Genomic DNA, 753,772 nt, shown 5'->3' on the forward strand with positions numbered 1-753,772 from the left:
GGGCCGGGTCTTTCCAGATCGGGTCGTAGCCCAGCACATTGACGCCACGCTTGAGTGCCAGCGGGGGCAGCTCAGCGCCCTGGGCGCGAGCCGGCTGCAGCGCGCCGAGCATCAGGCCGAGGGCCAGACAGGCAGCGCCGAACAGGCGCGGAAAGGGGTGTCGCAACATGGCCAGCCTCTTGTCTCCGGAGGGGTGATGGCGCCGGCACCGCGCATGCATGGCGCTGGCGTCCGGCCGGGGCAGAACTAAACAAAGAACTTTGTTTATCTATTCTTCCCCAACAGAACCGATCAACAAACCCGGGTTCTCCCGGAGAAATGACTCCGGGCGCAGCCATGTTTACTAAAACATCAGCGCTCGAAGACGGCAATGCTCTCGACGTGGGCGGTGTGCGGGAACATGTTCACCGCGCTGGCTGCCGTGCAACGGTAGCCCGCCAGGTTGACCAGCAGCCCGGCGTCGCGGGCCAGCGTGGCCGGGTTGCAGCTGACATAGACGATTCGCCGCGGTGCCACCCAGCCCGGGGCGAGCGACGGGTCTTGCGCGATGTCGGCCACTGCCTTGGCCAGGGCGAAGGCGCCCTCGCGCGGCGGGTCGATCAGCCAGCGATCGGCCGAGCCATCAGCGGCCAGCAGCTCCGGCGTCATTTCGAACAGGTTGCGTGCCACGAAGCTCGTCTTGTGCGCCAGGCCGTTGACGATCGCGTTCTCGCGCGAGCGCTGCACCAGGGCCTCGCTGCCCTCGATGCCCAGCACCTCGCGGGCCTGCGTGGCCAGTGGCAGCGTGAAGTTGCCCAGGCCGCAGAACCAGTCGATCACCCGGTCCCCGGGCTGCACCGCCAGCAGGCGCAGCGCGCGGCCCACGAGAGCCGCATTGATGTGCGGATTGACCTGGGTGAAATCGGTCGGCTTGAAGGGCATCACCACGCCGAATTCCGGCAGTCGGTAGGCGAGCTGGGGGCCGCCTTCGTCCAGCAGCTTGACGGTGTCCGGGCCCTTAGGCTGCAACCACCACTGCACGCCGTGCTCGGCGGCAAAGGCCCGCAGCAAGGCGACGTCGCCAGCCGGCAGCGGGTTGAGGTGGCGCAGCACGAGGGCAATGACGTCGTCGCCCATGGCCAGCTCGATCTGCGGCAGGCGATCGCGCTCGGCCATGCTGGCGATCAATGCGCGCAGTGGCATCAGCAGGTCGCTCACCACCCGCGGCACCACCTTGCAGACCTGCATGTCGGCCACGTAGCGGCTCTTGCGCTCGTGAAAGCCGATCAGCACCTCGCCTTTCTTGGCCACGTAGCGCACCGAAAAGCGCGCCCGGTAGCGGTAGCCCCAGGTGGGACCTTCGATCGGACGCAGCAGCACATCGGGCTTCACCTTGCCCAGGTGCCAGAGGTTGTCCTCCACCACGCGCTGCTTCACGGCCACCTGGGCGCCCGCCTGCAGATGCTGCATCTTGCAGCCGCCGCAGGCCCCGGCGTGCAGGCCGAAGTGCGGGCAGCCCGGCGTCACGCGCAGCGGGCTTTCCTTCTTGATCTCGGTGAGCTGGCCCTGCTCCCAGTTGTTCTTGCGGCGAGCAATCTGCGCCTTGACGACCTCACCCGGCAGAGCGCCGTCGATGAAGACCACCTTGCCCTCGGCGTTGTGCGCCACGCCCTGCGCTTCCAGTTCGAGGCTCTCGACCTTGAGCCAATCCGTTGTCTGAGTCATGGGCCGGATTGTCGCCGAGCCCCTTGGCCTGGCCTCGGCGCGCCGCCGTCAGAAGATGCTGTCGCGGTCGACGCCGTGGCGCATCATGTTGCGCTTGAGCTTGGCCAGCGCCTCGATCTGAATCTGGCGGATGCGCTCGCGCGTGAGCTTGAGGCGGATGGCCAGCACGTCCAACGTCTCGGGCTCGCGGTCCGACAGGCCGTAGCGCCCGGCCAGCACCTCGCGCTCGCGCTCGTTCAGGCTGGCCAGACCATGCTGCAGCAACTCCTCGACCTCGTGGGACAGGCGCAGGCCCATGGGGTCGATGGCCTGGTCATCGGCGACGAGGTCCACCATCGACTCGCCGCCCTCGCCGTTGCGGTCCACCGGCGCATCGAGGGAACTCGGCAGCTCGGCATAGGCCAGCAGCTCGGCCACTTCATCGACCGGGCGGCCCAGGGCCTGGGCGACATCTTCTGCCCGCACGCGGCCTTCGCCCCCCTGCGCGCTTTGCAGGGCCTCGAGCGCGCGCCGGGCCTTGAGCACCTGGTTGAGCTCGCGCACGATGTGCACCGGCAGGCGCACCAGGCGGGCCTGGTGCATCAAGGCGCGCTCGATGCCCTGGCGGATCCACCAACTCGCATAAGTCGAGAAGCGAAAGCCGCGCTCGGGTTCGAACTTGCCGATCGCATGCATCAGGCCAAGGTTGCCTTCCTCGATGAGGTCGCTCATCGGCAGGCCGCGGCCCAGGTAGTTCTTGGCGATGCTGACGACGAGCCGCAGGTTGTGCTCGATCATGGCCTGACGCGCTTGAAAGTCGCCGGCCCGCGCGGCCTGCGCGGTCTCGAACTCCTGCTGTGGCGTCAGCAGCGGCGTGCGGCGGATGTCGCGCAGATAGGCCTGCAGCGCATTGCCGACTTCGACGTCGTCGGCGGTCACCCGCAGCGCACGAACGTCTTCATCCGGCGCCTCTGTCGGCGCATCGGCGCCGTCGACCGGCTCATCGTGGCCATGCGCCTTCAAGGCGCTCAACAGCGCGCCCGCCTCAGCAGCGTCGTGGTGACCGTTGGGCTTGGGCGCAGCGCGTTTCATGGCATGTTCGCTGGCCCGGGGTGAACACTCGTGGAAGCGTCCGTTCAGCGCGGCGGCAGCAGCTTGGCCGGGTCGACGGGCTTGCCGAGACGGCGCACTTCGAAGTGCAGCTTGACGTTGTCGCTCTCGGTGGAACCCATTTCGGCAATCCTCTGGCCCTTGCGCACGACTTGATCCTGCTCGACCAACATGGCCCGGTTGTGGGCATAGGCGGTCAGGTAGGTGTTGTTGTGCTTGATGATGACCAAGTTGCCGTAGCCGCGCAACCCCGAGCCGGCGTAGACCACGCGGCCATCGGCCACGGCGTAGACCGGGTCGCCCGGCTTGCCGGCGAAGTCCAGGCCCTTGTTGCGCTGCTCGTCGAAACCGGCGCTCACCGGTTGCGAGGTCGGCCAGGCCCACGACAGCGTGTCGTCGTCAGCGGCTGATTCCTTCGGAGATTCCTTGGGCGCCTCCTTGGGCGCTTCCTTGACCGCGGCCGCTGGCGTGCTGGCCGCCGAGGCGGCGCTGGCGGAGTTCACCGGCGCCTTGGCATCCAGAGGTCGGGTCTCGATCTTGGGCGCAGTTGCGATGGGCTTGGCGGTCACGGCGCTCGGGTCCAGGCCCGGCGGGACCACGCGCAGCACCTGTCCGACCTCGATGCGGTTCGGGTTCTCGAGGTTGTTCCACTTCGCGACGTCGCGCCAGCTCTGCCCGTTGTCCAACGCGATGCGGATCAGCGCGTCGCCCGGCTTGACGGTGTAGTAGCCCGGCTTGCCGGCGTTCTCGGCACCCGGCGGTGGCTTCACTTCGGCCGCAGCCGCCGAGGCTGCCGACGCCGGTGCGGCGGGTGGTGTGACTCGAGCAGCCTGCGGGTTGCGATCCTCGACCGGCGCACGGTGCAGGGAGGTACCGCAGGCAGTCAGCAGCAACGAGGTGAGAACAACGGAGAGAAAACGCAAGCTTGAGGGCATCGTGTGGCTAAAGCACGTTGGAAGGCCGACCCGATTGTGTGGCGCGGTGCGCCGGCGGCCCCGTCAGACGACGCCCGATTTTAGGGGGACGAACAAAACGGCCTCGTGTTCGCTCCGAACCCAGTGGCTGCGGCCGCCCTCCAGCAGATGGTCCAGCACCACCAACACTTGGCCGCGGCCGCTGGCGGTCGGGGCAATGAGCCGGCCGCCCGGCGCCAGTTGTTCCAGCCAGGCTGGAGGGATGTCCTCCCCCCCGGCCGCCGCGATGATGCTGTCGAAAGGGCCGCTGGGCGCATGACCCAGACGACCATCGCCCCAGATGAGGCGCGGCGCTCGCGGCAGGGCCAGACGCTGCAGGTTCTGCCGCGCCTTGTCATGCAGCCCCTGCAGCCGCTCGATGGACGTGACCTGCCGCGCCAGCAGCGCGATGACGGCCGCCTGGTAGCCACAGCCGGTGCCGATCTCCAGCACCCGCCCCAGCGAGCCACGCTGCTGCGCGCCGCGGCCCGCCAGCAGCAGGCCGAGCATGTGGGCCACCACCGAGGGTTTGGAGATGGTCTGCCCATGCCCGATGGGCAAGGCGGTGTCTTCATAGGCCTGGGCAGCCAGCGCGCTGTCCACGAACTCGTGACGCGGCACGGCCGCCATGGCGGCGAGCACCTGCTCGTTGAACTTTCCCTCGGCGCGCAGCCGCGCGACCATGCGCTCGCGCACGGCGCCACCATCCAGGCCGGTGCCGCTGGGCCGCGCCAGCTTGGCCGCGTCGGCCGTGGCCTGGCGCAGATGGCGCTGCGGCATCAGCAACTCACGCTGCGGCGCGGCAGCCGACTTGAGGCTGGCAGGAAAGCGCTTGGGTGCGCTCATTCAAAGACCCAGGCGCTGCTTCCAGCTGCCGAGCGAGGCGTGCTCGGTGAGATCCACCTGCAGCGGCGTGATGGAGACTCGTCCGTGGGCCGTGGCGTGGAAGTCGGTGCCCTCGCCCGCATCTCGCGCATCGCCGGCAGGACCGATCCAGTAGATGGTCTCGCCCCGCGGGTTGACCTGCTCGATGATGGCCTCGGCCGAGTGACGCCGCCCCAGCCGTGTGATCTGGCGGGGCAGGCGGTCCGCATCCGCGCGGTTCGGGATGTTCACATTCAGCAGGAAGGGCTGGCCCAGCCCGCCAGCGATGACCTGCTCGACGACGCTGCGCGCCGTGCGGGCCGCGGCCTCCAGTTCGCCCCAGCCCTTCTCGGCCTGCGAGAAGGCGATGGACGGGATGCCGAAGAGATAGCCCTCGGTGGCGGCCGCGACCGTGCCTGAATAGAGCGTGTCGTCGCCCATGTTGGCACCGTTGTTGATGCCGGAGAGCACCAGGTCAGGCCGGTAGCCGAGCAGGCCGCTCAAGGCGAGGTGGACGCCGTCGGAGGGTGTGCCACTGACGTAGCGAAAGCCGTTGGCGGCGCGGTAGACGTTCAGCGGCCGGTTCAGCGTCAGGGAATTGGACGTGCCGCTGGCGTTCTGCTCGGGCGCGATGACGTCGATCTCGCCGAGCCCCTGGCAGGCCTGAACGAGGGCCGCGAGGCCGGGGGCAAGGTAGCCGTCGTCGTTGGAAATGAGAATGCGCATGACCGAGATTGTAGGGAGAGCGTCACCTGCGAGACCGGGTGTAACACCCTGGATTCCTATCATGGACGACCCGACGATGAAGGAGACCTCGATGAAGGCATGGCTGTGCGAAAACCCGGTGGGCGTGGAAGCGCTGCAGTGGCGCGAACTGCCCGCCCCCGCCCTGGCGGCCGGCCAGATCCGGGTACAGATCAAGGCGGCCAGCCTCAATTTCCCGGACCTCCTCATCGTGCAGAACAAGTACCAGATGAAGCCGCCCCTGCCCTTCGTGCCCGGGACGGAGTTCTCGGGCGTCGTCAGTGAAGTCGGCGAAGGCGTCAAGGGCTTTGCCGTCGGCCAGCGCGTGGCTGCCTTCGGCGGGCTCGGCGGCTTCGCAACCGAGGTCTGCATCCCCGCAGCGCTGGCTATGCCGCTACCGGAGGGGTTTGTGTTCGAAGACGCGGCCGCCTTCATCTGCACCTATGCCACGAGCCACCATGCGCTGATGGACCGTGCCGCCCTGCAACCGGGTGAAACCGTGCTCATCCTCGGCGCGGCCGGCGGCGTCGGCACGGCCGCGCTGCAGATCGCCAAGGCCGCCGGCGCGCGCGTCATCGCGGCCGCCGGCAGCGACGACAAATGCAAGGCCTGCCAGGCCCTGGGCGCAGATGCCACCATCAACTACGCCACGCAGAACCTGCGCGACGAACTCAAGGCCCTGACCGAAGGCAAGGGACCGGACGTCATCTATGACCCGGTCGGCGGCGATCTGGCCGAGGCGGCCTTTCGCTCCATCGCCTGGCGTGGACGCTACCTGGTCATCGGGTTCGCGCAGGGTGCCATTCCTTCGTTGCCGCTGAACCTGGCCTTGCTCAAGGGCGCGTCGCTGGTGGGCGTCTTCTGGGGCGAGTTCGCCAAGCGCGAGCCCGGCCGCAATGCGCGCATGCTGGGTGAACTGGCCGCCTGGTACGGCGCTGGCAAGGTCAAGCCGGTGCTGGACCGCGTGCTGCCCATGGAGCAGCTGCCCGCCGCCTTCGCGCGCATGGCGGCTCGCGAGGTGGTCGGCAAGTTGGTTCTTACCAATCCTTGAAGCCTGAAACGGGGGCGCGTTGTGGCCGCTTCGCGGCGGGTTTACCAGAGGGCGTGCGCTACATTCCCCCTTGATTCGACAGCCGCCTTCCGCGCCCCAGCGCCATGACCGTCAAAGTTCTCATCATTGAAGACAACCCCGTGGCCCGAAGCTTCCTGTGCCGGGTGGTGCGTGAGAGCTTCAGCGATGCGATGGAGATCACCGAGGTCGGCGATCTCGAGAACGCGCGGCGGCAGGTGGCCAAGTTCGGCGGCGCGAATGGGGACGTGGGCTTCAAGCTCATCCTGGTCGACCTCGAACTGCCCGACGGCAATGGCATGGAGTTCCTGACCGAGATCAACGGCTCCACGGCCATCAAGATCGTCACGACGCTCTACTCCGACGACGACCACCTCTTTCCGGCGCTGCAATGCGGCGCCGATGGCTATCTGCTGAAGGAAGACCGCTTCGAAGTGCTGGTGGAAGAGCTCCAGCGCATCGTGCGTGGACAGCCGCCGCTGTCGCCGGCCATCGCGCGCCGGCTGCTGTCGCACTTCCGCCCGAGTTCCAGCGACAGCGGCACCATGCCGCTGAACTCGGGCTTCGGCGCGCTCTCGACCTCGCAGGCCGCGTTTGCCAACAGCCGCAGCGTGGCACTGGACCCGCCGCCCGAATGGGAGCGCCTGACGCCGCGTGAGAGCGAAGTGCTGACCTACCTCAGCAAGGGCTTCACGATCAAGGAGATCGCGAACCTGATGGGCATCAAGTGGTTCACGGTCAACGACCACATCAAGAGCATCTACAAGAAGCTCAACGTCAGCAGCCGGGCCGAGGCCGCGGTGCTGGCGTCCAAGCAGGGTCTGGTCTGAACCGTCGCCCCGCTGACAAAGCCCTGGTCCGCCAGGGCTTTGTCGCTTCTTGGGCTCAGCGCGGGCGCAGCTTCACGCCGGGGAAGTCGACCGGCACGTCCAGGGCCACGTTCACGTAATTGGTGAACAGGTTGAGTGCGACGTGGGCCACGATCTCGACCACCTGGCCGTCATCGAACCCCGCTGCACGCAGCGCGGCCACATCGTCTGCGCCGACCTGCCCACGCTGCTCAACCAACTGCAGCGCAAACCGCAGGGCCGCCGCCGTGGCGGGGTCGGCTGATTGCCCGGCCTGGGCGGCACTCATGGCCTCGGCGGTGGCACCGGCCTTGCGACCGAGGGCGGTATGGGCTGCGAGACAGTAGTCGCATCGGTTGCGGTCCGCCACGGCCACCGCAATCTGCTCGCCCAGCCGCGCCGGAATGCGGCCGCCTCCGAGGGCGCCGAAGAAGCCCCACATCGCCTGCAGGGCGGCCGGCGAGTTGGCCACAGCGCGGAACATGTGAGGCGTCGCCCCGAAGGCGCCGTGCACGGCGGCCAGCAGCGCACGGCTGGCCTCGGGCGCCTCGGCACCCAGCACGAGAGGAACGCGGGCAGCAGCAGAAGTGGTGGTCATGGAGAAGCCTTTCAGTGGCAGTGGAGAAGGCCTCCACTGTGGCGCCCCAATCAAGACGAAAGGTATCTTCCAGTCTCGCAAATCAACCCAATCATCCATGACCACCGCACTCCCCCTGGACCGCCTGAGCCCGCTGTTCGAACGCTTTCGCGTGCGGGCGAGCCTCTTCCATGCCGGGCCGCTGTGCGGCGTGACCCACTTCGACGCCCAGCCGGGGCGAGGTTTCCTGCATGTGATGCGCCGCGGCGAGATGACCGTCCAACATGCGGCGGAGACGGGCCTGGTGCAGCGGCTCCAGGTGAGCGAGCCCAGCCTGGTGTTCTATCCGCGCCCCCTGGCGCATGACTTCCACAATGCACCGGCGGACGGCGCCGATTTCGTTTGCGCCTCGCTGGACTTCGAACCCGGCCATCCGCTGGTGCAGGCCCTGCCGCCGCTGGTGGTGCTGCCGCTGCACCGGGTGGCGGGGCTGTCGGCCACGCTGGGGCTGCTGTTCGGCGAGGCCGAGCAGGTGCGGTGCGGCCAGCGGTTGCTGGCCGACCGACTGTTCGAGGTGCTGTTGCTTCAGCTGCTTCGCTGGATGCTGGAGCAAGCCGATGCGCCCCTGCCCCTGGGCCTGATGCGCGGGCTGAGCGATCCCGCCTTGGCACGTGCCTTGACCGCGCTGCATGCCGACCCGGGGCGCGCCTGGTCGCTGCCGGCCATGGCCAGCGAGGCCGGGCTGTCGCGCAGCCGCTTCGCGGCGGTCTTCCGCGACGCGCTGGGCCAGACACCCGCCGACTACCTGGCCGACTGGCGCCTGAGCATCGCCCGCCGCGAACTGCGCGCCGGCAAACCGCTGAAGGTGCTGGCCGCGGAACTGGGCTATGCCAACGCCTCGGCACTGAGCCGCCTGTTCGTGCACAAGCATGGCGGGCTGTCCCCGCGCGCCTGGCTGCAGCAGCAGGCGGGGTAAAGTGACGGTCATGTCGCGCCCCGGCCGCTTCCTCGTGCTTTGCCTGCTGCTCGTGCTGCTGCCTCTGCGCGGCGTGCTGGCGGCCAGCGCCATGGGCTGCGAGGCGCTGCCGCAGCCTGCCGCTCAACACGAACAGCACCCGGGCCATGAAGGTCATGAAGCGCACCAGCAGCACGAAGGCCACGACCCGCGCGCCGCTGCCGGCAACGACCACCATGCCGCTGGCAAGCCGTGCAAGCTCTGTGCCCCGTGCTGCCTGGCCGCCGCGCCCCCGCCGGTGATGCTGCTGGACACCCATCTCACGATGCCCGCGGCCCGCGTGGCCGGCGCGCCGGCCGAGGCCTGGGTGGGCATCGTGCCGCCCCTGCCCGATCCGCCGCCAAGGGGCTGACTCTCTCGCCGCTGTCGCGCCGCTTCGTCCCGCACCTCGGGGCAGGCGGCTCCGTGCTCATCCAGCCCGAGAGGCCTGCATGTTCTCCCTGCTTGTTTCGCGAGCGCCCTTGGGCGCCGCCTTGTTGCTGGCCGGCTGCGCCAGCCTTCCCCCCGACGCTCCGTTGCAGGACGTCAACCGCTTGACCCAGGCCCACACCGGCCAGCCCGTCGCCGCCCAAGCCATGGACGCGAGCGAGGTTGAAGCTGCGCTGCGCGCGCCCTTGTCCATGGACGAAGCCGTGCGCCTGGCGCTGCGCAACAGCCGCGCCCTGCAGGCACGCCTGTCACGCCTGGGCGTCACCGCCGCCGAAGTCGCCGAGGCAGGCCGCCTGCCCAACCCGGGCTTCACCTTCAGCCGCCTGACCCGTGGCAGCGAGGTGGAACTGGAGCGCGGCTGGCACATCGACCTTGCCCGGCTGCTGACGCTGCCACTGGTACGGCAGGTCGAGGCCCGCCGCCTGGACGGCGAGCAGCGCCAGGCTGCGGCCGAGGTGCTGGCCCTGGCCGCTGACACGCGACGCGCCTGGGTGCGCGCCGTGTCGGCCGAAGAGACGCTGGTCTATCGGCGCCAGGTGATGGACGCTGCGGCGGCCGGCGAAGAGCTCGCCCGCCGCATGCAGGCCGCCGGCAACTTCAACGCCCTCGCCCGTGCGCGCGAACAGAGCTTTGCGACCGAAGCGCGGCTGAACCTCGCGCGCGCCGAGGCCCAGCGCCTGGCGGCGCGCGAGCGGCTGGCTCGCCTGCTCGCCCTGGACGACGTGCAAACTGCCCGGCTGCGCCTGCCGGAGCGGCTGCCCGAATTGCCCACCGCGGCACGCGGGCAGCCGGACGTCGACACCCTGGCCCTCACCCAGCGCCTGGATGTGCAGGCGGCGCGCCTGGCACTGGAACAAGCGGCCCGCCAGACCCAGCTCGCCCAGACCACACGTTGGGTGTCGATGCTGGAGCTGGGCACGGTGCGCAACACGGCCAATGACGCGCCCGTGCAACGCGGCTGGGAGGTCACGCTGGAGCTGCCACTCTTTGGCCCCGGCCCCCTGCCGCGCGCGCAGGCGCTTGCCGCCGTTGCCGCGCACGAGGCCGCAGCCACCGCACTGCGCGCTCGCTCCGAAGTGCGCGAGGCTTATGGCCTGTACCGCAGCGCCTGGGAGATCGCGCGCCAGCATCGTGACGAAGCCCTGCCGCTGGCACGCCGCATCTCCGACGAACAACTGCGGCGCTACAACGCGATGCTGATCGGCGTCTTCGAGCTGCTGGCCGATGCGCGCGCCCAAGTAGCGGCCGTAAGCGCCGCTCAGGAGGCCTTGCGTGACTTCTGGCTAGCCGAGGCCGATCTCGATCAAGCCCTGCTCGGCCCCGTCGCGCCGTCGCTCCCCCAGGCCGGCAGCACGCCCGCGGCGGCTGCAGCCGCTGCCCACTGAATTCCGAGGATTGCCATGTTCAATCGACGCTCCCTGCTCGGCGCGGCCTCGCTCGCAGCCGTGTCCAAGGCGGCCCTGGCGGCCGTGCCCGAACCCGTCATCCAGACCTCCCCTGACACGCAGGCGCCGCACCTGCCGCCCAACGGGCGCCCCTACAACCCGGTCGTCACCCTCAATGGCTGGACGACCCCCTGGCGCATGAACCAGGGCGTGAAGGAGTTCCACCTGGTTGCGGAGCCGGTGGTGCGCGAAATGGCGCCCGGCTTCAAGGCTCGGCTGTGGGGCTACAACGGCCAAAGCCCCGGGCCCACCATCGAAGTGGTGGAAGGCGACCGCGTGCGCATCTTCGTCACCAACCGCTTGCCTGAGCCCACCAGCATGCACTGGCACGGCCAGCGCCTGCCCAATGGCATGGACGGCGTCTCCGGCCTGACCCAACCGGCCATTCCGCCAGGCAAGACCTGGGTGTACGAGTTCGTCGCCCGCCGCCCGGGCACCTTCATGTACCACCCGCATGCCGACGAGATGGTGCAGATGGCCATGGGCATGATGGGGCTGTGGATCACCCACCCCAAGGCACGGCATCCGCAGATCGACGAGGTCGACCGCGACTACGCCTTCCTGCTGAATGCCTACGACATCGAGCCCGGCAGCGCGACGCCCAAGATCATGACCATGCTCGACTTCAACCTGTGGAGCTGGAATAGCCGCGTCTTCCCGGGAATCGCGCCGCTGGTGGCACGCCAGGGCGACCGCGTGCGCATCCGCATCGGCAACCTGACGATGACCAACCATCCCATCCACATCCACGGCCATGAGTTCACCGTGACGGGCACCGACGGCGGCCCCGTGCCGCGCACCGCGCGCTGGCCCGAAGTGACGACCGATGTGGCCGTAGGCCAGATGCGGCAGATCGAGTTCATCGCCGACGAGGAAGGCGATTGGGCCTTCCATTGCCACAAGTCGCACCACACGATGAATGCGATGGGGCACGGTGTGCCGACCATGATCGGCGTGGACCAGAGCGACCTCACCGAAAAGATCCAGCAACTCTTGCCGGACTACATGGCCATGGGCTCGAGCGGCATGCACGAAATGGCCCACATGCACATGCCCGGGCCTGACAACACCGCACCGATGATGACCGGCGACGGCCCCTTCGGCCCGATCGGCATGGGCGGCATGTTCAGTGTCCTGAAGGTGCGCCGCGGCCTCAAGCGCGGCGACTACAGCGACCCCGGCTGGTTCCAGCATCCCGCCGGCACGCTGGCCCGCGAGGTGGGCGATGCACCGCCGGCGCCCCAAGCACCGGGCACCCCCGCCGAGCCGGCGTCAGCCGACGTGCAGGTGCGCAAGCCGCAGGGGCATCACGGGCATTGAGCCGCGCCCAAGAAAAAGCCCGCCGGGGCTGCCGGCGGGCTTGTCTTGGCGGAGAGGGAGGGATTCGAACCCTCGGTACGGGGATACCGTACGCCTGATTTCGAGTCAGGTACATTCGACCACTCTGCCACCTCTCCTGGTGTTGATCGCTGTGGTGCGAAGCCAGCCATTATAGCCAGCTTTTTCAGGCTCAGGGGCGAAGTGTGTCGACACCGCCCATGTAGGGGCGCAGCGCTTCAGGCACGGTGATGCTGCCGTCGGCGTTCTGGTAGTTCTCCAGCACCGCCACCAGCGTGCGGCCCACCGCCAGGCCGGAGCCGTTGAGCGTGTGGACCAGCTCGTTCTTGCCCTGGGCATTCTTGAAGCGCGCCTGCATGCGGCGAGCCTGGAAGGCGCCCATGTTCGAGCAGGAGCTGATTTCGCGGTACGTGTTCTGCGCCGGCAGCCACACCTCCAGGTCGTAGGTCTTGGTGGCGCCGAAGCCCATGTCGCCCGAGCACAGCAGCATGGTGCGGTACGGCAGGCCAAGCTTTTGCAGGATGGCCTCGGCATGCCGGGTCATCTCTTCCAGCGCATCCATGCTGTGATCGGGGTGCTCGATGCGCACCATCTCGACCTTGTCGAACTGGTGCTGGCGGATCATGCCGCGGGTGTCGCGGCCGGCCGAGCCAGCTTCGGAGCGGAAGCAGGGGCTGTGCGCGGTCAGCTTGACGGGCAGCTCTTCGGCCTTGAGCACGCTCTCGCGCACGGTGTTGGTCAGCGAGATCTCCGACGTCGAGATCAGGTACTGCTCGGTCTGCTCGTCGTCGCCACCGCGCAGCACCCAGAACATGTCTTCCTTGAACTTGGGCAGCTGGCCCGTGCCTTCGAGAATCTCGCGGTTGACGATGTAGGGCGTGTAGCACTCGGTGTAGCCGTGCTCGGTGGTCTGCACGTCGAGCATGAACTGCGCCAGCGCCCGGTGCAGGCGCGCCACCGCCCCCTTCAGGAAGGTGAAGCGCGAACCCGAGAGCTTGGCGCCGGTTTCAAAGTCCAGGCCGAGCGGTGCGCCAAGGTCGACGTGGTCCTTGACGTCGAACTCGAAGCGGCGCGGCGTGCCCCAGCGGCGCACTTCAAGGTTGCCCTGTTCGTCGGAGCCGATCGGCACGCTGGCGTCGGGCAGGTTGGGCACGCCCATCAGCAGCTGATTGAGCTCGTGCTGGATGGCGTCCAGCCGCTCGGCGCCGGCCTTGAGTTCATCGGCGATGCCGCCGACCTCGGCCATCAGGGCCGAGGCATCCTCGCCCTTGCCCTTGGCCATGCCGATCTGTTTGGACAGGCTGTTGCGGCGAGCCTGCAGCTCTTCGGTGCGGGTCTGCACGCCCTTGCGTTCGGCTTCCAGCGCCTTGAAGCGCTCCACGTCCAGGAAGGGCTGCGGGTTCTTGCGCGCGGTGAGGCGCTCGATAACGGCATCGAGGTCCTTGCGCAGTTGGGTGATGTCAAGCATGGGTGTCCTTGGGGTATTCAGAGACGACAGCGGCGCCGAAGTCAGGCGCCGCCGGGAGCAGGAAGCGCCGGCGTCAAGATCGGGACGCACTCACCTCGGCCATGGACTTGTCACCCAGGCCCATCGGCAGCGGGAAGCGCACATGCTCCTCCACGCCCGGCAGACTGCGAACGGTCGTCGCGCCCAGCGTGCGCAGGCGGTCGATGACGGCCTGCACGAGCACATCAGGCGCCGAAGCGCCGGCCGTCAGTCCCACGCGCGGCCGGTCTTCCAGCCATTCGGCCTTCAGGTCCTCCGCCGCGTCGACCATGTAGCCCGGCGTGCCCAGGCGCTCTGCGAGTTCACGCAGCCGATTGCTGTTGGAGCTGGTCGGGCTGCCGACCACGATGACCACGTCGACCTGCGGTGCCAGCACCTTGACCGCGTCCTGGCGGTTCTGCGTGGCGTAGCAGATGTCCTGCTGCTTGGGTTCACGCACCTGGGGGAAGACGCGCTTGACCTCGGCCAGGATGTCAGCCGCGTCATCCACGCTGAGGGTCGTCTGCGTGACCACGGCGAGCTTGGACGGGTCCTTGACCTTCACGCGGGCCACGTCCTCGACCTCCTCCACCAGGAAGATGCCGTCGGACAGCTGGCCCATCGTGCCCTCGACCTCCGGATGGCCCTTGTGGCCGATCATGATGAATTCGTAGCCCTCGCGGTGCAGCTTGGCCACCTCGACGTGGACCTTGGTCACCAGCGGGCAGGTGGCGTCGAACACCTGGAAACCCCGGGCTGCCGCCTCGCGGCGCACCTCCTGGCTGACCCCGTGCGCGCTGAACACCAGCGTCGCGCCGGCCGGCACTTCCGCCAGGTCTTCGATGAAGATGGCGCCGCGCGACTTCAGGTCATTGACGACGTAGGTGTTGTGGACGATCTCGTGACGCACATAGATCGGCGCCCCGAACTTGACCAGCGCCCGCTCGACGATCTCGATGGCGCGGTCCACGCCGGCGCAAAAGCCCCGCGGCTCAGCCAGCACCACTTCCTGGGGATGGACGACGCCGGTCATCACAGCACCCCGATCACTTGCACCTCGAAGCTGACCGGCTGGCCAGCAAGCGGGTGGTTGAAGTCGAACAGCAGCGCTTCGTCGCCGAGCTCACGCACGACGCCGGCATAGCCGCCCTGCCCGTCCGGGCCCGGGAACTGCACCACATCGCCGACGTGATAGGTCTCGTCCGGGTCGCCGAGCTGACGCAGCAGCGACAGCTTGACCCGCTGCAGCAGCTCGGGGTTGCGATCACCGAAAGCCTCACCGGGCGCGAGCTCGAAGCGCTCGTGCGCGCCCTCGGGCAGGCCGATGAGGCGCGCCTCGATGGCAGGCGACAGCTGGCCGGCGCCCAGAGACAGCGTGGCGGGCTTGTCGTTGAAGGTATTGACGATGTCGGCGCCGTCCGGGCCCGAGAGCCGGTAATGCAGCGTGAGGAAGGAGCCGGCCTGGATGGGGTTCATTGGCAAGGGTTGGAAGCGCTTGGCTAGACTGCCGATTTTATGCCGCTGACCCACCTGCCCCCGGATGCACGCCCGCGCGAGAAGCTCCTCGCCCGGGGTCCGCAGGCGCTGGCGGACGCTGAATTGCTCGCCCTGCTGCTGCGCACCGGCGTTCAGGGCATGCCCGTGCTGCAGCTCGCCCAGAGCCTGCTGGACCGATTTGGCGGCTGGGCGGGCCTGCTGGCGACCGACACCCAGCAACTCGGCCAGGTCAAGGGCCTGGGCCCGGCCAAGCGGGCGGAGATTGCGGCGGTGCTCGAGATCACCCGCCGCTCGCTCGGGCAGCGCTTGGCCGAGAAGGCCACCCTGACCGACGTCGGCACCGTCAAGACCTACGTGCGCCTGCACCTGGGCGGCCTGGGCCATGAGGTGTTCGCCGCCCTGTTTCTGGACGCCCAGCTGCGGCTGATCGCGCTGGAGACGCTGTTCCAGGGCTCGCTCACCTCCACCACCGTGCACCCGCGCGAGGTCGTCAAGCGCGCGCTGGCCCTGGGCGCCGGCGCCGTCATCCTCGCGCACAACCATCCCAGCGGCCATGCCGAGCCATCGCAGGCCGACGAACTGCTGACGCGGCGCCTGACCGATGCCCTCGCGCTGGTGGATGTGCGCGTTGTCGACCACCTCGTCGTGGGTGGCAACGAGGTCGTGTCCTTCGCCGAGCGGGGGCTGCTGTGAGCAAGGTGGTGCGCAGCCTGGCGGACCTCAAGCCGTTGGCCCGGGAGCTCGCGGCCGCGCGGCTGGCCGCCGAGGTCGAGCGGGAGCGCGTGGCAGCCGCCCTGCGCCTGGCAGAGCAGGAGCGCCGGGTGTTTGAACTGACGGTCGGCCCGGTGACGCCCTTGCGCCAGGTCGACCGCGTGCTGCATGAACGCGAACAGCCCGCTCCCGAGCCGCGCCAGCGTGAGGCGGACGAGCGGGCCGTGCTGCTGCAGGCGTTGTCCGACGAGATCGACATCGACACCCTGCTCGACACCGACGAGACCCTGTCGTTCCGGCGTGACGGCATCAGCCTGGAGGTGGTGCGCAAGCTGCGGCGCGGCCACTGGGCACTGCAGGGCCAGCTCGACCTTCATGGCCTGCGCCGGGACGCGGCGCGCGAGGCCCTCGGCCAGTTCATCCACGACAGTGCGCGGCGCGGGCTGCGCTGCGTGCGCGTCATCCACGGCAAGGGTCACGGCTCGCCGGGGCGCGAGCCGGTGCTCAAGGGCCGGGTGCGCCGCTGGCTGGTGCAGAAGAACGAGGTGCTCGCCTTCGTGCAGGCCCGGGCCAGCGACGGCGGCGCGGGCGCCTTGATGGTGCTGCTGAACGGCACGACCTGAAGCCGGGCTGACGACTCACTGACGTGCAGTGGGGAAACTTGCCCGCGTCGCGCCGCCGCGACGCGGCCTAACGCCATTGACCGTGCGCTGCCCGCGGGGGTAGTCTGGCCCGCAACATGCCGCGGCGCCGCAAGCGTCTCGGGACACGAGGTTTCCACTGCCACCCCGAGGAGAGCCCATGAACCTGTCCCGCCAATCGCCCGCCCCGACCCGCTACGCGGGCATCGGCCTGGTCGTCGCCCTGCATCTTGCGGGCATCTACGCGCTCAGTGCAGGGCTGATCAAGCCGACGGCCAGGCCGAACGACGTGACCACCCTGGTGCCGGTCAAGGACGTCGACTCGACCCCGCCCAAGCCGCAAGACCCGATCAAGGCGCAGCAGCCCACGCTGACGCCGCCGGTCATTCATCCACCCATCATCATGGACACCTGGGACGTGGCGCCCGCGGCACCCACCGCCTCGCCGGGCGTTGACACGGTGCCTGCCGTGCCGGGCGGCGCTGGCCTGGCCACCGGCGGCAGCGGCACGGCGGCCACGGTCATCCCTGCCGTGGCCGCCACCACCGGCATCTCGGCGCCGGGCGCGGTCTGTTCGGTGATGCCGCGCCCTGAAGTGCCGGCCGTCAACTGGACGGGCGACGCGGTGCTGCAGGTCGTCGCCACGGTGCGCGGCGGTCGCGTGGTGCAGACCGATTTCCGCGTCACTCAGGGTGCGCTCGACGGCAAGACGCGCCGTGCACTGCAACGCTCGGTCGACACTGCCCTGGCGGGCTATCAGTGCCAGGGCGACGCGATGTTCCAGCAGGACTTCGCGTTCCGCATCGACTGACGACGCCGTCGCCCCTCAGTTGGCCAGTTCAGCCGGCCTGTTCAGCCGGCTGCAGCGGCAGGCTGAGCACGAAGATCACCTCGCCCTCGCCCGGCTCATAGCGGATCTGCCCGCCATGGGCCCGGGCCACCTGGTCGACGATGTACAGCCCCAGCCCCATGCTGCCGGGGTTGCGCGCATTGCGGATGGCGCTGCGCTTGAAGGGGTCGAACAGGCCTTCCACCAGCTCCTCGTCAATCGGCGCCGACGCATTGCGGATGTCGAGCTCCACCTGCCCTTGCACCTCACGCAGTGACAGCCGTACCAGCCCGTCGCCATGGTGGCGGGCGTTGCTCAGCAGGTTGGCCACCATCTGCAGGAAGCGCATGGGGTCGATGCGGCCCGGCAGGCTCGCCGGCAAGGCCGCGTGCACGGTCATGTCCGGGTAGGTCGCGCGCTGGTCATCCAGCAACTGGCCGAGCAAGGCCACCAGGTCCACATCCTCCCGGTCGATGGCCAGGCCCAGGCCGTTCTGGATGCGGGTGATGTCCTGCAGATCGCGCAGCAGGCGCTGCATGCGGTTGGTCGAGTTGCGGATCACGGTCGTGATCCGTCCCGCTGCCGGCTGGCGGTCCAAGGCCACGGAGGCCATGCTCAGCGCATGCAGGGGGTCGCGCAGGTCGTGGCCCAGCACCGCCCAGAGCTGGGAGCGCAAACGGTCCAGTTCCAGCACGCGGTCTGCGTTCACGCGGCTGACGCTGTCCTGCAATTGCCGGGCGATTTCAAGCAGGGTGTCAGACCAGGGCACCGACGTGCCCCGCACGGTCTCGCGCCACTCGTCGAAGGAGCCGCGCGGCGTCAGCCGCGGGCCGAACGGCCCGTGCTGATAGACCTTCTCGGGCTTGCCACCCCAGCGGATGGTCTCGATCTGCTCGCGGCGAAGCGCCACCAGCCACCCCTGGCGCGCTGCATCGAATCGAAGCGCCAACACACCGCTGTACGCAGGTTCAGCCGCTGGCGGCAAGGCGTCGGCCCGATGGATGTGCACGAAGGGCTGATCCTGCACCTGCAGACGGTCAAGCAACTGGGCGGCCCAGGCTTCATCCACGCTGCCATGGGCGCGCAGCCGCCCCTCCTGGCTGACGAAGATCGCATCGGCCGCGAGGCTGTCGCCAATGGCGGCGGCCTCGCGCGCCAGCACATCGACTGCCTCGTGGCCCTGGGCGACCTGCGCGGCGACATCGGCCCGCAGCGCCGCCGCGCGAGCCACCGTCGATTCGCGCTCACGGGCATCGAAGGACTGCACCGAGGCCGCGATCAACTGCGCCACGACATCGCAAGCCATGCGCACCGCGTGCGGCACATGCCACGGCGCCATGTGATGGCAAGCCACCATGCCCCACAAGCGCCCCGCCACCACGATCGACACACTCATGGACGCGAACACGCCCATGTTGCCCAGGTACTCGACATGCACCGGCGACACGCTGCGCAACACGCTGTGACTCAGGTCCAGTGGCGTGGCATGGCCCGGCGCCGCCAGCAGCGACACCGGCGTGTAGCCCACATCGGCGATCAGCCGCACGGTGTTGAGCACATACAGGCGCCGCGCCTGCGCCGGAATGTCGCTGGCCGGGTAACGCCTGCCAATGAACGCTTCAAGGTCCTCGCGGCGCGACTCGGCCACGATGTCGCCGCTGTCGTCATGCCGGAAGCGATAGGCCATGACACGGTCAAAGCCCGTCATCGCCCGCACCTCGTTCACGGCCACCTCAAGCAACCGTTCGATGTTCGGCTGGCGGCGCAGCTTGTCCATGGAGACGTAGGCCATCTGCGCGAACCGGCTCAGCCGATGGGCGCTGCCCGCGTGCCGCTCGAATTCGCACAGCACGCGGTCCGCATAGCTGTGCACGACGAGATCGAAGGCCTGACCGCCGATCGAGACCTCCCGCGTCTCGGGCATGGTCTCGCCCCGATCCAGCAGCACGAGCGCCTGCCGGATGGCCTCGGGAATCTCCGGGTCCGCCCCCAGCGCGCCGGCCGCAGGCACCTCGCCCAACACCAGGGCCAGCCCGAGCATGGTGTTCGCATTGGCGCTCATGGCCACCAGGCAGCCCGCGCGATCGAAGGCCAGCAGCGCGCCATGCGGCTGGATGGCGCCGGGGATGTGAATGGGCTCGCGGTCGCAGTTGTCGAGCGTCAGCGGCTCGGCGAAATTGCCGTCGACAGGCGGGGTCACGAGGCCGCCTGCGCGAGGCTCAGCACCTGGCTGAGTTGCTCGTGTTCGAACGGCTTCACGAGGAAGGCGCACGCGCCGAGTTCACGGGCCTGCGTCATGACCTTGTCGTCAAGCATGCCGCTGAGCACGACGACCTGGACGCCGGCGGTACGAGCGTCGGCCTTGACTTCGCTCAGCAGGGCCATGCCGTTGCCATCCGGCAGGTTGAGGTCGAGCAGCACGATGCTCGGCCGATGCGTTTGAAGCGCCTCACGCGCCGTGGCGAGGTTGCGCGCGACGCTCGCGGTGAAGCCTTCGGTCTCGATCAGCAGGGCCAGCACCTCGGCGGCATCCAGGTTGTCGTCGACCACGAGCACGTGCGGAAACTCGGCAGTTGCGTTCATTGGGCGGCATGCTAATTGCACACCAGCGCGGCGCCAGCAACCGTTACAAAAACGTCGCGCGAAGCCGACCTCGCACCGCCGCTGTGCGCGCGTCAACCGCCGACGTTGCGCATCCAGTCGGCGGTGCCCGCGAAGGACTCGGCCAAGCGCGCCTGCAGCGCTGGATCGACATGGGTCTCTTGCATGGCCTGGCTCATGCAGGCCAGCCATTCATCGCGCTCGGCGATGCCGATGCGAAAGGGCAAATGGCGTGCCCGCAAACGCGGATGGCCGAAGCGGCTGATGTAGTGATCCGGACCGCCAAGCCAGCCACACAGGAACCAGAACAGCTTGTCGCGTGCACTGTCCAGCGTCGTGCCGTGGGCCGCGCGCAGGCGCGCATAGCGGGGCTCCAGGTCCATCAGGTCATAGAAGCGATCGACGAGCTCGCGCACCCGCGGCTCACCACCGATCCAATCGAAGGCCGTCGCGGGCGACGCCTCGGGCGCTGGCGCCGTCACCGCGTCAGCCGAGCAGCTTGGCCGCCAGGGCCTTGATGGCCTGGGCAGCGTCGCAGCCGGGGTAGTGCTCCAGCATGAGCTGGCGCTTGAGCACGGCCTGGCGCACCGCCGGGTCGGCCTTGACCTCACCGAGCAGTTCAAGCCGGAAGCCCGCGCCCGGCACCGCGCCGACAAAACGCTGCAGCACCTGCTGCAGCTGGCCACAGATGAGCTTGCCTTCACCCACGCGGTTGGCCTGGTTGACGAGCAGGCCCACGTGGCGGCGCTCCTGCTGCGTGGCCAGCACCTTGATGGTGGCGTAGGCGTCGGTCAGCGAGGTCGGCTCCGGCGTCGCCACGACGAGCACGTCCTGCGCCAGCGAGATGGCAAACAGCACCACATCGGAGATGCCCGCGCCGGTGTCCAGCAGCACCCAGTCGAAGCGCGGCTTGACCAGGTCGATGATGTGGAGCAGCTTGTCCCGCACCTCGGGCGTGAGGCGCGAGTACTCCACCATGCCCGAGCCGGCCAGCAGCACCGAGAAGCCGCCCGGCGCCGGCAGGATGGCCTGCTCCAGCGTGGCCTTCTCGGTGAAGACGTCATGCAGCGTCAGCTTGGGATGCAGGTTCAGCACCACGTCCAGGTTGGCCAGGCCCAGGTCGGCGTCCAGCACGAGCACCTTTTGGCCGCGTGCGGCCAAGGCTGCGGCCAGGTTGGCGGTGACGAAGGTCTTGCCCACGCCGCCCTTGCCGCTGGTCACGGCAAGCGTGCGGGCGCCGGAGCGTGAAGGGCGGGAGGCAGCAGGATCGGGAGTCGTGCTCATGGCAGGTCCTGTTGCGATTCGAAATTCAGCGTGGCGTACAGCATGCCCTTTTCTTCGGCGCTGACCAGGGAGTCCACCTGGGGCTCCAGGCAGGCGCGGTTGCGGCCTTCGGCCTTGGCACGGTAGAGCTGGCGGTCGGCCCGCTCCGTCCACAGCAGCGGCGAGGACCGCACCCACTGCGGCGCAAAGGCGCCGCCCAGGCTGACGGTCACGTGGTGCATCTGGCCGGGGGCGACCTCGATGGCGAGCTCAGACACCCGCTCACGCACCCGCTCCGCGACAGCCAACCCGACATGGGTCGCGCAGTTGGGCAGGATGATGGCGAATTCCTCGCCACCCACGCGGGCCACGAGGTCCATCGGGCGCACGGTCTGCTCGATGGCACGCGCCACGGCGCGGATGACCTGGTCACCGGCGAGATGACCATGGGTGTCGTTCACCGCCTTGAAGTGATCGATATCCAGCATCAGCAGCAGCGCTGGCTCGCCAGCCCGGGCGACCCGGTCGACTTCGCGGGCCAGGGACATCTCGAAACTGCGTCGGTTCACCAGTCCGGTCAGTGCGTCCTTGCTGGAGAGGTCGCACAGCGCGTCCAGCACGCCCTGGAGCCAGGCAGCGCTGTAGGGCGCTGCATCCGGCAGCAACGCCCCGGCCTGCTGCAGCAATTGCAGGGCCTGATCCAGATCCAGCGCAGCGGCGTCGATCAGTTGTGAGGCGGGCAAGCGGTGTTCCAAGGGGCGGGCGGTCAGCCGGGATTGTGGTTTCGGGGCAGTCTATCAGCGGCCCTGGCGCGCCCAGGTCGTGAAACAGGCACGTTCCTGAGGCCTGATTGCACTATGCTGAATCGCACCCCCGCCGTACAACGGGGGTGGGGATGCAGAATCAGACCGCCCCCGCCAGAACTGCTGCGAGCGCCCACAAATCTGATACATCACATGCCCGCACCCGACCTCGCCACCGGCAGTGACGCCCTCGACCACGAATTCAGCTTCAGCAAGGCCGACTTCGACCGGGTGCGCGAGCTGATCTACAAGCACGCCGGCATCAGCCTGCACGACGGCAAGCACGCGATGGTGTACAGCCGGCTGTCGCGCCGCCTGCGCGAAACCGGCCACAAGAGCTTCGCGAGCTATCTGCAGTGGCTGGAATCTTCCACCGGCCCGTCCGGCGCCCAGGAATGGCAGGAGTTCGTCAACTGCCTGACCACCAACCTGACCTCCTTCTTCCGCGAGGACCATCACTTTCATGCCCTGAAGGACGATCTCAAGCCCTTCGTTGGCAAGCCCGTGCGGATCTGGTGCTGCGCCGCCTCCACCGGCGAGGAGCCGTATTCCATCCTGATGACCTGCAGCGAGGCGCTGGGCGCCAACGCCTCGGTGCAGCTCGTCGCCAGCGATATCGACACCAACGTGCTCGCCACCGCGAAGCGGGGCGTCTACAACGCCGACTCCCGCGGCCTGGACGCCAACCGGTTGAAGAATTTCTTCATGCGCGGCACCGGCGCCAATGCCGGCAAGATCCGCGTGAAGCCCGAACTGCAGCGCTGGGTGGACTTCCGCCCGCTGAACCTGATGGATGCGCAGTGGCAGCTCGGCGACCCCTTCCACATGGTGTTCTGCCGCAACGTCATGATCTATTTCGATGCGCCCACCCAGCGCAAGGTGCTGGAGCGCATCCACCGCGTGATGCGTCCCGGCGGCCTGCTCTTTGTGGGGCACTCCGAGAACTTCACCGATTCGCGCGACCTGTTCAAGCTCCGCGGTAAAACCATCTACGAACGGGTTTGATCATGAGTACGCCTCTCGCCTCGGCCTCCACCCTCGGCAACCCCGCGGCGCTGGCCAAGGTCAACCAGCTCAAGGCGCAGCCCCGCAAGCAGGGCGAGGCCTCGTTCTTCTTCTACGACGCGCACTTCAAGAACGCGGCGGTCAAGATCCTGCCGGGTGAGTACTTCGTCGACAGCGAGGACATCCTCGTCATGACGACGCTGGGCTCCTGCATCGCAGCCTGCCTGTGGGACCGCGTGGCCAAGGTCGGCGGCATGAACCACTTCATGCTGCCCGAGGGCAACGGCGACTCGGGCCGCTATGGCACGTTCGCCATGGAACTGCTGATCAACGAGATGATGAAGCGCGGCGCCAGCAAGGCCCGCATGGAAGCCAAGATCTTCGGCGGCGGCGCCGTGATCTCCGGCATGAACTCGCTCAACGTCGGCGAGCGCAACACCAACTTCGTCATCGACTTTCTGAAGCTGGAGCGCATTCCCATCGTGTCCAAGGACGTGATGGACGTCTACCCGCGCAAGGTCTGCTTCCTGCCGGCCAGCGGCAAGGCCATGGTCAAGCGCCTGGCGCCCACGAATACCGACGCGCTGGTCCAACAGGACCGGGCCGCGATCCAGAAGGTGCAGCCGGTCGCCAGCAGCGGCGGCTCCATCGATCTGTTCTAAGGAGAGACATCCATGGCCAAGACCAAGGTCGTGGTGGTGGACGATTCGGCGCTGGTGCGCTCCATCCTCACCGAGATCATCAACCGCCAGACCGACATGGAATGCATCGGCGCGGCCTCCGACCCGCTGGTGGCGCGCGAGATGATCCGCAACCTCAACCCCGACGTCATCACGCTGGACGTCGAGATGCCGCGCATGGACGGGCTCGACTTCCTGTCGCGCCTCATGCGCCTGCGCCCGATGCCGGTGGTGATGGTCTCGACGCTGACCGAGCGCGGCGCCGAGGTCACGCTCAAGGCGCTGGAGCTGGGCGCCATTGATTTCGTCGCCAAGCCCAAGATCGGCGTGGCCGACGGCATCCGGCTGCTGGCGCAGGACATCACCGACAAGATCCGCATCGCATCCAAGGCGCACATCCGCCGCGCGCCGCCGCCAGCCCCCGCGGGCGCGACCGCCGCAGCGGCGCCCAAGCCGGTCACGATGGCGAGCCTCGGCCGTGCCTCGACCGAGAAGATCATCTTCATCGGCGCCTCCACCGGCGGCACGGAAGCCACCAAGGACGTGCTCATCAACCTGCCGGCCGACAGCCCGGCCGTGGTCATCACCCAGCACATGCCACCGGGCTTCACCCGCAGCTACGCCGCCCGGCTGGACGGCCTGTGCAAGATCCGCGTGAAGGAAGCGCAAGACGGCGAGCGCATCCTGCCCGGCCACGGCTACATCGCCCCCGGCGGGCTGCACCTGACCGTGGAGCGCAGCGGCGCGAACTACATCGCCCGCGTGCAGGACGGCGACCCGATCAACCGCCACAAGCCCTCCGTCGAGGCGCTCTTCCTGTCCGCCGCCAAGGTGGTGGGGCCCAACGCCATCGGCATCATGCTGACCGGCATGGGCGCTGACGGCGCCCGGGCCATGAAGGTCATGAAGGACGCCGGCGCCTACAACTACTGCCAGGACGAGGCCAGCTGCGTCGTCTTCGGCATGCCCCGCGAGGCGATTGCCGCTGGCGCGGCGGATGAGGTGCTGCCCCTGAACCAGATCGCCGCCAAGGTGCTGGAGCGGCTGCGCGCCACCTCGGGCATTTCGCTGAACCGCGTCTGAGCTGCGCAGAGGCCTAGCGAGCGGCACTTGCCGCCGGTGACGCCTGGGCCAGCAGTGTCGAGCGGCGCCGTGCTTCGGCGACGCGCTCGTCGGCGAACACCGGGCGAAAGCCCTCCAGCGACTTCGGCGACAACGGCACCCAGGCCATGCGCGGCGGCGCCACGCGGGGCATTGGCGCCAGCGCGCCGGCCGCAGCGACACGCGTGCGCTCGGCCGCCGCCTCCTTCAGCTCCGCATCGCTGTCGGTGAACGCCTGGGTGGCCGCCATGCGCAGGGTCAGGAGGGCAGGGATCGAGGCCAACGCCAACCAGCGGGGCAAGGTCTTCATGAGACATCTCCTTCAAGTGCTGGTTATGCTAGGCATCCACGGCATGCAAAAGAAGCGCTGTTTTCTGCACTGATTGGTTCGCCAGACTTACCAGATGACCTCCCTCGACCGCTTTCCACTGCATTACCTGGCGGCCTTCCGGGCCGCGGCCCAGACGGAGAACCTGCGCGCCGCGGCGGAGAGCCTGCACCTCACCCACAGCGCCGTGAGCCAGCAGATCCGGGGCCTGGAGGCGGCGCTGGGCTTCGAGGTGTTCCAGCGGCAGGGCCGGCGCCTTGCGCTCAACCCGGCGGGCCAGGCCCTGCAGCGTGCCGTGGAGCGGGTGTTCGCCGAACTGCAGGCTGGGCTGGTGGCCGCAGGCCAGGCGCACGGCAGCCGGGCCCAGACGCTGCGCGTGACGGCCCTGCCCTCATTTGCCCAGCGCTGGCTGATGCCCCGCCTGCCGCGCTGGCAGGCCCTGCAGCCCTGCATAACGCTGGACTTGCACACCGGCCAACAGGTGATCGACCTGACGCGCGAGGGCTACCACGTCGGCCTGCGCGTGGGCCGCGGGCCCTGGCCGGGTCTCGTCAGCGAACGGCTCTTCCATTCACCGCTGATCGCCGTGGCCGCGCCCGCCTTGGCCCATCGCCTGATCGGTCAGCCGCTGCAGGCCCTCGCTGCCCAACCGCTGCTGGACGACGTGGACGTGTGGCGCCAATGGTTTGCCCAGGCCGGCCTACCCGTGGCGCCCGTGGTGGTGGCCAACTTCAACGACGCCGGCGTGCTGCTGCAGGCCGCCGAGCAGGGCATGGGCGTGGCATTGGCGCGCGAACTGATCGCCGGGGATGCGCTGCTGGACGGTCGCCTGGTGCGCGTCGCTGCCCAGGCACTGGACCTGGACGCGGGGCGCGACTATCACGTCGTCTACCCAGAAGGCCTGCGTGGCGACCCGGCCGTGCGGGCCTTTTGCGACTGGCTGCACGCCGAAGTGGCGGCCCTGCAGCAGCGGCTCAGAGAAACAACTGCTGCAGATCGCTGAGGAAGTCGAAGCCGCGCTCGGTGGGCTGGATGCGCGCCGGGTCCGGGGTCAGCAGGCCGCGCCCACGCGCGGTCGCCAAACCAGCCGCGATGCTGGACGGCGGCAGGCCCGTGCGCTCCAGGAACTGGGTGAGCGTCACGCCCTCCTTCAGGCGCAGCGCATTGAGCATGAACTCGAAGGGCAGGTCCTTGCGCGCGACCTCGTGCTCGTTGCTCACCTTCACGGCCTGGCCCATGTAGGCCGCCGGCTCTCGCCAGCGCACCTGGCGCAAGACGCGGTGCGGGAAGCTCAGTTTGCTGTGCGCCCCCGCACCGATGCCCAGGTAGTCGCCGAACTGCCAGTAATTCAGGTTGTGCGCGCAGCGATGCCCCTCGCGCGCATAAGCCGACACCTCATAACGCGACAGCCCGGCTGACCCGGTGCGCGCCGTGATGAGATCGAGCATGTCGCTGGCAAGGTCGGGATCGGGCAGCCCGGCCGGCGTGCGCGTGGCGAACACCGTGTTGGGCTCGATGGTCAGGTGGTAGATCGACAGGTGCGGCGGCCGAAAGCTCAGCGCCGTGTCGAGCTCGCGTGAAAGGTCTTCCAGCGTCTGCCCCGGCAGCGCGTACATCAGGTCGAGGTTGAAGGTCTCGAAGGCCGCAGCGGCCTCGGCCAGGGCCTCGCGGGCCTGCGTCGCGCTGTGCACGCGGCCCAGCGCCTTGAGTTGCGCATCGTCGAAGCTCTGCACGCCGACCGACAACCGCGTGACGCCCGCCTCGCGAAAGCCCTTGAAGCGCTCGCGCTCGAAGGTGCCCGGGTTGGCCTCCAGCGTGATCTCGCAGCCGGGCTCCAGTGGCAGCCGGGCGCGGATGTCGGACAGCAGCTGGGCGATCTGCGCGGGGTCGAACAGGCTGGGCGTGCCGCCGCCGATGAAGATGCTCACGACGGGGCGCCCCCAGATCAACGGCAGCGCCGCCTCCAGGTCATCGCGCAGCGCAGCGAGGTAGGCCTGGGCGGTGTCGGACGTCAGCCCGCCGTCACGCACCTCGTGCGAGTTGAAGTCGCAGTAAGGGCACTTGCGCAGGCACCACGGCAGGTGCACGTACAGCGCCAGCGGCGGCAGCGCGGGCAACTGCAGCGTGCCCGGGCGCATCAGATGGGCGAGATCGGCCATGGGCTCAACCGAGGTGCCAGACCTCGCGGAACTGGGCGATCAGTTGCGCGGCGGCCAGCGCCCGGTGGCTGTGGCGGTTCTTCACGTCAGCCGGCAGGCTGGCGACGGTCTGGCCCAGCGCGGGGACGTGCATCAGGGGGTCGTAACCAAAGCCGCCCTCCCCGGCCGGCGCCGTCAGGATCTCGCCGGCCCAGCGGCCCATGGCGACCAGGGGCTCGGGGTCATCCGCGCTGCGCACCGCGACAAGCGCGCAGACAAAGCGCGCCCGGCGATCCTCGACGCCGGACAGCTCGCGCAGCAGGCGGTCGTTGTTGGCCGCATCGCTCTTCTCGCCCCCGGCATCCAGCGCATAGCGGGCCGAGCGCACGCCGGGTGCACCGCCCAGCGCCTCGACGCTGAGCCCGGAGTCGTCAGCCAGCGCTGGCAGGCCACTGTGCGCAGCGGCGTGCCTCGCCTTGGCGAGTGCGTTCTCCGCGAAAGTCAGGAAGGGTTCTTCCGCCTCGGGGATGCCCAGGCTGCCTTGCGTGACCAGCTCGATCCCCAGCGGCGAGAACAGCGCCTGCAGCTCCAGCAGCTTCTTGGCATTGTTGGAGGCGAGGACGAGCTTCATCTCAGCCCTTCAGCGCGGCTTGCTGGGCCACGAGCAGCTCGCCGATGCCCTTCTCGGCCAGGTCCAGCAGCGCGTTCATCTCGGTGCGCGTGAAGACCACGCCTTCAGCCGTGCCCTGCAGCTCCACGAAGCCGCCGGAGGCGGTCATGACCACGTTCATGTCGGTGTCGCAGGCGACGTCTTCCACGTACTCCAGGTCAAGCAGCGGCACCCCGTCGACGATGCCCACCGAAATGGCGGCCACGGCCTCCTTGATGGGCGAGCGCTCGAGCTTGCTGTCGGCGATCAGCTTGTTGACGGCATCCTGCGCCGCCACGAAGGCGCCGGTGATGGCCGCGGTGCGCGTGCCACCGTCGGCCTGCAGCACATCGCAGTCCAGCGTGAGGGTGCGTTCGCCCAGGGCCGCCAGATCGAACACCGCTCGCAGCGAGCGGCCGATGAGGCGCTGGATCTCCTGCGTGCGGCCGCTCTGTTTGCCCTTGGCCGCCTCACGGTCGCCGCGGGTGTGGGTGGCGCGGGGCAGCATGCCGTATTCGGCCGTGACCCAGCCCTCGCCCGAGCCACGCTTGTGCGGCGGCACACGGTCCTCGACCGAGGCCGTGCAGAGCACGCGGGTGCCGCCGAACTCGATCAGCACCGAGCCTTCGGCATGCACCGTGAAGCCGCGGGTGATACGCACCGGGCGCAATTGATTGGCAGCGCGGCCGGCGCTGCGCGTGAAGGTCTTGGTCATGAAGAAACGGAGGTTGGTGGCGCTCAGCGGCGGGTGCCGCCACGGCCGGACTGCTTGATGACTTCGTTGATCTCGCGCACGGCGCGCTCGATCTCCTCGTCATCCAGGGCTTCCATGCTCGCGAGGAGCTCGGGGTCGAGCCCGCCCTGGATGGTGGATGCGAAGCCGGAGTTGCCGAGGTTCTGCGTGGTGTCGCCGGCTGGGTCACCCTCGCCTTCCCACTCGACGGCCAGCACGGTGACGTTGTCACTTCGCTCCCCGCCACGCCGCAACGCCTGCTCGACGAGTTCAGGCACCGCTTCGGAAATGGCCAGGCTGGCCAGCTGGTGCACGATCTCGTCGTCCTCGACGCTGCCCCACAGGCCGTCGGAGCACAGCAGCAGGCGGTCGCCGGCGTCCATGACGAGCGGCCCCTGGCAGTCGATCATCGGCTTGCCGGGGCTGCCCAGGCAGGTGAACAGGACATTGCGGTTGAAGGACTCGCCACCGGGCGCGACGCGACCCAGGGCTTCCTGCAGTTCCGAATAGGAATGGTCGCGCGTGCGGGCGATCAGCTTGGCCGAACGCACCAGGTACAGGCGCGAATCACCACAGTGCGCCCACCAGGCCTGGTTGCCCTGCAGGATGGCCGCGACCACCGTGGTGCGCGGGGTGTCCGACAGGCCCTTGCTTTCGGCGTAGCGCAGCAGCTGCTGGTGGGCGATGAAGATGGCTTCCTGGAGGAATTGCTGCGGGTCTGCGATGACCGGCCGCGCATCCTGCTGGAACAGGGCTGCCAGCGTCTGCAACGCGATCTGCGCCGCGACCTCGCCTTCGGGGTGGCCGCCCATGCCGTCGGCAAGCGCGAACAAGCCCGCCTCCCGCGTGAAGCAGTAGCCCATGCGATCCTCGTTGGTCTCGCGGCCGCCTCGACGGCTGACCTGGAAGACGTTGAATCGCATCAGGCCTTGGCTCCGGACTTGAGGTTCTCCAGCTGAAGCTTGAGACGTTCGCTGAAACTGAGCTTGGTGTAGCGCCGCTCGGTCTCGCGGGCGAGTTCCTTTTGCAGTGCGAACACGCTCTGCGGGCGCGCCAGCGGGTCGAGCGACATGCACCACTCGGTCACTTCGAGCAGGTTGTCGGAATAGACGTTGCGCAGGCGGGACAGGCTCAGCGAGAGACGGTCCTTCTCCAGGCGCTGCGGCGCATCGTTGGGCGGGTAGCCCTGCATGCAGGCATAGATGCAGGCGCCGATGGCGTAGATGTCCGTCCAGGGGCCGAGTGAGCCATCGCGGCGGTACATCTCGGGCGCGGCAAAGCCCGGCGTGTACATCGGGCGGATGAAGTTGCCTTCCTTGCTCAGCACTTCTCGCGCGGCGCCGAAGTCCAGCAGCACGGCCTTGTTGTCGTTCGTGATGAAGATGTTGGCCGGCTTAATGTCCAGGTGCAGCATCTTGTGCTGGTGCACGATGCGCAGGCCGCGCAGGATCTCGTCGAAGAGGCTGCGGATGGTGGACTCGCGGAAGACCTTGTCGCGCTTCATGTCGCGCGCGGTGACGATGAAGTCCTGCAGGGTGTCGCCCTGCAGATAGTTCATCACCATGTAGACGGTTTCGTTCTCGCGCAGGAAGTTCAGCACCGAGACCACGCTCGGGTGCGAGATCTGCGCGAGCGAGCGACCTTCTTCGAAGAAGCTCTTGAGACCCAGGCGATACAGCGGCTGCTTCTCAGGCTTGACGCGCGGCGTCAGCTCCCCGGGCGAGCGTTCGGCCAGGGACGAGGGCAGATATTCCTTCAGCGCCACCAGGTGGTGGTCAGGATCTTCGGCGAGGTAGACCACGCCAAAACCCCCAGCCGCCAGCCTCTTGATGATCTGGTAGCCCCCAACCACCGTGCCTGCTGGCAAGGGCGCCGGCTTCGGCTTGGACATAATCGCGCTTGAATCTCTTGTTAAACGTCAGTTCTTGCGAGTGCGAAATGCCAGTCTACAGCATGACCGGGTATGCCAATTCCGTGGCGCAGCCCCCTAAAGCCGAGGACGGCAACCCTGTCACACAAGCGTCGGTCAGTGTGGAATTGCGGTCGGTCAACGGCCGCTTTCTGGACCTGTCGATGCGCATGCCCGAAGAGCTGCGCGGCCTGGAACCGCAGCTGCGCGAATTGATCGCCGCGCGCTTCAAGCGCGGCAAGATCGAATTGCGTATCAATACCCAGCGCGAGACCGACGGCGCCTGGCCCCAGCCCCAGCCCGACCAGCTCAACCGCCTGGCCAACCTGGAGGCCAAGGTGCGCGCGTGGATGCCGCAGGCCGCGCCCCTGTCCGTCCACGAAGCGCTCAACTGGTGCAAGAGCGGCGGCGCCGTGCCGGCCCAGTTGGATGCCGCCACGCTGGAAGCCGCCCAGGCCTGCGTGCAGGGCCTGGCCGAGGCGCGCGAGCGTGAAGGCGAAAAGCTGGTCGCCATCCTGCAGGAGCGCATCAGCCGACTGCGCCAACTGGCGGATGAAGCCGAACCGCTGCTGCCGGCCGTGGTGCAGCGCCAGCAACAGCGCTTCCTGGAGCGCTGGCAGGAAGCCCTGGCTGCCACGGGTGCAGCCAGCAGCGTGCCGCAGGAGGCCCTGCAGGAGCGCGCCCTCAACGAAGCGGCCGCCTTCGCCATCCGCATCGACGTGGCAGAAGAGCTGGGCCGCCTGCGCGCCCACCTCGACGAACTCACCCGTTTGCTGAAGAAAGGCGGCGAACTGGGCAAACGGCTCGATTTCCTGATCCAGGAACTGCACCGCGAGGCGAATACCCTGGGGTCCAAGTCCGCCGCGCTCGAACTGACCAATATCTCGGTCGAAATGAAGGTCGCCATCGAGCAGATGCGCGAACAAGTCCAGAACATCGAATAACCAAGGCCCCATGGAATACCCGGGTAATCTTTTCGTCGTCGCAGCCCCCAGCGGGGCCGGCAAATCCAGCCTCGTGAAGGCCCTGCTGGAGCTGGATGCCCGCCTGGCGGTCTCCATCTCCCACACCTCGCGCGCACCGCGTGGCCAGGAGCAGCACGGGCGCGAGTACTGGTTCATCTCGCCGGAAGAGTTCCGCGCCAAGGCGGCCCGCGGCGAGTTCTTTGAATGGGCCGAGGTGCATGGCAACCTCTACGGCACCTCGCGCGCCGGCATCGAGGACCGCCTTCAGCACGGTGAAGACGTGGTGCTGGAGATCGACTACCAGGGCGCGCTGCAGATCAAGCAGCTCTTCCCCTACGCCGTGCTGATCTTCATCCTGCCGCCGAGCTGGGACGAACTGCGCCTGCGCCTGAACCGCCGCGGCGACACCGAGCCCGAGGTGATCGCCAAGCGCATGAACAACGCGCGCATCGAGGTCGCCCAGGCGCAGCACTTCGATTTCGTCGTCGTGAACGCCGTGTTCGACACGGCCGTCTTCGATCTCAAGACCATCGTCCACGCACAGCGGCTAAAATACGCGGCTCAGCGCCGAAACCGCTCGGCTGTCTTCCAGGCGCTCGATCTGCCCTGATCGCGTCTCGCACCGAACTTCACAAGGAACACCATGGCCCGCATCACCGTCGAAGACTGCCTGACCAAGATCCCCAACCGCTTCCAGCTCGTGCTGGCAGCCACCTACCGCGCCCGCATGCTGAGCCAGGGCCACAGCGCCCGCATCGACAGCAAGAACAAGCCCGGCGTGACCGCCCTGCGCGAGATCGCTGCCGGCGAAGTCGGCATCGAGATGCTGCGCAAGGTGCCGGTCTAAATCCCGCGTCCCCTCTTCGACGGGCGTCCTGGGCTTCCCAGGACGCCCGTCGCCTTTTCTGCATGCGATAAATTCGGGGGCCTATGGCCCAACGCTCCCTCACTGCCTGGTTCCTGCCCGGCCTGCGCCAGCCGGCGCAGCCCACACAGGCCGAGGCGGCCTCCTTCGACGCCCTCGCCCCCAAGCTCGGCTACCTGAGCAAGGCCGAGGTCAAGCGGGTGCGCGAGGCCTACAAGTTCGCCGACGAGGCCCACCTGGGCCAGAAACGCGCGACCGGCGAGCCCTACATCACCCACCCGATCGCCGTGGCCGGCATCTGTGCGGAGTGGCGCCTCGACGCGCAGGCCCTGATGGCCGCACTGATGCATGACGTGGTCGAGGACTGTGGCGTCTCCAAGGCCGAGCTGATCGAGAAGTTCGACGCCACCACGGCCGACCTGGTCGACGGGCTCACCAAGCTCGACAAGCTGCAGTTCTCCACCAAGGAGGAGTCGCAGGCCGAGTCCTTCCGCAAGATGCTGCTGGCGATGGCGCGCGACCTGCGTGTCATCCTGATCAAGCTGGCCGACCGGTTGCACAACATGCGCACCATGGGCGCGATGGCACCGCACAAGGCACGACGCATCGCCCGCGAGACCTTCGACATCTACGCCCCGATCGCGCACCGCCTGGGCCTGAACCAGACCTTCCGCGAGTTGCAGGACCTGTCCTTCCAGTACTTCCACCCTTGGCGCTACGCCGCGCTGACCAAGGCGGTCGCCAAAGCCCGCGGCAACCGGCGCGACCTGGTCTCGCGCATTGAAGGGGAAATTCGCGCGGCCTTCGCCAAGGCGAGCCTGCGCGTGGAGGTGCAGGGCCGCGAGAAGACCGTCTACTCCATCTACAAGAAGATGCGCGAGAAGGGCGGCCTGTCGTTCGCGCAGGTCAGCGACATCTTCGGCTTTCGCATCCTGACCGAGGAGCCGCTGCATTGCTACACGGCGCTTGGCGTGCTGCACCAGCTCTACAAGCCGCAGGCCGGCCGCTTCAAGGACTACATCGCCACGCCCAAGGACAACGGCTACCAGTCGCTGCACACCACGCTGATGGGACCGCTGGCCACGCCGCTGGAGTTCCAGCTGCGCACCGAGGGCATGCACCAGATCGCCGAGCAGGGCGTGGCCGCGCACTGGATCTACAAGAGCCGCGGCAAGCAGGGCTCGTCGGCCCTGATCGCCCAGCAGGCCAATGCCCGCTGGCTGCAAAGCCTGATCGACATCCAGGACGAGACCCGCGACGCCAACGAGTTCCTGGAGCACGTCAAGATCGATCTCTTCCCGGATGCGATCTACGTCTTCACGCCCAAGTCCAAGATCATGGCCCTGCCCAAGGGCGCGACGCCGGTGGACTTCGCCTACGCCATCCACTCCGACGTGGGCGACCATTGCGTCGCCGCCCAGGTCAACGGCGAGGCGGTGCCGCTGCGGGCCGAGCTCAAGAGCGGCGACATCGTCGAGATCATCACCGCGCCTGGCGCCAGCCCCAACCCGGCGTGGCTCAGCTTCGTGCGTACCGGCCGTGCGCGCTCCAAGATCCGCCACTACCTGAAGGACCTGGAGCAGGAAGAATCACGCGAGCTCGGCCAGAAGATGCTGGCCCAGGCCATGCGCATCGAAGGCCTCGCGCTGCCCAGCCTGGAGGTGGACGACCCCGCGGCGCCGATCTGGCATGACCTGGCCGGCTGGGCCGGCAGCGCCAGCACCGAACAGCTGCTCGTGGACATCGGCGCTGGCCGCAAGATCGCCACCATCATTGCCAAGAAGCTCGCCCGGCTGATGGCCGAGCAGGGCCAGAAGCCCGATGCGCTGGCCCTCACCCTGGGACGCTTCACTGAAGCCCCGGCGCTGCAGGGCAGCGTCACGCTCGATGGCAGTGAAGGCGCCTCGGTGCAACTGGCCAGCTGCTGCCGCCCCATCCCGGGCGACGAAGTGCGCGGCTACCTCGGCCGCGGCGAAGGCCTCGTGGTGCACACCTGCGAGTGCGCCGTGGGGCGCCGGCTCTTCCAGCGCGACAGCGAGCACTGGATCCAGGTGGAATGGGCCGAGGAGCTGACCCGCAGCTTCGAAGCGGGCATTGCCCTGCTGATGACCAACGGCAAAGGCGTGCTGGCCCAAGTGGCCCAGGCCGTCGCCCAGGCCGAGGCCGACATCACGCACATCTCGATGACCGAGGACGCGCAGCTGCGCGAAACCGCCGAGATGACCTTGCTGCTGGCCGTGCGCGACCGCCTGCACCTGGCCGACGTGCTGCGCGTGCTGCGCCGCACGGCGCCCGTGCAGCGCGTGTGGCGCGTGAAGCCCTGATCTCAGGCGCGCTCAGGCAGCCGGTGACGGCGCCGGGTAGCTGACCTCCACCACCTCGATGCGCTCCACGCCCACCGGCGTGACCAGCTGCAACTCATCGCCCACGCGCGCCTTCAGCAGCGTGCGTGCGATGGGCGAGATCCAGCTCACTTCACCGGCCAGGCTGTCGGACTCGTCGATGCCTTTGATGGTGATGGTCTTCTCTTCGCCGCGTGCGTTGGCGTAGGTGACGGTTGCGCCGAAGAAGATCTGCTCGGAGCCGTGATGGGCGCTCGGGTCGACCACCTCGGCCACATCCAGCCGCTTGGTCAGGAAACGCAGCCGCCGGTCGATCTCGCGCAGGCGCTTCTTGCCGTAGAGGTAGTCACCGTTCTCGGAGCGGTCGCCATTCTTGGCGGCCCAGGACACCGTCTCCACCATCTTCGGGCGCTCGACGTCGATGAGCTGCATGAACTCCGCCCGCAGGCGCGCATAGCCGGCCGGCGTCATGTAGTTGCGTGTGCCGGCCGGCAGGCTCGGCAGCGCGGGGCCGTCGTCGTCATCGTCGGCCGCGTCGGATTCCTTGGTGAAGGCCTTGTTCATGCGAGCATTGTCCGATGCAAGTCCCCTCCTCTGCGCGGCCTCTGCACGGCCTGCGCGTCATCGAGATGGCCGGCCTCGGCCCCTGCCCCATGGCCGGCATGATGCTGGCTGACCACGGCGCCGAGGTGCTCGTCATCGACCGCCCAGGCAGCCCGGTGTTGAACACCGGCACGGGTCTGGATCGGGGCAAGCAGCGCGCCTGCCTGGACCTCAAGACGCCGGAAGGGGCCGCCGAGGCGCGCCGGCTGATCGAGGGCGCTGATGCCGTCATCGAGGGCTTCCGCCCCGGGGTCATGGAACGGCTGGGCCTGGGCCCGGGCGTGTTTGCGGCGAGCCATCGGCGCCTGGTCTACGGCCGCGTGACCGGCTGGGGGCAGACGGGGCCCCTGGCGCAGGCGGCGGGGCATGACATCAACTATGTGGCCCTGACCGGGGTGATGTCAGTGGCAAGTCGTGAAGGCGTGGCGCCGAGCATCCCGGCCACGCTGATCGGCGACATGGGCGGCGGCGCGCTGCTGCTGACCTTCGGCCTGATGGCCGCCCTGTGGGACGCGCAGCGCACCGGCCGAGGCCGTGTGGTGGACGCGGCGATGGTCGACGGCGTGGCGCTGATGTCGAGCCTGCTGCATTCCATGCGCGCCGCCGGCCAGTGGCCGGACACACCGTCCGACAACTTCTTCCTGCACAGCTCACCCTTCTACGACTGCTTCGAATGCGCGGACGGCCGCTTCGTGTCGCTCGGCGCACTGGAGCCGCAGTTCTACGCGGAGCTGTTGCAGCGGCTCGGCCTCAACGACATCCCGGCAGGCACCCAGCACGACCGCCGCGAATGGCCGGCCTTGCGCGCCCGCGTGGCCGCTCGCCTGCGCGAGAAGACGCGCGATGAATGGACGGCGCTGCTGGAAGGCACGAATGTCTGCTTCGCCCCCGTGCTGACACTGGCCGAAGCGCCGCTGCACCCGCATGCCCAGGCGCGGGGCGCCTTCGTGCAGGCGGCAGACGGTCACTGGCAGCCGAGCCCCGCACCGAGGTTCGAGCCCCTTTGAGGGCGCGTCGTCAGTACTCTTCCCGCTCGACGCCCACGTAGCCCGGCGCGAGGTTCTCGAACTTGGTGTGCATGCGCTGGAAGGCCAGCTTCACCGTACCCACCGGGCCGTTACGCTGCTTCGCGATGATGATCTCCGCCACGCCCGGTTCCTTGCACTCGTCCTTGGTGTAGTACTCGTCGCGGTAGATGAACATGATGATGTCCGCGTCCTGCTCGATAGCGCCGGATTCGCGCAGGTCGGACATCATGGGGCGCTTGTCGGGGCGCTGCTCCACCGAACGGTTGAGCTGCGACAGCGCGATGACCGGGCACTTCAGCTCCTTGGCCAGCGCCTTCAGGCCCCGGGAGATTTCGCCCAGCACCGTGGCGCGGTTTTCCTCGCTGCCGCCGCCGTTGCCACTCATCAGCTGCAGGTAGTCGATGACGATCAGGCCAAGCTGGCCGCAGATGCGGGCCTGGCGGCGCGCACGGGCACGCACTTCGGACGGGCTGAGGCCCGGGCTCTCGTCGATGAAGATGCTGGACTTGCCGAGCTTGTCCACAGCCTCGGCCAGGCGCCCCCATTCATCGTCCTTGAGCTGACCGGTGCGCAGATGGCTCTGGTCGATGCGGCCGATGGAGCCCACCATCCGCAGGGCCAGCTGCGCGGCGCCCATTTCCATCGAGTAGATGACGACCGGCAGGCCTTCGTTGATGGCCACGTTCTCGGCGATGTTCACCGCGAAGGCGGTCTTGCCCATGGAGGGGCGGGCGGCCAGCACGATGAGGTCGCCGGGCTGCAGGCCGGCGGTCTGCTTGTCGAGGTCGTAGAAGCCGGTGCGCACGCCGGTCACGTCCTGCGCGCCGCTCTCCGCCAGCTCGTTCACGCGGTCCATCAGGCCGATCATGAGCTGGTCGATCGCCTGGAAGCCCTGCTTGCTGCGCGAGCCTTCTTCACCGATGCGGAAGATCTTGCCCTCGGCCTCGTCCAGGATCTGCGTGACCGCGCGGCCCTGCGGGTTCATCGCAGCCGTGGCGATCTCGTCGGACGTGGAGACCAACTTGCGCAGGATGGCGCGCTCGCGAACGATCTCGGCATAACGCCGCAGGTTGGCGGCACTGGGCACGCTCTGCGCGAGGGCGTTCAGGTAGGACAGGCCGCCGCATTCCTCGGCGCGGCCCAGGGACGTCAGCTCATCGAAGACCGTGACCACGTCGGCCGGCTTGCCGGCATTGATGAGCTTGCCGACCGCCGTGTAGATGTGCTTGTGCTCGAAGCGGTAGAAGTCGCTTTCGTTGAGCAGGTCGGCGGCGCCGTCCCAGGCGGAGTTGTCGATCAGCAGGCCACCCAACACGCTCTGCTCGGCCTCGACCGAATGCGGCGGGACGCGCAGCCGGGCGACCTCGTCGTCTTGCGGCGCAGCGGAGGAGGAAGCAGGAAGGATCGCGGACATGCCTGTGGATAAAGCTGTGGACGGACTGGGATCAAGCGGTGGTCAGCATTGGATAACGCCGGCCTGAAAGACAGAAGGCCGAAACCCCGGGGGGCCTCGGCCTTCTCTGGATGTTGCGGCCAAGACGGCCGCAGCGCAAGCCGGTTTACTCGGCTTCGGCGACCACCTGGACGCTGATGTCGACGACGACGTCCGTGTGGGCAGCAACGCTCACCGGGAACTCGCCAACGGTCTTCAGCGGGCCGTTCGGCAGACGCACTTGCGACTTGGCGATGGGCGAACCCAGCTTGGTCAGCGCTTCAGCGATGTCGGCGTTGGTGACGGAACCGAACAGGCGGCCATCCACACCGGCCTTCTGGGCGATGCGAACGGTCTTGCCGGCGATGGCTTCACCCAGCTTCTGGGCGGCGGCCAGCTTCTCGGCAGCAGCCTTTTCGAGCTCAGCGCGCTTGGCTTCGAATTCCTTGATCGCGGCTTCGGTGGCGCGGCGAGCGGCCTTGGTCGGGATCAGGAAGTTGCGGGCGTAGCCGTCCTTGACCTTGACGACGTCGCCGAGGTTGCCGAGGTTGGCGATTTTTTCGAGCAGGATCACTTGCATGTCGTCAGCTCCTTAGACCTTGTGCTGGTCGCTGTACGGCAGCAGGGCCAGGAAGCGCGCACGCTTGATGGCGACCGTCAGCTGACGCTGGAAGAAAGCGCGCGTGCCGGTCAGGCGAGCGGGCGTGATCTTGCCGTTTTCGGCGATGAAATCGCGCAGCGTGTCGATGTCCTTGTAGTCGATCTGCTCGACACCAGCGACGGTGAAGCGGCAGAAACGCTTGCGGCGGAACAGCAGCGACTGTTGGTTGCGCTTGGGCTTCTTGTCCTTGGAGAAGCGACCCTTACCACGAAGAGGGGGCATGTTGGACCTCTGTTAGATCTATCCGGATTCAAAAACGTGCCAGTTCTAGGGCGCAGCGGGTTCGATCACGGTGACGTGGGCGATGAAGCCCCGACCGTTGCGCTGGTGGGTCAGGAAGCCGCGGAAGACCGCGACGCCACCGATTCCCAGCGCCTGCAACTGCTTGGCCACCTCGCCCACCGCGACCGCCTTGATCTCCAGGGAGACCTTGCGCGGCTTGCCGGCTTCGATGACTTCGGACTCTGCCTTGAGGGCGGCGTCCAAGGCCATCAGCCCAGCGGGGGTGTAACGGATCTGGCCGAGTTGCTGGATCTGTGCCTGGAGGTGAAGCTGGTTCACTCAGTCGGCACGCTGCACACGAAAACTGGTTCTTCAGCGATGAGCGTCAGCTCAGGCCGCTTCTTGCTGGGGAGCCTTGCGGGCTTCTTCGCGCTCGACGGCCTTCATCATGACCGAGGGGGTCGTGATGGCCTTGTCCTGAACCACGGTGAGGTGGCGCAGCACGGCGTCGTTGAAGCGGAAGCCGGTCTCGAGCTCAGCCAGGACTTCCTTGCTGCACTCGATGTTCAGGCACAGGTAGTGAGCCTTGGCGAGCTTCTGGATCAGGTAAGCCATCTGGCGACGGCCCCAGTCCTCGACCCGGTGCACGACACCGCCACCGGCGGTGATCAGGCCCTTGTAGCGCTCCAGCATGGCCGGAACCTGTTCGCTTTGATCCGGATGGATCAGCAGAACGATTTCGTAGTGACGCATAAATGCTCCTTGTGGATTCCAGCCGTTGGGTGTCGGGATGACGCCCGGCTGCGGAAGCCGGGTCACAGCGTCGACTCGTGACCCGGCAAGGGGGAACCCGCGATTCTAGCCCGATTGGCGGCAGGCGCCAAATCGAGCGGCTGTCGTCAAGGCTTCCCGGGGCTGCGCAGTGCGTTGACGAAGTCACGCTGGCGCTCGCCCGGCGCGGCGGTGAGCAGGCTGACCACCGCCAACGCCAGCGCACCCGCTGGCACGCCGAACACGCCGGCAGCCGCCGGTTGGATGCCCCAGATCAGGGGCGCAGGCCCTGACAGACCCAACAGGCCGCGCATGCTGGGGTGGGTTGCCGCGAGATAGGTCAGGCACACACCCAAGCCCGTCAGCATGCCGGCCAGCGCGCCGGCCCGGTTCGCCCGGCGCCAGAACACGCCGGCCACCAGCGCCGGGAAGAAGGTCGAGCCGGCAATCGAGAACGCCGCCGTCACGACCGCCAGGATGTCGGCCGGCCGGTTGGAGGCCACTGCCGCCGCCGCCAGCGCCGCTGCCAGCAGCAGCGCCTTGGACAGCGTCACCCGCCGGGTGCGCGAGGCCTCGGGGTTGATGGCCTTGTAGTAGAGGTCATGAGACAGCGCGCTGGAGATGGCCAGCAGCAGCCCGTCCGCGGTCGAGAGCGCCGCGGCCAGACCGCCCGCGGCCACCATGCCCGAGATGACATAGGGCAGCCCACCGAGCTCCGGCATCACGAGCATGACAAGATCGGGATGCAGGCGCAGCTCACCCAGCTGCAGCCGGCCATCGCCATTGAGGTCGACCGCCGACAGCAGGGCCGGGTCCACCCGCTGCCATTGGCGGATCCATGCCGGCAGCTGGTCGAAGCTGCTGCCGACCAGGTCATTGAAGACCTCGGTCTTGACCATCACTGCCAGCGCCGGTGCCGTGAGGTAGAGCAGGCTGATGAAGACGAGCGACCACGCCACCGAGGATCGCGCCGTGGCCACCGAGGTGGTGGTGTAGTAGCGCGTCAGCAGATGCGGCAAACCGGCGGTGCCGACCATCAGGCACAGCACCAGCGCGATGAAGTTGCGCCGCGCCTCACTGGCCTGGGCGCCCTCGGCCAGGTCGCCGTCGGCCGACGCTGCACTCGGCCCGGCAAAGGGCTGGGTGTGCAGCGCCAAACCCGACAGCGGCTGGGCCATGCTGGCCTCGGCGGCGAGTTCGCGTCGCCAGCGTTCCTCGGCCTCCGCTGCGGTGCGCGGCAAGGCCGCACGCTGCTTCTCGGCCGCCTGGATCTGCGCCAGCGGTGCGTTGGCCTGCTTCAACGCGGCGACGCTGGCGGCGGCCTCGGCCTGGGCCTGGGCCAACGCCCGAGGCACGTCACCCAGCCGGGCGGCGGCGGCCTGGGCGCGCTCCTGGTGGATGGCGCGCACCTGCAACTCGCCGGGGTCGTGGATGAGCTGTTGCTCGCGCTGCGCCAACTGGTGCAGTTGCTGGCCATAGACCAGCTGTGGCAGCGGCCAGCCGGTCTGCTTGACGCTGAGCCAGATCACCGGCACCAGATAGGCCAGGATCATGATCAGGTACTGGGCGACCTGGGTCCAGGTCACCGCGCGCATGCCGCCGAGGAAGGAGCACACCAGCACCCCACCCAGCCCCACGAACACACCGACTTCGAAGCCCAGGCCGGTGAGCCGCGTGGTGATCAGGCCGACGCCGTAGATCTGGGCCACCAGATAGACGAAAGACACCAGGATGGCGGCGCACGCGCCCACCAGCCTGAGCGTCCGGCTCTCGAACCGTTCCGCCAGGAAGTCAGCCACGGTGAACTGGCCGAAGCGCCGCAGGTAGGGTGCGATGCACAGCGCGAGCAGCACGAAACCGCCCGTCCAGCCCAGCACATAGGCCAGCCCGGCATAGCCGCTCGCGTAGAGGGTGCCGGCCAGCCCGATGAAGGTCGCGGCACTCATCCAGTCGGCGCCTGCTGCCATGCCGTTGTAGAGCGCGGGCACGCGGCGCCCCGCCACGAAGTACTCCGCCGGGTCAGTCGTGCGGCACAGGATGCCGATGACCGCATACACCAGCACCGTGGCCACGAGGAAGGTGTAGCCGATCCAGGCCTTGGGCATGCCGCGCTGCTCGGCCACGCCCAACACCACCACGAGCGCAATGAAGCTCAGCGTGAAGAGCGCATACCGGCGATGCAGGCGGTGCAGGTGTGAGGTCGAGGAATCAGGCACGTGCGAATCATCGGCAACAAAAAGCCCGGATTCCCCTGCGGAGAACCCGGGCCGATGCGAGCAAGGCGCGAAGGCTTACTTGGCGGCCAGGCGCTGCCAGGTGTCGATCACGGTGTCAGGGTTCAGCGAGATGGACACGATGCCCTCCTCGGCCAGCCAGTCGGCGAAGTCGGGGTGGTCGCTGGGGCCCTGGCCGCAGATGCCGATGTACTTGCCGGTGGCGCGGCAGGCGCGGATGGCGCGCGAGATCATGGCCTTGACGGCCGGATCACGCTCGTCGAAGTCGCCGGCCAGCTGCTCCAGGCCGGAGTCACGATCCAGGCCCAGGGTGAGCTGGGTCAGGTCGTTGGAGCCGATGGACATGCCGTCGAAGTGCTCCAGGAACTGCTCGGCCAGGATGGCGTTGCTCGGCACCTCGCACATCATGATGACGCGCAGCCCGTCCACGCCGCGCTTCAGGCCCTTCTCGGCCAGCATGCCGACCACCTGCTCCGCCTGGCGCACGGTGCGCACGAAAGGCACCATGATCTCGACGTTGGTCAGGCCCATGTCCTTGCGCACGCGCTTCAGCGCCTCGCACTCCATCGCGAAGGCGTCCTGGAACTCACCGCTGATGTAGCGCGACGCGCCGCGGAAGCCCAGCATCGGGTTTTCTTCGTCCGGCTCGTAGCGGGTGCCGCCGATGAGCTTGCGGTACTCGTTGGACTTGAAGTCCGACAGGCGCACGATGACCGGGCGCGGGAAGAACGCCGCCGCGATGGTGGCGATGCCTTCGGCCAGCTTGTCGACGTAGAACGCACGCGGCGAGGCATGGCCGCGGGCCACCGACTCGACGGCCTTCTTGAGGTCAGCATCGATGTTCGGATAGTCCAGGATGGCCTTGGGGTGGACGCCGATGTTGTTGTTGATGATGAACTCGAGCCGCGCCAGGCCCACGCCACCCGAGGGCATCTGCGCGAAGTTGAACGCCAGCTGCGGGTTGCCCACGTTCATCATGATCTTGATGGGGCAGTACGGCAGCTCGCCGCGGTGCACCTCGCTGACCTCGGTCTCCAGCAGGCCGTCGTAGATGTAGCCGGTGTCACCTTCCGAGCAGGCGACGGTGACGAGCTGACCGTCCTTCAGCGTCTCGGTGGCATCGCCGCAGCCGACCACGGCCGGGATGCCCAGTTCACGCGCGATGATGGCCGCGTGGCAGGTGCGCCCGCCGCGGTTGGTGACGATGGCGCTGGCGCGCTTCATGACCGGCTCCCAGTTCGGGTCGGTCATGTCGGTGACGAGCACGTCGCCCGGCTGCACGCGCTCCATCTCGGCGACGCTCTCCACGAGGCGCACGGGGCCGGTGCCGATCTTCTGGCCGATGGCGCGGCCCTCGGCCAGCACGGCGCTGTGGGCCTTGAGCTTGTAGTGGTGCTCGACCTGGCCGGCGGCCTGGCTCTTCACCGTCTCGGGGCGGGCCTGCAGGATGTACAGCTTGCCGTCAACGCCGTCGCGGCCCCACTCGATGTCCATCGCGCGGCCGTAGTGCTGCTCGATGATGAGGGCGTACTTGGCCAGCTCGGTCACTTCCGCGTCGTTGAGCGAGTAGCGGTTGCGGGCCTCGGGCGCGGTGTCCACGGTCTTGACGAGCTTGCCGGAGGCGGCCTTCTCTTCGGGCGTCGCGAACTCCATGCGGATCAGTTTGGAGCCCAGGTTGCGGCGGATGATGGCCAGCTTGCCGCTCTTCAGCGCCGGCTTGTGGACGTAGAACTCGTCCGGGTTCACGGCGCCCTGCACCACCGTCTCGCCCAGGCCATAGCTGGAGGTGATGAAGACGACCTCCTGGAAGCCGCTTTCGGTGTCGATGGTGAACATCACGCCGGCCGAGCCCAGGTCGCTGCGCACCATGCGCTGCACGCCGGCCGACAGCGCCACGTCACCGTGGGCGAAGCCCTTGTGCACGCGGTAGCTGATGGCGCGGTCGTTGTAGAGCGAGGCGAACACCTCGCGCATCTTGTGCAGCACCTCGTCGATGCCGTGCACGTTCAGGAAGGTCTCCTGCTGGCCGGCGAAGGAGGCGTCGGGCAGGTCTTCGGCGGTGGCCGACGAGCGCACGGCGAAGGTGGCGTCAGGGTTGTCGGCGGTCAGGCGCTCGTAGGCTGCGCGCACCTGGGCCTCCAGGTCGGCCGGAAACGGCTGGGCCTCGATCCAGCCTCGGATCTCGGCACCGGCCTCGGCCAGCGCGCGGACGTCGTCGGTGTTGAGCGTGGACAGGCGCGCCGCGATGCGGGCGTCCAGGCCTTCGTGCTTCAGAAACTGTCGGAACGCGTGCGCCGTGGTGGCAAAGCCACCAGGCACGCGGACGCCGGCATCCGAGAGCTGGGAGATCATTTCGCCGAGGCTGGCGTTCTTACCGCCAACGGCCTCGACGTCGGTCATCCTCAGGTTCTCAAACGGAACGACCAGGGCGGTCGCCTCAAAGCGTGCAGCAGACATGGGAAAACTCCGGGAGGTTGAAAACTCGGGGCTGTGTCCGCTGCACCCAGGCACGGCCGGTTACGGCGCGTGTTCACACCGGTGAGGTGTTCTTGGAATGAGGTGGGGGTGCGCATGGTGGGGCAAAGCAATTAGCGCCGATTCTAGGCGGGGCCGCTCCTATGATGGGAACTTCGTCGCCCCCCTTGATCTCGCCGCGAGCCCGCCATGTCCGACAGAACCGTGTATTTCGTCTCAGACGGCACCGGCATCACTGCCGAAACCTTCGGTAACTCCATCCTGGCCCAGTTCGAGATCAAGCCGCGGCATGTGCGCCGCCCTTTCATCGATAGCGCCGAGAAGGCTCATGCCGTGGTGCAGGAGATCAACGAACTGGCCCAGCGCGAGGGCAAGACGCCGATCGTGTTCGCCACCCTCGTGAACCGCGACGTGCTCAAGGTCGTCCGCGAGCACTGCCAGGGCCGGGTCATGGACATGTTCGGCACCTTCATCGAACCGCTGGAAGACGAATTCGGCATCAAGAGCAACCACCGCGTCGGCCGCTTCTCCAACGTCGCCCAGAGCCAGGAGTACCACGACCGGATCGAGGCGATCAATTTCTCGCTGGCGCACGACGACGGCCAGTCGGCCAAGAACCTGGACCGGGCCGACGTCATCCTGGTGGGCGTGAGCCGCTGCGGCAAGACGCCGACGTCGCTCTACCTCGCCATGCAGCACGGCATCAAGGCGGCCAACTACCCGCTCATCCCCGAGGACTTCGAGCGCCGCAAGCTGCCCGCGCCGCTGCTGCCGCACAAGCGCAAGTGCTTCGGCCTGACCATCGACCCCGAGCGCCTAGCCTCCATCCGCAACGAGCGACGCCCGGGCAGCAAGTACGCCGACGTGCTGAACTGCCGCTACGAGGTCAACGAAGCCGAAGCCATGATGAAGCGCGACGGCATCTCCTGGCTGTCGTCTACGCACAAGAGCATCGAAGAGATCGCCACCACCATCCTGCGCGACATCCGGCCTGACCGGCTCATCTACTGAGATGCCGGCTTCGGCCCTCGCCCTCGTCCTCACCGCCGCCCTCCTCCACGCCCTCTGGAACCTCGCTGCCAAGCGCTGGGGTGGTGGGCCGCATTTCGTCTTCAGCTGCGCGCTGGGCGTGACCGTGCTGTGGCTGCCGGCGGTGCTGTGGGTCGGGCTCTCCGAGATCCCTCACTGGTCATTGACCGCCTGGGCCTTCGTGGCGGCCAGCGCGCTCGTGCACCTGGCCTACTTCAATTGCCTGATCGCCGGCTACCGGGCGGCGGACCTGACGGTGGTCTACCCCGTGGCGCGCGGCAGCGGCCCGCTGCTGTCGGCCCTGGCCGCCGTGCTGCTGCTGGGCGAGCACCTGGGCCTGCACGGCGCCCTGGGGCTGGCGGGCGTGGTGGGCGGCATCCTGCTGATCACCATGGGGCCGCGGCTGCTCGGGCGCGGGGTACCGCAGGCTGCTGAAGCCGCGCGACGCCGCCGCGCTGGCCTGTGGTGGGGAGCCGCGACCGGCACGCTGATCGCCGGCTACACGGTGCTGGACGGCTATGCCGTCAAGGTGCTGCTGGTCTCGCCGCTGATGCTCGACTACTTCGGCAACGTGCTGCGCGTGCCGCTGCAGCTGCCCGTCGCCCTGCGCCAGGCCCACAGCTTCTGGCCTGAGCTGCGGCGCTCGTGGCGCGGCGTACTCGCCGTGGCGGGACTGGGGCCGCTGGCCTACATCCTCGTGCTGATGGCCATGCAGGAGGCGCCGCTGTCGCGCGTGGCGCCGGCCCGCGAGGTGTCGATGCTGTTCGCCGCGCTGCTGGGTGGGCAGTTGCTGGGCGAAGGGGAACGCGGCTGGCGCTTGGCCGGCGCCGCGTTGATCGGGGCCGGAGTCTTTGGGCTAGCGCTGTAGCAGGCCCTCGTAGACCTGCACATAGCGCTGGGCGGCGGTGTCCCAACCAAAGCGCTGGCGCATGGCGGCGTCGCGCACGCGGGCCCAATACTCGGGCCGGCTCCACAGCGCAAACGCCCGCCGAAGCGCGCGGCGGTAGGCGTCGCCCGTGAAGGCATTGAAGACGAAGCCCGTGGCGGTGCCGGCGGCCAGGTCTTCCAGCGTGGTGTCGACCACCGTGTCGGCCAGGCCGCCGACGCGATGCACCAGCGGCAGCGCACCGTAGCTCAGGCCGTAGAGCTGGGTGAGGCCGCAGGGTTCGAAGCGGCTGGGCACCAGCACGACGTCGCTGCCCGCGTAGATGCGGTGGGCCAGGCCTTCGTCCATGCCGGTGCGGCGGGCGACCTGGCCAGGGTGGCGTGCGGCGGCATCGGCAAAGGCGGCCTCCAGGCGCGCATCACCGCTGCCGAGTACGACGAGCTGGCCGCCGGCATCGATCAGGTCGTTCAGGGCCTCCAGCACCAGCGGCAGGCCCTTCTGCTCCGTCAGGCGGCTCACCACGCCGAACAGGGGCGCGTCGGGGCGCACGTCCAGCCCGCATTCGCGCTGCAGGGCCGCCTTGCAGTCGGCCTTGCCTTCCGGGCGCTCGACGCTGTAGGGCTGCGCGAGGCTGCGGTCGCGCACGGGTGACCACACCGCATAGTCGACCCCGTTGAGGATGCCGTGCAGCTCGCCCGCGCGGTGGCGCAGCAGGCCGTCCAGGCCACAGCCTTGCTCCGGTGTCTGAATCTCGCGGGCGTAACTCGGGCTGACCGTGGTGATGGCGTCGGCGAAATGCAGACCGGCCTTCATGAAGCTCACCTGGCCGTAGAACTCCACGCCTTCCACCGCGTAGTGGGGTGGCGGCAGGCCCAGGTCACAGAACTGCTCGGCCGGGAAGAGCCCCTGGTAGGCCAGGTTGTGGATGGTGAAGACCGTGCGTGCCTGGTTGCGGCGCCGCGTCCGGCTGGCCGCGATGTGGGCACAGGCCAGGCCCGCATGCCAGTCGTGCGCGTGCACGATCTCCGGGCGCCAGCTGCCGTCCACACCTTCGGCCAGGCGAGCTGCCGCCAGGCCCAGCAGCGCGAAGCGCCGGTGGTTGTCGGGGTAGGCGATGCCCAGCGCATCGCCGTAGGGGTTGCCAGGCCGGTCGAACAGGCCCGGGGCGTCGAGCACGTAGACGGGCACATCGAAGCCCGGCAAGCGGCCACGCAGCAGGGCCGCGCGGCCCTCGCTCCAGGGCAGCGCCACGGGCGCGACCGCGCATTCGTGGGTGAGGGACTCGCGGATGGCCGGAAAGCCCGGCACCAGCAGCCGCGGCTCGACGCCCGCAGCCGCCAGGGCCGCCGGCAGCGCACCGGCCACATCGGCCAGGCCACCGGTCTTCAGCAGCGGGAACAGCTCCGCGCTGACTTGCAGGATGCGCATTACAACTTGGCCAGCATTTGCTTGGTGATCAACACCACGCCATTGTCGGTGCGCTCGAAGCGTGAGGCATCGAGCTTGGCGTCTTCGCCCACGACCAGACCATCAGGGATGACACAGGCCCGGTCGACGATGACCTTGGTCAGCCGGCAGTGGCGCCCCACCTCCACGCCCGGCAACAGCACGCATTGGTGGATGTTGCAGAAGGAGCGGATGCGCACGTTGTTGAACAGCACCGACTGCACGACATGCGAGCCCGACACGATGCAGCCGGCGCTCACGATGGTGTTGACCGTCATGCCGTGCATGCCGTTGTGGTCGGGGATGAACTTGGCCGGGGGCAGCTGGCGCTGGTAGGTCCAGATGGGCCAGTCGGTGTCGTAGATGTCGAGCTCGGGGCTGATGGAGGCGAGGTCGAGGTTGGCAGCCCAGAAGGCATCCAGCGTGCCCACGTCGCGCCAGTAGGGCGGCGCGCCGTTGGGGTTGTGGATGACGCTCATGCTGAACGGGTGTGCCACCGCGCGCTGCTCGGCCACGGTCTTGGGGATGACGTCTTTGCCGAAGTCGTGGCTGGAGTTGGTGTCGGCCAGATCCTCGGCCAGCAGGCGGTAGAGGTAGTCGGCGTTGAAGATGTAGATGCCCATGCTGGCCAGGCAGGTGCCCTCACGGCCGGGAATGCAGGGCGGGTCGGCCGGCTTTTCCTGGAAGGCCGTGATGCGGCGATCGCCGTCTACCGCCATGACGCCGAAGGCGGTCGCCTCGGCCTTGGGCACCTCGATGCATCCCACCGTACAACCCGCGCCGGTGGCGGCATGGTCGGCCAGCATGCTGGAGTAGTCCATCTTGTAGATGTGGTCGCCCGCGAGCACGACGATGTAGTCCGCCCCGGTGCTCTGGATGATGTCCAGGTTTTGGAATACGGCGTCGGCCGTGCCGCGGTACCAGCTTTCTTCATCGACCCGCTGCTGTGCGGGCATCAGGTCCACCGTCTCGTTCAACTCCGCGCGCAGAAAGCTCCAGCCGCGCTGGATGTGGCGCAGCAGCGAATGGCTCTTGTACTGCGTGACCACGCCAATGCGCCGGATGCCGCTGTTCACGCAGTTGGACAGTGCGAAGTCGATGATGCGGAACTTGCCGCCAAAGTACACGGCGGGCTTGGCACGTGCATCGGTGAGCTGCTTGAGGCGAGAACCGCGCCCGCCGGCAAGGACGAGGGCGATGGCGCGGCGGGCCAGCTGATGGGGCGAGGCGACGGGGGGCATGCGAGTCTCCGGCTGCTTGTCGGTGCAGTGTGCGACAGCCAGTTTGCACGCCCGCTGCGGGCTTCCCCTCAGGCACCCATGTTTGTCCCTTCGCCGGCCGCTGCTTCGGCCAGCGCACGTTCGAAGGCGCTGCGGCTGGGCGTCTCCACGAACACACAACGCTTGTGGTGGCGCTTGCAGTGGTCCTTGACGCGCCAGTAGGCGTCGTGGCTGATGCAGCCGGTCTGGCAGATGACGAGATCGGCCGCAGCCAGCTGGGGCTCCAGCTGGGCGGGCTTGTGCTCCTCGCCCCCGTCGTGGTGCAGGAACTGCGCGCCACAGCCTTCCACGGCCTGGCGGTACTGGGGCACGCTGCCGCCCCGTCCGCCCACGCACAGCACCACGCGCTGCTCCAGGCTGGCCGGCGCCGCCGGCACCTCGGCGACAGGCGCGGCCGTGGCCAGTGGTCGGACCTCGACAGCCACCGGCTGCGGTCGGGCCGACAGCCGGTTCACCTCCCGCTGCAGGGCCTGGTTGCGCGCGAGCTGCTCGGCCAGGCGCTCTCGCAGGGCTTCGCGCTCGGGCAGGTCGGGGTGGGTCTGGAGCCATTGCTGAAGCTGCTGCTGGGCCTGGTCGAGCTGGGTCTGCAGCGCGATGACGGCCGCCCGATGCTGCATGCGCTCCTGCTCCCAGGCCTGCTGCTCGCGGGCGCGTGCGTGGCTCCACGCGGTCATGCGCTGTTGCACCTCGCCGTACTCGCGCGCCAGGGCCTGATGTTCGGCTGCCAGCTCGCGGTGGCGCGCCATGTCCACCCGCTGCGCGGCGCCCACCTGGTGCTGCAGCATGTGCACCTGGCCGAGCACGCGCATCTCCAGCCATTCATCGCAACGCGCATGGGTGAGCGTGGCCCACAGCGCGCCGGCCACCTCCCCCTGCGCCGCACGGCCCCGCCACCAGCTCATGAGGCTGTCGCGGCACTTGGCCTGGGCGGCGCTGCGCACGTCCAGCGCAAAGCGCTGCTCCAGGTCCTTCTGCAGCGCCTCGGCCATCAGATTGCGGCGCCCGGCCGCGGTGACCAGGCTGCAGTGCAGGGTGTAGTCGTCCTCGTTTCCCTGCAGCACCAAGTGGCGCTTGGCCAGCAGCCGCACGCGCTCCAGGGGCAGGCACACGCCGATGACGGGGCAATGGGCATGACTGCCCAGTTCCCAGAGACGCCGACGGCGCGAACCAGTGGTGGGAGGCAAGGCCGCATGGGCGGCGCAGCAGGCGTCAGCCATTCGATATCTCCACGGCGAAGCCGACGAGGAGCGCGGGCTGGCTGGAGCTGGCTGGCGCGGGGTCGAGTGAGGTGAAAGGGCGGCGGGCTACTTGGTCAGCAGGAGCTTGCCCAGCGACGTGATGCGCAGGCGGTAAAGCTGCCCTTGATGAACGATGTGCACCTCGCCGCGCGGGCCGAGCAAGGCCTGGCTGTCGATGCAAGGCACCTGGGTGTGGTGCCCGCGCACGTCGGCCGTAGGCGCTGGGACGGGCTTGGGAGGAGGAACAGTGAACATGACGTCACTGTAATGAGAATCATTCTTAATTGCAAGCCTGTCGACGCGCATCGCGGCCGGCACGCTCAGCCTTGCTGGCGGGCGCTCTCGTACAAGCAGATGGCGGCGGCGGCGGCAACGTTCAGCGACTCTTCGCCGCCCGGCTGCGGGATGCCCACCCGCAGCGCGCACCGGGCCATCAACGCGGGCGACACGCCCTGCCCTTCGTGGCCCAGGACCCAGGCGCACGGCGCGGGCAATTTGACCCGGTGCAGCGGCTGGCTGTCGTGCGAGCTGGTCGCGACGAGCGGCACCGACAGCACCGCCAGATCGTCTGCCGCCAGACCCTCGACCAGCCGCAGCCCGAAATGCGCCCCCATGCCGGCACGCACGACCTTGGGCGACCACAGCGCCGCGGTGCCCTTCAAGGCCAGCACCTGCCGAAAGCCGAGCGCCGCCGCGCTGCGCAAGATGGCGCCGACATTGCCCGCATCCTGCAGGCGGTCGAGCACCACGCTCGCCGCTGCCGGGTCGATGGCCGGCTGGCTCGGCAGGCTCAGCTCGGCGCCGATCTGCGCCGGCGACTCCAGCCCGCTGAGCGCCTTGAACAGCGCAACCGGCACCACCAGCGCGCGCGGCGCCGACTCGGCCAGCGCAGCGAGCTGCGGGTCTTGCAGCGCGGCTTCTGTCAACACGACCAGTGCCGGCCGCCAGCCTCGCTGCAGCGCGGCCCGCAGCAGGTGGTCGCCCTCGATCCACAGGCTGCCGGTCTTGCGATAGCCCGAGGCATCGGCGGCAAGCTTGCGCAAGCGCACCAGCGCCGGGTTGTCGCGGGAGGTGATGGCGTCCAGCTTCATGCGCAGCGGTCCGAGGGCGTGCGGACACCGACCTCGCGCACGGGCGCGAAGCTGCGGCGATGCCAGGGGCTCGCGCCATGTTCGCGCAAGGCGGCCAGGTGCTCGGCCGTGCCATAGCCCTTGTGGGTGGCAAAGCCATAGTGCGGATGGCTCTCGTGCATCTGCTCGCAGAAGAGGTCGCGCGCCACCTTGGCCAGGATGCTGGCCGCCGAGATGGCCTGCACCGTCGCGTCGCCCTTCACGATGGCTTCCGCGGCCATGGGCAGCACCGGCAGCCGGTTGCCGTCGATGCGCACCAGGGCCGGCTTCAGGCGCAGGCCGTGCACGGCGCGCTGCATGGCGAGCATCGTGGCCTGCAGGATGTTGAGGCGGTCGATCTCCTCGACCGAGGCCTGGGCGATGCAGCAGCACAGCGCCTTGGCGCGGATCTCGTCGTACAGCCGCGCCCGCTTGGCTGCCGTCAGCGCCTTGGAGTCGGCCAGACCGGGGATGGGCTGCAGGTCGTCGAGGATGACCGCGGCCGCGAACACCGGGCCAGCCAGCGGGCCGCGGCCGGCCTCGTCCACGCCGGCCACCAGGCCGGGCGGCGTCCAGTCGAGCGAGGCCTGCTCAGGCACCGAGGAGGCTCGCGATCGCATCGCTGGCGCGCCGCGCGGTGTCTTGCCGCAACAGCGTGTGGAGGTCGACGAAACGGGTGTGCAGGGCGTCGCGGCGCGCCGCATCGGCGAGCAGTGCCTCGGCCTCGCGCGCCAGGGCCTCGGGCGTGCAGGCGTGCTGGATGAGCTCAGGCACCAGGAACTCACGCGCAAGGATGTTGGGCAGGCCCACCCAGGGCAGCAGGCCCTTGTCCTTCATGCGCCACCAGTTCAACCAGTTCATGCGGTAGGCGATCACCATGGGTCGCTTGAACAGCGCCGCCTCCAGCGTGGCGGTACCGCTGGCGACCAGCGTCAGGTCGCAGGCGGCCAGCGCGGCGTGGGACTGGCCGTCGATGAGCTGGATGTCAACTCCGCCGAGCAGTGGCTCGACGAGGTGCCGCAGCCCTGGCACGACCGGCAGGATGAAGCGCCGGCCGGGTCGCGCCAGCAGGCGAGCCGCACCGATGAGGGCGGGGGCGATGTACTTGATCTCGCTCTTGCGACTGCCCGGCAGCAGTGCAATGACGGTGTCGTCGGCCGGCAGGCCCAGGGCCTCGCGGGACGCCGCGCGTGGCGGCTCCATCGGGATGGCATCGGCCAGCGGATGGCCGACATAGGTCGCGCCGATGCCGGCCTTGTGCAGGATCTCGGGCTCGAACGGGAACAGGCACAGCACATGGTCGGCTGCGCGGCGGATGGTCTCGACGCGCTCCGGCCGCCAGGCCCAGATGGACGGGCAGACGAAGTGCACCGTCTTGATGCCGGCCTCGCGCAGGCGGGCCTCCAGGCCGAAATTGAAGTCGGGCGCGTCCACGCCGATGAAGACATCCGGCCGGTTCGAGATGAGTCGCTTGCCGAGCTGCTTGCGGATGGACAGCAGCTCGCGGATGTTCAGCAGCGCATCCACGTAACCGAAGATCGACAACTTGCTGTGAGGCCACCAGCTCTCGAAGCCCTGGGCCTGCATCTTCGGCCCGCCGATACCCTGGGACGCGAGCCCCGGCCAGCGCGCGCGCAGGCCTTGCAGCAGCAGGCTGGCCAGCAGGTCGCCGCTGGCCTCGCCGGCCACCATGCCGAGTCGGGGCGCCTTTTGCATGTCAGACATCCTCGCCCAGCACAAGCCCTGCGGGCCGAGCGCCGGGCCGCTCCCGAGCCGGCCCGCGCAGGCGATGTACCTGCCGGTCGAACCGGCAGGTATCGCCGTCCCCTCGGGGGACCGGCCAAGGTACGCCTTGGACGAGGGGCTTCACGATCAGCGGACGATGCCGCGAGTGGAAGCGGCAAGGAAGGTCAGCATGGTGTCGATGTCGCCGTCTGCGGCGCCGCCCTCGCTGCCGCGCAGCGCCTCAATGGCGGCCTTGGCCTCGTCGAGCGTATGACCGCTGCGGTAGATGAGCTTGTACATCTGGCGGATGACACCGATGCGCTCGGCGCTGAAGTCGCGGCGCTTCAGGCCCACGACATTCACCGCCCGGGCTGACAGCGGATTGCCGTCCACCGTCATGAAAGGCGGCACGTCCTGGGCCACATGCGCCTGGAAGCCGATCATCGCGTGGTCGCCGATGCGCATGCGCTGCAGGATGCCGGTGAGGCCGCCGATGGTGACGTGGTCGCCCACCTGCACATGGCCCGCCAGGGTGGCGCCGTTGGCCAGCACGCATTCGTTGCCGATGACGACGTCATGCGCCAGGTGGCAATAGGCCATGATCCAGTTGTCGTGGCCCAGGGTCGTCTCGCCGCGGTCCTGCACCGTGCCGACGTTCAACGTGCAGAACTCGCGGATGGTGTTGCGATCGCCGATGACGAGTGTGGTGGGCTCGCCAGCGTACTTCTTGTCCTGATTGGCAGCACCGATGGAGCTGAACTGAAAGAAGGTGTTGTCGCGCCCGATGGTGGTGTGGCCTTCGATGACCACGTGCGGGCCGACCTTGGTGCCGGCGCCGATCTTCACGTGCGGGCCGATCAACGAGTAGGCACCGACCTCGACGGAGCTGTCGAGCTCGGCAGCCGGGTCGACGATGGCAGTGGGGTGGATGGCCATCGCGCCGGTCCTCAAGCTTCAATACGGCGCATGGTGCACATCAGCTCGGCTTCAGCCGCCACCTGCTCACCCACCAGCGCGCGTGCCGCGAACTTGTAGATGCCGGCCTTGGCGCGGCCCAGGGTCACTTCCAGCACCAGCTGGTCGCCCGGCTCGACCGGGCGCTTGAAACGCGCACCATCGATGCCGGCGAAGTACACGACCGACTTCTCGTCGAGCACGATGTCCATGGTTTCGATGGCCAGCAGCGTGGCCGCCTGGGCCAGGGCTTCGAGCACCAGCACGCCGGGCATGACCGGGCGGTGCGGGAAGTGGCCGAGGAAGAAGGGCTCGTTGATGGAGACGTTCTTGATCGCCCGGATGCGCTCGCCCTTGACGAGCTCCACCACCCGGTCCACCAGCAGAATGGGGTAGCGGTGCGGCAGGCGCTTGAGGATGTCGTGGATGTCCATCGTGGTCGTGTCTGTCGTCATTTTTTTTCAAGCGCGCGGACACGCTCGCGGAGGGTGTGGAGCTGGCGCAGCGTGGCTGCATTCTTCTGCCAGCTGGAATTCTCTTCGAAGGGATGGGGGCCGCTGTAGACGCCTGGCTCCGAGATGCTGCGCGTGACGGTCGTGGCGGCGGAGATGTGCACGCCGTCAACCAAGGTCAGGTGGCCAATGATGTTGGCCGCGCCGCCGATGGTGCAGTTGGCGCCGATGCGGGTGGAGCCCGCCACTGCCGCACAGCCCGCCATGGCCGTGTTGCGGCCGATGTGCACGTTGTGGGCGATCTGGATGAGGTTGTCGAGCTTGACGCCGTCCTCGATGACCGTGTCGGCCAGGGCGCCGCGGTCGATGCAGGTGTTGGCGCCGATCTCGACGTCGTCGCCGATGGTGACGTTGCCGAGTTGCTCGATCTTGACGTAGCCGTCCTTGCTGGGTGCCAGGCCAAAGCCATCCGCACCGATGACCACGCCGCTGTGCACCAGCCCGCGAGCCCCGATGCGGCAGCCATAGCCCAGCACGACCCGGGGCGCCAGGCGCGTGTCGGCGCCCACCTGGGCGCCGCGCTCGACGACGCAGTGCGCGCCGATGCGGGCCCGGTCACCGATGACGGCGCCGGCCTCGATGACGGCCAGCGGGCCGATGGCCACATCCCGCCCGAGCGTCGCCTGCGGCGACACGATGGCGCTGGGATGCACGCCCACGTCGGCCGCCGGGCGGGTGCGGGCGGCCCACCACTGCGTGAGGCGGGCGAAGTACAGATAAGGGTCGGGCGTGACGATGGCGGCACCCCGCGCCGCAGCAGCCTCGGCCTGGGCCGGCGACACGATGACGCAGGCGGCCCGCGTGGTGGCGAGCTGCGACTGGTAGCGCGGGTTGGCGAGGAAACTGATGCTGTCGCCGTCCGCCTCGTCCAGCGGCGCGATGCGGCTGATGCGCGTTTCGGACCCACCAAGCAAATCGCCGCCCAAGGCGGCGATCAGCTCAGCGAGCGCGACGGTCGTCGTGCTCATGGCGGCGGGCGCTTTACTTCTGCGCGTTGAGCGCGTCGATCACCTTCTTGGTGATGTCCACGCGCGGGCTGAAATGGATGGCGTCTTGCAGGATCAGGTCGTACTTCTCGGTGTCGAAGATCTGCTTGATGACCTTGTTGGCCTTCTCGACGACCGCGGCGAGTTCTTCGTTGCGGCGCTGGGTCAGGTCTTCCTGCCATTCACGCTTCTTGCGCTGCAGGTCACGGTCCTTCTCGCCGATGTCACGGCTGCGGCGGCCACGTTCGGCCTCGGACAGCGTCGGGGCGTCCTTTTCGAGCTTCTCGGCAGCCGCGCGCAGCTTGCTTTCCTGGTCCTTCAGATCCTTCTCGCGCTTGCCGAACTCGGCTTCCAGCTTGGCCTGGGCGAGCTTGGCGAGGTTGGACTCACGCAGCACTGCCTCGCTGTTGACGTAGCCGATCTTCAGTTCCTGGGCTTGCACCGCAGAAGTGGCCACAACCATCGAAGCGGCCAGAGCCACCGATTGCAAGAGCTTGCTCATCATCAGAATGCAGTCCCGATCTGGAATTGGAATTTCTCGATTCTATCCGTGCGTTGTTTGCGGATAGGTTTGCCGTAGCTCAGGCGCAGAGGGCCCATCGGCGAGATCCACGACAAGCCGATACCGGCCGAGACGCGGATGGTGTCGAAGCTGACCTTCTCCTTGGCGTCGCTGCCCCACACGTTGCCGGCGTCCATGAAGCCGAAGATGCGGAAGCTCTTGTCGTTGCCGCTGCCGGGCACCGGCAGGTAGAGCTCGGCATTGGTGTTGAAGCGCCGATTGCCGCCGCTGTAGGAGCCGGTCACGTCCACGGGGCCGAGCGTGCCCGCCTCGAAGACGCGCACCGAGCCCAGGCCGCCGCCGTAGAAGTTCTTGAAGATCGGGTAGGGCTTGCCGCCCAGGCCCACGCCCCAGCCGAGCTCGCTGTTGACGCCCAGAGTGATCTTGTTGGTGATCTCGAAATACTGCTGGTATTGCAGGTTGATGCGGGCGTACTGCGCATCGCCGATGGCGCTCGCCTCGACGTTGACGCGCTGGTACTTGCCCTTCATCGGCGAGAGCACGCTGTCGCGGCTGTCGCGCTGCCAACCGATGGTCAGCGGCACGGAGTTGCTGCGCTGGCCGAACTGGTTGGCGAACAGGAAGTAGCTGTTGGGCAGGCCCTTGGACGTGGTGATGGTGGTCTGCTCGTAGCCGATACCGAAGAAGACGGTGTCGACCTCGGAGAACGGCACACCGAAGCGCACTGCACCGCCCTTGGTGACGTATTGGTACTCCTCGCCCAGGGTGTTGATCGGGCGGGTGGTGCGGTAGAACACGTCGATGGCGCGAGAGACGCCGTCGACCGTGAAGTACGGATCGACCGTGCTGACCTGCAGCTGCCGGCCGGTACGGGCGGTCGCGATGTCGATGCCGAGGTAGTTGCCCGAACCGAACACGTTGTCCTGACGGATGGAGCCGGTGAAGGACAGCTTGGTCTGGCTGGAGTAGCCCGCACCCACCGTGATCGCGCCCGTGGGACGCTCCGCCACGGTCAGGATGACGTCCACCTGGTCCTGCGCGCCCGGCACCTCCTGGGTGTCGATGTTGACTTCCTTGTCCTTGAAGTAACCCAGGCGCTCCACGCGGTCGCGCGAGGCCTTGATCTTCTGGCCGTCGTACCAGGCCGCCTCGAACTGGCGGAACTCGCGGCGGATGACTTCGTCGCGGGTGCGCGAGTTGCCGGAGATGATGACCTTGCGCACATAGACCCGGCGCTGCGGCTCAGCCACGAACGTGACGACCACCTGTCCGGTTTCGCGGTTGATCTCGGGGCGGCTGTCGACGCGGGCAAACGCGTAGCCGTAGGTGCCGAAGAGGTCGCTGAAGGCGCGCGTGGTCGTGGCCACGGCCTCGCCCTGATAGGCCTGGCCCGGCTTCAGGTAGACGAGGTGCTTGAAGTCTTCCTCGCGGCCAAGGAAGTCGCCTTCGAGCTTGATGCCGGTCACGGTGTAGGGCTGGCCCTCGCTGACCGTGATGGCGATGCTGATGCTCTGCTTGTCCGGCGAGATGGTGACCTGTGTGGAGGTCACGTTGAACTCGAGGTAGCCGCGGTTCAGGTAATAGCTGCGGATGGTTTCGAGGTCAGCGTTGAGCTTGGCTCGCGAGTAGCGGTCGGTCTTGGTGTACCAGGTCAGCCAGCCGCTGCTCGTCTGCTCCAGCAGGCCCAGCAGCGTGCTCTCGGAGAACACCTTGCTGCCGAGGATGCGGATCTCTGCGATCTTGGCCGGCTCGCCCTCGGTCACGTTGAAGCTGACGTTGACGCGGTTGCGCTCGATCGGGGTGATGGTGGTCGTGACCTCGGCGCCGTAGAGGCTGCGCGTGAGGTACTGGCGCTTGAGCTCCTGCTCGGCGCGGTCGGCCAGCGCCTTGTCGAAGGGCTTGCCTTCACCGATGCCGACGTCCTTCAGCGACTTGGTCAGCGCCTCGGTGTCGAACTCCTTCAGACCCACGAAGTTGACGTTGGCGATGATGGGCCGCTCATCGATGATGACGACGACCGCATCGCCTTCGATGTTGATGCGCACGTCCTTGAACAGGCCGGTGGCGAACAGCGCACGGAGTGCGGCCGCACCCTTTTCATCGTTGTAGATGTCACCGATGCGGAAAGGTAGCGACGCAAAGACGGTACCGGGGTCGGTGCGCTGCAGGCCCTCGACGCGGATGTCCTTGAGCACGAAGGGATCGACCGCCCAGGCCAGCCCCGACTGAAACAACCCCGCGATGGCCGTAGCCAGCAAGCCGAGGCGGAAGGGGCGACGCTTCGCTCCCGAACAGAAAGAAAAGGACATGGGGACCGGGGAGTGTCAGTGCCAACCCGCGAACCGGGCGACGTCGTTGGAAAGGGCCAAGGCCATCATCAGCATCAGGATCAGCGCGCCTGCGCGCTGCAGTTGCCGTTGCCACCATTCGGAGACGGGGCGGCCACTCAGACCCTCGAAAAGATGATACATGAGGTGCCCGCCATCAAGCATGGGCAGCGGCAGCAGGTTGAGCACGGCCAGGCTGAGCGAAATCTTGGCCAGGAAGTCGAGGAACGGAGAGAGCCCGGCCTGTGCGGACTGTCCGGCATAGTCGGCAATGGTGAGCGGGCCGCTGAGATTCTTTACCGAAGCTTCACCCACGAGCATGCGCCCGAGCAGCCGGACGGTGGTGGCCGCCATGTCCCAGCTTTGCTCGACGCCGCGCCACAGGCCATCGAACAGGCCGTAGCTGACGAACACGCGCTCGGGCGGCGAGCCCACACTGACCTCCAGGCGTGCCACACGCTGGCCGCCCTCCTCCACCAGGCGAGGCGTCGCGGTGAGCTCCACCACCTGCCCCCCGCGCTCAACGCGCCAGGCCATGGGTCGGGGCTGATCACCGTCCCGCGCGTGGCGAATGGCGTCCCGCAGGAAGGCCACGTCCGGCACCCGCTGGCCGTCGATGGTCAGCACGCGATCGCCCGCCACGAGGCCGGCCTTCTCGCCCGCGCCACCCGGCACGACTTGACGGATCAGCGGCTCGCCCAGCGGCGCCAGACCGATGTCGCTGAACAGTCGCGCGTCCGGGGCGCGACCCGCGAGTTGGTCGGTGTCCAGACGCAGGCTGCGGGCGCTGTGGCCGCCCGGCGCCACCGCCGAGAGATAGATCGGCTCACCCAGCGCCTGGGCGCGGGCCACCGCGGACTGCAGGTCGGCCAGCGAAGTCACGTCCTGCCAGTCCTGCCCGTCAGCCGAGACCGCCTTCACAGCGTCGCCGGATAGCAGGCCGGCCCGTTCGGCCAGCGAACCCGCCGGCGGCGTACCGAGCACCGCTTTCGGCACCTCGCTACCCAACCAGGCCACGGCCGCGAACAGCACAATGGCCAGCACCCAGTTGGCCAGCGGCCCGGCCGCGACGATGGCCGCGCGCTGGCGCAGCGGCCGCTGGTTGAACGCCTGCTCGCGCTCGTGCGGAGCAACGACGCCATCACGCTCGTCCAGCATGCGCACATAGCCTCCCAGCGGCAACGCGCTGAGTGTGAACTCGGTGCCATCGCGGCCGACGCGACGCCACAGCACGCGGCCGAAACCAATGGAAAAGCGCAGCACCTTCACACCGCAGGCCCGGGCCACCCGGTAGTGCCCCCACTCATGCAGCGGTACCAGGATGCCGATGGCCACGAGGAACCAGAACGCCTTCTGGATCACATCCATGAAGCCACCTGGCGCAACGCCACGTCACGGACCCGCGCGTCGAGCGCCAGCAGGCCGTCAATGCTGCCGACATCACTGGCCGACAGCGCCACCGTACCCAGGCAGTGCTCGTTCAGCGCATGAATGCGGTCGAAGCGAAGCCGCCCATTCAAGAAGGCGTCCACCGCCACTTCGTTGGCGGCATTCAGCACCGTGGTGCTGCCCTCCGGCGCGCGCAGCGCCTGCCAGGACAGGTGCAGGCCCGGGAAGCGAACGGCGTCGGCCTCCTCGAAGCTCAGGCCCGGCGTGGCGAGCAGATCGAGCCGGCTGGCACCCGAGGTGATGCGTTCGGGGAAGGACAGACCGTAGGCGATGGGCACGCGCATGTCGGGCGTGCCGAGCTGCGCGAGGACGGACTGGTCGCGGCAGACCACCATCGAATGGATGATGCTCTGCGGGTGGATGAGCACGCGGATCTGCTCAGGCGTGAGATTGAACAGCCAGCGCGCCTCGATGACCTCGAGCGCCTTGTTCATCATCGTGGCCGAATCCACGGAGATCTTGCGGCCCATGACCCAGTTCGGATGGGCACAGGCCTGGTCGGGCGTCACGTCGGCCAGCGTCTTCGGATCCCGGGTGCGGAAGGGGCCGCCGGAAGCCGTCAGCACGATGTGATCCACGCGCTGCGCCCAGGTGCTGCGGTCCTCGGGCAGACACTGGAAGATGGCGGAATGCTCGCTGTCGATCGGCAGCAGCGTCGCACCACCGGCTTCGACGGCCTGCATGAACAAGGCGCCGCCGACGACGATGGCCTCCTTGTTGGCAAGCAGCAGGCGCTTGCCCGCGCGGGCCGCGGCGATAGCCGGCGCCAGGCCTGCCGCACCCACGATGGCCGCCATCACGGTGTCGACCTCCGGATGCGCAGCGATTTCGGCCAGCTTGTCGGCGCCGTCCAGCACCTGGGTGGCGCTGCCGGCGTCGCGCAGACGCTCACGCAGCCGTGCCGCCGCGGCCTGATCAGGCATCACGGCGAAGCGGGGCTTACAGGTCAGGCATTGCGCGAGCAACTCGTCGACACGGCTCATCGCGCTCAGCGCGACGATCTCGTAGCGGTCAGGATGGCGGGCGACGACATCCAGCGTATTGACGCCGATGGACCCGGTCGAGCCGAGGACGCAGACACGTTGGCGGTTCATAGGCTGATCAAGGCCAGGGCCAGCGGAAACACCGGCAGCAGCGCATCGATGCGGTCCAGCACGCCACCATGGCCCGGCAGCAGATGGCTGCTGTCCTTGGCGCCGACGGCACGCTTGACGAGGGATTCGAAGAGGTCACCCACCACGCTCATCGCGGTCAGGAACACGATGGCCAGCAGGGAAATCCAGCCATGGCGCTGCACCAGCAGCGTGAACAGGCTGGGGGAATCGACCGCCACGTTGACGTCGATGACATGCACCCAGGTGAAGCCCAACAGGATGACGCCTGCCAGGCCTCCCCAGACGCCTTCCCAGCTCTTGCCGGGGCTGATGCCTGGGGCCAGCTTGCGCTTGCCAAAGGCCCGCCCGCAGAAATATGCGGCGATGTCAGCCATCCAGACGAGGCAGAAGATCGACAGCAGGAAGTTGATGCCGTGCACCTTGGCCTGAACGATGGCCAGCCATGCGCCCCAGAGCAGCAAGGCCCCGAGGGCCAGGCGGGCGCCGCGGGCGATGCGCGGCCAGCCGGTCGGGCCGGCCTTCAAGGCGTAGGCGCCACCCAGCACCCAGGCCAGGCTGGCGATGGACCACACCCACGGCGGTGGCGCATGCAAGCCGCCAATGAGCAGCGTCCAGACGCAGGCCAGCGCCAGTGCCACGCCGGCCGCCAGCGCGCCAGTGCCTGGCAGGCCGTTCAGGCGCGCCCACTCCCAGCCTGCCGCCCCCATCAGCACGACCGTCACCCAGGCAAAGGGCCAGGGCGAGGCCTGGAACAGCACCGGCAACAGGATGGCCAGCAGGACGATCGCAGTGATGATTCGGGTCTTGAGCATGGCGCGGGAGTTTGGCGCGGCTCAGGCCGCGATGGGCGTTTCCTTGACGCCGCCAAACCGGCGGTCGCGCTCATGGAAGGCGGCGATGGCCGCGTCGAGCTCACGCTCGCCGAACTCGGGCCACAGGCAGTCGGAGAAGACAAACTCGGTGTACGCCGCCTGCCACAGCAGGAAGTTGCTGATGCGCACTTCGCCGCCGGTGCGGATGAACAGGTCAGGATCGGGTGCATAGCTCATGGCCATGAACTCCGAGAGCCGGGCCTCAGTGAGTTCCTCGGCCGGCACGCCCGCGGCAATCGCCTTGCGGCAGGCCTGCACGATGTCCCATCGCCCCCCGTAGTTGAAGGCCACGTTGAGCGTGAGCTTGCTGTTGTGCGCGGTGCTGGACTCCGCCTCGTTCCAGGCATTGCGAAGCTTGTCGGATACCGCGTCGCGGTCACCGACGATGCGGATGCGCACGCCCATCGATCCCATCTTCGCGAGGTAGCGACTGACCGCCGCGAGCACCAGGCCCATGAGGCCTGACACCTCGTCGCTCGGGCGCTTCCAGTTCTCGCTGGAGAAGGCGAAGACGGTGAGATGCTCGATGTCGCGGTCGATGCAGGCCTGGACGATCTTGACGAGGCTGTCCACGCCGGCCTTGTGGCCGAAGAAGCGCGGCAGGAAGCGCTTCTTGGCCCAGCGGCCATTGCCATCCATGACGATGGCCACGTGGCGCGGAGGCGCCGGACGGTCTTGCATCACGTCGTGGCGCGCGTTCAAACCGCCATGATCTCGGCTTCCTTGGCCGAGATCAGCTTGTCGATCTCGGCGATGACGCGATCGGTGAGCTTCTGCACATCGTCGAGGCTGCGGCGCTCGTCGTCCTCACCGATTTCCTTGTCCTTGAGCAGCTTCTTGGCCTGCTCGTTGGCATCGCGGCGCAGGTTGCGCACGGCGACCTTGGCATCTTCACCGGCGTTGCGCACGACCTTGGTCAGGTCGCGGCGGCGCTCTTCGGTCAGCGGAGGCATCGGGACGCGGATCAGGTCGCCCTGGGCCGAGGGGTTCAGGCCGAGGTCGCTTTCGCGGATGGCCTTCTCGATCTTGGCACCCATGCCCTTTTCCCAAGGCTGGACGGAGATGGTGCGGGCATCCAGAAGCGTGACGTTGGCCACCTGGCTGATGGGCACCATGGAGCCGTAGTAGTCGACGCTGACCTGGTCAAGGATGCCCGGGTGGGCGCGACCCGTGCGGATCTTCTGCAGTTCGCCCTTGAGTGCCTCGACGGACTTGGCCATCTTGGCTTCAGCGTTCTTCTTGATGTCTGCGGTGCTCATGATCTGTCTCTCGTCTTTCGATCAGTCTTTCGATCAAACGTGGACCAACGTGCCCTCGTCTTCACCCTGGACGACGCGCTTGAGCGCGCCCGCCTTGAAGATGCTGAACACCTTGATCGGCAGCTTCTGGTCGCGGCACAGCGCGAAGGCGGCGCCGTCCATGACCTGCAGGTTGCGGGTGATGGCCTCGTCGAAGCTGATGCGCGCGTAGCGCTTGGCCTCGGGGTCCTTCTTGGGATCGGCGGTGTAGACGCCGTCGACCTTGGTGGCCTTCAGGACGATCTCAGCGCCAATCTCTGCGCCACGCAGCGCGGCGGCGGTGTCGGTCGTGAAGAAGGGGTTGCCCGTGCCCGCAGCGAAAACCACCACCTTGCCCTCTTCGAGGTATTGCAAAGCCTTCGGGCGCACGTAGGGCTCAACGACCTGCTCAATGGCGATGGCGGACATCACGCGGGCCGTCATGCCTTCCTGGCGCATGGTGTCGGCCAGGGCCAGGGAGTTCATGACGGTGGCCAGCATGCCCATGTAGTCGGCGGTGGCACGGTCCATGCCGACCGAGCCGCCAGCCACACCGCGGAAGATGTTGCCACCGCCAATGACGACCGCGACCTCCACGCCCATCTGCGTCACTTCGCGGACCTCCTGCACCATGCGCACGATGGTCGCGCGGTTGATGCCGTAGGCGTCGTCGCCCATCAGGGCTTCACCGGAAAGTTTGAGCAGGATGCGCTTGTACGCGGGCATGGTGTCCTCGGGGTTTTAAGGCCTGTCGGGGCCGGAAGTTTAAAGGGCGCCAACTTGGCGCCCTTTCATTCAGCAAGAGTCTTTACTGACCCTTAGCAGCTGCCACCTGGGCTGCCACTTCGGCCGCGAAGTCATCGACCTTCTTTTCGATGCCCTCGCCCACCACGTACAGGGTGAAGCCCTTGACGGTGGTGTTGACCGACTTCAGGAAAGCGCCCACGGTCTGCTTGCCGTCGGCGGCCTTCACGAAGACCTGATCCAGCAGCGAGACTTCCTTCAGGAACTTCTGCACCGAGCCTTCCACCATCTTGGCGACGATGTCAGCCGGCTTGCCGGATTCGGCAGCCTTCTCGGTGGCGATCTTGCGCTCCTTCTCGACCAACTCGGCCGAAACGTCCGCACCCGACAGGGCGGCCGGCTTCATGGCGGCGATGTGCATGGCCACGTCCTTGGCAGCGACTTCGTCACCGTCGAACTGGACGACCACGCCGATGCGGGTGCCGTGCAGGTAGGTGGCCAGCTTGGTGCCGGTGTAGCGCTGGAAGCGGCGGATCGTCATGTTCTCGCCGATCTTGCCGACCAGGCCCTTGCGCACGTCTTCCACGGTCGGCCCGAAGCCTTCCTGCGACAGCGGCAGGGCCGACAGGGCGGCCACGTCGGCCGGGTTGTGCTCGGCCACCAGGCCAGCCAGGGCGTTCACGAAGGCCAGGAAGGCGTCGTTCTTCGAGACGAAGTCGGTCTCGCAGTTCACTTCGATCAGGGCGCCATTGCCGTTCACGACGGCCGACGACACCACGCCTTCGGCGGTGATGCGCGAGGCGGCCTTGCCAGCCTTGTTGCCCAGCTTGACGCGCAGGATCTCTTCCGCGCGGGCCAGATCGCCGTCAGCCTCGGTCAGGGCCTTCTTGCACTCCATCATCGGGGCATCGGTGCGGGCACGCAGTTCGCCCACCATGCTTGCAGTGATTGCAGCCATTTCTCTTCTCCAATTTTCAGTTGGCAAAAGGGGCCTCGCGGCCCCTTTCAGATGCAGGGTCGAAAGGGCTTACGCCTCTTCGGAAACCTCGACGAACTCGTCGCCAGCGGGGGCAACCGCAGCCAGCACGTCGGCAGTGGCGTTGGCCTTGCCTTCGAGCACGGCGTCAGCCACGGCGCGGGCGTACAGGGCCACGGCCTTGGCGGAGTCGTCGTTGCCAGGGATGACGTAGTCGATGCCTTCGGGCGAGTGGTTCGTGTCGACCACGCCGATGACGGGAATGCCCAGCTTCTTGGCTTCAGCCACGGCGATCTTGTGGTAGCCGACGTCGATGACGAAGATGGCGTCGGGCAGCGCGGTCATGTCCTGGATGCCGCCGATGTTCTTTTCCAGCTTGGCGATGTCGCGCTGGAACAGCAGGGCTTCCTTCTTGATGGCGGGCTGGGTGCCAGCCTCGACCTGGGCCTGCATGTCCTTCAGGTTCTTGAGGGAGGTCTTGACCGTCTTGAAGTTGGTCATCATGCCGCCCAGCCAACGCGAGTCGACGTAGGGCATGCCGGCGCGCTGGGCTTCAGTGGCGATGAATTCGCGGGCCTGACGCTTGGTGCCGATCATCAGGATCGTGCCGCGCTTGGCCGCCAGCTGGCGGATGAACTTCATGGCCTCGTTGAACGCGGGCAGCGTCTTCTCGAGGTTGATGATGTGGATCTTGTTGCGATGGCCGTAGATATACGGGGCCATCTTGGGATTCCAGAAGCGGGTTTGGTGGCCGAAATGGACGCCGGCTTCCAGCATCTCGCGCATCGTGACAGACATGGGTCTTCTCCGAAGGTTGGGTCTAAAATCCGGCCCGAATTGCGTTGCAGCGCCTTGAAACAACCGTTTCGAGTTCGCCGCAAACCACAACACCTTTGGTGGCCGGTTTGCGATTCGTTGCGACGGTGAGCGTCAAACCTTGACGACACGCCCTTCACAACCGTTTTTGCCGCCCGCCACCCGGTGTGGATTGACAGCTGAGTCGGCCCCAAACGGGAACCACCTCCGGCAAAACCCGCAGAGTATACACAACCCATGAGCTTCGCCCGCCGACGCCGACTGCCCGCTCACGCCAGCGCCCGAATCAAGCCCGTCCGCCAGGTGCAGCATTGAGCCGCCGGATCGCGGTGGTCGGCGCCGGGCTCGCCGGCGTCACGACGGCCTATGAACTCGCAGCTCTGGGTGCGCAGGTGCAGGTGTTCGAGCGTGGCGGCAGCGTGGCCGAGCAGGCGAGCTTTGCCTGCAGCGCCCTGCTCTCACCGGCCGTGCCGGCGCTGTCGACGGACCTGCCGAGCGCACCGCTGCGCTTTCGCCTGCGCCGCTGGCGCGCCCGCGGCAAGGCAGGCGATGCCAGCGCCCAGCTCGCTGCGCTGAGTCAGCTGAGCCTCGCGCGCACGGCCGCGCTGCGCCAGGAGCTCGGGCTGGAAGACGAAGCCAGCCAAGGTCTGCTGCTCGCACTGCCCGACGCCAAGCGCGTCGCCGCGGTTGAAGTCCGGCTTGAGGCGTGGAAGGCCATGGGCTTGAACGTCGACCTGATTGAGGCGGGCGAAGCAAGGCTGCGCGAGCCCGGCCTCAATCCAGACGCGCCACTCGCCGCCGCACTGGCGGTGGCTGGCGGCGGCGCCGGCAATGCGCGGCTGTTTGCGCAGCAATTGCGCCAGCAGGCGCGCCGCCTCGGGGTGACGTTCCGCTTTCACACGACGGTTCGCGGCCTGAGCAGCGATGGCACGGGCGTGACGCTGCGCCACGACTACACCCCGCCCGCCGAGGCGCCGACCCGTGGCACCGAGCGAGAGCCGGGGGACACCTTGCCGCAGGCACCAGGCATGCAGGACGAGCGCTTCGACGCCATCGTGCTGTGCAATGGCCTGGGTGCGGTCGCGCTGGCGGGTCAACGTTTGCCCCTGGCGGCGCTGCAGGAGGTCACCGTCACGGCGCCGTTGCGCCTGCTCGAAGCCCACCCCGACCTGGGCCCCAAGGCGGCCTGGGTGGACCCTGCGCGCGGCCTCACCATCACGCGCATCGGGCAGCGCGTGCGCGTGACCGGCGGGCTCGCCGTGACCGGGGTCCAGCACCGCCAGCCACCGGCCACGGCCGACTACGAAACCCTGCATCGCGGGCTGCAGCACTGGTTCCCCGGCTCTGTCCTGCACCAACAGGTGCAGCAAGGCATTAGCCGGCGCGCAGTGGCGCCGGACGGGCTCCCGCTGCTGGGAGCCGGCACCCAGCCCGGCCTGTGGCTGAACCTGTCCCCCGGCGGCAGCGGCTGGGGGCAGGCCTGCGGCGCGGCGCAGGCGCTGGCCCGCCAAGTCATGGGCGAGTCCGCCTTGCTGGACCTGAGCGCCCTCAGCCCGCAGCGACTGGCCTAAGCTCGGGGCATGCACCCGCTGCTGCCCACCCAACAATCGCTGCCGCTCTTCAATGTCGCTGCAAGCCGGCGCATCGAAGCCCGGGCCCTCCTCCACACGCCCGACCTGATGGCACGCGCCGGTTTGGCGGTGGCCAAACTCGCACTGGCCCTCAGGCGCGGGCCGGGTCCGATCTGGATCGTCTGCGGCCCCGGCAACAACGGTGGCGACGGGCGCGTGGCCGAGCAACTGCTCACTCGACATGGCGTAGGGACGCACATCGCTGCCACACCGCCTGAGCAGCCGGCCTTGGTGATCGATGCGCTGCTGGGCCTGGGTTTGAACCGCGCCCCATCGGCCGATATGGCGGCCACCATCACCGCCATGCAAGCCTGCGGCGCCCCCATCCTGGCCGTCGATCTACCCAGCGGCCTGCTGGCCGACACCGGGCAGGCGGCCGGCAACTGCGCCGTGCGTGCCGACCACACGCTGGCATTGCTCACGCTCAAGCCGGGCTTGTTGACGGGCGAGGGCCGAGCCCACACCGGGCAACTCTGGTTTGACGACCTCGGCGTCACCCCTGACGAGCCGCCCACCGCCCTGCTCCTGGGCCCGCCGACGCGGCCCGATCGCCGCCCGACCAGCCACAAAGGCAGCCACGGCGAGGTGCTGGTGGTCGGCGGCGCACCGGGCATGCAGGGCGCGGCCCGACTGGCTGCGCGGGCCGCCCTCGCCTGCGGCGCCGGTCGGGTGTACGTTGACCTGCTCGACCTGGCCGCGGACGAGGTCGCTGACCCCGTGCGACCCGAGCTGATGCGCGGGCGCCTGAGCCGCCTGCCACAGGCGGTCGGCGTGGTCGGCTGCGGCGCCGGGCACGGCATCGCCCATGACATGCCCGGCCTGCTGCACACCCTGCCCCGCCTGGTGATCGATGCGGATGCGTTGAATGCAATCGCTGCGGATGCCGATCTGCAGGATGCCGTGCGTCGTCGCCCGCCAGCCAGTACCGTGCTGACGCCCCATCCGCTGGAGGCGGCACGGCTGCTGGCCTGTGATGTGGCCAGCATCCAGTGCGACCGGCTGGCTGCCGCCACGGAGCTGGCGCGCCAGCTGCGATGCACTGTGGTGTTGAAGGGCTCGGGCAGCGTCGTCGCCTCACCCGGCGAATGCCCGGCGCTGTCAGGCAGCGGCGGCCCGGCGCTGGCGACCGCGGGCAGCGGTGACGTGCTGGCTGGCTGGTTGGGGGGCCTCTGGGCACAGCAGCCCGATGCGCCGGCGCATGCCATCGCCTGCCAGGGCGTGGAGGCCCACGGTCGCGCCGGCGAGGTGCCGGGCGTACTGTGCGCCGGCGATCTGATCGACCGCCTGGCGCACTGGCCCTGACACCCCGTCGCCGCCCGCTCAGCGGCGCTTGCGCGGGGCCGCCTTGGCCACCGTCTTGCGGGCTGCCTTGCCAGCCGCACGTTTGGCGGCCTGCTGGGCTGCCTTGACGGGATGCAAGGAAGCGATCACCTCCTTGCGGCTCTTCTTGACGTCACGGTCCGCCTGCCGCACTTCGTCCAGCGATTCGACGGCGGTCTTGGGCGCACGCTTCTTGGCCGCCTCCTGCCCGGGCGCCTTGCCTGGTGCTTTGCCTGAAGCTTTGCCGGACGACCTGCCCGAAGCCTTGGCCGGCGCACCCCGACCACCCACACGCACATCGTCCGCATCCCGCACGAGACGGAAGTCGATGCGCCGTCCATCCAGGTCGACGCGGCTGACCTGCACCTGCACGCGCGCACCGGTGGCGTAGCGGATGCCCGTGCGCTCGCCGCGCAGCTCCTGGCGGACGTCGTCGAACTTGAAGTACTCGCCGCCCAGCTCGGTGATGTGCACCAGGCCTTCGACGTAGAGGGCATCCAGCTGGACGAAGAGTCCGAACGACGTGACCGCGCTGACCGTGCCCGCGAACTCCTCGCCCAGGCGGTCACGCATGTAACGGCACTTCAGCCAAGCCTCGACATCGCGGCTGGCTTCATCGGCACGGCGCTCGTTGGCGCTGCAATGCGCGCCAACGACCTCCCAGCGCTCGGCCTCGTTGCGCGCCTCCGCCGGGTTGGGCGGCGCCGCGCGGCCGGGGCGCTTGGGCGCCTGCGGCACCTTCATCTTGGCCGCATCCAGTGTGTACTTCTTGCCCGCCAGCAATGCCTTGATCACCCGATGCACCAGCAGGTCCGGGTAGCGTCGGATGGGGCTCGTGAAGTGGGTGTAAGCCGGGTAGGCCAGGCCGAAGTGGCCGGAGTTGGTGCCGGTGTAGATGGCCTGCTGCATGGAGCGCAGCAACATGGTGTGGATCTGCTGCGCGTCAGGCCGGTCCTTCGTCGCCTGCGCGAGCTGCTGGAACTCCCGCGGAGACGGGTCATCCGAGATGCCCATGCCGATGCCGAGCGAGCGCAAGTAGGCCTGCAAGGTCTGCCGCTTCTCGGGCGTGGGCCCCTCGTGCACCCGATAGAGCGATGGATGCTTGGCGCCGGCGATGAAGTCTGCCGAGCATGTGTTGGCGGCGAGCATGGCCTCTTCGATCAGGCGGTGCGCATCGTTGCGGGTGCGCGGCACGATCTTCTCGATGCGGCCGTTGTCGTCGCAGACGATCTGCGTCTCGGTGGTCTCGAAATCGATCGCGCCGCGGCGCTGGCGCTCGCCCAGCAGCGCGCGGTAGACCTCGTGCAGATGCAGCAGGTGCGGCACCAACTCGCGGCGCTTGGCGGCCTCAGGCCCATGCGTGTTGCCGAGGATGGCCGCGACCTCGTTGTACGTGAAGCGCGCGTGCGAGCAGATCACGGCAGGGTAGAACTGGTAGGCCGTGACCGCACCGTCGCCGGAGACCAGCATGTCGCACACCATGCTCAGGCGGTCTTCGTAGGGGTTCAGCGAGCAAAGGCCGTTGGACAGCTTCTCCGGCAGCATCGGGATGACCCGGCGCGGGAAGTAGACCGAGGTAGCCCGCTCGTAGGCGTCGGCGTCCAGCGGCTCGCCAGGCTTCACGTAGTGAGACACGTCGGCGATGGCCACCAGCAGCCGCCAGCCCTCGAACGCCTTCTTGCCGCGCCCCTGCTTGAAGGGCTCGCAGTAGACGGCGTCGTCGAAGTCACGCGCGTCTTCTCCGTCGATGGTGACCAGCGGCACATCGCGCAGGTCGATGCGCTGCTTCAGATCGGCCGCTCGCAGCTTCTCCGGCAGCTTGGCGCTCTGGGCCAGGGTCTCGGCGCTGAACCGGTGCGGCACGTCGTACTTGCGCACCGCAATCTCGATCTCCATGCCCGGGTCATCGATCTCACCGAGCACCTCGACCACGCGGCCGACGGGCTTGGAATACAGCGAAGGCGGCTCGGTCAATTCCACCGCCACCACCTGCCCCGCGGTGGCGTTGGCGATGCCGTTCTTGGGGATGAGGATGTCCTGACCCATGCGCCGGTCTTCGGGTGCGACGAGCCAGACGCCCGACTCCAGCAGCAGCCGGCCGATGAGGGGTCGCTTCTTGCGCTCCAGGATCTCCAGCACGCGCCCCTCGGGCCGACCGCGCTTGTCAAAGCGCACGACCCGCACCCGCAAACGGTCGCCGTGCATGACGGCATGGGTCTCTTGCGCCGAGAGATAGATGTCGGCCGAGCCGTCATCCGGAATCAGGAATCCATGGCCGTCACGATGGCCCTGCAGCGTGCCCTCGACTTCGCCGAGCAGACCGGCGCCGTCGCCCGCGGGCGAGGAATTTGTGTTCTTCAAGTTTTTGATGATATAGTCTCGGTTTTCCTGAAACGGCTCAGGTCTTCAACAGAAGTCTTGAGCACCTTGCCCAGGTGGCGGAATTGGTAGACGCACTAGTTTCAGGTACTAGCGGGTAACTCCGTGGAGGTTCGAGTCCTCTCCTGGGCACCAAAACAAAAGCAAAAAGGCCAGCACGCAAGTGCTGGCCTTTTTGCTTTTGGTGCCCAGGAGAGGACTCGAAGGGCGCGTCGTTGCGGACCGAGGGCAGGCCCTGCGGCCTGCCCGACGCCGCAGCGAAGGTCTGGCGCCTGCAAGCGCCAGACCGGCCGCCCGGCCCGCGGGACGCGGGCGAGTCCCCGACGATGCGCCCTCGATGGGCGCTTCGTCGAGTGGTGGCACAAACCGAGCTCTCGATCCGCGCCACGAGTGACACCTCAGACAACAAACTTCTTCGCCAACTGCTCCGGCCCCATGCCGTCGTACTCCTCGAACGGCTGGTGGATCCACGGCGAGGTTTCCAGCATCTCGCAGTAGTAGTCCGGCGTGTAGGCCGACACCTTCTTGGTCCAGATGACCGCCGAGCGCAGCTCGGTGATCGCCGGCATGCCGCGCAGGCGTTCCACCACGGCCTTCAGCGTCACGCCCGAGTCGGCGAGGTCATCCACCAGCAGCACGCGACCAGCCAGCTCGCCCTTGGGCATCGTGATGTACTTGGCCATGTCCAGGCGACCCTGGATGGTGCCGGCTTCAGCGCGGTACGAGCTCGTGGACATGATGCCCAGCGGCTTGTCGAAGACGCGCGACAGCACGTCACCCGGGCGCATGCCGCCACGGGCCAGGCAGAGGATCTGGTCGAACTCCCAGCCCGACGCGTGCACCTTCAGCGCCAGGCGCTCGGTGAGCAGGTGGTACTCGTCCCAGGAAACGTAGAGGTGCTTGCCGTCGTCGGTCAACATGGTGGTGTTGTCTCCGTGATGAGATGAAGGTTGGACGCTTGAGAGGCCGTGATCAGGCCGAGTAGGGATGGCGCAGCACGATGGTGTGCTCGCGGTCGGGGCCGGTCGACACCATGTCGATCGGCGCGCCGATGACCTCTTCCACGCGCTTGAGGTAGGCGCGAGCATTGGCAGGCAGTGCGTCCCAGGACGTCACGCCGAAGGTGGTTTCCGTCCAGCCGGGGAAGGTTTCGAAGACCGGCGTGCAGGCCTCGATCTCATCGGCATCCAGCGGCAGGATGTCCAGCAGCTGGCCGTTGAGCTGGTAGCCGACGCACATCTTGATCTCGCTCAGGCCGTCCAGCACGTCGAGCTTGGTCAGGCACAGGCCGGTGATGCCGTTGATGATGATGGAGCGCTTGAGCGCAGCGGCATCGAGCCAGCCGCAACGGCGGGCGCGACCGGTCACCGTGCCACGCTCCTGGCCGACGGTGGACAGGTGATAGCCCACGGTGCCGGGCTGCTCCCAGTCGAGCTCGGTCGGGAAGGGACCGGAGCCCACGCGCGTGGTGTAGGCCTTGGTGATGCCCAGCATGTAGTGCAGCAGCTGGGGGCCCACGCCGGCACCAGCGGCCGCATTGCCGGCGACGCAGTTGCTGGACGTCACGTAAGGGTAGGTGCCGTGGTCGATGTCCAGCAGCGTGCCCTGGGCGCCTTCGAACAGGATGTTCTGGCCCGCCTGGTGCGCCTTGTGGATCATGTAGCCCACGTCAGCCAGCATCGGCTTGATGGCCTCGGCCATCTTCATGGCCTGCTCGAAGATCGGCTCGAACGCCAGCTCTTCGGACTTCAGGTAGCCCTTGAGGGCGAAGTTGTGCAGGTCCAGCAGCTCGCGCAGCTTCTTGGCAAAGCGCTCGGGGTGCTTCAAGTCCTGCGCGCGCAGCGCACGGCGGGCGACCTTGTCTTCGTAGGCCGGGCCGATGCCCTTGCCGGTGGTGCCGATCTTGCCGCTGCCGCTCGTCTCGCGCAGGGCTTCGCGAGCCTTGTCCACGGCCACGTGGAAGGGCAGGATCAGCGGACAGGATTCGCTGATGTACAGGCGCGAGCGCACCTCCACACCGGCGGCTTCCAGGCGCTCGATCTCGGTCAGCAGATGGGTCGGGTCCAGCACCACGCCGTTGCCGATGTAGCAGGCCACGCCGTCACGCATGATGCCGCTCGGGATGAGCTGCAGCGCGGTCTTCACCCCCTTGATGACGAGCGTGTGGCCGGCGTTGTGGCCGCCCTGGAAGCGCACCACCCCTTGGGCATGGTCCGTCATCCAGTCCACGACCTTGCCCTTGCCCTCGTCACCCCACTGGGTGCCGACGACGACCACATTGCGTCCACGCGCGGTTTGGCTCATGTTGATTGCCTGTCTTGCTTGAAATGGAAGAGTGGGCGCCGCGCCTTACAGCGCACGGACAACCCACTGAGTGTGCTCGCGAACCAGTTCGCGGTCACAGTCGAATTCATCGGCTTCGTGCTCATGACCGGGCAGAACGCACACCACGGTCTCGCCTTGTTCACGCAGCGCCCGAATGGCGGCGCGCAGGGCCGCATCGTCGCCCCAAGGCGCACGCACCGCAGCCCGAAGCGGGGTGGACGGCGCCAGCGTCACCAGCGTCTTGAGATCCAGGCTGAAACCGACCGCCGGGCGGCGGCGGCCGAAGGCGGCGCCGACCTCGTCATAACGACCGCCCCGCAGCACGGCATCGGAGCAGCCCGCGGCATAGGCGGCGAAGCGGATGCCGGTGTAGTAGGCATAGCCCTGCAGATCCGCGAGGTCGAAGCCCAGCTTCACCTCGGGATGCACCGTGGACAAATGGCCAGCCAGCCAGTCGAGGTCAGCCAAGGCGGCCTTCACCAGCGGATGCGCCGGCAACCGGCGCGCAGCCTCGACCAGCACCTCGCGGCCCCCGAAGAGACTGGGCAGCGCCAGCAGCGCCTCGCGGGTCGCAGCCGGCATGGCCGTGGTCAATTCGGCCAGCACACCCATGTCCTTCGCGGCCAGAGCTGCGGTCAGTGCCGTCAGCACATCAGGCGGCAGCTTCACGCCGTCGAGCACGCCCTGCAGCAGGCGTGCATCACCCAGGTCCAGCATGACGTCGCTCAGGCCGGCACGGCGCAGCGCGTCGAGTGCGAGTTCATGGACTTCCAGGTCAGCTTCCAGGCCGGCATGACCGTAGACCTCCACGCCGAACTGCAAAGGCTCGCGGCTGGTGTTCAGGCCATCAGGGCGGGTGTGGGCCACGGGGCCGCAGTAGCACAGGCGCGTCACGCCGCGGCGGTTCAGCAGATGGGCGTCGATGCGGGCGACTTGGGGCGTGGTGTCGGCACGCAGGCCGAGCGAACGGCCGGACAGTTGGTCAACTAGCTTGAAGAGCTTGATCTCGGAGCCGCTGCCCGTGCCGGACAGCAAGGAGTCAAGGTGCTCGAGCAGCGGTGGGATGATCAGCTCGCAGCCATAGCCACGGGCCATGTCGAGCAGTTCTCTACGCAGCTCTTCGATGCGGCGCGCCTGCGAAGGCAGGACATCGGCGATGTGCTCGGGCAGCAGCCAAGCAGAGGACATGGGCGCAGGCTAGGCGGTTAAAAACGGCATTGTACCTATGCCCTCCCCGCTTGCCACGCCCGTCGAGCGTTCGGATCAGTGCAACCAGGCCAGTCCGAGCAGCCCCATCAACACGCTGGCCAGCCCGATGAAGCGGATCTGGCCATCGCTCAGTGCGAGGATGCGACTGAACACCTCGCGCCACCGCGCCGGGCTGGCAAGGGGCATCAGCCCCTCGATGATCATCACCAGCGCCAGCGCCGTGAGCAGTTCCGTCACTTGCGGGCGGGGGCGGCCGGTGCGGCACCCGGGCCACGCAGGGTCTTGAAGAAGTCGCTGCTCGGGTCGACGACCATCACGTCGTTCTTGCTCTTGAAGCTGGCCTTGTAGGCGGTCAGCTGGCGGTAGAACTGGGCGAAGTTGGGGTCGCGACCAAAGGCTTCCGCGTACAGCTCGGAGGCCTTGGCATCGCCCTCACCCATGATCTTCTGGGCATCGCGATAAGCCTCGGCCACGATGACTTCACGCTGGCGGTCGGCATCGGCGCGGATCTTCTCGCCCTCGGCAGCGCCCGTGGAGCGGGTTTCGTTGGCGACGCGCTTGCGCTCGGACTCCATGCGACGGTAGACCGAGTCGGTGATGGTCGACGCAAAGTCGACGCGCTTGATGCGAACGTCCACCACCTCGATACCGAACTGCTTGGCCTCGTCGGCCAGGCGCTTGCGAACGTCGTTCATGACCTTCTCGCGCTCGGTCGACAGCACGGCGATGACGGTGCGCTTGGTCACCTCTTCGTTGAATGCCGCCTGCACGATGGGCGCCAGGCGGTTGTCGACGTTGCGCATGTCGGCACCGCTGTTGCGGATGAACTGACGCGGCTCAGCCACGCGCCACTTGATGAGCCAGTCGATGACCAGGCTCTTCTTCTCGGCCGTGAAGATGGGACGGGACTCCGGGCTGTCCAGGGTCTGCACGCGGCGATCCAGCATGACGACGTTCTGGACGGGCGGCGGCGCCTTGAACTTCAGGCCCGGCTCGGTGATAACTTCCTTGATCTCGCCCAGCGCGTAAATGACGGCGAACTGGCGCTGGTCGACGATGAAGAGCATCGAGGACAGCAGCATCAGGACGACGATAGCGCCGGCGACGAAGGCGGCAATGCGGTTCATGCGGTGAATCCTCGATCAGCGGCCGTCGCGGCTGCGCTGGTTGTCACGGCTGCGCGGGTCGGCAGCCGCCGGCAGGGTCTGGGGCTCGGGCACGGTGGTCGTGGCCGCCTGGGGCGGTGACACGGTCACGCTGCTGTTTTGCTGCAGCAGCTTGTCCAGCGGCAGGTAGAGCATGTTGGAGCCGCTCTTGGTGTCCACCATCACCTTGCTCACATTGCTGAACACTTGCTGCATGGCATCGGTGTAGAGCCGGTCGCGCGTGACCTGCGGTGCCTTCTGGTACTCGGCCAGCACGGCCTTGAAGCGCTGCGCGTCACCCTCGGCGGTCGCGATCACGCGGGCCTTGTAGCCCTCAGCCTGCTCGCGCAGACGCGCGGAATCACCGCGGGCGCGCGGGATCACGTCGTTGGCATACGCCTGGGCCTCGTTCTTCAACTGCTCGCGGTTGGCGTTGGCCTTGAAGGCGTCTTCGAAAGCCGCCTGCACCTGCTCGGGCGGCTGCACGCTCTGCACGTTGACGTTCTTGATCTGGATGCCGGCCTTCAGGCGGTCCAGCTGAGCCTGGATCGACTTAATCAGGTCAGCCGCGATGGCATCGCGCTGCTCGTAGAGCACCGAGTCCATCGTGTTCTTGCCGACGATCTCGCGAACGGCCGACTCGGCGGCCAGCAGCACGGCCTGCTCGGGGTCGCGGTTCTCGAACAGAAAGTCCCGCAGGTCACGGATGGTGAACTGCACCGTGAAGCGGATGTCCACGATGTTCTCGTCCTGCGTCAGCATGGACGAATCGCGCAGCCCCGTGGCCGACACGATGGAGCTGCGCCCCACTTCGACCTGGCGCAGTTGCGACACCGGCTGCACCTCGTGCGCCTGGAAGGGATAGGGCAAGCGCCACTGGAAGCCCGCCTCCACCGTCTTGCTGTACTTGCCGAAGGACGTAATGACGCCCTGCTGGCCTTCCTGCACGATGAAGAAGCCGCTGGCCAACCAGCCCAGCACCACCACACCGGCGATCAGGCCGATGCCGATGCCGGCGCCCTTCATGTCGGGCGAACCACCGCCACCGCTGCCGGGGTTGGACGGGCCGCTGGGCTTGCCGCCGAACATGCCGGAGAGCTTGCGGTTGAAGTCCCGCCAGAGCTCGTCAAGGTCGGGCGGGCCGTCGTTGCGACCGTTGTTCAGCAGCCGGCCGGCAGCGCGTGCCACAGGCGTCAGCAGACGCTGGGCCCACGGGCTGCGGGGCTGGGGGTGAGGAGTGCTGCTCATGCCTGTGATGGTTCTTGTGAAGAGGACTCGGGGTCGGACGGATCGACGTCGAAACGTGGGTCCCGCTCGTCGGGAATCAAGGGCTGGGCCTGCATGGCCGTTGCGATCAGCTGGCGCAGCTCGGGCAGGCCGGTGCCGCTCAGCGCACTGACGAAGACGCGCGGCGTGGGCTCGGTGCTGCCGGCGCTGCGCAGCATCGCGTCCACGATCTCGCGCGGGCGTTGGTCGTCAGCCAGCAGGTCCTGTTTGTTGTACACCAGGATCTGGGGCACGTCGGCAGCGCCGATCTCGGCCAGCACCTTCTCGACCTCGGCCATCTGCTCTTCCAGCACCGGGCTGGAGGCATCGACGACATGCAGCAGCAAGTCGGCATCAGCGGCCTCCTGCAACGTCGCGCGGAAGGCCTCGACGAGCTTGTGCGGCAGGTCGCGGATGAAGCCCACCGTGTCGGACAGTGACACGCTCGCGCCGGCCTGCTCCAGGTAGAGCGAGCGCGTGGTGGTGTCGAGGGTGGCGAAGAGCTGGTTGGCCGCGTAGGTGCGCGCCTTGACCAGGGCGTTGAAGAGCGTGCTCTTGCCGGCATTGGTGTAGCCGACCAGTGACACCTTGAACACGCCGTTGCGCGAGCGTGCCTTGCGCTGGGTGCCGCGCTGGCGCTGCACCTGCTTGAGCCGCTCCTTGGTCTTCTTGATGCGGTCGTCGATCATTCGACGGTCCAGCTCGATCTGCGCCTCACCCGGGCCGCCGCGCATACCGATGCCGCCGCTCTGGCGCTCCAGGTGGCTCCAGCGTCGCACCAGGCGCGTGGCCAGGTACTGCAGCCGGGCCAGCTCGACCTGCAGCTTGCCTTCGTGGCTTTGTGCCCGTGCCGCGAAGATCTCCAGGATCAACGCGGTGCGGTCGGCCACCGGCACGCCGAGCACACGCTCCAGGTTGCGCTGCTGGGCAGGGGAAATGGCCTGGTCGAACAGCACCGTGTGGGCCTGATGGGCCTGCACGAGCAGCTTGATCTCGTCGGCCTTGCCGGAGCCGACGAACAAGGCCGCGTCCGGCGCGGGCCGGCGGGCGATGACCTTGGCGACCGGTGTATCGCCCGCCGATTCGGCAAGCAGGGCCAGTTCATCGAGAGTCTCGTCGAAGCCCTGGGCGGCATTGCGCCGACCGAAATCGACGCCCACAAGAATGGCGCGCGCCGCCTCGGAGGGCGGCGTCGCGGAAGTGGCTGGGGTCGAGGACAAGGGGGCGGTGATCAGGCGTCCGCGGGAGCGTCGCCAGCGTGGAAGTTGACCGCACGGCCCGGCACCACGGTGGAGATGGCGTGCTTGTAGACCATCTGGGTCACGGTGTTGCGAAGCAGCACGACGTATTGGTCAAACGATTCGATGTGGCCCTGGAGCTTGATGCCGTTGACCAGGTAGATCGAGACGGGCACATGCTCCTTGCGCAGCAGGTTCAAAAAGGGGTCCTGCAAAAGTTGGCCTTTGTTGCTCATCGGTATGCTCCGAGTTATCGGGGGAGGTGGGGACTACGGGTTAGACCTTAACACACGGTCCCGAAGAGACCGGAGGTCACCCTAGGGCTTTTCGGTGAATGGGTTTTTCGAGGACCGCAGCTCGATCTTCAGCGGCGTGCCCACGAGCTTGTAGTGGGCGCGGATGCGGCCTTCGAGATAGCGCTTGTAGACCTCGGTGACCCCCTCCAGCGCATTGCCGTGGATGACGACGATGGGCGGGTTCTGGCCACCCTGGTGGGCGTAGCGCAACTTGGGGCGGGAAACACCCGCGCGCTTGGGCTGCTGGTGCTCCACGGCCTCCTGGATGAGGCGGGTCAGCACCGGCGTGGTCATCTTGCGGTAGGCCGACGCGTAGGCATCGGCCATCGCGTTCCACAGCGCCGACAAGCCCTGGCGCTTGAGCGCCGAGATCTGATGCATCGGCGCGAACTTCAGGAAGGCCAGGCGCTGCTCGATCTGGCGCTTGAGCGTCTCGCGCTGGTAGCTGTCGACGGCATCCCACTTGTTGACGGCCAGCACCACCGCGCGGCCGCTGTCGAGGATGTAGCCGGCAATGTGGGCATCCTGATCGGTCACGCCTTGTGTGGCGTCCAGCAGCAGCAGCACGACGTGGGCATCCGCAATCGCCTGCAGCGTCTTGACGACCGAGAACTTCTCGATGGCTTCGAAGACCTTGCCCTTGCGACGCAGGCCTGCGGTGTCGATGAGCTTGAACTTCTGGCCATTGCGCTCGAAGTCCACCGCGATCGCATCACGGGTCGTGCCCGGCATGTCGAAGGCGACCAGGCGCTCCTCGCCCAGCCACGTGTTGATCAAGGTGCTCTTGCCGACATTGGGCCGACCCGCGACCGCCAGGCGGATGACGCCCTCGTCCTTCGCATCCTCGTCACGCTCGGTGGCGTCGAAAGGCTCCAGCACCGCGTCCAGCAGGCTGCGGATGCCCTGGCCGTGGGCCGACGAGATCGGATGAGGCTCGCCCATGCCGAGCTCATGGAACTCGGCCAGCAAAGGCGAGTCGACCATGCCTTCGGCCTTGTTGACCGCCAGGTGCACGCGCTTGTTGACGCTGCGCAGGTAGCGCGCGATCTCGCTGTCGTGCGCCGACAGGCCCAGGCGGATGTCGACGACGAAGATGACTGCGTCGGCTTCAGCGACGGCCTGCTTGGTCTGCTTGGCCATCTCCTTGACGATGCCGGTCGTGCTGTCGGGCTCGAAGCCGCCGGTGTCGATGACGATGAACTCGCGGTCGCCCAGGCGGCCGTCGCCGTAGTGGCGGTCGCGCGTCAGGCCGGCGAAGTCGGCCACGATGGCATCGCGCGACTTCGTCAGGCGGTTGAACAGGGTCGACTTGCCCACGTTGGGGCGTCCGACGAGTGCGATGACGGGTTTCATTCGGCCTTGATGGCGAACAGGCCGCCGTTCTTGGTGGCCACCAGCGCGGTGTCACCCTGCAAGGCCAGCGTCACGATGGCGGAGCCGTCGGTGGCCAGGCGCGAACGCGTCTTGCCCGTCTCACGGTCCAGCAGATGGACCTGGCCCTCGAAGTCACCGATGAGCACCTGCTTGTTGAGCAGCAGCGGTGCAGACAGCTTGCGACGCTGGAACTGGTCGGCCGACCAGGCCAGGTCACCATTGGCCAGCTTCCAGGCCGACAGACGGTCAGAGGCATCACCGGCCACAACCACCTGGTCGTCCGCCCCGATGCCGTTGGCGCCACCGACCACGCGGTTCCACAGTGCGCTGCCGCGCTCAGCGTTCACGCAGCCGACCGACGATTGGAAGGCGCGCGCGCACAGCAACTCGCCCTGGCGCACCGCAGGCCCCACCAAATCCGCCAGGCGCTCGACTTCGTTCGTGCCGCGCGGCGTGGCCACGCTGGCTTCCCAGCGCAGCTGGCCCTTGAGCGGGTCCACACCCGCCAGGCGCGGGCCTTGCCCGACGATCAGCGTGTCCTTGTAGGCCATCAGCACGCCGGCCTTGGCCAACGTGAGGGGCTCACCCGGGCGCTTGAGTTCCCAGATCTTGCGGCCATCCAGCGCATCGAAGGCCAGCACCTGGCGGTCCAGCGTCAGCGCAAACACGCGCTCGCCCGCCACCAGCGGCGCCGCCACGACCGGCGTCGGCAAAGCCTTCTTCCAGACCACCTTGCCCGCGTCCAGCACGACAAGCTCGTTGTCGCGATTGACGACGGCGGCAAATCGGCCATCGCTGCCCACGCCGGCGGCAAGCTTGCTGCCGGCATCACCGCGCCACAGCTCGCGCCCGTCGGCCGCAGCCAGCGCGCGCACGGCGCCATCACTGCTGGCCACCACGAAGCGGTCGACCGGCGTCGCGATGCTCAGCGGGAAGTTGATGTTGTCGCCCTTGCTGCTCCAGACGATGCGGCCGGTGGCCGGGCCAGAGAGGGTCTCCAGCGCCGCCGGCTTGTTCTTGTCGTCGCCGAACCAGGAGTTCCAGGTCGAGCTGATCGTCGAGCAACCCGCCAGCGAAGCCGACAGGGCGACGACCAAGGCCGAGGTCAGGACGCGGCGCTTCATTGCGCAGCTCCGGCGGCTTCGATCGCCGTGGGCACGCCAAGCGTCGCCAGCTTGGCTTCGACGATGCGGCGATAGTCCTGCGTCTTGTCGATGGCAGCCAGGGCCTTCTGATACTCGGCCTTGGCGGCGTCACGCTTGTCCTGCAGCAGCAGCAGGTCGCCGCGGCGGTCGGCCACCAGGCCGGCAAACTCCGGCGCCTTCACGGCGTCCAGCGACTTGGCGGCGTCGTCATAGGCCTTGGCATCGATCTGCAGGCCGGCCAAACGCAGGCGGGCCAGGTCGCGGTAGGGGGCGCCCTCGGCGCCGTGCTCGGCCACCCAGGCCAGGCTCTGGCGGGCGTCGTCGAGCTTGTCCTTGTCCAGCTGGAGCTTGGCGACCTGCAGGCCAGCCTGAGCCGCATAGGCGGTGCCGGCAAAGCGGGACTTCAGGTCAGCGGCAGCCACGGCGGCCTTGTCCAGGTCCTGGGCATTCAGGGCGCGATCGAATTCTTCGTACATCGCGGCGGCCTTGGCGGCCTGGTCGCGCTGGTACCAATTCCAGCCCTGCCAGGCGGCGAAGGCGGCAAGCGCGATCGTGATCAGCCACGTGATGAGGTTGCCCCAGCGCTTCCAGAACGCTTTGACTTGTTCAAGTTGTTCTTGTTCTTCGAGGTCGAGATGGGCTGCCATGGGAGGAACTTGTCGAGAAAGGGGCTCAGAAGGCCCGGGATTATGCGGGGAGCAGGTCGGTCGCCCAGGTCGCCACGTCGGCGAGCGGTCGGCTCACCTGTTCAGCGCCATCGCGCAGCGACTTGACCGCCACCTCGCCGCGCGCGAGCTCATCGCCGCCGAACACCAGTGCGAAGCGAGCGCCGGAGGCATCGGCCTTCTTGAACTGCGACTTGAACGAGCCACCGCCGCCGTGCATCTGCACCGCCACGCCCGCGGCACGCAGGGCCTCCAGCGTGGGCAGGATGCGCGGCAGGTCGGCCGGCTCGGGCACGACGGCGTAGACATCGGGTGCCGCTGCGGGCGCCTGCAGGTTCAGGGTTTCGAGCAGCAACAGCAGGCGCTCCAGGCCCATGCCGAAGCCGACGGCCGGCGCCGGCTTGCCGCCGAGTTGCTCGATCAGGCCGTCGTACCGGCCGCCCGCGCAGACCGTGCCCTGGGCACCGAGCTTGTCGGTGACCCATTCGAAGACGGTGAGGTTGTAGTAGTCCAGGCCCCGCACCAGGCGCGGGTTGATGCGATAGGCCAGGCCGACCGAATCCAGCAGCGCGCGCACACCGTTGAAGTGCGCGAGGGACTCGGCGCCGAGAAAGTCCAGCAGCTTCGGGGCCCCTTCGGCCATGGACTGCATCGCCGGGTTCTTGGTGTCCAGCACGCGCAGCGGGTTGCTGTACATGCGGCGCTGGGCTTCTTCGTCGAGCACGCCCTTGTGCTGCTCCAGGTAGGCAATGAGGGCCTCGCGGTGGGCGCGGCGCTCGTCCGGCTGGCCCAGGCAGTTGATCTCGAGCGTGACGTCCTCGCCCTCCTTCAGGCCGAGTTCGCGCCACAGCGTGCGCGCCAGCAGGATGACTTCCGCGTCGACGTCAGGGCCGGCAAAGCCCAGCGCCTCGATGCCCATCTGGTGGAACTGCCGGTAGCGGCCCTTTTGCGGCTTCTCGCGGCGGAACATCGGGCCGATGTAATACAGGCGCCGGGCACTGTCACGCAGGTAGCTGTGCTCGATCATGGCGCGCACCACACCGGCCGTGCCCTCGGGGCGCAGCGCCAGATGTTCGGCCTGGCCATGCTTGTCGGCGCGGTCTTCGAAGGCGTACATCTCCTTCTCGACGATGTCGGTCACCTCGCCGATACCGCGCACGAAGAGCGCCGTGGGCTCGACGATGGGCACGCGAACGTTTTGGTAACCGTAGCGCTGCAGCACGCTGCGCATCTTGGCCTCCAGCCATTCCCAACGCGCCGACTCCGGCGGCAGGATGTCGTTCATGCCCTTCACCGCCTGCAGCGGCTGGACTTTCTTGCTTTCAGTCATGGGGTGCTGTCTCAGGCCGCGGTGGCCTTGGCGCCGAAGCGCTTCTCGATGTAGTTCTCGACCAGGGCGTGGAACTCCTGCGCGATGTTGTCGCCGCGCAGGGTCACGGCCTTCTCGCCGTCGATGAAGACGGGTGCCGCCGGCGCCTCGCCGGTACCGGGCAGGCTGATGCCGATGTCGGCATGCTTGCTCTCGCCGGGGCCGTTGACGATGCAGCCCATGACGGCCACCTTCATCTCTTCCACGCCGGGATACTTGTTGCGCCACACCGGCATCTGCAGGCGCAGGAAGTCGTCGATCTGCTTGGCCAGCTCCTGGAAGGTGGTGCTGGTCGTGCGGCCACAGCCCGGGCAGGCCGTGACGCTCGGGTTGAAGTGCCGCAAGCCCAGGGCCTGCAGGATCTCCAGCGCCACCACCACCTCTTGTGTGCGCGCCTCGCCCGGCTGCGGCGTGAGGCTGACGCGGATGGTGTCGCCAATGCCCTCCTGAGCCAGGATGCCCAGCGCGACGGACGAAGCCACCGTGCCCTTCGTCCCCATGCCAGCCTCAGTCAGGCCCAGATGCAGCGCGTAGTCGCAGCGGCGGGCCAGCTCGCGGTAGACCGAGATCAGGTCCTGCACGCCGCTGACCTTGCAGCTGATGATGATGTTGTCGGGGTTGTAGCCGAGCTCGCGCGCATAGGCCGCCGAGGTCAGCGCCGATTCAACAAGCGCCTGGTACATGACCGGCTTGGCGCCCCAGGGCTGGGCGCGGCGGGCGTTCTCGTCCATGAACTGCGCGAGCAGCTCCTGGTCGAGGCTGCCCCAGTTGACGCCGATGCGCACGACCTTGTCGTACTTCATGGCCGCTTCGATCATCTGGGCGAACTGCTTGTCCTTCTTCTCGCCCTTGCCGACGTTGCCGGGGTTGATGCGGTACTTGGACAGCGCCTGGGCCATGGCCGGGTACTCGGTCAGCAGGCGGTGGCCGTTGTAGTGGAAGTCGCCCACCAGCGGCACATCGATGCCCATGCGGTCGAGCTGCTCGCGGATGTAGGGCACCTGCTCGGCGGCCTCGGGCGTGTTGACCGTGATGCGCACCATCTCCGAGCCGGCAATCGCCAGCTCCTTGACCTGGATGGCAGTGCCGATGGCATCCACCGTGTCGGTGTTGGTCATCGACTGCACGCGCACCGGGGCGTCGCCGCCGATGGTCACGACGCGATTCCCCCAGACGACGCGTGCCTGGCGGCTCTTGCGCGGCGCGGGCGCCGCCTCGGGGATGATCCATTCGCTCATCAATTCAACTCCAGTCGAGCGACGTTGTTGTTGCCGCGCGCGGCCAAGTCGACGGCAGCGCCGCGCCACTCCACGCGCGTGCCGCGGACATTGCCGACGCGCACCTTGTACGGCGCCGCGCCGCTGAATTCCTGCTGTTCGCCTTCACGCAACACGCGGGACAGCAGCACCTGGCCCTGGGCGTCAGCCACCTCGATCCAGGTCTCGGCCGTGGCCGTCAGGCGCAGCGTGCTGCCGCCGGTGGCGGTGATCGTCGGCTTGGGCGAGGACGCCGCGGCCACGGCGGGCGGCGGCGGCACGTCGCGCACCTGCAAAGGCGCGGAAGCCACGGGCAGCGGGCCGGGCGCGGAAGGCGTCGCCACCGGCACGGGCACTGTCGACGCGGCGCTGGCGGCCGGCAGGGAGGTGGCGGGCGCCGGGACAAACTCCGACGGCACGCTGGCGGCGGTGGTCACCACGATGCTGGATGCCGCAGCCCCAGGCGCTGCCAGCGAGGCTTCCCGCTCGGCAATCCAGCCGGCGGGCATCCAGTACACCGCTGCCGCAGCAAGCAGCAGCAGGGCCGGCCCCCACACCACCGGGCGAGCGAGCACGGCAAGACCGGAGCCGTCCATGGCGCTGCCGGCGTTGCGTTCGCGGAAGGGCTGGTTCAGGCCCTGGCGCACATCCAGACCCAGCTCACTGGTGCGAGGCAGCAGGGCCAGCACGGGCGCGGGGTCGACCTTGAGCGCGCGGCACATGGCCGTGGCCAAGGCGCGGGCGAAGGTCGCGTCGGGCAACTGGTCGAAGCGGTCGGCCTCCAGGGCCTCCAGCTTGGCCTGGGGCACCTTGAGCATGACGGCCAGCGCTGCGATGTGCAGGCCGCGCTGCTGGCGGACGTTGCGCAGCCACGCGCCGGCGCTGGTGGCCGCTGGCGGGTTGCGTCCCTCGGACATGGATTCCATCGTCTGGTCGTTCTTGTTATGGGGCGCCATGCGGCTCAGTCTTCGAAGCGGCCGGTGTCCAGCTGCTGGGTCTCGGGCGACTGCGGATGCTTGCGGCGCAGTTGCAGGGACAGATCGTCCACCGCGCTGGTATTGCCGGTCTTGCGCTCGATGCGCAGCTGCAACCACAAGCTCTGGGCATTGGCCTGATCCGGCTGGCTGTTCACCCGCTTCACGTAGAAGCGGGCGCGCTCGTACTCGGCGTTGCGGTAGAGCACTTCGGACAGGTTGACCGCGATGACGGGGCTGGCCGGGTCGAGTTCGAAGGCACGCAGCAGCGTCTTCTCGGCCACCAGCAAGCGACCGGAACGTGCCTCGCAAACCCCCTTGGCGAGCAGCGTGCGGGCGGGCGCGCGATAGCTGGGCTGGGAGAGGGCCTGGTCGAACAAGGCATCGGCCGTCTGCCAGCGCTGCTGCTGGCACAAGAACCAGCCGTAGTTGTGCAAGGTGTCGGGGTCGCCGGGGTAAACGGCCAGGGCACGACGAAACGCCTCTTCGGCCAGCTGGCTGTCGCCCATGGCGGCGTAGATCAGGCCGCGCAGGTTGACGGCTTCCCGCATGTCGGGCTTGGCCTGCAGCGCGAGCTTGAGCTCGTCCAGCGCCGTGTTGAGCTGCCCGCGGGAAAAGTAGCCCTGGGCCAGCTCCAGGCGAATGGCCGCCCGGCGGTCGCCATCGGTCTGGTCGGAATCGGTCTTGATCTCCCGGTTGGCACTGGGGCCGGTGCCGGCGCAGGCCGCCAGCAGGAGAGCAGTGAGTGCGATCGTCAGGGTAGGCAGCAGGCGCTTCATCAAATCCTCGAGGGGTGGCGTCACCCGGATTTGGCCACCGTCACGGGGGCCCTGACCATGCGGATATGCGCGCGGGTGCGGTCCTGCACCTCACCCGCCAACTGGCCGCAAGCGGCATCGATGTCGTCACCGCGTGTCTTGCGCACGGTGGTGACGATGCCGGCCTGGATCAGCACTTCGGCAAAGGCCTGCACCCGCGCGTTGGTGCTGCGCGTGAGGCCCGACGCCGGGAAGGGGTTGAACGGGATGAGATTGAGCTTGCAGCTCACCTTGTTCCTGAGCAGCCGCACCAGCTCCATCGCCTGCTCGGGCGAATCGTTCACCTCTTGCAGCATGCAGTACTCGAAGGTGATGAAGTCGCGCGGCGCCTTCTCGAGATAGCGGTTGCAGGCCGCCAGCAGTTCGTCGATCGGGTACTTCTTGTTCAACGGCACGAGCTGGTCGCGCAGGGGGTCGGTCGGCGCGTGCAGGCTCACCGCCAGCGCCACCGGGCAGTCCTCGCGCAGCCGGTCGATCATGGGTACGACGCCCGAGGTGGACACCGTCACCCGGCGGCGGCTCAGGCCGTAGCCGTGGTCGTCCAGCATGGTCTTGAGCGCCGGGACAAGCTGGTCGTAGTTCTGCAGCGGCTCGCCCATGCCCATCATCACCACGTTGGAGATGACGCGCTCGGTGGTGTTCTGGCGCCGGCGCAGGTTGTGCTCGGCAAACCAGAGCTGGGCCACGATCTCAGCCGTGGTCAGGTTGCGGCTGAAGCCTTGATGGCCGGTCGAGCAGAAGCGGCAGCCCACGGCACAGCCGGCCTGGCTGGAGACGCACAGCGTGCCCCGGTCGTCTTCGGGGATGAACACGGCCTCGACGGCATTGCCCGCGCCGACATCGAACAGCCACTTGATGGTGCCGTCCGCGGAGACATGCTCGGAGATGACGTCCAGCCCCCGGATGACCGCGCGGCCGGCGAGCTTCTCGCGCAGGGACTTAGCAAGGTCGGACATCTGATCGAAGTCCGACGCGCCCTTTTGGTGGATCCAGCGGAAGAGCTGGGTCGCACGGAATTTCTTTTCGCCCAGTTGCTCGCAGTAGGCGGCCAGGCCTGGCAGATCGAAACCGAGCAGGTTGACCGCTTGCATACGAACTTCCTGGGCCGGGGTCACCGACCCCGTTAGGGGATCAACGACCAGCGTAGACGTTCATGCCGGGGAAGAAGAAGGCCACTTCAGCAGCGGCCGTCTCGGCGGCGTCGGAGCCGTGCACGGCGTTGGCGTCGATGCTGTCAGCGAAGTCGGCGCGGATGGTGCCCTTCTCGGCCTTCTTGGGGTCGGTCGCGCCCATCAGGTCGCGGTTCTTCAGGATGGCGCCTTCGCCTTGCAGCGCCTGGATCATCACCGGGCCGCTGATCATGAAGTTGACCAGGTCGTTGAAGAAGGGGCGGGCCTTGTGGACGGCGTAGAAGGCTTCAGCCTCGCCACGCGACAGGTGCACCATCTTGGCGGCCACGATCTTCAGACCGGCGGCTTCGAAGCGGGCATAGATCTGGCCGATGACGTTCTTCGCCACGGCATCGGGCTTGATGATGGACAGGGTGGTTTCGATCGCCATGGTGTTCTCCTGGAGGGGCGTATTGGACAAAGCCTGCGATTGTAGCGGGCAGGGATGACCCTAATCGGTCATCCCGCGAGGATCAACGGTTGCGGCCGCCAAAGCCGCCGCCCGAGCGGCCACCGCCGCCCTTGCCGCCCCGCCCGCCGCCGCCACCGCCGCGGCGCAGGAACGCATCACCGCCGATGTAACCGACCGAGGTCTGCATCGGGTCCGGCTCGCGCGGGCCGCCGCCCTTGTTGCCGCCCTTGCCCGGCTTGCTGCCGCCATAGGGGCTGCTGCCGCCGGCACCGAAGCCCTGAGGAAGACCACGCTTGCCGCCCGTGGCGTGGCGGCGGTCGAAGGTCTGCTCCAGCGGATTGATGTGGTGGGGGATGAAGTCGTCATCCTCCTCGTCGTCATCCCGGCGCGGGGCGCGTTCTTCGCGCTGCATGCGCGGCTGCTGCGGCTCGGGCGGGCGGCTCGGACGCGGGCCCACGCCGCTGTGGCGGTCATCGGAGCGACGCTTGTTGCGGTCGCCCTTGCCCCCCTGCCCTTGCTGCTGGCCCTTGCCCTGCGGCTGGCCCTGGCCGGCCTGGCCATTGTGGGAACCATGCCCCGCCAGGCGGCGGATGACGCGAACGTCGTCGTCGCCCAGTTCGACCCACACACCGCGCTTGAGGCCGCGCGGCAGCACCACGGTGCCGTAGCGGATGCGGATCAGGCGACTCACCACCATGCCGACCGCCTCGAACAGCTTGCGCACCTCGCGGTTGCGGCCTTCGGTGATGACGACGCGGTACCAGCGGTTGGCGCCTTCGCCGCCGCCGTCCTCGATGCTCTTGAACGACGCCGTCTGGCCGTCCACGTTCACACCTTCGAGCAGCTTGCTGCGCTGCTCGTCGGACAGCGAGCCCAGCACCCGCGCCGCGTATTCACGCTCGACGCCGAAGCGCGGATGCATCAGCTGGTTGGCCAGTTCGCCCGAATTGGTGAAGAGCAGCAGGCCCTCGGTGTTGATGTCCAGGCGGCCGACGGATTGCCACTTCTGGCCCTGCACGCGCGGTAGCGTGCGGAAGACGGTCGGCCGGCCTTCGGGGTCGTTGAAGGTCGAGACTTCGCCGGTGGGCTTGTGGTACGCCAGGATGCGCGGGTTGGGCGGAGAGATGCGCACACGGACTTCCTTGCCGTTCACACGCACCTTGTCGCCGAAGGAAATGCGCTGGCCGACGTGAGCCACCTCGCCATTCACTTCGATCTTGCCCTCGGCGATCCATTCCTCGATGTCGCGGCGGGAGCCGATGCCGGACTGGGCCAGCACCTTCTGCAGCTTGGGGGCATCGGCGTCCGGGGCCAGCACGCGCTTGCCTTCACCTTCCTCGCCCTCGGCCGAGGCTTCAGCCGGTTCTGGCGCCAGCACGGGCGGCTCGGCAGCCGGACCTTCGGACTCGGCATCCAGCGTGCCCGACAGCACGTCGGCAAAGCGGGCGACGGCAGCCTCGACCAGCTCGGGTGCCAGCACGGGGCCGGCCAGTTCGCCGCCGGCAGTGCCCTGCGCGGCCGCCTGGCGCTCGGCGCGTTCCTTGCGGTTGCGGCGGCGGTTGCGGCCGCGACCACCCCGTTCGCCGTCTTCGCCGCCGGCATCGCTGCCGCCGTCGCCGTCAGCGTCGGCGTCGCCATCGTCATTGCTGTCGACCCGGGCGCCGCCCTCGGCCGCCGCGATCGGCGCGGGTGCAGGCGAAGCGGGCACCTCCGGCGCCAGCGTGAACAGCGGCAAGGGCGCCGGTGCCTCCGCCGGCGTCGGGCCTTGCGCTTCGGCAGCGGCGGCGGTCTTGCGCGGTGCGCGCTTGCGCGCCGGGGCCGGTGCTGCGGCCTCGGCGGCTTCGACTGCCGGCGCGGCTTGCGCGGCAACTTCGGCGACCGCCTCAGCGGCGGGGTCGGCCTTGCGGCGGGTGCGCTTGGCGGGCACCGGTGCCTCGACCGCAGCCGACGCTTCGGCAGGGGCTTCGGCGGCGGCCTCGGCGACCGCGGCCTTCGTCGTGCGACGGCGCTTGGGCGCCGCAGGCGCCTCGGCGTCGGCAGCGTTGGGCAGGGGCTTGTCTTGATCAGCTGCGTCGTTCATGCGGATTCAGGCTGGGTTGCAGGGGGCGGATCATTCAGATCGGTCGGGGGGAGCGCAGGCGTGCCGTCAGCACCGAACAGGCTGCTGGAGGGCACGGGCGGGGCCGCGTGAGATGCGGTCTGCGGCGCCGGCTCAGGCGCGCTGGCCGGCGTAGGTTCAACAAGGGGTTCGCACAGGGCGGCAGGCACTGCCGCTTCGGATGTCTGCGCGGTCGCTGCGTCTTCCAGCACCGCTTCAGGAGCGGCAGCGTCAGAGGCCACGGCCGCCACGGTGACGGGCACCGGGGCAGCTTGCTCGTCCACGGGCGGCTCGGTCGACGGCGCCTCGGTGGCGCCCGTGGCCGCCTGCTGGGCTGGCGCAGCGTCGTCGGCCACGGCCTCAGGCTCCTCGGCGTCGAGCAGTTGGCCCTGCAGCGCCTCGAAGGCCGGCGGCTCGCTGCCCACCTCCAGTGCGGGGAGCTGTTCAAGGCTGGCCAGGCCCAGGTCGTCAAGGAAGGCCTTGGTCGTCGCGTACAGCGCGGGCCGGCCCGGGGTTTCGCGGTGACCGATGGCCTCGACCCAGCCGCGGTCCTCGAGCTGCTTGATGATCTGACTGGCGACGACGACGCCGCGAATGTCTTCGATGTCGCCTCGCGTCACCGGCTGCCGGTAGGCAATGATGGCCAGCGTCTCCATGACCGCACGCGAGTAGCGCGGCGGCTTCTCGGGGTGCAGGCGATCGAGGTACTCGCGCATCTCCGGCCGGCTCTGGAAGCGCCAGCCGGACGCGATGGCCACCAGCTCCACGCCGCGGCCCTCCCAGTCGCGGCTGAGCTCGTCGAGCAGGCTGCGCAGGGTATCGGCGCCGAGTTCGTCGGCGAACAGGCTGCGCAGCTCGCGAAGCGTCAACGGCTGCGAGGCACAGATCAGCGCGGTCTCGAGGACGCGCTTGGCATCCTGGGTATTCATGAACGCAATTGCGCCCTCAATCAGGCCAAGTCTGGCAATCCGCCTGGGCTTCGGCGCTCCCAGCGCTCGTCAAGCCATGCAGACGGGGTCGGTCCGCGCGTCGTCGAGGGGCTCATCAGCCGGCCAGCGGGACGCTTACGGGGTGGTTGACCGGCGGGCGGAAGAACTGCAGACCGCGCGGGTCGCGCCTCAAACGGCGCGCTGGCTGCCACGACAACCGGGGCGCATTGTAGCCCGCTCAATCAGGCAGGTCCGAAGCGCCGATCCCGGCCCAGGCCGAGGCCATGTCGGCAGGCAGCGGCGCGCGCAGGCTGAGCACCTCCCCCGTGACGGGATGGGTGAAGCCCAACCGCGCCGCGTGCAGCGCCTGCCGCACCAGACCCAGGGCCGGCGCGCCGCCGTACAAGGCATCGGCCAGCAGGGGATGGCCGCGGTGGGTCAGGTGCACGCGGATCTGGTGGGTGCGACCGGTGTGCAACACGCAGTGCACCGCGCTCACCGCCCGCCCCTGCACCTCGCCCACGCCCAGCGGATAGACATCGGTGCGGGCCGGCTTGCCGAGGTTGGCGGGGGCCACGGCCATCTTGACGCGCGATACCGGGTCGCGTCGCAAGGCCTGCTCGACGGTCAAGGGCTCCTCGACGCGACCCCAGGTGAGCGCAAGGTACTCGCGGTGCACCTCGCGGGCGGCGATCTGGCGGGTCAGCGCGGTCACGGCTTCCAGTGTCTTGCCCACGACCATCAAGCCGCTGGTGTCCTTGTCCAGCCGATGCACGATGCCCGCACGGGGCAGCCCGGCCGCCGCTGGATGGTGGGCCAGCAGCCCGTTCATGAGCGTGCCTGACCAGTTGCCGGCCGCCGGGTGCACCACGAGACCCGCCGGCTTGTTGACGACGGCCACGTGCTCGTCCTCGTAGACGAAGTCGAGCGCCATCGGCTCGGCCCGGAAGGCACGGCTTTCGTCGGTCGGCTGCAGCTCGACCTCGATGCGCTGGCCGGCACGCAGCTTGTGGGCCGACTTGGTCAACGCCCGCCCGTCCACCTGCACGCAGCCTCGCTCGATGAGGGCCTGCAAATGGTTGCGCGAGAACTCGGGCGCCAGGCCCGTCAGCCAGCGATCCAGCCGCTCGCCATGGCCAGCGGCATCGACCTCGGCAACGCGGCGTTCGACTTCCTGCGCCTCATCGGCCTCCGTCTCGAAGTCTTCTGGAACCCCCACCCTATACTCCGCGTCCATTGTTCCCTGTGACCGGCCGGCAGCATCGCCGTCGACTTCAGACATGTTTGTTGAGAAATTCAAGGCCGGCCGCGTTGTCGCCGGTGCTGTGGTGATGGCGCTTGCGCTCGGCTTGAGCGGCTGCGGCTCCGCGCCCAAGGAGGACCCCAACTCCCAGGCAGCGCTGGACAAATTGTATGCAGACGCCAAGGACGACCTGAACGCCGGCAGCTACGACCGCGCGATCAAGACGCTCGAGAAGATCGAAGGCCGTGCGGCGGGCACGACCATGGGCCAGCAAGCCACGCTCGACGTCGCCTGGGCCTACTACCGCACCGGTGAACGCGCCCAGGCCATCACGACGCTGGACCGCTTCATCAAGCTCAACCCGTCCAGCCCGGCGATGGACTACGCCCTCTACATGAAGGGCATCGTCAACTTCAACGAAGACCTGGGCCTGTTCGGCCGCCTGGCCAATCAAGACGTCGCCGAGCGCGACCAGCAGGCCTCGCGCGAGGCCCTGCTGTCCTTCCGCCAGCTGGTGGAGCAGTTCCCCGACTCCAAGTACTCCGCCGACGCGTCCCTGCGCATCAACTTCATCACGAACACGCTGGCCGCCTACGAGATCCACGTGGCGCGCTACTACTTCAACCGCAAGGCCTACGTGGCCGCGGCCAACCGCGCGCAGTCAGCAGTGGCGGAGTTCCAGCATGCGCCCGGCATCGAGGAAGGCCTGTTCATCATGGCGGAGAGCTACGACAAGCTGGGTCTGGACCAACTCCGCGACGACGCCCGCCGTGTGTTGGACAAGAACTTCCCCGACAGCCAGTACGCCAGCGGCAACGCCGGCAAGCGCAAGCCCTGGTGGCAGCTCTGGTGATGTGAATCGGACGGGCCTTCGGGCCCGTTTCCGCTTTTTGGGCTGGCTTTTGGGCCGGCCGTGATGGCCCGGGTGTCCGTCAGCCGCGCGCCTGATGCAGCTGCTGCAACCAGGCGAGCGCCTCGGCCTCGTTGGCCACCGGCGTCATCGGCGGCAGGGCGGCGCGAAGTCGGCGGCCGTAATTCATGCCGGCCATGCGCGGGTCGCACACCACCAGCAAGCCGCGGTCGATCTCGGTACGGATGAGCCGGCCGGCGCCCTGCTTCAAGGCGATGGCGGCCTCGGCCACGAAGTACTCGGCAAAGGCATTGCGACCCTGCGCCTCCAGCCGCTGCACACGGGCCTCCACCAGGGGGTCGTTGGGCGGCGGAAAGGGCAGCTTGTCGATGACGACGCATTGCAGCGCATCCCCCGGCACGTCAATGCCTTCCCAGAAGCTGGCTGACCCGACCAGCACCGACGCCGGATCGTCCAGGAAGCGTTGCAGCAGCAACCGCTTGGGCAGCGCCCCCTGCTGCAGCACGGTGATGGCATCGCCGGCTTCCTCGAAGCGCTCTCGCAGCGCGTCAGCCACCGTCTGCAGATTGCGCAGCGTGGTGGTCAGCACAAAGGTACGGCCGCCCAGGGCCCGCGCCAGGCGCGAAGCCAGCAGCGCGACGCTGGCCGGGTGGTGCGGCTCGCTCGGTTTGGGAAAGCCGCGCGGCACGTAGAGGCGGGCATTCGCCGGGTAGTCGAAGGGGCTGCCCACGCGCAGCACCTCGGCGTCGCCCAAGCCCGCAGGCTCGGTGAACCAGGTCAGGCCTTCGTCATCGCCCAGCGTGGCGGAGGTGAACACCCAGGCCTTGGGCGCGGCTTCCAGTTGCTGCTGCATCGCCTCGCGGATGTCCAGCGGCGACTCGACCAGGCGGGCGGCATGCGGACTGATGTCGATCCAGCGCACATCACCCGGGTCGGGCTCGGCGGCAAAGACACGGGCCAGGTCGCGCAACATCTGTGCGCGCTCGCAGAGCCGGGCAAAGTCGGGTGAGGCCTCACGCACCGCCGTCAAGGCCTCCAGCGCCGCGGCCGTGGCGTTCTCGACGCCCGCCAATGCCTCGCCGAAGGCCGGTTGGGCCGCCCTCTCCTTCCATGCGAGCTTGAGCGTGCCGCGCAGCTCTCGCCCGCCGGTCGCGAGCGCGCCGGCAGCGGCCAGGCGCAACTCGCGCGCCGCCTTCTCGACGCCGGCCTGTAGCGCCTGCCAATCGTTCACGCCCCGCGCATGGGCCAGGCCCTGGGCAAGCAGGTCTCGGGCAAAGTCGATCAAGGCCGCCGTGCCGAGCAGCGTGCCGAGGAACTGCACGCCCGCTTCCGCCAGTTGGTGGGCCTCGTCGAAGATGGCGATCTCCACACTGGGCAGCAGCTCCGCCACGCCGGTGTCGCGCAGCGTCATGTCGGCGAAGAAGAGATGGTGGTTGACCACCACCACATCGGCCTCCATCGCCTCGCGCCGCGCCTTCACCACGAAGCAGGCCTTCCAGTCAGGGCACTCCTGGCCCAGGCAGTTCTCCCGGCTGGAGCTGACGATGGGAATGATGGGCGAGCGCTCATCCAGGCCGTCGATCTCGGCGAAGTCGCCGGTCGTGGTGCCAAGCGCCCAGCGCTCGATGCGCGCCAGTGACAGTGCGGTACGGCGGTCGGGAAACTCACCCGACACCCGGGCTTCTTTCATGCGATGCAGGCACAGATAGCTGCCGCGGCCCTTCAGCAAGGCCAGACGCACGGGGGTGTTGAGCGCCTTGGCCAGGCGTGGCAGGTCGCGCAGGAAGAGCTGGTCCTGCAGGCTCTTGGTGGCAGTGCTGATCAAGGCCCGGCTGCCGGCCAGCAGCGCAGGCACCAGGTAGGCGAAGGTCTTGCCGACGCCGGTGCCCGCCTCCACCACCAGCGCCTGTCGCCGGCTCAGGGCGCGCGCCACGGCGCGGCTCATGTGCAGCTGCGGCGCGCGGGGCTTGTAGCCGGGGTCCAGCCTGGCCAGTGGCCCTGATTCGTCAAAGGCCGCGAGCACCGACTGCTCCAGTTCGTCAGCCGCCGGCGGCGCGGCCGGCGTGGCCTGGTCGAGCGCGTCGAGCCAGTCGTCCAGGTCAGGCGAGGTCATCGGGCGCGGTGCTCGCTTCCAGGCGGGTGATCATGTCGCGCAGCGCCAGCCGGCGCTTCTTGAGACGCTGCAGGGCCAGCTCGTCCAGCGGCGTCTGCTCGACCAGGCGGTCGATCATGGCGTCCAGATCGGCGTGCTCGATGCGCAGCTCGATGAGCCGCCGCGTCAACGAGTGAAGTTCTTCATCCATCCGGGGGGGAGCACAGGCGTCAATGCGCGGGACAGGGGTAGCGGGCCAGTATAGTTTTCGGCATGGTTTCTCCTTCCGCCGTCGGCTTCCGACTCAGCGCCGCCACGGGCACCCACCGCGGTGACCGCGCCTACCAACAAGACCAGGTGGCGGTCATCCCGCATCCGCGCATCGCGGGCTGCGTGATGGGCGTCGTGGCCGATGGCATGGGGGGCAAGAGCGGCGGTCGCAAGGCGGCCGACCAGGTCATCCTGACGGCGCGGCAGCTCTTCGAGCGCTACTCACCGGAGGACGAGCTGCCCGAGGAGCTGCTGAGCCAGATCACCTCGGAATCGCACCTGATGATCAAGCTGACCGCGATTTCCGCCGAAGAGGAGCCGCACAGCACGATCGCGGCGTTCGTCGTCACCGCGGACCGCTGCGCGCACTGGATCCACTCCGGCGACTCCCGCATCTATTGGTTCCGCGGCGCTCGTCTGGTCAAGCGCACCATGGACCATTCCTACGTGCAGCGCCTGGTGGACGAGGGTCAACTCACCGAAGCCGAGGCCAGCTCCCACCCGCAAAGCAACCTGCTGACTGCCTGCCTGGGCACCGTGCAGGAGCCCACCGCCACCACCGAGCGCCTGGAGGGGCTGGAAGTCGGCGACACCCTGATGTGCTGCAGCGACGGCCTGTGGCACTACTTCACCCCGCAGGAACTCGGCAGCGTGCTCTACAGCCTGCCCCCGCGCGAGGCCGCCGAGCTGCTGGTCAGCAAGGCCCGCCAGCGCGCCCGCGGCGGCGGCGACAACCTGTCGCTGGCCATCGTGAAGGTCGAGAACCTGGAGTAAGCCGAGGGCCAGCCGCCGTCAACGCGACGCGGCCGACGCCGCCGGGACGCCCGGAACCGGCAAGGGCGCTGCGGGTGGACGCAGGCGGTTCTTCTGTTTGGCCTCGTGCTCGGCCACACGCTGCTGCTGGCGCGCCAGCCTCTCCTGCGCCTGGGCGCGGCGATGGGCGGCTTCAGCCTCGGCCTGGCGCTCGGCTTCGCGCTGGGCTTTGACGGCCTGCTCCGGGCTGCGCGCGCGGGTGCGGGCGGGGTGGGAGGCTGCGGGCATCGGCGCCGAGGGCACCAGACGTTCGGGCCGTTGGCCGGCCTCGGCCGACGCCGCCTGCTCGCGTTCCTTCACACGCTGGGCCTGGGCCGCCGCGCGGTCGCGTCGCTCCTGCGCGGCGAGTTCATGTTCACGGGCCACCACCGGGGCCAGGGCTTCCCGCTGGCGCTGCTGCAGGTCTTCCAGGCAGGCCGAGACCGCAAAACGTTGCTCGCACTCGGCCTTCTCGCGCGCGAACTGCTGCTCGATGGCCGCGCGCTGGGCCGCGACCTCGGCGCGCGTGGCGGGCTGGGCCGTGGCGCCGGCAGCAAGCAGCACCGACAGCGCAACGGACAAAGGCAGGGCGATGGGGGCAGCCAGCGGTTTCATGTCAGCGAAGTATCGACCTCGCGGCGGGCCAGGGCCAGGTACTCGGCCGAACGCATTTCCTGAAGCCGGGAGACTGTGCGCGGAAACTCGTGCGACAGGGGGCCCTCGGTGTAGAGCTGCTCCGCCGGCACGGCCGCCGAGATGATCAGCTTGACGCGGCGGTCGTAGAGCACGTCCACCAGCCAGGTAAAGCGCCGGGCTTCGCTGGCCAGGCGCACCGGCATCTCGGGCACGTTCGACAGGATGAGGGTATGGAACTGGCTGGCCAGCTCCAGGTAGTCGTTCTGCGAGCGCGGGCCGCCGCACAGCGTCTGGAAGTCAAACCACACCACCCCGCCGGCACGCCGCCGGGCGTAGATCGCGCGGTGCTCGATCATCAGCTTGCGGTCTTCGTCCTGGGCCTCCGCGAGCTGCTCGAAGGCGCGCGTCAGAGCCGCCTCGTTCTCGTCGCTCAACGGGGTCAGGTAGAGCTTCATGTCCTCCAGCGTGCGGCGACGGTAATCGGTGCCGGCGTCGACGTTGATGACCTCCAGGTGGGTCTTGAGCAGCTCGATGGCCGGCAGGATGCGGTCGCGGTGCAAGCCGTTGGGATAAAGCTCGTCCGGGTGGAAGTTGGAGGTCGTGACGATGCTGACGCGGTTGCGGAAGAGCGCATCCAGCAACCGGTGCAGGATCATCGCGTCGGTGACGTCGGCGACATGGAACTCGTCGAAGCAGATGAGGCGGAAGCGCCGCGCGATGCGCTTGCCAAGCTCCTCCAGCGGGTCGGCGATGCCCTTGAGCTCCTGCAGCTCACGGTGCACCTCGCGCATGAACTCATGGAAGTGCAGCCGCGTCTTGCGCGTCAGCGGCACGGCCTGGAAGAAGCAGTCCATCAGGAAGCTCTTGCCCCGGCCCACGCCGCCGTACATGTAGACGCCGCGCGGGATGGGCGGGCGCACCAGCAGCTTGGTGACCGCATTGCTGCGGCGCGACTTGTAGGCCGCCCATTCGTCCTGGCAGCGCTGCAGGGCCTGGATGGCGCGCAACTGGGCCTCGTCGGCCTTGAAGCCGCGCTCCCTGAGGGTTTGCTCGTAAAGCTCGGTGACGGAGGTCATTGGCTTGCTTCAGCCCAAAAACAAAGCCACAGAGTCACAGAGCCACAGAGAGATCGGGATGTCTCTGTGCCTCTGCGTCTCTGTGGCTGTGTCTGGGATCGTCCGATCAGAAGTTCAGCGTGCGCTTGTCGACGGCCAGCGCCGCTTCCTTGGTCGCTTCAGACAGCGACGGGTGGGCGTGGCAGATGCGGGCGATGTCCTCGGCCGAGGCCTTGAACTCCATGGCCACCACGGCTTCCGAGATCAGCTCGGAGGCGAACGGGCCAATGATGTGCACACCCAGGATCTCGTCGGTCGTGGCGTCGGCCAGGAACTTCACGAAGCCCGTGGTATCACCCAGCGCGCGGGCGCGGCCATTGGCCAGGAAGGGGAACTGGCCCGCCTTGTAGGCCACGCCTTCGGCCTTGAGCTGCTGCTCGGTCTTGCCGACCCAGGCGATCTCGGGCGAGGTGTAGATGACCCAGGGGATGGTGTTGAAGTTGACGTGACCGTGCTGGCCGGCGATGCGCTCGGCCACTGCCACGCCTTCTTCCTCCGCCTTGTGCGCCAGCATCGGGCCGCGCACGACGTCGCCAATCGCCCAGACGCCAGGCAGATTGGTCTTGCAGTCGTGGTCGACGACGATGGCGCCGCGGTCATCCAGCTGCAGGCCGACGGCTTCCACGCCCAGGCCGACGGTGTTGGGCACCCGGCCGATCGACACGATCAGCTTGTCGACCTCCAGCGTCTTGGCTTCGCCCTTGGCATCGGTGTAGGCCACGCTCACGCCGGCCTTGCCCGACTTGATCTCGCCGACCTTCACGCCGAGCTGGATGTCCAGGCCCTGCTTCTTGAAGATCTTGGCGGCTTCCTTGGCCACGCTCTCGTCGACCGCGCCGAGGAAGGTCGGCAGGCCTTCGAGCACGGTCACTTCAGCGCCGAGGCGGCGCCAGACCGAACCCATCTCCAGGCCGATGACGCCGGCGCCGATCAGGCCGAGCTTCTTGGGCGTGCTGCCTACGCGCAGCGCGCCGTCGTTGGAGAGGATGGTCTCTTCATCAAACGGCACGCCGGGCAGCGCACGCGCGTTGGAACCCGTGGCCACGATCACCTGCTTGGCGAAGATGACCTCTTCGCCCGCCTTGATCTCGTAGCCGCCGTCCTTGGCCGCGACGAAGCTGCCGCGGCCGTGGAAGAAGGTGACCTTGTTCTTCTTGAACAGGTAGACGATGCCGTCGTTGTTCTGCTTCACGACCTGGTCCTTGCGGGCCAGCATCTTGGCGACGTCGATCTTGACGTTGTCAGCCGTGATGCCGTGGTCGGCGAAGTGGTGGTTCAGCTGCTCGTAGTGCTCGCTGGACTGCAGCAGGGCCTTGGACGGGATGCAGCCGACGTTGGTGCAGGTGCCGCCCAGGGCGGGGCCGCCCTTGTCGTTCTTCCACTCATCGATGCAGGCCGTGTTCTGGCCCAGTTGCGCGGCACGAATGGCCGCGATGTAGCCGCCGGGGCCGCCACCGATAACGACGACGTCGAATTGCTTGGTGCTCATGTGTATTCCTTTTCTGCGCAGAACCCCGCTGGAGCGGGGCGTAGCGAGCGGCTTCAGGGCAAGGCGCGGGTGCCGAGGCACCGGAACGTAGCAGCGCTACGTGAGGATGCTGAGGACGGGACCCGCAACGCCGCCATGGAGCCGCGCAGTAGCCCTCAAATGTCGAACAGCAGGCGGGCGGGGTCTTCGAGCGCTTCCTTCATCGTGACCAGGCCCAGCACGGCTTCGCGGCCGTCGATGATGCGGTGGTCATACGACATGGCCAGGTAGTTGATCGGGCGGATCACGATCTGGCCGTTTTCCACCACCGCGCGGTCCTTGGTGGCGTGCACGCCCAGGATGGCCGACTGCGGCGGGTTGATGATGGGGGTGGACAGCATCGAGCCGAACACGCCGCCGTTGGAGATGGAGAACGTGCCGCCGGACAGCTCTTCGATGGACAGCTTGCCGTCCTTGGCCTTCTGGCCGAACTCGGCGATCTTCTTCTCGATGTCGGCGAAGCTCATCTGGTCGACGTTGCGCAGCACCGGCACCACCAGGCCGCGCGGCGAACCGACCGCGATGCCGATGTCGAAGTAGCCGTGGTAGACGATGTCGTTGCCGTCGACCGACGCGTTGAGCACCGGGTACTTCTTGAGCGCGGCCACCGCGGCCTTCACGAAGAAGCTCATGAAGCCGAGCTTCACGCCGTGTTCCTTCTCGAACTTCTCCTGGAACTTCTTGCGCATCTCCATGACCGGGGCCATGTTGACTTCGTTGAAGGTGGTCAGGATGGCGTTGGTGGCCTGGGACTGCAGCAGGCGCTCGGCAATGCGGGCGCGCAGGCGGGTCATGGGCACGCGCTGCTCGGGGCGGTCGCCCAGGTTTTGCGCGACCGGTGCGGCCACGGCGGGCAGCGGCTTGGCGACGGCCGGCGTGGCGGGCACGACCAGCGGCGCGGCAGCGGCGGCGGGCTTGGCGGAGGCGGCCAGGGCGTCGCCCTTGGTCACACGGCCGTCCTTGCCGGAGCCAGCCACGTCGGTGGCGGCCAGGCCCTTCTCGGCCAGGATCTTGGCGGCGGCGGGCATGGCCACGTCGCCCTTGTTGCCGCCCGTGGCAGCGGGGGCAGGCGCAGCAGCGGCCGGTGCGGCAGCCGCGGCGACCGAGGCGGTGGTGGCGGGTGCTGCAACACCGGCCTTGCCTTCAGTGTCGATCTTGGCCAGCAGCTCCTGGCTGACGACGGTGCTGCCGTCGCCCTTGATGATTTCAGCCAGCACGCCGGTGGCGGGTGCGGGCACTTCGAGCACGACCTTGTCGGTCTCGATTTCGACGAGGGTCTCGTCAACCGTGACGGCTTCGCCGGGCTTCTTCTTCCAGGTCAGCAGCGTGCCCTCGGAAACGGATTCAGAGAACTGGGGAACTTGGACGTCAACGATGGCCATGATGTGAGGCTCCGTGTCTTGTATTTGGATGTGGGGTGCGCAGGCGCAGGCGAGCGCAGCGCCCCATCAGGGGCGCCGCGAAACACGCATTACTTGGTGAGGATGAAGCCCTTGAGCTTGGCGTAGGCCTGATCCAGCAGCGCCTTTTGCTGCTCCTGGTGCAGGTGGGCGTAGCCGCAGGCCGGGCTGGCGCTGGCCGGGCGGCCGGCGTAGCCAAGCTTCTGGCCTTCCGTCATGTTCTCGTGCACATAGTGCTGCACGAAGAACCAGGCGCCCTGGTTCTGCGGCTCGTCCTGGCACCACACGATCTCGGTGGCGTGCGGGTACTTCTTGAGCTCGGCCGCGAACGCCTTGTGCGGGAAGGGGTAGAGCTGCTCGACGCGGATGATCGCGACGTCGCTCGACTTCTTCTCGGTGCGCGTCTTGACGAGGTCGTAGTAGACCTTGCCCGAGCACACGATCACGCGCTTGACCTTGTCGGCCACGATGCTCTCGTCGCGCTCGCCGATGACGGTCTTGAACTCGCCCTTGGTGAACTCGGACAGCGGCGAGGTGGCGTCCTTGGCGCGCAGCAGGCTCTTCGGGGTCATGATGACCAGCGGCTTGCGGAACATGCGCAGCATCTGGCGGCGCAGCACGTGGAAGATCTGCGAGGCCGTGGTGGGCTGCACGATCTGCATGTTGTTGTCCGCGGCCAGCTGCATGAAGCGCTCCAGGCGGGCCGAGCTGTGCTCGGGGCCCTGGCCTTCGTAGCCGTGCGGCAGCATCATGGTCAGGCCGTTGGCGCGGCCCCACTTCACTTCGCCCGAGGCGATGAACTGGTCGATGACGACCTGCGCGCCGTTGACGAAGTCGCCGAACTGCGCTTCCCAGATGGTCAGCGTGTTGGGTTCGGCGGCGGCGTAGCCGTACTCGAAGCCCAGCACGGCCTCTTCCGACAGGATGGAGTCGATGACGGTGAACGGTGCCTGGCCGTCGGCCACGTTCTGCAGCGGGATGTAGGTGCCTTCATCCCAGCTGGCGCGGTTCTGGTCGTGCAGCACGGCGTGGCGGTGCGTGAAGGTACCGCGGCCGCTGTCTTCACCCGACAGGCGCACCGGGTAGCCCGAAGCCACCAGCGACGCGAACGCCATGCTCTCGCCCATGCCCCAGTCGACGTTGATCTCGCCACGGCCCATGGCGGCGCGGTCGGCGTAGAGCTTGGCCACGAGGTTGTGCGGCGTGAAGTCCTTGGGCAGCGTGGTCAGCTTCTCCGACAGGCGCTTCCACTCGGTGACGGGGATGGCCGTGTCGCAGCTGTCCGTCCACTTCTTGCCCAGGAAGGGCGACCAGTCGGTGGCGAACTTGCTCTTGAAGTTGGTCAGCACCGGGTCGACGGTGTGGCGGCCTTCGTCCATGGCGGACCGGTAGGTCTTGACCATCTCGTCCGGGCCTTCCGCCGTCAGCACGCCTTGCGCAACCAGCTTGTCGGCGTACACCTTGCGGGTGCCGGGGTGGGCGCCGATCTTCTTGTACATCAGCGGCTGCGTGAGCGCCGGGGTGTCCTGCTCGTTGTGGCCGAGCTTGCGGTAGCAGACGATGTCCAGCACCACATCCTTCTTGAACTCGGCGCGGTAGTCCATGCACAGCTGCATGGCCCACACGACGGCTTCGGGGTCGTCGCCATTCACGTGCAGCACTGGGGCTTCGATCATCTTGACGACGTCGGAGCAATACCAGGTCGAGCGCAGGTCGCGCGGGTCGCTGGTGGTGAAGCCGATCTGGTTGTTGATGACGATGTGCACCGTGCCACCCGTGCGGTAGCCGCGGGTCTGGCTGAAGGCCAGCGTTTCCTGCACCACACCCTGGCCGCCGAAGGCCGCGTCACCGTGCACCAGCACCGGCAGCACCTGGGCGCCGGCCTTGTCGCCGCGGCGGTCCTGGCGAGCGCGCACGCTGCCTTCCACGACCGGGTTGACGATTTCCAGGTGGGACGGGTTGAAGGCCAGCGACAGGTGGACCGGGCCGCCGGGCGTGGACACATCGGAGCTGAAGCCCTGGTGGTACTTCACGTCGCCGGCGGGCAGGTCTTCGGCAGCCTTGTGCTCGAACTCGGCGAACAGGTCCTTGGGCATCTTGCCCAGGGTGTTGACCAGCACATTCAGGCGGCCGCGGTGGGCCATGCCGATGACGATTTCCTGCACACCGCGCTCACCGGCGCGCTGGATCAGCTCGTCCATGGCGGCGATGAAGCTCTCGCCACCTTCCAGCGAGAAGCGCTTCTGGCCGACGTACTTGGTGTGCAGGTAGCGCTCCAGGCCTTCAGCGGCCGTCAGGCGGTCGAGGATGTGCTTCTTCTCTTCGGCGGTGAAGCTGGGCTTGCCGCGCGCCTTCTCCAGGCGCTCCTGCCACCAGCGCTTTTCACCGGGGTCGGAGCCGTGCATGAATTCCGAACCGATGGAGCCGCAGTAGGTCTCGCGCAGGGCCTGCACGATCTGGCGCAGCGTCATGGTCTCGCCACCGAAGTAGCTGTTCACGGCGCTGAACGAGATGTCCATGTCGGACTCGGTCAGGTCGTAGAACGCGGGGTCGAGTTCGGGGATCTTGGGGCGCTCTGCGCGCTTGAGGGGGTCCAGCTCGGCCCAGCGGTTGCCCAGGAACCGGTAGGCGGCGATGAGGGACTGGACATGGACCTGCTTGCGGGCGACGGCGAGGTCGGCGCTGCTGGCCTTGTTGGCGAAGGCGTTGGCCTTGGCGCGCTGGGCGAAAGATTCGATGACCGGGGCGTGGGCCACGTCGCGGGCCTCGCTGCCATCGACGGCCGGCACGTGCTGGAGCGCATCGAAATACGCACGCCAGTTGTCGGGGACGGACCCGGGGTTGTCGAGGTACGCCTCGTACATCTCCTCCACATACGGCGCGTTTCCGCCGAACAGGTAGGAGTTGGACCTGTATTGCTGCATCATCTTTCGCTCACCTCTTGCCCCGGTTTCCAAGGCTTTGGCTGGTTGAAGAACCTTCCGCGACACGGCTCGACCGATTGGCGGATTGCGACCCACCTTCGTTGCTGCCATTGGCCACATCAAAAGGGACGGGAAGGACTGGTTTACGTCTCAGGGGCCGAACTCTAGCACTTCGGGTTTGCCCGAGCCGGTGCACGGGGCGCGACAAAGTGCACTGATTCAGGTCATGGAAAGTTGACCACCTCGTAAACTTGCCGCCGCGACAGCCCCGCGATTGAATGGCTGCGCCACGGGACAAGAGGATTCCCCATGCAAGTCCAGGTCGTTGACTACCGCGCTGCCGACGCAGCAGAAAAGTTCACCCGCTCCCTGCACGAGACCGGCTTCGGTGTGCTCACCAACCACCCGATCCGCCAGGCCCTCGTCGAGAAGATCTACGCCGACTGGCTGGCCTTCTTCAACAGCGAGGCCAAGCACGACTTCGCGTTCTCCAAGGAGACGCAGGACGGCTACTTCTCGACCCAGATCTCGGAGACAGCCAAGGGCGCGACCCACAAGGACATCAAGGAGTACTTCCATGTGTACCCCTGGGGTCGCATCCCCGAGTCGCTGAAGGCCGACGCCCTCGCCTACTACCGCGAAGCCAATGCGCTGGCGGAAGAGCTGCTGAGCTGGGTCGAGCGCTACACGCCGCCCGAGATTGCCGCGAAGTACCGCGAGCCGCTGTCGAACATGATCCAGGGCAGCACCAAGACGCTGCTGCGCGTGCTGCGCTACCCGCCGCTGACGGGCACCGAGCCGGCCGGCTCGCTGCGTGCAGCAGCCCATGGCGACATCAACCTGCTGACCATCCTGCCCGCCGCCAATGAGCCGGGCCTGCAGGTGCTGGGCAAGGACGGCGCCTGGCACGACGTGCCCTGCGACTTCGGCACGCTGACGATCAACATCGGCGACATGCTGCAGGAAGCCTCGGCGGGCTACTACCCGTCGACCCAGCACCGGGTGGTCAACCCGACCGGCGACGGCGCCACCAAGAGCCGCGTGTCACTGCCGCTGTTCCTGCATCCGCGCGACAACGTCGTGCTGAGCGACCGCTACACCGCGGACGCCTACCTGAACGAACGCCTGCGCGAACTCGGCGTCAAAACTTGACCCACCCCGCGCTGGCCTGGCCGATGTGACGCCACACCGCGTCATCGAGATTCACGCGGACGCACCGACCAAGCCGGCGCTCGGGGCCGCCTGCAACGGCTGCGGCGTGTGCTGCCTGGCGGAACCCTGCCCGCTGGGCGTCCTGATCAGCCGGCGCCTAACAGGTGCGTGCGCCGCCCTCCAGTGGAACGGCGCACGCTATGTGTGCGGTGTGCTGACGGCCCAACCCCGCGGCCTGCGCGGCTGGCTGGTGCAGCGCTGGATCGCCGCGGGTGACGGTTGCGATTGCTCACTCGAACCTGCGGGCAAGCCCTAGCCGGTCTTCAGGGCCCCCCAGCTACATTTTTCGGCTTCTGCTCACGTGAGGAAGCCGCATGAAATCCGTTCTCCGCGCACTCCCCTTGCTGGCGGCGCTGGCCCTGGTCATGCCGGGGACCGGCACGGCCGCTCCGCTGCGCTGGGCCGCCACCAACGACATCCTGACGCTGGACCCGCATTCGCAGGACCACAACACCTCCAACGCCATCGGCGCCCACATCTACGAGGGCCTCACGCGGCTGAGCCGCGAATACCGGCCGGAACCCGCCCTGGCCACGAAGTGGACCTACCTGTCGCAGACACAGGTGCGGTTCGAACTGCGCCGCGGCGTGAAGTTCCATGACGGCTCGCCCTTCACCGCCGACGACGTGGTGTTCAGCTTCGGCCGCATCACCCAGCCCCAGGGCACCAAGCAGACCTATGTGTCGGGCATCAAGGAGGTGAAGAAGATCGACGACTACACCGTCGATCTGCTGCTGGAGGCGCCGACGCCGATGCTGCTGCAGAACATCATCAGCTTCTCGATCATGAGCAAGGCCTGGTCGGTCAAGAACAACACCACCAGCACCCAGGACTACAAGGCCAAGGACGAGAACTACGCGTCGCGCAACGCGAACGGCACCGGCCCCTACAAGCTGATCAGCTGGCAGCCTGACCAGGCGGTGAAGATGGTCGCCAACAAGGACTGGTGGGACAAGAACCCCGGCAACGTGACCGAGTTGAGCTACCTGCCGATCAAGTCCGCCCCGACGCGGGTCGCCGCCCTGCTCTCGGGCGACGTCGACATGGTGACCGACCTGCCGCCGCAGGACTTCTTCAAGCTCAAGGAGGAGAGCAAGGTCAAGCTGCTGGAAGGCCCCGAGATCCGCACCATCTTCTTCGTGATGGACGAGGGCAGCGACGAACTGCGCGAGTCCAGCGTCAAGGGCAAGAACCCCTTCAAGGACAGAAGAGTGCGCGAGGCCATGAACCTGGCGCTGGACCGCGAGGCCATCAAGCGAAGCATCATGCGCGGGCTGTCGGTACCCGCGGCGCTGATGGTGCCGCCGGGCGTGAATGGCTACGACTCCGCCCTGGATGCGCCGATCAAGCCTGACCTCGACAAGGCCCGCAAGCTGCTGGCCGACGCCGGCTACCCGCAGGGCTTCGACGTGCCGCTGCACTGCCCCAACAACCGCTACGTGAACGACGAGCAGGTCTGCCAGGCCGCCGTGTCGATGTGGGCCAAGATTGGCGTGAAGGTGCGGCTCATCGCCGCGCCCTTCTCCACCCACAGCCAGACCTTCCAGCGCGGCGAATCGGCCTTCTACATGCTGGGCTGGGGCGTGTCGACCTACGATGCGCTCTACGCGATGCAGGCCTGGGGCCATACCCGCACCAACGGTGCGGATGGCAACTTCAATTTCGGCAAGGTCAGCGATGCCACGCTGGACGGACTCATCCAGAAGATCAAGTTCGAACCCGATGTGCCCAAGCGCAACGCCCTCATCCGCGACGCGCTGCTGCGCATCCGCGACGAAGCGCTGTTCATTCCCATCCATCACCAGATCCGCCCCTGGGCGATGAAGCCGGGCGTGGACACGATCCATCGCTCCAACGATTACTTCGAAGCCCGCTACACCACCGTCAAATGAAGAAGCTCTCGACCCTTGCCGCCGCCCTGCTGCTCAGCTGCGGCATCGCCAGTGCCAACACCCTGCGCTGGGCCGCCCAGAACGACATCCAGACGCTGGACCCGCACTCCCAGAACCACTCCGCCACCACGACGATCAGCGGCTACGCCTACGAAGGCCTGACCCGCTACACCGAGAAGTTCGACGTGGAGCCGGCGCTGGCCACCAAATGGACCTTCGTCTCGCCCACCCAGGTGCGCTTCGACCTGCGCCGCGGCGTGAAGTTCCACGATGGCACACCGTTCACGGCCGACGACGTGGTCTTCAGCCTGCAGCGCATCAAGCATCCGGCCAGCAACATGGTCATCTACTCCTCCGGCATCAAGGAGGTGAAGAAGATCGACGACTTCACCGTCGACCTGATCCTGGACGGTCCCAACCCGGTGCTGACCCGCAACCTGACCTTCGTGCGCATCGTCAGCAAGGCCTGGGCCATCAAGAACCGCTCCGAGAACCCCCAGGACTACAAGGCCAAGGAAGACACCTTCGCCTCGCGCAACGCCAACGGCACCGGCCCCTTCAAGATCACCAGCTGGACGCCTGACCAGAAACTCACCATGACCGCCAACAAGGACTGGTGGGACAAGCCCAAGGGCAACATCAGCGAGGTGACCTACCTGCCCATCAAGCAGGACGCGACCCGAGTGGCGGCGCTGTTGTCCGGTGCGCTCGACCTGCTGACCGACCTGCCCCCGCAGGACGTGGCCAAGCTCAAGGCCGACCCGCGCCTGAAGGTCATCGAAGGCCCCGAGAACCGCACCATCTTCTTCGCGCTGGACCTGGGCAGCGACGAGATCAAGGGCAGCAACGTGAAGGGCAAGAACCCCTTCAAGGACCGTCGCGTGCGCGAGGCCATGTCGCTGGCCATCGACCGCGAAGCCATCAAGCGCAGCCTGATGCGCAACCTTTCCATCCCGGCGGCCATCATGGTGGCGCCGGTGGCCTATGGCTGGTCGCAGGAGCTGGACACGGTGGCCAAGCCCGACCTGGCCCGCGCCAAGCAACTGATGACCGACGCGGGCTATGCCGAGGGCTTCGAGACCCCGCTCGCCTGCCCCAACGACCGCTACGTGAACGACGAGGAAATCTGCCAGGCCGTCGTGTCGATGTGGGCCCGCATCGGCATCAAGGCCAAGCTGACCACGCAGCCCATGTCGCAGCACTCGGCCGCGCTGCAGCGCTTCGAGCTGCCGCTGTACATGTACGGGTGGGGCGTGACCACGTTCGACGCCCAGTACACGCTGCAGGACATCGTGCACACCAAGACCAGCGGTGCCGATGGCAAGGGCAACTACTCGCGGGTCAGCGATGCCAAGGTCGACGCGCTGGTGCAGCAGATGAAGGTCGAGACCGACGCGCCCAAGCGCCTGGCCCTGATGCAGGAAGCCCTCAAGCGCACGCGCGACGAGTTCCTGTTCATCCCCATCCACCACCAGGTGCGCCCCTGGGCGATGCGGGCCGGCGTGACCATCCCGCATTCGGCCAACGACGCGCCGCAGGCCAAGTGGGCCACGATGAAGTGAGCGGCTGAGTTCAGCCGAGGCCTCGCGCGCGCGGGACAATCCGCGTGATGAGCGAGCCCGTCTTCCAGCCCCTCCACATCACGCCGAGCGACGAGCAGCGCGCCATCCAGCTGCGCCGCACGCGGCTGATGCTCGTGGAGGCGAACGCCGGCGCCGCCAAGACCACCACGCTGGCCCTGCGCATCGCCCAGGCGCTGGCGCGCGGCGCGCCGCCCGAGAGTCTGCTGGCCCTGACAGCCACCGCGCCGGCCGTGACGGCGCTGCGGGAGCGCCTGACGGCCATTGGCGTGGACCGCAGCGTGGCCGAGGGTTTGCGTGTCCTGACCTTCGAGACCTTCTGCCTCGACGTGCTGGCTGCCGCCGAGGGCGAGGCCTCGCGCGCCCTGGTCACGCCCGAGCAGGTGCGGCCCTTCGTCATCCGCGCGGTGGAGCGGGCCCAGTCGCTGCCCGAGGAACGCTACCCCGACGAGTTGCACGGCGATGCCCGTCCCGCAGACCTGGTCGAAGGCCTGCTGCAGGCCTTTGAAGTGCTCAGGGGGCGGCTGGTGCTGCAACAACTCGACCCCGACGAGCGCCTCACGCCCGCAGCTGCGGAGTCGCTCGGCTTCGACTACCTGACGCTGCGAAGCTGGCAATGCTTCGAGGCCATCCGCCGCGGTGGCCACCCGGACCGCCCGGACTTCCGCACACCGGGCGACGGCGTGCATGACCTGGCACGACTGCTGCTGGCCGGCGAGATCCGCCCGGAGGACGGTTTTCTGCAGCAGGGCCTCAGCCTGGTCGGCGTGGACGAGATGCACGACATGAACCGCGCCGCCTTCACCGTGCTGAAGGCCCTGCTGGCAGCCAACCCACGGGCGGCCTTCGTTGGCGTGGGCGACCGGGACCAGGTCATCCACGCCCAGAGTGGCGCGGAGGCGGGCTTCATGGGCGAGCACTTCCGGCGCGAGATCGGCGAGCCCGAGGTACTGCCGCTGACGGCGAGCCACCGCTTCGGCCCGACACTCGCCCGCCATGCCGGCGCCCTCGCCCGCAAGCCCTACGCGGCCAGCAGTGAGACCCGAACGGTCGTGCATCTGGAGCCCTGCCCTTCACCGCGCCTGGCGGCCGAGTACATCGCCCGGCAAGCGCAGGCCCACCTCGCGCAGCGTGGCCCCGCCACGTTCAGGGTGCTGCTGCGACATCCGGCCCACTCAGTGCGCATCGAGCATGAGTTGCTGCGCCTCGGCGTGGCCTACGGCACCGCTGGCTTCACGCCCTTCCTCGCCCGGCCCGAGACGCTGCTGGTACGGGGCCTGCACGCGCATGCGCTGGGCAACTACGCTGGCTTCGACACGCCTGAACGCCGCGCCGCACTGCTGGACGCCTGGCTGCTGTTCTCCGGCGCGGGCATCGACAGCGTGGAGCTGCGCCACCTGGACCGCCAGCAAGCGCAGCGCGTCGCGGTCGCCGAAGCTGCGCAGGACCTGGACGCCACCCGTCGCTTCATTGACGCCCACGCCTTGCGCAGTGCCGTACCCGACGCACGGCGCACGCTGGAGGCTGCACTCGCGTTGCTGGGCACGGGTGACGACGACGCCTTTGAGGCGTCCTTCCTGAAGGTGCTCGCGCCGCTGTCGCTGGCCCGCCGTGTGTTCGTCCGCGAGGCCGACGCGACGCGCGTGGCCGACAACATCACGCAGCTCGTGCAGCTGGTGCTGGCCGAGGGCGGATCGATTGCAGCCGCGATGCAGCTGCTGGCCACGCTGAGCCTGCGCGGCGGTGAGGTCGGGCGCTCGCGAGCCCGTCCCCGCGTGGTGCTGTCCAGCATCGAGGTCGCCAAGGGCTTGGAGTTCGACCACGTCATCCTGCCCCACCTCACGGCCGGCGAGTTCGGCGGCGGCAGCCTTGAGAACCGCAACCTGCTCTACGTGGCTCTGACCCGCGCCCGCCAGCGGCTGACGCTGACCTTCGACCCCGAGCGCCCGTCCCGCTTCCTGAGGGATGCGGGTTTTTTGGAATGAACCTGCCCGCATGAAGCCCCCCGTCATCAACTTTTCGACACTGCAGTCGGCCGTGGAGATCACGGCCACGCTGGCCTTCGCGCTGTCCGGCCTGCTGGCCGGGGCCCGCAAGCGGCTGGACGTGGTGGGGCTGTGCGTGGTGGCCGGGCTGTCGGCCTTCGGCGGCGGCACGCTGCGCGACGTGCTGCTGGACCGCCGGCCCTTCTTCTGGGTCGAGCATGCCGACTGGTTGTGGGTGCTGATGGGCCTGTGCCTGGCCGCCATGCTCGGCATGCGGCGGCGCCACCTCGCGCTGACGGAGCGCGCCATCCAGTGGCCCGACGCGCTCGGCCTGGGCCTGTTCACCGCCAACGGCACGCTGGTGGCGCTGGATGCGGGCATGCCCGCCATCGTGGCCGTGTTGATGGGCGTGATCACGGCGGTATTCGGCGGCGTGCTGCGGGACATCGTCTGCAACGAGATCCCCGCCGCCTTCCACGACCACCGCCCCTATGCCCTGTGCAGCTTCATGGGCGGCTGGGTGCTGGTGGCCGCCGTGGCCGTGGAGGCGCCGCAATGGGTCGCCATCAGTGCCGGCGCGGCCACCGCTGTGGCGCTTCGCGGCCTGGCCCTGTGGACGGGCTGGACGCTGCCCGCGTGGCGCATCGGCACGCCACGCTAGGCAACGGCTTGGGCTACCAGCCGATGGTGTAGGTCACCACCGTCGGCGCCTGGGTGTGCAGCGACGGGCTGAAGTCACCCACGTCGTCATACGCGAACCCATAGGCCTTGCGGTTGATGCTGTGGTCGTGCCAGAACTTGGCGTACCAATTGCCCACCTGGCCCGCCGGGTAGTGTGCCGACTGAACGTACCAGTTGGCCGGCGTTTCCATCACATGGCGGTTCAGCGCCGCGCACACCTGGGCCTGGATCTGCAGTTGCGTGCCGACGTTGGTCGGGTTGCCGCTGCCGTCTGCCAGCAGGCCGGCGCCCAGCAGCACCATGGCGGTGTCGGGCTTGCCGTTGATGTAGAAGGTGCCGGCCGGCGAGCCGCCGGTGAAGATGAAGCGGTCACCACTCACGCGGCCACGGAAGGTGCCGAGGTTCTGCAGCGTGAACACCAGGTCTTCGGTGCGGTAGCGGGCCCAGACGGCGTCGATGTACGGCTGCAGGTAGTTGGCGTTGGCCTGCCCCGGCTTGAAGCTGGCATGGGCCGGCGCCATGATGCGGTAAGGCGCATACGGCGCCTGTGCGAGCGGCTTGAAGGCCGTCGGCACCTCGGCGATGAACTTGCTGAAGAGCTGGTCGCGCGTCTCGGCGAGGGCCTCGCCGACCGTCTGGTCATAACCGCCCAGCCCCTGCACACGCAGCTTCAGCGGAAAGCCGAAATGATCCACCCGCGTGGTGTTGATGAAGATTCCTGGGTCTGCGCGGCCCGGCGGGATGATGGCCATTTCGCCAAAGTCGAAGTAGACGTCGATGTTCGGGTCGGTCGGGTTCTCGATATTGGCGCCGGCATAGCCCACGTTGCCATTGCCATCGAGCACCACACGGATGTACATCGGCGAGCCCACCGACATCAGCACGCGCGCCGAGTCCAGCGGCGGGATGGTGAGGGACCGTGTGGCACTGAGCTTGTGGAAGTAGTTGGTGTAGGTGACGCCGTTCTTGGTGAGCGCGCCGTTGTCGGCGGTGGACATCGGGATGAGGTTGCCGGCGGCGTCCACGCGCACGAACTTCCCCGTCGACCAGTCGCGGCCGATGATGGCCCAGTAGACCTGGTCATCGGTCCAGCGGCCTGCCGTCTGGTTGACGATGTTGAAGGTGGTGCGGCCGTTCCAGGTGGTCGTCGCGGCGCCGATCTTGAAGGACGAGGTCAGGTCATTGAAGCCGCGGCTCACGAGGTTGGGCTCATTGCCCGTCAGCACCAAGGAGCCGCCGCCGTAGTTGATGTCATTGAACAGCGTGACCTGGTAGCCCGCCTGCACCTTGACCGACGAGACACGGTCATTCCAGGCGCTGCCGATCCAGGCGCTGTCGGCACTGACGCAGAGGCTATCGCCGGTGTAGTTGGCATCGGCATAGAAGCACACTGGGCCGGTGGCCGTGTTGCCGCTCACGGTGTAGCTGAACTTGGGGGTGTCGTAGGCCGGCGTGCCGTTGTTGTAGGTGAACCAGTAGCCGACGACGTTGCCGGTGGCGACGCTGAGCTTCTGCTCGTAGCGCCCGTTGGCGGCGGTCATGCGCAGGTTCTGCTGCGCGCCGTTGTTGACCGTGTAGTGCACGTCGACCCAGGTGGTCGACACATTGGACTTGAACCAGATCGTGGCGGTGCTGCCGCTGACCTCCACGCCCTGGTCGTAGTCGGCCGCTGCCGCGGGCCCCGCCAGCCCGAGGGCCAGCCACAGGCACACGCCGAGCAGGCGCATGCAACGCAGGATGAGATTCACGCTTGTCTCCTCGGCCGGCGCGTCCCGCGGGATCGACCGGCGTCCGTGGGCCCGCGCACATCGCTGCGGGGGCACCGTCTGGCGGCTGCGGATGACCTACTGCACCACCCGGCAAGCAGCCACTGTCGGGGTCAGGTCGCCACCTGAAAGCGCTTCATACCGGTTGAAGACCAAATGAAAGCGCTTTCAGAATTGGTCCGCATCCTCCTGGGAGCCGCAAGAAAGCGGTTTCATGGAAAACCCGCGCGGAGCCCGCCAGAGCGTCGCCCGCATCAGGGACGGTCGATCCCTGAAGCCGCCCCGGCCAGCTGCTCAGTGGCCGTGAACTGACCTCAGATGGGTCGGCGCCGCAGCGGCCGGCGTCTCCTGCGCTGCGGCCGCCAGGCCATGGAGGATGCCGCACTGGTCCGCCTGCCGGGCTTCGCCGCAACGCTCGCGCAGGCCGCGCAGTTGCTTCTCCAACGCCCGCAACTCCCGGATGCGGCGCGACACGTGGCCGATGTGCGTGTCCAGCAATGCGTTCACGTCACCGCAGTCGCTGCCGGGCTCATCCTTCACCCGCAGCAACACGCGCACCTCGTCCAGCGACATGTCCAGGCCGCGGCAATAGCGGATGAACTGCAGGCGCTCCAGATGCGGCTGCTCATACACACGGAAACCGCCCTGGGTGCGCCCGGGGGCAGGCAGCAGACCCTCCCGCTCGTAGTAGCGGATGGTGTCGACGGCGGTCGACGACGCGGCGGCGAGATGTCCGATCTTCATGGCGGCTCCGAAGGCAAGGCTGCAACCAGTGTAGGGACTTGACTCTGGAGTTGCTCCAGGGATTCCAATGCCTGCAACCAGGACATTCGCCATGAGCAACTTGACCGGAATGCACGACCACGCCGAGACCCACGACCACGGTCACCACCACGGCCACACGCATGGGCATGAACATGAGCCCGTTGCCCCAGCCTGCTGCCACGGCAGTTCGTGCACCAGTGCCGCAGCGCCCTTGCCCACCCTGTCCGCCGAAGCTGACGGCAACGCCTTGCTGCTGCGCATCCCCGCCATGGACTGCCCGACCGAGGAAGGCCAGATTCGCCGGGCGCTGGAGGGCATCAGCGGCGTCAACGGCCTGCGCTTCGACCTGCCCGCCCGTGCCCTGCATGTGGATGCGCCACCGGCCGTCTGGCCCACGGTGACGCAAGCCATCACCCGCGCCGGCTTCCAGGCCCAAGCCCTCAGCGCGCCCCCCGCGACCGAAGACGTCAGGCGCCAGCAGCGCCTTGAACTCGCGCGGCTCCTGGCGGCCCTCGGCGTGGCCGTGGCGGCGGAGCTGACGCACTACCTTGCGCCCGACAGCCTGCCTTGGCAGGCCATCGGCATGGCCATCGCGGCGCTCGCCATCGCGCTGTCGGGACTGTCGGTGTTCCGCAAGGGCGTGGCTTCTCTGCTGCGCGGCCAGCTCAACATCAACGCGCTGATGTCGGTGGCCGTGACCGGCGCCTTCCTGATCGGGCAATGGCCCGAGGCGGCCATGGTGATGGCGCTGTATTCGCTGGCCGAGTTGATCGAGGCGCGCTCCGTCGAGCGCGCCCGCCGGGCCATCACCGGCCTGCTGGCCCTCGCGCCCGAGACTGCCGAGGTGCGGCAGTCGGACGGCCGCTGGGAACGACAGCCCGCGAAGACGGTGCCCGTGGGAGCGCTCGTGCGGGTGAAGCCGGGTGAGCGCTTCGCGCTGGACGGCCGCGTGACCGAAGGCCGCGGTGCCGTCGACCAATCGCCGGTCACTGGCGAGAGCCTGCCCGTCGACAAGACGCCGGGCGACGAGGTCTACGCCGGCACCATCAATCAGAGCGGCGCGCTGAGCTTCGAGGTCACGCGGCCAGCGGGCGACACCGTGCTGGCCGGCATCATCCATGCGGTGGAGGCCGCGCAGGGCCAGCGTGCGCCGACACAGCGCTTCGTCGACCGCTTTGCTGCCGTCTACACGCCCGTCGTGTTTCTGCTGGCACTGGCGGTCGCCGTCGGCACGCCACTGCTGCTGGGCTGGCCTTGGCTCACGGGGCTTTACAAGGCGCTGGTGCTGCTGGTCATTGCCTGTCCTTGCGCCCTGGTCATCTCCACGCCGGTGACCATCGTCAGCGGCCTGGCCGCCGCCGCGCGGCGCGGCATCCTGATCAAGGGCGGCGTCCACCTGGAGCAGGCCCGGCGCCTGCGGGTGCTGGCGCTGGACAAGACCGGCACGCTGACCGAGGGGCGCCCCACGCTGGCCCACCACGAAGTGCTGGCCAGCGATCTCGCGCCAGATACGGTGCTGGGTCAGGCACGGAGCCTCGCGTCCCGCTCCGACCATCCGGTCTCTCAGGCCATCGCCCAGGGTCTGTCGGGCGAAGCCCTGGCTGTGGACGACTTCAATGCCGAGCCGGGCCGCGGTGTGCAAGGCCGCATTGGCAACGCGTTACTGCGGCTGGGCAACCACCGCTGGATGCATGAGCACGGCCTGTACACGCCCGCGCTCGAAGCGCTGATGCAGGCGCACGAAGCGCAGGGTCGCACGGTGTCACTGCTGGCCGACGGCGAGCGCGTGCTCGCACTCTTTGCCGTGGCGGACCGCGTCAAGCCCAGCAGCGCCGAAGCGGTGTCGGACCTGCGCGCCCTGGGCGTGCAGCCGGTGATGCTGACGGGCGACAACGCCGCCACCGCCCACGCCATCGCGCAGCAGCTGGGCATCGACGACGTGCGGGCGCAACTGCTACCGCAGGACAAGCTGGCGGCCGTCAGCGAGTTGGCTCAGCGCGGGCCGGTGGGCATGGTGGGCGACGGCGTGAACGATTCGCCGAGCCTGGCCACGGCCACGGTCGGCTTCTCGATGGGCGCCGCCGGCACCGACACCGCGAAGGAAGCCGCGGATGTCCTCATCATGAACGACGACCTGCGCAAGGTGGCCGACACCATCCGCCTGTCGCGCCGCACCCATGCGCTGCTGTGGCAGAACATCGCGCTGGCGCTGGGCATCAAGGCCGTGTTCTTCGTGCTGGCGGTGTTCGGCAACGCGACCATGTGGATGGCGGTGTTCGCCGACATGGGCGCGAGCCTGCTGGTGGTCTTCAACGGCCTGCGGCTGCTGCGCCTTTGAAACGACCACGGCCGCCCGAGGGCGGCCGTGTCAGCGCAGGCGCAGCGTCAGGCCAGCGCCAGGCGCTGGCGCGCGGCGGCGTACTCGCGCTTCAGGCGCGCCACCAGCTCGCCGGCAGGCACCACCTGCTTGACCGCCCCGATGCCCTGGCCACTGCCCCAGATGTCTTTCCAGGCCTTGGCCGCACCGCCACCGAAGTTCATCTTGCTCGGGTCACTTTCGGGCAGGTTGTCCGGGTCCAGGCCGGCCGCCACCACGGAGCCGCGCAGGTAGTTGCCATGCACGCCGGTGAAGAGGTTGCTGTAGACGATGTCGTCGCTGTTGCTGTCGACGATCATCTGCTTGTAGTCGGCACTCGCACGGGCCTCTTCGGTGGCGATGAAGGCGGAGCCGATATAGGCCAGATCGGCCCCCATCGCCTGGGCCGCCAGCACCGCATCGCCCGTGGCCATGGAGCCCGACAGCGCCAGCGGGCCGTCGAACCATTCGCGGATTTCCTGGACCAGCGCGAAGGGGCTCTTCACACCCGCATGACCGCCCGCGCCGGCCGCCACCGCGATGAGGCCGTCGGCGCCCTTCTCGATGGCCTTCCTGGCGAACTTGTTGTTGATGATGTCGTGCAGCACGATGCCGCCCCAGGCATGCACGGCCTGGTTCACGTCCTCACGCGCACCGAGGCTGGTGATGACGATGGGCACCTTGTACTTGGCGCACACCGCCATGTCGTGTTCGAGCCGCTCATTGCTCTTGTGCACGATCTGGTTGATGGCAAACGGCGCGGCGGGCTTGTCCGGGTTGGCCTTGTTGTAGGCGGCCAGGGTCTCGGTGATCTCGGCCAGCCACTCGTCGAGCAGTTCGGCCGGACGCGCGTTGAGCGCCGGCATTGAGCCGACGACGCCGGCCTTGCACTGCTCGATGACGAGCTTGGGGTTGCTGATGATGAACAGCGGCGAGCCGATGACCGGCAGCGGCAGGTTCTTCAGGATGTCGGGCAATGCCAAGGGGATGTCTCCGTCAGAAAGCTTCGAGGCTCAGTTCGGTCACGCTGTCGGCGCCATCGACGATGGCACTGCGCAGTGCGCCGGTGCGCGGCAGGATGTGCTCGGCGTAGAAACGCGCCGTGGCGATCTTGGCTTGCATGAAGGGCTTGTCAGTCGCCAAGGCGTCTTCAGCCACGATCAGCGCGCGGGCGAGTTGCCAGCCGGCCACCAGGTTGCCCGCCAGCATCAGGTAGGGCACCGAGCCGGCATAGGCGGCGTTCGGGTTGGCCTTGGCCGAGCCGGCGATGTAGTCCACCGCGGCCAGGAAGTCCTCGCGCGCGGCGCGCAGGGCCTTGAGCACGGCGCGGGCAGCGGCGCTGTCGCGCTGGGCGAGCTGGCCTTCGGTGACTTCGATCTGCCCCGCGATGCCGCGCGCCAGCTGGCCGCCGTCACGCGCCGTCTTGCGGCCAACGAGGTCGTTCGCCTGGATGGCGGTCGTGCCTTCGTAGATCGTCAGGATCTTGGCGTCGCGGTAGTACTGCGCCGCGCCCGTTTCCTCGATGAAGCCCATGCCGCCATGCACCTGCACGCCCAGCGAGGTGACCTCCAGGCTCATTTCGGTGCTGTAGCCCTTCACCAGCGGCACCATGAAGTCGTAGAAGGCCTGGTTCTGCTTGCGCGCGTCGGCGTCGGGGTGATGGTGGGCGGCGTCGAAGGCGGCAGCGGCGGTGCTGGCCATCGCGCGGCAGCCTTCGGTGAGCGCACGCATCGTCATCAGCATGCGGCGCACGTCGGGGTGGTGAATGATGGTGGCACTACCAGGCTTGGAGCCGTCCACGGGGCGGGACTGCACGCGGTCTTTCGCATAAGCCACGGCCTTCTGGTAGGCGCGGTCAGCAATGCCGATGCCCTGCACGCCCACGCCGTAGCGGGCGGCGTTCATCATGATGAACATGTACTCCAGGCCGCGGTTCTCTTCACCGATCAGCTGGCCGATGGCGCCGCCGTGGTCGCCGAACTGCAGCACGGCGGTCGGGCTGGCCTTGATGCCCATCTTGTGCTCGATGGACACGCAGTGCGCGTCGTTGCGCGCCCCCAGGGAGCCATCCGCGTTGACGAGGAACTTCGGCACGATGAACAGGCTGATGCCCTTCACCCCCTCGGGGGCGCCCACCACGCGGGCCAGCACGAGGTGCACGATGTTCTCAGCCATGTCGTGCTCACCGTAGGTGATGAAGATCTTGGTGCCGAAGATCTTGTAGGTGCCGTCAGGCTGCGGCTCGGCGCGGGTGCGCACCAAGGCCAGGTCCGAGCCGGCCTGCGGCTCGGTGAGGTTCATGGTGCCCGTCCAGCGGCCTTCCAGCAGCGGCGGGATGAAGGTGGCCTGCTGCTCGGGGCTGCCCGCGGTCAGCAGCGCTTCCACCGCGCCGTCGGTCAGCAGCGGGCAGAGCGCGAAGCTCATGTTGGCCGCCTGCAGCATCTCGTTGCAGGCCGCGGCGATCGTCTTGGGCGCCCCCTGGCCACCGAAGTCGGTCGGGTGCTGCAGACCCTGCCAGCCGCCCTCGGCATAGGCCCGGAAGGCCTCCTTGAAGCCGGGCGTCGTCGTGACCTGGCCGTCCTTCCAGAACGAGGGGTTCTTGTCGCCTTCCCAGTTCAGCGGCGCGATGACGTCCTGCGTCAGCTTGGCGCATTCCTCGAGCACGGCACCCGCGGTGTCGAGGCCAAAGTCGGCGAAGGCGGGAATCTGCTGCGTCAGCGTCTCCAGGCCAGCGAGGTGCTGGATGTTGAAGAGCATGTCCTTGACGGGAGCTTGGTAACTCATTTGTTCCTCCAGGCGGATACAAAAAGGGCGCCGCAACGACCGGAGTCGGGGGCGCCCGGTGCAGTCTTTGCGTGGCTTACAGCGCGTTCACGAGTTCCGGCACGGCCGTGAACAGGTCAGCTTCGAGGCCGTAGTCGGCCACCGAGAAGATCGGCGCCTCGGGGTCCTTGTTGATGGCCACGATGACCTTGGAGTCCTTCATGCCAGCCAGGTGCTGGATGGCACCGGAGATGCCGGCGGCCACGTACAGCTGCGGCGCCACGATCTTGCCGGTCTGGCCGACCTGCCAGTCGTTGGGCGCGTAGCCCGCATCCACCGCGGCGCGCGAGGCGCCCAGCGCGGCGCCGAGCTTGTCGGCCAGCGGCGTCAGCACTTCCATGAACTTCTCGTTGGAGCCCAGCGCGCGGCCACCCGACACGATGATCTTGGCAGCGGTCAGCTCGGGGCGGTCGCTCTTGGTGACCTCACGGCCGACGAAGCTGCTCTTGCCGCTGTCAGCGGCCGCAGCGGCCGATTCCACGGCAGCCGAACCGCCCGAGGCTGCGGCCGGGTCGAAGCCGGTCGTGCGCACGGTGATGACCTTGGTGGCGTCGGCGCTCTGCACGGTGGCAATGGCGTTGCCGGCGTAGATCGGGCGCTCGAAGGTGTCGGCGCTGACCACCTTGGTGATGTCGCTGATCTGGCCCACGTCCAGCAGCGCGGCCACACGCGGGGCGACGTTCTTGCCGGCGGCGGTGGCGGGAAAGAGGATGTGGCTGTAGCCGGAAGCCAGCGCGATCACTTGCGCCGCGACGTTCTCGGCCAGGCCTTCGGCCAGGGCGGCGGCATCGGCGTGCAGCACCTTGGCCACACCGGCGATCTGCGCGGCGGCGGCAGCGGCGGCACCGGCGTTGTGGCCGGCCACCAGCACGTGCACTTCGCCACCCAGGGCGGCCGCGGCGGTGACGGTGTTCAGCGTGGCGCCCTTGATCGAGGCGTTGTCGTGTTCGGCAATGACGAGTGCGGTCATGTCAGAGTCTCCAGATTCGATACGGCCTTAGATGACCTTGGCTTCGGTCTTCAGCTTGGTGACGAGGGTGGCCACATCCGGCACCTTCACACCTGCGCCGCGCTTGGGCGGCTCGCTGACCTTCAGCGTCTTGATGCGCGGCGTCACGTCCACGCCCAGGTCGGCCGGCTTGACGACGTCCAGCGGCTTCTTCTTGGCCTTCATGATGTTGGGCAGCGTGACGTAGCGCGGCTCGTTCAGGCGCAGGTCAGTCGTCACGACGGCCGGCAGGCTGAGCGCCACAGTCTCGAGGCCGCCGTCCACTTCACGCGTCACGTTGACCTTGTCGCCGGCCACTTCCACCTTGGAAGCGAAAGTGCCCTGAGGCATGCCGGTGAGGGCCGCCAGCATCTGGCCGGTCTGGTTGCAATCGTCGTCGATGGCCTGCTTGCCCAGGATGACCAGGCTCGGGCCTTCCTTGTCGACCAGCGCCTTGAGCAGCTTGGCCACGGCCAGCGGCTGCAATTCGACATCAGCGGCGGTCTCCACCAGGATGGCGCGATCGGCGCCGATCGCCATGGCGGTGCGCAGGGTCTCCTGGCATTGCGTGACACCACAGGACACGGCGATCACCTCGGTGACGGCGCCCTTTTCCTTCAGGCGCACCGCCTCTTCGACGGCGATCTCGTCGAAGGGGTTCATGGACATCTTCACGTTGGCGATGTCGACGCCCGTGCCGTCGCTCTTGACGCGCACCTTGACGTTGTAGTCGACGACGCGTTTGACAGGAACCAAGACCTTCATCGAAAACTCCAGCTCGAATTGACGTAAACGTTAACCGGGGATTCTACGGGCGCATCCCAGGACAACGGTGCATAAAAAAGCACGATCGTTCGATTCTAGCCAGACCCGCGACAGCCCTCTACAAAGAGTTTTTGGAGAGGCCTCTCGAATCGCGAAGCTAGACTGCTTGGCCCCATGCAGATCGACCTCACCACACGCCGCGAGATCGGCGTCTTCGACTCGGGCGTCGGCGGGTTCACGGTGCTGCGCGAACTGCGCACCCTGCTGCCGCACGCACGCCTGCGCTACCTTGCCGACACGGCCTACGCACCGTACGGCAGCCGCACCCCGGAAGAGATCCGGGCGCGCAGCTTCGCGATCACCGAGCACCTCATCGCGCAGGGCGCGCGGCTCATCGTCATTGCCTGCAATACCGCCACGGCGCATGCGATCGATGCCCTGCGGCAGCAATGGCCTGCGGTGCCCTTCGTGGGCACCGAGCCGGGCATCAAGCCGGCGGTGGCCGCGTCCGCCAACGGCCGCATCGGACTGCTTGCAACCCCGGCGACCGCCCGCAGCGCGCGGCTGCATGCCTTGATCGAACGGCATGCGGCGGGCCATGAGGTGACTGTGCAGGGCTGCGCAGGCGTGGTCGATCACATCGAGGCGGGCGATCTGGGCAGCCCCGAACTGCAGGCCCTGGTGGCGCGGCACTGCGCCCCGCTGCTGGAAGCAGGCGTCGACACCGCCCTGCTCGGTTGCACGCACTTCCCGCTGATCGAGCCGCTGTGGCGCGAGGCGCTCGGCCCCGCGGTGACCTTGCTGCGGATCGAGACGGCGGTCGCTCGTCGCGCCGCCGACCTTTGGCCGCCGTTGCCCACTGACGCCGCCCGACTTGCGGTGGAAACCAGCGGCGACGCGCACGCGCTGAAGGCGTGGATGGCGGAGGTCCTGGGGTGGACGGACGTCGAGGTGCAGGCCTGGCGGCCTGAAAGCGCAAACGGCCTGCAAGGGCAGACCGTTTGAGTCGATTTGGTGCCCGGGACGGGACTTGAACCCGTACGCCTGTTGAGGGCGGCGGATTTTAAGTCCGCTGCGTTTACCGATTTCGCCACCCGGGCGGCGCCGGCATTATCTGCGGCGGCACAAAAGAAAACGGGAGACTCGATCTCTCGAATCTCCCGTGATTTGGAGCGGGTAACGAGGCTCGAACTCGTGACCTCAACCTTGGCAAGGTTGCGCTCTACCAACTGAGCTACACCCGCGCATTTCGTTCAGCCTGCCGGGGCTGGACGTCGGTGCGACCGACTTTTACTGGAGCGGGTAACGAGGCTCGAACTCGTGACCTCAACCTTGGCAAGGTTGCGCTCTACCAACTGAGCTACACCCGCAATATGCGTTTTGGAGGCGCGATCCGGAGTCGAACCGGACTAACCGGATTTGCAATCCGGGGCATAACCGCTTTGCTATCGCGCCGCCGTAAACCCTGATCAAAACCGTTGGTGCGACTTTGACGAAAAAGGGAAGCCGGGGCTTCCCTTCTCTAGAACCTGGAGCGGGTAACGAGGCTCGAACTCGTGACCTCAACCTTGGCAAGGTTGCGCTCTACCAACTGAGCTACACCCGCATTGCTTTCGCAATTGTTCGCTGGATCGTTTTGATCACTCTCTGCGATCTAGCGAAGCTGGCATTGTAATCCAATTTTTTGGCGGATTGCAAGCCAGTTCGACTTTCTCAATGAGGAACCGTCGTGCTCGCGGCGGCGCCCTCTTCCGGCTTTGCAGCGGCCACCGGCACTTCCTCGTCCGGCAGCGGCGTCGGCACGGATTCCAGCGCCACTTCCAGCACCCGCTCGATCCAGCGCACCGGCACGATCTCGAGCTGGTTCTTCACGTTCTCCGGGATGTCCTGCAGGTCTTTGACGTTCTCTTCCGGAATCATGACCGTCTTGATGCCGCCGCGGTGGGCCGCGAGCAGCTTCTCCTTCAAGCCGCCGATCGCCGTGACCTCGCCGCGCAGCGTGATCTCGCCGGTCATCGCCACGTCGGCGCGCACCGGAATGCCCGTCAGGGCCGACACGAAGGCCGTGGTCATGGCAGCACCCGCGCTCGGGCCGTCCTTGGGCGTGGCGCCGTCAGGCACGTGCACGTGCACGTCGCGCTTCTCGAAGACCTCATCCTTGATGCCCAGGCGCCGGGCGCGCGACCGCACGACCGTGCGTGCCGCCTCGACCGATTCCTTCATCACGTCGCCCAGCGAACCCGTGCGGATGATGTTGCCCTTGCCCGGCATGGCCGTGGCTTCGATGGTCAGCAGGTCGCCGCCCACTTCGGTCCACGCGAGGCCCACCACCTGGCCGACCTGGTTCTTCTTCTCGGCACGACCGAAGTCGTACTTGCGCACGCCGAGGAAGTCGTGAAGGTTTTCTTCCGTGACGACGACCTTGCCTTCGTAGGTCTTGAGCTGGATGCCCTTCACCACCTTGCGGCAGATCTTGGACATTTCGCGCTCGAGCGACCGCACGCCGGCTTCCCGCGTGTAGTAACGGATCACGCCACGGATGGCCGACTCGGTGACTTCCAGCTCTTCGTCCAGCACGCCGTTGTTCTTGCGTTGCTTGGGCAGCAGGTAGGTCTGCGCGATGTTGACCTTCTCGTCCTCGGTGTAGCCCGACAGGCGGATGACTTCCATCCGATCCAGCAGGGCCGGCGGAATGTTCATCGAGTTCGAGGTGGCGACGAACATCACGTCCGACAGGTCGAAGTCCACCTCGATGTAGTGGTCACCGAAGGTGTGGTTCTGCTCCGGGTCGAGCACCTCCAACAGCGCCGACGACGGGTCGCCACGGAAGTCCATGCCGAGCTTGTCGATCTCGTCGAGCAGGAACAGCGGGTTGCGCGTGCCGACCTTGGTCAACGACTGCAGCACCTTGCCCGGCATGGAGCCGATGTAGGTGCGGCGGTGACCGCGGATCTCGGCTTCGTCGCGCACGCCGCCCAGCGCCATGCGGACGAACTTGCGGCCGGTGGCGCGCGCCACGCTCTGGCCGAGCGAGGTCTTGCCGACGCCCGGAGGGCCGACCAGGCACAGGATGGGCGCCTTGACCTTGTCCACGCGCTGCTGCACCGCGAGGTATTCAAGGATGCGGTCCTTGACCTTCTCGAGGCCATAGTGGTCTTCGTTGAGCACGTCCTCGGCATTCTTGAGGTCATGCTTGATCTTGGTCTTCTTGCTCCAGGGCAGGTTGACCAGCGTGTCGATGTAGTTGCGCACCACGGTCGCCTCGGCGGACATGGGCGACATCAGCTTGAGCTTCTTGAGCTCGGCGTCGGCCTTCTTGCGGGCCTCCTTGGGCATCTTGGCGGCGAGGATCTTCTTTTCGAGCTCCTCCATGTCGGCGCCGTCTTCACCGTCGCCGAGCTCCTTCTGGATGGCCTTGACCTGCTCGTTCAGGTAGTACTCGCGCTGGCTCTTCTCCATCTGGCGCTTCACGCGGCCACGGATGCGCTTTTCGACCTGCAGGATGTCGACTTCATGCTCGAGCAGATCGAGCAGCTTTTCCAGGCGCTTGGCGACGTCGGCCAGGTCGAGCACGGCCTGCTTGGCATCGAGCTTGAGCGGCAGATGCGCGGCGATGGTGTCAGCCAGACGGCCCGGGTCGTCGATGCCGCCGATGGACGTGAGGATCTCGGGCGGGATCTTCTTGTTGAGCTTGACGTACTGGTCGAACTGCTGCGTCACGGCGCGGCGCAGCGCCTCCACCTCGGGCGCATGCTCGGTCTCGGGCGGGATGGGGGTCACTTCGGCGACGAAGTGCTCACCCGGCTCGGTGATGGACTGGGTCGTGGCGCGCTGCAGGCCTTCCACCAGCACCTTCACGGTGCCATCGGGCAGCTTGAGCATCTGCAGGATGCTGGAGACGCAACCGACCTCGAACATGTCCTCGGGCTTGGGCTCGTCCTTGCCGGCCGCCTTTTGCGCGACCAGCATGATCTGGCGGCCGGCTTCCATCGCGGCTTCCAGAGCCTTGATGGACTTGGGGCGCCCGACGAACAGCGGGATGACCATGTGCGGGAACACGACGACGTCACGCAGCGGCAGCAGCGGCAGCGTGATGGGGTCGGCGGGGAGGATGGGATGTCCGGACATGAAGACCTCTCTTTCTCAAGCCGATATCAGGCCTGAGGGGGCGAATGCAAGCGGGGGCGTCGTCAGCGGGTTCAGGCGCTGGCCTTGGCTTGCTCGCGGTAGACCAGAAGCGGGCGCGAGGTCGCGTCCTCGATGTTGTGCTCGTCCAGCACGACTTTCTCGACACCGTCCAGCGTGGGCAGGTCGAACATGGTGTCGATCAGGGACTGCTCCATGATCGAGCGCAGGCCGCGGGCGCCGGTCTTGCGGGCCAGGGCCTTGCGGGCGATGGCAGCCAGGGCCGGCTTGCGGATTTCCAGCTCGACGCCGTCCATTTCGAACAGCTGCTGGTACTGCTTGACCAGCGCGTTCTTGGGCTCGGTCAGGATCTGGATCAGCGCGTCCTCGGTCAGCTCGCCCAGGGTGGCAACCACCGGCAGACGGCCCACCAGTTCGGGAATCAGGCCGAACTTGATGATGTCTTCGGGCTCAACCTCGCGGAAGACCTCGCCGACCTTCTTCTCGCTCTTGCTGCGCACCGTGGCACCGAAACCGATGCCCGACTTTTCGCTGCGGTTCTGGATGACTTTCTCCAGGCCGTCGAAGGCACCGCCGCAGATGAACAGGATGTTGGTCGTGTCGATCTGCAGGAAGTCCTGGTTGGGATGCTTGCGGCCGCCCTGCGGGGGCACCGAGGCCATCGTGCCTTCGACCAGCTTGAGCAGCGCCTGCTGCACGCCCTCGCCCGACACGTCGCGGGTGATGGACGGGTTGTCGGCCTTGCGGGAGATCTTGTCGATCTCGTCGATGTAGACGATGCCGCGCTGCGCACGCTCGACGTCGTAGTTGCAGTTCTGCAGCAGCTTCTGGATGATGTTCTCGACGTCTTCACCGACGTAGCCCGCCTCGGTGAGCGTCGTCGCGTCAGCAATCACGAACGGCACGTTCAGCAGACGCGCCAGCGTCTGCGCCAGCAGCGTCTTGCCGGAGCCGGTGGGGCCGATGAGCAGGATGTTGCTCTTGGAGAGCTCGACCGAGTCCTTGGCCGTGCTCATGTGGCGCAGCCGCTTGTAGTGGTTGTAGACGGCCACGGCCAGTGTGCGCTTGGCCACGTCCTGGCCGATGACGTACTGATCCAGGCTCGCCTTGATCTCGCTGGGCACGGGCAGGTCGGACTTGCCAGCGCGGGCAGCCGGCGCGGGCGCGGGGATCTCGTCGCGCACGATGTCGTTGCACAGCTCGATGCACTCATCGCAGATGAAGACGGACGGACCGGCGATGAGCTTCTTGACCTCGTGCTGGCTCTTGCCGCAGAAGGAGCAGTACAGAACTTTCTCGCTGGAGGTGCCTTTTTTGTCGGCCATGAGAACTGCTCTATGAAAACGGGATGAATCGAGGCGGAACGCTTCGAATGATGATAGTCCAAACGATCGCGGGGCCCTTGTAGGGATAAGGGCCCCGTTTTCGCGATGAATCCAGGGGCCGGTTACAGCCCCTCACGACCTGAGGGTTCAGGGCCGGTGTTCCAGCACCTGATCGATCAGACCGTAGGTCTGGGCTTCGACGGCGGACATGAAGTAATCGCGCTCGGTGTCGGACTGGATTTTCTCCAGCGTCTGGCCCGTGCGCTCGGCGAGGATGCGGTTCAGGGTCTCGCGCGTCTTCAGGATTTCACGCGCATGGATCTCGATGTCGGTCGCCTGGCCCTGCGCCCCGCCCAGCGGCTGGTGGATCATGATCTTGGCGTTGGGCAGCGAGAAGCGCTTGCCCTTGGCGCCGGCCGACAGGAGGAAAGCGCCCATGCTGGCTGCCATGCCCATGCACAGCGTCGAGACTTCGGGCTTGATGAACTGCATGGTGTCGAAGATCGACATGCCGGCCGACACGCTGCCGCCCGGGCTGTTGATGTACAGCGAGATTTCCTTGTCGGGGTTCTCGCTCTCCAGGAACAGCAACTGGGCCACGACCAGGTTGGCCACGGCGTCGTTGACCGGCCCCACCAGGAACACGATGCGCTCACGCAGCAGGCGCGAGTAGATGTCATACGCGCGTTCGCCACGGCCCGATTGTTCGATGACCATGGGCACGAGGCCGAGATTGCTGGTGTCGAGAGCGCTCATTCAGATCCTTGAAAACAAATTCAACTGCAACCGTTATGGGGGCAGATTATGGCCATGCAAGTAAAAAGGCGCCGGGCCTTGCGGCGCGGCGCCTTCGTCATGCGAAGGGCTTTCAGTTGCCCTGGGCCATCAGCTCGTCGAACGGCAGGGCCTTGTCGGTGACCTTGGCATTGGCCAGCACGAATTCCGTGACGTTGTTCTCGACGACGACGGCTTCCACTTCCGCCATGCGCTCGCGGTCGGTCAGGTACCAGCGCATCACTTCGGCGGGCTTCTCGTAGCTCTGCGACAGCTCTTCGATGTGCGCCTGCAGCTGGGCCGGCTTGGCCTGCAGGTTGTTGGCGCGCACCAGCTCGGCCACCACCAGGCCCAGGCGCACGCGGCGCTCGGCCTGGGGCTTGAAGATGTCGGCGGGGATCTCGGCCTTGTCGGCGTCCTTCACACCACGCTTCTTCAGGTCTTCGCGGGCCTGGCCGACCATGCGCTCGGCTTCACCCTGCACCAGGACGTTGGGCACGTCGAGTTCAGAGACGGCGACCAGGGCGTCCATGACGGCACCCTTGTTGCGAGCCAGCACGCGGAACTTCACTTCGCGCTCGAGGTTCTTCTTGATGTCGGCGCGCAGGCCTTCGACCGTGGCTTCCTTGATGCCGAGCGACTTGGCGAATGCCTCGTTCACTTCGGGCAGGTGCTGGGCTTCGATCTTCTTGACCGTGACCAGGAAGTCGGCTTCCTTGCCGGCGACGTCCTTGCCGTGATAGTCCTCAGGGAACTGCAGCGGGAAGGTCTTGCTTTCGCCCGCCTTCATGCCACGCACGGCGGCGTCGAACTGCTCCAGCATCTGACCTTCGCCGATCAGGAACTGGAAGCCTTCGGCCTTGCCGCCGGCGAAGGGCTCGCCGTCGATCTTGCCTTCGAAGTCGATGGTGATGCGGTCGCCAGCCTGGGCGACATCAGCGGCAGCGCGCTGGGCGAAGCTGCGGCGCTGCTTGCGCAGGATCTCGACGGTCTTGTCGATGGCTTCTTCCGTGACTTCGCTGCTCACGCGCTCGACCTCGGCCGTGGCCAGGTCGCCGATCTTGACTTCGGGGTAGACCTCGAAGGTGGCGTCGAAGGCCATCTGACCCTCGGGCGCTTCGTTCTTCTGCTCGATGCGGGGCATGCCGGCCACGCGCAGATTGGCTTCGTTGGCGGCGCTGTTGAAGGCCTGACCGAGCTTGTCGTTCACGACTTCGTATTGCACCGAGTAGCCGTAGCGCTGGGCGACGACGTTCATCGGCACCTTGCCGGGACGGAAGCCGTCGGCCTTGACGGTGCGGGCCAGCTTCTTCAGACGGGCTTCGACTTCGCTGTTGATGTCAGCGGCCGCCACGTGCAGGGTGATGCGGCGTTCCAGCTTTTCGAGGGTTTCGACGGTGACGGCCATGATGGACTCGGGAACAGTTGAAGGGACAGAGGTGGTGCGCGGGGCCGGACTCGAACCGGCACGCCCGTGAAGGCGTCAGGACCTAAACCTGGTGCGTCTACCAATTTCGCCACCCGCGCGGGTCTAGCTTTGAGTTGCTGCGTTTGGTGCCGCAGCAACCCCGTAGGCGATTCGGCAAACCGGCGATTGTAGCGACGTCGCGCACATCGCCCGCCGCCCCGAGCTGCGGGGCGGCAAAACCCTCAGCGGACAGGCTTCAGGCGGGGGCGCCAGGCGCGTCTGCGTCGGCGTCCGGGAGCTGGCTGTGCAGGCGGCTCTGCTCCTCTTCATGCGGGCGCATGACGCGGAACCACGCGGCATACATCGCGGGCAGCGCCAGCAGCGTCAGCACGGTCGCGACGATGAGGCCGCCCATGATGGCCACGGCCATCGGCCCCCAGAACACGCTGCGCGACAACGGGATCATGGCCAGCACCGCCGCCGCCGCGGTCAGCACGATCGGGCGGAAGCGCCGCACCGCCGACTCGACGATGGCCGACCAGTCGGGCACGCCGCGGGCTCGGTCCTGCTCGATCTGGTCGATCAGGATGACCGAGTTGCGCATGATCATGCCCATCAGCGCGATGACGCCCAGCAAGGCCACGAAACCAAAGGGCCGGTTCAGCACCAGCAGCGCGAACGCGACGCCCGCAATCCCCAGCGGCCCGGTCAGGAACACGAGCATGGCGCGGCTGAAGCTCTGCAGCTGCAGCATCAGCAGCGTGAAGGTGATGAACAGCATCACCGGCACACCCGCCGCGATCGAGCCCTGGCCCTTGCTGCTTTCCTCCACCGCGCCGGCGATGTCGATGCGGTAGCCGACCGGCATCTGCTTTTGCAGTTCGTCGAGCTTGGGCCAGACTTCCTTGGTGACGGTGGCGCCCTGCAGGCCTTCGGCCACGTCGCCCTGCACCGTGACCGCATAGGCGCGACCTTCACGCCACATCACGCCCGGCTCCCAGCCGAACTCCAGCTTGGCCACCTGCGTGAGCGGCACGGCACGGCCCGTGGTGGTGGGCAGGTAGGCATTGCCGAAGTCCGTGATGACGGCACGCTCGTCGATCGGCTGGCGCAGCACGATATCGATCAGCTTGTCGGCTTCGCGGTACTGGCCGATGACCGTGCCCGACAAGAGCGTGCGCGAGGCCTGCGCCAGGGCCTGGCTGGTCACGCCCAGGGCCCGCGCCTTGTCCTGGTCGACGTTCAGGCGCAGTGTCTTGACGTTCTCGTTCCAGTTGTCATTCACGCCACGCATGTTGGGGCTGGCGCGCAGGATGTCCTTGGCCTTGTCGGCCCATTCGCGCACGACCTTGGGGTCGGCGCCGCTGACGCGGAACTGCACAGGGTACGGCACCGGCGGCCCGTTGGGCAGCAGCTTCACACGGCCGCGCGCCTCCGGGAACTCTTCGGCCAGCACCACCGGCAGGCGCTTGCGCAGCTCCTCCCGCTCGGGCAGGCTCTTGGGCACCAGGATGACCTGCGACACATTGGCCTGCGGGAAGATCTGGTCCAGCGGCAGGTAGAAGCGCGGCACGCCCGAACCCACCCAGGTCGTGACGGTGGCGATGCTCGGCTCCTTGAGCATGCGTGCCTCGAAGCGCTTGGCCAGGGCCTCGCTCTCCTGGATGGTGGCGCCCTCCGGCAGCCACAGGTCCACCAGCACCTCGGGGCGGCTGGAGTCCGGGAAGAACTGCTGCTGCACGCGGCTCATGCCGACGATGCCCAGCGCGAACACCAGCAAGGTGAGGCCGATGGTCTTCCAGCGGTTCTCCACGCACCAGCGCACCACGGTGCGGAAGCGGTTGTAGAACGGGGTGTCGAACAGCTCGTGCACCTCGCCCTCGGGCGCCGGCTTGGCCTTGAGCAGCAGCGCGCCGAGGTAAGGCACGAAGTAGACCGACACCACCCAGGAGATCACAAGGGAGGCCGCGGTCACGGCAAAGATCGCGAACGTGTACTCACCCACGGTCGACTTCGCCAGGCCGATGGGCAGGAAACCGACTGCCGTGATGAGCGTGCCCGTCAGCATGGGCATGGCGGTCACGTCGTAGGCGAAGGTGGCCGCGTGCATCTTGTCGTAGCCCTCTTCGAGCTTGCGCACCATCATCTCGACCGCAATGATGGCGTCGTCCACCAGCAGCCCGAGCGCGATGATCAGCGAGCCCAGCGAGATCTTGTGCAGGCCCACGCCCCAATAGAACATCGTGGTGAAGGTGATCGCCAGCACCAGCGGGATGGTGATCGCCACCACCAGCCCCGGCCACACGTCGATGCGCAGCGGCCTGGTGTGCAGGCCCAGCGACACGAAGCTCACCGCCAGCACGATGACGACGGCCTCGATCAGCACATGAACAAACTCGCTGACCGAGGTCGTCACGGCCTTGGGCTGGTCCTGGATCTGCTCCAGGTGGATGCCTGCCGGCAACTCGCGCTCGATGCCCTTCATGGTCACGCCGAGTGCCTTGCCCATGGCGATGATGTCGCCGCCCTTGGCCATGGAGACCCCCAGCGCCAGCACTTCCTTGCCCTGGTGCAACACCTTGGTGGCCGGCGGGTCCACGTACTCGCGCTTGATGTCCGCGATGTCGCCCAGGCGCAGCTGACTGGCGGCGCCGGTGGCCGGGTTCACGCCCCGGATGGGCACATCGGCCAGCGCCTGAGGGGTGGTGAACTGCCCCTGCACCCGCACCTGGAAATTGGCCGAGCCGGCGTTCAGCACGCCCGCGCCTTCGACCGCGTTCTGCGCGCCGATCTGGCTGATGACCTGGTTGAAATCCAGGCCCAGCTGAGCCAGGCGCTTCTGTGAGACCTCGATGAAGATCTTCTCGGCCTGCACGCCGAAGATCTCGACCTTGGCCACGTCCTTCACCTGCAGCAGCGCCTGGCGCACACGGTCGGCATGCTCGCGCAGCTCTTCGCGGCTGAAGCCATCGGCCGACAGCGCGTAGATGGAGCCGTAGACATCGCCGAACTCGTCGTTGAACACCGGCCCGAGCACGCCCTGGGGCAGCGTGGCGCGCATGTCATTGATCTTTTTGCGCGTCTGGTACCAGAGGTCGGCCACGTCCTTCGGGGGCGTGTTGTCCTTGACCTGGAAGATGGTCAGGGACTCACCCGGCTTGGTGTACGAACGGATCTTGTCCGCATGGTTCACCTCCTGCAGGGTCTTCTCGATCTTGTCGGTGACCTGATCGGCCATCTGCTGGGCGGTGGCGCCCGGCCAGAACGCCTGGATGACCATGGCCCGGAAAGTGAACGGCGGGTCTTCGTCCTGGCCGAGCTGGAAATAGGCCGCGAAGCCCATCACCATCAGCACCACCATCAGGTAGCGCGTCAGCGCCGGGTGCTCCAGCGCCCAGCGCGAGACGTTGAAGCCGCCGACGTGGGGCTGTTTCGTGATCGGGGAATTCATGACCGGCCCCGCTCAGCGTGAGGCTGCAGGAGCGGCAGGCGCCACCGGCGTGTTGGCGGTCCGCGGCGGCACATAGCGCTTGACCTTCTGGCCCGGGTTGAGCACGTGCACGCCGGCCACCACCACCTCCTGACCGGGTGTCAGGCCGCCGGCGATCACCACCTCGTTGCCCTCAGCGCCGGCCACGGTCACCGCCACCGGCTTGACCGTCATCGAGCCGCTGTCCAGCACCCACACCGACGTCTTGCCGCCCTGCTCCAGCACGGCAGACAGCGGCAACTTGATCACGCCGGCGACCTGCGGCAGCTCAAGCACCACAGTGGCCGACTGACCCGGGCTGAGCGGCAGCTTGCCGGCATCGGCCTTGACGAGGAAGGTGCGCGTGACAGGATCGGCGGCGCCGGCCACTTCGCGAAGGGTCAAGGGCGCCGTCTTGTCGCTGCCCCACAGGCGCAACTTCAGCGCGCCCGCCTGGGCGGCGGCAGCCTTCACACGGGCGACCTGATCTTCAGGCACCGAGAACACCACGTCCCGCGGGCCATCGAGCGCCACACTGACAACGGGCGTCCCGGCGGCCAGCACCTGGCCGGGGTCGGCATAGATGTTCGTGACAACGCCGGTGCCATCAGCGCGCAGTTGGGCATAGGCAGCCTGGTTGGACTGGACATCGGCCTGCGCCTTGGCCTGTTCGAGCTGCGCCTGGGCCGCCTTGAAGGCCGAATCGCGGCGCTCCAGCTCGGCCGTGCTGATGAAGCCCTGGCGCTGCAGGTCGACAAAGCGCTTGTAGTCCTGGCCGGCCTGGTCGCGGTTGGTGCGGGCGGCAGCCACGGCCGCGCTGGCAGCGGCCTCGGCGAGCTTCAGGTCTTGCGCGTCCAGCCGGGCGAGCACCTGACCCGGCTTGACGGTATCGCCGAGGTTGACATCGCGGCTCAGCAGCTTGCCGCTGACACGGAAGGACAGGCGCGATTCGATGCGCGCCCTCACCTCGGCCGCATACTCGTGGGTCGCGCTGGCATTGCTGGCTCCAACCACCTGGGTGCGCACGGCCCGCTCCGGCTCGGGCGCGGCGGGCTGCTTGCCGCAACCCGACAGCAAGGCCGGGAGCAGAGTCGCCAGCAACAGGGGCGACACGAGACGCAGAAGATGGGGCATGCAGACCTCGGCAGGAAGGAACGGCCGGCAGAAAATTTAATGACCGGCGGGTCAGTAATGTATTCAGACCCCGTGACGACTGTCAAACGGCGTCCAATTTCGCTTTTACACCGCGGCTTTGCAAGCAGAACTTGAGAAAAAGCTTGAGCGTCGACCATTACGAGAACTTTCCCGTTGCTTCCGTGCTGTGCCCGCCCGCGCTGCGGCCGGCCGTGGCGGCGATCTACCACTTCGCCCGCACCGCGGACGACCTGGCCGACGAGGGCGATGCCGCCCCGGCCGAGCGCCGGCAGGCCCTGCAGGCCTACCGCGCCGACCTGCAGGCCTGCGTCGACGGCCGCCCGGTGTCACCCCGCTGGACCCGGGTGTTCGTGCCCTTGTCCCATGAGTTGCCGCGCCTGAAGCCGCGGTTGCTGCACGATCTGCTGGATGCCTTCGAGCAGGACCTGTCGCCGCCGCGCTACCGCGACCGGGCCCACCTGCTGGACTACTGCCGGCGCTCCGCCAACCCCGTGGGGCGGCTGCTGCTTGGTCTCTACGGCGTGGGCGATCCAGTTTCGCTGCAACGATCAGACGCGATCTGCTCGGCCCTGCAGCTGATCAATTTCTGGCAGGACTTCACCCGCGATGGCCCCAACGGCCGCCTCTACGTGCCACAGGACGACCTGGACCGCCATGGCGTCAGCGCCGAGGACGTGCTCGCCTGCCGGGACAGCCCCGCAGCCCGCGCACTCATCGCCGACCTGTGCGTCTGGGCCCGCGAGCTGATGCAGCACGGCGCCCCGCTGGCGCTGACCTTGCGCGGGCGCATCGGCTGGGAGCTGCGCCTCGTGGTGCAGGGCGGGCTGCGCATCCTGGACAAGATCGAGTCTCGCGGCCACGACAGCCTGCTGCACCGCCCCGCCATCCAGGGTTCAGATGCCCCCCGGCTGCTGTGGCGCGCCCTCACAATGCGGGCCGCACCATGAGCCCAGAGCAATACGTCCAGGAAAAAGCCGCTGCGAGCGGCTCAAGCTTCTACTACGCCTTCCTTTTCCTGCCTCCGCCCCGGCGCGCCGCCATCACCGCCTTCTACGCCTTCTGCCGCGAGGTGGACGACGTCGTGGACGAGACCCAGGACGTGGGCGTGGCTGCCACCAAGCTGGCCTGGTGGCGCAAGGAGGTGGCGGCGGCCTTTGCGGGCAATCCCAGCCACCCGGTCATGAAGGCGCTCATGCCGCACGTTGCGGCCTATGACATCCGCGCCGAACACCTGAACGCGGTCATCGAAGGCTGCGAGATGGACCTGCAGCAGACCCGCTACCTCGACTTCCCCGGCCTGGCGCGCTATTGCCACCTGGTCGCTGGCGTGGTGGGCGAGGTGGCCAGCGGCATCTTCGGGCGTACCACGCCCGAGACCGTGGCCTATGCGCACAAGCTGGGCCTGGCGATGCAGCTGACCAACATCATCCGGGACGTCGGCGACGACGCGCGCCGCGGCCGCATCTACCTGCCGGTGAACGAGCTCCAGCAGTTCGGCGTGAAGGCCAACGAGATCCTGTTGCGCAGCAAGCCCTGGGGCTACAGCGAGCGCTTCACGGCGCTGATGAAGTTCCAGGCCGAGCGGGCCCATCAGCTCTACGACGAGGCCTTCGCGCTGCTTCCGGCCGCAGACCGCACCGCGCAGAAGCCCGGGCTGATGATGGCCAACATCTACCGCGCCCTGCTGGTGGAGATCGAGCGGGAGGACTTCCAGGTGCTGCACCAGCGCATCTCACTGACGCCGCTGCGCAAGCTGTGGATCGCGATGAAGACCAACTGGAAGCGATGAGCCGCACGACCTCGGCAGCATGCCGGAGTGCGGCATGAAGGCAGCGGTGGTCGGCGCCGGCTGGGCCGGTCTCGCCGCAGCCGTCGAGCTGGCGGATGCGGGGCAGGACGTGACCGTCTTCGAGATGGCGCCTCAGCCCGGCGGCCGCGCGCGCAGCGTGGCCGGGCCCGACCCGACATGGCCTTACGACAACGGCCAGCACATCTTGATCGGCGCCTACCGCGACAGCCTGGCGCTGATGCAGCGCCTGGGCGTCGGTCCGCAACACGTGCTGCAGCGCCTGCCCCTGGCCCTGCCCTACCCCGGCGAGGCCGGCTTGCAACTCCCCCCGGGCTCGGCGCTCGTGAGCTTCACCCGCGGCGTGCTGGCCCACCGCGGCTGGCCGCTCGGCGCTCGGCTGGGCTTGCTCATGGCGGCGGGTGGCTGGCTGGCGCGGGGGTTCCGCTGCGCGCCGGATCTGACCGTCGCTGCGCTGTGCGCCGGCCTCCCCGCCGTCGTGCGGCGCGACCTGGTCGATCCGCTCTGCGTGGCGGCCCTGAACACACCGGCGGCCGAGGCGAGCGCGCGCGTCTTCCTGCGGGTTCTGAAGGACGCGCTCTTCAGCGGCCCCGGCAGCGCCGACCTGCTGCTGCCTCGGCGCCCGCTATCCACCTTGCTGGCCGAACCGGCAGCGGCCTGGCTCGGACCGCGCCTGCGCCTGGGGCATCGGGTTCAACAGCTGACGGCGCAGGGTCAGGTCGACGGCGAGGCCTTCGACGCTGTGGTGCTGGCCTGCACCAGCGTCGAGGCGGCACGGCTGACGGCCGAGGTCGCGCCGGCCTGGTCGGCACTGGCGGGGGCGTTCAGCTTCCAGCCCATCATCACCGTCTATCTGCACAGCCCCGGCAGCCGGCTCGCGGCACCGATGCTCGCGCTGAGGGAAGGCCCGCAGGCCCCGGCGCAGTTCGTGTTCGACCTGGGTCAGCTCGGCGGCGCACCGGGTCGGTTTGCCTTTGTCGTGAGCGGCGCGGCCGGCTGGGTGGCACGAGGTGGCTGCGGCGAAGCGGTACTGGCCCAGGCCCAAGCCGTGCTGGCTTGGGCGACGCCGCCCGTCATCGACAAGGTGCTGATTGAAAAGCGCGCCACCTTCGCCTGCACGCCAGGCCTGGCGCGGCCGCCGGGCCGGATCGCACCGCGCCTGTGGGCCGCCGGCGACTATGTGGACGGGCCCTACCCCGCCACGCTGGAAGGCGCCGTGCGCTCGGGCCGGGCCGCCGCTCAGGGCGTCGAGGCGGAGGCTGCGGCGGCGGGCGGTGCCGCGAAAGGGGCCGCCAGCGGCTCGCCGACGAACACGCCCTGAGCCGGCCAGGCCACGCTGTGCCAGTAGGCCTCCAGCGCGCTGAGGCCCTGGGCATAGGCCAGCAGCAACATCTGCGGATGCGGGAACTTCTGCAGATGGTTGCAAGGCTCGCTCACGCTGCCGTAGCTGGCAGTGGCGCCGGCGTCGATCCAGTCGAGGATGTTCATCTGGCCGTCGCCGACCGGCTTGTCGAGTTGGCCGCCGAAGGAGGTCAGGTGGTCGGCCAGTGCCCCGGGCAGCCATTCACCGCCCAGCGGTGAAGGCACCCGCGCCAGACCGGTTTCGTAGACCAGGATGCGTCGCATCGGCGGCAGGCTGTCGCTGTGCACCCGCGCCACCTCCAGAGCCGGCACGCCCGGCACGGGGCCAGCGGGCGGGAAGAGTCGTTCCCGTACGTTGCGGGTGGTGTCGGGCGTAGCGGCGAAGTAGGCCCGGGCCGGCGTGGGCAGGGGCGTGGCCAGCGTGTGGTCGGAGGCGATGCCACGCTCGATCAAGGCCAGCGCCGCAGGTACTGAACGGGCCGCGATCTGCATCGTGGGCCGAACACCCAGCACCAGCCAGGGCCGGGCGCCGAAGTACTGGGTGTAGGGGCTGACCTTGGTCGCGGCACAACTGTTGGCGCACACCTGCGGCTGCAGGCCGATGGCCAACGCACTGGTCAGGGCGTTGCAATCCACCGCGTAAGGCAGCGTCCAGGCCAGGGCCAGGCCGTGCACCTGTTCGGGCATCTGGCTGCGGATGGCCTCGTCCAAGGCCCTGAACTCCTCGGTGGTGAGGCTGGCTCGCACCGGCAGCTGCACGCGCAGGATGTGTTCGGGCGGAATGCCCCGGCGGCGGGCGTAGTGCTCGCCCACGGCCACCGAGTAGGGGTCCGAGGTGTTGATGACGAGCCCAAGTTCGCGAGCCGTGATCCGCCCGTAGAACTTGGGCACGCGCAGCCAGCGCGGCTCACCCGGCGCCGCCGAAGCCGCCGGCTCAGCCGCCTGGGCAGCGCGCGGGCCGGCAAGCGCCGCGCCGAGGCCCAACATCAGCGCCAGCACTCCCGCGTGCCACCTGCTGAAGCGCGCTTTCGCCATACAAAACACTCGCAATCTCCCCCACAATGAAGGCATGAAACCCAAAGACGCCCAGCAGACCCCGGCCATCCAGGTGCTGGAGCGCATGTTTGCGCTGCTGGATGTGCTGGCCAGCCATCAGGACCCGGTGTCCCTGAAGGCCCTGTCCGAGGCCACCGGCCTGCATCCCTCCACGGCGCACCGGATTCTCAATGACCTCACCCTGGGCCGGTTCGTTGACCGGCCCGAAGCCGGCAGTTATCGACTCGGCATGCGCATGCTGGAGCTGGGCAACCTCGTGAAGGCCCGGCTGGATGTGCGTGACGCCGCGCTGCCGGCCATGCGCGAGCTGCACAAGTTCACCCACCAGCCAGTCAACCTGTCGGTGCGCCAGGGCGACGAGATCGTCTACATCGAACGCACCTACTCCGAGCGTTCGGGCATGCAGGTCGTGCGGGCGGTGGGCGGCCGGGCGCCGCTGCACCTCACGTCGGTCGGCAAGCTCTTCCTGGCCAGTGACGACAGCCCCCGGGTGCGCGCCTATGCCACCCGCACCGGCCTCTCGGGCCACACCCGCAACAGCCTGACCGACATTGGCGCGCTGGAGCGCGAACTGGCCATGGTGCGTCAGCGCGGCATCGCCCGGGACGACGAAGAACTGGAGCTCGGCGTGCGTTGCATGGCCGCCGGCATCTACGACGACCAGGCCAAGCTCGTCGCCGGGCTGTCCATCTCGGCGCCCGCCGACCGGCTGGAGGAAAGCTGGGTGGTGCGACTGAAGGAAACCGCGGCGCAGATCTCGTCGGCGCTCGGCTACCGGGGCTAGCCCGCAAAGCAAAACGCGGCGCCGGGGCGCCGCGTCGAGTGCCTCTGTGCCCGCAGGCTCAGAGCTTGGGTGCAGGGGCGGCCGACTCCGCTTCCACCTGCGTGGACAGCCACTTGCGCATGCGCTCGGCATCCGCAATCCGCGACGCCTTGCCGCTGGAATCCAGGAACACCATGATCAGCTGACGGCCGGCCATGCGGGCCTGCATGACCAGGCACTTGCCCGCCTCATTGATGAAACCGGTCTTCTGCAGGCCGATGTCCCACAGCGGGTTGGACAGCAGGCCATTGGTGGAGCGGAACTGCACCAGGCGCTTGCCCAGGGCCACGCGCGCTTCGCGGGAAGTCGACAGGTCACGCAGCAGCGGCACCTGGCTGGTCACGGCCACCAGCTTGGCCAGGTCGGCCGCACTGCTCTGGTTGCGGCTGGACAGCCCGGTCGGCTCCACGTAGTGGGTATCGGTCATGCCCAGGCTCTGGGCCTTGGCGTTCATCGCCGCGACAAAGGCCTCCAGGCCACCCGGGTAATGCCGGCCCAGCGCGTGCGCGGCGCGGTTCTCGCTGGCCATCAGGGCGAGGTGGAGCATGTCGCCGCGGGTCAGCGTGGTGCCGACCGCCAGGCGGGAGCGGGTGAACTTCTCGGTGTCGACGTCGTCCTGCGTGACCGTCAGCTTTTCGTCGAGCGACAGGCCGGCCTCGACCACCACCAGCGCCGTCATCAGCTTGGTGATGGACGCGATGGGCAGCACGGCCTGAGGGTTCTTGGAGAACAGGACTTCGTTGGTGTCCTGGTCGAGCACGTAAGCGACGCTGGACTTCAGGGCCAGCGGGTCTTCCACGGCGTGCAGGCCGGCGACCTGGCCGAACGTGGGCACGGCGGCCACGACCGGTGCCGCCTTGCGCACGACGACGGAGCGCACCTTGCGGGTCGGGGTGGTCGTCTTGCTGCCGGACTTGGCGCTGGATTTGGCTTTGGAGGGCGTGTCAGCAGCGGCGGCGACGCTCGGCAGCGTGGCCAGCAGGCTGAGGCTCAATAGGGCGGCGGCAAAAGTCTTCAACGGGGTCCCCAGGTCTGGACGGCAGTGTAGCGCCGCCAAAAACACCGACAAGATAAGAACTTATGCAACATTCCTCAAGTGAACTCTGGAGCCAGGCAAGCGCCACGGCGTCCGGGGTTGCGAACTTGTAAACAGTTGCAAGTAGGCCCGGTCAACCACGACCGCGGTATTGGGATCAGCCCCAAAACGGCGGGAGTGCTTGCGGCGGGATTCTGGGGGTGCAACGCGCCCGGCACCCCGGAAGGAGGACCGGCTTTACACGCCTGTTGCGACTTGAAGTCCAACCAACGGATGCCGGCGTGACGGGCGTCACGCCGGTTACAGGGGCCGTCCGGCGACGGGCCCGCGCCCTCAACCTTGCGCGGCGACGCGCTCGGTCTTGCTCTGCAGCTTGTTGAGGGCCGACAGATAGGCCTTGGCCGAAGCCACGACGATGTCGGGATCGGCGCCCACGCCGTTGACGACGCGCCCGGCATGCTGCAGGCGCACCGTTACCTCGCCCTGCGACTCGGTGCTGCCGCCCGTGATGGCGTTCACCGAGTACAGCAGCATCTCGGCGCCCGACTGCACGACCGACTCGATGGCCTGTAGCGTGGCATCCACCGGGCCGTTGCCGTCGCTCTCGGCGCGGTGCTCCTGCGCCCCCATGGCGAACACGATGGCGGCATGCGGACGCTCGCCCGTCTCCGAGCGCTGCGACAGCGACAGCAGCCGGAAGTGCTCCTGCTCTGCGGTCACCGACTCGTCCATCACGAGGGCGATGATGTCCTCGTCGAAGATCTCGTTCTTGCGGTCGGCCAGGTCCTTGAAGCGCTGGAAGGCCGCGTTCACCTCGGCCTCACTCTCCAGCTGGATGCCCAGCTCCTGCAGCCGCTGCTTGAAGGCATTGCGGCCCGACAGCTTGCCCAGCACGATCTTGTTGGCGGCCCAGCCCACGTCCTCGGCGCGCATGATCTCGTATGTGTCGCGCGCCTTGAGCACGCCGTCCTGGTGGATGCCGCTGGCGTGCGCGAAGGCATTGGCGCCCACCACCGCCTTGTTGGGTTGGACCACGAAGCCGGTTGTCTGCGAGACCAGCTTGGAGGCGGGCACGATCTGCGAGGTGTCGATGCCGACCTCCAGCCCGAAGTAGTCGCGCCGCGTCTTGACGGCCATGACCACCTCTTCCAGCGAGCAATTGCCCGCGCGCTCACCCAGGCCGTTGATGGTGCATTCCACCTGCCGCGCGCCGCCGATCTTCACGCCGGCCAGCGAGTTGGCCACCGCCATGCCCAGGTCGTTGTGGCAGTGCACGCTCCAGATGGCCTGGTCGGAGTTGGGCACCTTCTCGCGCAGGCGGCGCAGGAAGTCGCCGTACAGCTCCGGGATGCCGTAGCCCACGGTGTCGGGGATGTTGATGGTGCCCGCGCCCTCGCGGATGACGGCCTCGCAGACGCGGGCCAGGAAGTCGATGTCCGAGCGGTAGCCGTCTTCCGGCGAGAACTCGATGTCGCCGCACAGGTTGCGGGCGAAGCGCACCGCCAGCGTGGCCTGCTCCAGCACCTGCTCGCGCGTCATGCGCAGCTTCTTCTCCATGTGGAGTTCGCTGGTGGCGATGAAGGTGTGGATGCGCGAGCGCTGCGCCGGGGCGAGCGCTTCGGCCGCCCGCGAGATGTCACGGTCGTTGGCGCGGGCCAAGGAGCAGATGGTGCTGTCCTTGACGGCGGCAGCGATGGCCTTCACGGCCTCGAAGTCGCCATTGCTCGACGCGGCAAAGCCCGCCTCGATGACGTCGACCTTCATCCGCTCGAGCTGGCGGGCGATGCGCAGCTTCTCCTCGCGCGTCATCGACGCCCCGGGCGACTGCTCGCCGTCGCGCAGCGTGGTGTCGAAGATGATCAGCTTGTCGCTCATTGCACGTTCTCCTGATGTGTTTGCGGCACCGCAACCGGCGCGCGGGACAGGCCGGACAGCACCGCCTGCATCGATGCGCGCACGATGCTGCCATCAATCCCGACCCCGTGGCGCGTCACGTCGCCCACGCGGATCTCAAGGTAGGCCACGGCGCGGGCATCTGCGCCGCTGCCGATGGCATGTTCGTGGTAGTCCAGCACGCGCACCTCCTGGCCCAGGCGGGCGGACAGCGCGTTGACGAAGGCATCGATCGGCCCATTGCCCTCGCCCTGCACATGGCCCATCCAGCCTCCCAGCACCACCTCGGCCGACAGCCGCATCGCGCCACCCGCCACCTCGGTCATCTGCGGCTGCACGACCGATGCGCCCGCATGGCCGATGCCGTACTCGCGCTCGAAGATGGCGTAGATGTCGGCCGCGGTCAGCTCCTTGCCGGCATCGTCCATCACGCGCTGCACCACCTGGCTGAACTCGATCTGCAGACGACGCGGCAGCTCCAGGCCGTACTCGGCCTCCAGCAGGTAGGCGATGCCGCCCTTGCCGGACTGGCTGTTCACGCGGATGACGGCGTCATAGCTGCGGCCCAGGTCCTTGGGGTCGATGGGCAGATAGGGCATGTCCCAGATGTCGCCGTCGCGGCGCGCGGCGAAGGCCTTCTTGATGGCGTCCTGGTGGGAGCCGGAGAAGGAGGTGTACACGAGATCGCCCACGTACGGATGGCGTGGATGGACCGGGATCTGCGTGCAGTGCTCAACGCAGCGGCGCACCTCGTCGATGTCCGAGAAGTCCAGCTGCGGGTCCACACCCTGGGTGTAGAGATTCAGTGCGATGTTGACGAGGTCGACGTTGCCGGTGCGCTCGCCATTGCCGAACAGGCAACCCTCGATGCGGTCCGCCCCGGCCATCAGGGCCAGCTCGCCAGCGGCGGTGCCCGTGCCGCGGTCGTTGTGCGGGTGCACCGACAGCACGATGGCCTCGCGCCGCGCGAGGTGGCGGTGCATCCACTCGATCATGTCGGCAAAGATGTTGGGCGTGCTGTGCTCGACCGTGGACGGCAGGTTGATGATGCACTTGCGCTCGGGCGTGGGGGCCCAGACCTCGGTGACGGCGTCCACCACCCGCTTGCTGAAGGCCAGCTCGGTGCCCGAGAACATCTCGGGCGAGTACTCGAAGCGCCAGTCGGTGCCCGGGCGCGCGTCGGCCAGTTGCTTGATCTGGCGCGCATGCGTCGCGGCCAGCTCGACGATGCCGTCTTCATCCTGCCCCAGCACCACGCGGCGCATGATGGGCGCGACCGCGTTGTAGACGTGCACGATCACGCGGCGGGCGCCGTCCAGCGCCTCGAAGGTGCGCTCGATGAGGTGGGCCCGCGCCTGCGTCAGCACCTGGATGGTCACGTCGTCAGGGATGTGCCCCCCGTCGATCAGCAGGCGCACGAAATCGAACTCGGTCTGGGACGCGGACGGGAAGCCCACCTCGATCTCCTTGAAGCCGATCTTCACGAGCTGCTGGAACATGCGCAGCTTGCGGGCAATGTCCATCGGCTCGATCAGGGCCTGGTTGCCGTCGCGCAGGTCGGTACTCAGCCAGATCGGCGCACGGGTCAGCACGGCATCGGGCCAGGTGCGGTCCGGCAGGGTGACGGGCGAGAAGGGGCGGTACTTGAGCTGCGGTTGCTTCAACATGGTGTCCATCCAGGATGGTGGGTGGGGCAACCAGCAGCATCAGAAAACACGAACGGCCCGCTGCGGTTGCAATCGGGCCGTTGAGGTCAGGTGAGAGCGTGCGCGCGCGACTGACTAGCGAACCCGAGGTTCCTCCAGGGCTAGTAGCAGGGCAATGAGCGCGGCGCGGTTCATGGGTCGGGAATCTAGCACGAAAGCCTATTGGTGCAAGCCGCGTTCATCGGGCTCATCGGTGCTCGTGGAGATCACGCTGACCGGCTTGCCCTTGGCCTTGCGCCAGGCATAGATCACATAGCCCGACAGGCCGTAAACACAGAAGGCACCGAAGAGAACGCGCGATGGATCGAGCGCCGCCAGGCCGATGCCGAGCATGATCACGACCAGCACGACGAAGGGCACGGAGCGCCTTCTGTCAAAGACTTTGAAGCTGTAGAACGGAGCATTCGTCACCATCGAAAGCCCGGCGAACAGCGTGATGCCGTAGGCCGCCCAGGCCTCCCAGCTGCCCTGGCGCACGCCGGCGTAGTCCTTCTGGTCGACCACGGCCCAGATCAGGCCGATGACCAGGGCCGCTGCGGCGGGGCTGGGCAGCCCCTGGAAGTAGCGCTTGTCGACCACGCCGATGTTGACGTTGAAGCGCGCCAGGCGCAGCGCAGCCCCGGCGATGTAGACGAAGGCCGGAATCCAGCCCGGCTTGCCCATGTCCTTCAGCGCCCACATGTAGACGATGAGGGCGGGCGCAGCGCCGAAGGCGACCATGTCGGACAGGCTGTCCATCTGCTCGCCGAAGGCGGACTGGGTGTTGGTCATGCGCGCGACGCGGCCGTCCAGGCTGTCGAGCACGGCGGCGGCGAAGATGGCCACGCAGGCCACCTCGAAGCGGCCGTTCATGGCCATGACGATGGCGTAGAACGCACTGAAGAGCGCGCCCAGCGTGATGGCGTTGGGCAGCGCATAGATGCCTTTGCGGCGGGGGCGGACGGCGACGCTGGGCTCGTCGTCCTCGGTCGGTTCAGGGGTCATGGGCGTCAGGATAGCCGACGCCGCCGGCAGCCGGGCCGCCGCCCGGGCCGCAAGCGTTGAACCTTCCCGCCCTGGCGGGGCACCCACGGGCATGACTTCATGCCAAGGAGATGGCGTGCTCTCCATCCTGGTCGGCCACAGTTTCTTCCTGCGCTTCGACGCCAAGCAGTTCGAACGCGCCAAACCCTACCCGCCACTCGCGACCCTGCAGGTCGCGGCCCTGCTGCGCCGCCTGGGCCATCACGTCGAGTTCTTCGACGCCATGCTGGCCCATGGCACGCAGGATTTCGATGCCCGCCTGGACGCCAGCCGGCCCGATGTGGTGCTGCTGTACGAGGACAACTACAACTACCTCAGCAAGATGTGCCTGGCCAAGATGCGCGAGGCGGCCTGCACCATGATCGGGCGGGCCCGGGCAGCGGGTGCCCGGGTGCTGGTGGCCGGCTCCGACGCCAGCGACGCGCCGGACGTCTACCTCGCCGCCGGTGCCGATGTCGCGCTGCGCGGCGAAGGCCTGGACGCCCTGCCTGCCCTGCTGCGCCGCCTGCAGGAAGAGCCGGCCTTGAGCGGCGCCGCGCTGATGGCCGGGCTGGCGCAGCCGGTCGCCCTGCCCCGCCCCGAGGCTGCCGAGCTGGAAGCGCCGGTCGCCTGGGACCTGGTCGACATCGAGCGCTACCGCGCCACCTGGCAGGCGGCACACGGCCGCTTCAGCCTCAACATGGCCGCTTCCAAGGGGTGCTCGTTCCGCTGCAACTGGTGCGCCAAGCCGATCTGGGGCCAGCGCTACCAGCAACGCAGCCCGCAGGCGGTGGCGGCGGAGATGGCCGAACTCAAGGCCCGCTTCGCGCCCGACCACATCTGGTTCGCCGACGACATCTTCGGCTTCCGGGCCGACTGGGTGCAGCGCTTCGCCGATGAACTCGACCGGCTGGGCGGCGGCATCCCGTTCTCCATCCAGACCCGTGCCGACCTCATCAGCGACGCCATGGCGCAGGCGCTGGCTGACGCCGGCTGCCACGAGGCCTGGATCGGCGCGGAGAGCGGCAGCCAGCAGGTGCTGGACGCCATGAACAAGGGCACCACGGTGCCCGAGATCCACGGCGCCCGACGGCGATTGCGCGCCGCCGGGGTGCGCGTGGGCTTCTTCATCCAGCTCGGCTACCTCGGCGAAGGCCTGACCGAACTGCTGCAGACCCGCGAGCTCATCGAGCAGGCCCAGCCGGACGACATCGGCGTCAGCGTGTCCTACCCGCTGCCCGGCACGCGCTTTCACGAGCAGGTCAAGGCCCAGCTCGGTGCCAAGACGCATTGGACCGACAGCGCCGACCTGGCCATGATGTTCCGGGGCACCTTCAGCACCGACACCTACCGCACGGTGCGCGACCTGCTGCATGCGCAGGTGGACATGCACCGCCTGGCTGGCGACGCGCACCGCCGCGCGCTGCAGTCGCTGCAGCAGCGCTGGGCCGCGCTGATCGACAGCCTCACGCCGGCCGCGGCCGTCAGCCCATGAGCAGCCGGCGCAGCGCCGCAGCACCCGCTTGAGGATGGGAGCCGCGATGCAGCACCCACCCCGGCAGATCGCCACAGGCGTGCACGAAGCGGGCCCAACCCGGCTGACCCATGGCGTAGGCCTGGTCTTCATGCAGGCGCGCCAGCAGGGTGTCACGCGGCAGGGGTTCGAGCAGGGCGCCGTCGGCCCGCAGCTCGGCCGACGTGAACACGAGATGCGCCAGCCGCACCGGCCGCGAGGCCAGCCGTGCCCAGCCCCCGCGCAGGTCCAGCTCGTACTTCTGCACGCCACTGCGGCGCCGAATGACCGGCGAGGCCAGCACACGGGCACGCAGGGCCGGGTCCCCGATCCAGCCCAGCGCATCAAAGCGCAGGTGCAGGAAATTGGCCACGCCCGACAGCGCCAGGCCGGTGGGGTCAACGAAGCTGCCGTCCTCGGTGACGACCTCCAGCCCCTGCAACGCGGCGTGCAGGGCCAGGGTCGACTTGCCGGCGCCGCTCACCCCCATCAACAGCGCGCCCGAGCCGCCCGCGCTGACCGCCCCCGCGTGCAGTGCCACCAACCCCTGGCTGCGCGCGGCCAGCTGAAAGACGGCGAACTCGATCAGCTCGTAGCGGGCGTGATAGCCATGCGCCAGCAGGGCCGGCGACAGCTGCACCAGCGCGCGCCGCAGCGCCGGCATCACCAGCACATGGTTGTGCGCATCCACCGCGGCGCCCACCACGCCGGCACCGCCCAGCATCTGCGGTCGCGGCGGCTCCCCGTCAAAAGCCGCATCCCCCGCGGCCATGCGCAACTCGACCTGCAGCTGGACCTGCGGCGAGCCCTCGGCGGGCAGGTCGCGGTAGGCAGCCTCGGCAAGGGCCATCAGCGCGGCGCTGTCGCTGAGGAACTCCACGCGCGCGCCGAGCACGTCGACGCTGCGGCGCAGGGCCAGTGGCGCCCGCTCGCCGAAGGGGTCGGCCACGCGGCGGGGATCTTGGGGCCAGGTCATGGATTTCATGGAGTATTGACGTGATGCACAAGAGGGATGAGTTGCCGGCATGGCCCGTCGTGAGGCGAGCGCTGGCCCGGACGACGCACCGGCTGGCGCAGGAAGTGGCGGCGCCGGCCGCACAGGCGCCCGCATGGAACGAGTTCGAGTGGCGGATCGCCATGGCTGTCTCTGTGATGCACGGCGTCAGCGGGCTGCTCGCTGGCCGCCTGCGCTGGCAGGGGCCAGCCGCCTGGCAGGCCTTTCTGGAAGAGCAGCTCGAACAGAGCCGCCGCCGTGAAGCCCGGGCCCGCGGGCTGCTTCGCGCGCTCGACACCGAAGCCAGGCTTGCCGGCGTGCCGCTGCTCGGCCTCAAGGGCTCGGCCTTGCTGGCCCTGGGGCTCTATGCGCCCGGCGAGCGCCCGATGAGCGACGTGGACCTGCTCGTCCATCCCGAGCACCAGGACCGCGCCGACGCCGTCATCCGGTCGACCGGCTACCTGCCCGGCATCGACAGCTCGCGCCACCGCGCCTACGAGCCACCCGGCCTCGGGCTGGCGCGCGCCTTTGGCGAGCACGAAAGCAACCCCACCAAGATCGAGCTGCATGTCGAAATCCAGGAACGGCTCCCGGTGCGCCAGGTGGACATCACGGGCGAGCTCATGCCGCTGAGGTCTGCCGCCGGTCTGCAGGGTTATGCCAGCGCAGGCGCGTTGATGCGGCACCTGCTGCTGCACACGGCGGGCAATGTGTGCAATCGCTGCGTACGCCTGATCCAACTGCATGACATCGCGGTGCTCGGCGCCGAGCTGGATGACGCGGACTGGCAGGTCGCCCTCGCGCCAACCACCGACGGCCGGCCGGCCTGGTGGGCCGCTCCGCCGCTCACCCTGGCAGTGCGCCTGTTCCCGAGGCAGCTCGACGCTCAGAAGATTCAGCGCCCGCTTCAGACCGCACAGGCCGCTTGCCCCGCCGCGCTGCGTCGCAGCCTCCCGAATCGCAGCCTGAGCGCCGACTCGCTGTCGCACCTGGACACGCCGATGCTGCCCGGCATCGAGTGGTCGCAGTCCGCCCCCGAGGCGCTCGCGTTCGCGTGGCGCCGCCTGCGCCCGCCGCGCGACCAGCGGATGACCCAGCGAGCCGTCGTGCAACGAGAGGCGCCCTTGGTTGCCTCCGCCTGGATGCACCTGCCCCGCTGGCGCAAGGCGCTGAGCTTTGTGCTGGGTGCGCCGCCCCGCGCACAGACCGTCTACCACCTGCACCACGCCCTCGCCTACCAGCCCAGCAGCTCGGCATAGAGCTGCTCGAACGCCTGATGACAATGATCCGCATCCTCCATCACCGCGCGGCGCTGGGCCTCTTGCGCCAGCGTGAGCCGCAGTGCCTCGTCGGCCTGCAGCCGCTGCAGCAATGCCGCCAGCCCTGGCACGTCCCCGGGCGCCACGGTCAGCGCGGCCTGCGGGCTCCATTCAGCCAGATGCCCCACGGCCGTACCGATGCTGGGCACGCCCTGCACTGCGGCCTCCAGCACGGCCAGCGGGCCGGCCTCATGCCGCGACGTGATGACGTGCAGATGAGCACGCGCCAGGAAAGGCTGCAAGGCGGCCTGCGTCTTGAACCCGTGAAAACGCACCCGCGCACCGAGCCCGAGCGCCTCGGCCAGCGCCTGCATCTGCCCGCCGAGGGTGTCCTCGCCGACGAGGTCAAGCTCGGCGCCGGGTACTCGCGCCACGGCGCGCAACAGGCAGCCGGGGTCCTTCACGCGGTTCAGGCTGGCCACCTGCAGCAGCCGCAGCGGCTCGCCGGCCTGCCGGCGACGTGGTGGCTGCGGAGGCCAGATGTTCAGGTCAACGCCCAGCGGCAGGCGGCGGCCCTCGCGGCCGAGGGCAGCCAGTTGGTCGAGGATGGGGCGGCTTGCGGCGGTCAGCGCGTCAGCAGCCCGAAGCACGCAGGCCTCATGCAGGCGCCCCCGCCAACTCAAGCGGCCGCCGTAGCCGATGTCGGGCAGCGCCTGCAGTTCACCGCCGGCGACATGGACCGCGCTCGGAAGCTTCAGCCAACGCGCGGCCGCCACAGCCGTGGCCCCCGCCGCCCCCGACCACACCGACTGCACCAGCGCGAAACGACCACGCCGGTGCTCGCGTGCGATGGCGGCCACTGCCCGCCACTGCGCCACCGCCATCCGCACCCCGGCCACGTTGTGCACACGGGCACCGCACAGCCACCACTGGTCGTCCTGCGGCTCCTGGCGCAGGGCGAACACATGCACCTCATGCCGGCTCGCCAGGCGCTTGAGCAAGGCCAGCAGCGCCGGCACCACCCTCACCTCGCCGGAGCGGTCCACACCACCCGGCACCACCACCGCCAACTTCACGACGCCACCTCCGCATGAACACGACCCATACCACCACCCCGACGCTGCTGGACGAACGCCTGGCAGACACCCAGCAGGCCTTCGACAGCGTGGCCGCCGACTACGACGGACCCCGTGGCAACAACATCGCCATCCAGGACATGCGCGCCGAGATGTGGCGCTGGCTCGAGGCCAGCTTCGCACCGGGGAGCCGGCTCATCGACCTGGGCTGCGGCACCGGCCTGGACGCCGTGCACCTGGCCGGGCAGGGTCACCAGGTCACGGCTACCGACTGGTCGCCTGGCATGGTGGCGCGCACCCGCGAGCGGGCCGAGCAAGCCGGGCTGTCGGTCGACACCCATGTGCTGGGGGCGCATGAACTGCAGCACCTGCCGGGCGAGGGTCGGTTCGACGGTGCCTACTCCAACCTCGGCCCCCTCAACTGCGTGCCCGACCTGACGGCGGTTGCCGCCGAGTGCGCACGCCTGATCCGGCCGGGTGGCCGGCTGGTATTCACGGTCATTGGCCGCTGGTGCCCCTGGGAGATCGCCCACTACGCCCGGCAGCGCCGCTGGCAGCGACTGGCCGTGCGCTTTGCGCGCGAAACCGTCGCCGTGGGCATGAACGGCCGCACCATCTGGACCCGCTACTACACGCCGGCCGAGTTCTACGCCGCGTTCCAGCCGCACTTCGCACTGGAAGTACAGCGCGGACTGTGCGTCTTCGTGCCGCCGCCCTATCTCACGGGCCTGGCTGAGCGTCACCCGCGCTGGCATCAGCGGCTGTGGGCGCTGGACCGGCGCGTGGCCGGCTGGCCGGGGATCAACAGGCTGGGTGATCATTTCCTGCTCGTCATGCGGCGTCGCGACAGCTGAGCCCATTCGTCCAGCAAGGGGTGCCGGCTGGCGCGCAACACGGCCAGCCAGGCCAGCGGCGCCACCGTCACCGGCACCACCACCACCACCGCCGCCGCCAGCGCACTGCCGCGCACCGCGGCCCACACCGCCGCAGGCGGCTGGCCCAGATGTCGGGCACTGACCACGAGCTGCACCGGGAGCGTGGCCAGCGCAGCCGCCGCCAGCGCCCAGGCAAACGAGGCCACGCTGCCCTCGAACATCCACGCCACAGCCGCAAGGCGCAGCAGCATGGACACCGCCAATGGCAACACAGCCCGGTGCGCACCGCCCGCCGCGGCCAGCGCGGTGCCCAGCTGAGAGAACATCAAGGACAACGCCGCCACGATCGCCAGCGGCAGCAAGGCCGGCACCGCCTCCAGCCACGCCGGGCCATACAGCAGCCGCACCAGCGGCGCCCCGTAGGCCACCGTGAGGGCCAGCAAGGGCCAGCCCACGCCGGTGATGACGGCCATGGCCCGCCGCAACGCCGGCTCCAGGGGCAGCGCCTGCGCCTGCCGCTGGGCCAGCACCGGCAGGCTGCCAAAGGCCAGCACCCGGCCGGCAAGCAGCTGCGTCAAGCCGACCACGCCCTGGGCCCGGCCCAGCAGGCCCAGGGCGTGTGCGCCGCCGAGCCGACCCAGCAACAGATCGGGCAGCAAGCCATGCAGCGTGAACAAGGCTGCCGGGGGCAGCCCACCCACCGCGCGCCGCAGCACCTCGCCCATGCCTCGCCACCGGGGGCGCCACGCAAGCCCCGCCGGCCGCATGCCCAGATGGGCCAGGCCACAGACCAGCGTGGTGGCCACCTGGGCCCAGGCCAGTCCCATCGCACCGCCGCCCTGGGCGCTGCATGCCAGCGACACCAACGCCTGCACCCACAGACCCAGCCAGCTCGTGCGCGCCAGCGCACCCGCCGCCAGAGCTCGCAACTGCAGGGCCGCCATGACGCTGCTGAAGGCCGACAGCGGCAGCACCGGCGCCAGCACCCACAGCAGACGGGCCAGCCCGGGCTGACCCCAGTGCCGCGCCAGCGGCTCGGCCAACACGAGCAGGGCCAGCGTCAGCACCGCGGTGCTGAGGGTCAGCAGGCCGAGGGCCGCCGAGAAGTGCGCCTGCGTCAGCGCCGACTCGCGCTGCAGCCAGGTCGACACGCCCAGGTCACGCAACAGCTGGGCCACGCCGAACACCGCCATCGCCAGCGCGAACTGCCCCATCTCGGCCGGCGCGAGCCACCGCGCCAGCACGAGGCTCAGCAGCAAGCGCGCGCCACTCTCGCCCACCGACGACACCAGCTGACCCACGACCGCGCGGCGCAGCGCCAACGGCGTGATCTGCAGGGGCAGCACGCTCATGGCTGCAACGCGTCCTGGTAGGCAGCCAGCAAGCCCTGGCCCAGCGCGTCCAGCGAGCAATGCGCCTCGAAACGCGCCCGCACCTGCTGCCGTCGGCGCAGCCCGTCACCGCCGGCCAGTCGCACCAGGGCATCCGCCAGCGCCGCCGGCTGGCCGACGGGCCACAGCGCAGCGGCCTGATGCCCAGGCAGATCGCCCAGCAGGCTGCGGAAGGACGGAATGTCCGTCACCACCGGGCTGAGCCCGCAGGCCAACGCCTCGATGACGCTGTAGCCCGAACCCTCGCGGTGACTGCCCTGCACGAGGAAGTCGGCTGCCGGCATCCAGTGGGCCACCTGCGCATGCGGCACGGCGCCGAGCAGGTGCACCCGGCCGGCCAGATCGGGCGCCCGGGCACGCGCGATCACTTCGGCCCGCAGGGGCGCCCGGCCGAAGCACATCCAGAGCTGCAAGCCGGGCAGCTCACGCGCCGCCAGGGCCACGCCGCCCAGCACCGCCAGCGGGTCCTTGTTGGCATCCAGGTGCCCGACCCACAACAGTGCCGGATCGCCGGCCAGGCCGGTCAGCTCGCGCGCCACGGCGCCATCGATGGGCCGCAGGTGACTGCTGGCCTCGGGCACTTCATAGACCCGCGTGCGCCGCGGCAGCAGCCCCCAGCGCCTGAACGGCAGCGCCTGCGCCCGGGCGCAGAAGATCACCCCGCGCGCCCGCGACAACGCGCGGCGCCAGCGCCACCACAGCCATGGCCGGCGCGGGTGGCGGGCGGCGTGGTCCTGCAGCAGCAGGGGCACACCAGGTGCGAGCTGCGCGAGCCATTGCACCTCGCGGGTGAAGCCCAGGCCATGCAGGTGGATGACGTCGGGCCTGAGCTGGGCCAGCAGCGCGGCGAAGCCCGGATCCACGCCGCCGCCGGCGCCCGCGATCGGCAGGAAGTGATAGTCCACGCCGTGGCGCTGCAGATGATCGCTGCGCAGGCTGCTCTGCAGCACCGACACCCGCGCGCCGGCCTGCGCCACCGAGCGGGCGCACTGCTCCACCGTCCACCAGGCCGCCAGCAGGTCTTGCGGCGGGCGCCCGAGGGGGTCGGTCACCGGGTCGATCTGGACCACATGCATCGGGCGCCCCTTCAGGCCATGCAGCGCGAGTCGGCCGCGGCGAGGGTCAGCCCCGGCTCCTCGGCATGGCCGAGCAAGTCCGGGGCAAGGGTCTTGCGGCGCCCGTCCAGCAGCACCGGCACCAGGCCCAGCGGCTCGCCCAGGTCGGCATCCGCCACCAGCACCCGGCCGCCCACCATCACCAGCCGCAGGTCGGCCCGCGTGGCCTGCGCCAGCGGCAGCCCGCGCGGCAGGGCCACCAGATCAGCGCAGAGCCCGGGCGCGAGGCGGCCGCGGTCGTGCAAGCCCAGCACTTGCGCCGCCTCCTCCGTGACCCAGCGCCACAGCCGCTCGTCAGGCCAGCCCGTCAGCGCCTGCACCAGCTGCAGCTCCGCCAGCAGGTCGCGGCCACCGCTGATGCGGGAGTCACTGCCGAGCACGAGGCGACCTGCCGCAGCCAGCAGCGTCGGGTCCAGCGTGTTGCCGAACAGATGCAAGTTGGAGCCCGGGCACCACGCCACGGCCGCCCCGGCGCTGATCACCTGCTCTTGCTGCGCGGCGCTCAGGCCCAGGCCGTGGACCAGCAGCGTGCCGGGGCCGATGCAGCCCAGCGCCTGCAGCCGGTCGCCCTCGGCGGCCGCGGCGGCATCGCAGCCCTCAGCGGCGTGGATGACCCACAGCGCGCCATCGGGCGTTGCGCGGCGCGACGCCTGCACCGCGGCCTCCCCCTCCAGCGCCAGCGAGTGCGACCAGCCGCCGGGCGCCGGCGCACGGACGGGAAAGCCGGGCGATGCCAGCACCGGCTCGCGTGGGTCGTGGTGCAGCACCGTCGTCACGCCGCTGAGCAGGTTCTTCAGCCCGCCGGCCCAGAGTCGCTCGGCCCGGGGGCGGGCCCGGTGCGCGAGCAGCTGGGGATCGTGCTGCAGGCGTGGTGTGATGTCGGCGATCCATTCGCTCGCATTGCGGTAAGCGCTGCGGTAGGCCAGGCGCGGCAGCGCGCCGTTCAAGTGCAGATGGTCGTGGGCATTGATGAAGCCCGGCAGCAGCCGGGCACCGCCCAGGTCGAGGCGACGACCGCGAGCGCTGCGCGTCAGCCGGCCGTCTTGCACACCCCACGCTTGTGGGTGCCCCCAGGCATCGGTGGCGTTCGTCAGCTGCAGCGGCTCTGTCAGGTTCATGCCGGTGCAAACCACTTGGCGCAGACGCAGCGCTCGCAGGCCGCCTGTGCACCTGCCGCGATCGCAGCCCGCAGGCGGCGCTCCGCTGGCGCGTTCAGGGCGGCTTCGAGGCCGCCTGCCCCCAGGCGCTGCGTGCCGCCGATGAAGAAGCACGGGCGCAGGCGGCCATCCGCCTCGATGACCGCCGAATGCGCCGGCGCGTTGCAGCGCGGTGCGGTCAGCGGGCCCAGCCCCAGGCGGGCCCGGGCATGCGCCTCGATGCGCCTCAACTTGGCCGGGCTCTCGGCGATGAAGCCACCGGCCAGATCGTCGGCGTGGGTCTGCTCGATCGCATCAAGGCTGGCCGCCAGCAGCGGCAGGTCTTCCGGGCGCAGCGCCACGCCATCAGGCGCCGGTGCCTGGCGGCCGAAGGCCTCGTCATGCGCCACGTCGGCCGCCAGAAAGGAGATGCCATTCACCCCCAGACCATGCGCCAGCCTGACCAGCGCCGGCAGCTCGGCCACATTGCCACGCTGCACGGTCACACGCAGCGTCACCGGCAAGCCCGCGCGCACGGCGGCCCGCACGCCTGCGCACACCACCTCGAAGGCGTCCAGCCCGCGGATGCGCGCGTAGCTCGCGGCGGTGGCCCCGTCCAGCGACACCGTGACCTGCTCGACATGCCGGGCCACGTCGTCCAGCTGCTTGGCGAGCGCCAGCCCCGCGGTCAACAGCCAAAGCTTCAGGCCTTGCGCCCGCAGCAGGGTGGCCATCTCGACCCAGTGCGGATGCAGCAGCGGCTCGCCGCCAGACAGCAGCACCTGTTCGACGCCCAGCGCCTTCAGCCCGGGCAGCAGCTGCTGCACCGTGGCCAGCGCCATGTCCTGCCGGCCGTGTCGCCAGTAGTCGCAGCTCACGCAGCGCGAGTTGCAGCGCTCGGTGAGGTACAGCGTGACCAGGCGCAGCTGCACCAGCTCGGGTGCCATCGGGGCTCCCGGCCGGTCGATCAGGACGCTAGAACATGGCATGCAGTTCGGCGAAGGTCTGCCGCCGGTTGTCGACCGCGTTCTGCGGAATGCCGCCGAACTTGCGCGTGCCAAAGCGCAGCTGCACGAAGCCGATCGGCGTGTACTCGTAGACGAGGCTGTAGCGCACCTTGTTGTCGTGGGCGACGCGCCGGTCGGGGTCCAGGTATTCGCTGGTGAGCTTGAGGTTGTGCCCCTGCTGCACCAGCCAGTTGGCCTCCAGCAGCGTCGCCACCTGCCGTCGTTTGCCCTCGGGGTAGCCGGCATCGCTGACGAGGTCGATCTCGGCCAGCCAGGCCACCGGCCCGGTCACGGTGCCGGCGAACAGGCCCCAGGCCTGGCGGTCACCGGCCGACGACTTCACCTGCGCGGCAGCGGCGCCGATGCGGCCCCAGGGCTGCATCCAGATCGCCTGCGCCGTGGTCTGGTGCCCGGTCACGCTGCCCTTGTTGCCGGGCCCATTGCTGCGCACGAGCTGGATGGACCATTCGTCGCTCTCATGCCCCAGCTCCAGGCCCTTGTCGGGCACCGTCATGCTGACGCCGCTGAGCTGGCGCACGAAGGCCAGGCTGTCCTGCAGCCGCCAGCCGAAAGGCAGGTAGAACTGACCGGCCTTGGCATACCAGCCCAGCCCCGGCGTGGACAGGCGCACATAGGCCTCCTGCCGCTCCGACTTGCCGGGCGCCAGCTGCTGGTCGAGGTAGGCGCCGAGGTAGTCCTTGATGAGCTGCACGTCGGCGTACAGGCGCGTCTGCTCCGTGCCGCCCACGCTGCGGGTGGGCTGGCCGGACACCGACGTGCGCGTGGTCGCCGTGCGCAGGTCGCCGCCCAGGCGCAGGCGGTCGTCCAGCAGCGAGCCGTTCCAGCCCTGCAGGGCATCCGGCAGCGCATTGCTCGGGATGACGTTCTGCGCGAAGGCGTTGCCCACCGCGTTGCGCAGGCCGCCGCCGGTCGGGTTCACGTGGCAGGCCACGCACTTGAGCCCCGCGCGAATGGCCAGGTAGGGCTCGGCCTGCACGGCCGGCAGCGTCAGGGTCAGGGCCAGGCCCAGCAGCCATCGAAGGGCCTTCATTTCTGGGCTCCGTTGTTGATCCACTGGCGGATGAGGTTGATGCTGGCCGCGTCGAGGTACGGGCCGCCGAAGGGCATGCGCGCACCGACGGCCTGATGACCCTCCAGCTTGTGGATGAGGTAGCTGTTGTCCGCATCGCCCGGCGCCACGCGCTTGAGGCCCGGCACCTCGCTGCTTGCAACACCCACCAGCAGCGCGTAGCTGTTGGTCGCATCGAGCCGCAGGCCCTGCGGCGCGGCGGCGCCGGCATGGCAGCCGGTGCACACGGGCGTGAACACATGCGACTGGATGGAGCTGAACGAGGCCGTCATCGGCCCGCTCGGGTCATTGCCCTCACCCAGCGGGCGGCCATTGCTGTCCAGCCCCTCGCCGCTGCCGCCGCCACACCCGACGACCACCATCGTCGCCGTCACCACGGCAGCCAGCGCCGCCCATCCTCGTGTTGTCCTTGTCATTGCCGACCTTTCCCGTTCGCGGACCTCATTGCGCCGTGAGTGCCGGTCGGCGCGGCCAAGGTTCAAGCGGTCGAGAAAAGCTTCGGCAGCAGTTCAGAAGGCGGCCGTGAGGTTGAGCACCACGGTGCGGCGGCGCGTGGCGTCGGTCCACACATAGGGCCCGCCTCGGCTGGCGGCCACCCAGGCCAGTTGCAGCTCGCCCATCTCACCGAGCTGACGAGACAGCCCCAGTCGCACATCAGCCCGCGACGGGCTGCGCCCCTGCGCATAGGCCGGATCGCCCTGGCGCCAGCCGCGCAGCAGGCCAGCATGGCCCACCGCCGCCAGACCGTCGCCGAGCGGCCAGCGGCCGTTGAGCTCGACGTACACGCTGCGCTGGCCGACGCCGTAGTAGTCGGGCGAGGCGTAGGCGCGCAGCGACCACTGGCCGCCGATCAGGCCGATGTAGGCCTCCTGGTAGTCGTAGTGCGAGACGTTCTCGTGCAGGTGCGCGACGACGCCCGCTTCGGCATCCAGCCCCGGCGCCATCGGCAGCACGCGCCCACCGTACAACTGCAACGTGGCGCCCCGCCGCTGCGTGAACCGCGCGTGGCCCAGCTGGGTACCGCCATACCAGCCGCCGGCGCCGTCCCAGGCCAGGCCCAGCTGGGCGCTGGGCCGGTTGTCGCTGTACGACATGCCGCGTTCGCGCGCATCGGTCTGCAGGCTGAGCGTGCCGCCGACGTCCGCATGCGACAACGCCACACCGGCCAGCAGTGTGGCGAACAGCAGGCAATGGGAAGCCAGGCGGGCGGGGGGAGCCATCAGTCGGCCGTCGGCTCCCGTGAGGCGCAGGCGGGTGCGCGGCCCGCCACATGCCGCGCGAGCGTGGCGCAGCTGTCGATGCGGCCCTGGCTGGCCGTCACAAGGGCCGCCTGCAGCACCTGCGAGCCGCGGGGCCCGTCGAGCTCACGCACCAGGGCCAGCAACCCCGCCGCATGCGCCGCCGCAAACGACGAGCCGGTGACCAGCGCATAGCCGCCGCCCACCGCCGTGCTCGGCACGTCCCGCCCGGGCGCGGTGACGGCGCCCGCCGGCAGCGGGGGGGCGGTGCCCACCACCAGCACGCCCCGGTGGTTGGCGGGGAAGGGTCCGCCGCTGCTGGGCAGTGCCGCCACCACGGTGGTGCCCCGGGCCAGGGCCTGGTCGAGCAGCACCGACAGCAGCCGGTCGTCCGGCCCGCCGAGGCTCAGGTTGATGATCTGGGCCCCCTGCTGGATGGCGGCGTGCAAGGCCTTGGCCAGGCCCAGGCTGGTGCACAGGGTCTGGGCCTGCGGCGCCTGCCAGCAGGCGCGCAAGGCGATCAGCCGCGCCTGCGGGGCCACGCCGGCAATGCCCAGCCCGTTGTCGGCCCGCGCCGCGATGATGCCGGCCACCGCCGTGCCGTGCGCCTCGGCGGGCACCGGGCCCTCGTCGACGAAGTTCTCGTTGACCACCACCTGGCCGGCCAGGTCGGGGTGGCGGGCCTCGACGCCGCTGTCCACCACGGCCACCCGCACGCCGCGGCCGGTGGCCAGCTTGTGCAGCTCGGCCAGATGCCATTGCTGGGCTGCCGGCTGCGCGGCATACAGCGGCTCCTGCTGCGTGCCCTGGGCCCGGTAGACGGCCACCGGCTGGGCCCAGGCCACGCGGTGGTCGTCCGACACGGCGCGCGCCGCCTCGGCCGAGCTGCGGGTGTCGCCCTCGGGCAGGCGCATCACGAAGCAGTCCAGCCCCGCCAGCGGCATGGCCCACTGGCTGCGCACCTCCAGCCGGTAGGCCTTGGCCAGCGCCTGGGCCACCTGCTGGCGCGACTGCCGGCCGACGCCTTCGCCATACGTGCCCGCGTAGCTGCCGTCAGGCCGGTAGTGGGCCTTGGGCAGCTGCAGCATCACCAGCACCTGGCGCTCCGCCTCCTCGGCCCCGGACACCTGGGCGCGGGCCAGGCCGGCGGCCACCATCAGCAGCGCGGCCAGCAGCTTGAGCAGCACCTTCATCGCCCCGGCCCCGGCTGCAAGGGCTCGGCCATCGCGACGATCGGCGCCTGGCGCAAGGCAGCCAGGCCCGGGGCATCCACGCGCAGCAGCCAGGCCCCGGTCTCCGTGGGGCCGGACACCACGCCGGCCTTCTGGGCCTGCAGCAGCTCGCGCACCGCCTGCTCGCTGGTGCCGGGCTTGAACATCACCAGCGCATCGGCCGCCACCGGCGCCGTGCCGGCGGCCGACAGGCCCTGGTAGGCCGGCGGGTCCTGCCGCGTGGTCAACAGCACACCCAGCAGCACCGCCACGGCGGCCCCTTGCAAGCCCAGCGCCCAGGGCACCCAGCGCGGGGCAGGCGCCGCGGCGCGGGGAGGCCGGGGGGACATGAGCGCGTGCATGCGGGCCAGCCCGGCCTCGACATCACCCACCGGGGCGGCAGCGCCCGCCACGTTCAGCAGGGTCTGCATCGGCTGCTCGGCGGCCAGCTCCTGGCGGCAGGTGGCGCAGTGCAGCAGGTGCTGCTGCACCTGGAGGCGCTCGCCCTCGTCCAGCTGGCCGCGGGCATACCAGGGCAGCAGGGCCTGCACGGCGGCATGCTCGTCGTTGTCCATCGGGATCACCACACTCATCACAGGTCTCCATGATGACCGGCCAGGTCATCGAGCAGCAGGCGGAGGCGCTTGCGTGCGTAGAACATCCGCGTCTTCACGGTCTCGGGCGGGCAGCCCACGATGTCGGCGATCTCGCCGTAGGCCATGTCGTGGAAGTAGCACAGCTCCACCACGGCGCGGTGCTCAGGCGACAGCTCGGCCATGGCCGAGCGCAGCCGCTCGCGCACCTGCGCCTGGCCCAGGCGCTGCTCCGGGCCGGGCGCGCTGTCGGCCGGCTCCTCGGCGTCGTCGCCGTCCACCGGCAGGTCCAGCCGGCTCAGGGCCTTCAGGCCCTTGCGGTAGGCAATGCCGAAGATCCAGGTCGACAGCTTGCTGCGCCCGTCGAAGCTGTCCGGCCGCTGCCAGAGCACCAGCAGGGTGTCGTTCAGCACCTCCTCCAGCAGGTCGGTCTGGCGCAGCATGTGGGCCAGGAAGCGGGTCAGCCGGGGGTGGTAGATGCGGTAGAGCGCATCGAAATCCCCGCGCCGCCCCCGACGCACCCCTGCGAGCAGCTCGAGCTCCAACGCGTCGGCGGCCGGCCCGCGGGCGGGGTCGGGCGCGTCGCTGCGCGGTTTCTTGAGGGTGAGCCACTTCAACATCGGGGGTCCTGGGTTTCGCGTGTGTTCCCGGCAGGCGCGAAAAGGTTCAACGACATGCTAAGGGCGCTATCGTTGCGCCATGACCGACGCTGGCGCCCTGCCCCTGCCCTCGCCGCCCCTGACGGGCGACGCCCCGGCCGGCCCGGACGCGCCGCCCCGGCTGGAGGCTCTCGAGCCGCGCGCCTGGCGGGTGGCCGGCGACTGGACCGTGCTGGGCCTGCGTGGCCGGTATGACGAACTCCGCCAGCAGGTGGCCGCCATCCAGGCCGACACGCCCGACGCCCTGTGGGACCTGCGCACCCTCGGCCGGCTCGACACCGCCGGCGCCCTGACGCTCTGGCAGGGCTGGGGCGGCAAGCCGCCGGGCCGGCTGCTGTGGCTGCCCGAGCAGGTGACGCTGTTCTCGCAGTTCATGCAGCCCACCGCGCTGCCCCGCGCGCGGCCGCAGCTCGGGCCGGGCCTGGCACTGGCGGCCCAGCGGCTGGTGGGCTTTGCGCGCCACGGCGTCGACCTCATCGCCCTGACCGGCCGGCTGCTGCTCGACGCCGTACAGATGGTGCGCCACCCGGCGCTGATCGGCTGGCGCGAGATCTCGGCCAATGTGTTCCGCACCGGCGCCCAGGCCTTGCCGATCACGGCCCTGGTGGGCTTTCTCGTCGGGCTGACGCTGTCCTACCTGATCTCCAAGCAGCTCAAGACCTACGGCGCCGACATCTTCGTCATCAACATCCTGGGCCTGGCGGTGCTGCGCGAGCTGGGCCCGCTGCTGGCGGCCATCATCGTGGCCGGGCGCTCGGGCTCGGCCATGACGGCCCAGATCGGCGTGATGCGGGTGACGCAGGAGCTGGATGCGCTGTCGGTCATGGGCATCTCGCACACCGTGCGGCTGGTGGCACCCAAGGTGCTGGCGCTGGCGATCTCGCTGCCGCTGGTGGCACTCTGGACGAGCGCGCTGATGCTGCTGGGCGGCATGACCGCGGCCCGCGCCCAGCTCGGCCTGGACCCGGCCCAGTTCCTGCACACCCTGCCCACCGTGGTAGAGCCGGCCAACCTGTGGCTGGGCTGGAGCAAGTCCATGATCTTCGGCGGGCTGATTGCCCTGCTGGCCTCGCACTTCGGCCTGCGGGTCAAGCCCAACACCGAAAGCCTGGGGCAGAGCGTGACGCAATCCGTGGTGACGGCGATCACGCTGGTCATCGTGGTGGATGCGATCTTCGCGGTGCTGTTCTCCAACGTGGGGCTTTGACATGCGGCTGGCTCATCCCGTCTCGACCGCTTGGCGACAACCGAAGGCCACAGAGACACAGAGGCACAGAGAGGCTGGATGTCTCTCTGTGCCTCTGTGTCTCTGTGGCCATGGGCGCCAGCAAGGCAGGAGACCGAAGCCATGACCACGGCGGAAGTCGTCATCGAGGTCGACAACGTCACGACGGCCTATGCCGGGCACGTCATCCATCGCCACCTGAACCTCACCGTGCACCGCGGCGAGGTGATGGCGCTGATCGGCGGCTCCGGCTCGGGCAAGACCACGCTGCTGCGGCTGCTGCTCGGGCTGGAGGTGCCGCAGGCCGGCAGCGTGAAGATCTTCGGCCACCCGCTGGGCCGCTGCGCCGCGCGCGACCTGGAGCGGGTGCGCTACCGCTGGGGCGTGCTGTTCCAGAACGGCGCGCTGTTCTCGGCGCTCAGCGTGTTCGACAACATCGCGCTGCCGCTGCGCGAGCTCGGCAGCGTGCCCCCCGACCTCGTCAAGCCGCTGGTGCTGCTCAAGCTCGCCCAGGTGGGCCTCAGGCCGGAAGACGCGCTCAAGCGGCCGGCGGAGCTGTCGGGCGGCATGGTCAAGCGCGTGGCGCTGGCGCGCGCCCTCATCCTCGACCCCCAGCTGCTCTTCCTGGACGAACCCACCGCCGGACTGGACCCCGACAGCAGCAAGCAGTTCGTGAAGCTGCTGCGCCGCCTGCGCCAGGAGCTGGGGCTGACGGTGGTGATGGTCACGCACGACGTGGACACCCTCTTCGCGGTCGTCGACCGCGTGGCCGTGCTGGCCGACCAGCACATCATCGCCTGCGGGCCACTCGCCGAAGTGGCCCGCCTGCCCCACCCCTTCGTGCGCAACTTCTTTCTCGGCCACATCGAGCGCTGCGCGGAAGAAGACCTGCGGCGGTTCCGCCTCAGCCTGGACGACACCTCCGACGACGGCGGCGTGCCCGCCGTGCTGCGCGGCGAAGAAACCACCCACTGAATCCACACCATGGAAAACAAAGCCCACGCCCTCGCTGCCGGATGCTTCCTGCTGCTGCTTGGCCTGGCCCTGGCCGCCTGCGTCGCCTGGTTCCAGGGCGACCGCACGGAGCGCGTGCACTACACCGTGGTCGCCCGCAGCGGCGTGCCCGGCCTCAACCTGAAGGCGCCGGTCAAGCTGCGCGGCGTGGAGGTCGGCTTCGTCGAGAGCATCGGCTTCGACCCGCAGGACCCGCGGCAGATCCTCGTCGGCATCGCGGTGGATGCCAGCGCGCCGGTGTCGGCCGGCACCCACGCCCAGCTCGGACTGCAGGGCGTGACTGGCCTGTCCTTCGTCAGCCTGGAAGAAGCTGACGCCAGCGCACCGCTGCAGCGCGCCGCGCCCGGCGCCCGCATTGCTCTGCGCCCCACGCTGCTGGACCGCCTGGCCGAGAGCGGCCCGGGCCTGGTGGCCGGCTTTGCCGAGACCGCCACGCGGCTCAATGCGCTGCTGAACGACGCCAACCGCGCCCAGCTCACCCGCACCCTGGCCGAGCTGGAGCGGGCCGCCACCGACACCAGCCGCCTGATGGCCGCCCTGCAACCCGGCGCGCGGCAACTGCCCGGTCTGCTGCAAGACGCTGACCGCGCCACCCAGCGCGCCGACGCCGCGCTGCAAAGGCTGGAGGCCCTGGCCGCCGACGGCCAGCAGCTCGCCCAGGACCTGCGGGCCCGCACCGCGGTGCTCGACCAGCTCGGCAGCGCCGCCGCCCAGGTGCAGGCCACCAGCCGCAACCTCGAACTCGCCCTCGTCGGCGACACCCCCGCCCGCACCCGCCCGCTGCTGGCCGACATCGGCGCCGCCAGCCGCAGCGTGGAGCGCGCCGCCACCGAGCTGGGTGAACAGCCGCAGAGCCTGCTATTCGGCCGCAGTGGCCGGCCCCCCGGCCCGGGCGAGCCCGGCTTCGCGGCACGCTTGCCGGGAGGCGCACGATGAAGCGCCTGCCTCCGTTCACCGCCCTGCTCGCGACTGCCATGCTGCTTGCCGGCTGTGCCTTGACCCCCAGCGTGCCGCCACGCGCGGTGTATGACCTCGGCCCGCCACCCGCGCCGCCTGCGGCGTCAACCGCCGCCGGCCCCATCGCCTGGCGCCTGGCCGACGTGACCGCCGCACCCGCCATCGCCGGTGAAGGCATCGCCTACCGCCTGGCCTTCCAGCAGGCCCAGCGCCTGGAGGTCTACCGAGACAGCACCTGGGCCGCCCCACCCGCTGCCCTCCTCACCCAGCGCCTGCGCGAACAGGCGGCCGCTGCGGCGCCCTGCACGCCACGCGCCCCGGGCCTGATCACCGTGCACCTGGACGCCTTCGAGCAGGTCTTCAGCAGCCCCGCGCAGAGCGAGGTGGTGCTGCGCGTGCAGGCCACCCACTGGCCTGCGGACGGCAGCGCAGCCACGCAACAGTCCTGGCGCCTCACGCGCCCTGCCCCCTCCCCTGATGCGACAGGCGCCGTGCGCGGGCTGGCCGAGGCGGTGGACGCCTGGGTGCCGCAGTGGGTGGTGTGGGCGAAGGGTGTGGGGTGTCGGTGAGGCGGACTGACCAGGTGACTCGGCACCGCCGCGCCAGCAGGTGCCCTCACCCCACCGCCGCCATGCACTCGATCTCCACCCGTGCGCCCAGCGCCAGGCCGTTGCAGCCCAGGGCGCTGCGGGCCGGCAGGGGTGTGTTGCCGAAGAACTCGCGGTAGACCTCGTTGAAGGCGGGCCAGTCGGCCATGTCGGCGAGCATGACGGTGCAGCGCACCAGGTGCTGCAGGTCCAGGCCCTGACCGCGCAGGATGGTGCGGATGTTCTCCAGCGTCTGCCGGGCCTCGGCGCGCAGGCCGCCTTCCACCAGGCGCAGCTCGCCGGGCACGTTGCCGAGCTGGCCCGACAGGTAGAGCATGCCACCCACGCGCACGCCCTCGGGGAAGGGCACGCTGGTGGGCACGACGCGGCCGCTGTTGAAGCGTTGAAGGCTGGTCATGGTGAGCTGAGTCCCAAGGCTTGTTCAAGGGCGGCCGGGTCGTAGACACGGCCGCCCTTCACGGTGCGCCATACACGGCGGATGTCGCTCATCGAGGCGAGCGGGTCGCCATCGATGAGCACGAGGTCGGCGAGCTTGCCGGCGGTGATGCTGCCGCGGTCTTTCTCGACACCGAGCACGCGTGCCGGCGTGAGCGTGGCCAGGCGCAGCACCTCGGCGTTGGCGATGCCGGCCTGGGCGTAGAGCTCCAGCTCGCGGTGCAGGCTGTAGCCGGCGAAGCCATCGCTGCCGGGCATGATCGTCACGCCGCCGTCGTGCAGCGCCTTGAGCATGCGCAGCAGGCCGGGCAGCGCCTGCGCATACGCGGCCTCCTGGCCCGGCGGCACGGCCACGGCGCCGGACAGCAGCCGGCGCCGCACCACGGCCGGAAAACGCTGCACCACTGGCCGCAGGGCCGGCGCTGCGCGCGCCGGCTCGCCGGAGAACAGGCCCTCCAGCACCACCATCGTGGGGTCGAGCACGGTATGGCGCTCGCGCAGAAAGGCCACGAACTCGGCAAACCGCGGCTCACGCAGGTCGAAGCGCGACAGCCGGTCGGCCAGCACGGTGTAGCGGTCGCGGGTGCGGGTGTCCTGCACCTCGGGGAAGAAGTTCAGCAGGATGAAGTTCAGGTGCTGGATTTCGTCCGCACCGGCTTCGATGAAGGCACGCGCATAGGTGAAGGCGGGCACATGGCCGCTGACCCGCAGGCCGCGCTCGTGCGCGCGGTCGGCCACCGCTTCGACGAGTGCGGGGCTGAAGGACGAGTAGATCTTGACCTGCGCGTAGCCGCGGTCGGCGTACCAGTCCACCGCGGCGCGGGCTTGCTCGGCGGTGCTGACCTTGACGTCGGTCGGGCCGGCCAGCGGGCCCACGCCTTCGATGATGCCGGCCAGCGTGACCCGCGGCCCGAGTTCGGTGCCAGCGTCGAAGCGTTTCACACGGGCCAGCAGAGGCTCGTTGTCGTTGGCCATGTCGCGGGCGCTGGTGACGCCGGCGATGAGGTCGAACACACCGTCCACGTTGCTGAAGTGCTGATGCACATCCCACAGCCCCGGCATCAGGAAGCGGCCCGCCGCCGCGATGACCTCGGCCCCGGGTGGTGCCGTCACGTCGGCGTCGGCGCCGACGCGCACGATGCGCTCGCCGCGGATGAGCACGCTGCGACCGGCCTGCACCGTGAGGCTGACGGGGTCGAACAGCCGTGCGCCCCGGATCAGCAGCGCGCCGGCTGGCTGGCGGGTGTGGCGCCGGGCGAGCTCGGCATGCCAGGCCTGGGCGGCGGCCTGCTGCGCGGCCTGCAGCCGGGGCAGTTGCGGCGCCGCGGCGTCATCGAGCACCTCGAACCAGTCGTCCACGACCGCGGCCGTGTCGCCGTTGTCGTGCAGCCAGACGGGGACCGGCGTGAACTCGATGCCGCGCAGGCTGACCCGGCGCAGCGTGCCGAGCCGCTCATCGCCCTCGATCCAGGCCGCGCCGCTGGGCAGCAGCGGCAGCCGCCGGCCCGGGGCTTTCAGCAGCGCGCGCGCCAGTACGCCCATGAACTCGGGCGGCGGGTTCGCCGGCAGGTAGAAGCCGGCGGCGCGCGTCTCGCCGGTCTCGATGCGGTTGGCCCAACGGGCGAGGCCACCGGGGTCGGCAGGCACCCGCTCGAAGCGCTCGCGGAACGCGACCTTCCAGTAGTCGTTGCCCTCGGCCTCGTACCAGACCGGCAGGCCCTGCGCATCCAGCCGCCAGCGCGCCTGGACGACGTCACCGCGACCGCGGTCGTTGTAGCGGTAGTCCACCACCGTGAGGCCGGGCTCGGGCTGGGTCAGGGTCTGCGTGCCGGCGGGGTTGCCGTGGATCTGGACGCGGTCTTCGCGCGCACTGGCGCCGGTGGCCAGCACCAGCAGGCCGGCGCTGAGCCAGGCGCCGAGCCACACGGTCAGCCAGGACGCCCGCCGCTGTCGGCCGCTCACGCCCAGGCCTCCTGCATCAGCCGGCGGAAGTTGCCGCCCAGGATCTTGTCGATGCGCGACCCCGGGTGGCCGCGTGCGGCGAGCAGCTCGGCCAGGCGGGTGAACTGCGTCGGGCCGCAGAGGTCGGGCAGGAAGAGGCTGACATCCGGCGTCTCGCCCGGCGCGCCGATGCCCAGGCTGCGCCGCAGCTCGGTCTCGGCGGCCAGCATGCGGCGGTAGGCGGCCATGTCGTCGATGGCGGTGGTGCCGCCGTCGGTGCCCAGGCCGACGTGGTCTTCGCCGCAGACCTGCAGCGCATGTTCCAGATGGGCGATGAGGTCGGCGGCCATGGGCTGGCCCGCCAGGCGCAGGTAGGGCATGAAGTACAGGCCCACCACGCCGCCGCGCTCGGCCAGCAGGCGCAGTTCGGCGTCGCTCTTGTTGCGCGGGTGGTCGGCCACCGCACGGCAGCCGGTGTGGGTGATGGCCAGCGGCCGGCGGGCTTCGCGCAGGGCGTCGAGGCAGGTGCGCTCGCTGCTGTGGCTCAGGTCGAGCAGCACGCCTTCGGCCTGGATGCGCGCCACCACCTCGGCGCCGAAGGCGGTCAGGCCGGTGTCGTCGGGCACGGTGGCGCCGCAGCCGACGGTATTGCGGCCGTTGTAGGTCAGCTGCATGACCCGCACGCCCAGGCCGGCAAAGAGCGCCACGCGGTCCGCCGTTGCGCCCAGCATCTCGGTGTTCTGGAAGCCGTAGATCACGCCGACCTGGCCGCCCGCCGCCGCGGCATCGAGGTCGGCCACGTCATGCACCTTGCGCAGTGCCGGGGGCTGCGTGCGGATGAAACGGTCCCAACTGGCGATGTCGGCCACGGTGGCCTCGAAGGGCTCGGCGCTGCCGGCCACATGGCCCAGCGTGATGTTGACCGCGGTCAGCCCGGCGGCACGGGCGTCGGCGAGGGCCCGGGCATCCACGCCCTGGCCGGTGCTGGTGTAGGCCATGGCCGCCCGGTCACCGGGGTTGGAGCTCAGGCTGAGGTTGGGGTTGTCAAGCACGCCCAGGGCGTTGATCACAGGCTTCATCGTCGAGCTTTCAGGAAGGGCAGCACCAGCAGGCCGGCCAGACCCACCAGGGCGTCCCAGCCAAGGGTGGCGGCATAGCCGAACTGCTGCACGGCATGGCCCTGCCACAGCAGGCTGTACGTGATGGAGAGGTTGGTGAAGGCCATGTAGGCCGCAAACTGCGTGGCCGCGACCTCAGGCCGGGTGATGCCGATGAACACCGCGACCCGCGCACCGTAGATGAAGCCGAACAGCGCGTTGTAGGCCAGCACGGCTGCCATGAAGGCCGTGACCAGGTCCGGCGGGGCCACCTGCCCCGGGGCCCAGCCCTGCCGCTGCAGCGCCAGCATCAGTGCCAGCCCCGGCAGGCTCAGCAGCACCATGTAGGTGGCCAGGGCCCGCCGCAGCGGCAGACGGTCAGACAGCCAGCCACCCAGGATGCAGGTGATGGCCGTGGCGGCCTGCGAGGCCGAGGCAAGCCCGCCGATCTGCTCATTGCTCAGGCCCAGGTCCACCGCCAGGTTGGACTGCAGGCCGCGTGCCAACGCCATGGCCGAGATGGGCAGCACCGCGAACAGCAGGCCGGCCCAGGCGAGCCGGCTGCCGAACAGCGCCTGCAGGGCCTGGCGCAGAAAGCCCGCCACCTCGCCTGCCACCGCGCGCCAACCCCGGACCACCGCTGTCGCCTCAGGCACGAGTTCCCGCATGGGCAGCACCACGCCGGTCATGACCGCCAGGATGACCAGCGCCATGATGCCGACCGCACCAGCCAGACCGATCTGCCCGACCAGCAGCAGCGTGCCCCCGCCACCGAGCAGCACGCCGAGCGACTGGCCGCCGAACATCATGCCGCTGGCAAAGGCACGCTCGTCTTCATGCAGGGTGGTGACCGCGAGCGCATCCACCGCGACGTCCTGCACCGCACCGCTCAGGTTGTGCAGGAACAGCAGCACCAGGAACGGCCCGAACTGGGCGCTGGGCGTCAGCACCGCCAGCGGCAGCAGGGTCAGCACCATCAGCGCTTGCGCGCCGAGAATCCACCCCCGCCGCGGCCCGAGGCGCGGTGACGCGATGAGGTCGACGAAGGGGCCGTACAGCCACTTGAAGGCCCAGGGCAGCAAGGCTAGCGCCAGAAAGCCGCCGATCTCGGCCGGGCCAGCCCCGGTGCGCCGCAGCTGCGTGGCCACCGCCGTCATCGCGAAGCCGACCGGCAGGCCTTCGGTGAGGTACATCAGGAAGAACGCCGCGATGCGCCCCTTGCGGGTGGCCAGCAGCTTGGGCAGAGGCATCGTCCCGGTTCCCTTCGCGTCGTTGCCGCTTCAGTGCCGGGCGATTCTGCAAGCGGGGCCGTGCGTGGCGGCCCCGGGCTTCCACCAGCCCGCGCTCAGGGCGGGGGTGCGTCGTCGGCCACAGGCAGGCCCTCACGGCGGGCCCGGGCATCGATCTCCGGCTGCTGTTCGCGCGCCGCGGCCAGGTCGCGCCGGGCGGCGGTGGCATCGCCCTGGCGCTGCCGGGCCAGCGCGCGGCCGTAGTGCGAGAAGGCCACCGGCCGCAGGGCCAGTGCCTCGTCGAAGGCCTTCACCGCGGCGCTCAGGTCGCCGGCCTGCAGCTGCACCCAGCCGAGGCTGTCGCGGTAGGACGCTTCCTGGCCGTCCAGCCGCACGGCCATCCGGCAATCCTGCAGAGCCAGCGGGAGGTCCAGCTTCAACCGGGCCCGCAGCCAGCAGCGGCTGTTGAGCACCTGGGCCAGGTGGGCATCGCTGCCGTGCGAGGCCACCCACAGGTCCCACTGCCGCAGGGCCTGGGGCACCATGCCCAGCACGGTGTACTGATCGGCCATGATCTCGCGCAGATGGGATGATGCCGGCAGCGCCTCGTCCAGCACTTGCAGGTCGGCCTGGGCACCGGCCTTGTCGTCGGCCCGCAGGCGCAGGCCTACGCGCAAGGCGCGCGCCTCGTGCAGCGACGGTTGCAGGCGCAATGCCTCGTCCAGGTCAGGCGCGGCCTTGTCCCGCTCGCGCTGCTCCAGCAGCACCCGGGCGCGGGCCAGCCGGTTGATGGCGGCATTCGGCGCGAGCTCGATGGCGCGGTTCAGGTCCGCCAGGGCGCCCGCGGCGTCGCCCTTGGCCGCACGGGCCTCGCCACGGCGGGCCAGGGCTTCGGCATCGTCCGCGAGGTCGGCGGGGCGGGCGGCATACCGCTCGTCATAGGCCCCGACGGCATTGCCGCGCGCGAACACCGGCCCGCCGTTCCAGGTGGCATACACCTTGCGCTGCAGGCGCGACACATAGATGCGATGCGACAGGAAGTAGTCGAGGCCGATGAGCATGTCCTGCTCGAAATGGTCGGTGTCGTCCACCTGGAACTCGTTGTTGGAGATCTTCTCGCCACCGAACTCGAACGCGGCAATCGACGCACGCCAGGACTGCACCCGCCCCTCGCCCGCGCCGCCGACACGCCCGACCGGCGTCAGCATCTCGTCCGTCACGCCGGCCCGGCGGGCCGAGCGCAGCTTGAGAGCCGTGAAGGGCGCACCGGTGTCCATCACCGCCACCAGCGACCGGTTGTTGACCCGCACCGGCACGCGGATGTCGGTGTTGCCCTCGCGGTGGTTGTTGCGCAGCTCGGCTTCGATGACGGGCGCGTCGCCCGCCCAGTGGGCCAGGTTCACCTTCTCGCAATCGCCCTTCGGGAAGACCAGCCGCAACACGCCGTGGCCCAGGTCGTACTCCGTGTCGGCCATCGACAGGAAGTTGCGACCCAGCACGCCCTGGATGCCCGAGCCGAGCTCATTGCCACCGACGATGAAGTCCACGTTCTGTAGCGTCGATCCCTGCAGGCCGACCTTCTCCACCCGCGTGAGCTTGGATTCGATCGCGCCGGTGTAGCCGGTGACCTGGATGTGGTCGGGCAACCGGGTCAGCTTCAAGCCCAGCTGGGCCGCGGTGGACGGCTGCAGGAAGCTGAAGAAGGCCCCGCTGTCCACCAGCATGGGCACCTCCACGCCGTTGAGCTTGCGCGTGGCCACCGGACGCTGATTGACGATGCGCACCGGCATCTCGACGTGGCCCAGATGGCAATCCGCCCAGGCGCTGCCTGCGGTGAAGACGGCCAGCAGCGCGGCGCTGGCGATGGTTCTGAATGTCATGGTTCCTCCCGGCATGGCCCGCCTGCGTTGGGCGGCCCGAAGCACGATGCCCGGGATTCTGGACGAAGGCGCAGCACCACGCACATCGACCGGATGCCGAAAACCACCGGCCCGGGCCGCCTTGTACAGAGAGCGCGGGCAGGCCGGATGGCAACATTTCGGAACACTTTCGAACCCATGCCTGCGCCCTCGGCCATGACCGCCCTCCGCCCCGTCCAAGCTCCCGACTTCCTCCGCACGATTCCCCGCCTGGGCCAGCCTGCCCTGCAGCATGCGTTCGCCCACCAGGGTCAGGGCTTGCGCGCCGTGGCCGCCGCCGTGCTGGCGATGTTGTCGACGGCCACATGGGCGGCCGGCGCGCTGCCCACGGGAGGGCAGGTGACAGCCGGCAGTGCCAGCATCACGCAGGCCGGGCAGACGATGACCATCACCCAGACCAGCGCCCGGCTGGCCACCGACTGGCAGCAGTTCGACATCGGCCGCGGCTACACGGTGCAGTTCGTGCAGCCGTCGCGCAGCGCGGTGGCCTTCAACCGCGTCATCGGGCCCGATGTCTCAACGATTCAGGGTGCGCTGAAGGCCAATGGCCAGGTCTTCCTGATCAATCCCAACGGCGTGCTCTTCACCCCCACGGCGCAGGTGAACGTGGGCACCCTGGTGGCGTCGACGCTCGCGCTGAGCGCTGACGACGGCACGGGCCGCACCACCTTCACCGGTCCCACCGCCACCACCGTCACCAGCCCGGCCATCGTCAACCAGGGCAGCCTGCAGGCCGCCGAGGGCGGCGCGGTGGCGCTGATCGCAGCGCGGATCGACAACACCGGCAGCATCACGGCGACCAAGGGCCAGGTCTTGATGGGCGCAGGCAGCCGGGTGACCCTGGACCTGGGCGGGCCAGTGAAGCTCAGCGTGGACCGCGGCGCGGTCGAGACCTGGATCGCCAACGGCGGCGTGATCCGTGCGGACGGCGGCCAGGTGCTGCTGACGTCACGCGCCGCGGGCGATCTCACACGCAGCGTGATCAACCACACCGGCGTGACGCAGGCGGAGTCCCTCGCCACAGGGGAGCGCGGCGAGATCATCCTCTTCGCCCACGACGGCACCCTGCAGGCCGGCGGCAGCCTGCGCGCGCCCGGCGGCTTCGTGGAGACCTCGGGCCAGGTGCTCGCCATGCCGGCCGGTACCACGGTGACCGCGGCGCAATGGCTGGTGGACCCGGTCAACCTCAACATCGACGCCAGCCTGGCCGGCACGGTGCAAAGCGCGCTGGCCTCGGGCCATGTGACGCTGACCACCAGCGGCAACAACACGCCCAGCACCGCGGCGGGCGAGAGCGGCAGCGATGGCGACATCACCGTCAATGCCGCCATCCAGTGGAGCGCCAACACCACCCTGACGCTCAGCGCGCACCGCAACATCACCATCAACCAGGCCATCACCGCCACCGGCGCGAATGGCGGGCTGGCCCTGCAGTACGGCCAGGGCGCGGTGGCGGCCGGCAACACGGCCAGCTATGCCGTCAATGCGCCCGTCAGCCTGCGCGCCGGGCCCAACTTCAGCACCCGGCTCGGCAGCGACGGCGCGGTCACGACCTACACCGTCATCACCAGCCTGGGCAGCGCAGGCAGCACCAGCACGACCGACCTGCAGGGCATCAATGGGGGCCTGGCTGGCAACTACGCGCTGGGGGCCGACATCGACGCCAGCAGCAGCGCCAACTGGAACTTCGCCACCAGCCCGGGCGGCTCGGGCTACACCGGCTTCACGTCCCTCGGCAGCACCGCCACGCCCTTCACCGGCACCTTCGAAGGCCTGGGCCACCGGGTCGATGGGCTCTACCAGGGCTACGGGCTCTTCCACACCGGCCTGTTCGGGCAGATCGGCGCCGCAGGCGTGGTGCGAAACCTGGGCGTGACCAACATCTACGTGGCCAAGGCGGGCTACAACGACAACACCTACTTGATCCCGATCGGCGCGGTCGCGGGTGGCAACGCCGGCACGCTGCGCAACGTGTACAGCACCGGCCAACTCAACAACGGCGGGCCCGACTACAACGCCATGGGCGGCCTGGTGGGCATCAACACCGGCAGCATCGACAGCAGCACCTCGTCCGCGACCATCAGCTCCGCCAACTGGGGCACCTACGCCGGCGGCATTGCGGGCACCAACAGCGGCACCATCACCCGGGCCTATGCCACCGGCGCGCTCACGGCCAGTGGCCGCTATGTCTATCTCGGCGGCCTGGTTGGCCGCATGACCGGCGGCTCGGTCAGCAACGCCTACGCCACGAATGCGCTCACCAGCGGCGGCTTCGGCAACGGGTCGCTCAACTACGTGGGCGGCCTGATCGGCGCCATGAGCGGCGGCACGGTCACCAACACCTATGCCACCGGCCTGATCAGCACGTCGGGGGGCGGCGGGCTGGTCTACCAGCGCACGGCCGGCACCGTCAGCAACAGCTTCTGGGACACCAGCACCACCGGCCGCAGCACCTCGGCCGGCGGCACCGGCCGCACGACGACCCAGATGAAGACCGCCAGCACCTTCACCGGGGCCGGCTGGTCGAGCAGCAGCTGGGGCTTGGCGTCAGGCATCAACAGCGGCTACCCCGTGCTGGTGGCCTTCTACCCGGACGCGAGCTTCGCCACCCCGATCTACCTGCGGCTCATCTCGGGCAGCAGCGTCTACGGCAACGCCCCCACCCTGACCTACGGCCTCTACACCAGCAGCAGCGGGGGCAGCCTGGTGACCGATGCCTCGCCCGGTGGCAGCGTCATCTGGTCGGGCGCAGTGCCCTCGGCCAGCTCGGGCGCGGGCAGCTACAGCCTGAGCTACGGCAGCGGCGTCACGCTGGGCAACAGCAGCTACACGCTGCGGGCTGGCGCCGCCGCCACCTGGACGGTCACGCCCCGGCCCATCACCGTCACGGCCAATGACCTGGGCAAGGTCTACGGCGACGCCGACCCGGCGCTGACCTACGGCATCACCACCGGCAGCCTGGTGGCGGGCGACCTGCTCTACGGCAACCTGACGCGCAGCACCGGCGAGCAGGTGGGCCGCTACACCATCGACGCCGGCGGACTGTCCAACAGCAACTACCTGATCACGGCGCAGAGCGGCAGCTTCAGCATCTCGCCGCGGCCGATCACCGTCACGGCAGACAGCCTCGACAAGGTCTACGGCGCCAGCGACCCGGCCCTGAGCTACCGCATCAGCCAAGGCAGCCTCGTCGCGGGTGACAGCCTCAGCGGCACGCTCTCGCGCGCCGCCGGCGAGAACGTCGGCCACTACCTCATCGACGCGAGCAGCCTGGCCAATCCGAACTACCTCGTCACCTCACAAAACGGCACGCTGACCATCAGCCCGCGCCCGCTGACCGTCACCGTCAACGACGCCGCCAAGACCTACGGCAACGCCGACCCCGCCTGGGGCTACACCGTGAGCAGCGGCAGCCTCGTGGGCAACGACCAGCTCAGCGGCAACCTCACGCGCACCCCGGGCGAAAACGCGGGCCGCTACACCATCGATGGCAGCGCCCTGGGCAACGGCAACTACTTGGTCACGGTGCGCAACGGCACCCTGGCCATCGACCCCCGGCCCATCACCGTCACGGCCAGCGACCAGACCAAGGTGTACGGCAACGCCGACCCCGGCTTCACCTACGCCGTGACCGGCGGCAGCCTGGTCGGCACCGATCAGCTCACCGGCCGCGTGACGCGCGCTGCTGGCGAGAACGTGGGGCTCTACGTCCTGGATGCCAGCGGCTTGAGCAACCCCAACTACACCGTCACGTCACGCAACGGCAGCCTGAGCATCACGCCGCGCCCGATCACCGTGACCGCGGATGACCAGGGCAAGACCTATGGCAATGCCGACCCCGCACTCACCTACACCGTCACCACTGGCAGCCTGGTGAGCGGCGACGCACTCAGCGGCAGCCTCAAGCGCGCCCCGGGCGAGAACGTCGGTCGCTACACCATCGACGCCAGTGGCCTGGCCAACGGCAACTACCTGATCACCGCGCAGAACGGCCTGCTGACCATCCGCGAGAGCGCGGCCTACAACGCGGCCGTGGCGTCGCTGGGCAGCGCGGCAGCTGCGGTGTCGGCGGCGACGTCACCCGCCGGCACATCCAGCACAGCTGGAACAAGCCGAGGCGACCCGCCGCCCTCCACCGCCCTGCCGGGCAGCCCGCGGGGCGATGCGCTCTCGCGCGTCACGGTGCTGCGTGGCGGCATCAACCTGGGCCTCGCAACGGCACAGGCCGACGAACCGGCCGAGGCCGCGCGATGAGGGGCGCCGTCACCCTCCTGGCCAGCCTGCTGGGCTGCGCCACGGCGGCGCTCGCCCAGGCGCAGACGGCCACGCCGCCGGACACCGCCACGCCGGAGCTCCAGCAACCGCCCGCCCCGCGCCCGTCGCGTGCCGCGCCTGCACTCCGGCTGGACGCGCCGCTGCCCACGCGTGCTGCCGGCCCGGCCGGTGGCGGGCCCCAGGTCACGCTGGCGGCCGTGCAATTCAGCGGCCACAGCGTGTTCACCGAGGCTGAGTTGTTCGCGGCGCTGGGCGAAGTACGGGGCCAGGCTTTCGACCTCGCCGGGCTGCGCGGGCTGGCGGATCGCATCACGGCGCATTACCGCGCCCGGGGCTATCCCTTCGCGCGGGCGCTCATCCCTGCGCAGACGATGACCGCCGGCACGCTGCGCATCGACATCATCGAAGGCCGCTTCGGGGCGGTGCGCGCCACGGGTGACGACGCGCTGGCCACGGCCGCGCAAGCCTTTTTCGCATCCCTCGCGCCGGGTCAGGTCATCGACAGCGCCCGGCTGGAGCGCGCAGTGCTCGTGCTGGGCGACCAGCCGGGCGTGCGCGTCACGCCCGTGCTGCGCCCGGGCCAGGCCGTGGGCACCGGCGATCTGGACGTGGCCGTCGAGCGCACCGCGCCCTGGCGCGCCAGCCTGAGCCTGGACAACCACGGCAGCCGCTACACCGGCCGCGGCCGCGTCAATGCCGCGCTGGACGCCGACAGCGCCCTCACGTTGGGCGACCAGATCAGCGCGCGGCTGCAGCGCACCGAGCGCTCGCTGTGGTTCGGCCATCTTGGCTACAGCCGCCCGCTGGGTGGCTCGGGCCTGCGCGCCGAGCTCAGCGCCGCGCGCATGGCCTACACCCTGGGCCAGGAGTTCGCCACGCTGGGCGCCAGCGGCACGGCCGCTGTCACAAGCGTCGGGCTCTCGTATCCGCTGCTGCGCTCGTCCCAAGCCAACCTGTCGCTGGCGGGCAGCTGGCAGCACCGCGCGCTGCAGGACCGCCCGAGCCAGGCCGGCCAGCCGACCGACAAGACCAGCCGCAGCCTGCCGCTGACCTTGAGCTTCGATGCCCGTGACGGCTGGGGCGGTGGCGGCCTCACCTACGGCAGCCTCACCCACACGCCCGGCCGCCTGCGGCTGGACGCCACCGCCGCCGCGATGGACGCCGCCACGGCCGGCACCGCCGGCCATTACAGCAAGACCACGCTCGCCCTGGCGCGGCTGCAAGCCCTTGCGCCGGCCTGGAGCCTGCATGCGCGGGCCACCGTGCAGTGGGCCCGGCAGAACCTGGACGCGTCCGAGAAGCTGTCGCTCGGGGGCGCCAGCGGCGTGCGTGCCGCGCCCAGCGGCGACGCCAGTGGCGACCGTGGCTGGCTCACCCAATGGGAACTGCGGCACGCCCACGGCGCCTGGGCACCGTTTGCCTTCGTGGACGCCGGTGCGGTGACGGTCAATGCCCGACCCTGGCTGGGCGGGCTGCGGCAGGAACGCCGGGCGGGCGGCGGCATCGGCACGCGCTACAGCCAGGGCGGCGTGTTCTGCGAGGCGACCCTGGCCTGGCGGGACGGCCACCGCGGCGCCGACCCCCAGGCGCGCGGCCGGCAGGGCTGGGTGTCCATCGGCAGCAGCTTCTGACCCGCGCCCCGGCGCCCGGCGCGCAACGCCTTGAGCGTTGGCCGGCGCCCGCACCCGACGCGGGGTAAACCATGTGATCGGAATGAACCAGCCGAGTTATCTTATTTGAACCGCTGTTTCATTTTCTGATCTCGTGACTCTCTCCCCTGGCGCCGCCCACCGCCCCGTGTCCATCGCCGCCCTGGGCGAATGCATGCTCGAACTGCAGGGCCAGGCCTTTGGCCAGCTGCGCCAGACCTTCGGCGGCGACACCCTGAACACGGCCGTCTACCTCGCCCGCTGCGGCGGCCCGGCGCTGCGCGTGCACTACGCCACCGCGCTGGGTGACGACAGCCTGAGCGGCGGCATGCTGGAGCGCTGGGCTGCCGAAGGCCTGCAGACCGGCCTGGTGCAGCGCCTGCCGGGCCGCCTGCCCGGGCTCTACCTCATTGAGCTGGACGCGGGTGGCGAACGGCGCTTCCACTACTGGCGCGGCCAGGCCGCGGCGAGGTCGTATTTCGAGACCGCCAGCACCGCGCTGGAGGAGCAGGCCGATGCGCTGGACGCGCTCTACCTGTCAGGCATCAGCCTGGCCATCCTGCCGCCCTCGGGCCGTGAACGCGTGTTGGCGCTGATGGCGCGCATGCGCGCGGCCGGCAAGCTCGTGGCCTTCGACAACAACTACCGCCCGCGGCTGTGGGAGTCGGTGGCCGACGCTCGGTACTGGTACGGGCGCGCCTTCGCCACGGCCAGCGTGGCCCTGATCACGGCTGACGACCACCAGGCCCTGCACGGCCTGCCGTCGCTGGAAGCCGCCGTCAGCGCGGCCCAGGCGCTGTCGGTGGAGGAAGTTGCCATCAAGCGCGGCGCCCTGCCCACGCTGATCGGCGGTGACGCCGTCTGGCAGGAGGTGGCCACCGAGCCCGTGGCCCGCGTGGTGGACACCACCGCGGCGGGTGACTCCTTCGCCGCCGGCTACCTGAGCCAGCGCCTGCGGGGCGCGGCCGCGGCCGAGGCAGCCGCCTTCGGCAACCGGCTGGCTGCGCGCGTCATCCAGCATCCGGGCGCCCTCATCCCACGCGACGCCATGCAAGACCTGCTCGCCTGAACCGGACCCTCCCCATGCGCCTTCTCTGGACCCTGGCCCTGCTGGCCGGCGCCTGCCACGCGCAGGTCAACACCGCACCGCTGCATCCCGCGACCTACGTGCATGCCGGCTGGGCACAGACCACCGGCGGCCAGGGCGGCAAGATCCTGCGCGTGACGACGCTCGCGTCCGATGGCCCCGGCAGCCTCAAGGCGGCGCTGGACACGCCGGGCCCGCGCATCATCGTGTTCGAGGTGGGCGGCGTCATCGACCTCGGCGGCAAGAGCTGGCCCCTGCGCGAAGGCCGCGTCACCATCGCCGGCCAGACCGCGCCGGACCCCGGCATCACGCTGGTGAAAGGCGAGCTGGAGGTGTTCGCCAAGGACGTGATCCTGCAGCACCTCACCATCCGCCCCGGCGCCTATGGCCGGCCCAAGCGCAGCGGCAACGACCACGACGCCTTCTCCACCGGCACCGGGGCCGAGCGCGTCATCGTCGACCACTGCACCTTCTCCTGGGCGACGGACGAAAACCTCTCGGCCAGCGGCAAGCGCTTCGAGGGCGCCACACCCGACGACTGGCGCGCCGCGACCTCGCATGCCATCACCTTCAGCCACAACCTCGTCTACGAGGGCCTCGGCGAGGCGGTGCACCTGAAGGGCGAGCACAGCAAGGGCTCGCTGATCCACGACAACGTCACGCAAGTGCTGCTGCTGGGCAACGTCTACGCCTCCAACCGCGAGCGCAACGCGCTCTTCAAGGGCGGCGTGTGGGGTGCCATGGTCAACAACCTGATCTACAACCCCGGCTGGCGGGCGGTGCACTACAACCTGATCGCCCACGAATGGCTGGGCCGCCCCTACCAGACCGGCAAGATCACGCTGGCCGGCAACGTCTACCGCGCCGGGCCCGGCACCGAGCGCAACCTGCCGCTGTTCACGCTGGGCGGCGTGGGCGATGTGCAGCTTTTCGAGCAGGACAACCTCGCGCTGGACCGCCAGGGCAACCCGCTGCCGCTCACGGGCCGCTACACCAGCAGCCCGGCGCAGATCATCCCGGCGCGTGACCCCTACCTGCCGCCCGGCCTGAGCTGGCTGGCGCCGCGCGACGTGGAGCGGCTGCTGCCGCTGTATGCCGGCGCACGGCCCTGGGCGCGCGACCCGCTGGACTTCAAGCAGCTCTCCGACATCGCCGAAGACCGCGGCCAGCTCATCAACGACGAGACCGAGAACAACCCCGAAGGCCTGCCGCGCCGCAAGGCCACGCAGCGCGCCTTCGTCGAGGCCGACTGGAACCTGGCCGACATGAGCCCCAAGGCCGGCTGGATGTCGCTCTTCACGCAAGTCTCGAAATGAGCCTGGCCCGCCGGCACCTGCTCGCCTTCGCGGGCGCACTGAGCCTGCCGGCCTCGGCACGGGCAGCCGCCGACTGTGCTGCGGCGCCCGGCCTGCCCTATTTGCCGCCCTGCACCCCCTGGCCGCAGGGCATCGAAGGGCAGCGCAAGGCCGACATGGGCGACGGCCGCTACCTCAACCCCGTGTTGTCGGGCGACCGGCCGGACCCGACGGTGCTGAAGGACGGTGACGACTACTACCTCACCCACTCCAGCTTCGAAGCGGTGCCCGGCCTGCTCATCTGGCGTTCGCGCGACCTCGTCAACTGGCAACCCATCGGCCCCGCCCTGCATGAGGCCGTGGGCAGCGTCTGGGCACCCGACCTGTGCAAGCACCAAGGCCGCTACTTCCTCTACCTGCCGGTGAAGGCGTCGCCCAACGACATCCTGGTGAGCTGGGCCGAGCGCATCGAGGGCCCGTGGTCCACACCGCAGCCGCTGGGCCTGCCGCGCCATATCGACCCGACCCATGTGGTCGACGACAACGGCGAGCGCTGGCTCTTCCTGTCGGGCGGCGACCGGGTGCGGCTGAGCGCTGACGGCCTGCGCGTGGCCGGCCCGATCGAGCATGTCTACGACCCCTGGCGCTACCCGGACGACTGGGACGTCGAGAGCTTCTCGCCCGAGGGCCCGAAGATGCTGCGCCACGGCGGCTGGTGGCACATGCTGCTGGCGGTGGGCGGCACCGCCGGCCCGCCGACCGGGCATATGGTGATCGCCGCGCGCAGCCGCAGCCTTGCCGGCCCCTGGGAGCAGGCGCCGCACAACCCGCTGATGCGCACCCGCTCCACCCGCGAGCGCTGGTGGTCCCGCGGCCACGGCAGCCTGGTGCAGGGGCCGGCCGGTGACTGGTGGATGCTGTATCACGGCTACGAGAACAGCTTTCACACGCTTGGGCGGCAGATGCTGCTCGTGCCGGCGCGCTTCGGCAGCGACGGCTGGTTCCATGTCGACGCCGACGACGGCGCGCCGCTCCCCAAGCCCCGCGGCGGCCAGGCGCTGCCGCACGGGCAGCCGCTGTCCGACGCCTTCGACGGCGCGACGCTCAAGCCCCACTGGCAGTTCCTGAGCGGCAGCGGGCAGCGCGGCCGGGTGCGTGTGGCCGACGGGCAACTGCATCTGCTCGCCACGGGCGCCAAGGGGCCTGGCGACAGCCCGCCGCTGGGGTTCATCCAGGGCGACCCGGCCTTCGAGCTCACGCTGGACCTGGCCATCGACGATGGCGTGCAGGCCGGCCTCGTGATGTTCTACAGCCCGCGGCTGTACGCCGGCATGGGCGTGAACGCCAGCAGCTTGCAGCTGCACCGCTACGGCCAGGACATCCGCACCGTGCCCAAGCCCGCCGGCATCGGCACCCGGATGCAGCTGAGGCTGCGCTGCGTGCGGCACGTGCTCACCCTGTTCAGCCGGGCAGACGCGAGCCAGCCCTGGGCCAAGTTCCCGGTGCAGATGGACGTGTCCGGCTACCACCACAACACGGCAGGCGGCTTCGCCAGCCTGCGCCCGGCCGTCTATGCGGCGGGCCGCGGCGAAGCCCGCTTCTCGAACCTGCGCTATCGCGCCCTCGACTAGGAGACATGCATGAAACCTCTGCTCGCCCTCGCGGCCTTGCTGGCCCTGCCCACGGCGCAAGCCCTGGAGCTGAAGTCCGCTGACGTGCACAACAGCGACGACTACCCCACCGTGGTCGCCGTGAAGCATCTCGGCCAGGTGCTTGCCAAGAGCAGCGGCGGCACGCTCAAGGTCAAGGTGTTCAACAAGGGTGCACTGGGCAGCGAGAAGGAGACGGTCGACCAGGTCAAGCTCGGCGCACTGGCCATGACGCGCGTCAACCTCGGGCAGCTCACGGCCATGTGCCCCAAGACGCTGGTGCCTGCCCTGCCCTTCCTGTTCCGCGACACCGCCCACATGCGCCGCGCCTTCGACGGCGCCCCCGGCGCCGAGATCCTGAAGGCCTGCGAGCACCAGGGCATGGTGGGCCTGGCGCTGTACGACTCCGGCGCCCGCTCCATCTATGCCCGCAAGCCGGTCAAGACGCTGGCCGACATGAAGGGCCTGAAGATCCGCGTGCAGCAGACCGACCTCTGGGTGGCCGCGATGAACGCGCTGGGCGCCAATCCGTCGCCCATGCCCATCGGCGAGGTCTACACCGGCCTGAAGACGAGCCTGATCGACGCCGCCGAGAACAACGTGCCCAGCTACGAGGGCTTCCGCCATTTCGAGGCGGCCAAGTTCTACAGCCGCACCGAGCATGCGATGACGCCTGACGCGCTGTTCATCAGCAAGAAGGTCTGGGACAAGCTCAAGCCCGAGCAGCAGGCGCAGCTGCGCGAGGCCGCCAAGGCCTCGGTGGTGGTGCAGCGCGAGCGCTGGGACGCGCAGGAAGCCAAGTCCCTGGCGACGGTCAAGGCGGCTGGCGCCGAGATCGTCCAGCCCAACCGCGAGGCCTTCCGCCAGGCGGTGCAGCCGGTGCTGGCCAAGTTCGTCAACACGCCGGAACTGCAGGCACTGGTCAAGTCCATCCAGGACACGAAATGAACGCCTACACCCGTTTCTGCGCGGCGCTGTCGCGCTGGTCGCTGCGCGCCGCCGTGCTGGGCCTGGTCACGCTCGTGATCTGCGTGCAATGGCAGGTGCTCGGCCGCTATCTGCTGAACGACTCTCCCACCTGGACCGAGCCCGTGGCCCTGCTGCTGGTGCTCTACATCACCGCGCTGGCCGTGGCCGTGGGCGTGCGCGATGCCGGGCACCTGGGCATGGAGTCCATCGTCGCGCTGCTGCCGCGCGCAGCCCAGCGCGTGGCCGAGGCGCTCATCCACCTGTGCGTGATGGCCTTTGCAGTTCTGCTGGGCATGGCGGGCTGGGAATGGCTCTCGCTGAAGTGGGACGAGCCCAAGCCCATGCTCGGCGTGCCCGAAGGGCTGGACTACCTGCCGTTGGTGATTGCCGGCGTGCTCATCGTGCTGGTCTGCATCGAGCACCTCATTGCACTGTGGCGGGACACGCCGGTGCAAGAAGCCGGGGTTTGACATGCGCTGGCTTGATGCCCACCCACTGAACAACACAGCCCCGGAGGCCCAGAGACGCGGAGGAAACCGATGTTCTCTGTGTCTCTGTGCCTCTGTGGCGTTTTTGAATTTGAGGAGCGCCTGAGCAATGGAAGGCATGGAACTTTGGGTCATGTGCGGCAGCTTCGTGCTGCTGCTGTTGCTGGGCGTGCCGGTCGCCTTTGCCATCGGGCTGTCGTCGGTGGCCACGGCGTTCGCGGCCGACCTGCCGATGGCCATCGTCTTTCAGAAGATGGTGGGCGGCATGCAGGTGTTCAGCTTCCTGGCCATCCCGTTCTTCATCTTTGCGGGCGAGTTGATGCTGCACGGCGGCATCGCGGAGCGCATCGTGGTGTTCGCCAACCGGCTGGTGGGCCACGTGCGCGGCGGGCTGGGCATGAGCAACGTGGTCGGCTGCACGCTGTTCGGTGGCGTGGCGGGTTCGCCGCTGGCCGACGTGTCGGCCATGGGCTCGGTGATGATCCCGCTGATGAAGCGCCAGGGCTATGACGCCGACTACGCGGTCAACGTCACCACCCACGCCGCGCTGGTCGGCGCGCTGATGCCCACCTCGCACAACCTCATCATCTACGTGCTGGCCACCGCCGGCATCGCGGCGGTGAGCGTGTTCAACCTCATCCTGGCTGCGCTGCTGCCGGCGGTGCTGTTGACCGTGGCCAACCTGGTGGCGGCGTATGGCGTGGCGGTCAAGCGCGGCTACCCGACGAATGGCGCCTTCCCGGGCTGGGGCGCGGTGTTCTCGGCTTTCGTCGCTGCGCTGCCAGGCCTGCTGGTCATCGTCATCATCCTGGGCGGCATCCTGAGCGGCGTGTTCACGGCCACCGAGTCGGCCGCCACGGCCGTGTGCTGGGCGCTGATCGTCACGGGCGTGGCCTACAAGTCGCTGTCCTGGCGGGGCTTCCTGGCCGCCTGTGCCAAGGCCTGCAAGACGACCGGCGTGGTGCTGCTGCTGATCGGCATCTCGTCGGCCTTCGGCTACTTCATGGCGCTGTACGAGGTGCCGCAGAAGACGGGCGAATGGCTGGAGCAGATGAGCGGCAACCAGGCCTGGCTGATCTTCCTGTGGGTGAACGTGCTGCTCTTCCTGCTCGGCACCTTCCTGGACATGGCCGCCACCATCCTGATCTGCACGCCGATCTTCCTGCCCATCTGCATGAAGGCCGGCATGGACCCCACGCAGTTCGGCATCGTGATGCTGCTGAACTGCGCCCTCGGCCTGAACACGCCGCCGGTGGGCAGCACGCAGTTCGTGGGCTGCGCGATCGGCGGGGTCAGCGTGGGCCAGGTGATGCGCTCCATCGCGCCGTTCTATGGCGCGCTGCTCGCCACGCTGCTGGCGGTGACCTACATCCCGGCGCTGTCGTTGGCGCTGCCGCGTTGGATCGGCGGCTGACGTCCGGCTCAGGTGCTGGCGCCCGGGTAGCGGGCCAGCACCCGCTGCCATTCCGGCCGCTGGCGCGCACGCTGGATGGCCTGGTTGAGTCGCTTCACCAGGTCGGGCCGCAGCTGCAGCACATGCCGGCTGACGAAAAGGTGCACCGGGCTCACGGCCAGCTCCAGCACCACCTTCAGCGGCTCACCGGCCTGACGCTCGGCACGCTGCATCAGCGTGGTGGGGTCGTCGATGACGTAGTCCACCCGGTGACCGCGCAGGGCCGACAGCGTCAGGTCGTTGGCGTACAGCGGCACCATCAGGCTGGCCAGCTCCGGGTCTTCCAGGGCCTGGCGCACCGACGCCGGAAAGGTGACGCCGCGGATGAAGCCGATGCGCAGGTTGCGGCCTTTGAGGTCCGCCAGGCGCCGCACCGGCGCCGACTCGGGGCCGAGCGCGATGAGTGCCACCCGCTCCTGCCGGTAGGGCAGCGTGAACTCACCCAGCGCCAGGCGCTCCGGAGACGGCGTGGCCGAGCCCATCAGGTCGAGTTCGCCCTGGCTGATGTCGGGCACCTGACGCGCCCATGGGCGGCGCGACCACGACAGCTTCTCGCCCGCCTCCTGGGCAATCAGTTCGATCAACTCGACATCCAGCCCCTGCGGCTGCCCGTTCTCGCCCCGCACCTGGAAGGGCGGGTAGTCGCTCCAGGCTATGCGCAGAGCCGGCAGCCCCTGCGCCCGCGCCAGCACAGCCGGGCAAAGCAAGGCAAACAGGCAGGCATGGCGACGATCAACAATCACCCGCGCACTGTCTCACAGCGCCTTTGCGCAGCCACTCCAGACTGACCATGACACGCCTCGGCCGCCGCCAACTGATCACTGCCCTGGGCGCTTCAGCCTGGGTGGGCCTGGGCCGCACCGAGCCGCTGGACGAGACCCTCGCCGCCCTGCTGCGCCGCTACCAGCCGCGCCAGGCCTGGCGCGCCGACGGGGCCTGGCGCCCCCAGGCCCTGGCCACCGCGCAGCGGCTGATGCTGCGGCCCGGGGATGACGGCAGCGCCTTCGCGACGGAGGTGCTGGCCGAGCAGGACCGGGGCGACCACCGCATACAACACCTGCAGCTGCGCGGCGCGCTCGGCGACCGCGTGCCCGCCCTCTTCCTGCAGCCCAAGGGCCCCGGGCCCCACCCTGCCGTGCTGGCCCTGCACGACCATGGCGCGCGCTTTGACATTGGCAAGGAGAAGCTGGTGCGGCCACTGGCCGCCAGCCCCGCCGCCGAGGCCTGGGCGCAGCGCTACTTCGACGGCCGCTTCGTGGGCGAGGCGCTGGTGCAGGCCGGCTTCGCCGTGCTGGCCATCGACGCCCTGGGCTGGGGCGAACGCAGCCGTCCGGGCCTGGCCCGCGACGACCAGCAGGCGCTGGCCAACCACCTGATGCAGCTCGGCCACAGCTGGGCTGGCGTGATCGCGAGCGACGACCTGCGCGCCCACCGCTGGCTGCGCGAGCAGCCGGGCATCGCCCCGCGGCGCGTGGCGGTGCTGGGGTTCTCGATGGGGGCCTTCCGCGCCTGGCAGCTGGCCGCCGTCTGCAGCGAGGTGTCGGCCTGCGTGGCCGCCCACTGGATGTGCACCCGCGCGGGTCTGCTGCGCCCGGGCGAGCACACCCTGGTGGGCCAGTCGGCCTTCAGCATGGCCCATCCGGGCCTGGCGGCCGAACTCGACCACCCGGACGTGGCGGCGCTCATCGCGCCGCGCCCGCTGTTGCTGATGGGCTCCCCCGAGGACCGCCTGTTCCCCTGGGACGCCGTCCAGCAGGCCTGGGCGCGGCTGGCGCCGGCGTGGGAACCCGGCGGGGGCTTGCGCACACTCAGTCTGCCGGGGGGACACCGCTTTGGCCTGGACGCCCAGCAGGCCGCCACGGCCTGGCTGGCCATGCAGGCGACCGCCTGACATCCCCAGATGCACGATGGCGTGGCGCCCCAACCCGCGCCACACTTGCGCCATCGCCGGACTGACGCCTGCCATGAACGAACTCCTCGCCGCCTACCGCTACACCACCAACAACCATGCCCAGATCGAGGGCAGCAAACTGTGCGGTTGCTGCCACTGCGTGCGGCTGTTCAAGCCCGAGGAAATCGTTGGCTGGACGGGCCTGACCGTGGAGAACATCGACGACCCCCAGGCCATTGCCGCGCAGACCGCGATGTGCCCCTACTGCGGCAGCGAGGCGGTGCTCGGCGACGGCTGCGGATTCCCGATCAACGGCCATTTCCTGGCGCGCATGAACGAGGCCTGGTACCAGGCCACACTCATCCGGCGCCCACCCAAGAAGCCGGCCAACGCGACCGGCGCCTGAGCCAAGGCCTCAGGGCTGCAGCGTCTGGGCTGCGGCCAGCTCGGGCTTGAGGCGAACCAACCCGTCCAGCACCTGGCCTGAGAACAGGGCTGCGCCCTTGGGGCCGAGGTGGGTGCGGTCAAACCGCGGTGGCGCTTCGGCCAGGGTGTCGGCCCCGGCCTGGCCCATCGCAGCCACCGCCGCATGGCTGATGGCATTCAGGTCCAGCACCGGCACGCCCTGCTCGGCGCCGACCTTCAGGATGGCCTCGGCCCAGGGGCGCAGGTCGTTGGGCAGCTCCCCGTCCTTGAAGGTCCGGCGGGTCAGCGGGGTGATCAGCACGACTTCGGCACCCGCGGCGCGCACTTCCTTCACATAGCCGGCCATGTTGGGGCCGAACTCGGTGGCGAGGTCCGTCGAGCGGCCCGGCTTGCCGGGCTGGTCGTTGTGGCCGAACTGGATCAGCACCAGGGTCTTCTGCCGGCTGGTGCCTTCGTTGAGCAAGGCCATCACCGTGGACCACAGGCCCTCGGCGCGAAAACTCATGCTGGAGCGCCCGCCGCGGGCCAGGTTCAAGCAGGCCACCTGCTGCAGGCGCGCACACAAGGCATTGCCGTAGCCGCTGCGCGGCGCCATGGTGGAGTCGCCCACGAGGATGACGCGCGGGCCAGTGGCCACGTTGGCGGTGGTCTCGCCGCGCGGGGCGGAGGCCGCCGGCGACTGTGCGTGCGCAACGCTCGCGCAAGCGGCGGTCAGAAGGATCAGTGCAAGCCGTCGTTTCATGGTCAGGTCGCAGGCAGGGCCGGCCAGCCGGCCTTGGGGCTCATGTCGTCCAGATGCCAGTCGTCGGGCTGGAAAGCCCGCTGGCGGGGCGCGTGGCGCGGGTAGCCGAGGGGATTCTCGACCTCGCTGTCGATGATGCGGCCCGCGCCGCGGGCCATCTCGGCCAGCACGCGCGCGTCCAGCGGGTCACGTGCCCAGGGCCGGGCGCCGACGAAGACCGGCAGCTCGCGCGACAGCACGGCCGCCGGCCGCAGCGGCGGCAGCTGGGGCGGCAGCTCTGGCTGGGCGGCCACGATCAGCTTCGCGGTGGTGGTGGCATGGCGGCCGAGCAGCGGCACCGGCGCACCGTGCGCATCCTGGGCGAGGTTGTCGGCCAGATAGAGCTCCAGGTCGCCCTGCCCGAGCAACATGAAGAACGGCGTGCCCGCCACCGTGCTGGGGCCGTGGCGCAGCGAATTGCCCACCAGCGCCAGCCGGCCCACCTGGTAGGGCTGCGCCTCCCATTCGTTGGCCAGCAGGTTGTAGTGCACCGCGCGGTCGCCGGGGTTGAAGATGTGGTTGTTGACCATCGCCCCCTGTGCCCCACCCTTGAACAGCGCGTTGCGCTGCCGGTTGGAGATGTACAGGTTGGCGTAGAGCAGCACGCCGGTGGTGTTGTCGTGGATGAGGCTGCCCTTGCTGTGCTCGCCCTTGGCATGCACCGAGTTGCTCAGGCCCTCGTAGATGAGGTTGTGGCTGTAGGTGATGCGATGCGAGGTGGCCTCGCGCCACTGCTCCACCGTCTTGCCCTGGAAGCGCGGGCCACTGGCCGAGAGGTTCTCGTCGGTGGCCCAGGAGAAGCTGCAGTGGTCCACGATGACGTCGTGCGCGCCACCGACGGTCGAGATGCCGTCCTGGTCGCCGCCACTCTTCTTGGGCCGGCCGAACTCACCCGGGCGAAAGCTCAGGTGCTGCAGGATCACATCGTGCGTGGCGATGGTCGTCTCGGCCTTGATGACGGTGATGCCGGGGTCCGGCGCGGTCTGGCCGGCCACGGTGACGAAGGGCTCGGTGATCTTCAGCGGCTGGCCGCCCATGTCGATGACGCCTCCCACCTCGAACACGATGACGCGCGGCCCGCTGGCCGCCAGCGCCGCCTGCAGGCTGCCGGGGCCGCTGGCGGCCAGCGTCGTCACCTTCAGCAGGCGCCCGCCGCGGCCGCCCTGGGTGCTGGTCCAGCCGCGGGTAACGATGCCCAGGGGCCGCTCGGCCGGGCGGTCACCCGCCTGCGCCAAGGCCGGTGCCCAGGCTGCCAGGCCCAGGCTGCCACCCGCGGCCAGCAGGCCACGGCGGCGCAAGTGTGCCGAGATCGTCATGCTCAGAAGGTGTAGTCGGCGGTCAGCTTGTAGGCCCGGCCCAGCACATCCGCCAGGCTCGTGATGTAGCCGGTGTAGATCGTGTTGGACGTGATCGGCGGGTTGGCGTTGGTGAAGTTGTTGACCGCCAGGCTGAGCTTCAGGCCCTTGAAGCCGCTGTAGGCCACACTGGCACCGTACTGGCTGTAGGGGCTCACCTGCGTGATCGACGAGCCCGCGCGCGGCGTCAGGTCGGTCAGCCCGGTGTTGTAGCGCACCGAAACCAGCCCCGACCACGGCCCGTTGCGCAGGCCGATCGACGCAGTGTGCTTCCAGCGCGGGTTGATCTGCGGCATGCCGGCCAGGCCGGAGTTGACACCTGCGCCGCCGTAGCGCGCATCGTTGGTGATGACGCCGACGTTGCTCAGCATCTCGCCCCCCTTCTCGGCACTGAAGCGGTAGCTCTCGTAATAGGTGCCTTCGAGCTGGAAGGTGGCCTGGCCGATGGGCGTGGCCACGCGGTAGAGCGCGACAGGTCCAGCCCGCGGATGCTGGTGTCGCCCCGGTTGGCCTGGCTGGCCACGATGTAGTCGATGGTGCCGTCCGCCTTGCGCACGATGTTCTGCACGTACTTGGCGGGCTGCTGCTGCACCTCGGCGATGGCGACCGCGCCCAGCATGTCGGTCAGCCTGATGCCCCAGTAGTCGGCCGTCATCAGCAGGCCCTTGGTGGGCTCCAGCGCCAGGCCTACGGTCCAGCCCTTGGACTTCTCGGGCTTCAGGAAGCTGTTGTCGGGTGACTTGGTCCAGTAGTTGGTCTGCACGTTGCAGACCTGGTCGCGCGTGTAGCCATTGACCGGGTTGCCGGTGTTGGCCACGGTAGGCGTGGCACTGGGGCACAGCACCGGGTCGTCCATCAGCTGGCTGCGCACCTCGGGCGTGGGGTTCTGGATGTCCATGATGGACGGCGCCCGGAAGCCCGTGTTGGCCGAGCCACGCAGCACCAGCTGGTCCAGCGCCTGGTAGCGCACCGACAGCTTGGGGTTGACGGTGGTGGTCTTGAGGTCGTTGTAAGTGTCAGAGCGCACCGCGGCATTGAGGCTCCACCGGCGGGTCACCGGCGCGTCCACCTCGATGACGGCGGACTTGATATCACGGCTGAGGTCGCGCGCCACGCCGGTCGGCGTCTCGCCCACGAGGTCGTGCTTGGTGACGTTGCCGAAGGCATCGATCAAGTATTTGCCGTTGGCGTCCTTGGCCACGTAATCCAGCGGCGCGGCATCGACCTTGGCCGAATCGCGGCGCAGCTCGCCGCTGACCGCCAGCACCAGCGGGCCGCCCGAGAGCTCCATGAGCGTGCGCGTCAGCGTGGCGTCGACGCTGCGGTTGTAAGCATGGTTGACGCGGTAGGTGTAGTCGCTCGCCTCGATGCTCTTCAGGTAGGCCAGGCCTTCGGCGTCCTGCAGGCCGAAGGGGTTGAGGATGCCCTTGGTGAAGCCCTCCTGTGCCTTGGAGTACAGGATGTAGCCGCCACCGGCACGGGTGTCGCGCAACGACTTGCCGTAGTTCAGGCCCACGCGGTAGTCGAAGCCCGCCACCGTGCCTTCGGCGCTGAGCACCAGGCGGTCGTTGGTCTGCTCGTCATTGCGATAGGCCGAGCCCAGCTCGGCCGGGCCCCAGACGAAATAGATCGTCCGGTTGTTCATGTTGAGGTCGCTGACCGTGCCGGGCGTCTTGGTGGCGTCGATGTACATGGCCGGCGAATTGCTGCCGGTGTTGCTGCCCACCACCTTGACCGCCGGCGTGATGCCCTTGCCGGGGTAGTACTTGCTGGTGGCCGGCATGCTGTAGGTGGTGGCCGGCGCGGTGCTGCCGGGCGTCTGCATGCCGCGGAACTTCTGCACGTTGAAGGTCGAGTGCAGGCCTTCCAGGCTCAGGCTGTGCGCGTTGTTGATGCGCCAGCTCAGCTTGGCGAAGACGTTGGTGATCTTGCTGCCGTCGGTCACCGCGTCGTAGTAGTTCGGGTTGCGGTAGCAGCCGGCGTTCGTGTAGGTGGGCGTGGCCGCGACGCTGCCTGCGCCCAGCGTGGGCAGCGAATACGGCGCTGCGCAGCCCGCGGCGAAGGCTGGGTTGTAGTTGGAGTTCGCGCTGGTGCTGAAACCGAAGTTGGCCGTGGGGCTGGGGTTCTTGTTGTCCGGCAGCAGGCCCAGGCCCATGGCCGACAGCACCGAGTAGTCGTACAGCTCGGGGCGGTCGATCTTGAACAGGGCCGACTTGCGCTGGTGGTCCAGCGACACATAGGCGTTCCAGCCGTCGGTGCCGATGTCGCCCACGCCCAGGATGGCGCCGATGGCCTTGGTCTCGCCACCGCCCGAGTGCTCGGGCTGGTTCCACTCGACCTTGAGCCGCCGGCCCTTGTAGGTGTTGTAGGTCCAGAAGTTCTGCACGCCGCCGATCGCGTCGGAGCCGTAGATGGACGAGGCGCCGTCGCGCAGCGTCTCGGCCCGGTCCAGCGCCATGCGCGGGATGACGTTGACCGACACGTACTGATCCTGCAGCGGCTCGTTGGCCATGCGGCGGCCATTGAGCAGCGTCAGCGTGCGCATCGCACCGAGCCCGCGCAGGTTCAGCATCGGGCCGGCAGCACCGCTGTTGGTGCCCAGGGACAAGGACTGGGGCATCTCCAGCACCAGATCCTTGAGCTCGGTGTGGCCGCGCGCTTCCAGGTCTTCGGACTTGACGACGGACACCGGCAGCGCGGTCTCGCCGGCCAGCCGCTTGATGGATGACCCCGTGATCTGGATGCGCTCCAGCGCCTGCGGTGCATCGCTGGTTTGCGCTTGTGCTGCGCCGATGAGGCTGAGCGCGGCCGCGGCGCACAGGTTCAGGCGCCGGGCGGCCTGCGGAATCCTGGAAGTCATGTCGTCTCCTGTTCTTGATTTTTCAGGCGAGGCGCTCAGGGCGCGGGCACCCAGCCGCCCGGCGCGCCGGTGGCGATGGTCGAGTTCTGGAAGATGTCGGCGCGGCTGGTCAGGCCTGCGGCGCTACCCAGCTGGCGTGCCAGCGACAGGCTCACCGACTGGCCATTCACCGTGACCAGGCCCTGCGACAGCCGGGCACTGATGTTCAGCGGCGCGCCGTTCAGGTCGGTGCTGCCGTACTCGCGCCAGCCCACCGCGTCGGTGGCCGCACCATCGGCCGTGCCGGCCCAGGGCGGCGGATTGCTGCTGCAGCTGCCGGTGCCCACGCCGGTCTTGCTGGTGCCGGTGCCCACGCACCAGCCCACCGGCAGGATGTGCGAGCCCATCTTCGTGTTCACGAAGGCGATGTGGTCGATGTAGGTGGTCGAGGTCGTGCCCCCGCTGCGGGCCAGGTAGGCCTGGGTCACGCCCGGGTCGGCGGTGAGGCGGCTGTTCAGGAAGATGAAGCCCTTGTCACCCGGCGTGGCGCGCGCCTGCAGGATGTAGCCGGGCGAGCTGCTGCCGGTGTCCACCACCGAGCGGATCTCGCACTCCTCGAACAGGCTGGCCATCACGCTGCCCCAGATGAAGTCGACGTTGCCGGCGACCAGCGACTGGTAGATCCAGTTGTAGCCCTTGAGCTGCAGCGTGTCCTGCTGGCTCAGGAAGTTCATCTGCTTGGCCACCAACCGCGCCGCCGCGGCGGTGGTGCTGGTGTTGAAGTACAGCGCCTCGGCCTGGTTGTCCCAGCTGGTGCTGCGCACATGCGGGTTCTGCAGGGTGAAGTTCTGCAGCGTGAGCAGATCGGCCGTCTCGACGAGGAAGGACGCGCGCCCGCCGCCCAGCACGCGGTGGCCGAGCGTGCGGCCAGACGTGCTGAGGGCTGTGCCCGCGGCGGCACTGCTGGCGCCGCTGCCCGAGTTCAGCGACTCGAAGTTCACGTCCCCCACCACCACGCCGTCGCGGCTTTCGCCCACGATGCTCAGGTTGGACACCTTGCGCAGGATGTTCAGCTCCGGGTAGCTGCCGTTGGCCAGCGTGATGAGCTTCGGGGTGGCCACCGTGTTGCAGCCGTTGGCGGCCGGGCTGTTGGTGGAGCAGTTCTTCATGATCCAGTTCAACGCGCCCTGCAGCGTGCGGAAGTCTGCGGTGCTGCCGTTGTCGTCGACGCTGACGCTGGTGAAGCTGGCCGGCGCCGGTCGGGTGGTGAACTTCCAGCCGTCGGCCTTGCCGATGCCCGCGAACGCCGTGCCCTTGATCGTGCCGACGAGCACGCCGGCATCCACGGTGACGTAGTAGCTGGTGTTGAAGTCGAGCTTGTTGTTGTGCGGCTTGATCCAGGCGGTGCTGCCCTTGACGCTGACGGGGCGATACCAGACGTAGCGCGCAAAAGTGGCGCCGTCAGGCATGGCACCCAGGCCGAGGGCATCGATCTCCAGGTTGGTCCGCGGCAGCACCGTCTGCGTGTCGGTGGCCGACGGCGCATTGCTCAGGTCGAGGCTGTCGACCAGCACGTCGTCGCTCGTGCGGTAGATGTTGATCTTGCCGCTGCTGCCAATGGTGGGCGGTGCATCGAAGGCGATGGCCAGTCGCGTGTCGTTGGGCACACGCGTTTCATTTGCAGCCGGGAAGCGGGTGCCGGCGACTTCGGCCACGTTGCCGCTGCCGGTGATTTGCGTGGTCACCTTGCCGGCGCCGGCCAGCAGCAGCGCATTGGCCTTGACCAGGGCGGTCGGCCGGGGCTTGTAGGCATACGGCGGCGTGAACGGCGTGCCAGGCGCCACCGTGCAGTTGCCCAGCGCCAGGCCGTTGACGGTGGAACCGCTGTCCAGGAAGACACCGGTGCGGTCGCTGCTCGGGTAGGTCACGACGCTGTCGCAGCCCACCGCGCCGTCAATGGCGAACACGTTGTTGTGCGACAGGATGTTGGCCTGCTTGCCCACGCCAATGCTGTAGGAATGCGGATAGGGGTTGGCCGTCTTGCTGCCGACAAAATAGTTGTTGAACAGGTGCACCTGGCCGAACCGCACCCGCGGCACGCGCTGCGTCACGCCGTTGAAGACGTTGTTGGTGAGGGTGATGCGCAGCTTGCCGGCGTCACTGGTGAGGCTGTCGGACCCGCCGACCAGCATCGTCTTGTCGTGCTTGGTGATCAGGTTGTTGGAGATGGTGATGAGGTCGGCACCCTTGGTGATGTCGATCGCCCCGTCGTGGCACTGCTTGGTCTTGCCGTTCTCGATGGGCAGGGTGTCATCGGTGACCGGCGCGTCGGTGATGGTGTTGCGGTCGATCCAGACCTGGGTGGCGGTCACGATGCCGATGGCGTCGTACTGGGAGTTCCAGTTGCCGGTGGCGCCGTCGGTCGGGTCCCATACCGGGCCGACGTCGCAGGGGGCCACGATCGTCAGGTTGCGCACGATGACCTGGCTGACGCTGGTGATGTCGATCCAGGCATTGATGAAGCCGGCTCCGGGGCCGTCACCGATCAGAGTGGTGTTGCTGGGCAGCTTCACGCGCGCGCGCACCTTCTGGTCGGCGGTGCTGGAGAAGCGCACGCCTTCGGTCATGTCGATGGTGCCGACGACCTTGATGATCTTGGGCAGGTCGCCGCCGTTGGTGATGGCGTTCAGCAGCTCGGCGCGGTTGCGCACGGTGTAGATGCGCTCGGCGGTGGCGGCGCTACCGCCCACCGTGCCGGCGCCCCAGCCGTCAGCGGGCGCGGTCTGGCGGGCCACGTCTTGCGCCTGGGCCGCGAGGCCGCAGGCCGCCAGCGCGAAGGCGATCAGATGGTGCAGCGGCTTCATGCGGACCTCCGCGTGCGACGCAGCGCCAGCAGGCCGAGGCCGGCCCCGAAGAGCGCCAGGCTGGCGGGCTCCGGCACGGCCGCGGCCGTCACCTGGGCCGTGAGGATGCCCCACTGACTCGTGAAGCTGAGGTTGTCGAGCGTGAGGCTGACGGTGTCCGGCCCGGTGAGCACGAAGCTGTAGCTGCCGCTGCTCAAGGCAGTGACGTCCACCGGCGCCAAGGCCGCCAGCGGCTGGGTCAGGCCGGCGAAGCTGAAGCTCAGCGTGTAGCGGCCAGGCAGTGCGAGGTCGCCGGTGTTGTTCCAGACCTGGATGCGGCCATCGGTGAAGAAGTCCACCTGCAGCGCGCCATCGGCCGAGATGAACTCGATCTCGGTCGCCGACAGGCGCGTGATGTTGCTGGCGGTGTCGTCACCGGACAGGAAATCCAGACCATACAGCTGCGTACTGGCGCCGCTGACTTGGCCCGTAATGAGGATGCCCGCGGGCAAGGTGTCGTCGGCGTGCGCCGACGCGGTCAGGCATGCAGCAGCCAGGACCGCCAGGGTCTTGCAAGTCTTCACGTGTTGTCTCCATCGAGGCCGGTCCTGCCCGTGGGCGGCCGGCGCTTCTTGGTGTTACGGCGGAAGACCTGCAGGGTCTTGTGTGCGCCTCAAGCGCAAGAGGGTGCAGACGCAGGCCGCACCCTCTGGTGTTCTCAACCTGTCAGGGCTTAGAACTTGTAGCGGCCGCCGATGATGAACTCACGGCCGGTGTAGTTGTTGACCACGACGTTGTTCATCGCGCGGGAGATGAACTGGTCGTTGGGCTGGTTGGTGAGGTTGGTGGCCTCGAAGGTCAGCTGCAACTGCTTGTTGAGCTGATAGCCCATCGACAGGTCGACGTTGAGCGTCTTGTTCTTGCCTTGCTCCAGCTGGTTGTTGGTCAGCAGCACGGTGGTCAGGAAGGCTGCACGCGCCGAGGTCGAGATGCGGCCGCTCAGGGTGCCGTCATCGTAGTAGAACGACAGGTTCCAGGAGCGCGGCGACAGGTTGATCAGGTCCTCGGTGATGTAGGTCGTCGTCGTGGCCGTAGCCGACGACGGGTACTTCATCTTGGACTTGACCTGCGTGTAGTTCGCCAGCACGCCGAAGTTCTTGCCCCAACCCGGCAGGAAGGTGAAGGGCTGCTGCACGTTGATCTCGAAGCCCTGCAGCTTGCCGCCCTCGGTGTTCACCGGTGCGCTGACGGTGAAGATTTCGTCGCCCGTGAAGTTGGCCGGCAGCAGCGACAACGGCAGGCCGGTGTCCTTGTAGGCCACGTTGCGGCCGTTGGTCACGACGAAGCTCTTGATGTTCTTCTGGAACAGGCCCAGGCCGATGAAGCCATTCTTGGAGTGGTACCACTCACCGCTGAGGTCGAAGGTGTTCGCGCGATACGGGTCCAGCGCCGGGTTGCCACCGGTGTAGCTGAGCGTGCCCACCGTGCTCAAGGTGCCGCCCGGGTTGAGGTTGGGCAGCGGCGGACGCGACATGACCTTGGCCGCCGCGGCGCGCACGATGAGGTCCTTGGTCAGGTTGACGCCGACGTTGAACGAAGGCAGCCAGTCGGTGTACTGGCGCGTGGCCGTCACGGGGCTGCCGCCGCCCGTGGCCAGGTAGCCGGTGGCCGACAGGGCCGTCTTCACGTAACGGGTGCCGAGGTTGCCGCGCACGGGCATGCCGCCCAGGCGGGTCTCGAAGTCGGCCTGCAGCCAGCTGCCGGTGTCGGTTTCGGTGATCGCGCGGTTGTTGCCGCGGGCATTGCCGTTGGTGATGGAGGTGAGCGTGAAGTCGCCGGAGCCGCCCGCCTGACCGGTCTTCAGGCAGTTGCAGTAGATGTCGTACGCATTGGCGATGGCGTTCAGGTTCGGGATGAGCCAGGACGTCGTGGAGCCGGCGGGCAGGTTCTGCCCCTTGCCGAAGCCCGACAGCGTCGTCACCAGCATGGACGCGTCCACACCGGCCGGCAGCGTGTTCATCGTCTCGACGGTGCGGCGCGATTCGTAGCTGATGAACTTGAACTGCTTGTAGCTGACGCCGGCCCGCAGCGTCAGTGCGTCGGGGATGAAATCCCAGGCGACTTCGGCGGTGGCCACGTCCTGGCGGTTGGTGGCGCCGTTGGGACGGATGCGGATCTCGCTGGGCGTGAAGTTGGTGATGCCCGTGGCGCCCACCGGCACGCCGTAGATCTTCAGGCCGCCGTTGGGGTCGCTGGGGTTGAGGTTGCCGTAGCCCAGCAGCGGTGCGCGGTCATCGCCCCGCGCGTCGTAGACGTAGCCGTTGACGTTCGGCGCATCCAGCGTCGTGGTGGTCTGGATGGGGTTGCGGAAGCGCGACGTGGCACGGCCGAGCTTGGCCGTGAGCTTCAGCGACTCACCGATCTCCTGCTCAACCGTCAGCGTGGGCTGGGTGAACTCGGTGCTGAGCTTGTCAAAGCGCGACTCGGAGCGGATGTCCACCCCATTGAACTTGCCATAGATCATCTGACCGCTGGCCGCGTACTGGGCTTCGACGACGCTGGTCTGCGGCTTGCCGCCCTGGGCGAGCGTGCGGCTGAACGAAATGGCTTCGAGGAAGTCTTCCTGGCGCGTGGCTTCGAGCTTGGAGTACAGCATGTCGAAGGTGAGCAACATGCTGTCCGCCGGGCGGACCTGGATGGAGCCGGTCAGGCCCAGGCGATCCTGGTCGTGCGTGAGGCGGCCATAGCGCGGCAGGCGCGGGTGGAAGTTGGTGGCGCTGCTCGCCAGGTTGTAGGCGGCCACGCTGTCAGCGGTGTTGGCAGGCCGGGTCGGGACGGCGGTGGCCGGCACCGTGGTACCGGAAGTGCCGCAGGTGGTGGCGGGCGTGGTCGGGTTCAGCGGGGTGGTGCCGGCCGGCGAGCACCAGCCGCCGCTGGAAGCGCCGTTGTCCCAACGCACGGTGCTGAAGCCCTCTTCGTAGACCTGGCGCTTGGAGTAGGCGCCCGACAGCAGCACGCCGATCTTCTTGTCGGCGAAGGTGTTGGAGATCAGGAACGACGCCTTGGGCGTGGTCTTGCCGCGGATGTCGTTGTACGTGCCCTTCACCGACACGGCCGCCACGAAGTTCTTCATGTCGAAGGGGCGCGCGGTCTGCAGATCGACCGTGGCGCCCAGCGAGCCTTCGTCGACATCGGCCGAGCTGCTCTTGCGCACCGTCAGCGAGCTGAAGAGGTCAGCCGCGAAGACGTTGAAGTCGAAGGCGCGGGTGCGGTTGGCGCCGCCCGAGCTGTCGGTACCGCCCGTGGTGGCCAGGGCCTCGACACCATTGATGCGCGTGCGGGTGAAGTCACCGCCCAGGCCGCGCACCGAGATATTCCGGCCTTCGCCGGCGTCACGGTCGATCACCACACCGGGCACGCGCTGCAGCGACTCGGCCAGGTTGGTGTCGGGGAACTTGCCCATGTCCTCGGCCTTGATGACATCGACGATGCCCTTGTCCTGGCGCTTGGCGTTCAGGGCACTCTCCAGCGAGGCGCGGATGCCGGTGACGGTCACCGTCTCCAGTTGTGCCGAGGTTGCCGGCGTCGTCTGGGCCCACGCGGGTGCGGCAGACAACGTCGCGAGAGTGGCGGCCAGGGCCACCGGGCTGAGGGCCAGACGGTGGGACGGACGGAATGCGGACATGGAGGTCTCCTGGTGCAAGGCCACCTGGGCGCGGGCCGCGCTGGTGGCTCTCGGGGTTATGTAAGGCGTCGAACCCGGGCGCACGCAGGGCACCCGTCAATGCGAGCCGGCGACGCGGCAGTGCGTGCGCTGGCGGGTGTCGTCGCGCTGACAGAGGGTCAACGCGCTGACGAACTGAAGCTCATCGCGCTGGGCTCGCATCACGCCCCGTGAGGTGGGAAGCGTCAGTGGCGACTGCTCACAAAGCTGCTTGCTTGGCCCGGCTTGTAGACGATGATAGGGGGAAGCGACAAAATTCGGAACATCGGTTCACTAATTAGAAACCATGATTCCGCGGGCCTTGCCACGTGACTAAAGTCGCGCCGTCGGAAAAGTGGAACTGCGTTTCAACATTTCCCAACCCCCTCGCGGCACACCGAGCGCCGTGCAACCGGTGCCTGCGGCACCTTGGATGACTGACATGGTTCTTCAGAACTTCAACCTGGCCGGCAAGACGGCCATCGTGACCGGCTGCAACACAGGCCTTGGCCAGGGCATGGCCCTCGCCCTGGCGCAAGCCGGCGCCGACATCGTGGGCGTCAATGTGTCCGAGCCGGACGAAACCAAGGCCGCTGTCGAGGCCCTGGGCCGGCGCTTCCTGGATCTGCGCGCCAACCTCGGCGACGTCAGCTGCATCCCCGACCTCGTCGCCCAGGCCAAGGCGCTGAACGGCTCGGTGCACATCCTCGTGAACAACGCGGGCATCATCCGCCGCGAAGACGCCATCAAGTTCACCGAGGCCGACTGGGACGACGTGATGGACCTGAACCTGAAGTCGGTGTTCTTCCTGTCGCAGGCCGTGGCCAAGGTGTTCATGGCCCAGGGCAGCGGCGGCAAGATCATCAACATCGCCTCCATGCTGAGCTTCCAGGGCGGCATCCGCGTGCCTTCCTACACCGCCAGCAAGAGCGGCGTCATGGGCATCACGCGCCTGATGGCCAACGAATGGGCTTCCCACGGCATCAACGTGAACGCCATCGCCCCGGGCTACATGGCCACCAACAACACGGCGCAGCTGCGCGCCGACGAGCAGCGCAACAGCGCCATCCTGGAGCGCATCCCGGCCGGCCGCTGGGGCAAGCCCGAGGACCTGGCCGGCCCGGTGGTGTTCCTGGCCTCGCCGGCGTCGGACTACGTCAACGGCTACACCATCGCCGTGGACGGTGGCTGGCTCGCCCGCTGAACCTCGCGCCCAGCCGCTGCAGACAATCGAGCCATGAAAGCCACCGAACGCAAGTTCCAGTTCCTCACCCGCGAGGACCCCGACACCGGCGCCCGCGTCACGCGGCTCACGCCGCCCGACGTCACCTGCCACCGCAACTACTTCTATCAGAAGTGCTTCACCAACGACGGCACAAAGCTGATGTTCGGCGGCGAGTTCGGCCCTGAGCCGAGCCCGAACTGGAACCTGCACCTGCTGGACCTGACCTCGCAGACCGCCCTGCAGCTCACCGAAGGCCCGGGCGAGAACACCTTCGGCGCCTTCATGAGCCCGGATGACCGCTTCGTGTTCTTCGTGCGCGGCGACCGCAACCTGATCCGGCTCGAACTCGCCACGCTGCGCGAGGAGATCGTCTACATCGTGCCCGAGGGCTGGGTGGGCTACGGCACCTGGGTGGCCAACAGCGCCTGCACCAAGATGGTCGGCATCGAGATCGCCGCCGCCGACTGGTTCCCGCTGACCACCTGGCAGAAGTTCAACGAGATGTTCCACAAGAAGCCGCTGTGCCGGCTCTTCAGCGTGGACCTGCAGACGGGCAAACGCAGCGTCATCCTGGAGCAGCGCGGCTGGCTCGGACACCCGCAGTACCGGCCGTTTGACGACAACACCGTCGCTTATTGCCACGAGGGCCCGCACGACCTGATCGACGCGCGCATGTGGTTCATCAACGAGGACGGCACGAACCGCCGCTGCGGCAAGGAACATACCGACGGCGAGAGCTGCACGCACGAGTTCTGGGTGCCCGACGGCAGCGCCATGATCTACGTGAGCTACAACGCCAAGTCACCGGAGCGCTGGATCTACAGCCTCGACCCGGTCACGCTGGAGAACAAGCTCCTCACCGCGATGCCGCAGTGCTCGCACCTGATGAGCAACTTCGACGGCACCCTCATCGTCGGCGACGGCTGCGGCACGGTCAGCCACGACAGCACGGCCAGCAATGCCATGCTGGTGGGCGACCCCTATCTGCACCTGTTCGACCTGCGCGGCGGCCAGGCCGCCACCCGCAAGATCGCACGCCACGACAGCGGCTGGGACGTCTACAAGGACAACCGCCAAGTCACCCACCCCCACCCCAGCTTCACGCCGGACGAGAAGCAGGTGCTGTTCAGCTGCGACAAGGAGCGCGCGAACGGCGTCGAGCCAGCCCTGTACCTGGCCGATCTGTGAAGCGCGCGCTCGCCCTGCTCGCTGGCCTGGCGTGTGTGCTGACCACCGCCCACGGTCAGCCGCGCCCGCAGCTGAGCGCCGAGCAGGCCGCGCGCCACACCGCGGCCGCCTACCTCGGCGACTGGCAACCCGGCCCGCTGGCCGACCTGGCCGCGACAACCCCCGACTTCATCGTGAAGCCGGGTGAGTCGCTGCAGGCCGCCATCGACCGCGTGCCCGCCCGGGACAGCCGGCGCTGGGTCATCCAGCTGCTGCCCGGCACCTACCGCGGCCCGGTCTGCATCAAGGACAAGGCGCCGCTGGCCTTGGTCGGCTCGCCCCTGGATGCGGCCGCCGTGGTGCTGGTGGACGGCCGCTATGCCGGCAAGCCCAAGGGCGAGCAGGAGGCGGCCCACCCCTGCTGGCCCGAACTGGGCAAGACCACCATCGGCACCAGCGGCAGCACCACCGCGCTGGTGCAAAGCAACGATGTGCAGTTGCTGCACCTCACCGTCGCCAATGACGCCATGGACGGCATCCGCCGCGGCGAGACCTACCCACCCGGCGTGGGCGAGAGCGGCGGCGCCCAGGCCGTGGCCCTCACGCTGGCCGGCGACCGCATCCAGCTGGAGAACGTGCGCCTGCTCGGTCACCAGGACACCCTGTATGCCAAGCGCCCCGCCCCTGAGGCGCCGGCCCGCCAGCTCATCCGTCACAGCCTGATCGCGGGCGACGTGGACTTCATCTTCGGCAATGCCGTGCTCGTCATCGAGGACTGCACGGTGCTGACCCGCGCGAACCGTCGCACCCCCGGCCACGGCGGCATCGTGCTGGCGCCCAGCACGGCCGCTGACGTCGCCCAGGGCTTCCTGGTCACGCGCAGCCGCCTGGTCGGCGAAGCCGGCCTCGCCCCCGGCAGCACCGCCATCGGGCGCGCCTGGGACGCGGGCGTGAAGGCCGGCACCTGGGTGGCCGGCGTCAGCCCCAACGGCGTTGCGGTCGTGCGCGACAGCGAGATCGGCGCCCACATCGGCCCCTGGCAGGCAAGCACCTCACGCCGCCCCTTCGACGCGGCCGTCAACCGCCTGGGCGAGTTCAACAACCGGCAGCCATGAAGGCCTCCTGGCGTCGCCGTCGCCGATCGTCTTGCTGATCGAATCGGCGCCCCTGCAGGTCCCTGTCACGGCTGAGGGAGAATCCAGCCAACCCCATCCTGGAACAAGCGTCCGAAAGAATCAGAACGATGGATGAAGACATTGGCGATTCGAAACAGCCGGAGTCGGTAGCCGCGGTACTCAAGGTGTTCGCCATCCTGAACGCCCTGGGCGAGCGAAGCGACATCGGCATCACCGACCTCTCCGTGCGCCTGGCCATGCCCAAGGCGACGGTCTACCGCTTCCTGCAGACCATGAAGACCCTGGGCTACGTGCGCCAGGAAGCCGACAGCGAACGCTACGGCCTGGCCATGCGCATGTTCGAGATCGGTGCCAAGGCCCTGCCCTCGCCCGACCTCGTCGACCTGGCCCGCCACCCGATGCAGATGCTGGCCGATGCCACCGGCGAGACCGTCCACCTGGGCAGCCTCATCGACAGCGAGATCATCTACATCCACAAGGTCGACTCGCGCCATATGCTGGGCATGTACTCGCGCGTGGGCCGCCGCGCGCCGCTGCACTGCACCGCCATCGGCAAGGTGCTCATGGCCTGGGAGCACCCCGAGCGCCGCGACCGCATCCTCGATGGCGCCGAGTTCAAGCGCTTCCGCGACAAGACCATCACCGACCGCGCGGCCTTCCTGGCCGAACTCGCCCAGGTCAAGCAGCAAGGCTTCGGCGAAGACCGCGAAGAGTTCGACGACCATATCCGCTGCCTGGGCGTGCCGATCTTCGACCGACTCGGCCAGCCGATCGCGGGCATGAGCGTGTCTTTCCCGACCTTCCGCTTCGACGAAGCCAAGGCGCCCGAAGTGGTGCGTCAGCTGCAGGCCGCCAGCCGCGACATCTCGGCCAAGCTCGGCTGCACCCGCTTCCCGCTGGACGCTGCGGCTTAAGGCGCGCCGCCGGGCTGTCACACCTGGGACGCCCGGCCGGGTCGCCGGGATGCTTCAATGCCGGCTGTCGTTTTCACAGGCAGCCGCCATGAGCACCACCAATCACCAGATCGTCCTCGCCTCGCGCCCCACGGGCGAGGTCAAGCCCGACAACTTCCGCCTCGTCGAAGTGGCCCTGGCGCCGCTCGCCGAAGGCCAGGTCCGGGTGCGCAACCACTACCTGAGCCTGGACCCGTACATGCGGGGCCGCATGAACGACAGCAAGAGCTACGCGGCTTCGCAGGCGCTCGACGAGGTCATGATCGGCGGCACGGTCGGGGAGGTCATCGAATCGAAGAACACCAACTTCGCGGTGGGCGACAAGGTCGTCGGCATGGGCGGCTGGCAGGAATACGTCACCGTAGACGCCACCCAACGCGGCGTGCTCAGCAAGGTCGACACCACCCACATCCCGCTGTCGGCCTACCTCGGTGCGGTCGGCATGCCGGGCGTGACCGCCTGGTACGGCCTGGTCAAGATCATCAACCCCAAGGCGGGCGAGACGGTGGTCGTCAGTGCCGCCAGTGGCGCGGTGGGCTCGGCCGTCGGCCAGTTGGCCAAGGCACGCGGCGCCCGCGCCGTGGGCATTGCCGGCGGCGCTGACAAGTGCCGTTATGTGGTCGAAGAACTGGGCTTCGACGCCTGCATCGACTACAAGCAGCATGCCGACGTGAAGTCCCTCTCCGCGGCGCTCAAGGCCGCCTGCCCGAACGGCATCGACGGCTACTTCGAAAACGTCGGCGGCATGATCCTGGACGCGGTGCTGCTGCGCGCCAACGCGTTCAGCCGCGTGGCCATGTGCGGCATGATCTCCGGCTACGACGGTCAGCCCATCCCGATGGCGGCGCCCCAGCTCATCCTGGTGAACCGGATGAAGGTGGAAGGCTTCATCGTGTCGGAGCACATGGAGGTCTGGCCTGAGGCGCTGAAGGAACTCGGCACGCTGGTCGCCACCGGCAAGCTCAAGTACCGCGAGACCGTGGCGCAAGGCCTGGCCAGCGCGCCCGAGGCCTTCATGGGCCTGCTCAAGGGCAAGAACTTCGGCAAGCAACTCGTCAAGCTCGTCTGAGTGATGCACTGGCACTGCCTGCCCTTCGCCGAACTGGGCGTGCAGCGTCTGTATGACCTGCTGGCCCTGCGCTCGGAGGTATTCGTGGTCGAGCAGCAATGCGTCTTCCTCGACATCGACGGCCTGGACCGGCACACCTGGCACCTGCTGGGTGAGGCCGACGACGGCCAGCTGCAGGCCTATGCCCGGCTGATCCCGCCGGGCCTCAAAGGCGACGATGCCCTGATCGGCCGCGTGGTCACCGCGCCGGCCGCGCGCGGCAGCGGTGCCGGCCGCGACTTGATGACCGAGGCACTGGCCCACTGCCTGCAGCTCTGGCCACAGCACGGCATCACCCTGCACGCACAGGCCCACCTGGAACGCTTCTATGCCGGCTTCGGCTTCCAGCCGGTCGGCCCGACCTACATCGAAGACGACATTCCGCACATCGAGATGCGGCGCCCCCAAGGAGACAAGACATGACCCCCAAGACCGCCGTCATCACCGGCGCCGGCTCCGGCTTCGGCCTGGAAACCGCCCGCATTGCCGCCCGTCGCGGCATGAACCTCGTGCTCGTCGACGTGCAGGCCGATGCGCTGGAGAAGGCCGCTGCCGAGTTCACCCACGTGCAGGTGCTGGCCCGCGTCGTCGACGTGGCCAAGGCCGAGCCCATGGAGGCCCTGGCGCGCGACGTGCAGGCTCGCTTTGGCGCACCGCACTTCGTCTTCAACAACGCAGGCGTCGGCTCCGGCGGCCTCATCTGGGAGAACAGCGTCAGCGACTGGGAATGGGTGCTGGGCGTCAACCTGATGGGGGTGGTGCACGGTGTGCGGCTGTTCACGCCCATGATGCTGGCGGCCGCCAAGGCGGACCCGGCCTACCACGGCCACATCGTCAACACCGCGTCCATGGCCGGCATGCTGAACCCGCCCAACATGGGCGTGTACAACGTGTCCAAGCACGCGGTGGTGTCGCTGTCGGAGACGCTCTACCAGGACCTGTCGCTCGTCACCGACCAGGTCCACGCCTCCGTGCTCTGCCCCTTCTTCGTGCCCACCGGCATCAGCCAGAGCCACCGCAACCGCCCGAGCGAGTTCGCCGCGGCCAAGCCCACCAAGAGCCAGCTGATCTCGCAGGCGCAGACCGACAAGGCCGTGTCATCCGGCAAGCTCACCGCGGCCGACGTGGCTGCGATGGTGTTCGACGCCATCGACCACAACAAGTTCTACATCTTCAGCCACCCGCAAGCCCTGGCGGGCGTGCAGACCCGCCTGGAAGACGTGATGCTGCTGCGCAACCCCACCGACGCGTTCGCCGACAAGCCCGAGATCGGCGCAGCCCTGCGCGCCAAGCTGCGGGCCGACTGAGCCGCCTCCACCCTGACAAAGCGCCTCCCAGGAGGCGCTTTCCATTTGTTGCATGAACAGGACTTGTGCACGCCCGCACTTTGTCTCACAATGAGACAAATAAGGACGCCACATGATTTCCCGTTTCAGCCTCCAGTCACGGCCCGCCGCCGACGTCGGCGACGTGCGCCGCCACGACGACCTGCAGTTCCTCAGCTTTCCCGGCGGTGAGCGCCATGTGCGCCTGCCCGCCAGCGCACTCGGCTGCAGCGACCGCTGCTGGACCCTCACCGCCCACCTCTACTCGGCCGAGGGCGTGATGGACTTGCTGTTGCTGACCGACGCCCTTCGCCGCGCCGCACCCGCAGGCGCCGAGCTGCACCTGGTCATGCCCTACGTGCCCTATGCCCGCCAGGATCGCGTCGCCCTGGCTGGCGAGCCGCTCTCGGCGGCCGTGTTCTGCCGCCTCGTCAACAGCCTCGACTTCGTGTCGGTGACGATTGCCGACCCGCACAGCGACGTGGTCCCCGCGCTGCTCGAACGGGTGCGCGTGCAACCCGCCGCCGACGCCGTGCGTCAACTGCGGGCGCAGGCCCTGGGGCATCTGCCCGGCCTGGCGCTGGTCGCTCCTGATGCCGGCGCGCGCAAGCGGGTCGAGCAGGTGGGCAAGGCCCTCGGCCTGCCGGTGGCCTATGCCGGCAAGACGCGCGACCCGGCCACCGGCCGCCTCTCCGGTGCCGAGGTGCAGGGCGAACTGCCCGACCTGCCGCTGCTCATCGTCGACGACATCTGCGATGGCGGCGGCACCTTCGTCGCCCTGGCCCAGGTGCTGCGCGAACGCACCCGCCAGCCGCTGTACCTCTACGTCACCCACGGCCTGTTCACCAAGGGGCTGGCGCCGCTGCAGGCCCACTTCGACGGCGTCTTCGCCGCCCACTGCGCCAACCCCGACCTCGCCGCTGCCACCGCCCTCACCGGCCGCAGCGCCTGAACACCCGACAAGCAAGGAGCCTCCATGAAGCTGAACCCGCTCAACCTGATCGACTTCTACAAGTCGGGCCACGTCTTCCAGTACCCCGCCGGCACCGAGAAGGTCTACAGCAACTTCACGCCCCGCTCGGACCGCCTCGCGCCGGTGCTGCGCACCGGACCGGCCACCTTCGACGGCAAGGTGGTGTTCTTCGGCCTGCAGGGCTTCGTCCTCGACATCCTGATCGACGCCTTCAACACCGAGTTCTTCCGCCTTCCCAAGGCCCAGGCGGTGGGGCGCTACCGCCGCCGCATGGACAACGCCCTCGGCCCGGGTGCGGTGCCGGTCGACCACATCGAGGCCCTGCACGACCTGGGCTACCTCCCCCTGCACATCAAGGCCCTGCCGGAGGGTTCGCTGGTGGACATCAAGGTGCCGCCGTTCACGGTCACCGAGACCCTGCCGCAGTTCTTCTGGCTGACCAACTACATCGAGACCGTGCTGAGCAACGCCAACTGGAAGCCGATGACGGTGGCCACGCTGGCCTACCAGTACCGCCGCCTGCTCGAGGCCTATGGCGAGATGACCGGCGGCGACCCGCTGTTCATCGACTGGCAGGCGCACGACTTCTCCGCCCGCGGCATGGCCGGCCCCGAGGACGCGGCCCGCAGCGGCGCCGGCCACCTGCTGAGCTTCACCGGCACCGACACGGTCAACGCCATCGACTACCTCGAAGACTTCTACGGCGCCAACAGCGACACCGAGATGATCGGCGGCTCCATCCCGGCCACCGAGCACAGCGTGATGAGCATGGGTGGCCAGCTCGATGAACTCGGCACCTTCCGCCGCCTGATCACCGAGGTCTACCCGGCGGGCCTGGTGAGCATCGTCAGCGACACCTGGGACTTCTGGCAGGTCATCAGCAACTACGCGGTGCAACTCAAGGCCGAGATCCTGGCCCGCCAGCCCAACGCCCTGGGCCAGGCCAAGGTGGTGTTCCGCCCCGACTCGGGCGACCCAGTGCTGATCCTCACCGGCTACCTCGACGACGAACTGGTGAGCGACGCCCAAGGCCAGCCCCGGCGCGACGCACAGGGCCTCTACGAAGTGCGCGAGGGCGGCCGCCGCATCACCGACGCCGAGCGGCGTGGCGCGGTGCAATGCCTGTGGGACGTGTTCGGCGGCACCACCACGAGCAAGGGCTTCAAGGTGCTGCATGAGCGCGTCGGCCTCATCTACGGCGACTCCATCACCCTGCAGCGCGCTGACGCCATCCTGCGGCGCCTGATGACCAAGGGCTTTGCGTCGACCAACGTGGTGCTGGGCGTGGGGAGCTTCAGCTACCAGTTCATCACCCGCGACAGCTTCGGCATGGCGATGAAGGCCACGGCCGGCGTGGTGAACGGTGAACTGCGCGAGCTGTCCAAGGACCCCAAGACCGATGGCGGCACGAAGAAGTCGGCCGTGGGTCTGCTGCGGGTCGAACGCGAGGACGGCCGCTATGTGCTCTACGACCGCCAGACGCCCGAGCAAGAAGCAGGCGGCCTGCTGCAGACGGTGTTCAAGGACGGCGAACTGCTGCGCCGCCAGACGCTGGCCGAGATCCGTGCCCGGCTGCGCAGCGGCGGCTGACCCTCGGCACGGAGGCCCGCATGACCTTCCAGAACCCCATCCTCACCGTGGACGTCGTCATCCTGACGCTGGCCGAAGGCCAACTCCAGGTGGCGCTCATGCCCCGCACCGAGGCGCCCTTCGCGGGCCGCGCCATGCTGCCGGGCGGCTTCGTGCACGGCGACCCGGCCACCGGCAAGGTCGACAAGTCCACCACGCAGGCGGCGCTGCGCATCCTCAAGCACAAGCTCGCCTTCACCCCGCGGCATCTGGAGCAGGTGTACACGGAATCCGGCCCCACGCGCGACCCACGCGGCTGGTCGGCCAGCGTCATCCACCTCGCATTGCATGAATACGCGGTGGTCGAGACGCTGGTGGCGGCTGGTCGGGTCAGCCTGCATCCGGTGCATCCGACGCCGCGGCTGCCACCGCTGGCCTTCGATCACCGCCACCTGATCGACATCGCGCTGGGCCGCCTCAAGGCCAAGGCGACCTATTCCACGCTGCTGGCTCACCTGCTGCCGCCGGTGTTCCGCCTGTCGGACCTGCGCCAGGCCTACGAGCTGGTCTGCGGCACGACCGAGAACAAAGCCAACTTCCGCCGCAAGATGCTGGCCGCCGACGCCCTGGAGCCGGCTGACCTGTTGATCGGCTCCGGCGGCCGTCCGGCCGAGGGTTACCGGCTGCGGGAGGACATCACCTTGATCGAGGGACTGATCAGCGGCGCCTGAGCCCTGCACTGCCTTGCCCGCCCAGGGTTCACGGCAGGTGCCCAAAAGTCCGGAAATGGGATACTCGCCCCACTTCACGGAACGACAGGCCACAAAAAATGAAACTGTCTTCCAATAACAAGAGACAGTCCATCATGAGCAGAACGATCTCGATGCGGCACACGCTGAGCTACGGCAGTGCCAACCTGCTGGGCAGCGGCGCCCTGGCGATTGCGGCGGCGTGGCTGCTGTATTTCTACACGACGTTCTGCGGGCTGACGGTGGTGGAGGCCGCCGCCATCTTCTCGCTGGCCAGCATCCTGGACGCGATCAGCAACCCCATCATGGGGTACATCAGCGACAACTTCTACAACACCCGGCTGGGCAGGAAGTTCGGGCGGCGACGCTTCTTCATCCTGATCGGCATCCCGCTGGTGCTGCTGTACCCGCTGATGTGGATCGAGGGCTTCGGCTTCTGGTACTACCTGACCATGTACGCGCTGTTCGAGCTCGTCTACACGTCGATCATGGTGCCGTACGAGACCCTGGCCACCGAGATGACCGACGACTTCGCGGTGCGCTCCAAGCTCACGGGCTCGAAAGCCATGTTCGGCAAGGTGGCGAATTTCCTGGCCGCGTTCATCCCGGCGCAGTTGTTCCTGATCTACAGCAAGGAGTCGCCCACGCCCTTCCTGCTGACCGGCATCATCTATGCGCTGATCATGTGCGCGGCGATGGCGGCGCTGTACTTCTCGTCGTGGGAGCGGCCCGCGCATGAAGTGGTGCAGGAGCGTGCGGGCAGTCTCTGGCAGGCGCTCAAGAAGCTCGCGGCCGACATGATCTCGACCTTCCATCTCAAGATCTTCCGCAAGCACCTCGGCATGTATCTGCTGGGCTTCGGGGCGGAATGGCTGTTCGCCTCGATCTTCACCTACCTGATCGTGTTCTGCCTCGGCCAGGACAAGGCAGTCGTGGGCTACCTCAACAGCTTCAGCTCCGTGATGCAGCTGATCTCGACCATGGCCTTCATCGGCCTGTGCATCAAGTTCGGCTTCGCCCGGCCCTACCGCATCGCGCTGCTGATCGTCTGCGGCAGCGTGCTGGCCTATACGGCGCTGTACTACCTGGGCTGGGACAAGCAGACCACCGTCATTGCGCTGTTCGCCATCACGGCCGTGTTCGGCCTGGGCACGGGTGGCGTGTACTACATCCCCTGGACGGTCTACACCTTCCTGGCCGATGTCGATGAGGTGCTGACCGGGCGACGCCGCGAGGGCATTTATGCCGGCGCCATGACCTTCGCCGGCAAGATCACCCGCTCGGCGGTCGTCTTCGCCATGGGCTGGGTGCTGGGCCAGTACGGCTTCGTGTCTGGCCAGGCGACCCAGCCGGAGAGCGCGCTCAACGCCATCATCGGCATCTTCACGCTGGGCGTCATCGGCCTGGGCCTGGGCGGCATCTACTACACGTACCAGATGAAGCTGGACCGCAAGAACCACGCCATCCTGCTGAAGGAAATCGCCCGCATCAAGGCCGGGGGCCGCATCGCCGATGCTCCCGCGGAGGCGCGCGCCGTCGCTGAGGAGCTGACCGGCTGGAAGTACGAGCAATGCTGGGGCAACAACCACCTCGCCCCCGCCGGCTCGGAGGCCCCGGCCCGGGCCTGACGCGGCAGAACCGACGCCTCGCCGGCGCCGCGGCAAGGTGTTGACGGGCAGGCACCGGGGCCTTCCTAGAATCGGGCATGTCTCTCCCTGAAGTTCTCACGCCCGGCGTCGCCATCATCGGCGGCGGCCCGGCCGGCCTGATGGCGGCGGAGGTGCTCGCCGCCGCCGGCCATCCCGTCACCGTCTTCGACGCCAAACCCAGCGTCGGACGCAAGTTCCTGCTGGCCGGCAAAGGCGGCCTCAACCTCACGCATTCCGAAGACTTCGCCCCCTTCGTGGGCCGCTTCGGTGACCGAGCCGCCCAGATCGAGCCCCTGCTGCGCGGCTTCGACGCCGAACAACTGCGCGCGTGGGCCGAAGGCCTGGGTGTGAGCACCTTCGTCGGCACCTCGGGCCGCGTGTTCCCTACCGACCTCAAGGCCGCGCCGCTGCTGCGCGCCTGGCTGCACCGACTGCGCGCCGCCGGCGTTCGATTCTCGATGCGCCATCGCTGGACGGGCTGGAGCGCCGACGGCCACCTCCGCTTCGACACGCCCGAGGGCGAACGGCTCGCCGCGCCGCGCGCCACGCTGCTGGCACTGGGCGGCGCCTCCTGGCCCCAGCTCGGGTCGGATGGCGCCTGGGAGCCCTGGCTCACTCAACGTGGTGTGGATGTAGCCCCGCTGCAGCCCGCCAACTGCGGCTTCGACGTCGGCCCGACCGCCGCGCACCCAGGTGCACCGGGTTGGAGCGAGCGATTCGCCACCGAGTTCGCCGGCCAGCCGGTCAAGCCCGTGGCCCTGGCAACCGAGGGCTTCGAGCGCCGCGCGGGCGAGTTCGTCATCACCGCCAGCGGCATCGAGGGCTCGCTCGTCTACGCCGCCAGCCGCGCGCTGCGCGAGCAGATCAACCGCCACGGCCAGGCCACGCTGCATCTGGACCTGCTGCCCCAGCTCAGCGCCGAGCGCGTCCTCGCCGAGGTGAAGCATCCCCGGGGCAGCCGTTCGCTGTCCTCACACCTGAAGAGCCGGCTGCACCTGAGCCCGCTCAAGCTCGGCCTGCTGCACGAACAGCTGACCCGCGAGCAGATGCTGGATGCCACCGCGCTCGCTACCGCCCTCAAGCAACTCCCACTGACCCTCCACGCGCCCCGCCCTGTGGCCGAGGCCATCAGCACCGCCGGCGGCGTGCGCTTCGAGGCGCTGACCGACGCCCTGATGCTGCGCGCGCTGCCCGGCGTGTTCGTCGCGGGCGAGATGCTCGACTGGGAGGCGCCCACCGGGGGGTATCTGCTGACGGCGAGCATGGCATGCGGCAAGGCAGCCGCTCTGGGTGTCTGCCGTTGGCTTGAGCTCGGATAAGGCTGTCAACCCTTCCACCGGCCCGGGCAGGCTTGGCAGCATCATCCATGGACGCGGGCAAGAACATTCCGATGTAAAAGCGAGGCTGGCAACGGCCGGCCCGCCGATCAAGCATTCAACCCTGCGTTGAGCCGGGCTTTCCCCGGCGCGGCAACGGTTGGACTGCGCGGAAATCCACCTGCGAGACAAGGACGAACGCCATGGAAGTCATCGAAGTCGTTCGGCTCGCCGCAGCCTTGTCATCGGGGATGATCGGCGCGCTCTACCTGCTCGTCTGGCGCCACCTGCGGCTGTCATGGGCCGCGTTCTATGCGGCAGCGTTCCTGCTCATGACGATCAGCGTGTCCTTCGACACGTACATCCAACCCAGCGGGGACCGTCCCAACCCCATCTCCACAGGGCTGGCGCAATTCACGGCGTGGTTCATGGTGCTGGCAATGAACCGATTCGGCTCGATCCCGCCGCGGGTGGGCCGTGTGATCTCCATCGCGGTCGGACTGATGGCGGTCGTGATCACCGGGCTTGCAATCCTGGAGCGCATCCCACGGATTGCCGCCTTCGGCGCCATCGCCGCCGTGTCCATCCTGATGACGATCCAGGCGCTCTTCGCCTTTCGGCACGAGCACGCCAAGGGATTCGGGCTCGTGGTGATCGCGATGCTCATCTATCCATTGGCCATGGCCGCGGCCGCGTCGGGCGTCATGCCGCTGCCATCGCTGCGGTACGCGGGCATCGTGCCAGCGGTACTGACCGGCATGAGCGTCCTGACGACCGGCCTGTTGCGTGCGCAGCACCGCAGCGAGAGCGCCGAGCGCGAACTGCGCGCCCTCAATGAGTCACTGGAGCATCGGGTCGCGCAGCGCACGGATGAGCTGCGGGAGGCGATCAAGCGGCTTGATGCCGCCAACCAGGAACTGACGACGCTCAACGCGTCGCGTACGCGCTTGATGGCGAGTGCGTGCCACGACTTGCGCCAGCCCGCGCATGCGCTGGGTATGTTGGCCGAAGTGGCTCTGCAGAAGGTGCCGGAAACGGCCCGGCAACCGATCGAGGACATCCGTCAATGCAGCACCTCGCTCAGCAACATGCTGGACATGCTGCTGGACATGACCCAGCTGGAAGCGGACCGCTACAAGCCGTCCCGCCAAGCCGTGCGGCTGGAGGACCTGCTCAATGAATTGCATCTGCAGTTCGCGCCGCAGGCTCAACGCAAGGGGCTGGCGTTCTCGGTCGATACAACCACGGCTGGCGTTGAATCTGATCCGCATCTGTTGCGTCGAATTCTGCTGAACCTCGTCTCCAACGGCATCAAGTACACCTCCGTCGGGTTCGTCCACGTGTCTGTGCAAGATGAGGGTCACCAACTGAAAGTACAGGTCAGCGATTCGGGGCCGGGCATCCCGGACGACAAGGTGGACAGCGTGTTTGCCGACTTTGTCCGGCTGGACACGGCGCAAGGCATCCATGGGCTGGGCATCGGCCTGCCCATCGTGAAGCGCGCCGCCGCGTTGCTCGGGCATGAGCTGCAGCTGCATTCGCAGGTCGGCCAGGGCACCACCTTCACTCTGATCTTGCCCAGCGCTATCGTTCCAACGCAGGCGCCAGAAGCCGCACCGACGACAGCCGGTCAAGGGCAGTTGATCGGCATCGTGGAGAACGACGAAATGATCCTGACCGCGGTTTCCCAGTTGCTGGAAGGGCGGGGCTTCCAGGTCGCGTCCGCCCGAAATGCGCTCGAACTACAAGAATCGCTTGCACGCCGGGGCAGTCCGTCGCCGGATCTGCTGATCTCAGACCTGCATCTGGGACGCGATCAAAACGGCATGGATTTGATTGGCGGCCTGAAGCAAAGCGCGCACTGGCAGCGAACAGCGTTTGTCCTCGTCACTGGCGACCTGGATGCCGAAGTCGCCACACAGGCATCGACGCTGGGCGTAGCCGTGGCCTACAAGCCTGTGCAGCCTCGCAAGCTGCTGGCACTGATGGACGCCCTGCTGAAGCGTTCGATCGGGTCAGGGGCAATGCCGGCGAGCGCTTGACGCGCGGCTCGACAAACGACCGAGTCGGCAACGTGCATGGCGACACAGCGCAGGCGCAGGCGCAGGCGCATTGGATCGAGCTCAACAGCACCGATGGCATGAGCTTGCCGGCGCCCACTGCCCGAGCAGCCAGCGGCCCCGCCGCGGCACAGGGCCTGTTGCCCTGGTGAAGCGCCTGACGGAGGCCACAGGCGTCACATCCGGTTGCAACTCGGGGTGGCGACGTCCCTTGCTCCAGCGTCGCGACGCGGCGAGTGCGCCACGGAGTGCTTCCTAGACTGACGCGTCTTGACCCACATGATCCGTTGATGCGCCTGCCTCATGCTTCCGCCCTGGCCCTGAGCCTGCTTGCCCTGACCCTGCCCGCCGCTGCGCAGACCACGCTGCCCGGGCTGACGCTGGGCACGCCCGATCCATCGTCCTTCTACGGTGCATTGCTCAACCAGTGGTATGCGTCGGCGGCCCAGGTCAGCGCCGGCACCATGATCGACGGCCTGCCGACGCAGGCAGGCAGCTTCACGATGTTCCCGGCACCCAGCGCGCTTGCGGCCCGTGTCGAGTCCAGCCAGACGCAAGACGGCAAGTCGGCGGCCGCACTCGGCAAGCTGACGGCCACCACGCTCGGTGCCTCCGCCACGGCCATCGCCCCGCTGGACCCGAAGGCCACCGGCATGGCGTCTGTCGGCTATTCGATGATGTCCTACTGGGCCGTGCTGGACCAGGATGCCACCGTGCACTTCAGCCTGCCGCTCGAGGGTCGCCTGACCACCACCGGCAGCCTCGCCACCGGCTCCGATGCCAGCCTCGCCGGCGTCGTCGCCTGGGCCTATGGCTCCGAGGTCAACCCCACCAGCGCCAGCCAGGCGGCGCTGTTCGCCAACGCCGGCATCGACGTGAATGCCGAAGGTGAGACCCTGCTGCGGCAACTCGCCACGGTGCAGCCCAGCAGCCAGACCCATCTCGCCGTATTCGGCGCGCAGGCGGACACCTCTCGCACCTGGGTGGACGTGAACAGCACGCTGGACGTCACGGCCCAAGGCACCCGCATCGACTGCACCACGCCGGTCCCGGCACCGCTCACGCCGATCTGCGGCCGCTACTTCTACTTCATGAACGTGGCTCTGTTCACCGGCGCCCAGAACGGCGCTTCGGCTGACTTCTCGCACACCTTGAATGTGGCCACCTACAGCATCAACGGCGGCCCTGCCCAGGCCTTCAACGCCGTGTCCGCGGTGCCTGAGCCCACCTCGGACCTGTTGTTCGCCCTGGGGCTGGCCGGCCTGTCGGCATGGCGCTGGGCGCGTCGCACGCGGCGCTGATCGTCACTCGCGTCGCCGCGCCGGGCCGCTGACCCGGGGCCACGCCATGTGCGCGGACGGTGGGGAATCGAGTCAGACCCTGCCCCGCCACACCCACCGAGGGCCCTAGACTCCGCCACCGCACTCTTCCTGCAAGGCGAACCACCCCCGATGCGACGGCGTGACCTGCTGCTCTCGATGCTGGCCCTGCCAGCAGCCGCAGGCATGGCAAAGACCCGCACCGTGGTCATCGGCGCCGAGGACGACTGGTACCCCTACTCCGCCGAGGTGAACGGCCGGCCCGAAGGCATCACCGTCGAACTGGTGACAGCGGCCTTCCGCGCGATCGGCGTGGAGGTGCGGCTGGAGTCGGTGCCTTATGTGCGCTGCATGGCCCAGACGCGCACCGGCAGCCTGGTCGCCTGCTTCAACACCACACGCACCGTTCAGATCGAGAACGACTACGCCTGGCCGGCGCGGCCGATGTTCGAGGAGCGATTCCTGATCTGGGCCCTGGCCGACGCACCGACCCCGCGCGCCGGTGGCTTGCAGGTGCGCGACCTCGAAGGCCAGCCGGTCGCCGTGACCCGCGGCTACGAGTACGGCAGCGAGTTCGACGGCAATACGCGCATCCAGCGCGTGGTCACCAGCCACGACGAGAACAACTTCCGCCTGCTGCTGCGTGGCCGGGCGGCGTATACGTTGGCCCCGGACATCAACGCCCGGCTGCTGTTCAAGCGGCAGCCCGACCTCGCCGGCAAGTTCAAGGTGGTGGGCCAGCTCAGCGCTTTCGGCATCTACACCGCCTTCTCGCGGCGGCACCCGCAGTCCGCCGAGATGCTCGCAGCCTTCGACGAAGGCATGAAAATCATCCAGGCCAACGGCACGGCCCGGGCCATCCATGAGCGCTGGCGCCAGCGCGCCGCGCCCTGAGGCGGCCTTCCGGCCACGTCTGCTTTGGCAGAATGCGGGCCTCGCGTAACAACCAGGGCGCCGTCAGGAGGCGCCCTTTGTGTTTGTGGACCCCATCGTTTCCCAGATTGCCGCCGAACTGAAGGTTCGGCCCGCCCAGGTGCAAGCCGCCGTCGACCTGCTGGACGGCGGGGCCACCGTGCCCTTCATCGCCCGCTACCGCAAAGAGGCCACTGACGGCCTGGACGACACCCAGCTGCGCGAACTCGACGCCCGCCTGGCCTACCTGCGCGAGCTGGCCGAGCGCCGCGAGGCGGTGCTCAAGAGCATTGCCGAGCAGGGCAAGCTCACGCCCGAGCTGGAGGCTGCCATCCGCACCGCGCCCACCAAGCAGGAGCTGGAAGACCTCTACCTGCCCTACAAGCCCAAGCGCCGCACCAAGGGCATGATCGCCCGCGAGGCCGGGCTGGAGCCGCTCGCGGACCAGCTCTTCGCGGACCCGAGCCTCGTGCCCATGGACGAGGCGGCCAAGTTCATCAATGCCGAAGGCGGCTTTGCCGATGCCTTCGCCGTGCTCGACGGCGTGCGCGACCTGCTCTCCGAGCGCTGGGCCGAAGACGCCGTGCTGGTGGGCAAACTGCGCGAGTGGCTGTGGGACGTCGGCCTGTTCCAGAGCAAGTTGATGGACGGCAAGAGCCCCGACACACCCGACAACGCCAAGTTCCGCGACTACTTCGACTACGCCGAGCCGATCAAGACCGTGCCCTCGCACCGCGCGCTGGCGGTGTTCCGCGGCCGCACGCTGGAGTTGCTGGACGCCAAGCTGGTGCTGGACGAAGAGCCCGTCGCCGGCAAGCCGGGCCTGGCCGAAGGCCGCATCGCCGCCCACCTCGGCTGGCGTCATGCCAATCGCCCCGCTGACGAGCTCATCCGCAAGGCCATCGGCTGGACCTGGAAGGTCAAGCTCTCGCTCAGCCTGGAGCGCGATCTCTTTGCGCGGCTGCGTGAGTCCGCCGAGGCCACCGCGATCAAGGTGTTCGCCGAAAATCTGCGCGACCTGCTGCTGGCCGCGCCGGCAGGCAAGCGCGTCGTCATGGGGCTGGACCCGGGCATCCGCACCGGCGTGAAGGTGGCCGTCGTGTCCGATACCGGCCGCGTGCTGGACACCGCCACCGTCTACCCACATGAACCGCGGCGCGACTGGGACGGCGCGCTGCACACGCTCGCCAAACTCTGCGCCACGCACGGCGTGAACCTGATCGCCATCGGCAACGGCACCGCCAGCCGCGAGACCGACAAGCTCGCCGGTGAACTCATCAAGAAGCTGCAGCAGCTCGATGCGAACGTGAAGATCGAGCGCGTCGTCGTCAGCGAAGCCGGCGCGTCGGTCTACTCGGCCTCGGAGTTTGCGTCCAAGGAGCTGCCGGACCTGGATGTGAGCCTGCGCGGCGCGGTGTCCATCGCCCGCCGCCTGCAGGACCCGCTGGCCGAGCTCGTCAAGATCGACCCCAAGAGCATCGGTGTGGGTCAGTACCAGCACGACGTCAACCAGAGCGAGATGGCGCGCGCGCTGGACGCCGTCGTCGAGGACTGCGTGAACAAGGTGGGCGTGGACCTCAACACCGCCTCCAGCGCGCTGCTGGCCCGGGTCTCGGGCCTGTCGGCCTCGGTCGCGGCCAGCATCGTGCGCTGGCGCGATGCCCATGGCGCGTTCAAGAACCGCCAGCAGCTGCTGGACGTGACCGGCCTGGGCCCCAAGACCTTCGAGCAGGCAGCCGGCTTCCTGCGCATCCGCGGCGGCGAGAACCCGCTGGACTTCTCCGGCGTGCACCCCGAGACCTACCCGCTGGTGGAGAAGGCGCTGGCCTTGCTCAAGCGTCCGGCGGAAGAGGTCATCGGCCGCAGCGAAGTGCTGCGCACGCTCAAGCCCGAGCTGCTCGCCGACGAGACGTTCGGCCTCATCACGGTCAAGGACGTGCTTGCCGAGCTGGAGAAGCCCGGCCGCGACCCGCGCCCGGACTTCAAGGTGGCCCGTTTCAACGAAGGCGTGGAAGACGTCAAGGACCTGCAGCCTGGCATGGTGCTGGAAGGCACAGTCAGCAACGTGGCGCAGTTCGGCGCCTTCGTCGACCTGGGCGTGCACCAGGACGGCCTCATCCACGTGAGCCAGCTGTCCAACAAGTTCGTCAACGACGCCCGCGAGGTGGTCAAGACCGGCGACATCGTGAAGGTCAAGGTGCTGGAGGTTGACCTGGCTCGCCAGCGCATTTCGCTGACGATGAAGCTCGACGCCCAGGCCCCGCGCGGCCCCAAGGCCGACAACGCCTTCCGCCCGGCCGGCCGCCAGGAACGTGGCCCACGCGATGCCCAGCCCACCGGCGGCAGTGCGATGGCCGCCGCCTTCGCCAAGCTCAAGCGCTGAGGCGGCGGAGGGTCTCCGGGGCTGACCTTCGTCATTGCAACAAATCTTTGCCAACATCGCACCCCGTGCCCGCGGGGCGTCGATTGACACCCCGATTCTTGCCAGCGGTCGCAGCGATGCTGCCGCCCGACAACGCTGCCGCTACCGTGCGCGCCGCCTCGACACCCTCGGAGACCTGCTTGAAAACGCCCGCCCTCGCTTCGCTCCTCTTGCTCTGCCCGGCACTTGCGCTGGCCCAGCAGGAGGTCGACCGCGCCACGACGACCGCCACGCCCACCCCGAACGCCAACCAGCTGGAGCGCGTGTCGGTCACGCGCCAGCAGACCGACACCGACCTGCGCCGTCGCGAACCCGTGGCCAAGCAACTCTATGGCCGCGAGGAGCTCGACAAGTACGGTGACACCCAGCTCAGCGACGTGCTCAAGCGCCTGCCCGGCATCAACGTCTCTGGCGGCCAGCTGCGCATGCGAGGCCTGGGTGGCGCCTACACGCAGATCCTGGTCAACGGCGAACCGGCGCCCCCGGGATTCAGCCTGGACAACCTGAACCCGGCCCAGGTCGAACGCCTGGAAGTGAGCAAGGCCCCGACGGCCGACCAGACGGCCCAGGCCATCGCCGGCACGCTCAACATCATCCTGAAGGACGCGCCGCGCATCGTGCAGAAGGACCTGCGCATCGGCGTGGCCTATGCCAACGAAAAGCCCATCGTGAACGGCGGCTTCACCTACGGCAACCGCACGGTCGGCGGCCTGGGCTTCGTGCTGCCGATCAATGTCTTCCAGTGGGACAATCGCAACGAGACCGACGGCGAGCGCCTGCGCGACACCGGCGCCACGCGACTGAGCAGTTCGGGTGCCGACCGCTCGCACGGCCGCGGCGTGAACGTCTCGCCGCGCCTGAACTGGAAGCTGGGCGATGACGAGACCCTGTCGCTGCAGGGCTTCTTCATCACCAACCGCTTCTTCAACGACGGCAACAACACCACCGAGGTGCTAGCCTCCAACGCCAGCAGTGTGCTGCCGCAAAGCGTGCTCGACGAGACCCACAACCGCGGCACCTTCTCGGCCCAGCGCGTTAACCTGCAATACAACAACCGCTTCGGCGAAGACCGCCGCGTCGAGCTGCGCGCCGGCGCGGGCCGTGGCGGCGCCGATTTCAAGTTCGACTTCCTGGGCCGCGACAAGAACGGTGTGCAGACGGTGACCCGCACCACCACGGGCGACAACAGCAACCGCAACGCCACGCTGTCGGGCAAATACAGCCAGTACGCCGGCGAAGCGCACACGGTGACCACCGGCGCCGAGATCGAGCGCCGCGCGCGCGACGAAACCCGCCGCACGGTCGAGAACGGCGTGGACCTGCTGCCCGGCATCGAAGGCCAGCCCTTCGATGCCACCATCACGCGCACCGCGGCCTATGCCCAGGACGAATGGGAGATCAACAAGCAGTGGTCGGCTTACTTCGGTGTGCGGCATGAGCAGATCAAGACGGTCAGCAACGGCATCGGCAGCGAGTTCAACAGCACCAGCAAGGTCACCACGCCGCTGCTGCACCTGAACTTCAAGCCCGACCCGAAGGCCCGCGACCTGATCCGCGCCAGCCTCACGCGCAGCTACAAGGCGGCTGACGTGCAACAGCTGATCGCGCGCCCGACGATCAACACCGACTACCCGGCCACCGGCGCCAACGCCCGCACCAACACGCAGACGGCGCCCGACCGCATCGGCAACCCCGACCTCAAGCCAGAGCTGGCCACCGGCCTGGACATCGCCTGGGAGAACTACCTGCCCGCTGGCGGCTTGATCTCCGTGGGCGTGTTCCACCGCCGCATCACCGGCCTGGTGCGCAACTCGCTGGTGCTGGAGCAAAACGTCAGCTGGGCCAGTGTGCCGCGCTGGGTGGCCAAGCCCATCAACCTGAGCAAGGCCACGACCGAAGGCCTGGAGTTCGAGATCAAGGGCCGTGCGTCGGAACTCTTCCCGAGCCTGTTCGAGCCAGCGACGGCGCTGAGCATGCGCGCCTCGCTGAACCTGTATCGCTCCCGGGTCGCCGACATCCCCGGACCCGACAACCGCCTGGAGGGCCAGCAGCCCTGGCAGTTCAACTTTGGTGCCGACTACCGCCTGAAGAGCCTGCCGGTGAACATGGGCTTCAGCGCCCAGATTGCGCCCAAGTTCAATGTGCAGCAGACCGCGCTGCAGAGCCAGGAAACCCTGCCGGCGCGCTCGCTCGACGCCTTCGTCGCGGCGCAGCTCAGCAAGCAAGACGGCGTGCGCTTCTCGGTGAACGGCCTGTTCCAGCCCAAGCAGGGCACACGCGTCGCCATCATCAATGGTGACTACAACCTGAGCGAGCGCAAGCCGGTGGCTTGGTGGTCGGTCAATTGGGAGCACAAGTTCTGATGACGGGGGCGTTGCAGGTCTACGCCGGCCCGGCCGCCCGCGCGCGCCTGGCTGAGCGCGGCCTGCGCGCCGAGGACATCGGGCTCATTCCGGCCGCGGCGGGCGGGCCGAAAGGTCTGGCGCTCAATGGGCTGGACCGCCATCTGTTCGGTGACTGGCTGGCGCGCAGTTCGCACAAGATCCATCTGGTGGGCGCCAGCATCGGCGCCTGGCGGATGGCGACCGCCGCGCTCGCGCATCGCGGCGTGGCGCATGCCTTCGAGGTGATGGCCGAGGCCTACGTCACCCAGGAATACGACGTGCTGCCGGGCGAAAAGCGCCCGCGGCCCGAGGGCGTGAGCCGGCGCTTCGGCGAGATCCTGGCGGAGATCTTCGAGGGCCGCGAGGCCGAGGTGCTGGCGCACCCACGCTGGCGGCTGCACATCGTCACCTCGCGGGGCCAGCACAAGGGCCTGGGGCTGCTCGCGCGCGAGGGCCGGCTGCGCACGCCGCTGGGCTACCTGGGCGCGTTCGCGGCGAATGCGGTGTCGCGTCCGCTGCTCGGGCGCTTCCTGGAGCGGGTGATCTTCTCGGACCCGCGCGACCGCCTGCCGCTGACGCTGAACGATTTCACCAGCCGCGAGGTGCACCTCTCGCGTGCCAACCTGCGCGGCGCCCTGCTGGCAAGCTGCTCCATCCCGTTCTGGCTGCAGGCCCAGCACGACCTGCCCGGTGCGCCGCGCGGCGCTTACTGGGACGGCGGCATCACCGATTACCACCTGCACCTGGACTACCGCGCGCTGCAGGCCAGCGGCGCACCGCTGGTGCTGTACCCGCATTTCCAGCGCCAGGTCGTCCCTGGCTGGCTCGACAAGGCGCTCAAGCACCGCCACCGCGCGACCGCCTTCCTCGACAACGTCGTGCTGCTGTGCCCGTCGCCCGAATGGATCGCGGCCCTGCCCGGAGCCAAACTGCCCGACCGCAACGATTTCATCCACCTCGACGCCGAGGAACGCCGCCGCCGCTGGCGCATCGCGGTGGCCGAGAGCCAGCGCCTGGCCGACGATTTCGCCACGTTGACCGCGCGCGACAGCCTGCAGGCGCTGAGCCTTTAGAATCTCGGCTCCCTCCCCTCACAAGAGCGAGAAAGGCACCCTGGTTATGACACCGCGAACTACGACCACCTTCACCGGTACCTAGTCGGCCGCGGCTCGTCACGCCTGCCTTCGGGCAAGAACAAAGCGCGGCAAGTGGCCGCGCTTTTTGTTTTCTGCCCCACGAACGGAGCACCCATGATCTCGATTCAACTCCCCGACGGCTCGCGCCGTGAGTACCCCGCCCCGCTGACGGTCGGCGACGTGGCCGCCAGCATCGGCGCCGGCCTGGCCAAGGCCGCGCTGGGCGGCAAGGTGGACGGCAAGCTCGTCGACCTGAGCCATGTCATCGACAAGGACGCCAGCCTGGCCATCGTCACCGACAAGGACGCCGACGGCCTGGACATGATCCGCCACTCGACGGCTCACTTGCTGGCCTATGCCGTCAAGGAGCTCTACCCCGACGCCCAGGTCACGATCGGCCCGGTCATCGACAACGGCTTCTATTACGACTTCTCCTACAAGCGCCCCTTCACGCCCGAAGACCTGGCCGCCATCGAGTCCAAGATGACCGAGCTCGCCAAGAAGGACGAGAAGGTCGTGCGCCGCGTGCTGCCGCGTGACGAAGCCGTGGCCCACTTCAAGGCCCTGGGCGAGCATTACAAGGCCGAGATCATCGGCAGCATCCCCGCGGGGGAAGACGTCTCGCTGTATGCCGAAGGCAAGTTCGAAGACCTCTGCCGCGGCCCGCACGTGCCGTCCACCGGCAAGCTCAAGCACTTCAAGCTGATGAAGGTGGCCGGCGCCTACTGGCGCGGCGACCATCGCAACGAGATGCTGCAGCGCGTCTACGGCACGGCCTGGGCCAGCAAGGACGACCTGCAGAAGTACCTGACGCTGCTGGAAGAAGCCGAGAAACGCGACCACCGCAAGCTCGGCAAGGAACTCGACCTCTTCCACATCGACGAACATGCCCCGGGCGTGGTCTTCTGGCACCCCAAGGGCTGGACGGTGTGGCAGGAAGTGGAGCAGTACATGCGCCGCGTGTACCGCGACAACGGCTACCTGGAGGTCAAGGGCCCGCAGATCCTGGACAAGGGCCTGTGGGAAAAGACCGGCCACTGGGACAAGTACCGCGAGAACATGTTCGTGACCGAGTCGGAGAAGCGCGACTACGCGCTCAAGCCGATGAACTGCCCCGGCCACATCCTGATCTTCAAGCAGGGCGTGAAGAGCTACCGCGACCTGCCGCTGCGCTACGGCGAGTTCGGCCAGTGCCACCGCAACGAGCCCTCGGGCGGCCTGCACGGCATCATGCGCGTGCGCGGCTTCACGCAGGACGATGGCCACATCTTCTGCACGGAAGACCAGATCCAGGGTGAAGTCACCGCGTTCACGACGCTGCTGCAGAAGGTCTACAAGGACTTCGGCTTCACCGACATCATCTACAAGCTCTCCACGCGCCCCGAAAAGCGCATCGGCACCGAAGAGAGCTGGGACAAGGCCGAAGCCGCGCTGGCCGAAGGCCTGAAGGCCTCGGGCTGCGACTTCACCTACCTGCCCGGCGAAGGTGCCTTCTACGGCCCTAAGATCGAGTACACGCTCAAGGACGCCCTCGGCCGTGAATGGCAGTGCGGCACCATCCAGGTCGACCCCAATCTGCCGGAGCGCCTGGACGCCGACTTCGTCGACGAGAACGGTGAGCACAAGCGCCCGCTGATGCTGCACCGCGCCATCGTCGGCAGCCTGGAGCGTTTCATCGGCATCCTGATCGAGCAGCACGCCGGCGCCCTGCCCACCTGGCTGGCGCCGACGCAGGTCGTGGTGGCCAATATCACGGACGCGCAGGCCGATTACGTGGCGGAAATTGTGAAATCGCTGCAAAAACAAGGGCTTAGGGCCTCGGCTGATTTGCGCAACGAGAAGATCACCTATAAAATCCGTCAGCATTCCATGCAAAAGCTGCCGTACATCCTCGTCGTGGGTGACAAGGAAAAGGCGAATGGCAGCGTTGCGGTCCGCGCCCGTGGCAACCAGGATCTCGGCGTGATGCCTCTGCAGGACTTCCTCGACAGGATCTCCGCAGACATCACCAACAAGGTCTGACGAGCTCTCCGGGCGCGATTTGTTTTGTCTGGGCTCCTCGCCTTGGAGCCCGTTGAAAGGTCTACACCATCGCTACGTTTGCCGACCGTCGTGCGATTCCGGAGCGCAAGCACCGGTTGAACCGCGAAATCATGGCTCCCGAAGTCCGTCTGAACGGCCCCGAGAACGAACCCATCGGGATCGTCAGCATCCAGGAAGCCCTGCGCATGGCGGGCGATCTGGATGTGGACCTGGTTGAGATCTCCGCCACCGCCAATCCGCCGGTCTGCCGGCTGATGGACTACGGCAAGTTCAAGTACCAGGAGCAAAAGCGCGCTGCCGAAGCCAAGGCCAAGCAGAAGATCATCGAAATCAAGGAAGTCAAGTTCCGCCCGGGCACGGACGAAGGCGACTACCAGATCAAGATGCGCAATCTGCGCCGCTTCATCGCCGAAGACGGCGACAAGGGCAAGGTGACGCTGCGCTACCGGGGCCGTGAGATCACCCACCAGGAAATCGGCATGCGCCTCCTGGAGCGGATCCGCGATGAACTGGCCGATGTGGCGGTGGTCGAGAACATGCCGAAGCTAGAAGGTCGGCAGATGATCATGGTCCTGGCGCCCAAGAAGCGCTGAGACCTTTGCAGGTTCAACTGGTCGGTTTGGTCGCCGGCCAGTTCACAAGTCTCCTGAGGCCAACAAGCGTGACGGGCTCTTTCGTCACCGCCCCAGGGACACACTTAAAAGGAGCATTCACATGCCCAAGATGAAGACCAAGAGCAGCGCGAAAAAGCGTTTTCGCGTTCGTCCGGGTGGCACCGTCAAGCGCGGTCAGGCGTTCAAGCGCCACATCCTGACCAAGAAGACCACGAAGAACAAGCGTCAGCTTCGCGGCGCTGTGAACGTGCACGAAACCAACATGGGCCACATGGCTCAAATGTTGCCTTTCGCCGGTCTGTAATCCCACCAACGACTAAAGGAGAAACACATGCCTCGCGTCAAACGTGGTGTTACCGCTCGCGCCCGTCACAAGAAGGTCCTGGCTCTGGCCAAGGGCTTCCGCGGTCGTCGTAAGAACGTCTTCCGCATCGCCAAGCAGGCGGTGATGAAGGCGGGCCAATACGCCTACCGTGACCGCCGCACCAAGAAGCGCGTCTTCCGTCAGCTCTGGATTGCCCGTATCAACGCCGCCTCGCGTGGCCTGGGCCTGTCCTACAGCAAGTTCGTGGCGGGTCTGAAGAAGGCCCAGATCGAGATCGACCGCAAGGTCCTCGCCGATCTGGCCGTCAACGATCCGGCTGGTTTCGCCAGCATCTTCGCCAAGGTGAAGGCCGCGCTCGCCTGATTGCGAACCGTCCCGACTCGTCGGGATACGCAAACTTTTGAGGGCCGGCCCACTGGGTCGGCCCTTCTTCATTTCCGAATTCCCGAATGTCTGATCTCGACGCTTTGCTGCAGGCGGCCCAAGCCGACTTTGCCGCCGCCCCGACGCCCGCCGAACTCGAAAACGCCAAGGCCAAGTACATCGGCAAGACGGGCCGCGTGACCGAGCTGATGAAGGGCCTCGGCGCCTTGAGCATCGAGGAAAAGAAGACCCGCGGCGCCGAGATCAACCAATGCAAGGTGGCCATCGAGGCTGCCCTCAATGCCCGCCGCGAGGCGCTGGCTGCTGCCGAGCTGGAGAAGCAGCTCAAGGCCGAGGCGCTCGACGTCACCCTGCCCGGCCGCCAGCGCGGCACCGGTGCCCTGCACCCCATCACGCGCGCCATGGAGCGCATCGAGGCCATCTTCTCGTCGATGGGCTTCGACGTCGCCGACGGCCCGGAGATCGAGACCGATTGGTACAGCTTCTCGGCCCTGAACAACCCCGAGAATCATCCGGCCCGCTCGATGCAGGACACGTTCTACGTCGACATGAAGGACGAGAACGGCGCCTGGCTCAACCTGCGCCCGCACACCAGCCCGATGCAGATCCGCTACGCGCAGGCCCACGCCAAGCGCTACGCCGGTCAGGACACGATGCCGGAGATCCGCGTCATCGCCCCAGGTCGCACCTACCGTGTGGACAGTGACGCCACGCACTCCCCCATGTTCCACCAGGTCGAAGGCCTGTGGGTCGGCGAGAACATCTCGTTCAAGGACCTGAAGGCGGTCTACCTGAACTTCATCACGGCCTTCTTCGAGACTGACCAACTGCAGCTGCGCTTCCGCCCCAGCTACTTCCCGTTCACCGAGCCCAGCGCCGAGATCGACATCATGTTCGAGAGCGGGCCGCTCAAGGGCCGCTGGCTGGAAGTCTCGGGCTCGGGTCAGGTGCATCCGCAAGTGATCCGCAACATGGGCCTCGACCCCGAGCGCTACATCGGCTTCGCCTTCGGCTCCGGCATCGACCGCCTGGCCATGCTGCGCTACGGCGTCAATGACCTGCGTGCCTTCTTCGACGGCGACCTGCGTTTCCTGGCGCAGTTCCGCTGAGCCTCCCAGGTTCTCCAGTTCAAGTCTTTCCAGAAGAACAAGACCATGCAATTCCCCGAGTCCTGGCTGCGCGAGTTCTGCAATCCGCCGCTGTCTACCGCCCAACTGGCCGAGCTGCTGACCATGTCCGGCATGGAGGTGGAAGAGCTGCGCCCCGTCGCGCCGCCCTTCCACGGCATCGTCGTGGCCGAGATCCTCGAGGCCACCCAGCACCCCAACGCCGACAAGCTGCGCGTCTGCAAGGTCAACGCCGGCGCCGCGTTCAACAACGGCGAACCGCTGCAGATCGTCTGCGGTGCGCCCAACGCCCGCGCCGGCATCAAGGTGCCGCTGGCCACGGTTGGCGCCGAGTTGCCGCCGGGTGAGGATGGCAAGCCCTTCAAGATCGGCGTCGGCAAGCTGCGCGGCGTCGAGAGCTTCGGCATGCTGTGCTCGGCCCGCGAACTCAAGCTCTCCGAAGACCATGGCGGCTTGCTTGAGCTGACCGCGGACGCCGCCGTGGGCGAAGACATCCGCAAGCATCTCGCGCTGGACGACACCCTCTTCACGCTCAAGCTCACGCCCAATCTCGGCCATTGCCTGTCGGTCTACGGCATCGCCCGTGAAGTGGCCGCGCTGACCGGCGCACCGCTATTCAAGCCAGAGTTCCCGGCCGCGACGCCCACGACTGATGCCAAGCTGAACGCCCGCATCGAGGCCACGGATCTCTGCGGTCGCTTCTCCGGCCGCGTCATCAAAGGCATCGACACGAAGGCCGCGACGCCGGTTTGGATGGTCCAGCGCCTGGAACGCTGTGGCCAACGCTCCGTCACCGCCCTCGTCGACATCTCGAACTACGTGATGTTCGAGTTCGGCCGCCCGTCGCACATCTTCGATCTGGACAAGATCAGCGGTGAACTCGTGGTTCGCTGGGGCCGCAACGGTGAGCAACTCAAGCTGCTGAACGGCAACACGATCACGGTCGACGAGAAGGTTGGCGTGATCGCCGATGCCCGTGAAGTCGAGTCCCTGGCCGGCATCATGGGTGGCGACCACACCGCCGTGTCCGACGAGACGAAGAACGTCTATGTCGAGGCCGCCTTCTGGTGGCCCGAGGCTGTCATGGGTCGTGGCCGGCGCTACAACTTCTCGACGGATGCCGGCCACCGCTTCGAACGTGGCGTGGACCCGGCCCAGACCGTCGAGCACATCGAGCGCATCACGCAGCTCATCCTCGACATCTGCGGCACCGCCGACACCCAGGTCGGCCCGATGGACGACCAGTCCCCCAACCTGCCCGTGCGCCAGCCGGTGGCCCTGCGCGTGGCGCGCGCTGCCAAAGTCATCGGCATGCCGGTCACGCAGGCCGACTGCGAACGTGTGTTCACGCGTCTGGGGCTGCCGTTTGCCGCCACCGACGGCGTGCTGACGGTCACACCGCCGAGCTGGCGCTTTGATCTGCAGATCGAGGAAGACTTGATCGAGGAAGTCATCCGCGTGATGGGCTACCCGACCCTGCCGTCGACCCCGCCGCTGGCCCCCATCGTGGGCCGCACGCGCACCGAGAGCCGATCGAGCCAGCATGCGCTGCGGCGCGCTGTCGCCGCGCGCGACTACTTCGAGACCATCAATTTCAGCTTCGTCGAAGAGCGCTGGGAACGCGACCTGGCCGGCGAGACCAATCCCATCAAGCTGCTCAACCCCATCGCCGCGCCGCTGGCCGTGATGCGCACCAGCCTGATCGGCAGCCTCGTGCAGGTGCTGCGCCACAACCAGGCTCGCCGCGCGACGCGCGTGCGTGTGTTCGAACTGGGCCGCGTGTTCAAGCGCGATGCCGGCGTGGTGAAGGGCCCGCTGGCCGTGGCAGGCATCGCGCAGCCGCTGCGCCTGGGCGGCCTCGCTTGGGGCCCGGCCGACCAGCAGCAATGGAGCCAACGGGATCGCGCTGTCGACTTCTTCGACGTCAAAGGCGATCTGGAAGCCCTGTTCGCACCGCAGTCACTGAGCTTCGAAGCCGCCGAGCACCCGGCGCTTCATCCCGGCCGCAGCGCGCGCGTCGTGTTGAATGGCGCACCCATTGGCGTCATCGGTGAACTGCATCCGCGCTGGCGCCAGGCCTACGAGATCAGTGGCGGTGCGCCCGTGGTGTTCGAACTCGACCTGGAAGCCTCGCTGGGCCGCACCCTGCCCCATGGCCAGCCGCTGCCCCGCCAGCAAGCGGTGCAGCGCGACCTGGCGCTCGTCGTGAAGGACGGCGTCAGCCATGACGCGTTGATGAATGCCGTCACGGCGGCCGGCGGCCCACTGCTGCGTTCGGCCCGCCTGTTCGACGTTTTCAAGCCGGCCGCGGGAACCGCCACCGACCTGCAGGCGGATGAGCGCAGCCTGGCCGTGCGACTGGAACTGCTCGATGACGAGGCCACGCTGACGGATGAGCGCATCGATGCGGTCGTCACCGCCATCGTCGCGGCCACCGCTCAACAACTGGGCGCCCGCCTGCGCGGCTGAACGGAGGATTCATGGACGCCAACGACACCAAGAAGGACGCCGCCGCCGTCGTCATCGGCAGCCTCGAGACGCCCACGCTCACGAAGGCCGAACTCGCCGAGTTGCTGTTCGACAAGCTCGGGCTCAACAAGCGCGAATCCAAGGACATGGTCGAAGCCTTCTTCGACATCCTTCACGACAGCCTGGTCAAAGGTCAGGACGTGAAGCTCTCCGGCTTCGGCAACTTCAACATCCGCCGCAAGGCGCCGCGCCCGGGGCGCAATCCGCGCACCGGCGAGTCGATCCCCATCAAGGCGCGCAACGTCGTTACCTTTCACGCGAGCCACAAACTCAAGGGGCAGGTGCAAGGCGATGCGCCCAGCGGGGAAGACTTCGAGTAGAGTCTGCTTTCCCCCCGCGAACTTGTTGATTCGCAATGAGAATTTGCCATGGATAAGGCGCTTCCCGCCATCCCCGCCAAACGCTACTTCACCATCGGTGAGGTCAGCGAGCTTTGCGGCGTGAAGCCCTATGTGCTGCGTTACTGGGAACAGGAGTTCACGCAGCTCAAGCCCATGAAGCGCCGCGGCAACCGCCGCTATTACCAGCATCACGAAGTGCTGCTGATCCGCCGCATCCGAGACCTGCTCTACGACCAGGGGTTCACCATCAGCGGCGCGCGCAACCAGCTCAACGAGACGCCGTCGTCGGCGGCGTCCCTGGCCCAAAGCTTCCGAGAGGAAGCGGGCCAGGCGGCTGATGAAGTGGCCGAATTGGAGGAACTCGACGACGACGGCGAAGACATCGCCCTCCTCCCCGGCGCCCACGTCGCCACGCAAGCTGCAGCCAGGGTGCCCGTGTCGCATGCCCAGCCCCTCAAGGCCGCCGAAGCATCACTGACCCTGCCCCTGATCGCACTGGACCCGGTGACGTCCCTCGAGCAGGTGCGTGCCGAGCTGCTGGCCATCCGCGCCAGCCTGATCAACTGAGTTTTCCTGGCAAAAATTCGGCGAACGACCGGAACGGCCAAATTCTGGGTTATACTGCTTGGCTCAGTCGGGGCGTAGCGCAGCCTGGTAGCGCACTTGCATGGGGTGCAAGGGGTCGCGAGTTCGAATCCCGCCGTCCCGACCATTTTTATTGAAGTAGATCAACGGGTTACGTCACACGACGTAGCCCGTTTTTCCTTTCCGGGCACCAAAACTCTCCTTGGGGGTGCTTTCTGGGGTGGTTTGTCGAAGTGCTACCCCCTCGGCCGTAGTCCTGGGACAACAGCTCGTCCCACCTGTCCCACGCTCCCTGCCCGGCTCACGCCGGGACCTCAACGTCCGACCAGGGCCCGAGGCGGGACACCACACCCAAGCACTGCACCCTCGCCTCCGGCGCCGCCTTCAGCGGCTTCCACCATCCAGGCCCGAATATGGATTAGCCGTGCTCCGCCGGCCCACTGGGGTGCTTTTGCCGCGCCTGTGGGGTGCTTTCGAGAGCGCAACGAAGCGGGGCCTGCCGTCGGGGATTAGTGTCTTCAACGCCGAGGGGTCCGGCGGAAAAGGCCGATGCGCAGGGGGTGGCACCGACCCCAACCAGTCGGCATGAATCCACGAGGGGGCCAGGCCCGCGCGCCCCTGCCGGTGAAAGAGCTTCACCTCCAGTGAACAACGTCCACTGTGACGGTGGAACATCTTCACCGATAGGAAATTCCTAAACTTCACCGCGAGTGAAAATAGTTGGTCGAGCTCTCCGACGTTAAGAGAGTCATGCAGCCTGGGCAAGCGCTCCGACCTCTGCGGGCGGGGTGTGGCGGCCATGAAGTCGGAGACCGCCAGGGGGCTACAGTGTTAGAGCGCTGGTTGGCTCTGGGACGCTAACGGATGCAGCAAGCTGGCCGATGTTGGTGACGTCAAGGAACTCACGCAGAGGATCAACGGCGGGCTCACCGGCCTGGCAGACTGGCAGCTCTAGACCAAGCGCGTCCTGGCAGCTCTGGCGTGACGAGAAAAGGCCCCGCGCAATGGCGGGGCCAAGTGATCCGCCGCATGCTCAGGGAGGAAAAGCAGCGTTGTCGCAGACCTGTCGCGGAGTATCGCCGCCTTGGTGGCAGGCGAGGCGGCGATACCGGGTGTTTGGCGGTATACCGCGGGCATGTCCGCATCCTGGCCAACGACCGACTACCCGCTGCAGCAGCTTTTTGCACCTGGCTCGTTAACACCGACCAGGATGTTGAGCCGGCTCAAGTTGCCTCCCGAACAGGAGATGCAGTTGCGATTGCTGTGCATCCGCATCCGCTCCGGCGAGAAGGTGCTGTCGTCAGGCATTTGTGGTGCCTTCGGCCGGAGCGCTTGGCAGGTGCTGTACGGGATGCAAGGCATGGCACTGCGGGTGGTCGACTTGCCGGTCGACGTCGGCGCAGTTCGCGATGACGCGAGGCTTGATTTGATGGATGCGGCTCGAGAGGAGCTGGAGCTGTCGTTGCCACTGGCGCTTCTCGGGCTGCTCACCGCGCTCGTGCGCAACGCTGACGCAGCTGATCGGGCTGACGTTGAAGAGTACGCCCGAGCGCACGGCTACTACAGACCCTGAGCGTCCTATACCGAGTGCAGCGACGTTGCTGCTATTCGGAGGACATATTGACTCAGACACGGACAACAACCTACTTGTCGGTCGTGACGGCCGCAGGCGTCGGGCTGACGCTCGAACGCGCCTTGAATGGCGACCTCGGCGACACGATTGGCATGCTCTTGGCGACTGCGCTCGTCATCGTGCTCCCGTTGGCGTTCGGCAAGCCGACAGCGGCGCCCACGGCGACTGCCGCCGCACGCGAGGGGGGCGACGATGCCCGCTGAACCGTTGCACGTTCACGACTCCCGCCGCCCCGTCATCCAACTCAACGCAGCCCCTGACCTGCGGGGAGGCTGGTCCCTGGAACTCCAAGCCGTCTTCTTGGACGGCCGCAAAGTGACGAGGAAGGGCATCGGCACCGGCACCACGGCCGCCGGCATCGTCGCCGGGCTGCTGGAGCTGCTGCAAGAAGCGCACGACGCCGGCACGCGCGGCTTGCCAACTGCCAGCTGCACTCTCTGGACGGTAGCCACTTCGGAGGCCGAAGCCGACCAATCGAGGTAGCTCACCGATCTCTCTCAGGCCTGCATCTCGCGGGCCTTTTCATACTGCAGGTATGAAGGCCGGGTCGAGAAGGTTTCGGACACCAGGCTGCGATTGATCGTGAGCGGCCTTCGCGGCCTGTCTGACGACGGGCTTGCTAACGTCCCACAGCTGCTCGACGTGATAGTGGAAGGTGCCGTTCAGCCACAGTGGATGACCGGTACGGCCCTGCGTCGAGATTGCGACGCGCCCGTGGCCCGGTTCAGAGTACAACGGCGCCAGGCGACAGCGCTTGGCGCCTACGTCGAGGACCAGGAAGAAGTGGAAGCCCTGGACCATGAATTGCGGCGCGCAGGTCACCTTGGCGCCTTTGCCGAGCATCGTCCTGGGGCATAGGTGCATCACCAACCCTGGAGCGAGTTCCTTTTCCGCGTAGCTCATGTTCCTCCCTCAATAGCGCGAGCGTTATTCCGCCTCGCGACAGTCATCTGCCAGGCGCCACTCCGCGTCGGCCGGCCGCTTGATCCAGAGGTCGCGCCAGGCGTTACGGCTCGTCTGTGTGATGGTGTTGGCCAGGCGCCCCGGCGTGATGGGTTCGCCCTCGTACATCAGCTTATCGCCCTCGACCTTTGCGTAGTGCCAGTCGCCCTTGTATTGCATGCGCACCTCGGTGCCGTCGGGCAGGAAGAGGCTCTTCCACTGGTAGCCCGAGTTGGAAGTTGGAGCAGGACGCAGCAGCTCCGGCTTCCAGCTCGCGTTGTCCATCCAGTAGTCGACAGCGTCGCTTACGGCGACGACTGGATCGCGCGAGTCCCCCTGTGACTTGAGGAAAGCGGCGAGGCCCAAGAACAGCTCCGTGGGCATCGGGATAGAGATTTGCGTTTCCATGCTCAAAGCTCCTTTTTTGAACGCAAATAAACTTTACGAGTGCCAAAACGGAAAATCAAGCTAATTCAAGGCAGTTTTAGTCGGATCACGATCTCGTGCGATCACCCTATACGGAGTGACAGCCTCACCACGAAAGGATTACCCCGTGACTGCCACCCACAACCTGCTCGCCGCGCTGGCGCAGGCCACCAAAACCGGCTGCATCGCCATCTGGCCGTCGAGCGATAACTACTCCTTCGGCCGCATTGGCCAGTTCGAGCTCTTCACCGACCACTATGGCGACTACCTGCTCGTCTCCTGCGACGGCGCGGAGCAGATGGAAGTTCTGCATGTCCGTGACTTCAGCCTGCACGGCTACAACCTCGCCGACCAGGCCGGCCGCGCCGCAGTGCGCGAGTACCTGCGCCGCAAACTCAAGGCCGCCGCAGCGAAGGCCGAAGCTCAAGACCTGGAGGCCGCGTGAACAGCGACGAGCTGAAGCGCACGGCAATCGACCTGGTCGTGACGCAGGGGCGCTCTGTCGCCTCGGTGAGCGAGGAGCTGAACGTTCGCTCGACGTCCGTCATCAGCTGGCTGCGCTATGCCGGCGTGTCTCTGAAGGGGCGCCCACGGCCGAACGTCAAGGTCAGCCATGAGCTGCGTGCGCGTGCCGTCGCGCAGATCGCTGGTGGCAGCAACGTCACCGACATCGCGGAATCGCTGGGCGTCACCGCGGCAGCGGTCTATCGCTGGATGCGCATGGCGGGCGTGCAGAAACCGAAGCACAGCCACCGGTCCAAGTCCGTCCGGTACAGCGATGAGTTCAAGCGCGATGCCGTGCGCCAGGTCAAGTGTCGCGGGACCATCCAAACGGTCAGCGTGGAGACGAGAGTCAGCCACCAGACCCTCCGCAATTGGGTGATTGCCCACGGAGGCCAGGCATGACGGCTCCGCGCTCGGGGCACGCACCGCCCCACCTCCACCGCTAGGGATTACTTGATGACCTGCTCCATCTACAACAACGCCGTGGTCGTAGCCTTCGACGAAACCAGTCAGCTTCAACGCCGCAGCGTCGCTGCGCGGGAGCTGGACCTCGTCGAAGATCGTCTGACCCATACCCGCCAAGACCTCGAGGCCCTCAGTGCGCTGCGCGACAGCATCCGCGTCGACCTCGAGCACCTTCGCATCGAGCATGCTCGCATGGCAGATTGCGTACGAGACATGCGCGCCGAGCGGGCTGTGCTCGAGCGAGCTGTTGCCCTCTTTGTCCGCCGTGTTGGGCTCAAGTTAGCATGACCACGCCTGCGCCCTCCTCACGCCTGCCACCAGACCCTCCGCAACTTGCTGTGCGCCGATAGAGGTGAGGGATGACCGCTTAGAGCTGCACCCGCAAGAGCTGCCCCTAGGACTACGCGAGGCCTACGGGACGTTCCCCGTTCAAGTCGCGCCGCTGCGTCGATGGGCCGGCATGGAAACCACCATGACCATCTGGCTGGCCTCGTCCCAGTAGTAGTAGATGCGCAAGCAGCGGTGAGGGTCTCGCGTGTTGCCACCGTTCTTGATGTGCCACTCCACAGTTACACGCCCATTGCTGCCCGTATAGTCGAAGCTGTCAGCGCCACAGCGGTCATTGTGAACCCCGTCGTCTATGGCCTTGCGCAGGTCGCCGTTGCCGCCGTTGATGCGCGAGTCGCGGTACTCGCCGGCCAGCCACAAAAGGCATCGCGCTGCCGTTTGAGGGTCTTCGAACTGGGCGGATCGAACTTCTCGCCGCGCGGACGCTTCGAGCGCGACGCGGCCGCTTAGCACTTGGTCACACCAATCGGCGAACTCCGCCCAGGTGGTCGGAAGCTGCTCATCCAAATCAGGCTCGTCACCGCGCGTTCTAATCAAGTCGGTCAGATGCTGAATGCGATAGTGCGCACCATGCAGTTGCTGCTCAATGGTCTGGGCGCGCTCCTCAGCGGCTTTGTGCTCGTCAGAAAGCCATTGCTGAGTGTCAGCGGCGCGGCGTAGGTCGTCCTTGAGTGCGGCGATTTGCGCCTGGGCAGCTGCAAGTTGGTCCTTGTCAGCACCGCCGGTCTGGCGCAGGCGCTCACGTTCATGGTCCAAGCTAGCCTGCCGCACGTCCGAGAACGCGAGCACGTCCGAGCCCAATTCAAGGCGGCGGATGCTTTCGTTCGCAGCCATCCAGCGCAACGCCGTTGAGGCGGCGCGAGCGCGATCCTCGCCCGGCTTCCAGTTGACGAGGTAGAGCCGGTGGGCCATCGGGTTGGCGTCTAGCGAGAAGCCAGGAAGGTAGGCGCGTACGGCACCGTTATAGACGGAAAGTGACTTGCCCAACTCGCGAGTCAAAAGCCAGGTGTACGCGGCAGGAACGATGACGACCCTTGCGAGCCCTAGCATGACCTTGGCGAGCAATGGCGCGTTGATGAGCGGGGCAGTCTCACCTTCGGGGACCGTACACACCAGGTAGGTGATGTTGCGACTGGGAGCCAGCAATTGGTCAACTAGGGCCTCTGCGTCCTGCTCCGAGACTACCGTCCAAGGCGCACTGGCCATCGGAGCGCCGCTTTGAAGCAAACCACATGCAGCAGCGAGCTGTCGCACTACGGCAGGCACAGCGGGCTCGATAAGCAACTCGTCTTCCGGTGAACCTACGAGCAGACGCAGGCTGAAGAGCGCACGACCGTTTCCTGCCGCATACCCCAGCGTGACTTCGGTGGTCCAAGTACGCGCCGCAACGTTGGCGTCGGGGCGGTCTACGCGCAGCGCCCACAGGGTTCGCTGCTCGTCAACGAGGCCTGCGGCGATGCAGGTGCGCCCGCCACGAAACAATTCGAAGGCCTCAAGTTGCGAAGCATCAGCGGTCAGCGCCGTGCCGATCTGCGTAGCAGCCCACTTCAGCACTTCATGACGCGCAGCCGTGGCGGCTAGGGCGGCATCAGAACCCCCCAGCTCACCGGCAACGCGCAGGATTTCTCGTTCGCGGATGCGTGGAAAGCCCTTGGCTAGCATCGGTCTGCCTCCTCAGCTTTGAAGCAGACCGCCCCCTGGTATGAGGTAGCTCAGTTGCTACCTAAACGGGCGTTTGCGGGCACCGTCTGCGTGGATTTGTACGGCAAATGTAACGCGACTCCGAAGCGGCGTAAGTCGTAGAGACACCCCGCTATAGCTGCCTGAATCTGCCGCTGACCTTCCATGGCACTTCCATCGCGATGCCCTCAACAGCCACCGCTTGCTCAACGATGCGCGGCCACCAGCGCAGCAGCTGCGAGGTCTTCTCCCAATAGGGGTAGTTCGCCCACGAGTTCTGCAGCACGAAGACGGACAGGCCGTTGTCCCGGATCGCCTTGCGCTCAGCGCCGTTGCGCTTCCTGAAGCCATCGCATGAGATGACGCACCAGTCGCGCTCCCGGGCGAGAGCGTGAAGCCACTCGGTGTCGGGCGTCGACGGGGCGAACCTCTCGCGCAGGTGGACGACCCGCCCGACTTCTGTGGGGTACTGAGAACCGCTGCAAGCCGACAGACAACCCGCCCAGCATGGCGGCAGGTTGGCGTCGAGAAAGAAGTTCAATGGGGCGCGCGCTGCAGGCTCTCTTCGAACCTGACCGCTGCGTCGACAACTCTCACCGGCACGTCATATACCCTGGCTGTCCGGCTGGCCGCTTGGGCATTGGCGCCTTCAGCCTTGTACGACGCGAACAGGATGCTGGTTGGCACTCCGGAAGCGTCGATGATGGGGCTTCCAAACTGGCGGGCCGGGTCCAGCACGACAGGGCTGCGGGCTCCCTGCGGGAACCACTTCACAGCCTTCTTGCCGGCGTACTCGATGCCAGCGTAAAGGGACGGGCTTATGATGTCTCGGAACGCGAACTGGCGGCTCTTCAGGTCCAAAAGCGTTCCGTCGCTCCGGCTGCGCTCGACAGCCTCGGCGAAGATCGTCCTGCCATCGGTTTTGAACGCGCCTGAACTCATCGGGTAGTCCACGTCGAGCAGCTCGCGGGCGGTCTCTAGGCACCTGCGGATGATGAGCAACGGCACACCATGATCCACGAAGGCCGCAACAAACCGGACTTCAAGCAAGTCGCGGAAACCAATCACCTCTGCGTCGAAGTCGTCCTTCGACAACTGCGGTGTCCACAGCGGTTCTGAGTAGCCACGGGACGTTTCACCCTTGGCCTTCTTTGAAAACGAGTAGCCATAGAGCCAGCGATGCATCTTCTGGGCCGGCACGCGAATCAAGCGTGCGGCCTCAGGCAAGGTGTAGATGCCGGTCCCCTGGTACATCATTTGAGTCTACCGCCTCAGTCCGCACGCCCAACCGGCTCAGTCGGGCAGCCCTCTACAACTTGCACGACCGGTTCCGCGTGCCTGCAGCTCCAAGCCGCGGCCGAGCGCATGCCCTTCGGACGGGTGTAGCGGTACTTCCTGAAGGTAAGCCGCACGCGACCGAGCCAGCCGGCGTCCACTTCGATGCGAATCTCGTCGTGTGGCACGAGTTCGGCCTCGGGCAGCGAGCCCTGTGCCTGGCCAACGAACTGGCTTGGAACGCGGGCCAAGATGCCGTCGTCAGGCAAGCTGGTCGGAGTGGTTTGGTTGGCGAGCTGGTCCATCACCCGATGGTGACCGACGGTTGGCTCATGGCGCGAGCCAGGAGGCGAGCGGACCCACCTCGGTTTGCGGCGCTGACGATGGGCACGGTGCCATCGTCAGCCTGGAATGCTTGCTGCGCATGCGGGCACACCTCAAGAAATCAGCCCCGCTGAGGGAAGGTTCTGCGATTTCTGCGCTGGCCCGCATGGCGCCTAGGCCGCGCTATACAAGGTGTAGACGTTGTCATGAGCGTGCTACTTTCCTCTGGGGTACTTCAACTGGTAGTAGTTGCCCCTTTGGCGGCGTCTTTCACTCGAGACGCCGCCTTTTTTGCGCCCGCACCGTCAACGCCTTGGGGACAGCCGCCGCTACCTTGATAGACAGTCTGTGTCCGCGGGGCGGCAGTCTTGGCCCGGGCGCCGCCTATCGGCAGGCGCGCGGGTAGTGGAACTGGGCAATCGCAGGAAATCCGAACGGCTGGCCGCCTCATAAGTCGTATCCGTCCGGCCAAGTCATCTTGAGTGGCTGCTGTCGACAGTCACAACGACACCTGGCAGGTCAGTAAAGCGGACGTCTTGTACTGCGCTTCAGTCCCATCGGTGGCTCACAAAGCACCCGCTGGCGGATGCGCCCGACGGAAACCTCCAGCTCTTCATCATGGCGATGGCTTGTTCGTCGAAGAGCTTCTTCGGGCTTGAATTTACGATTTCGACTTTCACGACAGCGCCGTGTTCGACGTCAATCCGGGCGTGCGTCCAACCATAAGGATTGCCTTCAAACTTCCCCTTCGCAAAGGAATCCAGGTCGATATTGCCGAGTTCCGAGCATTCGGCCGTGTCGAGCACCCGATCTGTAGGCTCAGCAATCACGGGAGCCTTAGGGGAGGCGGCCACAGGAGCATTCACCGGCGCCGTGGAGCAGCCGACGCAGAGCATCAGTACAAGAGGAAGAAGAGGTAGATTGCGCATCGCATTCCTGTGATTTGCGACCCAGGTTGGGCAACGAAGCGCTGGAGTCTGCCCGCCAGCGGTGCTAGAGGCAATGGTGGCAATTCACTCGCCATCTCGTGCGCACCAGCCCGCCCCTGCCTATCTCAGGCGCCATAGCGGGGTAACAACTCGGCGACCCGACTTGCCGGCAGGGTCGGCAGCCGCTCCAGCGCGTCCCGGAGGTAGGCATAGGGATCAAGCCCGTTGAGCTTGGCCGAATGGATGAGACTCATCACGGCCGCGGCCCGCTTGCCCGCGCGCAAGCTGCCGGCGAACAGCCAGTTCTGCCGTCCCAGCGCGATGGGACGGATGCGGTTCTCCACCCAGTTGTTATCAATCGGCAAGTCGCCGTCGTCGAGGTAGCGCGTCAGTGCCGCCCAGCGCTTGAGGCTGTAGTCGATGGCCCGAGCGGTGGCTGAGCCGTCCGGCACGCGCTGGCGTTGCTGTCGCAGCCACTGGTGGAGCGCGTCAGCCAGCGGTCGTGCTGTCTTGCGCGCCTCCAGCCGGATCGTGCTGTCGGCATTGGCCGCGGTTCGCTCCACCTCGTAGAGCTGGCCAAAGAACTTCAGCGCCTGCTCGCCGACTTGGCTGCCGTGGTTGGCCCAGAGTTCATGGAACTTGCGCCGCGCGTGCGCCATGCAGCCTGCTTCGATCACGCCCAGTTCGAAGCAGGCCTTGTAGCCGGCGAAGTCGTCGCACACGAGCTTGCCCTGCCAAGCTGGCTTGCCCGGCGTTCCCGGCAACCCGAGGAAGTCACGGGCGTGCTGGCCGCCACGGCTGTCGGCGAAGTCGAAGACGACGGCCCGCAGCGAGCTGAACTGCGTGCTGCAGTAACTCCACAAGTAGGCGCGGTGGGTCTTGCCATCACGCTGCCCGGTGGGCTTGAGCATGGCCACCGGCGTCTCGTCAGCGTGCAGCACCGGCTGACGCAGCAGCTCAGCCGTCAGCGCGTCCACGAGCGGCTGCAGTTGTGCGCCGCACTCTCCAACCCACTGCGCCAGCGTGGAACGCGAAATGGCGTGACCCGTACGCTCGAAGATGGCCTCTTGTCGGTACAGCGGCAGGTGGTCCAGGTACTTGGCCACCAGGACCTGGGCCAGTAGGCCCGTCGTCGGCAGACCCTTGTCGATGATGTGTGGCGCGACCGGCGCCTGCACGATGCGTTCGCAGCACTTGCAGACCCACTTGCCGCGGATGTGGCGCTCGACGGTGAAGACGCCAGGCTGGTAGTCCAGCTTCTCGGCCACGTCCTCGCCGATGCGCTGCATGGCTTGGCCGCAGCCGCAGGTGGTGTTCTCGGGTTCATGGCACACGTCGCGGCGCGGCAGGTGCGCCGGCAGCTTCTCGCGCCGGGGCTGGTGCCGCTCGCCAGCGGCGCGGCCTGGTTGCAGTGCTTCAATCTCGGCGGCCACCGCCGCCAGGTCGCTGTCCAGCGTCTCGTCCAGCAGGCTCTTCTGCTCAGCGCTGAAGCGCTCGCTCTGGGCGGCGAACTTCAGCCGCTTGAGGATGGCGTTCTCGTGCGTGAGCTTGTCGATGACGGCCTGCTTGAACGCGGCGTCGGCGCGTGCGGCCCGAAGGGCGTCGCGCAGTTGCTGGGCATCAAGCGTGTCGAGGTCATCGGCAATCACGAGACGTGATGCTGCCCGGCGCAGACCGAGCTGCCCATCGGCAGATGCCGCAATGGACGCCGAGCTACAGCAGCGTGATGACGCCAGCTTCGCCGACATGCTGCCAGGGCAGGCCCAGCACCAGGGCGTCGAACTGGGCGCGGTTCAGGTTCAACGTGCCGGTCACGTCGCGTGGCCACACGAAGCGGCCGGCGTTCAAGCGGCGGGCCGCCAGCCACACGCCGATACCGTCATGCACGAGCACCTTCATCCGGTTGGCGCGGCGGTTGGCGAAGAGGTAGGCGTGGTGAGGCCGTGCGGCACCGAACACGGCCACCACGCGTCGCAGGGCGGCCTCGGTGCCGGCGCGCATGTCAAGCGGCTCGACCGCCAACCACACGGCGTCGACGCGGATCACCGCAACAACTCGCGGGTCCAGGCGGCAAGCTCTGCCGCCGCGCTGACCGGCCAGGCAACCGTGATCGAGACTGGCCCGCGCCGGAGTTCGACTCGGACATCAGGCGCCACCGCGGCGGGCTCCGTCGGCGCAGGAAGCGGGAGCGCGATGAACTCGCTTGTCCTGGCGAGTCCGGTAGGAGCCTGGCCAAGAGACAGTTGCCTCCAGCGGTGAACGACGTTGGCATTGATGCCGTGAGCCATCGCCACCTTGGCCACCGACGCGCCGGGCTCGCTGCATTCGGCCAGCACCTGCGCCTTCTTCAACTCGCTGTATCGCCGCCGTGTCTTCTTGTCGCTTGTCATGCGTCCACCTACGTTACGTGGACAGCATCCTTGTCGCAGGCGACCGCCGGTTCAAGATGACTTTGCCGGACGGATACCATAAGTCGGCATAACGCCCCGTACATAATCCATCCGCAGCTAATCGCGCGCTGTGCGCGAAGCCTTCGTCTGATGCGCTTTGCGTCGGCCCGGTTGACCGGGCACTTCAGCACCGACTCCACACCCGACCAGGCCGCCATGCGGCGGGTGGCACTGCTCGAACATGAGCGCCTGGAGGGGGAGGCTGCCCGCTTGCGGGCCCTGGCAGGCAAGGAGACCCAGATCGCCAGACGTGTGGAACAGAACCTGGCTCTGCAACGACTGCAGGCTGAGCTGACCGCGGTGCGCGCGCGGCTCCAATGAAACGACAAGAACAGACAGTCATGACCAACGAGACCATGCAGAAGATTGACGCGGCAACGCCCGAGGCCCAGTCCGCCGACCTGGTGGCCGACAACATCGCCCAGCTCAAGGCGCTCTTTCCGGAACTCCTGACCGAGGGACCAAACGGGGCCGCCGTCAACCTGGATGTATTGAAAGCCCTGGTGGGGGACGCCACGGTCGCCGATGCGGATGAGAAGTACGGCCTGAACTGGCATGGCAAGCGCCGGGCGCGGCAACTGGCCCTGACGCCGAGCACCGGCACGCTGCGTCCCTGCCCCGAGGAGAGCGTGGACTGGGACGGCACCCAGAACCTGATGATCGAGGGCGACAACCTCGAAGTGCTTAAGCTGCTGCAGAAGAGCTATGCCGGCAAGGTCAAGCTCATCTACATCGACCCGCCGTACAACACGGGCAACGACTTCGTTTACCCAGATTCCTTCCAAAACAGTATCCAGACCTACCTCGAGCTGACTGGCCAAAAGGAGGAAGGCCAGAAGACCAGTAGCAACACGGAGGCCAGCGGTCGATTCCATACCGATTGGCTGAACATGCTCTACCCACGCCTCAAGTTGGCACGGAACCTATTGCAGGACGATGGCGTGCTATGCGTTTCGATTGACGATGTGGAGCAAGCCAACCTACGCAAGGTGTGCGACGACCTCTTCGGTGAGGAGACCCTAGAGCTGAAGGAGTTGTTCAACGGCGATGCGCCGTTCGATACCCCGAAGCCCGTACGCCTCATGCGCAGATTGATCGAGTTGTTCTGCGGGCGCGATGACCTCATCCTCGACTTCTTTTGCGGATCGGCATCCTTCGGTCACGCTGCGATGGAGTGCAATGCGGCCGGCGAGGACTCCGCTCTCCGATTCATCTTGGTTCAGCTGCCGGAGCCTGTGACTCGCGTCGGCTACCGAACCATCGCTGACATTTCCAAAGAACGCCTGCGGCGTGCAGGATCGAAGGTGAAGGCAGACCACCCGGAAGCGCAGGTCGATGTCGGTTTTCGCGTTTTTAAGCTCGATGAGTCAAACATTCGTGCATGGATACCGAAGGCGGCAGAGTTGGGACAGTCCTTACTCGAGCATCAAGAGCATCTGCTTCCAGGTCGCACTGAGCAAGACCTCCTGTCCGAACTGCTGCTCAAGCTCGGCCTCGACCTCTGTGTCCCCATGCAACAGCAGGGGATCGCCGGTAAGTCCGTCCACGCGGTCGGCGCCGGTGTGCTGCTGGCCTGCTTGGCCGAAAGCATCACCACGGCTGAGGTGGAGCAACTGGCCGACGGCATCGTGCAATGGCACCATCAGCTCGCGCCAGCCGGCGAGACGACTTGCGTGTTTCGCGACAGCGCCTTTGCCGATGACGTGGCCAAGACCAATATGGCCGCCATCCTGCAGCAGCACGGCATCAAGAACGTGCGGAGCCTGTGAGGAGGGCTGACGATGCAACCTTACACCCCTGACGTCCTGCCGCTGCAGGCACTCGACCATGCCCTGCTGCTCCCGCTCGTGGGGCGGGCGAACGCGGCGCTGGCGCGGTATGACGGGCTGCTGGCCGGTATCCCCAACCCGGCGGTCATGCTCTCGCCGCTGACGACGCAGGAAGCGGTGTTGTCGTCCAAGATCGAGGGCACCCAGGCCACGGTGGACGAGGTGCTGGAGCAGGAAGCCGGTCTGCTGAAGGAAGGCGAGAAGTACAAGGACATCCAGGAGATTTCCAACTACCGCCTCGCGCTGTTCCAGGCGCGCAAGTACCTTGAGGCCTACCCCATCCGGCTGGGCTTTATCCGCGAGCTGCACCGCACGTTGATGGACAGCGTGCGCGGGCAGGACAAGACGCCCGGCGAGTTCCGCCTCGACCAGAACTGGATCGGCAAGATCGGCTGCACCATCGAGCAGGCGACCTTTGTGCCCCCCAATCCGCTGCAGTTGCCGGACTACCTCCGCGCATGGGAGCAGTACATGGACTCGGACGATCTGGACTTCCTCATCCAGACGGCCGTCGTACATGCGCAGTTCGAGCTGCTGCACCCGTTCAAGGACGGCAACGGCCGGATCGGGCGCATCCTGATCCCTCTGTTCCTGTACCAGAAGAAGGTGCTGTCGCAGCCGATGTTCTACCTGTCAGAGTACCTGGAGAACCACCGCGACGAGTATTACGAGCGGCTCAAGGGCATCTCGGCCGCCGGCGACTGGAACGGCTGGATCGCGTACTTCCTGCGCGCGATCACCGAACAGGCCGGGCAGAACGGTACGCGGGTCGTGGCCATCAAGGCGCTCTACGAGGAGATGAAGGGCGTCATCCACGAGACCACCCGGTCGCAGTACACCGTGCATCTGCTCGATGCCATCTTCTCCAAGCCCATCTTCAAGACCTCAGACTTGGCGCAGAAGCTGTCCGAGGACCATGGCATCCACGAGAAGACGGCTCCAGCACTGTTACGCCAGCTCCGCGATGCGGGCGTGCTGAAGGAACTGCAGGCGGGTAGCGGCCGCAGGTCAGCAACGCTGTGCTTCCCCAGGCTCATCAACTTGGCCGAGGGGCGCCAGGTGCTGTGAGCTAGTGGAGTCCCCATCCGCCTCTGGCGAGCTTGTGGAGTTCAAAAGACTTTTCGTACTCCACAAATTGTTTAGAGGCATCCGTAGGCTCCACAAAACCTCTGCAGCCGGCGAAATACAAATTTTAATTCGCAAGTCATTGATTTATATGGGATTTGTCTCATTGATGCAAGCCTACAAGTGATCGAGCCATGAAGCTTCATTTCGAGCCAGACCTGGACTACCAGCAGCAGGCCATCGAGTCCGTCTGCGACCTGTTCCGGGGCCAAGAGGTATGCCGGACGGAGTTCACCGTCACCATGCGCCTGCCCGATCAGCAGCTCACCTTAGGCGTGGCGGAAACCGACCTGGGCGTGGGCAACCGCCTCACGCTTCTCGACGATCAACTGCTGAAGAACCTGCAGGACGTTCAGCTGCGCAACGGCCTCGCGCCGGCCGGCACGCTGGCGTCCGGTGACTTCACGGTAGAGATGGAGACCGGGACCGGGAAGACCTATGTCTACCTGCGCACGATCTTCGAGCTGAACAAGCGCTACGGCTTCACCAAGTTCGTGATCGTCGTGCCTTCGGTGGCCATCAAGGAAGGGGTCTACAAGTCGTTGCAGATCACCGAGGAACACTTCAAGGCCTTGTACGCCGGCGTGCCGGTGGACTTCTTCCTGTACGACTCGGCCAAGCTGGGCCAGGTGCGCAACTTCGCCACCAGCTCTGCCATCCAGGTGATGGTGGTTAACGAGTCACATTGAGTGCTTGCCGGCCTTCAGGCAGAACCTCGTAATCCCACTTCTCGCCGCCTTCTTCGAACACCTCTCTCAGCATTTCAACTCGGGTTAGGTAAGCGCCATGCGAAACAGCAGCCAAGGCATTGGAAAGGTGGGCAGAGAAGTGAAAGAACTCGTCGTGTTCGAACCGACCAAGAGTTTCGCGAGCAAAGCTGCCTTCTTCAGAATCCGCCAATTCAGGATTTGTCACCAGCTCTGAAAACCTCAGAGCAAGCTCTCCAGTTTTAGGATCAATGCAGCGGACAAGTCGCAGATTCCGGCGGTAGAAACGCCATCGCCGGTGCATTTCATTCAAATGAAAAACAAACGGCCACGCTTCATCTGAAACCTCCGCTCCGGAGACGGTCAAGTACGGCATCACGTCCATGCGCCCCTCGCGCACCCCCGAAAGAACCGCCACGCCAGCCCGTCAGGGAAACGGGTTTTCGGGAGCTAACCTAGGCGCGACGAAAGCTAACTCTACGCTGCGCGTGAAGCTCCCAACGTGATGACGTTGGACGCGGGCGCCTCACCGCTTACCAGCGCCTGCAACCGCTCGCCCAGTGCTTCAAAGGCGCGGGCCTGTTCCACCGGCCGGCGGTCGCGGATATAGGTACGGCGCACGCGGTTCTCGATGACGTGGTTCAGGCACTCGTCAATCACATCGCCGCTGATGCCCATGCCCGCCATGAGCGTGGCCGCGGTCCGGCGCAGGTCGTGAGCGGTCCACCGTCCACCCGGCAAGCTGAGGCTATCGGTGCGCTTGCTTCGGCCGCTCATGCGCTTCTCGGGCGGGCGCTGGCGGTCGGACAACTGCTTGCCGAAGCTCTTGACGCACACCGGGCCGTCGCCGGCCGTGTTGGGAAACACCCAGGGCAGCGGCTTGCCGTCCTTGTCGTTCTCACGGAGTGCAGCGAGGGCCTGAAAGTGCTTCAAGGCGAAGGCGGATAGGTGGATGGTGTGATCCCGGCCATTCTTGGTGGTGGGCAGATACCAGCGGGCCGCGTCTAGATCGACGTGCTTCCATTCGGCCGCCGTCAGCTCGCCCACGCGCACGCCGGTCGCGAGGATGACCCATACAGCCGCCACGCTGCGCGGGCTCATGCGGGCCAGCGGCAGGGCGGCTGCAAGGGCCTGGACTTCCTCAGCGGACAAGGTGCGCTCCCGCTCGGTTTCCTGGCCGCCCACATCGCGTTTGCTCAACACGTCCAGCGGGTTGCGCTCCACCAGATCGCGCTTGAGAGCGAACTGAAACATCTGCTTGAGTGACGCCAGCAGCACGTTGGCAGTGCGCAGCTTGCCGGCCGCCGTCACCTCGTCCAGCACGGCCAGCACGTCGGCCTTGCGCACGTCAGCGACAGCCACGTCACCCAGCGGACCAAACACCCGCCGTTCGAACTGCTCGCGAATGTATGTGCCGCCGTCCTTGCGGCCTCGCGCCTTGCCATCCGCGCCCACATGGGGAGCCAGCTCGACCCGCTGCCAGTGATCGAACAGGCCCCGCACCGTGAGGCGCCGCCGGGCCTCTTCCTCGGCCTGCTGCTTGCGGGCCGCATCGGCCTGGATCTTGAGTTGACGCAGGGCGCGAGGGTCATTGCCTTCGGAGCGCTGGCGCCACAGCTTCTCGGCTTCCTGGCGGGCATCTGCCAAGCTCTTGCGCGGGTAGTGTCCGGCGGGGTCGTCCGGGAACATGCGATGCCACTGCTGCGCGCCCGTAGCCGGGTCGGTGAGGCGCAAGTACCAGTAAGCCACGTCCTCACGGTCGCGCTTGCGCAGGTATAGGCCGCCACCATCGTGCAGCGGCTTACCCGCGTCGCCGGTCTTGACGTAGGCCGCCACCGCCTTCTCGGTGAGCGTCCTCAGCTTCGCAGTCCGCGCCATCGCTACCCCTTTGCATTCAGTTCGGCAACAGAACCGGCAACAGAATTCTGGCGGCTAGTGGCGGTTCCTGGCAACCGTCAGCGAACAACGCACGGAGCTAAAGCGTTGTCTCGCAATGGGTTTTACTTGTTGACCTGGACACTGGCGAACGTCCAAAAACGTCGCCTCGACTGCATGGGGTGCAAGGGGTAGCGAGTTCGAATCCCGCCGTCCCGACCATTTATTGAGTAGATCAACGGGTCACGTCGAAAGGCGTGACCCGTTTTTCGCTGGGGAATCGCCATTCGATGTGGTAGCAGCAACCCACCAGGGTTTCATCTCACTCAACAGATGGAACATCGACACCGCCCGGCACGCTCCCAGCAAACAATGCTGCCGCGCAGGCATGAAAAAAGCACTTAGGCCGCTTGGCGCTAAGTGCTTCATTCATCAAGGAAATTTGGTGGGCCCTGTAGGATTCGAACCTACGACCAACGGATTAAGAGTCCGCTGCTCTACCAACTGAGCTAAGAGCCCTTGATTCAGCGAGGCAACCTTGCTGAGCCAACGATTATAGCGCCTTTTCAGACGCTGGATCAAGTTTCGAGAAACAAGATCCAAATTCTGGTGGGATGTGCAGGATTCGAACCTGCGACCAACGGATTAAAAGTCCGCTGCTCTACCGACTGAGCTAACATCCCGCGTCAAGCAGAGCCTGCCATTATAGGCAGTTTTTTTTGAGCCGCGCAAGCTTTCTTCAGAATTTGTTGGCCTGTTCAGCGCCCCACCGAGCGGGCCAGGTGAAGACGCTGCCATTCGGCGGCGGCACAGAAGCCAAACGTCGCCGTCACGGCCACGCTCGACCCATAGCCGTGGCAGTTCAGGCTGCCATCCACCTCACAGGCCTCGCCCTCCTCTTGCGGCGGCAAATGAACCGGCTCACGCGAGTACACGCAGGCAACGCCCATGCGGCCTGACCGCGGAGCGGCATGCTGCTTGCGCAGCCGCTGGCGCAGGGCCGCCAGCAATGGATCGTGCGTGGTTTCGCTCAGGTCGTCGATCTGCACACGATGCGGCTCGCGCTTGCCTCCCGCAGCACCGACGGTCACGAAAGGAAGACCCTGCTCCCGCGACCAAGCCGCCAGGACGGCCTTGGCTCGCACCTGGTCGCAGCAGTCGATCAGGCCATCGACACGCTCGTCGCCAAGCAGCGCGGGCCAGTTGTCCGGCTCCACGAATTCTTCGATGACCCGCACGGCGCATCCCGGGTGGATGTCGGCAATGCGCAGGCGGAGCGCTTCGGCCTTGGCCATGCCCACGGTCGACCCCAGGGCCTGGATCTGGCGGTTGATGTTGGATTCGGAGACCTGATCGAGGTCGATCAGCGTCAGGGCCGCCACGCCGCTTCGGGCCAGCGCCTCGACGGCCCAGGAGCCGACACCCCCCAGGCCCACCACCACCACATGCGCACGGCGGAGTTGTCGGTAGGCCGCGTCGCCATGCAGGCGACGCAGACCTCCGAAGCGCCGCTCCAGATCAGCGTCTTGCTGATCCAGCATCACTTGATCGCGCGCAGGCGCTCCTTGGCGGCTTGCGCGGCCTCGGTCGAGGGGTAGGCCTTGATCAAGTCTTCCAGGCTGCGCCGGGCCGACTTGTTGTCCTTCAGCTCGATCTGGCAGTTGGCCAGCGCCAGCAGGGCTTCAGCGGCTCGCGGGTGATCGGGGTTGCCGGCGATGAAGCCCTTGAAGGTCGCGATCGCGTCCTTGTAGTCGCGCTTGCCGTACTGGGCGTTGCCCAGCCAGAAGCGCACCGAGTCGGTATAGCCGCTGGCCGAGTAGCGCTTCAGGAAGGCATTGAGGGCTGCCACCGCGTCCGCGAACTCGCCACGGCGCACAAGCCCGATGGCGGCCTCGTACTGGTTGCGCTCGTCCGGGCTGACCTGGAACTCACGCCCATCGAGGCTGACCTTCTGCGGCTCCAGCGGCTTCAGGCGGGCTTCGACAGACTGCGACTGATCCGTCAGCTTGCGCTGCGTGTCGGCCAGGTCACGGGCCAGTTGCTCGTTCTGGCCACGCAGCTTGGCAATCTCGGCGCGCAGGGCGTCGATCTGGCCGTTCAGATCAAGCAGGCTGCGGCGCAGGGGCTGCAGTTGTTCCTGGATGACCGCGTTGAGCTGATCACTGCGCTGCTTGGCAGCGTCCTCGTTGGCCTGGACCTTGTTGCGCAGCTCAAGAATCGCCTTGCGGGCCTCATCGTCTTCGAAGAGGCCCGCACGCGCGGGCTGCATGAAGGCCGCACCCACGGCCAGGGCCGCGAGCGTCAGTCGCAGAACGCGCATGTCGATCACTTGTCCTTGAGCTCGACGCGGCGGTTCTTGGCCCAGACTTCTTCACCCGTGCCCTGGACGGCCGGGCGCTCCTTGCCGAAGCTCACCGCCTCGACCTGGTTGGCGGCCACGCCCAGCAGCGTCAGCGACTTGGCCACGGCTTCGGCACGACGCTGGCCCAGGGCCAAGTTGTACTCGCGGCCGCCGCGCTCGTCGGTGTGGCCTTCCAGGTTCAGGGCAGCCTTCTTGTTGGCGTTCAGGCGCTTGGCGTGCAGGTCGATCAGGGGGCGGTACTCCTCCTTGACCACGTCGCTGTCGAAATCGAAGTAGACGACGCGCTTGTCCTGCACTTGCTGGGTGTACTGCGCGAACAGGTCCACCGTGGGCACGGCGGTCTGGGCAGGTTGTGCGGGCTGGGCCGGGGCCGTGACGGCAGGCTTGGACTCGGCGGTCTTGACCGGCGCGGGATCATCCAGCTTGACGTTGGAGGCGCAGCCGGCGAGCACGGCGGCAGCAGTCAGGGTGAGCGCATAGCGGGTCAGGTTCATTCGAATGTTCTCCACAACGGACGGGGCAGGAAAGAGGTTGGACTCACGTCACCATCGGCGGCGCGGGCGTTGCATTGTCCAACAACGTCCGCGCTGTCAAGTTACTAGCGTGTAAAAGGGCCCCAGGTCGGTTCGCGAACCTCAACCAGGGTTACCAGCAGCGGCGTCTTGAACTTGCCGTCGAGCGTGGTGGTCATCAGCACCTCCTTGCCGCCGGCGCGCGTCGCGTAGACGATCAGCCGGCCATTGGGCGAGAAGGCCGGGCTCTCGTCGTCGCTCGTCTCGCTGATCTGCTGGGACTGGCCGGTGCCCAGGTCCATGACCGACAGGCGGAAGGCACCGCCCATGCGCGTGATGTAGGCCATCGTGCGGCCGTCCGGGCTGATGGCCGGGCTGATGTTGTAGTTGCCGCTGAAGGTCACGCGCTCGGCCGCGCCGCCGCCAGCCGGCATGCGGTAGATCTGGGGGCCGCCGCCCCGGTCGCTGACGAAGTAGATCTTGCTGCCGTCAGGCGCGTAGCAGGCCTCGGTATCGATGGCGCCGCTTTGCGTCAGCCGGCGCAGGCCCGAGCCGTCACGGTTGATGACGAACAGCTGCGTGCCGCCCTCGCGCGACAGGCTCAGCGCCAGCTGGCTGCCGTCCGGCGACCATGCGGGCGCGCTGTTGGTGCCTTTGAAATCGGCCAGCACACGGCGCTGGCCGGTCTGCACGTCCTGGATGCGTACCGTGGCCTTGCGGCTTTCAAAGCTCACATAGGCCAGCTCGCGGCCGTTGGGCGCCCAGGCCGGCGAGATGATGGGCTCGGGGCTGGTCAGGGCCACCTTGGCACCTTCGCCGTCGGCATCGGCGACCACCAGGCTGTAGCGCGGGCCGGCCTTGGTGACGTAGGCCATGCGGGTGGCGAAGACGCCCTTCTCGCCCGTCAGCTTTTCGTAGATGGTGTCGGCGATGCGGTGAGCCGCCAGGCGGGCGTCGTCCGGGTGCACGGCCTGGGCCTGGCCCACCAGTTCGCTACCCTTGACGACATCCCAGAGCTTGAAGCGGATATCCAGCCGGCCATCGGCCAGTCGCGTGACAGAGCCCGCCGCCAGCGCGTCGGCCTGCCGCGCACGCCAGTCGGCCCAGACGGGGGTGCTGGTTTCGCTCAGCCCGGCCGGCGTGTCCACGCTGCGGAACAAGCCGCTGCGCTCCAGGTCGGCTCGCACGATGGCGGCGATGGGCTGCGTCGAGGCCTTGGCGTCGTCGCGGAAGTCGACGATGCCGACCGGGATGCGCGAGCCGCCCACGCCGGAGATGTCGATGCGCACCTGGGCCCAGGCCGGCGCAGCGCCCCAGGCCATCACGCCGGACAGGGCAGACAAGGTAACCAGGCGGCGACGTGAGACCGTCGCCAGGGGGAACGCAGTGGGTTCGAGCATGGCGCGGCATTTTGCCGCACGCAGCCGGTTTGTAACGTCAGACAAGGCCGCGTCGGCCGGGGCGCAGGCCCGTCAGAGCAGCACGATGTCGTAGTGCTCGGTCTGGTTGGTGGGCTCGGCCGTCAGTGAGATGGGCTTACCGATGAAGTCAGACAGCCCTGCGAGATGCGCGCTTTCCTCGTCGAGCAGCATCTCGACCACATTGGCCGCCGCGACCACGCGGAATTCTCGCGGCGAGAACTGACGTGCCTCACGCAGGATCTCGCGCAGGATGTCGTAGCAGACCGACCGCGCGGTCTTGACCTGCCCGCGGCCCTCGCAGGTCGGGCAGGGCTCGCAGAGCATGCGCGAAAGCGATTCGCGCGTGCGCTTGCGCGTCATCTCCACGAGGCCCAGTTGCGTGAAGCCGCCCACGGTCACCTTGGTGCGGTCCCGGCTCAACTGCTTCTTGAACTCGCTCAGCACGGCGGCCTTGTGCTCTTCCTTCGTCATGTCGATGAAGTCGACGATGATGATGCCGCCCAGGTTGCGCAGGCGCAGCTGACGGGCAATCGCGCCGGCCGCTTCGAGGTTGGTCTTGAAGATGGTCTCGTCGAAGTTCTTGGCGCCCACGAAGCCGCCGGTGTTGACGTCGATGGTCGTCATCGCCTCGGTCTGGTCGAACACCAGCGAGCCGCCCGACTTCAGTTCCACCTTGCGCGCCAGCGCGCGGGCGATCTCGGCATCGACATTGCAAAGATCGAAAATGGGCCGCTCGCCCCGGTAGTGCTCCAGCTTGGTGGTGGCAGCCGGCATGAAGGTCTCGCCGAACTGCCGAAGCACGTCGTACTGCATCCTGGAGTCGATGCGGATGGAGCCGGTGCGCTCGCTGGTCAGGTCGCGCAGCACGCGCTCCACCAGGCTCAGGTCCTGGTGCAGCAGGTTGGCGGGCGGGGTGGTGAGGGCCTTCTCGCGGATCTGGTGCCAGGTCTTGCGCAGGTAGGCGATGTCAGCGGCCAGTTCGTCGTCGGTCGCGTCTTCGGCATTGGTGCGCAGGATGAAGCCCCCGCCGCCGCCTTGTTCCTTGGTGCCGACCAGCGCCTGCATCCGCGCCCGCAGAGACTCGCGCGTCTCGGGCGAGCCGATCTTCTGGCTGATGCCGATGTGCTCATCCTGAGGCAAATAGACCAGCATGCGGCCCGCGATGCTGATCTGGCTCGACAGCCGCGCACCCTTGGTGCCGATCGGATCCTTGATGACCTGCACCGTCAGCGGCTGGCCTTCGAACACCAGGCGCTCGATGGGTGTGGGCGGCGTGTCGTGGCCGTGGTTGCGCCCGTGGCCAAACTGCGCAGCGGTGTGCAGGTCGGCCACGTGCAGAAAGGCGGCGCGCTCCAGACCGATGTCGATGAAGGCACTCTGCATGCCGGGCAGCACGCGCACCACCTTGCCGAGATAGACGTTGCCCACCAGGCCCCGCTCCAACGTGCGCTCGATGTGCAATTCCTGCACGGCGCCGTTCTCGACCACGGCCACTCGCGTCTCCTGCGGTGACCAGTTGATCAGGATGTCTTCCATCGCGAACCTTTGAATGCTGACGGTTGCGCACGGGCATGCGCGCAGGCGTCAGGACTCGAACCGGCGGGAGCGGCCCGCCCGCCACTCAGACGTTGACGCCAAATTTGGCCAACAGCGTCGCCGTCTCAAAGAGGGGCAACCCCATGATGCCCGAGTAGCTGCCTGAAATGTTCACGATCCAGGCAGCCGCCTGGCTCTGGATGGCATAAGCCCCTGCCTTTCCGAAGGGTTCACGGCTGGCGACGTAGCGGGCGATCTGCGCGGGCGACAGGGGCGCGAACTCCACCGTGGACACCTGCAACGCCTGCTCGTACCGCACGCCATCGGACACCGCGATCGCCGTGATCACGCGATGCTGCCGGCCCGACATCAACGTCAGCATGCGGGCTGCGTCGGCATCGTCGACCGGTTTACCGAGGATGAGTTGATCGACGGCCACGGTCGTGTCGGCACACAGGATGACGCCGGGCGCCACGCCACGCGCCGCGCGCCGGGCCACGGCAGCATCGAGCTTGGCCCGTGTGACGCGCGCGCAATAGACCTCCGGCACCTCACCCGGCTGCACGGCTTCCAGCGCCTCCGCGTCCTCGTCGTCGCCAGGCAGCAGCAGTTCAGGGTGCAGACCCAACTGCCCGAGCAACTGCAGGCGGCGCGGGCTCTGGGAGGCGAGGTAGAGCAAGGGCGTCATTCGCGGTGGTAGGGATGGCCGGTGGTGACGGTCCACGCCCGGTACAGGCCCTCGGCCAGCAGCACCCGGGCGAAGGCATGCGGCAGCGTCAGGTCAGACAGGCGCAGGGTCTCGTCAGCCGTGGCCTTGAGATCGGGATGCAGGCCGTCAGGCCCGCCGATGATGAGGGCGGCGTCGCGGCCTTCCCCCATCCAGAGCCTGAGCCGCTCGGCTAGCTGTACGGTCGTGCGACGTTCGCCGCGCTCGTCCAGGATGATGCGGCGCACCCCCTTCGGCAGGGCCGCCTCGATGCGCGCGGCCTCGGCCGCCATCAGCTGCTCGGCGGTCTTGCTGCCGCGCGTCTCCGCCTTGACCGCTTTCAGCTCCAGCCGGAGCTCGGGCGGAAAGCGCTTGGCAAAGTCGTCGTAAGCCGTGTCGGCCCAGGCCGGCTGGCGCTGGCCCACGGCAACGAGGAACAGCCGCATCAGCCCTTCTTGGCCGCGGTCTTCTTGGCAGCAGCCTTGGCCGGCGCAGCCTTGGCAGCGACCTTCTTGGCCGCCGTCTTCACCGGCGCGGACTTCTTTGCGGCCGGCTTGCCCGCAGGCTTGGCGGTCGTCTTCTTCGCAGCGGGCTTCGCAGCACCCACCTTGATCGTCTTGGCCACCGGCGTCTTGGCGCCCACCACGCGGCTCACGCCCTTCTTGGCGGGCGTGGCCTTCTTGGCGGCGGGGGCCGCCTTCTTGGCGGGTGCCTTGGCCGCAGGCTTGGTAGCGGTCTTGGCGACCGGCTTGGCGGGGGCCTTGCTCGTCGACTTCTTCGCCGGCGCCTCGTCTTCCGAGGCCTTGACCAGCTTCACCTCGCCGCTGCCGACCTTCAGCTTGACCGGCTTGCCGCCCCAGATTTCTTCGAGGCGGTAGTAGTCGCGGATGGCGGGCTGCATCACGTGCACGACGGCAGCGCCGCAGTCCACGATGATCCATTCACCGTTGTCCTCGCCCTCGGTCCGCATGACCTGCATGCCGCGACCCTTGACGGTCTCGCGCACGCTGGAGGCCAGGGCCTTGGTCTGCCGGTTGCTCGTGCCCGACGCCACGATGACGCGCTCGAACAGCGGCGACAGATGCTCCGTGTTGAACACGACGATGTTCTGGGCCTTCACGTCTTCAAGACCATCGACGATGGCGCGTTGCAGCTTGCGGATGTCCATGCTTTACTTTTTCTCGTAGAGGCGGTGCGAAGCAATATAGCTCGCGACCTCGGCGCCCACCATGGGGCTGATGTCCTGGCCCTGCGCAACGGCGTCGCGCACGGCGGTGGACGAAATCGGGAGTTCGGGCAGCGCCAGCACACGCAAGCGGTGCGGTGGCAGGCCCGGCGGGGTGACAACGGCTTCACCGCCGCGTGGCACGACGACCAGCGTGGCGAGCGAGACGACGGTCTCGACCTGGTACCAGGTCGGCAGCCGGGCATATTGATCCTGGCCGATGAGGAACATCAGTTCCGCCCCGGGATTCTCGCCGCTGAACTCGCGCAGCGTGTCAGCGGTGAAGCTGGGCCCACGGCGCTGCAATTCGCGCTCATCGAGCCGGAACTGCGGCTCCGAGGCAATCAGCCGCGCGACCATGGCCGCCCGGTGCGAACCGGCCGCCATGACCTGGTCGGGCTTCTGCCACTGGCGACCTGCGGGCAGCCAGACCAGTTGATCCGGGCCCAACGCCTGCTGCACGAATCGCGCGAAGGCCAGGTGACCCAGGTGCGGCGGATCGAAGCTGCCGCCAAACAGCGCCAGTCTCAAAGCCACAACCCCGTCGGCGTCTCGTTCACCCAGTCACGTGGCCGCAGGAAGTCGGTGTAGAGGCGCGCCTCAGGCGTGCCAGGTTCGGGCGCCCAGTCGTAGCGCCAGCTCACCTGGGGCGGCATGGACATCAGGATGGACTCCGTGCGCCCACCTGACTGCAAGCCAAACAAGGTGCCGCGGTCCCACACCAGGTTGAACTCGACGTAACGGCCGCGCCGGTAGGCCTGGAAGTCCCGCTCGCGCTCGCCATAGGCATAGCCCTGGCGACGCTCAACGATCGGCAGGTAGGCCGACAGGAAGGCATCGCCCACCGAACGGATCAGGCCGAAGCCTCGGTCAAAGCCGCCCTCGGCATAGTCGTCGAAGAAGATGCCGCCGACGCCACGCGGCTCGTTGCGATGCTTCAGGAAGAAGTACTCATCGCACCAGGCCTTGAACTTCGGGTGCAGGTCAGGCCCGTGCGGCGCCAGCGCGTCGCGGCAGACACGGTGGAAGTGCTGGGCGTCGCGCTCGTAGCCGTAATACGGCGTCAGGTCCATGCCTCCGCCGAACCACGTCACGGCCGGCGCATGCTCCGGCAGGGCGGCAAACATGCGCACGTTCATGTGCACCGTCGGCACGAAGGGGTTGTGCGGGTGGATGACCAGCGACACGCCCATGGCCTCGAAAGGCGCGCCGGCCAGCTCCGGGCGGTGCTGCGTGGCCGAAGGCGGCAGCACACGACCTTTCACGTGCGAGAAATTGACACCGCCGCGCTCGAACACCGCGCCGCCCTCGATGAGGCGAGACAGGCCGTCACCCTCCAGCCGGCCACCCGGCTCGCGGCTCCAGCCGTCACGCAGGAACGGGTTGCCATCGGCCGCTTCCAGCGCGGTCACGATGCGCTGTTGCAAGTCGAGCAGATAGTCGCGAACGGCTTGTGAATTCATGGGCGCGGACCTGGTGAAGTGGCACGGGGCTGGATGGGACTGGCCAGCGCGGGGCGCTTGCCAACCCGAGGGCCGAGGTAGGTGGCAAAGGCGGCGAAATCAGCCGAGATGTCACCGGTCAACTGCACGAAGCGGGTCAGCGACACGACCCGCTCACGGAAATCAAAGTAGCACAGGCCCACCGGCACACCCGCTTGCACCGCCACCTGGTAGGCCCCGGTGCGCCAGCCGGTGGTCAGCGACCGCGTGCCCTCGGGCGCCACGGCCAGCCAGAAGCGCTCGCCGCGTGCGGCGGCCGCCTGCATCTGCTGCACGGTGTCGCCCACCATGCCGTGCCGGCTGCTGCGATCCACCGCAACGCCGCCCAGATACCGCACCCAGCGGCCCAGCACCGGCACGCTGAACAGGCTGTCCTTGGCCCAGAAGCGCAACTGCAGGCCCAGCGCCCACTTGGCCAGCAGCCCGACGACGAAATCCCAGTTGGACGTGTGCGGGTACACCAGGATGACGCCCTGCTCTGCCGGCAATCCGGGCGAGTCCACCCGCCAACCAAACAGGCGCAACACCGCACGGGCCAGGCGGCTTTCACGGCCGTGGGGGTGCAGCGGCCCGGGCAGAACGGTGGGCGTGTGGCTCAACGCTTGATGGCCCGGTGGCCGATGTCGGAACGGTACTGGCGCCCGGCAAACTGGATGCCGGCCACCACGTCGTAGGCCCGCTGCGCCGCCGTGCGCACCGACTCACCGAGCGCCGTCACGCACAGCACGCGGCCGCCACTGGTCACCAGCTGGCCATCCGCCATGGCCGTGCCCGCGTGGAAGACCATGGCCTCGTCTTCATCATCCGGCAGGCCCGTGATCACATCGCCCTTGCGCGGCTGCAGCGGATAGCCCTCCGCCGCCAGCACCACGCCCAGCGCGACGCGCCTGTCCCACTGCAGCTCGACCTGGTCGAGCGTGCCGTCGGTGGCGTGCATCAGCAACTCGAACAGGTCACTCTTGAGCCGCATCATGATCGGCTGGGTCTCGGGGTCGCCCATGCGCGTGTTGAACTCGACGGTGCGCGGCTGGCCGTGCTCGTCGATCATCAGGCCGGCGTAGAGGAAGCCCGTGAAGGGATGACCATCCTTGGCCATGCCGGCGATGGTGGGCTGGATGATCTCGTGCATGACCTTGGCATGCACGTTCGGCGTCACGACCGGCGCGGGCGAGTAGGCGCCCATGCCGCCCGTGTTGGGGCCGGCATCGCCGTCCTGCAGGCGCTTGTGGTCCTGGCTGGTGGCCAGGGACACGACGTGCTTGCCGTCACACACGACGATGAAGCTCGCCTCCTCGCCGGCCAGGAAGTCCTCGATGACGACGCGCGCACCGCCGGCGTTGTGGGTCACGCCCAGCTTGTTGTCTTCCAGGATCCAGCGGATGGCTTCATGCGCTTCTTCCAGCGTCATGGCCACGACCACGCCCTTGCCGGCCGCCAGCCCGTCGGCCTTGATGACGATCGGCGCGCCGCGGCCGTCGACATAGGCGTGCGCGGCGGCCGCGTCGGAGAAGGTTTCGTAGGCCGCTGTCGGGATTCCGTGGCGCTTCATGAAGTCCTTGGCAAAGGCCTTGGAGCTTTCAAGCTGCGCGGCAGCCTGGGTCGGGCCGAAGATGCGCAGACCGCGTGCACGGAACTCGTCCACCACACCGGCCGCCAGGGCCGCCTCGGGGCCCACCACGGTCAGCGTGATCTTCTGGGCGATGGCGAACTCGGCCAGGGCCTTCACGTCGGTCACGCCGATGGGCACGGTCTGCAGACGCTCATCGCGCGCCGTGCCGCCATTCCCGGGCGCGACGAACACCTGGCTCACGCGCTCGGCCTGGGCCAGCTTCCAGGCCAGGGCGTGCTCACGGCCGCCGTTGCCCATGACTAGGACTCGCATCAGTTCAGCTCGGCGTTGTGGTAGACCGCCTGGACATCGTCCAGGTCTTCGATGACGTCCAGCAGCTTTTGCATGCGCTCGGCGTCTTCGCCGGTCAGCTCGATGGTGTTCTCGGCGCGCATGGTCACTTCCGCCAGTTCGGGCACGAGCCCCGCGGCCTCCAGGGCCGCCTTGACGACTTCATAGTCGGCCGGGGCGGTCAGCACCTCGATGGCCCCGTCGTCACCGGTGATGACGTCCTCAGCGCCCGCGTCCAGGGCCACTTCCATGACCTTGTCTTCGGAGGTGCCGGGCGCGAACAGGAACTGGCCGCAGTGCTTGAACTGGAATGCCACCGAGCCGTCGGTGCCCATGTTGCCGCCGTACTTGCTGAAGGCGTGGCGCACCTCGGCCACCGTGCGGACGCGGTTGTCCGTCATGGTGTCCAGCATGATGGCCGCGCCACCGATGCCATAGCCTTCGTAGCGGATTTCCTCGTAGGTCAGGCCATCGATGTTGCCGCTGGCCTTGTCGATGTTGTACTTGATACGGTCCGCCGGCATGTTGGCGGCCTTGGCCTTGTCCACCGCCAGGCGCAGGCGGGGGTTGTCCTTGATGTCAGGGCCGCCCTGGCGCGCGGCGACCGTGATCTCACGGATGATGCGAGTCCAGATCTTGCCGCGCTTCTCGTCCTGGCGACCTTTGCGATGCTGGATGTTGGCCCATTTGGAATGACCGGCCATAGGTTGGCTCCTGGGGGGCTGCGCTTGCGGCAGACCGTTTATCGTTGAGTAGCCTTTGATTTTAGAGGACGCCCTCGCACTGCCATGACCACCGACCCCATCCTGCTTGCCCGACATGCCCAGACCGAGTGCTTCCTGCTCCCCGCGCTGGCCAATCGCCATGGTCTCATTACCGGCGCCACTGGCACCGGCAAGACCATCAGCCTGCAGAAGCTGGCCGAGAGCTTCTCGAAGATCGGCGTGCCGGTCTTCATGGCCGACGTGAAGGGCGACCTGACCGGCATCAGCCAATCCGGCAACCCCAGCGACAAGCTCCTCGCCACGCTGAAAGACCGCGGCCTGGACGCGCCCGAGAAGGTTGCCTGCCCGACCACCTTGTGGGATGTCTTCGGCGAGCAGGGCCACCCGGTGCGGGCCACGGTGTCCGACATGGGGCCGCTGCTGCTGTCACGCATGCTGGCGCTCAACGAGACCCAGGCCGGCGTGCTGCAGATGGTGTTCAAGATCGCCGACGACAACGGCCTGCTGGTGCTGGACTTGAAGGACCTGCGCGCCATGCTCCAGTATGTGGGCGACAACGCGAGTCAGTTCACCACGCAGTACGGCAACGTCTCGGCGGCCAGCGTGGGCGCCATCCAGCGCGGCCTGCTGCAGATTGAAGCCCAGGGCGGCGACAAATTCTTCGGCGAGCCCATGCTCAACATCGCCGACTTCATGCAAACGGAAGCTGGGCTGGGCGTCATCAACGTGCTTGCGGCCGACAAGCTGATGAACGCGCCGCGCCTGTACGCCACCTTCCTGCTGTGGATGCTGTCGGAGCTGTTCGAGACCCTGCCCGAGGTGGGCGACCTCGACAAGCCCAAGCTGGTTTTCTTCTTCGACGAGGCCCACCTGCTCTTCAAGGACGCGCCTGACGCATTGGTCGAGCGGATCGAGTTGGTCGTGCGCCTGGTGCGCTCCAAGGGCGTAGGCGTCTATTTCGTGACCCAGAACCCGCTGGACATTCCCGACGCCGTGCTCGGCCAGCTGGGCAACCGGGTGCAGCACGCGCTGCGCGCCTTCACGCCACGCGACCAGAAGGCCGTCAAGAGCGCTGCCGAGACGATGCGCGCCAAACCGGGGCTGGACATCGCCACGGCCATCACCGAACTGGCCGTGGGCGAGGCGCTGGTCAGCCTGCTCGACGAAAAGGGCCGGCCGAGCGTCACCGAGCGGGTTTTCGTGCTGCCGCCGGGCAGCCAGATCGGCCCGATCACCCCGGCACAGCGCCAGCAGCTGATCGCCAATTCCCTGGTCGCGGGCGTCTATGAGAAGCAGCTCGACCGTGAATCCGCCTACGAAAAACTCACCGGCCAGGCGGCCGGGACCGCCAAGGCGCCGGCTCCGGCGGGTGGCGGCATGGCTGCAGAGGCAGGTCAGGTCTTCAAAGGCGGCAGCGCGCCGGCGCCGGCCCCTGCGGAGAGTGGCGGCGGGCTCATGGACGGCCTGAAGGACGTGCTCTTCGGCACCACCGGACCGCGGGGCGGCCGCCACCCGGGCCTGGCCGAGACAGCGGCCAAATCGGCCGTGCGCAGCATCGGCTCGGCCGTCGGCCGCGAAATCATTCGTGGCGTATTGGGCAGCATTCTGGGTGGAAGCAACAGCCGACGCCGCTAAACCGTCGACGCGCCCCCGCCGTTCATGCAGACTCCGTGAGCCCGCTCGACAGGGCAACACACGGGGGACAAGGCATGAATGCTCTGAAGCAATTGCGCATTGGTAGCCGTCTAGGGATCGCATTCACCGCAGTGCTGGCGCTGATGGTGATCGTCGCCGCGGTGGGGGTCGTCGGCATCTTCCGCGTCGCCGCCGGGCTGGAGACGGTCTACCGCGACCGCACCGTGCCCTTGGCGCAGCTGGGGGAGCTGAACAACCTGTCCACCCGCAATCGCCTCATCATCGTGGAGATGTTGCGCTCGCCCGGCTTTGATGAGATCAAGCGGCGCAGCGAGGAACTCTCGGGCAACATCAAGCGCGGCCAGACCGTGCTGGACGAGTACCTGAGCAGCAAGCTGACCGATACCGAGCGTGACCTGGCACAGCGCTTCGTCGCGGCCCGCAAGGCCTACATCGAGGAAGGCCTGCTGCCCGTCAGCACGGCGTTGTCCACCGGCGGCATGAGCACGGCGCTGCAGATCTACGAGGAAAAGACCCTGCCCCTGGGCACCAAGGCGCGCGACCTGGCAGACCAGTTGGTCAAGCTGCAGATCGACGAAGCCGCCGCCGAGTTCAAGCGCGCGGAAGGCACCCGGTCCATGGCCGTGGGCACCACCGTGGCGCTCACCGTCGCTGCGCTGCTGCTCGGCGGCGGGCTCGCCTTGCTGATCACGCGCTCGATCACCGAGCCCGTGCGCCGCGCCGTCGGCTTCGCGCAGGCGGTGGCCGGCGGCGACTTGACCGTGACCATCAACGCCGAAGGCCGCGACGAGATCGCCGCCCTGCTCTCGGCCCTGGGCGAGATGAACGAAGGCCTGGTCCGGATCGTGCAGCAGGTGCGCCACGGCGCCGACTCCATCCTGACCGGCGCGGGCGAGATTGCCAGCGGCAATGCCGACCTGTCGCAGCGCACCGAAGAGCAGGCCGCCAACCTGGAAGAAACGGCCGCCTCGATGGAACAGATGAATGCCACCGTGCGCCAGAACGCCGACACGGCGCAGACGGCCACGCAGCTGGCGCAATCGGCCAGCACGGTCGCCGTGCGGGGTGGCGAGGTGGTGCAGAAGGTCATCAGCACGATGGGCGACATCTCGGCCAGCTCGCGCAAGATCGCCGACATCATCGGCACCATCGACGGCATCGCCTTCCAGACCAACATCCTCGCGCTCAACGCTGCGGTGGAAGCCGCCCGTGCCGGTGAACAAGGCCGGGGCTTCGCGGTCGTGGCGGGCGAGGTGCGGGCCCTGGCCCAGCGCAGCGCACAGGCGGCCCGCGAGATCAAGGGCCTGATCGGCCAGAGCGTGGATGACGTCGAAGCCGGCTCGCGCCTCGTGGGCGAGGCCGGCAGCACCATGACCGAAATCGTCAGCCAGGTGAAGCGCGTGGCCGACCTCATCGGTGAGATGGGTTCCGCCACTCAGGAGCAGACCACCGGCATCGGCCAGGTCAGCGAGGCGGTGGCACAGCTGGACCGCGTCACCCAGCAGAACGCGGCGCTGGTCGAGGAAGCGGCAGCCGCCGCCGACAGCCTGCGCGGCCAGGCCCAGCGCATGAACGAAGTCGTGGGCGTATTCAAGCTCGGCCGCGAGCACTGACGAGCGCCGGCCCGGGTCCGCGAAATCAGACACCGCTGACGGACAACCGCGGCGCAAGCGCCGTACAAGCGCTTTCCAGCAACGGTTTTCGGGAGGTTCGCATGGAGGACGCAACCCTGTGGTGGCACGCGCTGTGCGCGATCGCCGGCGCCAACCTGGTCGCGTGGACGGTCTCCACCGCGTGCCTGCACCGCAACCGGCCTGACGGCACGACCTGGCCCCACCAGCGGCTGCAACTGCTGTTGTCGGCGCTGTACGTGCTGGGCTGCGGCTACCGGTCGTTCCTGCCGGTGTTCGACGTGCCGCGGGTGGTCATGGTCGACTCCTTTGCGTCCAGCGTGTTGGTGGGGCGTACCGTGGCCACGCTGGCCGAGCTCAGTTTTGCCGCGCAGTGGGCGCTCCTGCTGCGCGCCTGCGCCCTCACCCACCACCGCCGGCCGGTGCTGTGGCTGGCGCATGCGGTGCTGCCGCTCATCGTGATCGCCGAGGTCAACTCCTGGTACGCGGTGCTGACCACGCGCAACATCGGCCACGTGGTGGAGGAGTCTCTCTGGGGGACCGTGGCCGTGATCAGCGTGCTGGGCATGGCGCTGCTGTGGCGCGACGTGTCGGCCCGCGCGCGGCGCTGGCTGGCGCTGGCCATCGTCGCCGGGAGCCTCTATGCCGCCTACATGTTCGCGGTGGATGTGCCGATGTACTGGGCCCGCTGGCAGGCCGACCAGGCGGCCGGGCGCCTGTACCCGACGCTTGCCGCCGGCCTGGCGGATGCCGGCAGCCGCTGGCAGGTGTCGCACGATTGGGCGCACTGGCACAGCGAGGTGGTGTGGATGACGCTGTACTTCAGCGTGGCGGTCTGGATCAGCATCGGCCTGGCCCATGTGCGGCTGCCGCTGCGGGGGCACCCGCCGGCTCCGTAAAATCGCGCCACTCCTGCCGGGCCGGGTCTCCCCCGCCCGGTCCTCCGCTTCCAACAGCCCCCGATGAGCCACAACTCCCCTGCCGCGGCGCCGGCCACCAATTTCCTGCGTCAGCGCATCGAGCACGACCTCGAGACCGGCGCCTTCGCCGGCCGCCACTTCGCCGGCACGCCGGGCGATGCGGCCCACCATGCTGCCGCACCGCTGGACGAGGCCCGCATCCGCACCCGCTTCCCGCCCGAGCCGAACGGTTATCTGCACATTGGCCACGCCAAGAGCATCTGCCTGAACTTTGGCCTGGCCCGCGACTACGGCGGCGCCTGCCACCTGCGCTTCGACGACACCAACCCCGAGAAGGAGGAGCTGGAATACGTCAACGCCATCAAGGAGATGGTGCAATGGCTGGGCTGGAGCTGGGGTGACAACCTCTACGAGGCCAGCAGTTACTTCGACTTCATGTACGCCGCGGCCGAAGCGCTTGTGAACGCGGGCCTGGCCTATGTGGACGAGCAGTCGGCCGAAGAGATGCGCGTGAACCGCGGCGACTTCGGCAAGCCGGGCGTGAACAGCCCCTTCCGCGACCGCAGCCCGGCCGAGAACTTGGCACGCCTGCGCGAGATGCGCGATGGCAAGCACGCCGACGGCGCCATGGTGCTGCGGGCCAAGATCGACATGGCCTCGCCCAACATCAACCTGCGCGACCCGACGCTCTACCGCATCAAGCATGCCGAGCATCACGCCACGGGCAACAAGTGGTGCATCTACCCGATGTACACCTTCGCGCACCCGATCGAAGACGCGCTGGAACGCATCACCCACAGCATCTGCACGCTGGAGTTCGAAGACCAGCGCCCGTTCTACGACTGGCTGCTCAACCACCTCGCCGACCTCGGCCTGCTGGCCCGGCCGCTGCCGCAGCAGATCGAGTTTGGCCGCCTGAACCTGAACTATGTCGTCACCAGCAAGCGCAAGCTGCGCCAGCTGGTGGAAGAGAAGCATGTCAGCGGCTGGGACGACCCCCGCATGCCCACCCTCGTGGGCCTGCGTCGTCGTGGCTTCACGCCGGCCAGCCTGCGCGCCATGGTGGAGGCCACCGGCGCGAGCAAGCAGAACGCCTGGATCGACGACACCGTGCTCGACCAGGCCCTGCGTGCCGACCTCGAACCGCAGGCCCCCCGCGCCTTCGCGGTGCTGCAGCCGCTCAAGCTCAAGCTGACGAACTTCGCCGAGGTCTTCGGCAGCCTGAGCCACCGCGAGCCCTGCGAGGTGGCTGCTCATCCGCACAAGCCGGAGCTGGGCCTGCGCCAGTTCTCACTCGGCCCCGAGCTGTGGATCGAAGCGGAGGACTTCATGGAAGTGCCGGTGAAGGGCTACTTCCGCCTCTTCCCCGGCAACAAGGTGCGCTTGAAGGCGGGTTATGTCATCGAATGCACCGGCGCCGAGAAGGACGCCAACGGCGAGGTGACGGCGGTGCTCGCCACCGTGGTGCCCGACACCAAGAGCGGCACGCCAGGCGCCGACAGCGTCAAGGTCAAGGGCGTCATCGGCTGGGTGGGCGTGCACGAGGCCGTGGCGGCCGAGGTGCGGCTGTACGAACGCCTGTTTGCCGAACCGCAGCCGGATGCGGGTGGGCGGGACTTCATCGAGTTCCTGAACCCGAACTCGCTGCGCGTGGTGCAGGCCTTTGTGGAGCCGTCGCTCGCCCATGCGCCGGCCGACGCGCGCTGGCAGTTCGAGCGTCATGGCTACTTCGTGACGGACCGCATCGACCACCGCGCCGACAAGCCGGTGTTCAACAAGATCACGGGCCTGAAGGACAGCTTCGCCAAGTAGGCGGCGCCTCGCGACCCATGCCGCCTCAGGCCGGCATGCGGTCGTCGCCGAAGGCCTCCAGCGCACGCTCGTAGAGGCGATGGATGGCGCCTTCGCGCTGCAGGGCCTCGACGGCCTGGCTCAGCCGCTCGATCAGCGCGGGCGTCGCCCGGCTACGTGACAGATGCAGCCAGAAGGTCTGCCGCTCGACCACCACCGGCGGCGCCAAGGCCTGCATGCGCAGGCCCAGCCCGCGCGCCGCGCCGAACAGGCCGAGATTGCTGCCGTAGGCGGCGTCCACCCGCCGCCCCATGAGCATCTGGATGGCGTGCTCGTTGTTGTTCACCGCCTGCAATTGCAGCCCAGGCAATTGCGACAGGCGCTCGGGCACCGGGAAGCTGCGCGCGACCGACAGCGTGCGGTGAGACAGCTCCTCCAGCCGCTGCACAGGCGCCTCGCGCCGGCTCACCACGACCGTGGGCAACTGCAGTACCGGCGCCACCTGGTGGGCAACCTGCCGGAGCTCGTCATTGGTGAAGCGCAGCACCATGTCGGCGGTGCCGTTCTGCAAGCTCAGCACCGTGCGGGCATAGGGCACCACATGGTTCTCGGCCGCCAGGCCCGCGCGCTGGACGATGAGCATGCCGATGTCATACATCAGCCCGCTCGGCCCCTGCGGCCCCAGGCGACCGAAAGGCTCGGACTGGATGGTCTCGATGCGCAGTGGTGTTTCGGCAGCAAGGGCCTTCAGGGGCAGGCAGGCGAAGAACCCGGCGCCGCACAGCCGGCGCCGCCACGGTGAAGGCGGGCGCGGGGACGATGAGGCCAATGAGGCCAATGGGGCCGATGACGCAGCCTCACCGCAGTCTCCGGTCGTTCTTTGCATGCAAGGATTCGAGCACGGCCCGAACGCCCCGTGCTTGACATGTGACAAGCGCGCAACGCCGGCCTCAGACGCGGGCGGAAGTACTGCGCAGCACGACCGGGCTGGCATAGTCCCGGCCCACCACGGCGCGCGCGAAGAGGTAGTTCTGCCGCGCTCGCTCGCTGAGCGCGTCCAGCCGCACGCCGCCGTGCGCATCACACGGAAAGGCCAGCGCGCGCCCGGCATGGAACAGGGATTCGAACCGCAGTTCGTAGTCGTCGCAGGCCGGGGTGGCGGAGCGTGAGTTCATGGGGCACCTCTTCGTGCCACCACAGTAGGCGCCGCCAGCGGCCATCACCCGGGAAAAGTTCGCGCCGCAGGCAGCGTCCCCCGGGCTTGGGCGGGGTGGCCGCCAAGATGTCACGGCCGGCGCAGCAGGTCGATGTGAAAGGGCCTGTCGTTCATCTCGACCACCGCGGGCGTGGGCACGCTCAGTGTCATCAGCCGGCGCTGGGGCAGGTTCAGCAGCGCGAGCGAGGTCTGCAGATGCTGGCGCAGCAGCGCCTGCAGCGATCCATCCGCGAACGCCATGCGCAAGCCGCGGCCCACGCGGTCGATGACCGCCTCGTTGCCGGGATGCGTGTAGAGGTACTGCGGCAGGTCGTAGGCCAGCAGCAGGCTGTCGTCCAGCGCCAGGCCTTTCAGCCCGGCGTGGGCACGGACCTCCTCGCCCACCTCCAGCACGCTGCGGCAGAACATGTCGGCGCGGCCCAGGGCGATCATCTGGAACAGGGCTTCGTAGGTGGCGATCTCCGACACCGTGAAGCCGTTAGCCCGCAAGATGTCCGCATCGGCCCAGCCGCGTCCCTGCACATGCCGCAAGCGGGCCACTGCACTCAGCGTCGTGGCCTCGCGCACCAGGGCGCGGCGCTCGGCGTTCACGAAGCACACCCGGAAGCGGTTCACACCGAGGTGGATGGGAAAGAGCACCGGCACCAGGCCTGCGGCACGGCCGGCGTCCGGGCCGGTCGCAACGAGGAAATTGGGCACCGACTGCTGCGCGGCCTCCAGCAGGGCGCGCCGCTTGTTCATCGGCGGCGAAACCCGCAGGCGGTAGCCGCCGTCGGTCGCGCGGGTCTTGTCCAGCGCCAGCTGCACGGCATCGCGGATGTAGGCGTTGCGAAGGTCCGTCTCGCTGTCCGGCGCGCGCAGCGTGATGATGAGCTCCTGCGCATGGACCGGCGAGGCCGCACCTGCGAGCAGGGCGGCCCCGGCCTGGACGAGGTGGCGGCGATGGAGCATCAGGCAAGCACGTAGCAGGCGCGAAGGCGCAGCTCAATGTAGTGCGCCGACCCGGGCGCCGCCAGGGTAAGACTTCACCGGAAACGGGCGCGGTGGTCTAACGGCCCGTGTTATCGCCGGCCTCCACCAGATCGGCCAGCCGGCGCACCTTCACCTTGCGCCCCTTGAGCTTGCCCAGCGACAGGCGGCGCACCGCCTCCTGGGCAATGCTGCGCTGCACGGCCACGTAGCTGTGGAAGTCGGTCACGTTGATCTTGCCCACCTGGGCCGCGGTGAACCCGGCCTCGCCGGTCAAGGCGCCGAGGATGTCGCCCGGGCGGATCTTCTCCTTGCGCCCGCCGAGGATCTGCAGGGTGTCCATGGCCGGCAGCAACGGCCCGCCAGGCGCGTCCTGCAGGCCGGCGAGGGGCTGCCAGGTGAACGGGGCGCCCTGCAGTTGCTCGATGCGGCCCACGCGCCCCATTTCGTCCAGGCTCGCCAGGCTCAAGGCCAGGCCCTCGGCGCCGGCCCGGCCGGTGCGGCCGATGCGGTGCACGTGTTGCTCGACGTCGGCACTGATGTCCACGTTGATCACGCAGGCCAGGTTGGCGATGTCCAGGCCCCGCGCGGCCACGTCGGTCGCCACCAGCACCGAGGCGCTGCGGTTGGCAAACTGGATCAGCACCTGGTCGCGGTCGCGCTGCTCCAGGTCGCCATGCAGGGCCAGGGCCACGATGCCCTGCGCGGCCAGCACCGCCTGCAGGTCACGGCATTGCTGCTTGGTGTTGCAGAAGGCGATGGTGGATTCGGGGCGGAAGGCGCGCAGCAGCCGCGGCACGGCGTCGAGCCGCTCCAGCTCGGTCACCTCGAACGCGATCTGGCGGATGCTGGAGGCTGCCGCACTCGTGGCGCCGGCCACCTTCACCGTCTGCGGTGCGCGCATGAACTTCGCCGCGATCTCGGTCACGCCCTCAGGGAAAGTGGCCGAGAACAGCAGGGTCTGGCGTGCCGCCGGCGCACGTCGGGCGATCTGGCGGATGTCTTCCACGAACCCCATGTCGAGCATGCGGTCGGCCTCGTCCAGCACCAGCGTGTTCAGCGCCGACAAGTCGAGGCTGCCACGCTCCAGGTGGTCCAGCAGCCGCCCCGGCGTGCCCACGGCGATGTGCGCGCCGAACGACAGGCTCTCCATCTGCGGCCGCATCGGGCTGCCGCCGCACAGGCTGAGCACCTTGATGTTGTCGGCCGCACGGGCCAGGCGGCGGATCTCCTGGGTCACCTGATCGGCCAGCTCGCGTGTCGGGCACAGCACCAGCGCCTGCACGCGAGCCTGGTTGGCATCCAGCCGGTGCAGCAGCGCCAGCGCGAAGGCCGCCGTCTTGCCCGAGCCGGTGCGGGCCTCGCCGATGACGTCCTGCCCGCCCAGCGCCAGCGGCAGGCTCGCGGCCTGGATGGGCGTCATCTGGAGATAGCCGAGCTGCTCGAGGTTGGCGAGCATCGCCGGGCTCAGCGGCAGGCGGGAGAAGGCGAGTTCGGGGGCGGAGGCGGGAGCTTGGGTCATGCCGCATTGTCCAGGGTGTGAATTCCTGCGCAGATTCCCCCTGCGAGGCCAGCGGGCTTGCAATTGCTCACATCTGGCGACGGACGCTTGCCTAGCATGCCGACTGCTGTTGTTTCGCCCATGCCGACCGTCCCGCCCCCGCCCCCCTCCTCGACCGCCCGCCCCGCCCAACCCCGGCTGCTCAGCGGCGCCGGAGGAAGCGGCAGCACCCGGCGCCCGGGCCAGACGGCCACCGGTTCCACGAGCTTCACCGCCACCCTGCCCTTGCAGCGCCCCCAGGCGCCCACGCCGCGGGCCCGGCCGACCGCGCCCGCCGCACCCGAGGGCCTGCCGCGCTGGGCCAAGGGCGTGGTGATCGGCGGCGTGCTGCTCGCGATTGCGATGCCGCTGACCGTGTTGATGTCGCGCTCGATGATCGTGCAGGAGGCGCTGGCCGAGCAGAGCAGCTCCAAGGCAGCCATGGTCTGCACCGCGGGCGAGGCCCGGGCCGTGGACGGCTCCAGCCTGACAGGCTGGCTCTTCGGGGGCTCCTACTTCAGCTGCGGCGACTGGGAGACCCGCGAGGCGCGGGTGCAGCGCGAGCGCGACCAGGCGCAGGCGAACTTCCTGGCCCGCGAGCGGGCTCGCCAGGGCCTGCCGCCCTGAACCTGGGGCTGTGGCCGATGGCCTCAGCCACCCGCGCGCTTGATCGTCCAGCCCTCGGGGCGCGCCTTCAGCCAGGCCAGCACCTTGTCCAGGTGGTCGCCCTGGATCTCGATGACGCCGTCCTTGACCGTACCGCCGCTGCCGCAGCTGGCCTTGAGCTGCTTGCCCAGTGCTGTCAGGGCCGCGTCGTCCAGCGGCAGACCGCGCACCACGGTCACGCCCTTGCCCTTGCGCCCGGCTGTCTCGCGGCTCACGCGCACGATGCCGTCACCCTGGGCGCGAGTCGCAGCCTTGCAGGCGCATTGCGCGACCGGCTGGCCGCAGCCTGTGCAGGCACGGCCGAAATCAGTGGAATAGACCAGCGTCATGCGCCGGACTTTACCGGCGGGCCGTAGGCCAGCGGGCCATGCGGCAGCGCGCCGTCAGCGCGTGCGGCGACGCAGCGCCGTCAGCATGGCCGCACCGCCCAGCCACAGCAACGCGGTGGCGGGCTCGGGCACGGCGCTGATCTGGGTCACGAAGTAGGCATGCCCGACACGGCCGTTGGACCAATCGGCGTTGTACGCCCAGATCGCTGTGGCGTCCGACGACACGGGCGCGAACGCACCCCAGATCTGCAGGCCGGGCAGGTTCTGGCCCATGGACACCGGCGCCGACAGCGTGCCGGCGAAACTGGTTTCCGACACCTGCCAATGGGTCGTGTCCGTGGTCAGTGTGGTCAGCCCGTTGGCAAAGCGAAGCGTCTCACCGCTGAGGCTCAAGTTGGCCAGCAGCATGGCCGGCCCGCCGTTGGCATTGTTGGCGTCGATGAGCAGATAGACGCTCTGGCCCGGCTGCAGGTCGATCGTGGCGGTGCCGACGCTGCCCCAGCCCGAGGTCTTGTCGAAGACCACCGCGCCCGGGTTGCTCAGGTCGGTCGAGACGAAGATCTTGAGGAAATCGTCTGCCGTACCGTTGAAGGTCAGCGTGTCGGCTGACGCCGCGCCGGCGAGGGCGGCAGCGGCCATGGCGAGGGTGCGGGCAAATCGGGACATGACAACCTCCTGGTGATGCGCCGCATGCTAGCCAGGGGCCGGCGCCCCGTCTCGCACGGGCGTCACCGGCCAGGGTGACACCCGCCCCCCGCACTCTCGGGGGCAGTCAATGTCCGGTTTTCAGATGGCGCTCGAAGAAGGCGTCCATCGTCCGGTAGAGGTGCAAGCGCGCGGCCCGGCCGGCGATGCCATGGGCCTTGCCGGGGTAGATCTGCAGGTCGAAGGTCTTCCCAGCGTTCTGCAGGGCCTCCACCAGGCGCAGCGTGTGCTCAAACAGCACGTTGTCGTCCGCCGTGCCGTGCACCAGCAGCAGCGGCTTGGACAGCAAGGCCGCGCGTGACGGCAGGTGGGCGCTGGCGTAATTGGGCGCTTTGCCGTCGGTACCCGGCAGGCCGAGGTAGCGCTCGGTGTAGGCGGTGTCGTAGAGCGTCCAGTCGGTCACCGGCGCCACGGCCACGGCGGCGGCAAAAGGCGTGTCGGCGTCGAGCATGGCGCGGGCGCCCAGGAAGCCACCATAGCTCCAGCCAAAGAAGCCGATGCGCGCCGGGTCCACCGACGGCACCAGCCGCGGCAACTGGCGCACCGCGGTGAACAGGTCAGCCACCTCGGTCTTGCCGAACGCAGCCTGGTGAGCGCGCGTGAAGTCGCGGTCCCGGTGGGCCATGCCGCGGGTGTCCAGCGTCAGCACACCGAAGCCGCGCTGCTGCCAGTAGGCGATGAGTGCCATGTCGCGGCCCCAGGCCCAGTTCACCGTGGACGCGCCCGGGCCGCCGTAAGCCATCACGATGACCGGGTGGCGCACGCCGGCCGCGGCGCGCGCGGCAAAGTAGAAGGCATTCAGCGGCGTGCGGCCGTCGGCTGCCATCAGCGCCAGCGGCTGGGGTTGGTTGGCATAGGCCGCGAGGTCGGGCGATGGCGCGTCGCCCGCCAGCGCGATGGCACCGGTTTGACCGAGCGTCTGCAGCGACAGCGCGGGCGGCTGGCCCCAGGCCGAACGGGTCACGAGCAAACGGGCGCAGGCGTTGTCGGCCTTGGCATCTCGCCACTGGCGCTCCGCCGCGCCGGGCAGCGGCTGCGCCGGGCCGCCGGCCAGCGGCTGCAAGTAGAGCTCCTGGCGCTTGCCCAGGTCGCCGAAGCCGGCAAACACCACGCCGCGCTCGCCCACGCAGACGGCATGCGCCACGGCCTCGGCCTGCTGGGTCAGCGGCGTGCGGCGACCGCTCGTGCGGTCCAGCAGCAGCAACTGACGCCGGCCCGAGGCCTCGCTGGACCAGAGCAGCCCGCGCGGCGTCTCGATGAGGTCGTCGTGCACCTCGACCCAGGCAGGGTCGGTTTCCACCGTGATGTCATGCGGCTGCCAGGCGCCGTCTGCACCGGCCTTGAACTCGGTCAGTGTGAGGCGGGTCTGCGGGCGGTTGAACCACTGCAGCCACGGCGTGCCGTCGGCAAACCAGCCGGCGCGGGCGATGTACTCCGCGCCCGCGGGCAAGGCGAGCTCACGGCGCTGCCCGGTGGCGGCGTCGATCACAAAGGCCGTGACCTTGGCGTTCGCCGCGCCTGCTGCGGGGTAGCGCTGCTCGGTCATGGCGGTGCGGTCGGCAAAGATCTGCGCGCGGGTCTTGAGCGCCACGCCGGATTCGTCCACCCGCAGGGCCAGCAGCGCCTGACCGTTGCGCGACCACCAGAAACCGCGCTGGCGAGCCAGTTCCTCGGCGGCGATGAAATCCGCGAGGCCCCAGGTCACCGTGTCGCTGCCGTCGCTCGTCAGCGGCTGGGGCGTTGCCGCGCCGGACAACGGCAGCAGCATCAGGTTGCCCCCCTGCACGAAGGCCAGGCGCTGGCCGTCGGGCGTGCAGCGCGGGTCTTGCTTGGGCGCATCGGGGCTCTGGGTCAGGCGCTGGGCGCGCGGACCGTCGCCCGTGAGGCGCACAAGGTAGAGATCGCCGGACAGCGGAAACAGCAGCGCGCTGTCGTCCTGCCCGCACCACTGGTAGCCGGTGATGCCGCGCTGGCTGATGCGCTGGCGCTCCAGGGCCATCTTCTCGGCCTCGCTGAGCTTCTGCTCGGCGCCGGCCAGCAGGTCAGCCGCAGCGACGAGTTTGCGCGGCTCGCCGCCAGCGCTCGGCTGGGCCCAGAGCTCCAGCACTTCGCTGTCGGCCTGTGAGGGGCGCAGGAAGCTGACCCAGCGCCCACCGGGCGAGATCTCGGCCTGGCGCGGCAAGCGACCGGCCAAGGGCGGGTCGGCGACGATGCGTTCGAGACTGAGCGAAGGGGGCTGGGCCATCGCCGCGCTCGTGACGCAGGCGGCCGCAGCCAGCAGCAAGGAGGTGATCTTCATCACCGCATGCTAGCTGCCTGCCCGCTCACCCCTGCGCCAGCGCGAAGCCTTCGTCCAGCCATCCCGTGATGCCGCCGGCCATGATCTTGACCGGCCGGCCCAGGGCGGCCAGCCGCAAGGCGCCCCGCGCCGCGCCGTTGCAATGCGGCCCGGCGCAATACGTGACGAAGAGCGTCTCGGCCGGCCAGGCCGCCAGCTTGCTCTCGACGAGCTTGCCGTGCGGCAAATGCACCGCGCCGGGCACATGGCCGCGCGCGAACAGTTCGGCCGAGCGCACGTCCAGCAGCACGAAATCGGCCTCGCCGCGGCTGAGGGCGTCATGCACATCCCAGCAGTCGGTCTCGAACCGGAACTCGGCGGCGAAATGGGCCTGAGCCTCAGCGGGCGACGCGGCGGGAATGGCGGTGACGTGAGAGGGCATGAAGGGCTCCGGTGACAAGTGCGCTCATCGTCGCGCCCGCACGCCGGCGGCACAATTGGCGCGCATGACTCTTATCAACAAGATCACGCCAAGCGCACCGCCAGCAAGAGCGCCCGGCGCGCCGAGCGCCCTCACCGGGCCGCTGGTGGTCGCCCCGGTCTACGACGGCCTGTGCACCTTCGAGTTCGCAATCGCCGCCGAGATCTTCGGCCTCGCGCGGCCCGAGATGGGGCCGGGCTGGTACCGTTTTCGCAGTGCCGCCATCGAGCCCGGTGAGCTGCGGGCTCACGGCGGGCTGCAGGTCACCAGCGACGGCGGGCCCGAGCTGCTGGAGGAGGCCGACCTCATCGTCATGGCGGGCTGGAAAGGCGCCGACGTGCCGGTGCCGGAGGCGCTGGCCGAGCGGCTGCGCGCGGCCTGGGCACGCGGCGCACGGCTTGCGTCGATCTGCTCGGGCGCTTTCGTGCTCGCCGCCACCGGGCTGCTGGACGGCCGCCGCGCCGCGACGCATTGGCGCTATGCCGAGCGGCTGAAAGCGCGCCATCCGGCCATCGACGTGGACGCCCAGGTGCTCTACGTCGAGGAAGACCGCGTACTGACCTCCGCGGGCAGCGCCGCGGGCATCGATCTCATGCTGCACCTCGTGCGCGGCGACTTCGGCGTCGAGGCGGCCAACAGCGTGGCGCGCCGGCTGGTGATGCCCGCGCACCGCAGCGGCGGCCAGGCCCAGTTCATCGAACGCCCGGTGCCCGCCGACCGCGATCATCGGCTCGCCCACCTGCTGGAGCGTGTGCGGGCGGACCTGCGCGCGAACTGGACCGTCGAGCGCATGGCCGCCGCTGCCGCGATGAGCCCGCGCACCTTCCTGCGCCGCTTCACCGAGGCCACGGCGCAGCCGCCGGGCGAATGGCTGGTTGCCGAACGCCTCGCCGAGGCGCGACGCCTGCTCGAAGCCAGCGCTCTGCCCGTGGAGCGGGTGGCGGCCGAAGCGGGATTCGGCAGCGTGCAGGCGCTGCGACATCACTTCCAGGCCCGGCTGGGCCTGTCACCGCGCGACTACCGCGCGTCCTTCGGCAAGGCACGCTGAGCCGCGCGGGCGATAGTCACTTTGGGAGCAAGCTCATGCGGGCACCGCACAAGCGCTCTTCCTATCATGGCCCTCCCCCCGGCCACACCTTCATGGAGCTGCCATGTCCCTGCGCATCAACGACATTGCCCCCGACTTCACCGCCCAGACGACCCAAGGCGAGATTCGCTTCCACGACTGGATCGGCGACCAATGGGCCATCCTCTTCTCCCACCCCAAGGACTTCACGCCGGTCTGCACGACCGAGCTCGGCTACATGGCCAAGATCGAGCCGGAGTTCACCCGCCGCGGTGCCAAGCTCATCGGCCTGTCGGTGGACCCGGTCGACAACCACCACCGCTGGGCCAAGGACATCGAGGAGACCCAGGGCTACCTGCCCCGCTATCCGATGATCGGCGACCACGACCTGCACGTGGCCAAGCTCTACAACATGCTGCCGGCCGATGTGGACGGCACCTCCGAAGGCCGCACCGCCGCCACGAATGCCACCGTGCGGTCGGTCTTCATCGTCGGGCCGGACAAGCGCATCAAGCTGATCCTGACCTACCCGATGACCACCGGCCGCAACTTCGACGAGATCCTGCGGGTGCTCGACAGCCTGCAACTCACCGCCCGGCACAAGGTCGCCACGCCCGCCAACTGGCAGCCAGGTGAGGACGTGATCATTGCCGGCTCGGTCAGCGATGAAGACGCCAAAACCCTCTTCCCGCAAGGCTGGAAGGCCCCCAAGCCCTACCTGCGCATCACCAAGCAGCCCGGCTGACTGCCCAGCCCGCCTCGCCCGAGCCGCCCCGGCGCTTGCCGCCCGGGCGGCTTTTTCTTTGCGCGCCTGATGCGGGCTGATCGCATTTATCAATTTGACAGCACCACGTGCCCGGAAGGGTGCCGTAAAGGCCGCGTGCCAGCAGCGCCATCAACGGCGTTCGCTGCGACATTTTCCACGCGAATCGGCGGGGTCGCACCCCAGCGAATCACTCAGGTGTTTTTATCAAAGATATCATTTGAACTGGACAAAGGCGGCACAGGCAAAGCCTGTCGTGCGGATGAGCGCACGGACCAACAACACGTTCGGAGAATTCCATGGCTGCACTGAAGAACCTGCGCATCGGCACCCGGCTCGGGGCCGCGTTCGGACTGATCACGCTCCTGATGGTGGGCCTGGCCCTGCTGGCCGGGCGCAGCCTGTCCGGCGTGCGCGGTGACATGGACTCCGTGGTGCACGACCTTTACGTCAAGGTCAAGCTCGTGGCCAGCATCGGCAACGATGTGAACCTGCAAGCCCGGGTCGTGCGCAATCTCGTGATCATGGAATCACCCGCCCAGCGGGAGCAGGAAGTGCAGGCGCTGATGGCTTCTCGCGAACGGCTCGCCAAGAGCTACCAGGAACTGGAAGCCCGCCTGCACACCGCGCAAGGGCAGGCTCTGTTCAAACACCTGCAGGACGAGCGTCACACCTACCTCGCTGCGCAGAACGACTTCCTGAAGCAAGTCGAGGCCGGCGACATCGCCGCGGCCCGCCATGTCCTGCTCGAGACGCTGCGTCCGCGCCAGCTGGCCTACATGAAGCGGCTGGACGAGATGACCGAGTTCCAGGAGCAGCTGATGGAGCAGGCCGGCGAAGCCACCCTGGCGACGGTGGACCGGGGCCACACGCTCTCCACGACCACGACGGTGCTGGGCCTGGCCATCGCGCTGGCGGCCGGCCTGCTGGTGACCCGCTCCGTCACGCGGCCTGTGGCGGCGATGGTGACCGACCTGCACACCGTGGCCCGCGGCGATCTGACGGTACAGGTCGTGGTCGACCGAGGCGACGAAGTGGGCCAGTTGCAGCGCGCCTTGTCGGACACCGTGGCCGCGCTGCGTCGCGTCGTGGGTGAGGTGCGTTCGGGCGTGGACTCGGTGACGACCGCCTCCAGCCAGATTGCGGCCGGCAACCAGGACCTGTCCAGCCGCACCGAACAGCAAGCCTCCAGCCTGCAAGAAACCGCCAGCTCGATGGAACAGCTGACCGCCACCGTGCGCCAGAGCGCCGACACGGCCCGCGCCGCCAGCAACCTCGCCGCGAACGCCAGCGCTGCCGCCGAGCACGGCGGCGCGGTGGTGAGCCAGGTGGTGGGCACCATGGATGAGATCACGGCCAGCAGCCGGCGGATCAGCGACATCATCGGCGTCATCGACGGCATCGCGTTCCAGACCAACATCCTGGCGCTCAATGCGGCCGTCGAAGCCGCACGTGCCGGTGAGCAGGGGCGCGGTTTTGCGGTGGTCGCCAGCGAAGTACGCATGCTGGCGCGGCGCAGCGCCGAAGCCGCCAAGGAGATCAAGACCTTGATCGGCACCAGCGCCGACCGGGTGGAAGCCGGCAGCCGCCAGGTGGCCGAGGCAGGCCAGGCCATGCGCGACATCGTCGAGCAGGTGCGCAAGGTGCATGGCCTCATCGGCGAAATGGCCAGCACCGCGAGCGAACAGAGCCGCGGTATCGAACAGGTCAACATCGCCGTCACGCAGATGGACCAGGCGACCCAGCAGAACGCCGCGCTGGTGGAGGAAAGTGCGGCGGCGGCCAGCAGCCTGGCGCAGCAAGCCGAGGCCCTGGCTGCCGTGGCCGCGGCCTTCCGGCTTGAAGGCCCTGCTGCCCCGGGGAGGCCCCTCGCTGCTTCCGATACGGCGTCCACCGCGGCAACGGCGGCACGCGAGGCCGTGGCGCATCCAACGCTGGCCGTACCCCGTCGCTCGCCCCGCACCTCGGCACACGCGCCGGCTGCCGGTGAGCTGGCTTGGGAGTCCTTCTAAGGTCGCAGTCCAGCGGCGGACGCCGCCCCTCAACTCGACCGTGCCTTGCACGGCGTGTCATTTATGCGCATCAACTCCCTCATTTAGGGGAAGTTGTCACGCCCGCCCTCGTGACCGCACCTGCCGCGTATTGCTGAATGTGAAGCCAGCGGCCTACGCTGCGACCGCTTGCCACCTTTGGAGACCGCATGAACGCGATGAAGAACCTGCGCATCGGCACCCGCCTCGGCGCCGCTTTTGCTTTGGTTGCCCTGCTGATGATCGCCATGGCCCTGAATGGCTGGCTGGGCCTGCGGGCCGTGCACAACAACATGGAGGATGTGCTGAAGGACCGCTACGTCAAGGTCAAGCTCGTCAACGACATTGGCGACGACGTGAACCTGCAGGCACGCGCTATGCGCAACGTGCTGCTGCTGGACAGCGAGGACAAGCGCCAGGTCGAGGTGCAGAACATCAGTGAAGCGCGTAATCGCATCGTCAAGCATTACGAAGATCTGGAGAAGCGCCTCAACACGACCGAAGGCCGCAAACGCTTCGACAAGCTGCAGACGGAACGCGCCGCCTTCGTCGCCAGCCAGACGGAGTTCCTGAAGCTGGTCAAGGGCGGTGACATGGACGCCGCCAAGACCTTGCTGCTGGACAAGCTGCGCCCGCTGCAACTGGCCTACATGAAGGAACTGAATCACCTGACGGACTTCCAGGAGCAGCTGATGGACCAGTCCGGCGAGGAGGCCTTCGGCACCATCAGCCGCGTGACCGCCATGTCCCTCGGCGGCACGCTGCTGGGCCTGGCGATGGCCGTGCTGGCGGGCATCGTCGTGACCCGCTCCATCACGCGGCCGATGGCCGTCGTGGTCAGCGACCTGAATACCGTGGCCGGCGGCGACCTGACCGTCAACGTGACCACCGACCGCCGGGACGAACTGGGCGAACTGCAACGCGCGCTCGCCGACACCGTGGCCGCACTGCGCCGCGTGGTGACCGAGGTGCGCTCGGGCGTCGACTCGGTGACCACGGCCTCCAGCCAGATTGCCGCCGGCAACCAGGACCTCTCCAGCCGCACCGAACAACAGGCCTCCAGCCTGCAGGAAACCGCCAGCTCCATGGAGGAGCTGACCGCCACCGTGCGCCAGAGCGCCGACACCGCGCGCGCCGCCAGCAGCCTGGCGGCCGAGGCCAGCGACGCGGCGGGCCGCGGCGGGGAGGTGGTGGGCACCATGGACGAGATCAGCACCAGCAGCCGCAAGATCGTCGACATCATCGGCGTCATCGACGGCATCGCCTTCCAGACCAACATCCTGGCGCTGAATGCCGCAGTCGAAGCCGCCCGGGCAGGCGAGCAGGGCCGCGGCTTTGCGGTCGTGGCCAGCGAGGTGCGCACCCTGGCACAGCGCAGTGCCGAGGCGGCCAAGGAGATCAAGACCCTGATCGGCGCCAGCGTCGAGCGCGTGGAAACCGGCAGCCGCCAGGTCGCCGACGCCGGCGAGGCGATGCAGTCCATCGTTGAGCAGGTGCGCAAGGTCAACGACCTGATCGGCGAGATCGCCAGCACCTCGGCGGAGCAGAGCCGCGGCATCGAGCAGGTCAACATCGCCGTCACGCAGATGGACCAGGTCACCCAGCAGAACGCCGCGCTGGTGGAAGAAAGCGCCGCGGCGGCCAGCAGCCTGGCCCACCAGGCCGAGGCCCTGGCCAAGGCCGTGGCGGTCTTCCGGGTGGACACCTCGGCGGCACGCCCCCTGCGCGCGGCCGCCACGGCGCCCACTCGCGCCAAGGCTCCGGCAGCAGCGCCCAAGCCAGCCAAGGCGCCCGCGCCGGCCAGCAGCGCCAAGGGCACGGAACCCGAGATGGCCTGGGAATCGTTCTGACGGCCGCAGCGGCTCAGGCCGCCGTGCCGAAGAGGCGCCGTGCCAGCTCGTCGGCCGCGTTGACGGTACGCAGCTCGGCATAGGCCGCCTCGGCTTCGGGGTAGGCACGCCGCAGATAGTGCAGCCACTGCTTGAGCCTCCCGCCCTGGTGGCGCGGGGCCACGGTCGCACGCACCTGGCCAAAGAAGGCGGCCATCAGCGGCAGCAGCTGCGCCCAGGGCAGCGGCTCGGCGCGCAGCCCGGCCACCCGCAACGCCAGCCCCGGGTCGGCCACCATGCCACGGCCCAGCATCAGGTGCTCGCAGCCGCTGCGCTCGCGGGCCAGGGCGGCATGTTCCACCGTCCAGATCTCGCCGTTGGCGATCAGCGTGACAGGCACCGCCTCACGCACCGCGGCAATGCGCTCCCAGTAGGCCGGCGGCTTGTAGCCATCGGCCTTGGTGCGGGCATGCACGACGATCTCGCTGGCACCCGCGGCATGAATGGCGCGGGCCACGTCCAGCGTGCGGCTGTCGTCCATGTAGCCCAGGCGCATCTTGGCCGACACCATGATGCCGGCAGGCACCGCGCGCCGCACGGCCGCGACGATGTCGTGGATCAGCTCGGGTTCGTCCAGCAGCACCGCGCCGCCGCGATGGCGGTTGACGCACTTGGCGGGGCAGCCGAAGTTGAGGTCGATGCCTTCGGGCTGCAGCTCCGCCAGCCGTGCGGCGTTCTCGGCCAGGCAGTTCACATCCGAGCCCAGCAGTTGCGGGTGCACGGGCACGCCCGCCGCCGTGCGACCGCCGTGCAGCAGCTCGGGCACGATGCGGGTGAACACCCGCTTGGGCAGCAGTTGGTCGGTCACGCGGATGAATTCGCTGACGCAGCGGTCCACGCCGCCCACACGCGTGAGCACATCCCGCAGGATGTGATCGAGCAATCCTTCCATCGGGGCCAGCAGGATCATGCGGCCCCCTGCTCAACAGCATCGCTGGCCGGGTGTTCAAGGTTCATCAGGTACAGCCGCAGATCGAACTCCAGCTGGAAGTACTCAGGCTCCATGTGCTGGCAGAGCTGGTAGAAGGCCTTGTTGTGATCGAGCTCGCGCAGGTGGGCCAGTTCATGCACGACGATCATGCGCAGCAGCGCGGCGGGCGCCTCCCGGAACAGCGTGGCCACGCGGATCTCGCGCCGCGTCTTCAGCCGCGCACCTTGGACCTGGGTGCGCCGGGTGTGGGTGCCCAGGGCCTGCTGCAGCACGCGCAGCTTGGCATCGAAGCCGACGTAGTTCAGCGGGCCCGCATTGCGCAGGTGGCGCGCCTTGAACGCCTGCACATAGTCGAACAGCGCCGCGTCGCTGCGCACCTCGTGGCGCTCGGGTAGCCGGCGCGCGAGGTGGTCGGCCAGGCGTCCGTCCAGGCGCAGCTGTTCGGCCTGGGCGATGAGTTCGAGGGGGTAGCCGGCAAGGTAGCGGGCGGCAAGCATGAAGCAGTGGCAGGGAACGTGGGCAGGGGGCGTGATTGTCGTTGCCCCGCCGATGCACAGGCCTGCGGCATCATGGCTGCATGCCCGAGACCTACCGTGTCACGCTGCTGCCCGGCGGCGAGCACTTCGAAGCCCCGGCTGACGAGACGGTGCTGCTGTCCGCGCTGGCGGCCGGCATCGCCCTGCCTTGGTCGTGCCGCAATGGCACCTGCCGGACCTGCATCTCCCACCTCGCCGCCGGCCGCATCGAGCACCGGATCGCCTGGCCCGGCCTGTCGCTCGAAGAGAAGGCCGAGGGCTTCATCCTGCCCTGCGTGGCCGAGCCGCGCAGCGACCTGACGATCACCTGCGGGCCATGACGATCTTGGCCGGCCCCTGCAGCAGCGTGGCCGTGGCCGCGGGGCCGTCGTCGCCGCTGAAATCGAGCTGCGCATCCACCTGCGGCACATGCATGCGCCGCGGCGTGCTGGCCTTGAGCTCGAAGGCCGGCTGACCCGGCGCCTGCGCCTTCAGCCGCCCCTGCTCGTCGACGAACACGCGGATGGAGAACTCCGGTGCGCTGTAGTCCCCCACCAGGGCTTGCATCTGGGCCGGGCTCAGCGTGATGAAGCTCAGCTCGGCAGGCAGGTCGCCGCGGCGCACCCAGCGCTCGGGCTCGGCCTCGCCGTTGCTGTAGACCTGCAGCGCCACAGGGCGGCCGTCGCTGCCGCGCTCGACCTGCAACCAGCTCAGGCCGTCCGGAAAGGCGTAACGCCCCTCGCCCTGCGGCACCAGGGCGATGCTGCTGCCGCCGCCGCGCTGGCTGTGCAGGCGGCCGTCCTTGACGCGCAGGGTGCGCGGCGGCTGGCCGTCGCGGGCGTACACGCCTTCGGCGGCCTTGAGCTGCTCCGGCGGCACAGCCACGGGCTGGGGGTCGGTGAAGGGCTCGCCGATGGCGAAAGCCGCGAGCTTGCGGGCCACGGCATCCATCGGCAGGCCCGGACCGTCGCTGTTGCGCAGGATGACGACCGTGGTCTGCGTCTGCGGAAGGTAGGTCAGCATCGAGACGAAGCCGTGAATGCCGCCGCCATGCGAGAACAGCGGCTGGCCACGCAGCGACCCCACGCCGATGCCATAGCCATAACGCTGCGCCTGGGCGGCACCTTCAGGCGTCGTCATGCGGGCGTAGAGCGCGGGGCTGAGCAGGCGGCCCCCATGCAGGGCCTGGTTCCAGCGCCACAGGCCTTCGGTGTTGGCCACCAGCGCACCGGCGGCGTGGGGCTGGGTCATGCTGATCAAGCCGGCCGGCACCACGCGCCCGCCCTCGGCCACGGTGTAGCCCTGCGCCATGCCCTTGAGCAGGCGGTCACCGGCGGGATAGTGAATGCTGCTGATGCGGGCCGGCTGCAGCAGCAACCCATCGATGCTCTCGTGCCACGACTTGCCGGAGATGGCCTCGACCACCGCCCCCACGAGCACGTAACCGGAGTTGTTGTAGGCCCACTTCGCCCCGGGTGCGAAGTCGGGCGGCAGGTCCTTGAAGACCTTCACGAGCTCCGCCGTGCTCAGGTCGCTGCGCACCGGATTGCCCATGTAGCCGGCGATGCCGGTGTAGCTCTTCACACCCGAGGTGTGGTTGAGCAACTGGGCCAGCGTGATCTGGGCGCCGTTCGGGTAGTCGGGCAGGAACCGCGACAGCGGGTCGTCCAGCGCCGCCTTGCCCTGGTCGATCTGCTTGAGCAGTGCGGCAGCCGCGATCTGCTTGGTGACCGAGCCGATGCGCATCAACTGGTCGGGCTGCATCGCCACGCCCAGCTCCACGCTGGCCAGGCCGCGCGCGCCCTTGTAGAGCAGCTGGTCGCCGCGGGCCACGAGCACTGTCACGCCGGGGCCATCGACGGCGAGCTTCTGGGCATCGAGCAGCTGCTCGGCATAACGAGCCATCGCCGCGGGGGTCGCCGGCTCACCCGCGTGGGCGGGTGCGCCGAAGGCGATCAGGACGGCGGCACAGGCCGCGGGGGTCAGACGCATGAACAGGCTCCAGAACTTGAAGGTTCACAGCATCGCGATGCCGCATCGAGTTCACAAGCGCGGATGCGATGAACGGCAGGATCCCGTGCACCAGCCGCGTGCCCGCCATCCACAGCTGCTGTGGACAACCCCGTGAACAGCCTGCGGGCGGAAGTCGCAAGTCCTTGGCAGATCAGCATTTTTCTTGCGCTGCCTCAGTTTTTGGCAGTGCACCAGCACGGGACAATCGCCGCATGCATCGCACCATCTTCACGACACCCGTCGTCAGCAGTTTGCTGCGCGGTTTCTCCCTGGCCTGGCTGCGCCTGGCGGGCTGGACCGTGCAGGGCGCCCTGCCCGAGCAGGCCCGCAAGAGCGTGTTCATCGCCGCGCCCCATACCAGCAACTGGGACCTGCCCTACACCCTGTTCGCCGCCTTCGCCCTGCGGCTCACGCCCTACTGGATGGGCAAGGCCTCGATCTTCAAGTTCCCGTTCGGCGGGCTGATGCGCTTTCTGGGCGGCATCCCGGTGGATCGCAGCAAGAGCAACAACCTGGTGGCCGCCTCGGCGGACGCGCTGAACGCCGCCGACGGCCCGGTACAGCTCATCGTGCCGCCCGAGGGCACGCGCAGCAAGACCATCTACTGGAAGACGGGCTTCTACTGGATCGCCGTCACAGCGAAGCTGCCCATCGTCATGGCCTACATGGACTACCCGCGCAAGCTCGTGGGCCTCGGGCCGCTGTTCATGCCCACCGGCGATGTCGACGCCGACATGGCCGAGATCAAGCGCTACTACGCCCAGTACAAGGGCAAGAACGCGAGTCAATTCACCCACGAGTAGCCAGCCCCTCGTCCGGTCTTGCCGCGCTGAACGCGGGCAAACCCAGCCGGTCCCCCGAGGGGACGGCGATGCGCGCGGCATTCAGCCGCTCGCACATCGCCCAGGCGGGCCGGCTTGGGGCGGCCCGGCGCTCGGCCCGAAATCCGGCGCGCTTACTTCGCTTCCGGCAATTCGATCTTCACTTCGAGCACCTCGAGGTCGCCCTGGCGCTCCATGTGGACCTTGATGTCGTCGGGGTTGATCGACACGTATTTGCTGATCACCGCCACCAGCTCCCGCTGCAGCTGCGGCAGGTAGTCGGGGCTGCTGCTGCGGCCGTTGCGCTCGTGGGCGAGGATGAGCTGCAGGCGCTCCTTGGCGACGCTGGCGGAGCTCTTCTTCTCGCCGAGGAAAAAGTTCAGGAATCCCATCGCGAGGCTCCTATCACTTGGCGCCGAAGACGCGCTTGAACCAGCTCTGCTTCACGGCTTCGGTGAAGCGCATGGGCTTCTCTTCGCCCAGGAAGCGGGCGACGACGTCCTTGTAGGCCTCGGACACATCGCTGCCCGCCAGGTGGATGGCCGGCGTGCCCTGGTTGGACGCCTGCAGCACGCTCTCGCTCTCGGGAATGACGCCGATCAGCGGGGTGCGCAGGATTTCGTGGATGTCGTCCAGGCTCAGCATCTGGCCGCCTTCCACGCGGTTGGGGTTGTAGCGCGTGATGAGCAGGTGCTCCTTCACGGGCTCGGCGCCCTCGATCGCGCGCTTGGTCTTGCTGGACAGCATGCCCAGGATGCGGTCGCTGTCGCGCACCGAGGAGACTTCGGGGTTGGTCACCACCAGCGCCTCGTCGGCGTAGTGCATGGCCATCAGCGCGCCCGTCTCGATACCGGCAGGCGAGTCGCAGACGATGAAGTCGAACTCCATGGCCTTGAGCTCGTCCAGCACGCGCTCCACGCCTTCTTGCTTGAGCGCATCCTTGTCGCGCGTCTGCGAGGCCGCCAGGATGTAGAGCTTGTCGAGCTGCTTGTCCTTGATGAGCGCCTGCGTGAGCTTGATCTCGTCGTTGATGACGTTGATCAGGTCATACACCACGCGGCGCTCGACGCCCATGATCAGGTCGAGGTTGCGCAGGCCGACGTCGAAGTCGATGACGCAGGTCTTGAAGCCGCGCATCGCGAGGCCGGTGGCAAAGCTTGCGCTGGTGGTGGTCTTGCCGACCCCGCCCTTGCCGGAAGTGACGACGACGATCTTGGTCATCTGGGGCTTTCTTCGTTGGTTCAGTTCAATGGGGTTGGGTGCGGCGTCACAGCGACAGCGGCTGCATCAGCAGCTTCTCGCCGTCGAGCAGCACTTGCGCCGGCTTGCCGGCCACCTCGGCCGGCAGCGGGTTCTCGGTCGTGCGGTAGATGCCGGCGATGGACAACAGCTCGGCTTCCAGGCTGTGCGCGTAGATGCGGGCCGAGGTGTCGCCCCGGGCGCCGGCAATCGCCTTGCCGCGCAGTGGCGCATACACATGCACGCTGCCATCGGCGATGACCTCGGCGCCGTGGTTCACGAGCGCCAGCACGACCAGATCGCTGCCCTTGGCGTAGACGCGCTGGCCGGAGCGCAGCGGCTTGTCGACGATCATGGTCGGCACCGGTGCGGCGGGCCGCTCAACGATCTTCTCGACGACGATCTCGCGCACCACCTCGCGCACGGTCTCTGCAGGGGCTGCGGCTGCCGGCGCGGCGCGCTCGGGCACAGCTTCATCAGCGGCATCAGCCAGGCCGAGTTCATGGGCCAGTGCGAGTTCTTCCGCGGTGGCACCTGCCACGGCCACGGGTTGCAGTTGACTGGCCCGCAGCAGCGCGACGATGCCGCGCAGGTCCACCGGCGCCGGGCCATCCAGCGCGAGCGGCGCCTGGCCCTCGGGCACCGGCACGGCCGGCGCGCGAGGCACGGCGCTCAGGTCGATGACCACGGGCTCGTGCTCGAAGCCGCCGCTGCCGGCGCGGGCCGCCCAGTCGGCGGTGATCTCGGCCATGTCGCTGCTGTGCAGCACCAGCCCGAGCAGGCTGAAGCGGCGGGACTTCAATTCGAAAGTGCCGGCCCGCGACGCACCCTTGCGCGCTGCGCCTGCGCCGCCGTCATTGCCCCTCGTCTGATCCGCCATCGCCCCGTTGCCGCCTCGGTAAAAGGCCGCGAGTTTAGCCGCGCGCCCCGCGCCGACCGGTTGGGGACTGCCCCCAAGGTGCTGCCGCCGTCCCCGGCCTGCGCCTCAAAAACAGGCAGCGCAGCGCCAGCGGCGGCCGATCAAGCACTTAGCGCCGCTGTCGTCAGGCGGCCCACAGACTTGTCCACAGTTGGCGGGGACAAAACCGGGGTTTTCCGTCCTTCCGACGTGTGACATCCGGCCATCGGGGCTTGACTTATCCCCAAATTCCGAACCCGTCAAGCCTTTTGCGCCCGTCTCCCCAGCATGACCTCAAGGCCCGACGCTGGAGCGCTAAGTCCTTGATTCATATAGAAAGCCGAGAAGTGCCTAAAAATTCAGCAACCTAAGAGGAGCCGCATCACACAAGGGCTTGGCTGCGATGGCACCCCCTTTTCCACAAAGTTTTCCACAGACTCAGTGGATAGCTTGCAGAAGTGTTACGGATCAGTGACTTAGGGGCGGTCGTTGAGGTGATGTTGAAGATTCGGCGCCAAGTTGGGCTGCCGTTGCGACGGGCCTGCGGGTTACATTGGCCCTGCCCGCAGCCCGCGGGTGCCGCAGGAGATTGCAGGTGGCCACGCCGAACTACAGCTACGAAAAACGCCAGCGCGAGCTGGCCAAGAAGCGCAAGGCCGAAGAGAAGCGCCAGCGCAAGCTCAACGGCAAGCCCGCCGATGACAGTCCGGCCGGCGAGGCCGAGGGCGAGACGCCCGCCGAAGGCGCGGCGCCCGACACCAGCGAACCGCAAACCTAGAATCCAGGGCTTTCCCGTCCCGCTTCAGCCGCTACAGCGCCCATGCCCCGCCAGCTTTTCGTCACCACTGCCCTGCCCTATGCCAACGCCGGTTTCCACATCGGCCACATCATGGAGTACACCCAGGCCGACATCTGGGTTCGCTACCAGCGCATGGCGGGCTCGCAGGTGCACTTTGTCTGCGCGGACGATGCCCATGGCGCGCCGATCATGATTGCGGCGGAGAAGGCGGGCAAGACACCGCAGGACTTCGTTGCCGGCATCGCCGCCGGCCGCAAGCAGTACCTCGACGGCTTTCACATCAGCTTCGACAACTGGCACTCGACCGACGGCCCGGAGAACCACGAACTCTCCAAGGCCATCTACCTCGCGCTGCGACACAACGAGCTGATCTCGACCAAGACCATCGAGCAGTTCTTCGACCCCGAGAAGTCGATGTTCCTGCCCGACCGCTTCATCAAGGGCGAATGCCCCAAGTGTGGCGCGAAGGACCAGTACGGCGACTCCTGCGAGGTCTGCGGTGCGGTCTACGCGCCCACCGAACTGAAGAACCCCTACTCGGTGCTGTCGGGTGCCACGCCGGTGCTCAAGACCAGCGAACACTACTTCTTCAAGCTCAGTGACCCGCGCTGCGTGGAGTTCCTGACGCAGTGGACGCAAGACACCGGCCGCCTGCAGCCCGAGGTGCTGAACAAGATCCGTGAATGGTTCGAGCCCGATGAAGACGGCAACAACCGCCTGAGCGACTGGGACATCAGCCGCGACGCGCCCTACTTCGGCATCGAGATCCCCGACGCGCCGGGCAAGTACTTCTATGTCTGGCTGGACGCCCCCATCGGCTACCTCGCCTCTCTGAAGAACTACTTCGGCAAGATCGGGAAAGACTTTGATGCCTTCATGGCCGACGAGTCGGTGGAGCAGATCCACTTCATCGGCAAGGACATCACCTACTTCCACACGCTGTTCTGGCCCGCGATGCTGCACTTCAGCGGCCGCAAGACGCCCAACCACGTCTTCGTGCACGGCTTCATGACCGTCAATGGCGGCGAGAAGATGAGCAAGAGCCGCGGCACCGGCCTGGACCCGCTGAAATACCTCAGCCTGGGCCTGAACGCCGAATGGCTGCGCTACTACATCGCTGCCAAGCTCAACGCCCGCGTCGAGGACATCGACTTCAACCCCGAAGACTTCGCCGCCCGCGTCAACAGCGACCTGGTGGGCAAGTACATCAACATCGCCTCGCGTGCGGCCGGTTTCCTGACGAAGCGGTTTGGTGGCAAGCTCAGCGCCGACCTCGGCGTGGAAGGCCGCATGCTGCTGGACGCGCTGCGTGCCCACAGCGGCGCCATCGCCGAGCTGTACGAGACGCGCGAGTTCGGCAAGGCGCTGCGCGAGATCATGACGCTGGCCGACAAGGTCAACGAATTCGTCGACCAGCACAAGCCCTGGGAGCTGGCCAAGCAGGACGGCATGGACGCGGCGCTGCATGACGTCTGCAGCGTCTGCATCGAGGCCTTCCGCCTGCTCACGATCTACCTGAAGCCCGTGCTGCCGGCCCTGGCCGCGCAGGTCGAGGCCTTCCTGAAGGTCGAGCCGCTGCAATGGGCCGATGCTGCCCGCGCGCTGGGCGCCCACACCATCGGCACCTACCAGCACCTGATGCAGCGTGTGGACCTGGCCAAGGTCGAGCAGCTGTTCGAAGCCCCGCCGGCGCCGAAGGTCGTGCCCGGTGGCGAAGACATCGCCGCCGAGATCAAGATCGACGATTTCGCCAAGGTCGACCTGCGCATCGCCAGGATCGTGAAGGCCGAGCTGGTGGGAGGCTCCGACAAGCTGCTGCGCCTGACGCTGGACGCGGGCGAAGGCCGCACGCGCAATGTCTTCAGCGGCATCCGCAGCGCCTACAAGCCGGAAGACCTCGAAGGCAAGCTCACCGTGCTGGTGGCCAACCTCGCGCCGCGCAAGATGAAGTTCGGCATCAGCGAGGGCATGGTGCTGGCAGCCAGCCACGCCGACGAGAAGGCCAACCCGGGCCTCTTCGTGCTGGAGCCCCACGCTGGCGCCCAGCCCGGCATGCGGGTGCGCTGAGCCGCGACCGCCCGCCCTGCCCGCCGCCATGCCCACGGACTACGCCCGCCGGCTGCTGTCCATCGAGCGCACCGCGGAGGGCAACGCCCACCTGGGCTGGATGCTGGCCTTCATTGCCGGCGCGACGAATGCCGGCGGCTTCCTGGCGGTGCAGCAGTACACCTCGCACATGACCGGCATGGTCTCGGCCGCAGCCGACGGCCTGGTGCTCGGCCAGCACCAGGCACTGCTCACGGCCGCAGGCGCGCTGCTGTCCTTTCTGGCGGGTGCGGCCTGTACGGCGGTGCTGGTCAACTTCGGGCGCCAGCACCGCGCCCACAGCATCTTTGCGCTGCCGCTGCTGCTGGAAGCCGCCTGCCTGCTGCTGTTCGGGCTGATGGGCGCCTGGCTGCAGGGCCTGCAGGCCCTGTTCATCCCGGCGGCGGTGGCCATCCTGTGCTTCACGATGGGCCTGCAGAACGCGCTGATCACCAAGGTCTCGCGGTCCGAGATCCGCACCACCCACCTGACCGGCATCGTCACCGACCTCGGCATCGAACTCGGTCGCGGCCTGTACGGCCGACTGGGGGGCGAGCCGGTGCCGGTCAACAGCACCAAGCTGCGCCTGCTGGGTGGCCTGCTGCTGGCCTTCGCGGTGGGCGGGGTGATCGGCGCCTGGGCGTTCAAGGCCGTCGGCTATGCCGCCACCTTGCCGCTGGCCGCCTGGCTGGCCCTGCTGGGCGCCGTGCCGGCCTGGGATGACGTCGACCGGCTGCGCGCCCGATAAAATCCCGCGATTCGATTGAGAGACCCGCCATGCCGCTGTTCTGGAAGCCCTACAAGTCCGACGTCACCCAATTCATCGAGCAGCTCAAAGCCCAGCGCCCGACGCTCGAAGCCGAGCAGCGCGCCGGCCGCGCCCTGCTGTGGGACAAGGAACAGGACCGCTCCGCCCAGGCCGGTTTCGACCAGGCCCGCGTGGCCCAGAAGCCCTACGTGTACCAGACGGATTCCAAGTAATCCGTCATGACGGTCGTGGCTGACGAGTCCAGCCCAGCCACGCCCGACCTCCCCGAGGTCGTCGACGCGGTGGCCGTGGCCCGCCTGTACGGCGAGCCGCTGTTCCAGCTGCCGCTGGACCTCTACATCCCGCCGGATGCGCTGGAGGTCTTCCTGGAGGCCTTCCAGGGCCCGCTGGACCTGCTGCTGTATCTGATCCGCAAGCAGAACTTCAACATCCTCGACATCCCGCTGGCCGACGTCACGCGCCAGTACCTGAGTTATGTCGAGCAGATCCGCAAGCACAACCTGGAGCTGGCTAGCGAATACCTCTTGATGGCCGCGATGCTGATCGAGATCAAGTCGCGCATGCTCCTGCCGCCCAAGAAGACCGAGGACGGCAAGGAGGCGGAAGACCCCCGGGCCGAGCTGGTTCGCCGGCTGCTGGAGTACGAGCAGATGAAGCTCGCCGCCGCACGGCTGGACCGGCTGCCGGTGCTGGGCCGCGACTTCCTGCGCGCGCAGATCCACATCGAGCAGTCGCTCACGCCGCGCTTCCCCGATGTGTCGACTGCCGACCTGCGCGAGGCGTGGCTGGACATCCTCAAGCGCGCCAAGCTCAACCAGCATCACAAGATCAGCCGCGAGCAGCTCTCGGTGCGCGAGCACATGAGCATCGTGCTGCGGCGGCTGCAAGGCCAGCGATTCGTGGAGTTCGAGCAGCTGTTCGACGTGGAGAAGGGCCAGGCCGTGCTGGTCGTCACCTTCATCGCGATGCTGGAGCTCGCCAAGGAGCGGCTGCTGGAGATCACGCAGGCCGAGGCCTTCGCCCCCATCTACGTGCGGCTGGCCTACACGCCCGTCTGAGCGGTTCGGCGCCCGGCCGAACCGCGCCTTGCCCTACTTGCCGCGCAGCTTTTGCACGGCCGTCACGCCAGCCAGCACCAGCGCGCCGGCCACCACCCCCACCAGGGCATTGGCGCCGTTCTCGATGAGCGCTGCCACGAGCCAGGCCTGACCTTCAACGAGGTGGGCGATGGCATGGTGCAAGGGCGCGATGCCATGGGCCAGGATGCCGCCGCCCACCAGGAACATGGCAGCCGTGCCGAGCACGGTCAGCAGCTTCATCAGGCGAGGCGCTGCAGCCAGCAGGAAGCGGCCGACGGCCTGCGACACCGCCCCGGCCTTGCGAGACAGCCACAGGCCCACGTCGTCCATCTTCACGATGCCGGCCACGAAGCCGTAGACGCCGACCGTCATCGCAATCGACACGGCGATCAGCACGGCCAGTTGCTGCTGCAGCGGCACACTCGCCACCGTCCCGAGCGAGATGACGATGATCTCGGCGGACAGGATGAAGTCGGTCCGGATGGCGCCCTTGACCTTGTCGCGCTCGTAGGCGGCCATGTCGACCTTCTCGTCGGCGACCGCCTTCACATGCTCGGCCCGGTGGGCTTCATCCTCTTCAGGGCTGTGCAGGAACTTGTGCGCGAGCTTCTCGAAGCCCTCGAAGCACAGGAAGGCGCCGCCCAGCATCAGCAGCGGCGTGATCGCCCACGGCGCAAAGGCCGAGATGGCCAGCGCCGCCGGCACCAGGATGGCCTTGTTGATGAGCGAGCCCCAGGCCACGGCCCAGACCACCGGCAGTTCCCGGTCGGCCTTCACGCCGGTGACCTGCTGGGCGTTCAACGCCAGGTCGTCGCCGAGCACGCCCGCCGTCTTCTTGGCCGCGACCTTGGTCATGGTCGCCACGTCGTCCAGGACGGTGGCGATGTCATCGAGCAAAACGAGAAGGCTGGAGGCCATGGGGCGTGCGTGGGTGCAAAAACCCGGGATGCTAGCCGCCCTGACGAGCGGCATGCTCAACCAAAACCTTAGCGATAGTGCCGCGCCAGGCTCTCCGCCACGCAGACCGGCTTGGCCGCCCCTTCGGCTTCCACGGCGACTTCCACCGTCAACTGCACCGCACCGCCAGCCACGTCGTCCATGGCCAGCAGCTTGAAGCCGGCGCGCAACCGGCTGCCCACCGGCACGGGCGCCGTGAAACGCACCTTGTTGAGGCCGTAGTTGACGACCATACGCGTCTCGCGCACCGCAAAGCCGGTCTCGAAGAAGTACGGGATCAGCGACAGCGTCAGGAAGCCATGCGCGATCGGGCCGCCAAACGGCCCGGCCTTGGCGCGCTCGGGGTCGACGTGGATCCACTGCCGGTCTTCGGTGGCTTCGGCGAAGGCGTTCACGCGGGCCTGGTCAACGGTGATCCAGTCACTGTGGCCCAGCGGCTGGCCGACCAGGGCCTGGAGGTCGGCGAGGGTGTCGAAGATGCGCATGCGGGTGAGCGAGGTGGGAGCTGTCGTGCGGCCAAGGTAACCTAGCTCGCCATGCCTGACAGTACCGCCCGCGACATCCTCGTCCTCGCCGCCCACCCCGACCTCGCCCGCTCACAGGTGACGCGCACCCTGCTCGACACCCTGCGAGCCTCCCCGGCGGCGGAGCGTGTCGAGCTGCGCGACCTGTACCGCCTCTACCCGGACTTCCACATCCACGTCGACGCCGAACAGCGTGCGCTGCAGCAGGCCCGGCTGGTGGTCATGCTGCACCCGATCTACTGGTACAGCATGCCGGCCCTGCAAAAGCTCTGGCTGGACGACGTACTTCGCCTGGGCTGGGCCTACGGGCCTGGCGGCACCGCCCTGCATGGCAAGGACTTCTGGCTGGTCGCCTCCACCGGCGGCAGCGAGCAGGCCTATGCCCCGGGCGGACACAACCACCACGCCCTGGACGAGTTCTTGCTGCCTTATCACCAGTCGGCGCGCACCTGCGGCATGACCTGGCTGCCGCCCCAGGTGCTCTACAGCGCCCACCGCGCCACCGAGGCCCAGATCCAGGCCCACGCGGACCTCTTCGTGCAGCGGCTCATTCACTTCCCCGAATGGTGCGACCGACTCGCCGATCGCGGCGTGGGCGACGAGGAGGCCGTGGCACTGGACGAACGCCCCGCACTCTTCACGGCCTTGGACGGGGGTGCCGCATGAGTCACGGGAGCTGGCTGCAACTGCCCTTGGTCTTCCTGGCTGCGGCGGTGCTGGCCGTGCCGCTGGCGCGTTATCTCAGGCTGGGAGCCATCCTGGGCTACCTGGTCGCGGGCCTGCTGATCGGGCCTGCGGTGCTCGGGCTGGTGCCGGAGTCCAGCGCGATTCCCGAGGTGGCCGAACTGGGCGTCGTGCTGATGCTCTTCCTGGTCGGGCTGGAGCTCGAACCCAAGCGGCTGTGGGCCATGCGCCGGCCGATCTTCGGCTGGGGCAGCGTGCAGCTGCTGGGCTGCGCCGCGGTGTTGACGGCGGTGGGCGTCGCCACGGGGCATCCATGGCGGCTGTCGCTGGTGGTGAGTCTGGGGCTGGCGATGTCGTCCACCGCGGTGGCGCTGGCCGTGCTGGCCGAGCGCAACCTCGGGCGCACGACGGCGGGCGAGAGCATCCTGTCGGTGGCCCTGCTGCAGGACATCGCGGCCATCCCCATCCTGGCGCTGGTGCCGGTACTGGCACTCAGCGGCGCGCACGGCGAGGACGAGGGCCAGACCTGGCTGGCTGCCGCCAAGGCCGTGGGCGCCATCATCACCATCGTGTTTGGCGGCCGCCTGCTGCTGCGCCCGGCCCTGCGCTGGATCGCCCACAGCAAGACGCCCGAGATCTTTACCGCCGCGGCCCTGCTGCTCGTGCTAGGTACGGCAGCGCTCATGCAGCTGGTCGGCCTGTCGATGGCGCTGGGCGCCTTCCTGGCCGGCGTGCTGCTGGCCGAGAGCGAGTACCGGCGCGAGCTGGAGACCGACCTGGAGCCTTTCAAGGGCCTGCTGCTGGGGCTGTTCTTCATCGCGGTCGGCATGGGGCTGGACCTGAAGGCCGTGGCCGCGCAGCCGGTCTTCGTGCTGGGCGTGCTGGCGACCCTGCTGGTGTGCAAGACGGTTGTGCTGGTCGCCATGGCCCGCGCGATGCAGATCCCGCTGGTAGAGCGGCCCGCCTTCGTCATCCTGCTGGCCCAGGGCGGCGAGTTCGGCTTCGTGGTGTTCCAGCTGGCGCAGAGCGAGGGCATGATCACCGCGGGCCAGAACTCGGCGCTGGTGGCGGCCGTGGCGTTGTCGCTGGCGCTCACGCCGCTGCTGCTGACCGGTGGCGACCGGCTCATGTCGCAGAAGCTCGCCCGCCTGGGCCAGAAGCACAAGCGCGACGAAGCGCCGCCGCCGCCCGCGCCCATCCTGATTGCCGGCAGTGGCCGCTATGGCCAGGTGGTGGGCCGCATGCTGCGCGCCAGTGGCCTGGAGGCCACCCTGCTCGACCAGGATTCCGAAGCCATCGAGGGCCTGCGCAGGTTCGGCTGGACGGTGCACTACGGCGACGCCACCCGGCTGGACCTGCTCAAGAGCGCTGGCGCCGCCACGGCCCGCATCCTCGTCATCGCGGTGGACGACATCGGCCAGAGCCTGGAGATCGCTGAACTGGCGCGCGAACACTTCCCGCAGCTCACGGTGGTCGCCCGGGCGCGCAACGTGCAGCACTACTACCAACTGCGCGAGGCCGGCGTGCGCCACATCGAGCGCGAGACCTTCGACTCGGCCTTGATGAGCGCCCGCAGCGTGCTCGAACTCACCGGCATGGAGCCCCACGCCGCCCGCCGCCAGGCCATGCACTTCCGCCGCCACAACATCGAGGTGCTGGAGCGCATGCTGCCGCTGCAAAGCGACGAAGGCGCGCTGATCGCCGCCGCCAAGCTGGGCCGGCAGCAGTTCGAGCAGCAGATGGCGGCCGAGCGCGACGCCGAAGAAGCCCATCGCCGGGCGCAGCGCGGCGGCTGGGACAAGCACGACGATTGATCGCCCCACCGGCCGCACCGGTGAACCGTGGCAGCGACAATCGCGGCATGTTCGCCCCGTCCCAGCTCGAAGTCCGGCGCTTCTTCTGCGCCACCTACCGCAAGTGGCGCGATGGCGCGCCGCTGATCCCGATGGAGGCGATCGCGGCCGACTGGATCGCCGAGCACCCGGAGTACCACGACGATCTGGCCGACGAGGCCGCCGCGCTGGAGAAGGTCTACACGGTCGAGGAAGGCCGCACCAACCCCTTCCTGCACCTGTCCATGCACCTGACCATCACCGAGCAGCACGCCATCGACCAGCCCTCGGGCATCCGGCAGGCGGTCGACCTGCTGTCGGCCAAGCGCAATTCGCGCCACGAAGCCCACCATGTGGCGATGGAGGCCCTGGGCGAGATGATCTGGGCGTCGCAGCGCAGCGGCCTGCCGCCGGACGGCCACGCCTATCTCGACAAGGTGCGCCAGGCGGCCACGCGCTAGAAGCGACAAAGCCACCCGCAGGTGGCTTTGTTCTTTCAGGCGGGCCGGCGATCAGGCCTGGAAGCTGCCGCCCGAGGAGCTGCGGCGCTCGGCCTTGCCGCTGGCGCCGTACAAGCCCGTGGGCTCGCTGGGGATCAGCACGTCCAGCGCGCGGTCGAGCGAGGCGTTGCCGCGCGCCAGGGTCTCGCGCTGGGCGGCGAGCAGGCCACCGGCACGCACCAATCGGTTGCGCAGGGCGGCCGGCACGCCGCCGGTGCGGGCGGCTTCGCTGAAGCGTTGCACCGCGCTGGCGAGATGCTGATGCAGTTCGGCCGCGTGCTGCTCGATGGCGGCCGCGTCGCGACGCGACAGCGCATCACCCAGTTGATTGAGTGCCGCCTCGACGGCCAGCAACGGCTGCTCGAGTTCAGGGCTCAGCGAGGAGGCGGTGACAGCGGTCATGGTTCAGTGCTTGTTGGCGCGCGCGTCGAGCAATTCTTGCGCATTCGCGACCAGTTTGTCGGCAATCGCCCGGGCGTTGACCGTGAACTTGCCCTCACTGATGGCCTTGGCGATGCGGTCGACCTTGGCGGCATCGAAGCTGCCGTCGTCGGCGTTGGTGCCGCTGGCCGCCAGCTTGGCGGTGCTGGAGATGGCGACCTGGGTGCTCGGCGCGGGTGCTGCCGTGGACGTCGTGCGGGCGGCGTCAGAGCTGCCCGCGGCCTCGGGTTTGCGTGCCGCAGGCCGTTGCTCGACCTTGGTCGAGCTGGCGCTTGCGTCAGGGCTGTTACCGATCTTCATGGGCTTCTCCAGGGTGCGGGGCGGACCCCGCCGGGGGCATTACAGCGGAGTTTCCCCTTGTATCGGCCCCGCAGGCGCCAACTTGAGCGGGAACTGGCCGGTTTTTCCGGCCAGTTGTGACGATTCGTGGCGCTTTTCTCACAGCGACAGCTCCACGCGTCGCTCAGCCACGGCCCGGCCGCTGGCCACTCGGCCGCTCTCGAAACGCACCCGCACCTCCTGGCCCTCGAACCCCGGCGTCAGCGCCTGGGCCTCGGAAGCCACCGAGAACCCCTGGCCGACGGCCAGCACCTGCACGGTCTCACCCGCGGCAAACCACTGGCGCGACTTGAGGGCCGGCGCGCGCACGGCCTCGGCCGCCTGCAAGGGGCGACCCAAGGTGCGGCCGATGAGCAGGGCCGGGTCGGTGAACACGGCACCCGGCTCCGCAGCAATGTCGATATCGGCCAGGGCCAGATGTTCTTGAGACAAATTCACGCCGGCCGGCAGTGGGCCGTTGGCCACGACGGCCCGGCCGAACACCGACACGCGGATCGGCAGCGTCACGTTCCAGCGCGCCATGCCATCGGTGCAGCGCAGGCCGATACGGCTGCGCCCCCACACCGCCATGCCGGGTGGCAGATAAGGCTGCACCTGTTGGCAAGGCGCCAGGCGAAGCCGGGCATCCAGCGCACCAATCTCGACCGCGACACGCGTGTTGGGCGGGGCCGCGGCCCGTGCGGCGGTCTCCGCCAGCGTGCGCACGCGCTCGACCAGGGCGGGGTCGAGCACGGTCTGCGCCGGCGCCGCCAGGGCGGCCAGCAGGCAAGCGACGAGCAGGCTGAGGCGAATCATGGCCGCCACTCTAGAGACGGGTCGGCAGCGTCTAGGCCCGAATTGAGCGGCTTTTGCCCCGCTGATCCCGCTCATGTTTTCGGGCCCGGTTCAGACAATTTGCGAGAAGAGCCATCCCGGCCCTGCCCCTCGAAAGAGGCCCTCGATGTTGAACCGACTCACCGACTCGCTGAACTTCCAGACCCAGGCGCTCACGCTGCGGGCGGAGCGCCAGCGCCTGCTCGCCAGCAACATCGCGAACGCCGACACGCCGGGCTACCAGGCGCGTGAGATCGACTTCGCCAAGGCCCTGCGCGAGGCGACGGGCGAAATCGCCACGGCGGGCGCCTTGCAGACCACCCAGCGCGGCCACATCGCCCCGCTGGCGGGCGCGCGCGGCGAGAGCGGCAAGGAATACGCGCTGCAATCCCAGACCAGCCTGGACAGCAACGGGGTCGACATGGACCGCGAGCGCGCGAGCTTTGCCGACAACACGGTCAAGTACGAGGCGACGTTGCGCTTCATCAACGGCTCGGTGCGCACTGCGCTGGACGCGATGAAGTCGCACAACCAGGCCTGAACGAGGAGTAGACGGCCATGTCGATGTTCCAGATCTTCAACGTTTCCGGCAGCGCCATCAGCGCGCAGAGCCAGCGCCTGAACGTGGTGGCCAGCAACCTGGCCAATGCCGACACGGTGGCCGGCCCGGACGGCCAGGCCTACAAGGCGCGCCAGGTGGTGTTCCAGACAGCGCTGATGGGCGCCGGCAACGACAGCGGCAACGCCGGCGTGCGCGTGACCAACATCTCTGAAGACCAGACCCCCGGCCGGCGCGTGCATGACCCCAAGCACCCGCAAGCCGATGCCGACGGCTATGTGACCTACTCCAACGTGAACCCGGTGGAAGAGATGGTCAACATGATCTCGGCCTCGCGCTCCTACCAGAACAACGTCGAGGTGATGAGCACGGCCAAGAGCCTGCTGCTCAAGACCCTGCAAATGGGTCAGTCCTGACCGCCGAACGAAAGCTAAGCCATGGATGTCACCGCGCTCAACGGCACCAGCACGCCGACCCAGACGACCTCGGCCAAGAATGCCGCCGAGACGCAGGACCGCTTCCTCAAGTTGCTCGTCGCGCAGATGAACAACCAGGACCCGCTCAACCCGATGGACAACGCCCAGGTGACCAGCCAGATGGCGCAGATCCAGCAGGTGACGAGCCTGTCGACGCTGGACACCAGCATCAAGCAGCTCGGCAGCCAGCTCGGCCAGATGCAGGCGCTGCAGTCGATCTCGCTGGTCGGCCGCGAGGTCAGCGTGCCGGGCAACAAGCTGCAGGTGACCGACGGTGTGGCCGAGGCGAGCTACGAGCTCGATGGTGCCGCGCAGAGCGTGAAGCTCGAGATCCTGGGCCCGGCAGGCAACGTCATCGACACCCAGCAGCTCGGCGCTCAGAGCAGCGGCCGCCAGGCCTTCACCTGGAACGCCGGCAAGCTGGCCGCCGACGGCAGCGAGGTGCAGTACCGCATCACCGCCACCAACGGCACCAAGGCCGTGACCAGCACCCTCTACGCCCACGACAAGGTGGACGCCGTCTACAGCGAGGGCGGCACCCTCAAGCTCAATCTCGCACGCCTCGGCCCGGTGGACTACACGGCCGTGTCGTCCGTCAACTGACCCAACCCCGCTCGACAGCAAGGACTCCCCCATGAGCTTCCAGCAAGGCCTCTCCGGGCTCAACGCCGCGTCCAAGAACCTCGACGTCATCGGCAACAACATCGCCAACTCAGGCACCTACGGCGCCAAGGGTTCGCGGGCGGAGTTCTCCGACGTGTACGCCGCCGCGCTCAACGGCGCGGGCCAGAACCAGATCGGTATCGGCACCTCGCTGTCCACCGTGGCCCAGCAATTCACGCAGGGCAACATCACGACGACCGAGAACCCGATGGACCTGGCCATCAACGGCGGCGGCTTCTTTCAGGTCAGCGACGGCACCAACCCGACGCGCTACAGCCGCAACGGCCAGTTCAAGGTCAGCAAGGACGGCTTCATCGTCAACAACGACGGCTTGAAGCTCATGGGCTACCCGGCCAACGGCGCCGGCGTCATCCAGCCGGGCACCGCCCAGCCGCTGCAGCTGCCCACCGGCGGCATCCCGCCGGCCGTCACGTCCACGGTGAAGATGGAGTTCAACCTGGACTCCCGCCTGAAGGTCACCGCGCCGAGCAACGGCACCGCCACCGGCATGGACCTCAAGGACAGCACGACCTACAACAACGCCACCTCGCTCACCGTCTACGACGCCAAGGGCCAGGACGTGGCGGTGACCTTCTACTTCCAGAAGTCCGCCACCAACGCCGCCGGCGAGGACGTCTGGAACGTCTACGCCACCGCCAACGGCACGCCGTTCGACACCGATGCCACGGGCGCCGCCATCGCGCTGGACGCCAACGGCAACCCGACCACGCCCTACACCACCATCACCTTCCCGGCCACGGGCGGCTCGCCCTCGGCCATCCTGGGCAGCAGCGCCACGCCGCCGGGGGCGATCACCATGCCGGTGCCCGCCGGCACCAGCACCCGGGGCAACACGACGCTGGCCATTCCGAACATCCAGCTTGACCTGAGCGGTGCCACCGAAAACGGCAGCAGCTTCGCGGTGACCAACCTGACCCAGGACGGCTATGCCCCGGGCCAGCTGACCGGCATCCAGGTGGCCAACAACGGCATCATCCAGGCGCGCTATTCCAACGGCCAGAGCAAGCCGGCCGGGCAGATCGAGCTGGCCAACTTCCGCAACCCGCAGGGCCTGCAGACCATGGGCGGCAACGTCTGGATCCGCACGGTGGCCTCGGGCGACGCGGTGGTGGGTGTGCCGGGCGACGGCAACATGGGCTCGCTGCAGTCGGGCGCGCTGGAAGAAAGCAACGTGGACATCACGGCCGAGCTGGTCAACATGGTGACCGCCCAGCGTGCCTACCAGGCCAGCGCCCAGACGATCAAGACGCAGGACCAGGTCCTGCAGACCATCGTCAACCTGCGCTGATCGCAACCCGGGCTGAGGGCGCACGATGGACCGCATGATCTACCTGTCGATGGCCGGCGCCAAGGCGGCCATGCAGCGCCAGGATGTGCTCTCTCACAACCTGGCGAATGTCACGACCAACGGCTTCCGGGCGGAGCTGCAGGCCTTCCGTGCGGTGCCGGTGCGGGGCGACGGCGCCTCCACGCGCGCCTTCGCACTCGAAACCACCATTGGCTACAACGATGCCCCCGGGCCGCTGACCCCCACGGGCCGCAACCTCGACGTGGCCATGCAAGGCAAGGCCTGGCTCGCCGTGCAGGCCAACGACGGCACCGAGGCTTACACCCGGGCCGGCTCGCTGGACGTCAACGCCGAGGGCCTGCTCGTGATGCGCAACGGCATGCCGGTGCTGGGCGACGGCGGGCCGATCAACATCCCCCCGAACAGCACCGTCGAAATCGGCAGCGACGGCACCATCAGCGCCAAGGCGCCCAACCAGCGTCCGACCACCGTGGGCCGGCTCAAGCTGGTCACGCCCGAGGCCACACAGCAGCTCACCCGCGGCGACGACGGGCTCTTCCGCGCCGCCGATGGCGACCTGCCGGCCGACCCGGCTGCGCGGCTCCAGGACGGTGCGCTGGAGGGCAGCAACGTCAGCCCGGTCGAGACCATGGTCGCCATGATTGCCGCGGGCCGCCAGTTCGAGCAGCAGATGAAGCTGCTGCAGATTGCCCAGACCCAGGGCCAGCAATCGGCCAAGCTGCTGGGCTCGACTTAAGGAACGGGGCCTGGTCATGCGAGGGAAATCCATGCGTTGCCACTCAAAAGCCCGCGAGCAAGGCGCAAGGTCGACGCTGGGGTCATCCCCAGCGAGGCCTTGCAACGCCGCACGCGGGCTTTTGAGTGACAACCCTCCGGGAGAGGGTCTGCGCGGGCACATGGCGTCGTTGCGCGCCTTGCCTGGGCACGAGCCCAGGCGGCGTCGCCCGCCTAGCCCTGCACCCGCGCAGACCCTCTCGCATTGATTTCCCTCGCATGACCAGGCCCCCACCATGATGCGCTCGCTCTGGATTGCCAAGACCGGCATGGAAGCCCAGCAGACCCAGCTGGACAACATCTCGCACAACCTCGCCAACGTGGCCACGAATGGCTACAAGCGCTCGCATGCGGTCTTCGAGGACCTGATCTACCAGAACCTGCGCCAGAGCGGCGCCAACACCACCGAGCAGACGGTGCTGCCCACCGGCCTGCAGGTCGGCCTGGGCGTGCGCCCGGTGGCCACGGCCCGCATCTACACGCAAGGCAACCTGCAACAGACCAGCAACAACCTGGACCTGGCCATCAAGGGCGATGGCTTCTTCCAGATCCAGATGCCCGACGGCACCACGGCCTACACCCGTGACGGCAGCTTCCAGCTCAATGCCAATGGCCAGATGGTGACGAGCAACGGCTACACCGTGCTGCCGGGCATCACGATCCCGAACAACGCCCAGAGCCTGACCATCGGCAACGACGGCACCGTCAGCGTCACCCTGCCCGGCCAGACCGCCCCGCAGACGGTGGGCCAGCTGCAGCTCGCCAACTTCGTGAACCCGGCCGGCCTGGACCCCAAGGGCCAGAACCTCTTTGCCGAGACCGCGTCCAGCGGCACGCCCAACACCGGCGCCCCCAACAACAACGGCATGGGCGCGCTGCAGCAGGGCTTTGTCGAGACGTCCAACGTCAACGTGGTGGAGGAGCTGGTGCAGATGATCCAGACCCAGCGCGCGTACGAGCTGAACTCCAAGGCCGTGCAGACCTCGGACCAGATGCTGCAAAAGCTGGCCCAGATCTAAATCCCTGAACAAGGCCACAGAGACAAAGAGACACATAGAAGCTGGCATTGACCCATCGCCTCCGTATCTCTGTGCCTCTGTGGCAGAAGCCGACCTCGCCGGAGCACCTCATGAAACACCTGCTCACCCTCCTCGCTGTCACGCTCGCTCTGGCCGGCTGCGCCACGCCCTACCCCGAGCCGCAGGTGGAGCTGGCGCACACGCCGGTCGTCAACCTGCCGCCGGTGCAGCCGCTGGCGCCCACCAACGGCGCGATCTACCAGGGCGCGAGCTACCGGCCGCTGTTCGAAGACCACCGCGCCCGGCTGGTGGGCGACACCTTGACCATCAACATCACCGAACGGGTGTCAGCCACGCAGACCAGCACCAGCGAGCTGAGCAAGTCGGGCAGCCTGTCCGCTGGCGTGACGGCCCTGCCCGGCATTGCCGGCAACTCCTTCGGCAAGGCCAGCGCCGGCGCCACCTCGGCCAATGACAACAAGGGCAAGGGCAGCAACCAGAACACCAACGAGTTCACCGGCGCCATCACGGCCGTGGTGACGGCGGTGCTGCCCAACGGCCACCTGATGATCAGCGGGGAGAAGCAGATCGGCGTGAACCGCAATGTCGACGTGCTGCGCTTCTCGGGCCAGGTCGACCCGCGCGCCATTGGCCAGGGCAATGCGGTCGCGTCCACGTCTGTGGCCAATGTGCGCATCGAGCAGCGCGGGCGCGGGCCCACGGCCGATGCCCATGCCGTGGGTTGGTTGTCGCGCTTCTTCCTGAACATCGCACCGAGTTGAGGGCCCACCCCCTACCGGCTTCGCCGGCCCCCTCAAGGGGGCGCTTGCGGCTGCCCGGCAAAGCCGGATCAGCGCAAGCCGCTGGAGAGGGAGCGGCGCGGTGCGCGCTCCGGGGTCAGGATTGGCGCTGAGCGAGGTAATCCACCGCCAGGTGCGCCAGGGCGCGCACGCCCACCTCCAAGCCGCGCTCGTCAACGACGAAGCGGGGCGAGTGGTTGGAGTAGGCCTGGCTGGGGGCGATCTCGGGCGGCGTGACGCCGACGAAGAAGAACAGGCCCGGGATCAGGCGCTGGAAGAACGAGAAGTCTTCCGCGCCGGTCGCCTTGGGCACCACCTCGATGCCCATGGGTCGCGGGCCGGTGCTGGCCACGCGGGTGAGCGTGGGCACCATTTGCTCGGTCAGCACCGGGTCGTTGCGGGTGACCGGGTAGTTCTTGGTGATGCAGACCTGGCAGCTCGCGCGCGAGGCGGCCGAGATGCCTTCGGCCAGCTGGGTCACGCGCTCGTGGATGGCATCGCGCATGCCTTCGTCAAAGCTGCGGATGGTGCCCCGCATCTCGACGGTGTCCGGGATGATGTTCTCGCGCACACCGCCCTTGATGGCGCCGATGGTCACCACCGCCGGCTCGCGGTTCAAGTCCAAGGTGCGGCTGACGATGGTCTGCAGGCCCAGCACGATCTGCGCCGAGGTCACGATGGGGTCCACACCGAGCCAGGGAGCCGCGCCATGCGTCTGCTTGCCGCGCACCGTGATCTTGAGCTTGTCGGAGCTCGCCATCGTCGGACCGGGCCGGTAGCCGATGACGCCCGCCGATTGGCGCGACGTCACATGCAGCCCGAAGATGGCGCTGGGCGTCGGGTTCTCCAGCACGCCCTCCTTGATCATCAGCGCCGCGCCGCCCTCTTCGCCCTCGGGCGGCATCTCCTCGGCCGGCTGGAAGATGAACTTCACGCTGCCCGGGATCTGCTCACGCAAGCCGGCCAGGATGCTGGCCACGCCCATCAGGATGGCGACATGGCAGTCATGGCCGCAGGCATGCATGACGCCCACCTCCTCGCCATTCCAAACGGCGCGTGCTTTGGACGCGAAGGGCAGCTCCACCTCCTCGGTCACCGGCAGGCCGTCCATGTCGGCCCGCAGCGCCACCACGCCGCCCGGCCGCCCCCCCTTGAGCAAGCCCACAACACCCGTGTGAGCCACGCCGGTCTTGACCTCGTCAAAGCCCAGTGCACGCAGATGCTCGGCGACGATGGACGCGGTGCGGAACTCGCGATTGCCCAGTTCGGGATGCTGGTGCAGGTCACGCCGCCACGCGATGACCTGGGCTTCGATCTGGGCAGCGGCGGTGTCGATGGCGGCAGCGAGGGTTTGCATGCCCGGGGACGCTAGCACGGCTCATCCGTGTTCGGCCAGTGGATTCAGATCACGCCGCGACCAACGTTGCACGGCCGCGATGCCGAACGCAACGGACAGCAACAACTGCACCGCCAGCCACGCTGGGCCGCGCACCAGCGGGTGACCTTCCAACGCCGCCAGCAAGACCATCGCCAACAACCCGCATCCCACGCCGAGGGAGCCGATCAAGAGCCCGCGCGGATGGTTGCGCCAGGCGCGCAGCAGCGCAGCGGTCGTGCTGGCCAGCGTCACATCGCCCAGCACCGTCAGCCAAGTTCCCTCCATGAGCGCCCGTTCGTTGGGCGCCGCAACCAAAGCGGCCGTCACCACCACGGCCGTCAACCAGAGCAGACCGAACACCAGGTTGGACAGCACCAGTCGCACTGCCCAACGCCGGAGTGACCAGGAGCCCGGCGCCAGACGCTGCCGCCAGTGCAGGCCGGGATGCCACAGATGGCCCCCGGCCAACACGATCAACAGGGCGATCCAGGCGGGATAAGCAAGCACGCCCAGTCCGTGGATGGGCCGGCCCCAAGCCTGTGCCGCCCAGGCGTGGGGGTTCACCACGGCCTGGACCAATACCAAGGATGGGAAGTACAACGCAGCCGAACGCCATTGCCAGAAAGCGCCTGTCGCCGGCCCGCCGAGGCCGCCATCTGGCGCTGTGCCATCCGTGAAGGGCAGCAGTGTCCCACCTCGCAATGCGGTGCGCACGGGGGGTCGCAGCGAGGCGACGGGGATGCCCACCCACTGCGGCCGGCCTCTGCCCAGCTGCCTCGGGAGCGCCCACCAGACCATGCCCAAAGCCAGCAGAGCCATCGCCGCAAGCCACGGTGACTGCGCCAGCACCAACCGAAGCGAGCCCAGGTCTGCCAAAGCCAACCCCAGCACGCACCAGCCCCACAGCACCCAGCGGTCCGCCAGGCCACGCCACGCCAGCCCGCACCACGCGCCCAGCGCCTGCGCCGCCAGCAACAAGGCCAGCACAGCCAGTACCGCTTGCGGCACCCGGGCCAACGACAGGGACAGGCCCACCTCCGCGCGCACGGCCAAGGCCAGCAGCCCCAATATGCCGACCGCCCCCGTCACCCACAACTGCAGTCGCATCCGCCGACGCGCCAGCGCCTGGCCACGGGAAGGTGCGACCCTGGACCGCCACCGCGCTGTCCAGACGGCGGCAGAGGACGTGGTCATGGCGGCGGACAACGCCAGCAGCACGGCCTGCAGGCCCAGCAGGCCGTGCAGCAGTGGCATCGGCACGGTTGAAGCGCCAACGGCCATCACCAGCGCGAGCAGACTCACCAGCCCCGGCCCCAACAAGCCGACATCGGTCAACCCGTCTTCCAGCCCCACCCGAGGGTCAGCAAGGAACGTCGTGTTCATGTATTGAGCAGCTCCATCACGTCGGTCATGTCCACGGGTAGCCCGTGGGGCGCCGCTCGGTGACGGGTGTCCACCAGCAACTGCCCGCCCTCCCGCGCTGACCAGTGCAGTTCGCCCGGCGCCCAGACAACCGGCGCGTGGGCGCAGGGCAGACGCCGCACGTGCTCCAGCAGATCGTCCCAGCGCATGAAGAGCTGCCGCCGGCCTTCCCTCATGAACAGCACATGGCTGACGATTCGCTCCAGGTCGCTCAGCAGGTGACTGGAAATGAGGACGGTGCGCGGCACCTCTCGCTGCCGCAAGGCGAACAGCGCGCGCAAGACGTCACGCCGTGAGATGGGGTCCAGGCTGGCCATGGGCTCGTCCAGCAAGAGCAGATCAGGGTCATGGCACAACGCCAACACCAAAGCGAGCTTTTGCTGATCACCCAGGGAGAGCGAATCCGCGCGCTTGCCCAGGCTCAGGTCAAGCCGTTCCGCCAGCGAACCGGCGACGCGCAGATCCACACCCCGGTAGACCGCAGCCATCTGCTCCAGATGCGCCAGTCCTGTCAGGCCACGGAAGAGGTCCGGCGTCTGTGCCATGTAGCCCAGGCGATCCTTCACGGCATCGGGGAGGTCCAGGCTGGGCGCACCCAGCAGCATGCTGTGGCCACCCGCGGGTGTGACGAGGCCGAGCAAGGCGCGGATCAAGGTGGTCTTGCCAGCGCCGTTGCGCCCCACCAGACCGACCACGGCCCCCTGCGGCACGTCCAGATCGATGCGATCGAGCGCCCGGGGGCGGCCAGACGGGCTGGCACCACCCGAGCGCTCGACGGTGAGTTGGCGTGCCTGGATAGCGTCGCTCATGCGTTCTCCTTGTCGGGGTCGAGGGATGCCAGGGCCTGCTCGAAAGCAGCGAGGGCGCGCGCGGGTCGGATGCCCAGTTGAACCGCCTGGCGAGCCACTGCCTCCAACGCAGGCTGAAGCAACGCCAGGCGTTCGGTGGCCCGCGACGTGGGCGTCACGCTCTCGGCCACCACCATGCCGACACCCCGGCGACACGCGAGCAGTCCTTGCGCTTCGAGCAGGCTGTAGGCCTTGCTCACGGTCATGGGGTTGATGGCGTGCGCCTCTGCCACGGCGCGCACGCTCGGAAGTTCTGCTCCCGGTGCCAACCGCCCGCTGGCGACGAGGCGCTGAACCTGCTCCACCAATTGGCGGTAGATGGGGGTCGCCTGGTGCGGCTGAATGTCGAAGGCGACGGTCGGGTCCGAGGGCGGCATGTGTATCAGCGTATTGCCACTGCAATACACCGAGCCACCCCTCCCTAGTTCAGATACCCACCAACCGCCTCAGGCGCCGCTTCAAATCCAGCCACTGCCGCCCTCGCGAGCGGTCGATGCGCTTGACGTCGATCAGCGTGAACGGCCCGCAGCCGGAGAGTGTGTGCAGACCAGCGGTATGCGTGCTGCTGACGAGGTCGCCCGTCAGCCGCTCCGTGCCGGCCTCGATGGACACCTGCGCCGGGCTCAGCACCGGAAAGCGCAGCAGCCGCGTGGCGCCGCCGTAGCCGGTGGCGCTGTCCTGCACCGGCAGGGTCAGCACGCCATCGTGGCCGATGAAGGGGCGCCCCGCCGGCCGGGCACCGTTGCGGTTGACGCGCACCGGGTTGCTGGGCAGCGGCGTCCAGGGGCCGGTCAGTGCGGGCGCGTGGGCCATGTGGAGTTCACGCTGGTCACGGGCGCCGGGGCCGACCAGCGTGTAGAACATCCACCAACGCCCCTGATGCTCGATCAGCGACGCATCCGCGCCGGGCACGCCGCCGATCAGCGCGCCTTCACGCCGCCAGTGGTCCAGCGAGTCGTCCGTCGCACGGTAGAGCGCGATCTCGCCGGCCTGGTAGGTCTCGGGCACCATCCAGGTCTGGCCCCCGTACTCGAACACCTGCGGGTAGGACAGGTGAAAGGGCTGGCGCATCACCGTGGTGCATCCCTGCCACTGCAGGTCGGCCAGGCGCAGGGCATGGCGCTCCAGCGTGGCGCGCTTCACGCGGTAGTCGTAGGCCTCGACGAACACATGCAGGGTCTCGCCCCGCACCAGGCCGAAGGGGTCAGCCAGGTAGCGCCAGCGGCCGGCGTCGGGCAGCCAGGTGATGCGGTCGCGGGCCGCGGCCAGGGTGTCGGGGGTGACGTCGGCCAGCGCCAAAGGGACAATGCCGACCTGCCAGAAGTCGGTGCGCGGGGGCCGCAGCATCAGGCGCGCCAGCCGGCGTAGACCTCGTCCTGCTCCTCGAAGGCCTGGGCGCGCTCGGCCCGGTGCAGCATCACGTCGCGGTAGAAGCTCAGCGTGCGCGCCACGGCATGACCACGGTCGTAGGCGGCGGTGGCGTAGCTCACCTGGCGCTCGGCTGGCGACAGTTGGCGCAGCCGGGCCACTTCCTCGGCCAGTGCGGCACCCAGTGCGGCAATGTCGCCCACCGGCGTCAGCCGCGCGGGCTGGCCGGCGAGCATCTCGCAGGGCCCCTGCGTGGCGGTGGACAGCACCGGCCGGCCGGCGCGCATGGCTTCCAGGATGGCCAGCGGGAAGGCTTCCTCGCGCGAGGGCGATACAAACAGGTCGAAGGCTTTCAACGCCTGGTCGACGTCGCTGCGGTAGCCCAGCAGACGGATGCGGCCATCGCCGGCAGCCAACTCGCGAAGCCGGGCCTCGTCCGGCCCTTCGCCCAGGATGACGAGCACCGCGTCAGCCGGCGCGTGCGACTTGAAAGCATTGATCAGCAAGTCCATGCCCTTGCTGGGGTGCAACCGGCCGACGCTGCCGACGAGCATCTGGTGGGGGGCCAGGCCCAGTTCCGCCCGCAGGTCGGTGCGCCGCGCGGCCGCCGCGGGCTCCCGCTCGGGAGCCCAGTTGTAGATGACGCTGGCCAGCGCGTCACTGGCCGGCAGGTTGTCGTGCTGCGCCCGGTTCACGCACACCAGGCCGTCCAGGCTGGCGTGATGGTGGGCTTTGTAGCCCACATGCAGCGTGCCCACGCGGGCCGCACTGCGGGCATGGGCAACCGCCTTGCACGCCGGGCCGAGATGGCCATGGCAGACATCCGCGCGCAGCCGGCGCACCAGCGCGGCCACCCGCCAGCCCCGCATCAGCGGCAGCGCCAGGCCATGGAAGCGCACCGCAGGCGACAGGGCAGCCTCGACCGCCGAGCCGGCAGAGCCAATGACGTGCACCCGGTGGCCGAGTGCGGCCTGGGCATTGGCGAGGTCGATGCAGTGACGTTCACCGCCGGCGATGCGGGAGGAGAAGACGACGTGAACCAGGGTCAGCGGTTCGAAGGGCGGAGGCATGGCAGATCAGGTTCAGCGCGGTCGATACGCAAAACTTTACTGACCGACACATTCAGAAACCTGTCCCTCATCCCCCGCGGGCAGGTGGTCAAGATCGGTGATTTCCCGCGGATCGTCGGGGTTCACCCGGGGATCGGCGCCGATGCGCTCACCATGTGCCACGCTCTGCGTGCTTCGCCCGCCGCGTGAAGGGCCTCCAGGGCGTCCCGTCAACGGGATTGACAGGATGGCATGCGACCCCGCCACAAAGCTGAGTACAAGCTTGCATGGGCAGCTGCCCGATGACCGGGTTTGCCGGCAGGCAGCGCCGAAATGGGCGGCAGTCACCGCCTTTTTCTGTGGCTCGGCGGGCTCAAGCCTCCGCAGAATCTGCCGAGTGAAGATCCTGCAAGCCCTCCTCCTCAGCCTGGCCGTCGTGCTGGCGCCCATGGCACCGGCCAAGGCTGCGCGCATCAAGGAAGTCGCCACGATTGCCGGTGTGCGCTCCAACCCGCTGACAGGCTACGGCCTGATCGTCGGCCTGGACGGCACGGGCGACCAGACCACACAGGCTCCCTTCACCGGCCAGAGCCTCACCGCCATGCTGCAGCAGTTTGGCGTGTTGCTGCCCCAGGGCGTGACCATGCAGCCCCGCAATGTGGCCGCGGTGATGGTGACGGCCACCCTGCCGCCCTTCGCACAGCCCGGCCAGCAGCTCGACATCAATGTGTCGTCCATCGGCAATGCCAAGAGCCTGCGCGGGGGCACGCTGATCGCCACCCCGCTGCGCGGTGCCGACGGCCAGGTCTACGCGATCGCGCAAGGCAACTTGATCGTCGGCGGCGCGGGCGCGTCGGCCGGCGGCTCCAAGGTCCAGATCAATCACCTGAGCGCCGGCCGGATTCCGGCGGGCGCGCTGGTCGAGCGCGCCGTGCCCACGCCGCTGGCCCAGGGCGACAGCATCCAGCTCGACCTCAACAGCAGCGACTTCGCCACCGCACGCGCCGTGGCCCAGGCCATCAACAAGGCCAAGGGCAACGGCGTGGCCCAGGCGCTGGATGGCCGCGTCGTGCGCGTGCGTGCGCCCGCCTCGCCGGACGAGCGCGTCGCCTTCCTGGCGGACGTCGAGAACCTCGCCGTCGACCTGGCCGCGCCGGCGGCTCGCGTGGTCATCAATGCACGCACGGGCTCGGTCGTCATGAACCAGGCCGTCACGCTGTCCTCCTGCGCGGTGGCCCACGGCAGCCTGTCGGTGACGATCAGCTCCACGCCCATCATCAGCCAGCCCAATGCCCTGTCGGGCGGACAGACGACGGTGGCCGAGAAGGCCGACATCGCCATCCGCCAGGAGCCGGGCAGCCTGATCCAGTTGCCGGCCGGTGCGCGGCTGTCGGACGTCGTCAAGGCGCTGAACTCGCTCGGCGCCACGCCCCAGGACTTGCTCGCCATCCTGCAGGCCATGAAGAGTGCGGGCGCCCTCAACGCCGAGATCGAGGTGATCTGATGAGGAACGTGAGCCCCTCGCCCGGTCTTGCTCCCGCTGAACGCGGGCAAGCCCAGTCGGCCCCCCGCGGGGACGACGATGCTTGCCGGCTCGAACGGCAAGCACATCGCCTGACGGGCCGGCTTGGGAGCGGCCCGGCGCTCGGCCCCACCTCGGCTAAGAGGACACGGCCATGAGCAACAGCTTTCAATCCATTTCCGGGCAGAGCCTGGGCAGTGTCGACAGCCTCAACAACCTGAAGGCGCAGGCCTCGCGCGACCCCAAGGCCAGCATCCGCGAGACTGCGCGCCAGTTCGAATCGCTCTTCATGCAGGAAGTCATGAAGAGCATGCGCGCTTCCACCCTGTCCAGCGGCATGCTGGAAAACAACGCCACCCAGCTCGGCACCGAGATGCTCGACACCCAGTTCGCCGGCAAGATGAGCGGCCTGCCGGGCGGCCTGTCCGACGCCATCCAGCGCCAACTCCAGCGCCAGATGGGCATCCAGGACCTGACGCCGGAGAAAGTCCAGAAGGCCAGCCAGACCACGCTCGCCCAGGCGCTGCCGGCGCTCGCCACCAAGGGCATCCCCAACCACGTGCAGAGCTTCATCCAGCAGCACGACGCCGCAGCCCGCTCCGCCTCGGCGGCCACCGGCATCCCCGCCAGCTTCATGGTGGCCCAGGCGGCCCACGAAAGCGGCTGGGGCAAGCGCGAGATCACCGCGGCCGACGGCAGCAAGAGCTACAACGTCTTCGGCATCAAGGCCACACCGGGCTGGACGGGCAAGACAGTCGACGTGGTGACCACCGAGGTCATCAACGGCCAGGCCCACAAGGTGACGGCCAAGTTCCGCGCCTATGGCAGCTATGACGAAGCCTTCAAGGACTACGCACGGCTGATCACCAGCAACGAGCGCTATGCCAAGGTCGTGGCCCAGGCTCAGAGCGGCAGCGCCACAGGTTTTGCACGCGGCCTGCAGCAGGCCGGCTACGCCACCGATCCGGCCTACGCCGAAAAGCTGGCGAAGACCATCCAGACCACCCAACGCGTGCAAAGCACGCTCGCCTGAACCGAGGAAGGACCTGACCCATGGCCGGCTTGCTCACCCTCGGCGCCCGCGCGATGTTCGCCAACCAGGCGGCATTGCAGACCATCGGGCAGAACATCGCCAACGCCAATACACCGGGCTACTCGCGCCAGTCGGTCGTGCTGACGACCTCGGCCGGGCAGTTCACCGGCGCTGGCTTCTTCGGCAAGGGCGTGGACGTGCAGACCGTCGTGCGCGCCCACAACGACTTTCTGACCACCGAAGCCGCCAGCACCAAGAGCACGGCCATGGCCGACTCCACCCGGGCCGAGCAGATGACACGGCTGGAGAAGCTCTTCCCGCCCGGCAACGACGGCCTGGGCTATGCCGCCAGCCAGTTCCTGAATTCGATGGTCGACGTGACCAGCCGGCCCAACGACCCTTCGGCACGCCAGGTCGCGCTCGGCCGTGCGAACGAGCTGGCCGTGCGCTTCTCCAATGCCGGCCAGCAGATCACCGACCTGCAGGCCGGCGTGGTGAGCGACCTGAAGGCCAACGTCACCGTCGTCAACCAGTTGGCAGAGCAGATCGCCAGCATCAATGAGCAGATCGCCAAGACCAAAGGCACGGGCCACACGCCGAACGACCTGCTGGACAAGCGCGAGCAGATGATTTCGCAGCTGGGCGAGTATGTGGCCGTGACGACGCTGCCGGCGGACGACGACACCGTGGGCGTCTTCATCGGCGGCGGCCAGCGACTGGTGCTGGGCGGCCAGGCCTCCAAGCTTCAGGTCGGCAACGACCCCTACGACCCGCAGCGCGCCATCGTCTCGCTGACCGAAGGCAGCATCACCCGGCAGCTGGACGAAAGCGTGCTGACGGGCGGCTCGATGACCGCCCTGCTGACCTTCCAGAACAAGGACCTGCAGGATGCCAAGAACCTGCTGGGCCAGCTCGCCGCGTCGCTCGGCACGCGGGTCAACAACCAGAACGCCCTGGGCCTGAACCTCGCGAACCCGCCGGGCGCGGGCGGCAACATCTTCAACGTCGCCACGCCACGCGTGCTGCCGGCGGCGACGAACCAGCGCACCCCTTCCGGCGGCTACGTCAACGGCGTGTCGGCCAGCATCGTCGACGCGACGCAGCTGCAGGCCAGCAGCTACAAGCTCACCTCCAGCGTGTCGGGCACCTACGAGCTCACGCGGCTGTCCGACGGCCTGGTGCGCACCGTGGCAGACGGGGACACCATCGACGGCTTCAAGATCAGCTTCACGCCAGCAGCTCCCGCGGCGGGTGAGAGCTACCTGATCGAGCCGGTCGGCGCCGCGGCCGTCGAGATGCGCCGCACGCTGGACGACCCGGCCGGCATCGCCGCCGCGTCGCCGTTGACGGCCTCGGCCTCAGTCAACAACACCGGCACGCTGACCATCGACAGCATCTACGCCGTCAACACCAACTTCAGCTCGGCCAACGCGCCGATGACCGTGGACTTCACCGGGCCCGATCCGGCCAACGCCGGGAACGTGCTCTACACGCTGACCCTGGCCAACGGCACCGTGCTCAACGGCAGTTGGGCGCCGGGCCAGCCGATCGGCAACCAGCCGGCGTCGGGCATCGACCTGGGCTTTGAGCTGCGCACCAACGGCGTGCCGCGCGCGGGTGACAAGATCACGCTGGACCCGACCGTCTACACCAGCACCAACAACGGCAATGCCAAGGCCTTCCTGAACATCCAGTCGGAAGGCTTCGTGGGCCGCCAGCTGCTCACCAGTGGCGCCATCACGCCGGGCTCCACCATCAACGACGCCTATGCCGCCGCGATGAGCGAGATCGGCGCCCGGGTGCAGAGCGCCAACTACCTGTCCAGCGTGTCCACCAGCGTCGCCAGCGACGCCGAGACCGCCCGTTCGGGCCAGGCCGGCGTCAACCTCGACGAGGAAGCCTCCCGGCTGATGCAGTACCAGCAGGGCTACCAGGCCGCCGCCAAGGTGCTGCAGACGGCGCAGTCGCTCTTCGACGAGCTGATGCGCATCGCCTCACGCTAGGCCCGCGAGATCTAAGCCATGAGACTGTCCACCGCCAACCTCTACGACGCCTCCATCGCCAACCTGCAGCGCCGCCAGCAGGCCCTGCAGGAGCAGCAGCAGCAGCTGACCTCGGGCAAGCGCATCGCCACCGCCAGCGACGACCCGACCGGCGCGGCCCGTGCCGAGCGCGCCCTGGCCGCCATCGGCCGGGTGGACGCCAACCAGCGCGCGTTGGAAGCCAGCCGCAACAGCATGACGCTGGCCGAATCGGCCCTGGGCGACGCGAACGAGCTGTTGCAGCAGGCCCGCGAGGCGATGGTGGCGGCCGGCAACGCCAGCTACTCCGACGCCGAGCGCATGAGCCAGGCGAACAAGCTCCAAGGCATCCGCGACCAACTGCTGTCCATCGCCAACCGGCCCGACGGCTCGGGCGGCTACCTGTTCTCCGGCCAGGGCTCGTCCAGCCCGCCCTTCCTGGACCAGGCCGGCGGCGTGACCTACGTCGGCGTCGCCGGCACCATCCAGACGGGCAACCTGGACAACTTCCAGCTCAGCATCGACGGCCGTGCCACCTGGGAGCAGGCGCGCAGCGGCAACGGCACCTTCGTGACCGAACCTGCGGCCAACAGCGTCACCGGCAACCCGCCGCAGGCCTGGGTGGACTCCGGCCGCGTCATCGACCCGACCCTGGTCACCGGCCAGAACTACCGCATCGACATCACGGGCACCGCCCCGACCCAGACCTACGCGGTGACCAACACCGACACCGGCGCGGGCGTGAGCACCGGCAGCTACACCTCGGGTCAGGCGATCAAGTTCGACGGCATCAGCGTCGCCGTGACTGGCACGCCCGCCGATGGCGATGCCTTCACCATCGCACCGGCTACCAACACGCTCAAGGTGTTCGACGTGCTGGATCGGGCGATCAGCGAGCTCAAGACCCCGCTGCGCAGCAACGCGCAGATCGCGCAAAGCAATTCCGGCCGGCTGCGCGACCTCGACGCCGTCATGGGCGGCCTGCAGAACGTGCGCAGCCAGACCGGCGAACGTCTGAACAACCTGGACGGCACCGAAACCCGCCTGGCCGCCCTCAAGCAATACAACACCCAGGAAAAGAGCGCCGCCGAGGACATCGACATGGTGCAGGGCATCTCGGACTTCCAGAACCAGCAGACCGGTTATGACACCGCCCTGAAAACTTATGCCATGGTGCAGCGCATGTCGCTGTTCCAGTACATCCAGGGCTGATTGCGACCGGCGGGTGGCAGGCTTCCCGCCGCGGGCGTGAAGCTGTCACGCTTTGGCGCCACGACCGGCAGGCGACCGTGGCAGACTGCCGCATTCAACGCCTTCGCGCCGCGCCATGTCCGACAACACCCCTGCCGCTCTCGATCACGCCATCCTGCCTGGCATCGCGCTGGGCTACGCACCGGTCATCGACCGCCAGCGCGCCATTGCCGCCACGCGGCTGACGCTGGTGCCGCTGCGCGCTGAAGCCCGCACCGATCACGCGGAGCTACTCGCGGCGCTGGACGCCACCTGGCCCCAGGGTGGTGAGGTGATCAGCGCCCAGGGCGAGGCCCTGCTGACCGGCCTGCTCGGCCAGCCACCTGCGCAGCCGACGCAGATCGAGATTCCGGCCTTCTTCGCGGCGGACGCCGCCCATGCCGACGCCATCGGTGCGCTGAAGGCCGCCGGCCACAGCGGCCTGCTCAAGGGGCTGCCCAACGCGCCGCTGCCGGCCGCGGTGGCGGGTCTGTTCAAGCAGGTGGTGCTGGAGCCTGGACAGGCGGCACCGGCTGGCGTCGCCGTGGTGCATGCCGGCGTGCGCGGTGCCGAGGCGGTGGACGCCGCCTTCAACGCCGGGGCCGAGTTCGTCATCGGCTGGCCGATGGAGGGGACGTTCGAACCCGCGCCGGGCGCACCCAAGACCGAAGTGGCGGCCGACCTGCAGGTCATCGTCGAACTGATGTCGCGCGTGGACGAGGGCGAAGACGTCGAGCGCCTGGAGCAGACCCTCAAGCGCGACCCGAGCCTGGCCTTCAAGCTGCTGCGCTACATGAACTCCGCCGCCTTCGGCCTGCCCGTCGAGGTGTCGAGCTTCCGCCACGCCATCATGCTGCTGGGCTACAACCGACTCAAGCGCTGGCTCGCCCTGCTGCTGACCACGGCCAGCAAGGACCACAGCATGCGCCCCATCATGTTCGGTGCGGTGCGCCGCGGCTTGCTGATGGAAGAGCTCGCGGCCGGCATGGAAGACCGCGAGCAACGCGACGAGATGTTCATCTGCGGGTTGTTCTCACTGCTGGACCACATGCTCAAGTCGCCGTTCGAGAAGCTGCTGCAAAGTATCCCGGTGCCCGAGCGGGTGCGCCAGGCGCTGGTGGACGGCGACGGCCCCTTCCTGCCTTACCTGGAGCTGGTGCGCGCCATCGAGTCGGAGAGCGTGTTCGACTACCGCGAGCGCGCCGAAGCCCTGATGCTGGGTGCCGGCGAGATCAATGCCTGTGTGCTGCGGGCGCTGCACAAGGCCGCCCAGCTCGAATGAGCGCCGCGGACAGCTGAGCCATGTTCGGCCAGCCGCCTTCCGCCGCCCTGATCGACCTCGTCAGCGACCCGGTGCTGACGCTGCGCGGCGACCTCTCGGTGCTGCGCGCCAACCCGGCCGCCCGCGAATGGCTGGGCAGCGATGCAGGCGACGGCTGGCGGCTGCTGCGCCAGGCCGCTGGCATACGGCTCGAAACCTGGCTGCGCGATGCCACCCATGCCATCGACACCGGCCGCCCACCGCCCACCGCACCACCGCTGAAGCTGGCTGACGGCCAGCGCGCCACGCTGCACCTGCTGCGAGAACGCCCCAACTGGCTGCTGCACGCGCGACTGAGCGGCGGCGCCCATGACAGCGGCGAGCCGCCACTGGCCGAATGGCTGGCGTTGCAGCCACTGCCCGCAGTGCTGGCCGATGCGCTCACCGGCACGGTGCTGCGTCACAACGCCGCCTTCACCGCGCTGTGCAGCAGCGCCCCGCGGCACCTGAACGACCTGCCAGACCTGCTGCAGGCCCTGCTGGGCTGGCAGCGTGGCACGCCCCTGCCCGCGCTGACGGCCCAGCGCCCGCAGGACGCGGCCCTGCTGACCGAGGCGGAGTTCACCGACCCCCAGGGCCGCCAACGCTGGCTGCAGGCACGCCTGCGGCTGTGGCGGCACGACGGCGGCGCGCAGCTGCTGGCCGTGCTCGAAGACCAGAGCACCCTGCATGAGCGCGACCTCGCCCACCAACAGCTGGATGCGCTGATGGACACCGCGGCCGTGGGCCTGGCCACCTTCCAGCCCGAGGCCGGCTGGCTCAAGGCCCACCGCAAGGGCTCGCCCTTCAAGACTGGCAGCAAGCAACCCGTGGGGTCGCTGCAGGGCATCAATCGCGAGATCGTCGAGCCGGCGTCCCTGCCGGAGTTCGAGCGGCTGCAGCGCGCCCTCAAGCGCGGCGATGCGGTGGAGGTGCGCTATGCGGTGCGCCACCCTGAGCTCGGCCGCCGCTGGTTGCTGACCCGTGTGGCACCCGGCCTGCTGGCCGGCGGCCGGCGCTCCACGTCGGTCGTCACGCTGGACGTCACGGCCCAAGCCCAGGCCGAGAACGCCCTGCTGCTGCGCGCCGAGAGCGAACGCGCCGTGCTGGACTCGGTGCTGGTGGGCATCGTGACGGTCGGCCCCGGCGGCATCGAGTGGATGAACCGCTCCGCCCGCCGCATGTTCGGCTGCGAGCTCGAAGACGTACAGGGCCAGCCCATGGGCGTGCTCGCCCCGGAAGACGACGAACATGCCTTCCACGCCGAGCCCGGCGCCGACGTCTTCGAGTGCAAGCTGCGCGGGCGCGACGGGCGGGAGTTCTGGGTCATCGGCAACGCCGTGCAGACCCAGCGCGAGGATGGAGGCACCCAGACGACCTACGCGCTGCTGGACATCGACCGCCGCCGACAGGCCGAGGCCCAGAGCCGCCTGGCCCAGGCGTCGCTGGCCCGCATCATCGAAGGCGCGCCGATGGCCATCACGCTGCATGAGGCGCAAGGGCTGCGCATCGTCAAGCTCAACCATGCCGCCGCCCAACTCGCGGGCCGACCCGAGCAGGCCTTGCTGGGCGGCACGCCGGCGCAGCTCTTCGGTGCCGAGCCAGGCGCCCAAGTGGCCGCCGACATGCGCGAAGCGCTGGAATCCCGGAGCACCGTGCAGCGGGAGTACCAGATCCAGACGGGCGGCACCACGCGGCTGTGGGACACCCGGCTGCTGCACCTGGCCGGCGTCGGCGGCGATGACACGCCCGAGCTGCTGCTGCTCGTGGCCAGCGACGTGACCGAGCAACGCGCCGCCGAGCAGGCTCGGCTGCAGGCCGCCATCTCCCAGCGCGAGCTGCTGGTGCGCGAGGTGCACCACCGCATCAAGAACAACCTGCAAGGCGTCGCCGGCCTGCTGCAGCAGATCGCGGCGCGGCGGCCGGAAGTCGCCCCCGTCCTGAAGGACGCCGTGGGCCAGGTGCAGGCGATCGCGCAGGTCTACGGCCTGCAGGTCGGGGCCTCCGGGCCATTGCTGCTCAAGCGGGTGTTCGACGCCATCGTCGGCTCGGTGCAACGCATGCAGGGGCGCGTCATCACCACCATGGCCGAAGGCGGCGCGCTGCTGAACGATTGGTGCCTGCCGGAGGCCGAGGCCATCCCGATTGCACTCAGCCTGAACGAGCTCCTGGGCAATGCGCTGCGGCATGGCCAGGGTACCCAGGTGCGCTGCCAGCTCATCTGCGACCTGGCCGGCGTGACGGTGGAGATCGTCAACGCCGGCCGCCTGCCCGAGGGCTTCGCGCTGCAGAACGTACGCAGCGGGGTGTCGGGCCTCGGCCTGGTCCGCGCGCTGCTGCCGCGACGCAGCGCCATCCTCAGCCTGGAACAGCAGGGCGAGGACGTGATTTGCCGTCTGGAATTGATCCCGCCAAGCGTGGTTCACAATCCCGGCACAAAACACGTGGACTGAACGGCTGAACGAGGGGCGCGGTGAGCAAGGGCAAGATCCTGGTCGTCGACGACGACCGACTGGTGCTGGCAACGCTGAGCTATGGGCTCACGCAGGCCGGTTTCGAGGTCATCGACGCCGACAACGGTGACGACGCCATCCTGCTGGCCCGCGAGCACCGGCCGGCGCTGGCCCTGCTGGACATCCGCATGGAAGGCCTCACCGGCTTCGACGTGGCGGCCTACCTGCGGGAGTACCTGCAGACGCCGTTCATGTTCCTGTCGGCCTTTGCCGATGAAGCGACGGTGGCCAAGGTGATGGAGCTGGGCGCCGTGGCCTACCTCGTCAAACCCCTGGACATCTCACAGATCGTGCCGGCGGTGGAGGCCGCCTTCGCCCGCTCGACCGCGCAAGCCGGCGCCGCCGCCACGCCGGCCGCGGCACTGCAGGCACCCGCCAGCGCGGCGCCGTCCGAGTTGCCCGTCCAGCTGGATGCGACCGCGCTGGCCGTGGGCATCCTGATGCATCGCTACTCGCTGCCGCGCGACGAGGCGCTGAGCCGGCTGATGAGCCTGGCCTCGGCGGACGGCCACAGCCTGCCAGAACAGGCGCGGCGCATCGTGGACGCGGTGGAACTGCTGGCCCGCCCGGGGCAGGTGGGCTGATCAGCCGGCCAGCGTGAAGTAAAAACGCGCGCCCTCACCCACCGCCGACTCGGCCCAGACCTCGCCGCCATGCCGGCGCACGATGCGCCGCACCAGGGCCAGGCCCACGCCGGTACCCTGGAAATCGCTGGCACTGTGCAGGCGCTGGAACACGCCGAACAGCCGCTCGGCAAATCGCATGTCGAAGCCCGCGCCGTTGTCGCTGACGACGAAGACGCGCTTGCCGCCCTGCTGCACGCAGCCAAAACTGATCTCGGCCCGCTCGACCTTGGCGCTGTACTTCCAGGCATTGCCCAGCAGGTTCTCCAGCACCATGCGCAGCAGCGTCGGGTCGCCCTGCACCACGAGACCCGGCTCGATCGTCAGCACCAGCTCACGCTGCGGCGCCGTGCGGCGGATCTCCTCCATCACGAAACCCGCCTGCTGCGACAGATTCACCGGCTGGCTGGACAGTGGCCGCGTGGTCAGCTGGCTCAGCGACAGCAGCGAATCGATCATGCAGTTCATGCGTGCTGCTGCACTCATGACCCGGTCGAGATGGTCATTGCCGACCCGGTCGAGCCGGCCGCCGTAGTCTTCCTTCAGGATGCGTGCGAACCCCTCCACGACGCGCAAGGGCGCGCGCAGGTCGTGGGAGACGGTGTAGCTGAAGGATTCATGCTCGGCCGACAGGTCAGGCTGGGCTGCCACGACCGGCACCGGCACCGGTACGGCGTTGTCATTCACGAGCTCGGCGGTACCGAGGTAGCCGGCAAAGTGGCCCTGGGCGTCGATGCAAGGCAGGCCGCGCAAGCGCCAACGGGCCTGGCCGTCCACGGCGGTCAGCTCCAGGCCGGCAAAGGGCTGGTGGGCGTCGAGCCGCTCGCGCAACTGGCCGGCGGGCTCGGCCGCTTCAAATCGATCCCACAGCTGCTGGGTCGACAGGCTGGCCCCCACCCAGCTCGACGAAGGTGCACCCTGGGGCGCCTGCCAACGCACCAGCCGGTGCTCGGCGTCGGTCGCCCACTGCCAGTCGGGTTGGAGCTGCACCTGCATCAGCAATTGCTGGCGCGCCTCGCGCAACGGCTCGGCCAGGCGTTGGCGCGTCAGACGCACGCCGGCATGCCAACCCAGGGCCGCTGCCACCAGCACCATCACGCCGGTGAAGAAAGCCGTCAGGACCAGTGCCGCATGCACGATACCGACTTCGCCGCCCCAGACCCGCATCAGCGCCAGCACGACAAGCGCGCCCAGCACCAGCATCAGCAGCGCCGAGGCGCCCAGACCCAGCACCAGCAGCCGCATCGGCAGGCGTCGCTCCTGGCGGCGCGACGTGACCGCGCTGTCCTCACTGAGGCTGTTCATGCGCGGCATTGTAGGCAGCGCCTCGCAGGCTCCACCCCTGCAAACTATCGGGTGTTGGCTCATGTCAATAACCACTGCCGGTCGGGCCGAAACTGTGCATTCCTTCGCGGCGCCACCCCCTGCCACCCGCGATACATTTCGAAATGCCGAGTCTCCAGACCCGCTGACCTCTTCATGACCGCCTCATCCCCTGCCCTGCTCGACCCCGAGGCGATCCGCCGGTTGCGCGAACTCGACCCGAGCGGCGGCAACAAGCTGCTGGAGCGGGTGGTCCATGCCTTTTCCAACTCGTTGGAGCGTTTGCTGCCGGACCTTGCCCGTGCCCGCGCGGGCGAGGCCCTGGACCTCACCGTCATCCGGCATGTCAGCCACACACTCAAGTCTTCGTCTGCCAGCCTGGGCGCCCTGGCGCTGTCGGCCCGCTGTGCCGACATCGAGGCGATGGCCCGGGATGGTCACACCCAAGGCCTGACCGAACAGCTGGACGCTATGCTGCAAGACATCCAACAGGTGCGCACGGCCCTGGCCGCGTTGCTGTGACCCCCAGTCCCATGGTGCCCATCGGTCAAGCCCTCGACGATCTGCCGCCGCGCCCCCGGGTGCTGCTGGTGGACGACGACGAAGTCAACCTGCTGCTGACGGCCGCCGCCCTGCGCGAACGCGGCTTCGAGGTCACCGAAGCCGCCAGCGGCAGCCAGGCGCTCGGCCTGCTCTCCAGCCGCACGCCGGATGTCGTCGTGCTCGATGCGCTGATGCCCGAGCTGGATGGCTTCGAGACCTGCTCGCTGCTGCGCGCCACGCCGGGCTTCGAGTCGCTGCCCGTGCTGATGCTCACCGGCCTCGACGACGAAGCCTCCATCAACCGCGCCTACCAGGCCGGCGCCACCGATTTCTTCGTCAAGTCGTCTCAATGGAGCCTGCTGGACGGCCGCCTGCGCTACCTGCTGCGCAGCTCCCGCACGCGGCTGGAGCTTGAACGCAGCAAGGCCAAGCTGGCGCGTGCCCAAGACCTCGCCCGCATGGGCAGCTTCGAGTGGTGGCGCGCCCATGCGGGCAGCTTCGCCATCTCGGCCGAAGGCCTGCGGGTGTTCGGCCGCGGGCCGCAAGACCGACTCGACTTCATCGGCGTCATGCGCATGGTGCCGGCGGATGACCGGCATGTGTTCCTGCGCCTGCTGCGCGACGTCATCGCCCATACCTCGGTCCTCGTGACCGATCTGCCGCTGACCCTGCCCGATGGCCGCCAGCGCGTGGTGCACATCGAGGCCGAGCCCGAGTTCAACGAACAGGGCAGCGTCAGCGGCTACACCGGCATCCTTCAGGACGTGACCGACCGCCGCCAGGCCGAGGACCGCATCCGCCAGCTCGCGCATTTCGACGCGCTGACCGGCCTGCCCAACCGCCGCCAGCTCATCTACCGCGTGGAGCGCGCCATCGAGAGCGCCCGCCGCGGCGGCCATGAGGTGGGCCTGCTGCTGATCGACCTGGATCGCTTCAAGGTCATCAACGACACCCTGGGCCATGCCGCTGGCGACGAGTTGCTGGTGGAGGTGGGCCGCCGGCTGCGCGGCTGTGTGCGCCATTCCGACCAGATCCTGGAAGGCGTGCTCGACGGCCTGGGCAACCGCAGCCACCGTGGCCTGGAGGCTGTAGGCCGCCTGGGCGGCGACGAGTTCGTGGCGCTGCTGCCCGAGGTGGCCGACGAACGTGACGCCGAGCGCGTGGCCCAGCGGGTGCTGGATGCCCTGCGCGAGCCGATCTTCGTGGGCGGCCAGGAATGCTTCGTGACGGCCAGCGTGGGCATTGCGCTGTACCCGCGCGACGGCCAGACCATGGCCGACCTCCTGCGCAACTCCGACGTCGCCATGTACGCCGTCAAGAGCCAGGGCCGCAATGCCTCGGCCGTGTACTCGCCGCAGCTGGCCGGCCACGGCAAGCAGAAGCTGGAGCTGGAGAGCGCCCTGCACAAGGCGCTGGAGCGCAACGAGATCGTGCTGCACTACCAGCCCAAGATCGACGTGCGCGCCGCCCGCATGGTGGGCGCCGAAGCCCTCATGCGTTGGCAGCGTGGCAACACGCTGGTGCCACCGGCCGATTTCATTCCGCTGGCTGAGGAAACCGGCCTCATCGTGCCGCTGTCCGAATGGGCCCTGAAGGAAGCCGCGCGCCAGGCCAAGCTGTGGCAGCTGCAGTTCGGCTTTTCGGACTCCATCGCCGTCAATCTGCCCAGCCGCCTGTTCGAGCGCACCGATCTCGTCGAGCACATCCACCAATGCGTCAGCGCCTACGGCGTGCCGCACCGCTCCATCCAGCTCGAGATCACCGAGAACAACCTGATGAAGGACCTGCAGAACGTCATCCCGTCTCTGCATCGTCTGAACGAAGTCGGCGTGGAGATCTCCATCGACGACTTCGGCACGGGCTACTCGTCCCTCGCCTACCTCACCACGCTGCCCATCTCCGAGGTCAAGGTCGACCGCACCTTCGTGCGCGACCTGGGCATCACGCCCCAGAGCTCGGCCGTCGTCACGGCCATCATCGCCCTGGCCCGCGCCCTGGGCCTGCGCGTGATTGCCGAAGGCGTGGAGACCCTGCGCCAGATGGAGGTGCTGCACCGCCTGGGCTGCTCGCTGATGCAGGGCTTCCTGTTCAGCAAGCCGCTGCCCGCCGATGAGCTGGAGCGCTGGATCGCCCAGACCGTGCTGCCCCGCAAGGCCCCCTGGATCACCCAGGCCGACCCGAGCGTCGACCTGCTCACCCGCGGACAAAGCTGATGCGCTCGCAACTCCCGCCCGCCCAACTGGCCAAGGCGGCCCTGCAGCGCCTCGCCCAGGCCCGGCTCGAACCCACGCCCGAAAACTACGCCCGCGCCTACGCCATCGAGGCCGGTGGCGAACCTGCTGCCGCGAGCACCGCCGTGCCCGAGCGCGTGCAGCAGCTGCTGTCCAAGCTGATCAGCCTGGCCCTGCCCAGCGGCAGCACCCGGCAGGAGCTGCAGACGTCCTTGCGCGAGCAGCGCCTGGACGAGCTCCAGCGCCAGGTCGACCGCCTGCTCGACGTGGCGGGCCCCGGCGCCCAGGCCGAGGCGCTCGCCCAGGCCATCGAGCGCTTGGTGCGCGGCCTGGAGCGCGGCGGCCGGCACTGGACGGTGGCCCGCAAGAAGGACGGCATCTTCCGCGCGCTGGAACTGAGCCGCAACGACAGCGGCAAGCTCATCAAGCGCCTGACCCAGCTGATCGCCAGCTGGGACAAGGATGGCGAAGGCAGCGACGTCGAGACCGACGACGACGGCGGCACACCGAGCCAGCTGTTTGCCGACAGCGGCTTCATGGACTCCGGCAGCTTTGGCGACACGGGCTTTCGCGACAGCAGCGGCTTCGGTGAACTCAGCCGCACGGGCACCCGTGACCCCGTCCCTGCCGCAGCGCCTGACGCCACGCCGCACTGGCTGAACCTGTCGGGCGAGCTCAACGGCACCGTGCGCCATGCACTGCGCTCGCCGGCCACCGAGGCCACACCGGCCGATGCCCTCATCCGCGAGCTGGACGCTGCGCAGGCCGAACTGAAGGGCCAGGGCGCCACACCCGAGCGGGCGGCCCAGATGGCGGCCCTGTGCCTGCGCGCGCGGCACCTGCTCGACCATCGCCGGCACCTGTTCGACGAGCTGGGTGGCCTATGCCGGGAGCTCAGCGAAAGCCTGGTGGACCTGGCCGAGGACGACTCCTGGGCCCGCGGCCAGGCGGAGGCCATGACCAACACCCTGGCGCAGGGCCTGTCGGGCCGCGGTGTGCGCACGGTGTCGGAGCTGCTGGCGGGTACCCGCGAACGCCAGCGCAGCCTGCGCGAAGAGCGCTCACGCGCACGCGATGCGCTCAAGGGCCTGATCCAGCGCATGCTGTCTGAGCTGGGCGAACTCGGCCAGCACACCGACCGCTTCCAGAGCAGCGTGGGCCGCTACGCCGAAGCCATCGAGCATGCCGACTCCCTGGAGAGCCTGGCCGGCACGGTGCGCGAGATGGTCGAAGAAAGCCGCAGCGTGCAGAGCCTCGTGGCCCAGACGCAGCAGCGGCTGACCCTGGAGCACGACCGCGCCGCGGCCCTCACCCAGCGGGTGGACGAACTCGAGACCGAACTGCGCCGCCTGTCCAACGAGGTCCACACCGACCAGCTCACCCAGGTCGCCAACCGCCGCGGCCTCATCCAGGCCTTCGGCATCGAGCAGGCCAAGTCTGAACGCGAGTCGACTCGCGTGGCCCTGGCCCTGCTGGACATCGACAACTTCAAGAAGCTCAACGACAGCCTCGGCCACCATGCGGGCGACATCGCGCTGAAGTCGCTCGCCGAGCGCGCCCAGGCGTCGCTGCGCCCCGGCGACATGGTGGCGCGCTACGGCGGCGAGGAGTTCGTGCTGATGCTGCCCAACACGCCGCTGGACGAAGCCCAGCAGGTGCTGGTGCGCCTGCAGCGCTCGCTGTCCACCGCCCTCTTCAACCACGAGGGCAAGGACGTCTTCGTGACCTTCTCGGCCGGCGTCACGCTCTACCGGCCCGGCGAAACGCTGGAAGCCGCCCTCGACCGCGCCGACGTCGCGCTGTACGAAGCCAAGCACACCGGCAAGAACCGGGCCTGCGTGGCCGAATAAGCCACACCTCGCCGCGCGGCGAGGCCCCGCGGCCCTGCCCGGCTCAGAAGCTGAACGCCAGCCTCAAGCCACCCCAGTGCCGCCCCTGCACGACGATGGGCGCGGCGGCTTCCTTCAGCACGACGAAGCGGCCTCCGCCCATGTCTCGGCGGTAGGTCTGCAGCAGGAAGGGCCGGGTGTTGCGGGCCGAGGCCAGGCCGGTGCGATCATTGAAGATGCGGCGGTAGCGGCTGTTGGCCGTGTTCCAGACGGTGTCGCCCGGCCGCTGGGCCTGGCAGTACTTGCGGTTGTGCGTGGCGATGTAGCCGTTGCGGTCGGCCGCGATGCAGAACACGATGCGATCGCTCACGCCGAGCATCTTCTCCTGCACCGCGGGGAAGAGCCGGTCCGTCAGCTGGCAAAAGCGCGTGGTGTGCTGCTGAGGCGAGGTCCCGTCAATCGGCCGGTAGCTCTCGTCGAACAGGTCGGCCACGGAGATCTGGCCGTCGCGCAGCGCGGCCTCCAGCAGCCCGGCGATCTCGCCAGCAGCCTGCTGCGCCGTGCGGATGAGGGGCATGTCGTCCACCTCGACCCCGCTTTCGGCAATCTGCTCGACCAGGTCCTCCGCCATGCGCAGGAAGCGGTCGCTGCCATCGAAGGCCACCTTCAGCCCGTGCGAGGCCTGCGTGACCTCGCGGTCCAGCTCATGCGCGCGTTCGTTGAGCAACTGCATCTGCTGACCGCTGTCGGCAGCCGAGGCGGCGATGCGCTGCACGTCCTGCTCCACGGCGCTGAACGCCGCATGGATCTGGCTGGGCTTGGCGGGGTTCTCGGTCAGCTCCGCACTGAAGCGATCGATGCGGTCCTGCAAGCTCGCGATGGCACTGACGATGGCCTTGGACGAGGCTTCCACCTGCCCCGCCAGCGCCTTCACGGCCTCGGCGACGACGGCAAAACCGCGACCGGCATCCCCCGCGTGCTTGGCCTCGACGGCGGCGTTGAAGGCCACCAGCCGGGTCTGCAGGGAGATCTTGGTGATCTCGGCCGCGGCATCCGACACCTGGGCCAGGGTCGTGGCCATGCCGGTGACTTCGCTGCCCACACCCCCGAGCGCACCGCGGGCGCGCTGCACGGCGGCAGCACTCTCAGCCGTGGCCGCCGTGATGGCCGCCTGCACCTGGCTGATCTGCTGCAGCTGGCGGGCCAGGGCCTGCATGGCTTCGCTCTGCTGCTGGACCACGCGCTGGGTGTCCTCGAGCGCCCCCCGCACCTCGGCAGCATCCTTGCCGACGGTGGAGATGGACCGTGAGAGTCGTTTGATGACGTTCAGTGCGGCGCTGTCCTCGCGCCGGGGTGCGTCGTCAGGCACTGCCGCAGGATTCGTTCGTCCCGCCTTGGGCCACTTGAGCATGCACTTGTCCCCTCGGTTGGCCGGGAACGAGGCCTCAAGGGCGCCGCCCCGCTAAATCACCAGTCGCGCAGCTTAACCCGCAACCTGGCGATGGACTGACTGTGCAGCTGGCAGACCCGGGACTCCGTGACCTTGAGCACGGCCGCGATCTCCTTGAGGTTCATGTCGTGCTCGTAGTACATGCTCATCACGAACTGCTCGCGCTCGGGCAGGTTCTTGATGGCCGCCACCAGCGCCTCGCGCATGCGGTGGTCCTGCAGCTGGGCCATTGGGTTGCTGGCCTCGTCAGCGACATGGCGATCGAGGAAGTCCTCGTCGCCGTCATCGCCGGACATGTCCTCCAGATACACCAGCTGCGTGCCGCGCACCTTGGACAGCAGGTCCTGGTACTCGGCCAGCGGCAGGCCCATCTCGGCGGCAATCTCGGCTTCGCTGGGCGCTCGGCCCAGGCGCTGCTCGACCTTGTGCACCGCCACCTCGATCTCGCGCTGCTGGCGGCGCGTGCCGCGGCTCATCCAGTCGCCGCCGCGCAACTCGTCGAGCATCGCACCGCGGATGCGCTGCGTGGCGAAGGTCTCGAACTGCACGCCCTGCTCGGCATCGAAGCGCGAGAGCGCATCCGTCAGGCCGATCAGGCCGACCTGGATCAGGTCATCCACCTCCACGTTGGCCGGGAGTTTGGCGATCATCTGGTGCGCCAGGCGTCGCACCAGCGGGCTGTACTGCTTGATCAGCGTGCTGTTGTCGAGGCGGCCTTTGGGCGTGTACATCGCGTGAACTCCGGCGGTTCAGTGAGCGGTCAGGTGTGGGGATGCCACCGTGCGCGCCGGGCGCAGCGGGGTGGCATCGGCAGAGGCGTCCACGGCAGCACCGGGCGGCGCCGCGAGCAGCAGCTCGCGGGCCAGGTGGCGCAGTTCGGGCGTCAGCGGTGCGTGGTGCGAGGCCCGGGGGTCGAGGCAGGCCCAGTCGCGCAGCACCGCGCCGAGGAAGCCGTCGGCGCAGGAGTGAAGCTGTTGCGCGATGCGGGTGGCCACGCGCAGCTGAGGATGGCAGGCCATGAGCAGACTGTAGACCAACAGCCCGGCGCGTTGCGTGAGCCATTTCATGCCAGCGTAGGCTTCGGTGACGCTGGCTGGGTCGGTGTCGGCCAGCAGCAGCGGGCGCACCTCCCGCAGGGCCACGATGCGGGCGAGTTCGGCCGCGCTCGCGTGCAGCAGGATGACGTCAGCCTGGGGCGCCGCCTCGGCCACCGCCTCCAGGAAGGAGGCCGCCGACCCTTGCGGGTTGATGTAGCGCATCGGCAGGCCGCGGGCCGCCAGATAGCTCACGCGCGGCGACAGGCGCTCGATGCAGTTGGACAGGTCCACGTGCGCCAGCTCCGAGGGCTGGGGCGAATGCACGCCGGCATCCACCACCAGGGTCTGCAGGTTCAGCTCCGCGAACGCGGCGCACAGGCCTTCCAGCAGCAGCCCGGCACCCATCACGCGCGGGTTGGCCACGACAGGCACGAAGCGCTGCTTGGAGGCCGCGAACAGGCGGCGCAGGCCGTGGGCTTGGTCTTGTAGGAGGCTCACTTCAAAAACTCCGACGTGCGCAGCAGACGGGCTGCGTGCAACGGCCGACAAACACAGCCACCGAGGCACAGAGACACAGAGAAGCCCTTCGAGTACACACGAGCCTCTCTGAGCCTCTGTGTCTCTGTGGCCGCGTACCTGGGCGCTGGCATCGCGAATACCTAGGTGTCAATGGACAGCCCGCGACAGCCCCTCACCCAGCGGTGCGCCGGCAAAGATGAGGTTCACATCGGTGTTGTCCATGCGCCAGGCGCCGGAGGCCGGGCTCTTCAGCGCGCGTTGCACCAGGGCGGCCCCGGGCAGGCGGTGCCAGTCCTCCGGCACGCGCTGGCCGTTGGCCACGCCCAGCACCTTCAGGCGGTGACGGATCAGGGTGTCCAGGGCCGGGGCGAGCTTCACGGCTTCGTCGATCTTGCTCAGCACCACGCCTTCGCAAGCCGCGCCCTTCCAGGCATTCACCACGTCCTCGATGGTCTCGCCCTGCTGCGCCGCGTTGATGACCAGCAGCTTCTTGATGCTCGGGTGGGCCAGCATCTCCAGCAGCTCCTGGGTGCGGCTGTCGCGCTGGGCCATGCCGGCGGTGTCGATGAGCACCAGCTTCTTGTTCGACAGCAGGTCGAGCAGGTCGTCCAGCGAGGCGCGGTCGTGCGCGGTGTGCACCGGCACGCCGAGGATGCGGCCGTAGGCGCGCAGCTGCTCGTGGGCGCCGATCCGGTAGGCGTCCAGCGTGATCAGGCCCAGCTGGCCGGCACCGTGCTTGGTGGCGAAGTGCGCGGCGAGCTTGGCGGTGGTCGTGGTCTTGCCCACGCCGGTCGAGCCGATCAGGGCATAGACGCCGCCGCGGTCCTCGATGGCCGGGGCGGCCTCGTCGGTCTGCAGGTTGCGCGACAGCACATGCGCGGCCCAGGCGGTCTCATCGGCCGGGTCGGCGGGCGAACCCGGCTTGAAGTCGGACGGGCAGCTCTCGGCCAGCTTGCGCACCAGGGCAGGCGAGAAGCCCAGCTCCAGCAGCTTTTGCGTCAACCGCGCCTGCACCGGCTGGCGCTGCAGCTTTTCCATGAAGGCCAGCGAGGAAAAGCGTTCCTCGATCAGGCCGCGCATCTGGCGCAGCTCGTCGGCCATGTCCATCTGGCTGCGCTGGCTCGGCGTGGGCTGGCCCGGCAGGGGCAGCGGCTCGGCGCCGATGTCGCTCAGCGTGGGCACCATGCGGGCGCTGGCGGCGGTGGGAATGCGGATCTCGTCGCGCAGCACCGGCGGTGCGGGGCGGGCCTGGGGCATGACCGGCGGCGGCGCGGTGCGCAGCTCGGGCATGACCGGCGGTGGCGCGCTGCGGCGCGGCGCGAGCACGGCCATCGCCTCGGCAGCACGGCGCTCGCGCTGGGCGCGGGCAGCATCCAGCGACACGGCCGACGGCTGCACCGGCGGCGGCGCGGCCTGCATCACCGGATCGGGGCGGCCAGCCAGCTCGGCTTCGCGGCGGCGCAGCACGCGCTCGCGCACGTAGTCCTGGAACGAGAGCGTGCTCATGGCCAGCTGCTCCACATCACCGCGCACCTCCGGGCTGCCAAAGGTGGGCTCCTGGCGCTGGGCGCGCTCGGCGAAGCTGGCCCGCGGGGCGCCCTGGGCCGGCATGACCGGCGGCGGCGCCACCTGCGCACGGGCAACGGTGCGCGGGGCGGTGGCGGCGATCTGCTCGATCTGCCCCATGCCCTCCGGCGCCATGGCCAGCACCTCGACGCCCTCGGGCACGTTCTTGTTGGACAGCACCACGGCATCCGGCCCGAAAGCCTGCTTGACGAGCGCCAGGGCCTCGCGGGACGTGCGGGCCGTGAACTTTCGGACATTCATGCTCATGTTGTGCCTCCGATGATGGAGCCGATGCGGATGGTGTGGGTCTCAGGAATCTCGCTGTGGCCGAGCACCTTCAGGCGAGGTGCGGCGCGCTTGAGCAGCCGGGCCATGGGCGCGCGGATCAGGTCGGGCACCAGCAGCGCCGCCGGTACACCGCGGTCTTCCTGCTTCTGGGCGGTCTCCGCGGCGCTCTTGGCCAGGGTGTCGGCCACGCCGGGGTCGAGGGCCGCGCCATGCGGCGAGTTCAGGGCCTGGGTGACCAGGCGCTCGAGCTCGGGCTCCAGTGCGATCACGTCCAGCTCCTTCACGCTGCCGTAGATCTGCTGCACGATGGCCGGTGCGATGTGGGTGCGGATGCGGCGGGCCAGCTCCATGGGATCAGTCACGGTGGCGGCGTTCTCGGCCAGGCATTCGACGATGGAGCGCATGTCACGCACGTGCACGCCCTCCTCCAGCAGCAGCTGGAGCACGCGTTGCAGGGTGGCGATGCTGACCATCTTGGGAATCACGTCTTCAATCAATTGCGGCGCCTGCTTGGTTAGGTGTTCCACCAGGGCCTGTGTCTCCACACGGCCGAGCAGCTTGGCCGCGTGCACTTGCATCAAGTGTGAGAGGTGGGTGGCCACCACGGTCGAGCAATCAACGACCGTAAACCCGCTCATTTGGGCCATCTCCTTCTGGCGTTCCTCGATCCACACCGCCGGCAGGCCGAAGGCGGGGTCGGTGGTCTGGGTGCCGATGAGCTTCTGCGTGGCGTGACCCGGGTTGATGGCCAGCCACATGCCCGGGAAGGCCTCGGCCTCGCCCACGACGGCGCCGCGCAGCGAGATGCGGTACTGGCTCGGCCGCAGCTCCAGGTTGTCGCGGATATGCACTGGCGGCGGCAGGAAGCCCACTTCCTGCGCGAACTTGCGCCGCACGCCCTTGATGCGCGAGAGCAGGTCCCCTTCGCGGTTCTTGTCGACCAGCGTGATCAATCGGTAGCCGACCTCCAGGCCCAGGGTGTCCACCGGCACCAGGTCCTCCCAGGTGGCTTCGCCCGAGCCCTCGCTGCTGGGCATGATGGGCTTGACCGCCTTGGCGGCTTCCATCGCCTGCTCCTTGGCGCGCAGCCAATAGGCCAGGTAGCCCAGGCCCGAGGCGATCAGCAGGAACACGACATGCGGCATGCCCGGGATCAGGCCCAGCGCGGCGATGACGCCGGCGGTGATGGCGATGCTCTTGGCCGAGCCGAACACCTGACGGCCGATCTGGCTGCCGATGTCCTTGTCCGTGCCCACGCGCGACACCACCATGGCGGCCGCCACCGAGATCAGCAGGGCCGGGATCTGGGCCACGAGCGCATCGCCCACGGCCAGCAGGATGTAGCTGTTGGCCGCCTGGCCGGCGCTCAAGTTGTGCTGGGCCACACCGATGATGAAGCCACCCACGATGTTGATCGCCAGGATCAGCATGCCGGCCACCGCGTCACCGCGCACGAACTTGCTGGCACCGTCCATCGAGCCGAAGAAGTCGGCTTCGTCGGACAACTCTGCCCGGCGGCGCTTGGCCTCGGCTTCGTTGATGAGGCCCGCGTTCAGGTCGGCATCCACCGCCATCTGCTTGCCGGGCATGGCGTCCAGGGTGAAGCGCGCGCCGACCTCGGCGATGCGCTCCGCGCCCTTGGTCACCACGATGAAGTTGATGACCACCAGGATGGCGAACACGATCAGGCCGACCGCGAAATTGCCGCCGATCAGGAAATGCCCGAAGGCCTCGATCACCTTGCCCGCCGCGCCAGTGCCGGTGTGCCCTTCGAGCAGCACCACGCGCGTGGAGGCCACGTTCAGCGACAGGCGCATCAGCGTGGTCAGCAGCAGCACCGTCGGGAAGGCAGCGAAATCCAGCGGCTTGACCATGTGAGCCGCCACCATCATCACCATCACGGCCATCGCGATGTTGAAGGTGAACAGCAGGTCCAGCGCAAACGGCGGCAGCGGCAGCACCATCATCGACAGCACCATCAGCACGGCGATCGGAGCGCCGAGCGCCGCGATGATGCCGGCGCGCGGGCCGAGGAGCGATTGCAGTTTTTGGATCAGCGGGTTCATGTCAAGACTCTCGAACACAGCCGCAGAGACAAAGCGGCACAGAGAAGCTCATGGGCAGGACACCGACTTCTCCGCGTCTCTGCGCCTTTGTGGCTGTGTTGCTCGGCTGAGGCAGGCAGCGCGTCATTCCGCGAAGTCCTCATCGGGTTCCGGCGCCCAGCCCGGCTTGTTGTGCGGGTCGAGCTCGGGCGGCACATGCGGCTTGGGCATGTCCGGGGTGTTGAGGTTGCGCGACTTCATCGCCGCGCGCAGCTGGTAGACGTAGGCGAGCACCTGCGCCACGGCGCCGAACAGGGCCGCCGGGATCTCATGGTCGAGCTTGGCGTGGGCGTAGAGCGCACGCGCCAGCACTGGCTGCTGCAGCACTGGCACCTTGTTCTCGCGGGCGAGGTCGCGGATCTTCATCGCCAGCAGGTCGGCCCCCTTGGCCACCACCTTGGGCGCGCTCATCTTGCCCTCCTCGTACTTGAGGGCGACGGCGTAGTGGGTCGGGTTCATGACCACCAGGTCGGCCTGGGGCACGGCGGCCAGCATGCGGCGCTTGGCCATCTCGCGCATCTTGGCGCGCATCTTGGCCTTGACCTCGAGGTTGCCTTCCACCTCCTTGAGTTCCTGCTTGGCTTCCTCACGCGTCATGCGCATGCGGCGCATCCAGAGCTGGCGCTGCAGCGGTACGTCGATGGCGGCGAATACGGCCAGCGCGATGGCCAGCAGCATGAGGCCGCCCATCAATTGCTGCCCGGCATAGGCCAGCGCCGAGGGCAGCGGCACGGACATGATGCTCACATAGGCCGCCAGCCGGTCTTTCAGCACCAGGGCGCCGACGATGCCCAGCACCAAGGCCAGCAGCACCGCCTTCAGTGCCGTGCCCAGGCCCTGCCCCGAGAACAGGCGGCCGAGGCCCGACAGCGGGTTCATGTGCCCGAACTTGGGCGCCAGCGGCTTCATCGTCCAGTTCCAGCCGCCGCTGGCCAGGTTGCTGGCAATGCCGACGATCACCATCAGCGCGGCAATCGGGCCCATGACGGCGGCAAACGCCAGCGTCATGTCCACCAGCCGCTCGCCCATGAAACCCGGGCGCGCCAGCAGGCTGGCATCAAAGTGCAGCCCGGTGCTCAACATCTGGCGCAGCCGCTCCACGATCTGCGGGCCGCCGACGCTCAGCGCCGCGCCGCCGGCGACCATCATCGCGAAATGCGGCAGGTCCCGGGAACGCGGCAGCTGCCCCTCGGCCCGAGACTTCTGGATCTTCTTGGGCGAGGCGGGTAGGTTGCGGTCCTGTGCGTCTTGGTCGGCCATGGCGGTTCTTCAGCGCTGGACCGAATTGTTCGAGCCGCCCCGCCGAACTTGAGCGAGAAAAGCGGGGTGGACGCCCCGCTGTTCTGCGCCGAGCACCCCCGGCAGAGCCTGCCAAAGCGTGCAGGATTACCGCCCCGCCACCCGGAGCAAGGCACCCACCGCAGCTACGCTCGCGGGATGCGTGGACTGCGCCCATGGATCGCTTTGCTGACCGCCGGATTGAGCGGCATGGCGGGCGCGCGCACGACACTTCTCATCGAGTACCGCGACAAGCCGCCCTACACCTACACCGTGGATGGCAAGCCCGCCGGCTTCCTGATGGTGCGCACCGCCCAACTGCTCAAGCGAGCGGGCATCGAGCCGCAATACGCCGAAGTGCCCATCCGCCGCACCTTGATGCACCTGCAGGCCAATGCGGTGGCCGTCTGCTCGCCGGGCCTCTACAAGACGCCCGAGCGGGCAGCCTTTGCGCGCTTCAGCCTGCCCATTCACCGCGATCGGCCGCATGCAGTGCTGGCTCATGCGAGCGTGGCCGCCGAGATCCGGCGCCTGCCGCGGGCGTCTCGGCTCTTCACCGATGGCCGCTTCCAGCCGGGCCAGCTCGAAGGGGTGTCCTACGGCGCCCAGCTCGACCAGTGGCTGGCCGCCACACCCAAGCCGCCGCTGCGGGCCCAGCTCAGCCCAATGCAACTGGTGCGCATGGTGGCCGCTCACCGGGTGGACTACATGCTGATCGACCAGGAAGACCTGGGCTGGCTGCGTCGCGACCCCGACCTGGCCGATCTGCCGGTGGAACGCGTGGACCTCGCCGACATGCCGCGCGGCGAACTGCGCTACCTGGCCTGTTCGCAGCAAGTGCCGCCTCAGGTGATGGAGCGCCTCAACCAGGCCATCCGCGAGTTGCCGGAATCCAGCTCCGACTGAGCGCGCCCGCAGAAAGCGCAAAAGCCGGCGCGAGGCCGGCTTCTGTGGCTGCGCCTGAGCGCAGGGGTTCAGAAACCCAGGCTGGCGAGCAGGTCGTCCACTTCGCCCTGGTTGGCCACCACGTCGGTGCGGCCCTCCGGGTTGACGACCGGGCCTTGCAGGATGTTGGGATCGACCTTCTCGCGCTGCTCCGGCGGCACGACCTGCACCAGCAGCTTCACGAGGCTGTCTTCCAGGTCATTGGCCAGGGTCACGACCTTGGCGACCACCTGACCCGTGAGGTCATGGAAGTCCTGGGCCAGCATGATGTCGGTCAGGTGGTTGTCGATGCTCGCGGTGCGGGCTTCGACGTCCTTGACGAAGTTCATGACGGCGCCACTGGCCACGGCGCGCACCGGGTCGGCCACCAGCGCTTCGGCGAGTTGCTTGGTCGCGGCACTGATGCCGGCGTGCTCAACCTTGGCCTGGTCGACCGAGTTCAGCACCTTGTCGGCTGCGGCAGCCGTCTTGGTGGCGATGTAGTTCAGGCGGCTGCGGGCATCCGGCAGACCGTCGGTCGCGACCTGCAGCTTGGGCATGACGCCCAGGCGCTGCATGGTGTCGTGCAGCGTGCGGGTGATGGTGCCAAGTTGCTGGAAGACCTCGGGAGAGACGAGCAGCGGCTCTGAACTTCCGGCCAGCTTGTCCAACTGTTCCATCGACATGGCAGTCCCCTTGTTCTTTGTTATCAGGCGGCAGCAGCCAGCTTCTGCATGATCTTCTGGACTTTTTCTTCCAGCGTGGCCTTGGTGAAGGGCTTGACGATGTAGCCGGCGGCACCGGACTGGGCGGCCAGCACGATGTCTTCCTTGCGGGCCTCGGCCGTCACCATCAGCACCGGCAGGTGCTTGAGGTTGGGGTCTTCCTTGATGGCCTTCAGCAGCTCGAAGCCCGTCATGTTGGGCATGTTGATGTCGCTGACGACGAAGTCGAACTTCGAGCCCTTGAGCATGTTCAGCGCTTCGACGCCGTCTTCGGCCTCTTCGCAGTTGTTGTAGCCGATCTCTTTCAGCAGGCCGCGCACGATGCGACGCATGGTGGAGAAGTCGTCGACAACCAGGAATTTCATGTCAGCGCTCATGGCGGTCCTCTCTCGGGAACTGGCGGGATTTCAGGGGTCAGGCCGCAGTCTAGTTCTAGCGAGCCGGCGCGGGCGCCGCGTTTTGCGGCATTTTGCCGCTGCGGGGCACTTCCGTTGCACCGGCTGGCGCCGCCTGTGCAGGATCGCCGCCCGCGGCGTCGCCATCGGGCTCGTCCGGCAGGTTCTTCAGCACCGCGTCTTCGGCATCGCGGTTCATCACGATGATGCTGATGCGGCGGTTCAGCGGGCTGTTGGGGTCCTTCGCGTCCAGCAGCTTGCTGGCCGCCAGGCCCTGCACGCGCAGCATGCGCGCCTCCGACAGCCCGCCGGCCACCAGCTCACGGCGTGAGGCATTGGCCCGGTCCGCGGAAAGCTCCCAGTTGCTGTAGCCCTTGTCGCCCGCGGAAAACGGCTGGGCATCGGTATGGCCTTCCACCGTCAGCCGGTTGGGTACCTCGGTAAGCACGCTGCCGAGCTCCTGCAGCAGCTCGCGCATATAGGGTTTCACGACGGCGCTGCCGCTGTCGAACATCGGCCGGTTGCCCTCATCCACGATCTGGATGCGCAAGCCTTCCTTGGTCATGTCCAGGCGGATCTGCCCGCCGAGCGCGGCGAGCTTGGGGTTCTCGGCCAGCACTTCCTCGACCTTGGTCTTGAGCTGCTCCAGCCGCGCACGCTCGGCCTTGCGCTGCTCTTCCTTCAGGGCGCGCAAGGTGTAGCTCGACTTCTTGGCGTTGCTCTCGCCTTCCTTGACCTGGCCGGTTTCGCGGGTGAGGTCCTTGCCGCCGCCGCGCACGACGCTGGAGGAGTCGCCCGAACCCGAGCCGCCGAGCATCGCCACGCGAAGCGGTGACTGGAAGAACTCGGCAATGCCCTTCTTGTCGCCCTCGGTGGTGGAACCCAGCAGCCACATCAGCAGGAAGAAGGCCATCATGGCCGTGACGAAGTCGGCGTAGGCGATCTTCCACGCGCCACCATGCGCCGCGTGGCCGCCCTTCTTCACCTTCTTGATGATGATGGGCTGCAGCTTTTTCGCGTCACCAGCCACGGCGTTCCTCCAAGGCTAACGAACACAGCCACAGAGGCACAGAGACACCGAGGAAAACGTGCGCCTCTGTGTCTCTGTGCCTTTGTGGCCAGACTGCGTGGGCAAGGACCGCCATCACTTCTTCTTCACGTGGCTTTCCAGCTCGCTGAACGACGGCCGGTCGCCCGAGAACAGCACCTTGCGGCCGAACTCGATGGCCACCTGCGGGGCGTAGCCCTGCATGCTGGCCAGCAGCGTGGTCTTAATGCACTGGAATTCCTTGCCGCCGTCTTCCACCTTCTGTTCCAGCAGGCCAGCCAGCGGCTCGGCGAAGCCGTAGGCCAGCAAGATGCCGAGGAAGGTACCGACGAGTGCCGAGCCGATCATGCCGCCCAGCACCGCCGGCGGCTGGCCGACCGAGCCCATGGTGTTCACCACGCCCAGCACGGCGGCCACGATGCCGAAGGCCGGCAGGCCACCCGCCAGGCGCTGCAGCGCTGCCACGGCGGCGTGCTCTTCCTGGTGGTGGGTCTCGATCTCGCTGTCCATCAGCGACTCGATCTCGTGGGCGTTCAGGTTGCCCGACACCATCATGCGCAGGTAGTCGGTGATGAATTCGGTGACGTGGTGGTCGTTGCCCACCACCGGGTACTTCTGGAAGAGCGGGCTGGAATGTGGGTCCTCCACGTCCTTCTCGATGGACATGAGGCCTTCCTTGCGAGCCTTCTGCAGGATGTCGTACATGAGCGCCAGCAGCTCCATGTAGCGCGCCTTGCTGTACTTGCTGCCCTTGAAGCACCGGCCCAGGCCCGCGGCCGTGGCCTTGACGACCTTCATCTGGTTGTTGGCCAGGAAGGCGCCGATGGCGGCCCCGAAGATGGTGATCATCTCGAAGGGCAAGGCGTGCAGGATGACGCCGATGTTCCCGCCGTGGGCGATGAACACGCCGAAGATGCAGGCCATGGAGACGGCCCAGCCGATGATGACGAACATGCGTGATCGAGTTGGAGATGTTCAGGCCATATCGGCCCGGTGCCGGGGGGCTTGAGCAAGTATGCCGCGCCGACCTGCGGCTGCAAGGCGTCAATTGGCAGGCTTTGACGCAGCTTTCCTCAAGGGGCGGTAAACCCACACGGACTGGCCGCTTGGCAGTTGCCAGCTCGCCACGGGCGCCACGTCGGGCACCGCGAAATCCAGGCTGACCAGCCAGCTGCCGGGCGCCATCTCCGCGCACGCCTTGGCCCACACGCGCGGCATGGACTCGGGGCGCTGGAACACGTAGACGAGGGCGAAGGCCGACCAGTCGTCCGCCCAAAGGTCGCCCTGGCGCACCCGGGCGCCGCGCACCCGCAGGCGCGCCACCCAGGCCAGCGGCCGGCTCCACTCCACGCCTTCGACCTGTGCGGCCGGAAAAGTGCGCAATAGTTCACGCAGGCCATCACCCACGCCGCAGCCGGCATCCAGCACGCGCGCGCCTGCCGGCAGGGGCGCCACCGTCGCCAGGGTCGACAACGCCCCGCCAGGGGTCGGGAAGAGCGGCGCCTCTGACCAGCTGCGTCGCGGGTACAGCCACCAGAGCAGGGCCAGCGGCAGCAGCCACAGCCAGGCCGGCGCGCCGCCCGGCCCGCCCGACATCAGCAGCGAGACCGGAAAGCCCGCGGCCACCATCACGCGGCGCCAGCGCCGCTCGTACACGGCCGACAGCGCCGCACCCACCAGCGTCGCGCCGATGAAAGCTGGCACGGCACCCAGGCCCAGGAGCAACGCATGCACGCCCCAGGCCGCCAGCCAGACCAGCAGCGCCGACAGCGGCCAGGCGCCGACCCAACGGAACAGACGCCCGCGTGTCAGCACGGCCAGGGATGCGCGGCCCGCAAGGCGGCCGCCTCGTCGGCCCGGCCTGTGCCTTCCAGCACCACGGCCAGGTTGTGTGCGGCCAGGTAGCTACCGCGGCCAGCCACCGAGCCGACCTGCTCCGGCCGCTCCCCGAGATCCAGGCAGCGCTGCCAGGCCGTCTCGATCATGGGCAGCAACTGGTCGGCCTCGGCGGGCTGGCTGGCCGCGAGGTCCAACAGCAGGTCGCCCATCGCGAAGAAGAAGTCGGGCGACTCGCCCGCCACGTCCAGCTGGGTGTGGGCGAAGTCCATGGCTTCGGCATGCCGGCCCAGGCACTTGAGTGCGAACAGGCGGCGGGCCAGCAGGTCCAGCCACCAGGGCGAGGCCGCCGCGCCAGGCAGCGCGCAGGCGCGCTCGAAGGCGGCTTCGGCCGCCGCATGCTCGTCGTAGACGGCGCAATCCTTGCCGAGCTGATACCAGAGGTAGGCGTCGTCGGGATGCTCGGCGAGGGCTTGCTCCAGCAGGCGACGGTTGCGGCCCTGCTTGGCGGCAAGCGCCGTTGGCAGATAGCCGTCATGCCCCACCACCAAGGGCAGGCGCTGAACCGGCCGCGCATGAACGGGCTGCTCGTGCACCCGGCCGGCATAGCGCACGTCGCCCGGCAGCACGCGGCTCAGCCAGGCGCTGGCCTCGCCGATCACACCTGCGCCCTGGTCGAACTGATCGCGCAACTGCAGGGCGCCGACGAAGCCGGGGGCGCTGTCGCGCAGCGCGGCCAGTGCCGGGCCGCCGTCGATCAGCCATTCATCCGCGTCCAGCACCAGATGCCAATCGGCCGCTGCCAAGGCCAGCGCGTGGTTGCGCGCAGCGGCGAAGTCGTCACGCCACGCGAAATGCGCCACCCGGGCGCCATGCGCCGCCGCCACGGCGGCGGTGTCGTCGCGTGAGCCGGTGTCCAGCACCAGCATCTCGTCCACCCAGGGCCGCACGCTGTCCAGCAGCCGGCCGATGCGTGCGGCTTCGTCTCGTGCGATCACGACAAGGGCCAGGCGGCGCGGCGGTGCGGCAGCGGTCATGCCACGATTGTCGGCGCCGCCACGGCCGCAGCGGGAGGATGTCAGGCCGGCTTTTCCCCCTCTGTACCGGCTTTCAACCGACCGGCGGGGCGCCTAGAGTGAAAGTCTCTCCCACCACGCGAGGCTTCCCATGATCCCGCGCACCCTGCACGTCATCTGGGTCGGCGACGAATCCAAGCGCCCCGACAACTGCATCGCCACCTGGCGCCAGCACAACCCCGACTGGACCGTGCGCGTCTGGGGCAACGAAGAGCTCGCGACCTACGGCTGGATCAACGCCCGCCACATGCGCGAGATGGCCGGCCGTGAGCTCAACGGCGTGGCCGACCTGATGCGCTGGGAAATCCTGTATCACGAGGGCGGCTTCGTCGTGGACGCCGACAGCATCTGCCGCCGCCCGCTGGAAGACTGGCTGTTCGAAGGCGAGGCCTGCGCCTGCTGGGAGAACGAGCTGATCCGCCCGGGGCTGATTGCCGCGGGCTACGTGGCCTCCAAGCCCGAGAACCCCTTCTTCGGCCAGATGATCCTGGACCTGCAGAAGGAGCCCAGCGTGGTCGACCGCATGGCCTGGCAAAGCGTCGGCCCGCTCTACCTGACCGAGCAGGTGCGCGCCCAGCGCTACGGCGGCCTGACCGTCTGGCCCAGCCATTTCTTCATCCCGCGCCACTTCACCGGCTTCGAGTACAGCGGTGGCGGCCTGGTGTTCGCCGGCCAGGAATGGGGCAGCACCCTGGGCAAGTACGACGAACTGCACCGGAGGAAAGTCGCATGAGCGCCGTCTTGGCTACAGAGAACAAGCCCGTGGACGACCTGCCCGTCTCGCCGCTGGAATACGCGCACCAGAAATACTTCGTGCAGAAGATCAAGGTGGGCGAGGATTTCCTGGGCCTGCCGCGCCTGGACGTGTTCGCGGCCCTGTGCGCCGACAAGCGCGTGCTGCACGTGGGCTGCGTGGACTGGCCGATCACCGACCTCAAGCGCTCCCTGCACCTGCAGCTGGACGGGCACTGCCAGCTCGACGGCTTTGACATCCATGGCGAGGCCTTCTCCCTGATGCAGCCTCACTTGAAGGGGCGCCTGTACAGCGACTGGGCCGACGTGACCGGCCCTTACGACACCGTGCTCGCGCCCGAGGTGATGGAGCATGTGCCGGACGTGCAGGGCTTCCTGCGCCAGCTCGACGCCGTGGGCGCCCAGCGATACATCCTGACGGTGCCCGACGCCTACTCGTGCTTCCGGCGGCATTTCGACTACAACAGCGGCGCCCAGACCTTCGTGGAGGTCGTGCACCCCGACCACAACTGCTGGTACACGCCCTACACGCTGACCAACGTGATCCGCAAGTACACCAACTGGCAGATCGACGGCATGTTCTTCTTCAACGGCATCTCGCTGTTGGTGGTGGCGAGCCGGCCTGAGCCCGCCGCCGCGCCGTGACCCCGGCCAGCCTGCGCAGCCAGGCCGAGGCTCTGCGACACGCCGGCCGCGCCGCCGAGGCGGTCGACCTGCTGCTGCAGGCCCTGGCCCTGGCACCGACCGAGATCGACAGCTATGTGCAGCTGGGCTTTGCGTTGCAGGCCCTGGGCTTGCACAGCCAGGCCGCCGAGGCCCTGCGCACACCTGCGCTGCTGGAGCCCGGCAACCTGATGGCACAGGGCTACCTGATCCATGCCACGCAGAAGGCGGCCGACTGGTCGAGCTTTGATGCCGACCTGGACGCCCTGCGCACCGCCCTGGCCGCAACGCCGGCGTCTGCCGAAGATGTCTACGGCATGCCGTTTGCGCTGGTGGGCCTGCCGCATACACGCGCCGAACTGCGCCATGCGGCCAGCCTGGCCAGCCGCCAGATCAGCCGTGGCCTGCGCCCCCTGCCGCCGCGCCAACCGGTGGCGCGGGAACGCCTGCGCCTGGGCTATTTGTCGGCCGACTTCCACGCCCATGCCACCGCGGCCCTGCTGGTCGATGCACTGGAATGCCACGACCGTCGCCGCTTCGAGGTGACGCTGTACAGCCACGGGCCGGACGATGGCTCGCCGCTGGCCCGCCGGATTCGCGCCGCTGCGGAGCATGTGGTGGACGTATCCGCGCTGGATCTGGCCGCGACGGCGGCACGCATCCGGGCCGACGAGATCGACCTGCTGGTCGACCTGAAAGGCCACACCGCCGGCAGCCGCCTGGCCGCCCTCGCCTGCCGGCCGGCGCCGGTGCAGGCGACGTGGCTCGGCTTTCCGGGCACCAGCGGCGCGGCCTATGTGGACTACGTCATCGGCGACCGGGTGGTCACGCCCTTGACCCATGCGGCGGACTACAGCGAGCAGATCGCCCAACTGCCGGGCTGCTACCAGCCGCAGGACCGCCAGCGTCGGCCCACCGCGCCACCGTCGCGCACGGCGGTCGGGCTACGCGACGATGCGCTCGTGCTGCTCTCGGCCAACGCCCCCTACAAGATCACGCCCGGGCTGTGGACCTGCTGGATGGGCTTGCTGCAGCAGCTGCCCGAGGCCCAGCTGTGGCAGCTCAGCGGTGGCGAGCAGGCGGATGCGCACCTTCGGGCCGCAGCACGGGGTGCCGGCCTGGCAGACGAGCGCCTGGTCTTTGCGCCGCCGGTGGACATGGACGCCCACCTCGCCCGACTCGCCGTCGCCGACCTCGCGCTGGACAGCTGGCCCTGCAACGGGCACACCACCACCAGCGACGCGCTGGCCGCCGGCGTGCCGGTGGTCACGCTGAAGAACGACAGCTTCCCGGGCCGGGTCGCCGCCAGCATCTTGCATGCAGCGGGTCTGACCGGCTGCATCGCCGACGACGAGGCGGGCTATGTCGCCTGCGTGCTGGCGCTGGCACGCGATGCGCGAGCGCGGCAGCAACTGCGTGAACAAATCGCCCGCCGTCCCAGCGGCCTGTACGACACCCCGCGCTTCACCCGCGACCTGGAGGCCCTGTTCGAACGCATGTGGGACCGCGCGCTGGCGGGCGACGCGCCCTCAGCCCTGCCCGCCTGACACGCTGAAGTCAGCCGGCGCCTCGCCGGCCAGACGCCGTTGGTGGGCGTGCAGATACGCGGCCTCCAGATGCCGGGTGATGCTCGGCGTGTCGAACAACGCCGAGTGTTCACGGGCCGCCAGTGTCTGCTGCACCGCCGCCCTCAGCCCGGCATCGGTCGCGAACTGCACCGCGCGGCACACGTAGTCCGCCTCATCGCGGGCGATCAGCTCGGGCAGGCCCACCGCCCGCAGCAGGCTGGCGGCCACCCGGGACTGGAAGCCCTGCCCCGGCAAGGTCAGCACCGGCAGGCCCATCCACAGCGCATCGCTGGCGGTGGTGCCGGCGTTGTAGGGCAAGGTGTCCAGAAACAGATCCGCCTCGGCCAACGCCGCCAGGTAGGCCTCGCGCGGCATGCGTGGTGCCAGCACCAGCCGCTGCGGCGCCAGGCCCGCCGATTCGGCATGACGCCTCAACTGGGCGGCAGCCTGCGGGTCTTCGTCGAGCAGCCACAGCACGCTCTCGGGCACGGCACGCAGGATCGCGGCCCAGGTGGCGAACTGCGACGGGGTGATCTTGCAGGGATTGTTGAAGCAGCAGAACACGAAGCCTTGCACCGGCAGGCCCAGCGCGGCTCGACCCGGTCGCGCTGGCGGCCGTGGCCGCTGGCGGTCGTTGGGCTGGTAGCTGGGCAAGCAGGCGATCGCTTCGTCGTAGGCGGCGCGGGTCTCGGACGGCACGGTGGTGGCGTCGGCCAGCAGGTAGTCGAAGACCTGTGAACCCGCCGTGCCCAGGGTGCCCAGATAGAGCATCTGCACCGGCGCTGGCCGCCAGGCCAGGATGCCGGTACGGGCACCATCAGTCAGGCCGGTCAGGTCCACCAGCACGTCCACCCCCAGCGCACGTGCGGCCTCGGCCACCTGTGCATCGGACAGCGCCTCGACCTCGATGAAGCGATCAAACGCCTCGCGCAGCCGCTGCTGCATCGGGTCGGCCGGCGCGGGGCCGTAGCTCAGCGCCATCACTTCGAAGCGGGACCGGTCATGCAACTCGATGACCTCGGCCATCAGGAAGGCCACAGGATGGCTGCGGAAGTCGCGCGACAGGTAGGCCAGGCGCAAGCGCTCGCCCGGCGGCGGGCTTGGCAGCGCCGCCTGAGGCTGTGCCGGGAAGCTGTGCTGCGCCCAGATGCGGGCAGCCTGCTGCTGCAGCGCCGGGTCATCCACCAGACACTGCAGCGCCAACGGCTGAATCACGCGCCGGCCTTGCTCAACGCCCTGGCGCACGCGGGTCAGCTGGTCGTCGAAGCCGTCCCACTGATAGAGATGCATGGCGGCGTACAGGCGCAGACCCGGCAGCCAGTCGCCTTCGGGCTGGCGGGCCAGGGCTTGGTCGAGATCCTGCAGTGCCGCCGAGAACTGGCGCTGGACCAATCGCAGGTTGCCGCGGTTGTTCAGCGCCTCGGTGAGGCCGGGTTGCAAGTCCAGCGCGCGGTCGTAGCAGGCCAAGGCTTCCGCCGGGCGCTGCAGCTGGCGCAGCACGATCCCCCGCAGGTTGAGCACGACGGGCTGCTCGGGCAGGAGGGCCAGTTCGTCCAGCGCCGCCGCCCACTGCCCCATGCGCACCCGGGTGCGGGCATGCTCGATGCGGTAGGCGAACTCGGCCGGCGCGAGTGCCAGGGCCTGGTCGAGCGCCGCCAACGCTGCGGGGAAGTCCCGCAACGCGGCTTGGGCCAAGGCCAGGGCGTGATGGGTGGGGGCATCAGCCGGACGCAGCGCGAGCGCGCGCTGGTAAGCCGCCACCGCTTCGGCGTGCCGGCCCAGTTCACTGAGCGACACGCCCCAGTTGTAGAAGGCGGGCGCGGCCGGCGGCTTCAGGCGACAGCGGGCCGCGTAGCAGCGCTCGGCCCGCTCCCAGTGACTGGCGCCGGCCAGCAGGTTGCCCAGGCGCAGCCAGGGCTCGGGTTCGGCCGGGAACTGCTGCACGGCCTGGGCGAGCAGCTGCGCCGCTTCGGCCGTCTGGCCAGTCGCCAGCAGCGCGGCGGCGCGCTGCAGCAGGCCGGCACAGGCGCCCGGCTTGGCGCGGGCGGGTTTCATGCGGCGAGCCGCCTCAGTGCATCTGGATGGAACCCTGTGCGCGGCCCTTGCCGGCGCGGGCCGGCGGGTTGCACAGGCCACAGACGAAGTGGCGGGCGATCTCGTGCGGATGGGTCACGAACTGGCCATTGCACTTGCAGCACTTGGTCAGCGTGAGCATGCCGTTGTCGACGAACTTCACCAGGCGCCAGGCCCGCGTGACCGACAGCATGGCCTCCAGGCCCTGGGCCGTGGTCTGCTCCTGGTAGAGCTGGTAGGCCTTGATGACGGTGTCGATCTCGTCCATCTCCGCGGCCTTGTTCAGGTACTCGTGGATGTTCAGGAAGAGGCTGGCATGGATGTTGGGCTGCCAGGTCATGAACCAGTCGGTCGAGAACGGCAGCTGGCCCTTGGAGGGCGACTTGCCGCTCACTTCCTTGTACAGGCGCAGCAGGCGCTCGTAAGAGAGATCCGTCTCCGACTCCAGCAGCTGCAGGCGAGCGCCCAGGTGGATGAGCTGCACGGCTCGTTCGATCTGCTTGGCTTCGGTGAGGATGCTCTTGACGCGCATGGTGGGCTCTCTTGGAAAGTGGTGTCTTTGACTGCGGGGCAGTGCCGGGCCGCTCCCAAGCGGCACCGCATCGGACGTTGGAGCGGGTCAATCCCGCGACAGTCCGAACCCCCTCGGAGGGTGGCCTGGCGTACCCGCCAGGCCGGGGGTCAACAGTTCAGGCATGCTCGTGCCGACCGGCCATCAGGATGGAGGCGTGCAAACGGCTGACGCTTTCGTTCGCACCCGGCTTGCTGTGGTTGGTCAGCAGGCCCCACACCAGGTCGTCGCTCATGCGGAAGGCGCACAGCAGCGTGTTGCCGGCGGCGATCTTCATGATCTGGGCCGGGCTCAGCGTGCTGATGAGGGTCGCCGTCTCCTCGCTGATACCCAGGCGGTAGAGCGCCTGCTCGCGGTCGGCACGGATGAGGCTCTGGGCCAGCATCAGGTACGACAGGTTGGCTTCACGGATCTCGGCGAGCATTTGGTCGGCGTTCATGGCGGGGTTCCGTTTCAGAGTTGGGTGGGTGTTGCGGATCAGTGAAACGGATTGTGTTGACGGCCCTTCTCCGCGGATATCAGGCGCTGTCGGTGCGCGGCGTCCCTCTGGCAGGAAGGGCTTGTCAGCCAAATTCCTACAAGCGGGTGGCCCTGGAAGGACAAAGCCCCGGCCGCTTGCGCGGACCGGGGCTTCGCCCTGTGACGGATGTCTCGGATTCAGGTCTTGTCGCAGGCCCGGCTGCGGCGCAGGCGCTCCAGCTCGATCATGGCCACCGGGATGAGTTCGGGCGCTTCGGCCTGCAGGCTCTCACGTCCGGCCCCCGATTGCAGCTCCGTCAGCACGCCGATGGCGCGGTCCACCTCGCCCAGGCCCGACAGCGCGAACGCCAGGGTGTAGAGGCTCGGGCCATGCAGGGAGCGGGCCTGCAGCGCACGCTGAGCGTAGCCCGCCGCGTGTTCCAGCTTGCCGGCAGCCAGCAGCAGGGCGGCCATGTCCGACAGCAGGTCGTGGCTCATGGGCTCGTCCTGCAGTGCTTCATACAGCATGCCCAGGCCGCCACCCAGGTTGCCCCGGGAGGCTTCGGCGTAGGCCGCGTTGCGGGCGCGGGCCAGCAGCATGGCCGGGTCGTTCGCAGGCACGGCGACCGGGCGATGGGCTTTCTTCGAACGGGCGGCAGAGACGGCGGGCATCACGGGGCTCCAGTCCGGCACAGGGTTCGGCCGGGATGGGCGGAACTTTAGGAAGGGCCTCGCCGGCCAATCGCCGGAAAAGGCGGGTCCGGCCGCCTTTACTCAGCGGCTGTCCCGCCCGGCGGCGGCCGAAAACCCAAGGGAGAGCTCGTCGTCCACCTCCGGCGGCCTCTCGCGGCCCAGCCGCTTCCTTTCACCCTTTGAGTACGAAAGACACCGCCAGCCGACCTCACTGACGCCCGACACAGAGCCCCGCCTTGCGCGGGACGGCTCCGCAGCCCTTTCCGATGCGCTTCCTGGCTGCCCCGAACCGATCCCACGAATAAGGACCTGGCGACGGCTTTGTTCAATAGATCACACCCTTGACAAATCCAGCTCAAGAATCTTCTTGCGCTGGCCGATAGCCATTCCAACGGGTCCGGAGACGGGTCTGTGGTCCGGCTGGAAGGCCGAGGTGGTGTGACGCCGTTCACGGACGGTGGCACGGGCTTCAACGGTTGACTGGCGTCGGGCGTCGTCTGCGAGGGCGCGCCGCCGTGCGCGCTCCTTGCAGGCAGCACGGGTGCCTCACCCGGGCACTCGAGTCTTCGTCCGGCGCCTTTGCCGGGTATCTCAAGCTGAAAGGAAGCGCATCATGGCCTCTGTCATCAATACCAACCTGCTGTCGCTCAATGCGCAGCGCAACACCTCGGCGTCGCAGTCGTCGCTCGCGACGTCGCTGCAGCGCCTGTCTTCGGGTCTGCGTGTCAACTCCGCCAAGGACGACGCCGCCGGCCTCGCCATCTCCGAGCGTCTGAACGCCCAGGTGCGTGGCTCCAACGTCGCCATCCGCAACGCCAACGACGGCATCTCGCTGTCGCAGACGGCGGAAGGCGCGCTGTCCAAGGTGAACGATTCGCTGCAGCGCATGCGTGAACTGGCAGTGCAGGCCCGCAACGCCACCAACACCAGCGCCGACAAGGACTCGCTGGACAAGGAATTCGGCGAACTCTCCAAGGAAATCCAGCGCGTGCTGGGCGGCACGACCTTCAACGGCCGCGCCATCCTGGCGACCTCCGCGGCTGGCACGCAGACCTTCCAGGTCGGCGCCAACGTGACCAGCAATGACCGCATCGACGTCGCCACGACCGACATGACGACCGCGACGGAAATCACGACCGTCGCCGGTACCGACAACACCGGTGCCGGCCGCGCGGTCATCGACAACACCGCCAGCGGCACGACGATCGACACGGTGATCTCCAACATCGACACCGCGATCAACAAGGTCAGCTCCGAGCGCGCCACGCTGGGTGCGGCACAAAACCGCTTCGACCAGGTCATCAGCAACCTGCAGATCTCGGTCGAGAACCAGAGTGCCGCCAAGAGCCGCATCACCGATGCCGACTTCGCCGCGGAAACCGCCAACCTCTCCCGAGCCAACATCCTCCAGCAGGCAGGCAACGCGATGATCGCCCAGGCGAATCAGATTCCATCGCAAGTCCTGTCCTTGCTTCGATGACGCCGGGCCAGCAACGCTGGCCCTGAGTGAAGCGCCTCCACAGAAGGCGCAAGTCACCACGCCACCAGCACAAGCACCTTGAATGCGTCCTCGCACCGGCGGGGACGCCTTTTGGGTCCGCTTGTGAAAAAAAGGATTCAAGTCAGTCCATCGTTCCGACGATAAGCCTCTCAACGGGTTCGCGATTCACTCGAGGACTACGTACCAGACGCCCTCGTCAACGAAAGGATTGAGTCATGCCCCAAGTCATCAACACCAACATCGCCTCCCTGAACGCACAGCGCAACACGGCGATGTCGCAATCGTCCCTGGCCGTTTCCATGCAGCGCCTGTCTTCCGGCCTGCGGGTGAACTCCGCCAAGGACGATGCGGCCGGTCTGGCCATCGCCGAGCGCATGAATGCGCAGGTGCGCGGCTCGCAGGTCGCCATCCGCAACGCCAACGACGGCATCTCGCTGGCGCAGACCGCCGAAGGTGCACTGTCCAAAGTGGGCGACGCCCTGCAGCGCATGCGTGAGCTGGCGGTGCAGTCGCGCAACGCGACCAACACCAGCGCCGACAAGGATTCCCTGGACAAGGAGTTCGGCGAACTCGCCAAGGAAATCCAGCGCGTGCTGGGCGGCACCACCTTCAACGGCAAGGCGGTGCTCGCCACCTCGGCGGCCGGCACCCAGACCTTCCAGGTCGGCGCCAACACGACGGCCAACGACCGCATCGACATCGTCACCACCGACATGACGACGGCGACCGAGATCACGCAGATCGCGGGCACCGACAACACCGGCGCAGGCCGTGCGGTCATCGACAACACCGCCGCCGGCACCGCGATCGACACGGTCATCACCAACATCGACACCGCGCTGGACAAGGTCAACGGTGAACGCGCCACGCTGGGCGCCTCGCAGAACCGCTTCGATGCCGTGATCTCCAACCTGCAGGTGGCGGTGGAAAACCAGAGCGCCTCGCGAAGCCGGATCATGGATGCCGACTTCGCGCAGGAAACGGCCAACCTCAGTCGAGCGCAGATCCTGCAGCAGGCCGGCAACACGATGGTGGCCCAGGCCAACCAGCTGCCGCAGCAGGTCCTCGCCCTCCTGCGCAGCTGATTCCCTGACCCAGCAGCCGCCGCGGAACTGGCTTTGCCAGGCCGCTGGCGGCGCCCCTTGAGGGGCCGGCGCGAGCCGGTACGGGTGGTCTCAATTACCCGTGGTTTGCCCTGTTGATCGGGCTTTTGGCAGCGACGCGCACTTCCAGAATTCGGTCCATCGAGTCTCGGCGACTGACGCCGGCTCGGCGACCGAATCCAGGAGTGCGCGATGCCACAAACCATCAACACCAACATCAACTCGCTGAACGCTCAGCGCAATCTGAACGCCTCGCAGAGTTCGCTCGCGGTGTCGATGCAGCGCCTGTCGTCCGGCCTGCGGGTGAACTCCGCCAAGGATGACGCGGCCGGCCTGGCGATTGCCGAGCGCATGAACACCCAGGTGCGCGGCATGAACGTTGCGATCCGCAACGCCAATGACGGCATCTCGCTGGCACAGACGGCGGAAGGCGCACTGGGCAAGATCGGCGACAACCTGCAGCGCATGCGGGAACTCACCGTGCAGGCCCGCAACGCGACCAACAGCTCGTCCGACAAGGATTCGCTGAACAAGGAGTTCGAGCAGCTCGGCTCCGAAATCTGGCGGATCATCAACGCCACGACCTTCAACAGCAAACCCATCCTGGCCGACACCGCAGGTGTGGCGGCGGGCACGGGCCAGACCTTCCAGATCGGCGCCAACACGACGGCCAACGACTCCATCACGGTCGCAGCGCTGGACCTGACGGCCGACACCACCGTCACGGCTCTGCTTGGCACGGGTGGCACCATCCCGTTCCCCGCCCTGATCGACAACACGGCTGACTTCGCGGCCCTGGGCACCGTCATCGACAACATCGACACGGCGCTCAACACCGTCAACAACACCCGGGCCACCTACGGTGCCATCCAGTCGCGCTTCGACGCAGTGATTTCCAACCTGCAGGTGGCCGTGGAGAATCAGACCGCCGCCCGCAGCCGGATCATGGACGCCGACTTCGCCCAGGAAACCGCCAACATGAGCCGCGCGCAGATCCTGCAGCAGGCCGGCAATGCGATGGTGGCCCAGGCCAACCAGCTGCCTCAGCAGGTGCTGTCGCTGCTGCAACGCTGAAGCCGCCAGCGCTTCGCGAAAAAATTCACATTCCGGGGCTCAAGTTCCGGAAGACCTGGCCGATATTCCCCTGGCATATCGGCCTTTTTTGCATTGCTGAGCCATGGCCACCATCTCATCTCTCGGTCTCGGAAGCGGTCTCGACGTCGAATCCATCATCACCAAGCTGATGACGGTCGAACAACAGCCGATCAACCAGATCAACACGCGCACGACCGGCCTCAAGACGAAGCTGTCCACCTACGGGCAGATTCAGAGCAGCCTGTCGACCCTGCGCGACGCGGCCAGCAAGCTGACCAACCCCGACACCTGGGCCGGCACCAAGGCCACGGCCAGCGACAGCACCGCCATCAGCGTCACCGCCTCGAGCGGCGCGGCCATCGGCAGCGCCACCTTGAGCGTCAGCCAGCTCGCCGCCTCCCAAACCCTGGCCTCCACCACCTTCAGCAGCAGCACGGCCACCGTGGGCCAGGGCAGCCTGACCATCGAGCTCGGCACCTGGGGCACCGACGTCGATGGCGCCAGCACCTTCACGGCCAAGTCCGGCGCGACGGCCGTGACCATCAACATCGGTCCGGGCCAAGACCAGCTCAGCCAGGTCCGGGACCAGATCAATGCGGCCGGCGCGGGCGTCACGGCGTCCATCGTCACCGACGCCACCGGCTCCCGCCTGACTCTCACCTCGCGCAACAGCGGAGAGAGCAACGCCTTCCGCGTGACCGTGGCGGACGCCGACGGCAATGCCGGCGACGCGGCCGGCCTGTCGCAGCTTGCCTACGACCCGAGCACCAGCGTCAGCCAGATGTCGCTGACCTTGCCTGCCGCCAATGCGCGCGCCATCTTGAACGGCCTGCCGATCAGCTCGGAGAGCAACTCGCTGTCCTCCGCCATCGACGGCCTGAACATCATCCTGCTCAAGACCATCCCGCCCACCCAGCCGGTGATGCTGAACGTGACGCAGGACGCCGACGCCATCAAGAAGGCGATCACCGACTTCACGACCGCCTACAACGCCGTGAACCAGCTGCTGCGCAGCCAGACCAAGGTCGACACCTCCAAGCTGACGGCCAACATGAGCACGGACGACGTCGCCAGCCTGCAGGCAGCCCGTGCGGCCAGCCTGCAGGGCGACTCGGCTGCCCTCGGCATCCAGAACAGGCTGCGCGGTATCGCCGGCGGCGTGACCTCGCTCGGGGGCAGCCTCACCCGCCTGGCCGACGTCGGCCTGGCCCCCGGCTCCGACGGCAACCTGCCGACCGCCGGCGCCAAGCTCGACAAGGCCCTGACCAAACTGGACGACCTGAAGCAGTTCTTCATGGGCGTCGACTCGACCAACGACAGCAACAGCGGCTTTGCGGTGCGCATCCGCTCCATGGTGGACCAGGCGCTGAGCGTGGACGGCACCGTGACGAGCCGCCAGAAGGGCATCCAGAGCCAGATCGACAGCAACAACAAGAGCGTCGAGTCGCTGAGCGACCGCGCCGCGTCCACTGAGGCACGCCTGCGCGCCCAGTACGCAGCGCTCGACACCAAGATGAGCCAGCTGTCGAGCCTGTCCAACTACCTGACGCAGCAGATCACCCAGCTCAACAAGTGAGGGCGCGGCGCGGCGTGGCTCGACGAAGGCGACCTGCGGGTCGCCTTTTTCGTGCCTGCCACAAACGACCGGCGCCATCGGCAGGTCAATCGAGGGAATAAGCCTCGCCAAGGGGGTCGTGTCGAGGGTCGACACCGCTCAAGTCAGCTCGCAGAAGGCCGAAAAACAGTCAACACGACAACGCCAACCTGCGAGACTCCATGTACGGCAACATGTCTTCCCCCTTCGCTCCCCGCAACCAGCGCGCCACCCTGTACGCCAAGGTGGGCCTGGAGACGGATGTCCAGGCCGCGAGCCCCCACCGCCTGGTGGCGATGCTCTTCGACGGTGCCTTCGACGCCATGGCCCAGGCCGTGCAGGCCATCCAGGCCGGCAACGTCGAGGTCAAGGGCCGCGCGCTGTCGCGTGCGGTGCGCATCCTGGACGAAGGCCTGCGCGCCGGGCTGGACCTCTCAGCCGGCCAGCTCGCCGTCGACCTGCGCGAGCTCTACGGCTATGTGTGCATGCGCCTGACGCAGGCCAACCTGCGCAGCGACGTGGCGGCCATCGAGGAATGCCAGCGCCTGCTGACCCCGGTGCGCGAGGCCTGGAACGCCATCGCCCAGACGCCGGCCGCCCTCGGAACCGACGCGGCCCGCGCCGCCTGAGCCGCCTCCCCAGAATCTAGCCGGTGACTTCAGACATGAACTCCGAACTGCTCAACTACTACGAAGCCATCGAGCAAGCCAGCGCCGACATGCTGACCGCCGCCCGCACGGGCAACTGGGATGAAGTCGTCAAGCTCGAGGGCGCCTGCGTGCTGCTGATCTCGCAGCTCAAGGCCGCCGCCAACCACAGCCAGCTCGCCGCCGGCGAGTCGCAGCTGAAGACGCGCATCATGCAGCGCATCCTGCTCAACGACGCCGAGATCCGCCACCTGGCCGAGCCCTGGCTGGAAGACCTCGACACCGTCCTCAAGGGAAAGAGCCGGCTGGTCCACTGACCCGGGGTCGGGCTCGCCCGCGGGGCCGGGCCCGCCACATCATCCGGGCGACTAACATCTGTGCATGAGCGTCCCTGAAGCCCTGCCCGAGGAACTGCGCGTCACCTCGGCCGCCGAGATCGCGGCCTACCTGCAGCAGCTGCAGCAGGACGGCGCCAGCGTTCGGCTCGACGGCCCGCACGGAGCCGGCCTGTCGGCCACCATCGTGGCGCTCGACCCGGCGGCCGACCTCCTGGGCCTGGCGCTCGGCACCGACCCCGAAGGCATCAGCCAGGCGCTGGTGGCCGAAGGCGAGATCACCGCAGTGGCCTACCTCGGCACCATCAAGCTGCAGTTCGACGTCGAGGCCCCGGTGCTCGTCAGCGGCGAGCAGGGCGTGGTGCTGCGCAGCACCTTGCCGGCCCGGCTCTACCGCTTCCAGCGCCGCCAGTCCTTCCGCGTGCAACCCGCCAGCAGCACCTACCCGCGCGTGGTGCTCCCGGGGGGCGCCGAGCCCGGCCGGGCCCTGCGCGTGCTGGACATCAGCATTGGCGGCCTCGCCCTGGCCGTGCCGGCGGGCGGGCCGGCCCTGCCGACGGGCCACGTGACGACAGGCCTCGTCCTGGAGCTGGACCGCATCAGTGCACTGAAGGTGTCGCTGCTGCCGCATCACCTGAGCCCCGTCAGCGGCGACCTCCACGGCCTGCAGCAGCTCGGCTGCGCCTTCGTCGACCTCGACGCCACGGCCACCCGCGCGCTGCAGGTGTATGTGGACCAGACGCAGAAGCGCCGCCGCCTGTTGAAGCTTGACCCATGATGCGCCTGGCTCGCCGCGGCTTCACGCTGCTGGAGGTCGCCTTCGTGCTGGCCGTGCTGGCCATCATCCTGTCGGTGGCGGTGCCGAGCTATGCCAGCTACGTGGCCCGGCAACGCCTGCGACACGTGGCGGAGCTGCTGGAGCTGGACCTGCGCCGCGCCCGCACGTTGAGCGTGGAGCAGGGCCGCGACGTGCATGTCAACTTCGTCAGCGGCCGCAACTGGTGCTGGGGCTTGAGCCGCAACGGCCCCTGCAGCTGCGACACCGGCGCACCGCGCTGCGAGCTGGGCGGCATGACGGCGCAAGAGCACAAGGGCACGCTGCTGCAGTCGGGCCAGAACGTCACCTTCCAGGGCGGGCTCGGCCGGGCACTCGACTGGACCCGCATCGGCCTCTCGAACGACCGCAACCAGCAATTGCGCATCGACCTCAACCCGGTCGGCCGCCCGCAGATCTGCGGCAGCGACGCACGCAAGTCCGACAATTGCTGAGCCTGCCGGGCTCAGATCTGCATGTTCATGATCTCGGAATAGGCCGAGACCAAGCGGTTGCGCACCTGCAGCGTGGCCTGGAAGCCGATCTGGGCCTTCTGCATCGCCACCATCGTCTCTTCGAGACTGACGGTCGGGTTGTCCAGCTGCACCTCGCGTTGCAGGCGGGACGCCTCCTGCTGCTGGGCGCTGACGCCCTTGAGCGCCTGGGCCATGGCGTCGCCAAAGCTCGCGCCGCCGGTGGCGGCCGGCTTGGTGGCCAACGGCTGGCCGTTGACCGCCAGCCCTGCACGGGCGGCAGCCTGGGCAAAGTCGAAGGGGCGCAGCTTCATGTCCATGGAGCGGCACTTTGGCAGCAAGTCACACGCGCGAAGCGTGGAGATACGCGGGCGCGGTCGGCCACTTCGGCGCTTTCTTGAGGGGGGCGGCCCCAAATAATCTGCGCCATCGGTCGACTCCCGACCCTCCCCTTGCCTTTCGATCCTCGATGGACAACGCCCTGAGCGCCCCCGCTGCCGCCGCCCCGGTGATGATCTCGCCGGTCGACGCCCAGCCCAACTTCGTGCAGCGCCTCAATGGCCTGCCGCTGCGCAGCAAGCTGACCATGGGTGCCGGCCTGCTGGCGCTGGCCGGTGCCGTACTCGCCATCACGCTGTGGTCGTCCCAGGGTGACTACCGGCCGCTGTTCAGCGGGCTGTCGGACAAGGACGGCGGCGCCGTCATCGGCCAGCTTGCCGCGATGCAGGTGCCCTACAAGCATGAGGCTGGCGGCACCATCCTCGTGCCGGCCGGCCAGGTGTATGAGCTGCGGATGAAGCTCGCCGCCCAAGGCTTGCCCAAGGGCGGCACCGGCAACGCGGTGGGCTTCGAGCTGATGGACAAGTCCAGCATCGGCCAGACCCAGTTCAACGAGCGGCTCAACTTCCAGCGCGCCCTCGAAGGCGAGCTCACGCGCACCATCACCGCCATGTCCGACGTGGCCGATGCCCGCGTGCACCTGGCCATGCCGCAGCAGAACGGCTTCTTCCGTGAACAGCAAAAGCCCAGCGCCAGCGTGATGCTGACCCTGCGCGGCGGCCGCACGCTGGACCGCAGCCAGATCGCCGGCATCGTGCACCTCGTCTCCAGCAGCGTGCCCGAGCTCAACCCCAAGGCCGTCAGCGTGCTGGACCAGACCGGCGCCCTGCTCTCCCAGACCGGCGCCGACCCTGCCACCGGCCTGGACGGCCAGCAGCTGCAGTACAAGCAGCAGATCGAAGCCGGCTACAACAAGCGCATCTTCGAACTGCTGGAGCCCGTGGTGGGCCGCGACAACCTGCGCGCCACCGTGACCGCGGACGTGGACTTCTCGCAGACCGAGGCCACCGCCGAGGAATACCGCCCCAACCAGGGCCCGAACGCCCAGGCCGCGGTCCGTTCCAGCCAGAACAGCGAAAGCACCAATGGCAACGCGGCGCCGCCCACGGGCGTGCCGGGCGCGGCCACCAACCAGCCGCCAGTGCCGGCCACGGCGCCGGTCAACGGGGCCAGCGCGCCCCTGCAAGCGGCGCAAGGCGGTGCCGGCCAGACCAGCAACCGCAAGGAGCAGGTCACCAACTACGAGGTCGACAAGACAGTGCGCGTGACGCGCGGCGCCGTCGGCAACGTCAAGCGCCTGAACGCCGCCATCGTCGTCAACCACCGCTCGGTGACCGATGCCAAGGGCAAGACCACCACCCAGCCGGTGTCGGCCGAGGAGATCACCCGGCTGACCGACCTGGTCAAGGAGGCCATGGGCTTCAATGCCGACCGTGGCGATTCGGTCAAGGTCATCAGCGCGCCCTTCGTGGTCGACAAGACCGAGCCGGTCGACGTGCCCTTCTACAAGCAGCCCTGGCTGATCGACATCGCCCGCAGCGCCATCGTGCCGCTGGCCTTCGTGGCGATCGCGCTGATCGCCGTGTTCGGCATGATCCGCCCCGCCATCAAGGCCGCCGCACCGCTGCCGCCGGAAGAAAAGCCTGAGACCGTCGACGAAGTGGTGGACGACACCGAGCTGCTGCCCACCGCCGACGGCATGCCCAAGCTCGAAGCCCCGGTCCACAGCGAAAAGCTCGACCGCGCCCGCTCGCTGGCGCGCGACAATCCGGTGGCCGTTGCCAATATCGTTCGCGACTGGATGGCCGGCCAGACCGCATGACATGGACCACCCCTACTCGCTTCGCGAGCCCCTCAAGAGGCGCTGCCAATGGCCTGGCAAAGCTAGTTCCATGGCAGCCGCTTGAGAAGGCGCGACGCGCCGTGGTGAGGATTCAACATGGATGACAAGGGCATCGAGAACGCAGCCATCCTGCTGATGTCGCTGGGCGAGGAAGAGGCCAGCGAGGTCTTCAAGCATCTGTCGCCCAAGGAGGTGCAGGCGCTGGGTGAGACCATTGCCAAGCTCAAGGTCATCAAGCGCGCCCAGGTCGAGGAGGTGCTCGACAAGTTCGACGCCGTGGCCGAAACGCAGAGCACCCTGGTCACCGACACCGACGAATACGTCCGCGCCGTGCTGCGCAAGGCGCTGGGCGAAGACAAGGCCAACCTGCTGCTGGACCGCATCCTGCAAGGCAGCGATGTGTCGTCCATCGAAAGCCTGAAGTGGATGGACGCCGCCAGCGTGGCCGAGCTGCTGCGCAACGAACACCCGCAGATCATCGCGGCCATCCTCGCGCACCTGGACTTCGACCAGACCAGCCAGGTGCTCAAGCTCTTCACCGAGCGCGGCCGCAACGAGGTGCTGATCCGCATTGCCACGCTGGACGGCATCCAGCCCACCGCGCTGAAAGACCTCAACGAGGTCATGAGCCAGATCCTGGCCGGCGGCGAGCGGATGAAGAAGAGCTCGCTGGGCGGCGCCAAGACGGCCGCCGAGATCATCAACATGATGGGCTCCAGCGTCGAAGCCTCGGTGCTGGACTACATCCGCGAAGCCGACTCCGACCTTGCCCAGAAGATCATGGACAACATGTTCACGTTCGACGACGTGAACAAGATCGACGACAAGGGCATCCAGGCCATGCTCAAGGAAGTCCAGAGCGAGAGCCTGGTGGTGGCCCTCAAGGGTGCCAGCGCCGACCTGCGCGAGAAGATCTTCCGCAACATGTCCACCCGCGCGGCCGAGACGCTGCGCGAAGACCTGGAGAGCCGCGGGCCGGTGCGGCTGTCGGAGGTCGAGGCCGAGCAGAAGGAAATGCTCAAGATCGTGCGCCGCCTGGTGGACGAAGGCCAGATCGTCCTGGCCGGCGGCGGCGACGACCAATTTGTATGACCATGGCTCCCCCCCTACGCGCTACGCGCGCCCCCTCAGGGGGCGACCCCGTCGGCCCGGCAAAGCCGGATCCTCGGGGTCCGCGCGGTGATGCGCAGCGCTGACGCGCGCGCAGAATTCTCCGTCTCATGGCCACAAGACAGCCCCCCCGCCAGGTGCCACCGCCCGACCGCCGCGAAGGTGAGCGTCGGGCCAACTATGCGCGCTTCATCCCGGGTGAAGAGATCCAGGGCGCCAAGGCCTGGAGCCTGGACAACCTGGGCAGCACGGCGCCCTCGCCCTTCGCGCCGATGCGCCCCGGGCCCGCGCAACCGCCCGCGCCAACGGCTGCCCCAGTCGAACCCCCTCCCCCGCCCGAGCCCAGCCTGCAGGAGCAACTGCACGCCGCGCGCCAGAGCGGCTACCAGGACGGCTACCGCGACGGCATGGCGGCGCTGGACGCCTTCAAGCAGAGCTTTGCGAAGCAGATGAGCGCCCAGATCGGCACGCTGGTCGAGAGCTTCGATGGCGAGATGCGTGCGCTGGAAGACGACATGGCGGCCACCGTGGCCCGCATCGCGGTGGAACTCGCCCGCCAGGTGGTGCGCAGCGAACTCGACCAGCGACCTGAACTGATTGCCCGCGTGGCCCATGACGCCGTGGAAGCGCTGCAGCTGACGGCCCGGCATGTGCGGGTGCGCGTGCACCCGGATGACTTCGAGCTGGTCCAGGAGGGCGCCGGCCGCGAGCTGGAGGCCCGCGAGGCCCAGCTCATCCCCGATGCCGAGGTGGCGCGCGGCGGCGTGAAGGTCGATGCCGACATCGCCAGCGTCGACGCCACCATCGCCACCCGCTGGCAGCAAGCGGTGTCAGCCATCGGCCAGACCTCCATCTGGGAAGATCGCCGGGGCGGTTCGGATGACGAGCTCTGACCGCACCACCCGCTGGCAGCGCTACCTGGCCGACCTGGAAACCCTGGCCAGCAACGCCGCGCCGCTGGAGTCGCAAGGCAAGCTGGTGCGCGTGGCAGGCCTGGTGCTGGAAGCCACCGGCATCAAGGTGCCCCTGGGATCGGTCTGTCGCATCCAGATGCCCAGCAGCGGCAGCAACCCGCGCCGCGGTGCCGCACCGGTGAACGCCGAGGTGGTGGGCTTCTCGGGCGACCGTGCCTATCTGATGCCGACCGACGAGGTGCAGGGCCTGTCCAGCGGCGCCACCGTCGTGCCGCGCCACCTGCCGCCGCTGGCGCCCAAGCTCGGTCAGCCCCTGCACCCCTGGCGCCGCGGTGAAGACCGCGGCCTGCACCTGCCCATGGGCCCAGGGCTGCTGGGGCGCGTGGTCGACCCCCACGGCCATCCGCTGGACCGCGGCGGCGAGCTGAGCGACATCCACAACGAACCGATGGTGCGCCGCCCCATCAACGCGATGGACCGCGACCCGGTGCGCAAGCCGCTGGACACCGGCGTGCGCGCCATCAACGCACTGCTGACGGTGGGCCGCGGCCAGCGCCTCGGCCTGTTCGCTGGCACCGGGGTGGGCAAGTCGGTGCTGCTGGGCATGATGGCCCGCTACACCCAGGCGGACGTCATCGTCGTGGGCCTGATTGGCGAGCGCGGCCGCGAGGTGAAGGAATTCATCGAGGACATCCTCGGCGAGGAAGGCCTGCGCCGCAGCGTGGTGGTGGCCGCGCCCGCCGATGCGCCGCCGCTGATGCGCATGCAGGGTGCGCACTACGCCACGGCCATCGCGGAGTACTTCCGCGACCAAGGCCAGCATGTGCTGCTGCTGATGGACAGCCTGACCCGCTACGCGATGGCGCAGCGCGAGATCGCGCTGGCCATCGGCGAGCCGCCGGCCACCAAGGGCTACCCGCCCAGCTGCTTCGCCAAGCTGCCCCAGCTGGTGGAGCGCAGTGGCAACGGCCTGCCGGGTGAAGGCTCGATCACCGCCTTCTACACCGTGCTCACCGAGGGCGATGACCCCCAGGACCCGATCGCCGATGCGGCGCGCGGCATCCTGGACGGCCACATCGTGCTCAGCCGCGAGCTGGCCGAGGCCGGCCACTACCCGGCCATCGACATCGAGCGCTCCATCTCGCGGGTGATGACCAGTGTTGCACCCCAAAACCAGGTCGATTCCGCGCGTCGCTTCCGCCAACTTCTGGCGAAATACAACAAGGCCCGCGACCTGATCCAGCTCGGCGCCTACGCCCCCGGGGCGGACCTTGAGCTGGACCTGGCCGTTCGCCTGCATGCCGACATGACGCGGCTGCTGCAGCAGGATATGCACAGCCCGGCACTTCTTCACGCCAGCGTCAGCCAGCTGCAGGCCGTGGTCCAGGGCGCCTAAACCTCGGTCAGGCGCCCGCCGATAACGACTGAGCGCCGGACCGCCCGTCTGGCGCTGCGCTGGAGTTTGAATGAGTGCCACTGCCGCCACCGACACCCTGAGCCTGCTGCTCGAACGCGCCGAGAGCGAGCGCGACGCCGCCGCCCAGGCCCTGCACGCCGCCAGTGCCCAGGCCCAGGCCGCGCGCCATCAGCATGGTGAACTGGCCGGCTATCGCCAGGACTACCAGCAGCGCTGGACGCAAAGCTTCGCGCAGGCGACCACGATGGACATCGTGGCCTGCTACCAGACCTTCGGCCAGCGACTGGACCAGGCGGTGGACACCCAGGGCCACATCGCCAACCATGCCGACCAGCGCCAGGTGCGCGCTCGCGACGCGCTGCGCCAGGCCGAACTGCGCGTGGCCGCGCTGCGCCAGCTGATCGCCCGCCGCCAGGCCGAGGCCGCCAAGATCGCCCAGCGTCGCGAGCAGCGCGCCACTGACGAATTTGCCGCGCGCGCCCACCTGCGCCGCTCGGCCCACGCCTGAGGCCACCCCCATGCTGAGCAGCGCCTCCACCGTCAACGCCAAGCCCGCCCTGCCGCCCACGAGCACGGCGCCTTCGCCGCAGCCGGCCTCGGCCGGTGGCGTCAGCTTTGCCGACTACCTGAGCCAGCAGCCGGCCCTGCCGCCCGCCACGGCGGCCCCGGCGCCAAAGGAGCCCGCCGCCAAGACGCCTGACGGCGACGCCAAGGCCCCCGAGCCGGCAGCCGCCGCCAAGGCCAGCGCCGCGCCGGCCCCGGCGGCCCAACGTCGCAAGGACGCAACCAAGACCCCCGACAAGGCCGCCGACGGCCAAGCGCGGCCTGCAGACGTCGACGCCAAGGCAGCCCAGACACGGAACACCGAGGCCGCCGCAACGACGACGGACGAGGACACGTCGACCGATGGCGACGCGATGCCCGACCCGCTGGCAGAGCTGACGCAACTGATCGGACTTGCCACGCCCAACGCCCCCACGCCGGCAGCCACGGCCGAGGCGGCATCCTCAGAAGGGCCCGCTCGCGGCAACGCCCGCGCCCGGGAGGCCCGCGTCACGGGCAGCACGCCCGGCCAGGACGACGCCGCAGGCACCAACCCGGCCGGCGTGGCCGCCACCGACAGCCGCCCCGCACCCGGTACCGAACGCCGCACCGCCGAGGGCGCCGCCCGCGCCGCCGACGCCACGCGCGCCAAGGCTGCCGACGTGGCCAGCGACAAGGCCGCAGCCAGCGCCCGCACGCAAGGCACCGACGCGCTGCAGACAAGCACCGCGCGCAGCGACAGCAACGCACCACGCCCCGCCGCGCTGGAGGGCGCCACGCCGGCCTTCGCCGCCGTGTTGGCCCAGGCGCTGCCCCAGGGCCCGGCGGCCGCAGAGTCTGCCAAGCCGCCCGCCACCGGTCGCGTCGAAGCCGCCTTGCAAAGCAACCACTTCGGCCCGGAACTCGCCGCCAGCGTCAGCCTGCTGGCCGTGGACGGCGTGCAGCAGGCCGAACTCCAGCTCAACCCGGCCGAGATGGGCCCGGTGGCCGTGCAGATCGTGGTGGACGGGGCCCAGGCCCAGGTGTCCTTCCATGCGGTGCAGGCCGAAACCCGCCAGGCCCTGGAGCAGAGCCTGCCCGACCTGGCCGCCGCCCTGCAGGGCCAGGGCCTGACGCTGGCCGGGGGCGGCGTGTTCCAGCAGGCGCCGCGCGACACCCAGGGCGGCAACGACCGCGGGGGCAACCGTGACAGTGGCAGCCGCGTGGCTGGCGTCTCGGGTGGCCGAGACAGCGGCGCGGCCGCTGCACCCGTCACCGTCACCCGGCGGGCCAACGGCCTGCTCGACACATTTGCTTGAGGATGAAGCGGAAATAGCCACGCCTGGCTTGACCTGATCGAGGTTTGAACCGGCTGCCCCGGGTCAATAATCGACCGCAATGTGCCCGAATCCCGCTGTGGGGTTGCCGGGCGGTGGACGATTCAAGGAGTTTTCATGGCGACTGCGCCGGCTGCCGAACCCGCTGCTGCCGCGCCCAAGGGGGGCGGCAGCAAGAAGCTGATCATCATCCTCGCCGCGGTGCTCGTGCTCGTGCTGGTGGGGGGTGGCGCGGCCTTCATGCTGCTCAAGAAGAAGCCCGTCGAGGAAGGCGAGGACGGCGAGGCCGTGGAGGCCCCCGTCAAGCCCAAGGCGCACGCCAAGCCTGACCATCCGCCCACGTTCGTGCCGCTGGACCCGTTCACGGTCAACCTGGCCGACAAGGACGTGGACCGCTTCGCCCAGGTCGGCGTGACGCTGCAGGTCGAGGACCCCAAGTTCGCTGACCAGATCAAGGCCTACATGCCCGCCATCCGCAGCAACGTGCTGATGGTGCTGTCGCACAAGACGGCCGCTGACCTGCTGACGCGCGAAGGCAAGGAAAAGCTGGCCAAGGAAATCATGCGTGAGTCGGTGCGCCCGATGGGCATCGAGCTCGACGACGAGGACGAAGAAGCCGCCGACGCGCCCAAGAAAAAGAAGAAGAAGAAAAAAGCCGCCGTCGAAAGCCCGGTCACCCAAGTGCTGTTCTCCAACTTCATCGTCCAGTAGCGCCCTGCTTCGACCATGAACCAGCAGATCCTTTCCCAAGACGAAGTCGATGCACTGCTCCAGGGCATCACCGGCGAGAGCCAGAAGCTCGAAGCCGAGGAGGAGCAGGTTGGCGGCATTCGCGAGTACAACCTCGCGAGCCAGGAGCGCATCGTCCGTGGGCGCATGCCCACGATGGAGATCATCAACGAACGGTTCGCGCGCAACATCCGCGTGGGCCTGTTCAACTTCATCCGCAAGAGCCCGGAAGTCGCCATCGGCGGCATCAAGGTGCAGAAGTACAGCGCCTTCCTGCGCGAGATCGTCGTCCCGACCAACTTCAACATCGTGTCGGTCAAGCCGCTGCGCGGCAGCGGGCTGATCGTCTGCGACCCGACGCTGGTGTTCGCCGTCATCGACAGCCTCTTTGGCGGCATTGGCAAGTTCCACGCCCGCATTGAGGGCCGCGACTTCTCGCCCACCGAGCAGCGCGTCATCACCCGCATCGTCGAGGTGGTGCTGAACGAATATCACAAGGCCTGGAAGGGCATCTATCCGCTGGAGCTGGAATACCAGCGCTCGGAGATGCAGCCGCAGTTCGCCAACATCGCCACGCCCAGCGAGATCGTGGTGTCGACCTCGTTCACGCTGGAGATCGGCGAGACCAGCGGCACCATCTACTTCTGCATCCCGTACTCCACGCTGGAGCCCATCCGCGACGTGCTCTACAGCACCACGCAGGGTGACTCCACCGAGCCCGATCGGCGCTGGGTCAACCTGCTGAAAACCCAGATCCAGGCCGCCGAGGTGGAACTGGTGGCCGAGCTGGGCACGGCGCCGGCCACGGTGGAGCAACTGCTGGCCTTCAAGCCTGGCGACTTCATCGAGCTCGACCTGGAGCCCGTGATCCAGACCAAGGTAGACGGCGTGCCGGTGTTCCAGTCCCACTACGGCACTTCGAACGGCCGCTACGCCCTCAAGATCGACAAGATGCTGACCGGCTCACAGGAGAGCTGGTTGGGAGCCAAACATGAGCCCTGATTCCCCGAGCCAAGAAGAACAGGACGCGATGGCGGCTGAATGGGCTGCAGCCCTGGCCGAGGCCTCCGCCGCGCCCGCTGCATCCGCTTCGACCGAGGTCGTCTCCGAGGTGGCCCCGGAGCAGGTCTCCACGCCCAGCTTCGCCAACTTCACGCCGACCACGGCGGGTGGCCCGGCGGGCGACATCAACATGATCCTGGACATCCCCGTCCAGCTGACCGTGGAACTCGGCCGTACCCGCATCCCGATCAAGAACATCCTGCAGCTGGCCCAGGGCTCGGTCGTGGAACTCGACGCGCTGGCCGGCGAGCCGATGGACGTGCTGGTCAACGGCTACCTGATCGCCCAGGGCGAGGTGGTGGTGGTGAACGACAAGTTCGGTATCCGCCTGACCGACATCGTGACGCCTTCGGAGCGCATGCGCCGCCTGTCCAAGGCAGCTTGAAGGGCCGGAACACAGCCACAGAGGCACAGAGACACAGAGGCGGCGCCCCGGTGGCAAGGGTCTGACCCCTCTGTGTCTCTGTGCCTCTGTGGCACTTCCCGTTCCGCCGAATAGCCCCCTCATGCACCGCCTGTTGGCGGGTTCAGCACCTCAAGTCGCTCCGCAGAATGCCGAGGCATGAATGCTTCCGGCCTGCTCCCTTTCCTCTGGTTCCTCGGGATCGTCGCGCTGATCCCCGTGGCCTTGTGGCTGCTCAAGCGCACGCCCATGGGCGGCGCGGCCGCCGCCGGGGTGCTGCGCGTGGTGGCGCAGCTGCCCACCTCGCCCAGCCAGCGCCTGCTGGTGGTGGAGGTCGGCCAGGGTGAAGACCGCCGCTGGCTGGTGCTGGGCGCGACCGCCCAGAGCATCACGACCCTGCACACCTTGCCGCCCCAGGCCGAGCCGCCGGCCCCTGCGAGCTTTGCAAAGCTGCTGAACAAGGAGCGTGGCCATGCGGGCTAAGCACCTGATCGGGCTGACCCTGCTCGCTGCCGGCACCGCCATCGCGCAGACCCAGACGCAACCGGCCACGCTGCCGCTGCTGGTCGGCCAGGGGTCGGGCGGCAGCTACTCGGTCCCGATCCAGACGCTGCTGTTCTTCACAGCGCTGGGCTTCCTGCCCGCCGTCATCCTGATGATGACGGCCTTCACCCGCATCGCCATCGTGCTGAGCCTGATGCGCCAGGCCCTGGGCACGCAGGCGGCGCCGCCCAACCAGGTGATCGTGGGCCTGAGCCTGTTCCTGACCTTCTTCGTGATGAGTCCGACGCTGGACAAGGTCTACGCCGACGCCTGGCAGCCCTACAGCGCCGGCACCATCCAATTCGACGAGGCCTTGAAACGCGCGGAGGTGCCGATGCGCGGCTTCATGCTCAAGCAGACACGCCAGGCCGACGTCGCCCTCTTCTCGCGCCTGGCCAAGCTGGACGCAAGCATCAAGGCTGAGGACGTGCCCTTCAAGGTGCTGGTGCCGGCCTTCGTGACGAGCGAGCTCAAGAGCGCCTTCCAGATCGCCTTCCTGATCTTCATCCCCTTCCTGGTCATCGACATGATCGTGGCCAGCGTGCTGATGAGCCTCGGGATGATGATGCTGTCGCCCGTGCTCGTGGCCCTGCCCTTCAAGCTGATGCTGTTCGTGCTGGCAGACGGCTGGAACCTGCTGCTCGGCTCGCTGGCCGCTTCTTTTGTGACCTGACATGGACGCACAACAAGTCTTCACCCTGGGCCAGCAAGGCCTGTACATCCTGATGCTGGTCTCGGCGCCAGTGCTGATCGTCGTGCTGCTGGTGGGCGTGGTGATCAGCGTCATCCAGGCGGCCACGCAGATCAACGAGGCGACGCTGTCCTTCGTACCCAAGGTCATCGCCGCCGTGCTGACGCTCGCCGTCGCGGGGCCGTGGATGGTCACGCAACTGGTGGAGTACATCCAGCGGACCTTGCAGTCGATTCCGTCGGCGGTGGGGTGAGGCGTGCGCCGTGTCGATTGCGTTTGGCCAGAACCTTCAGAACTCGTTGCACCGTGCCGGGAATTCGCCCCGGCGGGCGAGTAACTTTTCTCTGCTGCGCCAGAGAAAAGTCACCAAAAGAGAGGCGCTGAACCGCAAGTCGCCTCTGGCCTGCGACGGACATCGCGCGAAAACGAACGCTCAGAGCCTTAGCCGAGGCGAGCCGCTGCGCTCTCGCTGCTGTCCCTGTCCAGAGACCGAGTCGTCCACCGCTTGTGCGGTCAACGTCGGCTGCACGCCGAACTCACGAGTTGAAGTCAAGCGCCGTCGACGGCGCGTCGTGGCGGTTGGTGCATTGATTGGTGAGCCCGGCGTGCAGCCGGCGTTAACCGGCGTGAAGGTGCGATGGATGGCGACCGTGACAGGGACAGCAGCGAGAGCGCAGCGGGTCGCTTATTCACAGTCCACGAGCGAGGGTTTTCGCGCGCGAGCCTTCCCAGCAGCCCGATGGTGTGCGGTTCAGCGCCTCTTCTTTGGTGACTTTCTTCTGGCGCGACAGAAGAAAGTTACTCGCCCGCCGGGGCGAATTCCCGGCACGGTGCACCGGGTCGAAAGGCTCATCGCAAAAGCAACCCCTTCATGAGTTGAGCCCCAGATGTTCACCGTCACCGAAGCCCAACTCCTCGCCTGGCTGAACCCACTCCTGTGGCCCTTCATCCGCACGCTGGCGCTCTTCGCCGGCATGCCGACCTTCAGCCAGCGCAACGTGCCGCTGCGCCTGCGCGTGGGCCTGGCGCTGTTCATCTCGGTCGCCGCCCAGCCGTCGCTGCCCGACATCCCGCCCACGCCGCTGGACTCGCTGCCCATGCTCACGCTGCTGATCGCCCAGCAGCTGCTGATCGGCCTGTCGATGGGCTTTGCGGTGCGCATCGTGTTCGCGGCGCTGGAGTTCGCCGGTGAAATCATCGGCCTGCAGATGGGCCTGAACTTCGCCGGCTTCTTCGACCCCGGCACGGGCGCCCAGGGCACGGCCAGCGCCCGCTTCTTCGGCAGCATGGTGGCCTTCCTGTTCATCGCGATCAACGGGCATCTGCTGCTGATCAATGCGCTGATCCAGAGCTTTCATGCCTTCCCCGTCGGTGGCGAACCGTTCGCCTTCCTGAGGGCCGCAGCGCCCCAGCAATGGGGCGCTGAAATCTTCAGCATCGGACTGTGGATCGCCCTGCCCCTGATCACGATGTTGATGTTCGTGAACCTGGTGCTGGGCGTGATTTCGCGCGTGGCGCCGCAGATCGGCGTGTTCTCGGTCGGCTTCCCGCTGACCGTCAGCGTCGGCCTGATCGGCATGGTCGCCACGCTGCCGCTGATGCAGACACCCTTCACGGTGGCGCTGGAGCGGCTGCTGGCCGTCTTCAGCTGAACTCACAGCCAGAACCCCCGCCACTCGAGCGGTCTTTCAAGCACTATTTAACACTTCCAGATTCTGTCAATACGATCTTTTTGATACAAATGATAATCTTCGAGCTCGTCGTTTGAAGGAAGTGTCATGTTGAGTCGACTCGGAATCTCGGCCCGTCTGGTGGCCATCGCCGGATTGATTGCGCTGGGCCTGGCCCTGATCGGGGTGTTGGCCTACCGAAAGCTCGACGACGTGGTCGACAAGGCGACCCATGCCGAGCACAACCGCGTGCCCCAACTGAACGACATCGCCCATGTGGAGCTCAACATCACGCGGGTCTCGCTGCAGCTGCGTCACGCCATGCTGTCGCGCACGCCGCAGGAGCGGCAGGCCTCTCTGGACGACATCGCCCTCAAGCGCCAGTTGATCGACAAGGCCATCGACGACTACGAGACGCGGCTCTACACCGACGAAGGACGCCGGCGCTTCGCCCCCGTGCGCGGGCTGCTGAAGAGCTTCTGGACGGTCGGTGAGGCCAATCTGGCGCTGATCGTGGCCGGTCAGCGGGAGGAGGCCTTCGACTATCTCGTCAGCAAGACCATCCCGGCACGTAATGCGCTGCTGGCGGTCCTCGACGACACGGTCAGCTACCAGACCACCGGCTTGTCGGCCGACATCGACGGCATCGAGACCTCGGTCCACACCACCCTGCGCCTGCTGCTGGCCAGCTTCCTGGCCCTGGCCCTCACGCTGTTCGTGTTTGCCGGCTGGCTGCGCCACACGCTTCAGCGCCGCGTGAGCACGGCGCTGGCCGTGGCCGAGCGCGTGCGCAACGGCGACCTCACCACACCTGTCCTTGACAACGCCCGAGACGAGATGAGCCCCCTGCTCGCCGCCCTGCAGGCCATGCAGACGGGCCTTGCCCGTGTGGTCTCCAGCGTCCGCCAAGGCGCCGACAGCGTCGTGCTGGCGAGCACCGAGATGGCTCAGGGCAACCTGGACCTGTCGTCCCGTACGGAGCGCCAGGCCAGCACGCTGCAGCAAACGGCGGCGACCATGGAGGAGCTCGGCTCCACGGTTGACCTCAATGCACAGTCGAGCAGCGAGGCCAGCCGCGTGTCGGTCGAGGCCGCGCAAGTCGCAGCCCAGGGCGGGGCCTTGATGCAGGACCTGGTGGCGACGATGGGCGCCATCTCCGAGGCGTCGGAACGCATCGGCAACATCACCAACGTCATCGACACGATTGCCTTCCAGACCAACATCCTGGCGCTGAACGCCGCCGTCGAAGCCGCACGTGCCGGCGATCACGGACGCGGCTTTGCGGTGGTCGCGGGCGAGGTGCGTTCGCTGGCCAGCCGCAGCGCCGAGGCGGCGCGCGAGATCAAGTCGCTCATCGGCACGAGCCTGTTCAGGGTCGAGTCGGGTGCCCGCCTGGTGTCGACCACGGGCGAGACGATGCAGGACATCGTGCGCACCATCGGCCGGGTGAACGACATCGTGCGCGAGGTCAGCCAGGCCAGCCAGTCGCAGAGCCGAGCGGTGGGCCAGATGAACGAGGCCATCGGCGAGATCGATCGCGCGACGCAGCAGAACGCCGCCCTGGTGGAGCAGTCGGCCGCCGCTGCGGACACGATGCGAAAACAGGCCGAGCAACTGGCCTCGGCCGTGTCCGCCTTCCGGCTGGCTTGAGCGCGCTCAGGCTTCGCGCAACGCCGTCGTCACTGGCAGCGAAGCCGCCCGCGCGGCCGGGAACAGCCCGCCGACGAAGCCGATGGCCAGCGCCCACTTGACGCCCTCCCACAGCAGGCCGGGTGAGACTGCGAGGCTGAAGCTCAGCTTGCCGACGGAGCCCGCCGACATGGTCGACGCCTCAAAGCCGTTGAACAGCAGCCAGGCGATGAAGCCACCGATCAGGCCGCCCGCCAGGGCCAGCAACGTGGTTTCCAGCATCACGGCGACGACCACTGGCAGGCCGCGAAAACCGATGGCGCGCAAGGTGGCGATCTCCCGGGCGCGCGCTGCGACGGCCGCGAACATGGTGTTGAGCGCGCCGAACACCGCGCCCACGGCCATGATGGCGCCGACCGTGATGCCGATGATGCGCAGCACCTGCGTCATGCGCTCTGACTGCTTGGCGAAGAACGCCAGCGTGGTGCTGGCCTTGACCTTGAGCTGCGGGTTGGCTTCCAGCGACGCACTGAAGGCCTGGATGGCCGCGGGGTTCTCGAGCTTGACGGTGGCGGAGTTGCGACCGCTGCCGCGCCGGTAGGTGTCGGCCAGCACATTGGCATCGGCCCAGAGCTCGGACTCCATCGCATCGCCCGACGCGAAGACGCCGACCACCGTCCAGGGTTGGTTGCCGAGCTTGAGCGTGGCGCCGACCGCCATGCCCTCGAACTGCCGCACCACGCCCTTGCCGACGACGATCTCGCGCAGGCCGGGCTGGAAGCGTCGGCCCTGGATGATCTTCACGTTGGGCCGCACCGTGAAAGCTGCGTCGCCCACGCCCCGCACCTGCGCGCTGCCCTCGTCATGCGTCTTGCTGCCCTTGACCGGCAGGTTGGCCGCCGCCACCAGTTCGGCCGAGACGATGGGTTTGCCTTCGGCGTCGCGAGCAATGCCGGGCGCCTGCTCGATCTGCACCACGTCCTCCCGGCTCAGCGAAGACGACACCTCGTTGGCCGAGGCGCCGCGCATCACGATGGCCGTGTCCAGCGAGCCGGAGTTGCGCAGTGTCTGCGCATAGCCCTCCGCCATGGCCAGCAGGGCCACCAGCACGCCCACCACCCCCGCGATGCCCACCACGATCACCGCGGAAGAGCCGAGCCGCTGCGTCAGCGTGCTCAGGCCCACCGAGGCCACCGAGCGCGCCTGCATGCCGCTGCGAAACAGGAACATCCAGGCAACGAACACCACCACCGCCGCCACCGCCCCCTGCCAGGGCAGCATGACCCAGGCCCCGAGCACGAGCAGGGTCAGCAGTACGAGACCCAGGTTCTTCAGGAACTTCATCTCAAGCCCTCCCGGCCAGTGCATCAGTGATGTTCACGCGCATCGCGCGCAACGCCGGCAAGGCGCCGACCGCCAACCCGAACAGCAGCGCCAGACCGACGCCGATCGCCCAGCTCGTCGCGCCCGCGGCGGGCAGGTTGAGGGCGCCCCCGCTGCCAGCACTCACCGCCGGCCCGACGACACTGGCCAGCGCCAGGCCGATGGACCCGCCGATCAGCAACAGCAGCATCGACTCGGCCAGCACCATGGCCAGCACGCTGCCGCCAGGGAAACCCAGCGTCTTGAGCACCGCGATCTCGCCGGTGCGCTCGCGCACCGCCTGCATCATGGTGTTGCCGGCCAGCAGCAGCAGCGTGAAGAACACCGCGCCCATGATGGACGTGACGATGAGATTGATGTCGGCCACCTGCTTCATCCAGCTGCTCATCGCCGCCTGCTCGGTGAGGGTACGGGTCTCGTGGTCGGAGTTGGCCGAGATCTCGTCGATGGCCTTGAGCACGCGGTCCGCCTGGTTCACATCCTTGACCCGCGTGACATACCAGCCGACCTGGCCCTGATTCCAGGGCGTGGTGTCGTCGAAGTACTTCCAGTTCAGCAGGAAGGTCTGGTCCCACCAGCCGCCGGTCTTCTTGTCGGCCACGTGGATGATGCCGACGATCTTGAACGGCCAGTTCTGGCTGCCGTTCTTGTCAGGGAAGATGGTGGACTGCATCGGCACCTGGTCGCCCACCTTCCAGCCGAACTTGCGGGCCAGCGCTTCGCCGATGAGGGCGCCGTCCTTGGTCTCGGCGAAGGCCTTGCGGTGCTCCGCCGAGACTTCCATCTCGGGGTAGATGTCCAGGTAATTGGGCGCGACGGCAAAGCTGAAGACCTGGTTCTCGGGCTTCTGGTAAGCCCCGCCGAACCAGTTGGCGAAGGTCACGTCCTTCACGCCATCGATCTGCGAGATGCGCGCGCCGAGTGACATCGGCAGCAACTGGATGAAGCTGAGCTTGGCGCCGGTCTGCAGGCGCTGGGCACCGTTGGCGCTCTGGCCGGCCTGATCAAAGCCCACGCGCACGGCATCCAGCAGGCCGAACAGCAGGAAGGCCGTGATGATGGACACCAGGGTGAGAAAGGTCCGCAGCTTGCGCCGGAACAGTGCGGCCCAGATGAGGTGGAGGTATTTCATGGCCTCTCCTTCAGGCCGCCATCGCTTCGGCTTCCGTCACCAGCGTGCCCTTGTCCAGGTGCAGCGTGCGGCTGGCGCGCGCGGCGGCCCGCGGGTCGTGGGTGACCATCACGATGGTCTTGCCATGCTCGCGGTTGAGGGCCTGCAGCAGGGTCAGCACGTCTTCGGCAGACTGGCGGTCGAGGTCGCCGGTGGGCTCGTCACAGACCAGCAGCGTGGGGTCGGACACGATGGCCCGCGCGATCGACACACGCTGCTGCTGGCCGCCCGACAGCTCGGTGGGTTTGTGCGAGGCCCGGTCGGCCAAGCCGACGAGCTGCAGCGCGATCGCCGCGCGCTTCCTGCGCTCCGCGGCCGAGAGCTTGGTCAGCAGCAGCGGCAGCTCGACATTCTTCTGCGCCGACAGCGTGGGCATCAGGTTGTAGAACTGGAACACGAAGCCCACGCGCGACGCCCGCCACTTGGCCAGCGCGGCGCCGGAGAGCTGGTCGATGCGCTCGCCGCCGACGTTGATCGAGCCGCCGGTGGGCGTGTCCAGGCCGCCGATCAGGTTGAGCAGCGTGGTCTTGCCCGAGCCCGAAGGGCCCATCAGCGCGAGGAAGTCTCCCTGCTGGACGTCCAGCTGGATGCTGTGCAGCACCTCCACCGTCTGCTTGCCGCGGGTGTAGGCCTTGGAGAGGTCGCGGATCTCGATCAATGCGCTCATGCTCATTCCTTGTTGGCAACGGTGGAACCGGCTTTCAGCTCGGGCGGCGGAGAAACCACAACGGTCTCGCCGGCCTTGAGGCCGTCGGTGGCGAGGCGGAACTTGCCCACGTCACCGCCCAGCTTGATGGCGCGCCGCTCGGCGCGGTTGTCCTGCACGACGAAGACGGCCGGGCCGCCCTCGCGGTCAACGACGGCTTCGGGCGGCACCAGCACCCCGGGCACCGGCTTCGCCGCGGCCTGGGGTTTGGTGGCCAGGAAGCTCACGCGCACGCCCATGTCGGGCACGAGGCGGTCATCCTTCTGCTCCAGCGCCACCCGCACCTTGACCGTGGCCTTGCCACGGTCGGCGCTCGGGATGACGGCCACCACGTGCGCGGGGATCTTCCAGTCGGGGTAGGCGTCGAGCACCGCCTCGCAGGGCATGTCGGGCTTGACCTGGGCGATGTAGGCCTCATTGACGTCGACATTCACCTCCAACGAGTCCATGTCGACGATGGTGCCCACGCCGGTGCGGGTGAAGCCGCCCCCCGCGGACAGCGGCGAGATGATCTCGCCCACCTGGGCTGCCCGCGCGGTGACGACGCCGTCGAAAGGCGCGCGCACGGTGGCGTAGTCGAAGTTCACACGCGCCTGGCGCGCCTGGGCCTGGGCAGCCTCGATCTGGCGCTGCGCGGCCTCGATCTGTGCCGACACTGTCTTGACCGCTGTGGCCGACTGCTCGCGGGACTGGCGCGTGGTCATGCCGCTGGCCGCGAGTTCGGCCTGGCGGCGCTCGTCGGCCTGGGCCTGGGCCAGCTGGGCCCGCAGCTGCCCGAGGTTGGCTTCCGCGGTGCGCACCTGGGCCTCGGCGGCGGCGAGGCCCGCCTTCAGTCCGGTGTCGTCCAGCCGCGCGAGCACCTGGCCCTTCTTGACCTTGAAACCTTCGTCGATGAGCACCTCGGTCAGCGTGCCGGTCATCTGGGCCGACACGGTCGCCATGCGACGCGCGGTGACGTAGCCCGTGGCCTGCAGCACGGCGCCTGCGGCGGGCCCCTGGCCATTGGCGCGCACGGTGGCGGTCTGCACCGCGACCGGCTTGTTGCCGGTGATCCACCACCAGGCCGCACCACCCGCCAACGCCAGCACGGCAGCACCCGCCACCACGCCCCACAGCCAAGTGGGGGCGCCGCCGCCACGTTCCTCACGCTGCGCGCCGTCGATGCGCAGTTCCTTCAGCAATCCGGTATCGATGACGCACTCCCTGGAGTTGTTGCCAGTGGGAAAGTGCGACGGATTTTGCACAGATAGCGCTATCAGTCGACCCGGGTTTCGACGAACGGCGGCCCGCGAGGCTGAATCGACAGCCACCCGGGATGAACGGCGGTCAGGCGCCGGGCCGTGCGCGCTGACGCGGCGTCAGCTCTCGACCAGCCCGTTGCGGATGGCGTAGACGGTGAGCTCGGAGTTGTTGGTCAGGCCGAGCTTTTCGAGCACCCGAGCCCGGTAGACGCTGACCGTCTTGGGGCTGAGCATCAGCTCTTCGGCGATGTCGGACAGGCGCTTGCCCGAGGCGATCATGACCAGGGTCTGCAGCTCGCGGTCCGACAGCTTGTGGTGGGCCTGTTCGGTGACGGGCGCGGTGAGGCTCTCGACCAGCATCTGGGCGATCTCGGGCGTCACGTACTTGCGCCCCTGGGCCACGGTACGCACCGCCTGCACCAGCGAGGCCGGGTCGCCGCCCTTGTTGACGTAGCCGTAGGCGCCGGCGCGCAGCGCGCGGATGGCGTATTGGTCTTCCGGGTACATCGACACGATGAGGGTGCGCACCGGGTTGCCCTCTTCCTTGAGCACGTGCAGCACATCCAGGCCCGAGCGGCCGGGCATGTTGATGTCGAGCACCAGCACGTCGCAGGGGTTGTCGCGCCCGAGGGTGTGCAGCAGCCCGCGCAGCTCGGTGTAGTCGCCGGCTTCGCCGACGACCTCGATGTCCTGGGCATCGGCCAGGGTGTCGCGGATGCCGCGGCGGATGAGGCCATGGTCGTCGCAAAGAATGACCCGGATCACACGCGCCCCCAGATGGACGTCGCGTCGTCCTTGCCGAAGTCGGTGGCGTCGTCGAGGGCGTCGATGGCGTCCTGCGCCAGCGGCACGGTCAGGATGAGGCTGGTGCCACCGCCCGGCGGGCTGGAGAGGTCCACCCAGCCGCCCACCGTTGCGGCACGTTCATGCAGGCCGCGGATGCCGAAGGAGCGCTCCTTGGCCAGATCGTCCGGGCCCATGCCGCGGCCGTTGTCGCGGATCTCCAGCGTCAGCACGCCCGAGTCCAGGCTGAGCTCCACGTCCACGCGGGTGGCCAGCGCATGCTTGGAGACGTTCGTCAACGCCTCCTGCGCCGTGCGGTAGGCCACCAGCGGCACGCCGGGCGGCAGGGCCAGGCGCTCATCGCCCACCCGCAGGCCGGCTTCGATGCCCGTGCGGCGCTCGAAACGGGCCGTCATCCATTGCAGCGCGGCCACCAGGCCCTGCTCCAGGATGGCGGGGCGCAGGTTGTGCATGATGCGCTGGCTGGCGTCGATGGCGGCGTTGACGGTCTCCAGGGCCGCGGCCACGCGCTGGCGCACCTCGGGCTCTTGCGCATGGCGGTCAATCCAGGCGAGGTCGAACTTGACGGCGGTGAGCGAGCCGCCAACGTCGTCATGGATCTCGCGGGCGATGGCGGCACGCTCCAGCTCCACGCTGGTCTGCAGGTGGCCGGCCAGCTCGTGCAGGCGCTGCTTGGACTTGATCAGCTCCTGATCCGCCGCCCGGCGGGCGCGCTCGTTCTCCGCTGCGTCGATGGCATGCAGCAGGGCCGGCGCCAGGCGGTTGAGATTGTTCTTGAGCAAATAGTCAGAGGCGCCGTTGCGCATCGCGGCCACCGCGGTGTCTTCACCGATCTCGCCTGAGACCAGGATGAAGGGCACGTTCAGCTGGCGCGTCTTCAGGGCCTCCAGCACATCCAGGCCCGAATAGCCCGGCAGGTTGTAGTCGGAAATGATCGCGTCCCAGGGCTGGCTCAGGGCTTCCAGCACCGCCGGCAGGGCATCCCGCCGCTCGACCTGCACCTTCAGGCCGGCGCGCAGCAGCTGGGCAAGGATGAGTTGGTGGTCGAGTTCGGCATCCTCGACATGCAGTACCCGCAGGACCCGCGGGGCCTGCTCCGGACCAGGAATCGTCATGGGGCCGGAGTATGCCGCGCCCGCCATCCCGTGGCCGGCGCCCCACGCAACGCGGTTCAGACCGGTAATACCGCGCGTTCTCTACGCATCTCCCGGTCGACACCCCCCGAAAAAGGGGTGAACATGCCATCATGCAGTTGCCCTGAGGGAAACCCCAGGGCTTTGGGACAAGAAGCAGCATCCCCTCGCGGAGACACGATGCAGACAGACACTTCCACCGCCGCCGAATTCGATGGAGCCGTGGCCGCCATGCCGCTGCTGGCGGCTGCGGAACTCCAGGATCACCTGATGACGGTGACCAACGACCTCGAGCGACTGCAGCGCCTGCTGGACGACGCGGGTGAAGCGCTGTCCACACACTTCTACAGCGCGTCCAACCAGACCATGGCCCTGCTGAGCAACAGTGATGGCAGCGCCGCGTCGGACGGCCTGAAGCAGATCATGCAGGACATCGCCGGCGCCATCACCGCGCTGCAGTTCCAGGACATGGCCACCCAGCTCATCGCCCACACCAGCCAGCGCCTGCGCAACTGCGCCGACCAACTGGCCCGCGACACCTTCGGCATGGACGACGAAGACGGCGCGGCCGTCGTCGAGATCGCGCCGCTGCGCCCCAACCCGGTCACACAAGACGAGATGGACGCCGGTTCCATCGAGCTTTTCTGATTTCCAGTTCACTAAGCCCCCAGGCAACACGTTCTCTCGGAGAAAACACAAATGCACTCAATCCTCGCTGTCGACGACTCGGCCTCGATGCGCCAGATGGTGGCCTTCACGCTCAAGAACGCCGGGTTCAACGTGGTGGAAGCAGTGGACGGGCAGGACGCCTGGGAAAAGTCCGGCCAGCGCGATTTCGACCTGGTGCTGACCGACCAGAACATGCCCCGCATGGACGGCATCAGCCTGACCAAGAAGCTGCGCGAGAACCCGAAGTTCAAGACCACGCCCATCCTGATCCTGACCACCGAGTCCAGCGACGCGATGAAGCAAGCCGGCCGCGCCGCGGGCGCCACGGGCTGGCTGGTGAAGCCCTTCGACCCGGCCAAGCTGATCGAAGTGATCGGCAAGGTCATCCGCTGAAGCCGGTTCCGGACACGGGAGCACCGCCATGGGTGACATGACCACCGAAGGCGCCAGCATCAGTGCTGGCATCGATCTCAGCCAGTTCTACCAGGTCTTCTTCGAGGAAGCTGGCGAGAACCTCGACAACATGGAGCAGCTGCTGCTGAACCTGAATGTTGACGAGGCTGACGACGAAGAACTGAACGCCATCTTCCGCTGCGCCCACTCCATCAAGGGGGGCGCGGCGACCTTTGGTTTCAGCGACGTCGCCGAGCTGACGCACCAGATGGAGACGCTGCTGGACAAGCTGCGCCGCCATGAGCTTCAGCCGACCGCCCCGATGGTGGACGTGCTGCTGCAGTCGGGCGATGCCCTGCGCGCCCAGCTGGGCCGCCACCAGGGTTCGGGCGCCGACCCGGTCGACACGACCGATCTGCTGTTCAACATCAAGAGCTTCGTCGAAGGCGGCGCGCCCGCGCCGGCCGCTGCTGCACCGAAGGCCGCGCCGGCCGCACCGGCTGCGGCGCCGGCGGCAGCCCCCGCCGCACCCGCACCGGCCACCGGCCCGGGCACCCGCCTGCTGGAGCTGCAGGTCGGCCCGCTGAACGACCCCGCGCTGGCCGACAACCTCGTCGAGCTGTTCAAGGAAATCACGGACCTCGGCACCATCGAGCCGCTGGACGCCGGCCAGAGCTCCGACGGCATGCGCCGCTTCAAGGTGCTGACCAGCTCCACCGACAACGACCTGCTGGACCTGTTCACCTTCCACGTCGCGCGCGAGCAGGTCAAGCTCACGCCGCTGGGTCCGGGCTTCGGCTTCTATGAAGGCGCCCCCGGCGCGCCGCCGGCCGAGGCGCCGTCGACCGACCCCGGCTACGGCTTCTTCGACGACGCTCCCGGCACGCCCGAAGGTGCTGCCGCCGCGGCAGCGCCGGCCCCTGCCGCCGAGGTCAAGCCGACCGCGGCCATCGTGCCGACCCGCCCCGCCACCCCCGCCAAGACCGATGCCAAACCAGCCGGCGGCGGCCTGGACCAGACCACGCTGCGCGTGTCCATCGAGAAGGTGGACCAGCTCATCAACCTGGTGGGCGAGCTCGTGATCACGCAGGCCATGCTGGCCCAGAACAGCCGTGATGTGGACCCAGCGATCTACCAGCAGCTGACCTCCGGCCTGGCGGACCTGGAGCGCAACACCCGCGACCTGCAAGAGTCGGTGATGTCGATCCGGATGATTCCGATGTCGACGGTGTTCAACCGCTTCCCGCGCATGCTGCGCGATCTGGCCGCCAAGCTCGGCAAGAAGGTCGAGCTGGTCACGCAGGGTGAAGCCACCGAGCTGGACAAGAGCCTGGTCGAGAAGATCACCGACCCGCTGACCCACCTGGTGCGCAACAGCTGCGACCACGGCATCGAGATGCCGGCCGACCGCCTCGCCAAGGGCAAGCCTGAACAAGGCACCATCACCCTGGTGGCCTCTCACCAGGGCGGCAGCATCGTGATCGAAGTGCGTGACGACGGCCGCGGCCTGAACCGCGAGAAGCTGATCAAGAAAGCCCGCGAAAAGGGCATCGACGCGCCGGACACCATGACCGACGCCGAGTGCTGGAACCTGATCTTCGCGCCGGGCTTCTCCACCGCCGAGCAGGTGACGGACGTCTCCGGCCGCGGTGTGGGCATGGACGTGGTCAAGAAGAACATCACGTCGCTCGGCGGCACGGTCGAGATCGACTCGGCCGAGGGCTACGGCATGAAGGTGTCCGTGCGCCTGCCGCTGACGCTGGCCATCATGGACGGCATGAGCGTGGGTGTGGGCGACGAGTGCTACATCCTGCCGCTGTCCAGCGTGGTGGAGTCCTTCCAGGTGCAGGCCGACACCATCAAGACCGTCGCCGGCTCCGGCCGCGTGGTGGAGGTGCGTGACGAGTACATGCCGGTCATCGAACTCGAGAAGGTGTTCGACGTGCCGCGCTTCGACTTCGAGCATGTCAGCTCGATCATGGTCGTCGTGGAAGCCGAAGGCGGCCGCGTCGCGCTGCTGGTGGACGAACTGCTCGGCCAGCAACAGGTGGTGGTGAAGAACCTCGAGGCCAACTACCGCAAGGTCAATGACGTGTCGGGCGCCACCATCATGGGTGACGGCCGTGTCGCTCTCATCCTGGACGTCGGCAGCCTCGTGCGCCGCTCGCGCCACTAACTCAATCACAACAAGGAGAGGTCTTCATGGAAGCCAGCAACGTCCCCGCCCTGCGCCAGCAAGGCGCCGTCACTGCCAAATCCCATGGCCCGGCCAGTGGCGAGTACCTCACCTTCCGCCTCGGTTCCGAGGAATACGGCATCGACATCCTGAAGGTGCAGGAGATCCGCTCCTACGAGCAGCCCACCCGCATCGCCAACGCGCCCGAGTTCATCAAGGGCGTGGTCAACCTGCGCGGCGTCATCGTCCCCATCGTCGACCTGCGCCTGAAGCTCGGATGCCCCACCGCCGAGTACAACAGCTTCACGGTCGTCATCGTGCTGAACGTGAAGAACCGCGTGGTGGGTGCGGTCGTCGACTCGGTGTCGGACGTGCTCGAACTCAACCGCGACGCCATCCGCCCTGCGCCCGAGCTGAGCTCGGCCTCGGTGGACACCAGCTTCATCACCGGCATCGGCGCGGTGGGTGAGCGCATGCTGATCCTGATGGACATCGAGGGGCTGATGAGCAGCGCCGACATGGGCCTGATGGACGCGGCCATCGCCGCCTGAGCCTGCGGCCTGAGCCAGGCCCACATCGGAGACACGTAAGACTCGCTGCCCGGCACGCTGGCGCAGCGAGTGACCAGCGACCGTTCAGCCCACGCCAAGAGGGGCAACTGGCCGCCGATTGCCCATTCCCGGAATTCAGGAGGTGTGAATGAGCCAACCCGTCAACTCCATCGCACGACAGGTGTCCATCAGCGGCGCGACCGCGGTGGCCATCGTGCTCCTCGTGGTCGCCGTCGTCGTCGGCAGTCTGCTCAAACGTTCATCCAATGAGCAGGTCCAGACCTGGGTGAACGACAAGGTCAGTTCGCTGGTCGACACCATGCAGGCCATGGACGAAGTCGCCGCGAAGCAGACCCAACGCAGCTTCGGTTCCTTCCGCCAGGAGTTCGGCCCCAGCTTCACGCTGGACGAGGCCACGGGCGACTTGCGCGACTGGGGCCCCAAGCTCAACGGCAACTTCACCCAGGTCGACAAGTTCTCCAACGTCAACGGGGGCGTGGCGACCGTCTTCGCGGCCAAGGGCGAGGACTTCGTCCGCATCACCACCTCGCTGAAGAACGAGAAGGGTGAGCGTGCCATGGGCACGATGCTTGACCGCCAGGGCGCGCCGTACGCGGCCATCAAGGCGGGCAAGTCCTTCACCGGCCGCGCGATGTTGTTCGGGCGCGCGTACATGACGCATTACGAGCCGATCAAGAATGACGCCGGCAACATCGTCGGCATCCTGTTCGTCGGCTACGACCTCGACGCCTTCGAGAAGGCCATGGACCGCATGGCGGACAGCGCCCGCTTCTTCGAACACGGCGGCACCTACATCGTCTACACGCCCAAGGACCCGACCAAGGCCGTCTTCGTGGCCCACCCCACGGCCAAGGGCAAGCTGGTGTCGGCGGTGGCGCCGGGCTTCGAGAAAGTGCTGGCGGAGCAGAAGGAAGACAGCTTCGTGCTGGACGACGCCACGGACGTGCTCGGCAATGGCCGCAGCGACAACTTCATCGTGGCGCACCGCAGCGCCAAGACCGGCCACTGGGTGATCGCCCAGGTGTCCCATGGCGAGGCCCAGGCCGCTGGCCGCAAGACGCTGTGGTTCTTCGCCGGCGCCCTGGCGCTGACGGCCCTGGGCCTGGGCTTTGGCCTGTTCTGGATGATGCGCCGCTGGGTGGCCCAGCCGCTGGCCGCGCTGCAGCGCGCGGTGGGCGCCATCGCCGAAGGCGACCTGAGCCAGTCGGTGAACAGCACCCGCAACGACGAGATCGGCTCGCTGATCCAGGACACCGAGCGCATGCGCCAGCGCCTGGCCAGCACCATCGGCACGGTGCGCCATTCAGTGGACAGCATCGGCACCGCCAGCAACGAGATCGCGACCGGCAACCTCGACCTCAGCCAGCGGACGGAGCAGACCGCCAGCAACCTGCAGAACGCCGCCTCCTCGATGAGCGAACTGACCGGCACCGTGCGCCAGACGGCTGAATCGGCCCGCACCGCCAACCAGCTGGTGCAGTCGGCCGTGTCGGCGGCCACGCGGGGCGGTGAAGTGGTCGGCCAGGTCGTGACGACCATGGACGAGATCAACACCGCCAGCAAGAAGATCGCCGACATCATCGGCACCATCGACGGCATCGCCTTCCAGACCAACATCCTGGCCTTGAACGCGGCCGTGGAAGCGGCTCGCGCTGGCGAGCAGGGCCGCGGCTTTGCCGTGGTGGCGGGCGAGGTGCGCTCGCTGGCCGGCCGCAGCGCCGAGGCGGCCAAGGAGATCAAGAGCCTGATCGGCAACAGCGTGGAGCGCGTGGAGAACGGCGCGCGCCTCGTGCAGACCGCGGGCAGCACCATGGGCGAGATCGTCACCAGTGTTCAGCGCGTGCAGGACATCATTGGAGAGATCGCGTCGGCGGCCACTGAGCAGAGCGAGGGCATCAACTCGGTCAACACGTCCGTCGTGCAGCTCGACCAGATGACGCAGCAGAACGCCGCGCTCGTGGAGGAGTCCGCCGCGGCGGCCGAGAGCCTGAAGGAGCAGGCGCATCGCCTGGTGGACGCTGTGTCGGTGTTCCGCGTGTCGAGCCAGGACGCCAGCGCACCGCGGGCCAGCCCGCCCCCGGCGGCCACGCCGGCCCCTGTGGCCCACGCGCCGGCCGCCAAGACCTCTGCTGCCAAGCCCCCGGCTGTGAAGGCGCCAGCGACCAAGCCAACGGCAGCGCCTGCCAAGCCGGCAACAGCGCCCAAGGCTGCGGCGTCCAAGGCTGGGGCACCCCGCCCTGCCCCGGCGGCCAAGCCGGTGTCGACGCCTGTTGCCCCTCCCAAGCCGGCGCCAGCACCGGCCACGGTGGACGACGGCGACTGGGAAACCTTCTGATCGCCCGCTGACAACAAAAAAGGCCCGCTGCTGCGGGCCTTTCTCATGGGCGGACACCCGGCCGGGTCAGACCCGCTCGGCCACCCAGCCGGCGACGCTCTGCAAGGCTGCCGCCACGCCGGCCGGCTGGGTTCCCCCCGCCATGGCCAGATCGGGCTTGCCGCCGCCCTTGCCGCCGACCTGCTGGGCGACGAAGTTGACCAGCTCGCCGGCCTTGACCTTGGCCGTGCTGTCAGCCGTCACACCGGCTGCCAGCTGGACCTTGTCGCCGTCGACCGCGGCCAGCACGATGGCGGCGGTCTTGAGCTTGTCCTTGAGCTTGTCCATGGTCTCGCGCAAGGTCTTCGCGTCGGCGCCTTCGAGCTTGGCAGCCAGCACCTTCAGGCCCTTCACGTCCACGGCCTGCGCCAGCAGCTCGTCGCCCTGGGCCGAGGCCAGCTTGCTCTTCGCGGCGGTCAGCTCCTTTTCGAGCTGGCGCACCTGCTCCAGCACCGCATGCAGGCGCTGGCCCAGCTCGTGCGGCGAGGTCTTGAGCGTCATCGCCGCGCCCTGCACCGTGGTCTCCAGCATCTGCAGATAGCTCAGCGCGTTGTCGCCCGTCACGGCCTCGACGCGGCGGATGCCGGCGGCCACGCCGCTCTCGGCCACGATCTTGAACAGGCCGATGTCGCCCGTCGCCTTCACGTGCGTGCCACCGCAGAGCTCCTTGGAGCTGCCGATGGACAGCACCCGCACGGTCTCACCGTACTTCTCGCCGAACAGCATCATGGCGCCCGACTTCTGCGCGTCGTCCAGCGCCATCACCTGCGCCTGGGCGCCCGCGTTCGCGAGGATCTCGGCATTCACGAGCGCCTCGACCTCGCGGATTTCTTCCGCGGTCATGGGCGCGTTGTGCGCGAAGTCGAAGCGGGTGCGCTCGGCGTTCACCAGCGAGCCCTTCTGCTGCACATGGGCGCCCAGCACTTCGCGCAGGGCCTTGTGCATCAGGTGGGTGGCGCTGTGGTTGCGCACGGTCTTGGCACGGCGCTCGGCGTCGACCTTGGCGGTGAACACGTCACCGACCTTGACCGTGCCTTCCACGACCTGGCCGTGGTGGCCGAAGACGTCGGCCTGGATCTTCAGCGTGTCGGCCACGACGACGCGCGTCGTGCCATTGCGCAGCTCGCCGGCATCGCCCACCTGGCCGCCGCTTTCCGCGTAGAACGGGGTGTGGTCGAGCACGATGACGGCGTCATCGCCGGCCTGGGCTTCGTTCACCGGGGCGCCGTCCACGTAGATGGCGGTGACCTTGGACGTCTCGCACACGAGGTGCTCATAGCCGTGGAAGGTGGTGGCCGCACCGCTGTAGGCCAGGCCCTGGGCCATCTTGAACTTGCCGGCCGCACGGGCGCGGGTCTTCTGCTCTTCCAGCAGTTCGTGGAAGCGGACTTCGTCCACGGTCACGCCGCGCTCGCGGCAGACGTCCGCGGTCAGGTCGACCGGGAAGCCGTAGGTGTCGTGCAGCTTGAAGGCCGTGTCGCCATCGACATTGCCCTTGGCCAGCGCGCCTTCGAGGATTTCCATGCCGGTGGCGATGGTCTGGAAGAAGCGCTCTTCCTCCTGCTTGAGCACGTCGGTGACGCGCTTTTCGGCCTGGCGCAGCTCGGGGTAGGCATCGCCCATCTCGGCGGCCAGCGCGGCGACGAGCTTGTGGAAGAACGGGGTGCGGGCGCCCAGCTTGTAGCCGTGGCGGATGGCGCGGCGGGCGATGCGGCGCAGCACGTAGCCGCGGCCGGCGTTGCCCGGGATGACGCCGTCGACCACCGTGAAGGAGCAGGCGCGGATGTGGTCGGCGATGACCTTGAGGCTCGGGCTGTCCTTGTCGCAGTCGCCGCCGCCGGCCGCTTCGTCCACCGCCTTCTTGGCCGCGGCCAGCAGGTTCACGAAGGTGTCGATCTCGTAGTTGCTGTGCACGTGCTGCAGCACCGCAGCCAGGCGCTCCAGGCCCATGCCGGTGTCCACCGACGGCTTGGGCAGCGGGTGCATCACGCCGTCTTCCGTGCGGTTGAACTGCATGAAGACGTTGTTCCAGATCTCGATGTAGCGGTCGCCGTCCTGCTCAGCCGAGCCCGGGGGGCCGCCGGCGACGTCGGGGCCGTGGTCGTAGAAGATCTCGGTGCAGGGGCCGCAGGGGCCGGTGTCGCCCATCATCCAGAAGTTGTCGGACATGTAGCGCGCGCCCTTGTTGTCGCCAATGCGCACGATGCGCTCGGCCGGCACGCCCACCGTCTTGTTCCAGATCTCGTAGGCCTCGTCGTCTTCCTCATAGACGGTGACCCACAGCTTCTCGGCCGGCAGCTTGAAGTGCTGGGTCAGCAGCTCCCAGGCGTAGCTGATCGCGTCCTTCTTGAAGTAGTCGCCGAAGCTGAAGTTGCCCAGCATCTCGAAGAAGGTGTGATGCCGCGCGGTATAGCCGACGTTGTCCAGGTCGTTGTGCTTGCCGCCCGCGCGGATGCACTTCTGGCTGGTGGTGGCGCGGGTGTAGGCGCGCTTGTCGAAGCCCAGGAACACGTCCTTGAACTGGTTCATGCCCGCGTTGGTGAACAGCAGCGTCGGGTCGTCGCCCGGCACCACGGGGCTGGAGGCGACGATCTGGTGGCCTTTCGACTCGAAGAACTTCAGAAAGGTCTGGCGGATCTCGGCGGCTTTCATCCCGGGGGTTCCTGGAAAAGGTCAGTGACAAAGAGGGCTGATTGTAGAGAGGGGGCTTTACCTGCCGACGGTAGAGTGAGGCCCAAGACCTTTGGAGATCTCCCGAATGGACGCCACTTCCCCTCTTGAGGGCCTGGACAACCCCGGCCTTTTGCGCACGCAAGCCTTGATCAATGGCGAATGGATCACCGGCCCCGCGAGCTTCGCGGTGACCGACCCCGCCACCGGCGCGGCCCTGGCCCAGGTGCCCAACCTCGGGCGGGCCGAGGCCGAGACGGCGATTGCCGCCGCAGCCAATGCGCTGAACGCCTGGCGCGCCAAGCCCGCCAAGGAGCGCGCCGCCGTGCTGGTGCGCTGGCAGCAACTGCTGGTCAAGCACGCGGATGACCTCGCCCGGCTGATGACCGCCGAGCAGGGCAAGCCGCTGGCCGAGGCACGCGGCGAGGTGATCTACGGCGCCAGCTTCCTGGACTGGTTTGCCGAAGAAGCCAAGCGCGTCTACGGCGAAACCATCCCGACCACCGACCCCACCAAGCGCTACCTGGTGCTGAAGCAGGCCGTCGGCGTGTGCGCGGCCATCACGCCGTGGAACTTCCCGCTGGCCATGATCACGCGCAAGGTGGCCCCGGCCCTCGCGGCGGGCTGCACCGTCATCATCAAGCCGGCCGAGGCCACGCCGCTGACCGCCCTGGCCGCGGCGGAGCTGGCCCAGCAGGCCGGCATGCCCGCCGGCGTGCTGAATGTGCTGACGGCCGATGCGGCCCAGTCCGTGGAAGTGGGCAAGGCCCTGTGCGAGAGCGATGTGGTGCGGCACCTGTCCTTCACGGGCAGCACGGAGGTCGGGCGCATCCTGATGGCCCAGTGCGCGCCGACCATCAAGAAGCTGAGTCTGGAGCTGGGCGGCAATGCGCCCTTCATCGTGTTCGATGACGCCGACCTGGAGTCGGCCGTCGAGGGCGCGATTGCCAGCAAGTACCGCAACGCCGGCCAGACCTGTGTCTGCGCCAACCGCATCTACGTGCAGGCTGGCGTGTACGACGCCTTCCTCGACAAGTTCGCGGCCCGGGTGTCGGCCCTCAAGACGGGCAACGGCTTCGAGGCCGGGGTGCAGGTCGGCCCGCTGATCGACGCGCAGGCGCTGCAGAAGGTCGAAACCCACGTGGCCGACGCCATTGCCCTGGGCGCCCGCTTGCTGACCGGCGGCAAGCGCATCGAGACGACCGGCGGCCACTTCTTCGAACCGACGCTGCTGGCCGACGCGACGCCGCAGATGCTGTGCTCGCGCGAGGAGACCTTCGGCCCCGTGGCCCCGGTCTTTAAGTTCCAGACCGAGGCCGAGGCCATCCAGCTCGCCAACGCCACCGAGTTCGGCCTGGCGAGCTACTTCTACAGCCGCGACATCGGCCGCATCTTCCGTGTGGGCGAAGCGCTGGAGTACGGCATGGTGGGCATCAACACCGGCCTCATCTCCACGGCCGAAGTGCCCTTCGGCGGCGTGAAGCAGTCAGGCCTGGGCCGCGAGGGTGCGCGCCAGGGCATCGAGGACTATGTGGAGGTGAAGTACCTCTGCCTGGGTGACATCCAGAAGTAGCCGTCACCCAGCGCCCGCGCCGTCGCCAGCGGCCACGGCACGAAAAAAGGGGCCCTTGTGGGGCCCCTTTGCTTTGGCCGCGCCGATGAGGCGGCGCGACCGTTCTTGCGCTTTGCAGGTGTCTTAGAACTCGTACTTGGCCGTGATCTGCATGGCCCACTGCGACTCGCCCTTGACCTGGCGGGGCGTCAGCGAATCCACGTTGGAATTGACCTGGTAGATGTACTTGCCTTCCGGGTTCAGGCCGACGTAGTTCACGAAGGTGCGACGCAGACCGCCGGCGGAGGCGAAGGACAGCTCGTTGATACGGCCCCAACGGTTGTTGATCAGGTTGCCGATGTTCAGGATGTCCAGCGTCAGCAGGCCCTTGTGCTTGGAGGTGAAGCCCGGCAGTTCCTGGCTCACGCGCACGTCGAAGCTGTTGACGAAGGGCATGAAGGAGCTGTTGCGCGCCACGATGCCGCCCTTGGCGTCGCGCAGCGCCTTGTTGGCGTTGACGACGGCCCAGAAGGCGTCTTCGTTGGTGCGGTTGGTCGCGGTGTCACCCAGGAAGACGACTTCACCCGACTGCGGCGCCGACGGGATGTACATCAGGTCATTGCCCGAAACGCCGTCACCGTTCAGGTCGTTGCGGTAGGTCCAGCTGTAGGGCTTGCCCTTGCGGCCTTCGTAGAACAGACCGACCGTGGTCTTGTACTTGCCGATGAAGGCGGCCGACCAGTTGAACGACGCGTTGAAGCGGTCCTTGATCAGGTAGGCCGAGTTGGCAGCAACGTTCTCGTTGGGGTTGAAGATCGAACGCGAGTTGAAGTTCGAGTTCGACACCGACGAGGTCAGCGGGCTGACTTCGGTCGCCGACGTGCGGGTGTAGGCCACCTGCCAACCGAAGCCACCCTTGTTCGGGCTGCTCAGCGAGAAGGTCACGGCATTGCCGCCGCCCTTGTCAGTGGACGTGGCCAGCAGCACGTTGTTGAAGCTGGCGTTGGACAGCGCGCGGGCACGCACGCCGGCATTGGTGGCCGAGGTGGCGCAGGCCGCACCGGAGGTGATGGTGCCGCCGGTGGCCGTCCAGCAGGCCGGGTTGTAGGCGGCCGGCGTGTAGTACAGCTCGCGGCCGTCGGTACCGGTGCGGGTCGCAGCGCCCAGGTTCAGGTGCTGGTAGAAGATGCCGGTCTTGGTCTTGGTGTAGACCCATTCGGCACCGGCCACCAGACCGCCCCAGGGCAGTTCGCCGTCGTAGGCCAGGTTGAGCTTCCAGACGGACGGCTGGGTCAGACCCTTGTCCAGGAAGTCGACGTTGGCGGCCGGCGGCGTGCCGGGGAAGTTGGTCGGCTGCTTGGTCGGATCGGGGTTGAAGATGCTGGAGCCATCGCAGGCCGGGAAGCCCTGCGTGCCGCAACCGACGATCTTGGTGGCGAGGCCCGTGTTGGAGAAGGGGTTGGACACCCACACGTTGGCTGCAGCGCCCTGGAAGAGGCCGAAGCCACCGCGGACCTGCTTCTTCTGGTTGGCCTTGCCGTCGATGGTGTACTTGAAGTCGAAGCGCGGCTGGAACAGGTCCTGGCCGTCCGGGGTGATCGAATTGTCGCGGCCGAAACCACCAGTGTTGCGAGTCACCAGCAGGCCGTTGACGCTACCGGCCACCGTGGAGGCGCCCGCTGCAGCGTTGACCAGCGGACGATCCGGCACCGAGATGGTGTCCAGACGCACGCCGCCGGTGACGGTCAACTTGTCGTTGACCGTCCAGGTGTCCTGCAGAAACACGCCGGTGTTGGCCATGGACCAGCGGGCGATGCCGGCATCCAGGCCTGCCGACGTGGCGGCCACTTGCACCTGGTAGTTCGACGGACGGCCCTTGGAGAAGTTCTCCAGAACGGCCTGCTCGATGATGGCCGACGAGGCCGTGCTGCAGTTCACCGTGCCGAAGCTGTACGTGAAAGTCGAGGTGCTGTTGATGCAACCGAAGGTGTAGTTGCCGTTCACGTTCTGGAAGAACGCGTTGTAGACCTTGTTGTTGCTGTAGTCGGCACCGGCCTTGATTTCGTGATCGCCCAGCACCAGGTTGCCACCGAAGTAGCCATCGAAGGTCTTGGTGTCCAGCACGTTGAACTGACGGCTCAGCTCGGTACCGAAGTTCAGGAAGCGGCTGCCCGTGCTCACGCCGGCGGGCGAACCGGCCGGGGCGGCGCCCGTGAACTGCAGCGCCATGGCGGGCAGGTTGCTGTTGTTCTGCGGAACGCTGCTGTAGTCGCGGTTGGACAGCTTCAGCTCGGTCGAGAAGTTCGGGGTCCAGTCAGCGAACCACTGGCCGACGACGGTCTCGATCGTCTTCTTCTGATTCCACCACCACGACGTCAGGTTCAGGCCAGTGGCGCTGTAGCTGCCGAAGTTGGTTTCTGCCTGCTCCGTCTTGGCGTAGCGGATGTTGGCGCGGTGGTTCTCGTTGATGTTCCAGTCGATCTTGATCAGCGCGTCCTTGACCGACACCGGAGCCGGGCCATTGGGCGTGCCGACGTCGATGTTGTACTTGGACTTGGCGATCTGGGTCAGCTGGTCGATCGCGTTCTGCGAGATCGCCACGTTGGTCAGCGGGCTGCCGACCGGGCCGAATTCGGGCTGGGCGCGGTTGCTCTTGAGCTCTTCGTAGCTCGCGAAGAAGAACAGCTTGTCCTTGATGATCGGGCCGCCGAGCGTCGCGCCGACGGTCTTCTCGGTGAAGGGCAGGAAGCTGAAGTAGGTGCCGGACGTGCTGTTGAAGCGGCGGCCGGTCATGCTGTCGTCGCGGAAGACGTAGTAGACGCTGCCCTTGAAGTCGTTGGTACCCGACTTGGTCACGGCGTTGATGTTGGCGCCGGTGTAGCCCTGCTGCGTGACGTCGTAGTTGGAGATGTTGACCTGCACCGACTGGATGGCATCGATCGAGATCGGCTGCTTGATGGTCGGGAGGTTGTTGGCTTCCAGGCCGAAGGTGTCGTTGATCTTGACGCCGTCGACGGTGATGGAGTTGTAGCGCGAGTTCTGGCCGCCGGCCGAGATTTCACCGCGCTCCTTGTCGGTCTGGGACAGGCGCGGGTCCTGGCGGGCGTAGTCCTGCAGGTTGCGCGCGATGGAAGCGTAAGCATCCAGCTCCTGGCGACCCAGGTTGGTGCCGGCGCCGCCGCTGGAGCTGGCGAAGCGGTTGTTGGGGTTGGAAGCGCTGCCCGTCACCACCACGGCTTCGAGCGTCTGGCCGCCCAGGCGGATGTCGAAGTTCAGGCTGTCGGCCAGCTGCAGGTAGATGTCGTCCTGCACGCTCTTGTCGGAGCCCTTGACCGCCGTGACGGTGTAGGGGCCGCCGACGCGCAGGCCGCGGGCGCTTTAGCGGCCTTCGGCATCGGTCACCAGGGTGTTGGACGAGCCCGACTCGCGGTGCACGATCGTGACCGTGGCGCCGGCAACCGGCTTGCCGTCACCGCTCGTGACGCGGCCACCGATGGCGGCGGTCGTGTTTTGCGCCATGGCAGGCGCTGCGGCCACGATGGCCACGGCGGCGCAAAGCGCCGACAGCGGGAACCCAGACCCAAACCTGTTGCTCATCCCAATCACTCCTGTTGTGCGCGCGAACGCGCGGCTGCTGTGTGTCGAAAACGGTCACGCAAGCGTCACATGACGCCTTGCCGTGCTGCGCCGCCCGCCATTCGGAGAGGCAGGGGGGCAGAGGTGACCGAATTGTCATGACTTTCCGTGACAGAACTTTACGGGTAAGTCAGATGTGGCCAATTTTCGACACCGAGCCACGCCACCAGGCACTGCCGCAGTGCGCGCCGGGCCCATGGAGGCGCCCCGGATTTGCCTCTGACAGCGCGCTGCCGCCGCCGTCACCGCGCACCAGGCGAGCACCTACCCCAGTGCAATATCACCAACCTGGTGCATTTTTTCTGGAATGTAAACTTTCCGGAGGGGCCGTTCCATGTCGCAAAACCGCGACAAACTTCGGCCTCAAAGCCACTCGGCCGCCCAGGCCACTCGCCCGCCTTCGCCATGGTCTCTTTTGCCTTTTCTCGTTTCGGCCTCGCCGTGCTGGCCGCTGCAGCCCTGGCCGGCTGCGCCACACCCAAGCCCGCCGGCCCGACTGAGCTCACGCTGCTGTCGATCAACGACTTCCACGGCAATATCCAGCCGTCCCAACCCACGCCGCTGATGCCCCGGCTGCCCGACCCGGCCACTGGTGAGGTGAAGCCTCAACCTGCCGGCGGCGTGGCCTACCTGGCCTCGGCGCTGGCCAAGCTGAAGGCACAGAACCCGAACGCGGTCGTGGTGGCCGGCGGCGACCTGATCGGCGCGTCACCGCTGATTTCCAGCCTGCTGCGCGACGAACCCACGCTGGCCGCCATGTCGGAACTGGGCATCACCGCCAGCGCACTGGGCAACCATGACCTGGATGCCGGCCTGCCGGAGTTGCTGCGCCAGGCGCGCGGCGAGTGCGGCGCCAACGGCTGCCTGTGGCCGGGCTACAAGGGCCCGGGCTTCCCCTATCTGGGCGCCAATGTGCTGGATGCCGCCACCGGCAAGCCCTTGCTGCCGACCCATGTGATGACCCAAGCCGGCGCGTTGAAGGTCGCCGTCGCCGGCGTGGCCACGGCAGAGACCCCGAAGGTCATCGTGGCGCGGGCCATCCAGGGCATCCGCTTCGCAGACGAAGCCGACACCTTGAACGCGCTCGTGCCGCAGCTCAAGTCCGAGGGCGCCCAGGTGCTGGTGGCCGTCATGCATGAAGGCGGCGTGCAGGCGCTGGGCAGTAGTGCCAACGACCCGAGCTACGCCTGCCCCACGCTGACCGGTCGCGTGCAGGACATCGCCAAGCGGCTCGACCCGGCCTACGCCATCATCATCGGCGGCCACACGCACAACGCCTACACCTGCAAGATCAACGGGCGCCTGGTGGTGCAGGCCGGCAGCTACGGCGGCTGGATCACCGAAAGCCACCTGAAGTTCGACGCCCAGGGGCGCGTGACCGAAGCCACGGCCGTGAACCACCCGGTACTGCAATCGGTCTACGCGCCGAACGCGGCACTGGCTGAGCTCGTCGCTCGCGCAGCCGCCCTGACCGAAGCCGCCCGCACCAAGCCGGTCGCCACGCTGCCGCGCGGCGCCACGCGCTTTCCGAAGGCGCCTTACGGCGACGCGGCCCTGGGCAACCTGATCGCTGACAGCCAGCTCGCCTACGCCCGAAAGCACGGCCCGGCGGACCTCGCCTTCATCAACACCGGCGGCATCCGTGCCGAGCTGGTCGTGACCCCAGGCCAGCCGACCACCATGAGCGATCTGCTCGCCATCCAGCCGTTTGGCAACGACATCGTCGCGCTGACCCTCACGGGCCAGCAGCTGTGGGACATCCTGCAACGTCAGCTGCCCAAGGGCGACGCCTCGCCCCGACTGCTGCAGCCGTCCTACACGCTGCGCTACCGCTGGCGCATGGGGGCCGACGGCGTGCCGCAGCTCGGCGAAATCCTGATCGACGGCAAACCGCTCGAGCGCACGCGCGACTACCGCGTCGTGGTCAACAACTTCCTGTCCGAAGGCGGGGATTCCGAGGGCGGCTTCAAGCACGGCCGCGACCGCGCTGTGCTGGGCACCGACATTGATGCCCTGGTCGACATGCTGCGAGAGAACCCACAGGCGGTGGTGCAGGCCGCGCCGGGACGCATCGTCCGGGAGTGACGCTGCACGCATGCCGCCGGACCGCTGCACTAGGGCAAACCTGTAACCACTTGTAGCGACCGCACGCCCACACGCGGCGCACGCCCGCCCTAGACTCAAGCCGCCCGGTATCGGCCACCGGGCGCCAGCGGTTCGGGGGAGCGATGGCGGCGTTGGACGCGCAAGGGGATGGAGCCGGCTCGCCGCCCGCGGGCCCGACGCTCTCGTGCCAGACGGCCGAGGCCGCCAGCGCCAGCCCGCTGGTGCGTGAGGTGCTGGCGCACCTGCCCTGCGGCCTGGCGGTGTTCGATGCCGAGCGGCGCCTGCTGGTGCACAACCCCGAGTTCGAGCGGCTGTTGCAGGTGCCGTCCTCGCTGTTCGAAGAGCCCCCGCTGCGGTTCGACGATCTCATCGCCTTCTTCGCGGCGCGTGGCGACTATGGCGAAGGCGACCAGGCGCAGGCCGCCGTGCAGGCCGCGCTGGCGCTGGGGCGTGACCAGCGCGCCAATCGGCTCGAAACCTATCGCACCGGCGGCCGTCTCATCGAGGCCCGCACGGCGCCGCTGCCCGATGGCGGCCTGGTGCTGACCTGCCTGGACCTGACGCCCCAAGCGCAAGCGCGGCTCGCGGCGGAGCGCGCCTCGCAGGCCAAGACGCGTTTCCTGGCCAACATGAGCCACGAAATCCGTACGCCGATGAACGCGGTGCTCGGCATGCTGAGACTGCTGCAGAAGACCCCGCTGGACACCCGCCAGCGCGATTACGCCGTCAAGAGCGAAGGCGCCGCCCGGGGCCTGCTGGGGCTGCTGAACGACATCCTCGACTTCTCCAAGATCGAAGCGGGCCGCCTGAGCCTGGACCCACACCCCACCCGGCTGGACGAACTGTTGCGTGACCTGTCCGTCATCCTGTCGGCCAACGTCGACAAGCGCGACCTGGAGCTGCTGTTCGACGTCGACACCCAGCTGCCGCCCGTCATCCTGGCCGACGCGCTGCGGCTGCAACAGGTGCTCGTCAACCTGGCCGGCAACGCGATCAAGTTCACCTCGAGCGGCGAGGTGGTACTGGGCATTCATCGCGTCACGCAGACCGCGGGGAGCGTGGTGCTCGCGTTCTCGGTGAAGGACACCGGCATCGGCATCACGCCCGAGCAGCAGGCGCGCATCTTCTCGGGCTTCAGCCAGGCCGAGGCTTCAACCGCGCGACGGTTCGGCGGCACGGGCCTGGGCTTGGCGATCAGCCGCCGACTGGTGCGCCTGATGGGGGGCGACATTCATGTGGAGAGCACGCCCGGCGTGGGCAGCTGCTTCAGCTTCACGCTCAGCTTTGCACTGCCGGACTCCGAGGAGCCCCTCCCCGCCACCGAGCCCTTGCGCGCGCTGGTCATCGACGACCACGCCGACGCCCGACGCGTGCTGGGTGCACTCGCCCAATCACTGGGCTGGCAGGTGCGCCTGGCGGCGAGTGGCGCGGAAGGCCTGCAGGCCGCCGAATCGGGCCCGCTGGACGTCGTGCTGCTCGACTGGGTCATGCCCGGCATGGACGGCTGGCAGACCACCGTGCACCTGCGCCAGCGGCTCGGCCCGGAGCCGCTGATCCTGATGGTCACCAGCCATGACCGTGAGCGCCTCGCCCAGCGCAGCGCCAGCGAGCAGGCCCTGCTGGACGGCTTTCTCGTGAAGCCCGTCACCGCGTCCATGCTGAGCCAGGCCGTCGCCACGGCCCGGCAGTCGCGCAGCCAGCCCGGCAAGACGCAGGAGGCCACCCCGCAGCGGCTGGCCGGCCTGCGCCTGTTGCTGGTGGAGGACAACCCCAGCAGCCAGCAGGTCACCCGTGAGTTGCTGTCGCTCGAAGGGGCCGACGTCACCCTGGCCACTGACGGCCGACAGGCCCTCAGCCTGCTGGCCCAGACCCGCGGCGCGCGCGGCTTCGACGCCGTGCTGATGGACGTGCAGATGCCGGTCATGGACGGGACCACGGCCACCCGGCTGATCCGCCGCCAGCTGGGGCTGACCCTGCCCGTCATTGCCATGACCGCCGGGGCGCTGGACAGCGAGCGCCAGGCCTGCCTGGATGCCGGCATGGACGAGCACTTGTGCAAGCCGTTCGACCCCGACATCCTGGTCGCCGTGCTGCGCCGCCGCTGCACAGCCGCGCCGGTCGAACCCACGACGGCCGCCGCGTCGCCGACCGAGCTGCCCCCCGCCCTGCTCGCGGATGCCGGTCGCGCCGGCATTGCGCTGGCGGAGGCCCTGGCGCGCATGTCCGGGCGCATCGAGCTCTTCGAGCGAACGCTGGCGGCGCTGCATGAGCAGGATCGCAAGCTCGCCCTCGCGCTGGCGGAGGGCGGCCAGGCCGCCGCGCGTGGCCTGCACGGCTACCGCGGCCTCGCCGCCATGCTCGGCGCCGGCGAGCTCGCCGCGCTGGCGGCCGAGGGCGAACACGCCACCGACCCCGGGCCCGACTGGCGACGACGCTTTCTGGCCCGGCGCGAAGCTGACCTCGCCGCCCTCGACCGGCTCGCCGCCGACCTGGCCGCACGCGAGGCGCTCTACGCCCGCCACGCCGAGGCGGACCGCCCTGCCCCGCCCGCCAGTCCCCTGATGCAGAAACTGGACGCCTTCAAGGCGCTGCTCGACGGCGCCGACCTGGAAGCGCTGGACGCCCACGAGGCGCTGCGCGGCCATTTGCCGCCCGACTTCGCGGCGCCGCTGGAGGACGCGATGGCTGCGCTGGACTTCCCTGCCGCATCGGCCTTGTGCCGCCGCCTGCGCACCACGCTGGAGGCCACCCCTTGATGCCGTTGACCCAGCCCGGCGCGGCCCCGCTGCAGCCCGCCATCGGTCCACCCGGTCGGCGCCCTCGCCTGCTCATCGTGGATGACCAGCCGGTGAATATCCAGGCCCTGCACCGCGTGTTCGCCGGGGATTGCCAGGTACTGATGGCCACCGACGGCGCGCGTGCGCTGCAAGTCTGCCGCGAGCGCCAGCCCGACCTCGTGCTGCTGGATGTGCAGATGCCAGGCATGGACGGCCACGAACTCTGCGCCGAGCTGAAGGCCGACCCGCTGCTGCGCGCGATCCCCATCATCTTCGTGACCGCGCAAGATCGGCCGGAAGACGAGACCCGCGCACTGGATGCCGGTGCGGCCGACTTCATCACCAAGCCCTTCAATCCGACCGTGGTGCGGGCTCGCGTGCGCACGCAACTCACGCTCAAGGCCCAGGCCGACCTGCTGCGCGAACTCGCCTTCATCGACGGCCTGACCGGTGTTCACAATCGCCGCCATTTCGATGAGCGCTTCATCGCTGAAGCGCGGCGCGCCCAGCGCTCGCGCTCGCCCCTGGCCATCGTGCTGGCTGATGTGGATCACTTCAAGCGCTACAACGATGCGCTGGGCCACCTCGCTGGCGACGACTGCCTGCGGCGCGTGGCCGGCGCCCTGCGCACCTGCCTGCGCCGGCCCACCGACCTGCTGGCGCGCTACGGCGGCGAGGAGTTCGTCAGCCTGTTGCCCGACACCGATCTGGCCGGTGCCATCGGCGTGGCGCAGTTGATGGAAGACACCGTGAGAGCACTGGCCCTGCCCCATCCCGGCGTGCAGGGCAGCGTGACCATCAGCCTGGGCGTCTCGGCCGGTCTGCAGCCCACCGGCCTGGTGGCCGCGGCTGACCGGGCGCTCTACCTCGCCAAGGCCGCCGGCCGGGGGCGGGTGAACTGGGTGGAAGGCTGAGGCCCCACGCGACGCCAGGCGCGGCACAAACGACGACGGCCCCTCTCGGGGCCGTCTGCATTTGGAGCGGGTGATGGGAATCGAACCCACGTAGTCAGCTTGGGAAGCTGAAGTTCTACCATTGAACTACACCCGCAATGGTGAGCAAGTTTAAGCGAAGCGCGCACGCCACAGCCCGTGTAGGACAACACCGCAACTGAAAGCGCACGGGGCGGCGCCAATTGCGGCCGGCCCTAGCATCGCGGCCGCCCTCAACCGACTCCCCTGGAGGAGATGTCCATGAAGAACACTGCCCGCCGCGCGCTGAGCTCGCTGCTCATTTCATCGATCGTCTTCAGCGGCATGGCGCATGCCGCGCCGACCGCGCTGATCAGCACCGAGCAGGCCGCCGCGGCCACCGCCTCGGTCAACCGCAGCGAAGCCCATGCACGGCTGCATGCCGCCCTCGACCGCGAAGACCTGGCTGCGATGCTCAAGGCCCGCGGCGTCTCGGCCGACGAGCTGCGCGCCCGTGTCGATGCGCTGACCGATGCCGAAGCCCAGCAGATGGTCGACCAGATCGACAAGGCCCCGGCCGGCGCAAGCGACGTGCTGGGCGTGCTCTTCACGGTGTTCATCATCCTGCTGGTGACCGACATCCTCGGCCTCACCAAGGTCTTCCCGTTCACGCGCTCCGTGCGTTGATCCGCCGCGCCACCGCCGCCGCCGGGCTGGCTGCCACGCTGCTGCTGGGCGGCTGCGCGACCTGGCTCACGCCGCCTCAGACCGCCGCCCTGCTGGCGGCGCCGCCGCCTGGGCTGCCGGCCCAGGTGGAGCGCACCGCCGTGCCCTTCTTCCCGCAAGAGCGGGACCACTGCGGGCCGGCGGCGCTGGCCACGGCGCTGGCAGATATTGGCCTGCCGGCTGACCCCGACAAGCTGGCCGACGCTGTCTTCCTGCCGTCACGTGGCGGCAGCCTGCAGCTGGAGATGCTCGGCGGCGCCCGCCGCCAGGGTGCCGTCGCCACTCGACTGCCGCGCGAGCTGAACGCCGTGCTGGCCGAGGTGGCCGCCGGCCACGCCGTGATCGTGCTGCAGAACCTGGGGCTGGACCTGCTGCCGCGCTGGCATTACGCGGTCGTCGTGGGCTATGACCTGACGGCGCGCGAGCTCATCCTGCGCAGTGGCACGACGGCCCGCGAGCGCCTGGCACTGCGCACCTTCGAGTACACCTGGGCGCGCGGTGGGCGCTGGGCGGTGACCGTGCTGCCGCCCACCACACTGGCCGCGACCGCGACCGAGGCGGAGGCACTGGAAGCCGCCATCGGCTTCGAACGCGCCGCGCCCCCCGACCGGGCCGCGGTGGCCTACCGCAGCCTGCTGCAGCGCTGGCCGGGCAACCTGCTGGCCGGCATCGGGCTGGGCAACACGCTGAACGCCGCCGGCGACCCGCCAGCGGCCCAGGCCGCCTTCCAAGCGGTCGCCGAACGGCACGACAGCGCCGTGGCCTGGATCAACCTGGCCCGGCTGAAGCTCGACGCCGGGGATCGCGACGGCGCCCGCAGCGCCGCCCGCCGGGCCCTGCAGCGCGCTGAAATCGCCGAGCCGCCCTGGCGACAGGCGGCCCGTGACATCGTGGCGGCCACAGACGCTGCCCGGTGATGGCCTCGGGGCTAAAGTCGCGCGCATGACGTCTGCCGCCCGAGCCTCGCGCCCACCTTCCACCCTGGCCGTTGCCTGGCGGCAGTTGCTGCGCGACTGGCGCGCCGGGGAGCTGCGTCTGCTGATGCTCGCTGTGGCGCTTGCGGTTGCGGCGCTCTGCGCGGTCGCCTTCCTGTCCGACCGCCTCGACCAAGGCCTGCGCCGGGACGCGGCGCAGCTGCTGGGCGGCGACGCCGTCGTGGCGAGCGACCAGCCCACGCCCCCCGCACTGGTGAACCTGGCGGCCGACCTGAAGCTGGCCACCGTGCGCAGCGCCACCTTCCCGAGCATGGCCCGCGCGACGGAGGCGCAGGGCGGAGAGAGCCGGCTGGTTGCGGTCAAGGCGGTCAGCGACGGTTACCCGCTGCGCGGCCAGCTCGTGCTGCGGGAGGCCCTTCCCGGCCGCCAGGGCGCGCCGGTGCGCGGCGAAGTCTGGGCCGATGTCGCCGTGGCCGATGGGCTCGGGCTGAAGCTCGGCGACGCGCTGTTGCTGGGCGACAGCGAACTCAAGCTCACCGCGCTGATCGAGACCGAACCCGACCGAGGTGCTGGTTTCGTCAACTTCGCGCCGCGCGTGCTGCTGACCGAGGCTGATCTGGCCGCGACCCGGCTCGTGCAGCCGGCCAGTCGTATCACGTACCGGCTGGCGGTGGTGCCGGCGCCGGGCGCTGCCGCCGATGCGGTGAGGCGCTTTGTCACGACGGCTGAGCAGCTGGTCGAGAAAGACAAGCTGCGCGGCGTGCGGTTGGAGTCGCTCGAATCCGGCCGCCCGGAGATGCGCCAGACCCTGGACCGCGCGGCGCGCTTCCTGCGCCTGGTGGCCATGCTGTCGGCCCTGCTGGCTGCCGTGGCGGTGGTGCTGGCTGCCCGTGACTTCGCGGCCCGGCACCTGGACGCGTGCGCCATGCTGCGCGTGCTGGGCCAGCCGCAGCGGCGCATTGCCTGGGCCTACGGCCTGGAGTTCACGCTGGCCGGCCTGACCGCCAGCGTCGTGGGCGTGTTGCTGGGGTTGGCCCTGCACCAGGTGTTCGTGTCGCTGCTGGCCGGCCTCATCAACGTGAGCCTGCCGCCGCCCAGCCTCTGGCCGGCGCTGCTGGGCCTGGGGCTGGGCTTGTCGTTGCTGCTGGGCTTCGGGCTGCCGCCGGTGCTGCAGCTGGCGGCGGTGCCGCCGCTGCGCGTGATCCGGCGCGACCTGGGCGCCCCCAAGGCCGGGTCGCTGCTGGTGCTGGGCGCTGGCGTGGCAGGCCTGGCGGCCATCCTGGTCGTGCTGGCGGGCGACCTGACCCTGGGCGGCATCGCCGCGGCGGGCTTCGCCGGCGCGGTGCTGCTCTTCGCGTTGCTGGCCTGGGGCGCGGTCAAGCTGCTGCGGCGCATCGTGCCGAGCAACGTCAGCGGCGCCGGCGTGCCGCGCTGGCTGCTGCTCGCGACGCGCCAGGTGGCGGCGCGGCCCGGCTTTGCGGTGATGCAGGTGTCGTCGCTGGCGGTGGGCCTGCTGGCCCTGGCCCTGCTGGTGCTGCTGCGCACCGACCTCATCGACAGCTGGCGACAGGCCACGCCCGCCTCGGCGCCGGACCGCTTCGTCATCAACATCCAGCCCGACCAGTCTGACGCTTTCCGCCAGGCATTGAAGGATGCGGGCGTGGAGAACTACGACTGGTACCCGATGATCCGCGGCCGGCTGACCACCATCAACGGCACGCCGGTGCAGGCCCGCAAGTTCGACGAGGAGCGCGCGCAACGACTGGCCGAGCGGGAGTTCAACCTCAGCCACACCGCCGAGCAGCCCTCGCACAACCAGGTGGTCGCGGGCCGCTGGGGCGACGCCCGGCCCGGCGAAATGGGCATGAGCGTGGAGGAAGGCCTGGCCAAGTCGCTGGGGCTCAAGCTCGGCGATCAGCTCGGCTTCGACATCGCCGGTCAGCCGGTGCAGGGGCGCATCACCAACCTGCGCAAGGTGGACTGGTCGTCGATGCGGGTGAACTTCTTCGTGCTGTTCGAGGCGGCTGACCTGCCGGACCTGCCCGCCACGCAGATTGCCGCCTACCGCACACCGCTCACGCCCGCCGGCCGCGGCCTGGACCGGGCGCTGGCGCGGCAGTTCCCCAACCTGACGGTCATCGACGTCTCGGCCCAGCTCAACCAGGTGCAGGGTGTGCTGGACCAGGTCATCCAGGCCGTGCAGTTCCTGTTCGGCTTCACGCTGGCCACGGGCCTTGTGGTGCTGCTGGCCGCCGTGGGCAGCACCCGCGAGGCGCGCACCCGTGAGTTCGGCCTGATGCGGGCCCTGGGTGCACCATCGTCGCTGCTGGCCCAGGTCCAGCGCGCCGAGTTGCTGGGCGTGGGCGCGCTGGCTGGCTTCCTGGCCGGGGCCGTGGCGCTGCTGCTGGCCGGGCTGATGGCGCGCTACGTGTTCCAGTTCGAATGGCAGATGAAGCCGTGGGTGCCGCTGGCGAGCGCGGCTTTCGGCGCCGTGCTGGCCTGGGGTGCCGGCTGGTGGAGCCTGCGTGGCGTGCTGCAGCGCCCGGTGGTGCAGACCCTGCGCGAGGCTCAAGCCGAATGACGATGACACCGCGCGACATCGGCCGCTACCTGGCGCTGTCCGCGGGCATCACCGTCGTCTATTACCTGCTCGGCCGGCTCGGCCTGCTCATGGTGCTGCCCCCCTACCAGGTGGCGCCCATCTACCCGGCGGCGGGGTGGGGACTGGCGGTGCTGCTGGTGGGCGGCCTTCGCTTCCTGCCGGCCGTCGCGGTGGGCTCCTTCATCGTGCAGGCCACGACGATGGGCAACTTCAGCGAGTCGGTCCTGCCCCTGGCCGCGGGCATCGGTTTCGGGGCCGCAGCCCAGGCCGCGGCGGGCACGGTGCTGATGCGCCGCTGGTGCGGTCAGCCGCTGCTGCTGGCGTCGCCCCGCGAGGTGGCCGCGTATCTCGCGGCGGTGTCGGTGGCCGGGCTCATCAGCCCGACCTGCGCGACGCTGCTGTTCAAGTCCCTGGACATCATCGGCGGTGGCCAGATGGCCCTGGTCTGGACCGTCTGGGCCACGGGTGACCTGATGGGCGTGCTGATCGCCACGCCCATCACGCTGGCGCTGATCGGCCAGCCGCGCGAGGCCTGGGCCACGCGGCGGCTGAGTGTCGGCCTGCCGATGTTGCTGACCACGCTGCTGGTGGGCCTGGGCGTGGCCGTGACCATGGAATGGGACCGCCAGCGCAACCGGGCCGACTTCACGCGCGAGGCGGCCTCTGCCGCGCAGTCGCTGGCCGCGCGCCTGCGGGAGCCGCTGTTGGCGCTGGAAGGCACGCATGGCCTGGTCAAGGTCAAGCCTCGCCCGACCCGCGAGGAGTTCGCACGGGCCACCAGCGGCTTCCTGACGGAAGAAAGCCCGCTGCTCGCGCTGGGTCAGTCATTGCGCGTGGCGCGGGCCGATGCCGAGCGCTTTACGGCGGCAGCCGCGGCGGACAACTTCCCCGGCGGCTTCCAGGTGCGAGACCGCATGCGCGCCGGGGATGTGCGGCCGCCGTCCGACGAGGACCTGCTGGTCATCCGGCTCATCGAGCCCCTGTCGCGCAATGGCGGTGCCCTGGGCGTGAACGTGCGCACCATCCCGAGCGCGCGCGCCGCCATCGATCGAGCGGCGGCCGCCGGCCGGCCCGTGGCCTCGGCGGGCTTTCAGTTGTCGCAGGACCGCGAAGGCGCGGTCGGGGTGGTCATCTACCAGCCGCTGTACCGCCACGCGGGCCGGCCGGATGCGGCGAACCTGGACGGCGTCGTGTTCGCCACGCTGCGCCCTGACCTGCTCATGGCGCGCCTGGCCAACACCTGGCCGGACTATCTGGGCGTGTGCCTCGTCGACCTGGAACCTGAGGCCGCCTACCCCCGCCTCGCCGGGCGGTTGGGCTGCGAAGCCGTGGAACGCGGCGCTGATGCCAGCCTGCCGCTGGTGAAGCTGCCGGTGGAGTTTGGCGGCCGGCAGTGGGAGGTGCGGGTGTATGACCTGCCGGGCAAGCTCGTGCCACCGGGTCGCAGTTGGGCGTTCGCGCTGGTGGGGCTGCTGGCGACCGCGATGGTGGGCGCCCTGCTGCTGCTAATGTCGGGCCGCACCCAGCATGTCGAGGCCCTGGTCCAGGAGCGCACCGCAGCGCTCGAGCGCGAGATCGCCAACCGCACCGAGGGCGAGAAGGCCTTGCGCCAGAGCGAGCAGCGGTTTCGCAGCATCTTCGAGACGGCGCCGATCGGCATCGCCTTTGCCGACCTCAACGGCGGCTTCCAGGAGGTCAACGCGCACTTCTGCAAGCTGGTCGGCTACCCCGCGCTGACGCTGCTGGGCAAGCGCTCCATCGACATCACCCACCCCGACGACCGGCGCGAGGACATCCGCCTGGGCCGCAGCCTGATGCGCGGTGAGATCCCGTTCTACCGGCGCCTCAAGCGCTATGTGCGTCCGGACGGCAGCATCGCCCACGCCCGCGTGCTGGTGAGCCTGCTGCGTGGGGGTGACGGCCGCCCGCACCGGCTGGTCGGCGTGGTGGAGGACATCACCGATCAGCTGCGCATCGAAGAACTCGACCGCGCGCGCGAAGCTGCCGAGGCGGCCAACCAGGCCAAGAACGAGTTCCTGTCGCGCATGAGCCATGAACTGCGCACGCCCATGAATGCCATCCTGGGCTTTACCCAGCTGATGCAGATGGACGCCAGCGCCCCCCTGCCACCGGCACAGCGCAACCGCGCGCAGCAGATCGCCCAGGCCGGCTGGCATCTGCTGGAGATGATCAACGACACACTGGATCTGTCGCGCATTGAATCGGGGTCGCTGCGCCTGGACCTCAAACCCCTGGAACTGCCGCCGCTGCTGGCCCGGGCACTGGCCCTGGTGCAGGGCCAAGCCAGCGAGCGGGGCCTGGCCATCAGCCAACGGATCGACGCCGGCGCCGCCAGCATCCTGGGCGACGCGACGCGCGTGACCCAGATCCTGACCAATCTGTTGAGCAACGCGGTCAAGTACAACCATCCGGGCGGCAGCATCAGCATCACCGCCAGCGGCCCGCAACCCGGTTGGGTGGAGATCGCGGTTCGCGACACCGGCATCGGGCTGACGGACGAGCAGCGCGGCGCGCTGTTCCAGCCCTTCAACCGCCTGGGGCGCGAAAGCACGGGCCTGCCCGGCACCGGCATCGGCCTGGTCATCAGCCAGCGCTTGGCCGAGATGATGGGCGGCAGCCTGCGGGCCGAGCCGGTCCAGGGCGGCCCTGGCGCCTGCTTCGTTTTGCGCCTGACGGCCGCCGATGCCGCCGCGCCCCCCAATGCCGAGGGAGGGCCCGAGCCGCAAGCCGAACGGCACGCCGTGCCGCGCCAGCGTGTGCTCTACATCGAAGACAACCCGATGAACGCTGAGGTGATGCGCGGGATCGTGGAGCAACGCCCCGGCATCGAACTCGAGACGGCCCCGACGCTCGAAGCGGGGCTGCAGGCGCTGCGCGCCCGGCCGCCAGCCCTGCTCTTGCTCGATTGGCAATTGCCCGACGGTGACGGCGAAGACCTGCTGCACGCCTTGGCGGACCTGGGGCTGGCCCTGCCCGTGATCGTGGTGTCCGCCAATGCGCAACCGGAGCAGATTGCGGCCGCCCGGGCGGCAGGCGCGCGCCACTACCTGACCAAGCCGCTGGACATCCGCGAACTCCTGGCCCTCGTCGATGAATTGTTGGCGCCGCCGTCTGAGGCAGAGCGGGCAGAATGACGCCTGATCCCTTCCAACCCATTCACAGCGCCCGATGAGTTCCACCGACCTTGTTCCCAGCAGCGGTGCCCAGGCCGTGCAGGCCTTGGCACGCCCTGACGGCCGCCAGTTCCTGACCTTCCGCATCGGTGAGGAGGAATATGGCCTGGACATCCTGCGCGTGCAGGAGATCCGCTCCTACGAACCGCCGACGCGGGTCGCCAACGCGCCGCACTTCGTGAAGGGCGTGGTCAACCTGCGCGGCGTCATCGTGCCCATCCTGGACCTGCGCCTGCGCCTGGGCCAGAGCGGCGAGTACAACGCCTTCACGGTCGTCATCGTGCTGAACGTGGCCGGCCGCGTGGTCGGCATTGTGGTGGACTCGGTGTCCGACGTGCTCGAACTGGGCGTCGACGAGATCAAGCCCCGCCCCGAAGTGCCCGCGGCCATGGATGCGCGCTTCATCACCGGCCTGGGCAAGCTCGGCGAGCGCATGCTCATCCTGCTGGACATCGAGGCCATGATCACGAGCCCGGATTTCGGCCTGGTCGACTGAGCAAAAACTGCCGGGCGGCGCACTCAAGTTAGCGGTCGCCCACTGTTTCAGCCTCAGAAACAATGCATTCCAGATGAGGCATCGTCTGACTTAGCACTCACCAAGTCAGAGTGCTAATATCTTGCGCATCGCAGCTGCTGTCGCTGCGGTCCTGCAAGGATTCACACGATGTCTGCCTCTTCTGCCATTGCCGTCCGCGACCCCTGGGCCCTGGTGCCTTCGCTGGGCAATCTGGACGCCTACATCTCTGCCGTCAATCGCCTGCCTCTGCTCACCGCCGAGGAAGAAGGCGATGCGGCCCGCCGCCTGCGCGACAAGGGCGACCTGGAAGCCGCCGGTCGCCTTGTGCTGTCGCACCTGCGCCTGGTGGTGTCGATCTCGCGCCAGTACGTCGGCTACGGGCTGCCGCAAGGCGACCTGATCCAGGAAGGCAACGTCGGCCTGATGAAGGCCGTCAAGCGCTTCGACCCCGACCAGGGCGTGCGGCTGGTGAGCTACGCCATGCACTGGATCAAGGCCGAGATCCACGAGTACATCTTGAAGAACTGGCGCATGGTCAAGGTCGCCACGACCAAGGCCCAACGCAAGTTGTTCTTCAACCTGCGCTCGATGAAGCATCAGCTCAAGGCCGAGCAGGCCGAGGGCCAGACGCACCGCAACACGCTCAGCGAAGCCGAGGTGGCGCATGTCGCCCGTGAGCTGAACGTGAAACGCGAGGAAGTGCTGGAGATGGAAACCCGCCTGTCCGGCGGCGATGTGGCCCTGGAGCCGCAGACCGACGACGACGGCGAGAGCTTCGCACCCATCGCCTACCTGGCCGACGACAGCCATGAGCCGACCCGCGTGATCGAAGCACGGGCTCGTGACAGCATGGCCGGCGACGGCATCCAGCGCGCGCTCGACGTGCTGGACCCGCGCAGCCGCCGCATCGTCGAGGAGCGCTGGCTGAAGGTCAACGACGACGCCTCCGGCGGCATGACGCTGCACGAACTGGCCGCCGAGTACGGCGTGTCGGCCGAACGCATCCGCCAGATCGAAGTCGCCGCGATGAAGAAGATGAAGAAGGCGCTGACCGAAGCGGCTTGAGTACAGCCCCGCGCCCCAGTACAAAGCCCCGCACCGCGGGGCTTTGTTCATCCAGCGACACCCGAGGGTCCGGCTCCGCCGGCCCGACGGGTGTGCCCCCTCGAGGGGGCGGCCGCAGGCCGTAGGGGGTGACCTACCTTTCGGCCAGCAGCAGCTTGATGTCGTCGCCCAGCGCCTGGGCGCCCGAGCCATAGCGGGCGTAGACGCGCACCCGCCCTTCGGTGTCGAAGATGAAGCTCGCCGCCGTGTGGTCCATGGTGTAGGTCTCGGGCGTCTTGCCGGGCACCTTGGCGTAGAAGACCTTGAACTCCTTGGCCGCGGCCTGGGTCTGCTCGGCGCTGCCCCGCAGCGCGACAAAGCTGGGGTCGAAGCTGGCCATGTAGGCCTTGAGCAGCTGGCCGGTGTCGCGCTCGGGGTCGATGGTGACGAAGACGCCCTGCACCTTCTCGCCGTCGGCGCCCAGAGAACGCTTCACCTCGGCCACTTCGGCCATGGTCGTGGGGCAGACGTCCGGGCACTGGGTGTAGCCGAAGAAGACCACCACGACCTTGCCCTTGAAGTCGGCGAGGGAGCGGGCGCGGCCGTCCTGGTCGGTGAGGTTGAGGGTGCGCGCGTACTCGGCGCCTGTGAGGTCCACGCCCTTGAAGGCCTGCTTCTCGGGGCCGGACTTCTGGCAGCCGGCAAGGGTCAGGGCCGCGAGTGCCGTCACGGCGGCCAGGGCGAAACGGCGGGTGGTCATGCGATGTAGTGGTCGATCAGGAGGGCCGCAAAAAGCAGCGACAGATGCCAGATGGAGAACCAGAAGGTCCGCCGCGCCAGCATCTCCGAATAGCTGCGCCACAGCCGGAAGGCATAGCCGCAGAAGCCCAGCCCCAGCAGCACCGCGCTGGCCAGGTAGAACCAGCCGCTCATGCCGGTCAGGTAGGGCAGCAAGGTGGCGGCGAACAGCACCCAGGTGTAGAGCAGGATCTGCAGCCGGGTGTAGTCGTTGCCGTGGGTGACCGGCAGCATGGGCAGGCCAGCGCGTGCGTAGTCTTCGGCGCGGTACAGGGCCAGGGCCCAGAAGTGCGGCGGTGTCCAGAGGAAGATGATCAGGCACAGCAGCCAGGCCTCGAAGCCCACCTCGCCGCGCAAGGCCGCCCAGCCCAGCACCGGCGGCATGGCCCCGGAGGCGCCGCCGATCACGATGTTCTGCGGCGTCATGGGCTTGAGGATGACGGTGTAGATGACCGCGTAGCCGACGAAGGTGGCGAAGGTCAGCCACATGGTCAGCACGTTGACGTAGACGCCGAGCAGCAGCATGCCCATGGCGCACAGCAGGGCCGAGAAGGCCAGCGTCTGCGGCCGGCTGAGCTCGCCCTTGGCGGTGGCGCGCCAGGCGGTGCGCTTCATGCGGGCATCGATGCCGTCTTCAATGAGGCAGTTGAACGCCGCCGCGGCACCGGCCACCAGCCAGATGCCGACGATGGCAGCCAGCATGGTGAGGGCCTGAGACAAGTCAGGCAGGCCTGGCACGGCCAGCGCCATGCCGATGGCAGCGCAGAAGACGATGAGCTGGACGACGCGGGGCTTGGTCAGCTGGTAGAACTGCTGCCAGCGCGGGCTGTGCACCAGGGCACTGGCGGTGGACGTGGAAGCCATATCAGTTGTCTGTCACCTTGACTGTTTTCGGGCCGAGCGCTGGGCTGCACCCGAGCCGGCCCGGCGGGCGATGTGCTTGCCGGTCAAGCCGGCAAGCATCGCCGTCCCCACGGGGGACCGACTGGGCTTGCCCGCGTTCAGCAGGGCAAGACTGGGCGAGGGGCAGTTTCATCTCAGGCGCGCAAGCAAGGTGGTGAGCAGGCCCAGCAGCACGGCGGCGCCGGCGGTGTGGGCCAGGGCGGCGACGATGGGCCAATCGAGCACGACGTTGGACAGGCCCGAGGCGAACTGCCAGCCGGCGACCGCCAAGAGGCCGCGCGAGGCCCAGCGCGCGGGCTGGCGCAGGCGCCAGGCCAGGGCCAGCAGCGCGATGAAGACGACTGCCGCACCGATCCGGTGAGCCATGTGGATGGCGGCCAGCGCTTCGAAACCCAGGTAGCCACCGCCCGCGCGCTGGCCGAGTTCACGCCAGAGCTGGAAGCCCTGCGCGAAATCCAGGTGCGGCCACCACTGGCCGCCATGGCAGGTGGGGAACTCGTCGCAGGCCAGCACCGCGTAGTTCGTGCTCACCCAGCCTCCGAGCGCCACCTGCATCAGTGCGAGCACCAGCACCACGGTCGTGGCCCGACGCAACCTGACCGACACGGCGATCGGTTGTGGGCGATAGGCCTCGTGCTGCCAGGCCAGCAGCATCAGCAGGCCCATGCCGAACAGAAGGTGCAGCGTGACGATGGCCGGGAACAGCTTCATCGTGACCGTGAGCGCGCCGAACGCCCCCTGTACGCAGACCCAGACCAGCGTGAGCGTCGGCAGCCAGGGTGAAGGCGCAGCCTCCCCGGCCTGGCGGCGCAGCCGCCAGCTCAAGGCGGCCATCACCAGGATCAGCAGGCCCACGCCGCTGGCAAGGTAGCGGTGGATCATCTCGATCCAAGCCTTGCCGTGGGTCACCGGCCCGGTCGGCATGGCTGCCTGGGCCGCGTCGATGTGCTCCCGCGCGCCGAACGGGCTGGCCGACGCGTAGCAACCCGGCCAGTCGGGGCAGCCCAGGCCCGAATCGGTCAGCCGGGTGAAGGCGCCGAAAACGATGAGGTCGAAGGTCAGGAAAAGCGTGAGCAGGGTCAGCGCACGCAGCCGCCCCGCCGGCGTGCTGCTGCGCGAGCGCTGCCGCCACCACAGGAGCGGGCCGATGGCCACCGCGCCGCCGATGGCAGCGACCTGGCCGAGAGGGAGAAGGACGTCTTCCATCGCAGATCAACGGCCGGGGCTGTCCCAGCCGGCACTCGCCTTGAGCAGCTTGCTGAGGTCGCCCTGGAACTTCTTCGGGTCAGGATCGGCTGGGGCGCGCAGCATCCAGCGTCCCAGGGGGTCGACCACATAGAAGTGGTCGCGCAGCGTCTTGCCCTCGGCCGGCTTCAGCCAGCCGGCCAGCGCCTCCTGAGGTACCCGCAGGACGGTGGCCTCGACGCCCTTCTGTTGCACGGCTGCCAGCACTTCCGGCCGCGGTGTGCCGTCGTCGGGGATGAGCCAGATCTTGTCGACCCGGGCGCGCTCCTTGCCCAGCATTTCGCGCAGTTGCCGCTGCACGAAGAGCTCGCGCTCACAGGCCGCATCGCATGCTGAAGGCTGCACCGCCACGAGCAGCCACTGGCCGTGCAGCGACTCCGCCGCCACGCGCTGCCCCTGCAGGTCGGTCAGCGGCAGGTTGGCCGGCAGTTGGACGGTGGGCGTGATCAGCTCGCCGTAGGCCGAGCCTTTGGGCTTGATCACATAGAACGTGAAGTACGACGCAATGACCGGCGCGGCACAGACGGCCAGCACCAGCAGCATGCGCAGCCTCCCGGCCCGCTGCTGTGGCTCCCCCAGCGCGCGTGGGTCGGGCTGGCTGTGCACCGTGAAGCTCAACGGCTCAGGGCTGCTGGCGGTGGAGCCGGGGGCGGACGTGTTGGAACCAGACATAGAGGGCGAGGATCAGCGCGCAGAGCGCGAACCATTGAAAGGCGTAGCCGTAGTGTTTCTGCAGACCCAGATCCGGCGCCGGCCAATGGCGCAGCAGGCCACCGTCGTCGGTGCCATCGGTCTGGATGACCGTCAGGGGCAGCAGCGCCAGGCCGGTTTCGAGGGCGAAGGTCGCCGGGTCGAGATTCTGCCGGATCAACCCCGCCTCTCCAGCGCCGAGCTCATAAAGCCGCGATGGCGAAGCGGCCAGCCGGCCCGTGATCTCGACCTCGCCGGGCGGCGTCACCAGGGGCGGCAGATGCGTTCGGTTGGCCGGGTCGCGGGGCGCCCAGCCGCGCTGCACCAGCACGCTGTCGCCCCGGCCAGCCAGCCGCAGCGGTGTGACGACATAAAAGCCCGCCCGGCCATCCATGGGTCGGTTGTCGAGCCAGACCGTGCGCTCCGGCAGCCATTGGCCGCGCAGCACCACACGGCGGTGCAGTGGCGTGGCCGCGCCCACGTCCGCGGCCGACAAGGGCGGGCGGACGGCTTCGGCCTCCATCGCCGCCTGCAGCGCAAGCTTTTGCTGAGCCCGATCCAGCTGCCACACGCCCAGGCGAGCCGTGAGCGCAACGCCCAGCAACGCGGCCACCAGGGCAAGCCAGCGCCGCAGCGTCATGCACCGCCCCCAAGAAGATAATCGGTCCCCATGAAATTCGTCTTCCTGATCGCCTTCATCGGCATCCTCGGCGCCCTCGGGGCCGCGGGCGTGTTCATGCTGCGCAAGGGCCGCGGCGACGCACGGCGCAGCCCCAACATGGCCCGCGCGCTGGCGCTGCGGGTGGCGTTGTCGGTGGCGCTGTTCCTGATCATCCTGCTGAGCTGGAAGTTGGGCTGGATCCAGCCGACCGGGCTGCCCGTTCGCCCAGCCTGACCCAAAAAAAAGCGCCGCGTCGGCGGCGCTTGTTCCAGGCGAGGTCGCCTCGTCACATCCAGTAGACGACGACGTACAGGCCGAGCCACACCACGTCAACGAAGTGCCAGTACCAGGCCGCACCTTCGAAGCCGAAGTGACGGTCGGCCGTGAAGTGGCCCTTCATCAGGCGGATGGTGATGAACAGCAGCATCAGCGCGCCCACGCACACATGGAAGCCGTGGAAACCGGTCAGCATGTAGAAGGTGGAGCCGAAGATGCCGGAGCTGAGCTTGAGGTTCAGCTCGGAGTAGGCGTGGTGGTACTCGTAGGCCTGGAAGCCCAGGAAGGTTGCACCCAGCAGCACCGTGATCCACATCCAGGCGATGGTCTTGCCGCGGTTGCCGGCGATCAGCGCATGGTGGGCGATGGTGAGCGTGATGCCCGAGGTCAGCAGCAGCGCGGTGTTGATCGTCGGGATGGGCCAGGGGCCCATGGTGCTGAAGGCCTCGACCGTGCCACCAGGCGCGGCGGTGAAGCCGGCGGCCGTGCTCGGCCAGATGGCCTTGAAGTCAGGCCACAGCAGCGAGTTCTCGAGGCTGCCCAGCGACGGCACCGAGAACACGCGGGCCCAGTACAGCGCGCCGAAGAAGGCCGCGAAGAACATCACCTCCGAGAAGATGAACCAGCCCATGCTCCAGCGGAAGGAGACGTCGATGCGGTCGCTGTAGAGGCCGCCCTCACTCTCGCCGATCGCGTCGCGGAACCAGGCCTGCAGCACAAAGGCCCAGAAGGCCAGGCCACCCAGCAGGGAGTACATGCCCCAGCCGTGGCCGTTGATCCACTGCCCGGCGCCGAGGATGACGAAGAACAGACCGATGGCGGCCATCACCGGATGGCGTGAAGGTCCTGGGACGAAGTAGTACGGGGCTTTGCCCGGGGTTGCCGCTGCCGACATGTCGTTCTCCTAGTTCTCGCTCGTTCTGAACTCTGTTGCGGCCGCCGTCAGGCCGCCGCCACGCCGCTGCTGATGACCCAACGGACCAACAACACCAGCATCAATACAAACAGGGCTGCGCCAAGCACGCCCGCAATCACCACATGCACCGGGTTGAGCTTGGCCATGTCGTTCTCATGGTCCCGCCCCCGGCGCACGCCGAAAAAACTCCAGGCCACGGCCGAGATCGTCTGGCCGATGGACGCCTTGCGGCCCACCGCTTCCTTCAGATCCTCGCCGGGCTTGCTCACAGCGCCCCCGCCTTCTGGGGCGCCTGCCCGACCTTGAATCCGCCCTTGCCCGCGACCTCGAAGAAGGTGTAGGACAGGGTGATGGTCTTCACATCCTTGGGCAGCTTGGGGTCGATGACGAACACGACCGGCCACTGCTTGCTCTCGCCCGGCGCCAAGGTGTATTCGTTGAAGCAGAAGCACTCCAGCTTGTTGAAGTGCGCACTGGCCTGCATGGGCGCGTAGCTGGGAATGGCCTGCGCGGCCATCGTGCGGTCCTGCTTGTTGCGGAACTCGTACATCACCTGGCTCAACTCGCCGGGGTGCACCGTCATGTGGCGCACCGCAGGCTTGAAGTCCCAGGGGCCGCGGGCGTTGGTATCGAACTCCACCGTGATGCTGCGGCTGTAGTCGATTTGCCCGTTGCCGTTGGCCACGCCCTTGTCGGCCAGGATGGTCTGCCGCTCGGACAGCGACAGCACGTTGATGCCCAGCGCCTCGCAGATCGCCTTGTACAGCGGCACGAGGGCGTAGCCGAAACCGAACATCAGCGCCACGATGACGGCCAGCTTCACCAGGAGTTGGCGGTTGTCGCGGCGCAAGGCGGCGAGGAACTGCATCTCAGTGGCTGCCGAACATCGCCATCTTGACCATGAAGCCCACGCCGAAGGCGAGGGCCACCGTCAGCAGGATCAGGCCCAGCCGACGGTTTGCCTTGCGCTGCTCAGGCGTCATGCCCTGCTCCTCAGGCGACGATGCGGGTCGCCGAGGCGTCCAGCTTGGGCGGCTCTTCGAAGGTGTGGAAGGGAGCCGGCGACGGCACTTCCCACTCCAGGCCTTCAGCGGCTTCCCAGGGCTTCTGCGGGGCCGGCTGGCCCTTGCCGCGCATCATCGGGACGACGACGAACAGGAAGAAGTACACCTGCATGAAGCCGAAGCCGAAGGCGCCGATGGACGCGATCTGGTTGAAGTCGGTGAACTGCATCGGGTAGTCGGCGTAGCGACGCGGCATGCCGGCCAGACCCAGGAAGTGCATCGGGAAGAAGGTGATGTTGAAGAAGATCAGCGAGCCCCAGAAGTGGATCTTGCCGCGCAGCTCCGAATACATCACGCCCGTCCACTTCGGACCCCAGTAGTACACGCCGGCGAACAGCGCGTACAGCGAGCCGGCCACCAGCACGTAGTGGAAGTGGGCGACGACGTAGTAGGTGTCCTGGATCTGGATGTCGATCGGCGCCATGGCGCAGATCAGGCCGGTGAAGCCGCCCATCGTGAACACGAAGATGAAGCCCACGGCCCACAGCATCGGGACCTCGAAGGTCATCGAACCGCGCCACATCGTGGCCAGCCAGTTGAAGATCTTCACGCCCGTGGGCACCGCGATCAGCATGGTCGCGTACATGAAGAACAGCTGGCCCGTCACCGGCATGCCAGTGGCGAACATGTGGTGAGCCCACACGATGAAGGACAGGATGGCGATCGAGGCCGTGGCGTACACCATGGAGGCGTAGCCGAACAGGCGCTTGCGGGCGAAGGCCGGCACGATCTGGCTGATGATGCCGAAGGCCGGCAAGATCATGATGTAGACCTCGGGGTGACCGAAGAACCAGAAGATGTGCTGGTACATGATCGGGTCACCACCGCCTGCCGGGTTGAAGAAGGCAGTGCCGAAGTGACGGTCGGTCAGGGTCATCGTGATGGCGCCGGCCAGCACGGGCATCACCGCGATCAGCAGGTAGGCCGTGATCAGCCAGGTCCAGCAGAACATCGGCATCTTCATCAGCGTCATGCCGGGGGCGCGCATGTTGAGGATGGTCACGATGATGTTGATCGAGCCCATGATGGAACTCGCGCCGAGGATGTGCATCGCGAAGATGCCGGCGTCCATCGACGGGCCCATCTGCAGCGTCAGCGGCGCGTAGAGCGTCCAGCCGGCGGCAGGGGCGCCACCGGGCATGAAGAAGCTGCTGACCAGCATGATGGCCGCCGGGATCATCAGCCAGAAGCTGAAGTTGTTCATCCGCGCGAAGGCCATGTCGCTGGCGCCGATCTGCAGCGGAATCATCCAGTTCGCGAAGCCGACGAAGGCCGGCATGATGGCCCCGAACACCATGATCAGACCGTGCATGGTCGTGAACTGGTTGAACAGCTCGGGGTTGAAGAACTGCAGGCCCGGCTTGAACAGCTCGGCGCGGATGCACAGCGCCAGGATGCCGCCGATCATCAGCATCGTGAAGCTGAACAGCAGGTACAGCGTGCCGATGTCCTTGTGGTTGGTCGCGAAGACCCAGCGGCGCCAGCCGGTGGGCGCGTGATGGTCGTGATGATCGTCGTGGGCGTGGTCACCAGCGTGGCCGCCGTGAACACCGTGGGGTGGGAGCACTGCACTCATGGGATTACCTCTAGTTCGGCGTTCGCGATTACTTGCGGGCGGCGACGATCTCGGCCGGCTGCACGGTCTGGCCGGTCTTGTTGGACCAGCTGTTCTTCGTGTAGGTGATCACGGCGGCGATGTCGGTGTCGCTCAGCTGTTTCCAGGCGGGCATGCCCTTGTCCATGCGGCCGTTGAGCAGCACCTGGATCTGCTCCAGATGGTTGTCCGAGAGCACCAGGGCCGATGCGTCCAGCGCCTTGATCGGGCCGGCGCCCTTGCCGTCGGGCTTGTGGCAGACGGCGCAGTTGGCGGCATAGACCTTCTCGCCACGGGCCACCAGCGCCGCCTGTTCCCAGACCTTGCTCGGATCATCTGCCTTGGCGGCCATTTCCTTCTTCTTGCCGTCGACCCACTTGGCGTAGTCCTCGGCGGACACCACCTTGACGTGGATGGGCATGTAGGCGTGTTCCTTGCCACAGAGCTCGGCGCACTGGCCGTAGTAGTCGCCGACCTTCTCGGCCTTGAACCAGGTGTCGCGCACGAAGCCGGGGATGGCGTCCTGCTTGACGCCGAAGGCGGGCACCATCCAGGCGTGGATGACGTCGTTGGCGGTGGTGATGATGCGGACCTTCTTGTCGACCGGCACCACCAGCGGGTTGTCGACCTTCAGCAGGTAGTTGTCGACCGGCTGCGGGTTGCCCGAGTTGGAGGCTTCGCGCTGCTCGGTGTCGAGGGTGGCCAGGAAGCCGATGCCCTCGCCTTCGCCCTTGATGTAGTCGTAGCCCCACTTCCACTGGTAGCCAGTGGCCTTGATGGTGAGGTCGGCATTGGTCGTGTCCTTCATCGCGACCACCACCTTGGTGGCCGGCAGGGCCATGCCGATGACGATCAGGAAGGGGACCACGGTCCAGGCGATTTCGACGGCCACGCTTTCGTGGAAGTTGGCCGACACCGCGCCCTTGGATTTGCGGTGCTTGAAGATGGAATAGAACATCACGCCGAACACCGCCACGAAGATGACGAGGCAGACGATCAGCATGAAGTTGTGCAACCACATCTGGTCGCGCGCGATGGTGGTCACCGGCTCGGGCAGATTGATCTGATTGACGCCAGGGCCGCCTTTGAGGTCATTCACCGCCAGGGCCGGACCCGCTGCCAGGGCCGCCGCCGCTGCGGCCCATCGGCCCCAAGCGCGTGAGGCGCTCTGCACTCGTGCGTTCATCATCGTCATGGTTGTCACTTGGTTCTTAGTGGTGCGGGGCTTGCAACCAGGCCGGCAAGCCCGATCTGCTGCGCAAGGTCCGTGAGGAGAACAGACCGATTCGATCTGTCCTTGATGCGGCGCAAGAGTTTAGCCCACGAGGGTCCTTGCTCTCCCTGGGGTCACCCCGGGAAATCACCCACCTGACCGCCCCTCGCGCAGCTTGGCGCGCATCGCATCGACGCTGACCACTGTCTCGGCCGCGACAGCCAGCCGGGGCGCGGCCTTGAACGCATGGCCGAAGACCACCTCGACGGTCATCGCCAGCCGCCCCTGCGCATCGCGCAGCGATTCGAGTTCGGACAGCAGCCGAGCCCGCCACTGCCGCCCACGCAGACCCGCAAACCGCAGCGGTGACAGGTTGCCACCCAGCGCCCGCAGGTCCGACAGCAGGCGCTCGGGGCCCGGCCAGGTCAGACGCAGGCGCTGCTGGTCCATCACCGGGTCGGCCAGCCCCGCCTTCAACACCAGGTCGCCGATGTCGTGCATGTCCCACCAGTCAGGCGCTGGGCGGCCCCAGCCGTTGCGGGCAAAGAGAGGGCGAAGTTCCACGAAGCTGTCGGGCCCCAGGCAGGAGAACATCACGAAGCCGCCCACCGCGAGGCTCCCCTGCCACTGCCCGAGCAGTCCCGGCAGGTCGGCACAGGCATGCAGGGCCATGTTGGACCACACCAGGTCGACCTCAGGCCGTGCCGGCAGCGCCTCGATGCGGCCTGATCCGCCGCCACGCAGCCTGCGCCACCAACCCGGCACCCGCTCGGCCTCGGCGCGAGCGGCCAGGTCGACGTCGGATTCGTGCCAGAGCATGTCGGCCTCGGGGTAGGCCTGGCGCAGCAGTGCGGCACTGTCACCCAGCGCCGCGGACACGTCCAACACCCGGGCCGGCTTGAGCTTGATGTAGCCAAGCCGCTCGGCCATGCGGGTGGCGACTTCGGCATGCAGCCAGGGCGCCGAGTCGGCCCGCGCCAACCGGCGAGCCTGGTGACGCAGGGCCGCCACATCCAGATCCTGAGGCCGCGGCCCCTGCTTCAAGTTAGGGGTCGGGTGCAGCTCATTCATGAGCCGGTCAGTATATTGAGACCATGCCAGACCGCTCCCTGCCGGCCCACAAGCCCGCACTGGTCGAGAAAGTGCTGCTGCGCTGCGCCGGCCAGTGCGCAGTCTGTCGCGCCTGGAGCCACCAGACCATCTGCGAGAGCTGCCTGGCGCTCTACGCCCGCCCCCAGCCCCGCTGCTGGACGTGCGCCGCCCGCCTGCCCCTGGAGCTGCTCGGCCGCCCGCAGCCGCAATGCGGCCGCTGCCTGCGCGAGCCGCCCCCGCTGGATCGCACCATCGCCGCGCTTGACTACAGCTTTCCCTGGGATGGCCTGCTGCAGCATTTCAAGTACCACCAGGCGCTGGAGCTGCGCGAGAGCCTGCTGGAGCGCCTGAACATCGCGCTGAACGCCGCCGACGTCACCGAGCCCGACTGGCTGCTGCCCGTGCCCATCTCGGCCGAGCGGCTGCGCGAGCGGGGCTACAACCAGTCCTACGAGCTGGCCCGGGCCCTGGCCCGTCGGCGCGGCCTGCGCTGCGAGCCCGAGTTGCTGCTGCGCCTGCGTCACAACGAACGCCAGGCGGGCCTCAAGCTCGACCAGCGCGCGGCCAATGTGCGCGGCGTGTTCGCCGTCGAGCCGCTGCGCGCCAACCGCCTGCGCGGCACCAGCGTGGCCCTGCTGGACGACGTGATGACCAGCGGCTCCACGCTCTACGAGCTGGCCGGCACGTTGCTGCAGGCCGGCGTGATGAGCGTGCAGGCGTGGGTGGTGGCCCGCACGCCGGAGCCGGGCGACTGCTGAGCACGGGCGGCGGATACTCCCGCCCCATGTTCAACATCGTCCTCGTCCATCCGGAGATCCCGCCCAACACGGGCAATGTGATCCGACTGGCTGCCAACACCGGCTGCAGCCTGCACCTGATCGAACCGCTGGGCTTCTCGATGGAAGACCGGCTGCTGCAGCGCGCAGGCCTGGACTATCACGAGTACGCCCGCGTGCAGCGCCATGCCGACTGGGCCCGCTTCCTGGCCACCGAGTCGCCCGACCCCACGCGCCTGTTCGCATTCACCACCCGCGGCAGCCAGCCCTTCGGTCAGGTGCAGTGGCAGCCGGGCGACTGGCTGGTGTTCGGCAGCGAGACGGCGGGCCTGCCGCCCGCCTTGCGCGATGGCTTCCCGACGGAACAACGCGTGCGGCTGCCGATGCGTGAAGGCCAGCGCAGCCTGAACCTCAGCAACAGCGTGGCAGTCGCGGTGTTCGAGGCCTGGCGACAGAACGGCTACGCCGGCGGGGCCTGACGACGGCGTGTCACTCCGGCCGGGCCTGCCGGCCCATGAGCAGTTCCACCACCTGCGGCGCACCGACGCGGCCGTCGAGCAGCGCCACCATCGCCTCCGTCACCGGCATCTCCACGCCGGCGGCGCGAGCGCGCGCCAGCACGGTGGGCGCGCTGTAGACGCCTTCGGCCACATGGCCCAGTTCGGCCAAGATTTGCGGCAAGGCCAGACCTTGGGCCAGCAACAGGCCAACGCGCCGGTTGCGCGACAGGTCGCCGGTGGCGGTGAGCACCAGATCCCCCAGGCCCGACAAGCCCATGAAGGTCTCGGCCTTGGCGCCCAATGCCAGGCCCAGGCGCAGCATCTCGGCCAAGCCGCGGGTGATCAGTGCCGCGCGGGCATTGAGCCCCGGCGCATCGGGTGCCGAACCCGACAGGCCGTCGCACACGCCAACCGCGATGGCCATCACGTTCTTGACCGCGCCACCCACTTCCACGCCGACCGGGTCGGCCGAGGTGTAGACGCGCAGCCGCTCGCCGTGGAAGGCGTCGACCGCTGCCTGTGACAGCGCCGCGTCGCCACTCGCGGCCACCAGCGCGGTCGGGCGGCCCGCGGCCACTTCCTGGGCAAAGCTCGGCCCGGAGAGCACACCCACGCGCATGGCCGGCTGCAATTCGCGGGCGATCTCATGGCCCAGCCGCCCCGTGCCGGCCTCGAAGCCCTTGCACAGCCACAGCACGCGCTGGTGCACAGGCAGCGCCGCCAGCGTGCCGCGCAGGCCCGACATCGGCGTGGCGATAATGGTCAAGCCATCGGCCGCATGCGCGACGGCAGCACCCAGGTCGGCACCGATCTGCAAGGCCTGCGGCAAGGGGTTGTCCGGCAGATAGGCCTGATTGCGCCGGCTGGCCTGCATCAGGCCGGCCGCTGCGGCGTCGCGCGCCCACAGATGCACCGCATGGCCGGCACGTGCCGCCTGGATGGCCAGGGCCGTACCCCACGCCCCGGCACCGAGCACACTGATCTTCATCGTCGTCATGCGCAGGAGTGTCGCCCAAGCAAAACGCCCCGCACGGGGCGGGGCGTCGTCAACGGGCGAAGCCGTGAATGCTCAGTTGACGGCCTGGCCGCCCTGGGCGGCGCGCTGGGCCTGCTGGGCCTCGAACATGGCCTGGAAGTTCACTTCGGTCAGCAGCACCGGCGGGAAGCCGGCACGGGTGCAGACGTCGGACACGATGGCGCGCAGGTAGGGGTAGACCATCTGCGGGCAGACGATGCCCAGAATGCCTTCGACCTGGTCTTGCGGCACGTTGCGGATCTCGAAGATGCCGGCCTGCTTGGCTTCCACCAGGAACAGCGTCTTGTCGCCGACCTTGGTGTTGACGGTGGCGGTCACGCAGACCTCGAAGATCCCGTCCGTCACGTTCTCGGCCGACAGGGCGAGGTTGATGTCGACCTGGGGCTGCTGCTGCTCCAGCAGGATGTGCGGCGCGTTGGGCTGCTCCAGCGACAGATCCTTCAGGTACATGCGCTGGATCTGGAACACGGGGGTGCCTTCGGGGGCGGCTTGGATCTCGTCGGCCATGGAACTCTTTCTAGCGGAGCGTCAAACAAAAGCCCGCAGGCATCGCGCTGCGGGCGGTAGGCGGATTATGGGTGAGGCCTCGTGACGGGCCGCCCGGGGCTTGCCCGGGCTTGAAATCAGGCGGCCTGGAGCAGGGGCAGCAGGCCGCCCTTCTGGTCGAGGGCGATGAGGTCGTCACACCCCCCGACATGGGTGTCGCCGATGAAGATCTGCGGCACGGTGCGGCGGCCGGTGCGCTCCATCATGGACTGGCGCTCGGCCGGGTCCAGGTCGACACGGATCTCCTCGATCTCATCCACGCCGCGCTGCTTGAGCAGCGACTTGGCACGGATGCAGAACGGGCAGACCAGGGTGGTGTACATCTTGACGGGGGCCATGGGCAATCTCCTTCAGGCGGTCTTCTCGACCGGCAGGCTGGCCTCCCGCCACGCCTTGAGACCACCCGCCAGCACCCGGGCCTTTTCATAGCCCAGCTTGCGCAGCATGCCTGCGGCGCGGCCGGCGCGTGCGCCGGTCGGGCACACCACCACGATGGGCAGGGCCTTGTTGCTGGGCAGTTGCTTGTGGCCCTCAAGCTGGCCAAAGGGGATGTTGCGCGAGCCCACGGCATGGCCCTGGGCAAACTCTTGGGGCTCGCTGACGTCGATCAGCACGCCCTTCTCACGGTTCATGAGCTGCACCGCCTCCGCGGGCGTCACGGCCGCGCCCTGCCCGCCCGAAGCCAGCAGGGGCCACAGCAGCATGCCGCCGGACACGACGGCGGCGACCACCAGAAACCAGTTCTCGATCAGGAAGTTCAAGCAAGCATCCCGTGCAGTTGACGAAGCCCGGGATTATCGACGAGGCCGCAGCCCCGCGACCGCGCTGCCTTACTTGAGCTTGAAGGTCGCGACCGCCGACTGCAGCGTCTGGGCCTGCTGCTCCAGGCTGGTGGCTGCCGCAGCGGCCTCTTCCACGAGGGCGGCGTTCTGCTGCGTCATCTGGTCGAGCTGCATCACCGACTGGTTGACCTGGCCGATGCCCTGGCTCTGCTCGGCCGAGGCCGCGGTGATCTCGCTGATGATGTCGGACACCCGCTGCACGCTCGCGACGATCTCGCTCATGGTGCTGCCGGCGTCCTGCACGAGGCGCGCGCCGGACTCCACCTTGTCGACGCTGGCGCCGATCAGGCCCTTGATCTCGCGCGCCGCCTCGGCACTGCGTTGCGCCAGCGAGCGCACTTCGCCCGCCACCACCGCAAAGCCGCGCCCCTGCTCACCGGCACGGGCGGCCTCGACCGCTGCGTTCAGCGCCAGGATGTTGGTCTGGAAAGCGATACCGTCGATCACGCCGATGATGTCGGCGATCTTCTTGGAGCTGGTGTTGATCTCGTCCATGGTCGAGACCACCTGGCTGACGACCTCGCCGCCCCGCTGGGCCACGGACGCCGCGGAGCCGGCCAGCTGGTTGGCCTGCGCGGCCGCCTCGGCGCTCTGGCGCACCGTGTCGGTCAGGGTCTGCATGTTGCCGGCCGTCTGCTCCAGCGAGCCGGCCTGCTTTTCGGTGCGCACCGACAGGTCCTGGTTGCCCGCCGCGATCTCGCGGGAGGCAACCGTCATCGAGTCGGTGCCGGCCCGCACATTGGCCACGATGGCCGCGAGGCCGCTCGACATGTCGCGCACCGCCGCCAGCAGGCTTTGCTCGGCGCCCGGCGCGACGATGATGTCCTGGGACAGGTCGCCATCGGCCATGTGCCGCATCACGTCTCGGGCGTACTCCGGCTCGCCGCCGAGCTGGCGCCACACGCCGCCAATGATCAGGAACGAGCCCCCGCCCAGGCACAGCACCACGACCACACCGCTGATGACGATCGCCCACAGGCTGGAAGAAACCCCCTGGTGGGCGCGCTCCAGGCCTGCATCGAATCCCTCGCTAGCCTCGACCCGCGCGGTGGCGAGTTCGCCTTCGAGCTTCTTGAGCGCCGACTGCATCTTGGGAATCGCGCCGGCCTGGTCACCCTGTCGCATGCCCAGGAACAGTTCGGCCGTCTCGACCGAAGCCGCGTAGTACGCCTCGAAGCTCTTGGTCAGCTGGCTGCCCACCTCGGCCTTGCCATCGATGCGGCTGATGGCAGCCAACAACTTGCGGATGCTGGCCGCGCGATCCTTGGCCTCGTCCAGGCGCTTCTTCTCGCCTTCGGCCACGGCGCTCTGGATCGTCGCGCCGAGCGCCTCCAGTTGGGCCGCGAACTGTGTGGTCGCATCCAGATAGGGAAAGTCCACCTGGCCGACCGACCGGATCGAGTCCGAGGTCTTCGACGAGAACACCAGCACCACCACGATGCCGATGGCAAAGATGGCGGCGGCCAGGGCCGGCAGCATCCAGATCCGGGTCTTCACATTCATTCGAGGTCTCCAAGGCGGGGCGGGGCGCAACGCGCCCTCTGCCCATCATCTGCCGTGCGCAGGTTTCAGTCGACGGTCAACACGACCTTCACGCTGCCATCCACGGCAGATTTCTCGATATAGCCGATCGCGTCAGGGTTGGCCGCGACGAACTTCTTCACGTCGGCGGAGCTGGACAGCTCTTTCGGCGGCGTGGCCTTGCCGGAGAACACCAGGCGCGACCAGGCCGCCTTGACCTGCGCAGCCTGCTTGCCGGCGACCTTGCTGTAGAACTGCTCGCGAATGGCCGAGCCTTCGGCCTGGTCCGCCGCCGCTGCGGTCGCGCCGCTCGGCAGGGTCGCGCTCTTGCCGAGGAAGATGCTGGCGACCTGGTCGGCCGTCATCGAGGCGGCAGCGCTCTTGGGGTTCACGACGACGGCGACTTGCGCCTGGGCGCCCAGCGCCAGGAAGGCCAGCGCCAGGCCGGAGAAGATTTGCTTGAGAGTCATGGCGTTGCTTCCTGATCAGAACACGGTGTCCAGCGCGACGCTGATCACGTTGACGGTCTTGCCGTTGCCCCAGTTCGCGGTGGGCGAGATGAAATAGCCGCGGCCGTCCGGGCGCACGTTCTCCCACTGCGCCTTCAGCGCGAGGTTGCGGGCGAAGTCCCAGCGAGCGCCGACGGCGAAGGTCTTCTGCGTGTGACGCTGGCCTTCCACCACGCTGTCCACGGCCGCCTTCAGGGCCGCGAGTTGCGCCGTGGCCGCGGGGATGGTGTTGTTGACGTTGCTGCTGACCGTGCGGGCTTCCGACACCGTCACGTAGGGCGTCAGCGGGCCGAAGCGGTGGCCGACGAGCACGTACCAGCCGTCGGTGTCGGCCAGGAAGGTCTTGATGCGGCGCTGGGTGTACTCGGCGCTGGCGACCCAGTCGCCCTGGTCCCAGGTCAGGCCCACGCCGCTGAAGGTCCCCTTGCTGTCGTTCGGGTCGAGCTGGTTGCCCACGGAAGCGAACGGCGTGGCGCGCAGCGTGGCCACGAGGCCGTTCAGCGCCGCATTGCCGACGGTCAGCTTGCCTTCGGCGTAACCCAGGCGCAGCGTGAGGCCGGCGTCAGTCTCCAGCGTGGCGTTGAAGCCAGCCAGGCTCTTGACATCCACCTTGTAGCGCTGCGAGGTGTCGGAGGCCTTGCCGCCGAAGAGCTGGCCCGTCAGCGTGCCGACCGACGTGCTGAGCTGGTAGCTCGCGTCGGCGCCGTCGAAGTGGCTGACCGGCACCTGGTCGTACACATCCTTGGGCGGACGCAGCGCGGTGTTGGCATAGCCCACGTCGCGGAAGTCAGACACCGCGAAGAACGGCGCACCCATGCGGCCGGCACGCAGGGACAGCGCCGGCGTGACCTGCGCCTTCAGGAAGGCCCATTCCACGCCAGGCGTGAAGTTGCCCTTGCCGTTGGACTTGGTCAGCACCTGCAGGGTGCCCGAGAACATGTCGTTGAACTTGGCGCCCACCTGCACGCCCAGCTTGCTGTCGACCTCGGCGCTGACGTCCTTGTCGGCACCGCGCGTCTGGCCGAACAGCGCGAACTGCGCGTCGTCGGTGCTGGTGCGCACGAGGCCCAGGGTGCCGAAACCGGACAGCGAGAACATGCCGTCAGCGGCGGAAGCGCCACCGGCCGCGAGGGCCAGCAGCAGGGGAAGCAGACGATGTCGTGCGTGGACCATCATGGGTTGACTCCTTGATTCGGCGGGGGGCCGTGTTTGATCGGGAAAACCCGGATTATTCGAGCCCCAAACTCATTTCTGACGCCTCCGCCAGAGAGGAATGAGCACTGATTCACAGTCGAAGGAACTGTGGGAGGCCAGCGTCGCGGCCTCCCTACAATTTCGACCGCTCAAACCCCTCTCTGGAGTGCCATGTACAAGCTCGTCCTCATCCGCCACGGCGAATCGACCTGGAATCTCGAAAACCGCTTTACCGGCTGGACCGATGTGGACCTCACGCCCACCGGCGTGGAGCAGGCCAAGCAGGCCGGGCGGCTGCTGAAGGAGGCGGGCTATGACTTCGACATCGCCTACACCTCGGTGCTCAAGCGCGCCGTCTGGACGCTGTGGCACTGCCTGGACCAGATGGACCGCACCTGGCTGCCCGTGCGCCACGCCTGGCGCCTGAACGAGCGCCACTACGGCGCGCTGCAAGGCCTGAACAAGGCCGACATGGCCAAGCAATACGGCGACGAGCAGGTGCTGATCTGGCGCCGCAGCTACGACACGCCGCCGCCGGCGCTGGAGGCCACCGACCCGCGCAGCGAGCGCAGCGACCGCCGCTACCGTGGCCTGGATGCGAACGACATCCCGCTGACCGAATGCCTGAAGGACACCGTCGCCCGCGTGCTGCCGTTCTGGAACGAGACCGTCGCCCCGGCCATCAAGGGCGGCGAGCGCGTGCTGATCGCCGCGCACGGCAACAGCATCCGTGCGCTCGTGAAATACCTGGACAACATTGCCGACGACGCCATCGTTGGCGTGAACATCCCCAACGGCATCCCGCTGGTGTACGAGCTCGACGCCGACCTCAAGCCCATCAAGAGCTACTACCTGGGTGACGCCGAGGCCGCCGCCAAAGCGGCTGCCGCAGTCGCCAATCAGGGCAAGGCCTGATCCACGGCTGAGATCACCTCGTCGACGCTGGACCACTCACCCGGTCCGCGTCGCATGAGCGTGACGCTCGACCCCCACGGCGCCCAGCGCGCCGCATCCACCGGGCCCCAGATGCTCAGCAGCCGCGCGCCCACGCCCGCCGCCATGTGAGCCGGGCCGGTGTCGTTGGCCACCACCACGCCCGCCAGCTGGAGCAGCGCGTTGTAGACGCCCAGCCCGACGCCATCCAGCCGCAGTGCATCCGGATAGAGCTGCTGGGCCCCTTGCACCTCGGCCGGCCCCGGCACGATGACGACCGGCCGCCCCGCGGCCTTCAGGCGTTTCACGAAATCAGGGAAGGCCGGCCAACTGCGGTCCAGGAACTCCACCCGGCCGTTGGCGAACGGGCAGATCAGCACATAGCCACCCGGTGCGAGCCCGAGCGACGCCAGCATCGCGCGCGCCTGCTCGCGCTGCGCCTCGCTGACCTGCATGCCAATGTCGACCGGCGGCTCGGCCTGCACGCCGAGAAAGTCGCAGGCCAACTCCCAGTACTCCACCAGCGTGTGCCGGCCTTCCCGGCGCGGCAGACCGCGGCGCAGCAGCCAGCCGCGGCCGTCGCCCGCATGGCCCACGGGCTTCAGGCCCGCCAGGCGCGCATCCAGCGCGGCCGAGAAGGCGTAGGGGAAGAGCAGCATGTTGTCGCGCGCAGCAAAGGCCGGGTCGCGCCTCGTCGCCTCCCGGCGCATCACCCGCAGCTGGCCGATGCGGTCATGCAGCCCGGCCTGACGCACATGCACCGGCCAGCCTTCGGCCTCCAAGAGGCCGCGCGCCCAGCCCTTGCCGAGCAGCTCCAGCGCGTAGCCATGGCGTTCGAGCAGCCGCAGTGCGGGAATGCTCAATACCGTGTCGCCCACGAAGTTGCGCAGGCGAACGATCAGCGGGCGGGCTTCTATCATCGGCAGTTCTTTACAAATGGCGCGGGATTCTCCACCCCAATTCATGATTGCACTGCCCTCTTCCGCTGAAGTCATCGCCGCGCAGGATGCCGCCCTCGCCTCGCCGCCTGTGCCGGTCGAGGCCACCGACGTGCAGGGCTGGGTGGCCGTCAACCATTTCCACAACCGCAGCCTCTGGGCGCAGGAAGACCTGGCCCGGCGCACGCAGGCGCCGGATGCCGAGATCGTCGCGAACAAGCGCGCCATCGACCGTCACAACCAGGCCCGCAACGACGCCATCGAGCGCATCGACGAGTTCCTGCTGTCCGCCCTCGGCCTGGTCGACTCCGCCACGCTGGCCAGCGCCCTGCCCCGCTCGACCGTGCCGCCGGGCGCACGCCTGAACAGCGAGACGGCCGGCTCCATGCTCGACCGCATCTCCATCCTCGGCCTCAAGATCGCCGCGATGCGCGAGCAGACGCAGCGCCAGGACGTGGACGACGCCCACCGCCAGGCCTGCGCCGAGCGGCTGGAACGCCTGAAGCAGCAGCGCAGCGACCTCGGCCGCTGCTACGACGAGCTGCTGGCCGATGCCCGCGCCGGCCGGGCCTATTTCAAGGTCTACCGCCAGTTCAAGATGTACAACGACCCGCGGCTGAACCCGGCACTGGTGGCGGAATCCAAGTGATCGCCGCGCGCTTCGCCGCCAATCTTGACTGGCTGTACGGCGAGCACGCCTACCTCGACCGACCCGCCGCCGCACGCACCGACGGCTTCAACGCCGTGGAGCTGCAGCAACCCCATCTGCACGACGTGGCAGCGCTGACCGCGGCACTGGCCGGCCTGCGCGTGGTGCTCATCAACGCGCCGGCCGGCGACTGGGCCGCCGGTGAACGCGGCTTTGCGGCCCTGCCGGGGCAGGAGGCGCGCTTTCGCGACAGCACCCTGCGCGGCCTGGACCTCGCGAGCCGCCTCGGCGCGGCGCGCATGCATCTGCTGTCGGGCCTGGCAGAGGACACGCCGGCCCACCGCGGCACCTGGCTGGCCAACCTGCGCTGGGCGGCTGAGCAGTCAGCGCTGCCGCTGACCGTGGAGCCGATCAACCGGCGTGACATGCCCGGCTACTTCCTGCACACCCAGGCGCAGGCCCTGGCTCTGCTGGCCGAACTCGGTACGCCGCGCGTGCAACTGCAGCTGGACCTCTACCACTGCCGCGTCACCGAGGGTGAGTCCCTGAGCCACCTGACCCGAGCGCTGGACCTGGGCGTGCTGGGCCATGTGCAGGTGGCCGGCGTGGCCGGCCGCCACGAACCCGACCGGGGCGAATACGCCACCGAGCTGGCGCTGCTGGGCCGCCGAGCCTGGGCAGGCGCGGTCGGGCTGGAGTACCGGCCTCGCGCGATGACGTCGGCAGGACTGAGCTGGCTGGCCTGACTCAGAGCCGCGCCGCGATCACCTGACGCAGCTGCTCGCCGAGCATCCGCCGATCCAGACCTTCCGAGGCCACGCTCGGCAGCACCTGCACGTCGATGGCCAGCCCCCGGGCGCTGGCGATGCGCCACAGGCTCTGCACCAACGTGGTCTCACCGATGAAGCGCGCCGACGTGCTGAAGCGCTCACCCGGCTCATGCCAGCGCAGGACCAGCGGCAGCACGGGCGCGCCCGTCGACACGGCCGCCTGCAACAGATTGGCGTGGAAGGGCAGCAGCGCCGGCCCGGCGCCGGTCGTGCCTTCCGGGAAGACGGCCACGCAGTCGCCCCCCTGCAGCGCCGCCGCCGTCTGGTGCACGACACGCAAGGCGTCGCGCTTGCTGCTGCGCTCGATGAACAGCGTGCCCGCGCCTTCCACCAGCGCCCCCACCAGCGGCCAATGCTTCACATCGGCCTTGGACACGAAGCGCGCCTGCGGCAGCACCGCATGGACCGCGGCGATGTCCAGCCACGAGACGTGATTGGCCACCAGCAGATGGCCGGAGGGCAGCGCCGTCCCGGCCGCGTTCAGGCGGATACCCAGGATGCGCAGCGTCTTGACCGACCACCACTGGATCAGCTGGTGCCGCTCCGGCGCACTCAGCAGATCAAAGCGCCGCCGCACGATCCACAGCCCGTGCAGCACATGCGGCACCAGCCGCAGCAGCCGCGCGGCCGCAACCAGTGGCCTCATGCCCCCTCGTAGGCGACGTGGCCGGCCACCAGGGTGCAGCGCACACGCGCTGGCAGCTCGAAGCCGGTGCGCTCGAAGGCGAAGGGCGTGTGCTTGCCCTGGCTGGCCAGGGCCTCGGGCGTGACCGCCCAGCTGGCGCCCGCGTCGAACACGCAGACATCAGCCACGCCCCCCTCCACCAGCCGGCCGGCGCTGGCCGCGAGCGAGCCGAGGGCCGTGCCCAGCACCCGCACCGGCTCAGCCGTCACCACGCCGAGCGCGCGGGACATCGGCAGGCCGGAGTCCTGCGCCCAGCGCAGCGCCAGGCTCAACAGCAGCTCCAGGCCGGTGGCGCCGGGCGTGGCCTCGGCAAACGGCACGGCCTTTTCGTCCAGCGTGACCGGCATGTGGTCGGAGACCAGCGCATCCAGCGTGCCATCGGCGAGCCCGGCGCGCAGCGCATCCCGGTCGCGACCCTGGCGCAGCGGCGGGGTCAGGCGCATGGCGGAGTCGAAGTAGCCAATGTCCACGTCGCTCAGGTGCAGCGAGTTGATGGACACATCGGCGGTCACGGGCAGGCCGTGACGCTTGGCCGCGCGCACGAGGTCTACGCCCGCGGCGCTGCTGATGCGGCACAGGTGCACCCGCGCGCCCGTGGCGCGCACAAGCTCGAAGACGGTGTGCAAGGCGACGGTCTCGGCACTGACCGGCACGCCGGACAGGCCCAGGCGTGTGGCCACCGAGCCGCTGGCCGCCACGCCGCCGCCCAGCCAGGCATCCTGGGGCCGCAGCCAGACCGTGTAGCCGTAGGTTGCGGCGTACTGCAGGGCGCGGTGAAGCACCAGCGTGTCCTTGATGGCCACTTCCGCCTGCGAGAAACCGATGCAGCCGGCTTCGGTCAGCTCGGCCATCTCGGTCAGCGCCTTGCCCTCCAGGCCGCGCGTGAGCGCCCCCAGCGGGAACAGCCGGCAGCGGCTCAGCTTGCGGGCGCGGAACTTGAGCATCTCCACCAGGCCCGGTTCGTCGAGCGTCGGGTCGGTGTCGGGCGGGCAGACCAGGCTGGTCACGCCACCGGCCGCGGCTGCGGCCAGTTCGGTTTCCAGCAGGCCTTCATGCTCATGCCCAGGCTCGCGCAGGCGGGCGCACAGGTCCACGAGACCCGGCGCGACGATGAGGCCGGTGGCATCGATACTGCGGTCGGCGGTGAAGTCGTTGACGTCGCCCAGGTGGACGATGCGGCCGTTGGCAATCGCCAGGTCGCCGATGCGGTCGAGGCTGGAGGCCGGGTCGATGAGGCGGCCGTTCTTGATCAGGATCTTCATCTGTTATGCCTCATTGCCTGCGAGGATGGCCATGACCGCCATGCGCACCGCAATGCCGAAGGTGACCTGCGGCAGGATCACGCTGCTCTTGCCATCCGCCACCTCGGACGCGATCTCCACGCCGCGGTTGATGGGGCCCGGGTGCATCACGATGGCATCGGGCTTGGCCAGCGCCAGCTTGTCGGGCGTGAGGCCGAAGTGCTTGAAGAACTCGCCGCTGCTGGGCAGCATGCCGCCGTTCATGCGCTCGTTCTGCAGGCGCAGCATGATGACGACGTCGGCGTCCTTCACGCCCTCGGCCATGTCGTGGCAGACACGCACGCCCATGTCGCGCAGGTCGCCAGGCACCAGGGTCTTGGGGCCGACCGCGCGGATCTCGGGCACGCCCAGGATGTTCAGCGCATGGATGTCGCTGCGGGCCACGCGCGAGTGCACGATGTCGCCCACGATGGCCACCGTCAGGTTGCGGAAGTCCTTCTTGAAATGCCGGATCGTGTACATGTCCAGCAGGCCCTGCGTCGGGTGGGCGTGGCGGCCGTCACCGGCGTTCACCACGTGCACGTGCGGCGCGCAGTGCTGGGCGATCAGATGAGGCGCGCCGCTCTCGCTGTGGCGCACGACGAACATGTCGGCATGCATGGCGCTGAGGTTGGCCACCGTGTCCAGCAGGGTCTCGCCCTTGGCGGTCGACGAGCGCGCGATGTCCAGGTTGATGACGTCGGCACTCAAGCGCTTGGCCGCGATCTCGAAAGTGGTGCGGGTGCGGGTGCTGTTCTCGAAGAACAGGTTGAACACCGACTTGCCGCGCAGCAGCGGCACCTTCTTGACCTCGCGGTCATTGACGGAGAGAAAGCTGCCGGCGGTGTCCAGGATCTGCTCGATGACCGCCCGCGGCAGGCCCTCGATGGACAGCAGGTGGATGAGTTCGCCGTGCTTGTTGAGCTGGGGGTTGCGCTTGGACAGCATCACTGCACCTCGAATCGGAAACGACCGTCGTCGCCGCGCGCCAGTCGCAGCTTCTGGGCAGCGCCGAGCGTCACCCGCGCGGCCGAGAAGGCGGGCTCGATGGGCAGCTCACGACCGCCGCGGTCCACCAGCACGGCCAGCTGCACGCGCGCCGGGCGGCCGAAGTCGAACAGCTCGTTGATGACGGCGCGGGTGGTGCGGCCCGTGTAGAGCACGTCGTCAATCAGCAGGATGTCGCGCCCGTTCACGTCGAAGGGCAGCGTGGTGTGGTCGGCCTTGGCCATGCCACGCGAGCCGAAGTCGTCGCGGTGCATGGCGCTGGAGATGACGCCGGAAGCCACGCCAAGATCGGCTGCCAGCCGCTCGGCCAGCCACGCGCCGCCGCTCCAGATGCCCACCAGGGCGGTGTCGGGCGTCAGCAGGCGCTGTACGCCGCGTTTGAGTTCGAGGTACAGGGCCTCGGCGTCCAGCAGCAAGTCACTCATGGGTGTTCTCGGAAAAACTGTTCCAGGATCAGGGCGGCGGCGGCGGCGTCCACGTCTTGCGCGCCTCCGGCCTCGGCTTCGACGCTGGTGTAGCGCTCGTCCACCTCGAAGACCGGCAGGTGGTAGCGGCCCGACAGCCGGCGGCCGAAGTTCTGCGCCTTGGCGGTCATCTCGTGCGGCGCGCCATCGGGGTGACGCGGCACGCCGATGACGAGGGCATCAGGCTGCCAGGTCTTGATGAGCGCCGCAATGGCGTCGAAGTCGCCACCCTTGATGGTGCCGCGTGCCTCGGCGCTTCCCAGCAGACGCGTGCCGGAAGCCACGCCAATGCGGCGCAGGCCGAAATCAAATGCGAGAAAGGAATGCAGCTCGGTGGGCGACACGGGCGCCGCCATCACGCGTGGCCTGCGTCCGCGCTGAGCATGCGCGGGTCGATACCCAACAGGCCCAGGGCGCGCTCATAGCGCTGCTCGACCGGGGTGTCGAAGATGATCTCGGGCGCCGCATCCACCGTGAGCCAGCCGTTGCGGCCAATCTCTTCCTCAAGCTGTCCCGCTGCCCAGCCGCTGTAGCCCAGGGTCACCAGCAGCTTCTTGGGGCCTGCCCCGTTGGACAGCGCCTCCAGCACGTCGCGGCTGGTGGTCATCTCCAGGCCACCCGGCACCGCCAGCGTGGCGTTGTAGTGGCCGCCTTGCTCGTCCAGGGGCTCGTGCAGCACAAAGCCGCGGTCGGTCTGTACCGGGCCGCCGTAGAAGACCGGCGCATCCGCCAGGCCGTCACCCGGCGGGCTGAGTTCCACCTTCTCGAAGAGGTTGCCCAGAGTCAGCGAGATGGGCTTGTTGATGACCAGGCCGAGGGCGCCGTTGTCGTTGTGCTCACACAAGTACACCACGGTGCCTGCGAAAGCCTCGTCGGCCATGCCCGGCATGGCGATGAGGAACTGGTTGGTCAGGACGATCCGGTCGGCAGGCATGCGAAGCATTTTATTCTGGCGGGATGAACAAGCCTTCCAGCCGCTCCCTGGACCGTGCGCTCGTCTGGTTCCGCCGCGACCTGCGGGCCGATGACCATGCCGCGCTCCACCATGCCCTGAAGACCGCCCGCGAGGTGTTCTGCGTCTTCATCCTCGACCGCGACATCCTGGACGCCCTGCCCCGCACCGACCGCCGCGTGGCCTTCATCCTCGACGCGCTGCGGGTGCTGGACGATGACCTCCGGCGCCTGGGCGGCGGCTTGATCGTGCGCCACGCCCGCGCCGTGGACGAGCTGCCCCGGCTGGCCGCCGAGCTCGGCGTGCAGGCCGTCTTCCTGAATCACGATGACGAGCCGCAAGCCCTGGCACGCGATGCGCGGGTGGCCGAGCAACTGCGCGCCCAGGGCGCCGAGCTGCGCAGCTTCAAGGACCACGTCATCTTCGAGCGCAGCGAGGTGCTGACTGCCGCTGGCGGACCCTATGGCGTGTTCACCCCGTACAAGAACGCCTGGCTGCGCAAGGTCAACGACTTCTACCTGCGCAGCTATCCCGTCGAGCGCCATGCCGATGCCTTGGCCAAGACGCTGCTGGCCCAGGGGGTGCCTGAGCTGGCCGACATCGGCTTCGAGCCCGCCACGCTCTCGCCCCACCTCGGCCAGGGCAGCCGCGGTGCGGAGACCCTGCTAGCCGACTTTCTGGACCGCATCGATGCCTACGACCGGCAGCGCGACTTCCCGGCCGTCAAGGGACCGAGCTACCTGAGCGTGCACCTGCGCTTCGGCACCGTCTCCATCCGGCGGCTGGCACGGCTGGCGCACGGTCGCATGGTGGGCGGCGACCATGGCGCGGAGGTGTGGCTGTCAGAGCTGATCTGGCGCGACTTCTATCACCAGGTCATGCACCATCACCCGCATGCGATGACGGCGGCCTTCCGGCCCGAGTACGACGCCATCACCTGGGAAACCGGGGCGCACGCCGACGCGCTTTTCCAGGCCTGGTGCGAGGGCCGCACCGGCTTTCCGATCGTGGATGCCGCGATGCGCCAGCTCAACCAGACCGGCTACATGCACAACCGGCTGCGCATGGTGACGGCCAGCTTCCTGACCAAGGACCTCGGCCTAGACTGGCGGCGCGGCGAGGCCTATTTCGCGCAACAGCTGCTGGACTTCGACCTCGCCGCGAACAACGGCGGCTGGCAGTGGGCCAGCAGCAGCGGCTGCGACGCCCAGCCTTACTTCCGCATCTTCAACCCCACCAGCCAGAGCGAGAAGTTCGACGCCGAGGGTCGCTTCATCCGCCGCTACTGCCCGGAGCTGGCCGGGCTGGATGCCAAGACCATCCACGACCCTTGGGCGCGCGCGCCGCTGGCGATGCAGGGCGTGGACTACCCCCGCCCCGTGGTGGACCACGCGGTCGCCCGGGAGCGCACGCTGGCCCGCTACGCCGTGGTGAAGTCCCGCGGCCTGCCGGCAGCGTAAGTTCCCATCACGACCGCTACTGGACGCCGAAAGCCGTTGCTTCCGCGAGCGTCAGCAGCCCGCGGGGCGAGACGGCGTCCGCCGGGAACAGCGCGACGCCGAGTTCCACCCGCATCCGGTAGGGCTGCCCGCCGAACTCGAAGGGCCGGGCCATGAGACCGGCGAGATGCCGCGCATGGCTGGCCGCCTGCTCGGCCTGCTCGGCCTTGTCGAGCCGCGTCTGCACGATGGCGAACTGGTCGGCCGCGCTGCGGGCCACGATGTCGGCCTCGCCGCCGGCCTCGGCCAGCCGCCGCGCGGCCTGGCGCACCACGGCCTCGGCGACCTCACACGGCAGATCCGCCAGGCCCACCAGGCGCAGCACATGCACGGCCAGGTCCACGCCGTCCCGCAAGGCGCAGCGGGCGACCTGGTCGAGCCGCTCGTGCAAAGCCGCCTCCGTGTAGAGCCCGGTCAGGCCGTCACGCAGGTACACGGCCGGGCGCTGCTGAGGCTCCGCCGAGGGCGCGCCAGCCAGTGCGGCGAGGTCGTCGAACAAGCTCTCCAGGCCGCTCGCCTTGTCGTAGAAGGCATCGGCGCCAGCCACGAAGCAGGCGCGGCGGTAGGCCTCGGCGTCCTGCGCCGTCAGCACCGAGATGCGCCCTTCATAGCCGCCGGCACGCAGCTCGCCGAGCAGGTTCAGCCCGGAGCCATGCGCCAGCGACAGGTCCAGCAGCACCGCATCGGGCCGGGCCCAGCGGATCAGCGCCAGGGCCTGGCGCTCGCCCGCCGCCTCGCCGACGACGCGCATGCCGGGCATGCTGTCCAGTCGGCGCACCAGCAGTCGACGGATGGAGACGGTGTCTTCGACGATAAAGATGTTCATGGCCGCGATGGTGCTCCCCGGCACGGGGGAGCAGCAGCAGCAGAAAGCGGCTCCTCGACAGCGCCAAGCCCGCGAGCCCGTGTAGTGAGATTGCCTACACGGCGCCTGCAGCCGCGGGCTCAGAGCGCTGTCAGCCCGTGCTGCACGCAGTACTTGGTGAGCTCGGTGTTGTTGGCCCAGCCAGCCTTCTCCAGGATGCGCGCCCGGTAGCTGCCCACCGTCTTGACCGACAGGTGCATGGTCTCGGCAATCTGTGCCGGCGTCTGGCCCGCGGCGATCAACAGCATGACGCGATGTTCCTGGGCCGACAGCAATTCATGCGGCAGGGCATCAGGCGCCTTGCCGCTGAGCAGGCCGAGCAGGTGGTCGGCCATGGCCGCCGTCACGTAGCGACCGCCTTCCGACAGGCGCCGCAGCGCGGTGCGCAGCTCATCGGGCGCGCGATCCTTGGGCAGGTAGCCGGAGGCGCCCATCTGCAGCAGGCGAGAGGCATAGGCCGCCTCAGCGTTGAGGCTCAGGACCAGCAACGGCACGCCCTGCAGCACGCGCAGCAGCCGGGTGGCGCCTTCGAGGCCTTGGGCATCGGGCAGCGACAGGTCCAGCGTGACGAGGTCGGGCCGGGCAGCGGCGATGCGGGCCAGGGCTTCGGCGATGGTCGGGGCCTCGTCGATCTGGGCGTCAGGCCATTCCTGTCGAACCAGGTGGCTGATGCCCACGCGCATCAGCGGGTGATCGTCAACGATGAGCAGTCTCACGGCGTAGGTTCCTCCGGCTCGGGCCGCGCGATCAGGGGTTGGGGTGCCGTGGTTGGCAACCAGACCCGCACGCGCGTGCCGCCATCGGGCGCCGGACCGAAGTCAAACGTCCCGCCGGCCAAGGCGGCCCGCTCGCGCATGTTGCGAAGGCCGGCTGCATCGGGCCTGACATCGCCCGGGCCGCGGCCGTCGTCGATGACCTCCACCTCATAGCCCGCACCGGCCGCCTGCGTGAGCGGCCAAGCCGCCACCCGCAGGTTGCGCGCCTGCGCATGCCGCAGCACGTTGGTGCAGGCCTCCTGGATGATGCGAAACAAGGTGCTGGCCTGCTCGGCGGGCAGCAGGCCCGGCTCGGCCAAGGTCATGCGCGTGACCACGCCCGACTGGCGTTGCAGCGTCTGCAGGTAGTGGTCCAGTGCGGCCTCCAGCCCGAGTTCATCGAGCAGCGGGGGGCGCAGCGCCGCAGATATCTCGCGGGCCGAGCGGATGGCCTCGTCGGCCATGGCCTGCAACTCGTCCACCAGTGGCTCGGTCTGCGGCGCCAGCTTGGCGCGCAAGGACAGGGTCAGCATCTTGATGGCCGTGCCCACCTGGCCGATCTGGTCGTGCACCTCGCGCGCCAGGCGCCGCCGCTCGGCCTCGATGCCCCGGTCCATCTCGACGGCGAAGCTGCGGATGCGGGACAACGCGCGACTGAGGGCATCGGTGCGCTGCGCGACCTGCGCCTCGAGGTTGGCATTGGCATCTCGCAGCGCCGCCTCGGCCCGGTCGCGCAGGCGGCGCTCCCGCAGCATCAGGCCCAAGGCCACGGCGCCCATCAGCGCGCCGCCCGCGGGCAGCAGCCGGGTCAGCCGGGTCGTGCGCCGCTGCACGTCCTGGGTGGCCGCGTCGGCGGCGGTCACGGCCGCCTGCTGCTCCTGCTCCAACTGGTCGATCTGGAAGCGCAGCTCATCCATCACGCGCTTGCCGTCGACGTAGGCCGCCAGGTCCGGCGTGAAGGCGCCGCCTTGCTGCAGGCGCCGGTCCACGGTCGTGCGGGCCTGGCGCAGGCGTTCATCAATGAGCGCATCAAGCCGCGCCAGGGTCATGCGATTGGCGTTGTGGCGAGGGATGCGCTCACGCAAGGCGGCACGGGTCGTGCGGAGCTGCTCCAGCGCTTCCTCGTAGGGGCGCAGGAACGCCTGCTGGCCGGTGATCAGGAAGCCGCGCTGGCCGGTCTCGACATCCAGCAACAAGGTCAGCAGCCGACGCAGTTCGGTCCGTGTGGCCAGGGCCTGGCTGCGCTCGCCGTCACGGGCGATCAGCTCCGACAAGCTCAATGAGGCACCGACCGCCGTCCCGATGAAGGCGATGAAGGCTGCGACCAACAGGCCCAGCGGAAGCCAGGAATAACGCATGCACGATCCACGGCAAAGCACGTTCCAGGGCTCCACCAGGGTGTCAGCCCGGTGGTGATGCAAGGAGCCCACGCTTCCCAACGCACCCAGGCATGGCAGCTCGACGGCGCCATTGCAAGGACTCCCGCAGGCTAGGGCTGCGGCGGGCTGGAAGTCAAGCGCTTGCGTGGAGCAAGCAACAGATCCGTTAGCGGGCGAGCCTCAGAACAGCTCGACGTCGCTCAGCTGCGTGGCTTCCTGGATGATGCCGCTGGCCACCAGGGCGGCGTAGTTGTGCACCTGGTTCCGGCCATTGGCCTTGGCGTGGTAGACCGCCTTGTCGGCCCGCTCGAAGGCGGCTGCAGGGGCGTCGCCGGCCCGCACTTCCGTGAAGCCGATGCTGACGGTGATGCGACCGACCTGCGGGAAGGCATAGCGCTCGGTGTTCAGGCGCAGGCGCTCGAAGGCCTCCCCGGCGTGGATTTCCTCGTCGCAGCGCATCAGCACCACGAACTCCTCGCCGCCGAAGCGGTAGAGCAGGTCATGGAAGCGGAACGAGCCGCGCATCAGGCGCGAGAGCAGCAGCAGCACCTCGTCGCCGATCAGGTGGCCGAAGCGGTCGTTGACCGACTTGAAGTGGTCAATGTCGATCACGCCGAGCACGTAGTGCGGCGTGGCCGTTTCGTGACGGCGGTCCTCGGCCTCGTGGCGCACCTCGTGCTTGACCGGGATGTCCGACAGCACCTTCAGGAAGCTCTCGTCGAAGGTCTTGCGGTTGAGCAAGCCGGTGAGCGTGTCGCGCTCGGAGTAATCGAGCAGGCCCTGGAAGTTGTGATAGATCCGCAGCACGCTGCTGACCATGCGCTGCGCGCCCGTGCCCAGCCGCCGCGTCGACAGGATCTCGATCACGCCCACCACGTCGCGGTCGGTCGCGATCGGGAACAGGTAGAGCCACTGGCCGCCCTGCGCCACTTGCGTGACGGCCCGCGTACGCATGGCCTCCAGCCGCAAGGGATGCGTGGTGACCAGGGGCAGCGCCTCGGGCTTGGCCCACAGCGGGTCGGCCGAGGCCACCGCGTCGCCGGCGCGCAGATGCGCACGGGTCAGCCACCGCTCATGCCCCACCTCGCCCACCGTGCGGTAGATGGCCACCGACTCCGGCTCCAGCAGATCACGCAGCGCCATGACGAGTGTGACGTCCATGACGTCACGGTCACGGAAACCGGTCAGTTCGGCGAGATGGTCGACAACCTGGGACACTGTTTCTCCTAGGCCGCCACGGCCTCGCGATGCGTGTACTGCTGGATCAGGCTCAGCAGGTAGTCCTCATCGTAAGGCTTGCCGAGGTAGTGATCGACGCCGAGCTGCTCCGCATAGTCGCGATGCTTCTGGGCAATGCGCGAGGTGATCATGATCACCGGGAGCTTGGCCAGGCGCGAATCGGCCCGCATGTTGCGAACCAGGTCGAAGCCGTCCATGCGGGGCATCTCGATGTCGGACAGCACGACGGCCGGCAGTTCGTCGCCCGCCAGTCGTTCCATCGCATCCAGGCCGTCCTTGGCCAGCAACACACGCATACCCACGCGCTCCAGGAAGCGCTGCGTCACGCGACGCACCGTCAGCGAGTCGTCCACCACCATCACCAGCGGGGCCTGGGCGACGGTCGCGGCGACCGGCGCAGCCGGCTGTGGCACGTCCAGATCGCCCTGGGCCTGCGCCTGGGCCGTTGCAGCAGCCAGGCGAGCCTGGGCTTCCACGCCGTACCAGTCGGCCAACGCCACCACGTTGTAGATCAGCGCCACGTCGCCGGAAGCCAGCAGGCTGATGCCCGCCAGGCCCGGCACGCGGTTGAGCTGGGCACCGAGGTTCTTGACCACGACTTCCTGGTTGCCGATCACTTCGTCGACGTGCAGCGCCAGCGAGGCCTGGGCATTGCGCACCAGCACGACGTGGGCGTTGCGACCATGGGTCACGCCGCGGCCCGCGTGGCCGAGCAGACCACCCAGCCAGTAGAACGGCATCTCCAGGCCCGCGTGCTGCAGCTTGCCGCTGAGGTAGGCCGCTTCGACCGCCTCGACTGGCACACGCTGCACCGACGCCATCAGCGCCGCAGGCACCGCGACGACCTGGTCTGCGCTCTTGAGCAGCACGACTTGCGTCAACGCTGTGGTGAGCGGCAGGTGCAGCAGGAAGCTGGTGCCCTGGCCAGCGGTCGAGGTGGTCTCGATGCTGCCGCCCAGCGTACCCACTTCGGCACGCACCACATCCATGCCAATGCCGCGGCCACTCAGCTCTGTGACCTGGCTGGCCGTGGAGAAGCCCGGCGCGAAGATCAGGCGCTTGAGTTGCGCATCATCCGGCTCGGCATCCGGCGAGATCAGGCCCAGCTGCAGGCCGCGCTCGCGGATGCGGGCCAGGTTCAGGCCGGCGCCGTCGTCCGAGAACTGCAGCTGCACCTCGTTGCCCTGCTGGCTGACTTCGATGCGCAGCGTGCCCACCGGGTCCTTGCCAGCGGCCGTGCGGGCCTCGGGCGTCTCGATACCGTGCGCCACGCTGTTGCGCAGCAGGTGCTCGAAGGCACCGGCCGTGCGCTCCAGCACCGAACGATCAAGTTCGGTCTGGCCGCCGCTGATCTCCAGCTTGACCTGCTTGCCGCTGTCGCGCGCCGCCTGGCGCACCACGCGGTGCATACGCTCACCGATGCTGTCGAAGTCGACCAGGCGGGTGCGCAGCAGGTCATCCTGCAGCTCCCGCGTCAGCCGAGACTGCGCAGCCAGTTCGTCTTCGCCGGTCTGCACGCTGCGGCCCAGGGAGCGCTGCAGCGTGGCCACGTCGCCGACCGATTCGGCCAGCATCCGGGTCAGCTCCTGGAAGCGGGTGTAGCGGTCGAACTCCAACGGGTCGAACTCGCGGCCGCCCTGCTGCGCCATCTCCTGCTGGATGTGCATCTGGGCTTCGGCCTGCAGCTCCAGCTCGCGCAACTGGGCGCGCAGGCGCTCCAGGTTGTCGTCGAGGTCGAGCAGCGCGCCCTTCATCTGGGCGAGTTCGGACTCCATCCGCGCACGGCGGATGCTGACCTCGCCGGCCTGCGTGGCCATGCGCTCGAGCAGGCTGCCGCGCACACGCACGAGGGCCTGGCCGATGGCGAGGTTTTCGTTGGCGGCTTCGACTTCTGCGGTGTCGGTGAAACGGGTCCAGTCGATCTGGCGCAGCGGCTCGGCAGGCTTGTCGGCGACAAACGCCGGGGCCGGAGCCGTGACCGCCGGCGTGGGCGCCTCGGTCGGCGCCGGGGCCGGCTCGGGCGCGGGCGGCGGCGGTGCCACCACCTGCGGCTCGACCGGCGCCGGGGCAGCCGCCATCAGGCTGCGGCCCAGGGCCTCGAAAGCGTGCTCCAGCGCGTCACCCTCGTCCTGCAGCGCCTGCACCTGGGCATGGTCAGCCGTGCCGGCATGCACCAGGGCCTCGATGGCAGATTCCAGGTGGTGGGCCTGCTCGCCCAGACGCATTGCACCCGCCAGACGCGCACCACCCTTGAAGGTGTGCAGGGCGCGCATGCAGGCGTCGGAGCGGCTGACTTCGGCCGGCTCGGCCAGCCAGTCGCGCAGCGCCGCATGCAGCTGCTGCAGCAGGTCGCGGCCTTCTTCTTCGAAGATCGGGTAGAGGTCGGGCTCGATGTGGTCGGGCAGCCCCGGCTCGGGCTCGGGCTCGACCGCGGAGGCCGCCAGCACCGGCTCCGCCACCACCTCGGCCACCACCTCGGCGACCACGTCTGGCGCCGTTTCCGGCTCGGGCGTGGGCGCGTCGGCCAGCTCGGTCACCTGCATCGCTTCCACGACGGGCTCCGGCTCGGGCTGCACCGCCTCGATCACCTCGACGGCAGCCATCGGTTCGGGCTCGGCAACCGGCTCGAACACCGGCTCCGACTCAACCGCCAGCACCGGTTCCGGCGCGGGTTGAACAGGCGCTTCGGCGGCCAGGTCGAAGCCTTCCGGCAGTTCGCCTGCCACCGTCTCCGCAATGCCCAGGTCAGCCGCAATGGTCTCCGCGGGAGCCTCGTCCAGCGGCGGCGGCAGGGTGTCCTCGAAGCCCGGCGCCGACGTGGAGATGTCCTCCTCGTCCGGCTCGTAGGCATGCAGGCGCTCGATGACCTCAGGGTCGTTGGGCTTCAGGAAGCCGGCCGCGAACTGGTGCAGCAGGCGACGGATGTCGTCAGCCGCACGCACGAACAGCTCGGCGTCTTCTTCCTTGAAACGCAGGGCGCGCTGGGCGCGCTCCAGCGCATGTTCCAGCGCCCGGGCCAGCGCCGACAGGTCTTCATAACCCACGGTTGCCGCATTGCCCGCGAGCGCATGGGCCTGCACTTCGCAGCTCTGCGGCACCGGTGCCACGAGCTCGGCCGCCCACTCGGCCAGGCCGATGGAGAGCTTGCGCGAGAGTTCGTCGGCCTCGTTGAGGAAGATGTTGAACAGCGCAATGCTGATCCGCAGCGGGCCGATGACCTTGAAGCCTTCGTCCGGGTCCAGGGCCTCGGGCTCGGGTTCGGCCACCGCTTCGACAGCCGGCGCTTCGTTGTCGACCACCAGGCGCGGCAACGTGAGCGTGACCTCTTCGGGGCGCACCGGCGGCGCCAGGCTCTCGTCGACCACGACGGGCTCGGCAGCTTCGGGTTCGTCCAGGTTGAGCACGACGCCGAAGTTGGCAAGCGTGGGCTCCTCGTCGGGCATCGCCGGCAGCGGCAGCGGCTCGGTCGGCGCATGCGCGCCATCGAAGTCGACCGCCAGGTCCAGCGGCAGGGCCGCCGGGTCGAGCTCCTCCGCCACCTCGGGCTGGGGCAGCGGCGCGTCGACGGCCGGCGCCTCCAGGTCGAGCACGAAGTCAGGCTCGAGCGCAGGCCGCGCTTCCATCTCGGCGGGCAATGCCGGCACCTCGGGCTCGCTGGCTTCCTCGACCAGCAGCTCCGGCGCCACGACGGCCGGCTCGACCGGCACGTCCAGCGACAGATCGATGGTCTCGATCACCTCGGCCGCCGGCAGCTCGAAGGCCACCTCGGCCGGTGCAGCCACCGGGGCCTCGGCCTGGAACGACAGCGGCAGCAGTTCGCCTTGCAGGCGCAGTGCGTCGGCACTGCGGCGCACCGGCTCAGGCGTGTGCATGCCGGGCTGATTGCCGGCGATCTGCTCGCGCCAATGCGCGAAGTAGTCCAGCGCTTCGCTCGTGAAGGCCAGCAGCGCGCCATCGGCATGCGGCGTGGCTTCGGCCAGGCGGGCGTTGTAGAGCTGCTCGCAGGCCCAGGCCCCCTCGCCGAAGGCATCCAGACCCACCATGCGGGCACTGCCCTTGAGGGTGTGGAAGGCGCGGCGGACCACAGTCAGCTGGGCGTGATCGGTCGGCTGGTCGCGCAACTCGGCCAGGGCCGCACGCGCATTGCCGATGACCTCGTCGGCCTCCTCCAGGAAGATCTCGCGCATTTCCGGGTCGTCGGCCACGCTCGGTGCCGGAGCCGGCGCAGGAGCTGGCGGCGGCGGTGCCACGATGGGGGCCGGGGCCGGCACGGGTGCGGCCACGCTGAGGTCGACGTCGGGCAGGCTGAGGTCGGGCAGGTCGAGGCTGGCGAAGTCCACGCGCATCGGCTGCGTGGCCTCGTGCTCGAAGGGCGCCGGGGCGGCCGGCGCGGGGGCCTCGGGCTCCAGGTCGACATGGAAGCCGCTGGCTTCGAAGTCCGGCAGCGCCACCGCACCTTCGCGGCGGCCCATGACGGCATCCAGGCGGCCCGTGGCCTCGTCGAACTGGAACATGCGCTTGGCCAGCTGGGGCTGGACGCTGAGCATGTCGATCAGAAAGCCCAGCGCGCCCAGGTTGGTGGCCAGGCGCTCGAAGACATCGCGCGCACCCGGGCGGTTGAAGTCGATTTCGGTGCTGGCGAGGTTGTCCACCTCGTCACGCATGCGCACGGTGGCGTGGGCGGCCTGGTCCAGGCCCAGCACGCTGAGCACGCCGCGCATGGCCTGCAGTTGGCCGGGCACGGGAATCAGCAGGTCACGCTGGGTCGGGTTGCGGAAGTACTCGTCGCAGTGCTTCTCGACTTCTGAGAGGCTGGCGCGCAGTTCATGCACCACGCTGCCCAGCGTCTGCCGGTCGGAGACGCGACGGTAGAGGTCCTCCATCCAGTCTTCCAGCGGCTCGGCGGGCTCGCCGTGCGCCACGGCCTCGACGCGGCGCGCGAGGCGGCGCACCCGGTCGGCCTGCTCGGGCTGGTCGAAGGCGGCGTCTTCAAGGGCGGCCTCGACGTACAGCAGGCTGGTGGCGACTTCCATCGCCAGCGCGGGCGGCGGCGTGGTGCGCGAACGCAGGGTCGCGACGACCGCGCGTTGAAGCGTCTGGGCCAGCACTTCGCCGCTCGGGAAGAGGCGGGTCAGGGATTCGGCCAGGGCCGCGAACTGCTCGTCAAGGGCGGACAGACGATGCTGGTCGCCCTCGGCAGCGCTGGACCAGCTCTCCTTGGCGGCGAGCACGCGGCGCTTGGCCTGCGCGACCCAGGCAGGGTCGATGCGGCCGAGGCTGGCATCTTCGTAGTCACCGGCCTGCTCTTCGGTCAGGCGATAGGCCTCATGCACCGCCGTCAGGCGCGGGCCGGAGCCGCGGGTGATGCGGCACTGGGCACAGAAGAAGAGCAGGTCCTGCGCCAGACGCTCGCGCGCCGGGTCGGCCTGGTCGCCCTGCCCCACGCGGCGCAGTTCGTGCAGCAGCTTGGAGCCCAGGCGCTTGGTGTAGGCATCGCTGCCGATGAGCTTGAGGGCCTGGCCCTCGAACACGGCGGCAGCCAGCTGCCACAGCGTGCGGGAATTGCCCGCCGGCAGCGAAGCCGCCAGGCCGGCACACAGGCCTGACAAATTGGCCGCATGTGCGGGGCTGGGCTCGCGCATGTGGCGCAGCAGCGCCGCCTCGAAGGGCGCACGCACGGCTTCGGCCGATCGCGGCGCGACATCGGCCTCGGCGCGGATGGCGCGCCAGGACCAGTCGAACTGCCACAGGTCGGCCGGATGGATGCGGTCGGCACCGTTGAGCTCTTGCAGCGCGCGATAGCTCGGATAGAGCGACAGCGAGGACGTCTTGTTGCCCGCCAGCAGGCGAGCCACATAGGCCAGCAGCGCAAAGTCTGCGCGCTCGATGATGTCCACCGCCGCGGCTTCGACCGCCAGCGGCTTCTCGGCCAGCCGCAACACGGCCGCCTCGGCAGCGCGCAGCACGCTCGCCCCTGCCGGCAGGCCGACGAGGGAGAGCACACCGCTGACCTGGTGGAGTTGCGCCGCTGCCTGTTGCAGCGGCTGGCTGGCCGGCGCGTCGCCGCCGAAGGCGGTGGCGCGGTTGTCGCCGCCCTCGCGGACGAGGCGGCGCAGAGTCTTGTGCACTGACTCCAGGGAGCGGCGCAATTCCTCCTGCACCCAGGCCAACGGGCTGAGGTCGGCCGGGAGTTCGGAGTCTCGCAGGGAGCTGTCCATGCGTTGTGGCTTTCTCGGAATCGTGCCGGTCAGGCGACCTTGAACCGGGACACGGAGGTCCGCAGGGCTTCGGCGGAGCGAGACAGCTCATGCACCATCTGGGCGGTAGAGCGCGTGCCCTCGGAGGTCTGCTCGGTCACCGCGAAGATGTGCTGGATGTTGGACGCCACGTCATTGGCGCGTTCAGCTTCCTGCTGCGCCTGTGCCGAGATGCGCTCGATCAGCTCGTCCAGCTGACGCGACACCTTGTCGATGTCTTCCAGCGCCTTGCCGGCCGCGTCAGACAGCTGCGTACCTTCCACCACACCGCGCGTCGAGCGCTCCATGGCGGCCACGGCGTCGTGGGTGTCGGTCTGAATGGTCTTGACCAGCGCGGCAATCCGGCGCGTCGCGTCGCCCGAGCGTTCGGCCAGGCGCTGCACTTCTTCCGCCACCACCGAGAAGCCGCGACCGGCTTCACCGGCAGACGCGGCCTGGATGGCGGCGTTCAGGGCCAGCACGTTCGTCTGTTCCGTAATGTCCGAGATCAGCTCCGTGATCTCACCGATCTCCTGAGAAGACTCGCCCAGGCGCTTGATGCGCTTGGAGGTCTCCTGGATGGAGTCACGGATGGCGTTCATACCGGCGATGTTGTTCTGCATCGCGGCCAGACCCTGCTCAGCGGCCTGACGGCTTTGACGCGCCACCTCGGCCGTCGTCTGCGCTTGTGCAGACACGGAGGTGATTCGTTCCGCCATGCCGAGCACGGCCTCACCCGTCGCGCGGATCTCGTGCAGCTGTTCCTTGGAAGCGGCCAGCAGGTCGGTGGACGTCTGGTCGACCGCACCGGTCGTGTCCGTCACGCGAGCGGCCGTGGCCTGCACCTGGCCCACCAGGTTGCGCAGCTCTTCCACGGTGTAGTTCACCGAGTCGGCGATCGCGCCGGTGATGTCTTCCGTCACCGTGGCTTGTTGCGTCAGGTCACCTTCAGCGACGCTGGCCAGTTCGTTCATCAGTCGCAGAATGGCCGCCTGGTTGGCGTCGTTCACGCGCTTGGCCTCCTGCTCCTGTGCCTCGGCCTCGCGCTTCTGCGCTTCGGCAAGCTCGGCACGGCGGGCCTGGTCAGACAGGTACAGCCGCAGGAAGCCGACCGCGCCGATGACCAGCGAGATCAGCGACACCGCCATCAGCGCGAACAGGCCGAGACCGGCACCGCCCGACTTTTCGAGGTCGGCCGCGGTTTGCTCCAGGCCCTTACGCAGCGGTTCGGAGTCGTTCAGGATGGCGGTCTGGGCTTCACGAGCCGCCACCAGGCCCTGCAGGTTGCCCAGAATGGCAGAGGCCTGGGTGCGGGTCTGCTCGTACTGCTTGAGCAAGGTCTGCAGGCGTTCCTTCAGCTGCGGGTCCTTGGCAGCGTTCAGGCGCAGTTCGGGGCTGCCGTTGATCAGGGCTTCGGTGATCAGCTTGAAGGAGTTCAAGTCCTTGCCCAGCAGGAACACGGCTTCGGGGCTCACGCCTTCCTGCGTCAGGAACTCGTTGGCGCTCTTGCCGATACGCTGAGTCAGCATCACGAGCTGACCGACCGCCGAGACTTCACCCGCCGACGCACCGATCTGCAACGCCTGCGACGACACCGCCTCGGCGCTTTCCAGCAGGTCGCTCGACTGCCGGTTGATGGCGCGCAGGGCCTGGCCGACCTGGGTCAGGATCTTTTCCTGGGCTTGGACGATCTTGCCGTTCTTCTCGGCGCGCTCGACCATCGGCTTGAGCGTGTCCAGCGTCGGCTGCACGGCGGCCGGCGCAATCGCCAGTTCACCTTCACCCGTGCGCAGGTTCGTGACGACGCCACTGAGCGTGCCCACCGACTCGCGCAATTCGGCAAACGCGGCCGGGTTGCCCACCAGGGCGGCCGACACGGACTTGGCCATCCGCTGCGAGTGCATCAAGGCCGAACCAGCCGCGCGCACCTGAGCGGCGCTGCGGTTGGAACTCGACACCACGAGGAAGACCGACGCGAAGGTGCCGATGAAGCCCAGGGCCACCAGGCCCGTCAGCACCTTCTGACGATTGCGACCGAAGAGGTCCGTCAGCTTGTCGGAGCCCGACGCCGGCAGCGACGGGAGAGACGTGGGATCGGCGGCCTGGGTCGTGGGCGCAAAGCTCATCGTGCTGCTGGGCGCGAACTCGCTGTTCGGGCCCGGCTCGGTCGGCACGGCCGGCGAGATGATCGACGAGCTCTCATTGCGCGGATAGAGATCCGAGCCGGCGAGCGTCGAGTCGGGATTGCGGGTGGCATCGAAACTCGTCGTGCTGCCCGAGTCGATGGCCGTGTCGACGCCTTCCACCGGCACCGGCGGTTGCTTGTCGGCTTCGGACTTACCCCTGATTGTGTCCAGCAGGCTCATTTCACCCTCGTCCTTCAGTGTGTGTGATGTCCGCACTCGTGGCGGCTCGGAACTTCGAAATGCAGGCGCATCAAGCGACGATGTGCAGGAAGTTTTCCTGTCGCGACAGCGCCTCTAGATTGATCACTTGCCAATCGCGACCGGCTTCATCCCGGCGCACGGCCCCCGCAAATCGCGGCAGCGGCCCCGTGGGCTGCTGCGGCGCCAGCGGCAGTTGTTCGTCGCTGCGCAGGCCGGCCAAGCGGTCCACGAGCAGCGCGCAATTGAGGTTCAGGTCGCTGCCCAGCGACACCAGGCGGGTCTGGGCGGTGGTGGCACGACCGGGTTGCGGCTCACGCAGCCCGAGGTAGACGGCCAGGTCGACCACGGTGAACAGGCCGCCCCGCAGGTTGGCCACCCCGGCCAGCCAGGGCTTGGCGTAGGGCACCGGCTTGATGGGCACCGGCGCAAAGATTTCGCTGGCCTGCTTCAACGAGAACAGCAGGCCCACGCCGGCGCATTCAACAGCCAGCCAGTTCGCAATCAGCGTCTGCTCGCGGGCAGCCTGCATGCGCTCTGCCAGGCGCTGCTGCAGCTCGCGGAGGGCGGTCTTGTTGGCCATGCGTCAGCCTTCAGCCGAGAGCTTTGATCTTGGCGAGCAACTCGTCCGCCTTGACGGGCTTGACGACGTAGTCGCTGGCGCCTTGGCGCATGCCCCAGACCTTGTCGGTCTCCTGGTTCTTGCTCGTGCACATGATGATGGGCACGCCGGCGTAGCGCTCGTCGCGGGTGATGGCACGGGTCAGCTGGAAACCGTTCTGGCCCGGCATCACGACGTCCATCAGGATCAGGTCGGGCTTGGCCTCGGCCAGGCGCTTCATGGCCTCTTCGGCGTTCTCGGCGGTGCGCACGTTGTAGCCGCGCTTGACCAGCATCTCGGAGAGTGCGTGCAGCTCGGTCTTGGAATCGTCAACCAACAGGATGTTTTGGATGCTCATGGCAATACTCTCTTGGGAGGAGGCTCAGGGCCGGTGTTGGATGACCGCCTGCAGCAGCTGGTCCTTGGTGAAGGGCTTGGTCAGGTAGTCCTGTGATCCGACCATGCGCCCGCGGGCCTTGTCGAAAAGCCCATCCTTGGACGACAGCATGATCACTGGCACTCCCGAAAACTGCGGGTTGCGCTTGATGATGGCGCAGGTCTGGTATCCATCCAGCCGCGGCATGAGGATGTCGCAGAAGACGAGATCAGGATGAAAGTCGCCCAGCTTGGCCAGCGCATCAAAACCATCTTCCGCGAGCGCGACCTCGTGACCTCCCTGCTTGAGGAAGATCTCCGCGCTGCGACGGATGGTGTTGCTGTCGTCGATGACCAGGATGCGGGTTGGACCTGCACCGGAAACTTGCTCGTTCAAACGTCGTCTCCTAGGAACTTCAGCTCGGGGCCGGGCCCTGTCGGCAATCGATGAATCGGCGTCAGATGCGCACCATCTCGAAGTCTTCCTTGCGCGCGCCGCAGTCAGGGCAAGTCCAGTTCATGTCGACATCTGCCCATGCCGTGCCCGGTGGGATACCGTGGTCGGGATCGCCGGTTGCTTCGTCATAGATCCATCCACAGATCAGGCACATCCAGGTACTGGGTTCGCTCACGGTGCTCAGAGTTTTGCTCACTACAATCGATTCATTCTAGCCAGGGCCCGAGAGCGCAATGCTGAGGGCAAATGCCGGTGTGCTCCGCGTTAGAAGCGCACTTTTAGCGGCAGACTCCACGCTTTGCGGCAGCTCTTTCGACCGCGTTCCGCCAAGACTCCCATGAGCCCAACACCCCTGCGCCCCGACCCCGAGGTCGACGACACCCCAGCCGAGGAAGAAAGCCCGCCGCCGGCCTGCGTGCTGACCTTCAATGCGAGCGATGCCAGCGGCGCCGGCGGCCTGGCTGGCGACGTGGCCACCATTGCCGCCATGGGGGCGCACTGCCTGCCAGTGGTGACTGCCGTCGTGCTGCGCGACACCGCTGAAACCTTCGAGCATCACAACCTCGACGCCGACACCATCGCCGAGCAGGCGCGGCACATTCTTGAGGACGTGCCCATCACCGCCTGGAAGGTCGGCTTCCTCGGCAACGCCGAGGCGGTGAGTGCCGTGGCGGAGGTCTTGAGCGACTATCCCGACGTACCTTTGGTTACCTATTTGCCCTCGGTCGCGTGGATCGATGAGGACGATCAACAACAGTATCTGGATGCGCTGCGCGAATTGGTGCTGCCCCAGACCGTGGTGCTGGTCGGCAATCACAAGACGATGACCGACTTCCTGCTGCCTGACTGGGACAACGAGCGCAGCCCCTCGGCTCGCGAGCTGGCCGTGGCCGCCGCGCAGTCGGGCGCCCAGCATGTGCTGGTGACCGGCATGCAGTTGCCCAACCAATATGTGGACAACGTGCTGGCCAACGCCCAGGGACCGATCACCGGCGAGAAGTTCGAGCGCTTCGAGACGGCCTTCGTTGGCGCGGGCGACACCCTGTCGGCCGCCCTCGCGGCGCTGCTGTCGGTGGGCGCCGAGCTGCACTCGGCCGTCAGCGAGGCACTGTCCTTCCTCGATCAATCCCTGGACGCGGGCTTTCGCCCCGGCATGGGCAACGTCATTCCCGACCGCTTCTTCTGGGCCCTCCCGGCCGCCGACGAAGCGGGCGGTGAGCCGCCTGAATTCGAACCCGATCCCGAACCCGAGCAGCCGCCCAAGACGCCGCGCCGGATGCACTGATCACCTGAACCTGATTCCATGGCCAGCAACACCGAGCTCTTCGAACGCGCCGCCCGCGTCATTCCCGGCGGCGTCAACTCCCCCGTGCGCGCCTTCCGCGCCGTCGGCGGCACGCCGCGCTTCATCGCCCGTGGCGAGGGCGCCTACATCTGGGACGCCGAGGGCCGTCGCTACATCGACTACATCGGTTCCTGGGGCCCGATGATTCTTGGCCACGGCCACCCGGCCGTGCTGGAAGCCGTCACCAAGGCCGCGACCGAGGGCTTCTCGTTCGGCGCGCCCACCGAGCGCGAGATCGAGCTCGCCGAAGAGATCCTCAAGCTCGTGCCCAGCATCGACCAGGTGCGCCTGGTCAGCTCCGGCACCGAGGCGACGATGAGCGCCATCCGCCTGGCGCGTGGCGCCACCGGCCGCCCCAAGTTCATCAAGTTCGAGGGCTGCTACCACGGCCACACCGATGCCCTGCTGGTGAAGGCCGGCTCAGGCCTGGCCACCTTCGGCCACCCCACCAGCGCCGGCGTCACGCCGGGCGCGGCGGCTGACACCCTGGTCCTGGAATACAACAACGTCGAGCAGCTCGAGGCGGCATTTGCCGAAGTCGGGCACGAGCTGGCCTGCGTCATCGTGGAGCCGATTGCCGGCAACATGAATTTCGTGCGCGCCTCGGTGCCCTTCATGACCGCCCTGCGCCGCCTGTGCTCCAAGCATGGCGCGCTGCTGGTGCTGGACGAGGTCATGACCGGCTTTCGCGTGGCCCTGGGCTCGGCGCAGTCTCACTACGCCACGCTCATTCCCGGCTTTGCACCCGACATCTCGGTCTTCGGCAAGGTCATCGGCGGCGGCATGCCGCTGGCGGCTTTTGGTGCCCGGCGAGACGTGATGCAGCACCTCGCGCCGCTGGGCGGCGTCTACCAGGCCGGCACGCTGTCGGGCAACCCGGTGGCGACCGCCTGCGGCCTGGCCACGCTGCGCGAGATCCAGAAGCCCGGCTTCTTCGAGGCCCTGTCGGCCCGCACCCGTCAACTGGTGGACGGCTTGAAGGCTGTCGCCGCCGACAACGGCGTGCCCTTCAGTGCCGACAGCGAGGGGGGCATGTTCGGCTTCTTCCTGCTGCCTGAGCTGCCGCAGAACTACGCCAAGGTCATGACGACCGACAAGGACCGCTTCAACCGCTTCTTCCACGCGATGCTGGACGCTGGCATCTATCTTGCACCGGCCCTGTACGAGGCGGGCTTCGTGTCGGCAGCTCACAGCCAGGCCGACATCGACGCCACCCTCGCGGCCGCGCGCACCGCCTTGCGCTGAACTCAGGCGCTCCCCCGGGAGCGATCCCGACATGCATCTGCACATCCTCGGCATCTGCGGCACCTTCATGGGCGGCCTGGCTGCGCTCGCGCGCGAGGCCGGCCACAAGGTCACCGGCTGCGACGCCAACGTCTACCCGCCCATGAGCACCCAGCTCGAAGCCCTGGGCATCGAACTCATCCCCGGCTTTGGCGCGGAACAGCTGGAACTCAAGCCCGACGTCTTCGTCATCGGCAATGTCGTCACCCGCGGCGAGCGCTTTCCGCTGATGGAAGCCATCCTGGACGCCGGCCTGCCCTACGTGTCGGGCCCGCAGTGGCTGGCGGAGCATGTGCTGCAGGGCCGCCACGTGCTGGCCGTGGCGGGCACGCACGGCAAGACCACCACGACCTCCATGCTGACCTGGATCCTGGAGCACGCAGGCCTGAAGCCTGGCTTCCTGGTGGGGGGCGTGCCGCAGAACTTCGGCGTGTCGGCGCGGCTGGGCGAGGGAACCCCCTTCGTCATCGAGGCTGATGAGTACGACACGGCCTTCTTCGACAAGCGCAGCAAGTTCGTGCACTACCGGCCGCGCACGGCCGTGCTGAACAACCTCGAGCACGACCACGCGGACATCTTCCCCGACCTCGCCGCCATCGAGACCCAGTTCCACCACCTGGTGCGCACCGTGCCGGCCAGCGGGCGGTTGGTTGTGAACGCACGAGAAGAGGCCTTGCAGCGTGTCATCGCCCGCGGTTGCTGGAGCGAGGTGCAGCGCTTCGGCGCCAAGAAGGAAGAAGCCGGCATGCTGCGCGCCCGCGGCGAGCCGCAGGCCTTCGACGTGCTGCGCGGCAGCCTGAAGGTGGCCCGTGTGGAATGGGGCCTGATCGGCGAGCACAACCAGCTCAACGCGTTGGCTGCCATCGCCGCCGCGGAGCATGTGGGCGTGACGCCGGAACAGTCCGCCGAGGCGCTGGCCACATTCCAGAACGTGCGCCGCCGCATGGAGCTGCGCGGCGAGGTGCGGGGCATCAAGGTCTACGACGACTTCGCCCACCACCCCACCGCCATGCGCACCACCATCAATGGCCTGCGCCGCCGCATCGCCCCGGCCGAGCGCATCCTCGCCATCTTCGAGCCGCGCTCCAACACGATGAAGCTCGGCACCATGAAGGCCCAGCTGCCCTGGGCGCTGGAGGAAGCCGACCTCGCCTTCTGCAACCAGCAGGGCCTGGCCTGGGATGCGAAGGAGGCCTTGGCACCCATGGGCGCTCAAGCCGTCGTCGGAGCCGATGTGGATGCACTGGTCGCTGCCGTCGTGAAGGTCGCGAAGCCGGGGGACCATCTGCTGTGCATGAGCAATGGGGGCTTCGGGGGGATTCACGAGAAGCTGCTGGCGGGGTTGGCCGAGCGAGGCTAGATCGTCCGCGGTCGTACCGGCCGCTTTTGCCCAAAGCCTTTGGACTCCATGCACCGTTCCGGGAGTCCGCCCCGGCGGGCGGGTAACTTTTCTCTGTCGCGCCAGAGAAAAGTCACCAAAAGAGAGGCGCTGAACCGCAAGTCATCGGGCTGGTGCTGAAGCTCACGCGCGAAAACTCGTGCTCGGCTTGTGCGCCGAAGCGATCCGCTGCGCTCTCGCTGCTGTCCCTGTCACGACCACCATCCATCGCACCTTCACGCCGGTTAACGCCGGCTGCACGCCGGGCTCACCAGTGAATGCACCAACCCGCACGACGCGCCGTCGACGGCGCTTGGTCTTCAACTCGTGAGTTCGGCGTGCAGCCGACGTTGACCGCACAAGCGGTGGATGACGCGAGGTCTGGATAGGGTCAGCAGCGAGAGCGCAGCGGCTCGCTTCGGCTAAGTCTCTGAGCGTTTGTTTTCGCGCGATGTCCTTCGCAGGCCAGAGGCGACTTGCGGTTCAGCGCCTCTTCTTTGGTGACTTTCTTCTGGCGCAGCAGAAGAAAGTTACCCGCCCGCCGGGGCTGAGCCCGGACACAAGACAGCCCACTGCAGGCTGTCTTGTGCCTGGCGAAGGCCTTGCCGCTTGCAAGCGGCAAGGCAGGACTCCCGGCACAGTGCACCGAGTCGCAAAGGCTCCCGGCACAGGCAACCCCGCAACAACGGCGGCGGACAAACCACCCTTCACTTCCCGTACAGCACCATCTGCGTACACCGAAACAAGGCCATCGTCTTGCCCGTGTCCTTGTTGGTCACCACCGCATCCCACACCTGCGTCGTCCGCCCCAGGTGCACCGCCTTGGCCACACAGGCCACCGTGCCCTCGCGCGCCGTGCCCAAGTGGTTGGACTTCAGCTCCACCGTCGTGAAGCCGACTGCACCTTCAGGCAGGCTGGCCATGCAGCCATAGCCCGCACAGGTGTCGGCCAGCGTGACGACGCTGCCTGCATGAAGAAAGCCATTGGGCGCCATCAGCTCAGGGCGCACCGGCAGTTCGGCATGCACCTCGCCGTTCTCGACCTTCGTGATGACGATGCCGAGATGGCCCGGCAGGTTGCGCGCGCCGGCGGCGTTGAAGGAGGCGGTGTCCGCCATGCAGTTCTCCTTGTTGGTCAGTCATCGTAGCGACCATGAAAAAGGCCAGCCCGAGGGCTGGCCTTGCAGTCCGACGAAGAACGCCGATCAGCTGCGGGTCAGCGTGGCCTTGAGCATGCTGTTCAGCAGGTCCAGCGACTCGGCCAGGTGCGCCCGCGTCTCGACCGACAGGCCCGGCTTGGCCGAGGCCACGCGCAGCTCGTTGGCCAATTGCGTGGCGTGGAAGCGCGCCATCGAGAACGCGTCGGCATAAGCCGTGGCGCCATTGGTGGAGCGGTTCAGCTGGGCCTGCAGGCGCTTGAGGTATTCGCGCTGCAGGCTGCGGCGCATGCGGTCGATCTCGGCGCCGGTCTTCAGCTCGCTGAAGATCGCGCCCTGCAGCGTGCCGTAGACCTCGTTCAGCGACACCGCGCCCTTGCGCTGGCCTTCGGGCAGGAAGGAAGCCTGCTCAATGAGGCGGCGCGCGGTGTTGGGCGACATCAGGCGGTCCAGCACCCGGCCTTGCAGCGCGGCGACGGCGTCCGGAATGGAGAGCGGCAGGCCGCGGTCCCATTCGTTGTAGTCGACCGTCTGGGTGGCCAGGAACTCGGGCTTGAACTTGAACGAGTCGCTGGACAGCAGACCGCTGGCGATGAAGCGCAGGGCGTCGCGCTGCTGGGCGTTGTCCACCGGCTTGAAGGCCGGGCCCGTGGTCACGCCGGGCACCACGCGCTCCGCGTAGATACCGCCCACGTACTTGCTGACGTTGTTGGCCGTCATGCCGAGCTGCCGGAAGGCATCGGCCACGGAGCGGCGGTTGCGCAGCGGGTCATCGCCCAGGTTGGCCGGGCGTGCCTGCACGCGCTCCCACAGCTCCTGGCTCAGCTTCAGGCGCTTCCTGGCGTAGGCCAGCGGGTCGTCGCCCAGGTCGCGCTGGTTGCTGCGCGGATCGAAGCCGTCGTACGGGCCGCCCACGCCCTGGTCGAAGTCATCGCCATAGGCCAGCAGCGGCTCGGTGGAGCGCGCCGCGATCTTGGCCAGCTCAGTCGTTTCCTGCTCGGCCGGCACTTGCTTGTAGGCGTATTCGATGGCCCAGTAGTCGTAGGCCCCCAGCGTGGTGTTGGTCAGGCTGGCCTTGGGCTCGCCCTTGAGCGGCAGGTTGTAGGCGTTGTAGTCCATCACCGAGTTGGAGATGCCATGGGCCTCGGTGTAGGCCTTGTCGCGCAGCTGCGCCTGCGTGACCGTGGTGGACGAACGGAAGTTGTGCTTGAGGCCGAGCGTGTGGCCCACCTCATGCATGATCACGTCCTTGACCACGGCCTGGGCCAGGGCCTCGGCTTCGGGGCCGTTCATGTCCATGCCGTCGCGCAGCGCCAGCAGGTCGAGCGCGAAGCCCAGCTCGTTGGCCTGGTCGGCCATGTAGCTGCACTGCTCCTGCGCCAGGCGCTGGCTGCGCTCGCCCATCCAGGCGTGGGCGGCGTGGTCATGGTCGTGGGCGGACTGACCCAGCACGTCGTCGGTAGCGAGGCGGCGGGAGCCGCGGCCGAACACGTCGCTCATGCCGATGTCGGCGTCCAGGATTTCGCCGGTGCGCGGGTCACGGTTGCTCGGGCCGATGGCAAAGCCCACGTCAGCGCCGGTGAACCAGCGGATGGACGCATGCGTGGCATCCATGTTGTCCCAGTCGGCATCGTCACGCTGCTGCTTGGCCTGCACCGCGTCCTTGAAGCCGATCTTCTCGAAGGCCTTGTTCCATTCCAGGATGCCGGCCTTGACGGCTTCGCGGTACTTGGCGGGGATGTTCTTGTCCATCCAGTAGACGATGGGCTTCACCGGCTCGGACAGGGCCGCTGACGGGTCCTTCTTCTCCAGGCGCCAGCGGGCCACCATGTGCACGCGCGGGTTGGCCTTGAGATCGTCGCCCAGGTTGCTGTAGCTCTCCGTGAAATGACCCAGACGCGGGTCGGCGTACCGGATGGCGGCCGGCGTCTCGGGCAGCGCGCGGAAGCTGTAGACGAAGCTGAAGAACATCGAGCGCGGGTCCGGCGTGGCCTGCGGCGGCGACGGCATCGGCACGGGCATCGGCGTCAGGGGCGGTGCGGGGATGCGGGCCGTGGCGAAGTGGATGCGCGAGGTCAGCGTGGAGATCTGCGGGTCGGCGCGCGTGGCTTCGATGAAGGAGTTGGCACGGTCCGGCGCGAACGGCAGGCGGTAGGCCATCTCCAGGCGCGTGGAATAACCCGGGATGTCGCCCAGCAGCAGGCCACTGGCATCCACCAGCACCGACTTGCGGTCCGGGTGCTCGGCGCTGGCCACCGGCGTGCCGGCGATCAGGCTGGGCGAGAAGGCCTGGTCGAGCGCCAGCTTGCTGTCGGGGTTGCTGGTGCGGAACTTGGTGTTGAGTGCGATCAGCTGGACCTGATTGCCGATGCGGCGCCACTCGGCGAGTTCATCGCCCAGCATCTGGCTGGCGTACAGGCCGCGTTCGCCCACGGAGTTGGCCACGTTGACGCTGAACAGGAAGGGCTTGTTGAAGGCCTCCTTGGGGATCTCGATCCAGACCTTCTCGTCCTTGCGCCAGATCGGGAACAGACCCGGTTGCTCCTTGGCGCCCTTGATGACGTCGGCGAAGGGCTTGGGTGCCGTCGGGTCGACCGGGGGCCGCGGCGCGGCGGCGGCAGGAGCGGAAGCACCCGCGGCGGGAGCGGCAGGCGTCTGGGCATGCGCCAGGCTGGTCAGCGCGATCAGCGCAGCAGCAGCGAGGGCGGAACGAGGCATCGGGATCATGGTGTGACCGGATAAGACGAAAGGGGGCGACTGTGGAGGCGGGCGAAACTCACGTCAATCCGAGTCCGCCCGCGTCGCATCGTCGCGCCAAACGTCGCCAATGACTTCCGTCATGAATCTCACGCATCTGCTTTATTTGCACGGTTTTCGTTCCTCGCCCGCCTCGGCCAAGGCCCGCCGCATGGCCGCCTGGGCGGCAGAGCAACCGGGGCTCACCTTCGTCTGCCCCCAGTTGCCGCCTTCCCCCCAGGCTGCGATGGCGCTGGTCAGTGAACTCGTCGCCGCCTGGCCTGCCACCGGTGCGGCCGTGGTGGGGAGTTCGCTGGGTGGCTTCTACGCCACCTGGCTGGCTGAGCGGCCGGCGCATCGGGCCTGGCGGGTGGGCGTGCTCAACCCGGCGGTCGACCCGGCGCGGGACCTCGCCCGGCACATCGGCACCCTGACCGCCTGGCACGACCCCGCGCTGCAGTTCGACTTCACCGCCGAGCACGTGGCCGAGCTGGCGGCCCTTGCCCCGCCGCGCCACCTCAGCACGCCGGCCCGCTACTACGCATTGATTGCCAAGGGCGACGAGCTGCTGGACTGGCGCGAGATGCTGGCCCGTTATGCCGGCTGCGACGGCGACGTGCTGGAAGGCAGCGACCACGGTCTGACCGACTTCGAGGCCCACCTGCCGGGTCTCGTCCGGCACCTGCAAGGCTGAGGCGAGAATCACGCCCTTATGTTTGCGCTGTTTGATGATGCCGGGAAGTTTCTCGCCGGCCGTGTGATGTCCGAGGCCGACGCCTCGCTGCAGGTCGAACTCGACTCTGGCAAGCGGGTCAAGGTGAAGGGCGCCAATGTGCTGCTGAAGTTCGAGCAGCCGGCGCCCGCCGTGCTGCTGGCCGAGGCCCGCGCCCTGGCTGACGACATCGACCTGGACCTCGCCTGGGAGTTCGCACCCGAGGGCGAGTTCGGTTTTGCCGACCTGGCCCGCGACTACTTCGATGCCAAGGCCGGCGTCGTGCAGCAGGCCGCCGCACTGTTCCGGCTCTACGACGCGCCGCACTACTTCCGCCGCGCCGGCAAGGGTCAGTTCAAGAAGGCGCCCGAGGAGACGGTCAAGGCCGCGTTGCTGGGCATCGAGCGCAAGCGCCAGCAGGCGCTGCAGATCGAAGCCTGGGCGGAGCAGCTCGCCCAAGGCAGCTGCCCGCAGCCCATCCAGGACCAGATCTACAAGATCCTCTTCAAGCCTGACAAGAACGGCCCCGAGTACAAGGCCGTGGTCGAGGCCAGCAAGCGGTCGCACAAGGCGCCGCTGGAGCTGCTGCAGGCGGCCGGCGCCATCACCAGCCCCTACCAGTTCCACTGGAAGCGCTTCCTGTTCGAGAACTTCCCCAAGGGCACCGGTTTCCCCGCGCTGACCGCGCCGGAGATCAAGGACGAGCTGCCGCTGAGCCCGGTGCGCGCCTTCTCCATCGACGACTCGCAGACGACCGAGATCGACGATGCGCTGTCGGTGCAGGGCCTGGGCACGGGCACGGTCACGTTCGGCGTGCACATCGCGGCGCCTGGCCTGGCGATCACGCCGGATTCGGCCGTCGACAAGGTGGCCCGCGAGCGCCTGTCCACGGTCTACATGCCGGGCTGGAAGCTCACCATGCTGCCCGACGAGGTGGTGCAGGCCTACACCCTCATCGAGGGCCGTGACTGCCCGGCGGTGTCCATCTACTTCACGATGGACGAGTCGACGTTCGAGATCACGGCCCGGGAGACCCGGCTGGAGCGGGTGCACATCGCCAGCAACCTGCGCCACGACAAGCTCGACGGCATCGTCACCGACGCCACCCTGTCGGGCGAAGCCACCGCCACCTATGCGTTCGCGCCCGAGCTGGCGTTCACCTGGCGCCTGGCCAAGCATCTCAAGGCCCAGCGCGAAGTCGTGCGCGGCAAGCCCGAGAACTTCAACCGGCCCGACTACAACTTCCGCCTGGCCGGCGAGCGCTCCGAGGCGCCCAACGGCACCGAGTCGGTGGAGATCACCGTGCGCGCGCGCGGCAGCTCGCTGGACCTGATCGTGGCCGAAGCGATGATCCTGGCGAATTCCGCCTGGGGCGGCTGGCTGGCTGAACTGGGCCTGCCCGGCATCTACCGCAGCCAGGCCAGTCTGGCGCCCGGCATCAAGGTGCGCATGGGCGTGAAGGCCCTGCCCCATGCGGGCATGGGCGTGGCGCAGTACACCTGGGCCACGTCGCCGCTGCGCCGCTATGTGGACCTGGTCAACCAGTGGCAGATCATTGCCTGCGCCCGCCACGGCCGCACGGCCGCTCTGGCCGCGCCGTTCAAGCCCAAGGACGCGCAGCTCTTCTCGATCATCTCGGCCTTCGAGTCGGCTTATGCCGCCTACAACGGCTTCCAGAATGGCATCGAGCGCTTCTGGACGCTGCGCTGGCTGCAGCAGAACGCCACGACCGAGCTGACCGCCGCCGTCATGAAGGACGGCCTGGTGCGCGCTGACGACCTGCCCCTGGTGTTCAAGGCGCTGGGCTGCGAGAACCTGCCGCGCGGCAGCCATGTGAAGGTGCGCATCACCGGCCTGGACGAGATGACGCTGGACGTGCATGCCACCCTCATCGAGCGCCTGGACGAGGCTGCCGCCGCCCCCGAAGAGGCCGAAGGGGACGACGACGAGCTGGAGGCGGCCGCCGCGCCGTTGGCGCTGGCCATCGACGTCAACGATGCCGGCGACGCCGAAGCCGCTGCAACAGAAGGCGGGCCACGCTGACATGCGCCGGTTCAGCACGCTGCAGATCGCCCTCGCCTTCTCGCTGGGCCTCCACGGCGCCCTGCTGAGCTTGCGCATTGCGGCGCCTGACGCCTTCAACCGGATGTTCCAGGACACCCCGCTGGAGGTGGTACTGGTCAATGCACGCTCCACCGAGCCGCCCCCGAAGGCCGCCGCGCTGGCGCAGGCCAACCTCGCCGGCGGCGGCAACACCGAAACCGGGCGCGCCACCTCGCCCTTGCCGCCCGCGCGGCAACGCGAGACGGGTGACGCCGTTGAAGCCGCCCACACCCAGATCACGCAGCTGCAGCAACAGCAGCAGCAGTTGCTCACCCAGGTGAGGCGCGAGCTGGCCCTGCTGCCGCCGCCCGACCCGAGGCGCGAGAAGAGCGACCCCAACGAGCGGGCCCAGGCCGAGAAGCGCCGCCAGCTGGTGGACCTGCTCGCCGAGATCGAGAAGCGGGTGAACACCGAAAACGCGAGGCCGCGAAAACGCTACGTCAGCCCCGCCGTGCGTGAAGTGGTCTACGCCCAGTACTACGACGGCCTGCGCCGCCGCATCGAGGAGCGCGGCACTCGCGACTTCCCGACCTACCGCGGCCGCAAGCTCTACGGCGAGCTGGTCATGAACATCCACGTCGACCACAAGGGGCGTGTGATCGAGACCGAGATCGTCTCGCCGAGCGGCAACCCCAACCTGGACAAGCGCGCGATCGCGATCGTGGAAGCCGCCGCCCCCTTCGGCAACTTCACCCAGGAAATGCTCAAGGGCGCCGAAGTCCTGATCATCACCTCACGCTTCAAGTTCACCCGCGACCAGGAGCTGGAAACCACCCTGGCAGGACAGCAATGACCGATCGATACGCCGTTGTCGGCAACCCCGTGGCGCACAGCCGCTCGCCCACCATCCATGCGCTGTTTGCCGAGCAGACCGGCCAGGTGCTGGTCTATGAGCGGCTGCTGGCGCCGCTGGACGGCTTTGAGCCCACGCTGCGCGCCTTTGCTGCGGCGGGTGGCAAGGGCTGCAACGTCACCGTGCCCTTCAAGTTCGACGCCTTCGCGCTGGCCGCTCGCCGCACCAAGCGCGCGCAACTGGGCGGTGCGGTCAACACGCTGCGATTCGAGGCCGACGGCTGGGTGGGCGACAACACCGATGGCGCCGGCCTCGTCAACGACATCCAGCGCAACGCCCGCCGCCCGCTGGCCGGCCTGCAGGTGCTGCTGGTGGGCGCCGGCGGGGCCGCCGCAGGCGTGCTGGGCAGCCTGATTGCTGCCGCGCCGGCCCGTATCACGGTGGTCAACCGCAGCGTCGACAAGGCCGACGCCCTGGTCGCCAGCCACGCGCACCTGGGCGTGCCGCTGGCCGCTGCCACGCTGACCGACGCGCCGGCTGCGCAGGACGTGGTCATCAACGCCACCAGCACCAGCCTGGCCGGCGCTGCCGCGCCCGTCGGGGCCCAGGTGCTCAAGCCCGGCAGCCTGGCGCTGGACATGATGTACGGCCCGAAGGCCCAGCCGTTTCTCGATTGGGCCAGCGCGCACGGCGCCGAGGCGCGTGACGGCCTGGGCATGCTGGTGGAGCAGGCGGCCGAGGCCTTTTTCTTCTGGCGCGGCGTGCGACCCGACACCCTGCCCGTGCTCAAGGCCCTGAGGGCGACGCTGTGACACGCCACGTGCTGCGGCTGCTGGCCGTGCTGGTCTTGGCCGTGCTGTGCCTGCAGCTGTGGTTCGCCGGGCGCATTGCACTGATGCGGGCGCTGGCGCCTGAATCCACCAGCTTCCAGCGCAGCGAGATCGTGCGCCTGCTGAAAGAGAAGCACCAGGTGGCGTGGTCGCAGACCTGGGTCGACGACGCGCAGCTGCCCGCGACGCTCAAGCGCGCCGTCATCGCCAGCGAGGACGACTCCTTCGCCGAGCACGGTGGCGTCGACTGGGACGCCCTCAAGGGCGCCTGGCAGAAGAACGAGAAGGCGCAGGCCCGTGCCGCCGCCCGCGGCAAGGCCACCGCCAAAGTCATCGGTGGCTCCACCATCACGCAGCAGCTCGCCAAGAACCTGTTCCTGTCCGGCGAGCGCACGCTGCTGCGCAAAGGGCAGGAGCTGGTCATCACGTTGATGCTCGAAGCCCTGCTGGACAAGCGACGCATCCTGGAGATCTACCTGAACAGTGTCGAGTGGGGCGAAGGCCTGTTCGGCGCCCAGGCAGCGGCCCGGCACTACTTCCGCGTCGACGCGGCACGGCTCGGCGCTTTCGAAGCGGCGCGGCTGGCGGTGATGTTGCCCGCGCCCAAACGCTTTGAGCGACAACCCTCCGGCCCCTACGTGATGGGGCGCGCAGGCATCATCGCGGGCCGAATGAACAGCGCCCAACTGCCCTGACCGCCTGTGACTGACACCCTGGAGATCGCGGCCGCCGCCGCCCGCCTCATCGTCGACGAGGGCATGGACTGGGGGCCGGCCAAGCAACGCGCCGCCCGTGACCTGGGGCTGCCTCGGGCCGCGCTGCCCGGCAACGACGAGGTCGAGGACGCCGTGCGCGAGCACATTGCCATCTTCCATGCCGACACCCAGCCGGGCGAGTTGCGCGCGCTGCGGGAGCTGGCTGCGACCTGGATGGGGCGACTGGCCGAGTTCCGCCCCCACCTGACCGGCGCCGTCTGGCGCGGCACCGCCACCCGGCTGTCCAACGTCCACCTGCAGCTCTACTGCGACGACAGCAAGGCCACCGAGATCGCCCTGCTCAACCGCGGGCTGAGCTTCGACGTGGCCGAGACCAGCGCCGGCCGTGGCCGCAGTGTGGACATGCTCATCCTGGACGTGCCCTGCCCCGCCCTGGGAGAACGGGTGACGCTGTGCCTGACCATTCTTGACTTCGACGATCTGCGCGGCGCCCTCAAGCCCGACGCGCGCGGCCTGACCGAGCGCGGCGACCTCTCCGCCCTGCAAACCCTGCTGGATACCCCCGGATGACCCCCCTCACCCGCCGACTCCTCCTCGCCAGCGCCGGCCTGGGCGCCGCCGCCCTGGGCGCCGGCTACGCCTGGCGCAAGCTCAACCCGCCGGCTGTCTCGGCGGTGGCCGAGAACTTCTGGGCCCAGCGCTTCCCCGCACTGGACGGCGCCGAACTCGCCGTGTCGCGCTGGCGCGGGCAGCGCCTGCTGGTCAACTTCTGGGCCACCTGGTGCCCGCCCTGCGTGAAGGAACTGCCGGAGATCAACCAGTTCTACAACGAAGCCAAGGGGCAAGGCTGGCAGGTCCTCGCGCTGGCCGTGGATCAGCTGGAACCAGTCAAGGCCTTTCTGCAGAAGACGCCGCTGGACTTCCCGGTCGCGCTGGCCGGGCCGAAGGGGTTAGGCCTGGTGCGCGAGCTGGGCAACGCGGCGGGCGGCCTGCCCTTTTCGCTGGCCTTCGACACGGCGGGCGAGATCAGCTGGCGGCGCCTGGGAGTGACCCGGCTTGAGGACCTGCGCGAGCTGGCCAAGACCTGAAAACCGTCAGCGCCGGGCCTGCGGCGCGCCACGTCGGGCTTCAAAAGCGGCCCAACGGCGATTTACTTGAGAATTTCCCTATCCCGCGGGAAATCGGCCTCAAAACGCGTAAAGTTCGCCCTTCCTCAATTTAGTGGCGCCTCTCTAACCCTCCGGGGACGCGCGACGCCACGTGTTTGATGCAAGTTCTCGTCCTGCATGGCCCCAACCTCAACCTGCTCGGCACCCGCGAGCCCGAGGTCTACGGCGCGCAGACTCTGGCTCAGATCGATGCCGAACTGAGCAAGATCGCAGCGGATGCCGGCGCCCGCCTGGAAAGCTTCCAGAGCAACCACGAAGGCGCGCTGGTGGACCGCATCCAGGCCGCCCGCAGCGACGGTACCCGCTTCATCCTCATCAACCCGGCCGCCTACACCCACACGAGTGTCGCCATCCGCGATGCCCTGGCGGCCGTGGCCCTGCCCTTCATCGAAGTTCACCTGTCGAACATTCACCGCCGCGAAGCCTTCCGCCACCACAGCTACCTGAGTGAGCTGGCAGTCGGCGTCATCTGCGGCCTGGGCGCCAATGGCTACCGCCTGGCCTTGCGCCACGCCCTTGAATCGTTGGAAGCCGGCGCCTGACCCGGGCGCCGTCTCTTTCTTTCCCACAACAACAAATCAGCCTGGAGCCACGATGGACCTGCGCAAGCTCAAAACCCTGATCGACCTGGTCTCGGAATCAAACATCTCCGAACTGGAAATCACCGAGGCCGACGGCAAGGTCCGCATCGTCAAGGCCGACCCGGCCGCTGCCGCTATCGCCCAACCGGTGTACGCCCCGGCACCGGCCGCTCCGGTGGTGCTGGCCGCGGCCCCGGCGGCCGCTGCGCCGGCTGCCGCCGCAGCGGCCGCCCCCGCTGCCGCGCCGGTCGAGACCGGTCACATCGTCAAGTCGCCCATGGTGGGCACCTTCTACCGGGCTTCCAGCCCCAACGCCAAGCCGTTTGCCGACGTCGGCCAGGCGGTGAAGGAAGGCGAAGCGATCTGCATCATCGAGGCGATGAAGATCATGAACGAGATCGAGGCCGACAAGTCCGGCACGATCACCAAGGTGCTGGTCGAGAACGGCCAGGCGGTCGAGTTCGGTCAGCCGTTGTTCGTGATCGAGTGACAAGGACTTCCTGATGTTTAAGAAGGTCCTGATTGCCAACCGAGGCGAGATCGCCCTGCGCATCCAGCGCGCCTGCCGCGAACTCGGCATCAAGTCGGTCGTCGTCTACTCCGAGGCCGACCGCGACGCCAAGTACGTGCGTCTGGCAGACGAGGCCGTGTGCATCGGCCCGGCGCCCTCCGCGCAGAGCTACCTCAGCATGCCGGCCATCATCGCCACCGCCGAGGTGACCGATGCCGAGGCCATCCACCCGGGCTACGGCTTCCTGTCCGAGAACGCCGACTTTGCCGAGCGCGTGGAGCGCAGCGGCTTCACCTTCATCGGCCCGACGCCCGAGTCCATCCGCCTGATGGGCGACAAGGTCTCGGCCAAGCAGGCCATGATCCGCGCCGGCGTGCCCTGCGTGCCCGGCTCCGAGGGCGCGCTGCCCGAGGACCCCAAGGAGATCGTGCGCATCGCCCGCTCCATTGGTTACCCGGTCATCATCAAGGCGGCCGGTGGTGGTGGCGGTCGCGGCATGCGTGTCGTGCACACCGAGGCCGCCCTGGTGCACGCCGTGCAGACCACCCGCGCCGAAGCGGGTGCGGCCTTCGGCAACCCCGAGGTCTACATGGAGAAGTTCCTGGAGAACCCACGCCACGTGGAGATCCAGGTGCTGGCCGACACCTTCAAGAACGCCGTCTGGCTGGGCGAGCGCGACTGCTCCATGCAGCGCCGCCACCAGAAGATCATCGAGGAAGCACCGGCGCCGGGCATCCCGCGTCGCAGCATCGAGAAGGTGGGCGACCGCTGCGCTGCCGCCTGCAAGAAGATGGGCTACCGCGGCGCGGGCACGTTCGAGTTCCTGTACGAGAACGGCGAGTTCTACTTCATCGAGATGAACACGCGCGTGCAGGTGGAGCATCCGGTGACGGAGCTGGTCACCGGCATCGACATCGTGCAGCAGCAAATCAAGATCGCCGCCGGCGAGAAGCTGCCGTTCACGCAGCGCCAGATCGAAATGCGCGGTCACGCCATCGAGTGCCGCATCAACGCGGAAGACCCGGTCAAGTTCGTGCCGTCGCCCGGCCGCATCACGATGTGGCACGCCCCCGGCGGCCCCGGCGTGCGGGTCGACTCGCATGCCTACACGAACTACTTCGTGCCGCCGAACTACGACTCCATGATTGGCAAGATCATCGTCCACGGCGACACCCGCGAGCAGGCCCTGGCGCGCATGCGCATTGCGCTGAGCGAGACCGTGGTCGAAGGCATCCAGACCAACATCCCGCTTCACCGCGAGTTGATGGCCGACGCCAAGTTCATCGAAGGCGGCACATCCATCCACTACCTCGAAAGCTGGATGGCGGCTCACAAGCGTTGACCCTTCGCACCGGCTGACGCCTGCTCCGCACGGGACGCTGGCAGCGGCCTGGCAACGCCAGTTCCGCCCCAGCTGCTGGGACAATACAAGGTATGAGTCACCTTTTTGAACTAGCCCTGGTCTGCCGCGAGGCAGACGTCGAGATCGTCAGCGATGCGCTGATGGAGATCGACGCCCTCGCGGTGTCCGTGGAAGACGCCGATGCCGACACCGACGCCGAGCGCGCCCTCTTCGGCGAGCCCGGCATGCCGGCGCCCAAGGCGGGCTGGGCCCGCTCGGTGGTCAAGGCCCTCTTCCCTTCCGAGCCCGAGGCCACCGAGGCTGCCACTCTGATCCTGGCGCAGGACTGGGCGGCCGATGTGCACGTCCAGGCCATCCAGGCCGTGCCCGAGCAGGACTGGGTGCGGCTCACGCAGAGCCAGTTCGCCCCCGTCGAGATCACGCCTGAGTTCTGGATCGTGCCGAGCTGGCACGAAGCCCCGCCCCAGGCGAAGCGCGTCATGCGCCTGGACCCCGGCCTGGCCTTCGGCACCGGCACCCACCCCACCACGCGCATGTGCCTGCGCTGGATGGCAACCCGGGCTGCAGCGAGCCAGGCCTGGCCCCGCGTGCTGGACTACGGTTGCGGCTCCGGCATCCTGGGCATCGGCGCAGCCCTGCACGGCGCCGGGGCCATCGACGCCGTGGACATCGACCCGGCGGCCGTCACCTCCTCTCGCGACAACGCCACCGCCAACGGCGTGACGCTCAACGTCGGCCTGCCGGAGCTGGCCCAGGGCGAGTACCCGCTCGTGATCGCCAACATCCTGGCGCAGCCGCTGAAGCTGCTTGCACCGCTGCTCTGCGCGCATGTCGCACCCGGTGGCCACCTCATCCTGGCCGGCATCCTGAGCCGGCAGGCCGATGAGCTGAAAGCGGCCTATGCGCCCTGGCTGGCCCTCGACGTCACCGACGAAGAGGACGGCTGGATCCTGATGACCGCAAAGCGCGCCGCATGAGTCTCGCCACGCGCTGCACCGCCTGCGGCACGATCTTCCGGATCGTGGAAGACCAGCTGCGCGTGTCCGACGGCTGGGTGCGCTGTGGCCGCTGCGCCGAGATCTTCGACGCGCGCGAACTGCTCTTCGACATCGAGCGCGACGCACCACCGCCCTGGCCGCCACAGTTCGTCCCGCAGGCCGCGCAGGAGCCGTACCCGCCTCCGCTGCCTCCGCCGCCGCCTCCTCCACCGCCTCCTCCACCGCCACCTCCGCCGCCTCCCCCACCGCCGTCACCTCCAGCGCCGGTGTTCGAGGCGCCTGCGCCGTGGATGCCACCGCCGGAGCACGAGCCCCGCATGGACGACCTGCCGACCGGCTGGCCCGCGACCGAGCTCGCCCGGCACGAGCCCCGCTGGGTGGATGAAGACACCGCCACGGCCAGCTCGCGCAGCCCGTCGCAGGACGATGCCACTGAGGCCGCCTCCGCCCATGCCGCTGCGGCAGCCGCCATGTCTGCCGAGCCGGCTGGCGGACCGGCACCCGACTCGCTGGACATGCCCGAGTTCATGCGACGTGCCCAGCGCCAGGCGCGGTGGAACCGCCCGGTGGTCAAGGTCGCACTGGGCCTGGTGTCTGTGCTGCTTGCCGTGTTGCTGTCGCTGCAGGTGATGCTGCATTTCCGCGATGCGCTCTCGGCCCTGCATCCGCCGCTGCGGAGCACGCTGACCGCGCTGTGCGGCGTGACCGGCTGCGAGATCAAGCCCTGGAAGCGCATCGACGCCCTCAGCATCGACTCGACCTCGCTGAACCCGATGGGCAGCGGCGGCTACAAGCTCAGCCTCGCCCTGCGCAACAAGACCGCGGTGGAGGTGGCTGCGCCATCGGTCGAGCTGAGCCTGACGGACGCCAACGGTGCGCCGCTGGCACGTCGAGTGGTCGGGCCTGAGGCGATGAGCCCGGCACTGACGCAGGTCGGTGCGGAATCCGAGCAGACGCTAAGCCTGGTCTTCACGACCGGCGGTCAGCGCGTCAGCGGCTACAGCGTCAACATCTTCTATCCCTGAAAGCGGCCTCACGGCTGCCGCATTGCGCGGCGGTCGTCCTCGGCTGGCCGGCCAGGAAGCTGCCAATAAAAAACCCGGCACCGCAGAGCGGGCCGGGTTTCGCGCAAGTTCCGAGCGGGCAGCTCACGCCGCCCGCCAGAGTCATCGCTCAGGGCTTGTTGCCGGTGGGGAAGGGCCAGGCCGCTTGCGGGCTCAGCGCCGTCTTGGCAGCCGGGGCAGCCGCGGCGGCAGCAGCGGCAGGCTTGGCAGCAGGGGCAGGCTTGGCGGCAGCCTTCTTGGGCGCAGCAGCCTTCTTCGCGGCCGGCTTCGCAGCAGGCTTAGCGGCGGGCTTGGCAGCAGCCTTCTTGGGAGCAGCGGCCTTCTTGGCAGGCGTTGCAGCCTTCTTGGCCGGAGCGGCCTTCTTGGCGGGCGCAGCCTTCTTGGCCGGAGCGGCCTTCTTGGCAGGCGCAGCCTTCTTGGCCGGAGCGGCCTTCTTCGCCGGAGCCGCCTTCTTGGCCGGAGCGGCCTTCTTGGCAGGCGCAGCCTTCTTGGCCGGAGCGGCCTTCTTCGCCGGAGCCGCCTTCTTGGCCGGGGTGGCCTTCTTCGCCGGAGCCGCCTTCTTGGCCGGGGTGGCCTTCTTCGCCGGAGCCGCCTTCTTGGCCGGAGCGGCCTTCTTCGCCGGAGCCGCCTTCTTGGCCGGAGCGGCCTTCTTCGCCGGGGCCGCCTTCTTGGCCGGAGCGGCCTTCTTCGCCGGAGCCGCCTTCTTGGCCGGAGCGGCCTTCTTCGCCGGCGTGGCGGCCTTCTTGGCCGGAGCCTTCTTCGGTGCGGCCTTGGCCGGGGTCTTTGCAGTTGCCATGGTTTTCTCCTTGATCAAGTGGAAAAGTCACCGCCCTGCACGGACCGGTCCGCACAGATACGGTTATTCACCGTCCGAGAGTCGCTCAGGAGGAACGCCTCGGTACGGTGAATCGGATCGCCATGCAGCCCCGCCACCTCAAGGGTGTTGATGCGGGTTTCGCTCGGTGACTGCATTGGCCAGGTCTTGATCGGGTTGCGGCTGGGGGGTCAGTCCCAGCTCAGGGCCCCGCCCGATTGATACTCGATGACGCGGGTTTCGAAGAAGTTGCGTTCCTTCTTCAAGTCGATCATCTCGCTCATCCACGGGAAGGGGTTTTCTTCGTTAGGGAACAGCGGCTCCAGGCCGATCTGCACCGCACGGCGATTCGCGATGAAGCGCAGGTAGCCCTTGAACATCGACGCGTTCAGGCCCAGCACGCCGCGCGGCATGGTGTCTTCGGCGTAACGGTATTCGAGGTCGACGGCCTTCAGGAACAGCGCCTTGATCTCAGCCTTGAACTCAGCCGTCCAGAGGTGCGGGTTCTCGAGCTTCAGCTGGTTGATCAGGTCGATGCCGAAATTGCAGTGCATCGACTCGTCGCGCAGGATGTACTGGTACTGCTCGGCAGCGCCGGTCATCTTGTTCTGGCGACCCATGGCCAGGATCTGGGTGAAGCCGACGTAGAAGAACAGGCCTTCCATCAGGCAGGCGAAGACGATGAGCGACTTCAGCAGCGTCTGGTCGTTCTCGGGCGTGCCGGTCTTGAAGTCGGGGTTCATGATCGCCTCGATGAAGGGGATCAGGAACTCGTCCTTGTCGCGGATCGACTTCACCTCGTTGTAGGCGTTGAAGATCTCGCTCTCGTCGAGGCCAAGGCTTTCGACGATGTACTGGTAGGCGTGCGTGTGGATGGCCTCTTCAAAGGCCTGACGCAGCAGGAACTGGCGGCACTCGGGCGCCGTGATGTGGCGGTAGGTGCCCAACACGATGTTGTTGGCGGCCAGCGAGTCGGCGGTGACGAAGAAGCCGAGGTTGCGTTTGATGATGCGGCGCTCGTCTTCGGTCAGGCCGTTGGGATCTTTCCAGAGCGCGATGTCGCGGCTCATGTTCACTTCCTGCGGCATCCAGTGATTGGCGCATGTGGCGAGGTACTTCTCCCAGGCCCACTTGTACTTGAACGGCACCAGCTGGTTGACGTCAGTCTGGCCGTTGATAATGCGCTTGTCAGCCGCCTTCACGCGACGAGCCGTGGTGGACTCACCCGTGACCTGGGGCGCAGGCATCGAGACGCTGGCAGCTCCGTGCGACGTTGCGGCAACAGTCGCCGAAGGCATGGCCGCGAGGGGTTTCGCAGCAGAGGTATCAGTGGACTTCAGGTCTTCGTCCCAATCCAGCATGGTGAGCTTCCTATCACTTCGAATTATCGGCAGTGCTTGTGCAATTCAACAAGAACCAGCGCGAGGTATTTGCATGATTCGCGCAATCTTTGTTGCGCATGGGCATCGAAAACTGCGAGCGCGAACTTGTCTATACAAGTTCGCGCTCCGTTGTCGACTTACTGGCAATTAAGGGGAGTTGAGACCCCGTCCATAACGGTTTGCTTCTTCATGTTTGCTCTCTCTTTCGTCTGTAGAGGTGGTTGATAGGCCTTCGATGTCCGTTGTTTTGTAGGTAACGATCAGCGAGATCGATCCTTACGGACACGAGGCGGTTGCGGTCGAGCCAATGGCTCGATCCGATGGGTTCGTTTCGCGATGCGCCTCATCTGCTGCTCCGCGCAATTGGTGGCAGCGGCGCATCGAGCTTGTCGATGGTCAGGTTGTGCAGCATGGCGTTGTAGCGCCAGCGGTCGAACTTCTCTCGGTACTCGGCGACCAAGTGCTTCAGCGTACTGATCTCGCCGTCTCGCGCAGCGATCATTCTCGATGCATCGGCAAGACTTGCGGGGCTCGGGCCCTTTCCGGCGGGACGCTGCGCGAGCAGCTTCTTCCGGTTCGAGAACGCTGCCTGGATGTCCGCATGCGAGCTCAAGCCAGAACGGCTGGGCAAGTAGCCAAGGATCGGCTTTGCGACCTTGCAGACGTCATCCCAAGCGATGGTGCCGGCGTCCCAGGTGTGGATCGCGTTCACGATCGCCTCCACCTGCTCGGGCCGGATGTGGCGGTTGCGTGCCATCAGCGCACCCCCGCCCTGGTTTCAAGCAGCGGAGCCCGCGATGCGGCCAAGCCGGTCTCCAGCGACTCCAGCAGCTGCTTCATCGCCGGCGCCGAGCCGGACCCGTCGGCCAGCGCTTTCGACGCCAGGCCTCGCAGCGCACGGTGCAGGTGCGTCGGGTTCTCTCCGTGGGCCGTGCGGATGACGGAGCCATCTGGCACCGTCTCGCTCTGCAACAGGGAGATCAGTTCGCCGACCTTAGCGGCGTAGCGCTGCTGGACGTCCAGCCAATCCTTTGCGTCGACGTCGTCGTTGGCGACGGCCGCGGCCTTCTCGACCTCCGCGAGCACGCTGGCGTGAAGCGAGCGCAGGCGCTCAAGCTTCACGGCAGCGTCGTCATCGCCCTTGATGCAAGCGTGCTCGCTGCAATCCAGACACTTGACGAAGCCCTCGCAGGGGGCGAACGACCAGTCGTGGTGGCATTCGCCGTAGAGCGTCTTGAGGCCCGACAGTTGCGGCTGCACGTCCTCGACGTCCGCGAGCAAGCGCGGCTTGCGGACCACTTTGACGGTCCACTGCCCATGCGTGTAGCTGACACCTTCAGCGGCCACCGGCATGGCGACCGCAGCCTGAACGCTTTCGACGACATCGCGGGTCTGCTCGACCCGCTCTTCCAGCGTCCGATGGTCGTAGACGGCGTTTTGGTCGACCCGACGACGGCCCGACCAGTGCGCGATCTGCTCATCCGTCAGGCCAACCCGCTGGGCTTCCGTGTTGACGAGGTGTCGGATCTGGTGGGACGTCAGCTTCAGAGGCGCACCCTGAGCATCGCAGAAGCCGTAGCGCTCGAAGATGCTGGTCTTGGTGGCGCTCGGTCCCAGGTCGAAGTTCAAATCAGTCAGATCCGACATGAACAGCTGCACGGGGCTAGTCCCGGCCCGCTGGCTCAGCTGGTACCGCAGCGTGCAGAAGAGCGCCTCGCTGAACTTCAGACCGCCTTTGCGACCCAGCGCCTTGTCGGTCGCGCTGACGTACGGGAAGTGCGGATGCGCTTCAGCCAGCCGCGGCAGGACCCACGTGTCCCAGAGCTGTTGCAGTGTGTACGTGCCGTCGATACTGCTCAGGCCGTTCTTGTTTAGGGAAGCCGCCGGCGATTGATTGTTGTAGCCAAGCGCAGCGCAGACCTGCCACTTCGTGAGTGGCTCGCTATCCGAGACCCGTGGGCATCCGGCGTGCCGATAGAACCGGCGCTTCAACTTCGGATCTTCCAAATGGTGCGCCAGATCTCGGCCTGCTTCGGAGACCGTCCTGAGCCTGGCGATGGCTCTCTCGGCCACCGGGACCATGCCAGACCACACCCATTTCACGTAGGCTCCAAAGCCCTTCGATGCGTGCAGCCGCAAGCCCAGCTGCTCTTTCCCGAACTTGTCGGTAGCTTCGAAGATCAGGTTCGCCGGTAGCCTGAAGATCTCTTGACCGCGCGATGGCGCACACATCAAGAGTGCCATCGCGCTCGTCGTGATGATGTCACGCTGGAAGCGCTCATCGGCAGGGTCCAGATCTCGGTTGAAGATGTCGGCCAGCGCGTAGAGCGCGTCGTGGTCCGGGAGCCTCTGCTGCCGAGCCTCTTCAGCCTTGGCATCAACGCTGATGCCAGTGTTCTTGGGCTGCTTGTTTGGGTTGGTCCAGGTGCCGCAGATCGGTGCCAGCACACCGGCGCGCACCAACACGTCAGCCAGCCGCTCCAGCTCAGCGCCCACCTTATAAGCGCCAGCGGGCACCAGGGTCCGCCGTGCCAGCGTGGCTGCCGCTTCGAGGACCGAGCCATCGATGCCAAGTGGGCTCGCGTCATCGCGCAGCGCCAGCAGCGAGGCCTCCAACAGCCGGAGCACTTGGAGACGCTTGATGTGCGCCGCGCGGGTCAGTCCAGGGTTGATCAGGAACCGCTCAACGACATAGGCCTTGGCAAAGTCGAGGAAGTCGTCGTCCAGCCAGGCTTCGAGGGGGATCGTCGCCGACATGCTTCCACGCGGCGCATGGGACTGCTTCACGAAGTAGCCGACGCCTGGCCAGAACGGCACATCCCAGTCGTCAACGAGAGCCTTCGACTCGTTGCGAGCTGCCCGGATGTAGTCCGAGAGATTCTTTGCACGAGCCAGATGGTCCCGAGAGACGAGCGCTTCGACGGCGGAACCGACGGCGGGCCTCATGCCTGGCCTCCAGCGGTCTCAAGTTCGGAGCGACGCGCCCAGCACAGATGGACGACGTTTTCGACGGCAGCGATCAGCTTGTCGCGGCGCTTCGCGATGGGGCTTTCGGCGCCGAGCTCCACCACCAGGTGGGCGCGCTCGGCCTGCAGGTCCGCAAGGAACTGCTCGTGGGGCCCGTCTAACCAAGGCTGGAAGTGGCTGCAGGTGTAGCAGGCGTGCGGGACGCCGCCGTCCAGGCCGCACTGCTTCAGGTGGCCACAGGTGGCCGCACCCTTGCCACGATAGGCCAGCCGGCTTTGCTCCGGGTCCGAGCCACCAATGGCGTCCTCCTCCGAGTCAACCAGAGTGCCGCGGAAGGCCTCTGCGAAGCGCTGCAGCGTCGGGGACTTTGAGACGGCACGGTCGATCTCGGCCGCGTGCTCTGGCAGGTTGTCGACGTAGATGTCAGCAGACCGTGAAGTGGAGTGGTCCAGCAGCCAGGCGATCAGGTGCGATGGCAGGCCTTCGCGCGCCAAGTCAGTTCCCTTTGTATGGCGCAGCCGAGTTGCCGCAATCCTCAACGGTTGGCCATTTCGCCCTTTTGCCCCGACGGAGTCGCAGACAGCGCTAATCCGGTCCGACTGGGTTGAGGCGGAACGGTGCCAGGCCATCCCTTGGACGTCCAGGCTCAAAGCTTCGAGTGCCTTGCCATGCTGGCCCGTCCGTCGCATCTGACTCGCCAGTTCAAGCGCCTCAGTCACCGAACGCCAGCATGGGTAAAGCGGCAGCTCGCCCAGCAGAGCGCGCAAGTCCACCAATTGGAGCTGCCAGCCAGCCTCGTCCAACATCCTTTGGAAGATGCGTTGAACGTCGTCGCGCTGGGCGCTGAACACTTGGAAGTTGCTCGCTGTGAGATCAATGGCGCGGCGAGTCTCCCGGAGGGTGTGCCCGCGCTGCTTGGCTCGCGGCACGGCCAACAGATAGATCGGCTGTCCGCTCGGGAAGCCGGGCTCTGCATCCCCGAAGGTTTGGATCACGTCCTTACATTTGAGCGAAGCGCTCTGAATCGGTCGCCGGCCAGTGCTCACGTGCAAGTAGGCAAGACTGAAACTGCTTAGGCTCAGCTTTCCAGCTTCTGCGGCGTCAAACAGCCCGCTCAGCAGGCTGTGGGACTCTTCGGGCGTCAGTGGACCACTGTCCGGGTCCATTGCCCGCACCGCGCGTCCTGCTTGATGCAGCTTGAGCCGCATCTCCCCGAGAGACGCAATCAACGAATCAGTAACGCCGGGCTGCCGGCCGCTGTGCCACTTCACCAGTAGCGACCTCAAGTGGCACAGATAGTCCTCGCAACCGAACTCGGCGATGAGCTTCGCGCGGTACCGCCGGATGTCCTCGATCGTCCACGCCGCAATCTTTCGAGAAGGGAAGCACTCCTTCTGGAAGCTCTTCAGAGCAGCACGATACTGAGCCAGCGTCGACCAAGAGTATTTCTGGGCGGCATATCGCAGCGTCGCCACTAAGCCGGGCCGCAATGAAGGTGCAACTATCGAGCGCAATGACTCAACGTCGATGCCGCGCTTCCCGTCGATAAGCCACCACCGTTCTCGCGCATCGAACTCAACGCCGTAGCGCGTGCGGACGAAGTGGCTTTCTGCGTGGTTGAGCCCAGCTTCGGCACGGACGACACGGCTGTTCATGCCTCACCTCGCGGAAGCACATTTCGACCGGCCATTCGATCCTGCAGCGCGAGAACCGCAGCACGCGCCTGCCGCTTGGTCTCCACCTGGGTGTAGACGGCATCGACCTCTGAGTGCTGCTTTCGGCCTGCGAGGTAGTTCCGAACACGTCGATGCAGGTCCTTGCTGTTGTCGTCTGCCCGACTCTCATGCTGCAACTTCGCCAACTCACTGCTGAAGAAGTGACGCAGCAAGTGGGTGCGAACGTTGGAGAGCCGTTCGTCAGAAGCGGACAGCGTCTCGAAGACCTCTTTGAGAGCCGCCTTGCTCATCGGCTGACCTTGGGTCGGGCCCGACTTGTGCGTGACGAACAGATAGCGATGCTTCGTCGCACCCGGCACCGTCCGCCGCTGAGCGACGTACTGGACGATCAGCTCGGTCAGGTAGACGGACATCGGAATCGTCCGGCCGTCAGTCTTTGCGACAGGCTGGTCGACGCGAGGATCGTCGGTCGCGTCATGACGACGACGAACCGTGATCTGGCGCTTCACATGGTCTACGTCCCGAACCTGCAGGCTCAGGACCTCGCCACGCCGGATTCCAGTTTGACGGAGCAACTCGACCAGCAGGAGGTTTCTGAGCTGCAGCTCCGGACGGAACGGATTCCGCTCGCCGCCCGGAGCGATGACATCGTTCAGCGCTTGGTTGTGGCGTTGCGTGAACTCTTCATCGTCGAAGTCGTCTCGGACAGGAGAAGCGATTCCACGATGTCGGAGGACATCCTCACGCATCTCAGCGATCCGCAGCATGCGGTCGGGGCTGAGATGCGTCAGGAGGTACTTGGCCATCCACTCAACAAAGTCGGCAATGTGAGTCAGCCGCTTGAAGTGGGTGTGTCGCGCCACGGAGGGAACGGCGTAGGCATAGCCCCGCCGCACCCTTCCGAGCGCAACCACCTTTTGATATCGCTTCGCTTCGGCGCCGAAGCTTTGCCGAGCGAAGTTGCTGAGCGCCTCGCACTCGATGGAGGTGAGGTACTTGCCAGCGCGCAGCCTCCCGGCCAGGTCAATCTGATTGACCTGACAGAAGCCACTGAGCACGTTCACTGCATTGAGCGCCGCCTCCTGCGACGCAACCGAGAGGCCTCGATTGCGCAGCGTGGAGATGACGAACAGCGAGCAATAGTCGTCTTCCATCCCATCCCTGCCGACCAGGTAGGGGCGCCGCTCCCCGTTGGGGAGCAGCGCCTTGGCCAGCTGGAAAGGAAGGGATTGGCTTAACGACATTTCATCGTGCTCTCAAATACCGGCGAATTTCGCATCATAAAAGACGGACTCCGCGTGGCATTTGGTGGCCTATTTCATAGAGAAGGCGAGACCCTTAAAGACAAACAGGTCTTTCCTTATCCTACTGGCAGGCCTCGCAATCCGGGTTGTCGATCGAGCAGAACTTCATGTCGGTGGCCGGCAGTTCCGGCTCGACGGCGGCCACCGGGGCAGCCGGCGCAGCAGCCACGGGCGCCGCACCCGACGACACCGCGTTGAGCTGGCCCGAGCGCGTGACCGTGCTCTTCTCGGCCTGCGTGGCGCTGATGGTGCGCAGGTAGTAGGTGGTCTTCAGGCCGCGCTGCCAGGCGAGCTTGTAGGTCTCGTCCAGCTTCTTGCCCGAGGCACCGGCCATGTAGATGTTCAGGCTCTGCGCCTGGTCGATCCACTTCTGGCGGCGCGCGCCGGCTTCGATCAGCCACACGGTGTCGACCTCGAAGGCCGTGGCGTACAGCGCCTTGATGTCCTCGGGCACGCGGTCGATGCGGCGCAGCGAGCCGTCGAAGTGCTTGAGGTCCATGACCATCACGTCATCCCACAGGCCCAGCGCCTTCAGGTCACGCACGAGGGACTCGTTGATGACGGTGAACTCGCCCGACAGGTTGGACTTGACCGACAGGTTGCCGAAGCAGGGCTCGATGGAGGCGTCCACACCGATGATGTTGGAGATGGTCGCCGTCGGGGCGATGGCCACGCAGTTGCTGTTGCGCATGCCGTGGGTGGCGATGCGAGCGCGCAGCGCGTCCCAGTCCATGCTCGTGGAGCGGTCGACGTCGACATAGCCGCCACGGGCTTCGGCCAGCAGGTCCAGCGAGTCGATCGGCAGGATGCCGCGGTCCCACAGCGAGCCCTTGTAGCTGCTGTAGCGGCCGCGCTCTTCGGCCAGCTCGGTGGACGCCCAGTAGGCGTGGTAGCAGACGGCTTCCATCGAGCGGTCGGCGAACTCCACGGCGGCCTGGCTGGCGTAGGGCGTGCGCAGCTGGTACAGCGCGTCCTGGAAGCCCATGATGCCCAGGCCCACCGGGCGGTGGCGCAGGTTGGAGTCACGCGCCTTCTTGACGGCGTAGTAGTTGATGTCGATGACGTTGTCGAGCATGCGCATGGCCGTGCGCACCGTCTTCTTCAGCTTGACCTGGTCGATCGCGCCGTCCTTCAGGTGCTGGGCCAGGTTGACCGAGCCGAGGTTGCAGACGGCGATCTCGCTGTCATTCGTGTTCAGCGTGATCTCGGTGCACAGGTTGGACGAGTGCACCACGCCGACGTGCTGCTGCGGGCTGCGCACATTGCAGGCGTCCTTGAACGTGATCCAGGGGTGGCCCGTCTCGAACAGCATCGAGAGCATCTTGCGCCACAGGTCCTTGGCGGGCATGCGCTTGAAGAGCTTGATCTCGCCGCTGTCGACCTTGCGCTCATAGCCCGTGTAGGCCTCTTCGAAAGCCTTGCCGAACTTGTCGTGCAGGTCGGGGCAGGTGGAGGGGCTGAACAGGGTCCAGTCGCCGCCTTCGATCACGCGCTTCATGAACAGGTCGGGAATCCAGTTCGCCGTGTTCATGTCGTGGGTGCGGCGGCGGTCGTCGCCCGTGTTCTTGCGCAGGTCCAGGAACTCTTCGATGTCCAGGTGCCAGCTCTCCAGGTAGGCGCAGACGGCGCCCTTGCGCTTGCCGCCCTGGTTCACGGCCACGGCCGTGTCGTTGACGACCTTCAGGAACGGCACGACGCCTTGCGACTTGCCGTTGGTGCCCTTGATGTGCGAGCCGAGCGCGCGCACCGGCGTCCAGTCGTTGCCCAGGCCGCCTGCGAACTTGGACAGCAGTGCGTTTTCCTTCAGGGCTTCGTAGATGCCGTCCAGGTCGTCGCTGACGGTGGTCAGGTAGCAGCTGGAGAGCTGCGAGCGGCGCGTGCCGCTGTTGAACAGCGTCGGCGTGCTGGACATGAAGTCGAAGCTGGACAGCACTTCATAGAACTCGATCGCGCGGGCTTCGCGGTCGATCTCGTTCAGGGCCAGGCCCATGGCCACCCGCATGAAGAAGGCCTGCGGCATCTCGATGCGCGTGTCTTCGATGTGCAGGAAGTAGCGGTCGTACAGGGTCTGCAGGCCGAGGTAGTCGAACTGCAGGTCGCGGTCGGCCTTGAGCGCGGCGCCGAGCTTGGCCAGGTCGTACTGGGCCAGCTTCTCATCCAGCAGCTCGGCCTGGATGCCCTTCTTGATGTAGCCGGGGAAGTAGTCGGCGTACTTGGCCTGCATCTCGGCCTGAGTCACTTCGCCGCCGATGATCTCGCGGCGGATCGTGTGCAGCAGCAGGCGGGCGGTGGCGCGGCTGTAGCCCGGGTCCTTCTCGATCAGCGTGCGGGCGGCCAGGATGGCGGCCTTATAGACCTCGTCGATCGCCACGCCGTCGTACAGGTTGCGCTGCGTTTCGGCCAGCACCGGCTCCGGGCGGACGTCGGCGCCGAGGTTCTCGCAGGCGGAAGCGATCAGCGACTTCAGCGCGGCCAGGTCCAGCGGACGGCGCTCGCCGCCGTCCACGACCATCAGCTGCGGCTCGGCGGCGCGGGCGGCCTCACCCTGGGCAGCACGCTCCTGGGCGCGGCGCTCACGGTACAGCACGTAGGCGCGGGCCACTTCATGATGGCCGCTGCGCATCAGGCCCAGCTCGACCTGGTCTTGCACGTCCTCGATGTGGAAGGTGCCACCGCTCGGGCGCGAGCGCAGCAGCGCACGCACCACGTTCTGGGTCAACTGCTCCACCGTCTCGCGCACGCTGGCCGAGGCGGCACCGCTCGTGCCATGCACGGCCAGGAAGGCCTTCATCAGCGCCACGGCGATCTTGCTGGGCTCGAACGAGACCACCGCGCCGTTGCGGCGAATGATCTGGTAGGCGTGGTACGTCGTCAGCGCGGGAGCGCCGGCGGCGGCAGCGTCGGATCCAAACGCAGCCGGCGACGCCGAGGACAGCGAAGAGAGCGAGGCGGCGGCCTGGCCCGTGGCAGCTTCTTGCAGCATGGGGAGATCCTTTATCGAGAAATGAGAGGCAAAAGCGCGGCCACAACCTGGCGGGTGCCAGGTGGTAGACGCGCTTCGCGTGGCGCTTCAGTTGGAATGTTTCGGCCCTGCCGGTCCATTGCGCCGCCGGTGTTCCGGCGGGGTCCTCGGGTGCTTTGCCGCTGCGGCGCAGCCACTGCAAACAGCGATTCCGAGGGGAGCGGCATAGGTGTCGACTGGGTCAGCAGGATAACACGAAGGGACACTATATCTATGGCTTGATACCCCCTCAAGCACTACCGCTAGTGTCAAACCCTCCCCGCAATTTGGTTGACGCGCGAGGCCGATGCGCGGCTTTCCCCGATCAGGACGGGCCCTGTGCCGCGAGACCCGCATGTCCATTGGGCTTGCGGGCCACATCCCCTTCGCAGGCCGCGCCGATGCTGGGTTTGCGCGATGACGGCAAGTCGCCGAAGCCGCTTCGCAGCGGATTCAAGCAGGGCAAATCCGGAGACGTCGATCTCTGCCCGGTCAGGCGTCGCCGGCCGAGATCGACAGGCGCGCCATGCGGTAGCGGATCTGGCGCAACGACAAGCCGAGGCTGGCCGCTGCCGCCGTGCGGTTGAAGCGGTGCTGCTCCAGCGCGCGCAGCAGGATGGCACGCTCCACTTCATCCAGGTACTGCGCCAGGTCGGTGGGCAGTTGCTCAGGCAGCGACAGCCCTTCAGGCGCGGGCGCCGCAGGCGGCGACAAGGCGCCGCCCGTGCCGAAGGCCAGTTCGCCCTGGCCGTCGTCCAGCAACGTGTCGGGCAGGCCCAGGTCGCCGACGTCGATCCATTCCCCGCCGGCCAGCGCCAGTGCGCGATGCAGCAGGTTCTCCAACTCCCGCACGTTGCCCGGGAAGGGGTAGCGCGCCAGGGTCTGCAAGGCCTTGGGCGTGAGGCGCGGCGCCGGAGAGACGCCTGCATCCTGCGCAATGCGGGCCAGCACCCGCGCGCTGATCAGGCCCAGGTCTTCCAGCCGCTCACGCAGCGGCGGCACGCGGATCTGGATGACGTTGAGCCGGTAGAACAAGTCCTGCCGGAAACGACCGGCAGCCACTTCGGCGGAGAGGTCCTTGTGCGTCGCGCTCAGGATGCGCACGTTGATGGGCGACTCCGCCGTGGCCCCCACCGGCCGGACCGAGCGCTCCTGGATCACCCGCAGCAGCTTGCTCTGCATGGCCAGCGGCAGGTCGCCGATTTCGTCCAGGAACAGGGTGCCGCCGTCAGCCGCCTGGAAGAAGCCTTCGCGGTCCTCGTTGGCGCCGGTGAAGGCGCCCTTGCGGTAGCCGAAGAACTCGGCTTCCAGCAGGTTCTCGGGAATGGCACCGCAGTTCACCGCGACGAAACGCTGCCCGGCGCGTGCGCCGTGGTCGTGGATGGCCCGCGCCACCAGCTCCTTGCCAGTGCCCGACTCGCCCTGCACCAGCACCGGCGCCATGCTGCGGCCGACCTTGTCGATCAGCGAGCGCACGGCGCGGATGGCGGGCGACTCACCCACCAAACGCAGGGCGGTCGCCGGCCCCACGGTGTCCTCGGCACGTGCATCCGCTGGCACCGCGCCAGGCGCAGGAGCCGCCTCGGGCTCTGACGCCACCCGCCCCAAAGCCGACCCCACCACCAGCCGGAACTGCCGCAGGTCCACCGGTTTGGTCAGGTAGTCGTAGGCGCCGGCCTTCAGGGCCTCCACCGCGTTCTCGGCGGACCCGAAGGCCGTGATGACGATGGCCTTCTCCGGCCGCCCGGCCTGCTCCAGCCAGCGCAGCAGCGACAGGCCCGAGCCGTCGGGCAGCTTCATGTCGGTGATGACCGCGCTGTAGTTCTCGGCCTGCAGGTGCTCCAGGGCATCCGCGACACAGGCGGCGCTGTCGATCTCGTAGCCCTCGCGCAGCAGCGTGAGCTCGTAGAGCGTGCGCAGGTCGGGCTCGTCATCGACGACCAGCAGGCGCGGCAGCGGGGCAGAAGTCATGCGGGTTCAGGGGTTCGCAGTCGGACGCAGAACTCGTTGGCCGCCGCGTCAGACGCGCGCCGGTACTCGATGCTCGCGCCGTGGCGCTCGCACAGTTCACGACAAATATAGAGGCCCAGGCCCGAACCCCGGCTGCGGGTCGAGAAGAAGGGCTCGAAAAGATGGCGCTCGATCTCCGGCGGCACCGCGGCGCCGGCGCTGCGCACGGCCATCAGCAGACCGGCGCCTTCGCGCTGCAGCACCACACGGATGGCGCCGGCACCGGCCTCGGCATGACGGTGCGCGTTGTCCAGCAGATTGACCAGCACGCGGCGCAGGTGCTCGGCATCGAAGAGTCCGGCCAGGCCGTCGGCCTCCACCCGCAGCTCGAACCGGCTGCCCGGACCCGGCACCACGTGGTTGACCTGCGCCCAGTCGGCACAGGCCTCCTGCACCAGCGCACTCACGTCCAGCGGCTGGGTGTCAGGCTGCACACTAGGCGACAGCTCGGTCACATCGTCCACCAGGCGCTTCAGGCGCTGCACGTTGGACGCCACCATCCGCGTGAGCTGCTCGGCCCGCGTGCCGCCGAGGTCTTCGGCCAGCAGCGCATTCGCCTGCGCGATGGCCGCCAGCGGATTGCGGATCTCGTGCGCGATGCCAGCGGACACGCGGCCCATCGCGGCCAGCTTTTCCTGGCGGGTGCGCGCCAGCAGCTCGCGGTTGTCCTCGACGAAGAGCACGCACAGCTCCTCGCTGCCCTCACGCTGGCGCGTGAAGCGCAGCCGCAGCCGCAGGCTGCGAAAGGCGCCACTGGCCAAGGGCAGCGCCACGTCAACCTCGGCTGCGGCCCCGCCCGCATAGGCATTCTCCAGCGCCTGCACCAGCGGCTGCCAGTCGCTGCGGCCCCGCAGCTGCCAGCTCAGCTCGCCACTGTCCGCTCCGAGCAGCGCCCGCGAGGCAGGGTTCATGGCGCGCACGCGACCGCGGCGGTCCACCACCAGCACGCCTTCCTGCATTTCGTCGATAACCAGCCGGTTGAGCTGCTCCTGCTGCCGCGCCAGGGCCAGGCTGCCGCGGGCGGCACGCTCCTCACGCGCCAGTCGGGCGCTCAGCTCGCCGGCCAGCAGGCTGACCGCGAACAGGCCGCTGCCCACCAAGCCCGCCTGGGTGGTGCGCAGACCGACGTCAGCCCCGGAGAACAGCGACCAGCCCGCCGCCCCGAGCAGGCCCAGCGTGGCCATCGCAGCGGTGGCCAGGCTCAGGCGACGCGGGCACAGCACGGCCGCCATCAGCACTGGCATCACGAACAGCGCGCCATAGTTGACCCCGCTCGGGTCCAGGGCATGCAGCACGCCAAACAACAGCAGGTCCATGCCGATGGCGCTCCACCAGTGCAGGCTGCTGATGCGGGCAAGGCTGCGGGCCGAGGCCCCGCGGCGCAGCTGCGGGAAGAACCAGAGCGAGACCGCCGCAGCTGCGTATGAAGCGCTGAGCCACAGGGTGGACGTGGCTGGCGGGGTAGACAGCACGGCGGCAATCAGCTGGGCGGCGATCAGCGCCAGGCCGAGTGCCGCACGCGCCGCCAAGAATGCGCGGTACAGACGCTCGAAGCTGGCACTGCTCTCGGCCGGCTCAGCCGGTGCCGCCTCGACAAACCAGCTGCCCGGGATCGTCCCCAGGCCCAGCGGCGCGACCACGGTCAGGCCGAGCCCTGGCGGGCCTCGAAGCTCGCCCGATGCGCGCTGCTGCAGAACACGCCGCCTTTGCCCGGCAGGGCCTCGTCCGCCGGCAGGTGCATGCCGCATTCGGCGCAGCTGACCATGTGCTGCGGCGCGCTCGGCGGCGTAGGCGCCGGCGCCTGCGGCTCGCGCGGGCGGTTGCGCCGAGCGCCGAGCACAAAAAAGAGGCCGGCCAGCACCAGCAGCAGCACGACGATCTTCATGCCGTGCCTCCGGTCATGCCGCGCTGCAGGATGACCTCCAGCACGAAGCGCGAGCCGGCGTAGGACAGCAGCAGCAGCGCCGCGCCCGCATACAGCCAGCGGGTCGCACGGCGACCGCGCCAGCCATACACCCGGCGGCCGACGAGCAAGCCGGTCAGCACCAGCCAGCCCAGCACCGCCAGGAGGTTCTTGTGATCCCAGCGCCAGGTGGGTGTGAACCACCAGCCCAGGAAGATGGCCAGCGACAGCACGCCCACGCCGGCCGCCACAAACTGAAAGGTCAGCCGCTCCAGCTGCAGCAGCGGCAACCCGCCCGGCGTGGCGAGCTTCTGGCGCAACCGGGTCTCGGCACGGTTCATCAGTGCGGCATGCAGCACGGCCACGCCGAAGAGTCCGTAGGACGCCAGCCCCAGCACCCAGTGCAGCGGCGCCCAGGGCGAGGCCGCCGTGGGCCGGCTCTCCCCCGGGAAGGCCCAGGCCAGCACCACCGCCGCCGCCGCCAGCCAGGCCAGCACGCGGCGCACACTGTGCAGCGGCAGGAAGCGGCTTTCCACCAGATAGACCGTCAGCACAAGCCAGGCCGTCATGGACAGCGCCGGCGCAAAGCCGAAACGCGCGCCCGGCGCCGCCAGGCCGTAGCCGCTGATGTCGATGAAGAGCGCGGCGAATTGAGCCGTCCAGGCCAGCGCCATCGGCGGCACCGAGCGCAGCGGGCGGCGCACCACCACCTCGCCCGGCGCCGCCGTGGGGCGCAGCAGCCCGACCCAGATGTAGCCAAGCAAGGCCAGGGCGCTGGCGATCGCCAGGGCCAGCTCCGCCCCGACGGCATGAGCACCGGGTGCGATGCTGGCGGCGTCTTCGAAGGAGGCGGGCGATAAACTCATGGCCGCAGTGTACTTTTGGGCTGCGGCCGTTCTGGCAGTGCAGGAGGCTGTCGGGCTTTGGGCGGGGTGCGCGCCGAGGCCCCGCAAATCGCCTCGGCCCTTCGGGTCAGGTCTGCAAGGGGCTGAGGCGTTGTTGCCTCTCCTTGCGGGCACGAGCCCGCAGCGTCGACGCGCCTAGCCTCAGCCCCTTGCAGACCCAACGCGCACCCTGCCCAAAGCCCGACAGCCTCCTAGCCCCCTCCTCCCCACCATGGCATCCACCCTCACCGACCGCCTGAGTCGCCTCGTCAAGACGATGCGCGGCCAGGCCCGCATCACCGAAAGCAATGTGCAGGACATGCTGCGCGAGGTGCGCATGGCCCTGCTGGAGGCCGACGTGGCCCTGCCGGTGGTGCGCGACTTCATCGCCCGCGTGAAGGAGAAGGCCCTCGGCCAGGAGGTCGTCGGTTCGCTGAACCCCGGCCAGGTGCTGGTGTCGGTGGTGCACAAGGAACTCGCCGCAACCATGGGCGAGGGTGTGGCCGACATCAACCTCGCCGCCCAGCCGCCCGCCGTCATCCTGATGGCGGGCCTGCAAGGCGCCGGCAAGACGACGACCACCGCCAAGCTGACCAAGCACCTGATCGACAAGCGCAAGAAGAAGGTGCTGACCGTCTCCGCCGACGTCTATCGCCCGGCTGCCATCGAGCAGCTCAAGACGGTGACCAAGCAGGCCGGCGGTGAATGGTTCCCGTCCGAGCCCAACCAGAAGCCGCGCGACATTGCGCTGGCCGCGCTGGACTACGCCAAGCGTCACTTCTTTGACGTACTGCTGGTGGACACCGCGGGTCGACTGGCCATCGACGAAGCCCTGATGGCCGAGATCAAGGAGCTGCACGCCACGCTGAATCCGGTGGAGACGCTGTTCGTGGTCGATGCGATGCAGGGCCAGGATGCGGTCAACACGGCCAAGGCCTTCAAGGAGGCACTGCCGCTGACCGGCGTCATCCTGACCAAGCTCGACGGCGACTCGCGCGGCGGTGCGGCCCTCTCGGTGCGCCAGATCACGGGCGCACCGATCAAGTTCGCCGGCGTGTCTGAAAAGATCGACGGCCTGGAGGTGTTCGATGCCGACCGCCACGCCGGCCGGGTGCTGGGCATGGGCGACATCGTGGCCCTGGTGGAGCAGGTCACGCAGAGCGTCGACCTCGCCTCGGCGCAGGCCATGGCCGAGAAGCTCAAGAGCGGCAGCGGCTTCGACCTGAACGACTTCCTGCAGCAGATCGCCCAGATGAAAAAGATGGGCGGCCTGGGCGGCCTGATGGACAAGCTGCCGCAGAACATGATGGGCGGCAAGCAGCCCGGCCAGGCCGACATGGACCGCGCCGAGCGCGACATGAAGCGCATGGAAGGCATCCTGCGCGCCATGACCGCCAAGGAGCGCGCCCAGCCCGCGCTGCTGATGGACGGCAAGAGCAAGGCCAGCCGCAAGCGCCGCATCGCCGCCGGTGCCGGCGTGCAGATCCAGGATGTGAACCGCCTGCTCAATCAGTTCGACCAGATGCAGGGCATGATGAAGAAGATGAAGGGCGGCGGCCTCATGAAGATGATGAAGCGCCTGGGCGGCATGAAGGGCATGCCCGGGATGTGAGCGGCCCGCGACCGAGGGCTGACCCTCGGCCTTCAGCCCCCTGGGACACACCTCGTCACAACTGGTCCCGTGCTCAAGGGACAGCGGGGCATGGTCATTTGGTGCCGCTGCCGATAGCGTCGCCAGCATGCTGAATCTGCACCTCCCCCGCGCCGTCGGCGCCTGGCTGAACAGCCTGACCGGGCCGCGCCCGGCCCGCCGCACGGACGCGGCCGACACCGTGATGCATTGGCCGCCTACCGCGGCGCGGGTGCTGGTGAGCGCGGAGCGCCACGCCTACAAGGCGCTGAGCCTGGCGCTGGCGCATGAGCATCCCAAGGGCTTCTTGCTGGCGCACGTGCCGCTGCACAAGTTGGTGAAGGTGCCCAAGCAGTATTCCTACCGCGAGTGGCTGTCACGCACCGGCTTGCTGACCGCCGACTTCGCCCTCTGCGACGAACACGGCTTCGTGCGGGCGGTCGTGCTGATGCCGGTGGCCGAAGACAACGCGCGCCACGCCCGCAAGCGCGAACGTCTGCTGCGCGTGCTGGAGGCGACCGAGATGCCCGTCACCGTCTGGGTGCGCGACTGGCAGAACGAGACTGGCGAGCGGCTGCGCCAGCTGGTCTTTCCCAAGGTGCGCGCACAAGGGTATTACGCCGACACGCCTCACACCCCGAACACCCCGCACTGAGCCGGGCGTGAGCGCTGCTACTCCAGCAATGCGCGCGCAAATTCGCGGGCGCTGAAGGTCTCGAGGTCTTCGAGCTTCTCGCCCACCCCGACGAAATAGACCGGCACCGGGCGCTCGCGGGCAATGGCGGCGAGCACGCCGCCCTTGGCCGTGCCATCGAGCTTGGTCACGATGAGGCCGGTCAGGCCCAGCGCCTCGTCGAAGGCCTTGACCTGGTTCAGTGCGTTCTGGCCGGTGTTGCCGTCCACGACCAGCAGCACCTCGTGCGGCGCGCCGTCCTGGGCCTTGGTGATGACGCGCTTGATCTTCTTGAGCTCCTCCATCAGGTGAAGCTGCGTGGGCAGGCGCCCGGCGGTGTCGGCGATGACGACGTCCGCGCCGCGGGCGCGACCGGCATTGACGGCATCAAAAGACACCGCAGCCGGGTCGCCGCCCTCCTGGCTGATGATTTCCACCTGAGCCCGGTCGGCCCAGACGCCCAGTTGCTCACGCGCGGCAGCCCGGAAGGTGTCGGCAGCCGCCAGCAGCACGCGCTGGTCGGCGTCCGCCAGATGCCGGGTCAGCTTGCCGATGCTGGTGGTCTTGCCGGCGCCATTGACGCCCACCACCATCATCACGGTCGGCGTGAAGCGGCCTACCTCCAGCCCCTTCTCCAGCGGTGACAGCAGCTCCGCGAGCGCATCGATCAGCAGGCCGCGCACGGCCTGCGGGTCGGTGGTGCGCGCCTCCTTCACCCGACGCTTGAGGTCGTCGAGCAAGAACTGCGTCGCCTTCACGCCAGCATCGGCCAGCAGCAGCGCCTCTTCCAACTCCTCGTAGAGCTGCTCATCGATCTTGGTGGCCGAGAAGACGCTGGCGATGCTGCCGCCCGTCCTGCGCAGGCCGGCGCGCAGCCGCTCCATCCAGCTCTGACGCGGCGCCGGGGCCGGGGCCGTGATCGGCGCCACGGCAGTCGGCGGCGCCGGCACGGGTGCCGGGGCAGGCAAGGGCACGGCCGGTGGCAACACCACGGCCGGCGGCGCGACGGGAACCGCGGCTGGCACGGGCGTCGACAACGCGGCCGGCGCAGCGGCCGGTGCGACGGTCGGTGCAACGACCGGCGAGCTCTCGGGCACCACGGTCGGCGGTGCCGCCGGTTCGGGGGCCGGGGCTGGCTTGCTGGCAGGCTTGGTGACCCAGCCCTCGGGCAGCAGGGCAGGTGCCTCGGCGGCAGGCGCGGGCGGCGGGGGCGCCTTCTTGAAGAAACTGAACATAGGCCGCCATTTTCGCCGGCTCCGCAGGGTCGCCCGATTTCTCGCAAGCGCTTGATTTTTTCGGCCCCAGGAACCGGTGGACACTGACCGCGGCTTCCGCACTCCCGGTCTGCTCATGCCTGCCCTGCCCGACTCGCTGCCCCGCCCTGCCCTCCGGCTGATTTCGTCGGTGGCGCTGCTGCTGTGGTGTGCGGCCGCGGCGGCCCAGGACCTACCCGGCCAGCTCCCCCCCACGGCGGTGAGCACGCCCGCTCTGCCCGCAGCAGCGGCACCGCGCGGCGAGACCACTTTCCTGATGTCGGCCTTCATGGCCACCTCGCAGGATCGCCTCAGCCTCTTCACCTCCACCGACGGGCTGACGTTCACCTCGCTGGGCTCCGAGGTCTACCAGCCGCCCCGCGGGCTGCTGCGCGACCCCTCCATCCTGCGTGCTGCCGACGGGCTCTACTACGTGGCCTACACCACCGGTTGGTCGGGCAACAGCTTCGGCATCGCGCGGTCAGCCGACCTCAAGACCTGGACCCATGTCGCCGACGTACCGGTCGCGCTGCCCGGCGTCACCAACGTCTGGGCGCCGGAGTGGTTCCGGGACCGCGACGGCAGCCTGCATCTCGTCGTGAGCCTCTCGCGCGCCGGCACCCAAGGGCCGTTCGCGGCCTACGCCGTCAAGGCGTTGGACGCCTCGCTCAGCCGCTTCGCCGCGCCGGAGCCAATGCGGGGGCTGGAAAAGAACTTCATCGACACCTTCGTCATGCAGCAGGACGGGCACTACGTCGCCTTCGTGAAGAACGAGACGACCAAGTTCATCGAGCGCGCCACCGCACCCGCCCTGCACGGCCCCTGGACGCTGGACCGCACCGGCGACTGGGCCGGCTGGGGCGGCCCGTCCGAGGGTCAGGCCCTCGTGCCCATCCAGGGGCCCGACGGCAAACCAGGCTGGCGCATCTACTTCGACGACTACACCAGCAAGCGCTATTGGGCCTCCGACAGTTTCGACGGCCTGCAAACCTGGAGCCCGCGGCGCGAACTCGGCGGCGTGTCGGGCACGGTGCGCCATTTCACGGTCATCCGCGAGGCGACCGCGCAGCTCGACCGCGCCACCGCACCCCGGGGCCGGCCGAAGACCATCGCCTGGGACCGCCATTCGCTGATCATCGACGGCCGCCGCGAGATGATCTTCGCGGGCGAGTTCCATCCCTTTCGCCTGCCCTCGCCCAGCCTGTGGCGCGACGTGCTGCAGAAGATGAAGGCCTCGGGCCTGAACGCCGTGTCGTTCTACTTCAGCTGGGGCTACCACTCCGCCAAGCCGGGGCACTATGACTTCACGGGCATCCGCAACGTCGAACGCGCCATCCAGATGGCCGAGGAGGAAGGCCTCTACGTCATCGCCCGCATGGGGCCTTACGTCAACGCCGAGCTGACCGCAGGCGGCTTCCCGGGCTGGCTGCTGCGCCAGCGTGCCGAGGCACGCACCGACGCGGCCGAGTACCAAGCGGCCACCGACGAATGGATGACGCAGATCAACGCCATCCTGGCGCGTCACCAGATCACCCACGGCGGCGGCAGCGTCATCGCATACCAACTGGAAAACGAGTTGTTCGCGGTGAATCCCAAGAACATCCGCCACATGGAGCACCTGGCGAAGAAGGCGCGGGCCGACGGCATCACCGTGCCGCTCTTCCACAACGCGGCCTCCCGCCTGCCGGACTGGACGCCGCGCAACTCGACCGCGCCGTTCGCCAACCCCGGCCCGACCGACCTGTACGCCTTCGACGGCTACCCCGGCGGCGTTTGCAGCGTGGACGGCACGCCCGGCACGCCCGCACCCGCGCCCGACTGGGGCATCTACGGCAAGAACGTCCCCAAGGTGGGGTCGCTCGCCTCGCCCAACACGCCGGGCTTCGTCGCCGAGATCGGCGCGGGCTGGTTCGACTACTGGGGCTCCAACGGCACCTACGAGTGCACGGCCAAGCGGCAAGGCCCGGGCTACCAGCGCGTGTTCTACGGCAGCAGCCTGATCAATGGGCTGAGCATCCATTCCCTCTACATGGCCTACGGCGGCACCAGCTGGGGGTGGCAGCCGGGGCCCATCGTCTACACCAGCTACGACTACGGAGCACCGATCAACGAGGCCCGCGTCATGCGCGACAAGGCGCTGGTGCTCAAGCAGATGGGCGGCTTCGTGCAGGCGGCCGCCCCTGTGCTCTCGCAGATGGAAAAGGCCGAGGTGCTGGACCCGGGCAATCCCAAGGTGAGGCTCTATCACAACGTCAACCCAGCACTCGGCACGCATGTGCTGCTGGCCCAGCACAACCACCTGGCCGGCACCGAGCCCTTCAGCTTCAAGCTGCGCACGCGCGACGGCACCTACCAAATCCCGCAAGCCGGCACGCTGACGCTGACGGGCCAGGACGCCAAGATGCTGCTGGCCAGCTACGCCATGGAGCGCCAGCACCTGGTGTACGCCACCTCCGAGATCCAGACCCACCTCCAGCAAGGTGAGCGCGATGTGGCGCTGCTCTACGGCCGCGCCGGTGACGACGGCGAGACCGTGCTGCGCTTTCCATCCCAACCGCGCGTGACGCCGCTGGCCGGCCAGGTCGCTGTCGCCTACGACGCCAAGACCGGCGACCTGCGCCTGAACTACCGCCACGACGGCCTGATCGAGCTCAGCATCACCGGTGGCGGCCGTGCGCCGCTTGTCCTGCTGATCGCCGACGAGAAGACCGGCTGGCAGTTCTCGCGCCTGGGCGACGTGCTGGTCAAGGGGCCGGCCCTGCTGCGCCGCGCCACCGTCAATCACTTCGGCGGGCTGGACCTCGTCGGCGACACGACGGCCCCCAGCGAGCTGCGCATCTGGGCGCCAGCCGGCATCAACGCCGTGCGCTTCAACGGCAACCGCGTCGACATGCGGCCGCTGTTCAACAGCCTCGCTGCACGCCAGCCGCTGCCCGGCCCGGATGCCGTCCGGCTGCCTGACCTGACACAGCTCGCCTGGACGCGTCGCTACGACTCCCTCGAAGCCGACCCGACGTTCGACGACAGCGACTGGCGCAAGGCCGACGCCAGCGTCTCGGCTGCCAACGTCTACACCGCGCCCGACAAGGGCCAGCCCGTGCTGGCCATGAGCGACTACGGCTTCCACCATGGCGATGTCTGGTACCGCGGCCGCTTCAGCACGACCGAGCGCCAGCCGCTGCAGCTCGAACTCTTCTTCGGTGGCGGCGGCGCAGGCCTCATCCAGGTCTGGCTGGACGGCCAGTTCCTCGGCCAGCAAGAGCACGACACCGGCCGCCCCTTTCCCGAGACCACCGACACCTTCAAGCGCCTGCTGAAGGACCTGCCACCCGGCGAGCATGTGCTGGCCGTCGTGGTGCGCAACAACTCGCACAACTGGGACCTCTTCGCCGACGATGCCCACAAGGAAGCCCGCGGCCTGATCTCGGCGTCGCTCTCGCCGCGCGGCGGCCAGCGCTTCGCGGTGCCGATGGCCTGGAAGATCCAGGGCAACCGGGGCGGCGAGGACATCGCCGACCTGGTGCGCGGCCCGATGAACAACGGCGGCCTCCACGGCGAACGCCAGGGCTGGCACCTGCCGATCGACCCCGCCAAGCCGCAGCCGGGCTGGGAAGCGACCGCGCCAGGCGCGGCGCCGCCCGCCCCCGGCAGCTACTGGCTGCGCACGTCATTCCCGCTGGACATGCCCGCGGGCCACGACGTGCAGCTGGGCCTGGCCTTCGGCGACACGAACCGACCGCGGTCGGACCGGGAGAACCGCGCACTGATCTTCGTCAACGGCTGGAACCTCGGCCAGTTCATCGCCCACATCGGCCCGCAGCGCGTCTTCGTGCTGCCCCCCGGCATCCTGAACCCGAACGGCGAGAACACGCTGACACTCGCCGTCACGACCGACGGCCAGGCGACGAACGCACTTGAGGTGCCGCGCCTGGTGCCGCTGGCCATCGCCCGGGGCGGCGTGCCGCTCGAGCCCGTCGCCCAACCCCGGAACCTGCAACGATGACGCATCGCGACCTGCCTCGCCAGCCGTCGCCCCATCGCCCGAGACAAACCCATGCCCAAGCAAATCCTCAAGCCCGTCGACTCCTCCCGCATCCATCCGCTGCTGGCTCACCACGCGGCGCACCTCGGCGCGGACCGTGACGACATCCGCGGCGCGGTCGACCGCCTGATCCACAACCTCATCCACATCGAAGACAGCGATGGCAAGTTCCTGCTGCGCCTGGACGACGGCCGCGTGCTGGACACCAAGGGCTGGAACGGCTTCGAATGGACACACGGCGTGGGGCTGTACGGCGTCTACAAGGTCTGGGAGCTGACCGGCGACCCCAAGGCCTGGGACATCATGACGAGCTGGTTCGAGGCCCGCTTTGCCGAGGGCATGCCCAGCCGCAACATCAACACGGTGGCGCCCTTCCTGACGCTGGCCTACCTGTTCGACCGCACCGGCGACCGCCGCTACCTGCCTTACATCGACCGTTGGGCGGAGTGGGTCTACCACGAGCTGCCCCGCACCGAGGAAGGCGGCTTCCAGCACATCGTCTACAACAGCGTGAACCACCAGCAGCTGTGGGACGACACGCTGATGATGTCGGTGCTGCCACTGGCCAAGTTCGGCCTGCTGCTGAACCGCCCGCACTATGTGGAAGAGGCCAAGCGCCAGTTCATGGTGCACATCAAATACCTCGCAGACCGCAAGACGGGGCTGTGGTTCCACGGCTGGACCTTCGAGGGCCGGCACAACTTCGCCAACGCGCTGTGGGCGCGCGGCAACTCGTGGGTCACCATCGTCATCCCGGAGTTCATCGAACTGCTGAACCTGCCCGAGGGCGACGCCTTCCGCCAGTTCCTCATCTCCACACTGGAAGCCCAGGTCAAGGCCCTGGCCGCCTGCCAGTCCCCGTCGGGCCTGTGGCCCACGCTGTTGGACGACCCCACCTCCTACGATGAAGCCGCCGCTTCGGCCGGGTTCGCCTACGGCATCCTGAAGGCGGTACGCAAGGGCTACTTGCCGCGCTCGTATGAGGCCGTGGGGCTGAAGGCGGCGCTGGCAGTGCGCAGCAAGATCAATGACGCGGGAGAGCTGACGCAGGTGAGCTTTGGCACGCCGGTGTTCAACACGCTTCAGGAATACAAGGACATTCCGCTGACGTCGATGCCGTTTGGGCAGGCGATGGCGTTGCTCGCCATGGGGGAGCTGCTGGTGCGGTTCATCTGACCTTGTCGACATGACTGCGCTCGGAGCTGGTGTGCTGGCACGGCCCAGCGGGGAATTCGCCCCCGCGGGCGACCTACTTTTTGTCCCGCCAAAAAGTAGGCAAAAAGCTCCCCCCGGCCGCGCCGCCCTCCGCTTCGCTGCGGGTTCCCTGCGCTGCTCAGGCCTTGAGGGCTCGCGCGGAACTCGCTTCGCTACGCTGCGCTCAGACAACCGCGCGAAGTCAGTTGTTGAAGCGTGCTGCGCACGCGCCCTCAAGTCCTTGCGCTGCTCGGCGGCGCTCAAGGGGGTAAGACGAAATACCTCAAACGCCCGGCCTGTGCGATTGGCAACTAGGCTGTTCGGCTGCTCGGCTGTTGGCTGTTCGGAGTCTCCCCTTCAAAACCGCCGAGAAGCGCAGAAGCCCGGGGCGCGTGCGCAGCACGCTTCAACAACTTACTCAGCGCCACTGTCTGACCGCAGCGAACGCAGTGAGCGAAGGGAGTTTGGCGCTGGCCCCGGGCTTCGAGCATCGCAGGGAACCCCGAAGCGCAGCGCAGGGGCGGTTTTGCAGGGATCGCTTTTTGCCTACTTCTTGGCGGGACAAAAAGTAGGTCGCCCGCCGGGGCGAATTCCCGGCATGGGCCTCACGCAACAAGCCCAAGCAACGAAGAGACAAGCGCGCCAAGCGCCAACCGCATGATCACCAAGAACCTCCACCCCGCCGCCAAAGAACCCACCTGGATCAACTTCTGGGGCTGGGGCAGCGGCGACATGCTCGGCGCCGGCGCCCAGGCCGTCATCACCGGCTGGCTGTTCTATTTCTTCACCACCTTCTGCGGCCTCTCCGCGGTGGAAGCCGGCCTCATCCTGGGCCTGCCGCGGCTGCTGGAGGCCATCACCTGCCCGCTGATCGGCTATGTGTCGGACAACCTGCGCCACACCTGGGTGGGCCGCAAGATCGGGCGGCGCAAGGTCTTCCTGCTGATCACCATCCCGCTGCTGCCCAGCTTCGCGCTGATCTTTCGCACCGGCCACACCTTCACCTACTACCTGTTGGCCTTCATCTTCTTCGAGCTGCTCTACACGATGTTTCTCATCCCCTGGGAAACGCTCGCCGCCGAGATGACCAAGGACTACAAGGCCAAGGCCAAGTTCGCCGGGGCGCGCATGATCGTGGCGCAGAGCTCGGCCATCCTCGCCTCCTACCTGCCCACGCTGCTGATCAGCCAGTTCGGCGGCAAGGACTCGCCGGACACCTTCTTCTGGATGGCGGCCATCTTCGGCGGCATCTTCTCGCTCGTGGTGCTGATCGTCGTGCTCACCACCTGGGAGCGGCCCTACGGCACGCGCGAGCAGGCGGTGCTGTCGCAGACCTATGGCGGCGTGTCGCTGAAGGCGGCGCTGATGCTGCCGGTCAAGATGTTCCGCGACCTGTTCTCCACGCTCAAGATCCGCGCCTTCCGCCAGCACCTGTCCATCTACCTGGGCGGCTACCTGTCGCAGGACATCTTCAACACCGCCTTCCCCATCTTCGTGGCCACGGTGCTGATGGGCGCCACGCTGGTGATCTCGCAGCTGATGACGGTGATGTACGTGGCCCAGCTGATCTCGGTCATGGTCGCCATCCAGATCGTCATCCGCACCGGGCCGGTGCTGGCCTACCGGCTGGCGATCTCGCTGTTCGGCGCCGCGCTGCTGCTCTACCTGGCCTTCTACCTGGTGCGCCCTGAGGGCTTCTCGACCGGATTCCAGGCGCTGGGGGCCAACCTCTTCGGCGCGCTGAACCCGGCGCGCGAAGGCTTCTCCCTCAGCCTCGTGTTCTGGACCTTCGTGCCCATCGTGCTGGCCGGCCTGGGCCGCGGCACGCTGAATTTCGTGCCCTGGTCGGTCTACAACTACCTGCCCGACATCGACGAAGCCGTCACCGGCCAGCGCCGTGAGGGCATCTTCGCCGGCGTGATGACGCTGGTGCGCAAGGTGGCCCAGAGCGTGGCCATCATTGCCAGCGGCTGGGTGATCGAGATGGGCGGCTACATCTCGCCCAAGAGCCGCCCGGGCGAGGTCATCGTGCAGACGCCGGAGGCCATCCAGACCATCACGGCGCTGATGGTCGGCGGGCCGCTGCTGATGATGGTGCTCGGCATGCTCGCAGCGTGGCGCTTCCGGCTGAACGCCAGCACCCACGCCGTGCTCGTGCATGAGGTGGAGCGGCTGCGCCGCGGTGCCACCGAAGCCGAGAGCGACGAAAACCGCCGCATCGTCGAAGACCTGACGGGCTGGCCCTACGAGCGCCTCTGGGGCCGTGGCCCCGATGGCACGCCCGCTTCCGAACTGCCGCCTTTCCAGCAAGCCCGCCCATGACCGACTTCAGCCGCCGCCACTTCTTCAAGACTGCCACGCTGCCCCTGGGCGCCGTGAGCGCGGTGGGTGGCCTGGCCCCTGTGCCCGCGACTGCCGCCTCGACAGCCGGCACCGCCCCCAGCGCGCCTGCCGACGCCGACCCGCAGGCCCTGCGCTGGCTCGACGGCGCCGCGCCTGCGCTGATGCTCGGCGCAACGCTGGGCCTGCCCTGGCCGCGCGGCGCGCACCGCAAGGGGCAGGACTTTCATGCGCTTGACGGCCAGGGCCAGCCCTTGCCCCTGCAGAGCTGGCCACTGGCCTGGTGGCCTGACGGTTCGCTGAAGTGGACAGCCCATGCGCTGCCTGCCGGCGTCGAGACCGGCGCTGCGCCCAGCATCCGCGCCGGCAAGGCACCGAAGCCGACCGTCGGCGCGCGGGTGAGCGTGAAGGAAGGCCCGACCGCGGTCGAAGTCGACACCGGCATCCTGCGCTGCCACCTGCCGCGCCAGGGCACGCAGCTCATCCGCAGCATCGAGCGCAATGGCCGCGAGATCCTGCGCGGCTGCACCCTCGTCGCCCAGGTCGACGACAAGCCCGATGCCGAGCAGGGCCCCGTCACACAGACGGCCCTGGACAGCCGCATCCGCCAGGTCACGGTGGAGCAGTCCGGCCCAGTGAGGGCCGTGGTGAAGGTGGACGGCCAGCACCGCAGTGCCGCCGGTCGCGAATGGCTGCCGTTCTCGGTGCGCTTCTATTTCTACGCGGGTGCCGAGTCGGTGCGCATCATGCACACCTTCGTGTTCGACGGCGACGACCAGAAGGACTTCCTGCGCGGCATCGGCCTGCGCTTTGACGTGCCCATGCGCGACGCGCTGCATGACCGGCACATCCGCTTTGCCGGCGAAGCGGGCGGCCTGTGGGCCGAGGGCGTGCGCAACCTCACCGGCCTGCGCCGCGACCCGGGTGCGGCGGTGCGCGAGGCCCAGCTGGCCGGCCGCGCCACGCCGCCGCTGGAGCAATGGGGCCCGCAGGTCCGCAAGCTGCACCACCGCATCCCGGCCTGGGGCGACTACACGCTCAGCCAGCTCAGCGCCGACGGCTTCCAGATCAAGAAGCGCACCCAGGCCGGCCACGGCTGGATCCCGGCGGCCTTCGGCCGCCGCGCGCCTGGCAGCGGCTACGTCGGCGGCATCAGCGGCGGCGTGGCCTTCGGTCTGCGTGACTTCTGGCAGCGCCACCCAACGCAACTGGACGTGCGCCATGCGGTGGGCGACGCGGCGCAAGTGACGCTCTGGATGCACTCGCCCGAAGCGCCCGCCATGGACCTGCGCTTCTATCACGATGGTCTCGGCATGGAGACCCACGAGCAGGAGCTCGAAGGGCTGGAGATCACTTACGAGGACTACGAAAAGGGCTTCGGCACACCCGTGGGCATTGCGCGCAGCAGCGAGATCACGCTGTGGGGCCTGGCGGCCACGCCGTCGCGCGAGCGCCTCGTGCAGATGGCCGCGGCCGTGCAGACACCGCCGCAGCTCGCCGCGCAGCCGGTACGCTACCTGCAAGCCGGCGTGTTCGGCAAGCTCTGGAGCCTGCCGGACCGCTCCACGCCGGCCCGCCGCAAGATCGAGGACAAGCTCGACTTCCTGTTCGACTTCTACGCCAAGGAGGTCGAGCAACGCCACTGGTACGGCTTCTGGGACTATGGCGACATCCGCCACACCTACGACGCCGACCGCCATGAATGGCGCTACGACGTAGGCGGCTTCGCCTGGGACAACTCCGAACTCTCGCCCGACCTGTGGCTCTGGTACAGCTACCTGCGCACCGGCCGGGCCGACGTCTTCCGCTTCGCCGAAGCCATGGTGCGCCATACCAGCGAGGTCGACATCTACCACCTCGGCCGCTTCCAGGGCCTGGGCACACGGCACAACGTGCAGCACTGGGGCTGCAGCGCCAAGCAGGCGCGCATCTCGACGGCGGCCTACCGGCGCTTCTACTACTACCTGACCGCTGACGAACGCGTGGGCGACGTGATGCGTGAGGTGCTGAGCGCCGACAGCAAGATGGACGAGGTCGATCCGGTCCGAAAGATCGCCGGCCGCGTGGACAAGGGCCCCTGGCCGGCACGCATCGGCTTCGGCACCGACTGGGGCTCGGTGGTCGCCAACGTGCTGACTGAGTGGGAGCGCACGGGTGACGTGCGCTGGCGCAACAAGCTGCTGCGTGGCATGAAGGGCATCGCCGCCATGCCACGCGGCTTCTTCACGGGCAGCGGCGGCTACGAGCCCACGGGGCCGAACGAAGGCGCCTTCCACAACGTCAGTGGCGACAAGATCAGCGCCAGCCACCTGAGCGCGGTGTTCGGCGCGGTGGAGATGATGGCCGAGCTGGTGGACCTGATCGACGAGCCCGCCTTCAAGGCAGCCTGGCTGCAGTATTGCGAGCTGTACAACGCGCCGCGCGAGCAGCAGGTCAAGGCCCTGGGCGCGCCGCACGGCGGCAGCCCGGTGCTCAGCGTGGGGCATTCGCGGCTGACGGCCTATGCCGCCCGGCAGAAGGGCGATGCGGCCCTGGGGCAGCGCGCCTGGCGCGAGTTCTGGGCGGATGATCCGCGCGGCTTGAAGACGCTGAAGACGACGCGGGTGGCGGGGCCGCTGGTGCTCAACCCGGTGGAGGAGGCGCCGTGGATCAGCACGAATGACACGGCGCAGTGGGGGTTGGCGGCGATCCAGAACCTGGCGTTGGTGGGCGACCAGTTGGTCGATTGAAAGTGCTGGTGGCTGTTCGCCGCTTAGGCTTGGTGGCAAGGCCCATGCCGGGAGTTCGCCCCGGCGGGCGACCTACTTTCTTGTGCGCACAAGAAAGTAGGCAAAGAAAGCGCCCCTGCAAAACCGCCCCTGCGGGGTTCCCTGCGATGCTCGAAGCCCGGGGCCAGCGCCAAACTCCCTTCGCTCACTACGTTCGCTGCGGTCAGACAGTGGCGCTGAGTCAGTTGTTGAAGCGTGCTGCGCACGCGCCCCGGGCTTCTGCGCTTCTCGGCGGTTTAGAAGGGGAGACCCCAAAACAGCCGAACAGCCGAAGCAGCCAACAGCCAAACGCCACATCCCTTCGGTCGTGGCTGTTCCTGCTGTCCCCCCTGGAGCCCGCCGAGCAGCGCAAGGCCTTGAGGGCGCGTGCGCAGCACGCTTCAACAACTGACTCCGCGCAACTGTTTGACCGGAGCGTAGCGGAGGGAGTTTTGCGCGGGCCCTCAAGGCCTGAGCAGCGCAGGGAAGCCAGAGCGAAGCGAAAGGCCGGGCGGGTCGGGGGGCGACTTTTTGCCTACTTTTTGGTCGCTCAAAAAGTAGGTCGCCCGCCGGGGCGAATTCCCGGCACCACCCTTGGCAGCACACAGAAGTAGCTCAAACCCGTGAGACACCTCATCCTGACCCTCGCCCTCGCCGCCGCAGCCCTCACCGCCCATGCGGCAGGGCCCGTATGGCGCTTCGCGTTCGGCACCCAAGCCCCCGCCAACGGTGAAAGCACCGTCACCGCAGAAACGACCTACACCCCCGACAGCCACTACGGCTACGAACCCAACGCCGCCCTCAACGCTGCCGGCCAGCCCACCTTCTTCTCCGTCGACCTCCCCGAAGGCAACTACCGCATCACCGCCACCCTCGGCGGCCCGCAGGCGAGTGACACCACGGTCAAGGCCGAACTGCGCCGCCTCATGCTCGACGCCGTGCAGGTCCCGGCCGACGGCAGCGCCACACGCAGCTTCATCGTCAATGTGCGCACCGCCGACATCACCGCCGCACCCGGCGTCGAGCCCGGCCGTGTCAAGCTGAAGGAGCGTGAGATTGCCAGCGAAGCCTGGGCCTGGGACCGGCGGCTCACGCTGGAGATCAACGGACCGCGCCCGGCGCTGCAGCGGCTGGAGATCGAGCCGGTGCGCGTGCCCACGGTGTTCCTGCTCGGCGACTCGACCGTGGCCGACCAGGGCGGTGAGCCCTACGCCAGCTGGGGGCAGATGCTGACCGCACTGTTCAAGCCCACGATCGCGGTGGCCAACCATGCCGAATCCGGCGAGACCTTTCGCGACTCGCTCGCGCGGCGGCGCCTCGACAAGATCCTGTCGGTGCTGCAGCCCGGCGACACGGTGCTGCTGCAATTCGGCCACAACGATCAGAAGCAGCAGAAGGACGGCAGCGGCAATGCCCAGACCTACCAGGCCGAGATGCGCACGCATGCCGAGCGCATCCTCGCGCGTGGCGGCGTGCCGGTGATCGTGTCATCCATGGAGCGGCGCAGCTTCGATGCCCAAGGCCGCCTCAAGCCCAGTCTGCTGGAGTACGCTGACGCCGCACGCGCGGTCGCCCGCGACATGAAGCTCGCCTTCGTCGACCTCAACGCCATGAGCCAGGCCTTCTATGCCGCCCTCGGCCCGGAGCGTTCGCAGGCGGCGCACCCGGTCAACAACGGCAAGCTCGACAACACGCATCACAACAACTACGGCGCTGCTCAGTTGGCCCGCTTCGTGGCCCAGGGCCTGCGCGACGCCGGCGTGCCGGTCGCCGCTCAGCTGCGGGACGACCTGGGCCCGATCGACCCGGCACGGCCGCTGCCGCCAGAAGGCTTCCACATCGCGGCCAGCCCCGGCCACACGCAACTGCGCCCGCTGGGCGACTGACCATGAAACACACCCTGCTTGCCCTGGCCCTGGCCTGCGCCACCCTTGGCCTGGCGCCCGCCGTTCAAGCCGCACCACCGCAGCCGGCGCTGGTGGCCGGCTTCTCGCCGGAGCGCCTGAAGCGGCTGGATGCAGCCATCGAGGAGCAGATGGCGCAGCGCCAGCTCGCCGGCGGCGTGATGGTGGTGCTGCGGGATGGCAAGCCGGTGGTCTTCAAGGCCTATGGCCAGCAAGACATCGAGAACGCCCGGCCGATGAAGGTCGACACGATCTTCCGCATCGCCTCGATGACCAAGGCGATCACGACGGTCGCCGCCATGATGCTCTACGAGGAAGGCCGCTTCCTGCTGAAAGACCCGGTGGCGCGCTACCTGCCAGCCTTCGCCCACCTGCAGGTCGCCCTACCCGGCGGCGGCACCGAGCCAACGCGCCGGCCGCTGACCATCCACGACCTGCTGACCCACACCGCCGGCATGAGCTACGGCCCCGGCCCGGCCAAGGCCGCGTATGAGGCCGCCGGCATGAAGGACTGGTACCTCGTCGGCCACAACGAGAGCCTGGCCGACTGGACCGACCGCCTGGCCCAGCTGCCGCTGCAAGGCCAGCCCGGCGAAGACTTCATCTACGGCTACGCCACCGATGTGCTCGGCCGGCTGGTGGAAGTGGTCTCGGGCATGCCGCTGGACCGCTTCATCAAGGAACGCATCACCGACCCGCTGCGCATGCCTGACACCAGCTTCTGGGTGCCGCCCGAGAAGGCGGCCCGCCTGGCCAACGTCTACGGCCTGGAAGGCGGGCAGCTCAAGCTGATGGAAACCGCTGCGCGCAGCGACTTCGTCAACGGCCCGCGCAAGCTGACCTCGGGTGGCGCGGGCCTGGTGTCCACGGCTGGCGACTACAGCCGCTTCCTGCAGATGCTGCTCAACCGCGGCGAGCTCGATGGCGTTCGCCTGCTCTCGCCCCAGACCGTGGCGCTGATGACGGCCGACCACCTCGGCCCCAAGGCCCGCGGCGATGCGGATGGCTTCGGCCTGGGTTTCTGGGTCAACGTGAAGCGTGGCGGCTTCAGGGAGCTGGGCAGCGAAGGCGCCTACGGCTGGGGCAGTGCCTACTTCCCGCAGTACACCGTGGACCCGAAGGAGCGACTGGTCATCCTGCTGATGACGCAACTGCGCCCGGCCGGCAACTCCACGCTGGCGCTGCGGGTGCGCAACCTGACCTACCAGGCGCTGATCCGCTGAGCCAGCTTCAGCGAGCGTCGGCGCGGCTGCGCCACGCGTCGCGATAGGCCCGCAAGCCCGGCATGTTCAGCGCCACCACCGCTGCACCGCCGCCCGGTGGCGACATGCCCCATCCCGCCAGCAACCCCGCCCCGCAGGTGGTGCCGCTGCTGTCGTCAGACACGATCACCTCGCGCCCATCGGCCAGCCCGGCCAGCAGCGGGCCGAGCCAGGGGTTGGCCGTGAAGGCGCCTTCCACGATGACGCGGCCGGAGGCACCCAGGGCGTGCAGGCAGTGGTCGGTGACCAGGGTGATGTAGAGCGTGGCCAGCGCCGCCTGCTCGGCGGGCGATGCCGGCGCCGGGCCCACCACGCGGCCCGTCTGGCCTGCAAACGGCCCGCCGGTCTCGGCGAAGCACGGCAGGGCCAGGGTCTGCTGCGCCACCAGCCGCTGCAGGTCCGCCAGGCTGAAAGACGCGGGCCGCTCGCCCGCCAGCGCGCCGAACTCCCGCCCGCCCATGAAGCGCATGCAAGGCACGGCATTGCCGAAGACGTCGCAGTTGGCCAGCATGTCCTGCGCCTCCACCAGCGGGCGCGTGGCCGAACCGAGCGCCGCCGCGATGACCCAGGTGCCGGTGGACAGCACGGTGCAGGGGCCGCTTTGTTGCAGCGTCAGCAGATGGCGCAGCAACGAGGCATTGCTGTCATGAATGCCGCAGACGATCTCGCAATCCGCCGGCAGGCCGGTGTCAGCGGCCAGCTCGGGCCGCAAGCGGCCCAGGCGCGACCAGGCTTCGCGCAGCGGCGGGAAGAGCGGCAGCCAGCCCTGGTGCTCGACCAGGGACGAGAAGCGCTGCTCGGCGGGCCGCCAGAGGTCGGTGTGGCAGCCCAGGGACGTAACCTCGCTGGCCGCCACGCCGCACAGCCGCCAGGCCCAGTACTGCGGGTACGTCAGCAGATGCCGCGCCCGTGCAAACTCAGCGGGGAAGCGTGCCTGCAGCCAGTCAATCTGGCGGCCCAGGTTGAGACCGGCGGGCAGCCGCGGCGAGCCGCTCTCGGCGAAGCCCGGGCGGCGGGTGTCATAACGGGCTTCATCGGTGGCATCGCCCGGCACGTGCTCATAGTCGAGCACCGGCAGCACCAGACCGCGGTCGTCCACGAGGGCGGCCGTGGCGCCGTGGGTTACCGGCACGACGGCCCGGATGTGGGCCTGCGTTGCCATGGTGCGCAGCCCGGTCAGCATCCACTGCCACAGCCGCTCCGTGTCGTGGTGCGGATAGGGCCCGTCACGGCGAACCGTGTTGGGCGTGCGCAGCTCGGCCCGGATGTGCTGCTGGTCGTCAATCAGCGTCAGCTTGGCATTCGTCTTGCCGATGTCCAGAACGACGACGCCCGGGCCAAGGGCGCCGGCCACAGCGCTCAAGAGTGCAGCCCGGCGTGGCGGCCATAGGCGCCTGACTCCAGCACGGCGGCGTAGTCATGCGAGCTCATGGCCGACGCCTCCATCACGCGCGGGTCCACCGGCTCGGGCTCGACGGTGATGACGCGAACGCCATAGTGCTCCAGCAGCTGCACGGCGCTGTCGGAGGCGCCGGTGTCGGTGATGACGGTCGAGACGCGGTTCAGGCCGCACAGCACCAGGCCCGCCTTGCGCTGGAACTTGGAGCTATCCACCAGCACGACCAGCTCCTCGGCCTGGCCGATCAGGCGCTTCTCGGCCTGGATGAGCAGCGGGTCGGCTTCCATCAAGCCGAGGATGGACAGGCCATACACGCCCATGAACATCTTGGCCGCGTAATGGTGTTGGGCCACGTCGTTCTCGAAGGGACTCAGGATGACGTTTTGCTCGCGGTAGACCTTGCCGCCCGGCAGGATGATTTCGTTGTCGCTGGTGACGAGCAGGCGCTCGGCCATCAGGAAGGAATTGGTGAGTATCTTGAGTTGTTTCTCGACGAGAAACTCCGCCATCATGAACGTGGTGGTGCCGCCGTTGATGATGATGGTTTCGCCGTTATTGCACATTGACGTGGCATAACGGGCGATGGCGCGTTTGGCAGCGGTATTTTGCTGGGCATTGTTTTGAAAGCTTTCGCTGGACAGCGTATAGGCTTTCTTTTTCTGCTCCAGGCGCTGGGCGCCGCCGCGGGTGCGGGTGAGCTGATTTTTGGCTGCGAGCCACGAAATATCGCGGCGCACCGTGGCGGCAGACGCCGACAGCCATTCCATCAATTGCTGCACGCTGGCGTGCTCGCGCTCGTCCAGCAGTTTGAGCAGACGTTTGTGGCGCTTGTGATTGATCATCGGATCACCTTTGTCGGGCGCCCGGGCCAGGCCGGTGGCGACCGTTGTCTCGTCGTTGTGGGAGCCCGCCTCTGGAGGGCGGGCGTCGTGGGGCGTGGCGGCCCGGCAGAGGTCGGGCTCGACAGGGGCGCCAGCGAGCGCAGGCGCTGGCCGCCGGAACTCCGCCCGCCTCGGATCAAGATCGCTCAAAGCCCGGGTGAAACGCTGTTCCAAGTACAGATTACGTCAGTCCGGTGACTGGGTCAATCAGGAATCGCTCACGGCCATGAGCGTTTCGTGAGTGGCCGCGGGCAGCGCCGGCCTTTCGATCATCCTTTTGATTTACTGCGCCGGGCGCACGCAGGCGGCCGGGTTTCGGCCCACACTGCGGCCCGTTTCCACGCTGGATACCCCGCTGAACACCCGCCGGACTCTCACCACAGGCGGGACGGGAATGGCCCTCGCCGCTCCCGTGAACCGAAGACCCGACACACAGGCCCCCTGATGACCGCCCACGCCCCATCTGCCGCTCACACCCCCATCGTCTCCAAGTGGGACGACGCCGTCGCCGCCTCGCTGAGCGAACCCGAACTGCTGCTGTATCGCTCCAACCTGCTGGGTTCGGATCTGCGCGTCACGAATTTCGGCGGCGGCAATACCTCGGCCAAGGTCCGCATGAAGGATTACCTGACCGGCCAGGAGGTGGACGTGCTGTGGGTCAAAGGCTCAGGCGGCGACCTTGGCAGTATCAAGCTCGATGGTTTCTCCACGCTCTACATGGACAAGCTGCAGGCCCTGAAGGGTCGGTATCGCGGCCGCGCCCATGAAGACGAGATGGTGGATTACCTGCCGCACTGCACCTACAACCTGAATCCCCGCGCTGCGAGTATCGATACCCCGCTGCATGCCTATATCCCGAAGGCGCATGTCGACCACATGCACCCGGACGCCATCATCGCGATTGCTGCCTGCGCCGACAGCCGCCGCCTGACCGAGGTGATCTTCGGTGGCCAGCTCGGCTGGCTGCCCTGGCAGCGCCCGGGCTACGACCTGGGCCTGAAGCTCGAAGCCCTGGCCACCTCGCAGCCCAACCTCAAGGGCATCATCCTCGAAGGCCATGGCCTCTTCACCTGGGGCGAGACTGCCAAGGGCTGCTACGAGACCACGCTGGAGATGATTCGCCTGGCCGAACAGTGGCTGGCCGAGAACGTGAAGCAGCCGGTCTTCGGCGGCGTCAAGACCACCACCCTGCCCGCCGACCAGCGCGCTGCGCTGGCGGCCCGGCTCATGCCGGCCCTGCGCGGCCGCATCAGCGCCAGCGAGCGCAAGCTGGGCGATTTCAATGACAGCCCCGCCGTGCTGGAGTTCGTCGCCAGCCACGACCTGGCCAAGCTTGCCGCCCTGGGCACGTCCTGCCCTGACCACTTCCTGCGCACCAAGATCCGCCCGCTGGTGCTGGACTTCGACCCCGCCAAACCCGACGTCGACGCGCTGCTGGCCGGCCTGGACGCGGCGCTTGAGGCCTACCGTGCCGACTACACGGCCTACTACGAGCGCTGCAAACGCGCCAACAGCCCGGCCATCCGCGACGCCAACCCGGTCATTTACCTGATCCCGGGCGTGGGCATGCTGTCCTTCGCCAAGGACAAGGCCACCGCCCGCATCGCCGGCGAGTTCTACATCAACGCCATCAACGTGATGCGCGGGGCCAATGGCGTGGACACCTACGTCGGCCTGCCCGAGCAGGAGGCCTTCGACATCGAGTACTGGCTGCTCGAAGAAGCCAAGCTGCAGCGCATGCCCAAGCCCAAGAGCCTGGCTGGCCGCGTGGCCCTCGTCACCGGCGGCGCCGGCGGCATCGGCCAGGCCGTGGCCCGGCAGCTGCTGCAGGAAGGCGCCTGCGTGATGCTGACTGACATCGACGCAGGCGCGCTGGCCGAAGCCAAGGCCAACCTGCTGAAGGTGGCCGGCAAGGACAACATCGATGCCGTTCAGGGCGACATCACGTCCGAGGCCGCCGTCGAGGCCGTCATCGAGGCGACCTCGCTGCGCTTCGGCGGCCTGGACATCCTCGTCTCCAACGCCGGCATCGCCTCCGCGGCGCCGCTGGAAGACACGACGCTGGAGATCTGGAACCGCAACCAGAACATCCTCGTCACCGGCTACTTCCTCGTGAGCCGCGCCGCCTTCCGCCTGATGAAGCAGCAGAAGATCGGCGGCAGCATGGTGTTCGTGGCCAGCAAGAACGGCCTGGTCGCCTCGGCTGGCGCGTCGGCCTACTGCACGGCCAAGGCCGCCGAGATCCACCTGGCGCGCTGCGTCGCGCTCGAAGGCGCCGCCATCGGCGTGCGCGTCAACGTCGTGAACCCCGACGCCGTCATCCGCGGCTCGCGCATCTGGGACGGCAAGTGGAAGGAAGAGCGCGCCGCCTCCAACAAGATCGAGGCCGACAACATCGAAGAGTTCTACCGCCAGCGCAGCATGCTCAAGCTCAGCGTGCTGCCGGAGGACATTGCCGAGGCCGTGTACTTCCTGGCCAGCGACAAGTCGGGCAAGAGCACGGGCAACGTCTTGAACGTCGACGCCGGCAATGCGGCCGCCTTCACTCGATAAGAATCGGCCAGGAGACAAGCCATGACCCAATTCATCATCGATCCGGCCCAGGTCGAGCAACACAACGCCAACCAGCGCGGTGCGCTCCAGGCCGACTATGACGCCCTCGGCGACATGCTGTCGCGCCGTGGCGTGGACATCGAGGCCCTCACGGCCAAGGCGCAGACCTTTGCCGTGGCCGTGCCCAGCTGGGGCGTGGGCACGGGCGGCACGCGCTTCGCACGCTTCCCCGGCGTGGGCGAGCCACGCGACGTGACCGAGAAGCTGGAAGACTGCGCCGTCATCCACCAGCTCACGCGCGCCACACCCACCGTGTCGCTGCATTTCCCCTGGGACAAGCCGGCTGACCCACGGGCGCTGCGCCAGCAGGCCGATGCCCTCGGGCTGGGCTTTGATGCCGTCAACTCCAACACCTTCCAGGACCAGGCCAGCCAAGCCCACACCTACAAGTTCGGCAGCCTCACCGCCACGAGCCAGGCCGCGCGCGAGCAGGCCGTGGCCCACAACATCGACTGCATCGAGCTCGGCAAGGTGCTCGGCTCCAAGGGTCTGACCGTCTGGGTGGGCGATGGCGCCAACTTCCCCGGCCAGAGCAACCTGCGCGGCGCGCTGGAGCGCTACATCGACAGCGCCAAGGGCATCTATGCCGCCCTGCCCGCCGACTGGCTGATGTACATCGAGCACAAGCTGTTCGAGCCGGCTTTCTACTGCAGCGTCATTGCCGACTGGGGCACCAGCTTCGCGGTGGCGCAGCAGCTCGGCGACAAGGCCAAGTGCCTGGTCGACCTGGGCCACCACGCGCCCAACACCAACATCGAGATGATCGTGGCGCGCCTGGCGCAGTTCGGCAAGCTCGGCGGCTTCCATTTCAACGACAGCAAGTACGGCGACGACGACCTGGACTCGGGCAGCATCGACCCCTTCCAGCTCTTCCTCGTCTTCAACGAGCTGGCCGATGCCGCGCTGCGCAACCCGGCCTTCAGCCCGGCCTACATGCTCGACCAGTCGCACAACGTGACCGACCCGATCGAGAGCCTGATGAGCAGTGCCGTCGAGGTGCAGCGCGCCTTCGTGCAGGCCGCTCTTGTGGACCGCACCGCCCTGGCCGGTTTCCAGGAAGGCAACGATGCCTTGCAGGCGGCGCAGACCTTGAAGCGCGCCTTCCGCACCGACGTGAGCCCCATCCTCGCGATGGCCCGGCTGCGCGCGGGCGGCGCCATCGACCCGGTGGCGGCCTACCGCGCCAGCGGCTATCGCGATGCCGTCGCCGTCAAGCGTCCGCCCAAGGCTGGCGCCTCCGGCAGCGGGATCGTCTGATCATGGCGCCCCTCGTCCAAGGCCTGCCTTGGCCGGTCCCCCGGGGGGACGGCGATGCGCGCCGGATTGACCGGCGCGCACATCGCCCCAGCGGGCCGGCTTGGGAGCGGCCCGGCGCTCGGCCCGAAATGTCACCACGCGCGGCAACGCTGTGATCCTTGACGCGCGCAGCTTCGGCGCCCGGGGCGACGGCCTCACGCTCGACACCCAGGCCCTGCAGGCCGCCATCGATGCGGCCGCGCTGCGAGGTGCCACGCTGCGGCTGCCGCCGGGCACCTACCTCACCGGCGCCCTCTTCCTGAAGAGCGGCATGACGTTGCGCCTGGAAGCCGGCGCCACGCTGCGCGGCTCGCGCCACCTGGCCGACTACCCGCTGCTGCCCACGCGAGTCGCCGGCATCGAGATGCGCTGGCCGGCGGCCCTCGTCAACATCTATGGCGAACACGATGTCAGCCTGGTCGGCGAAGGCTGCATCGACGGCGACGGCCAGGCCTACTGGGACCACTACTGGCAGCTGCGCGCCGCCTACGAGCCACGCGGCCTGCGCTGGGCATCCGACTACGACGCGCAACGGCCGCGCCTGGTGCAGGTGTTCGAATCGGCGCGAGTGCGCATCGGCGACGGGCTGCTCCTGCGGCGCTCGGGCTTCTGGACACTGCACCTGTGCTACAGCGAAGACGTGGCGGTTGAGTACCTCACCATTCGCAACAACGACGAGGCTCGCGGCCCCTCCACGGACGGCATCGACATCGACTCGTCACGCCGCGTGCGCATCCGGCATGCCGACATCGCCGTCAACGACGACGCCCTGGTGCTCAAGGCCGGCCGGGATGCTGACGGCCTGCGCGTGGCGCGCGCGAGTGAAGACATCGACATCCAGGACTGCATCGTGCGCGAAGGCGCGGCCGGCATCACCTTCGGCAGCGAGACGTCGGGCGGCTTTCGGCGCATCCGGGTGCGGGGCCTCCAGGTGCTGGGCGGCGTGCCCGTGGGCATCCTGTTCAAGTCGTCGCCCACCCGGGGCGGGCTGATCGAGGACGTGCACCTGGCGGACTTCCAGCTCCGCGACGTGGCAACCGTGATGCGCATCACCATGAACTGGAACCCCGCCTACAGCCGCGCCGTGCTGCCGGCTGCCGAAGTTGCGCGGGCGCCGCGCCACTGGCTGACCCTGAGCACACCGGTACCCGCCGAGCAGGGGCGCACGCAGGTCGGTGGCGTCCGGCTGGACAACCTGCGCGCCCGGGGCGCCCGGACTGCCTTCGAGGTGGACGCCCATGCCGAGGCACCCCTGCGCGACTTCCGCTTCACCGACCTCGACATCCAGGCGCAACGCGGCGGCCACATCCAGGACGTGCTGGGCTGGCGCTTCGCCCACTGCCGCATGCAGCTCGGCACCCCCATCGCCCTCGGCCCGGGCTGTGCGCTGTCGGGGCTCAGCGCCGAACATTGGGACGTGGACCCTTCTCTCCAACGACGTGACGTCTCCGGCCTGCCGCTGGCCGAGCAAGACGTGCTCTGAACAAGAACCCCAGGAGACCGACCGAATGAGCGACGAGATCCTCGCCTTCAAGATGCAGCTCAAGCCCGGCGTGGTGGCTGCATACAAGCAGCGCCACGACGAGCTCTGGCCCGAACTGGCCGAGGCCCTGCGCAGTGCCGGCATCCACGACTACTCCATCTTCCTGGACGAGAGCACGCGGAGCCTCTTTGCCGTGCTCAAGCGCAGGCCCGGCTACCCGTTCGAGCAGCTGCCGCTGCAGCCGGTGATGCGCCGCTGGTGGGACTACATGGCCCCGCTGATGGAGGTCGAGCCCGACAACCAGCCGAAGCAATGGGCACTGCCTTCCGTCTTCCACTTTGCGGGCTGATCCTCGGGTTGCCGCTCATGGCCACCGCGTGGTGCGAAGCGCCGCGCCGGCTGCAGACGATCGCCTCCGATGACTTCCGCGCCGGCCTGACGCGCTGGCGGCTGGAGGCCGAGGACCCGCGCGCTGTCGTCACCGCGCAGAACGGCGTGCTCGACATCGCCACGCCCGCCGGCCTGTCGCTGTGGTGGCGCGAGCCGCTGGCGGGTGACTACGCCATCCGCTTCACCGCCGAGGCCCTGCCCGCGCCCGCCAGCGCCGGGCCGCATGCGGGCCGGCTGTCAGACCTCAACATGTTCTGGAACGCCGAAGAACCCGGCGGCGGCGCCCCCGCGGCGCGCAGCGGCGCCTTCGGCAGCTACGACAGCCTCACGACCTACTACGTCGGCTTTGGCGCCAATGCCAACTCCACGACGAGGCTGCGCGTGTACGACGGCCAGCACCGCAGGCTGCTGGCGGGCTTTGCGGACCCCGCCATCGCCGAACCCACCGAGGAGCCGATGACCACGCAGACACGGCTGCATCCCGGGCAGCGCCTGCACATCGAGATCGTGTCGCGCCAGCCCACCGCCACCGACCCCGTGCACCTGCGCTGGCTCGTTGACGGTCAGGCCGTCTTCACCCGGGCCGACCCGGCGCCCCGCCTGAGTGGCTGGTTCGCACTGCGCACCACGGCCAGTCGGCTGCAGATCCAAGACTTCCAGGTTCTTCAATGTCGATGAAGATCGCCCATCCTTCACGTCGCCGCTGGCTCCAGCAGCAGGCCGCCCATGCCGGGTTGATGGCCCTGGCCGCCTCGGCCCCCCGCGCCCTGGCCCAGCACCCGGCAGCCGCCTCGGCAGCGGACGGCGCCGCACCGACCGCCGCGCGCCTGTGGTACCGCCGCCCCGCTGACGAATGGACCCAGGCACTGCCGGTGGGCAATGGCCGGCTGGCGGCCATGGTGTTCGGCGGCATCCACACCGAGCGGCTGCAGCTCAACGAATGCAGTTTCTTCTCAGGCGGCCCCTACGACACCACCAACCCACGCGCCCGCGAGGGCCTGCCGCAGGTGCGCGAGCTGGTGTTCGCCGGTCGCTATGCCGAGGCGGAGAAGCTGGCCAACGAGACCCTGCTGGGCCAGCCTGCGCGGCAGATGGCCTACCAGCCGCTGGCCGAACTGCTGATGGTCTTCCCGGGGCTGGAAAACGCCCGCAGCTACGAGCGCAGCCTGGACCTGGACGAGGCCCTGGCCAGCACGTGCTTCCAGACAGGCGGCACCACGCATGTGCGCGAGGTGTACGTGTCCGCCCCCGACCAGCTCATCGTCGTGCGGCTCGCCGGTGACAAGCCGCGCGCGGTCAGCCTGGACCTGACCCTCACCGCGCCGCACGGGCAGCGCCAGGGCAGCGAGGGCGGCCACACGATCTGGGTGGCCGGCATGAGCCCGACCCTCGAGGGCATCGAAGGCCGGCTGCGGTTCGAATGCCGGCTGCAGGCGCTCACGCGCGGCGGCAAGCTGGTGGTGCGCGACGGCGGGCTGCAGATCCAAGGGGCTGATGAAGCGTGGCTGCTGATTGCCGGCGCGACCGGCTACCGCCGCTTCGACGATGTGTCGGGCGACCCGGTCGCCGCCAACCGCACCGCGCTCGCTGCCGCCGTCTCACGCGGCCCTGATGCGCTGCGCCAGGCCCACCGGGAGGCCCACCAGGCGCTGTTCCGCCGCGTGTCCATCGACCTGGGCCAGGGGCCCAACGGCCACCTGCCCACCGACGAGCGCATCGCCCGCTTCGCCGAAGGCCAGGACCCGGGGCTCGCGGCGCTGTACGTGCACTACGGCCGCTACCTGCTGATGTCCAGCTCGCGCCCGGGCACGCGCTTCCCAGCCAATCTGCAGGGCATCTGGAACGAAAAGGTCAACCCGTCCTGGGGCTCCAAGTGGACGATCAACATCAACACGGAGATGAACTACTGGCCGGCCGAGCTGACCCATCTCGGTGAGACTGTCGAGCCGCTCATCGCGATGGTCGAGGACCTTGCCGTCACCGGCGCCAAGGTGGCCCGCTCGATGTACGACGCGCCCGGCTGGGTCGCCTTCCACAACACCGACGCCTGGCGGGTGGCCGCACCCACCGATGGCGCGAAATGGGGCCTGTGGCCGATGGGTGGCGTGTGGCTGGTAAACACGCTCTGGCAGAGCTGGCTGTTCCGCCGTGATGAGGCGCTGCTGCGGCGCCTGTATCCGCTGCTCAAGGGTGCCGCCGAGTTCCAGCTCGCAACGCTGGTCAAGGACGCGCGCAGCGGCTTCATGGTCACCAACCCCAGCAACTCGCCCGAGAACAGCCACCCCTTCGGCTCGTCGGTGGTGGCCGGGCCGGCCATGGACAACCAGCTGTTGCGCGACCTCTTCGCCCACGCAGCCGAGGCCGCCGCCCAGCTGCGCATCGACCGCCCCTTCGCCCGCGCCTGCCTGGCCATGCGCGAGCAGTTGCCGCCCGACCGCATCGGCGCCGCAGGCCAGTTGCAGGAGTGGCAGGACGACTGGGACCTGCAAGCCCCTGAGCTGCAGCACCGACATGTTTCCCATTTGTATGCCTTGTATCCCTCTGACCAGATCACGCCCGAGGACACACCGGCCCTGGCCGCAGCGGCACGCAACGTGATGGAGCGACGCGGCGACGACACCACCGGCTGGGGCATCGGCTGGCGCATCAACCTGTGGGCGCGGCTCAAAGCGGGCGACCACGCCTACTCGACCCTGCAGCGCCTGCTGCATCCGCGCCGCAGCTACCCCAACCTGTTCGATGCCCACCCACCGTTCCAGATCGACGGCAACTTCGGCGGCGCTGCCGGCATCTGCGAGATGCTGCTGCAAAGCCACCGGGGCCGCATCGAACTGCTGCCCGCGCTGCCAACGGCCTGGCCCCAGGGCCGCGTGGCGGGCCTGCGGGCGCGCGGTGGCTTCGAGGTCGCGCTGAGCTGGGCCGCGGGCGAAGTCCAGGAGGTCCGCGTGCAGGCCCACGCGGGTGGCAGCACCGACCTGCGTTGGCCAGGTGGCCAGCTGCGCCTGAAGCTCGCTGCCGGCGAGACCGTGCGCCTGGCCCGCCGCGACGGCCAGCTGCAACGCGCGAGGCAGATGACATGAGCGAGGCGACGCTCTCGCGGCGACACCTGCTCGGCGCCGGGCTGCTCACCCTGACCCCGCCGGGCATCGGTCAGGCGCTGCCGGAACTGCCCAATCCGCTGATCCCCCAACGCGCCGACCCACACGTGCTGCGCCACACCGACGGTTGGCTCTACCTGATGGCCACCGTGCCCGCCTACGACCGGCTGGAGCTGCGCCGCGCCCGCAGCCTCGCGGGCCTGGCCACCGCCGAAGCCCAGGTTGTGTGGCGCCGCCATGAACAGGGTCCGATGAGCCGGCACATCTGGGCGCCGGAGCTGCATGTCATCGACGGGCGCTGGTTCATCTACTTCAGTGCCGGTGAGGCCCGCGACCCCTGGAAGATCCGCCTCTGGGCGCTGGAGAACACGTCACCCGACCCGCTGCAAGGCGCCTGGATCGAGCGCGGCCAGATCAAGACCGCGTGGGAGACCTTCACGCTGGATGCCACCGTGTTCGAGCACCGCGGCCAGCGCTACATGGCCTGGGCACAGACCGACCCGGCCGCCGGCAACCACAGCACCGACCTCTACCTCTCGCGCATGAAGAGCCCGACCGAGCTGAGCGGGCCGCAGGTGCGCCTGAGCCGGCCCGAGTACGCCTGGGAGCAGGTGCGCCACGCGGTCAACGAGGCGCCGGCAGTGCTCATCCACGGTGGCCGGGTGTTCATGAGCTACTCCGCCGCCGGCACCGGCGCCGAGTACTGCCTGGGCCTGCTCTGGGCCGATGCGGACGCTGATGTGATGAACCCGGCCAGCTGGCGCAAGTCGCCGGGGCCGGTGTTCGCGAGCAGCGCCGAGCACGGCATCTACGGCCCCGGCCACAACAGCTTCCTCGTCGAGCCCGATGGCACCGTGCTCAACGTCTATCACGCCCGCAATTATCGCGACATCTCTGGCGACCCGCTGAAGGACACCGGCCGCGCGACCCGGGTGCAGCCGGTGCGCTTCACGGCCGACGGCATGCCCGACTTCGGCCTGCCTCGCCCCGAGACCGCCCGACCATGAACCTCATCGTCCTGAGCCCCGGCGCGCCAAATGCCCTTCACGGCGACGCGCCCGACCGCGTCTGCCGCCGGCCCACGCGCGCCGAATTGCACGCTTACCCGTCCCCCACACCGGCCCGCGGCCGGGCGCTGGTCTACGCGGGTGGCGGCTATCTGCAGCTCATGCACGACAAGGAGGGCGTGGCTGTCGCCTACTGGCTCAACACGCTCGGGCTGGACGCCTTTGTGCTGGTGCACCGCCTGCCCGGCCAGGCCGGCCAACCCTTCGACATCGCCTTGCAGGACGGATTGCTCGCGCTCGACCACCTCGCCACGCTGCCACCGCTGCCGTTGCTGCATGTGGGCCTGTCGTCGGGCGGTCACCTGGCCGGTGTGATGGCCTGCCAGCCGCATGCGCTGGGCGCCGTGGGCGCGGTCATCGCCTATGCGCCGCTCAACGCCAACCACCGCGATCACAAGGCCCCCGCCGGCAAGCCGGACTACCCGCCACCCGAGAAGCAGGCCTTCTACGACGCCTGGCCGATCGGCATCGCCACCGAGCCCCACGGCCTGCCGCGCTGCCCGGTGTTCCTGGCCTATGCCTTGCATGACCCCATCGTGCCGGTGCAGCATGCGCTGAACCTGCTGACCGCCGCCCAGCAACGCGGGCTGGACGTGGAGGCCCATGTCTTCCCACAGGCCGAGCATGGCTTCGCGCTGCGTTCCCTGGCAGGGACCCACGACCAATGGCCAGTGCTCGCCGCGCGCTGGATGGACGTTCGGCTGGAGAGCCTCCCGACCGGTTAGGCTGCGCACCCTGACGAACGACAGGCTGCGCATGCTGGACCACCTCAACACCTGGAGCGACTACCGGACCACGGTTCGGGCTTTCGATGCCGTGCTGGAACATGGCAAGGCTGTGGCCGCCGTCTGGGCCACTCACCCGGCTGACGGCGCGCAAGCCACCTATGGCGAACGCATCTTCGGCAAGCTGCTGGCTCACTGCGTGGCCCTGCGCCGCCTGGCGGCTGACCCGATGCAGGCCACGCCGCGCGACCTGGGCGAGCTGCCGTCGATGAGCGCGCTGGCGCGCTGCGTCATCGAGGCCTTCGACGCCTTCGAGTACGTGGCCGGCCACCGCATCAGCGAATCCGAGCGCGGCTTTCGCATCCGGCTCTGGGAGCTGCATGACGCCACGCGGCGGCTCAAGGTCCTGGCCGCACTGGGCGTGGAAGATCCCGGCATCGACGAGATCCGCGCCGACGCCCAGCGCCTGCAGGCGGCCATCGAGTCCCATGAACATCTGGCCACGCTGCCGGCAGAGCTCCAGGCCGAACTGCGCCGGCGCTTCGCCCGTGCCGACCCGCCCGCCTTCCACCTGAATCAGCGCCAGCGCTGCAGCTTGAGCGGCATTGACCCGCACTGGCACGACATGGCGACCTTGCAGCTCACGCAGCACATGCACACGCTGCCCTTCTCGACGCGCCAGTTGCTGATGATCCCACCGGGCACACCGGAAGGCCTGGGTCTGCTGGCGCAGCCGCTGCTGCTGACGCTGCCCTTGCTGGTGCGCGTCATCCAGTCCGCCGCCGCGCTGATGCCGGCCAACGCACCCGAACCACCCAGCCGCACGGCGCGCACCATGCAGGCTTGGCGCAGCGTGGCCGAGCGACCAACGCGTCCGCCTCTGGAGCCATCCGTTGCATGAGTGAATGTGCCGGCTGCAACCCGGCCGCCCCGGCTGGCGGCCGGCCGGCGATCAGGCGCTGTTCACCGCGGCGTCACAACGCATTTGCCATGCGCAGCGATGATGCCGGCTTGGCTGGTGACGTGGAGATGAGCCCTGTGATCCGAGTCCTGCAGGCGACGGGCCTGCTCTGTGTGGCCCTGGCTGTCGGGGGCTGCTCCAGTACCCGGCCTTGGGTGAACCCGCCCTTGACGGCCCAGGCGCCGCGAGCGACGCAAGCCGCGCACCCCACAACCCCGTCGGCGCAGCCGGTGATGATGGCTGTCACGCTGTCTGGCGGCGGCGCGCGGGCAGCGGCCTTCGGCTTGGGCGTGCTGCAGGCCCTGAAGGCCACGACCTTTCGCCTGGACGGGCAGGCGACCTCGCTGCTGGATCACACCGCCATGATCAGCGGCGTCTCGGGCGGCAGCATCCTGGCTGCGCACTACGCCGCCTTCGGCGACGCCACGCTGACGCGCTTCGAGCCGGACTTCCTGCTGGTGCCCTTCGAGAGCCGGCTGATCCGCGAGGCCCTTTGGCCCGAGCGTCTGTACAAGTTGACCTCGCCCTGGTACGGGCGCAGTCAGATCCTGGCCCAGCGGTTCGACGAGCTGTTCGAGGGCCGGACCTTCGGCGATGTGCGCCGCCGCCCGGGTGCGCCCGACCTGATGATCACCGCCACCGACCTCACCAGCGGCGCCGCCTTCGACTTCACTCCCGAGCAATTCCAGCGCATCTGCTCCGACCTGGACGCCACGCCGCTGAGCTTTGCCGTCGCGGCCTCGTCGGCAGTGCCGCTGCTGCTGTCGCCCGTGACGGTGCACAACCATGCGGACGCCTGCCCCCACCCCGCCCCGGCGCCCCCGGCCACCACCGCCGCCGATGCGCAGGACTACCGCAGCCGCATGCTGCAGCGCACGGCCGAGGCCTACCGCAATGCGCGGGAGAAGCCTTTCATCCATCTCGTCGACGGTGGCGTGACCGACAACCTGGGCGTGCGACTGATGCTGGACCGCATGGTGGCCCTGGGCTCAATGAGCGCCAACTTCGTGGACGCCAAGCCGGGCACCATCCGCCGGTTGGTGCTGGTGACGGTGAACTCGGAGCGCGGCCTGACCGAGCGCGTGGACAACAGTGACCGCGTGCCCACCACGACGCAAGTGCTGGAGACACTGATCTTCGGGGCTGGGTCCCGCGAGACCGAGGTGACCCTGGCCCTGCTGAAGGACGACACGCGCCGCTGGCGCACGGAGATCGAACGCACCCGTGGCCAGCCGGGCAGCCCCTTCGCGGCCGATGCCGAAATCCACGTCATCAGCGTGAGCCTGCACGACGTGCCCGACGACAAGATCCGCCACTCCCTGCTGCGCGTGCCCACGGCCTTCACGATCGAGGCGCATGACGTGGTCGCGCTGCAGCGGGCCGGCGCCGAAGCGTTGCGGGCGTCCGCTGGCTTCCAGACCTTGCAGCGCTCGCTGAACGCCTTGGAGGCGACACCCTCGCCCTGAGATCCAGGCACGCCGCCCGGCGTCCGCCTTCTTCAGGGCGTGCGGACGGGCACCTGTCGCGGCGGCTTCATGCCGTGGCCGAGGTAGAAGCTGGGGTGCGGCGGCTGGTTGTAGCCGGCGTTCTGGTTGGCCACCTGCACCCGGTACTGCGGGTCGTGCATGAGGGTCACGAGGCGATGCTCGGTCGGCACGGCAGTCGAGAAGATGAGCAGCGCCGTGCTGTCTTGGTTGCGCCAGACGACCTCCTCGCGCCAGTCGCCGAACAGGTCCGCCGACAGCACCGGCGTGCCCTTGGTGCCGTTGTTGGCCACGGCACCATAGGCCTTGCCGTCGAGCAGGTTCTCGAACGTGAAGCGGGCGGGGTTCCACTTGTCGATGGCGACATGGTCGAGCGACTCGCGCAGCAGGTCGCCGTCCCACCACACGGCGAAGTTCATGCGGTTGGGGTGACGCTCGCTGATCAGCCGGCCACTGGCGCTCATGAGGCCGCCGACCGAGCCCCAGCATTCGGCGCCCGGGTAGGCGGGGTCGATGTCGAAGCACACGCCGCGGCCGACGTCGGTGTTCCGGCCCGACATGCGCCACAGCACCTGGCCGGTGGCCGCGTCGTGCATCTCCAGGCCGTTGTCGCCGTAGCAGCGTGGGCTTTCATGCACCATGAACACCTGCTGGCCTTCGCGTGCGGGGTCGAAGGCGCTCACATGCAGCGCATCGCCATGGCACAGGCCGGTGCTGTAGAGCAGCTTGCCGGTGCTGGCGATGGTGGCGGCGCCGTAGATGATGTCGTCTCGACCGTCGCCGTCCACATCCGCCACCGAAAACCAATGCGCGCCCTGCCCGGCCGCGGGCTGGCTGGCCGCATCCGCATCGCTGTCGAACACCCAGCGCTGGGTGAGGCGCCCCTCGCGCCAGTCCCAGGCGGCCAGCACCGCCCGGGTGTAGTAGCCACGCGCGAACACCGCGCTGGGCCGCTGACCGTCCAGGTAGGCCACGCCGGCCAGGAAGCGGTCGACCCGGTTGCCGTAGCTGTCGCCCCAGGCGGCCACGTCACCGCGGGGCGGTATGTAGGGCACGGTCGCCATCGCGGCGCCGGTCTGGCCGTTGAACACCGTCAGGAACTCCGGGCCGGCCAGCACATAGCCCGCGGCGTTGCGGTGGTCGGCCTGGCCATCGCCGATGACGCGGCCCGCGCCGTCGACCGTGCCATCGGCCGTCTTCATCATGACCTCGGCGCGGCCGTCGCCGTCGAAGTCGTAGGCCAGAAAGCTGGTGTAGTGCGCGCCAGCCCGGACGTTGTTGCCGAGGTTGATGCGCCACAGCCGGGTGCCGTCGAGCTTGTAGGCGTCGACCAGCGTGGGGCCGGTGTCGCCGCGCTGGGAGTTGTCCTTGGCATTGGTGGGCTGCCATTTCACGACCAGCTCGTACTGGCCGTCGCCATCGAGGTCGGCCGCCGCGCCGTCGTTGAGTTCATAGCGGTAGGCCACGCCATCGGGCGTGATGCCACCGTCCGGCTTTTGCACCGGCACGCGCAGATAGGGCTGGGCCCAGGGCGACACGGGGGCGGACGCAGGCAACTCCTCGCCTCGCGTCACCGCGCGCACGGTGTAGCGGCTGTCGACCCGCCCCAGGGGGTCGACCGCATTGCTCACCGTCAGCGGCAGGGCATTGACACGTTGGCCATCGCGGTAGAGGTTGAAGCGCACATCGGCCGGCTCGGTGCCGAGCAGGCGCCAGCTGACGAAGGCGCCTGCGCCGGTCTGCAGTGCCACGACCCCACGGTCCAGCCGCTCCACCTGCTTGGGCGGGAGTGGCTGGGCCTGTGCCATGCCGCAGGCGACCCACGCGGCTGGCAGCAGGATTCGTGCGACGGACAGTAACGACGGCATCAGGTCACCCTCCCAAAAAAGAGGCCCCAGCGTCAGCCGGGGCCGGCGCGCGCTCAGCGCAATGAGCAGGCCATGCCGGCCCGAATCTGCCTGTGCGTCAGAGCTTGTAGCCCAGCGTCAGGTAGTAGCGGCGTCCCGACCAGGCCAGCTCGTTCGGGCGGCTCAGGTCGCCGGCGTAGGTCAGCTCGGCCTGGTTGGTCAGGTTCTTGGCTTCAAGGGCCAAGGTGAAGTTCTTGCTCGCCTTCCACTGGATCTTGGCATCGAGGTAGCCGGTCTTGTCCGCGAAGTTGGGGTTGCCGGATACGTCGTTGTTGCCGGTGTAGTATTTGTCGCGGTAGGCATAGGCCAGGCGTGCGTTGAAGTTGCCGTCGTCGTACCACAGGCCCAGGTTGTAGGAGTTCTTCGACAGGCCGGGATACGGCAGCACCGTGCCGTCGAGCGGGCTGATCAGCTCGTTGCCCTTGGCATAGCTGAAGGCCATGCGGGTGTAGTTCGCATCCACGCCGAAGTTGCTCAGCCAGCCAGGCAGGAAGGACAGCGCCGTGCGCCCTGCCAGCTCGATGCCCTGCGTCTTCGCACCTTCGCCGTTGATGGCCTGCGTCACGTCGAACAGGCGGCCATCGCCGTAGAAGTTCACGCCACGATTCACGATGCCCTTGCGGACATACGTGCCAATGTCGGTGCGGAAGGTGGCCAGGCTCACCTGGGTGTCACGGCTTGGGTAGTACTCGACGCTCAGGTCGTACTTGGTGGCGCGGTAGGGCTTGAGGTTGGGGTTGCCGGCCGTGCAATCGTCCGTGCCGTCGCCGCCGCGCGCCGGATCGCCGGAGCCCGTCGTGCAGGTCACGTTGGGCGCGAGCAGGTCGATGGCGGGGCGCGCCATCACCTTGGCCGCACCGGTACGCACCAGCAGCTTGCCGTTGATCAGTTGCAGCGTGGCGTTCAGGCTGGGCAGCACGTCGCTATAGCTGTTGCTCAAGGACACGATCTTGTTGCTGTTCACGACGGCCGAGCAGCTCGACACGGTGGCAGGGTTGCAGGTGCGATCGGTCTGCAGGCCGGTGGAGGTCACGTCCGTGCGGGTGTAGCGCACGCCCACATTGCCATCCAGCGGCAGGCCGAGCACCTCGGTGCCCCAGTCGAGCCGCACATAGCCGGCCTTGACCTTTTCGGTGACGTCGAACGCGGGAATCTGCGGATAGGTCTTGCCGTCGTTGCCCGGCGTCGAGTAGAGGTATTTGTGAGAGAAGTCGCTGGTGTCGAAGATGCCCGAGGCCACCGTGGCGGCATAGCTGGGCGACGTCCAGTTGGCCGGGACGCCCGAGATGTCGCTGTAGCCACCCATGAAGGTGCCGGGCGACTTGGTGCGGATCAGGTTGACGATCTCCTGCATGCGTGCACCGCTGACGTAGGAGGTCTTGTAGCCGCTGTTGATGTAGGTCTGGGCCTCGTTGGGGCGCTGCGCGGTGCCGGTGTACAGCGGGTCCCAGATGACGGTCTGGTTCACGTTGGCGGTGCGGGCGTTGATGTCCACGGCCTCGTCGGTCGCGGTCAGGCTGCCGTTGTTCTGCACCAGGTAGCCGCCGCCGTTGTACTGACGGGAGCTGGACTCGCGCATCTGGCCGCCAAACCAGACGCTCTGGAAAAAGTTGTGGTCGAAGTTGTACTGGAAGTCCAGCTTGCCCTGGCGCTCGGTGTTGCGCGTGGCCGAGGGGCGGTATTGCAGCTGGGCCTGCACATACGACGAGGCGTTGTCGGGGCTGTACGCCGATGGGAATGTGAACTGCGGCAGACGGCTGCCGTCGAGCTTGACGACCAGCCCCGGCGCGTTCTGCGTCAGGACGATGTTGTTGCTCTCGCTCTTGTAGTCGGACTTGGAGTCGCCGAGCAGGCCCTCGATGCGCCAGCTGTTGTTCTTGAACTTGAACCCAGCGGTGGTGTACTTGGAGTCGATGTCCAGCGCGAAATCGCGCGCTGAAGTGCTGAACGCACCCTGCCCGCCTTGGCCGGCCACGTTCAGGCAGTTGCCGACGGTGAACTGGGTGACGTGGTGGTTCTCGACGACCATGCCGGCCGGCGTGGCGGCCGTCGGTGCCGCCACGCAGGTGCCCGCCGTCTGCACCGTCGCATCGGCGCGGTAGACCGGGGCATTGCCGGCCGACGCCAGGCGGGTCACCGCCGAGAAGTCGGTGCCATAGTTCATGTCGTTGAGCCGCTGAGCCTGCTTGTTGGCCTGGTAGCTCACATAGGCGTCCAGCTCCTTGGTGACCTGGTATTGCGCTGTCAGCTCGGCCGAGCTGCGCTTGTGATCGCGCGTCCAGATGCCGTAGCGTGAGATGCGGGGCGAATAGTCGAACCACTGGCTGCGGCAAGGGGCTTGATCGGCTGCGGCCAGGCTGCTGCAGCCGGCTGCCGTGGTCACGGCAGCCGCGTTGGCATTCAGGCTGGTGACGGTTTTCTCGGCGGAGAAGTCCCAGTCGCGCAAGAAGGCCCAGGAGGTGTTGCGGGAGAAGTCGCCGCGCGTGTAGATCTTGTCGTAGACCAGATTGGCCATCAGGCCGAGCTTGCCGTCCAGGAACTTGTCAGCCAACAGCAGCGTGCCGCGTGGCTGCACACCACCGCGCAGGCTGCCCTGCTCGGCGGCCAGCGTGCCGGCGACCGTGGTCTTGCTGAAGTCAAGCGGCTTGCGTGTGTTGATGCGCACCGTGCCGCCGATACCGCCCTCCACCAGGTCAGCCGTTGAACCCTTGATGACATCGATGGAGGCGATCAGCTCCGACGCCAGCTCGCGCAACTCGGCACCGCGACCGGCACCCCCGTTAGTGCCGAGCACGGTCATGCCGTTGATCTCGACCCGGTTGAGGTCAGGCTCGACGCCGCGGATGGCCACCTGCGAGCCTTCACCGAACTGGCGCGACAGCTGCACGCCAGTGATGCGGGAGAGCGCCTCGCCGACGTTCTTGTCAGGGAATTGGTCGATGTCTTCCGCCACGATGCTGTCGGAGACCGTCGAGGCGTTGCGCTTGCGGTCGATGGCGCTCTGGATCGAGCGGCGGATGCCGGTCACCACGACCGTGTCGAGTTGCTGGGTGGACGCCTTCTCGGCGGCCTTGTCCGCCGGCTTGGCAGCGGGCTGGTCGGCCGCGGGCTTCGGGGCTTCTGCCGCGGCGGGCTGCTGCTCCTGCGCCTGGACCTGACCCGCCAGCGCGGCGGCAACCGCCAAAGCCAAAGGTGTCCAACGCGAAACCGGCGCGACGCCGTGATTCTTCTTCAGCATTTTGTATGTCTCCGGGAAATATCGTCGGGGAGGCTCGATATGGCGCTCTTTAATCGCCCCGACGGCAGTCTAGGGGGCGGGTTTCACGGCGTGTTCACAGAGCAGCAAAGAATCATGACCGTGATTGCTTGCCCTCCGAGAAAACCCTTGCACGACGCGCGTTCCAATCAAGTTCCTGATCGGGCCACGCCGTCCAGGCCCCATGAGCAGGGGCTGCCAGCACGGCGCCCCATCAACGACACAGAATCGCGCGCCCATAAAGAAACCCGCACCAGGCGGGTTCCGCGCAGATTATCTGAATATATATATTCGGTCCGCATGCCAGAAATGGAATATGAGCAGCGACCGCACATACTGTCAGCGCGGGCGTTTCAACCACGCCTCCGGCACCGGCACCACGCAAATATTCATCTCGCGCCCGTCTGTCGACAGGAGCGCCGATTGAATCTGGATCCTGCGCCCGTCGGGGCTGAACGTGGGGTGCGGATGGTCCCGGGCCGTCGTCTTGTGGCCCGTGGTGAGCAGCATCATCTCGCGCGTCTTGCGGTCGATCAGATAGAGGCTGCGGCTGAAGTCGTCACCCACCGCGAAGCGGCCGTCCGGCGAGCCGTGCACATGCCACAGGCCGCTGCCTGACGGCGTCTGGCCCACCAGGTTCACCTCGCGGGTGCGCAGGTTGACGATCGCCAGGCCCGTGGGCTTCTCGCGGGTGCCGGTGTTGCCCCAGGCATCGTCCTGGCCGGGGTTGGCGCCGCCCACGTCGGTGCCGGCCGCGCGGCTCGGGTCCGATACGCCAGGGATGGCGCGATGGCCCATGATGGCCAGCGCCACTTCGTCCTTGCCGATGACGGCCTCGTGCGTCACCCATTCGTAGGGCGCCTCGGGGTAGAGCGGACGCAGGCCGGTGCCGTCACCCCGCACCGTCCAGGTCCGCTGCGGCGACTTGCCGCCCGTCTCCCAGCTGAACACCAGCTCCCCCGGGTTCCACAGGTTGGATTGGATGTGGCCGATCTGGAACGGCACCGACACCACATGCCGGACCTCACCCGTCTGCACATTCACCTTGCCGATCGCGTGCGGGCCCGCGCCCATGCCGCGGGGCCCGAAAGGCGGCTCGATCTTGGTACCGGCGGGCAGGCGGGCAGCGGCATAGGCCTTGCCGGTGATGCGGAAGTAGAACCACTGGCCGTCCGCATCCAGGGCGTTGTCGCCCACCGCCTCCAACTCGGGTGGCAGCGTGGCAAACACCCGTTGATAGGCACTCGCGGGCTTCATCACGCCGGCATCGCTGTCCGCAAAAACGCGGTCCAGGTCCACCTCGACGGCCTGCATGGCCTTGGCCGGCCCTTTGCGGTCCGGGCGCAGGAAGTAGAGCTTGTTGCCACCGGACTGAGCCAGGTTGAGCATGCCGTCGTAGCCGCCCTCTGTCACCTGCACCATCTCGCCGCTGGCCTCGTTGACGGCGATGGCCTCGCCCTTCACGCGGTTGGAGCGGAACACCAGCCACCGCCCATCGGCCGTCCATTGCGGATGGCTGGGGTAGATCTTGGAATCACCGCGAGGCTGGGTCGTCAGGAAGGTCAGCGGCGTGCCCGTCACCGGGTCGTTGACGACCCGCTTCTCGGACGGGAAACGCTGGCCGATCTGGGCCCAGGCGGGAACCAGGCCCAGTGCCAGCGCGAGGGCCAGCGACAACAGCGGAGCGGTCTTGCGAAGCGACATGACAGGCAACCAAGTTCAGGGTGGCGCGACTCTAGGACCGCCCGCGTTGCGGGATGTTGCTGGCTGCGAATCGCTCAAGAACTTGCGCCGTCCCGGGCCGGCAGCGGTGGTCATCAGCTCCTAGCATGGGCGCCATGAACCGCGACCTCACCCGCCGCTGCGCCGCAGCGCTGCTGTCCTTGTTCGCCTTGCCGTGGGCGCACGGCCAGCAGTTCACCGCCACCACTGACCCGGCCCGCGCCCAGGTGAAGCTGCCGGACCCGGCCCGAGCCGACCTGCCCACCCTGTTCCTGATCGGCGACTCCACCGTGCGCAATGGCCACGACGACGGCCAGGGCAAAGGCGCCGAAGGCCAATGGGGCTGGGGCAACCCGATCGCCGCCTATCTGGACGCCGGCAAGGTCAACCTCGTGAACCGGGCGGTGGGCGGGCTCTCCAGCCGCACGTATCGCACCAGTGGCCATTGGGATCGCACCAAGGCGCTCATCAAGCGCGGCGACTGGGTGGTGATGCAGTTCGGGCACAACGATGCCAGCCCGGTGAACGACAACAGCCGCGCCCGTGGCGTGCTGCGAGGTACCGGCCCGGAGACCGAGGACATCGACAACCAGCTGACTGGCAAGCGCGAAACCGTCTTGACCTATGGCGCCTATCTGCGAGGTTATGTGGCGGAGATCCGGGCGCTCGGCGCCACGCCGGTCATCTGCTCACCTGTGATCCGCAAACGCTGGGAAGCCGACGGCCTGAAGGTGGTGCGTGCCGGTGGCAACTTCGCCCAGTGGGCCGCCGAGGTCGCCCGCCAGGAGGGCGTGGCCTTCATCGACCTCAACGAATGGGGCGCACGCCGCTATGAGGCCCTGGGCGCGGCGCAGGTCGAGAAGTTCTTTCCGGCCGACCTGCCGCAGGAGACGGTGCACACCAATTGGCTGGGCGCCGCCATCAATGCCCAGTTGGTGATCGCGGGGCTGATCCAGAACCGGGTCTTGCCCGAGTCCTTCTACCGGCAACGCTTCCTGCCGGATGGATCGGACGACCGGCCCGTGGTGGATGCCCGCCAGGTCAAGGTCGAAGCGCCGCGCGACCCTGCTCTACCCAGCCTCGTGATGATCGGCGACTCCACCGTGAGGAGCGGCGGCCAGAACGGCGCCTGGGGCTGGGGCGAGCGGATCGCCGCGTTCTTCGACACCACACGCATCAACATCGTCAACAACGCCATTGGCGGGCGCAGCAGCCGTACGTTCTTCACCGAAGGCCGCTGGGCCGCGGTGCTGGCGCAGTTGAAGGCGGGTGACCTGCTGCTGATCCAGTTCGGCCACAACGACGGCGCCCGCATCGGCGATCCGGCCGGCAAGAACCGCGGCTCGGTGCCGGGCATCGGCGCCGAGACCGTGGAAGACACCCGGCCCGACGGCAGCAAGGAACAGGTGCACAGCTATGGCTGGTACCTGTCGCGCTACATCCAGGACGCACAGGCCAAAGGCGCGAAGGTGGTGGTGCTGTCGCCGGTGCCGCACAAGGACCGCTGGCAGGCCGATCAACCGCGCGACTTCGACAACTACGCCGCCTGGGGTGCGCAGGTTGCACGCGCTCAAGGCGCTGCGTTCATCGACCTCACACTGCGCGTGGCCGAGGCCTATCGCGAGGTCGGGGCGGCGCGGGTCGACAGCTTCTTCGCCGATGCGCGAACCCACACCAACGAAGCCGGCGCCATCTTCAATGCCACGCAGGTCGTTCAAGGCCTGAAGGGCTTGCCGGACCAGCCGGTGGCCTCGTTCCTGAAGCCGCCGAGCCTTTGATTTCAAAATCTCTTGCGCCGCCCGAAATTTTGCGCTTAGAATGGCGGGCTCAGGCGCTTTAGCTCAGTTGGTTAGAGCGATGGAATCATAATCCACAGGTCCGGGGTTCGAGTCCCTGAAGCGCCACCAAAAAATCGGAACGGCCCGAGCAAACAAATCAGTTGCTCGGGCCGTTTTCCATTCAGCCGGCTGCTTATTGCGCTTGACGCGCTTCAAGCGGCCACCCTTTGCAGCCACTGGACACATACCATGTACCGCTGTGCACTCACCCTGGCCCTGGCCGCGACCTGTGTCGTGGCCCAGGCGCAAACCCACCGCACCTTCCCCGCCAACGCCTTGCGGGGCGAACTCGTGATCACGCAGTTCCCGGACGCCCTGCTCAACGGCAAGCCCGCACGCCTGGCGCCCGGCGCCCGCGTGAAGGGCGATACCAACCTCTGGATCGCACCCGCCGGCCTGGCCGGCCAGAAGCTGGTGGTGCACTACACCGTCGAGACGAGCGGCCTGCTGCAGGACGTGTGGGTGCTCAACCCGGTCGAACTCGCCAACAAGCCCTGGCCCACGACGCCGGCTGAGGCCGCGAGCTGGACCTTCATCCCCGGCAACCAGACCTGGGTGAAGCCATGAGCCAGGACACCCGCACCAAGGCCGACGGCAAGAAGGTCTACATCAAGACTTTCGGCTGCCAGATGAATGAGTACGACTCGGACAAGATGGCCGACGTGCTCGAAGCCGCCAAGGGTTACACCCCCACCGACGACCCCGAACAGGCCGACCTCATCCTGTTCAACACCTGCTCCGTGCGCGAGAAGGCGCAGGAAAAGGTCTTCAGCGACCTGGGCCGCGTGAAGCACCTCAAGGCCAAGGGCGTGATGATCGGCGTGGGCGGTTGCGTGGCATCCCAAGAGGGTGCCGCCATCATCGAGCGCGCGCCGTATGTGGACGTCGTCTTCGGCCCGCAAACCCTGCACCGTCTGCCGCAGATGCTCGAAGCCCGCCGTGAGCAGCGCCGCCCGCAGGTCGACATCTCCTTCCCCGAGATCGAGAAGTTCGACCACCTGCCGCCGGCCAAGGTCGAGGGCGCTTCGGCCTTCGTGTCCATCATGGAAGGCTGCTCCAAGTACTGCAGCTACTGCGTCGTGCCCTACACCCGCGGCGAGGAGGTCTCGCGGCCGTTTGACGACGTGCTCACCGAGATCGCCGGTCTGGCCGATCAAGGCGTCATGGAGATCAACCTCCTGGGCCAGAACGTCAATGCTTACCGCGGCAAGATGGGTGACACCGCCGAGCACGCCGACCTCGCCCTGCTGCTCGAGTACGCCGCCGAGATCCCCGGCATCCGGCGCCTGCGCTTCACCACCAGCCATCCCAACGAATTCAGCCCCCGCCTGATCGAGGCCTACGGCAAGGTGCCGCAGCTCGTGAACCATCTGCACCTGCCAGTGCAACACGGCAGCGACCGCATCCTGATGGCCATGAAGCGCGGCTACACGGCGCTGGAGTTCAAGAGCATCGTGCGCAAGCTGCGCGCCATCCGCCCGGACCTGCGCCTGGCTTCGGACTTCATCGTCGGCTTTCCCGGCGAGACGGACGAAGACCACGCCAAGCTCATGAAGCTGGTGCACGACGTCGGCTTCGACGCGAGCTTCAGCTTCATCTTCAGCCCCCGCCCGGGCACGCCCGCTGCGGCGCTGGAGGACACCACGCCCTATGAGACCAAGGTCAAGCGCCTGCAGGAGCTGCAGGCCGCCATCGAGGCGCATGCGCTGACCATCTCGCAAGGCATGGTCGGCAAGGTCGAAAAGGTGCTGGTGACGGGCAATGCCCGCAAGGACGCCTCCGAGCTGATGGGCCGCACCGAGTGCAACCGCATCGTCAACTTTGCCGGCTCCCCGCGGCTGATGAACCAGCTGGTCGACGTGCGCATCACCACCGCCTTTGCGCATTCGCTGCGCGGCGAGGTTGTGACGACCGAAGACGTGCTCAGCGGCGAACGCTGAGCAGCCACCACTGCGGCAGCGCCACGCCCAGCACCAGCAGGGCGTAGCCTGCCATCTTGCCGTCGCGGCCCAGCAGCACGAGCGACACCACCACCGCGGCCGCCCCGCCGGCTGCGCCCCACCCCCAAAGCCGCAACCAGCGCAAGGCCTTGGCCTCGCGACGCCAGGCGAGCTTGATCGCCCCCGCCAACAGCGCCGCCAGCCCCCAGGCGGGTGCGAACAAGTTGGCAACATGCCAGAAGGCGTCCAGTGGGCTCATGCGGGCTTGATCCGTGTCAGGGGCGGTGAAGGCCGCGAATCCTACAATTCACATCCATGTCGGTCTTTGCTCTCGGCCTGAACCACAACACCGCCCCGCTGGACCTGCGCGGGCGGTTTGCGTTCACGCTCGAGCAACTGGCCCCGTCGCTGACCGGCCTGCGCCAGAAGCTGCCGGGCGCCCCGGAGGCTGCCATCCTGTCCACCTGCAACCGCACCGAGGTCTATGTGGCCGCGCCGTCGGCGCAGGTGCAACCGGCCATCGCGTGGCTGGCCCAGGCGGGCGGTGTCGAGGCCGGCGCCCTGCGCGAGCATGCCTATGTGATGCAGGGCAGCGCCGCGGCGCGCCATGCCTTCCGCGTGGCCAGCGGGCTCGACTCCATGGTGCTGGGCGAGCCGCAGATCCTCGGCCAGATGAAGCAGGCCGTGAAGGAGGCCGAAGCAGCCGGCGCCCTCGGCACCACGCTGCACCAACTGTTCCAGCGCAGCTTCTCGGTCGCCAAGGAGGTGCGCAGCTCCACCGAGATCGGCGCGCATTCCATCAGCATGGCGGCCGCCGCGGTGCGCCTGGCCGGCCAGCTGTTCGAGGACCTGGCCCAGACGCGCGTGCTCTTCGTCGGCGCGGGCGAGATGATCGAGCTGACCGCGACTCACTTCGCCGCCCGCACGCCGCGTCACATGGCGGTGGCCAACCGCACGCTGGAGCGTGGCGAGAAGCTGGCCATCCGCTTCGGCGCCGAGGCGCTGCGTCTGTCGGACCTGACCGAGCGCCTGCACGAGTTCGACATCGTCGTGTCCTGCACGGCGTCCAGCCTGCCCCTCATCGGCCTGGGGGCCGTCGAGCGTGCACTCAAGAAGCGCAAGCACCGCCCGATGTTCATGGTCGACCTGGCCGTGCCGCGCGACATCGAGCCCGAAGTGGCGCAGCTCAGCGACGTCTACCTCTACACGGTCGACGAGCTCGCCCAGCAGGTGCAGACCGCCGGCGAGAAGCGCCAGGCCGCGGTCGAGCAGGCCGAGGCCATCGTCGAGACCGGCGTGCAGAGCTTCATGCACTGGCTGGACCAACGCCACACCGTGCCGCTGATCCAGGCCCTGCACGCGCAGGCCGACGACTGGCGCGCGCTGGAGATGGCGCGGGCCCGCAAGCTGCTGGCCAAAGGGGCCGGTGTGGACGAGGTGCTGGACGCCCTCTCCAAGGGCCTGACGCAGAAGCTGCTGCATGGCACGCTGGCTGAGTTGAACGCCAGTGAGGGTGAGCAACGCCTTCAGCTGGCGCAGACGGTCTCGCGCCTGTTCCTGCGCGGCAAGCAGTCTTAGCGGCGCTCACCTGCCGCCGCCCGGCGCCACGGCGCCGCTCCTGACTGCTTCCTCCGATCCAACCCATGAAAGACTCCCTGCGCCAGCAGTTCGACCGCCTCGGTTTCCGCCTTGCCGAGCTCGATGCCCTCCTCGCCGACGGCAGCATCGCCGCCGACATGAAGCGCTACCGCGCGGTGACCAAGGAGCAGTCCGAGGTGTCCGGCCTGGTAGAGCGTTACCGGCGCTATCAGCAGCACGAAGCCGATCTCGCTGCCGCTCGCGATTGGCTGGGCGACCCCGAGATGGCCGACATGGCGCGCGAGGAAATCGCGGCCAACGAGGCTGCGCTGGTGGCCCTCGACACCGAGCTGCAGCTCGCCCTCATCCCCAAGGACCCGGACGACGAGCGCAACGCCTTCCTCGAAATCCGCGCCGGCACTGGCGGCGACGAATCGGCCCTGTTTGCCGCCGATCTGGCGCGCATGTACCTGCGCTTTGCCGAGCGCCAAGGCTGGCGCACCGAGATCCTGTCTGAGAACGTGTCGGACCTGGGCGGCTACAAGGAACTCGTTGTGCGGGTGGAAGGCGACGACGTCTATGGCCGGCTCAAGTTCGAGAGCGGCGGCCACCGCGTGCAGCGCGTGCCCGCCACCGAAACGCAGGGCCGCATCCACACCAGCGCCTGCACCGTGGCCGTGATGCCGGAGCCCGACGAGGCGGCGGCCGTCACGCTGAACCCGGCCGACCTGCGCATCGACACCTTCCGCGCCAGCGGCGCGGGCGGGCAGCACATCAACAAGACCGACTCCGCGGTGCGCGTCGTCCACCTGCCCACGGGCATCGTGGCCGAGTGCCAGGACGGCCGCAGCCAGCACAGCAATAAGGCCAAGGCGCTGCAGGTGCTGCAGGCGCGCATCCAGGAAAAGGAACGCAGCGAGCGTGCCGCCAAGGAAGCTGCCACACGCAAGAGCCTGATCGGCAGTGGCGACCGCAGCGACCGCATCCGCACCTACAACTTCCCGCAGGGCCGCCTGACCGACCACCGCATCAACCTGACGCTCTACAAGCTCGGCCAGATCATGGACGGCGACCTGGACGACGTCATCCAGGGCCTGATGGCCGCCCAAGCGGCCGAGCAGCTGGCCGAACTGGAAGCCGGGCGCACATGACGGTCGACGAAGCGCTCGCCCTCGCCCGCCAGCTCGCGCTTGAGCGCGGCGACGTGCAGACGCTGCTCAGCCACCTCACGGGCCAGACCCGCGCCTGGCTGCTCACCCACGGTGATGCCACGGTGGACGGCGCCGAGGCCGCGCTGAAGCGGCTGGCCGCCGGCGAGCCCCTCGCCCACCTGACCGGCTGGCAGCCCTTCCATGGACTGCTGCTGCAGGTCACGCCGGCCACGCTGATTCCCCGGCCCGACACCGAAACCCTGGTCGACTGGGCGCTGGAACGGCTGCACAGCCTGCCTGGCGAGCCGGCGGTGGCAGACCTCGGCACGGGCAGCGGGGCCATCGCGCTGGCGATCAAGGCCGGGTGCCCGCGCGCGCGCGTCACCGCCATCGACCTCAGCGCCGACGCGCTGGCGGTCGCCCGCGCCAACGGCAGCCGCCTCAGCCTGGCCGTCGACTGGCGCCAGGGCAGCTGGTTCGAGCCCGTAGCGGGGGAGGTTTTCGACCTCATCGTCAGCAACCCGCCCTACATCGCGGGGGACGACCCGCATCTGCCGGCCCTGCGGCATGAACCGCGGACCGCCCTGACGCCGGGCGGCGACGGCCTGGCCGATCTGCGCCACCTGGTTGATGCGGCGCCGCAACATCTGCGCCCCGGCGGCTGGCTGCTGATGGAGCACGGCTGGGACCAGGCCGACCCCGTGGCGCAGGCCCTGCGGGCCCGGGGCTTCCGGGACGCCACGCTGAGGCGGGATCTGGGCCAGCGGCCCCGGGCCAGCGGGGGTTGCTGGCCTGGCTGAAAGCACCCTCGTCGGTCGACGAACGCCCGCGCGGGTTAACGTGATGTTTTGCCCTCAGTTCGTGATTCCCCCGAACGAACAGCGGGCGTAGTATCAAACCCCGGTGCCTGCCAACGCACCGCGCAGGAGACGAACATGACCCGCCTCATCCGCGTTGCCGTTCTGAGCCTCTCCGCGCTCGCCTGCTCTGCCGCCTGGGCTGACAGTGACCTCAGCCCCCGTTGGCAGGCACGCTTGCAGCTCAACAGCAGTGACAACGCTGCCGACCCCACGCATCACCTGGGCGGCTCCCGCGTGCTCAGCGCCAACCTGCTGGGCGACTACTACCTCACCCGCTCCGGCCTGTCGGGCGTGAGCGGCGGCCTGCGGGCCACTGGCGGGCTGCTGCTGGGTCCCTTGTCCCTGTCGCAAAGCAGCGGGGGCCTGGCCCTGGGCAGCGGCCCGATCTCAGCAGGCCGCCGCCATCTCATGTCGGGACGGCTGGACAGCAATCTGCTGGAAGGCAGCTCCAACCTGTCCTACCTCGGCATCGGCTACACCGGCCGCGTGCACAGCACGGGCCTGGCCTTCAGCGCCGACTTCGGCCTGATGTCGGGCTCGTACGCCGGCCTGCGGCTGGGCCGCAGCAGCGCCCAGGGTTTCGAGGACGCGATGCGCGACCTGCGCTTCAAGCCCCTGCTGCAGCTGGGCCTGGCCTACAACTATTGAGCCCGTCCCGGAGGCCTCCGGGATAATTGCGGTTTTGCCTACTCCGAGAACTGCAATGAGCGACGTTCAGCAACGCATCGACGACCTGGTCAAGTCCAACCGCGTGATGCTCTTCATGAAGGGCACCGCCCAGTTCCCGATGTGCGGCTTCTCCGGCCGCGCCATCCAGATCCTGAAGGCCGCCGGCGCCACCGACATCAAGACCTTCAATGTGCTGGAAGACGAAGGCGTGCGCCAGGGCATCAAGGAATACGCGAACTGGCCGACCATCCCCCAGCTCTACATCAACGGCGAATTCGTCGGCGGCTCGGACATCATGATGGAGATGTACGAGTCCGGCGAGCTGCAGCAGGCGCTCGCGGCCGCCTGATGAGGCAGCGCCTCGTCGTCGGGCTGACGGGCGCAACCGGCGCAGCCTACGCGCTGCGGCTGCTGCGCCGCGCCCGCGAGCTGGACGTCGAAACCCATCTCATCGCGACCCCGGCCGGCATCCTGAATGCCCACCACGAGCTCGGCCTGGACCGCTCCCGCCTGGAGGCCGAGGCTGACCATGCCTACGCGCCCGGCGACGTCGGCGCCTGCATCGCCAGCGGCAGCTTCCGCACGGCGGCGATGGTGGTGGCGCCCTGCTCCATGAAGTCGCTCGCAGCGATTGCCCATGGCTTGGGCGACAACCTGCTGACCCGCGCCGCCGACGTGACGCTCAAGGAGCGCCGCCGCTTGATCCTGATGGTGCGCGAGACGCCCTTCAATCTCGCGCACCTGCGCAACATGGTGGCGGTGACCGAGATGGGCGGCATCTGCTTCCCGCCGCTGCCAGCCTTCTATCACCACCCCAAGTCCATCGAAGAGATGGTCAACGAAAGCGCCGAGCGTGTGCTCGAGCTCGCCGGCATCGGCGCTGCTGCGCCCAAGAGCTGGAACGGGCTTTGAGCGCCAACCGACCATGGCCGCCCGCCTGACGCGCGCCAGGCTGGCGACCGGCGGCCTTGCCCTCAGGGCTTTTGCAGGACCAGCCCGCGCCGCTCGAGCAGCGGCTTGATGTCCGGCCCATGGCCGACGAGGTTGCGGAACAGCACCATCGCGTCCTCGCTGCCGCCCCGCGACAGCAGCTTGGGGCGCAGTTGGTCGCCGTTGGCGCGCTTGAGCCCCCCGTTGGCCTTGAGCCATTCCGCCGTGTCGGCGTCCAGCACCTCGCTCCAGATGTAGGCGTAGTAGCCGGCCGAGTAACCACCCATGATGTGGCTGAAATACGGCAGCTTGTAGCGCGGCGGCACCGGCCCGAAGTCGATGCCTGCTTCTTTCAGCACGCGCGCCTCGAACGCCGGCACGTCTGCCGCAACCGGCATGTCCGCCGCCTTCAGCTGGTGCAGGCGCTGGTCAACGATGGCGGCTGCCAGGTACGACACGGTCATGTAGCCCTGGTTGAAGCGCTTGGCACGCGCCACCTTGTCCAGCAGCTCACGCGGCATGGGCGCGCCGGTCTGGTAGTGGCGGGCATAGTTGGCCAGCACGCTCGGCCAGTCAGCCCAGACCTCGTTGACCTGCGACGGGTACTCCACGAAGTCACGCGGCACGCGGGTCAGGCCCGGGTAGCGGCTCTGGTTGAACATGCCGTGCAGGGCATGGCCGAACTCGTGGAACAGCGTGTTGACCTCGTCCCAGGTCATCAGCGTGGGCTCGCCGGGCGGCGGCTTGGGGATGTTCAAGTGGTTGGCCACCACCGGCTGCGTGCCTTCCAACGGGTTCTGGCCCACATAGGCGTTCATCCAGGCACCACCGCGCTTGCTGGGGCGCGCGTAAAGGTCGGCGATGAAGATAGCCAGCGGCTTGCCATTAGTGTCGAACACGTCGTAGACGCGCACGTCGTCGCGGTAGACCGGCAGGTCGGTGCGCCGCTTGAAGCTGATGCCATAGAGCTGGTTCGCTGCGAAGAACACGCCCTTTTCCAGAACGCTGGTGATCTCCAGGTAGGGCTTGAGCTGGCCCTCGTCAAAACCGTACTTGGCGGCGCGCAGTTTCTCGGCATAAAAGCTCCAGTCCCAGGCCTGCAGCGGGAAGCTGGGCTGGCCCTTGGCCGCCTGCTCGGCATCGATGAGCTTCTGCAGTTCGGCGGCTTCCTGCCGGGCCGACGCCACGGCAGCAGGCGCCAACTGGCCGAGCAATGCATTGACGGTGTCGGCCGACTTGGCCGTCTCCTCTTCCAGCACATAGGCCGCCGGCGTCGCGTAGCCCAGCAACGCCGCACGCTCGGCCCGCAGCGCCATGACGCGGGCCAGCGTCTCGCGCGTGTCGAACTCGTTGCCGCGCGCGCCGCGCGCCACCGAGGCGCGGTGCAGGCGCTCACGGATGGCACGGTTCTGCAGCTGGGTCTCAAAGGGCTGGATCGTGGTGTTGAGCAGCGCAATGACGTACTTGCCGTCCAGGCCGCGCTTCTTGGCGGCCTCGGCGGCCGCGGCGATCTGGGCCGGGCTCAGGCCGGCCAGTTCCTCGGCGGTGTCGACGACGATGGCGGAATCATTCACCTCGGCCAGCACCGCCCGGTTGAAGCGGGCACCGAGCGTGGCGAGCTCGCCATTGATGGCCTTCATCCGCGCCTTCTGCGCGTCGTCGAGCTGGGCACCGGCGCGCAGCATGTCGCTGCGATAGCGCTCGATCAGCCGGCGCGCCTCGGCGTTCGGGGCCGCCTTGTCACGCTCGGCGTAGAGCGCCTGCACGCGGGCGAACAATTTGGGGTTGAGCAGCACAGCATCCCGCTGCGCGGCCAACTTGGCAGCGTAGTCGGTCTGCAGCTGCTGGCGAGCCGGGTTGGCGTCGGCACCCAGCAGGCTGAACAGCAGCGTGGTCGTGCGGCGCAGCAGCCGGCCGCTGCGTTCCAGGGCCACGATGGTGTTGTCGAAGCTGGGCGCTGCCGGGTTGTCTGCGATCGCTTGCACCTCCGCGAGCTGCTCGGCCATGCCACGGTCCAACGCGGGTGCGAAGTGCTCGTCGCGCACCTGGTCGAAGGGCGGGTACTGCATCGGCAACGGGCTGGGCATGAACAGCGGGTTGTCCGCCGTGGCGGCCGCCGAAGCGCTGGCGGCGGCGGGTGCCTGGGCCCAGGCCACGCCACTGGCAAGCAACGTGGCGACGAGAAGAGGAGAGAGTCGGCGAGAGACGGGCATGGGTAGCGCCTGCGTGGGGCGTCGGTTGGACGAGGCCGCAAGGCTAGCGGCAGGCGCTGTCACTGCCGAAAGCCATCAGCCGCGGCGCGGGAAAATCCGGAGGCTCAGCGCTCTCCGGGCAACAGCCACTGCCGACGCGCGGCGAAGACGGCGTTGGGGTACTCAGCGCGCCCGCGGCTCCCGTTGTAGCGCCCCAGCGCGAGGAAGAGGTCACCCTTCTCGATGTCGAGGTAGTGGCGCAGGATGACGCAGCCAAAGCGCAGGTTGGTCTGCATGTGAAAGAGCCGCGACGCATCGCCGTCGCCGATGGCCTTGGTCCAGAAGGGCATGACCTGCATGTAGCCACGCGCCCCGGCCACGCTGATCGCGTACTTGCGAAAGCCGCTTTCGACCTGGATGAGCCCGAGCACCAGGCTCGGCTCCAGGCCCGCGCGCTTGGCCTCATACCAGACCGTCTCGAGAAACTCGATGCGGATCTGCGTTTCGGTCTTGCGCTTCTTGAGCCGCTCGCTCATCTCGCCGAGCCAGCGCAGATAGGCCATGCGCGCGTCGACCTGGCTGGCCTCGAACTTCGGCCGCGGCGGCGCGCTTTGCGCAATCGAGGCGCTGAGTGCGGAACGGATGGCGTCCGCCAGCGGCTCCTCCAGCTGGGCGCCGGCACGCGCCAGCAATGGCGCGCCCAGCAGAGCCAGCAGCAGAACCCGGCGCTTCAAAGCTTGAGCTTGGCCTTCAGGTGGCTCACGATGTCGCTGACAGCCACCTTGGTGGCGGCGTCATCACGCCGGCCCTGGTACTCGACCTGGCCTTCCTTCAGGCCACGGTCGCCCAGCACGACGCGGTGCGGCACGCCGATGAGTTCCCAGTCGGCAAACATCGCGCCCGGACGCTCGCCGCGGTCATCCAGCAGCACGTCCACGCCCAGCGCCTTGAGCTCGCCGTAGAGCTTCTCGGCGGCCTGCTTCACGTCTTCGCTGCGATCGGCGCCGATCGGGCAGATGACCACGGTGAAGGGGGCAATCGCGTCCGGCCAGATGATGCCGCGCGCATCATTGTTCTGCTCGATGGCCGCGCCCAGGATGCGGGTCACGCCGATGCCGTAGCAGCCCATCTCGAGCAGCTTGGGTTTGCCGTTCTCGTCCAGGAAGGTGGCGTTCATCGCGGCCGAGTACTTGGTGCCCAGGTAGAACACGTGGCCGACCTCGATGCCGCGCTGGATGGCCAGCACGCCCTTGCCGTCGGGCGAGGGGTCTCCTGCCACGACGTTGCGGATGTCGGCCACCACGTCGGGCTCGGGCAGGTCGCGGCCCCAGTTCACGCCCGTCAGGTGGAAATCCACTTCGTTGGCACCGCAGACGAAGTCGCTCATCAGCGCCACCGTGCGGTCTGCAACGACCTTCACGTCCTTCGCGCCGATCGGGCCGAGGTAGCCGGGCTTGCAGCCGAAACGCGACTCGATCTCGCCGACGGTGGCGAAGCGGAAGCCTGCCTTCATGCCTTCGATCTTGCCGGCCTTCACTTCATTGAGTTCATGGTCGCCGCGCACCAGCAGCAGCCAGACCTGGGTCTTGATGATGCTGCCGTGTTCGTCGAGTTCGTCGGTGGCCAGCACCAGCGACTTGACGGTCTGCGACAGCGGCAGGCCGAGCAGCGCGGCGACGTCCTCGCACGTGCTCTTGCCCGGCGTGGGCGTCTTGGCCAGCGCCTGGCCAGCTGCCGCGCGCGCGGGCAGCAGGGCCACGGCTTCAGCCAGCTCGATGTTGGCGGCGTAGTCGCTGGTGGGGCAGTAGACGATGGCGTCTTCGCCGGTCTCTGCGATCACCTGGAACTCATGCGAACGGTCACCGCCGATGGCGCCGGTGTCCGCCGCCACGGCGCGGTACTCCAGGCCGAAGCGGTCGAAGATCTTGCAGTAGGCCGCGTACATGTTTTCGTAGCTGCGCCCGGCAGCTTCCACATCGCGGTCGAAGGAATAGGCGTCCTTCATCGTGAACTCGCGGCCGCGCATCAGGCCAAAGCGGGGGCGGCGCTCGTCCCGGAACTTGGTCTGGATGTGATAGAAGTTCTTGGGCAGCTGGCGGTAGCTGCGCAGCTCCTGGCGGGCGATGTCGGTGATCACCTCTTCGCTCGTGGGCTGCACAACGAAGTCGCGGTTGTGTCGGTCCTTCACCCGCAGCAACTCGGGCCCCATCTTGTCGAAGCGGCCCGTCTCCTGCCACAGCTCGGCCGGCTGGATCACAGGCATCAGGCATTCGACGGCACCCGCTGCATCCATCTCCTCGCGGATGATTTTCTCGACCTTGCGGATGACGCGCAGGCCCATCGGCATGTAGTTGTAGATGCCGGCACCCAGCCGCTTGATCATGCCGGCGCGCATCATCAGCTTGTGGCTGGCCACCTCGGCGTCGGCGGGCGCTTCCTTGAGGGTGGAAATGAAGAACTGGGAGGCTTTCATGGGCGGACCGGCATACGAAGGCCGGGTGAAAACCCGGCCGAACTCTCAACAAAACGGGGTAAATCCTGGGGTTAGCGAGGGCGCTACCGCAACTGCGGCCCGATGCAATAATCGAACCAACTAGAGATTTGAGGTTGATTATGCTCGACCGTGAAGGCTTCCGCCCCAACGTCGGCATCATCCTGCTCAACCAGCGCAACGAGGTCTTCTGGGGCAAACGCATCCGGACGCACTCGTGGCAGTTCCCGCAAGGGGGCATCAAGCACGGTGAAACGCCTGAGCAGGCGATGTTCCGAGAGCTCCACGAAGAAGTGGGGCTCACGCCAGAGCATGTGCGCATCATCGCGAGAACTCGCGATTGGTTGCGCTATGAAGTGCCTGACCATTTCATCCGACGCGATGCTCGGGGGCATTACCGCGGCCAGAAGCAGATCTGGTTCCTGCTGCAGATGCTGGGCCGCGACTGCGACATGAACCTGCGCGCGACCGACCACCCCGAGTTCGACGCCTGGCGCTGGAACGAGTACTGGGTGCCGCTGGAGGCCGTGATCGAGTTCAAGCGCGGGGTCTACGAGATGGCGCTGACCGAGCTCGCCCGCTACCTGCCGCGCATCAATCACCACAACCGCTACCTGCGCGCCGGCATGCGCCCACCGCACCGCGAGCGCCACAGCGGGCCGATGCCCCTTGAGCCGGCCGCCGCACCGCCTGACGGCGACCCGCGGCCAGACTGAAGCCGCAGCTCAGCGCAGTACGAGGTTGTCTCGGTGGATGAGCTCCGGCTCGGCGGCGTAGCCCAGCACCGCCTCGAACTCTGACGAGGGTTTGCGCGCGATCAGGCGCGACTCGACGCTCGAATAGTTCGCCAGCCCCCGCGCCAGTTCGGTGCCGTCAGGCGCCAGCACGGCGATGACATCACCCCGGTGGAAGTCGCCCTGCACCTCCGTGACGCCGATGGGCAGCAGGCTCTTGCCCTCCGCACGCAGTTTGCCCACGGCGCCGGCATCCACTTTCACGGCGCCACGCATCTGCAGATGGTCGACCATCCACTGCTTGCGCGCCTGCAGCTTGGCCGTGGCCGCATGCAGGGCCGTGCCGATGGCCTCGCCGCGCGCCAGGCGCAGCAGCACATCGGGCTCGCGGCCCCAGGCGATGACGGTCCCGGCGCCACTGCCAGCAGCGCGCTTGGCCGCGAGGATCTTCGTGATCATGCCGCCGCGGCCGATGCTGGAGCCGGCGCCACCGGCCATCTGCTCCAGCTCCGGATCGCCTGCCTGGGCGTTGTCGATGAAGCGGGCGCTCGGGTCCTTGCGCGGGTCAGCCGAATACAGGCCGCGCTGGTCGGTCAGGATGACGAGGGCGTCGGCTTCCACCAGATTGGCGACCAACGCGCCCAGGGTGTCGTTGTCGCCGAACTTGATCTCGTCGTTGACGACGGTGTCGTTCTCGTTGATGACGGGCAGCACGCGGTGCGCCAACAACGTCAGCAGCGTCGAGCGTGCATTCAGGTAGCGCTCGCGGTCCGCCAGGTCGGCATGGGTCAGCAACACCTGGGCGCTGCGCATGCCATGCGCGCTGAGCTGGCTCTCGTACATCTGCGCCAGACCCATCTGCCCGACCGCCGCGGCCGCCTGCAGCTCATGCAGTTCCTTGGGACGGGTCGACCAGCCCAGGCGCTTCATGCCTTCGGCGATGGCGCCGCTGGACACCATGACCAGCTCACGCCCCTCGCCTGCCAATGCCGCCAGCTGGCGGCTCCAGTTCGCGATCGCCTCGGCATCCACGCCGCGGCCCTCGTTCGTGACGAGGCTGGAACCGACTTTGACAACGATGCGGCGCGCGCTGGACAGCAGACTCATTCGATGGGGTCAGGGGAATCGAAACGGACGTCGCGCTCTTCAATCACCCGCTGCTCGGCGGCGACGTGGTCGTAGATGGCGTGGATCAGGGGCTGGCAGCCCTCGCGGGTCAGCGCCGAGATCTCGAACACCGGGCCCTTCCACTTGTAGCGCTTGATGAAGTCCTTGACGCGGGCGGCACGCTCTTCTTCCGGGACCATGTCAAGCTTGTTGAGCACCAGCCAGCGCGGCTTGGCGTGAAGTTCGGCGTCGTACTTCTTGAGCTCGGCGACGATGGCCTTGGCTTCCTTGACCGGGTCGACCTCGGGGTCGAAGGGCGCGAGGTCGACGACATGCAGCAGCAACCGGGTGCGCTGCAGGTGACGCAGGAACTGGTGACCCAGGCCGGCCCCCTCGGCGGCGCCCTCGATCAAGCCGGGGATGTCGGCCACCACGAAGCTCTTCTCAGGGCCGACGCGCACCACGCCCAGATTGGGATGCAGGGTCGTGAACGGGTAGTCGGCAATCTTGGGCTTGGCGTTGGAGATCGCCGTGATCAGCGTCGACTTGCCCGCATTGGGCTGGCCCAGCAGGCCGACATCGGCCAGCACACGCAACTCCAGCCGCACCTTCTTGACCTCTCCCGGCCAGCCCGGCGTCTTCTGCCGCGGCGCACGGTTGGTGGAGGTCTTGAAGTGCAGGTTGCCGAAGCCGCCGTCACCGCCTTTGCAAAGCAGGATGCGCTGGCCAGGCTCGAGCAATTCGCCGATGACGGTTTCGGTTTCGAGGTCGGTGATGATGGTGCCGACCGGCATGCGCAGCACGATGTCGTCGGCGGCGGCGCCAAAGCAGTCGGAGCCCCGGCCAGCCTCGCCGTTGCGAGCTTCATGACGGCGCGCGTAGCGGTAGTCGATCAGCGTGTTGAGGTTGCGATCGGCCTCGGCCCAGACGCTGCCGCCCTTGCCGCCGTCGCCGCCATCGGGCCCGCCGAACGGAATGAACTTTTCGCGGCGAAAGCTCGCGCAGCCGGCGCCACCGTTACCGGCGGCGACATCGATGGTGGCTTCGTCAACGAATTTCATGGCGGGCTGCCATCGTAATGGCTGGGGATGCGTCCCGCGCACCGTCGTGTGGCGCGCCAGACTTCAGAAATGACAAAGCCCCGGCGGGCCGGGGCTCAGGGAAACGGGCGACCGAATCGCCCGTGATGGCTGCAATTAAGCGGCCAGCGGCGTGACGACGACCGTCGCGCGGTTGCTTGCACCCTTGGTGGTGAAGCTGACGTGGCCATCGACCAGCGCGAACAGCGTGTGGTCCTTGCCGATACCGACGTTCACACCGGGGTGGAACTTGGTGCCGCGCTGGCGAACGATGATCGAACCTGCGGAGATCAGTTGACCGCCGTAAGCCTTGACGCCCAGCATCTTGGGCTTGGAGTCGCGGCCGTTCCGTGTAGAACCGCCGCCCTTTTTCTGTGCCATGAATAGCTCCTAGAAATTAGCGAAAGAAGGGAGGGATCAGCCGTTGACCGCGCTGATTTCCAGCTCGGTGTAGTTCTGGCGATGGCCTTGGCTCTTCTTGTAGTGCTTGCGACGGCGCAACTTGAAGATGCGAACCTTGTCGTGCTTGCCGTGGCTGACGACCTTGGCGCTGACGGTAGCGCCAGCAACCAGGGGGGCGCCGACCTTCAGGCCGTCGCCGCTGCCCAGGGCCAGGACTTGGTCCAGGGTGACTTCAGCGCCAACTTCCGCGTCGAGCAGCTCGACCTTGATCTTTTCGCCAGCAGCAACCTTGTACTGCTTGCCGCCGGTTTTGATGACCGCGTACATGAAACTTCCTTTCGCACCTTGCGGTGCCTTCACCTGGCTCCAACCGCGCTGAACAAGCCAGCGCGCCGGTACCGGGCCTTTTTGTGGGTTTTCGTTGGGTTCTCGATGCTGCCAAGCCCACCCTGACGCAAAGCCAGGGCACGGTTCAGCCGCAAAGAGCCCGCGAGTATACCCTGACGCTTGCCAAACCAGCAAGACGCGGAGACTGTGGGCGATCTGACCGTCGCTCGTCAGGCCCGGGCAAACGCCGTTTCTATAATGAACAGATCTTTGCTTGAGAGTCCAGAGTGAGCGTCGAGACTGCCTCGCCCCCATCACAAGTTGCCGAGGTGCTGGCCCTGCTGGCCACCGAAATGGCCCAGGTCGATGCCGTCATCGCCCAGCGGCTGAGCTCCGACGTTGCGCTGATCGACCAGATCGCTCACTACATCGTCCACGCGGGCGGCAAGCGCATGCGGCCCAAGCTCGTGCTGCTGTTTGCCAACGCCCTGGGGTTTGACCAAGCCGCCCGCTTCGAGCTGGCGGCGGTGGTGGAGTTCATCCACACCGCCACGCTGCTGCATGACGACGTTGTCGACGAATCATCACTGCGCCGCGGCAAGCCCACGGCCAACGCCCTGTTCGGCAATGCAGCCAGCGTGTTGGTGGGCGACTTCCTGTACTCCCGCGCGTTCCAGATGATGGTCTCGGTCGACCGCATGCGCGTGCTGGAGGTGCTGGCTGAGGCCACCAATGTCATCGCCGAAGGCGAGGTCCTGCAGTTGATGAACATGCACGACCCCGACATCACGGTCGAGAGCTATCTCCGCGTGATCCGCTTCAAGACCGCCAAGCTCTTCGAGGCCAGCGCACGCTTGGGCGCCGTGCTGGCGAATGCCCCAGCACACGTGGAAGAGGCCTGCGCCGCCTACGGTCGCGCGCTGGGCACCGCATTCCAGCTGATCGACGACGTGCTCGACTACGAAGGCGATGCCCACGAACTCGGCAAGAACATCGGCGACGACCTTCGCGAGGGCAAGACGACGCTGCCATTGCTCATCGCCATGGAACGCGGCACGCCCGAACAACGCGCGCTGCTTCGGCACGCCATTGAGGAAGGCGAACTCGAGAAGCTGCAGGAGATCGTCACCATCGTGCGCGCGACAGGCGCCTTGGAATCAACCCGCGAGGCGGCTCGTGCCGAGGCGCGGCACGCGGCTGACGCATTAAAGTTGCTGCCTCAGAACAAGTGGACAGAATCTCTGCTAGAATTCGCAATTCAGTCGGTTGAGCGACATTCCTGAAGCGGAAGAGAAGCCAACACAGACATCGGGGTGTAGCTTAGCCTGGTAGAGCGCTACGTTCGGGACGTAGAGGCCGGAGGTTCGAATCCTCTCACCCCGACCAACTATTTCACCCGGGGACCAGCCCGGGAATGCAAGGGCCCTCAGACGAGGGCCCTTTGCTTTTGCTGCTCCCGGCCAAGCGAGTTGCCGGCAGTCGCGGCCGCAGTTCAGCCCACCGTGCGGCGCAAGGTGCTGGTGACGATGTCCGTTCGGTTGCGCGCCCCTGTCTTGGCCAGCAGCGACTGCACATGCGTCTTCACGGTCGACAGCGCCAGCCCCAGCTGCTGCGCAATGGTCTTGTTGTCCAGTCCATTGCACAGCAAGTCCAACACCTGGGCTTCCCGCGGCGTGAACGCGACCTGCACCACGTCCTGAGCGAGCGCTGCCGCTGACAGCGGGCATAGATGCCGCGCGCCCTGCATCACGGCACTGACGGCGCCATCCAGGTGATGCAGGTCCCCTTCCGCATGCACGCAGCCCTGCACGCCCGCGTCCAACAATTGCCGGACTTCACGGCCACACAGACCGGTGTCCACCACGAGCACCGGCACGGTGCCCCAAGCGACGCGACCGCCACAGACGCCCAGCCGCCGGTCGGTCACCACCAGCGCCGGCAGCTCTTCACCAGGGCTTGGCTGCGTTCCCCCTGCCACGCGCTGAACCGCGCCATGGCGGGCCAGCACCGCGGCCAATCCCTCGCCCATCAACGCATGACCGTGGGCGAGCCACAGCACCGGCCCGGCAGACGAGGACGCGGTGAACGACGGCAACGCATGAAACTGCATGCCCTCATGCTGACCATCCAACCGGGCGAAGGAAACCCCAGAACGGGTACTCCGATGCGCTGGCCACCCCCTAGCTTCGCAAAACGCAGGCGGCGCGACGTCCCCAAGATCGTTACATTCTTGGGCCTTCCGGCTGGCCGTATCGCCAGCGTCTTCTCAACCCGCCTTGAATGTCTCCTTCCCCGTCCATCCGGCTGCTCATGGCCGACGATCACCCGCTGATGCGTGAAGGCATCGCGGCGGTGCTCGCGCGCCAGCCCGACATGACCGTCGCGGGCGAAGCTGCCAATGGCGTCGAGGCCGTGGCGCTGCACGAACAACTACGCCCGGATGTGACCCTGATGGACCTGCAGATGCCGCGCATGGACGGTCTGCAGGCCATCACCCAGATCCGGCAGCGCAGTCCGCAGGCCCGCATCCTGGTGCTGACGACTTACCAAGGCGATTTCCAGGCGTGGCGGGCGCTCAAGTCCGGTGCCTGTGGTTATCTCGTCAAGACCGCCATTCGCACCACGTTGGTGGATGCCATCCGCACGGCGCACGGGGGCGGTCGCTGGGTGCCGGCCGACGTCGCCGTCGACCTGGCACGCCACGCGGGCGACGAGATGCTGACCGACCGCGAGATCGAAGTCCTGCGCCACATCGCCCAGGGCCACTCCAACAAGGAAGTGGGCGCCCTGTTGTCGGTTGCCGAGGAGACGATCAAGGCTCGGATGAAGTCCATCCTGCTCAAGCTCAATGCGCGCGACCGGACCCATGCGGTGACCATTGCCGTCCAGCGCGGGCTGATCCAGCTCTAGCACTCCGCGGCCACCGGGCCGACACCACACCACTGCATCCAGGCCTGCCGCGCAAGGCCAGGCATGCGCCTGCGCGCCTTCATGACGGTGCCGTCACAGGGCCTCCTCCCAAAGGAGGAGACGCAAGCCACCCCATCGGGGCTGAGACGAACAACACCTCGTTCCTAGCATCCTGACTCAACGCAACCCACGTCAGGAGCCCGATATGCACCCCGACTCGACTGATCCCTCCGATCGCCAGCGCCGCCAAGTGCTGGCCCTGGGCGCCGGCCTCGGCACCGCGCTCGCTCTTCCCCTGGCCGCCACGCTGGTCACGCCCAGCGCAGCGCAGGCTGCCCCTTCCTCCCCCCAACCGCAAGGCATGACCATGAGCACCATCACCACCAAGGACGGCACCACGATCTTCTACAAGGACTGGGGCCCCAAGAACGCCCAGCCCATCGTCTTCCACCATGGCTGGCCGCTGTCCAGCGACGACTGGGATGCCCAGCTGCTGTACTTCGTGCAGCGAGGCTTCCGCGTCGTCGCGCACGACCGCCGTGGCCACGGCCGCTCGGCCCAGGTCAGCGAAGGCCATGACATGGACCACTACGCCGCCGACGCCTTCGCAGTCGTCGAGCACCTGAACCTGCGCAACGCCGTGCACATCGGCCACTCCACGGGTGGTGGTGAGGTTGCGCGTTATGTTGCCAAGCACGGCCAGCCGTCCGGCCGCGTCGCCAAGGCCGTGCTCGTGGCCGCCGTGCCGCCCATCATGGCCAAGACCGCCGCCTACCCCGACCACCTGCCCATCGAAGTGTTCGACGGTTTCCGCAAGGGCGTGGCCGACAACCGCGCACAGATGTTCATGGACGTGCCGGCCGGCCCGTTCTACGGCTTCAACCGCCCCGGTGTGAAGCCGCTGCCGGGTGTCATCAACAACTGGTGGCGCCAGGGCATGATGGGCAGCGCCAAGGCCCACTACGAAGGCATCAAGGCCTTCTCCGAGACCGATCAGACCGAGGACCTCAAGGCCATCACCGTGCCCACGCTCGTGATGCACGGCGACGACGACCAGATCGTGCCGATCGCCAACTCGGCGCTCAAGGCCGTGAAGCTGCTCAAGAACGGCACGCTCAAGGTCTACAAGGGCTACTCGCACGGCATGCTGACCGTCAACGCTGACGTGCTCAACGCCGACCTGCTGGCCTTCATCAAGGGGTAAAGCCATGGCCCAGCAGCGCCTGACCCACGCCAACGGCGCGCCGGTGGCGGACAACCTCAACATCCAGACCGCCGGGCCGCGCGGGCCGGCGCTGCTGCAGGACATCTGGCTGCTCGAAAAGCTCGCCCACTTCGACCGCGAGGTCATCCCCGAGCGGCGCATGCACGCCAAGGGCTCGGGGGCCTACGGCACCTTCACGGTCACGCAGGACATCACCCGCTACACGCAGGCGGATGTGTTCTCCGAGGTCGGCAAGCAGACCGAAGTGTTCCTGCGCTTCTCCACGGTGGCTGGTGAGCGAGGCGCGGCCGATGCCGAGCGCGACATCCGCGGCTTCGCGGTCAAGTTCTACACGCAGGAGGGCAACTGGGACCTGGTGGGCAACAACACGCCGGTGTTCTTCATGCGCGACCCGCTGCGCTTCCCCGACCTGAACCACGCCGTCAAGCGCGACCCCTGCACCAACCTGCGCAACGCGCAGAGCAACTGGGACTTCTGGACCCTGATGCCCGAGGCGCTGCACCAGGTCACCATCCTGATGAGCGACCGCGGCCTGCCCGATGGCTACCGCTATATGCACGGCTTCGGCAGCCACACCTTCAGCTTCATCAACGTCGAGGGTGAGCGGCACTGGGTCAAGTTCCACTTCCGCAGCCAGCAGGGTGTGCGCTGGCTGAGCGACGCGCAGGCCGAGGCGCTGATCGGCCGCGACCGCGAGAGCGCCCAGCGCGACCTTTTCGACGCCATCGCCCGCGGAGACTTCCCGCGTTGGACGCTGTGCGTGCAGCTGATGACCGAGGCCCAGGCCGAGGCCTGCCCCTTCAACCCCTTCGACCTCACCAAGGTCTGGCCGCATGCGGAGTACCCGCTGCACGAGGTGGGCGTGCTGGAGCTCAACCGCAACCCTCAGAACTACTTCGCGGAGGTGGAGCAGGCGGGCTTCTCGCCGGCGCACGTCGTCCCGGGCATCGGCTTCTCGCCGGACAAGATGCTGCAGGCGCGGCTCTTCAGCTACGGTGATGCGCTGCGCTACCGCCTGGGCGTGAACTTCAACCAGATCCCGGTGAACGCGCCGCGCTGCCCGGTGCACAGCTTCCACCGCGATGGCGCGATGCGCGTGGACGGCAACCACGGCGCCACCCCCGGCTACGTGCCCAACAGCCTGGGCCTGTGGCCCGACCGCCAGCACCCGGCGGAACCGCCGCTGCCACTGGAAGGCACGGCCACGCACTGGGACCACCGCGCGGACGACGACTGCTACAGCCAGGCCGCCGCCCTCTTCCGCTTGCTGCGCGCCGACGAGCGCCAGCGCCTGTTCGACAACACCGCCCGGGCGATGCAGGGCGTGAGTCGCGAGGTGCGCGAGCGCCATGTCGAGAACTGCTGCAAGGCCGACCCCGCCTACGGCGCCGGTGTCGCCGTCGCCCTCGGCCTCATCTGATTTCCCTCACCACTCCACCCGCCACAAGGACACTCCCATGAGCACTCCCACCGCCAAGGCCGCCCCCGGCGCCAAGCTGCTGAACCCGACCGACCACGTGCTGGTCATGATCGACTTCCAGTCGCAGATGGCCTTCGCCACGCACTCCATCCCAATCATCGAACTGCGCAACAACGCCTCGCTCGTGGCCCAGGCCGCGGCGGGCTTCAAGGTGCCGACCATCCTGACGACGGTGGCCGAGAAGAGCTTCTCCGGCCCGATGTTCGACGAGGTCACTGCGCCCTTCAACGGCCAGAAGATGCTGGACCGCACCTCCATGAACACCTGGGAGGACGTGGCCGTCATCCAGGAAATCAACCGCATCGCCAAGAAGCGCATCGTGCTGTCCGGCCTGTGGACGAGCGTGTGCATCGTCGGCCCGGCCCTCTCGGCGCTGGACCAGGGCTTCGAGGTCTACGTCATCACCGACGCCTGCGGCGACGTCTCCGCCGAGGCGCATGAGCGCGCCGTCACCCGCATGGTGCAGGCCGGTGCACAGCCCATCACCTCGCTGCAGTACCTGCTGGAGCTGCAACGCGACTGGGCACGCGGCGAGACCTACGACCTCACCACCGGCATCGCCAAGAAGGTGGGCGGGGGCTACGGCATCGGCGTGACCTACGCCAAGACGATGTTTGGCGCCCACGAAGGCTGACCGCGCTTGCGCTGAAGGACACCGACGATGAAGCCCTACCTCCTCTCCGCCGCGGTCGGCCTGCTCGTCGGCGTCATCTATGCGCTGTTCAACGTGCGATCGCCGGCGCCGCCGGTGATCGCCCTCGTCGGCCTGCTGGGCATCCTGGCCGGGGAGCAGATCCCGCCGCTGGTCAAGCGCTGGCTGGCGCCGCAGGCCACCGAGACCTCCTGGCTGCACCACCAGGTCAAGCCCCACATGTTCGGCGAGCTGCCGCGCTGCGCCGACACAGTCGCCCCTCGCCCCGATCCGGAGAGCCGCCATGGCTGACGCCGCCCACCCCGACCTCATCCTGTTCAACGGCCGCTTCACGACGCTGAACCGCGCCCAGCCCGAAGCCACGGCTGTCGCCATCCGCGACGGCCGCTTCGCCGCCGTCGGCGCCCATGAAGACGTGCTTGCGCTGGCCGGCCCTGCCACGCGCCGCGTGGACCTGCAGGGCCGCCGCGCCCTGCCCGGCCTCATCGACAACCACCTGCACCTGATTCGCGGCGGCCTGAACTACAACCTCGAACTGCGCTGGGACGGAGTGAAGAGCCTCGCCGATGCGATGGCCATGCTCAAGGCCCAGGTGGACGTCACCCCGGCGCCGCAATGGGTGCGGGTGGTGGGCGGCTTCACGGAGCACCAGTTTGCCGAGAAGCGCCTGCCCACACTGGCCGAGCTGAACGCCGTGGCGCCCGACACGCCGGTGTTCATCCTGCATCTCTACGACCGCGCCCTGCTCAACGGCGCCGCGCTGCGTGCCGTGGGCTACACCAAGGACACGCCCGCCCCGCCGGGCAGCGAGATCGTGCGCGACACCGCTGGCAACCCGACCGGGCTGCTGCTGGCCAAGCCCAATGCCGCCATCCTCTACGCCACGCTGGCGCGCGGCCCCAAGCTGCCGCCCGACTACCAGCTCAACAGCACGCGCCACTTCATGCGCGAGCTCAACCGCCTGGGCGTCACCGGCGCGCTGGACGCCGGCGGCGGCTTCCAGAACTACCCCGAGGACTACGCCATCGTCCAGCAGCTCGCCGACGCCGGCCAGCTCACGGTGCGCCTGGCCTACAACCTCTTCACGCAGAAGGCCAAGCAGGAGAAGGACGACTTCCTGCGCTGGACCAGCAGCGTCAAATACAAACAGGGCGACGACTACTTCCGCCACAACGGCGCGGGCGAGATGCTGGTGTTCTCGGCTGCCGACTTCGAGGACTTCCGCGAGCCTCGCCCCGAGATGGCCGCCGCGATGGAGCCCGAGCTGGAGGAAGTCGTGCGCATCCTGGCCCAGAACAAGTGGCCCTGGCGCATGCACGCCACCTACGATGAGACCATCAGCCGGGCGCTCGACGTGTTCGAGACAGTGCACCGCGACACCCCCATCGACGGCCTGCACTGGTTCTTCGACCACGCCGAGACCATCTCCGAACGCTCCATGGACCGCATCGCGGCATTAGGCGGCGGGGTGGCCGTGCAGCATCGCATGGCCTACCAGGGCGAGTACTTCGTCGAGCGCTACGGCGCCCGCGCGGCCGAGGCCACACCGCCGGTCGCCAAGATGCTGGAAAAGGGCGTGCGCACCTCGGCTGGCACCGATGCCACCCGCGTCGCGTCTTACAACCCTTGGGTGTCGCTCGCCTGGCTCATCACCGGCAAGACCGTGGGCGGCCTGCAGATCACGCCCCAGCGCAACTGCCTGAGCCGCGAGGCCGCCCTGCGCATGTGGACGGAGAACGTCACCTGGTTCAGCAACGAAGAGGGCAAGAAGGGCCGCATCGAGGTGGGGCAGTACGCCGACCTCGTGGTGCCTGACCGCGACTTCTTCGCCTGCCCCGAGTCCGACATCGCCGACACGACCGCGCTGCTGACGATGGTGGGGGGCCGCATCGTCTGGGGCGCCGGCCCGTTCGCGCCGCTGGACGAAGCCCCACCGCCGCCTGCCATGCCGGACTGGTCGCCCGTGCGCCGCTGGGGCGGCTATGGCGCCTGGGGTGCTTATCGCGAGAGCAGCGAGGCGCGTCCACCGCTGGATGCCGCCGCCCTGGCTGCCGCCTGTGCCTGCGCCAGCGCCTGCCAGGTACACGGCCACGCCCATGCGCAGGCCTGGGGCGCCAACGCACCGGTCAGTGACCACGCCGGCTTCTGGGGCGCGTTCGGCTGCGCCTGCTGGGCGGTGTGACGATGGCCCTGCGTCGCCTGCTGCACGGCCTGGCCTTGCTGGCCCTGTGCGCCGCCTACCTCGAAGGCGGCATCACCAAGCTGATGGACTTCGGCGGCGCGTTGGCCGAGATGCAGCACTTCGGGCTGGCGCCGGCCGCGCCGCTGGCCGTGGCGGTCATCGCGCTGGAACTGGGCGGTTCGGCCCTGGTGCTCAGCGGCCACCTCCGCTGGCTCGGCGCACTGGCGCTGGGCGCCTTCACGGTCGCGGCCAGCTTCATCGCGAATGACTTCTGGGCGATGAGCGGCCCGGACCGCATCTCTGCCATGCACGCCTTCTTCGAGCATCTGGGCCTGGCCGGTGGCTTTGCGTTGGTGGCCTGGCATGACCGGCTCGAACCGGCGCCCGCCATATGACTGCCACGAGTGACGACAGCGCCTTCGCCCCGCTGCGCGAGCGGGTGTTTGCGGTGCTGTGGCTGGCCACCGTGCTGGGCAACGTGGGCAGTTTCATGCGTGACGTGGCCAGCGCTTGGTTGGCCACCGAGCTCAGCACCAGCCCCACGGCGGTTGCGGCCGTGCAGGCCGCCGCCGCGCTGCCGGTCTTCCTGTTCGCCATCCCGGCTGGCGTGCTGGCTGACATCCTCGACCGCCGCCGGCTGCTGATCGCGGTGCAGCTGCTGCTGGCCGGCGTCAGCGCCACGCTGATGCTGCTGGCGCACACCCAGCGGCTGGACATGACCTCGCTGCTGATGCTGACCTTCCTCGGCGGCACCGGCGCCGCGCTGATGGCGCCCACCTGGCAGTCCATCGTGCCGGCGCTGGTGCCGAAGGCACAGCTTCGGTCTGCCGTGGCCCTGAACTCACTGGGCATCAATCTCTCCCGTGCCGTGGGCCCCGCAGCCGGCGGCCTGTTGCTGGCCGCCTTTGGCGCCGCCTTCACCTACGGTGTGGACCTGTTGACCTACGGGCTCGTCATCGCCGCGCTGCTGTGGTGGCGCCCACCCGCGGCGGCCGCCGACCCGCTGGCCGAGGTGTTCGGCGGGGCCCTGCGCACCGGCATGCGGCATGCGCTGGCCAATGCCAGCCTTCAACGCGTGCTGCTGCGCGCCGCCCTGTTCTTTGCACTCGCAAGCGCGCCCTGGGCCCTGCTGCCGTTGGTGGGCAAGCAGTTGCTGGGCAGCGGCGCGGCCTTCTACGGCGTCATGCTGGGCGCGGTGGGCGTCGGCGCGATTGCCGGCGCGCTGCTGCTGCCGCGGCTGCGCCCCCATCTCGGGCCCGAGGGGCTGATGACAGGGGCTGCACTGGCCTGCGCGGCCGTGCTGCTCGTGCTGGCCAGTACGCCCGCGGCTGCCGTGGCGCTGGCCGTGTTGCTCGTGCTGGGCATGGCCTGGATCGTGGCCCTCACCACGCTGGGCGCCATCACTCAGGCGGTGTTGCCCAACTGGGTCCGCGGCCGCGGTCTGGCGGTCTATCTCACGGTATTCAATGGTGCGCTGGCCGGCGGCAGCCTGGCCTGGGGTGCCACGGCCCAGCGCCTGGGCCTGGTGGCAGCGCTCGTGGTGGCTTCTGCCTTGCTGGCGCTGGGCGCCCTGATGACCCGCCGCTGGCCGCTGCCGGCTGGCGAGGACGTGCTCGATCCCGCCCATGCCTGGCCGGAGCCGACGCTGGCCGCGCCGGTGGCCGTAGAACGTGGGCCGGTGCTGGTGCTGGTGACCTACCACATCGACCCGACGGACCGCCGTGCCGCCCGCACCCTGCTGCAACAACTCGCCGAGCACCGCCGGGGCGACGGCGCCAGCGGCTGGGGCGTGACCGAGGACACGGCCGACCCCACCTTGCTGGTGGAGTGGTTCACCCTGCCCTCCTGGCAGGAACACCTGCGCCAGCACCACCGCACCAGCCACGCCGCGGCGGGCCTGCAGGCCCGCCTGCGCGAGTTGCACCGCGCCCCCGAACCACCGGCAGTGCGCCACCTGCTGACCCTCCATCCCCACGACCTCCACGAAGGACCGCCATGAAAGACGTCGCTACCGCCCGCCGCCACCGCCGTGCCCCCCTGGCCACGCCAGGGTCGCTCGGCGCCGAAGCCCGCCACGAACTCGGGGCCGCCCTGAACCAGTTGCTGGCCGACGTGTGGGCGCTGTACCTCAAGACCAAGAACTTCCACTGGCATATGTGGGGGCCGTCCTTCCCAAGCTATCACGCGCTGCTGGATGACCAGTCCACCCAGCTCTTCGCAATGACCGACGCGATTGCAGAACGGGTGCGCAAGCTCGGCGGCAACACGCTGCGCTCGATCGGCCACATCGCACGGCTGCAACGCTTGGCGGACAACGATGCCGACCTGGTGCAGCCCAGCGGCATGCTCGCCGAACTCTGCGAGGACAACCGCCGCCTGGCCGACTGGTTGCGCGCAGTGCACAACCTCTGCGACGGCCACGGCGACGTGGCCACCGCCAGCCTGGTGGAGAACTGGCTGGAGGAGGCTGAACAGCGCGTGTGGTTCCTGTTCGAGTCTGGCCGGCACTGAAGGACGAGACCATGCAACCTGGCCATCACCGCCTGCAAGAGCTTTTCGAACAGCTCGGGCTTCCGTCCGCGCCGGAGGCCATTGATGCCTTCATCACTCGGCACCGGCCGACATCGCTGGGCTGCGCTCTGCCCGATGCGCCCGTCTGGACACCCGCACAGGCCAGCTTTCTGCGTGAAGCCATCGCCGCCGATGCCGACTGGGCGCTGCCGGCCGAGTGGCTGGGCCAGGCGCTGTGCCAGCCACTGCCCGAGGGCTGAAGCGCAGGCACCTAGCCTGCCAGTTGGCGCAGCACCTCAACCCGCGACTGGGCCCACTGTGCAAAGCCCTGCAACCCAGGGTGCAGCGCGCAAGCCACCTCGGGCGCACGCACGGCGCAGTAGGCCGCCTCCTCGCGCTGCTGCCAGGCAAACATGCGGGACAGCTCGGCTGCGCCCGGGAAGGGCTGCCGGCCGAAGTCCTCCACGCTGACGGCGCGGTAGTGCACGGGTTCACCCAGCACCTGGGTCAGCACCTGGGCCATCTGAGCGCCGGTCAACTGCTCGGCAGCCAGGCCGACACGCTCGCCCACCGCGCGTTCGCCCTGCACGAACAGCGCGGCGATGCAATGCCCGATGTCCTCGGCGGCGATCCCGCACAGCCGGGACTCCCCCAGCGGCAGCGACCATTGCAGCGCACCGCGCGCGTCACGCAGCGGATGCAGCCCGAGGTGGATGAAGTTGTCCCAGTAGAACGACGGCAGCACGTAAGTGGTGGGCAAGCCCTGGAAGCAGGCATCGGCCTGCCCCTTGGCATCCATCGGCGGCACGCGCCAGGGCCCGCCGTCGGGCCGCGTGTCTTCCTGCGTGGACCAGATCACATGTCTCACCGACGCCCGGGTGGCGGCCGCGGCGATCAGCGTCGCCTGGCGCAGTTCACGCTCCGGGCTGAAGTGAGCCCAGAAATCGGTGATCGCGAAGAGGCCGTCGATGCCGGCGAGGGCGGCATCCAGCGTGCCCGGGCGGTCGAGATCGGCGTGCATGACATCGGCCCCCGCCTGCGCCAGCGCTCGGGCCGCACGGGCGGTGGGCTGCCGGGTCAGGGCTCGCACCCGAAAGCGCTGCCAGGGGTCCCGCAACAGCGCACGCACCAGGCCGCCGCCTTGGGCGCCGGTGGCGCCGATGACGGCGATGACCGGACGGGTCCGGGACACGAGCCGGGTCATGAGGTGGCAGCCCCGGGGAGCAGAAGGAGAGCGTTGACGAGGGACATGCGGACTCCGGCAGTGGCGGTCAGGATGACCGTCATGGTCCGCGTCGAAGGCCTTGCGCGCATCGCTCCTTGGAGCCATGCCCGCTTGTGCAGGACGGCTCAGCGCCGGTGCCAGCAGGCGGCGGCCTGGGTGCGGCTGTCCACCGCAAGCTTGGTCAGGATGTTGGCCACGTGGCGCTTGACGGTGTGCAAGCTCAGGTCGAGCGCCCGGGCGATGAGCTTGTTGCTCTGCCCCTCGGCCAGCAGCGCCAGCACTTCGCGCTCCCGTTCGGTGAGGCTCGCCAGCAGGCCCGACACGTCGCCCGCGTCGTCGGCGCTGGCCGCTGCCGCTGCTTCAGCCGGCACCGGTCTGCGGCCCGGCAGCCCTGACCATGGCGCGATGCGCGCGAGAAGCCCGGCGATGCCCGGCCGGTCGAGCCAGTGATCAGGCGTCAGGGCGAGCAGGGGCTCGCGCATGGCGGGCGGCGCGAGCAGCCATGCGCCCACGGTGTCGGTGCGCAGGCAGTCCTGCCACACGGCCTCGAGCAGGCCCAGGGCTGCGGATTGCCGGTCCTGCCGCCAATGCAGCCAGGCCAGGTCGAGCCGAGGGTCACCGGTCTGGGAGCTCACGCGGCACTGTGCATAGCCCTGGACTGCCGCCTGCAGCAGGTGTTCGGCTTCTGCCCATTGCTCGCGCAGCAGGGCCAGGCGTCCCAGCATGGCCAGCCGTCCGCCTTCGACGAAGGGCCATTCCGATGCGCTGCGCGGCAGCCGCATGGCGGGCTCCAGCCGCCCCAGACCGTCAGCGTCCCCCGCGCACCACAACAGCCGCGCCGCGCGGAACTGGATGGGCCGCTTCCAGCTGGCCTCCAGGCCGTCGAGTGGGGGCTGGAGCACCGCGTCGACCGCACGCTCGATGCGCTGCCTCGCCTTGACCAGATCGCCCTCCAGCAGGCCTTGCATCTCGCGGCTCTCGAACGCGTCGAGCCAGGTGGCCGGCAGATGATGCAGTTGGTCGCGCACGCGGATCTGCTGTTCCAGGCGCGCGGTGAAGGCTGCACGGTCGCCGTGCCAGAACTCCGGCCAGGCGGTGCTCGCCTGCATCAACACCTGCCAGTGCACCGGCCCGCGCGCCGCAGCGCGAGCGCAGGCCTCGCGCAGTCGCCGCCACAAGTCCTGCGTGCCCGGGATGTCGTAGAAGAAGTCGTTGTAGAGATCGTTGATGGCGGGCACGAGCAAGTCGGGCCGATGCCGGGCCACCGCGTCCTCCACGCCTTCGACCAGCGTCTGCAACGCGGGCAGGAACTCCCGGGTGCTCGCCCGCGCCCCGGCCTCCCAGCAGCGCACGCCGGCCAGCGCCAACTGCGAGCGTTCATCGGCGGGCAGGCCCTCGCATTCGGCCAGCAGCCGGGCCGACACATCCAGCGCGCCCAGCGAGTTGTGCGCGCGCGCCCGCAGCACGAGCACCGCATGCAGCCGGCACCGGTCGTCATGCGTGCCACGGGCGCGGTAGCCCTCCTGGGCGCGCTGCAGATGCACGTCGGCCTGCGCGTACTGGTAGCTGGCCCAGGCGCAGTGCCCGAGGAGCTCCTGCAGCTCGGGGTGATCGACCAGGGCCGGCTCAGGGAGCTGACCGAGCCAGCGCTGCACCGTTTGGTGGGCGCCCTCGGCCAACAGCCCGGGCGCCGCCTGGAGGATGCGCGCGATCGCGCCCTCCCAGTGCTGTGCGGCCAGCAGATGCGGGACGGCGCGCGCCGTCGCGGGCTCAACGGCCGCCGCGCGGGCGTGCAGCGCCTGGGCAAGGCCCGGCTCGCGTCGCTCGAGCTCACGCTGCAGGAAGTCGCGGAACAGGTCATGGAAGCGCAGCACCGGCACGGCCTCATCCAGCGCGCTCAGGAAGAGCTGGCGGCGGTACAGGCTCTCCAGCACCTGGCCGGCATCGACACGCGCCGTGACGGCTTCGCACAGCGCCGGGTTCAGCTCCGGCAGCACCGAACACTGCAGCACGAAGTCTTGCAGGCCGACCGGCAGCTCGCCCAGCACTTCCTGGGCGAAATAGTCGAACAAATGACGGTGCGCTGCCGGTCCGATCAGCGTCGGCACCCCAGCCTGGTCGCGCGCATGCCCCAACAGCAACTGCAGCCCGGCGGGCCAACCATGCGTTCGTGCCAGCGCCGCCTGGAGCTGTTCGTCCGACACACGTGCCAGGCCGCGAAGCTCACGCAGCGCAGCCGCGGCTGCCGCATCGAACTGCAAATCCTCGAAGCCCAGTTCAACCAGTTCTCCTGCCGCGCGCCAACGCGGCAGCGACAGAGCTGGCGCCACCCGGCTGCCGACGAGAAGACAGGCTTCGGGCGGCAGTCGGTCGACAAAGGCGTCCAGCAGCGCCATCGCGCCGCTGTCGGTGACGTGGTGCAGGTCGTCCAGGACCAGGGCCACGCTTCGGCCCTGCCGCCCTGCCAACGCATTGAGCAGGGGGCCCAGCGCCGCGCGTGCCTGTGGGCCGGCATCCTGCAGCTGCGCCAGCCAAGCGGCCGGCGGCAGCGACCATGGCAGACCCAAGGGCGCGAGCGCGGCGCAGACGGCAGCGAACAGGCGGTTGGCGTCGTTGTCTTCCGAGTCGAGCGCCACCCACACCACATCCACCGGCTGCCAACGCGCCAAGGCCTCGGTCAGCTGCACCAGCAGCGTCGTCTTGCCAAAGCCAGCAGGCGCCTGCACCAGCACCAGGCGGGCCTCCCGCGCCGGCAGCACCGCGCGTTCGATCACCGCCTCGCGCAGCACCGTGTCGCGCCGGAGCCGAGGCACGCGGAACTTGGTCAGCGGGACGGCAGCGACAGGTTCGGCGGCAGTGGCGGACGTGTGCATGCGCGGTCTCCGGGAGGGCGGGCGAACGGTGGCCATCCGGGGGGCGACCTGCCCCCCATGGACGGGCGCGATTCTAGGAAGCACAGCGCCCACCTGCACCCTCAAAGCCAGTGGCGCATCAGCACCACATCCAGGTCGCTGTTGCCGCTGGCTTCACCGGCCTGCAGCACACGCACGGTGGGCACGCGGTCGTCTGGTTGCAGGGCCAGGGCACGTCCGGCATCGGTGCGCGTGCCGGCGGCGACCGGCGTGATGCGCACGCCGCCCGGGCCGAAGCTGGCGTCGCGGCTGCCATCCGCGTTCAAGCGCAGCAGGGCCGTGTCGGCGCTGGAGCTGTTGCCCGTGTAGACCCAGCCCCCCAGCAACAGCTTGCCATCGGCCTGCTGGACCAGCGCCGTCGCCTCGTCCCAGTTGGTGGTGCTCAAGGCATAGACACCCCGGCCCGCGGTGCCGAAGCTGGCGTCGAGCGCGCCGTTCACACTCAGGCGCACGGCGGCGAAGTCATGATCGCGCTGGCCAGCAACAACGAGCTGATTGCTGGCCGTGACCACCACGCCGCGGGCCGCGCCGATGATGGAGCCGAACACGTTCTTGACCACGCCGGCCGTGCCGAAGGCGGGGTCGAGCGTGCCGTCGTTGCGGTAGGCCGCGACGATGAAGTCGCCCTCGCCTCCCACGGCGACGATGCGCGTGGCCGCACCGATGGTCTGCAAAGCCAGGCCGTAGATGGCTTCACTGGCCCCCTGGGCGCCGATGGCGGTGAGCACCTTGCCGCCATTACCGAAGCTGGCATCGAGCGACCCGTCCGCGTTGTAGCGGGCCAGTGCGAAGTCATTGCCGTTGGCGCCCTGGGTGCTGGTGCCGCCGACGACGATCTTACCGTCGGGCTGGATCAGCACGGCATAGGCCCGGTCGGCGCTGTTGCCGAAGGCCGTGGTCACCCGGCCCGCGTTGCCGAAGGTGGTGTCAAGGCTGCCATCGGGGTTGTAGCGGGCCAGGGCGAAGTCAAAGCCCGTGGCGCCTTGGTCGCTGGTGCCGACAACGACGATCTTGCCGTCCGGCTGCACTGCAACAGACTGGGCCTCGTCGCTGGCGCCACCGTTGTTGAACGCAGTGGACACGCGGCCGCCCGTGCCCAAGGTCGGGTCCAGACCACCGTCGCGCAGGTGGCGCACCAGCATGAAGTCGGTCCCGGTGGTCGTGCCGCCGAACACGGCATGGCCGACGACGAGCGCCTTGCCATCCGCCTGCACGGCCAGCCCGCGCACATAGTCATCGGTGATGCCGCCCTGCACGACGAGCGTGCCGCCGCCGAAGCTGGTGTCGATCTCGCCGATGGCGCCGCGCACGGTCAAGGTCAGCGGCTTGGTGGTGGCCGAAGCCCCGGTGGCGCTGGCTTTCACGGTCACCGACGTCGGCAGGGAGTGCGGCGCATCGGCTGCGGCCTGCACCGTGAGCGTGCCGGTGCTGCTGCCGGCGGGCACGCTGAGTGCCGCCACGGTGGCGCCCGCCGGCAGCCCTTCGGCGACGAGGTTGATGGCTTCGTTGAAGCCCGCGTCACGCTGCACGTTGACCTGAACGGTCGCCTGCTGGCCTTGCCAGACGACGACGCGGGCGGTGTCGAGCGTGAACGCAAAACCCGGCGCCGGGGTGGGGTTCGGGTTCGGGTTCGGGTTGGGATTGGGAGTCGGATTGGGCACCGGCAGGGGCGTGGGGTTGCCACCGGCATCGGCGGAGGTGCTGCCGCCACCGCCACAGCCGGTCAGGGTGACCGTGAGGGCGGCAGCCAGGGCGAGCGAGGCAACGGAGAAGGCGCGGCGGGACCGGCCGCAACGGAAGTTGGACGAGTTCATGGTGTTCAAGGGTGTGGGGTGGGACAGGCGTTCGATCCGGCCGGGATGCGACAGGCCACACGTTAGGGACGACCCTGAGCTGGGGCATCGACCGGAAGAGCCACGGCCTGGGCAGCGACGGGCCAGGGCCACGGCGCGGCGGGCGTGAGCCGGGGTGCCATCGGTCATGGCCCGGGCCGTGGCCGCCACGAAGGCATGACGCCCGGTGAAAGCGCGGAAAACATCACGACGACCTCGGCCCAAACCCTCGCTTCCTGCCATGCGCATGACTGGCACAATCGACGGACTCCGCCTCCACCCGTCAACGACGCAACTGCCCGTGGAAACTCCGCTCGCCGAGCCGCTCCAATCCACCCTGTCCGGGGTCGCGCGCATGCTGGTGCATGCGGGCAAGCTCCAGGCCAAGGCGGCCGAAGACCTCGTCAAGCAGGCCCGCGAGAAGAAGACCAGCTTCGTCAACGCGGTCATTGCCAGTGGCCAGGTGTCGCCGTCCGATCTCGCGCACACCCTGTCCAGCGCCCTGGCGCTGCCGCTGCTGGACCTGTCCGCGATGGATCCGCAGCGCATGCCGCAGAACGTCATCGACGGCAAGCTCGCGCATCAATACCAGGTGGTGGCCCTGTCCAAGCGCGGCAACCGCCTGTTCGTGGGCGGTGCCGACCCGACCGACCTCGAGGTCATCGAGCGCATCAAGTTCGCGACGCAGCTGCAGCCCGAGTGGGTCATCGTCGAGCATGACAAGCTCGCCAAGATGCTCAGCAACGCGGGCGCCAGCGCTTCCGAGACGCTGGAGTCGATTGCCGGCGGCGAGTTCGATTTCGACATCGCCGAAGACGATGCCACCCCGCAGCAGGAGGCTGCCGAGCTCGCCGATGTCGAAGACGCCCCGGTGGTGCGCTTCCTGCAGAAGATGCTGGTGGACGCCATCAACCTGCGGGCGTCTGACCTCCACTTCGAGCCCTACGAGTTCCATTACCGGGTGCGCTTCCGGGTCGACGGCGAGTTGCGCGAGATCACGCAGCCGCCGATCGCGATCAAGGACAAGCTGTCGTCCCGGATCAAGGTCATCTCGCGCCTGGACATCGCCGAGCGCCGCGTGCCGCAGGACGGCCGCATGAAGCTGAAGTTCGGCGCCAAGTCCATCGACTTCCGGGTCAGCACCCTGCCCACGCTGTTCGGCGAGAAGATCGTCATCCGTATCCTGGACTCCTCCTCGGCCAAGCTGGGCATCGACGCGCTGGGCTACGAAAAGATCGAGAAGGAGCGCCTGCTGGCGGCGATCTACCGGCCCTACGGCATGGTGCTGGTCACCGGCCCGACGGGCTCCGGCAAGACGGTGTCGCTCTACACCTGCCTGAACATCCTGAACCAGCCGGGCGTGAACATCTCCACCGTGGAGGACCCGGCTGAAATCAACCTGCCAGGCATCAACCAGGTCAACGTCAACGACAAGGCAGGGCTGAACTTCTCCGCCGCGCTGAAGTCCTTCCTGCGCCAGGATCCGGACATCATCATGGTCGGCGAAATCCGCGACCTGGAGACCGCCGACATCGCCATCAAGGCCGCGCAGACCGGCCACATGGTGATGTCGACGCTGCACACGAACGACGCACCCAAGACGCTGACCCGCCTGCTCAACATGGGCGTGGCCCCGTTCAACATCGCGTCCAGCGTGCTGCTCATCACCGCCCAACGCCTGGTGCGGCGGTTGTGCGAAAACTGCAAGGTGCCGGCCGACTACCCGCGCGAAGCCCTGCTCAAGGCCGGTTTCAGCGAAGACGATTTCGACGGCAGCTGGCGCCCCTACCGTGCAGTTGGTTGCAGCAATTGCACAAATGGTTACCGAGGACGTGTCGGTCTTTACCAAGTGATGCCGATCACCGAGGACATTCAACGCATCATCCTGGCTGAGGGAACGGCGATGGACATCGCCGAACAGTCCAAGAAGGAAGGCGTGCGGGATCTGCGCCAGTCAGGCCTCGTCAAGGTACGTGCCGGCGTGACCACGCTGGAAGAAGTGCTGTCGGCCACCAACGAATAATCAGTCGCGAGGAGAGCGCATGGCCACCGCCACCGCTGCAGCTAAAGGCGTCAAGGACTTTGTCTACGAATGGGAAGGCAAAGACCGCAACGGCAAGATCGTCAAGGGTGAGCTCCGTGCCGGCGGCGAGGCCATGGTCAGCGCCACCTTGCGCCGCCAGGGCATCCTCGTCAACAAGGTCAAGAAGCGCCGCGCCAGCGGTGGCTCGGCCATCAAGCAAAAAGACATCGCCGTCTTCACGCGTCAACTGGCGACCATGATGCGCGCTGGCGTGCCGCTGCTGCAGGCCTTCGACATCGTGGCCCGCGGCTCGACCAACCCGCGCCTGACACGGCTGCTGAATGACATCCGACAAGACGTCGAGACCGGCACCAGCTTGTCGGCGGCCTTCCGCAAGCATCCGATGTACTTCGATGCGCTCTACTGCAACCTCGTCGAAGCGGGCGAGGCCGGCGGTATTCTGGAAGCCCTGCTCGACCGGCTCGCGATCTATCAAGAGAAGACGGTCGCCATCAAGAACAAGATCAAGTCCGCCCTGACCTACCCGATCGCGGTGATGGTGGTGGCGTTCGTGGTGGTGGCCGTCATCATGATCTTCGTGGTGCCGGCCTTCGAGGACGTGTTCAAGTCCTTCGGCGCCGACCTGCCGGCCCCGACCTTGATCGTCATCGCCATGTCCAAGTTCTTTGTCTCCTACTGGTGGGCGATCTTTGGCGGCATCGGCGGGGGCATCTATTTCTTCCTGCAAACCTGGAAGCGCTCGGAGGCCATGCAAAAGCGCATGGACCGGCTCCTGCTGAAGGTGCCGGTGTTCGGCGACCTCATGTACAAGTCGGCGATCGCTCGCTGGACGCGCACGTTGTCCACGATGTTCGCGGCGGGTGTGCCCTTGGTGGAGGCCCTGGACTCGGTGGGCGGCGCCTCGGGCAATGCAGTCTTCGCTGAAGCCACGGAGAGCATCCAGCGGGATGTCTCCACCGGCTCGGCGCTGACCACCTCCATGACCACCACCGGCATCTTCCCGACCATGGTGCTGCAGATGGCCTCCATCGGTGAAGAGTCGGGCTCGCTGGACCACATGCTGTCCAAGGCCGCGGAGTTCTACGAGGACGAAGTGGACGAAGCCGTGAAGGCGCTGTCCAGCCTGATGGAGCCGTTCATCATCGTGATCCTGGGCGGCATCATCGGCGGCATCGTCGTGTCGATGTATCTGCCGATCTTCAAGCTCGGCTCGGTGGTGTAAAACGCCGGGGCGAGGCAGCGCCTCGCTCCTTCCACGGCCGCGCGAGCGCGGCAACGGGCTGCTCACGGGCGGCCTGAGCCCCCTGACTCTTTCAGCCCATGCCCCTCGCTCCCCTCGACTGGTCCGTCTGGCTTTCTCCCTGGGTGCTCGGCCTGTTCGGCCTGTGCATCGGCAGCTTCCTCAATGTGGTCATCCACCGCATTCCGCTGATGCTGGAGCGCCAATGGCTGCATGAGTCGGCGGCGCAACTGACGGATGCCGAGGCCATGGCGCGTGTCATCGGCGTGCCCAAGGCCGAGACGGAGAAGCTCGCCAAGGCTGTCGACGACTACGGCACCCGCATCGAAGCCCTGCCTCACTTTGGCCTGGCCACGCCCCGCTCACGCTGCCCGCATTGCGGCCACCAGCTGCGCTGGCACGAGAACCTGCCTGTGATCGGCTGGCTGCGCCTGGGCGGTAAGTGCGCCGCCTGCAAGGCACCGATCGCCAAGCGCTACCCGCTGGTCGAGCTGGCCACGGGAATCGCCTTTGCGGCGCTGTCCTGGCGCTTCGGGGCGCAGCCGACGACGCTGCTGTGGTGCGGCTTCGTGGCGGCCCTCATTGCACTGGCGATGATCGACTGGGACACCACGCTGCTGCCCGACAGCATCAACCAGCCCCTGCTGTGGGCCGGCCTGATCGCCGCCCTGATGGGCTGGACGCTGCCGCTGGACAAGGCGCTGATCGGCGCCGCTGCGGGTTATCTGTCGCTGTGGTCGGTGTACTGGCTCTTCAAGCTCGCCACGGGCAAAGAGGGCATGGGTTATGGCGACTTCAAGCTCCTCGCCGCGCTTGGTGCCTGGCAGGGCTGGCAGATGATCCTGCCGATCGTGCTCGGAGCATCCGCCATTGGCGCGGTGGTGGGCATCATCCTGAAGATGAACGCGAGCCTGCGAGAAGGGCGCTACGTGCCTTTCGGGCCCTTCCTGGCCGGCGGCGGCCTGGTGGTGCTGTTCGCGGGGCAGGCGACGGTGCTGGGCTGGCTGGGCTGGGCCTGAGGCGCCGATGCGCATCGGGCTGACCGGCGGCATCGGCAGCGGCAAAAGCACGGTGGCCGGCTTCCTGCGTGAAGCCGGCGCGGCCGTCGTGGACACCGACGCCATCTCGCGCCAGCTCACGCTCCCCGGCGGCGCCGCGATGCCCGCCATCGCCAGCAGCTTCGGGCCCGACTTCGTCACCGCCGACGGCGCTCTCGACCGTGACCGCATGCGCGCGCTGGCCTTCTCCGACCCGGCGGCCAAGCGTCAGCTCGAAGCCATCCTGCATCCGTTGATCTCCGCCGAGGCCGCACGCCAGGCCGATGCGGCCACCGCGCCGCTGATCGTCTTCGACGTGCCCCTGCTGGTGGAGTCGGGCCGCTGGCGAGCCCGCGTGGCGCGTGTGCTGGTGGTGGACTGCAGCACCGAAACGCAGACCGAGCGCGTGCTGCAGCGCCCGGGCTGGACGCCAGAGCGCGTCGCCGGCGCGCTGGCCGCTCAGACGACCCGTCAGGCGCGACGCGCCGCGGCTGACGCGGTGTTGCTGAACGAGGGCGTGTCGCTCGTTGCGCTCCGAAACGAAGTACTTGGGCTGGCTGCCCGTTGGGGCTGTGGAACAATCGCCCTGCCCTGACTGAGTTTCGCGCCGTGGTCCTGTACGAGTACCCGTTCAACGAGAGCATCCGCACGATGCTCCGCCTCGAACACCTGTTCGACCGCCTCGGCGCCCTGATGGCCCGCGACACCGCGCTCGACCACCATTTCGCCCTCGTCACCCTGTTCGAGATCCTGGACGTCGCCTCGCGCGCCGACCTCAAGAGCGACCTGCTCAAGGAACTCGAAAAACACAAGGCCCAGTACAACGCCTACCGTGGTAGCCCCGGCCTGGACGAGTCACGGCTGGACGAGGTCGTCGGCCGCATCGACGGGGCCTACCAGCGCCTCAACGCACTGAGCGGCAAGACCGGCGCCACGCTGACCGCCAATGACTGGCTGATGAGCATCCGCAGCCGCATCAGCATCCCGGGCGGCACCTGCGAATTCGACCTGCCGGCCTACTACAACTGGCAGCAGTTGCTGCCCGTGCGCCGGCGCAAGGACCTCATGAGCTGGGCGCAGTCGCTGATGCCCCTGGCCGAAGCGCTGCAATTGCTGCTCGGCCTGCTGCGCGATTCCGGCGCGCCCCACAAGGTGGCCGCCACCGCTGGCCAGTTCCAGCAGAGCTTGCCGGCCGGGCGGGTCTACCAGCTGCTGCGCATGCGCATCGACCCCAGCCTCGGGCTGATTCCCGAAATCTCCGGCCACCGGCTGATGGTGTCCATCCGCCTGATGCGCCAGGACGAAGAGGGGCGCTTGAAGCTCGCCCCGGAAGACACCGGCTTCGAGCTGGCGCTGTGCGCATGACCGATACCCTGAAACCCCGACTCGTGCGCTGCCCGCAATGCGGCGGCGACAGCGTCTATGCACCGACCAACAAGTGGCGCCCCTTCTGCAGCGAGCGTTGCCGCCAGATCGACCTGGGCGCCTGGGCCAGCGAGAGCTTCCGCGTGGCGGCCACACCGCCCCAGGACCCCGACGAACTCGGCCCCAACGGCGAACCGCTGATGCACTGAACGCTCAGGCGTTCAACAAGCGCCTCGACACCAGTTCCCGGCGGGCGCTCGCCGGGTCGGTGAACAGCACGGCTTGCCAGTCACGGGCCAGCGCGGCTTCCACATTGACGGGGTGGTCATCCAGGAAGAGCAGCTCCTGCGGCGGCACCCCGAAGTGGCGCTCGGCCAGCGCGAACATCTCGGCGCTGGGCTTGATCTGCTTCACATGACCCGAGAACAGGCCCGAGACAAACCACTCGTGCAGCGGATACGCCTTGCGCAGATGCTCCGCAAACGGCAGCGGCATGTTGGACAGGAAGTGCAGCGTGTGCCCGGCTGCGCGCAGGTCGCGGATGAGCACCTGCGTGGCGGGGATGGGCATCAGCTCGTCGGGCACGGCGCGCACCACGGCCGCTACTTCGCCGAGCGGCCAGCCGGTGCGCGCGGCGATGCGACGCACCACTTCATCGGCGCTGATGAGGCCCTGGTCGAACAGGCCCCAGTCGCCGCCATAGTTCTGGAAGAACACGGCCGCTGCCGCCGCCCCCTGCTCCAGGGTCTCGATGCGATGCGGCCAGATGCGTGCGAGGAAGCTGGCCGGGTGCCAGCGGAACACCACGCCGCCGAAGTCGAAGACGATCTTCATGCCGACAGCAGACGCTTCAGCAGGCCTGCGGTGGAGGCGTCCAGCCCGGCGGTGTCGCCCGACTCGAAGCGCGGCAGCAACTGGTTGCACAACGCCTTGCCGAGTTCCACGCCCCATTGGTCGAAGCTGTTGATGCCCCACAGCGCCCCGGTCACGAAGACACGATGCTCGTACAGCGCGATCAGCGCGCCGAGCGAGCGCGGCGTCAGGGCGTCCAGCAGCAGGGTGGTGCTCGGACGGTTGCCGGGGAAGCTGCGGTGGCGCGCCAGCACCTCGCGGTCCAGCGTGGCCGACGCGGTGGGCGCCTTCTCGGCGAGCGCCTCCGCTGCCGTCTTGCCCTGCATCAGCGCCTGGCTCTGGGCCAGGCAGTTGGCCAGCAGCTTGCGGTGCTGGTCGAGCAGCTTGTCCGCCAGCTCGCCGGTCACGCCATGGTGAGGCCGCTTCACGGCGATGAACTCGACCGGGATCACGTCGGTCCCCTGGTGCAGCATCTGGAAGTAGGCATGCTGACCATTGGTCCCCGCCTCCCCCCAGACGACGGGTGACGTGCCCACGGACAGCGGCTGGCCGTCGAGGTCCACCCCCTTGCCGTTGCTCTCCATCTCCAGCTGCTGCAGGTAGGCCGGCAAGCGGCGCAGGCCCTGGTGATAGGGCGCCACGCTGCGGCTCGTGAAGCCGTGGAAGTTGCGATACCAGATGTCGATCAGCCCGAGCAACACCGGCAGGTTGCCCTCCAGCGGCGTGGTCGCGAAGTGCTGGTCCATCGCATGCGCGCCGGCCAGCAGCGCGCGGAAGTTGTCGGCCCCCACGGCGATGGCGATGGGCAGGCCAATGACCGACCACAGCGAATAGCGCCCTCCCACCCAGTCCCAGAAGCCGAAGGCCGTGTCGATACCAAAGGCTGCTGCTGCCGCCGTGTTGCTGCTCGTCGCGACGAAATGGCGAGCCACGTCGGTGCCGCCCTGGGCCAGGAACCAGGCCTTGGCCGCCTGTGCATTGGCCAGCGTCTCCTGGGTCGTGAAGGTCTTGGACGCGATGACGAACAGCGTGTGCCGCGCGTCCAGGCCACGCAACACGGGTGCCAGGTCATGCCCGTCGACGTTGGAGACGAAATGCAGCCTCAGCCCCGGCGCGCGGAAGGCCTCCAGTGCCTGCACCACCATGGCAGGACCGAGGTCGCTGCCGCCGATGCCGATGTGCACGACGTCGGTGATGGCGCCACGCTCACCGCGACGCACGCTCTCGGCGAAGGCCAGCATGGTGTCGAGCGACGCCTGCACCTCGTCGTTGAAAGGGGCGCCGCTGCCGGCAGGCGCCCGCAGGGCGGTGTGCAGCACGGCGCGACCTTCGGTCAGGTTGACCGGGTCCCCGCGCAGCAGCGCATCGCGCCGGGCCTCCAGGCCGCAGTCCCGCGCGAGCTTCAGCAACAGGGCCAGCGTCGACGCGTCGATGCGGTTCTTGGACAGGTCGGCAAAGACCTCCGGCGCCTGGAACGACAGCGCCTGGAAGCGGCCCGCATCGGCCTGGAAGGCCGTGCGGATGTCAAAGCCGCGACCGCTCGCGGCGCCCTCCTGGTCAAAGTGGGCCTGCAGTTCGGCCCAGACGGGAGACAGGTCGCAGCGCGCGCTCATGCTCAGGCTTCCTGGATGAGCTTGTCGAGCTTGCCTGCGTCCACGGCGAACAGGCGGATGCCTTCGGCCAGCTTCTCGGTGGCCATCGCGTCTTCATTGAGCGCGAAGCGGAAGGCGGCTTCGTCCAGGTGCACGAGGGGCATCGCAGCGGCCTTGGCCGGATCGAGCTCTCGGGCGAGCGGGGCTTCGGTCGCCTGCAACTGCGCCAGCAGGTCCGGGCTGATGGTCAGCAGGTCACAGCCGGCCAGCGCCTGGATCTGGCCGATGTTGCGGAAGCTCGCGCCCATGACCTCGGTCTTGATGCCGTGTTGCTTGAAGTAGGCGTAGATCTGGGTCACCGACTTGACGCCCGGATCGTTCACGCCGGCCTGTGCCGCCTCGTCCCAGCTGGCACCGGCCTGCTTCTTGTACCAGTCGTAGATGCGACCCACGAAGGGCGAGATCAGCTGCACCTTGGCCTCACCGCACGCCACGGCCTGGGCAAACGCGAACAGCAGCGTGAGGTTGCAGCGGATGCCTTCCCGCTCCAGCTCGGCAGCGGCCTGGATACCTTCCCACGTGGAGGCCAGCTTGATCAGCACGCGCTCGCGCGGGATGCCGGCGGCCTCGTACAGGCCGATGATGCGGCGGGCGCGGGCCAGCGACGCGGCCTTGTCGAAGGACAGGCGGGCATCGACTTCGGTGGACACCCGGCCCGGCACGACCTTCAGGATCTCAAGGCCGAAGCGCACCAGCACATGATCGACGATCACATCCAGCGGCTGGCCGCGGTGGGCAGCCACCGTTTCCTTCAGCAGCGGCGCGTAGTCGGGCGACTGCACGGCCTTCAGGATCAGCGAAGGATTGGTCGTCGCGTCGCGCGGGGCGAACTGCGCCAGTTGCAGGAAGTTGCCCGTGTCGGCGACGACGGTGGTGAAGGCTTTGAGCTGGTCGAGCTGGTTCATGGTGGTGCGGTCCTCGGGTCGTTCGGATTGACCCGGCGAAGAAACTGCTGCATAGTATTTCACGAAACTTAGTTACACAACGGTTAGCGCCTCATGGGAGGCCCTGGCCTGGAGACCCCGCAGATGTCTTTCGATCTCGTGTTCTTTGGCGGCACCGGCGACCTGACGTGGCGCAAGCTGATGCCCGCGCTGTTCCAGGCCTTCCGGCACGGCAAGTTGCCCGAAGGCGGTCGCATTCTCGCCGTCGCGCGCGACGAGCAGAGCGACGAGCGTTACCGCGAGTGGCTGAAGGAGCGCTTCCGCGAGGTCGACGAGGGCAAGCGCCCGAGCGACGAGGAGTTCCAGCGCTTTGCCGGCCTCATCCACTACCGCCGCATGGACCTGTCCCAGCCCGACCACTACCAGGGCTTGAAAGACTGGCTGGATGCCCGCAACGCCGACACCGTCGTGCTGTACCTGGCCACCAGCCCGCACCTGTTCACCGGCATCTGCCAGCAGCTCGGTGCCGTGGGCCTGAACCACGACAAGGTGCGCGTGGTGCTGGAGAAGCCCCTGGGCCACGACCTGGCCAGCGCGCAGGAGATCAACCGCACGGTGCGCTCGGTGTTCCATGAGCGCCAGGCCTTCCGCATCGACCACTACCTCGGCAAGCCCTCGGTGCAGAACCTGATGGCCCTGCGCTTCGGCAACGCACTGTTCGAGCCGCTGTGGCGCCGGGAGAGCATCGCCAACATCCAGATCACGCTGGCCGAGCAGCTCGGCGTGGGCACGCGTGGCGCGTTCTACGACGGCACCGGCGCGCTGCGCGACATGATCCAGAACCATGCGCTGCAGCTGCTGACCATGATCGCGATGGAGCCGCCGGCCAGCAACGACGCCGACGCCATCCGCGACGAGAAGCTCAAGGTGCTGCGGGCCCTCAAGCCCTTCACGCGTGAATCGGTGGGCCGTGATGTCGTGCGCGGCCAGTACCGCGCCGGCATGTGCGGCGGCCATCCGGTGCCGGGCTACCTGGAAGAGGTCAAGGTGCCGCCTGACAGCCACTGCGAAACCTTCGTCGCGCTGCGCACCGAGGTCGAGAACTGGCGCTGGGCCGGCGTGCCCTTCTACCTGCGCACTGGCAAGCGCCTGACGGCACGCGACGCGCAGATCGTCGTGAACTTCCGCCCGGTGCCGCACCAGATCTTCCCGGGCGCGAGCGTCCCCAACCGCCTCGTCATCAAGCTGCAGCCGGAAGACGGCCTGGAGCTGCAATTGCTGGCCCAGAAGGGTTCCGGCCATGGCGAGCAGCTCACGCCCGTCACGCTGGACCTGGACTTCGACAAGGCCTTCGCCACGCAGCGCGTCGGCGCCTATGAGCGCCTGCTGCTGGAAGCGATTGCCGGCCGCCTGAACCTGTTCGTGCGCAGCGACGAGCAGGAGCAAGCGTGGCGCTGGGTCGAGCCCATCCTGGATGCCTGGGCGGAAGACGGCAACGGCCCGCGCCCCTATGCCGCCGGCTCGTGGGGGCCGGCAGCAGCCAGCGCCTTGGTCGCGCGCGACGGCTTCAGCTGGGCGGAGGAACAATGACCACGGCCACCTTGCACCGCAACGCCCTTGCCTTCGGCCGGGAGCCGGCATGAGCATCCTGGAACGCGTCAAGGCCGCCCTGCCTGCGCTGCCGCCCGCCGAGCAACGAGTGGCCAAGCTGCTGCTGGCCGATGCGCGCAGCTTCGCCAGCCTGCCGGTCAGTGAACTGGCTGACCGCGCCCACGTCAGCAAGCCCACCGTCGTGCGCTTCTGCCGTAGCGTGGGCTATGACGGCCTGGCGGACTTCAAGCTCAAGCTCGCCGGCAGCGTGAACGAAGGCGTGCCCTTCGTGCATCGCGCCGTCGACGAAGACGACAAGCCGTCGGACATCATCGTCAAGGTGGTGGACAACGCCGTCGCTGCGCTGCTGCACTATCGCAACGATGCCGCCAGCCACGCCTTCGAGCGCGCCATCGACGCGCTCGCGGAATCGGCACGCCACGGGCGCCGCATCGAGTTCTACGGCGTCGGCAACTCCGGCATCGTGGCGCAGGACGCGCAACACAAGTTCTTCCGTCTGGGGGTGAACACGGTCGCCACGAGCGACGGCCATGTGCAGTTGATGAGCGCCACGATGCTGCAGCCGGGCGACTGCGCGGTGATCATCAGCAATTCGGGCCGCAGCCGTGACCTGCTCGACGCCGCCGAGATCGCGCGCAAAAAGGGCGCGACCATCATCATCATCACGGCCAGCGCCTCGCCGCTGGCTCAGCTCGCCCTGGGGCCCAGCCAGATCCTGCTGGCGGTGGACCACCCGGAAGACTTCGATCGCTACAGCCCGATGGTGTCGCGGCTGCTGCACCTGATCGCGGTGGACATCCTGACGACCGGCGTGGCGTTGCGCCTGGGCCAGCATCTGCGGCCCGTGCTGCAGGAAATCAAGAAGAACCTGCGCGCCAAGCGCTACGCAGGCTGAGGCGCCTTCAAACGGGCGTGGAGGCTGCAGCCGTCGGCCACAGCAGCTCGGCCACGCCGTAGACGCGGGCGAGCTCTCGCAGTTTCTCGGGCGCGTCGTTCAGCTTGAGCGTCACGCCCTGCTCGCTGCACTGGCGCGCGGCCGACAGCAGCAGGCTCAGGGCTGACGAATCGAAATCCGTCAGCCCGGCAGCCGACAGCCGCACCTCCCGGCCGGCCGCGTCGAGCACTTGAGCCGCCTCGGCGCGCAGCGCTGGCGACATCTGCGCCCAGGCGGCACGCGCGCCGTCCATGCGCAGGCGCGCGGGGAGCTTCAAGCCACTCAAGATCAGCCCTTGGCCGGCGCGGCAGCCTTGGCGTTCTTGTCGGCCAGGCTCTTGATCAGGCCGTCGATGCCGTTGGCGCCGATCTCCTGGGCGAAGCTGTTGCGGTATTGGTCCGCCAGCCAGATGCCGAGCACGTTGACGTCGTAGATCTTCCACTCGGCGCCGGCCTTCTCCAGGCGGTAGTCGAGCTGGATGGGATCACCCTTGCCGCGGATCTCGGTGCGAACGACCACCTCGGTGGCGCCGTCGGCAGCACGCAGCGGCTTCAGGCCGATGGTCTGGTCCTTCACCTGCGTCAGCGCGCCAGCGTAGGTGCGCACAAGCAGCGTCTTGAACTCGGCCTGCAGCTTGTTCTGCTGGTCTGGCGTGGCCTGGCGCCAGAAGCGGCCGACGGCGGAGGCCGTCATGCGCTGGAAGTTGACGTGAGGCATCACCTTGGTGTCGACCAGGGCAATGATCTTGTTGATGTTGCCGGACTGGATGTCCTTGTCGGCCTTGACGGCCTCAATGGTTTCCAGGGAGAGCTGGCGGATCAGTTGATCCGGCGCGCTGGCATCAGCCGCGTGGGCGGCATGCACGAGGCCGAGGCCAAGCGTGGCCACGGTGAGCAGTCGGCGCAGGGAATTCAGCAGAGTCATGGTGTCACTTTCTAGGAACGGGACAGGCACTCAACGCGCCAGGCCCGGGTTCGGTTGGCTCAACGCGCCGTTCAGCGCGCGGCGGCGGATGCCGGCTCGGCGGGCTTCTTGACGGTCGGGGCCGGCTCGGAGGCGGCCGGAGCGGCCGAGGCCGTCCCCTCAGGCGCCGACGCGCTGCTGCCGGGCACCAGCACCTCGACCTCATCGTCATCATCGAAGCTGCCGCGGCGCTGAAGGTAGGCGTCCCGGTAAAAGGTGTATTTGTCCAATGCAATGCCTTCCAGCATCTCGCCGGCGCGCAGGAAGTTGGCCCGGGTGTTGATGAGGTTCAGCGCGGTGATGGCCACCTTCTTGCGGCCGTCGTCGAACACGACCGCAGGCGAAGCCTGCCAATCGACCGGCAGCGCGAGAGAGTCGCGCACCGACGACGGGCCGAACACCGGCCACACGATGTACGCGCCCGTGCCCATGCCCCACTTGCCCAGCGTCTTGCCGAAGTCCTGGCTGTTCTTCTCCAGCCCGGCCTCGGTCGCCACGTCGAGCACGCCGGCCAGGCCGAAGGTGCTGTTCACGGCAAACCGCATGCCCTGCTCCACGCCGGCCTTGAAACGACCCTGCAGCAGCAGGTTGATGGCCGACCAGGCATCACCAATGTTGCCGAAGAAGTTGTCGATGCCCGTGCGGATCGGCGAGGGCACGACGTTGGAGTAGGCCGTCGCGACCGGCTTCAGCACGGCCTCGTCGAGCTTCTCGTTGAAGGCGAACACCTTGCGGTTCCAGGACTCCCAGGGGTCCAGGCGCTGGCCTTTGGAGCCCATCACCTTGTCCACGGCGCGCTCGATGCGGTTGCCCATGCCCTTGACGGTCTGGCAGCCCGCCAGGCCCAGTACCAGGGCCATCAGGGCCAGGGTCTTGAAGAGGCGGCTCACGGTTTGCCTCCCGATGCAGCCGGCTGTGCAGCGGCGCTGCCCATGTCGGCGGCCTTGCTGTTGATGAACTGGCCAATCAGGTTCTCAAGCACCACAGCGCTCTGGGTCTGGCTGATGATGTCACCGCTGGCAAGGTTCTTCTCGTCAGCGCCCGGCTCCAGACCGATGTACTGCTCACCCAGCAGACCCGACGTCAGGATCTTGGCCGAGCTGTCCTTCGGGAAGAGCGTGCCCTTGTGCAGGTTGATGACGACCTTGGCCTGGAAGGTCTTGTCATCGAAGCTGATCGACTCCACGCGTCCCACCACCACGCCGGCGCTCTTGACGGCGGCCCGGGCCTTGAGGCCGCCGATGTTGTCGAAGCGTGCCGAGACCTGGTAGGTCTCATCGAAATTGAGGCTGAGCAGATTGCCCGCCTTGAGCGCCAGGAACAGCAGGGCCGCGCCGCCGATCAGCACGAAGAAGCCCACCCAGGCGTCGTATCGAGAGGATTGCATCCTTCCTTCTCCCTAAATCGAAAACATCAGCGCCGTGAGCATGAAGTCCAGCGCCAGCACGGCGAGAGACGACAGCACCACGGTGCGCGTGGTGGCGGCCGACACGCCTTCGGGGGTCGGGCTGCAGGTATAGCCCTGCAGCAGCGCCACGAAGGTGACGGTCACCCCGAACACCAAGCTCTTGATGACGCCATTGCCTACATCGGCAAAGACGTCCACACCGCCTTGCATCTGTGACCAGAAGGCGCCAGCGTCGATGCCGATCAACGGCACGGCCACCAGCCATCCGCCGATGATGCCGACGGCTGAAAACACTGCCGCAAGTAACGGCATCGCGATGAAGCCGCCCAGGAAGCGGGGCGCGAGCACGCGCTGCACGGGGTCGACGGCCATCATTTCCATGGCGGTGAGCTGTTCGCCGGCCTTCATCAGGCCGATCTCCGCCGTCAGCGACGTTCCGGCGCGGCCAGCGAACAGCAGAGCCGACACGACCGGCCCCAACTCGCGCACGAGGCTCAGCGCCACCAGAAGCCCCACCGCTTCGGCGGAGCCATATCGCTGAAGGGTGTAGTAGCCCTGCAGCGCCAGCACGAAGCCGACGAACAGGCCGGAGACGCCGATGATGGACAGCGAACGGTTGCCCAGGTAGTAGATCTGCTCGCGCACCAGCACGAAGCGCGTCAGCGCTCGGGGCGAGCGGGCCAGCAGCGTGAAGAACAGCCGCGCGGCACCGCCCACGTCCACGAGCGTGTGCCGCAGGCTGGCACCGATCCGGGAGGCCAGCGCCATCATGGCTGCACCCCGAAGTCCTCAGCCACCGGCTTGGCCGGCTGGTGGAAGCGCACCGGCCCGTCAGCTTGCGCGCCCACGAACTGGCGCACCAGCGGGTCGTCACTGTGCCGGAGCTCATCGGGCGTGCCCTGCGCCACCACGCGGCCGTTGGCCACCATGGCCACCACGTCGGCGATCTCGAAGGTTTCGTGCAGGTCGTGGGAGACGATGACGCTGGTCAGGCCCAGTGCGTCGTTCAGGTCGCGGATCAGCCGTGCCGCCACGCCCAGGGAGATGGGGTCCAGACCGGCGAAGGGTTCGTCGTAGAGCACGAGGTCGGGGTCCAGGGCGATGGCACGGGCCAGGGCCACCCGGCGGGCCATGCCGCCGGAGACTTCGCTGGGCAGCAGGTCACGCGCGCCGCGCAGGCCCACGGCGTTGAGCTTCATGAGCACGAGGTCGCGGATCATGGCCTCGGGCAGGTCGGTGTGCTCGCGCAGCGGGAAAGCCACGTTCTCGAACACCGTCAGGTCGGTGAACAGGGCGCCGAACTGGAACAGCATGCCCATGCGGCGCCGCACGGCGTACAGACCGGCGAGGTCCAGCGGGGCGAGATCCTGGCCATCGAACAGCACCTGGCCGCTCAAGGGACGAAGCTGGCGGCCCAGCAGGCGCAGCACGGTGGTCTTGCCACCGCCGGAGGTGCCGATCAAGGCGAGCACCTTGCCGCGCTCGAGCTTGAGGTTGACACCGTTCAGGATGACGCGGTCGCCGTAGCCAACGCTGACGTTGCGCAGTTCGATCAGGGGAGCGGATGCCGAGGAAGTCACGCGATCAGGCCAAAGCCGGGCGGGAGGAAGGGCGCCATGATAGGGGAAACACCAAGCCATCCCGCGGACCCGGGTTTCAGGGCGGCTGCGCCGCCCCGACCCCGTCGAACTCGACCTCCACGCGCATCACCGTCTTGACCGCCTGGCCATTCAACTCGCCTGGGCTGAATGACGCGGCCATGAAGGCCTCACGAGCGACCTCGTACAAAGGGCCGGGCAGCGACATGTCCTCATCGGGCTCGACCCGCTTGACCCGCCCCTGCTCGTCAAGGTAGAGCTTCAGGACGCCCCGATAGGCGCCCCGGGCCAGCCAGTTGGCCGGCCAGTCGAGCAGCACGGGCGCACGGGCCACGGGGCCGACGGTCAGCAAGGCGCGCGGCACGTAAACGGCAGGCTCGACCACCGCGCCAGGTGGCACGACCGCCGCCACCTCGGCCGGCTGCAAGGGCGTGAGGACCGCCCCACCGGCCGACGCGGTCAACACCGGCCGAGGCGGTTCAGGCGACGGCGTGGCGGCGGCCTGTGCCGTGACCGACCTGACCTTCAACGCCGGGGGCGTTGAACTCGGCCGGGGCAGCAGATGCTCGCGCTTCCAATCGCCCAGCGCTTGGGCGCCGGAGACCAGCAAGGCCAGGTGCAACAGCAACGCCGCCGCCACAGCCCAACTCGGCAGCCCCCGCCGGGCCGCCGGTGCCGGCATCAGTTCATCAGCTCGCGCCATGAGATGCGGCGCAGCGACCCAGGCGTGGCGGTGCTCAGCGGCGCACCGTCGTAGTTGTCATTGACGCCGTCCGTGCGCTGCAGCAGCGTGACCTGCTTGCCCGTGGACGTGACCATCGGCGTGATACCGGCGATCAGCGTCGTGACGGAATAGGCCTTGAGCGGCTTGCCCGAGCCCACATCCAGGTAGTAGAGCCAGCCCGTGCCACCCGGCGAGCAGACGGTCGGCGTCGGGATGTTGGAGGCCACGATCAGTTGGTTGAGCTGCTGATCGAAGTCCACGTTGACGCGCTCGCCGGACGTGAGGTTCAGGTCGACGTACCAGCCCTTCTGGGTGGCCCAGTTGATGGTGGCGCCGTTCTGCAGGCCGCTGCGGTCAGCCGCCAAGGTCTGCTTGACCATGCCGGAGTTGCTGCGCAAGGCACCCAGGCCGGTTGTGCCGAGTTCGTCCTTGAAGGTGTAGATGGACTGCAGCGAGGAGTCCCCCACGTCCGTCGTCCCGAGGTAACGACCAGTCGCCACCGACACCACGGCGTACTTGTAGTTGCCGTCGATGATCTCGGTCAGCACGGGTCGGGTGGTGATCGGCTGGTTGCTGCCCGTCTGGCCGAGCAGCATGCTTTCCTTGCCGCTGGGTGCCAGGTTGTCGTCGAAGTCGAAGCGCCAGACGTTGCCCAGCATGTCGCCACCGTACACGCGCGCAGCGACACCGAGCTTGTCGTCGTCCACCCAAGCGTTGATCTTGCCCAGGTTGCTCGGGGTGCTAGTGCTGCCTGCGGTGGTCGCGATCTTGCCGTTGGGCATCAAGACGCCCGTCACGGCATCCAGCACATACAGGTAGCCCAGGCCTGAACCGGGGCTCACGTTGTTGTAGCCGGAGCTGAACATCACCACCCAGCGACCCGCCTTGTTCTTCGTGATGATGGGGTTGCCGTAGGTGTAGCCGAGGTCGGTTTCGGTGTACTCCCACAGGGCGATCGGCGCATTCGGGTCGGTGATGTCCAGCGCGTAGTAGCCGCGGCCACCCTTGCCGAGGCCGCCGACCAGGATGGTGCGCCACTTGGTGCCGTCGTAGATGTCACCCACTACCGGCGCGCCGTCCACATAGAAGCGATGCTTGGATTCGTAGTTGGCATCCGCCAGCAGGTACATGTTGGACATGACCATCGACGGCACATAGGCCCAGAGCTCCGTGCCGCCGGTGCTGTCGTCTGCCACCTTGATGGCGTGCAGCATGCCGTCGTTGGCACCCACGTAGAGCACGCCGGTGCGCGTCGCGGTGGTGGCCGCAAAGGCCGCATAGCCGGTATCTGTCAGCCCCAGGGGTGACTTCTTGACGTAGACCGGTGCGCCGTTGACGACGTCACCCATCGGACCGGCACGCGTGCGGAACACCTGATCCGCCGCCGCGCTGGCAGACTGCTCGTACGTCGTCGCACCACGCAGGTATTCGATCAAGTTGGCCGCCGTGGCCTTGGGCTTCGCAGCTGCGTCCATCGTCGTGCACTGCGTCAGCTTCTCGCTCCCTGTGACGCACAGGTTGTCGAACAAGCTCAGCTTGCCCGCCGCCGTCAGGTTGGTCGCATTGAACTCAACCAGCGTGTTCACACCACTGTTGAACAGGATCTTGCGCGTGCCCTGCGCCTTGATCCGGTCAGCGGCCGACCAAATTGGCGTACCCGGGTTCAGAATGTCGCCGGTCGCCGTGTTGAGCTTGAAGGCGTTGACCGTTCCGTCCCAGGTCTTGGTCGTGTAGAGCGGGATGAAGATCCAGTCGTCACCGGACGAAGGCGTCAGCGAGCTGGTCGCCGCAGCGGACGAGCTGCCCGTAGAAGCTTCGATCCGGCTCAGGGCGTCCACCAGGCTGGTCGCCATTTCCGCTGCATTGTTGGCGCTGTAGTAAGTGCCGCGGCCATTGACGGCGGCGTGCCAGAGGTCGTCCACCGCCGTCAGCGTGTCCGCAACCGGTTCGGGCCAGATCTTGGTGCCCTGCTTGATGTCGAAATAGTCACCGCTCTGGCGGGTCTCATAGTCCTTGACGTAGGTCAGGGTGCCGTTGAGGCCCAAGCCCAGCGTGAAGGTCGTCATGTGCTGGGCCGAGTTGTTGTCCTTGCGGTCCGTCGGCACGATGTTGTCGCAGACGTCCTGGTTCGCGATCGAGCCGGTGCAGTTGTTCAGGGCCGGCGTGCGCAGGTCGGTGATGTAGTAGTACTGCGCCACGTCGGCCAGCGTGTTGGACACGCCGGCACCGTTGTTGGCCTCATCGCGGATCGGCCGATCGATCGAGGTGCCGCCGTCAGGGTTGCCGATGTCCGTGGTGCCGTCAACTTGCTTCGGAATGACGGTGGCCTGGTTCCAGTAACCGTCGGTCGACAGGATGGTGTAGTTGCGCTGGCAGGCGTACTGCATCGGGTCCGTCTGGCCGCTCAGCTTGTTCGCAAAGTAGCGGCCCGCGCGCGCCAGCGCCGGGCGCAGCGGCGTGTTGCCCGACGTGGCCGTGCCGTAGAGCCGCTTGAAGAACTCGGTTTTCTGCGTGCCGGCGTCGAAGTCCGCCACGTTCAGGAAGCCCGTGCTGTTGGCACCGCCGTTGGCGTACTCGCTGATCTTGGAAAAGCCGACGCGGAAACGCGTGGCATCGATCTTCGCGAACGCCATGCCCGCGCCCGCCCGCATGGCCAGCATGCGGGTGCGGTAGTAGGAGTACCAGTTGGCGTAGTTCTGCTTCTGGGCCGTGGTCGCGTTCTTGACGCGCACGATGTCGAAATCGACGCTCTGGCAGCTGGCACCGGTGTTGCCGGGCTTTGGGGTGGCCCACAGGAATGGGCCGAGGTCACCGTCCGTCACCGTCGTGGTCGTGGTGGTCTGCATGGTGCAGCTGTTCGCCACGTTGTTCCGGCAGGAACCGCCGGGAACAGTTGGAATGCGCGAGTAGGTCTTCACGACCGTGGTGGTGCGGTCGTTGGCCGAGTCGTAGGTCGATGTCGACGAGCTCGCAGGCACCGTGCAGGCTGCTTCGTTGCGCGCACCGCAGATGGCGGATGTCACCGTCGTGGTGGGCGTGCCGATGGTGGCCCCCAGCACATCCGGCGTCTCGGGGTTCTGGTTGCTGAGGTCGGTCGTGCCCGAGGTGCTGCTGTAGCCGTCGTTCTTGGCGGCTGTGAAGCTGGCATCCGCCATCGGCGTGCCGTCCGGGTTCAGCGGCGCCGGGTAGGTCCGGTTGGGGTCGTAGAAGATCTTGTTGGCCCCGACCCAGCCAAAGCAGACGTTACCTGTGGGTGCGTTGTCCGGCAGGTAGTTGAAGCCCATGGAGCCGGAGTTGTCGAGCACGAACATCAGGTTGGCACGCACGACGGTGCCATTGGCCATGCTGCTCAACGGGCGATCGGCCAGGTCCGCGTTACCGGCCGTGGCCGTGGCCGCGGAGAGGATCAACGGCAGGCCCGCGACAATGCGCCACAGGCGTTGGAACAGGGGTGTCGTAGTCATGCTGGAACTCCTGCGCTGCTTACAGCCGGACGATGGTTTCGGTGAACGAGACGGTGCCGCGCGCGCTCTGCGCCCTGACGACGATCCGGTAGTACTGGGAACTGACCACCATGGTCTCGATCTTGGTGTCCTTGTAGTTGGTGACACCCTTGTTGCCGCCGCCGGTGAGCGCGGAGCCCACGGGTACGGCGCAATCGACGGCGCTGGGTGCACCGGCCGCTGAACACAATCGCGTGATGATGTAGCGCGCTTTGTTGTTGCCGCCGTTCAGCGTCACTTCGTTGGACGGTTGGACGCAGCCGGTGCAGTTCGTTGCGCCGGTCCAATTGACAAGCGCCCGGGTCGAATCCCCGCTCTGGCCGGTCATGTCGATGGCATCCCGGCTGCTGGCGTAGTAACCCGCCGTGGGCTGATCGGATTGCAGCGTCGTGCCCGCGTTGGTGTTCAGGTAGGCGATGGCTTGCTCAGCCGCCTGGGCCGCAGCGGAAGTCGCGTCTTGCTTGAAGCCGAGGTTGCCGATCACGAGCGCACTGGTGTCCACCGAACGCACCAGGGCCACAGCACCCAGGGAGATGACCACCAGGGCCATCAAGGCAAAGATCAGTGAGACGCCCCGCTGCACCAGGGCCGGTCGTCGACGATCGATCACACCGCAGTCCTTCATGTCATTGCCCCCAGATCACGTTGCGCAGCGGCGCGGTCACCTCGAACACCGAATAGCGGTAGTGCTTCCAATCCGCCACGTTGCTGACGCTCAGGCTCAGGCACTTGCTGCTGCCGCACACGCTGGTGCCGGCGATGGTGGCCGCCGTGCCGACATCCCACAGGGGCGCCGCAGCCGTGACCTCGTCCTTCTGGTAGGAACTGCTGCGCGCGACGAGCGCGATTCGCACCGCCCGCACCTGCATCCAGCCCGCGTTCGTCGTCGGCGTGGTGTTGTCGTAGGTATCGACGACACCATCGGCATTGGTGTCCTTGCCGTACATCGCGCGCAGGGCCACGATCTGCGGAAAGAGGTCCTGGGACACCGTCCCGCCGGTGCCCAGGTCCAGGGTCTGCTGCTGCAGGTTGTAGTTCGCATCCACGGCGAACGTACGCAGCACCAAGCGGCCGGCATTGAGCAGACGATCACCCGCCAGATAGCCCCCTGTCGGCGCCACCTGCCCCCCGTTGTTCCAGTTGGAGCTCGTGGCATGCACCAGCTGGTTGGTGCTGGCGATGCTCGTGACCTGATAGGCACCACACCAGTTGGTCGCGCTGTAGCCGGTGGGAACGGCAAACACGATGTCATTCACCGAGAAGCCAAGGGCCGACCTCAGCGTAAACCGGTCCGAGGTCGTCGGGTGATTGACGCTGATGATGCCCGGCACCGTGTAGTTGCGGTCCGAGTACATGACCGTCACGCGGTCAGGCGCCCCCGCTGTGCCGGCGGTGATCATCACCGGGACCAAGGTCCAGTTGAGCGCCCCCGCGACGGCATGGTTGGCCTGGATGGGGCAACCCAGCACCGACAGATCGCTCAGCAGGCCATAGCCCGCCATCTGGATCTCGCGCTGCAGCGTGTACAGCCCCAGCGCACCATTGACCTGGGCATCGCCGCCGCCCGTGGTGACGCGCTTCTGGCCTTCAGAGAAGGACAGCACCTGAGCGGTCACCAACACCACGACCAGGCCGAGCAGCAGCCCGACCATCAACTCGATGAGCGTGACCCCGCGCTGGCGCGGCGCGGTCGGCTGGATGACAGAGTGCAAAGACGTCACGGCAACGGCACCTCAGTTGATGGACGTGGCCATCGTGAATCGACTTTGGGATTCACCAGCGGCCGTCCAGCGGATATCGATGGACACGGCACCGGCATTGGTCACCGTGACGGTGGCCGTCCCACTGGGCAGGCGCGACGAGACCCGGGCCAGCCAGTCGGTGCAGACGGCGTTGCAGGTGCCGCTGGTGTCGTAGGTGGTGAGGTTGGACGTCCGGTCCGTCCACATCGCACCCACCAACTGCTGGGCCAGGAAGGCCGCTTCGGCACGGAACGTGGCCGAGGTCTGGGCACGGGTCATCGCACTCTGAAGCCCCACCACACCCAGCACCCCCATCGCGCAGATCAGCAAGGCCACCAGCGCCTCCAGCATGGCAAAGCCGCCAACCGGGCGCCGATTTCGCGTTGTCGAGTTTGATTTCATGGCTGCATCTCCATCGCGCGGCGCATCAGCACTTGCGCGGATCACCGCTGGCGTTGACGCTCGGCTCGCACATCCGGATGGTGCCGCCGGTGCCCACGACGATGCGCAGGGCACGGAAGTCATTGCCCGACGTGTCGTTGTCGATGTCCAGCTGCGCCAGGCCGGTGTTGTCGACCGGGCGGCCAAACCCGTTGAACACCACCACCTGGCCCGGCTGGTTGGCGCTGTCGGAGCCTTGCACCTTCACCCACTTGCCGCCACCGCCGGTGGCTTGCTTGTCCAGGATGCGCGGCGCCGTGGTCTCGCCGACGTCGGTGCCGCATTTGCCGCCCGGATCGTCCAGGCTGACGACCCACGAGGAGCCGTCGTCGTCCACGACGCAGCTGTCGTCCATCACGGCCGAATCGCTCAACCTCACCAGGGAGAAACGCACGTTGGTGTTGCGACGCATCGCCTCGGCGCGGGCCTTTTGCAGGCCGGTCTGCAGCGACGTGGCCACGTTGCGGATCTGGATGTTGCGGATCCAGGTGCTCGCGCTCGGAATGATCGCCAACAGCAGCAATGCCACCAGGGCGACCACGACCGCCAACTCGATGAGGGTGACGCCCCGCGGGGCTGGCCGCCTCATGATCAGCACTCGCTGCCCTTGGCCAGCCAGCAGTTCTTGCCCGACACGGTCGAGCCTTTGAACTGCGTGGTGGTCTGCAGGTTGGACTGGTTGATGGTGTAGACGTGGCCCACTGACACGGTGCCCGTCTTGCCCGTCGCGGTGAGCGTGTAGCCTTGGCCCGTGTTGGTCAGCGCGCACGCGTAGGTGAAGCCCTTGGCCCCAGTCGGCGCGAAGGTCTTCCAACTCGGTGCGTTGGTCGCGTCGACGCAGGCGCTACCGCCGTAGTTGCGGTTGTCCTGGTAGTACTGCTCCATCTTGACGCGGTAGTCAGCGAGCTGCGAGAACGCCTCGGGCAAAGAACCGCGTCGCACGTAATCCTTGTAGGCCGGCACTGCCACGGCCGCGAGGATGCCCACGATGGCCACCGTGATCATCAGCTCGATCAGCGTGAAGCCTTGTTGCGACGAAGAGGTCTTGTAGTGGGACATGCGCGGTTCCTGTGAGCCAAGGAGGGGGCGTCGGACGCCCTCGGACCAGCCGCCAAGCGGCCTTTTCGAGTCATTCTCCGGCAGGGGCGGGTGCGAATGTCGTGCAAAACTTGGCGGCACGGAAGCGCTTCTCGACGGGCGTCGAGCCGTCCGCGACGAACGGCACAGATCCGTAAGCATTTGCTACGGCTCATGAAAAACGCGACCCGAAGGTCGCGTTCCGAGAGGTTGGGCCGTACGGCAGGCGTTCAGCGCGGCAGCGTTGAGCTGCCCATCAGGTATTCGTCCACCGCCCGGGCAGCCTGGCGGCCTTCCCGGATGGCCCAGACCACCAGGCTCTGGCCCCGGCGCATGTCGCCGGCGGCAAAGACCTTGTCGACATTGGTCTTGTAGGCCGCGGCACCCTCGGTCGGGGCCTTGCCGTTGCCGCGGGCGTCCTTCTCCACGCCGAAAGCGTCGAGGATGGTGGACACCGGCGACACGAAGCCCATGGCCAGGAAGGCAATGTCGGCCTTGAGCACCTGCTCGCTGCCCTCGACCTCGGTCATCTTGCCGCCCTGCCATTGCAGGCGCACGGTCTTGACGCCGGTGAGCTTGCCCTTCTCGCCAATGAACTCCTTCGTGGCAATGGCGAACTCGCGCTCGCAGCCCTCCTCGTGGCTGGAGGAGGTGCGCAGCTTGATCGGCCAGTAAGGCCAGGTCAGCGGACGGTCTTCCACCTCAGGCGGCTGGGGCAGCAGTTCGAACTGGGTCACGCTCTTGGCACCGTGGCGGTTGCTGGTGCCGACGCAATCGGAGCCGGTGTCACCGCCGCCGATGACGATGACGTGCTTGCCGTCCGCGCGGATCTGGTTCTTCAGCTTGTCACCCGCATTGACCTTGTTCTGCTGCGGCAGGAACTCCATGGCGAAGTGCACACCGGCCAGGTCGCGCCCGGGCACCGGCAGGTCGCGCGATTGCTCCGCGCCACCGGTCAGCAGCACCGCATCGAACTGGCTCTTGAGCTCGTCGGCCGAGATGGTTTCCTTCGCCCAATTGGTGACCTTGGAGCCATCCGGCAGGCTGCCCACCAGCACGCCGGTGCGGAACTCGACGCCTTCGGCCTTCATCTGCTCGACGCGGCGGTCGATATGGGACTTCTCCATCTTGAAGTCCGGGATGCCGTAGCGCAGCAGGCCGCCGACCCGGTCGTTCTTCTCGAACACCGTGACGCTGTGGCCAGCGCGGGCCAACTGCTGGGCTGCGGCCAGGCCCGCCGGCCCGGCCCCGACGATGGCGACCTTCTTGCCGGTCTTGACCTTGGGCGGCTGCGGCTGCACCCAGCCCTCGGCCCAGGCGCGGTCGATGATGGCGTGCTCGATGGACTTGATGCCGACCGCGTCGTCGTTCACGTTCAGCGTGCAGGCCGCCTCGCAGGGCGCGGGGCAGATGCGGCCGGTGAACTCGGGGAAATTGTTGGTGCTGTGCAGCACGGTGATGGCGTGCTTCCAGTCCTCAGGCCGCCCCTTGTAGACGAGGTCGTTGAAGTCCGGGATGACGTTGTTCACCGGGCAGCCGTTGTTGCAGAAAGGCGTGCCACAGTCCATGCAGCGCGCCCCCTGCTGCTTGGCCTGCTCAGCGTTCAGGCCGATGACGAATTCCTTGTAGTTCTTGACCCGAGCCGGCACGGGCTCGTAGCCCTCTTCCAGACGCTCGTACTCCAGAAAGCCAGTCACTTTTCCCACGGCTTCTCTCCTTAGACTTTCGCCGCCGCAGGCGCCTTGGCCTGAGCGATGGTTTGTGCCGCTTCCTTCGCGGCGTTGAGCTCACCCAGCGCGCGGCGGTACTCGTTCGGGAAGACCTTGACGAACTTGGCGCGCGACTCGGCCCAGTGGTCGAGGATGTCGCGGGCACGCTGGCTGCCCGTCCAGCGGTGGTGGTCTTCCAGCAGCTTCTTGAGGATGGCCTCGTCCGTCTGCGGCTCGCGGTCCGCACCGTCTACGGCCTTGGTCTTGTGCCAGATGGCCTTGTCGACCGTTGCCTCTTGCTCCTGGGCGGTCAGCAGCTTTTCGAGCGAGACCATGCTGGTGTTGCAGCGCTTGGCGAAGTGGCCGTCCTCGTCGTAGACGTAGGCGATGCCGCCGCTCATGCCGGCAGCGAAGTTGCGGCCAGTCTTGCCGAGCACGGCCACCGTCCCGCCGGTCATGTATTCGCAACCGTGGTCGCCCGTGCCCTCCACCACCGCGGTGGCGCCCGACAGGCGCACCGCGAAGCGCTCACCCGCCACGCCGCGGAAGAAGGCCTCGCCGCGGGTCGCGCCGTACAGCGCCGTGTTGCCCACAATGATGTTCTTCGTTGCGTCGCCACGGAAGTCGATGCTCGGGCGCACCACCACGCGGCCACCGGACAGCCCCTTACCGGTGTAGTCGTTCGCGTCGCCGATCAGGTAGAAGGTGATGCCCTGGGCCAGGAAGGCGCCGAAGCTCTGGCCGCCCGTGCCTTCCATCTGGATGAAGATGGTGTGGTCGGGCAGGCCCTCGGGCTTGCGGCGGATCAGCTCACCCGACAGCCGCGCCCCGACCGAGCGGCGCACGTTGGTCACTTCTTGCATGAACTGCACCTTCTCGCCCTTCTCGAAGGCCGGCAGGCACTTCTCGATGAGCTTGACGTCCAGCGCGCGGTCCAGGCCGTGGTCCTGCACGTCGTTGTGCAGGCGCGAAACCTCGGCCGGCACGGCCGGGCGATGGAAAATGCGGGCGAAGTCCAGGCCCTTGGCCTTCCAGTGCGTGATGGCCTTCTTGGTGTCGAGCCAGTCACTGCGGCCGATCAGCTCGTCGAACTTGCGCACGCCGAGCTGGGCCATGATCTGGCGGGCCTCTTCCGCGACGAAGAAGAAGTAGTTGACGACGTGCTCGGGGCGGCCGGTGAACTTCTTGCGCAGCACCGGGTCCTGCGTGGCCACACCCACCGGGCAGGTGTTGAGGTGGCACTTGCGCATCATGATGCAGCCCTCGGCCACCAGCGGCGCGGTGGCGAAGCCGAACTCGTCGGCGCCCAGCAGCGCGCCGATGACGACGTCGCGGCCGGTCTTCATCTGGCCGTCGGCCTGCACGCGCACGCGGCCACGCAGGCGGTTCAGCACCAGGGTCTGCTGCGCTTCGGCCAGGCCCAGCTCCCACGGCGTGCCGCAGTGCTTGATGGACGACCAGGGCGAGGCGCCCGTGCCGCCGTCATGGCCAGCGATGACGATGTGGTCGGCCTTGCACTTGGCCACGCCGGTGGCGACCGTGCCGACACCGACTTCCGACACCAGCTTGACCGAGACGTCCGCCTTCGGGTTGACGTTCTTCAGGTCGTGGATGAGCTGGGCCAGGTCTTCGATGGAGTAAATGTCGTGGTGCGGCGGCGGGCTGATGAGGCCCACGCCCGGCACCGAGTGGCGCAGGAAGCCGATGTACTCGCTCACCTTGCCGCCGGGCAGCTGGCCGCCCTCGCCGGGCTTGGCGCCCTGGGCCATCTTGATCTGGATCTGGTCGGCGCTGACCAGGTACTCGGTCGTGACACCGAAGCGGCCCGAGGCCACCTGCTTGATCTTGGAGCGCAGGCTGTCGCCGTCCTGCAGCTCGTAGTCGGCCTCCATGATCTTGTGGCCGAGCACGTCGCCGACCTTGCTGCCGCCCACGATCTTGATGCCCTTGAGCTCGTTGCGGTAGCGGGCCGGGTCTTCGCCACCCTCCCCCGTGTTGCTCTTGCCGCCGATGCGGTTCATGGCCACGGCCAGCGTGGCGTGCGCCTCGGTGGAGATGGAACCGAGCGACATCGCGCCGGTGGCGAAGCGCTTGACGATCTCGCTGGCCGGCTCGACCTCCTCCAGAGGAATCGCCTTGCTCGGGTCGAACTTGAACTCGAACAGACCGCGCAGCGTCATGTGCCGCTTGCTCTGGTCGTTGATGATCTGGGCGTATTCCTTGTACGTCTCGAACTTGCCGCTGCGCGAGCTGTGCTGCAGCTTGGCGATGGCGTCGGGCGTCCACATGTGCTCTTCGCCGCGGGTGCGCCAGGCGTACTCGCCGCCGGCGTCGAGCATGCTCTCCAGCAACGGGTCGTCGCCAAAGGCGGCCTCGTGCATGCGGATGGCTTCTTCCGCCACCTCGAACACACCGATGCCGCCCACCTGCGTGGCCGTGCCGCGGAAGTACTTCTCGACGAAGTCCGCCTTCAGGCCGATGGCCTCGAAGATCTGCGCGCCGCAGTAGGACATGTAGGTCGAAATGCCCATCTTGGACATGATCTTGGACAGACCCTTGCCCACGGCCTTGATGTAGTTGTAGCGGGCTTGTTCGGCGGTCAGTTTGGCGGGCAGCTCGTCCTGCATGGCTTCGAGCGTTTCGAGCGCCAGGTAGGGGTGAACGGCCTCGGCGCCGTAACCGGCCAGCACGGCGAAGTGGTGCACCTCGCGGGCCGTACCGGTTTCGACCACCAGGCCGGCGGTCGTGCGCAGGCCCTCGCGCACCAGGTGGTGGTGCACGGCCGACAGCGCGAGCAGCGCCGGGATGGCGACGCGGTCACGGCCGACATGACGATCGGTGATGATGAGGATGTTGTGGCCGGACTTGATCGCGTCCACCGCCGAGGCGCACAGCGAGGCGAGCTGCGCCTCCACGCCCTCACGTCCCCACTCGCGCGGGTAGGTGATGTCGAGTTCGCTGGGCTTGAACTTGCCGTTCGTCGGACCTTCGATGCCGCGCAGGCGCGCCATGTCGTCAAAGTCCAGGATAGGCTGGCTCACTTCCAGCCGCATCGGCGGGTTGATGGCGTTGATGTCCAGCAGGTTGGGCTTCGGGCCGATGAAGCTGTTCAGCGACATCACGATGTTTTCGCGGATCGGGTCGATCGGCGGGTTCGTCACCTGGGCAAAGAGCTGCTTGAAATAGTTGTAGAGCGGCTTGTTCTTGCTCGACAGCACGGCCAGAGGCGAGTCGTTGCCCATGGAGCCGATGCCTTCCTCGCCGTTGGCGGCCATGGGCGCGAGCAGGAACTTGATGTCTTCCTGCGTGGTGCCGAAGGCTTGCTGGCGGTCCAGCAACGACGTCTCGAAAGCCGGGCGGGCCGAATCGGGCACGGCGATGTCGTCCAGCTTGACGCGCACGTTCTCGATCCACTGGCGGTACGGGCGCGCGTTGGCAAACTGGTTCTTCAGTTCTTCGTCGTCAACGATGCGGCCCTGCTCCAGATCGATCAGGAACATCTTGCCTGGCTGCAGGCGCCACTTCTTGACGATCTTGCTCTCGGGGATGGGCAGCACACCCGACTCGGACGCCATGACGACCAGGTCGTCGTCGGTGATGCAGTAGCGCGAGGGACGCAGGCCATTGCGGTCGAGTGCGGCGCAGACTTGGCGGCCATCGGTGAAGGCCATGGCGGCGGGGCCATCCCAGGGCTCCATCATGGCGGCGTGGTATTCGTAGAAGGCGCGGCGGCGCTCGTCCATGCCTTCGTGCTGCTCCCAGGCCTCCGGGATCATCATCATCGCGGCGTGGGCGAGCGGGTAGCCGGCCATGGTCAGCAGTTCGATGGCGTTGTCGAACGTGGCCGTGTCGGACTGGTGCTCGAAGCTGATGGGGTAGAGCTTCTTGAGGTCGTCACCCAGCACCGGCGACTTCATGACGCCTTCGCGGGCGCGCATCCAGTTGAAGTTGCCCTTGACCGTGTTGATCTCGCCGTTGTGGCAGACCATGCGGTAGGGGTGGGCCAGCGGCCATTCGGGGAAGGTGTTGGTGGAGAAGCGCTGGTGCACCAGCGCGATGGCCGAGACGACCCGCGGGTCGGCCAGATCGAGGTAGTACTTGCCAACCTGGTCGGCCAGCAGCAGGCCCTTGTAGATCACCGTGCGGCAGCTCATGCTGGGCACGTAGTACTCGCGGCTGTGCGTGAGCTTCAAGGCCTGGATGGCGCTGGAGGCGGTCTTGCGGATGACGTAGAGCTTTCGCTCCAGGGCGTCGGGGACGATGATGTCCGGGCCGCGACCGATGAAGATCTGGCGGATCACCGGCTCCTTCTCGCGCACGGTGGGCGACATCGGCATGTCGCGGTCAACCGGCACGTCGCGCCAGCCGAGCAGCACCTGGCCCTCGGCCTTCACGGCGCGCGCCAATTCTTGTTCGCAAGCCAGGCGCGAGGCTGCTTCCTTGGGCAGGAAGATCATGCCGACGCCGTATTCGCCGGGCGGCGGCAGCGTGATGCCCTGCTTGGCCATCTCCTCGCGGTAGTACTCGTCCGGGATCTGGATCAGGATGCCGGCGCCGTCGCCCATCAACTTGTCGGCACCGACGGCGCCGCGGTGGTCCAGGTTCTCAAGGATCTTCAGGCCCTGCTGGACGATGTTGTGCGCCTTTTGGCCCTTGATGTGCGCCACGAACCCCAGGCCGCAGGCGTCCTTCTCATTGGACGGCCGGTACAGCCCGTGCTCGGTGAGGTCTTGGATCTCGGACTGAATCTGCGCGGCGTGGCTCATGGCGCCCTCCTGGTTCGTAACAGGCCGGGAGCGTACTGCACCGCAGCAAATGCGGCAACTTCATTAAAATGGGGTCAGGTTCGATTTATTGGCGCCGCATTCCGCGTCAGGATTTAAATGGGGCCAGAGTCGCGCTCCCGTCAATCACTGCCTTTCGCGGCCGCCCCCTCGGCCGCTTCTGAGCCACACGCGGATGCGCCTCTTCCAGCGGCTTCAGGAAGGCCTCGCTCGCCACCGGTCTGCCGCGCAGAGCGGCCGCTGTGAAGAGCGCCTGCTCGTGCGCAGGGACGCCTTGGTCCATGAATTCACGCCAGGCATGCTCACGGTCGAAGGGTGTGTTGCCGAGCGACCAATAGAGCGGATGCTCCGTGATCACGCCCAGCCTCTCCAGCCCGAGATGGTGTCGCGCACTGGACCATGGCCAGTCCTGCGGCTGCGGGCAGAGCCCGGCCCTGACCGGATTGAGTTCCACATAGCGCATGCAGGCCAGCAGATGGCGCTCGCCCTCGATCAAGCCAGCGCGAAACCGCCCTTCCCACAGCGTGCCGCTGCGCTGGTGCCGGGCATTGAACCAACCGACATAGCGCCGACCCAGCGCCTGCATCATCCGGCTCAGCGCGTCGGCGCTGGGCGGCGTGGCGAGCAAATGGAAGTGGTTATCCATCAACACATGGGCGTGCAGGGCCACCTTGTTGACGGCCGAGACCTCCGCGAGGATGTTCAGCAGATGCTGCCGGTCCAGGTCGCTGAAGAAGATGGCCTGGCGGTTGTTGCCGCGCAGGATGATGTGATGGGGCTGATCAGCGAGGATCAACCGGGGCAGTCGGGCCATGGGGAAGGCGTGAAACCGCGAGCTGAGGAGCACGCAGAATAATCGACTCCGACCCCATTTTCAGAAATCGTCAGAAGAGGGTCTGACCGGTCAGGCGTTGGTGCTCGCGCAGCGCATAACGGTCGGTCATGCCGGCGATGTAGTCAGCGCAAGCCCGCTCCCGGTCGGGGCGGCTGGCGAAGTCGGGGGGCATTTGCGATACGTCGCCCACATAGGCGGCGAAAAGATCGCGCAGCACTTGCTCCGCACGCGCCCGCGTCGACTGGACCTGGGGATGGCGGTACAGGTTGGCGAACAGGAACCGCTTCAGCGCTGTGCTCTTCGCACGCATCTCGGGACTGAAGCGCAGCAGCGGTTTCTCGGCATGGCGCACCGCGTCAATGCTTTCGGGGCGTGTGGTCTCGAGCGCTGCGCGCGTCGCGTCGATGATGTCGTAGACCTGCGCCGACAGCATGCGGCGGATGGTCTCGAACAGCAGTCGCTTGCCCGTGAGTTGAGGATGCGCCTCCAAGGCCGCAAGCCAGTGCTCGCGAACCAACTCCACCTCGAGCAGCTGCTCCAGCTCGATCAAGCCGGAGCGCACACCGTCATCCACGTCATGGGCGTTGTAGGCGACCTCGTCGGCCAGGTTGCACAACTGGGCCTCCAGGCTCGGATGCCCGCCGTGCAGGAAACGCGTGGCGATGCCGCCCGGCTCGGCGGCGTCGATCAGCTCGGCATGGCGCCGCGAGCAGTGCTTCAGGATGCCCTCACGCGTCTCGAAGCAGAGGTTGAGACCATCGAAGTGCGGGTAGCGCTGCTCCAGGTGGTCGACCACCCGCAGCGACTGCAGGTTGTGCTCGAAGCCGCCATGCCCCTGCATGCAGGCATCCAGCACATCCTGACCCGCATGACCGAAAGGCGTGTGGCCCAGATCGTGGGCCAGGGCCACGGCTTCGACCAAGTCTTCGTCCAGGCCCAGGCTGCGGGCGATGGAGCGGCCGAGCTGGGCCACTTCCAACGAGTGCGTCAGCCGGGTGCGGAACAGATCGCCCTCGTGGTTCATGAACACCTGGGTCTTGTAGACCAGGCGACGGAAGGCAGTGCTGTGGATGATGCGGTCGCGGTCTCGCTGGAACTCGCTGCGTGTTGGCGCGGGCGGCTCTGCCAGACGCCGCCCGCGGCTGCGTGACGGGTCGGCAGCGTACGGAGGGCGGGTCGGCGGGAGCATCAGGCAGCCCCGTGGTCGGCCAGCAGTTGCGTGATCAGGGTGTCGGGCACCGCATGCAGGCCGGCGCGCCCCAGCGCTTCAATCAACACGAAGCGGATGGCACCGGCCTCGGCCTTCTTGTCCACACGCATCAGCTGCAGGTAGCGATCACTGCCCAGGCGCGGCGGCACGGCCGGCAAGCCGGCGCGCTCGATCAGCGTTCGCAACCGCGTGACGAACTCGACCGGCATCAGTCCCATGCGATGTGACAGATCAGCCGCCAGCACCATGCCGCACGCCACCGCCTCGCCGTGCAGCCAGGCGCCGTAGCCCAGGCCGGATTCGATGGCATGGCCCAGTGTGTGGCCGAAGTTCAGGATGGCGCGCAGCCCTTGCTCACGCTCATCCTGGCCGACGACGTCCGCCTTGATCTCGCAGCTGCGGCGTACCGCGTAACCGAGCACGGCCTTGTCCCGCGAGAGCAAGGCTTCGAGGTTGTCCTCGATCCAGCAGAGGAAACCAGCATCGGCGATCGGGCCGTACTTGATCACTTCAGCCAGGCCAGCCCGCAGTTCTCGGTCGGGCAGCGTGTCCAGCGTGTCCAGGTCGGCAATGACCCGCTCGGGCTGGTAGAAGGCGCCCAGCATGTTCTTGCCCAGCGGATGGTTGATGGCGGTCTTGCCACCCACGGATGAATCGACCTGTGCGAGCAGGGTGGTCGGCACCTGCACGAAAGGCACGCCGCGCATGTAGATCGCGGCCGCAAAACCAGTCATGTCGCCAATGACCCCTCCCCCCAGCGCGAAGAGCACCGTCTTGCGATCCAGGGCTTCGCCGAGCAGGTGATCGCAGATGCGGTTCAGGCTGGCCCAGTCCTTGTGCTGCTCGCCGTCGGGCAGCACGACGAGGTCGACCCGGGCGTAGACGGCGCGCAACTGCGCCTGGAGCCGCTCGGCATAGAGCGGTGCGACCGTATCGTTCGTGACGATGACCGCAGCGGCCGCCCTGGGCAGCGCCTGCCAGCTGGCCGCCTCGTCCAGCAGACCCGAGCCGATGCGGATCTGATAGGTACGGTTGTCAGGCAGCTGGATGCGGACGGTATCGATGGCGGGCATGCTGGCGAGTGTAAGAGGCGCCCTGCCCTGACCGCCTCTGCTAGCGGGCAATGGCGACTTGAAGCCGCCCTGGCTCTACTGCGGCTCAGCGCCGACCGTTGCCGCGACCCGCGTCGGATCCAGCAAGCCCGCCAGCTCCAACTGCATCAGGGCCATGTTGACCAGCGCGTGCACGGAGGGGCGCGCGCTCTCCAGCACGTAGTGGGCGCAGCGCCGGTACAGCGGATCGCGCTGGTGATGGAGTTCGCGCAGCTTGGCCAACGGGTCACGCACCTGCAGCAGCGGCCGCGTGGTGTCGTGCCGAAGGCGCCGCATCAGGTCTTCCGGCGTCGAGCGCAGATAGAGCACGGTCGCGCCGCGATGCAGCATCTCCCGGTTGCGCTCGCGCAGCACTGCGCCGCCGCCCGTCGCGATGACCCGGTCGCCGGGACGAGAAAGCAGTTCAGCGATCACTTCGGTCTCGAGGTCGCGGAAGGCTTCTTCGCCGTGGCGCTCGAAGAACTGGCGAACGGTGCCGCCGATGCGGGCCTCGATTTCGTGATCCGAATCGACAAAAGGCACGCCAATTTGGCGTGCCAGTTGTTTGCCGACGGTGGACTTGCCACCGCCCGGCATGCCCACCAGAGCAATCACGTCAGCGGACGTCCTTGCAGTTGCTGTTCAGCCCATAGGGGCTGTTCGCAAATGCCGGGGCGGGCGACTGGAGCGCTAGCGCGTCAGCCGCGACAGGCAACCATTCGTACGCGTAGAGATAGTCCTCAATCTCCGATGCGGTCGTCACGCCCTTGCCTGCCGCACGAGCTTGGACGGTATCGATCGAATCAGACGGCAGTCGGACCGGAATCCCCAGCGGATAGTAGGCTGGCGGGCTCAACACGCCGGCTGCCGTGACAGTGATCTTGTACTTCACCCACGAGCCAAGGTTCTTCGGGTACTCCAGCTGCAGAACCGCGACGCCGTTCGAGTCGGTCTTGGTAGAGCCGCTCAACGTGATCGACACATCCGATTTCCGCGGGTCAAGTTGCAAGTTGCCGTTGACGTCTTCGCCCGAGTCGATCACACCGTTGCGATTCAGATCCTCGTTCGGGCACGTCGCCCGCAGCGTGTCACTCGTCACCCTCGCACCCGTCGCTGTGATGGTGTACTCAGATTTGTCATCACGAAGCCAGAGCTTCAGGCCGGCGTCGTACACCCAGAATCCCTTGCCGAAACCGCCGAGATCCACGGAAGGCGTGATCTGCACGTCGGACTTGGGGTTGCCAGCAGAGTCCACCACCAACACCACGAACTTCTTCACGTAGGTCAGCGTCGAGGCGCCGTTGGCAATTGAGTTGTCCGTACCGATCGAGATGGAGACCGGGTTCGACACGATGGTCAGCGTGGTGGTGAGCAACTGGCCGCCCGCAGCCGCGCAGTTCGAGACCGTGTCAGTCGCCAGGAAATCGCTGACCTTCCAGCATGCCAGCACCGTCACACCGTTCGTCGGGCTGCTCACAGCGCCCGGGCTGTACGTCGTAGACGCGGTGCCGGACAGGTCGGACAACACGGTGTTGTTGCGCGACGCCACCGAACCGGTGCCGTTGTCGCCCGTCACGCCGAACAGCACGCGGACGTTGGAGACAGGCGCGTTGGCACCGTCCCGGAAGAAGGCACTCAGGGTGACCTGGTTGCTGGTGCTGCCCGTATTCACGGTGACCACGTCAGCTGACAGGTTCAGGGTCTTGGAGACCGGCGTGGTTGCGACTGGCACGGTCGTGCTGCCGCCGCCAGGGATGGTCACGTTGACCGTCGAGTCAGCACCGCCGGCGGCAGCCTTGATCACCAGGGTCGTCCCCGGAGCATTCGGCGCCACATAGTTGAATGTGTAGGCGCCGTTCAAGTCCGTCTTGCCCGTCGCACTGGTGATGCCATTGCCACTGACCGTGATCGTCACGCCCGGCATCGGATTGCTGTTCACGTCGCTGAGCAGGTACTGCACGGTGCCCGCGGCGCCAGCAGAAGCCACGGCGGGCACGGGGCTCGCCTGCGAGAAACGTGCGCCGGTGATCTGGAAGGCCGCCGTCCGCGTGAGGGTGCCGCTGGTGGCCACCACCGTCACGGTGCGGTTGGACCGGTCCTGGCCAATGCTGACGGTGCCGGACACCTGGCCGCTGCTGTTCGTCTGGTTGGACGACGAAACGATGAAGGCGCTGGAGTCGGACACCGACAGCTGCACCGGAATGCCAGCCAAGGCGTTGCGGTTGTTGTCCACCGCCGTCGCTGTCGCCGTGACCGTCCGGCTGCCGGAGTTGTCGATGTTGGACGAACTCAGGGTCAGCGTCAGGTCGTTGGCCTGCGGATTGGTCGACGTGGAGTTCTGGACGATATTGAAGCTGATGGCGCGCGAGATCGTGCCCGAAGTCACCGTCAGGGTGACCGCACGCACCGACGAGTCGGCACCCTGGGTGATCACCGCCGTCTGCGTGCCCGTCGTGGCGTTCGTCGACGTACCGCCAGGCGTGACCAAGGCATTGCCATTGACGGCAAAACTGACTGGCACGCTGCCCACGACCGCGCGATTCGCGTCAATGGTCGTGACCGTGGCGGTGATCGAGTCCGATCCCGAATTGGTCATGGTGGTCTTGTTCAACACGACCACCACGTCGGCCGCCACGGCACTGGCCGCGGAGGACGGGCTGGACGCGCCCGAACCGGGGCCCACCACCGGCGTGCCGGCGCTGCCGCCACCACCGCCACCACAGGCCACCAAAGCGGCGGCCATCCCGAGACCCATCGCAGCCTGGACGATACGGCGCCAGCCCTGCGTGACGATGGATTGCAAAGACATGCTCTAACTCCCGTGTATCTGCGCTTCAGCGAACCGTGGCTCGCTCACTGACGACCTTGGGCGTCAGGAAGATCAGCAATTCAGTCTTGGACGAAGTGCGAGTCTTGTTCTTGAACAGGTTGCCCAGCACGGGCACATCGCCCAAGAGTGGGACCTTGTTCACGGTCTCGCCTTCATCCTGCGTGTAGATGCCGCCGATGACGACAGTGCCGCCGTTCTCGACCAGCACTTGTGTGGCGACGTGCTTGTTGTTGATGGCATAGCCCTGCGGCGTCAGCGTGCCGCGGCTGTCCTTGTTCACGTCAACCGTCATGATCACGCTGCCCTCGGGCGTGATCTGCGGTGTCACTTCCAGCTTCAGCACGGCCTTCTTGAACGCGACTGCCGTCGCGCCACTGGACGTGGCCTGCTGGTAGGGCAGTTCCTCGCCCTGCTCGATCACGGCCTTGGTCTGGTCGGCGGTGATGACGCGCGGGCTGGAAACGATCTTGCCCTTGCCGTCAGACTCGAGCGCCGACAGCTCCAGGTTCAGGAAGCGGTTGGCCGTGGCGCTGAAGAGGGACACCGCAAAGGTCTGGGCCACCGCACCGGCGAAGCTGTCGGACGACACGTTGGCACCCAGGTTGACGAAGTTCGCGTTGTTGTAAGCACCCGCGTTCGCGGAGTTGCTAGGCGCGGAGGACCCCGGCTGGTTGGTCTGGTAGGTGACGCCGTTGTAATTGCCGCCAACGGTCACGTAGTTGCCACCACCGACGCTGTACCCCGGAATGCCGCCTTGCTGACCACGCAGGTCGTTGGCCCCAAGCTTCACACCCAGTGCGCGACCGAAGCGATCATTGGCTTCGACGATGCGCGCCTCGATCAGCACCTGGCGAACCGGGATATCGATCTTGGCAATCATGGCCTGGATCTCTTCCAGCTTGCTCGGCACGTCCGACACGAACAGCTGGTTCGTCCGGGTTTCGAAGATGACACTGCCACGCGCCGACAGAATGCGGGTGCCCGAGCCGCTGCTGCCACCCGATCCACTGCCCGTCTGGCCCTGGCCCGTCAGGCCCTTGGCGATTTCTTCTGCCTTGACGTAGTTCAGTTGGAAGGACTGGTTGCGCAACGGCTCCAGCTGCGCGATGGCGGCCTTGGCTTCCAGATCCAGCTTCTCCTTCGTCGCCAGCTCTTCCTTGGGCGCGATCCAGAGCACGTTGCCCGATTTCTTCAGGCCCAGGCCCTTGGCCTGCATGATGATGTCCAGGGCTTGATCCCAGGGCACGTCCTTCAGGCGCAATGTGACGTTGCCGTTCACGGTGTCGCTGGTCACCACGTTGAAGTTGGTGAAGTCGGCGATGACTTGCAACAGGGCGCGCACTTCGATGTTCTGGAAGTTCAGCGACAGCTTGTCACCGGCATAGCCCGGGCCCTGCGTCAGCTTGTTGGGATCGACCTTCTGCGGGCGCACCTCCAGCACGAACTGGTTGTCACTCTGGTAGGCGCTGTGCTCCCAGTTCCCCTTGGGCTCGACCACCATGCGCACACGGTCGCCCACCTGCGAGGTGGTGATGAGCTGCACGGGCGTGCCGAAGTCCATCACGTCGACCTTGCGGCGCAGGTTCTCCGGCACGCTGGAGCGCAGGAACTCCACGACCAGGTTTTGACCCTGCTGCTGGATATCGACGCCGACCTGGTTGCTCGGCAGGTTCACGACCACCCGGCCCGCGCCATCCGGGCCGCGGCGGAAGTCCACGTCACGCAGAGCCAGCGGTGCGCTGTTGAGGCTCTGTGCGAAATGCACCGGCTCGCTGGACGCCTGGGTGGGCGCCGCCACCGTGTCCAGCACGACGACGAGCGCATTGCCCTCCAGCTTCGCCCGGTAACCCGATGCGTTGCGCAAGTTCAGCACCACGCGCGAGCGGTCACCGGCTTGGGCGATGTTGGCCGTGCGCAGGTTGCCCTGGTTGAGGTCGACCTGGTTGCGTCCCACACCGTTGACCACACCCGGGAGGTCGATGGCGATGCGCGGTGGCGCCTGGACGGTGAAGCCCGCCGGCAGCTCGCTGAGTGCTTCACTCAATTCAATACGCACAACATCCACGCCGGCCTGCTGGCTGGCGTTGATCGCGCGAATCTGTGTCTGCGCCCATGCCGCCGGCGTGGCCAGCAACGCGAGTGCGAATCCCAGCAACCAGCCACGGCCCATCGACTTGCTCTCCTGCATTGTCTTGTTCATCGTCCCTTCTCCTGTAGCTGGAGCGTACTGAGGCGCTCGATCCACTCGCCAGCAGCGTCCTGGACGACTTCTCGCAACGTGATGTCGGTCTCGGTGATCTTGGTGATCCGACCGAAGTTCTGGCCAAGATAGTCCCCGGCCTTGACGTTGTAATAAAGGTTGTCGACCCGCAGCAACGCATAGCGCTTGTTGTCGCGTGTCATGCTGCCCACCATCGCCATGCTGTCCAGCGGGAAGGCTTCCAGCGGCTCTTTGCGGCGGTTGATTTCGGCCGTCAGCAGGGAGTTCGGCTGGGCCGCCTCCTGCTTGATGGCCACACTCAGCTTCTGGGGGCTGAACGGGTCGACCCCGGCTGCCGACTCATAAGGCTGCGGCAGGAACTTCTTGGGCGGCAGCAAGGGCGCAACGGTCGGCTTGGCTTCCTTGCGCTGCTGGTCCATCCACTGACGAATCTCGTCGATGTCACCCCCGCAACCGGCCAGCAGCAATGCCCCCGAGAGGGCCATCAGCAAGTGCTTCATTTCTTGGCCCCCGCCTTTGCCGCCATCCGGCGCTGCTCGGCGACCTCGGTGCTGTCGAGGTAGCGATAGGTGCGCGCCGTGGCTTCCATGGTGAGCGGCGCGTTCGCATCACGCGATCCGGTGGGCGCCACCACGATGAGGTTGTGCAAGGTCACGATGCGGGAGAGGTTGGACACGTCGGCCGCGAAAGAGCCGATGTCGTGATACCGGCCGGACACCTTGATCGCGATCGGCAGCTCAGCGTAATAGTCCTTGATGACGATCTGCCCGGGGCGGAACAGTTCGAACTGCAGGCCGCGGCCACCGCCGGCGTTGTTGATGTCGGACAACAGGGAATCGATCTCGGCCTTGCCGGGGAGCTGCTTCTCGAGCTGCGTCACGTACTCCTCGACCTGGCTCTTCTGCTTGCGCAGTTCAGGCAGATTGACGGCTTGAGCCAACTTGACCTGGTAGTCCTGACGCAATTGCGGCTCGCGGCCTCGCTCGGCTTCCAGGCCGTCCTGTACATCAGACAGCAGCAGGAAGTACCCGGCGATGATGACGGCGACCATCACGCCCAGGCCAGCGGCAATCTTGGGCAGCAAGGGCCACTGGCCGGGTTCCTTGGGGTTGAGCCCCTGGAACTGGCTGGAGAGGTCCGCGAACCAGGCGTTGAGGTCGATCTTGGGGGTGGAGGTGGCCATGGTCGGTCAGCTCTTCGTCGGCACGCCGGAAGCAGCCTGGGCGGCTTCCGTCGGCGGGGTCTTGATCGACACCTTCATGGAGAAGTCCAGCAGGCGCCGCGGATCGCGCGTGTTGGTGGACACGCTGGCGAGCTTGACTTCGATGAGGTCGGGTTTGTCCAGCCACTCCGAGCTGCGCGACACGTTCCGCAGGAACTCGGAGACGCGCTCGTTGGTCTGGGCGATGCCGTTGATCGTGACGGTCTTGTTGTCCTGGCGGATGGCGGTGAGGTAGATGCCTTCGGGCGCCAGGCGTGCCAAGTCGTTGAGCAGATGCACCGGCGTGTTGCGGTCGGTCTGCAGGTCCTCCACCGCGCGCTGGCGGGCCTTCAGGGACTCGATCTCGGTCTTGAGATTGGCGATGTCCTTGATCTGGGCCTCCAGCCGCGAGATCTCGTTCTGGATGTATTGGTTGTGCGCCTGCTGTTCCGTCGTGAGGAACTGGAGCAGCAGATAGATGGCGCTGACGATGCCCGCACCGGCCAGCGCAGCCACGCCCAGGCCGGCGAAGAACGCCGCCTTGCGCCGCTTGCGCCGCTCTTCGCGGTACGGCAGCAGGTTGATCAGGATCACTGGAAGAACCTCCGCATCGCGAGGCCGCAGGCAGTCAGGTAGGACGGCGCCTCGCGGCGCAGCTTGGGCTCACGAACCGCCGAGCCCATCGCCATGTTCTCGAAGGGGTTCACGACCATGCAGGCGAAACCGGTCAGGTCGGTGACGCGCTCCTTCAGGCCCGGCAGGGTGGCCGTTCCGCCAGCCAGCATCACGTAGTGCACCTTGTGGTGCGGCGTGCTGGTGAAGAAGTACTGCAGCGCCCGGCCGATTTCCTGCGACAGGCTGTCGACGAACGGGTTCAGCACGCTGGTCTCGTAGTCTTCCGGCAGCTCGTTGGCCAGCTTCTTCTGCTCCGCTTCCTCGAATGAGAAGCCGTACTGGCGTGAGATGAGCTGCGTCAGCTGGGAACCGCCGAAGGACTGGTCACGGTCATAGAGCAGTTCATCGTCGCGCAGCACCTTGAGGCTGGTCGTGTCGGCGCCGATCTCGAACAGCGCCACCAGGGCATCCTTGCCCTCGTTGGGCAGGGCTGCGATGAGCCGGCCCATCGCCATGCGGGAGGCATGCGACTCGATGTCCAGGATGACGGGCCGCAGGCCGGCCGCCTCGGCCAGACCCTGGCGGTCTTGCACCCGGTCCTTGCGGGAGGCAGCGATCAGCACTTCAACATCACCCACCGAGGTCGGGCTCGGGCCGATGACGCAGAAGTCCAGGCTCACCTCATCGAGCGAGAACGGGATGTACTGATTGGCTTCGGCCTCGACCTGCAGCTCGAGCTCTTCCTCGCGCAGGCCAGCCGGCAACATGATCTTCTTGGTGATGACGGCCGACTGCGGCATGGCGAGCGCGGCGTCGCGCGTCTTGCTGCCGCTGCGGGCGACGACGCGACGCACCGCATCGGCGACCTCGTCGAACTTTTCGATTTGCCCGTCTGCGATCCACCCCTTCTCGAAGGGCTCGCTCGCGAACCGCTCAAGAACGAATTCGCCGCCATTGGTCTGGCTGAGTTCCACCAGCTTGACGCTGGAAGAACTGATATCCAGGCCAATCAGGGGAGGGTGCTTGCGACCCAGAAGTGCGTCAAGTATTCCCATGCCCTTTATCTCCGAGACGTTCCCGACACGCAGGTTACGTTTTGGATTATTAATAAGTTACTTGAATGCTAGCAGCAAAGCCGTTGACGCCGAACGCAAATTCGGCACGAGCTGGTAACGCCACGTTGCTAAACATACACGATTCGACTCGGTTGCAAGCTCCTGAAAAACGCATACGAAGCGGTCGTATGCCACACCCTTTGGACCTGCGTCTCGCCTAAAAGAGCGACACGCCGCCCTTCCTATAATCCGTCGCCAACTCCCAACGCGCCCGACGGGCGCGCCACGCCGGCTCATGAATGACAAGTCCCGATCTGCAGCGCCCAGTCCTTCAGCCGCCGGTTCACCCTCTTCCCCCCCGTCTTCGTCAGGTCTGATGCCTCGGATCGGTCGCTGGGCCCTGTGGGCCGTCGGCTTGCTGATGGGCGGCGTGTTCGCGGTCGCCCTGCTGGTGGCGCTGGCGCTGGCGCTGGCCTACCCCAACCTGCCCGACATCAGCGGCCTGACGGACTACCGCCCCAAGCTGCCGATGCGGGTGCTGTCCAGCGACGGCGTGCTGCTGGGGGAGTTCGGCGAGGAACGGCGCAGCTATCTGCCCATCCAGCAGATTCCCAAGGTGATGCAGGAGGCGGTACTGGCCATCGAGGATGCCCGCTTCTACCAACACGGTGGTGTCGACTACCTGGGCGTCATTCGCGCGGGCCTGGCCAACGTCGGCGAGTCGCGCAGCCAGGGGGCGTCGACGATCACGATGCAGGTGGCCCGCAACTTCTACCTGTCCACCGAGAAGACGTTCACCCGCAAGATCTACGAGATCCTGCTGGCGCTGAAGATCGAGTCGGCGCTCTCGAAAGAGAAGATCCTCGAGATCTACATGAACCAGATCTTCCTGGGTCACCGCGCGCACGGCTTCGCGGCCGCCAGCGAGGTCTACTTCGGCAAGCCACTGGACAAGATCAGCGTCGCCGAGGCGGCGATGCTGGCCGGACTGCCCAAGGCGCCCTCGGCTTACAACCCCATCAACAACCCACGCCGCGCCACCATCCGCCAGCAATACATCATCGAGCGGATGTACGAGACGGGCTACATCACCGAGGAGCAGCGTGATGCCGCCAAGGCCGAGAAGCTGCGCATCCGGCCCGTGCAGGAGTCGGCTTCGCACGCTGAGTTCGTGGCGGAGGCGGCACGCCAGCTGATCTTCAACCAGTACGGCGACGAGGCCTACTCCCGGGGCCTGAACGTCTACTTGACGCTCAACAGCGCCGAGCAGAACAGCGCCTACCGCGCGCTGCGCCGCGGCATCCTCGACTACGAGAAGCGTCAGGTCTACCGCGGCCCCGAGGCCTATGCCGACCTGCCGGGCGACAACAAGGAACTCGACACCCGCATCGCGGAAGCCCTGGGCGACCACCCCGCCAACGACGAACTGCTGGCCGCGGTCGTGCTCGACGCCGACCCGAAGAAGGTCACCGCGGTGCTGCAAAGCGGTGAGTCCATCACCATCCTGGGCGAAGGCCTGAGGCCGGCAACCTCCGGTCTGTCGGAGAAGGGCAACCCCAAGACCCGCATCCGCCGCGGTGCGGTCATCCGCGTCGTGAAGGGCCCGAAGCAGAAAGACGGCGGCGAGTGGACCATCACCCAGCTGCCCGAGGTGGAAGGCGCCTTTGTCTCACTGGACCCGCGCAACGGCCAGGTCCGCGCGCTCGTGGGTGGCTTTGACTACGCCAAGAACAAGTTCAACCACGTGACCCAGGCCTGGCGCCAGCCTGGCTCCAGCTTCAAGCCTTTCATCTACTCGGCTGCGCTGGAGAAGGGCTTCACGCCGGCAACGGTCGTCAACGATGCCCCGCTGTTCTTCGATGCCGGCACCACCGGCAGCCAGCCTTGGGAGCCCAAGAATTACGACGGCAAGTTCGAAGGTCCGATGCCGCTGCGCACAGCGCTGGCCAAGTCCAAGAACATGGTGTCCATCCGCGTGCTGCACTCCATTGGCGTGAAGTACGCGCAGGACTGGATCACCCGCTTCGGCTTCGAGGCCGAGAAGCACCCGGCCTACCTGACGATGGCGCTGGGCGCGGGTTCGGTCACGCCGATGCAGATGGCCCAGGGCTATGCCGTCTTCGCCAACGGCGGCTACCGGGTGAGCCCGCAGCTGATCGCGCGCATCACCGACAACAAGGGCCGCGAGCTGTACCAAGCCGCAACCGTGGCGCTCGGCGACGACGCGCGGGCCATCGAGCCGCGCAACGCCTTCCTCATGAGCAGCTTGTTGCAGGAAGTCACACGCAGCGGCACGGCAGCGCGCGCCCAGGCCACGCTCAAGCGGCCTGACATCTACGGCAAGACCGGCACGACCAACGATTCGATGGACGCCTGGTTCGCCGGCTACCAGAAGGACCTGGTGGCCGTCGTCTGGATCGGCTATGACCAACCACGCAAGCTCGGCGACCGGGAGACCGGCGGCGGCCTGAGCCTGCCAGTGTGGATCGAGTACATGGGCTTCGCACTCAAGGGCAAGCCGGTGGACGAGATCGCGCCACCAGAGGGCGTGGTGAACGTGAACGGCGAATGGTTCTACGAGGAATACAGCGCCGGCAGCGGCGTGCGCGAACTCGCCAACGAGCCCAACGTGCCGGGCACGGCGTCCGAGGACGAGAAGAAGTCGATCCTCGACCTCTTCAAGCGTTGAAACCGCCGCCCGGCTGGGTCAGGCGCTGAAGTTCAAGGCCTGACCCGCCTGCTCGCTGGCGCTGCTCGACAGCCGGGCCAGCAACTCCTGGCCTTCCCGGTCCACCCACTGCACGCCGTTCCACTTGAAGTGGTAGCCGCCCGACCGGGCTGCCAACCAGATCTCCTGGAGGGGCGGCTGCGTGTTGAGCACGATCTTGCTGCCGCCCGGCATCGTCAGCTCCAGCAGTCCGCCAGTCCGATGGGTATCGATGTCCACGACATCCTCCTCCAGCCAGGCATCGATCTGCGCCTCGATGCGGGCCAGCAGGGTATGGGCTTTGGCGTGGTAATCAGCGTCGGACAGGGACATAAACTGGGCGAATGAACAAGACTTTCGTCAGTGTAGGGGGCCGCCTTGCCGCCCTGGCCATCACCCTTACCGCGCTTGCGGGTTGTGGGCAGAAGGGGCCGCTGTACCTGCCCAAGCCTGCCGCGCCGGCATCAGCCCCGGCAGCGTCTGCGCCGGCGCGCTGATCAGCCCGCCCTGCCCTCTTGCACCGCGTGGCATGCCACGCGCACGCCGTTGATCTCCAGCAGCGCGGGTCGTTCGGTCTTGCAGCGCTCGTTGGCCAGCGGGCAACGCGGGTGGAAGCTGCAACCGCTCGGTGGATTCAGCGGGTTGGGCACCTCGCCCTGCACCGGTGTGCGAGCCCGGCCCGTCATGTGGATGTCCGGAATGGCATCCAGCAGCATGCGCGTGTAGGGGTGCCGCGGGCTGCTGAACAGCGAGGCCTTGTCCGCGACCTCGACCAACCGTCCCAGGTACATCACACCCACTTCATCGGCAACATGGCGCACCACGGCCAGGTTGTGCGAGATGAAGAGATACGTCAGGCCGCGCTCACGCTGCAGGTCTTTCATGATGTTGAGCACCTGCGCCTGCACCGACACGTCCAGGGCCGAGGTCGGCTCGTCGCAAACCAGGAACTCCGGCTGCGTGGCCAGCGCCCGCGCAATCGAGATGCGCTGCCGCTGCCCGCCAGAAAACTGGTGCGGGAACTTCTCGACATCGGCTGGGTTGAGGCCGACCGACGCCAGCAACTCGCCGACACGCGCTCGCGCTTCACCGTCCGTCTTGACCAGCGCATGCTCGCGCAGCGGCTCGGCCACGATGTCCATGACCTTCCAGCGCGGGTTCAACGACGCGTAGGGGTCCTGGAAGATCATCTGCATGCGTCGGCGCAGCTTCAGCGCGTTGGAGCCGGCCAGCGTCTTGGCGATGTCTTCGCCGTCGAAATGCACGGCCCCGCGCGTGGCACCGTACAGGCCGACGAGCAGGCGCGCGACCGTGCTCTTGCCGCAGCCGCTTTCACCCACCAGGGCGAGCGTGCGCCCGCGCTGGATGCTGAACGACACGCCATCGACGGCATGCACGAAGGCCTTAGGCTTGCGCTCCACGACGCGGTTCAACCACGGCGGCGACACGTCAAAGATCTTGGCGAGGTCGCGGACCTCGACGAGGGGGGCGCTCATCACGCGGCCTCCACGGTGACTGGCAGCCAGCAGGCCGCCTGGGTAGCACCAGCCGCAGCGAGTTCCGGCCGCTCAAGGCGGCAGCGGTCCGTCACGCGCGGGCAGCGCGGGTTGAAGGCGCAGCCTGGCGGGATGGCGGTCAGCCGCGGCATGGCGCCATCGATCTGCAATAGGCGCTCACGGTCCTCATCCATGGCCGGGATGGAGCCCATCAGGCCGACGGTATAGGGATGGGCCGGGCGATGGATGACGTCGGCCACGGGGCCGATCTCGGCCACACGGCCGGCATACATCACCGCCACTCGGTCACAGGTCTCGGCAATGACCCCCATGTCGTGCGTCACGAGCATGACGGCCGCGCCCTGCTCCCGGCAGACCTTCTTCAGCAACGCGATGATCTGCGCCTGGATGGACACATCCAGCGCCGTGGTGGGCTCGTCTGCAACGATGAGCTTGGGGTTGGCGGCCAGGGCCAGCGCGATCACCACGCGCTGACGCATGCCCCCGGAGAACTGGTGCGGGTAGTGATCGACCCGCGCTTCGGGCGCCGGGATGCCCGTGGCAGCAAGCAGTTCGATCGCACGGGCCCGCGCTTGGGCTGACGTGAGGTCCAGATGGGTGGTGATGGTCTCGACCAATTGCCTCCCCACGGTGTAGAGCGGGTTCAGCGATGTCAGTGGGTCCTGGAAGACCGCGCCGATCTCGCGCCCCCGGATTCGGCGCATGTCCTCATACGGCAGGTTGTCGATGCGGCGGCCGGCAAGCTTGATCTCGCCCGCGGCGATGCGGCCCGGGGGATCGAGCAAGCCGATGATGGCCGCGCCGGTGAGCGACTTGCCGGCCCCCGACTCGCCAACCACGCCGAGGATCTCGCCCGGTGCGATCGAGAAGGAAATGTCGTCCAGCGCCAGCAAGGTGCCGCGCCGCGTGGGGAACTCCACCCGCAGGTGGCTGACTTCCAGGAGCGGTGCCGTCATCGGAGTCGAGGGTTGAGGGCGTCACGCAGCCAGTCGCCCAGCAGGTTCACGCTGAGCGTGATCAGGATGAGCGTCAGGCTGGGCCAGGCGGTGATCCACCACTCGCCGGAGAAGAGATAGTCGTTGCCGTTGCGGATCAGCGTGCCGAGCGACGGGCTCGTCGCCGGCACACCGACACCAAGGAAAGACAGCGTCGCCTCGGTGATGATGGCCGACGCGATCTGGATGGTCGCCAGCACCAGCACCGGCCCGAGCACGTTGGGCAGCACATGCCGGCGCATGATGCGAAAGCCGCTCACGCCGATGACCCGCGCCGCCTGCACGTACTCCTTGTTGCGCTCGACCAGCGTGGAGCCCCGCACCGTGCGTGCGTATTGCACCCAACCGGTCAGCGCAATCGCCAGCACCAGCACCACAAACGCCAGCGCATCCGGCGCGTGCGGGAAGAGGCTGCGGCCCACGCCACTGATCATCAGCGCCACCAGGATGGACGGGAACGACAGCATCACGTCGCAGACCCGCATGATGAGGGCGTCCACACGGCCGCCCACAAAGCCCGCCAGCAGCCCCAGGCTCACGCCGATCAGGATGGACAGCAGCACCGAAGCCACGCCCACCAGCAAGGAGATGCGGGCGCCGTACATCAGCGCCGACAGGATGTCGCGGCCCTGGCCGTCGGTACCGAGCCAATACTTGGCGTCGCCCCCGTCGACCCAGGATGGCGGCTTGAGCGAGTCCAGCAGCTCGAGTGTCGCGAGGTCGAAGGGATTGTGCGGCGCGACGACCTCGGCGAACAGCGCGCAGACGAAGCAGACCACCGCGATCACGGCCGCCAGCATGGCCACGGGTGAGCTGCGGAAGGAATGCCAGACGTCGCCGTCGAAAAAGGCCTTGAGGGCCGACGACGAGGCGGTGGGGTTGGGGTTGGCGTCAACAGCCATGTTCAGTGCGCCTTGCCCTCGACACGCAACCGCGGGTCGACGGCGAAATAGAGCAGATCCACGCCGAGGTTGATCACGACGAAGATCAGGGAAATCAGGCAGAGGTAGGCTGCCATCACGGGGATGTCGGCGAACTGCACGGCCTGAATGAACAGCAGGCCCATGCCGGGCCACTGGAAGACCTGCTCCGTGATGATGGCGAAGGCGATGAGCGAACCGAGTTGCAGGCCCGTGATGGTGATCACCGGCACGAGCGTGTTCTTCAGCGCATGGCCGAAATAGACGCTGCGATTGGTCAGGCCGCGCGCGCGGGCGAAACGGATGTAGTCCGTGCGGAGCACCTCCAGCATCTCGGCGCGCACCAGCCGCATGATCAACGTGAGCTGAAACGCCGACAGCGTGAACGCCGGCAGGATGAGATGCAGCAGTCCATCGCGCGTCAGGAGGCCCGATGTCCAGCTGCCCAAGGCCACCACCTCACCGCGGCCGAAGCTCGGTAGCCACTTGAGTTCGACGGCAAACACCCAGATCAGCACGATGCCGATGACGAAGTTGGGCAGGCTGACCCCGAACAGCGTGCCGGTCATCAGCAACTGGGCGCTGGCCTTGCCTCGTCGCAAGGCAGCGTAGACACCGAGCGGAATGCCCAGGCCCAGCGCGATCAGGCCGGCGACGAGGGCAAGTTCCAGCGTCGCCGGGAAGCGTTCACCGATGAGCGCCGACACCTTGCGTCCCTGCCGCAGGCTGATGCCGAACTCGCCCTGTGCCGCGTTGGCAGCGAAGCGAGCGAACTGCACGGGAAAGGGCTGGTCCAGCCCGAGTTCCTTGCGAAGCGCAACGCGCTGCTCCTCGGTGGCGTCCTGCCCCAGCAGGTTGGTGACCGGGTCGCCGACGTATTGGAAGAGCATGAAGGCGATGAAAGCCACCGACAACATGACGACCAGGGCCTGCACCAGGCGACGAAGAATGAAAACGAGCATGGACTCTTTGTGGCGGGCGCGTCATTGCACCGCGCGAAGGCGCGATCATGGCGAAGCATGGCCGCCTGGGCCTCCCGGGAAAGCCCCTAGCGCTGCAGTGCAACATGAGCGGGCCGCATAAAGAAAAACGGGCCGCAGTTGCGGCCCGTTTGGCTGAGTTGCAGGGCAAGCCCCGCAGCGATCATCAGAAGCGATGACGCAGGCCCAGCATGGCGCCCCCGCGCTTGTTGGCACCGTTCGTGAACAGGACTTCGCCGCTCGTCTTGGTGTAGTCGAACTCCAGGTAAGCGTCGGTGCGCTTGGAGAAGGCGTAGTCCAGCACCACAGCGTAGAAGTCCGCCTTGGACTTGATGTTGGCGTCGGTGCTGAAGCCCAGCGCATTGCGGAAAGGCAGCGCCAGATTCTGGATGGTGCCGTAGTGGGTCTGCTCGGACAGCCAGACGTTGGCGCCCACGTTCAGCTGCGGGGTCAGCTGGTAGGTGGCACCGAACATGATCATCGTGCGCTTCTTGATGTCGGCCGAGTCGGTATTGAACACGTTGGCGCCCAGGATGCCGCTGGTGTAGGCACCGCGGGTCAGCAGCGCAACGTTGGCCGGCGAGCCCGAGGCAGCCGAGGCCGCGAAGCCGGCTGCGCTCGTCTGGTTCAGCAGGGTGAAGGGGTTCTCGAACTTGTTCTCACCCCAGGACGCGTGCACGTACAGCGGACCGTCCGTGTACGACGCACCCAGCACGGTGGCCTTGATCTTCTTGCCGGTCTGCTCCGTGGCTTGCAGGTAGGCTGCGCCGCCACCCCACTTGCCGTCGTTGTAGCGACCCATCGCGCCGACGGTCTTGGTCGGCTGAGCAGCCGCCAGGCCCGACTGGCCTTCACCGGCGCTGACCTGGACCTCGGCGTAGAAATTGCCGACCTGGGCCAGGTACTTGACCATGTTGTCCTGACGCGCGGTCATGGACATGCCGATCTCAGGCTTGTAAGCCTCGATGTAGGGCGAGTAGCGGAAGGAGGCGAACGTCGACGTGTAGATGTCGAACAGGATGTTGTACTGACGGCCCAGGCGGATCTGGCCGAATTCGCTGGACTGCAGGCCCACCCAGGCCTGGCGCCAGAAATCCGGGCTGCCGCTGACGGCGCCGGTATCGGACTGCAGACGGTGCTCCAGGTTGGCCAGCGCCTTCAGGCCGCCACCCATGTCTTCGGTGACGTTCACACCCAGACGGCTTTGCGACATGCCGCCAGGCACGACGGTCTTGGTGCTGGTGCCGGCGTTGGCATTGCTGGTGTAGCGCACGCCGACGTCAACGATGCCGTACAGGGTCACGCTGGACTGGGCCCAGGCGGCCGTCGTGCTGGCAGCGAGGACGGCGAGGGCGAAAGTCGCTTTTTTCATCAAGGTTGTCTCCTGCGAATAATTGTGAACCGCTCGATTCTCAACCAAGCGTCGCCTTCGAACGCCAAGCTTGTTGTGCAATGTCCACAGCAATTCCCCTGTCTCGCACGGGACAAAAGAAAAGCCGCCCGAAGGCGGCTTTGGCTGAAGCGCGCGGCGCTGGGCGCCGCGATGCATCAGAAGCTGTGACGGATACCGACGTCGTAACCGGTCGACTTCAGGCCATTGGCCGTGGCGGCCGGGGCGCCTGCGACGGCGAAGCGGGCTGCACCGCTGTTCTTCAGTTGCGAGAACGTGGTGTACAGCGCGGTGCGCTTGGACAGGTTGTAGATGTAGCCAGCAGCGAACAGCTTGGCATCGCCGATGGCGGTGTAGCCGGTCACGGTGGTTTCAGCAGCGGCGTTGGCCTTGGCGTCCGTGTAGGCGGCCCACAGTTGACCTTGGCCCAGCGGAGCGGTGACGGAAGCCGTCACGATTTGCTGCTTGCGCGACTGGAACTTGGTCTCGGTGTAGGACAGCGACGGGCGGAAGATGCCGAAGTCGTAAGCGCCACCGATGGAGGTCAGCTTGAACTTGCTGGTGTCAGCGGCGTTGGACGTGCTGGCGTAGGCGCCCGACACGTGCAGCGGACCGGCCTTGTAGCCCAGGCGAACCGATTGACCCTTGTTCGTGCCCGTGCCTTCGCCAGCGGACACGTCGGCGCCGCCGTAGAAGCCGCCGAGGTTGGCCGGCAGCGAGTAGGACACGAGGTTGTCGGCGCGGCCGAAGGAGGTGCCGTTGCCGCTGCCCAGGTTGCTGTAGACGGCGCTGACGCTGCCCAGACCCGTGAAGGCAGTCGGGTCGAAGTCTTCGAGGTGCAGGCGCGACACGGTCTTGTTGCGACCCAGGCGCACTTCACCGAAGTCACCGGTCAGGCTGACCGTGGCACGACGGGCCCAGAAGGCGCCGCCGCTGGCCGCACCGGCCACGCCGGTGTCGGTATTGATTTCGGACTCGAGCCAGAAACCAGCCTTCAGGCCACCACCGAGGTCTTCGGTGCCGCGCACGCCGAAGCGGCTGGTGTTCAGGCCGCTGGAATCCAGCTTCTTCACCGCGAGGCCGCCGGTCTTGACGTACTTCACGTCGGCATCGATGACGCCGAAGAGGGTGACGGACGATTGCGCGACGGCAGCGCCGCCGGTCAGGCCCAGAACGGCCAGGGCAATCAGAGCTTTTTTCATTCAATACTCCTAGGTATTCATCCGAGCCGGGGCTGAAGGGCGCAGCGGCTCACCTCCTGTGAGGAAGTGGGCGTATTCCACCAGAGCTCGGGGTCGTTCGGGAATTCACGGATATGAAAATGTGTGTTGTCGTTGCGGAGTCACAACGTCACGCGCGATTCACCTTTTGGTCATTGATATACGGGTTAATTAGATGGAATTGCTTGCAGGCCTCCCCTCGCCTCGGCCCCTGAACTGGCAGGACCGGCTGATCAGCGCTTTGGACGCCGGCCTGCGCACGGTGTTCGTGCCCACCCGCGCCACCCGGCCGACACCGGCTGCGGGGATGGAGCCGCCCGAGTTGGCGGAGGCAGACCGACGCGGGGCGCAAGCGCTGATGCGTGTCAATCACGTGGGGGAAATCTGCGCTCAGGCGCTGTATCAGTCGCAGGCGCTCTTCAGCCGCAGCGACGACGCTCGCCGTCACTTTGAGGCGGCTGGCCAGGAAGAGCTTGACCATCTCGCCTGGACCGCCGAGCGCATCCAGCAGTTGGGCGGTCACACCAGCCACCTGGCGCCGCTGTGGTGGGCGGGCGCGTTTGCCTGGGGCAGCCTGGCGGGCATCGCCGGTGACAAATGGAGCTTGGGCTTCGTCGTCGAAACCGAGCGTCAGGTGGAAGCCCACCTCGCGGGCCACCTGGAGCGACTGCCGCAAACCGACACCGTCTCACGTGCCATCGTGGAACAGATGCGCCAGGAAGAAGCCGCACACGCTGACGAAGCGCTGGCCCGGGGAGCAAGTCTCCTGCCCGCGCCCATCCCGGCGCTGATGCGCACCGCGGCCAAGGTCATGACGACCGTGGCTCACCGCATCTGATCAGCCGTCGACGACCTCGAACGACGTCGTGATGGCCGAGGTCTTGGCCAGCATGGCCGTGGCCGAGCAGTATTTCTCGTGAGACAGGGCCACGGCGCGCTCGACGATCTCGGGCTTGAGCGCCTTGCCGGTCACGACGAAGTGGAAATGGATGGCGGTGAAGACCTTGGGGTCGCTCGTCGCGCGCTCGGCCTTCAGGGCCACCTTGCAGCCGCGCACGTCGTGCCGACCGCGCTTCAGGATGAGCACCACGTCATAGGCGGTGCAACCGCCGGTGCCGGCGAGCACCATCTCCATCGGGCGCGGCGCCAGATTGCGACCGCCACCGTCCGGCGCGCCGTCCATCGACACCACATGCCCGCTGCCGGTCTCGGCAACAAAGCTCATGCCACTCGGGCCCTCGGGGCCCAGCCAACTGACGGTGCATTCCATGGTGAGTTTTTAGAGGCCAGGCCCCAATTCGTTCACAGAAAAATATTGCGGCGCAGCATAACGCGGCGCTACACTGCGAACCAAGCGAAAACGTTTTCGCACCGATTGTCTCCTCCACCGCCTCCATGGTGGATTCAACCCGAGCTTGCAAAAGCTCGGGTTTTTTTTCGCCGAAGGCAGCCAGGGCCTGGCGCTGGGGGCACTCCCCTATCATGCGGCGCCGCAACAAGACCGCATGGAGACCCGATGAGCCCCGCCCGGCCGCCCTCGCCCCCGCGACGCAAGCCCGCCCGGAAGGCGACAGCCCAGGCACCGGCCATGCTCCCGCCAGGCAGCAGCTACCTCCAGCGCATCCTGAACGCCCGCGTCTACGAAGTCGCCCGCGAGACCTCGCTGGACGCCGCTCCCAAGCTGTCCCGGCGCCTGGGCAACAAGGTCTGGCTCAAGCGCGAGGACGAGCAGGACGTCTTCAGCTTCAAGCTCCGCGGCGCCTACAACAAGATGGCCCACCTGTCGCCCGAGCAGCGTGCAGCGGGGGTCATCTGCGCGTCGGCCGGCAACCATGCGCAAGGCGTGGCCCTGTCAGCCCGCAAGCTCGGCTGTCGCGCGGTCATCGTGATGCCGGTGACGACGCCTCAGGTCAAGATTGATGCCGTCCGTGGCCATGGCGGCGAGGTCGTGCTGTTCGGTGAGAGCTTCACGGACGCCTTCGGCCATGCCAAGGAACTGGAGCGCGACCAGGGCCTGACCTTCGTCCACCCCTTCGACGACCCGGACGTCATTGCCGGCCAGGGCACCATCGCCATGGAGCTGCTGCGCCAGCACCCAGGCCCCATCGACGCCATCTTCGTGGCCATCGGCGGCGGCGGCCTGATCTCGGGCGTGGCGGCCTACGTCAAGGCGCTGCGCCCGGAGATCAAGGTCATTGGCGTGCAGACCACCGATTCCGACGCCATGCTGCGCTCGGTGAAGGCGGGCAAGCGCGTCACGCTCAATGATGTGGGCCTGTTCGCCGATGGCACGGCCGTCAAGCTGGTCGGGGAGGAGACCTTCCGCATCACCCGCGAGTTGGTGGACGACTTCATCGTGGTCGACACCGACGCCGTGTGCGCCGCGATCAAAGACGTGTTCGAGGACACCCGCTCCATCCTGGAGCCCTCCGGCGCCATGAGCGTCGCAGCCGCCAAGCAGTATGTCGCCCGGACCGGCGCCAAGGGCCAGTCGCTGGTCGCGATCACGTGCGGCGCGAACATGAATTTCGACCGGCTGCGCTTCGTGGCCGAGCGGGCCGAGGTGGGCGAACAGCGCGAAGCCCTGTTCGCGGTGACCATCCCGGAGGCGCGAGGCAGCTTCAAGCGCTTCTGCGAGCTGCTCGGCCCGCGCAGCGTGACCGAGTTCAACTACCGCATCGCCGACGACAAGGTGGCCCACATCTTCGTCGGTGTGGCCATCTCCAAGCCGGACGAGGCCGCCAAGCTCGCCCGCACCTTCACCAAGGCGGGCTTCCAGACGCTGGACCTGACCAACGACGACCTGGCCAAGGAGCACATCCGCCACATGGTCGGGGGGCGCAGCGACCTGGCGCGCAACGAGCGCCTGTACCGCTTCGTCTTCCCAGAGCGCCCCGGCGCGCTGATGCGCTTTCTGTCGAGCATGCACCCGGACTGGAACATCAGCCTGTTCCACTACCGCAACCAGGGCGCTGACTATGGCCGCATCCTGGTCGGCATCCAGGTTCCCAAGGGTGATGCGGGGGCGTTGCGCGATTTTCTGGACGGCCTCAACTATCCGTACGAAGACGAGTCCCACAATCCGGTCTATCGCTTGTTCCTCGGTTGAGTTGAAATCCGGGGGTTTGCCACCCTTCGCACCATGACCGTTGCCCAACAGTCGCTGATTTCCCCGACCGCCAACCCGGAACTCGAACGCGCCCTGCGTGACCGCGTGGACCGCCGCTCGGCGATCGCGGGCGGGCTGGGCGAGTTGGAGCCGCTGGCGGTGCGGCTGGGCCTGGTGCAGAACAGCCTCACGCCACGCTTTCGCGACCCGGTGCTGGCTCTGTTCGCGGCCGACCACGGCATCGTGGTCGACGGCGTCGGGGCGCAATGGGGCCGGGCGACCAAGGATCAGGTGCAGATGGCGCTGCATGCCCAACTGCCGGTTTCGGTCTTCGCGCGACTGCAAGGCCTGCACCTGACGGTGGTGGACTGTGGCGTGGCAGACAACCTGCCGCCCCATGCCCGCCTGCTGGCTCGCAAGGTGGCGCATGGGACACGCAATGCCCGCACCGGCCACGCCATGAGCCTGGACCAGGCCCACGCCGGCGTCCGGGTCGGCATGGAGATCGCCGACAACCTGCCCGGCAATGTGCTGGCCTGCGCGTCCATGGGCCAGGGCTCGGCTGAATGCGCGGCGCTCGTGCTGTCGCGGCTGTCAGACCAGCCGGTGCGGGACTTCGTCGTCTCCGGCCCGACGATGCGCCAGGACGACCTCACCCACCTGCTCGACGTGCTGCACGGCGCGCTGGCCCGCCATCGCGACGCCAAGGAGCCGATGGACGTGCTCGCGGCTTTCGGCGGCTATGAACTGGCGGTGATGGTCGGCGCCATGCTGGTGGCCGCGAGCAAGCGCAGCCTCATCATCATCGACGGCATTGCCGCCTGCGCGGCGCTCAAGCTGGCCTCGCTCATCTGCGCGCCGGTGACGGACTACGCCGTGTTCTGCCGCAGCCATGTGCACCGCGGCCTGGACGAAGCGCTGGCGCTCTTCCATGCCTCCGCCCTGCTCGAGTTGGGCATGGACAGCGCCGACGGCACGGGTGCGGCACTTGCCTGGCCCATGATCCGCGCGGCCGGCGCCATGCTGACCGATCTGCACGAAGTGGCCGAAGCCCGCGTGGCGGTGCGGCCAGCGCCCGGCATCAACATTCCCACGCTGGGCGCCTGAGCGGCGCCAGGTGGCCTATTGGGTCGCGGTCTCCTGCCGCGCCGGTGGGCCATTGACCTGCGGCGCCGCCGGATTCGGGTTGGCGGGCTGGGCCTGTGGCATGGGGATGGGGGTCAGCCCCGCGGCCGGCGGCGTGGCGCGCAGCGGCACACCGGCCGCGCCTGCATTCGGATTGCCGCCGAGCACAACATTAGACGGTTGAGCCGGTGGCAACGATCCGGTGGCAGGCGCTGCCGGCGGGCTGATCTGCAGCACCTGCACCGCACTCTGGCCGGCCAGGCCAAGGCTCGCGCTGCGGGCGTCGACCCGCAACAGGCACAGGTCGCCGTCGACGATGGCTCCGACACGCACCGTGCGCGCCACGCCGTCGACTTCAATCAGAGCCACACCCTCGCCGGCCTCGGCCGCCTTGGCGCTCTTCGGGGCCACGACACCGATCAGGCGAAGCCGGGTGGAAGCCGCGACCTCGGGTTCCGCAGTCGCCTCCTGAGGCGTCACGCCCAGCAGCCGACTCAGGTCAACCGCGCCGCTGCGCCCCTCGCCGGCCGGCGTGACCGACGACGGCATGGGCAGCGGACGGGCGAACAATTGCAGGCCCCAGTAGGCCACCGAGCCGCCGAGCAGCAGCCACACCGAAAACGCCATGAATCGAGCAAGCATCGCCCCATTATGATGGCCCGGTCATCGCAGCTCCGTGCTCCCACGCTCCCCGACATGCGCCGTTTCCATCCCGCCCGCGGCTTCACGCTGATCGAACTGCTCGTCGTGCTCGTCATCATTGGCGTGCTGGCCGCCCTGGTCGTGCCCAATGTGCTTGACCGCGCGGAAGACGCGCGCGTCACCGCAGCCCGCACCGACGTGAACAACCTGATGCAGGCGCTGAAGATGTACAAGCTGGACAACCAGCGCTACCCCAGCGGCGAGCAAGGCCTCGACGCCCTGGTGCACAAGCCCACCACCGGCACGCCGCCGCCCAACTGGAAGCCCTATCTCGAGAAGCTCCCCAACGACCCCTGGGGCCACCCCTATCAGTACGCCAACCCTGGTGTGAAGGGCGAGGTCGATGTCTACAGCTTTGGCGCCGACGGCCGTCCCGGCGGCGAGGGCCGTGACGCCGACATCGGCTCCTGGCAGTAAGGCGCCGCGTCTGGCCTGCAGCGCTGTTCGCCGCTCGGCGGGCTTCACGCTGATCGAGCTGCTGGTCGTCGTGGCGCTGATTGCGATCAGCAGCGCGACGATCATGCTGGCGCTGCGGGACCCGGCTGAGCTGCAGTTGCAGCGTGAGGCGCAGCGCCTGGCCGCGCTGCTCGAAGCGGCGCGCGCCGAAAGCCGCGCGTCCGGGCTGACCGTGCGCTGGATTCCCAAGGGGCTCAAAGGCGGTGACGACTTCCGCTTCGAGGGGCTCCCGCGCACGCTGCAACTGCCCACGCGCTGGCTGGGCGAGCCCGTGGCCGTGCAGATCGCCGACGCCACTGCGGCCAACCCCGGTCTGGTGCTCGGCCCCGAACCCATCATCCCGGCGCAACGGCTCAGGCTGCAACTCGGCAGCCAGCAGCTGACCCTGGGCACCGACGGCCTGGGTGCCTTCGAGATCGTGGGCAATCCATGAAACTGGCGCGCGGCTTCACGCTCATCGAGGTGCTGGTGGCGCTTGTCATCGTGGCCATCGCGCTGGGCGCCGGCATCAAGGCTGCCGGGGCTCTGGGCAACAACGCCGAGCGCCTGGCCCAGGTGAGCGCCGCGCAATGGTGCGCCGAGAACCTGCTGACCGAACTGCGCCTGAACCAGCAGTCTCAGAACCAATTCCCCGACATCGGCGAGTCACCCTTCAGCTGCGAGCAGTTGGGGCGCAGCTATGTGGGCACGCTCAAGGTCAGCCCGACGCCCAACCCCAACTTCCGGCGCATCGACGCTGCCGTGGCGGACGACCAGGGCGTGCCCTTGCTGAGCCTGTCGACCATCATGGGCAAGTTCTGATGCGCCGCCCTGCCCTACGCCGCGGCAGCGCGGGCTTCACGCTGGTCGAAGTGCTGGTGGCCCTGGTCGTGATGGCCACGATGGCCGCCATGGCCTGGCGCGGCATCGACGCGCTGGTGCGCAGCCGCGAGACCGCGCAAGGCCACCTGGCCCAGACCGCCCGGCTGCAGACCGTCATGGCGCAATGGGAAGTGGACCTGCGCGCCCTGCAGGACAGCCACAGCCCCGTGCAACCCCTGGCCTTCGATGGCGGCAACCTGGTGCTGACGCGACAAGGCAACGGCGGCCTGCAGGTGGTGGTGTGGAGCCTGCGCGAGGGCAGCCTGTGGCGCTGGGAAAGTCCCGCGGTGCGCGTCGTCGAAGACCTGGAAGACCAGCGCCAGCGCGGCCTGCAGCAACTGGCGCAGCGCAATCCTTCGCTGCGCGCCTTCGACGGCGTGGCCAGTTGGCAGTTCTACTGCTACTGGGGCAATGCCTGGAGCAACTGCCAGTCCACCGGCACCACGACCAGCAATGCCGGGCCGGTCAAGACCACCAACCCCACGCCCGCGGGCCTGCGCATCGCGATGCAGTTCGCCGAAGGCAGCGGCCTGAGCGGCACCCTGACGCGCGAGCTGGAGGTGACCGTCCGATGAGATGCCGCCCGGTCGCCCTGACGAGCAGCAGGCCAACGCAGCGAGGCGCCGCCCTGCTGACCGCGATGATCATCGTCACCCTCATCGCCAGTCTCGCAGCGGGCATGGTCTGGCAGCAGTACCGCGCGGTGCAGATCGAGGCCGCCGATCGCGCGCGGGCCCAGAGCGCATGGATCCTGCAGGGCGCGCTCGACTGGGCCCGCCTCATCCTGCAGGAAGACGCCAAACAAAACCGCAACAAGCCGGTCGACCACCTCGGCGAGCCCTGGGCGGTGCCGCTGGCCGAGGCACGGCTGTCGACCTTCCTGGCCGCCGACAAGAACTCGGCCTCGGACGATGAGGGCCCGGAGGCCTTTCTGTCGGGCAGCATCGAAGACGCCCAGAGCCGCTACAACCTGCGCGCCCTGCTCGGCGGCAGCACCGTGCCGCCGCTGGAGCAGCGGGTGCTGGAGCGGCTGTGCAGCCAGGTCAATGCGCCGCCCGGCACTGCGGCCGTGATCATTGCCGGCATGCGCGCGGCCTTCCCGAGTGCCGCCAGCGGGGCCAGTGCGCCCGCCGCCAGCGCCAGCGAGACCGGCCCGCTGCAACCCGCGGGGCTGGACCAGCTGAGTTGGTTCGGCCTGGATGCGGACACCATCAAGCGCCTGCAGCCCTACTTGGTGCTGCTCCCGAAGGCCACGCCGGTCAACCTGAACACGGCCCCGCGCGAGGTCATCGCGGCCCTGTTCGATGGCGTGGACCTCGCCACCGCCGAGCGCATGGTGCAGGGGCGCAAGGCCAAGCCGCTGAACGACATCGCCAACGACGCGGCCGCCTACCTGTCAGCCGATGCCCTGGCGCAGGCCACGGCCGCGCGGGCTGCGGTGACCTCGTCCTATTTCATCGTCACGGGCCGACTGCGGCTGGAAGAACGCCAGCTCGAGCAACGTTCTCTCATCGAACGCCAGAACCTCAACATGGTGGTGCTGGCCCGCGAACGCATCAATCAGCTGCTGGATCGGTGATGCCCCGAAGTCGACACCGGCTACACCTGTTCACCGTGCATGCGCCCCCGGCGCCGGCAACCTCACGCCCCCCTCCTAGAATGCGCCGCGCCTTCTGAGCCCCTATGAGCACCCTGCTGCTGTTCCTGCCCCCACGAGCGCGCCTGCGTGCGCCTGGCCGCGCCATGCCCGAGGGGGCGCTGCGCGAGTACGACTACGCCCTCACGGCCGACGGCCGCCAGGTCACTGCCGAGGGGCGCGCTACGCCTGCCGCACTGCCGGCCGCCGACAGCGTCATCGCGGTCATCGCCGAGTCGGACATCAGCTGGCGGCGGGTGGAGCTGCCGCGCGCCGGCCGCCACATGCGGGCCGCCCTGGCCGGCAAGCTCGAAGAGGTGCTGCTGGACGAACCCGACACCCTGCACTTCGCGCTGGAGCCGGACGCTGTCGGCGGCGACACGGCCTGGGTGGCAGTCACCTCGCGCCCCTGGCTGGTCGACCATCTCGCCCATCTGGAGGCGGCACAGGTCTTCATCGACCGCGTCGCGCCGCTGTCCTGGCCCGACGAACTCGCGCGCGGCCATTTCTTCGAGATGCCCAACGAGCGTGGCGTCAGCGTGGCCCTGCGCTGGAGCCATGCCGAGGGCGTGGCCACGCTGCCACTGGAAGGCGGCCTCGCGCGTCAGTTCTTTCCGCCCGGCCTCGTGCATGCCGCGCAATGGACGGCCACCGCTGCCGCAGCCACCGAGGCTGAACGGTGGCTGGGCACGACCGTCACCATCCAGACGCCAGCACAGCGCGCACTCGGCGTGCTCGACAGCGCCTGGGACCTGCGCCAGTTCGACCTGGCCCCGCGCGCCCGCGGTGTGCGCGCCCTGCGCCTGGTGACCCGCGAGCTGATGCGCAAGCCCTGGCGGCCGGTTCGCATCGGGCTGGTAGGGCTGGCGCTGGTGCAGGTCATCGGCCTGAACCTCTGGGCGTGGCAGCAGCAGCGCGAGCTGTCTGCACGCCGCCAGGCCGTCACCGCCGCCCTGACCGACACCTTCCCGCAGGTGCGCGCCATCCTGGACGCGCCGGTGCAGATGCAAAAACAGCTCGACCTGCTGCGGGTCAGCGCCGGCAGCATCGGCGACCAGGATCTCGAAGCCCTGCTCGGTGCCGCCGCCACCGCCTGGCCGGGTGACCGCCCGCCGACCGAGGCCCTGGCCTTCGAGCCTGGGCGCCTGACCGTGTCGGCCCAGGGCTGGAGCCCGGCGCAGATCGACACCTTCCGAAACCAGCTGCGCAGCGAAGGCTGGCAGCTCGACGCCAGCGAAGGCAAGCTGACCATCAGCCGCGCCAGCGCACAGGGACGCAGCTGATGGCCCGTTCGAACCTTTCCTCCAACGGCCAGAGCCTGTCCGAGCAGTGGCAGCAGCTCAAGGGCCAGGCCCTCACGCAATGGGAGGCCATGGGCGAACGTGAGCGCATCGCGCTTGCCGCCGTCGGCGCGCTGCTCGTGCTGCTGCTGGCCTGGAGCCTGCTGCTGGCCCCTGCGTTGCGCACCCTCAAGACGGCACCTGCCGAGCTGGAAAGGCTCGACGGTCAGCTGCAGCAGATGCAGGCCCAGGCACAAGAGGCCAAGGCACTGCGCGCCGCACCGGCCGTGCCGCCCGCCCAGGCCCAGGCCGCGCTGACGGCCTCGGTGGAACACCTGGGCCCGGCTGCCCGGCTCAATCTCACGGGCGACCGCGCAGTCGTCACGCTCACGGGCATCGCGCCGGAGGCGCTGCAAGCCTGGCTCGGCGAAGTGCGCTCCGCCGCACGGGCCCGCCCGGTCGAGGCGCAACTCACGCGCGGCCCCAAAGGCTACGCAGGCACCCTCGTGCTGACGCTGGGAGGCAACTGATGGCCTGGTTGCGCAAGACGGCCCAAGCCGCCCCGGTGGCGGGCGATTCAGTGCTCGGCACCCCGGCCGCCGGCGGTCGCGCCGTGCGGCACATCACGCCCCGGCGCTGGAGCATCGGCGGCGCGCTGCTGGGCATCCTGGTGGCCTTCATCGCGTTTGCGCCAGCCAGCTGGCTCGCGCGTGCCCTGGCTTCGGCCACCGAGCAGCACCTGCTGATCGTCGACACCCGCGGCAGCATCTGGAACGGCTCGGGTGTGCTGGTGCTGACCGGCGGCGCCGGCAGCCGGGATGCCTCGGCCCTGCCGGGCCGGCTGCACTGGCGCATGAGCTTGAAGGGCATGGGCTTGCAACTCGCCGCCCGCCAGGACTGCTGCATCAACGGCGAGCTTTTGCTCGGCATCCAGCCGGGCCTGGGCCGCATGGCCATCAGCGTGGACAACAAGGCCGACTGGCTGGCCCGCCTGCCCGCCGGCGTGCTGGCCGGGCTGGGCACGCCGTGGAACACGCTGCAGCTGGGGGGCTCCTTGCGCCTGTCCGCCCGCGACCTGCGGCTGGAGTCCGTGCAAGGCCGCTGGCGCCAATTCGGCGAACTGCAGCTCGACCTGGCCAACCTGTCCTCGCGCGTCTCCACCGTCGCGCCGCTGGGCAGCTACCGCTTCACCGTGACGGCCGACCCGGGCAACCCGGGCGTGAGCACCCTGCGCCTGTCCACGCTGGAGGGCGCGCTTCAACTGTCGGGCGTGGGCACGCTCACCAGCGGCGGCAAGAGCCGCTTCACCGGCGAGGCCGGGGCCGCACCCGGCCGCGAAGAAGCGCTGAACAACCTGCTGAACATCATCGGGCGCCGCCAAGGCGCGCGCTCCGTCCTGACGATCGGATGATCATGAATCTCCACCGCACCGCCACCTCCGCCGCCGCCATCACGGCCCTGTTGCTGGCAGCCGGCACGGCCGCCGCACAGCCCGACAACGCCCACGTGCAGCGCGGCCGGCCCGCGGGCCCGGCCGTCAAGGCCAGCTCCCCGGTGACGCTGAACTTCGTCAATGCCGACATCGAGGCCGTGACCCGCGCGATCGGCGTGATGCTCAACCGCCAGATCATCATCGACCCGCGCGTGAAGGGCACGATCACGGTCTACAGCGAGCAGCCCGTCTCGGTGGCCGACGCCTACCGCAACTACCTCGCCGCGCTGCGCGGCCTGGGCTTCACGGTGGTGGAGTCGGCCGGCTTCCTGAAGGTGCTGCCCGAGCCGGACGCCAAGGTTCAGGCCGGCTCGGTGGCCGTCGAGTCCAGCAACATCCGGGGCGACCAGATCATCACGCAGATCTTCCGCATCCAGCACGAGAACGCCAACAACCTCGTCGCGACGCTGCGCCCGCTGATCAGCCCCAACAACACCATCAATGCCAACCCGGGCAACAACAGCCTGGTCATCACCGACTACGCCGACAACCTGCAGCGCATCGCCAAGATCATCGCGGCGATGGACACGCCGGGCACGAGCGACATCGAGATCGTGCCGCTCAAACACGCCGTGGCAGCCGACTTGGCGCCGCTGGTGCAGCGCCTGGCCGATGGCGGCACGCCCGCCGGCGCCGCGGTGCCGGGGCAGAGCAGCAGCACCGTCAACGTGCTGGTCGACCCGCGCGCCAACGGCCTCATCCTGCGCGCCAGCAACCCCGCCCGGCTCGCTGCCGTGCGCGCCATGGTCGACAAGCTCGACCAGCCCAGCAGCGACGGCGGCAACAGCATCCGCGTCGTCTACCTGAAGAACGCCGACGCCGTGAAGCTGGCCACCGTGCTGCGCGCTGCGTTCGGCGCGGCCGCCTCGGCCAACAGCAACAGCGGCGGCAGCAGTGCCAGCGGCACCGGCAGCCTGCTGTCGGCCGGCACGAACAACAACACCAACCAGACGCTCACCGGCAGCACCAGCAGCACAGGCACCAACAGCGGCGGCATGAATTCCACGGCCGCCACGTCACCGCTGAGCCAGTCGGCCGGGCCGTCGACGGGTGGCTTCGTGCAGGCCGACCCGTCCACCAATTCGCTGATCATCACGGCGCCCGAGCCGCTGTACCGCCAGGTGCGCGCGGTCATCGAGCAGCTCGACGCCCGCCGCGCCCAGGTCTACGTGGAGTCGCTCATCGTCAAGATCGACAACACCAAGGCGGCGCAGTTCGGCGTGCAGTGGCAGAGCCTGTTCGGCAGCAAGGGGGACGCCACCATTCCGGGCGCAGGCACCAACTTCGGCACCGGCCTGTCCAACATCATCAACGCGACCGGCGCGGTGGCCAATGGCACGTCGGGCGTGACCTCGGCGCTGAGCAGCGCCGCAGCGCCGACCGGCCTGAACATCGGCCTGCTGAAGAAGTTCGGCAGCATCTACACGCTGGGCGCCGTGGCCAACTTCTTCGAGAGCCAGAGCGGCGCCAACGTGCTGTCCACACCCAACCTGGTGTCGCTGGACAACGAGGAGGCCCGCATCGTCATCGGCCAGAACGTGCCTTTCGTGACGGGCTCCTACGCCAGCACCTCCACCAGCGGCACCGTCAACCCCTTCACCACCGTCGACCGCAAGGACGTGGGCCTGACGCTGAAGGTGAAGAGCCAGATCGGCGAGGGCGGCACGGTGCGCATGGTGGTCTACCAGGAGAACTCGTCGGTCGTGCCCGGCTCCAGCGGCACCACCGGCCCGACACTGGACAAGAGCGCCATCGAGACCAGCGTCGTGGTGGACGATGGCGACGTCATCGTGCTGGGCGGCCTGCTGAAGGACGAGTACACCGACGGCGACGATGGCGTGCCGGGCCTGTCCAAGATCCCGGTGCTGGGCAACTTGTTCACGAGCAAGAACCGCAAGCGCGTGAAGACCAACCTGATGGTCTTCCTGCGCCCCGTGGTCATGCGCACGGCGGAGAGCGCCAACCAGCTGTCCATGGACCGCTACGAAAGCATCCGCGCCGTGCAGCAGGGCGCGCAGCCCCAGAAGAACATGCTGCTGCCCGACACCGGCGCGCCCGTCCTGCCGGAAGCCAAGGACGCGTCGCCGCGCAAGCCGCTGCCGCAGCAATAAGCCCTCTGCCATGGCCGCGACCCGCCACCCCCTGCCCTACGCCTTCGCCAAGGCCAACACCGTGCTGCTGGAAGACGACGGCAGCACGCTGACGCTGTGGGCACCGCCCGACGTCGGCTGGGCCACGCTGTCCGAAGTGCAGCGCCTGTATGCCGTGGACCGCCTGGAATCGGAGGCGGCGCCATCGCTGGCCGAGCGCATCAATGCCGCCTACGCCGGCAGCGAGAGCAGTGCCGCCGTGGTGGTGGGCGAGGTGGAGAGCGCGGTGGACCTGTCGCGCATGATGCAGGACCTGCCCGCGGTGGAAGACCTGCTGGAAGCCGCCAACGACGCGCCCATCATCCGCATGCTCAACGCCCTGCTCACGCAGGCGGCCAAGGACGGCGCGAGCGATATCCACATCGAGCCCTACGAGCGCAGCAGCTCGGTGCGCTTCCGCGTGGATGGCACCTTGCGCGAGGTGGTGCAGCCCAACCGGGCCCTGCACGCGGCCCTGATCTCGCGCCTGAAAATCATGGCCGAGCTCGACATCGCCGAGAAGCGCCTGCCGCAGGACGGTCGCATCTCGCTGCGCATCGGCGGCCGCGCCATTGATGTGCGGGTGTCCACCCTGCCGTCCGCCCACGGAGAACGCGCCGTGCTGCGCCTGCTCGACAAGAGCGAATCCAAGTTCACGCTCGAAGGCCTGGGCATGGATGGCAAGGTGCTGTCGGCCTTCAAGCAGCTGGTCCAGCAGCCGCACGGCATCGTGCTTGTGACCGGACCGACCGGCTCGGGCAAGACGACTTCGCTCTACGCCTCGCTGCAAACGGTCGACACCAGCACCACCAACGTGTTGACCGTGGAAGACCCGATCGAATACGAGCTGCCCGGCATCGGACAGACCCAGGTCAACAGCAAGATCGACCTGACCTTCGCCAAGGCCCTGCGCGCCATCCTGCGCCAGGACCCGGACGTCATCATGATCGGCGAGATCCGCGACTACGAGACCGCGCAGATCGCCATCCAGGCCTCGCTCACCGGTCACCTGGTGCTGGCCACCCTCCACACCAACGACGCACCCAGCGCCGTCACTCGGCTGACCGACATGGGCGTCGAGCCCTTCCTGCTCAGCAGCTCGCTGTTGGGCGTGCTGGCCCAACGCCTGGTACGGCGGCTGTGCCCGGTGTGCAAGCGCCAGGACGGCGAAGGCCACTGGCACCCCGTGGGCTGTGAGGCCTGCGGCCACACCGGCTACAAGGGCCGCACGGGCGTGTACGAGCTGATGGTGGCCGATGACGCCGTGCGCAGCCTCATCCACAACCGCGCAGCCGAGAGCGAGCTGCAGGCGGCTGCCCAGGCTGCCGGTCTGCGCTCGATGCGCGAGGACGGCGAGCGGCTCATCGCGGCCGGCGTGACCTCGCTCGAAGAAGTGCTCCGCGTGACCCGCGAGTAGGCGAAGCGCCGTGCCAGCCTACAAGTACGAAGCCCTCACCGAGGCCGGCCGCCAGAGCAGCGGCCTGATCGAGGCCGACAACCCGCGCGCCGCCCGCGCCGCGGTGCGCGCGCTGGGCCTGACGCCGCTGTCCATCGACACCGTGCAGCAGCACGGCGCTCAGGAGGGCAGCCGCTTCACGCGCCGCGTGTTCAACCCCACCGCCCTGGCGGTGTGGACGCGCCAGTTGGCCGGTCTGGTCGGCTCCGGGCTGCCCATCGAGCGAGCCCTGACGGCCCTGGCCGAGGAAAGCGAAGACACCCGCCAGCGTGAGCTCATCAGCCAGCTCAAGGCCGAGGTGAATGCCGGCTCGGCGTTCGCGCGGGCGCTGGCCTCGGCACCGCGCGAGTTCGACGATGTCTACCGCGGCGTGGTCGCCGCCGGCGAACAAAGCGGCGCCCTCGGCCAGGTGCTGGAAAAGCTCGCCGACGACCTGGAGGAACGCCAGGACCTCAAGGCCAAGGTCGTGGGTGCCATGGCCTACCCGGCCATCGTTTCGCTGATCTCGGTGTTCATCATCATCTTCCTGGTGACCTATGTCGTGCCGCAGATCGCGACCGTCTTCACCAGCTCCAAGCGCACCCTGCCTGCGCTCACCGTGGCGATGCTCGCCATCAGCGACTTCGTGAGGGCCTGGGGCTGGGCGATGCTCGCGGGCCTGATCGCAGCCGGCGTGGGCCTGCGCTATGCGCTCAAGGCGCCAGCCTTCCGACTGCGCTTCGATGCGGGCGTGCTGGGTCTGCCGCTGCTCGGGCGGCTCACACGGGGCTACAACGCGGCGCGCTTTGCCGGCACCCTGGCCATGCTGGCCGCCTCGGGCGTGCCGATCCTGAAGGCGCTGCAGGCCGCGGCCGAGACGCTCTCCAACCGGGCCATGCAGGCCGATGCGCTCGACGCCCTCGTGATGGTGCGCGAAGGCGCACCCTTGGGCTCGGCCCTGGCGGGCAAGAAGCGCTTCCCCGGCATCCTCGCGATGTTCGCCCGCCTGGGCGAGCAGACCGGCGAACTGCCCGACATGCTGGGGCGGGCCGCCAAGCAGCTCGGCACCGAAGTCCAGCGCCGCGCGATGGCTGCGGCCACGTTGCTGGAGCCACTGCTCATCGTCGCGATGGGCGCCGTGGTGCTGCTGATCGTGCTGGCGGTGCTCTTGCCGATCATTCAGCTCAACACCTGGGTCCGGTAAACCCACCCCCTACCGCAGCGAAGCTGCGGCCCCCTCAAGGGGGCGCTCGCGGCTGACCGGCGAAGCCGGATCAGCGCGAGCCGCTGGAGGGGGTGCGGCGGGAAGCAGCCCACCCCCTACCGCAGCAAAGCTGCGGCCCCCTCAAGGGGGCGCTCGCGGCTGACCGGCAGAGCCGGATCAGCGCGAGCTGCTGGAGGGGATGCGGCGCTATCGCGCGCATCGCCAACGCCGGGTTGTTCTGCCGTGCAGTCGGACGGTGAACCGACGCGAGGCTTCAGCGGAGCCTGAAGGTCGCCACGACGCCGCTGAGGCGTGCGGCCTGGTCCTTGAGGCTTTCGGCGGCGGCGGTGGATTCCTCGACGAGGGCGGCGTTCTGCTGGGTCATCTTGTCGAGGTCGGCCACGGCGACGTTGACCTGGCCGATGCCCTGGCTCTGCTCCGTGGCGGCGGTGCTGATCTCGCCGACGATGTCGGTCACGCGCTGCACGCTGGTGACGATCTCGGTCATGGTGCCGCCAGCCTCTTCGACGAGGCGGGCGCCGGCCTCGACCTGGTCGACACTGGCGCCGATCAGCGCCTTGATCTCGCGGGCGGCTTCGGCGCTACGCTGTGCCAGGGTGCGCACCTCACCAGCCACCACCGCGAAGCCGCGGCCTTGCTCGCCGGCCCGCGCGGCTTCCACGGCGGCGTTCAGCGCCAGGATGTTGGTCTGGAAGGCGATGCCGTCAATGGTGCCAATGATGTCGCCGATGCGGCGGCTGGAGGCATGGATGGCCGTCATGGTGCTCACCACCTGGTTGACCACTTCGCCGCCGCGCACGGCCACCTGCGTGGCCGAGGTCGCAAGCTGGTTGGCCTGGGCGGCCGAGTCGGCACTGTGGCGCACGGTGCTGGTGAGCTCTTCCATGGCGCTGGCGGTCTCCTCCAGGTTGGAGGCGGTCTGCTCGGTGCGCGCGCTCAGGTCGGCATTGCCGCTGGCGATCTCGCTGCTGGCGGTGGTGATGTTGTCGACCACGCCGCGCACCTGCTGCAAAGCCTGGCGCAGCGCTTCGCGCATGGCGTCGAGGGCGCGCAGCAGCTGGCCAGTTTCGTCCGAGCCGTAGTGGCGCTGGGCGTCGCCGCTGAGGTTCATGTCAGCGATCTCGTGCGCGACGCGCTCAGCGGTGCGCAGTGGGCCGGTGATGCTGCGCGTGAGCAGCACGCTCAGCGCAATGCCAATGACCAGGGCCATGGCCGTGGCGCCGACCAGCACGGCCACGGTGCGCGAGCGCAGCGCTTCCACGCGCTGGCCCGAGGCATCGAGTTGGCTGCGCTGGCGGGCGGCCATCTGGGACACCCCTTCCAGATAGCTCTTGGACGTGGGCTCGAACTGCTCCGCGAAAATCTTGCTCGCACCTTCCACATCGCCCGCCTTCTTGGCCTTGCTCACCGCATCGCGTGCGGCGAGATAGGCCTTGCGCAGCTCGCCGATGCGCGCGAACAGCTCGCGCTCCTCGGGCGAGTCCAGCTCCGACTCGATGAGCTTCTGCAACTCGTTGGTTTCCGCGATGGCCGCAGCCGAGGCCGGCGCGAAGTACTCGACGAGCGAGGGGTCGCTGCTCTTGGCGATGGCCGCAGCGCGCTGCACACCGGAGCTGGTGTTGCGCATCCAGTCGGTCGCGGCACGCTCCACCTTCAGGTCGCGCGCAAACATGTCGTCCACCTCGCGGCCGAGCTTGCGCAGCTCCCAGACTGCCAAGGCGCTGCTGAGAACCAGCAAGCCGAGGATGGTGGACAGCACGAGAGCCAGACGTCGGCCGATGGAACCCTGCGCCGCAGTGAACAAGGACATGGTGCGTTCTCCTGTAAACCGCGCATGTTCGGTGCACAGGCGCACCGGCACCAAGCACTTTTAGGGGTAAACCCGAGAGCAGTGCCAATTGCTTCACACATTTGTAACTGCCGCCGCTGTCGAGCTGACCCAACAACTGCACGAATCCGGGCTAACTCGGAGTCCACAAGCGTGCCGGCTTTTGCTTGAATGGCAACGAAGCCGAGGAACCGCCCCATGAGCAGCAGTACCGCGATCACCTGTGTCAGCCCCCGCATCCCGCTGGCGCGCATGCGCAGCATCTACCGGCTCGAAGAGGTCAGCCGGCGGCTGGAGAAGTTGCCGCCCAAGGAGCACGAGTCGCTGCGTGCCACCTATGAACGCATGCTGGAGAAGGGCGAGCAGCGCTTCCAGGTCAAGCCCTCCGGCCTGCCGGCGATGGAGGCGCTGTACGACGAACTGCCCAACTTCCACGAAGTGCTGGACGACGTGCGTCGCCAGATCGCGCTGTGCAACGACAGCAGCGACGCGCTGGAGATCACGCCCTTGCTCCTGCTCGGCCCGCCGGGCGTGGGCAAGACCCATTTCGCCCGCCAGCTGGCCGAGCTGCTGGGTACCGGCATGGGCTTTGTCTCCATGAGCTCGCTCACCGCCGGCTGGGTGTTGTCCGGTGCCTCCAGCCAATGGAAGGGCGCGCGCGCCGGCAAGGTGTTCGAGGCCCTGGTCGAGGGCGAGTACGCCAACCCGGTGATGGTGGTCGACGAGATCGACAAGGCCGGTGGTGAAGCCGCGTACGACCCGCTCGGCTCGCTCTACAGCCTGCTGGAGCACGACACGGCCAGCGCCTTCATCGACGAATTTGCCGAAGTCGCGGTCGACGCCAGCCAGGTGATCTGGGTCGCCACGGCCAACGATGCGCGCAGCATTCCCGACCCCATCCTGAACCGGGTCAACGTGTTCGAAGTGCAGGCGCCTGACTTCGCCGCCGCCAAGGCGATTGCCCTGCGGCTCTATCAAAAGCTGCGCGGCAGCCATGACTGGGGCCGCCGCTTCGACGATCAGCCCAGCGATGCGGTGCTCGACCGCATGGCCGAGCTCGCCCCGCGCGAGATGCGCCGCGCCTGGATGACAGGCTTCGGCAATGCCCGGCTGGCCCAGCGCGGCACGGTGCTGTGCGAGGACCTGCCCGCGGCCAGCCAGAAGAAGGGCCGCATCGGCTTCATGCAGTGAGGCCGCCTGCGCAGCCGACAATGCCGGCATGCCTGCCACGCTGAACGGTCAACTCGTCGTTGCCATTTCCTCACGCGCCCTGTTCGATTTCGAAGCCGAGAACGAGGTCTTCGAAGCCGGTGACGACCGCGCCTACATGGCCCTGCAGCAACAGCGCCTCGATGAGCCCGCGCCCCCCGGTGTGGCGTTCTCGCTGGTCCAGAAGCTGCTGGCCTTCAACGCGGGCGGCACGCCGCAGGTGGAGGTGGTGGTGCTGTCGCGCAACGACCCCATCTCGGGCATGCGTGTGTTCCGCTCCGCGCGCCACTACGGCTTGCCGGTCGAGCGCGGCGTGTTCACCCGCGGCGCATCGCCCTGGCGTTACCTGAAGCCGCTCTCGGCCCAGCTGTTCCTGTCCACCAACGAGGCCGACGTCCGCCAGGCGCTGCAGGCCGGCGTGGCAGCCGCCCGGGTGATGCCGCAGGCCGCCCGCGCCTCGGCCGCGCATCCGCAAGAGCTGCGCATCGCGTTCGACGGTGACGCGGTGCTGTTCTCCGACGAAGCCGAGCAGGTGTTCCAGCGCGACGGTTTGGCGGCGTTCCGTGACCATGAAACCTCACGGGCCCACCTGCCGCTGCCCGCCGGCCCCTTCAAGCCGGTGCTGGAAGCGCTGCACCGGCTGCAGCGGTCGCCCGGCGGCGGCATGCATGTACGCACGGCGCTGGTCACGGCTCGCAGCGCACCGGCCCACGAGCGCGCCATCCGCACGCTGATGGACTGGCAGATCGAGGTCGACGAGGCCATGTTTCTCGGCGGCCTGGCCAAGGGCGAGTTCCTGCGCGAGTTCGAGCCCGACTTCTTCTTCGACGACCAGGCGGGTCATGTCCAGAGCGCCGCGGTCCACGTGCCGGCAGGGCAGGTCACGGCGGGCATCGCGGCAGGCTGAGCCCGACCGGCACGCCGACGCTCAGGGCCTGAAACGCTCCACCGACTCGCTCCCCTGCAGCCGCAGCGGCACGGCCTCATTGCCGAGCCAGTCCTTCAGGTAACGGGCATAGCCCACGCCGCCCGGCTGCTCGCTCAGGCCACCGGGCCAGACGTTCTCCACGCGCGAGGTGCCCCAGGGCGCGAACTCGGCCACCAGCCGCTGCGAGGCCGAGTGCCGGCTGATGAAGTCATCGGGCTTGGCGGCGCGCGGCTCAAAGCCAGCGACATCCACCGTCTGGTAGCTCCCATCGACCGGAATGCCTGCGCGACCGGACAGCGGCGGCGGGTAGACGCTGCCCGGCGACGGCAGCGTGAACGGCGCGCCGAGTTCGCTCCTGAACTCCACGCGGTGCAGCAGGCCCCAGCGGTAGTCGGCCTGGTTGGTGGAGTTGCCGAAAGCGGGCTTGAAGGTATCGCTGGCCGCGAGCGTGAGCGCATCGGCCAGGCTTTGCAGCAGCACGATGTCGCGCCGGTCCTCCGCGGCCGTGACACCGGCCACCGGGAAGAAATCCAGCCCCGAGGCACCGCGGCCGGCGTTCTGCGGGAAGCTCTCCAGCAGGTGCCCCAAGGCGATCAGCAGCGGCCCGGCGTCAGGCACCGGCAGTCCGGCGCCGCCGACCACGCGATCGACCGTGTTGGCGGCCAGCCGGCTGCGCCACAGGTTGTAGAGCGTGGCGGCCACCGATGCCCGCACGCTCTCGGCCGAGGGTTGGCGCCCCGCCGGCTTGTCGGCGTCCCAGCCTTCAGTGAGGCCGGTGGGGCTGGTGTAGTCCCAGCGGCGCAGGCGGCCCGCGGCCTCGGCAAGGCCGGGTTGAGCGGCCAGGGCGGCCAGCGCCGGCAGCGCGCCGGGGCGGCGGGCGCGGTCGAAAGCGCGCAGCAGGTGCGGCAACAGCAGCTGGGCATCGCGGATGGTGCTGTCGGCCTGGATGGATTGCATGTCCTCGAAGCGAACGCGCCGGCGTGCCAGCACCTCCTTGAGCCGTGCGGTGATCTGCCCCGCGCGCAGGCCCGTGGAGTCATTGAAGTTGAACGACAGGTAGTAGATGCCGCCGCCCGGCCGGGTCTCGTCGAAGGGGTTGTTGTCGAAGGTGACGCCCAGCGGGTCGTTGTTGCCGTTGACGAGAAAGCCGGCCGGCGGGTTCACGATCTGCGGCAGCTCGGAGAACGGCAGCACCTCGTAAGGCAGCGCCTGCTGCGGCTGCGGGTTGCGCACCGGCAGCCACTCATTGCCGCCCTGCCCGTTGCGGATGAAGTGCGGCGGCAGGCCGTTCACGAAGCCGGCCTGCAGGTCTTCGCGCACCGGCACCTCGCCGCTGGTGAAGTAGCCCAGGTCACCGCGGCCATCGGCCACGATCCAGTTCTGCGCGCCCACGTCAAAGAACTGCAGCGCTGCCTTGAACTCGTTCACCGTCGTCGCGCGGATGATGCGCATCAGGGCGTCCACCTCGCGGGTGGGGCCCGCGCCGGCCCATTGCAGCGTCAGCGCCGAGCCGGTGGTGGCGTCGAACTGCACGACCGGGCCATGGCGCGGCACGATGAGGGTCACCGGCGGAATGTCACCGCCGGCCGGCACCGTGACGAGGTTGTCGGGCACGCCGTCGCCCGGCCGGTTGGCCCGGTAGGTCTGCGGGATCGGAATGACCGGCTCCAGCTGGCCCTTGTAGACGCTGCTCAGCCCACTGGGCGAGCTGGCGTCGGGCACCAGGCGTTCCTGGTAGGTGTCGGTCACGTCGAACAGGGAGTTGGTGCTGCCCCAGGCGATGTCGCGGGTGTAGCCGCCCAGCAGCATGGGCACGCCGGCAAAGCTGTCACCCACCGCTTGAAGGGGCGCGCCCGCCGCGCCGCTCACGCTCAGGCCGATCGGGTACCAGACGCCGGGTGCGGTCAGCGACAGGTGCTTGTCGTTGGCAATCAGCGGCCGCCCGCTGGCGGTGTAGCGCCCGCTGACCGCCCACAGGTTGGAGCCGGCCCGGTGGTCGCGCTGCGTGATGCCGCGCAGCGCCGGCACACGGCGCAGTTGCTCGCGCCAACGGCTGGCCAGGCGGTCGACGTCATCAGCCACGGCCGCGCCCTGGGCCGCACGCGGGCGGTGTGGGCCGCCGTAAGCGCGCGGCGGGCGCTGGGTGGCGTCCGGCAGGGTCGAGGCGGTGTCCAGCGGTGCGACGCGGTTGAGGTCGTCGAAGAACAGGGCCTTGCCGTCGAAACCCGCCACCGCGCCGGCACGCTGGTAGGCGGCCAGCGCCAGCGTGTTGTCGATGTCGGTTTCCAGCGAGAGCTGGGCCGCGAACAGCTTGCCGATGACCACACTGTCCAGCGGCGTCCACGGCGCGACCTGGGTCAGCTCCAGTGCGCGGTATTGCACCGGCAGTGGGTAGGCCGCGATGTAGGCATTGACGCCGCGGGCGTAAGCCTGCAGGGCGGCCAGCGCTTCGGGTGACAGGGCTGCGAGCGACTTCTCAGCGGCCCGGCGCAGGCCGATGGTGCGGAACTGCACATCCGACGCCAAGGCCCCGGTGCCGAGCAGCTCGGCCAGGGTGCCGCTGGCGGTGCGCCGGTACTGGTCCATCTGGAACAACCGGTCGCGCGCATGCACGAAGCCCTGCATGAACCACAGGTCGGCCTCGTTGCGGGCCTGCACATGGACGATGCCGCTGCGGTCGCGCGACAGCTCGACGGGCGCGGTCAGGCCGGTCAGTTGAACCGCGGAGGCAGACAGCGTGTCGCTGACATCGGCCTGGGCCAGGGTCGCGCCAAGGCACAGCGCGAGTGAGATGAAACGGCGCGGCATGTGGAACCCTCCCTGGGCATCGCAACGCGCACGACTATCCGCCTCTCACGACCCGTGTACACAAGGGACTGCCTGAGCCAGCTTCCGGGGACGCAGCCGCAGGCCGCGGGCATCGCCCTGACACGCAGCCTGGTGCCACAAAGCACAACGGCCCCGAAGGGCCGCTGTCATCAAAGCGCTGGCAAGTTCAGCCGCGGCGACGGCGCGAAATGAAACCCACCGCACCCAGCCCGGCCAGCAGCAGCGCGTAGCTGGTGGGCTCCGGCACGGCGGCGGCGGTCACGCTGAAGCTGACGTTGTCGATGGCCAGGGAGTGGTCGTTGTTGACGTCATTGGTCTCGACCCAACGCACCCAGAGCGTGTCGCCGGGTGCCCAGGTGGCCAGCACACTGCCGCCCAGGCCGGTCACGAGGCCCGCGCCATTGCCATTCACGGCCACGCCGCTCGTGGATGTCGAGCCGAAAACCGGCGAAGTGAACTGGAAGGAACCGCCCAGCGCCGTCCAGGACGACACCGCGCTGAAGCTGGAACCGAAGCCGTATTCGACCTTCATGGTCTGGGCCAGGCTGCCGCCGGACGTGCCCGCTGACACACCACCATCCCGCCACTGTTCACCTTCGTAGCTGAACGTGAAGCCGGAGAGGGTTGCCGCCGTGTTGTTGGTCAAGGCCAGCGCGATGTAGCCGGCGACCGCGCCCGACGTCGGGCTGCCAAACACCGTGCCGCCCGAGCCGGTGCCACCCAGCGCACGGTCCGAGCCGGCGCCGAAGGCAAAGAAACCGCCCGCGTTGCTGGCTGCCGTGCCGTAGCTGCTGATGGCCGCATTGTTCTTGTTGTAGAGGTACCAGCCCGTCAGGGTGGTGTCGTTCCCCCAGGTATTGGCGCTGCCCGACGATGCCAGCGTGTCAAAGCTCTGGCTGTACGTGAACGACGTGCTGTTCACCGACACCGCGGCCTGGGCAGATGCCGCGGCCGACAGGGCCAGGGCGGCCAGGAGGATTCGAGAAGACATGCGCTGAACTCCAGACAGTGGGGAGGAGGAAGAAGGGTTCGTGACAACTTTCACTACCCCGTCAAATTCGGTCAACGCGGAGAACCCGCCTTCCCCCGGGGTTGCGGGGGTCGGGCTGTGGTCTGGGCGCCTCAGCGGCACCACCGTGCAGCAGCGGTGCACAGCGGCGGCGCATGCACCCATCTGGCGCGAATCATTTTGTCCACATGACGAATCGCCCGGGGTATCGGTCGGCCCACAATGCCGCCGCTTCCTGGAAGGACACCATGCCCCGCTTGACTCTCTCCGCCCTCACGCTGGCCTTGTTCGCCGCGGCCTCCACCGGCGCTGTCGCCGCCACCCAGGGCTACTACCGCCAGCCCGCGCTGCGGGGCGACCAGGTCTTCCTGGTGGCTGAAGGCGACCTCTGGCGCGTGAGCGCCCAGGGCGGCGATGCCCAGCGGCTGACGACCCACCCCGGCCAGGAAACCCAGCCGGCCGTCTCGCCCGACGGGCAATGGCTGGCCTTCACGGCGCAGTACGACGGCGGGACCGAGATCTACGTGATGCCGGTTGCCGGAGGCGTGCCGCGCCGCCTGACCTGGGAGGGCGGCGGCCTGAAGGTCTGGGGCATCACCGCGGCCGGTGAGGTGCTCTACACCGGGCTGGACGGTGGCCCGGGCTTGCAGCTCTTCGCCATCGACATGAAAACCGGCCAGCGCCGCCAGTTGCCCGTCGGCCAGGCGAGCGACGCGGCCCTGAGCGCCGACGGCCACACGCTGTACTTCACCCGCAACGGCCTGCGCAGCGACAACGCGCGCCAGTACCGCGGGGGCGCCATCGCCCGGCTGTGGGTCATGGACCTGACCGACAAGTCCGAAGCCCGCCCGCTGCTGGCCGAGGGCAACAACGACCGCCGTCCCCTGCCCTACCGCGCGGGCGGCCAGGATCGCATCGCCTTCCTGTCCGACCGCGACGGCAGCGTCAACCTGTGGTCGGTCAACGCCCAGGGCGGCGACCTGCGCCAGCACACGACGCACAAGGGTTGGGACATCCGCCACGCGTCCGCCGACGGCAGCCGCGTCATCTACGCGCTGGGCGCCGACCTCTACCTGGTGGACCTCGCACAGCCGGCCGCCGCGCGCAAGCTCGACATCCACCTCGGGGGCGACTTCGACCAGCAACGCGAGCGCTGGGTCAAGAAGCCGCAGGACTTCCTGACCGACACGTCCTTCGCCCCGAACGGCGAGCGGGTGCTGCTGGCCGCGCGGGGTCATCTCGCGACCCAGGGCGTGCAGCAACTGCGCCGTGCCGAGCTGCCGCAGCCGGCTGACGGCCGCTGCCGCAAGGGCGAGTTCAGCAGCGACAGCAAGAGCGTGCTGGCGATCTGCGACTTCAGCGGCGAGACCGAACTCTGGCGCTTTGCCGCCAACGGCAGCGGCCAGCCCGAGCGCCTGACCTCTGGCGCCACCACCCTGCGCCTGGCCCTGCTGCCGTCGCCCGATGGCCGCTGGGTCGCACACACCGACAAGGAACACCGCGTCTGGCTGACCGACCTGAAGGCCAAATCCACAAAGCAGATCGCCCAGGGCCAGCGCGGCGAAGCGCCCGAGCTGCAGGGCTGGAGCGCGGACGGCCAGACCCTGGCCTGGACGCGTTCGCTGCGCCACCCTGACCGTAGCCAACTGGAGCTTTACAACACGGCCGACGGTCGCACCCACACGCTGACCAGCGACCGCTACGACACCACCGCCGCCACCTTCAGCCCCGATGGCCAGTGGCTGTATTTCGCGTCCAACCGCAACTTCGCCACCACGGGTGGCGGCAGCCCCTGGGGCGACCGCAACACCGGCCCGTTCTTCGGCCTGCGCACCAAGCTCTACGCCCTGGCCCTGCAGCCGGGCCTGCGCTCGCCGTTCGCGGCCAAGGATGAACTTGAATCCAGCGCCGACAAGAAAGCCGACGAGCAGCGCGCTCAGGACAAGAAGACCACCGACAAGAACCCTACCGAGCGCAAGCCCGACGCCCAGCCCGGTGCCGACAAGAAGCCCGATCCGAAGGCCAAGCCCGCCATCGACTTCGAGGGCCTGGCGGCGCGCCTGTACGAGCTGCCGGTGGCGGCCGGCAACTACCGTGCCCTGCGTGCCGACGGCAAGCGGCTGTGGTTCCTGGACCAGGACTTCGACCGCAAGACCCAGCTCAAGTCCATCGGCATCGACAACCAAGGGGGCGCCCCCGAGGTGCTGGCCCAGGACGTGCGCGGCTACGAGCTGAGCGCCGACGGCAAGAAGCTGATGCTGGTGCGCAACCAGGGCGGCGGCGCGCCCGAGGTGCTGATCGTTGACGCCGCGCCCAAGCTACCGGGCGACCTCGCCAAGCAGCAGGTGCGCTGGAGCGACTGGCAGATCGCCACCCAGCCGCGCGCCGAGTGGAAGCAGATGTTCGCCGACGCCTGGCGCATGCACCGCGACTTCTTCTACGACGCCGCCATGCATGGCGTGGACTGGGCGGCGGTGCGCACGAAGTACGAGCCGCTGGTGGACCGTGTGACCGACCGCTACGAACTGGCTGACCTGATGGCCCAGATGGTGGGCGAACTCGGTGCCCTGCACAGCCAGGTCGGCCCGGGCGATGTGCGCCCGGCGCCCGACGAGCCCGGCCTCGCCGGCCTGGGTGGCCGCTTCTCGCGCACGCCAGCCGGCTGGCGTATTGACGCCATCTATGCCCACGAAGCCGAGCTGCCCGGCGAAGCGCCGCCGCTGGCCGCCCCCGGGGTCGACCTGAAGGTGGGCGACATCATCACGGCCGTGAACGGCCGGCCCACGGCGGATGCGCCGCATCTGCTGGAACTGCTGCGCGGCCAGGCGGGGCGGCAGGTGCTGCTGGACGTGAAGCAAGGCGAACAGCGGGTGCAGCGCATCGTGACCCCGGTGGCCCAGCGCCGCGAGAACCAGCTGCGCTACAACGACTGGCGCGTGAGCCGCGCCCGCGCGGTCGAGCAGGCGGGCCAAGGCCGCATCGGCTATGTCCACCTGAGCGCCATGGGCCCGGCGGACATCGCCGACTTCGTGCGGGAGTTCTACGCGGCCATCGACCGCGAGGGCCTGATCATCGATGTGCGCTACAACAATGGCGGCAGCATCGACAGCTGGATCCTCGAGAAGCTGCTGCGCCGGGCCTGGGCCTTCTGGCAGACGCGCTCCCCGGCCGGCACCGCGGTCTACCCCAACATGCAGAACGTCTACCGCGGCCACACCGTGGTGCTGATGAACGAGGACACCTACTCCGACGGCGAGACGTTCTCCGAAGGCTTCAAGCGCCTGAAGCTCGGCCCGGTCATCGGCAAGCGCAGCTCGGGTGCAGGCGTGTGGCTGTCCGACCAGAACCGGCTGCTGGACAACGGCATCATGCGCGCCGCCGAAAGCGGCCAGATCGACGCCGACGGGCGCTTCCTGATCGAAGGCGTGGGCGTGACGCCGGACATCGAGGTCGACAACCCGCCGCGCGCCACCGCCCTGGGCCAGGACGCGCAACTCGACGCTGCCATCGCCGAGCTCAAGCGTCGCATGGCGGCCGAGCCGGTGCGCGAGGTCAAGCCCGGGGCTTACCCACGGCCCGTGAAGCCCTGACGGCCAGCACCGCCCTGCCAGCCGCGAGCCCCAGGGCGGACCATCGGGCCACGCAGCCCCCCTAACCGAGCAACTGCCAGCCGAGGGCCCGCTCCAGGCACCACACGCCGGCCAGGGCAGCCACGCCGGCCGACAGCACCGGCACGATGCCGCGCCGGTAGATCGGCTGGCCGCGCATCAACAGGGCAGGCGGCAGCAGCAACGCGACCACGGCGAGCTGCCCCAGTTCCACGCCCACGTTGAACCCCAGCAAGGGCAGCACGAGCGCGCCGCCCCGCAGGCCCAGGTCCTTCAGCGGCCCGGCAAAGCCTACGCCGTGTACCAACCCGAACATGGCCACCATCACCCAGCGCGGCCCAGGCACGAAGGGGCGCAGGTTGTCCAGCGCCGCCAGCAGCACGGTCAAGGCGATCAGGGATTCGACGGCAGCCGCCGGCGGATCAATGAAGCCACCCGCCGCCAGGCCCAGCGTGACCGAATGCGCCAGCGTGAAGGCGGTGACGAGCTTGAGCGTCTCGGCCAGCACGCTGCGGGCGCCGTCGCGCGGCTGCCAGACGGCCCCATCACGCCGGAACACGGCCACCAACAGCAGCGTCACGAGGAAGAGCACATGGTCCAGCCCGCCTGCGATGTGGCCCACGCCTTCCACGATGAACCCGCCCAGGCCGCGCCCCTCTGCGGCATGGAGCCGCCGCGGGCCCGCGCCCGGCACCAGGACCAGGGGCTCCCCCGGCGAGCCCTCCAGGCGCGCGAGCCCGCGGTGGGCTGCATCGGTCTGGGCAAACAGCCGGTAATCGAGCACCAGCGCCTGCACCGGCGACGGGCAGTGCCAGTGGCGGATCAGCACCGCGTAGGTGCCGTCACTGTGCTCTTCGAGCTGGGGCGTCGGCCGGTCCAGCGAGGTGCAGGCCACGCCATCGGCCGTGAATTGCAGGCCATCGGCAGCGAGGCGCTCGATGTCCGGCCAGCGGGTCCGGACCTCGCCCCAGCTGAGCGCGCCATCGCCGTCGGCGTCGAGCGCCAGATCGCGGTCAAGGTCGCGCAGGGCCACGTCCAGGCGCTGCTGCACCTGGGTGCCGTCCACGCGGTAGATGACGTAGGCTTCGCTGGCCTGGTGGGCCTGGGCGCCGCCGGCAAAGAGCAGGGTCAACCACAACAGGCAGCGGATCACGACGCAAAGCTCCGGTCGAGGGCGGTCAGGCGGGCATCCTGCCAGTCCATCGCGCGCAGCTCGCGGGCCAGCGCCCGGCGCGGCTCGTCGCCCTCGCGGCCGACTGCCAGCGCGGCGCGCAACAGCAGTACGGCGTCGGCAGGCTCGCGCTGCAGGCCCCAGTTGGCCTGTGCCAGACGCAGGGCGTCGCGCGGCTGCTGCATCACGTCGAGCGCGAAACGCGCCTGCTCGCGCGCATGTTTGCCGGGCTCGCGCCGGTCGGCGGCACTCAGGCGCTCGCGCATCCGGGCGGCAAGCGCCGTGGTGTCGCGGCCCAGCTGGCGCATCGCGATCACGCGGCGCAGCAGCAGCGCATCGGCATCGGCGTCCGGGCTGCGCTCCAGCAGCGTCAATGCCTCGGCAGCGCGCTGGCGGGCCAGCAGCCAATCCGCCAGCGCGGCACGGGTGTAGACCTCGTCCTCCCCGGCCAAGGCAAGGCGGTAGAGCATCGGCGCGGCTGCGTCGTCCCCCAGGCGCTCGGCCAGTTCGGCGCGCATGAGGGCCAGCCAGGGCGCGGGGCTGCGGTCGGCGCCCAGTCGCGCGAGCACCTGCGCGGCCGCCGGGGCCTGGCCGGTGAGGCTGTCCAGCTCAGCGAGGCAGGCCGATGCCTGCAGCGGCGCCGCGGCGCGCAGTTGCTCGCAGAGCCCGCGCGCCTGGGGCAGCTCGGCGCGCAGCTGGTGCAGCGCGGCGGCATCCAGCAGCGCCTGGGCACGATCGGCCGGGGCCAGATCCGGGCGCGCGAGCAGCCGGTGCAGATCGGCCAGCGCCGCGTCGAAGTCGTGCTGCGCCTGCCGGACCCGCGCGCGCAGCAGCACGGCCTGGGCCGGCGCGTCGGCCTGCCCCCACCAGTTCGCGAGCGCCGCCTGCGCCGCACCCAGCTCGCGCGGGTCGCCGTGCACCCGGGCACGACGCAGGGCCTCGCGGGCCTCGGCCGCGGCCAGCGCCAACTGGCCCGGGTCGCGCGCCAGCGCGGCGCGGCGCTGGCGCTCGGCAGCGTCGATGCGATAGGGCAGGCGTTGCACGACGGTGGCGTCGTCCTGGGGCACGAAGGGCTCGGCCCCCGACGGCAGCGACAGCATCAACGCCGCCATCCACACGCCCCACCGCAAGGAGGCCGGCAGGACCCTCACAGCGGCTGGGGCTCTTCGGTGTCGCTGGCTGCGACGTCCACGGTCGGCAGGCCCAGGGCCTCGGAGGTCTCGTCATCGGTCTTCTGCGCGGCGAGGTAGCTCACCAGCGCGGTCGACGAGGCCACCGCGCTGTCGGGCACGGCCGTGGGAGCGACGGGCGGCGGCGGTGGTGGGGGCGTGACGGCATAGCCGTCATCGCCGCCACCGCAGGCGGCCAGCAGGAAGGTGGCACCGGCGGCCACCGCGGCAGTCTTTCGCGTCAGCATGGCGGCCTCCTTCACTTGGTGCCCGGGACGGGCGTGTTGAGGTAGGGGAAGGCCGGCAGCAGCGGCACGACGGCCTGGTCCACGGCGTCGTGCAGCTTGAAGGCGGTCGCCCCCAGCGGCACGGCGGAGGGCTTGCAGGCCGCACCGAAGCCGAGCTTGTCGGTGTCGCCGTTGGCCATGCACAGGCCGCCCATCACCGCCACCAGCGAGATGTCGACCACGTCGTCCTTGGGCCGGCGGCCATTGGGGAAGCCGGCGTTGTCGCTGCCGCCGGCCAGGATGTTGCCGACGATGCCCAGGCGGTTCTGCTGCGCGAAGGGCACGGGCTGGATGGCGGTGTTAAGGCGCAGCATTTCGGAGGCGGCCACCGTCTTGGGTTGGTTGACGCCCTTGATGCCGGTCAGGAAGGTTGTGACGAGGTCGTTGCGCGGGAAGTTGGTGGGCGCCGTGTTGGGCAGGCCCAGGGCGATCTCCAGCAGCGCAGGCAGGGTGGGGTTGGTGACGTAGTCGGCGAACTGGGCGTCGTCCTTGGGCTTGGAGGCGTTGAACTTGTCCTTGTCCTTCAGGCCGATGACGACCTCGTTCACGAGGGGCATGCCCAGGCGCGAGACCTGCACCCACGCGCCACCGGCCTTTTCGCTGGTTTGATGGCCGCTGGCCGGCTTGGGGTCGAGCAAGCGACCCTGGCGCAGGCTGGCCGTCGTCCAGCCGCCGATGACATCGTCGCCGGCCGACTTCAGGCAGTCCTTGTGGACCTCCAGCGCGAGCGTGGTGACGTTCTTGTCGGCCAAGGTGTTGGGCGCGGCATTGATCAGCGACGGGTCGGTGATGACCGAGACCGGCGCGTTGACGAGGTCGAAGATGGTGCCGAGGTTGACGGCGAAGGGGTCCTGACGCTGACCGACGAACACCTTGCCCGGCGTCTGGCAGCCCGGGATGTTGACGGCGTAGATGTGCTTGGCCGCGTAGCTGGCGTAGTCGGCGATCGTCTTCTTGCCGATGTTGTCGACGGGCTTGTCGAAGGTGGTGGCACCGGTGCTGGCATTCGTGACGGCCTGCGCCATGCCGCTGCGGCGGTCGCCACGCACGACGGTCAGGGTGTAGCTCTCGTTGAGCTGCAGGTTCGCGTCCTTGACGTTGGACACCGCCCCCGACTGGATCAGCGGAATCCCCACCGTCTTGCCCCCCACGTTCAGCTGCGTGCCGGCGCCGTTGTTGGACAGCTTGTTCTTGAAGCGGAACTGGAAGGTGATGTCTTCCTTGGCATCACCGTTGTTGTCGATGTGGATCTCGTAGAGCGCGTTGGGGTCCAGCGAGAAATAGTTGGGCCCGCCGTAGGCATCCTGCAGCGGCAGGTAGTTGGCGATCAGCGTGACCATGCCGTCACGCCCGGCCTCGTAGCTGCGGAACAGATAAAAGTCTGATGCGTCGACCTTGGGCACCGTGGTGATGAACGGAGCTTCCCGGTGGCTGGAGGCCTGGGCGCCGAACACCAGGCAAAGCAGTGCGGCGCCCAGGGCGCTGCGGGTGAGACGTGTATTCATCGGAGCATCCTGTGTGGCGATGCCGGCTTGGCATCTGCCCCACCTACGCCACCCGCCCGCGACTGGATGCAGCCCTCCTCCGACAAATTAGGGGGAGGTGCCTGAGCCTGGCCTCAGCTCAAGGCCACCCGCGCGAACTTGCGCTTGCCGACCTGCAGCACATGCTCGCCGGCATCGAGCTTGAGCCCCTTGTCCGCCAACACCTCGCCCGAGCGGCGCACGCCGCCCTGCTCGATCATGCGCAGGCCCTCGCTCGTGGACGACACCAGGCCCGCGGCCTTCAGCACCTGGGCAATTCCCAGCGGCGCCCCGGTCAGTGCGACCGTCGGGATGTCGTCGGGGATGCCACCCTTGGCGCGGTTGATGAAGTCCTGCTCCGCCGCATCCGCCGCCGCGGCGCTGTGAAAGCGCGCGGTGATTTCCTTGGCCAGCATCACCTTGGCATCCTTGGGGTTGCGCCCGCCCGCCACCTCGGCCTTCAGCGCCGCAATCTCGGCCATCGACTTGAAGGACAGCAGCTCGTACCACTTCCACATCTGCACATCGCTGATCGACAGGATCTTCGCGAACATGCTGTTGGCGGGCTCGGTGATGCCGATGTAGTTGTTCTTGGACTTGGACATCTTCTCGACGCCGTCCAGGCCTTCGAGCAGCGGCATGGTCAGGATGCACTGCGGCTCCTGGCCGTACTCCTGCTGCAGGTGGCGGCCCATCAGCAGGTTGAACTTCTGGTCCGTGCCGCCCAGCTCCAGGTCGCTCTTCAGCGCCACCGAGTCATAGCCTTGCATCAGCGGGTACAGGAACTCATGCACCGAGATGGGCGTGCCGGCGGCGAAGCGCTTCGTGAAATCGTCGCGCTCCATCATGCGGGCCACGGTGTATTTGGCCGCCAGCTGGATCATGCCCACGGCGCCCAGCGGCTCGCTCCACTCGGAGTTGTAGCGAATCTCGGTGCGAGCCGGGTCGAGCACCAGCTTGGCCTGGGCGTAGTAGGTCTCGGCGTTGGCCTGGATCTGTTCCTTGGTCAGCGGCGGGCGCGTGGCGTTGCGGCCGGAGGGGTCGCCGATAAGGGACGTGAAGTCGCCGATCAGGAAGATCACCTGGTGGCCGAGGTCCTGCAGCTGGCGCATCTTGTTCAGCACCACGGTGTGACCAACGTGGATGTCGGGCGCCGTCGGGTCCAGGCCCAGCTTGATCCGCAGCGGCACGCCGGTGGCGGCGGAGCGCGCGAGCTTCTTCGTCCACTCCGCCTCGGGCAGCAGCTCCTCCACGCCGCGGCGCGTGATGGCCAGGGCTTCGAGGACGGCATCGGTGACGGGGTATTGCGGAGCGTCGGACATGGCGGAACTGGCTCGGCAACAAACCGAACCGAATTGTTAAGTTATTGATCCATCGGGGTTAACCGGCATGTCGGGTAGGACAGAGCCGTTAGAATTCACCCTTCGGTTGCGGGGTGTTGCTTCATCACAACGCAACCGATCAGGACCAAGGGATTGGAACAGAAGGATTTTAGGGCGGCGCCCACGAAGCGCGCCCTTCGCGTGGAACCGGCCTGTGCCGGGATTGCCCCAGCGACAACCCCGGAACAGCCAGCGTGACCGTTTTCCAGCAACGTATCCAGCAGCATCTGAAGCAACTCCAGGCCGGCGTCCAGCGCGCCGAGGCCTTTGCCGCCCGCCACCCGCGCGCCCTGACGGCGACCGTGGTCGGCACGCTGAGCTGCTTCGCCGTGACGGCCTTCGGCATTGCGCCGCTCGCGCCTGATGCGGCCGACCTGCCCAAGCGCACGGTGGTCCAGACCGTCGCTGCGCCCAGCATTGAAGACCAACTCGAAGAGCTTGCCGCCCACAGCATTGGCCTGACCCGCGCCGAGGCGACCCGCTCCAGCGACACCCCCGACACCCTGCTCAAGCGCGCTGGCGCCTTCGACCCCGCCGCTGCCGCCTTCCTGCGCACCGACCCCCTGGCCCGCCGCATCTTCCAGGGCCGCGCCGGCAAGATGGTGCACCTCACCGCCGACTCGTCCGGCACGGTGCAAAAGATCATCGTGCGCTTCCCGGCCGAAAAGGCCGAGCAGCAAGGCACCCACTTCACCCGGCTGACCATCGCCCGCGACGGCAGCCGCTTCACCGCGCGCACCGAGACGGCGCCGCTGCAGGCCCAAGTGGCCCTGGGCAGCGGCACCATCCGCAGCTCGCTGTTCGCCGCCACCGACGACGCCAACATTCCCGACGCCATCGCCTCCCAGATGGCCGACATGTTCTCCGGCGACATCGACTTCCACCGCGAACTGCGCAAGGGCGACCGCTTCAGCATCGTCTACGAGACGCTCACCGCCGACGGCGAACCCATCACCTGGGACGGTGGCGTCGGCCGCCTGCTGGCGGGCGAGTTCACCAACAACGGCCGCACCTATTCGGCGGTGTGGTTCAAGGACAGCGTGACCGGCAAGGGCAGCTTCTACGGCTTCGACGGCCAGAGCAAGCGCCGCGCCTTCCTGGCCAGCCCGATGGAGTTCTCGCGCATCACCAGCGGCTTCGCGATGCGCTTCCATCCCATCATGCAGACCTGGCGCCAGCACAACGGTGTCGACTACGGCGCCCCCATTGGCACCGCTGTGCGCACGGTGGGCGACGGCGTGGTGGAAGTGGCAGGCTGGCAGAACGGCTTTGGCAACGTCGTGCAAGTGCGCCACAGCGGTGACCGCACCACGGTCTATGCCCACCTGAGCCGCATCGACGTCAAGAAGGGCCAGCGCATCGAGCAGGGCCAGCGCATCGGCGCGGTCGGCATGACGGGCTGGGCCACGGGCCCGCACCTGCATTTCGAGTTCCGCGTCGGTGGCCGCCACGTCGACCCGCGCGTCATCGCCCGCGCTTCAGAGGCCGTCACGCTGCCGAGCTACGCCAAGTCGCAGTTCGTGCAGACCGTCGCCAGCGTCAAGACCCAGCTGGCCGTGGCCCAGACGATGGATGGCGTCTCTGCCGCCGACTGACCCTCGCCGGCTCTACGTCGGCCTGATGTCGGGCACGTCGCTCGACGGCACCGATGCCGTGCTCTTCGATGCCGGGTCCCGGGCCGTGCTCGGCCATGTGCATGCCCCGTTCCCTGCCGCGCTGCGCGATGAGCTGCTGGCATTGAACGCCCCGGGCGGCAACGAACTGCACCGCGCCGCCCTCGCGGCCAACGGCGTGGCGCGTGCCTATGCCGACGTCGTGGCCCAACTGCTGGAGCAGACCGGTACGCCGCGCAGCAGCGTCATCGCCCTGGGCGCCCACGGCCAGACGGTGCGGCATCAGCCCGGCGGCTTCGACGGCTACACGATTCAGCTGCTCAACGGCGCCCTGCTGGCCGAGCAAGCCCGCATCGCCGTGGTGTGTGACCTGCGCAGCCGGGATATCGCAGCCGGCGGCCAGGGGGCGCCGCTGGTGCCGGCCTTCCACCGCGCAATGTTCGACGCGGCAGAGCAGGACGTGGCCGTTCTCAACCTCGGCGGTATCAGCAATCTCAGCCTGCTGCACGCGGACGGCCGCACCGGCGGCTTCGACTGCGGCCCGGCCAACTGCCTGATGGACGGCTGGATCGCCCAGCACCAGGGCCTGGGCTTCGATGCGGACGGCGCCTGGGCCGCCAGCGGCGAGATCCTGCCGGACCTGCTGGCAGCGCTGCTCGCCGAACCCTACTTCGCCCTGCCGCCGCCCAAGAGCACGGGTCGCGACCTCTTCCACCTCGGCTGGCTGCAACCGCATCTCGCCCCCGACGCGCGCCCCGAGGACGTGCAGGCCACACTGCTGGCCCTGACCGCCCACACCGTGGCAGACGCACTGACGGCCCACATGCCGCAGGCGCGCCGGCTGATCGCCTGCGGCGGCGGTGCGCGCAACGGTCAACTCATGAAGGCACTGGGCCGGCTCTTGCCCGGCGTGACCCTGGCATCGAGCGCCGACCATGGCCTGCCGGTCGATCAGGTCGAGGCCGCCGCCTTCGCCTGGCTGGCCCATCGCTTCATCGAGCGCCAGCCCGGCAATCTGCCCGGCGTGACCGGCGCGGCCGGGCCGCGCGTGCTCGGCGCCTTGCATCCGGCCTGAGCGGTGGCGGCGTCAGCCGGCCTCGGGCACGTCCTGCTCCCGACTGCTGCGCATCGCCTGGCTGTCCGCCTCGGCCAGCTGCCAGAAGATGCCCGCCGAAGCCACCGTGATCAGGGCCATGCAGCCGAAGGTCGCCTGAAAGGCCTGCAGCGTGCGCACACCGCCGGCTTCGCTGCCAAAGAACTCAGTGAAGGCCGCCAGCACCGCGCCCGCAGCCGCGACACCCATGCCCATCGCCAGCATCTGCACCATCGACAGCAGGCTGTTGCCGCTGCTGGCAGCACCGGGCTCGAGGTCTTTCAGCGTCAAGGTGTTCATGGCGGTGAACTGCATGGAGTTGACCGCGCCGAATGCCGCCAACTGCAGCAACAGCAACACCAGCGGCTGCTGCGGTGAGGACAACGCGAAGCTGGCCATCGTCAGGCCCACCAGCCCGGTATTGACCACCAGCACCCGCCGATAGCCATGGCGCTGGATCAGCGGCGTGGTGATGCGCTTCATGGACATGCTGGCCAGCGCCACCGGCAACATCATCATGCCGGCCTGGGCCGGGGAATAGCCCATGGTCACCTGCAGCAGCAGTGGGATCAGGAAGGGCATGCAGGAACTGCCCAGCCGCGAGAACAGGTTGCCGATGAGGCCGATGCGCAGCGAGCCGACACGGAAGAGCCGCGGCGAGAACAGCGGGTCGGGGCGCCGCAGCGCATGCAGCCAATAGGCCACGAGACTGGCCAGGCCGAAGATCATCAGCACCAGCACCGAAGCCTGGCGCAGGCCCAGGCCTGAGAGGCCGTCGAGCGCCAGCGACAGCGCCACCATGCCGAAGGCCAGCAGCAGATAACCGGCAAGATCGAAGCGCACGCGCGCCACCGCAGGCGGCCGGGGCATCCAGCGCAAGGTCGCGAGCGCACCGAGCAGGCCGACCGGCAGGTTGATCAGGAAGATCCAGTGCCAGGAGGCCGCCTCCACCAGCCAGCCCCCCAGCGTCGGGCCGATCAGGGGGCCCACCAGCCCCGGAATGGCGACAAAGCTCATCGCCTGCAGAAAGCGCTCCCGCGGGAAGGTGCGCAGCACCACCAGCCGCCCCACCGGCAGAAGCAAGGCGCCGCCCAGGCCCTGGACCACCCGTGCGGCGACCAGCATCGCCAGGCTCGAAGCCATGGCACACAGCACCGACCCGACGACGAACAGCAGGATCGCGCCCACGTAGATGCGGCGGGTACCGAAACGATCAGCCAGCCACCCCGAGGCCGGGATCAACATGGCCATGGCCAGCGAATACGCCACCACGACCGACTGCATGCGCAGCGGGCTTTCGCCCAGGCTGCTCGCCATCGCCGGCAGCGCGGTGTTGACGATGGTGGCGTCCAGCGTCTGCATGAAGAAGCCCACGGCGACCAGCCACAGCAGGCGCTTCAAGGCGCGCTCTTGTTCGGGGTCGAGCGGGACGGCGGGCGAAGTCGGTACGGAAGCCATGGCGCGGAAAAGAAAAAGCCGCCCGAAGGCGGCTTGTGCAGGTGCGGGTCAGCGCAGGCGCGACATCAGGGTCTCAGACCGAGAAGCTGGAGCCGCAACCGCAGGTGGTGGTGGCGTTCGGGTTCTTGATGACGAACTGCGCGCCCTGCAGGTCTTCCTTGTAGTCGATCTCGGCGCCCATCAGGTACTGCAGGCTCATGGAGTCGATCAGCAGCGTCACGCCGTTCTTCTGCATCTGGGTGTCATCGTCGTTGACGGCCTCGTCGAAGGTGAAGCCGTACTGGAAGCCGGAGCAGCCGCCGCCCTGGACGAACACGCGCAGCTTCAGGTCCGGGTTGCCTTCTTCGGCCACCAGGTCGCGCACCTTGTCGGCGGCGCTGTCGGTGAACACCAGGGGCACGGGGATGTCGGTCGGGGTCTCAAGCACGGCGCTCATGGCGGGGCTCCTGTGGAACGGGTCGAAAACGAATGTGGGGATTGTCGGCCCAAAAACAAAAGGCCGCGTGAAGCGGCCTTTTGATGTAGGGGCATCGCGAACAATGCCCGGGGCGAAGATCAGCGCTTGCTGAACTGCTTGCGACGACGGGCGCCGTGCAGACCGACCTTCTTACGCTCGACTTCACGCGCGTCACGCGTGACGAAGCCGGCGCGGCTCAGTTCGGGCTTCAGGGCGGCGTCGTAGTCGATCAGCGCGCGGGTGATGCCCAGGCGCAGGGCGCCGGCTTGGCCGGATTCGCCGCCACCGTGGACGTTCACCTTGATGTCGAAGGCCTCACCGTTGTTCGTCAGCAGCAGGGGCTGCTTGGCGATCATGATGGAGGTCTGACGGCCGAAGTAGGTCTCGATGGACTTGCCGTTGACGATGATCTGGCCCGTGCCCTTCTTGATGAAGACGCGAGCGACCGACGACTTGCGACGGCCGGTACCGTAATTCCAGTTTCCGATCATGGCCGTTCCTTAGATCTCGAGAGCCTTGGGCTGCTGAGCGGTGTGCGGGTGCGTGGGACCTGCGTAGACCTTCAGCTTCTTGACCATGGCGTAACCCAGCGGGCCCTTGGGCAGCATGCCCTTGACGGCCTTCTCCAGCGCGCGGCCGGGGTGCTTGGCTTGCATGTCCTTGAACTTCGTGGCGTAGATGCCGCCAGGGAAGCCGCTGTGACGGTAGTACACCTTGTCGGTGGCCTTGTTGCCGGTCACACGGAGCTTGTCGGCATTGACGATGACGATGAAATCACCGGTGTCGACGTGAGGCGTGTAGATGGCCTTGTGCTTGCCGCGCAAACGGAGTGCCACTTCGCTGGCAACACGTCCGAGCACCTTGTCGGTGGCGTCAATCACAAACCACTCGTGCGTCACTTCGGCCGGCTTGGCGCTGAAGGTCTTCATGAGAGTAGCTTTCGCTAGTGCCGGCATCTCCAATCAGACTGGAAACACCGGCGATGGATGGCTGATTTGCTCCCCCGCCTCGGTGCTGTGTCTTGGATGCACAACCTCTCGACAGGGTTCTTTCCCGCAGCCTTTTGACGGAAAAGCCCGCGAGTGTAGCAGCTTGAGCGCTGGTTTGAAAACCGCCAAGGCGGTAACCTCTGCCAGAACGCTGCGGCCTCACGGCTTTCCTCCATGCCCACCCCGACTCCCGCGCCCGCCCCCTTGCCGGACGACGCCGTCACCGGCTGGGATCACGAGTTGTCGGCGCTCGGCCCCGACCCGAGCCCGCCGCCCCCGCCTGCGCCCAGCCCGGCCACCGGGCCGCTGGCCGGCGCGCGTGCAGCCCTGGAGCGGCTGTCGACCTGGGTGCCGATCCGCTCGCTGGGCCGGCGGCACCGCCGCCGCATCATCGAACACCTGCTGGCGCTGACGCCCGATGACCGCTACCTGCGCTTCGGCTACCCGGCCTCCGACGAGCAGATCCGCAAATACGCCCTCAGCATCGACTTCAGCCGCGACGAGGTGCTGGGCATCTTCAACCGCCGGCTGCACCTGATCGCACTGGCCCACCTCGCCTACGGCCTGCCCATGCCGGGCGAGCCGCAGCGCACGATGGCGGAGTTCGGCGTGTCGGTGCTGGCGCAATCGCGCAGCCGGGGCCTGGGGCGGCGCCTGTTCGACGCCGCCGCGCTGCACGCCCGCAACCGGGGCATCGACACGCTGTTCATCCACGCCCTGACCGAAAACCGCCCCATGCTGCGCATCGCAGCCGCCGCGGGAGCCGTCGTCGAGCATGACGGCGGGGGCGAGTCCGCCGCCTGGCTGCGCCTGCCGCCCGATACCGTCGGCTCCCAGGTCGAGCAGGCCCTGGAGCGCCATCTGGGCGAGCTGGACTTCCAGTTCAAGCGCCAGGCCCAGGTGATCAGCGGCATCGTCGACGGCGTGGCCGAGGTCAAGGCGCACTTTGACGCCTCTGGCCGGGCGGCCAAGCAGTAACGCCGCCTTCCACGTGAGTTACCACAAACCCGCCCCCTCATGCCGGGGGAATGGGGGCTAGCGAGTACTTCATTTTAGGGACGTTGCGCTACATTGGCCCCCCATTGCGCCGAGGGATTGGCGCCGTTGCCCCAACTCCCGAGGGACATGCCGTACGCCGTCTATTGGATCGCTGCCCTGGCTGTTTGCGTGCTGGGTCTGGCCGTCAGCCTGATCTGGGCGCTGCGGCGGCCGGCGCGCGCCAACAAGGGCCTGCCGGCGGAGTGGTCGCTCACGGCTAGGCCGGTGTTCAGCACCGATGAGCGCCGCGTCTTCCGGCTGCTGCGCGAGGCACTCCCCCACCATGTCGTGCTGTCCAAGCTGCCGTTGGTGCGCTTTTGCCAGCCGACCGAAGCCAAGGAAGTGCGCTACTGGTTCGACCTGCTCGGCGCCGCCCATGTGACCTTTGCCATCTGCAGCCCCAACGGGCGCGTGCTGGCCGCGATCGACCTCGAAGGCGAGCGCGGCGTGACGCCCCGCAGCCTGCAGATCAAGCAGGCCGTGCTGTCGGCCTGCCGCGTGCGCTACCTGCGCTGCGCCATGGACCACCTGCCCAGCGTCGCCGAGCTGCAGCTGCTGGTGCCCCAGGGCAGCAACACCCGCGGCCCGCTGCCGGCCCCGGCCGCCACGGCCAGCCTGAGCCGCCGCCGCCCAGCCCTGACGGAAGAAGACTACGGCAGCGACTGGGGCGGCCTGCCGCAGCCCATGCCGCTGTGGCAGGACGCGCGCGTCTTCGCGGGCAGCCAGGATCACTACCGCGAGCCCTACGACGACCGCTACCCGCATCGGCCGGCCCGCAGCGCCCATCTCCCGCCGATGGACCCGCATCTGCCGGAGCACCCCGGCCTGCCGCCACAGCCGCAGCGCCGCCAACCGCCCCGCAGCCTCGACACCTCGCGCTACAACCCGCGCAGCCTGCCGGTGCTGGACGACGCTGACGAAGAAGCCATGATGGACGACATCGTGGGCGTGGTCGTCGACGCGCCGCGCTACGCCACCGAGCGCCCCCGCCGCCGCTGACCGCGCCAGGGCGGCTGAGCGCCATCCCGGCGACACTCGCCGGATGTCTCACGCCACCCCTGACCTCAGCTTCGGCGACCTCACGCCGGAATTCATGCTCGACGCCCTGGACGCCGCCGGTCTGCGCGCGGACGGCCGGCTCATGCAGCTGAATTCCTTCGAGAACCGGGTGCTGATGCTGCATCTGGAGGACGCTCAGTTCGGCAGCACGGCGGCCGTGGCCAAGTTCTACCGCCCGGGTCGGTGGACCGACGCCCAGATCCTGGAGGAGCACGGCTTTGCCGCCGAACTGGCCGCTGCCGAGGTCCCCGTGGCCGCGCCCTGGATGCTGGCAGGGGGCTCCACGCTCTTTCATTACCAGGGCCAGCGCCTGGCTGTCACGCCGCGGCAGGGCGGCCGGGGCCCGGAGCTGGAAGACCCCGAGGTGCTGCGCTGGATCGGCCGCCTGCTGGCGCGGCTGCATGCGGTGGGCCGCCAGCAGCCCTTTGCCGAACGCCTGACCTGGGCCAGCGCCGCGCCGGCCCAGACCGCGCGCGACTGGCTCATCGACCATGAAGCCATCCCGCCAGAAATTGCTGCCGGCTGGGATGACGCCGCCCAACGCTGCATCGCGGCCATCCAGGCTGCGTTCGACAGCCTGCCCGACCTGCAACTCACCCGCCTGCACGGCGACTGCCACCCAGGCAACATCCTCTGGACGCCCGACCGCGGCCCGCATTTCGTGGACCTGGACGATGCCGTCACCGGCCCGGTCGTGCAGGACCTGTGGATGCTGCTGCCGGGCGATCCCGACGCCGCGCGCCATCTGCTCAACGCGGTGCTCGACGGTTATGAACAGATCGCCGAGTTCGACGACCGCGAGCTGCGCCTGATCGAGCCGCTGCGCACGATGCGCATGATCCACCACAGCGCTTGGCTGGCCCGCCGCTGGGGCGACCCGGCCTTCCCGCTCGCCTTCCCGTGGTTCGGCACGCCCAACTACTGGCACGACCAGGTCGCCAAGCTGCGCGAACAGCTGGAGGCCATGCGCCCGCGCGATGCCGCCCCCGCGCGGATGCGGGACGAAGACGAGGTGGACTTCGACGGCGACGGCTTCGCCTGAACGCCCGCCCGGCTGAGCCTCAGCGCCAGGTGGCTGGCGTCTCGTTGGCCAGCACGCGCACGTCGGCGCGGGCGGCTTCGAGCGGGCGGATTTCCATCGTCAGGCCGAACTGCAGGCAGGGGTTCTCGGCCGCGATGGCGGCGGCCTGGTCGAGCGACTCGGCCACGATGAACCAGTAGCCGCCGACCCATTCCTTGGTCTCGGCGAAGGGGCCGTCCGTGACCACCCCGCCGCGCCCCACGACGCGCACGCCCGGCTCCAGGCGGCTGCCGGGCTTGAGCCGACCCTGGGCCAGGCCCTGCTCGTACCAGACATAGAACGCATCGATGGCTCGCTGCACCTCCTCGGGGCGGGCGTCGGGATCCCACTGGCCGCGGGACAGGAGCAGGTAGTCGTTCAAGGGCATGGCGGAGGTCTTTCGTGAAGGCGCAGGGCGGAAACCCCGCGCAGAAGGCCGGCAATGCTGCCGCAATTGGGGTGGATGATCCAGCAAAAGTACTGGATATGCATACAGTATTGTGGTCTCATCCCTCCCCCGGTTTTCTGTTGTCACGACCTGGCCATGCTGCCCGCCCCTGTCGCCCCGCCCCCGTCTTCACGCCCGCCCACACCCTCTGCCCGAGCGGCCGGGCTGCGCCCCGAAGAAGCCCCCGGCCTGCAAGGGCGGCTGTGGCGCGGTAACAGCCTGGGCTGCATGGCCGAGCCGGTGCTGGCCAGTGGCTTTGCCGCGCTGGACGCGGAATTGCCCGGCGGCGGCTGGCCGCTGAAGGCCGTCACCGAGTTGCTGACGCCCCAGGCCGGCGTCCTGGAATGGCGGCTGCTGGCGCCGGCACTGCGCCAGTGGTGGGCCGGCGCAGCCCCGGCGGCCCCGGCCCCGGGGCTGCGCCGCAGCCGGCCGGCGGCCCGGATGCCCGTTGCGCTGCGCTCGCTGCTGCTCATCAACCCGCCGCACACGCCGCATCTGCCGGGTCTGCAGGGACTGGGCCTACCCGCCTCGGCCCTGCTGTGGGTGGCGGCGGGCACGCCGGCCGAAGCCCTGTGGGCGGCCGAGCAGGCCATCAAGTCGCAGGTGGCCGTGCTCGCCTGGCTGCCCGAGGCCCGGCCCGAACAGGTCCGCCGCCTGCAGGTGGCGGCCCTGGGGTCCGACGCGCCGAGCTTTCTGGTGCGGCCAGAACGCTCAGGCACCCAGTCGTCCGCCGCACCACTGCGTCTGGTGGTGAAGCCGGGCGATGGCTGGCAGTTGGCCGTGCACCTGCTCAAGCGCCGCGGCCCGGCGCATGACGGCTGGCTGGCCCTGCCCGCCGCGCCCGGCGCGGTGGAGCCGCTGCTCACCGCCGCCCGGCGCCAGGCGCAGCCGCAGCCCGCCTTGCCGGCAACCCTGCCCTCCCCGGAGCGCCTCCATGCGCTGGCTCGCCCTGTGCTGCACGCCTGAGGCCCTGGCGGGTGATGTCGACGCCCTGGGCTGGCTGGCGCTGGGCTTCACACCGCGCGTGGCCCGGCTGGAAGAAGGCGTGGTGGCCGAGGTGTCGGCCAGCCTGCGGCTGTTCCGCGGCGCGCGGGCACTGCGCCTGAAGCTGCAGGCCGGTGCCGAGCAGGCCGGCCTGCCCCTGGGCGCCACCGCCTGGGCCCCCACGGCGCTGGGCGCCCTCGCGCTGGCGCGTTGCCCCGAGCCCCCTCGGCGTGGCAGCTTCGCCGAACGGCTGGACGCCCTGCCCCTGCGCGCCCTCAGCGCCGCCCAGGCCCACCAGGCCATGCTCGCCCGCCTGGGCTGCCAACAGCTCGGCGAGTTGCGTCGCCTGCCACGCGCCGCGCTCGCCCGGCGCTTCGGCCCCGCCCTGCTGACCGCCCTCGACCAGGCCTACGGCGACACCCCCGAGGCGCACACCTGGCTGACGCTGCCCGATCGCTTCGAAGCCCGGCTGGAGTTGCCCTGGCGGGTGGAGCACGCGCCGGTGCTGCTGAGCTTCGCCGAGCCCCTGCTGCGCCAGCTCTGTGCCTTCCTGGCTGCACGGCATGCCGGCGTGCGCACGCTGCGCCTGGCCTGGCAGCACGACGCCATGCGCGCCCGCGACGTGGCCGGCAGCGGCGAGCTCACCGTGGCCACCGCCGACACCACGCGCGACCTGCGTCGCCTGACCCGACTGCTGGGAGAACACCTGGCCCGCACCACGCTGGCCGCACCGGCGGGCGAACTCTCGCTCAGCGCCGAGCAACTGCTGCCGCTGCAGGAACTCAGCGCCGGCCTGCTGCCCGGCGAGGCGGACGAGCAGGCCCACACCACCACCCACGCGCTGCTGGAGCGGCTGTCGGTGCGCCTGGGTGCGGCCCGCGTGCGCCAGGGTCGGCTGTGCGAAGACCACCGGCTGGACCGCATGCAGCACTGGCAGCCTTGGCCGGCGCCCGCTGCAGCGGGGGGCACGGCCGCGCGACAGGCACCCGGCCCACAACCCACCTGGCTGCTCGACCCGCCGCTGCCCCTGCGCTGCGATGCCCACGAGCAGCCCCTCTTCGCCGGGCCGCTCACGCGCATCAGCGGCCCGCACCGCGTGGAAACCGGCTGGTGGGACGGGCCCGCCGGCCTGCAGACCCGCGACTACTTCGTCTACCGCAGCGCCACGCGCGGGGTGCTGTGGGTCTACCACGAGCGCTTTCCCGACCCGGCCGCGGCATGGACGTCGGGTTGGTTTCTGCACGGGGTGTTCGCATGACGGACTCGCAGGCCTATGCCGAACTCCACTGCCTGTCGGCCTTCAGCTTTTTGCGTGGTGCCTCCGAGCCCCAGGAGCTGGTGGAGCGCGCCGTGCAGATGGGCTACACCGCGCTGGCCCTCACTGACGAATGCTCGCTCGCCGGCGTGGTGCGCGCGCACAAGCAGCTGCGCGAGATGCGTGAGGCCGCAGCTGCCGAAGGCGGCGAACCCGTCACGATGCAGCTGCTCATCGGCAGCGAATTCCTCGTGCGCGACGACGCCGGCACGCCGCGCTTCAAGCTCGTGCTCATCGCGCAGAACCTCAACGGCTACGGCAACCTCAGCCAGTTCATCACCCGGCTGCGCCGCGCCAGCCCCATCAAGGGCGAGTACACCCTGCACTGGCGCCAGCTCGCGCCTGAAGCCCTCACCGACTGCCTGGCCCTGCTGGTGCTGCCGCGCGAAGCGCCGGACGCCGAGCTGCTGGCCCCGGCGCAATGGGCGCTGCAGCACTTCACCGGCCGCGCCTGGCTGGCGGTGGAGCTGGTGCGAGAAGCCAGCGACGCGCTGTGGCTGCAGCGGCTGCAGGCGCTGTCTGAAGCCACCGCGCTGCCGCTCGTGGCCGCGGGCGACGTGCACTTCCATGTGCGCTCCCGCAAGGCGCTGCAGGACGTGATGACCGCCACGCGCCTGGGCCGCACCGTGGCCGACTGTGGCTTTGACCTGCAGCCCAATGCCGAGCGCCATCTGCGCAGCCGCTACCGCCTGTCGCGCCTGGTGCCGCCCGAGCTGCTGGCCGAGACCCTGCAGGTAGCCGCACGCTGCCACTTCAGCCTCGACGAGATCCGCTACCGCTACCCGAGCGAGGTCGTGCCACCCGGCCTCAGCGCCAGCCAGCACCTGCGCCAGCTCACCGAAGCCGGCGCCACCCGGCGCTGGCCGCAGGGCCTGACGCCCGAACTGCGCGCCCGCATCGAGCACGAGCTCGACCTCATCGAGGAACTGGGCTACGAGCACTACTTCCTGACCGTGGCCGACGTCGTCGCCTTCGCACGCAGCCAGCAGATCCTCTGCCAGGGCCGCGGCTCGGCGGCCAACAGCGTCGTCTGCTACTGCCTGGGCGTGACCTCGGTGAACCCTGAGGAGAGCACGCTGCTGTTCGAGCGCTTCATCAGCCGCGAGCGCAACGAGCCGCCTGACATCGACGTCGACTTCGAGCACGAGCGCCGCGAGGAGGTCATCCAGCACCTCTACGACAAGTACGGCCGCGACCGCGCCGCACTCACCGCCGTCGTCATCTGCTACCGGCCCAAGAGCGCCATCCGCGACGTGGGCAAGGCACTCGGCTTCAGCGAGGCGCAGCTGGAGATCATGAGCAACGACCACAGCGGCTGGTCCACCCAGGTGCTGCCCGAGGAGCATCGCGCCGCCCTGCTCGACCAGCTCGGCCTGCCGGCAGACGACCCGCGCCTGCTGCAGCTCATCACGCTGGCCCGCCAGCTCAACGGCCTGCCGCGGCACCTGTCGCAGCACGTCGGCGGCTTCGTGCTGACCGAGGGGCCGCTGGAGCGCCTGGTGCCCATCGAGAACGCGACGATGGAAAAGCGCAGCGTCATCGAGTGGGACAAGGACGACATCGACGAGCTCAAGATGATGAAGGTCGACGTGCTGGCCCTGGGCATGCTGAGTGCCATCCGCCGCTGCATCGACCTCGTCAACACGCTGCGCGGCGAGCGCTGGGAGCTGGCCACCATCCCGCGCGAATGCACCCGCACCTACGACATGATCTGCCGCGCTGACACGGTGGGCGTGTTCCAGATCGAGAGCCGCGCGCAGATGTCCATGCTGCCGCGCCTGAAGCCGCGCTGCTACTACGACCTCGTCATCGAGGTCGCCATCGTGCGGCCCGGCCCGATCGAGGGCGGCATGGTGCACCCCTACCTCAAGAACCGCGCGCTGCCGCCTGACGAGGTGCCCTACCCCAGCGAGGCGCTCAAGGCCGCGCTGTGGCGCACGCGCGGCGTGCCCATCTTCCAGGAGCAGGTGATGCAGGTGGCCATGATCGCCGCCGGCTTCAGCGCCGGCGAGGCCGACCAGCTGCGCCGCGCCATGGCCGCCTGGAAGCGCCCCGGCGTGCTCGAGAAGTACTACGACAAGGTCGTGCAGGGCATGCGCGAGCGCGGCTACACCGACGACTTCGCCGAGAGCATCTTCAAACAGATCAAGGGCTTCTCCAGCTACGGCTTCCCCGAGAGCCACGCCGCCAGCTTCGCGCTGCTGACCTACATCAGCTGCTGGCTCAAATGCCATGAGCCCGCGGCCTTCCTGTGCGCGCTGCTGAACTCCCAGCCGCTGGGCTTCTACACGCCCAGCCAGCTCGTGCAGGACGCGCGGCGCCACCACATCGAGGTGCGCGCCATCGACGTGAACCACAGCGACCGCGACAGCACGCTGGAGCCTGAGGTGCTGCCGGTCGACGCCCACGGCGAACGCCCACAGCCCGCCGTGCGGCTGGGCCTGCGCCTGGTCAGCGGCCTGGGCGACGACGCGGCCCTGCGCATCGAACGGGCCCGCCGCGAGCAAGGCCCGTTCGCGCATCCGCAGGACCTGGCCCACCGCGCGCGCCTGACCCAGCAGGACATGCAGCAGCTCGCCGCCGCCGACGCCCTCACCTCACTCGCCGGCCACCGCCGCCAGCAGGTCTGGCAGGCCTCGGCCCTGCATGCCGTGCCCCAGCTGCTGCAGGGCAGCCTGCTGCCCGAGGACGAACTCGAACTGCCCGCCGCCGCCGAAGGCGAAGAAGTGCTCTGGGACTACGCCGCCACCGGCCTCACCCTGCGCCGCCACCCGCTCGCCCTGCTGCGCCCGCGGCTCGCGAAGCAGGGCCTGCTGTCCGCCCGCCAGCTCGATGCCGTCAAGGCCGGGCGTTACGCCAAGGCCTGCGGCATCGTCACCGGCCGCCAGAAGCCGCAAACCGCCAAGGGCACGCTCTTCGTCACCCTGGAAGACGAGACCGGCAACGTGCAGGTGATCGTCTGGCCCAAGGCCTACGAAGAGCACCGCAGCACCATCCTCGGCGCCCGGCTGCTGGCCGTGGAAGGCCTATGGCAACGCGGCGACGGCGACGTACGCCACCTGCTGGCGCGCAGGTTCAGGAACCTGAATCCGCTGCTGGGGCGGTTGCAGACGGAGAGTCGGGATTTCAGGTGAAGTTAAACTAGTCAGATAAATAGTCAGCAGAGGTGTGCGATGCAAGCATGGCCTGTCCAAGACGCGAAGGCGCGGTTCAGCGAGTTCCTGGAGTCTTGCCTGACCGAAGGGCCTCAGATGGTGACCAAACGAGGTACGGAGACGGCCGTGCTGGTGCCCGTCGACGAATGGCGGCGCCTGCAGGCAGCCGCACGCCCCTCACTCAAGCAACTGCTGTTGTCTGACGAGGGGCGCACCGAACTGGCTCTGCCCGCTCGCGGTTCGGCGCGCCGGCGCCCCCCGACCGCAGCGAGGTGACCGATGTACCTGCTCGACACCAACGTCGTCTCCGAACTGCGCAAACCCAAGCCGCATGGCGGCGTGCTCGCCTGGTTCCAAGGCCTGGAAGACACCCAACTCCATCTGAGCGCGGTGACCCTCGGCGAAATCCAGGCCGGCATCGAGATCACGCGCGAGCAAAACGCTGCCAAAGCTGAAGAGATCGAAGTCTGGCTGGAACGGGTGGCTGCGGCCTACAACGTGCTCCCGATGGACGCAGCGGCCTTTCGCACATGGGCCCGGTTCATGCACAGGCGCTCCGACACCTTGTACGAAGACGCCATGATCGCCGCCACGGCCAAAGTGCATGGCCTGACGGTGGTGACCCGGAACGTGGCCGATTTCAAGGCCTTTGGCGTGCCGCTGTTGAATCCGTTCAAGACCTGAGTTTCATGAAGACGCCGACTGAGCCAGCGCGCGCTCAGTCTTCGACCACCCGGCGCGCAGCAGATCGGGGCGGCGTGGTCAGCATCAGGCGCTCGCCATCCTTGCCTTCCAGCTCGAACCGCGTCGGCAGCGGCTGCAGCAGACGGGCGCTCGTCGCCTTGTCGAGCACCGCGGCCACGTGATACGACTTGGTGTCTTTCCACAGCTTGCGCTTGTCGTCTTTGCTGAGCTTCTTCATGTCTGTCCTCCAGCACGCCCACATGAGGCGCGGACAGCCAGGTTCAAGAACCGGACGGCTTGCATGCTTGCTCATGGCGCGGGTTCGGTCAGTGCAAGCTCGTACACGGCGAGGTCAGCTGCCGCAAAGCAGCAAAAGATGACCTCATGGAGTTGCGGATGTCGCTGGCTCACTGCCCGCACCGTCGCGATCGCGATGTCGGCTGCCAGCTCCACCGGATAGCCATAGATACCAGTGCTGATGCCGGGAAATGCGATTGACGCCACGCCCTTGGCACTGGCCACTTCCACCGAGCGGCGATAGCAGGACGCCAGCAAATCCGCCTCCCCGTGGCCGCCACCGCGCCAGACCGGCCCGACGCTGTGCACGATGTACCGCGCTGGCAGACGATGGCCGGCGGTGATCTTGGCGTCTCCTGTCTTGCAACCGCCGAGCAGCCGGCACTCATGCACCAGGTCAGGCCCTGCGGCGCGGTGGATTGCACCGTCCACGCCACCGCCGCCCAGCAGCGACGAGTTGGCAGCATTCACGATGGCATCGACTCTCAACGTCGTGATGTCGGCGCGCAGGGCGCGAAGGATGACGGGCATGGGCAGTGACGAGTGTGTTCAGGTCACCAGCGTACGCGACCCACCAAACAGCGACTCAGAGCCGCTCAGCACGCCAGGCTGCGGCCAGCCGCTCGCGCGCCCCCGGCTGCACATTCGCCCGCCCCAGCTCCCCGCCGTAATGCGCCTTGACCCGCGGGTCCATCAGCCGAAACCACAGCGGCGGCACATACGCCACCAGCAGCAGGCCCGCATAGCCGCTGGGCAACTGCGGTGCCTGCTCGAAGTGCCGCAGCGCCTGGTAGCGCCGCGCGGGGTGGGCGTGGTGGTCGCTGTGGCGCTGCAGGTGGTACAGGAACAGGTTGGACATGCGGTGGTTGCTGTTCCAGGAGTGCTCCGGGGCGCAGCGCTCGTAGCGGCCGTCGGCGCCTTGCCGGCGCAGCAGGCCGTAGTGCTCGATGTAGTTCACCACCTCCAGCAGCTGCGCGCCGTAGGCCGCCTGCACGAGCAGGAAGGGCAGCACGGCCCAGCCGAGCCACGCGACGAGGCCGGTGTACAGCACCACCGTCATCGCCCAGGCCTGCAGGCATTCGTTGCGCCAGTGCCAGGGGCCGTGGCCGCGGCCGGCCAGGCGCTGGCGTTCGAGCTGCCAGGCTGAGCGCAGGCTGCCCAGCACGGTGCGCGGCAGGAAGGCCCAGAAGCTCTCGCCCAGGCGGGCGCTGGCGGGGTCTTCCGGCGTGGCAACCCGGCGATGATGGCCGCGGTTGTGCTCGACGAAGAAGTGGCCGTACGCCACTGGTGCGAGCACCACGCGCGACAGCCAGCGCTCCCAGGCGGCATGCTTGTGGCCGAGTTCGTGCGCGGTGTTGATGGCCACGCCATTGATGCCGCCCACCGTCAGCACGAGGCCCATCAGGCCCAGCAGCCCCAGCCCGCCATGCACCGCCAGCCACGCGCCATGCACGGTGAGCCCGAACTGCAGCGGCACGAAGAGCACCAGCACCGCCAGGTACCAGCGGTCGGCCTCCAGCGCGGCCACCTGCGACTCGGGCGGGTTGCTGCGGTCCTCGCCCAGCAGCCAGTCCAGCAGCGGAATGACCGTGTACATGACCACCGGCATGACCCACAGCCAGGCGACATGCCCGCTGCGGTCGGCATGCCAGACGTTCAGCCAGGCCAGGCCTGGAAAGGCGCCTGACAGCAGCCAGGCGTAGCGCTTGGTGTCGCGCCAGCGCGTGGGCGAAGGGGTGGCGAGGGCTGCGGGCATGGGCTGCATGCTCAGCCGGCCCGAGCCCGCGGTCAAGGCGGGCGACCCGCAGCGCGCTGCGCGCCATGCCCTTCCAGACAACTCCAGAAACACAGCCGGTGTAAGTTGCGCCCCTGGCCGTGCGACTCACGTCCATCACCTGCCGAGAGCCCCATGCTGATCAAGACGCCTTTCTCCCACGAGCCCCTGCCCAGCGAGATCACGCCGCAGGGCGTCTACCTGAACCGCCGCACCGCGCTGGCGAGCCTTGGCCTGGCGGCAGCCTCGCCGCTGGCGCTGGCCCAGGGCATTGCCGGCGGCGGCAAGCTGCCCAAACTGCCGGCCACGCCGTCCACGGTGGCCGGGGCCATCACGAAGGACAAGGCCACCAGCTACACCGACGCGACCTCCTACAACAACTTCTACGAGTTCGGCACCGACAAGTCCGACCCGGCGTCCTACGCGCACACCCTCAAGACCCGCCCCTGGACGGTCAGCGTCGAGGGTGAATGCGCCAAGCCGATGCGCTTTGACATCGAGACCCTGCTCAAGCTCAGCGCCATGGAAGAGCGCATCTACCGCCTGCGCTGCGTGGAGGGCTGGAGCATGGTCATCCCGTGGGTGGGCTATTCGCTGGCCGAGGTGATCAAGAAGGTCGAGCCCACCTCCAAGGCCAAGTACGTGGAGTTCACGAGCCTCGCCGACAAGTCGCAGATGCCCGGCGTGCGCTCCGGTGTGCTCGACTGGCCTTACGTGGAGGGCCTGCGCATCGACGAGGCCATGCATCCGCTGGCGATGCTGGTGTTCGGCATGTATGGCGAGCTGCTGCCCAACCAGAACGGTGCGCCGCTGCGGCTGGCCCTGCCGTGGAAGTACGGCTTCAAGTCGGCCAAGAGCCTCGTGAAGATCCGCCTGGTCGAGAAGGAGCCCGTGTCGAGCTGGACCAAGGCAGCCCAGCAGGAATACGGCTTCTATTCCAACGTGAACCCCAACGTGCCGCATCCGCGCTGGAGCCAGGCCACCGAACGCCGCATTGGCGAAGACGGCCTGTTCGCCAAGAAGCGGCCCACGCTGATGTTCAACGGCTACGGCGACCAGGTCGGCCAGCTCTACGCCGGCATGGACTTGAAGAAGAACTACTGAGCCGGTGAAGCGGGTCCTGACCTCGGCGCTGCTCAGCCGCGCCGCCAAGCCGCTGCTGTTCCTGCTGTGCCTGGCGCCGCTGGCGTGGCTCGTCTATGCCGCGGCCACCAACCAGCTCGGCGCCAACCCGGCCGAAGCGCTGATCCGCCGCCTGGGCGACTGGACGCTGCGGGGCCTGTGGCTCACGCTCACGATCACGCCCCTGCGCGAACTCACGGGCCTTGCCGCCCTCGCGCGTTTTCGCCGCATGCTGGGCGTGTTCAGCTTCGCGTACGCCAGCCTGCACCTGCTGGCCTATGGCTGGCTCGACATGGGGCTGGAGATGGCCGACATCGCGCAGGACATTGCCAAGCGGCCCTTCATCCTGATGGGCTTCACCGCCTGGTTGCTGATGCTGCCGCTGGCGGCCACCAGCTTCAACCGGGCCATCAAGGCGTTGGGCGCGAAGCGCTGGCAGGTGCTGCACAAGGCGGTCTACGCAGTGGCCGTGATCGGCCTGATGCACTTCATCTGGATGCGGGCGGGCAAGAACAACTTCATCGAGCCGGCCGTCTACGGCGCGCTGCTGGCCCTTTTGCTGGGTTGGCGACTGGTGCGGGCGCTGCGCCAGCGCCCCAGGTGAGGGCCAGCGGCCCAGGACACCGCGACGGGCAGGAACCGGGAATCAGCGCGAACTCACGTAGACGACCTTCATCTCCTGGTAGGCGGTCAGCCGCCCGGCTGCTTCCAGGTTGAGAGGAAAGTAGGTGATCGATGCGGCGCTGAATCCCTCGCAGCGCAGCAGGTCACGCTCGGCCAGGTAAGCCCGATCGACAAACGTCTTGTGGGTGCGATCCGACCTGAAGCCGGCCCAGCCTGGCACCACCAACACCACTTTCGAAATGCCCAGCGCCCTGCAGCGGGCCAGCAGACGTCGCAGGCAGGCATCCGCCGCTTCGAAATGCTCCAGCACATGGGACAGCACCAGGCACCGATACACGCCGGCCGGCAGGAACGCCAACTCGAATGGGTCGGCACTGCCTGCTGCGTCGACCACCGACAGGCCGCGGCTGCGCAGATGGGCCAGCAGATGCGGATTGACCTCCACGCCGATGGACCCCGCCGGCATGCGCTCCAGCATCTGCCCAGCCCCACAACCGAGATCCACGCTCGGGCCGTCCAGTTCGCGCAAGACGCTGCGCAAGTAAAGCGACTTGATCTGGCGCCGCAGCGGATGGCGCGCGCGGCGCAATTGCTCCGCGGCGTATCCCAGGTCGAACTCCGAATGCTGCGACTCACCCATTTCAACTCTTTCCATGAACCCCGTCCGGCCGTGCGTTCGGTGCGCCCCTGACCCAACGGCGGGCACCCGTCGAAGGATCGTAAACGCCCCGCATGCGGCGCCCACGCGCTTGCCGCACGCCTGCATGGCCGACGCACGCCGCCCATAATGGCGGCCCTCGCAGGATCGCCCCATGACCAGCCCCCATTCCTTCGACGTCGTCATCCTCGGCGGTGGCCCCGCCGGCTGCAGCGCGGCCTCCTGGCTCCGTCAGCTCGGCCTCACGGCCCTGCTGGTGGAACGTGAAGCCCAGCTCTGCGCCTCGCTTGCAGCGCTGGACTTTCCGCAGGACTGGGTGCTGGGCGAACCCGCCACGCGGCTGTGCGACCTGGCCGCCGAGTACGCCGCCCAGGCACGTGCCACGCCCGGCCTGGCCTTGCGGCTCGGCGCCCAGGTCGAGTCGGCCCGGCACACCGCCGAGGGCTGGGCGCTGCAACTCGCGGGCGGCGAGCGAGTGCAGGCGCGCGCGCTGCTGATTGCCACGGGCCTGCGCCTGCTGCGACCGGCACGCTACTTCGCGTCGCCCCACGCCCGGGTGCTCGATGCCTCCAGCCTCACCGCGCAGCGCGACAGCCTGGCGCCCGGGCGCGCACTGCTGCTCGGCGCCGGTGACAACGCCGCCGAGAACGCGCTGCATCTCGCCGAACGCGGCTTCGAGGTCACGGTATGGACGCGCAGCGGTTGGCGCGCGCAGACGCACCTCGTCGAACGCATCGAGCGCCATCCGCGCATCACGGTCCGCCTGTCCACGCCGCTCCCCGACGCCCTGCTGCCCGATGCCGACGGCGTGAGCGTGGGCGCGGAGCGCTTCGACATTGCCGCCGTGCTGTTGGGTTTCGAGCCCGAGCCCTCGGCCTTCGCGCTGCTGGACGAGCATGCCCGCCAGCGGGTGTTCGTCGCGGGCGACGCCAGCGGCCGCTGGCACCCCTGCGTGCAGACGGCCCTGGCCGATGGCGTGCAGGCGGCCAAGCAGATCGAGCAGGCCTTGCGCCCGCAGGCCATGGCCGCACCGCTGCGGCACAACAACCGCCAGGTCATCCATCTGCAGGGGCTGCGTTTTCGGGCCAACCTCGGCGTGCTGGATTTCGAGCGCACCGGCCCTCAGCCCATCCAGGTGGATGCCGAAGTCAACCTCGGCTCGCTACCGGTGGTGGCGCGGGATGCCGACATCGGCCATGTGCTCGACTACCGCCGGGTGCGCACCGCCATCATCGATGAATGCACCGCCGAGCACACCGACCTCGTCGAGGCCTTGCTGGGCAAGCTGTGCAACCGGCTGATGAGCCTGCCCGGCGTCGTGGGCGTGCGGCTCAAGCTGACCAAGCTGGAGATCTTCCCCGACTGCGAAGTCGCCATCAGCACCGAAGTCGGCGCCTGGTAAGCCTGCCCTTGGGCCGCTTCCGCCTGCCACACCTTTGACCTGCGGCAAGCCGCAAACGCGAGGTCTTGACGCACATTAAGGACGCCAGCGCGCCATGCGCCGAGCATTGGGGCGTCCATGTTGCACACCTCGCACGTCAGTTGCTGCGCCAGCCTTCGGCAGACCCTGCTCCAGGGCTGGCAGCAGTCCTTCCCGCTGCATTCATCGCCGTTCCGGCAGATGGCTGCCAGCAGCGGCGCGACCCCGCGCGAGCTGCTTGCGCTGTGCCAGGACCTGCACCGCCGCGGCGCGCTTCAGCCCGTGCTTCCCACCTGGGGCGAAGGCCTGTCGCGCGAGCGCTGGCGCCTGGCCTTCAGCCCGGGGTGGGACGATGCCGCGCTGGCGTCGGCCGTGGCTGCGCTGCCCGGCTGCTTCCACCTGGAGCGTGCGTCCGCCCCCCAGCCCGGCCTGCCGGCGCTGTGGGCGGAGCTGGATGTACTGGACGCGACCGCGCTCGCGGCCCAGCTGGCACGGCTGCCCGAGCCGCCTTGTGCAAGCCTGGCGCTGCACGCCGCCACGCCGGGCGCAGCGGCTTGCGATGACATCGACACCGCGATCGCGCTGGAACGGGGCCTGCCCCTGTGCTCCCGCCCCTATGCCGACTGCGCCCGGCGCCTGGGCTGCAGCGAGTCGCGGCTGCTCGCGCGGATGCAGACGTGGCGCCGCAGCGGGCTGCTGGCCGGCCTGTCGCTCAAGCCCCCGCCATCGCGCGTGCCGCAGCCCGGCCTGTTGGCGCTCTGGCGCGAGGCCGCCACACCGCAGAGCCTGCAGCGCCTGCACGACCACCCCGGCGTGGAACGCATCCACACCGCCCACGGGACGCCGGCCTGGCCCTGGCGCCTGAGCCTGGTACTGCACGCCGCGCCCCAGCTGGCCCTCGACCAACTGCGCGAAACTGCCGCCCACGCCGGCCTGCGCGCGCCCGACGCCAGCCTGCGGCTGCAGATCGAGCAGCCGCGCGACCAGGCACTGCTGTTTCTCACCCGAACCGGCAATGCCTGAGCGGCGTTGAAGCCGCCGCCAGATTCGCCGGCCAACGCGAGAGCTGGCTCACGTGCCGCCCGTGCACACGGGCCGCTTGCATTCGCCGGATGCGGCCACAGAGACACAGAGTCACAGAGAGTTCCGGACGCGGGTCCCGCCCAAGCGCCTCTGTGTCTCTGTGCCTCTGTGGCTGCGTTCTCAGCGATCTCGCCTCATGACGCCCCGCCCCGATTCAAGCCGGCGTGCCGACCGGCACACCCGGCGTCAGCAACCGCTCCAGCAACTGGCGCACGCTGGTGATCTGGCTGCCGAAGGGCAGCGCCCCGCGGCCGCGGAAGAACAGGCCCTTGGCCATGTCGCCGCGCAGGGCTGCGGCCAGGCGCTGGTCGATGCAGAACTGGCCCCAGCCCTTCAGGCCGTCGCGCAGGCCGCACTGGCTCAGGCAATCAAAGGCCATGGTGCAGCGCTGCTTGAGCTGCACCACCGCCTGCAGGCGCTCCTCGGCCTTGAGGTACTTCTTGAGCCAGGGCGTCATTACCGCGCGCGCGGGCAGGCCGGCCACGCTGGTGAACTCCACCAGGTCTTCATCACGCGCCTGAGCCAGCACCTGCTTGAAGTGCGGATGGGCATCGCATTCCTCGGTCACGACGAAGGCGGTGCCCAGCTGCACGGCATCCGCACCCAGCGACTGCAGGCGCTGGATGTCCTCGCAGCAGCGCACGCCCCCAGCGGCGATCAGCGGTACCCGCCCTTCCATGCCGGCGTCACGGATCAGCTGGCGAACCGCGGGCAGCACGGTCTCGAACTCGAAGCGCGCATCGCCCAGGTCGGCCACCTTGGCCGCACCGAGGTGCCCCGCAGCATGGGCCGGGTGTTCGATGACGATGGCGCTGGGAAGGCGCTGGCGGCGCTCCCATTTCTTCCACAGCAGGGCCACGCCGCGCGCGTCGCTCAGGATGGGCACGAGGGCGGTGTCGGGATGGTCCTGCGCCAGCTCGGGCAGGTCCAGCGGCAGGCCGGCCCCCACCACCAGCGCATCGATGCCCTCCTGCAACGCGGTGCGCACGCTGGCCGCGTAGTCACTGACCGCGCGCATCACGTTCACCGCCAGCAGCCCGCGGCCACCGGCCAGCGCGCGCGCCTGGCGGATCTCGCGCGCCAGGGCCTCCTGGTTGGCCTGCTGGATGACATCCTTCTTGCGTTCGTCCGCGTCACTGAGGCCCTCGCTGCGGGCCATCAGGTCGGGGTGATGCCGGCGCAGGTCCACGGAAGCGATCGTGCCCCAGGCCCCCTGTGCGGCCACGCTGCCCGCCAGCCGGTGGGCCGAGATGCCCACGCCCATGCCGCCCTGCACGATGGGCAGAAGCTCGCGACTGCCCAGATGCATGGGCCTCAAGCCAGCGGCTTGGACGCGGTCCAGGAGCGGGGTGGGAGTCATGCGCAGCCTCGTCAGCAGTGGTGGGAGCCGGTGATGCTGGCGGCATGGGCGCCAGGGCGCCTTGATGTGGGGCAAGGTCAGGTCGATTGGCCGCGCGTCAGCCCGGCCGGCCGTCTATGCGCGGGCGCGACAGCACCGGCCAGTAGCGCACCGCATAGACCGCGAAGCCGGCCGACCACAGCGCCGCCGAGGCCAGGGCGGCATGCACGGTCTCGGAGGGCGCGAGCAGCGGCAGGCCCACCCGCACCAGGGCGGCCGCCGCGATGAGGGCATAGCTGGCGACCTCCCAGCCATCGGCCTTCAGCGGCCGACCGGTGTGGCCGCGGGCGGTTCGGGTCATCATGCCGATGACCAGGCCGCCGATGGCGCCGACGGTGAGCGCATGCGTGGCCAGCGAAGGGAGCACCCATCCCGCCGCCGCCGCGGCGCGCAGCAGCAGATGCACCGGCACCCAGGCGTAGGCCGCATGAAGCACCCACACCATCGGCACTCGCCGCGTGCGCCAGGGCTGCCAGAGCCACCAGCGCATCCCATGCGCCGCAGCGGCCAGCACCGCCAGCATGGCCAGCAAGGGGCCACCCACGCCAAGCGCATCCACGGCCAGCAGGGTCAGCACGCTGCCCAACGCCGCTTGCTCGACGCGGGCGTGACGCGTCGCGGTCGCACCCGGCACGCCGTTGTTGGTGAACATCGGCACGACCCGCCCGGCCATCACCGCAACGATGAACAGCACGACATCAAGCGCGAGCGGCAGGCCCAGGCCCACCGGCCAGGCCGCATGGCCCAGTTGCGTGGCGTGCACGCCCGCCACGGCCAGGGCCATCAGGACGAGCAGCCCGATGAAAAAGTAGTTGCGCCGGTTGCCCGCTCGCACAAAGGGCCTGGCCAAGGCTGCGGCGGTCAACAGCGGGAAGGCCACGTTCACCACGGCCGCTGCGCCGCCGAAGGGCGTCAGCACCAACACGCGCGCCAGCAGCCACAGTGCCGCCAGCGCCGCCAGCGGCCAGCCAGTGGGCGTGGGCTGGTTCGTCCAGTTGCGACCGGCGGTGAACAGGAAGCCCACGATGACGGCCAGCGCGAAGCCGAACAGCATCTCGTGCGCATGCCACATCGGGCCGGCGAGGTAGGTGTGCCCCAGCAGGCCACTGAACTGCAGGGCCCACAGCGGCACGGACAACGCGGCGAATCCTGCCGCCAGCAGGTAGAAGGGCCGAAAGCCCAGCGCGAAAAGTGCAAAGCCGGCCGGCGTCGCGCGGGGCGGCTCCTCCAGGCGGAGCAGCGGCGTCATGCCGCAAGTCCGGTGGCCGCTGGCAAGCGCAGCAACTGCGCCAGTCCCTCGCGGTTGGCCGTGATGTCGGCCAGGGTGTAGCGGTCCAGCACCTCGTAGAAGGCCTCCAGGGCCTGCGCCAGCACGCCCTTGAGGCGGCATTGGCCCACGATGGCGCAGGGTCGGCCCCGGGAGGAAAAACACTCGGCGGGCAAGTCCGGCGCCTCGGTCTCGCGCACCACATCCCCGAGGCGGATCGCCTCGGGCAGGCGTGCCAGCGTCAGGCCACCGCCCTTGCCCCGCACGGTGCTGACCCATCCGTGGCGGCCCAGGTGATGGACCACCTTGGTGAGGTGATTGGCCTTCACGTCGAACGCGGCGCAGATCTCGGCCACCGTGGCACGGCGGTCGGGGTCGGTGGCCAGGTACATCAGCACGCGCAGGCTGTAGTCGGTAAAGGTGGTGAGTTTCATCGGGGTCGGGCCGGTCAGCAGGGCACCGGCATCAGCCAGCGCAGGCCGCCATTTGAACATGCATTTGCAATGCATTAATTCTAGAAAGCCACGCCAATCGGGCGTTTGACCGGCGTCAAGCCACGACCGGCGCGCGAAGATCGGCCGGGTTTGGGACAATGCGCGGGTTTTGCCTCGACGGCACCCGTCGCCACCCTCCAGCGCGCCCACCGAGCGCCCTGCTCCGCCCATGTCCGAAGTTCTCGCCCCCCAAGCCCCCGCCACGCCCAGCGCTGAAGACCTCGCGGCCAAGAAACACGCCCACGAGATCAACAAGCTCTCCAAGCGCCTGCACCGCCAGGTGGGCCAGGCCATCACCGACTTCAACATGATCGAAGAAGGCGACAAGGTCATGGTGTGCCTGTCCGGCGGCAAGGACAGCTACTCCATGCTGGACATCCTGATGAACCTGCAGCAGCGGGCTCCCATCAAGTTCGAGCTCATCGCCGTCAACCTCGACCAGAAACAGCCCGGCTTCCCCGAGGACGTGCTGCCCAACTACCTCAAGACCCGCGGCGTGCCCTTCCACATCGAAGAGCAGGACACCTACTCCGTCGTCAAGCGCGTGGTGCCCGAAGGCAAGACCACCTGCGGGCTGTGCTCGCGGCTGCGCCGGGGCATCCTGTACCGCGTGGCGGGCGAGTTGGGCTGCACCAAGATCGCGCTCGGCCATCACCGCGACGACATCGTCACGACGCTGTTCCTGAACATGTTCTTCGGCAGCCGCATGAAGGGCATGCCGCCCAAGCTGGTCAGTGACGACGGTAAGAACGTGGTCATCCGCCCGCTGGCCTATGTGAAGGAGCCCGACCTCGTGCGCTGGGCCGAGCACCGTGAGTTCCCCATCATTCCGTGCAACCTGTGCGGCAGCCAGGAGAACCTGCAGCGGGTGCAGGTCAAGGCCATGATCAACGAGTGGGAGAAGCGCTACCCCGGCCGCATCGACAACATCTTCACGGCCATGACCAACATCGTGCCCTCGCACATGATGGACAAGAAGCTCTTCCCCTTCGAGACCATCCAGGCCACAGGCCAGGCCACCGCCGATGGCGACATCGCCTTCGACGACGACGAGTCTTGCGCCACGCCGTCTGCCGGTGCTTCGGTGATCACGCTGCAAAGGTGATTTACACGGGGGAAATCTGCACGGGTCAGAATCGCTCCATCCCTTGATGGAGGTGCTCATGAACCGCCGCCTGATCCTCACCGCCTTCGCCGCCGCCTCGGTGGCGGCCCTGGCCGGCTGTGCCGGCCCCTACACCGTCTCCGCCGACGTATCGAGTTATGGGTCCTGGCCTGCCGACCGCAAGCCGGGCACCTATGCCTTTGACCGCCTGCCCTCGCAGCAGCAGAGCGAAGAGGCCGTGAAGCGCCAGACCACGCTCGAGGACGCCGCCCGCGGCGCGCTGGAGCGAGCCGGCTTCAAGCCCGCAGCCGACGCCAAGACGGCTGACGTGCTCGTGACGCTCGGCGCCCGCGTCACCGCCTACGACCCCGTGCCCTGGGACGACCCGCTGTGGTGGCGCTGGCGTGGCCGCCTGTTCTCCCCGCGCTACGGCTATGCCGCCGGCTGGGGCGGCTGGGGCTGGCGCCAGGACCCCTTCTTCGACCGCCGCTACGACCGCGCCGTGGCCGTGCTCGTGCGCGACCGCGCCACCGGCGAAGCGTTGTTCGAGACCCACGCCAGCAACGAGGGCATGACGATGGGCAGCGACGCCGTCATCACCAGCCTGTTCGACGCCGCCCTGGCCGAGTTCCCCAAGGTCGAGCCCAAGTCCCATCGGGTCTCGGTGCAGGCGATACGCTGAGCACCCGGCCGGCCTGCCCATAATCGCGGCTTCGTCAAAACGTAGTCGCAAGGCAGGCATGGCGCTGAACATCGTGATCATGGCGGCGGGCAAAGGCACCCGCATGAAGTCCGCCACCCCCAAGGTGCTGCACAAGCTGGCGGGCCGCTCGCTGTTGGCGCATGTGCTCAAGCGCTGTGAGCCGCTCAGCGCCAATGCGCGCATCGTCATCACCGGCCATGGCGCCGAGCAGGTGGAAGCGGCCGTGCAGGCCGAGGGCCTGAGCTTCGTGCGCCAGATGCCCCAGCTCGGCACGGGCCACGCCATCCAGCAGGCTGTGCCTGCGCTGGTGGGCGACGGCACCACGCTCATCCTCAATGGCGACGTGCCGCTCATCGAGACGAGCACCGCCAAGGCCCTGATCGATGCCTGCGCCGGCCATGCCCTGGTGCTGCTGACCGTCGACCTGGCCGACCCCACCGGCTACGGTCGCATCATCCGCAACGCCGATGACGGCGGCGTGCTTGCCATCGTCGAGCACAAGGACGCGACGCCCGAGCAGCGCCTCATCCACGAGGGTTACAGCGGCATGATGGCCGCACCCACGGCCGCGCTCAAGCGCTGGGTGGGCCAGCTCAGCAACAACAACGCCCAGGGCGAGTACTACCTGACCGACATCGTCGCGATGGCCGTGGCCGAGGGCCTGCCCGTGCTCGGCATCAAGGCCCACAACGAGACCGAGGTGCTGGGCGTCAACGACCCGGTGCAGCTCGCACAGCTGGAGCGCGCCTTCCAGGCCCAGCAGGCCGAAGGCCTGATGCGCGCCGGCGTGCGGCTGGCGGACCCCACCCGCTTCGACCTGCGCGGCACGCTGACGCATGGGCAGGATGTCGAGATCGACGTGAACTGCGTGTTCGAAGGCCAGGTGACGCTCGGCGACGGCGTGCGCATCGGCGCGAACTGCGTGATCCGCAACGCGACCATCGCTGCCGGTGCGCGCATCCACGAGTTCACGCACATCGACGGCGAAGCCGCCGGGGCCAGCGTGGGCGAAGGCGCGCTGATCGGCCCCTTCGCACGCCTGCGCCCGGGCGCGCAGCTCGGCGCCGAGGTGCATATCGGCAACTTCGTCGAGGTGAAGAACTCGACGCTGGCCAAGGGCGCCAAGGCCAACCATCTGGCCTACCTGGGCGACGCCACCGTGGGCGAGCGCGTCAACTACGGCGCCGGCTCCATCACCGCCAACTACGACGGCGCGAACAAGCACCGCACCACCATCGGCGACGACGTGCACGTGGGTTCCAACTGCGTGCTGGTGGCCCCGGTGACCCTGGGCAACGGCGCCACCATCGGCGGCGGCTCCACCATCACCAAGGACGTCAACCCGGGCGACCTCGCGGTGGCGCGCGGCAAACAGGTGGCCCTGACCGGCTGGACCCGCCCAGCCAAGAAGCGTTGAATCAAAACCTCGAATAGGCCGGTCGCCGTGACTTAGTTCCGGCGATTGACCCGGGATCGTTGGAATCAGGGGTCACGTTGCGCGCTTGGCCGCCGTTACGATGGCCCCGACTCACCCAGCCGCTGTACCCATGGCCCACGAACTCGACTTTGCTGCGCTTTCGCTTGACGACGCCATTCCGGCGGACCTCGGCGCCTTCGAGATCGCCCAGACCCGGCGTGAACAGTCCGAAGCCGAGGCCCGCAACCGCGCGCTCGAACTCAAGGCCCAGGCCTGCGACAACGCGGCTGACGCGTGCTGGTACCTCGCCCGCAGCCTCGGCGCTGCCCGGGACCTGCCGCAAGACGGTGAAGCCAGCCTGGAGCTGCTGTTCCAGCTGATCGGCGCGCTGGCTGACCTGCCCACCGACATCGCCACCGCCCCGCTGCCCGACGTCGTGGGCGGCCGAGACGACGGCATCACCGAACTCTGCCTGCAGCTCGAAGCGGCCCGCGAGGTCACGCACGAGGCGCTCATCGACGCCGAACTCGCACCGGCCCGTACCCAGCACTGCCACTGAAGCCGCACTGAACGCACATAGAAAAGGCGCCTCGAGAGGCGCCTTTGTCATGGGCGGACGGCTCAGCCGCCGCTGGCGGGCAGCCGGTCAGCCGAGGCCACCGGCGGCAGCGTCAAGCGGTTGTCCACCGCCTTGACGCCCACCGTGTTGGAGGCCACGACCGTGGCGCGCTCGCGGGCCTGCACGTCGGGCGCCTGGCCTTCGAGCTTGACCACACCGTGGTCCGTGCTCACCGCGATAGGCACGGCTGACAACGTCGCGTCCGCCGCCAAGGCCTGGCGCACCTGGACGGTGATCTGCGTGTCGGCCGGGTCCGGCGTGGCCGGCGCCGGTGCCGGAGCGGGGGCGGGGGCCGCCTGGGCGACGACCGTCGGCGTCCCGGAGCCGGCCGTCACGGGCGGGACGGTGGGCGAGGCGGCGGAGGCGGCAGAGGCGGCCTCAGCCGGCGTGGCCGTAGCCACCTGCGGAGCCGGCACCACTTGCGGAGCCGGCACCACCTGCGGGGCCGTCAGCGCCTGCGGCGTCTCACGCACCAGCGGCGGCGGCGACACCTGGGCCAGCACCTCCGGCTGCGGTGTCAGCGTGCGCACCACCGGGGCGGGCGTCTCGGCACGCGGGGCCGGGGTCGCCGTCCAGACCGGCGGGCCGCTGGTGGCCGGCGCCTTGGCGATGCGGGCCTCGGCAGCCGCGGGTGCGGTCACCGGCGCAGCAGCGGCGGCCTTGGGCGTGGTGACCTCAGGCTTCACCGGCGCGGCCTCCACAGGTGCGGGTTCAGCCTTGGGCGACTCGGTCTTGGCCGTCGGCTCGTCCGACACCGGCGCGGCATCGACCGGTGTGGCCGTCGGCCCCGCACCCGGCGGCTGGCTTTGCAGCTGAGCGTCTTCCGGCGACGGCGTCACCTGGCCGACCACCACCGGCGTCGCCGACTCGGCGGGGTTGCTGGGCGAAAAGCTGCGCGACACCGCCACCGCACCGCCGATCAGCAGCACACCCACGCCCGCGCCCACCACCCAGGGCACGCTGCTGGAACGCGGCGCCGGCGTCGGTGCCGAGGTTGCAGCGGCTGGGCGCACGGTTGGTGCTGCCGATGCGAAGGCGGGGGCCGGCTTGCTCATCGGCTGCTGAACCGGCGCCGGGCGCACGGTTGCGGCGGCTGGCGCTGCCGAGGCGGCGGCGGCCGTCGGCGTCCAAGCCGGCGCATCACCGTGCAAAGGCGTGTGCAGGGACACGGGCTTGGCACCCGCCTTGAAGCCGCGCTTCTGGTTGAAAGCGGGGCTGTTCGTCTTGACGCGCGGTGCGTCTGCGCTGATGTGCGAGTCCCAGCCGTCAGCATGCATGGATTTCGGGAATTTCATCAGAGCCTCCTGGGTCGTGATCGACCGGTTCGTGATGAATCCATTCTTGGGACCGCGGCGGCCCCGCCATGCCGGTGCGGGTCACCTCGTCTTGTAGGACAAGCAGACCCGCCGGTGAGCAGATGTGAGCACTGTCAGTGAAGGCGGCGGCCCGAACCAGGGCGCACGCCGGGCGTCGCGCGTCAGAACCCCTGCACGGGCAGCTCTGCGCCGCGTTGCAGCCAGTTGCGTGGCGAGTAGTGGCTGGCCGCGTCGGTCACATGCAGGGTGTAGGCATGGCGCGACTTCTCGGAGCGGTTGGCCGCCGAGTAGTGCGGCAGCAGGCCGTGGAAGACGACCAGCGAACCGGCCTCCACCTCCAGGGGCACCGCTTCCTTGGAATCGGCCGCCGGCCAGGGCGTGGCATCGACCTGCTCCATCCAGGCCTTGCGGCCCTCGCGCACGAAGCGCTCGCGCAGCACGCCGCGCGCGCCACGATGGCCGCCGGGTTCGGCCCAGAGGCAACCGTTCTGCAGCGTCGCGTCTTCCAGCGCGAACCAGAAGGTGGTGACGGTGATCGGGTCGCTCTCGAAGAAGCTCGCGTCCTGGTGCCAGCGCACCTCGCCGCCGATGCCCGGCTGCTTGAAGATGAACATGCTCTGCCAGACCTGGGGCCGCGTCAGGCCCAGCGCTGCCGCCACCTCACGCAAGGCCGGGCCCTTGGAGAAGCGGCTGAAGACCGGATCGAGATCATGCATGGCATGGCCGATCTTGTTGATCGCCAGCTCCTTGGGCACGCGCAGCCGCCCTTCGGCATCGAAGGCCTCCTCCTCGAAGAAGCAGCGCACCTGGTCGCCGCTGTCCAGGAAGTAGTCGTCCACGTGCCGCTGCTGCTCCTCGGTCGTGAACACCGGGCGCTGCTCGCCGGGATCGAAGCCGTCGACGATCTGCAGTGCACGTTCTCGCAGCGCAGCGATCTCGGCGGCAGTCTTGAATCCGGGAATGACGAGGAAGCCTTGTTCGGCGTAGCGCGCGGTGTCGACGGTCATGGCAGTGCGATGCGAAGTGAGCCCGATTGTGGCCTCACTGCGAAGCTCCGCCCGCTGTCACCGGCTTCAAGCTGGCTTCAGGCCGGCTCCCACACGAGCGCCACCGCCAGGGCCGCCTCCGTCACAGCCTGCCCGAGCGGGCTGGCGGGATCGGGGCGGCGCAGATGCGGCACGCCGCGGCTCAGATCCACGCTGCCCACCACGCGGTCGCCCTGCAGGAACTCATAGCCCACGGCGGAGGCGGTCGCGATGCCGCTGCCCTCCAGGCGGTGCACCGAGCGCACGGCCAGCGCCAGGTCGCCGCGCTGGTAGCGTCCTTCGCGCGTCTGCTGGCCCCACTGCACACGGCCTTCGCCCACGGTCATGGTCGCGTCGGAGGCGCCGCTCCAACGGCAGGTCAACGTCCAGGGCTTGGTGGCCACCGTCATCACGCCACGGCCCACCTCGGTCTGGCGGGCCGTGCACTCCGCCTGGCTGTCGCCCGCGGGGCCGGACCATGTGTAGCGCAACGGCGCCTTGCCGGTGGCCAAGGTGTCGAACAGCGAGAGCCGGTCGGCGCCACGGTCGTAACGCACCCGCTGGCCAGACAGCGCGAAATCGCCCTGGCGCCCCCAGCCGGGCTTGCCAAAAGATTCGTCCGCCACCGCAGCCAGGCTGGCCGGCTGCGCCATGCGCGCTTCGCGCACCACGCCGCAGGCCGACAGCGCCAAGGCCGCAACCACCACCCCGCCCCGCAGGGCCCACTCATTGATCGCCTGCATGGCTTCACCTGGGTTCACATCAGGCGGCGGACTCTAGGCCTCTGGCCGGCAGATGCCGGTCCTCACCCGTGACGGGCGTCATGCCCGCAAGGGCGACGGACTCAGCGCGCGTCGGACGCCAGCGCCAGCGCCAGCGCGGCTTCCGTCACCGCGCGACCGAGCGGCGTGCTCGGGTCGGGGCGCCGCAGGCGGGGCACCGGCCCGCCCAGGTCCAGGCTGGCAACGACGGTGCCCTGGTAGAGCATCTCGTAACCGATGGCCGTGGCCTGGGGCTTGGCACTGCCCTCGGCGAGATGGGCCGACCGCAGGCCCACGGTCAACTCACCACGCCGGTAGGCGCCCTCCCGGCTGAGCTGGCCGCCGCGCCGCTGGCCCTCGCCGATCTGCAGCATGGCGGCGGGCGCGCTGCCCCAGCGGCAGCTCAGCACCCAGGGGCGCGGCTCGCCACTGCCCGCAGGCGTCCACCCTTCACAGACCGCGGCACTTTCACCCGCCGGCCCCGCCCAGCTGAACCGCAGCGGCGTGGCGACACCGGCCGGCAAGCGCTCGAAAAGGGCGATGCGGTCGGCGCCACGCTCGTAGCGCACGCGCTGGCCGTGCAGGCTGAACTCGCCCTGCCGCCCCCAGGTTGGCTTGCCGAAGGTTTCCTCGGCCACGCCGGCCACCGAGGCCGGCTGCACCATGCGCTGGTCGCGCCCGCCTGGCGCAGCCGGCTCACGCACGGCGGCACAACCCGCCAGCAGGGCGATCATGGACAGTACAACTGGGCGAAAGCGCATGGGCAGCCGATGAGAGTAAGGTGCCTGCACTCTAGAGCCAGGCGGCCGATCGACTGTTACCTGGCGTTGCTTTCGTGAGCGGGCTGCAGCCTGTCGCCCCCGGCGGCCGCTGGTCCGCGGCGAAGCCCGGGCCATCGCAAACGCGGGTGCCAGCGCCGCGGCGGCTGTCATGCTGAGCACCTTTCCCACACAGGCCCCTTCATGAACACGCCACTCACACTGCGGCTGCGCCTGGCCGCCCTCGCCTTGCTGGCCGAAGCCGCCCACCTGGGCTGGGAGGCGCTGCACGGCGGCATCGTCACCCACCACCTGCTTCAGCGCGCTGACCTGCCCGGTATCTCCAATGCCTGGGGGCTGCTGGTGCTGCCGGCGCTGGGCGCCTGGTCGGCCGGTCGCTGGCGGGCTTGGCGTGACGCTCGCTGGAAGGTCGCCCTGGGCGTGCTGCTGCCGCTGGTGATGGGCGCGGCCTTGTCCATCGCCTTCCGGCTGCAATGGCAGGCCGGCACCGAGGCCCTCTTCTTCAGCCTGCTCCTGGCGGCCCTGGTGCTGCCCGCACACCGGCCGGAAAGCCTGCTGGGCTTCGTGCTGGGGATGAGCTGGACGTTTGGCGCCGTCATCCCACTCGTCATCGGCGGCTTGCTGGCGCTGATCTCCTGGCTGGTGCGCGGCGTGGCCCGCTGGGCCTGGCAGTTCGTAGGCAGGGCCTCGGCATGAGGGCGGGTTCGTGCTGCAATCGGCGCTCGACTTCAGGAGGACACCATGCAGCGCGTGACCGGCATTGGCGGCATCTTCTTCAAATCCCGCGACCCCGACGCGCTGGCCGCCTGGTACCGGCGCCATCTGGGCGTAGACGTGCAGCCCTGGGGCGGCGCCGCGTTCAGCTGGGTGACGCCCGACAACCCGGGCGGCGTGGGCACGACGGTGTGGACGGCGTTCAAGGCGGACACCGAGTACTTCGCGCCCAGCAGCGCGCCCTTCATGGTGAACTACCGCGTGGCCGACCTGCACGGCCTGATCGCCGCGCTGCGCGACGAAGGCTGCCAGGTCGTGGGTGAGCCGCAGGACTCCGAGTACGGCAAGTTCGGCTGGGTGCTCGACCCCGACGGCAACAAGATCGAGCTCTGGGAGCCGCCCGCGGGTCAATAGCCCTTGACCGGGTCGGAGGCTGCGCCTTCGGGCGCCGAGGCAGCTTCGCCCGGCGCGGGCAGCCCGATGCGGGCGATCGCGAGGTCACCCGCAAACTCGGAATAGAACCAGTCGCCGTTGACCTGCACCAGCCCTTCGGCCGGTGGCGACAGCTGCACGTTCGGCTGCCCCTTGAGCGCCACCGCCATGGTGGCGGCCCACACCGGCAAGGCCAGGCCGCCGCCACTTTCCCGCTCACCCAGAGACTTGGGCTGCGGGTAGCCGATCCACACCGCGCCAGCGCGCGTGGCCTGGAAACCGCAGAACCAGGCGTCCACCGCGTCATTGGTGGTGCCGGTCTTGCCGTACAGATCCCAGCGGCCCAGCATGGCGCTGGCCCGTGCCGCCGTGCCCTCGCGCGCCACGGCCGCCAACAGTTGAGACGTCATGAAGGCATTGCGCGCACTCACCGCCGGGCGCGGCCTGGGCGGGTCGGCCTTCCAGATGACCTCGCCCTGCGCATCCTGCACGCGCTGGATCAACCAGCCGGTGGGCAGCTGCCCCTCGTTGGCAAAGGCGGCATAGGCCTGGGCCATCTGCAGCGGCGTGACGCTGCCGGTGCCGAGCGCGATCGTGAGGTTCAGCGGCTGCTTGTCTTCATCCAGGCCGAAGCGCGCCGCCCAGGCGCGGGCGCGCTGCGGCCCGAGGGCCTGGGCCACACGGATGGTGACCATGTTCTTGGACCGGGCCAGGGCCTCGCGCAGCGTGAGGGCCTCCTCATACTGGCCGTCGTAGTTGCGCGGCGTCCAATCGCCCTGCTCGAAGGGCTGGTCGCTCACCAGCGTGCCGGCCCACGCGCCCTGCTCGATCAGCCCCGAATAGATGAAAGGCTTGAAGGCCGATCCTGGTTGGCGCCAGGCCTGGGTGGCCGAGTTGAACTGGTTGCGCGTGAAGTCGAAGCCGCCCACCAAGGCACGGATGGCGCCCGTGGCCGGGTCCAGCGTGACGACCGCGCCTTCGGCCTGGGGCGTCTGGCTGACCTGCCACTGCTTGTTGGACTCCAGCACCCGCAGCACCGCGCCCCGCTTGAGGTTCTGCACCGGGCGCAGCGCCGCGCCCTTGAGCGTGATGCGGTCGCCATCGGCCAGGGCCAGCTCCGCCGCGCCCTTGTCGACCTTGAGCAGCACCGCGGTGCGCAACTCCCCCAGGTCGGGGTGCGCGTCGAAGGCGGCGTCCAGCGCTTCGTCCTGCCCATCGCCCACCGGCACGTCAACCACGGCCTCCGGGCCGCGGAAAGGCTGGCGGCGTTCCAGCTCGAACAAGGCATGACGCAGCGACTGCTGGGCCGCCGCCTGCTCGGCGTAGAGCAGCGTGGTCGTGACCGTGAGGCCGCGGGTGTAGGCCTCTTCGCCGAAGCGGGTCAGCATCTCCTGGCGCACCATCTCGGCGGCATGGTCGGCAATGCCGGCCAGGCGCTTGGGGCGCTGGATGTCGAGCGACTGCTCGCGCGCGGCCTTGGCCTGTTCCGCGGTGATGAGGCCCACGCTGGCCAGCCGCTCCAGCACCACGGCCTGGCGGCGCTTGGCGCGCTCAGGGTAGACGGCCGGGTTGAGTCGGTTGGGGTCCTTGGGCAGGCCGATCAGCACGGCCACCTCGGCGGTGCTGAGCTTGTCCAGCGTCTTGCCGAAGTAGCGCTCGGCGGCCGCGGCAAAGCCGTAGGCACGGTTGCCGAGGTAGATCTGGTTCATGTAGATCTCAAGGATCTGGGCCTTGGTCAGCGCATGCTCGATCTTGATGGCCAGCAGCGCCTCCACGACCTTTCGCGACCACCGCTGCTCCTTGGTGAGGTAGGTGTCGCGGGCGAGCTGCTGCGTGATGGTGGACGCACCGTGCAGCGGCCCGCTGTGCGTGAGGTTGCGCAGCATGGCGCGCAGGATGCCGCTGAAGTCGATGCCGGCGTGCTCGTAGAAGTCGGCGTCCTCCACGGCCAGCAGCGCGTCCTGCATGGGCTTGGGGATGTCCTTCAACGGCACGAAGCGGCGGCGTTCGGCACCGAACTCGCCGAGCAACTGGCCATCGGCACTCAGCACGCGCAGCGGCTGGTGGGGCTGGTAGTCGGTCAGCACATCCAGCGCGGGCAGTTGGTGCCAGAGGATCAGGGCCACGATGGCGCCGATGAGGAGCAGCACCAGCGGCAGGCCCAGCAGGGCCATCAGCCAGGGGCGGGACATCAGCGCCTGGACAAAGGAGGAGCGTCGCAGCAAGGGAAAGGGCTCACGAAGTTGCAGGTCCGCCCGGACGCCCTGACCCGCCGGGCGATGCCGGGTGAGGCCGCGTCTGGCCGGGGCCGCAGCTTAGCGCCCCGTTGTAAACGCATGCGCCCGTCTTCGTCAGCCAGGGCGCCGAGGGGTTGTCAGTCAAGTGGCCGGCGTCGTGGCGGACGCCTCGCGCAGGCCGAAGCGCTGGGCCGCGTTGCCCCAGGCGATGCGGCCGGCCACCTCGGCAGGCAGTTGGCCGAGCCACTGGCGGTAGTCAGCGAACAGATCCCCGTAGTGCTGCCAGCGCTGCGTGATCCAGGTGTCCGAGCCGATGAGAAACCGGTCCGCGTGCCGGGTCAGCAGCGCGCGCCAGTCGCTGCTCAGCCGCCCGTCCTGCGTGAGCCCGGGCCGGTAGGAGAGTTCGCCACACAGGCCGGGATGCTTCTCCAGCAACTCGCGCACGCGCGCCAGGGGCTCGCCCGCGATGCCGGTGTGCGCCCAGATCAGCGAGGTACCCGGCGCATGACCGAGCAGCTTGTCGACGGCCACATCGTCCACATGGGCCAGCACCGTCAGGCCCCGATCGCGCGCGAGCTTCATCAGCGCCACGGCCGTGGGGCCATCGGCATTCGCGCTGTCATAGAGGTGGAACTCGCCCAGGCCTCGAAACGGCCCGGCGGGGCTGCCGGCTTCCAGCTGGGCCAGCACCATGCGGCGGATGCCGTCGTCGGCGAACCAGCCGGTGTAGTCGGCCCGGTTGCGGTACAGGCGCACGAAGGGCACCCACTGCGGCCCGGCTTCGGCCACCAGCCGCAAGGTGCCGTCGTTGGGCCGGCTGTTGACCAGCGCACCACGCACACCCGCACGTGCCATACGGGCCAGCACGTCAGCCGGCGGGTGGGGCTGCTGGGCGTCGTCGTTGTAGTGCAGGTGGGCGTCGAACATTGGCCCCGCATAAAGCGGCTGCGCCCACGCGCCCCGGGGCAACACCGTGCAGGCTGCACCGGCCTGCAGCAGGCGGCGCCGCTGCATCAGAACGCCCGCTCCGCGCTGGCAATCAGCCGGCTGATGCGCGACACCGACAGCCCCAGTTGCGCGGCCAGCGCCGTCATCGAGACGCCGCCCTCGGTGTGCGCCAACCACAAGGCCTGCTCGCGGATGCCGCCCGCGCGCCGCAGCCATTCGGCATACCCCACGCGCGACGCCCCACGGCGGCTGGCCGCCGCGGCCGCACGCATGCGCTCGGCAAAGGCGGCATCGCCAAGAAAGATCTGCTGCCGCAGCCGACCTGGCCAGAGCTGCAGCGCCGGCTCCGAGGCCACCAGCCGCGCATAGCGGGCGCCGGCCGTGCGATGGTCGGCCGCCGACACGGCGGGCCGGCCGAGCAGGTAGCCGTGCAGGCCCTCCACGTCGAGCCACTCGGGCGCAGGCTCAAGTGACGCCAGGGCGCGGTGGCTGCCGGCGGCCCAGTCGGCCGCGCTGGCCACGAGCCGGTGCCGCACCGGGCCCAGGTCGACATACCGGCAGGCATCGAGCAGATAGCGCTCGCGATCGACCAGCACCGCGCGGAATCGCCCCTGGAACAGCGGCCCCACGGCGCCGTGGCGCCGCTGGTGGTGCTGGGTGTAGACACCGTTCACGTGCCGCATCAGCTGCGACAGGTTGGCCCGCCGGGTGAAGAGCAGCAGTTGGTACTGGTCAGGCAGCAGGCAGTAGGCCAGCGCCTGGGCGTCGAATCGTGCCAGCGCCTGCGCCATCACCGCGCGCATCTCGGCATGGTCCGTGTCGTCGGCGAACGCCGCGGCGCCACCCTCGGGCGGGCAGCGGGCACCCACCAGATAGGCGGCACCTGCGATCTCCAGTCGAACCGGCCTGGCCATGCCCCACCTTAAGGGCCGGCGCGCGGAATGGCAAGATGGCGGCCTGCCGGCCCTCCTCCCGCCACATGAAGACTCACCAGATCGAAATCCAGAAGTTCAAGGCCGCCGCGAACAACCTGCAAGGCCAGGTCGTGTTCAAGATCGACACGCTGGTGTCGCCGCGCACGCCCATCGACGGCATCGAGCCCAGCAGCCTGTTGATCATGACCGAGCAAAATGCCCGGGTGCTGATGGCCCTGCTGAAGACGCAGATCGCCGAATTCGACAGCAAGAAACCCAAGAGCCGCCACGGCCGCCACGGCTGACGCCACCCGCCACAGGACCCACTGCATGCAGTACCCGCAATACAACCCGGCCTCGGACAACCGCCCGCTGAGCGACGAGGAACTCGAAGACCTCGACGACCTGCTGGCCGCCCTGCCCACCGATGGCGCCATGAACATCGAGGCGCTGGACGGCTACCTGGCCGGCCTGCTGCTGACGCCGGGCCGCCGCCTGGCGGACCTCCCGGGCCAGGCCTGGCTGCCCGAAGTCTGGGGCGGCGACACCGAGCCCGAACCCGCGCCGTTTGCCAGCGGCAAGCAGCGCAAGAAAGCGGTCATGCTGGTGCTGCGCCACCTGCACTCCATTGCCGTGGCATGGGCTGAACGGCCGCAGGCCTGGGAGCCCATCTTCAGCTTCGCCGACGGCGAGGACGAAGACACCGAGTACGCCGATGCCGAGGACTGGGCCGCCGGTTTCCTGATGGCGGTGGACCTGGCGCCCGACGCCTGGGCGCCCTGGTTCGACCAGGGCGAGACGGCCGAGCTGCTGGCGCCGGTGGCCGCCCTGGGCAGCCCCGATGGCGCGCTGGCCGAAGGCTCCCCGGCAGAGCGCGACGAAGCCAGCCGCAAGATTCCTGACGCCATGCTGGCGCTGTGGGCCATCCGCCAAAAGATCGGCGACAAGGCGTAACCATCCCCTCAACGCAGGTGGTCGGCGGCGCGAGTTTGGTTCACACTCAGGTCATGTTCCAGACCTTGCTTGCCGCCACCGGTCTCGTCGTGTGCATCGCGTTGGCGGTACACATGATGCTGCCCTACCGGCTCAAGACCCGTGTCGACCGCGCGGCCCGCGGTCTGGCGGATGGCGCGCAGCGGCAGTTCGCCCGGCTGATGGGCTGGCGCCGCCAGCGACGCCAGACCCGCGCCGCAGCGATGGAGGCGGAGCGCGTCATCCGCCGCGCCCGCGAGTCGGCCCTGCACGACGCGCGCGACAGCCGCACCGACGGCGCCTGGGAAGGCAACGTCTACCGGCCCAAGAGCTTCGAGAAGCCCAAAAAGCCCCATTGACGGCCCCCCGTACCGGCTGACGCCGGGCCCCCAAGGGGACGCATGCGGCTGACCGGCAGAGCCGGATCAGCGCATGCCGCTGGAAGAGGCGCCAACCTCCGGTGGCGCCGACTGACAAGTCAGCGCTTGACCCGTCAGTCAGTCACCCGACTGCTGCAGCCGCCACATGTCGGCATAGCGGCCGTTGCGGGCGAGCAGGTCGTCGTGGTGGCCGCGCTCGATGATGTGGCCGTGTTCGAGCACCAGGATCTCATGCGCATCGACCACCGTCGACAGCCGGTGGGCAATGACCAGCACGGTCTTGTCCTGTCCGACGGCTTCGAGCTCGGCCTGGATGGCGCGCTCGTTGGTGGAGTCCAGCGCCGAAGTCGCCTCATCAAAGATGAGGATGGGCGGGTTCTTCAGCAGCGTGCGGGCGATGGCCACGCGCTGCTTCTCGCCGCCTGAGAGCTTCAGGCCGCGTTCGCCGACCATGGTCTCGTAGCCCTTGGGGGTGCCCGCGATGAAGTGGTGGATGTGCGCCGCCCTCGCGGCGGCCTCCACCTCGGTCTGGCTGGCGCCCGGTCGGCCGTAGGCGATGTTGTAGGCCACCGTGTCGTTGAACAGCACCGTGTCCTGCGGCACGATGCCAATGGCGCGGCGCAGGCTGTGCTGCGTGACACTGCGCAGGTCCTGCCCGTCGATGCGGATGCTGCCGCTGTCAATGTCGTAGAAGCGGTAGAGCAGGCGCGCCAGCGTGCTCTTGCCCGAGCCGCTGGGGCCCACCACCGCCACTTTCTTGCCCGCCGGGATCTCGAAGCTGATGCCGTGCAGGATGGGGCGTGACGGCTCGTAGGCGAAGCGCACGTTGTCGAACACCACCGACGCGCCGCTCACCTGCAGCTCGGCCGCACCGGGGGCATCGGCCACCTCGCGCTCGCGGTCCAGGAGCAGGAACATCTTCTCGATGTCCGTCAGGCTCTGCTTGATCTCGCGGTAGATGACGCCCAGGAAGTTGAGCGGGATGTAGAGCTGGATCATGAAGGCGTTGACCATGACGAGGTCGCCCAGCGTCATGTGCCCCTCCACCACACCCTGGGTCGCACGCCAGAGCATCAGCACCAGGGCCGACGCGATGATGAGCTGCTGCCCGGTGTTGAGCATGGACAGCGTGGTCTGGCTCTTGAGCTGGGCGCGGCGCAGCTTCTCCAGGCTCTCGTCGTAGCGGCGGGCCTCGAAGTCCTCGTTGTTGAAGTACTTGACCGTCTCATAGTTCAGCAGCGAGTCGATGGCCTTGCTGTGCGCGACCGAGTCCAGTTCATTGAGCGTCTTGCGGAACTGGGTGCGCCATTCGGTCACCACGACCGTGAAGCCGATGTAGACCACGAGGGCCGCCACGGTGATGCCGGCGAACCAGGCGTCGAACTTCACGCCAAGCAGCGTCAGCACCAGCACCACCTCGATCAGCGTGGGCACGATGCTGTAGAGCGAGTAGCTGATCAGCGAATGCACGGCCCGCGTGCCGCGCTCGATGTCGCGCGTCATGCCGCCCGTCTGGCGCTCCAGGTGAAAGCGCAGCGAGAGCTCGTGCAGATGCCGGAACACCTGCAGCGAGATGCTGCGCGCGGTGCCTTCGGTCGCCTTGGCGAAGATCAGCTCGCGCAGCTCGGTGAAGAGCGACGTCGACAGGCGCAGCGCGCCATAGGCCAGCAACAGCCCGAGCGGCACCACCAGCAGCGCCTGCGGCTGGCCGGGCTTGAGATCCAGGCTGTCGATGAGGGACTTGAGCAACAGCGGCACGCCCACGTTGCTGAGCTTGGCGCCAACCATGAAGGACAGCGCCAGCCCGACGCGCCAGCGGTAATGCCAGAGGTAGGGGAGCAGGCGGCGCACGGTGCCCCAGTCGCCGCGCACAGGGGCGGCGCCTTCGGCAGGAAGCGGGAGGCTATGGGATCGCATGTGTTGATTGTCGGCCGCCGGCCTATCTCTTGATGACGGTGTTTCGCTTGATGCGGCGCAAACTCCGTGTTGCCACGGCATCCGAAGATGGGGGCTTGACCTGGTCCGACAAGCCAGGTCGACCGGGACGGCAAGTCCTGGAGTGCGCCCCGAACGAACAATCACTGGAGGATTGCATGCGCCAGAACCTGCCCGTCACCCAGAAGGACTACGCATTTCCCGCCGACCAGACGCTGATCTCCATCACGGATCTGAAGGGACGGATCACCTACTGCAACAGCAACTTCGTGGCCGTGAGCGGCTACTCGGAAGCCGAGTTGCTGGGCCAGCCGCACAACCTCGTGCGCCACCCCGACATGCCCGAGGAGGCTTTCCGCGACATGTGGGCCACGATCGAATCGGGCCTGCCCTGGACGGCGCTGGTGAAGAACCGCCGCAAGAACGGTGACCACTACTGGGTGCGCGCCAACGCGACGCCCGTGCGCGACGGCGATCGCACGGTGGGCTATCTGTCTGTGCGCACGCGCCCCTCCGATGAAGAAATCCGCCAGTTCGACACCCTGTACGCCCGCATGCGCGATGAGGCCGCCGCCGGACGCCTGCGCCATGTGCTGCACCGCGGCCAGGTGCGGCGCGCCGATCTGCTCGGGCGCACGCTGCAGTTCCTGAGGCCCGAGCTGCGTGGTCGCATCGCCGGCCTGGCCACGCTGGCCGCCGCCGGCCCGCTGCTGGCCAGCTGGCTGGGCGCGCCGGGCTGGGCCCAAGGGCTGGCCGCCGCCGCCACGATCGGCACGGCCAGCGCCGGCCTGATCAGCATCATGCTGCGCCCGCTGCGCGCCGTGGTCGAGACCGCCAACCTGATGGCCGGCGGCGACCTCACCGAGCAGGTGACCGTACGCGGCCAGGGCGAGGTGCGCGAGCTGCAGCTGGCGTTGGCCCAGCTGACGGTGTCGGTACGCACGGTCGTGCGCGACGTGCGCGACGAGGTCGCCCACCTGATGAATGCATCGCGCGAGATCTCCTCGGGCAACCAGGATCTCTCGTCCCGCACCGAGTCCCAGGCCAGCAGCCTGGAACAGTCCGCCGCAGCCATGGACCAGATCGGCGGCACGGTGCGGCAGACGTCAGACCTCGCCGGCGAAGGCGCCCAGCTGGCCCACGGCACCGGCCAGGTGGCCCACCGCAGCCAGGAAGCCGTGCACCAGGTCTACGACACCATGCAGGAGATCGCCGACTCATCACGGCGCATCGGCGACATCATCCAGGTGATTGAAGGCGTGGCCTTCCAGACCAACATCCTCGCCCTCAATGCCGCCGTGGAGGCCGCGCGGGCCGGGGAGCAAGGGCGCGGCTTCGCGGTCGTGGCATCGGAAGTGCGGGCGCTGGCCCAACGCACGGGTGCGGCAGCCAAGGAGATCCGGGCACTCATCGAGGAATCGCGCGAACGGGTGGAAACCGGCGGCCAGCGGGCCGACGAAGCCAAGCGGCGCATGGACGAAGTCATGCAGGCGGTGACCCGCGTCAGCGGCGTGCTGGAGGAGATCAACAGCGCGGCGCGCGAGCAGTCCATCGGTGTCGGTCAAGTCGGTGAGGCCGTGCAGCACCTGGACAGCCTCACGCAGCAAAACGCCGCCATGGTGGAAGAGCTCGCCGCCTCGGCCAGCTCCCTGAACGACCAGGTCGGCCGCGTGCACAGCGCGATCCGCGTGTTCCGCCTGATGCCGCAGGACAAGAGCCTGGCCGAGGTCAGCGCAGTGGACCTGCGCAAGCAGCAGCGCGAGACGAGCGCCCCGGCACCCCAGGTGGCCGCGACGGCCGTCGCTCCCAAGCCGGCGGCGACCCCGGCCAAGCCGGCCTCCGCGTCCGCGCCTCGAAAGGCTGCACGGCCCGTGGCGGCCAAGCCCCTGCCGGTCGCCACGGCTGTGCCGGCACTCGCAGCCGCACCGGGCGGCGAGGCGGAAGGCGACTGGCAGAGCTTCTGATCCGGCGCGGCATGGCGCGGGGAAGTGTGGAACGGTTCCTGCATTGGCGTTGACAGCGTCGCCGCGGCTGAAGCGGCTGCACCGACAATTCCACCTTCATTGCAGTACTCACCATGACCGATCAGACCACCCCCGCTCCTGCCACCCACGAAGGGCGCCAGCTCGTGCTGCGCGTGATGCCCATGCCGGCGGATGCCAATGCCAACGGCGACGTCTTCGGCGGCTGGATCATGGCGCAGGTCGACATCGCCGGCTCCATCCTGCCGGCACGGCTGTCCAAGGGCCGCATCACGACGGTGGCCGTCAACGAGTTCATCTTCAAGCAGCCGGTGTCCATCGGCGACCTGCTGAGCTTCTACGCCACCGTCACCCGCGTGGGCCGCACCTCGGTGACGGTGCATGTGGAGGTCTATGCCGAGCGCAACCCCGAAGCGCCGCAGGTGGTCAAGGTGACCGAGGCCAACCTCACCTACGTGGCCATCGACCGCGACGGCAAGCCCAGGCCCGTCATCGCCTGATCGGCCAGGGCCTCGGCCCACAGCGCATAGCCGCGGGGGCCGGGGTGAAAGCCGTCTGCCGCCATCAGGGACGCCGCATCCCGCTGCATCGCCGCGGGCAGGTGCAGCACCTGGCGGCCGGGTTCGCCCGCCACGTGGGCTTGCAGCGCGGCGTTGAACCGCGCCGCCTGCTGCCCGAAGAACCAGCGCAGAGGCTGCGGCAGCACGGGAAAGTGCTGCATCGGCGGCGCTGCGCAGTGGATGCTCAAGCGCACGCCTGCGCGCTCGGCAGCGATGCGATGGATGTCGCGCAGCGCAGCCAGGGCATGGCTTGCCGGCACCTGGTCCACCACGTCGTTCACACCCAGGGCCGTCACGAGCAAATCGGCCGGCGCGAGTTCGGCGGACTGAAGTGCGGCCAGCGCCTGCTCGGTGCGGTGGCCGCTGGTGGCGACCAACTGCCAGCCGACGGGCTGGCCGGTGCGGCGAGCCAGCGCTTCACTCAAGCGACCTGCCAGGGCTTCCTGCTGGTGCGCCGCCCCCACACCGGCCGCGGATGAATCACCCACCAGGAGCACGCGCAGCGTGCCGCCCGGCTGCGCGCGCGGCCCCGCCGCTTCGGGCAGGCGCAACGCGGTCGCACGCACCTGCCGGCCCTGCCAGAGCAGCAGCGGCCCGAGCAGGACTCTTGCGATCACTGGAACTTGGAGAAGTCCGGCGCGCGCTTCTGGAAGAAGGCCTGGAAGGCTTCCATGGCTTCAGGGCTGCGCAGGCGCGCGCCGAAGATCTCGGCTTCACGCGCGATGGCGGCCTTGACGGCTTCCTGCTGCGGCTCGCGGATCAGGCGCTTGCTGTCACGCACGGCACCCGGCGCGAGGTTGTTGAAGCGCTCGGCCACGCGGCGGGCATGGTTGACCACCTCGCTGCCCGGCAACACGCGGTTGGCAATGCCGCATTCCACCGCCTGCTCGCCGGTGAACGGATCACCCAGCAGCAGCTTCTCGGCCGCGCGGCGGTTGCCCATCAGCTGAGGCACCACCAGGCTGGAGGCGAATTCCGGCACCAGACCCAGGCCGACGAAGGGCATGGCCAGGCGGGCGTCATCGGCCACGAAGACGAGGTCGCAGTGCAGCAGCAGCGTCGTGCCGATGCCGATGGCCGCGCCGGTCACGGCCGCCACCACCGGCTTGGTGCTGTTGACCAGCGCATGCATGAACTGGAAGACCGGCGCCTCGGCATCGCGGGGCGGCGCGGCCATGAAGTCTTCGAGGTCGTTGCCCGACGTGAAGATGCCGGGCTGACCGGTGATGAGCACCGCCCGCACGGTGGCGTCCTGGTCGGCAGCACGCAAGGCATCCGCCATGGCCTGGTACATGGCCTGGGTGATGGCGTTCTTCTTTTCGGGGCGGGCGATCTCGATCGTCGCCACGCCGTTAACGGTGTAGGTCTTGATGGTCATGAAGGGTTCCTGGTGCGAAGGGCAAAGAACACAGCCACAGAGGCACAGAGACACAGAGGCGGCTTCACGCGATTCTCTCTGCGGCTCTGTGCCTCTGTGGCTGGATCCTGAGGTGACCGTCAGGCGGTGGCGGTCTTGGGCTGGAACTGGGTCCAGTGGTTGGCGAGGTGCATCAGGTGTGCACGCTCATACTGGACCTTGGTCAGCTCACCATAGGCAAAGTGCGGACGCAGCGTGCCGTTGAAGTTGGCGAAGGCCTCCATGGCATCCAGCAGGCGCTGCACCGACACCTTGAGCGCCTGGGCGGCGTCCAGCGCAGGGGCGCCGGGAATCGGCTCCGACAGGTCATGGCTCATCGCGCCACGGGCGTTGAACACCGTGAACGCCGCCGACCCGAGCGTGGAGCGAAACCACGCCCCCTTGAGGGCCGGGAAGCCCTGCATCGAGAACTCGATGCTCTGCGCCAGATGCTGCAGCACCTGGCTCAGGTTCCAGGGGTTGCCCTGCACGACCTGCTCGCGGAAGAGCAGGTCCAGCACCGCCTGCTGGCCCTGCTGCCAGGTGACGAAATGGCTGAGGCGGCCACTGCAGCCCACGAGCTGCGTGGCCGCGACCGGCGTCGCGAGCAATACCGCGGAGGTTTTGAGAGCGCGACGTCGATCCATGCCTTACAACCTTTCGAAAATGCCGGCAGCGCCTTGGCCGGCGCCGACGCACATTGTCACCATGCCGTACTTGCCGCCGGTGCGGCGCAGGCCGTGGATGACCGACGCGGCACGGATGGCACCCGTGGCGCCCAGGGGGTGGCCCAGCGCGATGGCGCCGCCGTTGGGGTTGACCTTGGCGCGGTCGAGCTCGATGCCCTTGCTGTCCAGGTCGTTCAGCACAGCCAGGCTCTGCGCGGCGAAGGCTTCGTTCAGCTCCACCCAGTCCAGGTCCTTGGCGGAGATGCCAGCAGCCTTCAGCGCGGCAGGAATCGCCTCGATCGGGCCGATGCCCATGATCTCGGGCGGCACGCCGCGCACGGCGAAGGACACGAAGCGGGCCAGCGGCGTCAGGTTGTAGCGCTTGAGCGCGGCTTCGCTGACGATGATCAGGCCGCCGGAGCCGTCGGAGGTCTGCGAGCTGTTGCCGGCCGTCACGCTGCCCTTGGCGGCGAACACGGGCTTGAGCTTGGCCAGGCCTTCCAACGACGTGTCAGGGCGCGCGCCTTCGTCGAGCTTGACGGTGCGGGTCTTGATGTTGATGGTGCCATCCGCCAGGTTGGGCGTGCGCTCGATCACGTCGAAGGGCGTCATCTCGGCATCGAAGTAGCCGGCCTGCATGGCGGCCACAGCACGGCGGTGCGACTCCACCGAGAACGCGTCCTGCGCCTCGCGGCTGATCTTCCACTGCGCGGCAACCTTCTCGGCCGTCAGGCCCATGCCGTAGGCGATGCCGATGTTCTCGTCCTTCTCGAAGATCAGCGGGCTCAGGGACGGCTTGTTGCCGCCCATCGGGATCATCGACATCGACTCGACACCGCCGGCGAACATCACGTCAGCCTCGCCCACACGGATGCGGTCGGCGGCCATCTGCACGGCGGTGATGCCCGAGGCGCAGTAGCGGTTGATCGTCACGCCGCCCACGGTCGGGCCGAAGCCGGCCAGCACGGAGGCCACGCGGGCGATGTTCATGCCCTGCTCGCCTTCGGGGAAGGAGCAGCCGACGATGGCGTCTTCAATCGCCTTGGCTTCCAGGCCCGGGGCCTGGGCCAGCGCGGCCTGCATCACCTTGACGAGCATCTCGTCCGGGCGGGTGTTCTTGAAGTAGCCCCGGCCGCTCTTGCCGATGGGCAGACGGGTGGCGGCGACGATGTAGGCGTCTTGGACTTGCTTGCTCATGTTGGTTCCTTTCAAGCCTGGGGCTTTTTCTCTTTGGGCACCCAGGCCCAGACAAATTCACACTCGATCGGCTCGATGCCGGCTTCGTCGGTCACGGTCACGGCGACCGTAACCTCGCCCTTGGTTTCATTCGCCATCGCTTGGCGCTGCGCTGCCGTCAGGTGCGCCTTGGCGACCAGGCCGCCGGTAGCACGCTTGCGGAAGTTCACCTGCAGCGACTTGCACAGCGGCAGGCAGTCGTCACGCACATTCATGCCCACCACCATGCCGGTGGCGGTTTCAGCAAGCAGCGACATCGCGGCCGCATGCACACCCTTGATGTGGTTCTGCACTGGCCGCCGGTTGGCGACGCGGATCTCGCTGCGCTCGGGCGTGAGCGCGACGAAGTCCAGCGACGCCGTGCCGGTGAAGGGCACGGCGCGCCGCAACGCGAAGTTGCGCGCCGGTCCACGCAACGCAGACGGCAGGCCGTCCAACTTTGCGAGGGTGCGTTGAAGCCGGTTCACGGTGGATCTCAGTTGCGGACCGGCTTGCCGGTTTGCAGCATGCCCATGATGCGTTCCTGCGTCTTGGGGTTGTCCAGCAGCGAGCAGAAGTGCTTGCGCTCCAGGGCCATCAGGTACTCCTCGGTCACCAGCGAACCCGCCTCGACCTCGCCGCCGCAGACCACGTCGGCGATCGCCGCGGCCAGGTGGTAGTCATGGGCGCTGACGAAGCCGCCGTCACGCATGTTGGCGACCTGGCCCTTGATGGTGGCAATGCCGCTGCGGCCAGCCACCGGGAACACGGCCTTGTGCGGCGGGCGGTAGCCGGCCTCACTCATGCCCAGCGCTGTGGCGGTCGCCACGTGCAGCAGTTCGTCCTTGTGCGGAACGATGATGTCGCTGTCCAGCAGGAAGCCATTCTTCTTCGCTTCATGGGCCGACGTCGCAACCTTGGCCGTGGCCGCGGTCAGGAAGCCGTCCTTCAGGAAGGTCAGGATGTCGGCGCCGGCATTGCCGGCCGCGGCCATCTCGGCGGCGCGGCGGGCGATGTAGGTCAGGCCGCCACCGCCCGGGATCAGGCCCACGCCCACTTCCACGAGGCCCACATAGCTCTCGACGTGCGCCACGCGGCGGGCGCAGTGCACCGCCAGTTCAGCGCCGCCGCCCAGGGCCAGGCCACGCATCGCGGCCACGACCGGCACGGCGGCGTAGCGCAGGCGCAGCATCATGTCCTGCAGCTTCTTCTCTTCGGGCGCGATGCCCTTGCTGCCCATCTTCATGAAGACGGGCATCAGGCTCTCGAGGTTGGCACCGGCCGAGAACACGTCGTCCGGCGACCAGATCACGAGGCCCTTGTAGTCCGCTTCAGCGATCTCGACGGCCTTGAGCAGGCCCTCGGTCACGGCCGGGCTGATGAGGTGCAGCTTGGCGGTGATCGAGGCGATGACGACCTGGCCATCCAGCGTCCAGACGCGCACTTCGTCGTTCTTGAACAGCTCGGTGCCGCTCTTGAGCGGATCGGCCGCGCCGGTGCCGAAGAGGCTTTCGCGGAAGGCCTGGCGGCTGTAGACCGGCAGTTCACTACGCGGCTTGAACTTGGCCTCTAGAGCGCTCCAGGAGCCTTGCGCCGTGTGCACGCCACCCGCTTCGGCCACCGGGCCCTCGGTCACCCACGCGGGCAGCGGGGCGCTGGAGAGGGTCTTGCCATCGGCGATGTCGGCAGCGATCCACTCGGCGACCTGCTTCCAGCCAGCGGCCTGCCACAGCTCGAACGGGCCTTGTTGCGAACCGAAGCCCCAGCGCATCGCGAAGTCGATCTCGCGTGCGGTGTCGGCCACGGTGGCTAGGTGCACCGCGCAGTAGTGGAAGCTGTCTCGCAGGATGGCCCACAGGAACTGGGCCTGCGGGTTGCTGCTTTCGCGCAGCAGCTTGAGGCGATCCGCCGGCTGCTTCTTGAGCATGCGGGCCACGATCTCGTCGGCCTTCTTGCCGCCGGCGACGTACTCGCCCGTGGCGAAGTCCAGGCGCTGGATGTCCTTGCCGACCTTCTTGTAGAAGCCGGCACCGGTCTTCTGGCCGAGCGCGCCCTTCTGGATCAGGCCCGCGAGCACGGCCGGCGTGGCGTAAGTGCTGTAGAAGGGGTCGTCCTTCAGGTTGTCCTGCATCGTCTTGACGACGTGGGCCATGGTGTCCAGGCCCACCACGTCGGCGGTGCGGAAGGTGCCGGAGCTGGCGCGGCCGAGCTTCTTGCCGGTCAGGTCGTCCACCACGTCCACGGTGAGGCCGAACTTCTCGGCCTCGATCATCGTGGCCATCATGCCGGCGATGCCGACGCGGTTGGCCACGAAGTTGGGCGTGTCGTGGGCGCGCACGACGCTCTTGCCGAGCGAGGTGGTCACGAAGGCTTCCAGCTGGTCCAGGATCTGCGGCTGGGTCGTCGGCGTGTTGATCAGCTCCACCAGCGCCATGTAGCGCGGCGGGTTGAAGAAGTGGATGCCGCAGAAGCGCGGCTTGATGTCCTCGGGCAGCACCTCGGACAGCTTGGTGATGGACAGGCCCGACGTGTTGGACGCGACGATGGCGTGCGGAGCCACGAACGGCGCAATCTTGGTGTAGAGGTCGAGCTTCCAGTCCATGCGCTCGGCGATGGCCTCGATGACGAGGTCGCAGCCGCGCAGCAGCTCCAGGTGCTCTTCGTAGTTGGCCTGCTGGATCAACGCGGCTTCAGAAGCGTCACCCAGCGGTGCGGGCTTGAGCTTCTTCAGGCCGTCGACGGCCTTGGTCACGATGCCGTTCTTGGGGCCTTCCTTGGCGGGCAGGTCGAACAGCACGACCGGCACCTTGCAGTTGACGAGGTGGGCGGCGATCTGCGCGCCCATCACGCCGGCGCCGAGCACGGCGACCTTGCGGACTTGGAATCGACTCATTGATTTCTCCTTGGGATTTCGTTCACTCGACGCGGATCCACGTCTGCGTGCGGTAGAAGGGGCCGATGTAGCCGCGCATCTCCAGTTTCTTGCCACCGTCCACGGGCTTCAAGCGCGTGCGGTAGGTCTTGCCGTTGTTGGGGTCGAGGATCTCGCCGCCGCCCCAGATGCCGTCACCTTCAGCCTTCACGCCGCGGATGATCTGCAGGCCGACCACCGGCTGGTCCTTGCGGTCGTCCTTGCACTTGTCGCACTTGGCGTCGCCGGGGTCCTTGGGGTCGAGCAGCTTGTCGATGCTGCCAACCAGGGCGCCGCCCTGTTCGGTGATGCGCACCAGCGACTTCGCGGTCTTGCCATCGTCGTCGATGGTCTTCCACAGCCCCATCGGCGTGGCCTGCGCGAACGCAAGGCCAGGCAGCAGCAGGGCGGTGGCGATCAGGGCTTTCATCGTGTCTCCTCGTTGTGATGTGTGTCGATGAGCCCTGGGCGTCAGAACAGCGCCTCGTCCATTTCCATCAGCGGCTTCAGGCCGGCGCGGCAGGTGCGGATCAGCGTGGCCGTCTCCGGCAGCAGCTTCGCGAAGTAGAAGCGCGCCGTGGCCAGCTTGGCGGTGTAGAACGGGTCCCCCGAGTCCTTCTTGGCCAGCGCGATCTTGGCGGCCTGCGCGAAGAAATAGGCAAAGCACATGTGGCCGACCACGCGCAGGTAGTCCACCGCCGCGGCGCCGACTTCGTCGGGGTTGCCGAAGGCCTTCATGCCGATTTCCTGCGTGAGCTTGTTGACCTTGTCGCCGAGGTCGGCGAGCGGGTTCACGAACTCCTGCATGGCTTCGTTGGTGCCCTCTTCCTCGATGAAGGCAGCGATCTTCTTGCCGAACTTCTTCAGCGTGGCGCCGTTGTTGGCGAGCACCTTGCGGCCCAGCAGGTCCAGCGACTGGATGGTGTTGGTGCCTTCATAGATCATGTTGATGCGCGCATCGCGCACGAACTGCTCCATGCCCCACTCGTGGATGAAGCCGTGGCCGCCGTAGACCTGCAGGCAGTGCGAGGTGGCCAGCCAGCCGTTGTCGGTGATGAAGGCCTTGATGATGGGCGTCAGCAGCGCGACTTCGGCGTCCGCTTCCTTGCGCTCGTCCTCATCGTCGCTCTTGAGCGCCTTGTCGAGCTGCAGCACGGTGTAGCCCTGCAGCATGCGGCCACCTTCGGCGAAGGCGCGGGCGGTCAGCAGCATCTTGCGCACGTCGGGGTGCACGATGATGGGGTCGGCGGCCTTGTCCGGGGCCTTCGGGCCGGAGAGTGCGCGCATCTGCAGGCGGTCCTTGGCGTAGGCCACGGCGTTCTGGTAGGCCACTTCGGTCAGGCCCAGCGACTGGTTGCCCACGCCCAGGCGGGCGGCGTTCATCATCACGAACATCGCGGCCAGGCCCTTGTTGGGCTCGCCGACCATCGTGCCGGTCGCGCCTTCCAGCACGATCTGTGCGGTGGCGTTGCCGTGGATGCCCATCTTGTGCTCCAGGCCCGCGCAGAAGATCGGGTTGCGGCCGCCGAGGCTGCCGTCGGCGTTCACATGGAACTTGGGCACGATGAAGAGCGAGATGCCCTTGGAGCCCGCGGGGGCGTCCGGCAGGCGGGCCAGCACCAGGTGGACGATGTTGTCGGCCAGGTCGTGCTCGCCGGCCGAGATGAAGATCTTCGCGCCGGTGATCTTGTAGGTGCCGTCGGGTTGCGGCTCGGCCTTGGTGCGCAGCAGGCCCAGGTCGGTGCCGCAGTGCGGCTCGGTCAGGCACATGGTGCCGGTCCACTCGCCACTGGTCAGCTTGGGCAGGTAGAGCGCCTTCTGCTCGGGCGTGCCGTGGGCATGCAGGGCCTCGTAGGCGCCATGGCTCAGGCCCGGATACATCGTCCAGGCCTGGTTGGCCGAGTTCAGCATCTCGTAGAAGAACTGGTTCACCGTGTGCGGCAGGCCCTGGCCGCCGTAGGTGGGATCGCAGGAGAGTGCCGGCCAGCCGCCTTCGACGTACTGCTTGTAGGCTTCCTTGAAGCCCTTGGGCGCCTTCACCTCGTGGGTGGCCTTGTCGAGGGTGCAGCCCTCGGCATCGCCGCTCAGGTTGATGGGGGCAATGACTTCGGCAGCGAACTTGCCGCCTTCCTCGAGCACCGCATTGATCGTGTCGGCATCGATGTCCTCGTGGCCGGGCAACATCTTCAGTTCGTCGACGACGTTCAGCAGCTCGTGCATGACGAACTGCATGTCACGCATGGGCGGGGTGTACTGGGGCATCGGTTACTCCTGGGACTACGGTGGGGTGGTGAATCGGTCAGCGCCGTGCGGCGCCGGTCTTGGATGGGGAACGGTTGCGATCAACCTCCAGCCCCTGCGGCGTGGCATAGAACTGGATGGTTCGCTCGAAACCGTTGCCGGCGCGTGACAGGGCGCCGGGGATGCGCATGAAGCGCGCGTCGTGATGCAGGGACAGGATCAGCCCATGCAGCTCGAAGACGATCTGGTCAACGTCGGCGTCGGCCCGCAGATGGCCTTCCTGCACCGACAGGACGATGGCCTTGTGCAGCGCGTCATGCCAGGCCTTGACCATGCCGACCAGCGCATCACGCACCGGGCCCGGCCGGTCGTCGAACTCGACGGCGCCGCTGATGTAGATGCAGCCCGAGTCCACCTCGACCGACACGCGGCGCACCCAGCGCTCGAACATCGCACGCAGGCGCGGCAGGCCCCGCGGCTCGCGGATGGCGGTGAAGAAGACTTCTTCCTCGAACTTGGCGTGGTATTCGGTCACCACGGCGATCTGCAGTTCCTCGCGCGAGCCGAAGTGGGCGAAAACGCCGGACTTGCTCATGCCCGTCACATCAGCCAGCGCACCGATGGACAGGCCCTCCAGGCCCATGTGCGAAGCCAGGCCGAGCGCGGCTTCGAGGATGGCGGCCCGCGTTTGCTGGCCCTTTTGCAGCGAGCGCGCCACGCGAGCCGGCTTGGCGGCGCGCAGCGGGGCGGCTTTCTTGAGGGTGTCGGTCAGCGTGCTCACACGGGCAGGAATAAAACGAACGATCGTTCTATTTTGCAGGTCACGCCCGTGACAGCGCCAGCTTGGTCCGAGTAAATCCTAGGGTGATGTGCCTAAAACTGCCACGAACCTAGGGATGACCCGGGGTCGCCCCGCTTGTCATGACCCCGCGCTTGAGCCCTGGCCCGGTTCTCGCTAGGCTCCTGGGAGGAGGTGTGCTCTGTGGATGTGCTCCAACTCGATGTCTCCGGCCGGCCCCAGGCCTGGATCACCACGCGCGAAGCGGCCGTGATCTACGCCAGCGATGGGGTGGCGTGGACGCTCGGCGACCCCTGCCAGGTGCTGCGGGGTGGCCTGCAACGTGTGTCGGGGCAGCAGTCCCGCATTGAGGTGCACCCCATCATCGCGGTGCGCGGCGCGGTGCCCAGCCGCGCATGGCGGCAGGCGCCCGCGCTCACCAACAGCAAGTTGTTCGTGCGCGATCGCTTCGTGTGCGCCTACTGCGGCCACCGCTACCTGCCCGAAGACCTCACCCGCGAACACATCCAGCCCACCTCCCGCGGCGGCCAGGACAGCTGGATGAACTGCATCACCGCCTGCAAGTCCTGCAACGGCCGCAAGGGCAACCGGATGCCTGAGGAGGCCCACATGAGCCTGCTCTACCTACCCTACGTGCCCAGCCTGCATGAAGACATGATCCTGCGCGGACGCCGCATCCTGGCCGACCAGATGGACTTCCTGCTGGCCAGCGTGCCGCGCACCTCGCGTTTGCACGGTTGACACCTCCGTCGTAAATACTTGCAGCGGGCGGCGCCAAGCCGTCAACCCGAGGACAATTCGACACGTTGGGCATGTGCTTTGCCCTAGGAGATTCGAATGTCCAAGCTCATGACTTCCCTCACCCTGGTCGCCGCCCTGGCGCTGTCGGCCTGCTCCACCACCAGCCCTGACGTGGTCCAACGCGGTGATGCGCAGCGGCTGTCTCAGGTGCAGGACGCGACCGTGCTGTCGTCCCGCCCGGTGGTGGTGGATGGCTCGCAGAGCGGCATCGGCGGCGTCGCCGGTGGCGTGACCGGCGCGATCGCCGGCAGCTCGGTTGGCGGGCGCCGCGAAGGCCAGGTGGTCGGCGTGCTGGGCGCCGTGGCGGGTGCCGTGATCGGCAACGCCATCGAGCGCAGCGCCACCCGCGAGGATGCCCTGGAGATCATCGTCCAGCTGCGCAACGGCGAGCGTCGCGCCATCATCCAGGCCAAGGGCAACGAGAGCTTCAACAGCGGCGACCCCGTCGTGCTGGTCACCACGGGCGGCAAGACCCGCGTGACGCGCGCGCCGGCCGTCACGGCTCCGGCGCCCGCTCCGGCGTCGAACAGCTGATTTTTCAGCCTCCGAGCGCCTGCCGCACGCTGACCAGCGACTGCTGCAGGCGCTCCACGACCTGGGACGGCCCACACGCCGACAATGCCAGCTCGTGTGTGGCACGCGTCATGCCCACGTAAAGCAAACGCGCCGCGTCTTCCAGCGACTCGTCTTTCATCGGCAGCGCCTGCAGCCCGACCACCTGCACGGCCGCAAACTCCAGACCCTTGGCGCTGTGAAGCGTCATCAGCTTCACGCTGGGTGATTGCCAATCAAAGGCACGCGCGGCGCGGCTGCCCATGGATTGCACGGGCACTCGACGGCGCAGTAGTTCCCGCTCGATGGGCTGGAGCATGTATTTCGTGCGTGCCAGCACCCCAATGTCGGAAGGGTCGCGACCCTGCTCGAGCCAAGAGATCACGCGGTCCGCCACGCTCAGAACTTCCTCGCGCACATCGCCCACCCGTTGCAGCACGGGCATGGCACCGCGGCGTCCGGCCGTCGCTGGCTGAACCAACGGAATGGCGCCCTCCACAGCCGTACCGTCGCTTGGCGCCTGCAACAAACCTTGCGCAAAGTGCACCGCCAAACTGAGCACCTCGGCGGTGTTTCGGTAGTTCAACTTCAGGATGCTGGTGCGCCCCTTGGCCTGGATGTCGACACTGGCCAGGCTGAACTGGCGGCGGCGGCGTTGGTAGATGCTCTGCGCGTCGTCGTAGAGCACCAGTAGGCTGTGAGTGGCCGGGTCCACGAGGCGCACGGCCATGCGGAGCCAGTCGTCCTCGAAATCGTGAGCCTCGTCGACCAGCAGCGCCGTGTACTGCCCTCTCGGTACGAAACCCGAGGCCAAGGCACGGTCCACCGCGAGGACCAGCTCCTGAAAATACTGCGGCGAATTTGCCGGGGCGGGCACGTCCAGCTGGTAACTCCTGACCACATCCTGGCACCAGCCATGGAAGGTGGACACCTGCACTCGCTCGTCGACACCGCGCTGGCGCAACTGCGCCTCGATCCGGTCAGCCAAAGAGCGGTTGAAGCACAGGACCAGCACCGGCCGATCGGGGCGAGCGGCTTGCGCCAGATGCTGGGCCCGGTAGATCAGGATCATGGTCTTGCCCGATCCCGCCACACCGTGGATGACGCGATGCCCCTCGCCCAGCGTGCGGGCAATCTGCTCTTGCTGCAGGTCCATCACCTCCAGCAAGTCTGGCAGCGCGATGCCCCCGGGCTCGTCCGACAGATCGAGCGCGGACTGGGCACCCATGCGCAGCTCAGGGAAAAGATGCCATCGAATACGGTCCCGCTGCGGCAGGCTCAACGTGTGCGGGTAGGCGACCGTGAACATGCGACCCAGGCGCTCGCCAAACGCCTGAGCCTCCATCGACTCTGACAGCTCATCCCTCAACAGGCACTGATGCTCGGGGAACAGCTCCCGGAAATCCGTCCCGGCCACATCTGCTGCCGTCAGGTGCGAGAAGACCACGCCCCATCCATAAGGAAAGATCAACTTCCCTCGGAACGGCCCGCTGCCGTGGACAAGCATGGGATCGGCCTGCATGAGTTGGGCGAGCTCCATCGCATAGTCCCGCGCCTGCCGCAGCGGATTGGCCTCCGTGACTGGCCCGCGCGCGGTCAGCAGGCTCACGCTGTCGCGGGTGGCACGGGCCAGTGTGCCCCTCTTCCAGTCCTTCACCTCCAGCAGGAGCACACCCTGGCGCGGCCCCAGCACGACGAAATCAGGCTGTCTCGCACGCGGGCCGAGAGGCACGTTGTGCCAAATGAGGTGGTCGTCACCCAGGCAGCGCCGCAGCTGATGCAGCACCCGGCGCTCGCCCGCGTTGCAGCGCTGATCGACGTTGGTGAGCCCTTGCGGAAAAATCGCCATGCCTGCCCCTGTGAATTGTCGTTAGCGGCAGAACCTATTGGAGCAGCAATGGCCGCGCGCATGACACCATCCCCTGGCCCTCGCGCCCAACCCGGCCACAATCACGGGCTTTGCTCACTGCTACGCCGATGTCTGCTCCCGACGACGAACCTCTGCATGAAGCGCGCCTGTGGCGCGACAACGGCTGGACCGCCCAGGTCATCAAGAACGAAGACGATGAAGGCTGGGCGGTCGCCATGTACAAGGCGGGCGAGAGCGAGCCGGCGCTGGTGGGCCCGTGGACGATGGGGCGGGACAAGAAGAACCCCAAGCCGCTGGATGTCAATGCCTTCAACACGCTCGTGAAAACGGCTTCCGAGGTCATCCGCCGCCACGAGCAGCAGCTACACGCCCAGCTGAACAAGGCGCTCTACGTCGCGCGCGATGGCCAGTGGACGAAAGTATCGCTGGAGATCGTGCCCGCAGAGGACGACCCCTACGCCTGGCTCCGCGCCCACGATGCGGCAGGCGAGCAACTGGCCCAGGTCAAGGTGGCTGCGAACTTCCGCCTCAGCCAGAGCGCTGCGGAGCAGTGGGTGGACGCCGGCTTCGAGCGGCCAGCCGGGCGCGACTGACTCAGCCCAGCTCGACGATCTCCAGCGCCGCGGTGTCACGCGGCAGCGTGATCAGGCACCGCCCATCCGGCGCCATCACCACACTCTCGCCAAAGCCCTGCGGCCCCGGCAGGTTCAGGCCCTCGGCCCAGTTGCTCTGCAACACCCAGGCACCGAGCTCGACGGCCATACGGCGGGCGCCTGCGCGGTAAGCCGCGCACAGTGCCGCCTGTTCGGCGTCGGACTCCCCGATGTAGCTCGGCCAGAAGATCAGCCGCGGCCCCTCGTCCGGCGCCGCCTGCAGTTCGTGCCGCAATGCATCGCCGTCCAGCATCTCCCGGCACAGCACCGACGTCACTTGACAGCCGGCCAGGCGAAACCAGCCCCGCGCACTCCCCGGAGCGAACAAGCTGGCCTCGCTCGGCGTCAGCCCGCGCTTGTGCACGCGGCCGACCTCCTGCCCGTCCGCATCGATGTACACATGGCTGTTGAACACACGGCCCTGCGGCGTGAGCGTCGGCAGCCCGACAGCCGCGGCCAGCCCCAGGCGTGCACAGGTCGCACGCAGTTGCGCCTCGGCCTCGGCCAGCGCCGCTGCGTCCAGCAGGTCCGGCAGGCGCCGATGAAAGCCGGTAAGCGCAAGCTCAGTGCAGGCACAGCCCTCGGCACCCGCAGCCGCTGCGGCCTCCAGCGCGGCGAGGGTTTCGGCGAGATTGCCCGCCAGCGTCCAGTGCATGCGCGGCTGGGCGATCGCCCAGCGGCGCCGCGTCACGCCGCGATCTCGAACGTCAGCCCGGCCCGTGCATGCAGCCGCCGCACCAGGGCCAGGCCCATCGCGCTGCCCGGAGTCCAGACGCCTCCGGGCGTGGCGGAGCGATCCACGTCTCGCAGCAGGCACAGCGCCGCCTCGCTGATGAGTTTGCAGGTCGAGCCATAGCCGGGGTCGCGGTCGCCCTTGACGACGGCGCGCAGCATCCGGCCGTCCGCCGCCTTGCCGCTGAACCACACCTCGTAGCGCCCCGCCTCGCGCGCTGCGGCATTCGGGCCATCGCCCGGCTGCGTGAGCACGAAGCGCCGCAGCAGCGCGCGCGTCGGCGTGAAGCCCAAGGCCAGGTTCTGCAGCTTGGTGAAACGCGCCAGCGCGAGCGCCTTCTTGCGGCCCTTGTCGCCCTGCCCGGGTTTGCCGGTCAACATCTTCTCGCTGTAGACGAAGCCCTCGCCCCAGGGATGGCCGCGCAGCGCATTGCTGCGATGGACGTTCTTGGTGTTGATGGTGGCCATCACGAAGGGGCCGGTCCAGGCGTCGGCCCAGTCGTCGAAGTCGGCGCCCTGGTCGTGCGGCTGTTTCGGCCCCTTGAAGCCGCCGGCCAGCGAGAACGGGTTGACCATCACCTTGGCCAACGCCGGCTCACGCCGGATGGCCTCGATGGTCTCCATCATGCTGGCCAGCGTGCCGCCCGAAGCCCCGCCCTTGAGTCGCGCGACGCGGCCGCGCACCTCGGGCAGCGGCGCACCGAAACGCGCCTGCGCCTCGGCCTGCAGGTAGACCACGCCCAGGTCGAAGGGGATGGAGTCGAAGCCGCAGGAGAACACGATGCGCGCGCCGCTGCGCTGCGCCAGCGGCGTGAGCTGCGTCGTCATGCGCGCCATCCACAGCGGCTCGCCGCAGAGGTCCACATAGTCGGTGCCGCCCTCGGCACAGGCCGTGGCCAGGGGCTCGCCGTGCAGTTGATACGGCCCGACCGTCGTGATGACGACCCGGGTGCGAGCCACCAGCGCCTTCAGCGCCGCGGGGTCTGCCGCGTCGGCCTTGAGCAGCGCGACTGACGGCGGCAGGTGCAAGGCGTCGCGCACCTGCCCGAGCTTGTCGAGGTTGCGCCCGGCAATCGCCCAGCGCGCGCCGTCGGCGCCGCTCAGGTGCAAATACTCGGCCACCAGCCGCCCGGTAAAGCCGGTGGCGCCGAACACGATGACATCGAACTCACGGGTGTCGCGGCTCATTCGCTGCGGCCTTTCATTGCCAGCCAGTCGCTGCGCAGCAGGCTCAGCGAATGGCAATCCACATACTCGCCAGCCACGAACACGATGCCGCGCTGGACGCCCTCGTGCTTGAAGCCGCATTTCTCGGCCACGCGCCGCGACGCATGGTTGTGCACGGACATGCCGCACGACAACCGGTTCACCGGCCAGTTCTCGAACAGGTAATCGACCAGCAGACTCGCCGCCTCGGTGGCCAGCCCCTGGCCGCGCATGGCCACGTCGGCCAGCGTCCAGCCGATCTCGCGTGCCGTGGTGTAGCGGGCGGCTGTGAAGTGCATGACGTCACCGATGACGCTGCCATCCAGCAGGTGGCAGATCAGCAGGCGCTCGGCGTCCTCGCCCGAGAAACCGTTGTCCTTCCAACGCTGCTCCACGGTGTGCGGCGTCATCATGCGCGTGCCCATGAAGGGGCCGCGAATCTGCGGGTCGCCGGTGGTGCGCTTGAGCCAAGGCAGGTCGTCCTCGGTCACGTGGCGCAGGCCGACGCGTTGTCCTCTGAGCATGGTGTCGGTCCCTGAACAAAAAAGCCCGGCCGAAGCCGGGCCGCAACGAGAGTGTGCCTCGTCAGAAGTGAATACCCCGCATCATCTGCTGCAGTGCGATGGCCTCGGGCGACAGGCCGCCCTTGCCCTTCTCGCCCTTGGCCGCATCGCTGTCGGGGAACATGCGGAAGCTGGTGTTCATGACGATCTGCGCGATGCGCGGCGCCGCCGCGTGCAGCAACTCGCCCGAAATGCCCAGGCGGGTCGCGATGCGCACCGGCTTGTTGATGCAGGCCTCGGCGATCATGTCGGCCGCCTCTTCGGGCGACAGCGTCGGCACGTTGTTGTAGATCTTGGTGGGCGCGATCATCGGCGTGCGCACCAGCGGCATGTTGATGGTGGTGAAGGTGATGCCGGTGTCGGCGAACTCGCTGGACGCGCAGCGCGTCCAGGCATCCAGCGCGGCCTTGGAGGCCACATAGGCCGAGAACCGCGGCGCGTTCGTGAGCACGCCGATGGAGCTGATGTTCACCACATGCCCACGCCGCTTGGCCGCCATGCCGGGCAGCAAACCCATGGTCACGCGCAGGCAGCCGAAGTAGTTCAGCTGCATGGTGCGCTCGAAGTCGTGGAAGCGGTCGTAGCTGCTCTCGATGGCGCGGCGGATGGAGCGGCCGGCGTTGTTGATCAGGAAGTCCACGCCGCCGAAGTTGGTCGTGCACCACTCGATGAGCGACGCGCAACCCTCTTCGTCGGCGATGTCGCAGGCGAAGGCATGGATCTGGGCCTGCTTGCCGGCCTTTTCCTTGATCTCCTTCACGGCCTCATCGAGCTTGACCTGATCACGCGCACAGATGAGGGTGATCGCGCCGGCCTCGGCGAACTTGATCGCGGCCGCCAGGCCGATGCCCGAGGAGCCGCCCGTCACCAGCACCACCTTGCCGCCGGTCGCGCCCTTGAGCGAGCGGTCGATGAAGAGCGCCGGGTCGAGATGACGCTCCCAGTAGTCCCACAGCCGCCAGGCGTAGTCCTTCAGGTCGGGGCAGGCGATGCCGCTGCCCTTGAGCATGGCCTCGGTGTCGCGACAGTCGAAGCGCGTGGGGTAGTTGATGAAGGTGAACATGTCCTCGGGCAGGCCGAGGTCCTTCATGACGGCGTTGCGGATGCGGCGCACCGGCGCCAGCGCCATCAGGCCCTTCTTGACGCTCTTGGGGATGAAGCCCATCAACGCCGCGTTGATGAAGAGGTTCATCTTGGGCGCATGCGCCGCCTTGCTGAAGATGTCCAGCACATCGCCAACGCGGTAGCCCTTGGGGTCGACGAGGTGGTAGCAGCCCTGACCCTTGCTGACCTTGTGGGAGATGTGGTCGAGCGCGTCGACGACGAAGTCCACCGGCACGATGTTGATCCGGCCGCCCTCCAGCCCGACGCTGGGCATCCAGGGCGGCAGGATCTGGCGCATGCGCTGGATCAGCTTGAAGAAGTAGTAAGGCCCGTCGATCTTGTCCATCTCGCCGGTGGTGGAGTCGCCCACCACCATCGCGGGGCGGTACACCGTCCAGGGCCGCTTGCACTCCTTGCGAACGATCTTCTCGCTCTCGTGCTTGGTCAGGAAGTAGGGGTGATCGAGGTTCTCGGCTTCGTCGAACATGTCCTCGCGGAACACGCCTTCATACAGGCCCGCGGCGGCGATGGAGCTGACGTGGTGCACATGGCCGGCATCGATGGCCTGCGCGAACTCCACCATGCTGCGCGTGCCTTCGATGTTGACGGCAGTCTGCGCTTCCTCGTCGGCGCTCAGGTCATAGACCGCGGCGAGGTGGTAGAGATGATCGATCTGGCCCTTGAGGCTCTTGATGACGTCAGTCGCCACACCGAGCTTCTTGCTCGTGAGGTCGCCGTAGACCGGGATCGCGCGCGTCTTGCCCACGCCCCAGTAGGCGAGCAGATCGGGCAGCTTGGCGGCGCTTTCCTCGCGCATCAGGAAGTAGACCGTGCTGCCGCGGCGGGCCAGCAGCTTCTTGACGAGTCGCTTGCCGATGAAGCCGGTCGCGCCGGTGACGAAATACTGCATGCGGGTCTCCTGCTTGTCGAAGTTGTCGGGCCGATTCTTCACCACGGCGCATGACGATCCGCTGCGCACTTTCCCGGGTCGGCCGGCGCCCCATCGTAGAGCGCACTCACTAGGATTGAACGCGCCATCACGGGGCTGCGCCGCTACAGTCCCACCGGCAATTCGCTCAACTGCAAGGACACCCCACATGGTCAAGAAGCTCCAGAAGATGGCTGACAAGAAGAAGGCTGCAGCAGCCACCCCCTTCCCCGCCGGCCTGCTCGACAGCGACATGGCCAAGAACGTCAAGGACAGCGCCCAGCAGATCTGGGCCGCCGGTCTCGCCTCCTTCGCCAAGGCCCAGGGCGAAGGCTCCAAGGTCTTCGAGGCCCTCGTCTCGGAAGGACTCAAGTTGCAGAAGAAGACCCAATCCGCCGCTGAAGAGAAGCTCAGCGCCGTCGCCAGCAAGGTCAGCGGCATGGCCGGTGACGTCGGCTCCAAGGCCGGCCAGCACTGGGACAAGCTCGAAACCATCTTCGAGCAACGCGTGGCCAAGGCACTCAAGAGCCTGGGCGTGCCCTCGGCCGGCGACGTCGAGAGCCTGATCAAGCGCATCGACGCCCTGGCCGTGTCGGCCGGCCTGAAGAAGGCCACGCCCGCCAAGGCGGCCAAGAAGGCCGTCGTCAAGAAGGCCGCTGCCGTGAAGAAGGCCGTCGCCAAGAAGGCGCCTGCTGCCAAGAAGGCGGTGGTGAAGGCCGCCGCGCCGGTGAAGGCTGCCGTGAAGACGGCGGCCAAGACCGTCGCCAAGAAGGCCGCGCCGGCCAAGAAGGCGCCGGCTGCCAAGGCGGCGGCGACGCCGGCCAAGAAGGCGGCCCCCGCCAAGAAGGCCCCGGCCGCCAAGAAGGTCGCCGCTCCCGCGCCGGCCCCGGCCGCTGCCGAGAAGCCGGCCCAGGCCTGAACCGCGCCTGACTGACCTTTCTGCACCATGAGCCAACCACGCATCGGGTTGGCCCTGGCCGGCGGAGGCCCACTGGGCGCCATCTATGAAGTTGGCGCCCTTTGCGCTTTGGAGGAGGCCGTCGAGGGCCTGGACTTCACCGCCTGCGATGGCTACATCGGCGTCAGTGCCGGCGGCTTCATGGCCGCGGGCCTGGCCAACGGCATGACGCCGCGCGAGCTCTGCGCGGCTTTCATCGAGAACACCGCCGAGCCGCCGGATCGCTTCGACCCGGCCGAGCTGCTGCAGCCGGCCTGGGCCGAGTTCGGCGCGCGGCTGCGCCAGGTGCCACGGCTGCTGCGTGATGCGGCGCGCGAGGTGCTGCTGGAAGGCCGCTCGGTGCTTGGCGCGGTTGAACGCCTGGGGCGGGCCCTGCCCACTGGCCTGCTGTCCAGCGAGCGCTTCGGCGAGGCGCTGCAGCAGGTGTTCGCCCGGCCCGGCCGCAGCAATGACTTCCGGCGGCTGCGGCGCCGCCTCATCCTCGTCGCGACCGACCTGGACAGCGGCGAAGCCATCCCCTTCGGCGCCGAGGGCTGGGACCACGTGCCCATCTCCCAGGCCGTGCAGGCCAGCGCAGCCCTGCCGGGGCTGTTCCCGCCGGTGGAGATCAACGGCCGCACCTATGTCGACGGCGCCCTCAAGAAGACCCTGCACGCCTCGGTGCTGCTGGACCGCGGCCTGGACCTGCTCATCTGCCTGAACCCGCTGGTGCCCTATGCCAGCAACCGGCTGACCTCCCGCGATGCGCGTTCGCGCCGGGCCCGCAAGCTGGCCAGCCGCCTGGGCCGCGCGCCACAGCCGCGCCTGCACCGGCTGGTGGACGGGGGGCTGCCACTGGTGCTGTCGCAGACCTTCCGCTCCCTCATCCATTCGCGCTTGGAGCTGGGCATGCGCGGCTACGAGCTGAGCCACCCGCAGACCGACATCCTGCTGTTCGAGCCCGATCCGCGGGATGCTGAGCTCTTCATGGCCAACACGTTCAGCTACCGCCAGCGCCGCCATCTCGCGGAGCACGCCTACCAGGCCACGCGCGAACTGCTGCGCGAGCGAGCGGCCGAGCTGCGCCCGAAGTTCGCCCGGGCGGGCCTGCGCCTGCGCGAGGACGTGCTGGCCAGCCGCGAGGCACGGTTGCTGCCGGCCCCGGGCGAAACCCGCACCGAGGCCGCATTGCGTAGCCTGCGCAGCACCCTCAGCGTGCTGGAGGCCCGGGCGCGTTGATCAGGCGTCCACCAGGCGGCGCGTGATGGCGGCCTGCACGGGCGGCAGATGCCGGGCGACATCGATGACCGCGCGGCGCAGCGCCAGCACGGGGGCGCGATCGTCCGTGAAGAACCGCACCAGCGCATTCGTGCCGGCATACAGTGGCCCGGCGGCGCGCCGGTGTTCGGCCTCGTAGGCCAGCAAGGGGCCGAGTTCGCCCGGGTCGCGCGCCGCATCGAGCCGGCGCGACAGCGCCTCGATGCCGTAGAGCCCCAGGTTGTAGCCATGCGCCGTGACCGGATGCATGCCCACCGCGGCGTCGCCGATCAGCGCCAGGCGCGGCGCCACGAAGCGTTCGGCCCACACGGCCACCAGCGGGTAGACATGACGCTCGCCGTCCAGCCGCATCGCGCCCAGACGGCCCTCGGCCGCGGCCTCGATGGCCAGGGCCAGTTCCACGCCGTCCATCGCCGCCAGGCGCGGCAGCTCGGCATTCGCCACGGTCCAGACCGCTGAACAGCGCCTGCCCGTCTTGGGCAAGAGGGCCAGCGTGTGGCCGGCCAGGAAGCATTCCTGGGCCATGCCTTCATGGTCACGCTCATGCGCCAGCGGCACCAGCAAGGCACTGCGGCCGAAGTCGCGATGACGCGCCCCGATGCCCGCGAGCCGACGCAGTGGCGAGAAGCGACTGTCCGCCGCCACCACCAGCGGCGCACTGTGGCGTTCGCCGCCGCGGGTGTCGACATGCGCCAGGTCAGCCGTGCGCGTGAACCCGTTCACCACCTGCCCGCAGCGGACATCAATGCCCCGCTGCTGGGCCGCGCCCCAGGCCGCCGCGCGCAGGCGGTGGTTGGCCACCAGCCAACCCAGGTCCTGCCCACGCGACACAAAAGGCAGCGGCAGCCGCGAGCCGCTGGAGCGCACCGTGGCGCTGCGCAGCGGGGCGATGTCGCTCAGGCGCTCCCACAGGCCAAGCTGGGCCAGCAGGCGACGCGAGCGGTGGGTGAGCGCGATCTCACGGCCGTCGTCGGCGGGCGCGGCCAGCACGGCGGCGTCGGCCTGCTCCAGCACCCGCACGGCCAGCCCGCGGTCGTGCAGTGCGCAGGCCAGCGCCAGCCCGGCGGGGCCGGCGCCGCAGATGACGACATGGGGTTCGGGGCAGGCAAGGTCGTTCATGGCCGCACAGCCTAGGCAGGGGCGGGCGGCAGCACCTTGACCCAGGTCAGCACACCCGGGATTCCCGAGCCCGCCATGGGGTTCCCCGGCTGCAGGCAGCATCTCGGCTCATGCCATCGCTCCCGACCACTCCCAAGCCCACCGTCTACTTCGACGGCGCCTGCCCGGTGTGCCGGCGTGAGATCGCCGTGTACCAGCGCGGCGCGGGCGCCGAGGCGGTGTGCTGGGTCGATGCGAGCGCCTGCACGCCGGAGGCGCTCGGCAGCGACCTCGACCGCGACAACGCCCTCGCCCGCCTGCACCTGCGCCTGCCGGATGGCCGCCTGGTGCAGGGCGCCGCGGCCTTCCTCGCCATGTGGGCCGCCCTGCCCCAGCATCCCCGCCTGGCACGCCTGGCCCGCCTGCTGGACCGGCCAGCCATCGTGCGCCTGCTGGACCTGGCCTACGGCGCCTTCCTTCGTTTGCGCCGGCTCTGGCGCCCCGCCCGATGAGCGCCGTCTGGACCCCATCCGCCATGCCGGCCTGGCTGGTGGCCGACCTGCGCAGCGACCAGGCGGGTGAAATCGGCGCCGTCTGGATCTACCGCGGCGTGCTGGCGGTGAGCCGCGACCCCGCCCTGCGCGGGTTTGCCCAACGTCACCTGGCCACCGAGCAGCGTCACCTCGGCCTGATCGAGGCCTGCCTGCCCGACGCCCACCACAGCCGGCTGCTGCCGTTGTGGCGCCTCGCGGGGTGGTTGACCGGCGCCCTGCCCGCCTTGTTCGGCCCGCGCGCGGTCTATGCCACCATCGCCGCGGTCGAAACCTTTGTCGACCAGCACTACCAGGTGCAGGTGGATCGCCTGGCCGGCGAAGTTGCCTGGGCCCCCTTGCGCGAACTGCTCGACGGTTGCCGCCGCGACGAGGTCGACCACCGCGATGAAGCCGCGGCCCAGGCCGGCCGGCCCGGCCTGCTGATGCGGGCCTGGTGCCGCGTTGTCGGGACGGGTTCTGCCCTGGCCGTCTCGGTGTGCCGCCATGTCTGACACGCCCGCCGTCAGCACCATCCGCCCTGACGAGGTCGCCCGCTATGACGCCTGGAGCGCGACCTGGTGGGATGCCCGCGGCCCGATGCGGCCGCTGCACGTCACGCAAGCCCTGCGTGGCCGCTGGGTGCGCGAGGCCGCAGAGCGCCATTTCGGCCGGCCGCTCGCCGGGCTGCGCGTGCTCGACGTGGGCTGCGGCGGTGGGCTGATGAGCGAAGCCCTGGCCCGCGAGGGCGCCACCGTGGTGGGCATCGATGCCTCAGCCGGCAACATCGGCGCCGCACGCCGCCATGCCGCAGCCGACCGGGCCGTCGCCGCCCGGCTGGACTACCGCCACGGCGACCCCGCCGCCGCCTTGCAGCCGGGCGAACGGTTCGACCTGGTGCTGGCGCTGGAGGTGGTGGAGCATGTCGATGACGTGCCGGCCTTCCTCGCCCAGGTGGCCGCCGCCGTCGCACCCGGCGGGCTGCTGGTGGCCTCCACGATCAACCGCACCGCGCGCAGCTGGCTGCTGGCCATCGTCGCGGCCGAGTACCTGCTGCGGGTGCTGCCCATCGGCACGCACCGCTGGCGGCAGTTCGTCACGCCGGACGAACTCGACACCGCCGCCCAGCGTGCCGGCCTGCTGCCGCGCGAGCGGCTGGGCATGCGCTATGTGCCGGTGCTGCACCACGCGCACTGGACGCGCGACACCTCCGTCAACTACCTGGCCAGCTATGTGCGGCCGCCCGAGGAGACTTCCGCTTGAACCCCATTGCTCTCGTCACCGGCGCCCGGGGCGGCATCGGCCGCGCGCTGTGTGCACAACTGCAGTCCCAGGGCTGGCAGGTGGCCGCCGTTGGCCGCGATGCCCCTGCACTGGCCGACGTACCCGCCCAGCTGCATCTCGCCGCCGACACCACCACCCCGGAAGGCGCCGCCACGGCCATCGCGCTCTGCCGCGAAAAGCTCGGCGTACCCACCCGCCTGGCCCACTGCGTGGGCAGCACGCTGATCGCCCCCCTGCACCGCAGCAAGCCCGAGCAGATGCGGGAAGTGCTGCGCGTCAACCTCGACAGCGCGCTCTACATGCTGGGCGCCTGGGTGGAGGCGCTGCGCGAGCCGCCGCAGCCGGGGGCCGCGGTGTTCGTGAGCTCGGTGGTGGCCGGCATCGGGGTGGCCAACCACGAGGCCATCGCCGCGGCCAAGGGCGGCATCGAAGCCCTGGTGCGCAGCGCCGCGGCCAGCTACGCGATGCAGGGACTGCGCGTGAACGCCGTCGCCCCGGGCATGACCGACACGCCCATGACCGCCACCATGCTCAAGCAACCCGCCATGCGCGAAGCGGCCGGCAAGCAGTACCCGCTGGGTGGCGTGCAGACTGCCGAGGAGGTGGCTGGCGTCATGGCCTGGCTGCTGTCGGATGCGGCCGCCCGCCTCACCGGCCAGGTGCTGCCGGTAGACGGTGGTTTCACGAAGATCCGGCCTCTGGTTCGCTGACTGGCTCGTCGCTCTCCAAGGTCTGCAGTTCCACCAGGCGGCGATAGAGGCCGCCTTCCAGCGCCATCAGGGTCTCGTGCGTGCCACGCTCTTGCAGATGGCCATGGTTGAGCACCAGTATCTGGTCCGCCGCGCGGATCGTTGACAAGCGATGGGCGATCGCCACCACGGTGACCTGGCCGTGAAGTTCAGCCAAGGCTTCGCTGACGAGGCGCTCGGTGGCGCTGTCGATGTTGCTGGTGGCCTCGTCCAGGAAGAGCAGCCGCGGCCGGCCCGCCAGCGCACGCGCCATCGCGATGAGCTGCTTCTGCCCGGTCGACACACGCGCCCCGCCCTCGCCCAGGCGGGTGTCATACCCCTGCGGCAGCGCCTCGATGAAGTCATGCGCACGCGCCGCGCGGGCCGCGGCCTGGATGTCGGCCTCGGTGATGCCGGGCCGGCCCATGGCAATGTTCTCGCGCACGCTGGCCGACATCAGGAACGGCTCCTGCGGCACCAGGCCCACGGCGTCGCGAAAGGCCGCATCGGGCACCGCATGGAGTGGCTGGCCGTCCACCGTGATGCGGCCGTGCTGCGCGGTGTAGAAGCGCAGCAGCAGCGACAGCAGCGTGCTCTTGCCGCTGCCGGTGTGGCCCACGATGCCGGTGAAGCTGCCAGCGGGGATGTGGATGTCCACGCCCTGCAACACCGGCCGTGCGGGGTCGTAGCCGAAGCTCAGGCCCTCGATGCGCAGTTCGCCCTGCGTGATGGGTCGACCATCCTGCGGGGGGCCCCGATGCTCGTCCTCCTGCAGCAAGGTGCGCACGCGCGACGCGGCCACCATGGCCTGCTGCAGTTGGCCGAACTGCATCGTGATCTGGATGAGCGGCTCCACGACCCGCGCGATGTAGCTCAGGAAGGCATACAGCAGCCCCACCTCGATCGCGCCCAGCGGCCCCACCAGCTCGCGGCGGCCGAAGCTGTAGATGACCGTGACCAGCAGCAGCACGTTCATCAGGTCGAGCGCCGGCCGCAGCAGCCAGGCATTGGCGCGCAACTCGGCGATGCGCGAGAGCCGATGCGCGCCATTGGTCGACTCGAAGCGTGCGCCGAAGCGCCCCGCGGCGCCGCTGGCCTGCAGCACCGCCATGCCTGCCATGCTTTCGGCCATCTGCGCGTTGATCTCGCTGCGCAGCTGGCGGGTGCGGGCCACGGCCGGCGCGGAGAGCTTCTGGTAGCCCAGGATGATGGCCACCATGACCGGCACCAGGGTCGCGACGATGAGCATCAGCCGCCAGTCGAGAAAGGCCATGGCCACCAGCGAGCCGGCCACGACGATGGACGAGTCCAGCATCACGTAGAGCACCTGCCGGTACAGCTGGTTGACGGCCTCGGTGTCGTTGGTGACGCGGCTGACCAGCTGGCCGGTGATGGCCTTGTCGAAGAAGGCCATGGGCAGGGCCAGCACATGGGCGTAGACGCGCTCGCGCAGCCGCAGCACCGAGCGCCGTGCCACGCCGGCCATGCGCGACAGCTGCGCATACCGCACCCAGCTCGCGGCCCAGCCGGTCAGCAGCATCAGGGCCAGCAGGGTGGCCATCTCGCCGAGGTCATAGCGGCCGGGCAGCAGGTGATGGTCGATGTAGCGCTTGCCGAGAATGGGCGCCAGCACTTCCAGCCCGGCCGCCGCGAGCAGCCACAGGCCACCGCGCAGCAGCTGCGCGCGCTCGGGGCGCGCGGCCTCCATCAGCAGGCCGACGCTCTGCCAGGGGCGTTCAGTGGCCATGGGTCACCTCCATCGTCGGCACGCTCCGTCCTCTCGGTGCCTTCATGCCTCTGTGACTGTGTTCGCCCAACGACTGCTCCATCACGCCGCCTCCAGGCTGGCTTCGATCTGCTGGTAGCGCCACTGCGAGGCATACCAGCCGCCCAGGGCCAGCAGTTCGGCATGCGTACCTCGCTCAAGGATGCGACCCTGGCGCAGCACGATGATCTCGTCGGCGTCCATCACGGCCGAGAGGCGATGGGCCAGCACGATGACGCTGCGATCGGGCCGCTCACGGCGCAGCTGGCGCAGGTGGTCGAGGATGGCCGTCTCGGTGCCGGTGTCCACGGCCGACAGCGCATCGTCCAGCACCAGCAGCGAACCGTCCGACAGCAGCGCCCGCGCGATCGCCACGCGCTGGCGCTGGCCGCCGGACAGCGTCACGCCGCGCTCGCCCACTTCGGTGGCATAGCCAGCCGGGAGTCGCGCAATGTCGTCATGCACCGCGGCCAATCGCGCGGCGGCCTCGATCTCTTCGCGTGTGGCCCCAGGCCGCGCCAGCGCGATGTTGTCAGCCACCGAGGCCGAGAACAGGAAGGGCTCCTGCGGCACCCAGGCGATGTGGGCACGCAGGGCCTGCAAGGGCAGCTCGGGTAACGGCAGGCCGCCGAGCGTGAGGCACCCGGCCTGCGGCTCGGCCTGGCGCAGCAGCAGCCGCACCAGCGTCGACTTGCCGGAGCCGGTGGCGCCCACGACGCCGAGCGTGCGGCCCGGGGCCAGCGTGAGGTCGACGTCGACCAGGGCCGGCCGCTTGGCCCCGGGGTAGGTGAAGGACAAGCCCTGCGCCTGCAGCGTGGTGTCGGCCGGCAGCGCGGCCCGGCCCTCGTCGGCCAGCGTGAGGGGTGCATCCAGCACCGGCGCGAGCCGCGCCCAGGCAGCTCGGCCGCGCTCCAGCAGCGCCATCACCCAGCCGGCCGCGAACATCGGCCAGATCAGCTGACCCAGGTACATCGTGAAGGCCGTGAGCTGGCCGATCGTGATCTCGCCGCGCGCCACCAGCCAGCCGCCTACAGCCAGCGCGATGACCGAGGCGGCGCCCAGGGTCATGCCCACCGCGGGTTCATAAGCGGCCTCCCAGCGCTGTGACCGGAAGCTCGCCTCCGCCGCGCGCTCGGCCAACTCGCCGAACTGCGCCTGGCTGCGGCCCACAAGCCCGAGCGCCCGCACCGTACGCACGCCCGACAGGCTTTCCTGCACTTGCTGATTCAGGCCACTGAAGGCGCCCAGCGCGTCCTGCGCGGCGGTATGCAGGTGGTTGGAAATCCACCAGAAGGCCAGCGCCATCAGCGGGAAGGGCAACAGCGCCGCCAGGCCCAGCCGCCAGTCGATGGCGATCGTCATCATGGCCAGCACCAGCAGCAAGGTCTGCGTGCCGTCGAAGCCGGCGAGCATGGCTTCACCGGCCGCCATCTCGACGGTGTCGATGTCGTTGGTGGCCAGGGCCATCAGGTCGCCGGTGCGCTGCTGCTGGAAGTAGCCCGGCGCCTGCAGCGCCAGCCGCGTGAAGAGCCGCGTGCGCAGGCGGGCGCCGAGCTGGTAGGCCGCCTTGAACAGCGTCAACCGCCAGCCCACGCGCAGCAGATAGATGGTGAAACCCGCCAGTACCAGCAGGCCCAGCTGGCGCCACAGCGCCTCACCGTGCAGCCGGCCAGCCACCAGCGCATCCACGACCTGGCCGACCTGACGTGGGATCCACACCGTCATCAGCGCAATGCAGCTCAGCATGGCGGCGGCCGTAGCGTAGGCGCGCCAGTGCTCGCGCACGAAAGCGCCGAGCATGCGCGCAAGGGAATGCGTGGGAGAGGGAGCAGCAGCCGACATGGGCCGTCAGTGTCGCCGCGGCGCCGCCAGCACCAGGCCCGCCCATGTCAGCAGGCCATTGAGCAGCAGCAACTCCAGCCCGATCTGGTAGCCCCACCAGGGCTGGCCGAAGTCCAGTACGGCGCACAGCGCGGGTGCTGCCAGGCACACCACCACCAGCGCTCGGCCTGATACCGGCCGCGGCGTGAACAGCGCAAACGCGAACAGGCCCAGCAGCGGGCCGTAGGTGTAGCCGGCGAGCTTGAGGATGAGGTAGATCATGCTGGCGCTGTCCAGCGCCTTGAAGCCCAGCACCAGGGCCAGGAAGAGCGCCGCAAAGCCCAGGTGCACCAGGCGGCGGGTGCGCACGTCTTCACGCGGCAGGCGCAGCAGGTCCAGGCAGGTGCTGGCGGTCAGCGCGGTGAGTGCACCGTCGGCGCTCGGCAGCAGGGCCGACACCAGGGCCAGCACAAAGACGATCTGCACCCAGGCCGGCAGGTGCTGCATGACGACCGCCGGGAAGAGCGCATCGCCCTTGACGGCCAGGCCCTGCGACTGCGCATACAGCGTCAGCAGCCCGCCCAGCAGCAGGAAGGCGCCGATGACGAGCACCAGCAGGCCGGCCAGCAGCAGCAGGTTCTTCTGCGCATCGCGCAGCTTGGCCACCGACAGGCTCTTCTGCATCATCTCCTGGTCCAGCCCCGTCATCGCGATGGTGATGAAGGCGCCGGCCAGCAGCGCCTTGACTGAGAAGTCGCGCGACAGCGGGTCGCTCACCCACACGCGAGACAGGCCGGCCGCGTCCAGCCGGGCGAAGGCGTCCGGCTGCCACAGCAGCACGGTACACACGACCAGGCCGGTCAGCATGCCCAGGGTTTGCAAGGTGTCGGTCCACACCAGCGCCTTGACGCCGCCCTCCACCGTATAGAGCAGGATCATGGCCAACACCACCGCCGCACCGACCGCGAATGGCAGGCCCAGCGGCGCGAGGATGAGTGTGTGCAGCACCTGCACGACGAGATAGAGCCGCGCCGTGGCGCCCACCGTGCGCGACAGCACGAAGTAGGCCGAGCCCAACCGCCGCGCGCCAGCCCCCAGGCGCTCCTCCAGCAGTTCGTAGATGGAGGACAGCCCCAGGCGGTGGTAGTGCGGCAGCAGCACGAACGCAATCGCCACATAGCCCGCCACATAACCGAGCGTGACCTGCAGATAGGTGAAGCCGCTGGTGGCCACCGAGCCCGGCACGCTGATGAAGGTGACGCCGGACAGCGAGGTGCCGACCATGCCGAAGGCCACCACCGGCCAGGGGCTGGCGCGGCCACCGACATAGAAGCCCTCGGCCCCGGAACCGCGGGAGACGCGGCGGGCGAGTACGAGCAACAGAACGAAGTAGGCGAGAACGCCGGTCAACAGCAGGGCGGGCGACATGGGGCGGCATCATGCCCCAGGCCACGCCGGGGCCGGTCGTCAGTAGGTGCGGCTGCCCTTGAACTGGGCGTGCTGACGGCGCTGCAGCGTGGTGCTGCGGCTCATCGCGTCAAAGCTCACGCGGGCATGCGCATGCATGATGGCCAGGCCCAGCGCATCCGCCGCGTCCTTGCCCGGCACGCCGGGCAGGTTGAGCAGGCGCTGCACCATGGCCTGAATCTGCTCCTTCTTGGCCTGGCCGTGGCCGACGATGGCCTTCTTCATCTGCGTGGCGGTGTATTCGCTGACGGCCAGATCCGCCGACACCAGCGCTGCCAGCGCCGCACCGCGCGCCTGACCGAGCAGCAGCGTGGACTGCGGGTTCACATTGACGAACACGATTTCCACCGCTGCGCACTGCGGCTGGTAGCGGGCCGAGACCTCGCGGATACCGTCGAAAAGGATCTTCAGGCGGGCCGGCAGGTCGCCCAGGGCCACGCCCGTGGTCTTGATGGTGCCGCTGGCCACATAGGCCAGGCGCGGCCCGTCCGCGTCAATGACGCCAAAGCCCGTGGTCTGCAGGCCGGGGTCGATGCCGAGGATCCTCATGGCCGGCACTCGCAACGCCCACAGCCACAGAGACACAGAGGCACAGAGAAGTTCGTGCCCCGCGGCGACCCGGGCGCAGGCATTGCACCGACCTCTCTGTGTCTCTGTGCCTCTGTGGCCATGGACCGGACGCCAGCCACTCGAACGTCGGCCATCACCGATACCCCAGCGGCAGTTGGAAGTACCAGCGCACCGAATGGAACAGCACCGGTGCCGCAAAGCACAGCACCGCGATGCGGTCCAGCAGGCCGACGGCACCGGTGATGGAGCTGCGGTTGCCCCAGTAGCGCACGCCCGCGTCCTTCTTGAGGGCCTTCATCACCAGGCCGCCAAAGCCGGCCGCGCCCGCGGTCAGGAAGGCCATGGCCAGGGCCTGACCGGCCTTGAACGGCGTGATCCAGAACAGGCCCAGCCCCGCCAACGCGCCGATGACGGTACCGATCCACCAGGCCCGCATCGAGAAGCTGCGGCTGATGCGGCGGGCCACCGGCCGGCGGCGCAGCGTGCGGGTGGCAATCTCCTGCGCGATCTGGGACGAAGCCACCACCATCACGAGGAAGAACAGCAGGAAGGCGCCGCGGTCGGTGTAGCCGGGGAAGTCCAGCAGCAGCAGCGCGGGTGCATGCGACAGACCGTAGACACAGACCATCACGCCCCACTGGATCTTGGCGTTGCGCTCCAGGAAGGCGCGCGGGTCGTCGGCCAGGGCGCTGACGATGGGCAGCACCAGGAAGCCATAGACCGGCAGGAAGACCGTGAACAGGTCGAAGAAGCGCGTGCCGCAGATCATGTACTGCACCGGCAGCAGCACGAAGAACGCGACGATCAGGGTGCGGTGGTCGCTGCGCTGGGTGTGCACCAGGGTGATGAACTCGCGCAGCGCCAGGAAGGAGAACAGCGCGAACAGCAGCGTGGCGCCCAGCGGCCCGCTGATCCAGGCGACCCAGAACATGCAGCCGCCGATCCAGGCGGCCCGCAGGTCGCGCCGCACCCGCTCCCAGGTGAGCTGGGAGGCCAGGCGCTCGTCCTCGCTTTCACGCTCGCGCAGCGAATTGAGGAACAGCCCTGCGGTGAGCAGCGTCAGGAACCCGAACAGCACGACAAAGAGCAGCGCCACCTGCTCGCTCGACGACAGTTGCTTGAGCCAGGCCACCATCAGTCGGCCTCCACCGGCTGGGCAACCGACAACGGGTCGGGCCGCTGCTCCATGACGGCCTCGCGGGCGCGGCACAGGAAGTCGACCTTGCTCTCGCCCGGTCGCAGCTGGATGGGCTCGCCGAAGGTGACGGTGCACAAAATCGGCACGGGCACGACCTCGCCCTTGGGCATCACGCGCTGCACGTTGTCGATCCAGGTCGGGATCAACTGCACATGCGGGAACTGTTCGGCGAGGTGATAGATGCCGCTCTTGAAGGGCATGGGATTGCCCTTGTTGGAGCGGGTGCCCTCGGGAAAGATGACCAGGGAGTCGCCGTTGGACAGCGCCTCCACCAGGGGTTCCAGCGGATCTTCGTCGGGGTTGCTGCGGGTGCGGCTGACGTAGATGGCGTTGAACACCTCCGTGGTGAGCCAACGCCGGAAGGCACTCTTGGTCCAGTAGTCGCGCGCCGCGATGGCACGGGTGGAGGCCCTCAGCTCATGCGGGAATGCGGCCCAGATGAGGACGAGATCGAAGTGACTCTGGTGGTTGGCGATGTAGATGCGCTGCTCTGCTTTTGGCGGGCAGCCCTTCCAGTGGCCCTGCGCGCCGGTGATGAGCCGGGCGATGAAGGCGAGCAACTGGCCGGTGAAGGCGGCGAGCGTCATGGGCGGGATTATCAGGCCCGCCCTGAGCGCGGCTCTGGAGTTGTCGCTCCAGGCGGCGCGCTGTCGTGATCACCAGTCGTCGCTGCCGCCGCTGCTGCCGCCGCTGAAGTCGCTGCCGCTGCTGCTGCCGCTGTCCCAGCCGTCGCCACTGCCGAAGTCGATGCTGCGGCGGCTGAGTTCATCGCCGGCACTGCTGGCGTCGCTGCTGTCGAAACTGCCGGGGATGAGGCCGCCCGCGGGGCTGCCGACATCGCGCGGCAGGCTGCGCTCGTCGTGGTCGCTGCCGTGGAGCAGGCGTTCAGCCAGCATGCCGGCGGCCACACCGCCGGCAGCGGCCAGGCCGACACCCATCAGGCCGGGCCCACCGGAGGTCGGCGGCACGCCGGGGCCGTAGCCGGTGGGGCCGTAGGCCGTGGGCCCATACCCCCCGGAGGCATAGCCGCCCGCATTCGCATAGGCCGGCTGGGGCTGAGCGGCCGTGCGGTTGCGCATCCAGCGTGCAGCCAGCGCGATGAACACCACCACGCCCACGACCAGCAGCCACACCGGCACGCCGCTGCCTTCACTGCGCTCGGCCGGCGCCGCACGCGGCGGCGGTGCGGCAGGCGTGACAGCGGTGCGGTCGGCGCTGCGCGCGGTGCCCGCCTGGCGCTCCAGCAGACGCTCGAAGTCCTGGAACTTGGCCGGGTCGGTGAACTTGACGGCCGGGTCCAGCGTGCGGGCGCGGCTGGCGTGCTCGCGCGCCTCGCCGAACTTGCGCTCATGAGCGAGGATTTCGGCCAGCACGTAATGCGCCCGCGCGCTGTCGGGCTTGGCCGCCAGCACGTCACGCATCATTTTCTCGGCGCCGGCATAGTCGCCTCGCTGAGTGGCGGCCTGCACCTCATCGACATTCGGCAGGGCCTGCGCCGTGCCCAGCCACAGGCCGGACAACAGCGCCATGCACAAGAGCAGGAAGCGGGGGAACTTCATCGCCAATCTCCTTCGGCGCGCGCCCTCTGTTCAGCGCGCGCATGCCAGTTTGCGCCTCGGAGCTGGCGCCGGGCCGTCGGCTTTCAAGACACCGGCTGTAGGACGTCAGGCCGTCGCCAGCTTCGGGACAGCTGCGGCGTAGATCGGGTCGGCGTAGATACGGCCACCGAACAGGAACTCGCTGGTGCCCACTTGAACGAAGCCGAAGCGCCGGTAGAAGTCCACCGCCCGCACGTTGCGGTCGTACACCCCCAGCCACAGCGTCTGGGCGCCGCGTCGGCGGGCCTCAGCCTGAGCGGCCTGCATCAGGCGCGCGCCCAGCCGCTGGCCGATGAAGGCCTGGTCGAGGTAGAGGCGCCAGAGCTGCACCGCCCGCCCCGTCACGCAGGGCGGCGCGGGCTTGTCGCGCACGATGGCATAACCCGCCAGCGCATCGCCCACCCACGCCAACATGGTGCTGCAGGCCGGGTCGGCGATGACCGCCGCCATGACGGCCGGCGTGAAGTGCTCGGCGCAGTAGTCCGCGATGTCCTGGTCATCGTCCAGGCCACGGTAGGTGTCGGTGAAGGCCTGGGCGGCGAATCGCGCCAGCGCTGGCGCGTCGTCCGCACGGGCTGGGCGCAATTCAGCGGCGGGGTGGCTCATGCGGGCGATTCTGACCGCCTCAGGCGGCGCTGATCTCGGCAACCGCCTGTGGCCGGCGGGCCGCCGCCTGCATCATTTGAGCCGCTTTCTCGCCGATCACCATGGCCGGTGCGTTCGTGTTGCCGCTGATGAGGTTGGGCATGATGGAGGCATCGACCACGCGCAGGCCCTGCAGGCCGTGAACGCGCAGTTCGGGGTCCACGACGGCCATCGCGTCGACGCCCATCTTGCACGTGCCCACCGGGTGGTAGATGGTGTCCACGCGCTGGCGCAGCAGGGCCTCGATGTCAGCATCGCTGCGGGCGTCAGCGCCCCACATCTCGTGGCTCCAGTGGGCGCGCAGCGAGGGCTGGTTCAGCAGGGTGCGGGTGAGCTTGAAGCCCGCCACCATCTGCGCAACGTCCTCTGGATGCTGGAAGAAGGCCGGGTCGATGAGCGGTGCGGCCGCCACGTCGCGGCTGGCGAGCTTGAGCGTGCCGCGGCTCTTGGGGCGCAGCAGGCAGACATGGCAGGACAGGCCGTGGCCGAGCCCGAGCTTGCGGGCATGGTCTTCCACCGCGGCGACGACGAAATGCAGTTGGATGTCGGGCCGCGCCTGCTCGGGCGAGCTGCGCAGGAAGCCCCCGCCCTCGGCGAAATTGCTGGTCAGCATGCCGCGCCGTTCGCTGCGGTAGCGGCGCAGCGCACGCCAGAAGGCCAGGCCCCCACCCAGCGACACGCCGAAGCTGTCCAGGCTCTTGCTGCGCAGGCCGAAGACGAAGTCCGGGTGGTCCTGCAGGTTGGCGCCCACGCCCGGCAGATGGTGCAGCACCTCGATGCCCTGGGCCTGCAGCTGGGCGGCATCGCCCACACCGGACAGCATCAGCAACTGGGGCGACTGGATGGCCCCCGCGGCCAGCACCACCTCGCGGCGAGCCTGCAGGCGGCGCAACTCACCACCGACCTTGACCTCCACGCCCACGGCGCGACGGCCCTCGAACAAGATGCGCTGGACTTGCGCGTGAGGCGTCACCCGCAGATTGGGCCGGTGCAGATGCGGGCGCAGATAGGCGCGCGCCGCGTTGCAGCGCTCGCCGCGGTCCTGGGTGACCTGGTAGATGCCGATGCCTTCCTGCGAGTCGCCGTTGAAGTCGTGGTTGATGGTGTGCCCAGCTTCGCGCCCCGCCCCCACCCAGGCCTGCTGCAGCGGGTTGTCGCTGCGCAGCTGGCTGACCTTCAGTGGGCCAGCCTGGCCATGCAGCGGTGCGCCAAAGCTGTCGTTGCATTCGCTCTTGATGAAGTGGGGCAGCAGGTCGTCCCAGCCCCAGCCGGTGTTGCCCAGCGCCGCCCATTCGTCATAGTCCTCGCGCTGGCCGCGGATGTAGACCATGGCATTGATGCCCGAGGAGCCGCCGAGCATCTTGCCGCGCGGCACATAGCCGCGGCGCCCGTTGAGGCCGGGCTGCGGCACGGTCTCGAAGGCGTAGTTGTGCAGCTTGCTCGGCACCATCAGCACCGCCGCGGTGGGCACGTTGCCCAGCCAGTTGTTGACGTCGGCACCGGCCTCCAGCACGAGCACGGACGTGCCCGGGTCTTCGGTCAGGCGGCCGGCCAGGGCCGAGCCGGAAGAGCCGGCCCCGATGACGATGACGTCATGGGTTTCGTCGAAGCGTGTGATGTCGTTCATGGCGTTCAGGTGATGCGCTTCAGGAGGCCGAGCAGCTTCTCGAACGTGGCGCCGTAGGGCGGCTGGAACAGCCGCGTGCCGGCGAAGCGCGACTGGATGAACAGCGGCTTTTCCTTGCTGAAGGTGCGAAAGCCCCATTCACCGTGATAGGCGCCCATGCCACTGGCGCCGACACCGCCGAAGGGCTGCTCCTCCTGGCCGAGGTGCCAGAGGCAATCGTTGACGGTGACGCCGCCGGCATGGGTCTCGCGCATGACGCGGTCCCGCATGGCGCCGTCCTGCCCGAACCAGTACAGCGCCAGCGGGCGGTCGCCGCGGTTCACCTGCGCGAGGGCGTCATCGAGCTGGTCGTAGGGCACGACCGGCAGCAGCGGGCCGAAGATCTCTTCCTGCATGACGATCGCGTCGGCCGGTACGTCCAGCAGCAGCGTGGGCACCATGCGGCGGTCGTCCGGGTGGTCGACATGGCTCTTCAGCACACGCGCCCCGCGCTGGGCGGCATCGTCCACCAGGCCCTGCAGACGGGCGTGGTGGCGGGGCGAAATGATGGCGGTGTAGTCCGGGTTGCCGGCAATGCGCGGGTACATCCGCCGCATCTCGGCCAGCAGGCGCTCGGTCAGCGGCTCGGCGAGTTCGCGCGGCACGAGCAGGTAGTCAGGCGCGACACAGGTCTGCCCGGCATTGAAGAGCTTGCCGAAGGCCAGCCGCGAGGCGGTGAGCGCCAGGTCGGCACTGCGGTCGACGATGGCGGGCGATTTGCCGCCCAACTCCAGCGTGACCGGCACCAGGTTCTTCGCTGCAGCCTGCGCGACGATGCGCCCGACCGGCGTGGAACCGGTGAAGAACAGATGGTCGAAGGGCAACTGGGTGAAAGCCTTGCCCACCTCGGCATCGCCGGTGATGACCTGCATCTCCTCAGGCGCGAAACACTCGCCCACGAGTCGCGCCATCAAGGCGCTCGTGGCGGGCGTGAGCTCCGAGGGTTTGATCAGCACACGGTTACCCGCCGCCAGCGCCGCGACGGCGGGCGCCATCGCGAGGTAGTAGGGGTAGTTCCAGGGCGCCACGATGCCGACGACGCCGAGCGGCTGGCGCATCAGCACATTGCGGCCAGGCAGGAAGTGCAGCGGTGTCTCGACGCGCCGGGGCTTCATCCAGCGGCGCAGGCGCTTGAGGGCATGCCGCGCGGCCGACTCCACCGTGAACAGGTCGGCCAGCAGCGACTCCTGGCGCGCCCGATGACCGAAGTCCTGCGCCATCGCCGCCGCCAGCGCCTCGCTGTGCTGGCGGGTCATGCCCAGCAGCCGCTGCAGGCGGTCACGCCGCACGGCTTCGCTGGGCATGCGTTCGGCGTCGAACGCACGGCGCTGCGCCGTCAGCGCCAGGTGCAGGCGTTCCTGCAGCGCGATGTCCATGGGCCTGTCTCCGGTGTTCTTGAAGAATGCACCGAGGCTAAACCCAAGTGAAAGCCCCACCATCGGGGTGGGCCCTCGACTAGAGGAATGCGTCTAGTCCCCCAGGTGACACGCCCAGCCACGGGCCGAGCGCCGGGCCGCCCCAAGCCGGCCCGTCCTGGCGATGTGCGAGCGGCTCAACGCCGCGAGCATCGCCGCCCCCTCGGGGGGCGGGCCAGCGTACGCGCTGGCCCGGGGGTCAACAGTCACTCCGGGCCGAGCGCCGGGCCGCTCCCAAGCCGGCCCTTCTGGCGATGTGCGAGCGGCTCAATGCCGCGAGCATCGCCGCCCCCTCGGGGGGTCGACCAGCGTCGCCCGCGTTCAGCGCGGCGACGCTGGGCGGGGGGCATTCTCAATGCCGGAAATGGCGCACGCCCGTGAAGACCATGGCGATGCCGCGCTCATTGGCGGCCGCGATGACTTCATCGTCACGCACCGAGCCGCCCGGCTGGATCACGCAGGTCGCGCCCGCATCGGCCAGCACGTCCAGGCCGTCGCGGAACGGGAAGAAGGCGTCGCTGGCCACGGCCGAGCCCTGCAGCGTGAGGCCGGCATGCTGGGCCTTGATGGAGGCGATGCGGGCGGAGTCCAGGCGGCTCATCTGGCCGGCGCCCACGCCCAGGGTCATGCCACCGCCACAGAAGACGATGGCATTGCTCTTCACGTACTGGGCCACGGTCCAGGCGAACATCAGGTCGTCCAGCTGCTGGGCCGAGGGCTGCAGCGTGGTCACGACCTTGAGGTCGTCCTTCTTGAGGAAGTGGTTGTCGGCCGTCTGCAGCAGCAGGCCCGAGCCCACGCGCTTGCTGTCGCCGGCATTGCGCCCCTGGTCCCAAGGGCGCGCGCCGCCCGGCGGCAGTGCGATCTGCAGCAGGCGCACATTGACCTTGCCCTTGAAGATCTCCAGCGCCTCGGCGCTGAAGTACGGCGCCATCAGCACCTCGACGAACTGCTTGGCCACCAGCTGGGCGGCGGCGCCGTCCACCTCGCGGTTGAAGGCGATGATGCCGCCGAAGGCACTGGTGGGGTCGGTCTTGAAGGCCTTGCTGTAGGCCTCGGCGGCCGTGCCGGCCACGGCCACGCCGCAGGGGTTGGCGTGCTTGACGATGACGCAGGCCGGCGTGTCGAAGCTCTTCACGCACTCCCAGGCGGCATCGGCATCGGCGATGTTGTTGTAGCTCAGCTCCTTGCCCTGCAGCTGCTTGCCCGTCACGAGCGAGCCCGGCGCCGGGAACAGGTCACGGTAGAGCGCCGCGGTCTGGTGCGAGTTCTCGCCGTAGCGCAGGTCCTGCACCTTCACGAAGGTGGAATTCATCTGCGCCGGGTACTCGGCCAGCGTGCCGTCCTCGTCCAATGCGGACAGGTAGTTGCTGATGGCCGCGTCGTACTGGGCAATGCGGTTGAAGGCAGCCACCGAGCAGGCGAAGCGGGTCTTGTCGCTGGTCTTGCCGTTTGCCTTGAGTTCGTCGAGCACCGCGGCGTACTGGGCGGCGTCAGTCAGCACCGTCACGTCCTTCCAGTTCTTGGCCGCGCTGCGCACCATGGCCGGGCCGCCGATGTCGATGTTCTCGATGGCGTCTTCCAGCGTGCAGCCGGGCTTTGCCACCGTGGCTTCAAAGGGGTAGAGGTTGACGGCCAGGATGTCGATGCGGGTGATGCCGTGCTGCTGCATGGCGGCGACATGCTCGGGCAGGTCGCTGCGAGCGAGCAGGCCGCCGTGGATCTTGGGGTGCAGGGTCTTGACCCGGCCATCCATCATTTCGGGGAAGCCCGTGTGCTCGGCCACTTCGGTCACAGGCAGGCCGTTGTCGGCCAGCAGCTTGGCCGTGCCGCCGGTGGACAGCAGCTGGGCGCCGAGCGCGTGCAGGCCGCGGGCGAATTCGAGGATGCCGGTCTTGTCGGAAACCGAGAGGAGTGCAGTGAGTGCCATGTGGGTCAGCCCAAGTTGTGATCGTTGAGTTTGCGGCGCAGCGTGTTGCGGTTGATGCCCAGCCACTGCGCGGCCTTGCTCTGGTTGCCGCCCGCCTCGCGCATGACGATCTCGAACAGCGGGCGCTCCACGAGCTTGACCAGCATCTCGTGCATGGAATGCGGCTCCTGGCCGTCCAGGTCACGGAAGAAGGCTTCGAGGTTGTCGCGCACGCAGGCGTCGATGGGGTTGGGCGGGGTGTTCTTCTGGGCGCTCATGGCGGTCCGTTCTGTCATGCCATGCAGGCTTCTTCGGCCTGGGCTTGATCGTCGTTGTCAGCGGCTGCTGCGGGCGGCAGCCGGTCGTGGGTCTGGCCGAGGTCGTCGAGCCAGTCGCGCAGCGCCTGGACCTGCTCGTCGCTGCGCTCGAGGGTGTTCATGTGCTGGCGAAAACCTTCGCCGCCGGGCAGGCCGCGCACGGCCCAGCCGATGTGCTTGCGGGCGCTGCGCACGCCGCTGAGCTCGCCGTACAGGCCGTAGTGGTCGTGCAGGTGTTCGGTCAGCACCTCGCGCGCCTCGGCGATGGTGGGCGCGGCCAGGTGCTCGCCGGTGGCCAGGAAATGCGCCACCTCGCGGAAGATCCACGGCCGGCCCTGGGCCGCGCGGCCGATCATCAGCGCATCGGCGCCGGTATAGGCCAGCACGTCACGGGCCTTCTCGGGCGAGTCGATGTCGCCGTTGGCGACCACGGGGATGGTCAGCGCTGTCTTGACGGCTGCGATCGTGTCGTACTCGGCCAGGCCCTTGTAGCCCTGCTCGCGGGTGCGGCCGTGGATGGTCAACATCGCGATGCCAGCCGCCTCGAACTGCCGCGCCAGTCGCAGCGCATTGCGCTCCTCGGCGCTCCAGCCGGTGCGCATCTTCAGCGTGACGGGCACGCCACGCGGCGCGCACACGGCCACCACCGCCTCGACGATCTCCAGCGCCAGCGCCTCGTTGCGCATGAGCGCCGAGCCGGCCCATTTGTTGCACACCTTCTTGGCCGGGCAGCCCATGTTGATGTCGATGATCTGCGCGCCGCGGTCGATGTTGTAGGCCGCGGCCTCGGCCATCATGGCGGCGTCCGTCCCGGCGATCTGCACCGCAATCGGGCCCGGCTCACCGGTGTGGTCGGCGCGGCGGGAGGTCTTGAGGCTGCCCCAGAGCTCCTTGCGCGAGGTGACCATCTCGCTGACCGCGTAGCCGGCGCCCAGGCGGCGGCACAGCTGGCGGAAGGGCCGGTCCGTCACCCCTGCCATCGGCGCCACGAAGAGCCGGTTGGGTAAGGAGTGGGGGCCGATCTGCACGAGGGTGTCTGCTCAAAAAAGAGGCGGGATTGTAGCCACCCGGCCCAAGCGGCCTTGCGCCGCCCCGCACAATGCGCGGATGGAAGCCTGGCTCTCGCAGCTCATCACCAGCCTGCTCGGCGCCCTCGCCCTGCCGCAGGTCGGCCTGGTGGCGGTGTTCATCATCACCTTCATCTCGGCCACGCTGCTGCCGCTGGGCTCGGAGCCGGCGGTCTACCTCGTCGTCAAAGCCGACCCCAGCATGTTCTGGGCCGTCATCGCGGTGGCCACCGTCGGCAACACGCTCGGTGGCGTGGTGTCGTGGTGGATGGGCTATGGCGCCGAGCGGGCGGTCGAGGCCGTGCGGCACCGCGAGCCGCCCAACCCGCGCGCGCTCGCCTGGCTCAAGCGCTTCGGGCCGAAGGCCTGCATGCTGAGCTGGCTGCCCATCGTCGGCGACCCGCTGTGCGCGGTGGCCGGCTGGCTCAAGCTGCCCTTCTGGCCCTGCGTCGGTTGGATGGCACTCGGCAAGTTCCTGCGATTTCTGCTCTACACCATTGCCTTGATCTGGCTGATTCCGGAGACCTGGTTGACATGAACACCCCCGCCTACCAAGACCTCGCCTCGCGGCAGCAACGCCTGCACCGCCTCGGCCATCTGCAGTCCATCGCCCAGTGGGACCAGGCCGCCAACATGCCGGCCAAGGGCAACGAGGCGCGCAGCCTCGCGCTGGCCGAGATGGACGGCCTGCTGCACGAGCTGGCCACCGACCCCGCCCTGCCCGGCCTGCTGGAAGCCGCGGCCACGGAGCCGCTGGACGATACCCAACGGGCCAACCTGCGCGAGATCCGCCGCGCCTGGCGGGCGGCCAATGCCCTGCCCAAGGCGCTGGTGGAAGCCAAGAGCCTGGCCAACAACCGCTGCGAGCACGCCTGGCGGCAGCAGCGCCAGGCCAACGACTGGGCGGGCTTCGCGCCCAACCTGCGCGAGGTGCTGAAGATCGCCCGCCAGGAGGCCGAGTGCCTGTCTCAGAGCAACGGCCTGTCACGCTACGACGCGCTGCTGGACCAGTACGAACCCGGCATGCGCGGCGCCGATGTCGAGCGTGCCTTCGCACCGCTGCGGCAGTGGCTGCCCGGGCTGATCCAGGACGTGATGGCGCGCCAGGCCCGCGAGACCGTCATCCGGCCGGTTGGCCCCTTCCCCACCGCAGCCCAGAAGGCGCTCGGCCTGGAGGCGATGCGGCTGATGGGTTTCGACTTTGCCGCCGGCCGGCTGGACGAGAGCACGCACCCCTTCTGCGGCGGCGTGCCCGAGGACGTGCGCATGACCACCCGCTACCGCGAGGACGACTTCCTGCCCGCGCTGATGGGCGTCATCCACGAGACTGGCCACGGTCGCTACGAGCAGGGTCTGCCGCGCGAGCTGCTGGGGCAGCCGATCGCACGCGCCCGCTCCATGGGCATCCACGAAAGCCAGAGCCTGTCGTTCGAAATGCAGCTCGGCAGCCATCCGGCGTTTGCGCGGCTGCTGTCGCCGCTGCTCGCGCAGCACTTCGGCCACCAGCCGGCCTTCGCGCCCGACAACCTGCACAAGCTGCTCACACGTGTGCAGCCGGGCTTCATCCGCGTGGATGCCGACGAGGTGACCTACCCCGCCCACATCCTGCTGCGCTTCGACATCGAGCGCGCGCTGATCGAAGGCGAGGCGGAGGTGGAAGACATTCCGGCCCTGTGGGACGCGCGCATGGCCGAGCTGCTCGGCCTGGACACACGCGGCAACTTCAGGGACGGCCCCATGCAGGACGTTCACTGGCCCGCCGGCCTTTTCGGCTACTTCCCCTGCTACACACTCGGCGCGATGTACGCCGCGCAATGGTTCGCCACGATGCGCGCCCAGCAGCCGCAGCTCGATGCCCGCATCGCCGCGGGTGAACTCTGCGGCGTGTTCGACTGGCTCGCCACCCACGTCTGGCAGGCGGCCAGCCGCTACGAGACGCCAGAGCTGGTGCAGCGCGCCAGCGGCGAGCCGCTGAACCCGGCCCACTTCGAAGCCCACCTGCGCAGCCGCTACCTGGGCGGCTGAACAAAAAAAGGGCCGCTCCAGCAGGAGCGGCCCCAGGACTTCGATCGATCTCTCTCTACTCGAACCAGCACGCTTCCCCGGCCCCCCGGCCTTCTCCACGCGCGGCGCCCGGGCGGTGTTCTTCCTCGGGCTCGGCCGCCGCGGGTGCAGCGACCGTGGATGAATTCTGCGAAAACGCGGCGCCTGCCGCATCCCCGCAAGCCGAGGGTCTGCCAGCGCGGGCCGTGACGCCTGTCACAGCAGCACGGCCAGCCGCTCCAGGATCAGCACGCCGAAGAAGGCCAGGCCGGCGATCAACGTCCACTTCATGATGATGATCCCCAGCCGCCGCCAGCGCGCCTGGCGCGTGGCGATGGACATCGCGAAGCACAGGATGGCCGCGAACAGCAACAGGCCGATGACGAGGCGGGCGACGAGCATGACTTACCAGGCCGGCGCCAGTTCGGCGAAGCCCTTGGGTGCCGCGCGGTCGTCGTCGAAGCTGACGACCTCGTAGGCCGATTCGTCGGCCAGCAGCGCGCGCAGCAGCTTGTTGTTCAGCGCATGCCCGCCCTTGAAGGACGTGTAGGCCGCCAGCAGCGGCATGCCGGCCACCTGCATGTCGCCGATGGCGTCGAGGATCTTGTGCTTCACGAACTCGTCGTCGTAGCGCAGGCCGTCGGCGTTGAGCACCTTGTAGTCGTCGACCACGATGGCGTTGTCCATCGAGCCGCCCAGCGTCAGGCCGCGGGAGCGCATCAGGTCGATGTCGGCCGTCATGCCGAAGGTGCGGGCCCGTGCAATCTCTTTCTTGTACTGGCCCGAGCCCATGTCGAACACGAATTGGCTGCCGGTGGCGGCCACGGCCGGGTTGTCGAACTCGATCTCGAAGCTGAGCGTGTAGCCGTGATGGGGCTCCAGGCGGGCCCACATCAGCTTCTTGCCTTCGCCCTGGCGCACCTCGACCGGCTTCTTGACCTTGAGAAAGCGCTTGGGCGCGTCCTGCATGACGATGCCAGCCGACTGCAGCAGGAACACGAAGCTCGCCGCCGAGCCGTCGAGCACGGGCACCTCGTCGGCGTTGATGTCGATGAGCAGGTTGTCCAGCCCAAGGCCGGCGCAGGCCGACAGCAGGTGCTCGATGGTCTGCACCTTGGGGCCACCCGGGTCGCCGCCAGGGCTGATGGTGGTGGCCATGCGGGTATCGCTGACTGACATCACGCCGACCGGGATGTCCACCGGCGGGCAGAGGTCCACCCGGCGGAAGACGATGCCGGTGTCCGGCGGCGCGGGGCGCAGGGTCAGTTCGACCTTCTGGCCACTGTGAATGCCTACGCCCACGGCGCGTGTGATCGACTTCAGGGTGCGTTGCTTGACCATGCGTCGATTGTCCCAGGAAGAACCCTAGGTCTTGCGTTCCACGGGCAATCGCAGCGATAGCCTCGTGCCATGGCCGGGCGAGGAATCGATGCGCAGCTTGCCCCCCAGGCGCTGGGCGCGCTTGATCTGGCTCTTCAGGCCGCGGCCGTGCTGGATGGTCTGCAGGTCAAAGCCGGCCCCGTCGTCCTCGACCCGGATCTCGACATAGTTGCCGTGGTGGCGCGTGACCAGGCGCACGCGGCTGGCGCGGGCATGCTTGAGCACGTTGTTGAGCGCCTCTTGCATCAAGCGCAGCACATGCAGCGCATCGGGTGGCTCCAGCCAGGCGAGCGTGGGCAGGTCCTGCACGTCCCAATCGAGCTTGAGGCCGCCGGTCTGCAGCCGCTTGCCGAGCCGGTATCGCATGGTGGCCAGCAGCGAGACCAGGTCATGGCCGACAGGCTCCAGCGAGTCGATGACCAGGCGCAGGTCGTCCACACATTCGCGCAGCACCTCCACGCATTGCTCATGCGACATGCTGCCCTGCTCCATGGCCACCAGCGCCGACAGCAGCGCCGAGCCCAGGCCGTCATGCATGTCGGCCATGATGCGCTGGCGCTCCAGCAGCAGCGCCTGCTGGCGCTCGACCTCACGCAGCTGCGCGTTCTGGGCCTGCAGCACCGAGACCTGCTCGTCGAGGTCTTCCTGCAGCTGGCTGTTCTCGGCCTTGACCTGCTCCACCGCGCCGACGTAGCGCTGCTGCACCGCATGCAGGAAGCTGAGCATCACGGCGAGGGTGGCGACCGGCATCAGGAAGAAGTGCTCGGGCCAGGCCCAGCCGGCCAGCACGGCCAGGTCGTGGGCGCCGATCAGGCCGCCGAAGATGAGGGCCGTGGCCATCACCGTCAGCTCCGATCGACGCTCCCGCCAAGCCACGTAAGTCACCCACGCCGTGCCCACGGCGGCCACGCCCGCAGTGACGGTGTACTGCAGCACGACCATGTCCCACTGTCGCAACCACAAGGGCATGCTGATCACGCTGACCGCGAGCACGCTGAAGGTCAGCAGCCGCTCGAGCGCGAGGAAACGCCGGCACGCAAAGCGCATCGCGAACAGCAAGGCCGTCAGCAGCACCCAGCCCATCGACGCATGCGTGGCCCACCAGAACCAGTCCTGTGCGCCGGGCGAGGCCGGCGGGCTGACGTAGTAGTGCAGATTGCGCACCATCCAGGCGGCAGCGGCGAGGGCAAACAGCGCGTAGATGGCCTCCCCGGGGCGGCGCAACCACAAGGTCAGCGCGAACAGGCCCAGCACCGCCAGCGTCAGGCTGACCGCTTGGGGCAGCCCTGTCTGGGCACGCACCCGCCATTGCCAGCGCTTCTCCAGCACGTCCCGCGGGCCCACCCACAGCCGCGACACCACGTGATAGCTGCCCGCAGGCACGGGCAATGCCACGACGAGATCAAGCCCCCGTTCCCCCGCGCCGGGCAGTGGCAGCCACACCGGCTGCACCCATTGCTCTCGTTCGGCATGCTGGTTGTCGAGCAAGGGCACCCAGCCACGCTCGGTTCGCATCAAGACCGCGGCCGACAGGGTCACGAGACGAGGCACGTACAAGGCCAGCGGCTGGTCGCCGCCCGCCGGCACGTGCAGGCGGTACCAGCGCATCTCGTAGCCTGCATCCTGCCCCACCCGCGCCGCCCCCGGGCGGTGACGCACGTCGGGCAGCTCCACGGCATGCCAGGCGCCCGGGGCTTCGGGCGGCAATTGCGACGCGGGCAGATCGAGGTGATCGCCGCCCACGGCGGCATGCCGGCGCAGGGCTGTCCACCAGGATTCCAACTCGGCGCGCGTCCATGAACTCACCGCCATTTCGGCCGGCGCGGCATCGTCACCGGCCAGGCGCGCACTCGGTTGCGGCAGGCGCTGGGCCGACGCCCCCAGGCAACTGCCCAACAGCACGACCAGCAACCCAGCACGCAGCCGCCTCACCCAGTCATGCATGGCCACGTCGTCCTGCGCATTGCTCCACATCCCTGTCTGCCGTCATGGCTTTTGTCATGGGGCGCGAGCATGCCACAGGGGGGTGCCCCGGCCCACCGATGCGTCGCCGCCGGTGCCGCGGCCCTGACCGTTCAGCCGATGGCCACCGGCAGGTGGGCCCGCGCCGCCTCGCGCAGCTCCTGGGCCAAGGCGTCGTCGCCCACCGCGCGGGACAGCAGCAGCGCGCCCACCAGCGTCGACAGCAAAGCCATCGCCTGCGCGCGCCGCTCGGCGTCGTCGGCGGCAGGCATCTGCGGCGTGAGCCGCTGCACAGCGGCCTGCACGCCGCCGGCGAAGACGTCGCGCACCGCCGGGCCCGCGCGGGCGACGTCGCCAGCCAGGGCCGCGAGGCCGCAGCCCGCGCCGACCTGCTCGCGGTGCGCGTCAGACAGATAGGCGTTGATCCAGCCCGTCAGGCTGCGGTCCGTTTGCTGGCGCCACAGCTCGGCCTGCGTCGACAAGGCGCGCGCCAACGCCTGGGCCGCCAGGTCGTCCTTGGACTCGAAATGCCCATAGAAGCCGCCACGCGTCAGGCCGGCCGCCTGCATGAGCTCATTCAGGCCGATGCCATCGAAGCCACGCTCCCTGAAAAGCTGGGCGGCGTTGTCGAGGATGCGCTCGCGGTTCTGCTCCGCCTGCGCGCGGCTCACTTTCATCGCGGTCTCCGAGGGCATGTCGTTGAGGGCTTGACGGATTTTATATGTTGACCGACATTTATTTAATCATGTCGCCCGACATGAATAAACTTGCCTCAAGGAACTTGTCATGAACCTCTCCCATGCCGTCGTCTTGATCACCGGCGCCAATCGCGGCCTCGGCCGTGCCTTCGCCGAAGCCGCCCTGGCGGCCGGCGCCGCCAAGGTGTATGCCGCCGCCCGCGACCCCGCCAGCATCGACCTGCCCGGCGTCGTGCCGCTGCGCCTGGACGTGACCGATCCGGCCCAGGTGGCCGCGGCAGCCGCCGAATGCCGGGACGTGACCCTGCTGATCAACAACGCCGGCATCCTGCGCGGCGGCAGCCTGCTGGCGACCGAAGCCCTGGCGGCTGCGCGCGCCGAACTGGAGACCAACTTCTTCGGCCCTTGGCTGCTGGCCCGCGCGTTCGCTCCGGTGCTGGCAGCCAACGGCGGCGGTGCGGTGCTGAACGTGCTGTCGGCGCTGAGCTGGGTGAGCTTGCCGGGCTCGGCCACCTACAGCGCGTCCAAGGCCGCGGCCTGGGCCCTGAGCAATGGGCTGCGGCAGGAACTCCGGGCGCAGGGCACGCAGGTGACCAGCCTGCATGTCGGCTACATGGACACCGACATGGTGCGCGGCGTGGCCGGCCCCAAGGCGTCGCCGGCCGATGTGGCGCGGCAGGCCCTGCAAGCGCTGGCTGCGGGTGACTTCGAGGTGCTGGCCGACGAAGTCAGCCGCCAGGTCAAGCAGAGCCTGTCCACCGCCCGGCCGGCCTACGCCGGCTGACCCTGGCGCCGAAGGAGCCCACGATGTCTGTTTCCGTCACCTCGGGCCACCCGGCTGATTCGGCCTTGGCGGCAGATCCTGCCCAGGTCGCAGCCGCCCGCCATGCGTTCTCGTCGCCCGAGCGGGTGCCTCTCACCGCGCAGGAGCAGGCTGCCCTGGCGGGTCACGCCGAGCCGCCGCTGCGCCACGAAGGACTCAAGCTGGCGCGCTGGACGTTCGGCCAGGGGCCGCGCGTCGTGTTCGTCCATGGCTGGAACAGCCGTGGCGCGCATGGGCTGCGTTTCGTTGCGCCGCTGGTCGAGGCGGGGTTCTCGGTCACGCTGTTCGACCTGCCTGGACACGGCGATTCGACGGGCCACGCCTGCAGCGTCGTGCACGCCGGGCGGGCGCTGCGCGCGTTGTTGGCCGACGCCGGCACGGTGCACGGGGTCATCGGGCATTCGATGGGATCGGCCGCCAGCTTGCTCGCGTTTGCGCACGGCGGGGCGGTGACACGTAGCGTGCATCTGGCCGGCCCGTCATCACTGACGCCGATGGTCAAAGGCCTGGCGCGAGCCCATGGCCTGGGCCCGGCCGACGCGGCAGCTTTTGCTGGCTGGGTGGAGGGCTTCATCGGCACGCGCATCGCGCTCGTCGACCTCGACCGGCTGCAGCACGGCCTGGTGCATCCCGGCCTGATCCTGCACGACCCCGAGGATCGCACCGTGCCCTTCGCCGCGTCCGAGGCGCTGCATGACGCCTGGCCGGCCTCCCAGCTTGAGCGCACCGCCGGCCTGGGTCACCGACGCCTGCTGGCCGACGCCGCCGTCATCGCACGCAGCGTGGCCTTCATCAGCCAAGGCCGAACGGCCTGAACAACAAAAAGGGCGAACCTGTCGGTTCGCCCTCTACCGCTGAAGCGGTGACGCTCAGTCAGCCTGCTTGCGCAGGAAAGCCGGGATCTCGATCTCGTCCATGCCGTTGGACGACAGTGCCTCGACCTTGGCGGCCGCGCTGCCCGAACGGCCATGCCGCCACACGCTCGGCACGTTGGCGTTGGCGAAGTCGCCCAGGCCCAGGCCGACATTGGCCTGCGCGCCGGCCGCCGGAGCGGCCATGGCCACGGCCTGCGTCAGCACGGGCATGCCGTCGGTGCCGTTGCGCACCACCTGCTGGGTCTGCACCACCTGCAGCGGCGCCTGCTGGCGGGCGCGGCCGGCGGTCAGGCCAGTGGCGATGACGGTCACGCGCAGGGCGTCGCCCAGCGATTCGTCGTAGGCCGTGCCGTAGATGATGTGCGCGTCTTCAGAGGCGTAGCGCTTGATGGCGTTCATCGCATTGCGCGACTCGCTCAGCTTGAAGTTGGCGCGGCTCGCGGCGATCAGCACCAACACGCCCCGTGCGCCGGACAGATCAATGCCTTCCAGCAGCGGGCAGGCCACGGCGGCTTCGGCGGCCTTGGTGGCGCGATCCGGGCCGGTGGCCTGGGCGGTGCCCATCATGGCCTTGCCCGGCTCGCTCATCACGGTCTTGACGTCTTCGAAGTCGACGTTGACCAGGCCCGGGATGTGAATGATGTCCGAAATGCCGCCAACGGCGTTCTTCAGCACGTCATTGGCATGCGCAAAGGCTTGATCTTGAGTGACGTCGTCACCCAGCACGTCGAGCAGCTTGTCGTTCAGCACGACGATCAGCGAGTCGACATTGGCTTCGAGTTCGGCCAAGCCAGAGTCGGCCGCCTTGGCGCGACGGCCGCCTTCGAATTCGAACGGCTTGGTGACCACGCCGACCGTCAGGATGCCCATTTCCTTGGCCACGCGGGCAATCACCGGCGCAGCGCCCGTGCCCGTCCCGCCGCCCATGCCGGCGGTGATGAACAGCATATTGGCGCCGGCGATGGATTCGCGAATGCGGGATTCGGCTTCCTCGGCGGCGGCCTTGCCCATTTCGGGTTTGGCACCAGCGCCCAGGCCAGTGGAGCCGAGTTGCAGCAATTGGTCGGCCTTGGAGCGGTTGAGCGCCTGCGCGTCGGTATTTGCGCAGATGAACTCAACGCCTTGAACGCCCTGGGCGATCATGTGGTCGACCGCATTGCCGCCGCCACCACCGACCCCGATCACCTTGATTTGGGTGCCTTGGTCAAACTCTTCGATCATCTCGATGGGCATATCAAACCTCCTACTGCAATTGTGCCTCGGGCACATGAATGTTGACTAGTTGCTGAAACACTTTTTTCCTGATTTTTAGGGGTCAGAAATTCCCCATGAACCAATCCTTGACCCGTCCGAGCAGGGTTTGCACCGAGCCGGCCTGCTGCGCGGCCTTGAAACCCCGCGTGCGCGACAGCCGCGCCTCTTCCAGCAAGCCCATGACGGTGGCTGAACGCGGGTTGGCCACCATGTCGTAAAGGGCCCCCGAATAGGTGGGCAGACCGCGGCGGACCGGTTTCAGGAAAATGTCTTCGGCGAGTTCCACCATGCCCGGCATGACCGCCGAGCCGCCGGTCAGAACGATGCCGGAGGACAACAGTTCCTCATACCCGCTGTCGCGGATGACCTGGTGCACCAGCGAAAAGATTTCCTCCACCCGCGGCTCGATCACGCCGGCCAGCGCCTGCTTGGACAGCATCCGGGGGCTGCGATCCCCCAGGCCGGGCACTTCGACCTGGTCCGACGGGTCGGCCAGCAGTTGCTTGGCCACGCCGTATTCGACCTTGATCTCCTCGGCGTCCTTGGTCGGCGTGCGCAGCGCCATCGCGATATCGCTGGTGATCAGGTCGCCGGCAATCGGAATGACCGCGGTATGGCGGATGGACCCGCCGGTGAATATCGCGACATCGGTCGTGCCGGCGCCGATATCCACCAGCGCGACCCCCAGATCGCGCTCGTCCGCCGTCAGGGCCGCATGGCTGGAGGCGCTGGGATTCAAAACCAGCTGATCGACCTCCAGGCCGCAGCGGCGCACGCATTTGACGATGTTTTCAGCCGCACTCTGGGCACCGGTCACGATATGGACCTTGACCTCCAGGCGGCCACCGCTCATGCCGATGGGTTCCTTGACCTCGTGGCCGTCGATGACAAATTCCTGCGGCTCGACCAGCAACAGGCGCTGGTCATTCGGAATATTGATGGCCTTGGCGGTTTCGACCACCCGGGTCACATCCACCGGCGTGACCTCCTTGTCACGCACGATGACCATGCCGGTGGAGTTCTGGCCGCGGATATGGCTGCCGGTGATCCCCGTGTAAACCCTCGATATTTTGCAGTCAGCCATCATCTCGGCCTCTTTCAAGGCCTGCTGGATGGACTGCACCGTGGCATCAATATTGACCACCACGCCGCGCTTCAACCCGTTCGACGGGGCCACGCCCAGGCCGGCGATGCGCAATTCGCCGCCCGGCAAAACCTCGGCCACGACCGCCATGATCTTGGCGGTTCCAATATCCAACCCGACGACCAAATCCTTGTATTCCTTGGCCATGTCCGTCCTCAGCGTTTTCTATTTACGGGTTTACCCGGAGTTTGTACCGTCACGCCGCGCAGCTTGACCGCGTAACCGTCGGCGTGGCGCAGGTCAGCCGACAGCAGCGGGCTGCGGTAGGTCGACGTGACCTGCGTGATGGATTGGGCGAAGCGGCCGAAGCGGTCGACGACCTCGGCCTCGGTACCACGCCCGAGTTCGATGACCGGGCCGCTGCCAAAGGTGACGCGCCAGGAACCGCGTCCCGACAGGTCCAGCCGGTCGATGCTCTCGCCGAGTTTCTCGGCGGCGGGCGACAGTGCGCGCCACATCTGGAGCATGAGGCCCGCCGTGCCGGCCGGGCCGGCGAGCACCGGCAGGTCTTCATCCTCGACGTCACCGAGGTTGGCCTGGAAGACTTCGCCGAAAGTGTTGACCAGCGCGCGCTCCGCCGTGGCCTCGCTGCCGGCATCCGCGCCGTCGACCCGGGCTTCCCAGTAAGCCGCCGGCCGGTGTTCCTCCAGGCTGACCTTGAGCCGCATCGGCCAGACCCGTTGCAGCTGCGCATGCCGCACCCACGGCACGGCCTCGAAAGCCGCGCGGCCTTCCTTCAGGTTGAGGCTGAGGAAGGAGCCATGCAGCCGGGGCAACGCATTGGCCCGCAGCGAAGCAACGCTGTTGCGGCTCACATCGCCCTCGACCTGGATCGCACGGAAGTTGAACGTCGGCAGACGCACCGCCCACCGCAGCGCGCCCCAGGCGAGCGTCCCCACCAGCGCAGCCAACAGCAGCGCCGACACCGCATTCATCAAGCGGACATCGGGCGGCAGCGCAGCGGTGGCGGCAGCGGAGTTCACGTCAGCGGGCGTCCAGTCGGGCCTGGGCCAGCAGCCACAGGCACAGATGGGGGTAGTCCACACCCACGGCCTGCGCGGCCTTGGGCACCAGCGAGTGCGACGTCATGCCCGGGCTGGTGTTCATCTCCAGCAGGAAGGGCTTCATGTCGGACTTGCGCAGCATCAGGTCGGCCCGGCCCCAGCCGCGGCAGCCCAGCAGGCGGTAGGCGCGCAGCACGAGTTGCTGGATATCGGCTTCCAGCGCAGCGGGCAGCGTGCCAAACAAGTACTTGGTGTCGTTGGACACGTACTTGTTCTCGTAGTTGTAGTCGCCCCCTTCGGCACGGATCTCGACCACCGGCAGCGCCACCGCGCCATCGCCCTGCCCCAGCACCGCGCAGGTGAGCTCCGGCCCCTCGATGCATTGCTCGAACAGCAATTCGTCGTCGAAACCCAGGGCCAGCTCGACGGCGCCCTGCATGTCGGAGTAGCCCATGGCCTTGGTGATGCCGATGCTGCTGCCCTCGTGCGGCGGCTTGACCACCACCGGCAGGCCGAGCTCGTCAGGAATCGTGCGGATGCGCTCACGGGTGAGCTCGGCGCGGTTGAGCACCACGTAGGCCGGCGTGGCCAGGCCCTCGGCGGCCCAGACGCGCTTGGTCATGGTCTTGTCCATGGCCACGCCGGAGGCGGTCACGCCGGAGCCGGTGTAGGGAATGCGCAGCCATTCGAGCGCCCCTTGCAGCGTGCCATCTTCACCGCCGCGGCCATGCAGCGCGATGAAGGCACGCTCGAAGCCTTCGGCGGCCAGCGCCTGCAGCGGCCGCTCGGCCGGGTCAAAGCCGTGGGCATCCACGCCCAGGGACTGGAGTGCCTCCAGCACGCCGGCACCGCTCATCAGCGACACCGGGCGCTCGGCGCTCTTGCCGCCGAACAGCACGGCCACCTTGCCGAGCGAGCGAGGATCAATGTTCAGGTCGATAGGCGTCTTCATCACAACGACGCTCCTTGGGAAAAATGCTGTGCGACGTGACGCGGCAAGGCGCTCATCGAGCCGGCGCCCATGCCGATGACGACATCCCCGTCACGGGTCAGTGCGGCCAGCGCGGCGGGCATGTCGGCCACACCCGCCACGAAATGCGGGGTGCCCACGGCCTGCGCCAGCGCGGCCCCGGTGGCGCCGGCGATCGGCGCCTCGCCGGCCGAGTACACCTCGGTCAGCAGCACCACGTCGGCCTCGCGCATCACGCGCACGAAATCGGCGAAGCAGTCGCGCGTGCGGGTGTAGCGATGCGGCTGGAAGGCCAGCACCAGCCGGCGGCCCGGGTAGGCACCGCGGGCGGCGGCAAGCACGGCGGCCATCTCGACCGGGTGGTGGCCGTAGTCGTCGATCAGGGCGAAGCGGCCGCCATCGCCCGCGGGCCACTCGCCATGCTTCTCGAAGCGGCGTCCCACGCCGGAGAAGCTGGCAAGCGCCTTCAAGATGGCCTCGTCCGGGCAGTCGAGCTCCATGGCAATCGCGATCGCGGCGAGCGCATTGCGGACGTTGTGTTCGCCCGCCAGATTCAGCATCACCGTCAAGTCGGCCGCACCCTCGCGCTGGCAGGTGAAGCGCATCTGCGCACCGGCCAGCGCCTGCACGTCCACCGCGCGCACGCTGACGCCGGGCGACAGGCCGTAGGTCACCACCGGGCGCTCGATGCGGCCGAGGATGGCGCGCACACCGGCATCGTCAGCACAGACCACGGCGGCACCGTAGAACGGCATGCGGTGCAGGAAGTCGACGAAGGCCGTGTGCAGGTTCTCGACCGAATGACCGTAGGTGTCCATGTGGTCTTCGTCGATGTTGGTCACGACGCAGAGCACCGGGCTGAGCTTCAGGAAGGAGGCATCGCTCTCGTCGGCTTCCACGACGATGAACTCGCCACGCCCCAGGCGGGAATTGGCGCCGGCCGCGTTGAGCTTGCCGCCGATGACGAAGGTCGGGTCCAGGCCGGCCTCGACGAGGATGGCGGTGACGAGCGACGTCGTCGTCGTCTTGCCGTGGGTGCCGGCGATCGCGATGCCGCGGCGCAGCCGCATCAGCTCGGCCAGCATCACGGCCCGCGGCACGATCGGAATCTGGCGGCCGCGTGCCGCCTGCACTTCAGGGTTGTCGGCAGCGACCGCCGTGCTGGTGACCAAGGCCTGGGCATCGCCGATATGCGGTGCAGCATGACCGATCTCCACCCGCAGGCCGAGGGCACGCAGCCGCTCGGTGGTGGCGCTCTCCACCGCGTCGGAGCCGCTCACCGTGAAGCCGAGGTTGTGCAGGATCTCGGCGATGCCGCTCATGCCGGCGCCGCCGATGCCCACGAAATGCAAACGCTGGACCGCGTGCTTCACTTCAACATCCCTTCGATCTCATCGGCCACGCGGGCCGCAGCGCGGGGGCGCGCCAGCGAACGGGCCTTCTCGGCGATCGCCAGCAGTGCGCTTCGGTCCAGGCCGCTGAGCAGTTCATGCAGGCGGGTCGGCGTCAGCTCGGTCTGCGGCAGGTGCAGGGCCGCGCCGTGCTGGGCCATGAAGACCGCGTTGTCGCGCTGGTGCGAGGTGGTGCTCACCACCAGGGGTACCAGCACCGCCGCGCAACCCGCGGCGCACAGCTCACTCACGGTGATGGCGCCGGCACGGCAGACCACCACATCGGCCCACGCCAGTGCCGCCGCCATGTCATCGATGAAGGGGCGCACCTCAGCCGTCAGGCCGGCGTCGGTGTAGGCCTGCCACACCGCGCCGAGGTGGTCTTGCCCGGACTGGTGCAGCACCTGCGGCCGCTGCTCGGCGGGCCACAGGGCCAGCGCCTGGGGCAGCGCCTGGTTCAGCGCGCGGGCACCGAGTGAGCCCCCCAGCACCAGCAGACGCAGCGGGCCGATCCGGTCGGCAAACCGCGCCGCCGGCACCGGCAGCGCCTCGATCTCGGCCCGCACCGGATTGCCACTGACGATGGCTCCCCCGGTGGACGCAGCCGCAGCGCCATCGAATCCGAACGCAAGGCGCTTGGCGAAGGGCTTGAGCACGAGGTTGCTCTTGAGCATGGCCGCATCGGCGTTCACCAGCATCAGCGGCCGGCCGCTGAGTGCGGCCGACAGGCCAGCCGGCACGCAAACGTAACCGCCCATGCCGAGCACGGCGGTCGCATGGCGCCGGTCATAGACACGCCGCGCGGCGCCCAGCGACTTGAAGAAGCCCACGATGCCGCGCAGCGCGTGCGCCAGGCCCTTGCCGCGCAGGCCAGCAAACGGCAGCGCATCGATCTCGATGCCGCGCGCCGGCACCAGCCGGTTCTCCATGCCCTGTGGCGTGCCGATCCACGACACCGTCCAGCCGCGACGCTGCATTTCCTCGGCCACGGCCAACCCGGGAATGACGTGGCCGCCGGTGCCGGCTGCCATGACGATGAGGTGACGTGAGGTCATGCCTGCGATCCCCGGACAAGGCCACAGAGACACAGAGACACAGAGGGGGCGTCAACCCACGACCTCTGTGCCTCTGTGCCTCTGTGGCTGTGTTTGAAGTGCTGGCTCACGACCGCCCTCCCCGCATCATTTGCCTGTTCTCAAGGTCGATCCGCAGCACCACCGCCAACGCCACGCAGTTCATCAGGATGGCCGAGCCGCCGAAGCTCATCAGCGGCAGGGTCAGGCCCTTGGTGGGCAGCGCGCCGAGGTTCACGCCCATGTTGATGAAGGCCTGGCCGCCCATCCAGATGCCGATGCCCTGCGCGTACAGGCCCGCGAACACGCGGTCCAGCGCGATGGCCTGGCGGCCGATCAGGAAGCAGCGGCGCGTGAGCCAGAAGAAGGCCACGATGACCAACGCGACACCCACGAAACCCAGCTCCTCGCCGATAACGGCCAGCAGGAAGTCGGTGTGCGCCTCAGGCAGGTAGTGCAACTTCTCGACGCTGCTGCCCAGGCCCTGCCCCAGCCACTCGCCGCGGCCGAAGGCGATCAGGCTGTGCGTGAGCTGGTAGGCCTTGCCCTGCGCGTACTTCTCGTCCCACGGGTTGAGGTAGGCAAAGATGCGCTCGCGGCGGAATTCACTGAAGGTGATCATCAGCACGAAGGCGCCCACCAGCACCAGCGTGATCAGCAGGAACATCCGCCCGTTGACGCCGCCCAGGAACAGGATGCCCATCGCGATGGCGGCAATCACCAGGAAGGCACCCATGTCGGGCTCCGCCAGCAGCAGCAGCCCCACGAAGGCCAGCGAGATGGCCATGGGCGTGACGGCCTGGAAGAAGTTCTCCCGGGCGTCCATCTTGCGCATCATGTAGTTGGCCGCATACAGCGCGATGCCGAACTTGGCCAGCTCCGACGGCTGGAAGTTCATCACCCCCAGAGGAATCCAGCGCCGCGCGCCATAGACCACCTTGCCGATGCCGGGGATGAGCACCGCCACCAGCAGCACCAACGCCACCACAAACACCCACGGTGCCCAGCGCTCCCACACCGACACGGGGATCTGCACCGTGATCAGCCCGGCCGTCAGGCCGAAGCCGATGGCCACCATGTGGCGCGTCAGGAAGTGCGTCGGCAGGTACTTGGAGAAGCGCGGGTTGTCCGGCAGCGCGATGGAGGCCGAATAGACCATCAACAGACCGAAGGCCATCAGCGCGAGCACCACCCACACCAGCGTGATGTCGAAGCCCTGCAGCTGTGTCGGTCGGCCGGCCGAGGTCGAGACCCAGTCGCGCACCGGCACGCTGGCGTCTTCGCCCTTGCCCTTCCACAGCGACTGAAGGCGGCTCAAGGCGCCCGACATCATGGCGTTCACAGCGCCACCCCGCGGTCGTCCGCCAGCTGCTGGACCGTGGCCACGAAAACCTCGGCGCGGTGGGCGTAGTTGCGGAACATGTCCAGACTCGCGCAGGCCGGCGACAGCAGCACGCTGTCGCCCGGTTGCGCCTGCTGCAGGCACCAGGCGGTAGCGGCCTCCAGCGTGTCGTGGCGCTGCATCGGCACGCCGGTCTGCGCCAGCGCCGCTTCGATCTGCGGCGCATCGCGGCCGATCAGGGCCACGGCCCGGGCGTGGCGGGCCACGCCGTCGGCCAGCGGTGCGAAGTCCTGGCCCTTGCCGTCGCCACCGAGGATGAGCACCAGCTTGGCCGGTGCACGGTCGGCGCCCAGGCCCGAGATGGCGGCCACCGTGGCGCCGACATTGGTACCTTTGCTGTCGTCGTAGAACTCCACGCCGTCGATGCTGCCCACCGGCTCCACGCGATGTGGCTCGCCGCGGTACTCGCGCAGGCCATGCAGCATCGGTGCCAGCTCGCAGCCGGCGGCGGTGGCCAGCGCCAGCGCGGCCAGCGCATTCGCCGCGTTGTGGCGGCCACGCACCCGCAGCGCATCGGCGGGCATCAGGCGCTGGATGACGAGAGGCTCGTCGTCATCGCCCTTGCGCTTCTTGACGGTCGGGTCCAGCTCGCGGGCGCGCACCAGCCAGGCCAGGCCGCCTTCGTCCACGAGGCCGAAGTCGCCCGGCGCCCGTGGCGCATTCAGGCCGAAGCGCACGACCTGACGCGACACCGTGCGACCCGGCTTGCCCCGCGTGCCCTTCACGAACACCGGCGCGGGCACGAGAGCCTCGACCGCTGGGTCGTCGCGGTTGGCGACGATGACCGTCGGGCTGTCGATGCCACGGCCAAAGATGCGGGCCTTGGCCTGGCCATAGGCGGCCATGTCGCCATGCCAGTCGAGGTGGTCCTGCGTCAGGTTGAGGATGGCGCCCGCGGTGGGCTCGAAGCCGTTCACGCCCTCGAGCTGGAAGCTGGACAGCTCCAGCACCCAGACCTCCGGCAGGCTCTCGAACACCGGGCCGCGCGGCAGCGGCGGTGCGATCGGCAGCGGCGCGTCTTCTTCGGGCAGCGCTGCGACGGCGGCCACCGATTCGGCAGGCTCGGCCGGCGCAACGGCAGCCTGGGCATCGGTCGACTCGGCGGCGCCAGCGTCAGCCACCTCGTCGGCCAGCGACGCACCAGGCTCGGCTGTTGCCACCACGGGGGCTTGCACCGCCGCGTCCTCGATCGCGCCCTCGACATCGGCCTCGGGCGGCCGTGGGTCGGGCTCGCGTGCCAGCGCCTCGGTCAGCGTGTCCAGCAGCGTCGGGCCGATGTTGCCGGCAATGGCCACGCGCTTGCCCGCGCGCTCGGCCAACAGGCCGGTCATGCAGGTCGTGGTGGTCTTGCCGTTGGTGCCGGTGACGGCGAGCACCGCCGGGGCGTAGCCATGCTGCGCCTTGAGCGCCGCCAGGGCCTCTGCAAAAAGGTCGAGCTCGCCGCGCACGGCGGGGCCATGCTCGTAGACGGCCGTCAGGCGGGCATCCAGCGGCGACAGGCCGGGGCTTTTCAGCACGGCCTGAAAACCTGCCGCGACCTCGGCCGTCAGCTCACCCGTGATGAAAGCCGTGGCATCGCCGAGGGCCGCACGCTGCGGCGGCTGCTCGCGGGAATCCCACACCGTGACCTGCGCACCGAAACGCGCACACCAGCGCGCCATCGCGAGACCGGAGTCCCCGAGGCCGAGCACGAGCACGCGCTGGTCCTGGAAGTGCGGCAGGTCGAGCTTCATGGCTTATCGGAGCTTCAGGCTCGCCAGGCCCACCAGGCACAGCAGCATGGTGATGATCCAGAAGCGGGTGACGACCTGCGTCTCTTTCCAGCCGCCCTTCTCGAAGTGATGGTGCAGCGGCGCCATGCGGAAGATGCGCCGGCCTTCGCCGTACTTCTTCTTGGTGTACTTGAACCAGGTCACCTGGATCATGACCGACAGCACCTCGGCCACGAAGATGCCGCCCATGATGCCGAGCACGATCTCCTGGCGCGTGATGACGGCCAGCGTGCCGAGGCCACCGCCGAGCGCCAGCGCGCCGACGTCGCCCATGAAGACCTGGGCCGGATGCGCGTTGAACCACAGGAAGGCCAGCCCCGCGCCGGCCATGGCCGCGCAGAAGATCAGCAGTTCGCCGGCGCCCGGGATGTAAGGCAGCAGCAGGTACTTGGAGAACACCGACGAGCCCGTCACGTAGGCGAACACGCCCAGCGCCGAGCCCACCATCACCACCGGCATGATGGCCAGGCCGTCCAGGCCATCCGTGAAGTTGACCGCGTTGCTGGTGCCGACGATGACGAAGAAGGCCAGGGCGACGAAGCCCCAGACGCCCAGCGGCATGCTGATGGTCTTGAAGAACGGGATCAGCAGGTCGGCTTTGGGCGGCAGCTCGGTCGAGAAGCCGCTGCTCACCCAGCGGAAGAACAACTGCACCACGCCCAGGAAGCTCGTCTCCGACACGCTGAAGGCGAGGTAGAGCGCCGCGACGAGGCCGATGAGGCTCTGCCAGAAGAACTTCTCGCGGCTGCGCATGCCTTCGGGGTTCTTGTCGACGACCTTGCGCCAGTCGTCCACCCAGCCGATGGCGCCAAAGCCCATGGTCACGAGCATGACCACCCAGACGAAGCGGTTGCTCCAGTCAAACCACAACAGCGTCGACACGCCAATGCCGATCAGCACCAGCACGCCGCCCATCGTCGGAGTCCCGCTCTTGGCCAGGTGCGCCTGCACACCGTAGCTGCGCACCGGCTGGCCGATCTTCATCTCGGTGAGCCGACGAATGACCCAGGGGCCGAAGGCCAGGCCGATGAGCAGGGCCGTCATCGCGGCCATCACGGCGCGGAAGGTGATGTACTGGAAGAGCCGCAGGAAGCCCAGGTCGGGGTACAGGCCCTGCAGCCACTGCGCCAGGCTAAGCAGCATGCGGGTCTCCCGTGTGTTGTTGTTGAAGTGCAGAGACCACGGATTCCATCTTCATGAAGCGCGAGCCCTTGACCAGGGTCTGGGCCGCGTCGGGTTGTTCTTGCAGGGCCGCAATCAGGGTGGCCGTGCTGTCGAAGGCGCGGGCGCGCGGGCCATAGGCGGCAGCCGCATCGCGCGCTGCCAGGCCAGCCGTCCACAGGTGGGCGATGCCGCGCTCGGCGGCATAGGCGCCCACCTCACGGTGGAAGGCCGGGCCCTCGTTGCCCACCTCGCCCATGTCGCCGAGGATGAGCCAGCTGTCGCCGGGCATGCCGGCCAGCACGTCGATGGCGGCGCGCACGCTGTCGGGGTTGGCGTTGTAGCTGTCGTCTACCAGGGTGCGGCCGCGGGCGTCACGCTTGAGCTCGGAGCGCCCCTTGACCGCACGGAAGGCTTCCAGCCCCTGGGCGATGGCCGCCAGCGGCGCGCCGGCGGCCAGCGCGCAGGCGGCCGCCGCCAGGGCATTGCGCACGTTGTGCTCGCCGGCCATGTGCAGGGCCACGGGCGCGCTGCCCGCTGGCGTGTGCAATTCCACCGCCCAGTGCGTGCCCTGCCACTGGGCTGCGCCGGTCACGTCGGCCTCGCCCCGCAGCGCAAAGGTCAGGTGTGGGCGGGCGCCGGCCAGTTCGAACCAGATCGGCGCGCAAGCATCCTCGGCCGGGAACACCGCGCAGCCGCTCGGGCCCAGGGCCTGCAGCACGGCACCGTTCTCGCGGGCCACGGCCTCGACGGTGGCCATGAACTCCTGGTGCTCGCGTTGTGCGTTGTTGACCAGGGCGACGGTCGGCTGGGCCATGGCGGCCAGCGGCGCGATCTCGCCGGGGTGGTTCATGCCCAGCTCGACCACGGCGGCGCGGTGGCTGCGCGCCTCGTCATGCCGCAGTCGCATCAGCGTGAGCGGCACGCCGATGTCGTTGTTGTAGTTGCCCTCGGTGGCCAGCGCATCGTCGCCCACCCAGGCGCGCAGGATGCTGGCGATCATCTGCGTGGTGGTGGTCTTGCCGTTGCTGCCGGTGACGGCGATGACGGGAATCTGGTGCTGGCGACGCCAGGCCGCGGCAAGCTGCCCCAGGGCCAGCTTGGCATCGGGCACCAGCAAGCCCGGCAGGCCGGCCTCGGCCAGGCCGCGCTCGGCGAGGGCCGCGACCGCGCCGCTGGCCTTGGCTTGCGCGAGGAAGTCGTTCGCGTCGAAGCGTTCGCCGCGCAACGCCACGAACAGGTCGCCGGCACGCAGCGTGCGGGTGTCACTGTGCACGCGGCCGAAGGCGGTCGCGCCGTCGCCCACCAGGGTCGAGCCGGGCAGCAACGCCTGGGCCTGGGCGAGCGTGAGCAGCGCGGTCACAGCCCCGCCCTTTCCAGCAGCGCGGCACGGGCCTCGCCGACGTCGGAGAAGGGCCGACGCACACCGTTGACCTCCTGGTAGTCCTCATGGCCCTTGCCGGCGATGAGCACGATGTCGCGCGGGCCAGCCTCGGCGATGGCCACACGGATGGCTTCCTCACGCGCCTCGATGACCACGGCCTCGGGCGCCGCCACCGCGATGTCGGCCAGGATCTGGGCCGGCGCCTCGGTGCGCGGGTTGTCGCTCGTGATGACGACGCGGCCGGCCAGGCGGGCCGCGATGGCGCCCATCTGCGGGCGCTTGCCCCGGTCACGGTCGCCGCCGCAGCCGAACACGCACACCAACGCACCGCCACGCGCCTGCGCCAGGCCCTGAAGTGCCGACAGCGCCTTGTCCAGGGCGTCCGGCGTGTGGGCGTAGTCGACCACGACCTGCGGCAGCTCGCGGCCGTTGCCCACGCGCTGCATGCGGCCCGGCACCGGCGTCACGCGCGCCAGGGCGCGGGCGACATCAACCAGCGCATGGCCCTGGGCCCGCAGCGCGCCGGCCACGCCGAGCAGATTGGCAGCGTTGTAGTCGCCGATCAGGCCCGTCTGCACCGGCAGCGCCTGCGTGCCCTCGTGCAGCGTGAACGCCAGGCCCTCGCCGGTGTAGTGCAGGCCGCGGGCGCTCAGGCGCGCATCGGCATGGTCGACACCGGTGGTCCAGACGTCCAGCGACGCCAGCTCGGCAGCCAGCGCCGAGCCCTTGGGATCGTCGAGGTTGACCACCGCCGTCCGCAGGCCGGGGAAGCTGAACAGCGCCCGCTTGGCAGCCCAATAGGCGTCCATGGTGAGGTGGTAGTCGAGGTGGTCCTGCGTGAAGTTGGTGAACACCGCCACGCGCACCGCGCTGCCGGCCAGCCGGCCTTCGACGATGCCGATGCTGCTGGCTTCGATCGCACAGGCCGCGAAATGCTGGTCACGCATGCGCGCGAAGGCGGCCTGCAGCAGCACGGGGTCGGGCGTGGTCAGGCCGTTGTAGTCGAGCTTGGGGGGCTCGCCGATGCCCAGCGTGCCGACGACACCGCAGCGCTGGCCGAGCTGCGCACAGGCCTGGGCGATCCACCAGGCCGACGAGGTCTTGCCGTTGGTGCCGGTGACCGCGATCACATCCAGGGTGCTGGTGGGCTGGCCGAAGAAGGCCGCGGCGATCTCGCCGGTGCGCGCCTTCAAGCCGGGCAGCGAAGCGACGCGCGCATCGACAAAGCCGAAGCGCTCGACATCCGCGTCTTCCACGAGGCAGGTGGCCGCGCCGGCAGCGAGTGCTGCGGCGACGAACTCACGGCCATCGCGCGCATAGCCGGGCCAGGCGATGAAGGCATCACCGGGCTGCACCTGGCGGCTGTCGGTGCGCAGCGTGCCGGTGCACCATTCGGTCAGCCAGCGGGCGGCGGCGTCGGGGGATTTGAGGCGGGTCAACATCAGAAGCTTTCTTCAGTGGCCACGGCGTTCTTGTTCGCGACGATCTGGCTCTTCACGTCCAGGTCGGGCTGCACGCCCAAGAGGCGCAGCGTCTGGGCGGTGACCTGGCTGAACACCGGGCCGGCAACCTTGCCGCCGTAGTAAACGCCGGCCGTGGGCTCGTCGACCATGACCGCCACCACGATGCGCGGCTTGCTGATGGGGGCGATGCCGACGAACCACGAGCGGTACTTGTGGCTCGCATAACCGCGGCCTTCCTGCTTGTGGGCCGTGCCGCTCTTGCCGCCGACGCTGTAGCCGGGCACCTGCGCCTCGGGCGCGGTGCCACCCGGGCCGGCGGCGGCCTGCAGCATCAGGCGCAGTTCGTGCGCCACCTCGGGCTTGAACACGCGGATGCCGGGCACCTCGTGGTCATGCGGCTGGCGCAGCATGCTCACCGGGATGATCTCGCCGTCGCGGGCAAACACCGTGTAGGCCCGCGCCAGCTGGAACAGCGACGCCGACAGGCCGTAGCCGTAGCTCATCGTGGCCTGCTCGATCGGCCGCCAGGTCTTGTAGGGCCGCAGCTTGCCGCTGATGGCGCCGGGGAAGCTGATCTGCGGCCGCTGGCCCAGGCCGATGGCGGTGAACATCTCGTGCATCTCGCGCGGCTGCATCTGCATGGCGAGCTTGGTGGCGCCGATGTTGCTGGAGAACTTGATGACGTCGCGCACCGGGATCACGCCGTGGGCGTGGGTGTCGGTGATGACCGCGCCCTGGAAGGGATAGCGGCCGTTGCCGGTGTCCACCAGGGTATCGGGCGTGCTGCGGCCGGTCTCCATGGACAGGCCGGCGATGAAGGGCTTCATGGTCGAGCCCGGCTCGAACACGTCGGTGAGCGCACGGTTGCGCAGCTGCTCGCCCGACAGGTTCTGCCGGCTGCCGGGGTCGTAGCTCGGGAAGTTGGCCAGGGCCAGCACCTCGCCGGTCTGCGCGTCCAGCACCACCACCGAGCCCGCCTTGGCCTTGTTCTCGGCCACGGCGTCGCGGATGCGCTGGTAGGCAAAGAACTGCACCTTGGAATCGATGGCGAGGTCCACATCGCGGCCATTGCTGGCGGGCACGATCTCGCCGATGTCTTCCACCACGCGCCCCAGGCGGTCGCGCACCACGGAGCGCGAGCCATCGCGGCCTTGCAGCTCTTTCTGGAAGGCGAGCTCGATGCCCTCCTGGCCGCGGTCCTCCACGTTGGTGAAACCCACCACGTGCGCGGCCGCCTCACCCTCGGGGTACTTGCGGCGGTACTCACGGTCCTGGAAGACGCCCTTGATGCCGATGGCCTTGATCCTGGCGGCGGTCTCGTCATCGGCCAGCCGCTTGAGCCACACGAAGCGCGATTCGGGGTTGAGCTTGGCCTCCAGTTCCTTGGGGCTCAGGCCCAGGGCCTTGGCCAGCTCGCGGCGCTTGTCGGCGTCGGCGTCGACCTCCTTGGGGATGGCCCAGATCGACGGCACGGCCACGCTCGCGGCCAGCACCTGGCCGGTGCGGTCGTTGATGCGGCCGCGGCTGGCGGGCAGCTCCATGGTGTGCGCGTAGCGCGCCTCGCCCTGCTTCTGGAAGAAGTCGGTGTGCAGCACCTGCACGTAGATGGCGCGCCCCAGCAGGCCCGCGAAGGCGAGCCCCACCAGGGCCACCAGGAAACGAGAGCGCCAGGGGGGCGTCTTGCTCGCCAACAGCGGGCTGGTGGAATAGCTCACGCCCCGGGCGCCGCTGACCGCGCGCGCGCCGGACTTGGGAGTCGCGCCCTTGCTCACGGCGTGACCCCCGAGGCGACCACAGCGGGCGAAATCAGCCGCATGCCCAGGCGCTCGCGTGCCACCTGCTCGACGCGCAGATTCGTGGCCTGCGCGTGGCGCTCGGCCGCCAGGCGCTCCGCGTCGGCTGCCAGACGCTGGCCTTCGCTCTTGGTGCGCTCGCGCTCCGCAAAGAGGCGGCGCGACTCATAGGCGTTGTGCACCAGCACCACGCCGCTCGCCAGCACCGCCAGGATGAGGATGAGGTTGAGCTTGGCCATGTCAGCTCCGCACCGACGACAAGGGCTGACGAGCCCGGGCGAGGCACTGAGAGCGAAGCGCGCATGCGGCCTGCACGAGTCAGTCCTTCAGCGGCGCATCGGTGCGCTCGGCCACGCGCAGCACGGCGGAGCGGGCGCGCGGATTGGCTGCCACCTCGGCCGCGCTGGGCATCACGCGGCCCAGCGCCTTGAGCGCCAGGGCCGGCGGCGGTGCGAAGGGTGCGCGGCGGTCGAACTCGGCCTTGCTGTGGGCGGCGATGAACTGCTTGACGCGACGGTCTTCCAGCGAGTGGAAGCTGATCACCGACAGCCGGCCGCCCGCGCGCAGCAGGCGCAGTGCAGCGTTCAGCCCTTGCTCAAGCTCTTCAAGCTCGCCATTGACATGAATCCGAAGGGCTTGAAAGGTGCGGGTCGCCGGATCTTGTCCGGGCTCACGGGTCTTGACCGCGCGAGCCACGAGTTCGCGCAGCTCGTCGGTGCGCGCGAGGGGCGCACCGGCTTCCCGGCGAGCAACAACCGCCTTTGCAATCTGGCCAGCAAACCGTTCTTCGCCATAGTCTCGAATCACCCGTGCAATCTCGCGCTCGTCGGCGCTCGCGAGGAAATCCGCCGCACTGATGCCGCGGGTCGTGTCCATGCGCATGTCCAGCGGCCCCTCGAAGCGGAAGCTGAAGCCCCGGGCCGGGTTGTCGATCTGCGGGCTGGACACACCCAGGTCCAGCAGCACACCATCCACCTCATGCACACCCAGGGCCGCCAGTTGATCCGCCATGTCGGCAAACGCGCTGTGGCAGATGGTGAAGCGCGGGTCGCTGATCGCCGCGGCGGCCGCAATGGCCTCGGGGTCGCGGTCGATGGCGATGAGCCGGCCGGCGGGCGACAACTTGCTCAGCAGCAGGCGCGAATGCCCGCCGCGGCCGAAAGTGCCGTCGACATAGACGCCGTCCGGACGCGCCAGCACGCCGTCGACCGCCTCGTCCAGCAGCACGGTCGTGTGGCGGAACGTGGCTTGGTCTTCCATCCCGCCGCCCATCAGAAGCTGAAGTCCTTGAGGGAATCCGGCATCGGGCCGGCCATGGTCTCGGCCTCCTGGGCCGCATGCGCCTCGGCATCCCACAGCTCGAAGTGGCTGCCCATGCCAATCAGCATCACGTCGCTCTTCAGGCCCGCGCTCTTGCGCAACTCGGGCGAGATCAGCACGCGCGAGGCGGAGTCGATCTCCACGTCCATCGCATTGCCCAGGAACACCCGCTTCCAGCCGACGGCCGACATCGGCAGCGCGGCGACCTTGTCGCGGAAGACCTCCCAGGTCGGCCGCGGAAACACCATCAGGCAGCCGTCCGGGTGCTTGGTGATGGTCAACCGCCCCTCGCACAGCACCTGCAGCACCTCCCGGTGCCGAGCAGGCACGCTCAGGCGACCCTTGGCATCCAAAGCCAGGCTAGAGGGCCCCTGAAAGACGAGTTCCGACACTTTTCACCACGAAACGACACTTCCTCCCACTTTAAGGGCCGAAGGGGTGGGGGTCAAGGTTCGGCACAACTTTTTTCAATGAAATCAAGCACTTAGGGCAAACTGTTGATCCATACAGGTCGATAAAAAATCTCCTTCAGAAATAAGGACTTGGCAGGGGATTGAGAAGTAGCGCTTGAGAAGTGCCCACCACGGGGCGTGGGTTTGCCCGTGGTCAGTTGGGAACCCCTCCGAAAGTTGGAAACTTCCGGTCTAAGTTGGAAAGCGGCCTGGGCGAAAGTTGGAAACTGAGCCGTTTCTCCTATGAGAACGGTGAGCCCAACCGACCGGCAGATTCCTCCGAGCAGCTCGACGCGACCAGATCAGCAAGCCAATCGCGCCAAAGTGGTCAAGATCCAACATTGGGTCAGCAGGACCCGGTGCGGACGGGCCGTGGCCGGCTGAAGCGCGGATTGAAAGTTGAGATGGGCCGTCAAAGCGAGTACGCCCCACATTCGGCTATTTCAACCACCCGCCTCCGGACAGAGGAAGCGACTCAGCACTTGCTGGCGCCTGCCTGATGCCGTCGAACTGGAAGTCAATGAAGCGAACAAGGTGATGCCCCGCGAGGTGGTGTAAGTTTTTAGGCGAGGCGGCCCGCAGAGGGTGGCCATCGTGGTCCCGGATAAGGTTGAGGTGCGACCCAACAACCCTTGTCCGAAGGAATACACGATGACCACCTCCACTATGGCATTGGCCGAGCTGGCCGAGAAGGGAGCCGACGTTGATGTGCTGCGCCAGATGGTGCAGTTCATGAAGCTGCGCCAGGGCAGCTACTTCCCCGAGTTCCTGGAGCCGCGCAGAACCGCCGAGAAGGCGCTGACGGCGGTGATCCAGGAGGCGTACATCAAGGGCATCTCCACGCGTTCCGTGGACGACCTGGTCAAGGCCATGGGCATGAGCGGCGTGTCCAAAAGCCAAGTGTCGCGGTTGTGCGCCGAGCTCGACGAACGAGTCGGCGCATTCCTGAACCGGCAGATCGAGGGCGACTGGCCGTACCTGTGGATCGACGCGACCTACGTCAAGACGCGCGAGGCCGGGCGCATCGTGAGCGTGGCGGTCATAGTGGCTGTGGGCGTCAACACCGAAGGACAGCGCGAGGTCCTGGGCATCAAGGTTGGCGCCAGCGAGGCGGAGCCGTTCTGGACGGAGTTCCTGCGCAGCCTGAACCGACGCGGTCTGCGCGGCGTCAAGCTCGTCATCAGCGACAGCCACGAAGGCATCAAGGCGGCCGCGGCGAAGACGCTCAAGGCCACCTGGCAGCGCTGCCGCGTGCACTTCATGCGCAACGTCCTGGCCTATGCCAACAAGACACAGCGACGCATGGTGAGCGCGGCCATCGGCACGGTGTTCGTGCAGGAGACAGCCGAAGCGGCCAGGCAGCAATGGCGCAGCGTGGCGAACCAGTTCCGCGAGAAGCTGCCCAAGCTCAGCGCCCTGATGGACGAAGCGGAGAACGACGTGCTGGCCTTCATGGGCTTCCCGCGGGCGCACTGGCCGCAGATCTACAGCACCAACCCGCTGGAGCGACTCAACGCGGAGATCAAGCGCAGGACCAACGTCGTGGGCATCTTCCCCAACGACAACGCCATCACGCGGCTGGTCGGCGCCATGATGCTGGAGCAGAACGACGAGTGGAGCCTGACCCGGCGCTACATGCAGTTGGAGGGGCTGCAGGCCCTCAGTGATACTGTCCCGACTCGGCTGTCCGCAGTGGCACGCTGAGTATCCCGCGCATCCCAGCCTGTCCGGGCTGTGGACTTACACCACGCGCTGGGACATCACCGCGAACAAGACCGCGCCGCTCAATCGACGCCAAAGCGCAGGGAGGTCGCGGCAAGCAGGAAGCCGCGCACGCGGACCTCACATCCACGGCCTTCAGCATGACGCGAATGCCCTGAACTCTGCACCAGCCGCAGCAGCCAAGCCAAAACTCCGCGACCGGTGGCTCTTCTGGTGAGCCAGCACTGTGACTATCCTCAGTTAAGTGCCGAACTCTTTTAGCGGATTCCGTCAATGACGGCGGCGATCGCCTTCCGCGCTGCTGCATGTTCGGCGCCTGACAGCCGATCTCGAATGAGCTGAACCAATGAGTCTTCGGTCACCGGCTGGGTGTCAATTGGCCTCAGCAAAGTCATACAGTGAATAATCAAAGCCCCAGGCGGATCGACCTGACCGCGCTCGTACTTCGATATCAGAGACTGCCTGCTACCTACAGAAACTGCGAATTCTTCTTGCGTCATGGCCAGCAAACGCCTCGCCGCGCGGACAAGATCCCCCGGCTTCATGAGCTCGCTTGTGTCAGTCACATCCGAAGGATATCATTCTCATAATGACTATTTCGGAGTTGCAGCGCATTCAGGTAAAGACCCCCGGGGGAGCCGTATGTCCCATGGGGTACGCTCCGCGCCTTGTGGTCATCTGGCGTACAGCACGCATCCGGCCGAGTTCAGATAGCTATGCTTGGCACGTCCGTTGACCTCATAGAAGACACCTTGCACGCCTATGGCGCTGCAAAGGAAGGTGTTCGCCTGTTCGAGTGGGATTCCGCTGATCTGCTCGTCTACGCAACTCTGGCGTCCGCGAGACGTGAACGAAGCGGTGATTTGCAGGCGCTGTGTGGCATTTACGAATGGCAACAGCAACCGTTGGCCTTCTTGGTTGACGGGCAGTTGATCGACAACGCCGAACATCTGCTGCGCGTCCGTCGACTCCTGGCCATGCGGGGCGGCGCCCCGTATCTGGCATTGATCCGCCAGGGCAGCCTGACCGTGTACAGCGTCGCGCTCGATGAGGCGAATGCCGATGCATCGAAAGTCAAACTACCTAAGGGCATGCAGCCGGCTCAGGTGGTCCCCTACCTGTCAAATGCCCGCCCCGGAAAGGCCTCAAGACGTCGCTGGATCGAGCAGGTTGTCCTTTCGCTGCTGAACGACACCATCACCCGACTGATCACCTCATGCGGAGTGGCCAGCACAGAGGCGATTTCGCTGGTCGGCCGCGCGCTGTTTGTCAGGTTCCTTGCAGACAGAAGCCTGCTGTCCGAGCGAGACGCGCAGCGCATTGCCCGACAGGAGATCGGGTCGCTCTTCGATTCGGCTTCAAGTGCAGTCTCCATCAACAAATGGCTGGATGACACCTTCAACGGCGACCTTTTGCCGTTGACCGATTGCGCACTTGAGCGCTTGCCCGCCGACGCTTTCGTGCTGCTCGGGAACATCCTGCGGCGTGCGCCTGGTGGCCAGCTGTCACTGGACTGGCGTGAAGACTGGGCTCATCTGGATTTTGCGTACATCCCAGTGGGCGTTCTCAGCCAAGCGTACGAGCATTTCCTTCGCAGTCACAACGCCAATACGCAAGAAAAGGAAGGTGGTTTCTACACCCCTGCCCCGATCGCGCAGATGATGCTGAGGGGCGCAATGCACGCGCTTGCGGACGAAGGCAGATCACAGGCGCGCGTGCTGGATCCAGCAGCGGGTGCGGGTGTGTTCTTAATTAGTGCTTTCCGCCAGCTCGTTGCGACGCGCTGGGTGGCCGACCAATCACGTCCCGATACGGCCGTGTTGCGCGAGATTTTGTACAAACAGATCTCTGGCTTCGATGTGAATGAGGAAGCGCTGCGTTTCGCAGCGCTTGGCCTCTATCTAATTTCGATTGAGCTCGACCCAAATCCACGCCCTGTTCAGAAGCTCAAGTTCGACCACAACCTCCGAGGACGGGTGCTATTTAAGGTGGGCGGGCACGGCAGCGCGGGCAGCCTGGGCTACAACGTGGACGCCGCTCACGACGCGAGCTACGACTTGGTCATCGGCAACCCGCCTTGGTCCAGCAGCACCAAACTCCAAGAATGGCCCGAGATCGTCAAGCGAGTGCGCGAGGTTGCTGAGCCGCGGCTCAAGCATGTGTCGTTCCGGCCTCAGCTTCCTAATGAGGTCCTGGATCTGCCGTTCGTCTGGCAAGCAATGCGTTGGTGCCGTCCTGGTGGCCAGATTGCATTCGTTTTGCATGCAAGGCTTCTGTTTCAACAGGGCGACATCCGCCCATCCGGCCAGTTCCTGACCGCGGCTGGCCAACAGGTCATCCTCGATGATCAAAAACTTCCCGTTGTCATCAACGGGAGATTCAAGCTTCTTCGACGCTTGAAGGGCCGCGAGTGACTTGAAGCCAAGCGCGGCCGCGACGCACTGCTGTGCGTGGCTGAGCTTGAGGGGAGTGAGCGACCCGAGGGATAGGTCGCAAACGGAACGCGCAACGCGCGAGATGTCGATCGACATGCGTTTCTCCAGTTTGCACAGGACGTCGAGCGGTTACTCGTCCTGCAGCGTGGAACGCATGGTGGACAAAAAGGTGATCTGTCTGGTATGAGCTGCTCGATGCTCGGGCGGATGCCTTGAGCCCGACTATAGATCCAGTGCTCCAGCTCGCATCGGCGCAGGCATCGCGCAAGTCATCGTGATCGCTCGGTGGCCACCTCAAGCTCGACAGAGCGAACACTTATTCGTACACTCGCAACGAACCCTTTAGGGTTAGTCGAGTACGAAAGGGCATCACCGGTCAGCAGAGGCAAACCACTTTGCATAGTCATCGCACCGAGCGGAGGTCGCGTGACTATCCCGTCTGGATTTATTTGCGCCAAAAGGCGCTTTAGCCGTTTGCGCTCCGGAAATCGCCGTGCCTAGAATTGCCTCGAGCCAATCAAACAGGCGTCTAGGCCACCGGCGCTCAAGGACCATATCGGTGCGGACATTGATATATGAGCCATCCGAAGCAGAGCTTAATCGAGATCAGACAACGCGCTGCTTCAAGGCTTTGCAAACGGGCGACAAGGCGCGCGCAGCCAGTCATCCGAAGTCGCTGATGGTTAGCAATCCATGACGAAATCCGCATCCACATCGCCCTGCCGGCATGAGCGTTATTGCCCTGAGCTTGGTCGGCTGACGGTTTAGGGCGACGGCCCAGCCTCTCCAACTTTTCTTGATTTCGGCAAGTCACGTCTGTGGCCGGCCGGCATGAACACACCTCGCAAAAACGTCAAGCCTGTCGGGCTTGTGCGAACCCATCGAAAGGGCACTGACAGCCAGAACGAGTCGCGCTCCCGCGTCTCCCGCAACACACCAACCAGTTCATCAAACCCAGGTCCCGCAGCTTGAAAAGCAAAGGGGCGGGAACCCCGTCAGGAACCCGCCCCCTGTGACTGGAACAGCCACCACACTCGAACCGTGCGTGGCTCCTAGTCTAGGGGCAACCTACCTTCAACGCAACGAAGGTCGGGTGGATCGACTCGTCCGTAAGTCGAGAAGCAGCCTCGCGCCTGCAGATCTGGATCACCTTCCTCCTGAAGAGATCCACATGAAGACCCCTTCCAACAATTCTGCGGCGCCAGGGCCCCGCAGTGACGAACCGTCCCCGTCTCACAACGCCAGCCTGAATTCGAGAACCGCCGAGCCGATACGGCGTTTCACGTCGCCCCCGCCTGCGTTCCGCCAAACGCGGCTTGTGCGTCCGGCGCAGGGACAAAGCAATTCATCTGAGCGCCTCATCCCCGCCATCGGGCGACCCGACCTCAAAGACCGCGACCAGATCGAGAACGTGCGCATCCCAAGTACGCAGTATTCGAGGACTGGTACTACGCGCTGGTTTCCTATTCGGAACGCCGCAAGGCCAAGGTCGGGGACACAAACTACTCCAAGAACGAGCGTGAAGAAACCGGCAATGAACGCTCGAAGGCTCGTCGCGTCGGTGTCAAGGCATCCGGTGACGCCACGATCTGGAACATCGCGATCGTCACGCGTCTTCATGGCCGGCGCATCATCGGCCCGCCCGTGGTGTTCCGGATCCGCTGCAAACGCAGCGGCATGCTGTTGGGCATTGCGGTGTCGCTGGTCAGCGCATCATGGACGGTTGCAGCTGCCGCCATCGCAAACTGCGTTGAGGACAAGGTGGCGTTCTGTGCGAAGTACGGCATCACGATCAAACCCGAGGATTGGCCGGTCAGAGGGCTGCCTGCGGAGTTCGAGTTTGACCGTGGGGAGACCAACAACAGCCACCCCGAACCGTTCACGGCCAAAACGGGCATCCGCGTGAGAAACCTGCAAGGCAGCAGGCCGGACATGAAGCCCGGTGTCGAATCGGACTTCAACACGCTTCAGATCCGGCTGAACGGCAAGACGCCAGCGGCATCTGTCAAGGACTGGGAACACAAGCAGCACGCGGCATGGAAGCTCGAAGCCGAGCTCGACGTCCACCAGTTCATGAAGACTTTGCTCCTTCATGAGCTCGACAGGATGAAGAAGCGTCGTGACAACGTGGTCCTGCCGTCCAAGATGGTGGCGATGGGCATGACATCGTCGCCCCTCAATTTCTGGCGGTACTCCGTGTTGGAGGAGAGCGGTGGCCTGTCTCGATGGTCACTCGATGAGGTGCAGTTCCTGCTCATGCGGCGCTGCCACGGCACCATCACCGAGCATGGCGTCGATTTCAAGGGTTGCATCTACCTCAACGCCCAGCTGGAGGCCGACGACGCTTTTGCCATGACGAAAAGGCATGGCCGCAAGCAGGTAACGATCGCCTATGACGAACGGTTGGTCGACAAGGTGTTCATCACCCACATCCGCAACGTCGAGCTGCCTACCCCCTACGAGTGCCAGCTGAACGACAAGCTGGACCACCAACTCGACTACTTTGGCCGCTGCTTCGCGGAGGTCAACGAACTTCGCGATCGGCAAGCGATCAACAACGAGGAAGCCCGACAGGAAGAGTTCGACTCAACCCGCCGAACTGTCACGGAGCACGAGGAAACCGTCGCTGAAGCAGTGGCCGATACGCAAGGCGCGCCTTATCGGGGATCCAAGGCGCAGCAAAAGCGAGACCTGCCAGCACAGCGGCGGGCCGAAGGCCATCGCACGGAGGCCGAAGCCGCATTCCGTCCAAACCTTGGTGGAGCCAGCACCCCCGACGCCACCAGGGAGGCAAAACCTGGCCCTGTGGTGCCGGACCAGCCAAAAGCGCAGGCTCCGGTCGCGCCTCCCAAGCCTGCCCTGACCAGCCCTCGCCGCCTTGTCAACAGCTACCTCGACCGGGTCAAGTCCCTGTCCGAGCAGAACTAGCAAACCCATCATGAAGATCATCGACATCAATCACTACTACCCAGCGCACAACATCGATTACCAGGGCATTCCCCTGATCGAGGCCTGGCCACCTTTGTACGAGAGTCAGCTCCATAGCGCGATGACCTCCATCCCTCGGTGCACGCCGGAAGAGCGTCAGCATCCGCCTGAACTGCGGTTGCAGTACATCGGTCGGTTATTCGACCTGTTCTTTCCGACCCCCGACCAGCTCATGCTCGGGGTGCATCTGTGGAACTCGATCTGCAAGACGTACGTGTCAAACGCTCGGCGCCGTACGGACTCCGCCGCGGTCTTCTACGCCATGTGCGACTCGTTCTCCAAGGACAAGGCACTTCGGAGGGATTTCACCGAACTCTCCGACATGCCCAACCTCATCACCGTAGTCGGCACGCCCGGCTGCGGCAAGACCCAGGTCGGTCGCCGCATGCTGCGGCGCCTGTGCAGCGATTCGCTGCTGCGGCATCCGCATCATGACTTCCTGTTCCAACGCCTGTTCTTGTGGACGGAGGCGGGCACCACCAAGACGGAAAAAGCGCTTGCCGAGGTGGTCTATGAGGAGTTGTATGCCACCGTGCTGGCCACTGGCGCACAACGCGCCAGGGTGCGCGGCTCGGCGAGGCGCCTGGGTTTCGAATGCGCAGCGATGGCGCGCATGCTCAACCTGGGCGTGCTGGTCCTCGACGAGATTCAACACTGGTTGCGCAAGAAGACCGGCGTTGATCAGGACGCCGTCGAGTTCCTCACCACGCTGGTCAATGAGATCGGCTGCACCGTCATGCTCATCGGTACGTGGGAGGCGCTGCCCATCCTGAAGTCAAAGCTGCGCGGCGCGCGGCGTGCGACATCCATCGGCACCACCCAAATCAAGAAGATCCCGCCCGGCGAGATCTGGGAAGCTTTCATGACGGTGCTCTTCAAGCTGCAGTTCACGACCCATGTCGTGCCATGCACTGACGACCTCTCGAGCGCCTTTTGGCGATGCACGCAGGGCGTACCCGACTTCGCTGTGCGACTGATGGCTTTTGCGCAGTGCGAGGCCATCGCGACGGAGTCCGAGACCATCGATGTCGCTCTCGTGGAGGCCTGTGCCGCCAAGCACCTGGACTACATCCAGCCGGCCATTCGTCAGATGCGCGACGGCCACCGGGAGGACAGCCCCACCATCTGGGATGCCGAGCCGGACGACATCGATCTCTACACCAGGCGTATCCTGGCCGAGTATCAGCTGGCTGCGAAATTCGAGGCGGCAAAGCGAGCCGCGCGGTCGGCGGCATCGGACGCCGCTGCCGAAGGTGCCACCAAGGCCATGCAGGAACTCGGCATGGCCTCGCAAGAGCAGGCCGAGAACTTCGCGAACCATGCGGCGAAGCAGGATCCTGAGGCCACCGCTGCAGAGATCGTCGCCAAAGCGATCAAGGCGGCCAAGCAGCCGCGGTTGCGTCCCACGTCGAGTCTCAAACGCAAGGCTGCGATCGCAGAGCAGTTCGCTGCACTGCCCGTGCTGGACATCCGCCGCCTGGTCTACGAGGCAAACGAGACCACACGCTCGGTTGAGTCGGACATGAAGAAATTGGGGCACCTGCTCGATATCGACAACTGGGTGGTGCAGTGAAAGTCGCCGATCTCGACCGGCTGCCAGCGCCCTACCCTGGCGAACTCTGGTACAGCATCGTCGCAAGAGACCTCACCCGGGCCGGCTACTCCCAACGCGACCTGCGTCCTCGCATGGCGCTCGGCGGGCTGTCAGCTCGCATCAACATCGCGTATCCGAACCGCGTCCACCGGCTGCTGGCACACCTGCGCGGCCGCACTGAGCTTGATGAGGTCGGCTTCGCGCGGCAACACACCCTGTTGCCGTACATGCTCGCGTTCGATCCAGCATCTCGCCTCGGCGACCTGCTGCAGACAAGCGCTGCTGAAGACCGCCCCTTGAGCAAATCCCTTGGCGGGCTGCGGTGCGCGTCAACGCCGGCTCAGCTCCGCTACTGCCGCACCTGCAGGCATGAAGACGGTCGCACGTTTGGTGAGCCGTACTGGCACACGGCGCATCAGCTTCCCATGGTCGCGAACTGCTATCTGCATGGCGACCGTCTGTTTGACAGCCTTGTTCCATACGAGCCGCAGCGCCACGACTTCTGGACCGCGAATGATCTGCTGTGCAGCGGGAACCGTTTGACGCTGCCCGTTCCAGGTGTGCACCTGTCTCACTGCATAGCGCGCGAGATGGGGAAGTTCAACCTGCATACGACGCGAGCGGCGACCAGCCTTCATCTCGACATCGAACAGTACGCCACCGTCCTGAAGCGGGTTGGCTTCCAGGGGAGGCAAGGCCAAGTTGCCACCGGCCATCTCGCCGGGGAGATGGCCGCTTTCACCGCTAGATACGGCGTCGCTCCTCAGCTGCTCGGTGTCCGTCACTGGTGGCGCGGTTTGTACACCCAGCTCTCTCTTCGAGTCCGGCCGCTTCACCACGTGACGATGCGACTGTTCTTGCGCGAGCGGCTGTGGCGAGCAGCGCCTACAGACACACACGCCAGATCTTGGGACGAACGCCTGATGGGAACCATTTCATGAAGCGCCCCCACGCGCCGTATGCGCAGCATGTCAACGTGGACGCCCCGCCCAGCGTCAAGAAGCGCTGGGATCACCGGCCAGGCCCCGACGAGCCGCGCATCATGTGGCGCCGCTCGCTGACCGACCATGATGGTGTGCTCGCGCTTGACACCGTGACTGCCCAGCAAGGAACCACCACCACCGCGTTGGACTACTTCGACGTCAAGGCACCTCCGCAAGGGTGGCGGGCCGGGCCACTCGCTTTCGAGCCTCCTCATTCGACATTTGGCTCATGGACGCGCCGGCTTGTGCGCGACGCACCGGTGAGACTCGACACGCTTCGCCCCTTCGAAGCTGGTGACGTCCGTCTGAGGAGTCTGGGGCTGCCCGAGGACGTTGGGGCGAACGGGTGGGCCATGGCGCCCTTTGAGGGAAAGCGTCTGCTGATACCGTCCCTCACGCTGCTCATTGCGCTGGCCATCCCCAACCCGTTGGTGTGGTGCCGACTCAAACATCCTCTGTCCCTGGACTTGGCGTGTCTGCGCGCTCCAGAGGACGAAGAGATATTGGAGATTCAAAGGGTAGCTATGGCCGGGCGGGATCCGTACATCGAACCCACCAGCCTTTGCATCCTCGCTTTCTGGCTGGACCAATGCAGACTTCCATGCCTATACCGCGCAATCGAGGGACTAGGGCGACCAGGTTGGACGCTGACCCTGCCGCGCAGGGCAGAGACGATCAATCTCATTTTTGATGGCTACGAGATGGACGATCTCATCGTGGTTCAACGCATCCGCATCTCACACGCCGCGCCATTCCTGCCAAGAACCTGGCGCAAGGTCGTGTACGTGGCGAACAATGGGCTAACAGGCCCCCGCGTCGGTCAAAGTGACTTTGATAGATGGAAGTAGATGCTTCCGACACAGTCGCTCGAACCAGGCCTGAGGGCTGACAGGCCGTCGTCGCTGAGCCCACCTCGCGAGGCGGCCACGACGGGAAGTGGCGCCATGCAAGGTGGTGAGCCACCGGATGCCGACCTACGAGGATGCAATACGCACCTCATAGCGCACAGATGCAGGTCGCATAATTGTCGAATGCGATCTGACCGATCAGCGCCAGATGGCTTTGACACAAGCGACTTTGCGCGAGCATTTCGCGCATTGAGGACTGCTCGCGGACTTTCTCAAGACGTGTTTGACGCCGTTTCCGGCCGAACCTATATCAGCAAGTTGGAGCGGCGGGAGCGAACGCCGACTGTCAGCAAGGTCGACGAGCTGGCCAGTGTTCTGGGCGTGCACCCGTTGACGCTCCTGACGCTCTGCTACTGTGAAACAGGATCATCGACGGAGATCGACCGTCTGCTCCACCAGGTCAAAGCAGAGCTCGCCGCGTCAGGTCTTGACTTGCTGCCTTAGCCGAACCCTCGGAAGCTCAGGTCGGGATCGGCATCGTCATCAGCGTCGCGGCGGTGAGGCGGCCAGCGCCGAGAACTTCGGCGGCAGTACGTCTCCATGCCTTTCCCTCTTCGCCGTACATCCAGTCGAAGACGTCATTGCGCCACCTGGCCTGCACGTTCACGCAGCACACCGCGTCGGTGATGGGACAGCAGCCCCTCGCAACGTGCACGACACGCTCGATGCAACGCGCGCCAACGCAGGGCACGAGCGTGTGGCCTTCCTGTGCCATCTCAACGCCGCGCAACCATTGCTCATCGAAGACCACCGCGCCATCGGCGACTGGAAAGTCGCTGGTGTGGAAGTGGGAAACACCCATCGCAACGAACTGATTCTTGGTGCGACTCCCGGGCGCCACATGGGCGCCCAGGTCAGCAAGCGTCGCGAACCCGGGTCGGCGAGTCAAAGCTTGGGTCATGTCCTGGAACTCGTAGTACGCCAAGTCCATTCGACGGATCGCGTTGCTTGCACCGAGCGAGCGCCACGCAGACAACGCAAGGTCATCGCCTTCCAGCCGCCCCAGCGTCACCCGGGCCCCCTGCGTCTGGCCGAACCGCGCCACCAGCAGGAAGGCGCGGACTTTGCCCTTTTGGCTGAAGGCATCGGGCAGTTCGTAGCACTCGATCTCGGATGCAGATTCCACCAGCATCTTGCGAAATGCTGCCACGGTCGGATCCTGGACAAGGGGCGCTGCCACGACGAAGGCCATCTCCGCCGGTCGCTCAAGACGCGCGAGTGCCTCGAGAAGGACGTACAAGTCCAATCTCGTCCGCGACCGGATCGGCACCACCTCAGGATAGAGCGCCCTCAACCTCGCTTGCGCGGCTGGAGACACGACGCCAAGCCCTGACGGAGGGTTGCCGACAGCAACCCTGAACCGGCGCTGACCCAAGGCGCTATGCATCGCATCGGACTGCAACACATCGGCGATGTGCAGCTCGCCTGCAACCGCCGCTGATGGCAGCCCGGCAGAAGCGAGCTTGGAACCAAGTTCTACGCCAACGTAGCGGTCTATTCCATGACTGGCGAGGCCCGCTTCGAGAAGGCGGCCGGATCCGACGCCGATGTCGAGCCAGTCCCCTCCTGTGAGTCGAATTCTTTCGGCGATTCGAGCTGCAAGCCCAGTTGCCATCAGTGTTTCGTCCAGCTGCAAGGTGGCCATCCAACGTTCCGTTCTGTGTTGACCAAAATTATGAACATAATTCTGTTTTTATGGCTGCGCGCGGGTCACCCTTAATCCTTACCGATGCCGAGGTCGCTTGGCTGAAGTCGCTGACGCTGTCCGACGCGACCTCTGCTGCTTACCGCGGCGAGGTGGGTCGGCTGATCGCGTTCTGCGCGTCGTCTGGTGTCCTGGAAGTCCACCGACTGAAGGCGAAGCACTGGACCGCCTACCTGTCCTGCCTGACAACAGACAGGACCGCGATCTCTCCGCTGGCCAAGCCGTTGAAGCCAGCAAGCGCAGTTCAAGCCGTGCGCATCACGCGGTCCTTCCTGCTCTTCTGCGCTCGGCGTGACTGGCTCTCCTGGGATCCCGCCGATGTGGAGCCTCCGCACTTCGAACGGCCGTCCACAACGGAAACCTTGGCGATTGAACAGTTGTCAGACGGCCTGAAGAGCATCCTGCGCAGCGCCAGCATTCCCGACGACGCGCGCCAGGCGCGCAGACACCTGGCACTGGGCATCAGCTTCTGGGGCGCGTTGACCCCACGAGAGATCGCCAGCTTGCGCGTCGACGATCTGAGCCTTCCCTCTGCAAACGGGGTGTGCGAGCTGCGCTGCACAGGGCGACCGTCACCCGTAGTCCTTCCGCGGGAAATCGCAGTCTTGTGGCAGCGCTATCGACAGTTGCGCGAAGAGGATGTCAGGGAGCCCCTTCCATCCGACTCCCCGTTGATCGCGAACTTCAAGAACGGCAAATCGCTTCAGCCATGGTCAGTGTGGGCCCTGTTGCGCCGCACCGAGGCCGAAGACATTGCCAGCGACGTGCCGAGTCCGAGGCTGGTGCGCAAAGCCTATCTTGCCGGAGCGACTCGTGACGCCGATCGAGCCATCAACGTCGTCCGCGCTCAATGCGGCAAGGCCATCCCTGCTGAGGCGGCGACAGAGCCTGACACGCAACGAAGCATCATGAGCAAGCTACAGAAGTCCGTCCGCGCCAAACTGCAAACAGAAGCGGCGGACGCCTAGGCGGCGCGGCGTCGCGACAGCCAACTGGTCGACTGGGCCTCACTTCTTCCCGGGCGGGTTGTTACCTCGGCCACCGCCCGAAGGGTTGCCTGTCTTGCTGGGCCAGTTCGGATTCGGTGTATCGGCGCAGGGCCTGCTGAGCGTGGGCATAACGGTTCTCCTGGTCGGCTGTGCCAGACGTACGCTTTACCAAGCGCAGCTGCCTGACGGGTCAGGCGCGCCGCCTCTCCAACGTTGCCTTCCCTTCGCGGTTCGAGGAATCGTCGGCCTGTATGCAGGTCAGCAACTCCGCGCCAAGCTGGATGGCACGCATCCGTTTCGATGGAGTGGTCATCGCGATCTTCTTCCAGCGCATCCTTCCAACGCCCTGATTGGACACGCTCCAGCGTCGATTGCAAATTCAGGCGTCCTAACGTGACGGCATCCACAACCAAGGTCAGCAGCCAGGAAGCCCACCAGCACCTCGCGCCTATACTGTACATAACAACAGTATGCGGCAGCTCACCCTTTCCTCTGACATCTGCCTGGCGCATGTCCAGTCGACGCCGTTGCACGTCCGCGGCTTGGGAGTGACCGTTCATGCCGGGTTCCCGAGCCCGGCCGAAGACATCGGCGCCAAGCGCATCGATCTGACGGCGCAGCTGATCAAGCATCCCCAGGCCACCTTCCTTCTACGGGCGCGGGGCGACTCGATGCGGGAGGCCGGCATCTTCGATGGCGACGTGCTCGTCGTCGACAAAGCCGTCACGGCCAAGAACGGCCACGTGGTCATCGCCGTCATCGACGGCGAGTTCGTCTGCAAGCAACTCCAGATCCGCGCCGGCCGGATGAAGCTGAAGGCGGCCAATCCCTGCTACCCCGACATCGTGCCCAAGGAGGGCCAAGTGGTCGAGGTGTGGGGCGTCGTGACAGCGTCCATCAAGACCATGCCCGTGTGATGCCATGCTGGCCCTGCTGGACATCAACAACGCCTATGTCAGCATGGAGCGGGTCTTCCGCCCCTCCTTGAACGGGCTCCCCGTCGTCGTGCTCAGCAACAACGACGGCTGCGCGATAGCCAGAAGCGACGAAGCCCGCGCCCTCGGGATCAAGATGGGGCAGCCATTCTTTCAGTTCAAGAACTTGGAGGAAGACGCAGGTCTCATCGCGCTGTCCGCAAACTTCGGCCTCTACGGCGACATGAGCGACAGGTTCATGAGCCTCGCGGCGGGGCTGGGTCCGGAGCAGGAGGTCTACAGCATCGACGAAACCTTCATCTCCCTGGACGGTGTGCGCGGCGACTTGGTGGAACGGTCCAGAAGGTTGCGTGCCCGGGTACTGCAGTGGCTGGGCATGCCGTGCAGCGTGGGCATCGGCCCCACCAAGACGTTGGCCAAGTTCGCGAACCATGTGGCGAAGTCGGCCGAACGCAAGCCTGGCAGTTATCCGGCAGAGCATGCCCAGGTTTCCCACCTTGGGCGGCTATCGCCGTCGGCGCTCGACGAACTGCTAGCAGCGACCCCCGTGGGCGACATCTGGGGCGTCGGCCCACGCATCGGCGAGCAGTTGCGAGCCTGCGGCATCAAGACGGCCAGCCAACTCGTCAAGCTCGACGCCAACACCCTCCGATTGAACTGGTCAGTGGTGCTGGAGCGCACCGTGAGGGAATTGCAGGGCACGCCTTGCATGGCATTCGAGGACGAGCCGGCCCCCAGGCAGCAGATTGCCTCGACCCGATCCTTCGGTGCTCCCGTTCGCGACCTGGCGCCGTTGATCCAAGCCATCAGCGAGTTCGCCAGCAGCGCTGCTGCACGGCCAGGAGAAGGTCGTGTTTGCCGACGCAGGCTACCGGGGCGTGGCCAAGCGCGAAGAGGCCAAAGACCTGGAGGTG

678 protein-coding genes, 14 tRNA genes and 2 pseudogenes (1 of these 694 running past the window's edge) are annotated in these 753,772 nt (G+C 68.2%); 306 read left to right on the forward strand and 388 right to left on the reverse strand.

The window, feature by feature from the left end; translation table 11 throughout:
• From CDO81_RS03585 to surE, 6 genes are all read right to left on the reverse strand, one after another.
• Positions 1–169, reverse strand: the 5' portion of a protein-coding gene (locus CDO81_RS03585; RefSeq protein ID WP_206602061.1) for a glycoside hydrolase family 5 protein. The gene continues 1,352 nt to the left of window position 1, outside the view; the window shows 169 of its 1,521 coding nt (coding positions 1–169); its start codon is at positions 167–169; its stop codon lies beyond the left edge, outside the window.
• Positions 170–351: 182 nt separating this feature from the next.
• Positions 352–1,704 (reverse strand): 23S rRNA (uracil(1939)-C(5))-methyltransferase RlmD, encoded by a 1,353-nt coding sequence (rlmD, locus tag CDO81_RS03590; RefSeq protein WP_088481764.1) that lies wholly within the window; start codon positions 1,702–1,704, stop codon positions 352–354.
• Positions 1,705–1,752: 48 nt separating this feature from the next.
• Positions 1,753–2,775: an RNA polymerase sigma factor RpoS gene (gene rpoS, locus CDO81_RS03595; protein WP_088481765.1), complete on the reverse strand. Its 1,023-nt coding sequence runs from the start codon at positions 2,773–2,775 to the stop codon at positions 1,753–1,755.
• Between the two features lie 44 nt (positions 2,776–2,819).
• Positions 2,820–3,728 carry a peptidoglycan DD-metalloendopeptidase family protein gene (locus tag CDO81_RS03600; RefSeq protein WP_088481766.1) on the reverse strand — a complete coding sequence of 303 codons (909 nt, stop codon included), beginning with the start codon at positions 3,726–3,728 and terminating at the stop codon, positions 2,820–2,822.
• 63 nt (positions 3,729–3,791) lie between these two features.
• Positions 3,792–4,592, reverse strand: coding sequence for a protein-L-isoaspartate(D-aspartate) O-methyltransferase (locus CDO81_RS03605; RefSeq protein WP_088481767.1), 801 nt, complete (start codon positions 4,590–4,592; stop codon positions 3,792–3,794).
• On the reverse strand, positions 4,593–5,336 hold the full coding sequence (gene surE / locus CDO81_RS03610; RefSeq protein ID WP_088481768.1) for a 5'/3'-nucleotidase SurE: 744 nt from the start codon (positions 5,334–5,336) through the stop codon (positions 4,593–4,595).
• Between the two features lie 91 nt (positions 5,337–5,427).
• On the opposite strand from surE, the gene CDO81_RS03615 reads away from it, so the two are divergent.
• Both CDO81_RS03615 and CDO81_RS03620 read left to right on the forward strand, forming a co-directional pair.
• The gene (locus tag CDO81_RS03615) at positions 5,428–6,405 is read left to right on the forward strand and encodes an NADPH:quinone oxidoreductase family protein (protein ID WP_088482428.1); all 978 of its coding nucleotides are present in this window, start codon (positions 5,428–5,430) and stop codon (positions 6,403–6,405) included.
• Positions 6,406–6,509: 104 nt separating this feature from the next.
• Complete coding sequence (locus CDO81_RS03620) at positions 6,510–7,253, forward strand: LuxR C-terminal-related transcriptional regulator (RefSeq protein ID WP_088481769.1); 744 nt, start codon at positions 6,510–6,512, stop codon at positions 7,251–7,253.
• Positions 7,254–7,308: 55 nt separating this feature from the next.
• Here the strand turns inward: CDO81_RS03620 and CDO81_RS03625 are convergent, their stop codons facing one another.
• A complete protein-coding gene (locus tag CDO81_RS03625; RefSeq protein ID WP_088481770.1) occupies positions 7,309–7,869 on the reverse strand; it encodes a carboxymuconolactone decarboxylase family protein in 561 nt (186 codons plus the stop codon).
• A gap of 97 nt (positions 7,870–7,966) precedes the next feature.
• Between CDO81_RS03625 and CDO81_RS03630 the strand changes: the two genes are divergently transcribed.
• The 4 genes from CDO81_RS03630 to CDO81_RS03645 all read left to right on the forward strand — a co-directional run bounded on the left by CDO81_RS03630 (position 7,967) and on the right by CDO81_RS03645 (position 12,057).
• Positions 7,967–8,824 (forward strand): AraC family transcriptional regulator, encoded by an 858-nt coding sequence (locus CDO81_RS03630; protein ID WP_088481771.1) that lies wholly within the window; start codon positions 7,967–7,969, stop codon positions 8,822–8,824.
• Positions 8,825–8,834: 10 nt separating this feature from the next.
• A complete protein-coding gene (locus tag CDO81_RS03635; RefSeq protein WP_144397125.1) occupies positions 8,835–9,215 on the forward strand; it encodes a hypothetical protein in 381 nt (126 codons plus the stop codon).
• Positions 9,216–9,294: 79 nt separating this feature from the next.
• The gene (locus CDO81_RS03640) at positions 9,295–10,677 is read left to right on the forward strand and encodes a TolC family protein (RefSeq protein ID WP_088481773.1); all 1,383 of its coding nucleotides are present in this window, start codon (positions 9,295–9,297) and stop codon (positions 10,675–10,677) included.
• Between the two features lie 15 nt (positions 10,678–10,692).
• Positions 10,693–12,057: a multicopper oxidase family protein gene (locus CDO81_RS03645; RefSeq protein WP_088481774.1), complete on the forward strand. Its 1,365-nt coding sequence runs from the start codon at positions 10,693–10,695 to the stop codon at positions 12,055–12,057.
• Between the two features lie 46 nt (positions 12,058–12,103).
• Here the strand turns inward: CDO81_RS03645 and CDO81_RS03650 are convergent.
• From CDO81_RS03650 to CDO81_RS03665, 4 genes are all read right to left on the reverse strand, one after another.
• Positions 12,104–12,194: transfer RNA gene (locus tag CDO81_RS03650), tRNA-Ser, on the reverse strand.
• A 53-nt stretch (positions 12,195–12,247) separates the two neighbouring features.
• Positions 12,248–13,543, reverse strand: coding sequence for a serine--tRNA ligase (serS, locus tag CDO81_RS03655; protein WP_088481775.1), 1,296 nt, complete (start codon positions 13,541–13,543; stop codon positions 12,248–12,250).
• A 73-nt stretch (positions 13,544–13,616) separates the two neighbouring features.
• Positions 13,617–14,594 (reverse strand): 4-hydroxy-3-methylbut-2-enyl diphosphate reductase, encoded by a 978-nt coding sequence (gene ispH, locus CDO81_RS03660; protein ID WP_088481776.1) that lies wholly within the window; start codon positions 14,592–14,594, stop codon positions 13,617–13,619.
• A complete protein-coding gene (locus CDO81_RS03665; RefSeq protein WP_088481777.1) occupies positions 14,594–15,037 on the reverse strand; it encodes an FKBP-type peptidyl-prolyl cis-trans isomerase in 444 nt (147 codons plus the stop codon). The genes ispH and CDO81_RS03665 overlap by 1 nt, the downstream gene beginning before the upstream one ends.
• 39 nt (positions 15,038–15,076) lie before the next feature.
• Between CDO81_RS03665 and radC the strand changes: the two genes are divergently transcribed.
• The 3 genes from radC (at position 15,077) to CDO81_RS03680 (ending at position 17,221) form a co-directional block, all read left to right on the forward strand.
• Complete coding sequence (gene radC, locus CDO81_RS03670; RefSeq protein WP_088481778.1) at positions 15,077–15,751, forward strand: RadC family protein; 675 nt, start codon at positions 15,077–15,079, stop codon at positions 15,749–15,751.
• Positions 15,748–16,392, forward strand: coding sequence for a Smr/MutS family protein (locus CDO81_RS03675; RefSeq protein WP_088481779.1), 645 nt, complete (start codon positions 15,748–15,750; stop codon positions 16,390–16,392). Before radC ends, CDO81_RS03675 begins: the two co-directional genes overlap by 4 nt.
• Before the next feature lie 178 nt (positions 16,393–16,570).
• Complete coding sequence (locus CDO81_RS03680) at positions 16,571–17,221, forward strand: hypothetical protein (protein WP_088481780.1); 651 nt, start codon at positions 16,571–16,573, stop codon at positions 17,219–17,221.
• A gap of 28 nt (positions 17,222–17,249) precedes the next feature.
• Here CDO81_RS03680 and CDO81_RS03685 read toward each other — a convergent pair whose 3' ends face one another.
• The 5 genes from CDO81_RS03685 to CDO81_RS03705 all read right to left on the reverse strand — a co-directional run bounded on the left by CDO81_RS03685 (position 17,250) and on the right by CDO81_RS03705 (position 21,846).
• The gene (locus CDO81_RS03685) at positions 17,250–19,439 is read right to left on the reverse strand and encodes an ATP-binding protein (protein ID WP_158218153.1); all 2,190 of its coding nucleotides are present in this window, start codon (positions 19,437–19,439) and stop codon (positions 17,250–17,252) included.
• Positions 19,436–19,822, reverse strand: coding sequence for a response regulator (locus CDO81_RS27955; protein WP_088481782.1), 387 nt, complete (start codon positions 19,820–19,822; stop codon positions 19,436–19,438). Before CDO81_RS27955 ends, CDO81_RS03685 begins: the two co-directional genes overlap by 4 nt.
• Before the next feature lie 92 nt (positions 19,823–19,914).
• Positions 19,915–20,322, reverse strand: a complete 408-nt coding sequence (locus CDO81_RS03695) for a group II truncated hemoglobin (RefSeq protein ID WP_088481783.1) — start codon at positions 20,320–20,322, stop codon at positions 19,915–19,917.
• A 4-nt stretch (positions 20,323–20,326) separates the two neighbouring features.
• Entirely contained in the window at positions 20,327–21,124 is a 798-nt protein-coding gene (locus CDO81_RS03700) for a MinD/ParA family protein (protein ID WP_088481784.1), read from the reverse strand.
• Positions 21,121–21,846 carry a GGDEF domain-containing protein gene (locus CDO81_RS03705; RefSeq protein ID WP_241516828.1) on the reverse strand — a complete coding sequence of 242 codons (726 nt, stop codon included), beginning with the start codon at positions 21,844–21,846 and terminating at the stop codon, positions 21,121–21,123. The genes CDO81_RS03700 and CDO81_RS03705 overlap by 4 nt, the downstream gene beginning before the upstream one ends.
• A 213-nt stretch (positions 21,847–22,059) precedes the next feature.
• On the opposite strand from CDO81_RS03705, the gene CDO81_RS03710 reads away from it, so the two are divergent.
• Genes CDO81_RS03710 through CDO81_RS03720 form a run of 3 tightly spaced genes read left to right on the forward strand, consistent with a single transcriptional unit; the run spans position 22,060 to position 24,674 of the window.
• Positions 22,060–22,911 (forward strand): CheR family methyltransferase, encoded by an 852-nt coding sequence (locus CDO81_RS03710; RefSeq protein ID WP_088481785.1) that lies wholly within the window; start codon positions 22,060–22,062, stop codon positions 22,909–22,911.
• A gap of 2 nt (positions 22,912–22,913) precedes the next feature.
• Positions 22,914–23,573: a chemoreceptor glutamine deamidase CheD gene (gene cheD / locus CDO81_RS03715; RefSeq protein ID WP_088481786.1), complete on the forward strand. Its 660-nt coding sequence runs from the start codon at positions 22,914–22,916 to the stop codon at positions 23,571–23,573.
• 12 nt (positions 23,574–23,585) lie between these two features.
• Positions 23,586–24,674, forward strand: coding sequence for a protein-glutamate methylesterase/protein-glutamine glutaminase (locus tag CDO81_RS03720; RefSeq protein ID WP_088481787.1), 1,089 nt, complete (start codon positions 23,586–23,588; stop codon positions 24,672–24,674).
• 13 nt (positions 24,675–24,687) lie between these two features.
• Here the strand turns inward: CDO81_RS03720 and CDO81_RS03725 are convergent, their stop codons facing one another.
• Positions 24,688–25,002 (reverse strand): hypothetical protein, encoded by a 315-nt coding sequence (locus tag CDO81_RS03725; RefSeq protein ID WP_088481788.1) that lies wholly within the window; start codon positions 25,000–25,002, stop codon positions 24,688–24,690.
• Between the two features lie 94 nt (positions 25,003–25,096).
• Here CDO81_RS03725 and CDO81_RS03730 point away from each other — a divergent pair, with 94 nt between their 5' ends.
• Positions 25,097–26,023, forward strand: a complete 927-nt coding sequence (locus CDO81_RS03730) for a LysR substrate-binding domain-containing protein (RefSeq protein WP_088481789.1) — start codon at positions 25,097–25,099, stop codon at positions 26,021–26,023.
• Here the strand turns inward: CDO81_RS03730 and hemW are convergent.
• From hemW to CDO81_RS03755, 5 genes are read right to left on the reverse strand one after another with little or no spacing between them, the layout of a single operon-like run.
• The gene (hemW, locus tag CDO81_RS03735) at positions 25,995–27,179 is read right to left on the reverse strand and encodes a radical SAM family heme chaperone HemW (protein WP_088481790.1); all 1,185 of its coding nucleotides are present in this window, start codon (positions 27,177–27,179) and stop codon (positions 25,995–25,997) included. The two genes, CDO81_RS03730 and hemW, sit on opposite strands and share 29 nt — an antisense overlap.
• A 4-nt stretch (positions 27,180–27,183) precedes the next feature.
• Positions 27,184–27,789 (reverse strand): RdgB/HAM1 family non-canonical purine NTP pyrophosphatase, encoded by a 606-nt coding sequence (gene rdgB / locus CDO81_RS03740; RefSeq protein ID WP_088481791.1) that lies wholly within the window; start codon positions 27,787–27,789, stop codon positions 27,184–27,186.
• Position 27,790: 1 nt separating this feature from the next.
• Positions 27,791–28,522 carry a ribonuclease PH gene (gene rph, locus CDO81_RS03745; protein ID WP_088481792.1) on the reverse strand — a complete coding sequence of 244 codons (732 nt, stop codon included), beginning with the start codon at positions 28,520–28,522 and terminating at the stop codon, positions 27,791–27,793.
• Between the two features lie 23 nt (positions 28,523–28,545).
• On the reverse strand, positions 28,546–29,463 hold the full coding sequence (locus CDO81_RS03750) for a PP2C family protein-serine/threonine phosphatase (RefSeq protein WP_088481793.1): 918 nt from the start codon (positions 29,461–29,463) through the stop codon (positions 28,546–28,548).
• Positions 29,463–30,431 (reverse strand): serine/threonine protein kinase, encoded by a 969-nt coding sequence (locus tag CDO81_RS03755; RefSeq protein WP_088481794.1) that lies wholly within the window; start codon positions 30,429–30,431, stop codon positions 29,463–29,465. Before CDO81_RS03755 ends, CDO81_RS03750 begins: the two co-directional genes overlap by 1 nt.
• 47 nt (positions 30,432–30,478) lie before the next feature.
• On the opposite strand from CDO81_RS03755, the gene CDO81_RS03760 reads away from it, so the two are divergent.
• The 4 genes from CDO81_RS03760 to CDO81_RS03775 all read left to right on the forward strand — a co-directional run bounded on the left by CDO81_RS03760 (position 30,479) and on the right by CDO81_RS03775 (position 34,603).
• Positions 30,479–31,393: a YicC/YloC family endoribonuclease gene (locus tag CDO81_RS03760; RefSeq protein WP_088481795.1), complete on the forward strand. Its 915-nt coding sequence runs from the start codon at positions 30,479–30,481 to the stop codon at positions 31,391–31,393.
• A 10-nt stretch (positions 31,394–31,403) separates the two neighbouring features.
• Entirely contained in the window at positions 31,404–32,024 is a 621-nt protein-coding gene (gene gmk / locus CDO81_RS03765; RefSeq protein WP_088481796.1) for a guanylate kinase, read from the forward strand.
• A 33-nt stretch (positions 32,025–32,057) separates the two neighbouring features.
• Entirely contained in the window at positions 32,058–32,261 is a 204-nt protein-coding gene (rpoZ, locus tag CDO81_RS03770; protein ID WP_088481797.1) for a DNA-directed RNA polymerase subunit omega, read from the forward strand.
• An 83-nt stretch (positions 32,262–32,344) separates the two neighbouring features.
• Positions 32,345–34,603: a RelA/SpoT family protein gene (locus tag CDO81_RS03775; RefSeq protein WP_088481798.1), complete on the forward strand. Its 2,259-nt coding sequence runs from the start codon at positions 32,345–32,347 to the stop codon at positions 34,601–34,603.
• A 12-nt stretch (positions 34,604–34,615) separates the two neighbouring features.
• Here CDO81_RS03775 and greB read toward each other — a convergent pair whose 3' ends face one another.
• Positions 34,616–35,185, reverse strand: a complete 570-nt coding sequence (gene greB, locus CDO81_RS03780; RefSeq protein WP_088481799.1) for a transcription elongation factor GreB — start codon at positions 35,183–35,185, stop codon at positions 34,616–34,618.
• Between the two features lie 14 nt (positions 35,186–35,199).
• Between greB and CDO81_RS03785 the strand changes: the two genes are divergently transcribed.
• Complete coding sequence (locus CDO81_RS03785; protein WP_088481800.1) at positions 35,200–36,231, forward strand: CaiB/BaiF CoA transferase family protein; 1,032 nt, start codon at positions 35,200–35,202, stop codon at positions 36,229–36,231.
• A gap of 10 nt (positions 36,232–36,241) precedes the next feature.
• On the opposite strand, the gene dnaB is transcribed toward CDO81_RS03785, so the two are convergent.
• From dnaB to ppsA, 7 genes are all read right to left on the reverse strand, one after another.
• On the reverse strand, positions 36,242–37,666 hold the full coding sequence (gene dnaB / locus CDO81_RS03790) for a replicative DNA helicase (protein ID WP_088481801.1): 1,425 nt from the start codon (positions 37,664–37,666) through the stop codon (positions 36,242–36,244).
• 145 nt (positions 37,667–37,811) lie between these two features.
• Positions 37,812–38,264, reverse strand: a complete 453-nt coding sequence (rplI, locus tag CDO81_RS03795) for a 50S ribosomal protein L9 (protein ID WP_088481802.1) — start codon at positions 38,262–38,264, stop codon at positions 37,812–37,814.
• Between the two features lie 12 nt (positions 38,265–38,276).
• Positions 38,277–38,567, reverse strand: coding sequence for a 30S ribosomal protein S18 (gene rpsR, locus CDO81_RS03800; RefSeq protein ID WP_088481803.1), 291 nt, complete (start codon positions 38,565–38,567; stop codon positions 38,277–38,279).
• A 45-nt stretch (positions 38,568–38,612) separates the two neighbouring features.
• Positions 38,613–38,906, reverse strand: a complete 294-nt coding sequence (gene priB, locus CDO81_RS03805; protein WP_088481804.1) for a primosomal replication protein N — start codon at positions 38,904–38,906, stop codon at positions 38,613–38,615.
• Between the two features lie 51 nt (positions 38,907–38,957).
• Positions 38,958–39,320 carry a 30S ribosomal protein S6 gene (gene rpsF / locus CDO81_RS03810; protein ID WP_088481805.1) on the reverse strand — a complete coding sequence of 121 codons (363 nt, stop codon included), beginning with the start codon at positions 39,318–39,320 and terminating at the stop codon, positions 38,958–38,960.
• Positions 39,321–39,466: 146 nt separating this feature from the next.
• Positions 39,467–41,554: a sodium:solute symporter family protein gene (locus CDO81_RS03815; protein ID WP_241516830.1), complete on the reverse strand. Its 2,088-nt coding sequence runs from the start codon at positions 41,552–41,554 to the stop codon at positions 39,467–39,469.
• Between the two features lie 75 nt (positions 41,555–41,629).
• Entirely contained in the window at positions 41,630–44,029 is a 2,400-nt protein-coding gene (ppsA, locus tag CDO81_RS03820) for a phosphoenolpyruvate synthase (RefSeq protein ID WP_088481806.1), read from the reverse strand.
• 207 nt (positions 44,030–44,236) lie between these two features.
• On the opposite strand from ppsA, the gene ppsR reads away from it, so the two are divergent.
• Positions 44,237–45,058, forward strand: a complete 822-nt coding sequence (ppsR, locus tag CDO81_RS03825; RefSeq protein ID WP_088481807.1) for a posphoenolpyruvate synthetase regulatory kinase/phosphorylase PpsR — start codon at positions 44,237–44,239, stop codon at positions 45,056–45,058.
• A gap of 1 nt (position 45,059) precedes the next feature.
• On the forward strand, positions 45,060–45,944 hold the full coding sequence (locus tag CDO81_RS03830) for an EamA family transporter (RefSeq protein ID WP_088481808.1): 885 nt from the start codon (positions 45,060–45,062) through the stop codon (positions 45,942–45,944).
• Here CDO81_RS03830 and glgA read toward each other — a convergent pair.
• The 20 genes from glgA to rpsB form a co-directional block, all read right to left on the reverse strand.
• A complete protein-coding gene (glgA, locus tag CDO81_RS03835; protein ID WP_088481809.1) occupies positions 45,933–47,390 on the reverse strand; it encodes a glycogen synthase GlgA in 1,458 nt (485 codons plus the stop codon). The two genes, CDO81_RS03830 and glgA, sit on opposite strands and share 12 nt — an antisense overlap.
• A complete protein-coding gene (gene glgC, locus CDO81_RS03840) occupies positions 47,390–48,649 on the reverse strand; it encodes a glucose-1-phosphate adenylyltransferase (RefSeq protein ID WP_088481810.1) in 1,260 nt (419 codons plus the stop codon). The genes glgA and glgC overlap by 1 nt, the downstream gene beginning before the upstream one ends.
• Before the next feature lie 68 nt (positions 48,650–48,717).
• Complete coding sequence (locus tag CDO81_RS03845; RefSeq protein WP_088481811.1) at positions 48,718–49,905, reverse strand: DUF2325 domain-containing protein; 1,188 nt, start codon at positions 49,903–49,905, stop codon at positions 48,718–48,720.
• Positions 49,906–49,992: 87 nt separating this feature from the next.
• The gene (gene hemP, locus CDO81_RS03850) at positions 49,993–50,181 is read right to left on the reverse strand and encodes a hemin uptake protein HemP (RefSeq protein WP_158218154.1); all 189 of its coding nucleotides are present in this window, start codon (positions 50,179–50,181) and stop codon (positions 49,993–49,995) included.
• A gap of 65 nt (positions 50,182–50,246) precedes the next feature.
• The gene (locus CDO81_RS03855) at positions 50,247–51,017 is read right to left on the reverse strand and encodes a TrmH family RNA methyltransferase (protein ID WP_088481813.1); all 771 of its coding nucleotides are present in this window, start codon (positions 51,015–51,017) and stop codon (positions 50,247–50,249) included.
• Positions 51,014–51,655: a ribonuclease HII gene (gene rnhB, locus CDO81_RS03860; RefSeq protein ID WP_088481814.1), complete on the reverse strand. Its 642-nt coding sequence runs from the start codon at positions 51,653–51,655 to the stop codon at positions 51,014–51,016. The genes CDO81_RS03855 and rnhB overlap by 4 nt, the downstream gene beginning before the upstream one ends.
• Positions 51,627–52,751: a lipid-A-disaccharide synthase gene (lpxB, locus tag CDO81_RS03865; protein WP_088481815.1), complete on the reverse strand. Its 1,125-nt coding sequence runs from the start codon at positions 52,749–52,751 to the stop codon at positions 51,627–51,629. Before lpxB ends, rnhB begins: the two co-directional genes overlap by 29 nt.
• 156 nt (positions 52,752–52,907) lie before the next feature.
• Positions 52,908–53,696, reverse strand: a complete 789-nt coding sequence (lpxA, locus tag CDO81_RS03870) for an acyl-ACP--UDP-N-acetylglucosamine O-acyltransferase (RefSeq protein ID WP_088481816.1) — start codon at positions 53,694–53,696, stop codon at positions 52,908–52,910.
• A gap of 11 nt (positions 53,697–53,707) precedes the next feature.
• Complete coding sequence (gene fabZ, locus CDO81_RS03875) at positions 53,708–54,169, reverse strand: 3-hydroxyacyl-ACP dehydratase FabZ (RefSeq protein ID WP_088481817.1); 462 nt, start codon at positions 54,167–54,169, stop codon at positions 53,708–53,710.
• Complete coding sequence (gene lpxD, locus CDO81_RS03880; protein ID WP_088481818.1) at positions 54,166–55,194, reverse strand: UDP-3-O-(3-hydroxymyristoyl)glucosamine N-acyltransferase; 1,029 nt, start codon at positions 55,192–55,194, stop codon at positions 54,166–54,168. Before lpxD ends, fabZ begins: the two co-directional genes overlap by 4 nt.
• A gap of 13 nt (positions 55,195–55,207) precedes the next feature.
• The gene (locus CDO81_RS03885; RefSeq protein ID WP_168928253.1) at positions 55,208–55,714 is read right to left on the reverse strand and encodes an OmpH/Skp family outer membrane protein; all 507 of its coding nucleotides are present in this window, start codon (positions 55,712–55,714) and stop codon (positions 55,208–55,210) included.
• Positions 55,715–55,716: 2 nt separating this feature from the next.
• A complete protein-coding gene (gene bamA / locus CDO81_RS03890; RefSeq protein ID WP_088481820.1) occupies positions 55,717–58,044 on the reverse strand; it encodes an outer membrane protein assembly factor BamA in 2,328 nt (775 codons plus the stop codon).
• 15 nt (positions 58,045–58,059) lie between these two features.
• The gene (gene rseP / locus CDO81_RS03895; protein ID WP_420893079.1) at positions 58,060–59,424 is read right to left on the reverse strand and encodes an RIP metalloprotease RseP; all 1,365 of its coding nucleotides are present in this window, start codon (positions 59,422–59,424) and stop codon (positions 58,060–58,062) included.
• Positions 59,421–60,605 (reverse strand): 1-deoxy-D-xylulose-5-phosphate reductoisomerase, encoded by a 1,185-nt coding sequence (ispC, locus tag CDO81_RS03900; protein WP_088481822.1) that lies wholly within the window; start codon positions 60,603–60,605, stop codon positions 59,421–59,423. Before ispC ends, rseP begins: the two co-directional genes overlap by 4 nt.
• Positions 60,602–61,438, reverse strand: a complete 837-nt coding sequence (locus CDO81_RS03905; protein WP_088481823.1) for a phosphatidate cytidylyltransferase — start codon at positions 61,436–61,438, stop codon at positions 60,602–60,604. The genes ispC and CDO81_RS03905 overlap by 4 nt, the downstream gene beginning before the upstream one ends.
• A gap of 21 nt (positions 61,439–61,459) precedes the next feature.
• A complete protein-coding gene (uppS, locus tag CDO81_RS03910; RefSeq protein WP_088482431.1) occupies positions 61,460–62,179 on the reverse strand; it encodes a polyprenyl diphosphate synthase in 720 nt (239 codons plus the stop codon).
• A 17-nt stretch (positions 62,180–62,196) separates the two neighbouring features.
• Positions 62,197–62,757: a ribosome recycling factor gene (gene frr / locus CDO81_RS03915; protein WP_088481824.1), complete on the reverse strand. Its 561-nt coding sequence runs from the start codon at positions 62,755–62,757 to the stop codon at positions 62,197–62,199.
• 33 nt (positions 62,758–62,790) lie between these two features.
• A complete protein-coding gene (gene pyrH, locus CDO81_RS03920; RefSeq protein ID WP_088481825.1) occupies positions 62,791–63,501 on the reverse strand; it encodes a UMP kinase in 711 nt (236 codons plus the stop codon).
• An 82-nt stretch (positions 63,502–63,583) separates the two neighbouring features.
• The gene (gene tsf / locus CDO81_RS03925; protein ID WP_088481826.1) at positions 63,584–64,477 is read right to left on the reverse strand and encodes a translation elongation factor Ts; all 894 of its coding nucleotides are present in this window, start codon (positions 64,475–64,477) and stop codon (positions 63,584–63,586) included.
• Between the two features lie 69 nt (positions 64,478–64,546).
• Positions 64,547–65,293, reverse strand: coding sequence for a 30S ribosomal protein S2 (rpsB, locus tag CDO81_RS03930; protein ID WP_088481827.1), 747 nt, complete (start codon positions 65,291–65,293; stop codon positions 64,547–64,549).
• A 329-nt stretch (positions 65,294–65,622) separates the two neighbouring features.
• On the opposite strand from rpsB, the gene CDO81_RS03935 reads away from it, so the two are divergent.
• Together CDO81_RS03935 and CDO81_RS03940 are read left to right on the forward strand one after the other, a co-directional pair.
• Entirely contained in the window at positions 65,623–66,882 is a 1,260-nt protein-coding gene (locus tag CDO81_RS03935) for an NAD(P)/FAD-dependent oxidoreductase (RefSeq protein WP_158218155.1), read from the forward strand.
• Between the two features lie 9 nt (positions 66,883–66,891).
• Complete coding sequence (locus CDO81_RS03940) at positions 66,892–68,244, forward strand: NAD(P)H-hydrate dehydratase (protein WP_088481829.1); 1,353 nt, start codon at positions 66,892–66,894, stop codon at positions 68,242–68,244.
• Between the two features lie 18 nt (positions 68,245–68,262).
• On the opposite strand, the gene rnr is transcribed toward CDO81_RS03940, so the two are convergent.
• On the reverse strand, positions 68,263–70,623 hold the full coding sequence (gene rnr, locus CDO81_RS03945; protein WP_088481830.1) for a ribonuclease R: 2,361 nt from the start codon (positions 70,621–70,623) through the stop codon (positions 68,263–68,265).
• Between the two features lie 68 nt (positions 70,624–70,691).
• Here rnr and CDO81_RS03950 point away from each other — a divergent pair.
• Positions 70,692–70,776: transfer RNA gene (locus tag CDO81_RS03950), tRNA-Leu, on the forward strand.
• A 263-nt stretch (positions 70,777–71,039) separates the two neighbouring features.
• Here the strand turns inward: CDO81_RS03950 and CDO81_RS03955 are convergent.
• From CDO81_RS03955 to CDO81_RS04050, 20 genes are all read right to left on the reverse strand, one after another.
• Positions 71,040–71,561 carry a phosphoribosyltransferase gene (locus CDO81_RS03955; protein ID WP_088481831.1) on the reverse strand — a complete coding sequence of 174 codons (522 nt, stop codon included), beginning with the start codon at positions 71,559–71,561 and terminating at the stop codon, positions 71,040–71,042.
• A 52-nt stretch (positions 71,562–71,613) separates the two neighbouring features.
• Entirely contained in the window at positions 71,614–72,945 is a 1,332-nt protein-coding gene (locus tag CDO81_RS03960) for an adenylosuccinate synthase (protein ID WP_088481832.1), read from the reverse strand.
• Between the two features lie 45 nt (positions 72,946–72,990).
• Positions 72,991–74,154, reverse strand: a complete 1,164-nt coding sequence (locus tag CDO81_RS03965) for an ATP phosphoribosyltransferase regulatory subunit (protein ID WP_088481833.1) — start codon at positions 74,152–74,154, stop codon at positions 72,991–72,993.
• A 75-nt stretch (positions 74,155–74,229) separates the two neighbouring features.
• Complete coding sequence (locus CDO81_RS03970; protein WP_277596085.1) at positions 74,230–74,412, reverse strand: DUF2065 domain-containing protein; 183 nt, start codon at positions 74,410–74,412, stop codon at positions 74,230–74,232.
• Complete coding sequence (hflC, locus tag CDO81_RS03975; protein WP_088481834.1) at positions 74,409–75,302, reverse strand: protease modulator HflC; 894 nt, start codon at positions 75,300–75,302, stop codon at positions 74,409–74,411. The genes CDO81_RS03970 and hflC overlap by 4 nt, the downstream gene beginning before the upstream one ends.
• 15 nt (positions 75,303–75,317) lie before the next feature.
• A complete protein-coding gene (gene hflK / locus CDO81_RS03980) occupies positions 75,318–76,568 on the reverse strand; it encodes an FtsH protease activity modulator HflK (RefSeq protein WP_088481835.1) in 1,251 nt (416 codons plus the stop codon).
• On the reverse strand, positions 76,565–77,806 hold the full coding sequence (gene hflX / locus CDO81_RS03985) for a GTPase HflX (protein ID WP_193466480.1): 1,242 nt from the start codon (positions 77,804–77,806) through the stop codon (positions 76,565–76,567). Before hflX ends, hflK begins: the two co-directional genes overlap by 4 nt.
• 11 nt (positions 77,807–77,817) lie before the next feature.
• Positions 77,818–78,060 (reverse strand): RNA chaperone Hfq, encoded by a 243-nt coding sequence (hfq, locus tag CDO81_RS03990; protein WP_056198163.1) that lies wholly within the window; start codon positions 78,058–78,060, stop codon positions 77,818–77,820.
• A gap of 81 nt (positions 78,061–78,141) precedes the next feature.
• A complete protein-coding gene (gene der / locus CDO81_RS03995; protein ID WP_088481837.1) occupies positions 78,142–79,473 on the reverse strand; it encodes a ribosome biogenesis GTPase Der in 1,332 nt (443 codons plus the stop codon).
• Positions 79,470–80,618 carry an outer membrane protein assembly factor BamB gene (gene bamB, locus CDO81_RS04000; protein ID WP_088481838.1) on the reverse strand — a complete coding sequence of 383 codons (1,149 nt, stop codon included), beginning with the start codon at positions 80,616–80,618 and terminating at the stop codon, positions 79,470–79,472. Before bamB ends, der begins: the two co-directional genes overlap by 4 nt.
• Positions 80,615–81,286 carry a YfgM family protein gene (locus tag CDO81_RS04005; RefSeq protein WP_088481839.1) on the reverse strand — a complete coding sequence of 224 codons (672 nt, stop codon included), beginning with the start codon at positions 81,284–81,286 and terminating at the stop codon, positions 80,615–80,617. The genes bamB and CDO81_RS04005 overlap by 4 nt, the downstream gene beginning before the upstream one ends.
• Positions 81,287–81,326: 40 nt before the next feature.
• Positions 81,327–82,634 (reverse strand): histidine--tRNA ligase, encoded by a 1,308-nt coding sequence (gene hisS / locus CDO81_RS04010; RefSeq protein WP_088481840.1) that lies wholly within the window; start codon positions 82,632–82,634, stop codon positions 81,327–81,329.
• A gap of 11 nt (positions 82,635–82,645) precedes the next feature.
• Positions 82,646–83,911 carry a flavodoxin-dependent (E)-4-hydroxy-3-methylbut-2-enyl-diphosphate synthase gene (ispG, locus tag CDO81_RS04015; protein WP_088481841.1) on the reverse strand — a complete coding sequence of 422 codons (1,266 nt, stop codon included), beginning with the start codon at positions 83,909–83,911 and terminating at the stop codon, positions 82,646–82,648.
• Positions 83,911–84,885, reverse strand: a complete 975-nt coding sequence (locus CDO81_RS04020) for a helix-turn-helix domain-containing protein (RefSeq protein WP_088481842.1) — start codon at positions 84,883–84,885, stop codon at positions 83,911–83,913. Before CDO81_RS04020 ends, ispG begins: the two co-directional genes overlap by 1 nt.
• A 5-nt stretch (positions 84,886–84,890) precedes the next feature.
• Entirely contained in the window at positions 84,891–85,682 is a 792-nt protein-coding gene (pilW, locus tag CDO81_RS04025) for a type IV pilus biogenesis/stability protein PilW (RefSeq protein WP_088481843.1), read from the reverse strand.
• A gap of 20 nt (positions 85,683–85,702) precedes the next feature.
• A complete protein-coding gene (gene rlmN, locus CDO81_RS04030; RefSeq protein WP_088481844.1) occupies positions 85,703–86,812 on the reverse strand; it encodes a dual-specificity RNA methyltransferase RlmN in 1,110 nt (369 codons plus the stop codon).
• Between the two features lie 40 nt (positions 86,813–86,852).
• The gene (gene ndk, locus CDO81_RS04035; RefSeq protein ID WP_088482433.1) at positions 86,853–87,281 is read right to left on the reverse strand and encodes a nucleoside-diphosphate kinase; all 429 of its coding nucleotides are present in this window, start codon (positions 87,279–87,281) and stop codon (positions 86,853–86,855) included.
• An 82-nt stretch (positions 87,282–87,363) separates the two neighbouring features.
• Entirely contained in the window at positions 87,364–89,382 is a 2,019-nt protein-coding gene (gene rluB / locus CDO81_RS04040) for a 23S rRNA pseudouridine(2605) synthase RluB (protein ID WP_088481845.1), read from the reverse strand.
• Entirely contained in the window at positions 89,379–90,329 is a 951-nt protein-coding gene (gene scpB, locus CDO81_RS28635) for an SMC-Scp complex subunit ScpB (RefSeq protein WP_241516831.1), read from the reverse strand. Before scpB ends, rluB begins: the two co-directional genes overlap by 4 nt.
• 238 nt (positions 90,330–90,567) lie before the next feature.
• The gene (locus CDO81_RS04050; RefSeq protein WP_088481846.1) at positions 90,568–91,566 is read right to left on the reverse strand and encodes an RluA family pseudouridine synthase; all 999 of its coding nucleotides are present in this window, start codon (positions 91,564–91,566) and stop codon (positions 90,568–90,570) included.
• Positions 91,567–91,609: 43 nt separating this feature from the next.
• Between CDO81_RS04050 and CDO81_RS04055 the strand changes: the two genes are divergently transcribed.
• Positions 91,610–92,425: an outer membrane protein assembly factor BamD gene (locus CDO81_RS04055; protein ID WP_088481847.1), complete on the forward strand. Its 816-nt coding sequence runs from the start codon at positions 91,610–91,612 to the stop codon at positions 92,423–92,425.
• A 79-nt stretch (positions 92,426–92,504) separates the two neighbouring features.
• Here CDO81_RS04055 and CDO81_RS04060 read toward each other — a convergent pair whose 3' ends face one another.
• Together CDO81_RS04060 and CDO81_RS04065 are read right to left on the reverse strand one after the other, a co-directional pair.
• On the reverse strand, positions 92,505–94,556 hold the full coding sequence (locus tag CDO81_RS04060; RefSeq protein ID WP_088481848.1) for a DNA repair helicase YoaA: 2,052 nt from the start codon (positions 94,554–94,556) through the stop codon (positions 92,505–92,507).
• Positions 94,543–94,746 carry a YdcH family protein gene (locus CDO81_RS04065; protein WP_088481849.1) on the reverse strand — a complete coding sequence of 68 codons (204 nt, stop codon included), beginning with the start codon at positions 94,744–94,746 and terminating at the stop codon, positions 94,543–94,545. The genes CDO81_RS04060 and CDO81_RS04065 overlap by 14 nt, the downstream gene beginning before the upstream one ends.
• A 62-nt stretch (positions 94,747–94,808) precedes the next feature.
• Here CDO81_RS04065 and CDO81_RS04070 point away from each other — a divergent pair, with 62 nt between their 5' ends.
• Positions 94,809–95,579, forward strand: coding sequence for a PP2C family protein-serine/threonine phosphatase (locus tag CDO81_RS04070; RefSeq protein WP_088481850.1), 771 nt, complete (start codon positions 94,809–94,811; stop codon positions 95,577–95,579).
• 18 nt (positions 95,580–95,597) lie between these two features.
• Here the strand turns inward: CDO81_RS04070 and CDO81_RS04075 are convergent, their stop codons facing one another.
• The 5 genes from CDO81_RS04075 to CDO81_RS04095 form a co-directional block, all read right to left on the reverse strand.
• Complete coding sequence (locus CDO81_RS04075) at positions 95,598–96,212, reverse strand: hypothetical protein (protein ID WP_088481851.1); 615 nt, start codon at positions 96,210–96,212, stop codon at positions 95,598–95,600.
• Positions 96,209–97,309 carry a cell division protein ZapE gene (gene zapE / locus CDO81_RS04080; RefSeq protein WP_088481852.1) on the reverse strand — a complete coding sequence of 367 codons (1,101 nt, stop codon included), beginning with the start codon at positions 97,307–97,309 and terminating at the stop codon, positions 96,209–96,211. Before zapE ends, CDO81_RS04075 begins: the two co-directional genes overlap by 4 nt.
• Positions 97,310–97,415: 106 nt before the next feature.
• Positions 97,416–98,837: a dihydrolipoyl dehydrogenase gene (gene lpdA, locus CDO81_RS04085; RefSeq protein ID WP_088481853.1), complete on the reverse strand. Its 1,422-nt coding sequence runs from the start codon at positions 98,835–98,837 to the stop codon at positions 97,416–97,418.
• A gap of 155 nt (positions 98,838–98,992) precedes the next feature.
• A complete protein-coding gene (gene odhB / locus CDO81_RS04090; RefSeq protein ID WP_088481854.1) occupies positions 98,993–100,258 on the reverse strand; it encodes a 2-oxoglutarate dehydrogenase complex dihydrolipoyllysine-residue succinyltransferase in 1,266 nt (421 codons plus the stop codon).
• Positions 100,259–100,347: 89 nt separating this feature from the next.
• Positions 100,348–103,203, reverse strand: a complete 2,856-nt coding sequence (locus tag CDO81_RS04095; protein ID WP_088481855.1) for a 2-oxoglutarate dehydrogenase E1 component — start codon at positions 103,201–103,203, stop codon at positions 100,348–100,350.
• 306 nt (positions 103,204–103,509) lie between these two features.
• Here CDO81_RS04095 and CDO81_RS04100 point away from each other — a divergent pair, with 306 nt between their 5' ends.
• The 5 genes from CDO81_RS04100 (at position 103,510) to CDO81_RS04125 (ending at position 110,530) form a co-directional block, all read left to right on the forward strand.
• On the forward strand, positions 103,510–104,352 hold the full coding sequence (locus tag CDO81_RS04100) for an isopenicillin N synthase family dioxygenase (RefSeq protein WP_088481856.1): 843 nt from the start codon (positions 103,510–103,512) through the stop codon (positions 104,350–104,352).
• A 374-nt stretch (positions 104,353–104,726) separates the two neighbouring features.
• The gene (locus tag CDO81_RS04110) at positions 104,727–106,304 is read left to right on the forward strand and encodes an ABC transporter substrate-binding protein (protein ID WP_088481858.1); all 1,578 of its coding nucleotides are present in this window, start codon (positions 104,727–104,729) and stop codon (positions 106,302–106,304) included.
• Entirely contained in the window at positions 106,301–107,866 is a 1,566-nt protein-coding gene (locus tag CDO81_RS04115) for an ABC transporter substrate-binding protein (protein ID WP_088481859.1), read from the forward strand. Before CDO81_RS04110 ends, CDO81_RS04115 begins: the two co-directional genes overlap by 4 nt.
• A gap of 47 nt (positions 107,867–107,913) precedes the next feature.
• On the forward strand, positions 107,914–109,869 hold the full coding sequence (locus CDO81_RS04120; RefSeq protein WP_088481860.1) for a UvrD-helicase domain-containing protein: 1,956 nt from the start codon (positions 107,914–107,916) through the stop codon (positions 109,867–109,869).
• 10 nt (positions 109,870–109,879) lie between these two features.
• The gene (locus CDO81_RS04125; protein ID WP_088481861.1) at positions 109,880–110,530 is read left to right on the forward strand and encodes a trimeric intracellular cation channel family protein; all 651 of its coding nucleotides are present in this window, start codon (positions 109,880–109,882) and stop codon (positions 110,528–110,530) included.
• A gap of 13 nt (positions 110,531–110,543) precedes the next feature.
• Here the strand turns inward: CDO81_RS04125 and CDO81_RS04130 are convergent, their stop codons facing one another.
• The gene (locus CDO81_RS04130) at positions 110,544–112,298 is read right to left on the reverse strand and encodes a beta-1,3-glucanase family protein (RefSeq protein WP_144397127.1); all 1,755 of its coding nucleotides are present in this window, start codon (positions 112,296–112,298) and stop codon (positions 110,544–110,546) included.
• A gap of 312 nt (positions 112,299–112,610) precedes the next feature.
• The gene (gene cadR, locus CDO81_RS04135; protein ID WP_088481863.1) at positions 112,611–113,060 is read right to left on the reverse strand and encodes a Cd(II)/Pb(II)-responsive transcriptional regulator; all 450 of its coding nucleotides are present in this window, start codon (positions 113,058–113,060) and stop codon (positions 112,611–112,613) included.
• A gap of 67 nt (positions 113,061–113,127) precedes the next feature.
• Here cadR and CDO81_RS04140 point away from each other — a divergent pair, with 67 nt between their 5' ends.
• Entirely contained in the window at positions 113,128–115,419 is a 2,292-nt protein-coding gene (locus CDO81_RS04140; RefSeq protein WP_168928254.1) for a heavy metal translocating P-type ATPase, read from the forward strand.
• 47 nt (positions 115,420–115,466) lie between these two features.
• Here CDO81_RS04140 and CDO81_RS04145 read toward each other — a convergent pair whose 3' ends face one another.
• The 4 genes from CDO81_RS04145 to CDO81_RS04160 all read right to left on the reverse strand — a co-directional run bounded on the left by CDO81_RS04145 (position 115,467) and on the right by CDO81_RS04160 (position 120,013).
• Positions 115,467–116,420: an NAD(P)H-dependent flavin oxidoreductase gene (locus CDO81_RS04145; RefSeq protein ID WP_088481865.1), complete on the reverse strand. Its 954-nt coding sequence runs from the start codon at positions 116,418–116,420 to the stop codon at positions 115,467–115,469.
• 13 nt (positions 116,421–116,433) lie between these two features.
• Positions 116,434–118,221, reverse strand: a complete 1,788-nt coding sequence (locus tag CDO81_RS04150; RefSeq protein WP_088481866.1) for an acyl-CoA dehydrogenase — start codon at positions 118,219–118,221, stop codon at positions 116,434–116,436.
• Between the two features lie 76 nt (positions 118,222–118,297).
• Positions 118,298–119,230, reverse strand: coding sequence for an electron transfer flavoprotein subunit alpha/FixB family protein (locus CDO81_RS04155; protein WP_088481867.1), 933 nt, complete (start codon positions 119,228–119,230; stop codon positions 118,298–118,300).
• Between the two features lie 27 nt (positions 119,231–119,257).
• On the reverse strand, positions 119,258–120,013 hold the full coding sequence (locus CDO81_RS04160) for an electron transfer flavoprotein subunit beta/FixA family protein (RefSeq protein WP_088481868.1): 756 nt from the start codon (positions 120,011–120,013) through the stop codon (positions 119,258–119,260).
• Between the two features lie 174 nt (positions 120,014–120,187).
• Between CDO81_RS04160 and murI the strand changes: the two genes are divergently transcribed.
• Positions 120,188–121,018, forward strand: coding sequence for a glutamate racemase (gene murI / locus CDO81_RS04165; protein WP_088481869.1), 831 nt, complete (start codon positions 120,188–120,190; stop codon positions 121,016–121,018).
• A 7-nt stretch (positions 121,019–121,025) separates the two neighbouring features.
• Here murI and CDO81_RS04170 read toward each other — a convergent pair.
• The 12 genes from CDO81_RS04170 to CDO81_RS04225 all read right to left on the reverse strand — a co-directional run bounded on the left by CDO81_RS04170 (position 121,026) and on the right by CDO81_RS04225 (position 132,269).
• A tRNA-Leu gene (locus CDO81_RS04170) sits at positions 121,026–121,113 on the reverse strand.
• 68 nt (positions 121,114–121,181) lie between these two features.
• A tRNA-Gly gene (locus tag CDO81_RS04175) sits at positions 121,182–121,257 on the reverse strand.
• A 50-nt stretch (positions 121,258–121,307) separates the two neighbouring features.
• Positions 121,308–121,383 (reverse strand) — tRNA-Gly (locus CDO81_RS04180).
• Positions 121,384–121,394: 11 nt separating this feature from the next.
• A tRNA-Cys gene (locus tag CDO81_RS04185) sits at positions 121,395–121,468 on the reverse strand.
• A gap of 75 nt (positions 121,469–121,543) precedes the next feature.
• Positions 121,544–121,619: transfer RNA gene (locus CDO81_RS04190), tRNA-Gly, on the reverse strand.
• Positions 121,620–121,726: 107 nt separating this feature from the next.
• Positions 121,727–124,141, reverse strand: coding sequence for an endopeptidase La (lon, locus tag CDO81_RS04195; RefSeq protein WP_088481870.1), 2,415 nt, complete (start codon positions 124,139–124,141; stop codon positions 121,727–121,729).
• A 71-nt stretch (positions 124,142–124,212) separates the two neighbouring features.
• The gene (gene clpX / locus CDO81_RS04200; RefSeq protein ID WP_088481871.1) at positions 124,213–125,484 is read right to left on the reverse strand and encodes an ATP-dependent Clp protease ATP-binding subunit ClpX; all 1,272 of its coding nucleotides are present in this window, start codon (positions 125,482–125,484) and stop codon (positions 124,213–124,215) included.
• A gap of 147 nt (positions 125,485–125,631) precedes the next feature.
• Entirely contained in the window at positions 125,632–126,240 is a 609-nt protein-coding gene (gene clpP / locus CDO81_RS04205; RefSeq protein WP_088481872.1) for an ATP-dependent Clp endopeptidase proteolytic subunit ClpP, read from the reverse strand.
• Between the two features lie 112 nt (positions 126,241–126,352).
• Positions 126,353–127,666, reverse strand: a complete 1,314-nt coding sequence (tig, locus tag CDO81_RS04210) for a trigger factor (RefSeq protein ID WP_088481873.1) — start codon at positions 127,664–127,666, stop codon at positions 126,353–126,355.
• Between the two features lie 32 nt (positions 127,667–127,698).
• Positions 127,699–127,785: transfer RNA gene (locus tag CDO81_RS04215), tRNA-Leu, on the reverse strand.
• Positions 127,786–127,922: 137 nt separating this feature from the next.
• Positions 127,923–131,117: an efflux RND transporter permease subunit gene (locus CDO81_RS04220; protein WP_088481874.1), complete on the reverse strand. Its 3,195-nt coding sequence runs from the start codon at positions 131,115–131,117 to the stop codon at positions 127,923–127,925.
• 12 nt (positions 131,118–131,129) lie between these two features.
• The gene (locus tag CDO81_RS04225) at positions 131,130–132,269 is read right to left on the reverse strand and encodes an efflux RND transporter periplasmic adaptor subunit (protein WP_088481875.1); all 1,140 of its coding nucleotides are present in this window, start codon (positions 132,267–132,269) and stop codon (positions 131,130–131,132) included.
• Between the two features lie 143 nt (positions 132,270–132,412).
• Between CDO81_RS04225 and hpnC the strand changes: the two genes are divergently transcribed.
• From hpnC to hpnE, 3 genes are read left to right on the forward strand one after another with little or no spacing between them, the layout of a single operon-like run.
• Positions 132,413–133,237: a squalene synthase HpnC gene (gene hpnC / locus CDO81_RS04230; RefSeq protein WP_088481876.1), complete on the forward strand. Its 825-nt coding sequence runs from the start codon at positions 132,413–132,415 to the stop codon at positions 133,235–133,237.
• On the forward strand, positions 133,234–134,079 hold the full coding sequence (hpnD, locus tag CDO81_RS04235) for a presqualene diphosphate synthase HpnD (protein ID WP_088481877.1): 846 nt from the start codon (positions 133,234–133,236) through the stop codon (positions 134,077–134,079). Before hpnC ends, hpnD begins: the two co-directional genes overlap by 4 nt.
• A gap of 34 nt (positions 134,080–134,113) precedes the next feature.
• Positions 134,114–135,418: a hydroxysqualene dehydroxylase HpnE gene (gene hpnE / locus CDO81_RS04240; protein ID WP_088481878.1), complete on the forward strand. Its 1,305-nt coding sequence runs from the start codon at positions 134,114–134,116 to the stop codon at positions 135,416–135,418.
• On the opposite strand, the gene CDO81_RS04245 is transcribed toward hpnE, so the two are convergent.
• Positions 135,337–136,446 (reverse strand): TIGR03790 family protein, encoded by a 1,110-nt coding sequence (locus CDO81_RS04245; RefSeq protein WP_088482434.1) that lies wholly within the window; start codon positions 136,444–136,446, stop codon positions 135,337–135,339. The genes hpnE and CDO81_RS04245 overlap by 82 nt on opposite strands.
• 82 nt (positions 136,447–136,528) lie before the next feature.
• On the opposite strand from CDO81_RS04245, the gene CDO81_RS04250 reads away from it, so the two are divergent.
• Entirely contained in the window at positions 136,529–137,299 is a 771-nt protein-coding gene (locus tag CDO81_RS04250; RefSeq protein WP_088481879.1) for an IclR family transcriptional regulator, read from the forward strand.
• Between the two features lie 58 nt (positions 137,300–137,357).
• Here CDO81_RS04250 and pbpG read toward each other — a convergent pair whose 3' ends face one another.
• From pbpG to pssA, 4 genes are all read right to left on the reverse strand, one after another.
• Positions 137,358–138,356, reverse strand: a complete 999-nt coding sequence (gene pbpG / locus CDO81_RS04255) for a D-alanyl-D-alanine endopeptidase (RefSeq protein ID WP_241516834.1) — start codon at positions 138,354–138,356, stop codon at positions 137,358–137,360.
• A 351-nt stretch (positions 138,357–138,707) separates the two neighbouring features.
• Positions 138,708–140,249, reverse strand: coding sequence for a 2-isopropylmalate synthase (locus CDO81_RS04260; protein ID WP_088481881.1), 1,542 nt, complete (start codon positions 140,247–140,249; stop codon positions 138,708–138,710).
• Positions 140,246–141,934: a 2-isopropylmalate synthase gene (gene leuA / locus CDO81_RS04265; RefSeq protein ID WP_088482435.1), complete on the reverse strand. Its 1,689-nt coding sequence runs from the start codon at positions 141,932–141,934 to the stop codon at positions 140,246–140,248. The genes CDO81_RS04260 and leuA overlap by 4 nt, the downstream gene beginning before the upstream one ends.
• 198 nt (positions 141,935–142,132) lie before the next feature.
• The gene (pssA, locus tag CDO81_RS04270; protein ID WP_088481882.1) at positions 142,133–142,957 is read right to left on the reverse strand and encodes a CDP-diacylglycerol--serine O-phosphatidyltransferase; all 825 of its coding nucleotides are present in this window, start codon (positions 142,955–142,957) and stop codon (positions 142,133–142,135) included.
• 115 nt (positions 142,958–143,072) lie between these two features.
• Here pssA and CDO81_RS04275 point away from each other — a divergent pair, with 115 nt between their 5' ends.
• Positions 143,073–144,470 carry a B12-binding domain-containing radical SAM protein gene (locus CDO81_RS04275; protein WP_088481883.1) on the forward strand — a complete coding sequence of 466 codons (1,398 nt, stop codon included), beginning with the start codon at positions 143,073–143,075 and terminating at the stop codon, positions 144,468–144,470.
• Here CDO81_RS04275 and CDO81_RS04280 read toward each other — a convergent pair.
• Entirely contained in the window at positions 144,460–145,464 is a 1,005-nt protein-coding gene (locus tag CDO81_RS04280) for a serine kinase (protein ID WP_088481884.1), read from the reverse strand. The two genes, CDO81_RS04275 and CDO81_RS04280, sit on opposite strands and share 11 nt — an antisense overlap.
• A 23-nt stretch (positions 145,465–145,487) precedes the next feature.
• Between CDO81_RS04280 and CDO81_RS04285 the strand changes: the two genes are divergently transcribed.
• The gene (locus CDO81_RS04285; protein ID WP_088481885.1) at positions 145,488–146,741 is read left to right on the forward strand and encodes a nucleotidyltransferase family protein; all 1,254 of its coding nucleotides are present in this window, start codon (positions 145,488–145,490) and stop codon (positions 146,739–146,741) included.
• Here CDO81_RS04285 and CDO81_RS04290 read toward each other — a convergent pair.
• Positions 146,717–147,817, reverse strand: coding sequence for a glycosyltransferase family 4 protein (locus tag CDO81_RS04290; protein WP_088481886.1), 1,101 nt, complete (start codon positions 147,815–147,817; stop codon positions 146,717–146,719). The genes CDO81_RS04285 and CDO81_RS04290 overlap by 25 nt on opposite strands.
• 14 nt (positions 147,818–147,831) lie before the next feature.
• On the opposite strand from CDO81_RS04290, the gene CDO81_RS04295 reads away from it, so the two are divergent.
• On the forward strand, positions 147,832–148,671 hold the full coding sequence (locus tag CDO81_RS04295) for a class I SAM-dependent methyltransferase (protein ID WP_088481887.1): 840 nt from the start codon (positions 147,832–147,834) through the stop codon (positions 148,669–148,671).
• Here the strand turns inward: CDO81_RS04295 and CDO81_RS04300 are convergent.
• The 10 genes from CDO81_RS04300 to CDO81_RS04340 all read right to left on the reverse strand — a co-directional run bounded on the left by CDO81_RS04300 (position 148,635) and on the right by CDO81_RS04340 (position 158,093).
• Positions 148,635–150,044: an oligosaccharide flippase family protein gene (locus CDO81_RS04300; protein WP_088481888.1), complete on the reverse strand. Its 1,410-nt coding sequence runs from the start codon at positions 150,042–150,044 to the stop codon at positions 148,635–148,637. The two genes, CDO81_RS04295 and CDO81_RS04300, sit on opposite strands and share 37 nt — an antisense overlap.
• A complete protein-coding gene (locus CDO81_RS04305) occupies positions 150,041–151,159 on the reverse strand; it encodes a glycosyltransferase family 4 protein (RefSeq protein ID WP_206602062.1) in 1,119 nt (372 codons plus the stop codon). The genes CDO81_RS04300 and CDO81_RS04305 overlap by 4 nt, the downstream gene beginning before the upstream one ends.
• Before the next feature lie 11 nt (positions 151,160–151,170).
• Positions 151,171–152,316, reverse strand: a complete 1,146-nt coding sequence (locus CDO81_RS04310; RefSeq protein WP_088481889.1) for an amidohydrolase family protein — start codon at positions 152,314–152,316, stop codon at positions 151,171–151,173.
• Entirely contained in the window at positions 152,313–153,281 is a 969-nt protein-coding gene (locus tag CDO81_RS04315; protein ID WP_158218156.1) for a radical SAM protein, read from the reverse strand. Before CDO81_RS04315 ends, CDO81_RS04310 begins: the two co-directional genes overlap by 4 nt.
• Before the next feature lie 28 nt (positions 153,282–153,309).
• Positions 153,310–154,392 carry a hypothetical protein gene (locus CDO81_RS27960; RefSeq protein WP_158218157.1) on the reverse strand — a complete coding sequence of 361 codons (1,083 nt, stop codon included), beginning with the start codon at positions 154,390–154,392 and terminating at the stop codon, positions 153,310–153,312.
• Positions 154,389–154,847 (reverse strand): hypothetical protein, encoded by a 459-nt coding sequence (locus CDO81_RS04320; protein WP_144397129.1) that lies wholly within the window; start codon positions 154,845–154,847, stop codon positions 154,389–154,391. Before CDO81_RS04320 ends, CDO81_RS27960 begins: the two co-directional genes overlap by 4 nt.
• 93 nt (positions 154,848–154,940) lie before the next feature.
• Complete coding sequence (locus CDO81_RS04325) at positions 154,941–155,651, reverse strand: TorF family putative porin (protein ID WP_088481892.1); 711 nt, start codon at positions 155,649–155,651, stop codon at positions 154,941–154,943.
• Positions 155,651–156,862, reverse strand: coding sequence for a S8 family peptidase (locus tag CDO81_RS04330; protein ID WP_088481893.1), 1,212 nt, complete (start codon positions 156,860–156,862; stop codon positions 155,651–155,653). The genes CDO81_RS04325 and CDO81_RS04330 overlap by 1 nt, the downstream gene beginning before the upstream one ends.
• On the reverse strand, positions 156,859–157,473 hold the full coding sequence (locus CDO81_RS04335; protein ID WP_088481894.1) for an anti-sigma factor: 615 nt from the start codon (positions 157,471–157,473) through the stop codon (positions 156,859–156,861). The genes CDO81_RS04330 and CDO81_RS04335 overlap by 4 nt, the downstream gene beginning before the upstream one ends.
• A complete protein-coding gene (locus CDO81_RS04340; RefSeq protein WP_088481895.1) occupies positions 157,473–158,093 on the reverse strand; it encodes an RNA polymerase sigma factor in 621 nt (206 codons plus the stop codon). The genes CDO81_RS04335 and CDO81_RS04340 overlap by 1 nt, the downstream gene beginning before the upstream one ends.
• Before the next feature lie 79 nt (positions 158,094–158,172).
• Here CDO81_RS04340 and CDO81_RS04345 point away from each other — a divergent pair, with 79 nt between their 5' ends.
• The 4 genes from CDO81_RS04345 (at position 158,173) to CDO81_RS04360 (ending at position 161,897) form a co-directional block, all read left to right on the forward strand.
• Positions 158,173–159,339, forward strand: a complete 1,167-nt coding sequence (locus CDO81_RS04345; RefSeq protein WP_088481896.1) for an MlaE family ABC transporter permease — start codon at positions 158,173–158,175, stop codon at positions 159,337–159,339.
• 141 nt (positions 159,340–159,480) lie between these two features.
• A complete protein-coding gene (locus tag CDO81_RS04350) occupies positions 159,481–160,332 on the forward strand; it encodes an ABC transporter ATP-binding protein (protein ID WP_088481897.1) in 852 nt (283 codons plus the stop codon).
• A gap of 9 nt (positions 160,333–160,341) precedes the next feature.
• Complete coding sequence (locus CDO81_RS04355; protein WP_088481898.1) at positions 160,342–161,307, forward strand: MlaD family protein; 966 nt, start codon at positions 160,342–160,344, stop codon at positions 161,305–161,307.
• On the forward strand, positions 161,304–161,897 hold the full coding sequence (locus CDO81_RS04360) for an ABC-type transport auxiliary lipoprotein family protein (RefSeq protein ID WP_088481899.1): 594 nt from the start codon (positions 161,304–161,306) through the stop codon (positions 161,895–161,897). The genes CDO81_RS04355 and CDO81_RS04360 overlap by 4 nt, the downstream gene beginning before the upstream one ends.
• 46 nt (positions 161,898–161,943) lie before the next feature.
• Here CDO81_RS04360 and CDO81_RS04365 read toward each other — a convergent pair whose 3' ends face one another.
• From CDO81_RS04365 to CDO81_RS04385, 5 genes are all read right to left on the reverse strand, one after another.
• A complete protein-coding gene (locus CDO81_RS04365; protein WP_088481900.1) occupies positions 161,944–162,333 on the reverse strand; it encodes a RidA family protein in 390 nt (129 codons plus the stop codon).
• Positions 162,330–164,333 (reverse strand): amidohydrolase family protein, encoded by a 2,004-nt coding sequence (locus tag CDO81_RS04370; RefSeq protein ID WP_088481901.1) that lies wholly within the window; start codon positions 164,331–164,333, stop codon positions 162,330–162,332. The genes CDO81_RS04365 and CDO81_RS04370 overlap by 4 nt, the downstream gene beginning before the upstream one ends.
• Positions 164,330–165,391, reverse strand: coding sequence for a dipeptidase (locus tag CDO81_RS04375; protein WP_088481902.1), 1,062 nt, complete (start codon positions 165,389–165,391; stop codon positions 164,330–164,332). Before CDO81_RS04375 ends, CDO81_RS04370 begins: the two co-directional genes overlap by 4 nt.
• Positions 165,388–166,659, reverse strand: a complete 1,272-nt coding sequence (locus CDO81_RS04380) for an MFS transporter (RefSeq protein WP_088481903.1) — start codon at positions 166,657–166,659, stop codon at positions 165,388–165,390. Before CDO81_RS04380 ends, CDO81_RS04375 begins: the two co-directional genes overlap by 4 nt.
• A 95-nt stretch (positions 166,660–166,754) precedes the next feature.
• Positions 166,755–168,518: an aspartyl protease family protein gene (locus CDO81_RS04385; RefSeq protein WP_158218158.1), complete on the reverse strand. Its 1,764-nt coding sequence runs from the start codon at positions 168,516–168,518 to the stop codon at positions 166,755–166,757.
• A gap of 195 nt (positions 168,519–168,713) precedes the next feature.
• Here CDO81_RS04385 and CDO81_RS04395 point away from each other — a divergent pair, with 195 nt between their 5' ends.
• The 8 genes from CDO81_RS04395 to CDO81_RS04430 all read left to right on the forward strand — a co-directional run bounded on the left by CDO81_RS04395 (position 168,714) and on the right by CDO81_RS04430 (position 181,383).
• A complete protein-coding gene (locus CDO81_RS04395; RefSeq protein ID WP_158218159.1) occupies positions 168,714–172,811 on the forward strand; it encodes an MBG domain-containing protein in 4,098 nt (1,365 codons plus the stop codon).
• Entirely contained in the window at positions 172,808–174,463 is a 1,656-nt protein-coding gene (locus CDO81_RS04400; RefSeq protein WP_088481905.1) for a ShlB/FhaC/HecB family hemolysin secretion/activation protein, read from the forward strand. Before CDO81_RS04395 ends, CDO81_RS04400 begins: the two co-directional genes overlap by 4 nt.
• Positions 174,464–174,596: 133 nt before the next feature.
• On the forward strand, positions 174,597–175,550 hold the full coding sequence (locus CDO81_RS04405; RefSeq protein ID WP_241516836.1) for a sugar kinase: 954 nt from the start codon (positions 174,597–174,599) through the stop codon (positions 175,548–175,550).
• A gap of 14 nt (positions 175,551–175,564) precedes the next feature.
• Complete coding sequence (locus CDO81_RS04410) at positions 175,565–176,884, forward strand: pectate lyase family protein (protein ID WP_088481906.1); 1,320 nt, start codon at positions 175,565–175,567, stop codon at positions 176,882–176,884.
• Positions 176,881–178,494 carry a family 43 glycosylhydrolase gene (locus CDO81_RS04415; RefSeq protein ID WP_088481907.1) on the forward strand — a complete coding sequence of 538 codons (1,614 nt, stop codon included), beginning with the start codon at positions 176,881–176,883 and terminating at the stop codon, positions 178,492–178,494. The genes CDO81_RS04410 and CDO81_RS04415 overlap by 4 nt, the downstream gene beginning before the upstream one ends.
• A 9-nt stretch (positions 178,495–178,503) precedes the next feature.
• A complete protein-coding gene (locus tag CDO81_RS04420; RefSeq protein WP_088481908.1) occupies positions 178,504–179,460 on the forward strand; it encodes a TRAP transporter substrate-binding protein in 957 nt (318 codons plus the stop codon).
• Complete coding sequence (locus tag CDO81_RS04425) at positions 179,457–179,951, forward strand: TRAP transporter small permease (RefSeq protein ID WP_088481909.1); 495 nt, start codon at positions 179,457–179,459, stop codon at positions 179,949–179,951. Before CDO81_RS04420 ends, CDO81_RS04425 begins: the two co-directional genes overlap by 4 nt.
• A 136-nt stretch (positions 179,952–180,087) precedes the next feature.
• Positions 180,088–181,383: a TRAP transporter large permease gene (locus tag CDO81_RS04430; RefSeq protein WP_088482439.1), complete on the forward strand. Its 1,296-nt coding sequence runs from the start codon at positions 180,088–180,090 to the stop codon at positions 181,381–181,383.
• 8 nt (positions 181,384–181,391) lie between these two features.
• Here CDO81_RS04430 and CDO81_RS04435 read toward each other — a convergent pair whose 3' ends face one another.
• Positions 181,392–182,165 (reverse strand): substrate-binding periplasmic protein, encoded by a 774-nt coding sequence (locus CDO81_RS04435; protein WP_088481910.1) that lies wholly within the window; start codon positions 182,163–182,165, stop codon positions 181,392–181,394.
• Positions 182,166–182,212: 47 nt separating this feature from the next.
• On the opposite strand from CDO81_RS04435, the gene CDO81_RS04440 reads away from it, so the two are divergent.
• Together CDO81_RS04440 and CDO81_RS04445 are read left to right on the forward strand one after the other, a co-directional pair.
• Entirely contained in the window at positions 182,213–183,313 is a 1,101-nt protein-coding gene (locus CDO81_RS04440; protein ID WP_088481911.1) for a dienelactone hydrolase family protein, read from the forward strand.
• Positions 183,314–183,386: 73 nt separating this feature from the next.
• On the forward strand, positions 183,387–183,719 hold the full coding sequence (locus CDO81_RS04445) for a hypothetical protein (protein WP_088481912.1): 333 nt from the start codon (positions 183,387–183,389) through the stop codon (positions 183,717–183,719).
• Between the two features lie 9 nt (positions 183,720–183,728).
• Here CDO81_RS04445 and CDO81_RS04450 read toward each other — a convergent pair whose 3' ends face one another.
• The 7 genes from CDO81_RS04450 to CDO81_RS04480 form a co-directional block, all read right to left on the reverse strand.
• A complete protein-coding gene (locus tag CDO81_RS04450; protein WP_088481913.1) occupies positions 183,729–184,481 on the reverse strand; it encodes a rhamnogalacturonan acetylesterase in 753 nt (250 codons plus the stop codon).
• Between the two features lie 2 nt (positions 184,482–184,483).
• The gene (locus CDO81_RS04455; RefSeq protein WP_088481914.1) at positions 184,484–185,836 is read right to left on the reverse strand and encodes a pectate lyase family protein; all 1,353 of its coding nucleotides are present in this window, start codon (positions 185,834–185,836) and stop codon (positions 184,484–184,486) included.
• A gap of 2 nt (positions 185,837–185,838) precedes the next feature.
• On the reverse strand, positions 185,839–186,333 hold the full coding sequence (locus CDO81_RS29075; RefSeq protein WP_088481915.1) for a TonB-dependent receptor: 495 nt from the start codon (positions 186,331–186,333) through the stop codon (positions 185,839–185,841).
• A complete protein-coding gene (locus CDO81_RS04465) occupies positions 186,240–188,735 on the reverse strand; it encodes a TonB-dependent receptor plug domain-containing protein (protein WP_088481916.1) in 2,496 nt (831 codons plus the stop codon). Before CDO81_RS04465 ends, CDO81_RS29075 begins: the two co-directional genes overlap by 94 nt.
• 35 nt (positions 188,736–188,770) lie before the next feature.
• A complete protein-coding gene (locus CDO81_RS04470; protein WP_088481917.1) occupies positions 188,771–191,578 on the reverse strand; it encodes a pectinesterase family protein in 2,808 nt (935 codons plus the stop codon).
• Complete coding sequence (locus CDO81_RS04475; RefSeq protein WP_088481918.1) at positions 191,575–192,141, reverse strand: PEP-CTERM sorting domain-containing protein; 567 nt, start codon at positions 192,139–192,141, stop codon at positions 191,575–191,577. The genes CDO81_RS04470 and CDO81_RS04475 overlap by 4 nt, the downstream gene beginning before the upstream one ends.
• Positions 192,142–192,290: 149 nt before the next feature.
• Positions 192,291–195,242, reverse strand: a complete 2,952-nt coding sequence (locus tag CDO81_RS04480; RefSeq protein WP_088481919.1) for a TonB-dependent receptor — start codon at positions 195,240–195,242, stop codon at positions 192,291–192,293.
• Between the two features lie 451 nt (positions 195,243–195,693).
• Here CDO81_RS04480 and kduD point away from each other — a divergent pair, with 451 nt between their 5' ends.
• The 30 genes from kduD to CDO81_RS27965 all read left to right on the forward strand — a co-directional run bounded on the left by kduD (position 195,694) and on the right by CDO81_RS27965 (position 228,727).
• Positions 195,694–196,464 (forward strand): 2-dehydro-3-deoxy-D-gluconate 5-dehydrogenase KduD, encoded by a 771-nt coding sequence (kduD, locus tag CDO81_RS04485; RefSeq protein ID WP_277596018.1) that lies wholly within the window; start codon positions 195,694–195,696, stop codon positions 196,462–196,464.
• Positions 196,465–196,497: 33 nt separating this feature from the next.
• Positions 196,498–197,673, forward strand: a complete 1,176-nt coding sequence (locus CDO81_RS04490; protein ID WP_088481921.1) for an oligogalacturonate lyase family protein — start codon at positions 196,498–196,500, stop codon at positions 197,671–197,673.
• Positions 197,670–198,767, forward strand: a complete 1,098-nt coding sequence (locus tag CDO81_RS04495; protein ID WP_088481922.1) for a pectinesterase family protein — start codon at positions 197,670–197,672, stop codon at positions 198,765–198,767. Before CDO81_RS04490 ends, CDO81_RS04495 begins: the two co-directional genes overlap by 4 nt.
• 128 nt (positions 198,768–198,895) lie before the next feature.
• A complete protein-coding gene (gene kdgR / locus CDO81_RS04500; RefSeq protein WP_088481923.1) occupies positions 198,896–199,702 on the forward strand; it encodes a DNA-binding transcriptional regulator KdgR in 807 nt (268 codons plus the stop codon).
• An 88-nt stretch (positions 199,703–199,790) separates the two neighbouring features.
• A complete protein-coding gene (locus CDO81_RS04505; protein ID WP_088481924.1) occupies positions 199,791–200,810 on the forward strand; it encodes an NADP-dependent oxidoreductase in 1,020 nt (339 codons plus the stop codon).
• A 3-nt stretch (positions 200,811–200,813) separates the two neighbouring features.
• Entirely contained in the window at positions 200,814–201,272 is a 459-nt protein-coding gene (locus CDO81_RS04510) for a GNAT family N-acetyltransferase (RefSeq protein WP_088481925.1), read from the forward strand.
• Entirely contained in the window at positions 201,269–202,156 is an 888-nt protein-coding gene (locus CDO81_RS04515) for an SDR family oxidoreductase (RefSeq protein WP_088481926.1), read from the forward strand. The genes CDO81_RS04510 and CDO81_RS04515 overlap by 4 nt, the downstream gene beginning before the upstream one ends.
• 112 nt (positions 202,157–202,268) lie before the next feature.
• The gene (prs, locus tag CDO81_RS04520) at positions 202,269–203,126 is read left to right on the forward strand and encodes a ribose-phosphate diphosphokinase (RefSeq protein WP_088481927.1); all 858 of its coding nucleotides are present in this window, start codon (positions 202,269–202,271) and stop codon (positions 203,124–203,126) included.
• 24 nt (positions 203,127–203,150) lie between these two features.
• A complete protein-coding gene (locus tag CDO81_RS04525) occupies positions 203,151–204,737 on the forward strand; it encodes a nicotinate phosphoribosyltransferase (protein ID WP_088481928.1) in 1,587 nt (528 codons plus the stop codon).
• Between the two features lie 20 nt (positions 204,738–204,757).
• A complete protein-coding gene (locus CDO81_RS04530) occupies positions 204,758–205,447 on the forward strand; it encodes an NUDIX hydrolase (RefSeq protein ID WP_088481929.1) in 690 nt (229 codons plus the stop codon).
• Positions 205,448–205,581: 134 nt separating this feature from the next.
• On the forward strand, positions 205,582–207,093 hold the full coding sequence (locus CDO81_RS04535; RefSeq protein ID WP_162293489.1) for an MFS transporter: 1,512 nt from the start codon (positions 205,582–205,584) through the stop codon (positions 207,091–207,093).
• A 77-nt stretch (positions 207,094–207,170) separates the two neighbouring features.
• A complete protein-coding gene (locus CDO81_RS04540; protein WP_088481930.1) occupies positions 207,171–208,433 on the forward strand; it encodes a TIGR03862 family flavoprotein in 1,263 nt (420 codons plus the stop codon).
• A 200-nt stretch (positions 208,434–208,633) separates the two neighbouring features.
• Positions 208,634–210,472 (forward strand): ATP-binding response regulator, encoded by a 1,839-nt coding sequence (locus tag CDO81_RS04545; protein WP_088481931.1) that lies wholly within the window; start codon positions 208,634–208,636, stop codon positions 210,470–210,472.
• A 308-nt stretch (positions 210,473–210,780) separates the two neighbouring features.
• Positions 210,781–211,791: a PEP-CTERM sorting domain-containing protein gene (locus CDO81_RS04550; RefSeq protein ID WP_088481932.1), complete on the forward strand. Its 1,011-nt coding sequence runs from the start codon at positions 210,781–210,783 to the stop codon at positions 211,789–211,791.
• Between the two features lie 204 nt (positions 211,792–211,995).
• Positions 211,996–212,703, forward strand: coding sequence for a substrate-binding periplasmic protein (locus CDO81_RS04555; RefSeq protein WP_158218160.1), 708 nt, complete (start codon positions 211,996–211,998; stop codon positions 212,701–212,703).
• Between the two features lie 85 nt (positions 212,704–212,788).
• On the forward strand, positions 212,789–215,104 hold the full coding sequence (locus CDO81_RS04560) for a Tex family protein (RefSeq protein ID WP_088482441.1): 2,316 nt from the start codon (positions 212,789–212,791) through the stop codon (positions 215,102–215,104).
• A 179-nt stretch (positions 215,105–215,283) separates the two neighbouring features.
• Positions 215,284–217,506, forward strand: coding sequence for a TonB-dependent receptor plug domain-containing protein (locus tag CDO81_RS04565; RefSeq protein WP_158218161.1), 2,223 nt, complete (start codon positions 215,284–215,286; stop codon positions 217,504–217,506).
• The gene (locus CDO81_RS04570; protein WP_088481935.1) at positions 217,506–218,600 is read left to right on the forward strand and encodes a patatin-like phospholipase family protein; all 1,095 of its coding nucleotides are present in this window, start codon (positions 217,506–217,508) and stop codon (positions 218,598–218,600) included. The genes CDO81_RS04565 and CDO81_RS04570 overlap by 1 nt, the downstream gene beginning before the upstream one ends.
• Positions 218,601–218,777: 177 nt before the next feature.
• Positions 218,778–220,685: a threonine--tRNA ligase gene (thrS, locus tag CDO81_RS04575; RefSeq protein WP_088481936.1), complete on the forward strand. Its 1,908-nt coding sequence runs from the start codon at positions 218,778–218,780 to the stop codon at positions 220,683–220,685.
• Between the two features lie 68 nt (positions 220,686–220,753).
• A complete protein-coding gene (infC, locus tag CDO81_RS04580; RefSeq protein WP_088481937.1) occupies positions 220,754–221,299 on the forward strand; it encodes a translation initiation factor IF-3 in 546 nt (181 codons plus the stop codon).
• A gap of 121 nt (positions 221,300–221,420) precedes the next feature.
• Complete coding sequence (gene rpmI, locus CDO81_RS04585; RefSeq protein WP_028601240.1) at positions 221,421–221,624, forward strand: 50S ribosomal protein L35; 204 nt, start codon at positions 221,421–221,423, stop codon at positions 221,622–221,624.
• A gap of 27 nt (positions 221,625–221,651) precedes the next feature.
• The gene (gene rplT / locus CDO81_RS04590; protein ID WP_025564000.1) at positions 221,652–222,008 is read left to right on the forward strand and encodes a 50S ribosomal protein L20; all 357 of its coding nucleotides are present in this window, start codon (positions 221,652–221,654) and stop codon (positions 222,006–222,008) included.
• A gap of 86 nt (positions 222,009–222,094) precedes the next feature.
• Complete coding sequence (gene pheS, locus CDO81_RS04595; protein WP_088481938.1) at positions 222,095–223,138, forward strand: phenylalanine--tRNA ligase subunit alpha; 1,044 nt, start codon at positions 222,095–222,097, stop codon at positions 223,136–223,138.
• A 45-nt stretch (positions 223,139–223,183) separates the two neighbouring features.
• A complete protein-coding gene (gene pheT, locus CDO81_RS04600; RefSeq protein ID WP_088481939.1) occupies positions 223,184–225,625 on the forward strand; it encodes a phenylalanine--tRNA ligase subunit beta in 2,442 nt (813 codons plus the stop codon).
• Positions 225,626–225,636: 11 nt separating this feature from the next.
• Positions 225,637–226,005, forward strand: coding sequence for an integration host factor subunit alpha (locus CDO81_RS04605; protein WP_088481940.1), 369 nt, complete (start codon positions 225,637–225,639; stop codon positions 226,003–226,005).
• A gap of 48 nt (positions 226,006–226,053) precedes the next feature.
• Positions 226,054–226,593, forward strand: a complete 540-nt coding sequence (locus CDO81_RS04610) for a MerR family transcriptional regulator (RefSeq protein WP_088481941.1) — start codon at positions 226,054–226,056, stop codon at positions 226,591–226,593.
• 68 nt (positions 226,594–226,661) lie between these two features.
• Positions 226,662–226,738 (forward strand) — tRNA-Pro (locus tag CDO81_RS04615).
• Positions 226,739–227,746: 1,008 nt separating this feature from the next.
• Entirely contained in the window at positions 227,747–228,184 is a 438-nt protein-coding gene (locus CDO81_RS04620; protein ID WP_144397131.1) for a hypothetical protein, read from the forward strand.
• Between the two features lie 74 nt (positions 228,185–228,258).
• On the forward strand, positions 228,259–228,447 hold the full coding sequence (locus tag CDO81_RS04625; protein WP_088481943.1) for a hypothetical protein: 189 nt from the start codon (positions 228,259–228,261) through the stop codon (positions 228,445–228,447).
• The gene (locus CDO81_RS27965) at positions 228,437–228,727 is read left to right on the forward strand and encodes a hypothetical protein (protein ID WP_158218162.1); all 291 of its coding nucleotides are present in this window, start codon (positions 228,437–228,439) and stop codon (positions 228,725–228,727) included. The genes CDO81_RS04625 and CDO81_RS27965 overlap by 11 nt, the downstream gene beginning before the upstream one ends.
• Before the next feature lie 39 nt (positions 228,728–228,766).
• On the opposite strand, the gene CDO81_RS04635 is transcribed toward CDO81_RS27965, so the two are convergent.
• Positions 228,767–229,147, reverse strand: coding sequence for a hypothetical protein (locus CDO81_RS04635; protein WP_088481945.1), 381 nt, complete (start codon positions 229,145–229,147; stop codon positions 228,767–228,769).
• Positions 229,148–229,171: 24 nt separating this feature from the next.
• Entirely contained in the window at positions 229,172–229,594 is a 423-nt protein-coding gene (locus CDO81_RS04640) for a hypothetical protein (protein WP_088481946.1), read from the reverse strand.
• 145 nt (positions 229,595–229,739) lie between these two features.
• On the opposite strand from CDO81_RS04640, the gene CDO81_RS04645 reads away from it, so the two are divergent.
• The 3 genes from CDO81_RS04645 to CDO81_RS04655 are packed head-to-tail and all read left to right on the forward strand — an operon-like array spanning position 229,740 to position 230,869.
• Positions 229,740–230,057, forward strand: coding sequence for a hypothetical protein (locus CDO81_RS04645; RefSeq protein ID WP_088481947.1), 318 nt, complete (start codon positions 229,740–229,742; stop codon positions 230,055–230,057).
• Positions 230,054–230,518: a transposase gene (locus CDO81_RS04650; RefSeq protein WP_088481948.1), complete on the forward strand. Its 465-nt coding sequence runs from the start codon at positions 230,054–230,056 to the stop codon at positions 230,516–230,518. The genes CDO81_RS04645 and CDO81_RS04650 overlap by 4 nt, the downstream gene beginning before the upstream one ends.
• A gap of 54 nt (positions 230,519–230,572) precedes the next feature.
• Positions 230,573–230,869, forward strand: a complete 297-nt coding sequence (locus CDO81_RS04655; RefSeq protein ID WP_088481949.1) for a hypothetical protein — start codon at positions 230,573–230,575, stop codon at positions 230,867–230,869.
• A 141-nt stretch (positions 230,870–231,010) separates the two neighbouring features.
• On the opposite strand, the gene CDO81_RS04660 is transcribed toward CDO81_RS04655, so the two are convergent.
• From CDO81_RS04660 to tnpA, 8 genes are all read right to left on the reverse strand, one after another.
• The gene (locus CDO81_RS04660; protein ID WP_088481950.1) at positions 231,011–232,591 is read right to left on the reverse strand and encodes a hypothetical protein; all 1,581 of its coding nucleotides are present in this window, start codon (positions 232,589–232,591) and stop codon (positions 231,011–231,013) included.
• A gap of 151 nt (positions 232,592–232,742) precedes the next feature.
• Complete coding sequence (locus tag CDO81_RS04665) at positions 232,743–233,150, reverse strand: PIN-like domain-containing protein (protein ID WP_088481951.1); 408 nt, start codon at positions 233,148–233,150, stop codon at positions 232,743–232,745.
• On the reverse strand, positions 233,147–233,863 hold the full coding sequence (locus CDO81_RS04670) for a DUF433 domain-containing protein (RefSeq protein ID WP_241516838.1): 717 nt from the start codon (positions 233,861–233,863) through the stop codon (positions 233,147–233,149). The genes CDO81_RS04665 and CDO81_RS04670 overlap by 4 nt, the downstream gene beginning before the upstream one ends.
• 17 nt (positions 233,864–233,880) lie before the next feature.
• The gene (locus CDO81_RS04675) at positions 233,881–234,189 is read right to left on the reverse strand and encodes a hypothetical protein (protein WP_088481953.1); all 309 of its coding nucleotides are present in this window, start codon (positions 234,187–234,189) and stop codon (positions 233,881–233,883) included.
• A gap of 567 nt (positions 234,190–234,756) precedes the next feature.
• Entirely contained in the window at positions 234,757–235,137 is a 381-nt protein-coding gene (locus CDO81_RS04680) for an energy transducer TonB (RefSeq protein ID WP_088481954.1), read from the reverse strand.
• A 125-nt stretch (positions 235,138–235,262) separates the two neighbouring features.
• Positions 235,263–236,747, reverse strand: coding sequence for an IS66 family transposase (tnpC, locus tag CDO81_RS04685; RefSeq protein ID WP_241516891.1), 1,485 nt, complete (start codon positions 236,745–236,747; stop codon positions 235,263–235,265).
• A 103-nt stretch (positions 236,748–236,850) separates the two neighbouring features.
• On the reverse strand, positions 236,851–237,183 hold the full coding sequence (gene tnpB, locus CDO81_RS04690) for an IS66 family insertion sequence element accessory protein TnpB (RefSeq protein WP_144397135.1): 333 nt from the start codon (positions 237,181–237,183) through the stop codon (positions 236,851–236,853).
• Entirely contained in the window at positions 237,180–237,527 is a 348-nt protein-coding gene (gene tnpA, locus CDO81_RS04695) for an IS66-like element accessory protein TnpA (RefSeq protein WP_088481955.1), read from the reverse strand. The genes tnpB and tnpA overlap by 4 nt, the downstream gene beginning before the upstream one ends.
• Before the next feature lie 150 nt (positions 237,528–237,677).
• Here tnpA and CDO81_RS04700 point away from each other — a divergent pair, with 150 nt between their 5' ends.
• The 4 genes from CDO81_RS04700 to CDO81_RS04715 all read left to right on the forward strand — a co-directional run bounded on the left by CDO81_RS04700 (position 237,678) and on the right by CDO81_RS04715 (position 241,230).
• On the forward strand, positions 237,678–237,908 hold the full coding sequence (locus tag CDO81_RS04700; RefSeq protein ID WP_241516839.1) for a DUF4391 domain-containing protein: 231 nt from the start codon (positions 237,678–237,680) through the stop codon (positions 237,906–237,908).
• 35 nt (positions 237,909–237,943) lie between these two features.
• Positions 237,944–239,356 carry a site-specific DNA-methyltransferase gene (locus CDO81_RS04705; RefSeq protein WP_088482443.1) on the forward strand — a complete coding sequence of 471 codons (1,413 nt, stop codon included), beginning with the start codon at positions 237,944–237,946 and terminating at the stop codon, positions 239,354–239,356.
• A 12-nt stretch (positions 239,357–239,368) separates the two neighbouring features.
• The gene (locus CDO81_RS04710; RefSeq protein WP_088481956.1) at positions 239,369–240,484 is read left to right on the forward strand and encodes a Fic family protein; all 1,116 of its coding nucleotides are present in this window, start codon (positions 239,369–239,371) and stop codon (positions 240,482–240,484) included.
• Between the two features lie 191 nt (positions 240,485–240,675).
• The gene (locus CDO81_RS04715) at positions 240,676–241,230 is read left to right on the forward strand and encodes a DEAD/DEAH box helicase family protein (RefSeq protein ID WP_241516841.1); all 555 of its coding nucleotides are present in this window, start codon (positions 240,676–240,678) and stop codon (positions 241,228–241,230) included.
• On the opposite strand, the gene CDO81_RS27480 is transcribed toward CDO81_RS04715, so the two are convergent.
• The 17 genes from CDO81_RS27480 to CDO81_RS04795 form a co-directional block, all read right to left on the reverse strand.
• A complete protein-coding gene (locus tag CDO81_RS27480; protein WP_144397136.1) occupies positions 241,214–241,633 on the reverse strand; it encodes a hypothetical protein in 420 nt (139 codons plus the stop codon). The genes CDO81_RS04715 and CDO81_RS27480 overlap by 17 nt on opposite strands.
• Before the next feature lie 92 nt (positions 241,634–241,725).
• Positions 241,726–243,126, reverse strand: a complete 1,401-nt coding sequence (locus CDO81_RS04720; RefSeq protein WP_088481957.1) for a tyrosine-type recombinase/integrase — start codon at positions 243,124–243,126, stop codon at positions 241,726–241,728.
• 440 nt (positions 243,127–243,566) lie between these two features.
• Positions 243,567–243,642 (reverse strand) — tRNA-Lys (locus tag CDO81_RS04725).
• Between the two features lie 88 nt (positions 243,643–243,730).
• A tRNA-Lys gene (locus tag CDO81_RS04730) sits at positions 243,731–243,806 on the reverse strand.
• Between the two features lie 75 nt (positions 243,807–243,881).
• The gene (locus CDO81_RS04735; RefSeq protein WP_088481958.1) at positions 243,882–244,664 is read right to left on the reverse strand and encodes a tRNA threonylcarbamoyladenosine dehydratase; all 783 of its coding nucleotides are present in this window, start codon (positions 244,662–244,664) and stop codon (positions 243,882–243,884) included.
• Positions 244,664–245,443: a tol-pal system protein YbgF gene (ybgF, locus tag CDO81_RS04740; RefSeq protein ID WP_088482444.1), complete on the reverse strand. Its 780-nt coding sequence runs from the start codon at positions 245,441–245,443 to the stop codon at positions 244,664–244,666. Before ybgF ends, CDO81_RS04735 begins: the two co-directional genes overlap by 1 nt.
• A 5-nt stretch (positions 245,444–245,448) precedes the next feature.
• Positions 245,449–245,979, reverse strand: coding sequence for a peptidoglycan-associated lipoprotein Pal (gene pal / locus CDO81_RS04745; protein ID WP_088481959.1), 531 nt, complete (start codon positions 245,977–245,979; stop codon positions 245,449–245,451).
• A 104-nt stretch (positions 245,980–246,083) separates the two neighbouring features.
• On the reverse strand, positions 246,084–247,397 hold the full coding sequence (gene tolB / locus CDO81_RS04750) for a Tol-Pal system beta propeller repeat protein TolB (RefSeq protein WP_088481960.1): 1,314 nt from the start codon (positions 247,395–247,397) through the stop codon (positions 246,084–246,086).
• A 72-nt stretch (positions 247,398–247,469) separates the two neighbouring features.
• The gene (gene rng, locus CDO81_RS04755) at positions 247,470–248,954 is read right to left on the reverse strand and encodes a ribonuclease G (protein WP_088481961.1); all 1,485 of its coding nucleotides are present in this window, start codon (positions 248,952–248,954) and stop codon (positions 247,470–247,472) included.
• A gap of 85 nt (positions 248,955–249,039) precedes the next feature.
• On the reverse strand, positions 249,040–249,642 hold the full coding sequence (locus tag CDO81_RS04760) for a Maf family protein (RefSeq protein WP_088481962.1): 603 nt from the start codon (positions 249,640–249,642) through the stop codon (positions 249,040–249,042).
• On the reverse strand, positions 249,639–250,106 hold the full coding sequence (gene rlmH, locus CDO81_RS04765; protein ID WP_088481963.1) for a 23S rRNA (pseudouridine(1915)-N(3))-methyltransferase RlmH: 468 nt from the start codon (positions 250,104–250,106) through the stop codon (positions 249,639–249,641). The genes CDO81_RS04760 and rlmH overlap by 4 nt, the downstream gene beginning before the upstream one ends.
• Entirely contained in the window at positions 250,106–250,828 is a 723-nt protein-coding gene (rsfS, locus tag CDO81_RS04770; RefSeq protein WP_088481964.1) for a ribosome silencing factor, read from the reverse strand. The genes rlmH and rsfS overlap by 1 nt, the downstream gene beginning before the upstream one ends.
• A 3-nt stretch (positions 250,829–250,831) precedes the next feature.
• Positions 250,832–251,422 carry a nicotinate-nucleotide adenylyltransferase gene (nadD, locus tag CDO81_RS04775; protein WP_158218163.1) on the reverse strand — a complete coding sequence of 197 codons (591 nt, stop codon included), beginning with the start codon at positions 251,420–251,422 and terminating at the stop codon, positions 250,832–250,834.
• Positions 251,413–252,348, reverse strand: a complete 936-nt coding sequence (hemF, locus tag CDO81_RS04780) for an oxygen-dependent coproporphyrinogen oxidase (protein WP_088481966.1) — start codon at positions 252,346–252,348, stop codon at positions 251,413–251,415. The genes nadD and hemF overlap by 10 nt, the downstream gene beginning before the upstream one ends.
• A complete protein-coding gene (locus tag CDO81_RS04785) occupies positions 252,345–252,986 on the reverse strand; it encodes a 1-acyl-sn-glycerol-3-phosphate acyltransferase (protein ID WP_088481967.1) in 642 nt (213 codons plus the stop codon). Before CDO81_RS04785 ends, hemF begins: the two co-directional genes overlap by 4 nt.
• Positions 252,983–254,269, reverse strand: a complete 1,287-nt coding sequence (gene purD, locus CDO81_RS04790; protein WP_088481968.1) for a phosphoribosylamine--glycine ligase — start codon at positions 254,267–254,269, stop codon at positions 252,983–252,985. The genes CDO81_RS04785 and purD overlap by 4 nt, the downstream gene beginning before the upstream one ends.
• Positions 254,269–254,991 carry a YebC/PmpR family DNA-binding transcriptional regulator gene (locus tag CDO81_RS04795; protein ID WP_088481969.1) on the reverse strand — a complete coding sequence of 241 codons (723 nt, stop codon included), beginning with the start codon at positions 254,989–254,991 and terminating at the stop codon, positions 254,269–254,271. The genes purD and CDO81_RS04795 overlap by 1 nt, the downstream gene beginning before the upstream one ends.
• Before the next feature lie 84 nt (positions 254,992–255,075).
• On the opposite strand from CDO81_RS04795, the gene CDO81_RS04800 reads away from it, so the two are divergent.
• The 4 genes from CDO81_RS04800 (at position 255,076) to CDO81_RS04815 (ending at position 261,031) form a co-directional block, all read left to right on the forward strand.
• On the forward strand, positions 255,076–256,647 hold the full coding sequence (locus tag CDO81_RS04800; protein WP_088481970.1) for a helicase HerA-like C-terminal domain-containing protein: 1,572 nt from the start codon (positions 255,076–255,078) through the stop codon (positions 256,645–256,647).
• A 74-nt stretch (positions 256,648–256,721) separates the two neighbouring features.
• Positions 256,722–258,281: a methyl-accepting chemotaxis protein gene (locus CDO81_RS29080; RefSeq protein ID WP_088481971.1), complete on the forward strand. Its 1,560-nt coding sequence runs from the start codon at positions 256,722–256,724 to the stop codon at positions 258,279–258,281.
• A 101-nt stretch (positions 258,282–258,382) separates the two neighbouring features.
• Positions 258,383–259,198 carry a hypothetical protein gene (locus CDO81_RS04810; RefSeq protein ID WP_088481972.1) on the forward strand — a complete coding sequence of 272 codons (816 nt, stop codon included), beginning with the start codon at positions 258,383–258,385 and terminating at the stop codon, positions 259,196–259,198.
• 63 nt (positions 259,199–259,261) lie between these two features.
• Positions 259,262–261,031 carry a glutamine--tRNA ligase/YqeY domain fusion protein gene (locus tag CDO81_RS04815; protein WP_088481973.1) on the forward strand — a complete coding sequence of 590 codons (1,770 nt, stop codon included), beginning with the start codon at positions 259,262–259,264 and terminating at the stop codon, positions 261,029–261,031.
• 25 nt (positions 261,032–261,056) lie between these two features.
• On the opposite strand, the gene CDO81_RS04820 is transcribed toward CDO81_RS04815, so the two are convergent.
• The 4 genes from CDO81_RS04820 to dbpA all read right to left on the reverse strand — a co-directional run bounded on the left by CDO81_RS04820 (position 261,057) and on the right by dbpA (position 264,717).
• Positions 261,057–261,839 (reverse strand): substrate-binding periplasmic protein, encoded by a 783-nt coding sequence (locus CDO81_RS04820; protein WP_158218164.1) that lies wholly within the window; start codon positions 261,837–261,839, stop codon positions 261,057–261,059.
• 121 nt (positions 261,840–261,960) lie between these two features.
• Positions 261,961–262,185, reverse strand: a complete 225-nt coding sequence (locus CDO81_RS04825) for a hypothetical protein (protein WP_088481975.1) — start codon at positions 262,183–262,185, stop codon at positions 261,961–261,963.
• A gap of 110 nt (positions 262,186–262,295) precedes the next feature.
• On the reverse strand, positions 262,296–263,177 hold the full coding sequence (locus CDO81_RS04830; protein WP_088481976.1) for a hypothetical protein: 882 nt from the start codon (positions 263,175–263,177) through the stop codon (positions 262,296–262,298).
• Positions 263,178–263,274: 97 nt separating this feature from the next.
• Positions 263,275–264,717, reverse strand: coding sequence for an ATP-dependent RNA helicase DbpA (gene dbpA / locus CDO81_RS04835; protein ID WP_088481977.1), 1,443 nt, complete (start codon positions 264,715–264,717; stop codon positions 263,275–263,277).
• 120 nt (positions 264,718–264,837) lie between these two features.
• Here dbpA and CDO81_RS04840 point away from each other — a divergent pair, with 120 nt between their 5' ends.
• A complete protein-coding gene (locus CDO81_RS04840; protein ID WP_088481978.1) occupies positions 264,838–265,362 on the forward strand; it encodes a hypothetical protein in 525 nt (174 codons plus the stop codon).
• Between the two features lie 23 nt (positions 265,363–265,385).
• Here the strand turns inward: CDO81_RS04840 and CDO81_RS04845 are convergent, their stop codons facing one another.
• The 4 genes from CDO81_RS04845 to CDO81_RS04860 all read right to left on the reverse strand — a co-directional run bounded on the left by CDO81_RS04845 (position 265,386) and on the right by CDO81_RS04860 (position 269,155).
• Positions 265,386–265,730, reverse strand: a complete 345-nt coding sequence (locus CDO81_RS04845; RefSeq protein ID WP_088481979.1) for a translation initiation factor Sui1 — start codon at positions 265,728–265,730, stop codon at positions 265,386–265,388.
• 54 nt (positions 265,731–265,784) lie between these two features.
• Positions 265,785–266,396, reverse strand: coding sequence for a PEP-CTERM sorting domain-containing protein (locus tag CDO81_RS04850; protein ID WP_088481980.1), 612 nt, complete (start codon positions 266,394–266,396; stop codon positions 265,785–265,787).
• A gap of 106 nt (positions 266,397–266,502) precedes the next feature.
• The gene (locus CDO81_RS04855; protein ID WP_088481981.1) at positions 266,503–268,734 is read right to left on the reverse strand and encodes a S9 family peptidase; all 2,232 of its coding nucleotides are present in this window, start codon (positions 268,732–268,734) and stop codon (positions 266,503–266,505) included.
• Between the two features lie 25 nt (positions 268,735–268,759).
• Entirely contained in the window at positions 268,760–269,155 is a 396-nt protein-coding gene (locus CDO81_RS04860) for a rhodanese-like domain-containing protein (protein WP_088481982.1), read from the reverse strand.
• Positions 269,156–269,219: 64 nt separating this feature from the next.
• On the opposite strand from CDO81_RS04860, the gene ftrA reads away from it, so the two are divergent.
• From ftrA to CDO81_RS29090, 4 genes are all read left to right on the forward strand, one after another.
• Complete coding sequence (gene ftrA / locus CDO81_RS04865) at positions 269,220–270,242, forward strand: transcriptional regulator FtrA (protein ID WP_088481983.1); 1,023 nt, start codon at positions 269,220–269,222, stop codon at positions 270,240–270,242.
• Between the two features lie 103 nt (positions 270,243–270,345).
• Entirely contained in the window at positions 270,346–271,005 is a 660-nt protein-coding gene (locus CDO81_RS04870) for a peroxiredoxin (RefSeq protein WP_088481984.1), read from the forward strand.
• 317 nt (positions 271,006–271,322) lie between these two features.
• A complete protein-coding gene (locus CDO81_RS29085) occupies positions 271,323–273,035 on the forward strand; it encodes a methyl-accepting chemotaxis protein (RefSeq protein ID WP_088481985.1) in 1,713 nt (570 codons plus the stop codon).
• A gap of 188 nt (positions 273,036–273,223) precedes the next feature.
• On the forward strand, positions 273,224–274,903 hold the full coding sequence (locus CDO81_RS29090) for a methyl-accepting chemotaxis protein (RefSeq protein WP_088481986.1): 1,680 nt from the start codon (positions 273,224–273,226) through the stop codon (positions 274,901–274,903).
• A gap of 13 nt (positions 274,904–274,916) precedes the next feature.
• Here the strand turns inward: CDO81_RS29090 and CDO81_RS04885 are convergent, their stop codons facing one another.
• Together CDO81_RS04885 and CDO81_RS04890 are read right to left on the reverse strand one after the other, a co-directional pair.
• The gene (locus CDO81_RS04885) at positions 274,917–275,852 is read right to left on the reverse strand and encodes a tRNA dihydrouridine synthase (RefSeq protein WP_088481987.1); all 936 of its coding nucleotides are present in this window, start codon (positions 275,850–275,852) and stop codon (positions 274,917–274,919) included.
• Complete coding sequence (locus tag CDO81_RS04890; RefSeq protein ID WP_088481988.1) at positions 275,849–276,370, reverse strand: M48 family metallopeptidase; 522 nt, start codon at positions 276,368–276,370, stop codon at positions 275,849–275,851. Before CDO81_RS04890 ends, CDO81_RS04885 begins: the two co-directional genes overlap by 4 nt.
• A gap of 80 nt (positions 276,371–276,450) precedes the next feature.
• Between CDO81_RS04890 and CDO81_RS04895 the strand changes: the two genes are divergently transcribed.
• Entirely contained in the window at positions 276,451–276,729 is a 279-nt protein-coding gene (locus CDO81_RS04895; protein ID WP_088481989.1) for a 2Fe-2S iron-sulfur cluster-binding protein, read from the forward strand.
• On the opposite strand, the gene CDO81_RS04900 is transcribed toward CDO81_RS04895, so the two are convergent.
• Positions 276,713–278,380: a serine hydrolase domain-containing protein gene (locus CDO81_RS04900; protein ID WP_088481990.1), complete on the reverse strand. Its 1,668-nt coding sequence runs from the start codon at positions 278,378–278,380 to the stop codon at positions 276,713–276,715. The two genes, CDO81_RS04895 and CDO81_RS04900, sit on opposite strands and share 17 nt — an antisense overlap.
• A 233-nt stretch (positions 278,381–278,613) precedes the next feature.
• On the opposite strand from CDO81_RS04900, the gene CDO81_RS04905 reads away from it, so the two are divergent.
• A complete protein-coding gene (locus tag CDO81_RS04905; protein ID WP_088481991.1) occupies positions 278,614–279,204 on the forward strand; it encodes a lysophospholipid acyltransferase family protein in 591 nt (196 codons plus the stop codon).
• 152 nt (positions 279,205–279,356) lie between these two features.
• Here CDO81_RS04905 and minE read toward each other — a convergent pair whose 3' ends face one another.
• From minE to minC, 3 genes are read right to left on the reverse strand one after another with little or no spacing between them, the layout of a single operon-like run.
• On the reverse strand, positions 279,357–279,614 hold the full coding sequence (minE, locus tag CDO81_RS04910) for a cell division topological specificity factor MinE (RefSeq protein ID WP_088481992.1): 258 nt from the start codon (positions 279,612–279,614) through the stop codon (positions 279,357–279,359).
• A gap of 13 nt (positions 279,615–279,627) precedes the next feature.
• The gene (minD, locus tag CDO81_RS04915; RefSeq protein ID WP_088481993.1) at positions 279,628–280,443 is read right to left on the reverse strand and encodes a septum site-determining protein MinD; all 816 of its coding nucleotides are present in this window, start codon (positions 280,441–280,443) and stop codon (positions 279,628–279,630) included.
• Between the two features lie 46 nt (positions 280,444–280,489).
• Positions 280,490–281,263, reverse strand: coding sequence for a septum site-determining protein MinC (minC, locus tag CDO81_RS04920; RefSeq protein ID WP_420893071.1), 774 nt, complete (start codon positions 281,261–281,263; stop codon positions 280,490–280,492).
• Between the two features lie 691 nt (positions 281,264–281,954).
• Here minC and CDO81_RS04925 point away from each other — a divergent pair.
• Genes CDO81_RS04925 through CDO81_RS04945 form a run of 5 tightly spaced genes read left to right on the forward strand, consistent with a single transcriptional unit; the run spans position 281,955 to position 286,070 of the window.
• Positions 281,955–282,137 (forward strand): hypothetical protein, encoded by a 183-nt coding sequence (locus tag CDO81_RS04925; protein ID WP_088482445.1) that lies wholly within the window; start codon positions 281,955–281,957, stop codon positions 282,135–282,137.
• Positions 282,138–282,179: 42 nt separating this feature from the next.
• Complete coding sequence (gene metG, locus CDO81_RS04930; RefSeq protein WP_088481995.1) at positions 282,180–284,225, forward strand: methionine--tRNA ligase; 2,046 nt, start codon at positions 282,180–282,182, stop codon at positions 284,223–284,225.
• A 28-nt stretch (positions 284,226–284,253) separates the two neighbouring features.
• Entirely contained in the window at positions 284,254–284,991 is a 738-nt protein-coding gene (locus tag CDO81_RS04935; protein ID WP_088481996.1) for a YoaK family protein, read from the forward strand.
• 29 nt (positions 284,992–285,020) lie between these two features.
• On the forward strand, positions 285,021–285,224 hold the full coding sequence (locus CDO81_RS04940) for a DUF3460 family protein (protein ID WP_088481997.1): 204 nt from the start codon (positions 285,021–285,023) through the stop codon (positions 285,222–285,224).
• Between the two features lie 6 nt (positions 285,225–285,230).
• Positions 285,231–286,070, forward strand: coding sequence for a segregation and condensation protein A (locus CDO81_RS04945; RefSeq protein WP_088481998.1), 840 nt, complete (start codon positions 285,231–285,233; stop codon positions 286,068–286,070).
• 33 nt (positions 286,071–286,103) lie between these two features.
• On the opposite strand, the gene CDO81_RS04950 is transcribed toward CDO81_RS04945, so the two are convergent.
• Both CDO81_RS04950 and CDO81_RS04955 read right to left on the reverse strand, forming a co-directional pair.
• Positions 286,104–287,009 carry a DUF808 domain-containing protein gene (locus CDO81_RS04950; RefSeq protein ID WP_088481999.1) on the reverse strand — a complete coding sequence of 302 codons (906 nt, stop codon included), beginning with the start codon at positions 287,007–287,009 and terminating at the stop codon, positions 286,104–286,106.
• A gap of 68 nt (positions 287,010–287,077) precedes the next feature.
• A complete protein-coding gene (locus CDO81_RS04955) occupies positions 287,078–287,533 on the reverse strand; it encodes a MaoC family dehydratase (RefSeq protein ID WP_088482000.1) in 456 nt (151 codons plus the stop codon).
• 51 nt (positions 287,534–287,584) lie between these two features.
• Here CDO81_RS04955 and kefF point away from each other — a divergent pair, with 51 nt between their 5' ends.
• From kefF to CDO81_RS04970, 3 genes are read left to right on the forward strand one after another with little or no spacing between them, the layout of a single operon-like run.
• Positions 287,585–288,238: a glutathione-regulated potassium-efflux system oxidoreductase KefF gene (gene kefF, locus CDO81_RS04960; RefSeq protein ID WP_088482001.1), complete on the forward strand. Its 654-nt coding sequence runs from the start codon at positions 287,585–287,587 to the stop codon at positions 288,236–288,238.
• The gene (gene kefC, locus CDO81_RS04965) at positions 288,235–290,070 is read left to right on the forward strand and encodes a glutathione-regulated potassium-efflux system protein KefC (protein ID WP_088482002.1); all 1,836 of its coding nucleotides are present in this window, start codon (positions 288,235–288,237) and stop codon (positions 290,068–290,070) included. Before kefF ends, kefC begins: the two co-directional genes overlap by 4 nt.
• Before the next feature lie 47 nt (positions 290,071–290,117).
• The gene (locus CDO81_RS04970; protein ID WP_088482446.1) at positions 290,118–290,549 is read left to right on the forward strand and encodes a DUF1841 family protein; all 432 of its coding nucleotides are present in this window, start codon (positions 290,118–290,120) and stop codon (positions 290,547–290,549) included.
• Positions 290,550–290,600: 51 nt separating this feature from the next.
• Here the strand turns inward: CDO81_RS04970 and CDO81_RS04975 are convergent, their stop codons facing one another.
• The 3 genes from CDO81_RS04975 to flgA all read right to left on the reverse strand — a co-directional run bounded on the left by CDO81_RS04975 (position 290,601) and on the right by flgA (position 292,163).
• Complete coding sequence (locus tag CDO81_RS04975; protein ID WP_088482003.1) at positions 290,601–290,990, reverse strand: hypothetical protein; 390 nt, start codon at positions 290,988–290,990, stop codon at positions 290,601–290,603.
• Positions 290,991–290,993: 3 nt separating this feature from the next.
• Positions 290,994–291,329, reverse strand: a complete 336-nt coding sequence (gene flgM / locus CDO81_RS04980) for a flagellar biosynthesis anti-sigma factor FlgM (RefSeq protein WP_088482004.1) — start codon at positions 291,327–291,329, stop codon at positions 290,994–290,996.
• Between the two features lie 138 nt (positions 291,330–291,467).
• Positions 291,468–292,163: a flagellar basal body P-ring formation chaperone FlgA gene (gene flgA, locus CDO81_RS04985; protein ID WP_088482447.1), complete on the reverse strand. Its 696-nt coding sequence runs from the start codon at positions 292,161–292,163 to the stop codon at positions 291,468–291,470.
• 145 nt (positions 292,164–292,308) lie between these two features.
• Between flgA and flgB the strand changes: the two genes are divergently transcribed.
• The 7 genes from flgB (at position 292,309) to CDO81_RS05020 (ending at position 297,784) form a co-directional block, all read left to right on the forward strand.
• Positions 292,309–292,722 carry a flagellar basal body rod protein FlgB gene (gene flgB, locus CDO81_RS04990; protein WP_088482005.1) on the forward strand — a complete coding sequence of 138 codons (414 nt, stop codon included), beginning with the start codon at positions 292,309–292,311 and terminating at the stop codon, positions 292,720–292,722.
• 17 nt (positions 292,723–292,739) lie between these two features.
• Positions 292,740–293,156 carry a flagellar basal body rod protein FlgC gene (gene flgC, locus CDO81_RS04995; protein WP_088482006.1) on the forward strand — a complete coding sequence of 139 codons (417 nt, stop codon included), beginning with the start codon at positions 292,740–292,742 and terminating at the stop codon, positions 293,154–293,156.
• Positions 293,157–293,177: 21 nt separating this feature from the next.
• Complete coding sequence (locus tag CDO81_RS05000) at positions 293,178–293,819, forward strand: flagellar hook assembly protein FlgD (protein WP_088482007.1); 642 nt, start codon at positions 293,178–293,180, stop codon at positions 293,817–293,819.
• Between the two features lie 31 nt (positions 293,820–293,850).
• On the forward strand, positions 293,851–295,188 hold the full coding sequence (gene flgE / locus CDO81_RS05005; protein WP_088482008.1) for a flagellar hook protein FlgE: 1,338 nt from the start codon (positions 293,851–293,853) through the stop codon (positions 295,186–295,188).
• A gap of 25 nt (positions 295,189–295,213) precedes the next feature.
• On the forward strand, positions 295,214–295,945 hold the full coding sequence (flgF, locus tag CDO81_RS05010) for a flagellar basal-body rod protein FlgF (protein ID WP_088482009.1): 732 nt from the start codon (positions 295,214–295,216) through the stop codon (positions 295,943–295,945).
• A 274-nt stretch (positions 295,946–296,219) separates the two neighbouring features.
• Positions 296,220–297,002 carry a flagellar basal-body rod protein FlgG gene (gene flgG, locus CDO81_RS05015; protein WP_088482010.1) on the forward strand — a complete coding sequence of 261 codons (783 nt, stop codon included), beginning with the start codon at positions 296,220–296,222 and terminating at the stop codon, positions 297,000–297,002.
• A gap of 110 nt (positions 297,003–297,112) precedes the next feature.
• Positions 297,113–297,784 (forward strand): flagellar basal body L-ring protein FlgH, encoded by a 672-nt coding sequence (locus CDO81_RS05020; RefSeq protein WP_088482011.1) that lies wholly within the window; start codon positions 297,113–297,115, stop codon positions 297,782–297,784.
• 115 nt (positions 297,785–297,899) lie between these two features.
• Here the strand turns inward: CDO81_RS05020 and CDO81_RS05025 are convergent, their stop codons facing one another.
• From CDO81_RS05025 to CDO81_RS05050, 6 genes are read right to left on the reverse strand one after another with little or no spacing between them, the layout of a single operon-like run.
• Positions 297,900–299,159, reverse strand: coding sequence for an amidohydrolase (locus CDO81_RS05025; protein ID WP_088482012.1), 1,260 nt, complete (start codon positions 299,157–299,159; stop codon positions 297,900–297,902).
• Between the two features lie 21 nt (positions 299,160–299,180).
• On the reverse strand, positions 299,181–300,533 hold the full coding sequence (locus CDO81_RS05030; RefSeq protein ID WP_144397137.1) for a hypothetical protein: 1,353 nt from the start codon (positions 300,531–300,533) through the stop codon (positions 299,181–299,183).
• Positions 300,534–300,559: 26 nt separating this feature from the next.
• Entirely contained in the window at positions 300,560–301,411 is an 852-nt protein-coding gene (locus CDO81_RS05035; RefSeq protein WP_088482014.1) for an ABC transporter ATP-binding protein, read from the reverse strand.
• Entirely contained in the window at positions 301,408–301,827 is a 420-nt protein-coding gene (locus tag CDO81_RS05040; RefSeq protein ID WP_088482015.1) for a GntR family transcriptional regulator, read from the reverse strand. The genes CDO81_RS05035 and CDO81_RS05040 overlap by 4 nt, the downstream gene beginning before the upstream one ends.
• Before the next feature lie 49 nt (positions 301,828–301,876).
• Positions 301,877–302,797: a glucosamine inositolphosphorylceramide transferase family protein gene (locus CDO81_RS05045; RefSeq protein WP_088482016.1), complete on the reverse strand. Its 921-nt coding sequence runs from the start codon at positions 302,795–302,797 to the stop codon at positions 301,877–301,879.
• A complete protein-coding gene (locus CDO81_RS05050) occupies positions 302,797–303,888 on the reverse strand; it encodes a glycosyltransferase (RefSeq protein WP_088482017.1) in 1,092 nt (363 codons plus the stop codon). Before CDO81_RS05050 ends, CDO81_RS05045 begins: the two co-directional genes overlap by 1 nt.
• Before the next feature lie 427 nt (positions 303,889–304,315).
• On the opposite strand from CDO81_RS05050, the gene CDO81_RS05055 reads away from it, so the two are divergent.
• The 7 genes from CDO81_RS05055 (at position 304,316) to CDO81_RS05085 (ending at position 314,070) form a co-directional block, all read left to right on the forward strand.
• Positions 304,316–305,371, forward strand: a complete 1,056-nt coding sequence (locus tag CDO81_RS05055) for a flagellar basal body P-ring protein FlgI (protein WP_241516893.1) — start codon at positions 304,316–304,318, stop codon at positions 305,369–305,371.
• Positions 305,372–305,543: 172 nt separating this feature from the next.
• Positions 305,544–306,422 (forward strand): flagellar assembly peptidoglycan hydrolase FlgJ, encoded by an 879-nt coding sequence (gene flgJ / locus CDO81_RS05060; RefSeq protein WP_088482019.1) that lies wholly within the window; start codon positions 305,544–305,546, stop codon positions 306,420–306,422.
• 20 nt (positions 306,423–306,442) lie between these two features.
• A complete protein-coding gene (gene flgK, locus CDO81_RS05065) occupies positions 306,443–308,425 on the forward strand; it encodes a flagellar hook-associated protein FlgK (RefSeq protein WP_088482020.1) in 1,983 nt (660 codons plus the stop codon).
• Between the two features lie 18 nt (positions 308,426–308,443).
• A complete protein-coding gene (flgL, locus tag CDO81_RS05070) occupies positions 308,444–309,655 on the forward strand; it encodes a flagellar hook-associated protein FlgL (RefSeq protein WP_088482021.1) in 1,212 nt (403 codons plus the stop codon).
• Positions 309,656–309,770: 115 nt separating this feature from the next.
• Entirely contained in the window at positions 309,771–310,955 is a 1,185-nt protein-coding gene (locus tag CDO81_RS05075; RefSeq protein WP_088482022.1) for an EAL and HDOD domain-containing protein, read from the forward strand.
• A gap of 20 nt (positions 310,956–310,975) precedes the next feature.
• Positions 310,976–313,426, forward strand: a complete 2,451-nt coding sequence (locus tag CDO81_RS05080; RefSeq protein ID WP_088482023.1) for a PAS domain-containing sensor histidine kinase — start codon at positions 310,976–310,978, stop codon at positions 313,424–313,426.
• Between the two features lie 20 nt (positions 313,427–313,446).
• The gene (locus tag CDO81_RS05085; protein WP_088482024.1) at positions 313,447–314,070 is read left to right on the forward strand and encodes a response regulator; all 624 of its coding nucleotides are present in this window, start codon (positions 313,447–313,449) and stop codon (positions 314,068–314,070) included.
• Here the strand turns inward: CDO81_RS05085 and CDO81_RS05090 are convergent, their stop codons facing one another.
• The gene (locus CDO81_RS05090; protein WP_088482025.1) at positions 314,071–315,414 is read right to left on the reverse strand and encodes a sensor histidine kinase; all 1,344 of its coding nucleotides are present in this window, start codon (positions 315,412–315,414) and stop codon (positions 314,071–314,073) included.
• A 174-nt stretch (positions 315,415–315,588) separates the two neighbouring features.
• Between CDO81_RS05090 and CDO81_RS05095 the strand changes: the two genes are divergently transcribed.
• Genes CDO81_RS05095 through CDO81_RS05105 form a run of 3 tightly spaced genes read left to right on the forward strand, consistent with a single transcriptional unit; the run spans position 315,589 to position 320,056 of the window.
• Positions 315,589–315,954: an Hpt domain-containing protein gene (locus CDO81_RS05095; RefSeq protein ID WP_088482026.1), complete on the forward strand. Its 366-nt coding sequence runs from the start codon at positions 315,589–315,591 to the stop codon at positions 315,952–315,954.
• 11 nt (positions 315,955–315,965) lie between these two features.
• Positions 315,966–318,188, forward strand: coding sequence for a putative bifunctional diguanylate cyclase/phosphodiesterase (locus tag CDO81_RS05100; protein WP_088482027.1), 2,223 nt, complete (start codon positions 315,966–315,968; stop codon positions 318,186–318,188).
• Positions 318,188–320,056 (forward strand): GGDEF domain-containing protein, encoded by a 1,869-nt coding sequence (locus tag CDO81_RS05105; RefSeq protein ID WP_088482028.1) that lies wholly within the window; start codon positions 318,188–318,190, stop codon positions 320,054–320,056. The genes CDO81_RS05100 and CDO81_RS05105 overlap by 1 nt, the downstream gene beginning before the upstream one ends.
• Before the next feature lie 43 nt (positions 320,057–320,099).
• On the opposite strand, the gene CDO81_RS05110 is transcribed toward CDO81_RS05105, so the two are convergent.
• From CDO81_RS05110 to flhB, 6 genes are all read right to left on the reverse strand, one after another.
• The gene (locus tag CDO81_RS05110; RefSeq protein WP_088482029.1) at positions 320,100–321,446 is read right to left on the reverse strand and encodes a methyl-accepting chemotaxis protein; all 1,347 of its coding nucleotides are present in this window, start codon (positions 321,444–321,446) and stop codon (positions 320,100–320,102) included.
• Positions 321,447–321,502: 56 nt separating this feature from the next.
• Positions 321,503–322,216 carry an RNA polymerase sigma factor FliA gene (locus tag CDO81_RS05115; RefSeq protein WP_088482030.1) on the reverse strand — a complete coding sequence of 238 codons (714 nt, stop codon included), beginning with the start codon at positions 322,214–322,216 and terminating at the stop codon, positions 321,503–321,505.
• An 18-nt stretch (positions 322,217–322,234) separates the two neighbouring features.
• Positions 322,235–323,020 (reverse strand): MinD/ParA family ATP-binding protein, encoded by a 786-nt coding sequence (locus CDO81_RS05120; RefSeq protein WP_193466481.1) that lies wholly within the window; start codon positions 323,018–323,020, stop codon positions 322,235–322,237.
• A 168-nt stretch (positions 323,021–323,188) separates the two neighbouring features.
• Positions 323,189–324,874, reverse strand: coding sequence for a flagellar biosynthesis GTPase FlhF (gene flhF / locus CDO81_RS05125; protein ID WP_241516842.1), 1,686 nt, complete (start codon positions 324,872–324,874; stop codon positions 323,189–323,191).
• A complete protein-coding gene (gene flhA / locus CDO81_RS05130) occupies positions 324,871–326,961 on the reverse strand; it encodes a flagellar biosynthesis protein FlhA (RefSeq protein WP_088482032.1) in 2,091 nt (696 codons plus the stop codon). The genes flhF and flhA overlap by 4 nt, the downstream gene beginning before the upstream one ends.
• A 123-nt stretch (positions 326,962–327,084) precedes the next feature.
• Positions 327,085–328,260, reverse strand: a complete 1,176-nt coding sequence (gene flhB, locus CDO81_RS05135) for a flagellar biosynthesis protein FlhB (RefSeq protein ID WP_088482033.1) — start codon at positions 328,258–328,260, stop codon at positions 327,085–327,087.
• Between the two features lie 177 nt (positions 328,261–328,437).
• On the opposite strand from flhB, the gene CDO81_RS05140 reads away from it, so the two are divergent.
• A complete protein-coding gene (locus CDO81_RS05140) occupies positions 328,438–329,184 on the forward strand; it encodes a transporter substrate-binding domain-containing protein (protein ID WP_088482034.1) in 747 nt (248 codons plus the stop codon).
• Between the two features lie 68 nt (positions 329,185–329,252).
• On the opposite strand, the gene CDO81_RS05145 is transcribed toward CDO81_RS05140, so the two are convergent.
• The 6 genes from CDO81_RS05145 to CDO81_RS05170 all read right to left on the reverse strand — a co-directional run bounded on the left by CDO81_RS05145 (position 329,253) and on the right by CDO81_RS05170 (position 334,243).
• Positions 329,253–329,888: a protein phosphatase CheZ gene (locus CDO81_RS05145; RefSeq protein WP_420893072.1), complete on the reverse strand. Its 636-nt coding sequence runs from the start codon at positions 329,886–329,888 to the stop codon at positions 329,253–329,255.
• A gap of 23 nt (positions 329,889–329,911) precedes the next feature.
• Positions 329,912–330,304 (reverse strand): chemotaxis response regulator CheY, encoded by a 393-nt coding sequence (gene cheY, locus CDO81_RS05150; protein ID WP_088482036.1) that lies wholly within the window; start codon positions 330,302–330,304, stop codon positions 329,912–329,914.
• 55 nt (positions 330,305–330,359) lie between these two features.
• Entirely contained in the window at positions 330,360–331,352 is a 993-nt protein-coding gene (gene motB / locus CDO81_RS05155; RefSeq protein ID WP_088482037.1) for a flagellar motor protein MotB, read from the reverse strand.
• A gap of 114 nt (positions 331,353–331,466) precedes the next feature.
• Positions 331,467–332,324 (reverse strand): flagellar motor stator protein MotA, encoded by an 858-nt coding sequence (gene motA, locus CDO81_RS05160; RefSeq protein ID WP_088482038.1) that lies wholly within the window; start codon positions 332,322–332,324, stop codon positions 331,467–331,469.
• Between the two features lie 90 nt (positions 332,325–332,414).
• Positions 332,415–333,185, reverse strand: a complete 771-nt coding sequence (locus CDO81_RS05165) for a class I SAM-dependent methyltransferase (RefSeq protein WP_241516843.1) — start codon at positions 333,183–333,185, stop codon at positions 332,415–332,417.
• Complete coding sequence (locus tag CDO81_RS05170; protein WP_088482039.1) at positions 333,179–334,243, reverse strand: glycosyltransferase; 1,065 nt, start codon at positions 334,241–334,243, stop codon at positions 333,179–333,181. The genes CDO81_RS05165 and CDO81_RS05170 overlap by 7 nt, the downstream gene beginning before the upstream one ends.
• 130 nt (positions 334,244–334,373) lie before the next feature.
• Here CDO81_RS05170 and CDO81_RS28675 point away from each other — a divergent pair, with 130 nt between their 5' ends.
• From CDO81_RS28675 to CDO81_RS05180, 3 genes are read left to right on the forward strand one after another with little or no spacing between them, the layout of a single operon-like run.
• Positions 334,374–335,015, forward strand: a complete 642-nt coding sequence (locus tag CDO81_RS28675; RefSeq protein WP_241516844.1) for a glycosyltransferase family 32 protein — start codon at positions 334,374–334,376, stop codon at positions 335,013–335,015.
• Positions 335,012–335,680, forward strand: a complete 669-nt coding sequence (locus CDO81_RS28680) for a class I SAM-dependent methyltransferase (RefSeq protein ID WP_241516845.1) — start codon at positions 335,012–335,014, stop codon at positions 335,678–335,680. The genes CDO81_RS28675 and CDO81_RS28680 overlap by 4 nt, the downstream gene beginning before the upstream one ends.
• Positions 335,677–337,245, forward strand: a complete 1,569-nt coding sequence (locus tag CDO81_RS05180; protein WP_088482040.1) for an O-linked N-acetylglucosamine transferase, SPINDLY family protein — start codon at positions 335,677–335,679, stop codon at positions 337,243–337,245. Before CDO81_RS28680 ends, CDO81_RS05180 begins: the two co-directional genes overlap by 4 nt.
• Here CDO81_RS05180 and CDO81_RS05185 read toward each other — a convergent pair.
• The 4 genes from CDO81_RS05185 to CDO81_RS05200 form a co-directional block, all read right to left on the reverse strand.
• Complete coding sequence (locus CDO81_RS05185; RefSeq protein ID WP_088482041.1) at positions 337,228–339,321, reverse strand: O-linked N-acetylglucosamine transferase, SPINDLY family protein; 2,094 nt, start codon at positions 339,319–339,321, stop codon at positions 337,228–337,230. The genes CDO81_RS05180 and CDO81_RS05185 overlap by 18 nt on opposite strands.
• A 13-nt stretch (positions 339,322–339,334) precedes the next feature.
• Entirely contained in the window at positions 339,335–339,871 is a 537-nt protein-coding gene (gene flhC / locus CDO81_RS05190) for a flagellar transcriptional regulator FlhC (protein WP_088482042.1), read from the reverse strand.
• A gap of 157 nt (positions 339,872–340,028) precedes the next feature.
• Positions 340,029–340,349 (reverse strand): flagellar transcriptional regulator FlhD, encoded by a 321-nt coding sequence (gene flhD, locus CDO81_RS05195; RefSeq protein ID WP_088482043.1) that lies wholly within the window; start codon positions 340,347–340,349, stop codon positions 340,029–340,031.
• Positions 340,350–340,567: 218 nt separating this feature from the next.
• Entirely contained in the window at positions 340,568–341,041 is a 474-nt protein-coding gene (locus CDO81_RS05200; RefSeq protein ID WP_088482044.1) for a hypothetical protein, read from the reverse strand.
• A gap of 634 nt (positions 341,042–341,675) precedes the next feature.
• On the opposite strand from CDO81_RS05200, the gene CDO81_RS05205 reads away from it, so the two are divergent.
• The 8 genes from CDO81_RS05205 (at position 341,676) to CDO81_RS05240 (ending at position 348,606) form a co-directional block, all read left to right on the forward strand.
• On the forward strand, positions 341,676–342,542 hold the full coding sequence (locus tag CDO81_RS05205) for a flagellin N-terminal helical domain-containing protein (protein WP_088482045.1): 867 nt from the start codon (positions 341,676–341,678) through the stop codon (positions 342,540–342,542).
• Positions 342,543–342,778: 236 nt separating this feature from the next.
• Positions 342,779–343,648 (forward strand): flagellin N-terminal helical domain-containing protein, encoded by an 870-nt coding sequence (locus CDO81_RS05210; RefSeq protein WP_088482046.1) that lies wholly within the window; start codon positions 342,779–342,781, stop codon positions 343,646–343,648.
• A gap of 210 nt (positions 343,649–343,858) precedes the next feature.
• Complete coding sequence (locus CDO81_RS05215; protein WP_088482047.1) at positions 343,859–344,740, forward strand: flagellin N-terminal helical domain-containing protein; 882 nt, start codon at positions 343,859–343,861, stop codon at positions 344,738–344,740.
• Between the two features lie 103 nt (positions 344,741–344,843).
• On the forward strand, positions 344,844–346,337 hold the full coding sequence (gene fliD / locus CDO81_RS05220; protein WP_088482048.1) for a flagellar filament capping protein FliD: 1,494 nt from the start codon (positions 344,844–344,846) through the stop codon (positions 346,335–346,337).
• A gap of 212 nt (positions 346,338–346,549) precedes the next feature.
• A complete protein-coding gene (gene fliS / locus CDO81_RS05225; protein WP_241516846.1) occupies positions 346,550–346,984 on the forward strand; it encodes a flagellar export chaperone FliS in 435 nt (144 codons plus the stop codon).
• A gap of 35 nt (positions 346,985–347,019) precedes the next feature.
• Positions 347,020–347,319 (forward strand): flagellar protein FliT, encoded by a 300-nt coding sequence (locus CDO81_RS05230; RefSeq protein WP_088482050.1) that lies wholly within the window; start codon positions 347,020–347,022, stop codon positions 347,317–347,319.
• Between the two features lie 64 nt (positions 347,320–347,383).
• A complete protein-coding gene (locus CDO81_RS05235; RefSeq protein ID WP_088482051.1) occupies positions 347,384–348,115 on the forward strand; it encodes a flagellar brake protein in 732 nt (243 codons plus the stop codon).
• Positions 348,112–348,606, forward strand: coding sequence for a GspH/FimT family pseudopilin (locus CDO81_RS05240; RefSeq protein ID WP_088482052.1), 495 nt, complete (start codon positions 348,112–348,114; stop codon positions 348,604–348,606). The genes CDO81_RS05235 and CDO81_RS05240 overlap by 4 nt, the downstream gene beginning before the upstream one ends.
• An 11-nt stretch (positions 348,607–348,617) precedes the next feature.
• Here CDO81_RS05240 and fliE read toward each other — a convergent pair whose 3' ends face one another.
• Complete coding sequence (gene fliE, locus CDO81_RS05245; RefSeq protein WP_088482053.1) at positions 348,618–348,944, reverse strand: flagellar hook-basal body complex protein FliE; 327 nt, start codon at positions 348,942–348,944, stop codon at positions 348,618–348,620.
• 149 nt (positions 348,945–349,093) lie between these two features.
• Here fliE and fliF point away from each other — a divergent pair, with 149 nt between their 5' ends.
• The 14 genes from fliF (at position 349,094) to CDO81_RS05315 (ending at position 362,854) form a co-directional block, all read left to right on the forward strand.
• Positions 349,094–350,785, forward strand: a complete 1,692-nt coding sequence (gene fliF / locus CDO81_RS05250) for a flagellar basal-body MS-ring/collar protein FliF (protein WP_088482054.1) — start codon at positions 349,094–349,096, stop codon at positions 350,783–350,785.
• Between the two features lie 117 nt (positions 350,786–350,902).
• Positions 350,903–351,898, forward strand: a complete 996-nt coding sequence (gene fliG / locus CDO81_RS05255; protein WP_088482055.1) for a flagellar motor switch protein FliG — start codon at positions 350,903–350,905, stop codon at positions 351,896–351,898.
• Between the two features lie 128 nt (positions 351,899–352,026).
• Complete coding sequence (locus tag CDO81_RS05260; RefSeq protein WP_088482056.1) at positions 352,027–352,809, forward strand: FliH/SctL family protein; 783 nt, start codon at positions 352,027–352,029, stop codon at positions 352,807–352,809.
• A complete protein-coding gene (fliI, locus tag CDO81_RS05265) occupies positions 352,796–354,226 on the forward strand; it encodes a flagellar protein export ATPase FliI (protein ID WP_088482057.1) in 1,431 nt (476 codons plus the stop codon). The genes CDO81_RS05260 and fliI overlap by 14 nt, the downstream gene beginning before the upstream one ends.
• Positions 354,227–354,296: 70 nt before the next feature.
• Positions 354,297–354,755 carry a flagellar export protein FliJ gene (gene fliJ / locus CDO81_RS05270; RefSeq protein ID WP_088482058.1) on the forward strand — a complete coding sequence of 153 codons (459 nt, stop codon included), beginning with the start codon at positions 354,297–354,299 and terminating at the stop codon, positions 354,753–354,755.
• A gap of 10 nt (positions 354,756–354,765) precedes the next feature.
• Positions 354,766–356,088 (forward strand): flagellar hook-length control protein FliK, encoded by a 1,323-nt coding sequence (locus tag CDO81_RS27970; protein WP_158218165.1) that lies wholly within the window; start codon positions 354,766–354,768, stop codon positions 356,086–356,088.
• A 135-nt stretch (positions 356,089–356,223) separates the two neighbouring features.
• Positions 356,224–356,817 carry a flagellar basal body-associated FliL family protein gene (locus tag CDO81_RS05280; RefSeq protein ID WP_088482060.1) on the forward strand — a complete coding sequence of 198 codons (594 nt, stop codon included), beginning with the start codon at positions 356,224–356,226 and terminating at the stop codon, positions 356,815–356,817.
• A 15-nt stretch (positions 356,818–356,832) separates the two neighbouring features.
• Positions 356,833–357,837: a flagellar motor switch protein FliM gene (gene fliM, locus CDO81_RS05285; RefSeq protein WP_088482061.1), complete on the forward strand. Its 1,005-nt coding sequence runs from the start codon at positions 356,833–356,835 to the stop codon at positions 357,835–357,837.
• Positions 357,827–358,282 (forward strand): flagellar motor switch protein FliN, encoded by a 456-nt coding sequence (gene fliN / locus CDO81_RS05290; RefSeq protein WP_088482062.1) that lies wholly within the window; start codon positions 357,827–357,829, stop codon positions 358,280–358,282. Before fliM ends, fliN begins: the two co-directional genes overlap by 11 nt.
• A 177-nt stretch (positions 358,283–358,459) precedes the next feature.
• Positions 358,460–358,783, forward strand: coding sequence for a FliO/MopB family protein (locus tag CDO81_RS05295; protein ID WP_088482063.1), 324 nt, complete (start codon positions 358,460–358,462; stop codon positions 358,781–358,783).
• Positions 358,773–359,516, forward strand: coding sequence for a flagellar type III secretion system pore protein FliP (fliP, locus tag CDO81_RS05300; protein WP_088482064.1), 744 nt, complete (start codon positions 358,773–358,775; stop codon positions 359,514–359,516). Before CDO81_RS05295 ends, fliP begins: the two co-directional genes overlap by 11 nt.
• Position 359,517: 1 nt before the next feature.
• Positions 359,518–359,787, forward strand: coding sequence for a flagellar biosynthesis protein FliQ (gene fliQ, locus CDO81_RS05305; RefSeq protein WP_088482065.1), 270 nt, complete (start codon positions 359,518–359,520; stop codon positions 359,785–359,787).
• Between the two features lie 634 nt (positions 359,788–360,421).
• On the forward strand, positions 360,422–361,186 hold the full coding sequence (gene fliR, locus CDO81_RS05310) for a flagellar biosynthetic protein FliR (protein WP_088482066.1): 765 nt from the start codon (positions 360,422–360,424) through the stop codon (positions 361,184–361,186).
• A 126-nt stretch (positions 361,187–361,312) separates the two neighbouring features.
• Positions 361,313–362,854 carry a methyl-accepting chemotaxis protein gene (locus CDO81_RS05315; RefSeq protein ID WP_088482067.1) on the forward strand — a complete coding sequence of 514 codons (1,542 nt, stop codon included), beginning with the start codon at positions 361,313–361,315 and terminating at the stop codon, positions 362,852–362,854.
• A 6-nt stretch (positions 362,855–362,860) separates the two neighbouring features.
• Here CDO81_RS05315 and CDO81_RS05320 read toward each other — a convergent pair whose 3' ends face one another.
• The 6 genes from CDO81_RS05320 to CDO81_RS05345 form a co-directional block, all read right to left on the reverse strand.
• Positions 362,861–364,177 carry an ABC transporter permease gene (locus tag CDO81_RS05320; protein WP_088482068.1) on the reverse strand — a complete coding sequence of 439 codons (1,317 nt, stop codon included), beginning with the start codon at positions 364,175–364,177 and terminating at the stop codon, positions 362,861–362,863.
• 1 nt (position 364,178) lies between these two features.
• Positions 364,179–365,348: an ABC transporter permease gene (locus tag CDO81_RS05325; protein WP_088482069.1), complete on the reverse strand. Its 1,170-nt coding sequence runs from the start codon at positions 365,346–365,348 to the stop codon at positions 364,179–364,181.
• Between the two features lie 10 nt (positions 365,349–365,358).
• Positions 365,359–366,060, reverse strand: a complete 702-nt coding sequence (locus tag CDO81_RS05330) for an ABC transporter ATP-binding protein (protein WP_241516847.1) — start codon at positions 366,058–366,060, stop codon at positions 365,359–365,361.
• Entirely contained in the window at positions 366,057–367,274 is a 1,218-nt protein-coding gene (locus tag CDO81_RS05335) for an efflux RND transporter periplasmic adaptor subunit (protein ID WP_206602065.1), read from the reverse strand. Before CDO81_RS05335 ends, CDO81_RS05330 begins: the two co-directional genes overlap by 4 nt.
• Positions 367,275–367,451: 177 nt before the next feature.
• Positions 367,452–368,099 carry a response regulator gene (locus CDO81_RS05340; RefSeq protein WP_088482072.1) on the reverse strand — a complete coding sequence of 216 codons (648 nt, stop codon included), beginning with the start codon at positions 368,097–368,099 and terminating at the stop codon, positions 367,452–367,454.
• Complete coding sequence (locus CDO81_RS05345; protein ID WP_088482449.1) at positions 368,096–369,253, reverse strand: hybrid sensor histidine kinase/response regulator; 1,158 nt, start codon at positions 369,251–369,253, stop codon at positions 368,096–368,098. The genes CDO81_RS05340 and CDO81_RS05345 overlap by 4 nt, the downstream gene beginning before the upstream one ends.
• A gap of 198 nt (positions 369,254–369,451) precedes the next feature.
• On the opposite strand from CDO81_RS05345, the gene CDO81_RS05350 reads away from it, so the two are divergent.
• The 5 genes from CDO81_RS05350 (at position 369,452) to CDO81_RS05370 (ending at position 375,416) form a co-directional block, all read left to right on the forward strand.
• Positions 369,452–369,919 carry a hypothetical protein gene (locus CDO81_RS05350; protein WP_088482073.1) on the forward strand — a complete coding sequence of 156 codons (468 nt, stop codon included), beginning with the start codon at positions 369,452–369,454 and terminating at the stop codon, positions 369,917–369,919.
• Positions 369,920–369,970: 51 nt separating this feature from the next.
• Complete coding sequence (locus CDO81_RS05355; RefSeq protein WP_056199337.1) at positions 369,971–370,333, forward strand: response regulator; 363 nt, start codon at positions 369,971–369,973, stop codon at positions 370,331–370,333.
• Between the two features lie 28 nt (positions 370,334–370,361).
• The gene (locus CDO81_RS05360; protein WP_088482074.1) at positions 370,362–372,509 is read left to right on the forward strand and encodes a chemotaxis protein CheA; all 2,148 of its coding nucleotides are present in this window, start codon (positions 370,362–370,364) and stop codon (positions 372,507–372,509) included.
• A 26-nt stretch (positions 372,510–372,535) separates the two neighbouring features.
• Complete coding sequence (locus tag CDO81_RS05365) at positions 372,536–373,060, forward strand: chemotaxis protein CheW (protein ID WP_088482075.1); 525 nt, start codon at positions 372,536–372,538, stop codon at positions 373,058–373,060.
• Between the two features lie 148 nt (positions 373,061–373,208).
• Positions 373,209–375,416 carry a methyl-accepting chemotaxis protein gene (locus CDO81_RS05370; protein ID WP_088482076.1) on the forward strand — a complete coding sequence of 736 codons (2,208 nt, stop codon included), beginning with the start codon at positions 373,209–373,211 and terminating at the stop codon, positions 375,414–375,416.
• A gap of 66 nt (positions 375,417–375,482) precedes the next feature.
• Here the strand turns inward: CDO81_RS05370 and alaS are convergent, their stop codons facing one another.
• Positions 375,483–378,107: an alanine--tRNA ligase gene (gene alaS / locus CDO81_RS05375; protein ID WP_088482077.1), complete on the reverse strand. Its 2,625-nt coding sequence runs from the start codon at positions 378,105–378,107 to the stop codon at positions 375,483–375,485.
• Positions 378,108–378,213: 106 nt separating this feature from the next.
• On the opposite strand from alaS, the gene CDO81_RS05380 reads away from it, so the two are divergent.
• Positions 378,214–379,698, forward strand: coding sequence for an NAD-dependent succinate-semialdehyde dehydrogenase (locus CDO81_RS05380; RefSeq protein ID WP_088482078.1), 1,485 nt, complete (start codon positions 378,214–378,216; stop codon positions 379,696–379,698).
• A gap of 123 nt (positions 379,699–379,821) precedes the next feature.
• Here CDO81_RS05380 and CDO81_RS05385 read toward each other — a convergent pair whose 3' ends face one another.
• Both CDO81_RS05385 and CDO81_RS28685 read right to left on the reverse strand, forming a co-directional pair.
• Positions 379,822–382,989, reverse strand: coding sequence for an outer membrane beta-barrel protein (locus CDO81_RS05385; RefSeq protein WP_241516848.1), 3,168 nt, complete (start codon positions 382,987–382,989; stop codon positions 379,822–379,824).
• Positions 382,990–383,055: 66 nt separating this feature from the next.
• Positions 383,056–383,274 (reverse strand): carboxypeptidase-like regulatory domain-containing protein, encoded by a 219-nt coding sequence (locus tag CDO81_RS28685; protein WP_241516849.1) that lies wholly within the window; start codon positions 383,272–383,274, stop codon positions 383,056–383,058.
• 444 nt (positions 383,275–383,718) lie between these two features.
• Between CDO81_RS28685 and CDO81_RS05390 the strand changes: the two genes are divergently transcribed.
• The 3 genes from CDO81_RS05390 (at position 383,719) to CDO81_RS05400 (ending at position 389,110) form a co-directional block, all read left to right on the forward strand.
• Positions 383,719–385,398, forward strand: a complete 1,680-nt coding sequence (locus CDO81_RS05390; RefSeq protein ID WP_088482079.1) for a bifunctional metallophosphatase/5'-nucleotidase — start codon at positions 383,719–383,721, stop codon at positions 385,396–385,398.
• A gap of 143 nt (positions 385,399–385,541) precedes the next feature.
• Positions 385,542–388,175: a response regulator gene (locus CDO81_RS05395; RefSeq protein ID WP_088482080.1), complete on the forward strand. Its 2,634-nt coding sequence runs from the start codon at positions 385,542–385,544 to the stop codon at positions 388,173–388,175.
• Positions 388,175–389,110 carry a diguanylate cyclase gene (locus CDO81_RS05400; protein ID WP_088482081.1) on the forward strand — a complete coding sequence of 312 codons (936 nt, stop codon included), beginning with the start codon at positions 388,175–388,177 and terminating at the stop codon, positions 389,108–389,110. Before CDO81_RS05395 ends, CDO81_RS05400 begins: the two co-directional genes overlap by 1 nt.
• Before the next feature lie 62 nt (positions 389,111–389,172).
• On the opposite strand, the gene CDO81_RS05405 is transcribed toward CDO81_RS05400, so the two are convergent.
• Positions 389,173–389,246: transfer RNA gene (locus tag CDO81_RS05405), tRNA-Gly, on the reverse strand.
• Positions 389,247–389,389: 143 nt separating this feature from the next.
• Between CDO81_RS05405 and CDO81_RS05410 the strand changes: the two genes are divergently transcribed.
• The 6 genes from CDO81_RS05410 to rpoH all read left to right on the forward strand — a co-directional run bounded on the left by CDO81_RS05410 (position 389,390) and on the right by rpoH (position 398,146).
• Complete coding sequence (locus CDO81_RS05410; RefSeq protein ID WP_158218166.1) at positions 389,390–389,794, forward strand: PA2779 family protein; 405 nt, start codon at positions 389,390–389,392, stop codon at positions 389,792–389,794.
• Positions 389,791–390,750, forward strand: coding sequence for a PA2778 family cysteine peptidase (locus CDO81_RS05415; protein WP_088482082.1), 960 nt, complete (start codon positions 389,791–389,793; stop codon positions 390,748–390,750). The genes CDO81_RS05410 and CDO81_RS05415 overlap by 4 nt, the downstream gene beginning before the upstream one ends.
• Positions 390,751–390,775: 25 nt before the next feature.
• Positions 390,776–393,349, forward strand: coding sequence for an ABC transporter permease (locus CDO81_RS05420; protein ID WP_088482083.1), 2,574 nt, complete (start codon positions 390,776–390,778; stop codon positions 393,347–393,349).
• Complete coding sequence (locus CDO81_RS05425) at positions 393,346–396,525, forward strand: CHASE domain-containing protein (RefSeq protein WP_088482084.1); 3,180 nt, start codon at positions 393,346–393,348, stop codon at positions 396,523–396,525. The genes CDO81_RS05420 and CDO81_RS05425 overlap by 4 nt, the downstream gene beginning before the upstream one ends.
• 34 nt (positions 396,526–396,559) lie before the next feature.
• Entirely contained in the window at positions 396,560–397,060 is a 501-nt protein-coding gene (locus CDO81_RS05430; protein ID WP_088482085.1) for a chemotaxis protein CheW, read from the forward strand.
• Between the two features lie 168 nt (positions 397,061–397,228).
• The gene (rpoH, locus tag CDO81_RS05435) at positions 397,229–398,146 is read left to right on the forward strand and encodes an RNA polymerase sigma factor RpoH (protein ID WP_088482086.1); all 918 of its coding nucleotides are present in this window, start codon (positions 397,229–397,231) and stop codon (positions 398,144–398,146) included.
• A gap of 133 nt (positions 398,147–398,279) precedes the next feature.
• On the opposite strand, the gene CDO81_RS05440 is transcribed toward rpoH, so the two are convergent.
• From CDO81_RS05440 to CDO81_RS05460, 5 genes are all read right to left on the reverse strand, one after another.
• Positions 398,280–398,885, reverse strand: a complete 606-nt coding sequence (locus tag CDO81_RS05440; RefSeq protein WP_088482087.1) for an SCO family protein — start codon at positions 398,883–398,885, stop codon at positions 398,280–398,282.
• Positions 398,882–399,787 carry a heme o synthase gene (gene cyoE / locus CDO81_RS05445; protein ID WP_088482088.1) on the reverse strand — a complete coding sequence of 302 codons (906 nt, stop codon included), beginning with the start codon at positions 399,785–399,787 and terminating at the stop codon, positions 398,882–398,884. Before cyoE ends, CDO81_RS05440 begins: the two co-directional genes overlap by 4 nt.
• Positions 399,788–399,955: 168 nt before the next feature.
• Positions 399,956–401,032 (reverse strand): COX15/CtaA family protein, encoded by a 1,077-nt coding sequence (locus tag CDO81_RS05450; RefSeq protein WP_088482089.1) that lies wholly within the window; start codon positions 401,030–401,032, stop codon positions 399,956–399,958.
• Positions 401,033–401,038: 6 nt separating this feature from the next.
• Positions 401,039–401,743 carry an SCO family protein gene (locus CDO81_RS05455; protein ID WP_088482090.1) on the reverse strand — a complete coding sequence of 235 codons (705 nt, stop codon included), beginning with the start codon at positions 401,741–401,743 and terminating at the stop codon, positions 401,039–401,041.
• On the reverse strand, positions 401,694–402,401 hold the full coding sequence (locus CDO81_RS05460; protein ID WP_088482091.1) for an SURF1 family protein: 708 nt from the start codon (positions 402,399–402,401) through the stop codon (positions 401,694–401,696). The genes CDO81_RS05455 and CDO81_RS05460 overlap by 50 nt, the downstream gene beginning before the upstream one ends.
• Positions 402,402–402,431: 30 nt before the next feature.
• On the opposite strand from CDO81_RS05460, the gene CDO81_RS05465 reads away from it, so the two are divergent.
• Positions 402,432–402,656, forward strand: a complete 225-nt coding sequence (locus CDO81_RS05465) for a DUF2909 domain-containing protein (protein ID WP_088482092.1) — start codon at positions 402,432–402,434, stop codon at positions 402,654–402,656.
• A 52-nt stretch (positions 402,657–402,708) separates the two neighbouring features.
• Here CDO81_RS05465 and CDO81_RS05470 read toward each other — a convergent pair whose 3' ends face one another.
• The 7 genes from CDO81_RS05470 to CDO81_RS05495 all read right to left on the reverse strand — a co-directional run bounded on the left by CDO81_RS05470 (position 402,709) and on the right by CDO81_RS05495 (position 408,556).
• A complete protein-coding gene (locus tag CDO81_RS05470) occupies positions 402,709–403,593 on the reverse strand; it encodes a cytochrome c oxidase subunit 3 (protein WP_088482093.1) in 885 nt (294 codons plus the stop codon).
• A 47-nt stretch (positions 403,594–403,640) separates the two neighbouring features.
• Entirely contained in the window at positions 403,641–403,883 is a 243-nt protein-coding gene (locus CDO81_RS05475) for a DUF2970 domain-containing protein (RefSeq protein ID WP_088482094.1), read from the reverse strand.
• Positions 403,880–404,482, reverse strand: a complete 603-nt coding sequence (locus tag CDO81_RS05480; protein ID WP_088482095.1) for a cytochrome c oxidase assembly protein — start codon at positions 404,480–404,482, stop codon at positions 403,880–403,882. Before CDO81_RS05480 ends, CDO81_RS05475 begins: the two co-directional genes overlap by 4 nt.
• Position 404,483: 1 nt before the next feature.
• Positions 404,484–404,597 carry a cytochrome oxidase small assembly protein gene (locus CDO81_RS28690; RefSeq protein ID WP_241516851.1) on the reverse strand — a complete coding sequence of 38 codons (114 nt, stop codon included), beginning with the start codon at positions 404,595–404,597 and terminating at the stop codon, positions 404,484–404,486.
• Between the two features lie 10 nt (positions 404,598–404,607).
• Entirely contained in the window at positions 404,608–406,254 is a 1,647-nt protein-coding gene (ctaD, locus tag CDO81_RS05485) for a cytochrome c oxidase subunit I (RefSeq protein ID WP_088482096.1), read from the reverse strand.
• 28 nt (positions 406,255–406,282) lie between these two features.
• Positions 406,283–407,467: a cytochrome c oxidase subunit II gene (gene coxB, locus CDO81_RS05490; RefSeq protein WP_088482097.1), complete on the reverse strand. Its 1,185-nt coding sequence runs from the start codon at positions 407,465–407,467 to the stop codon at positions 406,283–406,285.
• A gap of 165 nt (positions 407,468–407,632) precedes the next feature.
• Entirely contained in the window at positions 407,633–408,556 is a 924-nt protein-coding gene (locus CDO81_RS05495; RefSeq protein ID WP_144397140.1) for a methyltransferase domain-containing protein, read from the reverse strand.
• Between the two features lie 23 nt (positions 408,557–408,579).
• On the opposite strand from CDO81_RS05495, the gene CDO81_RS05500 reads away from it, so the two are divergent.
• Positions 408,580–409,335, forward strand: coding sequence for a ComF family protein (locus CDO81_RS05500; protein ID WP_088482099.1), 756 nt, complete (start codon positions 408,580–408,582; stop codon positions 409,333–409,335).
• 26 nt (positions 409,336–409,361) lie between these two features.
• The gene (trmL, locus tag CDO81_RS05505; protein WP_088482100.1) at positions 409,362–409,832 is read left to right on the forward strand and encodes a tRNA (uridine(34)/cytosine(34)/5-carboxymethylaminomethyluridine(34)-2'-O)-methyltransferase TrmL; all 471 of its coding nucleotides are present in this window, start codon (positions 409,362–409,364) and stop codon (positions 409,830–409,832) included.
• A 10-nt stretch (positions 409,833–409,842) separates the two neighbouring features.
• Here the strand turns inward: trmL and CDO81_RS05510 are convergent, their stop codons facing one another.
• The 7 genes from CDO81_RS05510 to CDO81_RS05540 all read right to left on the reverse strand — a co-directional run bounded on the left by CDO81_RS05510 (position 409,843) and on the right by CDO81_RS05540 (position 415,483).
• Positions 409,843–410,841 carry an NAD(P)H-dependent glycerol-3-phosphate dehydrogenase gene (locus CDO81_RS05510; protein WP_088482451.1) on the reverse strand — a complete coding sequence of 333 codons (999 nt, stop codon included), beginning with the start codon at positions 410,839–410,841 and terminating at the stop codon, positions 409,843–409,845.
• Between the two features lie 81 nt (positions 410,842–410,922).
• Positions 410,923–411,396: a protein-export chaperone SecB gene (secB, locus tag CDO81_RS05515; RefSeq protein WP_088482101.1), complete on the reverse strand. Its 474-nt coding sequence runs from the start codon at positions 411,394–411,396 to the stop codon at positions 410,923–410,925.
• 116 nt (positions 411,397–411,512) lie between these two features.
• A complete protein-coding gene (gene grxC / locus CDO81_RS05520) occupies positions 411,513–411,773 on the reverse strand; it encodes a glutaredoxin 3 (protein WP_088482102.1) in 261 nt (86 codons plus the stop codon).
• A gap of 12 nt (positions 411,774–411,785) precedes the next feature.
• On the reverse strand, positions 411,786–412,196 hold the full coding sequence (locus tag CDO81_RS05525) for a rhodanese-like domain-containing protein (protein WP_088482103.1): 411 nt from the start codon (positions 412,194–412,196) through the stop codon (positions 411,786–411,788).
• A 69-nt stretch (positions 412,197–412,265) separates the two neighbouring features.
• Positions 412,266–413,780: a methyl-accepting chemotaxis protein gene (locus CDO81_RS29095; RefSeq protein WP_088482104.1), complete on the reverse strand. Its 1,515-nt coding sequence runs from the start codon at positions 413,778–413,780 to the stop codon at positions 412,266–412,268.
• A gap of 65 nt (positions 413,781–413,845) precedes the next feature.
• The gene (locus CDO81_RS05535; protein ID WP_088482105.1) at positions 413,846–414,268 is read right to left on the reverse strand and encodes a type 2 periplasmic-binding domain-containing protein; all 423 of its coding nucleotides are present in this window, start codon (positions 414,266–414,268) and stop codon (positions 413,846–413,848) included.
• A 15-nt stretch (positions 414,269–414,283) separates the two neighbouring features.
• A complete protein-coding gene (locus tag CDO81_RS05540; RefSeq protein ID WP_088482106.1) occupies positions 414,284–415,483 on the reverse strand; it encodes a hypothetical protein in 1,200 nt (399 codons plus the stop codon).
• Positions 415,484–415,672: 189 nt separating this feature from the next.
• On the opposite strand from CDO81_RS05540, the gene gpmA reads away from it, so the two are divergent.
• Positions 415,673–416,416: a 2,3-diphosphoglycerate-dependent phosphoglycerate mutase gene (gene gpmA / locus CDO81_RS05545; RefSeq protein WP_088482107.1), complete on the forward strand. Its 744-nt coding sequence runs from the start codon at positions 415,673–415,675 to the stop codon at positions 416,414–416,416.
• On the opposite strand, the gene CDO81_RS05550 is transcribed toward gpmA, so the two are convergent.
• The gene (locus tag CDO81_RS05550) at positions 416,401–417,354 is read right to left on the reverse strand and encodes a glycosyltransferase family 9 protein (protein WP_158218167.1); all 954 of its coding nucleotides are present in this window, start codon (positions 417,352–417,354) and stop codon (positions 416,401–416,403) included. The genes gpmA and CDO81_RS05550 overlap by 16 nt on opposite strands.
• 43 nt (positions 417,355–417,397) lie before the next feature.
• On the opposite strand from CDO81_RS05550, the gene CDO81_RS05555 reads away from it, so the two are divergent.
• Together CDO81_RS05555 and CDO81_RS05560 are read left to right on the forward strand one after the other, a co-directional pair.
• Entirely contained in the window at positions 417,398–418,021 is a 624-nt protein-coding gene (locus CDO81_RS05555; protein WP_088482108.1) for a DUF4254 domain-containing protein, read from the forward strand.
• Positions 418,018–418,767: a hydroxypyruvate isomerase family protein gene (locus CDO81_RS05560; RefSeq protein ID WP_241516853.1), complete on the forward strand. Its 750-nt coding sequence runs from the start codon at positions 418,018–418,020 to the stop codon at positions 418,765–418,767. Before CDO81_RS05555 ends, CDO81_RS05560 begins: the two co-directional genes overlap by 4 nt.
• Position 418,768: 1 nt before the next feature.
• On the opposite strand, the gene CDO81_RS05565 is transcribed toward CDO81_RS05560, so the two are convergent.
• From CDO81_RS05565 to CDO81_RS05590, 6 genes are read right to left on the reverse strand one after another with little or no spacing between them, the layout of a single operon-like run.
• Entirely contained in the window at positions 418,769–419,497 is a 729-nt protein-coding gene (locus CDO81_RS05565; RefSeq protein WP_088482109.1) for a lysophospholipid acyltransferase family protein, read from the reverse strand.
• Positions 419,494–420,798, reverse strand: a complete 1,305-nt coding sequence (locus tag CDO81_RS05570) for a dihydroorotase (protein ID WP_088482110.1) — start codon at positions 420,796–420,798, stop codon at positions 419,494–419,496. Before CDO81_RS05570 ends, CDO81_RS05565 begins: the two co-directional genes overlap by 4 nt.
• Before the next feature lie 3 nt (positions 420,799–420,801).
• A complete protein-coding gene (locus CDO81_RS05575) occupies positions 420,802–421,764 on the reverse strand; it encodes an aspartate carbamoyltransferase catalytic subunit (RefSeq protein WP_088482111.1) in 963 nt (320 codons plus the stop codon).
• The gene (pyrR, locus tag CDO81_RS05580; protein ID WP_088482112.1) at positions 421,764–422,249 is read right to left on the reverse strand and encodes a bifunctional pyr operon transcriptional regulator/uracil phosphoribosyltransferase PyrR; all 486 of its coding nucleotides are present in this window, start codon (positions 422,247–422,249) and stop codon (positions 421,764–421,766) included. The genes CDO81_RS05575 and pyrR overlap by 1 nt, the downstream gene beginning before the upstream one ends.
• Positions 422,246–422,644, reverse strand: coding sequence for a Holliday junction resolvase RuvX (ruvX, locus tag CDO81_RS05585; RefSeq protein WP_088482113.1), 399 nt, complete (start codon positions 422,642–422,644; stop codon positions 422,246–422,248). Before ruvX ends, pyrR begins: the two co-directional genes overlap by 4 nt.
• A complete protein-coding gene (locus tag CDO81_RS05590; protein WP_088482454.1) occupies positions 422,644–423,222 on the reverse strand; it encodes a YqgE/AlgH family protein in 579 nt (192 codons plus the stop codon). Before CDO81_RS05590 ends, ruvX begins: the two co-directional genes overlap by 1 nt.
• A gap of 23 nt (positions 423,223–423,245) precedes the next feature.
• Here CDO81_RS05590 and CDO81_RS05595 point away from each other — a divergent pair, with 23 nt between their 5' ends.
• A complete protein-coding gene (locus CDO81_RS05595) occupies positions 423,246–424,700 on the forward strand; it encodes a cryptochrome/photolyase family protein (protein WP_088482114.1) in 1,455 nt (484 codons plus the stop codon).
• A 16-nt stretch (positions 424,701–424,716) separates the two neighbouring features.
• Here the strand turns inward: CDO81_RS05595 and CDO81_RS05600 are convergent, their stop codons facing one another.
• The 10 genes from CDO81_RS05600 to CDO81_RS05645 form a co-directional block, all read right to left on the reverse strand.
• Positions 424,717–425,565: a response regulator gene (locus CDO81_RS05600; protein ID WP_088482115.1), complete on the reverse strand. Its 849-nt coding sequence runs from the start codon at positions 425,563–425,565 to the stop codon at positions 424,717–424,719.
• Between the two features lie 119 nt (positions 425,566–425,684).
• On the reverse strand, positions 425,685–426,320 hold the full coding sequence (locus CDO81_RS05605) for a response regulator (protein WP_088482116.1): 636 nt from the start codon (positions 426,318–426,320) through the stop codon (positions 425,685–425,687).
• Positions 426,317–427,717 (reverse strand): CHASE3 domain-containing protein, encoded by a 1,401-nt coding sequence (locus CDO81_RS05610; RefSeq protein ID WP_088482117.1) that lies wholly within the window; start codon positions 427,715–427,717, stop codon positions 426,317–426,319. The genes CDO81_RS05605 and CDO81_RS05610 overlap by 4 nt, the downstream gene beginning before the upstream one ends.
• Positions 427,718–427,918: 201 nt before the next feature.
• Positions 427,919–428,956, reverse strand: coding sequence for a GGDEF domain-containing protein (locus tag CDO81_RS05615; protein WP_088482118.1), 1,038 nt, complete (start codon positions 428,954–428,956; stop codon positions 427,919–427,921).
• Between the two features lie 8 nt (positions 428,957–428,964).
• The gene (locus CDO81_RS05620) at positions 428,965–435,195 is read right to left on the reverse strand and encodes an Hpt domain-containing protein (protein WP_088482119.1); all 6,231 of its coding nucleotides are present in this window, start codon (positions 435,193–435,195) and stop codon (positions 428,965–428,967) included.
• A 29-nt stretch (positions 435,196–435,224) separates the two neighbouring features.
• Positions 435,225–437,579 carry a methyl-accepting chemotaxis protein gene (locus CDO81_RS05625; RefSeq protein ID WP_088482120.1) on the reverse strand — a complete coding sequence of 785 codons (2,355 nt, stop codon included), beginning with the start codon at positions 437,577–437,579 and terminating at the stop codon, positions 435,225–435,227.
• Positions 437,580–437,649: 70 nt separating this feature from the next.
• Positions 437,650–438,180 (reverse strand): chemotaxis protein CheW, encoded by a 531-nt coding sequence (locus CDO81_RS05630; protein ID WP_088482121.1) that lies wholly within the window; start codon positions 438,178–438,180, stop codon positions 437,650–437,652.
• A gap of 10 nt (positions 438,181–438,190) precedes the next feature.
• A complete protein-coding gene (locus CDO81_RS05635) occupies positions 438,191–438,556 on the reverse strand; it encodes a response regulator (RefSeq protein WP_088482122.1) in 366 nt (121 codons plus the stop codon).
• 24 nt (positions 438,557–438,580) lie between these two features.
• Positions 438,581–438,970 carry a response regulator gene (locus CDO81_RS05640; RefSeq protein WP_088482123.1) on the reverse strand — a complete coding sequence of 130 codons (390 nt, stop codon included), beginning with the start codon at positions 438,968–438,970 and terminating at the stop codon, positions 438,581–438,583.
• A gap of 61 nt (positions 438,971–439,031) precedes the next feature.
• On the reverse strand, positions 439,032–439,184 hold the full coding sequence (locus tag CDO81_RS05645) for a rubredoxin (RefSeq protein ID WP_088482124.1): 153 nt from the start codon (positions 439,182–439,184) through the stop codon (positions 439,032–439,034).
• A gap of 183 nt (positions 439,185–439,367) precedes the next feature.
• Here CDO81_RS05645 and thiD point away from each other — a divergent pair, with 183 nt between their 5' ends.
• Genes thiD through mpl form a run of 3 tightly spaced genes read left to right on the forward strand, consistent with a single transcriptional unit; the run spans position 439,368 to position 443,019 of the window.
• Positions 439,368–440,315, forward strand: a complete 948-nt coding sequence (gene thiD / locus CDO81_RS05650; RefSeq protein WP_088482125.1) for a bifunctional hydroxymethylpyrimidine kinase/phosphomethylpyrimidine kinase — start codon at positions 439,368–439,370, stop codon at positions 440,313–440,315.
• 18 nt (positions 440,316–440,333) lie between these two features.
• On the forward strand, positions 440,334–441,620 hold the full coding sequence (hemL, locus tag CDO81_RS05655; RefSeq protein ID WP_088482126.1) for a glutamate-1-semialdehyde 2,1-aminomutase: 1,287 nt from the start codon (positions 440,334–440,336) through the stop codon (positions 441,618–441,620).
• Positions 441,621–441,651: 31 nt separating this feature from the next.
• Positions 441,652–443,019 (forward strand): UDP-N-acetylmuramate:L-alanyl-gamma-D-glutamyl-meso-diaminopimelate ligase, encoded by a 1,368-nt coding sequence (gene mpl, locus CDO81_RS05660; protein ID WP_088482127.1) that lies wholly within the window; start codon positions 441,652–441,654, stop codon positions 443,017–443,019.
• Positions 443,020–443,744: 725 nt separating this feature from the next.
• Here mpl and CDO81_RS05665 read toward each other — a convergent pair.
• Complete coding sequence (locus tag CDO81_RS05665) at positions 443,745–444,155, reverse strand: PaaI family thioesterase (RefSeq protein WP_088482128.1); 411 nt, start codon at positions 444,153–444,155, stop codon at positions 443,745–443,747.
• A gap of 87 nt (positions 444,156–444,242) precedes the next feature.
• Complete coding sequence (locus CDO81_RS05670; RefSeq protein ID WP_088482129.1) at positions 444,243–446,912, reverse strand: zinc-dependent metalloprotease; 2,670 nt, start codon at positions 446,910–446,912, stop codon at positions 444,243–444,245.
• Positions 446,913–447,033: 121 nt separating this feature from the next.
• On the opposite strand from CDO81_RS05670, the gene CDO81_RS05675 reads away from it, so the two are divergent.
• The 12 genes from CDO81_RS05675 (at position 447,034) to CDO81_RS05730 (ending at position 457,731) form a co-directional block, all read left to right on the forward strand.
• A complete protein-coding gene (locus CDO81_RS05675) occupies positions 447,034–447,624 on the forward strand; it encodes a YqiA/YcfP family alpha/beta fold hydrolase (protein ID WP_088482130.1) in 591 nt (196 codons plus the stop codon).
• 18 nt (positions 447,625–447,642) lie between these two features.
• The gene (locus CDO81_RS05680) at positions 447,643–449,685 is read left to right on the forward strand and encodes a ribonuclease catalytic domain-containing protein (protein WP_088482131.1); all 2,043 of its coding nucleotides are present in this window, start codon (positions 447,643–447,645) and stop codon (positions 449,683–449,685) included.
• Between the two features lies 1 nt (position 449,686).
• Positions 449,687–450,538 (forward strand): energy transducer TonB, encoded by an 852-nt coding sequence (locus CDO81_RS05685; RefSeq protein ID WP_241516855.1) that lies wholly within the window; start codon positions 449,687–449,689, stop codon positions 450,536–450,538.
• Positions 450,535–451,350, forward strand: a complete 816-nt coding sequence (aroE, locus tag CDO81_RS05690) for a shikimate dehydrogenase (RefSeq protein WP_088482133.1) — start codon at positions 450,535–450,537, stop codon at positions 451,348–451,350. The genes CDO81_RS05685 and aroE overlap by 4 nt, the downstream gene beginning before the upstream one ends.
• A complete protein-coding gene (gene mtgA, locus CDO81_RS05695; protein ID WP_088482134.1) occupies positions 451,347–452,063 on the forward strand; it encodes a monofunctional biosynthetic peptidoglycan transglycosylase in 717 nt (238 codons plus the stop codon). The genes aroE and mtgA overlap by 4 nt, the downstream gene beginning before the upstream one ends.
• Before the next feature lie 63 nt (positions 452,064–452,126).
• Entirely contained in the window at positions 452,127–452,654 is a 528-nt protein-coding gene (locus tag CDO81_RS05700) for a hypothetical protein (RefSeq protein WP_088482455.1), read from the forward strand.
• Positions 452,651–453,172 (forward strand): TlpA disulfide reductase family protein, encoded by a 522-nt coding sequence (locus CDO81_RS05705; protein WP_088482135.1) that lies wholly within the window; start codon positions 452,651–452,653, stop codon positions 453,170–453,172. Before CDO81_RS05700 ends, CDO81_RS05705 begins: the two co-directional genes overlap by 4 nt.
• A gap of 176 nt (positions 453,173–453,348) precedes the next feature.
• The gene (gene aroQ, locus CDO81_RS05710) at positions 453,349–453,795 is read left to right on the forward strand and encodes a type II 3-dehydroquinate dehydratase (RefSeq protein ID WP_162293490.1); all 447 of its coding nucleotides are present in this window, start codon (positions 453,349–453,351) and stop codon (positions 453,793–453,795) included.
• 52 nt (positions 453,796–453,847) lie between these two features.
• Positions 453,848–454,324 carry an acetyl-CoA carboxylase biotin carboxyl carrier protein gene (gene accB, locus CDO81_RS05715; protein WP_088482137.1) on the forward strand — a complete coding sequence of 159 codons (477 nt, stop codon included), beginning with the start codon at positions 453,848–453,850 and terminating at the stop codon, positions 454,322–454,324.
• Between the two features lie 13 nt (positions 454,325–454,337).
• On the forward strand, positions 454,338–455,687 hold the full coding sequence (gene accC, locus CDO81_RS05720; protein WP_088482138.1) for an acetyl-CoA carboxylase biotin carboxylase subunit: 1,350 nt from the start codon (positions 454,338–454,340) through the stop codon (positions 455,685–455,687).
• Between the two features lie 92 nt (positions 455,688–455,779).
• Positions 455,780–456,685, forward strand: coding sequence for a 50S ribosomal protein L11 methyltransferase (gene prmA, locus CDO81_RS05725; protein ID WP_088482139.1), 906 nt, complete (start codon positions 455,780–455,782; stop codon positions 456,683–456,685).
• Positions 456,682–457,731, forward strand: a complete 1,050-nt coding sequence (locus CDO81_RS05730) for a zinc-ribbon and DUF3426 domain-containing protein (protein WP_088482140.1) — start codon at positions 456,682–456,684, stop codon at positions 457,729–457,731. Before prmA ends, CDO81_RS05730 begins: the two co-directional genes overlap by 4 nt.
• A 148-nt stretch (positions 457,732–457,879) precedes the next feature.
• On the opposite strand, the gene CDO81_RS05735 is transcribed toward CDO81_RS05730, so the two are convergent.
• From CDO81_RS05735 to CDO81_RS05785, 11 genes are all read right to left on the reverse strand, one after another.
• Entirely contained in the window at positions 457,880–458,566 is a 687-nt protein-coding gene (locus CDO81_RS05735; protein ID WP_088482456.1) for a histone, read from the reverse strand.
• Between the two features lie 209 nt (positions 458,567–458,775).
• Entirely contained in the window at positions 458,776–459,945 is a 1,170-nt protein-coding gene (locus CDO81_RS05740) for a ribonucleotide-diphosphate reductase subunit beta (protein WP_088482141.1), read from the reverse strand.
• A gap of 364 nt (positions 459,946–460,309) precedes the next feature.
• Entirely contained in the window at positions 460,310–460,723 is a 414-nt protein-coding gene (locus tag CDO81_RS05745; RefSeq protein WP_088482142.1) for a hypothetical protein, read from the reverse strand.
• Positions 460,723–462,912 (reverse strand): hypothetical protein, encoded by a 2,190-nt coding sequence (locus CDO81_RS05750; protein ID WP_088482143.1) that lies wholly within the window; start codon positions 462,910–462,912, stop codon positions 460,723–460,725. The genes CDO81_RS05745 and CDO81_RS05750 overlap by 1 nt, the downstream gene beginning before the upstream one ends.
• Positions 462,909–464,588 (reverse strand): site-specific integrase, encoded by a 1,680-nt coding sequence (locus CDO81_RS05755; RefSeq protein ID WP_088482144.1) that lies wholly within the window; start codon positions 464,586–464,588, stop codon positions 462,909–462,911. The genes CDO81_RS05750 and CDO81_RS05755 overlap by 4 nt, the downstream gene beginning before the upstream one ends.
• Positions 464,585–465,853 (reverse strand): site-specific integrase, encoded by a 1,269-nt coding sequence (locus CDO81_RS05760; protein ID WP_088482145.1) that lies wholly within the window; start codon positions 465,851–465,853, stop codon positions 464,585–464,587. The genes CDO81_RS05755 and CDO81_RS05760 overlap by 4 nt, the downstream gene beginning before the upstream one ends.
• A 121-nt stretch (positions 465,854–465,974) precedes the next feature.
• The gene (locus CDO81_RS05765) at positions 465,975–468,896 is read right to left on the reverse strand and encodes a ribonucleoside-diphosphate reductase subunit alpha (RefSeq protein ID WP_088482146.1); all 2,922 of its coding nucleotides are present in this window, start codon (positions 468,894–468,896) and stop codon (positions 465,975–465,977) included.
• A gap of 510 nt (positions 468,897–469,406) precedes the next feature.
• A complete protein-coding gene (locus CDO81_RS05770; protein WP_088482147.1) occupies positions 469,407–470,885 on the reverse strand; it encodes a sigma-54-dependent transcriptional regulator in 1,479 nt (492 codons plus the stop codon).
• Positions 470,882–472,564, reverse strand: coding sequence for a sensor histidine kinase (locus tag CDO81_RS05775; RefSeq protein WP_158218168.1), 1,683 nt, complete (start codon positions 472,562–472,564; stop codon positions 470,882–470,884). Before CDO81_RS05775 ends, CDO81_RS05770 begins: the two co-directional genes overlap by 4 nt.
• Positions 472,565–472,566: 2 nt before the next feature.
• Positions 472,567–472,809, reverse strand: coding sequence for a PP0621 family protein (locus tag CDO81_RS05780; RefSeq protein WP_088482149.1), 243 nt, complete (start codon positions 472,807–472,809; stop codon positions 472,567–472,569).
• Positions 472,806–473,693: a cytochrome C assembly family protein gene (locus CDO81_RS05785; RefSeq protein WP_088482150.1), complete on the reverse strand. Its 888-nt coding sequence runs from the start codon at positions 473,691–473,693 to the stop codon at positions 472,806–472,808. Before CDO81_RS05785 ends, CDO81_RS05780 begins: the two co-directional genes overlap by 4 nt.
• 250 nt (positions 473,694–473,943) lie before the next feature.
• On the opposite strand from CDO81_RS05785, the gene ffh reads away from it, so the two are divergent.
• Positions 473,944–475,323: a signal recognition particle protein gene (gene ffh, locus CDO81_RS05790; protein WP_088482151.1), complete on the forward strand. Its 1,380-nt coding sequence runs from the start codon at positions 473,944–473,946 to the stop codon at positions 475,321–475,323.
• A 127-nt stretch (positions 475,324–475,450) separates the two neighbouring features.
• Positions 475,451–475,996: a hypothetical protein gene (locus CDO81_RS05795; protein WP_088482152.1), complete on the forward strand. Its 546-nt coding sequence runs from the start codon at positions 475,451–475,453 to the stop codon at positions 475,994–475,996.
• Between the two features lie 17 nt (positions 475,997–476,013).
• Here the strand turns inward: CDO81_RS05795 and ftsY are convergent, their stop codons facing one another.
• Positions 476,014–477,249: a signal recognition particle-docking protein FtsY gene (gene ftsY, locus CDO81_RS05800; protein ID WP_088482153.1), complete on the reverse strand. Its 1,236-nt coding sequence runs from the start codon at positions 477,247–477,249 to the stop codon at positions 476,014–476,016.
• A gap of 115 nt (positions 477,250–477,364) precedes the next feature.
• Between ftsY and CDO81_RS05805 the strand changes: the two genes are divergently transcribed.
• The 6 genes from CDO81_RS05805 to CDO81_RS05830 all read left to right on the forward strand — a co-directional run bounded on the left by CDO81_RS05805 (position 477,365) and on the right by CDO81_RS05830 (position 490,717).
• Positions 477,365–481,270, forward strand: a complete 3,906-nt coding sequence (locus tag CDO81_RS05805) for a beta-galactosidase (protein ID WP_193466483.1) — start codon at positions 477,365–477,367, stop codon at positions 481,268–481,270.
• A 51-nt stretch (positions 481,271–481,321) separates the two neighbouring features.
• Positions 481,322–482,485 (forward strand): beta-galactosidase BglB, encoded by a 1,164-nt coding sequence (gene bglB, locus CDO81_RS05810; protein ID WP_088482154.1) that lies wholly within the window; start codon positions 481,322–481,324, stop codon positions 482,483–482,485.
• 675 nt (positions 482,486–483,160) lie between these two features.
• A complete protein-coding gene (locus tag CDO81_RS05815) occupies positions 483,161–484,825 on the forward strand; it encodes an MFS transporter (protein WP_088482155.1) in 1,665 nt (554 codons plus the stop codon).
• Positions 484,822–487,572, forward strand: coding sequence for an exo-rhamnogalacturonan lyase family protein (locus CDO81_RS05820; protein WP_088482156.1), 2,751 nt, complete (start codon positions 484,822–484,824; stop codon positions 487,570–487,572). Before CDO81_RS05815 ends, CDO81_RS05820 begins: the two co-directional genes overlap by 4 nt.
• 641 nt (positions 487,573–488,213) lie before the next feature.
• On the forward strand, positions 488,214–489,476 hold the full coding sequence (locus CDO81_RS05825; protein WP_088482157.1) for a rhamnogalacturonan acetylesterase: 1,263 nt from the start codon (positions 488,214–488,216) through the stop codon (positions 489,474–489,476).
• Positions 489,477–489,478: 2 nt separating this feature from the next.
• Complete coding sequence (locus CDO81_RS05830; protein ID WP_088482158.1) at positions 489,479–490,717, forward strand: serine hydrolase domain-containing protein; 1,239 nt, start codon at positions 489,479–489,481, stop codon at positions 490,715–490,717.
• A gap of 7 nt (positions 490,718–490,724) precedes the next feature.
• Here the strand turns inward: CDO81_RS05830 and CDO81_RS05835 are convergent, their stop codons facing one another.
• On the reverse strand, positions 490,725–492,110 hold the full coding sequence (locus CDO81_RS05835) for an FGGY-family carbohydrate kinase (RefSeq protein ID WP_088482458.1): 1,386 nt from the start codon (positions 492,108–492,110) through the stop codon (positions 490,725–490,727).
• A 5-nt stretch (positions 492,111–492,115) separates the two neighbouring features.
• Positions 492,116–492,997, reverse strand: coding sequence for a DeoR/GlpR family DNA-binding transcription regulator (locus CDO81_RS05840; protein WP_088482159.1), 882 nt, complete (start codon positions 492,995–492,997; stop codon positions 492,116–492,118).
• Positions 492,998–493,480: 483 nt separating this feature from the next.
• Here CDO81_RS05840 and CDO81_RS05845 point away from each other — a divergent pair, with 483 nt between their 5' ends.
• From CDO81_RS05845 to CDO81_RS05890, 10 genes are all read left to right on the forward strand, one after another.
• Positions 493,481–495,589, forward strand: a complete 2,109-nt coding sequence (locus CDO81_RS05845) for a bifunctional rhamnulose-1-phosphate aldolase/short-chain dehydrogenase (RefSeq protein WP_088482160.1) — start codon at positions 493,481–493,483, stop codon at positions 495,587–495,589.
• A gap of 21 nt (positions 495,590–495,610) precedes the next feature.
• Positions 495,611–496,906 carry an L-rhamnose catabolism isomerase gene (gene rhaI / locus CDO81_RS05850; protein WP_088482161.1) on the forward strand — a complete coding sequence of 432 codons (1,296 nt, stop codon included), beginning with the start codon at positions 495,611–495,613 and terminating at the stop codon, positions 496,904–496,906.
• 151 nt (positions 496,907–497,057) lie between these two features.
• Positions 497,058–498,428, forward strand: a complete 1,371-nt coding sequence (locus CDO81_RS05855) for a glycoside hydrolase family 28 protein (protein WP_206602066.1) — start codon at positions 497,058–497,060, stop codon at positions 498,426–498,428.
• Positions 498,429–498,453: 25 nt separating this feature from the next.
• Entirely contained in the window at positions 498,454–498,777 is a 324-nt protein-coding gene (locus tag CDO81_RS05860; protein ID WP_088482163.1) for an L-rhamnose mutarotase, read from the forward strand.
• A 17-nt stretch (positions 498,778–498,794) separates the two neighbouring features.
• Positions 498,795–499,496, forward strand: coding sequence for a DUF6250 domain-containing protein (locus CDO81_RS05865; RefSeq protein WP_088482164.1), 702 nt, complete (start codon positions 498,795–498,797; stop codon positions 499,494–499,496).
• Positions 499,493–501,898, forward strand: a complete 2,406-nt coding sequence (locus CDO81_RS05870; RefSeq protein WP_088482165.1) for a glycoside hydrolase family 95 protein — start codon at positions 499,493–499,495, stop codon at positions 501,896–501,898. The genes CDO81_RS05865 and CDO81_RS05870 overlap by 4 nt, the downstream gene beginning before the upstream one ends.
• A complete protein-coding gene (locus CDO81_RS05875) occupies positions 501,895–502,923 on the forward strand; it encodes a glycoside hydrolase family 43 protein (RefSeq protein ID WP_088482166.1) in 1,029 nt (342 codons plus the stop codon). Before CDO81_RS05870 ends, CDO81_RS05875 begins: the two co-directional genes overlap by 4 nt.
• A complete protein-coding gene (locus CDO81_RS05880) occupies positions 502,920–503,708 on the forward strand; it encodes an alpha/beta hydrolase (protein WP_088482167.1) in 789 nt (262 codons plus the stop codon). The genes CDO81_RS05875 and CDO81_RS05880 overlap by 4 nt, the downstream gene beginning before the upstream one ends.
• A gap of 31 nt (positions 503,709–503,739) precedes the next feature.
• The gene (locus tag CDO81_RS05885; RefSeq protein ID WP_088482168.1) at positions 503,740–504,609 is read left to right on the forward strand and encodes a hypothetical protein; all 870 of its coding nucleotides are present in this window, start codon (positions 503,740–503,742) and stop codon (positions 504,607–504,609) included.
• 293 nt (positions 504,610–504,902) lie between these two features.
• Positions 504,903–506,135, forward strand: a complete 1,233-nt coding sequence (locus tag CDO81_RS05890) for a patatin-like phospholipase family protein (protein WP_088482459.1) — start codon at positions 504,903–504,905, stop codon at positions 506,133–506,135.
• Positions 506,136–506,167: 32 nt separating this feature from the next.
• Here the strand turns inward: CDO81_RS05890 and CDO81_RS05895 are convergent, their stop codons facing one another.
• The 3 genes from CDO81_RS05895 to CDO81_RS05905 form a co-directional block, all read right to left on the reverse strand.
• Positions 506,168–508,021 (reverse strand): rhamnogalacturonan lyase, encoded by a 1,854-nt coding sequence (locus CDO81_RS05895; RefSeq protein WP_088482169.1) that lies wholly within the window; start codon positions 508,019–508,021, stop codon positions 506,168–506,170.
• 97 nt (positions 508,022–508,118) lie between these two features.
• Positions 508,119–511,298: a TonB-dependent receptor gene (locus tag CDO81_RS05900; protein WP_088482170.1), complete on the reverse strand. Its 3,180-nt coding sequence runs from the start codon at positions 511,296–511,298 to the stop codon at positions 508,119–508,121.
• Between the two features lie 357 nt (positions 511,299–511,655).
• Positions 511,656–513,020 carry a TolB family protein gene (locus CDO81_RS05905; protein WP_144397141.1) on the reverse strand — a complete coding sequence of 455 codons (1,365 nt, stop codon included), beginning with the start codon at positions 513,018–513,020 and terminating at the stop codon, positions 511,656–511,658.
• Positions 513,021–513,154: 134 nt separating this feature from the next.
• On the opposite strand from CDO81_RS05905, the gene CDO81_RS05910 reads away from it, so the two are divergent.
• The 4 genes from CDO81_RS05910 (at position 513,155) to miaB (ending at position 516,816) form a co-directional block, all read left to right on the forward strand.
• Positions 513,155–514,816, forward strand: coding sequence for a rhamnogalacturonan acetylesterase (locus CDO81_RS05910; protein WP_241516856.1), 1,662 nt, complete (start codon positions 513,155–513,157; stop codon positions 514,814–514,816).
• 52 nt (positions 514,817–514,868) lie between these two features.
• Positions 514,869–514,945: transfer RNA gene (locus CDO81_RS05915), tRNA-Met, on the forward strand.
• 120 nt (positions 514,946–515,065) lie between these two features.
• Positions 515,066–515,443, forward strand: coding sequence for a hypothetical protein (locus CDO81_RS05920; protein ID WP_088482172.1), 378 nt, complete (start codon positions 515,066–515,068; stop codon positions 515,441–515,443).
• Positions 515,440–516,816 (forward strand): tRNA (N6-isopentenyl adenosine(37)-C2)-methylthiotransferase MiaB, encoded by a 1,377-nt coding sequence (miaB, locus tag CDO81_RS05925; protein ID WP_088482173.1) that lies wholly within the window; start codon positions 515,440–515,442, stop codon positions 516,814–516,816. Before CDO81_RS05920 ends, miaB begins: the two co-directional genes overlap by 4 nt.
• Here the strand turns inward: miaB and CDO81_RS05930 are convergent.
• A complete protein-coding gene (locus CDO81_RS05930; RefSeq protein ID WP_088482174.1) occupies positions 516,800–517,075 on the reverse strand; it encodes a hypothetical protein in 276 nt (91 codons plus the stop codon). The two genes, miaB and CDO81_RS05930, sit on opposite strands and share 17 nt — an antisense overlap.
• Positions 517,076–517,131: 56 nt before the next feature.
• Between CDO81_RS05930 and hemA the strand changes: the two genes are divergently transcribed.
• The 6 genes from hemA (at position 517,132) to CDO81_RS05960 (ending at position 521,986) form a co-directional block, all read left to right on the forward strand.
• A complete protein-coding gene (gene hemA, locus CDO81_RS05935; RefSeq protein ID WP_088482175.1) occupies positions 517,132–518,394 on the forward strand; it encodes a glutamyl-tRNA reductase in 1,263 nt (420 codons plus the stop codon).
• A gap of 65 nt (positions 518,395–518,459) precedes the next feature.
• Positions 518,460–519,545: a peptide chain release factor 1 gene (gene prfA, locus CDO81_RS05940; protein WP_088482176.1), complete on the forward strand. Its 1,086-nt coding sequence runs from the start codon at positions 518,460–518,462 to the stop codon at positions 519,543–519,545.
• Complete coding sequence (gene prmC, locus CDO81_RS05945) at positions 519,542–520,345, forward strand: peptide chain release factor N(5)-glutamine methyltransferase (RefSeq protein ID WP_088482177.1); 804 nt, start codon at positions 519,542–519,544, stop codon at positions 520,343–520,345. The genes prfA and prmC overlap by 4 nt, the downstream gene beginning before the upstream one ends.
• Positions 520,346–520,480: 135 nt before the next feature.
• Positions 520,481–521,053 carry a hypothetical protein gene (locus CDO81_RS05950; protein ID WP_088482178.1) on the forward strand — a complete coding sequence of 191 codons (573 nt, stop codon included), beginning with the start codon at positions 520,481–520,483 and terminating at the stop codon, positions 521,051–521,053.
• 55 nt (positions 521,054–521,108) lie between these two features.
• A complete protein-coding gene (gene grxD / locus CDO81_RS05955; protein WP_088482179.1) occupies positions 521,109–521,423 on the forward strand; it encodes a Grx4 family monothiol glutaredoxin in 315 nt (104 codons plus the stop codon).
• Complete coding sequence (locus CDO81_RS05960; protein ID WP_088482180.1) at positions 521,423–521,986, forward strand: UbiX family flavin prenyltransferase; 564 nt, start codon at positions 521,423–521,425, stop codon at positions 521,984–521,986. Before grxD ends, CDO81_RS05960 begins: the two co-directional genes overlap by 1 nt.
• Positions 521,987–522,048: 62 nt before the next feature.
• On the opposite strand, the gene CDO81_RS05965 is transcribed toward CDO81_RS05960, so the two are convergent.
• The 3 genes from CDO81_RS05965 to CDO81_RS05975 all read right to left on the reverse strand — a co-directional run bounded on the left by CDO81_RS05965 (position 522,049) and on the right by CDO81_RS05975 (position 526,669).
• The gene (locus tag CDO81_RS05965; protein WP_088482181.1) at positions 522,049–524,217 is read right to left on the reverse strand and encodes a M3 family metallopeptidase; all 2,169 of its coding nucleotides are present in this window, start codon (positions 524,215–524,217) and stop codon (positions 522,049–522,051) included.
• A 104-nt stretch (positions 524,218–524,321) separates the two neighbouring features.
• Positions 524,322–524,930 (reverse strand): lytic transglycosylase domain-containing protein, encoded by a 609-nt coding sequence (locus CDO81_RS05970; protein ID WP_088482182.1) that lies wholly within the window; start codon positions 524,928–524,930, stop codon positions 524,322–524,324.
• Complete coding sequence (locus tag CDO81_RS05975) at positions 524,927–526,669, reverse strand: proline--tRNA ligase (protein WP_088482183.1); 1,743 nt, start codon at positions 526,667–526,669, stop codon at positions 524,927–524,929. Before CDO81_RS05975 ends, CDO81_RS05970 begins: the two co-directional genes overlap by 4 nt.
• A gap of 140 nt (positions 526,670–526,809) precedes the next feature.
• On the opposite strand from CDO81_RS05975, the gene CDO81_RS05980 reads away from it, so the two are divergent.
• Positions 526,810–527,403 carry an RNA pyrophosphohydrolase gene (locus CDO81_RS05980; protein WP_088482184.1) on the forward strand — a complete coding sequence of 198 codons (594 nt, stop codon included), beginning with the start codon at positions 526,810–526,812 and terminating at the stop codon, positions 527,401–527,403.
• A gap of 9 nt (positions 527,404–527,412) precedes the next feature.
• Here the strand turns inward: CDO81_RS05980 and proB are convergent, their stop codons facing one another.
• From proB to rplU, 4 genes are all read right to left on the reverse strand, one after another.
• Positions 527,413–528,528: a glutamate 5-kinase gene (gene proB / locus CDO81_RS05985; RefSeq protein ID WP_088482185.1), complete on the reverse strand. Its 1,116-nt coding sequence runs from the start codon at positions 528,526–528,528 to the stop codon at positions 527,413–527,415.
• Entirely contained in the window at positions 528,525–529,589 is a 1,065-nt protein-coding gene (gene obgE, locus CDO81_RS05990) for a GTPase ObgE (protein ID WP_088482186.1), read from the reverse strand. The genes proB and obgE overlap by 4 nt, the downstream gene beginning before the upstream one ends.
• 135 nt (positions 529,590–529,724) lie before the next feature.
• A complete protein-coding gene (rpmA, locus tag CDO81_RS05995; protein ID WP_088482187.1) occupies positions 529,725–529,988 on the reverse strand; it encodes a 50S ribosomal protein L27 in 264 nt (87 codons plus the stop codon).
• A gap of 36 nt (positions 529,989–530,024) precedes the next feature.
• Positions 530,025–530,336: a 50S ribosomal protein L21 gene (gene rplU / locus CDO81_RS06000; protein WP_088482188.1), complete on the reverse strand. Its 312-nt coding sequence runs from the start codon at positions 530,334–530,336 to the stop codon at positions 530,025–530,027.
• Between the two features lie 287 nt (positions 530,337–530,623).
• Here rplU and ispB point away from each other — a divergent pair, with 287 nt between their 5' ends.
• The gene (gene ispB, locus CDO81_RS06005) at positions 530,624–531,619 is read left to right on the forward strand and encodes an octaprenyl diphosphate synthase (RefSeq protein ID WP_088482189.1); all 996 of its coding nucleotides are present in this window, start codon (positions 530,624–530,626) and stop codon (positions 531,617–531,619) included.
• A gap of 26 nt (positions 531,620–531,645) precedes the next feature.
• Positions 531,646–531,722 (forward strand) — tRNA-Pro (locus CDO81_RS06010).
• Between the two features lie 106 nt (positions 531,723–531,828).
• Here the strand turns inward: CDO81_RS06010 and CDO81_RS06015 are convergent.
• A complete protein-coding gene (locus tag CDO81_RS06015) occupies positions 531,829–532,446 on the reverse strand; it encodes a helix-turn-helix transcriptional regulator (protein ID WP_088482190.1) in 618 nt (205 codons plus the stop codon).
• A gap of 170 nt (positions 532,447–532,616) precedes the next feature.
• Here CDO81_RS06015 and CDO81_RS06020 point away from each other — a divergent pair, with 170 nt between their 5' ends.
• The 10 genes from CDO81_RS06020 (at position 532,617) to CDO81_RS06065 (ending at position 541,556) form a co-directional block, all read left to right on the forward strand.
• Positions 532,617–533,246, forward strand: a complete 630-nt coding sequence (locus CDO81_RS06020) for a response regulator (RefSeq protein WP_088482191.1) — start codon at positions 532,617–532,619, stop codon at positions 533,244–533,246.
• 367 nt (positions 533,247–533,613) lie between these two features.
• Positions 533,614–534,450 (forward strand): alpha/beta fold hydrolase, encoded by an 837-nt coding sequence (locus tag CDO81_RS06025; RefSeq protein WP_206602078.1) that lies wholly within the window; start codon positions 533,614–533,616, stop codon positions 534,448–534,450.
• A 4-nt stretch (positions 534,451–534,454) separates the two neighbouring features.
• On the forward strand, positions 534,455–535,891 hold the full coding sequence (locus CDO81_RS06030; RefSeq protein WP_088482193.1) for a catalase: 1,437 nt from the start codon (positions 534,455–534,457) through the stop codon (positions 535,889–535,891).
• A gap of 37 nt (positions 535,892–535,928) precedes the next feature.
• Positions 535,929–536,585 (forward strand): hydrolase, encoded by a 657-nt coding sequence (locus CDO81_RS06035; protein ID WP_088482194.1) that lies wholly within the window; start codon positions 535,929–535,931, stop codon positions 536,583–536,585.
• Positions 536,586–536,612: 27 nt separating this feature from the next.
• Positions 536,613–536,894 carry a XapX domain-containing protein gene (locus CDO81_RS06040; protein WP_088482195.1) on the forward strand — a complete coding sequence of 94 codons (282 nt, stop codon included), beginning with the start codon at positions 536,613–536,615 and terminating at the stop codon, positions 536,892–536,894.
• A complete protein-coding gene (locus CDO81_RS06045; protein WP_088482196.1) occupies positions 536,887–538,785 on the forward strand; it encodes an amidohydrolase in 1,899 nt (632 codons plus the stop codon). Before CDO81_RS06040 ends, CDO81_RS06045 begins: the two co-directional genes overlap by 8 nt.
• A 2-nt stretch (positions 538,786–538,787) precedes the next feature.
• Positions 538,788–539,180, forward strand: a complete 393-nt coding sequence (locus CDO81_RS06050; RefSeq protein WP_088482197.1) for a DoxX family protein — start codon at positions 538,788–538,790, stop codon at positions 539,178–539,180.
• Positions 539,177–540,784, forward strand: coding sequence for an MFS transporter (locus CDO81_RS06055; RefSeq protein ID WP_088482198.1), 1,608 nt, complete (start codon positions 539,177–539,179; stop codon positions 540,782–540,784). The genes CDO81_RS06050 and CDO81_RS06055 overlap by 4 nt, the downstream gene beginning before the upstream one ends.
• On the forward strand, positions 540,781–541,296 hold the full coding sequence (locus CDO81_RS06060) for a Dps family protein (RefSeq protein ID WP_088482199.1): 516 nt from the start codon (positions 540,781–540,783) through the stop codon (positions 541,294–541,296). Before CDO81_RS06055 ends, CDO81_RS06060 begins: the two co-directional genes overlap by 4 nt.
• 11 nt (positions 541,297–541,307) lie before the next feature.
• Positions 541,308–541,556, forward strand: coding sequence for a DUF2789 family protein (locus tag CDO81_RS06065; RefSeq protein ID WP_088482200.1), 249 nt, complete (start codon positions 541,308–541,310; stop codon positions 541,554–541,556).
• 11 nt (positions 541,557–541,567) lie between these two features.
• Here CDO81_RS06065 and CDO81_RS06070 read toward each other — a convergent pair whose 3' ends face one another.
• The 3 genes from CDO81_RS06070 to CDO81_RS27500 form a co-directional block, all read right to left on the reverse strand.
• Positions 541,568–542,488, reverse strand: a complete 921-nt coding sequence (locus CDO81_RS06070; protein ID WP_206602067.1) for an NmrA/HSCARG family protein — start codon at positions 542,486–542,488, stop codon at positions 541,568–541,570.
• Positions 542,489–542,646: 158 nt separating this feature from the next.
• The gene (locus CDO81_RS29100; protein ID WP_158218169.1) at positions 542,647–545,394 is read right to left on the reverse strand and encodes a winged helix-turn-helix domain-containing protein; all 2,748 of its coding nucleotides are present in this window, start codon (positions 545,392–545,394) and stop codon (positions 542,647–542,649) included.
• 101 nt (positions 545,395–545,495) lie between these two features.
• Entirely contained in the window at positions 545,496–547,247 is a 1,752-nt protein-coding gene (locus CDO81_RS27500) for an NHL repeat-containing protein (RefSeq protein ID WP_144397142.1), read from the reverse strand.
• Positions 547,248–547,620: 373 nt separating this feature from the next.
• Here CDO81_RS27500 and pilB point away from each other — a divergent pair, with 373 nt between their 5' ends.
• The 6 genes from pilB to CDO81_RS06125 all read left to right on the forward strand — a co-directional run bounded on the left by pilB (position 547,621) and on the right by CDO81_RS06125 (position 553,160).
• Positions 547,621–549,288 (forward strand): type IV-A pilus assembly ATPase PilB, encoded by a 1,668-nt coding sequence (gene pilB / locus CDO81_RS06100; RefSeq protein WP_193466486.1) that lies wholly within the window; start codon positions 547,621–547,623, stop codon positions 549,286–549,288.
• 19 nt (positions 549,289–549,307) lie between these two features.
• Positions 549,308–550,531: a type II secretion system F family protein gene (locus CDO81_RS06105; protein ID WP_088482204.1), complete on the forward strand. Its 1,224-nt coding sequence runs from the start codon at positions 549,308–549,310 to the stop codon at positions 550,529–550,531.
• A 98-nt stretch (positions 550,532–550,629) separates the two neighbouring features.
• Entirely contained in the window at positions 550,630–551,568 is a 939-nt protein-coding gene (locus CDO81_RS06110) for a prepilin peptidase (protein ID WP_088482205.1), read from the forward strand.
• 7 nt (positions 551,569–551,575) lie between these two features.
• Complete coding sequence (gene coaE / locus CDO81_RS06115; RefSeq protein WP_088482206.1) at positions 551,576–552,181, forward strand: dephospho-CoA kinase; 606 nt, start codon at positions 551,576–551,578, stop codon at positions 552,179–552,181.
• A 14-nt stretch (positions 552,182–552,195) separates the two neighbouring features.
• The gene (gene zapD, locus CDO81_RS06120) at positions 552,196–552,951 is read left to right on the forward strand and encodes a cell division protein ZapD (protein WP_088482207.1); all 756 of its coding nucleotides are present in this window, start codon (positions 552,196–552,198) and stop codon (positions 552,949–552,951) included.
• Complete coding sequence (locus tag CDO81_RS06125; RefSeq protein WP_088482208.1) at positions 552,948–553,160, forward strand: DNA gyrase inhibitor YacG; 213 nt, start codon at positions 552,948–552,950, stop codon at positions 553,158–553,160. Before zapD ends, CDO81_RS06125 begins: the two co-directional genes overlap by 4 nt.
• A gap of 4 nt (positions 553,161–553,164) precedes the next feature.
• On the opposite strand, the gene CDO81_RS06130 is transcribed toward CDO81_RS06125, so the two are convergent.
• From CDO81_RS06130 to tal, 3 genes are read right to left on the reverse strand one after another with little or no spacing between them, the layout of a single operon-like run.
• Positions 553,165–553,785, reverse strand: a complete 621-nt coding sequence (locus CDO81_RS06130; RefSeq protein WP_088482209.1) for an HAD family hydrolase — start codon at positions 553,783–553,785, stop codon at positions 553,165–553,167.
• Entirely contained in the window at positions 553,782–555,416 is a 1,635-nt protein-coding gene (gene pgi, locus CDO81_RS06135) for a glucose-6-phosphate isomerase (RefSeq protein ID WP_088482210.1), read from the reverse strand. The genes CDO81_RS06130 and pgi overlap by 4 nt, the downstream gene beginning before the upstream one ends.
• A gap of 2 nt (positions 555,417–555,418) precedes the next feature.
• A complete protein-coding gene (gene tal / locus CDO81_RS06140) occupies positions 555,419–556,360 on the reverse strand; it encodes a transaldolase (protein WP_088482211.1) in 942 nt (313 codons plus the stop codon).
• Between the two features lie 123 nt (positions 556,361–556,483).
• Between tal and zwf the strand changes: the two genes are divergently transcribed.
• On the forward strand, positions 556,484–557,929 hold the full coding sequence (zwf, locus tag CDO81_RS06145) for a glucose-6-phosphate dehydrogenase (RefSeq protein WP_088482463.1): 1,446 nt from the start codon (positions 556,484–556,486) through the stop codon (positions 557,927–557,929).
• Between the two features lie 55 nt (positions 557,930–557,984).
• Positions 557,985–558,845 (forward strand): MurR/RpiR family transcriptional regulator, encoded by an 861-nt coding sequence (locus tag CDO81_RS06150; RefSeq protein WP_088482464.1) that lies wholly within the window; start codon positions 557,985–557,987, stop codon positions 558,843–558,845.
• Between the two features lie 7 nt (positions 558,846–558,852).
• Here the strand turns inward: CDO81_RS06150 and CDO81_RS06155 are convergent, their stop codons facing one another.
• The 25 genes from CDO81_RS06155 to CDO81_RS06275 form a co-directional block, all read right to left on the reverse strand.
• A complete protein-coding gene (locus CDO81_RS06155; RefSeq protein WP_158218170.1) occupies positions 558,853–559,161 on the reverse strand; it encodes an STAS domain-containing protein in 309 nt (102 codons plus the stop codon).
• 11 nt (positions 559,162–559,172) lie between these two features.
• The gene (locus CDO81_RS06160; protein ID WP_088482213.1) at positions 559,173–559,808 is read right to left on the reverse strand and encodes an MlaC/ttg2D family ABC transporter substrate-binding protein; all 636 of its coding nucleotides are present in this window, start codon (positions 559,806–559,808) and stop codon (positions 559,173–559,175) included.
• Positions 559,809–559,879: 71 nt separating this feature from the next.
• Positions 559,880–560,737: an MlaA family lipoprotein gene (locus CDO81_RS06165; RefSeq protein ID WP_088482214.1), complete on the reverse strand. Its 858-nt coding sequence runs from the start codon at positions 560,735–560,737 to the stop codon at positions 559,880–559,882.
• Positions 560,734–561,234, reverse strand: coding sequence for an outer membrane lipid asymmetry maintenance protein MlaD (gene mlaD / locus CDO81_RS06170; RefSeq protein WP_088482215.1), 501 nt, complete (start codon positions 561,232–561,234; stop codon positions 560,734–560,736). Before mlaD ends, CDO81_RS06165 begins: the two co-directional genes overlap by 4 nt.
• A gap of 12 nt (positions 561,235–561,246) precedes the next feature.
• On the reverse strand, positions 561,247–562,026 hold the full coding sequence (gene mlaE / locus CDO81_RS06175) for a lipid asymmetry maintenance ABC transporter permease subunit MlaE (RefSeq protein ID WP_088482216.1): 780 nt from the start codon (positions 562,024–562,026) through the stop codon (positions 561,247–561,249).
• Entirely contained in the window at positions 562,023–562,835 is an 813-nt protein-coding gene (locus CDO81_RS06180) for an ABC transporter ATP-binding protein (protein ID WP_241516858.1), read from the reverse strand. The genes mlaE and CDO81_RS06180 overlap by 4 nt, the downstream gene beginning before the upstream one ends.
• A 76-nt stretch (positions 562,836–562,911) precedes the next feature.
• Entirely contained in the window at positions 562,912–563,556 is a 645-nt protein-coding gene (locus tag CDO81_RS06185) for an energy transducer TonB (protein WP_144397144.1), read from the reverse strand.
• Entirely contained in the window at positions 563,535–567,041 is a 3,507-nt protein-coding gene (locus CDO81_RS06190; protein ID WP_088482219.1) for a pilus assembly protein, read from the reverse strand. Before CDO81_RS06190 ends, CDO81_RS06185 begins: the two co-directional genes overlap by 22 nt.
• A 19-nt stretch (positions 567,042–567,060) precedes the next feature.
• Positions 567,061–567,705, reverse strand: a complete 645-nt coding sequence (locus CDO81_RS06195; RefSeq protein WP_088482220.1) for a pilus assembly PilX family protein — start codon at positions 567,703–567,705, stop codon at positions 567,061–567,063.
• A 1-nt stretch (position 567,706) separates the two neighbouring features.
• A complete protein-coding gene (locus CDO81_RS06200) occupies positions 567,707–568,801 on the reverse strand; it encodes a PilW family protein (protein ID WP_144397145.1) in 1,095 nt (364 codons plus the stop codon).
• A gap of 12 nt (positions 568,802–568,813) precedes the next feature.
• Positions 568,814–569,224 carry a type IV pilus modification PilV family protein gene (locus CDO81_RS06205; RefSeq protein WP_144397146.1) on the reverse strand — a complete coding sequence of 137 codons (411 nt, stop codon included), beginning with the start codon at positions 569,222–569,224 and terminating at the stop codon, positions 568,814–568,816.
• Positions 569,225–569,249: 25 nt separating this feature from the next.
• Positions 569,250–569,852: a GspH/FimT family pseudopilin gene (locus CDO81_RS06210; protein ID WP_088482223.1), complete on the reverse strand. Its 603-nt coding sequence runs from the start codon at positions 569,850–569,852 to the stop codon at positions 569,250–569,252.
• A gap of 2 nt (positions 569,853–569,854) precedes the next feature.
• Positions 569,855–570,322, reverse strand: a complete 468-nt coding sequence (locus CDO81_RS06215) for a type IV pilin protein (RefSeq protein WP_088482224.1) — start codon at positions 570,320–570,322, stop codon at positions 569,855–569,857.
• A 248-nt stretch (positions 570,323–570,570) separates the two neighbouring features.
• Positions 570,571–572,046, reverse strand: a complete 1,476-nt coding sequence (locus tag CDO81_RS06220; RefSeq protein WP_088482225.1) for a glutamate synthase subunit beta — start codon at positions 572,044–572,046, stop codon at positions 570,571–570,573.
• An 11-nt stretch (positions 572,047–572,057) separates the two neighbouring features.
• Positions 572,058–576,815 (reverse strand): glutamate synthase-related protein, encoded by a 4,758-nt coding sequence (locus tag CDO81_RS06225; protein WP_088482226.1) that lies wholly within the window; start codon positions 576,813–576,815, stop codon positions 572,058–572,060.
• A gap of 106 nt (positions 576,816–576,921) precedes the next feature.
• Positions 576,922–577,647, reverse strand: a complete 726-nt coding sequence (locus tag CDO81_RS06230; protein ID WP_241516859.1) for an REP-associated tyrosine transposase — start codon at positions 577,645–577,647, stop codon at positions 576,922–576,924.
• A 70-nt stretch (positions 577,648–577,717) separates the two neighbouring features.
• Complete coding sequence (locus CDO81_RS06235; protein WP_088482227.1) at positions 577,718–578,857, reverse strand: deoxyguanosinetriphosphate triphosphohydrolase; 1,140 nt, start codon at positions 578,855–578,857, stop codon at positions 577,718–577,720.
• Positions 578,857–579,951, reverse strand: a complete 1,095-nt coding sequence (aroB, locus tag CDO81_RS06240) for a 3-dehydroquinate synthase (protein ID WP_088482228.1) — start codon at positions 579,949–579,951, stop codon at positions 578,857–578,859. The genes CDO81_RS06235 and aroB overlap by 1 nt, the downstream gene beginning before the upstream one ends.
• 75 nt (positions 579,952–580,026) lie before the next feature.
• A complete protein-coding gene (locus tag CDO81_RS06245; protein ID WP_088482465.1) occupies positions 580,027–580,566 on the reverse strand; it encodes a shikimate kinase in 540 nt (179 codons plus the stop codon).
• 19 nt (positions 580,567–580,585) lie between these two features.
• Entirely contained in the window at positions 580,586–582,778 is a 2,193-nt protein-coding gene (locus tag CDO81_RS06250; protein WP_088482229.1) for a beta strand repeat-containing protein, read from the reverse strand.
• 25 nt (positions 582,779–582,803) lie between these two features.
• Positions 582,804–584,999, reverse strand: a complete 2,196-nt coding sequence (locus CDO81_RS06255; protein ID WP_420893066.1) for a type IV pilus secretin PilQ — start codon at positions 584,997–584,999, stop codon at positions 582,804–582,806.
• On the reverse strand, positions 584,996–585,520 hold the full coding sequence (locus CDO81_RS06260; RefSeq protein WP_088482230.1) for a pilus assembly protein PilP: 525 nt from the start codon (positions 585,518–585,520) through the stop codon (positions 584,996–584,998). The genes CDO81_RS06255 and CDO81_RS06260 overlap by 4 nt, the downstream gene beginning before the upstream one ends.
• Complete coding sequence (locus CDO81_RS06265; protein WP_088482231.1) at positions 585,517–586,203, reverse strand: type IV pilus inner membrane component PilO; 687 nt, start codon at positions 586,201–586,203, stop codon at positions 585,517–585,519. The genes CDO81_RS06260 and CDO81_RS06265 overlap by 4 nt, the downstream gene beginning before the upstream one ends.
• A gap of 6 nt (positions 586,204–586,209) precedes the next feature.
• On the reverse strand, positions 586,210–586,815 hold the full coding sequence (locus CDO81_RS06270; RefSeq protein ID WP_088482232.1) for a PilN domain-containing protein: 606 nt from the start codon (positions 586,813–586,815) through the stop codon (positions 586,210–586,212).
• Positions 586,812–587,891: a pilus assembly protein PilM gene (locus CDO81_RS06275; RefSeq protein WP_088482233.1), complete on the reverse strand. Its 1,080-nt coding sequence runs from the start codon at positions 587,889–587,891 to the stop codon at positions 586,812–586,814. Before CDO81_RS06275 ends, CDO81_RS06270 begins: the two co-directional genes overlap by 4 nt.
• A 295-nt stretch (positions 587,892–588,186) precedes the next feature.
• On the opposite strand from CDO81_RS06275, the gene CDO81_RS06280 reads away from it, so the two are divergent.
• Positions 588,187–590,580, forward strand: a complete 2,394-nt coding sequence (locus CDO81_RS06280) for a penicillin-binding protein 1A (protein ID WP_088482234.1) — start codon at positions 588,187–588,189, stop codon at positions 590,578–590,580.
• An 18-nt stretch (positions 590,581–590,598) separates the two neighbouring features.
• Here the strand turns inward: CDO81_RS06280 and cyaY are convergent, their stop codons facing one another.
• A complete protein-coding gene (cyaY, locus tag CDO81_RS06285; protein WP_088482235.1) occupies positions 590,599–590,931 on the reverse strand; it encodes an iron donor protein CyaY in 333 nt (110 codons plus the stop codon).
• 11 nt (positions 590,932–590,942) lie between these two features.
• On the opposite strand from cyaY, the gene lptM reads away from it, so the two are divergent.
• Positions 590,943–591,095 (forward strand): LPS translocon maturation chaperone LptM, encoded by a 153-nt coding sequence (gene lptM / locus CDO81_RS06290; protein WP_088482236.1) that lies wholly within the window; start codon positions 590,943–590,945, stop codon positions 591,093–591,095.
• On the opposite strand, the gene CDO81_RS06295 is transcribed toward lptM, so the two are convergent.
• The 6 genes from CDO81_RS06295 to CDO81_RS06320 all read right to left on the reverse strand — a co-directional run bounded on the left by CDO81_RS06295 (position 591,096) and on the right by CDO81_RS06320 (position 597,602).
• Entirely contained in the window at positions 591,096–592,094 is a 999-nt protein-coding gene (locus CDO81_RS06295; protein ID WP_088482237.1) for an ABC transporter ATP-binding protein, read from the reverse strand.
• Positions 592,094–593,071, reverse strand: a complete 978-nt coding sequence (locus CDO81_RS06300; RefSeq protein WP_088482238.1) for an ABC transporter ATP-binding protein — start codon at positions 593,069–593,071, stop codon at positions 592,094–592,096. Before CDO81_RS06300 ends, CDO81_RS06295 begins: the two co-directional genes overlap by 1 nt.
• Positions 593,068–594,012 (reverse strand): ABC transporter permease, encoded by a 945-nt coding sequence (locus tag CDO81_RS06305; RefSeq protein ID WP_088482239.1) that lies wholly within the window; start codon positions 594,010–594,012, stop codon positions 593,068–593,070. Before CDO81_RS06305 ends, CDO81_RS06300 begins: the two co-directional genes overlap by 4 nt.
• 2 nt (positions 594,013–594,014) lie before the next feature.
• Entirely contained in the window at positions 594,015–594,992 is a 978-nt protein-coding gene (locus tag CDO81_RS06310) for an ABC transporter permease (protein ID WP_088482240.1), read from the reverse strand.
• A 184-nt stretch (positions 594,993–595,176) separates the two neighbouring features.
• Positions 595,177–596,382: a porin gene (locus CDO81_RS06315; RefSeq protein ID WP_088482241.1), complete on the reverse strand. Its 1,206-nt coding sequence runs from the start codon at positions 596,380–596,382 to the stop codon at positions 595,177–595,179.
• Positions 596,383–596,558: 176 nt separating this feature from the next.
• Positions 596,559–597,602, reverse strand: a complete 1,044-nt coding sequence (locus CDO81_RS06320) for a porin (RefSeq protein WP_088482242.1) — start codon at positions 597,600–597,602, stop codon at positions 596,559–596,561.
• A gap of 193 nt (positions 597,603–597,795) precedes the next feature.
• Here CDO81_RS06320 and coq7 point away from each other — a divergent pair, with 193 nt between their 5' ends.
• Positions 597,796–598,458 carry a 2-polyprenyl-3-methyl-6-methoxy-1,4-benzoquinone monooxygenase gene (gene coq7, locus CDO81_RS06325; protein ID WP_088482243.1) on the forward strand — a complete coding sequence of 221 codons (663 nt, stop codon included), beginning with the start codon at positions 597,796–597,798 and terminating at the stop codon, positions 598,456–598,458.
• On the opposite strand, the gene CDO81_RS06330 is transcribed toward coq7, so the two are convergent.
• Positions 598,459–598,890, reverse strand: a complete 432-nt coding sequence (locus tag CDO81_RS06330; protein WP_088482244.1) for an OsmC family protein — start codon at positions 598,888–598,890, stop codon at positions 598,459–598,461.
• Between the two features lie 318 nt (positions 598,891–599,208).
• Here CDO81_RS06330 and ilvA point away from each other — a divergent pair, with 318 nt between their 5' ends.
• Positions 599,209–600,729, forward strand: coding sequence for a threonine ammonia-lyase, biosynthetic (ilvA, locus tag CDO81_RS06335; RefSeq protein ID WP_241516861.1), 1,521 nt, complete (start codon positions 599,209–599,211; stop codon positions 600,727–600,729).
• Between the two features lie 33 nt (positions 600,730–600,762).
• Positions 600,763–601,836 carry a nicotinate-nucleotide--dimethylbenzimidazole phosphoribosyltransferase gene (locus tag CDO81_RS06340; protein ID WP_088482246.1) on the forward strand — a complete coding sequence of 358 codons (1,074 nt, stop codon included), beginning with the start codon at positions 600,763–600,765 and terminating at the stop codon, positions 601,834–601,836.
• A gap of 15 nt (positions 601,837–601,851) precedes the next feature.
• On the opposite strand, the gene CDO81_RS06345 is transcribed toward CDO81_RS06340, so the two are convergent.
• Positions 601,852–602,496: a hypothetical protein gene (locus tag CDO81_RS06345; RefSeq protein WP_144397147.1), complete on the reverse strand. Its 645-nt coding sequence runs from the start codon at positions 602,494–602,496 to the stop codon at positions 601,852–601,854.
• A gap of 54 nt (positions 602,497–602,550) precedes the next feature.
• Between CDO81_RS06345 and gspG the strand changes: the two genes are divergently transcribed.
• From gspG to gspF, 11 genes are all read left to right on the forward strand, one after another.
• Positions 602,551–602,973, forward strand: coding sequence for a type II secretion system major pseudopilin GspG (gspG, locus tag CDO81_RS06350; protein WP_088482467.1), 423 nt, complete (start codon positions 602,551–602,553; stop codon positions 602,971–602,973).
• Complete coding sequence (locus tag CDO81_RS06355) at positions 602,945–603,445, forward strand: prepilin-type N-terminal cleavage/methylation domain-containing protein (RefSeq protein WP_241516862.1); 501 nt, start codon at positions 602,945–602,947, stop codon at positions 603,443–603,445. The genes gspG and CDO81_RS06355 overlap by 29 nt, the downstream gene beginning before the upstream one ends.
• Positions 603,442–603,813 (forward strand): type II secretion system minor pseudopilin GspI, encoded by a 372-nt coding sequence (gene gspI / locus CDO81_RS06360; protein ID WP_088482249.1) that lies wholly within the window; start codon positions 603,442–603,444, stop codon positions 603,811–603,813. Before CDO81_RS06355 ends, gspI begins: the two co-directional genes overlap by 4 nt.
• Positions 603,813–604,448 carry a PulJ/GspJ family protein gene (locus CDO81_RS06365; RefSeq protein WP_088482250.1) on the forward strand — a complete coding sequence of 212 codons (636 nt, stop codon included), beginning with the start codon at positions 603,813–603,815 and terminating at the stop codon, positions 604,446–604,448. The genes gspI and CDO81_RS06365 overlap by 1 nt, the downstream gene beginning before the upstream one ends.
• Positions 604,445–605,452, forward strand: coding sequence for a type II secretion system minor pseudopilin GspK (gene gspK, locus CDO81_RS06370; RefSeq protein ID WP_088482251.1), 1,008 nt, complete (start codon positions 604,445–604,447; stop codon positions 605,450–605,452). The genes CDO81_RS06365 and gspK overlap by 4 nt, the downstream gene beginning before the upstream one ends.
• Positions 605,453–605,556: 104 nt before the next feature.
• Entirely contained in the window at positions 605,557–606,792 is a 1,236-nt protein-coding gene (gspL, locus tag CDO81_RS06375; RefSeq protein ID WP_088482252.1) for a type II secretion system protein GspL, read from the forward strand.
• Positions 606,792–607,319: a type II secretion system protein GspM gene (gspM, locus tag CDO81_RS06380; protein WP_088482253.1), complete on the forward strand. Its 528-nt coding sequence runs from the start codon at positions 606,792–606,794 to the stop codon at positions 607,317–607,319. Before gspL ends, gspM begins: the two co-directional genes overlap by 1 nt.
• Positions 607,319–608,200 carry a type II secretion system protein N gene (gene gspN, locus CDO81_RS06385; RefSeq protein ID WP_088482254.1) on the forward strand — a complete coding sequence of 294 codons (882 nt, stop codon included), beginning with the start codon at positions 607,319–607,321 and terminating at the stop codon, positions 608,198–608,200. Before gspM ends, gspN begins: the two co-directional genes overlap by 1 nt.
• A 2-nt stretch (positions 608,201–608,202) precedes the next feature.
• Positions 608,203–610,392, forward strand: a complete 2,190-nt coding sequence (gene gspD / locus CDO81_RS06390) for a type II secretion system secretin GspD (RefSeq protein ID WP_088482468.1) — start codon at positions 608,203–608,205, stop codon at positions 610,390–610,392.
• Positions 610,393–610,402: 10 nt separating this feature from the next.
• On the forward strand, positions 610,403–611,827 hold the full coding sequence (gene gspE / locus CDO81_RS06395) for a type II secretion system ATPase GspE (RefSeq protein ID WP_088482255.1): 1,425 nt from the start codon (positions 610,403–610,405) through the stop codon (positions 611,825–611,827).
• Between the two features lie 10 nt (positions 611,828–611,837).
• Complete coding sequence (gene gspF / locus CDO81_RS06400; protein WP_088482256.1) at positions 611,838–613,049, forward strand: type II secretion system inner membrane protein GspF; 1,212 nt, start codon at positions 611,838–611,840, stop codon at positions 613,047–613,049.
• A gap of 274 nt (positions 613,050–613,323) precedes the next feature.
• Here gspF and CDO81_RS06405 read toward each other — a convergent pair whose 3' ends face one another.
• The gene (locus CDO81_RS06405; RefSeq protein ID WP_088482257.1) at positions 613,324–614,880 is read right to left on the reverse strand and encodes a methyl-accepting chemotaxis protein; all 1,557 of its coding nucleotides are present in this window, start codon (positions 614,878–614,880) and stop codon (positions 613,324–613,326) included.
• A 216-nt stretch (positions 614,881–615,096) separates the two neighbouring features.
• Here CDO81_RS06405 and CDO81_RS06410 point away from each other — a divergent pair, with 216 nt between their 5' ends.
• Both CDO81_RS06410 and CDO81_RS06415 read left to right on the forward strand, forming a co-directional pair.
• The gene (locus CDO81_RS06410) at positions 615,097–616,089 is read left to right on the forward strand and encodes an AAA family ATPase (protein WP_088482258.1); all 993 of its coding nucleotides are present in this window, start codon (positions 615,097–615,099) and stop codon (positions 616,087–616,089) included.
• Positions 616,090–616,117: 28 nt separating this feature from the next.
• Positions 616,118–617,014, forward strand: a complete 897-nt coding sequence (locus CDO81_RS06415) for a 5'-nucleotidase (RefSeq protein WP_088482259.1) — start codon at positions 616,118–616,120, stop codon at positions 617,012–617,014.
• Between the two features lie 21 nt (positions 617,015–617,035).
• Here the strand turns inward: CDO81_RS06415 and CDO81_RS06420 are convergent, their stop codons facing one another.
• Positions 617,036–619,843, reverse strand: a complete 2,808-nt coding sequence (locus CDO81_RS06420) for a penicillin acylase family protein (RefSeq protein ID WP_088482260.1) — start codon at positions 619,841–619,843, stop codon at positions 617,036–617,038.
• A gap of 187 nt (positions 619,844–620,030) precedes the next feature.
• On the reverse strand, positions 620,031–620,855 hold the full coding sequence (locus CDO81_RS06425; protein ID WP_158218171.1) for a PEP-CTERM sorting domain-containing protein: 825 nt from the start codon (positions 620,853–620,855) through the stop codon (positions 620,031–620,033).
• Positions 620,856–621,121: 266 nt separating this feature from the next.
• Here CDO81_RS06425 and CDO81_RS06430 point away from each other — a divergent pair, with 266 nt between their 5' ends.
• Complete coding sequence (locus CDO81_RS06430) at positions 621,122–624,463, forward strand: S41 family peptidase (protein ID WP_088482262.1); 3,342 nt, start codon at positions 621,122–621,124, stop codon at positions 624,461–624,463.
• 61 nt (positions 624,464–624,524) lie between these two features.
• Here the strand turns inward: CDO81_RS06430 and CDO81_RS06435 are convergent, their stop codons facing one another.
• From CDO81_RS06435 to tyrS, 5 genes are all read right to left on the reverse strand, one after another.
• On the reverse strand, positions 624,525–625,634 hold the full coding sequence (locus CDO81_RS06435) for a HupE/UreJ family protein (RefSeq protein WP_158218172.1): 1,110 nt from the start codon (positions 625,632–625,634) through the stop codon (positions 624,525–624,527).
• Positions 625,631–626,803, reverse strand: coding sequence for a tetratricopeptide repeat protein (locus CDO81_RS27975; RefSeq protein ID WP_158218173.1), 1,173 nt, complete (start codon positions 626,801–626,803; stop codon positions 625,631–625,633). The genes CDO81_RS06435 and CDO81_RS27975 overlap by 4 nt, the downstream gene beginning before the upstream one ends.
• Positions 626,800–627,069: a hypothetical protein gene (locus CDO81_RS06440; RefSeq protein WP_144397149.1), complete on the reverse strand. Its 270-nt coding sequence runs from the start codon at positions 627,067–627,069 to the stop codon at positions 626,800–626,802. The genes CDO81_RS27975 and CDO81_RS06440 overlap by 4 nt, the downstream gene beginning before the upstream one ends.
• 11 nt (positions 627,070–627,080) lie before the next feature.
• Entirely contained in the window at positions 627,081–628,613 is a 1,533-nt protein-coding gene (locus tag CDO81_RS06445; protein WP_088482265.1) for a DUF4331 domain-containing protein, read from the reverse strand.
• A gap of 113 nt (positions 628,614–628,726) precedes the next feature.
• Positions 628,727–629,953 (reverse strand): tyrosine--tRNA ligase, encoded by a 1,227-nt coding sequence (gene tyrS, locus CDO81_RS06450; protein ID WP_088482266.1) that lies wholly within the window; start codon positions 629,951–629,953, stop codon positions 628,727–628,729.
• A gap of 254 nt (positions 629,954–630,207) precedes the next feature.
• Between tyrS and CDO81_RS06455 the strand changes: the two genes are divergently transcribed.
• Positions 630,208–631,608 carry a M23 family metallopeptidase gene (locus tag CDO81_RS06455; RefSeq protein ID WP_241516865.1) on the forward strand — a complete coding sequence of 467 codons (1,401 nt, stop codon included), beginning with the start codon at positions 630,208–630,210 and terminating at the stop codon, positions 631,606–631,608.
• The gene (locus CDO81_RS06460; RefSeq protein WP_088482267.1) at positions 631,586–632,701 is read left to right on the forward strand and encodes an anhydro-N-acetylmuramic acid kinase; all 1,116 of its coding nucleotides are present in this window, start codon (positions 631,586–631,588) and stop codon (positions 632,699–632,701) included. The genes CDO81_RS06455 and CDO81_RS06460 overlap by 23 nt, the downstream gene beginning before the upstream one ends.
• Positions 632,702–632,713: 12 nt before the next feature.
• Here the strand turns inward: CDO81_RS06460 and mdtD are convergent, their stop codons facing one another.
• From mdtD to rplM, 4 genes are all read right to left on the reverse strand, one after another.
• Positions 632,714–634,177 (reverse strand): multidrug transporter subunit MdtD, encoded by a 1,464-nt coding sequence (gene mdtD, locus CDO81_RS06465; RefSeq protein ID WP_088482268.1) that lies wholly within the window; start codon positions 634,175–634,177, stop codon positions 632,714–632,716.
• Between the two features lie 73 nt (positions 634,178–634,250).
• Positions 634,251–634,613 carry an iron-sulfur cluster insertion protein ErpA gene (erpA, locus tag CDO81_RS06470; RefSeq protein ID WP_088482269.1) on the reverse strand — a complete coding sequence of 121 codons (363 nt, stop codon included), beginning with the start codon at positions 634,611–634,613 and terminating at the stop codon, positions 634,251–634,253.
• Positions 634,614–634,732: 119 nt separating this feature from the next.
• Complete coding sequence (rpsI, locus tag CDO81_RS06475) at positions 634,733–635,125, reverse strand: 30S ribosomal protein S9 (RefSeq protein WP_088482270.1); 393 nt, start codon at positions 635,123–635,125, stop codon at positions 634,733–634,735.
• A 9-nt stretch (positions 635,126–635,134) separates the two neighbouring features.
• The gene (gene rplM, locus CDO81_RS06480; RefSeq protein ID WP_088482271.1) at positions 635,135–635,563 is read right to left on the reverse strand and encodes a 50S ribosomal protein L13; all 429 of its coding nucleotides are present in this window, start codon (positions 635,561–635,563) and stop codon (positions 635,135–635,137) included.
• A gap of 234 nt (positions 635,564–635,797) precedes the next feature.
• Here rplM and CDO81_RS06485 point away from each other — a divergent pair, with 234 nt between their 5' ends.
• The 3 genes from CDO81_RS06485 (at position 635,798) to CDO81_RS06495 (ending at position 638,762) form a co-directional block, all read left to right on the forward strand.
• Positions 635,798–636,601 (forward strand): GNAT family N-acetyltransferase, encoded by an 804-nt coding sequence (locus tag CDO81_RS06485; RefSeq protein ID WP_241516866.1) that lies wholly within the window; start codon positions 635,798–635,800, stop codon positions 636,599–636,601.
• A 147-nt stretch (positions 636,602–636,748) separates the two neighbouring features.
• On the forward strand, positions 636,749–637,660 hold the full coding sequence (locus CDO81_RS06490; RefSeq protein ID WP_088482272.1) for a DUF2726 domain-containing protein: 912 nt from the start codon (positions 636,749–636,751) through the stop codon (positions 637,658–637,660).
• Positions 637,661–637,703: 43 nt separating this feature from the next.
• Positions 637,704–638,762, forward strand: a complete 1,059-nt coding sequence (locus tag CDO81_RS06495) for a serine/threonine protein kinase (protein ID WP_088482273.1) — start codon at positions 637,704–637,706, stop codon at positions 638,760–638,762.
• 19 nt (positions 638,763–638,781) lie between these two features.
• Here the strand turns inward: CDO81_RS06495 and CDO81_RS06500 are convergent, their stop codons facing one another.
• Positions 638,782–639,168: a YciI family protein gene (locus tag CDO81_RS06500; RefSeq protein ID WP_088482274.1), complete on the reverse strand. Its 387-nt coding sequence runs from the start codon at positions 639,166–639,168 to the stop codon at positions 638,782–638,784.
• Between the two features lie 156 nt (positions 639,169–639,324).
• On the opposite strand from CDO81_RS06500, the gene CDO81_RS06505 reads away from it, so the two are divergent.
• The 5 genes from CDO81_RS06505 to CDO81_RS06525 are packed head-to-tail and all read left to right on the forward strand — an operon-like array spanning position 639,325 to position 645,366.
• Complete coding sequence (locus tag CDO81_RS06505; RefSeq protein ID WP_144397150.1) at positions 639,325–640,194, forward strand: recombinase RecA; 870 nt, start codon at positions 639,325–639,327, stop codon at positions 640,192–640,194.
• Positions 640,163–641,470 (forward strand): Y-family DNA polymerase, encoded by a 1,308-nt coding sequence (locus CDO81_RS06510; RefSeq protein ID WP_241516867.1) that lies wholly within the window; start codon positions 640,163–640,165, stop codon positions 641,468–641,470. Before CDO81_RS06505 ends, CDO81_RS06510 begins: the two co-directional genes overlap by 32 nt.
• On the forward strand, positions 641,467–644,661 hold the full coding sequence (locus tag CDO81_RS06515; protein WP_088482276.1) for an error-prone DNA polymerase: 3,195 nt from the start codon (positions 641,467–641,469) through the stop codon (positions 644,659–644,661). The genes CDO81_RS06510 and CDO81_RS06515 overlap by 4 nt, the downstream gene beginning before the upstream one ends.
• A gap of 39 nt (positions 644,662–644,700) precedes the next feature.
• Complete coding sequence (locus CDO81_RS06520) at positions 644,701–644,958, forward strand: type II toxin-antitoxin system Phd/YefM family antitoxin (protein WP_088482277.1); 258 nt, start codon at positions 644,701–644,703, stop codon at positions 644,956–644,958.
• Between the two features lie 3 nt (positions 644,959–644,961).
• Positions 644,962–645,366 (forward strand): type II toxin-antitoxin system VapC family toxin, encoded by a 405-nt coding sequence (locus CDO81_RS06525; protein WP_088482278.1) that lies wholly within the window; start codon positions 644,962–644,964, stop codon positions 645,364–645,366.
• Between the two features lie 34 nt (positions 645,367–645,400).
• On the opposite strand, the gene CDO81_RS06530 is transcribed toward CDO81_RS06525, so the two are convergent.
• The 3 genes from CDO81_RS06530 to CDO81_RS06540 form a co-directional block, all read right to left on the reverse strand.
• Positions 645,401–645,604: a hypothetical protein gene (locus CDO81_RS06530; protein WP_088482279.1), complete on the reverse strand. Its 204-nt coding sequence runs from the start codon at positions 645,602–645,604 to the stop codon at positions 645,401–645,403.
• 71 nt (positions 645,605–645,675) lie between these two features.
• Positions 645,676–646,194, reverse strand: a complete 519-nt coding sequence (locus tag CDO81_RS06535) for an O-acetyl-ADP-ribose deacetylase (protein WP_088482280.1) — start codon at positions 646,192–646,194, stop codon at positions 645,676–645,678.
• Positions 646,195–646,249: 55 nt separating this feature from the next.
• Positions 646,250–647,419: an alkane 1-monooxygenase gene (locus tag CDO81_RS06540; RefSeq protein WP_088482472.1), complete on the reverse strand. Its 1,170-nt coding sequence runs from the start codon at positions 647,417–647,419 to the stop codon at positions 646,250–646,252.
• Positions 647,420–647,572: 153 nt separating this feature from the next.
• Between CDO81_RS06540 and msrP the strand changes: the two genes are divergently transcribed.
• Both msrP and CDO81_RS06550 read left to right on the forward strand, forming a co-directional pair.
• Positions 647,573–648,541 carry a protein-methionine-sulfoxide reductase catalytic subunit MsrP gene (gene msrP / locus CDO81_RS06545; protein WP_088482281.1) on the forward strand — a complete coding sequence of 323 codons (969 nt, stop codon included), beginning with the start codon at positions 647,573–647,575 and terminating at the stop codon, positions 648,539–648,541.
• Positions 648,542–648,545: 4 nt separating this feature from the next.
• The gene (locus CDO81_RS06550; protein ID WP_241516868.1) at positions 648,546–649,163 is read left to right on the forward strand and encodes a protein-methionine-sulfoxide reductase heme-binding subunit MsrQ; all 618 of its coding nucleotides are present in this window, start codon (positions 648,546–648,548) and stop codon (positions 649,161–649,163) included.
• Positions 649,164–649,205: 42 nt separating this feature from the next.
• Here the strand turns inward: CDO81_RS06550 and CDO81_RS06555 are convergent, their stop codons facing one another.
• Positions 649,206–650,027, reverse strand: a complete 822-nt coding sequence (locus tag CDO81_RS06555) for a class I SAM-dependent methyltransferase (protein WP_144397151.1) — start codon at positions 650,025–650,027, stop codon at positions 649,206–649,208.
• Between CDO81_RS06555 and CDO81_RS28715 the strand changes: the two are divergent.
• The 3 genes and pseudogenes from CDO81_RS28715 to CDO81_RS06565 all read left to right on the forward strand — a co-directional run.
• Positions 649,996–650,481, forward strand: a pseudogene (locus CDO81_RS28715) (FAD-dependent oxidoreductase); the annotation flags it as partial. The gene CDO81_RS06555 and the pseudogene CDO81_RS28715 overlap by 32 nt on opposite strands.
• A gap of 381 nt (positions 650,482–650,862) precedes the next feature.
• Positions 650,863–651,243, forward strand: coding sequence for a dihydroneopterin aldolase (locus CDO81_RS28720; RefSeq protein ID WP_241516898.1), 381 nt, complete (start codon positions 650,863–650,865; stop codon positions 651,241–651,243).
• Positions 651,244–651,360: 117 nt separating this feature from the next.
• Entirely contained in the window at positions 651,361–652,284 is a 924-nt protein-coding gene (locus CDO81_RS06565) for an Lrp/AsnC family transcriptional regulator (RefSeq protein ID WP_088482284.1), read from the forward strand.
• A gap of 214 nt (positions 652,285–652,498) precedes the next feature.
• Here CDO81_RS06565 and CDO81_RS06570 read toward each other — a convergent pair whose 3' ends face one another.
• The 3 genes from CDO81_RS06570 to CDO81_RS06580 all read right to left on the reverse strand — a co-directional run bounded on the left by CDO81_RS06570 (position 652,499) and on the right by CDO81_RS06580 (position 655,444).
• The gene (locus CDO81_RS06570; RefSeq protein ID WP_088482285.1) at positions 652,499–653,704 is read right to left on the reverse strand and encodes an NAD(P)H-dependent flavin oxidoreductase; all 1,206 of its coding nucleotides are present in this window, start codon (positions 653,702–653,704) and stop codon (positions 652,499–652,501) included.
• 97 nt (positions 653,705–653,801) lie between these two features.
• Positions 653,802–654,992, reverse strand: coding sequence for an NnrS family protein (locus CDO81_RS06575; RefSeq protein WP_088482286.1), 1,191 nt, complete (start codon positions 654,990–654,992; stop codon positions 653,802–653,804).
• Complete coding sequence (locus CDO81_RS06580) at positions 654,989–655,444, reverse strand: RrF2 family transcriptional regulator (protein ID WP_088482474.1); 456 nt, start codon at positions 655,442–655,444, stop codon at positions 654,989–654,991. Before CDO81_RS06580 ends, CDO81_RS06575 begins: the two co-directional genes overlap by 4 nt.
• Before the next feature lie 292 nt (positions 655,445–655,736).
• Between CDO81_RS06580 and ttcA the strand changes: the two are divergent.
• The 4 genes and pseudogenes from ttcA to CDO81_RS06600 all read left to right on the forward strand — a co-directional run.
• A pseudogene (ttcA, locus tag CDO81_RS06585) lies at positions 655,737–656,609 on the forward strand (tRNA 2-thiocytidine(32) synthetase TtcA); the annotation flags it as partial.
• 58 nt (positions 656,610–656,667) lie between these two features.
• Positions 656,668–657,291: a DUF4136 domain-containing protein gene (locus tag CDO81_RS06590; RefSeq protein ID WP_088482475.1), complete on the forward strand. Its 624-nt coding sequence runs from the start codon at positions 656,668–656,670 to the stop codon at positions 657,289–657,291.
• 58 nt (positions 657,292–657,349) lie between these two features.
• Positions 657,350–658,729, forward strand: a complete 1,380-nt coding sequence (gene glmU, locus CDO81_RS06595; RefSeq protein WP_088482288.1) for a bifunctional UDP-N-acetylglucosamine diphosphorylase/glucosamine-1-phosphate N-acetyltransferase GlmU — start codon at positions 657,350–657,352, stop codon at positions 658,727–658,729.
• A 130-nt stretch (positions 658,730–658,859) separates the two neighbouring features.
• Positions 658,860–659,288, forward strand: a complete 429-nt coding sequence (locus CDO81_RS06600) for a hypothetical protein (protein ID WP_088482289.1) — start codon at positions 658,860–658,862, stop codon at positions 659,286–659,288.
• A 62-nt stretch (positions 659,289–659,350) separates the two neighbouring features.
• Here the strand turns inward: CDO81_RS06600 and CDO81_RS27505 are convergent, their stop codons facing one another.
• The 4 genes from CDO81_RS27505 to CDO81_RS06625 form a co-directional block, all read right to left on the reverse strand.
• A complete protein-coding gene (locus CDO81_RS27505; RefSeq protein WP_144397152.1) occupies positions 659,351–660,643 on the reverse strand; it encodes a BON domain-containing protein in 1,293 nt (430 codons plus the stop codon).
• Positions 660,644–660,825: 182 nt separating this feature from the next.
• A complete protein-coding gene (locus tag CDO81_RS06615; RefSeq protein WP_088482292.1) occupies positions 660,826–661,671 on the reverse strand; it encodes a phytanoyl-CoA dioxygenase family protein in 846 nt (281 codons plus the stop codon).
• 77 nt (positions 661,672–661,748) lie between these two features.
• Positions 661,749–662,432 (reverse strand): hypothetical protein, encoded by a 684-nt coding sequence (locus CDO81_RS06620; RefSeq protein WP_088482293.1) that lies wholly within the window; start codon positions 662,430–662,432, stop codon positions 661,749–661,751.
• 101 nt (positions 662,433–662,533) lie between these two features.
• On the reverse strand, positions 662,534–663,184 hold the full coding sequence (locus CDO81_RS06625; RefSeq protein ID WP_088482294.1) for a hypothetical protein: 651 nt from the start codon (positions 663,182–663,184) through the stop codon (positions 662,534–662,536).
• Positions 663,185–663,412: 228 nt separating this feature from the next.
• Between CDO81_RS06625 and CDO81_RS06630 the strand changes: the two genes are divergently transcribed.
• Both CDO81_RS06630 and CDO81_RS06635 read left to right on the forward strand, forming a co-directional pair.
• Complete coding sequence (locus CDO81_RS06630; RefSeq protein ID WP_088482295.1) at positions 663,413–663,925, forward strand: hypothetical protein; 513 nt, start codon at positions 663,413–663,415, stop codon at positions 663,923–663,925.
• 45 nt (positions 663,926–663,970) lie between these two features.
• Positions 663,971–664,357: a VOC family protein gene (locus CDO81_RS06635; protein ID WP_088482296.1), complete on the forward strand. Its 387-nt coding sequence runs from the start codon at positions 663,971–663,973 to the stop codon at positions 664,355–664,357.
• Here the strand turns inward: CDO81_RS06635 and CDO81_RS06640 are convergent.
• The 3 genes from CDO81_RS06640 to CDO81_RS06650 all read right to left on the reverse strand — a co-directional run bounded on the left by CDO81_RS06640 (position 664,351) and on the right by CDO81_RS06650 (position 668,474).
• Positions 664,351–666,567 (reverse strand): penicillin-binding protein 1A, encoded by a 2,217-nt coding sequence (locus CDO81_RS06640; RefSeq protein ID WP_144397153.1) that lies wholly within the window; start codon positions 666,565–666,567, stop codon positions 664,351–664,353. The two genes, CDO81_RS06635 and CDO81_RS06640, sit on opposite strands and share 7 nt — an antisense overlap.
• A gap of 186 nt (positions 666,568–666,753) precedes the next feature.
• A complete protein-coding gene (locus tag CDO81_RS06645; protein WP_088482298.1) occupies positions 666,754–667,626 on the reverse strand; it encodes an amidohydrolase family protein in 873 nt (290 codons plus the stop codon).
• Entirely contained in the window at positions 667,626–668,474 is an 849-nt protein-coding gene (locus tag CDO81_RS06650) for a transposase (RefSeq protein WP_088482299.1), read from the reverse strand. Before CDO81_RS06650 ends, CDO81_RS06645 begins: the two co-directional genes overlap by 1 nt.
• Before the next feature lie 65 nt (positions 668,475–668,539).
• Between CDO81_RS06650 and CDO81_RS06655 the strand changes: the two genes are divergently transcribed.
• Genes CDO81_RS06655 through CDO81_RS06665 form a run of 3 tightly spaced genes read left to right on the forward strand, consistent with a single transcriptional unit; the run spans position 668,540 to position 669,805 of the window.
• A complete protein-coding gene (locus tag CDO81_RS06655; RefSeq protein WP_088482300.1) occupies positions 668,540–668,779 on the forward strand; it encodes a hypothetical protein in 240 nt (79 codons plus the stop codon).
• 25 nt (positions 668,780–668,804) lie between these two features.
• The gene (locus CDO81_RS06660; RefSeq protein ID WP_088482301.1) at positions 668,805–669,428 is read left to right on the forward strand and encodes a UPF0149 family protein; all 624 of its coding nucleotides are present in this window, start codon (positions 668,805–668,807) and stop codon (positions 669,426–669,428) included.
• A gap of 53 nt (positions 669,429–669,481) precedes the next feature.
• Entirely contained in the window at positions 669,482–669,805 is a 324-nt protein-coding gene (locus CDO81_RS06665) for a hypothetical protein (protein WP_088482302.1), read from the forward strand.
• A 138-nt stretch (positions 669,806–669,943) separates the two neighbouring features.
• Here the strand turns inward: CDO81_RS06665 and CDO81_RS06670 are convergent, their stop codons facing one another.
• Positions 669,944–671,743 carry an ABCB family ABC transporter ATP-binding protein/permease gene (locus CDO81_RS06670; protein ID WP_088482303.1) on the reverse strand — a complete coding sequence of 600 codons (1,800 nt, stop codon included), beginning with the start codon at positions 671,741–671,743 and terminating at the stop codon, positions 669,944–669,946.
• 176 nt (positions 671,744–671,919) lie between these two features.
• Between CDO81_RS06670 and CDO81_RS06675 the strand changes: the two genes are divergently transcribed.
• Both CDO81_RS06675 and CDO81_RS06680 read left to right on the forward strand, forming a co-directional pair.
• Positions 671,920–673,725 carry a methyl-accepting chemotaxis protein gene (locus CDO81_RS06675; RefSeq protein ID WP_088482304.1) on the forward strand — a complete coding sequence of 602 codons (1,806 nt, stop codon included), beginning with the start codon at positions 671,920–671,922 and terminating at the stop codon, positions 673,723–673,725.
• A 113-nt stretch (positions 673,726–673,838) separates the two neighbouring features.
• Positions 673,839–674,243 carry an acyl-CoA thioesterase gene (locus CDO81_RS06680; protein ID WP_088482305.1) on the forward strand — a complete coding sequence of 135 codons (405 nt, stop codon included), beginning with the start codon at positions 673,839–673,841 and terminating at the stop codon, positions 674,241–674,243.
• Here the strand turns inward: CDO81_RS06680 and CDO81_RS06685 are convergent.
• The 9 genes from CDO81_RS06685 to CDO81_RS06725 form a co-directional block, all read right to left on the reverse strand.
• Complete coding sequence (locus CDO81_RS06685) at positions 674,195–674,920, reverse strand: SGNH/GDSL hydrolase family protein (RefSeq protein WP_088482306.1); 726 nt, start codon at positions 674,918–674,920, stop codon at positions 674,195–674,197. The two genes, CDO81_RS06680 and CDO81_RS06685, sit on opposite strands and share 49 nt — an antisense overlap.
• A complete protein-coding gene (locus tag CDO81_RS06690) occupies positions 674,917–675,681 on the reverse strand; it encodes an enoyl-CoA hydratase (RefSeq protein WP_088482307.1) in 765 nt (254 codons plus the stop codon). The genes CDO81_RS06685 and CDO81_RS06690 overlap by 4 nt, the downstream gene beginning before the upstream one ends.
• Before the next feature lie 119 nt (positions 675,682–675,800).
• Complete coding sequence (locus tag CDO81_RS06695) at positions 675,801–676,346, reverse strand: DUF1569 domain-containing protein (protein ID WP_088482308.1); 546 nt, start codon at positions 676,344–676,346, stop codon at positions 675,801–675,803.
• Between the two features lie 3 nt (positions 676,347–676,349).
• On the reverse strand, positions 676,350–677,564 hold the full coding sequence (locus CDO81_RS06700; protein ID WP_088482309.1) for an acetyl-CoA C-acyltransferase: 1,215 nt from the start codon (positions 677,562–677,564) through the stop codon (positions 676,350–676,352).
• 11 nt (positions 677,565–677,575) lie between these two features.
• The gene (locus CDO81_RS06705) at positions 677,576–678,070 is read right to left on the reverse strand and encodes a DUF4442 domain-containing protein (RefSeq protein WP_241516869.1); all 495 of its coding nucleotides are present in this window, start codon (positions 678,068–678,070) and stop codon (positions 677,576–677,578) included.
• An 8-nt stretch (positions 678,071–678,078) separates the two neighbouring features.
• Complete coding sequence (locus CDO81_RS06710) at positions 678,079–680,475, reverse strand: 3-hydroxyacyl-CoA dehydrogenase NAD-binding domain-containing protein (protein ID WP_088482311.1); 2,397 nt, start codon at positions 680,473–680,475, stop codon at positions 678,079–678,081.
• A 22-nt stretch (positions 680,476–680,497) separates the two neighbouring features.
• Positions 680,498–680,923 (reverse strand): DUF2147 domain-containing protein, encoded by a 426-nt coding sequence (locus CDO81_RS06715; protein WP_088482312.1) that lies wholly within the window; start codon positions 680,921–680,923, stop codon positions 680,498–680,500.
• Positions 680,924–680,964: 41 nt separating this feature from the next.
• Entirely contained in the window at positions 680,965–682,755 is a 1,791-nt protein-coding gene (locus tag CDO81_RS06720; protein WP_088482313.1) for an acyl-CoA dehydrogenase C-terminal domain-containing protein, read from the reverse strand.
• Between the two features lie 37 nt (positions 682,756–682,792).
• Positions 682,793–683,506 carry a TetR/AcrR family transcriptional regulator gene (locus tag CDO81_RS06725; RefSeq protein WP_241516900.1) on the reverse strand — a complete coding sequence of 238 codons (714 nt, stop codon included), beginning with the start codon at positions 683,504–683,506 and terminating at the stop codon, positions 682,793–682,795.
• 210 nt (positions 683,507–683,716) lie between these two features.
• Here CDO81_RS06725 and CDO81_RS06730 point away from each other — a divergent pair, with 210 nt between their 5' ends.
• The gene (locus CDO81_RS06730) at positions 683,717–684,274 is read left to right on the forward strand and encodes an HNH endonuclease (RefSeq protein WP_088482314.1); all 558 of its coding nucleotides are present in this window, start codon (positions 683,717–683,719) and stop codon (positions 684,272–684,274) included.
• Between the two features lie 96 nt (positions 684,275–684,370).
• Positions 684,371–684,868 carry an outer membrane lipoprotein gene (locus tag CDO81_RS06735; RefSeq protein ID WP_144397154.1) on the forward strand — a complete coding sequence of 166 codons (498 nt, stop codon included), beginning with the start codon at positions 684,371–684,373 and terminating at the stop codon, positions 684,866–684,868.
• A 4-nt stretch (positions 684,869–684,872) separates the two neighbouring features.
• Here the strand turns inward: CDO81_RS06735 and CDO81_RS06740 are convergent, their stop codons facing one another.
• Positions 684,873–686,735, reverse strand: a complete 1,863-nt coding sequence (locus CDO81_RS06740) for a DEAD/DEAH box helicase (RefSeq protein WP_088482315.1) — start codon at positions 686,733–686,735, stop codon at positions 684,873–684,875.
• A gap of 128 nt (positions 686,736–686,863) precedes the next feature.
• Here CDO81_RS06740 and CDO81_RS06745 point away from each other — a divergent pair, with 128 nt between their 5' ends.
• A complete protein-coding gene (locus CDO81_RS06745; protein ID WP_088482316.1) occupies positions 686,864–687,349 on the forward strand; it encodes a hypothetical protein in 486 nt (161 codons plus the stop codon).
• Between the two features lies 1 nt (position 687,350).
• Here CDO81_RS06745 and CDO81_RS06750 read toward each other — a convergent pair whose 3' ends face one another.
• From CDO81_RS06750 to CDO81_RS06765, 4 genes are all read right to left on the reverse strand, one after another.
• A complete protein-coding gene (locus CDO81_RS06750; protein WP_088482317.1) occupies positions 687,351–688,100 on the reverse strand; it encodes a nitrilase-related carbon-nitrogen hydrolase in 750 nt (249 codons plus the stop codon).
• Positions 688,097–689,329, reverse strand: a complete 1,233-nt coding sequence (locus CDO81_RS06755; protein ID WP_088482318.1) for a saccharopine dehydrogenase family protein — start codon at positions 689,327–689,329, stop codon at positions 688,097–688,099. The genes CDO81_RS06750 and CDO81_RS06755 overlap by 4 nt, the downstream gene beginning before the upstream one ends.
• Complete coding sequence (locus tag CDO81_RS06760) at positions 689,326–689,871, reverse strand: GNAT family N-acetyltransferase (protein ID WP_088482319.1); 546 nt, start codon at positions 689,869–689,871, stop codon at positions 689,326–689,328. The genes CDO81_RS06755 and CDO81_RS06760 overlap by 4 nt, the downstream gene beginning before the upstream one ends.
• A gap of 61 nt (positions 689,872–689,932) precedes the next feature.
• Positions 689,933–691,924 carry an SDR family oxidoreductase gene (locus CDO81_RS06765; protein ID WP_088482478.1) on the reverse strand — a complete coding sequence of 664 codons (1,992 nt, stop codon included), beginning with the start codon at positions 691,922–691,924 and terminating at the stop codon, positions 689,933–689,935.
• A gap of 187 nt (positions 691,925–692,111) precedes the next feature.
• Here CDO81_RS06765 and CDO81_RS06770 point away from each other — a divergent pair, with 187 nt between their 5' ends.
• The gene (locus CDO81_RS06770; protein WP_088482320.1) at positions 692,112–692,861 is read left to right on the forward strand and encodes a phasin family protein; all 750 of its coding nucleotides are present in this window, start codon (positions 692,112–692,114) and stop codon (positions 692,859–692,861) included.
• Between the two features lie 27 nt (positions 692,862–692,888).
• A complete protein-coding gene (locus CDO81_RS06775; protein WP_088482321.1) occupies positions 692,889–694,118 on the forward strand; it encodes a patatin-like phospholipase family protein in 1,230 nt (409 codons plus the stop codon).
• On the opposite strand, the gene ubiM is transcribed toward CDO81_RS06775, so the two are convergent.
• The gene (gene ubiM / locus CDO81_RS06780; protein WP_088482322.1) at positions 694,119–695,276 is read right to left on the reverse strand and encodes a 5-demethoxyubiquinol-8 5-hydroxylase UbiM; all 1,158 of its coding nucleotides are present in this window, start codon (positions 695,274–695,276) and stop codon (positions 694,119–694,121) included.
• A gap of 110 nt (positions 695,277–695,386) precedes the next feature.
• Between ubiM and CDO81_RS28395 the strand changes: the two genes are divergently transcribed.
• The 4 genes from CDO81_RS28395 to CDO81_RS06795 are packed head-to-tail and all read left to right on the forward strand — an operon-like array spanning position 695,387 to position 697,779.
• Positions 695,387–695,767, forward strand: a complete 381-nt coding sequence (locus CDO81_RS28395) for a thiol-disulfide oxidoreductase DCC family protein (RefSeq protein ID WP_193466484.1) — start codon at positions 695,387–695,389, stop codon at positions 695,765–695,767.
• On the forward strand, positions 695,764–696,300 hold the full coding sequence (locus CDO81_RS28400) for a demethoxyubiquinone hydroxylase family protein (RefSeq protein ID WP_241516871.1): 537 nt from the start codon (positions 695,764–695,766) through the stop codon (positions 696,298–696,300). Before CDO81_RS28395 ends, CDO81_RS28400 begins: the two co-directional genes overlap by 4 nt.
• Positions 696,293–697,048 (forward strand): bifunctional 2-polyprenyl-6-hydroxyphenol methylase/3-demethylubiquinol 3-O-methyltransferase UbiG, encoded by a 756-nt coding sequence (gene ubiG / locus CDO81_RS06790; protein WP_088482323.1) that lies wholly within the window; start codon positions 696,293–696,295, stop codon positions 697,046–697,048. The genes CDO81_RS28400 and ubiG overlap by 8 nt, the downstream gene beginning before the upstream one ends.
• Entirely contained in the window at positions 697,045–697,779 is a 735-nt protein-coding gene (locus tag CDO81_RS06795) for an SDR family NAD(P)-dependent oxidoreductase (protein ID WP_088482324.1), read from the forward strand. Before ubiG ends, CDO81_RS06795 begins: the two co-directional genes overlap by 4 nt.
• On the opposite strand, the gene CDO81_RS06800 is transcribed toward CDO81_RS06795, so the two are convergent.
• From CDO81_RS06800 to dusB, 13 genes are all read right to left on the reverse strand, one after another.
• On the reverse strand, positions 697,751–699,544 hold the full coding sequence (locus CDO81_RS06800) for an ABC transporter ATP-binding protein (protein ID WP_088482325.1): 1,794 nt from the start codon (positions 699,542–699,544) through the stop codon (positions 697,751–697,753). The genes CDO81_RS06795 and CDO81_RS06800 overlap by 29 nt on opposite strands.
• Before the next feature lie 81 nt (positions 699,545–699,625).
• The gene (locus tag CDO81_RS06805; RefSeq protein WP_088482326.1) at positions 699,626–701,404 is read right to left on the reverse strand and encodes an ABC transporter ATP-binding protein; all 1,779 of its coding nucleotides are present in this window, start codon (positions 701,402–701,404) and stop codon (positions 699,626–699,628) included.
• 6 nt (positions 701,405–701,410) lie between these two features.
• Positions 701,411–702,811 carry a sodium:solute symporter gene (locus tag CDO81_RS06810; RefSeq protein ID WP_088482327.1) on the reverse strand — a complete coding sequence of 467 codons (1,401 nt, stop codon included), beginning with the start codon at positions 702,809–702,811 and terminating at the stop codon, positions 701,411–701,413.
• A 39-nt stretch (positions 702,812–702,850) separates the two neighbouring features.
• Positions 702,851–703,399, reverse strand: coding sequence for a crossover junction endodeoxyribonuclease RuvC (ruvC, locus tag CDO81_RS06815; RefSeq protein ID WP_088482328.1), 549 nt, complete (start codon positions 703,397–703,399; stop codon positions 702,851–702,853).
• A gap of 154 nt (positions 703,400–703,553) precedes the next feature.
• Positions 703,554–704,555, reverse strand: coding sequence for a phosphatidate cytidylyltransferase (locus CDO81_RS06820; RefSeq protein WP_088482329.1), 1,002 nt, complete (start codon positions 704,553–704,555; stop codon positions 703,554–703,556).
• Positions 704,555–705,205: a lysophospholipid acyltransferase family protein gene (locus CDO81_RS06825; protein WP_088482330.1), complete on the reverse strand. Its 651-nt coding sequence runs from the start codon at positions 705,203–705,205 to the stop codon at positions 704,555–704,557. The genes CDO81_RS06820 and CDO81_RS06825 overlap by 1 nt, the downstream gene beginning before the upstream one ends.
• A gap of 69 nt (positions 705,206–705,274) precedes the next feature.
• The gene (locus CDO81_RS06830; protein WP_088482331.1) at positions 705,275–706,177 is read right to left on the reverse strand and encodes a tetratricopeptide repeat protein; all 903 of its coding nucleotides are present in this window, start codon (positions 706,175–706,177) and stop codon (positions 705,275–705,277) included.
• A gap of 105 nt (positions 706,178–706,282) precedes the next feature.
• Complete coding sequence (locus CDO81_RS06835) at positions 706,283–706,822, reverse strand: GNAT family N-acetyltransferase (RefSeq protein WP_088482332.1); 540 nt, start codon at positions 706,820–706,822, stop codon at positions 706,283–706,285.
• Between the two features lie 19 nt (positions 706,823–706,841).
• Complete coding sequence (locus CDO81_RS06840) at positions 706,842–708,488, reverse strand: GMC family oxidoreductase (RefSeq protein ID WP_088482333.1); 1,647 nt, start codon at positions 708,486–708,488, stop codon at positions 706,842–706,844.
• A gap of 5 nt (positions 708,489–708,493) precedes the next feature.
• A complete protein-coding gene (locus CDO81_RS06845; RefSeq protein ID WP_088482334.1) occupies positions 708,494–709,903 on the reverse strand; it encodes a coniferyl aldehyde dehydrogenase in 1,410 nt (469 codons plus the stop codon).
• A gap of 391 nt (positions 709,904–710,294) precedes the next feature.
• Positions 710,295–711,872, reverse strand: a complete 1,578-nt coding sequence (gene purH / locus CDO81_RS06850) for a bifunctional phosphoribosylaminoimidazolecarboxamide formyltransferase/IMP cyclohydrolase (protein ID WP_088482335.1) — start codon at positions 711,870–711,872, stop codon at positions 710,295–710,297.
• Positions 711,873–711,877: 5 nt separating this feature from the next.
• Entirely contained in the window at positions 711,878–712,147 is a 270-nt protein-coding gene (locus CDO81_RS06855; RefSeq protein WP_241516872.1) for a helix-turn-helix domain-containing protein, read from the reverse strand.
• Entirely contained in the window at positions 712,144–713,196 is a 1,053-nt protein-coding gene (dusB, locus tag CDO81_RS06860) for a tRNA dihydrouridine synthase DusB (protein WP_088482337.1), read from the reverse strand. Before dusB ends, CDO81_RS06855 begins: the two co-directional genes overlap by 4 nt.
• A 79-nt stretch (positions 713,197–713,275) precedes the next feature.
• Between dusB and CDO81_RS06865 the strand changes: the two genes are divergently transcribed.
• Together CDO81_RS06865 and CDO81_RS06870 are read left to right on the forward strand one after the other, a co-directional pair.
• The gene (locus CDO81_RS06865; protein WP_088482338.1) at positions 713,276–713,773 is read left to right on the forward strand and encodes a YqaA family protein; all 498 of its coding nucleotides are present in this window, start codon (positions 713,276–713,278) and stop codon (positions 713,771–713,773) included.
• The gene (locus CDO81_RS06870; protein ID WP_088482339.1) at positions 713,770–715,260 is read left to right on the forward strand and encodes a carboxypeptidase M32; all 1,491 of its coding nucleotides are present in this window, start codon (positions 713,770–713,772) and stop codon (positions 715,258–715,260) included. The genes CDO81_RS06865 and CDO81_RS06870 overlap by 4 nt, the downstream gene beginning before the upstream one ends.
• A gap of 234 nt (positions 715,261–715,494) precedes the next feature.
• Here the strand turns inward: CDO81_RS06870 and CDO81_RS06875 are convergent, their stop codons facing one another.
• The 4 genes from CDO81_RS06875 to CDO81_RS06890 form a co-directional block, all read right to left on the reverse strand.
• A complete protein-coding gene (locus CDO81_RS06875; protein ID WP_088482340.1) occupies positions 715,495–715,680 on the reverse strand; it encodes a hypothetical protein in 186 nt (61 codons plus the stop codon).
• 3 nt (positions 715,681–715,683) lie between these two features.
• Positions 715,684–716,619 (reverse strand): UDP-3-O-acyl-N-acetylglucosamine deacetylase, encoded by a 936-nt coding sequence (lpxC, locus tag CDO81_RS06880; protein ID WP_088482341.1) that lies wholly within the window; start codon positions 716,617–716,619, stop codon positions 715,684–715,686.
• A 24-nt stretch (positions 716,620–716,643) separates the two neighbouring features.
• Entirely contained in the window at positions 716,644–718,632 is a 1,989-nt protein-coding gene (locus CDO81_RS06885; RefSeq protein WP_088482342.1) for a sensor histidine kinase, read from the reverse strand.
• 101 nt (positions 718,633–718,733) lie between these two features.
• Positions 718,734–719,297: a TetR/AcrR family transcriptional regulator gene (locus CDO81_RS06890; protein ID WP_088482479.1), complete on the reverse strand. Its 564-nt coding sequence runs from the start codon at positions 719,295–719,297 to the stop codon at positions 718,734–718,736.
• A 109-nt stretch (positions 719,298–719,406) separates the two neighbouring features.
• Between CDO81_RS06890 and CDO81_RS06895 the strand changes: the two genes are divergently transcribed.
• Positions 719,407–720,102, forward strand: a complete 696-nt coding sequence (locus CDO81_RS06895) for an SDR family oxidoreductase (protein ID WP_088482343.1) — start codon at positions 719,407–719,409, stop codon at positions 720,100–720,102.
• A 23-nt stretch (positions 720,103–720,125) separates the two neighbouring features.
• Positions 720,126–720,956 (forward strand): alpha/beta fold hydrolase, encoded by an 831-nt coding sequence (locus CDO81_RS06900; protein ID WP_088482344.1) that lies wholly within the window; start codon positions 720,126–720,128, stop codon positions 720,954–720,956.
• A gap of 54 nt (positions 720,957–721,010) precedes the next feature.
• Here the strand turns inward: CDO81_RS06900 and ftsZ are convergent, their stop codons facing one another.
• From ftsZ to mraZ, 15 genes are all read right to left on the reverse strand, one after another.
• On the reverse strand, positions 721,011–722,249 hold the full coding sequence (gene ftsZ / locus CDO81_RS06905) for a cell division protein FtsZ (RefSeq protein ID WP_088482345.1): 1,239 nt from the start codon (positions 722,247–722,249) through the stop codon (positions 721,011–721,013).
• Between the two features lie 82 nt (positions 722,250–722,331).
• Entirely contained in the window at positions 722,332–723,561 is a 1,230-nt protein-coding gene (gene ftsA / locus CDO81_RS06910; RefSeq protein WP_088482346.1) for a cell division protein FtsA, read from the reverse strand.
• Between the two features lie 8 nt (positions 723,562–723,569).
• Positions 723,570–724,397 (reverse strand): cell division protein FtsQ/DivIB, encoded by an 828-nt coding sequence (locus tag CDO81_RS06915; protein WP_241516873.1) that lies wholly within the window; start codon positions 724,395–724,397, stop codon positions 723,570–723,572.
• A 1-nt stretch (position 724,398) separates the two neighbouring features.
• Entirely contained in the window at positions 724,399–725,370 is a 972-nt protein-coding gene (locus tag CDO81_RS06920) for a D-alanine--D-alanine ligase (protein ID WP_193466485.1), read from the reverse strand.
• Entirely contained in the window at positions 725,370–726,761 is a 1,392-nt protein-coding gene (gene murC / locus CDO81_RS06925; protein ID WP_088482347.1) for a UDP-N-acetylmuramate--L-alanine ligase, read from the reverse strand. Before murC ends, CDO81_RS06920 begins: the two co-directional genes overlap by 1 nt.
• Entirely contained in the window at positions 726,758–727,834 is a 1,077-nt protein-coding gene (murG, locus tag CDO81_RS06930) for an undecaprenyldiphospho-muramoylpentapeptide beta-N-acetylglucosaminyltransferase (RefSeq protein ID WP_088482348.1), read from the reverse strand. The genes murC and murG overlap by 4 nt, the downstream gene beginning before the upstream one ends.
• 106 nt (positions 727,835–727,940) lie before the next feature.
• Positions 727,941–729,182, reverse strand: a complete 1,242-nt coding sequence (gene ftsW / locus CDO81_RS06935; protein WP_088482482.1) for a putative lipid II flippase FtsW — start codon at positions 729,180–729,182, stop codon at positions 727,941–727,943.
• Positions 729,183–729,190: 8 nt separating this feature from the next.
• Positions 729,191–730,987, reverse strand: a complete 1,797-nt coding sequence (gene murD, locus CDO81_RS06940) for a UDP-N-acetylmuramoyl-L-alanine--D-glutamate ligase (RefSeq protein ID WP_241516874.1) — start codon at positions 730,985–730,987, stop codon at positions 729,191–729,193.
• 3 nt (positions 730,988–730,990) lie between these two features.
• Complete coding sequence (gene mraY, locus CDO81_RS06945; protein WP_088482349.1) at positions 730,991–732,169, reverse strand: phospho-N-acetylmuramoyl-pentapeptide-transferase; 1,179 nt, start codon at positions 732,167–732,169, stop codon at positions 730,991–730,993.
• Positions 732,159–733,541, reverse strand: a complete 1,383-nt coding sequence (locus CDO81_RS06950; protein ID WP_168928258.1) for a UDP-N-acetylmuramoyl-tripeptide--D-alanyl-D-alanine ligase — start codon at positions 733,539–733,541, stop codon at positions 732,159–732,161. Before CDO81_RS06950 ends, mraY begins: the two co-directional genes overlap by 11 nt.
• Positions 733,542–733,546: 5 nt before the next feature.
• Positions 733,547–735,013: a UDP-N-acetylmuramoyl-L-alanyl-D-glutamate--2,6-diaminopimelate ligase gene (locus tag CDO81_RS06955; protein WP_088482351.1), complete on the reverse strand. Its 1,467-nt coding sequence runs from the start codon at positions 735,011–735,013 to the stop codon at positions 733,547–733,549.
• Complete coding sequence (locus tag CDO81_RS06960) at positions 735,013–736,806, reverse strand: peptidoglycan D,D-transpeptidase FtsI family protein (RefSeq protein ID WP_088482352.1); 1,794 nt, start codon at positions 736,804–736,806, stop codon at positions 735,013–735,015. Before CDO81_RS06960 ends, CDO81_RS06955 begins: the two co-directional genes overlap by 1 nt.
• On the reverse strand, positions 736,803–737,066 hold the full coding sequence (gene ftsL, locus CDO81_RS06965) for a cell division protein FtsL (RefSeq protein ID WP_088482353.1): 264 nt from the start codon (positions 737,064–737,066) through the stop codon (positions 736,803–736,805). The genes CDO81_RS06960 and ftsL overlap by 4 nt, the downstream gene beginning before the upstream one ends.
• 79 nt (positions 737,067–737,145) lie before the next feature.
• A complete protein-coding gene (gene rsmH, locus CDO81_RS06970) occupies positions 737,146–738,087 on the reverse strand; it encodes a 16S rRNA (cytosine(1402)-N(4))-methyltransferase RsmH (RefSeq protein ID WP_088482484.1) in 942 nt (313 codons plus the stop codon).
• A gap of 11 nt (positions 738,088–738,098) precedes the next feature.
• Entirely contained in the window at positions 738,099–738,539 is a 441-nt protein-coding gene (mraZ, locus tag CDO81_RS06975; protein WP_088482354.1) for a division/cell wall cluster transcriptional repressor MraZ, read from the reverse strand.
• A 711-nt stretch (positions 738,540–739,250) separates the two neighbouring features.
• Between mraZ and CDO81_RS06980 the strand changes: the two genes are divergently transcribed.
• Positions 739,251–740,303: an IS256 family transposase gene (locus CDO81_RS06980; protein ID WP_088482355.1), complete on the forward strand. Its 1,053-nt coding sequence runs from the start codon at positions 739,251–739,253 to the stop codon at positions 740,301–740,303.
• 275 nt (positions 740,304–740,578) lie between these two features.
• Here the strand turns inward: CDO81_RS06980 and CDO81_RS06985 are convergent, their stop codons facing one another.
• On the reverse strand, positions 740,579–740,866 hold the full coding sequence (locus CDO81_RS06985) for a helix-turn-helix domain-containing protein (RefSeq protein ID WP_088482356.1): 288 nt from the start codon (positions 740,864–740,866) through the stop codon (positions 740,579–740,581).
• Positions 740,867–741,073: 207 nt separating this feature from the next.
• Between CDO81_RS06985 and CDO81_RS06990 the strand changes: the two genes are divergently transcribed.
• The 6 genes from CDO81_RS06990 (at position 741,074) to CDO81_RS07015 (ending at position 749,673) form a co-directional block, all read left to right on the forward strand.
• Entirely contained in the window at positions 741,074–742,735 is a 1,662-nt protein-coding gene (locus tag CDO81_RS06990; RefSeq protein WP_158218174.1) for an HsdM family class I SAM-dependent methyltransferase, read from the forward strand.
• Between the two features lie 1,665 nt (positions 742,736–744,400).
• Positions 744,401–745,684: a Mu transposase C-terminal domain-containing protein gene (locus tag CDO81_RS06995; protein ID WP_144397155.1), complete on the forward strand. Its 1,284-nt coding sequence runs from the start codon at positions 744,401–744,403 to the stop codon at positions 745,682–745,684.
• A gap of 10 nt (positions 745,685–745,694) precedes the next feature.
• On the forward strand, positions 745,695–747,317 hold the full coding sequence (locus CDO81_RS07000; protein WP_088482359.1) for an AAA family ATPase: 1,623 nt from the start codon (positions 745,695–745,697) through the stop codon (positions 747,315–747,317).
• Positions 747,314–748,279 carry a TniQ family protein gene (locus CDO81_RS07005; RefSeq protein WP_158218175.1) on the forward strand — a complete coding sequence of 322 codons (966 nt, stop codon included), beginning with the start codon at positions 747,314–747,316 and terminating at the stop codon, positions 748,277–748,279. Before CDO81_RS07000 ends, CDO81_RS07005 begins: the two co-directional genes overlap by 4 nt.
• On the forward strand, positions 748,276–749,169 hold the full coding sequence (locus CDO81_RS07010) for a hypothetical protein (RefSeq protein ID WP_088482361.1): 894 nt from the start codon (positions 748,276–748,278) through the stop codon (positions 749,167–749,169). Before CDO81_RS07005 ends, CDO81_RS07010 begins: the two co-directional genes overlap by 4 nt.
• A gap of 183 nt (positions 749,170–749,352) precedes the next feature.
• Complete coding sequence (locus tag CDO81_RS07015; RefSeq protein ID WP_088482362.1) at positions 749,353–749,673, forward strand: helix-turn-helix domain-containing protein; 321 nt, start codon at positions 749,353–749,355, stop codon at positions 749,671–749,673.
• A gap of 16 nt (positions 749,674–749,689) precedes the next feature.
• On the opposite strand, the gene CDO81_RS07020 is transcribed toward CDO81_RS07015, so the two are convergent.
• Positions 749,690–750,874, reverse strand: coding sequence for a class I SAM-dependent methyltransferase (locus tag CDO81_RS07020; RefSeq protein ID WP_088482363.1), 1,185 nt, complete (start codon positions 750,872–750,874; stop codon positions 749,690–749,692).
• Positions 750,875–750,924: 50 nt separating this feature from the next.
• Here CDO81_RS07020 and CDO81_RS07025 point away from each other — a divergent pair, with 50 nt between their 5' ends.
• The gene (locus CDO81_RS07025; protein ID WP_088482364.1) at positions 750,925–751,902 is read left to right on the forward strand and encodes a tyrosine-type recombinase/integrase; all 978 of its coding nucleotides are present in this window, start codon (positions 750,925–750,927) and stop codon (positions 751,900–751,902) included.
• Between the two features lie 211 nt (positions 751,903–752,113).
• On the opposite strand, the gene CDO81_RS27980 is transcribed toward CDO81_RS07025, so the two are convergent.
• Positions 752,114–752,257 carry a hypothetical protein gene (locus CDO81_RS27980; RefSeq protein WP_158218176.1) on the reverse strand — a complete coding sequence of 48 codons (144 nt, stop codon included), beginning with the start codon at positions 752,255–752,257 and terminating at the stop codon, positions 752,114–752,116.
• 208 nt (positions 752,258–752,465) lie between these two features.
• Between CDO81_RS27980 and CDO81_RS07035 the strand changes: the two genes are divergently transcribed.
• Positions 752,466–752,840, forward strand: coding sequence for a LexA family protein (locus CDO81_RS07035; RefSeq protein WP_241516875.1), 375 nt, complete (start codon positions 752,466–752,468; stop codon positions 752,838–752,840).
• Between the two features lie 4 nt (positions 752,841–752,844).
• On the forward strand, positions 752,845–753,772 hold a 928-nt coding region (locus CDO81_RS07040; RefSeq protein ID WP_088482367.1), incomplete at its 3' end, for a Y-family DNA polymerase.

The sequence above is a fragment of the Roseateles puraquae genome, assembly GCF_002205845.1.
GTDB classification, from domain to species: Bacteria; Pseudomonadota; Gammaproteobacteria; order Burkholderiales; family Burkholderiaceae_C; genus Pelomonas; species Pelomonas puraquae.

Coding starts and splice junctions, on each gene's coding strand:
- CDO81_RS06315 (WP_088482241.1), bottom strand. CDS start 596,382: ATGAAAAAAGCGACTTTCGCCCTCGCCGTCCTCGCTGCCAGCACGACG.
- CDO81_RS06870 (WP_088482339.1), top strand. CDS start 713,770: ATGAACACCCCCGCCTACCAAGACCTCGCCTCGCGGCAGCAACGCCTG.
- CDO81_RS06580 (WP_088482474.1), bottom strand. CDS start 655,444: ATGAAACTCACCACCTTTACCGACTACAGCCTGCGCGTGCTGATGTAC.
- CDO81_RS06665 (WP_088482302.1), top strand. CDS start 669,482: ATGTTCCAGACCTTGCTTGCCGCCACCGGTCTCGTCGTGTGCATCGCG.
- CDO81_RS06830 (WP_088482331.1), bottom strand. CDS start 706,177: ATGAAGTTCCCCCGCTTCCTGCTCTTGTGCATGGCGCTGTTGTCCGGC.
- rph (WP_088481792.1), bottom strand. CDS start 28,522: ATGACCAAGACCTTCACGCGCAGCGCCGGCCGCGCTGCCAATCAATTG.
- CDO81_RS05430 (WP_088482085.1), top strand. CDS start 396,560: ATGAGTTCCACCGACCTTGTTCCCAGCAGCGGTGCCCAGGCCGTGCAG.
- prmC (WP_088482177.1), top strand. CDS start 519,542: ATGACGGTCGACGAAGCGCTCGCCCTCGCCCGCCAGCTCGCGCTTGAG.
- CDO81_RS06050 (WP_088482197.1), top strand. CDS start 538,788: ATGGCCCTGCGTCGCCTGCTGCACGGCCTGGCCTTGCTGGCCCTGTGC.
- lpxD (WP_088481818.1), bottom strand. CDS start 55,194: ATGAGCACGACGACCGTCGCGCTCGCTGAGCTGATCGCCGCCTTGGGC.
- CDO81_RS06255 (WP_420893066.1), bottom strand. CDS start 584,999: ATGAACAAGACAATGCAGGAGAGCAAGTCGATGGGCCGTGGCTGGTTG.
- CDO81_RS06810 (WP_088482327.1), bottom strand. CDS start 702,811: ATGTCGCCCGCCCTGCTGTTGACCGGCGTTCTCGCCTACTTCGTTCTG.
- gspL (WP_088482252.1), top strand. CDS start 605,557: ATGAGCACCCTGCTGCTGTTCCTGCCCCCACGAGCGCGCCTGCGTGCG.
- CDO81_RS06445 (WP_088482265.1), bottom strand. CDS start 628,613: ATGAATACACGTCTCACCCGCAGCGCCCTGGGCGCCGCACTGCTTTGC.
- CDO81_RS04940 (WP_088481997.1), top strand. CDS start 285,021: ATGCCGCTGTTCTGGAAGCCCTACAAGTCCGACGTCACCCAATTCATC.
- CDO81_RS06020 (WP_088482191.1), top strand. CDS start 532,617: ATGTCTCCTTCCCCGTCCATCCGGCTGCTCATGGCCGACGATCACCCG.
- CDO81_RS06405 (WP_088482257.1), bottom strand. CDS start 614,880: ATGTCCTTGTTCACTGCGGCGCAGGGTTCCATCGGCCGACGTCTGGCT.
- rlmH (WP_088481963.1), bottom strand. CDS start 250,106: ATGCGGCTGTTCCTCGTTGCCGTGGGCCAGCGCCAGCCGGCCTGGGCC.
- flgA (WP_088482447.1), bottom strand. CDS start 292,163: ATGATTCGCCTCAGCCTGCTCGTCGCTTGCCTGCTGGCCGCCCTGGCG.
- CDO81_RS04555 (WP_158218160.1), top strand. CDS start 211,996: ATGGCAAAGACCCGCACCGTGGTCATCGGCGCCGAGGACGACTGGTAC.
- CDO81_RS05705 (WP_088482135.1), top strand. CDS start 452,651: ATGACCCCCCTCACCCGCCGACTCCTCCTCGCCAGCGCCGGCCTGGGC.
- CDO81_RS06420 (WP_088482260.1), bottom strand. CDS start 619,843: ATGCCGCGCCGTTTCATCTCACTCGCGCTGTGCCTTGGCGCGACCCTG.
- CDO81_RS06695 (WP_088482308.1), bottom strand. CDS start 676,346: ATGGATCGACGTCGCGCTCTCAAAACCTCCGCGGTATTGCTCGCGACG.
- CDO81_RS04225 (WP_088481875.1), bottom strand. CDS start 132,269: ATGCCCCATCTTCTGCGTCTCGTGTCGCCCCTGTTGCTGGCGACTCTG.
- fliE (WP_088482053.1), bottom strand. CDS start 348,944: ATGGACATGAAGCTGCGCCCCTTCGACTTTGCCCAGGCTGCCGCCCGT.
- CDO81_RS07025 (WP_088482364.1), top strand. CDS start 750,925: ATGGCTGCGCGCGGGTCACCCTTAATCCTTACCGATGCCGAGGTCGCT.
- CDO81_RS04970 (WP_088482446.1), top strand. CDS start 290,118: ATGTTCGCCCCGTCCCAGCTCGAAGTCCGGCGCTTCTTCTGCGCCACC.
- CDO81_RS05360 (WP_088482074.1), top strand. CDS start 370,362: ATGGGTGACATGACCACCGAAGGCGCCAGCATCAGTGCTGGCATCGAT.
- CDO81_RS06190 (WP_088482219.1), bottom strand. CDS start 567,041: ATGACTACGACACCCCTGTTCCAACGCCTGTGGCGCATTGTCGCGGGC.
- CDO81_RS05365 (WP_088482075.1), top strand. CDS start 372,536: ATGGAAGCCAGCAACGTCCCCGCCCTGCGCCAGCAAGGCGCCGTCACT.
- CDO81_RS04125 (WP_088481861.1), top strand. CDS start 109,880: ATGAAGCCCCCCGTCATCAACTTTTCGACACTGCAGTCGGCCGTGGAG.
- CDO81_RS04375 (WP_088481902.1), bottom strand. CDS start 165,391: ATGAAGCCTGTGATCAACGCCCTGGGCGTGCTTGACAACCCCAACCTC.
- CDO81_RS05980 (WP_088482184.1), top strand. CDS start 526,810: ATGCTCGACCGTGAAGGCTTCCGCCCCAACGTCGGCATCATCCTGCTC.
- CDO81_RS05730 (WP_088482140.1), top strand. CDS start 456,682: ATGAGTCTCGCCACGCGCTGCACCGCCTGCGGCACGATCTTCCGGATC.
- dbpA (WP_088481977.1), bottom strand. CDS start 264,717: ATGACCCAAGCTCCCGCCTCCGCCCCCGAACTCGCCTTCTCCCGCCTG.
- CDO81_RS05675 (WP_088482130.1), top strand. CDS start 447,034: ATGAATCTCACGCATCTGCTTTATTTGCACGGTTTTCGTTCCTCGCCC.
- CDO81_RS03775 (WP_088481798.1), top strand. CDS start 32,345: ATGGCCCAACGCTCCCTCACTGCCTGGTTCCTGCCCGGCCTGCGCCAG.
- flgC (WP_088482006.1), top strand. CDS start 292,740: ATGTCGATGTTCCAGATCTTCAACGTTTCCGGCAGCGCCATCAGCGCG.
- CDO81_RS05975 (WP_088482183.1), bottom strand. CDS start 526,669: ATGAAAGCCTCCCAGTTCTTCATTTCCACCCTCAAGGAAGCGCCCGCC.
- CDO81_RS03955 (WP_088481831.1), bottom strand. CDS start 71,561: ATGTTGACCGACGACGGCAAGCACCTCTACGTTTCCTGGGACGAGTAC.
- aroB (WP_088482228.1), bottom strand. CDS start 579,951: ATGCCCGCCATCGATACCGTCCGCATCCAGCTGCCTGACAACCGTACC.
- CDO81_RS05665 (WP_088482128.1), bottom strand. CDS start 444,155: ATGGCGGACACCGCCTCCTTCAACGCCGCCGGCGCGCGCAACCTGCCG.
- CDO81_RS05210 (WP_088482046.1), top strand. CDS start 342,779: ATGCCCCAAGTCATCAACACCAACATCGCCTCCCTGAACGCACAGCGC.
- CDO81_RS06530 (WP_088482279.1), bottom strand. CDS start 645,604: ATGAAGAAGCTCAGCAAAGACGACAAGCGCAAGCTGTGGAAAGACACC.
- scpB (WP_241516831.1), bottom strand. CDS start 90,329: ATGAATACCCAGGATGCCAAGCGCGTCCTCGAGACCGCGCTGATCTGT.
- pal (WP_088481959.1), bottom strand. CDS start 245,979: ATGAACCTGACCCGCTATGCGCTCACCCTGACTGCTGCCGCCGTGCTC.
- CDO81_RS04735 (WP_088481958.1), bottom strand. CDS start 244,664: ATGCTGGATCAGCAAGACGCTGATCTGGAGCGGCGCTTCGGAGGTCTG.
- CDO81_RS04345 (WP_088481896.1), top strand. CDS start 158,173: ATGACCGACGCTGGCGCCCTGCCCCTGCCCTCGCCGCCCCTGACGGGC.
- fliD (WP_088482048.1), top strand. CDS start 344,844: ATGGCCACCATCTCATCTCTCGGTCTCGGAAGCGGTCTCGACGTCGAA.
- CDO81_RS06410 (WP_088482258.1), top strand. CDS start 615,097: ATGAGCAGCAGTACCGCGATCACCTGTGTCAGCCCCCGCATCCCGCTG.
- alaS (WP_088482077.1), bottom strand. CDS start 378,107: ATGAAAGCCGCCGAGATCCGCCAGACCTTTCTGAAGTTCTTCGAGTCG.
- CDO81_RS06635 (WP_088482296.1), top strand. CDS start 663,971: ATGCAGCGCGTGACCGGCATTGGCGGCATCTTCTTCAAATCCCGCGAC.
- CDO81_RS04140 (WP_168928254.1), top strand. CDS start 113,128: ATGCCTGCAACCAGGACATTCGCCATGAGCAACTTGACCGGAATGCAC.
- CDO81_RS04220 (WP_088481874.1), bottom strand. CDS start 131,117: ATGAATTCCCCGATCACGAAACAGCCCCACGTCGGCGGCTTCAACGTC.
- rpoS (WP_088481765.1), bottom strand. CDS start 2,775: ATGAAACGCGCTGCGCCCAAGCCCAACGGTCACCACGACGCTGCTGAG.
- rpsI (WP_088482270.1), bottom strand. CDS start 635,125: ATGATCGGAAACTGGAATTACGGTACCGGCCGTCGCAAGTCGTCGGTC.
- CDO81_RS06745 (WP_088482316.1), top strand. CDS start 686,864: ATGTCTGCTCCCGACGACGAACCTCTGCATGAAGCGCGCCTGTGGCGC.
- msrP (WP_088482281.1), top strand. CDS start 647,573: ATGCTGATCAAGACGCCTTTCTCCCACGAGCCCCTGCCCAGCGAGATC.
- mdtD (WP_088482268.1), bottom strand. CDS start 634,177: ATGGCTTCCGTACCGACTTCGCCCGCCGTCCCGCTCGACCCCGAACAA.
- zwf (WP_088482463.1), top strand. CDS start 556,484: ATGTCTTTCGATCTCGTGTTCTTTGGCGGCACCGGCGACCTGACGTGG.
- CDO81_RS05780 (WP_088482149.1), bottom strand. CDS start 472,809: ATGAAGATCGTCGTGCTGCTGCTGGTGCTGGCCGGCCTCTTTTTTGTG.
- CDO81_RS05330 (WP_241516847.1), bottom strand. CDS start 366,060: ATGAGCATGAGCGCATTGATCGAGATCCGCGACCTCTCCAAGGCCTAC.
- fliG (WP_088482055.1), top strand. CDS start 350,903: ATGGATGACAAGGGCATCGAGAACGCAGCCATCCTGCTGATGTCGCTG.
- rplM (WP_088482271.1), bottom strand. CDS start 635,563: ATGAAGACCTTCAGCGCCAAGCCGGCCGAAGTGACGCACGAGTGGTTT.
- ruvX (WP_088482113.1), bottom strand. CDS start 422,644: ATGGCGGCGCCCGTGTCGCCCACCGAGCTGCATTCCTTTCTCGCATTT.
- CDO81_RS06920 (WP_193466485.1), bottom strand. CDS start 725,370: ATGAAGACGCCTATCGACCTGAACATTGATCCTCGCTCGCTCGGCAAG.
- CDO81_RS27965 (WP_158218162.1), top strand. CDS start 228,437: ATGCCCGCTGAACCGTTGCACGTTCACGACTCCCGCCGCCCCGTCATC.
- CDO81_RS04885 (WP_088481987.1), bottom strand. CDS start 275,852: ATGATCCTGCTGGCCCCGATGGAAGGATTGCTCGATCACATCCTGCGG.
- CDO81_RS05140 (WP_088482034.1), top strand. CDS start 328,438: ATGCGTGGACTGCGCCCATGGATCGCTTTGCTGACCGCCGGATTGAGC.
- CDO81_RS06650 (WP_088482299.1), bottom strand. CDS start 668,474: ATGGCCAGGCCGGTTCGACTGGAGATCGCAGGTGCCGCCTATCTGGTG.
- CDO81_RS05765 (WP_088482146.1), bottom strand. CDS start 468,896: ATGCTGCAAGAAGCTGCCACGGGCCAGGCCGCCGCCTCGCTCTCTTCG.
- CDO81_RS04715 (WP_241516841.1), top strand. CDS start 240,676: ATGAAGCTTCATTTCGAGCCAGACCTGGACTACCAGCAGCAGGCCATC.
- prmA (WP_088482139.1), top strand. CDS start 455,780: ATGAGTCACCTTTTTGAACTAGCCCTGGTCTGCCGCGAGGCAGACGTC.
- ftsA (WP_088482346.1), bottom strand. CDS start 723,561: ATGGCCAAGGAATACAAGGATTTGGTCGTCGGGTTGGATATTGGAACC.
- CDO81_RS04455 (WP_088481914.1), bottom strand. CDS start 185,836: ATGACGATCTCGGCACACTTGCGCCGCCGTGGCCTGCTGGCCGCGGGT.
- mpl (WP_088482127.1), top strand. CDS start 441,652: ATGCATCTGCACATCCTCGGCATCTGCGGCACCTTCATGGGCGGCCTG.
- CDO81_RS04890 (WP_088481988.1), bottom strand. CDS start 276,370: ATGCTTGCCGCCCGCTACCTTGCCGGCTACCCCCTCGAACTCATCGCC.
- CDO81_RS05830 (WP_088482158.1), top strand. CDS start 489,479: ATGAAACACACCCTGCTTGCCCTGGCCCTGGCCTGCGCCACCCTTGGC.
- CDO81_RS06710 (WP_088482311.1), bottom strand. CDS start 680,475: ATGAGTCGATTCCAAGTCCGCAAGGTCGCCGTGCTCGGCGCCGGCGTG.
- CDO81_RS04160 (WP_088481868.1), bottom strand. CDS start 120,013: ATGAAGGTCTTGGTTCCTGTCAAACGCGTCGTCGACTACAACGTCAAG.
- CDO81_RS05295 (WP_088482063.1), top strand. CDS start 358,460: ATGAATGCTTCCGGCCTGCTCCCTTTCCTCTGGTTCCTCGGGATCGTC.
- CDO81_RS04295 (WP_088481887.1), top strand. CDS start 147,832: ATGAACACGACCCATACCACCACCCCGACGCTGCTGGACGAACGCCTG.
- mlaE (WP_088482216.1), bottom strand. CDS start 562,026: ATGATGGCGCTGGCCTCCCGGATCGGTGCCAGCCTGCGGCACACGCTC.
- CDO81_RS05630 (WP_088482121.1), bottom strand. CDS start 438,180: ATGGCCAACAAGACCGCCCTCCGCGAGCTGCAGCAGCGCCTGGCAGAG.
- CDO81_RS04110 (WP_088481858.1), top strand. CDS start 104,727: ATGAAATCCGTTCTCCGCGCACTCCCCTTGCTGGCGGCGCTGGCCCTG.
- lpxA (WP_088481816.1), bottom strand. CDS start 53,696: ATGGCCATCCACCCCACTGCCATCGTCGACCCGGCTGCCGAGCTCGAC.
- CDO81_RS05920 (WP_088482172.1), top strand. CDS start 515,066: ATGTACCGCTGTGCACTCACCCTGGCCCTGGCCGCGACCTGTGTCGTG.
- hisS (WP_088481840.1), bottom strand. CDS start 82,634: ATGACTGAAAGCAAGAAAGTCCAGCCGCTGCAGGCGGTGAAGGGCATG.
- surE (WP_088481768.1), bottom strand. CDS start 5,336: ATGCGCATTCTCATTTCCAACGACGACGGCTACCTTGCCCCCGGCCTC.
- gspM (WP_088482253.1), top strand. CDS start 606,792: ATGGCCCGTTCGAACCTTTCCTCCAACGGCCAGAGCCTGTCCGAGCAG.
- CDO81_RS04330 (WP_088481893.1), bottom strand. CDS start 156,862: ATGAAGGTGCTGCTCAAGCTGCTGGCCGCGCTGCTGATGGTGGCCGCC.
- CDO81_RS05425 (WP_088482084.1), top strand. CDS start 393,346: ATGACGATGACACCGCGCGACATCGGCCGCTACCTGGCGCTGTCCGCG.
- lpdA (WP_088481853.1), bottom strand. CDS start 98,837: ATGAGCACCAAGCAATTCGACGTCGTCGTTATCGGTGGCGGCCCCGGC.
- CDO81_RS04670 (WP_241516838.1), bottom strand. CDS start 233,863: ATGTACCAGGGGACCGGCATCTACACCTTGCCTGAGGCCGCACGCTTG.
- CDO81_RS06985 (WP_088482356.1), bottom strand. CDS start 740,866: ATGAAGCCGGGGGATCTTGTCCGCGCGGCGAGGCGTTTGCTGGCCATG.
- CDO81_RS28400 (WP_241516871.1), top strand. CDS start 695,764: ATGAGCGCCGTCTGGACCCCATCCGCCATGCCGGCCTGGCTGGTGGCC.
- CDO81_RS06230 (WP_241516859.1), bottom strand. CDS start 577,647: ATGGCCCGACTGCCCCGGTTGATCCTCGCTGATCAGCCCCATCACATC.
- CDO81_RS28680 (WP_241516845.1), top strand. CDS start 335,012: ATGAGCGCCGTCTTGGCTACAGAGAACAAGCCCGTGGACGACCTGCCC.
- tsf (WP_088481826.1), bottom strand. CDS start 64,477: ATGGCTGCAATCACTGCAAGCATGGTGGGCGAACTGCGTGCCCGCACC.
- CDO81_RS04075 (WP_088481851.1), bottom strand. CDS start 96,212: ATGAAACCGCTGGCTGCCCCCATCGCCCTGCCTTTGTCCGTTGCGCTG.
- CDO81_RS06540 (WP_088482472.1), bottom strand. CDS start 647,419: ATGCCCGCAGCCCTCGCCACCCCTTCGCCCACGCGCTGGCGCGACACC.
- CDO81_RS04490 (WP_088481921.1), top strand. CDS start 196,498: ATGAAAGCCACCGAACGCAAGTTCCAGTTCCTCACCCGCGAGGACCCC.
- CDO81_RS05355 (WP_056199337.1), top strand. CDS start 369,971: ATGCACTCAATCCTCGCTGTCGACGACTCGGCCTCGATGCGCCAGATG.
- CDO81_RS05390 (WP_088482079.1), top strand. CDS start 383,719: ATGGTCTCTTTTGCCTTTTCTCGTTTCGGCCTCGCCGTGCTGGCCGCT.
- trmL (WP_088482100.1), top strand. CDS start 409,362: ATGTTCAACATCGTCCTCGTCCATCCGGAGATCCCGCCCAACACGGGC.
- glmU (WP_088482288.1), top strand. CDS start 657,350: ATGGCGCTGAACATCGTGATCATGGCGGCGGGCAAAGGCACCCGCATG.
- CDO81_RS04945 (WP_088481998.1), top strand. CDS start 285,231: ATGACGGTCGTGGCTGACGAGTCCAGCCCAGCCACGCCCGACCTCCCC.
- kdgR (WP_088481923.1), top strand. CDS start 198,896: ATGGATGAAGACATTGGCGATTCGAAACAGCCGGAGTCGGTAGCCGCG.
- CDO81_RS03960 (WP_088481832.1), bottom strand. CDS start 72,945: ATGAGCCAAACCGCGCGTGGACGCAATGTGGTCGTCGTCGGCACCCAG.
- CDO81_RS04450 (WP_088481913.1), bottom strand. CDS start 184,481: ATGAAACGACGGCTTGCACTGATCCTTCTGACCGCCGCTTGCGCGAGC.
- CDO81_RS03750 (WP_088481793.1), bottom strand. CDS start 29,463: ATGCGATTCAACGTCTTCCAGGTCAGCCGTCGAGGCGGCCGCGAGACC.
- CDO81_RS06800 (WP_088482325.1), bottom strand. CDS start 699,544: ATGGCCACTGAACGCCCCTGGCAGAGCGTCGGCCTGCTGATGGAGGCC.
- CDO81_RS04700 (WP_241516839.1), top strand. CDS start 237,678: ATGCGCTTTGCGTCGGCCCGGTTGACCGGGCACTTCAGCACCGACTCC.
- CDO81_RS06195 (WP_088482220.1), bottom strand. CDS start 567,705: ATGAAGGACTGCGGTGTGATCGATCGTCGACGACCGGCCCTGGTGCAG.
- hemP (WP_158218154.1), bottom strand. CDS start 50,181: ATGTTCACTGTTCCTCCTCCCAAGCCCGTCCCAGCGCCTACGGCCGAC.
- CDO81_RS03640 (WP_088481773.1), top strand. CDS start 9,295: ATGTTCTCCCTGCTTGTTTCGCGAGCGCCCTTGGGCGCCGCCTTGTTG.
- CDO81_RS07000 (WP_088482359.1), top strand. CDS start 745,695: ATGAAGATCATCGACATCAATCACTACTACCCAGCGCACAACATCGAT.
- CDO81_RS06260 (WP_088482230.1), bottom strand. CDS start 585,520: ATGAAGCACTTGCTGATGGCCCTCTCGGGGGCATTGCTGCTGGCCGGT.
- CDO81_RS06575 (WP_088482286.1), bottom strand. CDS start 654,992: ATGACGCCGCTGCTCCGCCTGGAGGAGCCGCCCCGCGCGACGCCGGCC.
- CDO81_RS06640 (WP_144397153.1), bottom strand. CDS start 666,567: ATGTCCCGCCCCTGGCTGATGGCCCTGCTGGGCCTGCCGCTGGTGCTG.
- ispH (WP_088481776.1), bottom strand. CDS start 14,594: ATGACCGGCGTCGTCCATCCCCAGGAAGTGGTGCTGGCTGAGCCGCGG.
- CDO81_RS04315 (WP_158218156.1), bottom strand. CDS start 153,281: ATGGCACCCGAGCTGGTGCAGCTGCGCCTGGTCACGCTGTACCTCACC.
- ubiM (WP_088482322.1), bottom strand. CDS start 695,276: ATGAACGACCTTGCCTGCCCCGAACCCCATGTCGTCATCTGCGGCGCC.
- CDO81_RS06305 (WP_088482239.1), bottom strand. CDS start 594,012: ATGGCTGTTGACGCCAACCCCAACCCCACCGCCTCGTCGTCGGCCCTC.
- metG (WP_088481995.1), top strand. CDS start 282,180: ATGCCCCGCCAGCTTTTCGTCACCACTGCCCTGCCCTATGCCAACGCC.
- CDO81_RS04935 (WP_088481996.1), top strand. CDS start 284,254: ATGCCCACGGACTACGCCCGCCGGCTGCTGTCCATCGAGCGCACCGCG.
- coxB (WP_088482097.1), bottom strand. CDS start 407,467: ATGACGATGATGAACGCACGAGTGCAGAGCGCCTCACGCGCTTGGGGC.
- CDO81_RS03665 (WP_088481777.1), bottom strand. CDS start 15,037: ATGAACCCCATCCAGGCCGGCTCCTTCCTCACGCTGCATTACCGGCTC.
- zapE (WP_088481852.1), bottom strand. CDS start 97,309: ATGACCTCCGTCACCGAGCTTTACGAGCAAACCCTCAGGGAGCGCGGC.
- CDO81_RS03635 (WP_144397125.1), top strand. CDS start 8,835: ATGTCGCGCCCCGGCCGCTTCCTCGTGCTTTGCCTGCTGCTCGTGCTG.
- cyaY (WP_088482235.1), bottom strand. CDS start 590,931: ATGTCCCTGTCCGACGCTGATTACCACGCCAAAGCCCATACCCTGCTG.
- rpsB (WP_088481827.1), bottom strand. CDS start 65,293: ATGTCTGTCACGATGCGCGAGATGCTGGAAGCCGGCGTCCATTTCGGC.
- pssA (WP_088481882.1), bottom strand. CDS start 142,957: ATGACCCCTGAACCGACCGAGGACGACGAGCCCAGCGTCGCCGTCCGC.
- CDO81_RS06845 (WP_088482334.1), bottom strand. CDS start 709,903: ATGGACATCGCGCTGCAGGAACGCCTGCACCTGGCGCTGACGGCGCAG.
- CDO81_RS04120 (WP_088481860.1), top strand. CDS start 107,914: ATGAGCGAGCCCGTCTTCCAGCCCCTCCACATCACGCCGAGCGACGAG.
- CDO81_RS03615 (WP_088482428.1), top strand. CDS start 5,428: ATGAAGGCATGGCTGTGCGAAAACCCGGTGGGCGTGGAAGCGCTGCAG.
- CDO81_RS04605 (WP_088481940.1), top strand. CDS start 225,637: ATGGACGCCAACGACACCAAGAAGGACGCCGCCGCCGTCGTCATCGGC.
- glgA (WP_088481809.1), bottom strand. CDS start 47,390: ATGCGCATCCTGCAAGTCAGCGCGGAGCTGTTCCCGCTGCTGAAGACC.
- rng (WP_088481961.1), bottom strand. CDS start 248,954: ATGGAAGACATCCTGATCAACTGGTCACCGCAGGAGACGCGAGTGGCC.
- tig (WP_088481873.1), bottom strand. CDS start 127,666: ATGGCCGTCACCGTCGAAACCCTCGAAAAGCTGGAACGCCGCATCACC.
- CDO81_RS05645 (WP_088482124.1), bottom strand. CDS start 439,184: ATGTGCCTGATCTGTGGATGGATCTATGACGAAGCAACCGGCGATCCC.
- CDO81_RS04360 (WP_088481899.1), top strand. CDS start 161,304: ATGAAGCGCCTGCCTCCGTTCACCGCCCTGCTCGCGACTGCCATGCTG.
- CDO81_RS05040 (WP_088482015.1), bottom strand. CDS start 301,827: ATGCCGCCCTCGGACCCGACCGTCGCCTTCGACATTCAGCCGCACCAG.
- CDO81_RS06565 (WP_088482284.1), top strand. CDS start 651,361: ATGTTGCACACCTCGCACGTCAGTTGCTGCGCCAGCCTTCGGCAGACC.
- CDO81_RS04830 (WP_088481976.1), bottom strand. CDS start 263,177: ATGCTCCATCGCCGCCACCTCGTCCAGGCCGGGGCCGCCCTGCTCGCA.
- CDO81_RS04720 (WP_088481957.1), bottom strand. CDS start 243,126: ATGGCGCGGACTGCGAAGCTGAGGACGCTCACCGAGAAGGCGGTGGCG.
- CDO81_RS04260 (WP_088481881.1), bottom strand. CDS start 140,249: ATGAGCGACAAGCTGATCATCTTCGACACCACGCTGCGCGACGGCGAG.
- CDO81_RS06210 (WP_088482223.1), bottom strand. CDS start 569,852: ATGAGGCGGCCAGCCCCGCGGGGCGTCACCCTCATCGAGTTGGCGGTC.
- CDO81_RS06715 (WP_088482312.1), bottom strand. CDS start 680,923: ATGAAAGCCCTGATCGCCACCGCCCTGCTGCTGCCTGGCCTTGCGTTC.
- CDO81_RS03710 (WP_088481785.1), top strand. CDS start 22,060: ATGCCCGCACCCGACCTCGCCACCGGCAGTGACGCCCTCGACCACGAA.
- gspD (WP_088482468.1), top strand. CDS start 608,203: ATGAATCTCCACCGCACCGCCACCTCCGCCGCCGCCATCACGGCCCTG.
- CDO81_RS03700 (WP_088481784.1), bottom strand. CDS start 21,124: ATGAGCACGACTCCCGATCCTGCTGCCTCCCGCCCTTCACGCTCCGGC.
- CDO81_RS04245 (WP_088482434.1), bottom strand. CDS start 136,446: ATGTTGGGCCTCGGCGCGGCGCTTGCCGGCCCGCGCGCTGCCCAGGCG.
- CDO81_RS04420 (WP_088481908.1), top strand. CDS start 178,504: ATGAAACCTCTGCTCGCCCTCGCGGCCTTGCTGGCCCTGCCCACGGCG.
- CDO81_RS03645 (WP_088481774.1), top strand. CDS start 10,693: ATGTTCAATCGACGCTCCCTGCTCGGCGCGGCCTCGCTCGCAGCCGTG.
- CDO81_RS06330 (WP_088482244.1), bottom strand. CDS start 598,890: ATGGAATGCACCGTCAGTTGGCTGGGCCCCGAGGGCCCGAGTGGCATG.
- CDO81_RS05345 (WP_088482449.1), bottom strand. CDS start 369,253: ATGACGATTCCTGGTCCGGAGCAGGCCCCGCGGGTCCTGCGGGTACTG.
- hflC (WP_088481834.1), bottom strand. CDS start 75,302: ATGAACCGCATTGCCGCCTTCGTCGCCGGCGCTATCGTCGTCCTGATG.
- CDO81_RS04060 (WP_088481848.1), bottom strand. CDS start 94,556: ATGACCTCGCCTGACCTGGACGACTGGCTCGACGCGCTCGACCAGGCC.
- grxD (WP_088482179.1), top strand. CDS start 521,109: ATGAGCGACGTTCAGCAACGCATCGACGACCTGGTCAAGTCCAACCGC.
- CDO81_RS05760 (WP_088482145.1), bottom strand. CDS start 465,853: ATGTCGTTAAGCCAATCCCTTCCTTTCCAGCTGGCCAAGGCGCTGCTC.
- lpxB (WP_088481815.1), bottom strand. CDS start 52,751: ATGCAAAAGGCGCCCCGACTCGGCATGGTGGCCGGCGAGGCCAGCGGC.
- CDO81_RS06185 (WP_144397144.1), bottom strand. CDS start 563,556: ATGGCGCGAGCTGATGAACTGATGCCGGCACCGGCGGCCCGGCGGGGG.
- CDO81_RS05595 (WP_088482114.1), top strand. CDS start 423,246: ATGAACAAGCCTTCCAGCCGCTCCCTGGACCGTGCGCTCGTCTGGTTC.
- fliS (WP_241516846.1), top strand. CDS start 346,550: ATGTCTTCCCCCTTCGCTCCCCGCAACCAGCGCGCCACCCTGTACGCC.
- CDO81_RS05910 (WP_241516856.1), top strand. CDS start 513,155: ATGAACCGCGACCTCACCCGCCGCTGCGCCGCAGCGCTGCTGTCCTTG.
- CDO81_RS05820 (WP_088482156.1), top strand. CDS start 484,822: ATGACCGACTTCAGCCGCCGCCACTTCTTCAAGACTGCCACGCTGCCC.
- CDO81_RS05795 (WP_088482152.1), top strand. CDS start 475,451: ATGCTGAATCTGCACCTCCCCCGCGCCGTCGGCGCCTGGCTGAACAGC.
- CDO81_RS05100 (WP_088482027.1), top strand. CDS start 315,966: ATGGTGCCCATCGGTCAAGCCCTCGACGATCTGCCGCCGCGCCCCCGG.
- rnhB (WP_088481814.1), bottom strand. CDS start 51,655: ATGCGATCGCGAGCCTCCTCGGTGCCTGAGCAGGCCTCGCTCGACTGG.
- CDO81_RS04900 (WP_088481990.1), bottom strand. CDS start 278,380: ATGCGTCTGACCCCCGCGGCCTGTGCCGCCGTCCTGATCGCCTTCGGC.
- rpsR (WP_088481803.1), bottom strand. CDS start 38,567: ATGCCCCCTCTTCGTGGTAAGGGTCGCTTCTCCAAGGACAAGAAGCCC.
- accB (WP_088482137.1), top strand. CDS start 453,848: ATGGACCTGCGCAAGCTCAAAACCCTGATCGACCTGGTCTCGGAATCA.
- CDO81_RS06065 (WP_088482200.1), top strand. CDS start 541,308: ATGCAACCTGGCCATCACCGCCTGCAAGAGCTTTTCGAACAGCTCGGG.
- CDO81_RS05865 (WP_088482164.1), top strand. CDS start 498,795: ATGGCCACCGCGTGGTGCGAAGCGCCGCGCCGGCTGCAGACGATCGCC.
- CDO81_RS27480 (WP_144397136.1), bottom strand. CDS start 241,633: ATGGACGTGATGCCGTACTTGACCGTCTCCGGAGCGGAGGTTTCAGAT.
- CDO81_RS05670 (WP_088482129.1), bottom strand. CDS start 446,912: ATGCCTCGTTCCGCCCTCGCTGCTGCTGCGCTGATCGCGCTGACCAGC.
- CDO81_RS06980 (WP_088482355.1), top strand. CDS start 739,251: ATGACCACCTCCACTATGGCATTGGCCGAGCTGGCCGAGAAGGGAGCC.
- CDO81_RS05900 (WP_088482170.1), bottom strand. CDS start 511,298: ATGCTGAAGAAGAATCACGGCGTCGCGCCGGTTTCGCGTTGGACACCT.
- CDO81_RS03855 (WP_088481813.1), bottom strand. CDS start 51,017: ATGAAGCTGGACGCCATCACCTCCCGCGACAACCCGGCGCTGGTGCGC.
- CDO81_RS04365 (WP_088481900.1), bottom strand. CDS start 162,333: ATGACCAGCCTTCAACGCTTCAACAGCGGCCGCGTCGTGCCCACCAGC.
- cheY (WP_088482036.1), bottom strand. CDS start 330,304: ATGAGCGCTGACATGAAATTCCTGGTTGTCGACGACTTCTCCACCATG.
- clpX (WP_088481871.1), bottom strand. CDS start 125,484: ATGGCCGACAAAAAAGGCACCTCCAGCGAGAAAGTTCTGTACTGCTCC.
- lon (WP_088481870.1), bottom strand. CDS start 124,141: ATGTCCGGACATCCCATCCTCCCCGCCGACCCCATCACGCTGCCGCTG.
- CDO81_RS04415 (WP_088481907.1), top strand. CDS start 176,881: ATGAGCCTGGCCCGCCGGCACCTGCTCGCCTTCGCGGGCGCACTGAGC.
- CDO81_RS05395 (WP_088482080.1), top strand. CDS start 385,542: ATGGCGGCGTTGGACGCGCAAGGGGATGGAGCCGGCTCGCCGCCCGCG.
- CDO81_RS05805 (WP_193466483.1), top strand. CDS start 477,365: ATGCCTGCCCTGCCCGACTCGCTGCCCCGCCCTGCCCTCCGGCTGATT.
- minE (WP_088481992.1), bottom strand. CDS start 279,614: ATGGGATTCCTGAACTTTTTCCTCGGCGAGAAGAAGAGCTCCGCCAGC.
- proB (WP_088482185.1), bottom strand. CDS start 528,528: ATGAGTCTGCTGTCCAGCGCGCGCCGCATCGTTGTCAAAGTCGGTTCC.
- CDO81_RS05465 (WP_088482092.1), top strand. CDS start 402,432: ATGAAATTCGTCTTCCTGATCGCCTTCATCGGCATCCTCGGCGCCCTC.
- CDO81_RS06590 (WP_088482475.1), top strand. CDS start 656,668: ATGAACCGCCGCCTGATCCTCACCGCCTTCGCCGCCGCCTCGGTGGCG.
- CDO81_RS05035 (WP_088482014.1), bottom strand. CDS start 301,411: ATGAGCGACGCTATCCAGGCACGCCAACTCACCGTCGAGCGCTCGGGT.
- CDO81_RS05240 (WP_088482052.1), top strand. CDS start 348,112: ATGATGCGCCTGGCTCGCCGCGGCTTCACGCTGCTGGAGGTCGCCTTC.
- CDO81_RS06875 (WP_088482340.1), bottom strand. CDS start 715,680: ATGCTCGTCGCCCGCCTCGTCATCGGCCTGTTGCTGTTCGCGGCCATC.
- CDO81_RS04825 (WP_088481975.1), bottom strand. CDS start 262,185: ATGAACTCACGCTCCGCCACCCCGGCCTGCGACGACTACGAACTGCGG.
- purD (WP_088481968.1), bottom strand. CDS start 254,269: ATGCGAGTCCTAGTCATGGGCAACGGCGGCCGTGAGCACGCCCTGGCC.
- flhF (WP_241516842.1), bottom strand. CDS start 324,874: ATGAGCATGAATGTCCGAAAGTTCACGGCCCGCACGTCCCGCGAGGCC.
- CDO81_RS03605 (WP_088481767.1), bottom strand. CDS start 4,592: ATGAGCGCACCCAAGCGCTTTCCTGCCAGCCTCAAGTCGGCTGCCGCG.
- flhD (WP_088482043.1), bottom strand. CDS start 340,349: ATGAACGCCGACCAAATGCTCGCCGAGATCCGTGAAGCCAACCTGTCG.
- CDO81_RS04675 (WP_088481953.1), bottom strand. CDS start 234,189: ATGGACCAGCTCGCCAACCAAACCACTCCGACCAGCTTGCCTGACGAC.
- accC (WP_088482138.1), top strand. CDS start 454,338: ATGTTTAAGAAGGTCCTGATTGCCAACCGAGGCGAGATCGCCCTGCGC.
- rdgB (WP_088481791.1), bottom strand. CDS start 27,789: ATGAAGCTCGTCCTCGCCTCCAACAATGCCAAGAAGCTGCTGGAGCTG.
- CDO81_RS06130 (WP_088482209.1), bottom strand. CDS start 553,785: ATGAAGATCGTCTTCGACTTCGGCGGCGTGGTGTTCCGCTGGCACCCG.
- CDO81_RS05115 (WP_088482030.1), bottom strand. CDS start 322,216: ATGTACACGCCCAAAGGCCGCCTCGACAACAGCACGCTGATCAAGCAG.
- CDO81_RS04955 (WP_088482000.1), bottom strand. CDS start 287,533: ATGCGCATCTTCGACACCCTCGCCGACCTCCAGGCCCTGGTCGGCCAG.
- CDO81_RS04480 (WP_088481919.1), bottom strand. CDS start 195,242: ATGTCCGCATTCCGTCCGTCCCACCGTCTGGCCCTCAGCCCGGTGGCC.
- CDO81_RS27505 (WP_144397152.1), bottom strand. CDS start 660,643: ATGAAATTCCCGAAATCCATGCATGCTGACGGCTGGGACTCGCACATC.
- CDO81_RS04310 (WP_088481889.1), bottom strand. CDS start 152,316: ATGAACCTGACAGAGCCGCTGCAGCTGACGAACGCCACCGATGCCTGG.
- CDO81_RS06770 (WP_088482320.1), top strand. CDS start 692,112: ATGGTCAAGAAGCTCCAGAAGATGGCTGACAAGAAGAAGGCTGCAGCA.
- serS (WP_088481775.1), bottom strand. CDS start 13,543: ATGCTTGACATCACCCAACTGCGCAAGGACCTCGATGCCGTTATCGAG.
- CDO81_RS07015 (WP_088482362.1), top strand. CDS start 749,353: ATGCGATCTGACCGATCAGCGCCAGATGGCTTTGACACAAGCGACTTT.
- CDO81_RS04570 (WP_088481935.1), top strand. CDS start 217,506: ATGACGGGGGCGTTGCAGGTCTACGCCGGCCCGGCCGCCCGCGCGCGC.
- CDO81_RS29085 (WP_088481985.1), top strand. CDS start 271,323: ATGGCTGCACTGAAGAACCTGCGCATCGGCACCCGGCTCGGGGCCGCG.
- prs (WP_088481927.1), top strand. CDS start 202,269: ATGATTTCCCGTTTCAGCCTCCAGTCACGGCCCGCCGCCGACGTCGGC.
- CDO81_RS04845 (WP_088481979.1), bottom strand. CDS start 265,730: ATGACGCTGGTCTATTCCACTGATTTCGGCCGTGCCTGCACAGGCTGC.
- CDO81_RS05440 (WP_088482087.1), bottom strand. CDS start 398,885: ATGACCACCCGCCGTTTCGCCCTGGCCGCCGTGACGGCACTCGCGGCC.
- CDO81_RS04430 (WP_088482439.1), top strand. CDS start 180,088: ATGGAACTTTGGGTCATGTGCGGCAGCTTCGTGCTGCTGCTGTTGCTG.
- CDO81_RS05750 (WP_088482143.1), bottom strand. CDS start 462,912: ATGAGGCCCGCCGTCGGTTCCGCCGTCGAAGCGCTCGTCTCTCGGGAC.
- ppsA (WP_088481806.1), bottom strand. CDS start 44,029: ATGTCTGCTGCACGCTTTGAGGCGACCGCCCTGGTCGTTCCGTTTGAG.
- CDO81_RS28720 (WP_241516898.1), top strand. CDS start 650,863: ATGGCCGCACCGCTGCGGCACAACAACCGCCAGGTCATCCATCTGCAG.
- prfA (WP_088482176.1), top strand. CDS start 518,460: ATGAAAGACTCCCTGCGCCAGCAGTTCGACCGCCTCGGTTTCCGCCTT.
- CDO81_RS04510 (WP_088481925.1), top strand. CDS start 200,814: ATGCACTGGCACTGCCTGCCCTTCGCCGAACTGGGCGTGCAGCGTCTG.
- CDO81_RS05535 (WP_088482105.1), bottom strand. CDS start 414,268: ATGACTCTCAAGCAAATCTTCTCCGGCCTGGCGCTGGCCTTCCTGGCG.
- CDO81_RS05260 (WP_088482056.1), top strand. CDS start 352,027: ATGGCCACAAGACAGCCCCCCCGCCAGGTGCCACCGCCCGACCGCCGC.
- radC (WP_088481778.1), top strand. CDS start 15,077: ATGCCGCTGACCCACCTGCCCCCGGATGCACGCCCGCGCGAGAAGCTC.
- fliP (WP_088482064.1), top strand. CDS start 358,773: ATGCGGGCTAAGCACCTGATCGGGCTGACCCTGCTCGCTGCCGGCACC.
- grxC (WP_088482102.1), bottom strand. CDS start 411,773: ATGGCCCCCGTCAAGATGTACACCACCCTGGTCTGCCCGTTCTGCATC.
- CDO81_RS06675 (WP_088482304.1), top strand. CDS start 671,920: ATGCGCCAGAACCTGCCCGTCACCCAGAAGGACTACGCATTTCCCGCC.
- tolB (WP_088481960.1), bottom strand. CDS start 247,397: ATGCTCGAACCCACTGCGTTCCCCCTGGCGACGGTCTCACGTCGCCGC.
- pyrH (WP_088481825.1), bottom strand. CDS start 63,501: ATGCCCGCGTACAAGCGCATCCTGCTCAAACTTTCCGGTGAAGCCCTG.
- CDO81_RS06525 (WP_088482278.1), top strand. CDS start 644,962: ATGTACCTGCTCGACACCAACGTCGTCTCCGAACTGCGCAAACCCAAG.
- CDO81_RS04250 (WP_088481879.1), top strand. CDS start 136,529: ATGAAACCCAAAGACGCCCAGCAGACCCCGGCCATCCAGGTGCTGGAG.
- CDO81_RS03680 (WP_088481780.1), top strand. CDS start 16,571: ATGAACCTGTCCCGCCAATCGCCCGCCCCGACCCGCTACGCGGGCATC.
- flgM (WP_088482004.1), bottom strand. CDS start 291,329: ATGAAGATCGGTAACAGCCCTGACGCAAGCGCCAGCTCGACCAAGGTC.
- CDO81_RS05495 (WP_144397140.1), bottom strand. CDS start 408,556: ATGAATGAGCTGCACCCGACCCCTAACTTGAAGCAGGGGCCGCGGCCT.
- CDO81_RS06160 (WP_088482213.1), bottom strand. CDS start 559,808: ATGACTCTGCTGAATTCCCTGCGCCGACTGCTCACCGTGGCCACGCTT.
- odhB (WP_088481854.1), bottom strand. CDS start 100,258: ATGGCCATCGTTGACGTCCAAGTTCCCCAGTTCTCTGAATCCGTTTCC.
- cyoE (WP_088482088.1), bottom strand. CDS start 399,787: ATGGCTTCCACGTCCACCGCCAGTGCCCTGGTGCACAGCCCGCGCTGG.
- CDO81_RS03755 (WP_088481794.1), bottom strand. CDS start 30,431: ATGTCCAAGCCGAAGCCGGCGCCCTTGCCAGCAGGCACGGTGGTTGGG.
- erpA (WP_088482269.1), bottom strand. CDS start 634,613: ATGAGCGCCGTGCTTGAGACCCCGACCGACATCCCCGTGCCCCTGGTG.
- CDO81_RS05930 (WP_088482174.1), bottom strand. CDS start 517,075: ATGAGCCCACTGGACGCCTTCTGGCATGTTGCCAACTTGTTCGCACCC.
- ybgF (WP_088482444.1), bottom strand. CDS start 245,443: ATGCGCGTTCTGCGACTGACGCTCGCGGCCCTGGCCGTGGGTGCGGCC.
- CDO81_RS06060 (WP_088482199.1), top strand. CDS start 540,781: ATGAAAGACGTCGCTACCGCCCGCCGCCACCGCCGTGCCCCCCTGGCC.
- CDO81_RS04540 (WP_088481930.1), top strand. CDS start 207,171: ATGTCTCTCCCTGAAGTTCTCACGCCCGGCGTCGCCATCATCGGCGGC.
- CDO81_RS06345 (WP_144397147.1), bottom strand. CDS start 602,496: ATGCTTGCTCGATTCATGGCGTTTTCGGTGTGGCTGCTGCTCGGCGGC.
- CDO81_RS06765 (WP_088482478.1), bottom strand. CDS start 691,924: ATGCAGTATTTCGTCACCGGCGCGACCGGCTTCATCGGCAAGCGACTC.
- CDO81_RS04545 (WP_088481931.1), top strand. CDS start 208,634: ATGGAAGTCATCGAAGTCGTTCGGCTCGCCGCAGCCTTGTCATCGGGG.
- minD (WP_088481993.1), bottom strand. CDS start 280,443: ATGACCAAGATCGTCGTCGTCACTTCCGGCAAGGGCGGGGTCGGCAAG.
- CDO81_RS04065 (WP_088481849.1), bottom strand. CDS start 94,746: ATGGATGAAGAACTTCACTCGTTGACGCGGCGGCTCATCGAGCTGCGC.
- CDO81_RS04860 (WP_088481982.1), bottom strand. CDS start 269,155: ATGCCCTCTCACGTCACCGCCATTCCCGCCGCGTCGCCCGCTGAGGCT.
- CDO81_RS06105 (WP_088482204.1), top strand. CDS start 549,308: ATGGCCACCGCCACCGCTGCAGCTAAAGGCGTCAAGGACTTTGTCTAC.
- CDO81_RS06890 (WP_088482479.1), bottom strand. CDS start 719,297: ATGAAAGTGAGCCGCGCGCAGGCGGAGCAGAACCGCGAGCGCATCCTC.
- CDO81_RS05230 (WP_088482050.1), top strand. CDS start 347,020: ATGAACTCCGAACTGCTCAACTACTACGAAGCCATCGAGCAAGCCAGC.
- CDO81_RS05145 (WP_420893072.1), bottom strand. CDS start 329,888: ATGTCGATGGAACAGTTGGACAAGCTGGCCGGAAGTTCAGAGCCGCTG.
- CDO81_RS06895 (WP_088482343.1), top strand. CDS start 719,407: ATGAACCTCTCCCATGCCGTCGTCTTGATCACCGGCGCCAATCGCGGC.
- CDO81_RS04055 (WP_088481847.1), top strand. CDS start 91,610: ATGTTTGTTGAGAAATTCAAGGCCGGCCGCGTTGTCGCCGGTGCTGTG.
- CDO81_RS04610 (WP_088481941.1), top strand. CDS start 226,054: ATGGATAAGGCGCTTCCCGCCATCCCCGCCAAACGCTACTTCACCATC.
- CDO81_RS06275 (WP_088482233.1), bottom strand. CDS start 587,891: ATGGGAATACTTGACGCACTTCTGGGTCGCAAGCACCCTCCCCTGATT.
- CDO81_RS05745 (WP_088482142.1), bottom strand. CDS start 460,723: ATGGCACGCAACCGCCACATCCGGCCCGAGCAGGTGGAGGCGATCGTG.
- CDO81_RS06645 (WP_088482298.1), bottom strand. CDS start 667,626: ATGCAGCGGCGCCGCCTGCTGCAGGCCGGTGCAGCCTGCACGGTGTTG.
- cheD (WP_088481786.1), top strand. CDS start 22,914: ATGAGTACGCCTCTCGCCTCGGCCTCCACCCTCGGCAACCCCGCGGCG.
- hflK (WP_088481835.1), bottom strand. CDS start 76,568: ATGAGCAGCACTCCTCACCCCCAGCCCCGCAGCCCGTGGGCCCAGCGT.
- CDO81_RS05700 (WP_088482455.1), top strand. CDS start 452,127: ATGGACTGGGGGCCGGCCAAGCAACGCGCCGCCCGTGACCTGGGGCTG.
- CDO81_RS04800 (WP_088481970.1), top strand. CDS start 255,076: ATGACCACCGACCCCATCCTGCTTGCCCGACATGCCCAGACCGAGTGC.
- CDO81_RS06840 (WP_088482333.1), bottom strand. CDS start 708,488: ATGAACGACATCACACGCTTCGACGAAACCCATGACGTCATCGTCATC.
- CDO81_RS04905 (WP_088481991.1), top strand. CDS start 278,614: ATGCATCGCACCATCTTCACGACACCCGTCGTCAGCAGTTTGCTGCGC.
- rhaI (WP_088482161.1), top strand. CDS start 495,611: ATGACCCAATTCATCATCGATCCGGCCCAGGTCGAGCAACACAACGCC.
- CDO81_RS05885 (WP_088482168.1), top strand. CDS start 503,740: ATGCTGGACCACCTCAACACCTGGAGCGACTACCGGACCACGGTTCGG.
- CDO81_RS04380 (WP_088481903.1), bottom strand. CDS start 166,659: ATGCCTCTGCCCAAGCTGCTGGCCACCCGCAAGGGGCGCATCGCGGCG.
- CDO81_RS05875 (WP_088482166.1), top strand. CDS start 501,895: ATGAGCGAGGCGACGCTCTCGCGGCGACACCTGCTCGGCGCCGGGCTG.
- CDO81_RS04505 (WP_088481924.1), top strand. CDS start 199,791: ATGAGCACCACCAATCACCAGATCGTCCTCGCCTCGCGCCCCACGGGC.
- CDO81_RS05200 (WP_088482044.1), bottom strand. CDS start 341,041: ATGCCCGCCGTCTCTGCCGCCCGTTCGAAGAAAGCCCATCGCCCGGTC.
- CDO81_RS06615 (WP_088482292.1), bottom strand. CDS start 661,671: ATGACCGTCGACACCGCGCGCTACGCCGAACAAGGCTTCCTCGTCATT.
- CDO81_RS06055 (WP_088482198.1), top strand. CDS start 539,177: ATGACTGCCACGAGTGACGACAGCGCCTTCGCCCCGCTGCGCGAGCGG.
- gspN (WP_088482254.1), top strand. CDS start 607,319: ATGGCCTGGTTGCGCAAGACGGCCCAAGCCGCCCCGGTGGCGGGCGAT.
- CDO81_RS04335 (WP_088481894.1), bottom strand. CDS start 157,473: ATGAGTGTGGTGATCCCGATGGACAACGACGAGCATGCCGCCGTGCAG.
- CDO81_RS06365 (WP_088482250.1), top strand. CDS start 603,813: ATGCGCCGCCCTGCCCTACGCCGCGGCAGCGCGGGCTTCACGCTGGTC.
- CDO81_RS06125 (WP_088482208.1), top strand. CDS start 552,948: ATGACCGATACCCTGAAACCCCGACTCGTGCGCTGCCCGCAATGCGGC.
- CDO81_RS06690 (WP_088482307.1), bottom strand. CDS start 675,681: ATGACCATCAAGACCTACACCGTTAACGGCGTGGCGACGATCGAGATC.
- aroE (WP_088482133.1), top strand. CDS start 450,535: ATGACCGATCGATACGCCGTTGTCGGCAACCCCGTGGCGCACAGCCGC.
- CDO81_RS06045 (WP_088482196.1), top strand. CDS start 536,887: ATGGCTGACGCCGCCCACCCCGACCTCATCCTGTTCAACGGCCGCTTC.
- CDO81_RS05185 (WP_088482041.1), bottom strand. CDS start 339,321: ATGAAACCCGCCCGCGCCAAGCCGGGCGCCTGTGCCGGCCTGCTGCAG.
- CDO81_RS07020 (WP_088482363.1), bottom strand. CDS start 750,874: ATGGCCACCTTGCAGCTGGACGAAACACTGATGGCAACTGGGCTTGCA.
- CDO81_RS05410 (WP_158218166.1), top strand. CDS start 389,390: ATGAAGAACACTGCCCGCCGCGCGCTGAGCTCGCTGCTCATTTCATCG.
- kefC (WP_088482002.1), top strand. CDS start 288,235: ATGAGTCACGGGAGCTGGCTGCAACTGCCCTTGGTCTTCCTGGCTGCG.
- CDO81_RS04320 (WP_144397129.1), bottom strand. CDS start 154,847: ATGACAAGGACAACACGAGGATGGGCGGCGCTGGCTGCCGTGGTGACG.
- CDO81_RS04840 (WP_088481978.1), top strand. CDS start 264,838: ATGCCGACCGTCCCGCCCCCGCCCCCCTCCTCGACCGCCCGCCCCGCC.
- murG (WP_088482348.1), bottom strand. CDS start 727,834: ATGACCTCACGTCACCTCATCGTCATGGCAGCCGGCACCGGCGGCCAC.
- CDO81_RS05620 (WP_088482119.1), bottom strand. CDS start 435,195: ATGGACAGCTCCCTGCGAGACTCCGAACTCCCGGCCGACCTCAGCCCG.
- CDO81_RS06495 (WP_088482273.1), top strand. CDS start 637,704: ATGTCTCACGCCACCCCTGACCTCAGCTTCGGCGACCTCACGCCGGAA.
- CDO81_RS06520 (WP_088482277.1), top strand. CDS start 644,701: ATGCAAGCATGGCCTGTCCAAGACGCGAAGGCGCGGTTCAGCGAGTTC.
- flgF (WP_088482009.1), top strand. CDS start 295,214: ATGGACCGCATGATCTACCTGTCGATGGCCGGCGCCAAGGCGGCCATG.
- CDO81_RS05785 (WP_088482150.1), bottom strand. CDS start 473,693: ATGAGTTTATCGCCCGCCTCCTTCGAAGACGCCGCCAGCATCGCACCC.
- CDO81_RS05895 (WP_088482169.1), bottom strand. CDS start 508,021: ATGCCGTCGTTACTGTCCGTCGCACGAATCCTGCTGCCAGCCGCGTGG.
- CDO81_RS04340 (WP_088481895.1), bottom strand. CDS start 158,093: ATGTTGAAGTGGCTCACCCTCAAGAAACCGCGCAGCGACGCGCCCGAC.
- CDO81_RS04300 (WP_088481888.1), bottom strand. CDS start 150,044: ATGAGCGTGCTGCCCCTGCAGATCACGCCGTTGGCGCTGCGCCGCGCG.
- hemW (WP_088481790.1), bottom strand. CDS start 27,179: ATGGCCGATCTCGCCCATCTGATGCGCCCGGGCACGCTGCAGTTGCCC.
- CDO81_RS05400 (WP_088482081.1), top strand. CDS start 388,175: ATGCCGTTGACCCAGCCCGGCGCGGCCCCGCTGCAGCCCGCCATCGGT.
- CDO81_RS05570 (WP_088482110.1), bottom strand. CDS start 420,798: ATGAAGATCCTGATCAAGAACGGCCGCCTCATCGACCCGGCCTCCAGC.
- thrS (WP_088481936.1), top strand. CDS start 218,778: ATGATCTCGATTCAACTCCCCGACGGCTCGCGCCGTGAGTACCCCGCC.
- CDO81_RS04400 (WP_088481905.1), top strand. CDS start 172,808: ATGAGGGGCGCCGTCACCCTCCTGGCCAGCCTGCTGGGCTGCGCCACG.
- lpxC (WP_088482341.1), bottom strand. CDS start 716,619: ATGGTCAAGCAACGCACCCTGAAGTCGATCACACGCGCCGTGGGCGTA.
- CDO81_RS05500 (WP_088482099.1), top strand. CDS start 408,580: ATGCCAGACCGCTCCCTGCCGGCCCACAAGCCCGCACTGGTCGAGAAA.
- CDO81_RS06300 (WP_088482238.1), bottom strand. CDS start 593,071: ATGACGGCACCGCTCCTGGAAGTCAGCCACCTGCGGGTGGAGTTCCCC.
- CDO81_RS03830 (WP_088481808.1), top strand. CDS start 45,060: ATGCCGGCTTCGGCCCTCGCCCTCGTCCTCACCGCCGCCCTCCTCCAC.
- CDO81_RS04150 (WP_088481866.1), bottom strand. CDS start 118,221: ATGAGTTACCAAGCTCCCGTCAAGGACATGCTCTTCAACATCCAGCAC.
- CDO81_RS06625 (WP_088482294.1), bottom strand. CDS start 663,184: ATGATCGCCCTGCTGGCGGGTTGTGCCGCCGTGCGTGAGCCGGCTGCG.
- CDO81_RS05075 (WP_088482022.1), top strand. CDS start 309,771: ATGTCCGACAACACCCCTGCCGCTCTCGATCACGCCATCCTGCCTGGC.
- hpnD (WP_088481877.1), top strand. CDS start 133,234: ATGAGCCCAGAGCAATACGTCCAGGAAAAAGCCGCTGCGAGCGGCTCA.
- CDO81_RS04280 (WP_088481884.1), bottom strand. CDS start 145,464: ATGACCTGGCCCCAAGATCCCCGCCGCGTGGCCGACCCCTTCGGCGAG.
- CDO81_RS05450 (WP_088482089.1), bottom strand. CDS start 401,032: ATGGAAGACGTCCTTCTCCCTCTCGGCCAGGTCGCTGCCATCGGCGGC.
- flhB (WP_088482033.1), bottom strand. CDS start 328,260: ATGGCCGACCAAGACGCACAGGACCGCAACCTACCCGCCTCGCCCAAG.
- CDO81_RS04710 (WP_088481956.1), top strand. CDS start 239,369: ATGCAACCTTACACCCCTGACGTCCTGCCGCTGCAGGCACTCGACCAT.
- CDO81_RS29090 (WP_088481986.1), top strand. CDS start 273,224: ATGAACGCGATGAAGAACCTGCGCATCGGCACCCGCCTCGGCGCCGCT.
- flgK (WP_088482020.1), top strand. CDS start 306,443: ATGGCCGGCTTGCTCACCCTCGGCGCCCGCGCGATGTTCGCCAACCAG.
- CDO81_RS06805 (WP_088482326.1), bottom strand. CDS start 701,404: ATGTCGGCTGCTGCTCCCTCTCCCACGCATTCCCTTGCGCGCATGCTC.
- pilW (WP_088481843.1), bottom strand. CDS start 85,682: ATGAAGCGCCTGCTGCCTACCCTGACGATCGCACTCACTGCTCTCCTG.
- CDO81_RS05050 (WP_088482017.1), bottom strand. CDS start 303,888: ATGCCTCCGCCCTTCGAACCGCTGACCCTGGTTCACGTCGTCTTCTCC.
- CDO81_RS06835 (WP_088482332.1), bottom strand. CDS start 706,822: ATGAGCCACCCCGCCGCTGAATTGCGCCCAGCCCGTGCGGACGACGCG.
- CDO81_RS05455 (WP_088482090.1), bottom strand. CDS start 401,743: ATGTCTGGTTCCAACACGTCCGCCCCCGGCTCCACCGCCAGCAGCCCT.
- CDO81_RS03785 (WP_088481800.1), top strand. CDS start 35,200: ATGCAAGTCCCCTCCTCTGCGCGGCCTCTGCACGGCCTGCGCGTCATC.
- CDO81_RS03620 (WP_088481769.1), top strand. CDS start 6,510: ATGACCGTCAAAGTTCTCATCATTGAAGACAACCCCGTGGCCCGAAGC.
- CDO81_RS05540 (WP_088482106.1), bottom strand. CDS start 415,483: ATGATGGTCCACGCACGACATCGTCTGCTTCCCCTGCTGCTGGCCCTC.
- CDO81_RS06515 (WP_088482276.1), top strand. CDS start 641,467: ATGACGGACTCGCAGGCCTATGCCGAACTCCACTGCCTGTCGGCCTTC.
- CDO81_RS05420 (WP_088482083.1), top strand. CDS start 390,776: ATGACGTCTGCCGCCCGAGCCTCGCGCCCACCTTCCACCCTGGCCGTT.
- CDO81_RS03845 (WP_088481811.1), bottom strand. CDS start 49,905: ATGGCTGACGCCTGCTGCGCCGCCCATGCGGCCTTGCCTCCCACCACT.
- CDO81_RS04445 (WP_088481912.1), top strand. CDS start 183,387: ATGAACGAACTCCTCGCCGCCTACCGCTACACCACCAACAACCATGCC.
- CDO81_RS06670 (WP_088482303.1), bottom strand. CDS start 671,743: ATGCGATCCCATAGCCTCCCGCTTCCTGCCGAAGGCGCCGCCCCTGTG.
- CDO81_RS06430 (WP_088482262.1), top strand. CDS start 621,122: ATGCCCCGCTTGACTCTCTCCGCCCTCACGCTGGCCTTGTTCGCCGCG.
- CDO81_RS06735 (WP_144397154.1), top strand. CDS start 684,371: ATGTCCAAGCTCATGACTTCCCTCACCCTGGTCGCCGCCCTGGCGCTG.
- CDO81_RS04810 (WP_088481972.1), top strand. CDS start 258,383: ATGGAGGACGCAACCCTGTGGTGGCACGCGCTGTGCGCGATCGCCGGC.
- CDO81_RS05870 (WP_088482165.1), top strand. CDS start 499,493: ATGAAGATCGCCCATCCTTCACGTCGCCGCTGGCTCCAGCAGCAGGCC.
- CDO81_RS04410 (WP_088481906.1), top strand. CDS start 175,565: ATGCGCCTTCTCTGGACCCTGGCCCTGCTGGCCGGCGCCTGCCACGCG.
- mlaD (WP_088482215.1), bottom strand. CDS start 561,234: ATGCAATCCTCTCGATACGACGCCTGGGTGGGCTTCTTCGTGCTGATC.
- frr (WP_088481824.1), bottom strand. CDS start 62,757: ATGAGCACCGCAGACATCAAGAAGAACGCTGAAGCCAAGATGGCCAAG.
- CDO81_RS06490 (WP_088482272.1), top strand. CDS start 636,749: ATGCCGTACGCCGTCTATTGGATCGCTGCCCTGGCTGTTTGCGTGCTG.
- gspG (WP_088482467.1), top strand. CDS start 602,551: ATGCGCCGTTTCCATCCCGCCCGCGGCTTCACGCTGATCGAACTGCTC.
- CDO81_RS06500 (WP_088482274.1), bottom strand. CDS start 639,168: ATGCCCTTGAACGACTACCTGCTCCTGTCCCGCGGCCAGTGGGATCCC.
- ispG (WP_088481841.1), bottom strand. CDS start 83,911: ATGAGCGAATGGATCATCCCCGAGGCGGCGCCCGCGCCGCGCAAGAGC.
- CDO81_RS04155 (WP_088481867.1), bottom strand. CDS start 119,230: ATGACCGCACTCGTCATTGCCGAACACGACAACGCCTCGATCAAGGGC.
- miaB (WP_088482173.1), top strand. CDS start 515,440: ATGAGCCAGGACACCCGCACCAAGGCCGACGGCAAGAAGGTCTACATC.
- ubiG (WP_088482323.1), top strand. CDS start 696,293: ATGTCTGACACGCCCGCCGTCAGCACCATCCGCCCTGACGAGGTCGCC.
- ppsR (WP_088481807.1), top strand. CDS start 44,237: ATGTCCGACAGAACCGTGTATTTCGTCTCAGACGGCACCGGCATCACT.
- CDO81_RS27970 (WP_158218165.1), top strand. CDS start 354,766: ATGCTGAGCAGCGCCTCCACCGTCAACGCCAAGCCCGCCCTGCCGCCC.
- rlmN (WP_088481844.1), bottom strand. CDS start 86,812: ATGCAAGCGGTCAACCTGCTCGGTTTCGATCTGCCAGGCCTGGCCGCC.
- kefF (WP_088482001.1), top strand. CDS start 287,585: ATGCCTGACAGTACCGCCCGCGACATCCTCGTCCTCGCCGCCCACCCC.
- CDO81_RS06040 (WP_088482195.1), top strand. CDS start 536,613: ATGAAGCCCTACCTCCTCTCCGCCGCGGTCGGCCTGCTCGTCGGCGTC.
- CDO81_RS06320 (WP_088482242.1), bottom strand. CDS start 597,602: ATGAAAAAAGCTCTGATTGCCCTGGCCGTTCTGGGCCTGACCGGCGGC.
- CDO81_RS05320 (WP_088482068.1), bottom strand. CDS start 364,177: ATGAAGTTCCTGAAGAACCTGGGTCTCGTACTGCTGACCCTGCTCGTG.
- CDO81_RS03730 (WP_088481789.1), top strand. CDS start 25,097: ATGACCTCCCTCGACCGCTTTCCACTGCATTACCTGGCGGCCTTCCGG.
- CDO81_RS06250 (WP_088482229.1), bottom strand. CDS start 582,778: ATGTCTTTGCAATCCATCGTCACGCAGGGCTGGCGCCGTATCGTCCAG.
- rpoH (WP_088482086.1), top strand. CDS start 397,229: ATGTCTGCCTCTTCTGCCATTGCCGTCCGCGACCCCTGGGCCCTGGTG.
- dnaB (WP_088481801.1), bottom strand. CDS start 37,666: ATGTCCGCGATCCTTCCTGCTTCCTCCTCCGCTGCGCCGCAAGACGAC.
- CDO81_RS05110 (WP_088482029.1), bottom strand. CDS start 321,446: ATGCTCAAGTGGCCCAAGGCGGGACGAACGAATCCTGCGGCAGTGCCT.
- ftsL (WP_088482353.1), bottom strand. CDS start 737,066: ATGGCCAAGCTCAACCTCATCCTCATCCTGGCGGTGCTGGCGAGCGGC.
- CDO81_RS06485 (WP_241516866.1), top strand. CDS start 635,798: ATGCCCACCCCGACTCCCGCGCCCGCCCCCTTGCCGGACGACGCCGTC.
- CDO81_RS29100 (WP_158218169.1), bottom strand. CDS start 545,394: ATGCACACGTCCGCCACTGCCGCCGAACCTGTCGCTGCCGTCCCGCTG.
- CDO81_RS03725 (WP_088481788.1), bottom strand. CDS start 25,002: ATGAAGACCTTGCCCCGCTGGTTGGCGTTGGCCTCGATCCCTGCCCTC.
- CDO81_RS05880 (WP_088482167.1), top strand. CDS start 502,920: ATGAACCTCATCGTCCTGAGCCCCGGCGCGCCAAATGCCCTTCACGGC.
- CDO81_RS03965 (WP_088481833.1), bottom strand. CDS start 74,154: ATGTCCTCTGCTTGGCTGCTGCCCGAGCACATCGCCGATGTCCTGCCT.
- CDO81_RS05965 (WP_088482181.1), bottom strand. CDS start 524,217: ATGCCCGTCTCTCGCCGACTCTCTCCTCTTCTCGTCGCCACGTTGCTT.
- uppS (WP_088482431.1), bottom strand. CDS start 62,179: ATGCAAGACCGTCCGGCGCCTCCGCGCCACGTGGCCATCGTCATGGAT.
- CDO81_RS04640 (WP_088481946.1), bottom strand. CDS start 229,594: ATGGAAACGCAAATCTCTATCCCGATGCCCACGGAGCTGTTCTTGGGC.
- ftsY (WP_088482153.1), bottom strand. CDS start 477,249: ATGTTCAGTTTCTTCAAGAAGGCGCCCCCGCCGCCCGCGCCTGCCGCC.
- CDO81_RS06775 (WP_088482321.1), top strand. CDS start 692,889: ATGAGCCAACCACGCATCGGGTTGGCCCTGGCCGGCGGAGGCCCACTG.
- rpoZ (WP_088481797.1), top strand. CDS start 32,058: ATGGCCCGCATCACCGTCGAAGACTGCCTGACCAAGATCCCCAACCGC.
- CDO81_RS04655 (WP_088481949.1), top strand. CDS start 230,573: ATGACCTGCTCCATCTACAACAACGCCGTGGTCGTAGCCTTCGACGAA.
- ctaD (WP_088482096.1), bottom strand. CDS start 406,254: ATGAGTGCAGTGCTCCCACCCCACGGTGTTCACGGCGGCCACGCTGGT.
- CDO81_RS05020 (WP_088482011.1), top strand. CDS start 297,113: ATGAAACACCTGCTCACCCTCCTCGCTGTCACGCTCGCTCTGGCCGGC.
- ftsZ (WP_088482345.1), bottom strand. CDS start 722,249: ATGCCCATCGAGATGATCGAAGAGTTTGACCAAGGCACCCAAATCAAG.
- CDO81_RS06885 (WP_088482342.1), bottom strand. CDS start 718,632: ATGTGGAGCAATGCGCAGGACGACGTGGCCATGCATGACTGGGTGAGG.
- CDO81_RS27980 (WP_158218176.1), bottom strand. CDS start 752,257: ATGCGCTGGAAGAAGATCGCGATGACCACTCCATCGAAACGGATGCGT.
- CDO81_RS06660 (WP_088482301.1), top strand. CDS start 668,805: ATGCAGTACCCGCAATACAACCCGGCCTCGGACAACCGCCCGCTGAGC.
- CDO81_RS06700 (WP_088482309.1), bottom strand. CDS start 677,564: ATGAGCAAGCAAGTCCAAGACGCCTACATCGTCGCCGCCACCCGTCTG.
- CDO81_RS06755 (WP_088482318.1), bottom strand. CDS start 689,329: ATGAGCCGCGACACCCGTGAGTTCGATGTCATCGTGTTCGGCGCCACC.
- CDO81_RS05680 (WP_088482131.1), top strand. CDS start 447,643: ATGTTTGCGCTGTTTGATGATGCCGGGAAGTTTCTCGCCGGCCGTGTG.
- CDO81_RS05470 (WP_088482093.1), bottom strand. CDS start 403,593: ATGTCGGCAGCGGCAACCCCGGGCAAAGCCCCGTACTACTTCGTCCCA.
- CDO81_RS06030 (WP_088482193.1), top strand. CDS start 534,455: ATGGCCCAGCAGCGCCTGACCCACGCCAACGGCGCGCCGGTGGCGGAC.
- fliQ (WP_088482065.1), top strand. CDS start 359,518: ATGGACGCACAACAAGTCTTCACCCTGGGCCAGCAAGGCCTGTACATC.
- CDO81_RS06215 (WP_088482224.1), bottom strand. CDS start 570,322: ATGTCCCACTACAAGACCTCTTCGTCGCAACAAGGCTTCACGCTGATC.
- CDO81_RS06555 (WP_144397151.1), bottom strand. CDS start 650,027: ATGACGACGTCGAAGGAATGGGGGCTGGTCATGGGGCGATCCTGCGAG.
- gmk (WP_088481796.1), top strand. CDS start 31,404: ATGGAATACCCGGGTAATCTTTTCGTCGTCGCAGCCCCCAGCGGGGCC.
- rpmA (WP_088482187.1), bottom strand. CDS start 529,988: ATGGCACAGAAAAAGGGCGGCGGTTCTACACGGAACGGCCGCGACTCC.
- CDO81_RS05575 (WP_088482111.1), bottom strand. CDS start 421,764: ATGCTGTCCAAGCGCAACCCCCAGCTCAACAAGCACGGCGAACTCATC.
- CDO81_RS04425 (WP_088481909.1), top strand. CDS start 179,457: ATGAACGCCTACACCCGTTTCTGCGCGGCGCTGTCGCGCTGGTCGCTG.
- CDO81_RS05170 (WP_088482039.1), bottom strand. CDS start 334,243: ATGACCGCTGCCGCACCGCCGCGCCGCCTGGCCCTTGTCGTGATCGCA.
- CDO81_RS04350 (WP_088481897.1), top strand. CDS start 159,481: ATGACCACGGCGGAAGTCGTCATCGAGGTCGACAACGTCACGACGGCC.
- CDO81_RS05735 (WP_088482456.1), bottom strand. CDS start 458,566: ATGGCAACTGCAAAGACCCCGGCCAAGGCCGCACCGAAGAAGGCTCCG.
- gspI (WP_088482249.1), top strand. CDS start 603,442: ATGAAACTGGCGCGCGGCTTCACGCTCATCGAGGTGCTGGTGGCGCTT.
- CDO81_RS03905 (WP_088481823.1), bottom strand. CDS start 61,438: ATGCTCAAGACCCGAATCATCACTGCGATCGTCCTGCTGGCCATCCTG.
- CDO81_RS04470 (WP_088481917.1), bottom strand. CDS start 191,578: ATGAAGCCGCTGCACCATCTGATCGCCTTCGCGCTGGCGGCCTGCGGC.
- CDO81_RS04305 (WP_206602062.1), bottom strand. CDS start 151,159: ATGCATGTGGTCCAGATCGACCCGGTGACCGACCCCCTCGGGCGCCCG.
- CDO81_RS05740 (WP_088482141.1), bottom strand. CDS start 459,945: ATGCTGGATTGGGACGAAGACCTGAAGTCCACTGATACCTCTGCTGCG.
- CDO81_RS05325 (WP_088482069.1), bottom strand. CDS start 365,348: ATGAAATACCTCCACCTCATCTGGGCCGCACTGTTCCGGCGCAAGCTG.
- CDO81_RS04525 (WP_088481928.1), top strand. CDS start 203,151: ATGAAGCTGAACCCGCTCAACCTGATCGACTTCTACAAGTCGGGCCAC.
- CDO81_RS03885 (WP_168928253.1), bottom strand. CDS start 55,714: ATGAGCAAGCTCTTGCAATCGGTGGCTCTGGCCGCTTCGATGGTTGTG.
- flgG (WP_088482010.1), top strand. CDS start 296,220: ATGATGCGCTCGCTCTGGATTGCCAAGACCGGCATGGAAGCCCAGCAG.
- CDO81_RS04635 (WP_088481945.1), bottom strand. CDS start 229,147: ATGAGCTACGCGGAAAAGGAACTCGCTCCAGGGTTGGTGATGCACCTA.
- ruvC (WP_088482328.1), bottom strand. CDS start 703,399: ATGAGGATCCTCGGCATCGACCCCGGCCTGCAGACCACGGGCTTTGGC.
- CDO81_RS04325 (WP_088481892.1), bottom strand. CDS start 155,651: ATGGCTCCCCCCGCCCGCCTGGCTTCCCATTGCCTGCTGTTCGCCACA.
- CDO81_RS06225 (WP_088482226.1), bottom strand. CDS start 576,815: ATGAGCCACGCCGCGCAGATTCAGTCCGAGATCCAAGACCTCACCGAG.
- thiD (WP_088482125.1), top strand. CDS start 439,368: ATGAGCCCAACACCCCTGCGCCCCGACCCCGAGGTCGACGACACCCCA.
- rplU (WP_088482188.1), bottom strand. CDS start 530,336: ATGTACGCGGTCATCAAAACCGGCGGCAAGCAGTACAAGGTTGCTGCT.
- CDO81_RS05815 (WP_088482155.1), top strand. CDS start 483,161: ATGATCACCAAGAACCTCCACCCCGCCGCCAAAGAACCCACCTGGATC.
- CDO81_RS06235 (WP_088482227.1), bottom strand. CDS start 578,857: ATGCTCCCGCCGACCCGCCCTCCGTACGCTGCCGACCCGTCACGCAGC.
- CDO81_RS06760 (WP_088482319.1), bottom strand. CDS start 689,871: ATGCTCAGAGGACAACGCGTCGGCCTGCGCCACGTGACCGAGGACGAC.
- CDO81_RS06460 (WP_088482267.1), top strand. CDS start 631,586: ATGGCGTCTCTGCCGCCGACTGACCCTCGCCGGCTCTACGTCGGCCTG.
- ffh (WP_088482151.1), top strand. CDS start 473,944: ATGGCATCCACCCTCACCGACCGCCTGAGTCGCCTCGTCAAGACGATG.
- CDO81_RS27500 (WP_144397142.1), bottom strand. CDS start 547,247: ATGAACTCGTCCAACTTCCGTTGCGGCCGGTCCCGCCGCGCCTTCTCC.
- CDO81_RS05095 (WP_088482026.1), top strand. CDS start 315,589: ATGACCGCCTCATCCCCTGCCCTGCTCGACCCCGAGGCGATCCGCCGG.
- CDO81_RS05215 (WP_088482047.1), top strand. CDS start 343,859: ATGCCACAAACCATCAACACCAACATCAACTCGCTGAACGCTCAGCGC.
- lptM (WP_088482236.1), top strand. CDS start 590,943: ATGAACAAGACTTTCGTCAGTGTAGGGGGCCGCCTTGCCGCCCTGGCC.
- CDO81_RS04855 (WP_088481981.1), bottom strand. CDS start 268,734: ATGAAGATCACCTCCTTGCTGCTGGCTGCGGCCGCCTGCGTCACGAGC.
- rsmH (WP_088482484.1), bottom strand. CDS start 738,087: ATGGAAGACCAAGCCACGTTCCGCCACACGACCGTGCTGCTGGACGAG.
- CDO81_RS29080 (WP_088481971.1), top strand. CDS start 256,722: ATGAATGCTCTGAAGCAATTGCGCATTGGTAGCCGTCTAGGGATCGCA.
- ftsW (WP_088482482.1), bottom strand. CDS start 729,182: ATGTCGGGCGCCTTGAGCCGCCTTCAGTCGCTGTGGAAGGGCAAGGGC.
- fliF (WP_088482054.1), top strand. CDS start 349,094: ATGGACAACGCCCTGAGCGCCCCCGCTGCCGCCGCCCCGGTGATGATC.
- CDO81_RS04895 (WP_088481989.1), top strand. CDS start 276,451: ATGCCCGAGACCTACCGTGTCACGCTGCTGCCCGGCGGCGAGCACTTC.
- CDO81_RS05625 (WP_088482120.1), bottom strand. CDS start 437,579: ATGAGCCTGCTGGACACAATCAGGGGTAAGTCCGAAGCCGACAAGCAA.
- CDO81_RS04850 (WP_088481980.1), bottom strand. CDS start 266,396: ATGTCCCGATTTGCCCGCACCCTCGCCATGGCCGCTGCCGCCCTCGCC.
- CDO81_RS06425 (WP_158218171.1), bottom strand. CDS start 620,855: ATGTCTTCTCGAATCCTCCTGGCCGCCCTGGCCCTGTCGGCCGCGGCA.
- CDO81_RS06110 (WP_088482205.1), top strand. CDS start 550,630: ATGCCCCTCGCTCCCCTCGACTGGTCCGTCTGGCTTTCTCCCTGGGTG.
- CDO81_RS03625 (WP_088481770.1), bottom strand. CDS start 7,869: ATGACCACCACTTCTGCTGCTGCCCGCGTTCCTCTCGTGCTGGGTGCC.
- greB (WP_088481799.1), bottom strand. CDS start 35,185: ATGAACAAGGCCTTCACCAAGGAATCCGACGCGGCCGACGATGACGAC.
- CDO81_RS05510 (WP_088482451.1), bottom strand. CDS start 410,841: ATGAAGATCAGTGTGCTCGGTGCCGGGGCGTGGGGTACGGCCCTGGCC.
- CDO81_RS06655 (WP_088482300.1), top strand. CDS start 668,540: ATGAAGACTCACCAGATCGAAATCCAGAAGTTCAAGGCCGCCGCGAAC.
- CDO81_RS06295 (WP_088482237.1), bottom strand. CDS start 592,094: ATGAGCGCCCCCCTCGTCGAGGTCCGCGACCTCGCCAAGATCTTTGAC.
- CDO81_RS05610 (WP_088482117.1), bottom strand. CDS start 427,717: ATGCGTTATTCCTGGCTTCCGCTGGGCCTGTTGGTCGCAGCCTTCATC.
- CDO81_RS28685 (WP_241516849.1), bottom strand. CDS start 383,274: ATGAGCAACAGGTTTGGGTCTGGGTTCCCGCTGTCGGCGCTTTGCGCC.
- CDO81_RS05090 (WP_088482025.1), bottom strand. CDS start 315,414: ATGAACAGCCTCAGTGAGGACAGCGCGGTCACGTCGCGCCGCCAGGAG.
- CDO81_RS05960 (WP_088482180.1), top strand. CDS start 521,423: ATGAGGCAGCGCCTCGTCGTCGGGCTGACGGGCGCAACCGGCGCAGCC.
- CDO81_RS04660 (WP_088481950.1), bottom strand. CDS start 232,591: ATGCTAGCCAAGGGCTTTCCACGCATCCGCGAACGAGAAATCCTGCGC.
- CDO81_RS05105 (WP_088482028.1), top strand. CDS start 318,188: ATGCGCTCGCAACTCCCGCCCGCCCAACTGGCCAAGGCGGCCCTGCAG.
- fliM (WP_088482061.1), top strand. CDS start 356,833: ATGAACCAGCAGATCCTTTCCCAAGACGAAGTCGATGCACTGCTCCAG.
- CDO81_RS05480 (WP_088482095.1), bottom strand. CDS start 404,482: ATGCAGTTCCTCGCCGCCTTGCGCCGCGACAACCGCCAACTCCTGGTG.
- rpmI (WP_028601240.1), top strand. CDS start 221,421: ATGCCCAAGATGAAGACCAAGAGCAGCGCGAAAAAGCGTTTTCGCGTT.
- CDO81_RS05600 (WP_088482115.1), bottom strand. CDS start 425,565: ATGAACATCTTTATCGTCGAAGACACCGTCTCCATCCGTCGACTGCTG.
- CDO81_RS05080 (WP_088482023.1), top strand. CDS start 310,976: ATGTTCGGCCAGCCGCCTTCCGCCGCCCTGATCGACCTCGTCAGCGAC.
- CDO81_RS06025 (WP_206602078.1), top strand. CDS start 533,614: ATGAGCACCATCACCACCAAGGACGGCACCACGATCTTCTACAAGGAC.
- pyrR (WP_088482112.1), bottom strand. CDS start 422,249: ATGAGTGACTTGCTGCTGGACGCCGAGGCCCTGTACCTCGAACTCAAA.
- CDO81_RS05550 (WP_158218167.1), bottom strand. CDS start 417,354: ATGATAGAAGCCCGCCCGCTGATCGTTCGCCTGCGCAACTTCGTGGGC.
- CDO81_RS04795 (WP_088481969.1), bottom strand. CDS start 254,991: ATGGCCGGTCATTCCAAATGGGCCAACATCCAGCATCGCAAAGGTCGC.
- CDO81_RS06280 (WP_088482234.1), top strand. CDS start 588,187: ATGAATGACAAGTCCCGATCTGCAGCGCCCAGTCCTTCAGCCGCCGGT.
- CDO81_RS04535 (WP_162293489.1), top strand. CDS start 205,582: ATGAGCAGAACGATCTCGATGCGGCACACGCTGAGCTACGGCAGTGCC.
- CDO81_RS04870 (WP_088481984.1), top strand. CDS start 270,346: ATGTCCCTGCGCATCAACGACATTGCCCCCGACTTCACCGCCCAGACG.
- hfq (WP_056198163.1), bottom strand. CDS start 78,060: ATGAGCAACAAAGGCCAACTTTTGCAGGACCCCTTTTTGAACCTGCTG.
- CDO81_RS06535 (WP_088482280.1), bottom strand. CDS start 646,194: ATGCCCGTCATCCTTCGCGCCCTGCGCGCCGACATCACGACGTTGAGA.
- murI (WP_088481869.1), top strand. CDS start 120,188: ATGCAGATCGACCTCACCACACGCCGCGAGATCGGCGTCTTCGACTCG.
- CDO81_RS27960 (WP_158218157.1), bottom strand. CDS start 154,392: ATGAAGGCCCTTCGATGGCTGCTGGGCCTGGCCCTGACCCTGACGCTG.
- CDO81_RS05755 (WP_088482144.1), bottom strand. CDS start 464,588: ATGAACAGCCGTGTCGTCCGTGCCGAAGCTGGGCTCAACCACGCAGAA.
- CDO81_RS04385 (WP_158218158.1), bottom strand. CDS start 168,518: ATGACATTCAGAACCATCGCCAGCGCCGCGCTGCTGGCCGTCTTCACC.
- flgL (WP_088482021.1), top strand. CDS start 308,444: ATGAGACTGTCCACCGCCAACCTCTACGACGCCTCCATCGCCAACCTG.
- CDO81_RS04115 (WP_088481859.1), top strand. CDS start 106,301: ATGAAGAAGCTCTCGACCCTTGCCGCCGCCCTGCTGCTCAGCTGCGGC.
- hemA (WP_088482175.1), top strand. CDS start 517,132: ATGTCGGTCTTTGCTCTCGGCCTGAACCACAACACCGCCCCGCTGGAC.
- ftrA (WP_088481983.1), top strand. CDS start 269,220: ATGACTCTTATCAACAAGATCACGCCAAGCGCACCGCCAGCAAGAGCG.
- CDO81_RS05890 (WP_088482459.1), top strand. CDS start 504,903: ATGATGGCTGTCACGCTGTCTGGCGGCGGCGCGCGGGCAGCGGCCTTC.
- CDO81_RS04760 (WP_088481962.1), bottom strand. CDS start 249,642: ATGACGCCCTTGCTCTACCTCGCCTCCCAGAGCCCGCGCCGCCTGCAG.
- CDO81_RS04355 (WP_088481898.1), top strand. CDS start 160,342: ATGGAAAACAAAGCCCACGCCCTCGCTGCCGGATGCTTCCTGCTGCTG.
- glgC (WP_088481810.1), bottom strand. CDS start 48,649: ATGCCCCCCGTCGCCTCGCCCCATCAGCTGGCCCGCCGCGCCATCGCC.
- bamA (WP_088481820.1), bottom strand. CDS start 58,044: ATGTCCTTTTCTTTCTGTTCGGGAGCGAAGCGTCGCCCCTTCCGCCTC.
- fabZ (WP_088481817.1), bottom strand. CDS start 54,169: ATGACGACAGACACGACCACGATGGACATCCACGACATCCTCAAGCGC.
- CDO81_RS05845 (WP_088482160.1), top strand. CDS start 493,481: ATGACCGCCCACGCCCCATCTGCCGCTCACACCCCCATCGTCTCCAAG.
- gpmA (WP_088482107.1), top strand. CDS start 415,673: ATGTACAAGCTCGTCCTCATCCGCCACGGCGAATCGACCTGGAATCTC.
- CDO81_RS06900 (WP_088482344.1), top strand. CDS start 720,126: ATGTCTGTTTCCGTCACCTCGGGCCACCCGGCTGATTCGGCCTTGGCG.
- secB (WP_088482101.1), bottom strand. CDS start 411,396: ATGGCCGACGAGATCCAAGCCGCCCCCGAAGGCACCCCCGTGTTCCAG.
- CDO81_RS06630 (WP_088482295.1), top strand. CDS start 663,413: ATGAACACGCCACTCACACTGCGGCTGCGCCTGGCCGCCCTCGCCTTG.
- kduD (WP_277596018.1), top strand. CDS start 195,694: ATGACTGACATGGTTCTTCAGAACTTCAACCTGGCCGGCAAGACGGCC.
- CDO81_RS27955 (WP_088481782.1), bottom strand. CDS start 19,822: ATGAACGCAACTGCCGAGTTTCCGCACGTGCTCGTGGTCGACGACAAC.
- CDO81_RS04950 (WP_088481999.1), bottom strand. CDS start 287,009: ATGGCCTCCAGCCTTCTCGTTTTGCTCGATGACATCGCCACCGTCCTG.
- gspE (WP_088482255.1), top strand. CDS start 610,403: ATGGCCGCGACCCGCCACCCCCTGCCCTACGCCTTCGCCAAGGCCAAC.
- rplT (WP_025564000.1), top strand. CDS start 221,652: ATGCCTCGCGTCAAACGTGGTGTTACCGCTCGCGCCCGTCACAAGAAG.
- CDO81_RS05685 (WP_241516855.1), top strand. CDS start 449,687: ATGCGCCGGTTCAGCACGCTGCAGATCGCCCTCGCCTTCTCGCTGGGC.
- CDO81_RS05380 (WP_088482078.1), top strand. CDS start 378,214: ATGGACGCCACTTCCCCTCTTGAGGGCCTGGACAACCCCGGCCTTTTG.
- CDO81_RS06855 (WP_241516872.1), bottom strand. CDS start 712,147: ATGACAGAACGGACCGCCATGAGCGCCCAGAAGAACACCCCGCCCAAC.
- pheS (WP_088481938.1), top strand. CDS start 222,095: ATGTCTGATCTCGACGCTTTGCTGCAGGCGGCCCAAGCCGACTTTGCC.
- CDO81_RS03630 (WP_088481771.1), top strand. CDS start 7,967: ATGACCACCGCACTCCCCCTGGACCGCCTGAGCCCGCTGTTCGAACGC.
- pheT (WP_088481939.1), top strand. CDS start 223,184: ATGCAATTCCCCGAGTCCTGGCTGCGCGAGTTCTGCAATCCGCCGCTG.
- CDO81_RS06720 (WP_088482313.1), bottom strand. CDS start 682,755: ATGCCCCAGTACACCCCGCCCATGCGTGACATGCAGTTCGTCATGCAC.
- CDO81_RS04005 (WP_088481839.1), bottom strand. CDS start 81,286: ATGGCAGCCCATCTCGACCTCGAAGAACAAGAACAACTTGAACAAGTC.
- pgi (WP_088482210.1), bottom strand. CDS start 555,416: ATGAGCGCGCGCTGCGACCTGTCTCCCGTCTGGGCCGAACTGCAGGCC.
- CDO81_RS07010 (WP_088482361.1), top strand. CDS start 748,276: ATGAAGCGCCCCCACGCGCCGTATGCGCAGCATGTCAACGTGGACGCC.
- CDO81_RS06415 (WP_088482259.1), top strand. CDS start 616,118: ATGCCTGCCACGCTGAACGGTCAACTCGTCGTTGCCATTTCCTCACGC.
- CDO81_RS06740 (WP_088482315.1), bottom strand. CDS start 686,735: ATGGCGATTTTTCCGCAAGGGCTCACCAACGTCGATCAGCGCTGCAAC.
- CDO81_RS06600 (WP_088482289.1), top strand. CDS start 658,860: ATGGCCCACGAACTCGACTTTGCTGCGCTTTCGCTTGACGACGCCATT.
- flhC (WP_088482042.1), bottom strand. CDS start 339,871: ATGCGCGTCAAGAGCATCCTCACCGAAGCCAAGCAGATCGAACGAGCC.
- hemL (WP_088482126.1), top strand. CDS start 440,334: ATGGCCAGCAACACCGAGCTCTTCGAACGCGCCGCCCGCGTCATTCCC.
- rpsF (WP_088481805.1), bottom strand. CDS start 39,320: ATGCGTCACTACGAAATCGTTCTGCTGATCCATCCGGATCAAAGCGAA.
- CDO81_RS06505 (WP_144397150.1), top strand. CDS start 639,325: ATGCTGCCCGCCCCTGTCGCCCCGCCCCCGTCTTCACGCCCGCCCACA.
- CDO81_RS05315 (WP_088482067.1), top strand. CDS start 361,313: ATGTTGAGTCGACTCGGAATCTCGGCCCGTCTGGTGGCCATCGCCGGA.
- CDO81_RS28690 (WP_241516851.1), bottom strand. CDS start 404,597: ATGACGCCTGAGCAGCGCAAGGCAAACCGTCGGCTGGGCCTGATCCTG.
- CDO81_RS04285 (WP_088481885.1), top strand. CDS start 145,488: ATGCACAAGAGGGATGAGTTGCCGGCATGGCCCGTCGTGAGGCGAGCG.
- CDO81_RS28395 (WP_193466484.1), top strand. CDS start 695,387: ATGCCATCGCTCCCGACCACTCCCAAGCCCACCGTCTACTTCGACGGC.
- CDO81_RS05055 (WP_241516893.1), top strand. CDS start 304,316: ATGGCACCGGCCAAGGCTGCGCGCATCAAGGAAGTCGCCACGATTGCC.
- CDO81_RS05025 (WP_088482012.1), bottom strand. CDS start 299,159: ATGCAAACCCTCGCTGCCGCCATCGACACCGCCGCTGCCCAGATCGAA.
- CDO81_RS05635 (WP_088482122.1), bottom strand. CDS start 438,556: ATGAGCATCCAAAACATCCTGTTGGTTGACGATTCCAAGACCGAGCTG.
- CDO81_RS04395 (WP_158218159.1), top strand. CDS start 168,714: ATGACCGCCCTCCGCCCCGTCCAAGCTCCCGACTTCCTCCGCACGATT.
- fliJ (WP_088482058.1), top strand. CDS start 354,297: ATGAGTGCCACTGCCGCCACCGACACCCTGAGCCTGCTGCTCGAACGC.
- CDO81_RS06570 (WP_088482285.1), bottom strand. CDS start 653,704: ATGACTCCCACCCCGCTCCTGGACCGCGTCCAAGCCGCTGGCTTGAGG.
- CDO81_RS06015 (WP_088482190.1), bottom strand. CDS start 532,446: ATGCAGTTTCATGCGTTGCCGTCGTTCACCGCGTCCTCGTCTGCCGGG.
- CDO81_RS06680 (WP_088482305.1), top strand. CDS start 673,839: ATGACCGATCAGACCACCCCCGCTCCTGCCACCCACGAAGGGCGCCAG.
- ispC (WP_088481822.1), bottom strand. CDS start 60,605: ATGAACCGCCAACGTGTCTGCGTCCTCGGCTCGACCGGGTCCATCGGC.
- flhA (WP_088482032.1), bottom strand. CDS start 326,961: ATGAACCCGCTGATCCAAAAACTGCAATCGCTCCTCGGCCCGCGCGCC.
- cadR (WP_088481863.1), bottom strand. CDS start 113,060: ATGAAGATCGGACATCTCGCCGCCGCGTCGTCGACCGCCGTCGACACC.
- CDO81_RS06035 (WP_088482194.1), top strand. CDS start 535,929: ATGAGCACTCCCACCGCCAAGGCCGCCCCCGGCGCCAAGCTGCTGAAC.
- CDO81_RS05770 (WP_088482147.1), bottom strand. CDS start 470,885: ATGACTTCTGCCCCGCTGCCGCGCCTGCTGGTCGTCGATGACGAGCCC.
- CDO81_RS05045 (WP_088482016.1), bottom strand. CDS start 302,797: ATGCTGCGGCCCCCGCGCACCGACTTCTGGCAGGTCGGCATTGTCCCT.
- rluB (WP_088481845.1), bottom strand. CDS start 89,382: ATGAACGACGCAGCTGATCAAGACAAGCCCCTGCCCAACGCTGCCGAC.
- CDO81_RS06440 (WP_144397149.1), bottom strand. CDS start 627,069: ATGCTGACGCGAAAGACTGCCGCGGTGGCCGCCGGTGCCACCTTCCTG.
- coq7 (WP_088482243.1), top strand. CDS start 597,796: ATGGAATTGCTTGCAGGCCTCCCCTCGCCTCGGCCCCTGAACTGGCAG.
- pilB (WP_193466486.1), top strand. CDS start 547,621: ATGCTGGTGCATGCGGGCAAGCTCCAGGCCAAGGCGGCCGAAGACCTC.
- CDO81_RS05235 (WP_088482051.1), top strand. CDS start 347,384: ATGAGCGTCCCTGAAGCCCTGCCCGAGGAACTGCGCGTCACCTCGGCC.
- CDO81_RS03940 (WP_088481829.1), top strand. CDS start 66,892: ATGCACCCGCTGCTGCCCACCCAACAATCGCTGCCGCTCTTCAATGTC.
- CDO81_RS04020 (WP_088481842.1), bottom strand. CDS start 84,885: ATGGCGCCCCATAACAAGAACGACCAGACGATGGAATCCATGTCCGAG.
- CDO81_RS04550 (WP_088481932.1), top strand. CDS start 210,781: ATGCGCCTGCCTCATGCTTCCGCCCTGGCCCTGAGCCTGCTTGCCCTG.
- CDO81_RS03600 (WP_088481766.1), bottom strand. CDS start 3,728: ATGCCCTCAAGCTTGCGTTTTCTCTCCGTTGTTCTCACCTCGTTGCTG.
- CDO81_RS04050 (WP_088481846.1), bottom strand. CDS start 91,566: ATGGACGCGGAGTATAGGGTGGGGGTTCCAGAAGACTTCGAGACGGAG.
- CDO81_RS04975 (WP_088482003.1), bottom strand. CDS start 290,990: ATGACCGCTGTCACCGCCTCCTCGCTGAGCCCTGAACTCGAGCAGCCG.
- motA (WP_088482038.1), bottom strand. CDS start 332,324: ATGTTCGTCATCATCGGCTGGGCCGTCTCCATGGCCTGCATCTTCGGC.
- clpP (WP_088481872.1), bottom strand. CDS start 126,240: ATGAGCGCTCTCGACACCAGCAATCTCGGCCTCGTGCCCATGGTCATC.
- flgE (WP_088482008.1), top strand. CDS start 293,851: ATGAGCTTCCAGCAAGGCCTCTCCGGGCTCAACGCCGCGTCCAAGAAC.
- fliN (WP_088482062.1), top strand. CDS start 357,827: ATGAGCCCTGATTCCCCGAGCCAAGAAGAACAGGACGCGATGGCGGCT.
- CDO81_RS05840 (WP_088482159.1), bottom strand. CDS start 492,997: ATGATCAATCACAAGCGCCACAAACGTCTGCTCAAACTGCTGGACGAG.
- CDO81_RS04705 (WP_088482443.1), top strand. CDS start 237,944: ATGCAGAAGATTGACGCGGCAACGCCCGAGGCCCAGTCCGCCGACCTG.
- CDO81_RS05460 (WP_088482091.1), bottom strand. CDS start 402,401: ATGACGCTGCGGCGCTGGCTTGCCCTGGTGGCCGCGTTGCTGGGCGTT.
- CDO81_RS06820 (WP_088482329.1), bottom strand. CDS start 704,555: ATGGTGGCCTGGCTCAAGCAACTGTCGTCGAGCGAGCAGGTGGCGCTG.
- CDO81_RS05205 (WP_088482045.1), top strand. CDS start 341,676: ATGGCCTCTGTCATCAATACCAACCTGCTGTCGCTCAATGCGCAGCGC.
- CDO81_RS04465 (WP_088481916.1), bottom strand. CDS start 188,735: ATGACTTCCAGGATTCCGCAGGCCGCCCGGCGCCTGAACCTGTGCGCC.
- CDO81_RS05590 (WP_088482454.1), bottom strand. CDS start 423,222: ATGCCTGCCGACCGGATCGTCCTGACCAACCAGTTCCTCATCGCCATG.
- CDO81_RS05950 (WP_088482178.1), top strand. CDS start 520,481: ATGACCCGCCTCATCCGCGTTGCCGTTCTGAGCCTCTCCGCGCTCGCC.
- murD (WP_241516874.1), bottom strand. CDS start 730,987: ATGAAGCTCGACCTGCCGCACTTCCAGGACCAGCGCGTGCTCGTGCTC.
- flgB (WP_088482005.1), top strand. CDS start 292,309: ATGTTGAACCGACTCACCGACTCGCTGAACTTCCAGACCCAGGCGCTC.
- fliR (WP_088482066.1), top strand. CDS start 360,422: ATGTTCACCGTCACCGAAGCCCAACTCCTCGCCTGGCTGAACCCACTC.
- CDO81_RS05860 (WP_088482163.1), top strand. CDS start 498,454: ATGAGCGACGAGATCCTCGCCTTCAAGATGCAGCTCAAGCCCGGCGTG.
- CDO81_RS06620 (WP_088482293.1), bottom strand. CDS start 662,432: ATGCAGGCGATCAATGAGTGGGCCCTGCGGGGCGGGGTGGTGGTTGCG.
- CDO81_RS05565 (WP_088482109.1), bottom strand. CDS start 419,497: ATGAGGCCACTGGTTGCGGCCGCGCGGCTGCTGCGGCTGGTGCCGCAT.
- CDO81_RS05000 (WP_088482007.1), top strand. CDS start 293,178: ATGGATGTCACCGCGCTCAACGGCACCAGCACGCCGACCCAGACGACC.
- coaE (WP_088482206.1), top strand. CDS start 551,576: ATGCGCATCGGGCTGACCGGCGGCATCGGCAGCGGCAAAAGCACGGTG.
- tyrS (WP_088482266.1), bottom strand. CDS start 629,953: ATGTCCGACGCTCCGCAATACCCCGTCACCGATGCCGTCCTCGAAGCC.
- CDO81_RS06510 (WP_241516867.1), top strand. CDS start 640,163: ATGCGCTGGCTCGCCCTGTGCTGCACGCCTGAGGCCCTGGCGGGTGAT.
- CDO81_RS06265 (WP_088482231.1), bottom strand. CDS start 586,203: ATGGCCACCTCCACCCCCAAGATCGACCTCAACGCCTGGTTCGCGGAC.
- CDO81_RS04815 (WP_088481973.1), top strand. CDS start 259,262: ATGAGCCACAACTCCCCTGCCGCGGCGCCGGCCACCAATTTCCTGCGT.
- CDO81_RS06205 (WP_144397146.1), bottom strand. CDS start 569,224: ATGAAATCAAACTCGACAACGCGAAATCGGCGCCCGGTTGGCGGCTTT.
- CDO81_RS06310 (WP_088482240.1), bottom strand. CDS start 594,992: ATGCTCGTTTTCATTCTTCGTCGCCTGGTGCAGGCCCTGGTCGTCATG.
- bglB (WP_088482154.1), top strand. CDS start 481,322: ATGCCCAAGCAAATCCTCAAGCCCGTCGACTCCTCCCGCATCCATCCG.
- CDO81_RS04070 (WP_088481850.1), top strand. CDS start 94,809: ATGGTTTCTCCTTCCGCCGTCGGCTTCCGACTCAGCGCCGCCACGGGC.
- rsfS (WP_088481964.1), bottom strand. CDS start 250,828: ATGGACATCCGCAAGCTGCAACGCGCCATCGTCGATGGTCTTGAAGAC.
- CDO81_RS06955 (WP_088482351.1), bottom strand. CDS start 735,013: ATGTTGACCCGCCTCAAATCCCCCGACGCCGCCGCCCGCTGGCTGACC.
- CDO81_RS06245 (WP_088482465.1), bottom strand. CDS start 580,566: ATGCCGGGCGGTGGCAAGTCCACCGTCGGCAAACAACTGGCACGCCAA.
- CDO81_RS28675 (WP_241516844.1), top strand. CDS start 334,374: ATGATCCCGCGCACCCTGCACGTCATCTGGGTCGGCGACGAATCCAAG.
- CDO81_RS05350 (WP_088482073.1), top strand. CDS start 369,452: ATGCAGACAGACACTTCCACCGCCGCCGAATTCGATGGAGCCGTGGCC.
- CDO81_RS04100 (WP_088481856.1), top strand. CDS start 103,510: ATGCAAGTCCAGGTCGTTGACTACCGCGCTGCCGACGCAGCAGAAAAG.
- ilvA (WP_241516861.1), top strand. CDS start 599,209: ATGCTCCCGCCAGGCAGCAGCTACCTCCAGCGCATCCTGAACGCCCGC.
- rplI (WP_088481802.1), bottom strand. CDS start 38,264: ATGCAAGTGATCCTGCTCGAAAAAATCGCCAACCTCGGCAACCTCGGC.
- CDO81_RS04515 (WP_088481926.1), top strand. CDS start 201,269: ATGACCCCCAAGACCGCCGTCATCACCGGCGCCGGCTCCGGCTTCGGC.
- hpnE (WP_088481878.1), top strand. CDS start 134,114: ATGAAGGCAGCGGTGGTCGGCGCCGGCTGGGCCGGTCTCGCCGCAGCC.
- CDO81_RS03760 (WP_088481795.1), top strand. CDS start 30,479: ATGCCAGTCTACAGCATGACCGGGTATGCCAATTCCGTGGCGCAGCCC.
- obgE (WP_088482186.1), bottom strand. CDS start 529,589: ATGAAATTCGTTGACGAAGCCACCATCGATGTCGCCGCCGGTAACGGT.
- CDO81_RS04095 (WP_088481855.1), bottom strand. CDS start 103,203: ATGATGCAGCAATACAGGTCCAACTCCTACCTGTTCGGCGGAAACGCG.
- gspK (WP_088482251.1), top strand. CDS start 604,445: ATGAGATGCCGCCCGGTCGCCCTGACGAGCAGCAGGCCAACGCAGCGA.
- fliI (WP_088482057.1), top strand. CDS start 352,796: ATGACGAGCTCTGACCGCACCACCCGCTGGCAGCGCTACCTGGCCGAC.
- CDO81_RS05370 (WP_088482076.1), top strand. CDS start 373,209: ATGAGCCAACCCGTCAACTCCATCGCACGACAGGTGTCCATCAGCGGC.
- CDO81_RS06340 (WP_088482246.1), top strand. CDS start 600,763: ATGACCGTTGCCCAACAGTCGCTGATTTCCCCGACCGCCAACCCGGAA.
- CDO81_RS04440 (WP_088481911.1), top strand. CDS start 182,213: ATGACACGCCTCGGCCGCCGCCAACTGATCACTGCCCTGGGCGCTTCA.
- CDO81_RS04620 (WP_144397131.1), top strand. CDS start 227,747: ATGTCCGCATCCTGGCCAACGACCGACTACCCGCTGCAGCAGCTTTTT.
- CDO81_RS06825 (WP_088482330.1), bottom strand. CDS start 705,205: ATGACGCTCGCCGCCTTCACCGGCCAGTTGCTCGCCTTCATCGCCCGG.
- CDO81_RS04530 (WP_088481929.1), top strand. CDS start 204,758: ATGACCTTCCAGAACCCCATCCTCACCGTGGACGTCGTCATCCTGACG.
- rlmD (WP_088481764.1), bottom strand. CDS start 1,704: ATGACTCAGACAACGGATTGGCTCAAGGTCGAGAGCCTCGAACTGGAA.
- leuA (WP_088482435.1), bottom strand. CDS start 141,934: ATGTTGAAGCAACCGCAGCTCAAGTACCGCCCCTTCTCGCCCGTCACC.
- CDO81_RS06865 (WP_088482338.1), top strand. CDS start 713,276: ATGGAAGCCTGGCTCTCGCAGCTCATCACCAGCCTGCTCGGCGCCCTC.
- CDO81_RS05280 (WP_088482060.1), top strand. CDS start 356,224: ATGGCGACTGCGCCGGCTGCCGAACCCGCTGCTGCCGCGCCCAAGGGG.
- CDO81_RS03720 (WP_088481787.1), top strand. CDS start 23,586: ATGGCCAAGACCAAGGTCGTGGTGGTGGACGATTCGGCGCTGGTGCGC.
- CDO81_RS05555 (WP_088482108.1), top strand. CDS start 417,398: ATGATTGCACTGCCCTCTTCCGCTGAAGTCATCGCCGCGCAGGATGCC.
- purH (WP_088482335.1), bottom strand. CDS start 711,872: ATGGCACTCACTGCACTCCTCTCGGTTTCCGACAAGACCGGCATCCTC.
- tnpA (WP_088481955.1), bottom strand. CDS start 237,527: ATGACAAGCGACAAGAAGACACGGCGGCGATACAGCGAGTTGAAGAAG.
- tal (WP_088482211.1), bottom strand. CDS start 556,360: ATGAACCAGCTCGACCAGCTCAAAGCCTTCACCACCGTCGTCGCCGAC.
- mraY (WP_088482349.1), bottom strand. CDS start 732,169: ATGCTGCTTAGCCTGGCGCAGTGGCTGCAGGGCCTGTACCCCGACCTG.
- bamB (WP_088481838.1), bottom strand. CDS start 80,618: ATGAAGCGCCGCGTCCTGACCTCGGCCTTGGTCGTCGCCCTGTCGGCT.
- CDO81_RS29095 (WP_088482104.1), bottom strand. CDS start 413,780: ATGAATGTGAAGACCCGGATCTGGATGCTGCCGGCCCTGGCCGCCGCC.
- hemF (WP_088481966.1), bottom strand. CDS start 252,348: ATGAATTCACAAGCCGTTCGCGACTATCTGCTCGACTTGCAACAGCGC.
- flgJ (WP_088482019.1), top strand. CDS start 305,544: ATGAGCAACAGCTTTCAATCCATTTCCGGGCAGAGCCTGGGCAGTGTC.
- CDO81_RS05905 (WP_144397141.1), bottom strand. CDS start 513,020: ATGTCGCTTCGCAAGACCGCTCCGCTGTTGTCGCTGGCCCTCGCGCTG.
- der (WP_088481837.1), bottom strand. CDS start 79,473: ATGAAACCCGTCATCGCACTCGTCGGACGCCCCAACGTGGGCAAGTCG.
- ndk (WP_088482433.1), bottom strand. CDS start 87,281: ATGGCGATCGAAACCACCCTGTCCATCATCAAGCCCGATGCCGTGGCG.
- CDO81_RS04680 (WP_088481954.1), bottom strand. CDS start 235,137: ATGCGCAATCTACCTCTTCTTCCTCTTGTACTGATGCTCTGCGTCGGC.